The 710,462-nt window shown below is 62.9% G+C and carries 750 protein-coding genes, 4 tRNA genes, 1 other RNA gene and 1 pseudogene (2 of these 756 only partly in view); 416 read left to right on the top strand and 340 right to left on the bottom strand.

The features are described from left to right. Positions 1-418 carry the 5' portion of a protein-methionine-sulfoxide reductase heme-binding subunit MsrQ gene (gene msrQ, locus ACRARG_RS13195; protein WP_432690482.1) on the bottom strand. The gene continues 188 nt to the left of window position 1, outside the view, so the window shows 418 of its 606 coding nt (coding positions 1-418); the start codon lies at positions 416-418; its stop codon lies off the left edge, out of view. Here msrQ and ACRARG_RS13190 point away from each other — a divergent pair. Next, the gene (locus ACRARG_RS13190) at positions 417-872 is read left to right on the top strand and encodes a DUF2306 domain-containing protein (protein ID WP_432690481.1); all 456 of its coding nucleotides are present in this window, start codon (positions 417-419) and stop codon (positions 870-872) included. The two genes, msrQ and ACRARG_RS13190, sit on opposite strands and share 2 nt — an antisense overlap. On the opposite strand, the gene msrP is transcribed toward ACRARG_RS13190, so the two are convergent. Together msrP and ACRARG_RS13180 are read right to left on the bottom strand one after the other, a co-directional pair. Beyond that, entirely contained in the window at positions 866-1,786 is a 921-nt protein-coding gene (msrP, locus tag ACRARG_RS13185; RefSeq protein WP_432690480.1) for a protein-methionine-sulfoxide reductase catalytic subunit MsrP, read from the bottom strand. The two genes, ACRARG_RS13190 and msrP, sit on opposite strands and share 7 nt — an antisense overlap. Before the next feature lie 122 nt (positions 1,787-1,908). After that, a complete protein-coding gene (locus ACRARG_RS13180; RefSeq protein ID WP_432690479.1) occupies positions 1,909-3,414 on the bottom strand; it encodes an FMN-binding glutamate synthase family protein in 1,506 nt (501 codons plus the stop codon). 407 nt (positions 3,415-3,821) lie between these two features. Between ACRARG_RS13180 and ACRARG_RS13175 the strand changes: the two genes are divergently transcribed. Next, positions 3,822-4,313 (top strand): fasciclin domain-containing protein, encoded by a 492-nt coding sequence (locus ACRARG_RS13175; protein WP_432690478.1) that lies wholly within the window; start codon positions 3,822-3,824, stop codon positions 4,311-4,313. A 62-nt stretch (positions 4,314-4,375) separates the two neighbouring features. On the opposite strand, the gene ACRARG_RS13170 is transcribed toward ACRARG_RS13175, so the two are convergent. Next, complete coding sequence (locus ACRARG_RS13170) at positions 4,376-4,780, bottom strand: hypothetical protein (RefSeq protein WP_432690477.1); 405 nt, start codon at positions 4,778-4,780, stop codon at positions 4,376-4,378. 123 nt (positions 4,781-4,903) lie between these two features. After that, a complete protein-coding gene (gene clpB, locus ACRARG_RS13165; protein WP_432690476.1) occupies positions 4,904-7,522 on the bottom strand; it encodes an ATP-dependent chaperone ClpB in 2,619 nt (872 codons plus the stop codon). 199 nt (positions 7,523-7,721) lie between these two features. Here clpB and ACRARG_RS13160 point away from each other — a divergent pair, with 199 nt between their 5' ends. The 21 genes from ACRARG_RS13160 to ACRARG_RS13060 all read left to right on the top strand — a co-directional run bounded on the left by ACRARG_RS13160 (position 7,722) and on the right by ACRARG_RS13060 (position 22,604). Further along, entirely contained in the window at positions 7,722-8,030 is a 309-nt protein-coding gene (locus tag ACRARG_RS13160; RefSeq protein WP_432690475.1) for a hypothetical protein, read from the top strand. 82 nt (positions 8,031-8,112) lie between these two features. Then, positions 8,113-8,874, top strand: coding sequence for an orotidine-5'-phosphate decarboxylase (pyrF, locus tag ACRARG_RS13155; protein WP_432690474.1), 762 nt, complete (start codon positions 8,113-8,115; stop codon positions 8,872-8,874). A 406-nt stretch (positions 8,875-9,280) separates the two neighbouring features. Next, entirely contained in the window at positions 9,281-10,804 is a 1,524-nt protein-coding gene (gene ffh / locus ACRARG_RS13150) for a signal recognition particle protein (protein WP_432690473.1), read from the top strand. Positions 10,805-10,827: 23 nt separating this feature from the next. Further along, a complete protein-coding gene (locus ACRARG_RS13145; protein WP_432690472.1) occupies positions 10,828-11,355 on the top strand; it encodes a GNAT family N-acetyltransferase in 528 nt (175 codons plus the stop codon). Then, positions 11,355-11,894, top strand: a complete 540-nt coding sequence (locus tag ACRARG_RS13140; protein ID WP_432690471.1) for a GNAT family N-acetyltransferase — start codon at positions 11,355-11,357, stop codon at positions 11,892-11,894. The genes ACRARG_RS13145 and ACRARG_RS13140 overlap by 1 nt, the downstream gene beginning before the upstream one ends. Further along, entirely contained in the window at positions 11,891-12,391 is a 501-nt protein-coding gene (locus ACRARG_RS13135; RefSeq protein ID WP_432690470.1) for a GNAT family N-acetyltransferase, read from the top strand. Before ACRARG_RS13140 ends, ACRARG_RS13135 begins: the two co-directional genes overlap by 4 nt. After that, a complete protein-coding gene (locus tag ACRARG_RS13130) occupies positions 12,388-12,939 on the top strand; it encodes a GNAT family N-acetyltransferase (protein ID WP_432690469.1) in 552 nt (183 codons plus the stop codon). The genes ACRARG_RS13135 and ACRARG_RS13130 overlap by 4 nt, the downstream gene beginning before the upstream one ends. Then, positions 12,939-13,457 (top strand): GNAT family N-acetyltransferase, encoded by a 519-nt coding sequence (locus tag ACRARG_RS13125; protein ID WP_432690468.1) that lies wholly within the window; start codon positions 12,939-12,941, stop codon positions 13,455-13,457. The genes ACRARG_RS13130 and ACRARG_RS13125 overlap by 1 nt, the downstream gene beginning before the upstream one ends. A 3-nt stretch (positions 13,458-13,460) precedes the next feature. Then, positions 13,461-14,066 (top strand): GNAT family N-acetyltransferase, encoded by a 606-nt coding sequence (locus ACRARG_RS13120; RefSeq protein WP_432690467.1) that lies wholly within the window; start codon positions 13,461-13,463, stop codon positions 14,064-14,066. Beyond that, positions 14,059-14,355 (top strand): chorismate mutase, encoded by a 297-nt coding sequence (locus ACRARG_RS13115; protein WP_432690466.1) that lies wholly within the window; start codon positions 14,059-14,061, stop codon positions 14,353-14,355. The genes ACRARG_RS13120 and ACRARG_RS13115 overlap by 8 nt, the downstream gene beginning before the upstream one ends. Before the next feature lie 79 nt (positions 14,356-14,434). Next, on the top strand, positions 14,435-14,824 hold the full coding sequence (gene rpsP / locus ACRARG_RS13110) for a 30S ribosomal protein S16 (protein ID WP_432690465.1): 390 nt from the start codon (positions 14,435-14,437) through the stop codon (positions 14,822-14,824). A 50-nt stretch (positions 14,825-14,874) separates the two neighbouring features. Next, on the top strand, positions 14,875-15,009 hold the full coding sequence (locus ACRARG_RS13105; protein ID WP_432690464.1) for a hypothetical protein: 135 nt from the start codon (positions 14,875-14,877) through the stop codon (positions 15,007-15,009). 39 nt (positions 15,010-15,048) lie between these two features. Next, positions 15,049-15,552, top strand: coding sequence for a ribosome maturation factor RimM (gene rimM / locus ACRARG_RS13100; RefSeq protein ID WP_432690463.1), 504 nt, complete (start codon positions 15,049-15,051; stop codon positions 15,550-15,552). Between the two features lies 1 nt (position 15,553). Beyond that, complete coding sequence (locus tag ACRARG_RS13095; RefSeq protein ID WP_432690462.1) at positions 15,554-16,357, top strand: hypothetical protein; 804 nt, start codon at positions 15,554-15,556, stop codon at positions 16,355-16,357. Then, the gene (trmD, locus tag ACRARG_RS13090) at positions 16,354-17,187 is read left to right on the top strand and encodes a tRNA (guanosine(37)-N1)-methyltransferase TrmD (protein ID WP_432690461.1); all 834 of its coding nucleotides are present in this window, start codon (positions 16,354-16,356) and stop codon (positions 17,185-17,187) included. The genes ACRARG_RS13095 and trmD overlap by 4 nt, the downstream gene beginning before the upstream one ends. A gap of 95 nt (positions 17,188-17,282) precedes the next feature. Next, positions 17,283-17,918: a nitrile hydratase subunit alpha gene (nthA, locus tag ACRARG_RS13085; protein WP_432690460.1), complete on the top strand. Its 636-nt coding sequence runs from the start codon at positions 17,283-17,285 to the stop codon at positions 17,916-17,918. Continuing rightward, the gene (nthB, locus tag ACRARG_RS13080) at positions 17,915-18,580 is read left to right on the top strand and encodes a nitrile hydratase subunit beta (RefSeq protein ID WP_432690459.1); all 666 of its coding nucleotides are present in this window, start codon (positions 17,915-17,917) and stop codon (positions 18,578-18,580) included. The genes nthA and nthB overlap by 4 nt, the downstream gene beginning before the upstream one ends. Further along, positions 18,567-18,959, top strand: a complete 393-nt coding sequence (locus tag ACRARG_RS13075) for a nitrile hydratase accessory protein (RefSeq protein ID WP_432690458.1) — start codon at positions 18,567-18,569, stop codon at positions 18,957-18,959. The genes nthB and ACRARG_RS13075 overlap by 14 nt, the downstream gene beginning before the upstream one ends. Before the next feature lie 147 nt (positions 18,960-19,106). Then, positions 19,107-21,548 carry a heavy metal translocating P-type ATPase gene (locus ACRARG_RS13070; RefSeq protein WP_432690457.1) on the top strand — a complete coding sequence of 814 codons (2,442 nt, stop codon included), beginning with the start codon at positions 19,107-19,109 and terminating at the stop codon, positions 21,546-21,548. A 71-nt stretch (positions 21,549-21,619) separates the two neighbouring features. Continuing rightward, the gene (cueR, locus tag ACRARG_RS13065; RefSeq protein ID WP_432690456.1) at positions 21,620-22,012 is read left to right on the top strand and encodes a Cu(I)-responsive transcriptional regulator; all 393 of its coding nucleotides are present in this window, start codon (positions 21,620-21,622) and stop codon (positions 22,010-22,012) included. Positions 22,013-22,103: 91 nt separating this feature from the next. Continuing rightward, positions 22,104-22,604, top strand: a complete 501-nt coding sequence (locus ACRARG_RS13060; protein ID WP_432690455.1) for a cytochrome b — start codon at positions 22,104-22,106, stop codon at positions 22,602-22,604. Positions 22,605-22,735: 131 nt separating this feature from the next. Here ACRARG_RS13060 and ACRARG_RS13055 read toward each other — a convergent pair whose 3' ends face one another. The 3 genes from ACRARG_RS13055 to ACRARG_RS13045 form a co-directional block, all read right to left on the bottom strand. Then, complete coding sequence (locus tag ACRARG_RS13055; RefSeq protein WP_432690454.1) at positions 22,736-24,604, bottom strand: polysaccharide biosynthesis protein; 1,869 nt, start codon at positions 24,602-24,604, stop codon at positions 22,736-22,738. A gap of 152 nt (positions 24,605-24,756) precedes the next feature. Next, positions 24,757-25,395, bottom strand: coding sequence for a sugar transferase (locus ACRARG_RS13050; protein ID WP_432690453.1), 639 nt, complete (start codon positions 25,393-25,395; stop codon positions 24,757-24,759). Next, positions 25,392-26,234 (bottom strand): NAD-dependent epimerase/dehydratase family protein, encoded by an 843-nt coding sequence (locus ACRARG_RS13045; protein WP_432690452.1) that lies wholly within the window; start codon positions 26,232-26,234, stop codon positions 25,392-25,394. Before ACRARG_RS13045 ends, ACRARG_RS13050 begins: the two co-directional genes overlap by 4 nt. Before the next feature lie 124 nt (positions 26,235-26,358). Here ACRARG_RS13045 and ACRARG_RS13040 point away from each other — a divergent pair, with 124 nt between their 5' ends. From ACRARG_RS13040 to ACRARG_RS13015, 6 genes are all read left to right on the top strand, one after another. Then, positions 26,359-27,381 (top strand): amidohydrolase family protein, encoded by a 1,023-nt coding sequence (locus ACRARG_RS13040; protein ID WP_432690451.1) that lies wholly within the window; start codon positions 26,359-26,361, stop codon positions 27,379-27,381. Between the two features lie 110 nt (positions 27,382-27,491). Continuing rightward, positions 27,492-28,352: a flagellar motor protein MotB gene (locus tag ACRARG_RS13035; protein ID WP_432690450.1), complete on the top strand. Its 861-nt coding sequence runs from the start codon at positions 27,492-27,494 to the stop codon at positions 28,350-28,352. Positions 28,353-28,477: 125 nt separating this feature from the next. Further along, positions 28,478-29,779: a flagellar hook protein FlgE gene (locus tag ACRARG_RS13030; RefSeq protein ID WP_432690449.1), complete on the top strand. Its 1,302-nt coding sequence runs from the start codon at positions 28,478-28,480 to the stop codon at positions 29,777-29,779. A 47-nt stretch (positions 29,780-29,826) separates the two neighbouring features. Next, positions 29,827-31,278 (top strand): flagellar hook-associated protein FlgK, encoded by a 1,452-nt coding sequence (flgK, locus tag ACRARG_RS13025; RefSeq protein WP_432690448.1) that lies wholly within the window; start codon positions 29,827-29,829, stop codon positions 31,276-31,278. A gap of 2 nt (positions 31,279-31,280) precedes the next feature. After that, on the top strand, positions 31,281-32,288 hold the full coding sequence (locus ACRARG_RS13020; RefSeq protein ID WP_432690447.1) for a flagellin: 1,008 nt from the start codon (positions 31,281-31,283) through the stop codon (positions 32,286-32,288). Next, entirely contained in the window at positions 32,285-33,382 is a 1,098-nt protein-coding gene (locus ACRARG_RS13015) for a flagellar basal body P-ring protein FlgI (protein WP_432690446.1), read from the top strand. The genes ACRARG_RS13020 and ACRARG_RS13015 overlap by 4 nt, the downstream gene beginning before the upstream one ends. 111 nt (positions 33,383-33,493) lie before the next feature. Here the strand turns inward: ACRARG_RS13015 and ACRARG_RS13010 are convergent, their stop codons facing one another. From ACRARG_RS13010 to dgcN, 4 genes are all read right to left on the bottom strand, one after another. After that, positions 33,494-34,717: a urate hydroxylase PuuD gene (locus ACRARG_RS13010; protein WP_432690445.1), complete on the bottom strand. Its 1,224-nt coding sequence runs from the start codon at positions 34,715-34,717 to the stop codon at positions 33,494-33,496. Positions 34,718-34,856: 139 nt separating this feature from the next. Next, a complete protein-coding gene (locus tag ACRARG_RS13005; RefSeq protein ID WP_432690444.1) occupies positions 34,857-35,717 on the bottom strand; it encodes a D-amino-acid transaminase in 861 nt (286 codons plus the stop codon). A 31-nt stretch (positions 35,718-35,748) separates the two neighbouring features. Continuing rightward, positions 35,749-36,714, bottom strand: a complete 966-nt coding sequence (dgcA, locus tag ACRARG_RS13000; protein WP_432690443.1) for an N-acetyl-D-Glu racemase DgcA — start codon at positions 36,712-36,714, stop codon at positions 35,749-35,751. 69 nt (positions 36,715-36,783) lie between these two features. Further along, on the bottom strand, positions 36,784-37,788 hold the full coding sequence (gene dgcN / locus ACRARG_RS12995; RefSeq protein ID WP_432690442.1) for an N-acetyltransferase DgcN: 1,005 nt from the start codon (positions 37,786-37,788) through the stop codon (positions 36,784-36,786). 266 nt (positions 37,789-38,054) lie between these two features. On the opposite strand from dgcN, the gene ACRARG_RS12990 reads away from it, so the two are divergent. Together ACRARG_RS12990 and ACRARG_RS12985 are read left to right on the top strand one after the other, a co-directional pair. Then, on the top strand, positions 38,055-39,014 hold the full coding sequence (locus tag ACRARG_RS12990; protein WP_432690441.1) for an L-malyl-CoA/beta-methylmalyl-CoA lyase: 960 nt from the start codon (positions 38,055-38,057) through the stop codon (positions 39,012-39,014). Positions 39,015-39,166: 152 nt separating this feature from the next. Next, positions 39,167-39,691 (top strand): hypothetical protein, encoded by a 525-nt coding sequence (locus tag ACRARG_RS12985; RefSeq protein WP_432690440.1) that lies wholly within the window; start codon positions 39,167-39,169, stop codon positions 39,689-39,691. Between the two features lies 1 nt (position 39,692). Here ACRARG_RS12985 and ACRARG_RS12980 read toward each other — a convergent pair whose 3' ends face one another. Then, positions 39,693-40,136, bottom strand: coding sequence for an Lrp/AsnC family transcriptional regulator (locus ACRARG_RS12980; RefSeq protein ID WP_432690439.1), 444 nt, complete (start codon positions 40,134-40,136; stop codon positions 39,693-39,695). Positions 40,137-40,237: 101 nt separating this feature from the next. On the opposite strand from ACRARG_RS12980, the gene ACRARG_RS12975 reads away from it, so the two are divergent. Beyond that, positions 40,238-40,834, top strand: coding sequence for a LysE family translocator (locus tag ACRARG_RS12975; protein ID WP_432690437.1), 597 nt, complete (start codon positions 40,238-40,240; stop codon positions 40,832-40,834). A 3-nt stretch (positions 40,835-40,837) separates the two neighbouring features. Then, positions 40,838-41,428: a hypothetical protein gene (locus ACRARG_RS12970; protein ID WP_432690436.1), complete on the top strand. Its 591-nt coding sequence runs from the start codon at positions 40,838-40,840 to the stop codon at positions 41,426-41,428. 22 nt (positions 41,429-41,450) lie between these two features. Here the strand turns inward: ACRARG_RS12970 and ACRARG_RS12965 are convergent, their stop codons facing one another. Further along, a complete protein-coding gene (locus tag ACRARG_RS12965) occupies positions 41,451-42,284 on the bottom strand; it encodes an AraC family transcriptional regulator (protein ID WP_432690435.1) in 834 nt (277 codons plus the stop codon). Between the two features lie 111 nt (positions 42,285-42,395). Here ACRARG_RS12965 and ACRARG_RS12960 point away from each other — a divergent pair, with 111 nt between their 5' ends. From ACRARG_RS12960 to ACRARG_RS12950, 3 genes are all read left to right on the top strand, one after another. Beyond that, on the top strand, positions 42,396-43,394 hold the full coding sequence (locus ACRARG_RS12960; protein ID WP_432690434.1) for an acetyl-CoA carboxylase carboxyltransferase subunit alpha: 999 nt from the start codon (positions 42,396-42,398) through the stop codon (positions 43,392-43,394). 62 nt (positions 43,395-43,456) lie between these two features. Next, on the top strand, positions 43,457-44,119 hold the full coding sequence (locus ACRARG_RS12955; protein ID WP_432690433.1) for a potassium channel family protein: 663 nt from the start codon (positions 43,457-43,459) through the stop codon (positions 44,117-44,119). Positions 44,120-44,123: 4 nt separating this feature from the next. Next, positions 44,124-45,464, top strand: a complete 1,341-nt coding sequence (locus ACRARG_RS12950; protein WP_432690432.1) for a TrkH family potassium uptake protein — start codon at positions 44,124-44,126, stop codon at positions 45,462-45,464. Here ACRARG_RS12950 and ACRARG_RS12945 read toward each other — a convergent pair. Genes ACRARG_RS12945 through ACRARG_RS12935 form a run of 3 tightly spaced genes read right to left on the bottom strand, consistent with a single transcriptional unit; the run spans position 45,461 to position 47,471 of the window. Continuing rightward, positions 45,461-46,084, bottom strand: coding sequence for a glutathione S-transferase family protein (locus tag ACRARG_RS12945; RefSeq protein ID WP_432690431.1), 624 nt, complete (start codon positions 46,082-46,084; stop codon positions 45,461-45,463). The two genes, ACRARG_RS12950 and ACRARG_RS12945, sit on opposite strands and share 4 nt — an antisense overlap. After that, complete coding sequence (locus ACRARG_RS12940; RefSeq protein ID WP_432690430.1) at positions 46,081-46,728, bottom strand: GntR family transcriptional regulator; 648 nt, start codon at positions 46,726-46,728, stop codon at positions 46,081-46,083. Before ACRARG_RS12940 ends, ACRARG_RS12945 begins: the two co-directional genes overlap by 4 nt. A gap of 47 nt (positions 46,729-46,775) precedes the next feature. Beyond that, a complete protein-coding gene (locus tag ACRARG_RS12935) occupies positions 46,776-47,471 on the bottom strand; it encodes a M48 family metallopeptidase (protein WP_432690429.1) in 696 nt (231 codons plus the stop codon). A 127-nt stretch (positions 47,472-47,598) separates the two neighbouring features. On the opposite strand from ACRARG_RS12935, the gene ACRARG_RS12930 reads away from it, so the two are divergent. Further along, on the top strand, positions 47,599-47,925 hold the full coding sequence (locus ACRARG_RS12930; protein WP_432690428.1) for a TIGR02300 family protein: 327 nt from the start codon (positions 47,599-47,601) through the stop codon (positions 47,923-47,925). 93 nt (positions 47,926-48,018) lie between these two features. Next, positions 48,019-48,094 (top strand) — tRNA-Ala (locus ACRARG_RS12925). A 29-nt stretch (positions 48,095-48,123) separates the two neighbouring features. Here the strand turns inward: ACRARG_RS12925 and ACRARG_RS12920 are convergent. From ACRARG_RS12920 to ACRARG_RS12900, 5 genes are all read right to left on the bottom strand, one after another. Then, positions 48,124-48,432 (bottom strand): hypothetical protein, encoded by a 309-nt coding sequence (locus ACRARG_RS12920; RefSeq protein ID WP_432690427.1) that lies wholly within the window; start codon positions 48,430-48,432, stop codon positions 48,124-48,126. 129 nt (positions 48,433-48,561) lie between these two features. After that, positions 48,562-49,170: a hypothetical protein gene (locus ACRARG_RS12915; RefSeq protein ID WP_432690426.1), complete on the bottom strand. Its 609-nt coding sequence runs from the start codon at positions 49,168-49,170 to the stop codon at positions 48,562-48,564. Positions 49,171-49,564: 394 nt separating this feature from the next. Continuing rightward, complete coding sequence (locus tag ACRARG_RS12910) at positions 49,565-50,419, bottom strand: alpha/beta fold hydrolase (RefSeq protein ID WP_432690425.1); 855 nt, start codon at positions 50,417-50,419, stop codon at positions 49,565-49,567. 185 nt (positions 50,420-50,604) lie between these two features. Then, positions 50,605-50,997: a Rid family detoxifying hydrolase gene (locus ACRARG_RS12905; RefSeq protein ID WP_432690424.1), complete on the bottom strand. Its 393-nt coding sequence runs from the start codon at positions 50,995-50,997 to the stop codon at positions 50,605-50,607. Positions 50,998-51,021: 24 nt separating this feature from the next. After that, the gene (locus tag ACRARG_RS12900) at positions 51,022-51,678 is read right to left on the bottom strand and encodes a TetR/AcrR family transcriptional regulator (protein ID WP_432690423.1); all 657 of its coding nucleotides are present in this window, start codon (positions 51,676-51,678) and stop codon (positions 51,022-51,024) included. A 185-nt stretch (positions 51,679-51,863) separates the two neighbouring features. On the opposite strand from ACRARG_RS12900, the gene ACRARG_RS12895 reads away from it, so the two are divergent. From ACRARG_RS12895 to ACRARG_RS12870, 6 genes are read left to right on the top strand one after another with little or no spacing between them, the layout of a single operon-like run. Beyond that, complete coding sequence (locus ACRARG_RS12895; RefSeq protein ID WP_432690422.1) at positions 51,864-53,171, top strand: aromatic ring-hydroxylating oxygenase subunit alpha; 1,308 nt, start codon at positions 51,864-51,866, stop codon at positions 53,169-53,171. Position 53,172: 1 nt separating this feature from the next. After that, positions 53,173-53,652, top strand: coding sequence for an aromatic-ring-hydroxylating dioxygenase subunit beta (locus ACRARG_RS12890; RefSeq protein ID WP_432690421.1), 480 nt, complete (start codon positions 53,173-53,175; stop codon positions 53,650-53,652). Positions 53,653-53,664: 12 nt separating this feature from the next. Next, a complete protein-coding gene (locus tag ACRARG_RS12885; protein WP_432690420.1) occupies positions 53,665-53,982 on the top strand; it encodes a 2Fe-2S iron-sulfur cluster-binding protein in 318 nt (105 codons plus the stop codon). A gap of 31 nt (positions 53,983-54,013) precedes the next feature. Then, on the top strand, positions 54,014-55,051 hold the full coding sequence (locus ACRARG_RS12880; protein WP_432690419.1) for a TRAP transporter substrate-binding protein: 1,038 nt from the start codon (positions 54,014-54,016) through the stop codon (positions 55,049-55,051). Continuing rightward, complete coding sequence (locus ACRARG_RS12875; RefSeq protein WP_432690418.1) at positions 55,041-55,619, top strand: TRAP transporter small permease; 579 nt, start codon at positions 55,041-55,043, stop codon at positions 55,617-55,619. Before ACRARG_RS12880 ends, ACRARG_RS12875 begins: the two co-directional genes overlap by 11 nt. After that, positions 55,616-56,929 (top strand): TRAP transporter large permease, encoded by a 1,314-nt coding sequence (locus ACRARG_RS12870; RefSeq protein ID WP_432690417.1) that lies wholly within the window; start codon positions 55,616-55,618, stop codon positions 56,927-56,929. Before ACRARG_RS12875 ends, ACRARG_RS12870 begins: the two co-directional genes overlap by 4 nt. Positions 56,930-57,037: 108 nt before the next feature. Here ACRARG_RS12870 and ACRARG_RS12865 read toward each other — a convergent pair whose 3' ends face one another. The 8 genes from ACRARG_RS12865 to ACRARG_RS12830 form a co-directional block, all read right to left on the bottom strand. After that, entirely contained in the window at positions 57,038-57,403 is a 366-nt protein-coding gene (locus tag ACRARG_RS12865) for a hypothetical protein (protein WP_432690416.1), read from the bottom strand. A 2-nt stretch (positions 57,404-57,405) separates the two neighbouring features. Next, a complete protein-coding gene (locus ACRARG_RS12860; RefSeq protein WP_432690415.1) occupies positions 57,406-58,491 on the bottom strand; it encodes an EscU/YscU/HrcU family type III secretion system export apparatus switch protein in 1,086 nt (361 codons plus the stop codon). Further along, a complete protein-coding gene (locus ACRARG_RS12855; protein WP_432690414.1) occupies positions 58,488-59,252 on the bottom strand; it encodes a flagellar biosynthetic protein FliR in 765 nt (254 codons plus the stop codon). The genes ACRARG_RS12860 and ACRARG_RS12855 overlap by 4 nt, the downstream gene beginning before the upstream one ends. Continuing rightward, positions 59,249-61,273 (bottom strand): flagellar biosynthesis protein FlhA, encoded by a 2,025-nt coding sequence (locus ACRARG_RS12850; RefSeq protein ID WP_432690413.1) that lies wholly within the window; start codon positions 61,271-61,273, stop codon positions 59,249-59,251. Before ACRARG_RS12850 ends, ACRARG_RS12855 begins: the two co-directional genes overlap by 4 nt. A gap of 90 nt (positions 61,274-61,363) precedes the next feature. Beyond that, positions 61,364-63,505 carry a hypothetical protein gene (locus ACRARG_RS12845; RefSeq protein WP_432690412.1) on the bottom strand — a complete coding sequence of 714 codons (2,142 nt, stop codon included), beginning with the start codon at positions 63,503-63,505 and terminating at the stop codon, positions 61,364-61,366. Positions 63,506-63,545: 40 nt separating this feature from the next. Beyond that, on the bottom strand, positions 63,546-64,409 hold the full coding sequence (motA, locus tag ACRARG_RS12840; protein ID WP_432690411.1) for a flagellar motor stator protein MotA: 864 nt from the start codon (positions 64,407-64,409) through the stop codon (positions 63,546-63,548). Beyond that, the gene (locus ACRARG_RS12835; protein WP_432690410.1) at positions 64,402-65,052 is read right to left on the bottom strand and encodes a MotE family protein; all 651 of its coding nucleotides are present in this window, start codon (positions 65,050-65,052) and stop codon (positions 64,402-64,404) included. The genes motA and ACRARG_RS12835 overlap by 8 nt, the downstream gene beginning before the upstream one ends. A 384-nt stretch (positions 65,053-65,436) precedes the next feature. After that, entirely contained in the window at positions 65,437-65,937 is a 501-nt protein-coding gene (locus ACRARG_RS12830) for a flagellar basal body-associated FliL family protein (RefSeq protein ID WP_432690409.1), read from the bottom strand. Between the two features lie 151 nt (positions 65,938-66,088). Here ACRARG_RS12830 and fliF point away from each other — a divergent pair, with 151 nt between their 5' ends. The 5 genes from fliF (at position 66,089) to ACRARG_RS12805 (ending at position 70,709) form a co-directional block, all read left to right on the top strand. Then, positions 66,089-67,687 (top strand): flagellar basal-body MS-ring/collar protein FliF, encoded by a 1,599-nt coding sequence (fliF, locus tag ACRARG_RS12825; RefSeq protein WP_432690408.1) that lies wholly within the window; start codon positions 66,089-66,091, stop codon positions 67,685-67,687. Further along, positions 67,687-68,283 (top strand): FliH/SctL family protein, encoded by a 597-nt coding sequence (locus tag ACRARG_RS12820; protein ID WP_432690407.1) that lies wholly within the window; start codon positions 67,687-67,689, stop codon positions 68,281-68,283. Before fliF ends, ACRARG_RS12820 begins: the two co-directional genes overlap by 1 nt. Next, a complete protein-coding gene (locus ACRARG_RS12815) occupies positions 68,276-68,548 on the top strand; it encodes a FliM/FliN family flagellar motor switch protein (protein ID WP_432690406.1) in 273 nt (90 codons plus the stop codon). The genes ACRARG_RS12820 and ACRARG_RS12815 overlap by 8 nt, the downstream gene beginning before the upstream one ends. Next, positions 68,523-69,287, top strand: a complete 765-nt coding sequence (fliP, locus tag ACRARG_RS12810) for a flagellar type III secretion system pore protein FliP (protein WP_432690405.1) — start codon at positions 68,523-68,525, stop codon at positions 69,285-69,287. Before ACRARG_RS12815 ends, fliP begins: the two co-directional genes overlap by 26 nt. Before the next feature lie 315 nt (positions 69,288-69,602). Further along, positions 69,603-70,709, top strand: a complete 1,107-nt coding sequence (locus tag ACRARG_RS12805; protein ID WP_432690404.1) for a THUMP domain-containing class I SAM-dependent RNA methyltransferase — start codon at positions 69,603-69,605, stop codon at positions 70,707-70,709. Here ACRARG_RS12805 and ACRARG_RS12800 read toward each other — a convergent pair. Then, positions 70,688-72,250 carry a gamma-glutamyltransferase gene (locus ACRARG_RS12800; protein ID WP_432690403.1) on the bottom strand — a complete coding sequence of 521 codons (1,563 nt, stop codon included), beginning with the start codon at positions 72,248-72,250 and terminating at the stop codon, positions 70,688-70,690. The two genes, ACRARG_RS12805 and ACRARG_RS12800, sit on opposite strands and share 22 nt — an antisense overlap. Next, a complete protein-coding gene (locus tag ACRARG_RS12795; RefSeq protein WP_432690402.1) occupies positions 72,250-73,677 on the bottom strand; it encodes an FAD-binding oxidoreductase in 1,428 nt (475 codons plus the stop codon). Before ACRARG_RS12795 ends, ACRARG_RS12800 begins: the two co-directional genes overlap by 1 nt. Positions 73,678-73,816: 139 nt before the next feature. Between ACRARG_RS12795 and ACRARG_RS12790 the strand changes: the two genes are divergently transcribed. After that, a tRNA-Met gene (locus ACRARG_RS12790) sits at positions 73,817-73,893 on the top strand. Here the strand turns inward: ACRARG_RS12790 and ACRARG_RS12785 are convergent. The 13 genes from ACRARG_RS12785 to ACRARG_RS12725 form a co-directional block, all read right to left on the bottom strand. Continuing rightward, positions 73,850-75,457 carry a recombinase family protein gene (locus tag ACRARG_RS12785; RefSeq protein ID WP_432691366.1) on the bottom strand — a complete coding sequence of 536 codons (1,608 nt, stop codon included), beginning with the start codon at positions 75,455-75,457 and terminating at the stop codon, positions 73,850-73,852. The genes ACRARG_RS12790 and ACRARG_RS12785 overlap by 44 nt on opposite strands. Before the next feature lie 124 nt (positions 75,458-75,581). Beyond that, complete coding sequence (locus ACRARG_RS12780; RefSeq protein ID WP_432690401.1) at positions 75,582-75,716, bottom strand: hypothetical protein; 135 nt, start codon at positions 75,714-75,716, stop codon at positions 75,582-75,584. A 64-nt stretch (positions 75,717-75,780) separates the two neighbouring features. Then, positions 75,781-76,062: a hypothetical protein gene (locus tag ACRARG_RS12775; RefSeq protein ID WP_432690400.1), complete on the bottom strand. Its 282-nt coding sequence runs from the start codon at positions 76,060-76,062 to the stop codon at positions 75,781-75,783. Between the two features lie 217 nt (positions 76,063-76,279). Further along, the gene (locus ACRARG_RS12770) at positions 76,280-76,597 is read right to left on the bottom strand and encodes a hypothetical protein (protein WP_432690399.1); all 318 of its coding nucleotides are present in this window, start codon (positions 76,595-76,597) and stop codon (positions 76,280-76,282) included. Between the two features lie 112 nt (positions 76,598-76,709). Continuing rightward, entirely contained in the window at positions 76,710-77,561 is an 852-nt protein-coding gene (locus ACRARG_RS12765) for a ParB N-terminal domain-containing protein (protein WP_432690398.1), read from the bottom strand. Beyond that, entirely contained in the window at positions 77,561-77,719 is a 159-nt protein-coding gene (locus ACRARG_RS12760; RefSeq protein ID WP_432690397.1) for a hypothetical protein, read from the bottom strand. Before ACRARG_RS12760 ends, ACRARG_RS12765 begins: the two co-directional genes overlap by 1 nt. Then, positions 77,712-77,945 (bottom strand): hypothetical protein, encoded by a 234-nt coding sequence (locus tag ACRARG_RS12755; protein WP_432690396.1) that lies wholly within the window; start codon positions 77,943-77,945, stop codon positions 77,712-77,714. The genes ACRARG_RS12760 and ACRARG_RS12755 overlap by 8 nt, the downstream gene beginning before the upstream one ends. Beyond that, complete coding sequence (locus ACRARG_RS12750) at positions 77,945-78,289, bottom strand: DUF2312 domain-containing protein (RefSeq protein ID WP_432690395.1); 345 nt, start codon at positions 78,287-78,289, stop codon at positions 77,945-77,947. The genes ACRARG_RS12755 and ACRARG_RS12750 overlap by 1 nt, the downstream gene beginning before the upstream one ends. A 36-nt stretch (positions 78,290-78,325) precedes the next feature. Further along, entirely contained in the window at positions 78,326-78,562 is a 237-nt protein-coding gene (locus ACRARG_RS12745; protein ID WP_432690394.1) for a hypothetical protein, read from the bottom strand. Next, on the bottom strand, positions 78,555-78,788 hold the full coding sequence (locus ACRARG_RS12740; RefSeq protein ID WP_432690393.1) for a hypothetical protein: 234 nt from the start codon (positions 78,786-78,788) through the stop codon (positions 78,555-78,557). Before ACRARG_RS12740 ends, ACRARG_RS12745 begins: the two co-directional genes overlap by 8 nt. Continuing rightward, complete coding sequence (locus tag ACRARG_RS12735) at positions 78,778-79,044, bottom strand: hypothetical protein (protein ID WP_432690392.1); 267 nt, start codon at positions 79,042-79,044, stop codon at positions 78,778-78,780. Before ACRARG_RS12735 ends, ACRARG_RS12740 begins: the two co-directional genes overlap by 11 nt. Then, positions 79,044-79,238, bottom strand: coding sequence for a hypothetical protein (locus ACRARG_RS12730; RefSeq protein WP_432690391.1), 195 nt, complete (start codon positions 79,236-79,238; stop codon positions 79,044-79,046). Before ACRARG_RS12730 ends, ACRARG_RS12735 begins: the two co-directional genes overlap by 1 nt. Then, on the bottom strand, positions 79,235-79,516 hold the full coding sequence (locus ACRARG_RS12725) for a hypothetical protein (protein ID WP_432690390.1): 282 nt from the start codon (positions 79,514-79,516) through the stop codon (positions 79,235-79,237). The genes ACRARG_RS12730 and ACRARG_RS12725 overlap by 4 nt, the downstream gene beginning before the upstream one ends. A gap of 284 nt (positions 79,517-79,800) precedes the next feature. Between ACRARG_RS12725 and ACRARG_RS12720 the strand changes: the two genes are divergently transcribed. Further along, positions 79,801-79,974, top strand: a complete 174-nt coding sequence (locus ACRARG_RS12720; RefSeq protein ID WP_432690389.1) for a hypothetical protein — start codon at positions 79,801-79,803, stop codon at positions 79,972-79,974. Here ACRARG_RS12720 and ACRARG_RS12715 read toward each other — a convergent pair. The 3 genes from ACRARG_RS12715 to ACRARG_RS12705 form a co-directional block, all read right to left on the bottom strand. Then, positions 79,951-80,889, bottom strand: coding sequence for a hypothetical protein (locus ACRARG_RS12715; protein ID WP_432690388.1), 939 nt, complete (start codon positions 80,887-80,889; stop codon positions 79,951-79,953). The two genes, ACRARG_RS12720 and ACRARG_RS12715, sit on opposite strands and share 24 nt — an antisense overlap. 337 nt (positions 80,890-81,226) lie before the next feature. Beyond that, the gene (locus ACRARG_RS12710) at positions 81,227-81,433 is read right to left on the bottom strand and encodes a hypothetical protein (protein ID WP_432690387.1); all 207 of its coding nucleotides are present in this window, start codon (positions 81,431-81,433) and stop codon (positions 81,227-81,229) included. A 145-nt stretch (positions 81,434-81,578) separates the two neighbouring features. Beyond that, positions 81,579-82,295, bottom strand: coding sequence for a S24 family peptidase (locus ACRARG_RS12705; protein ID WP_432690386.1), 717 nt, complete (start codon positions 82,293-82,295; stop codon positions 81,579-81,581). Positions 82,296-82,380: 85 nt separating this feature from the next. Here ACRARG_RS12705 and ACRARG_RS12700 point away from each other — a divergent pair, with 85 nt between their 5' ends. Continuing rightward, the gene (locus tag ACRARG_RS12700) at positions 82,381-82,608 is read left to right on the top strand and encodes a carph-isopro domain-containing protein (protein ID WP_432690385.1); all 228 of its coding nucleotides are present in this window, start codon (positions 82,381-82,383) and stop codon (positions 82,606-82,608) included. 82 nt (positions 82,609-82,690) lie between these two features. Beyond that, positions 82,691-83,152: a hypothetical protein gene (locus tag ACRARG_RS12695; RefSeq protein ID WP_432690384.1), complete on the top strand. Its 462-nt coding sequence runs from the start codon at positions 82,691-82,693 to the stop codon at positions 83,150-83,152. A 98-nt stretch (positions 83,153-83,250) separates the two neighbouring features. Here ACRARG_RS12695 and ACRARG_RS12690 read toward each other — a convergent pair whose 3' ends face one another. After that, a complete protein-coding gene (locus tag ACRARG_RS12690; RefSeq protein WP_432690383.1) occupies positions 83,251-83,502 on the bottom strand; it encodes a hypothetical protein in 252 nt (83 codons plus the stop codon). Positions 83,503-84,044: 542 nt separating this feature from the next. Here ACRARG_RS12690 and ACRARG_RS12685 point away from each other — a divergent pair. The 34 genes from ACRARG_RS12685 (at position 84,045) to ACRARG_RS12520 (ending at position 110,298) form a co-directional block, all read left to right on the top strand. Further along, positions 84,045-84,416: a hypothetical protein gene (locus ACRARG_RS12685; RefSeq protein ID WP_432690382.1), complete on the top strand. Its 372-nt coding sequence runs from the start codon at positions 84,045-84,047 to the stop codon at positions 84,414-84,416. Further along, a complete protein-coding gene (locus tag ACRARG_RS12680; RefSeq protein WP_432690380.1) occupies positions 84,406-84,651 on the top strand; it encodes a hypothetical protein in 246 nt (81 codons plus the stop codon). Before ACRARG_RS12685 ends, ACRARG_RS12680 begins: the two co-directional genes overlap by 11 nt. Continuing rightward, positions 84,648-85,298 (top strand): hypothetical protein, encoded by a 651-nt coding sequence (locus ACRARG_RS12675; protein ID WP_432690379.1) that lies wholly within the window; start codon positions 84,648-84,650, stop codon positions 85,296-85,298. The genes ACRARG_RS12680 and ACRARG_RS12675 overlap by 4 nt, the downstream gene beginning before the upstream one ends. Positions 85,299-85,485: 187 nt before the next feature. Continuing rightward, positions 85,486-86,079, top strand: a complete 594-nt coding sequence (locus ACRARG_RS12670; RefSeq protein ID WP_432690378.1) for a hypothetical protein — start codon at positions 85,486-85,488, stop codon at positions 86,077-86,079. Continuing rightward, positions 86,076-86,921, top strand: coding sequence for a hypothetical protein (locus tag ACRARG_RS12665; protein WP_432690377.1), 846 nt, complete (start codon positions 86,076-86,078; stop codon positions 86,919-86,921). Before ACRARG_RS12670 ends, ACRARG_RS12665 begins: the two co-directional genes overlap by 4 nt. Positions 86,922-87,246: 325 nt before the next feature. Then, positions 87,247-87,426 (top strand): hypothetical protein, encoded by a 180-nt coding sequence (locus ACRARG_RS12660; RefSeq protein ID WP_432690376.1) that lies wholly within the window; start codon positions 87,247-87,249, stop codon positions 87,424-87,426. Position 87,427: 1 nt separating this feature from the next. Continuing rightward, positions 87,428-87,784, top strand: coding sequence for an HNH endonuclease (locus ACRARG_RS12655; protein WP_432690375.1), 357 nt, complete (start codon positions 87,428-87,430; stop codon positions 87,782-87,784). A 73-nt stretch (positions 87,785-87,857) separates the two neighbouring features. Further along, positions 87,858-88,382, top strand: coding sequence for a resolvase (locus tag ACRARG_RS12650; protein WP_432690374.1), 525 nt, complete (start codon positions 87,858-87,860; stop codon positions 88,380-88,382). Then, positions 88,382-90,112, top strand: a complete 1,731-nt coding sequence (locus ACRARG_RS12645) for a terminase large subunit (protein WP_432690373.1) — start codon at positions 88,382-88,384, stop codon at positions 90,110-90,112. The genes ACRARG_RS12650 and ACRARG_RS12645 overlap by 1 nt, the downstream gene beginning before the upstream one ends. Positions 90,113-90,180: 68 nt before the next feature. Continuing rightward, on the top strand, positions 90,181-91,323 hold the full coding sequence (locus ACRARG_RS12640) for a phage portal protein (RefSeq protein ID WP_432690372.1): 1,143 nt from the start codon (positions 90,181-90,183) through the stop codon (positions 91,321-91,323). Next, complete coding sequence (locus tag ACRARG_RS12635; protein WP_432690371.1) at positions 91,320-92,003, top strand: HK97 family phage prohead protease; 684 nt, start codon at positions 91,320-91,322, stop codon at positions 92,001-92,003. The genes ACRARG_RS12640 and ACRARG_RS12635 overlap by 4 nt, the downstream gene beginning before the upstream one ends. A 30-nt stretch (positions 92,004-92,033) precedes the next feature. Beyond that, positions 92,034-93,248 carry a phage major capsid protein gene (locus tag ACRARG_RS12630; RefSeq protein WP_432690370.1) on the top strand — a complete coding sequence of 405 codons (1,215 nt, stop codon included), beginning with the start codon at positions 92,034-92,036 and terminating at the stop codon, positions 93,246-93,248. A 71-nt stretch (positions 93,249-93,319) separates the two neighbouring features. Continuing rightward, the gene (locus ACRARG_RS12625; RefSeq protein ID WP_432690369.1) at positions 93,320-93,502 is read left to right on the top strand and encodes a hypothetical protein; all 183 of its coding nucleotides are present in this window, start codon (positions 93,320-93,322) and stop codon (positions 93,500-93,502) included. A 2-nt stretch (positions 93,503-93,504) separates the two neighbouring features. Further along, positions 93,505-94,017 (top strand): head-tail connector protein, encoded by a 513-nt coding sequence (locus ACRARG_RS12620; protein ID WP_432690368.1) that lies wholly within the window; start codon positions 93,505-93,507, stop codon positions 94,015-94,017. After that, on the top strand, positions 94,014-94,352 hold the full coding sequence (locus ACRARG_RS12615; protein ID WP_432690367.1) for a head-tail adaptor protein: 339 nt from the start codon (positions 94,014-94,016) through the stop codon (positions 94,350-94,352). Before ACRARG_RS12620 ends, ACRARG_RS12615 begins: the two co-directional genes overlap by 4 nt. Continuing rightward, positions 94,345-94,887, top strand: coding sequence for an HK97-gp10 family putative phage morphogenesis protein (locus ACRARG_RS12610; protein ID WP_432690366.1), 543 nt, complete (start codon positions 94,345-94,347; stop codon positions 94,885-94,887). Before ACRARG_RS12615 ends, ACRARG_RS12610 begins: the two co-directional genes overlap by 8 nt. A 3-nt stretch (positions 94,888-94,890) precedes the next feature. Then, positions 94,891-95,283 carry a DUF3168 domain-containing protein gene (locus ACRARG_RS12605; RefSeq protein WP_432690365.1) on the top strand — a complete coding sequence of 131 codons (393 nt, stop codon included), beginning with the start codon at positions 94,891-94,893 and terminating at the stop codon, positions 95,281-95,283. After that, positions 95,276-95,740 carry a phage tail protein gene (locus ACRARG_RS12600; RefSeq protein ID WP_432690364.1) on the top strand — a complete coding sequence of 155 codons (465 nt, stop codon included), beginning with the start codon at positions 95,276-95,278 and terminating at the stop codon, positions 95,738-95,740. The genes ACRARG_RS12605 and ACRARG_RS12600 overlap by 8 nt, the downstream gene beginning before the upstream one ends. Beyond that, positions 95,737-96,066 (top strand): hypothetical protein, encoded by a 330-nt coding sequence (locus ACRARG_RS12595; protein ID WP_432690363.1) that lies wholly within the window; start codon positions 95,737-95,739, stop codon positions 96,064-96,066. The genes ACRARG_RS12600 and ACRARG_RS12595 overlap by 4 nt, the downstream gene beginning before the upstream one ends. Positions 96,067-96,104: 38 nt before the next feature. After that, complete coding sequence (locus tag ACRARG_RS12590; RefSeq protein ID WP_432690362.1) at positions 96,105-96,359, top strand: hypothetical protein; 255 nt, start codon at positions 96,105-96,107, stop codon at positions 96,357-96,359. A 125-nt stretch (positions 96,360-96,484) separates the two neighbouring features. Next, positions 96,485-98,623, top strand: a complete 2,139-nt coding sequence (locus ACRARG_RS12585; RefSeq protein ID WP_432690361.1) for a phage tail tape measure protein — start codon at positions 96,485-96,487, stop codon at positions 98,621-98,623. Beyond that, positions 98,623-99,303 (top strand): hypothetical protein, encoded by a 681-nt coding sequence (locus ACRARG_RS12580; RefSeq protein ID WP_432690360.1) that lies wholly within the window; start codon positions 98,623-98,625, stop codon positions 99,301-99,303. The genes ACRARG_RS12585 and ACRARG_RS12580 overlap by 1 nt, the downstream gene beginning before the upstream one ends. Beyond that, entirely contained in the window at positions 99,300-99,887 is a 588-nt protein-coding gene (locus tag ACRARG_RS12575; protein ID WP_432690359.1) for a hypothetical protein, read from the top strand. The genes ACRARG_RS12580 and ACRARG_RS12575 overlap by 4 nt, the downstream gene beginning before the upstream one ends. Further along, a complete protein-coding gene (locus ACRARG_RS12570; RefSeq protein WP_432690358.1) occupies positions 99,884-100,294 on the top strand; it encodes a DUF6950 family protein in 411 nt (136 codons plus the stop codon). Before ACRARG_RS12575 ends, ACRARG_RS12570 begins: the two co-directional genes overlap by 4 nt. Next, the gene (locus ACRARG_RS12565; RefSeq protein WP_432690357.1) at positions 100,284-102,434 is read left to right on the top strand and encodes a phage tail protein; all 2,151 of its coding nucleotides are present in this window, start codon (positions 100,284-100,286) and stop codon (positions 102,432-102,434) included. The genes ACRARG_RS12570 and ACRARG_RS12565 overlap by 11 nt, the downstream gene beginning before the upstream one ends. Before the next feature lie 14 nt (positions 102,435-102,448). Beyond that, entirely contained in the window at positions 102,449-104,344 is a 1,896-nt protein-coding gene (locus ACRARG_RS12560; RefSeq protein ID WP_432690356.1) for a hypothetical protein, read from the top strand. 12 nt (positions 104,345-104,356) lie between these two features. Further along, positions 104,357-105,124: a LamG-like jellyroll fold domain-containing protein gene (locus ACRARG_RS12555; protein ID WP_432690355.1), complete on the top strand. Its 768-nt coding sequence runs from the start codon at positions 104,357-104,359 to the stop codon at positions 105,122-105,124. After that, entirely contained in the window at positions 105,124-105,582 is a 459-nt protein-coding gene (locus ACRARG_RS12550) for a hypothetical protein (RefSeq protein ID WP_432690354.1), read from the top strand. Before ACRARG_RS12555 ends, ACRARG_RS12550 begins: the two co-directional genes overlap by 1 nt. Further along, positions 105,560-105,880 carry a hypothetical protein gene (locus tag ACRARG_RS12545; RefSeq protein WP_432690353.1) on the top strand — a complete coding sequence of 107 codons (321 nt, stop codon included), beginning with the start codon at positions 105,560-105,562 and terminating at the stop codon, positions 105,878-105,880. The genes ACRARG_RS12550 and ACRARG_RS12545 overlap by 23 nt, the downstream gene beginning before the upstream one ends. A 50-nt stretch (positions 105,881-105,930) precedes the next feature. Continuing rightward, positions 105,931-106,914, top strand: a complete 984-nt coding sequence (locus tag ACRARG_RS12540; RefSeq protein WP_432690352.1) for an N-acetylmuramidase domain-containing protein — start codon at positions 105,931-105,933, stop codon at positions 106,912-106,914. 2 nt (positions 106,915-106,916) lie between these two features. Next, positions 106,917-107,279: a hypothetical protein gene (locus ACRARG_RS12535; protein WP_432690351.1), complete on the top strand. Its 363-nt coding sequence runs from the start codon at positions 106,917-106,919 to the stop codon at positions 107,277-107,279. Between the two features lie 88 nt (positions 107,280-107,367). Continuing rightward, positions 107,368-107,655 (top strand): hypothetical protein, encoded by a 288-nt coding sequence (locus ACRARG_RS12530; RefSeq protein ID WP_432690350.1) that lies wholly within the window; start codon positions 107,368-107,370, stop codon positions 107,653-107,655. Further along, positions 107,648-110,008, top strand: a complete 2,361-nt coding sequence (locus ACRARG_RS12525; RefSeq protein ID WP_432690349.1) for a hypothetical protein — start codon at positions 107,648-107,650, stop codon at positions 110,006-110,008. Before ACRARG_RS12530 ends, ACRARG_RS12525 begins: the two co-directional genes overlap by 8 nt. After that, positions 110,005-110,298, top strand: a complete 294-nt coding sequence (locus ACRARG_RS12520; RefSeq protein ID WP_432690348.1) for a winged helix-turn-helix domain-containing protein — start codon at positions 110,005-110,007, stop codon at positions 110,296-110,298. The genes ACRARG_RS12525 and ACRARG_RS12520 overlap by 4 nt, the downstream gene beginning before the upstream one ends. 15 nt (positions 110,299-110,313) lie before the next feature. Here the strand turns inward: ACRARG_RS12520 and ACRARG_RS12515 are convergent, their stop codons facing one another. The 4 genes from ACRARG_RS12515 to ACRARG_RS12500 are packed head-to-tail and all read right to left on the bottom strand — an operon-like array spanning position 110,314 to position 111,723. After that, entirely contained in the window at positions 110,314-110,598 is a 285-nt protein-coding gene (locus tag ACRARG_RS12515; protein ID WP_432690347.1) for a hypothetical protein, read from the bottom strand. Positions 110,599-110,623: 25 nt separating this feature from the next. Continuing rightward, complete coding sequence (locus ACRARG_RS12510; protein ID WP_432690346.1) at positions 110,624-110,980, bottom strand: hypothetical protein; 357 nt, start codon at positions 110,978-110,980, stop codon at positions 110,624-110,626. A gap of 14 nt (positions 110,981-110,994) precedes the next feature. Continuing rightward, on the bottom strand, positions 110,995-111,324 hold the full coding sequence (locus ACRARG_RS12505; protein WP_432690345.1) for a hypothetical protein: 330 nt from the start codon (positions 111,322-111,324) through the stop codon (positions 110,995-110,997). An 18-nt stretch (positions 111,325-111,342) separates the two neighbouring features. Next, complete coding sequence (locus ACRARG_RS12500) at positions 111,343-111,723, bottom strand: ASCH domain-containing protein (protein ID WP_432690344.1); 381 nt, start codon at positions 111,721-111,723, stop codon at positions 111,343-111,345. A gap of 105 nt (positions 111,724-111,828) precedes the next feature. Between ACRARG_RS12500 and ACRARG_RS12495 the strand changes: the two genes are divergently transcribed. The 7 genes from ACRARG_RS12495 (at position 111,829) to ACRARG_RS12465 (ending at position 113,944) form a co-directional block, all read left to right on the top strand. Then, entirely contained in the window at positions 111,829-112,308 is a 480-nt protein-coding gene (locus ACRARG_RS12495) for a hypothetical protein (RefSeq protein WP_432690343.1), read from the top strand. Positions 112,309-112,322: 14 nt separating this feature from the next. Next, positions 112,323-112,508: a hypothetical protein gene (locus tag ACRARG_RS12490; RefSeq protein WP_432690342.1), complete on the top strand. Its 186-nt coding sequence runs from the start codon at positions 112,323-112,325 to the stop codon at positions 112,506-112,508. 277 nt (positions 112,509-112,785) lie between these two features. Beyond that, positions 112,786-112,962 carry a hypothetical protein gene (locus tag ACRARG_RS12485; RefSeq protein WP_432690341.1) on the top strand — a complete coding sequence of 59 codons (177 nt, stop codon included), beginning with the start codon at positions 112,786-112,788 and terminating at the stop codon, positions 112,960-112,962. 14 nt (positions 112,963-112,976) lie between these two features. Continuing rightward, positions 112,977-113,156: a hypothetical protein gene (locus ACRARG_RS12480; protein ID WP_432690340.1), complete on the top strand. Its 180-nt coding sequence runs from the start codon at positions 112,977-112,979 to the stop codon at positions 113,154-113,156. An 11-nt stretch (positions 113,157-113,167) separates the two neighbouring features. Next, positions 113,168-113,365 (top strand): hypothetical protein, encoded by a 198-nt coding sequence (locus ACRARG_RS12475; protein WP_432690339.1) that lies wholly within the window; start codon positions 113,168-113,170, stop codon positions 113,363-113,365. A gap of 10 nt (positions 113,366-113,375) precedes the next feature. Then, complete coding sequence (locus ACRARG_RS12470) at positions 113,376-113,591, top strand: hypothetical protein (protein ID WP_432690338.1); 216 nt, start codon at positions 113,376-113,378, stop codon at positions 113,589-113,591. A 158-nt stretch (positions 113,592-113,749) separates the two neighbouring features. After that, positions 113,750-113,944, top strand: coding sequence for a hypothetical protein (locus tag ACRARG_RS12465; protein WP_432690337.1), 195 nt, complete (start codon positions 113,750-113,752; stop codon positions 113,942-113,944). A 14-nt stretch (positions 113,945-113,958) separates the two neighbouring features. On the opposite strand, the gene ACRARG_RS12460 is transcribed toward ACRARG_RS12465, so the two are convergent. The 4 genes from ACRARG_RS12460 to rocF all read right to left on the bottom strand — a co-directional run bounded on the left by ACRARG_RS12460 (position 113,959) and on the right by rocF (position 116,743). Further along, positions 113,959-114,168 (bottom strand): helix-turn-helix domain-containing protein, encoded by a 210-nt coding sequence (locus tag ACRARG_RS12460; protein WP_432690336.1) that lies wholly within the window; start codon positions 114,166-114,168, stop codon positions 113,959-113,961. Then, positions 114,165-114,332 (bottom strand): hypothetical protein, encoded by a 168-nt coding sequence (locus ACRARG_RS12455; RefSeq protein WP_432690335.1) that lies wholly within the window; start codon positions 114,330-114,332, stop codon positions 114,165-114,167. Before ACRARG_RS12455 ends, ACRARG_RS12460 begins: the two co-directional genes overlap by 4 nt. A 432-nt stretch (positions 114,333-114,764) precedes the next feature. Beyond that, complete coding sequence (ocd, locus tag ACRARG_RS12450) at positions 114,765-115,817, bottom strand: ornithine cyclodeaminase (protein WP_432690334.1); 1,053 nt, start codon at positions 115,815-115,817, stop codon at positions 114,765-114,767. Continuing rightward, entirely contained in the window at positions 115,814-116,743 is a 930-nt protein-coding gene (gene rocF, locus ACRARG_RS12445; RefSeq protein WP_432690333.1) for an arginase, read from the bottom strand. The genes ocd and rocF overlap by 4 nt, the downstream gene beginning before the upstream one ends. A 118-nt stretch (positions 116,744-116,861) precedes the next feature. Between rocF and ACRARG_RS12440 the strand changes: the two genes are divergently transcribed. Continuing rightward, positions 116,862-117,290 (top strand): Lrp/AsnC family transcriptional regulator, encoded by a 429-nt coding sequence (locus ACRARG_RS12440; RefSeq protein WP_432690332.1) that lies wholly within the window; start codon positions 116,862-116,864, stop codon positions 117,288-117,290. 136 nt (positions 117,291-117,426) lie between these two features. Here the strand turns inward: ACRARG_RS12440 and iolB are convergent, their stop codons facing one another. From iolB to ACRARG_RS12380, 12 genes are all read right to left on the bottom strand, one after another. Next, the gene (gene iolB, locus ACRARG_RS12435; protein ID WP_432690331.1) at positions 117,427-118,233 is read right to left on the bottom strand and encodes a 5-deoxy-glucuronate isomerase; all 807 of its coding nucleotides are present in this window, start codon (positions 118,231-118,233) and stop codon (positions 117,427-117,429) included. Positions 118,234-118,247: 14 nt separating this feature from the next. Then, on the bottom strand, positions 118,248-120,140 hold the full coding sequence (iolD, locus tag ACRARG_RS12430; protein ID WP_432690330.1) for a 3D-(3,5/4)-trihydroxycyclohexane-1,2-dione acylhydrolase (decyclizing): 1,893 nt from the start codon (positions 120,138-120,140) through the stop codon (positions 118,248-118,250). A 48-nt stretch (positions 120,141-120,188) separates the two neighbouring features. Then, entirely contained in the window at positions 120,189-122,102 is a 1,914-nt protein-coding gene (locus tag ACRARG_RS12425; protein ID WP_432690329.1) for a bifunctional 5-dehydro-2-deoxygluconokinase/5-dehydro-2-deoxyphosphogluconate aldolase, read from the bottom strand. Between the two features lie 10 nt (positions 122,103-122,112). Beyond that, positions 122,113-122,259 carry a hypothetical protein gene (locus ACRARG_RS12420; protein WP_432690328.1) on the bottom strand — a complete coding sequence of 49 codons (147 nt, stop codon included), beginning with the start codon at positions 122,257-122,259 and terminating at the stop codon, positions 122,113-122,115. 1 nt (position 122,260) lies between these two features. Continuing rightward, the gene (locus ACRARG_RS12415; RefSeq protein ID WP_432690327.1) at positions 122,261-122,542 is read right to left on the bottom strand and encodes a putative quinol monooxygenase; all 282 of its coding nucleotides are present in this window, start codon (positions 122,540-122,542) and stop codon (positions 122,261-122,263) included. 11 nt (positions 122,543-122,553) lie between these two features. Then, on the bottom strand, positions 122,554-123,495 hold the full coding sequence (locus ACRARG_RS12410; RefSeq protein ID WP_432690326.1) for a sugar phosphate isomerase/epimerase family protein: 942 nt from the start codon (positions 123,493-123,495) through the stop codon (positions 122,554-122,556). A gap of 15 nt (positions 123,496-123,510) precedes the next feature. Further along, entirely contained in the window at positions 123,511-124,536 is a 1,026-nt protein-coding gene (locus ACRARG_RS12405) for a Gfo/Idh/MocA family oxidoreductase (RefSeq protein WP_432690325.1), read from the bottom strand. Positions 124,537-124,546: 10 nt separating this feature from the next. Next, positions 124,547-125,446, bottom strand: coding sequence for a sugar phosphate isomerase/epimerase family protein (locus tag ACRARG_RS12400; protein WP_432690324.1), 900 nt, complete (start codon positions 125,444-125,446; stop codon positions 124,547-124,549). A 73-nt stretch (positions 125,447-125,519) separates the two neighbouring features. Further along, positions 125,520-126,350 (bottom strand): ATP-binding cassette domain-containing protein, encoded by an 831-nt coding sequence (locus ACRARG_RS12395; protein ID WP_432690323.1) that lies wholly within the window; start codon positions 126,348-126,350, stop codon positions 125,520-125,522. A gap of 4 nt (positions 126,351-126,354) precedes the next feature. Continuing rightward, positions 126,355-127,350 carry an ABC transporter permease gene (locus tag ACRARG_RS12390; RefSeq protein ID WP_432690322.1) on the bottom strand — a complete coding sequence of 332 codons (996 nt, stop codon included), beginning with the start codon at positions 127,348-127,350 and terminating at the stop codon, positions 126,355-126,357. Between the two features lie 10 nt (positions 127,351-127,360). Beyond that, positions 127,361-128,392 (bottom strand): ABC transporter permease, encoded by a 1,032-nt coding sequence (locus tag ACRARG_RS12385; RefSeq protein WP_432690321.1) that lies wholly within the window; start codon positions 128,390-128,392, stop codon positions 127,361-127,363. 105 nt (positions 128,393-128,497) lie between these two features. Beyond that, positions 128,498-129,472 (bottom strand): sugar ABC transporter substrate-binding protein, encoded by a 975-nt coding sequence (locus tag ACRARG_RS12380; protein ID WP_432690320.1) that lies wholly within the window; start codon positions 129,470-129,472, stop codon positions 128,498-128,500. A gap of 165 nt (positions 129,473-129,637) precedes the next feature. Between ACRARG_RS12380 and ACRARG_RS12375 the strand changes: the two genes are divergently transcribed. Next, the gene (locus tag ACRARG_RS12375; protein WP_432690319.1) at positions 129,638-130,675 is read left to right on the top strand and encodes a LacI family DNA-binding transcriptional regulator; all 1,038 of its coding nucleotides are present in this window, start codon (positions 129,638-129,640) and stop codon (positions 130,673-130,675) included. Between the two features lie 110 nt (positions 130,676-130,785). Here the strand turns inward: ACRARG_RS12375 and ACRARG_RS12370 are convergent, their stop codons facing one another. Genes ACRARG_RS12370 through ACRARG_RS12310 form a run of 13 tightly spaced genes read right to left on the bottom strand, consistent with a single transcriptional unit; the run spans position 130,786 to position 142,128 of the window. Next, a complete protein-coding gene (locus ACRARG_RS12370; protein WP_432690318.1) occupies positions 130,786-131,292 on the bottom strand; it encodes a DUF3299 domain-containing protein in 507 nt (168 codons plus the stop codon). Then, entirely contained in the window at positions 131,283-131,792 is a 510-nt protein-coding gene (locus ACRARG_RS12365; protein ID WP_432690317.1) for a DUF3299 domain-containing protein, read from the bottom strand. The genes ACRARG_RS12370 and ACRARG_RS12365 overlap by 10 nt, the downstream gene beginning before the upstream one ends. Continuing rightward, complete coding sequence (locus tag ACRARG_RS12360; protein WP_432690316.1) at positions 131,789-133,039, bottom strand: ABC transporter permease; 1,251 nt, start codon at positions 133,037-133,039, stop codon at positions 131,789-131,791. The genes ACRARG_RS12365 and ACRARG_RS12360 overlap by 4 nt, the downstream gene beginning before the upstream one ends. Further along, positions 133,036-133,728 (bottom strand): ABC transporter ATP-binding protein, encoded by a 693-nt coding sequence (locus ACRARG_RS12355; RefSeq protein WP_432690315.1) that lies wholly within the window; start codon positions 133,726-133,728, stop codon positions 133,036-133,038. The genes ACRARG_RS12360 and ACRARG_RS12355 overlap by 4 nt, the downstream gene beginning before the upstream one ends. After that, positions 133,725-134,372 carry a zinc uptake protein ZrgA gene (gene zrgA / locus ACRARG_RS12350; RefSeq protein ID WP_432690314.1) on the bottom strand — a complete coding sequence of 216 codons (648 nt, stop codon included), beginning with the start codon at positions 134,370-134,372 and terminating at the stop codon, positions 133,725-133,727. Before zrgA ends, ACRARG_RS12355 begins: the two co-directional genes overlap by 4 nt. Positions 134,373-134,413: 41 nt before the next feature. Further along, positions 134,414-135,856, bottom strand: coding sequence for an ABC transporter ATP-binding protein (locus ACRARG_RS12345; RefSeq protein WP_432690313.1), 1,443 nt, complete (start codon positions 135,854-135,856; stop codon positions 134,414-134,416). Continuing rightward, positions 135,853-136,665, bottom strand: a complete 813-nt coding sequence (locus tag ACRARG_RS12340; protein WP_432690312.1) for an ABC transporter permease — start codon at positions 136,663-136,665, stop codon at positions 135,853-135,855. Before ACRARG_RS12340 ends, ACRARG_RS12345 begins: the two co-directional genes overlap by 4 nt. Then, positions 136,662-137,591, bottom strand: coding sequence for an ABC transporter permease (locus ACRARG_RS12335; RefSeq protein ID WP_432690311.1), 930 nt, complete (start codon positions 137,589-137,591; stop codon positions 136,662-136,664). Before ACRARG_RS12335 ends, ACRARG_RS12340 begins: the two co-directional genes overlap by 4 nt. Then, positions 137,588-139,087, bottom strand: a complete 1,500-nt coding sequence (locus tag ACRARG_RS12330; protein ID WP_432690310.1) for an ABC transporter substrate-binding protein — start codon at positions 139,085-139,087, stop codon at positions 137,588-137,590. The genes ACRARG_RS12335 and ACRARG_RS12330 overlap by 4 nt, the downstream gene beginning before the upstream one ends. Next, the gene (locus tag ACRARG_RS12325) at positions 139,084-139,374 is read right to left on the bottom strand and encodes a DUF6525 family protein (protein ID WP_432690309.1); all 291 of its coding nucleotides are present in this window, start codon (positions 139,372-139,374) and stop codon (positions 139,084-139,086) included. Before ACRARG_RS12325 ends, ACRARG_RS12330 begins: the two co-directional genes overlap by 4 nt. Further along, positions 139,371-140,003 (bottom strand): DUF1826 domain-containing protein, encoded by a 633-nt coding sequence (locus tag ACRARG_RS12320; RefSeq protein WP_432690308.1) that lies wholly within the window; start codon positions 140,001-140,003, stop codon positions 139,371-139,373. Before ACRARG_RS12320 ends, ACRARG_RS12325 begins: the two co-directional genes overlap by 4 nt. Next, positions 140,000-141,214, bottom strand: coding sequence for a GTP-binding protein (locus ACRARG_RS12315; protein WP_432690307.1), 1,215 nt, complete (start codon positions 141,212-141,214; stop codon positions 140,000-140,002). Before ACRARG_RS12315 ends, ACRARG_RS12320 begins: the two co-directional genes overlap by 4 nt. Continuing rightward, positions 141,211-142,128, bottom strand: a complete 918-nt coding sequence (locus ACRARG_RS12310) for an NAD(P)/FAD-dependent oxidoreductase (RefSeq protein ID WP_432690306.1) — start codon at positions 142,126-142,128, stop codon at positions 141,211-141,213. Before ACRARG_RS12310 ends, ACRARG_RS12315 begins: the two co-directional genes overlap by 4 nt. A 147-nt stretch (positions 142,129-142,275) precedes the next feature. Between ACRARG_RS12310 and ACRARG_RS12305 the strand changes: the two genes are divergently transcribed. From ACRARG_RS12305 to ACRARG_RS12290, 4 genes are all read left to right on the top strand, one after another. Further along, positions 142,276-143,013, top strand: a complete 738-nt coding sequence (locus ACRARG_RS12305) for a HupE/UreJ family protein (RefSeq protein WP_432690305.1) — start codon at positions 142,276-142,278, stop codon at positions 143,011-143,013. Positions 143,014-143,072: 59 nt separating this feature from the next. Continuing rightward, on the top strand, positions 143,073-143,642 hold the full coding sequence (locus ACRARG_RS12300) for a hypothetical protein (protein ID WP_432690304.1): 570 nt from the start codon (positions 143,073-143,075) through the stop codon (positions 143,640-143,642). Between the two features lie 318 nt (positions 143,643-143,960). Next, a complete protein-coding gene (locus tag ACRARG_RS12295) occupies positions 143,961-147,632 on the top strand; it encodes a calcium-binding protein (protein ID WP_432690303.1) in 3,672 nt (1,223 codons plus the stop codon). A 91-nt stretch (positions 147,633-147,723) separates the two neighbouring features. Further along, complete coding sequence (locus tag ACRARG_RS12290) at positions 147,724-148,707, top strand: AraC family transcriptional regulator (RefSeq protein ID WP_432690302.1); 984 nt, start codon at positions 147,724-147,726, stop codon at positions 148,705-148,707. A 201-nt stretch (positions 148,708-148,908) separates the two neighbouring features. Here the strand turns inward: ACRARG_RS12290 and acmB are convergent, their stop codons facing one another. Then, positions 148,909-150,108 (bottom strand): methyl acetate hydrolase AcmB, encoded by a 1,200-nt coding sequence (gene acmB / locus ACRARG_RS12285; RefSeq protein WP_432690301.1) that lies wholly within the window; start codon positions 150,106-150,108, stop codon positions 148,909-148,911. Positions 150,109-150,203: 95 nt separating this feature from the next. Beyond that, positions 150,204-151,226: an AraC family transcriptional regulator gene (locus ACRARG_RS12280; protein WP_432690300.1), complete on the bottom strand. Its 1,023-nt coding sequence runs from the start codon at positions 151,224-151,226 to the stop codon at positions 150,204-150,206. 254 nt (positions 151,227-151,480) lie between these two features. On the opposite strand from ACRARG_RS12280, the gene ACRARG_RS12275 reads away from it, so the two are divergent. From ACRARG_RS12275 to ACRARG_RS12245, 7 genes are all read left to right on the top strand, one after another. Continuing rightward, positions 151,481-151,933, top strand: coding sequence for a MarR family winged helix-turn-helix transcriptional regulator (locus ACRARG_RS12275; RefSeq protein WP_432690299.1), 453 nt, complete (start codon positions 151,481-151,483; stop codon positions 151,931-151,933). Positions 151,934-152,127: 194 nt separating this feature from the next. Further along, positions 152,128-152,748, top strand: a complete 621-nt coding sequence (locus tag ACRARG_RS12270) for a glutathione S-transferase family protein (RefSeq protein ID WP_432690298.1) — start codon at positions 152,128-152,130, stop codon at positions 152,746-152,748. Between the two features lie 7 nt (positions 152,749-152,755). Further along, entirely contained in the window at positions 152,756-154,000 is a 1,245-nt protein-coding gene (locus ACRARG_RS12265) for a PhzF family phenazine biosynthesis isomerase (protein WP_432690297.1), read from the top strand. Between the two features lie 389 nt (positions 154,001-154,389). Continuing rightward, positions 154,390-155,166: a CPBP family intramembrane glutamic endopeptidase gene (locus ACRARG_RS12260; RefSeq protein ID WP_432690296.1), complete on the top strand. Its 777-nt coding sequence runs from the start codon at positions 154,390-154,392 to the stop codon at positions 155,164-155,166. Positions 155,167-155,201: 35 nt separating this feature from the next. Then, complete coding sequence (locus ACRARG_RS12255; protein ID WP_432690295.1) at positions 155,202-155,810, top strand: lysozyme inhibitor LprI family protein; 609 nt, start codon at positions 155,202-155,204, stop codon at positions 155,808-155,810. Between the two features lie 46 nt (positions 155,811-155,856). Then, positions 155,857-156,705 carry an SH3 domain-containing protein gene (locus tag ACRARG_RS12250; protein ID WP_432690294.1) on the top strand — a complete coding sequence of 283 codons (849 nt, stop codon included), beginning with the start codon at positions 155,857-155,859 and terminating at the stop codon, positions 156,703-156,705. 131 nt (positions 156,706-156,836) lie between these two features. After that, on the top strand, positions 156,837-158,765 hold the full coding sequence (locus ACRARG_RS12245; protein WP_432690293.1) for an alpha/beta hydrolase: 1,929 nt from the start codon (positions 156,837-156,839) through the stop codon (positions 158,763-158,765). 42 nt (positions 158,766-158,807) lie between these two features. Here the strand turns inward: ACRARG_RS12245 and ACRARG_RS12240 are convergent, their stop codons facing one another. Next, entirely contained in the window at positions 158,808-159,614 is an 807-nt protein-coding gene (locus tag ACRARG_RS12240; RefSeq protein WP_432690292.1) for a CPBP family intramembrane glutamic endopeptidase, read from the bottom strand. 194 nt (positions 159,615-159,808) lie between these two features. Between ACRARG_RS12240 and ACRARG_RS12235 the strand changes: the two genes are divergently transcribed. Continuing rightward, complete coding sequence (locus tag ACRARG_RS12235; RefSeq protein ID WP_432690291.1) at positions 159,809-161,782, top strand: alpha/beta fold hydrolase; 1,974 nt, start codon at positions 159,809-159,811, stop codon at positions 161,780-161,782. A gap of 21 nt (positions 161,783-161,803) precedes the next feature. Further along, positions 161,804-163,789: an alpha/beta hydrolase gene (locus tag ACRARG_RS12230; RefSeq protein WP_432690290.1), complete on the top strand. Its 1,986-nt coding sequence runs from the start codon at positions 161,804-161,806 to the stop codon at positions 163,787-163,789. A 50-nt stretch (positions 163,790-163,839) separates the two neighbouring features. On the opposite strand, the gene ACRARG_RS12225 is transcribed toward ACRARG_RS12230, so the two are convergent. After that, positions 163,840-164,799 (bottom strand): TnsB C-terminal domain-containing protein, encoded by a 960-nt coding sequence (locus ACRARG_RS12225; protein ID WP_432690288.1) that lies wholly within the window; start codon positions 164,797-164,799, stop codon positions 163,840-163,842. Between the two features lie 459 nt (positions 164,800-165,258). Further along, positions 165,259-165,516 carry a hypothetical protein gene (locus ACRARG_RS12220; RefSeq protein WP_432690286.1) on the bottom strand — a complete coding sequence of 86 codons (258 nt, stop codon included), beginning with the start codon at positions 165,514-165,516 and terminating at the stop codon, positions 165,259-165,261. Between the two features lie 367 nt (positions 165,517-165,883). Between ACRARG_RS12220 and ACRARG_RS12215 the strand changes: the two genes are divergently transcribed. Beyond that, complete coding sequence (locus ACRARG_RS12215) at positions 165,884-166,168, top strand: hypothetical protein (RefSeq protein WP_432690285.1); 285 nt, start codon at positions 165,884-165,886, stop codon at positions 166,166-166,168. 165 nt (positions 166,169-166,333) lie between these two features. Here ACRARG_RS12215 and ACRARG_RS12210 read toward each other — a convergent pair whose 3' ends face one another. From ACRARG_RS12210 to ACRARG_RS12190, 5 genes are all read right to left on the bottom strand, one after another. Further along, positions 166,334-166,543: a hypothetical protein gene (locus ACRARG_RS12210; RefSeq protein ID WP_432690284.1), complete on the bottom strand. Its 210-nt coding sequence runs from the start codon at positions 166,541-166,543 to the stop codon at positions 166,334-166,336. Positions 166,544-166,762: 219 nt separating this feature from the next. Beyond that, positions 166,763-168,028 (bottom strand): organoarsenical effux MFS transporter ArsJ, encoded by a 1,266-nt coding sequence (gene arsJ / locus ACRARG_RS12205; RefSeq protein ID WP_432690283.1) that lies wholly within the window; start codon positions 168,026-168,028, stop codon positions 166,763-166,765. Then, complete coding sequence (locus ACRARG_RS12200) at positions 168,025-169,023, bottom strand: ArsJ-associated glyceraldehyde-3-phosphate dehydrogenase (protein ID WP_432690282.1); 999 nt, start codon at positions 169,021-169,023, stop codon at positions 168,025-168,027. Before ACRARG_RS12200 ends, arsJ begins: the two co-directional genes overlap by 4 nt. Beyond that, positions 169,020-169,853 (bottom strand): arsenate reductase/protein-tyrosine-phosphatase family protein, encoded by an 834-nt coding sequence (locus tag ACRARG_RS12195; protein WP_432690281.1) that lies wholly within the window; start codon positions 169,851-169,853, stop codon positions 169,020-169,022. The genes ACRARG_RS12200 and ACRARG_RS12195 overlap by 4 nt, the downstream gene beginning before the upstream one ends. Positions 169,854-170,397: 544 nt before the next feature. Continuing rightward, positions 170,398-170,997 carry a TetR/AcrR family transcriptional regulator gene (locus tag ACRARG_RS12190; protein ID WP_432690280.1) on the bottom strand — a complete coding sequence of 200 codons (600 nt, stop codon included), beginning with the start codon at positions 170,995-170,997 and terminating at the stop codon, positions 170,398-170,400. Positions 170,998-171,138: 141 nt separating this feature from the next. Here ACRARG_RS12190 and ACRARG_RS12185 point away from each other — a divergent pair, with 141 nt between their 5' ends. Continuing rightward, on the top strand, positions 171,139-171,702 hold the full coding sequence (locus ACRARG_RS12185; protein WP_432690279.1) for a carboxymuconolactone decarboxylase family protein: 564 nt from the start codon (positions 171,139-171,141) through the stop codon (positions 171,700-171,702). A 68-nt stretch (positions 171,703-171,770) separates the two neighbouring features. Beyond that, entirely contained in the window at positions 171,771-172,931 is a 1,161-nt protein-coding gene (locus tag ACRARG_RS12180) for an MFS transporter (RefSeq protein ID WP_432690278.1), read from the top strand. Positions 172,932-173,097: 166 nt separating this feature from the next. Here ACRARG_RS12180 and ACRARG_RS12175 read toward each other — a convergent pair whose 3' ends face one another. Further along, positions 173,098-173,595: a lactoylglutathione lyase family protein gene (locus tag ACRARG_RS12175; protein WP_432690277.1), complete on the bottom strand. Its 498-nt coding sequence runs from the start codon at positions 173,593-173,595 to the stop codon at positions 173,098-173,100. A gap of 103 nt (positions 173,596-173,698) precedes the next feature. On the opposite strand from ACRARG_RS12175, the gene ACRARG_RS12170 reads away from it, so the two are divergent. Then, complete coding sequence (locus tag ACRARG_RS12170; RefSeq protein ID WP_432690276.1) at positions 173,699-174,589, top strand: LysR family transcriptional regulator; 891 nt, start codon at positions 173,699-173,701, stop codon at positions 174,587-174,589. A gap of 217 nt (positions 174,590-174,806) precedes the next feature. On the opposite strand, the pseudogene ACRARG_RS12165 reads toward ACRARG_RS12170, so the two are convergent. From ACRARG_RS12165 to arsB, 5 genes and pseudogenes are all read right to left on the bottom strand, one after another. Continuing rightward, positions 174,807-175,223: pseudogene (locus ACRARG_RS12165) on the bottom strand (cation:proton antiporter); the annotation flags it as partial. Positions 175,224-175,270: 47 nt separating this feature from the next. Continuing rightward, a complete protein-coding gene (locus ACRARG_RS12160; RefSeq protein WP_432690275.1) occupies positions 175,271-176,548 on the bottom strand; it encodes an MFS transporter in 1,278 nt (425 codons plus the stop codon). Then, a complete protein-coding gene (arsH, locus tag ACRARG_RS12155; RefSeq protein ID WP_432690274.1) occupies positions 176,548-177,261 on the bottom strand; it encodes an arsenical resistance protein ArsH in 714 nt (237 codons plus the stop codon). The genes ACRARG_RS12160 and arsH overlap by 1 nt, the downstream gene beginning before the upstream one ends. Continuing rightward, a complete protein-coding gene (locus ACRARG_RS12150) occupies positions 177,258-177,674 on the bottom strand; it encodes an arsenate reductase family protein (protein WP_432690273.1) in 417 nt (138 codons plus the stop codon). Before ACRARG_RS12150 ends, arsH begins: the two co-directional genes overlap by 4 nt. Positions 177,675-177,677: 3 nt before the next feature. Next, entirely contained in the window at positions 177,678-178,724 is a 1,047-nt protein-coding gene (gene arsB / locus ACRARG_RS12145) for an ACR3 family arsenite efflux transporter (RefSeq protein WP_432690272.1), read from the bottom strand. A 114-nt stretch (positions 178,725-178,838) separates the two neighbouring features. Between arsB and ACRARG_RS12140 the strand changes: the two genes are divergently transcribed. Then, on the top strand, positions 178,839-179,159 hold the full coding sequence (locus ACRARG_RS12140; protein ID WP_432690271.1) for an ArsR/SmtB family transcription factor: 321 nt from the start codon (positions 178,839-178,841) through the stop codon (positions 179,157-179,159). 240 nt (positions 179,160-179,399) lie between these two features. On the opposite strand, the gene ACRARG_RS12135 is transcribed toward ACRARG_RS12140, so the two are convergent. Continuing rightward, positions 179,400-180,434, bottom strand: coding sequence for a zinc-dependent alcohol dehydrogenase family protein (locus ACRARG_RS12135; RefSeq protein ID WP_432690270.1), 1,035 nt, complete (start codon positions 180,432-180,434; stop codon positions 179,400-179,402). A gap of 140 nt (positions 180,435-180,574) precedes the next feature. Between ACRARG_RS12135 and ACRARG_RS12130 the strand changes: the two genes are divergently transcribed. Then, entirely contained in the window at positions 180,575-181,045 is a 471-nt protein-coding gene (locus ACRARG_RS12130; RefSeq protein WP_432690269.1) for an Lrp/AsnC family transcriptional regulator, read from the top strand. A gap of 225 nt (positions 181,046-181,270) precedes the next feature. Here the strand turns inward: ACRARG_RS12130 and ACRARG_RS12125 are convergent, their stop codons facing one another. After that, on the bottom strand, positions 181,271-181,972 hold the full coding sequence (locus tag ACRARG_RS12125; RefSeq protein WP_432690268.1) for a glutathione S-transferase family protein: 702 nt from the start codon (positions 181,970-181,972) through the stop codon (positions 181,271-181,273). Then, on the bottom strand, positions 181,959-182,567 hold the full coding sequence (locus tag ACRARG_RS12120; RefSeq protein WP_432690267.1) for an NAD(P)H-dependent oxidoreductase: 609 nt from the start codon (positions 182,565-182,567) through the stop codon (positions 181,959-181,961). Before ACRARG_RS12120 ends, ACRARG_RS12125 begins: the two co-directional genes overlap by 14 nt. Positions 182,568-182,697: 130 nt before the next feature. On the opposite strand from ACRARG_RS12120, the gene ACRARG_RS12115 reads away from it, so the two are divergent. The 12 genes from ACRARG_RS12115 (at position 182,698) to ACRARG_RS12060 (ending at position 193,315) form a co-directional block, all read left to right on the top strand. Continuing rightward, the gene (locus ACRARG_RS12115; protein ID WP_222268575.1) at positions 182,698-183,075 is read left to right on the top strand and encodes a winged helix-turn-helix transcriptional regulator; all 378 of its coding nucleotides are present in this window, start codon (positions 182,698-182,700) and stop codon (positions 183,073-183,075) included. Between the two features lie 513 nt (positions 183,076-183,588). Next, positions 183,589-183,879: a hypothetical protein gene (locus ACRARG_RS12110; RefSeq protein ID WP_432690266.1), complete on the top strand. Its 291-nt coding sequence runs from the start codon at positions 183,589-183,591 to the stop codon at positions 183,877-183,879. Between the two features lie 8 nt (positions 183,880-183,887). Next, complete coding sequence (locus tag ACRARG_RS12105) at positions 183,888-185,663, top strand: type I secretion system permease/ATPase (RefSeq protein WP_432690265.1); 1,776 nt, start codon at positions 183,888-183,890, stop codon at positions 185,661-185,663. Further along, positions 185,663-186,967, top strand: a complete 1,305-nt coding sequence (locus ACRARG_RS12100; RefSeq protein ID WP_432690264.1) for an HlyD family type I secretion periplasmic adaptor subunit — start codon at positions 185,663-185,665, stop codon at positions 186,965-186,967. The genes ACRARG_RS12105 and ACRARG_RS12100 overlap by 1 nt, the downstream gene beginning before the upstream one ends. A 12-nt stretch (positions 186,968-186,979) precedes the next feature. Then, positions 186,980-188,302 carry a hypothetical protein gene (locus ACRARG_RS12095; RefSeq protein ID WP_432690263.1) on the top strand — a complete coding sequence of 441 codons (1,323 nt, stop codon included), beginning with the start codon at positions 186,980-186,982 and terminating at the stop codon, positions 188,300-188,302. 214 nt (positions 188,303-188,516) lie between these two features. Beyond that, entirely contained in the window at positions 188,517-189,341 is an 825-nt protein-coding gene (locus tag ACRARG_RS12090; RefSeq protein ID WP_432690262.1) for a DUF6692 family protein, read from the top strand. Between the two features lie 10 nt (positions 189,342-189,351). Then, entirely contained in the window at positions 189,352-190,113 is a 762-nt protein-coding gene (locus tag ACRARG_RS12085) for a MauE/DoxX family redox-associated membrane protein (protein ID WP_432690261.1), read from the top strand. Positions 190,114-190,191: 78 nt separating this feature from the next. Continuing rightward, a complete protein-coding gene (locus ACRARG_RS12080; RefSeq protein ID WP_432690260.1) occupies positions 190,192-190,524 on the top strand; it encodes a hypothetical protein in 333 nt (110 codons plus the stop codon). 85 nt (positions 190,525-190,609) lie between these two features. After that, entirely contained in the window at positions 190,610-191,038 is a 429-nt protein-coding gene (locus ACRARG_RS12075) for a c-type cytochrome (RefSeq protein WP_432690259.1), read from the top strand. Position 191,039: 1 nt separating this feature from the next. Further along, positions 191,040-192,431: a multicopper oxidase family protein gene (locus ACRARG_RS12070; RefSeq protein WP_432690258.1), complete on the top strand. Its 1,392-nt coding sequence runs from the start codon at positions 191,040-191,042 to the stop codon at positions 192,429-192,431. Between the two features lie 24 nt (positions 192,432-192,455). Further along, positions 192,456-192,890, top strand: a complete 435-nt coding sequence (locus tag ACRARG_RS12065; RefSeq protein WP_432690257.1) for a c-type cytochrome — start codon at positions 192,456-192,458, stop codon at positions 192,888-192,890. Further along, a complete protein-coding gene (locus tag ACRARG_RS12060) occupies positions 192,887-193,315 on the top strand; it encodes a c-type cytochrome (RefSeq protein WP_432690256.1) in 429 nt (142 codons plus the stop codon). Before ACRARG_RS12065 ends, ACRARG_RS12060 begins: the two co-directional genes overlap by 4 nt. Before the next feature lie 21 nt (positions 193,316-193,336). Here ACRARG_RS12060 and ACRARG_RS12055 read toward each other — a convergent pair whose 3' ends face one another. From ACRARG_RS12055 to ACRARG_RS12035, 5 genes are all read right to left on the bottom strand, one after another. Next, positions 193,337-193,639 (bottom strand): SHOCT domain-containing protein, encoded by a 303-nt coding sequence (locus tag ACRARG_RS12055; protein ID WP_432690255.1) that lies wholly within the window; start codon positions 193,637-193,639, stop codon positions 193,337-193,339. A gap of 148 nt (positions 193,640-193,787) precedes the next feature. Next, complete coding sequence (locus ACRARG_RS12050) at positions 193,788-194,108, bottom strand: copper-binding protein (RefSeq protein WP_432690254.1); 321 nt, start codon at positions 194,106-194,108, stop codon at positions 193,788-193,790. A 60-nt stretch (positions 194,109-194,168) separates the two neighbouring features. Further along, complete coding sequence (locus ACRARG_RS12045; protein ID WP_432690253.1) at positions 194,169-195,521, bottom strand: multicopper oxidase family protein; 1,353 nt, start codon at positions 195,519-195,521, stop codon at positions 194,169-194,171. Next, positions 195,518-196,930, bottom strand: a complete 1,413-nt coding sequence (locus ACRARG_RS12040) for a TolC family protein (RefSeq protein ID WP_432690252.1) — start codon at positions 196,928-196,930, stop codon at positions 195,518-195,520. The genes ACRARG_RS12045 and ACRARG_RS12040 overlap by 4 nt, the downstream gene beginning before the upstream one ends. Before the next feature lie 275 nt (positions 196,931-197,205). After that, a complete protein-coding gene (locus tag ACRARG_RS12035) occupies positions 197,206-197,625 on the bottom strand; it encodes a hypothetical protein (RefSeq protein WP_432690251.1) in 420 nt (139 codons plus the stop codon). 330 nt (positions 197,626-197,955) lie between these two features. Between ACRARG_RS12035 and ACRARG_RS12030 the strand changes: the two genes are divergently transcribed. Beyond that, positions 197,956-201,651, top strand: a complete 3,696-nt coding sequence (locus ACRARG_RS12030) for an anti-phage protein Upx-like protein (RefSeq protein WP_432690250.1) — start codon at positions 197,956-197,958, stop codon at positions 201,649-201,651. A 252-nt stretch (positions 201,652-201,903) separates the two neighbouring features. On the opposite strand, the gene gyrB is transcribed toward ACRARG_RS12030, so the two are convergent. Continuing rightward, positions 201,904-204,321 (bottom strand): DNA topoisomerase (ATP-hydrolyzing) subunit B, encoded by a 2,418-nt coding sequence (gene gyrB / locus ACRARG_RS12025; RefSeq protein WP_432690249.1) that lies wholly within the window; start codon positions 204,319-204,321, stop codon positions 201,904-201,906. A 162-nt stretch (positions 204,322-204,483) separates the two neighbouring features. On the opposite strand from gyrB, the gene ACRARG_RS12020 reads away from it, so the two are divergent. Further along, the gene (locus ACRARG_RS12020; RefSeq protein WP_432690248.1) at positions 204,484-205,098 is read left to right on the top strand and encodes a glutathione S-transferase family protein; all 615 of its coding nucleotides are present in this window, start codon (positions 204,484-204,486) and stop codon (positions 205,096-205,098) included. Here the strand turns inward: ACRARG_RS12020 and ACRARG_RS12015 are convergent. From ACRARG_RS12015 to ACRARG_RS11985, 7 genes are all read right to left on the bottom strand, one after another. After that, positions 205,090-205,710 carry a LysE family translocator gene (locus ACRARG_RS12015; RefSeq protein WP_432690247.1) on the bottom strand — a complete coding sequence of 207 codons (621 nt, stop codon included), beginning with the start codon at positions 205,708-205,710 and terminating at the stop codon, positions 205,090-205,092. The genes ACRARG_RS12020 and ACRARG_RS12015 overlap by 9 nt on opposite strands. Beyond that, on the bottom strand, positions 205,707-206,138 hold the full coding sequence (locus ACRARG_RS12010) for a VOC family protein (protein WP_432691365.1): 432 nt from the start codon (positions 206,136-206,138) through the stop codon (positions 205,707-205,709). The genes ACRARG_RS12015 and ACRARG_RS12010 overlap by 4 nt, the downstream gene beginning before the upstream one ends. An 11-nt stretch (positions 206,139-206,149) precedes the next feature. Further along, complete coding sequence (gene recF / locus ACRARG_RS12005) at positions 206,150-207,253, bottom strand: DNA replication/repair protein RecF (protein WP_432690246.1); 1,104 nt, start codon at positions 207,251-207,253, stop codon at positions 206,150-206,152. Between the two features lie 67 nt (positions 207,254-207,320). Continuing rightward, positions 207,321-208,436 (bottom strand): DNA polymerase III subunit beta, encoded by a 1,116-nt coding sequence (gene dnaN, locus ACRARG_RS12000; protein ID WP_432690245.1) that lies wholly within the window; start codon positions 208,434-208,436, stop codon positions 207,321-207,323. A gap of 205 nt (positions 208,437-208,641) precedes the next feature. Next, positions 208,642-210,054 carry a chromosomal replication initiator protein DnaA gene (gene dnaA, locus ACRARG_RS11995; RefSeq protein ID WP_432690244.1) on the bottom strand — a complete coding sequence of 471 codons (1,413 nt, stop codon included), beginning with the start codon at positions 210,052-210,054 and terminating at the stop codon, positions 208,642-208,644. A 513-nt stretch (positions 210,055-210,567) separates the two neighbouring features. Continuing rightward, positions 210,568-210,831: a 30S ribosomal protein S20 gene (gene rpsT / locus ACRARG_RS11990; RefSeq protein WP_432690243.1), complete on the bottom strand. Its 264-nt coding sequence runs from the start codon at positions 210,829-210,831 to the stop codon at positions 210,568-210,570. 138 nt (positions 210,832-210,969) lie between these two features. Next, positions 210,970-211,572, bottom strand: coding sequence for a helix-turn-helix domain-containing protein (locus ACRARG_RS11985; RefSeq protein ID WP_432690242.1), 603 nt, complete (start codon positions 211,570-211,572; stop codon positions 210,970-210,972). A gap of 111 nt (positions 211,573-211,683) precedes the next feature. On the opposite strand from ACRARG_RS11985, the gene ACRARG_RS11980 reads away from it, so the two are divergent. The 4 genes from ACRARG_RS11980 to ACRARG_RS11965 all read left to right on the top strand — a co-directional run bounded on the left by ACRARG_RS11980 (position 211,684) and on the right by ACRARG_RS11965 (position 215,836). Further along, positions 211,684-212,862 (top strand): NAD(P)/FAD-dependent oxidoreductase, encoded by a 1,179-nt coding sequence (locus ACRARG_RS11980; RefSeq protein WP_432690241.1) that lies wholly within the window; start codon positions 211,684-211,686, stop codon positions 212,860-212,862. Further along, a complete protein-coding gene (locus ACRARG_RS11975) occupies positions 212,859-213,797 on the top strand; it encodes a tripartite tricarboxylate transporter substrate binding protein (protein WP_432690240.1) in 939 nt (312 codons plus the stop codon). The genes ACRARG_RS11980 and ACRARG_RS11975 overlap by 4 nt, the downstream gene beginning before the upstream one ends. Before the next feature lie 89 nt (positions 213,798-213,886). Next, the gene (locus ACRARG_RS11970; protein ID WP_432690239.1) at positions 213,887-214,336 is read left to right on the top strand and encodes a tripartite tricarboxylate transporter TctB family protein; all 450 of its coding nucleotides are present in this window, start codon (positions 213,887-213,889) and stop codon (positions 214,334-214,336) included. Positions 214,337-214,351: 15 nt separating this feature from the next. Then, positions 214,352-215,836: a tripartite tricarboxylate transporter permease gene (locus ACRARG_RS11965; RefSeq protein ID WP_432690238.1), complete on the top strand. Its 1,485-nt coding sequence runs from the start codon at positions 214,352-214,354 to the stop codon at positions 215,834-215,836. On the opposite strand, the gene ACRARG_RS11960 is transcribed toward ACRARG_RS11965, so the two are convergent. From ACRARG_RS11960 to ACRARG_RS11945, 4 genes are all read right to left on the bottom strand, one after another. Then, positions 215,833-216,618, bottom strand: coding sequence for an SDR family oxidoreductase (locus tag ACRARG_RS11960; protein ID WP_432690237.1), 786 nt, complete (start codon positions 216,616-216,618; stop codon positions 215,833-215,835). The genes ACRARG_RS11965 and ACRARG_RS11960 overlap by 4 nt on opposite strands. A gap of 34 nt (positions 216,619-216,652) precedes the next feature. Further along, positions 216,653-217,429, bottom strand: coding sequence for an enoyl-CoA hydratase (locus ACRARG_RS11955; protein ID WP_432690236.1), 777 nt, complete (start codon positions 217,427-217,429; stop codon positions 216,653-216,655). Between the two features lie 66 nt (positions 217,430-217,495). Further along, complete coding sequence (mutM, locus tag ACRARG_RS11950) at positions 217,496-218,347, bottom strand: bifunctional DNA-formamidopyrimidine glycosylase/DNA-(apurinic or apyrimidinic site) lyase (protein ID WP_432690235.1); 852 nt, start codon at positions 218,345-218,347, stop codon at positions 217,496-217,498. 6 nt (positions 218,348-218,353) lie between these two features. Beyond that, positions 218,354-218,914, bottom strand: coding sequence for a hypothetical protein (locus ACRARG_RS11945; protein WP_432690234.1), 561 nt, complete (start codon positions 218,912-218,914; stop codon positions 218,354-218,356). 126 nt (positions 218,915-219,040) lie between these two features. On the opposite strand from ACRARG_RS11945, the gene ubiE reads away from it, so the two are divergent. The 4 genes from ubiE (at position 219,041) to ACRARG_RS11925 (ending at position 224,215) form a co-directional block, all read left to right on the top strand. Beyond that, complete coding sequence (gene ubiE / locus ACRARG_RS11940; protein WP_432690233.1) at positions 219,041-219,787, top strand: bifunctional demethylmenaquinone methyltransferase/2-methoxy-6-polyprenyl-1,4-benzoquinol methylase UbiE; 747 nt, start codon at positions 219,041-219,043, stop codon at positions 219,785-219,787. Between the two features lies 1 nt (position 219,788). Further along, a complete protein-coding gene (gene ubiB, locus ACRARG_RS11935) occupies positions 219,789-221,333 on the top strand; it encodes a 2-polyprenylphenol 6-hydroxylase (RefSeq protein ID WP_432690232.1) in 1,545 nt (514 codons plus the stop codon). 129 nt (positions 221,334-221,462) lie between these two features. Continuing rightward, positions 221,463-223,571, top strand: coding sequence for a YjbH domain-containing protein (locus ACRARG_RS11930; RefSeq protein WP_432690231.1), 2,109 nt, complete (start codon positions 221,463-221,465; stop codon positions 223,569-223,571). Next, positions 223,568-224,215, top strand: coding sequence for a YjbF family lipoprotein (locus tag ACRARG_RS11925; RefSeq protein ID WP_432690230.1), 648 nt, complete (start codon positions 223,568-223,570; stop codon positions 224,213-224,215). The genes ACRARG_RS11930 and ACRARG_RS11925 overlap by 4 nt, the downstream gene beginning before the upstream one ends. A gap of 85 nt (positions 224,216-224,300) precedes the next feature. Here the strand turns inward: ACRARG_RS11925 and ACRARG_RS11920 are convergent, their stop codons facing one another. From ACRARG_RS11920 to ACRARG_RS11905, 4 genes are all read right to left on the bottom strand, one after another. Further along, on the bottom strand, positions 224,301-224,525 hold the full coding sequence (locus ACRARG_RS11920; RefSeq protein WP_432690229.1) for a hypothetical protein: 225 nt from the start codon (positions 224,523-224,525) through the stop codon (positions 224,301-224,303). A gap of 204 nt (positions 224,526-224,729) precedes the next feature. Continuing rightward, positions 224,730-225,557, bottom strand: a complete 828-nt coding sequence (locus ACRARG_RS11915) for a phosphotransferase (RefSeq protein WP_432690228.1) — start codon at positions 225,555-225,557, stop codon at positions 224,730-224,732. A 116-nt stretch (positions 225,558-225,673) separates the two neighbouring features. Further along, on the bottom strand, positions 225,674-226,339 hold the full coding sequence (locus ACRARG_RS11910; RefSeq protein WP_432690227.1) for a flagellar hook capping FlgD N-terminal domain-containing protein: 666 nt from the start codon (positions 226,337-226,339) through the stop codon (positions 225,674-225,676). A 16-nt stretch (positions 226,340-226,355) separates the two neighbouring features. Further along, positions 226,356-228,401 carry a flagellar hook-length control protein FliK gene (locus ACRARG_RS11905; protein ID WP_432690226.1) on the bottom strand — a complete coding sequence of 682 codons (2,046 nt, stop codon included), beginning with the start codon at positions 228,399-228,401 and terminating at the stop codon, positions 226,356-226,358. A 995-nt stretch (positions 228,402-229,396) separates the two neighbouring features. Between ACRARG_RS11905 and ACRARG_RS11900 the strand changes: the two genes are divergently transcribed. The 6 genes from ACRARG_RS11900 (at position 229,397) to ACRARG_RS11875 (ending at position 233,513) form a co-directional block, all read left to right on the top strand. Then, complete coding sequence (locus ACRARG_RS11900) at positions 229,397-229,672, top strand: rod-binding protein (protein WP_432690225.1); 276 nt, start codon at positions 229,397-229,399, stop codon at positions 229,670-229,672. A 49-nt stretch (positions 229,673-229,721) separates the two neighbouring features. Then, complete coding sequence (locus ACRARG_RS11895) at positions 229,722-230,054, top strand: flagellar biosynthesis protein FlgN (RefSeq protein ID WP_432690224.1); 333 nt, start codon at positions 229,722-229,724, stop codon at positions 230,052-230,054. Positions 230,055-230,261: 207 nt separating this feature from the next. Continuing rightward, positions 230,262-231,812, top strand: a complete 1,551-nt coding sequence (locus ACRARG_RS11890; RefSeq protein ID WP_432690223.1) for a flagellin N-terminal helical domain-containing protein — start codon at positions 230,262-230,264, stop codon at positions 231,810-231,812. 74 nt (positions 231,813-231,886) lie between these two features. Continuing rightward, positions 231,887-232,291 carry a flagellar biosynthesis regulator FlaF gene (gene flaF / locus ACRARG_RS11885; protein ID WP_432690222.1) on the top strand — a complete coding sequence of 135 codons (405 nt, stop codon included), beginning with the start codon at positions 231,887-231,889 and terminating at the stop codon, positions 232,289-232,291. Next, positions 232,291-232,695: a flagellar biosynthesis repressor FlbT gene (flbT, locus tag ACRARG_RS11880; RefSeq protein WP_432690221.1), complete on the top strand. Its 405-nt coding sequence runs from the start codon at positions 232,291-232,293 to the stop codon at positions 232,693-232,695. Before flaF ends, flbT begins: the two co-directional genes overlap by 1 nt. Further along, entirely contained in the window at positions 232,692-233,513 is an 822-nt protein-coding gene (locus ACRARG_RS11875) for a DUF1217 domain-containing protein (RefSeq protein ID WP_432690220.1), read from the top strand. The genes flbT and ACRARG_RS11875 overlap by 4 nt, the downstream gene beginning before the upstream one ends. Positions 233,514-233,521: 8 nt before the next feature. Here ACRARG_RS11875 and ACRARG_RS11870 read toward each other — a convergent pair whose 3' ends face one another. Continuing rightward, a complete protein-coding gene (locus tag ACRARG_RS11870; RefSeq protein ID WP_432690219.1) occupies positions 233,522-234,904 on the bottom strand; it encodes a FliI/YscN family ATPase in 1,383 nt (460 codons plus the stop codon). Between ACRARG_RS11870 and ACRARG_RS11865 the strand changes: the two genes are divergently transcribed. From ACRARG_RS11865 to ACRARG_RS11825, 9 genes are read left to right on the top strand one after another with little or no spacing between them, the layout of a single operon-like run. After that, positions 234,903-235,379: a FlgB family protein gene (locus tag ACRARG_RS11865; RefSeq protein ID WP_432690218.1), complete on the top strand. Its 477-nt coding sequence runs from the start codon at positions 234,903-234,905 to the stop codon at positions 235,377-235,379. The genes ACRARG_RS11870 and ACRARG_RS11865 overlap by 2 nt on opposite strands. A gap of 7 nt (positions 235,380-235,386) precedes the next feature. Next, the gene (flgC, locus tag ACRARG_RS11860) at positions 235,387-235,779 is read left to right on the top strand and encodes a flagellar basal body rod protein FlgC (RefSeq protein ID WP_432690217.1); all 393 of its coding nucleotides are present in this window, start codon (positions 235,387-235,389) and stop codon (positions 235,777-235,779) included. A gap of 11 nt (positions 235,780-235,790) precedes the next feature. Then, positions 235,791-236,078, top strand: a complete 288-nt coding sequence (fliE, locus tag ACRARG_RS11855) for a flagellar hook-basal body complex protein FliE (protein ID WP_432690216.1) — start codon at positions 235,791-235,793, stop codon at positions 236,076-236,078. 3 nt (positions 236,079-236,081) lie between these two features. Beyond that, a complete protein-coding gene (locus tag ACRARG_RS11850; RefSeq protein ID WP_432690215.1) occupies positions 236,082-236,348 on the top strand; it encodes a flagellar biosynthetic protein FliQ in 267 nt (88 codons plus the stop codon). A gap of 1 nt (position 236,349) precedes the next feature. Further along, on the top strand, positions 236,350-237,060 hold the full coding sequence (locus ACRARG_RS11845) for a flagellar hook-basal body complex protein (RefSeq protein WP_432690214.1): 711 nt from the start codon (positions 236,350-236,352) through the stop codon (positions 237,058-237,060). A gap of 9 nt (positions 237,061-237,069) precedes the next feature. Further along, complete coding sequence (gene flgG / locus ACRARG_RS11840; protein ID WP_432690213.1) at positions 237,070-237,855, top strand: flagellar basal-body rod protein FlgG; 786 nt, start codon at positions 237,070-237,072, stop codon at positions 237,853-237,855. Positions 237,856-237,858: 3 nt separating this feature from the next. After that, the gene (gene flgA, locus ACRARG_RS11835) at positions 237,859-238,278 is read left to right on the top strand and encodes a flagellar basal body P-ring formation chaperone FlgA (RefSeq protein ID WP_432690212.1); all 420 of its coding nucleotides are present in this window, start codon (positions 237,859-237,861) and stop codon (positions 238,276-238,278) included. A 22-nt stretch (positions 238,279-238,300) separates the two neighbouring features. After that, positions 238,301-239,020 carry a flagellar basal body L-ring protein FlgH gene (flgH, locus tag ACRARG_RS11830; protein ID WP_432690211.1) on the top strand — a complete coding sequence of 240 codons (720 nt, stop codon included), beginning with the start codon at positions 238,301-238,303 and terminating at the stop codon, positions 239,018-239,020. A 14-nt stretch (positions 239,021-239,034) separates the two neighbouring features. After that, entirely contained in the window at positions 239,035-239,535 is a 501-nt protein-coding gene (locus ACRARG_RS11825; RefSeq protein WP_432690210.1) for a flagellar basal body-associated protein FliL, read from the top strand. A gap of 146 nt (positions 239,536-239,681) precedes the next feature. On the opposite strand, the gene glnT is transcribed toward ACRARG_RS11825, so the two are convergent. The 5 genes from glnT to ACRARG_RS11800 all read right to left on the bottom strand — a co-directional run bounded on the left by glnT (position 239,682) and on the right by ACRARG_RS11800 (position 244,741). After that, entirely contained in the window at positions 239,682-240,986 is a 1,305-nt protein-coding gene (glnT, locus tag ACRARG_RS11820; RefSeq protein WP_432690209.1) for a type III glutamate--ammonia ligase, read from the bottom strand. Positions 240,987-241,064: 78 nt separating this feature from the next. Then, a complete protein-coding gene (locus ACRARG_RS11815) occupies positions 241,065-242,387 on the bottom strand; it encodes an FMN-binding glutamate synthase family protein (RefSeq protein WP_432690208.1) in 1,323 nt (440 codons plus the stop codon). Then, on the bottom strand, positions 242,387-243,070 hold the full coding sequence (locus ACRARG_RS11810) for a GltB/FmdC/FwdC-like GXGXG domain-containing protein (protein ID WP_432690207.1): 684 nt from the start codon (positions 243,068-243,070) through the stop codon (positions 242,387-242,389). The genes ACRARG_RS11815 and ACRARG_RS11810 overlap by 1 nt, the downstream gene beginning before the upstream one ends. Before the next feature lie 2 nt (positions 243,071-243,072). Next, complete coding sequence (locus tag ACRARG_RS11805) at positions 243,073-243,960, bottom strand: class II glutamine amidotransferase (protein ID WP_432690206.1); 888 nt, start codon at positions 243,958-243,960, stop codon at positions 243,073-243,075. Between the two features lie 145 nt (positions 243,961-244,105). Continuing rightward, positions 244,106-244,741 (bottom strand): helix-turn-helix domain-containing protein, encoded by a 636-nt coding sequence (locus tag ACRARG_RS11800; RefSeq protein ID WP_432690205.1) that lies wholly within the window; start codon positions 244,739-244,741, stop codon positions 244,106-244,108. A 275-nt stretch (positions 244,742-245,016) separates the two neighbouring features. Between ACRARG_RS11800 and ACRARG_RS11795 the strand changes: the two genes are divergently transcribed. Continuing rightward, on the top strand, positions 245,017-245,886 hold the full coding sequence (locus ACRARG_RS11795) for a helix-turn-helix domain-containing protein (protein ID WP_432690204.1): 870 nt from the start codon (positions 245,017-245,019) through the stop codon (positions 245,884-245,886). A 60-nt stretch (positions 245,887-245,946) separates the two neighbouring features. On the opposite strand, the gene ACRARG_RS11790 is transcribed toward ACRARG_RS11795, so the two are convergent. Then, complete coding sequence (locus ACRARG_RS11790; protein WP_432690203.1) at positions 245,947-248,070, bottom strand: TonB-dependent siderophore receptor; 2,124 nt, start codon at positions 248,068-248,070, stop codon at positions 245,947-245,949. 339 nt (positions 248,071-248,409) lie between these two features. Here ACRARG_RS11790 and ACRARG_RS11785 point away from each other — a divergent pair, with 339 nt between their 5' ends. The 6 genes from ACRARG_RS11785 to ACRARG_RS11760 are packed head-to-tail and all read left to right on the top strand — an operon-like array spanning position 248,410 to position 255,109. Beyond that, positions 248,410-249,393 (top strand): iron-siderophore ABC transporter substrate-binding protein, encoded by a 984-nt coding sequence (locus tag ACRARG_RS11785; protein WP_432690202.1) that lies wholly within the window; start codon positions 248,410-248,412, stop codon positions 249,391-249,393. After that, complete coding sequence (locus tag ACRARG_RS11780; RefSeq protein ID WP_432690201.1) at positions 249,390-250,430, top strand: FecCD family ABC transporter permease; 1,041 nt, start codon at positions 249,390-249,392, stop codon at positions 250,428-250,430. Before ACRARG_RS11785 ends, ACRARG_RS11780 begins: the two co-directional genes overlap by 4 nt. Positions 250,431-250,444: 14 nt before the next feature. Continuing rightward, on the top strand, positions 250,445-251,473 hold the full coding sequence (locus ACRARG_RS11775; protein ID WP_432690200.1) for a FecCD family ABC transporter permease: 1,029 nt from the start codon (positions 250,445-250,447) through the stop codon (positions 251,471-251,473). Further along, on the top strand, positions 251,470-252,291 hold the full coding sequence (locus ACRARG_RS11770) for an ABC transporter ATP-binding protein (RefSeq protein ID WP_432690199.1): 822 nt from the start codon (positions 251,470-251,472) through the stop codon (positions 252,289-252,291). The genes ACRARG_RS11775 and ACRARG_RS11770 overlap by 4 nt, the downstream gene beginning before the upstream one ends. After that, positions 252,288-253,391, top strand: a complete 1,104-nt coding sequence (locus tag ACRARG_RS11765; RefSeq protein WP_432690198.1) for a siderophore-interacting protein — start codon at positions 252,288-252,290, stop codon at positions 253,389-253,391. The genes ACRARG_RS11770 and ACRARG_RS11765 overlap by 4 nt, the downstream gene beginning before the upstream one ends. Before the next feature lie 14 nt (positions 253,392-253,405). Then, positions 253,406-255,109 (top strand): ABC transporter ATP-binding protein, encoded by a 1,704-nt coding sequence (locus ACRARG_RS11760; protein ID WP_432690197.1) that lies wholly within the window; start codon positions 253,406-253,408, stop codon positions 255,107-255,109. A 14-nt stretch (positions 255,110-255,123) separates the two neighbouring features. Here ACRARG_RS11760 and cysG read toward each other — a convergent pair whose 3' ends face one another. Further along, entirely contained in the window at positions 255,124-256,497 is a 1,374-nt protein-coding gene (gene cysG, locus ACRARG_RS11755; RefSeq protein ID WP_432690196.1) for a siroheme synthase CysG, read from the bottom strand. A gap of 250 nt (positions 256,498-256,747) precedes the next feature. On the opposite strand from cysG, the gene ACRARG_RS11750 reads away from it, so the two are divergent. Beyond that, positions 256,748-256,823 (top strand) — tRNA-Thr (locus tag ACRARG_RS11750). 329 nt (positions 256,824-257,152) lie between these two features. Here ACRARG_RS11750 and ACRARG_RS11745 read toward each other — a convergent pair. From ACRARG_RS11745 to ACRARG_RS11735, 3 genes are read right to left on the bottom strand one after another with little or no spacing between them, the layout of a single operon-like run. Then, on the bottom strand, positions 257,153-258,715 hold the full coding sequence (locus ACRARG_RS11745; protein ID WP_432690195.1) for a heme biosynthesis protein HemY: 1,563 nt from the start codon (positions 258,713-258,715) through the stop codon (positions 257,153-257,155). A gap of 9 nt (positions 258,716-258,724) precedes the next feature. Continuing rightward, entirely contained in the window at positions 258,725-260,044 is a 1,320-nt protein-coding gene (locus ACRARG_RS11740) for a COG4223 family protein (protein ID WP_432690194.1), read from the bottom strand. A gap of 47 nt (positions 260,045-260,091) precedes the next feature. Continuing rightward, positions 260,092-260,820, bottom strand: a complete 729-nt coding sequence (locus ACRARG_RS11735) for a uroporphyrinogen-III synthase (RefSeq protein ID WP_432690193.1) — start codon at positions 260,818-260,820, stop codon at positions 260,092-260,094. 88 nt (positions 260,821-260,908) lie between these two features. Here ACRARG_RS11735 and tsaD point away from each other — a divergent pair, with 88 nt between their 5' ends. The 5 genes from tsaD (at position 260,909) to ACRARG_RS11710 (ending at position 264,113) form a co-directional block, all read left to right on the top strand. Beyond that, positions 260,909-262,003 carry a tRNA (adenosine(37)-N6)-threonylcarbamoyltransferase complex transferase subunit TsaD gene (tsaD, locus tag ACRARG_RS11730; RefSeq protein ID WP_432690192.1) on the top strand — a complete coding sequence of 365 codons (1,095 nt, stop codon included), beginning with the start codon at positions 260,909-260,911 and terminating at the stop codon, positions 262,001-262,003. Continuing rightward, positions 262,000-262,959: an NAD(P)H-dependent glycerol-3-phosphate dehydrogenase gene (locus ACRARG_RS11725; RefSeq protein WP_432690191.1), complete on the top strand. Its 960-nt coding sequence runs from the start codon at positions 262,000-262,002 to the stop codon at positions 262,957-262,959. The genes tsaD and ACRARG_RS11725 overlap by 4 nt, the downstream gene beginning before the upstream one ends. 3 nt (positions 262,960-262,962) lie before the next feature. Next, positions 262,963-263,235, top strand: a complete 273-nt coding sequence (locus ACRARG_RS11720; protein WP_432690190.1) for a YciI family protein — start codon at positions 262,963-262,965, stop codon at positions 263,233-263,235. Further along, complete coding sequence (locus ACRARG_RS11715) at positions 263,235-263,648, top strand: EVE domain-containing protein (RefSeq protein ID WP_432690189.1); 414 nt, start codon at positions 263,235-263,237, stop codon at positions 263,646-263,648. The genes ACRARG_RS11720 and ACRARG_RS11715 overlap by 1 nt, the downstream gene beginning before the upstream one ends. A 69-nt stretch (positions 263,649-263,717) precedes the next feature. Beyond that, positions 263,718-264,113 (top strand): DUF1761 domain-containing protein, encoded by a 396-nt coding sequence (locus ACRARG_RS11710; RefSeq protein WP_432690188.1) that lies wholly within the window; start codon positions 263,718-263,720, stop codon positions 264,111-264,113. Positions 264,114-264,272: 159 nt separating this feature from the next. Here the strand turns inward: ACRARG_RS11710 and ACRARG_RS11705 are convergent, their stop codons facing one another. Beyond that, entirely contained in the window at positions 264,273-264,614 is a 342-nt protein-coding gene (locus tag ACRARG_RS11705) for a DUF2853 family protein (RefSeq protein WP_432690187.1), read from the bottom strand. Between the two features lie 211 nt (positions 264,615-264,825). Between ACRARG_RS11705 and ACRARG_RS11700 the strand changes: the two genes are divergently transcribed. Continuing rightward, positions 264,826-265,944 (top strand): DUF2793 domain-containing protein, encoded by a 1,119-nt coding sequence (locus ACRARG_RS11700; RefSeq protein ID WP_432690186.1) that lies wholly within the window; start codon positions 264,826-264,828, stop codon positions 265,942-265,944. Positions 265,945-265,962: 18 nt separating this feature from the next. On the opposite strand, the gene ahcY is transcribed toward ACRARG_RS11700, so the two are convergent. Next, positions 265,963-267,351: an adenosylhomocysteinase gene (gene ahcY / locus ACRARG_RS11695; RefSeq protein WP_432690185.1), complete on the bottom strand. Its 1,389-nt coding sequence runs from the start codon at positions 267,349-267,351 to the stop codon at positions 265,963-265,965. Between the two features lie 175 nt (positions 267,352-267,526). On the opposite strand from ahcY, the gene ACRARG_RS11690 reads away from it, so the two are divergent. From ACRARG_RS11690 to ACRARG_RS11680, 3 genes are all read left to right on the top strand, one after another. Continuing rightward, positions 267,527-268,123, top strand: coding sequence for a hypothetical protein (locus ACRARG_RS11690; RefSeq protein WP_432690184.1), 597 nt, complete (start codon positions 267,527-267,529; stop codon positions 268,121-268,123). Beyond that, positions 268,120-268,602, top strand: coding sequence for a GNAT family N-acetyltransferase (locus tag ACRARG_RS11685; protein ID WP_432690183.1), 483 nt, complete (start codon positions 268,120-268,122; stop codon positions 268,600-268,602). The genes ACRARG_RS11690 and ACRARG_RS11685 overlap by 4 nt, the downstream gene beginning before the upstream one ends. A gap of 262 nt (positions 268,603-268,864) precedes the next feature. Next, positions 268,865-269,752: a LysR family transcriptional regulator gene (locus ACRARG_RS11680; protein WP_432690182.1), complete on the top strand. Its 888-nt coding sequence runs from the start codon at positions 268,865-268,867 to the stop codon at positions 269,750-269,752. Here ACRARG_RS11680 and ACRARG_RS11675 read toward each other — a convergent pair. Both ACRARG_RS11675 and ACRARG_RS11670 read right to left on the bottom strand, forming a co-directional pair. Next, positions 269,749-270,297, bottom strand: coding sequence for an ActR/PrrA/RegA family redox response regulator transcription factor (locus ACRARG_RS11675; protein ID WP_432690181.1), 549 nt, complete (start codon positions 270,295-270,297; stop codon positions 269,749-269,751). The genes ACRARG_RS11680 and ACRARG_RS11675 overlap by 4 nt on opposite strands. A 96-nt stretch (positions 270,298-270,393) precedes the next feature. Next, positions 270,394-271,023 (bottom strand): SCO family protein, encoded by a 630-nt coding sequence (locus ACRARG_RS11670; protein WP_432690180.1) that lies wholly within the window; start codon positions 271,021-271,023, stop codon positions 270,394-270,396. Between the two features lie 101 nt (positions 271,024-271,124). Between ACRARG_RS11670 and regB the strand changes: the two genes are divergently transcribed. From regB to trxA, 8 genes are all read left to right on the top strand, one after another. Continuing rightward, entirely contained in the window at positions 271,125-272,519 is a 1,395-nt protein-coding gene (gene regB, locus ACRARG_RS11665) for a sensor histidine kinase RegB (protein WP_432690179.1), read from the top strand. Between the two features lie 90 nt (positions 272,520-272,609). Then, complete coding sequence (locus ACRARG_RS11660; RefSeq protein ID WP_432690178.1) at positions 272,610-274,136, top strand: PAS-domain containing protein; 1,527 nt, start codon at positions 272,610-272,612, stop codon at positions 274,134-274,136. 40 nt (positions 274,137-274,176) lie between these two features. Further along, positions 274,177-274,650, top strand: a complete 474-nt coding sequence (gene tsaE / locus ACRARG_RS11655) for a tRNA (adenosine(37)-N6)-threonylcarbamoyltransferase complex ATPase subunit type 1 TsaE (RefSeq protein ID WP_432690177.1) — start codon at positions 274,177-274,179, stop codon at positions 274,648-274,650. Further along, entirely contained in the window at positions 274,643-275,638 is a 996-nt protein-coding gene (locus ACRARG_RS11650) for an aminoglycoside phosphotransferase family protein (RefSeq protein ID WP_432690176.1), read from the top strand. Before tsaE ends, ACRARG_RS11650 begins: the two co-directional genes overlap by 8 nt. Positions 275,639-275,652: 14 nt before the next feature. Further along, positions 275,653-276,312 carry a nucleotidyltransferase family protein gene (locus tag ACRARG_RS11645; protein ID WP_432690175.1) on the top strand — a complete coding sequence of 220 codons (660 nt, stop codon included), beginning with the start codon at positions 275,653-275,655 and terminating at the stop codon, positions 276,310-276,312. Then, positions 276,305-279,232: a double-strand break repair protein AddB gene (gene addB / locus ACRARG_RS11640; protein ID WP_432690174.1), complete on the top strand. Its 2,928-nt coding sequence runs from the start codon at positions 276,305-276,307 to the stop codon at positions 279,230-279,232. The genes ACRARG_RS11645 and addB overlap by 8 nt, the downstream gene beginning before the upstream one ends. After that, on the top strand, positions 279,190-282,582 hold the full coding sequence (gene addA, locus ACRARG_RS11635) for a double-strand break repair helicase AddA (protein ID WP_432690173.1): 3,393 nt from the start codon (positions 279,190-279,192) through the stop codon (positions 282,580-282,582). The genes addB and addA overlap by 43 nt, the downstream gene beginning before the upstream one ends. Before the next feature lie 63 nt (positions 282,583-282,645). Beyond that, a complete protein-coding gene (gene trxA, locus ACRARG_RS11630) occupies positions 282,646-282,966 on the top strand; it encodes a thioredoxin (RefSeq protein WP_432690172.1) in 321 nt (106 codons plus the stop codon). 51 nt (positions 282,967-283,017) lie between these two features. Here the strand turns inward: trxA and ACRARG_RS11625 are convergent, their stop codons facing one another. After that, complete coding sequence (locus tag ACRARG_RS11625) at positions 283,018-283,911, bottom strand: hypothetical protein (RefSeq protein ID WP_432690171.1); 894 nt, start codon at positions 283,909-283,911, stop codon at positions 283,018-283,020. Between the two features lie 98 nt (positions 283,912-284,009). Here ACRARG_RS11625 and hslV point away from each other — a divergent pair, with 98 nt between their 5' ends. From hslV to ACRARG_RS11610, 3 genes are read left to right on the top strand one after another with little or no spacing between them, the layout of a single operon-like run. Beyond that, on the top strand, positions 284,010-284,567 hold the full coding sequence (gene hslV / locus ACRARG_RS11620; protein ID WP_432690170.1) for an ATP-dependent protease subunit HslV: 558 nt from the start codon (positions 284,010-284,012) through the stop codon (positions 284,565-284,567). A gap of 9 nt (positions 284,568-284,576) precedes the next feature. Further along, on the top strand, positions 284,577-285,884 hold the full coding sequence (gene hslU / locus ACRARG_RS11615; RefSeq protein WP_432690169.1) for an ATP-dependent protease ATPase subunit HslU: 1,308 nt from the start codon (positions 284,577-284,579) through the stop codon (positions 285,882-285,884). A 57-nt stretch (positions 285,885-285,941) separates the two neighbouring features. Next, the gene (locus tag ACRARG_RS11610; protein ID WP_432690168.1) at positions 285,942-287,033 is read left to right on the top strand and encodes an alpha/beta hydrolase; all 1,092 of its coding nucleotides are present in this window, start codon (positions 285,942-285,944) and stop codon (positions 287,031-287,033) included. Here the strand turns inward: ACRARG_RS11610 and ACRARG_RS11605 are convergent, their stop codons facing one another. From ACRARG_RS11605 to ACRARG_RS11595, 3 genes are read right to left on the bottom strand one after another with little or no spacing between them, the layout of a single operon-like run. Continuing rightward, a complete protein-coding gene (locus tag ACRARG_RS11605; protein ID WP_432690167.1) occupies positions 287,034-287,618 on the bottom strand; it encodes a Smr/MutS family protein in 585 nt (194 codons plus the stop codon). Then, positions 287,615-288,646 carry a murein transglycosylase A gene (gene mltA, locus ACRARG_RS11600; protein ID WP_432690166.1) on the bottom strand — a complete coding sequence of 344 codons (1,032 nt, stop codon included), beginning with the start codon at positions 288,644-288,646 and terminating at the stop codon, positions 287,615-287,617. The genes ACRARG_RS11605 and mltA overlap by 4 nt, the downstream gene beginning before the upstream one ends. Then, entirely contained in the window at positions 288,643-289,299 is a 657-nt protein-coding gene (locus tag ACRARG_RS11595) for a Tim44/TimA family putative adaptor protein (RefSeq protein WP_432690165.1), read from the bottom strand. Before ACRARG_RS11595 ends, mltA begins: the two co-directional genes overlap by 4 nt. 107 nt (positions 289,300-289,406) lie before the next feature. Between ACRARG_RS11595 and ACRARG_RS11590 the strand changes: the two genes are divergently transcribed. Beyond that, positions 289,407-289,907 (top strand): FxsA family protein, encoded by a 501-nt coding sequence (locus ACRARG_RS11590; protein ID WP_432690164.1) that lies wholly within the window; start codon positions 289,407-289,409, stop codon positions 289,905-289,907. 82 nt (positions 289,908-289,989) lie between these two features. Next, on the top strand, positions 289,990-290,481 hold the full coding sequence (gene secB, locus ACRARG_RS11585) for a protein-export chaperone SecB (protein WP_432690163.1): 492 nt from the start codon (positions 289,990-289,992) through the stop codon (positions 290,479-290,481). On the opposite strand, the gene dnaQ is transcribed toward secB, so the two are convergent. From dnaQ to ACRARG_RS11565, 4 genes are read right to left on the bottom strand one after another with little or no spacing between them, the layout of a single operon-like run. Then, the gene (gene dnaQ / locus ACRARG_RS11580; protein ID WP_432690162.1) at positions 290,472-291,164 is read right to left on the bottom strand and encodes a DNA polymerase III subunit epsilon; all 693 of its coding nucleotides are present in this window, start codon (positions 291,162-291,164) and stop codon (positions 290,472-290,474) included. The two genes, secB and dnaQ, sit on opposite strands and share 10 nt — an antisense overlap. After that, entirely contained in the window at positions 291,157-291,750 is a 594-nt protein-coding gene (gene coaE / locus ACRARG_RS11575; protein WP_432690161.1) for a dephospho-CoA kinase, read from the bottom strand. The genes dnaQ and coaE overlap by 8 nt, the downstream gene beginning before the upstream one ends. Continuing rightward, the gene (locus ACRARG_RS11570; RefSeq protein ID WP_432690160.1) at positions 291,747-292,580 is read right to left on the bottom strand and encodes a shikimate dehydrogenase; all 834 of its coding nucleotides are present in this window, start codon (positions 292,578-292,580) and stop codon (positions 291,747-291,749) included. Before ACRARG_RS11570 ends, coaE begins: the two co-directional genes overlap by 4 nt. Beyond that, positions 292,577-293,173, bottom strand: coding sequence for a Maf family protein (locus tag ACRARG_RS11565; RefSeq protein ID WP_432690159.1), 597 nt, complete (start codon positions 293,171-293,173; stop codon positions 292,577-292,579). Before ACRARG_RS11565 ends, ACRARG_RS11570 begins: the two co-directional genes overlap by 4 nt. Positions 293,174-293,596: 423 nt before the next feature. Here ACRARG_RS11565 and ACRARG_RS11560 point away from each other — a divergent pair, with 423 nt between their 5' ends. From ACRARG_RS11560 to ACRARG_RS11530, 7 genes are all read left to right on the top strand, one after another. Then, entirely contained in the window at positions 293,597-294,055 is a 459-nt protein-coding gene (locus tag ACRARG_RS11560; RefSeq protein WP_432690158.1) for a CopD family protein, read from the top strand. A gap of 120 nt (positions 294,056-294,175) precedes the next feature. Then, entirely contained in the window at positions 294,176-295,447 is a 1,272-nt protein-coding gene (gene rho / locus ACRARG_RS11555) for a transcription termination factor Rho (protein WP_432690157.1), read from the top strand. A gap of 37 nt (positions 295,448-295,484) precedes the next feature. Beyond that, a complete protein-coding gene (mnmE, locus tag ACRARG_RS11550) occupies positions 295,485-296,768 on the top strand; it encodes a tRNA uridine-5-carboxymethylaminomethyl(34) synthesis GTPase MnmE (RefSeq protein WP_432690156.1) in 1,284 nt (427 codons plus the stop codon). Positions 296,769-296,779: 11 nt separating this feature from the next. Beyond that, the gene (gene mnmG, locus ACRARG_RS11545; protein ID WP_432690155.1) at positions 296,780-298,645 is read left to right on the top strand and encodes a tRNA uridine-5-carboxymethylaminomethyl(34) synthesis enzyme MnmG; all 1,866 of its coding nucleotides are present in this window, start codon (positions 296,780-296,782) and stop codon (positions 298,643-298,645) included. Next, a complete protein-coding gene (gene rsmG / locus ACRARG_RS11540; RefSeq protein WP_432690154.1) occupies positions 298,642-299,259 on the top strand; it encodes a 16S rRNA (guanine(527)-N(7))-methyltransferase RsmG in 618 nt (205 codons plus the stop codon). Before mnmG ends, rsmG begins: the two co-directional genes overlap by 4 nt. Then, entirely contained in the window at positions 299,252-300,061 is an 810-nt protein-coding gene (locus tag ACRARG_RS11535) for a ParA family protein (RefSeq protein ID WP_432690153.1), read from the top strand. The genes rsmG and ACRARG_RS11535 overlap by 8 nt, the downstream gene beginning before the upstream one ends. 4 nt (positions 300,062-300,065) lie before the next feature. Continuing rightward, the gene (locus ACRARG_RS11530) at positions 300,066-300,959 is read left to right on the top strand and encodes a ParB/RepB/Spo0J family partition protein (protein ID WP_432690152.1); all 894 of its coding nucleotides are present in this window, start codon (positions 300,066-300,068) and stop codon (positions 300,957-300,959) included. On the opposite strand, the gene ACRARG_RS11525 is transcribed toward ACRARG_RS11530, so the two are convergent. Genes ACRARG_RS11525 through rph form a run of 4 tightly spaced genes read right to left on the bottom strand, consistent with a single transcriptional unit; the run spans position 300,943 to position 303,791 of the window. Further along, positions 300,943-301,302, bottom strand: a complete 360-nt coding sequence (locus tag ACRARG_RS11525; RefSeq protein WP_432690151.1) for a YbaN family protein — start codon at positions 301,300-301,302, stop codon at positions 300,943-300,945. The genes ACRARG_RS11530 and ACRARG_RS11525 overlap by 17 nt on opposite strands. 3 nt (positions 301,303-301,305) lie before the next feature. Beyond that, positions 301,306-302,460, bottom strand: coding sequence for a radical SAM family heme chaperone HemW (hemW, locus tag ACRARG_RS11520; RefSeq protein ID WP_432690150.1), 1,155 nt, complete (start codon positions 302,458-302,460; stop codon positions 301,306-301,308). Next, positions 302,453-303,073, bottom strand: a complete 621-nt coding sequence (gene rdgB / locus ACRARG_RS11515; protein WP_432690149.1) for an RdgB/HAM1 family non-canonical purine NTP pyrophosphatase — start codon at positions 303,071-303,073, stop codon at positions 302,453-302,455. Before rdgB ends, hemW begins: the two co-directional genes overlap by 8 nt. A gap of 4 nt (positions 303,074-303,077) precedes the next feature. After that, positions 303,078-303,791 carry a ribonuclease PH gene (gene rph / locus ACRARG_RS11510; RefSeq protein WP_432690148.1) on the bottom strand — a complete coding sequence of 238 codons (714 nt, stop codon included), beginning with the start codon at positions 303,789-303,791 and terminating at the stop codon, positions 303,078-303,080. 104 nt (positions 303,792-303,895) lie between these two features. Between rph and hrcA the strand changes: the two genes are divergently transcribed. Next, complete coding sequence (gene hrcA, locus ACRARG_RS11505) at positions 303,896-304,960, top strand: heat-inducible transcriptional repressor HrcA (RefSeq protein ID WP_432690147.1); 1,065 nt, start codon at positions 303,896-303,898, stop codon at positions 304,958-304,960. A 9-nt stretch (positions 304,961-304,969) separates the two neighbouring features. After that, entirely contained in the window at positions 304,970-305,530 is a 561-nt protein-coding gene (locus ACRARG_RS11500; protein WP_432690146.1) for a nucleotide exchange factor GrpE, read from the top strand. Positions 305,531-305,621: 91 nt separating this feature from the next. Here the strand turns inward: ACRARG_RS11500 and mutS are convergent, their stop codons facing one another. After that, a complete protein-coding gene (gene mutS / locus ACRARG_RS11495; RefSeq protein WP_432691364.1) occupies positions 305,622-308,237 on the bottom strand; it encodes a DNA mismatch repair protein MutS in 2,616 nt (871 codons plus the stop codon). Between the two features lie 146 nt (positions 308,238-308,383). Between mutS and ACRARG_RS11490 the strand changes: the two genes are divergently transcribed. The 5 genes from ACRARG_RS11490 (at position 308,384) to ACRARG_RS11470 (ending at position 313,812) form a co-directional block, all read left to right on the top strand. After that, the gene (locus ACRARG_RS11490; RefSeq protein ID WP_432690145.1) at positions 308,384-310,645 is read left to right on the top strand and encodes an NADP-dependent malic enzyme; all 2,262 of its coding nucleotides are present in this window, start codon (positions 308,384-308,386) and stop codon (positions 310,643-310,645) included. A gap of 1 nt (position 310,646) precedes the next feature. Next, positions 310,647-311,519, top strand: coding sequence for a ribokinase (locus tag ACRARG_RS11485; RefSeq protein ID WP_432690144.1), 873 nt, complete (start codon positions 310,647-310,649; stop codon positions 311,517-311,519). 97 nt (positions 311,520-311,616) lie between these two features. Next, positions 311,617-312,033 carry a DUF7282 domain-containing protein gene (locus ACRARG_RS11480; RefSeq protein WP_432690143.1) on the top strand — a complete coding sequence of 139 codons (417 nt, stop codon included), beginning with the start codon at positions 311,617-311,619 and terminating at the stop codon, positions 312,031-312,033. A 172-nt stretch (positions 312,034-312,205) separates the two neighbouring features. Beyond that, the gene (locus ACRARG_RS11475; RefSeq protein ID WP_432690142.1) at positions 312,206-313,102 is read left to right on the top strand and encodes a D-amino acid aminotransferase; all 897 of its coding nucleotides are present in this window, start codon (positions 312,206-312,208) and stop codon (positions 313,100-313,102) included. Continuing rightward, positions 313,099-313,812 carry a sulfotransferase-like domain-containing protein gene (locus ACRARG_RS11470; RefSeq protein ID WP_432690141.1) on the top strand — a complete coding sequence of 238 codons (714 nt, stop codon included), beginning with the start codon at positions 313,099-313,101 and terminating at the stop codon, positions 313,810-313,812. Before ACRARG_RS11475 ends, ACRARG_RS11470 begins: the two co-directional genes overlap by 4 nt. Positions 313,813-313,942: 130 nt before the next feature. Here ACRARG_RS11470 and ACRARG_RS11465 read toward each other — a convergent pair whose 3' ends face one another. Together ACRARG_RS11465 and ACRARG_RS11460 are read right to left on the bottom strand one after the other, a co-directional pair. Continuing rightward, positions 313,943-314,410, bottom strand: a complete 468-nt coding sequence (locus ACRARG_RS11465) for a GNAT family N-acetyltransferase (protein WP_432690140.1) — start codon at positions 314,408-314,410, stop codon at positions 313,943-313,945. Then, the gene (locus ACRARG_RS11460) at positions 314,407-315,636 is read right to left on the bottom strand and encodes an argininosuccinate synthase (RefSeq protein ID WP_432690139.1); all 1,230 of its coding nucleotides are present in this window, start codon (positions 315,634-315,636) and stop codon (positions 314,407-314,409) included. The genes ACRARG_RS11465 and ACRARG_RS11460 overlap by 4 nt, the downstream gene beginning before the upstream one ends. Before the next feature lie 105 nt (positions 315,637-315,741). On the opposite strand from ACRARG_RS11460, the gene ilvA reads away from it, so the two are divergent. Further along, a complete protein-coding gene (gene ilvA, locus ACRARG_RS11455; protein ID WP_432690138.1) occupies positions 315,742-316,977 on the top strand; it encodes a threonine ammonia-lyase IlvA in 1,236 nt (411 codons plus the stop codon). Here ilvA and ACRARG_RS11450 read toward each other — a convergent pair whose 3' ends face one another. Beyond that, positions 316,978-317,301, bottom strand: a complete 324-nt coding sequence (locus ACRARG_RS11450) for an Hpt domain-containing protein (RefSeq protein WP_432690137.1) — start codon at positions 317,299-317,301, stop codon at positions 316,978-316,980. A 136-nt stretch (positions 317,302-317,437) separates the two neighbouring features. Between ACRARG_RS11450 and ACRARG_RS11445 the strand changes: the two genes are divergently transcribed. Next, positions 317,438-318,712 (top strand): PP2C family protein-serine/threonine phosphatase, encoded by a 1,275-nt coding sequence (locus tag ACRARG_RS11445; protein ID WP_432690136.1) that lies wholly within the window; start codon positions 317,438-317,440, stop codon positions 318,710-318,712. Here ACRARG_RS11445 and ACRARG_RS11440 read toward each other — a convergent pair. Further along, positions 318,705-319,145 carry an NUDIX domain-containing protein gene (locus tag ACRARG_RS11440; protein WP_432690135.1) on the bottom strand — a complete coding sequence of 147 codons (441 nt, stop codon included), beginning with the start codon at positions 319,143-319,145 and terminating at the stop codon, positions 318,705-318,707. The genes ACRARG_RS11445 and ACRARG_RS11440 overlap by 8 nt on opposite strands. Positions 319,146-319,248: 103 nt before the next feature. Between ACRARG_RS11440 and hslO the strand changes: the two genes are divergently transcribed. The 6 genes from hslO (at position 319,249) to ACRARG_RS11410 (ending at position 325,755) form a co-directional block, all read left to right on the top strand. Beyond that, on the top strand, positions 319,249-320,241 hold the full coding sequence (gene hslO, locus ACRARG_RS11435; protein ID WP_432690134.1) for an Hsp33 family molecular chaperone HslO: 993 nt from the start codon (positions 319,249-319,251) through the stop codon (positions 320,239-320,241). Then, positions 320,216-320,833, top strand: coding sequence for a CoA pyrophosphatase (locus ACRARG_RS11430; RefSeq protein ID WP_432690133.1), 618 nt, complete (start codon positions 320,216-320,218; stop codon positions 320,831-320,833). The genes hslO and ACRARG_RS11430 overlap by 26 nt, the downstream gene beginning before the upstream one ends. Further along, the gene (locus ACRARG_RS11425; RefSeq protein ID WP_432690132.1) at positions 320,833-321,999 is read left to right on the top strand and encodes a CCA tRNA nucleotidyltransferase; all 1,167 of its coding nucleotides are present in this window, start codon (positions 320,833-320,835) and stop codon (positions 321,997-321,999) included. The genes ACRARG_RS11430 and ACRARG_RS11425 overlap by 1 nt, the downstream gene beginning before the upstream one ends. A gap of 80 nt (positions 322,000-322,079) precedes the next feature. Continuing rightward, a complete protein-coding gene (locus ACRARG_RS11420; protein WP_432690131.1) occupies positions 322,080-323,921 on the top strand; it encodes an ABC transporter ATP-binding protein in 1,842 nt (613 codons plus the stop codon). A gap of 39 nt (positions 323,922-323,960) precedes the next feature. Next, positions 323,961-325,178: a class I SAM-dependent RNA methyltransferase gene (locus ACRARG_RS11415; RefSeq protein ID WP_432690130.1), complete on the top strand. Its 1,218-nt coding sequence runs from the start codon at positions 323,961-323,963 to the stop codon at positions 325,176-325,178. 82 nt (positions 325,179-325,260) lie between these two features. Beyond that, the gene (locus ACRARG_RS11410) at positions 325,261-325,755 is read left to right on the top strand and encodes a L,D-transpeptidase family protein (RefSeq protein WP_432690129.1); all 495 of its coding nucleotides are present in this window, start codon (positions 325,261-325,263) and stop codon (positions 325,753-325,755) included. A 69-nt stretch (positions 325,756-325,824) separates the two neighbouring features. Here the strand turns inward: ACRARG_RS11410 and dalA are convergent, their stop codons facing one another. Beyond that, complete coding sequence (dalA, locus tag ACRARG_RS11405; protein ID WP_432690128.1) at positions 325,825-326,367, bottom strand: divisome-associated lipoprotein DalA; 543 nt, start codon at positions 326,365-326,367, stop codon at positions 325,825-325,827. Positions 326,368-326,534: 167 nt separating this feature from the next. On the opposite strand from dalA, the gene ACRARG_RS11400 reads away from it, so the two are divergent. Both ACRARG_RS11400 and ACRARG_RS11395 read left to right on the top strand, forming a co-directional pair. Then, on the top strand, positions 326,535-327,140 hold the full coding sequence (locus tag ACRARG_RS11400) for a L,D-transpeptidase (protein WP_432690127.1): 606 nt from the start codon (positions 326,535-326,537) through the stop codon (positions 327,138-327,140). Between the two features lie 140 nt (positions 327,141-327,280). Beyond that, entirely contained in the window at positions 327,281-327,460 is a 180-nt protein-coding gene (locus ACRARG_RS11395; RefSeq protein WP_432690126.1) for a hypothetical protein, read from the top strand. Between the two features lie 84 nt (positions 327,461-327,544). Here the strand turns inward: ACRARG_RS11395 and hemH are convergent, their stop codons facing one another. Together hemH and ACRARG_RS11385 are read right to left on the bottom strand one after the other, a co-directional pair. Further along, on the bottom strand, positions 327,545-328,582 hold the full coding sequence (gene hemH / locus ACRARG_RS11390; protein WP_432690125.1) for a ferrochelatase: 1,038 nt from the start codon (positions 328,580-328,582) through the stop codon (positions 327,545-327,547). 51 nt (positions 328,583-328,633) lie between these two features. After that, entirely contained in the window at positions 328,634-329,464 is an 831-nt protein-coding gene (locus ACRARG_RS11385; RefSeq protein WP_432690124.1) for a methyltransferase domain-containing protein, read from the bottom strand. On the opposite strand from ACRARG_RS11385, the gene ACRARG_RS11380 reads away from it, so the two are divergent. The 4 genes from ACRARG_RS11380 to ACRARG_RS11365 are packed head-to-tail and all read left to right on the top strand — an operon-like array spanning position 329,455 to position 331,763. After that, complete coding sequence (locus ACRARG_RS11380) at positions 329,455-330,207, top strand: double zinc ribbon domain-containing protein (RefSeq protein ID WP_432690123.1); 753 nt, start codon at positions 329,455-329,457, stop codon at positions 330,205-330,207. The genes ACRARG_RS11385 and ACRARG_RS11380 overlap by 10 nt on opposite strands. A 30-nt stretch (positions 330,208-330,237) precedes the next feature. Next, entirely contained in the window at positions 330,238-330,495 is a 258-nt protein-coding gene (grxC, locus tag ACRARG_RS11375; protein ID WP_432690122.1) for a glutaredoxin 3, read from the top strand. Between the two features lie 3 nt (positions 330,496-330,498). After that, positions 330,499-331,332 (top strand): carbon-nitrogen hydrolase family protein, encoded by an 834-nt coding sequence (locus tag ACRARG_RS11370; RefSeq protein ID WP_432690121.1) that lies wholly within the window; start codon positions 330,499-330,501, stop codon positions 331,330-331,332. After that, positions 331,329-331,763: a MarR family winged helix-turn-helix transcriptional regulator gene (locus ACRARG_RS11365; protein ID WP_432690120.1), complete on the top strand. Its 435-nt coding sequence runs from the start codon at positions 331,329-331,331 to the stop codon at positions 331,761-331,763. The genes ACRARG_RS11370 and ACRARG_RS11365 overlap by 4 nt, the downstream gene beginning before the upstream one ends. 221 nt (positions 331,764-331,984) lie before the next feature. Here ACRARG_RS11365 and ubiG read toward each other — a convergent pair whose 3' ends face one another. Continuing rightward, positions 331,985-332,728: a bifunctional 2-polyprenyl-6-hydroxyphenol methylase/3-demethylubiquinol 3-O-methyltransferase UbiG gene (gene ubiG, locus ACRARG_RS11360; RefSeq protein ID WP_432691363.1), complete on the bottom strand. Its 744-nt coding sequence runs from the start codon at positions 332,726-332,728 to the stop codon at positions 331,985-331,987. Positions 332,729-332,777: 49 nt separating this feature from the next. On the opposite strand from ubiG, the gene pip reads away from it, so the two are divergent. Next, complete coding sequence (gene pip, locus ACRARG_RS11355) at positions 332,778-333,764, top strand: prolyl aminopeptidase (protein ID WP_432690119.1); 987 nt, start codon at positions 332,778-332,780, stop codon at positions 333,762-333,764. Positions 333,765-333,766: 2 nt separating this feature from the next. On the opposite strand, the gene ACRARG_RS11350 is transcribed toward pip, so the two are convergent. From ACRARG_RS11350 to ACRARG_RS11340, 3 genes are all read right to left on the bottom strand, one after another. Beyond that, positions 333,767-334,480: a hypothetical protein gene (locus ACRARG_RS11350; RefSeq protein ID WP_432690118.1), complete on the bottom strand. Its 714-nt coding sequence runs from the start codon at positions 334,478-334,480 to the stop codon at positions 333,767-333,769. Continuing rightward, positions 334,480-335,466 carry a 4-hydroxythreonine-4-phosphate dehydrogenase PdxA gene (pdxA, locus tag ACRARG_RS11345; protein ID WP_432690117.1) on the bottom strand — a complete coding sequence of 329 codons (987 nt, stop codon included), beginning with the start codon at positions 335,464-335,466 and terminating at the stop codon, positions 334,480-334,482. The genes ACRARG_RS11350 and pdxA overlap by 1 nt, the downstream gene beginning before the upstream one ends. A gap of 374 nt (positions 335,467-335,840) precedes the next feature. Further along, a tRNA-Leu gene (locus ACRARG_RS11340) sits at positions 335,841-335,926 on the bottom strand. Between the two features lie 148 nt (positions 335,927-336,074). Here ACRARG_RS11340 and ACRARG_RS11335 point away from each other — a divergent pair. Then, a complete protein-coding gene (locus ACRARG_RS11335; protein WP_432690116.1) occupies positions 336,075-337,058 on the top strand; it encodes a complex I NDUFA9 subunit family protein in 984 nt (327 codons plus the stop codon). Positions 337,059-337,076: 18 nt separating this feature from the next. On the opposite strand, the gene ACRARG_RS11330 is transcribed toward ACRARG_RS11335, so the two are convergent. Beyond that, complete coding sequence (locus tag ACRARG_RS11330; RefSeq protein ID WP_432690115.1) at positions 337,077-337,880, bottom strand: undecaprenyl-diphosphate phosphatase; 804 nt, start codon at positions 337,878-337,880, stop codon at positions 337,077-337,079. Positions 337,881-338,099: 219 nt separating this feature from the next. Between ACRARG_RS11330 and ACRARG_RS11325 the strand changes: the two genes are divergently transcribed. From ACRARG_RS11325 to msrA, 10 genes are all read left to right on the top strand, one after another. Continuing rightward, positions 338,100-339,536, top strand: coding sequence for an NAD(P)-dependent oxidoreductase (locus ACRARG_RS11325; RefSeq protein ID WP_432690114.1), 1,437 nt, complete (start codon positions 338,100-338,102; stop codon positions 339,534-339,536). 110 nt (positions 339,537-339,646) lie between these two features. Further along, positions 339,647-340,081: a GFA family protein gene (locus ACRARG_RS11320; protein ID WP_432690113.1), complete on the top strand. Its 435-nt coding sequence runs from the start codon at positions 339,647-339,649 to the stop codon at positions 340,079-340,081. Continuing rightward, entirely contained in the window at positions 340,078-340,527 is a 450-nt protein-coding gene (locus ACRARG_RS11315; protein ID WP_432690112.1) for a GFA family protein, read from the top strand. The genes ACRARG_RS11320 and ACRARG_RS11315 overlap by 4 nt, the downstream gene beginning before the upstream one ends. Before the next feature lies 1 nt (position 340,528). Beyond that, positions 340,529-340,963, top strand: coding sequence for a GFA family protein (locus ACRARG_RS11310; RefSeq protein ID WP_432690111.1), 435 nt, complete (start codon positions 340,529-340,531; stop codon positions 340,961-340,963). After that, a complete protein-coding gene (gltB, locus tag ACRARG_RS11305) occupies positions 340,960-345,498 on the top strand; it encodes a glutamate synthase large subunit (RefSeq protein WP_432690110.1) in 4,539 nt (1,512 codons plus the stop codon). Before ACRARG_RS11310 ends, gltB begins: the two co-directional genes overlap by 4 nt. Positions 345,499-345,791: 293 nt before the next feature. Beyond that, a complete protein-coding gene (gene mtgA, locus ACRARG_RS11300; RefSeq protein ID WP_432690109.1) occupies positions 345,792-346,532 on the top strand; it encodes a monofunctional biosynthetic peptidoglycan transglycosylase in 741 nt (246 codons plus the stop codon). Positions 346,533-346,585: 53 nt separating this feature from the next. Beyond that, on the top strand, positions 346,586-347,251 hold the full coding sequence (fzlA, locus tag ACRARG_RS11295; protein WP_432690108.1) for an FtsZ-binding protein FzlA: 666 nt from the start codon (positions 346,586-346,588) through the stop codon (positions 347,249-347,251). 71 nt (positions 347,252-347,322) lie between these two features. Further along, positions 347,323-348,369, top strand: a complete 1,047-nt coding sequence (queG, locus tag ACRARG_RS11290; RefSeq protein WP_432690107.1) for a tRNA epoxyqueuosine(34) reductase QueG — start codon at positions 347,323-347,325, stop codon at positions 348,367-348,369. Between the two features lie 63 nt (positions 348,370-348,432). Continuing rightward, positions 348,433-348,879: a peptide-methionine (R)-S-oxide reductase MsrB gene (gene msrB, locus ACRARG_RS11285; RefSeq protein WP_432690106.1), complete on the top strand. Its 447-nt coding sequence runs from the start codon at positions 348,433-348,435 to the stop codon at positions 348,877-348,879. Between the two features lies 1 nt (position 348,880). Continuing rightward, positions 348,881-349,387, top strand: coding sequence for a peptide-methionine (S)-S-oxide reductase MsrA (gene msrA, locus ACRARG_RS11280; protein ID WP_432690105.1), 507 nt, complete (start codon positions 348,881-348,883; stop codon positions 349,385-349,387). Positions 349,388-349,414: 27 nt separating this feature from the next. Here msrA and ACRARG_RS11275 read toward each other — a convergent pair whose 3' ends face one another. Beyond that, positions 349,415-350,968, bottom strand: a complete 1,554-nt coding sequence (locus ACRARG_RS11275; protein ID WP_432690104.1) for a methyl-accepting chemotaxis protein — start codon at positions 350,966-350,968, stop codon at positions 349,415-349,417. Between the two features lie 76 nt (positions 350,969-351,044). Further along, complete coding sequence (locus tag ACRARG_RS11270) at positions 351,045-351,335, bottom strand: hypothetical protein (protein WP_432690103.1); 291 nt, start codon at positions 351,333-351,335, stop codon at positions 351,045-351,047. Positions 351,336-351,483: 148 nt separating this feature from the next. Here ACRARG_RS11270 and ACRARG_RS11265 point away from each other — a divergent pair, with 148 nt between their 5' ends. Then, positions 351,484-352,272: an exodeoxyribonuclease III gene (locus tag ACRARG_RS11265; protein WP_432690102.1), complete on the top strand. Its 789-nt coding sequence runs from the start codon at positions 351,484-351,486 to the stop codon at positions 352,270-352,272. Positions 352,273-352,317: 45 nt separating this feature from the next. Here the strand turns inward: ACRARG_RS11265 and ACRARG_RS11260 are convergent, their stop codons facing one another. Beyond that, positions 352,318-352,746, bottom strand: a complete 429-nt coding sequence (locus ACRARG_RS11260) for a PaaI family thioesterase (RefSeq protein ID WP_432690101.1) — start codon at positions 352,744-352,746, stop codon at positions 352,318-352,320. 198 nt (positions 352,747-352,944) lie between these two features. Between ACRARG_RS11260 and rimP the strand changes: the two genes are divergently transcribed. The 4 genes from rimP to infB are packed head-to-tail and all read left to right on the top strand — an operon-like array spanning position 352,945 to position 358,286. Continuing rightward, positions 352,945-353,517, top strand: a complete 573-nt coding sequence (gene rimP / locus ACRARG_RS11255; protein WP_432690100.1) for a ribosome maturation factor RimP — start codon at positions 352,945-352,947, stop codon at positions 353,515-353,517. A 2-nt stretch (positions 353,518-353,519) separates the two neighbouring features. After that, positions 353,520-355,130 carry a transcription termination factor NusA gene (gene nusA, locus ACRARG_RS11250; RefSeq protein ID WP_432690099.1) on the top strand — a complete coding sequence of 537 codons (1,611 nt, stop codon included), beginning with the start codon at positions 353,520-353,522 and terminating at the stop codon, positions 355,128-355,130. Positions 355,131-355,156: 26 nt separating this feature from the next. Further along, positions 355,157-355,747: an RNA-binding protein gene (locus ACRARG_RS11245; protein WP_432690098.1), complete on the top strand. Its 591-nt coding sequence runs from the start codon at positions 355,157-355,159 to the stop codon at positions 355,745-355,747. Between the two features lie 52 nt (positions 355,748-355,799). Further along, positions 355,800-358,286, top strand: coding sequence for a translation initiation factor IF-2 (gene infB, locus ACRARG_RS11240; RefSeq protein WP_432690097.1), 2,487 nt, complete (start codon positions 355,800-355,802; stop codon positions 358,284-358,286). Positions 358,287-358,418: 132 nt separating this feature from the next. On the opposite strand, the gene ACRARG_RS11235 is transcribed toward infB, so the two are convergent. The 4 genes from ACRARG_RS11235 to ACRARG_RS11220 all read right to left on the bottom strand — a co-directional run bounded on the left by ACRARG_RS11235 (position 358,419) and on the right by ACRARG_RS11220 (position 361,330). Next, positions 358,419-358,658: a hypothetical protein gene (locus ACRARG_RS11235; protein WP_432691394.1), complete on the bottom strand. Its 240-nt coding sequence runs from the start codon at positions 358,656-358,658 to the stop codon at positions 358,419-358,421. A gap of 102 nt (positions 358,659-358,760) precedes the next feature. Then, positions 358,761-359,162, bottom strand: coding sequence for a (deoxy)nucleoside triphosphate pyrophosphohydrolase (locus ACRARG_RS11230; protein WP_432690096.1), 402 nt, complete (start codon positions 359,160-359,162; stop codon positions 358,761-358,763). Between the two features lie 45 nt (positions 359,163-359,207). After that, positions 359,208-360,437 carry a bifunctional glutamate N-acetyltransferase/amino-acid acetyltransferase ArgJ gene (argJ, locus tag ACRARG_RS11225; protein WP_432690095.1) on the bottom strand — a complete coding sequence of 410 codons (1,230 nt, stop codon included), beginning with the start codon at positions 360,435-360,437 and terminating at the stop codon, positions 359,208-359,210. A gap of 5 nt (positions 360,438-360,442) precedes the next feature. Further along, positions 360,443-361,330, bottom strand: a complete 888-nt coding sequence (locus tag ACRARG_RS11220) for a foldase protein PrsA (protein ID WP_432690094.1) — start codon at positions 361,328-361,330, stop codon at positions 360,443-360,445. 175 nt (positions 361,331-361,505) lie between these two features. Between ACRARG_RS11220 and secA the strand changes: the two genes are divergently transcribed. The 3 genes from secA to ACRARG_RS11205 all read left to right on the top strand — a co-directional run bounded on the left by secA (position 361,506) and on the right by ACRARG_RS11205 (position 367,075). Then, positions 361,506-364,265: a preprotein translocase subunit SecA gene (secA, locus tag ACRARG_RS11215; RefSeq protein WP_432690093.1), complete on the top strand. Its 2,760-nt coding sequence runs from the start codon at positions 361,506-361,508 to the stop codon at positions 364,263-364,265. Positions 364,266-364,359: 94 nt separating this feature from the next. After that, positions 364,360-365,493 carry a translocase gene (locus ACRARG_RS11210; protein WP_432690092.1) on the top strand — a complete coding sequence of 378 codons (1,134 nt, stop codon included), beginning with the start codon at positions 364,360-364,362 and terminating at the stop codon, positions 365,491-365,493. 22 nt (positions 365,494-365,515) lie between these two features. Further along, positions 365,516-367,075 carry a phosphate ABC transporter substrate-binding/OmpA family protein gene (locus ACRARG_RS11205; RefSeq protein WP_432690091.1) on the top strand — a complete coding sequence of 520 codons (1,560 nt, stop codon included), beginning with the start codon at positions 365,516-365,518 and terminating at the stop codon, positions 367,073-367,075. Here the strand turns inward: ACRARG_RS11205 and ACRARG_RS11200 are convergent. After that, positions 367,072-367,830, bottom strand: a complete 759-nt coding sequence (locus ACRARG_RS11200) for an IclR family transcriptional regulator (protein WP_432690090.1) — start codon at positions 367,828-367,830, stop codon at positions 367,072-367,074. The genes ACRARG_RS11205 and ACRARG_RS11200 overlap by 4 nt on opposite strands. An 88-nt stretch (positions 367,831-367,918) precedes the next feature. On the opposite strand from ACRARG_RS11200, the gene ACRARG_RS11195 reads away from it, so the two are divergent. The 5 genes from ACRARG_RS11195 to amaB all read left to right on the top strand — a co-directional run bounded on the left by ACRARG_RS11195 (position 367,919) and on the right by amaB (position 373,151). Further along, positions 367,919-370,072: a malate synthase G gene (locus ACRARG_RS11195; protein WP_432690089.1), complete on the top strand. Its 2,154-nt coding sequence runs from the start codon at positions 367,919-367,921 to the stop codon at positions 370,070-370,072. After that, complete coding sequence (locus ACRARG_RS11190; RefSeq protein WP_432690088.1) at positions 370,069-370,488, top strand: GlcG/HbpS family heme-binding protein; 420 nt, start codon at positions 370,069-370,071, stop codon at positions 370,486-370,488. Before ACRARG_RS11195 ends, ACRARG_RS11190 begins: the two co-directional genes overlap by 4 nt. Further along, positions 370,485-371,105: a VOC family protein gene (locus ACRARG_RS11185; protein WP_432690087.1), complete on the top strand. Its 621-nt coding sequence runs from the start codon at positions 370,485-370,487 to the stop codon at positions 371,103-371,105. The genes ACRARG_RS11190 and ACRARG_RS11185 overlap by 4 nt, the downstream gene beginning before the upstream one ends. A gap of 63 nt (positions 371,106-371,168) precedes the next feature. Beyond that, the gene (locus ACRARG_RS11180) at positions 371,169-371,555 is read left to right on the top strand and encodes a PaaI family thioesterase (protein ID WP_432690086.1); all 387 of its coding nucleotides are present in this window, start codon (positions 371,169-371,171) and stop codon (positions 371,553-371,555) included. A gap of 75 nt (positions 371,556-371,630) precedes the next feature. Further along, positions 371,631-373,151: an L-piperidine-6-carboxylate dehydrogenase gene (gene amaB / locus ACRARG_RS11175; protein ID WP_432690085.1), complete on the top strand. Its 1,521-nt coding sequence runs from the start codon at positions 371,631-371,633 to the stop codon at positions 373,149-373,151. A gap of 274 nt (positions 373,152-373,425) precedes the next feature. Here amaB and ACRARG_RS11170 read toward each other — a convergent pair whose 3' ends face one another. Then, a complete protein-coding gene (locus tag ACRARG_RS11170; protein ID WP_432690084.1) occupies positions 373,426-374,760 on the bottom strand; it encodes a DEAD/DEAH box helicase in 1,335 nt (444 codons plus the stop codon). 358 nt (positions 374,761-375,118) lie between these two features. Here ACRARG_RS11170 and ACRARG_RS11165 point away from each other — a divergent pair, with 358 nt between their 5' ends. After that, positions 375,119-376,030: a DMT family transporter gene (locus ACRARG_RS11165; RefSeq protein WP_432690083.1), complete on the top strand. Its 912-nt coding sequence runs from the start codon at positions 375,119-375,121 to the stop codon at positions 376,028-376,030. Positions 376,031-376,128: 98 nt separating this feature from the next. Here ACRARG_RS11165 and ACRARG_RS11160 read toward each other — a convergent pair whose 3' ends face one another. The 6 genes from ACRARG_RS11160 to ACRARG_RS11135 form a co-directional block, all read right to left on the bottom strand. Continuing rightward, on the bottom strand, positions 376,129-376,593 hold the full coding sequence (locus tag ACRARG_RS11160; protein ID WP_432690082.1) for an Hsp20 family protein: 465 nt from the start codon (positions 376,591-376,593) through the stop codon (positions 376,129-376,131). Between the two features lie 184 nt (positions 376,594-376,777). Next, entirely contained in the window at positions 376,778-377,650 is an 873-nt protein-coding gene (locus ACRARG_RS11155; protein ID WP_432690081.1) for a trypsin-like serine peptidase, read from the bottom strand. A gap of 75 nt (positions 377,651-377,725) precedes the next feature. Continuing rightward, positions 377,726-379,015: a glycolate oxidase subunit GlcF gene (gene glcF, locus ACRARG_RS11150; protein ID WP_432690080.1), complete on the bottom strand. Its 1,290-nt coding sequence runs from the start codon at positions 379,013-379,015 to the stop codon at positions 377,726-377,728. Further along, a complete protein-coding gene (locus ACRARG_RS11145; protein ID WP_432690079.1) occupies positions 379,015-379,371 on the bottom strand; it encodes a hypothetical protein in 357 nt (118 codons plus the stop codon). Before ACRARG_RS11145 ends, glcF begins: the two co-directional genes overlap by 1 nt. Continuing rightward, complete coding sequence (locus ACRARG_RS11140; RefSeq protein WP_432690078.1) at positions 379,371-380,519, bottom strand: FAD-binding protein; 1,149 nt, start codon at positions 380,517-380,519, stop codon at positions 379,371-379,373. The genes ACRARG_RS11145 and ACRARG_RS11140 overlap by 1 nt, the downstream gene beginning before the upstream one ends. Continuing rightward, on the bottom strand, positions 380,519-381,946 hold the full coding sequence (locus ACRARG_RS11135; RefSeq protein WP_432690077.1) for an FAD-linked oxidase C-terminal domain-containing protein: 1,428 nt from the start codon (positions 381,944-381,946) through the stop codon (positions 380,519-380,521). Before ACRARG_RS11135 ends, ACRARG_RS11140 begins: the two co-directional genes overlap by 1 nt. Before the next feature lie 87 nt (positions 381,947-382,033). On the opposite strand from ACRARG_RS11135, the gene ACRARG_RS11130 reads away from it, so the two are divergent. Both ACRARG_RS11130 and ACRARG_RS11125 read left to right on the top strand, forming a co-directional pair. After that, positions 382,034-382,744, top strand: coding sequence for a DUF599 domain-containing protein (locus ACRARG_RS11130; RefSeq protein WP_432690076.1), 711 nt, complete (start codon positions 382,034-382,036; stop codon positions 382,742-382,744). Between the two features lie 47 nt (positions 382,745-382,791). Then, positions 382,792-383,148 (top strand): hypothetical protein, encoded by a 357-nt coding sequence (locus ACRARG_RS11125; protein WP_432690075.1) that lies wholly within the window; start codon positions 382,792-382,794, stop codon positions 383,146-383,148. Positions 383,149-383,252: 104 nt separating this feature from the next. Here the strand turns inward: ACRARG_RS11125 and dapA are convergent, their stop codons facing one another. After that, on the bottom strand, positions 383,253-384,128 hold the full coding sequence (dapA, locus tag ACRARG_RS11120; protein ID WP_432690074.1) for a 4-hydroxy-tetrahydrodipicolinate synthase: 876 nt from the start codon (positions 384,126-384,128) through the stop codon (positions 383,253-383,255). Between the two features lie 150 nt (positions 384,129-384,278). Between dapA and ACRARG_RS11115 the strand changes: the two genes are divergently transcribed. Continuing rightward, positions 384,279-386,315 (top strand): lytic transglycosylase domain-containing protein, encoded by a 2,037-nt coding sequence (locus ACRARG_RS11115; RefSeq protein ID WP_432690073.1) that lies wholly within the window; start codon positions 384,279-384,281, stop codon positions 386,313-386,315. Here the strand turns inward: ACRARG_RS11115 and ACRARG_RS11110 are convergent. Together ACRARG_RS11110 and mnmC2 are read right to left on the bottom strand one after the other, a co-directional pair. After that, positions 386,280-387,146, bottom strand: coding sequence for a DMT family transporter (locus ACRARG_RS11110; protein WP_432690072.1), 867 nt, complete (start codon positions 387,144-387,146; stop codon positions 386,280-386,282). The two genes, ACRARG_RS11115 and ACRARG_RS11110, sit on opposite strands and share 36 nt — an antisense overlap. Next, positions 387,139-387,843 (bottom strand): tRNA (5-methylaminomethyl-2-thiouridine)(34)-methyltransferase MnmC2, encoded by a 705-nt coding sequence (gene mnmC2, locus ACRARG_RS11105; protein WP_432690071.1) that lies wholly within the window; start codon positions 387,841-387,843, stop codon positions 387,139-387,141. The genes ACRARG_RS11110 and mnmC2 overlap by 8 nt, the downstream gene beginning before the upstream one ends. Before the next feature lie 96 nt (positions 387,844-387,939). Here mnmC2 and ACRARG_RS11100 point away from each other — a divergent pair, with 96 nt between their 5' ends. Both ACRARG_RS11100 and ACRARG_RS11095 read left to right on the top strand, forming a co-directional pair. Continuing rightward, positions 387,940-388,977, top strand: a complete 1,038-nt coding sequence (locus tag ACRARG_RS11100) for an NAD(P)/FAD-dependent oxidoreductase (protein ID WP_432690070.1) — start codon at positions 387,940-387,942, stop codon at positions 388,975-388,977. Continuing rightward, complete coding sequence (locus ACRARG_RS11095; protein ID WP_432690069.1) at positions 388,974-389,462, top strand: DUF5946 family protein; 489 nt, start codon at positions 388,974-388,976, stop codon at positions 389,460-389,462. Before ACRARG_RS11100 ends, ACRARG_RS11095 begins: the two co-directional genes overlap by 4 nt. A 118-nt stretch (positions 389,463-389,580) precedes the next feature. On the opposite strand, the gene ACRARG_RS11090 is transcribed toward ACRARG_RS11095, so the two are convergent. Next, positions 389,581-390,234: a peroxiredoxin gene (locus tag ACRARG_RS11090; protein ID WP_432690068.1), complete on the bottom strand. Its 654-nt coding sequence runs from the start codon at positions 390,232-390,234 to the stop codon at positions 389,581-389,583. Positions 390,235-390,399: 165 nt separating this feature from the next. Here ACRARG_RS11090 and ACRARG_RS11085 point away from each other — a divergent pair, with 165 nt between their 5' ends. Next, positions 390,400-391,845: an aldehyde dehydrogenase family protein gene (locus ACRARG_RS11085; RefSeq protein WP_432690067.1), complete on the top strand. Its 1,446-nt coding sequence runs from the start codon at positions 390,400-390,402 to the stop codon at positions 391,843-391,845. Between the two features lie 223 nt (positions 391,846-392,068). Here the strand turns inward: ACRARG_RS11085 and ACRARG_RS11080 are convergent, their stop codons facing one another. Next, entirely contained in the window at positions 392,069-392,713 is a 645-nt protein-coding gene (locus ACRARG_RS11080; protein WP_432690066.1) for a pseudouridine synthase, read from the bottom strand. A 74-nt stretch (positions 392,714-392,787) separates the two neighbouring features. Then, positions 392,788-393,237, bottom strand: a complete 450-nt coding sequence (gene msrC, locus ACRARG_RS11075; protein ID WP_432690065.1) for a free L-methionine (R)-S-oxide reductase MsrC — start codon at positions 393,235-393,237, stop codon at positions 392,788-392,790. A 150-nt stretch (positions 393,238-393,387) separates the two neighbouring features. Between msrC and ACRARG_RS11070 the strand changes: the two genes are divergently transcribed. Next, positions 393,388-393,738, top strand: coding sequence for an STAS domain-containing protein (locus ACRARG_RS11070; RefSeq protein ID WP_432690064.1), 351 nt, complete (start codon positions 393,388-393,390; stop codon positions 393,736-393,738). Further along, positions 393,728-394,207, top strand: coding sequence for an ATP-binding protein (locus ACRARG_RS11065; protein WP_432690063.1), 480 nt, complete (start codon positions 393,728-393,730; stop codon positions 394,205-394,207). The genes ACRARG_RS11070 and ACRARG_RS11065 overlap by 11 nt, the downstream gene beginning before the upstream one ends. Positions 394,208-394,836: 629 nt before the next feature. On the opposite strand, the gene hspQ is transcribed toward ACRARG_RS11065, so the two are convergent. Further along, a complete protein-coding gene (hspQ, locus tag ACRARG_RS11060; protein WP_432690062.1) occupies positions 394,837-395,169 on the bottom strand; it encodes a heat shock protein HspQ in 333 nt (110 codons plus the stop codon). 84 nt (positions 395,170-395,253) lie between these two features. On the opposite strand from hspQ, the gene ACRARG_RS11055 reads away from it, so the two are divergent. Both ACRARG_RS11055 and ACRARG_RS11050 read left to right on the top strand, forming a co-directional pair. Beyond that, positions 395,254-396,135 (top strand): AEC family transporter, encoded by an 882-nt coding sequence (locus tag ACRARG_RS11055; protein ID WP_432690061.1) that lies wholly within the window; start codon positions 395,254-395,256, stop codon positions 396,133-396,135. A gap of 90 nt (positions 396,136-396,225) precedes the next feature. Beyond that, complete coding sequence (locus ACRARG_RS11050) at positions 396,226-396,810, top strand: transglycosylase SLT domain-containing protein (protein WP_432690060.1); 585 nt, start codon at positions 396,226-396,228, stop codon at positions 396,808-396,810. A gap of 6 nt (positions 396,811-396,816) precedes the next feature. Here the strand turns inward: ACRARG_RS11050 and ACRARG_RS11045 are convergent, their stop codons facing one another. The 5 genes from ACRARG_RS11045 to ACRARG_RS11025 form a co-directional block, all read right to left on the bottom strand. Further along, a complete protein-coding gene (locus ACRARG_RS11045) occupies positions 396,817-397,416 on the bottom strand; it encodes a LolA family protein (RefSeq protein ID WP_432690059.1) in 600 nt (199 codons plus the stop codon). 102 nt (positions 397,417-397,518) lie between these two features. Continuing rightward, entirely contained in the window at positions 397,519-398,649 is a 1,131-nt protein-coding gene (locus ACRARG_RS11040; protein WP_432690058.1) for an Acg family FMN-binding oxidoreductase, read from the bottom strand. A gap of 127 nt (positions 398,650-398,776) precedes the next feature. Next, positions 398,777-401,959, bottom strand: a complete 3,183-nt coding sequence (locus ACRARG_RS11035) for a DNA translocase FtsK (RefSeq protein WP_432690057.1) — start codon at positions 401,957-401,959, stop codon at positions 398,777-398,779. 16 nt (positions 401,960-401,975) lie between these two features. Continuing rightward, positions 401,976-403,148 (bottom strand): aminotransferase class I/II-fold pyridoxal phosphate-dependent enzyme, encoded by a 1,173-nt coding sequence (locus tag ACRARG_RS11030; protein WP_432690056.1) that lies wholly within the window; start codon positions 403,146-403,148, stop codon positions 401,976-401,978. 111 nt (positions 403,149-403,259) lie between these two features. Further along, positions 403,260-404,588, bottom strand: coding sequence for an amidase (locus ACRARG_RS11025; RefSeq protein WP_432690055.1), 1,329 nt, complete (start codon positions 404,586-404,588; stop codon positions 403,260-403,262). 46 nt (positions 404,589-404,634) lie between these two features. Here ACRARG_RS11025 and ACRARG_RS11020 point away from each other — a divergent pair, with 46 nt between their 5' ends. After that, positions 404,635-405,885, top strand: a complete 1,251-nt coding sequence (locus tag ACRARG_RS11020; RefSeq protein ID WP_432691362.1) for a UbiH/UbiF/VisC/COQ6 family ubiquinone biosynthesis hydroxylase — start codon at positions 404,635-404,637, stop codon at positions 405,883-405,885. Between the two features lie 76 nt (positions 405,886-405,961). Here ACRARG_RS11020 and ACRARG_RS11015 read toward each other — a convergent pair whose 3' ends face one another. Further along, positions 405,962-406,399, bottom strand: a complete 438-nt coding sequence (locus ACRARG_RS11015) for a cupin domain-containing protein (protein ID WP_432690054.1) — start codon at positions 406,397-406,399, stop codon at positions 405,962-405,964. 371 nt (positions 406,400-406,770) lie between these two features. Between ACRARG_RS11015 and ACRARG_RS11010 the strand changes: the two genes are divergently transcribed. Continuing rightward, positions 406,771-407,661 carry a cation diffusion facilitator family transporter gene (locus tag ACRARG_RS11010; RefSeq protein WP_432690053.1) on the top strand — a complete coding sequence of 297 codons (891 nt, stop codon included), beginning with the start codon at positions 406,771-406,773 and terminating at the stop codon, positions 407,659-407,661. A 73-nt stretch (positions 407,662-407,734) separates the two neighbouring features. Here the strand turns inward: ACRARG_RS11010 and ACRARG_RS11005 are convergent, their stop codons facing one another. Together ACRARG_RS11005 and ACRARG_RS11000 are read right to left on the bottom strand one after the other, a co-directional pair. Beyond that, entirely contained in the window at positions 407,735-409,369 is a 1,635-nt protein-coding gene (locus ACRARG_RS11005) for an AMP-binding protein (protein WP_432690052.1), read from the bottom strand. 133 nt (positions 409,370-409,502) lie between these two features. Next, complete coding sequence (locus ACRARG_RS11000; RefSeq protein WP_432691361.1) at positions 409,503-409,922, bottom strand: MarR family winged helix-turn-helix transcriptional regulator; 420 nt, start codon at positions 409,920-409,922, stop codon at positions 409,503-409,505. A 261-nt stretch (positions 409,923-410,183) separates the two neighbouring features. Between ACRARG_RS11000 and ACRARG_RS10995 the strand changes: the two genes are divergently transcribed. The 11 genes from ACRARG_RS10995 to kynU all read left to right on the top strand — a co-directional run bounded on the left by ACRARG_RS10995 (position 410,184) and on the right by kynU (position 419,858). Continuing rightward, complete coding sequence (locus tag ACRARG_RS10995) at positions 410,184-411,014, top strand: hormone-sensitive lipase (RefSeq protein WP_432690051.1); 831 nt, start codon at positions 410,184-410,186, stop codon at positions 411,012-411,014. Between the two features lie 124 nt (positions 411,015-411,138). Then, complete coding sequence (locus tag ACRARG_RS10990) at positions 411,139-412,326, top strand: ABC transporter substrate-binding protein (RefSeq protein WP_432690050.1); 1,188 nt, start codon at positions 411,139-411,141, stop codon at positions 412,324-412,326. A 30-nt stretch (positions 412,327-412,356) separates the two neighbouring features. After that, complete coding sequence (locus ACRARG_RS10985) at positions 412,357-413,274, top strand: branched-chain amino acid ABC transporter permease (protein WP_432690049.1); 918 nt, start codon at positions 412,357-412,359, stop codon at positions 413,272-413,274. Beyond that, complete coding sequence (locus tag ACRARG_RS10980) at positions 413,271-414,260, top strand: branched-chain amino acid ABC transporter permease (protein ID WP_432690048.1); 990 nt, start codon at positions 413,271-413,273, stop codon at positions 414,258-414,260. Before ACRARG_RS10985 ends, ACRARG_RS10980 begins: the two co-directional genes overlap by 4 nt. After that, positions 414,257-415,006, top strand: a complete 750-nt coding sequence (locus ACRARG_RS10975) for an ABC transporter ATP-binding protein (protein ID WP_432690047.1) — start codon at positions 414,257-414,259, stop codon at positions 415,004-415,006. The genes ACRARG_RS10980 and ACRARG_RS10975 overlap by 4 nt, the downstream gene beginning before the upstream one ends. Then, complete coding sequence (locus ACRARG_RS10970; RefSeq protein ID WP_432690046.1) at positions 415,006-415,692, top strand: ABC transporter ATP-binding protein; 687 nt, start codon at positions 415,006-415,008, stop codon at positions 415,690-415,692. The genes ACRARG_RS10975 and ACRARG_RS10970 overlap by 1 nt, the downstream gene beginning before the upstream one ends. A 15-nt stretch (positions 415,693-415,707) precedes the next feature. Beyond that, positions 415,708-416,154, top strand: a complete 447-nt coding sequence (locus tag ACRARG_RS10965) for a cupin domain-containing protein (protein ID WP_432690045.1) — start codon at positions 415,708-415,710, stop codon at positions 416,152-416,154. A gap of 3 nt (positions 416,155-416,157) precedes the next feature. Further along, complete coding sequence (locus ACRARG_RS10960; protein WP_432690044.1) at positions 416,158-417,405, top strand: flavin-dependent oxidoreductase; 1,248 nt, start codon at positions 416,158-416,160, stop codon at positions 417,403-417,405. Positions 417,406-417,561: 156 nt separating this feature from the next. Continuing rightward, positions 417,562-417,798 carry an Lrp/AsnC ligand binding domain-containing protein gene (locus ACRARG_RS10955; RefSeq protein WP_432690043.1) on the top strand — a complete coding sequence of 79 codons (237 nt, stop codon included), beginning with the start codon at positions 417,562-417,564 and terminating at the stop codon, positions 417,796-417,798. 42 nt (positions 417,799-417,840) lie between these two features. After that, positions 417,841-418,674 (top strand): tryptophan 2,3-dioxygenase, encoded by an 834-nt coding sequence (locus ACRARG_RS10950; protein WP_432690042.1) that lies wholly within the window; start codon positions 417,841-417,843, stop codon positions 418,672-418,674. Then, positions 418,671-419,858 carry a kynureninase gene (gene kynU / locus ACRARG_RS10945; RefSeq protein ID WP_432690041.1) on the top strand — a complete coding sequence of 396 codons (1,188 nt, stop codon included), beginning with the start codon at positions 418,671-418,673 and terminating at the stop codon, positions 419,856-419,858. Before ACRARG_RS10950 ends, kynU begins: the two co-directional genes overlap by 4 nt. Positions 419,859-419,862: 4 nt before the next feature. Here the strand turns inward: kynU and ACRARG_RS10940 are convergent, their stop codons facing one another. Genes ACRARG_RS10940 through ACRARG_RS10930 form a run of 3 tightly spaced genes read right to left on the bottom strand, consistent with a single transcriptional unit; the run spans position 419,863 to position 421,663 of the window. Next, complete coding sequence (locus ACRARG_RS10940; protein WP_432690040.1) at positions 419,863-420,042, bottom strand: Trm112 family protein; 180 nt, start codon at positions 420,040-420,042, stop codon at positions 419,863-419,865. Then, the gene (locus ACRARG_RS10935) at positions 420,039-420,695 is read right to left on the bottom strand and encodes an LON peptidase substrate-binding domain-containing protein (protein WP_432690039.1); all 657 of its coding nucleotides are present in this window, start codon (positions 420,693-420,695) and stop codon (positions 420,039-420,041) included. The genes ACRARG_RS10940 and ACRARG_RS10935 overlap by 4 nt, the downstream gene beginning before the upstream one ends. Before the next feature lie 26 nt (positions 420,696-420,721). Beyond that, positions 420,722-421,663 (bottom strand): tetratricopeptide repeat protein, encoded by a 942-nt coding sequence (locus tag ACRARG_RS10930; protein ID WP_432691360.1) that lies wholly within the window; start codon positions 421,661-421,663, stop codon positions 420,722-420,724. 211 nt (positions 421,664-421,874) lie between these two features. On the opposite strand from ACRARG_RS10930, the gene ACRARG_RS10925 reads away from it, so the two are divergent. From ACRARG_RS10925 to ACRARG_RS10885, 9 genes are all read left to right on the top strand, one after another. Next, a complete protein-coding gene (locus tag ACRARG_RS10925; protein ID WP_432691359.1) occupies positions 421,875-423,017 on the top strand; it encodes a lytic murein transglycosylase in 1,143 nt (380 codons plus the stop codon). A gap of 70 nt (positions 423,018-423,087) precedes the next feature. Next, positions 423,088-423,564, top strand: a complete 477-nt coding sequence (gene msrB, locus ACRARG_RS10920; RefSeq protein WP_432690038.1) for a peptide-methionine (R)-S-oxide reductase MsrB — start codon at positions 423,088-423,090, stop codon at positions 423,562-423,564. A 108-nt stretch (positions 423,565-423,672) separates the two neighbouring features. Next, entirely contained in the window at positions 423,673-424,287 is a 615-nt protein-coding gene (locus ACRARG_RS10915; protein WP_432690037.1) for a ribonuclease D, read from the top strand. Continuing rightward, positions 424,284-425,243, top strand: a complete 960-nt coding sequence (locus ACRARG_RS10910; RefSeq protein ID WP_432690036.1) for a KpsF/GutQ family sugar-phosphate isomerase — start codon at positions 424,284-424,286, stop codon at positions 425,241-425,243. The genes ACRARG_RS10915 and ACRARG_RS10910 overlap by 4 nt, the downstream gene beginning before the upstream one ends. A 1-nt stretch (position 425,244) precedes the next feature. Next, the gene (locus tag ACRARG_RS10905; protein WP_432690035.1) at positions 425,245-425,853 is read left to right on the top strand and encodes a hypothetical protein; all 609 of its coding nucleotides are present in this window, start codon (positions 425,245-425,247) and stop codon (positions 425,851-425,853) included. 10 nt (positions 425,854-425,863) lie between these two features. Further along, a complete protein-coding gene (gene lptA / locus ACRARG_RS10900) occupies positions 425,864-426,343 on the top strand; it encodes a lipopolysaccharide transport periplasmic protein LptA (protein WP_432690034.1) in 480 nt (159 codons plus the stop codon). Between the two features lie 3 nt (positions 426,344-426,346). Beyond that, a complete protein-coding gene (gene lptB, locus ACRARG_RS10895; protein ID WP_432690033.1) occupies positions 426,347-427,117 on the top strand; it encodes an LPS export ABC transporter ATP-binding protein in 771 nt (256 codons plus the stop codon). Between the two features lie 247 nt (positions 427,118-427,364). Beyond that, the gene (hpf, locus tag ACRARG_RS10890) at positions 427,365-427,934 is read left to right on the top strand and encodes a ribosome hibernation-promoting factor, HPF/YfiA family (RefSeq protein WP_432690032.1); all 570 of its coding nucleotides are present in this window, start codon (positions 427,365-427,367) and stop codon (positions 427,932-427,934) included. Between the two features lie 42 nt (positions 427,935-427,976). Next, positions 427,977-428,441 carry a PTS sugar transporter subunit IIA gene (locus ACRARG_RS10885; protein WP_432690031.1) on the top strand — a complete coding sequence of 155 codons (465 nt, stop codon included), beginning with the start codon at positions 427,977-427,979 and terminating at the stop codon, positions 428,439-428,441. A gap of 13 nt (positions 428,442-428,454) precedes the next feature. Here the strand turns inward: ACRARG_RS10885 and ACRARG_RS10880 are convergent, their stop codons facing one another. From ACRARG_RS10880 to cysQ, 9 genes are all read right to left on the bottom strand, one after another. Next, the gene (locus ACRARG_RS10880) at positions 428,455-429,879 is read right to left on the bottom strand and encodes a nodulation protein NodH (protein WP_432690030.1); all 1,425 of its coding nucleotides are present in this window, start codon (positions 429,877-429,879) and stop codon (positions 428,455-428,457) included. Beyond that, the gene (locus tag ACRARG_RS10875; protein WP_432691358.1) at positions 429,879-431,564 is read right to left on the bottom strand and encodes a DUF5927 domain-containing protein; all 1,686 of its coding nucleotides are present in this window, start codon (positions 431,562-431,564) and stop codon (positions 429,879-429,881) included. The genes ACRARG_RS10880 and ACRARG_RS10875 overlap by 1 nt, the downstream gene beginning before the upstream one ends. A gap of 17 nt (positions 431,565-431,581) precedes the next feature. After that, a complete protein-coding gene (locus tag ACRARG_RS10870) occupies positions 431,582-432,592 on the bottom strand; it encodes a glycosyltransferase family 2 protein (RefSeq protein WP_432690029.1) in 1,011 nt (336 codons plus the stop codon). Between the two features lie 44 nt (positions 432,593-432,636). Beyond that, positions 432,637-433,914, bottom strand: coding sequence for a glycosyltransferase family 4 protein (locus ACRARG_RS10865; protein ID WP_432690028.1), 1,278 nt, complete (start codon positions 433,912-433,914; stop codon positions 432,637-432,639). Further along, positions 433,874-434,857 carry a UDP-glucose 4-epimerase GalE gene (gene galE / locus ACRARG_RS10860; RefSeq protein WP_432690027.1) on the bottom strand — a complete coding sequence of 328 codons (984 nt, stop codon included), beginning with the start codon at positions 434,855-434,857 and terminating at the stop codon, positions 433,874-433,876. The genes ACRARG_RS10865 and galE overlap by 41 nt, the downstream gene beginning before the upstream one ends. Positions 434,858-434,872: 15 nt before the next feature. Continuing rightward, positions 434,873-435,766 carry a UTP--glucose-1-phosphate uridylyltransferase GalU gene (gene galU / locus ACRARG_RS10855; RefSeq protein ID WP_432690026.1) on the bottom strand — a complete coding sequence of 298 codons (894 nt, stop codon included), beginning with the start codon at positions 435,764-435,766 and terminating at the stop codon, positions 434,873-434,875. Between the two features lie 139 nt (positions 435,767-435,905). After that, positions 435,906-437,147, bottom strand: coding sequence for a glycosyltransferase family 2 protein (locus ACRARG_RS10850; RefSeq protein WP_432690025.1), 1,242 nt, complete (start codon positions 437,145-437,147; stop codon positions 435,906-435,908). Beyond that, positions 437,144-437,944 carry a 3-deoxy-manno-octulosonate cytidylyltransferase gene (locus ACRARG_RS10845; protein WP_432690024.1) on the bottom strand — a complete coding sequence of 267 codons (801 nt, stop codon included), beginning with the start codon at positions 437,942-437,944 and terminating at the stop codon, positions 437,144-437,146. Before ACRARG_RS10845 ends, ACRARG_RS10850 begins: the two co-directional genes overlap by 4 nt. Continuing rightward, positions 437,944-438,741, bottom strand: coding sequence for a 3'(2'),5'-bisphosphate nucleotidase CysQ (gene cysQ / locus ACRARG_RS10840; RefSeq protein WP_432690023.1), 798 nt, complete (start codon positions 438,739-438,741; stop codon positions 437,944-437,946). The genes ACRARG_RS10845 and cysQ overlap by 1 nt, the downstream gene beginning before the upstream one ends. A 135-nt stretch (positions 438,742-438,876) precedes the next feature. Here cysQ and ACRARG_RS10835 point away from each other — a divergent pair, with 135 nt between their 5' ends. Continuing rightward, on the top strand, positions 438,877-439,698 hold the full coding sequence (locus tag ACRARG_RS10835) for an ABC transporter permease (protein ID WP_432690022.1): 822 nt from the start codon (positions 438,877-438,879) through the stop codon (positions 439,696-439,698). A gap of 65 nt (positions 439,699-439,763) precedes the next feature. Continuing rightward, positions 439,764-440,321 carry a peptide-binding protein gene (locus ACRARG_RS10830; protein WP_432690021.1) on the top strand — a complete coding sequence of 186 codons (558 nt, stop codon included), beginning with the start codon at positions 439,764-439,766 and terminating at the stop codon, positions 440,319-440,321. A gap of 3 nt (positions 440,322-440,324) precedes the next feature. Here ACRARG_RS10830 and ACRARG_RS10825 read toward each other — a convergent pair whose 3' ends face one another. Both ACRARG_RS10825 and ACRARG_RS10820 read right to left on the bottom strand, forming a co-directional pair. After that, positions 440,325-440,942 carry an alpha-ketoglutarate-dependent dioxygenase AlkB family protein gene (locus ACRARG_RS10825; RefSeq protein WP_432690020.1) on the bottom strand — a complete coding sequence of 206 codons (618 nt, stop codon included), beginning with the start codon at positions 440,940-440,942 and terminating at the stop codon, positions 440,325-440,327. Between the two features lie 31 nt (positions 440,943-440,973). After that, positions 440,974-441,555: a TetR/AcrR family transcriptional regulator gene (locus tag ACRARG_RS10820; RefSeq protein ID WP_432690019.1), complete on the bottom strand. Its 582-nt coding sequence runs from the start codon at positions 441,553-441,555 to the stop codon at positions 440,974-440,976. Between the two features lie 103 nt (positions 441,556-441,658). Here ACRARG_RS10820 and ACRARG_RS10815 point away from each other — a divergent pair, with 103 nt between their 5' ends. The 4 genes from ACRARG_RS10815 to radC all read left to right on the top strand — a co-directional run bounded on the left by ACRARG_RS10815 (position 441,659) and on the right by radC (position 446,899). Next, positions 441,659-442,651, top strand: coding sequence for an SDR family NAD(P)-dependent oxidoreductase (locus ACRARG_RS10815; RefSeq protein WP_432690018.1), 993 nt, complete (start codon positions 441,659-441,661; stop codon positions 442,649-442,651). A 218-nt stretch (positions 442,652-442,869) separates the two neighbouring features. Further along, positions 442,870-444,780 (top strand): molecular chaperone DnaK, encoded by a 1,911-nt coding sequence (gene dnaK / locus ACRARG_RS10810; RefSeq protein WP_432690017.1) that lies wholly within the window; start codon positions 442,870-442,872, stop codon positions 444,778-444,780. A 75-nt stretch (positions 444,781-444,855) separates the two neighbouring features. Then, a complete protein-coding gene (gene dnaJ, locus ACRARG_RS10805) occupies positions 444,856-446,007 on the top strand; it encodes a molecular chaperone DnaJ (RefSeq protein WP_432690016.1) in 1,152 nt (383 codons plus the stop codon). A 130-nt stretch (positions 446,008-446,137) separates the two neighbouring features. Next, complete coding sequence (gene radC, locus ACRARG_RS10800; protein WP_432690015.1) at positions 446,138-446,899, top strand: RadC family protein; 762 nt, start codon at positions 446,138-446,140, stop codon at positions 446,897-446,899. A gap of 75 nt (positions 446,900-446,974) precedes the next feature. Here radC and ACRARG_RS10795 read toward each other — a convergent pair whose 3' ends face one another. After that, the gene (locus ACRARG_RS10795) at positions 446,975-448,465 is read right to left on the bottom strand and encodes a malonate--CoA ligase (RefSeq protein ID WP_432690014.1); all 1,491 of its coding nucleotides are present in this window, start codon (positions 448,463-448,465) and stop codon (positions 446,975-446,977) included. Positions 448,466-448,589: 124 nt separating this feature from the next. Between ACRARG_RS10795 and ACRARG_RS10790 the strand changes: the two genes are divergently transcribed. The 3 genes from ACRARG_RS10790 to ACRARG_RS10780 all read left to right on the top strand — a co-directional run bounded on the left by ACRARG_RS10790 (position 448,590) and on the right by ACRARG_RS10780 (position 453,929). Then, positions 448,590-449,507, top strand: a complete 918-nt coding sequence (locus ACRARG_RS10790; RefSeq protein WP_432690013.1) for a DMT family transporter — start codon at positions 448,590-448,592, stop codon at positions 449,505-449,507. A 132-nt stretch (positions 449,508-449,639) separates the two neighbouring features. Further along, on the top strand, positions 449,640-450,824 hold the full coding sequence (locus tag ACRARG_RS10785; protein WP_432690012.1) for an efflux RND transporter periplasmic adaptor subunit: 1,185 nt from the start codon (positions 449,640-449,642) through the stop codon (positions 450,822-450,824). 3 nt (positions 450,825-450,827) lie between these two features. Continuing rightward, positions 450,828-453,929 carry an efflux RND transporter permease subunit gene (locus ACRARG_RS10780; RefSeq protein ID WP_432690011.1) on the top strand — a complete coding sequence of 1,034 codons (3,102 nt, stop codon included), beginning with the start codon at positions 450,828-450,830 and terminating at the stop codon, positions 453,927-453,929. Position 453,930: 1 nt separating this feature from the next. Here the strand turns inward: ACRARG_RS10780 and ACRARG_RS10775 are convergent, their stop codons facing one another. From ACRARG_RS10775 to ACRARG_RS10755, 5 genes are all read right to left on the bottom strand, one after another. Then, a complete protein-coding gene (locus tag ACRARG_RS10775; protein WP_432690010.1) occupies positions 453,931-455,262 on the bottom strand; it encodes an NAD(P)/FAD-dependent oxidoreductase in 1,332 nt (443 codons plus the stop codon). Beyond that, the gene (locus tag ACRARG_RS10770; RefSeq protein ID WP_432690009.1) at positions 455,259-456,074 is read right to left on the bottom strand and encodes an ABC transporter permease; all 816 of its coding nucleotides are present in this window, start codon (positions 456,072-456,074) and stop codon (positions 455,259-455,261) included. The genes ACRARG_RS10775 and ACRARG_RS10770 overlap by 4 nt, the downstream gene beginning before the upstream one ends. A 151-nt stretch (positions 456,075-456,225) precedes the next feature. Further along, a complete protein-coding gene (locus ACRARG_RS10765) occupies positions 456,226-457,116 on the bottom strand; it encodes an ABC transporter permease subunit (protein WP_432690008.1) in 891 nt (296 codons plus the stop codon). 298 nt (positions 457,117-457,414) lie between these two features. Beyond that, positions 457,415-458,536, bottom strand: coding sequence for an ABC transporter ATP-binding protein (locus ACRARG_RS10760; protein ID WP_432690007.1), 1,122 nt, complete (start codon positions 458,534-458,536; stop codon positions 457,415-457,417). Between the two features lie 56 nt (positions 458,537-458,592). Further along, a complete protein-coding gene (locus ACRARG_RS10755; protein WP_432690006.1) occupies positions 458,593-459,684 on the bottom strand; it encodes a polyamine ABC transporter substrate-binding protein in 1,092 nt (363 codons plus the stop codon). A 134-nt stretch (positions 459,685-459,818) separates the two neighbouring features. Here ACRARG_RS10755 and ACRARG_RS10750 point away from each other — a divergent pair, with 134 nt between their 5' ends. Both ACRARG_RS10750 and ACRARG_RS10745 read left to right on the top strand, forming a co-directional pair. Beyond that, the gene (locus ACRARG_RS10750) at positions 459,819-461,213 is read left to right on the top strand and encodes an aspartate aminotransferase family protein (protein WP_432690005.1); all 1,395 of its coding nucleotides are present in this window, start codon (positions 459,819-459,821) and stop codon (positions 461,211-461,213) included. A gap of 154 nt (positions 461,214-461,367) precedes the next feature. Then, positions 461,368-462,192: a sulfite exporter TauE/SafE family protein gene (locus ACRARG_RS10745; protein ID WP_432690004.1), complete on the top strand. Its 825-nt coding sequence runs from the start codon at positions 461,368-461,370 to the stop codon at positions 462,190-462,192. A gap of 7 nt (positions 462,193-462,199) precedes the next feature. On the opposite strand, the gene argE is transcribed toward ACRARG_RS10745, so the two are convergent. Further along, on the bottom strand, positions 462,200-463,357 hold the full coding sequence (gene argE / locus ACRARG_RS10740) for an acetylornithine deacetylase (RefSeq protein ID WP_432690003.1): 1,158 nt from the start codon (positions 463,355-463,357) through the stop codon (positions 462,200-462,202). Then, a complete protein-coding gene (locus ACRARG_RS10735) occupies positions 463,354-464,538 on the bottom strand; it encodes a M24 family metallopeptidase (RefSeq protein ID WP_432690002.1) in 1,185 nt (394 codons plus the stop codon). Before ACRARG_RS10735 ends, argE begins: the two co-directional genes overlap by 4 nt. 332 nt (positions 464,539-464,870) lie before the next feature. Here ACRARG_RS10735 and ACRARG_RS10730 point away from each other — a divergent pair, with 332 nt between their 5' ends. From ACRARG_RS10730 to ACRARG_RS10700, 7 genes are all read left to right on the top strand, one after another. Further along, positions 464,871-465,968 (top strand): ABC transporter ATP-binding protein, encoded by a 1,098-nt coding sequence (locus ACRARG_RS10730; protein WP_432690001.1) that lies wholly within the window; start codon positions 464,871-464,873, stop codon positions 465,966-465,968. 107 nt (positions 465,969-466,075) lie between these two features. Continuing rightward, positions 466,076-467,191, top strand: a complete 1,116-nt coding sequence (locus tag ACRARG_RS10725) for an extracellular solute-binding protein (RefSeq protein WP_432690000.1) — start codon at positions 466,076-466,078, stop codon at positions 467,189-467,191. Positions 467,192-467,339: 148 nt separating this feature from the next. After that, positions 467,340-467,627: a DUF1330 domain-containing protein gene (locus tag ACRARG_RS10720; protein WP_432689999.1), complete on the top strand. Its 288-nt coding sequence runs from the start codon at positions 467,340-467,342 to the stop codon at positions 467,625-467,627. 1 nt (position 467,628) lies between these two features. Further along, on the top strand, positions 467,629-469,224 hold the full coding sequence (locus tag ACRARG_RS10715) for an ABC transporter permease (protein WP_432689998.1): 1,596 nt from the start codon (positions 467,629-467,631) through the stop codon (positions 469,222-469,224). A 5-nt stretch (positions 469,225-469,229) separates the two neighbouring features. Then, the gene (locus ACRARG_RS10710) at positions 469,230-470,447 is read left to right on the top strand and encodes an ABC transporter permease (protein WP_432689997.1); all 1,218 of its coding nucleotides are present in this window, start codon (positions 469,230-469,232) and stop codon (positions 470,445-470,447) included. 101 nt (positions 470,448-470,548) lie between these two features. Beyond that, positions 470,549-471,349: a pyrroline-5-carboxylate reductase family protein gene (locus ACRARG_RS10705; RefSeq protein WP_432689996.1), complete on the top strand. Its 801-nt coding sequence runs from the start codon at positions 470,549-470,551 to the stop codon at positions 471,347-471,349. Positions 471,350-471,410: 61 nt separating this feature from the next. Then, positions 471,411-471,773 (top strand): hypothetical protein, encoded by a 363-nt coding sequence (locus ACRARG_RS10700; RefSeq protein ID WP_432689995.1) that lies wholly within the window; start codon positions 471,411-471,413, stop codon positions 471,771-471,773. Between the two features lie 41 nt (positions 471,774-471,814). Here the strand turns inward: ACRARG_RS10700 and ACRARG_RS10695 are convergent, their stop codons facing one another. Beyond that, positions 471,815-472,684 (bottom strand): branched-chain amino acid aminotransferase, encoded by an 870-nt coding sequence (locus tag ACRARG_RS10695; protein ID WP_432689994.1) that lies wholly within the window; start codon positions 472,682-472,684, stop codon positions 471,815-471,817. Positions 472,685-472,835: 151 nt separating this feature from the next. Between ACRARG_RS10695 and ACRARG_RS10690 the strand changes: the two genes are divergently transcribed. From ACRARG_RS10690 to dxs, 6 genes are read left to right on the top strand one after another with little or no spacing between them, the layout of a single operon-like run. After that, the gene (locus ACRARG_RS10690; RefSeq protein ID WP_432689993.1) at positions 472,836-473,333 is read left to right on the top strand and encodes a MarR family winged helix-turn-helix transcriptional regulator; all 498 of its coding nucleotides are present in this window, start codon (positions 472,836-472,838) and stop codon (positions 473,331-473,333) included. Further along, positions 473,330-474,046 carry a response regulator gene (locus ACRARG_RS10685; protein WP_432689992.1) on the top strand — a complete coding sequence of 239 codons (717 nt, stop codon included), beginning with the start codon at positions 473,330-473,332 and terminating at the stop codon, positions 474,044-474,046. The genes ACRARG_RS10690 and ACRARG_RS10685 overlap by 4 nt, the downstream gene beginning before the upstream one ends. A 15-nt stretch (positions 474,047-474,061) precedes the next feature. Beyond that, positions 474,062-474,991 carry a histone deacetylase family protein gene (locus tag ACRARG_RS10680; RefSeq protein ID WP_432689991.1) on the top strand — a complete coding sequence of 310 codons (930 nt, stop codon included), beginning with the start codon at positions 474,062-474,064 and terminating at the stop codon, positions 474,989-474,991. 55 nt (positions 474,992-475,046) lie between these two features. Then, positions 475,047-475,292, top strand: coding sequence for an exodeoxyribonuclease VII small subunit (locus ACRARG_RS10675; RefSeq protein WP_432689990.1), 246 nt, complete (start codon positions 475,047-475,049; stop codon positions 475,290-475,292). Next, a complete protein-coding gene (locus ACRARG_RS10670; RefSeq protein WP_432689989.1) occupies positions 475,292-476,152 on the top strand; it encodes a polyprenyl synthetase family protein in 861 nt (286 codons plus the stop codon). Before ACRARG_RS10675 ends, ACRARG_RS10670 begins: the two co-directional genes overlap by 1 nt. 30 nt (positions 476,153-476,182) lie before the next feature. Next, positions 476,183-478,111 (top strand): 1-deoxy-D-xylulose-5-phosphate synthase, encoded by a 1,929-nt coding sequence (gene dxs / locus ACRARG_RS10665; RefSeq protein ID WP_432689988.1) that lies wholly within the window; start codon positions 476,183-476,185, stop codon positions 478,109-478,111. 3 nt (positions 478,112-478,114) lie between these two features. Here dxs and ACRARG_RS10660 read toward each other — a convergent pair whose 3' ends face one another. The 9 genes from ACRARG_RS10660 to ACRARG_RS10620 form a co-directional block, all read right to left on the bottom strand. Further along, positions 478,115-478,747, bottom strand: a complete 633-nt coding sequence (locus ACRARG_RS10660) for an exopolysaccharide biosynthesis protein (protein WP_432689987.1) — start codon at positions 478,745-478,747, stop codon at positions 478,115-478,117. A 31-nt stretch (positions 478,748-478,778) separates the two neighbouring features. Further along, a complete protein-coding gene (locus ACRARG_RS10655; RefSeq protein ID WP_432689986.1) occupies positions 478,779-479,642 on the bottom strand; it encodes an SDR family oxidoreductase in 864 nt (287 codons plus the stop codon). After that, positions 479,639-480,646, bottom strand: a complete 1,008-nt coding sequence (gene lpxK, locus ACRARG_RS10650; protein WP_432689985.1) for a tetraacyldisaccharide 4'-kinase — start codon at positions 480,644-480,646, stop codon at positions 479,639-479,641. Before lpxK ends, ACRARG_RS10655 begins: the two co-directional genes overlap by 4 nt. Continuing rightward, positions 480,633-481,841, bottom strand: coding sequence for a 3-deoxy-D-manno-octulosonic acid transferase (locus tag ACRARG_RS10645; RefSeq protein WP_432689984.1), 1,209 nt, complete (start codon positions 481,839-481,841; stop codon positions 480,633-480,635). Before ACRARG_RS10645 ends, lpxK begins: the two co-directional genes overlap by 14 nt. 30 nt (positions 481,842-481,871) lie before the next feature. After that, positions 481,872-482,117, bottom strand: a complete 246-nt coding sequence (locus ACRARG_RS10640) for a DUF4170 domain-containing protein (protein ID WP_432689983.1) — start codon at positions 482,115-482,117, stop codon at positions 481,872-481,874. A gap of 84 nt (positions 482,118-482,201) precedes the next feature. Next, positions 482,202-482,999: an inositol monophosphatase family protein gene (locus ACRARG_RS10635; RefSeq protein ID WP_432689982.1), complete on the bottom strand. Its 798-nt coding sequence runs from the start codon at positions 482,997-482,999 to the stop codon at positions 482,202-482,204. Then, a complete protein-coding gene (locus tag ACRARG_RS10630) occupies positions 482,986-484,332 on the bottom strand; it encodes a TldD/PmbA family protein (protein ID WP_432689981.1) in 1,347 nt (448 codons plus the stop codon). The genes ACRARG_RS10635 and ACRARG_RS10630 overlap by 14 nt, the downstream gene beginning before the upstream one ends. A gap of 87 nt (positions 484,333-484,419) precedes the next feature. Continuing rightward, complete coding sequence (locus ACRARG_RS10625; RefSeq protein ID WP_432689980.1) at positions 484,420-485,031, bottom strand: enoyl-CoA hydratase/isomerase family protein; 612 nt, start codon at positions 485,029-485,031, stop codon at positions 484,420-484,422. Continuing rightward, positions 485,028-485,783: an SDR family oxidoreductase gene (locus ACRARG_RS10620; RefSeq protein WP_432689979.1), complete on the bottom strand. Its 756-nt coding sequence runs from the start codon at positions 485,781-485,783 to the stop codon at positions 485,028-485,030. The genes ACRARG_RS10625 and ACRARG_RS10620 overlap by 4 nt, the downstream gene beginning before the upstream one ends. A 133-nt stretch (positions 485,784-485,916) precedes the next feature. Between ACRARG_RS10620 and ACRARG_RS10615 the strand changes: the two genes are divergently transcribed. Continuing rightward, entirely contained in the window at positions 485,917-487,455 is a 1,539-nt protein-coding gene (locus tag ACRARG_RS10615) for a hypothetical protein (protein WP_432689978.1), read from the top strand. A 2-nt stretch (positions 487,456-487,457) separates the two neighbouring features. Here ACRARG_RS10615 and ACRARG_RS10610 read toward each other — a convergent pair whose 3' ends face one another. Further along, positions 487,458-487,745: an HNH endonuclease family protein gene (locus ACRARG_RS10610; RefSeq protein WP_432691357.1), complete on the bottom strand. Its 288-nt coding sequence runs from the start codon at positions 487,743-487,745 to the stop codon at positions 487,458-487,460. A 121-nt stretch (positions 487,746-487,866) separates the two neighbouring features. On the opposite strand from ACRARG_RS10610, the gene ACRARG_RS10605 reads away from it, so the two are divergent. Then, positions 487,867-489,045: a TIGR03862 family flavoprotein gene (locus tag ACRARG_RS10605; protein WP_432691356.1), complete on the top strand. Its 1,179-nt coding sequence runs from the start codon at positions 487,867-487,869 to the stop codon at positions 489,043-489,045. Here the strand turns inward: ACRARG_RS10605 and ACRARG_RS10600 are convergent. The 5 genes from ACRARG_RS10600 to leuS are packed head-to-tail and all read right to left on the bottom strand — an operon-like array spanning position 489,012 to position 494,516. Beyond that, positions 489,012-489,605, bottom strand: coding sequence for a glutathione S-transferase family protein (locus ACRARG_RS10600; protein WP_432689977.1), 594 nt, complete (start codon positions 489,603-489,605; stop codon positions 489,012-489,014). The two genes, ACRARG_RS10605 and ACRARG_RS10600, sit on opposite strands and share 34 nt — an antisense overlap. A 13-nt stretch (positions 489,606-489,618) precedes the next feature. Next, a complete protein-coding gene (locus ACRARG_RS10595; protein WP_432689976.1) occupies positions 489,619-490,443 on the bottom strand; it encodes an alpha/beta hydrolase in 825 nt (274 codons plus the stop codon). Then, positions 490,440-491,465, bottom strand: coding sequence for a DNA polymerase III subunit delta (holA, locus tag ACRARG_RS10590; RefSeq protein WP_432689975.1), 1,026 nt, complete (start codon positions 491,463-491,465; stop codon positions 490,440-490,442). The genes ACRARG_RS10595 and holA overlap by 4 nt, the downstream gene beginning before the upstream one ends. Beyond that, the gene (gene lptE / locus ACRARG_RS10585) at positions 491,462-491,977 is read right to left on the bottom strand and encodes an LPS assembly lipoprotein LptE (protein ID WP_432689974.1); all 516 of its coding nucleotides are present in this window, start codon (positions 491,975-491,977) and stop codon (positions 491,462-491,464) included. Before lptE ends, holA begins: the two co-directional genes overlap by 4 nt. Beyond that, a complete protein-coding gene (gene leuS, locus ACRARG_RS10580) occupies positions 491,964-494,516 on the bottom strand; it encodes a leucine--tRNA ligase (protein ID WP_432689973.1) in 2,553 nt (850 codons plus the stop codon). Before leuS ends, lptE begins: the two co-directional genes overlap by 14 nt. A 140-nt stretch (positions 494,517-494,656) precedes the next feature. On the opposite strand from leuS, the gene ACRARG_RS10575 reads away from it, so the two are divergent. Next, complete coding sequence (locus ACRARG_RS10575) at positions 494,657-495,901, top strand: glycosyltransferase (protein WP_432689972.1); 1,245 nt, start codon at positions 494,657-494,659, stop codon at positions 495,899-495,901. Between the two features lie 45 nt (positions 495,902-495,946). Here ACRARG_RS10575 and ACRARG_RS10570 read toward each other — a convergent pair whose 3' ends face one another. Next, on the bottom strand, positions 495,947-496,441 hold the full coding sequence (locus ACRARG_RS10570; RefSeq protein WP_432689971.1) for a DUF3576 domain-containing protein: 495 nt from the start codon (positions 496,439-496,441) through the stop codon (positions 495,947-495,949). A 289-nt stretch (positions 496,442-496,730) separates the two neighbouring features. Here ACRARG_RS10570 and ACRARG_RS10565 point away from each other — a divergent pair, with 289 nt between their 5' ends. Beyond that, positions 496,731-497,651: a porin gene (locus ACRARG_RS10565; protein ID WP_432689970.1), complete on the top strand. Its 921-nt coding sequence runs from the start codon at positions 496,731-496,733 to the stop codon at positions 497,649-497,651. 93 nt (positions 497,652-497,744) lie between these two features. Further along, positions 497,745-498,395 (top strand): YggS family pyridoxal phosphate-dependent enzyme, encoded by a 651-nt coding sequence (locus tag ACRARG_RS10560; protein ID WP_432689969.1) that lies wholly within the window; start codon positions 497,745-497,747, stop codon positions 498,393-498,395. A gap of 6 nt (positions 498,396-498,401) precedes the next feature. Here the strand turns inward: ACRARG_RS10560 and ACRARG_RS10555 are convergent, their stop codons facing one another. Together ACRARG_RS10555 and ribA are read right to left on the bottom strand one after the other, a co-directional pair. Next, entirely contained in the window at positions 498,402-498,881 is a 480-nt protein-coding gene (locus ACRARG_RS10555; RefSeq protein ID WP_432689968.1) for a L,D-transpeptidase family protein, read from the bottom strand. Then, the gene (gene ribA / locus ACRARG_RS10550) at positions 498,881-499,957 is read right to left on the bottom strand and encodes a GTP cyclohydrolase II (RefSeq protein WP_432689967.1); all 1,077 of its coding nucleotides are present in this window, start codon (positions 499,955-499,957) and stop codon (positions 498,881-498,883) included. The genes ACRARG_RS10555 and ribA overlap by 1 nt, the downstream gene beginning before the upstream one ends. Positions 499,958-500,132: 175 nt before the next feature. Between ribA and ACRARG_RS10545 the strand changes: the two genes are divergently transcribed. Next, positions 500,133-500,819, top strand: coding sequence for a response regulator transcription factor (locus ACRARG_RS10545; RefSeq protein ID WP_432689966.1), 687 nt, complete (start codon positions 500,133-500,135; stop codon positions 500,817-500,819). Positions 500,820-501,060: 241 nt separating this feature from the next. Beyond that, complete coding sequence (rnhA, locus tag ACRARG_RS10540; RefSeq protein ID WP_432689965.1) at positions 501,061-501,510, top strand: ribonuclease HI; 450 nt, start codon at positions 501,061-501,063, stop codon at positions 501,508-501,510. Positions 501,511-501,557: 47 nt separating this feature from the next. Here rnhA and ACRARG_RS10535 read toward each other — a convergent pair whose 3' ends face one another. The 6 genes from ACRARG_RS10535 to def (ACRARG_RS10510) all read right to left on the bottom strand — a co-directional run bounded on the left by ACRARG_RS10535 (position 501,558) and on the right by def (ACRARG_RS10510) (position 504,548). Beyond that, positions 501,558-501,794, bottom strand: coding sequence for a GlsB/YeaQ/YmgE family stress response membrane protein (locus tag ACRARG_RS10535; protein ID WP_432689964.1), 237 nt, complete (start codon positions 501,792-501,794; stop codon positions 501,558-501,560). 7 nt (positions 501,795-501,801) lie between these two features. After that, positions 501,802-502,041, bottom strand: coding sequence for a hypothetical protein (locus ACRARG_RS10530; protein ID WP_432689963.1), 240 nt, complete (start codon positions 502,039-502,041; stop codon positions 501,802-501,804). Positions 502,042-502,044: 3 nt separating this feature from the next. Next, positions 502,045-502,956, bottom strand: coding sequence for a methionyl-tRNA formyltransferase (fmt, locus tag ACRARG_RS10525; protein WP_432689962.1), 912 nt, complete (start codon positions 502,954-502,956; stop codon positions 502,045-502,047). An 80-nt stretch (positions 502,957-503,036) separates the two neighbouring features. Next, a complete protein-coding gene (gene def / locus ACRARG_RS10520; protein WP_432689961.1) occupies positions 503,037-503,534 on the bottom strand; it encodes a peptide deformylase in 498 nt (165 codons plus the stop codon). Then, a complete protein-coding gene (def, locus tag ACRARG_RS10515; RefSeq protein ID WP_432689960.1) occupies positions 503,531-504,028 on the bottom strand; it encodes a peptide deformylase in 498 nt (165 codons plus the stop codon). Before def (ACRARG_RS10515) ends, def (ACRARG_RS10520) begins: the two co-directional genes overlap by 4 nt. 1 nt (position 504,029) lies before the next feature. Further along, entirely contained in the window at positions 504,030-504,548 is a 519-nt protein-coding gene (gene def / locus ACRARG_RS10510; protein WP_432689959.1) for a peptide deformylase, read from the bottom strand. Between the two features lie 143 nt (positions 504,549-504,691). Here def (ACRARG_RS10510) and ACRARG_RS10505 point away from each other — a divergent pair, with 143 nt between their 5' ends. Further along, positions 504,692-505,870, top strand: coding sequence for a MalY/PatB family protein (locus ACRARG_RS10505; protein ID WP_432689958.1), 1,179 nt, complete (start codon positions 504,692-504,694; stop codon positions 505,868-505,870). Here ACRARG_RS10505 and ACRARG_RS10500 read toward each other — a convergent pair whose 3' ends face one another. The 3 genes from ACRARG_RS10500 to ACRARG_RS10490 form a co-directional block, all read right to left on the bottom strand. Continuing rightward, a complete protein-coding gene (locus ACRARG_RS10500) occupies positions 505,871-506,734 on the bottom strand; it encodes an EamA family transporter (protein ID WP_432689957.1) in 864 nt (287 codons plus the stop codon). Positions 506,735-506,836: 102 nt separating this feature from the next. Continuing rightward, a complete protein-coding gene (gene ispH, locus ACRARG_RS10495) occupies positions 506,837-507,787 on the bottom strand; it encodes a 4-hydroxy-3-methylbut-2-enyl diphosphate reductase (protein ID WP_432689956.1) in 951 nt (316 codons plus the stop codon). Positions 507,788-507,886: 99 nt separating this feature from the next. Further along, positions 507,887-508,462 (bottom strand): LabA-like NYN domain-containing protein, encoded by a 576-nt coding sequence (locus tag ACRARG_RS10490; RefSeq protein ID WP_432689955.1) that lies wholly within the window; start codon positions 508,460-508,462, stop codon positions 507,887-507,889. A 96-nt stretch (positions 508,463-508,558) separates the two neighbouring features. Between ACRARG_RS10490 and folK the strand changes: the two genes are divergently transcribed. Genes folK through ACRARG_RS10465 form a run of 5 tightly spaced genes read left to right on the top strand, consistent with a single transcriptional unit; the run spans position 508,559 to position 513,182 of the window. Then, positions 508,559-509,167: a 2-amino-4-hydroxy-6-hydroxymethyldihydropteridine diphosphokinase gene (gene folK / locus ACRARG_RS10485; RefSeq protein WP_432689954.1), complete on the top strand. Its 609-nt coding sequence runs from the start codon at positions 508,559-508,561 to the stop codon at positions 509,165-509,167. A 52-nt stretch (positions 509,168-509,219) separates the two neighbouring features. Next, positions 509,220-509,579 carry a DNA-directed RNA polymerase subunit omega gene (gene rpoZ / locus ACRARG_RS10480; protein WP_432689953.1) on the top strand — a complete coding sequence of 120 codons (360 nt, stop codon included), beginning with the start codon at positions 509,220-509,222 and terminating at the stop codon, positions 509,577-509,579. A gap of 33 nt (positions 509,580-509,612) precedes the next feature. Then, the gene (locus tag ACRARG_RS10475) at positions 509,613-511,754 is read left to right on the top strand and encodes a RelA/SpoT family protein (protein WP_432691355.1); all 2,142 of its coding nucleotides are present in this window, start codon (positions 509,613-509,615) and stop codon (positions 511,752-511,754) included. Beyond that, positions 511,723-512,442: a DUF2062 domain-containing protein gene (locus ACRARG_RS10470; RefSeq protein WP_432689952.1), complete on the top strand. Its 720-nt coding sequence runs from the start codon at positions 511,723-511,725 to the stop codon at positions 512,440-512,442. The genes ACRARG_RS10475 and ACRARG_RS10470 overlap by 32 nt, the downstream gene beginning before the upstream one ends. Then, positions 512,439-513,182, top strand: coding sequence for a pyridoxine 5'-phosphate synthase (locus ACRARG_RS10465; RefSeq protein WP_432689951.1), 744 nt, complete (start codon positions 512,439-512,441; stop codon positions 513,180-513,182). The genes ACRARG_RS10470 and ACRARG_RS10465 overlap by 4 nt, the downstream gene beginning before the upstream one ends. Here ACRARG_RS10465 and ACRARG_RS10460 read toward each other — a convergent pair whose 3' ends face one another. Beyond that, positions 513,183-514,094: a LysR substrate-binding domain-containing protein gene (locus ACRARG_RS10460; RefSeq protein ID WP_432689950.1), complete on the bottom strand. Its 912-nt coding sequence runs from the start codon at positions 514,092-514,094 to the stop codon at positions 513,183-513,185. It abuts the gene before it with no gap. 92 nt (positions 514,095-514,186) lie between these two features. Between ACRARG_RS10460 and ACRARG_RS10455 the strand changes: the two genes are divergently transcribed. The 9 genes from ACRARG_RS10455 (at position 514,187) to ACRARG_RS10415 (ending at position 519,835) form a co-directional block, all read left to right on the top strand. Beyond that, positions 514,187-514,378, top strand: a complete 192-nt coding sequence (locus tag ACRARG_RS10455) for a hypothetical protein (RefSeq protein WP_432689949.1) — start codon at positions 514,187-514,189, stop codon at positions 514,376-514,378. A 59-nt stretch (positions 514,379-514,437) separates the two neighbouring features. After that, the gene (gene acpS / locus ACRARG_RS10450) at positions 514,438-514,842 is read left to right on the top strand and encodes a holo-ACP synthase (protein WP_432689948.1); all 405 of its coding nucleotides are present in this window, start codon (positions 514,438-514,440) and stop codon (positions 514,840-514,842) included. 119 nt (positions 514,843-514,961) lie between these two features. Next, positions 514,962-515,423, top strand: coding sequence for a RidA family protein (locus tag ACRARG_RS10445; protein ID WP_432689947.1), 462 nt, complete (start codon positions 514,962-514,964; stop codon positions 515,421-515,423). A 21-nt stretch (positions 515,424-515,444) separates the two neighbouring features. Further along, positions 515,445-516,140 (top strand): GntR family transcriptional regulator, encoded by a 696-nt coding sequence (locus ACRARG_RS10440; RefSeq protein ID WP_432689946.1) that lies wholly within the window; start codon positions 515,445-515,447, stop codon positions 516,138-516,140. Between the two features lie 57 nt (positions 516,141-516,197). After that, on the top strand, positions 516,198-517,040 hold the full coding sequence (gene lepB, locus ACRARG_RS10435) for a signal peptidase I (protein WP_432689945.1): 843 nt from the start codon (positions 516,198-516,200) through the stop codon (positions 517,038-517,040). A 3-nt stretch (positions 517,041-517,043) separates the two neighbouring features. After that, on the top strand, positions 517,044-517,724 hold the full coding sequence (rnc, locus tag ACRARG_RS10430) for a ribonuclease III (protein WP_432689944.1): 681 nt from the start codon (positions 517,044-517,046) through the stop codon (positions 517,722-517,724). Between the two features lies 1 nt (position 517,725). Then, positions 517,726-518,526: an endonuclease/exonuclease/phosphatase family protein gene (locus ACRARG_RS10425; RefSeq protein WP_432689943.1), complete on the top strand. Its 801-nt coding sequence runs from the start codon at positions 517,726-517,728 to the stop codon at positions 518,524-518,526. A gap of 74 nt (positions 518,527-518,600) precedes the next feature. Further along, a complete protein-coding gene (era, locus tag ACRARG_RS10420) occupies positions 518,601-519,506 on the top strand; it encodes a GTPase Era (protein ID WP_432689942.1) in 906 nt (301 codons plus the stop codon). After that, a complete protein-coding gene (locus tag ACRARG_RS10415) occupies positions 519,503-519,835 on the top strand; it encodes a DUF1491 family protein (RefSeq protein ID WP_432691354.1) in 333 nt (110 codons plus the stop codon). The genes era and ACRARG_RS10415 overlap by 4 nt, the downstream gene beginning before the upstream one ends. Here ACRARG_RS10415 and ACRARG_RS10410 read toward each other — a convergent pair. Further along, complete coding sequence (locus tag ACRARG_RS10410) at positions 519,832-520,461, bottom strand: Pr6Pr family membrane protein (RefSeq protein WP_432689941.1); 630 nt, start codon at positions 520,459-520,461, stop codon at positions 519,832-519,834. The genes ACRARG_RS10415 and ACRARG_RS10410 overlap by 4 nt on opposite strands. 43 nt (positions 520,462-520,504) lie before the next feature. On the opposite strand from ACRARG_RS10410, the gene recO reads away from it, so the two are divergent. Beyond that, positions 520,505-521,233 (top strand): DNA repair protein RecO, encoded by a 729-nt coding sequence (gene recO, locus ACRARG_RS10405; protein WP_432691353.1) that lies wholly within the window; start codon positions 520,505-520,507, stop codon positions 521,231-521,233. Here recO and ACRARG_RS10400 read toward each other — a convergent pair. Continuing rightward, the gene (locus tag ACRARG_RS10400; protein ID WP_432689940.1) at positions 521,230-521,757 is read right to left on the bottom strand and encodes a TetR/AcrR family transcriptional regulator; all 528 of its coding nucleotides are present in this window, start codon (positions 521,755-521,757) and stop codon (positions 521,230-521,232) included. The two genes, recO and ACRARG_RS10400, sit on opposite strands and share 4 nt — an antisense overlap. A gap of 195 nt (positions 521,758-521,952) precedes the next feature. Beyond that, positions 521,953-522,642 carry a fumarylacetoacetate hydrolase family protein gene (locus tag ACRARG_RS10395; protein WP_432689939.1) on the bottom strand — a complete coding sequence of 230 codons (690 nt, stop codon included), beginning with the start codon at positions 522,640-522,642 and terminating at the stop codon, positions 521,953-521,955. A gap of 115 nt (positions 522,643-522,757) precedes the next feature. Between ACRARG_RS10395 and ade the strand changes: the two genes are divergently transcribed. From ade to ACRARG_RS10370, 5 genes are all read left to right on the top strand, one after another. Beyond that, positions 522,758-524,458, top strand: coding sequence for an adenine deaminase (gene ade / locus ACRARG_RS10390; protein WP_432689938.1), 1,701 nt, complete (start codon positions 522,758-522,760; stop codon positions 524,456-524,458). Between the two features lie 150 nt (positions 524,459-524,608). After that, complete coding sequence (locus tag ACRARG_RS10385) at positions 524,609-526,708, top strand: 3-hydroxyacyl-CoA dehydrogenase NAD-binding domain-containing protein (protein ID WP_432689937.1); 2,100 nt, start codon at positions 524,609-524,611, stop codon at positions 526,706-526,708. Between the two features lie 13 nt (positions 526,709-526,721). After that, entirely contained in the window at positions 526,722-527,909 is a 1,188-nt protein-coding gene (locus ACRARG_RS10380) for an acyl-CoA dehydrogenase family protein (RefSeq protein ID WP_432689936.1), read from the top strand. A gap of 3 nt (positions 527,910-527,912) precedes the next feature. After that, a complete protein-coding gene (locus tag ACRARG_RS10375; protein WP_432689935.1) occupies positions 527,913-528,965 on the top strand; it encodes an acyl-CoA dehydrogenase family protein in 1,053 nt (350 codons plus the stop codon). A gap of 66 nt (positions 528,966-529,031) precedes the next feature. Continuing rightward, the gene (locus ACRARG_RS10370; protein WP_432689934.1) at positions 529,032-529,829 is read left to right on the top strand and encodes an acyl-CoA thioesterase; all 798 of its coding nucleotides are present in this window, start codon (positions 529,032-529,034) and stop codon (positions 529,827-529,829) included. Between the two features lie 227 nt (positions 529,830-530,056). Here the strand turns inward: ACRARG_RS10370 and ACRARG_RS10365 are convergent, their stop codons facing one another. Next, complete coding sequence (locus tag ACRARG_RS10365; RefSeq protein ID WP_432691352.1) at positions 530,057-531,070, bottom strand: NADP-dependent oxidoreductase; 1,014 nt, start codon at positions 531,068-531,070, stop codon at positions 530,057-530,059. A gap of 161 nt (positions 531,071-531,231) precedes the next feature. Here ACRARG_RS10365 and smpB point away from each other — a divergent pair, with 161 nt between their 5' ends. The 3 genes from smpB to ACRARG_RS10350 all read left to right on the top strand — a co-directional run bounded on the left by smpB (position 531,232) and on the right by ACRARG_RS10350 (position 533,838). After that, positions 531,232-531,708 carry an SsrA-binding protein SmpB gene (smpB, locus tag ACRARG_RS10360; protein WP_432689933.1) on the top strand — a complete coding sequence of 159 codons (477 nt, stop codon included), beginning with the start codon at positions 531,232-531,234 and terminating at the stop codon, positions 531,706-531,708. Positions 531,709-531,799: 91 nt separating this feature from the next. Beyond that, positions 531,800-532,651 (top strand): 3-mercaptopyruvate sulfurtransferase, encoded by an 852-nt coding sequence (gene sseA, locus ACRARG_RS10355; RefSeq protein ID WP_432689932.1) that lies wholly within the window; start codon positions 531,800-531,802, stop codon positions 532,649-532,651. 2 nt (positions 532,652-532,653) lie between these two features. Then, the gene (locus ACRARG_RS10350; RefSeq protein WP_432689931.1) at positions 532,654-533,838 is read left to right on the top strand and encodes an amino acid aminotransferase; all 1,185 of its coding nucleotides are present in this window, start codon (positions 532,654-532,656) and stop codon (positions 533,836-533,838) included. Between the two features lie 51 nt (positions 533,839-533,889). On the opposite strand, the gene ACRARG_RS10345 is transcribed toward ACRARG_RS10350, so the two are convergent. From ACRARG_RS10345 to ACRARG_RS10325, 5 genes are all read right to left on the bottom strand, one after another. Beyond that, on the bottom strand, positions 533,890-534,315 hold the full coding sequence (locus ACRARG_RS10345; protein WP_432689930.1) for a hypothetical protein: 426 nt from the start codon (positions 534,313-534,315) through the stop codon (positions 533,890-533,892). A gap of 171 nt (positions 534,316-534,486) precedes the next feature. Continuing rightward, positions 534,487-536,544: a hypothetical protein gene (locus tag ACRARG_RS10340; protein WP_432689929.1), complete on the bottom strand. Its 2,058-nt coding sequence runs from the start codon at positions 536,542-536,544 to the stop codon at positions 534,487-534,489. Between the two features lie 23 nt (positions 536,545-536,567). Then, positions 536,568-539,348 carry a DUF4159 domain-containing protein gene (locus tag ACRARG_RS10335; protein ID WP_432689928.1) on the bottom strand — a complete coding sequence of 927 codons (2,781 nt, stop codon included), beginning with the start codon at positions 539,346-539,348 and terminating at the stop codon, positions 536,568-536,570. Further along, positions 539,345-540,220 (bottom strand): DUF58 domain-containing protein, encoded by an 876-nt coding sequence (locus tag ACRARG_RS10330; RefSeq protein WP_432689927.1) that lies wholly within the window; start codon positions 540,218-540,220, stop codon positions 539,345-539,347. Before ACRARG_RS10330 ends, ACRARG_RS10335 begins: the two co-directional genes overlap by 4 nt. Beyond that, the gene (locus ACRARG_RS10325) at positions 540,217-541,233 is read right to left on the bottom strand and encodes an AAA family ATPase (protein ID WP_432689926.1); all 1,017 of its coding nucleotides are present in this window, start codon (positions 541,231-541,233) and stop codon (positions 540,217-540,219) included. Before ACRARG_RS10325 ends, ACRARG_RS10330 begins: the two co-directional genes overlap by 4 nt. A gap of 67 nt (positions 541,234-541,300) precedes the next feature. Here ACRARG_RS10325 and ACRARG_RS10320 point away from each other — a divergent pair, with 67 nt between their 5' ends. The 5 genes from ACRARG_RS10320 to ACRARG_RS10300 all read left to right on the top strand — a co-directional run bounded on the left by ACRARG_RS10320 (position 541,301) and on the right by ACRARG_RS10300 (position 544,309). Then, on the top strand, positions 541,301-541,897 hold the full coding sequence (locus ACRARG_RS10320; protein WP_432689925.1) for a DUF1285 domain-containing protein: 597 nt from the start codon (positions 541,301-541,303) through the stop codon (positions 541,895-541,897). A 59-nt stretch (positions 541,898-541,956) separates the two neighbouring features. Then, the gene (locus ACRARG_RS10315) at positions 541,957-542,724 is read left to right on the top strand and encodes a hydroxypyruvate isomerase family protein (protein ID WP_432689924.1); all 768 of its coding nucleotides are present in this window, start codon (positions 541,957-541,959) and stop codon (positions 542,722-542,724) included. 65 nt (positions 542,725-542,789) lie between these two features. Continuing rightward, positions 542,790-543,143, top strand: coding sequence for a VOC family protein (locus ACRARG_RS10310; RefSeq protein WP_432689923.1), 354 nt, complete (start codon positions 542,790-542,792; stop codon positions 543,141-543,143). Between the two features lie 90 nt (positions 543,144-543,233). Then, entirely contained in the window at positions 543,234-543,605 is a 372-nt protein-coding gene (locus tag ACRARG_RS10305) for a VOC family protein (RefSeq protein WP_432689922.1), read from the top strand. Further along, positions 543,605-544,309: a helix-turn-helix transcriptional regulator gene (locus ACRARG_RS10300; protein ID WP_432689921.1), complete on the top strand. Its 705-nt coding sequence runs from the start codon at positions 543,605-543,607 to the stop codon at positions 544,307-544,309. The genes ACRARG_RS10305 and ACRARG_RS10300 overlap by 1 nt, the downstream gene beginning before the upstream one ends. A 6-nt stretch (positions 544,310-544,315) precedes the next feature. Here the strand turns inward: ACRARG_RS10300 and ACRARG_RS10295 are convergent, their stop codons facing one another. The 6 genes from ACRARG_RS10295 to ACRARG_RS10270 form a co-directional block, all read right to left on the bottom strand. Beyond that, positions 544,316-545,227 carry a cation diffusion facilitator family transporter gene (locus ACRARG_RS10295; protein WP_432689920.1) on the bottom strand — a complete coding sequence of 304 codons (912 nt, stop codon included), beginning with the start codon at positions 545,225-545,227 and terminating at the stop codon, positions 544,316-544,318. A 60-nt stretch (positions 545,228-545,287) separates the two neighbouring features. Beyond that, positions 545,288-546,004 carry a gamma-glutamyl-gamma-aminobutyrate hydrolase family protein gene (locus ACRARG_RS10290; protein ID WP_432689919.1) on the bottom strand — a complete coding sequence of 239 codons (717 nt, stop codon included), beginning with the start codon at positions 546,002-546,004 and terminating at the stop codon, positions 545,288-545,290. Next, positions 546,001-546,972, bottom strand: a complete 972-nt coding sequence (locus ACRARG_RS10285) for an amidoligase family protein (protein ID WP_432689918.1) — start codon at positions 546,970-546,972, stop codon at positions 546,001-546,003. The genes ACRARG_RS10290 and ACRARG_RS10285 overlap by 4 nt, the downstream gene beginning before the upstream one ends. 61 nt (positions 546,973-547,033) lie before the next feature. Then, entirely contained in the window at positions 547,034-548,230 is a 1,197-nt protein-coding gene (gene rlmN / locus ACRARG_RS10280) for a dual-specificity RNA methyltransferase RlmN (protein ID WP_432689917.1), read from the bottom strand. Between the two features lie 226 nt (positions 548,231-548,456). Beyond that, complete coding sequence (locus ACRARG_RS10275) at positions 548,457-548,846, bottom strand: DUF1304 family protein (RefSeq protein ID WP_432689916.1); 390 nt, start codon at positions 548,844-548,846, stop codon at positions 548,457-548,459. Positions 548,847-548,924: 78 nt separating this feature from the next. Beyond that, a complete protein-coding gene (locus ACRARG_RS10270; RefSeq protein WP_432689915.1) occupies positions 548,925-549,458 on the bottom strand; it encodes an invasion associated locus B family protein in 534 nt (177 codons plus the stop codon). Positions 549,459-549,622: 164 nt separating this feature from the next. Here ACRARG_RS10270 and ACRARG_RS10265 point away from each other — a divergent pair, with 164 nt between their 5' ends. Next, positions 549,623-550,606: an asparaginase gene (locus tag ACRARG_RS10265; RefSeq protein ID WP_432689914.1), complete on the top strand. Its 984-nt coding sequence runs from the start codon at positions 549,623-549,625 to the stop codon at positions 550,604-550,606. A 17-nt stretch (positions 550,607-550,623) separates the two neighbouring features. Here ACRARG_RS10265 and ACRARG_RS10260 read toward each other — a convergent pair whose 3' ends face one another. From ACRARG_RS10260 to ACRARG_RS10230, 7 genes are all read right to left on the bottom strand, one after another. Continuing rightward, on the bottom strand, positions 550,624-551,940 hold the full coding sequence (locus ACRARG_RS10260; RefSeq protein WP_432691351.1) for a M16 family metallopeptidase: 1,317 nt from the start codon (positions 551,938-551,940) through the stop codon (positions 550,624-550,626). Further along, on the bottom strand, positions 551,940-553,343 hold the full coding sequence (locus ACRARG_RS10255; protein ID WP_432689913.1) for a M16 family metallopeptidase: 1,404 nt from the start codon (positions 553,341-553,343) through the stop codon (positions 551,940-551,942). Before ACRARG_RS10255 ends, ACRARG_RS10260 begins: the two co-directional genes overlap by 1 nt. A 225-nt stretch (positions 553,344-553,568) precedes the next feature. Beyond that, the gene (locus tag ACRARG_RS10250; protein ID WP_432689912.1) at positions 553,569-554,102 is read right to left on the bottom strand and encodes a DUF3035 domain-containing protein; all 534 of its coding nucleotides are present in this window, start codon (positions 554,100-554,102) and stop codon (positions 553,569-553,571) included. A gap of 52 nt (positions 554,103-554,154) precedes the next feature. Next, positions 554,155-554,622, bottom strand: a complete 468-nt coding sequence (gene lspA, locus ACRARG_RS10245; protein ID WP_432689911.1) for a signal peptidase II — start codon at positions 554,620-554,622, stop codon at positions 554,155-554,157. Between the two features lie 12 nt (positions 554,623-554,634). Further along, positions 554,635-556,224 carry a bifunctional phosphoribosylaminoimidazolecarboxamide formyltransferase/IMP cyclohydrolase gene (purH, locus tag ACRARG_RS10240; protein WP_432689910.1) on the bottom strand — a complete coding sequence of 530 codons (1,590 nt, stop codon included), beginning with the start codon at positions 556,222-556,224 and terminating at the stop codon, positions 554,635-554,637. Positions 556,225-556,247: 23 nt separating this feature from the next. Beyond that, positions 556,248-557,987, bottom strand: a complete 1,740-nt coding sequence (locus ACRARG_RS10235) for a heparinase II/III family protein (protein ID WP_432689909.1) — start codon at positions 557,985-557,987, stop codon at positions 556,248-556,250. Positions 557,988-558,076: 89 nt separating this feature from the next. Next, complete coding sequence (locus ACRARG_RS10230; protein WP_432689908.1) at positions 558,077-559,441, bottom strand: RsmB/NOP family class I SAM-dependent RNA methyltransferase; 1,365 nt, start codon at positions 559,439-559,441, stop codon at positions 558,077-558,079. A 64-nt stretch (positions 559,442-559,505) separates the two neighbouring features. Here ACRARG_RS10230 and ACRARG_RS10225 point away from each other — a divergent pair, with 64 nt between their 5' ends. Next, a complete protein-coding gene (locus ACRARG_RS10225) occupies positions 559,506-559,685 on the top strand; it encodes a DUF1674 domain-containing protein (RefSeq protein WP_432689907.1) in 180 nt (59 codons plus the stop codon). A gap of 15 nt (positions 559,686-559,700) precedes the next feature. Here the strand turns inward: ACRARG_RS10225 and dapB are convergent, their stop codons facing one another. Continuing rightward, positions 559,701-560,516: a 4-hydroxy-tetrahydrodipicolinate reductase gene (gene dapB, locus ACRARG_RS10220; protein WP_432689906.1), complete on the bottom strand. Its 816-nt coding sequence runs from the start codon at positions 560,514-560,516 to the stop codon at positions 559,701-559,703. Between the two features lie 93 nt (positions 560,517-560,609). Between dapB and rbfA the strand changes: the two genes are divergently transcribed. The 6 genes from rbfA to rpsO all read left to right on the top strand — a co-directional run bounded on the left by rbfA (position 560,610) and on the right by rpsO (position 564,805). Then, positions 560,610-561,005: a 30S ribosome-binding factor RbfA gene (gene rbfA / locus ACRARG_RS10215; protein ID WP_432689905.1), complete on the top strand. Its 396-nt coding sequence runs from the start codon at positions 560,610-560,612 to the stop codon at positions 561,003-561,005. Positions 561,006-561,011: 6 nt separating this feature from the next. Beyond that, positions 561,012-561,770 carry a phosphodiester glycosidase family protein gene (locus ACRARG_RS10210; protein ID WP_432689904.1) on the top strand — a complete coding sequence of 253 codons (759 nt, stop codon included), beginning with the start codon at positions 561,012-561,014 and terminating at the stop codon, positions 561,768-561,770. 49 nt (positions 561,771-561,819) lie between these two features. Next, positions 561,820-562,725 carry a tRNA pseudouridine(55) synthase TruB gene (gene truB / locus ACRARG_RS10205; protein ID WP_432689903.1) on the top strand — a complete coding sequence of 302 codons (906 nt, stop codon included), beginning with the start codon at positions 561,820-561,822 and terminating at the stop codon, positions 562,723-562,725. Further along, a complete protein-coding gene (locus tag ACRARG_RS10200) occupies positions 562,722-563,258 on the top strand; it encodes a DUF1643 domain-containing protein (RefSeq protein WP_432689902.1) in 537 nt (178 codons plus the stop codon). Before truB ends, ACRARG_RS10200 begins: the two co-directional genes overlap by 4 nt. Positions 563,259-563,367: 109 nt before the next feature. Then, complete coding sequence (locus ACRARG_RS10195) at positions 563,368-564,372, top strand: calcium-binding protein (RefSeq protein WP_432689901.1); 1,005 nt, start codon at positions 563,368-563,370, stop codon at positions 564,370-564,372. Between the two features lie 163 nt (positions 564,373-564,535). Then, entirely contained in the window at positions 564,536-564,805 is a 270-nt protein-coding gene (gene rpsO, locus ACRARG_RS10190) for a 30S ribosomal protein S15 (RefSeq protein WP_432689900.1), read from the top strand. A 75-nt stretch (positions 564,806-564,880) separates the two neighbouring features. Here rpsO and ACRARG_RS10185 read toward each other — a convergent pair whose 3' ends face one another. Next, positions 564,881-565,552, bottom strand: a complete 672-nt coding sequence (locus tag ACRARG_RS10185; protein WP_432689899.1) for a glutathione S-transferase family protein — start codon at positions 565,550-565,552, stop codon at positions 564,881-564,883. Between the two features lie 96 nt (positions 565,553-565,648). Between ACRARG_RS10185 and ACRARG_RS10180 the strand changes: the two genes are divergently transcribed. Both ACRARG_RS10180 and pnp read left to right on the top strand, forming a co-directional pair. After that, a complete protein-coding gene (locus tag ACRARG_RS10180) occupies positions 565,649-566,098 on the top strand; it encodes a MarR family winged helix-turn-helix transcriptional regulator (protein ID WP_432689898.1) in 450 nt (149 codons plus the stop codon). A gap of 177 nt (positions 566,099-566,275) precedes the next feature. Next, the gene (gene pnp / locus ACRARG_RS10175; RefSeq protein ID WP_432689897.1) at positions 566,276-568,414 is read left to right on the top strand and encodes a polyribonucleotide nucleotidyltransferase; all 2,139 of its coding nucleotides are present in this window, start codon (positions 566,276-566,278) and stop codon (positions 568,412-568,414) included. 145 nt (positions 568,415-568,559) lie between these two features. Here the strand turns inward: pnp and ACRARG_RS10170 are convergent, their stop codons facing one another. Genes ACRARG_RS10170 through ACRARG_RS10130 form a run of 9 tightly spaced genes read right to left on the bottom strand, consistent with a single transcriptional unit; the run spans position 568,560 to position 576,556 of the window. Further along, the gene (locus ACRARG_RS10170) at positions 568,560-568,988 is read right to left on the bottom strand and encodes a PaaI family thioesterase (protein ID WP_432689896.1); all 429 of its coding nucleotides are present in this window, start codon (positions 568,986-568,988) and stop codon (positions 568,560-568,562) included. A gap of 6 nt (positions 568,989-568,994) precedes the next feature. Continuing rightward, positions 568,995-570,029 (bottom strand): phosphotransferase, encoded by a 1,035-nt coding sequence (locus ACRARG_RS10165; RefSeq protein WP_432689895.1) that lies wholly within the window; start codon positions 570,027-570,029, stop codon positions 568,995-568,997. A 9-nt stretch (positions 570,030-570,038) separates the two neighbouring features. Next, positions 570,039-570,704, bottom strand: coding sequence for a histidine phosphatase family protein (locus tag ACRARG_RS10160; RefSeq protein ID WP_432689894.1), 666 nt, complete (start codon positions 570,702-570,704; stop codon positions 570,039-570,041). A gap of 55 nt (positions 570,705-570,759) precedes the next feature. After that, on the bottom strand, positions 570,760-571,962 hold the full coding sequence (locus ACRARG_RS10155) for an acetyl-CoA C-acyltransferase (protein WP_432689893.1): 1,203 nt from the start codon (positions 571,960-571,962) through the stop codon (positions 570,760-570,762). A gap of 24 nt (positions 571,963-571,986) precedes the next feature. Continuing rightward, positions 571,987-572,913 (bottom strand): SDR family NAD(P)-dependent oxidoreductase, encoded by a 927-nt coding sequence (locus tag ACRARG_RS10150; RefSeq protein ID WP_432689892.1) that lies wholly within the window; start codon positions 572,911-572,913, stop codon positions 571,987-571,989. Next, a complete protein-coding gene (locus ACRARG_RS10145; protein WP_432689891.1) occupies positions 572,910-573,377 on the bottom strand; it encodes a MaoC family dehydratase in 468 nt (155 codons plus the stop codon). The genes ACRARG_RS10150 and ACRARG_RS10145 overlap by 4 nt, the downstream gene beginning before the upstream one ends. Positions 573,378-573,380: 3 nt before the next feature. After that, entirely contained in the window at positions 573,381-574,214 is an 834-nt protein-coding gene (locus tag ACRARG_RS10140; RefSeq protein ID WP_432689890.1) for an SDR family oxidoreductase, read from the bottom strand. Continuing rightward, entirely contained in the window at positions 574,214-575,338 is a 1,125-nt protein-coding gene (locus tag ACRARG_RS10135; protein WP_432689889.1) for an acyl-CoA dehydrogenase family protein, read from the bottom strand. The genes ACRARG_RS10140 and ACRARG_RS10135 overlap by 1 nt, the downstream gene beginning before the upstream one ends. 12 nt (positions 575,339-575,350) lie before the next feature. Further along, complete coding sequence (locus ACRARG_RS10130) at positions 575,351-576,556, bottom strand: acyl-CoA dehydrogenase family protein (RefSeq protein WP_432689888.1); 1,206 nt, start codon at positions 576,554-576,556, stop codon at positions 575,351-575,353. A gap of 141 nt (positions 576,557-576,697) precedes the next feature. Here ACRARG_RS10130 and ACRARG_RS10125 point away from each other — a divergent pair, with 141 nt between their 5' ends. The 5 genes from ACRARG_RS10125 to ACRARG_RS10105 all read left to right on the top strand — a co-directional run bounded on the left by ACRARG_RS10125 (position 576,698) and on the right by ACRARG_RS10105 (position 581,689). Next, positions 576,698-577,945 (top strand): branched-chain amino acid ABC transporter substrate-binding protein, encoded by a 1,248-nt coding sequence (locus ACRARG_RS10125; RefSeq protein ID WP_432689887.1) that lies wholly within the window; start codon positions 576,698-576,700, stop codon positions 577,943-577,945. Between the two features lie 78 nt (positions 577,946-578,023). Continuing rightward, on the top strand, positions 578,024-578,956 hold the full coding sequence (locus ACRARG_RS10120; protein ID WP_432689886.1) for a branched-chain amino acid ABC transporter permease: 933 nt from the start codon (positions 578,024-578,026) through the stop codon (positions 578,954-578,956). After that, complete coding sequence (locus ACRARG_RS10115; RefSeq protein WP_432689885.1) at positions 578,953-580,221, top strand: branched-chain amino acid ABC transporter permease; 1,269 nt, start codon at positions 578,953-578,955, stop codon at positions 580,219-580,221. The genes ACRARG_RS10120 and ACRARG_RS10115 overlap by 4 nt, the downstream gene beginning before the upstream one ends. Continuing rightward, positions 580,218-580,985: an ABC transporter ATP-binding protein gene (locus ACRARG_RS10110; RefSeq protein ID WP_432689884.1), complete on the top strand. Its 768-nt coding sequence runs from the start codon at positions 580,218-580,220 to the stop codon at positions 580,983-580,985. The genes ACRARG_RS10115 and ACRARG_RS10110 overlap by 4 nt, the downstream gene beginning before the upstream one ends. Next, positions 580,982-581,689, top strand: coding sequence for an ABC transporter ATP-binding protein (locus ACRARG_RS10105; protein WP_432689883.1), 708 nt, complete (start codon positions 580,982-580,984; stop codon positions 581,687-581,689). Before ACRARG_RS10110 ends, ACRARG_RS10105 begins: the two co-directional genes overlap by 4 nt. A gap of 47 nt (positions 581,690-581,736) precedes the next feature. Here ACRARG_RS10105 and ACRARG_RS10100 read toward each other — a convergent pair whose 3' ends face one another. The 3 genes from ACRARG_RS10100 to ACRARG_RS10090 form a co-directional block, all read right to left on the bottom strand. Continuing rightward, entirely contained in the window at positions 581,737-582,591 is an 855-nt protein-coding gene (locus tag ACRARG_RS10100; protein ID WP_432689882.1) for a DMT family transporter, read from the bottom strand. Positions 582,592-582,657: 66 nt separating this feature from the next. Next, positions 582,658-583,827, bottom strand: a complete 1,170-nt coding sequence (locus ACRARG_RS10095; protein ID WP_432689881.1) for an MFS transporter — start codon at positions 583,825-583,827, stop codon at positions 582,658-582,660. A gap of 4 nt (positions 583,828-583,831) precedes the next feature. Continuing rightward, entirely contained in the window at positions 583,832-584,326 is a 495-nt protein-coding gene (locus tag ACRARG_RS10090) for a PaaI family thioesterase (RefSeq protein ID WP_432689880.1), read from the bottom strand. 77 nt (positions 584,327-584,403) lie between these two features. Between ACRARG_RS10090 and ACRARG_RS10085 the strand changes: the two genes are divergently transcribed. Then, positions 584,404-584,883 carry a MarR family winged helix-turn-helix transcriptional regulator gene (locus ACRARG_RS10085; RefSeq protein ID WP_432689879.1) on the top strand — a complete coding sequence of 160 codons (480 nt, stop codon included), beginning with the start codon at positions 584,404-584,406 and terminating at the stop codon, positions 584,881-584,883. A gap of 62 nt (positions 584,884-584,945) precedes the next feature. Here the strand turns inward: ACRARG_RS10085 and ACRARG_RS10080 are convergent, their stop codons facing one another. Further along, a complete protein-coding gene (locus tag ACRARG_RS10080) occupies positions 584,946-586,589 on the bottom strand; it encodes a long-chain fatty acid--CoA ligase (protein ID WP_432689878.1) in 1,644 nt (547 codons plus the stop codon). A gap of 240 nt (positions 586,590-586,829) precedes the next feature. Between ACRARG_RS10080 and ACRARG_RS10075 the strand changes: the two genes are divergently transcribed. Continuing rightward, positions 586,830-587,795, top strand: coding sequence for an NADPH:quinone oxidoreductase family protein (locus tag ACRARG_RS10075; protein ID WP_432689877.1), 966 nt, complete (start codon positions 586,830-586,832; stop codon positions 587,793-587,795). Between the two features lie 90 nt (positions 587,796-587,885). Here the strand turns inward: ACRARG_RS10075 and ACRARG_RS10070 are convergent, their stop codons facing one another. The 4 genes from ACRARG_RS10070 to ACRARG_RS10055 form a co-directional block, all read right to left on the bottom strand. Further along, a complete protein-coding gene (locus ACRARG_RS10070; protein ID WP_432689876.1) occupies positions 587,886-588,704 on the bottom strand; it encodes an IclR family transcriptional regulator in 819 nt (272 codons plus the stop codon). Between the two features lie 88 nt (positions 588,705-588,792). Continuing rightward, positions 588,793-590,472, bottom strand: a complete 1,680-nt coding sequence (locus ACRARG_RS10065) for a long-chain-fatty-acid--CoA ligase (protein ID WP_432689875.1) — start codon at positions 590,470-590,472, stop codon at positions 588,793-588,795. Continuing rightward, positions 590,472-591,254 carry an SDR family NAD(P)-dependent oxidoreductase gene (locus ACRARG_RS10060; RefSeq protein ID WP_432689874.1) on the bottom strand — a complete coding sequence of 261 codons (783 nt, stop codon included), beginning with the start codon at positions 591,252-591,254 and terminating at the stop codon, positions 590,472-590,474. The genes ACRARG_RS10065 and ACRARG_RS10060 overlap by 1 nt, the downstream gene beginning before the upstream one ends. 84 nt (positions 591,255-591,338) lie before the next feature. Next, positions 591,339-592,883, bottom strand: a complete 1,545-nt coding sequence (locus tag ACRARG_RS10055) for a class I adenylate-forming enzyme family protein (protein ID WP_432689873.1) — start codon at positions 592,881-592,883, stop codon at positions 591,339-591,341. Between the two features lie 150 nt (positions 592,884-593,033). Here ACRARG_RS10055 and ACRARG_RS10050 point away from each other — a divergent pair, with 150 nt between their 5' ends. The 4 genes from ACRARG_RS10050 to rpe all read left to right on the top strand — a co-directional run bounded on the left by ACRARG_RS10050 (position 593,034) and on the right by rpe (position 596,980). Further along, on the top strand, positions 593,034-594,254 hold the full coding sequence (locus ACRARG_RS10050) for an acyl-CoA dehydrogenase family protein (RefSeq protein WP_432689872.1): 1,221 nt from the start codon (positions 593,034-593,036) through the stop codon (positions 594,252-594,254). 3 nt (positions 594,255-594,257) lie between these two features. Further along, on the top strand, positions 594,258-595,022 hold the full coding sequence (locus ACRARG_RS10045; protein ID WP_432689871.1) for an SDR family NAD(P)-dependent oxidoreductase: 765 nt from the start codon (positions 594,258-594,260) through the stop codon (positions 595,020-595,022). A 204-nt stretch (positions 595,023-595,226) separates the two neighbouring features. Then, entirely contained in the window at positions 595,227-596,168 is a 942-nt protein-coding gene (locus tag ACRARG_RS10040) for a class 1 fructose-bisphosphatase (RefSeq protein ID WP_432689870.1), read from the top strand. Between the two features lie 122 nt (positions 596,169-596,290). After that, complete coding sequence (rpe, locus tag ACRARG_RS10035; protein ID WP_432689869.1) at positions 596,291-596,980, top strand: ribulose-phosphate 3-epimerase; 690 nt, start codon at positions 596,291-596,293, stop codon at positions 596,978-596,980. A gap of 3 nt (positions 596,981-596,983) precedes the next feature. Here rpe and ACRARG_RS10030 read toward each other — a convergent pair whose 3' ends face one another. Continuing rightward, on the bottom strand, positions 596,984-598,072 hold the full coding sequence (locus tag ACRARG_RS10030; protein WP_432689868.1) for a sensor histidine kinase: 1,089 nt from the start codon (positions 598,070-598,072) through the stop codon (positions 596,984-596,986). A 131-nt stretch (positions 598,073-598,203) separates the two neighbouring features. Further along, positions 598,204-598,698, bottom strand: coding sequence for a helix-turn-helix transcriptional regulator (locus tag ACRARG_RS10025; RefSeq protein WP_432691350.1), 495 nt, complete (start codon positions 598,696-598,698; stop codon positions 598,204-598,206). On the opposite strand from ACRARG_RS10025, the gene ACRARG_RS10020 reads away from it, so the two are divergent. From ACRARG_RS10020 to ACRARG_RS10010, 3 genes are read left to right on the top strand one after another with little or no spacing between them, the layout of a single operon-like run. Continuing rightward, positions 598,639-598,776 (top strand): hypothetical protein, encoded by a 138-nt coding sequence (locus ACRARG_RS10020; protein WP_432689867.1) that lies wholly within the window; start codon positions 598,639-598,641, stop codon positions 598,774-598,776. The two genes, ACRARG_RS10025 and ACRARG_RS10020, sit on opposite strands and share 60 nt — an antisense overlap. 46 nt (positions 598,777-598,822) lie before the next feature. Beyond that, positions 598,823-600,121, top strand: coding sequence for an acetylornithine deacetylase/succinyl-diaminopimelate desuccinylase family protein (locus ACRARG_RS10015; RefSeq protein ID WP_432689866.1), 1,299 nt, complete (start codon positions 598,823-598,825; stop codon positions 600,119-600,121). Positions 600,122-600,161: 40 nt separating this feature from the next. Next, positions 600,162-601,643: an ABC transporter substrate-binding protein gene (locus tag ACRARG_RS10010; protein WP_432689865.1), complete on the top strand. Its 1,482-nt coding sequence runs from the start codon at positions 600,162-600,164 to the stop codon at positions 601,641-601,643. Between the two features lie 62 nt (positions 601,644-601,705). On the opposite strand, the gene ACRARG_RS10005 is transcribed toward ACRARG_RS10010, so the two are convergent. Beyond that, entirely contained in the window at positions 601,706-602,218 is a 513-nt protein-coding gene (locus ACRARG_RS10005) for a nuclear transport factor 2 family protein (RefSeq protein WP_432689864.1), read from the bottom strand. 48 nt (positions 602,219-602,266) lie between these two features. Between ACRARG_RS10005 and ACRARG_RS10000 the strand changes: the two genes are divergently transcribed. From ACRARG_RS10000 to ACRARG_RS09970, 7 genes are all read left to right on the top strand, one after another. Next, on the top strand, positions 602,267-603,214 hold the full coding sequence (locus tag ACRARG_RS10000; protein WP_432689863.1) for an ABC transporter permease: 948 nt from the start codon (positions 602,267-602,269) through the stop codon (positions 603,212-603,214). 80 nt (positions 603,215-603,294) lie between these two features. Then, entirely contained in the window at positions 603,295-604,092 is a 798-nt protein-coding gene (locus ACRARG_RS09995; RefSeq protein ID WP_432691349.1) for an ABC transporter permease, read from the top strand. Further along, positions 604,089-605,675: an ABC transporter ATP-binding protein gene (locus ACRARG_RS09990; RefSeq protein ID WP_432689862.1), complete on the top strand. Its 1,587-nt coding sequence runs from the start codon at positions 604,089-604,091 to the stop codon at positions 605,673-605,675. The genes ACRARG_RS09995 and ACRARG_RS09990 overlap by 4 nt, the downstream gene beginning before the upstream one ends. A gap of 121 nt (positions 605,676-605,796) precedes the next feature. Beyond that, a complete protein-coding gene (locus ACRARG_RS09985) occupies positions 605,797-606,537 on the top strand; it encodes an SDR family oxidoreductase (RefSeq protein ID WP_432689861.1) in 741 nt (246 codons plus the stop codon). Positions 606,538-606,544: 7 nt separating this feature from the next. Next, positions 606,545-607,717 (top strand): MFS transporter, encoded by a 1,173-nt coding sequence (locus ACRARG_RS09980; RefSeq protein ID WP_432689860.1) that lies wholly within the window; start codon positions 606,545-606,547, stop codon positions 607,715-607,717. Between the two features lie 93 nt (positions 607,718-607,810). Next, a complete protein-coding gene (locus ACRARG_RS09975) occupies positions 607,811-608,833 on the top strand; it encodes an aspartate-semialdehyde dehydrogenase (RefSeq protein ID WP_432689859.1) in 1,023 nt (340 codons plus the stop codon). 483 nt (positions 608,834-609,316) lie between these two features. Then, positions 609,317-610,951, top strand: coding sequence for a DUF4139 domain-containing protein (locus tag ACRARG_RS09970; protein WP_432689858.1), 1,635 nt, complete (start codon positions 609,317-609,319; stop codon positions 610,949-610,951). 6 nt (positions 610,952-610,957) lie between these two features. Here the strand turns inward: ACRARG_RS09970 and ACRARG_RS09965 are convergent, their stop codons facing one another. Continuing rightward, positions 610,958-611,608, bottom strand: coding sequence for a carbonic anhydrase (locus ACRARG_RS09965; RefSeq protein ID WP_432689857.1), 651 nt, complete (start codon positions 611,606-611,608; stop codon positions 610,958-610,960). Positions 611,609-611,806: 198 nt separating this feature from the next. On the opposite strand from ACRARG_RS09965, the gene ACRARG_RS09960 reads away from it, so the two are divergent. The 3 genes from ACRARG_RS09960 to ACRARG_RS09950 all read left to right on the top strand — a co-directional run bounded on the left by ACRARG_RS09960 (position 611,807) and on the right by ACRARG_RS09950 (position 614,494). Next, a complete protein-coding gene (locus ACRARG_RS09960; protein WP_432689856.1) occupies positions 611,807-612,172 on the top strand; it encodes a hypothetical protein in 366 nt (121 codons plus the stop codon). A 76-nt stretch (positions 612,173-612,248) separates the two neighbouring features. Further along, positions 612,249-613,634: a leucyl aminopeptidase family protein gene (locus ACRARG_RS09955; protein WP_432689855.1), complete on the top strand. Its 1,386-nt coding sequence runs from the start codon at positions 612,249-612,251 to the stop codon at positions 613,632-613,634. Continuing rightward, positions 613,631-614,494: a C40 family peptidase gene (locus ACRARG_RS09950; RefSeq protein WP_432689854.1), complete on the top strand. Its 864-nt coding sequence runs from the start codon at positions 613,631-613,633 to the stop codon at positions 614,492-614,494. Before ACRARG_RS09955 ends, ACRARG_RS09950 begins: the two co-directional genes overlap by 4 nt. A 9-nt stretch (positions 614,495-614,503) precedes the next feature. Here the strand turns inward: ACRARG_RS09950 and ACRARG_RS09945 are convergent, their stop codons facing one another. Further along, positions 614,504-614,845 (bottom strand): DUF2794 domain-containing protein, encoded by a 342-nt coding sequence (locus ACRARG_RS09945; RefSeq protein ID WP_432689853.1) that lies wholly within the window; start codon positions 614,843-614,845, stop codon positions 614,504-614,506. A gap of 153 nt (positions 614,846-614,998) precedes the next feature. Between ACRARG_RS09945 and pcaF the strand changes: the two genes are divergently transcribed. Next, complete coding sequence (gene pcaF, locus ACRARG_RS09940; RefSeq protein ID WP_432689852.1) at positions 614,999-616,192, top strand: 3-oxoadipyl-CoA thiolase; 1,194 nt, start codon at positions 614,999-615,001, stop codon at positions 616,190-616,192. Between the two features lie 68 nt (positions 616,193-616,260). Here the strand turns inward: pcaF and ACRARG_RS09935 are convergent, their stop codons facing one another. Together ACRARG_RS09935 and map are read right to left on the bottom strand one after the other, a co-directional pair. Further along, positions 616,261-617,010 carry an SDR family oxidoreductase gene (locus ACRARG_RS09935; RefSeq protein WP_432689851.1) on the bottom strand — a complete coding sequence of 250 codons (750 nt, stop codon included), beginning with the start codon at positions 617,008-617,010 and terminating at the stop codon, positions 616,261-616,263. Positions 617,011-617,322: 312 nt separating this feature from the next. Further along, positions 617,323-618,153, bottom strand: coding sequence for a type I methionyl aminopeptidase (map, locus tag ACRARG_RS09930; protein WP_432689850.1), 831 nt, complete (start codon positions 618,151-618,153; stop codon positions 617,323-617,325). 265 nt (positions 618,154-618,418) lie between these two features. Here map and ACRARG_RS09925 point away from each other — a divergent pair, with 265 nt between their 5' ends. Genes ACRARG_RS09925 through ACRARG_RS09910 form a run of 4 tightly spaced genes read left to right on the top strand, consistent with a single transcriptional unit; the run spans position 618,419 to position 621,353 of the window. Beyond that, a complete protein-coding gene (locus ACRARG_RS09925; protein WP_432689849.1) occupies positions 618,419-619,144 on the top strand; it encodes a competence/damage-inducible protein A in 726 nt (241 codons plus the stop codon). After that, on the top strand, positions 619,137-619,859 hold the full coding sequence (locus ACRARG_RS09920; protein WP_432689848.1) for a GNAT family N-acetyltransferase: 723 nt from the start codon (positions 619,137-619,139) through the stop codon (positions 619,857-619,859). The genes ACRARG_RS09925 and ACRARG_RS09920 overlap by 8 nt, the downstream gene beginning before the upstream one ends. A gap of 1 nt (position 619,860) precedes the next feature. Further along, positions 619,861-620,430 carry a peroxidase-related enzyme gene (locus ACRARG_RS09915; RefSeq protein WP_432689847.1) on the top strand — a complete coding sequence of 190 codons (570 nt, stop codon included), beginning with the start codon at positions 619,861-619,863 and terminating at the stop codon, positions 620,428-620,430. A 2-nt stretch (positions 620,431-620,432) separates the two neighbouring features. After that, a complete protein-coding gene (locus tag ACRARG_RS09910) occupies positions 620,433-621,353 on the top strand; it encodes an OmpA family protein (RefSeq protein ID WP_432689846.1) in 921 nt (306 codons plus the stop codon). 146 nt (positions 621,354-621,499) lie between these two features. Here the strand turns inward: ACRARG_RS09910 and ACRARG_RS09905 are convergent, their stop codons facing one another. From ACRARG_RS09905 to ilvD, 5 genes are all read right to left on the bottom strand, one after another. Further along, positions 621,500-622,405, bottom strand: coding sequence for a LysR family transcriptional regulator (locus ACRARG_RS09905; RefSeq protein WP_432689845.1), 906 nt, complete (start codon positions 622,403-622,405; stop codon positions 621,500-621,502). A 169-nt stretch (positions 622,406-622,574) separates the two neighbouring features. After that, on the bottom strand, positions 622,575-622,943 hold the full coding sequence (locus ACRARG_RS09900) for a hypothetical protein (RefSeq protein WP_432689844.1): 369 nt from the start codon (positions 622,941-622,943) through the stop codon (positions 622,575-622,577). Positions 622,944-622,957: 14 nt separating this feature from the next. Further along, positions 622,958-623,737: a DUF6478 family protein gene (locus tag ACRARG_RS09895; RefSeq protein ID WP_432689843.1), complete on the bottom strand. Its 780-nt coding sequence runs from the start codon at positions 623,735-623,737 to the stop codon at positions 622,958-622,960. A gap of 83 nt (positions 623,738-623,820) precedes the next feature. After that, positions 623,821-624,543, bottom strand: a complete 723-nt coding sequence (locus ACRARG_RS09890) for a hypothetical protein (RefSeq protein ID WP_432689842.1) — start codon at positions 624,541-624,543, stop codon at positions 623,821-623,823. Further along, positions 624,530-626,287, bottom strand: coding sequence for a dihydroxy-acid dehydratase (gene ilvD / locus ACRARG_RS09885; RefSeq protein WP_432689841.1), 1,758 nt, complete (start codon positions 626,285-626,287; stop codon positions 624,530-624,532). The genes ACRARG_RS09890 and ilvD overlap by 14 nt, the downstream gene beginning before the upstream one ends. Before the next feature lie 100 nt (positions 626,288-626,387). On the opposite strand from ilvD, the gene ACRARG_RS09880 reads away from it, so the two are divergent. The 4 genes from ACRARG_RS09880 (at position 626,388) to ACRARG_RS09865 (ending at position 630,425) form a co-directional block, all read left to right on the top strand. Beyond that, on the top strand, positions 626,388-627,248 hold the full coding sequence (locus ACRARG_RS09880; protein ID WP_432689840.1) for a CPBP family intramembrane glutamic endopeptidase: 861 nt from the start codon (positions 626,388-626,390) through the stop codon (positions 627,246-627,248). Between the two features lie 3 nt (positions 627,249-627,251). Further along, positions 627,252-628,154: a CPBP family intramembrane glutamic endopeptidase gene (locus ACRARG_RS09875; RefSeq protein ID WP_432689839.1), complete on the top strand. Its 903-nt coding sequence runs from the start codon at positions 627,252-627,254 to the stop codon at positions 628,152-628,154. A 61-nt stretch (positions 628,155-628,215) separates the two neighbouring features. Then, positions 628,216-629,154: an acetyl-CoA carboxylase, carboxyltransferase subunit beta gene (gene accD, locus ACRARG_RS09870; RefSeq protein ID WP_432689838.1), complete on the top strand. Its 939-nt coding sequence runs from the start codon at positions 628,216-628,218 to the stop codon at positions 629,152-629,154. Further along, entirely contained in the window at positions 629,151-630,425 is a 1,275-nt protein-coding gene (locus ACRARG_RS09865) for a bifunctional folylpolyglutamate synthase/dihydrofolate synthase (RefSeq protein WP_432689837.1), read from the top strand. Before accD ends, ACRARG_RS09865 begins: the two co-directional genes overlap by 4 nt. A 258-nt stretch (positions 630,426-630,683) precedes the next feature. Here ACRARG_RS09865 and zapE read toward each other — a convergent pair whose 3' ends face one another. Beyond that, on the bottom strand, positions 630,684-631,754 hold the full coding sequence (gene zapE / locus ACRARG_RS09860; RefSeq protein ID WP_432689836.1) for a cell division protein ZapE: 1,071 nt from the start codon (positions 631,752-631,754) through the stop codon (positions 630,684-630,686). Between the two features lie 129 nt (positions 631,755-631,883). Between zapE and ACRARG_RS09855 the strand changes: the two genes are divergently transcribed. After that, positions 631,884-633,131 (top strand): MFS transporter, encoded by a 1,248-nt coding sequence (locus tag ACRARG_RS09855; protein WP_432689835.1) that lies wholly within the window; start codon positions 631,884-631,886, stop codon positions 633,129-633,131. On the opposite strand, the gene ACRARG_RS09850 is transcribed toward ACRARG_RS09855, so the two are convergent. From ACRARG_RS09850 to mbfA, 7 genes are all read right to left on the bottom strand, one after another. After that, entirely contained in the window at positions 633,132-634,058 is a 927-nt protein-coding gene (locus tag ACRARG_RS09850) for an alpha/beta fold hydrolase (RefSeq protein WP_432689834.1), read from the bottom strand. It abuts the gene before it with no gap. Further along, entirely contained in the window at positions 634,055-634,969 is a 915-nt protein-coding gene (locus ACRARG_RS09845) for an ornithine cyclodeaminase family protein (RefSeq protein WP_432689833.1), read from the bottom strand. Before ACRARG_RS09845 ends, ACRARG_RS09850 begins: the two co-directional genes overlap by 4 nt. Continuing rightward, entirely contained in the window at positions 634,966-635,583 is a 618-nt protein-coding gene (locus ACRARG_RS09840) for an HAD family hydrolase (protein WP_432689832.1), read from the bottom strand. The genes ACRARG_RS09845 and ACRARG_RS09840 overlap by 4 nt, the downstream gene beginning before the upstream one ends. Then, complete coding sequence (locus ACRARG_RS09835) at positions 635,584-636,036, bottom strand: YaiI/YqxD family protein (RefSeq protein WP_432689831.1); 453 nt, start codon at positions 636,034-636,036, stop codon at positions 635,584-635,586. Continuing rightward, positions 636,033-636,863, bottom strand: a complete 831-nt coding sequence (gene fghA / locus ACRARG_RS09830; RefSeq protein WP_432689830.1) for an S-formylglutathione hydrolase — start codon at positions 636,861-636,863, stop codon at positions 636,033-636,035. The genes ACRARG_RS09835 and fghA overlap by 4 nt, the downstream gene beginning before the upstream one ends. After that, positions 636,860-637,564, bottom strand: a complete 705-nt coding sequence (locus ACRARG_RS09825) for a nitroreductase family protein (RefSeq protein ID WP_432689829.1) — start codon at positions 637,562-637,564, stop codon at positions 636,860-636,862. Before ACRARG_RS09825 ends, fghA begins: the two co-directional genes overlap by 4 nt. 128 nt (positions 637,565-637,692) lie before the next feature. Then, a complete protein-coding gene (gene mbfA / locus ACRARG_RS09820; protein ID WP_432689828.1) occupies positions 637,693-638,667 on the bottom strand; it encodes an iron exporter MbfA in 975 nt (324 codons plus the stop codon). Positions 638,668-638,783: 116 nt separating this feature from the next. On the opposite strand from mbfA, the gene ACRARG_RS09815 reads away from it, so the two are divergent. Further along, positions 638,784-639,401: a TetR/AcrR family transcriptional regulator gene (locus tag ACRARG_RS09815; RefSeq protein ID WP_432689827.1), complete on the top strand. Its 618-nt coding sequence runs from the start codon at positions 638,784-638,786 to the stop codon at positions 639,399-639,401. A gap of 20 nt (positions 639,402-639,421) precedes the next feature. Here the strand turns inward: ACRARG_RS09815 and ACRARG_RS09810 are convergent, their stop codons facing one another. Further along, a complete protein-coding gene (locus tag ACRARG_RS09810) occupies positions 639,422-640,132 on the bottom strand; it encodes an NYN domain-containing protein (RefSeq protein WP_432689826.1) in 711 nt (236 codons plus the stop codon). A 60-nt stretch (positions 640,133-640,192) separates the two neighbouring features. Then, positions 640,193-641,104, bottom strand: coding sequence for a LysR family transcriptional regulator (locus ACRARG_RS09805; RefSeq protein ID WP_432689825.1), 912 nt, complete (start codon positions 641,102-641,104; stop codon positions 640,193-640,195). 53 nt (positions 641,105-641,157) lie between these two features. Here ACRARG_RS09805 and ACRARG_RS09800 point away from each other — a divergent pair, with 53 nt between their 5' ends. Next, on the top strand, positions 641,158-641,817 hold the full coding sequence (locus tag ACRARG_RS09800) for a class I SAM-dependent methyltransferase (RefSeq protein ID WP_432689824.1): 660 nt from the start codon (positions 641,158-641,160) through the stop codon (positions 641,815-641,817). A 44-nt stretch (positions 641,818-641,861) separates the two neighbouring features. Here the strand turns inward: ACRARG_RS09800 and ACRARG_RS09795 are convergent, their stop codons facing one another. Continuing rightward, the gene (locus ACRARG_RS09795) at positions 641,862-642,437 is read right to left on the bottom strand and encodes an MHYT domain-containing protein (protein WP_432689823.1); all 576 of its coding nucleotides are present in this window, start codon (positions 642,435-642,437) and stop codon (positions 641,862-641,864) included. A 360-nt stretch (positions 642,438-642,797) separates the two neighbouring features. Next, a complete protein-coding gene (locus ACRARG_RS09790; protein WP_432689822.1) occupies positions 642,798-643,928 on the bottom strand; it encodes an S-(hydroxymethyl)glutathione dehydrogenase/class III alcohol dehydrogenase in 1,131 nt (376 codons plus the stop codon). 127 nt (positions 643,929-644,055) lie between these two features. Here ACRARG_RS09790 and ACRARG_RS09785 point away from each other — a divergent pair, with 127 nt between their 5' ends. The 3 genes from ACRARG_RS09785 (at position 644,056) to ACRARG_RS09775 (ending at position 646,382) form a co-directional block, all read left to right on the top strand. Further along, positions 644,056-644,337 carry an I78 family peptidase inhibitor gene (locus ACRARG_RS09785; RefSeq protein WP_432689821.1) on the top strand — a complete coding sequence of 94 codons (282 nt, stop codon included), beginning with the start codon at positions 644,056-644,058 and terminating at the stop codon, positions 644,335-644,337. Continuing rightward, complete coding sequence (locus tag ACRARG_RS09780) at positions 644,334-644,612, top strand: I78 family peptidase inhibitor (RefSeq protein ID WP_432689820.1); 279 nt, start codon at positions 644,334-644,336, stop codon at positions 644,610-644,612. Before ACRARG_RS09785 ends, ACRARG_RS09780 begins: the two co-directional genes overlap by 4 nt. A 108-nt stretch (positions 644,613-644,720) precedes the next feature. Beyond that, positions 644,721-646,382, top strand: coding sequence for a Y-family DNA polymerase (locus ACRARG_RS09775; RefSeq protein WP_432689819.1), 1,662 nt, complete (start codon positions 644,721-644,723; stop codon positions 646,380-646,382). An 82-nt stretch (positions 646,383-646,464) separates the two neighbouring features. Here ACRARG_RS09775 and rsmD read toward each other — a convergent pair whose 3' ends face one another. Both rsmD and ACRARG_RS09765 read right to left on the bottom strand, forming a co-directional pair. Beyond that, a complete protein-coding gene (rsmD, locus tag ACRARG_RS09770) occupies positions 646,465-647,019 on the bottom strand; it encodes a 16S rRNA (guanine(966)-N(2))-methyltransferase RsmD (protein WP_432689818.1) in 555 nt (184 codons plus the stop codon). Next, a complete protein-coding gene (locus tag ACRARG_RS09765) occupies positions 647,019-648,221 on the bottom strand; it encodes an NAD(P)/FAD-dependent oxidoreductase (protein ID WP_432689817.1) in 1,203 nt (400 codons plus the stop codon). Before ACRARG_RS09765 ends, rsmD begins: the two co-directional genes overlap by 1 nt. Before the next feature lie 98 nt (positions 648,222-648,319). On the opposite strand from ACRARG_RS09765, the gene ACRARG_RS09760 reads away from it, so the two are divergent. Beyond that, positions 648,320-648,808, top strand: coding sequence for a peroxiredoxin (locus ACRARG_RS09760; RefSeq protein WP_432689816.1), 489 nt, complete (start codon positions 648,320-648,322; stop codon positions 648,806-648,808). 21 nt (positions 648,809-648,829) lie between these two features. Here ACRARG_RS09760 and ACRARG_RS09755 read toward each other — a convergent pair whose 3' ends face one another. Further along, positions 648,830-649,405, bottom strand: coding sequence for a phosphatase domain-containing protein (locus ACRARG_RS09755; protein WP_432689815.1), 576 nt, complete (start codon positions 649,403-649,405; stop codon positions 648,830-648,832). Between the two features lie 92 nt (positions 649,406-649,497). On the opposite strand from ACRARG_RS09755, the gene ACRARG_RS09750 reads away from it, so the two are divergent. Beyond that, entirely contained in the window at positions 649,498-650,109 is a 612-nt protein-coding gene (locus ACRARG_RS09750) for a GntR family transcriptional regulator (RefSeq protein WP_432689814.1), read from the top strand. Positions 650,110-650,122: 13 nt separating this feature from the next. Here the strand turns inward: ACRARG_RS09750 and ACRARG_RS09745 are convergent, their stop codons facing one another. The 6 genes from ACRARG_RS09745 to ACRARG_RS09720 form a co-directional block, all read right to left on the bottom strand. After that, positions 650,123-650,416 carry a 4a-hydroxytetrahydrobiopterin dehydratase gene (locus ACRARG_RS09745; RefSeq protein ID WP_432689813.1) on the bottom strand — a complete coding sequence of 98 codons (294 nt, stop codon included), beginning with the start codon at positions 650,414-650,416 and terminating at the stop codon, positions 650,123-650,125. Beyond that, the gene (locus ACRARG_RS09740; RefSeq protein ID WP_432689812.1) at positions 650,413-651,615 is read right to left on the bottom strand and encodes a GNAT family N-acetyltransferase; all 1,203 of its coding nucleotides are present in this window, start codon (positions 651,613-651,615) and stop codon (positions 650,413-650,415) included. Before ACRARG_RS09740 ends, ACRARG_RS09745 begins: the two co-directional genes overlap by 4 nt. Positions 651,616-651,646: 31 nt before the next feature. Further along, the gene (locus ACRARG_RS09735) at positions 651,647-652,408 is read right to left on the bottom strand and encodes a glycerophosphodiester phosphodiesterase family protein (protein ID WP_432689811.1); all 762 of its coding nucleotides are present in this window, start codon (positions 652,406-652,408) and stop codon (positions 651,647-651,649) included. A gap of 11 nt (positions 652,409-652,419) precedes the next feature. Next, positions 652,420-652,884, bottom strand: a complete 465-nt coding sequence (locus tag ACRARG_RS09730; RefSeq protein WP_432689810.1) for a RidA family protein — start codon at positions 652,882-652,884, stop codon at positions 652,420-652,422. Between the two features lie 63 nt (positions 652,885-652,947). Next, on the bottom strand, positions 652,948-654,276 hold the full coding sequence (locus tag ACRARG_RS09725; protein WP_432689809.1) for an HlyD family type I secretion periplasmic adaptor subunit: 1,329 nt from the start codon (positions 654,274-654,276) through the stop codon (positions 652,948-652,950). After that, on the bottom strand, positions 654,273-656,000 hold the full coding sequence (locus ACRARG_RS09720; RefSeq protein ID WP_432689808.1) for a type I secretion system permease/ATPase: 1,728 nt from the start codon (positions 655,998-656,000) through the stop codon (positions 654,273-654,275). Before ACRARG_RS09720 ends, ACRARG_RS09725 begins: the two co-directional genes overlap by 4 nt. A gap of 203 nt (positions 656,001-656,203) precedes the next feature. On the opposite strand from ACRARG_RS09720, the gene ACRARG_RS09715 reads away from it, so the two are divergent. Next, positions 656,204-657,013 carry an MlaA family lipoprotein gene (locus ACRARG_RS09715; protein WP_432689807.1) on the top strand — a complete coding sequence of 270 codons (810 nt, stop codon included), beginning with the start codon at positions 656,204-656,206 and terminating at the stop codon, positions 657,011-657,013. Next, a complete protein-coding gene (locus tag ACRARG_RS09710) occupies positions 656,991-657,605 on the top strand; it encodes an MlaC/ttg2D family ABC transporter substrate-binding protein (protein WP_432689806.1) in 615 nt (204 codons plus the stop codon). Before ACRARG_RS09715 ends, ACRARG_RS09710 begins: the two co-directional genes overlap by 23 nt. A gap of 64 nt (positions 657,606-657,669) precedes the next feature. On the opposite strand, the gene ACRARG_RS09705 is transcribed toward ACRARG_RS09710, so the two are convergent. Next, complete coding sequence (locus ACRARG_RS09705; protein WP_432689805.1) at positions 657,670-659,856, bottom strand: transglycosylase domain-containing protein; 2,187 nt, start codon at positions 659,854-659,856, stop codon at positions 657,670-657,672. Positions 659,857-660,114: 258 nt separating this feature from the next. Between ACRARG_RS09705 and ACRARG_RS09700 the strand changes: the two genes are divergently transcribed. Beyond that, positions 660,115-660,453, top strand: a complete 339-nt coding sequence (locus tag ACRARG_RS09700) for a P-II family nitrogen regulator (protein ID WP_432689804.1) — start codon at positions 660,115-660,117, stop codon at positions 660,451-660,453. Between the two features lie 29 nt (positions 660,454-660,482). After that, positions 660,483-661,814 (top strand): ammonium transporter AmtB, encoded by a 1,332-nt coding sequence (gene amtB, locus ACRARG_RS09695; protein ID WP_432689803.1) that lies wholly within the window; start codon positions 660,483-660,485, stop codon positions 661,812-661,814. Between the two features lie 181 nt (positions 661,815-661,995). Here amtB and ACRARG_RS09690 read toward each other — a convergent pair whose 3' ends face one another. Further along, the gene (locus tag ACRARG_RS09690) at positions 661,996-662,322 is read right to left on the bottom strand and encodes a DUF1244 domain-containing protein (protein ID WP_432689802.1); all 327 of its coding nucleotides are present in this window, start codon (positions 662,320-662,322) and stop codon (positions 661,996-661,998) included. Between the two features lie 189 nt (positions 662,323-662,511). On the opposite strand from ACRARG_RS09690, the gene pyk reads away from it, so the two are divergent. From pyk to rplT, 4 genes are all read left to right on the top strand, one after another. Continuing rightward, a complete protein-coding gene (gene pyk, locus ACRARG_RS09685; protein WP_432689801.1) occupies positions 662,512-663,957 on the top strand; it encodes a pyruvate kinase in 1,446 nt (481 codons plus the stop codon). Between the two features lie 21 nt (positions 663,958-663,978). Next, positions 663,979-664,203 carry a hypothetical protein gene (locus ACRARG_RS09680; RefSeq protein ID WP_432689800.1) on the top strand — a complete coding sequence of 75 codons (225 nt, stop codon included), beginning with the start codon at positions 663,979-663,981 and terminating at the stop codon, positions 664,201-664,203. Between the two features lie 135 nt (positions 664,204-664,338). Further along, the gene (gene rpmI / locus ACRARG_RS09675) at positions 664,339-664,539 is read left to right on the top strand and encodes a 50S ribosomal protein L35 (RefSeq protein WP_432689799.1); all 201 of its coding nucleotides are present in this window, start codon (positions 664,339-664,341) and stop codon (positions 664,537-664,539) included. 15 nt (positions 664,540-664,554) lie between these two features. Next, the gene (gene rplT, locus ACRARG_RS09670) at positions 664,555-664,917 is read left to right on the top strand and encodes a 50S ribosomal protein L20 (protein WP_432689798.1); all 363 of its coding nucleotides are present in this window, start codon (positions 664,555-664,557) and stop codon (positions 664,915-664,917) included. A gap of 79 nt (positions 664,918-664,996) precedes the next feature. On the opposite strand, the gene ACRARG_RS09665 is transcribed toward rplT, so the two are convergent. Next, a complete protein-coding gene (locus ACRARG_RS09665) occupies positions 664,997-665,401 on the bottom strand; it encodes a hypothetical protein (RefSeq protein WP_432689797.1) in 405 nt (134 codons plus the stop codon). A 147-nt stretch (positions 665,402-665,548) separates the two neighbouring features. Continuing rightward, positions 665,549-665,833, bottom strand: coding sequence for a hypothetical protein (locus tag ACRARG_RS09660; protein WP_432689796.1), 285 nt, complete (start codon positions 665,831-665,833; stop codon positions 665,549-665,551). 222 nt (positions 665,834-666,055) lie between these two features. On the opposite strand from ACRARG_RS09660, the gene pheS reads away from it, so the two are divergent. The 5 genes from pheS (at position 666,056) to ffs (ending at position 670,712) form a co-directional block, all read left to right on the top strand. Next, complete coding sequence (pheS, locus tag ACRARG_RS09655) at positions 666,056-667,120, top strand: phenylalanine--tRNA ligase subunit alpha (RefSeq protein WP_432689795.1); 1,065 nt, start codon at positions 666,056-666,058, stop codon at positions 667,118-667,120. Positions 667,121-667,238: 118 nt separating this feature from the next. Beyond that, positions 667,239-667,631: an ASCH domain-containing protein gene (locus ACRARG_RS09650; RefSeq protein WP_432689794.1), complete on the top strand. Its 393-nt coding sequence runs from the start codon at positions 667,239-667,241 to the stop codon at positions 667,629-667,631. Then, positions 667,628-667,918 carry a YrhK family protein gene (locus ACRARG_RS09645; RefSeq protein ID WP_432689793.1) on the top strand — a complete coding sequence of 97 codons (291 nt, stop codon included), beginning with the start codon at positions 667,628-667,630 and terminating at the stop codon, positions 667,916-667,918. Before ACRARG_RS09650 ends, ACRARG_RS09645 begins: the two co-directional genes overlap by 4 nt. 1 nt (position 667,919) lies before the next feature. Beyond that, the gene (pheT, locus tag ACRARG_RS09640; RefSeq protein ID WP_432689792.1) at positions 667,920-670,319 is read left to right on the top strand and encodes a phenylalanine--tRNA ligase subunit beta; all 2,400 of its coding nucleotides are present in this window, start codon (positions 667,920-667,922) and stop codon (positions 670,317-670,319) included. 296 nt (positions 670,320-670,615) lie between these two features. Then, positions 670,616-670,712, top strand: an RNA gene (ffs, locus tag ACRARG_RS09635) — signal recognition particle sRNA small type. 27 nt (positions 670,713-670,739) lie between these two features. Here ffs and ACRARG_RS09630 read toward each other — a convergent pair. Together ACRARG_RS09630 and ypfJ are read right to left on the bottom strand one after the other, a co-directional pair. Beyond that, positions 670,740-671,030 (bottom strand): hypothetical protein, encoded by a 291-nt coding sequence (locus ACRARG_RS09630; RefSeq protein WP_432689791.1) that lies wholly within the window; start codon positions 671,028-671,030, stop codon positions 670,740-670,742. Then, a complete protein-coding gene (ypfJ, locus tag ACRARG_RS09625) occupies positions 671,027-671,869 on the bottom strand; it encodes a KPN_02809 family neutral zinc metallopeptidase (protein WP_432691348.1) in 843 nt (280 codons plus the stop codon). The genes ACRARG_RS09630 and ypfJ overlap by 4 nt, the downstream gene beginning before the upstream one ends. A 147-nt stretch (positions 671,870-672,016) precedes the next feature. Here ypfJ and ACRARG_RS09620 point away from each other — a divergent pair, with 147 nt between their 5' ends. The 3 genes from ACRARG_RS09620 to recR all read left to right on the top strand — a co-directional run bounded on the left by ACRARG_RS09620 (position 672,017) and on the right by recR (position 674,812). Further along, positions 672,017-673,771 (top strand): DNA polymerase III subunit gamma/tau, encoded by a 1,755-nt coding sequence (locus tag ACRARG_RS09620; RefSeq protein ID WP_432689790.1) that lies wholly within the window; start codon positions 672,017-672,019, stop codon positions 673,769-673,771. An 80-nt stretch (positions 673,772-673,851) separates the two neighbouring features. Then, positions 673,852-674,196 (top strand): YbaB/EbfC family nucleoid-associated protein, encoded by a 345-nt coding sequence (locus tag ACRARG_RS09615; RefSeq protein ID WP_432689789.1) that lies wholly within the window; start codon positions 673,852-673,854, stop codon positions 674,194-674,196. 22 nt (positions 674,197-674,218) lie between these two features. Further along, positions 674,219-674,812 (top strand): recombination mediator RecR, encoded by a 594-nt coding sequence (recR, locus tag ACRARG_RS09610; protein ID WP_432689788.1) that lies wholly within the window; start codon positions 674,219-674,221, stop codon positions 674,810-674,812. Positions 674,813-674,905: 93 nt separating this feature from the next. On the opposite strand, the gene ACRARG_RS09605 is transcribed toward recR, so the two are convergent. From ACRARG_RS09605 to ACRARG_RS09585, 5 genes are all read right to left on the bottom strand, one after another. Further along, positions 674,906-676,189: a TRAP transporter large permease gene (locus ACRARG_RS09605; RefSeq protein WP_432689787.1), complete on the bottom strand. Its 1,284-nt coding sequence runs from the start codon at positions 676,187-676,189 to the stop codon at positions 674,906-674,908. Continuing rightward, on the bottom strand, positions 676,182-676,709 hold the full coding sequence (locus ACRARG_RS09600; RefSeq protein WP_432689786.1) for a TRAP transporter small permease: 528 nt from the start codon (positions 676,707-676,709) through the stop codon (positions 676,182-676,184). Before ACRARG_RS09600 ends, ACRARG_RS09605 begins: the two co-directional genes overlap by 8 nt. Before the next feature lie 52 nt (positions 676,710-676,761). Further along, the gene (locus tag ACRARG_RS09595; RefSeq protein ID WP_432689785.1) at positions 676,762-677,742 is read right to left on the bottom strand and encodes a TRAP transporter substrate-binding protein; all 981 of its coding nucleotides are present in this window, start codon (positions 677,740-677,742) and stop codon (positions 676,762-676,764) included. Between the two features lie 97 nt (positions 677,743-677,839). Continuing rightward, on the bottom strand, positions 677,840-678,718 hold the full coding sequence (locus ACRARG_RS09590) for an NAD(P)-dependent oxidoreductase (RefSeq protein WP_432689784.1): 879 nt from the start codon (positions 678,716-678,718) through the stop codon (positions 677,840-677,842). Positions 678,719-678,760: 42 nt separating this feature from the next. Next, positions 678,761-680,248: an aldehyde dehydrogenase family protein gene (locus ACRARG_RS09585; protein ID WP_432689783.1), complete on the bottom strand. Its 1,488-nt coding sequence runs from the start codon at positions 680,246-680,248 to the stop codon at positions 678,761-678,763. A gap of 329 nt (positions 680,249-680,577) precedes the next feature. Between ACRARG_RS09585 and ACRARG_RS09580 the strand changes: the two genes are divergently transcribed. The 6 genes from ACRARG_RS09580 (at position 680,578) to ACRARG_RS09555 (ending at position 687,104) form a co-directional block, all read left to right on the top strand. Then, on the top strand, positions 680,578-681,492 hold the full coding sequence (locus ACRARG_RS09580) for a LysR family transcriptional regulator (RefSeq protein WP_432689782.1): 915 nt from the start codon (positions 680,578-680,580) through the stop codon (positions 681,490-681,492). A 223-nt stretch (positions 681,493-681,715) separates the two neighbouring features. Beyond that, positions 681,716-682,873, top strand: coding sequence for an ABC transporter substrate-binding protein (locus ACRARG_RS09575; protein ID WP_432689781.1), 1,158 nt, complete (start codon positions 681,716-681,718; stop codon positions 682,871-682,873). 56 nt (positions 682,874-682,929) lie between these two features. Beyond that, positions 682,930-683,916: an ABC transporter ATP-binding protein gene (locus ACRARG_RS09570; RefSeq protein WP_432691347.1), complete on the top strand. Its 987-nt coding sequence runs from the start codon at positions 682,930-682,932 to the stop codon at positions 683,914-683,916. Beyond that, complete coding sequence (locus ACRARG_RS09565) at positions 683,913-684,845, top strand: ABC transporter permease (protein WP_432689780.1); 933 nt, start codon at positions 683,913-683,915, stop codon at positions 684,843-684,845. Before ACRARG_RS09570 ends, ACRARG_RS09565 begins: the two co-directional genes overlap by 4 nt. Beyond that, positions 684,835-685,656, top strand: coding sequence for an ABC transporter permease (locus tag ACRARG_RS09560; protein WP_432689779.1), 822 nt, complete (start codon positions 684,835-684,837; stop codon positions 685,654-685,656). Before ACRARG_RS09565 ends, ACRARG_RS09560 begins: the two co-directional genes overlap by 11 nt. A 23-nt stretch (positions 685,657-685,679) precedes the next feature. After that, positions 685,680-687,104 carry a gamma-aminobutyraldehyde dehydrogenase gene (locus ACRARG_RS09555; protein ID WP_432689778.1) on the top strand — a complete coding sequence of 475 codons (1,425 nt, stop codon included), beginning with the start codon at positions 685,680-685,682 and terminating at the stop codon, positions 687,102-687,104. 133 nt (positions 687,105-687,237) lie between these two features. Here the strand turns inward: ACRARG_RS09555 and ACRARG_RS09550 are convergent, their stop codons facing one another. Continuing rightward, entirely contained in the window at positions 687,238-688,392 is a 1,155-nt protein-coding gene (locus ACRARG_RS09550; protein WP_432689777.1) for an NAD(P)/FAD-dependent oxidoreductase, read from the bottom strand. 209 nt (positions 688,393-688,601) lie between these two features. Between ACRARG_RS09550 and ACRARG_RS09545 the strand changes: the two genes are divergently transcribed. The 4 genes from ACRARG_RS09545 to ACRARG_RS09530 all read left to right on the top strand — a co-directional run bounded on the left by ACRARG_RS09545 (position 688,602) and on the right by ACRARG_RS09530 (position 691,188). Then, positions 688,602-689,579, top strand: a complete 978-nt coding sequence (locus ACRARG_RS09545; protein ID WP_432689776.1) for an NADPH:quinone oxidoreductase family protein — start codon at positions 688,602-688,604, stop codon at positions 689,577-689,579. A gap of 81 nt (positions 689,580-689,660) precedes the next feature. Next, complete coding sequence (locus ACRARG_RS09540; RefSeq protein WP_432689775.1) at positions 689,661-689,843, top strand: hypothetical protein; 183 nt, start codon at positions 689,661-689,663, stop codon at positions 689,841-689,843. A 71-nt stretch (positions 689,844-689,914) separates the two neighbouring features. Further along, complete coding sequence (locus ACRARG_RS09535; RefSeq protein ID WP_432689774.1) at positions 689,915-690,238, top strand: hypothetical protein; 324 nt, start codon at positions 689,915-689,917, stop codon at positions 690,236-690,238. A 263-nt stretch (positions 690,239-690,501) separates the two neighbouring features. Next, complete coding sequence (locus ACRARG_RS09530) at positions 690,502-691,188, top strand: hypothetical protein (protein WP_432689773.1); 687 nt, start codon at positions 690,502-690,504, stop codon at positions 691,186-691,188. A gap of 130 nt (positions 691,189-691,318) precedes the next feature. On the opposite strand, the gene ACRARG_RS09525 is transcribed toward ACRARG_RS09530, so the two are convergent. Further along, positions 691,319-692,065, bottom strand: coding sequence for a DUF1013 domain-containing protein (locus ACRARG_RS09525; protein ID WP_432689772.1), 747 nt, complete (start codon positions 692,063-692,065; stop codon positions 691,319-691,321). 186 nt (positions 692,066-692,251) lie between these two features. Between ACRARG_RS09525 and ACRARG_RS09520 the strand changes: the two genes are divergently transcribed. Then, positions 692,252-692,887, top strand: a complete 636-nt coding sequence (locus ACRARG_RS09520) for a ribonuclease T2 family protein (RefSeq protein WP_432689771.1) — start codon at positions 692,252-692,254, stop codon at positions 692,885-692,887. 115 nt (positions 692,888-693,002) lie between these two features. Here the strand turns inward: ACRARG_RS09520 and ACRARG_RS09515 are convergent, their stop codons facing one another. Next, positions 693,003-693,980, bottom strand: coding sequence for an NAD(P)H-quinone oxidoreductase (locus ACRARG_RS09515; protein ID WP_432689770.1), 978 nt, complete (start codon positions 693,978-693,980; stop codon positions 693,003-693,005). 62 nt (positions 693,981-694,042) lie between these two features. Further along, positions 694,043-694,702, bottom strand: a complete 660-nt coding sequence (locus tag ACRARG_RS09510) for a COQ9 family protein (protein WP_432689769.1) — start codon at positions 694,700-694,702, stop codon at positions 694,043-694,045. Positions 694,703-694,810: 108 nt separating this feature from the next. Between ACRARG_RS09510 and rpsU the strand changes: the two genes are divergently transcribed. Next, a complete protein-coding gene (gene rpsU / locus ACRARG_RS09505) occupies positions 694,811-695,017 on the top strand; it encodes a 30S ribosomal protein S21 (protein ID WP_066602373.1) in 207 nt (68 codons plus the stop codon). A gap of 88 nt (positions 695,018-695,105) precedes the next feature. Here the strand turns inward: rpsU and rpiB are convergent, their stop codons facing one another. The 4 genes from rpiB to mscL all read right to left on the bottom strand — a co-directional run bounded on the left by rpiB (position 695,106) and on the right by mscL (position 698,290). Then, positions 695,106-695,555, bottom strand: coding sequence for a ribose 5-phosphate isomerase B (gene rpiB / locus ACRARG_RS09500; RefSeq protein WP_432689768.1), 450 nt, complete (start codon positions 695,553-695,555; stop codon positions 695,106-695,108). A gap of 93 nt (positions 695,556-695,648) precedes the next feature. Next, the gene (locus ACRARG_RS09495) at positions 695,649-697,238 is read right to left on the bottom strand and encodes a GMC family oxidoreductase (RefSeq protein WP_432689767.1); all 1,590 of its coding nucleotides are present in this window, start codon (positions 697,236-697,238) and stop codon (positions 695,649-695,651) included. 79 nt (positions 697,239-697,317) lie between these two features. Next, complete coding sequence (locus ACRARG_RS09490) at positions 697,318-697,776, bottom strand: Lrp/AsnC family transcriptional regulator (RefSeq protein WP_432689766.1); 459 nt, start codon at positions 697,774-697,776, stop codon at positions 697,318-697,320. 79 nt (positions 697,777-697,855) lie between these two features. Beyond that, entirely contained in the window at positions 697,856-698,290 is a 435-nt protein-coding gene (gene mscL, locus ACRARG_RS09485) for a large conductance mechanosensitive channel protein MscL (protein WP_432689765.1), read from the bottom strand. 132 nt (positions 698,291-698,422) lie between these two features. Between mscL and ACRARG_RS09480 the strand changes: the two genes are divergently transcribed. Then, on the top strand, positions 698,423-699,118 hold the full coding sequence (locus ACRARG_RS09480) for a glutathione S-transferase family protein (RefSeq protein ID WP_432689764.1): 696 nt from the start codon (positions 698,423-698,425) through the stop codon (positions 699,116-699,118). A 25-nt stretch (positions 699,119-699,143) separates the two neighbouring features. Here ACRARG_RS09480 and ACRARG_RS09475 read toward each other — a convergent pair whose 3' ends face one another. Both ACRARG_RS09475 and ACRARG_RS09470 read right to left on the bottom strand, forming a co-directional pair. After that, on the bottom strand, positions 699,144-699,590 hold the full coding sequence (locus ACRARG_RS09475; RefSeq protein WP_432689763.1) for a YtoQ family protein: 447 nt from the start codon (positions 699,588-699,590) through the stop codon (positions 699,144-699,146). A gap of 87 nt (positions 699,591-699,677) precedes the next feature. After that, positions 699,678-701,657 (bottom strand): bifunctional 2',3'-cyclic-nucleotide 2'-phosphodiesterase/3'-nucleotidase, encoded by a 1,980-nt coding sequence (locus ACRARG_RS09470; protein ID WP_432689762.1) that lies wholly within the window; start codon positions 701,655-701,657, stop codon positions 699,678-699,680. 204 nt (positions 701,658-701,861) lie between these two features. On the opposite strand from ACRARG_RS09470, the gene nudC reads away from it, so the two are divergent. Together nudC and ACRARG_RS09460 are read left to right on the top strand one after the other, a co-directional pair. Beyond that, positions 701,862-702,827 carry an NAD(+) diphosphatase gene (nudC, locus tag ACRARG_RS09465; protein WP_432689761.1) on the top strand — a complete coding sequence of 322 codons (966 nt, stop codon included), beginning with the start codon at positions 701,862-701,864 and terminating at the stop codon, positions 702,825-702,827. An 87-nt stretch (positions 702,828-702,914) separates the two neighbouring features. Beyond that, positions 702,915-703,379 (top strand): SRPBCC family protein, encoded by a 465-nt coding sequence (locus tag ACRARG_RS09460; protein ID WP_432689760.1) that lies wholly within the window; start codon positions 702,915-702,917, stop codon positions 703,377-703,379. A gap of 30 nt (positions 703,380-703,409) precedes the next feature. Here ACRARG_RS09460 and ACRARG_RS09455 read toward each other — a convergent pair whose 3' ends face one another. Beyond that, on the bottom strand, positions 703,410-704,246 hold the full coding sequence (locus ACRARG_RS09455) for a prephenate dehydratase (RefSeq protein ID WP_432689759.1): 837 nt from the start codon (positions 704,244-704,246) through the stop codon (positions 703,410-703,412). Positions 704,247-704,369: 123 nt separating this feature from the next. Here ACRARG_RS09455 and ACRARG_RS09450 point away from each other — a divergent pair, with 123 nt between their 5' ends. Further along, positions 704,370-704,888: a c-type cytochrome gene (locus ACRARG_RS09450; protein WP_432689758.1), complete on the top strand. Its 519-nt coding sequence runs from the start codon at positions 704,370-704,372 to the stop codon at positions 704,886-704,888. A gap of 60 nt (positions 704,889-704,948) precedes the next feature. On the opposite strand, the gene ACRARG_RS09445 is transcribed toward ACRARG_RS09450, so the two are convergent. Further along, the gene (locus tag ACRARG_RS09445) at positions 704,949-705,383 is read right to left on the bottom strand and encodes a MarR family transcriptional regulator (protein ID WP_432689757.1); all 435 of its coding nucleotides are present in this window, start codon (positions 705,381-705,383) and stop codon (positions 704,949-704,951) included. An 83-nt stretch (positions 705,384-705,466) separates the two neighbouring features. Here ACRARG_RS09445 and ACRARG_RS09440 point away from each other — a divergent pair, with 83 nt between their 5' ends. The 5 genes from ACRARG_RS09440 to ACRARG_RS09420 form a co-directional block, all read left to right on the top strand. Then, positions 705,467-705,877, top strand: coding sequence for an ester cyclase (locus tag ACRARG_RS09440; protein WP_432689756.1), 411 nt, complete (start codon positions 705,467-705,469; stop codon positions 705,875-705,877). Between the two features lie 135 nt (positions 705,878-706,012). After that, positions 706,013-707,965 carry an extracellular solute-binding protein gene (locus ACRARG_RS09435; protein ID WP_432689755.1) on the top strand — a complete coding sequence of 651 codons (1,953 nt, stop codon included), beginning with the start codon at positions 706,013-706,015 and terminating at the stop codon, positions 707,963-707,965. Between the two features lie 9 nt (positions 707,966-707,974). Further along, positions 707,975-709,066, top strand: a complete 1,092-nt coding sequence (locus ACRARG_RS09430) for a microcin C ABC transporter permease YejB (RefSeq protein ID WP_432689754.1) — start codon at positions 707,975-707,977, stop codon at positions 709,064-709,066. Position 709,067: 1 nt separating this feature from the next. Continuing rightward, positions 709,068-710,327: an ABC transporter permease gene (locus tag ACRARG_RS09425; protein ID WP_432689753.1), complete on the top strand. Its 1,260-nt coding sequence runs from the start codon at positions 709,068-709,070 to the stop codon at positions 710,325-710,327. Beyond that, positions 710,324-710,462, top strand: partial view of an ABC transporter ATP-binding protein gene (locus ACRARG_RS09420; RefSeq protein ID WP_432689752.1) — the beginning only. The gene runs 1,457 nt beyond the window's last position; the window shows 139 of its 1,596 coding nt (coding positions 1-139); it begins with the start codon at positions 710,324-710,326; its stop codon lies beyond the right edge, outside the window. Before ACRARG_RS09425 ends, ACRARG_RS09420 begins: the two co-directional genes overlap by 4 nt.

Below are 710,462 nucleotides of genomic sequence, written 5' to 3'. Positions count from 1 at the left end.
GGATCGACCAGTTGTTGGAGGTCACGGCGAGCGGGATCAGCAGCACGAAGGCCGCAAAGCCCACGGTGATATACGGACGCTTGGCAATGTCGGCGAGAATCTGGGACACGATCTGAACATCGAGCACCAGCCAGATCAGAAAATGCGCCAGCACATAGAAGAAGGCGAGCAGGCCAATCGCGCGGCGGAACTTCAAAAGACGGATGCCGGCATAGCGCTGCAGCGGGGTGATGCAGAGCCCGGCGATCAGCAGCCAGAGCGCCCATTCCCCCATCTGATGTTCCATGGCCTTGACCGGATCGACGCCAAGTCCGCCGGTCAAGCCAGTATAGAAGAGCCAGACCGGGGGAATGGCCCCCACTACATAAAACGGCCATGCGGGTACCTGCCGCAGGGCGGAATTCACCGAATCTGTCATGCTGGACCAAAGACCTTTCGATCCTGCCCGTTTTGCTTCGGTTGATGCCATGTCACTTGCTCCGCTTCTTGCTGAAGGCCCGGTGGCCGTCATTCACACTATACTGGCCGTGATGGCCTTCCTGCTTGGCCTTGTTCAGATGGCGCTGCGCAAAGGCACGCGGCGGCACAGGATGGCCGGCTATGTCTGGCTGGGCCTGATGGCGGTCGTGGCCCTGACGTCTTTCTGGATACATACGATCCGGACCTTCGGGCCGTTTTCGGCGATCCACCTGTTGTCGACACTGACGTTGATCGTGATCGTTTACGGGATTTGGACCGCCCGCACGCACAGGGTGCAGGCGCACCGGCGATCCATGATCTTTCTCTTTGTGGGCGCTCTGGTCATTGCGGGCGGGTTCACCTTCCTGCCCGACCGCGCGATCCACGACATGTTCTTCGGCGCCTCTCAGTAGTTCTTCTTGAGGTCCATGCCGGCATACAGGCTCGCGACCTCTTCGCCATAGCCGTTGAACATGTCCGTCTTGCGCCGCGACCCGAACAGCCCGGACCCGATCACCCGTTCCGAGGCCTGCGACCAGCGTGGATGGCTGACTTCGGGGTTCACGTTGGAATAGAATCCATACTCCTGCACCGCCGCGTCGGACCAGGAGGTGAAGGGTTCGTCTTCCTGCAGGGTGATGCGCACGATCGATTTGATCCCCTTGAAGCCGTATTTCCACGGCACGACCAGCCGGATCGGCGCGCCGTTCTGATTGGGGATGTCCTTGCCGTAGATGCCGGTGGCGAGGATGGTCAGCGGATGCATCGCCTCGTCCAGGCGCAGGCCCTCGCGATAGGGCCAGCGCAGCACGGGGTAGCGCAGGCCCGGCATCTCCTCCGGGCGTTCCAGCGTCTGGAAGGCCACATATTTCGCGCCGGACTGGACACCCGCGCGGTCGAGCAGCGATTTCAGCTCGAATCCGTTCCAGGGGATGACCATGGACCAGGCCTCGACACAGCGCATGCGGTAGATACGTTCCTCCACCTGCGCCTTCGACAGGATGTCCTCCAGCGTGTAGTCGCCGGGGTTGTCGACCATGCCGTCGATCTTGATCGTCCAGGGGCTGGTGGTCAGGGTGCCGGCATTCGCGGCCGGATCGGTCTTACCCGTGCCGAACTCATAATAGTTGTTGTAGTTCGTGATATCCTCAAACGAGTTGGGCTCCAGGCCCTCGGGCGCCGCCAATGCGGGGCCTGCGATCGAGCCGAGCCCAAGCCCCGCGGCGCCGGCCATGATCTGGCGACGGTTGAGGTAGAGGGATTCATCCGTCACGTCGCGGTCCTTGAACCGGCGTTTAAAGTCTGGGCTCCTGAACAGTCGGGCCATGGTCGTACCTCCGCTTTCCCTGCGTGTTACCTAATCTACGAGGTAAAGCAGGGTGCGGTTTCAACAAAATGACCTGTTCTCAACTCACCGTGCTGTGATTGAAATAATTTAACCGGCGGCGATCAGACCCGCGCCTTATTCACATCACCCGCATCATGGCTGGGGCGCATCCGCGACAGCAGCACCGACTCGCCATTGGCCTGCACGACCCGCACATGATGGCGGCGCATCCGGCGCGGTTCGTTCACGCCGACAGAATGGGCGATCGTCTCCACCTCGTGGATCATCTGCAGGGCAAAGTTCGCGACCTTCTCGAACTTCTGCTCCGGCACCAGGCCGCGCTGGAGATGCGGCTGGTGGGTGGTGATGCCCGTGGGGCAGGTGTTCTTGTTGCATTTGAGCGCCTGGATGCAGCCCAGCGAGAACATGAACCCCCGCGCGGAGGTCACGAAATCCGCGCCCGCGCAGATGGCCCAGGCCACGTCCGACGGGTTCACCAGCTTGCCCGAGGCGATGATGCGGATGCGGTCATGCAGACCAAAGCGGTCGCGCATGTCGGTCATCCTGAGGAGAGCTTCCCGCAGGGGCATGCCGACGAGGTCGATCAGCGGCATGGGCGCGGCGCCGGTGCCGCCCTCCCCACCGTCGATGGTGATGAAGTCGGGCGCATGGATGGCGCCGCGTTCAAGGATCAGCTGGAAGAGGCTTTCATAGGTGTCGGAGGAGCCGATCACCGTCTTGAACCCCACCGGCTTGCCCGTCACCCGGCGGATATGGGCAATCTGGTCCAGCAGATCGCTGAACGAGCGGATCTCCGGATGGCGGTTGGGGGAGATGCTGGCCTCTCCCTTGCGGATACCGCGGATCGCCGCGATCTCGGCGGAGACTTTCTCCGCCGGCAGGATGCCACCCTTGCCGGGCTTGGCACCCTGGGCAATCTTCAGCTCGAACATCTTGACCTCAGGGATGGCCGCGACCTCCCGCAGTTTTTCGTCCGACAGATTGCCGTCCTCGTCCCGCACCCCGTATTTCGCCGTGCCGATCTGGAAGACGATGTCGCAGCCGCCCGACAGGTGATAGGGCGACAACCCCCCTTCCCCGGTGTTCATCCAGACGCCGGCCTTCTTGGCGCCCCGGCTCAGCGCCTCCACCGCCGGGCGGGAGAGCGCGCCGTAAGACATGCCAGAGATGTTGAAGATCGAGGGCGCGTTGAAGGGCTGCTTGGCATAGGGCCCGATCACCAGCGGCTTGGTGATGGCGAACTGGTCGTCCAGCGGCGGGAAAGCGGAGTTCACGAAGATCGGTGTGCCCGGGATCGACAGATTGCGGGTAGAGCCGAAGGCCACGGTGTTACTCTTGCCGCTGGCGGAATGGTAAATCCAGTCGCGCTGCGCCCGGTTGAAGGGCATCTCCTCCCGGTCCATGGCAAAGAAATACTGGCGGAAGAATTCGCCCAACGTGGAGAAGAGATAGCGGAAGCGGCCGATCACCGGGTAATTGCGGCGCACCGCGTCGCCGGTCTGGAAGCGGTCGAGGACGAACAGGACCAGCACAGCGATCAGGGCCAGGCCAATGGCCAGCACAAAGATCAATGCGAGGTATTCGAGGATTGTACCGATAATGCCCATGTCCAACTCCTGACCGCTGCGGGGCGGCCGAAGGGATGCTGCCGCATGGCCGCCCGCCCGGCCACCTTGGCGCGGGAGTGTGAAGGCGACAAGACATCGCGTTCGGGTTTCTTTCGATAATCAGTTGGTTGGCGGGCAGTGCCTGCCGCCTCCCCACTGCAGATGCGTGACATAGTATAGCTCGCGCGCGCGCGCGAGGCGCAAGTTGGCGCGACCGGAGAAATTATCCGCTCTGGCGTCACATGATTGTCAGTGGAAACCTGAGCGGCGGGCAGCTTAGGCCGATCCGGCCCCGGTCAACCTGCCTCCACGTCAACGTGATGATCATCCGCGCGGTCCGCCCCGCCGTAGCCCTTGCGATGCCACAGGAAATTCACCGGCATTTTTTGAAACCGAAAGGACAGACCATGTTTCGCAGAACGCTTTTGACCCTCACCGCAGCCGCCGCCCTGATGTCCGGCCCCGTGCTGGCGGAAAGCCATATGGCCAAGAAGGATATCGTGGAAACCGCGACCGAGGCCGGCGATTTCGCCACCCTGCTGGCCGCTGCCGAGGCCGCAGGCCTTGTCGACACGCTGAAGGGCGATGGCCCCTATACCGTTTTCGCCCCCACGGATGAGGCCTTTGCTGCCCTGCCCGAGGGCACCGTCGACAGCCTGCTGATGCCCGAGAACAAGGACCAACTGACGGAAATCCTGACCTACCACGTTGTGCCGGGCAAGGTGATGTCCACCGATCTGAGCGATGGCATGATGGCCGCAACGGTCGAGGGTGAGGATATCACGGTATCGCTGGGTGACAGCGTGATGGTGAACGAAGCCACCGTCGTAATGCCGGATGTGGAGGCCTCCAACGGCGTCATCCACGTCATCGACGGCGTTCTGATGCCGAAGAGCTGATCTTCGCGGTCAGAGTTGCGAGGGCCCGCCGGAGCAATCCGGCGGGCCCTTTGCGTGACGCTTCAGAGCGTGGCGCAGTTGGTGTATTTCAGCGGGCCGGGCATCGCGTCGTCGCCATAGTCGCGGCGGATGAGGGTATCGCCGCCGCTCTGCACGTCGAGCACCATCTGGCGCGTCCAGCTCATGCCCTCCCCGGTGAAGCTGAAATCACCCTCGATCCGGGTCGACTCTGCCTTGGTCAGGGCGGTCAGTGTGCCGCGGGATTCGTAGAAGGTGAGCGTGGTGCCACCCACGACCATCAGCCCCTTGGCCACATCGGCCATGGCGGGGTTGCAGTCATTGGCTGACAGACCCCAGCGGCCCTGAATGGCCTCTGGTATCCCGGCGGATGTTGTCGGCGGAGGCTGGGTCTCCGGCATGCAGGCAGCCAGCAGGGCAACGCCGGTCAGCGGAAGAAGCGGTTTCATATCGGTCTCCTTTACGGGGCCCGGGTTAACGCGGGCGGCAGGCGGGACGTTCCCTGCGGCGGCGGTCCAAGAAAAAACCCGCCGGGTGGGGCCCGGCGGGTTTCGTTGTTCATATGGGGCAGGTCAGTGGACCGTGGCCTCATCGGGCTTGTTGCGCCCCGAGGTGCCCAGCCGGTCGCCGATCAGCAGGCCATCCGCCCCGGCGGAGACCGGAACCGTATCGCCATCCTTGATGTCCCCGGACAGCAGCGCCTCTGCCAGCGGATCCTGCAAAGCGCGCTGGATCACCCGCTTCAGCGGACGGGCGCCAAAGACCGGGTCATAGCCCTCGTCCGCCAGCCATGTCTTGGCGCCGTCGTCGAGCTGCAGGTTGATCTTGCGCCCGGCCAGACGTTTGACCAACTGGCCGATCTGGATTTCGACGATGCCGCCCATATCGGCCCGGCCCAGACGGTCAAAGACGATGATCTCGTCCAGACGGTTCAGGAATTCCGGCCGGAAGTGGGCCTTGACCGCATCCATCACGTCGCGCTTGGCCTCGCCCGCATCCGCGCCGTCCGGCAGCCGGCTCAGCGCCTGGGCGCCAAGGTTCGACGTCAGGATGATCAGCGTCTGCTTGAAGTCCACGGTGCGGCCCTGACCATCGGTCAGCACGCCGTCATCCAGCACCTGCAGCAGCACGTTGAACACGTCCGGATGGGCCTTTTCGACCTCGTCAAACAGCACGACCTGATAGGGACGCCGCCGCACGGCCTCCGTCAGCACGCCGCCCTCGTCATAGCCGACATAGCCCGGAGGGGCACCGATCAGCCGGGCCACGGAGTGTTTCTCCATGAATTCCGACATGTCGATCCGCACCATGGCGCTGTCATCGTCGAAGAGGAACTCCGCCACGGCCTTGGTCAGCTCCGTCTTGCCGACGCCGGTCGGCCCGAGGAACAGGAAGGAGCCCAGCGGCCGGTTCTCATCGTTCAGACCCGCGCGGGCCCGGCGGACGGCATTGGCCACGGCATGCACGGCGGCATTCTGGCCGATGACACGCTTGTGCAGCCCGTCTTCCATGCGCAAGAGCTTCTCGCGCTCCCCCTCCAGCATTTTGGAGGTCGGGATACCGGTCCAGCGTTCGACAACCTGGGCGATCTGCTCCGGCCGCACGGCCTCTTCGACCATGACGCCCTCGGCTTCCTGCTGTTCGGCCTCGCCCAGCTGTTTCTCCAGCTGCGGGATGACGCCGTAGGAGAGCTCTCCGGCCTTTGCCAAATCCCCCTGACGCTTGGCGATTTCCAGATCGGCGCGGGCGCGGTCGAGCTGTTCCTTCAGCGCACGTGCCTCGCCCAGCTTGTCGCGTTCAGCCTGCCATTTGGCGGTCATCTCGGCCGAGCGTTCCTGCAGGTCGGCCAGTTCCTTTTCGCGGGTGGCGAGACGGTCCTGGGAGGCCTGGTCATCCTCGCGTTTGAGCGCTTCGACCTCGATCTGCATCTGCAGGATCTGGCGGTCGAGCTGGTCAAGCTCCTCAGGTTTCGAATCCACCTCCATCCGCAGACGGGAGGCGGCCTCGTCCACAAGGTCGATGGCCTTGTCGGGCAGGAAGCGGTCGGTGATGTAGCGGTGCGAGAGCGTCGCGGCAGCCACCAGCGCAGAGTCGCTGATCCGCACGCCGTGGTGCAGCTCGTACTTCTCCTTGATGCCGCGCAGGATGGAGATCGTGTCCTCCACCGTCGGCTCATCCACCTGAACCGGCTGGAACCGCCGTGCCAGCGCCGCGTCCTTTTCGACGTATTTGCGATATTCGTCGAGCGTGGTGGCGCCGATGCAGTGCAGCTCCCCGCGGGCAAGCGCCGGTTTGATCAGGTTGGCCGCATCCATCGCGCCGTCGGTTTTGCCGGCACCCACGAGCGTATGCATCTCGTCGATGAAGAGAATGATCTCGCCCGCGGCGGTCTCGATCTCCTTCAGGATGGCTTTCAGGCGCTCTTCGAACTCACCGCGATATTTCGCACCGGCGATCAGCGCGCCCATGTCGAGCGCGAGCAGCTTCTTGTTCTTAAGGCTTTCGGGCACGTCGCCGTTGACGATGCGCAGGGCCATGCCCTCCGCAATCGCCGTTTTACCGACGCCGGGTTCCCCGATCAGGACCGGGTTGTTCTTGGTGCGGCGCGACAGGACCTGCATGGAGCGGCGAATTTCGTCGTCACGCCCGATGATGGGGTCGATCTTGCCTTCCTCGGCGGCCTTGGTCAGGTCGCGGGCATATTTCTCCAGCGCCTCGAAGGTGTCTTCGGCATTGGCACTGTCTGCGGTCCGGCCCTTGCGCACGTCGTTGATCGCCTCGTTCAGTTTCTGGGCCGACACGCCGCCGGCCTCCAGCGCATCCTTGGCCGGGGATTTGACCAGCGCAAGCGCGGTCAGGACCCGTTCGACGGGCACAAAGCTGTCCTTGGCCTTTTCGGCGACCTTTTCGGCCTCCGCGATGACGCGGACGGTGGCATTGTCCATGTAGACCTGCCCCGCATCGCCGGTGACGGCGGGGATCTTTTTCAGCGCGGCCTCGACCGCCTGAACGACGGATTTGGCATTGCCGCCGGCCTTGGCGATCAGGTTGCTGGCCAGACCTTCGGGGTCATCCAGCAGGGCTTTCAGGATATGTTCGGGGGTGAGCCGCTGATGATTTTCGCGGATCGCGATCGTCTGGGCCGCCTGGATGAATCCCCGCGCCCGTTCCGTGAACTTGCTCAAGTCCATGGCTGTTCTCCTTTTCAAAAGCGTTCCTCTTGGACCACCCTCGAGAGGCATGGTGCCGTGGAACCTCACGACCAAGATGGGGAGCGATCTGAGCGGGTTCAAGCCGATGTGAGCGGGATTTCGGGAACTTCAGCACCAGATCGGGTGTTTTTCCCTCGAGGCTCCCCCATATGGGGAAATGAAGCAGAAGGAGGGTCCGATGACCACGATCACGCCCGAAATCCGAACTGTCACCTATAATCCCGCCAGCCGGGCCTTCGAGGCCCGCGTGACCATTACCGACGCCGGCGAGGTCTATACCTACCCCTGCGCCCTGCGCGCATCGCTTGATCTTGAGATGGGGTCGGTCAAGAAATCGCTGGCCGAGATGGCGATGCGCCGTCATTCCCGCGACCATCGCGGGCTGCGGTCGCACCGGCCCGAGAATGTGCTGGCCGCCCATGTGCCGACAGAAGTCATGGCCGCGACAGAGGCGCTCTGGCAGCGGTTGCTGGGCCGCGCGGCCTGAATTCCGGCGACTACCCGGCATAGCAGGGTTGACGCGGGGGACGTCCGGCGCAACAAGCGGGAAATCCTGCCGGAGGTTGCCGATGACTGCCCTTGCCGCTGAGCGTTCCCCCGAAACCCCGCCCGACCCGAGAGACCGGCTGATCGTTGCGCTCGATGTGCCGAATGCCGTTGCAGGGCTCGAACTGGCCGCGACCCTGGGCGATGCGGTCAGCTTCTACAAGATCGGTCTGGGCATGCTGACCGGCGGCGGTCTGGCGCTGGCCAATGAGCTGAAGCAGGAGCATGGCAAGCGCATCTTCCTCGACATGAAGCTTTTTGACATCGGCGCGACGGTAGAGGCGGCGGTGCGCGGGCTGGTGCAGTTCGATCTGGATTTTTTGACCGTCCATGGAGACCCGCATGTGGTGCGGGCGGCGCGTGAAGGCGCCTCCGGGTCGCAGACGAAGATTCTTGCGGTGACAATCCTGACCTCGCTGGACCGGGGCGACCTAGATGCGAGCCTGATCGTGCCGGGCACCCCGCGCGATCTGGTGGTGGAGCGGGCGGCGCGGGCGCTGGAAGCCGGGGCGGACGGCGTGATCTGTTCGCCGCAGGAGGCCGCGGCGATCCGGGCGCTGCCGGAGGCGGAGGGGCGGCTGATCGTGACGCCGGGGGTGCGGCCCCTGGGTGCGGATAAGGGGGATCAGAAGCGTATTGCGACGCCTGCTGTCGCGATCAAGGACGGGGCGGATCACGTCGTGGTCGGGCGGCCGGTCTGGAAGGCCGAGGACCCGCGTGCGGCGGCCGTGGCGATCCAGACCGAGATCCGGAACGCCTGGAGATCGAACGGCAGTTTCGCCTGATGATTTTGCCTGAGTGTCGACCGCCTTGCGGCGGCCGACCGGGTCGGGGGGCGCTGCCCCCCTCTTGAGCCTGCGGCTCAATTCACCCCCCGGAGTATTTCCGGAAAGATGAAACTGGTAGGATTTGTTCTGTTGGCAACGGTCCCCTGCGTCACAGCTGTGTAATCCTGTTCGCCCGGATTCCTTGACAGCAAGGGTTATGGGGCCTAAACGGCCCGTCAATACCCGGAGTCTATCGTGATTCCGGTCCCATGGCCTTTGCCGGGATCGCCATCAGTCAGCGCGACGCGCCCACTGGTGCCGTTGGTCTTTGCTCCGGTTTCAATGCCGGTCACGGGTTGTTCGCATCGCCGTCCCCGCCCACATCGGGGACATTGTCATTCAGAGGCCTAAGGAGGGCCGGGGCATGTTCGAAAATCTATCCGACCGCCTCTCCGGCGTCTTCGACCGGCTGACGAAGCAGGGCGCGCTCTCCGACGAGGATGTGAAAACCGCGCTGCGCGAGGTGCGGGTGGCCTTGCTGGAGGCGGATGTTTCGCTGCCGGTGGCGCGGGATTTCGTGAAGGCGGTGCAGGACAAGGCAACCGGGCAGGCCGTCACCAAATCGGTGACGCCGGGCCAGCAGGTCGTGAAGATCGTGCATGACGAGCTGGTGCATGTGCTGGCCGGCGACCCGGAGGCCGATCCGGGCAAGCTGCGCATCGACAATCCGCCGGCGCCCATTCTGATGGTCGGCCTGCAGGGGTCGGGCAAGACCACGACCACCGCGAAGCTGGCCAAGCGGCTGAAGGAGCGGGAGGGCAAGCGGGTGCTGATGGCCTCGCTCGACGTGAACCGCCCGGCGGCGATGGAACAGCTGGAGATCCTCGGGCGGCAGATCGGCGTGGATACCCTGCCGATCGTGAAGGGTGAGGATCCGGTTGCGATTGCCAAGCGCGCCAAGACCCAGGCGGCGATGGGTGGCTATGACGTTTATATGCTGGATACTGCCGGCCGGCTGCATATCGACCAGGAGCTGATCGCCCAGGCCGCCGCTGTGCGCGACGTGGCGCAACCCCGCGAAACGCTTCTGGTGGTTGACGGGCTGACTGGCCAGGACGCCGTGAACGTCGCGACGGAGTTCGACGACAAGATTGGCGTGACGGGCGTGGTGCTGACCCGGATGGATGGCGACGGGCGCGGCGGTGCGGCGCTTTCCATGCGCGCAGTGACCGGCAAGCCGATCCGCTTTGTCGGCCTGGGCGAGAAAATGGAGGCGCTGGAGACCTTCGAGCCGGACCGGATCGCGGGCCGTATCCTCGGGATGGGGGATATCGTCAGCCTCGTCGAGAAGGCGCAGGCGACGATTGAGGCCGAACAGGCCGAAAAGATGATGAAGCGGTTCCAGAAGGGCCGGTTCAACATGAACGATCTGAAGATGCAGCTGGAGCAGATGCTCAAGATGGGCGGCATGGAAGGCGTCATGGGGATGATGCCCGGCATGGGCAAGATGGCGAGCCAGGTCAAAGAGGCCGGGTTCGACGACTCCATTCTCAAGCGGCAGATCGCGCTGATCCAGTCGATGACCAAGATGGAGCGGGCCAATCCGCAGATCCTGCAGGCCAGCCGCAAGAAGCGGATCGCGGCGGGGTCCGGCATGGATGTGGCCGATCTGAACAAGCTGCTGAAGATGCACCGCCAGATGGCGGATATGATGAAGAAGATGGGCAAGGGCGGCATGCTGAAACAGGCCATGAAAGGCATGTTCGGAAAGGGCGGCGGCATGCCGGAGGGGATGGACCCTGCGGCGATGGACCCCAAAGCACTGGAAAAGGCCGCAAAGCAGATGGGCCAGATGCCGGGCGGCATGGGTGGCATGGGCAAAGGCCTGCCCGGTCTTGGTGGCGCGGCGCTGCCGCCGGGTCTCAGCGGGTTTGGCAAAAAGAAATGATTGCGGCGGCGCCCCTCTTTCCGGTGATCGAAACCGAGCGGCTGAGATTGATCTGTCCTGCCGGGCCGGATTTCGATGCCGCGGGGGCATTTCTGCTGCCGAGCTCGCCCAAGTTTCTGGATAATGATCCGGATGACGAGGCGATCTGGTGGTCCGTTGCCACGATCATCGGCCACTGGCATCTGCGCGGATATGGCATGTTCGCGGTCACATCGCGCGAGTCAGAAGAACTCTACGGGCTCGTCGGGCCATGGTTTCCGCGCGGCTGGCCCGAGCCGGAACTGTCGTGGAACCTGACCGAAGACGCTGTGGGCCGGGGCATCGCACAGGAGGCTGCCCGCGCCGTCCTGGACTGGCTATTTGTCGAACGGCACTGGCCAACGGTGATTTCGCTGGTCGACCCCGACAATGAGCCCTCTGTCCGGCTTGTTGAACGGCTGGGCGCGCGTCGGGAGGGCATGTTCTGTCATCCGCGGGCCGGCGATTTCCGCATCTGGCGTCATATGCCGCGCACCCATGCAGGGCGTAAGCTGATGGAAGGTTTCGCATGATGCCGATCCCTGTCCTCACCACAGAACGGCTGACCCTGCGCGGCCCTCAACTCTCCGATCTGGACACGATCACGGAGTTTTACGCATCCGATCGGTCCCGGTTTGTCGGCGGCCCGATGGATCGCGAGAAGGTCTGGCGTCACCTGGCCTGTGAGATCGGGCACTGGACGCTCTGCGGATACGGCCGTTGGACTGTCACTGTCACCGGCGACGACCGGGCGATCGGCATGGTCGGTCTCTGGAACCCGGAAGGCTGGCCGGAGCCTGAAATCGGCTGGGATCTCTACGCTGGAAACGAGGGCAAGGGCTATGCGACGGAGGCGGCCGCGGCCGCGCGCGCCTATGCCTATGATGTGCTTGGCTGGAACACCGTGATCAGTCTGGTGGCGCCGGAGAATTCCGCCTCTGCCCGTGTGGCGCAACGTCTCGGGGCGGTCCGCGATGCGGATTTCAATCATGTCCGCTTCGGTCTGGTTCATGTCTATCGCCACCTCGGCCCGGATGCGCTGGAGAATGGCGGTATGGGGGCCTACGCATGATCGCCCCGACCCTCAGCGATGGCACCGTGACCCTGCGGGCGCACCGGATGGCTGACATGGATGCCTTCTGGGACTTCTTCCAGTCGCCGCGCGCGCGTTATGTCGATGGGCCCGGGAATCGCTCGCATCTGTGGTATGGGTTCGCCTCCGAGGTCGGAAGCTGGGCGCTTTGCGGTCAGGGCGGGTGGGCCGTCGAGACGCCCGACGGGCGGCTCGCGGGGCAGGTCGCCGTGACCCAGCCGCCGCATTTCGCGGAACGGGAGCTGGGCTGGATCCTCTTCGACGGGTTCGAAGGTCAGGGGCTCGCCTTCCGTGCCGCGACGATGGCACGGGACTGGGCCGTGGCGGATCGCCCGGATGCGCCGCTCGTGAGCTATATCCACCGCGACAATGCCCGTTCCATCGCGCTGGCGGAACGTCTGGGCGCGCATCGCGATGATACGGCAGAGGCCCATGATGCCGACGATCTCGTTTACCGTCACCGGAGCGCCGCATGACCCTGCCCCGCCTCACCCCGGTTCATGAGATCCCCGTCCCCGTGATCGAGACGGAGCGGCTGATCCTGCGCGGCCCCAAAGGCTCGGACTTTGAGAATTTCGCCGCTTTCCGGAAGGATCCGGAGCGGACGAAATTCATCGGTGGGCCGGATGCCTCGGATTTCCATGTCTGGCAGGCCTTTACGCGCGGCATCGGCCATTGGATGTGGCACGGTTACGGGTTCTGGACGCTGGAAGATCGCGCCACGGGACAGAACATCGGCGGCGTCGGCATCGTGCATCATCTTGGATGGTCCGAGCCGGAGATCGGCTGGAACGTCTATCTCGGCTCCGAAGGCAAGGGTTATGTCGCCGAGGCCGCCCGCGCCATCCGGCCATTTGCCTACAAGACCTGGGGGATCGGTCCGCTGATCTCTCATATTCACCCCGAGAACATGCGGTCGCGTGCCGTGGCGGAACGCCTTGGTGCAACCGTGGAACAGGAAATCCAACTGCTGGGCGAACCCTGCCTGATCTACCGGCACCCCGACCCGGCGGGAGCAGAGTGATGAGTACCGATATCAAAATCCCCGAATTCGACACCAAACGCATCCACCTGCGCGGCGGCGTCCTGACAGATATCGATCCGCTGGATGCGTTCTTTTCCAGCGACGATTCCCGCTATGTCGGTGGGCCTAATCCGCGCGCGCATACCTGGCAGGCGCTCTGCGCCGGGATCGGGCACTGGGCGCTGCGGGGCTTTGGCCTGTGGATGCTGACGGACAAGGCGGATGGCACCGTCATGGGCGTGGCCGGTCTGCAGCAGCCCGACGGCTATCCTGAGCCGGAGCTGATCTGGGTTATTTTCAATGAATTTTCCGGCCAGGGGCTGGCCAAGGAGGCCGTGAACGGCATCCGTGGCTTTATCGCTCGGGAATACGGGATCACCCGGCCCATCAGCCTGCTCTATCCGGAATACAAGACTGTCGTGAAGATGGCGGAATCCATCGGTGCGCAGCGGATCGAGGATATCGAGATTCCGGACGGGCTCGTCCCCGCCTGGCGCCATGCGGAGCCCGGTGTCTGAGCCATGGCCGCGCCCGTCATCCCCGTCATCGAAACTGAACGTCTGGTCCTGCGTGGGCCGGAGGCGGCGGATTATCCGAATTTCAAGCATACTTTCAGCTCCTACCGGTCGCGGTTCATCGGCGGGCCGCTCAATGCCTATGAGACATGGATGCTTTACGCGGCAGAGATCGGGCACTGGCAGATCCGCGGCTATGGCATGTGGATGATCCACGACCGCAAGAGCGATGCGACGCTCGGCATGGCCGGCGGCTGGAAACCCGCGCAATGGCCGGAGGCAGAGATCGCCTGGATCATCTGGCCGGACACCGCCGGACGGGGTTATGCGCTGGAGGCAACCGATGCCGCGCGGCGCTATTTCTACACCGAACTCGGGTGGGAGGGTGCCGTCAGCTACGTCGATCCCAAGAATCTCGATTCGATCCGCCTGGCCGAACGGCTTGGCGCCAAGAAGGACCCGGAGGCGCCGACGGTGGACGGCAATGACGTCTGCTATCGCCACCCCTCCCCCGCGCAGCTGAAGAACAGCCAGATCGCCGATGGCATCGCGCTGGAAATCCGCTCCTACCAGGACCCGCTGTTCAAGCCGAAAGGATACGCCCTTGACTGACGACGTGACGCGCGCCGCCGAGGTCCTGAAAGGACATCGCGAAAGCATCGACCGGCTCGATGCGATCCTCGTCTACACGCTGGGCGAGCGGTTCAAACATACCCAGGCCGTGGGCAAGCTGAAGGCGGAGCATGACCTGCCCCCTTCCGACCCCAGCCGGGAGGCCGTGCAGATTGCACGGCTCGAAGAGCTTGCGACCGAAGCGGATCTCGATCCCGACTTCGCCAAGAAATTCCTGAATTTCATCATTCAGGAGGTGATCCGGCATCACCGGCAACACCAATCCTAGGACGGGGCCGCGCCCTGTCCTGCCTAGACCAAATGGTGGCACGGCCACCAAACCAACGCCATTCAAAGGAGAAACTCAAATGGCCATGAAAATTCGTCTCGCCCGTGGTGGTTCCAAGAAGCGCCCGTTCTATCGCATCGTTGCGGCCGACAGCCGTATGCCCCGCGATGGCCGCTTCATCGAGAAACTGGGCACCTATAACCCCCTTCTGCCCAAAGATTCCGAAGATCGCGTGAAGATGGACCTCGACCGGATCAAATACTGGATGGACCAGGGCGCCCAGCCGACCGACCGTATCGCCCGCTTCCTCGAAGCCGCCGGCGTCGTCGAGAAGAAAGAGCGTTCGAACCCCAAGAAGGGCACCCCGGGCAAGGCCGCACAGGACCGCGCGGAAGCCAAGGCCGCCAAGGCTGCTGAAGCTGCCGAAGCCGCTGCGGCCCCCGCTGAAGAAGCGGCTGCCGAAGAATAATCGGTGCCTGCCCTGCCCGGGTGACCGGGCGGGGCGTCCCGTCTCCTGCCATGCTTTTCCGACCCTTCCGCCTCGCGCTTATGCTTGCCATCGCCTTCGGCGCAGGCATGCTTTACGAACGGGAACGGGCGGCCGAAAGCTGTCTGGAGACGGCCGGAATATTGCAGGATATCGTCTGCCGGTGATCCGGCGGATCGCCCTGCCGCTGCGCAAAGAGGTGCCGCATGTCTGACAAGGTCTGTGTCGGGGCCATCGCCGGGGCCTTCGGCGTCCGGGGCGAGGTGCGCCTGAAAAGCTTCTGCGCGGAGGCGGAGGCGATCGTCGATTATGCCCCTCTGACCACCGAAGACGGCAGCCGCAGCTTTACCGTCACCCTCACCCGATCCATCAAGAACGGCCTCGCCGCGCGTCTGGGCGGGGTGGAGACCAAGGAAGATGCCGATGCGCTCAAGGGCGTGCAGCTTTATGCGCCGCGCGACCGGCTGCCGGGTCTGGAAGATGACGAATATTACCATGCCGATCTGATCGGCCTGACGGTGTTTGACACCGGCGGGACGGAGATCGGGACTGTGCGCTCGATTCAGGACAATGGCGCCGGTGATCTGCTGGAGATTATGGGGCCGGGCCTGAAAACCACGATTCTGCTGCCCTTCACCAAGGTTTTTGTACCGACGGTCGATCTGACCCTTGGCCGGATCGTCGCGGATCCGCCGGAGGGGCTTTTCTGATATGGCCGCGCGGCTGCTTGTGCATGCCGGGTTCCACAAGACCGGCACGACGTCGATCCAGAAGACGCTGGGCCATAATCGCGCTGCGCTTGCGCCCTTTGCCAAGGTCATTTTGCGAGAAGACATGGAGGCGCTCTGCGAGGCCGCCCGCGCGTTTTCCATTCGACCGGGCGCGATGGAACGCAGCATGCTGATCTATGAGGCCGCGCAGGTGTTTGAGGCGCTGGACCCCGAGGACGGGCGCACCGTGCTCATGTCTTCGGAGGATCTGTCAGGTCACATGCCGGGCCGGCATGGGCTGACCTCCTATCGGGCGGCCGAAAAGATCATGCCGGTGCTGCGGGAGGTGGCGCTGGAATGTCTGCCGGGTGCGGGGATCGGATTCTGGTTCACGACGCGGTCCCGACGTCCCTGGCTGGCCAGTTGCTATGCGCAGAATGTGCGCGCGTCCCGCATGGTTCAGTCGCTGGAGGAGTTCACGGCGATGATCGGACAGGGCGCCGATCTGAAAAACCAGGTCCGGCGGATCGCCCGTGTGGTCGCCCCCTCTGTCGTCGGGTTCAACACGCTGGAATCGATCGCAGATGTCGCCTTCGGCCCGGCGGAAACGCTGCTTGGCCGGGCCGGTGTCACCATCGCCGCCCGTCAGCGTATGAAAGCCGTCCCGTGGGAAAACCGGTCGCTCCCGCCTGAGATCCTGGCGGAGATGCTGGCGATCAACCGATCTGACCTTGACGACAGAGCCGTCAGGGACGCCAAAAAGACCGTGATAGACCGGTATGACCGGCAGAAAGCAGGCGCATGACCGACAAAGCTCTTCCTCCCGGCAAATCGCATGGTCGCAAATCCATCCGGCCCACTCTGGTACCGCGTGACCTTATGGCGGAGGCGTCGGCAACTGATGTCTGGACGGCGCGGATCATCACGCTCGTTCCGCAGGCGTTTCCGGGGATTCTGGGCGAAAGCCTGACCGGTCGGGCGCTGAAGGACGGGCTCTGGCAGCTGGAGACGATCGACCTGCGCCTGTTTGGCGACGGCCGGCACCGGAATGTCGATGACACGCCGGCGGGTGGAGGGGCCGGCATGGTGCTGCGTCCGGACGTCATGGGCCGCGCAATCGACCGGGCGATGGACGGAACCGAGGGCGGGACAGCGACGGGGAAGCAGGGGGACTGGCCGCTGATCTACCTGTCGCCGCGCGGGAAACGGTTCGATCAGGCGATGGCGCACCGGCTGCGTGCGGCGCGCGGGGTCACGATGATCTGCGGCCGGTTCGAGGGGCTCGACGAGCGGGTGATCGAGCATTACGGGATCGAGGAGGTGAGCCTGGGCGATTTTATCCTGACGGGCGGAGAGCTGGCGGCGCAGATGATGATCGATGCGACCGTCAGATTGCTGCCCGGGGTTCTGGGAAATTCCGAATCGACGGTCAACGAAAGCTTTTCCGACGGGCTGCTGGAACATCCGCAATATACCCGCCCCGCGGAATGGAAGGGCCGTAGCATTCCCGACGTGCTGATGTCGGGACATCATGGAGAGATCGAGAAATGGCGGCGGCAGCAGTCAGAAGAGCTGACCCGTGCGCGCCGGCCCGATCTGTGGTCCCGTCGCGGAACCGGGCCAGAACAGGACTGAAACAACCCGCCAGCTCATGACATTCTGGACATCCGCCAGAGGCCGCTTCTAGTCTGGAAGAGACCTCAGGTTCGCCTGTAGCTACGGAGGCATCCATGCCGCACGATCATGACCACGGCGATGAGGACCACGGCGGAAGCCATCTCGACGAGATGACCGCGCGGGTCATGGCGCTGGAGACGCTTCTGACCCGCAAGGGGCTCATCGAGCGTGACGCGCTGGAGGCGATCATCGACACCTATGAGACCAAGGTCGGGCCCCGTAACGGCGCCCGGGTTGTCGCGCGGGCCTGGACCGACGATGCCTTTGCCAGCTGGCTGTCAGAGGATGCAACCGCAGCCATTGCCTCACTCGGGTATACGGGGCGGCAGGGCGAACATATGCGGGCGGTGTTCAACACACCGTCTCAGCATAACGTCGTCGTCTGCACGCTGTGTTCTTGCTACCCGTGGAGCGTTCTGGGGCTTCCGCCGGCCTGGTACAAATCGCATGCCTACAGGTCCCGTGTGGTGATCGAGCCCCGGCAGGTTCTGTCGGAATTCGGTCTGCATCTGCCCGAGACGACCGCCGTGCGGGTCTGGGATTCGACGTCGGAGCTTCGGTTTCTGGTCGTGCCGGAGCGTCCGGCGGGGACTGAGGACCTCAGCGAGGACGATCTGGCGGCGCTGGTCAGCCGGGATTCGATGATCGGCACGGCTCTGGCCCGGTTTCCCGAGGGTGCAGGGGCGTGAACGGTCCGCATGATATGGGTGGCCTTGACGGGTTCGGCCCTGTTCAGCCGGACGGAGAAACCGGCCTGTTTCATGCCGGCTGGGAACGCCGGATGATGGCGATGATGGTGGCTGCCGGCGCCATGGGCCATTGGAGCATTGATGAAATGCGGTCCGCCCGGGAAGATCGCAGCCCGGCGGAATATTACTCCGTTGGCTATTATCACCTGTGGTTGCTTGGGCTCGAACGGATGCTTGTCGAAAAGGGCCTGCTGGATCCGACGGAAATTACGGGCGGTCCGATTGTAGAGGGGACCGTTGCGCCGCGGCGCGTGCTCCGGGCGGAAGATGTGTCGGGCGTGCTGGCCCGCGGCGCCCCGGCGGAACGCTCTTCGGCAGAGGCCGCCCCGCCCAAATTCGGGCCCGGCGACGCCGTCCGGATGCGCAACCTTCAGCCGCGCGGACATTGCCGGCTTCCGGCCTATGCGCGCGGCAAACCCGGGCGGGTCGAGGCCGTGCAGGGATATCACCTCTATGCCGACGCATCTGCCCAGGGGGAGGGGGATGTCGCGCACTGGCTCTATACAATTTCCTTTGACGCGGTCGACCTGTGGGGCGCGCGGGGCGTGAAAGGCGACAGCGTGACGATAGATGCATGGGAGCCCTATATTGACCCGGCCTGAGACGCCCGATCAGCCAGCCGCCGTAACGGCGGAGGCGGCGCCCGCACCGCTGGCTCAGCGGTTTGAGGCCCCATGGCAGGCGCAGGCCTTTGCCATGACCGTCCTGCTGCACGAAAAAGGTCTGTTCGACTGGAGCGACTGGGCCGACGCCCTGTCTGCACGCCTTGCCGAGAGCCCTCCCGAGGCGCCGATCCATGATGCGCGGCATACGGAGTATTATTACCGCTGCTGGATGCGCGCGCTTGAGGATCTGATCGCGCGGTCCGGCGGGCCGGATGCCGATGCCGTTGATCGGGCAGCGCAGATCTGGCAGCGGGCGGCCGAAGCGACCCCGCACGGCCAGCCGATCCTGTTCGAAACCGGCCTCGTGGATCACTGACGCTCCGGGTGGCCGACCCGGCGGGGTCGGGCGCGTTCGGAGTTGACGTCAGGTCGGTCGATAGGCGACAGCTGACCCCTTGACCCTCCAGTGGCTGGAACCCTTAGATACCCTGTTCGGATACAATTTCCAGGAGCGGACGGTCCCATGCCCGAACATAATCCCAGCCATACCATCCATCGCGATCCGGTCTGCGGCATGACCGTCGACCCGGCGGCGGGCAAGCCCAGTTCGGACTTTCAGGGACACACCTACCACTTCTGCTGTGACGGCTGCCGCAAGAAATTCGAAGCCGATCCCGACGCTTACCTGACGGCAGTGGACCCGGTCTGCGGCATGAGTGTTGCGCGCGCGACCGCGGCGCATGTCCTCAAACACGAGGGAGACCGGTTCTATTTCTGCTCCGCCGGTTGCATGACCAAGTTCGAGGCCGATCCCGCGACTTATCTCGGCGACCGACCGGAACCGGAGCCGATGCCCGAAGGCACCATGTACACCTGCCCGATGGACCCCGAGATTGTGCAGGATCATCCCGGCGACTGCCCGATCTGTGGCATGGCGCTGGAACCCATGACGCCCAGCCTGAACAGCGGCCCGCATCCGGAATATGTCGATTTCAAACGACGGCTGAAGATTACCGCGCCGCTGGCGGCGGGGGTGTTCGTGCTCGAAATGGGATCGCATATTGGCATACCCTTTGCAGACTGGCTGGGTCACACTGCCTTTGTCGGGATCCAGTTCGTGCTGGCGAGCCTCGTGGTCTGGTTCACGCGGATGTTTTTCCGGCGCAGCTGGGCCTCGATCCTCAACCGCAGCCCCAATATGTGGACCCTGATCGGTCTGGGCACGGGGGCGGCGTATCTCTTTTCGATCGTGTCGATGCTGGCGCCGGGACTGCTGCCTGCTCAGATGGCGGACGGCATGGGCATGACCCCGGTCTATTTCGAGGCAACGGCCGTGATCCTTGTGCTGGTGCTGATCGGGCAGGTGATGGAGCTGGCCGCGCGCGAACGCACCGGCGATGCGATCCGGGCGCTGATGGACCTGGCCCCCAAGACGGCGCGCCGGGTGTCGGACGGGACCGAAGAAGATGTGCCGCTGGAGGAGCTGAAAGCCGGCGATATCCTCCGGGTCCGGCCGGGCGAAAGCGTGCCGGTGGACGGGGTGGTGACCGAAGGCCGGTCCTCTGTCGACGAAAGCATGATCACGGGCGAGCCCGTGCCGGTCGAAAAGACCGAAGGCGCGCCCGTGACCGGCGGGACGCTGAACAAATCCGGGACGTTCCTGATGACGGCGGAAAATGTCGGTGACGACACCACGCTCAACCGGATCGTGCAGATGGTCGCCTCGGCGCAGCGGTCGCGGGCGCCGATCCAGGCCGTGGCCGATCGCGTCGCCGGCTATTTCGTGCCGGCCGTGGTCGCCTGCGCTGTGCTGGCCTTCCTGGCCTGGTGGATCTTTGGCCCCTCGCCCGCGCTGTCCTATGCCTTTGTCGCCGCCGTTTCGGTTCTGATCATCGCCTGCCCCTGTGCGCTTGGCCTGGCAACGCCGATGTCGATCATGGTCGCCTCGGGGCGCGGGGCGAATGCCGGCGTGCTGATCCGCGATGCCGAGGCGCTGGAACGGTTCGCCAAGGTCGATGTCCTGATCGTCGACAAGACCGGCACGCTGACCGAAGGCCAGCCGACCCTGACCGATGTGGAACCGCTGGGCATGGAGGAGGTCGACTTGCTGACCCTTGTCGCGGCGCTTGAACGCGGCTCCGAGCATCCGCTGGCCGAGGCGATCGTGAAAGGTGCCGAAGACCGCGGCGCCTCCCGCAGGGACAGCCAGGATTTCGACGCTGTCACCGGCAAGGGCGTCACCGGCACGGTCGAGGGTCGCCGGGTGGCGCTTGGCAATGCGGCCCTGATGGCGGACCTTGACGTCGACTGCGGTGCGCTTGCCGACCGCGCCGCGGCGCTTCAGTCCGAGGGCAAAACCGCCATGTATGTTGCGGTCGACGGAGCGGCGGCCGGTCTGATCGCCGTGGCCGACCGGATCAAGGACACCACGCCCGAAGCGATCCGCGCGCTGCACAATCTTGGCCTGCGGATCGTCATGGCCACGGGCGACGCCCGGGCCACGGCGCAGGCTGTCGCGACACAGCTGGGTATAGACGAGGTCCATGCCGAGGTCAGCCCCGAAGACAAGGCCGCACTGGTCAAGACGCTCAGATCCGAAGGGCTTGCGGTTGCCATGGCCGGGGACGGCATCAACGATGCGCCCGCCCTGGCCGAGGCCGAGGTGGGCATCGCCATGGGCACCGGTGCGGATGTGGCTGTGGAAAGCGCAGGCATCACGCTGGTGAAAGGCGATCTGACCGGCATCGTCCGGGCCCGGCGGCTGGCCGAGGCGACGATGCGCAATATTCGTCAGAACCTCTTCTTTGCCTTCATCTACAATACCGCCGGAGTGCCGATTGCCGCGGGGATACTTTACCCGGTGCTCGGCGTGCTGCTGTCGCCGATCTTTGCGGCGGCTGCGATGAGCCTGTCCTCCGTGTCGGTGATCGGCAACGCGCTGAGACTTCGTGCCACAAAGCTTTGACAGCTTCGGGTGCGCTATTATCTCAGGGGTGCGGTGACATAGGCACGCCGCAACAGATGAAGAGGCCAGGAATGAACATAGGACATGCCGCGAGAGAGACCGGATTGTCGGCCAAGACCATCCGGTATTACGAGGATATCGGGCTGGTCGATCCGGCCCGATCGGGCAATGGCTACCGGGATTTCAATGCAGATCAGGTGCACCGTCTGCACCTTCTGGCGCAGGCCCGGCAGCTTGGCTTCGGGTTGGAAGAATGCCGGCAGCTGCTGACCCTCAATGCCGATCCGGGCCGGGCCAGCCGGGACGTGCGGGCGTTGGCCCTTGCCAATCTGGACACCGTCCGGGCAAAGATTCGCGACCTTCAGGATCTGGAGACGCATCTGACATCCCTGATTGATCGCTGTCACGGAGATGACGATCCGGCCTGCGCCATCCTTGACGAGCTGAACGCCGCACATGGCTGACCGGATTTAACGGCTATACCGGGCACAGTTGCGACGGAAACCGAGGCAGCGAACGTTTAAAGGGCATCATCCCTTTCAGAAAGCACGTGCCATGTCCCCATCTCTGTCTCTGTCTCCGTCCGAAACCGGATATTCCACCCTTCAGAAACGGCTTCACTGGGCCGTCGTCGGCCTGCTGTTTTGCCAATACTTCGTCTTTGACGGCATGGGCCGGCCTTTTCACGGGCTCATGGACAGCGGTGTCGCGACTTACGACGTGACCTCAGTGCTGCATATCGGCATTGGCATTCTGATCCTCGGGGCGGTCATGGTGCGGCTGGCCCTGCGCCTGCGTCTGGGCACGCCCGGCCCCGTCGCCGGCGAACCCGAAATCTTCCAGACAGCGGCCAGATACGCTCATATAGCCATGTATGCCCTGCTGCTCCTCTTGCCTGTGACAGGTCTGGTCGCGTGGTTCCTGCAGGTGGGCGCGGCGGCAGAGTTACATGAAATCCTTAAAACGCTGCTGATGATCCTTGTCATCATGCATGTCGCGGCCGTGGCCCTGCATCAGCTGGTCTGGAAAACGGGCGTGCTGCACAGGATGATCTGACACGCTGCCTGTGACGGAGCACTCGGGCGGGCCGGATGGCAATTGCAGTCGTCCGGGCCCTGCACCCGGCCCCGGCCCGGGTCAGTGCGACCATAAGGGCCCAAGAACGCTGACCGCTCAGGGTCGGGCGATCAGGTGAGGATTTCGATCGAACGCTGTTCCTGCTTTTCGACCCAGGCCGAGAGAACCGAACTGGCAAATTCGCCGTCGCGGCTGTCTATCGCCGCGCGGATCTCGGCTATGGCCTTGGCCAGCTCGATCTCCGACAGGTGAGTCTCCTGCGCGCGCATGATCTTGGGATGCGGCGTCGTCAGCATGTCGGACCCGATCAGCAGCTCTTCATGCAACTTCTCGCCGGGCCGCAGACCTGTAAAGACGATCTCGATATCACCATGGGGATGCATGTCGTCCTTCAGGGTATATCCGGCCCCCTCGATCATCTGCTGGGCCACATCGCGGATGCTTTGCGGCGTTCCCATGTCCAGAACAAAGACATCGCCCCCGCGCGCAAAGGATCCGGCCAGCAGAACCAGCCGCGATGCTTCGGAAATTGTCATGAAATAGCGCGTGACGTCAGGATGGGTGACGGTGATCGGCCCGCCCCGGGCGATCTGTTCCTCAAACAGGGGGATGACGGAGCCGGAGCTCCCCATGACATTGCCAAAGCGCACCATGGAATATCGGGTGGATTTGGCCCGTGTCGCTAGATCCTGGACCACCAGCTCGGCCAGCCGCTTGGTCGCGCCCATCACAGAGGAGGGCCGCACCGCCTTGTCGGTCGAGATCAGGATAAATCGGGACACGCCCGCCCGGCCTGCCTCTTCTGCCACGATCTTGGTTCCGATGACATTGTTGCGGATGCCTTCAATGACGTTCGACTGGACCAGGGGCAGGTGTTTATAGGCGGCGGCATGCAGGACGATCTGCACCTGATGTTCGGCGAAAATCTCCCGCAGGAGGGTGGCCTCGTTTATGGAGCCAAGACGGGGAACAACCTTGAGGTCCGGCGCGATCACGGCCATTTCCCGCGCGATGTCGTAAAGCGCCAGTTCGCTGTGATCGAGCAGCACCAGAACAGCCGGATCACAGAGTGCAAGCTGACGGCAAAGTTCGGATCCGATCGACCCGCCGGCGCCGGTCACCAGAATGGTGCGGCCCTTGTAGCTGTCGGTGACACCCGGCAGTTCCTGTTCCAGACGATTGCGGCCCAGCAGGTTCGCCATATCGACCGGAGGCCGGTCAAGCGCCTGTTCGCCTTTCGCAATGATCTCGGAGAAGGACGGCAGGGAATGCACTTCGCATCCCAGCGATTTGAGGCGGTTTGCAATGCGGGCGCGGACATTTGGCGCGGCCGAGGGCATGGCAAGCACAACCCGGTCGATGCCAAGGCTCTGAACCAGATGTTCGATCTGGACAGAGGAATGCACCCGCAGGCCCGAAATTGTCTGGCTTTGCAGGCGGGGGCTGTCGTCGACAAAGGCCATGGGAAGCACCTTGTCATCCGTGGCCAGGGCATTGGCGAACTGACGCCCGGTCTGGCCGGCACCGTAGATCAGGATCCGCATCCTGCCGGAGCCGGTGCTCCAGGCATAGCGGACGACCTCCAGCAGGATCAGACGGGCGCCGATCATCAGCACGAGGGCAAGCGCCCCGAGCACCGAGATATCGGCCAGGGTCATGACCCGGCCAACCAGCAGGTTCACCGCGCCGCAGGACACGGCAAGCGCGCCGGCGACAAGGATGGTATCGGTCATCCCCTGCGCTTCGTAGATTTTCAGTTTTGTCCGGTGCAGGCCCAGATAGCGGATGCAGATTGCCGAAACCGCCAGTCCGATGCCGATGAAGGGGAGTTTCCGCGCCAGATCCGGCCAGACCCCACCGGCGCCATTCATCAATGTTGTGGACAGGGCAAAGGCTAGCAACACCATGCTCAGGTCAAGGCACATCAGAATGATGGCTTTTTGACCGGGCAGCAGGCGCGTGATGAACTTGTAAATCAAGTCTGGAGCCCCTCTACCCAGCGACTATGCTGCACCCGCAAAGACATTGCTCCTGTCATGGGGGCTGGGCCGGATTTCGTCAAGCCAAACACTGATTTTCCTTCGACCCTACGCAACCGACTGGTCAATAGTCCCTGCTTGGAGCGGCCAAGTCAATTTTGTCGGGTAACACTTTGTTTCATCCTTGTTGGCATTCGCCGTATCACGGTCGAAAACATCAGCCAGATATCAAAGCAGATCGTTCGCTTGCGCTGATAGATCAGGTCGAGCCGCGCTTTTGCTGGGATACAGCGACGGGTGTAGACGGCTTCGGTCTGTTCAGCATCGCGACAGGCGTTCAGCAGCTGCTCCTCGTGGCGATGATATACCAGAGAGGCCAGCCCCGTCACGCCCGGGCGGGACCGGAGCACCTCTGCATAGAGCTCCGGGAACAGCTCGACATAGCGGCGCAGCGGCGGACGGGGCCCGACAAAGCTGATGTCGCCCCGCAACACGTTCCAGATCTGTGGCAGCTCATCCAGACGGTTGCGACGCAGAAAAGCGCCGGTCCGTGTGATGCGATGCGCCTTGTCGCCGCCTGAAACGCCGGCATCCTTCGGGTCGGCGGTCATGGTCCGGAATTTGATCAGGCTGATGGGCTGCGTGGCCGTCTTCATGCGTTCGGACCGGTAAAAGACCGGGCGCCCGTCCCGCAGCAGCACAAGACAGCTGACCCAGATGAACACGGGCCAGAGGGTGGCCACGAACAGCGCCACGCAGATCAGGTCCATGAGCCGTTTGAGAACCGTCATTGCGCCGGGGCGCCCCACCGGCGCCAGTTCTCTGCCAGCGCGCCCGGATCCGAACTGTCGACCAGTTCACCGCACAGCCGCGCGATCCGGCCTGCATCCATCGCGAGGCAGGGAATTGCGGTATCCGGGGCGGGCCGCCAGTCCAGCCGCCTGTCCGCGGCGCGGACAATGGCCTCCATCGCGACGGGGCGCGGGCCGCTCAGGTTGACCAGCGGCGGATAGTAGCGATCCGGGCATGTTGCCAGGTTCACAAGGCTCCGTGCCAGATCACTCGGCGCCAGATAGCTCCGGCGGGGGCCGGTTCCGTCCGGGAACTGATCCAGCGGGACCGGGCCGCCCCGGTCCAGGGTCGCAAACAGGCTGTCCGCACCGGCCACGTTTGCCAGCCGCATGATACAGGGGGCCGGCCCGTCCGGATTGGCTTCGGACCAGTCCTTGATGACGGCCTCCATCGTGATCTTGGCCCGGCCGTAGTCGCTGCTCGGGCCGGTTTCGTCCAGCTCCGACAGGGCGGTCTCCGAAGGGGGATAAACGGCAGAGCTGGAACAGTGCAGCACTCTCCGGGCGCCCAGGTTTGCGGCCAGCTCCATGGCGGATATGGCAAGGCGCGCATTGTCACCCAGATCGCCCTGCCCCGGCGTCACACCCCAGAGCGCGATCACGACATCTGCCGACGGCACGTCCGCCGGGTCCTGTCCGGGGCGCCATTCGATCATGCCCGGGGCGCCGGTTCTTGCGACCCAGGTGACGGAGGCCGCATTCGGCGGCGGGACATGCCAGATGGCGCGCAACATGCGCCCCAGTTTTCCGGAACTGCCCACTACCAGGATCCGTGTCATCCCCAACCCTCAGACCGTCGGTCCGGTCTAACATGCCGAACGCGCGGGAAAAAGGTTGCATGAACGCGGGCACTTTTCTCTCCGGCATTCCTTCGGGTATGTTTTGCGTGAGGGAGGACACATCATGACCGAGACATACGAAGCGACCGGCCATATCATGACCAATCTGTCATGGCTTGGAAAACTGACAGAAGACGTTCTGGAACCGGATTTGCCGATCATCGACCCGCATCATCACCTGTGGGACCGGCTGGGCCCCTATTATGCGGAGGAGCTGCTGGCGGATTTGACCTCGGGCCACAATGTCCGCGCCTCTGTCTTTATCCAATGCCGGTACGGGTATCGTCCGGACGGGCCGGAGGCGCTGCGCCCCGTCGGAGAGACCGAATTCGTGGTCGGCATCGCGGAGGACTGCGCGGCGCGGCGGCCGGACCTGAACGCATGTGCCGGGATCGTCGCGCATGCCAATCTCCTGCTCGGGGACGATGTGGTGCCGGTGCTGGAGGCGCATCGGGAGGCCGCGGCCGGGCGGTTGCGCGGCATCCGGCATATCACTGCGTCGGGCGGCGATGCCTTCTCCGGTGCGGTGCCGAATTCTCCGCTCGGGATCATGTATGACGACAGGTTCCGACAGGGGTTCGCGCATCTGGCAGAGGCCGGGCTGACATATGATGCCTGGCTCTATCATCCGCAGATCCCGGATTTCACCGACCTGGCCCGCGCCTATCCCGGGACGCTCATGATCCTCGACCATGTGGGCGGGCCACTGGGGATCGGGCCCTATCGCGGGCGGGGCGATGCCGTGTTTGCGGAATGGAAAGCCGCGATGACGGATCTGGCCGGCTGTGACAATGTCCGGATCAAGCTGGGCGGGCTGGGTATGGATGTGAACGGCTTTGATATGCACCTTCAGCCGCTGCCACCCGGATCGGGCGAACTGGCGCGGCTCTGGCGACCCTATATCGAAACCGCGATCGAGCTTTTCGGGGTGGAGCGCTGCATGTTCGAGAGCAATTTCCCGGTCGACAAGGGATGCTGTTCCTATCCCGTGGTCTGGAACGCGTTCAAACGTCTTGCCTCCGGTGCCTCCGCGACGGAAAAAGCGCGGCTGTTTCATGACACGGCCCGCGAGGTCTATCGACTTTGAACGGTTTGCCCAAAGTCTGCCGCGAAGATGCCCCGTGCAACGCGCGGCGCGTTTACCGATAGGCAATACATGTAGCCTAATCCTTTCCACGGGTAAAAGGAGATGGGTAGATGAGCACTCAGCAGGGCAATGCTGCACCGATCATTATTAAGCGCAAAAAGGTAGTGGCCGGCGGCGGGCATCATGGTGGCGCCTGGAAAGTTGCCTATGCGGATTTTGTGACCGCCATGATGGCCTTTTTCCTGTTGATGTGGCTGCTGAATGCGACCACGGAAAAGCAGCGGAAGGGGATTGCCGACTTCTTTAATCCCACGATTCCCATCAATCGAATTTCCGGAGGCGGTGATGGCGCCCTGGGTGGCGACAGCATTTTCACGCAGGAAACGATGGCCCGGAACGGCACCGGCGCCACCGCGCGCAATCAGGAGACAACCGGCGGATTTGGCGGGCCGGGACTGCAGGGGGCATCAGAAGAGACCGAAGGTGAGGCGGTTGCCGAGATGAAGCAGGAGGTGGATGCCATGCTGGCCGGGGCGACGGGTGAAAGCGATGTCCATCCCGAGGCATTCAAACACATCATCACGAAGGTTACCGACGAAGGCGTTGTACTGGAGCTTTTCGATCAGCCGGGCGCGCCACTTTTCGAGGACGGCAGTGCAGAGCCAACTCCGATGGCCGAAGCGCTCTCCCGGATTTTGCCCCGCGTCATGCGCATCGTGAGCAACGCGGTTGCGGTGGAAGGGCATGTTGCGGCGCGACCCATCGTCATGAGCCGGAATCCGGTGTGGGAGCTGTCGACGGAACGGGCTGATGTCTTTCGCAAGCTGATGATGAAAAACGGTCTTGCGCCGGAACGCGCCGCCCGGATTACCGGCCATGCCGATCGCGAACCCGTAACCCGGGACCCGATGGAGGCACGCAATAACCGACTGGAGGTGATCCTCCTGCGTGATCCCAAGAAAATCCGCTGATTGCGACGGCCCGGGCGTCCCGCACGGGCCAAAACTTCGGCGGATTTTACCTGTTAGCGGCATGTTAATCGGGGGCTCGTAAGACCCTTGGTCAAGAAATGTCTATGCAACAGAAAGGCGTATTCATGACCATTTCCTCTTCGATGAATGCCGGCGTCGCCGGACTTCAGGTCAATGCCGCAAAACTTGGAACGATCGCGGATAATATCTCCAACTCCTCAACCTACGGCTACAAGCGGGTGGAGGCCGACTTTCATTCCTTGGTCATCGGGGAAAATTCGGGCTCCTATACCGCCGGCGGCGTTCGGGCCACCACCAAACGCCTGATCAACGAACGTGGTCCGCTTGTCACAACGAACAATGCCACGGACCTCGCCGTGCGCGGTCGCGGCATGATCCCGGTTGCCGCGGCTTATGAGGTTGAAAATTCGGGTTCCTTCGATGAACTCATGCTGACGACCACCGGGTCTTTCAGTCCGGATGAAAACGGCTATCTGAGAACGGATTCAGGACTGGTCCTGCTGGGATGGCCGGCGGATGACAGTGGGACGATTCCACTTGTTCCCCGCGACACGCAGGATGGCCTGGTGCCGGTGCAGATCAACCCGAACCTTTTCCAGGGTAAACCGACGACCTCTATCAGCCTGGGCGTCAACCTGCCTGCCACCGAGACAGAAGCGACCGGCACGGGGGAGAGCCAGCAGCTCTCTGTCGAATATTTCGACAATCTCGGCAAATCGGAGAGCATTACCATAGAATTCACGCCGACCATTCCTGCAACTGGCGCTTCGAACGAATGGACGATGACGATTACCGACAGCGCACAGGATGATGCGCTGATCGGAGAATATACAGTGACCTTTACCGATGCGAGGGTCGGTGGCGGTACGCTGGCCAGCGTCACCGAAACCACGGGCGGCGCCTATGATGCGACAACCGGCACGATTATCGTCGATGTGCTCGGCGGCCCGATGGAAATTGACCTAGGGGTCCTCGGGGGAAGCGGCGGGCTAAGCCAGCTGTCGGATGTCTTTGCCCCGCTGTCGATCAGCAAAGATGGCTCTGCGGTCGGCAATATGACCTCTATCGAGGTTGACGCAAATGGATTTGTTCACGCGTTCTTCGACACCGGCGTCAAGCGAACAATGTATCAGATTCCGCTTGCCGATATGCCCAATACCAACGGGTTGCTTGCCATGGACTATCAAACCTACAAGCCATCGCCAGATAGCGGTGCATTCTTTCTTTGGGATGCCGGCGACGGCCCCACCGGTGACATCGTGGCCTTCGCCCGGGAAGAATCCGCGACCGATGTCGCTGGTGAGCTGACCGATATGATCCGAACACAACGCGCCTATTCCACCAATGCGAAAGTGTTTCAGACCGTCGATGAGATGCTCCAGGAAACCACAAATATCAAACGTTAAGGCTCGCCAATCGATCCATTTGATATTTTTAAAGAATAGGATGTGCGATGAGCCTGTCCGGCGCCCTCTCCAATGCTCTCTCGGGATTGACGGCATCATCACGTGCCGCATCAGTCATCTCATCAAACGTCGCAAATGCGCTGACAGATGGCTACGGACCACGAGACATAAATCTCAGTACCAGATTGACCGGGTCACATGGCGGTGTTCAGGTGGACAGCGTCTCCCGGCGCGCCGACCCGCGGATCATTCACGATTTGCGGTTGGCCAGTGCGGACCGGGAATCATCGGATGTTATCGCGACGTTCCACCAGCGCCTGGAAACACTTCTGGGCACGCCGGAAGACGAATTTTCTTTACCCGCACAGATCGCAAAGTTCGAAAATAGCCTTATCGCGGCGTCCAGCCGTCCTGACCTGCCCGAGCGGTTGGAGACAGCGGTTTCGGCCGCAAAGAGCCTGGCTCAGACCTTCACTGTGGCGTCAGACTCAGTACAGGCATACCGGGAACAGGCAGATACCGACATTGCCAACGCCGTTGACCGTATTAACCTGCTCACCAAACAGGTCGAAGACATCAACGTTTCACTTCTCACGGCCAGGAACACCGGCGGCGATGTCAACGGCCTCCTGGACCACCGGCAAAAAATTATCGACGAAATTGCCGAATATCTGCCGGTGCGCGAAGTCCCACGCCAATCGGGTGCCGTTGCCCTTATGTTGCCCGGCGGCGCGTTCTTAATCGACGGCAAGGCTCGGGAACTGGGGTTTGCGGCTTCGCCTGTCATTACACCCTATCAGAGCATCGAGGAGGGCACTCTTTCGGGTCTGACCCTGGATGACCAGCCTCTTGATCCTGCGTCGCAGCAGGATATGGGTGAAGGGCGGCTGTCTGCATTATTCAAAATCCGGGATTCTCTGGCACCGGAAATTCAGACACGGCTGGACACGGCCGCGCGCGACCTGATCGAACGGTTCCAGCAAAGCGGTCTCGATACGACCCGGGGCGCTGGCAGTGCCGGGTTGTTTACAGACAACAACCTCGCATTTGTATCAACAGATGAACGCGGGATCGCATCACGTATCGCCGTTTCCGCATCTGTGCTGCCTGAAGAAGGTGGCGCTGTCTGGCGGCTTCGCGACGGACTTGGAGCATCCGCTCCGGGTGTCTCCGGCGATGCCACACTGCTCAACGATCTGCGGGCGGCCTTACAGGAAACCCGCGTACCTTCGTCGACCAGCTTGGGCGTTTCCATGACGACAGCCAGTGGATTGGCTTCGAACCTGTTGTCGCTGACCGGTTCGGAACGTCAGCGGGCGGACGAAATCCTGGCATTCGATGTCACGCGGCAATCCGAACTGCATGAACGCCTCCTCGAAAACGGTGTCGACACAGATCAGGAAATGCAGCGGCTCCTTCTCGTTGAACAATCCTACGCTGCGAATGCCCGGATGATCCAGACGGCCAGCGAGCTGTTAGACATTCTTATCAGGATTTAACTATGAGCCTCACTTCGATCGGCGACCTGGCCCAATCATACCTTCTGCGTCGCCACAATACGGATCTGAAATCCCAACTTACGACGCTCGCCGAAGAGCTTGCGAGCGGTAGGGCAGCGGATACCGGAAAACACCTGTCCGGCAGCTATTCCTACCTGGCCGATGTAGAACGGAAGCTTTCGCTGCTTGATGGGTACACCTCCACCAGCAACGAGGCCCGGATTCTCTCTTCTTCGATGCAAGACACGCTTGAAGGGTTTCAGAATGTCGCGCTGGAGCTTGGCAATTCGCTCCTTTCAAGCAGTCAGGCAAAAATGGCGAATGTGACAGTATCCGCGTCCCGCCGTGCGGCCGAAGACTTTGCCAGCCTCATTTCCAAGATAAATGTCTCTGTCGGCGGACGGCATATTTTCTCTGGAATTCAGACAGATGCACCTGCCCTTGCAGAACCGGATGTTATTCTTGACGCGTTGAAATCTGAGATCGCTTCCGAAACCACCCTGGACGGTATCAGTACAAAACTGAACGACTGGTTTGCTGTAAGCGGCGCCTATGACACGATTGCCTACCAAGGCGATGCCACCCCGCTGGCGAATATTTCGCTGAGAGAAGGTGAAGACGTCAGTCTGACGATCAAAGGCGACGATCCGGCTATTCGCGATGTGCTCAAGTACGTGGCCATGGGGGCGTTGGCGTCGGACCCGGATTTAGGCTTTGCGACGGATCTGCAAAATGAACTTATTGAGTTCGCGGGAAAAAATCTCAGTTTCCAGCATGATGGCGTCACACAGATTCGGGCCGAACTTGGCTACGACCAAGAGAAGATCGACGAAAGCTCGACTCGCCTCTCTGCTGAACGCACAGCGCTGGAACTGGCAAAGTCAGAGCTGCTTTCCGTCGATCCGTTCGAGACAGTGTCGCGCCTTGAAGCCGTCCAGACCCAGCTTGAAAGCCTTTATGGCGTGACGGCGCGTCTGTCGCGCCTGTCCCTGTCGAATTATCTGACATGATTGTCCGGGTCCTTTTCTTTCTGTGCCTTCTGGTCCCGCCGGCTTTCGGCAACTCAGTCCGGATCAAAGACCTTGTTGAGTTTGACGGGGTCAGGGGGAACGATCTCGTTGGATATGGCCTGGTCGTCGGGCTGAACGGGACTGGTGACGGGTTGCGGAATGCCCCCTTTACCGAAGAGATCATGACAAACATTCTTGAGCGGCTTGGCGTCAATGTGACCGGTGAGCAATTCCGTCCGAAGAATGTGGCCGCCGTTTTTGTGACAGCCGAGCTGCCGGCATTTTCGAGATCGGGAAGCCAGATAGACGTGACGGTTTCCGCAATAGGTGACGCCAACAGTCTGCTTGGCGGGACATTGATCATGACACCCCTGAATGCTGCGGACGGACAGATTTACGCTGTCGCTCAGGGGACAATCATCGCAGGCGGTGTCACGGCGCAGGGGGATGCGGCGACGGTTACCCAGGGGGTTCCAACAGCTGGCGTCATCCCGGCTGGCGCCCGCGTCGAAAGAGAGATCGACTTCGAGCTCGGCACATTACAAACCATAAGGCTGGCCCTCAGGACCCCTGATTTTACAACCGCTGGCCGGATCGAGAAAACGATCAACAAATCCTTCGGGCGCAAAGTCGCCAATATGCTGGATGCGGGAACGGTCAAATTGAATATCAAAGCAACCCGGGAAGATTCTCCGGCCCATGCCATTGAGCGGATCGAGAACCTTTCCATTTCACCGGAAAGGAAGGCGCGCGTGGTCGTGGACCAGCGCTCTGGCACAATTGTCATGGGCGAAGACGTGCGGATAAGCCGTGTGGCGGTCTCACAGGGAAATCTCACGTTACGGATCGAAGAAGCGCCGATTGTCGTTCAACCCAATCCTTTTGCGGAGGGCGAAACGATTGTGGTTCCTCGAAGCGTGGCCGGTATCGAAGAGGAGCCCGGAACCGGTCTGGCAGAAGTGCCTGAAGGCGCCTCGCTTTCCGAAGTTATCGCGGGTTTGAATGCGCTTGGTGTCTCTCCACGCGACATGATCGATATTCTGAAAAGCATCAAGGCAGCCGGCGCTCTGCACGCAGAGTTTGTCGTCCGCTGATCTGGGGGCGCAGGTCAGGCATGGCCATCGCCCCGCGCCTGAGCGGATTGTGAGCCCCGCAATACGAGTTTGGTCTGACGCAATCCGCCGGGTTCAGTTCTGAAACATTGTTCAGTCGCTCGTTGCCGCCGTGTACCAGGCAATAATCCGGTCACGTTCCTGCGGTTCCATGAAGCTCAGATTAGATGGTGGCATGGCGTGACCGAGGCCCGCCTGTAGATAAATCGCGCGCGCCTGCCGGGCAATCTGTGCCTCCGTCTCAAGCCGGACCCCCTTGGGTGGCCAGTAGAGCCCTTCCCATGCCGGCTCCGCCGCGTGGCACATGGAGCACCGGCCCAGAACGATGGAGTGAACGTCCTCGAACCCTTCAGCCTGGGCAAAACGCAGCGCTGCGCCGGAGGCTTCTTCCGGCTCTTCGGCCCGGAACATCGGCGCGGTGGAAAGCCACATGACCAGAATGAAGAGCAGCACAGTGGCCAGCCAGGTCCAGGTGGGATTGCCTTTGCGCGCATGGATCGAATTGAAATAGTGGCGGATCGTGACGCCCATCAGAAAGACGAGGGCGGCAATCAACCAGTTCAACTCGCTCGCGAAAGCGAGGGGATAATGGTTCGACAGCATCATGAAGATGACCGGCAACGTCAGGTAGTTGTTGTGGGTCGACCGCTGCTTGGCAATTTTCCCATATTTGGCGTCCGGGGTCCGGCCCGCCTTGAGGTCGGCCACCACGATCCGCTGGTTCGGCATGATGATGAAGAAAACATTGGCCGACATGATCGTGGCCGTGAAGGCGCCAAGATGCAGCATGGCCGCGCGGCCCGAGAAGACATGCGTGTAGAAATAGGCCACGCCCACCAGGATCACGTAGAGGGCGATCATCAGCCGGGTGTTGTCATCGCCGAATTTCGATTTGCAGATCGTGTCATAGGCCAGCCAGCCGATGGCCAGCGAGGCCAGAGAGATCAGGATCGCGACGGGGCCGGAAATATCGGCCACGGCCGGGTCCACAAGGTAAAATTCAGAGCCCAGGTAATAGACCAGCGTCAGCAGGGCAAAACCGGAAAGCCAGGTCGCATAGCTCTCCCATTTGAACCAGACGAGGTGGTCGGGCATGTTGGCCGGTGCCACGAGGTATTTCTGAATATGGTAGAACCCGCCGCCGTGGACCTGCCATTCCTCGCCATCCGCGCCGCTCTCGAGGTTGCGATCACGATGCAGCCCGAGGTCCAGAGCAATGAAGTAAAAGGACGAACCGATCCAGGCGATGGCGGTAATCACATGCAACCAGCGCACGGCAAATTCGAGCCAAGCCCCCATGGCCGCAAAATCATACATCCCCGGAACTCCTGTCTTTTTTGCCAGTATATCCGGGGCAGGCCTGCCGTCCATCGGCATGACGCCCGGATGACGCGCAGGCGGGGGCCAAAGCACAAGGAGTGGTCAGCCCCGGGTGGGGCTGCCCGTCTTTATGGCGTCAGATTGCCAGTTTTCGGCTTTCGTCGATGTAGATTTCGCGCAGACGCAGCGCCAGCTTACCCGGCGCGCCCGTCCCGATCATGGCGCCATCGATCTGAACCACCGGTTGGACAAAGGTCGTGGCCGAGGTGATGAAGGCCTCGTCCGCCTCCTGCGCCTCGTCGATGGTAAAGCCGCGCTCTTCGACCTCCATCTGGGCCTCGCGCGCCAGGCGCAGAACGGCGGCGCGGGTGATGCCATGCAGGATGTCGTTGGACAATTCCCGGGTTATGATCTTGTTGCCCTTGACGATGTAGGCGTTGTTGGAGGTGCCTTCGGTCACCAAACCGTCCTCGACCATCCAGGCATCGTCGACGCCGGCCTTCTTGGCCATCATCTTGCCCATTGAGGGGTAGAGCAGCTGCACCGTCTTGATATCGCGCCGCGACCAGCGCTGGTCCGGAATGGAGATCACCTTGATCCCGGTCGTCGCCGCATGGGAGTTCACGAGGTTCTTCACCTGGGTAAAGAGCACGATGGACGATGGCGTCTCATCCGGGTCAGGGAAGGCAAAATCGCGATCGGCGGGGGCACCGCGGGTGATCTGCAGGTAGACGCCGCCTTCTTCGACATTGTTCAGCCGCACCAGCTCGCGGTGGATGTCCAGCAGCTCGTCCATGGTGACGGGGCTTGCCATATCGAGCTCGTCCAGCGAGCGCTGCAGTCGTTTGGCATGGCCGTCGAAATCGACCAGCTTGCCGTCCAGAACGGAGGTCACCTCATAGACGCCGTCGGCCATCAGGAAACCGCGGTCAAAGACAGAGACCTTCGCCTCGTTCTCGGGCAGGTAGTCGCCATTTACATAGACGGTGCGGGTCATGTCACTCTCCAGTATATCGCAGCATTGATGCTCAGCCCCAGAGGGCCGCGTCGGGCGGATGCACGCCCCGTTCATCGAAGGTCAGGGCATGGTCGCGGTCTTGAGCCAGCAGCAGCGGGCCGTCAAGGTCCGTCACCATCGCGCCCTGGGCGACCAGCACAGCCGGCGCCATGGCCAGAGAGGAACCAACCATGCAGCCCACCATGATCTTGTAGCCCGCCTCCCGCGCGGCATCGCGCAGCGCCAGCGCCTCCGTCAGCCCGCCGGTCTTGTCGAGCTTGATGTTCACCACGTCGTATTTGCCGGTCAGATGCGGAAGGCTCTCCCGGTCATGGCAGCTTTCGTCGGCACAGACGGGCACGGGACGCTCCATACCGATCAGCGCCGCGTCCTGGCCCGCCGGCAGGGGCTGTTCGACCAGCGCCACGCCCAGACGCACCAGATGCGGCGCCAGCTCGGCATAGACCTCCGCAGACCAGCCCTCATTGGCATCAACAATGATCTTCGCCGCGGGCGCGCCACGCCGCACGGCCTCAAGGCGCGCCATGTCATCCGGCGTGCCAAGCTTGATTTTCAGCAGCGGCCGGTGCGCATGTTTGCGCGCCGCCGTCTCCATCACCTCAGGCTCGGCCAGCGACAGGGTATAGGCCGTAATCTCCGGCCCCGGTGCGACCAGACCGGCCAGGTCCCAGGCCCGTTTGCCGGCGCGCTTGGCCTCCAGATCCCACATCGCGCAGTCGACGGCATTGCGCGCGGCCCCGGCGGGAAGCGCCTCCTGCAGGGCGATCCGATCGGTGACCCCCGAAAGCGCCTCGATCTCCGCCGTCACGCTCTCCAGCGTTTCGCCGTAGCGGGCATAGGGCACGCATTCGCCCCAGCCGGTCAGCCCGCCGTCGCTCACCCGGACGGTCAGCACCTTGGCCTCCGTCCGCGACCCGCGGCTGATCGTAAAGACCTCTGCCAGCGGAAATGTCTCTGCGGTTACAGAAATCTGCACGACCCGCTCCTTCATCTTTCCGGAAATTCTCCCGCCGGAGGTGTCCTGACCCCTCCGGCAGAAACAAGGTCAGCCCAGAGCGACCAGCGCATCTACCAGCTTGTCGGCACCGTAGCGATAGGGGTCGACGGCGGGCAGGCCCATGCGGTCCTCCACCTCGGCCAGATAGGCCTTGGCCTCGTCTTCGGACATGTGCTGGGTGTTCACCGACACGCCCACGACCTGGCAGTCAGGGTTACCGACACGGGCCAGTTGCAACGCCGTATCGCGCACCGCCTCCAGCGAGGGCAGCTTGTAGCCCGGCAGGCCGCGCATATGGGGCCGCGTCGGCTCGTGGCAGATCACCAGCGCATCGGGCTGGCCGCCATGGACCAGCGCCAGTGTCACGCCGGAATAGGAGACGTGGAAGAGAGAGCCCTGCCCCTCGATCATGTCCCAGTGGTCCGCGTCATTGTCGGGCGTCAGATATTCGATCGAACCGGCCATGAAATCCGCGATCACGGCATCGAGCGGCACGCCCTCGCCAGTGATCAGGATGCCGGTCTGGCCGGTGGCACGGAACGAGGATTTCAGCCCGCGCTCCTTCATCTCGCGATCCATGCAGAGCGCGGTGTACATCTTGCCGACAGAACAGTCGGTGCCGACAGCCAGGCAGCGCTTGCCGGTCCGCTTCTCGCCATTGGCGATGGGGTATTTGACCGACGGGATACGGACGTCATGCAACGTGCGGCCGGTGGCCTCGGCGACGGCTTTCAGATCTGGCTCGTCGCGCAGCAGATTGTGCAGGCCGGATGCCAGGTCAAAGCCCTCTTCCAGCGCTTCAATCAGGACCTTCTTCCAGGCCTGGGAGATCACGCCACCGCGGTTTGCAACCCCGATGACGAGGGTCTTGGCGCCGGCCGCCTTGGCCTCTGCCAGCGTCATGTCGGGGAGCTTCATGTCGGCCTTGCACCCTTCCATGCGGAACTGGCCCACGGCATTGTCGGGGCGCCAGTCACGGATGCCCTGCGCCACTTTGGCGGCGAGCATGTCGGGGGCGTCACCAAGAAACAGAAGGTATGGGGTCTCGATCATCAGGCAGCTCCTTTGCTTGGCGCGGAGTCTGCGCGATTCTGCATGGAATGACTTTGCAATTTTGCGCCTGCAAACGGATTTTGGGGGAGAATGTTCGACATATGTCGGAATATGCAACGATTTCTTGCGCCTGATAGGCAAGCCGTCGGCGAATCTTCTGCATCCAGCCATTTTCGCCGCACTGCAATATGTGCCTTGCCCGGCTTGATGCAATTTAATAACTCTGAAGCCGACCGTCACGCAATTTCATTACTCAAGGAGGTCCGATGTCCTTCCGTATTCAGCCCACCCCGCCTGCACGCCCCAACCGGTGCCAGCTGTTCGGCCCCGGCTCCAACACCAAACTGCCTCCAAAAATGGCAGCCTCCGAGGCCGATGTCATCAATCTCGACCTCGAAGATGCCGTGGCACCCGATGACAAACCGCAGGCGCGGAAGCTGGTGATCGAGGCCATCGGCGATATCGACTGGGGCAAGAAGACGCTTTCGGTGCGGATTAACGGTCTGGATACGCCTTACTGGTATCGTGACGTGGTGGATATCGTGGAACAGGCCGGGGAACGGCTGGACATGATCATGATCCCCAAGGTCGGCTGTGCAGAGGATATCTATGCAGTGGATGCGCTGATCACGGCCATCGAACGCGCCAAAGGCCGGCAGAAGAAGATCGCGCTGGAGGTTATTATCGAATCGGCCGCCGGCATCGCCCATGTGGAGGAGATCGCAGCCGCCTCCCCCCGTCTGCAGGCGATGAGCCTGGGTGCCGCGGATTTTGCGGCCTCCATGGGCATGCAGACCACCGGGATCGGTGGCACGCAGGAAGATTACTACATGCTGCGTGAGGGTCAGAAATACTGGTCCGATCCGTGGCACTGGGCACAGACCGCGATTGTGGCCGCCTGCCGGACTCATGGCCTGCTGCCGGTCGACGGGCCGTTTGGCGATTTCTCGGATGATGAGGGGTACCGGGCGCAGGCGCTGCGGTCGGCCACGCTGGGCATGGTCGGCAAATGGGCGATCCACCCCAAGCAGATCGCGCTGGCTAACGAGGTCTTCACTCCGCCAGAGCATAAGGTGACAGAGGCAAAGGAGATCCTCGCCGCCATGGAAGAGGCGCAGCGCACCGGTGCGGGTGCAGTGGTCTACAAGGGTCGTCTGGTCGATATTGCGTCGATCAAACAGGCCGAGGTGATCGTCAAACAGGCGGAGCTGATTTCCGGCGCGTAACTGGCGCCACGGGACAGTTTTCCCCCACATCCTGACATCCTGGCGGCCACCCGGTGGTCCGGCCGCCGGGCGCAGGATCACGGCGATATGACCGGCGGACGGACCGCCGGGCTTGGCATTGCGGGCACTTGGACTAAAACAGGGACAGCCCCGTGTCAGGACCGATCGAGACCACCATGATTTTCAGAAATGCCGCCCTCCCCCTGTTCCTGCTTGCCGCGCTGCCGGCGCAGGCCGAGGTGATCGAGACCGATCTGATCAAGGTGTTCGAGGGCAAATGGGTCCAGTCCAAAGATCCGTCACAGAACGGCATCCTGATGTATCTGACGGAACAACGCTCCGCCGTGGGGGAATATTTCTCGATCCGGTGTGACGGTTCGGACCGGTCCGTGCGGATAGCCTTTCCGCGCAGACGTCCGACAGATGCGATCGGCATGACGCTGGACGGAACTCAGTACCGGGTGCCCGCCAAATTTGTCGGGAAGACGCCTGACCCGCAATTCGTTAAGGGCAATCTGTTCGGCTATGCCCTGAACTTTCCCGATGCAGAAACGCAGGCACGGTTTCTGGACCGGGTCGGCAGCGGCACCATGCTGACCGTGGAGGGTCAGACGCTGCCCATTGACCTGGCGGGCGCGGGTGACGCCGTCGCCGAACAGGCGGATTACTGCGAGTAAGTCAGGCGCGTTCATCCTTGGGAGAGGCCATCACCACATAAGATGTGATGGAGCTGACCTGAGGCACCGTACCCAGAACCTCTGTGTGGAAGGCCTTGTAGGAGGTCAGATCGGCCGCTTCGATCCGCAGGATATATTCCCAGGCGCCGGTGATATTATGACATTCCCGAACCTCCGGCGCGCGGGCCATGGCGCGCTCAAACGCCTCCTGCGCGTCTTTTGTGTGCAGGTTCAGCCCGACCATCACATAGGCGGTGAAGCCGACCCCCGCCTTCAGCGGGTCGAGCACGGCCCGATAACCCGCGATGACACCAGAGCGTTCCAGATGCTGGACCCGGCGCAGGCAGGCAGAGGGCGACAGCCCGACCTTCTCCGACAGGTCGAGATTCGAAATGCGGCCGTTCCGGGAGAGTTCACGCAATATCGCGCGGTCAATGCCATCCATATCCGAATTTTATTGCTGAAATACTAAAATGACAACGCATATTGCAATCTCGTGGCACATATTACGAGGCAGAATTGCGCTGAACTGAATGAGTAACGATTATGACCACAGACCTTCTGCTTGCTCTCGCCGCTTTCTGCATCGTCTCCACGCTGACGCCGGGGCCCAATAACCTGATGGTCATGGCCTCGGGCGCGAATTTTGGCTATCGCCGCACCCTGCCGCATATGCTGGGCATCGCAATTGGCTTTGGCCTGATGGCGGCGCTTGTGGGTATCGGGCTGATGGGCATCTTCGAGGCCGTGCCGGTGTTGCATGACGTGCTGACCGTTCTGAGCGTGGCCTATCTGCTTTATCTCGCATGGAAAATCGCAAATGCCGCGCCGCCGGATGCCAAGGCCGCGCAAAATAGCCGCCCGATGACATTCCTTCAGGCGGCGATGTTCCAGTGGGTCAACCCCAAGGCCTGGACCATGGCCCTGACGGCGATCACGGTCTATGCGTCGGACCGCAGCCTGGTTGCGGTTCTCATGGTGGCCGGAATGTTCATGCTGGTCTGTCTGCCCTGCGTCTCGGTCTGGACGGTGCTGGGGCAGCAGCTGCGGCGACTGCTGACCAATCCGGCGCGGCTGCGGCTATTCAACTGGGGCATGGCCGGGTTGCTGGTCGCCTCCCTCGTTCCGGTGTTCTATCACTAGGGCATGACGCTGACCCTGCTGCATACGGCCGAGCTGCATCGGTCCACCTTCGACACCCTGCGCGACCGGATCGCGCCGGGTGTTTCGCTTTTGCATGTGGTGCGCCCGGACTGGCTGGCAGAAGCCCGCGCCAATGGGCCGGAGGCGGTGCGCGCCCCGGTGGCAGAGGCGATCCGCAAGGCCGGCGGGCGCGTGCTGTGCAGCTGCACCACGCTGGGGGCGCTGGCCGAAGACTATGGGGCATTGCGGATCGACCGGCCGATGATGCGGGCGGCGGCGACGATCGGGGGCGAGGCGGTGCTGGTCTACACGCTGGCGAGCACGGCAGAGGCCAGCCTTTCCCTGCTGGAGAATGAGGGCGGCACGGCGCGGATGCTGGACCTGACCGCTCTCTGGCCGCTTTTCGAAGCCGGAGAGACCGCCGCATTCCACGCGGCAATTGCGCAGGCGCTGCGGGCCGATCTGGCGCAGAACGGCGGATCGGTCGTTGTTCTGGCACAGGCCAGCATGGCGGGCGCCACCGATCTGCTGGGCGATCTGGGCCTGCCGGTGCTGAGTTCGCCCGAAACCGCATTGCGCGCCGCGCTGGCATAGGGCCGGAACGGCGCGCCGGGCGTCATGCCAGCGGCAGGTGGATTTCCGTCAGCAGATCCGCCGGATCGGTGTACATCGGCGTGTTGAGGTAAAGCTCATAGGCGGGCTGGGTGCCCGGTTCGCGCCCCGACGTCGCTAGCCAACTGCCGAAAAGGTAGTCATAGGCGGCGGGCAGGTTGGCATAGGGGCCGCGATAGGTCAGCACCGCCGCCTCTCCGCCCGTCATCTCGCGCAGCTCCAGGCCCTCGGGAACGGGTCGGCCCGCCTTCAGTTCGAACCCGGCAAAGCTCTGCAACTCGGCCTCCGGTACTTCAGAGATGTCGTCGTAATAGACGCCAATCATCGGGCCGAGGTCATCGTAAAGGGACCGCGCGGCGACGATCACGTCAACGCGCGAAAATGCCTCCGATATGCGGAAATAGGCGCCGGTATGGGCGAGGCCCACAAGGCGGCGGTCGGGGTTCGTTTTGATTTCAACGGGATACATGGTCACAGGTCCTTTCCTGGGCCGGACAAAGGGATGCGGCGTCCCCCGCGCGCGGAAGGCGCGCGGGGTCATGCCGTATTGCGCGCGAAAGGCGCGGTCGAAACTGTCCCGGTCGGCATAGCCCACGCTCTGCCGGATCTCCTCGATCTCCTGCGATCCGCGGGAGATCTCGTTGGCGGCGAGGTGCAGGCGAATGCGGCGGACGGCCTGGGCGCAGGTTTCCCCCGCCATGGCGTGGAAGACGCGGTGCCAGTGAAACCGGCTCATCGCCGCGACATCCGCCAGCGCGTCGAGCGAGAGGTCGCCCGCCGGGTTGGCGTGGATGTGGTCGTAGACCCGCAGCAATCTGTCTTCGTAGCTCTGTGTCATATGCTCCTCCGGAACTGTCCCGGATATGCCATTACAGGGTCCGGCAAATCTTGCTGAGTTGCAAAGACCCGTCACCATGGGCATATAGCGCCCGAACCCGGAGGGAATGCCATGGCCGAGACGACCACCGAAAGCCGCGCACAGGACGCCCATAACTACCTCGATTTCGAGAAGCCTTTGGCAGAGATCGAAGGCAAGGCGCGGGAACTGCGCGCGATGGCCCGCCAGAACGAAGGCATGGACGTCGAGGACGAGGCCAGCGCGCTGGACACCAAGGCGGCCGCCATGCTGACCGATCTTTATAAATCGCTGACGCCCTGGCGGAAATGCCAGGTGGCGCGGCACCCCGACCGGCCGCATTGCCGCGACTATATTGAAGAGCTGTTCACCGAATACACGCCGCTGGCGGGCGACCGGAACTTTGCCGATGACCATGCGGTGATGGGCGGGCTCGCCCGGTTCGCGGATCAACCGGTGATCGTGATCGGCCATGAAAAGGGCAATGACACGAAAAGCCGGATCGAACGGAATTTCGGCATGGCCCGGCCCGAAGGCTACCGCAAGGCGATCCGCCTGATGGAGATGGCCGACAAGTTCAAACTGCCGGTTATCACGCTGGTCGACACGCCCGGTGCCTATCCCGGCAAGGGCGCGGAAGAGCGTGGCCAGTCCGAGGCGATTGCCCGTTCGACAGAGAAATGCCTGCAGATTGGCGTGCCGCTGGTGTCTGTCGTCATCGGTGAGGGCGGTTCGGGCGGCGCGGTAGCCTTTGCCACGGCCAACAAGGTCGCGATGCTGGAACATTCGGTCTATTCGGTGATCTCGCCGGAGGGCTGCGCCTCCATCCTGTGGAAGGATGCGGAGAAGATGCGGGAGGCCGCAGAAGCGCTGCGTCTGACCGCGCAAGATCTGCAGAAGCTGGGCGTGATCGACACGATCATCAACGAGCCGCTGGGCGGGGCGCATCGCGACGGGGCCGCCACGATTGCGGCCGTCGGCAAGGCGATCCAGAAGATGCTGGGCGAGATGAAGGGCCAGTCGGCGAGCAAGCTGGTGCAGGACCGGCGGCGCAAATTCCTCGACATGGGGTCGAAGGGTCTGGCTGCGTGACGGCTTGACCTTCGCAGTTGCAGCACCATCATCGCAGGCTTGTGACGACGGAGTGCATCTGAATGAAGCACAACAGGCGCAATTTCGCGGTGATCGGGCTGGGCAATTTCGGCGGCACGGTCGCGCTTGAGCTGACCCGCTACGGCAAATATGTGATCGGGATCGACCGCGACGAAAAGATCGTGGCCAATTTCGCCGAGGAAATCTCGCAGGCGCTGATCCTCGACAGCCGGGACGAATCGGCGCTGCGGGAGGCGGGTGTCGGCGAATGCGATGCCGCGCTGATCTCCATGGGGGAGGATCTGGAAAGCTCCGTCCTGACTGCCATCAATCTCAAGATGATCGGGGTGGAAGTCGTCTGGGCCAAGGCCGTCAGCCGGGCGCATCACCGGATCCTGTCGAAACTGGGCGTGGACCGCGTGTTTCACCCCGAGGAGGAGATGGGCCGCCATGTCGCGCAGGTGTTTAACAATCCGCTGGTGCGGGACTACGTGAGCCTCGGCAACGGGAGCCATGTCTTCTATTTCCAGGCGCCTGCGGAGATGGAGGGGCGGGAGCTCGCCGATATCCACATGCTCGACAAGCATGAGCTGCGGTGTCTGGGCGTGATGCGGGGGACGGAGTTTATCTGCGATGGTCGCAGCAGCTGCACGCTGGCAGAAGCGGACCGGCTGATCCTGCTGGGCACACGCAAGAATTTCGGCAGTTTCGCCGATACGCTCTAGCCCGATGATCGCCCGTCTCCTGCGCGCCCTGCCGCGCCTGACCAAGATGCCGGCGCCGGAAATGCTGGCGCTGTCCTATGCCGGGTTCATCTTTCTGGGCACGCTGCTGCTGAAACTGCCCGTATCGACGCGCGACTCGCTCAGCTGGATGGAGGCGTTCTTTACCTCCACCTCCGCCGTTACCGTGACCGGGCTGGCCGTTGTGGATACGGCGGGTGAATTTACCATCTTCGGTCAATTCGTGATCCTCCTGCTGATCCAGTTCGGCGGGCTGGGGCTGATGACCTTTGCCATGCTGCTGCTGACCGCGCTTGGCGTGTCGGTCGGGCTGCCGCAGCAGGTGGTATTGCGGGAGGAGCTGGGCCAGTCTTCCCTGCATGACCTGATGCAGCTGGCGGCGCTGGTGCTGCGGGTCGCGATGGTGGTGGAAGGCGGCGGTGCCCTGCTGCTCTGCATCCCGTTCATCCGGGATTACGGGTTCTGGCAAGGGGCCTGGGCCGCGATCTTTCATTCGGTGTCGGCCTTCAACAACGCGGGATTCGCGCTATGGCCCGACAGCCTGACGCGTTACGTGGCCGATCCGCTTGTGATCCTACCTATCTCGGCCTCCTTCATCATCGGCGGAATCGGGTTCATCGTGATCGGGGACATCTGGCAGCGGCGGCGCTGGCGGACGCTCTCGCTGCATTCCAAGCTGATGCTGGTGGGCACTTTGGGCCTGATTCTTTGGGGTTGGTTTACCTTTGCGGTGCTAGAATGGACCAATCCGGCGACGCTGGGCCCGCTCGGCCTCGGGGGCAAGTTGCTGGGCGCCTTCTTTCAGGGGGTCAGCCCCAGGACGGCCGGGTTCAACTCCGTCGATCTGGCGCATGTGCACGATTCCACCTCTCTGGTCGTGATCCTGCTGATGCTGGTCGGGGGCGGGTCGACCTCTACGGCGGGCGGCATCAAGGTGACGAGCTTTTTCGTGCTGATCCTGACCGTCATCGCGTTTTTCAAGCGGCGGACCTCGCTGCATATCTTCAACCGCTCGATCGGGTTCGAGTCGGTGTTCCGGGTGATGGCCCTGACGGCGCTGTCGATGCTGATCGTGCTGACGGCACTGTTCGTCGTGTCGATCTCCCATGACGGGGCGATGTTCAACCTGGTGTTCGAGGTCGCCTCGGCCTTCGGGACCGTGGGGCTGACGCGTGGGTCAACGGCGGAGCTTGATACCGTGGGGCGGCTCGTCATCATCTTCGTGATGTTCATCGGCCGGGTCGGACCGCTGACGCTGGGTTTCCTGCTGGCGACGCGGGTGGTGCCAAGGGTGCGCTATTCCGAGGGGCAGGTGTTTCTGGGCTAACCTGTCGGCAGTCCCGGAGCGGTGGCTGTGAAGCTGGGGCGCTGCTGGAGCTCCGCAAAGCGGGTGGCAAGCGCGGGATGCTCGGCCAGCATCGCGGCCGCCTCTGGCAGGGCCGTGAAGTAGTCTACCATCGGCGCCAGATGCAGGTCTGCGCGGGTCAGCGGACCGGAGAGCACTGTGCCGGAGGCAGCAAGAGTTTCGAGTTCGGCGAGCAGGGGACGGGATGCGGCGAGACCCGCGCTCACCTCTTGCGTCTCGACCGGTTCTCCGACGGCGAGCGGATAGGCGCCCTTGGCGAAGACCTGTCGGACCATCGGCCAGTAGCCATAGCTGTTGATCATGTCGATGACCTGCTGCACCCGCGCCTCTTTCACCGGATCGTCGGGCTGCCATGTGGGGCCGGGAAAGGCACGGTCGATGTAGAGGGTGATCGCGGACGTTTCGTAAAGCCGCATGCCGTCATGATCGAACACCGGCACGCGGCCGAAAGGATGCGGGTTCGGCTCGGAGGGCTCGAAAGGGTTCACCTCCGTCCAGTCGTACTCCAGCCCGCGCTCTGCCAAGGCCATCCGGACGATCCGGACATAAACGCTCAACCGGAAGCCCCAGAGGTGGATCATGTCGTCAGCAACCTCAGGCCCTGTGTCACGTCCGACCGGACCGCCAGACGCAGGCCGGGCTCATCCCCTGCCTTCAGCGCAGCGATGATAAGCCTATGGAAATGCGGCGATTCCTTGCGGAGAAGCCGGCCGTAGAGTTTGCGCATCGTCGGGCCGAGCTGCAGCCATACCGTTTCGGCCATGGCCAGCATGGCAGGGGCCTGCGCCCGCAGGTAGAGCGTGCGATGGAATTCGAGGTTGGTGCGGATATAGCCCACGGCATCATGCCGTTCGACCATTTCCGAAATCGTCGAATTGATCGCCTGCAGCCGGTCAATCAGCGCCATATGGGCGCGCGGCAGGGCGCGGGAGGCCAATTCAACTTCCAACAGCGCGCGCAGGGCGGCCAGCTCCTCGATCCGCTCATTGCTGATCTCGGGGGTGGAGACGCGGCCGGAGGCGGACAGGGTCAGCGCGCCTTCTGCTACCAGACGGCGGACGGATTCGCGGGCGGGTGTCATGGAGACGCCGAAGTCTCGCCCGATGCCACGCAGGGTCAGCGCCTCTCCGGGTGGGATCTGGCCGTGCATGATACGGGTGCGCAGACCGCGATAGACGCGTTCATGGGCGGCGGGGCTTGGATCAGGGCGGGATTGCATCAACATGGGCCGCTTGTGATCACAAAACTCCCTGCCGTCAAGATGGGGTGTCGTCACACCGCTTCAAACCGGTAGCCATGCAGGTTTGCGCCCTCGCTGCGCAGCCAGCCGCGCTGTTGCCGGTAGGGGCCGTGGATCCGTTCAACCTGCGCCCAGAAGGCCGGCGAATGGTTCATTTCGGCCAGATGGGCGACCTCGTGAGCGGCGACATAGCGCAGCACTTCCGGCGGAGCGAGGATCAGCCGCCATGAATAAGACAGCGCCCCCTGCGCCGAACAGGACCCCCAGCGGGAGCGCGTATCACGCAGGGTCAGTCGGGAATAGGGGCGGCCGAGAGCAGCGGCATAATGATCTGACGCCCCGGCGAGCCGGTCGCGCGCCATGGCCTTCAGGTGGCCCAGCAGGCGGGCGGTGATCCGGTCCGGATCGCCGGGCACCAGAATTTGGTCGCCGTCGATCCGAACGGAGCGGCCTGTCCCGGGTGCCACAGTCAACATCTGCCCTTCCACGGGCAGAACGGAACCGGGGCCGATGACTTCCATCCCGGCGTGCTTTGCCAGATGCCCGCGCAGCCAGTCTGCTTTTTCCCGCGCGAAGGCCAGGCCAGAGCGTTCCGACACGCCCATGGGCAGGGTGAGCGTCACTTTCCCGTCCAGCGCGGAGACACGCAGAGATATCCGACGCGCCCGGCCCGACCGTTTCAGATTGATTTCCACCGGGGGGTTGCCCGGCAGGATATGCTGACCCATATGAACCCCGCCCGTTACGGTCCGGTTTATTCCGTCTTTATTCCGGCCCGAAAGCCTTTGACACCCGTTTCCGCATATGGCAGGGGACGCGGATCGTCGACAAGAGATGTCACCTGAGAGGAATCCCATGCCCAAGGAAGAATGGGGCACGAAACGTGTCTGCCCTACGACCGGCAAGCGGTTTTACGACCTAAACCAGAGCCCGATCGTCAGCCCCTATACCGGCGAGATCGTGGAATTCGACGAATCCAAGAATCGTATGATCGCGGCCGATGCCGAAGATGCCTCTGCCAAGAAGCGGAAGGTCGAGGATGACGAGGATGTCATCCTGGATGATGACGAAGATGATGTGGATGTGGATCTGGACGATGATCTGCTGGAAGAGGACGAGGATGACGACAACGTCTCCCTCGACGATCTGGCCGACGTTGCCGGGGACGACGACGAGTCCTGATTTGGGGGGATCCGGAGGGCGGGATTTTTCGCTTGATCCGCTCCGGGCCTTCCCATACATAGCGCCGCACGGGTGATTTGAGCCCGTGCAAATGGGGCCTTAGCTCAGCTGGGAGAGCGCTTGCATGGCATGCAAGAGGTCAGGGGTTCGATCCCCCTAGGCTCCACCATCCCTCACTTGGGGGATGAAAAACCGCCATCAGCCCGAACAGAACAGTTTGCATCGGATGGGCGCCTTCGGTTCCCGCTCCTGCGCTGTGGATTCGCAAAGGCCGGCTGAATGATGCGCCGTTGACGGCATCTTGGGTTTTTCAACGATAACAGCATCTTGCCAAGGTTTCTGAGGCCGCTCCGATAAAATGACCGGGCAAGCTTGAACCGGGGCGGGTAGCTCCGCCTGTTCAGACAGCCCTATCGTCTGATGGTGCAACTCTACGATGCGGTTCTCACCCGCTTTGACCAGGCGCGAATTGCAGGCATCCATGATCCGGTCGCGCGGCGTATCCATCTGTTCCACGGGTCCGTCGCTCGTCACTGTGACGAAGTCGGGTTCGGAGCGGTGGAACAAGAAGGTCGCGGCTGTCTTCGGGCCGTCATTGGCCGATGCACCAGATAAGATATCTCACCTCATCATCGCTTAGCCTTCCGGCACTTGAGCCGGGGGAAGGGAACAGCCCGGCCAAACCCCGCAGGCCCTGCCCCAGTTCTGCGCCGCGTCGCGCAGACGTCTGTTCTTGGAAAAAGCGCTGCGCAGACCGAAGCCTTTCCCGCTGATCCTGTCGCGGCGCAAAACAACTGTTCTGCCCGTTGTATCCACATACCGGGTTGTCAGCGTCATGGCGCCCCGATCCAGCGGGATGATGAGGGCGGCGCTGGACAGGACATTCACGACCGGATCAACAAGCCGCACATTTTCAATCGTCACGTCCAGCCGCAATGGCAAAGCACCCGTCGTGCCTCCCGTATCCCGGGCTGCCTGTCGCAAGCCCGCCTGAAGCGCCGCGCGAATTGAATTCAGCGCGGCTGTCTCTGTCGCCTTAACCTCCGACTGCGTATCAAGGCGCACGTCACCAAGGGTCAGACCGGTTACGGCGGCCCGGTCAAACGATTTGTCGTGAAACAGTTGCGCCTGCCGATCTCGGTAAACTTCGGTCAGGCCCCGAGCCGGAGAAAGCTGCGCCTCAGGCAACGTCGCGCAGGCACCCAGTATCGTGCAGGCCATCAGGGCCGGGAACAGAAATCGCATGGATCAGGCCTCCTGATCGTTTGGTGGGAAAGTGGGGTCGGCAGAGGGCGAAAACGCCGGCCTGCCTGCTACGGCGGCAGGCAACGCTTCCATCTGACCGACATATCTACGGGCCAAGGTCTTATCGACCGGTGCCTCGGCTGCGCGCGACCTGAAAATCACCTCGGCAAAGCCCTGCCGGATCAGAGCTATATCAACCGCGGCCATGTTCGGTTCTGCTACGCCCTGACGGCCGTGTCTTTGCACTCTACCCTGCCGCATAACACCTCCTGCGCAAAGTTTGCGACTCATGTCACTCATGGGTGACATGAGTCCATTTTCAGGCGGGCGTGTCAAGCGATGCTTCGTCGAACAGCCGCGCCCGGATGGCCCGGGCGCCGCGACCGATCTCTGGCTATTTCCGCGCGACAATATTCAGGATGGACGCCAATCCCTGTGGATCAGCGAAGAATGGCGAATGACTGGTATTCATCGAGAACACGTTCGTCGGCGTTCCCATCGCCTCGTCCATCAGCCGGACCATTTCGCGCTGCGCCGCAATGGTCACGGCCTGATCCCCGGTGCATTCGATGTAATGTCTGGGCACACGGCCAAACCGGCCCGGCGTCGCGGGTGACGGGCTTGTGACAATCTGGGCCGGTTCATCGGGATGCAGATGGCCGATGGCCTGATCGAAAGAGGCATCAGCGACGTCAGCATAGAAAGTCGCCTTGATGCCGGCCCGATAAGCCGGGTCTTCGCTTCTGACGTCCATCCGCAATGCCCCAACATCCGCCGGATCAGCCATGAAGAGCGTGGGCACCAGAGCCTCAGCCATCAACGGATGGCCGATCATCTGCCCCGCCACCATTCCGGGGGGCAGCAGGAAAGCCGCGAGATAGACGGCATGAGAGATCTCGTCCGGGATCGCCTCGGCCAATGGTGTCAGTGTTAACCCGCCCTTCGAATGGCCCACAACAACAGCCTTGCCGCCGGTCTTTTCATTCATCTCCCGCACGGCAGCAATGGCGGCTTCGGTCCGCTGCACCTGCGACACGCCGGCATTGGGCGAGGGTTCGGTTGCGAAGGCGGCCGGATCGAGGGGGCGGTTCAGGAATGACTCCGGCAGCGCGGCTGAGCGGCCTGCACCGGGCAGTTCAATGGCCGTCACGGGGATGCCCCCCGCCTCTAGCAGCGGCACGACTTCGTCCCAGCAATGGTGATCGTGCCAGGCTCCGTGGATCAGGACCACGCCGTTAGTTTCGCTCATATTCCAGTTCCTTCCCGTTGGATGCCCCAATTGCGGGGCGTTGATTTTCATCTGCGCCCGGCTCTCCGGTACCTTCGAAGGCGCGCCGGAGTGCGGGGTTCAGTGACTGATGCAAGACGGTCAGCACAGTGCGGGGTCGGCGGGGAGGTTGCCGTTTCTGGCCGGGCAGAGGCGCAGCGCCGGAATCAAGAGCCGGAGAGCGCCACCGCCTCCATCTCGACAAGAGCGCCCAGCGGCAGCCCCCCTGGCTGATAGGTCGTGCGGGCCGGCGGCGCCTTGGGGAAATAGTCCTGATAGGCCGCGTTCATTGCCTCGAAATCCGCCAGATCGGCCAGATAGACCGTCATCTTCACCACGGCCTCCAGCCCGGTTCCGGCCTCTTCCAGCACCAGCTGCATCGTATCGAGGACCCGCCGCGTCTGCGCCTGAACATCGCCTTCGATCAGCGCGCCGGTCATCGGATCGGTCGGGATCAGACCCGCCGTAAACACCAGCCCCGCCCCTCGAACCGCATGGGAATAGGGGCCCACCGGCGCAGGTGCGCCCGGGCTGAGGATGGCCTCTCTGTCGATTGGCAAGGCGGTCTCCGATCTGGGAAAATGTCAGGTTCGATGCGGGTCGAGGGCGCGCAGGAATAGTTCGATCGCGGCCTGGGCATGGGTACGGAACTGGGTTTCTGATACTGTTTCTTCCGGCAGAAGGAAGGCACGCAGCTTTATCGGTTCCAGCACCAGAGCCTCGAACTGCTCCGCGGCGATCTGAGTATCGCCGAGCCCGGCCAGCAGACCCCGGTCCAGCAGCGATTGCAGGATTTCCGCCAGCTGCCAGCGCGATGCCTGCGGGCCGGATTTGTAAAAGATCGCTCCCAGTTCGGGGAAGCGCTTCGCCTCCGCGATGACCAGGCGGTAGAGCTCGATGAAATCGGGGTTTAGAACGGTCCGGCGATAGGCCAGCACCAGTGACTCAAGCACCTCCCGCGCCGACATATCCCGCGGCACGGCCACATCCGGCAGGGAGATCCGGTCGCAGACCGAGGTGATGATCGCCTCAAACAGCCGTTCCTTGCTGCCGAAATGGGAATAGAGCGTGGGTTTGGAAAATCCGCTGGCCTTGACGATCTCGCGCATGGAGGCGGCTTCGTAACCCTGCTCCAGAAACACCTTCTGCGCCCGGGCGAGAATTTCTGCCCGTACATCGGCGGTTCCGGGTTTGCGGGCCCTGTCTGCGGTGGCTGTGTTTTCAGGGTCTAGGTCTGTCATAGGGTCGTCTTTCGGTCAGCTTGTGCCGGAGCACGCGGGCGGCAGCCGCCAGGTATGCTGTCAGAATATACTTGACTGACCGGTAAAGCAAGCACTATCGAATCCTCATGACACGCGTAACCGACACCCCCGCCCCGTCGCCTCCCCCAGGTGCCCCCGCGCTCTCGTCCGAGGCATTACACGCCATGGTGCAGCCCGACCGCGTGCATCGCCGCGTCTATACAGACCCGGAGGTTTTCGATCTTGAGATGAAACGGATCTGGGGCCGCGCCTGGATCTTCATCGGGCATGAGTCGATGGTACCGGAGCCGGGCGATTTCATTACCACCACGCTGGGCCGCGACCCCGTGATCATGGTGCGCGACCGCCGCAGCCGGGAAATCCGGGTGCTGCTGAACCGCTGCGGCCATCGGGGCGTCAAGCTGGAGGTGCGCAGCCATGGCAATGCCCGCGGCTTCCGTTGCCTCTATCACGGCTGGTCCTACCGGACGAACGGCCAGCTTGCGGGCGTGCCCCATGCGGTGGGTTATGACGGCACCAGCTTTGATATCAAGAAGCCCTGTTATCAGCTGACCCATATCCCCCGAACCGACAGCTACCGCGGTTTCGTTTTCGCCAGCCTCGCCGCGGAGGGGCCGGGGCTGGAAGAATTTCTGGGCGATACAAAACACACGATCGACAATATGGCCGACCGCTCGCCCGAGGGGCGGGTCGAGGTGGTGGGCAAGGTCTCAAACCGCTTTGTCCAGCCTGCCAACTGGAAGAACTTCATCGAGAACCTGAACGACGCGATGCATCCGATGGTGGCCCATTCCGCCACGGGCCAGGCGACGCAAACCTTTGTCTCCACCTGCTGCAAGGAGGGCGATCCGCGCCCGCCCGAGGCCGAGGTGATCCAGCCCTTCGGCGGCTCTTACCAGTTTTTCGACGATATGGGGCAGACCGCCCTGCCCCACGGGCATAATTACATGGGCGGCCATACCAGCATCTTCAGCCATTACGACTGGCCCGAGAGCTATATCGCGGACATGACCCGCGCCTATGGCGCGGCGCGCACGAAGGAGATCCTGCAGTTCAACCGCCACAATACCACTGTCTATCCGTCGCTGGCGGTGCGCGATGCGGTGCAGTCCATCCGGGTGGTGCGTCCCGTCGCCCATAACGAGACGATCATCGAGACCTGGGTTTTCCGGCTGGCGGGTGTGCCGGACGACATGCTGGCCAAGACCCTGCTCTATTCCCGGCTGATCAATGCGCCGGGGTCGATGGTCGGGCCGGACGATCTCGATTGTTACCTGCGGATGCAGCAGGGTCTGGGGTCCGAGCGCAACGACTGGGTCGATTTCAAGCGCTTCTCCACCGCCGACCGGGTGACAGAGGGGGGAAAGGAATCCCTCGGCACTTCGGATCTGGCCTTCCGCAACCAGTATCAGGCCTGGCTGGCCTATATGACCGATGCGGAAACCCCCTCAGCAGAAGGGACGGACGCCTGACATGACCGCCCAGCTTTTTGAGGAAGAGGCGCTTAACCGCTTCATCCGCCAGGAAATCCGCTATCTCAACAAGAACCTCTTCGATCCCTGGATCGACCTCTTTACCGAAGACGGGATCTATCTGATGCCGCTCGACGAGGATCAGGCCGATCCGGCGATCTACGACATGATCATGTTCGACAATGTCTCGCTGATGAAGATCCGTCGGGAGAATTTCGGCCATCCCGACTCGCCCTCCATGGCTTATCCAATGCGGTCGATGCGGATGGTTTCGGATAGCGCAATCACAGCGGCTGATGCCGAGAGCTGCCAGACCGAAACCCCCTTCGTCGCCAGCATCTACTACCAGAAAATGACCTGGTACGCCGGCACCTACATCCATCATTTCCGCGCCGAAGGCGAGGCGCTGAAACTGACGCGCAAGCAGGTGAACCTGCTGGATATGGGGGCCCCGCAGGGCGCCATCATGACCTATCTCTGACCGGAAGAACCGATGCCCGATCTTTATGTCACCACCGCTGACGGTGCGGAACTTACCCTTTCGCCGCAGCCCGGCACCTCCCTGATGGAGGCGCTTGTCGCCCATGATGTTCCGGGGATCGAGGCGATCTGCGGCGGCACCATGGCCTGCGCCACCTGCCACATCATCCTCGACGCGGCGTCCTATGCACGGGTCGGCCCCGCGCCCGAGGCCGAGCTGGCGATGCTGGAGCTCACCGATAGTTTCGCGCCAACCTCGCGCCTCTCCTGCCAGATCACGCTGAGCGAGGATCTCGACGGGCTGCGCTTTGAGGTCGCGGCGGAGGATTGAAACCAGAAACAGGGAAACGGGGAGACATATCATGAGAAGACGCGATTTTCTGAGGACGGGCCTTGCCGCGCCGGCGATTTTCACCCTGTCCCGCCAGGCGGCCATTGCAAAGGGCACCACCCTGAGGCTGCATCACTTCCAGCCGCCAATGGCCGTGGTGACGCGCACCGTGCTGTCGCCATGGATCGAGACTGTTGCGGCGGCCACCGATGGCGATCTGACGATCCAGAAATTCGATGCCATGGCACTTGGCGGCCGCCCGCCCGAACTGATGGGGCAGGCGCAGGATGGGGTCGTCGATATCGCCATGACACTGCTCGGCTATACGCCCGGCCGTTTTCCCCGCAGCGAAGTGTTCGAACTGCCGTTCCTGATGACGGGGGTCGAGGCCACATGCCGCGCCTTCCACCAGATGGCAGAGCAGGATCTGGCCGCCAGTGAATTTGCCAATGTAAAGGTTCTGGCCGCCTTTGTGCATGGTCCCGGCGCGATCCACAGCAACCGTCCTGTGACGCGGCTGGAGGATATGGCGGGCCTCAAGCTGCGCGCGCCGACCCGTCTGGTCAACGAACTTGTAGGAGAGCTGGGCGCGACCCCGGTCGGTATGCCCCTGCCCGCCGTCCCCGAAGCGCTGTCCAAAGGCGTGGCGGACGGCACGGTTCTGTCCTGGGAAACGACTACCGCGATCCGGCTCTCGGAACTCGTCAGCCATCATACGGAATTCAGCGGCGCGGCGGCGCTCTATACCGCGGCGATTGTCATCGTAATGAACAAGGCGAAATTCGAGGCCCTGCCCGAGGCGCTCCGGCAGGCGCTCGATGCACAGTCCGGCGCGGCCCTTTCGGCGCTGGCCGGACGCGAACTGGCCGCCGCCGATGCCCCTGCCCGGCAGATCGCGCTGGATCTGGGCAACCGGATCACGACGCTCGACAGCGCCGAGGTCGCCCGCTGGCAGGCGGCGGCACAGCCCGTCACCTCTGGCTGGATCGACGAGATGGCCACCCGCGACATTGACGGGCAGGCATTGATCGACCGCGCCCGGACACTGATCGCCGAACATGCAACGTGACGCAATCAAGCCGGGCCCGGCCAAGCGCCATGCGGCGACCTTTGCCTCTGCCGCGCCTGCTCGCGGTCTCTACCGGCTGGCCGAGAGCGGCGCGAGGCGGCTGGCCATCGGCCTGGCCCTCACCGGAACCGTCATGCTGGTCCTGCTGACCCTGCTGACTGCGGCCAGCGTGTCCGGCCGTGCCCTGACCGGCCTCGGGTTTGATCAGATCGCGGGCGATTTCGAACTGGTCGAACTGGGCACCGGCTTTGCCGTCTTCTGCTTTCTGCCCTGGGCGCAGATCAGCGGCGCCCATGCCCGTGTCGATCTGTTTCGTCACCGGTTCAGCCAAACGGCCAACCGGTCGCTGGACCTTGCCGCAGAGATCGGCGCCGCGGCTTTCGCTGTCCTGATCCTCTGGCGGCTCTGGCTCGGGATGCTCGACAAGCGCAGCTATGGAGAGACCACGCTGATCCTGCAACTCCCGCTCTGGCAGGGGTATCTGGCGGCTCTCGCGGGTGCCGTGGCCATTGTTCTGGTCAGCCTCTTCTGCGTCTGGCGCAGCCTCCGCGCCCTGACCGCAGCATGAGCGATACCGCCCTCGCGATCGGCTCGTTCCCGGTGCTGCTGGCGCTGATCTTTCTGCGGCTGCCGATCGGTCTGGCCATGTTTCTGGTCGGGTTCGGAGGGGCCTGGGCAGTCACCGGCAGCCCGCTGATGCTGCTGGCCCAGTTCAAGACACTGACCTTCGGGACCTTTTCCAACTATTCCCTCTCCGTCATTCCGCTGTTCCTGCTGATGGGCCAGTTCGCAACGATCAGCGGCATGTCCGCGGCCCTCTTCTCGGCCGCGGCGGCCTGGCTGGGGCATCGGCGCGGCGGTGTTGTCATGGCGGCGATCGGTGCCTGCGCCGGGTTCGGGGCGATCTGCGGCTCCTCCCTCGCCACCGCCTCGACCATGGGTCAGGTCGCCCTGCCCCATCTCAGGCGGCAGGGCTATTCCGGTGCGCTTTCGACCGGCGCGCTGGCTGCCGGCGGCACATTGGGGATCCTGATCCCACCATCGGTAGTGCTGGTTCTCTATGCGATCCTCGCGGAACAGAATATTGCCAAGCTCTTTCTGGCAGCGGTGATCCCCGGCCTTCTGGCAACATTGGGATATATGGTCACCGTTGCGATCCTGATGCGGACGGGCCGGGAAACCGGCGCTGTCCTGCCCAGACAGACCCTGTCGCAGAGATTGCGCGCCCTGCGTCCCGTTCTACCTGTTGCGGTCATCTTCGCCCTGGTGGTCGGCGGCATCTATCTTGGCCTTTTCACCCCAACCGAAGGCGCAGCCATCGGTGCCGCGGGAACCGGCCTTGCCGCCCTGGCGCGCGGTGGCCTGGGCCGAGCCGACCTCAGACAGGCTGCCCTGAATACGGCAGGAGCCACTGGCATGATCTTTGTCATCATCCTGGGAGCCGGCGTTTTCAATACGTTTCTCGCCCTGACCCTGCTGCCGCAGAATACGGCCGCCTGGATCGCTGCCCAGGGTTTCGGTCCCTGGACGGTGCTATGCGCGATCCTCCTTCTTTACCTCGTGTTCGGCTGCGTGATGGACAGCATTTCGATGATCCTGCTGACCGTCCCGATCTTCTATCCGGTGATCATGTCGCTGGATTTCGGACTGCCCGAGGACGCGCTTGGCATATGGTTCGGCGTGCTGGTCCTGATCGTGGTCGAAGTGGGCCTGATCACGCCACCGGTGGGCATGAACCTGTATGTTATCAATGCAATGGCGGGAGATATCCCGATCCGGCAGACCTTTCGCGGCGCCCTTCATTTCGTGATTGCCGATCTGCTGCGCGTGGTCCTTCTGGTCTGCTTCCCGGCCCTGACGCTGGGCTTGATGTACTGATCCGCCGATTACACACCCAACCGCCTGGCTCGATACACGACCCAATATCTCAAATGCCGGGAGAAACGCCCGTCGCAAGGCCCACTTGGCAAGGGCATCGGACACCAGCTAACGAATGGCGCGACGCAGACGCTCCCGCTCTTCGGAAACGAGGCCCTGGCTCGCCTGATCCCGCGCGAAAGAATTGCGGACCTGATCCAGAAGGCCCTCTTTTTGCGCCAAGATCCGGAACAATGCCATCTCCGTGTCCTTTTTTCTAGCCAACAGCCAACGTCGCCATAATCGCCGTGCTTCCGCATCAGACGCAAAATTTTCTGAACCGGAAGCCGTTTTCAGGCTTTGTAGCAACTGTCCGTCAAGGTCCCGAAGGCGAGACCGTAGCTGACGCTCATCTTCCGCGAGAGCCCGAAGTTTAGACAAGTCACGCTCCAGCACAGCCGCGGTAATGAGCTGGATTTCGGTCAGTCGGTTCAAAGTCATGCCCAACCCGATCTGGCGCGCCGCCTCATGTCATCCGCGAAACGGATAGCCACCGCAACCGCGCCATAAAGCTCTGGGTCTATTTCCGCGCCAATCTCAACGGCCGCATACAGGCTTCGCGCCGTCGGCGGATCCTGATGTATGGGCACCGAGTGCTCCTCTGCAACACGGCGAATTGCCAAGGCGACCTCGTCTTTACCCTTGGCGACGCAAACGGGTGCTGCCCCTGCTTGCCGCGTCCACTTCAGTGCCACAGAAAAATGAGTTGGGTTCGTGACAACAACATCGGCGGAGCGGACATCTGACATCATCTGATTATTCGCAACAGCCAGCGCCCGCGCACGACGTTCCCCTTTCAGATGAGGATCACCTTCCGCTTCCTTTTGTTCATCGCGCAGCTCCTTGTCCGACATCCGGTTCTTCCGAAGATGGTGACTGCGCTGCCAAAGGTAATCCAAAACGCCTATGGCCAAAGATATAACCACAACGATCATGAGCATTTCCACAATGCTCCGCAGCAACATGACAGCCGCAGTGACCGCTTGTGCCTGAACGAGACCTACAAATTCAGCCAGGTTCATCCATATGTACACGAAAAGTAAAACGGAGAATATCAATAGCTTGGTGAAGCTTTTTCCAAATTCAACAAATCCCGCGACACCGAATTTATTTTTTGCGTTAGATAGCACCGAAATTCGCAACACCTTCGGAGACACCTTCGATGGCGTTACAATAAATGCACGTTGGAGTATGATAGAAATGAGGACAAATCCGGCCGGCAGGGCAAAGAATGGAATCAAAGGCATTAAAACTGCGGCAAACATTCCCGACATGCCGATCGAAGTACGGAGCTGCGGCACAGAATTATTTCCAGTCACAGCCCACGTCAGAGGATGCATCAACACCGTGCCAAAATTCTGAATACTACCTGCACCAAACGCCACGCAAGCAACAGTAAAACCAAGGAATGCCATTGCCACGGAAATGTCCTGAGATCGCGCCACTTCTCCCTTTTTACGTGCATCGTTAAGTTTTTTAGCAGTGGGTTCGTGCGGCTTGTCCTGGTTCGCTTCGTCACTCATGGTGCAAGGCCGAAAGGCGCGTACAAAGATTGCTCCATGTATACCCACCACGTTTTAAGAACGGAGGACGACGAAACCAATAACAAAGCCTGCGCCCCAAACACGATTACTGGAGCACCAACGAATGCTACCATCAACTGAGGCATTGCACGATTAATAACACCAAGGGTCAAATTGTAAATTGCTGCCAAAATCAGGAATGGAGCCGACAGAACGAAACCGAGTGAAAAACACGTACTGACACCGCCAATAAACCAGGCCACCAGATCGGATCTTCCCGGCAGATGCCCGACGGGCATTACCGAATAAGATGCCATCATGTATTCGATTGCCTTAATGTGAAATCCGTAACTGGCCGCAAACGCCAGTGCGGCAACCACCCATACCATACCCAAAGCCGGCATGGGTTCGGGCATAGAAGCACCGCCCACCTGAAAAAGGGACGTGGATTGAGCTGCAATCGAACCTGCAATCTGCAAAGCCATTAGAAATAAACGCACTCCCATACCGAGACATATACCGATAAACGTCTCAATCAATACAATCGACCACAACGTGTCCGATCCTAAAACTACAGTCCCAACCGAAGGATACAAGATTGCCGATACAGAAATCAGGACGCCGATCTTAACCCAAGCCGGTATTCTAAACTCCGGCACGCCGGGAAGCAGAAAAAGGACAGGGCCAAATCGAAGACCCGCAATAAACATATCGAATATTTCGCCGCCACCTTCCAACATTGAGAGGAGAAGAGCGGTCACGCTCCGACAATCCCGACCAACGCCGGCCGCGCGTCCAATCCGATTTCTTCGTATGCAAGCACGGGATTCGAAATCGATTTAGAACTCATAACGCCGCGAACAAATCGTCTACGTTTGCTAGAAGTCACAATCGCAGGAAAGCATCCATTTCTCTCAGCTTCGTTTACTTCTGCACCAATACGTTCGGCCAACCGATTGAACGTATCGGGAGGCAAGGCAACATCGACGCCTCCCCGTATACTATCAATCTGATAACCCGAAAAAATATCTTCCCATTCAGGAGAAAGTTGAAGCAATGGAACAGTCCCATCCTCCCGACGAAGCTCACCAACAAGTTGAAAACCAAGTCGTTGCCGCACATATTCGCAGATTACTTCGACCTGCAAAGATAGGCTGCGGGCCTCGGATATCGCTTCCAATATTAGCGGAAGGTTTCGGATCGACACTTGCTCATCGAGTAAAAGGCGCAAAACCTGATGCAAACAATCCTTCGGAACGCGGTCAGGAATCATTTCATCCAATAGGCGCCTATTCGCTTCAGCGCGTATAGGGTCGCTTAAGTTCACCATTTCGTCCAGTAGACGCCGAAGAGATTTCGCACTAAGTAGCCGAGAAAGATTTTGCTTGATCAATTCTAGAAGATGGGTTGCCAAAATTTCATTCGGAGAAACTAAAGTCACACCTGACAGAGCCGCCGCATCCTTATCCTCTTCATGTATCCACCGCGCAGCGGCACCATAAACCGGCTCCGCCACATCTTCGCCAGCAGGTACATCGTCATCTTTGCCGGAAAGAAGCACCATCACGTGGTCATGGAGCAAAACGTCACGTGCCAATACTACACCCAACATCTTTACCACATAATTACCTGACGGTAATGAGGGATCATCTGTCAGGCGAATATCTGGCAAGACCAAACCGAATTTTGTTGCAACATAAGAACGGATATTTGAAATTCGCGCATCTAAGCCCGTTCCGGGGTCCAACACCATATCAACCAGGTCCGGCGAGAATTCCAAGTGTATATCATCCAAATCCAGAACGTCCCCTAACGGCCGCACTACTTGAACTTCCTCAATCGTTTCGACCGATGACGCATTCTTTTGTATAACCTTCAATCTCAGGCAATAGAAGGCAACAATTGCTAAAACCAAACTAGCGGCCAAGAATGGCGCAACTGGCAATCCTGGGACAACGCTCATCAATGCCATGACAAAAGCAACAGTGAATAATGCCTCCGGATAATTCCTAACTTGCGCAGATATGGCGGCATCGGCGGCACCGGTATTCCCTCCGCGCGCAAGCAATAAAGCTGACGCAATCGAAATGATAACCGCGGGAACCTGCGTCACCAAACCGTCACCGACTGTCAAAATGGTGTACGTTTCGAAAGCTCTGGAAACAGGCATACCGTGAACAAAAACACCCATAAACAAGCCAACGAGAAAATTGAGACTCGTAATTAACAAACCAGCGATTGCGTCACCTTTGACAAATTTGGAAACCCCATCAAGGGACCCAAAAAACGTCGTTTCCTTTTGCTCGAGCTCCCGTCGACTTTTTGCTTCAGCGTGATCAATGGCTCCCGCGGACATGTCACTGTCGATCGCCAATTGTTTTCCAGGCATCCCGTCGAGTGCAAAACGAGCTCCTACTTCCGCCATGCGGCTCGCGCCCTTAGTTATCACCATAAAGTTCACAATTAGAAGAACAAGAAATATAACTAACCCAAGAAATACGTTTCCACCCATTACAAAATTTGCAAAACCATCGATGACATGACCGGCCGCCAAAGTTCCGGTATGACCGTCTTGAATGATGAGCTTCGTAGATGAAACATTCAGCGACAACCGAAGCATAACCGCCGCCAACAGCACTGTCGGAAAAGTTGAAAAATCTAAAGGCCTATTGACAAATAATGTTATTGTAAGCAAGAGGGTAGCCACGCCGAAACTAAAAGCCAAACCTAAGTCCAAGACCACAGGTGGCACGGGCAGTACCATCATTAAAACGACGGCCATGAGGCCCAAACTCAAAATCGAAGTCTGATGCAGAAACTTCACAACTTGCCCTAATACCCAATTCGCGACAATGTTTCAAAATTGAAATATTCAATCCACAACATCAGGAACCAATTTCGCAATTGCATCTTTTACTGCCACTATCTTCTGCAGCTCCTCATTTCCTTCAACAATCGGCTGACTTTTGCCTGCGTCATCTTCATCTCCGTCCCGTAATACCGCCAGCAAGGCCAACAAGTCGGGGTCAGCCAGCTTTTCAATGTTCAAGTCCGAAGCCATTTGGCGAAAAAATGCTAAAAAATCTTCTTTATTGATAACCTTTTCAAATTCTATTTTTGCAGCATCCACCATATCCAAACCTAAATATGAAATGACACGAACTTTCGTAGCGCTACCCGTATCCACACCCTCAAGCGCTAACAGAACATCTGAGTACTTCCGATCGCGAAGCAATTCTACTGAATGAGAAATACGCTCCGAATTGCTAGAGTAGTTTAACCCCGTTTTTGATCTAAAATCATTTGCGAGATCTTCGAATCCAAGACCGCTCAAGCGATCAAAGATGGCCATCTGATTTTCCTCGGTCAATTGAATTGCGTCATAATCACTCATAGCGTTAAACGCCATCAGGAAGCTGACACCCGAAGATAACAACATGTAATTTCCGACGAGATTCGTTATTGGCGAAAAATCAACGTCAATTCTCTTACGAGCAATTTCAAGACGTCGCCAGGCTTTATCCACATCCCCAACTCCAGCCGCGGACAGCACCCCTGCGGTGGTCAATCCATCCATATCAGAAAGATCACCGCCTTGATATATAAAGCTCTCCACCGAATTTCCGAGCTCTGGAGATATGGCTTCCGTACGGTCTGCTCTCAGCCTAATAAGCTGCGTTAAAGATTGAATCGACTTAGAAGATTGACCTAGGTACACGCTTTCAAATCGCTCCATCGCATTATCAACCCGCCCTTCAGCAAGTTCAATCTGGCCTTTCGAAAACTCCAACTCTGCGTTAACTTCATCGTCTTCGAACATTCGATAAACAATTTCGGCTGATTCAGTTGCGCCCGCGCCCAATAAATAGCTAATGAATCTTGCTGAAATTGTTCTCCTCAAATCATTGGGCAGCGAGCGGAAATGACCTAGCAATTCTCTCTCTTTTTCAATATCAATGGCACCCTGATCTAGTTTGCCCAATGCACGCCACAAGCTCGCGCCGTTTCTACAATTTCTTTGCTCGTCCAATGCCACACTATCTGAAATAACATCCCCGTTGACTATTTCGGCTATTGCCAGCAATAATCGACCTTCGCGAGAAGAATCCTGACTGTGAAGTATTATGTGTTTTGCTTCAGATCCGAGTCCAAAATACAAGTAACGCCTCGCGTATTTCAGCGCGCTTACGCTGTTTTTCGTTTCTGTCACTTCCAGAATGTTGAATTCGAAATTTCTCAATCCATCCTGGAAGCTTTGTCGTCTACTCCAGTGACTGACATCAAAAAATATCTTCCCGGCACACTTGTTCTCTGAATGCGTCTTTCCCAACTTATTAAGGTCATCTGCAGATCTTTGTATTTCAATTGGCACATTTTGCATCGTAGGCGGGTATTTCCGTGACAAATTGTCTTTTGCACTTGGATTCTCTCCGCGAGGCATTATATCTAGAAGCCCTAGATCTATGCCATTGGTTAGTTTTCGAATCAGATTATTTAGAGACTGGATGCCTAGCCGAGGTTCGAGCCCTCCATGCAGCGGATCAGTTTTCAATTTTTTGGCCTCAACAATATAATGTCGGTCCCGAGAAATCGTATCTATTGCTTCACTATTCGATCTATCTTCCAGGCCAGTTGCGGTCGGAAAATTGATCAATTTTCGCGCGACTTGCCCCTCATTTTTCGTCGAGGAATATTTATCACCAATGTCAACCACGAACACACCTGGCTCTTGAAGGCTGAACACAGGAAGACAATCACAAATATATTCGATCTTCAGAGATCTTCCTGCCTTGAAATGCTCTATTTTGTGCAGTCTATCTCTACTGATACGTTGAAATATGCTCGAAGTGTCGAAGCTATTTACATTAGGAAATTTTACCCGAACAGCTCCCTCTTCAATTGAAATTTTGTAATCATCCGCGACGGCAAGCCGAAAGGCGATTCTAGTGAATCCATCGTGGTCACCTGTCCAAATTTTCGGCTCTTGGCACACCGCTGCGCTAATGAGAATCATGAAGAATTTGAGGCTAAAGAAAATTTTGCGCGCAAATCCCTTATGCATTCTTCAAGCTTTTCAACGCTGTTTCTAAATCTGAATAGCTGGGTCGGCATAGACCAGGCGTATTTTGACGACCGACCTCAATGCAAACATTGGTCGCATGACTATGCAAGTTGGCTATTAGAACCTCACGGATGACATTGTAGAACTTGCTATCTTGTTCGACCACATTTTGTACTTTGGTAGCAAAAGGCCCTACGAGCCCATATGCTAGGAATACTCCCAAAAATGTGCCAACCAATGCTCCTCCTATCATTTTCCCCAATACCTCCGGGGGTTGATCAATAGACGCCATGGTTTTTATTACACCTAGGACGGCCGCTACAATGCCAAGAGCTGGGAGGCCGTCGGCAACCGACTGAAGCGCATGGCTCGAGTGAAGAGAGTGGTGCAATGATTGCTCCATTCGCTTGTCCATGATCTCTTCGACCTGGTGCGGATCGTCATAATTCAATGACGCGGAACGCATTGTATCGCAAATTAATCCAATGGCCTCTTTGTCGGTCAAAATCTTGGAATACTTGGTGAATATTTGGGATGATTCAGGGTTCTCGATATGCTCTTCGACTGCGACAGGATTTTGCCGGGATAACCTTATGATTTCATACAGTAGGCACAAAAGGTCTTTAAAATCTTCGCTTTTCCATTTTGGCCCCTTGAACACCTTGGACAAATCACCCAATGCATGTTTGGCTTCGCTTCCCTCGTTGGCAACTAGAAATGCACCTATTGCCGCTCCTCCAATCATCATTATCTCAAATGGCATTGCTTTTAAGATAATGCCCATTTTTCCGCCCGCTAAGACATACCCACCGAAAACCATTGCGAAAATGACAAGTATTCCAACGATGCTAATCATTTCGAGGGCCTACCCGATCTTCAGTCGCGTACTCGTTTCCGATATCACTCGCATCTTGTTTGCCTGCTCTTGCATTCCTGCCGGATACAATTGTGCTTATCGCTATCGCGATTCCGGGGGGCAATAGGTCCATAATTTCTGCCATTTTGGCCGCTTCCATGCGCCCTACAAATCCCGCAGCGAGCCTTAAATCCATCTTTTCAAAAATTGCCGCTGCTTTATCCGGCTGCATTGACCCGTATACTTTTGTCATTTTGTTCAAGTCTGTCTCTGAAGCTGAACTCGATATAGCAATGGTTTTGCGTAATCTTTCTTCTGTGGCCAGTAGTGCGTCCTGGCCTTTTTTTAAAATTTCTTGCGCCAGTTTCAGCTTTGTTTCTCTGGCGTGGACTTCGCTCTCTAATTGATTTAGTTCCGCTTGCTTTTTGGTTAACGCTTCATAGAGGGTTTCAAGTTCTTGAGGTACAATGCATTCAGCCTCACCATCTGCCGCACTTGGCTGATCACTTTGATCCTGTAGTTCCACGTTTCTCCTAATGTCATCTTCCGCAATAGCAAACATCTCGGAGCCCGTGAGTCTAATTATTGCTGAAGCGCAAAGCATCGGAATTGCGATCTTTATGATGTGTTTTGTCACCTTCAAGTCCACTCACCTTCCCGTGGAATATTCGATGCCCTTTGTCTGTGTCGAAAGGTCGTCTCATGTGATATAGGCTCGTGGTCCGCGCCCTGAAGTTCCCGATCAATATCGTGTATCGATGCAAGTATGAGTTCCATTCTTTTTGTCGTTAACTCTGCCCTATTCACGAGTGTTTCTAAATCGACCTTGCTGCTGTCCGCGACTTCCCTGGTCGATTTTAGCGTTTTTTCCAGGTCATCGACTTGCGCTGACATAAGTGCGATCGCCGGCCCGATGCCGGTCTTAAGTTCTGTTAACGACCGCATTCTCCTCATCAATATTGTGCAAAATATGGCAGTTGCCAGTGCGCCTAGCGCAAGTAGAATATCCGCCACTGTTTCCATGGCCCTACACCAATACAAATTCTGTAATTAAAATGTTAAGTATTTTGTCCGGACCTGCTACTAACGCTAATCGGTGCTTCAAGTGGCCTCTCAGTTCTATTAGTACCGTTGGTCGCTCAATTTGGTCGACTCCGACCGACCTTAGGAATACGTTTAACACGTCCGTGAATTGTGGTATTAGGCTTTCGATTTCTTTTTCGGTGCCGGCCTTTACCTCTATTTGCGCGCCAAATTTGAGTTGACTTCTACGAGGTCCGGCTCCAATCGATACGATTAATTGCGGCAGGGCTACATATGATGTCCTGATCTCGCCGACTGTGGTTGGCTGGTTGGTCCCATCCGCTTGTATGTCGACTTCCGGATCTTCCTTTCCGCCTAATATTAGATTGAAATTCGTAGCGTAAAATGCCGAATTTCCTGTGATCGTTGCGGCGATGAAAGCGATCAACATGCTTTTGCCGCCTGCTGATTTGGCTGCCGATCTCTCCTGGTCCTCGCTCGACATCTTCGGTACCGTTTTTTGCTCCGTTTATTCGATTTGGTGTGGTTTTACCGCAATCAGCCTAACCAAATGTTAAGCCTGTCCAGTTATTTCCTTTCTTGTCGCCTCGTTTGGTTGATGCGTTTCAACGATGCCTGTTACTTCGGAGATATATTTGCAAAAGGTCATTGATTCCGTGCGTGATCTTGGTCTTGGCCGGAACCTGTTCGTGGGAGCAGCCGGATTTCTCGTCATGCTCATGTCGATCATTGGTATCGGCCAGATGGCGTTTCAACCGGAACAATCGTTGCTGTATTCCGGGCTTGGGGACGATGTTGCAGGCGAGGTGATCGGAAGCTTGGAACAACTCGGTGTCGCTTATGATGTCAGCGGTGGAAAGATCTACGTTAATGCTGCTGATCGGGATGAGCTGCGGATGACCCTTGCTGGTCAGGGTATCCCGCGCAGCAATACGACAGGGTACGAACTACTTGATTCGCTGAACGGTTTTGGCACCACGTCACAGATGTTCGACGTCGCGTATTGGCGGGCTAAAGAAGGCGAGCTTGCCCGTACAATTTCCTCTATAAAACAGATCCATTCTGCACGAGTGCACATCGCCAGGACTGGTGGCTCCGTGATGTCTCGAAAAGCTGAGCCTAAGGCTTCAGTTTATATTTCGGAAACTTCCTCCCTGAATCGCTCACAAGTTCAAGCCATCAGTTTCCTTGTGGCTTCGGCAGTTTCAGGACTATCTCCTTCCGATGTCGCGGTTGTTGCTTCTAACGGTGAGCTTGTAAGTGGTTTTACAAAACCGGGCTATTTGAATATCGAAACCGACCGCGCTGATAAAATGCGCGATCAAATCACGCGCTTGCTTGAAGCGAGAGTAGGTCTGGGTAACGCTGTGGTTGAGGTGAGTGTCGATACAAATTCGGATACGGAAACCATCGTTGAAAAGAGTTTTGATCCAGACGGTCGCGTCGCGATTTCCACCGATACAGAGGAGGCGTCCGGGAACTCTTCGGACGGAGGAGAGGGCGTTGGTGTTTCTTCCAACCTGCCGAACGGCGACACCGGCACCAACGGCCGCTCGTCGAATCAAACGAATCGCACCCGTGAAAGGGTCAACTATGAGGTCGCTGAAACCGCGCGAGAATTGATCAGGGGACCAGGAGATATTCGGAGGATTTCCGTCGCCGTGTTGGTGAATGGGGAAGAATCACTTGAAAACGATGAACTTGTAATCAAACCCCGTGCGGAGGAAGAGCTGGCAACGCTGCGTGAATTGGTGGCGTCCGCTGTCGGCTTCAATGCTGAACGTGGCGATGAGCTCACTGTAAAGTCGTTGGTTTTCAGTGAGTTTGAGCCGAGAGGCACAATTTCTGATCAGTCTTGGTTTGAATTGTCCTCGTTTGAGCTATTTCACTTGATGAAGATAATTGCGCTTGGCGCTATCGTTCTTCTGGTTGGAATTTTCGTAGTCCGACCTGCGGTGACTCCAAAAATTCAGGAGATCAGCCAACTTTCCCCGCCGTCTCCCGCTGAAACCGACGTGTCGGAGCAGCCATCGGCACAGGATACATCTGACGACGATTTCTCGCTGCCCGGGCTCACTGTTGTTTCCGATTTCGATATTGATGGTGTGCCTGGGTTTGAGGATGGCTCCAACATAGATCCGTTGGATCGGCTTCAAAATCTGATGGTCGAACGAAGTGACGAGACGACAGAAATCCTTAGAGAATGGCTCGAAAGCAGGGAAGGGACGGCTTGATGTCAATTCTCGATATGTTGGAAGATTTTGCCGCTCCTCCTATTTCTGGGGACGGCTCTCACGTTGGTTCGATGGACCTTGAAGAGCTAAAAGCGGAAAATTTTGAGGCTGGATACAAGGCGGGCTGGGCCGATTCTGTCAGCAATATCACTGAAGATAGAAATGTAATTTCCGCCGAACTTTCCAGAAACCTTAACGATCTCAATTTTACCTACCGCGAAGCATACAATGCGATTTTGACGTCCGTCTCGGCGGTTCTGCAGGAATTTTCTGTTCAAATTTTGCCGGAAATCCTGAACAGAAGTATCGGCTATCACGTTCTTGATGAATTATTAAAACTTGCTCAAAAGCACTCAGAACAGTGCGTATTAATTTGTGTGTCTCCTGCTGATTCCTTTGTCGTTCGGCAATTGATCGATGATTTCTCATCAATGAGAGTAGAAGTCGATGAAGATGACACTTTGTCTGAAGGCCAGGTGACGATTTCGTTACGGCAGGAGGAGAGACAGATAGATTTGTCGGGCATCTTGCAGGGCTTCCAAGACGCACTTGCCGCCATTGACGATAGTTGTATGAAAGCATCAGTAAATGGATAATGAATTGGCTTCTTCAAGCCCTTTTTCCTCCGTGCCGATTGAAATAACGATTTCTGTTGGAAAGGCCCGACCTCTTATTCGGGACCTCCTCTCATTGGAAAATGATGCCATACTCCCGCTTGACCGTAAAATTGAAGATCCAGTTGAATTGTATATTGGCGACAGATTAATTGCCCGTGGAGAGCTACATGAATTGCAGGAAGGCAGCGGCGGTCAACTTGCCGTCCGCTTGACGGAAGTTGTCGAACTCAAAGAAGGGTTCTGAATTGCGTTTTGTTCGGACTGCAAGTTTTTCGGCATGTCTTCTTTTTTTCTGGTCAGCTGAACTGCACGCGCAAAGCCTTGCTATTGACCTTGGTGATGGCGCCGGAGCGCTGTCCGAGACTAGCCTTCGTCTTATATTGGGCATAACTGTACTGAGTGTCGCACCCGGCATTCTGATCACCATCACCTGTTTTCCGTTCATCGTGACTGTTCTATCGATTCTACGCCAGGCAATAGGACTTCAGCAGGCACCGCCTAATATGCTGATCGTTTCATTAGCTCTGTTTCTAACCTATTTCGTGATGGAACCTGTCTTCCTGGATGCCTGGGCGGAGGGGGTTGATCCGTATCTGTCGTCAGAACTCGAATTCGATGATGCGGTCATCCGTTCCCTCGCTCCATTCCGTACGTTTTTTCTAACGCGCATGGAAGGTGACACTTTTGTCGCGCTTGCGGACCTCCGCCCGGAAACGCAAGGTGCGACGCTGGATGAAAATGCGCCTTTGTCCCTCCTGATTCCGGGGTTCATGCTGTCTGAGTTATCTCGCGCGTTTCAGGTCGGTTTTCTTATATTTCTCCCTTTTCTTATTATAGATTTAGTTGTGGCGGCGGTGCTTATGTCCATGGGGATGATGATGGTTCCTCCCGCGATTGTATCGCTGCCTTTCAAATTGGCTTTTTTCGTTATCTCTGACGGCTGGGCACTGGTTTCGGGGAGTCTTGTGCAAAGTTATTTTTGATTTTTTCGATGTTTTAGACGTTCCCGGATATGGCAGCAGTTCCAATTGGTCGAAGTTGTCCGAGAAACACTGGTCAATCGCGGCTTCCAGCTTTGCACCGTTCTTACACTAAGCACGTTCGTCCCGACGCGAATGGTGACGCTCTATGGATCGGCGTCTGGAAAACCGGCGTGGCGTTTGATGGACGCTGTACGTGCCGAAGCTGCTTTCGTTTAGACGAGGTTCGGACTAGGTCTGCTCGCGGACTCATACTATGGCCAATCGAGTAAGGCTTTCGATGTGGCCTGTTGTTTGGTCCGGGAAAGGACGACGGGTTTGACCGAGCCACTCACACTATTTCTGGTTTGCGCGCCGGGATTTGAAACAGTGCTTTGCGAAGAAGCCTTATATGCCGGATTCGCCGATGCGAGCGCCGTTCCGGGCGGCGTGGAGGTACGGGGCACCTGGACAGACGTCTGGCGGGCAAATCTGCAGTTGCGCGGAGCGACACGGGTTCTTGCGCGAATTGGTGGCTTTCCGGCCGTCCATCTGGCCCAGCTGGATAAGCGGTCACGCAAATTTCCATGGGGCGATGTACTAAGACCGGACGTGCCTGTGTGGGTGGAGGCCACCTGCAAACGCTCCAAGATCTATCATGATCGGGCCGCAGCGCAGCGCGTTGCCACCGCGATCAACGAAGAGTTTGGCATCCCGATCAGCAAGGATGCCTCTATACGGGTTCTCGTTCGGATTGATGAGAACATCGTTACCTTTTCGCTCGATACGACGGGTGAGTCGCTCCACAAGAGGGGTCACAAGGCTGCCGTGGGAAAGGCCCCGATGCGGGAAACCCTTGCATCGCTGTTTTTGCGGCGCTGCGGCTACACCGGGACGGAGCCTGTTCTTGATCCTATGTGCGGATCCGGCACATTCGTCATCGAAGCTGCGGAAATCGCCTTGGGGCTCGCCCCCGGCCGCAGCCGCAAATTTGCTTTTGAACAGTTCGCAAGTTTTGATGCCGCCGCCTGGGACGACATGAAACGCGCGTCTGCCGGCGCTGGTACGGATTTGCGCTTTGTCGGGTCCGATCGGGACGCTGGTGCCGTGAAGAACTCCCTCGCGAATGCTGAACGTGCCGGTGTGGACGGGGTCACAGAATTCTTGCAACGGCCGGTCAGCGACATAGAGCCGCCAGAAGGATCGCCGGGCCTCGTCATGATCAACCCGCCCTATGGTGCGCGGATCGGCAATCGCAAAATGCTTTTCGCGCTTTATGGATCGATGGGCGACGTGCTGATGCGGCGTTTTCGGGGATGGCGCGTCGGGATTGTCACCGATGACGGCGGGCTTGCCAAAGCCACCGGCCTGCCGTTTCTGAAAACCGAACCGCCCATCGATCACGGGGGTCTGAAGGTCAAACTTTACCGGACGGACGCGCTCTGACTTTCGAGGGCAGTATCCGCCCAGGGCGACATGACTTCGGTGCAGCCGGAATTCACCCCGTTGCGCCGCATCACGCCTGACGGACAGGCCCAGGCAAAGGGGTAGGCTTCGAACGGCCTCGTCTGGACCGAATGGTCCATAGACAGGCGTTCCAGCGTCTCTTCGGACAATGCGGCATTGGCGACCAGAGTATCGCCCGACAGATCGAGGCGCGGGGCGTGAAACGCCTCTTCTATCGTCATGCCGTGGTCGGTCAGATAAGTGGCAAGCTGCGCGACGGCCCCCATGATCTTGCGCCCGCCGGATGCCCCAAGGGCAAAACCTCCTTCGGGCGTAATGGCGATCGCGGGGCAGATATTCATCAGGCAGGGCTTTCCTGCCGCGAGAGAATTCGGCTTACCGGGCTCCGGATCGAACCACATGATCCCGTTGTTCATCGGAATGCCGGTCGATTGCGACAGGGTGCGTGCGCCGAAGATCGACAGCAGCGTCTGGGTCACCGCGACCATATTGCCTTGCCTGTCGACGACAGAGAAATGCGAGGTACAGGACGGGCTGTCATGGGTTTCGCCATCATGGCCCATCGTCGCGATACGGTGGTCATAGGCCGCCTTGAGCGCTGCGGCGATCTGCGGCGTGTCCGGGCGGCCCTGTGGCAACCCATTCATGTAGTGGGCAAAGGTCGGCCCGGCGGTGAGACCGGGCAGCAGATGGTATTGGACGGCCCCCCGCCCTATTGTCAGAGGTTCAAAGAACCTGGCCTTGTAACCAGCCATGTCCTCCAGTGAGAGGCAGCCGCCTTTGCCCCGGATATCGTCCACGACAGACCGGGCCAGCGCGCCCTCGTAAAAATCCCGGGCGCCGGCCTGGGCCAGCCGGCGTAGGCTGTCCGCCATGCCGGACATGTTGAGGCGCTGTTGCCCCGTCGCCGTCCAGGCCGCCATACGGGGCCAAGTCCCGTCTTCAAGGAATATCGCCGCCAGATCCGGGTCCCGGGCGATCAGCCGGGCGGAGGAGGCGGTCAGAAGCGCAGAAAACCAGTCGATCAAGGGCCCTTCGGTCGCCATGTCGATGGCGGGTTGCAGCAGGTCACCCCAGCCCATCGTGGCGAACCGGTCATGCGCTGCGCCCATGCCAGCGACCATGCCCGGAATGGCGACAGCGGTTGCGCCAACCACGTTCCGGTCGTCCTTTACGGCGGGCCATGGAAAGAGGTCAGATACCCGCCCCTGCCCCGTCAGCGGATAATCCGCCGGGTCGAGCGCCGCCGGAGACTCCATCCCGAAGTTCAGCGCATAGGCGCGCTGTTCCTTGGAGCGCCAGATCACCATGGCACCGCCACCGCCGGGCCCGCTCATCCAGGGTTCCACCACTCCAAGCGCAAAGGCCGTTGCGATGGCCGCGTCGATCGCGTCACCGCCCGCCGCCAGAACATCAGCCCCGGTCCGCGAGGCCCGGGCATGCTGAGAGGAGACAACGCCGCCCGCGGTTTCGACAACCGATTTGCGGATGACCTGCGTGTTCGCGAAATTTGTCTGCATCAGACCCTCTTTTCCGGTGGCAGCAGCTTGCCCGGGTTCATAATGCCCAGCGGGTCGAGCGCCTGTTTGATTGCCCGCATCGCGGCCAGCGCACCGGGATCCTTGCGTCGCGACATCGAGGAGAGCTTGACGGTGCCTATCCCGTGTTCTGCGCTGAACGACCCGCGCATGTCAGACACGATATCCTCGACGCGCTCCATGATCCTGTCCTTGCGTGCGGCATCTCCGGAGGTCGGGAAGACGGTGTAATGGATATTCCCGTCGCCCAGATGCGCCACGACCGATGTCGTCGCGCCCGGATCGACGTCCTGCACGGTCTTGTCCGCGCGGGTCAGGAAAGCCTCCACCTGGTCGACGGGCACAGCCACGTCGTTGGTCACGCGATGCGGCCAGAGCCCGGCAATTTCCGAAGCCGCTTCGCGCCGGGCCCACATCTCCTGCCTCTGCGCTTCGTTGCGGGCGACAACCGCGTCGTCGATGCGCCCCTCTTCCAGATATCTGCCCAGCAGGTCCTCCAGATAGGTGACGATGGGAATTTCTCCGGTTTCCTCCGGTGCGCAGTCGCGTGGAGCGAGAGCCCCGATTTCCAACAGGATGTTCACGGGATAGCGGTCGTCAAAGGGCAGACGGTGCGGCGTCCCCTGCCGGTCGCCCAATGTCAGGTAGTCGCCGACATATTTGTCGGGCATATATTCAAAAGCATCGAGCATCCCGCCCGTTGCCTTCTGAACCTCGTTCAGGAGCGGAAGCGCATCGGACAGGCGCTGCATCCCGATCATGGCAGTGGCATAGGCCCCGGGTTTTGGTTTCAACTTGAGCACCGCGGCGGTGATAATACCGAGCGTCCCTTCGGAGCCGATCAGCAGGTGGCGCAGATCATAGCCGGAGTTATTCTTGTGCAGCCCGCTCATCAGGTCGACAATCTCGCCATTGGGCAGGACGGCCTCGATCCCCAGAACCAGATCGCGGGCATTGCCGTAGCGCAGCACATTGGACCCGCCGGCATTTGTCCCCAGAAAACCACCGACACGGGCAGAACCGCGGGCGCCGAACATCAGCGGAAAGATCAGGTCATGGCGGTCGGCGGCCGTATGGATATCCGCGAGGATGACGCCCGCTTCGACCACGGCGACTTGGGCCTCGGGCCGGATCTCGCGGATGGCAGCCATCCGTTCCAGACTGACGACCAGAGCGTTGTCCCCTATGCCGCCGCCGGTCAGGCCGGTGCGCCCGCCCAGCGGGATGACGGGCAGGCGCAGCGCGGCGGCCAGCCGGACAATCTGCGCCACTTCGTCAACCGACCCGGGCCGGACCACGGCGACGGCCGACCCGCTAAGCATCCCGGAAATATCACTGATCCATGGGTCGGTTTCCGCTCCGGTCAGTACGTTCGTTTTTCCGACAATCGCGGCAAGTTGCTCCAACATCACGGGTCCTCCGTCCGGCGGCAGCCGGGCGCGGCGATCATGCGTCTGCACCGGGCGCGAGGCAAGGGCGGGCCCTTCATACTGCCGATATATTTCCCGCTTGACCCGCGCGATCCTCTAGCCTAAACGGCCCCGGTCTGGCGGAGTAGCTCAGTTGGTTAGAGCAGCGGAATCATAATCCGCGTGTCGGGGGTTCAAGTCCCTCCTCCGCTACCACAGGCTCCCCCCATCCGGGGACAAAATCCCCAAGAATTGCTGAGAGCTTGCCCTCGACCACCACCTCAACAGTGCCCGGTTCTGCCGGTGTAATGGTGACCGTCGAGATCAGCTCGCGTAGAATCGAGATGGCCTCTTCGTCCATGTCCGCACGCAGAGCGGAGCCGAGTCGGTCGATGGCTTCGATGTAGCGATCGCTGGCCTTCGGATGGAGAGTGAGCGTCGGCGCTTCCACGTCCAGCTGCGCAAGTGCGGCCTCGGCCTCCTTCGCCGCGACGTTCATACGACGCAGCTGCTCGACAGCCTCCGGGCCATCCGTGACGCCCTGGACATACAGCTCATGTGCCCGGTTCAGGGCCGCACGGGCTTTCACGGCCGTCCGTTCCAGCTGCGCGCGGTCCTTCACGGCCGCCGACCGCACCCGGGCCCGCTCCTCGTGATAGGCCCGAAGATATTCGCGCACATAGACCGGATCGGCCAATTCCGCGCGGAGCCGTTCGAAGATCGCGGCTTCAACGCGATCAAGGCGAACCTGCCGGCTGTTGTCGCAGTCGCCGCTTTCTTTCCGCCGGCTGCACTTGATCCAGACTGAATCGCCGCGCGTCTTCAGGATCGACATTCCCGCACCGCAGCACCCGCACCGCAGCAGGCCTGAGAATGGCCGCTTGGGCTTGTGACCGGCCCTACCCCCGGCCGCAGCGCGGGCATTGCCAGACTTGCGGTTCTGCACGATGGCCCAGAGCGCGGGTGGTACGATCCGCAGGTGTTCGGCTGCTACCTGCCGGCGCTGGTCGTCGTCGGTCACGCGGGACACGCGTCGCCCGGTTTCAGGGTCGCGCACCATCGTCACCCGGTTCCAGACGATCCGGCCGTCATAGAGCGGGTTCAGAAGCATGCCGTGACCCCGCTTGGCATTGCCGTTGATCGTGGATGCGTTCCAGCGGGCGCCTCGGGGCGCGGGAACGCTGTCCTCATTCAGGGCCGCCGCGATCGCGCGGGGAGACTGGCCGGCGGCGTAGGTCTCAAAAATCCGCCGAACAACCTCGGCCTCGTGTGGGACGATCTCCAGCTCTCCGGGCGCCCCCTGTATCGGCTGGTACCCATAGGCCTTGCCGCCGGCATTGCGACCGTCGCTGATCACACCGGCGAGGCCGCGCCGCACCTTCTTCTTGTGCTCGCCCATCCAGATTTGACCTAACAGACCATGCACACCGATCTGGATCGCATCCGCCTCACCGCCGCCGCAGGCTTCCAGCCGTACACCGGAGAACTCCAGCCGCTTGTGGATGCCCGCGAGGTCTTCCTGGTCGCGGCTTAGCCGATCGAGTGCCTCGACGACCACCACGTCAAACATGCCCGCCCGTGCCTCGGCCAGCAGGTCCTGGATGCCGTCCCGGCCGATCAGGCTGGCCGATGTCTTGGCGCGATCGGAGAAGGTTGTGACGACCGTCAGGCCCGCTGCGGCGGCATGTTCACGGCAAAGCGCAATCTGATCGTCGATAGATCGGTCGCGCTGGAGGTCTGTCGAGTATCGCGCGTAGATCGCGGCCCTGCGTCGCTGCATGTCGAATCCCCTGTGTCTGCCGCATTATCCGCCCTCGCCTGCGCCCGTGCCAAGGCCCGGACGAACCGGAGCATGTCCGGGTCCGGTTCTCGTGTCGTGTGGCGATTATGGCGGGGCTGGTGGGTCACTTTGCGGTCGGTTTCGCAACGTTGATGTCGTCTGCTTCGGTTGCAGAAACTTTCCAGGTCACGCCGTGCTTGTCATAAGCCGCATAGCCGGTGTCGGTCTTGTAGACGCCGATGGGGGTTCGGTTCTGCATCGGGTTTCTCTCCGTTGATGTCCATCGCTGCCGCCCGGGTCTCGCCGGGCGGCAGAAAGAGACCTCAGGCGGCAGTCAGTGCGTCGCCATTCCACCAACGCTCGACCTTTTGACCGTCGCCGGAGACGTAGCGAACGAAATACTGCGGGTCGCTGTTCGTGTATTCCACGCGTCCGACAACCTCACCGGATTCCTTTGGAGAGACCTGGACTTTGTCGCCAAGCTGAAACTGGAAGTCTTTCATTCTATCTGTTCCTTTTGCGCCGCTGGTTTTGGCCCTTACGTAGCGGCGGCCGGCGCTACGCAGGGCAAGGGTGCCGCGCCGGGTTGCGGCGCGGTGCTTCATGCCAATTCCCTCAGTAGGTAGAATCCCAACACCCTCACTGCGCCCTCAACCTGAACCGGTATGGATCCACCCAGAAAAAAGCCGCAAATTGGGCACGTGCACTGCACGCCGTTCTCGATTTCATCTGTGGCGCATCTCTGGACCAAAAGAAGGGGTTGTTCGGGACAGGCTGGGCAGTTCAATTCGTCTCTGTTGATTTGGCTTGTTGGGTCGTTCATCAGTTCGCCCTCCCGGCCGCTTCCATCGCGGCCAGCGTGCGCTGGTGGAAGCGCTCAATCTCCTCGGCAATCTGCCCGTAAATCAGGTAGTCGTCGTCGGTGATGTCGCTGCCCTCGTCGACGGCCGTCATCTGCAGCACATGCAGTTCCTGCGCCCCTGCGAAAAAGGCGATGCGCAAGGCCGCGCGTTGATCCTCTGGGCAGCCGGGATAGACTGCGTCGCAGAACACCTTGAAGGCGGTGTCCACCAGCTTGCCGCGGCGGGCCAGCTTTCTGATCTGGGGCCGTGCGAGGGAACGGAACTCTTCAGGGGTCATGCCGCCTTCTCCTCAATCGTGTAATCCTTAAGCCCGAGTGTCCGGGCTGCACGATCGCCCGCTGCCTCGCTCTGCAAAGGCCAAAAACGGCCGGTTTTCAGACAGGTCAGGATCATGCGACCTTCTCCCGCAGCCCCTTATTCACGTGCTTCAGTAAAAGCTCAGCGCCTCTGGGAGCGGTCTGCCCGCCGGTCAGCTTGACCAGCTGGGCCGCTTCCGCTTTGAGGGTCTCGAAATCCGTGTCAGCAAGGATCGGATCGAGCCGTTCAAGGTCGCGTTCGGCATCGATCATCTTGTGCACGACGATCGCCGTCGCCTCGATCGCGAAAGCGGTGAGCAGGTTTGAGACGTCGGGCTGAGCCTCGATCAATGTCTCCAGAGTCGTGAAGACCACGCCGCGCCCAAACCGCTTCTGCATCTTCTCCAGCGTGGCGACCGCCCGGGTTTCCCGCGGGCGCAAGCTCATGCCTGCCGGAACGTCTGTCGAGATGGTCAGCTCATCGAGCGTTTCCGCCACCTGGACGGCATCGGCATCGCCAGCCGCGACGCGGGCCCGGAACTTGTCGATCGACGCGACGGTGGTGCGCACCGTGTTGATGCCGACGAAGTCCATGGCTTGGCGCGCGACTTCGGTCTGCCGGACCACAACTGCCGGCACCGCCTCAACGCCCAGCAAGGCGGCCGCGATAGCGCGATGCTGGCCGTCCACGATGGCCAGTCGGTCACCGGCGGTTTCCGACACGATGAGCGCGCCGAAACGAGCCCATGAGAAGCCCTTCACGATTTTAACGATCCGGGATCGACCGTTGTCCGACACGCGGCGCTGATAGTCCCGGTCGATGGCCAATTGGGAGACCGGAACCATCAGGAGGTCGACGGTGCCGCTGGCCGGTGCAGTCAGCCCCGACCATTGGGAACGGTCGACGACACCGTCGAAGAGGGAAAGATCCAGAGGTTCCAGCATCACCACAAGCTCCCATAGGCAAGGCCCGCCCCGGCGGCGATGAGCGCCACGAGGCTAAAGCCGATCCACCATCCGGGCGGAAACGCGGGATCGCGACCCTCCGTCGAGAACTCGTAATCCTCGACGGGGATGCGGCGGGGGTCGTCTTTGTCAGACATGGAAAAATCTCCCGTCGGGTGAGTAGCATTGGTGCAGCTGATCAAGCGTCAGGTGCTCGTGGCCTTTGTTGATCTCGACCGGCGCCCGGCGGATTTCCGGGCCGTATCCGTCTGCCGTGACGATCCGGAGTTTCCCGGCCACTTTGCGGACCGCAGGTGCGGCGTCGTGGTAGCGGGCGGGCCACCAACGATCATGCTTCCTGTGCTCGACGAAAAAGCAGGGCATCAGCACATCCCGAGAGCCTCTTTGTAGAGGTCGATAACCGCATCCTCCTCGGCGACATCATCGGCATTGCGCTTGCGGATCGCGATGATGCGGCGAAGGCCCACGGTCGAGTAGCCCCGCGCCTTGGCTTCTGCCATGACGGCCTTCTGTTGATCGGCAATCTCTGACTTCTCTTCAGCAAGCTTTTCGAAGCGCTCGATGAACTGCCGCAGCTCACCGGCGGTGACACGGTAGACGTTGTCCCGCACGTCCCGATCGGCATCCGTTTCCTTGAACGCCGGGGTGGGATTGGAGGCCTGCGCATCGGCAAAGGCTTGCGCGGCGGGGCTCAGGTCCTGGGGCATTTTCGTATCCTTTTTCGGCATAGGTCAGGCTCGTTGTCAGGAATGGCCCGGCCAGCCCAGCTTGCGCAGGGTGGCGAGGCCGATGGTTTCGGAGGGCACGCGCAGCTCGATCAGCGGACCGTGGTATTCCGCGCCGCCGTCACCGGCGTCGAAACCGCAGACCCACAACAGGTCGAAGCGCACCGGCTGATTGTTGATCAGCAGCGTGCCCGTCGCGCCGTCGAATTCGGGGGATGCCCCGCACTGGGCGCAAACTTCGGGGGCGTCAGACATCGAGACCTCCTTTGAACAATGAGCTCTGCGTCAGGCGGTCGCCGGGCGTGACAATGTCCACATGCGCCAGCACGCTGAAATTCATCCCCGTCTCGCGCGCCAGTTTCGCGGCATCGTCCCAGGCGGCTTCGAATGTCGAATAACGCGCCCGGGGCTCGGTCTTTGAATGGCGACCGGTCGGCGTGCGACAGATCATCCAGAAGAGATCGCGAGTGTCAGGTTTCATCTGTCTTGGCCTCCGCCGCGACAACCGGTGCCGTCCAGGCATCCACGTCGATGGTGATGCGCAGCCGCCCGCCCGGGTCGCTTCCGACAGACGGCGCGAAGCCGATCTGTTCCAGCCCGCGCTTGAACTGGTTCACCCGGTCCGCCAGCCGGCGCCGGGCCTCGCCCCGCAGCATCAGCAGCCGGGCGTCATCCAGCACATCGTCGATGACCTGCGTCGCGATGGTATCGAGTATGAGGCGTTGCAGGTCAGGCATCACCAGCCCCCGATCAGGCTGCCGGGGGCGATGAAGCTGGCAAGGCGGATCATGTCGATCGCGATCAGGAGGCCGCAGACCGCCAGCAGAGCCAGCGCGCCGCCCACGACTGCGCCGATGGCCATTTCAGCGCCATGCCGGACCCGGCGCCAGAGGGCGGCGCGCTGACGACGACGTTCGAGGATCGTGATCATGCGGCATCGCCCCCGGTCGGGGTGAGACCCCGGGCCCGGATCGCGGCGCGGGTGGTGCCGAGGGCGCGGCCAAGCGCGATGTCGATGACCTCTGCAGGGGTGTAGACGGCGCCTGCCGGAACGGCGGGGCGGTCCAGCCGGTCCAGCCGGTTGCGGGTCACCGGATGGCCCTGCTGGTCCTTCAGACGCAGCCAGGCATCGCAGAGATACCAGGGGAGATGCGCATAGGTGCCGGGGTTGGTGACCGCGGCAATGGCGTCGGGGTGGTAGTGCGGCATGGTGGGTCTCCCATCTGGCCCGCGATCTTCACTGGCGGACGGTAGTCGGACGTCTGGATAGGCAGAATGTGCGCATAATGCGAACATTCGTCAAGCGCAAAATGCGTACGTTTGGGTGGTTTTTGCGCACAAAGTAGAATCACTGTGCTATAGCGAGTTCGTCAGGCTCGGCGTCCGGGCATGAAAAAGCCCGGCGCGAGGCCGGGCGGAGGGGGTATCTGTAAAGTGAAATATTGTCTTCTTATTTTCCTCGCAGGGTGTTGCCGCGGAGGGTAAAAGGCATCATGCGGTCCTACTTCAAACGTTTGCTTAAGGTTTTTCTGGAGCTCATCGCTTTCGCGGTCGGCGTAGCCATCGTGCTGACGATCATCCAGTCTCTCGGGCCAGAGGTTGGTGTGCCAGTCTTCGTTGCCGTTTTGGCGGTCGTCGTGGTTTTAATCCCGTTCTTCCGGAATTAAGCTCGGCTGATTTTCTGGGGGGCGCCAAGAATGAACCCTTTTCACTGAGTAAGCGATGTTCTCCCAGACTCCGTCGACGTACCTCTGAGTTACTTCAACGTTCGCGTCCAGTGTTACACCTTCTGCGAGGGGGACGTTGAGCTCTTGCTTCAAGACTTTCCGTCTAAATTCCGCATCCTCAACTTTCGCGCTAATGTGCTGTTGTCCGGAGACAAATCCCCAGCTGCTTTTGCTGTCCAATTTTAAGACCGGCCTCAGGAGCGTCAGAGGCATTCTGCTTAACACTTTCCTTTCTTTGGCTTGCTCGTCTTCCTTGGAGATGGGCGGGGCGACAGACGAGAACATTGATCGCGGTATTATCAGGTCTGGTGGGCCAGGTGGATCAGAGGGGAGGGCGCTGAAACCTTTGATAGCGTCATCGTCTTCAAGTGTCTGATAAAAGCTACGCTTGGCTCGCTTTAAGTCGTCCTCTTCCTGTAATCTTTTGACTTCAGCCCCGATCGCGCGGACGTCTTCATCGGAGAGTGTGCGAGGGTCGTAACCTATCTGCTCAAGGACCCTTCGCCAGAAGTCTTCTGTGACAATGCCAGTCAGCGGTTGCACCAGCAGGGATACAACAATCACGCTGGCGAGGAATTCTAGATGCGATTTCTTGATGGAACCGATTGCCTTCGTGACGATCCGCAGGCTCCCTGATTCACTGCGGTCGAAGACAATTTCGACATTGCTTAGGGCGTCCGAGCGTGCCAACACTCCTCCTGCGAAGCGGTCGAACTCCATGAAGGCGGATCCGAGCGCCGTCAGGGAGGGGCGGCGGCCAGGAGCGGTTTGGAAGTAAAGCGTCAGGAATGCATCATCATCGAGGTCTTCGGATTTCTCAGAGACGTCAACCAGTCCAGGCAATAGTTTTGACATTTGATAACCGTTTCTGAGTAAGTCCTGTACTTGTCGCGTTCGCGCACATCACCTTGTTCAGAGCCTATTCTCCATCAACATCTTGCGTCACTTCCGGCAGCGGGTATTTCCGAACGCATCCGTCCGACATCTGGACCCGTCAGAGCACCTGGTCGTTCCAAAACCATTAGTGCGACATCTAGCACTTTGGGCTGACACCGATGTCGCGCCCACCCAGAAGACCCCGCCGACAACGCGCACATCGTAGCTCTCGAAGTATTCCTCGTCCGAGAACTGCATCGTGCTGGGATTATCTGATTGAACCAGAGCAAATTCCCCACGTCCTCGATTTTGCTATTTAATCCAATATGGCGGTTCCAATAGTTCCATCTTCAAGGGCGAACTGTACATCAAATGCGCCAAAGCGACCCTTGGGTCTGGTGGCCGATCCTTTACCGCTACGGCCGTCGGAGCAGATGACGGTCAATGGCAGCGACTGGGCGAAGTTGTCGTATCGCCACTTCGTTTCGCAGTTGGTCTGTTGTCCGAGAACATTGAGTGTCATGAATTTCGGCCCACGGGTGTTACTGTTAATGATGCCTTTAGCGGGCGCCCCTCCTAGAGTGGCAGGAATTTCGACAGGCTCTAGCCCAGTGCATGCCGCGAGCAACATTACGGCCGCAAAACTAAGTTTCATTGTGGTGCACTCCCTATGGCTGTTTGGCGCCTACCCAGACTACCCTACCGATCACAGCCACGTCGTCGCTCTCAAAATACTCTTCGTCGGGGAATTGTATCTTGTTAGCGTTGTCGGACCGTATCACGATGCTTTGCCGGCGGGGCCCCCAACTGACGCGCTTAACTTTAAGCGCCTCGCCGATCCGTATTACAAACATGCCGTCGAAATCGATGTCGGTCTTTGTCATATCGACCATCACGATGTCGCCGTGGTTCAGCGTCGGTTGCATGCTGGCGCCGACAACCCCGATGATTGCCAGCTTCCCCGTGGGCGTGCTGGTGATGGAACGGAGGTAGCCGGGTGGAAAAGCGAGCTGGTCGACCACGGCCTCGTAGGCCGATGGGACCATGCCGATGCCGCCCTGCGCCTCGATATCGTAGATGGACACGAGCGCATCACCAATAGGCGCCATTTCCTCCTTGTTTGCTAAGCGATATGGCTGTCCGCTCTCTTTTTCGTCGATGATAACAAGATTGTAGACGTCCTCTCGCGGCACGCCCCGTGATGCTACGACTTCGGCAATTTGGCCGGCAACTTGAGGCGGCAGCGACTTGCTTTTGATGCGCTGTTCATAATGGCTGTATCCGGAGGGGCTCATGTTCAGCAAATCAGCCATGCTGCGGACCGTCAGGCCAGCCCTTTCACGGATACTTTTAACCGCCGCTCGTAACTCTTCCGCGTCCTTCATGTTCGCAAAGTGAGCACAGCTGCCTGAGAGTGTCTGTACGCTTTTTGCGGTTGATTTCTGTGCGCTTTGTGCGCATGATGCGGACATGAGCTATGTTGACCGCATCATCAAGGCGTTCGGTGGCGTTCGGCCTATGGCCGGCAAAATCGGCAAGCCTCCGTCGACCGTCCAGAGTTGGAAGGATCGGCGTAGCATTCCTGACGAGCATAAGGAGCTAGTCTGGGAGAAAGCAAAAATCCACAAAATCCAGTTGTCGCCGACTGATTTTGTACCGTTCTCGGCCGGAACATCGCCGCCTGAAGCGGCGGCATGACCGCGTTCGCCGCCTACTCGGTCCCCATTTGAAACTCTCTCTACCATACTCCGCATGCTGCACGGCAGAGGACAACAAAACCATGAAAAAGATGCCCATAGTTCAGCAGGATGCTGCGGCGCGGCGCATGATGGATGCGCTCCAGCTGCGGGTCGGTCGTGGCCGGCGCCACACCTTCGCGGGTCTGGAGGAGGCGACCGGCATCCCCGAGCGGACCCTGCGGAGCTATGTCGACGGCACCGCCCCTCCGTTGCACGCGTTCCTCTCGCTCTGCTCCGTCCTTGGCCCGGCTTTCACCAGCGATGTGCTGGCAGAATGCGGGCAGTCGGCCAAGGTCGCCGGGTCTGAGGAGCCGGAGCACATGCGCATTCTGGCGATGCTGGGCGGGATGGTGTCGCTGGTGTCAGAGGCGCTGGAGGACGGTCACGTCGATCATCGGGAGGCGGCCATGCTGCGGCCCGTCGCGGCGCAGCTTCTGGAGATGCTGGAGCCGCTGGCCCGCGATCCGAAGGACATTCCCATGGTCCTGCGGAGGCAGACATGATGGGCATCCGATCGAATGGGATGCGCGCGGGCGCGTCGATGGGCGGTAACGGCGGTCCTCCGCGGCAGTCGCGTCCGCGCTGCCCCGCCGTTACCTCGTCAGATCAGCAATGTGCCGCTCTGGCGGAGGGCTTCGACGGCCTCGGCTTCGGCCTCCGGGTGAAGATCACCACGGAAGACTTCGCCGATGCGGCGCGCGTTGGTGCCCAGCATGTGAACGATTTCGGTGAAGGTGACACCTTGAAGCCTCAGAATATGGGCGGTAACCGCGTCCATATAGCTGAGCGTCTTCCGTCGAATCCCGAGATCGTTCAGAATTACACCCGTGAGTGGGTGTTTCGTTGTCGCCATAGGAATGTCCTTTCCTTGGTGATGGCTCGGAGGAGGTTTGGACTCCAAAGAGCTGTGAGCCGCGATTTTGTTGTATGCGTCGCGGGTTCGCATTCCGGGTCGATGTTGGTGCATCGGCCCGGATATCCCAAAATACCCCGTCCAAGTTGGTCGGCACAAGTTTTCGACATATCGATAATGTCAGACCACCACATCTTGGGGTGGCCAATTCTTGACTATCCATGTGCTGTTCATGGGGCGGCGCTTTTCACCTCTCCGAAGATTCCCGTTTCATCGGCCAAATTGGCAAACACGACGCCGAATCGCGTCACGGATTCGGGCGCTCGTGCCGCGTCAAACTCTCGCCTGCGATCCCAGATCGATCCCTGCCGCACTGAAGGTGCATACATGATCGGATGCACGAAACACTCACGGAATGCGGGCCTGGTCCGCACTGCCGGGCCGGAGGAGGGAAGACCTTCCGGCCCCACCTGGGCGCGGGCGGCGGGACACCGTCCGCGCTATTTTTCCGAGTTTCCAGAGGCTCTGGCGGAGGTCGCGTCGTGAACCGCATCATGCCCGAAGCCCTGCGCCCCTACCGGCACATTCTGACCTATCAGGAACTGCAGGCCGCGCGTCAGATGATCAGCCATATGGGTTATTCTCTGGCCCGCGCGCTGAATGCGGTCGGGCGGCTGGATGTCCTGTCCGAAGAGATAGCCGGGTCACCGGCAGAGCCGCGTGTCATGGCAGGTGACGGCGTGGCCAATGGAGTGCGCGGCGTCTCCTCCTCCCTCGCTGCGCACTCCGGCGATATCCCGACCCCGGCGGGGACGCCCGGGGACCTCCCTGTTGAACTTGGGGCGCAGGCACCGCTTGCGCCCCCTTTTTGGCTGGCCAAACTGCGGCGGGCACAGGTGACGCATGCCGGTTAACTATGCCCGTATCGTGCGGGAGGAGCACCTTCCGCTGGCGCATTATCAGGTCCGCATCGGGCAGGCCGAGAACGGGTTGCCGTTCTGGTCCGTCTGGCCGGAGGGACCAATCGGGGATCACGCCCCGCTGATGCTGCTGAATGGCTTTCTCGATGATCCGGAGATGCTGGCGATGCAGCTGGAGGCCGTGGCCGCGAAGGTGCGGGTGTTCGGGCGCGAGGTGGCTGAAGAATGAACGTCGCCAAACTTGAACTGGTCGGCGAAAACGACCTGCCGGAATACCCCGTGCCGTCCAGCGTCCGGTTGGACACGCATGACTTCATCGCCTGGGAATTCAAGCGCTACATGAACAGCGACATGCGCTGGAACGCCAGCCATGACGTCAAGGGCATCTGGTTCGAACTTATCCAGTATGCGCACGAACAGACCCCGGTCGGGACATTGCCGGTCAATATCGACCGATTGTCGCGGGTGATCCAGCCGCAGGTCGATCCCGTCACGTTCAAATCTCTGGTCGAGAGGCCGTTCGGTGTTCTGCACGGCTGGCGCAAATGTCTGTGCGACGACGGTCAGGTCCGTTTGATGCACGACACCGTCACCCGGATTGTGATCGAGGCGCTGAGCCGGAAGGAGATCAACGCCGCCCGCACGGATGCCTCTTCGACAGAAAAGAGGATCAACCGGTTGGCGGAGACGCTGGCGGGCCTCGCGCCCTCTATCGCGATCGAACCGGCGCAGGTTCGGTTTGTCGATGCGCACATCCGCGAGTCGATGGAGCGGGCCGGGAACAAGCGCCGGACACAGGAACAGCTTCACGCCGCGATCATGGCCTGCGTCGACAAGGTCCGCGCCGGGTATTTCAGGAAACCTCAGAACGAATAGCGAGTGTCCGTTTTGTGTCCTCGGACACATAGGGACATAGCCCGGACATAAACCGGACATTGTCCCAGACATTTGCGCCTTATGTGTCCGCCTGCACAGGACAAGACACGACAAGAAAAGACAGAAAGGCGCTCGCCGGACGGATGCGCCTGTGGATGGTTCAGAAGGGCAGAGAAAGGGGAAGGCGATGACGGACGGTGAAAAGCACGAAGCGAACCGCCAGCGGGTGAGACGGTTCCTGATCGGACCGCTGCAGGCGCTCGGGTTCCGGTTCAAGAAAGGCACCCCGATCGAGGAGGAGCGCAAGCGATTGGCCCAGATCGCCGATGATGTCGGATATCTGACGGATCAGAACCTCGACCGCCTGTATCTTGCGTTGCGGGACAAGGGCGAAGGGTCGGCGCGCTGTTTCTGGCCGGCGCGCGCCACGATCATTGCCTTCGCCCAGGCCGCCCAGCCGCGCCCGATTGAGGATATGCCCGGGTTGGCAAGCTGGTTCGCCAGCGAGGCCGGGCGCCGCGCGGAGGAGGATGGTCGCCTTGTGGCTGAATACCGCTTCTGGACCGTCAAACATCGCCCGCCTCTGAATGACCGAGAGCGCGACCTGATTGCGAAAAGGGCGCGGCAGTGGGCCTCCGAAGTCGATGTGGCGCGCGACCGTCTTCGTCGCGACGTGCCGCTGCGCCCGGGTGAAGAGGGCATGCTCCACGCTTATGAGATCGACGAAGCCGCCGCCCGCGAACTGGTGCGGGGCTCTGCTGGGCGGGAGGATGCGGCATGATCCATAGTGATCCGGAAACGATCTACGTGAACCGGTTGGGGTCAGCCCGGATAGGCTCGATCTGCGATGCAGACCTGCGCCTTGCCGAGGAGACCGCGCGCCTGGCAGCGATCCGGGATGCGGCGATGATACCCGACGAATGCGGGCCTAGGATCATCGCGGCGCCCGCGCGTGGCGCATACCGAACCTTTGTCCCGCGCCGCAGCGAAATGACTGCTGCCGGTCCGCGAAGCCGTCACGATGGCTATATGGGCCTGCGCGCACTGCGTCAGGCCGATGCTTTCGATGTGATGACGGAGCAGGCCCAGCGGCGACACGCGGCGGAAGCCAAGCGCCGGGAGAAGCGCGGCGAGAAGGCGGTGGCCTTTGTCCCGCCCTACTCCATCGGTCAGGTGGAGATCGGTCGCGAATATGCGGCCCTGGTGGAAAGATGCGCCGGGTCTGGAGTCAAATGCGCCTCCCTCGAAACGCTGCGGGCCCAGAGCGCTGGTGGTGGCGATCGCGAGGCGGCGATCTTTCGGGACTTCCAGCGCCTGAGGTATTTCGAACGGCGAATCGGCGATGGTCTGGCCAAGGCCGTCCGCAGGATACGGCCCGGCAAGACGCGGACCAAAGCCGAGGCCGAGGCTAAAGCCCAGCTGATCGAACGGCAGCGGCGCGCGATCCGGGATCAGGTGCTGGTCGACAGCGTGTGCGTTGGTGGCATGACGCTCACGCAGGTGCTGGAGGCGCATGGATGGGGTGATAACAAGAATGTCAGGGCCGCGCTGCGAGCTGCACTCTGCGCCGCTCTGGACCGCATGCGGGGCTTTGATCTGGCTCGACCTCAAAATGTGGATTGACACTTAGGCCGACCGGATCCTACAGATATGTCATCATCACAGATTGCGCCCGGAGCGGAGACCCCGCTGCCGGGCGTTTCTATGTCCGGGTGGAGCTGCTCGGTCAGCTCAAGTGGATCATACCCACCGCGAAACCATCCAGATCAGCGGTCGCAAGCAGACATCCTCCCAGGTGGCGGCGGTTGATGCGCGTCCGGGGCCGCTGGGCAGCGGTGGTCCCGGGCCTTCACGGGTCCTTCCGGGGCCGCAACCGTATACGGTGCGGCGAAGCCCATGGGTTTCGCGTCGCTAAACGAAACGAAAAGCCTAAACGAGAAGGTGCAGCATGAACCTCGACGCCAAGTGGTATGGGATCGGTCGAGGCGGCTGGATGATCCTGAGCTCTCGGGTCTCGGTTAAGCTGAGGCCTTGCGAGTGGTTTGTTGGCGTTTCCATCGATCGGGTTGATGTGATCATCCACATTGGTCCGTTGATCGTCATCTATCGCATCGTGCCTTTGACGTGACATGGGTCGTCTGAAAGGTCGCGGCCTGCCCAATCGTCTTGGCAAGCCGACATCCCGGCTGCGCGCTGCGGCCGATACTTCTGGCCACGTGCGCCGCCCGGCGCAGGGCAACTGGTACAAGACTGCGCGATGGTCACGGTTGCGAACAGCGATCCTTAAACGGGACGGCTGGACCTGTCAGCAGACCGGCGTCTTGCTGGTCGGCAAGTATCCCGCGCCGAACAGCCCGGTGATCGACCACCGCAAACCGCACCGCTGGGACCCAGACTTGTTCTGGGATGAGGCGAACCTGCAGGCGGTCTCGAAGGAATGGCACGACGGGCAGAAACAGAGCCTGGAGAAGCGCGGCCTCGCCTGATCAGGGGGGGTGGTGAAAGTTCAGAAGGTTGTTGGTCATAGACCGGCGCTCCCTACATTCGGAGATTTTATTCTTGGCGGACGCGGAAAATCCGGACGACATCATCGGCCACACCCTCTTCGGTGAGCCGGTCTATCGCGTCCGGCGGAAGCGTGGCCGCCCGCCCTTTGAGTGGACCGAGGAAAACTCTCATAAAGTCAGCATGTTGCTGGCGATGGGTTGGGGTAATGAGCGGATCGCGGGATGCATCGTGGATCCTCGTACCGGGAAGACCATCAGCACGCCGACGCTGAAGAGGTATTTTAGATCCGAGCTGGCGATCCGGGATCAGGCCCGTGACCAGTTGTTTACCCGGCAAATGATGGCGCTGGCAGAACTTGGGTTTGGCGGAAACGTCGGTGCTCTTCGAGAGCTGCAGCGGATGGTCGAGAAGAACGACCTTGCGCTCATTACGGGGAAGATCAACGCAGCACAGGAACGCCGCAGGCCAGAAGAGAAGCTGGGCAAGAAAGAGCAAGCGCGGCGGGATGCAGGCAAGGTGGCGGCGGGCGGCGGTGATGCCTGGGGCGATGACCTGAAGCCGGGCGGGTTTCACTAATGTTGGACGTGCTGGACCTCGACGGCTTCGGGACCGATCCTGCCTGGAACACCGCCGTTCCGGATTGGCAGGAGAGGATTCTTGAGGGGCGGCCGCTCATCCCCGACCTGCCGCTCTTCGATGCGGTGGCAGAGAAAGCACTTCGGATATTCAAGCGGCTGAAGGTCCCCGATCTTCAGGGGACGCCGACCTTCGGTGAAATCTGCGAAGATTGGGTCTTCGACTTTGTCCGGGTGATCTTCGGCAGCTATGATCCGGAACTCAAGCGCCGGATGATCCGGGAATTCTTCCTCCTGGTCCCGAAAAAGAACGGGAAATCGGCAATCTCAGCGGGGATCATCGTGACGGCCGCGATCATGAACGAGCGGCCTCAGGCAGAGCTCTACCTGATCGCGCCCACGCAGAAAATCGCCGGCATCGCGTTCAAGACGGCGGCGGGTATCGTCCGCCTCGACAGCGAGCTGGCGCGGCTGTTCAAGGTACAGACACACCAGAAGACGATCACGCACCTGGTCACCGAGGCCGTGATCATGATTTTGTCCGCAGACGGCGACGTCGTGACCGGCTCGAAGGGCTGTTACATCCTTGTGGATGAGACCCATGTCCTCGGCTCTAAACACAAGGCGCCCGAGATTTTCATCGAGCTGCGCGGCGGGCTGAAGTCCAGGCCGGAAGGGTTCTTCCTGCAGATCACGACGCAGTCGAAGGAGCGACCGACCGGCCAGTTCGAAAAGGAGCTGGAAACGGCCCGCGCTGTTCGGGACGGTGAGCTGGTTCTGCCGATGCTGGCCGTCATGTACGAACTGCCGCGGGAGATGGTCGAAGCGGAGGAATGGCGCGATCCGGCCACGTGGGACCTGGTAAATCCGAACCTCGGGCGCTCGGTCTTTCTAGAGGACTTGGTCAACGATCTGAAAAAGGCAGAGCGCGAGGGGCCTGAGGCTCTGGCGCTTTTCGCATCCCAGCATCTGAACGTCGAAATCGGCGTCGGCATGCATTCTGGCCGCTGGGTTGGCGTCGATTATTGGAAGGTCTCGGCCCGGTCGGACCTCACCATCGATGACATTATCGCTCAGAGCGAGGTCTGCGTGGTCGGCGTCGATGGTGGCGGGCTCGACGATCTTCTCGGCTTCGGCGTGCTCGGCCGGCATCGCGAGACGAAAGTCTGGATGCATTGGGGCAAGGCCTGGGCTGATCTTGATGTGCTGAAGCTGCGCAAGAACATCGCGCCAGAACTGGAAGCGCTGGAGGAGGCTGGTGATCTGACGCTGGTAGAGAATCTGGAGCTGGAAGCGATCCCGGAGATCGTCGACATCTGCCTCCAGCTGCAGGCCGCCGGGTTGTTGCCCGAGGAGGACGGGATCGGAATGGACCCGGAGGGCGTCGCGAAGATCGTCGACGCGCTGATCGAAGCTGGTTTCTCGATCGAAGATATCCGGGCTGTCAGCCAGGGCTACAAGCTGAACGCCGCCATCAAGTCGGCGCCGGTAAAACTGAAAAATGGAAGCATGGTCCATTGCGGCCAGCGGATCATGGACTGGTGCGTCGGCAATGCCCGCACCGAGGCAAGGGGTAACGCGGTGATCGTGACCAAGGCTCAGAGCGGTTCGGCGAAGATCGACCCGTTGATGGCGATGTTCAACTGCGTCCAGCTGATGAGCTGGAACCCTGTTGCGAAAACCGCGTCGAACATCGGCGATTACCTGAATTCGTTCAAACGGGCCTCGTGATGGGATTAAGAGACAGGATAAAATCGCTCATTGTCGCGCGGTTTGGCCTTCAAAGCATCCCAAGCCGCGTGACCGGCGGAAGCAGCGACGCCGGAGAAATCGTGTCCGGCGCTTCGGTCCTGGGAATCTCAACGGTCTGGGCTTGCACGAACCTGCTGGCCGGGACGATAGGATCACTGCCGCTGATGGTCTACAAACGCCGCGGCGATGCTCGTGTCGAGGCTCGGGAACATGGACTCTACAGACTGCTGCACGACAGCCCGAATTACGACCAGACGGCGCTTGATTTCTGGGAGTTCATGGCGGCGTCGCTGGAGCTCTGGGGGAATGCCTATGCCCGCATTTCGCGGGAGAACGGTCGCGTTGTCGGGCTGACACCGATCTCGCCTGATATCGTCATGGTTCGCCGAAAAGCCAATGGCGATCTGGAATACACCTGGTCGGACAACGGGCGGGCGTATGTCGAAACCGATCGTACGGTTCTGCATGTCCGCGGTTTCGGCGGTTCGCCCCTGGGCGGAATGTCGACGCTGCAATTTGCCCGGAACGCATTTGGTCTGGCCCAGGCCGTCGATCGATCGGCTTCCGCCATGTTCAAGAATGGGCTTCGGCCTTCAGGTGCTCTGAAGTTTCAAGAGTTCCTGACGGAAGAGCAACGCGCCACGGCCAAGGCTGAAATGACAGATGCCTATGCGGGTGCCATGAATGCTGGACGGCCTTTTATCCTTGAGGGTGGAGCGGAATGGGTGCCGTTCACGATCAACCCAGACGATGCGCAGATGCTAGAGAGCCGCCGGTTTTCAGTCGAGGAGGTTTGCCGGTTCTTCGGGGTCCCTCCGCATATGGTCGGACATACCGAGAAGTCTTCGAGTTGGGGCACTGGCCTGGAGCAGCAAACCTTGGCGTTCCAGAAATTTACCCTGCGGCGGCGCCTGAAGCGGATCGAACAGGCTTTGGTGAAACAACTTCTGACGCCTGCGGAGCGCGGTGCCGGCATGACCATCGAGTTCAATCTCGAAGGATTGCTCCGAGGCGATAGCGCCGGACGCGCAGCTTACTACACAGCGATGACGACAATTGGTGCAATGACCATCAATGATGTGTGCCGTCTTGAGAATTTGCCGCTGAAACCGGGCGGCGACGTACCTCGGATGCAGATGCAATACGTTCCAATCACCGAGACACCGGCCAAACTGGAGGGCGACCAATGATCGCGATGCACAAGGACGCGGCAGCGGTGCTGTCGATTAAAGAAATGGACGACGTCACCGGCGAATTCGAGGGTTATGGGTCTACGTTTGGCGGCGAGCCGGACAGCGATGGCGATGTCATCGTGGCCGGCGCCTATGCTGAAAGCCTTGCAGAACATAAGTCCAAGGGCACGATGCCCAAAATGTTCTGGCAGCACGACAGAGACAAGCCGATCGGAAAGTGGCTGGATGCGAAAGAGGATGATACCGGGCTGCTGATGCGAGGGAAGCTGAACCTCGACGTAGAGCGCGGTCGCGAGGCCTACGAGCATCTTAAACACGGGGATATCGACGGCCTCTCGATCGGTTATCGGATTCGCAAATACGAAGTCGATACCGAGACCGGAACTTGGTTCCTCAAGGCCTTGGATCTCTACGAAGTTTCCGTCGTTTCGATCGGCGCCAACGAAAACGCGACCATCACCTCCGTCAAGGCAGCGAAGGAAGCGCATGAGATCATGGAAAAGCTCCGGGCCGGGGACCGGCTGACGGAGCGCGAATTCGAGACACTGCTCAAGGGGTCCTTGGGCTTTTCGAATTCACAGGCGGAGCGTGCCGCACGCGTCCACCTGAAGGGGTCGGGGGAACCGGCCGATGCGGCACACGAGACCCGCAGCTTCCTGGAAGCGCTGCGCGGGTAATCCCCCATCATGTAATCATAGGAGGGCGCTATGCCCCTGAACGAAACGAAATCGGTGAAAGAGCTCGCCGACGAAATCAAGGCGGAATACGCCAAGGCAAACGATGCAGTCAAAGAACTTGCTGAGAAGGCGATTGCCGAAGCCGCAAAGGGCGTCAAAACGTCAGATGCGGTCAAAGAGACTGCCGATGAACTGCTGACAAAAATGAATGGTCTGGCCGATCAGGTCACGACCATGGAGCAGAAGCTTGCACGGGCGGCGGATTTCGAGCGCGACGCGGCTCAGGCCAAGTCACTCGGCCAGCAGTTTATCGAGGCGGAGAACGTCAAAGCGCTGATCGATAGCGAAGAGAAGCGTGGTAAGGCACAGATGCTGCTCAAGGCAACGATCACTTCGGCCACGACCGACACGGCCGGCGCAGCCGGTGCGGTGGTCAACGAAACGCGCCTTCCGGGCGTCGTTGCGCCTAATGATCGTCGTATGACCATTCGTGATCTCCTGACGCCGGGTCAGATGGACGGCTCGACGCTGGAATATGTCCGTGAAACCGGGTTCAACAACAATGCCGCCCCGGTGGCCGAAGGCGCGGCCAAACCGCAGTCGGACATCAAGCTGGCGCTGGTGTCGACGACCGCCAAAGTAATCGCGCATACCGCCAAGGCGTCCCGTCAGATCCTCGACGATGCGGCCCAGCTCCGCACCTATATCGACGGCCGTCTCCGCTACGGCCTGGCGTTCCAGGAAGAGCAGCAGCTGCTGAATGGCGATGGCACCGGCCAGAACCTGCTGGGTATCGTTCCGCAGGCCACGGCCTATTCGGCGGAGTTCACCCCGGGGTCGGCAACCGCGATCGACACGATGCGGCTCGCGATGCTGCAGGCGGCTCTGGCGGAATACCCCGCAACTGGCCACGTGATGCACCCCACGGACTGGGCCCGGATCGAGCTCACCAAGGACAGCGAGGGCCGCTATATCATCGGCAATCCGTCCGGTACCGCACAGCCGATGCTCTGGGGCCTGCCGGTCGTCGCGACGCAGGCGATGTCGGTCGACAAATTCCTCACCGGTGCGTTCAAGCTGGGTGCGCAGGTGTTTGATCGCTGGCAGGCACGCGTCGAGATCGCCACCGAAAACGAGGACGATTTCGTGAAGAACCTCGTGACCATGCTCTGCGAGGAGCGGCTGGCGCTGGCGGTCTACCGTCCGGAGGCCTTCATCTACGGCGACCTTGGCTTCGTCGCCTAATATCCCGCTGTCGGTTTACGAAGGAGGGCGACCAAGCGGTCGCCCTCTCTGTGAGCCGAAAGGAGAGTGTCATGGCAAAGTTTGATGTGAAACGGGATCACCTGGGAGACCGGCCCTATAAGGTCGGCGACACGCGTGATGCCACGAAAGCGGAGGTCGCGCACTTGGTCGCCAAAGGTGTCCTGTCGCCGGTCAAGGCTGCGCCGAAACCCAAGAATAAAGCCGCCCCTGCCACCACGGATAAGAAGGCCTGAACGTGACGCTCGTGCCGATCCTTGTCACCGGGCCTGCTGGTATGCCGGTCACGCTCGATGAGGCAAAACTGCACGCACGAATTGATCATGATGCCGAGGATAATCTCGTCTCGGGTCTGATCTCGGCGGCAGTGGGCTATCTCGACGGATACCGAGGTATCCTCGGTCGGGCGATCATGCCGCAGACATGGAAGGTCTATGTTCCGGAAGCGGGTTGCATCGTGCTGCCCATGCCAGATTGCGGTGACACGGTCGATGTATCCTATGACGACAACTCCGCCACCACCGTTTCGACGTTGATCGCCGCGCGAGGGTGGCAGGTCGAGCTTGCCCAGCCTGGCTGGGTCGAGTTTTCCTGCGCCATGCCTGCAGAACAGCTACCGGCCTGTGAGTTCGCCATCTCCGCCCTGGTGGCTCACTGGTATCGAAATCGCGAGGCGGTTGGGGATACCAGCGCGCCCCTTCCGATGGCAGCAAATGCGATGATTTCCGCACTTCGGTGGAGGTTGCTGTGAAGGCGGGTGACCTCGACCGCCGGTTGCAATTCCGCCGCGCGACGCCGCTTGATGACGGATTCACGAAGAGTGAGAACTGGGAAGACCATGGCGCACCCGTCTGGGCGTCGCGCCGAGATGTCAGCGATGGGGAGAAGGCAAAGGCAGGGGCCGTTTCAGCTGAGCTCTCGACTCGGTTCCGCGTCAGGTCCTCGGCGTTCACAAGAGGGATCACGCCAAAGGATCGTTTCCTGAGCGACGGCCTTCAATGGGAAATAGTCGGTCTGAAAGAGATCGGCCGGCTGGACGGGATCGAGATCACCGCAGTGGCGAAGCTGGACCGCGACAATGCGTAAGACGGTTAGAATCGACGGGCTGAAAGAACTTGATCGCGTCCTTAAGAATGATCTGCCGAAGGCGACCGCGCGGCGTGTCATGCAAAAGGCGTTGATCGAAGCGGCAGAGCCGATGGCGGCCAAGGCCCGCGCGTTGGCACCGGATGATCCAAATACGATCGACCTAGACTATGACTTGCGGGAAAGCATTGGCGTCGGGACCAAGGCGGAAGGTGCTGACGCTGGCAAGGCGGCATTTGCCAAGACCATGCGCGCAGGCGGCAGTCGATCGGATGCCGCTTCGGCGCTTGTCGCAGCGCGCCGGGCTGACAAGGCAACCCGCTCAGCGGTGGTCGCATATGTAGGCCCGAGCAAGATTGCCTTCCACGGGACGTTTCAGGAATTCGGGACCCGTCACCACGCACCGCAGCCGTTCATGCGCCCGGCATTCGCCATGGAGGCGAAGCCGACGATCGAGCGCCTGAAGGTGACGCTGTCCGATCAAATCAACCAGGCAGTGGCTCGCGCGGCGGCCCGCGCCGCCCGAGGAAAGTGAACGATGGAAGAAGAGCTCCGTGAGCTCCTGCGTGGAGAGACCGGAATCTCTGGTCTCGTTGGGGAGCGTGTCGACTGGGGCGTTACTCCGCAAGGCACCGCGTATCCGAACATTGTGCTGAACACTGTCGGGGGTGCCGAGGGCATGACCATGCAGGGGCCCGATGGTCTGTTCATGGGGATGGTCCAGGTGGATTGCTACGGTGAAACCTACGCAAGCGCCAAGACCGTATCCCGCGCCGTGATCGCCGTTCTGAACGGATATCGCGCCGACGGGTTCAAAGGTGTGTTCCTGGCGAGCACACGCGACAGCCGCGACGGCGGCACCAATGAGGCGGAGCGCCCGTTCCGCGTGAGCCTCGATTTCAACATCAACTGGAGACAGACCAATGGTTGAGGCCGTAAGCCAGGCAGACATTGCCTATCAGTACGAAATGTGGATCGGGCGCGGCGAGACGCCGGTCTGGACCCAGATCCTCGGTCTCGAGGACCTGCCGTTCCCGGATCAGGTGCCCGAGGATATCGACGTGACGCACATGCAGTCGCCCGGTCGGACCCGCGAAACGATGCCCGGCCTTCTTCCGGTGGCCGATTCTTCGCTCGACAAGCAGTATTGGCCGACTGATGACGGTGACGTTCTGCTGGAAGAGCTGTCCGGCCTGACGGCCGCTGGCACGAGCGAGGTTGTCCTCATCGAGTTCAACACCGGCGGCGCCACCCCGGCGGCGCGGCGAACCTATCAGGGCTATGTGAACAGCTTCAACCCGACTGGCACGGTCGGCGACAAGCGCATGGTGTCGGTTGCGCTGAAGATCATGGCGCGTCAGGCCACCAACGATCGGGTCATCTCATGAGCAAATTCTATGGCACCACGTCGCGCAAGATCGACGGCAAGGACCTGCGTTTCGTCCTGGACTTCAACGCAATCTGTCACTTCGAGCAGACCGCGAAGGTCAACTTCTTCGACAGCGCCGAGGCGTGGGAGGCCGGGAAGTCGCCCTCCGGCTTCGAGCTTCGGGCTATCGTCCACGCTGCGCTTCAGCAGAACCATCCCGAACTGACGGCCGAGGATGCCGGTCGCATCCTCTCTCAGGATATGAGCATCTTCTCGGACCTGCAGTCGACGGCCACCGAAGGCATGGATCCTGCCGCGGGAAACGCGGCGGCGGCGGACGCGTAACCGTCGCTTATCTCCTCGAACTATGGGTGGCGGCTGGGATGCCGCCGTCCGACTTCTGGACGCTCACGCCGGGACTTTACGCGGTTCATCTGCGCGGCGTCGCCCAAGCCCAGGACCGGCGCGCTCAGGAGGCGCGCCTGTCGTCCTACCTGACCGCCATGCTTCTCCGCGTGGACCGGTTGCCCGACTTGCAGGAGTTCGTCACTGGCGAGAAGGACCGCGCGGTGGAAATCCGTCGCTGGTCCGAGGCCTGGGACAAGGTCGACGCGGCGCTGAATAGGAACCACTCATGAAGAGCATCATCGGCAATCTCAGGGTCAACCTGGGGCTGGACAGTGCCGCGTTCGACAAGGGGCTCGGCCGGGCCGGTTCGTCGATGGCCCAGACCGCGGCCCGGATCGGAAAGCTCGCAGCTGGCATGGCGGCGTCGGCCGGCACGGCCTTCACGGCCTTGGCGATCGGCGCCGCGAACAGCGCGGATGAGATCACCCGCTTTTCTCGCCTGTCGAGCACTAATGCGCAGCAGTTCCAGGAATGGGCGGCCGGAGCGGCGACGGTCGGGATCGAGCAGGGCAAACTGGCCGATATCCTAAAGGACGTGAACGACCGTGTCGGCGACTTCCTTTCGACCGGCGGCGGGCCGATGGCAGACTTCTTTGAGGAGATCGCGCCCAAAGTCGGAGTGACCGCTGACCAGTTTCGCGGCCTCTCCGGCCCAGACGCCTTACAGCTCTACGTTGACACGCTGCAGAAGGCAGGTGTGAACCAGCAACAGTTCACCTTCTACATGGAAGCGATGGCATCGGAAGCGACCGTCCTGTTGCCGCTGCTGAAAGATGGCGGTAAGGGCATGGCGGAGTACGCAGCCCGGGCCCAGAAGGTCGGCGCGATAATGAGCGGCGAGACGTTGCAGGGGCTGAACGCAGCGAAAGACGCGATGCGCGAGATGAGCCTGGCCGCGACCGGTATGCGGAATTCTCTGGGCGCGATTGCCGCACCAGCGATCGTTGCCCTTGGCGCTGCGGTGACGGCCGTAGCCACCGTGATCAACGAGAATGCGGGCATGATCTCTGACGTCCTGAACACGATGATCGGCACCGCTGTCGTCGCGGCGACGGTTTTCGCCGGTCGATATGCTGTGTCTGTCGGCGTCACCGCCGTGCAGGCCATGGCGAAGGCAGTTGCACAATCGGTTGCTCTGGAGATGGCGCTTGGAGCGCAATCTCGCGTATCGGCTTTGGCGAGCGCCGGGATCAAAGGTCTGGCTGGGGCCTTTGCTGTGCTTCGCCGCGCAATCATTTCCACCGGTTTCGGGGCGCTGATCGTGGGCGCCGGATGGCTTCTCGGCAAATTCGTGGAGCTGGTACGCGCAACAGGCGGATTTGGGAACGCGCTGGCCCTCCTTAGGGATGTCGCCGTTGGGGTCTGGGACGGGATCAAGACGTCAGCTAAGTCAATTCCGGCCGCCCTCGCATCCATTTGGAAGTTAGTTCGATCGTCTTTCTTCAGCCTGATGAGCGGACTTGCCGAGGCCTGGTCGCGTTTCCTCGGTGGGCTGGGGGCCGATCTCGAGGCTTCGGTAGTGCCAGGCGTCGCAGCAATCGGCAGGTCTGTCAGCGCTGTGAGCGGCTTGGCCGCAGCCGAGATGGCCGAATACGATGCCAAGGCTCAGGCAGCAGCGTCGGCATCAGCGCGGCTCAGGAAAGAGGCGGGTGCCTTGGCGTCTTCAGGGTTCGGTAAGGCCAAGGAAGCACTTAAGGCGCTGAACCTCGAGGTTATCGAGGTTGAAAAGAACACCGAAGAAGCTGAGACATCCGTAACCGACTTCGGTACATCGGCCGGTGGCAAGGGTGGCGCAGCCGAGAAGCTGACCAAATTGCAGGAGGTCATGAAGCGTCTGAAGGAAGAGGCCGCAGAACTTGCTGCGACCCTGAACATGTCCGACCTCGACGCTGATATCTGGCGCAATCAGCGCGAAGCAGGTGTCTCCGTCGACAGCGGTGCTGGTCGGGCCATCGCGGAGCAGACACGGATCAACGACGGGCTGAAACGTCTGAAACAATCGACGGAAGATTGGCGAAAGAGCATTACGGGAGCTTTCAAAGATTTTGTGACCGGCGCTGCGTCGTTCAAAGACATGCTGGGGCAGATACTCGGAAAGCTTGCTGACATCGTGCTCGACAACGCGTTCCAGTCGATTTTCAAGGGATCATCCGGCTGGCTTGGTGGAATTCTGTCAGGGCTCGGGATCGGAGCTAATGCGACAGGAACCGACTATTGGCGCGGCGGCCTGACATCCATCAACGAGCGCGGAGGCGAAATTGTCGACCTGCCTCGCGGCACACGGATCATTCCCCATGGGCTCAGCAAGCGGATGATGGAGGGTGCGGGGCAAAACGTCCATGTGACCGTGGGCGTCTCTGCCGATAATAACGGCAACCTCATGCCGTTTGTCGCGGGCGTTTCGACACGCGTCATGTCCGCAGGGTCGAAAGCCCAGCAGCGGCAGCTTGGCGGCAATCTGTCCGCCTATCAGGAGCGGGGCACGACAGGCTGATGGAACGCCCGATCATCACAGTGCCGCGTGATCTTCTGCGGCAAACAGAATTCAATTGGCAGATCGACTGGCGGGGTCAGGAAAGCGGGGTTTCAATCGGGGGCAATCCGCTGGGGGTCGTGAATGCTTTTCCGCGATGGATCGGCGAACCTCAGATGACTTTGCACAATGACCTGGTGCGGCGATGGCGGGCGATCATCGGTCAGGCGCAGGGCCGTCTTGGCGTGTTTCGACTGCCGCTCATTGATCCGATCGGATTCGACTGGCAGGCCGCTGCGGGCGCCCTGTCACCAAACGGCGCCCAGATTGGGAATGGTGAGTACCTGACGACGGGCAACGGCATCGCCTATGTACCGATGGCGCTTGCGGTTGGCGCTGTAGCTGCTGGTGCCACCGAATTTCGCATTGATGTCTCCCCCTGCGGGATCGCGCCAGTAGATGGCCAGATTATGAGCGCCGAAGACTGGCCGTTTCAGGTGACCTGGACGCAGCCGGTATCCGGCACGCTTTACGACATCGGTGTCGTCCGCCTTGCGACGGCAATCGAGGATGGCGGCGTGATCAACATGCAGGGCCATGGCCGCTTTGAAATGCGTGATGAATCTCAGGGCATGGCGTCTTACGGACCGGATCGCCACAGCACACCAAGCCTTGCCGTTCAAGAGGTTCTGCGCCGATGACCCTGACGATTGAGCAATGGAATCCGCGCGACAGGCTGGTCGGTTTTCTGGACCTGGTGAACATAAATACGACCGATGGCGACTTCGGGTTCATCGCGGGAACGGATGGGGTGTTTACGGACATCAATGGTAAAACCTGGTACGGCTCCACGCTCATCAGCGTGCCACGCCTGCAAAGCGCGATCGACGGGGTGGCGCCTTCCGGGTCCATCGAAATGTCGTTCATTCAAGACCCATCGGACGTTGATGTTGTCGGCCAGATTCGCGAACTCGGGCTGGCCTACATCAAGGATCGCCCGATTTCTTTCTATCTGCAGCCGATCCGCAGCATGTCCGAATTCCACGCGCCGACCCTGCCGCCGGAACTGCACATGACGCGGACCATGCGGACGCTGACCTTTGCCGGGGCCGGGGCTGCGGAGCGCAGCATCACAGTCGGGTTTGAGCCTTGGACAGAGGATCGGCGCAGCGCCAAGCGCATCGCCTACAATACGGACGGCCATGCCAAGCTGATCGGCTCTGCCAATCCGTCCCTGTCTTTCATGCCGACTGAAAATTTCGAAGAAGAAAAGCTCTTCGGATGACGCCACTTTATGCTGAATTGAACCGCTGGATGAGCCTTCCGTTCATCTGGGGGGAGACCGATTGCATCATGGTCCTGTGCGACTGGATCAATGCCGTGCGGGGCGTGGACCCGGCAGCTGCGGATCGGTTCACATATACGGACGCGGGAACGTGCCAGCGCGCCACGCGTTTCTTCTCCGATCCAGTTGGCACTTTGGACAGCCGCTTTCAACGGGCGGGCATCATGCGCGGAAATGAGCTGCGCCCCGGCGACGTGGCATTGATCAAATTGCCTGATCATCCGCGCCCGGTGGGCGGTATCTGGACGGGTAAATTTTGGGGCTGCAAGGGGCCGGACGGCACGGTTACGCGGCACCCGTCCATGGCTGAGGTTTTGGCATTCTGGAGTGTCGGCTATGAGGCGTAGCCTGCTGATCGGTGCATTGCTGGCAACCACCGCCATGACCGCACCAACACAGGCAAAGGCTTGGCCGGTGCTGGGGTTTGTGCAGGGTTTCGCGGCGGGCGTATACGGTTCGTCTGTTCTGGGTGGCACTCTTGGCGGGGCTTTCACCGCCGGCCTGACAGCATCTGCTTATGTCACGTCGGGGTTCTTCGGGACCATCGGCGGGCGATTTCTGCTGTCGATCGGGCTGTCGTATCTGTCATCGGCGCTCATGCAGCCGACACAGGAGCCGTCGGCCACGCTGACGAATTTCGCCCAGCCGGTCACATATGCCGTGACCGCCTACGGGCGGGGGCGCCATGGCGGGCCGCTGGGCTTCACCGGGTTCAAAAACAGCACGGATGTCGTGACCGGCACGACGGGCGCGAAGCGGCACTATTCGCCCTTGCTGGCGGCACATCCCTGCCACCAGATCGTCACGCATTACCTGGACGAACGGGAGGTCGAGATAGACGGCGATGGCGTCGTGACGACGCCGCCCATGGATGGATATTACCGCATTCGTCCATTTCTCGGCCAGCCCGGACAGACCGCTGATCCGGAGCTTGTCAGCAGCTTCGCGGAAGTGACGAGCGCCTTTGATTTTGCAGGTCTGACCGGCGCCCATATCTGGGCCAAGCGTCCGTCTCAGAGCAAATTCAGTGAAATCTATCCGACCGGGCGCCAGGGTGCCTATACGCCGGTATTCGATGGCAAAGACACGATCTACGATCCGCGCACCGATAGCACAGGGTTTACGCGGAACGCGGGGCTTATTCTTGCCGACTGGATTGTCGGCATGGGGCAAGGCGTCGATTGGGATGAGGTGGCCGGCGAAGCCGACGCATCGGATGTGACCGTGTCGAATGGCGACGGCGGCACGCAGCCGAAATGGCGGATCGACGGCAAGATCAGCGATGATCAGGAATTCGAAGACCAGCGGGCGCAGATCGCAGCCGCCTGCGATGCGTGGATGTATGAGCGGGCTGACGGCAAGGTCGGGTTCAGGGTCGGTCGGTATGAGGAGCCGACGATTACGCTGACGGCTGACGATTTTCTCAGCGTGGAATTCACAGAGGGCGGATGGGGACGCAATGCGCCGACGGAGGTTGCCTGCAAATACGTCGAACCGGCCAATGCCTGGCGGGAGGCACCGTCCGGCCCCTTTGTGATCGACGCGACATCCCGGCAGGTGCGCGAAGAGCCGAACCTTTACCTGGTATCGAGCCACAATCAGGCGTGGCGCCTGAACGTCAGGATCGCGAAGGTCAAACGTCCGAAATACCAGTTTCGGGGCACACTCGGGATGATGGGCTATTTCTTGAGAGGTCATCGGTTCGTGCGGGTGCAGGCACTTGGGATCGATGAAGTCTTTGAGGTCGGCGAGCTTTGGCGGAATGAAGGTGGCGCAAGCTTCGATATCGTCGCCAATTCGGTGACCGCAGAAGATTTTGAGCCGGACGGGGCAGCTGATGAACCTGCTCGACCCGTTTTTGAGAAGGTCGCAAATGACGACACGATTCCCGCGCCGACCGGCCTTTCCGGATCGGCGCTTCATGGAGAGGCGATCCTCTGGTCATTTGATGATCAGGACGAAAGCCTGACCCAGCAAATTCACATCCGCGTCAGCGGGGAGTCCGATTGGCAGATTGTCACCGTTCCGACAGGCCAATCGTATCAGGCGACAACGGGGCTTGTGGACGGCAATCTTTATGAAGCGCAGGTTCGCAACCGCACATCCGCGCTGCGGTCATCCGACTGGAAGCCCGACGTTCCGATCGTCGTGCGGGCTGTGGCCAATTCAACCCCGCCCGTCGCGCATACGGCATTCGCGGCCACCTTGAACGGCGCGGATGTGGATCTGACCTTCACGGCTCCGAATGATCCGAATTACTACGCCACGCGCATTTATCGCGCGCTGGACAGTACAGATTTTGCAGACGCGTCCCTGATCCATACCGAATTCGGCATCCCGTCCAATGCGGACGGCTACACCGACCCGGCCCCTGCATCCGGCGATCAGAGTTACTGGATCGTACCGATCAACCAATCCGGCAAGCCGGATGACACGGGCACCTTGCCCGCAACCGGGCTCGGCCCGGAAACCGTCACCGTTCCATAAATCGAGGCTAACCAATGGTCGCTTTACCCGTCCGCACGGTGGTGCAGGGCAATCCTGTTTCGTCCACGCATCAGATTGACCCGGTTCTGCTGACGCAGCTGCTGGAAGAAATGCAGTCACAGGCGGCGCTGACTGGCGCGATGTTCTTTGAGGACACCCGCGCGCAGCTCTATGCCACCGCCCCGGCAGACGGCGATACCGGGTTTGTGCTGGAGGATGGAACCGCCAGCTACAATGGCGTTTACAGGTACAACGGCAGCGCCTGGTCCAAGACCGCAGAGCTTCCCGCCGGATGGCTGGTCGAGGTCACAAAGGAAAGCCTCGGCCTCGGAAACGTCAACAACACGTCGGATGCGGGCAAGCCGGTCAGCACCGCCCAGCAGGCCGCGCTGAACCTGAAAGCGGACGCGGCTGCGCTGACCGCTGAAACTGACGCCCGCATCGCCGCTGATGCACTCAAGGCCGATGCGGACAAGGTGCCGGGACTCATTGACACCGACGCGTACGGATCGGTCTGGGTTGACGCCAATGGCTATGCGACCCGCGTCGATTTTCTGGACGGCACTACCCGCTCCGCCGGATCATGGTCCGAGACGGATGCTTATGACCATGTGATCGTGGATGCGGCTGGCTATGCCATATCGGGCATGTCGACGGACGGTGCTGAGATCGGCGCTACCGCCGACAGCGACCTCGACCGGGCGCGTCTGACTGGCGGCACGGCGTTCCTGATCCTCTACGGGCAATCGGTGCTCCGAGGGTTTTCGACCACACCGATCAGTACGACGCCAGTTCCAAATCTGAAAATGTTTGAATGCGGCACGGTTCCATCGTCTACCGCCTGGGCCGATCCGGAAACCTACATGGATGAGCTGGTCGATCACGTCACCATCGGAACCGCCGAAGAGGCGAGCCGGGGCGTAGCTGAGAGCTTTTTGTCGGCATTTGCAGACGAGGCCGGGTTTGTGTTCAGCGCGGCATATGATCAGGTCGTGTCGATCAACTGCTGTGAAAGCGGGCGACGGGCCGACGAGCTGGGGCAGAACGGCGCATACTGGTATCGCATCACCACTGCTATCGACGCGATCGCGGCCTATGCCGACGCGCAGGGGATCACGGTGGGCGTCCTGCCGATGGCGTACACCCAGGGCGAGGCCGACAATACCGAAAATCCTGAAATCTGGCTGCGGCGGATTGAGGACGATATCCGCCGACCCGCCGAGGCATATGCGCAAGCCGCTCTGGGCTATCCCGTGACGCTGGTCATGGTGATGACACAGGTGGCGTCGCATCAGTACTACGGAAACAGCTATCCGACACTCGCCGAGGCCGTGCTGGAACGGTGCATTTCTGACCCGAACTACGTATTCGGCGGCACGATGTATCAGTACGAATACGGCGATGGCGGCGGTGTCGGGTCGCATTTGGCCACTGCGCAAGAGGTCAAATGGTGCGGCGCGATGATCGGGCGCGCAGTGGCGCGTGTGTCGCTGGGAATGGACGGCGAGTATATTCGTCCGATCCGGGCGTGGGTGCAGGGCGCCCGGACAATCCAGATTGAATATGACGTGCCGGTCGAGCCGCTGGTGATCGACACCACGAATGTCGCGGCTCTGGCGGCGCGCGGGTATCAGGTCTATCGGCGCGACAGCAATCTGGCGCTGACCATCGCATCGGTTGCGGTGGTGGCGCGGCGGTTCGTGCAGATCACCATGACTGCCGATCTTCCTGCCGCTGACATACAGGTCCGGTATGCATGGCAGGGCGGGGCCACTGGCGTAAACGCTGGGCGCACCACAGGATCACGCGGCAACATGCGCGACAGTGATGCCGCGACATTCGGGATATCGGGTGACGATTACGCGCTCTGGCATTGGGCGCCCATCCATCATTTTGACATCGACGCCTGAGGAGGCAGCACCATGGCAATACAGACAATCATTCCCGGCGCTGACTTCAGCGAAAGCGGTATCGGATATTACGGCGAAAGCTGGCCACCGATTGGTGCTCTAAAGTGGGCGGGCATGTTTGGGCATGCGTACCCGGAAGACCCAAGCTATGATTATTCGCTGCGGGGAAAGCGCGCCACCATGCACGGGCTGGTAACGCCGCTGACGGGCAGCTATGCGGAGCCGGATCAGGTTGCGTGGTGGACATTGCCCTACACCGACGAGGAAGTGCTGGAGTCCGGTGTGAGCGGATCACTGACCATTGCGGCGGTGGTTAAATGGCTGGATAACGGCGAGGATGGCGTGCCCGCGTCGTCGTACAACACATCGACCACGCCCGGCCTGAAGATGGAGGTCGATAAGGCCGCTGGCACCATGCAAATGCACACCTACGCCGGGGGCGTGTCTGCTGATACAGTGTCGCGGGCGCCCGGACTGTCTGCTGGCGGATGGGAGTTCATGGCTTCGGTCTGGTCTCCCTCGGGCATGGCGCTCTATCGCAAGGGAGCAGCGGACAGCGCCATGTTGGTATCGACTGGATCTTACGTCAACGGGTCTGCGCCGGGCACACAGAACCCGCGTGCTTTCCGGGTTGGTCGCGACTGGAATGGCAACGTCGCAGGTGGTTGTGCCGTGGCCGGGCTGGCGGTTTACGACATCGCCGCAAATGCCGCCCAAATCGACAAAATCTATTCCGGCATCAAGTCGTGGATGACGGCACACGGCGGACCGGTGATCTAATGCCTTGGCGAATCCGCTACAAAGACCGGGCGCTCGAATGGCATGTCGCCTTCGCGACCCTGGCCTTCGGCATCGGTGTCGCCTCGCCTGAGTTCATCCTATCCAAGTCTCTCGACTGGATGCATCGCGTGATGGGTGAGGTGGCCTGGGGCTATGTTTTTGCTGCGATCGGAGCGGTGCACCTTCTGGCGCTGGCGATCAATGGGGCCCGGTGGTGGACGCCGCTTGCCCGGACCGTCATGGCCGCATTGAACCTCGCTGCCTATTCGTTCCTCACCATCGGGTTCTGGGTCGATGCGCCGACGTCTACCGGTGTACTGACCTACGGGTTTTTCATGGTGCCATGCCTCGGAACCACCCTATTCCGCGCCGCCCGAGACGCCTTCTGGCAGAACCAGCAGCCCAATATCAATGAGTACCTGCCGATGGTGGAAAATGGCCTTTCAGATCAGCCCTGAGAACTTCACGCCCGAACAAATTGCAGCAACCTGCGCCGGTATCGCTGGCATCATCGGCGTGATCCTGACCGCGGCGAAGCGCAGCGCGAAGAAGGTCGAAGAACCAAAGGACAAGGCCGATCTTCTCATGCAGCAGCAGGCCAGTTTTGATCGGCGGTTAGCGGCGCTTGAGGTCGGGCAGAAGCAGCTGGCTCAGGACCATGTCAGGCTTCTGGAAGAGGAAGAAGAGACGCGGGCGGAGGTACGCAAGGCATCCGACCGTCTTGTCCGGATCGAGGATCGGACTGTCCGCCGCTGATCCAGAAAGAGATGCATTTCCACCGCCCGGCCATCGCGCCGGGCTTTTTCATGGAGAAAGACATGACCTATCCTTGGAGAGGCGCCGCCCGGCCTATGCCGGCAGGCGCCTTTGATCGCGCTGCGCGCGAGCTTGGCTGCGAGAAAGCGACCATCCAGGCAATATGGATGACGGAGAGCGCGGGACGTGGTTTTCGCTCGGATGGGACGCTGGAGCGTCGGTTCGAGCCGCACAAGATGCCCGGTTCAGCAATGACCTGGAGGGAAAGCCTGAAGATCAACGCAGCCGACCGCGAGGAAATGCTGCGGGACAGTTTTGCGGAGCACCCAGAGGCCACGTTGCGGGCCACCAGCTGGGGCGGCCCCCAGATCATGGGCTTCAACGCCGCAGATGCAGGTTATTCTTCGGCGCTCGACATGGTGAGAGACATGGCCGCATCGGAGGAAACACACCTCGAAGCCTTCGTCTCTCTGGTGACGTCGTGGGGGCTCGACAGTGCGATCCGGGCGCATGATTGGCAACGGATCGAAACCCGCTACAACGGCGGCGGTCAGGGCGGCGCCTATGCCCGGAAGATGGAAGCACATTACCGCAACCTCACCGGTCGCGCTTCACCTGTGGTCCTTCGTCTGGGAAGCGCCGGCGGTGACGTTCGCCGACTTCAAGGTCTGGTCGGCGTCCAAGTCGACGGGGAGTTCGGGCGGGAGACGGATTCTGCGGTGCGCGAGTTTCAGGCCGCTGCAGGTCTTCCGGTGGATGGTGTCGTCGGGCGCCGCACCTGGGAAGCGCTCGGCGCGGCCGGGGTCAAACCGAAAGCACAGGAAACGCCCAAGGAGGCGGCGACGGACAAGCTTGGCAAGGTGATCGGTGCGGCGGGCGGGGTCGGCGGTGTGGTGGCTGCAGCGGGTCAGATAAAAGAGTTGTTGCCGCCGCTGGCATACGATGGACTGGCATATGGTGCGGTGGCCATGCTGCTGGTGGCCGCGGTGATCTTGCTCTTTCGAACCCTCATGCCCCGGAAGGGCGACGCGTGATCATGCTGGCCTGGCTGTCGCGACTTCTGACAGGGAGTATCCTTGATCGCGTCCTGCGAACCGTAGATGAGAGCATCGCAGCATCCACCGATCGGGAACGCATCAAGGCGGATATCGTGCGGGAGCACTACCGGGCCCGCGCCGACTGGATGAAGGCCGGAGGTTTCTGGCTTACCTTGATCTTCGCCCTGCCCCTCGGCATGTGGTTCGCCGCCGTGATCGTCTACTCGATCCTCTGGTGCGCCGGATGCGCCTATCCTCAGTCCTGGACCATTGCCGCCTTGCCGCCGCCGCTGGATGAGTGGTCGGGCCTCATCATCATTTCGATTTTCGGTGTGGTCGGGGTCTCCCGGCTGACCAAGTGACCCATCCAGAAATAAACCGGCCGCTTGCCGCGTTCTGACAGCAACCCTGCCCCGCCTCGCGCGGGGTTTTTCATTTCAGGAGGCCTGAATGCCCAGAAACACAAACGTCTCCGTCCCGACGGACGAATGGACGCAACTGACCGCCAACGACGTTACGGAGATCAGCTTCCAGAACGCCGGGGGGTACGCGATGCTCGTGAACGCGACTGTCGGAGCGACCCAGCCCAACGATGAAGTCACGGGCTATGTATATGCTCCTGGCTCTGGTGAGGTGCGAATAAGCTTGGCGGATTCGTTTCTGGGCGTGTCCGGCGCCAACCGCGTCTGGGCCCGGGGTATCAGCGGCACGACATCGGCGATGGTGTCCCATGCGTAAGGGTCTTTCTGGTCTGGGGCGTCCCAGCGGCGGCAGCATCCGCCTGCAATCTTTGGTCAACGGTTCGATCGGGTCGGTCTTCAATTCGTCCGATACGATCACGGCCGACGTTGATGCATTGCCATATGCGCCGGCGGATGCAGTGGTCATCACCTCTGACAATGGAGGTAGTGGCGACGATAGCCTGATCGCTGCATCCGGCGACGATGTCATCACCCTTGCTTTGGGAGACCTGTCGGCGCAGGTGCGGCGCTATGTCGTGCCCCTCACCCTCACCGGCACGCCGACTGACGCCACTGAAAGCGTCGCCTATTCTTGGACACCTACGGCTGCGGGCGGTCAACCGCCCTACACCTATGCGCTCATCTCCGGCGCGGCATGGATGTCGGTCGACGAGGACACTGGCGAAGTGACAGGCACGCCGGATGATGCGGGCACTGATCCGATCTCAATCCGCGTGACAGATGCAGGTGGCCGGACGGCGACGCTGGCCGATGATGTGGTGGTTCAGGAAGCCTCGGCGGGCGGGGAAAGCATCGCCATGCTCTGGCGTTGGGGCCAGTCGAATGAAGGCACGCTTGGCAACAATCCGGGCCAGACGGATGCCCAGTATCGCGGCGCCTTTCCCACCATCCGGCAGGCCGACAATGACGGCAACACGCTTGGCCCGACTGAGACCTATTCGCTAGTGCCCTATGCCATCATGGACGACGGCGATGCTGACGTGGTGATCGGTGACGACACAATCAGCGCGCCGCAGGGCGAATACACCATCATCGGTGACGGGGTTCCCGTGGGTCCGTCATTTGGCGTCGCGGTCGATATTCGGGACAATGGCCTTTGGGCCACCGCCGAAGAGACCTGGTTCTGGAAGGCGTCGAGCGCCGGTAAGCCGATCCGCTACTTCATGCCGCCGGGAGAAATCGCGGCCTATCATTCGGGTGAAAGCGACACCATCCGGGGCTGGCAATACAAATGCTACGCTAACCGGCAGCTCCGGGCCGAACTGGCCGCAGAAACGCGCCCGGTCTATATCCAGTGCACCGGGCAATGGCAGGGTGAGGCGGACACCAATCCCGCGCGTGCGGCGGAGGATACGGGCAGCGACTACATCGTCAACTACGCTTCTGAGCACGAAAAGGTGTATCAGTCGGATGTTGATGTGCTTGGCGTCGAGCCGCCCTATTTCGTGGTGCAGCTTGCCCCGGTCTGGAACGACACCCTCTCGGCCCGCGACCCTTATACGGACGCGCTGAACGCCGCTCGCAAAGGCATGTGCCGCTACACCGTGGACCTGTCAGGTAACATCACTGACAACGGGTCCGGCAATGCCAAGAGATATTTCATCGAGCATGATCTGGGTGGAAAGATCGCGGCGCAAAGCCCGGACCCGCATATCACGTCTGATGAACAGCGGCAGATCGGTCGGGCCATGGCGCTGGCCCTGCGGACGATCCACGGCGGCGATGGGTTTACCACGACCTACCCGCTGACCGAGGTCAAACCGCAGCTTGTCGGGGTATCGGGGAGCCTGAACGGCACGACGTTGACCGTCACCGGCTATTATTCGGACCCGGGCGTCATCACACTTTCGGCCTATGATGCGTCGGATGACAGCCCGATCGGATCGCAGACCGTAACGATCACAGACACGTTTGCTGGGACCACTCTGTTCAGTGTCAGCCTTGCGCTGCCCGGCGACACTGAGGTCGATTGGTCTGTTTCACTTGAGCTTGCCACGGGTGAGGTATCCGTCGCCAAGACCGACACGGTGACAACGCCCGCTTTGGTGCGGTCTTTCGACACGACATTCAATCCCAGCGACTTCACCTACTCCACGACAAATACGGCCAATGACACGGCCACGCGCCTCAATACCTCCGGGTCGCGCTACCCGCGCGGGACACCCGCGTCCAATGGTGGAAAGCGGTATTTCGAGGTCGAATTGATCAATGCCGCATCGTTTATTGGCATCGGCGTGCCGACGACTGCGCAAGCGGGCGGCTCCAACGGGGTCGAGCGCTCTGGTATCCTCGGCACGAACATCCAGTATACCGGCGGGTCCGTCTCTGTCGGTTCCAATATCATCGACAATGCCACCGCTCAGATCGCGTGGGACGGTGATGCGGGGCTGCTATGGGTCAAGGCCAGCTACATGACGGACTGGAACGTCAACGCCTCAGCGGACCCGGCAACAGGCGTGGGTGGGCTGGATATTTCCGGCATGGACCTGACGCAGATCGTGCCGCTCCTTGGAACTGTCGGCGGTTCTGACGGCAATGGCGCGACCCTTCTGCTTGACCCGGCAGAGTGGGCGAATACGCCGCCGTCAGGGTTCTCTGCAATCGGATGACCGACAACGAAAAAATAGCTCGGATCCAGCGTGAGCTGGGCCTGACGCACGGCCAGTGCCAGACTTTTCTGCTGCTGGCGGAGCGGCCCGGATGGATCGTCACCTACGACCGTTTTGCGGACCGCCTTTGGCCCGAACCAGATGAGCTGCCGGAAGACTTTCACGATGCGGTGTGGTGCCGGATCAGCCGCCTGCGCCGCCGTCTTCCAGAAGGTCTGGCTATCGTTCGGCACTATGGGATCGGATATTCTCTGACGGTGCCAAAAGGCTGGGTGAGGCCTTGGGAGTAGGGGCGGCCTCCGGGATCAGTTGGATTCGGGTTGTCGGTTGGATTTTTGGCGTCGGATAAGGCGATCAATCTCGACATCCGTGATGGCGTCTATCGCAGCGCAAATCCGGTAGCGGTCTATCCTGAGCCGTTTCTTTGCTGCTGCCAGCTCCTCGTCGGACCGCTCTGCCACGTTCGAAGTGTGGTCCAGATCAACGGCGGGCGGCAGCCCTGGGCAATCGTCGATAGGCCCAGGACCGCTACGGCCACAGTTGAGGCAAATGCTGCTGACGAAGCTGGTTCCATACCATTCGTGTTTCATGGCGCCGCCTCCGGCGTTTTTAGGATTACTCGGGAAGCGGGGAGAACGAAGGCTTTCCAGCCCGCTTCGCCCGCGTCTTTTCGATGTTGGCCCAGCACCGTTCCAGACCGATATCGGCGGCGTCTTGAATGTCGATGCCGTGGGCTGTGCCGAATATCGCGAGGGTGTTCATCACGTCTCCGATCTCCACGCTCAAATCCCCCTCTGGGCGTCCAAAGACATAGTCCACCAGCTGGTGGGCCTCGGACGCGGTGCATCCGCCTGCCTGGGCCAACTCAAGGGCTTCTTCCAAGAAGCGGTGCGCGCGCTCCGACTTGTCTGCGGCGATCTCCTCACCGAAGCAGGCGACTGCCCATGCGTGAGCTTGTTTCTGAAAGGTCATGGTGCCTCCGGAGTCTACTGGACTGGTTTCGGCTGGCCGGGCGCGGGACGATCTGGCCAGACCTCGTGGAATGTCTCGGGGTCGGCGGCGTAGATCATTTCTCGATCCTCGTGGTCCATGTCGCAGACGTTGAGCAGGCAGTCCTCTTCGCCGCTGATGTCGCGGTCCCAGAGGATTTCACCAGCCTTCTGGCAGGCTAGGTGGGTCTTCCATGTCCAAGCGTCACCACCATCGACGCACCGCGCCCGCCGATATCTCGCCCCCGGCTCGATCCTCCGAAGGCAACTATCGCACAGGTGCGACTTTCGGGCGGTCAGTTCTTCTGAGCCTATGATAGTGACCATTGGGGGCCTCCGGCGGTTTTAGGACTGGCGATCTGCCAGCGGCACAAGCCAACTGATCAGGACGCCGTTGAAGGGCAGGCCGTGGGTCTGCTCGAAGAATGCGCGCATATCGGCCCACGTCGCAAAGCCGTCACGCTTTGCCCATGCCTCAAGGTCGGTGTGCAGTTCCTGCGGCCCGAAGGTCCATATCTTGTCCTCTTCGATCAGGATCGGGCACGCGTCATGGCACACAGCGTCCCTCAGCTTCCGACATGCTTTGGTGCGCATCCCGGTGTAGAGCTGGAGCTTGTCTCCGCGCTTTGCGTGCCGGCCGTCTTTGCGCCGCGCCCGGATGGTCTGGCGCTTGCTGCCGGTCTCGACCGCGTGCGCAAACTGCTTCTGGAAATTGTAGGCAACCATGGGGCCTCCGAAGCCTCTTTCATATCAAATACAGAAAGCATAATCCGTTGACGCAAGCAACCGCTTTCTGTACGCAGACAGAAAGTAAACAGAAAGCGGCAGGGCATGATCGATGGTAAGGAAGCGGACACCTTCAACGGGAAATGGGCGCTCGTCACGGTCAATGAGCGCCTGCCGTCACGCGGTGAGCAGATCGCCCGCGCCCGCGCCTGGGGCGTCACGGAGTCGATGTTGGGCCGGTACGATATCAGCGCTTTGGTCCTGGACGATGTGACGGGCAAGCGTACCACGAACTGGCCCGGGCTGCTGAAAAACCGCGCGTCGTTTCTCGACACCATGGGGAAGTTTCTGCCCGCCGGTGATCAAGTTTTCTTCGCCACGCCGCTCTGCATCGGGTTTTCGCCCGCGCACGCGCAGCAGACCATAATGCGACTGTGGTCCTGTGGTATGCTGGCCTATGTCCACACAGTGCGGGGTAATGGATCGGCGCTCTATGCCGAGGGCGACGACATCACCGACCTGCTGGAAATGGTGGCGCAGGAACAGAACGCCGCCAACGTCCGCAAGTCGAGGAACAAGGTCTAAACAGGAGCAAGGCCATGTCTGTTGTGCTTGAGACCGGCGGTGTCGTGAAAGTCGACGGGGTGCCTATTCCGGGCCGGTGGCACCATGTGCAGCTTGGGGCGGCATATTTTGAAGATCCCGGCGTCCTGTCGACCGACACTATGTCGAAGGATGCTCTGCGGATGAAACTGGCCGAGATGTATTCGGCGGAATCCAGATAGGAGTGTGTGCATGTCGAGGTGGTTCATTGCGATCCTAGTTCTGGTGGCCAGCTCCGCGGCCGCGGCAGATAGTAACCGCGTTTTCACCCTCTATCGCAATTCCATCACCGACCCGACGATGAGGATACACGTCGCGACTTTTGATGCAGACGAAGCCGCTGAATACAATCATGAGAATTGCTGGCTCGCTGCCAGCTTTTTTTCAGGACAGCAAGGTGTGATGGTTCGCTTCTGGTGCGAGCCTGGGCGCTTTGCTCGGTCTAGATAGGAGCGAGGCTTGGAGAAATTCACGGATAGAGAGGCTGCGCGTCGCCTTCTCGACCGCCATGCACGAGAGGTTGCCGCGCACTTCGATGCAGAAAATCTGCACTCGGCAGAAGACCTGATGCGGATGCCGGTCAAGCGGTATCTTGAGTTGATCGTGAAGCATGACACCGACGAGCCGGTTGTCTGACGAAGGAGCGGAGCATGGCCGACATCGAGGAGAAAGCGGTGCGCCTTTACCTGCAGGAGGCAGTGAATCGCGGCGGCGGCTGGGAAATGGCTATGCGGATGATGGCCGGACGAATCCTGGTCCTTGAGGATCGCCTGCTGCGCGCTGGCGTCGATTTTCCCGATGCGCCAGGCATCGAAACCGTATCCAGCTAAGGAGTGAAGGCATGGATGATCTGGCAATTCGATTGCAGAAGGCCGCGGCAGATCACTGCGCGCATCTCGATCTTCCGCACGACCTTGGGCTTCGCCTTGTGTCGGTCGTGTTCCAGAGCGACGGCCGCGAAGAAGAGCGGTGGTGCGAGGATATGGAGAAATCCTGCCCGCACTGCGGCGGTTCCGGCCACAGGGACGATATCCAGTAAAGGAGGAACGATGTCTCATTCTGACACCGGTACTGTGCTTCATGCCGATGAGGCGGCTGTGGTGCTCGATCGTGCTGGGCACTATCAGCTCTACATCCCGGATCAACCGGACAGTCGGGAAGTTTCTGATCGGCTACTGGCTTTAACGGCCGTCTTCATCCGTCTCGATCAGGATCCAGAGTTTTTTCAGGAACAGATTGAGTGGATGGAAAGCCATAAAGGCTGACCTCAATAGGAGCCGTGGATGATCCAACTTTTACGCGAGTGCTTTCGATGGCGGACCGTGCGCAACACGGGGGTTTGGCGGTATCAGGAGAACGCTGCCAGTGGCAGGCGCCGGGTGCTATGGACTGGCATGGGTGGGCATCAGCCAATCGACGGCGCATGGCTGGAGCATCGCGTTTGATCGTCGCCACCTACACCTCGGGCCTCTACCGCTGCGAAGTCTTTGACGGCGCCGTTGCGGGTATCCTGGTCGGCCGTATTTTCCTAAGGTTGGATCAGGTCGGAACGGTGACAGGTGCGACATCGGAGGAAGTGCGGCGCAAATTCGTAACGGAAGTCGAGGCGCTTGGTTGAGATCGAGTCGGAGGCTACTGTGCAGGCCATTCCGGCGGTCGAAACCCATCTAGAAGCCATCGCATCACCTGAGCGGCCACAGGATTGACGGATCGCGCTGTGCTGCGGCTTTCGTCCATCTCCCATTTACGGATGGTCTGCGGCGCGGTGTCGATGATCCGCCCCAGCTCCGACTGGGTGAGGCCCAGCTTTTGCCGGGCCTCCTTGAATTCCTCGGGGCTCATGTGAAGAACAGTTTGACCAGCGCGGCGGTGGCGCCCATCAGGCCAGCGGCAGCAAGGGCCGGGGCAAGGAACGTGTTCACGTTGATCTGCTTGGTCTCGGCGAGAAGTTTCGCGATTTCGGCGCGCATCTTATCGTCGGCGAGGTTCTGTTCTGCTGTGGTCATATCGCTGTCTCCTGTCATGGCGGGCTTCGTTGCCCTGCGATGATTTGAATTTAGCGCCATTGGCGCTATTCGTCAAGGGCGACCTGACATTTTCTGCGGAACGGATCGGAAACGCTTTGTACGGGATTTGTACGGACGGGACCTGAAAGTTCCGGTTTGTTCCTGCAATTTTCTGCAAGCCTGGAACATGCGCCGAGAAGGGATCGCGCCTAAACTGCTTGATTTAAATGACTTTTATGGTGACCCCGGCAGGATTCGAACCTGCAACCTGCCCCTTAGGAGGGGGCTGCTCTGATTCAGGCCTGCAGTGCGAGGGTCGCCAATGGAATTGGGGGTAGCTGCGCGAAACGGTCCTCCGCTACCAGACTTTCCCGAAAATCGGTGGCCAGCGTTCCGGGGCCCAGGTGGTGTCCCGCTATGACCGCCGCCATGTCACTTCGCGCGTTCCAACATGCCGAACAGGTCCCGCGGATCATCCGGGTCGGCCAGCATATCGAGCGGTTCGTAGAAATCCGTGCCCTTGATCTGCTCGTGCACGAACCGCAGAGCGGAGAAGTCCTCGATCGCGAAGCCAACCGAGTCGAACAGCGTGATCTGGTCTGCGTGGCGACGCCCCGGAACATCTCCGCGCATCACCTGCCATAGCTCGGTGACCGGATGGTCGGGATCGAGCTGCTGAATCTCGCCCTCGATACGGGTCTGTGGCGGGTATTCGACAAAAATCTCGGCGCGTTTCAGGATGTCGGAATGCAGTTCCGTCTTGCCCGGGCAGTCGCCACCGATAGCGTTAATGTGCACCCCGGCTCCGACCATATTGTCGTTCAGGATTGTCGCATATTGTTTGTCGGCCGTGCAGGTCGTGATGATCTGCGCGCCCTCGACCGCGGATTGTGCCGAACGACATTCGACGATCTCGAACCCCCGCGCCCGAAGGTTGCGTGCGGCTTTCGCCGTCGCATCGGGGTCGATGTCATACAGCCGCAGCCGGTTGATGCCGCACAGCGCCCGAAAGGCCAGCGCCTGGAATTCGCATTGCGCGCCGTTGCCGATCATCGCCATCAAATCCGCGTCTTTCGGGGCCAGATACTGTGCGACCAGCGCTGAGGTCGCCGCCGTGCGCAGTGCCGTGAGCACCGTCATTTCGGTCAGCAACACTGGGTAGCCATTGCCAACCGATGACAGCACACCAAAAGCGGTGACGGTCTGAAAGCCTTCGCGCATATTCTTCGGGTGGCCGTTCACATACTTGAAACCGTAATTCTCCGTATCGGCCGTTGGCATCAGCTCGATCACGCCGTCCTGCGAATGACTGGCCACGCGCGGGGTCTTGTCGAACTCCTGCCACCGTCGGAAATCCGCTTCGATGGTGCGGGCAAGATCCGCGAGGAAGGGCTCGACGCCGATCGAATTGACCAGCCGCATCATATTTTCGACCGAAACGAAGGGCACGAAGGCCAGCGCAGAAGGCAGAGGGTGCAGTGTCATGAGAAACTCCAGGTTTGACGGTCGAGCACACGGCGGCCGAACAGGCTTGCCGCCAAGTCGCAGATCAACGACGCCGTGCGCCCGCGTTCGTCGAGGAACGGGTTGAGTTCGACGAGATCCAGAGAGGATACCACGTTGGAATCGAACAGATATTCCATGATCAGATGCGCCTCTCGGAAGGTCGCGCCGCCCGGAACGGTTGTGCCCACAGCGGGTGCGATCCCGGGGTCGAGGAAATCGACATCAAAGCTTACATGCAGCAATCCGTTGGCCGCCTGGACGCGTTCGATAAACGCCCGCAACGGGGCGACGACGCCTGTTTCGTCGATGGCGCGCATATCGTGGACTTCGATCCCGTGGTCCAGGATGCGGCGATGTTCTGCTGTATCGACAGAGCGGATGCCCATCATGCAGACGCGCGTCGGGTCGATCTTATGGGCAAGCGGCGGATAAGCCTCAAAATTTCCGAGGCCGCAGGCATAGGCGACCGGCGTCCCGTGCAGGTTTCCGCTTTCGGTCGTGTCCAGCGAATGCAGGTCCGGGTGGGCATCCAGCCAGAGCACAAAAAGCGGGCGACCCAGTCGCGCCGCATGAGCGGCCACGCCCGCCATGGTGCCGGCCGAGATCGAATGATCGCCGCCCAGGAACACCGGCAGATCGCTGTTTGTGGCGGCGGCCTCGGCCCGTGCAGCGATCAATTCGATCCATGCCCGGGTTTCGGCCAGATGATGGACCGCCGGGTTGGCATGCGGCAGCGCGTCCTGCTCCGGGATCGACAGGTCGCCCTGGTCTTCGACCGCCCAGCCAAGCGCCTGCAGATTTGTGATCAGACCCGCCGTGCGCAGGCTGGCCGGGCCCATGAGGCAGCCCGGCTGATGGGTCCCGCTCTGGATGGGTGCACCGAGGATAATACTGCGTTTCGACATGACATGCTCCTGTTATGGACGGAGGATCTCATACGGGGCTGCAACTTTCGCTTGGAAATTTGGTCAAAATGGCCTTCAATATTTGCAATATGATAAGCCCTATGGACATAATGCACAGATGAGCGATCTCAGCGCCACTGACCGCCGGATCATTGCCGCCCTGCGGCAGAATGCGCGGATGAGCCTGACCGAACTGGCCCATGCCGCTGAGGTCTCGCGGACCACGGCCAAGGCGCGTCTGGACCGTTTGCTGGCAGAGGGCCGGATCCGGCGGTTCACGATTGAGACGGATGTGGATGTTGAGGGGGAGGTCCGCGCGATCACGCTTGTCGAACTGCAGGGCAAGATGTCGCGCCAGGTCATCCGGACTCTGACGGCGCTGCCGGAGGTGAGCACGGTTTATGCCACAAATGGCGCCTGGGACCTTGTGGTGGAGATCCGCACCGGCTCTCTCGTGGATTTCGACCGCGCCCTGCGCGCGATCCGCGAGATCCCGGGCGTGATCAACAGCCAGAGCTCTCTTCTGATCGCACATGTTGCGGCCTGACCGGGGGGCAATCGCGCCTCAGCCGCATCGCAGGCGCTAGACCGGATGGTCCATCTTCGGATCAAAGCTCATGCCAGCTGTGCCGGGCTTTCTTCCGCTCTCCGGCTCTTGACCAGTGCCATCGCCAAGGAAAACGTCATGCATCCCGGTCCATGATCCATTGCACTGCGGGGTCGGCGATGAAGCGCCATTTGCGCAGGGGTCCGGCCATGACGTTCAGATAATACATTTCGAACCCATAGGGCGCGCCACAGGGGTGGTGGCCCCGCGGAACACAGACGACATCGCCATTGCTGACGGCCATGGTTTCGTCCAGCGTCCCGTCCTCGGTATAAACCCTTTGAATTCCAAAGCCGTTGCCGGGGTTCAGGCGATGGTAATAGGTCTCTTCCAGATAGGTGATGTTGGGATAATCATCCTCATCGTGACGATGGCTGGGATAGCTCGACCAGTTGCCATCGGGGGTAAACACCTCCGTCACCAGCAGGCTGTCGCAGTAGTCCTCGTTCTCCATCGCGATATTGTTGATGTAGCGCGTGTTGTTGCCCTTGCCCCGCTGCGTCAGCGTGATGCCGTCCGGGCCGATCCGGCGCGCCTCATGCCCGCCCATACCGGGCGCGGTACAGACGGCGATGGTGCAATCGGTCGTGGCGGTCGCAACCCATGACTGCCCGTTCGGCACATACAGGCAATGCGGTGGCGTCTTTTCAAAGACATCCATCCGCTCGCCCAGCTCACCCCAGTCCTGGCCGGCGGCCTCAAACCGCGCCTTACCCTCGACCATGACAAGGATCACCTCGCGGTCGCCCGTTGCCTCGGCCGCGCTTTCACCGGCCCGCAGACGGTAGAGAGAGAACCCGACATAGCGCCAGCCCGCCGATTGCGGCGTGATCTCATGCACCTTGCCATGTGTGCCGAAGGGCTTTTTCAGAAGGTCTGCCATGGCCTGTCCTTTCCTCAGTTGACCAGACGCGCCCGGGCGATCTGATCGAGATATCTGGCGTAATAGTCGCGCTGCTTCTGCCGGTCCGACACTTCCGGAACGGCGACATCCCAGAAGAACCCATGCTCCCCTGCCGATGTCTCAAGCCCGGTACCGGGGAAATCATTGGCGATCGTGTCGATCACGATGACGGTCGGAATATTGCGGCCCCGCGCGGCCGCGATTTCCGCCTCCAAAGCATCAATGCCTGCGGCCTTCACGGCATGCGCCCCCATGGCGGCCGCATGGGCGACATAGTCGATCTCCGGCTGCACCTCGACAGTGCAGTCGACATACATGTTGTTGAAGGGCTCCCCGCCACAGCCCAACGTCTGCAACCGGTTGATACAGCCATAGCCCCGGTTGTCGGTCAGCACGACGGTGAAGGGGATGCGCCGCATGACGGCGGTCGCCAGCTCCGAATTGGCCATCATGTAGCTGCCGTCGCCAACGAAACAGATCACCTCCCGCTCCGGGCAGGCCAGCTTCAGCCCCATGGCGCCCGCAACCTCGTAGCCCATGCAGGAATAGCCATATTCCATGTGATACCCGCCCTGGCTCGGCTGCCAGAGCAGCTTGAGCGCGCCGGGCATCGTGCCCGCGGCACACATGGCTACAGCAGAGTCTCCCGTGGCGCGCTGCACGGCGCCGATCACCTGGCCATCGGTCGGCAGCGCTGCCTGATCCTCGGGCCGGGCGCAGAAGGCATCGACCGCGCGCAGCCAGTCCTCGCGTGCTGCCGGGTCGAAGGCAGTGGCGCGGTAGTCGCCCAGTTCCGCGCTCAGCGCCTGAAGCGTGACCTTGGCATCACCGACGAGGCTCTCTGCCCCGTGTTTTGCGGCGTCATAGCCATGGATATTGATCGAGACGAGCCGTGCCCGCGCCCCGAACATGGTCCGCGACCCGGTGGTGAAATCCTGCAGCCGCGTGCCAACGCCGATCACCAGATCCGCCGCCTCTGAGACGGCATTTGCTGCGGCAGACCCGTCCACGCCAGAGGCGCCGAAATTCATCGGATGCGCCTGCGGCAGGGCCGATTTGCCCGCCTGCGTTTCCGCCACCGGAATACCATGGCGCTCCGCAAATTCCGCCAGAACGTCTTCCGCCCCGGAATAGATCACCCCGCCCCCGGCAATGATCACCGGGTTCTTTGCGGCGCGGATCAGCCCTGCCACCCGCTCCAGCTCTCCTGCATCGGGCGCCGGGCGGCGGATGAACCAGATACGCGGCTCAAAGAACTCCTCAGGGTAGTCATAGGCTTCCGCCTGAACATCCTGACAGAAGGCCAGCACGGCGGGCCCGCAATTGGCCGGGTCCGTCATCACCCTGAGCGCGCGCGGCAGGGCCGAAAGGATATGCTCGGGCCGTGAAATCCGGTCGTAATAGCGCGACACGGGCCGGAAACAGTCATTGGCCGAGACGGTGCCGTCGTCAAAATCCTCGACCTGCTGCAGCACCGGATCGGGCCTGCGGCTGGCAAAGACATCCCCTGCCACCACCAGCAGCGGCAGCCGGTTCACATGCGCCAGCGCCGCCGCCGTCACCACATTGGTCGACCCCGGCCCGATAGACGAGGTCACCGCCATCGCCCGCTGCCGTTTCTGCCCCTTGGCAAAGGCAATCGCCGCATGCGCCATGGTCTGCTCGTTCTGGCCGCGCCAGGTCGGGAAGACATCGCGATAGCGATGCAGCGCCTCACCGATCCCGGCCACATTGCCATGGCCAAAGATCGCCCACATGCCGTCGATATAGCGCTCGCCATCCTCGGTCATCTGCACCGAGAGCCACTTGATCATCGCCTGCGCGGCGGTCAGCCGGATCGTGCCCATCTGCTCGTCCTCTTCACCGAAAGGCGCCCTGCCCTTCATCTTTCCAAAAATACTCCGGGGTGCGGGGCAGCGCCCCGCGCGCGGCCGTCAGGCCGCGTTCAGCCGCGCATCCCGACGCGCGCCGTCCCAAACCTTGCAGAGCCGCGCGAACCGCCTGGCCATCTGCGCCACCGCCTCGTCATCCGACACATCCCCCTTCATCCAGGCCCGCGCCGCATCGCCAAAGATCGTCCGCCCGACGGCAAAGCCCTTGACCAGCGGCTGTTTCGCGGCAAGCGCAAAGCTGTCGGCCAGCTCCGTCTCTGGCGCGTCCAGCCCCAGCACCACGATGCCCCGCGTATTGGGATCGTTCTCCTCGATCGCCTGCACGGCATTGGTCCAGGCGGCCTCCGTCCGGAAGGGCTCCAGCTTCCACCAGTCGGGGTAGACCCCTGCCGCGTAAAATTGCCGGATCAGCGTCGCCGTGGTCATGTCATCGACCGGGGCGACCTTCGACGGGATCACTTCCAGCAGGAATTCCAGACCGTTGCGCCGCGCCGCCGTGAACAGCCCCAGCACCCGCTTTTCCTGCAGCGACCGCGTCGCCGCATCGTCGTCGGGGTGGCAGAAGACCAGCAGCTTGACCACATTCTCCCGTGCCCATTCGCGGAACTGACCCATATCCGGGCCCAGCTCTGGCTCGAACTGAATAGGCCGCGACCCCGGCAGCTCCGTCGGCCGCCCGATCCAGAGGCCGGTGCCAGAGGCCGCGTGCAAAGCCGCCCGCCCGATCCTATTGTCGGTCAGAATGCCATAGCCGCCCTGCCCCGCCTGCACCTGCAACGCCGCCTTCAGGCAGAGCTCCTTGAAGGCACTGCCCTTTTCCAGCGTATAACCGGGCATCTCTTCCAGCTGCATCCGGTGGTCGAAGGCAAAGGTGCGCAGGCTCGACCAGTCGCCCTTGCGATTGGTCGCCCAATGCACCTGCTCCAGTTCCGCATCGTTGCGCAGATCGGGGCGTTTGACGCCACGGTCGAGGAAAAACTGCAGCTCCGCCCAGGAGGGATAGGCGGGCGTGCAGCCATGCCGGCTGACCGCAAAGGCGCCGCAGGCATTGGCGTATTTCAGCGCGGTCGGCCAGTCCTCACCATCGAGCCAGCCCTTGAGCAGCCCGGACATGAACCCGTCGCCAGCTCCCAGCACATTGAATACTTCAATGGGGAAGCCTTGCCCGGTCTGGCCGTCATCCAGGCTGTCGGGAATGGCACCTTCAAAGGCCACGGCGCCCAGTGCGCCGCGTTTGCAGACCAGCGTCGCCTCCGACACCTCCCGCACCCGGCGCAATGCCGCGACGGTATCGGTCGAACCGCCCGCAATGTGGAATTCCTCTTCGGTCCCCACGATCAGGTCAAAAAAGTGCAGCGTCGACAACAGCTTCTCCGTCACCTTGTCAGACGCCACGAACCGGCTTTCGCCGTCCCCATGCCCGGCAACCCCCCAAAGGTTCGGGCGATAATCAATGTCGAGCGCGGTCTGGATCCCCGCCTCCTGCGCGATGGTCAGTGCCTTGAGCACCGCGGCTTCGGTGCGCGGATGCGACAGATGCGTGCCGGTCGCCACAACCGACCGCGCGGACCGGACAAAGCCCGGATCGATGTCATCTTCGCACAGCGCCATATCCGCACAGTTTTCGCGGTAGAAGATCAGCGGAAACTGTTCCTCGTCCCGGATACCCAGGATCACCAGCGCCGTCAGACGCTCCGGATCGGTCACGACGCCGGTGGTATCGACCCCTTCGCGTTCCAGCTCCTCGCGGATGAAGCGGCCCATATGTTCATCCCCCACGCGGGAGATCAGAGCAGATTTCAGCCCCAGCCGGGCCGTCCCCGCCGCGATATTCGTCGGCGAACCGCCGATGTACTTGGAGAAGGAGCCCATATCCTCCAGCCGGCCACCGATCTGGTCGCCGTAGAGGTCCACACCGGCGCGGCCGATGGTGATGACGTCGAGTTGCCTGGCCATGAAGCTCTCCTCAGATTCCGAAGCTGCGCAGTACCTTGCGCAGGAGCACCGGGGCCGGTGCTGGGTGTTCGCAGGGGCGCGGGGCGCGCGCCTCGGGGGCGATGGGAAGGATGTTGCCTTCCCGGCTGACCATGATGATGGAAACCGATGCAGACATCTCAGGCCTCGCGGATCGTCTCAAAGACCAGCCGTTTGTGGAACTGCTCGTGAAAGGCGATGAAATCCTTGGTATGCGGCTGCTCCATATGGAATTCATGCGCGGCCTTGTCGGCCCAGCCCTCGACAAAGACCAGCCGGTCGGTATCGTCGGTGCAGGTGTAGAAATCGTAAAAGACACAGCCCTCTTCGGCCCGTGTCGCGGCCTGAACCGCCGGTGCGCGCGCCAGGATCTGATCCCGTGTGCCCGGCTTGAGGTCGATCGTGATGATGAACTTGTACACCTGCCCGCCCCTTACCGGATGATCGTCGCCTGAAGCGCGTCGATGGAGGACTGAATTCCAGCCTCGGTGGACATGGTGAAATCCTCCATCTCCAGCGAAACCCAACCGTCATAGCCCATCATGCCGACGACGGAGAAGAACTCCTTCCACCACTGCAGGTCATGACCGGCGCCGACGGCGACGTAGTTCCAGCTGCGGTTGGCGACATCCGTTACTTCCTTCAGCTCCAGCAGGCCGTTCACATCCGCCAGCCCGCGTTCGATGCGGGTATCCTTGCCGTGCACGTGGTGGATCGCGGGGCCAAGCGCGCGGGCGACCGCAATCGGGCAGGCCCCTTTCCAGAACAGGTGCGACGGGTCGAGGTTCATACCGACCATCTCGCCCACCTCATTGCGCAGGCGGAACAGCGTCTCCGGGTTCCAGACCAGCATGGCGGAGAAGTTCTCAAGCGCGATCTTTTCCACGCCAACCTTGGTCGCATGCTCGACCAGCCCGTGCCAGAACGGAAACGCCCGGTCTTCCCACTGGTAGCGGTCGCGCTCCGGCATCTCATTGGGCCAGCTTTTCGTATAGACCAGCCAGTTCGGGACCGTATCGCCCGGCGCCGCTTCGGGCAGGCCGGACATGGTGACGATCTTCCTGACGCCGATCTCGCCGGCAAGGGTGAAGGTATCCTCCATCTCCTTGCGATGCCGCGCGCCCATCTCACCGGGGTCGAGCGGATTGGCCGAACAGTTGAGCGCGGCGATCTGAAGGCCGCGCGCCTCGATCTCCTTCAGCTTCGACTTCAGCAGGGCCTTGTCGGCCAGCAACGTCTCGGCCCGGAAATGGGGGCCGGGCGACCAGCCACCGCCGGTCATCTCGATGCCCTCAACCCCCAGCGCGACACATTTGTCGAGCATGTCGGTGAAGGACAGATCCCCCATCACGTCGGTGCAGATGGACAGTTTCATTGCGCGCGCTCCGGGTTATTCCGCCGCAATCGCGGTCGGCTGGCTGTAAAGCTCGGGTTTCTTGATCATGTGCACGGGCTCGTGTCGCCCGCTGTCGACGGCGCGCAGGGCGGCATCGGCCACCAGCGTCGCGGCATAGCCATCCCAGGCCGAAGGCCCGGTCGCGGTGCCCTGCCCGGCCGCCACGATCCATTCGCGGAACTCCTGGTCATAGGCTTCGATGAACCGCTCGCGCCAGTCCTCGGGGATTGCCTGACGGATGCCGAACTGGTCGGTGATCACCGTCGCCGGGCGGTTCGGCAGGGCCGCGATCCCGGTCTCGCAAGAGACCTCGCCGCGAATGTCATAGCCATAGGCGATGTTCACGCTGATCTCGACATCCACGATGGCGCCTTCGGCCATGTGCAGCAGGACCATCGTCGGGTCCCGCAGATCGGTGCCCCGGGTCGACCGGCGCGGCAGCCGCACCTCAACGCCCGTGACCTCGTCCGACAGCAGCCAGCGGGAGATATCCGCATCATGCACCAGCGTGTCATTCAACGGCATGTCCGAGGTATAAAGCCCGACCGGAACGGAGGCATTGCGATGGGTGGATTTGTACATCAAGGGCGTGCCCAGCGTGCCCCCGTCGATCACCTTCTTCAGGCGGCGATAATCGGCATCGAAGCGGCGCATGAAGCCGACCTGCACCAGACGACGGCCGAACTTGGTCTCCGCCTCGATCACCTTCAGAGCGGCCTCTTCAGAGGTCACCATGGGCTTCTCGCAGAAGACCGGCTTGCCGGCGGCGATGCAGTCCAGCAGCTGCTCCTCGTGGGCGGGGCCCCAGGAACAGATGACCACGGCCTCCACCCGGTTGGACACGATCAGCGCCTTGGGGGTGTCGAACACCTCCGCACCTTCCGGCGCGGCCGCTTTGGCCCGCTCCAGATCAATATCGGTGACGCCCGTCACCTCAACGCCGGACAAGACCTTGGTGAGGCGACGGATATGATCCTGACCGATCATCCCCGTGCCGATAACGCCAACTTTCAAAGCCATATCAACGCCCTCACGCGAAGTATTTGTCGATGTAGCGCTGCATTTCTGCGCGCATGAACGTACCGGACTGGTCCGCCTTCTCTTCCCAGGCAAAGACGCAGGCGGTCATGATCCCGTCGAACCCGATCTCGGCCAGGGTGCGGTAGAAATCGTCCCACGGCACCTCGCCCTGACCGATGTTCAGGTGCTGGTGCACACGGGCCTGCGTGCCCGGCGGGTTGATGATGTAGCGCAGGCCCGACGACGCCTTGTGGTTGAACGTGTCCGCGATATGGACATGGGCCAGAACGTCAGCGCATTCGCGCAGCATCGCCACCACATCATCGCCGAAATAGAAGGTATGCGGGCAGCAGTAGAGGAACTTCACGTTCTTCGAATTGACCGTGCGGATCAGGTCGACCGACGGCTGGAGCGTTTCGACCCAATCCTCCGGATGCGGCTCGATATGCAGGTTGATGCCTTCGCGTTCGAAGATCGGAACCAGTTCTTCCATCGAGCGCCACCAGGCATCCTCGCAGGCCTCGATCATCGACCCGGTGTGGCAGCAGTAGCAGCTGCCCTTGTCCGGATGCGGCCCGCGCCCGAATTCCGAATTCATCGTGTCGACTTCCATCTCGACCGCGATCTCGATGGCGCGTTTCCAGTGGCGTACGGCCGCCTGACGCTCGTCCTCATCATTGGAGGCCCAGCGGTACATCGGCAGCAGGGTGGCGATGCCCACATCGGCATCCTTCAGCGCCTTCTTGAAGCTCTTCACCCGGTCGGGGAAGACGCGCGGCGCCTTGAACCATTCAAGGAAATCGCCGCGCGGCGACAGCTCGATCCAGTCGTAGCCAAGCTCCTTGACCTTGGACGGCAGCGCTTCGAGCGACAGGTGACGGTGCATAAACGGGTCGAGAGCGATCTTCATGGCGCTTACCTCAATGATGTCAAAGGTGCGCGCGCCAGCCGAGGGAGGACGCCGGCGCGCGCTGGAGGAACTGTTATTCTGCGGGCTGGGCCTGCGGGTAATGGCCGTCGTGGCTTTCCGCATAGGCGTCGATGCTGGCTTCCAGATCGGCCATGCTTTCGCCGCCTGCCATGAGGTCCGCAATCTCTTCGCGGGTGCGTTCGCCCTTGCGGAAATCGGCGGCAATGGCGCCCCGGATCAGAACCGCGAAGTGGTCGCCCACGGCCATGGCATGCATGACCTGGTGGGTGATGAAGATCACCGCCAGACCACGCCGCTTGGCCTCGTTCACGATGCGCAGAACGTGGGCCGCCTGTTTCACGCCAAGCGCCGCGGTCGGCTCGTCGAGGATCAGCACGCGGGCGCCGAAGTGGACCGCACGGGCGATGGCCAGCGACTGACGCTCCCCTCCGGACAGGCCGCCGACCAGACGGTCGCCATCGTCGATCCGGGTGATGCCGAAGTTCTGCACCGCCTCGACCGCGATCTTGTTCGCCGTCTTGCGGTCATAGACCTTGAACGGGCCCCAGCCCTTGGTCGGTTCCACCCCGACAAAGAAGGACCGGCCGATGGACATCAGCGGAAAGGTCCCGCCGAACTGGTGCACGGTCGCGATGCCGGCATCCTGCGCATCCTTGGGGCGGTCGAAATGCACGGGCTCACCGTCCATCAGCATCTCGCCCCGCGTGGGCTTGTGCACGCCCGCCAGCGTCCGGATCAGCGTCGACTTGCCGGCGCCATTGTCGCCCAGCAGGCACAGGACCTCTCCGGCGCGGACCTTGAGCGAGATTTCATGCAGCACGTCGATCGGGCCAAAGCTCTTGTCGACATTGCGAAGTTCGAGAACAGGTGCGTGATCAGACATCGGTTCAGCCCTTTTTCTTCGTTGCGGCGCTCATGGCCATGTTGCGGAAGGCGTTGTTCATCACGACAGCCGCCAGAAGCATCACGCCGATGATGAGCGACGACCAGTTGCGGTCGATATCGGTGAAGTAGATCCCCTGGTTCACCACCGCGAAGGTCAGCGTGCCGATGAAGATCCCCAGGACGGAGCCGAAGCCGCCGGTCAGCAGGACACCGCCCACCACGACCGACACAACGGCGTTGAAGATGTAGTTCATGCCACCGGAAACCTGGGCGGAGTTGAACAGGATCGCCCCGCACATCCCCACGAAGCTGGCCGAGGTGGCCGACAGGACGAACATGCCGATCAGCAGGCGGTCCGTCGGGATCCCGGCGTTCCGCGCGCTCTCCTTGTCGCCACCGAGAGCGAAGACCCAGTTGCCGAAGCGGGAGCGGTGCATGAAGAACCAGTAGACCGCGACAAAGGCCAGCCACCACACGATGATGATCTGGTAAGACCCGGCGAAGAAATGCCCGAAAAGACCTTTCGCCCAGTCCGGCGCCGTCAGCGGCACCGATGCATTGCCGGTCAGCAGGACCGAAGCCGACAGAACCACCCCCTGCATCGCCACCAGCGTGCCCAGCGTGATGATCAGCGACGGCACGGAGGTCCGCGTGGCCAGCAGCCCGTTGATCAGACCGACGATCACGCCAAGGCCCAGCGAGACGACGATCCCGACGATGATCGGCAGTTCATAATAGCCCGACACGATGGCGATCGACATCGACCCCGCCGGGATCATCGCGCCAATGGAGATATCAAGCTCTCCAGCGATCATCAGCATGCCCAGGGGGATCGCGACGATGCCGAGGTTGGCGGCGAAGTTCACCCAGCTCGCGGCGCCCGCGAATTTGCCGAGGTCTGCACTGCCGAAGATCACGAAGAAGGCGGCGACGGCGATGAGGCTGACGATTGCGCCCGCTTCGGGCCGACGTACGAGTTGTCCGAATGTGCTGTTCATCTGATCCTCCTCAGCTCTTCATGGCCATCTTGCGGAAGGTGTCGTTCATCAGCACCGCGAGCAGCAGCAGCGCGCCGATGATGACGGACCCGTAATTGGGGTCGAACCCGGTGAAATAGATGCCCTGATTGACCATCGCGAAGGTGATCGTGCCCAGGACGATGCCCACGACAGAGCCGAAGCCGCCGGTCAGCAGCACGCCGCCAATGACCACGCACATGATGGAGTTGAAGATAAAGGCCTGCCCGCCCGCGACCTGCGCCGACTGGTAAACCATGGCCTGGCTGACGCCCACGAAGGCCGCCGCGAACCCCGACATCATGAAAAGCCCGATGGTCAGCTTCTCTGTCGGGATCCCGGCGTTGCGGGCCGACTCGCGATCCCCGCCAAGCGCGTAGACCCAGTTCCCGACGGGCGAGATATGCAGCATGTAGCCGATCACCGCGACGAAACCGGCCCACCAGAAGATCGTGACCTGGAACATGCCGCCCACAAAGGACCCAAGCGCGCCTTTCCAGAACGGGGCCGGCGACAGGTTGGTGGAGGTGGAGCCGGTCAGCAGGACCGACAGGCCCAGCGTCAGCCCCATCACCGCAAACATCATGCCGATGGTGACAATCAACGACGGCACCGCAGTTCTGAGCACCAGCCAGCCGTTCACAAATCCGACCAGCAGCCCGAACCCGAGCGCCAGCGCGATGCCCAGCGGCTCTGGCAGATCGTAATGCCCGGAGGCAATGGCGAGGGTCAGCGAAGAGGCCGGGATGACCGCCCCGATAGAGAGGTCAAGCTCTCCGGCGATCATCAGCAGGCCGATGGGCAGCGCGACGATGCCGATCTCTGCCGCCACGTTCAGCCAGCTTGCAAAGCCTGCGGGCGAGACGAAAATCGCGCCGGAGACGGCGAAGAAAAAGGTGAAGACGGCGAGAAGGCCCAGCAGGGACCCTGCCTCGGGGCGCCGCATCAGCTGACCGAGAGCGGAGCCGGAGCCCCTCTGGCCCTGCCCTGCGCCGGTTGCCGAAGTATCCGTGACGGTATTCATGGAACGTCCCTGTTGCCCTGTCGTGAGTGGTGGCGCCCGGGTGCCTGCAGCCCGGACAGGGGTCCGGCGGACAGGCCGCCGGACCAGTCTGGCACCTGAGAGAGGTTAGCGGGTGCCTTCAGCGACGCCGGCCATTGTGGCTTCTACGTTCTCGCTGCTGATGATGCCCGGACCGGTGAGGATCTCACGGGTCGGGACAGTCAGGCCGTAATTGACGTATCCGTTCAGGATCGACACGGCCAGAAAGCCTTGGTGATAGCCCTGCTGGTCGATGGCGCAGGCCATCTTGCCGTCCTTGATGTTCTGAAGGATCGTCTCGTCAAAATTGATGCCGCAGATCGCAACCTGGCCCATCTTGCCGGACTGCTGCACACCCGACACGGCCGAGTTACTGTCGACATTGCCAACGGTGAAGACGGCGTTGATCTGCGGGTTCTGCAGCAGATGCGCCCGTACCGCCTGCGCCACGGCCGTGGCCGAGCCGAAGGAGGTCGCCGGCAGCGGCAGGACGGAGCCTTCGCCCCCCGCCGCGGCGATGCCGTCGGTGAAGCCCTTGCAGAAGTTCTCCACATTGGCCGCGCCCGGCAGGGTGTTGATGCAGACACCGTTGGTATTGCCCTGCTCCGCCAGGTATTTGCCCCCGGCTTCGCCAGCCTTGTAATCGTCGGAGCCCACGTAGTTCATCGCGTCCAGCTTGTCGGCCGCAGCCAAACCACCGGCATTGTAGATGACCAGCGGGATACCGGCCTCACGCACGGCCATAAAGGCGGGGTCCATGGCCTCAGGCACCCAGTCGGGCCCGACGATGGCATCGGCGCCCTGGTCGATCGCCTGACGGATCAGTTCCGCCGCATCGACGCCGAGGTTGTCGTAGTTCTGGGGCCCGAGCCAGGTGACAGACCCGCCCTGCGCTTCTGCCACGATGCCGGCGTCTTCGGCGCCGCGCTTTACGATGGACCAGAACGGATCGTCGGGTTTGCCGCCGATGACGAAGATGTCGGCGGCAAAGGCCGTGCCGGCTGCAAAGGTGAATGCGGCGCTCGCGAGCAGGGCCCGACCGAGGTGAGACTTAACGTTCATAGAGATACCCTCCCAATTCCTGAAACTCTGGCCAACCGCTCCTCCGGCGACCGAGTTGAAGAGGTTTTACAGGAGGTTTATTCAAAAATGAATTGGATATGACATGTATTGACACAATCATATCATTTTGTTTCATATCATTTTGACACGATCAGAGGCAAGCGCATGACAAAACGGGCAACAATCGCAGATCTGGCGGAACAGTCCGGCGTCAGCGTTTCGACCGTGAACCGCATCCTTGCAGGCGCAACCAACGTCCGCGCCGCCACGATCGAACGCGTGCAGGAGACGGCGGAACGGATCGGCTTTTATGGCGCCGGTACGATTCTCGCCCGGCGTGAAGGTGCCCTGCCGCAATATCGCTTCGGCTTCCTCCTGCAGCAGTCCACGCGCGAGATCTATCGCATCTTCGCCGACAGGATCCGCGACGCCGCGGCAGAGCGGCGGGACGAGAAGATTACCTGCCTGATCGATTTCGTTGACCTGCTGGAGCCCGCGAATATCGCCATGCGTCTGCGCGCCCTTGGCGAGGCCTGCGATGCCGTGGCAATCATCGCCGCCGACCACCCCCTCATCAATCAGGCCATCCGGGAGCTGCACTCCAAGGGAAAGCCGGTCGTCACTTATATTACGGACCAGTCCGCCCCGGAACGCGCCGCCTATGTCGGGACCGACAACTGGAAGCTGGGCCGGACAGCAGCCTGGTTCATTTCACAGATGCGGCCCGCGCCCGGACGTGTGGCCGTGTTCATCGGGAATCACCGCTATCAGTGTCAGGACGTCGCCGATGCCAGCCTGAGGTCGTACATCCGCGAACATGCACCGCATCTAGTTGTCGAAGACAGCCGTCCGACGAGGGAGGAAGCCAGCGAAGCCTACAGGATGGTAAAAGATATGCTCGCCACTCATGACGATCTTGCCGGGATCCTGATTGTCGGCGGCGGTATTTCCGGGATCCTCCGTGCTCTGCGCGAAGTCCCGGCAGAGCGGCGAAAAGACATCAAGGTCATCTGTCGCGATATCGGCCCGGAAACCCGCAAGGGTCTGTCCGAAGGCATCGTGACCGCCGCCCTGTGTCATCCTCTGGAGCCAACCTCGTCCGCCTTGATCGAAACGATGGTCGAAGTCGCGACCAGCAGTTCGCTGGACAAGACAATTCAGAAGGCCATCCCGTTCGAGATTGTGACGCCTGAAAACATCTGACGTTCTGCTGACCGTCTGCTCCGGCACGATACCGGCTGCTCCAAACCCGCAAGGACCGCTTTTCCCGTGAGCACCCAGTCCGCCACCTACTGTCGCCGCAAAGGCATCGCTCAGGACGGGTACGGTACAATCGCATCGGCAGACAGCGCGTAGCCGATCTCGGCCAGCTGGGTCGAGGTCGATGCCGTCCCGAACATTCCCGTCACCGTCACAGGTTCAAACATGCCGGCGCTTTTGTATGGTTTGGCGGTGGTGACAAAAACCAGCTGATTGGCCGGCGGCGGGGGAACATGGACGCAGGCCCCCACATATGGAACCAGGATGAACGCCGTGACGCCGGTGCCTGCGTGGTCAATCGGTACGATGAAGCCCGACATGCGGACGGTCGCTCCGTTCCAATCCGTGCGGATACCGGTGGAGATCGGTTGACGCGCGGCTAGGTCCGCTTCGTCATGCGGGATGAGACCCTGCAAGTTGGCCGGCAGGCTATGATCGTCCACTGGCAGCAGATCGCGCCAGTCAAGATCGACCACCGTTTCCGCAAAACTTCGGCCCGCGCAGCCCGCGGCAGCGAGGCCCAGCAGGACAGCGCGGCGAGATGGGGCAGCTATTGCCACTTATAGACCTCGATTTTTTCGGCCGCGATCCGATAGCCGACCTCGGCGATCTGCGTCGACATTGCCTTGGCGGACAACCGACCCGAAACCCAGACCGGATCCCACATGGACTCGCTCGGCCAGGGCGTGTCCGTGGTGACAAAGACCAGCTGGTTCGGCGGCGGCGGCGGCGTGTGGATACAAGCCCCAACATAGGGCACCAGCATGAAGCTGGTCACCCCTCCGGAGCCGGTGTCGAACGGGATGATATACCCCGGCAGTTTCACCGGTTTGCCGTCGAGCGTCGTGTTCACCATACTCGCGTTCTTGTCGAACTGTGGCACCCAGGTATCGTTGATCGCGTCGATCTGACCGGGGCCGATGATCTCGCCATATGGCACGCCCTCCGGGATCAGATCTTCCCAAGCGATTTCGCGAAATGGACTGGCCAGCGCACGCCGCGGAAGCAGGGCCGCTGCGGCGACAACCATAAAGTCGCGTCGGGTTGGGTTGCGTGTCATATCCTCACCATCATGCCATCGGCGAGCGACAGGCGATAGGCCCTTAACGCCGGCAATAGGCTGGCAACCGCCGCTGCCACGATCACACCTGCGAGAACGGACAGTTCCCTGGCCGACGGCGGATCGATCGACAGCCAGAGGCCGAAGGCGCTGTCGACCACGGGCTGCGCGACGAACAAACCAGCGTAAAGCAGCGCCAGCCCGAGAACCGCCCCGATGGCCGCCATAAGCGCGGCTTCCAGAACCAGCAGACCGAGGATCGTTGCAGGTCGCGCGCCCATGGCCCGCCAGATCGCCATTTCCCGCCGCCGTTCGTTGAGGGAGGAGAAGATCATCGCCATCATGCCCAACAGCGCCGTGACCACGACCATGGCGGAGACCCCGATCAGGGCGGTTTCAGCGACCCCGACGATCTGCCATAGCTCCTGAAGGGCGACGCCGGGCAGGATCGCCAGCAGCGGCTCCTCCGGATATTCGTTGATGGCCCGCTGCAGACCGAAGATCTGGAGCCGGGACTTCACTCCGACCAACGCCGCGGTCACGGCCGAGGGGGTCAGGTCCATCTGCCGGATGCGCTCAACGGGCGTCGTCTGGCCCGGGATCTGCGCGCCGGATTGCCAGTCGACATGAATCGCCTCGATCGCCTCAAGGCTGACGATCACGGTGCGGTCCACCGGGGTGCCGGTGCGGTCGATGATCCCGGCAACGCGGAAGGGCTGATCGTCATGTTCGGTGAAACTGGCCAGCCCATGGGACACGACAATCGGGTCGCCGACCTGATAGCCGAGGGTTGCAGCGACCTCTGCGCCAATTACGGCATCATAGAGATCTTCGAGCCCGCGCCCCTGACCAACGACAAGCGACCGGCCACCGCGATACCTGTAATGTTCGAAAAAGGCCCGCGTCGTGCCCATCACGCGAAACTGCCGGTGGCTGTCGCCAAGCGAGATCGGGACAATCCAGTCGACCTCCGGTCGCGCGGCGATGTCCTGATAGCTCTCCCATGTCACGTTGTTCGTGGCATTGCCGATCCGGAAGACGGAATAAAGCAGCAACGGGACCGATCCGGACCGCGCGCCAACGATCAGATCAGTGCCCGAAATCGTATCGGCAAAGCTGGCCCGCGCCCCGGTGCGGACCTTTTCGACGCCAAGGAACAGGGCGACCGACAGGGCGATGGCCAGGATCGTCATCCCGACGGTCAGCGCCCGCGCCATCAGCGAGCCAAAGGCAAGACGCAGGATCATGCGGCCCGCCTTTCCGTCTGAACAATCTCGGTCAGGCGTACCACCCGGTCGAACCGCGCGCCGAGGCGTTCATCATGGCTGACCATCAGCAAGGATGACCCCGTCGCGGCGATCCGGTCAAACAGCAGGGCGAGGAAGGTGTCTTGTGTCGCGGCATCCAGGGCCGAGGTCGGCTCGTCCGCGACGATCAGCGGCGGTTGCCCGATCAGGGCGCGGGCCACGGCGACCCGCTGCTGCTGACCGACCGAGAGCCGCCCGGCGATTGTGCCGGTGATCCCGTCAGGCAGGCCGAGAGCGCTGCACAGGGATGCGGCCTCGTCCGGCTTGGCGCGCTTGCGTCGGTCCGGGGCAAAGCGCAGCGGCAGCAGAATATTGTCCGACACGCTGGCATAGGGCAGCAGGTTGAACTGCTGGAAGATCACCCCTATCCGTTCGGCCCGGAACCGGTCGCGCGCTCCGGCCCGCAGGGTCGATAGGTCGGTCCCCCCGACCTCTACCCGTCCCCCATCGGCCGTGACAATGCCGCAGATCAGCGACAGCAGGGTCGACTTGCCCGACCCGCTTTCGCCCAGAAGCAGGACGCTCTCGCCCTGTTGCATTTGGAAATCCGGCACCGACATTCCGAACGACGTCCGCCCCGGCCAGCGGAAGCGGACATCGTTCAGAACCAAGGCCGCCTGCGTCGTCATTCCAGCGTCAGCTCGGGCGCGGCGCGTGTGATTTCGGCCTGACCGGCCCCGGTTTCGGTAACATATTGTGCCTCGATCTCCTGCGCGTTTTCAAACTGGTCAAAGAACGGGAAGGCGATCGTGGTCAGGGCGTCCTCGTCTTCGCAGGCGAAGGCATAGCTCACGTGGAATTCGCTGTGCTGGGCGTCGTCGGCGTGCCCCTCATGATCGTGGTCGTCTTCGGCATGGTCTTCGTCATGATCGTGGTCGTGATCATGGCCTTCCCCGGCATGCTCCTCGTGATCATGATCCCCGTCCATATGCGCATCCGCATCATCATGGTCATGATCGCCGCCATGCAGATGGGCGAGCACTTCCGCCAGCCGGCAGCCGGCCGCGGCAGGCAGGGTCACGACATTCTCAGGGATCAGCAATGCGCGGATTGCGGTCTCAACCGCGTCCTTGTCCGCCTCGGACGTCGCTTCGTATTCAAAGCCGACGATGTCCATACCGGGTGAGAGGATGTTGATCTCGACCTTGCCATGTTCGACAGCGATTTCGGCCTTTGATACGCCATGCACATGGGCCTCCATCTCGCGGGTTTCCTGTGCCAGCGCAGGCGCGGCAAGCGAGGTGGCGGCAAGAGCCAGAAGGATCGGTTTCATGTTGGGTCCTTTCGATGGTGATTGATGGAAAATTTGCGCGATCATTGCAACGCCCCGACGACCTGCGGCGTGGTCACATCCCTGTTGGTCGTTTTGGGGCCAATTGGCAGAACCTGCTCTGCCGTCCGTGCGACCAGCGCCGGGTCATGGCTGACCAGCATGATCGCGCAGCCTTCGGTCGTTGCGGTTTCACAGAGCAGGTCGATCACCTGTTTTTGCGTGATCGGATCGAGGCGCGAGGTTGGCTCATCCGCGAAGATGAACTTGGGACGAACGAGCAGCAGGCGCAGCAGGGCCAGCCGCTGAAGTTCTCCGCCGGACACGGCATCGGGCCTGCGGGTTAACAGCACCGGAGCGAGCCCGAGGCGCGGCATCAGCGCGTCGATCCGGGCCTGTGACTGACCATGGCGGCGGGCGACGTCTGCAAGCGTTCGCCCAAGGGTCCGGTGACGCGGAAAGGCTGCGACCGGGTCCTGATAGAGTTTCTGGAAGGCGGTGGCGGCCAGCCCCTCGGCCCGCTCCACCTGGCCGGCGGCGGGGCGGAGCAGCCCAAGCGCCACATCGCCAAGCGTGGACTTGCCACAGCCGGACGGGCCGGTAACGCCAAGCATGCGCCCTTCGGTCAGCTCGAAGGAGAGGTCTGAGAAGAGCTCCGCCCCGCCACGGTCTGCGGCCAGTCCGGTCACAGTCAGCACGGGTGCGCCCGCCGCCGCTGGTTTCCGTCTGTCCCAGTTTTCCGGGTCCGCAGCGATCAGGTCGCGGGTATAGGGCTGCGCCGGCGCCGCCATTACGTTCCCGGTTGGACCGGACTCGACCACACGGCCGTCGCGCAGGACGATCATCCGCCCGCCGATCCGCCGCGCCAGCGCAAGATCGTGGGTGATGACCAGCAGACCACCGCCCCGCGCAAGTTCAGCCAGCAGCAGATCCGCAACCTCGTCCCGTCGCGCGGCGTCCAGCCCTTTGGTCGGTTCATCCGCGATGACAATCCGCGCGCCCCCGGCCCGCGCGGCGGCGATGGCCACGCGCTGCGCCATGCCGCCCGACAACTCGTGCGGGTAGCGGGGACCGGCACCGGTCAGGCCAAGACGATCAAGGTCGCCCGCCGCCTGTGCCCGCGCCTCCGCTGTCCCCAGACCTCGCACCAGCCGATGTGCCTCTGCCACTTGGCCGCAGGCCCGCATCAGCGGATCGAGCGACAGCCAAGGCTCCTGCGGCAGCACGGCGATCTGACGACCCCAGAGCGGGCGGAACCCCTCAGGCCGCGCGGCATCGAGAAGGTGATCTCCCAGGGCCACCCGGCCGCGCGCGGTCAGGTCCCGCGGCAGGGTGCCCATGATCGCCTGAGCCAGAAGCGATTTGCCCGACCCGGTTTCGCCCAGGATCACCAGCGGCTCTCCGGCCTCAAGGCGCAGCGAGACCGGATGCAGGATCGGCGTGCCGCCCTGCGACACAGTGATGTCTTCGGCTTTCAGAAGGGTCATGTCTCGCGGCTCCCGGCTAACAGGGTAAGGCCCAGAAGCAGGGCGAAGGTGGCGATGACGGGCGAGAGCAGCGCCAGCGGTGCCTCGCGCCAGTAAGGCAGCAGTTCCACCATCATCAGCCCCAGTTCCGGTGTCGGGGCCCGCATGCCGACATGCACGAAGCCAAGCGCGGCGATGGCCATGATCGCCGTCGCGGTGCCGAAGGCGGCGGCGGTCAGCATCATGGGCGCGATTTCCGGCCAGATGTGGGTGCGGAAGACATAAGTCGGACCGAAGCCCAGAAGGCGCGTGGCCTGCACGGCGGGAGAGGCCAGAACCGCGCGCGTGGCGGCGCGGGTCAGGCGGAAGAATTCGACCCAGAGCACCAGCGACAGCCCGGCCCAGAAGCCAAGCGCCGTGCCCGGCACGATGGCCAGCACGATCAGCACCAGCAGCAACCCCGGCAGCGCCAGCAGTGCATCGGCCAGGGTCGTCAGGATGCGGTCGGTCCAGCCTCCACGCGCCGCCGCCAGCGTGCCAAGGGCCAGCCCCGCAAGCCCGGCGGTCAGAACGGCCGCGATGGCAATGGCGGGCGACAGGCGTAGAGCATGGGCCAGCCGGTGAAAGATCGACCGGCCGAGGTGGTCATAGCCAAGGGGTGCCCCCGGCTCCGGCCCCGACAGCGCCTTGATCAGCGACTGGGCGAAGGGATCGCCGGGCACGGTCAGCGGGCCGATCAGCGCAAAGACCAGCACGGCAGCCACCAGCGCGGCCCCGGTCCAGCGGACAGCAAATCCAGCGGGCCGTGGGATCATCACAGCGTCGGTCATGCCGCCCTCCTTGGATCGATACGCCCCGTCACAAGGTCGATGACGGCGTTGATCAGCACAAAGCTCAGCCCGAGGCACAGCGCCGTGCCCTGCACCATCGGCACGTCGCGGGAAAAGATCGCATGCACCAGCGCATGGCCGATGCCGGGCCAGCCAAAGACCGCCTCCACCACCACAACGCCTTCGACAAGCGTCACGAATTGCAGGCCGAGATAGGTCAGCAGCGGGACCGAGACATTGCGCAGCCCGTGGCGGAGCAGGGTCTGGCGCGGGGTCAGCCCCTTCCACTGGGCAAAGCTGTAGAATGGCATTGCCCCGATCCGCGCCATGGCATCCCGTGCAATCCGTGCATTGACCGCAGCCAGCCCGAGGGCCAGCGCCAGCGCGGGCAGGATAAAGTGTCGCGCCTCACCATGCCCGGCGGCGGGCAGCAGGCGGAATTGCACCGACAGGATCAGGATGAGGATCAGCGCCATCAGGAACTGCGGAACCGCTTTCAGCCCGGTCGACACGACCAGAAGCACCCGGTCGAACACGCCACCGGGCCGGAGCCCCGCAAGGATGCCCAGAGGCGGCCCGAGGATCAGCGACACCAGCACCGCGGCCCCGGCCAGTGCCATCGACGCGCCCAGCTGATGCCAGATCTCGGCGATCACAGGCCGGCCGGTGACCAGCGAGGTGCCGAAGTCCAGTCGCAGCAGATCGCCCAGCCAGCCGACAAAGGCGGGCAGCGCAGGACCGCTCAACCCCAGTTCGTCGCGCACCGCAGCGGCGGCGGCACTATCGACATTGTCGTACCCATACCGCCCGGCGGCGATGCGATAGGCGGCATCGCCCGGCAGGCTGCGCATCATGGCGAAGGTGGCGGCCCCGATCAGGACCGCCACCATAAGAGCCTGTATGCCCCGCGTGACCAGCGTCTTCATTGCGCCAGCTTCAGGTCCTGAAGGCCAAAGGTCCGTTCCCACGGGTCGATCACCGTGCCCTCGACTCCCTTGGCCACGGCCAGCGTCTGGCGATACCAGGCAATCGGAATGATCGGCAGCTCGGTCTGCAGGATCTCGGCGATCCGGGCGCGCTCTGTATCTCCGCCGTCGCCCCGTGCAACGCTGCGCGCCATTTCGACGATCTCATCGTTCTGCCAGCCCATGGCGCCCCAGTCGCCGGTCGGGGCGTAATCCGACAGGACCGTGCCGACGGGGTTCGGGATCAGGCCGAAGTTGCGTGCGATCAGGCCAAGGTCCAGCGAGCCGTCCGCATGGCGGGAGGTAATTTCCGACGAATTTGTCGTGTCGATTGTCAGCTCTACCCCGATCTCGCGGAACTGCTGTTCCAGCACGGCGGCAACCAGCGGCAGCTCCGGCCGGTCGGGATAGGTCGTCAGGGTCAGGGCAAAGCGCGCGCCGTCACGGGTCAGGACACCGTCACTGCCTTCGGTCCAGCCCAGATCAGCCAGAAGGGATTTGGCTGCCTCAGGGTCATAGGCCAGCGGTGCGAGGCTGTCGTCATGCCAGCCCCCGACCGACGGCGGGAAGAGCTGCGTCGCGCCTTCGGGATAGCGCAGAACGGCCTTGGCGATGCCCTCGCGATCGATGGCCAGCGACAGCGCCTTGCGGGCCTCCGGTGCGGACAGGGCGGGATGGCTGGCGTTCACCTTGATCATCAGGGTGCGCGGAATGGCGACGGAATGGACCGTGGCCGCATCCGACATGTCCAGTCGCGCGACCGAAGCCGGGTCGAGGCCAAAGACAAAATCCGCCTCGCCGGATTCGGCCATGAGTGCGCGCGTCTCCACCCGGCTGACGGCGGCATAGCTGACATTTGGCACATGCGGGGCGGTGCCCCAATAGTCGGCAAACGCCTCGGCCTTCAGGCTCAGCGGCGGGGCCATATCGGTTACTTTGTAGGGGCCGGTGCCGATGATCTCGACCCCCGCGCCATCCGCACCGTACGCGGCGGGCGCGAGGATCTGCGCGCTGTAATGGGCGAGGTAAGCCGGGAGCGCGGCAAATGGGTCCGACAGGGTGATGACGAGCATGCCATCACCGGCCTCGATCCCGGTCACAGGCGTTTTGGCAAGCGGGCCGGGCTTGCCCATGGCAATGGTCAGGGCATTTGCCACCGCGTCAGCCGTCATCTCGTTCCCGTCGTGAAACTTGACGCCGTCGCGCAGGGTAACGGACCAGGTCAGACCGTCCTCAGAGGCCATCCACTCCGTGGCGAGGCCGGGCGTCAGCGCGCCCTCGGGGTCAGCATTGACCAGCGTCTCGGCCACACCCATGCGGGTAAAGATGTAGCCGGAGGTCGAGGGCTCTGCCGACTGGATTTCGAACTGCGCGACCACGTCGAGCGTGTCATCGGCCAGAACGGGCGGCGCGACCGCGATCAGGGCTGCGGCAAGAATTGCCAGGGGGTGTTTCATGGTCTGTGATCCTGTTGATCGTTCAAAGGGGCGCGGCTCATGGCGGGTGGCGAGAGCCGGTCGCGGGAAAGGGTCAGCTGTTCGGCCCGATCGAGCCGGTCGAGGATGTTGTCGGGGCTTTCACCTTTCGCCCGGGCTTTGGCCCAGATCCGGTGACAAGAGACGGGCGACCAGGGCAGCACGGCCTGTGCCATCCAGGCGCGCAGCGGGCGCGGCAGGGCATCATAGGCCTGCATCGGATCCGGCCTGCGGCGGCGGCGCAGCGAGGAGGAGATGTTGCGTTTCACGCCTCCTCCTCCGGGTCGTGGACGGGATCGAGCGCCAGCATCAGGCGGGTTTCGCCCGTGCCTTCGATCGGTGGTGACCGGTGCAGCAGGCCCGGATCGGGTCGCGCCGGCCAGATCGTACCGCGCATGACAAAGGGCGCGCCGGTGGGGACAGTGTGGATGACCTCAGGCTCCCCCCTGTCTGAAAACCCGTATTGCGTGCCGGTGCCCCGGTAGGTGCAGACCAGACGCGCGGTCACCCGGTCGATGTGGAAGCGGCGGCAGGCATTGCCTGTCACCACATCCAGCCGTAGCCGCAGCCAGGGCGCGCCCGTGACCCCTGCAAAGATGTCCGCAAGCGCGGCGATATCGTCGATCAGCCGGTCCCGTTCCGGCCCTTGGGGCGTGCCTGCACTGTCACAGGCTTGCGTCACAAAGGACCGCGCCGCGTCGGGCCGCAGAATCGCCCGCACCCGCGGCAGGTCAGCCGGGTCCAGCGCGTCGATCCAGTGCTGGAAGGAGGCCAGAGGCCGGCGCTGCCAGATCAGGGCCGCGACACCACGGCCCCGGATCAGCGAGACATCGGATGGCGCACCGACGGTCAGCACGCCGGCCTGCGCCTCGGCAGAGATCGCGCGGAGCGCCGTCACGCCGCCGTTCTCCGCCAGGCCGGGAAGGGATCGGGCAGGTCCGGCAGTGCCTCGGGTCCGGGCGCGATGTGTTCGGGCACCAGCGCCCCGTCCAGCCGCGCTTTCAGCGCCGGCCAGTCGATACCCGCGCCGATAAAGACGATCTCCTGCCGCCGGTCGCCCCAGGGTTCCTGCCAGTGCTGCGCCAGATAGGCGCGGGCGCCGTCGTGATCGGGGTGCCGGTCGCGGGGGATCGTTGCCCACCATTGGCCCAGAGGCGTCACCGATGACAGGGCACCGGCCAGCGAGAACTCCGCCACCCATTCGGGGCGTGTCGCGATCCAGAAATGTCCCTTGGCACGGATGACCCCGGGAAGATCGCCGTTCAGGACGGCCATGACCTTGGACGGGTCGAAGGGCTGGCGGGCGCGGTAGACGTAGGAGGTCACGCCATATTCCTCGGTCTCGGGCACATGGTCGGCAAAGCCATAGAGCTCCTTGGCCCACATCGGATGTTCATGCGCCTTTTCGAAATCGAAAAGTCCGGTGTTCAGGATCGTCCCGGCTGAGACCTCCGACCGGTCCGTTTCGATGATCCGGGCGTCGGCATTCAGGCTGCGGATGATCTTGCGCGCGGCATCCACCTTGTCGGGTCCGGCATCCGTGACCTTGTTCAGGATCACCACGTCGGCAAATTCGATCTGATCGGTCAGCAGATGGACCAGCGTGCGCTCGTCCTCATCGCCCAGGGTCTCTCCCCGGTCGCTCAGGAAATCGTGGCTGGCATAGTCGTTCAGCAGGTTCACCGCGTCGACCACCGTCACCATCGTGTCGAGCCGCGCGACATCCGACAGGCTCTGCCCGGCTTCGTCGCGGAAATCGAATGTGGCTGCAACGGGCAGCGGTTCCGAAATCCCCGTGGATTCGATCAGCAGGTAGTCGAACCGCCCTTCCCCGGCCAGCTTGCGCACCTCCTGCAGCAGGTCGTCGCGCAGCGTGCAGCAGATACAGCCGTTGGACATCTCGACCAGGGTCTCGTCGGTGCGCGACAGTTCGGTGTCGGCCCGGACCAGGTCGGCGTCGATGTTCACCTCGGACATGTCATTGACGATGACGGCAACGCGGCGCCCGTCGCGGTTGTTCAGGACGCGGTTCAGCAGGGTTGTCTTGCCCGCGCCAAGGAAACCAGACAGGACGGTCACGGGAAGGCGGGGGTCAGCGGCGGTCGTCATGCGGCCTCCTTTTCAAGTGCTGGAATGAAATCGGGAAAGAGCAGCGACTGGTGGCAGCCCGCACCGGCGCGGGCTCCGTCGCCAACAGCGAAGTTGACGTTCCACATCGGCGTGGCCAGATCACCCGCGGCAAAGACACCGGGGATGTCGGTCTGCTGCATCGGGCCGGTGCGGACAAACGCGCCCATGGGACCGTCGGACAAGCCGACGCCAAGACGGTCGGCCGGGGATGCAGTCAGGTTGATCCCCGGAGCGGTGAAGATGGCTGCGAAATCGGCCTCTGGCCCGTCCGCAAAGCAAACCTTTATACTGTCGCCGGGCATGAGCTTGAGAGGCATCCGCGATTCGACCCTGATGCCTGATGCCGCCAACGCCCGTTGATCAAGGCCGTCGACGCCATTTACCAACATAGTGATATCCTCGCTCCAGTCGGCACGGAGCATGTGCGCCTGATGCGCCGCCATCGGGCCCGTCGCGAGAACTGCGAGAGGCCGGCCCTTCACCTCGTACCCATGACAATAGGGGCAATGCAGTACGGTGCGTCCCCAGGCCTCGGCGAGGCCCGGCAGATCAGGGAGGATATCCTGAACGCCATGCGCCAGAACAATCCGGCGCGTCCGGACGGACCCTGTGGCCTTTGCCGTCACCAGGAAAGCATCGATTTCGCCCGATATCTTGTCCACAAGGTCGTTTGTGAAACGCACGGTCGGATAGCCGGTCAGGTCATCGCGAAACCGCGCCAGAATCTCAGCCGGCGATACGCCGTCCCATCCCGGTACGCCGTGGGCGGCAGGAGACATCCGGTTGCGCGGACGACCATCGTCAAAGATCAGCACAGATCGGCTCGCCCGGGCAAGCTGCAGTGCGGCGCTCAGACCTGCGAAGCTTCCTCCGATGATGACAGCATCAAACATGGCGCAATTTCTCCCTGTCCGGTCGCGTGGACGCCGGGGTGGTTCATTTTGGGGATCGGGTGAAAGACGAGGTTTTGGACGACCACGACGCACAGCTCGATCAATGCAACGTATGTTATAACGTATCAATACTGTTATCTTGTAACATTGACCGAGTTCAAGTCCGTTCTTTTACGGAAATCGTTCGGGCCGGAGCTTTTCTGGAGGAGCACGGGTCGGCTTGCCGCGCAGCTTGCGGCGACGCCGCATGCCGTTATAGTTTCACAAATCTTTCTGGAGGCTTCCGTGTCGAAACACGCAAAACTGGCGCGCAACCTGTGCCTTACACTCTCTCTCGCAATGGTCGCGACGCAGGCTTCCGCTCATACAGGAGAGGGGATTAACACTGGCTTCGCCTCCGGCTTCTGGCATCCGATTCTGGGGTGGGACCATGTCGTCGCCATGGTCGCGGTTGGTATGTGGGGGGCGTTTCTCGGGGCACCCGCGATCTGGATCCTGCCCGTCGTGTTCCCGCTGGTCATGGCTTTCGGTGGCGCGCTTGGCGTTCTTGGCGTCCCGCTGCCCATGATCGAAACTGGAATCGCGCTGTCCGGGGTCGTCCTAGGCCTGCTTGTCGCCTTCGCCGTTCGTGCGCCGATATGGGTCGCCGCCGTTATTGTCGGGATATTTGCGATTTTCCACGGCCATGCGCATGGCACCGAGCTGCCCGAGGCGTTCAGTGCCTACGGCTATGCGGTCGGATTTGTTATTGGAACAGGCCTGTTGCACCTTGCCGGTATTGCTATTGGCTTCCTCACCGCGACACCGACCGGCACGATGGCGGTTCGTGCCGCCGGTGGCCTTGTCGCTTTGGTCGGCGCGGCGTTTCTGGTTGGTGTCGCCTGACGGTAATGGCCGCCGCCCGACCAATCGCGACAGCGGCGGTGACAGCCGCCCTGACATTCTTGTCGACCGCCGCAAACGCCCATAGTTTCGGTGCCGGGACAGACACGTTTCAGGCATTCATAGACGGGTCGAACGCGGTGCTCTTCTCACCGGTCTCGCTTCTGCCATGCTTGTCCCTTGGCCTGCTTCTGTCGCTCTGGACTGCCGAAGGCATGGTCAAGGTCTGGCCGATCCTGATTGCTGGTCATCTCGCCGGGTTCGTCCTGGCCCCGAAGGTCGGCGCTTGGGTGATCCCGACGTTGGTCCTTGCTGGCGCAGTCACTGCGACATTTGCTGCTCTGCTCCCGCGGCATACCCGGATGGAGACGATGGTCCTTGCAGCGGGGCTCGCTCTGTTGACGATGCTTGTCAGCCTTGAAGGTCACGGCTGGCTGGAACTTGCCGCACCGATCTACATTGGCATCTTCTGCGCGGCCAGTTTTGGCGTGGCAGCTGGTGCCGGGCTGGCACGCCTGGCCCTTGAGAGGCTTCCTTTGGCCTGGGTTCGGATCGGCCTCCGGGTCGTTGCCTCCTGGCTGGCCGCGATCCAAATGCTCATGGCCGCGTTTCTATTGGCATCAGTCGGGTAGATGAGCCGGTTTACGGCGGATCGCATTCTGTCATGAGATCCTGATGATCTTTCAGCCAGGAAGTCCAGTTGCTGCAGATCCCGATCCTGATCGAAGACGCACCCCGCGCCCCACGCAGGTGCCCCGAACGGAAATGACAAGTACCGCCTGACGCCAAGCGTCGCAGGCCCTGAGCGCCGTAGATCGGCATGTGATTGGTCTGCAGTGATCGTTTCCAGATTACCTCCGGATTGTTTCGCCGCTATTTGCGAAAAATGCAGATAACATGGCAAACAGGTTAGATTCCTAACTTCCGCGCGTTGAGGCTGGGGGGCCGTGATGCTTCTGCTGTTATTGGTGTTCCCGGCCTTGCTGGGTTTGATCGCCGTCAGCCTGTTCGACGACTCGCCATCGGACGTCTCCGACGATCCCGATCAGACCGGTGTCTCCGGCGACGATGTTCTGGTTGATCCGGACAATTATGGCGCGACCCCCGGCGACGATGTGATCAGCGGCACCAGCGGCGCGGACGAAATCAGTGGCCTCTCCGGTGACGATACCATTGCAGGCCTCGCCGGGGCCGATGGCATTGACGGCAATGCAGGGCGCGATGCGATCTCATCGGGGTCGGGCGACGACATTCTGATCGGAGGTCCGGATGCTGACCGACTGTTCGGCGGTGACGGCAATGACACAATGGATGGCGGGTCGGGGGACGACCTCTTCGATGATCTCTCCGGTTCCGACAGTTTTATTGGCGGCGCTGGCGACGATGTGATCCTGGCCATCGATTCTGCTGTTGGTGCCCCCGATGCGATTGACGGCGGATCAGGCGATGACCGGTTCTGGGGCGACGACGGCGACACGATGATCGGCGGTGATGGGGTCGACCGCTACATGGTCGCGATGGGTCGCGAGGGTGCAGAGCCGGTTGTGATCAAGGACCTCGACTTCTCCCGCCCCGAACTTGGCGGAAAGCCTGATCAGGTATTTTTCACCGATGCCGAAGGCGCGATCTACCCCCGCAGCGCCTTCTTCGACGGCACGCTTAATGTCGGGATTGGCGATATGCCGGACGGCTCGGGCGCCGTCGTGGTCTTCGGCAGCCAGCAGGTGGCCATCATCGAAGGCTACACGGCCGACGAGCTGTTCTATCAAACTATCTGGATCGGGAATTTCCAGCTGCACGAACCGAACCTGATCCAGCCCGGCGAAGCGCTGGACGGCACGGCAGAAGATGATCACCTGACCGGCGGCAGCGGCGACGACACGCTGACCGGAAACGGCGGCGAAGACTGGCTGAACGGCCAGGACGACGACGATCTTATCGACGGGCGCGATCCGGAGGGCACGAGCGGATCGGATACGCTGTTGGGCGGCGAAGGCTGGGACACGATCATCGCTGATGACGGGGATTTCGTGGCAGGCTTCGAAGGTCGCGACAGCTATGAGATCGTGTCTGACGGGGAAGGCACCGCACCGGTCGCCATATTCGGTTATGAAGTGCTCTCCGAAGACGGAACGCCGGAACCTGTGACGCTGATCGACGAAGCCGGCGCGGCGCTGACCGCCGCGGAAGTAACCGCCGGGCTGAGTTTAGAGCCAAACGCAGATGGCGACGGAACTTTCCTGCTCTACGAGGGACAGCAGGTCGCCTATTTCCTTGGCGTGACAGCAGACGAATTGGCCGATACCTCGGCGTGGCTGACGAACATGGCCGATGCGGCCGCGGCGCCTGCTCCTGCGCCGCCCGGCGAAGGCGCGTCCGGCGAGGCAGAGCCGGCCAATGCTATCGGCCTGCGCAACACCGGCGTCCTGACATCCGGCGTCGACATTTCGGCGTCGCTGGTGTCTGCAACCGGGACGGGGGCCGTTGCCACGACCGAGCATTTTGGCGGCAACGCGGTCTATACGGTTAACACCGACACCGGCCAGCCGACAGCCAACTACACTACAGCCACCGACGCGCTCGGGATCGAGCATGTGCGCTTCCCCGCGGGACAGGGCGATCCGCAGGCGGGATTGGAGGACGGCGAGGACTGGCTGGATGTAACCTTGATGGTGCCCGACGGCGCGGGGGGGACCGATCTCCGCCCGGAGCTGACAGACATGTTGGACTGGGCGAAGGAGAACGATGTCCAGGTCACACTTGTCGTGCCCACCCGGCTGATGAGCGTCGATGAATACGAAGACTTCGTAAATGACCGCATCACGCCATTTGCGGAGAAGGTGATGCGCGACTACGGCAGCGTCATCGAGGCCTTTGAGATTGGCAATGAATACTGGGGCACGATGAATGAAACGACCTACGGCCAGAAAGCGGATCTGGCGGCAGTTGGTCTGCGCGAAGGGATGCTGAACGCCGGTCTCGGGGACCTGCGGCAGGCGGACATTATCATTCAGATGGCGACCCCGACCGGCGAGTCAGACTATACGGCCGCGCGGGATTCCCGGGGCTTCAATGTTCGTCTGGAGGCTGCCAATCAGGACATAATTGACGAACTGAGCTTTCAGGCGCGCGTGGCGATCGATGGCCTTGTGGAGCACTATTATTACAACAATACAGAGCTGGTCTTTACCGACGCCGACAGCGAACAGAATTACATCGACCGGGATTATGCGGTCTGGGATGCGAATTTCGGCAAGGAGCTCGACCTTCATATCACTGAATGGAACGTCCGGACGACGGATTACGACGAGGTTGGCATCCGCGCGGTCTCGACCATTCAGGAGCAGTTTGAAAACATGCTCGAAGACGGGGTGGACAGTGCGCATGTCTGGCCGGTGCAGCACAATACTGACAGCGACCTGGTCGGCAGTCCAAGGGAAATCGCTGTTCTGGACGAAGAGGGCCGCGTAACAAACTCTGTCCGGGGCGCCGTCTTTGATCTGATGAGCGAAAGCCTGCCCGGCATGGAACTGATCGCAACCGAATTCGCAGGCGATGACGGCAGTTTCGAAATCAACGCCTACCAGTCGGGCGACAAGACCGTTGTCTACATATCCTCCCGGTCCTTCGACGTTCTGAACCTCGACGTTGACCTGACCGGGCTGGTGGGAGAGGACGCGACCGGCACCGGCATCCAGATCGGCATCGACCAGTCGTCTGAAAGCTCAGACGGATTCCACTGGCGGCAGGATCGCGGCCATACGCCGTCAAGTTCGGTCCGGATTGACGGGCGTGCCTACTATTACGACGAACATGATGTGCGCGCGACGTTCACGGATCATGACTTCGACGGCCCGGAGGTCGACCTGCGCCTGAAACCCTTTGAAGTCATTGAGATCACGTTTAATTCTGCCGCAACGCCCGCTGTCGGAGAGGACGTCGTCTCCGATCCCGTCCGGCCGGACAGACCGGGGGAGGTCATAAACGGCACCGGGCGCGCTGACGATTTGACCGGTACGCCGCGTGACGACACGATCAACGGTTTCGGACGAAACGACACTCTGATGGGCGGAGATGGCGACGACCTGATCAACGGTCATGGCGGGGATGACAGTCTCATCGGGGGCCGCGGGGATGACGAATTGCGTGGTTCGCCGGGCAATGACACTTTGCGCGGCTGGGGTGGCGCCGACACGCTGCGCGGCTATAACGATGACGATGTCCTCTCAGGGCATCAGGGCGACGATGTGCTGGTCGGAAACACGGGCAACGATGTCCTGTTTGGCAATGTGGGCAATGACTCGCTGAACGGCGGCATCGGGCATGACACGCTGGTCGGCGGAGAAGGCGCAGACACCGTCACCGGCTGGGCCTGGGGCGACACCTTCCGATACGAACAGGATCATGTCGCGCCGGGCGACACGATCACCGATTTCTCTCCGGGGCAGGACGTCATCCAGCTGGCGCTACCCGGAGTTTCCCGCCTGGCAGACCTGACTTTCACGCAGCGCGTCGGCGGGCTCGAGGTTGGAATTGGCCGTCATGGCGCTCTCTTCCTTCAGGGCGATCTGACCGTGGCGCAAGTTGCGCAGAACCGGAATTTCGAATTTGTCGCGCCATGATGGCGGATACCTAGAACGTCCTTAAACGTGCAGACAGAAAACAGGTCTGTCTCTATGATCTCCCCAAGGTCTGTCGCCTGAGCACGCCAAGATGTTGAATTACCAATCAAGACACTGGGAGGAAAACGCGCGAAGCCGCGCCGATTTCGGCTCTTTCCTGTTCAGCGCACCCGATCATTTCAACATGTCGAAAGGCCGCGACAGGAAATTGACCGTCAATTCGGCGGAATTCCCCAAGATCGGAACAAGCTTGCTCAGCGTCACGTCAACCGGTCATGAGATTGACCTCGCCGACAACAAGTATCTGACTGTCATGATCCCGACTCATGGGCAGACCCGCGTCCGCCTTGACCGGCGGACAACCGTGATCGAGGAAGGGGCCGCACTGGCCCTTGGCCCTTCAGAACGTTGGACGCAGGTTGAAGGAGGTCGGCACGAGGATTATCGCGCCAATCTCGCGAAGATTTCTCTCGATTCCGCGCCGCTCCGCCATGTCCTGCCGGTTATGAAGGACACTCCGGTACTACCCACCTCTCCTTTGGCCGTCGCCGGGTTCAAGGCATTGATACACTACCTGTTCAGCGATCTCGCGACGTCAATGCCGACCCTGATCCACCGCCCGGCATCGGACCTGTTTGCGGCGCTGGTTCTTGAACACATTCGTATGATTTTCATGATGGTTGAAGATCAGGCCGCGTGCGAACGGCCGCAGCAAGCTCTCGTAAGACGGGCCGAGGATTTTATGGTGGCCCATCTTGAAGACCCCCTCACCGTTCCGATTATCGCTGAGGCGCTCGGCGTGTCCGTGCGGCAGCTACAGAATGCATTCCGGCAATCCGTAGGACAGTCTCCCTGGGAACGACTGACAGCACATCGTCTGGACAAGGCGCGGCGAAACCTTCTCTCCGGCGCCGGACAAACGGTCACCGCCATTGCCTTCGACTGCGGCTTTTCTCATTTGGGCCGGTTTGCACAGACTTATCGCTCGACATTCGGAGAAACGCCCTCTGCCACATTGCGACGGGGACGAGCAGAGCGCTGTCCGGCATCCGCGCTCCCGGGACAACCGGGCTGAATGTAGGGCGGAAAAATGATTCGGGACCATCCATGCCGACGCCTCGGGCGATGGCAAAGGGCCCCGTCAATGCGGAGGTGCCGCAACGTGCTCCGATCGCGGCTGGTTCGGAAAGTTCCTCAGGGCCGGCCACAAGTGGCCCGCCGGCGAAGCGGCGGCCTTACAACCGCCCCTGAGGTCAAAACCCTGCTTCAGACGGCGTCACTGACCCGCGAGTGCTGCGTAGACTGCGCTCTCGAAGTCCATGTACCCCGGGAAAGAGATGCCATCGGCGAACGGCAGAATCTGCGTCGCCCAGTAGCCGCCGATCCCGTTCTTGCGGTCGATCCAGTAATAGCTGTTCGCCAGCCCGGCCCAGCCAATGGACCCGGCCGGCCGACCGGTCGGCGCCTCTTCATTGTTCACCATGAAGGTGTAGGACCAGTCTTTGGCCATGCCCGGGAAGAACTCTGCATCGTTCGACAGCGACGGGATGACACCGGGCAGCATGGTGACCTTTTGCGGCGGGACAAGCGCGCCCTGCACGGCCCATTCCACGGTTTCGGGTTTCAGCACCCGTCCGTTCGGGCCGGCGCCGTCATTCAGCCACATGCGGATGAACTTCATGTATTCCGGCACAGTCGCATAAAGCCCGTGGCCGCCCATATGGACCTCGGGGTCATCGGGCAGGGCAAAGTCGTCCATCGGGACCAGCCCGCCATCCTCGCCCCGGGCGTGGATGGTCGCGGTCCGCTCCTTCATGGCGGGGGTCCGGGTGAAGGCGATCTCCTTCATACCGAGCTGGTCGAAGATCCGCTCCTGCATGACCTCGCCCAGTCGTTTGCCGCGGATACCTTCGACGACCTGTCCGACCCAGTCGATATTGGTGCCGTATTCCCACTTCGTACCCGGATCGAACAGCAGCGGCGTCTCGATACAGGCGCGGCTTCCGGTCACGACCGAGGGCTGGCCCTGCTCTTCGGCGAGGCGCTTGTAGGTCTCGTTGAAGAAGTCATAGCCGAAACCGGCGGTGTGCAGCATCAGCTGGCGGGTCGTCACATCGCTTTTCGGCGCGCGCAGACGGGGGGTGCCGTCCGCATCGAACCCGTCGATCACCTGAAGCTTGCCAATCGCCGGGGCGTAATCCTTCGCGGGGGCGTCGAGATCCAGCAGCCCCTCTTCGACGCATTGCAGAGCCGTCGTGCCCGCGATGGCCTTGGTGGTCGAGAAGATGGCAAAGACCGTGTCCTCCGTCATCGGATCGCCGTCCAGACGCCTCTCGCCCGCCGCGCCGGAATAGATGTCGCCAGTGCGGTCCGTCGCCATTGCGACGACACCGGGCACACGCGATGGACCAGTAACCAGCCCGTTCAGAACGGCGTCACACCGGGCTTTCAGATCGTTTGTGTTGAAGTCCTTCATTGGTTCCTCCCTTGAAGAATGCAGGGAAGACTGCGGGACACTGACCGGGCGTGCTGTCCGCAACCGGCATTATTTGTCCGATTTCGGAAGCCGAGTCAGTGAGGCCGGGCGCGCCCCGCCTTTCGGGCACGTGTCTGCGAGGGCGTTTCTCCGAACCTGTCGCGATACCGGCCGGCCAGGGCGCCGAAGTTCGAAAATCCCCAGTCGGTTGCGATTGTGGTGACGGTCACATCGCCGGGCAGCTTTTCGAGGTCGCTGCGAAACCCCTCCAACCGCCGCGCTGAGAGAAAGGCCCGGGGGGAAATGCCCCGGAACTTCTGGAAACCGCCAGACAAGGTCCGCGCAGAAACGCCGACCCTTTGGGCCACATCGCCGATGGAGGGCGCCTCGCGCGCTTCGGCTTCCATGATCTCCTCTGCCGCGCGCACATAGCCCGGGGCGGCGCAGCGCGCGCCTGTTTCAAGGTTCAGCCCGGCGGCGGCCGACCACTGCCGCAGCAGTTCGACGCAGAGTATTTCTTCGATATGACGCGCAAGGGCCGCATCGGAGGAGATGCCGCCCTCCTGCGTCAGGGCGCGCGTGGCATAGTCGAGCAGTGCGGGCCAGGCCGACCTGTGTCCGCCAATCTTAACGCGGCTGGCCCATAGCCGGTCATCCGGAACAAACCCGAACCACCGCTCTGCGATATCCGCGATCGCCTGATGCGGGATCGTCAGATTCAGCTGCATATGGTCCGGATCGCCTTCGAGCCAGTATTCGGCACGGGAACAGTCGACAACGAAGCTTTCTCCGGCACCGGTAGCGACAGAGCCTCCGTCCGTCTGATGATCCAATGCCCCGCGCAGAGTGTTCAGAACGAGGATGTTTCCGGCATCCGGATCGAACCTGTCAAGGTGAATGCCCGTCCCATAGGCGAACCGGGTCATCGTCACACACCCGGCCTTTGCGGAAATCATAGTGGCATCGGGACGGGACATGCGATCGAGCGGCCGCACACGATAACGCATATAGACCGACCGGCAGAAGTCTTCGACTTCATCCCAGTCCGCCGAATGGGTCTTGCTCTGATGCCGTATCGGCTCTCCCAGAGCATTCAGAACAAGCGCATGTTCCAGCACAACCCCGCTCCTCCTCGTGGTCCGAAACATAGTGTAGCACGTTTTGCTCGGCGCAGGAGTGGGGCATAGCTTTTATCGAAGAGGGCCAGATACCCCAAACACAGCCTCACCCTCACGGTCGCGATACAATCGGAAACACGTCTTGCGTTCACCCCCAATTTATTCATACTGCATGCATGAATAAATCTCTTCTCGCAAATCACCTTGGGGCTCTGGCTGTCCGTTTGACCGACGCGTTGTCGGATACAACGCAGATGTCTGACACGTCCCGCGCGCTCGTCGAAACGCTTTATTTCTGGGGGCCGATGCCCGCGACGGACCTCGCGGCCATCGCAAAGCTTTCTCAACCCTCGGTTCAGCGCGCGCTCGACAAGTTGCGGGAACAACAGCTTGTAACATGGGAAACGCGGGGCCGAACGCGTCCGGTTTCCCTGACCTCCGAAGGTCAGGCATGTGCCGCCGATCTTGTCGCCATACGGGATCGCGTTTTGCAACAGGCCACGGCCTGCCTGAATGCTGAAGAACAGGCCGCTCTGGCACCCTTGCTGGACAAGATGTTGACGGCCCTGACGCACTCGGCAGAAACGGCGCGCCACATGTGCCGGTTTTGCGATCATGATGTGTGCGACGGCCCGGCCTGCCCTGTCGGGGAAACGGCACGCGCCCTGACCAAAGACAGGGGAGGGCATCACCGTGACACTGCCTGACGGCATCACATGTCCGAGCATCCATTCCCCGGACCGCGCAGCGCCTTGCACGCGCATCAGCGGGCATGCGGAGAACGGACCGGATCATCGATCGGTGAAGACGCGGGCCGTCCCGAGGAGGATCAAGCCGAAATGTCCGAGGTGATCCCACGCCGTGTGCCCATGCCGGCCCGACCCTACGCGGGGCGCAGGGCATGAGGTTGCTTGGCCATCCATCTACGATCAATTCCCGCAAGGTCCTTTGGACCTGCGTCGAGCTCGGTCTCACGCCGGTCTGCGAAGACTGGGGCGGCGACAGCGCCTCGCCTCTGGACCCGGTCTTTCTGGCGATCAACCCGAAGGGCCTTGTGCCGGTCTGGATGGAGGGCGATCTGATCTTGACCGAATCCAACACGATCTGCCGCTACCTTGCGGCGCGCGAGGGCCGTGCGGACCTGCTTCCCGCTGACCCTGCCGAACGCGCACGGGTAGAGGGCTGGATGGACTGGCAGGCGACGGAGCTCAACGGGGCCTGGCGCCATGTCTTTATGGGGCGGGTCCGCAATCACCGGGCTTTTGCCGACGCCCGGGCGCAGGAGGCTAGCGCCGCGGAGTGGAACCGGCTTATGGCCCTGCTTGACGCCCACCTTGCGACGACCGGCGCCTTTGTGACCGGCGCACAGTTTACTCTCGCCGATATCGTGCTCGCCCTCTCGACCAACAGATGGGAGATGACACCGATGCAGCGCCCCGACCTGCCCGCAGTTGCGGCCTGGATGGATCGCATGGCGGATCGTCCCGGTTTCCGGCTGCATTGCCGCAACGCCATTCCATGAGGACCTGATGATCGTTCATCGTATCTCTGCATTTACTCACGAGAGCAGGGGTGGCAATCCTGCTGGGGTCGCTTTGCTGGAGGGCCCTGCGGACGCGGCCGAAATGCTGCGTGTGGCGGCAGAAGTCGGCTATTCAGAGACGGCGTTCCTGTACCCGGACGGCCCGGCATGGCGCATCCGCTATTTCGCGCCGGAGACGGAAATCCCGTTCTGCGGCCACGCCACCATCGCTACGGGCGCACATCTGGGCGAAACCTTCGGCGCCGGCACCTACGTGCTGACCCTGGCCAGTGGAGAGACCGTAGAGGTCGAGGCGACCGAGACAGATCGCGGATGGTCCGCGGCTTTCCGGTCACCACCCACATGGTCAAAGCCGATGCCGCCTGCGCTGCTGGAAGACCTGCTGGTCCTCTTCGGCTTGGGAAAAGACGAGCTTGATCCCCGGCTTCCGCCGGCTTTGATCCATGCCGGGGCGACCCACCCGCTTATTGCCCTGCAAAGGCGCGAAAGGCTGTCGCAGCTTGGATATGCATTCGATCAGGGGCGCGCGATCCAGCAACGCGAAGGTTTTGCCACGATCCACGCTGTGCATTGCGAGAATGACAGGTTGTTCCACGCGCGAGGCCCCTTCGCGGTTGGCGGTGTCTACGAGGACCCGGCCACGGGCGCAGCAGCCGCAGCGCTTGGCGGATACCTGCGGGACATCGATTGGCCCTGCGACGGAGCGTTCACAACGATCCAGGGCGCGGATATGGGGCAACCGTCCCGGATCGTCGCCAGTTTCGACGCGGATCGTGGGTCGGCCGTTCGTATCTCGGGCAGTGCAACACCGCTGGCAGCTCCGCTGGACACCGGGTCGCGGAACGACGGCTGGCTGCCTGTGTTCTTCTATGGCCTGCACATGGACACCGCTGCCCTTACGGCGCGTGGCCTGCATTGCGTCGCCTCGGGCCCGGCGTTTGTTGGCGATTACACTGTCGAGCTGCGCGAGAAAGCACGGCTTTTGAAAAAGCCCGGCGCGCAGGCTCCGGGCATCCTGGCGTTCATGACATCCGGCGATCTGGACAAACTCTACTCAGATCGGCCGGCCTATGTGAAAAGGAAGGTCATGGTGACCCTTGCCGGACGATCCGAACCGGTTGACTGCGTGACGATGGCTCTTCCTGAGACTGCACCGGACCCTGCCGGATCTGACGACTATGCCAAGCAATACCATGCACTTGTCCGAAGACTTGGTCTGCCCGAAAGCTAATTCGAAAGGCCCGGGCACCTTCCGCGAAGGGGCCAACGGTGCCACCTCTTCGCGATAGGCCGGCAGCCGTGGATCGTCGGCGCGTGCGGCGGTCGCTTTGATACCAAGTGCAACGCATCCGCAGATCGCCGCGCAGACGATCCGGCCGGATCAGTGGGTCACACCGCGGCTATCGGCTGTTTGTGGTCGACGCTGGGCGTATTGCCCCGAACGGAGCGCGGTCGCGGCGCCAATCGGCCTGTCACACTCAGCTGGCAAACAATCGCAATCCGGACAAAAGAGGCGCAGAACGGATTGCTCTGTCCGAAAGCTCCGGCTTAGCGTCAAGACATCGTCATGGATCTCTGGAAAACGTCGAGTCGGTACAGGCGTGCAGGAGGGATGGTTTGATGGATCAGCCAGCGCCAGACATCGCTGCCGCCAGCGAAGAAATGTTTCGGTTCGAGCAAGCGGACAGCGACCTGCCGTTTTATCGTGGCGCACCTGTCGCCATCGGCGCGACCGGTTGGTGGATCGTGCTTGCCTCTGTCGCGATTGCCTTTGCCGCATTGATCATCACGCAACCGGTGTTTCCCACGGGTATCGGCACGTTCATTCCGGCTCTGCTTTTCGTGACGATCCCGCTTTTCACTCTTGCCTCAGTCGCCGGCACGTCGGCCCCGGGCGCCTTGTTCCGGCGCCTCTGGCGGAAAGACATTGCGATAATCCTCGGCTTCTTTGTCCTGAACGGGGTCGTAACGGTACTTGTCGGATTGTTGGTGACACTGCTGTTCGAAACGGCGTCCAACCCAGCAGGTGACAGGGTGACCGGCGCTATTGGGCTGGATCAAATATACTTCTTCGGATGGACGGCCATCCAACTCCTCGGGGAAGAGATTTTCACCATCCTGCCCTTTCTCGCATTCCTGGCGTTTCTCGACCGCAGGATGAAACGGAAACCGGCTGTGGTCATCGCCGCGCTCGGGACTGCCGTGATCTTCGCGCTTGTCCATCTGCCGACCTATCAGTGGCACGTTCCGCAGGCCGTGATCGGACTGGTCCCGATCCGGCTGGTCCTGCTAATGCCCTATCTGATCACGCGCAATATCTGGACCTCCACCGCGACGCATATCCTGAACGACTGGACGATCTTCGGCCTCGCAATGATCGGAGGCTCGTCCGAATGACCCAACCCTTTTCGCACCCCCTGAAAGGTCCTGAGATGAAACGCATCAACGTGATCGCCCTGATTGCCTGTCAGATGATACCGGTGACGGCCTATGCCCAGGCCGGCCCTGCCTTCGATTGTGCCAAGGCCGGGAGCTCGGCCGAAAAGCTTGTCTGCGACGACCCCGCGCTTGCCGCACTTGATCGTCGGCTGGCCGAGAGGTTTGGCGAGGCGCTGACCGTTGCCAAGGGGCTCGATGCCGGCGCCAAGGAGGCCGAGGACCTGCTGCGCGCTACACAGAGAGGCTGGATCAAGGGGCGCGACGAATGCTGGAAAGAGCCGGACCTGCGCAGCTGCGTCCATACCGAATATTTGCGGCGTGAGGCGGAACTGGTGGCGGGGTCCATGCTTGAGGAGCCCTCCGAGGTCCGCGAATGGAAGTGCGGCGACGGGATGCGCCGCCTCACAATCTATACCTTCGACACCGAGCTTCCGGCCATACGGGTGGAGGAAGGCGACAGCATCTACACCGGCGCATTGCTGTCCGCCGATACGCCCGGCGCCTTCTACGTCAGCCAATGGGGCGACGTGTCCCTGGGCGACGGAACCGCACAGGTCTCCGACGTCTACGGCAAGACCTCGGACTGCCGCCCCGCAGGCTGACGCGGGACGCGGCGTGGACTGCAAACACGCAACAGGAGGAGACGACATGACAGGATTTCGCAAAAGCTTCAGGACAGGCATGGCCGCGGTCGGTCTGGCCCTTGCTGCCTGGATAACGGTGCCGGGTCAGGTGCAGGCACAGATGGGACCGGACTACTGGCAGGTTCATGGCGTGGCCTCCAATGACACGCTCAACCTCCGGTCCGGCCCCGGCACATCCAACCGTGTGGTTGCGCGGGCGCCGAACGGGGCCGTCTTCCGCAACCTCGGGTGCCGTGGCGAAGGCAATGCCCGCTGGTGCCACATCGAAACGCCGAACGGCCAGATCACCGGCTGGGCGTCGGGACGCTATCTGCGCGAGAGCGGCGCGCCGACCGGGGGCACCATCGGCGGCAGACCCGATGTGCCAGAACTTCATGCCCGCGCCTCCGGCGAGATAGAAGTGCGGTTCGCCAGCGGCTGCACCGCGCTTTACAATCCGGTCGGGCGAGAGATCGCCGTGGGCAGTTCCTGTTCACGCGCGCAGCGATCCTCGGCGCATGATGCCGTGGCAAGCTACCTGCGGGAAAATCACCCGACGGCGAGCCACGAGCCCTCTGCCGCATCGGCCAAAGTCAGCATTCGCGGATCGGGCACGATCTACGGGGGCGCGTCGCTGACGGGTCAGATCTTCGGGCACAAGGAAGGCGCCTATGCGCTCACGGTTTCGGGCGACGGGCTGTTGTGCACCGGGTTGTTCCGCCACGCGCCGGGCACAGTCGGCAGTGAAAGCACCACGGTGCATTGCACCAACGGGGGGCATGGAGCGGCCGTCCTCGTCCGGAACCGCAGTGGCAACGGCAATACCCTGACGATGACCCTGACCAACGGAACGGGCGGCTATGTGCTATTCTGAACGTGACGGGTGTCACGACCTCGTCCCGGCTCCTCCGGGGTGACACCTGAACGTCCCGCCCGGCGCCGCGCGATTTGGGGCGCCGGGCAACCGATCCTCACCCTCCGTTCCCTGTATCCGAAAGGCTCCAGATGTCCCCTGATCAGATCATGCTGACCCTCATCGCGCTGATGACCTCGGCCACGGAACCCGCCTTTGATCCGCTGAAAAAGGGCGGGCACGACCCCCGCTATCCCGTGACTGTCGAGGCATGTCCGCGCCCGATCGGCGCGCTGGAGATCGAGGGAAAGACGGTCCTCTGTGGCCGGGTCTCCGTTCCCGAACTTCACGGTTCGGATACAGGCGAGACAATCCCGCTGGCCTTTGCCGTGCTCAAGTCCCGGTCAGCCGCACCGGCCCCGGATCCGGTGATCTATCTGCATGGCGGCCCCGGCGGGTATACCGTTCAGGACATTCCCTTCAATGCCAAGATCTTTGACTTCCTGCGCGACCGGCGGGACATCGTGCTGTTCGACCAGCGGGGGTCGGGGATCTCTGACCAGACAATCGCCTGCTATAACGAGCTGGCGGCGGACTTCCTGCAATTTGCCAAGGTTGACGACGAAAAGCTCTTCGACGCCGAAGGGCCTTTGGCGCGGTGCCTGACAGAGACGGTCGATGCGGGCACGGATCTGGAGCCCTACAACACAACGCAGAGCGCCAAGGACGTGCGTGCCATCATGCATGCGCTCGGTTATCCGGAGTATAACGCCTTTGGCATTTCCTATGGCACCAAGCTGGGGCAGGAGCTGTTGCGCAGCGCGCCGGAAGGGTTGCGGGCGCTCGTCATCGACAGCATCAGCCGTGTCGACAACCCGGCCTATGACACCAACGGTGTTCCCCCGGATCAGGCGCTCGGCTGGATGGTCGATTACTGCATGGCGGACAAGGCCTGCGCCGCCGCCTATCCCGATCTGGAAGAGACGGTCCACGCGTCGGGCAAACGTCTGACCGAGGACCCGAAAGTGATGCTTTCTGGCGAGGAGCTGGGCCCGGGTTTCATTTCCGACCTCATGGACCTCAGCAACAGCCGGGCCATGCCGTTCACCGCCTATCTGCCGCAGGTCTTCACCGAACTCGCGGACGGCAAGACTGCGACGCTGGAGAAACTGATAAAGGGCGGCTTCAACCCACCCCAGTCCTCTGATGCGATCCTAGCGGCCTATGGCAAGGATCTGGACGCTCTGGACAGGACCCTCGCCGAGGTCGCCCTGAAACAGGCCGAGGCCATGCGCACCGACGAGGCGAACGTGGCCAAACTGCTGACGACGTTGTCGCGCGATCTCTCTGCCTCGGGTCCGGCCAGAACCGAAGCGCTGCTGGACCAGGCCCTGTCGGATGTGGCGACCACCATGGAGGCCGACGCGCTGCTCGCCTTCCTGCACGACTATGTGCTCTTCATCGGGCAGTCGCCGGACCGTGACCGGATTGCAGCCTTCCTCGACGCGCATATCCCCGAGACCGAGAAGCCCCGGATCATGGGCCTGCTTGCCGCGATGACCGAAGAGGATATCGCAGCCTTCTACCAGCGGGCGCGGGTGGATTCCGCCAACCTGACCGCGCAGTCGCGGGTGATGTTCACCCTTGGCATCATCGCCTGTCAGGAAGATTATCCGTTCAATTCTCGGGACGGCTACGACGCTGTGGCCGCTACCTATCGCTTTCCCGAACTCGATGCAGGCGTGCGCGACGGGACCATGATCCTCTATGATTTCTGCGATCTGTTCGAGAAACACCCGCGCGACGGCTTCCACGAGCCCGTGGTCAGCGACATTCCGGTGCTGGCCATGGCGGGAACCAAGGACACCAAGACCAATCCGGACGCGGCCGAAAAGGTCGTGCGCACCCTGTCCAACGGTCAGGCGGTATTGTTCCCCGAGGCGGGTCACGCCGTGATCCAGTTTTCCAAATGCGCGCAGGATGTCGCCCTTGGGTTCATCGAGGACCCGGATGCCCCGGTCAACGTGGCCTGTGTCGAGAGCCTGAAGCCGAAATTCTACGTTCCGCCGAAGCCCGACTGAGCCGTGTGCGTGTGTTTCGACATCGTTTCCGGCCCGGCCCGGTTAGCCGGGCATCCGGTCACCGGGGGGCTCTTCGCGATGAATGTTCCGCAGCAGCCAGAGGGCATAGAGGAGGTTCGGCATGATCATCACGACCGGAATGATCAGCGACGACATCCCCCCGGTTTCAGGCGTTTCGACCGGTTCGATCCCTGTGCTCTGAGCCTTGGCGCCGAACGATACGAGGAACGTCACGGCATCCCAGAGCGCATGGTAGATGATCGCCACCCAAAGCGACCCGGTCCGCAGGAAGATGGCCATCAGAAGGAGCCCCGAGCACGCCGCCATCGTCGCCTGCAAGGCGGCGCCCGCGAACTCACCCGTGATGAAACCATTGAGCACATGGACCGACCCGAAAGCGACGGAGACCAGAAGGATCGCGGGCCAAATGTGCATGGTCTGTCGCAGCGCGCGGTACAGCACACCGCGGAACATCGTCTCTTCGGAGAAGCCGACGAAGAACGTGTTGATCAGGACCAGAAGAATGACGCCGGTGGCGGGCAGTCCGAACAGCAGTGCCACACCAAGCTGAAGCAGCACCATCAGCATTGGCAGCCAAAGCAGTCTAAGCGTTCCCGGTTCCGGCGCACGCAACCCGATATCCCGCCACCTGCGCCACCCGATCACGCCGATCAGCATCGCGCCCGCCAGAACGATCTGCCAGGCGATGCCTTCGGTCACGATCTCGTCGAGGGTCCGTTCCCCCGGCAGCAGGATCTTAGCCCCGAAGAAGGTGATCGCCACCCAGGTGACGAGCGTGAAAAGCGCGATTGTCAGCCGTGTGCCGGACTGTGCTGTCTGGGTCGCCATTCGCCAAATCCTTTCTCGGAACAGACCATAGCGGTTTTCGTCGGGCCATCACCATTCCGGAAGCGCGACGCCCCTTGGCGTCAGAACCTGCTATCGTCTTACATGAAATGGCGATTCTCCCGAACGCCTATCAGTCTTTTTCGCCCATTCTGCCAATTGGCCGGGCAAAATGCCCTGAGCAGAAAGGCCCGGATATGACCCCAGATCAGATATTTGCGGCAGTCGCAGCGCTCCTGCTTCAGGAAGGCAATCCGGATTTCGACCGGCTCCGGTCCGGGGGATATGACGACCGTTATCCGGTGACGGTCAGCGCCTGCGAATATCCGCCCGGGCCGCTGGAGGTCGAGGGGAAGACCGTCATCTGTGGGTCTGTTGACGTGCCTGAGAATTACGAAGCCCCGGAAGGCCGCCGCATTGGCCTGCAATTCATCATCTTCGATGCGCAGACGCTGTCTCCGGCGGCTGACCCATTGGTCTATCTCCATGGCGGGCCGGCGGGCGGAACGCTCCAGATATCCGAGGCGGTCGCGAACCGGATGTTCCCGAAACACCGGCTGACGCGGGACATCATCACCTTCGATCAACGCGCGTCGAAACTGTCCTACGGATCGGTGGAATGCACCGGAAGCATCGCGGACAACGCGCTCGACCTTGCCAAATCGGAAAAGGCCAACCCCGAGGATACGACGGTCGTTTACAGCCTCCTCGCCGATTGCGTGGAAGAGATCCGCGCGACCGGCGCCGACCTGCCAGCCTACAACACCGAAAACAATGCGCGCGATGTTCGGGCCCTGATGTCCGCGCTCGGCTACCCCGAATACAATATCTACGGCATTTCCTACGGCACCCGGCTGTCGCTGGAAGTCATGCGGACCATCCCGGAGGGGGTCCGGTCTGTGACTATCGACGGCGTGGCTGGACCGGACAAGCCGATCTTCGACGAATTCCTCACGCCCTATGTCGACGTGGCCGACAAGCTGGTCGAACAGTGTGCGGCAGACCCCGCCTGCGCCGGGGCTTACCCGGACCTTCACGCCACGATCAACGCCGCCTTCGACAGGGTCGGCAATGACCCCATCCCAGCCGGACGGGGGGCGGGGCCTGTCGGCGCTCTGGAGCTTTACACGCTTGCCTTTGGCGAGCGGAACAAGTGGCGCACACCGCATGACATCACGCGGTTCCTGCCCCGCATCTTCAGCGAGCTTGCTGAGGGGCGGAGCAAAACCTTCGATGCGGTCACAGCCCATCTGGACGATAACCCGAGCCTCGCAACCGCCCTCGTCCAGTCCTCTGATTTGACGGAAGACGACCGTGCCCTGGCCATCGCGACGTTGAAGATGGCCGCGGCGATGGAGGACCTCAGCGACGGGGCCCGCGACACGCTGCTGCAATTGCAGGGCGATCTTTTGGCCCCGCTCTCCACGCTGAGCATCGCGGAAGCCTTTGACCGGCGGATGAGCGAGGCGGTGATCCACCTGCCGGATCCCGCCGCGTCCGCGCCCGCATTGCTTCGGGACTATGCCCTGATGCGGGCCGGACCGGTGTCGCGCGACGCCTTGGCCAAACTTGTGTCCGACAATTTCAGCGGCGCGGATGAGGCCGACCTTCTGAGCCTTGTCGCAGCCATGTCGGACGCGGACATCTCCCGCACATGGGACATCGCGGCGGAGTCCCTTCGGCCCTATCGGGCGATGGTGGCCGAGACACTGGGCATGGCCATCTATCAATGTCAGGAGGCCGTCCCCTTCAACTCCATGGAGGGTTTCGACCGGCTATCGGCCCCTTATGCAGAGCGCTATCCAGTCTTTGGCATCCCAGCGTTTCGCGAGCTCATCCAAGGCGCGCTGTCCCCCTGCGCCCTCTTCGATCCGCATCCACGCGAAGGGTTTCATGACCGCGTGCGGTCTGACATCCCAACGCTGGTACTGAACGGGACGCTCGATGTGCAGACCTCCATGCACTGGGGCGCCGATGCTGCCGAGGGGCTGACGAATTCCCGCAACTACATCGTCCCGGAGGCCGGACACGGCACCGTCGCCTACCAGCCCTGTGCGCGGGATATCGCGGCGGCCTTTGTCAACGATCCGACCGCTGAACTGGACGTCAGCTGCATCGCCGACATCCTGCCGCCCTTCGTCCTGCCCGATGATCCGTTGCCCGGTGAATAGACCCCGCCAGAGAGAACACAGATGACCCCTGCCGAACTGATTGCCACGCTCTCCGCCCTGATCGCGCACGAGCCTGACACCAGCGCCTTCTCCGGGCTGATGACGGGCGGCCATGACCCGGTCGCAAAGGTAGAAATCCAGACCTGTCCCCGCCCGCTCGATCCGGCGGAAATCGAGGGCGAGACGCTGATTTGCGGTGTCGTTACCGTGCCCGAGGATCACGAAACGCCCGACGGCCCCAACACGGTCGATCTTGAGTTTGTCCTGCTGAAGGCCGAGAGCCTTTATCCCAATCCCGACCCGTTGCTCTACCTCCATGGCGGGCCCGGCGGCGGCAACCTGCCGGGCGGGGCGCTCTGGCTGTCGGAGAATTTCGCCCCATTCCGCGACACGCGCGATGTGATCGCCTTCGATCAGCGGGGGGCCGGTATTTCCTCCGACAGTGTCGAATGCGCGGGGGTTCTGACAGACAGCCTCGATCTGGTGCTGAAGGACGGCGCCGGGATCGTGGAAGTGGACGGCGAGGGTGGCTACCGACCGACGCAACTTCTTCTCGACTGCGTGGCCGAGCTTGAGGCGTCGGGCCGGGATCTTTCGAAATACAACACCCGCCAGAATGCGCTCGACGCGCAGATGGTGATGCGGGCGCTCGGCTACGACGAATGGAATATCTTCGGCGCCTCCTACGGCACCAAGCTGACGCTGGAAATCATGCGCACCGCGCCCGAGGGCCTGCGTGCCGCCGTGCTGGACGGGGTCGCGCCGCCGATTGTGCATCTCTATGACACGCTGGCACTGCCTCGCTCGGAAAGCCTTGAGCGGCTGGTCAGCTATTGCGCGGCGGAGGAGGCCTGCAACGCCGCCTATCCGGATCTGGGGCAGGTCATCCTCGATGTCCACGCCCGCGCCGGACGCGGTGAGGTCCTCTGGCAGGATAAGCCCTTCCCGCAGGATCAGGTCGAGGTCCTGGTCGACCAGCTCAGCGCACCGGGGCTGCACGCCCCCCTGACCCCCTATCTGCCCGCGATCTTCTACGAACTATACAGGGGCAAAGAGACCCCGACCGTCGACCTCGTCTACGGCGAATGGGACATGTGGCCCCCGTCGACGGCAGAGCGTGACATGAGGGCCGCGGCAGAGGCCGCACTGGACGATGCGGGGATCGCACTGGTTGACGAGGCTCTGACCAGCGCCCGGATCGCCGGGGATGCAGAGGGGATCATGCAAGATGCCGTCACGCAACTGCGCGAGACCATCCGCCGGGACCGTGACCTTGGCCCACTGGCGGCCCTGCTCGATGCAGAGATGACCGATGCCCTTCCGGAGATGGCCAAGGCCGGCGCCGATCTGCGGGCCCTGCTGCGCGACTACGCGGCGCTCAGGCAGGGAACGCCGGATGCGGGGCGGCTGGCCACGTTTGTCACGGATCATTTCGACGGCTCGCGACAGGCCCGTCTGCTGGCGATCGTCGGCGCAATGACCGAGGCCGAGATCACAGCCTTTTTCGAGGGCGTCTACCTTTCCGTGGAACCGCATAGCTACAAGGCGTTCCAGAAAGGCTTCGACAACGCCCTCTACTACTGTCAGGAAGACATGCCCTATAACACGCCCGAACAATACGCGGCGACCACGGCTGCGCTGCCCTATTCCTTCCACAGCGACTGGGATGATCTGGCCGCCCGGATGTTTGCCCAATGCAGGGCCTTCAAACAGAGCCCCCGCGACGGGTTCCACGAGGTCGTGGTCAGCGACATCCCCACGCTCTCGATTGGATCGGCCTGGGATCAGAACACCGCCGGAAGCTGGGCCGCGCTTGCAACCGAAGGGCTGAGCAATGCGCAGTCGGTCATGATCCAGGAGGCTGGCCATATCGCCCTGCGCTTCCAGCCCTGCGTCGCAGACATGGCGCATGCCTTTTTTGACAACCCCGGCCGGAAACTCGGCGACGCCTGCGAACGCGAAGCGGCCGTGCCGCCGTTTCACATCGCCGACTGGGCGCGGCCGTGATGGTGGCCGGCCGACAGATTAGATCCGGGCGACCCAAAGGTCTGAGGCCGTCACCTGGGCGTCAGATCAGGTCGGGCCGGCACAAAACCCGTGAGCGTTTTCACGGTCGTCAGGCTCGTGGGGTTGTCTAGCGAGATCGTCATCCCGAGAATGACACCAGAGGCTGCGTCGATGGCCATGGTTACCCAAGGCCGCGCGAGCGTGCCGTCGTCGTCAATGATGACGAAAATGTCAGCCAATGTGCTGTCGACTTCGACCCGGTCGAGCGGATGCTGGATGGACTGAAACCGACCGGCTTGCAGCAGCTTTTTGCGCGCCAGTTCGGAGCCAAGGCGCATCTTAACGACATCCGCATGCGGCAATGAGTCGACCTTCGTCTCAACGACTTTGCGCCCGTGGTCGCGAGGCTCGATGCCATTCTCGCGGCACACTTCCAGATAGCGATATCCTGCTGAACGGGTCAGTTGGGTGATCGTCATCCGGTGGGACGTCAGAAATGTTTCGTCGAGCATGTTGAGCACGAAATCTTCGAAGATCGCGCTGTGGCGCGTCGTTCGATTGCCTGAGGCATCGCGTGAATCCCGCAGGCTTCCGGACGCCTTTCGAAGATAGTTGGTCCGCCACGTCTGTAGCGTCCGAACGGACGGAAACTGTTCCGTGAAAGCGTCGAAACGAGGATCACCCATGAGCTCTTTCCGGCACAGCAAACGCGCGAATTTCCAAGGGTGTCCGTCTTGGCGTAACAGTGCCATTTTCTTGACTACCGCCTTGCGGAACTCGTGGTCGATCTTGTGATCGGCCTGGATGAATGTCGTCCCAAATTCCGCATCGAGGCCGGGTGACACTCGCCCATGCGCTTTCGCCATTCGGAACTCTTCGAACGGCATTTCGATCTGGCGGCCATCCGGATGCTCAATCACCATGCATGGCAGTTCCGGGTGCTGGCGAATGACACGGCACACGTCGTCACCGATGAGAACATGCCGTCCGTCGAATTTTATATCCTTCATAGGTCAATGATCTCGAGGCACGACTTGTCGTGGGCCGGCTCAATACGGTCTTGGGGCCGAGGACGCTCGAGCGCATGTCGAATTTGACAAGGCCATGCGCGATCCCGACCATGAGATCGGCTTGGGCAATGTCGGCCTTGGACATGACGTCGGCGACCTTGATTGGCCATTGCACAGCAGATCTCAACGAGCGCACTTGCGGATCTGTCGGCAGACGATCGACGTAAGGCTTCACCATGCGAATAGTGCGGACCAGTGGCGTGCTGAATGTTTGCTCGGTTACAAGTAGGATCCTATGCCCATCTCGCCAAAGACTTGCAGATCGTCGACATACTCGGGACGACGCTCAAGCCACTTGGTATGCTTGGCTTCGATGTAAACTTCTGCCCCGGACACCAACCTGAACAAGACATCCGGCGTATAGAGCCTGGGCTTGTATCCCCCATTCTTGGCTTTCTGCTACGCTTCAGCACGGGTGCCAAAACGGCGCGCAGTGTTCAGATCGAAAGTGCAGGGTTTAGCTTTCACGATAGCGACCCGGGGATCGATCGCGCCGGCCATGACGACGTTCGACTCGTTCATGCTCTCGGTCTGCTGAACTCCCGCCATCTTCGCACCTGCGATCTGGTTGACCTTTTTCTGATCACTTCGCTTGTGGACTTTTCGCGCAGGGAGGTCGGTCTTGCCGTCGTCGCACATTGTATCTGCCTCATACATTCTCGCTTTGCGCGAGTTCACATTCGTTCTGGGCAAGATTGGTGTCAGGAATGGGGCAAAATCGAAGAAAATCTAACCCAGCGAGAATTTTTCACAATACGCTGAATTTTATAAATAAATTTTGGAGACTCGAGCCGCGCACCTGAATTACAACCACACGTTTCCTGAAGTTTGCCAGTAAATGTGTGGTTGATTGAGTTAGGCTGAATTAACTACTGTCGAATTGCGCCACATTCTCTCGGAAACCGCCGCTCAAAGAGATTCTGTCTGCGCTCTCAACGGGTAGCAGGCGCTCGAAATACGACATGGCGCCTGACGGCCGGTGCATGTTAAAAAATTTGCTATGACGCCATCCTCTGCACCATCCGTGACCGAACGCATTGCTGCGCATTGGCGGCGCGCACGCGAGGAGGACATCAGTCCCCTGGACGACGTATGGCAGCGTGAGCTCCGCGCCCTTCACAGTGAACGCATGTCAGAACTGCGCAATCGGGCAGATGAAGAATGGCACGACGCGGATACAATTCCGATTGAGGAAGCCGACCGCAGGATGGCGGCCGCCCTCGCCGAGGATCGCGCTCTGCGACAGCAAGATCGTGAACGCCAGATGTCGCAAATTCTGGCAAAACGACCACCGAAGAACAGATCCTGACATCACCCTCCCACAGCTCGCCGGGTGCCATTGTCCGTTCCCGGGGACGTAGTGGCACGAGACAGTGGCAAGGTAAGCTGAAGGGCGCCAATATAATTGGCCGCAGCAAAGGGATAGGCGGCATACATAGTGGCACGCCGGGACCGCTGAAACCAAGCGACTTAGTCAGTCGTCGGCGGGCTTTTTTGCCAAGCGCTGCATCCGGTCGGAAGGGCACTTGTAGGTTACCTTGGCCCGTATGAGCATGCCGTTTTCATGAGAGAGTTCTGCGGGAGTGACGCTGCCGTCTGCAAGGCGCGCCTCGACCCTGGCGCGCGCGGCGGCTTTTTCAACCGCGCGCCTACGAAATGAAAATTGTTTGGGCGTGTCACACATAGGTTGATCTTACCACATTGAGGCACAACCCTGTAGCCGTTGCATGTCCAAGTCGAGGATATAGCCGAGGCGTGTCGGTCCTGGCGTCAGATGGACTGCACCTCTGCTTCAGCCAGCAGCCGTTTTCTGCCTATAGCGGCCAGGGTGCGCCTTGACCAATCAGGACACCACCAATCATCGCGAGCCCAACCCAGACGGTCAGGTAGCGCTCGAAAATACTCATGCAGTCACCTCGTTCGTCTGATCGGTCAGGCGCGCCGAGGTCAGGGCAGCGAGGACAACCATGACCGCCGCTGTGCCCATGACGAGGGTCAACCCGCCGATCTGGTAAGTCAGGCCGGATAGGAGTGTGCCCATCAGACGACCGCCCGCATTGGCCATGTAGTAAAAGCCCACGTCCATCGTGACCCGCTCGGATTTCGAGAAGGCGAGGATCAGGTAGGAGTGGAGCGAAGAATTTACGGCAAACAGCGCGCCGAAGGCCAGCAGGCCCACCACGAGCGTTACCGTCAGCCAGGACTGCGGCGCAGGCGAAAGCGCCACGGCCACCGTCAGTGCGGCCGGCACGGTGAAGAGCGCGAAGGCCCAGCTGCGGGCGGCGCGGATCAGCTCGCCCTCCGGTCGGTTCGCTGCACGCAGGATCTTCGGCGCGCTGGCCTGCACCATACCGTAGAGGATGATCCAGACCGCCATGAACGTCCCGATCAGGAAGAACGCGGCACGGTTGCCCGCCTCCGTCCCGTCCGAGAGCACCGCATAGAAATAGATCGGGATGCCCACGACGAACCAGACGTCACGCGCCCCGAATAGGAAGACCCGCGCCGCCGACAGCCAGTTGACGTTGGCCGATTTCGAGAAGACTTCGGAGAACTTGGCGCCCTTCTTCCCCTTCGGAAGGCCCGACGGCATGAAAAGCACCACCGCCAGAAGGATCACCCCCAGCACGATCGCCATCGCCAGCACGGCCCAGTCAAAGCCCAGGCCCGCCAGCAGCGCTGCGCCAAGCAAGAAGCCGACGCCTTTCACAGCGTTTTTCGATCCGGTCAGCACGGCGACCCAACGGAAGAGCCCTCCGCCTGTGGACGGAGCCAGCAGCTTGACCGCCGATTTCGACGACATCTTTGCAAGGTCCTTTGCCACCCCGGAGAGGCCCTGCACGCACATCACGAAGGCCACCGAGACTGCGATGCTCCAGCCTGGATCAAGCTGCGCCAGAGCCAGGAGGGCCACTACCTGTAGTCCGAGCCCAGCGTAGAGCGTGCAGGTCAGGCCGAACCGGAGCGCGATCCAGCCAGCGGCGAGGTTGGTGATCATCCCCGCCACTTCGTAAAGGACGAAGAGGTAGGCCAGCTGCACCGGGCTGAAACCGAGTGTGTGGAAGTGGAGAAGCACCAGCATCCGCAGTGCCCCGTCCGTCAGCATGAAGGCCCAATAGGCCGCCGTCACGGCGATGTAGGCCGACAGGCCTTCGGGCCGGCCAGTCACAATGAAGCCCCGACCATCAACGCCACTTCCACCAAACGGCAAGCATATCCCCATTCGTTGTCATACCAGGCGTAGACCTTCAGCTGAGTGCCATTGACCACCATGGTCGACGGCGCGTCGATGATCGAGGACCGCGGGTCGTTGGTGTAATCGGTCGAGACAAGGGGACGCGTCTCGTAGCCGAGGACGCCTTTCAGCGGGCCATTGGCCGCAGCCTCGAAGGCGGCGTTGACCTCTTCCACGGTAGTTGTGCGGTCCAGCTCGAACACGCAGTCGGTTAGGGACGCGTTCAACAGCGGCACCCGCACGGCATGCCCATTCAGGCGGCCTTTGAGTTCGGGATAGATCAGCGTGATCGCGGTCGCGGACCCGGTGGTCGTCGGGATCAGCGAGTTCAGGGCTGACCGCGCGCGACGCAGGTCCTTGGCCGGGCGGTCGACGATCGTCTGCGTGTTGGTCACGTCGTGGATTGTCGTCATGGACCCATGCTTGATCCCGAAGGTTTCGTGCACGACCTTCACTACTGGCGCGAGGCAGTTCGTGGTGCAAGAGGCGGCGGTGACGATGCGGTGCTGCGCGGGGTCGTAGGTGTCGTGGTTCACACCCATCACGATATTGGCCGTCGGGCCGTCCTTGACGGGGGCCGAGACGACGACCTTCTTCACGCCGGCCTCGAAATACGGAGCCAGCTTGGCTTTGGTCTTGAAGACGCCGGTGCAGTCGATCACCACGTCGACCCCCTCCAGCGGCAGATCGGTCAGCGATTTGGTTCCGATAAAGGGGATCCGCGTGCCGTCGATGGTGACGCTGTCGGCGTCATGGGAAAACTCTGCCGGCCAACGCCCGTGGACGGTGTCGAACTCCAGCAGGTGCGCGTGCATCTCGGGATCGCCAACCGCATCGTTGATCCATGCGATCTTTGCGCCGCTTTCCAGCAGGGGACGGAGGGCGAGCTTGCCCATGCGGCCAAGGCCGTTCAGTGCGTAGGTGGTCATGCGAGTGCCTCGGGTTTGGTGCGGCCAATGTCATCGACGGCCTGCTGAATAGCTGCACGGCTCAGTGAGTCCGGATGGAGTGCCGTGAACAGGTCGATCCGGTGCTTCAGGGCGCCGTAGGCATGCTGGAAAGCCAGCGCCTTCTGCGCGTCCGTGCCCTCGGCCTTGACCGGATCGGGCATGCCCCAGTGGCCGGTCACGGGCTGACCTTCCCACGCGGGGCACTCTTCGTTCGCAGCCTGATCACAGACCGTGAAAACGAAGTCAAAATGCGGCGCGTTCGACCCGGAGAACTCCGTTACATCCTTGGACCGCAACACTGAAATATCGTGGCCTTTATCTTTCAGGACCTGAACCGCGAACGGATTCAGCTGTGTGCCGGGACGCGTGCCGGCAGAGAACGCGTTGAACCGATCACCTGCGGATTTTCGCAGGATCGACTCCGCAAAGATGGATCGTGCAGAGTTCCCGACGCAGATGAAGAGAACGTTGTATTTGCGGTCAGTCATGGGAGGAGTTCCTGTGCTGAGGGGCAGGCAGACGTCTGGGCGCCCGCGACAGCATTCGCTGAATAGGTATCCGAACAGCCGTTGCACCGCGGTTATATTGATGGAGTAGAGAAGAGATGTGCCCGATCGCTGCTGTTCCACGAGATGCTCCCGCGTCAGTGCGGACAGGTAGGTGGACATCGTGCTGGGCTTGATGCCGAGCGTCGTCGCCAATTCACCCGCTGGCACGCGGTCCGGATAGCGACGCATGAGCAACCGGAACACGGCCAGCCGCTGCGGGTGACCCAGAGTGGAGAGCTGATCGGGAACTTCTTTTTCCATATTTCATGCAATAATGAAATAGCTACTTGGGCCCAAGTGAAGATTTTGTAACGGCGGAGATAGCATCGCCGCACCAGGAGAAACCTAAACCCAGAACCGGCAATTCGACGCTTTTCCAGCAAGCGCCATTTCCTCGGATATGACCGTCCGGCGGCAGAAACGAGAGGGCTCTCGAGGCAAGGTCAGGCAATTCGCAGACCCGTTGCAAGTCGCACTGGCCTCGCAGAAGGCGATTTGATCGCAATGGCTTCCCCCCTGCCAGACTGTCCAAGAAACGTCCGAGATGGTCACGCTTCGAAGACTGCGAAGTCGTCGGGGCTCCGATCAACGAAGTCTGGGAGGCGCTCATGGCGCACACCCGTTTCGGATCGAATACTGGTGCTTTTGCGAAGAGTGGATGCAAAGCCGGGCAGAGTGGCGTCAAAGAACACTTTGTCGCCTACTTCCCAAGAACGGTTGCTTGCCAGCTCGCGCAAGAAGTCAACTCAGGAGGTAAGTTCCGAAGCGAACAGACGCACTCTTCCGACGCCATATCAGGAGGAGATCAATTGGCAGGTGCCAAGACGCTTCCGATCTCGGTTACAAGGTCGCTGCACAGCAATCGCATCCGTTCTGGATCGGTTTCCCGCTGTGCCTGCACTTTCAACCCGAAGATGTAGGTCTGAATCCGCCGCGCCAGCCTCTCCGGTTCAACACTTGGGTCAATTTCACCAACATCTCGCGCTCTGCGCAGGGCATCGGTGATGATACTTTCGATCCGATCCAGGTGCCCAATGATGAAACTACGCATGTCCGTGTCTTGTGGAAGCTCGAGCAGGGACTTGACCAACATACAGGCCGTGGACGGTCGGTCAGAGGGCGAAAGCTCAGCAAGGTTGATCAAGTGTTGGCGCATTGCTTCCACCGGGGTGGGACTACTTGCAATCAGGGTGCGCAGGTCTGCCGTCATCCTATTCGAGTAGCGGTCTATTGTCTGGCGAAACAAGGCTTCTTTGCTATGGAAAGCCGCATAGATGGACCCCGGACGCATTGCGAGAGCGGCCTCGAGATCTTTCATCGAAGTCGCATGATACCCCTTCGTCCAGAAGAGCTGCATCGCTGCTTCGAGCGCTTGATCACGGTCGTATGTCGCGGTTCTCGCCATGGGCCGAGCTTAAAGGGAACGCAACGGCAAGGGTAGCCCGTTCACGAAATTGTTGAGTGATTACTCAAGAACATTGTTGAGCGATCGCTCAATTTCATGCAGGTTCCGCCCGATGACCTTCGCAATGGAAAGGATTGAAGGATGACCAAGTTCGAGCGTCTGGACGAGACGACGGCACCCGCGGCCTCGCTGCCTCTGATCGAGAAGTCGAAAGCCGCCTTCGGGCGCCTGCCCGGTCTTCATGCTGTGATGGCCGGTGCGCCTGCGCTCCTCGATGGCTATCAAGTGCTGCACCGTCTTTTCGCGGAAGAGACCTCTTTCGATGCGGACGAAAAGACGGTGGTCTGGCAAACGATCAACGTCGCGCACGAATGCCACTATTGCGTGCCCGCCCACACTGGCATCGCAAAGGCGATGCAGGTGGATGATGCCATCAGCAACGCGTTGCGCGACGAGACCCCGTTGCCATCCGATAAGCTTGAGGCGCTGCGGAGCTTCACTCTGGCCATGCTGAACAGCCGCGGCCGTCCGACGGATGAAGAGCTGGAGGCCTTTCTGGCCGCCGGCTACGAGCAACGTCATGTGCTCGAGATCATTCTCGGCCTCGCGCAAAAGGTGATGAGCAACTACACAAACCACATTGCCGACACGCCGGTCGACCCGGTAATGCAGAAATTCGCCTGGACCCCGAAGGCTCAGCGCTAACCGTATGCCGGCGGTCTCCGCGCCGCCGGCACCTTTACGCGGAAGGCTCCGCAATGGGCGCCACATCAATGACACGCAGTCTTGCCTTACTATTGTTGGCCGAATTCTGCGCAATGTCTCTGTGGTTCGTGTCCTCTGCGGTCCTGCCGACCCTGGTGCGTGACGGAGATCTCGGGCCCTTGCAGACAGGTCTGCTTTCAATGGCCGTGCAGGTGGGCTTCGTTTGCGGCGCGCTGGCGCTTTCTATCCATGGAACGGCAGACCGGTTCGACCCTCGGCGGGTGTTTTCCATCAGCGCGCTTGTCGCGTCTGCCGCCAACCTGATGCTCACGGTGACCGAGCCGGGTAGCGTGGCCCAGGTCCTGTCGCGCTTTGGCACCGGCCTATGTCTGGCGGGCGTCTATCCCGTCGGGATGAAAATCGCGATCGGATGGACGGTGCAAAGGCGCGGCATGGTTATCGGAGCGTTGATCTCGGCCTTGGCTTTCGGCTCGGCCGCACCGCATGGGCTGGCGCTTTTCGGGGACGCAGATCTGCATCTGACGGTCGGTCTTGCCAGCGCGATGGGGGCTCTCGGCGGCGTCCTGATCCTCGGCGCCGGCTTGGGTCCGCACCATACCCGGTCGCCTGCCTTTCACCCCAAGGCTCTGTTTCTGATGTGGCGGCTGCGCGCTGTGCGATTGGCAACACTGGGATATCTTGCGCACATGTGGGAGCTTTACGCCTTCTGGGCATGGATCGGCAGTGCGCTGATCGTTTCATTTCAGGAGCGGGGACTGGCAGATCCCGAGCCCGCGGCCCGGTTGATCACCTTTTTGGCAATCGCGGCGGGGGCCGCGCTGTGTATCCCCGTCGGCGCTCTTGCGGATCGTGTTGGCAAGACCAAGGTGGCGGGCGGTGTCCTGGCGCTCAGCGGCACCTTGGCGCTTGCTTCGTCGCTGAGCTTCGCCGGGCCGATCTGGCTGACAACCGTTTTGGTGATTGCTTGGGGGATGGCGGTGCTACCCGACAGCGCATTGTTCTCGGCACTTGTTGCCGACGCAGCGCCTTCGCAACACACAGGCAGCCTGATCACCTTGCAAACCGCACTTGGCTTTCTGTTGACGGCCTTCACAATTCAGGTAGCGCCAATGCTTGCAGGGGCCCATGGTTGGCCGCTGACCCTTGCGCTATTCGGCTTAGGCCCTCTTCTGGGGGTGGAGGTGATGCGCCGATTGGCTCGGGGATAGTCCCCGAACCAAGGGGCTTCCATAACCATACTCCAGCGGCAACTGGACACCGGACATCACCGGCCATTGCCTTACTGGCTTGGGGCCTGCCGAAGTTCGACTGGCCTTGCTGCACCCGGTTTCGGCTCGTTCCAACCCCATGCCTGCAAGGGACCGGCACGACGGATCATTTGTAGGCCCCGGCCGAATAGGTCAGATCGTAACTGTGGCTGTAGAGCTCAAACACGATGCCGAACGGGTCCTCTACATAGACCATCCGGTAGGGCTTGATGCCGGGGAAATACTCACGCACTGGCATCCGTTGCCGCCCCCCGGCTTTCACGATGCGTTGGGCCAGACCTTCAACGTCCGGGTCCTGCACCGCGAAGTGGAAAGTGCCATGGCGCTTGTGCTCGAGCTTGTCCTCGGGCGCGTAATTGCCGGGAAACTCAAAGAGCTCGATTCCGATGCCGTCGGCGGTCGACAGGTGCGCGATCCTGAGCGAGCCCCACCCCGGGCCGAACACATCCGTGCACATGACGCCGATGGCGCTGTCGTCCTCCACGGCCTCGGAGGCCTCCATCACGACGTAGAAGCCGAGCACTTCGGAATAAAATTTCACGGCAGCGTCGAGGTCCGGAACGGACACGCCGATGTGGGAAAAGGTGCGTGGTGTCGGGGTCATCTCGTATCTCCATTCTCGGTGAGGTCACGCCGATATGGACGACCGAACCCGTTCTGTGAAATTATGAATAGAGATAAAAATCCAAACATAGTGTTATCATCCGATGCTGAACGCCACCTGGCTCGACACCTTCACCACTCTTTGCAAAACCGGGCATTTCACCCAGACCGCAGAGCGTCTGAACATGACCCAACCGGGCGTAAGCCAGCATCTCAGAAAACTCGAGCAGCAGGTCGGACAGGGACTGATCAGTCGGCAGGGCAAGAGCTTTACGCTCACCCCGGCGGGGGAAGCCGTCTTTGAGCTCGGTCTGTCGCGCCGCGCCGAGGAGAAGCGCCTGCGCGACGCCATCGAGGCAGACGACCGGAACGCCGGGCCGGTTCACATCGCGTGCTCGGGCAGCTTTGCGATGCTGCTCTACCCGAATTTGTTTCCGTGGATGCATGCCGCGCCCGACCTGAGCATCCATCTCAAGGCGATGCCACAGGCAGAGATCCTGACAGGGCTGCTGGAAGGATGCTTCGACCTCGGCGTGCTGGGGGCGGACCCGGACCACGCGCGGCTGGAGGCCACACACATCGGACGCGAGGAGCTGTGCCTCGTCCTGCCGGCTGACGCAGGCGATATGCCCGTGTCATTCTCTGATCTCGAAGCTCGTGGCCTCATCGCACATCCCGACGGATACAGCTATGCCGACGACTTGTTGCGGCTGAATTTCCCGGACGACTATCCTGGTGCCGACCGGCTGAGCGTGCGGGGTTCGGTCAACCAGATTGGTCAGATCCCAGCCCCTGTCGCCAAGGGGGTGGGCTACACGCTCCTCCCGCGAAGTGGCGTTGAAGCGTTCACCGACAAGGCCAGCCTGTCCGTCGTTCAGCTTCCGAAACGCCGTTGGCACGAATTATGGCTCGTCAAACGCCGCGGTCGCCAGCTGTCGGCGCGGGTGCGTTTCGCGCGGGATGTGATCATAGAAGCGGCTGGTCAACTTCGGTGAGCACACTGTCACCCGGTTGACTTCAAAGGCCAACGCGAAAGGCGGGCACCCCGCGTCCGGCGGTGTAGACCCCGCAGAATATTCGCTTCGTTAATCAGCATGGGGTTCCAGCGGAGTCGCGGAAAACTTTTTCAACTCAGCCCCACCTGACCGGCTCTCGGCGCAGAGCTGGTATCGAAGTGATGCCAAGCAGCAGAGCGCTTCGGGCTGGGCAGAGTCACGGCAGCATATCTGCCGGATCGATTCCGCGCTTGTCGGAACTGGCACGAACGGCCGCGCGAAGGGTCTCGCTCCGCTTCAGCAGACGTCTGAAGCGGTCCTCTTCAAGAACAAGCAGCGTTGTCGGTGCAATGAAAAAAACACTTTTGGCAGGGGTCGCCTTGCGAAGAAGCATCTCGCCACCAGCGGCGTAGCGTGTTGCAAGCGCCCGCCCCAGGCTCTTCATGTCACCATCATCGAGATCGGCGAAGAGCGGGAACTGTCGGACGAAAGCTTCCCGCTGGACCGCGACGTCCAGACGAGGACGTTCCTCGGCCGTCACCCGGCGCGTCGCCAGATTCTGCATGAGCGCCGTATGGACCTCGCTGCCGATCAGGCCGTCTTCACGCATGGCCACATACTCTCGCTCCTCTATAGCCGACCTTCAGACCGGTTCCGCCGAAATTCTTGTGGCGCGTTTGCTCAAATGTCTCGTTGTCGCCCCCGTAGGATCAGCAGCGCCAGCGCGGCGAGCGCAAGTGCCGACAATCCAAGCGCCACGACCAAAGCGAGGTCGTAGCCGGAGAGGCGCCAAAGCAAGGCGGCCGCCTGAGGGGCGATGGCTCCGGCGATCAGGAACGGCACCGCCATGGACCCTGCGATCATGCCAAAACTGCGACGGCCGAGAACCTCTGCCATCACAACCGGCTTCAGGATGCTGATGACGCCAAAGCTTGCCCCGAAAAGTAGCGCAAAGGCAAAGCCAGCTTGCGGCATGGCAGGCACTATGAACAACAAAACGGCGATTGCGCATGTCACACCGACAAAAGACATCGCTGCCACCGTCACGCCTGTCACCCGGTGCCCCGCAGCCATCATCGCAAGACGGCCTGCGACCTGCATCGGTCCAAATAGCGAGGCCGCCAGCACCGCCTGTCCAAGGGTGAGCCCGCGATCGGTCAGGATCGGCATGACATGGGTTATGATCATCCCATAGGCGAGGCCGATCAGCGAAAATGCCAGCAGGATCAGCCAGAATTCCGGCCGGGCACGTGCGGCAACAAAGGCGGCGCGGTCACCTGCTTTGCGCTCAGTCGACTGCTCGTCCTCAGGGCAGCATTCCAGCATCGTGGCCCCGGCGAACATGGCCGGCACCCCGACCAAGGCCACCGCCCCGGCAAAGCACAGCACCGCTCCGCGCCAGCCCAGGGCCTCTGCCAAGAAGGCCCCCGCCGGATAGGCAAGGGTCGAGGCAAAGCCCGCCACAAGGGTGATCCGCGTGATGCCTCTGCGCGCACGATCATGGGCGGTGCGGGTCACGAAAGCAAAGCAGGGTTCATAAAGGCACAGCCCCTCGGCCACGCCAAGACCCAGCCACGCGAGGAAAAAGACCGGGTAGCTTTGTGACCCGGCCAACAGCAGCAGCGACAGTGTGCCGACAGCCAGCCCGCCAGTCAGCAACCAGCGGCCCCGGCCCGCGTCGATCATGCGACCGGCAAAGGGCGACACCACTGCCGCCGTCAGCGTGGCACACATGAGCGCGAACGCCAGCCAGCTCTTCCCGTAAGGCAAGGCCTGCTCCCAAGCCAGAAGCAGCGCCGCAAAGATATAGAAGAACGCGCCGTATCCGACGGTCTGAGCCATGCCCAGCAGCCAGAACGCCAACCTTTCCGCCCGTTCAGGTTGGGCCTGGGAAAAACGATGCGGGTCCAACCCCAATACCGCCAGAGCCCGGTCGATCCCTGCCGCCAATCCGGTCATCACACGGCCTTGGCCTGATTGACCCGGGCCGAGAGCGTTGCGTGGTCCTCAACCCGTTCGGAATAGCGATCCACCAGATGGTCGCGGATGTCGCGGGTCATCAGGGTGAATTTCACCAGTTCCTCCATTACGTCGACAATGCGGTTGTAATAAGGGGAAGGCTTCATGCGACCGTGGTCATCGAACTCATCCCAGGCCTTGGCGATTGAGGACTGGTTGGGAATGGTCAAAAGCCGCATCCAGCGGCCGAGGATGCGCAGTTGGTTGACCGTGTTGAACGACTGCGAGCCGCCGCACACCTGCATGACCGCCAGCGTCTTGCCTTGCGTCGGCCGCACACCGCCAAGCGACAGCGGGATCCAGTCGATCTGGCTTTTCATTATGCCCGTCATCGCGCCATGTCGTTCGGGCGACGACCAGACCATGCCTTCGCACCACGTCACCAGGTCACGCAGTTCGGCCACCTTGGGGTGATCGGCGGGGGCGCCGTCGGGCATGGGCAGGTCGCGAGGATCGAAGATCTTCACGTCGGCGCCGAACCGGGTGAGGATACGCGCCGCTTCCTCAGCCGCGAAGCGTGAGAAGCTGCGGTCGCGGAGGGAGCCATAAAGGATCAGGATGCGTGGGGCGTGGGTGCTGCGCTTCATGTTTAAGAGTGCGTCCGCGTCGATCGGCACGAAAGCGGCATCGGTGATCTGGGGTGTATCGCTCATGGGCGGGCACCGGTTTCGTCAATCACCAACTGGCCATCTTCCTTGTATAGCGGGCCGGGTGGCAGTCGGTCGAGCAGGTCGAAAACGGCCTCAGAGGGGCGGCACAAGCGCACGCCTTTGGGCGTGCAGACGATGGGCCGGTTCACCAGAATCGGATGTTCCAGCATCTCGTTCAGGATCCTCTCGTCAGAAACGTCGTCTGCCAGAAGCCCCATATTTTGCGCCGGGGATTTCGTTTCGCGCAACGCCCTGCGTGGGGTCAGATCGGCGGCGGCAAACAGCGACAGAAGCTGCGGACGGGTCCAGCCTTCGGCCAGGTAGTCGATGACGACCGGTTCCACCCCGGCGGCGCGAATAAAGGCCAGTACATTGCGCGAGGTGCCGCAGTCGGGATTGTGATGAATGACGATCATGGCTTAGGCTCCATCTGCAACTTCCGGAAACCGCGCCCGGGTGCGATTAGCGAAAGCGACCAGCGACAACATCACCGGCACTTCGACCAGCACCCCCACCACCGTGGCCAGTGCCGCACCGGAATTCAGGCCGAAAAGGCTGATCGCTACGGCCACCGCCAGCTCGAAGAAGTTCGAGGTGCCGATCATGGCGCAGGGTGCGGCGATCCGGTGCGGCACCTTCAGCAGGTAGGCCGCGCCGTAGGCCAGGGCGAAAATCCCGTAACTCTGAATCAGGATCGGCACCGCGATCAGCGCGATGATGCCCGGGCGCGACAGGATTGTGTCGCCTTGCAAGCCGAAGAGGATGGCGACCGTGGCGATCAGCCCGATCATCGACAACGGCTTGATCCGCGCGGTAAAGGCACCGATGGCGGCCTCGGATCCCAACGCGCGACGGGTGATCAGGCCCGCAACGAGCGGCAGAACCACGTAAAGCACCGTCGCGAGGACCAGCGTGCCCCACGGCACCACGATCTCGGTCACGCCAAGCAGCAGCGCAACGATGGGCGCGAAGGCCACCACCATGATCAGGTCGTTCACCGACACCTGCACCAGTGTGTAAGTCGCATCGCCCCGGGTCAGCTGGCTCCAGACAAACACCATCGCGGTGCAGGGCGCGGCCCCCAGCAGGATCAACCCGGCGATATACTGAGCCGCATCCTCGGGCGCGATCCAGGGCGCGAAGATATATTCAAAGAACAGCACCGCCAAAAAGGCCATGGTGAAAGGCTTGATCAGCCAGTTTACGACAAGCGTCACCAGCAACCCCTTCGGCTGCCGTGCCACCCCGGCAACTGCGCCGAAATCGACGCTGACCATCATCGGGTAGACCATCGCCCAGATCAGCACGGCTACGACAAGATTGATCGACGCCACCTCGGCCGCGGCAATGGCATCGACCAACTCCGGCGTCACGGTGCCGATGGCGATACCGGCCACCATGGCGATGGCCACCCAAAGGGTCAGAAGGCGTTCAAAGCGGCCCATCGGGGCGGCAGTGTCGGACATGGTCTAACTCCAGTCTGTCATCAATCTGTCATTTCGCGTATTTACGAAGTGAGTGATGGGTAGGTCAGCACAGGCTGGCTTGTCAATACGCTTCATTTCGCGTAATGACGAAATATGGACCAGCCTTCCGCCATTGACGCTTTCAGCGCCCTCGCCCATGACACTCGGCTCGAGATCTTTCGGCTGCTGGTGCAGCGCGGGCCCGAAGGAACACCGGCGATGGAAGTGGGGCGGCTGCTGAACATCAAGCCATCAACCCTGTCGGGGCACCTGGCCACGCTGAAACGCGCCGGTTTGGTCAGCACCGAACGCCACCACCGCGAGATCCAGTATGCCCCGCGGCTTGATGCGGTGAACGGGCTTGTGCGCTTTCTGCTGAAGGATTGCTGCGGCGGCAATGAAAGTGCCTGCGCGGGCATCGGCCTGCTGCGCTAAAGTCGATGCCGAGGGTGCGCGGCACACCGACCTGCCCCCTGAAACGTCTGCGGTTTGAGGTTATCATGTTCTCCATTCGAGGAGAAAAATGATGCGGAAAAACCGTGTCAGTGAAGCGCAGATCATTGGCAACCTAAAGGAGCACCAACCCGTGCCAGAGCCATGTTCTGGGCGATCCACTCGCAGACGATGGTCACGGCTGATGGATGTAAGTTCTCCACGGCCAAAACGGTTCAAGGCTCAGAAGCTCGTGATCACGGTCGCGCCAACGGACTGGAACTTATCCATGTTCATCAGCGCTTCCGGCGCGGCGTCGATGCCGATCTTGTCGCCGACCAGCCGGGCCGGGTTAAGCTTGCCGCTCTCGACCATATCGAGCATCGCGCCATAGCGGTGCGCCTGCATCCCGTGGGAGCCAAGCAACTCGATTTCCTGCCCCACGATCTTCGGCATCGGCACCGCAGGGGCGGCGTGGTCGCCCAGCATGAGGCCGACCTGAATATGTTTGCCCCGAGGGCGGAGGCACAGGATCGAATTGGTCATTGTGGCGGGGTGCCCAAGCGCATCAAGCGAGACATGCGCGCCACCCTTGGTGATTTCCTTGATCGCTTCGACCACGTCACCCTTGCCATCAATGGCCGCAACTGCGCCAAGTTCCTTGGCCAGCGCCAGTTTCGCCGGGTCGAGGTCGACGCCGATCACGTTTGCCCCCGCCGCACTGGCAATCATCACCGCAGACAGACCGACGCCGCCGCAGCCATGCACGGCAACCCACTGTCCCGCGCTCACCTTGCCCTGGTCGATCACGGCCCGGAACGACGTGGCAAACCGACACCCCAGACTTGCGGCCGTGGCAAAATCCATGGTCTCGGGCAAGGCGACCACGTTCAGGTCGGCCTGATGGATCGGCACGTATTCCGCGAAGCTGCCCCAATGGGTGAAACCGGGTTGTTCCTGGTGCAGGCACACCTGCTGATGACCTGCATGACATTCGCTGCACGACCCGCAGCCACAGATAAACGGCACGGTGACCCGATCGCCGACCTTCCAGTTCTTCACATCCTTGCCGACGGCCTCGACCACACCGGCCAGTTCATGGCCGGGGATGTGCGGCAGGTCGATGTCGCTGTCGTGCCCCATCCAGCCGTGCCAATCGCTGCGGCAGACGCCGGTGGCTTCGACCTTGAGCACCACACCATGCGGCTCGGGTGTTGGGTCCGCGACAGTCACGACTTTCGGGACTTCTTGGAATTTCTCGAACAGGACAGCTTTCATGGCAGGATCTTTCGATTGTGAGGTCTGTTTGAGACCAAGCTACCGACCGGAGAGGAAATTACCTTGCTATTCTGCCCCTTCAGGCGATTATTTGGGGCAGAACCCCCTACGCTTGAAAAGATGATGAGAGGACTCTTCCCATGTCAGGCATCGACACAGTCAACGCTCAGATTCTCGAACTGCTTCAAAGCGACGGGCGAATGACCAACGCCAAACTGGCCGAGCACTTGAACATGAGCGAAACACCGTGCTGGCGGCGGCTCAAGAAACTGGAAGAAATGGGCATCATCGAGGGCTACCAAGCTCAGCTCAATCGGCGAAAGCTGGGGCTCGGGGTCATGGCCTTCGTTCAATTGAGCTGCTCGGAACACGATCAGACGGCCACAGCCGAATTCCAACGTATTATCGAGGTGACCCCCAACATCCTCGCCTGCCACAACACCACCGGCGCGGACGATTTCCTGTTGATCGTGGTCGCCCGCGATCTGGACGACTACAGCGCCTTTGTCGACAGCACATTACGACGCTTGCCTGGCGTGACCAGTATTCGGTCCAACCTGTCGCTGAAAGAGATGAAGGCATCGAGCAAACTGCCTGTGCGTGAGGTGTGACGCCGAGCAACTCCCCGCGGCCGAAGCTGTCGCTTGCCCAAGGACGCAGCGAATGGTTGCTGTCCGGCGTAACGACCAAGTTCGCTCCCGGCCCTTTCCCGACATTCAAATACAGCCTGGATGCCGCATCGCAGCACCTTCAAGCGGACATTGATCCGAGCCGATACTATTTCAGAACATGTAACGCGCTGGCCGGACCAACCCCGGAGACAGCGCGTCAGGTGTTTAGCGGAACCTGGCTGCGTTCTCCGCGGCCGCTGCATCCGTGTCGCCCTGACCGAAAGCAGACGGTCGCGGCTCTGGCAGTTGCAGGGCCTCCTGAACCCGCGGCATGGCGTCGATGCGGTCGAACCACGCTTGAAGGTTCAGCAATCCGTCGACGCTCACAGTCGCCCAGAAGTAGCTGCGCGCCCAAGGGTAAGTCGCAATATCCGCAATGGACATCGCATCTCCTACCAGCCACTTGCGCCCTGCGAGCCGCGTATCCAGCACCTCCAACAGGCGGCGGCTTTCGGTCACGTAGCGATGAATGGCGTAGGGCACCTCATCGCCATTCGGCTTGGCGATCCGCTGGAAGAACATCGCCTGGCCCATCATCGGGCCGATCCCACCCATCTGGAACATCAGCCATTGCAGCGTTTCCGAGCGCTCCTTGGGGTTGTGGCTGAGGAACCGGTCGTATTTCTCGGCGAGATACCACAGGATCGCGCCGCTCTCGAATACTGCGAAATCATCCGCGCCGCGATCCACGATGGTCGGAATACGCCCGTTTGGATTCAGGAGCATGTAATCGGGCGCTTTCTGCTCCTTCTTCCCGAAATCGATCGGCACCAGCTCGTAGTCGATCTGTGCCTCGTGCAGGAAGATCAAGGGCTTCCAGCCGTTCATGGTGTTCGCGGTGTAGAGGACGATATCAGGCCGCGTCATTGGCAACCTCCCCGAAGGTCATGGCAAGATGGGCGTCGAACCGGGCGAGGTCGGAGGCCACGTCGGGGTTCTTCATCACGTCGAAGGCCCCGAAGGTCGGCAGCGGCGTCATGCCAAAGAACCTGGCGTTCAGATGGACCGGGCGGAGGAGATCATCCAGAGACATGCCCTCGAAGAACGGCTCAGCCGGGTCGCCGAAGGCTTCAGCCGGGGCGTTCAGGGTGGCCGAGATCATGTAACGCGTGCCTGCCAGCTTGCCGCCCATGCCGTAATTCGCTTTCGGTGCGGCGGCGCTTCGGCCGTCGCCATTGCTGAGCTGCCCGCCCATACCTACTGTGTAGACCTCATCCATGTATTTCTTGAATGACCACGGCACGCCCATCCAGTTTACCGGGAATTGCAGAAGGACCACATCCGCCCAGAGATGGGTCTCAACCTCGTCCTGAACTTTGTAACCGGTCGCGACCGTGCTCAGGCGGACCTCGTGCCCCTGTGCCTCAAATGTAGTCTTGGCGCGCTCCGCCAGCGTTTCGTTGAGTTTACCGGGGGCAAATTCGTAAGGCTGCGCGCCGTTCAGGATGTGGATCTTGCTCATATCGTCTCTTCCGTTGCTGTGCCCGCTTGACTTCGGCGGGGTCCGGGATGAGATGACCTTGGCGGGAAGCAAAAGCAACCAGTATACTTTTAGTAACCTAAACCTAAATGGATCAGCGGAGTGCAAAACGATGGATGCAAAGATCGAAGTAGACGGTGCAGGTCGACGGAGCGCGGCCAATGCCTGCACCGAGCCCTGCGCTATCGAGCGCGGGATGCGGATCATCGGAGGGAAATGGACCGGCTCCATCCTCTGGCACGTCAAGGATGGGCCGGTGCGGTTCAACGACCTCGCCCGGATGATCGGCGGCGCATCGAAGAAGATGATCACGGAACGCTTACGGCAACTCGAAGACCAAGGGCTGGTCAGGCGTGAGGTATGTGAAACCGCCCCGATCACCGTGGTTTACGAAATAACTGATTTCGGGCGCACAGCCTTGGGTTTCCTGGATGAACTGCGCAAGTGGAGTGAGGGCCTGCCGAAGGCTTTGACTGCTGAAAAGAGATAGCCTGTCGAGAACGCGACCGGCTCACAGCTGACGTTCCGCAGGGCAGGAACCAGGACCTCACATCCGTCAAAGCAGCCATTCCGATATTTCAGTCTTGCAAGCCAATCGAAGTGATGCACCCGCCTCTACCGAGCCGTCGAGGGTAATCTCCAAGAATAGACCCGCTCGGCCCGGCAGGCACTCGCGCCCTATCCTCTTTCGGGAGAATTCCCGAGCAATGTTCCGCTCGTGCTGCCATCGAGCCGTCGCCTGATGAGCAGGGGCGAAAAATCTTGACCATGTCGAATGCAGGATTTGCAGGGTGTCAGGCTCTCCTACGGGTCAACCGTCAGAAAGTTTCAGCGCCATTCCGCCTCCTGCTCAAAATTATCGTGACCGGCAAATGCTGGAACTTGTTGGCTTTTTCGCCTCTTCTCCTTGCAACGTCGATCATGATGACCGGCGCTGCCCCGGCTCGGACCGAGATCGGCCGACCGGGGCGAAACCAGAAACTCGATATGAAAGGACACCGCAATGTCCATCCTCAGCGAACTTCTTGGCGACTCTTCCTCCACCTCCTTCGAGAGCTCCTCGGACAGCTCGATGACCGAAATCGGCGCGAACCCGGGCGCAAGCTTCGGGGCGACCGACATATTGTCGTTTTCCTCGATGGATGACGGCGGCGACGAGGCCACCTCGTTCACTGGCATCGGCGGCATCGGCTTCGGCGTCGGCGCTCCGGTGATGATCGGCACGAGCTCCATGAGTGAGTCCGCCAGCGCGTCGGACAGCGACAGCGACGGCCTCCTCGGCGGTCTGTTCTAAGCTGCCGGATGGCGGGGGCCTTCGGGTCCCCGCCGTTTCTTTTCCTCCAAGGTATTTTCGATAACCCGCCCGATGCCGAGCTTCGGCCCGAGAGCCGCAACGAGATCAAGGACGCGCTGCGCCATGAGCGCGTGGGCTTCGCCTTTGCGGGTCTGTTCAGCGGGGCGATCAACCTGCTTTATCTCAGTTCGCCGCTCTACCTCATGCAGATCTACAACCGCGTGCTGGTCAGCGAGAGCGTCACCACCCTACTCCTGCTTACCCTGATCCTGCTGGTCGCGCTCGCGACTATGGGGTTCCTCGACGCCATGCGGGCGCAGGTGCTGGTCCGCTGCGGCCTGCGGCCGGACGCGGCGCTGTCGACGCGGGTGTTCAGCGCGCTGATCCAACGGTCGGCGCAGCAGGGCTTCTCCAAAGGCGCAAGGCAGCTTCAGCGGCTTGACCAGTTCCGGACCTTCATCACCGGGCCGGGGGTGCATTTCGCCTTCGACCTGCCGTGGATCCCGGTCTACCTGATCCTCCTTTTCCTAATAGCACCGCTGCTTGGCGTCATCGCCACCTTCGGCGCTTTGGCCTTGCTGGGGCTGGCGCTTCTGAACGAGCGACTGACCCGGCCATCGCTCTCGGCAAGCGAGCACGCTGCCAACCGCGCCTTCGGCTTTTCCGAAAACATCTTGCGCCATTCCGACGTGGTCGTCGCCATGGGGATGCGCCCCGCCATCGAGACGCACTGGCGTGGCGATCGCGACCGGATGCTGGTCACACAGGCCATCGCCTCGGATCGGAACGCGGTCGTTTCGGCCACCATCCGCTTTGCCCGGCTGCTGTTGCAGGCCATGATGCTGGGGACGGGCGCCTGGCTGGTGATTGACGGGCAGATCATGCCCGCGACGATCTTTGCCTCGTCCATCATTCTTGGCCGCGCTCTGGTGCCGGTAGAACAGGGCGTCGGCACCTGGCGCCAGTTCAGCGAGGCACGCAGCGGCTATCGCGAGGTAAGCGCGCTGCTTGACGAGGTCCCGGCCGAGACCGACCGCACCATCGTCCCGGCTGCCGCCAACACCCTGACGGCCGAGGCGGTCAGCTTTACCTTGCCGGGCCAGACCAAGCCCATCCTGCGCGAGGTGACCTTCGAGATCACGCCCGGAGAGGCCATCGGCATCGTCGGCCCCTCTGGTTCCGGCAAGAGCACACTGGCCCGGCTGTTGATCGGGGCGATCGACCCCGGTGACGGTCGGTTGCGCTATGGTGGAATGGATTACGGCAAATGGGACCGGACCGAACTGGGCCGTCAGATCGGCTACCTGCCGCAGGACGTGGGCCTGTTCGCCGGAACCGTCCGCGCCAACATCGCGCGCTTTGGTGACGCAGAGGTCGATGACGTGATTGCCGCCGCAAAAGCCGCCGGGATACACGACTTGATCATGGACCTGCCCAAGCATTACGACACGGTTCTCGGCCCCGGCGGCGTTGGCCTCTCGGGCGGGCAACGCCAGCGGCTGGGCCTTGCGCGGGCGCTTCTGGGCCATCCGCAACTGCTGGTGCTGGACGAGCCGAATGCCAATCTCGACGACCGTGGCGAGGCGGGGCTGCGCGATGCTCTGGCTGCGCTCAAGGCCAGGGGCACGACCATCCTGCTGATCACGCACCGGATGAACGTGCTGGAAGTCGCGGACCGGCTATTCTTTGTCCGCGACGGGCGTCTTGAGGCTCAGGGCAAGCCGGATGCCGTGCTTGAGCATATCAAGCAGACTGTTGTGCCGCAGATGCAGGGGGCCGCATGATGACCGACGCCACCACGGCCCGCATCGCCTATTCCGAGCCGCGCGGCCCGATCCGGATCGGGGTCGCTGTCCTTGCCCTGTTCGTAGCCGGGCTGGTCGGGTGGAGCGTTTTCGTGCCGCTGTCCGATGCCGCCGTCGCACGCGGCAGCCTCGCCGTGGAGGGCCGCTCGCAGGCCGTGCAGCATCCCTTTGGCGGCGTGATCGCCGATCTTGCCGTCGAAGATGGAGATACGGTCGAGAGGGGCGACGTTCTGATGACCTTGTCGGACACGCAGGCCCGCGCACAGCGGGACGTGTTGCTGACGAAACGCGAGGCACTGAGGGCACAGATGGCCCGACTGGTCGCTGAACGGGACGGGCTGGACGCGCCGGACTACCCGGAAGCCGCGGCCGCGGCCTCCACTGCTGCAACCGAGGCCCGCGCCACCCAGACTGCCCTCCTGGCCTCGCGCCGGGAACAGCAGCGATCGGCCGTCACGGTGATCGAGCGGCGCATCGACCAGTTGCGCCAGCAGATCGCAGGGGCAGAAGCGGAAGTCGAAGGCCTGACCTCTCAGGTCGAATTGACAGAGGACCAGCTGGCCGATGCGACGACTCTGCTCGACAAGGGGCTGGCGCGGCGGCCGCAGGTGCTGGACCTTGAACGGCAGGTCTCGACGTTGAAGGCGAGCCTCGCCGCAAAGCGATCCGAGGCGGCCGCTGCCGCGCAGTCCGTGGCTGAAGCCCGTGCAGAGATCGCGCGGCTCGACCGGGATCGGCAGGCTGCGATCTCGCAGGAGATCGAGACCGCGCAGGCCGAACTGGCCGCCGTCGCCCCACAGATCGATGCCGCTGCGGACCAGCTCGCAAGAATGCAGGTCCGTGCGCCCGCGACGGGCCGCGTCGTCGGGCTGTCGGTATTCACAGAAGGCGGCGTGATCGAACCCGGAGCGACGCTGATGCAGATTGTGCCATCCCACACCCCCTTCGTAGTGCAGGGCCAGTTGGCACTCACCGACCTGCATGACATCCGCGAGGGCCAGCCCGCCCGGCTGGAATTGCTGGCCTTCCCGCGCAGCGACCGGCCCGAGCTGCACGGCACGGTCGACACGATCTCGGCCGACGCCTTCACCGACGAGCGGACGGGCCGCAGTTACTATGCCGTGACCATCCGCCCGGACCCGGAGGAGGTCACCACGCTCGGTGTCGATCTTCAGTCGGGAATGCCGGTGGAGATCATCATTGACACCCGCGCCCGCACGCTGATCGCCTACCTGACCTCGCCACTGCTCGACCAGATAGACACGGCGTTCCGGGAAGATTGAAAGGAGCCGACGATGACCCAGATACCGCGCAAAGCCCGAAGCGAGGCCCGCCAGGATCGCCCCGCCGCGTCCGGTTCAGAGGCCATGGTGGCGGGTGCCGCGACCGGCGCGATGCTGCTTGGGGTGCTTGATCCGGGTCGGCTGGTAGCAGCGGAGGATGCAAAGGGCCAGGGAAGTCGGGTTCAGGAGACCGACTTTGCCGCGTCCGAGGGGGCATCTGATCAGCGCAGCAGTGTTCACGATGGTGAGGTTCCTCCGAGAGAGGACGCCCATTCCGGGCAAACCGATACTTCAGATACCTCAGATGCGCCGCAGGCGCCTGATGCACCGAAGAGTGTTCAGGACGAGGCTGTCCGGCAAAACGGCAACATGGGCGAACAACAGGCCGCCAGCGATCCGTCGGTGCCGGTCGATCCCGATGAAATCAGCATCGGACAGACGGCCGTCGCCGGGTCAACCGGTGATCCCTCGACTGCGCCGCGTTCAGTGCAGGAAGCTTCGTCACAACCTACGAGTGACTTCAGCGCGATGGCCTCCGAAATATCGCAATCGGTCACGGCAGCGACCCAGACGGCCCTGTCTACCGCCATGCTTGACTTGGGCACGGCCGTTTCTCAATCGACATCCGGCCTTTTCGACGAGATTTCTTCGCTCTCCGAACTCGGAGATGACATCGTCGGGACACTTTCGGACCCCTTGGAAGAGCCCATCCCGTCCGACGTCGCAAACCTATACAACCCTGTTTCCGACCTGACGGCTGTCACCGAGGCCACCGAGACCCTCAGTGAAATAACAGGCAGCATCCAAACTGACCTCAGCGAGGCGATAGGAGGCCTCACAACCACGATTGAGGTCAGTTCATCCCTGATTTTGTCACAGGACATCGCGTCGATGACAGATATCGGAGATGCGACCGAGGCCATCACCACCGCGCTCGGCGTTCCGGACAATAACCTCGGCACTGCATCCGAGGCGCTGGCTTCGATCACTTCGGATGTAGACGCCGCGCTTGGTCAGGATTCATCTGGCGCAACCGACGGGTTTGCATCCGCGCTGTCGAACGATCCAGTGGCGACCCCCGCAGTTCCTGAGACGATCCTTGGGGCGGTCGCTTCCGCCGGAGAAGCCAGCCTACTGAGCAAAATCTTTTATGATGACGGGCAGTCTGAGGCAGGCGCATTAGCAAAAGCGGCGGCTTTTCCAGACATTGCAGACATGACTCCGGAGGGCACCAGTCTACTTGAGAGCGTCCCGTTTGTTGGCACATCATACGCAGACCATGCTGGAGCGGAGTATGACGGCTCGGGTCCGCAACTTGGCGGAGTATTTGGATGAGGTAATCCTTTTGCGGCAAAGCTGAGGTCATGGCCGGGTCGGCTCCCGGCCCTAAGCCGACTTTCGAGATGATCGCGAGGAATGACCGCTTTCAGCCAGATTGCGGATACCTGCGCAGAACAACTTCCGCACTCCTACGGGCTTCGTGACTTTTTTCGGGAACATCCAGCCACTGGAGGGTTGTTAATCTCCTGACACCCACAGGAGAACCCCGATGGCCTACACCCGTTTTTTCCTCATGATCGCGACCTCGACCCTGCTGATGCTCGGTCTGATGTATCTGAACACCTACCTCGTCGGCCATGTGTTCTGGTCGGAAACGCGGGCCTACATGGCACTGGTCATGGGGGCCGTCATGGCCTTCGTGATGCTGGCCTTCATGCTCGGCATGTATAAGAACCGCACCGCCAATATCGCGATCTTTGCCGGGTCAGTCGTGGTTTTCGCTGGGGCGCTCTGGCTGGTCCGCAGCCAGGTCACTGTGCAGGACCGGTCCTACATGAGCGCGATGATCCCGCACCATTCCATCGCGATCATGACCTCCTCCCGCGCTAATCTGACCGATCCCCGGGTGCGCGAACTGGCGGACAGCATCGTCTACGCGCAGGACAAGGAGGTCGCGGAGATGCGCTACCTGATCGCCGACATCGCCGCTAATGGTGAGGCGCAGCCGGGACCTGCCGCCGCGGCGCCGGAGCTTACGGACGCTGCCGAGGCGCTGTCGTCCGAGGTCGTCAAGACCGTCGACCCTGAGTTCCTGACCGAAGCTGATATCGCAAAGGTCTTCCCCGACGGTGTCGCCTGCCGCTTCACCTATACAGAGACCAGTCCGCCGGTGCTGGTGACGGGCGACGAGGGCGCGTTGATCCGGATCAGCGGCGACCTTGTCCGGCTTGAGGCCGACGGCGACGGCTTTGAGGCCGACCCGCTGACTGCAAAGGTCAACCAGACGGAAAACGGCGACCTGAAAGACCTGATCGTTACAGCCGGGCCCGACTACACCGCAGGGTTCCGCGGCCAGTTCACCTGCGCGAACTGAGGAGATCGACATGTCCAAGGACACCAAAAAGACGGCCGCCCTCTACCGCATGGTCATGCCAGAGCACACTTGCCCCTATGGCCTGAAGTCGAAGCACCTGCTCGAAACACACGGTTACGAGGTGGAGGACCACCATCTCAAGACCCGCGAAGAGACGGACGCTTTCATGCGGCAGCACGATGTGAAGACAACCCCGCAGACCTTCGTCGATGGCGAGCGGATCGGCGGCCACGACGAGCTGCGCATCTTTCTCGGGATCGACCCGCCGAAGGAGGAGCAGAGCGACACAAGCTACCGGCCCGTGATCGCGATCTTTTCGGTCTGCGCGCTGTTGGCGCTCGGTCTGGCCTGGCATAAGTATGGCACCGTTCTGACATGGCAGAGCTTTGTCTGGTTCATCTCGCTGTCGATGTCGGTTCTGGCGATCCAGAAGTTGCAGGATGTCGAACAGTTCTCGACCATGTTCCTCAACTACGACTTTCTGGCGAAAAGATGGGTGCCTTACGGCAAGGTCTATCCCTATGGCGAGGCGCTGGCCGGCGTCCTGATGACGGCTGGGGTCCTGCCTTGGATCTCGGCCCCTGTGGCGCTCTTCATCGGGACGATCGGCGCGGTGAGCGTGTTCAAGGCGGTCTACATCGACAAGCGCGAACTGAAGTGCGCCTGCGTCGGCGGGGACTCGAATGTGCCGCTCGGGTTCATCTCGCTGACCGAGAACCTGATGATGATGCTCATGGGCATCTGGATGGGCGTGCGGGCATTTGCCGGATGAACGGAAGTGTGATGGCCCGCCGCAGTTGACCTTGCAACGCGCATCGCGTCATAGTCCGGTCATTCATCCGGGGGTCCTGTGCGGCATATCCTTGTTATCATCGCGCTGATAATCACGGCCTGGGCGTCTCTGCCCGGAGCGGCACAGGCGCATGAAATGCCGCATGCCGAGATGGGTGCCGTGACCATGGATAGCGACTGCGCGAACTGCCCGGACATGGACGACACTGTAGGGCACACCTCGGGCATCGACTGTCATCACGCGGCGGGCTGTGGTCCGGCAGTTCATGCACTGCCGGTCGCTCTGTCGTTTACGATTGATCCGGTGGTGACCCGCACCATCCGCCCGAACGACACGATCGACGCGCGATCCATTACCCTCTCCCGCGACCTGCCACCTCCACGATCCTGACGGTTTTGAAGCCGCGACTGTGACACTGCTCGCAGTTCATTGAGTTGTCTGGTCTGCCTGGCCGGACCCTTCGGGATCATCACCCATGAACAAGATCTTTCCCGCCGCCCTGGCCATCGTTGCCATTGGAGGCGGAGCCTACTTCCTCACCCGGCCCACTGCCCCTGAGCCAAGCGTGCCGCCAGCCGAAGGCGAACCGCTCGTCTCGATCAAGGTGCCCGACACGCTGTCCGCCGATGCCATGATGGGGCAGCGGGCCTTCGACGCGACCTGCGCCGCCTGCCACGGGGCCAACGCAACCGGCAAGATGGGTTTCGGCCCGCCGCTGGTCCACAAGATTTACGAGCCGAACCATCACGCCGACATGGCTTTCGTGATGGCGGTGCAGAACGGAGTTCCGGCCCATCACTGGCCCTTCGGCGACATGCCCGCCCAGTCTGGGCTGACCAAGGCCGATGTTGGCAATATCGTTGCCTATGTCCGCGAACTTCAGCGCGCCAACGGGATCGAGTGACATGACCCTTCGCATGACACGACGCGCCTTCTGCGGCGCGATGGCGGGAACGGCCGGCTTGGCCACTCTGCCGGTGCGTGCAGCCGGTCCGCAGACGCTGACCGCCCGCGTCACCACCGCACAAATTGCCCCACCGAAATACGCCCCGACCGAAGTCTGGAGCTACGACGGCACCATGCCCGGCCCAATCTTGCGCGTGCCGCAGGGTGGACGCGTGACCCGCCGCTTGGTGAACGAGTTGCCGGTTCCGACCTCGATCCACTGGCACGGCATCCGTATTGACAACGCGATGGACGGCGTGGCCGGGCTGACGCAGGAGGCAGTTCCGCCTGACGGAACATTCGACTACGACTTCGCCGTGCCGGACGCCGGAACCTACTGGTATCACGCGCACACCAACTCGTTCGAGCAGGTGGCGCGCGGGCTTTCAGGCGCATTGATAGTCGAGGAACCCGACGCGCCGGAGGTCGACCGGGACGAGGTGCTGGTCCTCGATGACTGGCTGCTCAACCCCGAGGACGCGCAGTTCATGGAGCCGTTCCGCCATCCGATGAGCCTCAGCCATGGCGGTCGTCTCGGCAACCTGCTGGGCACCAACGGGACCCATGACTACGCCCGCGATGTAAAGGCCAACGAGCGCCTGCGTCTTCGCCTGATCAACGCGTCCAATGCGCGGGTCTTCGTGCTTCGACTGGCGGGCCTCGTCGGCTGGGCCGTCGCGCTGGACGGCATGCCGCTGCCCACGCCGGAGCCGGTGGCCGCCGAGCTGATCCTCGCCCCCGCTCAGCGCATCGACCTGATCGTAGATGTGACGGCGGAGGAGGGGGACACAGCGGCTCTGGTCAGGTTCGACGACGACGACCAATGGCGGTCACAGGCGCGGTTCCCGGTTAAAGGCACGGCATCCGCCACTCGGCGCGACACGCCCGCCGCCCTGCCACCGAACCCGCGTATGGAGGTGCCGGGGATCGACAGCGCCCAGCGGTTCGAAATGGCCATGGAGGGCGGAGCCATGGGGCGCATGTCCGGCGCCATGATGAACGGCCGCTCTATGGGGTTTCGCGAGATGGCGGGGCAAGGCCTGTTCTGGGCGCTGGCGGGTCAGGTCGGCATGACCGACACGCCATTCGCCAGCCTCGACCGGGGTGAGACGGTGCGCGTCAAGCTGACCAATGACACCGCCTTTGCGCACGCAATGCATCTGCACGGACAACACTTCCGGCAGGTGGCCGAGGACGGAACCCTCGGCCCGATGCGCGACACGATCCTCAGCTATCCGGACGAACCGCTGGAGATCGCCTTTGTTGCCGACAACCCCGGTAAATGGCTGTTCCACTGCCACATGCTCGGCCATGCGGCCTCGGGCATGACCACTTGGATCAATGTAAGCTAATCCCCTCAACAGGAAGGAAATATCATGAAAAAATACATCACGATCGCCCTGATCGCTACCGGCACCGCGGCCTTCGCCCACAGCGGCGTGAAGGATGCGGATGTCATGAACCGCATGATGGGCATGTCGGAACTGGCCAAGCAGATGAAGGTCATCGGCAGCATGGCCAAGGGTGAGACCGCATTCGACGCGGAAGCCATCGACGCGGCTTTGGCCAAGATCTCGGAGGAGGCGGGCTATATCCCGTCGCTCTTCGAAAAGAAGGCGCTTGATCCGAAGTCCGAGGCCCTTCCGGTCATCTGGGACGACTTCGACAGATTCACGGCACATGCAACGGAACTTGCAGATGTCTCGGGCGGGTTGGTCGGAACCATCCAGACCTCGGCGGACCTTGGAACGGCGATGCAGCAGATCGGGAAGACCTGTGGTGCCTGCCACGGGGACTTCCGCGTAAAATGAGGCTGGCCACGGTTCTGTTTACCTGCGTTGCCACGGTGGCGCAGGCCGATCACAGCCTATCGGATCGCGACATCGAAGCCGGTGCCGCTCTCTATGCTGAGAGCTGCGCCTCCTGTCATGGCACCAAGCTGGAAGGCCAGCCCGATTGGCGCACGCCCGGAGAGGACGGCATCCTGCCCGCGCCTCCGCACGATGTGACCGGCCATACATGGCACCACGATACGCCGCTCCTCCTCGAATACACGCTCAAGGGGGGGCGGGCCGCGCTGGAAGCCCGGGGCGTCACCGGGTTCAAAAGCGGGATGCCGGCCTTTGAGGGCACCCTAACTGAAGACGAGGTGCTGGATATCCTTGCCTTCATCCGGTCCACCTGGCCCGAGCGGGCGCAGGAGGTGCAGAGCCAGCGGACGCACGCCGCCAACTGACAGCCTGACTGTAGGCGCCGGTCAGCTGGCGAGCAGCTCCTTCCGGGCGGCGTAGTCATCGGCGTCGATCTCGCCACGGGCGAACCTCATGTCGAGTTCTGCCAGCGCGCCGCGGGACTTGCCGCCCGGGGCGTGATCATCCATGCGGCGGACGAACCAGATGACCGCGGCCACGATCAGGCCAAGGACGATCAGCCAGAGGACCGGTCCGAACATCATGCCGGGACCGTAGCCATAGCCCCAGTTCATCATGTGATCATAGCCCTCCGGGTCTGCAAAAGCTGGTTGCGCGAGCAGCGCGAGGGGAATCGCGAGACGTTTCATGGTATCCTCCTGGGGTGAGATATCGCGCCTTCATCGTCTGGCAGATTGAAGCGATTTTCCTTGATCCATCGCAACCACACGAGGTCGTGACACAGGAAGGGGCGCCCCGGTGTCCCGGAACGCCCCACCACGAAACTAACCGGATGGATTACTCGGTCTCGATCTCAGTGACCGTCAGCTTGCCCTTTACACGGTCGGCGACGAACTCGATCTCCTGGCCCTCGCTTAGGCCTTCCATCATCGCCGGGTCGGCGACTTCGAAGGTCATCGTCATGCCCTCCATGCCGAGGTTGGCCAGAGGGCCGTGGTCGATGGTCAGGCGGTTCCACTGGGTGTCGATCTTGGTGATCTTGCCCATGCTCATCTCCATGGTGCCATGGGCGGCATCATGCGATCCGGCGTGGTCGCCCGACGCGATGGCCGCTGTCGCGGTAAAGAGTGTCACGGCAAGCGCGATCAGAGTTTTCATTTCTTTTGTCCTTTCAAGACGAGAGGGGATGCGCCCGGACAGGCCGGCCGCCGGGGGAAATCAGCCGCGACGCACATGGTCGGGGGGAGAGATGATGGTGTCGGGGCTGGTGTTGCGCGCCTCCTCCGGAAGCTCGCCGGTCCATTCCCAGGCTTCGGTGCCGGGCGGATTCTCATACCAGCCGGGGTCCGAATAATCGCCGGGCGCAATACCGTCACGCACCTTCACGACGCTAAACATGCCGCCCATCTCCAGCGGGCCATAGGGGCCCCAGCCGGTCATCATCGGCACGGTGTTCTCTGGAATCTCCATCGACATCTCGGCCATGTCCGCCATACCGGCGGTGCCCATGGGCATGTAGCCGCGCGTTTCGCGCCGGATCATGCCGGTGAGCTTGCGTTTGTCGGCCCCGATGAAGGTCGGAAGGTCGTGGCCCATGGCGTTCATCGTGTGATGGCTTTTGTGGCAATGGATCGCCCAGTCGCCTTCGTGGATGGCGTCGAATTCGTAGGCGCGCATGGCGCCCACGGGGATGTCGATGCTGACCTCGGGCCATCGGGCGCTTTCGGGCACCCAGCCGCCGTCGGTGCAGGTGACCTCGAAATCGTAGCCGTGCATGTGGATCGGGTGGTTCGTCATCGTCAGGTTGCCGCAACGCACGCGGACCCGGTCGCCCTTGCTCACCACCAACGGGTCGATGTCCGGAAAAATCCGGCTGTTCCAGGTCCACATGTTGAAGTCGGTCATCTCGGCCACCCGCGGGATGTAGGTGCCCGGATCGATGTCGTAGGCGGCCAGCAGGAAGGCAAAGTCCCGGTCCACCGGCATGAAGGCCGGATCGCGCGGATGCACGATGAAGAGGCCCATCATCCCCATGGCCATCTGCACCATCTCGTCCGCATGGGGGTGATACATAAAGGTGCCGGACTTGGTCAGGTCGAACTCGTAGACGAAGGTCTTGCCGGGCGGGATCGCGGGGTGCGACAGGCCGCCGACACCGTCCATGCCCGAGGGCAGGATCAGCCCGTGCCAATGCACGCTCGTATGCTCGGGCAGGCGGTTGGTGACATAGATGCGCACGCGCTCGCCTTCGACCGCCTCGATGGTGGGGCCGGTGGACTGGCCGTTGTAGCCCCAGAGGCGCGCCATCATGCCGTTGGCCATGATCCGTTCGACCGGCTCGGCGACAAGGTGGAACTCCTTCACATTGCCATTCATGCGCCAGGGCAGCGACCAGCCGTTCAGCGTGACGACCGGGTTGTAGTCCGGGCCGTTGGACGGGCGCGGCGGGACCTGCGTGTTCGGGCTGTCATAGCTCGCCGCTTCGGGAAGGTCCCGGAACCGGGTCTGCGCCTGTGCGGCCGAGGCCATGGCAAGGCCGGCCCCTGCGGTCAGAAGTTGTCTGCGGTTCATTCTGCACCTCCTGTCGACCCGCCCCATATGGCGGCGGTCATGGCTGCCTCGGCGTGCCAGTAATCGGCCTTCGCCTCGGCATAGCTGAGTTCGGCTTCGAGGCCCTCGCGGGCGTCGGTGATCAGTTCGAAAGTCGAGGTGAGCATGCCGTTGTAGGACTTCAGCGCCTCCTCATCTATCGTGCGGCGCAGCGGCAGGACCTCATCACGCCAGTGCCGGGCAATGTTGTATTTGCCGGTGACGGCGGCATGGGCCGACCGGGCCTCGGACCTTGCATTCACCGCCGCCTGCGCCAACTCGTTCGCCGCGCGCATGTAGGCCAGTTCGCCCCGGCGGCTGGTCAGCTTGCCAGTGTCGTAGAGCGGGATCTCGAAGCTTGCTTCCAGAACGCGCGCGGTCTCGGTTTCCCGTCCCGTGGGCGTGTCGGAGCGCTCGACCTCTGCGCCTGCGGTGATCTCGATATCCGAGAGCATCCGCGTCCGGCCTTCCAGCCGGTATTCCTGGGCGATGGCCTCCAGCTCCAACCGTCCAATGGCGAGGTCGGTGCGGTGTTTCAGCGCCAGCTTCTCGACATCCGACCTGCCGGGCCTGCGACCGGGGAGGCCCGGCAGCCGATCCGGCACATAGAAGTCGATATCCGCACCCCAGAGCCCCATGAGCCGGGTCAGCTTCTCCTTCGCCAGCTGCGCCTCCAGCCGGGCATCGGCCCGTTCGGCGGCAAGTTCCGCGGTAAACACATGCTCCCGCGCCTGATCGGCCCGGTTCATGGCCCCGGTGCGCCCCAGTTCGGCGGCGAGCTCCGATGCCGCATCCGCCGTTCCCTGCGCCCGCCCGATCAGCGCCGCGGCCTCGAAGGCTGAAACCGCGTCGATCCATGCCTGACGCGTCTCTGTCGCCAGCTCGATCGTCGCGCCGAGGGCGGCGAACTGTGCCTGCTGGAACTTCGTCTGCGCAATCGCCCGGCGTGGTTTCACGGTCGCCGCGTCGAGGATCGCGCCCGTCACCACAGCTTCCAGCGACCGGGCCAGCCCGACCTCACCGATGCCCGAGATGGTTACGCCGAACGAGGGCACCGGACCCATGGCAACCTCCCAGAGGTCCGCCGCCGAGAGCCCCAGATCGGCATAGGCCGCCTGAAGACTCCGGTTGTTCATCAGCGCCACCTGCACGGCGGTGTCGGGTCCGATGGTCTTGCGATGAACCAGAGCTCGGGCCCGCGCCTCGTTCGCGGCCACCTCAGCAGCCGACTGCGCCCAGACGCCCGACGCGCCGGTGGCCTGTTTTGTCCCGCTGGACACCAGCGAAAACCCCGCACCTGGGGCCGAGGCCTGGCCAACCAGCCCCGCATCCGCACAAGCCGCGAGGGCCAGCGGCAGCATGGCGACACCCATCCTGAAGGTCCTTCTCATGACGACCCTCCGGGCGCCTGCGCGTCGTTCAACTGGCGCCAATCACCCGGCGCCTCGATCGCGCGTGAGGAATGTGCGACGGCGGGCCCGGCTGGGGCGGCGCGAGCGGTCATTGGGTCGGCGGCCCGGGTGAGGGGCGCGGCGAGAGGGGGCTCGAACGGCTGTGAACAGCCCGCGAGCGCAAGCGGCACGGCGGCCGCCAAGAGGATCTTCATGATTGGTCTCCGGAAGGGATCAGCAGAGCAGGCGCCGGTTGGCGCCCTACGACAGCTCGATCACGCTTTCGGAGGTCGTCGCAGCCCGTTCGGGTGCGTCAGTTCGGTCAGGTCGGACGATGACAGGTCATGCGGCGCGCCTGACGCAGGCTGGCCGCTGCCGAACGTCACTGGCATCACCGTCAACTCCGCCACGCAGGCATGATCGCAGCAGATCGGTGCTGAATCCGTCGAAGCTACGTCCGAAGTCTCGACCACCTGAAGCATATCGTGGTCCATCCCATGGTGGGAATGAGCCATCGCGGCGGTCGCAGGCTGGTGTGCCGCCTGTTCCATGGTCAGGCTGGCCTGTTGCTCGCACAGCATGGAGCCGGACATGGCCATGACGGCGACCGGGGCGGCCACCATCATCAACCCGGTCAGCGCCAGGAAGAGTGCGAGCAGGTATTTCATCATCTTGAGCGCATCATCTTGCAGCACGGGCGTCGTGGCAAGTCACAAGACCTTCAGCTTGGCACGTTCTGGCACTATGGCCCCAAACACCACTTTGAACACCTGTTCGACTGATCGGAAAAGCAGCCATTCTTGCTCAAAGCAGCGAACGTCCGCTCTGCGCCCCCCGTGAACGTCGGCGCAGTTACGTGGCTGTGGTTTCTGCTACTGCGGCGAAGTGCCATTATATAATGTCTGAGGTGGGCCCCCAGCCGCCGTATCTCTGGAGCGCCGCGCGGCCGCAATGACGAATCCGACGCCATCGAATACTCCGTGACAACTCCGGAAGGTTCACCGTATGTTCCTGACATGTCCGGAATGCCCTTCAATATCCTCGCCGCCCAACAGGCTATGCAAGCTTCCAGCGCGAACAAGGTCGCCAGATTCGCCCAGGGGTTCAACGGATTTGACCCTCGGGTCGCGGCTGGCGCTCTCGGGGGGATGCTTCTGCTTCCAGATTTTCAGGCGTCGACATACCGCCTCGAAATGCTGGCGCATGTGGTTGTCTCTACGTGCAAAGGTGCCAAGGCTCCTCGCCAACGCGACTTGGCACATTGGTTAACGGATGCCGGTAAGATCGTTGGTCATCACGAAGATCCAGCCGAGGACGTCTTCGCAGGACGCGTAAGCTTTGAGGGCGTGAACTACCGCGTCCTGGAGGGTTTGAGCGAGGGCGGATGCTTCCATCTTCAACTCATTCTGAAGATCGTGGAGGATATGCCGGAGTCCTTCGCTGACCTGAAGGATGCATGCCGAGCGTGCCTTATCCTCTCGGAAACGCTCTGCGAGCGTGCGGGGATTGCTCCGTTCGAATTGGGTGCCGAGCACCCAGCGCGGGGACGTATCACTCAGGCAATGACGCCCCCAATTCGAACATTGTCCAAATGGGTCACGTTCTCCGCAAAGGACCTCGACGATCTCGATGTTCCGATCGTCGTGCTGAACCGTTTCCTGCTGCCTCCTGCGAAATGGGACGTGCTTCCGGAATATGCTGGCGACAGCACATTCTTCCGCAGGCCGTTTCTTCAATTTGGTGAGGAGCTCGTGGTCGGCCTTCCAACAGCAATCGGCCCTGCAATCCGCACGGCTGTGATCGATGCCTGTCGCCTGCTTGGACCTGGGGCCGAAACGACTCTACGTATGCAACATCTCAGCTCTGTCGGGAATCTATTGCTCGACACGCCGATGGTTCGAGAAATCGGAATGAAACCCGCGCCGCTGAACCTCGGCCCGGTCGTTCCAAGTGAGCCAGTCGAGATTGAACCTGGATACTGGGTGCAAGTCGTTCTTGCGAACGACGACCTGGCAGGCTTCGAAATAGATGGCCTCATGGGTTCAGCGCGGAATAGCCATGAGGCAGCTATCGGGCTGAATGCGGCGGTCCAGGCAGCCAGAGAACGGTGCGAAGCAACCCCAGGCTTCAGGGCGGGACTCACTCTCGCGATCATGTGTGGGTTTGGGCGGGGCCAAATGGTCGGGCTAAGCGATCAAGGCGACCGGTGGTTCGTCGAAGGGGCGAGTGCCTATGACGTGGAGGTCCTCGGCTGGCGATCGGATTTCTCGCTGTCAGACCTTTTCCGCCTTGCGATCACCGAGCGCAATTTGGCCTCGAAGGGATTTCAGGTGAGCCACGTTAATGGACTTCTTGCACAAGTCGGCGACGCCCTGGGCAACCGTGGACACCTGATTCATCATGAAGCACTTCCGGATGGTATGCCAGGTGGGATGATCATGGCCCCCACAAATGGCCAGCTTCGACCACGGATCGAGCATCATCAGCGCTTTGACCGGCGCTTGGTGACGACACCAGACGGCGTCCCTCTGGAAGTGATGAAGGATGGAAGCGGAGCGCGATCCCCTGGAGGGGTCTCACATATCTACGCTTCAATTGATGACTTGAACCATGGGCGCCTTAGGGCAGTCTGGGCGAAAGGCAGCAGGAAATGGTGGATAGAATCTCGGCCGCGTTCCGATGATGTGACGGGGCCGAGCTTTGGAGCCTTCGAGGCACTCCGGACTTGGATGGAGCGGATTGGACCGGTGGTCACGGAGGCCCTGCCCGAACTCCCCGACGTGCTTCTTTGGGATCTTCGGATCGATCCCCAGCCGCCGACCCCAGCCGAAGAACTCATACCTGCCGGAGTTGACGAGGTCCGAGCCTCCATTGACGTCAAGTGCAATCGCGCTTCGGCGATCGTCACGACGACAGTCTTGCCGAATTTCTGGCGCGGGTTGTCGAACCCGGACAATGTGGCCGAGGCCACGCTTGTCGAGGCATTCGTGCGTGGTGCGTTACGCTTGCTCGGCCAGGACGAGACACGGGCCGTAGCGCTGACAGAAAAAATCATTCCATCGCCACTTGCCCGCCAGCTTCACGCGTTCGCGCCGCAGGACTTCCGCGACCACATGAGAGATGCCTATCAAGGGCGTGTCGTTCAAGTCAGCGCCATTCAGGACGGCGCGATCCGCATTGGGCTCGGGTGGAGTGGTGTCGATCGACCGGGAGGGACGGTCCGAGGAATTGCGGAGTGCACCGAGGCACTGAACGCGATCACGGCAGCAGCTGAGAAGGCACTCTGCGATGATCTTGCTCTGTTCGACAGGCGAAGTCTGTTAGAGGCTGCGGTCCGGAACCACGAGGCCTCGGCGATTGACGCTCGTCGATGGAAGAGAACTGCGCCCGCCATCATTGCCTTGTCTGATGACAAATTGGCTGTTCGCGAGGAGATCGCCGAGAACCTGTTCAGGCAGAATGGTGTCTCGTTGGCGTGCCGCCTCCTGATGGAGATTGGCCTCCATCACTGTCCTGAAACGAACGGCTTCGAGGTTGCCGACATCGACCTGTCCCGGCTCATGGCGCGCGCCCTGATGATCGTGCATCTCGGCGGCTACTCGGACGCCATAAGATACGGAGCAATGAAGCCGGAAATACGGATATCTCCTGCCGGAGAAGTGCAGATTGACGTTACCTTCTTCGAGTCTGTGATGGACCCTGTCGGAAGGGATTTCTCCGACCAGCAGGTCAATCGCGAGCAGTCTGCATACGTCGAGTATCTTCGGACACCCGAATTGCCTGAGGGGCCAGATCAGGACGGTCGGAGCACGGATTTCGAGAAGGCTTGGGAGGACGAACTGGGTGCAAGCCTCCTGTCCTATCGTTGCACCATCGACGCATTGGAGGATCTCTGCATCAAGCAGGGACTGGCTTGGCTGTCACTTCCTCGCAAGAACCTGATCGACCAACTCAAGAAGGAAATCCCGGACGCCGATACCGTAATCGAGCAGCTCGAGAGCGTCCCACGCGACGAATGGAAGAACCTTCCCCCGGGGTTCGACGATTCAGACCGACAGCCTTGGCGCTTCCGGCGCCGACTTTCAATTGCGCGCCGGCCCTTGGTCAGGCTGGGCAGCGGAGAGGATGCAGATATTCTCGTGGCTCCAGGATTGGTCCGAGAAGGCCTCACGGCAACCGTCGGGAACATGTATGACGGCAGTTATGATGCACCGCGGCTGTCTTCGCCCGGGATGCGTCGTTGGGCAGGCAAGATGGCGAACGAACGGGGTCATGCGTTCCAAGAGCAGGTGGCCACCGAATTGAGTCGGTTGGGGTGGTCCGTTGGCACAGAGGTCAAATTCGGCGAGATTCTTGGCCGTGACCCTGAGGATGACCCGGGGGACATCGACGTGCTTGGGTGGCGTAGCGATGGCCGAGTTCTCTTGCTTGAGTGCAAGCAACTACAGCTTGCGAAGACGCCCAGCGAAGTGGCGAAGCAGCTTGCCAACTTTCGAGGCACGACGAACGATCGCGGAAAGCCGGATCGCCTCGCGAAGCATCTCAACCGGTGGACACTTGCGAGGACGAACTCCGCTGCGTTTTCCGCGTTCCTCGGGATCACCGATCCGAGCATCGAAGCCGGGCTGGTTTTCTCCAACACAGTTCCAATGCAGTTCGCCATCGACCGGATGAGCGAAAAGCTCTGGGTAGGGACGACTGCCGATCTTGTCGCTTTGTAGCCAGGGCTTCGATGACCCAGCAAGCGCAGCGGATTCGGTCGTTGGTAGGAACCGGGGGAAAGATCGCTTCCGACCCACATGAGCAGGAGGAAAGTTGACTACCTCATGATCTGGCAAAACGCAGAAACACGAGAAATTTCCAGTGTTTTTTCGCTCCGCTCAGGATCCCGTTTTTTCCGACCGCGCAAGATTATGGGCAATTCGCGCAAACTTATGGGGACCGCGCACGATTATGCGCGATCCTACAACCCGTCAGATATCCAGATTTTCCACGTTCAGCGCATTGGCTTGAATAAATTCACGGCGCGGTTCGACCACGTCACCCATGAGCTTGGTAAAGAGATCATCCGCTTCTGCCATGTCATCGACCTGAACCTGCAGCAGAGTGCGGGCGTCCGGGTCCAGCGTGGTTTCCCACAGCTGGTCCGGGTTCATCTCGCCCAGGCCCTTGTAGCGCTGCAGCTGAAGTCCGCGTTCGCCCTCTTCGAGGATCGCCGCCAGCAGGCCAAGCGGGCCCTGGATCATTTGCGTGCGGTCGCGGCGCACCAGATGTGCCGGATCGCCGTAGACATTCTGCAGATTGCCGGTCATCTGACCCAGACGCCGCGCCTCGCCAGAGCGCAGGACCGCCCCGTCCAGCGTCCGCAGTTCCTCGACCCCGCGCAATACGCGCGACAGGCGGATGCCGTGATCCTGGGTGATCCGACCCTGCCAGCCGCGTTCGTATTCCGCCGCGATCTGATCCAGACGCTGTGCAACCTGATCGGCCACGCCCTGCAGGTCAGCATCGGCCTTGCCGCTTTCGAAAGCGCCGGCAATAGCCGCCTGTTCCAGGATATGGCGGGGGTACTGCGTCGGAAAGACGTCAAGGATGCGTTTCACCTGACGGGCGCCTTCGACGACGCGGACGAGATCCATGCCCGAAATCTCTTCGCCAGTGGTCAGGCGCAGCACGGCGCCCTCGGTGCCCTGGTTGATGAGATAGTCTTCCAGCGCGGCCTGATCTTTCAGGTAAACCTCTGACTTACCTCGGGAAACCTTGTAGAGCGGCGGCTGGGCGATATAGAGGTACCCGCCCTCGATCAGCTCCGGCATCTGACGGTAGAAGAAGGTCAGCAACAGGGTGCGGATATGGGCGCCGTCGACGTCGGCGTCGGTCATGATGACGATCTTGTGGTAGCGCAGCTTCTTGATGTCGAACTCGTCCCGGCCAATGCCAGTGCCAAGCGCCATCACAAGGTTGCCGATCTCTTGGCTCGACAGCATGCGGTCAAAGCGCGCGCGTTCCACATTAAGGATCTTGCCGCGCAGGGGCAGGACCGCCTGGGTGCCGCGGTCCCGGCCGGTCTGGGCGGAGCCACCGGCAGAGTCACCCTCGACGAGGAAGACTTCGGTCTTGGACGGGTCCTTTTCAGAGCAGTCCTTGAGTTTCCCGGCGAGATAGTTGACGTCCAGCGCCGTCTTGCGCCGGGTCAGTTCGCGCGCCTTGCGGGCGGCTTCGCGGGCCAGCGCCGCCTCGATGATCTTGCCGACGATCATCTTGGCCTCGTTCGGGTTTTCTTCGAACCATTCGGAGAGCTTTTCGTTCATCAGGTTCTCGACCGCCGGGCGCACCTCCGACGAGACCAGCTTGTCCTTGGTCTGGGAGGAGAACTTGGGGTCCGGCACCTTCACAGACAGAACACAGGTCAGACCTTCGCGGGCATCGTCACCGGTGAAGGAGATTTTCTCCTTCTTGGCGATGCCCGACTCGGCTGCGTATTTGGTCAGGGTCCGGGTCAGCGCGCCGCGGAAGCCTGCCATATGGGTGCCGCCGTCCCGCTGGGGGATGTTGTTGGTGAAGGGCAGGACGTTCTCATGGTAGCTGTCGTTCCACCACATCGCGACCTCGACGCCGATGCCGTCTTTCTCGCCCTCGACATAGATCGGCTCGGGCATCATCGGTTGCTTGGACCGGTCGAGGTATTTGACGAATTCCTTGACGCCGCCGTCGTAGTATAGCTCCGTCTTCAGCGGCTCGGCGGGGCGTTCGTCTTCCAGCACGATGCGCACACCGGAGTTCAGGAAAGCCAGTTCGCGCAGGCGCTTCTCCAGCGTCGCATAGTCGTAATCGAGGTTTGAGAAGGTCTGGGTGGAGGAGAGGAAGCGCACCTCTGTGCCCTTCTCGCCCACGGCGTCGCCGACGACCTTCAGCGGCGCCACGGTCACGGAATTCTCAAAGCGGACGTAATGCTCCTTGTCGTCACGCCAGATGCGCAGCTCCAGCCAGTCCGACAGGGCGTTCACCACCGAAATCCCGACGCCGTGCAGACCACCTGAGACCTTGTAGGAATTCTGGTCGAATTTCCCGCCGGCGTGCAGCTGGGTCATGATGACCTCCGCAGCAGAGACGCCTTCCTCCGGGTGCATGCTGACCGGGATCCCGCGCCCGTTGTCACGAACGGAAACCGAATTATCGGCGTGAATTTTGACCTTCACAAAGTCGGCATGACCCGCCAGCGCCTCGTCGATACCGTTGTCCACGGCCTCGTAGATCATGTGGTGCAGACCAGAGCCGTCGTCGGTGTCGCCGATATACATGCCCGGGCGTTTGCGAACAGCATCCAAGCCCTTGAGAACCTTAATGGAATCCGCGTCATACGACGGCGCTGCGGCTTGTGGTTCGGCCATGCGAAATTCATCCCCTGTAACTTGACGATTTTATAACGGGATGCTGGGGCATTGTCACGCTCAACACACAAGATTTGGTGGCTGTCCGTTGCCGATTTCGGGAATTGGCCTTAGGGTCCGGTCACAGCCGGATATCCATGCCTATAGCACCAGGACCCAAAGATGATCACCCTGTACTGGAACCCCCAGAGCCGCGCCGAGCGCATGTTCTGGATTCTCGAAGAAATCGGTCAGCCCTACCAGCTAGAGAGGATGGATTTCCGCGCTGATCCGCCGGCTTTTACCGAAGATTTTCAGCGCGCTAGCCCGCTTCGCAAGGTCCCTGCCCTGCGCGATGGCGAGGTGTTTTTGTCCGATAGCGCCGCAATCGCGCTCTATCTGGCCGACCGGTACAGCATGGGCGATCTGGCGCCGGCACCGGATGCGCCGGATCGGGGGCCATACCTTTACTGGATGTTCTTTACCCCGTCTGCGCTGGAACCGGCCATGACCGAACGCTTCGCCGATATTCCCAGCATGTCCGAAGCTTACCCCTGGGGCACGTTCGAACGCATGGTCGGCGCCTTTGAAAGCCAGCTGAAAGGGCGGGAGTGGATGGCCAGCGATCGCTTCACGATGGCAGATGCGATGATGGCCAGTTCGATCGCCTATCTGGCGCGTTTCGGGCTTTATCGGCCCGTTCCGCATGTGGCGGATTATCTGGAGCGATGCGCACAGCGCCCCGCCTTTGCATCTGGCCAGGACCGGCTGGATGCGGAGAACGCCGCTCTAAAGTAGAGCAATCAGAATACCGACCAGTATCATCAGGCATCCGGCCGTGATGTTGACCCGCCGGATCGCGCGACCGGAGGACAGCACCAGGCGCACGCGGTCGACCATCAGGGCAAAGATAAGATTGCCGATAAAAGGCACGACCATTGATACGGCCATGATCGCGGCGATATCGGCCCATCCGATAGCCGTGAGGTCAAAAAATCCCGGCAGGACGCCCATGTAAAACAGGATGGCCTTCGGGTTGCCAAGGATCACGACCAGTCCCGCCAGAAATCCGGCCCACATGCCGGGCCGTGTCAGGCGGCTGTCCGATGCGATGGTCTTGCCGGCATTGCGGATCAGCAGAAATCCCATGATCAGGAACATGGCGGCGCCGACGTAGCGCAGAATGGTCATGAAGGCCTCGACCTGGCTGACAATCCAGCTGACGCCGAGAATCGCAAGAAGAGGCCAGAGCGCGTCTCCGATCACCACACCCAGGGCCAGCGGCCATGCGGATCGGAAACCGCCCGAAAGGGCGCGGGCCGTCAGCGCCAGCCAGACCGGTCCGGGCGTCAGGAACAGGATGAAAAGGGCCCCGGCGTAAAAGCCGAGCTCGGTCAGGGTCAGGGTCATTCGGGATCCGGTATTGTCAGGCTGCCATCATCGTTCACGGTCCAGAACGGGTTATGCGCCAGTTCCCAGACATGCCCGTCGGGATCGGCGTAATATCCGGAATATCCACCCCAGAATACCGGCTCAGGCCGTTTGAGCTCTGTGCCGCCCGCAGCCAGCGCCCGGCTGAAGGCCGCATCCACTGCCGCGCGATCGGGAAAATTCTGGGCAAGCGTCATGGCGCCGGTCCCGAGTGTTTCCCCCCTGCGCCCCTGATCCTCGGCCAGGGCGTCAATGCCGAACAGGCCAAGAGCCATGCCCTGCATCCGGTAAAAGACGACCCCGTCGGGCCCGGGCAGAGGCTGCCATCCATTGGCAGCGTAAAAAGCTTTCGACCGGTCCAGGTCCGCCACCCCAAGGGTGATCAGGCTCACGCGCTGCGCCGTCATCGTCATACTCTTCACTCCATTCTGATCTGGCTCTCGCCAGCTTCCTCCGTCACATGCACATGCTGCGCCCGGTCGCCCAGCTCCGCAAAAAGCTCCGCGCCCGTGCCCGTCATCCAGGCCTGGGCGCCAAGCGCACAGACCTCATGATACAGCGCGGCACGCCGCCCGGCGTCCAGATGCGCCGCCACCTCATCCAGCAACACTATGGGCGGTGCACCAAAATCCGCAGCCAGCGCCCGCGCATTGGCCAGGATCAGCGAGATCAGCAGCGCCTTCTGCTCTCCGGTAGAGGCATCCCGCGCCGCAATCCCCTTGGCCGCCCAATGCGCCTCCATATCCACGCGATGCGGGCCGATCAGCGTCCGCCCGGCCGCAAGGTCACGCCGCCGCCCCTCCGCCAGCGCCTCTTTCAGCGCGTCCACACCGTCCGGCAGATCACCCTCCGAATGGCTCAGCGACAGATCGGGCGCCGGAAAGGCCGTCTGCGCATCCCGCGTCGCCGCGCTGATCATCTCAAGCGCCATTCGCCGGTTGGCAATGATCTGCGCCCCAGCCTCCGCCATCTGCCCCTCCAGCGCCACGTACCAATGGGCATCCCGTACCATGTCCTTCAGCAGCCGGTTCCGTTCCCGCATGGCCTTTTCATAGGCAACCGACACCTCCGCATGACCGGGCAGGAAACTCAGAACCATGCGGTCAAGAAACCGCCGCCGCCCCTCCGCCCCTTCGATCCAGAGCCGGTCCATCGACGGCACAAGCCACAGGATCCGCGCCACGCGTCCCAATGCTGCCTGCGCGGCCGCTTTCTCATCGATCCGCACGGCGCGCGACTGTCCGGGCTCCGCCCCCGTCTCCAGCTCATGCACCTGATGCAGGGAGGTCAGCACGCCCTTCAGCTTCCAGCCCAGAGCCTCCGGCCGCCGGATCAGGTCCTCCGCGCCCGCACGGCGCAGACCGCGCCCCGGCGAAAACAGCGACACCGCCTCCAGCAGCGATGTCTTGCCGGCCCCGTTCGGCCCGTGAATCGCCACGGGCCGCCCGTCCACGGCAAGCTCCGCCCGCCGGTAGGACCGGAAATGCGACAGGGTCAGCCGGGTCAGACAGAGCCGTCCCACGCGCCCCCCATCTTCATCTTTCCAGAAATACTCTCGCCGAAGGCTACGCCGCGCCAGCGGCGTCCCATCACACGCGCATCGGCATCACGACGTAGACCGCCGAGGTATCCGATCCTTCCCGCATCAGCGTCGGGTCGCCTGCCGAATTGAACAGGAAGACCGCATTCTCACGATCCACCTGGCTGGCGATCTCCAGCAGGTATTTCGCGTTGAACCCGATCTCCAGCCGCTCGTCGCCATAGGCCACGGCCAGCTCTTCTTCCGCCGCACCGCTGTCGGGCGCATTGACCGACAGGACCAGCCGGTCCTCGTCCAGCGCCAGCTTCACCGCGCGCGAGCGTTCGGAAGACACCGTGGCGACCCGGTCCACCGCGCGGGCGAAATCGGAGGCATCGACTTCCATCGTTTTCGTGTTCCCGGTCGGGATCACGCGGGTATAGTCGGGGAAGGTGCCGTCGATGACCTTTGAGGTCAGCGTGATGTCGGGCGTCGCAAAGCGCACCTTGGTCTCACTGACCGACACAGCCACCTTCAGCTCGTCGTCATCCAGCAGCTTGCGCAGCTCGCCCACGGTTTTGCGCGGTACGATCACCCCGGGCATATCCTCTGCACCCTCGGGCAACTCCGCATCGATCCGGGCCAGGCGGTGGCCATCCGTGGCCACACAGCGCAGCACCCGGCCGTTCTCGGATTCGGCCACATGCATGTAGACGCCGTTCAGATAGTACCGCGTCTCTTCGGTCGAAATGGCAAATTTCGACTTGTCGAAAAGTCTGCGCAGGACCGGCGCCGGGGCCGAGAAATTCGACGCATATTCAGACGACGCCATGACCGGGAAATCTTCCTTGGGCAGCGTCGCCAGATCGAAATGCGACCGGCCGGCGGTCACGACCAGGCGACCGGCCCCGCCGTCTTCGAGTGTGACCATGGCACCGTCAGGCAGTTTGCGAACGATCTCGTGCAGGGTGACAGCGCTGACCGTCGTGGCCCCGGCGCGTTCGACCATGGCTGGCGCCTTGTCCACCACCTCGATATCCAGGTCGGTCGCACGAAACTGGACATCGTTGCCCTCTGCTTCGATCAGGACGTTGGCCAGGATCGGGATCGTATTGCGCCGTTCGACGACGGACTGGGCCTGCGACACGGCTTTCAGCAGTGCTGCGCGTTCGATGCTGAGCTTCATGACCCTACTCCTGTGCGATCCTGTTCAAGGCCGGGACCGGGAAACTACCTGTTTTCACCGGCCTGACAAGGGGTATGTCCGGTTTTCCGATTGTTTGAGCGGGGCGTCAAGACGCTGCACCGGCGTCAGGCTCCGGGCGCTTCAAAAAAGATACCCCGCCGGGCGCGGGGTATTGGTGTTCTCTGATTGTCCCTGCGCCGCGGCGCTACGCCTCCAGGGCCCGCCGCAAAAGCTCGACATCCTCGGCGATCTGGGCGTCCTGAAGCTTCAACTCTTCGATCCGCTTTACCCCATGGATCACCGTCGTATGATCCCGACCGCCGAAGCGTCGCCCGATCTCGGGCAGCGAGCGGGAGGTCAGTACCTTGGCAAGATACATCGCGACCTGGCGCGGACGCGCATAGGTCCGGACGCGTTTGGGACCAATAATATCCGACAGGCGGATGTTGTAATGCTCTGCCACCTTGCGCTGGATTTCCTCAACCGTGATCTTGCGATCGGAGGCCCGGAGGATGTCAGCCAGGCATTCCTGGGTCAGATCAAGCGTAATCTCGCGCCCCACCAGGGACGAAAAGGCGAAAAGCCGGGTCAGCGCACCTTCCAGAACCCTCACATTGGTCGAAATGCGGTGCGCGAGGAATTCCAGAACGCCGTCCGCCATCTTAAGATCGGGATATTGCGCGCGATGCGCTTCGACCTTGCTCTGCAGGATGCCGAGGCGGAGCTCGTAGTCGGTCGGATGGAGATCGACGATCAGACCGCATTGCAGACGGGACCGGATCCGCTCCTCCATCATCGTCATCTCGCCGGGCGCCCGGTCGCCGGAGATGATGATCTGTTTGTTCTGATCCACCAGTGCGTTGAACGTGTGGAAGAATTCTTCCTGAGTCGATTCCTTGCCGGCGATGAACTGGACATCGTCGACCATCAGAACGTCGACAGTCCGGAACAGGGATTTGAAATCCATGGTCCGGCGTTCCCGGATGGCCTGAACAAACCGGTACATGAACTGCTCTGCTGACAGGTAGACAACCGTCAGCTCCGGCTTGTTCTGTGCCAGCTCATTGGCGATCGCATGCATCAGGTGGGTCTTGCCGAGCCCAACGCCGCCGTACAGAAACAACGGGTTGAAGGTGACTGGCCCGCCTTCGGCAACACGGCGCGCGGCGGCATGGGCCAGCTCGTTCGGCTTGCCGACAACGAACCGATCAAAGGTAAACCGCGGATCAAGCGGCGCGGGCTGCAGCATCGCATCAAGAGCACTGGGTTTTGCAGTCGACGCCGGCGCAGGCGCGGGCGCCGCATTGGTCGCTGGTGCCGCCGGCTCGGTAACCGCCGGTGCGGCTACGGTCGCAGGCGCGTCGCCGGTATTCGCTGCTCTGTCCGCCGTGAATTCCAGCCGGCGAACCACGTGATTGACGGCGGAAACCTCGTTCAGAATAAGCTCGCCGAAATTGCGGGCAACATAGGTCCCTGCCCAGGCATTCGGCGCAATGATGACGGCGATGTCATCTTCGGTGCGGTCAAACTGCAGCGGTTCGATCCAGCTTTTGTAGTTATGCTCGCCCACGTTCCGCAGAATGTTCTGCTTCAGTGTGCCCCATTGGTCTTTGGTCATAATTTATCGTTAGCCCCCAGCTCGTATTCTTGTCCAAAGCGTATGACGACCGGGACCTTACCCCCGACCGGCAACCCAGATCGCTTGGACAGACTTACCCGTTACCGGACCCGTGGGTACGGTTGAGCCGCAGCAGCACGACAGGCTGAAGCATACACTTCGAGTGAGCGCATGTGTGCAGAACCGCTCGCCTCATAGTTGTTTGCTTCGTCTTTTCTTTTGGACAGCGTCCGGTTCCCTTAACGTCAACAGAGCCAATCAAAAAAGGCTCTCCCCGCGACGTTGATCCGGGCCGGATCGACTGTGCCCCCCAAGACGATGTGAATCGCAAGATTGAAACTAGCAACTCTCACGCGAAGTGCGCAACGCCAAGAAGCGCTTGACTCAGGACTTGCTGAAACCGAATCCGATTCCGGTGGCGGAACGGCCACAGGCCCTATTGAAAAATCGGCAAAAAAGAAAAGGGCGCCGATTTCGCGGCGCCCTTCCTGAATTTCTGCCGGGTTCCGACGGTCAGGCGATTGCCTTCACGCGGGCGGACAGACGCGACATCTTACGAGCCGCAGTATTTTTGTGCATCACACCTTTGGTGACGCCGCGCATCAGCTCGGGCTGAGCTGCCTGCAGGGCGGCGGTGGCCGCAGATTTGTCACCCGTCGCAATCGCCTCTTCCACCTTGCGAAGGAAGGTGCGGATGCGCGAGCGGCGCCCTTTGTTCACCGCAGTGCGGGTGACCATCTGGCGGGCGCGCTTCTTCGATTGAGGCGAATTTGCCATAACTCTAATGTCCCATTGCTCGGGTTCACGTATTCTGAAGCCGCGCTAATAGGCCCGAGTCGTCATCAAGTCAACCGGGTTGGCGCCGGAATCGTCCGTTCGAGGGAAATGAACCGCGGTTCCTGGCGTCCGTCGCTGTCAGTTCTGGGAACAGACCACGAGGATCCGGGCATTCTGATCGCCCTGCGACGCATAGAGATGCCCCCGACCGCTGTCGAAATACATCATCTCGCCCTGATTCAGGATCACGTCCTCGCGGCCTTCGAGCTGCACAATCACCTGTCCTTCCAGGACCATCAGAAATTCTTCGCCGGGATGGGTCACCATTCTTTCGAAGGCCATCTTCTGAAGCGGTTTCAATGTCCCCATCATCGGGATCATCTTCTTTCCACGGACGTCGGGAAACAGCATCTCATAGGTGTAATTCTCGGTCTCGAGAAAGCCGAATTCACCGGCCCTTGCGATTGCGCAGGTTCCCGGCTCAAACGCGCCGCCCCGTTCGGAAAACAGTTCGGAAAGATCGACACCCAGCCCCCGCGCCAGGCCCGAAAATCTGTCGTATGTGGGCGCCATCAGCCCGCGTTCGATCTTGGAAATGGTCGAAATTGCCAGGCCGCTGCGGTCCGCCACTGTCTGGATTGTCAGGCCTCTCGCCTCCCTGAGGTCTTTCAATCTCTGACCCAGAGCGGTCCGGCTGGGAACTGTCTCTTGTGTGACGCTTGTGTTCGGTCCTGACGTCATTTCTGCATCTTCCGTCGCTGAAGAATTTTCCGATTGGAAAATTTTGGCTTTCGACCCGTCTGCGTTTCTGATACATTTATATATATGACAGTTGCTGCTTAAGGAAAGCCTGTGCACAGGTCGGACGATTTCCAGATCGCAATAATTGGCGGCGGCATTGCCGGTTTTTCCGCAGCGGCCGAACTTTCCGAATTTGAGCGGGTGATCGTGCTCGAACGCGAGTCGCAGCCGGCCTATCATTCGACGGGCCGTTCGGCGGCAATCCTTGCGCAGACCTACGGAAATGACGTTGTGCGCGCCTTGACGCGCGCCTCTGACGATTTCCTGAATTCGCCGCCTGACGGATTTGCCGAGCGACCGCTGCTGACCTGTCGCGGCCTTGTCAGGATCGCGCGGGCGGACCAGGCGGACGCGCTGAGAGAGATGTTCGAAACTCTGGAAAATACGGGGTATCTGCGCTGGATTGACGGCGATGAGATCGAGAGGCGGGTGCCGCTCATCCGGCCGGGCTATGCTGCGGCCGGTTTCCTGAACTCGGACGCCCGGGATATCGATGTCCACGCGATGATGCAGGGGTATGCCCGGCGAATCCGCGCCAATGGCGGCGAAATCCTGACCAAAACGGATGTCACGGCCATGCAGTTTTATGCGGGCGAATGGCGGATCGAAGCCGGCGCGCAGGTCATCCACGCCCGGCAGGTCGTCAATGCGGCCGGATCCTGGGCGGATGATCTGGCCAGGCTTGCCGGGATCACTCCAATCGGCCTGACGCCTTTGAGGCGGAGCGCGGTCACCTTCGACCCGCCTCCCGATGTCGATATTACCAATATGCCGATGGTCGTGGACGCCGATGAAGCGTTCTACCTGAAGCCCGAGGCCGGAAAACTTCTGGCCTCTCCCGCCAATGAAACGCCCTCGCTTCCGACCGATTCTCAACCTGACGAGATGGAAGTCGCCCATGCGGTCGACCGGGTGACCACCGCGTTCCAGCTGGATGTTCGGCGCATCGTCGCCAAATGGGCCGGTCTGCGAACGTTCCTGCCGGATCGCACGCCGATATGCGGGTATGATGCTGACGCGCCTGGGTTTTTCTGGCTGGCGGGGCAAGGTGGGTTCGGAATCCAGACAGCGCCGGCACTGGCCCGACTTACCGCGCATCTGATGGCCGATGCGCCGATGCATCCGCTGCTTCAGTCGAGCGGCCTCGATATTTCAGCCCTGTCTCCGCAGCGTTTTTTGACGCGGGATGCCGGGCAATCCGACAAAATACCAACAAGGAGAGACTCATGAAAGTTAAGACTTTATTTGCCGCAGCGGCCGCGACGATCCTGTATGCCGGTGTTGCTGTCGCGGACTGGGCGCCGTCCGGACCGATCAAGCTCTGGATCGGGTTTGGTGCCGGCGGAGAGACGGATACGCTGGGACGCCTGATCGCCAAGGAAATGGGCGAGAGCACCGGCTGGGATTTTGTGGTCGAAAACAAGCCGGGTGGCGGCGGTATCGCGATGTTTACCCAGCTCGCAACGGTGCCGGCGGATGGACAGACGCTCGGCATGGGTGTGACGATGCCGGTTCTGGTCAATCTGACGATCCGGCCGGACGAGATTCCCTTTACGCTCGACAGTTTTGACTACCTGCATACTGTCGCGCTTGCGGAACTTGCAATTATCGCCAAAGCGGATGCGCCTTTTGACGATCTGGAAGGGCTGATCGCCTATTCCAAGGACTCGGGCGGTGCCCTCATGGCGTATGACGCCAAGCCTCAGGAATTGATGATGAATTTCGTCAACGGCCAGTCTGATGCCGGGGTCAAGATGGTGTCGGCAAAATCCGCGGCAGAAAGCCTCCAGCAGCTGCTGGGCGGGCATGTGGTCGCGGCGTTCAGCGCCGGTGCACATATCCCCTACCTCGACAGCGGGGACGTCAAGATGATCGCTGCGGCCAATGCCAGCCGCGCCAGCTATGACGCTGACACGCCCACCGTGCAGGAGCAGGGTTTCGATATCTTCGTCGATCCCTGGTTCTACATCGCCGCGCCCGCCGGCCTGCCGGAAGAGGCCAAAGAGGCGCTGAGTTCGGCCATTGGCGCCGCGCTGTCGTCCGAGACGACCAAAGAGGCGATCATGAATTCCATGCATACAGAGCCGTCAATGGCGGGTCCGGATGAAACCAGGGCCATGATGGATGCGGGCCTGGCCAACGTCGGAACGCTTTTTGGCAAGTGAGCTGAATGGGGCGGGACGGGAGGCCGCGGCATGGCCGCCGCGACCAACCGTTCCGGGCCGCCCCGCCCTGCGCGATCGGGAATGACCTGATGTCCAATGGTTCTGACAGGAGCGCCGGACATCCGGCCAATCGGATCGCCGGGCTTGCGGTTGCCGCTTTGGGGGGCGCCCTGTTGCTCTGGATTATTCCGGCGAATACTGACTCGACCGGTTCGGGCTGGCTGCGCCCCGATACGATCCCGACCATCTGCGCCTGGGCCTTTGTCCTTCTGGGACTGGTGCAGTGCGCGCGGCCACGCGGTGATCTGCAGCCGGTCGGAGACGATATCGTCATCGTCGTCGCTGCTGCCACCGCTTCTGTCATCGCGCTATGGGCGATGGGGCGGGTCGGCTTTCTTCCGGTGGCTCCTGTCTTTGCCGGTGTTCTGGTTGCCCTGTTTCGGGAAAGGCGGCCCGCCTGCATCGCAGGCGCGGTTCTGGGCGCGCCTGCTGTCACTTATCTTGTCGTCCGGGTCCTGCTGGACCGGCCGCTTCCCTGAGCTCACGTTGCCCCGATGCCAGACTTTTCCATCATCCTGAACGGGTTTGCAGATGCCTTCACGCTGGTGAACCTGGTGTTCGTCGCCCTGGGCGTGGCGGCAGGACAGATGGTCGGGGCCATTCCGGGCATTGGCCCGATCATGGCGATGGCGATCGCTATCCCCTTTACCTACGCGCTCGACCCGCTCGTCGCGATCTCTTTCCTCGTCGGAATCAATAAGGGCGGGCTCTTTGGCGGCGCGATCCCGGCTGTGCTGATCAATACGCCCGGCACGCCGGATGCCGCGGCTACGGCGCTGGACGGCTACCCGCTGGCACGCTCCGGCAAGCCTGTGAAAGCGACGAGGATGGCGCTTTATGCCTCGGTCACCGGGGATACGGCATCCGATCTGGTTCTGATCACCCTCGCCGCGCCGCTGGCCGGGCTGGCGCTGAAGATGGGACCGGTCGAAATCCTTGCGCTGATGGTCTTTGCCTTTTCCATCATCTCGGGCCTGATCGGGGACAGCCTCGTGAAAGGGTTGATCGCGGCTTTTGCGGGTCTGCTGCTTTCGACCGTGGGTCTGGACCCAGAACAGGGGACACCCCGGTTCTATTTCGGTTTTTTTGAACTTTATGACGGGGCCTCGCTGGTCGCCGTCACCGTCGGCATGCTGGCCGTCGCCGAGATTTTCCGACGCATCGCCGCCGCCCGCCGAACCGGACCGCAACCAACCATCACATTGGATGGCGATCCCAAAGATCAGCGCGTCAGCCTGGCCGAATACTGGTCCTGCCGGGCGGCCATGGCGCGGGGGGCCTTTGTCGGCACTGTTCTTGGAGCGATCCCGGGCATCGGGTCTACCGCAGCGGCCTATATGTCCTATGCCGCCGCGAAACGCGGACCAAAGGGGGACGGGCCGGAGTTCGGGCAGGGCAACCTGCGCGGCATCGCCGCCACGGAAAGCGCCAATTCCGCCGTGATGGGGGCCAATCTGATCCCGCTGCTTGGCATCGGCATTCCCGGGTCGATCGGGGCTGCGCTGCTGATATCGGCCTTCAAGATCCACGGCATCCAGCCGGGGCCTTTGCTGTTTCAGACGCAGGGACGGCTGATATATGGGTTGTTCGGCGCGATGCTGATGGCCAACCTGATGAACCTGATCATCGGGCAGGTGTCGCTCAGGCTCTGGACCCGGGTGATCCGGGCGCCGGAATCGGTGATCTTCCCCTCCGCGCTGATCTTCTGTTTCGTGGGTGTCTATCTGTCGACCGGCGGGCTGTTCGGTGTCGGGCTGATGCTGCTGTCGGCGGTGGTCGGCTATGGGATGACGGCGCTCGGCTACCCGGTGATCGTCTTCATCATCGCCTTTTTCCTGGGCGAAGGGTTTGAACGGTCGCTTGGCCAGTCCTTGGTCATCCTGGACGGCAACCCGCTGGCGCTGGCCCAGCACCCGATCGCGCTGGTCCTGCTGGGTGTCGCTGTCGTGACAACGATCTGGCTGGGTCGGAAAGCCTAGGCTTTGAAGCTGCGCTGGAACTTGGCCATGCCACCGATCCAGCGGCCATAGTTGCTGGCCTTGGCCTCCATATAGCCCTGGACCTGCGGATGCGGCAGGATCAGGAACTGCTCGGCCCTGATGCCCGCGATGGCGGCGTCGGCCACCTCCTCAGGCGTCAGCACCCCATCCCCGGCCTGCGGCCCTTCCGCACCGATCCCCGAGAGCATCGGCGTCGCCACCCCCTGCGGACAGAGGATGGAGACACGAATCCCCTGATCCCGGTGCGAAATCGCCAGATTTTCGGCAAAGCCCACTGCGGCATGTTTGGTCGTCGAATAGGTCGCGCTGCCGATCTGGCTGAGCAGACCCGCCGCGCTGACCGTATGCAGGAAATAGCCCGATCCGCGGGTGATCATGCGCGGCACCAGCACGCGGGCGGCATGGATATGGGCCATGACGTTGACCTCCCACGCGGCCTGCCAGGCTTCGTCGGGCGCGCCCGCCGCATTAACGATCTGAGGGTCGAAGCCATTGGCGATGCCGGCGTTGGAGCACATGAGGTCGACCGGACCATACGCCGCCTCGATCCGGTCGATCATCGCGGTGATCTGGGCGCCGTCACGGACATCGACGCGCAGGCCGGTGCCGCCGATCTCCTCCGCGACGGCCCGGGCCTTGTCCTCGCTCAGGTCGCAGACACAGACATGTTTCGCGCCCTCGCGATGCAGGGCCCGCGCCAGTGCGGCGCCAATGCCCTGGGCGCCACCTGTGACAATGGCGACCTTTCCCTCCATATCCATCCGATCTCCTCCCCTGTCGGACGGGCGGTTCCGGTTATTTGTCCCGGAACTGTGGTGCCCGTTTCTCAAGGAAGGCGTTCATGCCTTCCTTCTGGTCATCCGTGGCAAAGAGCCCGTTGAAAAGCCGCCGTTCAAACAGAAGCCCCTCGTTCAGCGGCGTTTCATAGGCGCGGTTGACCGATTCCTTGACCGCCACGGCAGAGACCATGGATTTCTCCGCAATCTTGGCAGCGGCGCCCATGACCTCTTCCATCAGCTTCTTGACGGGCACGACGCGCGACACGAGGCCCGCGCGCTCCGCCTCCTCGGCATCCATGAAGCGGCCGGTCAGGTTCATGTCCATCGCCTTGGACTTGCCGACAAAGCGGGTCAGGCGCTGCGTGCCGCCGATACCGGCGATGACGCCCAGGTTGATCTCCGGCTGGCCGAACTTGGCATTGTCGCCTGCAATGATGAAATCGCACATCATCGCCAGTTCGCAACCGCCGCCAAGCGCATAGCCTGCAACAGCTGCGATGATCGGCTTGCGGACCCGGAGGATCGCGCCGGTCTCTGCGGTGAAGAGGTCACCCATGAAGACATCGGTGAAGCTGAGTTCGGACATCATCTTGATGTCGGCACCGGCGGCAAAGAACTTTTCCGTGCCGGTGATGACGATGCAGCGGACCTGGTTGTTGTCCTGTGCGGCGCCAAGCGCATCGGCCAGTTCAGAGAAAACCTGCGTGTTAAGGGCATTCATCGCGTCGGGCCGGTTCAGCTTGATCAGCGCGATGTGGTCTTCGATCTCGACGATAATCGTCTCGTAGGCCATGAAATGGGGTATCCCGGTTGTGAGTGTTAGGGGCGATTCCGTAGCACTTTGCCCCCCGGGATCAAGTTATCTTTGACATTGCGGACAGTAGAATGTGGACCGGCCAGACTGCACGATGCGCCGAATCGTGGTGCCGCAGCCCTCTGTCCGGCAGGTCTCTCCCTCCCGGCCATAGACGCGGAAGGAATGCTGGAAATAGCCCAGCTCGCCATCCGCGCGGCGGTAATCCTTGAGCGATGAGCCCCCCGCTGTGATCGCCTCTGCCAGCACGTCGCGGACGATCGGGACCAGCGCGCCGATGCGGTCGCCCGCGATCCGGTCGCAGCGCCGGGTCGGGTTGATGCGAGCCCGGTAGAGCGCCTCGCAGACGTAGATATTGCCAAGCCCCGCAACCACATGCTGGTCGAGCAGGGCGGATTTGATTGGCGTCCGGCGGGGTTTCAGCGCGGCGATCAGGTAGGGTTCGGCAAAGGCATTGCCCAGCGGCTCCGGGCCCAGCGACGCCAGCAGCGGATGCGCCTCTCCGGCGGAGGTCGGGAAGAGGTCCATCGCGCCGAACCGGCGGGGGTCGTTGAAGGTGATCCGGGCGCCATTTTCCATGTCAAAGACAACGTGATCATGTTTTTCGGGCATCGGATGGTCGTGGTGAAAAACGCCCAGCGGATCGCCGGAAACGGTCATGCGGCCTGACATGCCAAGGTGGATCAGCAGGGTCTCACCGCTATCCAGATCGGCGAGGATATATTTCGACCGCCTGCGCAGCCGGTCCACCCGTGCGCCGGTCAGCCGTTCCGCCATCCGTTCGGGGAAGGGCCAGCGCAGGTCGGGGCGGTTGACCGTGGCGCGGGCGATGACGGCCCCCTCCATCGACGGCGCGAGGCCGGTGCGGACGGTTTCAACCTCGGGCAGTTCGGGCATGGGCGATCACCGGGTGGCGAGCGCCTCGTCCAGAGCGCGGCGCATCAGGGAATGACCGTGCACGTATTTCAGAACCAATGCGGTTTTGCCACCCTCGAAGCGCAGCCGGTAGGCCGGGATCCCGTCATCGTGAAGCTGGACCAGACGGTCGAGCCGGTATTCCTGCGTCCGGAACCCGAGCGTCATGACGGAAATCGTGCGCCCCTCGATCCGGACGGTGAACTGCCAGAGATAGGCCGCAACATAGGCCAGTGCCGGGACCAGCATCAGGCCCCAGGTCCAGGTGCCCGGCTGTTCGACGGCAACCTGCGCGGCACGCAGCAGGATCACGCCGCAAATCGCGATGGTCAGGAGCCGGACCGCCAGCGGCACGCGATGTTCGGTCGCGGGCGTGCCGGGGGCAAACAGCGCCGGATCCAGCCGGTCGATCTGCTGGCGATGCACCAGACCGCGATCTTCCAGGTCTTTGGTAAACCGCGAAATTCTTTTGGAAACATTGGTATAGCGGATCGCCAAAACGGCGATCTGCACTGCGAGCGCAAGCCCGAGTATCAGCCTGAGGTCCATCTGCTCTGCCTCTATCTGTGCCTTTGCGGCATCATTGACGTTTGTGTCTTGGCATTAACTATGGCACTGGAAATGGGCACAAAAATGGCAGGCTTTTGGCCGCCCCTGAAGCCGCGGACGGACCCGATGACCGACGACAGAACCACGCATTTCGGCTTTGAGACCGTGCCCGAGGGCGAGAAAGCCGGCCGGGTGCAGGGCGTCTTCTCCTCTGTTGCGTCGCGCTATGACGTGATGAACGATGTGATGAGCCTTGGCATTCACCGGCTCTGGAAGGATGCGATGATGGACTGGCTGGCGCCGCGTGCGGGCCAGCATCTGCTGGATGTCGCGGGCGGCACCGGCGATATCTCTTTCCGGTTTCTGAACCGCGCCGGATCGGGCCATGCGACTGTGCTGGACCTGACTGAACCGATGCTTGTGGAGGGTCGCAAGCGGGCGGAGGCCGGGAAGATGTCGGACAGCCTCGACTGGGTGGTGGGCGATGCGATGGCCCTGCCCTTTCCGGACAGCACCTTCGATGTCTACACGATCAGCTTCGGCATCCGGAACGTGACCCGCCCCGAACAGGCACTGGCAGAGGCCTTCCGCGTGCTGAAACCCGGCGGCCGCCTGATGGTGCTGGAGTTTTCGCAGATCCCCACGCCGGCACTACAGTGGGCCTATGACCGCTACAGTTTCAATATGATCCCGGCGATGGGTCAGATGATCGCGAATGACCGTGACAGCTACCAGTACCTTGTCGAGTCGATCCGGAAGTTCCCCGATCAGGACACCTTTCTGCAGATGGTCCGCGATGCGGGCTTTGGTCAGGCCAAATATCGCAACCTGACGCTGGGCATTGCCGCCCTGCATTCCGGCTGGAAAATCTGACATGCGTGGCCCGCATAATATCTGGCGACTGATCCGCACCGGCGCGACGCTGGAGCGGACGGGTGCGATGAATGTGGTTCTGGATGCCTATGATGCGCCGCCGCTGCTTCGGATGGCCGCGCGGGTGCTTGGCTGGCCCTTCCAGTGGCTGGGGGCCAAGGGCGACCCGGCGATGCCACCTGCAACACGGGCGCTCACCGCTCTGGGCCCTGCCTATATCAAGTTCGGTCAGGTCCTTTCGACCCGGCCCGATCTGGTGGGCGAAGAGCTGGCCGTGCAGCTGCGCGTCCTTCAGGACCAGTTGCCCGCATTCGACACCGAAACCGCCAAACGTATGGTCGAGGCGGAACTGGAACGTCCGGTGGATGAGATATACAGCGCGTTTTCGGCGCCTGTGGCGGCTGCATCCATCGCGCAGGTTCACCGCGCCCGGCTGACCGATACCGGAGAGGAGGTCGCGGTCAAAGTGCTCCGCCCCGGCATCGAGCGGGCCTTTCGTCGCGATATCGACGCCTTCTATTTTGCCGCCTCGATGATCGAGCTCCTGTCGCCGGCCTCCCGCAGGCTGAAGCCCACTGACGTGATCAAGCATTTCGATGGCGTGGTACGCGGGGAGCTCGACCTGAGGCTGGAGGCGGCCTCTGCTTCTACCTTCGCGGCCAATACCGAGGGCGACGCGGGGTTCCGCCTGCCCAAGGTGCTTTGGCATCAGAGTGGCCGCCGGGTTATGACCATGACCTGGGCAGAGGGCGTATCGCTGGGCGATAACGTTGCGATTGATGCGATGGGCCTCAACCGGCACGAACTTGGTGCCCGTGTGCTGACGCTTTTCCTAAATCACGCTTTGCGCGACGGGTATTTTCACGCCGACATGCATCAGGGCAACCTCAAGGTCGCCGCGGACGGGACCATTCTTGCCTATGATTTCGGGATCATGGGTCATATCGACGAATATACCCGCCGCGTCTACGCCGAGATCCTCTATGGTTTTATCAAGCGCGATTACGACCGCGTCGCCAAGGTGCACTTTGAGGCCGGCTACGTGCCCGCAGACCGCGATGTGGACGAGTTCGCCCGGGCGCTGAGGGCCGTGGGCGAACCCATCTTCGGCATGGATGCCACCAAGATTTCCATGGGCCGGCTGCTGTCTTACCTGTTCGATGTCACCGAACGATTTGGCATGGAGACGCGGACGGAACTTATCCTGCTGCAGCGCACCATGGTTGTGGTGGAAGGGGTGGCGCGGTCACTTTCGCCGCAGCTGAACATATGGGAAGTCGCCCGCCCCGTGGTGGAGGATTACATCCGAAGAAGCCTCGGCCCGCGTGCGCTGGCCCGCGATCTGGGCAAAACGGCCGAGGTCCTGACCCGTTTCGGCCCGCGTCTGCCGGTGCTGGTGGAACGCGCGCTGGCCGAACAGGTGTCTGGGCGAACCGGCGTCCGAACCGGGCGCGATGTGCCGGGATGGCTGTATCTGCTTGTCGGCGCCACGCTGGGGATCGCCATTTCCGCACTTGTTCTAGCGCTCAGGATCGCCTCAGGCTAGCCAAGCCTGCGGCCTGGGTGAGACACCGGGCCATAATCTGCAGGCTGATGGCGGCAGCCTTTGACATGCCCGGCCAGTTACCTAATGTGAGGCCAAAGCCCGCCCAAAACGGGAGCGACGGAGACCTACTTGAAACGCCGCATACTGACATCGCTGGCCGCCCTCGGCATCGCCATGGCGCCAGCCGCGAATTCCGACACGCTCGTCACGCGCAAGACCAATGCCTATGGCCGCCCCGGCGGTCTGATCGACATGCCCACGGCGGAGATGGCGCCGGATGCACAATTGTCGACAACCATTTCCAGTTTTGCTGGTCAGACGCGGGGCACCCTGTCGTTTCAGATCACGCCGCGCCTGTCCGGTGCCTTCCGGTATTCGGAGCTGCGCAATATCTATGTGCCGGGCTTTGACGTCTATTACGACCGGTCCTTCGACTTGTCCTACCTTCTGGTGAAAGAGGGGCAGTACTGGCCTGCGGTCAAGATCGGGCTTCAGGATCTGGTCGGTACCGGCATTTATGGCGGCGAATTCATTGCCGCGACCAAGGGCTTTGCCGGCGGACGGCTCAGGGTGACGGGCGGCCTGGGCTGGGGGCGGCTCGGATCGCGGAACCCTATCGGATCAACCGGAGACCGGCCGACCGGCTTTCTGGGGCGTGGCGGGATCCCGAGCTACGACAAATGGTTTCGTGGTGACGTTGCAGCCTTCGGCGGTCTCAGTTTCGACGTGACACCCGACTTTGCGGTCATGGCCGAATATTCGTCAGACATTTATGCGCGGGAAACCACCGGACGCGGCCGCGCCTTCACACCGGAATCGCCCTGGAATATCGGCGCAACCTATCATGTTGCCCAGGGTTTCGACATCTCGGCCTACTATATGTACGGGTCCGAATTCGGACTGTCGCTGAAGTTTGCCACCAATCCCAAGACCGTCGGCAATCCGGGGACGGATAACGCGCCGCTTCCTGTCGCGGTGCGGAACCGCGCCGATATTGCCGACCTTGGCTGGTCCGTGGACGACAGCCGCCGCCGCTCCGCCGGCAAGTCGCTGACCGATCTTCTTGAACTGGAAAAACTCAAGGTACAGGCGCTGCGGATCGACAGCCAAAGCGCGCAGGTCGTTTTGCTGAACGACACTTACGACATCGAATCCATGGCTGTCGGGCGCACGGCACGGGCGATGACCCGGGTCCTGCCCGCCTCGGTCGAGACTTTCGTGATTACCCAGACCTACAAGGGTATTCCAATCGGGTCCGTCACGCTGAAACGCCGTGATATCGAGGCTCTGGAACATGCGCCGGCCTCCGCTATCCTGGATCGTGCCGTTTTCAGCGGCGGGATGGAGCAGGCAGGCGTTCTCAGCCCGGTCGAAGGCAGTTTCCCCCGCCTGAAGTGGAGCTTTGGCCCCTATGCCGGGCTGGGTTTCTTTGATCCCGGCTCCCCATTGCGGGCCGATGTCGGGCTCAGGCTGAAGGCGAGCTATAATTTTGCGCCGGGCTGGGTCGCGGAAGGTGCCGTTTCTGCCAGGGTGGCGGGAAATCTGGACGGTCTGGGGCGCGGCGGTGCCGGCGCCACGACAGGCGACGTGCCGGTCGTCAGAACGGATGGCGCCCGCTACCGTGAGGGCCACGACCCCGGTATCGATTATCTCACGCTGACCAAATACGGCCGCCATGGTGAAGACCTCTACAGTCGCCTGACGGTCGGGTATCTTGAGACCTCCTATGCCGGCATCTCCGGTGAGGTGCTGTGGAAACCGGCGACCAGCCGGCTGGCGCTCGGGATCGAGGCGAACTACGTCGCCAAGCGGGACTATGACCGGCTCTTCGGATTGCAGGATTACGACACCTTCACCGGCCATGCCTCTGCCTATTATGATATCGGGCACGGTTTTACCGGGCAGCTGGACGTCGGTCGCTACCTTGCGGGCGATTATGGTGCGACCCTGTCCATCGACCGCGAATTTGCCAATGGCTGGATCGTCGGTGCCTTTGCCTCCAAGACCAACATCTCCTCCGAAGCCTTCGGCGAGGGGTCCTTTGACAAGGGCTTCCGGATCAGCATCCCGCTGTCCTGGGCGCTTGGAACGGCAAATCGCAATACAGCGGATCTCGACGTGTCGTCGCTCACGCGTGACGGGGCTGCCAAAGTCGAAGTCCGCGGCCGGCTATATGACGAGATCCGCGATGCTCATCAGCCAGAAATGGCCAAAAGCTGGGGAAAATTCTGGCGATGAAACGAACCCTTGGTGCCGGACGCAGCTGCATCTGCCTCGGCCTGATATCGATGCTTTCGGCCTGCGGTAACGGCGCCAAAGACCTGCCGATCGTGATGATGGGCCAGCTGCTGGCGGATAAGGCCGAAGGGCTGGCGGCCGAGCCTGCCGCGATCATTCCGCCGGAAGAGGTCGCCCGGCGCGCCCTGGCGGCCACAGACCGGCCGGTCTTGATGGTGAAATTCGAAGACGATCCACAAGCGCGCGTCCTGTTCGAGATTCAGTCGAATGGCAACTATGTCGTCTGGGGCGCGCCGGACCGCAGGACGCTGACCACCTATCGCGGTGTTCTGGCAGAAACCCGTGGTCTGAAGCAGGATATGATGGCGTCGGATGTCGCTGCACTGGCAACGACGCTGACAAGCGGGGCATCCGGGCCCGTGTCGCACAAGCAAACTTATCTGACGCCGGAATATGTCACCCAGACCGTCACGGCCAGCTGCACCGTCACAGCGGGACCGGGCGGCGCCCTGTCCGAGTCCTGTCGCGATGGCGAGACGTCTTTTGAGAATAGCTACAGCCTGGGATCGCGTGGCGAGATCCGATCTGCCCGGCAGTGGGTGTCCCCGCTGGTCGGCTACATCACCATAACGCGGCTGCGCTGATCCCGCTTACGGCAGCCAAATGATCGGTCAAAAGAAAAACGGCGGCGCAATAAGCACCGCCGTTTTTCATGAAATTTACAGACGATCAGGTGTCCGGAGTGGACGTGGTGCTGTCGTCGGATGCTGCAACGCCAAGAACCACGGCAAAGCCAACGATACCGGCAGTTGCTGCGGTCGCGCCGGTCATGCCGAACATGCCGTTTTGCTGCTGGGTCGAAACGTAGGGGTTGGCAACCGAGTTGTCGGCGGCGGCCGGCAGAGCGGCGGCTGCTGCAACGGCGGCGGCAGCGAAGATTGCAGTCGTTTTCATAAGTAACTCCGTAGATTTAGGGCAGTTAGCCCGACATTCCGATTAAGTTATCGCACAGATTTTCCGCTGCCCAAAGGCCTATTGTTAAACATGTCGACTAATGCGCCATTTTTGCCCAATCCGCGGCAATTGCCTGCAGTTCTCTCTATTTTATAGCGGATTTCCGCTGCCAACTGCGCCGCCAAGCAAAATATCAAACTCTTGTCAAAGTCCGATGGACGACTCAAAGGCACGCATCTCGGCCTGCATGCCAGCCGGGCTGTGGCCGTGATCCTGTGACAGGGACCACCAGGCATAGACGGCATGGCGCAGATGATAGAACGGCCTGAGCTGGATGAACCGGCCGATGAGATCTGGCTGGGCATACCTTGAGAGGAAACATCTTATCTCGCCATCAGTCGGGACTTGGCCGCGCCCTCGAAGCTGCATGGCGGGCGACAGGAACAGCGCGATGTCCTCGCAGGGATCGCCTGCGGCCGGACATTGCCAGTCAATCAGCCGAAGCCCGTGCCGGGTCGACAGAATGTTCGTCACAACCGGATCGCCATGTATGAGCCTGGGATCATCCGTTGCGGGCACAGGCGGCAGCGCAAGAGCGAGGTCGGTAAGGTGGCGGACAGGATCAGGGATCGGCAGGCCCACGGCCTCGGCAATGGCAGCCGTCTGCGCGAGGATCCTTTGCGACCCGCCTGAGGACAGGCTAAGGCCTTGGGGGGCGGATATATCATGCAGGGTTCGCAAAAGGTCCGCCGCTGCCGAGGTCCCGGTATGCCAGTGCTGGCCCGGCAGGTAGTGATAGACCACAATCGCCCCCGCATCCGATTGCGTCATCGCAATCGGGTCAGGGGCAACCCCGTGGCCTTTGAGCATGTTGAGAACCCGGAATTCCGCCTCCGCGTTATTGTCAAACATCGGGTTTGCTGGCCGAGAATATAGTTTCACGACAAACGGGCCCGACTCGGTCTCGCAAAGCCAAAGTCGGTTGGTCAGGCCGCCCGGCAAAGCTGACCAGGTTGTGGGTCGGATTGCCATGTCCGCAACCGCTTCAACCAGCAGATGCGGAACGCCTGAACATGACTTACTGAATTTGGAAATTTTGACGGAGCCCATACAATTTGAATACGAAGCTGTCGCCGATATCTCAAGCTTCAGGCGGAGCCCGGCTGGCGAAGCCCCAAAACCATATCGGCCATGACACCGTCTCCACTTTCCAGGATCAGGATCGTTCCTTCGACGCTCCGTCGCGCTTCCGCAATTTCGGCGTAGGATGCCACGGGCTCGACCGACAGAACCTCGCCGTTGCTACTTGTTTCCAGCTCAAATTCGTAGGTGCCATCAGGGGCGATTTCATCGGTAAGTGTCCGACCGTCCCATTCGATGCTGTCAGCTGTCAGCGGTACATCCTCGCGCAAGACAACCTCACCGTTTGAATCGCGTACGATCAGCACGGCGCTGTCTGCAGCCGTTGGAATGCCCGGCCTCAGGGTGACGGGCGTTCCGTCAAAATCCACCGGCGTGTAAACGAGAGCCTCCATCCCGACCCACCCGGCAAGGTCAGACATGCCTGACAGCTGGATCTGGTTGATCAGTGCCTCAAGATGGTTGTTGGTCAGGACTTGCTGTTCGACGGAACTGAACGTCGCCAGTTGCACGGCGTAATCCGCTGAATCTACAGGATTGAGGGGGTCCTGGTTCTGAAGCTGCGTCGACAGCATCGTCAGAAAGGTTTCGAAATCCGAACTGAGAACTGCTTGGTTCTGTATTGCGCCGGAGGTGGCTGCGGTCCGGGCACTACTTACCTGTGCGACGTCCATCTAAATGTCCTTTCAATCAAAGTCTGATGTCAATTCTGTCGATATCTCCCGCTTCGCGGCCAGGCTGGGACCGCTGGCCGGACGGCTGATCGGACGCAAAGGGCACGCTTTCCGGCTCACCCGCGTCTCGATTCGACGCAGCTTCTTGGTCTTGTCCCGGATTTTTGGAATACCTGTTGTCTTCAAAGGAAAAATCGACACTCTCGAATCCCATCCCGAGATACTGACGCTCCAAGTGACCAATGTGGCGGCGCAGCATGTCCATCGTTTCGGACCGTTCCGCCGCGACGACGATATTCAACGTGGCATCGCCTGTTGTCATACTGAAGCGCACACGACCGAGCTCCTCTGGATTAAGCGAAATTTCGACCGGGAGCTTTCCCGGCGGAGGAAGTTGTTGCGACACCTGTTCGAGAACACGGTGAGACAAAGCCTGGTTCTGCGCGGTCAACTGGGCCCGGACCGTCCCGGGATCGCGCGTCGCCGCAGGTTCAGAAAAATGGGGAATTATTTCGGAATCCGACCCGGGCGCATTTGCTTTGACTTGGTCCGATATTTTTGCAGCCGGAACATCGGAAACCTGAGCCTGTGCGTCGTTCTGAGGCAGAGCCGGTCCCGCTGAAACTGTCGCCACCGGTTTTCGGGTCATGGATACGGATGCCTGCGTTTCGACAGGTTCGTCACGGGAAATGAATTTTTCGGGTGTCTTGGTTTCGGGCGCCGGAGTAGGTGACGATGCTTTCATTCCGGCGACAACGGGATGTGCCCCACGCGCGGCGATCTGCACATCATTTCGCTGCTCGATTGCGGTTGTAGGCGCGGTGACAGGCAGATCTCGCGGGCGCGGTTCTATGTCGTAGCCATTGGTCGACTTGTGCCCAGCGATTTGGCCTGGCTTTTCTGCATTGGTCCGATGCGACAGATTGGAGGGCGCACCTGGCTCATTCGGCGGCCGCTTGTCACCTACGTACTTTGTCGTTGCCAGGCTCTCCGGTGTACCTGACCCCGAGGCGGCCGCGTCGCCAAAAACGCGCTCGACAGTTGCTTTACTTACCATAGTTGGTGCGTCGGCCTGATCGGTCACGCGTTCGGGCACGCGCGCCCTTACCGAGATATCAAACGCAATTTCGACCACGGTTTTGTAATGGGTGGGTACCTTTTTTGGGGTGTCGATCACTGCGCCGGCCGGCACCGGATCCTGTCCACGGGGATTTGACGGCTCAGCCTGCGGAAGCGGATCGGGTTGGATCGGGCGTGCTGTTCCCGCGGGTTGTGCAATTGCATTTCCATGGGGAAGCGGTTCCGACGGTACCGTCGGAGCGTCACTCGCCAGTTTTGGGCCAGCATTCGCGACCGACGTCGGCACTTCCGCGGCGCTGGCGGATTGCAACAGATCCCGTCGCGGCGGTTGGGTTACACTGGCCGGGCGCAGCTCTTCATGGTGACTTTCTTTCTTTTCGATATGTTCTGACGCATCTGAATTTCGTTGGGAAAATTCGGGCACCGGAATTTCTGTCTGCGTACCCTTCAAGACAGCGGCGCCAGGCTGAACGGTTTTGCGTTCCTCAATCGGCGCCGAAGCCTCGATAGGTCTGGAGAGACGTTGCGTCCGGTCCTGAAGGTGCGGCTCCCTTACTTTCGGCGGCGGCGCTTCGTCGGGGCGGTCGGTCACGAGATCCGACACCTGTCGAGGTCTGGCGGTTTTTGCACTCTCCCTTTCTTTCAACGGCCTCTTGTCGAAACCCTTGTCGACGTCCGGGAAAGGCATTTTTTGCTTTGACACGCCCTCTTCGCCTGGCCGACCCATTTTCGAGCCGACCGAATCTTGTTGTCCCGATACCTCTGATTGCCGCGGGACGGGAAGAGCCGACATCTCAGAAGCCCGTTCAAGTCGGGCGCTTTCGGGCGCTGCCGACGAGGGCGCAGCAGAAATCGTGTCAGGTAGTGTTTTCATATTCCTGGCTGACTTCAGCGATACGGACTGGGTTTCTGAATTTGACCCGGGAGTTTCTGCGTCAGTTTTCCTTGCTGTTTCGATTTCCTTCTTACCATCGGTAGCCATTCCGACATCCTGCCCGGCATGACTATTGGACGGGAACGGGACCGGCATAAGCGATCTACCGTCTGGTACGCCGACGGGCCGTTTCTCACTGAGCGTGGAGGCCTTTGGTCCCGGAACCGCCGTTGGCAAAACCGGGTCCCGCTCCGGGAGGACACTTTGTCGCAAAGGTGCAGCGTTCGGCGGCTGGCGGGTCGCCGTTGGCACGAGCATGTGCATGTCGGACTGTCGGGCCCCCCGATCCCGATGGCCCTTAGTTCCGTCGGCGGCGCCATTTTCGAAGGGTTCGAAAGCGCCAATCTGTCTTAGCGTTGGCGAGGAAGACACAAACCGCACGTCGCGTTCTACAGTATCACGAGCGGGAGCAGCGATATCGCCTTCGCTGGGCTGATAGGTCTGTGGGTTCGGGACAACAAAGGGTTCAGGGACCACTACCGGCCCGGCTGGTTGAGGTGCGGCTTTCCGGCTCTGCTCCGGCAATAAAGGCAAGGCTACACGCGACCGGTGGTCCGGGCCCCCCGTCGTCCGCGGGTGCACGTCAAACTGCGGATCGTCGGGGTCCGGTTGCACTTCCCTTTTCAGGTTCGATTTTTTGTCTGGATCTGGCTCGGCGACCCGCCCTGTGGCCAGAGATGACGCGCTACTGACCTCCCCCTCTTGCCCGCCTTCTCTGTCGAAATCGGCACCGGACGGGTCTTCAGCGACAACAGGTGAGTCTATGGTCCCTCTATCTTCAACAAGGCTGCCCTGATCCAAAAATATCGAATAGAAACTTCTGGTTCCCGGAACTCGGCTTTCTTGAGCGAGCGAAGTATCGTTCCTTCGCAACGCGAAGTCCGTAGGATTAATTAATTTTGACGGCTCTGGCAGCATCGCGTTTCCTGGGAATTCTTCCGAGGCTGACCTTATCTTGGGGATAGTTACTTATCCTTTACCGCTCGGGCGCGAATATACCTCGAAATCTTTTGATTTTTTCAGCATCCGAATCGGAGGTCTGTATGGATCCGTCACTCCCGCCTATTTCTTTAAATGCCATCAAAGGAAGGCACCCTGCGCCTTCGGACATGCGACAGGCTGCAATTGACCTTGAAGCCTCATTCCTGTCCGAAATGTTGAAACATGCCGGTCTTGGTCGGTCACGCGGTGCTTTCGGCGGTGGCCCCGGCGAAGATCAGTTTGCAGCGATGCTGTGTGACTATCAGGCTCAGGCCATGGCAGAGGCTGGCGGAATCGGCCTCGCAGAACAATTTTACCGTTCAATTTCCAATACTTAATCTATCTATTGAAGAGATTTTTATGACACTTTCGAATGAACGAAATATTATGAAAGAGCTCGACGCGCTGTTGGATCGGGAACGGCTGGCGCTGCTTGAGGGGGATTTTTCCGGGATATCCGATCTTGTGTCCGACAAGGAGCACCTGCTTGAAGAGCTGGGACGTCTCCAGCGGCCGGACCGTAAAATCCTTAATATTCTTCAAGAAAAAGCGAAGAGAAATCACCTGCTGCTGGAAAACGCCATGCAGGGAATACGGTCTGTAGCGGATCGTTTTGAGGCCATGCGCAACATCCGCGAAGCGCTTGAAACATATGACGGTTCTGGGCGGAAGACCTTGCTGCCGGCTCCTGCCGAAAGTCGCGTCGAAAAGCGTGCCTGAACAAATGAAAACGAATGCGTGAGATTTGGCGCCGAGAATTAGGAAAGCATTAGCATCTTTGCTGCAGTTTGGCCTCGCATCCTGCTTGGATGGCGCAGTCCGGTCGGTTCCGGACTTGTAGACGTCAGAACGACAGACTGAACCGCCTCCTTTTGGGGGGCGCGATATGCAACGGGCGCAAAGCGCCCAACAACTCAGGAATTATGCATGTCCAGCATTCTGACGAACAACAGCGCGATGGTTGCGCTGCAGACGCTCAAATCGGTCAACAAATCCATGACCGAAACACAAAGCCAAATCTCAACCGGCAAAAGGGTTGCAAACGCCAAAGACAATTCTGCTGTCTGGGCTATCTCAAAGGTCATGGAGTCGGACGTCAAAGGCTTCAAAGCGATCAGTGAAAGCCTTTCCCTCGGTGAGTCGACCGTGGCTGTTGCGGCCAATGCCTCTGAAACAGTGACCGAACTCCTTCAGGACATGAAGGGCAAGATTATTTCGGCGAATGAAAGCAACGTCGACCGAAACAAGCTTCAAACTGACATCGATGCTCTTACCGACCAGATCAAATCAGTCGTTGGCGCAGCTCAGTTCAACGGTTTGAACCTTCTGTCCGGCTCCGAAGATGTGAACGTTCTTTCCTCACTGGACCGGGCTGGTGACGGGGCGGTGTCCTCCTCCGATATCAGCGTCACGCGTCAGGATATGACCTATGATGCAGGTGTCATGGGCACGGGGTCTACCCTGGCCGGTAACCTTGCCGCGACGCTCGGGTCTAACAGCCTCGCCGGAGTCGCAGGTACGGAATTTTCCAGTGCGGGCAACACGATGACCATTCAGTTGGCCGCTGTAACCTCGACCTCCTCCAGCACCTACAATCTTCAGGTCGCTGGTGAAACGGTGACCTACACGTCTGTCGCCAGTGGCGCGACAGCAGACACAGTTGCCGCCGGGATTACCGCTGCCCTGAACGCGGCGGGGATTGAAGATATCGCTGCCGAAGTTCTCACCGACACGATCACGATCACCTCGACGTCCAAATTCGACGATGTTGAGGTTAATCTGACGACGTCGGATACGACGGCAACTGCCGCCGTCAACGGTGGTGCCGCATCCGCAGCCGGGGCGGGGTTCACTGGCGAAAGCATTGCCGCCAGGGCATCTGAGGTCGCATTCTCGGCGACGGCTGGCGTTTCCGAAGGCGATGGGTATCGCGTCACGATCGACGGCGCCAACTACGATTACATCGCGGGCAAAAACGAAACTTTTGAAGATGTTGCCAAGGGCCTTAAGACCGTAATCGACGGTGCCGCCGTCGAAGGTATTTCCACCAATGTGACTTATGATGAGACAACTGATCAGTATACTTTGCAACTTGACAACGACGGCGCAGATGTCGGCCTCACCGTCGATGGCAATGCTGATGGTGTGGCCACGGGCGGCCTGGCAGGTCTCGACAAACTCGACGTGACAACCGACGAAGGCGCAGTTGCCGCCCTCCAGAATATCGAAACCTATATTGATAGCTCTATCGATGCTGCTGCTTCGTTTGGTTCGGTGCAGGGTCGGATCGAAACACAGGCTGAGTTCATCGGCAAATTGACTGATAGTCTCAAGTCCGGGATCGGGTCTCTTGTTGATGCCAATATGGAAGAAGTATCGGCCCGCCTACAGGCACTTCAGGTCCAACAACAGTTGGCCGTTCAGGCGATGTCCATCGCGAACCAGGCTCCGCAATCGCTTCTGTCGCTCTTCCGTTAATAGTGTTTTGAGTCGGGCCGCATAACGCGGCCCGTCATCAAAAGCACGGATTCACCCATTTGGAAGGACAGAATGTGACTGCTCAGACATTGGCGCAACGCGCCTATCGCCAGACCGCTGCACCGACGAGAACCGCCCGCAGTACGGAGTACGAAGTTATGGCGCGCGTGACGCACCGCTTGATTTCGGCGGCCAAACAGGGTCGTAGAGGTTTTCCGGATTTATGCCATGCCCTTCACGACAACCGAAAACTGTGGACACTGCTGGCCGCAGACGTGATGGACAAAAAAAATAAGCTACCCAGTGACTTGCGGACGCAGATTGTTAGTCTTGCGGACTTCACCAGAGTTCACAGCGGCAAGGTTTTGCGAAAGCAGGCGAATGTAGCTCCGCTCGTTGAAATCAACACTGCGATCATGCGGGGTTTGACGAGCGAAAAGACGATCCAGTCGCTGCCAAGTGCAGTAAGGGAGGAGTAATGGGTGGGCTCATTCTGAAACTCGGACCCAAAGAACGTGTATTGATCAATGGAGCAGTGATTGAGAATGGCGATCGCAGATCGCGCCTCGCCATAATGACGCCGAATGTGAATATTCTTCGGCTTCGAGATGCCATCCATCCGAATGATGCAAATACCCCCGTGCGCCGCGTCTGTTATTTGGCACAATTGGTCTTGACAGGTGATTCCGAAGCGAAAGATGCAGAATTCCAACTCCTTCGAAGAATAGAGGAGTTGAGCCAGATATTGACGGATCAGGATAGCCGTCGTTTGCTTGCTGATGCGTCACATGCAGTATTACAAGAGCAGCATTATCAGTGCCTTAAATCTTTGAAAATGCTGCTCCCACGCGAGGAGCGCCTTCTTGCGGCTCGCGCGTCATGAGTTTTTTGCCCGTCAGCGTCGGTACCGGGATTCAGGCCTGGGTTGTTTTGAACAAGACAATGGAGGATCAAAGCAAGACATTCAATAAATCACCACAAATTCAACGTGATACTGAATATTTTGAAGAACGTATTAATGGAATCCAGACGGCCGAGGAACTGGTGTCTGACCGTCGGCTGCTACGGGTTGCCCTTGGCGCATTCGGGCTACAAGATGACATTAACAACCGGGCTTTTATTCAGAAAATTCTCGAAGGAGGATCGATTGAAGATGATGCCCTTGCGAACCGCCTGACAGATGACCGTTATAGAGCTTTGTCAGCCGCCTTTGGATTTGGTGATTTTGACATACCCAGAACCAAAATTTCTGACTTTGGGCCCAAAATAACTGAGAAATTTCGTCGGCAACAATTCGAAGTCGCGGTCGGGAATTCAGACCAGAACTTGAGGCTGGCGCTAAACGCTGAGCGTGGCTTGGCAGACATGGCGGAAAGCAATGTAAGTGAGAATGTACGGTGGCTTCGTATTATGGGAAATCCACCACTTAGAGAAGTCATGGAAGTTGCGCTCGGCCTTCCATCGAGTTTTTCTCAACTTGACATAGAACAACAACTCGATGTTTTTCGGGAACGAGCGGAACGGGAAATGGGAAGTCGCGATGTTTTACAATTTAGTGATTCCGATGTCCGTGAAAAACTAATCCAAAAATTTCTGATACGAGCTCAACTTGAAGAATTTCAGGTCGCATCTGGCGGGCAGATCTCAATATCATTGTTGCAATCTGCGGCCGACTTTGCCTATTCTTTGAAGAATACGTAAAATATTTTCTATTTTTTGACTACCGTGGACACTGAACGCCGCTCTTCGGGGTCCTCCGCACCCGTTTTGGCGCCAGCTCTCCTCAAAATCAGGTTCAGACGTTGAAACGAATTGGAAATTGTTTGGTTGGACGTATCAGATATAAAGACCTCTAGGTCGCCCGAAACTGAAACGGCTGCATCCAGATCGCTGTCGGTGCCGGGCGTGTAAAGACCCGCACGGATCATCATTTCATTCCGGGAATATAGACCCAGAAGACGGCGCGCTTCGGAGATAGATTTATTTTCGGGTATGCTTGCGGCAGACGGCAGGCTTCGCGACACGGATCTGAGGACATCAATTGCCGGATATCGACCACGTTCGGCAATACTCCGGTCCATCACGACGTGTCCGTCCAGAACGCCGCGCAGGATATCTGCGACCGGCTCATCCATATCCGACCCAGCGACAAGAACAGAAAACACGGCGGAAATGGCTCCAGCTCCCTCTGGTCCGGGCCCGGCTCTTTCGCACAGTTGCATGATCAGATGCGACGTGGAGGCGGGATATCCTCTGAGCGACGGAAGTTCCCCACCGGCGACGGCGACTTCGCGGTGGGCGTCAGCGAACCTGGTTATGCTATCTGCAAGAAATAGAACGTCCCGCCCGGTGTCGCGAAAATATTCGGCGATGCTCATGGCGGACCAGGCGCATCGCCTCCTCATCAGCGGAGATTGATCGGAAGTTGCAGCCACTACGATCGACCGCCTCATACCCTCCGGGCCTAACGTGTCTGACACAAAATCTCTTAGTTCGCGACCACGTTCACCAATCAAGGCTATGACAACGACGTCGGCTTCGATATTGCGCGCGAACTGCGACAAGAGGCTGGATTTCCCGACGCCAGAGCCGGCAAAAAGCCCGATACGCTGCCCTTCTACAAACGGAAGGATTGTGTTGAAGACGGCAACACCGGTTTCCAGCCGCCGACCAAGCCTGTTGCGGCGTCCTGGCGCAGGCGGTTGATTTCGGAGCGGAATTTCTTTCTGTCCACGCATCAATGGCCTGCCGTCAAGCGGAGCGCCATAGGGATCAACGACGCGTCCGATCCAGCCTTCATCGGGCGCAATCTGGGCCGGCCCAAGCAGCGTCACCCTGTCCCCAAGCGCAAGGCCTTCGGTGTGTTCGTCCGGCAGCACTGTCACGCCTTCCGCATCGATTTTGATGACTTCGCCTCCCAAAGGCGGCTTAGACCCGCGCGTTATCCGCAGCTGATCACCCATCCGCGCATGATGACCCAGACCCGATACGCGCAGGAGTGCGCCTTCGATACTGTGAATCCTCCCGATCTGGCGCACTGAGGAGAGCGCCGCGATTTCAGCTCGTAACCCTTCAAACCCATTCTCGCGCATGATCCGACTCCCTGACAGCTCAGGAACGGTTTCTAAAGGAATCGCGGTTAAACCTTGGTTGAAACAACATGAGGGAGAAGCCCCATTGTTCCAGGATTTGCAAATTTTTCAAACGGCCGGCCGGTTGGCGCAGCACTCCGCCGCACGACAGGCAATTATCGCAGAGAATATCGCAAATGCCGATACTCCAGGATACAAAGCTCGCGATATTTCACCCTTTTCTGACGATGACGCAAATTATTCGGCCGATCATTCAATGCGTCAAACCCGATCCGGGCATCTCGATTCCATAGGTTCACTCCGATTATTTACCGATAAGCTCTACGAAAGCGCGGATGTTAATCCTAATGGAAACTCCGTTTCTCTCGAAGAGCAAATGGTCATGGCGATTGATGTAAAACGTCGACACGACCGCGCTTTGGCTATCTACCGCAGCGGGTTGAACATTTTGCACAGTTCTTTGGGTCGTCGGTAGAAATTCAATGTCTGATTTTACAAACTCTCTGGCACTGTCGGCGAACGGGCTGAAAGCCCAGGCGCAAAGGTTGCGCCTCGTGTCCGAAAATATCGCGAATGCCGACACTCCGGGATACCGGCGGAAAGTTGTCACGTTTGAAAACGTGGCTGCCGCTGGCGGCGTAGGGGCAAAGGTGCAGGCAGGTCCTGTCATTTTGGACCAGTCTCCCCTGGATCGGATTTTCGATCCAAGCAGCCCTATCGCCGACGAAGACGGTCACTATGACGGCTCAAATGTCGATCTCGTGATCGAAGTGGCTGACGCTCGCGAAGCGCAGCGCAGTTATGAAGCAAACCTGAAGATGTTCGATCAGGCGCAGCAAATGTCTGCTTCCCTGCTCGATCTGCTCCGTCGTTAAGGAGATCCAGAATGGATTTGAATGCCCAAAACGTAATCCGGAAGTACCAATCCTCCCGCAATGCGACCGACCCTATTCCCGGAAGCGGTGCGGGAGGTGCGGCCGGACAAGCAATATCAGATTTCGCCGAGACGCTGCGAGCGACTGAAGAGCAGTCCAAAGCATCCATGACTGGCAATGTAGACCCGCATGCGCTGGTCCTTGCATTATCGCAAACTGAGCTTGCAGTTGAAACCGCTGTGACTATTCGAAACAAGGTGGTCGAGGCATATCAGGAAATCCTTCGAATGCCGGTTTGATCCGTGAACAAATTACTATTCTTCGATATTCTCCAGCAAGGGCTCTGGGTGGCCACAATCACTTCGGCCCCTATCCTTGCCGTCGCTTTAGTAGTTGGATTGGCTATTGGTCTATTCCAGGCGCTGACGTCAATTCAAGAAATGACACTGACATTTGTGCCGAAAATCCTTGCTATTGTTGTCGTGTTCTGGTCGACGATGAACTTTATGGCCGAAACTCTGGTGTCATATTTCCAAGGCACACTTGTTCCCTACATAATAGGTTCTTGAAATGGATAATGCGGGTTATGTTGTACTGACGCGACAGTCTGGCCTCATGAATGAAATGAGGATAGTCGCAAACAATATTTCAAACAGTTCGACTTCAGGCTTTCGTCAAGAAGGTGCAATATTTTCCGAATATGTCAAAAAATCAGACAATGCTCCGTTTCTATCGATGGCGCTCGCGAATGTTGGCCATACCTCTTTTCTGCAAGGGAGCCTTACCAAGACAGAAAATCCGCTCGACTTTGCGATAGACGGAGACGGCTTTTTTCAAGTCGAAACGCCTGACGGGCCCCGGCTGACGCGGGCGGGTGGGTTCTCCCTTTCGGCGGAAGGAGACCTGGTCACACATGACGGAAACAGAGTCCTTGATTCCGGGGGCGCACCGATTGCTGTTCCGGTCGGTTACGCGAGCCTACATGTGGCGGGCGATGGCACGATGTCGGCAGACGGACAGCCGTTTGCGCAAATCGGTGTGGTCAACCCTGTCGACAATGACGTCGTCCGGCAAGGCGGTGTCCTCCTTGAGGCAACCAACGGAACAGAACCGGTTGAGATACCAAGGGTCCTGCAGGGTTTCTCTGAAAACTCCAACGTGGACACGATCGGTCAGATCGCTCGGATGATCGAAGTTCAGAGGGCCTATGAAATGGGTCAGAGCTTTCTGGAAAATGAACATCAGCGTATCCGAAATATGCTGTCCACTATTGTGAAATGAGGCGTCAAAATGAGGGCACTAAAAATAGCGGCAACAGGAATGGCTGCGCAGCAGATGCGGGTAGAAACGATTTCGAACAACCTGTCTAATATGTCCACAACCGGCTACAATCCCAGGCGCGCTGAGTTTGCCGACCTTCATTATCAACAGGTTGCGCGGGCCGGGACAATAAATGCGGCCAATGGTGCCGTCCTTCCGACCGGAATTCAACTTGGGCTTGGCGTGCGCCCTGCTGCTGTCTCTATTCAATTGAGTCAAGGCGCCCTTTCTCAATCCGGTGGTGATCTGGATATCGCGATTGAGGGGCGGGGCTACCTAGAGATTGTGTTGCCTTCCGGAGACCCGGCATACACCCGTGACGGCGCTTTAAAACGCAATGGAGAAGGGTTGATCGTGAACTCAGATGGTTTTCCTGTTGCGCCAGAAATTGTCATACCGGCGGATGCCAGGTCGATTTCTATCAATCCCGACGGCGAGGTTTTTGCTTATTTCGAGAACGACGCAGCAGGTCAAATTCTTGGTCAATTCAACCTGGTAGGATTTACCAACCCGAAAGGGCTGGAAGCGATTGGATCAAATCTTTTCCGAGAAACTGAAGCTTCGGGCCCCTCCAATATTGGTACGCCCGGCCTCAATGGATTGGGAACGGTGCGCCAAGGTTATCTGGAAGACAGTTCTGTAGATGCGGTGCGCGAAATCACGGAGCTGATCGAAGCGCAGCGTGGCTATGAATTGAATGCAAAAGTCATTTCTGCTGCGGATCAAATGCTCGGAGCCACCACTCAGATCAGGTAAGCCATGGTTCGCGTCATTTTGATCTTGTGCATTCTTTTATCTGGCCCCGTCCGTGCGGAAATAATCGTTGCCGCCAGGACAATTCGGCCAAATACACCGCTGGCGGCCTCTGATCTGACCGCAGTCGAAGGGCATGCTCCTGGCGCATTTACAGCATTGTCGGAAATTGTGGGAAATGAATCTCGGACGGTTCTCTATGCCGGCCATCCGATCCTGCCCGCAGATGTCGGCCCCCTCGCCGTTATCGACAGAAATGAGCTCGTTCGCCTGGCCTATACCTCCAATGGGATAACGATTGTGACTGAGGGCCGGGCACTCAGCCGGGCGGGGATCGACGAGTTTGTCCGGGTCATGAACCTTTCATCCAGGACGACGGTCAGTGGGCGTGTTCTGCCTGACGGATCAGTTGCCGTAGGCCCTTAAGTCGCACTGCGAGGAGGCAAAAATGAAATGGATGATTCCTGTTTTTCTGTTCCTGCTCGGGTGCACGACCTCTGATCGGCTGGGTGAACCGCCTGGCTTCACACCCGTTGCGGACAATCAGGAGCGACTGGCGATGTTATCTCCGACAGAAGAGTTTCAGACATCGGGCGTCGATGCCATCCCGGGGGCATCTTTGTGGAATTTTAACCGGCAGTCCCTTTTGGGCGACAGACGTGCCATGCGCAGGGGCGATATTTTAACGGTCCTTGTCGAAATCGACGACAAAGCCGAAATCAGCAATACCTCTGCAAGATCTCGCAGCGCCGATCAGAGCCTTTCTCTTCCACAATTTTTTGGAATTCCGCAGCGGATAGACGCCCGTCTGCCTGATGGGGCAAGTCTGGATAATGCTGTGTCGATCGGATCCTCCAGCGACGCCAACGGCGCCGGCTCAGTCCGGAGGAATGAAAAACTTACCCTGCGTGTCGCGGCAACAATCACCAATATTCTCCCGAATGGCGTTCTGGAAATTCAGGGTTCGCAGGAGGTACGGGTGAACTACGAGTTGAGGGAGCTGATTGTATCCGGGTTTGTCAGACCCGAAGATATTTCCCGGCAGAACAGCATCACCTACGACAAAATCGCCTCCGCCCGCGTGTCCTATGGCGGTCGTGGTCAGATCACCGACATGCAACAGCCGAGACTGGGGCAGCAGGTCGTCGATGCCATTCTGCCTTTCTGAAGGTTCCCTATCTTATGAAAAAAATTCTTCCTTTTCTTATGATACCGATTGCTATCGCCCTTGGCGGCGGACTTGGAATATTTTTTCGGCCGGAACCGCCGGTTGAGACTGCCTCCGCTCCCTGTGGCGATATGAACGGCGCGGCCGCGTCCGATAGAGCGCCAGCGGAAGCTCCAGAGCCGGATCTGGAGGACAGGGAATACGTAAAACTTAATAATCAGTTTGTCGTCCCTGTGGTGAAAGGTGACGATATCGCCTCTCTCGTCGTTCTTTCACTTAGCCTTGAGGTTAAAAAGGATACTCAGGACACGGCCCTGATACACGAACCAAAGCTTCGGGATGTGTTCCTGCAGGAGCTGTTCGACTTTGCGCATGAGGGTGGGTTCGATGGCGCCTATACGCGTTCGACGTCCCTGGATGTGTTACGCGACTCTCTGATGAGAGTCGGGTCGAGAGTACTTGGCGATGATCTTCTGGATGTCCTGATCACGGATATTGCACGGCAGGATTATTGAGGTCTTTCAAGGCATTCCAGATGCCGCGCCGAGCCACCAAAATCAGGATCCGCGACGCAGGTCTTGGGCGGAGACCTTTGCCAAGCCAACCAACCGAAGGGTGCAAAAAGACAGATTCCAGCCGCCCGGACCGGAAGACCGAACGCTCAGATATCGAGCGTGTTATCTTTTTCCCATTGCGAAAAATGGGACACGTAGCTGGTCCATTCCTGATGTTTCATCCGGATATAGGCGGCGGAAAATTCATCTCCCAGCGCCTGTTTCAGATCGGTGTCCGCATCAAAGGTGCGCAGCGCATCAAGCAGGTTCAACGGCAATTTGGGCGCGTCTTTGACCGTATGGCCTTCGGCATACATATCAATGTCGTACCGCGGCCCGGGATCGGCCTTGGCCCGGATGCCCGAAAGGCCCGCTGCAATAATGGCGGCCTGCAGAAGATATGGGTTCGCGGCGCCGTCCGGCAGCCTCAGCTCGAACCGCCCGGGTCCGGGGACACGCACCATGTGCGTGCGGTTGTTCCCGGTCCAGGTCACGGTGTTCGGCGCCCAGGTCGCCCCGGACAGGGTGCGGGGCGCATTGATGCGCTTGTAGCTGTTCACGGTCGGATTGGTGATCGCCGCAAGCGCACTGGCATGTGTCATGATCCCGCCCAGAAAGGTACGGCCCCGGTCGGACAGGCCCAGTTCCCGGCTCTCATCCGCAAAGACATTTGTCTTGCCCTTCATATCCCAGACCGAGACATGGGCATGGCAGCCATTGCCGGTCAGCCCTTCGATGGGTTTGGGCATGAAGGTGGCGCGCAGACCGTGTTTTTCAGCGACGGATTTGACCATGAATTTGAAAAACGAATGGCGGTCGGCGGTGACGAGGGCATCTGCAAACTCCCAGTTCATTTCGAACTGCCCGTTGGCGTCTTCGTGGTCGTTCTGATACGGCCCCCACCCAAGATCCATCATGTAGTCGCAGATTTCGGCGATGACGTCATAACGACGCATGACGGCCTGCTGATCGTAGCAGGGTTTGTCAGCCGTATCCGCGGGGTCCGAAATCCGGGATCCGTCCGGCGTCAGAAGAAAGAACTCCGCCTCGATACCGGTTTTGACGCGCAGCCCTTCTGCGGTTGCCTCGGCCACCTGGCGGCGCAGCACATTGCGCGGCGCCTGCTGGACGTCCTCGCCCTCCATGACGCAGTCGGCCGCGACCCAGGCGACCTCCGGTTTCCAGGGCAGCTGGATCACCGTCTCCGGGTCCGGCATGGCCAGCATATCGGGGTGGGCCGGCGTCATATCCAGATATGTGGCAAAACCGGCAAAACCTGCGCCGTCCTCGACCATATCCGCGATCGCCGCAGCCGGCACCAGTTTGGCCCGCTGACCGCCAAAAAGGTCGGTGAAGGAGATCATGAAATATTTGACGCCATTCTTTTTTGCGAAAGCCGTGAGGTCGGTCATATGTCAGTCCCTGTTCTTTGGTTTTGCTCGGCCTGAATGCGGCCTTTCCAGTTCGGCGCTGTCAGACAAACGCCCGTATTAGAACCCACCCTTGCCGGGCCACCAGTCCGTGCCAGCCAGCGGCACCTGGGTCATTGCGGCGGCCTCCATCGTCAAGGCGCAAAGATCCTCCGGTTCCAGATTGTGCACGTGACTTTTGCCGCAGGCACGGGCAATCGTCTGGCATTCCAGTGTCATCACGTTGAGATAGTTGCGCAGGCGACGCCCGCCCTCGACCGGATCGAGGCGGCTCATCAGCTCCGGATCCTGCGTTGTGATGCCGGCGGGGTCGCGCCCTTCGTGCCAGTCGTCATAGGCACCGGCGGTGGTTCCCAGTTTCTGGTACTCGGCTTCCCACCTGGGGTCGTTGTCACCCAGCGCGATCAGCGCGGCCGTGCCGATGGCGACCGCATCGGCGCCAAGCGCCAGCGCCTTGGCGACGTCTGCGCCATTTCGGATCCCGCCGGACACGACCAGCTGGACCTCTCGATGCAGGCCAAGGTCCTGCAAGGCGCGGACGGCGGGGCGGATACAGGCAAGGGTTGGCTGTCCGACATGTTCGATGAACACGTCCTGCGTCGCGGCCGTACCACCCTGCATCCCGTCCAGCACCACCACATCGGCGCCGGCCTTTACGGCCAGGGCGGTGTCGTAATAGGGCCGCGCGCCACCGACCTTGATGTAGATTGGCTTTTCCCAGCCCGTGATCTCGCGCAGTTCGAGGATCTTGATCTCCAGATCGTCCGGGCCGGTCCAGTCGGGATGACGGCAGGCGGATCGCTGGTCGATGCCCACGGGCAGGTCCCGCATTCCGGCCACACGCTCGGTGATTTTCTGACCCAGAAGCATCCCGCCGCCGCCCGGCTTGGCGCCCTGACCGACGACAACCTCAATCGCGTCGGCACGGCGCAGGTCGTCGGGGTTCATGCCATAGCGCGACGGCAGGTATTGATAGACAAGCTTTTCGGAATGACCACGCTCTTCTTCCGTCATGCCCCCATCGCCGGTTGTGGTCGAGGTCCCGGCCATCGTGGCGCCCCGCCCCAGCGCTTCTTTGGCATTGCCGGACAGCGCGCCAAACGACATGCCGGCGATCGTGATCGGTATCTTCAGTTCGATCGGTTTCTTGGCGAACCGCGTGCCGAGGGTGACCGAGGTATCGCATTTTTCACGATAACCCTCCAGCGGGTAGCGCGACATGGAGGCGCCCAGAAACAGCAGGTCATCGAAATGCGGCAGTCGCCGTTTCGACCCGCCGCCGCGGATATCGTAGATGCCGGTATCTGCGGCGCGCCGGATTTCTGACGTCACTTCGCGAGAGAAGGTCCAGCTTTGACGGGGCTCTGTTCTCGACGTGCTCATCAGTAGGCATCCGCATGATCAATGTTGAAATTATACAGGGTCCGGGCCGACCCATAGCGCCGGAATTCCTCGGGCTTTGCCTCCGCCCCCGCGCGGTCCAGCAGATCGCGCAGCGTTTCGAGGTGTTCCGGCCGCATCTCTTTTTCGATGCAGTCCGCGCCAAGAGATTTCACCGTTCCGCGGACAAACAGCCGCGCCTCGTACAGGGAATCGCCCAGTGCGTCGCCCGCATCCCCCAGAACAACCAGATTGCCCTTCTGCGCCATAAACGCCGACATGTGCCCGATACTGCCATGAACAACGATGTCGATGCCTTTCATGGAAATCCCGCAGCGGGACGAGGCATTGCCCTTGATGACAAGCAGCCCGCCGTGTCCTGTGGCGCCGGCATACTGGCTGGCGTCTCCGTCGATGATCACGGTGCCGGACATCATGTTTTCGGCAACACCGGGCCCGGCGGATCCTTCGATATGCACTGTGGCTTGTTTGTTCATCCCGGCACTATAATATCCCGTCGATCCTTTGACAGTGACCTCGATCGGGGCGTCCAGACCCACGGCGACCGCATGGGCGCCGCGCGGATTTTCGATCACCCAGCTGGTCTGGTTGGTTTCGGCGGTCTGCGCCTGAAGCGTGGTGTTGACCTCCCGGAGGGGGATCGTCGCCATATCCATCGTCTGCATGTTCAGCGTTCCCAGAAATAGACGGTCGCGGGCTCCGGTTCCCAGATACGCGCGGTGTCGATGCCGGGCAGGCCGGCAAAGGCGCGGTATTCGGATCCAAATGCGACGTAGTCATCGGTTTCGGCCAGGACGGCTGGTTTGCAGGCAATCGGGTCGCGGACAACGCCAAAGCCGTTTCTTGTGCCGGTGACGAAGGTAAAAAAACCGTCCAGATCGCGCAGGGTCCCTTCCAGCGCTTCGCCCAGGCTGTCGCCCTTGGCAATGCGCGACGAGATATAGGTCGCACCCACTTCGGTGTCGTTTTCCGTCCGGGTCAAAAAGCCTTCTCGTGCCAGTTTGCGGCGCATCTGATTGTGGTTGGACAAAGACCCGTTATGCACAAGGCACTGGTCCTCGGCCGTGGAAAACGGATGCGCGCCAAGCGTTGTCACAGCGCTTTCGGTGGCCATACGGGTGTGACCAATCCCATGCGATCCTGCCATGCCGCGAATGCCGAACCTGTCGGCTACGTCGCGCGGCAGGCCGACCTCCTTAAAGATCTCCATTCGCGTGCCACTCCCCATCAGTCGAAGACCCCGGCGGTCAATCGCGGCACGCAGCGCGGGTTCGGCGGCGCGGGGCGCTGTAATCACGGCATGGGTGTCGACCACCTGGATCGTCACCGACGCAGCGACGTCAGAGGATAAAGCCGCATCCAGCCCGTCGAAATCCACATCCGGCGTGTCGGACTGCACTGTCATTTTGATGCCGTCCACCGGATCGCCGTAAATCGCTATACCCGCGCTGTCGGGTCCCCGGTCGGTCATCGTGATCAGCATATCCGCAAGCATATCGCCGAGCTTTGGCGAAAGTTCTTGATTTTTCAGGAATAACCCGACGACGCCGCACATGGCATGGCTCCAGTTATGTTTGGTTCTACCTTGTCGAAACTTACTCTATCAGGAAAAAATTTTTCCTTGAAGGAATGTGTCTTGTGCTTGGTCGAATTTTCCATGGCTGGCCAGCCCTGCGATGATTTTCGCGGCAGCCGGGCCGCTACTGGGCGTAGCAGATGATCGACAAATATCGGATGGGTCGCGTTATGTGGCGTTCCGGACCATGCGGCGCATCGGCATCGAACAGAAGAGAATCTCCCGGCTCGAGGGTATAAAGCCGGTCGCCGTGACGATATTCCAGTTCGCCCTCCAGCATGTAGATCAGCTCCATTCCATCGTGCTGAAACACCGGGAACGTGTCGGATTCGTCGGTCAGCGTCAGCAGATAGGGCTCCATCACCACGCCGCTGTCGGTCGACCCGATGTGACCCAGAAGATTATATTGATGGCCGGCGCGGGTGCCCTGCCGGGTGATCTCTGCCCCCTGGCCGGCCTTGACATGCATGGCCCCGCGCGGCTGATCGAAACCGGCAAAGAGATGTACAACCGGAACCCTCAACGCGTCTGCAAGTGCCTGAAGCGTCGACAATGACGGAGAGATCAACCCGTTCTCGATCTTGGACAATGTCCCAACGGCGAGCCCGGCCTGCGCGGCGAGATCTGTGCCAGTCAGGCGCTGACGTTTCCGTAGGTCCCGGATCTGGCGTCCGATGGCCAGTTCCAGGTTCTTTTCCCGCGTTTCGCGCACCGCATGCGGGTCCTGTGCCAGCGGTCGTTGGGTCAATTTGTCTGCCATGGCCTTCTTTCTTTTGCGGTGCGCGCGCCTGTGCGTCATCACAACACAGCCTTGATCGGTTACCCGGCCGGCGCCGCAACCGCCCGCGCGTCCGGCGCAGTGTCGCCTGTCGATTTCGCCATGGCAACGGGGGCTTGCGGGGCAACTGCTGACGTAGGGCCCGGCTTGTCTGACGTGGCCAATCGCGTAAACTCGGTCCCCAGCCAGTCTGACTCGCGACATTATGCGCGGCCGACAGCCATGTTCCAAACATTCAGATTCGGGGGCCCGGAAACATGGGCTACAATCATGATTTTACTGGCAAAACGGCAAAGATACGCAGTGTCGCGCCGGTGGTCTGGCGCCAGTTTGAAAATACCCTCGTCGCCTATTGGGAGGCCGCCGCAGACCGCGGCGCAAAGGGCCAGTATGTCTCGGCCAATCCGCGGCTGAGCATCTTTTTCGACGATATGAGCTCTATTCTTGTCACGGCGGGGCAGGAAACCCGCAGCCTCGCCCGCGCGATTTTTGTCCCGGCTGGGATGCCTCTCAGGACCTGTTTTTCCAAACCCCTGACGTTTGCACATGTCGATATTCACATGAACCATGGCTGGGCCGTCCAGTTTCTGTCGGATGTCCTGCCCCGACAGAGCGCGATCGAGGTGCTCGCGACCCCGGCAGAGCGCTTCGATATTTCCGACATTGAACCGCTGGCGCGACTTTTGGTGCGAGAGATCCGGGACCCCTCGCGCCACGGTCTCTTTGCTGAAAACCTGGCCAACAGCCTGATTGCCGGTGTTCTGGATCTGCCCGACGCCATCCCGGAGGATGGCAATGCCAGGCTGACGGCGGCCCAGATGCGCAAGGTCACGCTCAGGGTCGAAGCCGCCGGCGGGCTGCGGATGAGCACGGCGCAGATGGCCGAGGCGGTAAACCTGTCGGCCAGCTGGTTTTCACTGGTGTTCAAGAACACGACAGGAATGACACCGCATCAATGGCAGCTGGACAGACGGATCGGTCAGGCCCGGGATCTGCTGTCGACGACGCAGCTCAGCGTCGCCGATATCTCTGACCGGCTTGGATTTTCTGATCAGGCCCATCTGACGCGGGCGTTCCGGCAGGTTGTCGGCGAAACGCCCGCCAGCTGGCGCCGGCGTCACGGGTAATATGACGCCCGACTGGTGCCCTTCGGCCCGTCTGGTTTTCAGGGCCGAAGGGCTGATCCGTTACCAGCTGTGGCGCAGCGCCGCTGTGATGGTCCGTCCGTTGTTGTAATAGTCGGCCGTCCCCCGACCGACGACATATTGCCTGTCGAAGACATTGCTGACGTTGACGGTTAGCGCGGTGGTATCGGTGAAGGCGTAAGAGACCGAGGCATCGACAAAGGTCTGGCCCGGGCTTTTGCCATTGTCGTTGTAAACATTGTAATAATACGGGCCGACATATCGCACGCCAAGGCCAAGGGACATATCGGCAAGGGGTCCGGTTTCCGGCAGATCATAGGTCAGCCAGAGAGAGGCGATATGATTGGGCACGGTCGAAAACTCGTTGCCATCGACCGTGGTGCCCCGAACGCTGCCGCGAATATATTTCGACTTCTGGTAACTGTATCCGCCAGACAGCGTCAGACCCTCTGCAAGTTCTGCCCGGGCCTCCAGTTCAAAACCGCGGACGCGGGATTCGCCGATGGTCTGGCGTTCGATTGCACCGCTGGGCAGGACAACAGGCACCACCACGTTCTTCTTGGTCAGGTCGTAGACAGAGGCCGTGAACAGGGCATTGATATTCTCGGGCTGATATTTGACGCCGATTTCATATTGCTCCCCGCGTTCCGGCTCCGTGCCGATGGAGGGCGGTGCGACGGACTGCACATAGCTGGCATAGGCCGAGACCTCGCTGGTGATCTTGTAGGTCAGCGCACCCCGGAACGAGGTTTCCGAGAAATCCGCATCGGTGCTGGTCGCCGTCAGCTGGTCGGTGTTGGTGATGTCGATCCAGTCATGCCGCACCCCTGCCGTCGCGATCAGCCGATCCGCAAAAGACAGGTTTTGCTGCAGGAACACCGATTTGGTCGTGAAACTATTGGTCTGCACACTGTAAGGCGAATATCCGGTCGGGGCGCCGGTATAGACCGGGCTGGTTATGTCGATCGGCGTATGAACACCGTAGATCGACGCGCCGGTTGTCGTCGCATCCCGGAACTCGATCCCGGCCAGCGTGCTGCTGTCGACCGCGCCAAAGCCGGTATCATATTGCAGGATGACATTGCCGATCAGCTCTTCGGCGGTGCTGTCGGTGCCGAAATAATAACGGTCGACCATTGTCCCCACCCGGGCCGCATTATCCGACAGGTAGACATAGGCAAAATCGTCGGTCAGGTCGCTGTAGCGCAGATTGGCGCTGAGCCTGAGCCCGTTGGAAAAGTCATGGCGCAATCCGGCCGAAACGGTCCATCTTTCGACATCATGCTCATTAAACCCGGGCTCGCCAAAAAACAGGCTGCGGTCATACAGACGATCCAGAGGGTAGCCGCCGCTGTTGGGCGTGCCATCGCGTTTCAGATAGTCGACGGTAAAGGTCAGTTCTGTCTGGTCGGTGGGCCTCCAGGCGAGGGAGGCCAGGAAAAACTGTTCGTCGTCTCTGGAACTGTCGTATTCCAGCCCGGCGTCCTGCACCTTGCCGACCACGCGATAGGCAAGCGTTTGCTCTTCGTTCAGGACATCGCCGAAATCAAAACCCAGCTCTTTGTGGTTGTGCGACCCGTAGCTTCCATAGACCTCTCCGGACCGGGTGAATGTCGGCGTCTTTGTCACGAAGTTCACCGTACCACCCGGATCGGAGGTGCCGAAAAGCGTGGAATTGCCGCCCTTCATGATCTCCAGACGTTCGTAGCCATAGGGTTCTTCGCGAACGCCGCGCATCGAGCCAAGCGTCAGCCCGTCCCGGTAGGTCGAGGCCTGGAAACCGCGCACCAGGTAATAGTCGTTGCGATCATCCGTTCCGTAGTAGTCGGTGACGACACCAGGGGTGTATTCCAGGACATCCTCGACCTTGTCCGCGTTGCGCAGCGTGATCTCTTTCTGCGTTATCACGGAAACGGAGGCCGGCGTGTCCAGAACGCTGGTTGCAACCTTGCCGCCGGTCCAGAGCTCTTTCGCCACGGTCGAGGTTGCATCGTCATCGGCGGCAAAGCTCAGATCCACGGTGATCGGCGACAGCCGGTAGGCCGATGCGTCCTGTGCTGCGACGCTCAGAGGGCAGGCAACGATCGAGGTGCAGCCAAGCAGGACAGAGAGTGTGCGGCCCGTGGTCAGGCGGGACGGCCGCTGCGTTTTGGAGGGTGATCCCATGTACATCAATTCCAGTATCTGAGGTGAGTGTGGTGCTGGCGGGCCGACGATCTGGCGGCTGGCTGGCGCTGTCCGGTCCGGGGCTTGCGCCCGGTCGCCATGTGCAATGTCAAGTAAAACGTCTGGCTCTTGCCCGGATCGGCTTGTTCTGCGTCACGGGCACCTAACCCACGAAGCCGACGATGTGTATTGTAGAATTTGACTGTTTTTGTCGGATTCTCTGGTAAATCCGCCTAAAATAGTCAGATTACCGATTTCCAGGCCCGGGACTCGCTTGACCCACCTGGGTCAAGATGAAAGGCCGGGCAGAAGAGCCCGGTCCGGAGGTCCTGTTCCATTATGTTCAAAGCATTGAGATGCCTTCTTATCTGCCTGGGCGCGAGCCTGACGGTCGCGGCGTCGGCCATGGCTTCAGACTTCCCGGTGACTGTCACCCATGCCTTTGGGACAACGACGATTCCGGCCCGGCCCGTCCGGGTTGCAACGGTGGCCTGGGCCAATCACGAAGTGCCGCTCGCGCTGGGTGTGGTGCCGGTCGGCTTCGCGCGGGCCAATTTCGGGGACGACGACGGCGATGGTCTGCTGCCCTGGGTGTCGGACAGGCTCAGAGAGCTTGGCGCAGATGTTCCCACCCTGTTCGACGAAGGCGACGGGCTGGATTTCGAGGCTGTGGCGGCGGTTCGGCCCGACATCATCCTTGCGGCCTATTCCGGCCTGTCACAGGCGGATTACGATACGCTCAGCAAGATCGCTCCGGTCATTGCCTATCGCGACGGCCCCTGGTCCACCGGATGGCGCGACATGATCCGCCTGAATGCCGCCGGGCTTGGTATGGCAGAAGAGGGGCAGGCGCTCATTGCGGATCTGGAGAGCCAGATCGCCACTGTTGCCGCGCATCATCCGGCGATCGCCGGCAAACATGCCATGTTCGTCACGCATCTCGATATACGGGACCTGAGCGTGATCCGCTTCTATTCCGGCAACGACCCAAGGGTACAGTTTCTGGAGGACCTCGGACTGACCTCGCCGCAGGCCGTGCTGGAGGCGACGATGCCGGGCCGTTATTCCGGTGAGATCAGCGCAGAGTCCATCGACGCATTTGCCGATGTCGACATTATCGTGACCTATGGCGGAGACGCTCTGCTTACCCGGATCCGTGAAAACCTGCTGACGTCGCGGATGAAAACGGTTCAGCAGCAAGCGGTCGTTTTGCTGGGCAATGACGCGGTCGGCACGGCCGCCAATCCGACGCCGCTGTCCATTCCCTGGGTGCTGGAAGACTATGTCGCACGCCTTGACGATGCAGCGCGCAGGGCCGAATGACCGTGACCCCCGCCAAACCGACCGCGCTGGTCGGGCTGCAGCAATCCAGACGCGGCCGCCTTTTCTGGCTGGCAGGCGTGCTGGGCGCGCTGCTCTGCGCCTGTCTGGTGTCGGTCAGCCTCGGGACACGCTCTGTTGTCTGGGCTGATATCCTCGCAGGGCTGGGTGGCCGGACCGACACGATGGCGCAGGCGGTTGTTGCGGTCCGGGTGCCGCGCACCTGTCTTGCGGTGCTGGCAGGCGGCGCGCTTGGCCTGGCCGGCGCTGTGATGCAGGGCGTGACGCGCAATCCGCTGGCCGATCCCGGCATTCTGGGCGTGAATGCGGGCGCGGCGCTGGCGGTCATCGTCGGCATGGCGTGGTTCGGTATGCAGACGCTGGCGGCCTATATCTGGGTGGCGATCCTCGGGGCCGGGATCGCTGCGATCTTTGTCTATGCGATCGGGTCGCTCGGACGGGGCGGGGCGACACCGCTGAAACTGGCGCTGGCGGGGGCCGCAACAACCATTGCCGCGGCGTCCTTCACCACGGCGATTATCCTGCCCCGCAACGATATCGCCGGGGCGGCGCGGTCCTGGCAGGTTGGCGGGGTCGGCGGGGCGAGCTTTGATGTGATCCTGCCGTGTCTGCCCTTTATCTTCGCCGGGCTGATCCTGAGCCTGCTGTCCGCCCGCAGCCTGAACCTCCTCGCGCTGGGCGAAGAAACTGCCGCCGGGCTGGGCGCGCAGGTGGCCATGGCGCGCGCGGCGGCTGCACTTGGCGCGGTGCTGCTATGCGGGGCGACGACGGCGATCTGCGGGCCCATCGCCTTCCTTGGCCTGGTTGTTCCCCATGTCTGCCGGCTGATGGTCGGCGTTGACCACAGATGGCTGATGCCGTTTTCCGCCCTGATCGGAGGGCTTCTGCTGACGCTTGCCGATGTCATCGGACGGCTTGTCGCCCGGCCGTCTGAAATGGAGGTGGGGATCGTCACAGCGTTTCTGGGCGCGCCGGTTTTTATCTGGATCGTGCGGCAGCGCCGGGTGCGTGAGCTGTGACCGGGCGGGGCAATATGGCCACGGCCGCGCGACTCGCCGGGCTGCGGGTCAGGCATCGCACGGCGCGGGTGCGCAGCGCCTTGCTTCTGATCTGCCTGATGATCCTTGGCATAGTCCTGACGCTGATGTCCGGGCCGTCCATGACCAGCCCGGCCGATCTGCTGCGGGTCCTGGCCGGAGAGGACCTGCCCGGCATCAGTTTCGCCGTGCTGGAGCTGCGCCTGCCGCGCGCCATGCTCTCTGTTCTGGCGGGCATGAGCTTTGGGCTGGGCGGCGCGGTATTTCAGACGCTCCTGCGCAATCCTCTTGCCAGCCCGGATATCATCGGGATCAGCGCCGGTGCCAGCGCCGCAGCCGTCTTTGCCATCGTGATCCTTGGCTGGAGCGGCGCATCCGTGTCGGTGCTGGCCGTTCTGTGCGGCCTTCTGGTCGCGCTGGCGATCTACCTTCTGGCCTGGCGCGACGGCGTGTCCGGCGCGCGGCTGATCCTGATCGGAATCGGCATTTCGGCCATGCTGGACAGCCTCATTGCCTATGTGATTCTACAGGCCCCGGCCTGGACCCTGCAGGATGCGCTGCGCTGGCTGACCGGCAGTGTCAACGGTGCGACATTGGGCGGTTCGCTTCCTGTGGCGGTTTCGTTGGCCGGATTTGGCGGTCTGATCTTTGTGCGGCAGCGCGCGTTGGAGGCTCTGCGGCTGGGTGACGAAACGGCGACCGCGCTCGGCGTGCCGCTGGCGCGGGACAAGGCGCTGATGGTGCTGGCCGGCGTCGGGCTGATCGCCGTGGCGACTGCGGTGTCGGGGCCTATCGCCTTTGTCGCCTTTCTGTCCGGCCCGATTGCCCGGCGGATCGCGGGGCCGGGCAGATCGCCGCTGATCCCTGCTGCCCTTGTCGGGGCAATACTGGTGCTTACCGGGGATTACGCCGGGCAACATCTCTTCGCCGGGCGATACCCTGCCGGCGTTGTCACCGGCGCTCTCGGGGCGCCTGTCCTGCTTCTGCTGATTACCCGGTCGAACCGAAACGGAACCGAGACATGACCCTGCTGACGGCCCAGACACTCAGTGCCGGCTATGGCGCACGTATGATCCTTGAAGATCTCGATCTGGCGTTTCCGTCGGGCGAGATTACCGCGATCGTCGGCGCCAATGCTTGCGGCAAGTCCACGTTACTGCGATGTCTGGCCAGGCTGATCCGGCCCCTGTCCGGGCAGGTCGTGCTGGATGGCCAGCCGGTGCGGCAGATGCCGACGCGGGCCCTGGCCCGTAAGCTTGGCCTTCTGCCTCAGTCACCAATCGCGCCGGACGGGATCTCTGTCGCAGAGCTGGTCAGCCATGGGCGGCATCCCCACCATGGGGTGCTGTCGCGGTGGACGCCGGATGACGACCGCGCCGTGGCGGAGGCGCTGGATATGACGCGCACGGCCGATCTTGCCGGGCGGGACGTCGATCAGCTTTCCGGCGGGCAGAAGCAGCGGGTCTGGATCGCGATGGCACTGGCGCAGAACACGGATGTGCTGCTGCTGGACGAACCGACGACCTTTCTGGATATCGCGCATCAGATCGACGTGCTGGAGCTGCTGGTCGATCTCAACCGCAGCAGGGGCACCACGATCGTCATGGTTCTGCATGATCTCAACCTTGCCGCACGCTATGCCGATCATCTGGTGGCGATGCGTCAGGGGCAGATCTATGCGACCGGATCGCCGGACAGCGTGCTGACGGAAACCATGGTCACGCAGGTGTTTGGTCTTGCCTCTCTGGTGATGACCGATCCGGTGTCGAACCGCCCGATGATGATCCCGCTTGGCCGCCAGCCCGGCGGCCCGGATCGCCCGTCCAAGGCGGTTTCGGAATGAGCCGGGCCATCGCCACCGCCGTCTTCACAGGCCCGCTTCCCGGGGATCTGATCCCACATATCGCGGTGCAGTCCCGCGCGGCGGAGCTGTGCACGGCGGAGACCGGCACGACGCTGGTCATCGACAGCCCGCTGGCCAGGGTAGTGCTGGAACGCGGCACAGCAGCGATGACCGCACGTATAGAGGCGGAGGATCGCGTCGCCCTGCAGACCATCCGGGATTACCTGTGTCACATCCTCGACCAGGCCGCGCCCGGTCTGGGCGCCAGAGGTCAGTGGCAGGGCGATTTTGCCCGCAACGCCGTGCCCCTGAATTTCTGTACGGCATCGGTGCACCGCATCTGGCGCATTGCGCCCAACTTTCTGCGGGTGGAAATGAACTGCGCCGATACGGAGCGTCTAAGTACGTCGCGCGGCATGCATTTCTCTCTGCTCCTGCCGCCAGCCGGACGCCAGCCGGTCTGGCCCAGACTGGACGGTCAGGGGCGGACCGTCATGCCCGGGGGGCCCGACCAGCTGCACCGGGCCGTCTACACCTTTGTCGCGCTGGATCCCCGGCGCGGGCGTTTCACCTTCGACGTGTTCGAACACGACGGGGGGCGGACCACCAACTGGGCCCGCGCCGCGCAGCCCGGCGACACGGTTGGCATCAGCGGACCCGGCAGCGGAGAGGCGCCCCCCGGAAAGGATTTGCTGATTGCCGGGGATGAAACGGCCCTGCCCGCCATCCGCCGGATTCTGGAAATGTCGCCGTCAGACCGGCGCGGGCGCGCCTTGATTGAGGTCGGATCGCAGGATGATATCTGTGATCTGTCGCATCCGGTGGGAATGACCGTCACGTGGTATCTGCGCAGCCGGAACCAGTCGCTCTGGGACGGGCTGTCGACGGCGCCCATGCCCGGCATGCCCGGCGGTTTTGTCTGGATCGCCGCCGAAAAGGACCTTGTGCGAAAGGCCAAGGCACGGTTTAGAGACGATCTCGGTCTGGAGGCCAAAGATGGATACCTTGCCTATTACTGGACGGCGCCACCCGCGCATGCGGTATCGCTGGCCACAGGTCCGTCAGAGCACCGCAAGGCTCACAGCGCGCAACGATCCTAAGCTCCGGGGGCAAGATGCTACGTCAGTTCTTTGACTATTACCGGCCCTGGCGCGGGTTGTTCTGGCTCGATTTCGGATGCGCCGTCCTTTCGGGGTTGCTGGAACTGGCGTTTCCGCTGGCCGTGCAGGCCTTTATCGACCGGCTGCTGCCATCGGGCGATCTGCCGATGACGATCCTGGCGGCGATTGGCCTGCTGCTGATCTACCTGATCAATGCCGGCCTTATGGCGGTGGTGATCTACTGGGGGCACATGCTGGGCATCAATATCGAGACAGAGATGCGGCGGCGCGCCTTCGAACACCTTCAGCGCCTGTCCTTCAGCTATTTCGACCGGGTCCGGACGGGTAAGCTGATCGCCCGTGTCACCCGCGACCTGGAAGAGATCGGCGAGGTGGCGCATCACGGTCCCGAAGATCTGTTCATCGCGGTGATGACATTTGTCGGCGCTTTCCTTCTGATGCTGGCGATCGATCTTGAGCTGGCCCTGGTCACCGCGACAATCGTGCCAGCCTGCATTGTGATCGTGACGGTCTATGGCGGGCGGATGACGCGGACCTGGCGCGACATCTATTCCCGCGTTGCCGCGTTCAATGTCCGGCTTGAAGAGAATGTCGGCGGGATACGGGTGGTGCAGGCCTTTGCCAATGAGGATCACGAAAAGCGCCTGTTCGAAAAGGACAACACCGCCTATCGCAACACCAAACTGGCGGCTTACCGGGTCATGGCGGCATCGTCATCGCTCAACTACATGGGCATGCGGCTGATCCAGGTCATCGTCATGGTCACGGGGGCGATCTTTGTTCTGAACGGATCGCTCAGCACCGGCGGTTTTGTCGCCTTTCTTCTGCTGGTCGGCGTCTTCTTCCGGCCGCTGGACAAGATTGCGGCGGTGCTGGAGGTCTATCCCCGCGGCATCGCCGGATTTCGCAGGTATCTGGAGCTGATGCAGACAGTGCCGGATGTGGCGGACCGGCCCGATGCGGAACCGGCACCGCGCCTGCGAGGCGAGGTGCGCTTCGAGGGCGTGCGGTTTGACTATGGGGACGACCGCCCGGTGATCCGCGATATCACCCTGTCCATCGCGGCGGGCGAAACCGTCGCCTTTGTCGGGCCGTCCGGCGCTGGAAAGACCACCCTGCTGTCATTGCTGCCGCGGTTCTACGACCCCTCCGCCGGACGGATCACCGTCGACGGCCTCGATATTCAGAGCCTGAGCCTGCAATCGCTGCGCAAGCAGATCGGCCTTGTCAGCCAGGATGTCTTTCTTTTTGGCGGCACGCTGCGGGAAAACATCGCCTATGGCCGGCTCGATGCCTCGGAGGAGGAGATCCGCTCCGCGGCGGAGCATGCGCAGCTGACCGGCATGATCGACCGCCTGCCCGAGGGGCTGGATACTGTCGTCGGCGAACGGGGTGTGACGCTGTCGGGCGGTCAGAAGCAGCGGGTTGCCATTGCGCGGGCCTTTCTGAAAAACCCGCCGATCCTGATCCTGGACGAAGCGACCTCCGCGCTGGATTCGGAAACCGAACGCCAGATCCAGCTGGCGCTCACCGAACTGTCCCGCCACAGAACCACGCTTGTCATTGCACATCGGCTTGGCACGATCCGGGATGCCGACCGGATCGCCGTGATGGACGAGGGCCGGATCGTGGAGATCGGCACCGATGCCGAGCTCAGGTCCAAAGCGGGCCGGTATGCGCGGCTGAGCGCGGCCTGAATCCGGCTGCCGGATCAGCCGGTCTGTGCCACGGGCCGGGCCAGCGATTTCGGGTAGCGCAGCATCAAAAGCGCCGGGTTCCTGATGTCATGCGTCCGGACCGCATCGGCCAGATGGCCCAGCGTGGTCGATACATGCCGTTCACTATCGGTGCTGACAGAGGCGACAATATCCACCGGGCAACTGACCGGCATCCCGGCCGCGACCATATCGGCCTGCACCTGCGCCGCGTTGTTAACCGCCATGTAGACGGCAACCGACATGCCCGGGCGCGCCAGCATGCTCCGGTCCGGCGCATGATCGCCGGGGCGGCAGGTGCCGGTGGTCAGAACAAAACTGTCCGTCTCGCCCCGTTCGGTCAGCGGGCGGCCCAGCGATGCGGCGGCGGCAGAGGCCGCGGTGATGCCGGGGACGATTTCAATGTTGATGCCATGCGCCCGGGCGGCGGCAAGTTCTTCGCTGGCCCGGCCGAAAACCGACGGGTCACCCGACTTCAGCCGTACGACCCGCCTGCCCTTCTGCGCCTCTGCAACGATCAGCCGGTCGATCCGGTCCTGTGGCCATACGCTGGCGCCAACCTCTTTGCCGACATAGATGCGATCAGCATCGCGGCGGGCCAGTTCCAGAACATCGGGATCGACAAGACGGTCGTAGAAGATCACGTCGGCTTCCTGCATCCGCTGGACCGCGCGCAGCGTCAGCAGGTCCCGGGCGCCCGGTCCGGCCCCGACCAGCGCGATGCTGCCCTTGGCGTCCGGTATGGCGCGCTGCTCGATCGCGGTCTTGAGAAGCTGCGCCGCCTGACGTTCGCGTCCCGCAAGATGCGCGCGCCAGGCCTCTCCGCTGAAGGACCATTCCCAGAACCGGCGGCGGGCGGCGGGCGGAAAGGCCTCTGCCACGGCATCGCGCAGCCGACCGGCAAGGGCGGCAAAGCTCCCCAAACGCGGCGCCAGCATCGTCTCGATCTCGGTCTTGATGGCGCGGCCCAGAACGGGGGCGGTGCCTTCGGTGCCAATGGCCACGACCACAGGATCGCGGTCCACGATCGACGGCGTAAAAGCGTCGCACATATCCGGGCGGTCGATGACATTCACAACAGCGCCCGCAGCGCGTGCGGCTGTCGCCATTCTAAGGTCGTCGTCATCCGATCCGGTCGCGATAAAGACAAGCGCTGTGTTCAGAAATGTATCGTCCTGCAACGCTGTATGATGATCGGCGCGTCCGGAATCGATGAGCGCCGAAAGCTCTGCATCCTGCACCGGACCGACAATGGTCAGCCGGGCTTCCGTTTTCAGGACCAATCGCGCCTTCCGCGCGATTTCCTCGCCACCGCCGCACAGAACAACGCGGCGCCCGTCCATACGCAGGAACATCGGAAAGTTTTTCATGGCACCACTCCATCAAGTGCGACGTCAAATGCAAAAAGGCCACCGACAGCCACGTGACCTGTGTCACGCATTGTCGAGCAGCCCTGCTCTCTAGCCCATGTGCGGGAAGCGACGACGCCGTTGCCGTCAGTGGGATTGATAATCCGAATTTGGCTGAAAATCAATTCATACCTGGCTGGTGGGCCACCGTTTGCCACGACCCTTTTCTTTCTTGCCCCAAGGACCGGAGTCGGCTAAACGACACGCCGATGCCCCAATAGCTCAGTTGGTAGAGCACCTGTTTCGTAAATAGGTGGTCGGCGGTTCGAGTCCGTCTTGGGGCACCACAGCACTTTCCGAAGAAAAGTGGCCTTCATCTGACAAGCAGATCAAAGCGACAGCGGTTTTGAAAAAACCGCGAGAGCTGTACCGGTTCGAGTTTTGTCCGGTACGGTGCACCAACTTACTTTCGCGCAGCGAAAGTAAGGCTCCGGTTTCCAGGCAGATCAAAGCGGCAGCGGTTTTGGAAAAACCGCGAGAGCTGTACCGATCAGAGGTTTGTGTGCCAGGGGCAACACAGCACTTTCCGAATATCGGATCCGGGCGACACCGGAGCGCCGCCCCGCAAGGTAGCAAAGCCTTCAGGCCAATGCGGGCCGGCCGGACCTACACCCGATCAGCTCGGGGTAGGTTTTGAGGGCTCAGGCGCGTCTTTGTCCGAATCCTCGGCGGGCACGATGACCGCATCCTCGGGTTCCTCTGCCTCCGGCGCGGCCTCCGCGGTGCTGGCCGTTGGCGGCACGTCCTTAAGGTCGGGCTTCGGCTCGGGCTCCGCCACCGAAGGTGCGGGGGCCGGCGGTTCGATCTGGCCCACGATCAGGGGCAACATCTCGGTGCCGACGCCCGGCTGGAATTCACCGGCCGGCGCAGATTTCCAGGCCAGAGTATCGAAGGCCCCGCAATTGACGCAGACCGGTGTCCAGCTGGCATGAATTTGGTGACAGTTTTCGCAGGTCCAGCGCGGCCCGCGCGGAGCCGCGACTGCCCGGGCCAGCCAGCCCTTCACAATCGCATCGGGGGCCCCTTCGCCACGTTCGACAGCCGCCATGATCGTCAGCACCCGCGCATCGGGGTCCTCGGTCACAAGATCGCCAAGGGCGCGGCGGGCTGCGGGGAAATCCTCTGCGGCGATTTCCAGCTCGGCGAGCAACAGGCGGGATTCCCGGTGCGACGGGTTAACCTTGGTCAGCGCCTGGAAGCGTTTCAGACGTTCTTTGGGCGTTTCCTCGGGTTCGATTTCGGCAAATGCGGCTGCGAGGTCCGGGTGCGGCGCGGCCTCCCAGGCTTTTTTCAGGACGCGGGTCGCGTAGCGTTTCTTGCCCTGCGCCATGTATCCCTGCGCCGCCATGACCGCGGCGGGGATCAGATCGGGCGACAGTTTATTGGCTTCGATCGCGGCCTCCCGGCTTTCGATCGACGCATCTTCGGAAAACACACCCTTCGCTTCGGACAGGGCCAGCACCGCATCGCGGCGACGGTGGACATCGCGGGGCAGCGATCCATGGCGCAGCTTGGCCTTGAGCGTCGCACGGGCGCCGCGCCAATCTTCTTTCTGCGCCTGAAGCCGCAGCAGCGTATCCTGGACCTCTTCGTGACCGGGCTTGAGCGCAAAGGCCTTTTCGGCCAGGGCGAGGGCGGTTTCGGTATCGCCGGCGGCCAGTTTCTGACGCATCACGCCCCGGATCCCCACAAAACGCGTTTTTTCGTTTGTAATGAGCTTTTTATACGCCTGCTCCGCGCGGGCCTTATCGCCGATTTCCTCGGCGGCCTGCGCGGTCAGCAGGGTCGTCAGCTCTGGGCTGACATCATAGCGTTCCGCTTTGGCCGCCTTGGAGATCGCCTTGCGCCCCTCACCCGCGGCCAGCGCCAGCAACCCCTCGCGCAGCGCGTCGTAGCCTTTGCGTTCCCGGCTGCGGTCGAAATAGCGCGACAGCGCAGTTTCGTCGCCGTTGATGAACCGCAGCAGCGCGATGATGAACCCGAACAGAAGCAGAAACAGCCAGACGGCCAGGATCAGAAGGCAGACAGCGATCACCGCCTTGATCGGGGTCAGGTTGACCTCGATCCCACCCATGGCGATGCGCACGCCGCCGTCCATTTCCAGCAGATAACTGGCACCCAGCGTTGCCGCTGCTACCAATGCGACAAAGACAACAATCTTGACGAGAGACCAGAGCATCGGCGTTCCTCAGTTCGAATTCAGTTCGGCCATAAGACCGTTTGCGGCGTCGACCGTCTCCAGCCTCGTGCGGGCCGCCGCGATCCAGCTGGAAAACTCCGACCGGGCCGCTTCGGGTAGCGTATCCACCTCGGACAGAGAGGTCGCGATATCGCCGCCGGACAGGGCCGCCTCGGCACGGGACAGGATCGCGTCAGGGTCGCTGCCCTCTCTGGGTTCCAGAGACCGGACGCCCAGTTGCGTCCGGAAGAAATCGCCAACCGAGGAATTGCCGGTGCCCCGGCTGACCGCCAGCGCCTGACGGGCCGCCCCGGGGAACATGTCCCGAAGGGCGGCCAGAGTTGGTACGCCGTCCACATTCTCGGCAAGTGCCGGCGGGATTTGGGATCCGGCATTACGCAGATCGGCCAGCGGTTCTGCAAAGCTTTCACCGTTTTCCAGCGCGGCAGAAATCTGAACAAGCGCGGCGCGCGCCTCCGTTTTGGCGGTCTCGGCGGCGGCGGCGGCCTTGATCTGGCCGGCCTCTTCCACCATCGCCTCAATATCGGACCGCTGGGCCTGCATGGCCTGGCGCAGCGTCTCGATCTCTGCGCGGTAGTTTTCAGCCAGTGCGCCGCCGTCACCGGCGCCCGTGTCCGCGGGCAGGGCGGCAACCGTCGCATCCAGATCCGAAATCCGGGTTTCAAGTGCGGCCATTCGGGTGGTCAGGTCGTCCAGCGTGGCCGTGTTATCCGCGAGGGATTGTTCCAGCGGCGCCAGATCCGGGCCGGCGTCGGTCTCAATCCGGCCTGCCAGATCGTCGATCAGGCTTTGATGGCGGTCCAGTCGGCTGATGACGGCCATGTCAGGGCCGCTGACGGTGACCATGCCCGAGAGGAAAGCCGCGACAAACCCGACCACGGCCGCCAGCACGCCACCCAGGATCAGCATGACCGGCGATCCGCCGGCGGGCTTTTCGTCGTAAATCGCTTCGGACGGATAGGTCCATTCGGTTTCTTTGGCCGGGGTGCCCATGCGATCCTCGGCATCCGTATGCGGGTTCTCCACCGGCTCCTCATCCTCCGCTTCGGCGAAGGTGTCGGTCTGTTCCGCGCTCTCCGGTTCGTCGGTAACCGTGTCTTCGGCAGTGACCGTGTCGGGGTCTTCGGTCAGATCGGGCGCTGGTTCGGTCGTGGCCTCGATGGTGTCGTCACCCTCGGCGACCGGCTCGTCCGTTTCGACGTCGTCGCGCCGGTCCGGCGCGGACGGGTCTTCGACCGGCGGCGTATCGCTGGTTTCCGTTACGTCCGCATTTTCCGGAACGTCGGAGGAATCGTCTTTATCCGCCACCAATTTGTCCTTTCGAATCCCTGCTTTGCACATGCAGCAGCTCTAGCTTAGTGTGCCGCCCCCCGGCTCTCAACCCATCGTGCAACCTCTGCGACGCCACGCAGCATGCCCGCCCTGTCCGGTGTCGAACTTATGACCGACCTTTGAGCGTGAAGCGGGGCCGTGGCCGCCTCGACCGTCGCGCTCATGCACACCAGATAGAGCGGCGCAGCGCCAGGGGCAGGCAGCCCCCAAGCTTTTGCAAACAATTCTGCACTGCGCGACGAATAAAGCGGCACAATGACGGGTGCCGCGCCCTGCGTCACGCTCCGCGCCTCCGCGCTGAATGCCTGCGCCTGCATCCGGTAGAGCACCTGTTCTTCGGCGTCCATGCCGTGGCGGGACAGCGTCTGCGCAACGGCGCCCTGCGCGATTTCGCCCCGGATATGCAGCAGACGGCCGGTTGGCGGATCGGCCAGGATTGCCTGGACAAGCCTGTCCGCCGTGCCGCCCCGCGCTTCTGCCTCCAGCCCGGACGCCCGGGCAAAAGCCGCGGTCGTTGCGCCAACACAGATGGCAGACCGGCGCGGACCGTTCAGCTGCGTCCAGGCCCGCACACCATTGGCGGAGGTGAATATCAGCCTGTCATCGGCGGATGTCGCAGGCAGCGGGCCCAGAACCTCAAGCCCCAGAAGAGGGCTGACGATGACCGGCACATCCAGCTGTGCCTCAAGGATCGCTGCCGTTTCGCCGGCATCGGGCTGCGGTCGGGTGATCAGGATCACGGGCTTTGGCATGCTGGCCGGTCCGCCTGGCGATTGTTTCGGCTCTGCGCCGGTGTTACCTGCTGTGCCACGACAGCACAATCGCGGGCCCGCGCCGACCATGCCAACCGAGACACGCCTGATCCTTGGGATCGAAAGCTCCTGCGACGATACCGGCGCGGCGCTTGTGCGTGGCAGGCCGGGCCGGGCCGAGGTGCTGTCCTCCGTGGTGGCCGGTCAGGCGCAGCTTCATGCGGATTACGGCGGAGTCGTGCCTGAAATCGCGGCCCGTGCCCATGCAGAATCCGTGGACGGGGTTGTGTCGCGGGCGCTGCGCGAGGCTGGCGTGACGCTGCGCGATCTCGACGCGATCGCCGTCACGGCTGGGCCGGGTCTGATTGGCGGGGTGATGGCCGGGGTCATGTGCGCCAAGGGTCTGTCTGCCGGAACAGGCCGGCCCCTGATCGGCGTGAACCATCTGGCCGGTCATGCGCTGACGCCCAGGCTGACCGACGGGCTGAGCTTTCCTTATCTGATGCTTCTGGTGTCCGGCGGGCATTGCCAGTTCCTGCTGGTGGATGGTCCCGACGCGTTCCGACGCCTGGGCGGCACGATCGACGACGCCCCGGGAGAGGCCTTTGACAAGACCGCGCGCCTTCTGTCGCTGCCCCAGCCCGGCGGTCCCGCGGTCGAGGCAGAGGCGCGCAAGGGCGATCCCCGCCGGTTCCGGTTCCCGCGCCCGCTGCTGGACCGCGAAGGCTGCGACATGTCCTGGTCCGGTCTCAAGACCGCCGTGCTGCGCGCCCGGGACGAGGTCATGGACGGGACCCGGCTGAAGGCGGTGGATCGGGCCGATCTCTGCGCCGGATTTCAGGCCGCGGTGGTCGACGTTCTGGTGGAAAAGACCCGGCGCGCCATCAGGATCTATCGCGCGCTCTCACCGCGCGATCCTGTCCTGGCCGTGGCCGGGGGTGTCGCCGCCAATGGCGCCATCCGTGCCGGGTTAGAGACTGTTGCGGCTGAAAACGGGTTGCGGTTCGTCGCCCCTCCGCTGGCGCTATGTACCGATAACGGGGCGATGATCGCCTATGTCGGGCTGGAACGCTTTGCCGCCGGGCAGGTTGACGACATGACACTTGCGGCGCGACCCCGCTGGCCCCTCGATATGGCGCGTGCCGGGATGCTGGGGCATGGGAAAAAGGGGCCAAAGGCATGACAACAGTCGTCGGGGCAGGCGCCTTTGGAACCGCACTTGCAATATCCATCGCGCGCGCCGGAACGCCGGTCACGATCTGGGCCCGCAGCCCTGCGCTGGTCGCCGCCATGCAATCGGCGAGAGAGAACACCGCCCGCCTGCCCGGCCTGCCCTTTCCCGACAATCTGACCGTGACCAATGCTGCGGAGGATCTGCCTCCCGGTCCGGTGCTGCTGGCCGTCCCGATGCAGAAATTGCGCGACGCCCTCACCTCTGACCTTCCTGAGTTTGGCGATCGTCCTCTGGTCGCCTGCTGCAAAGGCATCGAGATTGCCTCGGGTCAGGGGCCGTCGCAGGTGATCACCGCAACGCGCCCCGGACCGCCGGTCGCCGTGCTGACCGGCCCGTCTTTTGCCCTGGATATCGCGCGTGGATTGCCCACGGCGCTGACGCTGGCCTGCCGGGATGACGATATCGGCCGGGATCTGCAGACCCGCCTGACCACCCCGGATTTGCGGCTTTACCGGACCACCGATGTGGCTGGCGCGGAAATCGGCGGGGCGTTGAAAAACGTCATCGCCATTGCCTGCGGGGCCGCCATCGGCGCCGGCCTCGGCGACAGTGCCCGCGCGGCGCTCATGACGCGCGGCTATGCCGAAATGCAGCGGCTGGCACTGGCGCGTGGCGCGCGGGCCGAAACCCTGGCCGGTCTGTCCGGGTTTGGCGATCTGGCCCTGACCTGCACCTCAGAGCTGTCGCGCAATTTCCGGTACGGGCTCGCGATCGGCAAAAGCGCCGATTTTGATCCCGATATCACCGTGGAAGGGGCCGGAACCGCCCGCGCGGTTCATAACCTGGCCCGGCAGCTCGACATCGACATGCCAATCACGGAAGTGGTGGTAGGTCTGATCGACGGCAGGCTACATGTACCACAAGCGATGGATCTTCTGCTGTCGCGCCCGCTGAAAGAGGAATAGCTCATGTTTTTTGCCCTGATCGCCCATGACAAACCCGGCGCGCTTGAGGTCCGCAAGGCCAACCGCGACGCCCATCTCGCCTATATTGCCGACACTGGCGTGGTCGCCCAGGCGGGTCCGCTGCTTGATGCCGATGGCGCCATGTGCGGCTCTCTGGTGATCCTGTCGGTCGAGACAGCAGAGCAGGCCCAGACCTGGGCGGATGGAGACCCCTATGCCAAGGCCGGCCTGTTCGACACGGTCACTCTGATGCCCTGGAACAGGGTGATCGGCTGATGCGCTTCTGGCTTTTCAAATCCGAGCCCGACACCTGGTCCTGGGAGGATCAGATGGCGCGCGGCGATCAGGGCGAGGAATGGAACGGCGTGCGCAACTATCAGGCCCGCAATTTCATGCGAGAGATGCAGCTGGGCGACCGCGGCTTTTTCTATCACTCGCAGAAAACCCGCGAGATCGTCGGCATTGTCGAGGTCTGCGCCCCCTCGCATCCCGACAGCACCACAGACGATCCCCGATGGGACTGTGTCGATATCCGCGCGATCGGGCCGGTCAAGACGCCCGTCACGCTCGATCAGATCAAAGCGACGCCAGAGCTGGCGCAGATGGTTCTCGTCCGGAACTCCCGCCTGTCCGTCCAGCCGGTCACGGCAGAGGAATGGGCCCTCATCTGCAAGATGGCGGGCCTCTGACCAGAAAATCGTGGCGCCGGACCCGGCGAAGGCTCTATTCTGCGCCAAACGGGACCAAGGGAGGGTCAGATGGGTATCGTCGCAGTTCTGGTCGCGGCTCTTGCGGGTTTCGGGATGGGGGCGGTCTGGTACATGAGCCTGTCCAAACCCTGGATCCGGGCCGCGGGCATTCCGGTGGATGACGCCGGCAAACCACAAGGCAGCGGCTCCCCCCTGCCCTTCGTCATTTCAGGCGTGGCGATGATCCTGGTGGCCGGCATGATGCGGCATATCTTCTCCATGTCCGGTATCGACAGCCCCATCGCGGGACTTGTGGCGGGTCTCGGCGTCGGCCTCTTCTTCATCACACCCTGGGTCGCGATGAACTATGCCTATGCCAACCGTCCTCGGGCGCTCACCCTGCTCGACGGCGGATATTCCACCCTGGGCCCCGGCGTGATCGGCCTGGTGCTCGGCCTTTTCTAAGGCCCCCGCCCCCGCTTCATCTTTCCAGAAATACTCCGGGGGGAGGCGCGCAGCGCCGCGGGGGGCAGCGCCCCCTCTGCCGCGCCCCGCAGGGGCGCAACCTGAGGCCGGACAGCAAAAGGGCCCCGCAGGGCCCTTCTCAAACCGATCTGTCTACAATCAGCCGTAGATGGCTTCCTTGCCGAAATGCTTGACCAGCATGTAATAGACTACCGCGCGGTATTTGTTGCGGTTGGACTTGCCATAGGTCTCGATCACGCTGTCCAGTGCCTGCATCAGCTCGGGACCATCCGCGAGCCCAAGCTTCTTGATCATGAAATTCTTCTTGATAGTCTCCAGCTCGCTCTCCTGGCTAGAGGCGACGGTAGAGGCGTCATCATTATAGATGGACGGGCCGCAGCCGATCGTCACCTTTGTCAGAAGATCCATATCCGGCGTCATGCCGCATTTGTCCTTCAGATCTTCCGCGTATTTCGCGATCAGTTCGTCTCTCTTGCCCATGAGCTCCCTCACTCTTCCTGTCCCGTGGCGCCGGAGGGTCCGGCATCCCATCGCTAAAACCCTACCGCCGCCCAACTTTCTGCGTAAAGGAAAAATTGTCGCGCAGCGGTTTGCCCGTTGCGTCACCAGATGGGTCAGCGTGCGCTGCCGGAAGGATTGGTTAATGATTGTTTAGCACAAAGGCCGCGACCCGCATTGCGAAGGAATTCCCATGTCCGACCTGTCTGCCCGCCTCGGCCTGCCGCTCATTCAGCCGTCACAGGCCCAGAAACATGTCACCCATAATGAGGCATTGCTGCTGATCGATCTGTTGCTGCAAACCGGAGTGCAGGCTTTCGATCAGACGGATCCGCCCGCGACTCCGGCCACGGGCGCGGTCTACGGGCTCGGGCTTGCCCCCAACGGGGCCTGGGCCGGACAGGGTGGCGCGCTGGCCATGTGGCTGGGCGAAGGCTGGCTTTTTGCGCAACCGCAACCGGGCTGGCGCGCCTGGGACATGCAGAACAGCCGGCTCATGGTGTTCTCCGCCACGGAATGGAGCGCATTTGCCCCCGATCTGTCCGGTCTGACCGGGATCGGTGTGAACGCGACCTGGGACAGTTCGAACCGGTTTGCACTCGCCTCGGATGCGTCTCTGTTCAACCATGACGGGGCCGGGCATCAGCTCAAGATCAACAAGGCGGCGGTCGGCGATACGGCCTCTCTCCTGTTTCAGTCGGGCTTTACCGGGCATGCAGAAATGGGACTGGCCGGGGACAGGGCATTTTCCCTGAAGGTCAGCGACGATGGGTCGACATGGGTGGAGGCGCTGCGCGCGGATGCCGGCGCCGGAACGGTCACCCTCAACCTGCCTCTGACCGGCCCGGCCGTACAACAAAGCGCCGATGATGCGACCCCCGGCCGCCTGATGCGCAGCGATTATGGTTACGGGCCCGGCACGGTCCTGGGCACCGTGTCGGAAAGCGGCGGCACGCCGACCGGCGCCTTGATCGAAACCGGACAGGGCGCCAATGGTCGCTACGCCCGCTGGGCCGACGGGACACAAATCTGCTGGCTGGACACGATTGATGTCAGCGGCACCACAAGCTCGGTTCTGACCGGAAGCTGGAGCTTTCCGGCGACCTTTGCAGCCGCTCCCGTGGTCAGCATGACGCTGAATACCAGCAGCGCGGACTGGTCCGGTGTGGCACAGGGCGATCTGTCCTGCTGGGGGGCGGAAAACGCGGTGACCACGGGCGTGACCCTGGCGGCACATCTGGCAACCGGGGCAACGCCTGTGACCGCGACCATCGCCGGCAATGCGGCGATGGCTATGGGCCGGTGGTTCTGACCCGGCCTGACGGTCAGGTCAGTAGCGGTAATGTTCCGGCTTGTACGGACCTTCGGGCGTCACGCCGATATAGGAGGCCTGATCCTTGTTCAGCGTCGACAGCTTCACGCCGATCCGGTCCAGATGCAGCCGCGCGACCTTTTCATCCAGATGCTTGGGCAGGATGTAGACCTTGTTGTCGTACTCATCCCCCTTGGTCCAGAGCTCGATCTGAGCCAGCACCTGGTTGGTGAAGGAGGCGGACATCACGAAGGAGGGGTGGCCGGTCGCATTGCCGAGGTTCAGCAGACGACCTTCGGACAGCAGGATGATGCGATGCCCGTTGGGCATCTCGATCATATCCACCTGTTCCTTGATGTTCGTCCATTTGTGGTTCCGCAGGGAGGCCACCTGAATCTCATTGTCGAAATGGCCGATGTTGCCGACAATCGCCATATCCTTCATCTCGCGCATATGCTCGATCCGGATGACATCCTTGTTGCCGGTGGTGGTGACAAAGATATCGGCGGTGGAGATCACATCCTCCAGCGTCGTCACCTGATAGCCATCCATGGCGGCCTGCAGGGCGCAGATCGGGTCGATCTCCGTCACGATGACACGGGCACCGGCGCCGGAGAGAGAGGCGGCAGAGCCTTTGCCCACATCGCCGTAGCCGCAGACAACCGCGACCTTGCCGGCCATCATCGTGTCGGTGGCGCGGCGGATACCGTCGACGAGGCTCTCTTTACAGCCGTACTTATTGTCGAATTTCGACTTGGTGACGGAATCGTTCACGTTGATCGCCGGGAAGGGCAGCAGCCCGTCGCGCACCAGCTGATACAGGCGGTTCACGCCGGTGGTCGTCTCCTCCGACACGCCCTTGATCTGGTCGCGCACCTTGGTGAACCAGCCCGGAGACGCTTCCATCCGCTTGGCGATCTGCTTCTTGATCACCTCTTCTTCCTCGGAAGAGGGCACGGGGATAATATCTTCGCCTGCCTCGGCGCGGGCGCCCAGCAGGACGTAGAGCGTCGCATCGCCACCGTCGTCGAGGATCATGTTCGGGCCGTCGTCGAACATGAAGGATTTGTCGAGGTAGTCCCAGTGTTCCTCCAGCGTCTGGCCCTTGATCGCAAAGACCGGCACGCCCGCCTCGGCAATCGCCGCCGCCGCATGGTCCTGGGTGGAGAAGATGTTGCAGGACGCCCAGCGCACGTCTGCGCCCAGCGCGACCAGCGTTTCGATCAGGACGCCCGTCTGGATCGTCATGTGGAGGGAGCCGACGATGCGCGCGCCCTTCAGCGGTTTCGCATCCCCGAATTCGGCGCGGCAGGCCATCAGGCCCGGCATCTCGGTTTCGGCGATATCCAGTTCCTTGCGGCCGTAGCCGGCGAGGGAAATGTCTTTGACGATGTAGTCCTTGGCCATCTGGTGTCCTGTCCTTTTCTGTCACCCCGGGGATACCAGTCGCTCCGGTAAGCAGCAACCGGTTACCCGGAACGGACCCTGCCAGCCACTGGTTTCAGTCTGGTAACGGTCAGGCATGGGGCGGTGACATGGCGCGGGAACCGTCTTATTGCTGGCCGGACAGACGGAGACGGCAATGGCGAAACAACCCCGCGCATGGCAGCGCATGCTCTCGGGCCGCAGGCTGGACCTGCTCGACCCGACACCGATGGATATCGAGATCGAGGATATCGCGCATGGCCTGGCCTTTGTGGCCCGCTGGAACGGGCAGACGCAGGGCGACTATGCCTATTCCGTGGCCGAGCATTCGCTGCTGGTTGAGACGCTTTTTGCAAGGTTAGAGCCGAAATCCACCCCGGCGGAACGGCTGACTGCGCTGCTGCACGATGCGCCGGAATATGTGATCGGGGATATGATCTCTCCGGTGAAGGCTGCCGTGGGGCCGGGCTATGGCGCGCTGGATGACCGGCTCACAGCGGCGATCCATCTGCGGTTCGGCCTGCCCTCGGTTACGCCTGTGGCGCTGAAGAAGAAGATCAAGAAAGCGGACAAAGTGTCGGCCTGGATGGAGGCGGTGCAGATCGCCGGTTTTTCAATCGGAGAGGCCGACAAGTTTTTTGGCCGGCCCAATGCCGCGCTGATCGAGGGGCTGGAGATTCAGCTGCGCCCGCCGGTTGACGTCCGCAATGAGTTCACCGACCGGCATGACGCGCTGCTGGGAGACATGAAATGATCCATATCCGCCGCGCCGGAGAGATGGACCTTGGCGGTATGGCCGATCTTTTGAACGAGATCATCGCCATCGGCGGAACAACCGCGCTGACGGGCGTGATGACCCGCGATGCGATGCGCGACTGGATGATGACGTCGCCCCGGTCGGTCTGGCATGTGGCAGAGGACGACACCGGCCTGTTGATGGGGTTCCAGCAGGTTGAGCCGCATGCGGAGCTGGGCGAGACGGTGGCGGAGATCGCCTCTTTCGTGCGGCCGGGCAGCACAGGGCTGGGGATCGGGTCGCGGTTGTTCGAGGCGACCGCCGCGGCGGCGCGTGCAACGGGATATGCTTGGATCAACGCCAATATCCGGGCCGATAATTCCGGCGGGCTGGCGTATTACCAGTCTCGCGGGTTCGAGGATTACGGCCGGATCGCGGGCTATGTCATGGGCGACGGTCAGGTCGTGGACAAGGTGCTCAAACGGTACGATCTGTAAGGCCGCGCGCCGACGTCGGGCGACGCTGGACCAACAGAAGCTGACGCAGACGCTGAAGCCGCGCCTGGCGTTTGATCCGGCGCCGTTCTGTCAGATACAGCACGTGCGACAATGGCGGCTGCGCAGTGTGACACATAATCTCAACTGGAAGAAAAAGCATTTTCGGTTCTCGCGTGTCGTCCGTTTTCTGGGTTGTAAATAATGTCGTTCTGAAGAAAATCGAAGTCATCTATTCTGGCTTACCTTTTAGCTCAGCTATCTTATGACCGATATCGACTGGAAACGTATGCCCTCTCTTTCCGCGCTGCGCGCCTTTGAGGCGACGGCGCGGATGGACGGGTTTTCGCGGGCCGCGCGCGCCCTGAATGTGACCCCTGCCGCCGTGGCGCAGCAGGTGCGTGGGCTGGAGGCGGATCTGGGCGTGAAACTGGTCCAGAAGGCCGGGCGCGGTCTGGCGCTGACGGAGGAAGGGCGACGGTTGACGCAAGCGCTGAGCCAAGGGTTCGGCGTGATTTCGGAGGGTGTGATCCGCACGCGGGCGCGGCAGGCGGACCGGCCGGTGCGGGTGTCCACAACCGCGGGCTTCGGGCAATGGGTGCTGATGCCGGTCTTGCAGGATTTCTGGGCCCGACATCCCGACATCCGGGTTTCGCTGGATGTGGGGCCGTCGCGGGCCGATGTGGCCAGCGGGGCCTTTGATCTGGCGATCCGGGCAGGGCGGCCCAAAGAGCGATGGCCGGGGACCCGGACAGAGCCCCTGATCAACAGCCGGTATGTGATGATCGCCGGGCCGGAGATCGCGGCGCAGGCGGAGTCGGGCACGCCACTGTCCGACCTGCCCTGGGTGCTGGACCCGCCCAACAGCGATGACGAGGCCTGGCTTTTCGGGCTTGATCTGTCGCGCGACGGGCTGCGGGTAACAGAGGTGGCCTCTGCCGCGCTGGCGATCGGGTCAGTCCTGAAGGGCTATGGGATTACCTTCTCGGTCGAGCGGATCGTCCGAGATTTCCTGACGGCCGGGCAGCTGAAACGCCTGCCGGCCGAGGGGCTGCCCGAAGTCAGCTATCATCTGGTCTATGGAGAGGGGCCGGTGCGTGCGCCGGTTGCCACCTTCATGGACTGGCTGAGGGCCAATATGCAGGAGGATTAGCGGGGCGAACGCTTGGCCAGGATGCGCTGAAGGGTACGGCGGTGCATGTTCAGGCGCCGCGCGGTTTCCGAGACGTTCCGGTCGCAGAGCTCGTAGACCCGCTGGATATGTTCCCAGCGCACGCGGTCCGCGCTCATCGGGTTTTCCGGCGGCGGCGGAAGCTCGTCGCCACGGGCCAGCAGCGCATTGGTGATGTCGGTCGCGTCCGCCGGTTTGGCGAGGTAATCCGTGGCACCGATCTTGACCGCGGCCACCGCCGTCGCAATCGCACCATATCCGGTCAGGACCACAATCCGGCAATCGGGGCGTTTTTCCCGCAGGATCTCCACCACGTCGAGCCCGTTCCCATCGCCCAGCCGCAGGTCGCAGACCGCATAGGCAGGGGGCCGCGCGGTGGCGATAGAACGCCCGGCGGCGACGCTTTCCGCGGTTTCGACGGCAAATCCACGTTTCTCCATGGCCTTGGCCAGCCGTTTGAGAAACGCATCGTCATCGTCGAGCAGAAGCAAGGAACGGTCCGGACCGAGATCCAGTTCATCTGCCATAGGGTGCGGCCTCCGTTAGCTGCGCGGCTCTGCGCTTCTAGACCGGGTCGTCCGGCCCGTCAAATATTCAGATTACGCGATTTCATCCGGATCGGATCACTGTACCTGCAGGAAACAGGCGACACGATCGGCCATCTCTTCCGGTGTGGTATCGCGGCGGAAATAGTCGGCAAATCCGGTTTCCGGCAGGGAAAGATAGGTAAAGGTCGAATGGTCGACCAGATAGTAGTCCTCGTCCCCGTCCTCTGGCGGCTGGGCCTTGTAATAGGTCCGATAGGCCCGGCTGGCGGCTGCGATCTGTTCGTCCGATCCGGTCAGCCCCACCATGTCGGGATGCATGTAATCGGTGAATTCGGCCAGCCGTTCGGGCGTGTCCCGTTTGGGGTCGATCGTGATGAAGACCGGCTTCACGCTCATGCCACGCTCCTCCAGCAGGGTGACGGCCTGTGCGTTGCGCTGGGCATCAAGCGGACAGACATCCGGGCAGAAGGTGTAGCCGAAATAGATCAGCGCCGGTTCGTCGATGACCTGTGTGTCCGTGACAGTCGCGCCGGTCTCGTCGACAAGGGTAAAGGGCCCGCCAATGGCATCCGTGCCGCCGGCAATGGCAGAGCTGCGGCACTGGGCAAAGCGGTCGTCGCCGCCCCGGCCAAGCGTAAAGAGCCACAGGCCCGCCAGCAGGCAGAGCAGCACGGCCCCGGCGAGAATGGCATAGATACGGGTCATGTCAGGATCCTTTCCGGCGGCGGGCCCGCATTGCACGGCACCTGCGGGACACATAACAATGCCGGCAGGGGTTTCCAATTGCGACAGAGTGCCTGAACCAGATGGCTGATACCGATTTCGACGTGCTGAAGGGACAGGAGCGGGGCAACTGGATCCGGCTCCGCACGATCATCCTGCTGCGCTGGGGGGCGATCGGCGGACAGCTGGCCGCGCTGCTGGTTGCGCGGGAGGTCTACGGGCTGTCGTTGGAATACGGGCTGTGTTTCATGGTCGTCGGCATCTCTGTGATCGGGAACCTGGTGTCGAGCTTTGTCTTTCCCGAAAGCAAGCGGCTTTCAGAGGCCGAGAACCTTCTGATGGTGCTGTTCGATCTGCTGCAGCTGGGGTTCCTGCTGTATCTGACCGGCGGGTTGCATAATCCGTTTTCCATTCTGGTGGTTGGTCCGGTGACCGTATCGGCCATGGCGCTGACCGGCCGGTCGACGCTGTTCATCGGCTCTGTCGCGATTGCGATTGTGACCGTGCTGGCCGCCTTTCATCTGCCGCTGCGGACGTCACAGGGGTTCCTTCTGCAGATCGCGGATGTCTTTGTGTTCGGCCAGTGGCTGGCCATTGTCATCGCGGTGATCTTTCTGGGCATCTATTCGCGCTGGATCGCGACAGAGCTGCATTCGATGTCGGACGCGCTACAGGCGACGCAGATGGCGCTGGCGCGGGAACAGAAGCTGACCGATCTGGGTGGGGTGGTGGCCGCGGCAGCGCATGAGCTGGGCACACCGCTTGCCACGATCAAGCTGACCTCATCCGAACTGGTCGAAGAGCTGGATGACCGCCCCGATCTTGCCGAAGACGCCCGTCTGATCCGGGAACAGGCTGACCGGTGCCGGGACATCCTGCGGTCGATGGGCCGCGCCGGCAAGGATGACCTGCATATGCGGCAGGCCCCTCTGACGACCGTCATCGAAGAGGCGGCAGAGCCGCATCGGGACCGCGGCAAAGCCATTCATTTCGAATCCGGACCGGAAGACGGGGCCGAGGCGCTGCCGCCCGCGATCCTGCGCCAGCCCGAGGTCATTCACGGCCTGCGCAACCTGGTCCAGAATGCGGTGGATTTTGCGTCATCCCATGTCTGGGTCGAAACGCGGTGGTCCCCGGACCGCATAACGGTCAGGATCATGGACGACGGGCAGGGTTATGCGCCGCAGGTCATCGGGCGGATCGGAGATCCCTTCATGAGGCGGCGGCGCGGTTGGCCGGACCACGCGCACCGCCCGGCCTATGAAGGGATGGGGCTGGGGTTGTTCATCGCCAAAACCCTGCTGGAGCGGACAGGTGCCGAGCTGAGCTTTGCCAATGGTCGGGATCTGCACGGGCTGCTGGGTGAACGGTCGGAACGCACCGGCGCAATTGTGGAAGTCGCCTGGCCACGCAGCCGTGTGGAGGCGCGTCATTCCGGCCTGATCCCCATAGGTGAAAACCGGCCGATTGGCAAATGACGCGCTTCGGCGTCTAGCCTGACTTTCGCGCTTAAAATCTTAACGATTGGTTTACTATTCGCCTCTACGCTCCGATCGGGGAGATGGCAGATGAGTTCTTTTGTTACGATCGTAGAGGTCGGGTTGGCCGCCGGCGCGGCGATACTAACTGCCGGAATTGCATGGCTGCTTTACCGCAGGGACCGGGGCCCGGTGCAGTCCGAAAACGTCGCCAGGATCGATCTGATCCGGAGCAGCCAGTGCGGGCAGCGTTTCAACATCGACGCCCGGCTGGAACGATTTGGCTGGGACGGTTCGGTCCGCGAACTGTTCAACATGGTCGCATTCCGGTTTTCCGGCCTGACCCTGGCGGATTTGTCGGATACATCGCGACGCGTCAGGATGTTTCCCGCAATACGGGATGACGACGGGGCACAGCTGGAACTCTGCGGAACGGACCGGTCGCTCCGCGTGACTCTGACCGATGCGAACACCGATGACATCGTCGCCAGGCACTGGGACCTTTTGCGCGACTATCAGTCTCGTATTGCACGGGAATCTCTACATTTATTTCCCTGCCCCGTCTGGCTGGAGGACAAGACCGGCCAGGTTGCCTGGACAAATGCGGCCTATGATGCGCTTGCCAAGATCGGACCGGAAGGCCACGACACGTCCCGCCCGCTGCTGCGGATCGCGGACGAGACGCTGAACAGGCCGGAAAAAGATCAGGGTCGTTGCCGTTTCGTGCCGCGAAAGCCACTGAAGGACCAGTGGTTTGACATAACCCAGATACAGATCGACGATCTGACTTTGATGCATGCGACCAATGTCACCAATGTCGTCAAGGCAGAGGCCGCGCAGCGCTCTTTCGTGCAGACCCTGACAAAAACCTTTGCTCAGCTTTCGACCGGGCTGGCCATCTTTGACCGGAACCGGCAGCTTGCGCTGTTCAATCCTGCGCTTTTGGATCTGACCGGCCTGGGGCCGGAATTCCTGTCGTCACGACCACCGATCCTGACCTTTTTCGACCAGTTGCGTGAGTATATGATCCTGCCGGAGCCGCGCGACTATCAGGGATGGCGCGACAGATTTCTGAAGCTGATCGCAGAGGCGGAAGACGGGTCATATCAGGAAACCTGGTCACTGCCCGATGGATGCACCTACCGCGTGACGGGACGGCCGCACCCCAATGGCGCAGTCGCCTTTCTGTTCGAAGATATCAGCGCGGAGGTGACGCTGACCCGCCGGTTCCGCGAACAGATCGACATCACCCAATCCGTGATGGAAGCACTGGACGAGGCAATCGCGGTCTTTTCCTCGGACGGAACGCTCAGCTACTGCAATCCCGCGTATCTGCGGCTGTGGCACCATAATCTGCCTCCGGCGGAGCTGAACTCCGGAGTCAACGAAACGACGTTGCACTGGCAGAAACACTGCGAGCCGTCGCCGATTTGGGGCGATTTCCGGGATTTTGTCGCCGGTATGGAAGGGCGCACGGACTGGAGCGGGACGGCACGGCTGTTGAGCGGGGCAGAGCTTGGCTGTCAGTTCCGACCGCTGCAGGGCGGTGCCACGATGGCCGTTTTCCGGGACGTGCAAACCGACCTGCGCGGCGAGCCGGCCTTATCCCTTTTTTAGTTCTGCTTGCAGGCACCCTGCCACCGGGTAATGTCTGCGCATGGGTACCTATGAGCGCCAGTTTGAAACCAATTCGCCGGAGCAGACCGCGGGGTTGGCGCAGCGTATTGGCGCAATGCTGCAGCCGGGCGACACGCTTATGCTCGACGGGCCGGTGGGGGCCGGCAAGACCCATTTTGCGCGGTCTCTCATTCAGTCGGTTCTTGACGAGCCGGAGGATATTCCCTCTCCCACCTATACGCTTGTGCAGATTTACGAGACCCGGATCGGAGAGATCTGGCATTGCGATCTCTACCGGCTGACCTCTGCGGAGGAGGTGGTGGAGCTGGGGCTGGACGCTGCGTTTGACACGGCCGTCTGTCTGATAGAATGGCCGGACCGGCTGGGCGATCAGGCGCCTGCGGATGCAGTGCAGCTGGGTTTTACGGTTACTGACGACAGGTCGCGGCGGATCCATGTGACCGGGCCCGAGATGGTGTGTGGACGTCTATTCGGAAAGGTCGACTGTGAGTAAAGACAGATGGGAGATGGTCCAGCAGTTTGTCGAGGACGCGGGCTGGAAAGATGCCCACATCTTGCCCCTGGCCGGGGATGCGTCCAACCGGCGGTATTTCCGGATGGCCGGCCCCCCCGGACTTGCCGTGATCATGGATGCACCGCCGGAAACCGGCGAGGACGTCCGCCCCTTTGTCCGGATCGCGGAATATCTGAGCGGCATCGGTCTGTCCGCGCCGCGCATCTATGCGTCGGATGAAGCCAAGGGTTTTCTGATCCTCGAACATCTGGGCGATGATCTTTACGCGCGCAAACTCGCCGTCGATCTGTCGCCTGAGCAATTGCTCTACGATGTGGCCACGGATGCGCTGATGCATCTGCATGCCTCCGCCCCGCCCGAGGGGCTGGAGAGCTATGACGCCACACGGATGGCGCAGCTCAGCGCACTGGCCTATGACTGGTACCTTGCGGAAAGCAGCGGCGCCGATCCGGATGCGCGCGGCGCCTTTGTCGATGTTTTCGAGCCTGTTCTGGCGGAAAACCTGCAGTGCTCCGTCGTGATCCTGCGCGACTATCACGCTGAGAACCTGCTGTGGCTGCCCGATCGGACGGGCGCGGCGCGGGCCGGTCTGCTGGATTTTCAGGACGCGATGATGGGTGATCCGGCCTATGACCTCGTCTCCATGCTGATGGATGCGCGGCGGGATGTCTCGGCCGAGGTCGAGGCGGCGGAGATTGACCGTTTCGTGGTGAAACAGGGTCTGGATCGGGAGCAGTTGCTGCGTCGCTATCACCTTTGCGGGGCGCAGCGGAATCTGCGGATCATCGGTGTCTTTGCCCGGCTGTCACGGCGGGACGGCAAGAAGCATTACGTCGACCTGATCCCTCGGGTCTGGGGCCATCTGATGCGTAACCTGTCGCATCCGGCGCTTGCTCCGGTGGCAGAGCAGGTGCTGCGCGACCTGCCGGAGCCCGCGCCGGAGGTGCTGGAGCGGTTGCGCCGATGATGCCGCAGGCTCTGATGATGTTCGCTGCCGGGTTTGGCACGAGGATGGGCGCGCTGACGGCGGACCGGCCGAAACCTCTGGTAGAGGTCGCGGGCCGGCCGCTGATCGACCATGCGCTGGATCTGGCAGAGGCTGTCGTGCCCGGGCCCATCGTCGTGAATCTGCACTACCGGGCGGAGATGCTGGAGGCGCATCTTGCCGGTCACCGGGTGGTGACAGTCCGGGAGGAGCCGGAGATTCTGGAGACCGGCGGCGGGTTGCGCCATGCCCTGCCGCTGCTTGGGCCGGGGCCGGTCTGGACGATGAACAGCGATGCGATCTGGGCGGGGCCCAATCCGGTGGAATTTGTGCGCAACCACTGGGACGGGTCGGCCGATGCACTGCTGCTGGGTGTGCCGCCGGAGCGGGCGGTGGGTCATGCGGGAAAAGGTGATTTTCAGGTGAAACAGGGTCTGGTTTCGCGTGGGCCGGGGCTGATCTATTCCGGCGTCCAGATCCTGCGGACAGAGGGGCTGGCGGAGATCGGGGAAACAGCGTTTTCGCTTAACATTCTGTGGGACCGGATGCTGGCGGCGGGACGGTTGCGGATCGTCGAATACCCCGGCTACTGGTGCGACGTGGGTCGGCCCGAGGGGATCACGCTGGCCGAAGAGATGCTGGCGCGCCATGTTTGAGCCGTCGGACAGACCCCGCGTTTTTGGGCTGCCGCCCGGCGTCGATTTCCCGCAATTGCTGGTCGACGGGATCCTGGCGCGGATGGCCGGCCAGCCGCCGGAGGCTCTGGGCCGGGTGCAGCTGATCGTGAACACGCGGCGGATGCAGCGGCGGGTCCGGGCGATTTTCGATGCCGGGCCGGCGCTGCTGATGCCGCGCATCCATCTGCTGGCTGAATTTGGGGAAACCTTTGCGCCGGGGCGCATCCCCGCGTCGGTTTCGGCCCTGCGGCGGCGGCTGTCGCTGATCCAGCTGGTGCAGGCGCTGCTGGACCGGGAGCCGGGGCTGGCACCGCGCGCCGCGCTCTACGATCTGGCCGACAGTCTGGCCGGGATTTTTGACGAAATGCGCGGGGAGGGTGTGTCGCCGGAGGGGTTGAACGGGCTCGATGTCTCCAGCCATTCGGACCACTGGGCGCGGGCGCTGAAATTCCTGTCCATCGTGCAGCAGGTCGATGCGCAGGACGAGGGGCCTGACCCTTCGGCCCGGCTGCGGATGGTGGCGGAGTTTCTGCAGGAGGCCTGGCGCGAGGCGCCGCTGCAGGATCCGGTGATCGTTGCGGGCTCCACCGGGTCGCGCGGGGCAACGAACCTGCTGATGCAGGCGGTGGCGCGGCTGCCACAGGGGGCGCTTATTCTGCCCGGGTTCGATTTCGACCTGCCGGAGACGGTCTGGGAAGATCATCTGGAGGATACGCTGACGGCGGAGGATCATCCGCAATACCGGTTCCGGTCCCTGACGCGCGACCTGGGTCTGCGGAAATCCGATGTCACGGCCTGGCAGGTGTCGGCGGAAAATCAGTCTCGAAACCGCCTTGTTTCGCTTGCCTTGCGTCCTGCGCCGGTGACCGATCAATGGCTGTCCGAAGGGCCGTTGCTGGATGATCTGGACCGTGCGATGGCGGATGTGACCCTGCTTGAGGCGCCCTCCCCTCGCGAAGAGGCACAGGCGATTGCGCTGCGGCTGCGGCTGGCGGCGGAGACGGGGCAGAAGGCGGCGTTGATTACCCCCGACAGCACGCTGGCGCGGCAGGTGAAATCGGCGCTCGACCGCTGGGCGATCATCCCCGATGACTCGCTGGGAGAGCCGTTGCACCTGACCGCGCCGGGGCGGTTCCTGCGGCAGATTATGTCTCTATTCCACCGGAAAATGGGGGCGGAGGTGCTGCTGGCGCTGCTCAAGCATCCGCTGTGTCATGCCGGGGGGGACCGGAACCAGCACCTGATGCTGACGCGGTCGCTGGAGCTGAAGCTGCGGCGCCATGGCCCACCCTTCCCCGATGCGCAGGTGATCCGAGATTTCGCCGCGACCCAGCGGCAGGAGATCGCGGGCGACTGGGCGGAGTGGATCGTGGACCACATCCTGACCCTGCCGATGCCGGAGCCTGTTCTGCTGGCCGAGGGGCTGGAGCGGCTGTTGACCCATGCCGACCGGCTTTGTGCCGGGTGCCGGGCGGAGGCAGGTCCGCTTTATGAAGAGGCCGCCGGGCAGGAGCTGGCGCGGGCCATCGAAGAGCTGACCGGCGCCGCCGATGCCGGCGGGATCATGGCCGCGCCCGATCTGGACAACCTGCTGACCGCCGTTTTGCGCGGGCGGGAGGCGCGGGACAGTGCCGCGCCGCATCCCGACATCTTGATCTGGGGCACGCTGGAGGCACGGGTGCAGGGTGCCGATCTGGTCATCCTCGCCGGGCTGAACGAAGGCGTCTGGCCAGAGGCGCCGACGCCCGATCCCTGGCTGAACCGGCAGATGCGGTCGGATCTGGGTCTGTTGCTGCCGGAACGCAAGATCGGCCTGTCGGCGCATGATTTCCAGCAGGCGGTCGGCGCGCGGGAGGTCTGGCTGAGCCGGGCCATGCGCGGATCGGAGGCGGAAACCGTCGCCTCCCGCTGGCTGAACCGGCTGACCAACCTGCTGAACGGGCTGGGCGATGCCGGGCGCAGCGAGCTGGCGGCGGCGCGGGCGCGGGGCGCGTATTGGCTGGGGCTCGTGCAGGCGCTGGAGGCGGTGGAGCCCGTCACCCCGGCCCCGCGCCCGGCCCCGGTTCCGCCGGTAGAGGCGCGGCCAAGGAAACTGTCGGTCACCCGGATCAAGACCCTGATCCGCGACCCCTATGCGATCTATGCGCGGGAGGTGCTGCGGCTGAAACCGCTCGACCCGCTGATGAAGGCGCCGGATGCGCTGATGCGGGGGATCGCGGTGCATGAGGTGATGGAGAGTTTCGTCCGGGAAGTGACGGCGGACCGGACCCGGCTGAGCGTGGACCGGCTGATGGCGCTGACGCAGGCGGTGCTGGAGGATAACGTGCCCTGGGCGGAGGCGCGGCTGCTCTGGCTGGCGCGGATGGCGCGGGCCGCCGATGCGGTGGTCGAGGGCGAGGTGGCGCGTCAACTGGCCGGGCAACCCGCCAAGTACGAGGTGGAGGGCGGGACCTCCCTCACCGGGATCGACTTCCGGCTGACGGCGCAGGCCGACCGGATCGATATCGACGCGCGTGGCAACGCGCTGATCTATGATTACAAGACCGGCACGATGTCCTCAGCCAAGCAGCAGAAGGCGTTTGATCTGCAACTGCTGCTGGAGGCCGCGATGGTGGAGCGCGGGGCGTTCGAGGGGATTGATCCCCGGCATACGGTGCGCGCCGCCTTCATCGGGCTGGGCGGCAATACGAAAGAGGTCGACGCGCCGCTGGAGGAGATGCCGACGGAAGAGGTCTGGGCGCGGTTTTCGACCCTGATCCAGCAGTATTTCGACCCCGATCAGGCCTATGTTGCCCGGCGGGCGCTGTTCCGGGTGGAGGATATCAGCGACTACGATCACCTCGCCCGGCATGGCGAATGGGACATTACGCAGGCGGCGCGCCGGGTGGTGCTGCGATGATGCGGGACGATGCCACGCAACGGCAGGTGGATGCGGCGCGGCCGGATCTGTCGACCTGGCTGGGGGCCAATGCAGGGTCCGGCAAGACGCGAGTGCTGACGGACCGGGTGGCGCGGCTGCTGCTGGACGGTGTGTCGCCGCAGCATATCCTCTGCCTGACCTATACCAAGGCCGCCGCGACGGAGATGCAGAACCGGCTGTTCCGGCGGCTGGGCGAATGGGCGATGCTGCCGGATGGCGATCTGCGTCAGGCTCTGGTCGATCTGGGGGTCGAGACGGTGGTCGATGGCGAGAGGCTGCGCCATGCCCGCACGCTGTTCGCCCGCGCGATCGAGACGCCGGGCGGGCTGAAGATCCAGACGATCCATTCCTTCTGTGCGTCGCTACTCAGACGGTTTCCGCTGGAGGCCGGGGTCAGCCCGCAGTTCCGGGAGATGGAAGATCGCGACGCCGCGCATCTGCGGGCGGAGGTGATGGACGGGCTGGCCAACGGGCCGGAGCGCGGGGTGCTGTCGCGCATCGCCATGATCTATTCCGGCCAGACGATGGAGGGGCTGACGCAGACCGTCGTCTCTCATGCCGATCTGCTGGGGCGCGGGGCAAGCCGGGCGGATCTGGCTGCCGATCTGGATCTGCCGGAGGGGTATGACCGGGAGCGGCTGCTGGCGGATGTCTTTCTGGGCGGAGAGATGGAGCTGCTGGCGCGGCTGCGCGCCGTGGCGGCGGAGGGGTCGGCCAATGACGTGAAGCTGGCGGCGGCGCTGGCGGGTGTGGACGGGCCGACGCTGAAGACGCTGGAGATTCTTGAGGGCTGCCTGCTGACGGGTGCCGGGGCGAAGGAGCCGTTTTCGGCCAAGGTAGGCTCTGTCCCGACGAAGAAGAGCCAAGGGGCGATTGCCGATCAGCTGCCACAGATCGACGCGCTCGCCCTGCGGGTTGAGGCCGCACGGGACCGTCGCTGTGCGCTGATGGCGCTGGACCGGACCGCGGCGCTATACGATTTCGCGGCGCTTTTCCTGCCGGCCTATGAGCGGGCGAAGATGCTGCGGGGCGCGCTGGATTTCGACGATCTGATCCGCCGGGCGCGAGACCTACTGACGGATCGGGAGGTGTCAAACTGGGTGCTCTACCGGCTGGACGGGGGGATCGACCATATCCTTGTCGACGAGGCGCAGGATACGAGCCCCGCGCAATGGCAGGTGATCCAGGCGCTGGCGCGGGAATTCACCGCAGGCGAAGGCGCGCGGGACGACAGGGCGCGGACGATCTTTGTCGTGGGTGACAAGAAACAGTCGATCTATTCTTTCCAGGGGGCGGACCCTTCGGGGTTTGACCGGATGCGAGAGGAGTTCGGCGAAGCGCTGACTGCCCTCGGCACGCCCCTGCAAAAGCTGTCGCTGGCGCATTCCTTCCGGTCCTCCCCGGCGATCCTGTCGCTGGTCGATCAGGTCTTTGAAGGCCGTGACCAGAGCGGTTTTTCGCCGGAAGAGAGACACATTGCCTTTCATTCCGTCCTGCCCGGCCGGGTCGATCTCTGGCCGCATATCGACAAGGCGGAGCAGGAGGTGCCGGAGAACTGGGAGGACCCGGTCGACCTGCCCGGCGCGCAGGATCATGACGTGGTACTGGCGGAACGGATCGCGCGGTCCCTGCGGGAGATGGTCGAGTCCAAGGCGCCCCTGCCAATGGGTGGCGGCAAGGCGCGCCCCGTTCAGCCGGGCGATATCCTGATCCTCGTGCGCCGACGGCGGCGGCTCTTTCACGAGATCATCCGGGCCTGCAAGGCGGAGGGGCTGCCGATTGCCGGGGCGGACCGGCTGCGGATCGGCGGAGAGCTGGCGGTGAAGGATCTGACCGCCGTTCTGTCCTTCCTCGCCACGCCCGAAGACGATCTGAGCCTCGCCGCCGCACTGAAATCGCCGCTGTTCGGCTGGGATGAGCAGATGCTGTTCGATCTGGCGCATCGGCGGGAGACGCGGCACCTCTGGCCCGCGCTGGAGATGCATCCGGATCATCGCGAGACCCGCGCGGTGCTGATGGACCTGCGCAACCGGTCGGATTTCGTGCGGCCCTATGACCTGCTCGAACGGCTGCTGACCCGACATGACGGGCGGCGGCGGCTGATGGCCCGGCTGGGGGCGGAGGCGCAGGACGGGATCGACGCGCTGCTGGATCAGGCGCTGGCCTATGAGATGAGCGAGGTGCCTTCGCTGACCGGGTTCCTCGTCTGGCTGCAGGGCGACGACCCGGAGGTGAAGCGGCAGATGGAAAGCGCCGGGTCGCGGATCCGGGTCATGACGGTGCATGGCTCCAAGGGGCTGGAGGCGCCGGTGGTGGTGATGCCGGAAACACAGGCGCGGCGGAACGAGCTGCGCGGGGAGGTTCTGGCCGGATCGCGGGCCTGGTGGAAGCTGGGCAAGGACGAGATGCCAGGCGTTTTGAAGCAGGTCAGAGACGAAAACCTTGCCAAGCAGGAGGAGGAGGCGGACCGGCTGCTCTATGTCGCGATGACGCGGGCGGAGAAGTGGCTGATCGTTGCGGCGGCTGGCGATCTGGGGAAGTCGGGCGACACCTGGTACGACCGGATCCGCGACGGGATGCAGGCTCTGGGGGCGGCGCCATTGGTGCGGCCGGAGGGGCATGGGCTGCGTCTGGAAACCGGGGACTGGGCGGGGCTGACGAGTGTGCCGGTGCCGCCGGTCGACACGGTGGTGCCGGAGCTGCCGGACTGGGCCCGCCAGCGCGCGCCCGGATTCGCGGAGCCGGTGAAGACGATCAGCCCGTCGCAGCTGGGCGGGGCTAAGGCGCTGCCCGGGGAGGAGGGGCTGGACGAGGCGGCGGCGAAACGGCGGGGCCGTCAGGTGCACCGGCTGCTGGAACATCTGGCGGGCGTGGGCGACGACCTGTTCGATCTGCGCGCTGGAGAGCTGCTGGCAGGCGGGTCAGACGGGGCGGAGGGCGCAGAACTGGCGCTGCTGACGGATGAGGCGCGGCGGATCCTGCGGGCCGGGCATCTGGCCGCGCTCTTCGGGCCGGAGGCGCTGGCGGAGGTTTCCGTTACCGCCGATCTGCCCGGGCAGGGGCGGATGCATGGCACGATTGACCGGCTGATCGTCACGCCGGAGCGCGTGCTGGCGGTGGATTTCAAGACCAATGCCGTGGTGCCGGAGCAGGTCGCGCAGGTGCCGGGCGGGATCCTGGCGCAGATGGGGGCCTATGCCGTGGCGCTGGGGCAGATTTACCCCGACCGCAGCGTGGAAACGGCTATTCTATGGACGCGGGATGCAAGTCTTATGCCCCTGCCCCATGATATTGTCATGGCGGCCTTGCAAAACACTACCACTGCTTGACCCGGTCGGGACCCGTGCCTAGGTTGAGTGCCGACGCCAGACACCCATACCCAGGAGAACCCCATGACCACCGTTGCCGTCACCGACGATACCTTTGATTCCGAAGTCAAAAACTCCGATGTCCCCGTTGTCGTGGACTTCTGGGCAGAGTGGTGTGGCCCCTGTAAGCAGATCGGCCCGGCCCTGGAAGAACTGGCGGAAGAGTTTGGCGACAAAGTGAAAATTGCCAAAGTGGACGTCGATTCGAATCCGAATTCGCCGATGCAGCTGGGCGTGCGCGGCATTCCGGCGCTGTTCATCTTCAAAAACGGCGAAGTGGTGTCGAACCGTGCGGGCGCCGCGCCGAAAGCGTCGCTGAAATCCTGGATCGAAGAGTCGATCTGACGGCGGATCACCGCGATCAACCTTCAGGGCGCCTTCGGGCGCCCTTTTGTGTCAGATATCCCAGCCGCAACGGCGGAGAGCTGCGGCAATTGCCGTCAGCGCCTCCGGCCGGCCGGCATTGATCGACATCTGCTGCCAGAACCACCAGACATATTTGGCAAATGGCGGATGATGCGATGCGATCCGGTCGAAGGCGGCTGTGTCGTCTGGCGTCGCCTGCAGGGCGATATGATGAAAGTCGATCTTGGCAAAGAGAATGCAGGGTTTCGCAAAGAAATAGCCGGAAAAGGCCGCGGCGGAATTCATCGAGACGACGTAATCGCAGGTCTGAAGAAGTTGCTCCATATTGCCGGTGATCACGGAAAGGCGTGGGGTCTGGCGCGCCAGCTCCTCCAGATACTGCACGTCGTCCGGCGCGTAGACCTCGTTCGGATGCAGGGTCGCCACAACGTTACGGCCCGGGTCTGCCGACAGGACAGTGCGAAGCATGTCGAGCGGCGTGCAGGACTGGAAAGACCGGTGTTCGCTGAGACGTCCCTGCAGCGGAACATAAACGAACCCGTCGCGGCGCGTATTGTACGGACCCTCACCGAAGAGGCGCTTTTGCCAGAAGGCATAGAAGCGCGTGGCCTCCATATCAGGCACTGTTTCGGCTGAAAACGTTGCTTTTGTCGTGTGCCAGTACCACCGTTCGGCGGTCGTTTCGATCTGCCAGAAGGGGTAGTGATAGACCCGGCGGAAGGTGACACCGCCAATCGGGGGCGGCCGCATATGGGTGATGGCAAGGCTCTGGGGGTGGGTGCCGACCTCCTCTTCGGGGCGGTAGATCACGTCATGCCCGGCACTGGCCAGTGTCTCCGAGAGCTTGCTGATGAAATTGTGTTCGCCGGCGCGGGCGCTCTTGAGGAGGGGCGGTTCAAGATAGATGGAAACGGGTCGCGACATGGTTCGCTTCTACGTCCGGCACGGGGTCCCGGCAAGGTGGCGGGGTTGTCGGCAGGGCCGGGCAGACGCATATAGACCGTCAACCAAAGGAGCGATGCATGGCAGAGAGCGATTTTCCCGGCTGGCACGGCACCACGATCATCGGTGTGCGCAAGGGCGGACAGGTTGTGGTGGCAGGTGATGGCCAGGTCTCCCTGGGCCAGACGGTCATCAAGGGCACGGCCCGCAAGGTGCGGCGGCTGTCGCCCGGCGGCTATGACGTGGTCTGTGGATTTGCCGGATCGACGGCGGATGCCTTTACCCTGCTGGAACGGCTTGAGGCCAAGCTGGAGGCGACGCCCGGCCAGTTGCAGCGCGCCAGCGTGGAGCTGGCGAAGGACTGGCGGACCGACAAGTACCTGCAAAAGCTGGAGGCGATGCTGATCGTGACCGACGGCACCGATCTGCTGATCATCACCGGCGCGGGTGACGTGCTGGAACCGGAGCATGGCATTGCCGCAATCGGGTCGGGCGGGAATTACGCCCTGGCCGCGGCGCGCGCCATGATGGACAGCGACAAGTCGGCGGAGGAGGTCGCGCGGCAGGCCATGGGCATCGCCGCCGACATCTGCGTCTACACCAACGGAAATCTGACCGTCGAAACCATTGGCGGCTGAGGAACACATATGACCGACCTGACCCCCCGCGAAATCGTTTCGGAACTGGACCGGTTCATCATCGGCCAGAAGGATGCCAAGCGCGCCGTGGCTGTGGCGCTGCGGTCGCGCTGGCGGCGGCGGCAGCTGGATGCCGATCTGCGCGACGAGGTGTTTCCGAAGAACATCCTGATGATCGGGCCGACCGGCGTCGGCAAGACAGAGATCTCGCGCCGTCTGGCCAAGCTGGCCCGCGCACCCTTCATCAAGGTGGAGGCGACGAAATTCACCGAGGTCGGCTATGTCGGGCGGGATGTGGAGCAGATCATCCGCGATCTGATGGACAGCGCCATTGCCATGGTACGGGAGCATATGCGCGAGGATGTGCGCGCCGCTGCACTGAAGCTGGCGGAAGACCGGGTGATCGAGGCGGTTGCCGGCAAGGATGCACGCGATGGCACGCGGGAGATGTTCCGCAAGAAGCTGCGCAACGGGGAACTGGATGATACGGAGATCGAGCTGGATGTTGCCGATACCTCCAACCCTCTGGGGATGATGGATATTCCGGGACAACCCGGCAGCCAGATGGGGATGATGAACCTTGGCGATATCTTCGGAAAGGCTTTTGGCGGGCGGACCGTGCGCAAACGGATGACGGTGGCGGAGAGCTATGAGCTGCTGCTGTCGGAAGAGGCGGACAAGCTGCTGGACGACGAGACCGTGAACAAGGCCGCGCTGGAGGCGGTGGAGGAGAACGGGATCGTCTTCCTCGACGAGATCGACAAGGTCTGTGCGCGGTCCGATGCGCGGGGCGGCGATGTCTCCCGCGAGGGGGTGCAGCGCGATCTGCTGCCGCTGATCGAAGGCACGACGGTGTCGACGAAATACGGGCCGGTGAAGACCGATCATATCCTCTTCATCGCCTCGGGCGCGTTCCACGTGGCGAAACCCTCCGATCTGCTGCCCGAACTTCAGGGGCGTCTGCCGATCCGGGTGGAACTGCGGTCGCTGACGGAGGCGGATTTTGTCGCTATCCTGACGGAGACGGACAATGCGCTGACCCGGCAGTACACCGCGCTGATGAAGACCGAAGGGGTGGAGGTCAGCTTTACCGAGGACGGGATCGCGGCGCTGGCCAAGCTGGCCGCAGAGGTGAATCAGTCGGTGGAAAATATCGGCGCGCGGCGGCTTTATACGATCATGGAGCGGGTGTTCGAAGAACTGTCCTTCCATGCGCCGGATCGTGCCGGAGAGGTCGTGTCGGTGGACCGGGCGTTTGTCGACGAGAATGTCGGCAAGCTGGCAGCCTCTGCCGATCTGAGCCGTTACGTGCTCTGACTGGTAACGCAGGCGGGAATCGGGGATGGTCGCGACAACCTGTTACGATCCGGTCCGATGCCCCGCCTGTTTCTGTTCCTTCTGATCATTTTCACTGCCGGATGCGGCAATCCGGCGGTTGTTCATTACCGGCCGGAGGTCGCCGGCATCGGCTCCGAACGGGATATTCTTGTCGTGACGGACCGGGCGCGGTCCGCCGACGGGTTCCTGGACGGGCATAGATCGGAAAAGCTGCGTTATCTGAATGTTTCCGTCTCTGTTCCGCCTGAAAGAGAGCCGGGATCGCTGAATTTCGGACCGCGTGCGGCCAACCCCAAGACCGATTTCATGCTGACTGCGGAAACCGCACTGGGTGAGCGCGCCCAGTTCCGGCAGGCGCTACGTCAGCGGCTGTCCGCCCTGCCCCGGTCACAGCGGGAGGTGGTGATCTTTGTTCACGGCTACAACACCAGCTTTGGGTGGAGCGTCGTGCGGCTGGCGCAGCTGAGCGAGGATTTTCAGCTGCCCGGCGTGTCCATCGCCTATTCCTGGCCCAGCGCTGCGCATCCGCTGGGATATACGCATGACAGGGATTCCGCGCTGTTTTCCCGCGACGGGCTGGAGAGCCTGCTGCGCGATGTGTTTGCCAGCAATGCAGAGAATGTGCTGCTGGTCGGACATTCCATGGGCGGGCTTCTGGTGATGGAGACGGTCCGGCAGATGGACCTTGTCGATCCCGGGCTGCTGCAACGGGAACTGGACGGGCTGGTGCTGATCTCGCCTGATATCGACATCAACCTGTTCCGGGCGCAGGCGCGGCGGATCACAGCGCTGCCCCAGCCTTTCGCGATCCTTGTGTCGCAGCGGGACCCGGCTTTGCGACTGTCCTCGCGGGTGAACGGTCGGTCCGAACGTCTGGGAATCGTGTCTAACCTTGAGGAACTCGGCGATATTCCGGTGACGGTTGTGGATATGACCGCCTTTTCCGGTACCGCCCGGGACAATCATTTTGCGATCGGGACATCCTCTGCGCTGATCTCTTTGTTGTCCAAAGGGGCGGCGCTGAACCGGAGCTTTGCGCAGGGACAGTCCGATCCGCTTGCGGGGACGGTGATCACTGTGCGTAAAGCGACGCGGATGATCCTGTCGCCGGGGCTTGTGACCTACTGATCACAACCGGCGCAGATAGACGTAATAGGCGCCGCCGCCGCCGTGCCGGTTGTGCGCCGGGGTCACCTGAAGCACCAGCTGCGCCAGCGGCGGAACAGTCAGCCAGTGGGGCACCTGATGGCGCAGCACGCCCTGACGAACAGGAATGGGGCCGCCTTCGTCCCGGTCCTTGCCTTTGCCGGTAATCACAAGGACCAGCCGCCGCCCCTCGCGCGCCGACCGGAGGATAAATCCGGTCAGTTCGGGATGGGCCCGGTCCATGGTCATACCGTGCAAATCCAGACGTGCCTCGGGTTTCAGCTTGCCGCGCGTCATGCGGGTATGGGTCTTGCGATCCATGTGGACCGGCGCATTGTGCAGCTGGTCGGCGACGGATGACATAAATGCATGTCCAGGCCCGTCCCCCCTGCCCGTCTGGCCGATACGAAACTGCGGCAACGGTTTTGCCGGTTTCGGTTTCGGCTCCGGTTTGACGGGGCGTTTGCGGTCGGCTGGCGGTGGCGGTTTCGCGAGGCTCAGCCGCTCCGCCGAGCCTGCCACCTTTTTCCAGAGCTCGATTTCCTCCGGTTTCAGCCGGCGGGTCACAGATTTTCCTCCGGCAACATGGCATAGGCGCGCTGGATGGGCATCAGCACCACCATGCGGCCGGGGTCGCGCATACGGCCGGCTTCGCGCCCGGCGCTGTCTCCTGTTCCGACAAAGACATCCGCCCGTTGCGCGCCTTTGATGGCAGAGCCGGTATCCTGTGCAATCATCAGCCGGTTCATCGGGGTCGCGCCGGCCTTTTCAATCCAGACGGGCGAGCCGAGCGGCGTGACGGCGGGATCAACCGCGATGCTCCGCCCGGCGGTGATAGACCGGTTCATCGCCCCGAGCGGGCCAAGTTCTGCCGGAACAGAGCCTATTTCACGAAAGAAAACGAAGGACGGGTTGTGACGCAGCAGCTCTGCCCCATCGACAGGATTTCGCCGCACCCAGTTCTTGATCACCTGGGCGGAAACCTGATGCGGTTGATAGGTGCCGCGGCGGACCAGCTCCTGCCCGATGGATCGGTATTCGTGGCCGTTCTTGCCGCCGTAGCCCACCCGCACGACAGAGCCATCCTGCATCCTGATGCGGCCTGAGCCCTGAATTTGCAGAAAAAACAGTTCCACCGGGTCGTCGACCCAGGCGATTTCGAGCCCACGGTTCTGGAGGATACCCGACTGCTCGATCTCCCTCCGGGACAGCCAGGTGCCGCTGGCTTCGGGCGGCATGCGGTACACCGGGTATCTGAAGCGGGCGGTCGGAAAGGCAGAGCCTGAGAGTTCAGGTTCGAAATACCCTGTGAAAAGAGCCGGGCTGCCGTCTTCGATCAAGACCGGGGTGAAAAACAGTTCAAAAAACGTCCGGGCGTTTTTCTGTGTTCGGGCAAGCGCACAGATCGATCCCCAATCCGGAGAGTCGAGATCGCCGCAGGTGTTGAGGAAGGTCTGCAGCGCCGCGCCGTGATCGTCGGACTCCCATCCGTCGAGATCCGAGAAATCGAGGATTTTGAACGTCAGATCCGCAGCAAGCCCTGCACCCGGCAGAGTCAACGCGGCTAGCAATGTGGCCAGCCGCGCCAGTCTCATTCGCCTGTCGCGACCAGTTGCCAGTTCGGATCGTCGCTGCCCATGATCCGGGCAAAGGTCCAAACGTCCCGCTGGGTCTTGATCGCGTTCGGATCACCTTCGGCCAGGTTGCCGTCACGATCGTAAACCGCGTTCTTAAGCTGACCGACGAAGCGAACAGTCAGCTCTGCCTCAGAGCTTTCGTCAATTTCGGCATCGACCAGCTGCAGCTCTTTGACACCAACAAATTCAGCGTCGATTTTCAGGCCCTTCGCCTCTCTCTCATTCACGACCAGAGCGAAACTTTCGTAAACCTCTGCGCTGAGGAACGGCTTGATCTCTTCCAGATCGCCCCGCTCAAAGCTCATGAGGATCATCTCATAAGCCCCGCGGGCGCCGGAGAGGAACTCACCAACCGAGAAGGACGGTTCCAGCCGTTTCATCTGGGCGAGGGCATTCGCCGCCGGGCTGTCCGCCGGGACGTGGTCGATGATATCGGGATCCGGACCGCCTTCAATCACCTCAAAATCAGTCTGGCGACGTTGCGCGGGTTCCGGAGTTTTGACCTGTGGTTTCTCATACCCGTCCCGCGTGCCAAGCACGGATCGCAATCTGAGGATGAGGAAAACGGCGATTCCTGCGAGTACAAGAAGCTGAAGCAATGGCGAATTCATTTCGGTCCTTCGGCCCTGAGCCATGGAAGACGATACAGTTGCTTCCTATGTAGGTGACGGGTGCGGACAAGTCTACCGCACCGCCCAATTGAGAAAGGAGAGCTGTCATGTGGCTGCTTCTGGCTTTCGTGGCCATCCCGATGATCGAAATTGCGCTTTTCATTCAGGTGGGGGGCGTCATGGGGCTGGGCTGGACGCTGGCTGTTGTGCTGGGAACGGCGCTGCTGGGCACCTGGCTGGTGCGGACGCAGGGCGCAATGGCGATGAACAATATCCGGCGGAGTTTTTCCGAATTGTCTGATCCGGCAGAACCACTGGCCGAGGCTGCCATGATTTTGGTGGCCGGCGTGCTGCTTGTGACGCCCGGGTTCTTTACCGATGCGGTTGGCTTTGCGCTTCTCACGCCGCCGCTGCGCCGCGCCGCATTCAGATGGCTGAAGCGGAATGTGAATGTTCAGAGCGTGTCCTTTGGCGCCTCCTCCGGCCCAACCCGTCCGCGTGGCCCCGGGACGGAACGCGGGACAGAGGATGTGATCGACGGGACCTATCATGAGGTCGATCCGCCCAAACGTCCGACGCATCACCCCTCTGGCTGGACCCGGCACTGAGACGGCAGGACCGCAGCGCCATTGAGGCGCGCGGTCAATCCTGCTAGATGCCAGTGCGATTGACGATCCTTTGGAGAGAATTATGGCCGAAACCGAAAATGGTGCCGCAGCCCAGCAGGCGCCGGAAGTGAAGCTGAACATCCTGTCGCAATTCGTCCGCGACATGTCTTTCGAAAATATCCTTGCGCGCAAGCCTGCTGCGGCGAATGTCCAGCCTGACGTGAAGGTGCAGGTCGCGCTGGATGCGAAAAAGCGGGACACGGAACATCAGTACGACGTGACGATGAAGCTGACGGTCAAATCGGTTGCCAAGGGCACCGATGACGCGCTGTTCCTGCTGGAGCTGGAATATTCCGGCATCTTCAACATCGAAGGCGTTGCCGAAGACCAGCTGCATCCCTTCCTTCTGATCGAATGCCCGCGGCTTCTGTTCCCGTTTGTCCGCCGGATCGTGTCCGATGTGACCCGTGACGGTGGCTTCCCGCCGCTCAACCTCGAAAACATCGATTTCGTGGCTCTGTACCGGCAAGAGCTGCAGCGGCGCATGCAGACGCAGAACGCGCCTCAGGCCTGATACTTTCTCCAGACCGCGTCGTCGCCCAGTTTTGCCACAAATTCGGCATGGGCGGCGGCCTCTTCTTCCGTAACGCGCGGGGGAAGCGCCGTCTGACGCGGTTGGGGGCGCCATGCGTCACCCGCGTCGGATGCGGAGCTGTCGTTCTCGGTGGCGAGGGTAAAATCCGGTTGCCGGCCGCCCACCAGTTCCAGATAGACCTCGGCCAGAATTTCACTGTCGAGCAGCGCGCCGTGCAGCGTACGCGATGAATTGTCGATCCCGAACCGCCGGCAGAGCGCATCCAGCGACGCCGGGGAGCCCGGAAACCGCTGTCGTGCGATCAGCAGCGTGTCGATGGCCTGATCCATGGGAAGCTGACGCAGGTTCAACCAGCCCAGTTCTGCGTTCAGGAATTTCATGTCAAAGCTGGCGTTATGGATCACAAGCTTTGCATCGCCGACGAAATCGAGAAAACCCTGTGCGATCTGGGCGAATTTCGGTTTGTCGCGCAGGAAGTCGTCGCCAAGGCCATGCACCTCGAAGGCTTCCTGAGGCATCGACCGTTCCGGGTTGATATAGACGTGATAGGTCTTTCCGGTGGGAACGTGGTTGTGCAGCTCGACCGCACCGATCTCTACGATGCGGTCGCCCTGGAAGGGGTCGAAGCCGGTTGTTTCCGTATCGAGGACAATCTCACGCATTTTCGATCTTCTCCCTGATTTCGGCAACAATCGCCCGCACCTGGGCGCGGGCATGGTCGAGAGTATCGGTGATGATCACCCGATCTGCCAGAGCGCGTTTCTGGTCATCGGGCATCTGTTTGGCTTTGATCATTTCGAATTGCTCTTCCGTCATCGTGCCGCGTGCCAGGACCCGTTCGCGCTGCAATTCGGGCGGAACAGAGACGCAAACGGTCAGATCGACCATCTTGTGACCGCTTCCTTCAAAAAGGAGCGGGATGTCGAGGACGATGATGGCCGCCTCCGTCTGGTCGATGAACGCCTGACGGTCCTGGGCGACCAGCGGGTGAACGATCGTCTCGATCTGGCGCAGGGCACCGGGATCCTGCGCAATCGCGGTTTTCAGCGCGTCGCGGGAGACGGCATCGTCGATCACGGCGGCGGGGAAGGCGGTGCGAAAGGGCTCCACCGCCGCGCCACCCTTGGAATAAAGCCGGTGCACGGCCGCGTCCGCATCCCAGACAGCGCAACCTTCCTCAGCAAACATCTTGGCCGTGGTGGATTTGCCCATGCCGATGGAGCCGGTGAGGCCGATGAGATAGGTCATGAAAGAATGGTCCTGCGCAGGGCCTCGGTGACTTCGGGTCTTTGGCCGAACCAGCGTTCGAAACCGGGCACGGCCTGGTGCAGCAGCATGCCCAGGCCATCGACAGTTTTGCACCCGCGAGCGCTGGCTTCCCTCAATAGGCGGGTTTCGAGCGGGGTGTAGACAATATCGGTGACCAACTGACCGGAGTGAAGGCCATCGAGGTCGAGCGTCAGTTCGGTTTTGCCAGCCATGCCGAGGGAGGTCGTGTTGATCACGGTATGGGCGGCGTGTAGATGTGTCGCTATTCCAGCCCAATCGACGGGAATAACACGGGCGCCGAAGTGATCCGCCAGCGCCTCTGCCTTGTCGCGGCTGCGGTTGGCGAGCCAGATTTCCGGGGCGCCGGCCTCCAGCATGGCGTGAATCACGGCGCGGGCCGCACCGCCTGCGCCAAGGATGAGCGCGGGACCAGCGGCAGCGGACCATTCGGGGGCGGATTGGAGGAGGTTTTCGATAAAGCCGTAGCCGTCGGTATTGTCAGCATGGATACGGCCATCCCGGAATGTCACCGTGTTCGCGGCGCCGATCTGGCGGGCGCGGTCTGTGACGTCATCCGCAATCCCGATCAGGGCAGTCTTGTGTGGGATCGTGACGTTGGCGCCGACAAAACCAAGTTTAGGGAGCGACCTCAGAACCTCTTCGAAATCACCCGGATCAACATGCAGCGGGACGTAGTGGCCGGGCAGGCGGTAGGTGTCGAGCCAGTGACGGAACAGCAGCGGCGATTTGGAATGCGCAACCGGAGCGCCGATCACGCCAGCCAGGGGAATGCGGGGGAGTTCTGTCACGTTGCGATCACTCCGCGCGTTTCGAGATAGGCAAGAAGTGGCAGCAGCGGCAGGCCAAGGATGGAGAAGTGATCCCCGTCGACACGGGAGAAAAGGCGCGGCCCTTCCTTTTCGATCATGTAGCCGCCGACGCTGTGGCTGACCTCGGGCCAGTTCCGGTCAAGATATGTCTCTATATAGGCTGAACTCAGCGTTTTCATCGTCAGCCGCGCCTCACCGACAAAGCGCCAGATGGGCCGGGTTTCATGAAAGATCACGGCAGCGGAGAAGAGCTTGTGGGTCTTACCGGACATGGCGGAAAGCTGCGCGGCCAGCTCTTCGCGCGTTTCGGGCTTGGACAGAAGCTGACCGTCGAGGTCGAGCACCTGATCGCAGCCCAAAACGAAATGCTCCGGCTCCTTCATCCCGACACGCTGCGCCTTGGCCTCTGCCAGGGCATCGGCAATATCGCGGGGGCGGTGACCTTCGGCGAGTAGCGATTGCTTGATCGCCGCCTCATCTACCGGGGCCGTCCGCACCCGGAAGGGCACGGCAGAACCGGTCAGAAGTTCAGCCCGGATGGCGGAACCAGAGGCAAGGATCAGGTCAGGCATGTGGACAAAGCCGGGGAAAATCTCTGGTGAACATTCAGGATGGTTACTGAAGAATTAACAGGTCTGAGGCAAGGGGGCCGAAGTTATCCCGGTTCTCCCGAGTCCTTCAGGTCGTCATACCCCTGCGAGTAAGGATAACTGTCCTATCTGGAATTCTTGCATGATCCCAGAAGTGACCCAAGTTTTCATCCCAAGCCTGTCAACTTGCGATGTAACGGTCCAACTATCTGCGATTATTGTGAAATCTGACATGTATGCAGTACAGCCCTCAGCCCCTGCACAGGTTCATCCACAGATCAGATCGTTTGTGGGGAAGTGTGTTGAGACCCGGATAATCCACAGAAATCCGCAAGCCTACAAATAACTACAATCTTTTCTTCTTATTTATTTCTTATTAGGGAAGCCTGTCAGAACGAGGCGCCCATGTTCGATCTCTTCTCAGATACGCTGAGTGGTCTGTATCCCTGGACCAAATCACTGCACATCATGGCGGTGATTTCCTGGATGGCGGGTCTGTTTTACCTTCCCAGGCTTTTCGTACATCACGTCGAACAGGCTGATAACGCGCAGACCGAAGAAATGTTCCGGATGATGGAGCGAAAACTTTTCAAGCTGATCATGAACCCCGCGAGCATTGCGACCTGGGTCTTTGGTATCCTGCTTGTGTTAACGCCCGGTATCGTCGACTGGAGCGCCGTCTGGCCCTGGACGAAGACCCTGGGCGTGATTGCCATGACCTGGTTCCATCACTGGCTGGGATGGCGCCTGAAGGACCTGGCGGCGGGTACGAACAAGGTCACTGGGCGCCAGTACCGGATGATGAACGAGCTACCGACGTTGCTGATGATCCTCATTGTGCTGTCGGTTGTGGTGAAATTCTGAAGCCGGATTGACTTGGCGGGCTGTGGTCCCTAGATACCCGGCCCAAGCCACCCGTCCGGGTGTGACGATTCCCGAAGAAATATAGACCGCGTGCCCGAGGGCCGGTCGTCGGAGTATTCCATGAGCAATGAACGTCTCAACCTGTCCGACCTGAAGGCGAAGAGCCCGAAGGATCTGCTTGCGATGGCAGAGGAGCTGGAGATCGAGAACGCCTCGACCATGCGGAAGGGCGAGATGATGTTCCAGATCCTGCGCGAACGCGCGGATGAAGACTGGGAGATCGGCGGCGACGGCGTGCTGGAAGTGCTGCAGGACGGCTTTGGCTTCCTGCGCTCGCCGGAGGCCAACTACCTGCCGGGTCCGGATGACATCTATGTTTCGCCCGACATGATCCGCCAGTATTCGCTGCGGACCGGCGATACGGTCGAGGGGCTGATGGTGCAGCCCGACGAGAACGAGCGCTATTTCGCGCTGACCACGGTGAGCTCCATCAACTTCGAGGACCCGGAGAAGGCGCGCCACAAGGTGTCCTTTGACAACCTCACGCCGCTCTATCCGGACCAGCGTCTGAAGATGGAGATCGAGGACCCGACGATCAAGGATCGTTCCGCCCGGATCATCGATCTGGTGGCGCCGATCGGGAAGGGGCAGCGGTCGCTGATCACGGCGCCGCCGCGGACCGGTAAGACGGTGCTGCTGCAGAACATCGCCAAGTCGATCGAGACCAACCATCCCGAGTGCTACCTGATCGTTCTTCTGATTGACGAACGTCCGGAAGAAGTGACGGATATGCAGCGGACGGTGAAGGGGGAGGTGATTTCCTCCACCTTTGACGAGCCGGCGACGCGCCACGTGGCCGTGTCCGAGATGGTGATCGAGAAGGCCAAGCGCCTTGTGGAACATAAACGAGATGTTGTGATCCTTCTCGACTCGATCACAAGACTTGGTCGTGCCTTCAACACTGTGGTGCCGAGCTCTGGTAAAGTGCTTACGGGTGGTGTTGATGCGAATGCTCTGCAGCGACCGAAGCGGTTCTTCGGGGCGGCGCGGAACATCGAAGAGGGTGGATCGCTGACCATTATCGCTACCGCGCTGATCGATACCGGATCGCGGATGGACGAGGTCATCTTCGAAGAATTTAAAGGTACGGGTAACTCCGAGATCGTGCTGGATCGGAAAGTGGCGGACAAGCGCGTCTATCCGGCGATGGATATCCTGAAGTCCGGCACCCGGAAGGAAGACCTTCTGACCGACAAGATCGACCTGCAGAAGACCTTTGTGCTGCGGCGTATTCTGAACCCGATGGGGACGACGGATGCGATCGAATTCCTGATCTCGAAGCTGAAGCAGACGAAGACAAATTCCGAGTTTTTCGAATCTATGAACGGCTGACCTCCGGGTTGGCTGTGGGGCCTCGGGAGGGGCGCTGATGGATACGATCTTTGCGCAGGCCACGGCGCCCGGGAAAGCGGGCGTCGCTATTGTGCGTTTGTCGGGCCCTTTGGCCTGGCAGGCGGTGGCGCAGCTGTGCGGTTCGGTCCCGGAACCTCGGCAGGCTGGGTTGCGGGTGCTGCGGTGGGATGGGGTGGTGCTGGACGAAGCGCTCGTTCTGACCTTTGCGGAGAAGGCGAGTTTCACCGGGGAGAAGGTGGCGGAGTTTCAGACGCATGGGTCGACGGCGGTTGTCGCCTCTCTGCTGCGGGCGCTGTCCGAGATGGAGGGGCTGCGCGCGGCGGAGGCCGGGGAGTTTACCCGACGGGCGCTGGAGAATGGGCAGCTCGACCTGGCGCAGGTCGAAGGCTTGGCCGATCTGATCGAGGCGGAGACGGAGGTGCAGCGGCGTCAGGCGCAGCGCGTCCTGTCCGGCGATCTGGGGAGGCGGGCGGAAGACTGGCGGCGCGATCTGATCCGGGCGGCGGCCCTGATCGAGGCGACGATCGATTTTGCGGATGAAGACGTGCCGGTGGATGTGTCGCCCGAGGTGACGGAACTGCTGGAACGTGTTCGCGACAGCCTGTCTCATGAGGTTATGGGTGTGGGCTTCGCGGAGCGTATTCGTGACGGCTTCGAGGTTGCGATTATCGGGGCGCCAAATGTCGGCAAGTCGACTTTGCTGAATGCTCTGGTGGGGCGCGATGCGGCGATTACCTCGGATGTGGCCGGAACCACGCGCGACGTTATCGAGGTTCGGATGGATCTGGGTGGCTTGGCCGTGACGGTGCTGGATACGGCGGGACTACGGGAGACATCGGACGTTGTCGAAGCGATCGGTGTGCAACGCGCTCGGGACCGGGCGACAGCCGCGGATATGCGCGTGTTTCTGATTGCCCCGGGGGATGTGCCTGAGATGGCGCCTCTGAAAGGCGATATCGTTTTGCAGGCCAAGGCGGATATTCTTGGGGACGTGCCTGGCAGTATTTCCGGGAAGACCGGTTTTGGGGTGGATCAGCTTTTACGAGATATCCAGACGCGTCTATCGGATTTGGCCGGACAGTCCGGGCTGGCTACGCGAGAACGCCACCGCATTGCCATGCAGCGCGCGGGGGAGGGGTTGGAGGCGGCGCTTCGACTTGTATCCCTGGGATCGGAGCATGCAGAGCTGGCGGCCGAGGAGCTTCGGACGGCTGTTCGCGCGCTCGATTCTCTGGTAGGACGCGTGGATGTAGAAATGTTGCTGGATGATATTTTCTCAAGCTTTTGCATTGGGAAGTAGGAGTGTTTCACGTGAAACAATTCGATTTCGATGTAGTCGTGGTGGGCGGTGGCCATGCAGGATGTGACGCTGCTGCGGCGGCTGCGAGGATGGGCGCTCGGACAGTACTTTTAACGTTGCGGCGCGACGGCATTGGCGTGATGTCCTGCAACCCCGCGATTGGCGGTTTGGGGAAGGGTCACCTTGTGCGAGAGGTTGACGCCCTGGATGGCGTGATGGGCCGCATTGCGGATAAGGCCGGTATCCAGTTCCGGCTTTTGAACCGACGTAAGGGGCCAGCGGTGCAGGGGCCGCGCGCACAGGCAGATCGGAAAATTTATCGAACCGAAATGCTGGCCGAGATGGCCGGGACGGAGAACCTGACGATTGTGGAAGGCGAAGCGGTCGACCTGCGTATGCAGGGCGACCGCGTCGCGGGTGTGGTGCTTGAAGATGGAACCGTGATCGCCGCGCGTTCCGTTGTTTTGACCACCGGGACGTTCCTGCGCGGGGTCATTCACATCGGGGATCAATCCCGGCCCGGTGGCCGCATCGGGGATCGTCCCTCCGTCAAACTGGTTGAACGAATGGATAGTTTCGATCTTCCGCTTGGGCGGCTGAAGACTGGCACGCCGCCGCGGCTGGATGGCCGGACAATCAACTGGGAAATACTTGAGGCGCAGCCCGGCGATAGTGAGCCGGTGCTGTTTTCCTTCATGTCCCGGGGTGTCAGCGCGAAACAGATATCCTGCGGGATCACACATACGAACCAGAAAACGCATGATATCATCCAGTCCAACCTGCAGAAATCCGCCATGTATGGAGGACATATTGAGGGGATTGGCCCGAGATACTGTCCCTCTATAGAGGATAAGGTTGTCCGGTTTGCGGATAAGACCTCGCATCAGATTTTTCTGGAGCCTGAGGGGCTGGATGATCATACGATTTATCCGAATGGGATTTCGACATCTCTGCCGGAATCTGTTCAGCACGACTACGTCCGCACAATCCGCGGGCTGGAGGAGGCAAAAATTCTCCAGCCCGGTTATGCGATTGAATATGATTACGTAGACCCCCGGGCGCTTGATCTTCGACTGTCAGTCAAATCTGTTCCCGGGCTGTTTCTCGCGGGCCAGATTAACGGCACAACCGGATATGAGGAAGCAGCGGCGCAGGGACTTGTTGCAGGTGCAAATGCGGCCAGCGAGGCCTTGGGCCGTGAGCCGGCGATATTCAGTCGTCGTAGTTCGTACATTGGAGTGATGATCGACGATCTGACGACGCGGGGGGTCACGGAGCCCTATCGAATGTTCACGTCCCGCGCTGAATTTCGCCTCTCGCTACGTGCCGACAATGCGGATCAAAGGCTAACGCCGTTTGGATTGGCTGTCGGTCTGGTCAAAGCGGAGCGAGGAAAAGCGTTTCAGCACAAAATGGAAAAGATCGAGCGCGGTCGGGAGGTTCTCGAAGCCAAGACCTTTACCCCGAAGGAGCTGGTCGGAAAAATTCACCTCAGCCAGGACGGGGCGCGCCGGAATGGGTATGAGCTTCTGGCCATTCCCGGTGTCGACTTTGAGGTGATTGAGTCTCTGGATCCGACCTTTGCCAATTTTGATGCTGATGTACGCGCTCAATTAGAGCGGGATGCGACCTATGCCAGCTATATCGTTCGGCAGGAACGTGATGCCGAGGTGGTAAAGCGTGATGAGGCGCATGTCATTCCTCCGAATTTCGATTATGCGTCCATGGATGGCCTGTCCAATGAGCTGAGAAAAAAGCTGTCGGTGCTCCGCCCGTCAAATATAGCACAGGCGTCTACTGTGGAGGGGATGACTCCCGCCGCGCTGACTTTGCTTCTGGCGCGTGTGCGTCGGGTCATGAAGGACAAGTCGGCATGATCCTGAGTGCTGACGAATTTTCGGATGTTTCACGTGAAACATTGGAAAGGCTCACGCTATATCAGGACCTGCTTTTAAAGTGGAATACGAAGATCAACCTGGTGGCAAAGTCTACCTTGGCGAATGCGGTCCAGCGCCACTTTCAGGATTCCGCTCAGATTTTTGACCTGTGCCCAGACCGCGCGGTGTCCTGGGTTGATCTGGGAAGCGGCGGCGGCTTTCCCGGGCTGGTCGTTGCGATCCTTGCGGCGGAGCAAAGGCCGGATGTCATGGTAAGCCTTGTTGAGTCCGACCAGAGGAAAAGCGCCTTCCTGCGTAGTGTGATACGCGAAACCGGCGTGTCGGCAACGGTGATAACCAGCAGGATCGAGGAGCTGGAGCCTCAGGCGGCCGACGTTATCTCGGCCCGTGCGCTGGCTGATCTGGATACGTTGCTTGGTTATGTCGCGCTGCATGGGGCGCCGGCCGTAACGGGGGTCTTTCTGAAGGGAAGGCAATGGTCGAGCGAGGTCGCCAAAGCAAAAGAACGCTGGCGCTTCCAGGTCGATATACGTCAGAGTAAAACAGAACAAGAGGCAGTGGTTTTGGCTTTCAGGAATATAGAGCATGTCTGATCTCATCAGGGTACATGAGCCCAAGATCGTCGCTGTGGCGAACCAGAAGGGCGGCGTAGGTAAGACAACGACGACAATCAATCTTGCCGCTGCGTTGTCCGAGCTTGGGTGGAAGATCCTCATTATCGATCTGGATCCGCAGGGCAATGCGTCCACCGGATTGGGGATCGATATTGAGGCGCGGGAAAACACGACCTATGAGCTGATCCTGGATGACGCGATGCTGCAGGACGTGATCCTTCCGACGGAGTTCGAAAACATCTCGATTGTGCCGTCGACGGTCGACCTGAGCTCTGCCGATATCGAGCTGATCGCAAATGAAAAGCGCAGCTTTCTGCTTCACGACGCGCTGAGGCAGCCTGCGATGGAACAATATGCGTTCGACTTTGTCCTGATCGATTGCCCTCCGTCGCTTAACCTTTTGACGGTCAACGCCATGGTCGCCGCGCATTCCGTTCTGGTCCCGTTGCAAACCGAGTTTTTCGCCCTGGAAGGTCTGTCGCAGCTGATGCTGACAATTCGCGAGGTGCGTCAGTCCGCGAATTCCAAGCTGCGGATCGAGGGAGTTGTGCTGACCATGTTCGACGCGCGGAACAACCTGTCGCAACAGGTTGAGGCAGATGCGCGAGAGAATCTTGGCGATATCGTGTTTCGAACCCGCATTCCCCGGAATGTCCGGGTCAGCGAAGCACCGTCCTATGCGATGCCTGTGCTGGAATTCGACAGCCAGTCAAAAGGCGCGCTGGCATATCGGGAGCTGGCAAAAGAGTTTCTGATGAACAACGAAATGACGAAAGGGTAGGGGCATGTCAAAAGGTCCAAAAGGCAGGGGATTGGGGCGCGGGCTTTCTGCGCTTATGGCGGATGTTGATGATAGCGGGCGAAACGATGGGTTTGAGGCCGGCGGGGCCCCTCGACGCGCCGACACTCTGGTGCCGATCGAGCAGATTTTCCCCAATCCAGATCAGCCGCGGCGGAGCTTTACTCAGGATCAGCTTGAAGAGCTGGCGCGCTCCATTAAGGAAAAGGGCATTATTCAGCCGCTGATTGTCCGCGAACGCAATGAAGGGTACGAGATCGTTGCCGGCGAACGGCGGTGGCGGGCAGCGCAGATTGCTCAGCTGCATGAAATTCCTGTTCTTGTGCGCGAATTTGATGACACCGAAGTGCTGGAAGTCGCGATCATTGAGAATATTCAGCGCGCGGATCTAAATGCGATCGAAGAGGCCGCGGGCTACCGTCAGCTGATGGACCGGTTTGGTCATACGCAGGAAAAGTTGGCTGAAGCCTTGGGAAAGAGCCGGAGCCACATCGCGAACCTGCTTCGATTGCTGAACCTGCCCGAAGATGTCCAGGATATGCTGAAGGATGGCCGGCTTTCTGCCGGTCATGCGCGTACATTGGTTACAGCGGAGAATGCGTCTGATCTGGCGGCGCGGATTGTGCGGGATGGGCTTTCGGTTCGTGAAACTGAAAAGCTGCTGAAGAAGCCGGATGCGGAGCCAAAGGCGAAGTCGCCTAGCCCGAATTCGGACAAAGACGCGGATACCAAGGCATTGGAGGGTGATCTCTCTGCGAGTCTTCGGATGAAAGTTTCCGTTAATCATATAGCGGGAACGGAAGGCGGTACGTTGACGATCCGGTACGAAACGCTTGAGGATCTGGATGATCTCTGCCGTCTGCTCAGCGCGGGGCGGTAGGTCGGGTCCAGATAAAGATCATCACGCAGGACAGCGTGATGATCTGAACGGCGATGAGCTTTATCGCCAGGCCAAGAATAACTGTGATAAGCAGAACGGCCACGCATCCCAGCGTGGCCATTTTCTTTCCGCGCGTCGAAATTGCGCCGTGCGTGCGCCAGTCCTGAATGGGGGGTCCAAAGGTCGGATGGGCGAGCATCCAGTCGTGCATGCGTTCAGACGACCGGGCAAAGCAGAAGGCGGCAAGGATCATGAAGGGTACGGTCGGGACGAGTGGCAGGACAATACCAGCCAATCCGCAGATCAGGCTCAGCCCGCCCAAGATCAGCCAGAGAAGTCGCATCCGTCACTCCAACAATGCGCCGATAACCGAGTTGAGCACCATCCGGCCGTCCCGCGTTGCGCGCAGGCGTGTGCCGGAGAGCTCTGTCATACCTATCTCATTTAGGTTGGAAATGGATGAAGGGGAGAGGGGGCGGCCGGAAAGCGCTTCGTATCTGGTGAGGTCGATGCCTTCCGCCAGGCGCATTCCCATGAGGAGGAATTCGGTGATCTCTTCGTCCTGCGAAAGGGATTCACGTGACGCGTCGCCATTGCCGGCGAGGGCGGCGGAAAGCCAGGCATTGGGCATACGGATCGCTTCGGTTGCGGTTCGCCGATGGTTCAGCGTGATCCGGCCATGAGCGCCGGGACCAATACCGATATAGTCTCCGTACCGCCAATAGAGACTATTGTGACGGGACTCTGCGCCCGGTTTGGCGTGGTTTGAGACCTCGTAGGTCAGGTAACCGGCTTTCTCTGTGACCTCCTGCGTGATGTCGTACATCTCTGCGGCGTCGTCGTCATTGGGAAGGCCGCGCAGCTTGCCGATATTGTAGCGGTCACCAAAGGCTGTGCCCTGTTCGATGGTCAGCTGGTAGAGGGAGATGTGGTCGATCGCGTAGCTCAGGGCGCGGGTCAGTTCCTGTCGCCAGTCCTGGGGGGTCTGATCCTGGCGCGCATAAATCATATCGAAACTGACCCGGTCGAACGTATCCCGGGCGATATCGAAGGCGCGCAGGGCTTCGTCGACCGTGTGAATACGGCCAAGGCGCTGCAGATCACGGTCATTGAGTGCTTGAAGACCCATGGAGACGCGGGTGACGCCTGCGCTCCGATAGTCTCTAAACCGGCTGGATTCGATAGATCCGGGGTTGGCTTCAAGCGTGATTTCAGGGTCGTTGGCGCGGGGCCAGAGCGTGTTGATCCGGTCTATGATGTCCGCGACGACCTCCGGCTCCATCAGGCTGGGGGTGCCACCGCCGAAAAAGACAGACGACACGACCCGGCCGGGGGTTTCAGCTGCGTTGCGGTCCAGTTCGGAGAGATAGGCGGCGAGCCACTGTTTCTGGTCGATCTGCCGGGAAACATGCGAGTTGAAGTCGCAATAGGGGCATTTGGCCTGGCAGAAGGGCCAGTGGATATAGACCCCGAATCCGCCGTTTTCCCAGTCGTCAGGCAAAACAGCCCTGCACGAGTTTGCGGAAAGCGTCGGCGCGATGGGTGAGGGGCGCTTTTTCTTCCGGGGTCATCTCGCCGAAGGTCTGGCTGTGGCCGTCCGGCAGGAACACCGGGTCGAAGCCAAAGCCATTCTCGCCGCGCATCGGCCAGACCACCTGACCGTCGACGCGCCCGGCAAAGACCTCATCATGGCCGTCGGGCCAGGCGAGGACGAGCGTGCAGTGAAAGGCGGCGGTGCGGGGGGTGGGTGCGGCCTTCTCCTCCAGCAGGGTCCACACCTTGGTCATGGCCATAGGGAAGTCGCGGCCATTGGGCGTTTCGGCCCAGTCGGCAGTGTAGACGCCCGGCGCGCCGTCAAGCGCATCCACCGTGATACCGCTATCATCTGACAGGGCAGGCAGGCCGGTGGCCTTGGCGGCGTAATGCGCCTTGATCCGGGCATTGCCGACAAAGGTGCTTTCCGTCTCTTCCGGCTCGTCCAGCCCGTGATCGGCGGCATTGGTCACCGTGATCCCGAAGGGGCGGAGCAGCTCCGCGATTTCGCGCAGCTTGCCCTTGTTGTGGCTGGCGATGACCAGCTCCGTGCCGTCGAACTTGCGGACAGGATCAGGCACAGGATCAGGCACAGGCGGCCTTCTGGATTTCGACCAGCTCCTTCACGCCCTTGTCGGCGAGGTCCATCAGCTGGTTCATCTGGTCGCGGGAGAAGGTGGAGCCTTCAGCGGACATCTGAACCTCGATCAGTTTGCCGGAGCCGGTCATGATGAAATTGCCGTCGACGCCGGCCTCGGAGTCCTCGGGATAGTCGAGGTCGAGAACGGGCTGGCCGGCGTAGATGCCGCAGGAGACGGCAGCGACCGGATCCACCAGCGGATCAGTCACTATTACGCCTGCTTTCATCAATTTGTTCACCGCAAGACGCAGCGCAACCCAGCCCCCGGTGATGGAGGCGCAGCGGGTGCCGCCATCGGCCTGGATCACGTCACAGTCGATGCTGATCTGGCGTTCGCCCATGGCAACCCGGTCGACGCCCGCCCGGAGGGAGCGACCGATCAGGCGCTGGATTTCCACGGTCCGGCCGCCCTGCTTGCCCGAAGCCGCCTCGCGCCGCATGCGGGAGGAGGTGGAGCGCGGCAGCATGCCATATTCCGCCGTCACCCAGCCGAGGCCAGAGCCCTTGATGAAGGGCGGCACGCGCTCTTCGATCGTGGCGGTGCAGATGACATGGGTGTCGCCTACCTTGATCAGGCAGGAACCCTCTGCATGTTTCGTGATCCCGGTTTCGATTGAAACCGCGCGCATTTCGCTTAAATTTCGTCCTGATGGTCGCATGTGGCCCTCTTTTCGTTGCCGTGGGGATAGTCCCGTGTCGGTGCGGAAGGCAAGAGGCGTCTAGATTGGGTCCGGCGTGCCTTCCGACCGGGCCGATGTTGAGAATGAACGAGACGACAAAGATCCTCAATGAGTTGAACGACCGGTCGCGGGAAGTGTTCCGGCGGGTGGTCGAAGGCTATCTGTCAACCGGGGAGCCGGTGGGCTCGCGGACGCTGACGCGGACGATGAGCGAGAAGGTGTCGGCCGCAACGATTCGCAATGTGATGCAGGACTTGGAATACTTCGGGCTGCTGGGGTCGCCGCATGTGTCGGCCGGGCGGGTGCCGACGCAGCAGGGGCTGCGGATGTTTGTCGACGGCTTGCTCGAGGTGGGCGATCTGGGGTCGGCCGACCGGGCGATGCTGGATGCGACCGTAGGCGACAGTAGTTCGGATGTGTCGGGCCTGCTGGACCGGATCGGGTCGGCATTGTCGGGGGCGACGCAGGGCGCCTCACTGGTGCTGGCGCCGAAACACGAGGCGCCGATCAAGCATATCGAATTTGTCGGGCTGGGGCATGACCGGGCGCTGGTGGTGCTGGTCTTTGCCGATGGCCATGTGGAGAACCGGATTTTCACCCCGCCCGCCGGGCAGACGCCATCGTCGATGCGGGAGGCGGCGAATTTCCTCAACGCGCTGGCGGAGGGGCGGACGCTGAGCGAACTGACCCGCGTGATGAAGGCCGAGGTTGCGACGCGGCGGCAGGAGATCGACAGCCTGGCCCGCGATCTGATCGATTCGGGCTGGGCTGAATGGAACAATGAGGGGTCGCGCTACGAGCGGCTGATCGTCCGGGGACGGGCCAATCTGCTGGGCGAAGACGCGGCGGAAGAGGATTTGGAACGCATACGGTCGCTCTTTGACGATCTGGAGCGGAAGCGGGATATTGCCGAATTTCTGGAACTGACCGAAGAGGGTGAAGGGGTCCGCATTTTTATTGGCTCTGAAAACAAACTTTTTTCACTTTCGGGTTCCTCTCTGGTGGTCTCTCCATATATGAACGCGGATCGAAAGATCATCGGTGCCGTGGGGGTCATCGGACCCACGCGGCTCAACTACGGGCGCATCGTGCCGATCGTGGATTACACGGCGCAGCTTGTGGGGCGGATGATCTCGGACCGGAGTTAGAGGTGGAACATGGCGAACCCTGAGAACGACGATTTCCTCGATGATGTGGAAGCGGCCGAAGCCGAAGCCTATGCCGAGGAGATGGACGAGCTGGACGACGAGGCGGTCGAGATCGACGCGTTGCGGGCGGAGCGGGATTCTCTGAAAGACAAATGGATGCGCGCGATGGCGGATGCCGAGAATGCGCGCAAACGGGCCGACAAGCAGCGGCGCGAGGCGGAGCTTTATGGTGGCGCGAAACTGGCGCGCGACCTGCTGCCGGTCTACGATAATATGAAGCGCGCGTTGGAAGCGGCGGGCGAGCGGACCGAAGAGACCGCGGCGCTGCTGGAAGGTGTGGAGCTGACCATGCGGGAGCTGGTGAACACGCTCAAGAAGCACGGAATCGAGCCTGTCACGCCGGAAGTGGGCGATAAATTCGACCCGAACCTGCATGAGGCGATGTTCGAGGCGCCGGTGCCGGGGACCAAGGCTGGCGAGATCATTCAGGTTTCGGCCGAAGGGTTCATGCTGGGCGAGCGGCTGCTGCGACCGGCGCAGGTTGGCGTGTCGTCGATGCCGGCCAACTGACGGCGATGGGTGCAAGCACCCATCCTACGGGTGTTGCGCCAATTTGCCTTCGGCGAGAGTATTTCGGGAAAGATGAAGAGGGGGCGTGGCGCTATTGGCGCTGCGCCTCTTTCAATTTGTAGAGGGTTTCGAGCGCTTCGCGCGGGGAGAGGTCGTCGGGGTTGATCGTTTCCAGCAGGTCGAGGGCTGGGGATTTTTCCGGTTTGGGGGGCGGCGCGGGCGCGGCGGCAGCGGCGAAGAGGGGCAGGTCGTCGATCACGGCCTTGGGTTTGTGCGCGCCTTCGCGGTCGCCTTTTTCGAGGGCGTTGAGGACTTCGCGGGCGCGGGCGACCACGGCGTCGGGCAGGCCGGCGAGGCGGGCGACCTGCACGCCATAGCTGCGGTCGGCAGCGCCACGGATGACCTCATGCAGGAAGATCACGTCGCCATCGTGTTCGCGCACGGCGACGGTGGCGTTTTCGACGCCTTTGAGCTTTCCGGCAAGGGCCGTCATCTCGTGGTAATGGGTGGCGAAGAGGGCGCGGCTCCGGTTGACCTCATGCAGATGTTCGAGCGTGGCCCAGGCGATGGAGAGGCCGTCATAGGTGGCAGTGCCGCGGCCGATCTCGTCCAGGATAACAAGGGCGCGGTCGTCGGCCTGGTTCAGGATCGCAGCGGTTTCGACCATTTCGACCATGAAGGTGGAGCGGCCCCGGGCGAGGTCGTCGGAGGCGCCGACGCGGGAGAAGAGCTGGGAGACGAGGCCGATCTCGGCGGCATCGGCGGGGACATGGCTGCCGATCTGGGCAAGCAGGACGATCAGCGCGGTCTGGCGCAGGAAGGTCGATTTACCGGCCATGTTCGGGCCGGTCAGCAGCCAGATCGAGGAAGGCTCGCCCGAGAGGTCGGTGTCATTGGCGATGAAGGGGGCGCCGTCACGTCTGAGCGACTGTTCGACAACCGGGTGGCGGCCATTGGTGATGTTGAGGCAGCGGCTGTCGTCGACTTTCGGGCGGCACCAGTTTTCGGCGGTCGAGAGATCGGCGAGCGCGGTGGCGAGGTCGAGCTCCGACAGGGCGCGGGCGGTGTCGGTCAGGTCGGTGACATGGTCGAGAATGGCAGCTTTCAGGCTGTCATAGAGCCGCTTTTCGATGTCGAGCGCGCGGCCACCGGCATTGAGGATGCGCGTCTCCATCTCGCTAAGGTCGGGGGTGGTGAAGCGGAGCTGGTTGGCCGTGGTCTGGCGGTGTTTGAACCGGTCGGAGTGGGGTTCCGACAGCATCTTGTCGGCATGGGTTGCCGTGACTTCGATGAAATAGCCCAGCACGTTGTTATGCTTGATCTTCAGCGCGGAGATCCCGGTTTCCTCGGCATATTGGGTCTGCATTGACGCGATGACACCTCGGCCTTCGTCGCGCAGCTTGCGGGCCTCGTCGAGGTCGCTGTCATAGCCGGGGGCGATGAAACCGCCATCACGGGCGAGGAGCGGCGGTTCGGCGACGAGGGCCTGCTCGAGCAGGGCGAGCAGATCGTCATGGCCGGTCAGGTGGGTGGCGCTTTCGGCGAGGAGTGCGGGCAGGTCGGTCTGCGCGAGGGTTTGGGCGATCTCCTCTGCCTGGGTCAAGCCGTTGCGGATGGCGGCGAGGTCGCGGGGACCGGCGCGGTCGATAGCGAGGCGCGACAGGGCACGGTCGAGGTCCGGCACGCGGCGCAGGGCATCGCGCAGATCGCGGGACATCAGTCTCTGTTCCACCGCGAAATCAACGGCGGCGAGGCGGTCGTGGATCGTGGCGAGGTCGCGGGAGGGGCTGGAGAGGCGGCGTTCCAGCGCACGCGCGCCGCCGGGGGTGACGGTGCGGTCGATGGCCTGGAGCAGGGATCCGGCACGGCCGCCGGAGAGGGCATGGGTCAGTTCCAGATTGCGCCGGGTGGCGGCGTCGATCTGCATGGTCCGCTCGGCCGCCTCCCGCCGGGGTTTGCGCAGGAGCGGCAGTTTGCCCTTCTGGGTGATGTCGAGGTAGTCGACAATGGCGCCCATGACGGAGATCTCCGCCCGGGTGAAGGTGCCGAAGGCGTCCAGCGAGGAGACCTTGAAGAGACGGCAGAGCCGGTCCGCTGCACCGGTGCTGTCGAAGGAGCCGCGCGACAAAGGCGTCAGCGCCGTGCCGAAATCAGAGACTGTTTCGGCGTAATCACGATGCTGATCTTCGGCCATCAGGATTTCGGACGGGGAGAGCCGGGCGAGTTCGGGGCCCAGACGCACCGGCGGCAGGGGTTCCACGTGAAACGCACCGGTGGAGATATCGACCCACGCCAGCGCGCCTTCGTCCCGGACCACGGTAAAGGCGGCGAGGAAATTGTGACGGCGGGCGTCGAGCAGAGATTCCTCGGTAAGAGTGCCGGGCGTGACCAGACGAACGACATCACGTTTGACCACCGATTTATAGCCGCGCTTTTTCGCCTCTTCCGGGCTTTCCATCTGTTCGCCAACGGCGACGCGAAAGCCCTTGCGGATCAGGGTCAGCAGGTAACCTTCGGCGGCATGGACCGGGACGCCGCACATGGCGATATCCTCGCCCAGATGCTTGCCGCGCTTGGTCAGAGCGATATCCAGCGCCTCTGAGGCGGCGACGGCATCGTCGAAGAATAGCTCGTAGAAATCGCCCATCCGGTAGAAGAGCAGGGCGTCCGGATAGCCCGCCTTGATCTCCAGATACTGCGCCATCATGGGCGTGACGGTTTCGGTGCTCAACTCTGCCCCCCGGGTTGATTGGCCCGGACCTTACCGAGCCATGGACTCGGGCGAAAGGCGAAATGGTTGAGCGATGCGCGGCGCTTGTGTAAGACGCCTGAGCCGTCAGGAGGAGAGGCCCCATGTCGAAGTCGAAATCGCGGATCACGCCGGAGGATGCGCTCGCGTTCCATCTGGAGCCGACCCCGGGCAAGTGGGAGGTCACGGCGACCGTGCCGATGACCACACAGCGTGACCTGTCGCTGGCCTATTCCCCCGGTGTGGCCGTGCCCTGTGAGGCGATCCATGAGAACCCGGAAACCGCCTATGACTATACGAACAAGGGCAATCTTGTCGCTGTGATCTCCAACGGGACGGCGGTTCTGGGGCTGGGCAACCTCGGGGCGCTGGCGTCCAAGCCGGTGATGGAGGGCAAGTCCGTGCTCTTCAAACGCTTCGCCGATGTGAATTCGATCGATCTGGAACTGGATACCGAGGATTCGGAGGCCTTCATCAACGCGGTGAAGCTGATGGGCCCGTCCTTTGGTGGCATCAACCTTGAGGATATCAAGGCGCCGGAATGTTTCATCATCGAACAGCGGCTGAAGGAAGAGATGGATATCCCGGTCTTCCATGACGACCAGCACGGCACGGCGGTGATCTGCGCCGCGGGGCTGCTGAACGCGCTGAAGCTGTCGGGTAAGAAGATCGAGGAGTGTAAAATCGTGCTGAACGGCGCCGGCGCGGCCGGGATCGCCTGTATCGAGCTGCTGAAGCGCATGGGTGCGCGGCACGAAAATTGCGTTGTCTGCGATACCAAGGGGGTCATCTACCAGGGTCGGACCGAGGGGATGAACCAGTGGAAGTCGGCCCATGCGATCGCGACTGAGCTGCGGACGCTGGAAGAGGCGATGGAGGGGGCGGATGTCTTCCTCGGCGTGTCGGTCAAGGGGGCGGTGACGCCCGCGATGGTAGCTGCGATGGCCAAGGACCCGGTGATCTTTGCCATGGCGAACCCGGATCCGGAGATCACGCCGGAAGAGGCGCATGAGGTGCGCGAGGATGCAATTGTTGCCACCGGGCGATCAGACTATCCCAATCAGGTCAACAATGTGCTGGGCTTCCCCTATCTTTTCCGCGGGGCGCTCGACATCCATGCGCGTGCGATCAATGACGAAATGAAGATCGCCTGTGCGGAGGCATTGGCCGAACTGGCCCGCGAGGATGTGCCGGATGAGGTGGCCATGGCCTATGGCCGGGCGCTGAGTTTCGGGCGGGATTACATCATTCCGACACCCTTTGATCCGAGACTGATCCACCGGATTCCGCCTGCTGTGGCGCGTGCGGGCATGGAGACGGGTGCGGCGCGGCGTCCGATCATCGACATGGAGGCCTATGAGCTGAGCCTCAAGGCGCGGATGGATCCGACGGCGAATATCCTGCGGTCGATCAACACCCGGGCGCGGAATGCACAGGCGCGGATGATCTTTGCCGAGGGCGACGATGTGCGCGTGCTGCGCGCGGCGGTGCAGTATCAACGCGCCGGGCTGGGCGAGGCGATTGTCGTTGGCCGGGATGCCGATGTCGCCGCCAAGCTGGAAGCGGCGGGCCTGGGGGATGCCGTGGGCGAGCTGACCGTGACCAATGCCGCCAAGACGGAGCATCTGGAAGAGTACAAGACCTTCCTCTACGAACGGCTGCAGCGCAAAGGCTATGACCAGCACGATGTGCACCGTCTGGCCGCGCGGGACCGGCATGTGTTTTCGGCTCTGATGCTGGCGCATGGGCATGGCGATGGGCTGGTCACCGGGGCGACGCGCAAGTCGGCGCATGTGCTGGAGCTGATCAACCATGTCTTTGACGCCGATGCCGCGCATGGCGCGGCGGGCGTGACGGCGGTGATCCACAAGGGGCGGATCGTGCTGATCTCTGACACGCTGGTGCATGAATGGCCGGACGAAGAGGACCTCGCCGATATCGCCGAACGCTGTGCGGAGGTAGCCCGCGATCTGGGGCTGGAGCCGCGCGTGGCCTTCGTCAGCTTCTCTACCTTCGGCTATCCGGTGTCGGAACGGGCAGAGAAGATGCATATCGCACCTAAAGTTCTGGCCGCTCGCGGTGTGGATTTCGAATATGAGGGTGAAATGACGGTGGATGTGGCTCTGAACAGCCGCGCACGGTCGCATTTCCCCTTCGCCAAGCTCACCGATAATGCCAACATCCTCGTGGTGCCGGCACGCCATTCCGCTAGTATTAGTGTCAAACTGATGCAGGAAATGGCGGGGGCGACGGTCATCGGGCCGATCCTGTCGGGCGTCGACAAGCCGATCCAGATCTGTTCGACCGGGTCGACCGTGAACGACATCATGAACATGGCACTGCTGGCCGCGTCGAAGGTGAACTGAGGTGACCATCTGGAACCTTGGATCCGTCAATGCGGACCGGGTCTATCGGTTGCCCCATCTTCCGCAGCCAGGCGAAACCCTCAGCTCGACGGAGTATTCGGAGGGGCTGGGCGGTAAGGGCGCCAATATGTCTGTCGCAATTGCGCGGGCCGGTGGCCGGGTGGAACATATCGGCGCGGTTGGATCTGACGGTGTCTGGATGCGGGAACGGCTGGCATCTGCCGGGGTCGGGGTGGATCACCTTTCGGTGGCGCAGCAGCCGTCCGGCCATGCAATTATCGCTGTGGACGCGCAGGGCGAGAACCAGATCATTGTCTATTCCGGCGCAAACAGGGTAATTTCCGTCGCCCACGCCCTGACGGCGCTGGATGGCGCGGAGCCCGGAGATATTGCGATCTGTCAGAATGAAACCAACGGGCAGGAGGCCTTTCTGTCTGCCGCCAGGTCGCGGGACCTGACGGTTGCCTATGCCGCCGCACCCTTTGAGCTGGCCGCGGTGCAAGCCGTCATCAACGATCTCGACCTGCTGATCCTGAATGCGGTAGAGGCCGCGCAGCTTGAGGCGGCGCTGCAGACACCGATCGATCGCCTCCCGGTGGGCCATATCGTGATCACACTGGGCGAGAAAGGCTGTCGGTGGATCGACACAGTCAAAGGCGAAATCCAGGAGTTTCCCGCGCCGAAAGTTGAACCTGTCGATACGACCGGCGCCGGGGATACCTTTACCGGGTATCTGCTGGCCGCGCTCGATGCCGGGGATAGCATGGAAGATGCCATCGCGCTTGCGCTGAAAGCCGGCGCGCTGATGGTCACGCGGCCGGGCACGGCGGAGGTCATTCCAGCCCGGGTCGAGGTCGACTCGGTTTTTCCGTAAATTTTTTCCCAAAGCTGAAACTCCCTATCCCCGTCAAACGTGACTCGGGGTGAACGGCACAAGATGAGCCGTCAGAAATCAGTTTGGGAGAATATTCATGAAGCGCTTTATCGTTACCCTTGCGGCCCTTGCCACGTCCGCCGGGACTGCGTTTGCAGCAAGCCATGCCATGGCGCCCGCAGTTGAGGGTATGGATCAGGATGTTTCGGGTGGAACCGTGACTGCATCGAAAATCGACGCGCCGGAGAACGGCTGGATGGTGGTGCACCGCACCGATGCGGAGATGAAGCCGGGCCCGGTTGTCGGTTACGCCCCGATCAAGATGGGTGAGAACATGGATGTCGCCGCGATCCTGACGGAGGAGGTCGCATCGGGCGATATGCTGATGCTGATGGTCCATTCGGAGGCCGGCGGCATGAAAACAGGCGTTTTCGAATACACGCTGGGTGCCAAGGAAGACGGGCCGATCAAGCCCGATGGCAAGCTGGTGATGTCCGTCATCACTGCGGAGTGAGCAGTGGCCGCAGGGCCCCTTTCCTGCGGTTTCCGATCCGGGGGCATGTCCCCTGTCCAGACTGAAGGCCTCCGGATGGGGGGAAAGGCCGGAGACCTTGGGCTCCGGCCTTTTCCTGTCGGCTTGGCAAGGTGCTTTGGCCGGCCTAACGTCGGGGCCGAAAGGGGCCCCCATGACCGAACAGACCACCCATGACGCGCAGGACGACCCGCGCAATGCTTCGCTGAAATTCTACCTCAATGGCCGGATCGTTGGCGCGGAAGAGGCCGTCGTGTCGATCTATGACAGCGGCTTCATGATGGGCGACGGGGTCTGGGAGGGGCTGCGGCTGTATGACGGGCGCTGGGCCTTTCTGGACGAGCATCTCGACCGGCTTTTCGAGGCGGCCAAGGCGATTGACCTCGATATTGGCATGGATAGAGGCGAATTAGTCTCTGCTTTGGAAGAACTGCGGGTCGCGAACGGGATGGAAACGGATGCCCATGCCCGGCTGATGGTGACACGCGGCCGGAAGGTCAGGCCATTCCAGCACCCGTCGCTGTCGCGTTTTGGCCCAACCGTGGCGATCATCATGGAGTATTCGGTGCCCAAGCAGGGCCGCCCGCTGCGTCTGGCGACCGTGCCACATCTGCGTGGCCTGCCGATGACGCAGGATCCGAAGCTGAATTCCCATTCCAAGCTGAACTGCATCCTGGCCTGTATCGCGGCGGAAAAGGCCGGGGCGGATGAGGCGCTGATGCTGGATGTGCATGGCTTTGTGAACACGACCAACGCCTGCAATTTTTTCATCGTCCGGAAGGGGGAAGTTTGGACCTCTACCGGGGATTATTGCATGAACGGGATCACGCGCCGGAAGGTGATCGAGCTGTGCCGGGAGGCCGAAATCCCCGTGTTCGAGAAGAATTTCTCTCTGGTGGAGTGCTATTCGGCGGAAGAGGCCTTTGTCACCGGTACCTTTGGCGCACAGGCGGCGGTGGGGGAGATTGACGGGCGGGTGATTGGGGGCGGAGACATGGGGCCGGTCACACAGCGGATCCGGGGTCTCTACAAGGAGCTGGTTGCACTATGAAAATTGCCTGCTGGTCCGGCCCGCGGAATATCTCCACCGCGCTGATGTATTCGTTTTCGAACCGGGCCGATTGCGGCGCGGTGGATGAGCCGTTTTATGCGGCTTATCTGGCGGCGACGGGAAAGAATCACCCGATGCGGGCGGAGATTATGGCTTCTCAGCCAGAGGATCCGGAGGAGGTGATTTCGACCCTGTTACAGCCGGATTCGACCCCACATATGTATCACAAGCATATGGCCCAGCACATGCTGCCGGGTATCCGGCGGGATTGGTGGGGGGATATGGCGCATATCCTGCTGATCCGTCATCCGGCGCGGGTCGTGGCGTCGTTTACAAAGGGTTGGGCAGAGGCCGGGTTGGAAGATATCGGTGCGGTGCAACTGGCCGGGATTTACGATGATCTGCTGGCGCAGGGCATCACGCCTGTTGTCATCGAAGGGTCTGACGTGCGGGCCGATCCGGAAAGGATGCTGCGGGCCATCTGCGGGCGGATTGGTCTCGACTGGGATCCGGCGATGCTGGGCTGGGAGGCGGGGCCAAAAGCGGTGGACGGGCTCTGGGCCCCGGTCTGGTACGGGGCGGTGCATCAGTCGACCGGGTTCGCCGGACCGGAAGGGGAGATGCCGGTGCTGGAGGGGGACGCGGCCGAGATGGCGGCGGCGGCGATGCCGTTTTACGAGCGGCTGGCGGCGGTGAAGCTGGTGGTCTGATCCAGCGGAGCGTGCTGTCGCACGCAAGACATTCCAGTCAGGGGGCGCTGCCCCCGACCGACATATGCAGAGCATATGCCGGTCACCCCCGGGATATTTTCGGACCAGAGAAGGTGTTTTTTGATCCGGATCAGAGGGTGAGGGCGCGTTCCAGATCCTCGCCGTCGTAGCGGGTGCGGCCGGTGGGCAGGAAGCCCAGCCGTTCGTAGAAGGCGGCGGCGGGATTTTCATGCATATGGCTGAGGACGAAGCGCTTCGCCCCCCGGGCGCGGGCCCAGTCGATCAGCCACGTCAGCGCGGCGGTGCCATGGCCTTGACCGGCGAATTGCTCGCCAATCATCAGGCGCCAGAGGAAGACGGCGTCGGGATCATCGGCGGGGTCGCGGTAGGTGGCTTCGCGCCAGTCGAGCATGAGGGCGAGGCCTACGCGGGTCTCGCCATGCCAGATCACAAAGGGATAGGCGCCGGGTTCATAGGCGGCCTGAGCGAGGCTTTTGGCATTGTCAGAGACGAAATGCGCCTTGTCTGCGGCCACCTTCAGGTCGATCAGCGGGAGGACATCCTCCCGCTGGGCGAGTTTCAGCGTGACCTGGGTCACTTGTCCGCGACGCGGCGTGCGCGGGTTGCCAGCAGTTTCAGGCGGAGCGCATTGAGACGGATGAAACCGGCCGCGTCCTTCTGGTCATAGGCGCCAGCGTCCTCTTCGAAGGTCACATGCGCCTCCGAATAAAGGGAGTGATCGGACCAGCGGGCGACGGTGCGGACGGAACCCTTGTAGAGCTTCAGCCGGACGGTGCCGGTGACATGCTCCTGTGATTTGTCGATCAGGGCCTGCAGCATTTCGCGTTCGGGCGAGAACCAGAAGCCATTATAGATGAGCTCCGCATAGCGGGGCATGATCGAATCCTTGAGGTGACCTGCGCCGGAATCGAGCGTGATCTGTTCGATGCCGCGATGTGCCTCGAGCAGCACGGTGCCGCCGGGGGTCTCGTAGACGCCACGGGACTTCATGCCGACAAAGCGATTCTCGACGAGGTCGAGGATACCGACACCATGCTTACCGCCCAGTTCGTTCAGCTTGGTCAGGATGGTTGCGGGGCTCATCGCCTCGCCGTTGATCGCCACGGCGTCACCCTTTTCGAAGGTGATTTCCACCATTTCGGGCGTATCGGGCGCATCCTCGGGGCGCGTAATCCGCTGCAGGACGTAATCGGGCGCCTCTTCGGCGGGGTTCTCCAGCACCTTGCCTTCGGAGGAGGTGTGCAGGAGGTTCGCATCGACCGAAAACGGCGCCTCGCCGCGCTTGTCCTTGGCGATCGGGATCTGGTTTTCTTCGGCGAAGGCCAGCAGCTTGGTCCGTGAAGACAGGTCCCATTCGCGCCAGGGGGCGATGACCTTGATATCGGGGTTCAGCGCATAGGCGCTGAGTTCGAACCGCACCTGATCGTTGCCCTTGCCGGTGGCGCCATGGGCCACGGCATCGGCGCCGGTTTCGGCGGCAATTTCCACCAGCCGCTTGGAGATCAGCGGGCGGGCGATGGAGGTGCCCAGCAGGTAGAGCCCCTCGTAGAGCGCATTGGCGCGGAACATCGGGAAGACGAAGTCGCGGACGAATTCCTCTCGGACGTCCTCGATATAGATGTTCTCGGGCTTGATGCCGAGCAGTTCCGCCTTCTTGCGTGCGGGGTCGAGTTCCTCGCCCTGGCCGAGATCGGCGGTGAAGGTGACGACCTCGCAGCCATATTCGGTCTGCAGCCACTTGAGGATGATCGAGGTGTCGAGGCCCCCGGAATAGGCCAGGACGACTTTCTTCGGCGCGCTCATATACATGTCCTTCGTCGTAGTCCGCACGGGCGATAGCGCTTTTTCCCGTGGCACACAAGGTCGCGGCCCCTTGCCGGGCGCTGCGGGAGGGGGCAAGGAAGAGAGATGAGCGATATCGAAGATTTCAGGGACCGCGCCCGGGCGGCCATGGTTGCAATGCGGTCGGTCTTTCCGGCCACACCGCTTTTGCGCAACGATCATCTGTCGGCGAAGTTTGGCGCCGATATCTGGCTGAAGCGGGAGGACCTCTCGCCGGTGCGGAGCTACAAGCTGCGCGGGGCGTTCAATGCGATGCGGCGGGCGGACCGGGCGGAGCTGTTTGTCTGCGCCTCTGCCGGCAATCACGCGCAGGGCATGGCCTATATGTGCCGGCATTTTGGCAAGCGGGGTGTGATCTTCATGCCGGTGACGACGCCGCAGCAGAAGATCGACAAGACGCGGATCTTTGGTGGAGAATTTGTCGAGATCCGGCTGGTCGGGGACTATTTCGACGACACGCTGGCAGAGGCCAAAGCCTTCTGTGCGGAGGCGGGCGGGCATTTTCTGGCGCCGTTCGACGATGAGGACGTGATCCTTGGGCAGGCGTCTATCGGGGCGGAGATCGAGGCGGACATGCCGGGCGGGGCCGAGGTGATCGTCCTGCCGGTGGGCGGCGGCGGGCTCTCTGCCGGGATACGCAGCTATTTTGGGCCTGAACAGAGCCTGAAATTTGTCGAACCTTCGGGTGGGATGTCATTGGCGGCGGCGGTGGAGGCCGGGGGTCCGGTGACGCTCAACAAGGTGGACAGTTTTGTCGACGGGGCGGCGGTGGCGCGGATCGGGGAACGGCCCTGGGCGCGGCTTTCGGGTATTTCGCGGACGGATGTGCTGGACGCGCCCGAAGATCGCATCTGCACGACCATGCTGGAGATGCTGAATATTGAGGGGATCGTGCTGGAGCCCGCCGGCGCGCTGGCAGTAGACGCGCTGGGCCAGATCAGGGACGAAATTGCCGGAAAACGGGTGATCTGCATCACGTCGGGCGGCAATTTTGACTTTGAGCGTCTGCCGGAGGTCAAGGAACGGGCGCAGCGCTATTCCGGGGTGAAGAAATATTTCATCCTGCGGCTGCCGCAGCGGCCCGGTGCGTTGAAGGAATTCCTGAATATGCTGGGGCCGAATGACGATATCGCGCGGTTCGAATATCTGAAGAAATCAGCGCGCAACTTCGGGTCGGTCCTGATCGGGATCGAGGCGAAGGAGGCGGCGGATTTCGACGCGCTCTTCCAGCGGCTGGAGGCCGGCGGGTTCACCTATCGCGATATTACACAAGACACTATTCTTGCGGAATTCCTGATCTGATTACGCGGCAAGCCGCTGCCTGTATTCGGCCAGGAACAGGTCCCGGCTCGACTGGTATATTCGGTCAAGCGCGGTGATATCCACCTTGTCCGGCGCGCCGGTTGCTGCCAGACGCTCCGCCGTTGCGCAGGCGAGGGCAAGCTGCTCGAACCCCAGATTGAGCGCGCAGCCCTTTACGAAATGGACCGCCGCTTCGATATCGTCGGAAACCGGCAGACAGCGGAGCGCGGTTTCAACCTCGCTCAGAAATAATTCCAGCACCTCTCCGAATGCGTCCTGCCCGACATCTTCGGCAAGTTCCTGTACCTTGTCCCAGTTGATCACGTCTGCTCCTTCATGGGTTGGCCGGTCAGATTCTGCGGAAAAGAGGTGAATTTTAGGTTTAACCCCCGATTATGTGTGATGCCGTAGGTCAGCCGGACATGGTCCGGTGTGGTCCCGGTCCGGCAACGGAAGATGAATGCAGAATCCAGTGGGGCAGAAAGAACCTGGTCCGGTGTCGCGGGCAGCACGTCGGGTCCTTGTTGTCGATGACAGCCGGATGCAGCGGCTGATCGTCAGCATGGCGTTGCGCGGGTGGGGGTTCCAGGTCGAAGAGGCGGACTCCGGCGAGGCGGCCCTGGAGTTCTGCCGCAGTTCCATCCCGGATATCGTCATTTCGGACTGGATGATGCCGGGCCTGTCAGGGCCGGAATTCTGCCGCGCGTTCCGGTCGCTGACCAAAGAGACGTACGGATATTTTGTGCTGCTGACCTCCAAGTCAGACAAGATCGATGTGGCCGAGGGGCTCGACAGCGGCGCGGATGATTTTCTGACCAAACCCGTCAATACGGCGGAGCTGCGCGCGCGCCTGACGGCGGGCGAGCGCATCCTGGACATGCAGGAAGAGCTGCGGCGGCAGAAATCCCTGATCGAAGAAACGCTTGGAGAGTTGCAGCAGCTCTACGATTCGCTCGACAGCGACCTGCTGGAAGCCAAGAAGTTGCAGCAATCGCTTGTGCGGGAGCGGGAGATATCGTTCGAAACCGCGGATCTGTCGCAGATCCTGCGGTCCGCCGGCCGTGTTGGCGGCGATCTTGTCGGATTCTACCCGATCGGGCCGGATCGGCTGGCGATCTATTCCATAGATGTGTCCGGTCACGGCGTATCTTCGGCCCTTGCCACGGCCCGGCTGGCCGGGTTTCTGTCTTCAGCCGTGCCGCATCAGAACATCGGGTTGATCGGCTATGGTGGCGAGCTTCAGAAATCTGTTCCGCCGCCGGATATCGCGCGCACCCTGAACGACATCGCCCTGGCAGAGATGGATACGGGGCAATATTTCACCATGGCGCTGGCCGAGATCGACCTGACAACCGGCGCCGTCTGTCTGGTGCAGGCCGGGCACCCCTATCCCGTGATCCAGCGGGCCAACGGCCGGGTCGAATTTCTGGGTGACGGCGGGTTTCCCGTCGGGCTGATCGATGGCGCCGAATTCGAGCCTGTTCAGGCCCAACTTGAACCGGGAGACAGGCTGATCCTTCTGTCGGACGGCGTGACGGAATGTGCTGATGCATCCGGCGACATGCTGGGTGACGAGGGTCTTGCAGAGATGCTGACAGAGCTTTGCCAGACGCGGGGGGCCGGGTTTCTTGAGGCTCTGGTCTGGATGCTGGCGCAGCGCCGGAACGATATGGCATTTGAAGACGATGTCTCTGTCATCGTGCTGGACTATTCGGGCACCCGCGCGGCTAGGTAATCCGGATCAGCTGGCGCAGCGTGTCGGCGCTGCCGGGGTCGGGCAGGATGTCGGGGGCGAGCGCGATGGGCGCCCAGATGGCAGTATGGCCCGGCTCAGTCGGGTCGCCGATCTGGCGGACCGGCTGCGCAACATAGATGGTGCAGAGCTTTTCCGCCCAGATTTCATAATCCGGCATCCAGGTGAACCGGCGATAGACACGGACCCGACGCGGGTTCGCGATTGACCATCCGGTTTCCTCGAACACTTCCCGGTGCAGGGCATGCATGGGCTGTTCGCCCGGATCGATGCCGCCGCCGGGCAGCTGAAACTCCGGGGTCGGGCTGGCCTGATGGGTCAGCAGGATGTCTCCGCCGCGGGGCAGGATGACGTAGGCGCCGGGCCGGAACGTGTATCTGCGGCCGGCTTCGGGGGCTTCTCCGTATCGTCTCATCCGGGCTCCTGGTATGCGGTGGCTGGCACAGCCTTGTAACGGGCGGCGCTTGCCCATAGGTGGTGGCCAAGATATGCCAAGGGCAGGCGCGGAAGGAAACCCCATGAACATTGGCTCTAAACTGGCGTGGGACGATACGGTTCTGCCGTTCCAGCTTGATATGTCGGATGTACGCGGCCGTGTCGCGCGGCTGGACGGTGTGCTGCAGGGTATTCTCGCGCAGCATGATTACCCCGCCCCGGTGGAGGCGCTGGTGGCCGAGATGTCGCTGCTGACGGCGCTGATCGGGCAGACGATCAAGCTGCGGTGGAAGCTGTCGCTTCAGGTGCAGACCAATGGTCCTGTGCGTATGATCGCGACGGATTATTATGGACCTTCCAAAGAGGGTGAGCCGGCCCAGATCCGGGCCTATGCCAGTTTCGACCGGGACCGCATCACCGATGCCGCGCCGTTCGATCAGCTGGGCGACGGGTATTTTGCCGTCATGCTGGATCAGGGGCAGGGCACGCAGCCCTACAAGGGGATTGCGCCGCTGGCGGGCGGATCACTCAGGACCAGTGCCGAAGGCTATTTCGCCCAGTCGGAACAGCTGCCGACCCGGTTTGCGCTGTCTTATGGCAAATCGCGCGAAGCGGGCGGAGCGGAGCACTGGCGCGGTGGCGGTGTGATGCTGCAGGTCATGCCCAAAGCCTCGCCGCATGCCGCATCGAGCGGCGGGTCCGGCGAAGGCGGTCTGCTGGTCGCCTCCGATCTGGTGCAGGGCGATGAGGAAGAGAACTGGAACCGCGTCAATTTCCACCTCGACACGGTCGAGGATCTGGAGCTGATCGGCCCCTCTGTCGCGCCGACCGACCTGCTGGTCCGGTTGTTTCACGAGGAACAGCCGCGGGTCTTTGATGCGCAGCCGGTGCGCTTTGGCTGTACCTGTTCCGAAGATCGCGTGCGCCAGAGCCTGTCGATCTATTCGGCCAAGGACATCGCCAAGATGACCACCGACGCAGGGATCGTTACCGCCGATTGCCAGTTCTGCGGTGCGCATTACGAGCTCGACCCGAAAACGGTGGGGTTTGATGCGGAGGATCCGGGTGAAGGCTGAGGCCGCATCCTTTGATCTGATCCGGGAGGCCCTCGCCCGGCCGGGGGAGGGCTCTTCCGATTTTGACCTGAATCCTTCGTTTCGGGCTGGAACAGAGACGAAATTGCGCCCCGCAGGAGTGCTGATCCCGCTGATCGAAAAAGGGGGGGAGCTGCATGTGATCCTGACGCAGCGGGCCTCTCATCTTAAGCATCATCCAGGTCAGATCGCCTTTCCCGGCGGCAAACAGGACGAGGGTGATGTGGATGCAACGGCCGCCGCCCTGCGGGAGGCGCAGGAAGAGATCGGCCTGCCGCCCGGGCTGGTGGAGGTGCTGGGCCATCTGCCACCACATGAGACGGTCAGCATCTTTTCGGTGACGCCTGTCGTGGGGCGGATTACCGGGGATTTCACGCGCCGGGCCGAGCCCGGAGAGGTGGCAGAGATTTTTGACGTGCCGCTGCGGCACGTGTTGGATCCGGCCAATTACGCCGTTCAGGGGCGGCGCTGGCGGGGCCAGACCAGACACTATTTCACCGTTCCCTGGGGTCCCTATTATATCTGGGGTGCCACGGCGCGCATGCTGCGTGTGCTTGCGGACAGGCTGGGGTGATGCGGATCGCCGGCGCCTGGCTGTCACATCCGGGGACGCAGGACGTGTGTCGGATGCTGACGGCCGCCGGGTTCCGGGCGCTGTTTGTCGGCGGATGTGTGCGGGATGCGCTGATCGGGCGACCCGTCGGGGATATCGATATTGCCACGGATGCACGGCCGGAGGATGTCGTGCGGCTGGCCGGGGCCGCCGGGCTGCGGGCTGTGCCGACCGGGATCGACCATGGTACGGTCACCGTGATTGCCGAAGGTCGTCCGCATGAGATCACGACGTTTCGCCGCGATATAGAGACAGATGGACGCCACGCAACCGTCGCCTTTTCCACCGATGTCGCGGAGGATGCCGCGCGGCGCGATTTCACGATGAACGCGCTTTATGCGACGCCGGACGGAGAGATTGTCGATCCGTTGGGCGGTTTGGCGGATCTGGAGGCCCGGCGCCTGAGGTTTGTCGGCGCGGCAGAGGCCCGGATCGAGGAGGATTACCTGCGGATCCTGCGCTTCTTTCGGTTTCACGCCTGGTATGGCGACCCGGCCGAGGGGCCAGACCCTGACGCGCTCGCCGCAATCGCTGTGGCGACGGAGGGGCTCGACGGATTGTCCCGTGAACGTGTCGGGCAAGAGATTCGGAAGCTCCTGTCGGCCCCTGATCCGTCTCAGGCGGTTGCCCTGATGCGCCAGACGGGGGTTCTGTCGCAGATTTTGCCGGGGGCCGAGGATCGCGCTCTGGCGCCTCTGATCCACCTGGAGCAGGCGCCCGAAATCATGTGCCCGCCAGATCCGATGCGACGGCTTGCGGTGCTGGGGCCAGAGGCGCCGGGGCCTGCCCTCAGGCTCTCCAAAGACGATCTGCGCGGCTATGATCTGATGCGCGACGGCATGGCGAGCAGCATGTCAGCGGCAGAGCTGGGCTATAGATTTGGCCGGGATAGAGCCGAAAGTATCCTTCTCCTGCGATGGGCGATCTTTGAGATGTTGCCGCAGCCCGAGGATATCATGCAGGCTGGTCTGGGCGCCCGGGCCAAATTCCCGGTCACGGCGCGGGACCTGATGCCGGGGTATTCGGGCCCGGCGCTTGGCGCGCGTCTGGCTGAACTTGAACACCGTTGGATCGCATCGGGTTTTGCACTGACGCGAGAGCAATTGTGCGCCGATGGGGATGGTTGACCGGTCTGCCTTCGCGCTAAGTTCTGACCGACACGACCCCGACCCGATCCTTCCCGGTCTTTTTCCCGTCTGGTTTGCCTATGCCTTTTGACACCCGTCGCATCATTGACCCGTTTCAGCGCGCCGACGGTCCGCCGCCCGTCACGCTGATACCCTATATCGGCTGGCTCTTGCGCGGCGGCTGGCCGATCATCTCTGTCTCGGCCGTGCTTTCGGCGCTGGCCGGCATGGTCGAGGTCGGCTCTGCCTGGGTGCTGGGCGCGGTGATCGACACGGCCACGGCCGCTGGCCCGCAGCAGGTGTTTCAGGGGGAAAGCCTGACCATCGTTGTGCTGGCCTTTGCGTTCTTCCTGCTGGCCCGGCCGCTGCTCATGGGTGTGTCCTCGGCGGTGAACACGCTGTTTATCATGCCCAATGTGTTTACCCTGACGCTCAGCCGCCTGCATCGCTGGACGCTTGGTCAGAGCGTGACCTATTTCGACAATGATTTTGCCGGACGCATTGCGCAGAAGCAGATGCAGAGCGCCTCCGCCATGACCGAGGTGTCCATGGAGACGATCAATTCCGTCGTCTTCGCGCTGGCCTCCATCATGGCTGCGGGTGCGCTGATCTTTACGATCGATCCCTGGCTGGTTCTGGTGTTTCTGGTCTGGCTCAGTGCCTATATCGTGCTGATCCGCTATTTTCTGCCACGTATCCGGGTGCGGTCAAAGGCGCGGGCCGCGGCGCGGGCCACCGTATCCGGGCAGGTAGTCGACACGATCACGAACATCAAAACGGTCAAGCTCTTTGCCCATGCCGATCATGAGGATCGTGTCGCGCTGTCCGCGATTGGCGTGTTCCGGCAGAAGGCGCTGGATTTCGCAAAGGTTGCGGTGACGTTCCGGGTGATCCTCTTCACCCTTGCGGGGCTTCTGCCGGTCCTGCTTGTGGGCGGGGCGCTGTGGCTCTGGTCGGCCGGGCTGACCTCGGTCGGGTCGATCGTGGCTGCGGGGACGGTGTCGATCCGTCTGGCCCAGATGACCGGCTGGGTCAGTTTCACCATTATGGGGATTTCCGCCAATATCGGTGAGCTTGAGGACGGTATGCGCACCCTGGCCTATCCCGTCCGGCTGGACGATGCAGAAGGTGCCGGGGATCTGTCGGTCCCGGAAGGACGCGTCACGCTGGACCATCTGACCTTTGCCTATGGGCGGGAACTGGGCGGCGTTCAGGACATCAGCCTGGAGATCAGGCCGGGCGAAAAACTGGGCATCGTGGGGGCATCGGGGGCCGGGAAGTCGACCTTGGTGTCGCTCCTTATGCGGCTCTATGCACCGGAACAGGGTCGAATCTTGATCGATGGCCAGGATATAGCCGATGTCACCCAGGACAGTCTGAGGCGCCAGATCGGCATGGTCACGCAGGAAACGGCGATGTTCAATCGCTCCGCGATGGACAATATCCGCTATGGCCGACCAGATGCCGGAGAGGAGGAGGTCTTTGCCGCTGCGACAAAGGCCGAGGCGCATGAGTTCATCCAGACTCTGGCGGATCACATGGGCAATGAGGGCTATCAGGCGCGGCTGGGCGAGCGGGGCGTGAAACTGTCCGGCGGGCAGCGACAGAGGATCGCTCTGGCGCGGGCCATTCTCAAGGATGCGCCGATCCTCATCCTGGATGAGGCGACATCGGCACTGGATTCCGAGGTCGAGGCATCGATCCAGACGGCGCTGGAGCGGGTGATGGAGGGCAAAACCGTGCTGGCCGTCGCGCACAGGCTTTCGACGATTGCGCATATGGACAGGATTGCCGTTCTGGACGCCGGGCGGATTGTGGAGCTTGGCACCCATGACGAGCTGCTGGCGAAACAGGGTCTTTATGCGCGGTACTGGAGCCGGCAGTCCGGTGGGTTCATCGGGTCGCAGGATGCCGCCGAATAGGGCTTGGCGTGGCCGGGCGCGGCGCGGTATCGGATCGATATGAACGCATATCTGATACAACGTCTGGGGCATCAGGGCGACGGCGTCGCTGCTGGCCCGATCTTTGCGCCTATGACCCTTCCTGGCGAAGAGGTGACGGGGCTTCCTGATGGTGACCGGCTGAATGATGTTCGGGTGGTCACCCCCTCGCCTGAACGGGTCGCGGCCCCCTGTCGTCATTTTAAGTCCTGCGGCGGCTGTGCGCTTCAGCATGCCAGCAACTCCTTTGTAGAAGGCTGGAAGGCCGATGTTGTCCGGCAGGCGCTGCTGACCCGCGGCATCGCGATGGATCTTGCGGGGGTTGTGACCTCTCCGGCGCGGTCACGCCGTCGGGCGACGCTGTCGGCACGGCGGACCAAGAAGGGGGCGCTGGCCGGGTTCCACGGTCGCGCGTCGGAGACAATCATCGCCATTCCGGACTGTCAGCTGCTGCATCCTGATCTGCTTCCTGCGGTTGCGATTGCCGAGGATCTGGCCGTTACCGGCGGGTCGCGCAAAGGCGAGCTGAGCGTGCTGGCCACGCTGTCGGAGTCCGGTCTCGACATTGCGGTTCAAGGCGGAAAGGCTCTGGACCGCACGTTAGAGACTATTCTCGCGCAGAAGGCGGATGTGATGAACCTGGCCCGGCTTGCCTGGAGCGGGGAGGTGATCGCGACCCGCAAGCCGCCCTTTCAAAGCTTCGGCGACGCGTTGGTCGTGCCTCCGCCCGGCGCCTTTCTGCAGGCCACCAAAGCCGGAGAGCTGGCGCTGCTGGCGGCCGTGCGGCAGATCGTTGGCGATAAGAACCGGATCGCGGATCTGTTTGCCGGTGCGGGGACCTTCGCCCTGCCTCTCGCGGATCAGGCCGAGGTCTTGGCGGTGGAAGGCGATGCCGGCATGATCGCCGCGCTGGATCGCGGCTGGAGGGAGGCGCGCGGACTCCGCCGGGTGCGCGCGGTGACACGCGATCTGTTCCGCAATCCTCTGATGGCTGATGAGCTGGCGGGCTTCGGCGCCGTGGTCATCGACCCGCCGCGCGCCGGGGCAGAGACGCAGATGGCAGAGCTGGCCCGGGCGCAGGTTCCGGTCATCGCCCATGTCTCCTGCAATCCGGTTACATTTGCGCGGGATGCGTCAACGCTGCTTGCGGCGGGGTACCGGATGGGTCCGGTGACCGTGGTCGATCAGTTCCGATGGTCCGCCCATGTCGAACTTGTGGCCGGCTTCACACGCACGTGAAGGTAAAGCCTTTGTGACCACTAGAAAATAATCCAAAATTCAGGCATGACAGGCAAAAAAGCTTAGGTGACAGGCGGCAGTGATGCGGTTTCTTTCTTTTCTCCTGGTTCTCGTTCTGGGACTCGGTCTATCGGCATGTTCAAATTCGCGGGTCTATAACGGCCCCGAGGTGACGCGGATCCTTGTCTATAAGGAAGAGCGTAAGATGTATCTTCTGCACAAGACCAAGGTGCTGAAGAAATATGACATCGGGCTTGGCTTTGCGCCCGTTGGGCACAAGCAGTACGAAGGCGACGGCCGGACGCCGGAAGGCACCTATCGCGTCGATCGCCGCAATCCCGACAGCAAATTCTACCTGTCGGTCGGCATTTCCTATCCCAATGTAAACGATCGTGCCTTTGCCAGTTCCCAGGGCAAAAGCCCCGGTGGCGATATCTTCATCCATGGCGAGCCCAATGTGAAACAGAAGCAGCTTTCACGGGACTGGACTGCGGGCTGCATTGCGGTGCGCAACAAGGATATCGAAGAGATTTACGCCATGGTCAACGATGGCACTTTGATCACGATCTACCCCTGATTTCTGGCCTTATTCTCTGACATAGGCCGAGATGAAACAGGCCCCGACCGGGGCCTGTAACTGTCTGGATCAGCTGCTGGGCAGGCCGGTTTCGGCGCCGCCCATGATCAGGGTCCACCAGATTTTGCCGCCGCTCTCCTGGTACCAGGCAAAGCCCATGCCCACGGCGCGCCTGTCGAGGATCACCCGGCGGGTGTCGTCCTGATCCATCCATGCGGACAGCGTTTCAATCTCTGTCTCATAGGTTTCCGAGATGTTTTCGCCCAGCATCAGGCCGGTAAAGCCGACGCGGCGCACCCGGTCGATAGGGGACGATCCGTCAGACCCGAAATGCCAGGGCCGGTTCTGGCGCGACATATCCTGTGCGTGGGTGGCCGCGGCCGCCGTGAGGCGGCTGTCCAGCTCTACAGGCGCAGCCCCCGAGGCGGCGCGCAGCGCATTCACCGCATCCAGCATTTCATAAGGGATCTTGTTGCTGGCATTGCCACCGATCCGATACAGCTTGGGCAGAGGTTTGCCATCGGACCCCAGTCGCTGCGGCTGGTCGCCGGGTACAGGCGTACATGCCTGAAGCGCCACAAGCGCCGTTGCAATGATCAGGGGAAATCGCATAGCTGTCTGTCCTGCCGTGTCGGTTTGAAAATCATCTGTATCGAATGCAAGAGGGCAGTTCAAACCCCCCGGGGGCGCGTCTTGTCGCTGGTGACGATCCTTTGAATTGAACTCTCCTGCTGGCGCAATACAATAGAGCATCGAGAGATGTGATCCACAGGTGCACCATGAGAAAATTCGCCCCGTCCCGGCGGGCCTTCCTGGCGGGATCCGCCGCCGCGCTCGCAAGCCCCGCCCTTGCCCAGTCTGAATATGCCACGCCGTTCGAGAATTCGACGGAGGTTGAGCGCGATCCCACGGAATCCGTTCGCCGGAATATCTCCAGCTTCCGGTCGCTGGACTGGCAGCCCTATTTTTCCAATACCAAGAACGGGGCTATTCTTGTCGATATCGACAGCCGCGCCCTGCATTACTGGTCTGAAGATCAGTCGATTTACCGGCTTTATCCGTCGTCGGTTCCCCTGACAGAAGAGCTGACACGGCGCGGTCGCACGACGGTCATCCAGAAAGTCGTTGCGCCGACATGGCGGCCGACTCCGTCGATGCGGGAACGCAATCCGGAATGGCCGGCCGTGGTCGAAGGCGGTGCACCGGACAACCCGCTGGGCCCGCTGGCACTGTACCTGGGCTGGACCTATTACCGTATTCACGGCACCCACGATACGCGGAAGATCGGGCGCAGATCGTCGAACGGATGTATCGGCCTGTACAACGAGCATATCACCCAGCTGTTCGAGCTTGCCAAAGTGGGCACACAGGTGTTGCTAATTTGACGACACCGGGGCCAACCCGCGTGCGGTAACCTTAACAACCAATTGCAATCACCAAAGATTGCTGGTTAGAGAGGGGTACGAGGTAAGTCTTGGGTGCCGGAGAGGTATGTTCTTCTTCCGGCGTATATCTGGAGGATACTATGAAGAAACTCGTTCTCGCAGCCGCCCTGGCCGCAGCCGCTTCGTCCGCAACCGCCGGCTCCCTGGCCGAGCCGATCGTCGAAGCTCCCGTCATCGTCGAAGAGACCACCTCTTCGTCCGCTGGCATCATCATCCCCCTGCTGCTTCTGGCAGTGGTTGCTGTTGCTGCTTCCCAGTAAGCTGCAGCTACGGATTACGGAAAAGGCGGTGCTTCGGCACCGCCTTTTTTGTTTTCGGCGTCGGGCCGGCGGCGCCTTGCCGGGTCAGTCCAGCCAGCCTGCGAGGTTTGCCTCGATCCGCCCGGCCAGCGCCGCGATATGGGCGTCGTCATCGTTCAGGCAGGGGATATAGGTGAAGCTTTCGCCGCCTGCATGCTCAAAACTTTCGCGGATCTCTTCGTTGATCTCTTCCAGCGTTTCGATGCAGTCGGCCGAAAAGGCGGGGGCGATCACGGCGATCTTCTTGTTCCCGGCTTCCGCCTGACGCGCGACTTCCTCGACCGTATAGGGCTGGAGCCATTCTTCCGGTCCGAATTTTGACTGGAAGGTGGTCATGATCCGGTCATCCGCCCAGCCCAACCGTTCCTTCAGCAGGCGCGTCGTTTTCTGGCACTGGCAATGATAGGGGTCGCCTTCCGTCAGGTAGCGGAAGGGCAGGCCGTGGTAGGAACAGATCAGGATATCCGGCTGGTCTGCCGCCGCCGCGTAGCCCCGTTCAACCGATTGCGCGAGCGCGTCGATATAGTCGGGATGGTCGAAATAGGGCGGCAGCGTGCGTGTGGCGGGCTGCCATTTCTCTTCCATCAGCGCGCGGAAGAATTCGTCATTGGCGGTGGCTGTCGTGGCCCCCGCATATTGCGGGTAGAGCGGGCAGAAGAGGATCTTCGTGCAGCCCGCCGCAACCATCGCCGCCACCTTCGATTTGGTCGAGGGATTGCCGTAGCGCATGCAGTAATCGACCATGATCTGATCGCCGTAGCGCCCGTGCAGGGTCTGGGCCAGCTTGGCATGCTGCTGCTTGGTGATCGTCATGAGGGGGGATTCATCCGCCTCCTTGTTCCAGATGGTCTTGTAGGCGGCACCGGATTTGAAGGGCCGGATCGTCAGCACGATGCCCTGCAGGATCGGCTGCCATTTCCATTTGGGGTAATCGATGACGCGCTGGTCGGACAGAAACTCGCTCAGATAGCGCCGCATGGACCAGTAATCCGTCGCATCCGGCGTGCCCAGATTGGCAAGCAGGATGCCCACCTTCTGCTGCGGAAGTTTCGGGTGATCAGCGGGCATATGGGCGTGCGTCATGGTCGGTCCTTAGGCGGGTCTGACCCGGACCTAGCGACTAAATCGCGCCGGTCAATCCTTCAGCGGCACTTCGCGCGCATTCAGCGCATCTGCAAGACGGCTGGTGGCGGACCCGGGGCGCAGCGGTTTCGGCTGGCTTGCGTCCGGGGCCCAGCCGGTCAGGGTGATCAGCTCAAAGGTGGCGGGGATGCGGCCGTCATCGGTGCCGAAGCTCTCCATGTAGATTTCCATGGCCCGCATCAGTACCGCGCGGCGGGTCGGTCGGCGCAGGCGGGCGTCAAGCGCATTGCCCTCCCCCATATACCGCAGCTCCCGCATCAGGTGCAGTGGCGTGGCATAGCTGGCGGTGAAGGGCGCACCATCGGCCACCGGCAAGGCCAGTTCGGCACGTTGCAGCAGCGCGCCGAGGTCGCGCAGCTCTGCCATGGGGGCGACACGGGGCGACAGGCCACCGGTGACCTGCGCCTCTGCCTCTGCCATGGCGGCGCGCAACTCGTGCAGGGTACGGCCGGCGGGCATGACGGCCAGGAACAGCCCGTCGGGTTTCAGCGCATGGCGGCACTGGATGATCTGGCCGATCGGATCATCGGCCCAGTGCAGCGACATGGCATGGATGACAAGGTCATGCGCACCGGGTTCCAGCGCCAGAACCTCCGTATCCGCGACGATCTTTGGCGCGGGCAGGCCGGGCAGGGCGGACCATTTCTGCGGTTGGCCGGTGACGACAGCGGGCGTGGTAAAGGACCTGTTAACCATATCCAGGCGATCCTGAATGTCGTCCATGGCCATATCATGCAGGAACAGGGCCTCTTCTCGGCTCCTGCGGCGGTTGCGGGTCAGGGCCGTACGGTCGGTCAGACGGGGAGGGGTCGATGCGCTCATGGCGCCTAGATATGCGCGCGGCGGCGCTCTGGCAAACCACGATCCGCGTGATCTATCCGCCGACCTGCCTTTGCTGCGATGCACGGGTGCAGGAGGATGGCGCGCTCTGCGGGGCCTGCTGGCGGGACACGCCGTTCATTTCCGGCCCGGTCTGCGATGGATGCGGGGCGCCGCTGATGGGTGAGGTGGTGGGGGGCGATCTTTGCGACGATTGCCTGACCCTGCACCGGCCCTGGGCACAGGGGCGCGCGGCGCTGGTCTATGATGGCAATGGACGCCGGCTGGTGCTGGCGCTGAAACACGGCGATCAGATGCATCTGGCGCGTCCCGCCGGGCGCTGGATGGCGCGCGCCGCACGTGCGATGGAGCTCGACAATGCCGTGGTCGCAGCCGTGCCGCTGCACTGGCGGCGCATGGTCAAGCGTCGGTACAACCAGTCCGTTCTTCTCGCCCGGCAGGTGGCGCGGGATGCTGGGCTGGAGCTCTGTCCCGACCTGCTGATCCGGCGGATCGCGACGCCGAGTTTGGGCGGGTTAGGCTCTGATGCGCGGTACCGGCTGATGGCCCGGACGCTGGCGGTCCGCTCGTCACGCCTGCCATTGATCCGCGACCGTCCGATCCTGCTCATCGACGATGTCATGACCTCGGGCGCGACGCTTTCCGTGGCGACGGAGGCGCTGATCGCGGCCGGGTCCGGCCCTGTCCGGGTGCTGACACTGGCGCGGGCGGTGAAAGAGGCATAGGTTAATGCGGACCTCATTCGGAGACCCGTCATGAAACCTGTCGAAATCTATACCTCACCGATCTGCGGCTTCTGCCATGCCGCCAAGCGTCTGCTGGACCAGAAGGGTGTGACCTATACCGAGATCGACGTGCTCCGCGATGCCCCCCGCAAGGAAGAGATGATCGCCCGTGCCAACGGCGGCCGCACCGTGCCGCAGATTTTCATCGGGGAAACCCATGTCGGTGGCTGCGACGACCTCTATGCGCTGGAGCGTGAGGGCAAGCTGGACCCGCTGCTGGCGGCCTGAGGGATGAAGGCGGCGCTGCTCCAGATCACCTCCTCCGACGATCCGGAGGCGAACCTCGCCATGGTGCGGGACTTGGTGCGCGACGCCGCCGCGCAGGGTGCGGGCTTTGTCCTGACGCCGGAGGTGACGAACTGCGTCTCCACCGACCGCAAGCATCAGCAGCAGGTTCTGTCGTTGCAGGACGACGATAAGTTCCTGACGGCCATGAAGGCGGAGGCGAAAGAGCTCGGCATCTGGCTGTTGCTCGGCTCCCTCGCCGTGAAGACCGGGGATGCGGACGGGCGCTTCGCCAACCGCTCCTTCCTGATTGGGCCGGACGGGGCGATTGCCGGCTGGTACGATAAAATCCACATGTTCGACGTGCAGGTGTCAGAAACGGAGAGCTATCGCGAAAGCGCCGGTTACCGTCCCGGGGATCGGGCCGTCGTCGTGGATGCCGGGTTCGCCAAAATCGGCATGACCGTGTGTTATGACCTGCGCTTCCCCCGGCTCTACCGCGTGCTGGCCCATGCCGGGGCGCAGATCCTGACGATTCCGTCGGCCTTTTCGCCCGTGACCGGCGCCGCACATTGGGAGGCGCTGCTGCGCGCCCGCGCGATCGAGAGCGGCTGTTTCGTTCTGGCCCCCGCGCAGGTGGGCGAGCATGTGATGCAGTCGCCCAAGCCGCGGGCCACCTATGGCCATTCGCTGGTCGTGGCGCCATGGGGCGAGGTGCTGCTGGATGCCGGGACAGAGACGGGGGTGTTCCTCGTCGATCTGGACCTGGCTGAGGTCGATAAGGCACGCGGCCGCGTGGCCTCGCTCACCCATGACCGGGAGTTCACGCTGGTCTCATGAGTGATGCGACCAGTGCCCTTGCCATTGCGCTTTTCAGCGAGATTCTGACAGCCGATCAGCTGGTGCGGAACCGGCTGTCCAAGGTCATGCCCAAGGGGATGGAGATCTCGCATTTCTCCGTGCTGAACCATCTGGCCCATGTCGGTCAGGAACGCACACCCGCGCAGCTGGCGCAGACCTTTCACGTCACGCGCGGGGCGATGACCAATACGCTGTCGCGGTTGGAATGGTCGGGCTATGTGCATATCCGCCCCGATTGGGAGGATGCGCGGCGCAAGCTCGTGGTGATCTCTCCGGCCGGGCGGCTGGCGCGGGATGCGACGCTGCAGGCGGTGTCGCCGATGGTGGAAGAGGTGATCGGCGATATGGGCGCAGACCGGATCCGCGCGGTGCTCCCGATCCTCAGGGAATTGCGCGGCAAGCTGGAATAGGGTCTGTTTCAGCCGGTTTCGAGAGGACGCCTGCGCGGAATCAAGGCCGCAGGCCGCCGCGCATCGACGGGCCGCCCCCCGGCACGTCGATTTGGCCGGTGCAGGCGATACATCCTGATTTGACGGCAAACTGACAGCCATAAAGCGCAAGCACCACCGGTCAGGATCGACGCACCGCGGCCCGCCGATGCACGGCTCCGTTCCCGGTTCGAAAACAGACCCTATTCCGCCCGAACAGATGCCGTCACATAGTTCACGGACAGATCCCTGTCGGAGATGCGCCATTGCCAGGAGACGGGGTTGAAGACGAACCCCTTGCGATCCACCGGGTCCAGCCCCGCCTCCCGGATCAGAGCATAAAGCTCGTCCGGGGTGATGAATTTCGACCAGTCATGTGTGCCGCGCGGCAGCCAGCGCATGACGACCTCCGCCCCGACAATCGCCACGGCAAAGCTCTTGGGATTGCGGTTGATCGTGGAACAGATGTGCAGCCCGCCGGGTTTCAGCAGATCATGACAGGCTTTCAGATAGCCTGCGGGATCGGCCACATGTTCGACGACCTCCATGTTCAGCACGATATCGAACCGCTCGCCCGCGGCGGCCATGGCCTCTGCCGTGGTGTGGCGATAGTCGATCTCCAGCCCCGATTGTTCGGCATGGACGCGCGCCACCGGGATGTTCCGCTCCGCCGCGTCGGCGCCGATCACCGTGGCCCCCAGCCGCGCCATCGGTTCACACAGCAAGCCGCCGCCACAGCCGATATCCAGCAGACGCAGACCCTGAAACGGGCGGTCCGTGCCAAGGTCGCGGTCAAACTCCGCCGCGATCTGACGGGTGATGTAGTCCAGCCGGACCGGGTTCATCATATGCAGCGGCTTGAACTTGCCATGCGGATTCCACCAGTCGGCGGCCATGGCCTCGAACTTGGCGACTTCCGCGGGGTCGATCGTGTCGGTCGATTGCATTTCCTGATCCTTGGGGCCATGCTGACTGCCATCGTATATAGGGCAGATCATGGATAAGTCCTCGGGCCAAAAGAGCGCAGCGTCGTATCTCTTTCCGCCGATCGACCCGTTCGATCAGCGGATGATCGATGTGGGCGATGGCCATACCGTCTATATGGAACAGTCGGGAAACCCGGACGGCCGACCCGTCGTCGTTCTGCATGGCGGGCCGGGGGGCGGCTGTTCGCCCGCGATGCGGCGCTATTTCGATCCGAAGATCTACCGGGTGATCCTGTTTGACCAGCGCGGATGCGGCCGGTCGCGCCCGCATGCCAGTGTAGAGAATAATACAACCTGGCATCTGGTGGCCGATATCGACCATATCCGCGATCTGCTGGGCATCGACAGCTGGGTCGTGTTCGGGGGCAGCTGGGGTGCCACGCTGGCATTGCTGTATGCGCAGACCCATCCCGACCGGGTCAGCCATCTTGTGCTGCGCGGCGTCTTTCTGATGACGCGCAAGGAACTGGACTGGTTCTATCAGGGCGGTGCCGGTCAGTTCTGGCCCGAAGCCTGGGCCCGGTTCAGCGATATGATCCCACAGGACGAGCGGGGCGATATGATCGCGGCCTATGCCCGGCGGCTGTTTTCCGGCAACCGGATGGAGGAGACGACATTCGCCCGGGCCTGGTCCGGCTGGGAGAATTCGCTGGCCTCGATGCGGTCCGGCGGGATGAGCGGCGATGCCCCCGGCGATTATGCCCGGGCCTTTGCCCGGCTGGAGAACCACTATTTTTCCAATTTCGGCTGGCTGGAGGAGGACGGGCATATCCTGAACCGGATGGACCGGATTGCGCATATTCCCGGTGTGATCGTTCAGGGCCGCTACGATATGATCTGTCCGCCGGCGACCGCATATCAGCTGGCCTCTGTCTGGCCGAACAGTGAATTGCAGATTGTCGGCGATGCCGGGCATGCATTGTCGGAACCGGGAATATCAGCTGAGCTGGTCCGGGCCACCAACCGGATCGCCAGTGGCGCCTTGGGTGAGCGGTAGCTTTACGCCGGGCGATCCGCGGCGCCTCGGCGCGCGGGCTGGCCAGTGATCCGTTTCGTGGCAGCCTGAATCGCATTGATTTGGGCGGCAAGGTCCGGCGCCGCCGCTTCGAATGTTCCGTCCAGCGCGGCTGTACCAATGGTGAACCCGGCCGCGCCGGCCGCATGAGCCTGAGCAATCCGCGCTTCGCTCTCGATAGAGCCGGCGACAATCACCGGCTTGGCGGCGGCTTTCACGACCTGCTCTATCAGGGCGGGAACGTCGCCATCGAATCGCCAGGCCAAGAGGTCGAGCCCGGCCACGCCCGGTTGACCGGCAAGCCGCCTGGCCGAGTCGATGATATCGGAGGCGGGGCCCTGCAACACAGAGGGATGACCGCTGACCCGGCCGGGAAAGGGGTAGTACCGTATGTTCGTGCCTGAAATTACCGGCAGAACAAGCTCCGTTCTGGTGCCGCCCAGCAAGACGTCGACGCCGATATCGACGGCCGCCCGGGCCGAGGCCAGCTCGCTCTCCTCATCAAGCGACACAACCTCAAGGTAGGACACCGCGCCACCTTGTCGGATCGCTTTGTTCAGCGCGGTCAGATCGGCGACCGGCAGGCCGATATCCTTGAACCCGATGTGACGCAGGCCGAGGTCCAGCGCGGTCTTCAGATGGTCCATCGCCTCCGGCACCGTCCTGTCGTTCCGCGTCAGCATGAAGATGAACTCCATCAGCCGGGCACCGTCTGGCGGTGTCGGGCCAGGGTCGCGGCCATGGACAGCGCCGTCATCATGGAGGCGGGGTCGGCACTGCCCCTGCCGGCGATGTCGAAGGCCGTGCCGTGATCCGGAGAGGTGCGCACGAAGGGAAGGCCCAGCGTGATGTTCACGCCCTTTTCCAGCCCCATATATTTGACCGGGATCAGCCCCTGATCGTGATATTGCGCGACGACAACGTCGAAGCGGCCAGCGCGGGCCTGCATAAAGACCGTGTCGCCCGGCCAGGGGCCAGTTGCGTCAATCCCCTCCTGGCGGGCGGCCTCGATCGCGGGGCGGATGATCTCTATTTCCTCGCGGCCGAACAGACCGTCCTCTCCGGCATGGGGGTTCAGCCCGGCGACGGCAACGCGCGGGTGCCTGATCCCGAAGGCGCGGCAGCCGTCATGGGCCAGCCGGATCGCCGTCATCTGCGCGGCATGATCGGCCTGCGCAATCGCATCGCGCAAGCTGACGTGAATGGTGACCAGAACGGTGCGGATCTCGTCATTGGCCAGCATCATTGCGACCCGGGTAGCGCCCCCCAGATCGGCCAGCATTTCGGTATGTCCGGGATAGGGGACCCCGGCGGCGGCCAGCGCGGCCTTGTGTATCGGCGCGGTCACAATACCGGCGACGGCGCCTGTGCGCGCCAGTTGGATCGCCCTGGCAATCGCGTCATAGGCCGCACGGCCTGATGCGGCGGAAACCTTGCCCATTTCCGGAGGCGGCTTTGCCTCCTCCGTGGCCAGCAGCCTGATCTCGCCGGGCGCGCGAGGTGTCTGCGGGGTCGCCAGTCTGATGACAACGTCCGGCGCCACCAGATCCAGCGCGCGTCTCAATACCTGCGGCTGACCAATGGCGATGGCATCCGGTGCATCCGGGGCGAGAATGCAGCGCGCGGCAATCTCCGGCCCGATCCCGGCCGGATCACCCAAAGTGACGGCTAAAGGGGCGGTCATGGTCAGGTCTTCCTTCCCGGGCCGGGTCCGTCCACAGACGGTATGTCGTGGCCCTGTCTTCATTTATGCCACCGAATTCAGCCTACTGGCACCCCTTTCGCGCCGCGGCGCAGAAAACGGAGATCCGGTCAGCGTGCCGGTCTGCGGTCGTCAGGCCACCTGGGTCAACCCAGCCAGGCGGAGCGAGGCGCGCATCGCGGCCCTAAGGAGTGAGGACACCCGCGACCATCCTGGCGACATGACATTTCGCGGATTTGGTGTGGTGTAAAGTGCCGGAGAAAATTCAAACCGGGACATCTCTCGCGGTTTTTCCAAAACCGCTGCCGCTCTGGTCTGTTTGTCAGATGAAGGCCACTTTTCTTCGAAAAGTGTAGTGGTGCCCAGAAGAGGACTCGAACCTCCACGGCCTTGCGGCCACTGGCACCTGAAGCCAGCGCGTCTACCATTCCGCCATCTGGGCACGGGTGGTGAGGCCGCGATTTACCGGGCGACCGGCGGGGAGTCAACGGCGATTTGCGGGTTTTTCACCGCAAAAGTCGTATCGCCTTGCCCGACAGGCGGCTCCCCGCTAGGAAAAGGAAAAGGCCATATCCAAGAGGGGTTGCCCCATGTCCAAGCTTGTCACCATCTTCGGCGGATCGGGTTTTCTGGGGAAATATATCGCGCGCCGCATGGCCCAGCAGGGCTGGCGGGTGCGGGTTGCCACGCGGCACCCCAATGATTCCATGTTCGTGCGCACCTACGGCGTTGTCGGTCAGGTGGAGCCGGTGTTCTGCAATATCCGCGACGATGCCTCCGTCCGGGCGGTCACGCATGGGGCGGATGCGGTGGTGAACTGCGTCGGCATCCTGTCGGAGAAGGGCAGGAACGGGTTTGATTCTGTTCAGGCCGAAGGCGCTGGCCGTGTCGCCCGGATCGCCGCCGAACAGGGTGTGGCGCAGATGGTGCAGATCTCTGCCATCGGTGCGGATACAGAGAGCGACAGCGATTACGCCCGCACCAAGGCGCTGGGCGAGGCCGCCGTGCTGGAGCATATGCCGGGCGCGATGATCCTGCGCCCCTCGATCCTCTTCGGGCCGGAGGATGAGTTTTTCAACCGCTTCGCCAATATGACCAAGCTCGGCCCGGTGCTGCCGATGGTCGGCGGCAATACGAAATTCCAGCCGGTCTTTGTCGATGACGTCGCCGCCGCGGCAGAGGTCTACCTGCTGGGCAAGGCTCAGGGCGGTGTCTACGAGCTTGGCGGGCCGGAAGTCCGGACCTTCCGTGAGCTGATGCAGGAGATGCTGGGTGTGATCCAGCGTCGCCGCGGGCTGATCAACCTGCCTGTCTGGGTCGCGAACCTCATGGCCTTTGGTCTGAGCGCGGCGCAGGTGGTGTCGCTGGGGCTGTTCCACAATGACACGCTGACGCAGGACCAGATCGTCAATCTGCAGAAGGACAATGTCGTGTCGGGCGATGCAAAGGGGTTTGATGCCCTCGGGATCGTGCCGATGACGATGGAGGCGGTCCTGCCGTCCTACCTCTGGCGGTTCCGGCCGTCGGGTCAGTATGCGGCGATCAAGGATTCTGCGAAGAACCTGAAGATCTGACGGATCGGTGGGGCCGGGTTACGGCCAGGCCCACCAGATCAGCCCGATGCCCAGAATGACGCGGTAGATCACATAGGGCGTGAAGCTGACGGTCTTCAGCAGCCGCATCATCAGCACCAGTGCCAGCAGGGCAGAGCCAAAGGCCATGGCCGTCGCGATGCCCAGATCGCCAAAGGCGGTCAGGTCGCCATCCGCGATGACCTCTGCCCCCAGCAACGTCGCGCTGGACAGGATCACCGGCACGGACATCAGCATGGAAATCCGCGCCGCATCGGTCCGCTTGTAGCCAAGGAACCGCGCCCCGGTGATGGTAATGCCCGAGCGCGAGGTGCCCGGGATCAGCGCCACCGCCTGCCAGAGGCCGAGGATCCAGGCCTCCCGCAGGGTCCAGTCCTGCGCCTCCTTCTCCTCTGCGCCCTTCTGGTCGGCCCACCAGAGCACGATGCCGAAGATCAGCATGGTCCAGCCGATCACGAAGGCCGACCGCATCATATCCTCGATCCCGGTGACCTTCAGCACCAGCCCGATGACGATGGCGGGGATGGTGGCGATGATCAGCAGGAAGGCCAGACGGGCGCCGGGCGTGTCCAGCTTGCCGCGTGCAAGGCGCGGAAGGCCCAGAACCGCCTCTGAAATGTCCTTCCAGAAGTAGAGAATCACCGCACCCAGCGTTCCAAGGTGCACGGCGACGTCTACGACCTGACCCTGATCCTGCATTGAGGTAAGCTCGGGAAGCAGAATCAGATGTCCGGAGGAGGAGATCGGGAGGAACTCCGTAATCCCCTGAATGACGGCCAGCAGGATCAGCTGAAACAGCGGCATGACGCCCCCCTTTTGGTTTCTTATCTGGTTTATGCCCTTGATCGGAAAATGAAAGCGAGAAAGAAGGTAACAAATCGGACCTTTATTTTCGGTTTTGATCAAGATTGCGACCAGACGCATCCGAATATCTGTGAATAAAGGTCAGCACTAATGACTTTTCTTTTCCACAGGCATGTTTTATGAGACTGCAAACCCAGAATTGCCGAGAGGATTCCAGGCATGGCCAAGCAACCTATGCTGAAATTCGTCCAGACCCCGCGCGACATGCCGGAAAAGCGCGACGCCGATGCGCGCAACAAGGATTTTGACGAGATCTATGCAGAGTTTGCCGCGGCCAAGGCGGAAGAGCAGGCCTCGCGCTGTTCCCAGTGTGGCGTGCCCTACTGCCAGTCGCATTGCCCGCTGCACAACAATATCCCCGACTGGCTGCGCCTGACCGCGACGCACCGGCTGGAAGAGGCCTATGCGATCTCTCAGGCGACCAACTCCTTTCCGGAGATCTGCGGCCGCATCTGCCCGCAGGACCGCCTGTGCGAAGGCAACTGCGTGATCGAACAGTCCGGCCATGGCACCGTGACCATCGGCGCGGTCGAGAAATACATCACCGACACCGCCTGGGAAAAAGGCTGGGTGAAGCCGGTGACACCGGAAGTGGAGCGCACGGAGTCGGTTGGCGTGATCGGCGCGGGCCCCGGGGGCCTGGCTGCCGCCGACATGCTGCGCCGCGCCGGGCTGCAGGTCACGGTCTACGACCGCTACGACCGTGGCGGCGGGCTGCTGACCTACGGCATCCCCGGCTTCAAGCTGGAAAAGGACGTGGTCATGCGCCGCATGAAGCAGCTGGAAGACAGCGGCGTGAGTTTCGTGATGAACTGCGCGGTGGGAGAGGACATGTCCTTTGCCGATATCCGCGCCAAGCATGACAAGGTCATCATCGCCACCGGCGTTTATAAAACGCGCGAGCTGACCCAGCCCGGGGCAGAGGCCAAGGGCATCGTTCGCGCGATTGACTACCTGACCGCCTCCAACAAGGCGTCGAATTTCGGCGACACGGTTCCCGAATTCGAGTCGGGTGAGCTGAACGCGAACGGCAAGAAGGTTGTCGTCGTCGGCGGTGGCGATACCGCGATGGACTGCGTGCGCACCGCGATCCGGCAGGGCGCGACCTCTGTCAAATGTCTCTACCGTCGTGACCGGGCGAATATGCCCGGCTCCCAGCGGGAGGTGCAGAATGCAGAAGAGGAAGGCGTCGAATTCGTCTGGCTCTCTAACCCGCTCGATTTCACCGGCGATGCAGTGTCTTCCCTGACGATCCAGAAGATGCGCCTTGGTGCGCCGGATGCCTCCGGTCGCCAGTCGCCGGAGCTGATCGAAGGCTCGGATTACGCCGAAGATGCCGATCTGGTCATCAAGGCGCTCGGGTTTGAGCCGGAGGATCTGCCGACCCTCTGGGATCAGCCGGAACTGGCCGTGACCCGCTGGGGCACCATCCGGGCAGAATTCGGCACCGGCAAGACCAGCCTCGATGGCGTCTATGCGGTGGGGGACATCGTGCGCGGTGCCTCTCTCGTGGTCTGGGCGATCCGGGACGGGCGCGACTGTGCCGCCGCGATTCTGGACGAGCTGACCGCCGCCGCTGCGGTTGCCGCGGAATAACAAAGGTTTGGCCGGGACACCGCGCGGTGCCCGGCGCCTGACGCAACACCCTGCCGGCCTGTGGTAAGGTCGCATTAAAGATTGATTAACGCTTCTGGCGGAACCCCGAGATGGCACTGACGAAAAAGACAGGGCAATGCATGTGCGGCGCGGTGAGCTTCACCGTCGCCAATCCGCCCTTTTCTTTTGGCGCCTGCCATTGCGAGATGTGCCGCCGCTGGTCGGGCTCTGCCTTCCTCGGGATCTCCGTTCTTCAGTCCTCCGTCACCTTCGACGGAGAGGCGCATATCCGCACCATCCAGTCCTCCACCTGGGCCGAACGGGCCTGGTGCCAGCGCTGCGGGTCCTCGCTCTATTACCGGCTGGTCGACGGCGATACGTTGCAGCTGTCTTTGGGCCTGCTGGACGATCCGAACGGCATGACCTTTTCGGACGAGCTGTTCATCGACTGCAAACCCGACAGCTATGCCTTCGAAGGCAAGGGCCGGTCCCTCGTGACCCGGCAGGAGATCATGGATCGCTATTTCTCCGGGGGGGACGCATGAGCTTCCCGGAAAAATCCGGCGGCTGCCTCTGCGGCCGGGTCCGCTTCACCGCACGCAATGTGCCGGAGGAGGCGAGTCTGTGCCATTGCGAGCTCTGCCGCCGCTGGACGGGCTCCGCGCTGGTTGGCGTGGCGCTGCCGATCGACAATGTGACCTGGTCGACAAAGCAGCCGATCGCCACCGGCGGGATCAAGGACTGGGCCGAACGTGCCTGGTGCGATCATTGCGGTTCGCATCTGTGGTTCCGCGTGACCGAGCCCGGCCCCTGGTCGGAGGAGATAGAGCTGCCGCTGGGCCTCTTCGACGATCCCTCCGGCTTCACCATCGCCGCCGAAATCTACATCGACCACAAACCCGACAGCTACGCCTACAGGGGCGCGGAGGACCGCAAGGTCCTGACCCGCGCCGATTGCGTCGCCGCCTTCCCGACGCTGGCGGAGGCCTGAGATGGTGACCGGACATTGCCTCTGCGGTGCGGTGACAGTGCGGCTCGACGGCGCGTTGCCCGGCATTTCGGCCTGCCATTGCGATTATTGCACCCGTTGGGGCGGCGGTCTGCAGATGGGGTTCGACGTTCCGGCCGCGCAGGTGACGGTGACCGGCCCGGTGAAATCGCACCGGTCCTCCCCGCTGGCGGAACGGGCCTGGTGCGATACCTGCGGCTCGTCGCTCTGGCTCAGGGATTACACTTCGGGCGCGGCGGGCAGCTATGAGATCTGTCCCGGGCTTTTTGAAAATGCCGCCGGGCTGGCGCTGGACCGGGTGGTCTATGCCGACCGGCACCCGACTGGATTTTGGCTGGAGGGGTCCGACGTGACCCGGATCAGCAAAGAGGACTACGAAGCGGTCAATCCGCATCTGCACAAGGAGACCACACCATGACCAAGTACGATACTGCATGGGCCCAGGCCGAAGAGGCCAAGCGCAAGTGGATGGCCGAGAACGGCATGTATTCCGAGGAGGAAGAGCATTCCTCCTGCGGTGTCGGCCTCGTCGTCTCCATCGACGGCAAGAAAAGCCGCCGGGTGGTCGAGGCGGGCATCAAGGCGCTCAAGGCGATCTGGCACCGTGGTGCTGTCGATGCGGATGGCAAGACCGGCGATGGCGCCGGCATCCATGTGCAGATCCCAGCGCCCTTCTTCTACGACCAGATCAAACGCACGGGCCATGAGCCCCGTCATGGAGAGCTGATGGCCGTGGGTCAGGTCTTCCTGCCGCGCACGGATTTTGGCGCCCAGGAAACCTGCCGGACCATCGTCGAGGCCGAAGTGCTGCGGATGGGCTATTATATCTACGGCTGGCGCCATGTGCCGGTGGATATCGAATGCCTCGGTGAAAAGGCCAACGCCACCCGGCCGGAGATCGAGCAGATCCTGATCTCCAACTCCAAGGGTGTGGATGAGGAGACGTTCGAACGTGAGCTCTACGTGATCCGCCGCCGGATCGAAAAGGCCGCGCTGGCCGAACAGATCAACGGGCTCTACATCGCGTCGCTAAGCTGCCGGTCGATCATCTACAAGGGCATGATGCTGGCCGAGCAGGTCGCGGTCTTCTACCCCGACCTTCAGGACGAACGGTTCGAATCTGCCTTCGCCGTCTATCACCAGCGCTATTCGACCAACACCTTCCCGCAGTGGTGGCTGGCGCAGCCCTTCCGCATGCTGGCCCATAACGGCGAGATCAACACGATCAAGGGCAACGTCAACTGGATGAAGAGCCACGAGATCCGGATGGCCTCCTCCACCTTTGGCGACCTCGCGGATGAGATCAAACCGATCATTCCGGGCGGGTCGTCGGATTCCGCCGCGCTCGATGCCGTGTTCGAGGTGCTGGTGCGGTCCGGCCGCTCCGCCCCGATGGCCAAGACGCTGCTGGTGCCTGAAGCCTGGTCCAAACAGGCGCTGGAAATGCCCCAGGCCTGGCGCGACATGTATTCCTACTGCAACGGCGTGATGGAGCCCTGGGACGGCCCCGCCGCGCTGGCCATGACCGATGGCCGCTGGGTCTGCGGCGGTCTTGACCGCAACGGCCTGCGCCCGATGCGCTATGTCGTGACCGGCGACGGCCTGCTGATCGCGGGCTCGGAGGCCGGCATGGTTCCGACGCAGGAGGGCACGGTGCGCGAGAAGGGCGCGCTTGGCCCGGGCCAGATGATTGCCGTCGATATGAAAGAGGGCAAGCTCTACCACGACGTCGACATCAAGGACCGGCTCGCGGCCTCCCAGCCGTTCGGCGAATGGGTCGGCAAGATCACCGACCTTGAAGAAACACTGAACGGGATAGAGGAAAAGCCGCTCTACGAAGGCGCGGAGCTGCGCAAGCGTCAGATCGCTGCCGGTTTCACCATCGAAGAGCTGGAGCAGATCCTTGCCCCCATGGCCGAGGATGCGAAGGAACCGCTGGCGTCGATGGGCGATGACACGCCCTCTGCGGTGCTGTCCAACAAGTACCGGCCGCTGTCGCATTTCTTCCGGCAGAACTTCTCTCAGGTGACGAACCCGCCGATTGACTCGCTGCGCGAATTCCGCGTCATGTCGCTCAAGACCCGGTTCGGAAACCTGAAGAACGTGCTCGATGAAAGCTCTGCCCAGACCGAGATCTTCGTGCTGGAAAGCCCCTTTGTCGCCAACACCCAGTTCGAGGAGCTGACGAGCCATTTCAACGCGGCCCTGTCGGAGATTGACTGTACCTTCGACCCGAAGGACGGCCCCGATGCGCTGCGCAAGGGTCTGAACCGCGTCCGGGCAGAGGCCGAAGAGGCCGTGCGCTCCGGCGGGGGTCACGTCATCCTGACCGACCAGCATCAGAGCCCGGACCGCGTGCCGATGCCGATGATCCTGGCGACCTCTGCCGTGCATTCCTGGCTGACGGCCAAGGGCCTGCGCACGTTCTGTTCGCTGGGCGTGCGGTCGGCGGAATGTCTGGACCCGCATTACTTCGCGGTGCTGATCGGCTGTGGCGCGACCATCGTGAACCCCTATCTGGCCGAGGATTCGCTGGCCGACCGTATCAAGCGCGGTCTGCTGGAGGGCAGCCTGACGGAAAACATGGCGCGCTACCGCGAGGCCATCGATCAGGGTCTGCTCAAGATCATGTCGAAGATGGGGATCTCTGTCGTGTCCTCCTATCGTGGCGGGCTGAACTTCGAAGCCGTGGGCCTGTCCCGTGCGATGTGTGCCGAATATTTCCCCGGCATGACCTCCCGCATCTCCGGGATCGGGGTCTCCGGCATCCAGCACAAGATCGAGACGGTGCATGCAAAAGGCTGGAAATCCGGCCTCGACGTGCTGCCCATCGGCGGTTTCTACAAGGCGCGGAAATCTGGTGAGACGCATGCCTGGGAAGCGCAGACGATGCATATGCTGCAGACCGCCTGCAACCGCGCGTCGTTTGAAATCTGGAAGCAGTATTCCGCCCGGATGCAGGCGAACCCGCCGATCCATTTGCGTGATCTGCTGGCGATCAAACCGATCGGTCCAGCCATCCCGCTGGAACAGGTGGAGTCGATCACCTCCATCCGCAAACGCTTTGTGACGCCGGGCATGTCGCTGGGGGCGCTGTCGCCCGAGGCGCATAAACTGCTGAACGTGGCGATGAACCGGATCGGGGCGAAGTCCGACTCGGGCGAGGGCGGTGAAGATCCGGCGCATTTCGTGCCGGAGCCGAATGGCGACAACCCGTCGGCCAAGATCAAGCAGGTGGCGTCGGGCCGGTTCGGCGTGACCGCCGAATACCTCAACCAGTGTGAAGAACTGGAGATCAAGGTGGCGCAGGGTGCCAAGCCCGGCGAGGGCGGCCAGCTACCCGGCATGAAGGTCACCGACCTGATCGCCCGGCTGCGGCATTCGACCAAGGGGGTCACGCTGATCTCCCCACCGCCGCACCATGATATCTACTCGATCGAGGATCTGGCGCAGCTGATCTACGACCTGAAGCAGATCAACCCGACCGTGAAGGTGACCGTCAAACTGGTGGCCTCTTCTGGCGTCGGCACGATTGCGGCGGGCGTGGCCAAGGCCAAGGCGGATATCATCCTGATCTCCGGCCATAACGGCGGCACTGGGGCCTCTCCGGGCACCTCGATCAAGTTCGCCGGTCTGCCGTGGGAAATGGGCCTGACGGAGGCGCATCAGGTGCTGGCCATGAACAACCTCCGCTCGCGGGTCACGCTGCGGACCGACGGGGGTCTGCGGACCGGGCGGGATATCGTCATGGCCGCGATGATGGGCGCAGAGGAGTACGGCATCGGCACCGCCGCGCTGATCGCGATGGGCTGTATCATGGTGCGTCAGTGCCAGTCCAACACCTGCCCGGTGGGGGTCTGTACGCAGGATGACTCGCTGCGGGCGAAGTTCACCGGCACGGCGGACAAGGTGGTGAACCTGATCACCTTCTACGCGCAGGAAGTGCGGGAGATCCTCGCGTCGATCGGCGCGCGGTCGCTGGATGAGGTGATCGGCCGGGCCGACCTGCTGAGCCAGGTTTCGCGCGGGGCCGACCATCTGGACGATCTGGACCTCAACCCGCTGCTGATCACGGTCGATGGGTCGAAGAACATCGTCTACAACCGCGACAAGCCGCGCAACGTGGTGCCCGATACGCTTGACGTGGAGATCGTGCGCGATGCCGCCCGCTTCCTGAAAGATGGGGAGAAGATGCAGCTGTCCTATGCGGTGGAGAACACCCATCGGTCGGTCGGCACGCGGACCTCCTCGCATATCGTGCAGAACTTCGGGATGCGGAACGCGCTGCAACCGGATCACCTGACGGTGAAGCTGTCGGGCTCGGCTGGTCAGTCGCTGGGTGCCTTTGCCGCGCCCGGTCTGAAGATCGAGGTTCAGGGCGAGGCCAACGACTATGTCGGCAAGGGTCTGTCGGGGGGCACCGTCGTGGTGCGCCCGCCGATGTCCAGCCCGCTGGTCGCGTCGGACAACACGATCATCGGCAACACGGTGCTTTACGGTGCAACCGACGGCTTCCTCTTTGCCGCCGGACGGGCCGGGGAACGCTTTGCTGTCCGGAACTCCGGCGCGAAGGTTGTGATCGAGGGCTGTGGCTCCAACGGCTGTGAATACATGACCGGTGGCGTTGCGGTGATCCTGGGGTCGATCGGGCCGAACTTCGGCGCGGGGATGACCGGGGGGATGGCGTATCTCTACGATCCGGAGGGCACCGTCCAGGAGATGATCAACATGGAGACGCTTGTGACCTGCCCGGTCACGGTGCCCTACTGGAATGACCAGCTTCATGGGCTCATCACCCGCCATGCGGCGGAGACGGGGAGCCGGAAGGCGCTGGATATCCTGCAGAACTGGGACCTTGAGAAGGACAAGTTCCTGCAGGCCTGTCCGAAGGAAATGCTGGTGCATATCCCGCATCCGCTGACGGTTGAGGAAAAGGCGATGCCGGCGGAGTGATCTGGCTGGTGTCGTGACGGAAAGCCCCGCTCTGGCGGGGCTTTTTCGTTTGGCGTGGGAGCAGCGGAGGGCGGGGCCCGACCGCGGGCTGGCGCCCCATCGACCGTGGTCGCCATTTTATCCTGTCGTGGCAGCCTGATGGCCTGAACCGGCGAAGGCGGTGACGCAGCGCCCGCCCGGGGGGCGGTCGGGCGCTGCCCGGCGGCACTGCGTGCCTTGATTCCGGGCCGGGTGCCTTGATTGTCTGTGGATTTGCGATTCCCTAAACCCGGCGGCTCAAGTAGGTTCGGACCATGGCAAAGCAGGCGACAAAGCGGTCCAAATCCGCGGGCCGGGGCAGACAGAAGACAGACCGCAGGTTCAGACCCGTCCGGTGGCTCCGGAAATGGGTCCTTCGGCTTGGGCTGGTTGTGGTCGGTCTGATCGTGGGTCTGGTCCTGCTCTATTCCGTGCTGAACCCGCGGACGGGGATTTACATGACCGGCGAACGGCTGCGGCTGGGGGAGATCGACCATAGCTGGATCGATCTGGAGGAGATCGCGCCGGTGATGGCGCGCTCCGTCGTGGCGGCGGAAGATGCAAATTTCTGTGAACACTGGGGGTTCGACATCGGCGCGATCCGGGCCGCCTGGGATGCCGGGGGCAATCGCGGGGCGTCGACCCTGACGCAGCAGGTGGTGAAGAATGTCTTCCTCTGGCACGGGCGGAGCTGGCTGCGAAAGGCGCTGGAAGCACTGATGACGCCGCTGGTCGAAACCCTGTGGTCGAAGCGCCGGATTGTGGAGGTTTACCTTAATATGGCCGAGTTTGATGAGGGTGTGTTTGGCATCGATGCCGCGGCGCACCACTATTTTGGCAAAACACCCTCGGAGCTGAATCCGACAGAGGCTGCACGGCTGGCAGCGGTGCTGCCCTCGCCCAAAGTCCGGTCGGCCAGCCAGCCGGGGCCGATTGTCCGGAAACGGTCAGCTGCAATCCTCGACGGGGCCGCGACAATCCGCAACGATGGGCGGGCTGCCTGTTTCGAGGATTGAATTCCTTGGGTTTCACAGGCAATGAACAAGGACCGATTTCCACGTAAAAGATCATGGCCACACTTTACCACGTTCCTCTGTCCCCGTTCTGCCGCAAGGTGCGCCTGTCGCTGGCCGAGAAGCGCATCGAATGCCAGCTGGTCGAGGAACGCTATTGGGAACGCAGCCCGGAATTCCTGCGGCGCAACCCTGCGGCCAAGGTTCCTGTTCTGAAGATGGACGGGCGGATCCTGTCGGAAAGCGCGGCGATCTGTGAATATATCGAAGAAAAACATCCCGAACCGTCCCTGATGCCCGCGAACCCCGAAGAGCGGTTCGAGGTGCGACGGCTGGTCAGCTGGTTCGACGACAAGTTCCAGCATGAGGTTACGGCAAATCTGCTCTATGAACGGGTGAACAAGAAGCTGATGAAATCGGGCTATCCGGAGAGCAAGAACGTCAAGGCCGGCGCCCAGAAGATCAAGTTTCACCTCGATTACATGAGCTGGCTGCTGGATCACCGTCGCTGGCTGGCCGGGAACAGCCTGAGCCTGGCGGATTTTGCGGCGGCGGCGCATCTGAGCTGTCTGGATTATATCTCGGATGTGGACTGGGACCGGTCGGTGAATGTGCGGGACTGGTATTCGAAGATCAAGTCGCGGCCGGCCTTCCGGTCGATCCTGGCGGATGTGGTTCCGGGGTTTCCGCCGCCGTTGCATTACGCCGATCTGGATTTCTGACGTTGACCGGGGCGGGGGGCTTTGCCCCCCACGGCCTGCGGCTTCCCCCCAGGATATTTTTGGCAAGAAAAATGGACGAGGTGAAGGACAGGCTGGTCGCGCGGGCCCTGGAAGAGGGGTTCGTGGCCTGTCGTATCTGTCGGCCCTGGGATGTGCCGGAGGTGGCGGGGCGGCTTTCGGCGTTTCTGGAGGCCGGGTATCACGGGCAAATGGGCTGGCTGGAGGAGCGGGCGCACTGGCGCGGAGATCCATCCGTTTTATGGCCGGAGGCGCGGTCGGTGATCATGTTGGCGGAGAGTTATACGCCTGACCACGACCCGCTGGCGGTTCTGGACATGGCTGAGCGGGGGGCGGTTTCCGTTTATGCTCAGGGCCGGGACTATCATGATATTGTCAAAAAGCGGCTGAAACGGCTGGCGCGCTGGCTGATTGCGGAGGCCGGCGGCGAGGTGAAGGTGTTTGTCGATACCGCGCCGGTGCCGGAGAAGGCGCTGGCGCAGGCGGCGGGGCTTGGCTGGCAGGGCAAGCATACCAATCTGGTTGGGCGCGAGCTGGGAAACTGGGTCTTTCTTGGGTGTATCTTCACGACGCTTGAGCTTTCGGCGGATCGGGCCGAAGTGGATCATTGCGGTTCGTGCCGGAAGTGTCTGGACATCTGCCCGACCGATGCGTTTGTCGCGCCCTATCAGATGGATGCGCGGCGATGCATCTCTTACCTGACGATCGAATATAGCGGAGCTGTGCCGGTGGACCTGCGGGCGCGTATGGGAAACCGGATTTACGGGTGCGATGATTGTCTGGCGGTCTGTCCGTGGAACAAGTTCGCGCAGGCGGCGCGGGAGCTGCGGTACCGGTCGGGGGAGGATGTCCAGGCGCCGGAACTGGCCGAGCTGGCCGGACTGGACGATGCGGCATTCCGGGCGCGGTTCAGCGGATCGCCGATCAAGCGGATTGGCCGCAACCGGTTTGTCCGCAATGTGTTATACGCCATCGGCAACAGCGGGAGGGGGTCGCTGGCGCCGGTGGCGGCGGCTCTGGTCGATGACAGGGATGCGGCGGTGGCGGATGCGGCGCGCTGGGCGGTGCATCACCTGTCCGGCACCGGGTCGCCGGAATAGGGCACTGCGGTTGCAAAGATGCGTCCGGGGTCCATATTGAAAGCAGAGATCCGGAGGTTTCCTATGCCGACATATTCAAAAGATGCCGAGGCGATTTCGCGCCTGACGCCTGAGCAATACTGGGTGACGCAGGAGAGCGGGACAGAACGGCCCGGGACCGGCGCATTGCTTGATGAAAAACGGGCCGGGATATTTGTCGATATCGTGTCGGGCGAACCGCTGTTTGCCTCCTCCGACAAATATGAGAGCGGGTGTGGCTGGCCGAGTTTCACCAAGCCGATTGAGCCTGCGCATGTTGCGGAACTGCGCGATACGTCACATGGCATGTTGCGGACCGAAGTCCGGTCCACCCATGGGGACAGTCATCTGGGGCATGTGTTTCCGGATGGGCCGGTCGACCGGGGCGGTTTGAGATATTGCATCAATTCGGCGTCGCTTCGGTTTGTGCCGCTGGAAGAGATGGAGGCCGAGGGCTACGGCGCATATATCGATCAGGTTGAGGAGGTCTGAGATGGCTATGGAAGTTGCAGTGCTTGCGGGCGGATGTTTCTGGGGAATGCAGGATTTGATCCGGAAGATGCCGGGCGTCAGCAAAACCCGCGTGGGATATTCCGGAGGCGATGTGCCGAATGCGACCTATCGGAACCACGGCACACATGCCGAGGCGATTGAGGTCGTCTTTGATCCGTCGATCCTGTCCTACCGGCAATTGCTTGAGTTCTTCTTTCAGATCCACGATCCGACGACGCTGAACCGGCAGGGAAATGACATTGGGTTGTCCTACAGATCGGCCATTTATTATGCCGATGAGGCGCAGAAGGCCGTCGCAGAAGAGACGATTGCCGATGCGAATGCCTCTGGGATCTGGCCCGGACCCATTGTGACGGAGCTGGAGCCTGTGGGAGATTTCTGGGAAGCGGAGCCGGAGCATCAGGATTATCTGGAACGCATTCCAAATGGCTATACCTGTCATTTCCCGCGGCCCGGGTGGGTTCTGCCGCGCCGGAAAACGGCCTGACGGCGCCGGTTGTCTATGACGGGTTTGTCAGAACTCTGACCAGCCGTCCCCGGTTGGGGGCGGGCCATTGACCACACGTTTCTGAGGTTGGTCGGTCTGGGGGCGGGGAGGCGGCGCGGACCCGATCATGAAGCCAGATACCGACGCGTTCAGCGTCTGCGCCTCCTGCGACAGGGCGACGCTGGCGGCAGAGGTTTCTTCGAACATGGCGGCGTTCTGCTGCGTCACCTGATCGAGGTCCTGCATCGTCGATTCAATGCCGGTTATGGATCCTGCCTGCTGCTCTGCCGAGGTTGTGATTTCTGAAACATGGCTGGCCATGTTCGATACGGTATCGGAAATGCGCCCGAGCGCCGTGCCCGTTTCCTTGACGAGATCGACGCCCAGTCCGACCTGATCCCGGCTGGTCTGGATAAGATCCTTGATCTCTTTCGCGGATTTTGAGGAGCGGGCCGCAAGTGCGCGGACTTCGGTTGCGACAACGGAAAAGCCGCGGCCGTTTTCGCCGGCGCGTGCGGCCTCCACCCCCGCGTTCAGGGCGAGCAGATTGGTCTGGAACGCAATTTCGTCGATCACTTCTGTAATGCTGGAGATGGCAGCGGAGGACGCCTCTATCGAAGACATGGCTTGCGTGGCCCGATGTACCACATCGGCGGATTTGAGGGCCTCGGCGCGGGCCTCGTCGACAACGGCGCTGGCACGGCGGGCGTTTTCGGCCGAGGAGCGCACGGCGGAGGAGATTTCGTGAATGCCCGACACGACCTCTGCCAGAGACGCGGCCTGTTTTTCCGTCCGGTGGGCGAGATCGCTTGCGGCGGCGGAGATGGCACCGGAATCATGTGTCACCAGATCGGCGTTGGTCATGACGATTTCGACGGTACGGCGCAATTCCTCCACCGCGGCGTTGAAATTGGCGCGGAGCTGTTCATTTTCGGCGCCGAACTCCTCCTCGATCCGGGTAGTGAGATCGCGTGCTGCCAATCGTTCCATCGCGGCGCTGAGGCGCTGAACCACCCGCTGCTGTTGTTCCGTCATCAGCCGCTGCCTTTCAAGATCGCGTGCCTCCGCGGCGCGGGCGGCAAGATGCGCCTCTGTCATCTGGCGGTCCATCGCGACGCGCTGACCGATGGCGAGGTATAGCACCGCCGCCTCAAGCACGACGATGATGCCGTGCAGCGCGGTGCGTTCGAGGTTCTGCAGCAGATCGGAGGAGGGATAGATTAGGCCGGGCAGGAGCAGAGAGAGGAAGGCGTGATGCAGGGCGATGACTGTTGCTGAGACAAGAATGACCCGCGCGTCGGACAATGCCATGGTGATGGCCAGCAGGGCAAAAAATGCCATGTGGCTGTCTATCTGCCAGGGGTGCCCGGAGAGGGCGGCGGTAAAGGCCATGGCCTGACCAATCAGGCCCAGTGCCGCCAGTATCCGGCCGGATCCGCCGCCGGATACCGAGCCGATATGACCAATCGCCGCGATGAGGGCGCCGAATGCGGCGACGGCCCATGGCGAATTTCCGGCGAGCCAGGCTGCAATCGGGGATATCGGCACCAGGACCCAGGTCGCGGCCACAATCCGGCGCATTGCCGTGACCTGAGATTTTGTGAAGTCGTCGTTTTGCGTCAAAAGATCCTCCCCCTTTCAGACGGCCTTTCCCCAGTCAGACGGTCCAGCCGCAAAGAGCGGCCAGCCGGCTGCCACTGAACACGGCCCAGGCGCCGGCCGTTTTCAACCGGTCGGCGAGGTCTGCATCCGGTCCGGTGGCGAAGGTGCCGAAAGGCGCGGTTTCTGCCCCGACCGGATAGGCGCCTGCCGCCGCGATCAGCTGTTCCGCATCTTTCCACGGCGGCACGATCACAAGCAGCAGCCCATCTGTCGCCGCCGGCATCGTGGCAAGGCCGAGCATGGGCCCGGTCAGAAGCGTGAGAAACGCGAATAGGTATAGGGTCATACTCAGGCGGTCCATATCCGGGCCTTCTTCGCGCGGAAGGATTACGGTGCCCTTAATTCTCATGCAGATGCGTCGGATTTTCGGGATTACGCTCTGACCGCAACATGGTAGGTGCGGGTCATGTGAACTGTGACACCGGGAGACCGTCATGCCCTTTACCCTTGCCACCTGGAACATCAACTCTGTCCGGCTGCGGGAGCCGCTGGTGGCGCGGGTGCTGGAAGAAGAGGGGCCGGATGTGCTGTGTCTTCAGGAATGCAAGTCGCCGGTCGACAAGATCCCGTTGGAGCGGTTCCGAGAGCTGGGCTACACCCATATGATCGCGCGCGGTCAGAAGGGCTATAACGGCGTTGCGATCCTGTCGAAGCTGCCGATCGAGGATATGGGCGACCGCGATTTCGCATCGCTGGGTCATGCGCGGCATGTCGCTGGGCGGCTGGAAAATGGCGTCACGATCCATAATTTCTACGTGCCTGCGGGTGGCGACAAGCCGGACCGGGAGATCAACGTCAAGTTCGGGCAGAAGCTGGATTACCTGACGGAGATGCGGGATTTCTTCCATGAGGAGAAGCCGGAGAAGGCGATCCTGGTGGGCGATCTGAACATCGCCCCGCGTGAGGATGACGTCTGGAACCACAAGCAGCTGCTGAAGATCGTCTCGCATACGCCGATTGAGGTGGAGCATCTGGGCGCGGCGCAGGAGGCGGGCGCCTGGGTCGATGTCACGCGGCAGGATATTCCGGAGGGGCTGCTCTATTCCTGGTGGTCCTACCGGTCGCCCGACTGGGATGCGGCGGACAAGGGGCGGCGGCTGGATCACGTCTGGGCGACGCCGGATATCTCCAATGCGGCGCATGGGTCGCGGGTGTTGCGGCATGTGCGGGGCTATGAGCAGCCGTCGGATCATGCGCCGGTTCTGGCGACGTTTGATCTGTGATCAGGGCTGTTGCGATCTGAGGTCGGCGCTGCCTCTGGATCGACGTCAGACCGGCTTTTTCTTCAGTTTCTTCCAGACCCCTGTGGCCCGGCCGATCAGGGTTTCACCCGCATAGACCCGGCCTTCCATGAAGACGAGAGAGCCGGTTTCGCGGGTGATTTCCGGATGCAGCTCGATGAAGTCGCCGATCCGGGCGGCGCCGAGGAAATCGTAGGAGAAGCTGACCGTCGCGACCGGGTTGTTGCCATGGCTCTGGCGCGCGATCCGGCCCATGCCTCGGTCGGCCAGGGTCATCAGCATACCGCCCTGCACGACCCCGTTGAGGTTGCGGTGCTGGTCGGCGGCGCGGAAACCGAGATGCTGCGGGGCATCGGCCATATCGCGGGTAAACATCGGGCCGACATGGGCAATGAAGCCGCCGTCTTCGACCGGAGTCCAGCTGGCGTCGGGGGCGGGGAGGGGATGGGCGTCCATGGGTGGCTCCGGTCTGGTCTGGCAGCTTGTGGCTTAGCATGCGGCTAAGGCGAAGGGGAGGCGCGGAAAGCGCTTGCGATTCGCTCCGCACGGGCCTATATGCCCTGCAACAGCGGCGTGTCGAAGCTCTGGCCGAGACGCTCCACCGGATGCATCGACGGGCCGCGCGCCCGTTTTTTTGTGCCCGGAGTTCCCCTCATGGACCTCATCGCGAAAACCGCCATCGACCGCCGCCTTGCGGAGATCGTCAGCCCCGTCATTGCCGACATGGGGTTCGAGCTTGTGCGTCTACGGATGCTGGGCGGTCAGACCAAGACGCTGCAGATCATGGCCGAACGCCCCGACGGGGGCATCGAGGTCGATGAATGCGCGCAGATTTCCAATGCCGTGTCGGCGACGCTGGATGTCGAGGACCCGGTGCAGGATCCCTACACGCTGGAAGTGTCCTCGCCGGGGATCGACCGGCCGCTGACGCGCCTCAAGGATTTCGACACCTATGAGGGCTATGAAGCCAAGCTTGAAACGACGGAGCTGATCGACGGCCGCAAGCGCTTTAAGGGCGTTCTGGCGGGGGTCGAGGGTGACGAGGTGCTGATCAATATCGAGGAAGGCACCGTAGGGCTGCATTTCGACTGGCTGGCGGATGCCAAGCTGGTCCTGACCGATGAGCTTATCAAAGAGATGCTGCGGGCGCGGAAGGCGTCCGGGCAGATCGACGAAAGCCAGTTTGATGAAATCGAGACCGAAGACGAAGGTTCCCAGGAGGACTGACCATGGCGATTACCTCTGCCAACCAGCTTGAACTGCTTCAGACCGCCGAGGCGGTTGCCCGCGAGAAGATGATCGACCCCGGTCTGGTGGTCGAGGCGATGGAAGAATCGCTCGCCCGGGCCGCGAAGTCCCGTTACGGGGCGGAGATGGACATCCGTGTTTCCATCGACCGCAAGACCGGCCGCGCGACCTTTACCCGCGTCCGCACCGTGGTCGAGGATGAAGAGCTGGAGAATTACCAGGCCGAGATGACCGTGGAGCAGGCCAAGCAATATATGGCCGATCCGCAGGTGGGCGACACCTATGTCGAAGAGGTTCCGCCGGTCGACATGGGCCGGATCGCGGCGCAATCCGCCAAGCAGGTGATCCTGCAGAAGGTCCGCGAAGCCGAGCGGGATCGCCAGTACGAAGAGTTCAAGGACCGCGCCGGCACGATCATCAACGGTGTCGTCAAGCGCGAGGAATACGGCAACGTCATCGTCGATGTGGGCCAGGGCGAAGGCATCCTGCGCCGCAACGAGAAGATCGGCCGCGAGAGCTATCGCCCGAACGACCGCATCCGCTGCTACGTCAAGGATGTGCGCCGCGAACAGCGCGGGCCGCAGATCTTCCTGTCCCGGACCGATCCGCAGTTCATGGCCGAGCTCTTCAAGATGGAAGTGCCGGAGATCTACGAAGGCATTATCGAGATCAAGGCCGTGGCCCGGGACCCCGGATCGCGCGCGAAGATCGCCGTTGTGTCCTATGACAATTCGATCGATCCGGTGGGCGCCTGCGTCGGTATGCGTGGTTCCCGTGTGCAGGCCGTTGTGAACGAGCTGCAGGGCGAAAAGATCGACATCATCCCGTGGAACGAGGATGTGCCGACCTTCCTGGTGAACGCGCTGCAGCCGGCCGAAGTGTCCAAGGTCGTCTTTGACGAGGATGCGGAGCGGATCGAGGTCGTGGTGCCGGAAGAGCAGCTGTCGCTGGCCATCGGCCGTCGCGGTCAGAACGTGCGTCTGGCCTCGCAGCTGACCGCGCTCGACATCGACATCATGACGGAGGAGGAGGAATCCGCCCGCCGTCAGAAGGAGTTCGAGGAACGTACCAAGCTGTTCATGGACAACCTCGATCTGGACGAATTCTTTGCCCAGCTGCTGGTTTCCGAAGGGTTCACCAACCTGGAAGAGGTCGCTTATGTCGAGGTCGACGAGCTGCTGGTGATCGACGGCGTCGACGAAGACACCGCGACCGAGCTGCAGGCCCGCGCCCGCGACGTGCTGGAGGCCCAGGCCAAGGCCGCGCTTGAGAAGGCGCGGGAGCTGGGTGCCGAAGACAGCCTTATTGAATTCGAAGGTCTGACACCCCAGATGGTACAGGCACTGGCCGAAGACGGCGTGAAGACGCTGGAAGATTTCGCCACCTGCGCCGACTGGGAACTGGCCGGCGGCTGGACCACCGACAATGGCGAGCGCGTCAAGGACGACGGCATTCTCGAACCTTTCGAGATCTCTCTGGAAGAGGCGCAGCATATGGTCATGACCGCGCGGGTCCTGCTGGGCTGGGTCGATCCGGCCGAGCTGGAGACCGAAGAAGCCTCGGAAGAGGTTGAGGTTCAGGCGGACGCCTGAGCCGGACCGGAACGGGAGCGCCCGAGATGACAAGAGGCGGCCAGGACAAGGACCGCTCCGGGGAGCCGGAGCGGAAATGTATTGCGACCGGAGAGGTTCAGCCCAAATCCGGGCTGATCCGCTTTGTCGTGGGTCCGGAGGGCCAGCTGGTCCCCGATGTGATGGAAAAGCTGCCGGGGCGTGGCATCTGGGTGAGCTCCACCCGGGACGCGCTGGAGACGGCGGTGAAGAAGAAGCTCTTCGCGCGGGCGGCGCGGACCCAGGTCACCGTGCCTGAGGATCTGGCTGCGCTGATCGAGGGGATGCTGGTGCAGCGGGTCACAAGCCTGCTGGCGCTGGCGCGCAAGTCCGGCGATGCGGTGGCGGGCTATGAGAAAGTTAAGGATTGGCTGTCCAAGGATGAGGCGGAGACGCTGATTCAGGCCAGCGACGGGTCGGAGCGCGGCAAGAGCAAACTCTCGACCCCTTACATGGGCAGTTTTATCGGCTGGCTCACCGCAAACGAGCTGGGCTTGGCCTTTGGTCGGGAAACTGTCATACACGCCGCCTTAGGAACTGGCGGTCTGAGCAAAAGAGTTGTAGAGGAAGCCGCAAGACTGAAAGGTCTGCGCGTCTGACGACAGCGGAAAGACGGCGGGAGGGTCCCGCCTGGAAGGATACATGGATCACATGAGTGAGAACGACGGCAAGAAAACTCTCGGTGTACGTGGAGGTTCCCGTCCGGGGAACGTGAAGCAGAGCTTCAGCCACGGGCGCACGAAGAATGTCGTGGTCGAAACCAAACGCAAGCGCGTTGTGGTGCCGAAGCCCGGTGCCGGCAAGCCGGGTGGCGGGACGCCTCTGGGTGATCCGTCGAAACGCCCCGCCGGGATCACCGATGCGGAGATGGAACGCCGCCTGAAGGCCGTTCAGGCCGCCAATGCCCGTGCGGCAGAGGAAGAGGCCGCCCGCGAAGCCGAAGAGAAGGCCCGCGAGGAAGAGCGTGAGCGTCGCCGCGAGGAGGCCGAAGCCAAGGCCCGCGAAGAGAAAGAGCGCGAAGAGGCGCTGAAGGCCAAGGCCGAAGCCGAAGAGCGCGAGAAGCGGGAGGCCGAAGAGGCCGCCAAGCGTGCCGCTGCAGCCGCTGCCCAGCCCGCGCCCGATGAGGATAGCGGCCCGCGCCGCACCGCGCCTGCGGCCCGTGCCGCACAGGAACGCCCCGCCCGGACTGCTGAACGCGAAGACCGTGCCGGCAAGGGCAAGGGTCGCGACGATGGCAACCGCCGCTCTGGCAAGCTGACGCTGAACCAGGCGCTGTCCGGTGGGGAAGGTGGCCGTCAGAAATCCATGGCCGCGATGAAGCGCAAGCAGGAGCGGGCGCGTCAGAAAGCGATGGGTGGCCCCGTCTCCCGTGAGAAGGTCGTGCGCGACGTGCAGCTGCCGGAAGCGATCATGGTCGGCGAGCTGGCCAACCGGATGGCGGAACGTGTTGGCGATGTCGTCAAGGCGCTGATGCAGAACGGCATGATGGTCACGCAGAACCAGACGATCGACGCGGATACCGCGGAGCTGATCATCGAAGAGTTCGGCCATAACGTGGTCCGCGTGTCGGATTCGGACGTCGAGGACGTGATCAAGGAAGTCGAGGACAAGGCCGAGGATCTGAAACCCCGCGCCCCCGTCATTACGATCATGGGCCATGTCGACCACGGCAAGACCTCGCTTCTGGACGCGATTCGGAATGCCAAGGTTGTCGCGGGTGAGGCCGGTGGCATCACCCAGCATATCGGCGCCTATCAGGTGACGACGGATGGCGGGCAGCTTCTGACCTTTCTCGATACGCCCGGCCACGCGGCCTTTACCTCCATGCGGGCCCGTGGCGCGCAGGTGACGGATATCGTGGTTCTGGTGGTTGCGGCGGATGATGCCGTGATGCCCCAGACGGTGGAGGCGATCAGCCATGCGAAAGCGGCCGGTGTGCCGATGATCGTGGCGATCAACAAGGTCGACAAGCCGGAAGCCGACCCGCAGAAGGTGCGTACCGCCCTGCTGCAACACGAGGTGATCGTGGAGCAGATGTCCGGTGATGTGCAGGATGTCGAGGTCTCGGCCCATACGGGTCAGGGTCTGGACGAGCTGCTGGAAGCCATCGCGCTGCAGGCCGAAATTCTGGAACTGAAGGCCAACCCCGACCGCGCCGCCATGGGTGCCGTGATCGAGGCGCAGCTGGACGTGGGCCGTGGCCCCGTCGCGACCGTTCTGGTCCAGAACGGCACCCTGCGTCAGGGCGACATCTTTGTTGTGGGCGAGCAGTACGGTAAGGTCCGTGCGCTGGTGAACGACAAGGGCGAGCGCGTCAAAGAGGCCGGTCCGTCCGTGCCCGTCGAGGTGCTGGGCCTGAACGGTACGCCCGAGGCTGGTGACGTGCTGAACGTGACCTCGACGGAGGCGCAGGCGCGCGAGATTGCGGAATACCGCGAGAAGGCCGCCAAGGACAAACGCGCCGCTCTGGGTGCTGCGACGACGCTGGAACAGCTGATGCAGCGCGCCAAGGACGACGAGAATGTCACGGAGATGCCGATCCTCGTGAAAGCGGACGTGCAGGGCTCGGCCGAAGCCATCGTTCAGGCGATGGAGAAGATCGGCAATGACGAGGTCCGCGTGCGGGTGCTGCATTCCGGCGTGGGCGCGATCACCGAATCGGATATCGGTCTGGCGGAAGCCTCCGGTGCGCCTGTGTTCGGCTTCAACGTGCGGGCCAACGCGCCGGCGCGGAACTCGGCCAACCAGAAGGGTGTGGAGATCCGGTATTATTCGGTGATCTACGATCTGGTGGATGATGTGAAAGCCGCGGCCTCCGGCCTGCTGTCTGCTGAAATCCGCGAGACCTTCATCGGCTATGCCCAGATCAAGGAGGTCTTCAAGGTCTCCAATGTCGGCAAGGTTGCGGGTTGTCTGGTCACCGAAGGTGTGGCGCGCCGCTCTGCCGGTGTGCGCCTGCTGCGCGACGATGTCGTGATCCATGAGGGCACGCTGAAGACGCTGAAGCGGTTCAAGGACGAAGTGGCCGAGGTCATTTCCGGTCAGGAATGCGGTATGGCCTTTGAGAATTACGACGATATCCGCCCCGGCGATGTCATCGAGATCTTTGAACGGGAAGAGGTCGAGCGGACGCTCTGATCTATCCCGGCGTATGTCACAAAACCCCCGCCCGGTGCGGGGGTTTTTGTTTTCCGGCAGGCAATAAAAAACGGGCGCTGATCAGGCGCCCGTTTTTAAATCTGTTCGCCGGGTCCGGATCGGACCCCGGGCTTATGCGGCGGCGGCAGAAGAAACCGGCACGCCACTGAAGACCTGATTTCCAACACGGACCTCGACACGCCCATCATTCAGGGTGCGTACGAAGGTGCCCTGCACGGAAACACAGGAACCGACTGTGATCGTTCTGAGCATTTGACCTCTCCCCATTAAATTCATTCGACTGTTACAAATTACCGGATCGTGGGTTTCCAAACTAGAAATAGTTTCCAGAAATGCGAAAAAATCTGTCATATTTTGGATATTATGTGTCGAGAGCATGAGTATTTCACAATTTCTGTTGCGCTGCAGCGAGAATTGTTGCAGCGCGGCGTGAAAAAATTAGGCAGAAATCGCCTAGAGCCAATCCCTTAGTATAGGTATGAGCGGAATATCTGCTGGCGGCATGGGATAGTCGCGCAGTTGATTCGGTTTCGCCCAGGCCAGGGTCTGGCCCTCTCTGGCCTGAGGGATGCCCTCCCACTTGCGGCAGGCAAACAGCGGCATCAGCAGGTGGAAGTCGTCATAGGCATGGCTGGCGAAGGTCAGCGGCGCAAGGCAGGAGGCCCAGGTGTCGATCCCCAGCTCTTCCTGCAGTTCGCGGATCAGCGCGGCTTCGGGGCTTTCGCCGGGTTCCACCTTGCCGCCGGGGAATTCCCAGAGGCCTGCCATGGATTTGCCTTCGGGCCTCTGCGCCAGCAGAACACGCCCGTCGGCATCGATCAGCGCGACGGCGGAGACAAGGACGATACGGGTCATGAGCGGGTCCCGGCCGTTTGGGTAGGATGGGTGATTTCACCCATCCTACGAGCGGTAGTCGGCGTTGATCGAGATGTAGCCGTGGGTCAGGTCGCAGGTCCAGACGGTGGCGGTGCCGCCGCCAAGGCCGAGGTCGACCTTGATGTCGATGGCCTCGCCCTTCATATGCGCGGCGCCCTGCTCCTCCTTGTAGTCGGGAGAACGCCAGCCCTTGTCGGCCACCAGCACATCGCCGAACCAGATCGACAGCAGGTCGCGGTCGGCGGCGGCGCCGCTTTTGCCGATGGCCATGACGACGCGGCCCCAGTTGGGATCTTCGCCTGCGATGGCGGTCTTGATCAGCGGCGAATTGGCGATGGACATGCCGTGGGTCTTGGCATCGGCATCAGAGGCGGCGCCAGTGATGTGGATCGTGACGAATTTCGTCGCGCCTTCGCCATCCTTCACCACCTGATGTGCGAGGTCGAGCATCACGCTCTGCAGGGCATCGATGAAGGCAGTGTCATTTTCCGTGACGCGGATGCCGGAGGCGCCGGTGGCGGCGCAGAGCAGCGTGTCGGAGGTGGAGGTGTCACTATCGACGGTGATGCAGTTGAAGGTCAGGTCGGCCGCGGCAGAGACCATGGACTGCAGCACGGGCCGGTCCACGGCGGCATCGGTAAAGAGATAGACCAGCATCGTCGCCATATCGGGCGCGATCATGCCGGAGCCCTTGGCAAAGCCGGCGATCTTCACGGTCTGGCCGCCGATCTTAACCTCAGTCGCGGCACCCTTGGGGTAGGTGTCGGTGGTCATGATGGCCTTGGCGGCCTCTGCGATGCCATCGGGGCTGAGGTTCGCCGCCAGCTCGTCGAGCTTGGCGGTGATGCGGTCATGCGGGAGCGGCTCCCCGATCACCCCGGTGGAGGAGGTGAAGATGCGCGCGGCGTCGATGCCAAGCGCGGCAGAGGCGGCCGCCGTCACCGCCTCTGTCGAGGCGATGCCGTTCTTGCCGGTGAAGGCATTGGAATTGCCGGAGTTCACCACGATGGCCGCCGGGCCGGTGCTGTCGAGGCCGATCTTGGCCTGGCAATCCAGCACCGGGGCGGAGCGGGTGGCAGAGCGGGTGAAGACCCCCGCCATGGTCGTGCCGGGCGCGAGCCGCGCCAGCATGACATCGGTCCGCCCCTTGTATTTCACCCCTGCCTGGGCTGTTGCGAATTCGACGCCGCCAATGACCGGAAGGTCAGGAAAAGCGGCGGGGGCGAGGGGAGAAAGCGGGGGGGTGCCACCCATATGGATTACTCCAGCAGGTTGATATTGTTCACCAGCGTGCGGTCGATCTTGTCGGCGCCGCTTCTGTCTACATTCGCGTTTTCGACCACCTCGTCAATGTATGCTTTGACGATTTTCTGCTCCACCTCGGCGTGGATTTCGTCGCGGACTTCATCAAGGGCCGGCGCGTCCTTGAGGCGCGTTTCGTCGAGCTTGATCACATGCCAGCCGAACTGCGTTTCGACGGGTTCCGAAATCGAGCCCGGGGACATGGCCACGACGGCCTCCTCAAAGGGCGCGACCATCATGCCGGGGCCGAACCAGCCCAGTTCACCGCCATTCGGGCCCGAGGGGCCGGTGGATTTTTCCTGCGCCAGTTTGGCGAAATCCGCGCCGCCCTTGAGCTCTTCCACGATGGCTTTCGCCTCTTCCTCTGTTTTGACGAGGATATGGGCGGCCTTGTATTCGGTACTTGGGGCCGATGCGCCGTATTTTTCCTGATAGGCCGTATTGATCTGATCTTCGGTCACATCGTTCAGCATGACGCGCCCGACCTCCTCTGCCGCGAGGAGCGACCGTTTCTGATTGTCGATCGCGATATCGACGCGTGCCGGGGTTTCACCTTCCCAGGCCTGCATCAGCGCGGTCTGCTGAATGAGCTGCTGGAGGATCCCGTCGAACAGAAGTTCCGGTTCGACCTGATTGTACTGCTGGGGCAGGCCCGTGCGTACGAGGATCATGTGCCCCAGGGTGATGTCGGTGCCGTTGACCGTCGCCACAACCGTATTGAGATCGGCAGTGCCGGTATCCGCGGCAGAGGCGTCGTTCGTATCGGTCGACTGCTGGGCCAGGGCGGGCGTGGCCAGCGCGGTGGTCAGGATGAGGGCCAGAGCATGGCTGAGACGTAGGGTCATGGTCGAACCTTTGATTGACTGCGTCAGGGCGCAGCGTTGACAGGGTTGGGGCGGTTCCTTACATCGGCATGTGCCTTTGCGATCCCGCCGGCTTGACCCTGCTTCTAAGGGGCTCATCTGGGGGGTACAAGCAAACTGCCAACACATCGGCGTCAACAAGCGATCGGATCAAACTATGCTGGGAATGGGAACACTTGCCAAAAAGGTGTTCGGCACGCCGAACGACCGGAAAGTCAAGGCAACCCGGCCGCTTGTCCAGAAGATCAATGCGCTTGAGCCTGAATTCGAAAAGCTGTCGGACGAGGGGCTGAAAGAGAAGACGGCAGAGTTCCAGAAACGTATCGCCGACGGCGAGAGCCTGGATCATCTGCTGCCCGAAGCCTTTGCCAATTGCCGTGAGGCCGCGAAGCGTGCGCTGGGGCTCCGGGCCTTTGACGTTCAGCTGATGGGCGGGATTTTCCTGCATCAGGGCAATATCTCTGAAATGAAGACGGGTGAAGGCAAGACGCTGGTCGCAACCTTCCCGGCCTATCTGAATGCTTTGGGCGGAAAAGGTGTACATGTCGTTACCGTGAACGACTATCTGGCCCGGCGCGACGCCGACTGGATGTCGAATGTCTTTGCCGCGCTTGGGCTGACGACCGGGGTCGTCTACCCGCAGCAGCCGGCGGATGAGAAGATGGCCGCCTATCGGTGCGACATTACCTATGCCACGAATAACGAGCTGGGTTTTGACTATCTGCGCGACAATATGAAGGGCGACATCAATGAGATGTTCCAGCGCGGGCATAATTTCGCGATCGTCGACGAGGTGGACAGCATCCTGATCGACGAGGCGCGGACACCGCTGATCATCTCGGGCCCGGCGCAGGACCGGTCGGATCTCTACCTGAGTATCGACAAGCTGATCCCGGTGCTGAATGACGGTGATTTCACCATCGACGAAAAGCAGCGGCAGGTGACCTTTACGGACGACGGCAACGAAAAGCTGGAAGCGCTGCTGCATGAGAACGGCATCCTGCCGGAGGATCAGACGCTCTACGACCCTGAGTCGACCACGATCGTGCATCATGTGAACCAGGGTCTCAGGGCGCATAAGCTGTTCAACAAGGACAAGGATTACATCGTCCGCAATGGCGAGGTGGTGCTGATCGACGAATTCACCGGCCGGATGATGGCCGGGCGGCGCCTGTCCGAGGGTCTGCATCAGGCCATCGAAGCGAAGGAGGGCGTGCAGATCCAGCCGGAGAACGTGACGCTGGCGCAGGTGACCTTCCAGAACTACTTCCGGCTTTACGACAAGCTGTCGGGCATGACCGGCACGGCCGCCACCGAGGCGGAGGAATTCATGGAGATTTACGGTCTGGGTGTGGTCGAAGTGCCGACCAACCGGCCGATTGCGCGGGTGGACGATGACGATGCCGTTTATCGCACCACGCAGGAAAAATACGCCGCCATCGTCGAAAAGATCAAAGAGGCGCATGAGAAGGGTCAGCCGACGCTGGTCGGTACGACCTCTATCGAGAAGTCGGAGATCCTGTCGCAGCTGCTGACGGCCGCGGGCCTCAAGCACAATGTTCTGAACGCGCGCCAGCATGAGCAGGAGGCGCAGATCGTCGCCGATGCCGGCAAGCTGGGCGCGATCACCATCGCCACCAACATGGCGGGCCGCGGGACGGACATCAAACTGGGCGGCAATGTCGAGTTCAAGATCATGGAGGCCATCGCGGCCGATCCCGAGGGCGATCCGGAAGCGATCCGCGCCCGGATCGAGGCAGAGCATGACAAGGCCGAGGAAGAGGTGAAAGCCGCCGGCGGTCTGTTTGTTCTGGCCACCGAACGGCATGAGAGCCGCCGGATCGACAACCAGCTGCGCGGTCGTTCGGGCCGTCAGGGGGATCCGGGCCGGTCGTCCTTCTTCCTGTCGCTGGAAGACGACCTGATGCGGATCTTCGGGTCGGAACGTCTGGATAAGGTGCTGTCCTCGCTGGGCATGAAGGATGGCGAGGCGATCATCCACCCCTGGGTGAACAAGTCGCTGGAACGGGCCCAGGCCAAGGTCGAGGGCCGCAACTTCGACATGCGGAAGAACGTGCTGAAGTTCGACGATGTGATGAACGACCAGCGGAAGCTCGTCTTCAGCCAGCGTATGGAGATCATGGAAAGCGCCGATCTGTCCGAGATTGTCGAGGACATGCGGCATCAGGTGATCGACGATATTGTGACGCAGTACATCCCGCCCAAGACCTATGCCGACCAGTGGGACGGCGAGGGTCTGACAGAGGCGGTGCGTGACCGGCTGAACATCGAGGCGCCGATCCGGGACTGGATCGCCGAGGAAGGCGTGGATGACGAGGTCATTGCCGAGCGGCTGGAGGAGGCCTCGGACAAGTATATGGCCAAGAAGGCCTATGAATTCGGGGCGGAGAATATGCGCTCGATCGAAAAGCAGGTGCTGCTGCAGTCGATCGATGCGAAATGGCGTGAGCACCTGCTGACGCTGGAACATCTGCGCTCGGTCGTTGGCTTCCGCGGGTATGCGCAGCGCGACCCGCTGAACGAATACAAGACAGAGGCGTTTGCCCTGTTCCAGTCGATGCTGGACGGTCTGCGCGAGGATGTGACCCGTACTCTGGGTCGTGTGCGTCCGCTGACGGAAGCCGAGCAGCAACAGCAGCTGGCGATGATGCAGGCCCAGATGGAGGCGCAGCGGAAAGCGGCGGAAGCGGCCGCCGAGGCGCGCAAGCCGAAACCGGTGGAGCCGATTTCGCCGCTGAATTCGGAACAGGAAAAGGCGCTTGCCCCCATGATGGAAGGCGCCGACGAGGATTTCGACGATTCCGATCCGGCGAACTGGGGCGATGTGGGGCGGAATTCACCCTGCCCCTGCGGCTCTGGCAAGAAGTACAAACATTGCCATGGGGCGCTGGAGTAACCGGTGCCTCTGGCGGCGCTAAACTTCCATACCGCCGCCACAAACATGCCCATTTTTGAGTTCATTCCTGCCTTGAGAATGAACGGAGAGGGTCATGGTCAAGCGCAGCACGCTCGCGATCGGAGGCGGAACGCTGGTGATCGCAGTTGCGATCGGTGCCTTTGTACAGACGGAAAAGCCGCAGGCGCCAGTCGCCGTCGCACTGGCCGAGGCGCGTCAGTCGTCGGATATGGCCGATCATACCGCCAGCGGTGAGCGCGCCGCTGATCCGCTTGCATCGGACATGTCGGTTCAGCTGGACGATATCACGCTCACCTCTGCGGCCGCCGGCGCGCAGGACGTCCTGCCGGATATGGATGCAGAGGTCCCGGAAATTGCCGATCCGGCAGAGGTCGCGTTCGCGGATGATGCGGACCAGCCCGCCGTGGTCCCCGTGCTCGCCACGGCTGAGGATACTCTGGACGGGGACCGACTGGATGACGGTCCGGCGGGTCAGGTCACAGCTGCGCAGGACCGCACCGCCATCGATCAACCCGAGGCGACAGAGAGCTGCCTTGTGAACCTGAGCGGAGAAGTTACCGCCGCCGCCATGGTGTCGCTGGAGCTTGATGCGCCGTGTCAGCCCGATGCGCGGGCGACTTTCAGCCATGAAGGCATGACCTTTACCGTCATGACCGATGCAGCAGGACATGCCGGCGTGATCGTGCCGGCGCTGACCGAGTCGGCGCTTTTTGTTGCGCGGATGCAGGACGGCAATGCCGCCGCGGTGGAGGTCGAAGTCAATTCGCTGGCCTTTTACGACCGCTCGGTCGTTCAGTGGCACGGCAAGGCAGGCATGACGCTGCATGCGCTGGAATTCGGGGCAGATTACGGCGAAGAGGGTCATGTCTGGCCGGGCGCGCCGCGCGACATGTCGGTCGCGGCCACTGGCAAGGGCGGCTTTGTCGTCCGCCTGGGCGATGAAGAGGTCGACGGTGCCCTGATGGCCGATGTCTATACCTTTCCCACCATGACGGCGGAGAGAGGCGGCAGCGTGGAGCTGAACCTGGAACTGGCGGTCACGGATCTGAATTGCGGCCGGAAGGTCACGGCCGATATCCTGCATGTGGCCGATGCCCTGTCGCTTGCACCCTCGGCAATCGAGGTGACGATGCCGGATTGCGATGCCGTGGGTGACTTTCTGCTGTTGAAAAACATTGTCGATGACCTGAAGATCGCCTCCAACTGAGAGGCGGTCCAAGAGGTCGGGAATGTCGGCATGCCGTGCGGCGATCTGCGCCGCACTTTTTGTGTTATGTTCATGGGCGGCGGGTCTGGCGCAGGATGTCACGCTGACGTCGCGCGATGGCAGCGTCGAGATTGCCGGAAACCTGCTGAGTTTCGACGGTGAATTTTACCGCGTGGATACGGAGTTCGGCGAGCTGACCGTCGATGGGTCGGGCGTTGTCTGTTCCGGCCCGGCCTGCCCCAATCTGGAGGCCTTTGTCGCAGAGCTGCGGATTTCCGGCGCGGCGACAACCGGGCAGGTCCTGCTGCCTGCTCTGGTCGAAGGCTTTGCCCTGCGGCACGGATATACCGTCACGCGGGAGGAGGCAGAGCCGGGGCTGGTGACCTATGTGCTGGCCGATAAGGACAGCGGCGCGGTGTCGGGCCGCTTTACCATCCGGTCCAGCAATACCGATGAAGGCTTTGCCGATCTGCTGGCCAATCAGGCCGATCTTGTCATGGCCCTGCGGGAGATCCGGCCCGACGAGCTGCGCCGCGCGATCGAGGCAGGGCTGGGCAATCTGCGGGCCCGGGGGCGCAACCGGGTTCTGGCGCTGGATGCGCTGGTGCCGATTGTGGCGCCGGGCCTGCCGGTTCAGGCGCTGACCATGCCGCAGCTGGCCGCGATCTATTCGGGTCGGGTCGACAACTGGCAGGATCTGGGTGGCCCGGATGCCCCCATCGTGCCGCATCTGCGCGACGCGCGGTCGGGGCTGGGTCAATTGGTGGAGGATCGTCTGCTGGTGCCGGAGCGGGCGGCGCTGGCCGAGACAGCAGTCCGGCATGGCAGCGATGCGGCGCTGGTCCGTGCCGTTCTGGCAGACCCGTTTGCCATCGGGCTGACCACGTCCTCTGAGGTGGGCGCGGCCGTGCCGCTGGCGCTGAGCGGGGCCTGCGGTTTCACCATCCGGTCCGCCCGGGTCAATGCCAAGACCGAGGATTATCCGCTGACCGCGCCGGTGTTTCTGTATATGCCGATGCGCCGGGTGCCGCAGCTGGCGCGCGAGTTTCTGGCTTATACCCGCCAGCCCGCCGCGCAGCTGGTGATCCGCCGGGCCGGATTTGTCGACCAGATGCCGGAAGAAATTCCCATCGACATGCAGGGACAGCGCTTTGCCAATGCGATTGCGCAGGCCGGGCAGGAGATCGGTCTGGCTGAACTGCAGCGGATGGTGACGGTGCTGGCGCCGATGAAACGTCTGACGACATCGTTCCGGTTCGAGGCGGGCTCGGCCTTGCTGGATGCGCAATCGCGGTCGAACGTGGAACAATTCGCCACGGCGCTGGAAAGTGGCGTTTATGACGGGCGCGAGATTCTGTTTGTCGGTTTTTCCGACGGGCGGGGCGATGCCACGGCGAACCGGAATATCGCCGCTAAGCGGGCGGAGGCGGTGCGAAAATCGGTGATCGCGGCGGCACGGCTGGCCGATCTGGACCGGATTGACATGGAGGTCGATGCCTTTGGCGAGGCGATGCCGATGGCCTGCGACGAAAGCCCCTGGGGGCGGCAGGTGAACCGGCGGGTGGAGGTCTGGATCCGCTAGGCCTCCATGCTGACGCCCGAGAGGGTATCGGCGATCTGCATGACCTTTTCGGCAGAGGCCGCGACTTTGGCCGGGGTCATCCGCGCGGCGAGGCCGGAGACGGAGACGGCGCCAACAGGCTCGCCCCCCGGGCCACGGATCACGGCGGCGACGCAGCGCAGGCCGATCACGAATTCCTCGTCATCTATCGCATAACCCCGGGCGCGGATCGCGCTGATATCGGCCTGGACGGCGCTGCGGCTGGTCAGGCTGTGTGCGGTGGCGGGCGTCAGCCCGTCGCGGTCGATCAGCGCCGCGATCTGGCTGTCGTCCCAAGTGGCGACGATGGCCTTGCCCATGCCCGAACAGAGGATCGGGACGCGGCCGCCGGGGGGCGAGATGGCGCGCATGATCTCCCGGCTTTCGGCCTGGGAAACGGTGACGACATGGGCGCCTTCGAGGATGCCGAGATTGGCGGTCTCCCGCGTGGCATCGCGCAGGCGGCGCAGATGCGGCAGGGCGGGGGCCAGAAGGGTGCGCGCCGTGCTCCAGGCAGCGCCAACGGTATGGGCGCGGCGGCCCACATGCCAGCGGGCCGTGGTTGCATCGGTCTGGACAAAGCCGCGCTGTTCCAGCGTCGTCAGCAGGCGGTGGGTGGTCGAGACGGCCAGCCCCGCCGCGCGGGCAAGGTCCGACAGCCGCCGCCCTTCGGGATCGGCGGCGACAAGCTCAAGCAGGGTGAGCGCCCGGTCGAGGGATTGCACGGAGGCGGCCATGTTTCCACGATACGGAAAACTCTCAGATGCGTCATCCTTTTTGATGCGGGCTGCGCTAGCTTGGGCGTAACAAAGGAGTCGCCCCATCATGACCAACTATGTCGACCGCGCCGGCCTGCAGGTGGCCGAGGTTCTTGCCCAGCTCGTCGAAGAGCAGGTGCTGCCCGGTACGGATGTTCCGGCAGAGGCCTTCTGGGCCGGATATGCCAATATGCTGCGCGATCTGGTGCCGGAGAACCTGCGCCTGCTGGAGGTGCGCGACACGCTGCAGGCCAAGATCGACGCCTGGGTCGAGGGGCGCAAGGGGCAGGACTGGGATGCCGCCGCCTATCGCGCCTTCCTGGAGGAGATCGGCTATCTGGTTCCCGAGGGGCCGGATTTCACCATCGGGACGGAGAATGTTGATCCGGAGATCGCCTCCATCGCCGGGCCGCAACTGGTGGTGCCGGTGATGAATGCGCGGTTTGCGCTGAACGCGGCGAATGCGCGGTGGGGGTCCTTGTACGACGCGCTCTATGGCACCGACGCCCTGCCGGGCGCGCCGGAGGGCAAGGGCTATGACCCGAAGCGCGGCGCGCAGGCGGTGGCCTGGGCGGCGGAGTTTCTAGACGGGGCGGTGCCTTTGGAGGGGGCTTCCCATGCTGGCGTGACAGCCTATCGGCGGGAGGGTGAGACGCTGGCGGCAGAGGTGGACGGATCGGTCCATTCCTTCGCCGATCCGTCCTGTTTTGTGGGGTATTCGGAGGCGGGGGAGACGGCCTCCTACATGCTGGTGCACAATGGGCTGCATATCGAGCTGGTGATCGACCCGTCGCATCCGGTTGGGGCGGCCTCGGCCTCCGGTCTGCGCGACGTGGTGCTGGAATCGGCGATGACGGCGATTCAGGATTGTGAAGACAGCGTTGCCGCCGTGGATGCCGCCGACAAGACGGAGGTCTATGCCAACTGGCTGGGCCTGATGAAAGGTGACCTGACGGAGAGTTTCGAGAAGGGCGGCAAGACGGTGACCCGTGCGCTGAACCCCGACTACCTGTTCACCGCGCCCGACGGGTCGCCACTGGTGCTGCCGGGCCGCGCGCTGCTGCTGGTGCGGAATGTGGGCCATCTGATGACCACGGATGCGGTGCTGTTCGAAGGGGAGGAGACGCCGGAGGGGATGCTGGATGCGCTGGTGACCGTTGCCTGTGCCATGCATGACCTGAAAAAAACCGCGGGGCCACGCAATTCCCGCGCCGGATCGGTCTATGTGGTGAAACCCAAGATGCACGGGCCGGAAGAAGTGGCCTTTGCCAACCGTATGTATGCGGAGGTGGAGGCGATCCTTGGCCTGCCGCTCAATACCGTGAAGCTGGGGGTGATGGATGAGGAACGCCGAACCTCTGCCAACCTGCGGGAATGCATGCGGGCGGTGAAGGACCGGCTGGTGTTTATCAACACCGGGTTCCTGGACCGGACGGGGGATGAGATCCACACCTCCATGCAGCTGGGGCCGTTCATTCCCAAGGGGGAGATGGCGGGCTCTGTCTGGCTGAAGGCCTATGAGGATGGCAACGTAGATGCCGGGCTCGCTTTGGGCCTGCGGGGCAAAGGGCAGATCGGCAAGGGCATGTGGGCCAAGCCCGACATGATGGCCGAAATGCTGAAGGTGAAGCAGGGGCATCCGATGGCGGGGGCGAATACGGCCTGGGTGCCGTCCCCTACCGCCGCGACCCTGCATGCAACGCATTATCATCAGGTGAGCGTTTCGGACCGGCAGGATGAGCTGGCGTCCCGCCCTCGTGCCTCGCTCGACGATCTGCTGGTGCCGCCGGTGCTGGCCGGACGGAACCTGACCGAAGAGGAAGTGCAGCGCGATCTGGACAACAACTGCCAGGGGATCCTCGGCTATGTCGTGCGCTGGGTCGATCAGGGGGTCGGCTGTTCCAAGGTGCCCGATATCCATGACGTGGGGCTGATGGAGGACCGGGCGACTTTGCGCATCTCCTCCCAATACCTTGCCAACTGGCTGGTGCACGGGCTGGTGACAGAGGCGGAGGTCGAGGCGGCACTGCTGCGCATGGCGGCCAAGGTCGACGCGCAGAATGCAGGTGATGCGGGTTATAAGTCGCTGGTCGAGAACCCCGAGGCCCCGGCCTTTCAGGCGGCGCGCGATCTGATCTTTACCGGGGTGTCGCAACCCTCGGGCTATACGGAGCCGGTGCTGCATGCGGCACGGCGCAAGGCAAAGGAGTATTGGGCATGATCACGGTTCAGCGGCTGGATCTGAAGGACGCACGGGTGATGCTGGAGGCCGCCAAGGCCAAGGCCACGGAAATCGGCGTGCCCATGTGCATCGCAATCACCGACGATGCGGGCAATCTGATCGCGTTTGAGCGGATGGAGGGGGGCAAGGTGACCTCTACCACCATCGCGATCGACAAGAGCTACACCGCCTCTGGCGCCAAGAAGGCGACGCATGAATATGGCGAGGCGAGCCAGCCGGGCAAGCCGGCCTATGGGATCGCCTCTGCCATTGGCGGGCGGCTGATGGTGGTGGGCGGTGGTCTGCCGGTCATGGTGGATGGCGCCTGTGTCGGCGGGATCGGCGTATCCTCGGGCACGCCCGCGCAGGATATGGAGGTGGCGCAGGCCGGGCTCGACGCCGTGCTGGCGTCGTGAGCCTGCTGGAGCTTGATCATATCGTCGTCGTGGCGAACCCGCTGGACCGGGGCGTGGCGCATGTGAAAGAGATGACCGGGCTCGACATGCCGTTTGGCGGGGAACATCCGCTGATGGGCACGCATAATCACCTGATGCGGCTGGGGGAGGCCGAGTTTCTGGAGGTGATCGCGGTCAATCCCGAGGCGCCCGATCCGGGACGTATCCGGTGGTTCGGGCTGGACCGGACATTCCTGACGCCCTGGCTGGCCCACTGGGTGGTGCGCTGCCGGGACATGGAGGCGATCCGGCCCTATCTGACGCCGGAGCAGGGTCAGCCCATTCCGGTGACGCGGGGCGATCTGTCCTGGCTGCTGACCGTCCCCGATGATGGTGGCATGGGGATGGAGGGTGTTCTGCCCTCGGTCATCCAGTGGAACGCCGATCCGCTGCCGCCGACCCGGATGCAGGGCGCGGGGGCGGAGCTGCGCAAGCTCACGCTGTCCCATCCCCGGATCGCAGAGGCGCGCGACTGGCTTGCGCCGCTTTTCGACGATCCGCGTGTGGTGTTTGAGGAGGGGCTCAAGGGGCTGACGGCGGAGATTGCGATTGGCGACCGGGTGGTGACGCTCAAATAGTCGGATACTTAACTAGACAGTGACGCCAAGGCGCTACATCCTCCGGCGCAGGGAGGACATGTGATGAAAGATCCGAAGGAATTCGCCGGTCATCTGAGGTTTCAGACCCGCCTGATCTCAAGCGAGGAGGCGCGGGGCACCATGCCGGTGCAGGAGGGGATCTTGAACCCCTTTGGCACGGTGCATGCGGGCGCGCTGATCTGGTTTGCCGATGTGACGGCGACGACGCTGGCGTTGCAGGGGGCGCAGGCCTCTGGCGGGATGTCGGGCTTTCCGCTGGCGATCAACGTCACCGCGCAGGTGCTGTCGAATACCGACAAGGGGGTGCTCACCGCGCATGCGAGGTTCGTCAAGAAGGGCCGGACGCTGATCGTTGTGCGTACAGAAGTCACATCCGACGAGGGCCGGGTGCTGCTTGACCTGACGACCAGCCATATCGGGTCGAAATAAGCGCCGGCCGGGGGTGCAGGCGGGCGCGGGGCGTGGCAGTCTGTGGGCGACTCATTTCCGTGAAAGGCCCGACCCATGCTGACCAAACCGCTTGCCGCCGTGACCGCTGATACGATGGAGGCCTGCGGCGTCTCTGCTGCGCTGGATGTGTCCGGCGGGATGGAGGTTGTGTCCCCCGTGACCGGGGAGGTCGTGGCGACCCTGGCCGAACATTCGGTGGCAGAGACGGAAGCGGCGATCGACCTTGCTGCCACCGCCTTCCGCACATGGCGCATGGTGCCCGCGCCGCGGCGGGGCGAGCTCGTGCGGCTTTTTGCCGAGGAGCTGCGCAAGTCCAAGGAGGATCTCGGGCGCATGGTCTCTATCGAGGCGGGCAAATCGCCGTCCGAAGGTCTGGGCGAGGTGCAGGAGATGATCGACATCTGCGATTTTGCCGTCGGCCTGTCGCGGCAGCTTTACGGTCTGACCATCGCGACGGAGCGGCCCGGTCACCGGATGATGGAAACCTGGCATCCGCTGGGCGTGGTGGGCATCATCACCGCCTTCAACTTCCCCTGTGCGCCCTGGTGCTGGAATTCCGCGCTGGCGCTGGTCTGCGGCGATCCGGTTGTGTGGAAACCGTCGGAGAAGACGCCGCTGACGGCGCTCGCCTGCCAGGCGGTGCTGGAGCGGGCGATTGCACGGTTCGGCGATGACGCGCCGGAGGGGCTGAGCCAGGTTCTGGTCGGCGGGCCCGCCGTGGGGGAGGCGCTGGTCGAGAGCGAAAAGGTCGCGCTGATCTCTGCCACCGGGTCCACGCGCATGGGGCGGATCGTCGGGCCGAAAGTGGCGGCGCGGTTCGGCAAATGCATTCTGGAGCTGGGCGGGAACAATGCCGGGATCGTCTGCCCATCCGCCGATATGGACATGGCGCTGCGGGCGATTGCCTTTGGCGCCATGGGCACGGCGGGGCAGCGCTGCACGACGATGCGGCGGCTTTTTGTGCATGCCTCCGTCTATGACCAGATCGTGCCGGCGCTGATCAAGGCTTACGGGTCGGTCAGTGTGGGCAACCCGCTGGAGACGCAGGCGCTGGTTGGTCCGCTGATCGACAAGGCGGCGTTTGACGGGATGGGTCAGGCGCTGGAGGAAGCGGCGGCGCTTGGCGGTGTCGTGCATGGCGGCGGGCGGGAGCCGGTCGGGCCGGAGACCTCCTATTACGTGAAGCCCGCGCTGGTGGAGATGCCGGTGCATGACGGCCCGGTGCTGCGGGAGACCTTCGCGCCGATCCTCTACGTCATGAAATACGATGATTTCGACACGGTGATCGAGGATCACAATGCGGTTGGCGGCGGGCTCTCCTCCTCCATCTTCACGACCGATCTGCGGGAGATGGAGGTGTTCCTGTCGGCGCGCGGCTCCGACTGCGGGATTGCCAATGTGAACATCGGGACGTCGGGGGCGGAGATCGGTGGCGCCTTTGGCGGGGAAAAGGAGACCGGCGGCGGGCGCGAGAGCGGATCGGACGCCTGGCGGGCCTATATGCGGCGGGCGACGAACACGATCAACTATTCCAGTGAGCTGCCGCTGGCGCAGGGTGTGGTGTTCGATATCTGAGGAGGTTTGCGGCCCGACAGGAGCCGTGCGGGCGCCCCGGGTAGAACGGTCCCCCGCACGGAATCAAGGCGAAGCCGCCGTGCGAGCGCCGACCCGCCCCCCGGGGCGGCGCTTGGCTGACGCCGCTGCGGCCTCTGGGGGCATAGCTATCACGATGAGATAAAGCGACCGATCAGAGGTTGGACGCCACCCCGCGGGTCGGCGCTCGCAAGGCTGGTGGGGTAACAAGCGGAAACGGCGCCCTGACAGGCGCTGCTTTTTCTCAGGTTCAGCCTTACGCTGCCGCGCGACGGCGGCGGGGTCGGCGGGGTTTGCCGTTGGCCGATTTGGGTTTGTCGCCCTGCGATGCGGATTGTGCCTTGGGTTTGTCCTGACGCTGGCCTTGACCTTGACCCTGGCCACCACCGCCGCCGCGTCCACCCCGGCCACGACCCCGGCCGCCGCCTTTCTTGGCAGGGGCCTGCTGGCCCGGACGCATGGCGGGGCGGGTGCCGCTGGCGGTCTCGATCTCGATCCCGATGGTCTTTTCGATCTGGCGCAGCAGGTCGAGCTCTTCGCTGTCGCAGAAGGCAATCGCGGTGCCCTCACGCCCGGCGCGGGCGGTCCGGCCGATGCGGTGGACGTAGTTGTCCGGCACTTCGGGCAGGTCGTAGTTCACCACATAGGCCACGCCGGGAATGTCGATGCCGCGCGCGGCCACATCGGTCGCCACGAGGATCGAGATCTCGCCGGATTTGAAATTGGCGATGGCGCGGTCGCGCTGGCCCTGGCTTTTGTTGCCGTGGATCGAGGCGGCGTTGAAGCCGTCCTTGACGAGGCCCTTCATCAGCCGCTCCGCCCCGTGCTTGGTACGGGCGAAGACCAGCGTCAGCGCATCGGGATCGGCCGACAGGATCTCCCGCAGCTTGGCGGGCTTGTCATTCTTGGACAGGAAGTGGATCGACTGTTCGATCTTGTCGGCGGTCTTGCCCGGAGGGGAGACCTGCACGCGGATCGGATCGTTCAGATAGGCGCGGCTCAGCTCCTCCATCTGTTTCGGCATGGTGGCCGAGAACAGCATGGTCTGGCGCGGCGTGCCCAGATGCGGCGCGATGCGGCGCAGGGCATGGATAAAGCCCATGTCGAGCATCTGGTCGGCCTCGTCCAGAACGAGGTTCTTCACGGTCGAGAGGTCCACCGCCTTGCGGTCCATCAGGTCGATCAGGCGGCCGGGCGTGGCGACGAGGATGTCGGTCCCGCGCGAGAGCGTGTTGATCTGACGGTTGATCGACTGGCCGCCGACGACAACGGTCACCCGGATGCGGGCGTTTTCGGTCAGCTGGCGGATGTTGTCCACGATCTGGTTGGCCAGTTCACGGGTCGGCGCGAGGATCAGCGCCTTGGCGGTCTTGGGCAGCGGTTTGCCGGGGTTTTCCAGCAGCCGGTTCACGATGGGCAGGGAAAACGCCAGCGTCTTGCCGGTGCCGGTCTGGGCCAGGCCCAGCACGTCGCGGCCTTCCAGCGCGGGCGGGATGGCCTGCGCCTGAATCGGGGTGGGTTCGGAGAATCCGGCGCCTTTCAGCGCGTCATGAAGGCTCGGCGTCAGGCCGAGCGTGTCGAAATCGAACAAAGAGTATCCTTTCGGGCCGGCGCGGGATGCGGCGGCGTGACTTTCCATCCGCGCGGTAAGGCGCGGGTCGCGGGTTGCCGGGGCGCGGGCGCAGACGGGCTCTTCCCGGCGGCGCGGCCACGGTCGAACGATCCTGCGTGAAAGGGAAAGTTGCATTCGGTGTCGCCGATGCGGGCCCGGGGGCGCGCGGCTTGCTCACGCGGCAGCGCAGCGACAGGGGTGAGATGGGGCTTTCCGCGGGATAAGTCAAGAAGTTGCAGGCAGTGCGATGCGCCTTGTTGCCTGTGCGATTGTGTCAGGAGGCTGTTTGCGGCGCTGTGCTGCGGCGTTTACCCTGCCGATCTGTAAGGAGTGTTTCATGCCGACCGATGCCAGTCCCACGTTGAGAGCCGACCGTATGAGCCTTGCGGTCACGGCCATCGTCGTGACGGTGGCGGCCCTGTCGCTGGGGGATGCGCTGGTCAAGCTGACCAGCAATGCCTTCGGTCTGTGGCAGATCTTCCTCTGCCGGTCGGCGATCGTTTTGCCGGTGCTGGTGGGCTATCTGGCGACACGGCCCGGCGGGCTGAGCCTGCGGCGGGACGGGCTGGGATGGATCGCGCTGCGTTGCCTGATGCTGGTGGCGATGTGGGTGCTTTACTACCTGTCACTACCGCATCTGACGCTGTCGGTCGCGGCGGCGGGGTATTACACGCTGCCGATCTTCATCACGCTCTTCTCAGCGCTCTTTCTGGGGGAGCGCATCAGCGGTCGGGGCTGGCTGGCCGTTGTTGCGGGGTTTGCGGGCGTGCTGCTGGTGCTGCGGCCGGAGGCGGGGCAGATCAACCCGTTTGCTTTGCTGCCGCTGGGGTCTGCCATGCTCTATGCCGGGGCGATGATCGTCACTCGCAGCAAGTGCCGGGAGGTGGAGCCGGTGGTTCTGGCCGCGTCCCTGAATGTCGGCTTTGTTCTGACGGGCGCAATCGGACTGCTTGCCGTGTCCGCATTCGCGGCTTCGGACGGGACATTCCTGACCATGGGCTGGATCTGGCCGGAGGGGACGGGCTGGATCACGCTTCTGGTCATGGCCCTGTCGATCCTGATCGGCAATGTCGGGAATGCGATTGCCTATCAGAACGGGCGCCCCTCGGTCATCGGGTCGTTCGACTTTGCCTATGTGGGCTTTGCCGTGCTCTGGGGGATGCTGTTTTTCGGCGATATTCCGGATGCGCTGACGACGCTGGGGATCGGGACGATCGTGGCGGCCGGGGTACTGGCGCTGCGGTCCTGACGCGGGTCATTCTGGGCCACCCAAAGGAAAGGGGCGCGACCTGCGCCGCGCCCCAGTGAAATCGAGGGTAAGTCTAAGGTTCACTCCGCCTCTGGAGTTCAGGCGGTTTCCTGCGCCTCGAGGGCCTTGCCCTGGACCGTCTGACCTTTGGAGATCTCGATCCGGCGGGGTTTCAGCGCCTCGGGTACTTCGCGCACAAGATCAATGTGGAGCATGCCATCCGCATGAGAAGCACCCGTCACCTTCACGTGATCGGCGAGAGCGAAACGCCGCTCAAACGCTCGGGTGGCGATGCCGCGATGCAGGTAGGCACGCTTGTCTTCTTCAGCCTTCTTGGCAGAGACGATCAGGGCGTGGTCCTTAAGTTCGATCGAGAGTTCCTCATCGGTGAAGCCGGCGACGGCGATCGTGATGCGGTAGCTGTCCTGATCGATCTTTTCGATATTGTAGGGCGGGTAGGTCGGCTGGGCGACATCGTTGGACAGAACGCGGTCCATCATGTCTGCAAGCTGGTCGAAGCCGACGGTTGCACGGTAGAGCGGTGCGAGATCAAAATTACGCATGGTCATCCTCTTTGAGCGATAACAGTATGTTAGTGCCTTCCCGATGGGGACAGGCGGTTCGTCATCGGGCCCTCGTGAGGCATCCCGATAGCAGTTAGGTGGGAAAGGCTGTGCGGGGTTTCAAGGGGTCGGGGTCGCGCCATGTGCCGGCGCGCCGGGGCCGAGTTTTATGTCCCTCGAAGGTCTACTGTCCCGGGCGCACCGATTTGGCGCCGCTGGGGAAGCGGGAGCCGGACGTGACCCTGGTCATTTTCGGAGGCTCGGACACAAGGGTCGTCGCGGTTTCATTGCCCAGCACCGGGGGCAGTTCGCGCCCGCGGCCCTGCGCCAGTTCCGCCCGCATGAAGTTCAGCTGTCCCAGATCGGTGCCGAGGGACACGTTCCGCCCGCTGACCTCTGCCTTGGCGGAGACGACGGAGACGATGCGCGGCGTGCCGTCCGGCCCGAACCCGAAAACCGGCGCGCCGGAGGAGCCGAAATCGACCTGGCAGGACATGACCAGCGCGCCCTCCTGTTTTGCCAGCACATTGCAGGTTTCCTGCAGGGCGGGCGCTTCGGACCGGTTATGAGCGTAGGAGACGATGGCGATATGGGCGCCTGTCCGCGGGCTGAGATCGGTGTCGAAGGGGATGACGGTGGTGTTGCGGATCGGCTGGTAAAGCTGAAGCAGAGCGAAATCGCTGCGCACCCGATTTGGGGTGATTTTCGACGTGGTGTCGTAGTCGGGCGGCACGACCGCGTTGCGGATCTTGCGATAGGCGGAGGCGCGGCCATTGCGCCAGCCGGCGAGGAATTCCATCCGGTCGAGGTCAAAGGTTTTGCCGGTGCGCAGGTCAAACAGGCAATGCGCGGCGGTCAGCACGAGGTCCTCGGCAATCAGTGCGCCGGTGCAGAAGCCCTTGCCGTCGATATCCAGCCGCCCGACCGCTTCCCAGCCGCGTCCGTCGTCGCCGGTGTCCAGCCGTCTGAGGGCCGTGTCCTGGGCAGCAAGCGGTGCGGTGAGCGCAAGAAGAAGGGCGAGGGTCGTTCTGACCACTCGGAAAGACGATCGAAACATGGGTTACCTGGCGATGGCGACGTTACGTCAAACCTACCTTCGGCCTGGGGCGAAAATGCGGCGCGATGCGGCGGATCAGAGGTCTTTTAGCGCCGAAGGTTTGGGCCCGCCTGTGACCCAATCGAGCAGTTCGACCGTGTGCACAACCGGGACGTGTGTGCCCTGACCGATCTGCATCATACATCCGATATTTCCGGCGGCGATGACCTGCGGATTGATCGCCTCCAGCGTGCGCGTTTTGCGGTCGCGCAGTTTCGCGGAAATTTCCGGCTGAAGCAGATTGTAGGTGCCGGCGGAGCCACAGCAGAGATGCGGGTCGGCGGGGGTGGCGATCTCGAACCCGGCCTTGGTCAGCAGATCCTTGGGCGTATCCTTGATCTTCTGCCCGTGCTGGAGGGAGCAGGCGGCGTGATAGCCGACGCGCAGCGGCTGCGGGTCGGTCACGGGGATATCGAGATCGGCCAGAACCTCTGTCACGTCTTTCGCGATGGCGGAAACGCGGGCGGCATCTGCGGCCAAAGGCCCGGTGCGGAACATATGGCCGTAATCCTTGACCGTGGTGCCACAGCCGGAGGTATTGATGACGATGGCGTCGAGGCCCGCGCCGTCCATCTCGGCCACCCAGGCGCGGATATTGGCGGCGGCGGAGCGGTGCGCCGGGTCTTCCTGCCCCATGTGATGGGTCAGCGCGCCGCAGCATCCCTGACCTTCGGGGATAACCACCTCACAGCCCAGCCGGGTCAGCAGGCGGATCGTGGCATCGTTGATATCGGTGTTCAGCGCCTTCTGGGCGCAGCCGGTCATCAGGGCGACGCGTTTGACCGGTTTCTGCGCGGGCAGGAAGGTCTGCGGATCGTCGTTGCGGGATGGCGTGGGCAGGCGCGCCGGGGCCATGCCGATCATGGCACGCAGCCGGGCGTCTGGGATCAGGCGGCGGAGCGGCCGGGCGATGCGGGCGGCCAGCAGGGCCAGACGAAAGCGGGTCGGATGCGGGATGATCCGGGCCAGGGTCCAGCGCAGCAGCCGGTCGTCCCAGCGGCGTTTGTAGGTCTTCTCGATATAGGCGCGGGCATGGTCGACGAGGTGCATGTAATGCACGCCCGAGGGGCAGGTCGTCATGCAGGCGAGGCAGGACAGGCAACGGTCGATATGTTTGACGGTCTTGTGGTCCGGAACACGCTCGTTCTCAAGCATGTCCTTGATCAGGTAGATGCGGCCACGCGGGCTGTCGAGCTCATCCCCCAGAACCTGATAGGTGGGGCAGGTGGCGGTGCAGAAGCCGCAGTGTACGCAGGCGCGCAGGATCTGGTTGGCGCGGGCGGTGCCCGGATCCTTCAGCTGATCCTCGGTGAATTCGGTGCGCATCAGATGAGGGTCCTTGCCGCGATATAGCCAAGCGCCGGGGCCAGCGTCATGACCGCGCCGCCGATTGTCGGGGCTGGGTAGGAGGCCGGGATGCGGCGCAGGATGGCCTGCGACAGGAAGGCCAGCAGCGCGACCCAGCCAAGCCAGAGCAGGGCAATGGCCAGCAGGACCCGCGTCGGGTTCACACCAGCGTCCAGTGGCAGCAGGCGCAGCATGGCAAAGCCCGCAATGCCCAGCACGACGACCGCCGGGCCCAGCAGCGGGAAGAAGCCGGAATCCGGGTCACGCCGTACCAGCGCGAGGTAGATGATCAGCCCCAGAACGGTGCCGATGACAAGGAACAGGAGAGGGAGCATCAGGCGGTTTCCATGAGGCCGGGGTTAAAGAGCCCGCGCGGGTCGAACCTGTCGCGCAGCCCTTTTGCGAGCGTTTCAAGGGCTGCGGGCTGTGGCGGGAAGGCGGGGACGCGGGCGCGGATGGCGTCCGGTGCGCGGATCAGGGTGGCATGGCCGGTGGCCTCTGCCGTGCGGGCGCGGATTTCGGCGGCCCCTGCATCGGCATCGGGGCCGGTCAGCAGCCAGATCAGCCCGCCGCTCCAGTCCGCGATGGCGGCTTGGGCCAGGCCCTTGGCCTTGAGCGCCTCGATCAGGGCGGCGGCCCGGGTCGGGCGGGTGGAGATTTTCCAGACCGCGCCCCCGGTCCCGGCGAAGGGGGTCACATCGCGGACCTGCTGCCAGAGGGTCGCACTGTCGGGGCCCTCGATAATCTCGGCATCCTCACCCAGCCGGGCTTTCAGCTGTGCCGCGCGATAGGTGACAGAACCGCCGAGGCCCTCGATCCGGATCCGCGCCTCTGCCGTGCCGTGATTGGCCGACGGGGAAAGCCAGCAGGCGCCGGAGACGTCGAAAGGCGTGGACATGGCCTGCGTCAGCGCGGCGATGGAGGTGGCCATGTCGCGGCCGCGCAGGATCAGGGTCGCCTCGGCCTCCGGAATGGCCTGCAGCTTGAGGGAGACCTCCGTCAGCACGCCCAGTGTGCCATGGCTGCCCGCCATCAGTTTGACGAGGTCATAGCCGGTGACATTCTTCATCACCCGGCCACCGTTCTTCACGATCCGCCCGGCGCCATCGACAAAGCGGACGCCCAGCATGTGGTCGCGGGCAGCGCCCACCTGCAGGCGGCGGGGGCCAGAGATATTGGCGGCGGCGACACCGCCCAGCGTCGGGTCGCCGGTCGTGCCCATGAGGGCGCGGTGGTCCATCGGTTCAAAGGCGAGGCGCTGCTTCTTTTCGGCCAGCGCAGCCTCGATCTCGGCCATCGGTGTGCCCGCCCCGGCGACCAGCGTCAGCGCGCCGGGTTCGTAAAGAGAGATTCCGGAGAGGCCGCCGGTTTCCAGCAGCTCCCCCTGACCGGGCAGGCCGCGCGTTCCGCCGCCCTGCACCCGCAGGGGGCCGTTGGCACCGCGGATGATCTCCGCCAGTTCCGCCTCGCTGCCCGGACGCATCAGCGGCGCCCTTCGCTGGCGGCCAACGGAAAGACCTTGGCCGGGTTCAGCAGCCATTTCGGGTCGAAGACATCCTTTACGGCCATCTGCGCCTCCAGATCGTCGGGGGCGTATTGGTGGCTCATCAGGTCACGCTTTTCGACGCCGACACCATGTTCGCCGGTCAGGCAGCCGCCAACCTCGACGCAGAGCTTCAGGATCTCCGCTCCCATCGCCTCGCAGGTCTCCAGATCGCCCTCCTTGTTGGCGTTGAAGAGGATCAGCGGATGCAGGTTGCCGTCGCCCGCGTGGAAGACATTGGCGACCTTGAGGCCGAACTGTTCCGACAGCTCCTCCATCCGGTGCAGCACGCGGGGCAGTTCGCTGACCGGAATGGTGCCGTCGAGGCAGATGTAATCGTTGATCTGGCCCATGGCGCCAAAGGCGGATTTGCGGCCCAGCCAGATGCGGGCGCTTTCATCGGCGGATTTGCTTTCGCGCAGCTCCACCGGATTGTGGCGGCGGGCGATGGCGGTAATCAGGGCAAGCTGTTCGTCGATTTCCGCCGGCGATCCCTCCACCTCCACGATCAGGAGCGCATTGCAGTCCGGGTAGCCCGCGCCCGCAAAGGCCTCCGTCGCCTCGATACAGGGGCGGTCCATGAATTCGATCGCCACGGGCAGAACGCCCGCCTCGATAATGTCAGACACGCAGGCGCCCGCCACCTCGTTGCTGTCGAACCCGATCAGGACGGGGCGCGCGCCCTCAGGCTTGTGGAGGATGCGCAGGGTCGCCTCCGTCACCACACCAAGCTGCCCTTCGGAGCCGCAGATGAGACCCAGCAGGTCGAGCCCGCCGGCATCCAGATGCGCGCCGCCCAGTTCGATCACCTCCCCGTCCATCAGGACAACGGTGGCGCCCAGCAGGTTGTTGGTGGTGACGCCGTATTTCAGGCAATGCGCGCCGCCGGAATTCATCGCGATATTGCCCGCGATGGCACAGGCCAGCTGCGACGAGGGGTCGGGGGCGTAGAAAAAGCCGTCCTGTTCCACCGCGCCGGTGACCGACAGGTTGGTCATCCCCGTCTCAACCCGGATGAAGCGGTCGGCATAATCGACCTCCAGCACCCGGTTCATCCGCGCCACACCGAGGATCACGCAATCGGCCGTGGGCAGGGCGCCCCCGGCGAGCGAGGTGCCGGAGCCGCGCGGCACCACCGGCACGTCATACTGATGGCAGAGCTTCAGCACCGCCGAGACCTCGGCAGTAGAGGCGGGCAGGACGGCGATCATCGGCGGGCAGCGATAGGCGGTCAGCGCGTCGCATTCATAGGCGCGCGTCTCCATCGGGTCAGAGATCACGGCATCGGCAGGCAGCACCGCCTTCAGCGCCGCGACAAGCGCGTCCTTCCGGGACAGGATCCGCGGGTCTGGAACGGGCATCTGCATGGCACACCTCGACGCTGGGAAGTGGGGCGTTTCTAGTCGCTCCGCATGTGGATTGGCAAGGCGCGCGGGTTCGGGCTAACTGGCGCCATGACTTGGTCCGAACGCATCTCGCTTTTCTCCCCGCTCGATCTGATTGCGGTGGCGCTGTTGTATCTCACCTGGGTTATGATCGGATATCTGGTCGAGAATCCGCCGCGGCGATACCCGTCGGTGTCAAATCTGATGGCAGATTACCGGCGCGAATGGATGCGCCAGATGGTGACCCGCAGCCCGCGGATCTTCGACAGCCAGATCCTCGCGACCCTGCGGCAGGGGACGTCTTTCTTTGCCTCCGCCTCCATGATCGTGATCGGCGCCGGGCTTGCCGCCATCGGCAATGCCGAACAGCTGGTCGGGCGGGTGAACCAGATCACGCTGGAAAGCGATCCGGTCTTTGTGCTGGAGATCAAGCTGCTGGTGGCGCTGAGCTTTGTCGTGAACGCCTTTCTGAAATTCGTCTGGTCGCACCGGCTGTTCGGCTATTGCGCGATCCTGATGGCGGCGGTGCCCAATCACGCCTCCGACCCGGCGGCGGATCCGCGCGCGGCCAAGGCGGCGACGATCAATGTCACCGCGGCGCGCGCCTATAACCGGGGGCTCCGGTCGGTCTATTTTGCCATCGGGGCGATTGCCTGGCTGCTGGGCGACTGGGCGCTTCTGCCTGCGGTGCTGGTCACGTCCATCGTGCTGCTCAGGCGCGAATTCGCTTCACAATCGCGCGCGGCGCTGATGGACCCCTCAGATCGCACGATGAGTTGAACGCCGCCCGCTTCCCTGTCCTGCCCGCGCCTGTATAGACCATTCCCATGATCCGATCCGCTCTCCTTGCCCTGATGCTCGCCTCGCCCGTTCTGGCGGATGCGCCGAAAATCGTCGATGCCACAGCCAAGAAATCCGGCATGGGCTGGCGGATCAGTGTCACGATCCTGCATCCCGGCGAAAGCTGGGATCACTATGCCGATGGCTGGTCGGTGGTGGATATGGCCGGGAATGAGCTGGGATACCGGACGCTTGTGCATCCACATCCGAATGAACAGCCTTTTACCCGGTCGCTCTCCTCCGTCATGATCCCAGACGGCACGCGCAAGGTCCGGATCCGCGCCCATTGCAGCCGTGATGGCTGGGCGGAGGACGAATTCAAACTCTACCTTGAACGCAAATGACCGCCCGGGCCGGCGTCGCTCCGCCGCCCCCCTTCTCTGGTCTTTAAAATATCCTGGGGGTGTGGCGCGCAGCGCCGAGGGGGCAAAGCCCCCTCAGCCCGGCCTCAGTTCAAAAGCCCGGCATGACGCATGCCGGCGCGGACCTTGTCCTTGGTCTCGTCGGTCAGGGTCATCAGCGGCAGGCGGACCTCGTCCGAACACAGGCCCAGTTCGGACATGGCGAATTTCGCGCCACAGAGGCCCGGCTCGGTAAAGATCGCCTCGGTCAGCGGGGCGAGCCGGTCCTGATAGGTCAGCGCGGTGGCATAATCCCCGGCCAGGCAGGCCGCCTGCATTTCCGCGCAGAGCTTCGGCGCCACATTGGCCACAACAGAGATACAGCCGCGCCCGCCCATGGCATTGAAGCCGACGGCCGTGCCATCCTCGCCCGAGAGCTGGACGAAATCGGGACCGCAGGCCATCCGCTGTGCCGAGACACGGTCGAGCTTCGCGGTGGCGTCCTTCACCCCGATGATGCGCGGCAGGTTGGCCAGCTCGCCCATGGTTTCGGGCAGCATGTCGATGACCGACCGCGGCGGGATGTTGTAGATGATGATCGGGATGTTCACCGCATCATGCATCGCGGTGAAATGCGCGATCAGGCCCCGCTGGGTGGGCTTGTTGTAATAGGGCGTGACGACGAGGGCGGCATCGGCGCCGACATCCTCGGCATGTTTGATCAGGCGCACGCCCTCGGCGGTGTTATTGGCGCCGGCTCCAGCGATCACGGGGATGCGGCCGGCGGCAAAATTCACCACCTCTTCGACAACCATCTCATGTTCGCGCAGGGACAGGGTCGGCGATTCGCCCGTGGTGCCGACGGGAACAAGGGCGGTCGAGCCCTGCTCCACGTGCCAGTCCACGAGTTTCTTCAGCGTCTCAAGATCCAACTCGCCGTTCTTGAACGGCGTGACGAGGGCGGGAATGGATCCCTGAAACATGGCACGCTCCTTTCGCATGGCGGGTGGCTTGAAGGCCGTCCCGGGGGTGAAGACCCGGCCACTTCCCCGTGATCACAAGTTGCGGGGGGTTGAGTGGCGACCGGGCCGGTCTACAATTCGTCCGGTGTCTATCTCGGTTCGGCAGGAGAAATGCAAGAGTTACCGCGCCGCCTGGATCCCGCCCGAACCGTGCCGATGCGGCTGGTTCCGGGCCTGATCCTCGGCCTTTTCCTTGGTATGACGGGCAGCATGGGTGCTGTTGCCGCCGAACCCCGGGATCTACGGGAGGTTGCGCCGCGTCCTCTGCGCTCGGCCATCGCCGCGATGCGCGATGCCGACTGGGACAAGGCCCATGCCATCGCGCTGCGCGACGGTCCGGCGGCGGCAGATTATGTCGAATGGACTCGGCTGCGCGCCGGTTTGGGCACGGCGCAGGACGTTCTGGATTTCCTTGGGGACCACGCGCATTGGCCCGGGCTCGACTACCTCCGCAAGCAGAGCGAGCCTGATTTCGAACTGGCCTCCGATGCGCAGGTGCTGGCCTTTTTCGATGGCTATCTGCCGCAGACGGGCGAGGGCGCTCTGCGCTACGCCGCCGCGCTGGAGGCCGCCGGGCAGCAGGGGGAGGCAGAAGCGACCGTGGTGCTGGCCTGGCGCACGCTCGATCTGGACGAGGCGACGCATGACAGGTTCCGCGCGAAATATGTGGAGCTGCTGGCACCGCATCACGCCGCGCGGCTGTCGCTGTCGATCTGGGAGGGACGGTCGGGCGATACGACCCGGATGCTGGGGCTGGTCGGTGCGGATCAGGCGGCGCTGGCCAAGGCGCGGCTCGCCCTGCGGGCCGGGGCGGGCAATGTGAACGCGCTGATCGACGCGGTCCCGACTGCCCTGCGCAACGATCCGGGGCTGGCCTATGACCGGTTCACCTGGCGGATCAAGAAGCGCCTGCACGACGATGCCAAGCAACTTATGCTGGAACAGAGCCTGATTCCGGGCGGTCTGGGCTTCCCCGCGGACTGGTCCAATCGCCGCCGTTCCTATGCGCGGGAGGAGATGCGGGCGGGCAATGCGGAAGTGGCTTATCAGCTGGCCTCGACCCACCAGCTGACAGAGGGGTCGGATTATTCGGACCTCGAATGGCTCTCCGGCTATCTGGCGCTGCGGTATCTGGACAAGCCGGAGCTGGCGCTGACGCATTTCGACAATCTCAAGAACGAGGTGGTCACGCCGATTTCGCTTGGCCGCGCCGGGTATTGGCGCGGGCGGGCCTATGAGGCCATGGGCAAGACTGAAGAGGCGCAGGCGGCCTATCGCGAGGGTGGCGCGCATCAGACCAGTTTCTACGGGCTGCTGGCGGCGGAAAAGGCCGCGATAGAGACGGATCCGGCGCTGTCCGGCCAGGTCTCCGGCAACGACTGGCGGGAGACGATGCTGCGCAACAGTGACCTGCGGGAGCTGGTGGTACTGCTGCGGTCTGCCGGGCTCGACTACGACGCGGAACGGTTCCTCAAGCATATGGCGGAGACGGCCAGTACGGAGGAGATCGAGAGCCTTGGCCGCATGGTGGAGGAGCTGGGCGATCCGCATCTGGAGGTCATGCTGGGCAAGGCCGCCGTCTATCATGACGTGGTCATCCCCCGGCATTACTACGCCCTGCATCCGATGACAGAGATGAAGCTGCCGGTGTCGATGGAGATGGCACTGGCCATTGCCCGGCGGGAGAGCGAATTCGATCCGTCGGTCACCAGCCAGGTCGGCGCGCGCGGGCTGATGCAGCTGATGCCGCGCACCGCGCAGGAGATGGCGCGCAAGCTGGGCGCCGCCGGGTCGGTCTCGGATCAGCTGGGATACTGGGCCTATAATGCCAAGTTAGGCTCTGCCTACCTCGCCCAGTTGGCAGAGGAATTCGGCGGCAATGTCATGCTGATGTCGGTCGGCTATAACGCCGGGCCGTCGCGGGCGCGCAGCTGGTCGGAGCTGTTCGGCGATCCTCGCGCCGAAGGGGTCGATCCGGTGGACTGGGTCGAACACCTGCCGTTTCGGGAAACGCGGAATTACGTCCAGCGTGTTGCCGAAAGTCTGCCGGTCTACCGGGCGCGGCTGGGTTTGAACCCGCTTCCGGTGCCGTTCAGTGTCGAACTGAAGGGGTCAACGGTTGCGTCTTTCCCGCCAGAGGGTGAATAGACCCGCCGCGATGACGATCAGAGCGCCGATGGCGACATTGGTGCGGATGGTCTCTCCGAACAGCGAAACGCCAAGGATAGAGACGAAAACCAGCTGGAAATAGGCGAAGGGCTGGACCGCGCTGGCCTCTGCCACCTCGTAGCTGCGGATCAGCAGGTAGTGGCCAAGCGCGCCGGTGAGGCAGAGGGCAAACATCCAGACATAGTCGACGGGCGTCATCGGCACCCAGTACCAGATGCCGTATAGCGTCATCATCACGGCGCCGGAAACGCCGGTCCAGAAGAAGGACGTGGCGGCCGTGTCCTTGCGGGCGACATAGCGGGTGAGAAGCCCGTAGAGCGCAAACATGGTCGCGGCGAGGAAGGGGATCAGAGCCTCGATCCTGAAGACGCCAAAGCCCGGCTCCAGCACGATCAGCACGCCGATAAAGCCGACGCCGATGGCCGACCAGCGGCGCCAGCCCACGGATTCGCCAAGGATCGGGCCTGATAGGGCCGCGACGAGCAGGGGGTAGCAGACAAAGACGGCATGGGATTCGACCAGCCCCAGCGTGTCGAAGGCGATGACCATGACGCAGATCTCGGCCGCAAGCAGCAGGCCCCGGAAGATCTGGATCAGCGGCTGTTCAGTTCGGGCGGCGTTGCGCAGGCCCCCGGCCTGACGGGCGGCCAGCGCCATAACGAAGAGGCCGAAGAACCAGTAGCGCATCATCACGATCAGCGGCACCGGGTAGGAGGCCGCGAGGTGGCGGGAAATGCCGTCCTGTAGGGAGAAGACGAAGGTCGTCAGGATCATCAGCAGGATGCCGAGGCGGGTGTTCTGTTCAGCCATTCTGGGTCTCGGGTTGGTGCGGCTTGCGGGCCTGTGTCATGTGGCGTTTGCGGCCGAAGCCGGGAAGGCGGGTCACGTCAAAGCCCGCGTCCTCCAGCGCGCGGCGGACATGGCCGGCGGCGGTATAGGTCGCGGCGGTTCCGCCGGGTCTGGTATGGGCATGGACCTGTGCCATCAGGTCGGCACCCCAGAGCTCCGGGTTCTTGGCGGGCGAGAAGCCGTCGAGGAACCAGGCATCGGCCTGCCCCTGCCAGCCGGGCAGGGTGTCGCGCGCATCGCCGGTAATGATGGTCAGGTCGAGGTCGGGCAGGGTGATACGTTCCGGGCCCCAGTGTGGCGCCAGCTCTTCGGCCAGCTCTGCCACCTCGGGGAAGGCGTGCTGGGCGCGGATCATATCCTCCGGCATCATCGGATAGGCCTCGAACGTGGTGAAATAGAGCCTTTGGCCGGGCCGGTAACGCCGCCAGAGGCGCAGGGCTGCGAGGAGGTTCAGCCCGGTGCCAAAGCCCAGCTCCGCGATATGGAACGTGTCGTGGAAGCGGTCCGGCAGGTCATTGCCGGAGAGGAAGACATAGGCGGTCTCGGCCAGCCCGTTGTCGAGGCTGAAATAGGGGTCGTCGAACCGTCGCGAAACGGGCGTGCGCCCGTCGCGCCAGTCAAGCTGGGGCGCCTCTGGGCCGGTGGTCTGGCCGGACATGTCGGGATCCTTTAGAAACCGCCGCAATGCGGCTCAGGGTAGAAACCGCCGCAACGCGGCAGGGGGACCATGCCGCGCGGGACGGGGGAAGACAAGATGAGCCATGTTGATGTGACGGTGCGCGGCGCGGGGATTTTCGGCCTCGCCTGCGCCTGGGCCTGTCTGCGTCGGGGCGCGCGGGTGCGGGTGGTCGATCCCTTTGGCGTGGCGGCGGGGTCGTCTGGCGGCGTGGTCGGCGCGCTGGCGCCGCATGTGCCGGAGAACTGGAATGCGAAGAAGGCCTTCCAGCTGGACAGCCTTCTGATGGCCGGTGCCTATTGGGCTGAAATAGAGACTGTTTCAGGGTTTTCCGCCGGTTATGCGCGACTGGGCCGGGTGCAGCCGCTGGCCGATGACCGGGCGGTGGAGATGGCGCGGGCGCGGGAGGTCTCGGCGGCTGAACTCTGGGGGGACCATGCCGAGTGGCGCGTGGTGTCGGACGGCGGGCGCTTTGCGCCGGTCAGCCCGACGGGGCTTTTCGTGATGGATACGTTGACCGCCCGGATACATCCGCGCAAAGCCTGTCTTGCACTGGCAGAGGCGATCCGGCGGCAGGGCGGAGAGATCGTGACGGAGGCCTCGGATCAGGGCGCGGTGGTGCATGCAACAGGCGTCGCGGGGCTGGAGGTGTTGTCGGAGGTGTCCGGGCGCGCCATCGGCACGGGGGTGAAGGGGCAGGCGGCGGTGCTGGGCTTTGACGCCGGCGAAGTGCCGCAGGTCTTTGCCGGGGGGGTGCATGTGGTGCCGCATGCCGACGGGACCGTGGCGATCGGGTCGACCTCTGAGCGGGATTATGCGGATGCGACGGGCACGGATGAGGCTCTAAACCAGGTGATTTCGGCAGCGCGGGCAGCGGTCCCGGCCTTGGCTGATGCACCCGTGCTGGCACGCTGGGCCGGGGTACGGCCCCGGGCACGGTCAAGGGCGCCGCTGCTGGGCGCATGGCCGGGGCGCGAGGGGCATTTCATCGCAAATGGCGGCTTCAAGATCGGGTTCGGCATGGCGCCGAAGGTGGGGGAGGTCATGGCCGATCTGATCCTCGATCAGACAGACACTATTCCGGCGGATTTCGCGGTTGAGGCGGTCTGGCCATGAGCGTCACGCGGTGTCCGGGTTGTGGTGCGTCTCTGCCGGGCAGGGACGGTCCGGTGCACGAATATATGATATCGTCGCCCGCCTGCTGGGCGCTTTTTGGAGAGGTGCTGGCAGCTGAATATGCCGATCCTGCCCTGCGCGATACGCATCGGCTGTCTGTCGATACCTATGCAGTGCAACATCCCGGAGCCCCCAGCGATCGCCGGGCGGTTCAGTCTGTCGGACTGCATCTTGCGCGGCTGTACCGCAGACTGGGATCAGACATGACGCCGGAAGAGACGAACGCCGTCATGACGGGTTTTGTCGGACGAAAGGAGAGTCTGATCCAACTGAATCCGCCGACGGCCTTCACGATGACTGTCGCTGACATTGCGCCCTTGATCGGTGGCCCGGGTCATTCGGCGGCGGTCCGGGCTTGGGCCGAACGGACGTGGGACGATTGGGCGCAACATCATGACTATATCCGCGATTGGGCGGATGGCTGAGGATTGGGACCGCTCCCTCCCTCACCGTGTCGTAACAGATACTCGTGCAACCTGCGTCGATACAAAACGCGCGCCCACAGGGACGCGCGTTTCGCCTGTTCAGAGACGGATTTCCGGCTCAGTTCGGCGATTTGGCAAAGCGCAGATAGGGCAGTTTCTTGTCCAGCGCGCCGTATTTCGCCTCTGCCGCCGCGTCGTCCAGCGAGAGGGCCACGATCACGTCCTGGCCGACCTCCCAGTTGGCGGGCACGGCAAGCGGCTGTTCGTAGGTGCGCTGCAGCCCGTCGAGGGCGCGCAGCACCTCGGCAAAGTTGCGGCCGACGGACATCGGGTAGGTCATCATCAGCTGCACCTTCTTGTTGGGCGCGATGATGAAGACCGAGCGCACGGTGGCGGAATGCGCGGGGGTGCGGCCATCGGGCAGGTAGGCATCGGCGGGCAGCATGTCGAGCGCCTTGGCCACCGTCAGGTCATTATCCGCGATGATCGGAAAGCCCGCGGGGGTGCCGGCGACCGCTTCGATGTCGCCCTTCCATTTCTTGTGCTCTTCCACACCGTCGACGGAGATGCCCATCACCTTGGTGCCCCGTTTTTCCCATTCCGCCGTCAACTGCGCCACGGCGCCGAATTCGGTGGTGCAGACCGGAGTGAAATCCTTGGGATGCGAGAACAGGATCGCCCAGCTGTCGCCGATCCAGTCATGCAGGGACAGCGTGCCCTGGTCGGTTTCGACGGTGAGATCGGGAATTGTGTCGTTGATGCGCAGTGCCATGGTGCTCTCCTTGGTAAAACCACTTTGCGACTTATCTAAATACCGCACATCCGATTTGCACCCCCTCACCTTGCAAGGGACAGGGCGGGGTGACAGAGTGGCGCGGATTCCGCGGGACCGCCGTTTGCATGTCGGAAAATGGCCCGCGTTGCACGGGAGACTACCATGATTGAGAAACGCCAGTTTTACATCAACGGGGAATGGGTCGACCCGGCCATTCCGAACGATCACAATGTCATTGATCCGTCGACGGAGGAGCCCTGCGCGGTGATCTCGCTCGGATCGGAGGCCGATGTCGACAAGGCCGTGGCGGCAGCCAAGGCGGCGTTCCCCGCCTGGATGAAGACCTCTCCCGAAGCGCGTATCGCGCTGTGCGAAAAGATTCTCGAGGTCTACAAGACAAAGCAGGACGAGATGGGTGCCGCGATCTCGATGGAGATGGGCGCGCCGATCGACATGTCGAAGTCGCAGCAATGGGGCGCGGGCTTTGGCCATACCAAGGATTTCATCAAGGCCGCGAAAGAGTTCGCCTTTGTGCGTCCGCTTGGCGATCACGCACCCAACACCCGCATCGTCTACGAGGCGTTCGGCGTCTGCGCTATGATCACGCCGTGGAACTGGCCAATGAACCAGGTCACGCTCAAGGTCATCGCGGCCCTTATCGCCGGCTGCACCATGGTGCTGAAACCGTCCGAGGAAAGCCCGCTGAACGCGCTGCTCTTCGCCGAGATACTGGACGAGGCCGGGGTGCCCAAGGGTGTCTTCAACCTGGTGAACGGCGATGGCGTCGGTGTCGGGACGGCGCTCACCGGACATGAGGATGTCGACATGGTCAGCTTCACCGGCTCGACCCGCGCCGGCATCGCGATTTCGCAGAATGCGGCGAAGACGCTGAAGAAGGTGCATCTGGAGCTTGGCGGCAAAGGTGCCAATGTGATTTTCGCCGATGCAGACGACAAGGCGGTCAAGCGTGGCGTGATGCACATGATGAACAACTCCGGCCAGTCGTGCAATGCGCCCTCGCGCATGCTGGTCCAGCGCGCCCGCTACGATGCGGCGGTCGAGGAAGCGGCGGCGGTCGCCAATTCGATCACCGTTGGCTCGGCGCATGAATCGGGCCGTCATATCGGGCCGGTGGTGAACGAGACGCAGTTCAACAAGATCCAGGACCTGATCCAGAAGGGGATCGACGAAGGCGCCCGCCTCGTTGCCGGTGGTACGGGTCGTCCGGACGGGCTGAACCGCGGCTTTTTTGTCAGACCCACGGTGTTTGCCGATGCCAACAACCAGATGACCATCGCGCGCGAGGAAATCTTCGGTCCGGTTCTGACCATCATGCCCTTCGACACGGAAGAGGAGGCGATCGAGATCGCCAATGACACGCCCTATGGTCTGACGAATTATGTCCAGACCCAGGATGGCGATACGGCCAACCGGATGGCTTTGTCCCTGCGGTCCGGCATGGTCGAGATGAACGGCCAGCCGCGCGGCGCCGGCGCGCCCTTCGGCGGCATGAAAATGTCGGGCCGTGGCCGGGAAGGTGGCGTCTGGGGGCTGGAAGACTTCATGGAAATCAAAGCCGTCTCCGGCTGGGATGCCAAAATGGCGTGATCCTCGGATCTGAATGAAAGAGGGGCGCGGCCGCGAAACCGCGCCCCTTTTCTCTGGTCTTCAAATATCCTGGGGGTGAGGCGCGCAGCGCCGAGGGGGCAATGCCCCCTCCCCCTTCGTTAATTGCACTTTCCTGGCGAAAGGGATCGACGTCTCAACAGGCCGCTCCGTTTCGCATAGGAGGCATTGCTATCAACTTTTAGACTGGGCCCCCTGTCCTTTGTCAAAAGGGAACCGGCGCCCTGAAGCTCATGCCCATGCCTCCGTCCGGATGTAACAGGCGCAGCTCTTCGGAATGCAGCATCAGGCGGGGATGCGCGCGTGCGGGCCCTGTCGCATAGAAGGGATCGCCAAGGATCGGGTGGCCAAGCGCCAGCATATGCACGCGCAATTGATGCGACCGGCCCGTTTTCGGCATCAGGCGCACACGGGTCTCGCCGTCTCCATATCGCTGGACGCGCCAGTCGGTTTGGGCCGGACGGCCATTTTCATGGTCGACCATCTGGCGGGGCCGGTTGGGCCAGTCGACGGTCAGTGGCAGATCGACCGTGCCGGAGCGTGGCTCAAGACGCCCGGACACCCGCGCAACGTAAGTTTTCTTTGTGCGGCGATGTTCGAACTGCAGGCCCAGGTGACGCTGGGCATGGGGGGTCAGGGCAAAGACCATGATCCCGGATGTATCGCGGTCGAGACGATGCACCAGCAATGCCGTGGGAAAGACCGACTGGATCCGGGACAACAGACAATCGGCAAGGTGTTCGCCCTTGCCCGGGACGGACAGCAGGCCCGAGGGCTTGTCGACCAGCAGGATCTCGTGATCTTCGTGGATCACCGATAGGGGCGTGTCGGGCGGGGCATAGTCTGTCATCGGAACGCTTTAGCGCGACGGCCTGCATCAGGCCAGAGGCCAGATGCCAGGGCGCCCGGGATGCAGGCGGGCGTTCAGGCAAATGTCGCGGCGAGGATCGCTTGGAGCGCCGCTGCATCCGTCTCGTCAAAGGCATCCGGCTGGTCGCTGTCTATGTCGAGCACGGCGATAATGTCGCCCGCGCCATTGCGGACAGGGATCACCAGTTCGGACCGGGTGGAGGATGCGCAGGCAATATGGCCCGGGAAAGCGTCGACATCGGGGACGATCTGGGTTTCGCCCGTACGCGCCGCCGCACCGCAGACGCCGCGGTCGAACGGGATTTTCAGGCAACCATGTCCACCCTGATACGGTCCGATCTTCAACAGGCCCGGTTCCGTCACACGGTAAAACCCGGTCCAGTCGAACCGGTCGTCGGAATGATGGATTTCGCAGGCGAGCGTGGCCATCAAGGCCACCTCGTCAGTTTCGTTTTCGGTGAGGGCCGCAATCGTCGCGGCGAGACTGCGGTAGTCGACTGTCATGGTCTGTGGCCCTGTCCGGGTTCGGATTGTTAATCTTATCCTCAGTTTTTTACCCCGCCACCTGCAGACATCACAAGATGGTAATCCTTTGCCCGTATAGTTGTCGGGTATCCGAAGGAAATGCGTATATCATTGAGATGAGGCCAAAAAATGAAGTTGGCGGTTGAAGAAATCGGAAACGTTCAGGCGTCGATGATGGTCGTCCGGATTGACGCGTCGCGGATCGATGCCGCAGCAGCCATCCAGTTCAAGGATGCAATGCGCGATATTGCGGAGGATGGCACGGGTCTGGTCCTGCTCGACCTGTCCGAAGTTGAATTCATCGATTCGAGCGGACTTGGCGCGATCGTTGCCGTCATGAAATTTCTGGCACCACTGCGACGTCTCGAACTGGCCGGGCTCCAGCCCAATGTGGCACGGGTGTTCCGGTTGACCCGGATGGATTCCGTATTCGCCATCCATCCTGAGGTCGAGACCGCGATGGCCAGCCATGCCGGTTGAAAGACATCATATTCAGCAATCGGCGTTCCGCCTGCCGCAACCTGCGGCCGCGGTTTCAGGCTCGATCGCACTGGATGCGCGTGCCCTTGCCGTACGACATGCGCTTGCTGAATTCATCGACCGCCTGCGCGACGCGACGCTTGAACAGGAACAGTTAGGTACAATTGAACTTGTCCTTGCCGAAGTGCTGAACAACGTGGTTGAGCATGCTTATACCGATACTGGCGGTCATATCGGGTTGCACTGGTCGCTTGGGGAGACGGGCCTTTTGATCCGGGTCGAAGATTCCGGCCGGGCCATGCCGGGCGACATTCTGAAAATGACACGCAGGTCAGCGCAGGACCTTCGGGCACCAGTTATATCAGAGGGTGGATACGGTTGGTTTCTGATCGACCGACTGGCCCGAAACATTGTCTATCGCCGTGAAGGCGACCGCAATATCCTGACGTTTCGCATCTGCCTCGGGTAGGGTGCGCCTGCCTCCGGACGGGGTCCGGCTGGCGGCGATCCCGGGAGCGGCATCCGGGGGGCGGCGAAATGTGGCAGTGTCGCGTCCGATGCCCGCCAGATAACCCCGAAAATGCCCTTATCACGTCCAAGGCCCGCCCCAGTCCAACAGGATAAGGGACGGGTAGCTGCATGGCTTCACTCGGCGTCGCGCACATCAGCCCCCACCCAGAGCGCGACGCCGAGACTTACCTTCCCGCAAATATTGATCTGTGCATCCCTGAACAGGGGAGATGAATTTTGCGGGATTTTCATTTTCCCGGACGGTTGCCTGGTTGGTAGACAACGGGGCGTGGGCGACGTGTCACCCGCTGGCCGCTCAGACCGCACCGCGACCGCTGCGGGACGGGGGCAGTGCCGGGGATGCCGCGATTGGGGTGCGGCGGTGCCGGGCCTTTGTGACCCGGAGATGACCGGGCCGGGCGGCGTTCCTTATGCTTTGGTGTCGCCTGTCGGGACCGAAAACATCTTTGGCGTCAACGGATCGGGCCACACGGCTCTAGGCGCAGATCCGCGGCTTTTGCGGGATTGCAGGTCGCGTGCGGCGGACCCGTGTGAGGACGGGTGCACCATCGGCGATCGAACCGGCGGTCAGTTCAGCTGAAAATGAAGGGGGTAGGTGCCTTCGGTCACTTCGAACGGACCAAAGAGTTCCGGGATATCGGGATGATCGACAGGCTGCCCCGAATAATCCGCGATCAGGTTCTGTTCCGACACGTAAGCGACGTAGTAGCTTTGATCGTTTTCGGCCAGCAGGTGGTAGAAGGGCTGCTCGCGGGATGGCCGCGCGTCTTCGGGGATTGCGGCATACCATTCTTCGGTGTTGTTGAATTCGGGATCGACGTCAAAAACGACCCCGCGGAAGGGGTGCTTCTTGTGGCGGACAATCTGCCCCAGATGGTATTTGGCGCGTGTGCGTAACATCGGCTTGCGGCCCCCTTAGCTCACTACTACCCTTAAAAACCGCTTAATGTCCAATTTTGAAACAAGAAATTAAGGAAACACTCTGTGAACCTCGCTCTGACAGTGCTCGAAATTGTGGCACCGGTTTTCCTTTTGGCGGCGATTGGCTTTGCCTGGGTGAAGGCGGGGTTCGACTATTCGGTGGAATTTGTCACGCGGCTGGCGATGACATTGTCGATTCCCTGTCTGGTGTTCGTGGCGCTGATGACGGCGGAGATCGACCCGGCCTCTCTGACGGGTCTGTCCCTGGCGACGGTTGTGGCCTATGCGATTCTTGTGGCTGCGGTGGCTCTGGGCCTTTACCTGACCGGGTTCGATCAGCGGACCTATCTTGGCCCGATCGCATTTGGAAATACCGGAAACATTGGCTTGCCGCTTGCGCTGTTTGCCTTTGGCGACACGGGGCTCAGCTATGCCGTCGTGATCTTCGCGATCATGGCGATCTGGTCGTTTACCTTTGGGATCTGGGTGGTGTCCGGCGGCGGATCTGCGACGAAGGCGCTGAAGGAGCCGCTGGTCTGGGGCACGATATTGGGTGGCGTGTTTCTATGGCAGGGCTGGGAGACGCCCCGATTTCTGACAAATACGCTGGAGCTGATCGGGCAGATGGCGATCCCCGTGATGCTGATCACACTGGGCGTTGCGGTGGCGCGTCTGACGCCGGGGCGCATGGCGTCGGCGGTGGTGATGTCGGCGGTGAAACTGGTGATCTGCACCGCCGTCGGATGGGGTGTCGGGCGATTCTTTGGCCTGGATGACACGGCCTTTGCCGTTCTGGTTTTGCAGATGATGACGCCCGTTGCCGTCACCTCCTACCTGCTGGCGGCAAAATACGGGGCGGATGCGCAGGCGGTTGCCGGGCTTGTCGTTGTGTCGACCCTTCTGTCCGTGTTGGCGATGCCACTGGCGCTGGCGGTTCTTTTGTAATCCCACCAATTTGTCATTTCCTGCCCCGGCGCCGATTTGCTAAAAAGGGGCAAAGTGCGTCAGACACAGTAATACAGAGGCAAGTGGCAGATGAAAAAAGCGGTATTTGCCGTGCTGATCCTGATGATGGTCGGGTCCTGCAGCAGCGGCTACAAGGGGTCTCCCCGTAATCTCGACAATGCCTGTCTGCTTTTGCAGGAACGCAAGCAATATGCAAAAGCGTTCCGCCGGGCGGAGCGGCGGCATCATGTCCCGACACATGTTCTGATGGCGATGATCCATCAGGAGAGCAAGTTCAACGGTGATGCGCGAACGCCGCACCGCTATGCGCTTGGCATTATTCCGATGGGGCGGCAGAGCTCGGCCTACGGGTACAGTCAGGCATTGGACGGAACCTGGGATGAATACAAGACCGAGACGGGCAACCGGCGCGCCAAGCGCAACGATATGAATGACGCCACGGATTTCATGGGCTGGTATATGAACAAGACCAAGCAGCGGCTGGGCATTCCGCTGTCCGATACATATAACCAGTACCTCGCCTATCATGACGGCCATACGGGATATGCCCGCGGCACCTACCGCAAGAAGGCCTGGCTGATGAATGTCGCCACGAAGGTGTCGCAGCGGTCGGTTCTGTATCAGGGGCAGCTTGCCCGATGCCGGTACCGCTGAGGCGGATCAGCGGTCGCCGCCCTGGGGTTTGTTGAAGTCGAACAGATCGCGGCCCAGCCGGATGCCGGTTTGCATATCGCCCAGAACGATGGTGGTGGCCGAGCCCGAGTCGTCATGCACCACCCATTGGCGCAGTTCCACCGGACTGCCGGTAAAGATCAGGTCGATGGAGCCATATTCGGGATGCGCGGGGTCCTGCGCTGACACGATGGTCTTTGCACCGTCTTCCCGATGACCCGTGACCATGCGGGCCCGGGTCAGGTCCACTTTTTCGTCCAGAATGATACTGAGCGGTGTCCGGCTGAGCGGATAGGTTTCCGCCGCCGGGTCGCCTTTGACGTCAAAGATGCCAACCGCACCGTTATTTGCCAGAACAAAGCTTTCGTTCGGGGGGTCGTATTCAAACCGCATCCTGCCGGGACGGTTGAGGTACAGTGTGCCAGTGGACACGCTGCCATCGCCGGCAATCTGCGTGAACTTCGCCTGAGCGGTCTTTATCCCGTTCAAGTAGGAGGAGATGTCGGTCAGGGCCAGCTTGTCGGCCCAGGCCGGTGCGGCAAGGGTCAGAGTCATGGCCAGGGCGGCGAGGGGGCGAAGCATGTTCATAGCGTCAGAGATAAGCCTTTGTCCGTCAGCGATCCAGTGACGAACGCTCACGTCTACATCACTGTTCCAGGTGGTTCTGAAATATTCCCGGTCGGGAAGAATTCAGCTCAGGACTTCGGAAACCGGACGGCGAGGCGAATAGGGCAGACGCGGTGCCTGACCCAGTCGGATGATCAGGTCCGGGCGTAGGCCCGGCTCACCAGCGAGATCGGCCAAGTCTGCGCGATAATTGGCAACCTCTACGGGTTGATTCACAAATGCCGTGGCCAGCCCGACCCGCGTCGCGTGAAGCAACATTCGTTCCGCTGCCATGCCGGTTCGGACCCAGTTGCGGGGATCGGACCGATCGGAGAGGAAAATCGCGACGGCCGGTGTCGATTGCATCTGTAATGCATATTTCCGCCGTTCAGATTTCTTCGAGAAGAAAGCATCAAACAGGAGAGGCGCGACGAAGCCGGGCAGGCTGGGATTCCCTCCCGCAATCGTCAGGAGCCCGTCACCGGAAGCCATTGCCTGTTCCGGGTTAAATCGAATCCAGTCCTTCAGTTCCGCTTTGAAGGCCGCATTCTCCATCTGACTGTCATTTGCCGTCAGGATCAGCTCTGTCAGCTGGGCGATCCGGCCGGGTTCGGACAGGATCACCAGGCGGACGCCCGGTTCACTCGCTGCACGTTCCAGCTGAGCCAGGATCTTTGGTTCGATGGCCCTGGCGTCGAATTCAGCTCGGGTGCTCTGACGTTGCAGGATAGCTTCTGTCATGGGTCCCGATACCGGGTTTGCCGCTGTCCATTGATACAGGGCCGAACCGTCCGTTGCGATCTCGGTTCGTCCCGGTCTGCCTATGGCGTGACCAGCGATTTCCAGATTGGTCAGCGCGGCTCCCAGAGAGATGAACAAGTGGTGGTCATCTGGGTCGACGACCGGCGTGCGGCGCGACATATCGGGTGAAATTGCTATACCCTGTGTCGTTTCCGAAAATTTCCAGGCCTGGGTGTTGTGACCATTGGGTGCCAGCGTTGCCAGGCGGACCATTTCAGCGACGCCTCCGTCCGGGTTGAGCGGCGCCCGAAGCCCGGCCGCGTATTTATTATATCCATTGTTGGTGGCGGCAGTTGCGCCTGTGCCGGGTACCAGCGTTGCCAAGGTGCCCATCGCACCTGCGGATAAAAAGCGTCGGCGGTTCATCGCGTTTTCCTCAGTGTCTGACAGTTGAGGATGAATCATGTCACCCATGAGTGACATCATTGTCCAGCAGGATGCGCGCGTCAAGCGGACAGTGTCGCAGACGAGAAAACCCGCCCCATGTTTCCAAGGGGCGGGTCAGAACCGTTTAGGTGCAGTCTGTTCGACCGAACTCAGATCACGCCTGTTCCGGCACCAGAATTTCGCGTTTGCCGACATGGTTGGCGGGGGTAACGAGGCCGTTATCCTCCATCTGCTCCACCAAGCGCGCGGCCTTGTTATAGCCGATGCCCAGTTTACGCTGGATGTAGGAGGTGGAGCATTTGCGGTCCTTGATGACCACGGCCACCGCCTGATCGTAGAGCGCATCCTCGCCATCGGTATTGCCGCCGGTATTGAGGCCGAGAACGGCATCGATATCGTCGGCCTTTTCCTCATCCGGGCCATCGACCACGCCGCCGACATAGTCGGGCGGGCCAAATGTCTTGAGGTGGTTCACGATCTCCTCGACTTCTTCGTCAGAGACGAAGGGGCCATGGGCGCGGATGATCTTGGACCCGCCCGCCATGTAGAGCATGTCACCCATGCCGAGCAGTTGTTCGGCGCCCATTTCGCCGAGGATGGTGCGGCTGTCGATCTTGGACGTCACCTGGAAGGAAATCCGGGTGGGGAAGTTCGCCTTGATCGTACCGGTGATCACGTCGACGGAGGGGCGCTGCGTCGCCATGATCAGGTGGATGCCGGAGGCCCGGGCCATCTGGGCCAGACGCTGGATGCAGGCTTCGATCTCCTTGCCCGCGACCATCATCAGGTCGGCCATCTCGTCGACGATGACGACGATATAGGGCATCTTCTTGGGCGCGAATTCCTCGGTCTCAAAGACCGGATCGCCGGTGTCGTCGTCAAAACCCGTCTGCACGGTGCGGGAGAACATCTCGCCCTTGGATACGGCATCGGCAACGCGGCCGTTGTAGCCGTCGATATTGCGGACGCCCATCTTGGACATCTTGCGATAGCGCTCTTCCATCTCGCCCACGACCCATTTCAGGGCGACAACCGCCTTTTTGGGGTCGGTGACGACGGGGGAGAGCAGATGCGGGATGCCGTCATAGACGCTGAGTTCCAGCATCTTGGGGTCGATCATCACGAGGCGCAGGTCATCGGGGCTGAGCTTATACAGCAGCGACAGGATCATCGTGTTGATCGCCACCGACTTACCGGAGCCGGTGGTACCCGCGATCAGCAGGTGGGGCATCTTGGCGAGGTTGGCGACAACCGGGTCGCCGCCGATGTCCTTGCCGAGCGCCAGCGGCAGTTTCTGGTTGCCGTCGCCATAGTCGCGGGTCGACAGGATTTCGCGGAACGACACCATCTCCCGCTTGTCATTGGGCAGTTCGATGCCGATGACCGACCGGCCCGGCACCGTGGAGACACGGGCGGAAAGGGCGGACATGGAGCGTGCGATATCGTCGGCCAGACCGATCACGCGGGAGGCCTTGAGGCCCGGCGCGGGTTCCAGCTCGTACATGGTGACGACGGGGCCGGGGCGGACCGAAACGATCTCTCCCTTCACGCCGTAATCGTCCAGCACGTTTTCCAGCATACGGGCGTTTTCCTCCAGCGCCTCGTCGCTCAGGACATGGCGTTCGACGTTGGACGGGTCGGCCAGCAGGGCCAGCGGCGGCAGTTCGTAATCGGCATGCCGGTCCTCGAACTGGAGGCTCGGCTGAGCTTCCAGACGCGCGCGGGTCGAGGTTGTCACCGGCTTGCGGATATTGTGCTGAACGCGCGGGCCGCGCGGTTCTGCGACAGGCAGGCGCTGTTCGGGTTGCGGCGCCTCATAGGGGAGGTCGTCGTAGCCGTCGTCATAGGCCTCTTCCGCGTAGGTGTCCTCCGGATAGGCTGCGTCTTCGGCCACCGGCATTTCGTCGTAGTCGTAGTTGCCGTAACCGGCGTCCTCTTCCGACTGGTACCGATCGTCGACGTCCTCTTCCGGGTAGCTGTCTTCGGGCACTTCAACAAAACGGGCTTCGCCGAGGGTCGATTTGGGGGCTGTGTGCCGCTCCAGCACCGGGGCGGCTGCGCGGGGGGGCACAGATGCCGGGGCGATGCGATGATCGGGCTGGCTGTGGCGCGGCGCAGGCTGGGACGGGGCGGCGACCTGAGCCGGGGTCGCGACCTGTGCTGCCGTCAGCGGCGGTTCGGCCGGCAGGGTGCGGGCCGGGGCGGAGACGGGCGGTTCGGCACGGTGCTGCGGGTTAAACACCAGTGGCCGGGGGCCGCGTCCACGGCCACGGGTCAGCGGTTTGTCCTCGGGCGCGGGCTGCGTCGGGACGGGTTCATTGCGGGTACGGCTGCGGACGATTTCCGCGATGCGGGCCTTGATGCGGTCGTCTTCGGGGTGAAGATTGTGGGCGTCGTAGACCGGCTCTTCCTCCGGTTCGACGGGCAGTTCCGTCGCCGGCTCCTGCGCGACGTAGGTTTCGTGCTCGGCCCGGCGGACGAGGCCAGGGATGCGGCTGGCAAGTGTCCGGCGGGCAGAAATCGTGGGTTCCGGCGCGGACCAGTCGTCCTCTTCGACAAAGGCGTCTTCTTCGTCTTCCGGGTGTTCCGCGTCCCAGCGAGCCTGTTCTTCGGCCGCGATGCGACGGGTTTCGCGACGGGTGCGGTTGCGATCCTGCAGTGTGGCGGCGGTTTTGAGCGCACCAACCGCGCCGCGCCCCAGAATATTGGCGATGCCGGCATAGATCATGATCAGGCCGATCAGGCAGGCGCGGGCAATGCGTCGGATCTCTACCCCATCGAAGCCGGTGACAAAGAGGCCAAGCGCCAGCATTGGCAGGCCGATGCCCAACGAAATCATCTTGAGCCCCAGGCTGGGCCCGAAGGGTACAACGCCCAGCACGGTGCCCAGAACGGTATCGCCAAAGAGCCCGCCCATGCCAAAGCGATGGGTCCAGTCCTGATCGGGGACGAGGGTGGAGGCAAAGACCGCCAGCATGGCAATCCAGATCGGCGCAAAGATCAGGCGGCCGATAGCCCGGTCTTCACCCCAGTGCAGCGCAAAGCGGGCGCCCCAGACCAGCAGAATGACCGAAAGACCCCAGCTGCCGGACCCGATGACCATGAACAGCGGCGCTGCGACGGCGGCACCCAGACGGCCCAGCCAGTTCTGCACCGGCGCGTCATGGACCGAGAGCCAGGACGGATCATCCGGCGAATAGGACAGGAACATCAAGGATGTCAGAAGGCCAAGCACGATCAGTGCCAGCCCTGCCAGTTCCTTGCCGCGCCGTTCTATCGTGGCCTGCATATCGCTATCGAACAATGGGTCTCCACCGCGCCGTGTCTGAAAAGCCATTCTGCTTCGTCCTCACTTAGTACAGATGGTTGCGCAGGGTGATCAGCGCCTGCGCCATCTCTTCTTTTGGGGCCACCATGGCGACCCTTATGTATGGTTTGCCCGGGTTGTCGTTCTCGACCTCCCGGCTCAGATAGGCTCCGGGCAGGACCCGGATGCCGGTTTTGGTCCAGAGATCCAGCGCTGCCTGTTCGCTGTCCTGAACCGGGAGCCAGAGGAAAAATCCTCCCTCCGGCCCCTGGTAGCCGGGGACGCCGTCAAAGATGCGGTCGGCCTCGGCGAATTTCTCCTGATAGAGGTGGCGGTTCGCGATCACGTGGTCTTCGTCGGACCATGCGCGTTCGGAGACGCGTTGAAGGGGCAGCGGCACGGCGGCGCCGGAATAGGCGCGCAGCTGCCGCAGACGCTTGATGCTTTCGGGCCCGGCGGCCAGGAAGCCGGAGCGCAGGCCCGGCAGGTTCGACCGTTTGGAAAGCGACTGGAAGACCACGATGCGTTCCGGGTCCGCGCCCATCTCCTCGGCCACCTCAAGGATGCCGGTGGGCGTGTCGCCGCGATAGATCTCGGAATAGCATTCGTCGCTGAAGATGCGGAAATCGTGCTTTTCGGCCAGTGCGATGAGGTCACGCCAATAGGCACGGTCGGCGATGGCGCCCTGCGGGTTGGCGGGCGAACAGATATAGGCGGCGGTGGCGCGGTTGAGCGTCTCCTGCGGCAGCGCGCCATAGTCAGGCAGGAAGCCGTTCTGGCGGATGGCGGGGACAAACACCGGCTTCGCCCCGACGGACAGCGCGCCGATCATGTAGACCTGATAGAAGGGGTTCGGCATCAGCACGGTGGGCGTCTTGCCGGCCTTCAGCTCCGGCAGGAGCGCCATGGCGGCGTTATAGAGCCCCTCCTTGCTGCCATTCAGCATCATGAGGCGTTCGGGGCCGAGGGTGACATTGTACCGCCGTGCGACCCAGCCCGAAATCGCGTCGAGCAGTTCGGGCGTGCCGTCGCTGGGGGGATAGTTGTTCAGCTCTCCGACAGAGGCGGCGAGGACCTCGGGAACCCAGTCGGGAAAGGGGTGTTTCGGCTCTCCGATGGTCATATTGACCACTGCTCCGCCGGGCGCATGCGTATCCAATAGCGCACGAAGGCGCGGGAACGCGTAAGCCGGAAGGTTCGAAAACCGCTCGGGGAACATCCAGAATTGCCTCAAAGATCGGGGTCGTTTGCCGCCCCGTTTGGACAGAACTTAGCGCGCGCGAGGGCTTTCGTCCAGCATTGCGACGCGTCTGCGCGTCGCTTGTGGCATTTAGGACAGCGCTTGTTCCGCCGCTGCCCCGATCCTGAGCAATGCTTCCTCGCCAAAGGGTTTTCCCATCAGCATCAGGCCACTGGCGGGCACGCCTGTCGGCAGCGTCAGGGCGGAAAGGCCCATCATATTGCCGACACGGGTGTTGCGCAGGGCCAGCAGGTTTTCGGCCACGTAATAGTCGTGGTCCGACAACATGCGTTCGGCATCGGGCGGCAGGATCGGCGCGGTGGGGGCGGCGACGGCGTCAAAGCCTGCCGTGCGTTCGGTCCAGAGCTTGCGGGCGGCGTCGACCTTGGCCCAGGCGGCGACATAATCGGGGGCGGAGAAATTCGCGCCGCCCCGGAAGCGGGCGAGGATTTCGGAATACATCTTGTCCGGCGCGGTCTCGATCACGTCGCGCCAGAGGCCATAGGCCTCCCCCGCGAATAGGATGGCGGAGGTGTTGAGCGCCTCGACGATCTCCGGGATCTCGAAGGGGACGATCTCTGCCCCGGCGGCTTTCAGTTTCTCCAGCGCGGCGTCATAGGCGGCACGGGGCTGGTCACGGATATCGTCCAGCACCACGGTCTGAAGCGCGGCGATGCGGGTGCCCTTCAGGCTGGCGCCGGTCAGATCGGGGGCCGTTGCGGCCTCCATCACGGCGGTCAGCAGGGCGGCATCTTCGACCGACCGGCAGAGCGGGCCGATCGTGTCGAACTTGAGGCAGAGCGGCACGACCCCGTCGAGCGGCAGGCGCCCGACGGTCGTTTTCAGCCCGACGAGGTCCTGCCAGGCCGAGGGGATGCGGACCGACCCGCCGGTATCGCTGCCGATGCCCGCGGCGGCGAGGCCAAAGGCGACGGAGGCCGCCGCGCCGGAGGAGGACCCGCCCGGCACCCAGGCCGGGTCATGGCGGTTGGGCGGCGTGGCCGTCACCGGGTTGATGCCGATGCCGGAGAAGGCGAGCTCCGACATATGGGTTTTGCCCAGGCAGACGAGGCCCGCGGCGGTGGCCTTCTGCAGGACCAGCGCGTCGGCTTCCGGGGTGCGGCCCTCCAGCAGGGCGGAGCCGGATTCGGTGGCCACGCCCGCCGTGTCGAAAAGGTCCTTCCAGGAGATCGGCACACCGTCGAGCGGACCCTTACGGGTGCCCGCCTTGGCGCGGATGGAGGCCGCTTTCGCCTCTGCCCGGGCGCGGTCATGGGTGACGCGGGCATAGATGCGGTCGCGGTGTTCATGGGCGTTGATGGCGGTGAGGTAGGTTTCGGTCAGGTCGACCGGATCAATCTCACCCGTGCCGATCTTGCGGCCAAGCTCCGCCGCCGTCATCCACCGCCAGTCTTCCATGATCATCTCCGTGCTGTTCGGCGCGACGGTAGCGGCACGGCGGCGCATGGACAATCCCGTCCGGAACGCCATAGTTCGCGGCATGGAACAGAAGAGCGATATCCTGATCGTCGGTGGCGGGCTGAACGGGCCCGCGACGGCACTGGCGCTGGCCCGGGCGGGGCTGAGCGTGACCGTCATTGACGCGATGCCGGACGGCGTGCAGGCGGAGGAGGGGTTCGACGGGCGCGCCTATGCGCTGGCGCTGGCCTCGGTGCGTCTGCTGCGGCGGATCGGGGTCTGGGACAGGGTCGCCGATGACAGCCAGCCGATGCTGGAGATCAAGGTGACGGATGGCCGGGCAGGGGAACGCCCCTCCCCTTTCCTGATGCATTTCGATCATGCGGAGATCGAGGAAGGCCCGATGGGGCATATGATCGAGGATCGGTTCCTGCGCCGTGCCCTGAACGACGCGATGGCAGAAGCCGATGGCGTGACGGTCCTGCGCGGGCGCAAGGTGGTGGACCAGATGGTCCAGCCAGATGCTGCTGTGGTGACGCTGGACGATGGCCGGCAGGTCCCCGGCGCATTACTGATCGGCTGTGACGGGCGGCAATCCGGAACGGCCCAGCGGGCAGGTATCCGACGGGTCGGCTGGGGGTATGACCAGACCGCTCTGGTCTGTGCGATCCGGCATGAGCAGCCGCATCATGGCGTGGCGCATCAGTTCTTTCTGCCGCAGGGACCGCTGGCGATCCTGCCTTTGCCGGGGCGGCGGTCCTCTATCGTCTGGAGCGAGACTTCGGCGCGCGCTGCCGCAATCAACGCACTGCCTGAGGCTGAATATCTGGACGTTCTGCGCCCGCGATTTGGCCGGTTTCTGGGCGATATCTCGCTGGCGGGACAGCGTTTCGCCTATCCTCTGGGGCTGAGCCTCGCCCAGTTCTTCGTTGCGGACCGGCTGGCGCTGGTCGGCGATGCGGCGCATGGGATGCATCCGATCGCGGGGCAGGGGCTGAACGCCGGGCTGCGTGATATCGGTGCGCTGGCGCAGGTGCTGGGCGAGGCGCGCGTGCGGGGGGAGGATATCGGCGCGATTAATGTGCTGGAGCGGTATCAGGAGTGGCGACGGTTCGATACGGCCACTCTGGCCATGGCGACGGATGTGTCCAACCGGCTGTTTTCCAACGACAACCCGCTGGTGCGGGTCGCGCGGGACCTCGGGATGGGGGCGATCAACGCCCTGCCCGGATTGCGCCGCCGCTTCATCCGGGAGGCCGCCGGACTGACCGGGGATCTGCCGGAGCTGATGCGCTAGCGTTTAGCCTTCGAGGGTCAGCGGCTCGGGACCCAAGCCGCTGATCGATGTCTTTTGCACGCCTTCCCCTTCCAGCTTATTCCGCCGGGGGCGGCAGGAAGTCGACCTCATGTTCGGCAGAGATGCGGACGAGCTCTTCCGGGTCTGTGACGCCGTCAAGCTTGCCGAACAGGTCAAAAATCTTGCGGGAGGGGGCGACGCCGAAGACGCAGGTCGCCTCTGCCCCGGAACGATTGAAGATGCCATGCGCCACGCCCATCGGCATTTTCACCGTGTCGCCGGGGCCTGCTGTCTGCACATCGGCGCCGAATTCGACCTCCAAGTTGCCGGTCAGCATGACGATCCATTCATCCTGGGTCGGGTGGATATGCGGCGGTACAAAGGTGCCGTCGGGGATGACCGCATGCCAGATCATGGCGTTTTCGCTATGGAGTTTGGGGGTATAGGTATGGCCGACGACATTCCACTGTTGGCCGTCTACAGAGCCATCCGCTGCGGTGACACCTGGTTCCATTATGCTGGTCTCCTGTTGGATTATTCCTGACGGATCTTTTGCCCGCCGCAGTCAGTCTGCCAGAAATCAGTTTGGGGTCTTACCAAAAATTCAGCCCGTGCCGGTGCCAAGGTATTTTAAGTTTAAATATCTTTCTGGTTGCGTAGAGTTTTGGCACAGGATTGCGAGGCATGACGGAATAGCCTCAACGCGGGGGGCCACGGCTCACTCAGGACTTCTGGCGTTACGCGGAGGCACAGATGTTCGTCGGGACACCGCGCCGAATTCGGGCCGGGTCAGAAGTAGACGCGGGCCAGCGCCGGAAAGACCGCCTTTGACTTGAGTGGCGAAGCTGCGCGGGGTAGGGCCGGGAAGCCTGCCGGAGACTCGCCTTGTCCAAGACCCTGAAACTCGCCACCGGAAGCCTTCTGATTGGCTGTCTCGTCCTGGGGCTGAAGGCGCTGGCCTGGTGGCTGACCGGATCGGTCGCGCTTTTGTCGGACGCGCTGGAAAGCACGGTCAACCTTGCAACAGCCTTTGCGGCGCTGGTGGCGATCCGGGTGGCGGCGCGCCCTGCGGACAGCGATCACCCCTATGGGCATCACAAGGCGGAATATTTCAGTGCCGTACTGGAGGGGGTAATGATTATCCTCGCCGCGCTGTTCATCCTGCGGGAGGCCTATGCCGGGCTGTCGGAGGTCCGGGAACTGGAGACCCCGTTTGTCGGTCTGGCGATCAACGCGGTGGCCACCTGTCTGAACGGCATCTGGGCCTTTGTGCTGGTCCGACAGGGGCGGGCGCTGAAATCGCCGGCACTGGTGGCGGATGGCAAGCATCTGTGGACGGATGTCGTGACGTCGGGCGGGGTGGCGCTGGGGCTGGTGCTGGCCGTTGTGACGGGGTGGTGGGTGCTGGACCCGGCGCTGGCCGGGCTGGTGGCTGTGAATATCCTGTGGTCGGGCTGGAAGGTCGTGAGGGAGTCGCTGTCGGGGCTCATGGATGAAGCGGTGCCGGAAGCGCAGCTGACCCGGATCAAAGAGATCATCGCCGTTGAGGCCGTGGGCGCGGTGGAGGCGCATGACCTGCGCACCCGGGTTGCGGGAAGCGCGACCTTTGTCGATTTTCATCTGGTCGTGCCAGCGGACATGTCGGTGTTCGACGCGCATGAAATCTGCGACCGGCTGGAAGCGGCGATCGAGGATATCCTGCCGGACAGTCACGTGGCCATCCATGTGGAGCCGGAGCACAAGTCCAAGCATTCCGGGATTGTCGTGCTGGACTGAGCGCGGCGCCGGTGGCGGGGTCAGGACGCCTCCGGCGGGAGTATTTTTGCCAAGATGAAGGGGGGCGTCAGGCTTATTGCTTGAGGCGGAAGCGCTGGATCTTGCCGGATTCGGTCTTGGGCAGGGCATCGGTAAAGACGACGGAGCGGGGGTATTTATAGGGGGCGATGGTCGCCTTCACATGTTCCTGCAGGGCCTTCACGAGTTTTTCGCCGGGTTCATGGCCGGGGGCTGTGACCACATGCGCCTCTACGATGGTGCCGCGCTCCTCGTCGGGTTTACCGATGACCGCGCATTCGGCGACGGCGGGGTGGGAGAGCAGGGCGGCCTCCACCTCGGGCCCGGCGATATTGTAGCCGGAGGAGACGATCATGTCGTCGTTGCGGGCGGCGAAGTGGAGGTAGCCGTCTTCGTCCATCATGAAGGCGTCGCCGGTGATGTTCCAGCCGTCGAGCACATATTTGGTCTGACGGTCGTCGGCCATGTAGCGGCAGCCGATGGGGCCGCGCACGGCGAGGCGGCCGGTGGTGCCGCGCGGGACCTCGTTGCCATCGTCGTCGATCACCTTGGCCTCGTAGCCCGTGACGGGTTTGCCGGTGCAGGCCGGGCGGTGGTCGTCGAATCGGTTGGTGACAAAGATATGCAGCATTTCCGTCGCGCCGATGCCGTCGAGCATGGGTTTGCCGGTTTTGGCGATCCATTCCTCGTAGACGGGGGCGGGCAGGGTTTCGCCGGCGGAGACGGCGGCGCGCAGGGTGGAGAGATCGGCGCCCTCGTCCATGGCGCGCAGCATGGCGCGGTAGGCGGTGGGGGCGGTAAAGCTGACGGTGGCCTTATATTTCTGGATGATCTCGATCATGTTCGGGGGGGAGGCGTTTTCCAGCAGGGTGGCGGCGGCGCCGAAGCGGAGCGGGAAGACAGCGAGGCCGCCGAGGCCGAAGGTGAAGGCGAGCGGCGGGGAGCCGACGAAGACATCCTCCGGCTGGACGTTCAGGACCTCTTTCGCGTAGCCGTCGGCGATGATCAGGATGTCGCGGTGGAAATGCATCGTGGCCTTGGGCGAGCCGGTGGTGCCGGAGGTGAAGCCCAGCAGGGCCACGTCATCGCGGCCGGTTTTCACCGCCTCGAACATCACCGATTTCTCCAGAGCGAGGCGGTCGAGTTCGGCGTCGTGGTTGGAGGTGCCGTCAAAGCCCACCACCTTTTCGAGATATTCGGAGGTTTTGGCGCAGGTCGCCATCTCGTCCATCAGGCGGGTGTCGCAGAAGGCGAACTGGATTTTCGCCTTGTCGACGATGGCGGTCAGCTCGCCGGCCCGCAGCAGCGGCATGGTGTTGACCACAACCGCGCCGGCCTTGGTGGCGGCCAGCCAGACGGCGACCATGGCGGGGTTATTGGCGGAGCGGATCAGGACGCGGTTGCCGGGTTTGACGCCCAGATCCTCCACCATCGCGTGGGCGAGGCGGTTGGTCCAATCCGACAGTTCCTTGTAGGTGCGGCGGCGGCCATTGCCGATGAGGGCGGTGTGATCGCCGAAGCCCTTGGCGACCATGGCATCGGTGAGTTCGACCCCGACATTGAGGTATTCGGGATAGTCGAACCCATCCAGCAGCAGGTCGGGCCAGAGGTCCGCCGGGGGCAGGTTGTCCCGGGTGTAGGTGTCGGTATGGGCCGTGGGGCCGAGGGTGAGGGTCTTTTGTGCCGTCATTTTGTTTGTTCTCCCCGATAGCGGAATTTAGGGCTGGTGACGCGGCGGCGGCCGTTCGATGCCCGCCTTTTGGGCGCGCGCCGCGGGTCGCCGGTTTTAGATTGCATCTGAAAGGGTGTCATGCCGGTCGCGGTCATCGGGATTTTTCCCGGTATTCCTTTGCGACGACGTCGAATTGTTCGGCAAAGGCCAGTGCTTCGGCCGGTGTGAAGTCCGCGAGCAGTTCGTCAATCCAGGTTTCGTGCGCCGGCGCCTGGGCGGCAAAAGCTGTCCGGCCATTGCCGGTCAGCCTGACACGCATCGACCGCCGGTCGCGCTGATCCTGAACGCGGATCACCAGACCTTCCTGAACAAGCCGGTCGACAATGCCGGTCACGTTCCCGTTGGAGACGCGCAGCATGTCGGACAGGGTGCTCATGTTCAGGCCATCCTCGTAGCGGGCAAGCGCAGCCATGACATCAAAACGGGGCAGGGTCGTCGCAAATTCTTTCCGCAGCCTTTCGCGAAGCTGGGATTCGACTCGGCGGGTGCTTTTCAGCATTCTGAGCCACATGCGCAGCCGTGCCTTGGATCCCGCGTCAATAAGATCACGGTCGGATCTGTCGTCGTAGGAGCTGGGATTCGCCACGGATATGTCCGATCATTTCGGGGCCAATGACGAAAGGCTAGGCAGCGCAAAAAATTATTTCAAGCAAAAAAGGTTTGAGCTTGAAATATATTGCGACCTCGGTAACCTTGGCTCAAATGGTCGGCGGAATTGGGCTTAGAAACCAGTCCGGACGGCAAAAACAAAAGGGTCAACAGGGAGACCGACATGTATCCGCATGTGGTGACCGACTGGGACGACGCCTATGAGAACGGGCGTAACATTCCGGGCGGATCCAACTATCCGGCCGCGTGGGTAGAGCCATCCACGGGTTTTCGTGAGGCCACACCCTCGCGGCTGGACATTGCTTATGGGGAGGGTGCGCGGCACCGCTATGACCTGTTCCTGCCGGAGGGCACGCCAAAGGGGCTGTTTGTCTTTATCCATGGCGGCTACTGGGTCGCTTTGGACAAGTCGTTCTGGTCGCATCTGGCGGCGGGACCGGTGGCGCGGGGCTGGGCGGTGGCGATGCCGTCCTATGACCTCTGCCCCGATGTTTCCATCGCGCGGATCACGGAGCTGGTGGGCGCGGCGGTGACTCATGCCGCCGGAGAGATTGCCGGGCCGATCGTGCTGAGCGGGCATTCGGCGGGCGGTCATCTGGTCACCGCTTTGATGTGCGAGGATACGCCGCTGCCTGCGGATGTGGCAGGGCGGCTGGCACATGTGCTGTCGATTTCCGGCCTGCATGACCTGCGGCCGATGCTGAAGACCACGCGTAATGAGCTGCTGAAGCTGGACATGGCCAGTGCGGAGGCCGGGAGCCCGGCATTGAAGCGCCCGCTGCCGGGCGTGCAGCTGACGACATGGGTCGGTGGCGGGGAGCGGCAGGAGTTCCTGCGGCAGTCCGCGCTTTTGTCCAACATCTGGCACGGGCTGGGCTGCGTCACGCAGGACGTGGTCGACCCGGACCGGCACCATTTCAACGTGATCGACGGGCTGATGGACCCAGAAGGGCCCATGCTGCGCACCGTGCTGGAGGCCGTGGAAAAAGGCTGACCCAGAAAAAGACTTGCATATGCAAGGCGCTAGGCCGCTCAATACGCGGGCAGGGCGCCGGGCGGACAGGCCAAGTGCCCAATCAGACGGCTAAAGCCGCATACCTCAACCAGGGAGTTCAAAAATGAACCACAAGACCAAACTGCTTGCCTCCACCATGCTTGCGCTCGGGCTGACCGGCCCGGTTCTGGCGCAGGATGTTCCCGCCGGTGCCAGCGACGATGTGCTGAAGATCGGCCTCGTTTACACGCTGTCGGGCCCGCCCGCAGCCCTGGGCGTTCAGGCCCGTGACGGCTTCCTACTCGCGGCCGAGAAGATGGGCGAGATCGGCGGTATGAAGACCGAGATCGTCATCGTCGACGACGAGGGCAAGCCCGACCTTGCCGCCGAAAAAGCACGCGAACTGGTCCAGCGCGACGAGGTCGATTTCGTTGTCGGCCCGATCTTCTCCAACATCCTGATGGCGATCGTGCAGCCGGTGACCTCCACCGGGACGATCCTGATCTCCACCAATGCCGGCACGTCGACGCTGGCGGGCGAAAGCTGCAACCCGAACTTCTACACGACATCTTATCAGAACGACCAGATGCACGAGGTCATGGGCGCCTATGCGGAGAAGATGGGCTATCCCAATGTCTTCCTGATGACGCCGAACTATCAGGCGGGCAAGGATGCGCAGGCCGGGTTCAAGCATTCCTATACCGGCGGCACCGCGGGTGAGGTGTTTACCGAACTGGGGCAGCTCGATTTCTCGTCGGAGCTGGCGCAGATCGCGGCCTTCCAGCCGGATGCGGTCTTTACCTTCATGCCGGGCGGCATGGGGGTGAACCTCGTCAAGCAGTATAGCCAGGCCGGGCTGACCACCATTCCGTTCCTGTCGACCTTCACCGTCGATGAGACCACGCTGCCGGCGACGCAGGATGCGGGCGTGGGCCTGATGGCGGGATCCAACTGGGCGCCGGATCTGGACAATGCGGCGAACAAGGAATTCGTGGACGGCTATGTGGCCAAATACGGATCCCTGCCCGGCACCTATGCGATGCAGGCCTATGACGCGGCCCAGCTGATCAACAGCGCCGTTGCCAAGGTGGGCGGAGACCTGACCGACCGCGAGGCCCTGCATGCGGCGATTCACGAAGCGGACTTTGACAGCCCGCGCGGTGACTTCTCCTTTGGCCACAACAACTTCCCGATCCAGGACTTCTACCTGACCGAAGCGGTGAAACGCGATGACGGCATGTACGGCACCTCGATCCGCGAGAAGATCTTCGACGATTACGTCGATAACTACGCGTCCCAGTGCAAGATGTGATCTGAGACCAAAGCCCGGAGGATCACGGCCATGATGAACCTGTTTGTTCTGCAACTTTTGAACGGCGTGCAGCTTGGCGTGCTGCTGTTCCTGATCGCTGCGGGGCTGACACTCGTGTTCGGGATCATGGACGTGATCAACCTGGCGCATGGCGTCCTCTATATGGTGGGCGCCTATCTGATCGCCACTTTCGCGGCGGCGACCGGCAGCTTCTGGTGGGGCCTCCTGCTGACGCTGCCGGCCGCCGTTGTCGTGGGGCTGGTGGTCGAGTTTGTCGTGATGCGACGATTATATGCCCGGTCCCACCTCGATCAGGTGCTGGCGACCTTCGGGCTGGTGATGATCGCGAATGAGGCGGTCAAGATGATCTGGGGCACCTCGCCCCTGTCGGTCCCCATGCCGGAGATCCTGTCTGGATCGGTGCCGCTGATGGGGCCGCTGAAATACCCGGTCTACCGGATCGCGATCATTCTCGCAGGTCTTGCGGTGGGGGCCGGACTGTTCATCATGGTGAATTACACGCGGGTTGGCATGCTGCTGCGGGCGGGGGCGACAAACCGGGTGACGGTCTCGGCGCTTGGCGTGGATATCAACCGGCTGTTCGCCATCGTCTTTACGCTGGGCGCGGTGCTGGCATGTCTGGCCGGAGCGCTCGTCGCGCCGATCCTGTCGGTGGATACCGGCATGGGCGAGTCGGTGCTGATCCTGACATTCGTCGTCGTGGTGATCGGCGGGATCGGGTCGATCAAGGGGGCGTTTCTGGGCGCCCTGCTGGTTGCCGTTGTCGATACCCTGGGCGGGGTCTTTGGCCCGATCGTGCTGCGGTCGGTGCTGGATCCGGCGGCGGCGGGCCAGATGGGCCGCGTTCTGGCGCCGATGCTGATCTATATCCTGATGGCGCTGATCCTCTTTGCCAAGCCTGCCGGGCTTTTCGGGAGGGCGTCATGACCGATCTGACCGCAACCGCGATGGCAGAGCGTCGCCCGCTGGCCGGGCGGGTGAAAGCGGCGCTGGTGCTTTTTGTGCTTTTCGCGCTGCTGCCGCCGCTGGCCTCTGCCCTGAACGACCCGTTCTACGTGCTGATCGGCACGCGGATGCTGGCCTATGCGATTGCCGCGATGGCGCTGGACCTGATCCTGGGCTACGGCGCGATGGTCAGCTTTGGCCATGCCGCCTATCTGGGGTTTGGCACCTATGCGGTGGCAATCCTGTCGCGTTATGGCGTGAATGACCTGATCCTGCAGATCTTCTTTGCGATGGGGCTCTCGGCCGTTTTCGCGCTGGTGACCGGGGCGATTTCGCTCCGGACACGGGGCGTCTATTTCATCATGATCACGCTGGCCTTCGGGCAGATGGCGTTCTTCTTCTTCATTTCGCTGTCGGCCTATGGCGGCGATGACGGCGTCGGGCTGGCCGAGAGGTCGACCCTGCTGGGCATGGACCTGCTGCGGTCGGATTACGGGCTGTACTACGTGTCGCTGGCGCTGCTGGTCGGGCTCTTCTGGGTCTGTCACCGGATCGTCGGGTCGCGGTTCGGGCGGGTTCTGACCGGCATCCGCGAAAACCCGGTGCGGATGGAGGCGATCGGCTTTTCGCCCTTCCGCTACCAGCTGACGGCCTTTGTGATTTCCGGCTGCCTGACCTCCATCGCCGGGGTGGTGCTGGCCAATCAGGCGCAGTTCGTCTCCCCCGCCTTCATGTCCTGGCACAAGTCCGGCGAGCTGATCGTGATGGTCGTTCTGGGTGGCGTCGGTACGCTGGCCGGGCCCATTGCCGGGGCCGCCGCGGCGCTGCTGCTGGAGGAATGGCTGGGCGCGCTGTCGGAAAACTGGAAGCTCTTCTTCGGCATCTTCCTCGTTCTTATGGTCCTCTTCTCTCCGCGCGGCATCACCGGCGTGCTGGAGAAGCTGGGCCTTGCCCGGAGGCCGGAATGACGTCCCTGACCGTTCGCAACCTGACCAAGTCCTTCGGCGCGCTGAAGGTGACTGACGATGTTTCGCTCGAAGTCGCGGCGGGAGAGATCCATGCGATCATCGGGCCGAATGGCGCGGGCAAGACGACGCTGATCTCGCAATTGTCCGGCCAGCTTGGGTCGGACGGGGGCAGCGTGGCGATTGGTGACCGGGAGGTGACCCGGCTGACCATGGCGGAAAGGGTGAAGCTGGGGCTGGCGCGGTCCTTCCAGATCACCTCTGTCCTGCCGGGGTTCACGGCGCTGGAGAATGTCGCGCTGGCCGTGCAGGCGCGCGACGGGTCGAGTTTCCGCTTCTTCGGGGCCGCCGCCGGTGAGGCACAGCTGAACGAGGCCGCCATGGTGGCGCTGCGCGAGGCGGGGCTGGATCACCGGGCGGGCGCGATGGCGCGGTCGCTGAGCCATGGCGAACACCGGCGGCTGGAGCTGGCGATCGCACTGGCCACGCAGCCCAAGGTGCTGCTGCTGGACGAACCGCTGGCGGGGGTCGGCGGCGAGGATGCCGAGGGCTTCGTGCAGAACCTCAAGAAGCTGAAGGGCCGGTTCACCATGGTCCTGATCGAACATGACATGGAGGCGGTTTTTGCCCTGGCCGACCGCGTTTCGGTACTGGTCTACGGCCGTCTGATCGCAACCGGCACGCCGGAGGCGATCCGGTCGGACCCGGAGGTGCGCGCCGCCTACCTTGGCGAAGAGGAGGAGGCCTGATGCTGGATGTGAACGGGCTTGAGGCCGGCTATGGCGAGAGCCAGATCCTCTTCGGGATCGATTTCCGCGTGAAGGAGGGGGAGGTCGTCACCCTTCTGGGCCGGAATGGCATGGGCAAGACCACGACGATCAAGTCGATCTTCGGCATCGTCAAGCCGCGAGCGGGCAGCGTCAAGATCGGTGGCAAGAACCTGACCGGGGCAGAGCCGCATCGCGTGGCGCTGGCCGGTCTGGGCTATGTCCCCGAGGGGCGGCAGATTTTCCCGACGCTGAACGTGGAGGAAAACCTGCGGTCGACCGCGCGGCCCGGCAAGTGGACGCTGGAGCGGATCTATGACCTCTTCCCCCGGCTGAAGGAACGTCGCCGCAACATGGGCAACCAGCTGTCGGGCGGGGAACAGCAGATGCTGGCCATCGGCCGGGCGCTGATGACCAATCCGCAGCTTGTGGTGCTGGACGAGGCGACAGAGGGGCTCGCCCCCCTGATCCGTGCCGATATCTGGGCCTGCCTGAAACGTCTGAAGGACGAGGGCGAGGCCATTCTGGTGATCGACAAGAATGTCGATGCGCTGACCAAATTCGCCGACCGCCACGTGGTGATCGAGAAAGGCCGCGTCGTCTGGACCGGCACAACCGAACAGATCCTTGCGACCCCCGAGGTCAAGGATCGCTTCCTGCACGTTTAAGATACGGAGTTTCCCATGATACCCGGCGTCACCAAATCCAATTCCGGCATCGAGGAGATCAGCTGGAACATCCTTGGACAGACCTATGTGCCCAAGCTGAAGTCCGAAAATTCGATGGCCTGGCATGCGACCCTGCCCAAGGGCACCTTTGTTCCGCCGCATATCCATCCGACGCAGGATGAGTTCATTTACGTGCTGGAAGGCCGGTTCGATCTGCTGCTGAACGGGGTGGAAACCTATGCGGAGCCGGGCGATACGATCCGCCTGCCGATGGGAATTCCGCATGGCATCTTCAACAAGAGCGACACGACGATCAAATGCCTGTTCTGGGTCGCGCCGACTCGCAAGCTCTATGACCTGTTCTGGGCGCTGCACAATCTGGGGCCGACGCCGAACCCGGCGGATGTGGTCGCGATCTCGGCCAAGCACGAGGTCGATTTCCTGCCGCCCGAGGAGGAGTGATCCATGACTGTCCTGATTGCAGGCGCGGGAATCGGCGGGCTGACCACAGCGCTGATGCTGCATGCGCGGGGGATCCCGGTGCGAATCTACGAGGCTGCGCGCGAGGTGCGGGAGGTCGGCGTGGGCATCAACGTGCTGCCCCATGCGATCAAGGAGCTGTCGGAGCTTGGCCTGCTTGAGGCGCTGGATGCCGTGGGCGTGCGGACGCGGAAGCTTTCCTACCTCACCAAATCCGGGCAGGAGGTCTGGACGGAACTGCGGGGGATGCATGCGGGTCATGACGTGCCGCAGTTCTCCATCCACCGGGGACGGTTGCAGAAGGTGATCTATGACGCCGTGGTCGAAAGGCTGGGGCCGGATGCGATCCGGACCGGGCGGCGTCTGGCCGGGTTCATCCAGGATGAGGCCGGGGTGACTGCGCATTTCACCGACAGTGTCGAAGGCGGTCCGGCCATGTCCGACCGGGGCGAGGTGCTGATCTGCGCCGACGGCATCCATTCCGCCGGGCGGCGGCATTTCTATCCCGATGAGGGCGCGCCCTCCTGGCAGGGGGTTGTGATGTGGCGCGGCGCCACCAACTGGCCGGTCTGGGAGGACGGGGAGAGCATGGCGATCGGCGGGGGGCTGGGCGGCAAGTTCGTCCTCTATCCCATTGCGCCCGCTGTGAAGGGCAGGCAGCTGATGAACTGGGTCGTGAATGTGCGGATCAAGGATCCGGCGATCTCCACCCCGCCGCCGGACAACTGGTCGCGGCAGGCACCTTTGTCCGAGGTGCTGCCGCATGCGCTGCGCTTTCATGTGCCGGGGATGGATATCGGGGCGCTCGTCAAGGCGACTCCGGCGATCTACGAATATCCGATGGCAGATCGCGATCCGCTGCCGCGCTGGACCTTCGGGCGGGTGACGCTGCTGGGCGATGCGGCGCATCCGATGTATCCGGTGGGGTCCAACGGGGCCTCGCAGGCGATCCTCGATGCGCGCTGTCTGGCGGACTGGATGGCAAAGGCCGAACATCCGCGCGCGGCGCTCTGGCAGTATGAAAAGGACCGGCTGCCCAAAACGGCGGAGGTGGTGCGGACCAACCGCGTCGGCGGGCCGGAACGGGTCATCGATGAGGTGGAAAAACTCGCCCCCGCCGGGTTCAAGAAGATCGAGCAGGTGCTGAGCTTTGACGACCGCAAGGCCATTGTCGGCGGCTATGCCAATATGGCGGGCTTTTCCCGCGTGAAAACAGTGCGCCGCGCGTCGTGACTGCATCCGCATTGTCTGTTTGTGAGGCGTCGTGTGCGCAGCCTCTCGCGCGAGGTCTGCTTGCGGTTGCAGTGCCGATGGTGGATGACAAGACTATGGAAACCAAGGCGGCAGCGGTCCGGCAAGGCTGACTGCACCGGCCCGGAGGGAAATGCCATGCAATGTGTTTTTGTACAGGTTCAGTGCAAGCCGGGACAGGCGTACAAGGTGGCGGATGCCATTGCGCTGAAAGAGGTTCATTCGGAACTCTATTCGACCAGCGGCCAGTACGATCTGCTCATGAAAATCTATATCCCGAAGGACAAGGATATCGGCCATTACCTGAGCGATATGATCTTCGGAATTGAGGGGATCGAGCGGACGCTCACCACCATGACGTTTGCCGCCTTCTGAGCTGAGCCAGAAGCGCGGCCCCACCATCAGGAGGCGCGGCGCATGAGCGACGCATACGACCCCGAGGGCGACGGCGCCAAGATGTCCTTTGCCCGGGATATGAGCTATGGCGATTACCTTGCGCTGGACGCGATCCTGGGGGCGCAGAAGCCGCGGTCCGACACGCATGACGAGATGCTTTTCATCGTGCAGCACCAGACGTCGGAGCTCTGGATGCGGCTGGCGATCTATGAGCTGACGGCGGCGCGGGTGCGGATCGGCGCGGGCGATCTGGAGCCTGCGTTCAAAATGCTGACGCGGGTGGCGCGGATTTTCGAACAGCTCAACAGCGCCTGGGACGTGCTGCGGACCATGACGCCCAGCGAATATGGCGCCTTTCGCGACACGCTGGGGCAATCCTCGGGGTTCCAGTCGCATCAGTACCGGCAGATCGAATACCTTCTGGGCAATCGTAACACCGCGATGATGCGCCCGCATGCGCACCGGCCGGAGTTGCATGCCGTGCTGGCGGCGGAGCTGGAGCAGAAGTCGCTTTACCACGTATCGCTGGACCGGCTGGCTGATGGGCTGGGCGTGACATTCGACCCGTCGGTCTACCGGCTGGATGCGCCGCATCAGGCGGATGCGGCGGTGACGGTGGCATGGACGGCGATCTATCGCGATCCGGCCCGCTACTGGTCGCTCTATGAGCTGGCGGAGAAGCTGGTGGACCTTGAGGACTACTTCCGGCGCTGGCGGTTCAACCATGTGACCACCGTCGAACGGATCATCGGCTTCAAGCGTGGCACCGGCGGGACGTCTGGCGTCACCTACCTGCGGCGGATGTTGGAGGTGGAGCTTTTCCCCGAACTCTGGAACCTGAGAGGCACGCTATGACCCTGCCCGTGAAAGAGCGTTTCGTCCTGCCCGAGGGGATGATCTACCTCGACGGCAATTCGCTGGGGCCGCTGCCCAGGGCCGTCGTGCCGCATCTGGCGGAGGTTGTCGGCGAACAATGGGGCCAGCATCTGATCAAGGGCTGGAATGTGGACGACTGGATGGGTCAGCCTCTGCGCGTCGGCAATCTGGTGGCCCGGCTGATCGGCGCGGCGGAGGGGACGGTGGTGATGGGCGATACGCTGTCGCTCAAGGTCTATCAGGCGCTGTCGGCGGCGCTGGAGATGCGGCCGGAGCGGAAGGTGATCCTGTCGGACAATGGGAACTTCCCCTCGGACCTTTATATTGCGCAGGGGCTGATCCGGCATCTGGGGCAGGGGCACGAGCTGCGGGTGGTGGAGCCGGAGGCGGTTGAGGCGGCGATCACCGAGGAGGTCGCGGCGGTGATGATCACGCAGGTCGATTACCGGACCGGCCGGATGCATGACATGGCGGCGATCACGCGGCAGGCACAGGCGGCGGGCGCGGTGATGATCTGGGATCTGGCGCATTCGGCAGGGGCGGTGCCGGTGGACCTGGCCGGGTCGGGCTGCGAATTTGCTGTGGGCTGTACGTATAAATATCTGAATGGCGGGCCGGGCGCGCCGGCCTTCATCTACACCCGGCCGGACCTGATCGGGACAATCGAACCGGCGCTGTCAGGTTGGATGGGCCATGATGCGCCCTTCGCCTTTGAGCTGGGCTACCGGCCTGCGACGGATATCGAACGGATGCGCGTGGGCACGCCGCCGGTGTTGCAGATGTCGGCGCTGGAAGTGGCGATGTCCGTCTGGGACGGGATTACCATGGAGGAGGTGCGGGAGGCGTCCGTCGCGCTCTGCGAGCTTTTCATCGCGGAGGTGGAGGCGAGATGCCCGGCGTTGAAACTCGTCTCCCCCCGCGATGCCGCTGTCAGGGGCAGTCAGGTGTCCTTTGCCTATGAGCATGGCTATGCGGCGATGCAGGCGCTGATCGCGCGCGGGGTGATCGGGGATTTCCGGGCGCCCGACGTTATGCGCTTTGGCTTCACGCCACTTTACATCGATGGCGATGACGTGCGGCGGGCCGTGGCAATTCTGGCAGAGGTGATTGACCAGCGGCTCTGGGACCGGCCGGAATATCTGGCGCGCAGCCGCGTGACCTGAGCGGTCAGAGCGCGCGCGCCTCGTCGACCAGCATGATCGGGATGCCGTTGCGGATCGGGAAGGCGAGGCCGGCGGCCTTGCTGATCAGCTCCTGCTTTTCCGCGTCGTAGGAGAGCGTGGTCTGGGTCTGGGGGCAGATCAGCGCCTCCAGCATGCGGCGGTCAAAAAGCGGTGTGTCGGTCATTGCAGCAATCCATGGTCGTCGCCCCCGCGTAGAGCATATTCGATGAGCGTGACAAGGGTTTCGCGCCGGGTGGAGAGGGAGGGCGCCTCCAGCAGGGCCTGTTTCTCCTCCGGATCGAAGGAGAGGAGCATGGAGAGCGAGTTGATCAGCATCTCGTCATCCGCCTCTTTCAGCGTCTCCCAGTCGGTATCGAGCGATTTGGCCTGAAAGTAGCGGGAAAGCAGGTCGAGGAAGCTTTCGCGTTTGAACCCGGTGTCCTTTTCGGAGCGGGCGAGGTCACGGTCGAAGCCTTCCCAGCTGGGTTTGACGCGGCGATAGGGGCAGAAACCGCCGACCTCCTCCGTCACGCGGAAGCGGGAGATGCCGGCGAGGGTGATCATGTAGCGCCCGTCCTCCGTCTCCGAGAACTGGGTGACGCGGCCTGCGCAGCCGATGCTGTGCAGAGGTGGCGGCGCGTCTTCCTGCGCGGCCCGCGGATTGGGGTCGGGCTGGACCATGCCAATCAGCCGGTGCGGCGTTTTCAGAACATCGTCAAGCATCGCGAGGTAGCGCGGCTCAAACAGATGAAGGGGCAGTCTGGCGCGGGGCAGCAGCAGCGCGCCGGGCAGCGGAAAGACGGGGATGACACCCGGAAGATCGGCGGCTCGCATCATGCGCATGACTTAGCGCGCCGCCGGGGTCAGGCAAATATCATCGACGAGAGTTTTCTGCGGCCCGTGAGCGCGATTGGATCCTTGGCATCCAGCGCTTCGAAAATGGTGATGAGCTGGGCCTTGGCGGCCCCGTCATTCCATTCCCGATCCCGCCGGAAAAGCTCCAGCAGCTGGTCCACCGCGCCCTGCACGTCGCGATGCGCATGCAGCGCCTGAGCGAGGTCGAAGCGGGACTGGTGATCGTCGGGATTGGCGGTGACCTTGGCGGTCAGCTCCTCCACCGGGCCGGCATTGGCGGCCTGACGGGCCAGTGCGATCTGTGCATGGCAGGCTTCCAGTTCCGGCGATGTGCTGATCTCGGCGGGGGCGCCGTTCAGCGTGGCCTCCGCCTGGTCGAGCTGGTCCATGGCGATGTAGCTGCGCACGAGGCCGGCATAGGCGCCGGCATGGGCCGGATCCTCCTGCAGGATGGCGGCGAAGGTTTCGGCGGCGTCAGCAGCGGCGCCTTCGGTCAGCATTTCCTCGGCCGCGGCGACGGCGTCATCCAGCCCACCCGACGCATCGCCGCCCGCAGCATCGATGGCACGCTTGATAAAGGCGTCGATTTCAGAGCCGGGGACCGCGCCCTGGAACATGTCGATGGGCTGACCTTTCACAAAGGCGACGACAGTCGGGATCGACTGCAGGGGCAGGCCCTGCTGGGCCAGCGCCTGGGCCAGCCGCTGGTTCTGGTCGACGTCGATCTTGGCCATCTTCACGGCGCCCTTGGCCTTGACCACGGCGGCCTCCAGCATCGGGCCCAGCGTCTTGCACGGGCCGCACCAGGTGGCCCAGAAATCGACGATAACCGGCACTTCCATGGAGGCTTCGATAACATCCTGCATGAAGTTCTGTTCGGTTACGTCCTTGATCAGATCTCCGGTCGCGGCGGCGGCGGCTTCGGTCTGTGTTCCACCCAGTTCGATCATGGTCATCCCTCGGTTCGGGCGCGGCGGCCCTTGCGGTCTATCTGCGGCATGGTGCCGGTTCCGCCTCTATATGGACTTCTTCGGCCCGTAATCCAAGGTTCAGACGACGTCGTTTCGCCAAAGGGGGCTGCCCGGCGGGATGCCGGTTGCACGGCGGATTGCATCGCATAGTGTGAGCGCAAGGCAAAGAGGAGGGCAGCCCATGCAACAGATCAGAGTTTCAAGACGTATATTCACCGCCTCGCTTGGCGCGCTGACGCTGGCGGGATGCGGCGGGTCGGGTGCCATGCAGGTGGCGGCGCCTGCGGGCGGGCTGCCGGCGGACCTGCGTCCGGTGCCCAATGCTGGATATGACGCCTGGGTGGCATCGTTTCAGGGCCGGGCGGCGGCGCAGGGGATTTCGCGGGGCACGCTCGCCTCGGCCTTTCGCGGGGCGGGGTTCCTGCCCGGTGTCGTGACCCGCGACCGCAACCAGCCGGAAAGTTCGCGCACGCTGGAGGATTACCTGTCGATTGCCGCCTCGGACGAGCGGGTGTCCAAGGGGCGGGCGGCCTTTGCCCGGCAGCAGGGGCTGCTGCGGGCGTTGGAGGCACGCTATGGCGTGGATGCGGAGATCATCGCGGCGGTCTGGGGGTTGGAGAGCTATTTTGGCGAACGGCGCGGCGATGTGCCGGTGATTTCGGCCACCTCGACGCTGGCCTTTGACGGGCGACGCGGGGCGTTTTTCGAGAGCCAGTTGATCGCGGCTTTGAAGATTCTCCAGAACGGGGACATCACACCGGGCCGCATGACCGGCAGCTGGGCAGGCGCAATGGGGCATACTCAGTTCATCCCGACCTCCTACCTGCTGTTTGCCGTGGATTACACAGGCGACGGGCGTCGCGATATCTGGTCGGAGGACCCGTCGGATGCGCTGGCCTCTACCGCCGCCTACCTGTCGAAAAGCGGCTGGCAGCGCGGGGTCCGCTGGGGCGGAGAGGTCGGTCAGGGTGCGCCCGCCGGGACGGTGATCCAGCCGCAGGCGGGGGGGCCGCAGTTTTCCGTGACCGGCAATTTCCGGGCGATCAAGCGGTACAACAATTCCGATCTCTACGCGATTGGTGTCGGGCATCTGGCGGACCGTATCGCCGGGGGCGGGCCGATCCGCGGCTCTTTCCCGCCGGACAAGAACGGGTTGACCAAAGACGACCGGGTTGCCCTGCAGCGGCGGCTGACGGCGCGCGGGTTTGACACCGGCGGGGCGGATGGGGTCATCGGCGCGAAGTCGGAGGCGGCGATCCGCGCCTATCAGGCCAGCATCGGGCAGCCTGTGACCGGCGTGCCGTCGCAGGCGCTGCTTCGGTCGCTGGGATAGAGCGAAACTCCGGCGCGTGGTGGTGCGTATCTTGAGGAGAGCGACCCAAATGGTCGCGAAGGAGGATCTCATGAACCGCCGTCATCTCATGCTTGGAGGTACCGCGCTGATGTTCACCGGATGGATGCGACGGGCGGGCGCTGCCGGGGGGGCGTTCCCCGTCACCCGGACAGAGGCCGAGTGGAAAGCCATGCTTAGCCGCGACGAATATAGGGTGCTGCGCAAACAGGGCACAGAAGCCGCAGGCTCCAGCCCGCTCGACAGGGAGAAGCGCAGCGGGACCTTTGCCTGCAAGGGCTGCGGGCAACCGGTCTATTCCTCGGCCACGAAGTTCGACAGCGGTACCGGCTGGCCCAGCTTCTATGCCGCGATCGCAGGCGCGGTGGGGACGCAACCCGACCGCAGCCTGTTCATGGTGCGGACCGAAGTGCATTGCAGCCGCTGCGGTAGCCATCTGGGACATGTGTTCGACGACGGACCGAAACCCACCGGCAAACGTCACTGCATCAACGGGATCGCGCTGACCTTCACGCCGGGAACGGTCTGATCCGGCCCTGAATGACTGCCGGTTGCCCGTCGACTCGGCGGCTGGGATCTTTACGCTTGCCGCAATTGCGCCTAGGTAGGCGGGGATTTCAGATGCACGAGGCCAGCCGTGGCAAACCACTTGTACCGTAACGATCTGCCCGACGGGCTCGACCTGGGCCCGGTTGTGGCCATCGATTGTGAAACCATGGGGCTGAACCCGCATCGCGACCGGCTCTGCGTGATCCAGATGTCGGGCGGCGACGGCGATGCGCATATCGTGCAGGTCGAGAAGGGGCAGACGGAGGCGCCGAACCTCTGTGCCATGCTGACCGACCCTGACGTGCTGAAGCTTTTCCATTTCGGGCGGTTCGATATCGCCGCAATGTACAATGCCTTTGGTGCGCTGGCCGCGCCGGTCTACTGCACCAAGATCGCGAGCAAGCTGGTGCGGACCTATACCGACCGGCACGGGCTGAAGAACCTGACGCAGGAGCTGATCGGTGTGGACCTGTCCAAGGTCCAGCAGAGCTCTGACTGGGGTGCGGATGAGCTGACCGAGGCGCAGCTGGATTATGCCGCGTCGGATGTCCTTTACCTGCACCGTCTGCGGGAGGTTCTGGATATGCGGCTGGCGCGCGAGGGCCGCACCGATATCGCGCAGGCCTGTTTCGATTTCCTGCCGATGCGGGCGCGGCTGGATCTGGCCGGCTGGCCCGAAACCGACATTTTCGCGCATACATGAGCAGCACGCTGGATACCGCCCGCCGGGTGATCGGGATTGAGGCGCGGGCGCTGGATGCGCTGGCGGCCTCCGTCGACGGGGCGTTTGAGAAGGCGGTGGAGGTGATGCTGTCGGCCAAGGGCCGGATCATCGTCTGCGGCATGGGCAAATCCGGTCATATCGCGCGCAAGATCGCGGCGACGCTGGCCTCTACCGGGACGCCCGCGCAGTTCGTGCATCCGGCAGAGGCGAGCCATGGCGACCTGGGCATGATGACCAAGGATGACGTGGTGCTGATCCTGTCCAACAGCGGCGAGACGCCGGAGCTGGCCGATGTGATCGGCTACACCCGGCGCTGGCATATCCCGATGATCGGTGTCGCGTCGCGGCCCGGGTCGACGCTGATCCAACAGGCCGATATCGGGCTGATCCTGCCTGCCGCCGACGAAGCCTGTGGCACGGGTGTCGTGCCCACGACATCGACGACTATGACCCTTGCTCTGGGCGATGCGCTGGCCGTGGCGCTGATGGAGCACCGGCAGTTCACGGCGGAACATTTCCGCGAATTCCATCCCGGCGGCAAGCTGGGCGCGGTGCTGAGCCGGGTGCGCGACCTGATGCATGTGGGTGAGGCGCTGCCGCTGGTGACGGCGGAGACGCCGATGTCGGAGGTGCTGCTGGAGATCAGCCGCAAGGGGTTCGGCGTGGTCGGGGTGACGGATGATGCGGGCCGTCTGGCCGGGATCATCACCGACGGTGACCTTCGGCGCCACATGCAGGGGCTGCTGGATCACGTCGCCGGAGAGGTGATGACCGCCAGCCCGCGCACCATCGGTCCGGAGGCGCTGGCCGAAGAGGCCGTGGGCGTGATGAACGACCGCAAGATCACCTGTCTGTTCGTGATCCCGCCGGAGGGCGACGGAAAGGCGCAGGGGCTGCTGCATATCCACGACTGCCTGCGGGTCGGGCTGGGCTGACATGGCCTTTGCGAATGACGGGTATTCCCGTCTGATCCAGTGGCTGAAAATCCTCCTGCCGATCGCGGCGCTGGCGCTTTTGTCCACGGTCTTCCTGCTGTCGCGAACCAATGATGCGACGGAAACGCTGCCCTATGCCGATATAGAAACCGGACCGAACGGGCTGGTCGAACGTATCCTTGAGCCGTCTTTCGCCGGGTCGACCGAGGATGGCGATCTGATCTCGTTCCGGGCCGATGTGGCGCGTCCGACCGGAGAGGGGATCGGGAACCTGGAAGCAGAGAACGTTGTGGCGGACATAGAATTGCGCGCGGGAAACTCCATCAGTTTCACGGCCGATCTGGCGATGGTGGACCAGCCGTCGGCCGAGGCCCGGCTGAGGGGGGATGTCCGGATCACTAGCTCCGTCGGCTACCAGGTCGAAACCGAAGAATTGAGGACCGGCCTGGATTCCATACGCGCCAGTACAGAGGGTGAAATTCGCGGGACCGGTCCTGTCGGGACGTTCCGGGCCGGTCAGATGTTATTGACGGCCGGCGATGACGGGGGCGACGTGCAAATGGTGTTCACGAATGGCGTTAAGCTGGTATATACGCCGCAATCCGACTGAGGACGTTTCAATGTCTGCTTTTCGTGCCGCGTTTTTTGCGCTTTTTCTTGGGGTTGCGGGGCCGCTTCTGGCCCAAGGGCAGGCTTTTGGCGCCGGCTCGATCGATCCGGATGACCCTGTTGAGGTCGAAAGCGACAGTCTGAACGTCAACCAGTCCGACGGGACGGCGGAATTCATCGGCAATGTTGTAATCATCCAGGGTGAGATGCGGCTGGCCGCGCCCCGGGTGCTGGTGGTCTATGACGACGCCGGGGAACGGATCACCTCGATGGAGGCGACCGGTGGCGTGACGCTTGTCTCCGGTCCCGACGCGGCAGAGGCGCAGACCGCGAGCTACAGTATCGACAGCGGCAAGGTGGTCATGACCGGCGATGTGCTGGTGACACAGGGGCAGTCGACGCTTGCCTCGCAGACCCTCACGGTTGATCTGGGGGCGGGGACGGCCCAGATGGATGGGCGTGTGCGCACAATCCTGAATCCGAAAGACTGATCCTTGGCAAAACCTGAGCTCACAGTGCATGACGGTACAGCCGAGGCGACCAACGGTCTGCGGATCACCAATTTGCGCAAGTCCTACAAAAAGCGCGTGGTCATCCGTGACGTCACGATGAGCGTCAGCCAGGGCGAGGTTGCCGCGCTGCTTGGTCCCAACGGGTCGGGCAAGACGACGACATTCTACGCCATTGCCGGGCTTGTTGTGCCGGAAGGCGGCACGGTGACGATCGACGGGCGGGATGTGACCGCGCTTCCCATGTACCGCCGCGCCAGGATGGGCATCGGGTATCTGCCGCAGGAAATGTCGATCTTTCGGGGGATGTCGGTCGAGGACAATATCGCGGCCATTCTGGACATCACCCATGCAGAGCGTCGCAAACGGCAGGAACGGCTGGAGGAGCTGTTGTCGGAGTTTTCGATCGAACACCTCCGTCGGGCGCCGGCGCTGGCGCTGTCGGGCGGGGAGCGGCGGCGGGTGGAGATTGCGCGCTGTCTGGCGGCCGATCCGAAATACCTTCTTCTGGACGAACCCTTTGCCGGGGTCGATCCGATCTCTGTCGCCGATATCCGGCATCTTGTTGCCGATCTGAAGAAGCGGGGAATCGGGGTGCTGATCACCGATCACAATGTCCGCGAAACGCTGGAGATCGTGGACCGGGCCTATATCCTGCATGACGGCAAGGTGCTGATGTCCGGCACCCCTTCGGAGGTTGTGGAAAACGAGAATGTGCGCCGCGTTTACCTCGGCGACTCTTTTCGCATTTCCTGACGGGCTCGCGGAATCTCGCAAGTCCTTGAGAACCAAACCAACCGGTTTCCATTGACAGGTCGGCCTGCTCTCCCTTCATATGAGAGTATGACAGGTCTGCAATATCTTATGATCCGCACGGCCAGCATCTTGCGAAAGTTGCGCGAGATCAAGGGGATGCGCCTGTCTTTCCACTACATCTGCGACTGATTGTGCCGGGCGATCCACGCCCGGATCAGGTCCGATGTGCCAAGAAAGGAAAAACAAAATGCGGTATCAGATCAGCGGCAAGCAAATCGACGTAGGCGACGCCTTGCAGGCCCATGTGCGCACGGAACTCGGCTCCGTCATGGAGAAGTATTCGCAGCGGCCCACGGATGCGACCGTCATTTTTTCCAAGTCGGCGCATGAGTTCGTCTGTGAGGCCGTGGTGCACCTCAGCTCCGGGCTCAATGCGGCAGCCAAGGCGCATGCCACTGAAATTTATGGTGCTTTTGATGCCGCCTGCGAGAAGATGGACAAGCAGCTGCGCCGTTACAAGCGGCGGCTGAAAGACCATCACAGCAAGCGCGCGGAACCAGTTGAAATATTGGGAGCGTCCTCGTATATCCTCGCCGCTGAGCAGGAAGACGACGAGCAGGAAACCGACACGCTGCAGCCGATCATCGTTGCCGAGATGGAGACGCAAATCCCGTCCCTGTCCGTTGGCGAAGCCGTGATGCAGATGGAACTGGCCGGTGCCCCGATTCTCGTCTTCCGGAATGAGGGTAAGGACGGGTTGAACGTGGTGTACCGGCGCGAAGACGGGAACATCGGCTGGATCGATCCGCGGAACTGAATGCGAAGGGCCACCGCCGCGGCGGGGCTCGGTTAGGACACGATGAATCTGTCGGACATTCTCAAGCCCGAGGCGGTCAAGGTGATCGCCTCGGCGTCTTCGAAGAAGCGTTTGCTACATGACGTTGCCGAGCTGGCCCATGGCGCCTACGGGCTGCCCGTGGACGGTGTGATCGAAGCTCTGATGGAGCGTGAGGCTCTGGGTCCGACCGGCGTCGGCAACGGGGTCGCGCTGCCGCATGCCCGGCTGGTCGAGGCGGATCGGATGAGCGCGGCCTTCATTCTGCTGGAAAAGCCGGTGAATTTCGACGCGGTGGATCGCCAGCCCGTCGACCTGATCATGGCGCTTTTCGCGCCGGAATCAGCCGGGGTCGAACATCTCAAGGCGTTGGCCCTGGTGTCCCGCACATTGCGCAACGCCGATCTTTGCACAAAGCTCAGGGCAAATTCGGATCCGGCCTCGCTGCATGCGCTGCTGACCCAGGATCAGGACAGCCAGGCCGCCTGACCCGTCGTCGCGGTCAGGGTGCCCAGCTTTCAAACCCGAACATCATGTAATCACGTGAATAGACGTCGGAGACGCGGTCTTCGATCGTTTTGTCGTAGATGGCGCTCAGCGGGTAGGGCGTGTCCTGCGGCGCCGTTGCGGGCGCGGGGACTGACGCGTGGCCAAGGCGGGCGGCCAGCTGAGGCAGGAGCACTGGAAGCTCGTCTTCGCGAATTATCATATCGGGCAGGGCAAAGCTTGCCATGCCTTCGAGCGTCGCGCTCTGTGTGGCCCAGGCATTGTCGACGCGGATGCTGGTCTGGCCGGCGAGGTTCGCCTGAAGAAAATCGAGGAAGGCCAGGAATGCCTCCCGATGCTGGTCGAGCGAATAGTCACCGCCCCCCTGCCGGCCGGGGATGGGCAGTTTGTATTTCTGACGCAGCGCCATGCGGATCTCGCCAAAGCTGCCGGGGCCGCTGTCGACGATGCGGCGGCAGAACACCGCATGAGCGCGGGCCACGGGGTGGCGGATGACGGCAAAGGTGCGGTGTCCGGTATTCTGCCGTTTCCATTTGCGCAGCGACTTCTGGGTGAACTTGCCGATCAGATCGGTGGTCGACACGCCGTCCAGCGCCGCCAGCCAGTCCTCGACCAGTGTATCGAGCTCGCCCCGGACGGGCATATAGAGAAGCGGTGTCTTTGCCGCGGCCTGATAGGCCGGGACATTGGCCCCGCGCCGGGGTTCGAAGTTCGGCGTGCGATTGAGATTGAACCGGTCGAGCCGCGACAGCGCCTGTTCCATCCCGTCGAAATCCGCAACCTTTTCGGAGATCGGGGCCGGGTTCTGGCGCTTGAGCTTATCGTCCAGCTTGTCCAGCTGATCCGTCTGCCCCAGCCAGCGGGCGAGGCCGTTCATCACGGCGACATCCTGCAGGTCCTCGTAGGCCACGTAAAAAGCCGTCTGGCCAGAGGTTTGCAGGGTGTTCAGCAGCAGGATCTGAAATTCCTGAAGCTTCTGCATGTGGCGATTGAATTCGTCAGCGTCGAATTCGGCCGTGCCGTCTTTCCGGCGGCGGACATCGGTCAGTTTCCACTGGCCGGTTTCCTGGGCGATCTTCCAGCTGACATAGCTTTCGACCGGATTGCGGGTGAGGATGATCTTTGCACAGCGCGGATCGGTGAGGGCGATATCCAGCACGCGCTGGTCGTGGTCGTGAAAGAAACGGAAGCCGGTCAGCCCGTCATTGGCCTTGACCGCATCGATCAGGCGGGCCGGGTTGTCCTCCCGCTGGGCGAGGGTCACGCCGAGGCAGTCGTCGCGTTTGGGGTATCCGGGGAAATGCGGGTTGAACGCCTCTCCGACGCAGGACAGGCCGGGGAAGGCATTCAGATTCGCCTCCAGGAAATTCGACCCTGTGCGCATTTCTGCGAAGACGATGAAATAGTCGAAGTCGGGCATTATTTCTTTACCAGATAGGGTTTGCGCTGGCGGTTTCGACCGGCGGGCATCGTGGGCTGATCGACCGGAAAATCGCCCATCAGATAGGGGTGCATGCCCTGGTTTTTGAGGTTCTGGAGAAACTGGCCAAAGCCGGTGAGGTCAACCATCTTGGGCGCTTCGGACAGGCGGCGGGGGCCCCGTTGCCCCATGTCATTGGTGATGCCCTGAAGGATTTCCATCGGCGTTTCGACAAATTCCGCCATGGTCCAGATCGTGGCCTTGGCCTTCGCCTTGGGTTTGCGCAGCAGGTCGAGGAAATCGCTTTCGATCCGCTGGAGCTTGGCCGCCTCTGCCCGGATTTCGGCAAAGTTGCGGTTGGAGGTGAACAGCGGCACGGCCCAGGCCCCGGTCACGATGGCGATCCGGGCATTGGAATCGAGCGCGAGGGTGTCCGCAATCTCCTGCGCATCCATCGGCCCGAACTGGAAACATTGCTGATCGCCGCGGGAATTCCACATGAGGTTGGTCAGGAAGCTGCGGGGGCGATAGTCGCGGATCAGGGCGGCATCGCTCATGGCGCCGCTTGTGACATGCAGGTCGCCCGCGAAATGCGCACGGTCGGGTGCAAAAAGATGGCCGTGCACCTTGGCATCGGTCATGCGGTTCAGCCAGGGCTCGAAATCCTCGAAAAGCTCTGCAAAGCCCTGAAAGACAGTGTAGCGCGCGCCGGTCAGCCCGTTTTCCCAGTTCCTGTTGGGAAAGCGGCTGTGCATATAGAGCCCGGGGCGGCCGCGCACCCGACGCTCCACCGCCTTGGAGAAGATGCGGTCGATCTTGCCCGGGTTCGGCTCCGTCCGCTTCATGGCATGGGCCTCGTCGGTCAGGAAGGCCTCATAGAGGCGGTCGGCGCGGGGCCAGATCTTGCGGGCGACAAAGCAGTCCGACCGGCGCAGCAGCTGCAGGTGATCGTCGTAGAAGATATGCGGCTTGCCCTGGAAATCGAATTTCGACAGAGTCAGCGACCGGCTTTGGACATCGCGGGCATAAAGCCGCGTCAGGGTCTGGAAATAGCTTTCGTCCGGGATCCAGACGCGGCGGAAGAAGCGGTCGTAGATCGGCCTGTCCGGGTCCTGAAGGATTGCCGACAGGGTCTGCCGCGTCAGGCACCACCATTGCGACCCCATATGTGGGACAATGTCATTGGGCATGCGCCGCTTGCGCTTCAGCCGCCGTTGCAGGCGCACGTAGCCGTCAAAAAGCCGGCGCTGCTTCTTCCAGGCGAAGGGGAAGCGCAGAGTGAAGCGTTCGCTGTCCAGCCCGCCGACGGTCCAGGGCACATCGGAGGTCGTGGCGCTTTCGATGAAGTCGGTCTGGGGGCGGGCGGCGAGGTAGTCGATCAGTTCCTGCACCGGGCGCAGCGGCAGGCAGGAGCCGGAGGCGAGATAGACGTGCCGGACCTCGGGGAAATCGGCCAGCATCTGCTCTGCGGCCGACTGCGTGGCAGCCACGATGCCCCATGTGCCCCATTCGCAGCGGTGTCTGCGGGAGAAGCGGATTGTACCGACATCGGCGAGCGATTTGCGGAATTTCTCGAACTGCTTGCGAGGGACGTTGGTGTCGGCATGGATCACAACCGGACAGCCGGAGGCCGCCCAGTGGCGCGCCACCTGTTCCGCCCGGTGCAGGGCGGTATGGACCAGCATGATCACACCGACGCCGCTCACGCCCAGTTTCCTTTCGACATCAGGCCCAGAATTTCAAGCTGGCGCCAGTTGATGTATTTTTCCGACCATTTGCACCAGAGCTCCGGGTCGTCTTTCAGCATCTCCGCATAGGCGCGGTATTCGACGGAGGCAGAGTAATGCTGGCGGCGGTCCAGCTCCTCTTCTGCCTTATGCGGGAAGGTGTCGAGGAATTTGGTATGCAGCAGCAGGCCGGAGGCCTTTTCCCCGCCCCATTCGTCGTAGGTCAGGTTCAGCCCGCGCGGCAGCAGCATGTGGGTGGAGCTGACATAGGCATATTTCCGGTCCCATTTGACCAGCGGGATTTTGTTGAGTGCCGGTGCCAACTCCGGCTGGTTCGGGAAGAAGACGCGCATCCGTGGCCCGCCCTGGATCCAGAGGTTGCCGTAGCGGGCGTTGCGCTGGATCATGTAGTTGCCGCTGTCGAACCAGGAGGCGATCTCAAGCGGGTTCTGCCCTTCTGCATAGGGTTGCCCGGTGATCGGCCCCTTGGGATACATATCCAGGATCATCGTCGAGAAAGACTTGATCGAGGAGGCATCGAGCCAGTCGGTCAGCGCCTGAATGGGCCGGGTGTCGCAGAAGGGGTAGACGAAGAATTCATCCGGATCGACGGTCAGCGTCCAGTGGCCATGGCCGTATTTCAGCAGCAGCCAGTTCATCCAGTCCATGCCGAACCGGGCGCGCTTGTAGCCGCGCAGCGTGTGCCAGACCGAACAATCCTCCTGCTGTTTGAGGTATTCGCGCGTGCCATCGGTGCTGTCGTTGTCGACAAAGAGGAAGTGGTTCACGCCAAGCGCGCGGTAGTACTCCAGAAAGTAGGGCAGGCGGATGCGTTCGTTGCGCAGGGTGCAGAAGAGCAGCACGTCACGGGCGTGGATCTGGCGGGTCCGATTGACAATGGAATTCAGGTCACGCCGCTTGCGCACGGCACGGATCAGCCATCGACGGCGTTGAAGCCGCAGGCGATATGAGGCTGCAATTCCCAAGTGCCCCGCCCTCTTGGCCAGTTGTTGGGTGTCGGGTCCGTGTATCAGGTTGTCTTTAAGACGACCTTGAAATGCGTATCCCAATCTGGCGGAGTGAATACCGCCTGTCCCGTGTAACCGGCCTGTCTATCCTCTTTCAGGCTCTTTATGGCCTTTTTCCAAGAATAACTCTCATCCTCAGTTACGTAAACTGGATAATCCTTCAGAACCTCGCGAATTGCGGGCAGATCTGCACTAAGGACAGGGGTTTGCAAGGCGGCGGCTTCGACTGCGGGCAGGCCAAATCCTTCGGCTTTGCTGGGAAAGAGCAGGGCCTGAGACCGGGTCATCAGCGTCGCGATTGTCCGGTCGTTCAGGTCAGGCCATTCAAAAATATCCCGTCCGACGAGCACAGAGCTGTCCAGCCGGCGAAAAACAGACTCGTTCAGCCAGCCACGGGCGCCGGCAATGCCAAGCACGGGGCGGGGGCCGTCTTCCTCCTCGTCCCATTCCTCCCAGATATCCAGGATCAGCTTGTGGTTCTTGCGCGGCTCGATGGTGCCGACCATGAGAAACAGCGGCCGATCCTTCGGCAGCTCGACCGGCAGCGACGCGGGGTCAGGCATGGCGGTTTCAACGCCCAGCCAGGCGACCTGGATGTTGGGCAGCCGTGGCGCCGGTGTCATATCCTCGATCAGCCGGTCGATATGGCGCTGCACGTCATCCGCCGTCTTCTGACTGTTGCACAGGATCAGATCCGCGCGGGTTGCGACCAGTTCAAACATGGTGCGGAACCGCTCGACCGAGTCGGCGCGCTGCGTTTCGGGTTCGTCCAGCGGGATCGTATCATGGATCATCACCGTGATCCGGCTTCGCGGACGGGCCGCAATCGGCGCGATGGTCCGTTCGGTCAGATTGGAATGGCCAACGTTGAGGTAGACAAACCCCTCAGGCAGAAGATCGAGCAGAGGGTCGAGCTTGTTGCCGTAGCGGTGTGCCAGGGCCAGTCGCCACAGGTCGCTCTGAACCTGTTTCTGTCCCGGTGTCGCACGGGCAAACAGCCGGAAAAACAGGCTGGCCTCGCCCCAGGGCGTGCGGCCGCGCAAACGATGGTAGAAGGAGGTCAGCCCGTCCCGGTCCAGCAGCACATACCCAAATGCGACCCGTGCCAGGCCGTACACGGGGTCGTCGCGGTCCAGAAGTTCGCGAAGGTAGGCCAGCTCTACCCGGTCGATGCCGGTGGGCTGACGTCCGGGGCGGCTGGCCAGACGGGTTACGTCGAACAGCCGGGCCGGCGGGGCGCTATTTTTCGTAGTGTCCAGACTGGTGCCATCTCCATGCATCCGCGATCATCTGCTTCATCGTCGAGCGATCGGGCTTCCATCCAAGTTCCTTCATAGCACGGGACGAGCCTGAAACCAGCTTGGTACAGTCACCGGGGCGCCGCGGTCCTTCGGTATAGGGCACGGCCTTGTTGGTGACGTTGGACGATTGGTCGATGACTTCACGCACCGAAAAGCCGGATCCGGTGCCCAGGTTGAAGACCCGGCTCTGTTTCCCGTCGAGCAGCCATTTCAGGCCCAGCACATGGGCATCGACCAGGTCGCAGACATGGACATAGTCGCGGATGCAGGTGCCGTCGGGCGTGTCGTAATCCGTGCCGAAAATGGTCAGGGCGTCGCGCTTGCCATCAATGGCGTCCAGCATGATCGGGATCAGATGCGTCTCGGGGCGGTGGAATTCCCCGACTTCGCCCTCCGGATCGCCGCCCGCCACGTTGAAATAGCGGAAGATCACGTTGCGCAGCCCGTAGGCATTGCCGAAATCGTGCAGGATATCCTCGATCGCGCGTTTGGAGGCGCCATAGGCGTTGATCGGGTACTGCGCGCTGTCCTCGTCCAGCACGACGTTATCCTGTTCGCCATAGGTCGCGCAGGTGGAGCTGAAGACGAAGTTCATCACGCCAGCGTCGCAGGCGGCCTGAATAAGGTTCAGCGACCCTTCGACATTGTTCTTCCAGTAGAGCCCGGGGTCTTTCATGCTTTCGCCGACCTGGCTGAGAGCCGCGAAATGCATGATCGCGATGGGCTCATGCTCCGACAGGGCGCGGTCGATATCGGCCCGGTTCAGCAGATCGCCCTTGAAGAAAGGGCCGAATTTCACGGCATCTTCCCAGCCCGTCACAAGGTTGTCGAAGGTGACGGGTTCGTAGCCGGCAGCGCGCAGCGCCTTGCAAGCGTGCGAGCCGATATAGCCGGCGCCGCCGGTGACAAGTACCTTATCCATCAGGTTCCGTCCTGCTTATTCTGCGGCTTTTTCGACGTTGACGACTTCGCGCAGGAAGCCCATCAGATCATCCCGCAATTCCGGGCGGGAAAGTGCAAAGGACACCGTTGCCTGAAGGTAGCCGGATTTGGAGCCACAGTCGAAGCGCTGACCGCGGAAGCGGTAGCCAAAGACGTCGCGGCCCTCTTCGATTTCCTGGGCAATCGCATCGGTCAGCTGGATTTCTCCGCCGGCGCCGGTCTGCTTTTTGTTCAGGTTCTTCATGATCTGCGGGGTCAGCAGATAGCGGCCGATGACGGCCAGGTTGGACGGCTGTTCGCCCGGGGCCGGCTTTTCGACCATGCCGTTGACGGAAACCACGGAGCCCATGTCTTCTTTGACGTCGAGGATGCCGTAGGCGCTGGCGCGCTCGGCCGGCACTTCCATCGCGGCAACCATGTTGCCGGGGTTTTCCTCAAAGGCTTCGACCATCTGCTGCAGGCAGGGCTTTTCGGCGGCGATGATGTCGTCGGGCAGGATCACGGCAAAGGGTTCATTGCCGACCAGACGGCGGGCGCACCACACGGCATGGCCCAGCCCCAGCGGCTTGTGCTGACGGATGTAGGCGATCTGGCCGCTGTCCATATTGGTGTTCTTGACCTCTTCCAGGAGGTCGGTCTTGCCCTTGCGCTTCAGCTCGCTTTCCAGCTGCGGCGCGTGGTCGAAGTAATCCTCCAGCGCGGCCTTGCCGCGCGAGGTGACAAAGATGAATTCCTTGATGCCGGCGGCGCGGGCCTCGTCAATGGCGTACTGGATGAGCGGCCGGTCAACGAGAGACATGATTTCTTTGGGAATGGATTTCGTCGCTGGCAGGAAACGGGTCCCCATGCCGGCAACGGGAAAAATGGCTTTGGAAATTTTGTTTTTCATCTGTCGATCTCGATACGTTGAGGTCCGAATGGGTTATTCGCAGGACACTATGTCAGAATTTTGTAAACCATGAACCCGTTCCAGCCAAATTTATGGCGAAATCGCCGGGAGGCGAGAAAAACTGGCAGATACGTGCCGGTCATTGGTTCAGGCCGCGCAACAATGCGACACGCCCGATTTCACGGCGGAGCCGTCTGCGGAACCCGGTGAGGCGTATCAGGGGGTCTGTCCGGTCCGACCGGCCCAGCGTGCCGCCGCGCTGTTCCCAGTATCCGCCACGAAATTTTACATCGTGAAAGAGGGTCGTGGGTGACATCAGGAAGAGAGAGACGGTCTGGCCCGCTTTGGCCGCTGCTGCGGCCTGGTCGCGCAGCCTCTCGGCATGCCATGGCCGTCCGGCCAGGGTCGTCGACGGCCCTGTCGCCTCGGAGCGGAATGGCAAATAGGGATCCCGGCTGTGCGGCAGAGAGGGCAGAGGCCCAAGCGGCCGGGACCGCCCTGCGGCAATTCCCTGCGCCAGCCTGTTGCGCAACATGGTGACCTCGCGCGGCTCCAGCCGGCCGGCAACCATATGCGTCAGCAGGCTGCGGTCCTGATCTTCGGTAAAGGTCTCCAGCGCCGCGGCGTGATCCTCCGTCGGGCAGTGGCGGCGTAAGAATACGGCAAGGCTTGCCCCGATCTCGAAAAGATCGCGGGGCGCGCGGTTGGCCAGGCGGCGGCTGGATGGCGCAAAGGCGTGATGAACCTGTGCCAGCGGGGCAATCGCTGTCCGCAGGCCCGCCCGGGCCAGCCGCATGTTCAGATCGGCTTCGTCCAGATAGAACCTGTATGCCGAGTCGAACCCGCCGAGACGTTCCAGATCGGCCCGGCGGAAGGCCATGTTCGTGCCTTCGGTCTTGATCGCACGATGCGGCGGGGGAGACAGGATGACGGCGGAGGTGTCGCCCAGATCCAGCGGCCAGGAGCGTCCGGCGCGGTCGATACTATGCGCCTTCCATTGAAACGAGATCCCGTTGCGCCCGCGGACAAACCCGCCCACAGCGCTGACATCGTCTTCGGCAAACGGCGCGGTGAGATATCGCAGCCAGGTGGGTTCCGGGACCGCGTCGTCGTCGATAAAGGCGACGATCTCGCCTGCGGCGACGGCGATGCCCAGGTTCCTGGCCTCGGAAATGTTCGGATCGGCAAAGGCGACGGTCTTGATCCGGTCCGTCAACCCGAGACGGCGCACCGCATCGAGCGCCGCGGCATCGCCAACCACAATGATTTCATACGTGTCGTGAAACAGGCGGGACAGGCCGCGCAGTGTCAGGGACAGGCTGTCGGGGCGGTCGCGGCTGACGACGACAACGCTGATCGTCGGGCCTGCGGCGTCTGTCATGCCATGTCCATGTCGCGCATCATCTGTTCGATGCGGGGGACGTCGGCTGGGTTGTTCAGTTCCCAGAACTGGCGACCCCGGGCCTCGACCTCGACGCAGAGGATCGGCTGGCCGTTCTCCAGGAAGCGGAGCTGTTCCAGCCCTTCGAGCTGTTCCAGGCTACCCTCGGTCCATGACCCATAGGCCGCCAGCGCATCGGGCCGGTAGGCATAGACACCGACATGGTGAAAGACCGGCGTCTCGTCCGTGTCCTCATAGGTCTTTCCGGTGTAGGGGATGACTTCCTTGGAGAAGTAGATCGCCCGGTTGCCGGTGCCGAATACCGCTGTCGTCCCGCCGACGCGGCCTGCGCGACGGTCGGCCAGGAAACCGTTCAGGGCGGCCCCGTCGCAGCGCAGCACGGGCGTGGCCATGCCGGCCCAGTCTGCGGCCGACAGACCGGACACCAGATCTTCGACGAACCAGTGCGGCGTCAGCGGTGCGTCCCCCTGCAGGTTCACGATCATATCGTAGGTGCCGCCAAGGTTGGCCAGCGCCTCTGCGCAGCGTTCCGTGCCGTTGCGACAGGTTTCGCTGGTCATGACCACTTCTGCGCCAAAAGCTTCGGCGGCGTCGCGGATACGGGCGTCATCGGTCGCGACGACCACGCGGTCGGCCCCCTGCACCTGGCAGGCGGCCTCCCAGGATCGCTGGATCAGGCTCTTGCTCTCGCCCGAGGCGCCGGTCAGCGCGACCAGCGGCTTGCCGGGATAGCGCGACGAGGCATATCGCGCCGGGATCACAATCAGGGTCGACATCAGGGTTTTTTCAGGTCCACGCCCGGGGATGTGGCGATGAAGAACGGGTTGGCATAGCCGTCCTTGCCGTAGGTCAGCGGCTCATGGGTGTCGAAATTCAGCACCTTGCCCCCGGCGCCGGTCAATACGGCGTGGCCGGCGGCCGTGTCCCATTCCATGGTGCGCCCCAGACGGGGGTAGAGGTCGGCCTCGCCCGTCGCGACAAGACAGAATTTTAGCGAGGACCCCGCGCTTTTCATGTCGGAGGTCGCATATTTGCCAATATATTCATCGGTGGCCTGGTCCCTGTGCGACTTGGACGCGACGACCAGAAGGGCTGTGTTATCCGGCTCTGAAACCCGGATCGGCTGGATGGTCCCGGGCTTGTCCTTGTCGAACGGGCCCATCTCCTCGACGGAGGAGCCGTCGGCCAGCGTGTAGAACATCCGGTTCTTGGCAGGGGCATAGACCACGCCGCGGATCGGCGTTCCGGCCTCAACCCAGGCGATATTGACGGTAAAGTCGCCGCGGCGCTGGACAAATTCCTTTGTGCCATCGAGCGGGTCTACAATAAGGAAATCACTGGCTTTTTCGCTATGAGACGCCGATTGCTCCTCGGTGATGAGGGTGGCGTCGGGAAAGGCTTCGCGCAGCCCGGCAGAGATCAGAGCATCGGCCGCCTCGTCCGCTTCGGTAACAGGGCTGTCGTCTGATTTGGATTTTACCTCGAAGTCGTCGGAATTGTAGATCTCCATGATCTTGTCACCTGCCGCCAGGGCAAGCTGCCGCATAACCGTTTCAAGTTTTTCAAAATCCAAAAGCCCAATCTCCTTGTTGTGACGACGGGGAACGTCGTCTGAATTGCCATATGTCTTCGCGCCCGTTATGATAAACGCAAGAGGGATCGGCAAGAATTCCCTTCAGGTATCGGGCAATCTTCACAAGGCGCGCTCATGTTTCAGCAGAGGGTCCCACGGACACGCCTGACGTCGGCGATTTCGATACTCGAACTGATCTATCACGCTTCGGTGCATTCGATCCGGAAAACACACCGGAACGCGGTGATGTCGATCGCGATGAACATGTTGCAGGCAGCCATCTTTGTCCTGTCCTTCTACGTCATGTTCGAAATTCTCGGGCTGAGAGGCAACACGATCCGCGGCGATTTCCTGCTGTATATCATGTCCGGCATCTTCCTCTACATGACGCATGTCAAGACACTGGGCGCCGTCGCCGGGGCCGAGGGATCTACCGCGGCGATGATGAACCACGCGCCGATGAACACGGCGGTCACGATCGGGGCGGCGGCGCTGTCGTCTCTCTATATCCAGACCCTGTCACTGTTCCTGATCCTGTTCATTTATGACGTGGTGTTCCATCCGGTTGAGATCGAGCATCCCATCCTCGCTTACGGCATGTTGCTGATCTCCTGGTTCACGGGGGTGGCGATCGGCGTGGTTCTGCTGGCGATCAAGCCCTGGGCGCCGACGTTCGTGTCGATCTTCACGCAGATTTATCAGCGTGCGAATATGATCGCTTCGGGCAAGATGTTCGTCGCCAATTCCCTGCCCGCCTACATGGTCGCCATGTTCGACTGGAACCCGTTGTTTCATACGATCGACCAGTGCCGGGGCTTTGTCTTTCTCAACTACTCGCCGCGGAATTCCAGCATCGAATACCCCATGTACGTCGGCATCGCCCTGATCATGATCGGGCTGATGGGAGAGTTTTATACGCGCCGCCATGCGTCGCTGAGCTGGGGGGCGAAACGGTGAGGCTATTCACGGTCTTGGTCATGCTGGTTTTGACGGCAGGGGGTCTGTCTGCGCAGCAGGGGCCCATGCCGGCGCTGTACGACGTGTCCGGGGTCGACGCGGCGGATACATTGAATGTTCGGTCCGCAGCAAATGCGGAGGCTGAAATTATTGCGACCCTGCCGTACGACGCCAAGGACATCGAGGTTGTCGCGGTGAACGATACCGGGACCTGGGGCCGCGTCAATGTGGGCGAGAAATCGGGCTGGACCTCCCTGGCGTTTCTGTCGCGACAGGCCGGGCAGGAAGGCGGGACCTTTCCGAATATCGGGTCCTGTTTCGGGGCGGAGCCGTTCTGGTCCTTCGCCCGCGATGCGGAGGGCGAGGACAGCTGGGCCTTGAGCCGCCCGGATGAGGCTGGGCTGCTGTTTGTCGAGCAATGGCGTGGCGCGGCTGCCGGACGGTCGGACCGGTTCGGGGTGGCAGTGAAGGCGCCAAAGGTCCGGGCGCAGGGCATCATAACCTACGGCGCTTGCAGCGACAGCATGTCGGACCTTGTCTACGGGCTGGGGTTCGATCTGTTCCTGACCGACGACTCCGGTGCGACGCAGCTGGTCACAGGCTGCTGTTCACTCAGTCAGTAAGGGCTAGTCGACGACCCGGCAGGTCAGGTTGATCCGGCCGCCTTTTGGCAAAAGGGTCGAGGAGCCGGGCCGAATCCGGTCTATCCCGTGATGCAACAGGCGGGCCGGGCCGCCCATCACCAGAACGTCGCCGGACTCCAGCCAGATCGACTCGGTCTTGCCGCCGCGATCCTCGTTGCCGATCCGGAAAAGACCCGCATCGCCGAGGGAGATCGACAGGACCGGCCAGGTGAAATCGGCCTCATCCCGATCCTGGTGCATGCCCATTTTTGCAGTGTCGCGGTAAAGGTTGATCAGGCAGCAGTCCGGTGTGCGGTCGAGGCCGGTCGCGCCGTGCCAGATGTTCAGCACCTCCTCGGGGATCGGGGGCCAAGGCTGGCCGCACGGGTGTTTTTCCTCGTACCGATAGCCGCGGGCATCCGAATACCAGCCGTATTTCCCGGCGCTCGTCATCTTCACCGACATCTGTTTGCCGAAGCGCGTGGTGGGAGAGAAGAAGGGCGCGGATGTGATGACCCTGCGCAGCGCCTCAAGCATCCGGACCTGCTCCTCGCGGGACAGCGCCTTCTGGTAGATCCTGCAGCCGCGCAGGGTCAGCGTCGGTCTTTCGGGGAAAGCCATGGGGCGCCTCTTGGCTGGGGTGGTCTGCCGGTCAGTCCCGGAAGGGAAAATCGGGCAGGATGTCGTCGATGCCTAGATGCCGCATCCCGTCCTTGTCGAAAACCCCCTGCAGCGAGAGCTGGGCAAAGCCATGCACAAGGCACCAGTTCATCATCTGGGCGCGCAGATCGGCATCGGGCTCACCGTCCTTGTCCCAGACCATGCCGGTGGAGATATCGCGGAGCACGGCCGCACAGGCCGACATCGGCGCGGCCAGCGCCGGGTCCGCGAAATCGACGCGGCGCCGCGACCACATCAGTTCGAACAGCGCGGGATGGGCGCGGGCGAAGTCGACATAGCCGCGGGCGGCGGCCAGGCGGCGGTCGCTCTTCGGTGCATCCGGGGCGGTCTGCATGGCGATCAGAAGCTGTTTTTGCCCTTCTGCCGCGATGGCGGTCAGCAGGCCGGTGACATTGCCAAAATGGTTCTTTGGCGCGGTGTGGCTGACACCCACGCGATCGGCGCAGGCCCGGAGCGACAGGCCGTCGAGCCCGCGTTCCTCCAGGATCTCAAGCCCGGCCGCGATCAGCGCGGGTTTCAGATTGCCGTGGTGATAGGTCTTTGCGTCATCCATGGGCCGGGTATGGCCTGAAATATTTCCGCTGTAAATATTTTCCTTGACGGATCGCCGCAGCGCCAATATTTCCACCGTAAACATATGGCGAGAGGAGGCCCGAATGGCCAAGCGCACCGCACCTGACGTTCTGTATTACGACAACCTGGCCGCCGGCCTTCCGGATCAGTCCGGCAAGGTGGTGGCGATCACCGGCTGCACCTCCGGCATGGGTCTGGTTCTGGCAAAGACGGCGGCGCAAAAGGGGGCGCGGGTCATCATGCTGAACCGCCCCTCGGATCGGGCCGACCGGGCGCTGGCGGAGATTCGGGCCATCGGTGCGGCGGAGCTTGTGCCCTGCGACCTGACCGATTTCGCCTCTGTCCGTGCGGCCGGTGCGGCGCTCAGGGCGCTGCTGGACGGGATCGGGCTGGATGTTCTGGTCAATAATGCCGGGCTGATGGGGCTGCCCGACCGGGCGACCAAGGACGGCTATGACATTCAGATGCAGGCCAATCACCTTGGTCATTTCCTGCTGGTCCATGAGGTCTGGCCGCTGCTCGACCTTGCGGCGGAACGGCATGGCGAGGCGCGGGTGGTCAACCATTCCTCCGGGGCGCGGAACAGTCCAAAACGGGCGCTGATCCCGGCCTATCTGGAAGCGAAGGGCGGTCACCTGGGCGGGGACCGCTGGCCGGGCATGGGCAAATGGGTGCGGTATCAGCAGTCCAAGCTGGCGAACCTGCTGTTTACCTATGCGCTGCAGGATCAGGCGGCGGCGCGGGCTGGCAACCGGGTCAAGGTGCTCTGCGCCCATCCGGGGCCCTGCGACAGCGGGTTGCAGGCCAAGACGTCGGCGGCGGGCGGCACGACGATCCTCGACCGCTACATCCTGAACCGGACGCTGAAAGAGGCGCAGAGCCAGCAGGACGGCACCTGCGGTCTGGCCCGTGCCGCGTTTGAACCCGAGGTGAAGGGCGGCGATTTCTTTGGCCCGGACGCCGTCGAGCGGATCGGCCCGGCGCTGCTGCTTCCGGCGGAACGGGACGCGGCGGGAGAGGCGCTTATCTGGCGCGCCAGCCTCGCCGCGACCGGCGTTAACGCCTTTTTTCACTGAGCCGGGAGAATCCCGCCCGGCGGGCGCCTATTGCTGCAACACTGCGTCAAATTTGCCCATTTCAGCGGCAGTGGCGCCTTGCAGCCCCTTCTACCCCTCCTTATATACCCTCCGAAGCGCGGCGGACCGGTTTCCGGGCGCCGTCTCTCGGGCGGTGGCGGATGCCGTAACGGGTCCGTCTCCGGAACTTTCGCCTTAAGTAGAAGGGATTGAAAAACATGTCCAAAGTGATCGGTATCGACCTTGGCACCACCAACTCCTGCGTGGCTATCATGGATGGTTCGCAGCCGAAGGTGATCGAAAACTCCGAAGGTGCGCGCACGACCCCGTCGATCGTCGCCTTCACCGACGAGGAGCGACTTGTCGGCCAGTCTGCCAAGCGGCAGGCCGTAACCAACTCCACCAACACGATCTTTGGCGTCAAACGTCTGATTGGCCGTCGGTCTGACGATGCCGATCTGGCCAAGGACAAGAAGAACCTGCCGTTCAACGTGATTGATGGCGGCAATGGCGACGCCTGGGTGGAATCCAAGGGTGAGAAATACTCCCCCTCCCAAATCTCCGCCTTCATCCTCGGCAAGATGAAGGAAACCGCTGAGAGCTATCTTGGCGAAGAGGTCACGCAGGCGGTCATCACCGTTCCGGCCTATTTCAACGACGCCCAGCGTCAGGCCACCAAGGATGCCGGCAAGATCGCCGGTCTCGAAGTGCTGCGGATCATCAACGAGCCGACCGCTGCCGCGCTGGCCTATGGCCTGGACAAGAAGGACAGCCAGACGATCGCGGTCTATGACCTTGGCGGCGGTACCTTCGACGTCACGATCCTGGAAATCGACGATGGCCTGTTTGAAGTGAAATCCACCAACGGGGACACGTTCCTCGGCGGTGAAGACTTCGACATGCGCATCGTCAACTACCTGGCCGACGAGTTCAAAAAAGAGCACAACGTCGACCTGACCCAGGACAAGATGGCGCTGCAGCGTCTGAAGGAAGCAGCCGAGAAAGCTAAGATCGAGCTGTCCTCCTCGTCGCAGACGGAAATCAATCAGCCGTTCATCTCCATGGGCTCCAACGGCCAGCCGCTGCACATGGTCATGAAGCTGACCCGTGCCAAGCTGGAATCGCTGGTGGGCGACCTGATCAAATCCTCCATGAAGCCCTGCCAGGCCGCGCTGAAAGATGCCGGGCTGTCCACGTCGGACATCGACGAGGTCGTTCTGGTCGGCGGTATGACCCGTATGCCGAAAGTCATCGAAGAGGTGACCAAGTTCTTCGGGAAAGAGCCGCATAAGGGTGTGAACCCGGACGAAGTGGTTGCACTGGGTGCCGCCATTCAGGCCGGTGTTCTTCAGGGTGACGTGAAGGACGTTGTTCTGCTGGACGTGACCCCGCTGTCGCTGGGGATCGAAACGCTGGGTGGTGTCTTCACCCGCCTGATCGACCGCAACACGACGATCCCGACCAAGAAGTCTCAGGTCTTCTCCACCGCCGAAGATAACCAGAACGCCGTGACGATCCGCGTGTTCCAGGGTGAACGCGAGATGGCTGCCGACAATAAGATGCTCGGCCAGTTCAATCTCGAGGACATCCCGCCGGCACCGCGCGGCATGCCGCAGATCGAAGTGACCTTCGACATCGATGCCAACGGCATCGTCTCCGTCGGTGCCAAGGACAAGGGCACCAACAAGGAGCAGAAGATCACGATCCAGGCTTCCGGTGGTCTCTCGGACGAGGACATCGAAAAGATGGTCAAGGACGCGGAGGAGAACGCAGAGGCCGACAAAGGCCGCCGCGAGCTCGTCGAAGCCAAGAACCAGGCCGAAAGCCTCGTGCATTCCACCGAGAAATCGCTGGAAGAGCATGGCGACAAGGTCGACCCCTCGACCGTGGAAGCGATCGAGCTGGCCATTGCCGCGCTCAAGGACGAGCTGGAAACCGACAATGCCGACAAGATCAAGGCTGGCATCCAGAACGTGACCGAAGCGGCCATGAAGCTGGGCGAGGCGATCTACAAGGCACAGCAGGACAGCGGCGATGATGAGCCGATGGCCGCTGACGGGAACCCGTCGGACGACGATGATATCGTCGATGCCGACTTCGAGGACCTGGATGACAACAAGCGTGCCTAAGCCGCGCTGATAGGAACCTCTGGGGCCGGTCCGATCAGGGCCGGCCCGCATCGTTCCTGAGGGGAGACCACCCGCATGGCAAAACGTGACTTTTACGATGTACTGGGCATCCAGAAGGGCGCCAGTGCTGACGAGATCAAGAAGGCCTATCGCACCAAGGCCAAGGAACTGCATCCGGACCGGAACAAGGACAATCCGAAGGCCGAGGATCAGTTCAAGGAAGCCAATGAGGCCTATGACGTCCTCAAGGACCCGGAGCGCAAGGCGGCCTATGACCGCTTTGGCCATGCTGCCTTTGAAGGTGGCATGGGCGGCGGCGCACGTCCCGGCGGTCCGGGTCAGCAGGGCGATTTCGCCTCTGCCTTCTCGGATGTATTCGACGATCTGTTCGGTGATTTCATGGGGCAGCGCGGCGGCGGCCGTGGTGGGCGTCAGCGTGCGACGCGCGGGTCGGACCTGCGCTATAATCTGCGTGTGACGCTGGAAGAGGCGTTTGGTGGCCTGCAAAAGACCATTCAGGTCCCGACCTCCGTCGCCTGTACCGTCTGTGACGGGACCGGCGCCGAAGGCGGGTCGGAACCGTCCACCTGTCCGACCTGTTCGGGCATGGGCAAGGTTCGGGCGCAGCAGGGCTTTTTTACGGTGGAACGGACCTGTCCGACCTGTTCGGGCGCGGGCCAGATCATCAAAAATCCCTGTAAGACCTGCGCCGGCCAGGGACGCGTGGAGCGTGACAAATCGCTGTCGGTGAATATCCCCGCGGGTGTTGAAACGGGCACACGTATCCGGCTGGGCGGCGAAGGCGAAGCAGGGATGCGTGGCGGGCCTGCCGGTGATCTTTACATCTTTATCGATGTTGCGCCGCATGAGCTGTTCGAACGCGACGGGCCCAACCTCTTCTGTCGGGTGCCAGTGTCGATGACCGCGGCCGCTTTGGGCGGCGACATCGAAGTGCCGACGATCGACGGTGGACGGTCCCGGGTCAAAATCCCCGAAGGATCGCAATCCGGCCGGCAGATGCGTCTGCGTGGCAAGGGCATGCCGGCGCTGCGTGGCGGGCCCTCCGGCGACATGATGATCGAGCTTGCGGTGGAAACGCCGGTCAATCTGACCTCGCGGCAGAAGGAAATTCTGAAGGAATTTGAAGCGTTGTCCGAGGAGAATAACCCGGAGAACAAGAAATTCTTCAAATCTGTCAAGGGTTTCTGGGATTCCATGAAGGGCTGACAGGCCTGATCATGGTTTTCGGCCATAGGGCCCGGCACGCCGTTGCCGGGCCTTATTTTTGCGCCAGATGTCGTCGCGCGGGGCGTTGCCGTTAACACTGATTTAACCGTTTCGGCACCACAGTCGGCTCATGTCCCAGCCGCCCGACATCGACGACGCATTGCTGCCCCTGTTCGACCCTGAAGAAGCGGCGGAGGTGCCGCTGCCGAAGGGGCGTTTGCCCTCCTATATCTCCGGCCATCGGGCCCGCCTGCGCGACCGGCTTCTGCAGGGCGGGGCAGAGGCGATGCCGGATTACGAACTGCTGGAAATGGTTTTGTTCCGGGCCAATGCCCGACGTGACATGAAACCCCTGGCGCGGACCTTACTGGACCGGTTCGGCAATTTCAGCGCGGTGCTGACCGCATCGCCGGACAGGCTGATGCAGGTGCCGGATGTCGGCGCGGCCGTGGTCAGTGACCTGAAGTTGATCGAGGCTGCGGCGCAGCGTCTTGCCCGGTCCAAATTCATGAACAGGCCGGTGATTTCGTCCTGGGATGCGCTGGTCGACTATTGCCACATGGCGATGGCCCATCGGGAGACGGAGCAGTTCCGCATCCTCTTTCTGGACCGCAAAAACATACTGATTGCCGATGAGGAACAGGCCAAAGGTACGGTGGATCACGTTCCGGTCTATCCCCGGGAGGTGGTGAAACGCGCGCTGGAGGTGAATGCCTCTGCCCTCATCCTTGTGCATAACCATCCGTCCGGCGATCCGACGCCGTCGGACAGCGATATCGACATGACCCGTCAGATCGCTGCCGCAGCCGAGGTCATGGGAATCACGATCCACGATCATCTGATCATCGGCAAATCGCGGGAATTCAGTTTCCGGTCCAACGGCTTGCTCTGACAGCCTTTGCGGCTGCGGGGGGCGGGGGCGCAGGGGATGCCACGCAAGGGTCAGCGCTCCCGAAAGGCCATCTGGTCAGGCAAAAAGCCCTGCATATTCATCGCGAAGGGCTTTTTTCTGGACCTTGCCCATGGTGTTGCGGGGCAGTTCGGGGACGATGTAGACCGCCTTGGGCTGCTTGAACCTGGCCAGTTTTTCGGTCAGCGCGGCGGTCAGGGCCTCGGGCGTGGTCTCGCCCACGACGACGGCGACGACAGCTTCGCCAAAATCGGGATGGGGCACGCCGATCACAGCGCTTTCGGTGACGCCGGGAAGGTCATCGATGATTGCCTCGATCTCTTTCGGGTAGACGTTGAAGCCGCCGGAAATGATCAGATCTTTGCCGCGGCCAACAATCGTCACATAGCCCTCCGCATCGCGGGTGGCCAGGTCGCCGGTGATGAACCAGCCGTCCTCTTTCAGCTCTTCCGCGGTCTTTTCGGGCATCTGCCAGTAGCCCTGGAAGACGTTGGGCCCGCGCACCTCGATCACGCCGATCTCACCGTCGGTCAGCTCTTTGCCATCGCCCATGATGCGCAGCTCCACCCCGGGCAGGGGGAAGCCCACGGTGCCCATGCGGCGTTCGCCCTCATAGGGGTTGGAGGTGGACATGTTGGTTTCGGTCATGCCGTAGCGTTCCAGCACCCGGTGGCCGGTGCGGGCGAGCCATTTTTCATGCGTGTCCACCAGCATCGGTGCAGAACCGGAGGTGAAAAGCCGCATGTTCGCCGCCAGTTCCGGTGTGACGCGCGGGTCGGAGAGCAGCCGGGTGTAGAAGGTCGGAACGCCCATCAGCGCGGTGGCCCCGGGCATGGCGGCGATGATCGCCTCCGGGTCGAATTTGGGCAGGAAGACGGTGGAGGAGCCCGCGATCAGCGCCGTGTTGGTGGCGACGAAAAGACCGTGGGTATGGAAGATCGGCAGGGCATGGATCAGCACGTCATCGCGGGTGAAGCGCCAGTATTCGCGCAGCACCTCTGCGTTCGAGGCGAGGTTGCCATGGCTCAGCATCGCGCCTTTGGACCGGCCCGTCGTGCCGGAGGTGTAGAGGATCGCGGCGAGGTCCCACTCCGCCCGTTCGATGGCCTCGAACCCGGGGGTCTCGGGCAGGGCGTCGGTCAGCGTGCCCGTGCCATCGCCGGCGAGCGTCAGGACATGGCCCTGGCCGATCGCCGTGATGCCGGCCAGGCGCCCAGGATCGCAGACGACGATGCGGGGCGTGGCATCGGTCAGGAAATAGCCAAGTTCGGCATCGGTATAGGCGGTATTGAGCGGCAGGAAGATGCCCCCCGCCAATACGGTGCCAAGGTAGAGTTGGATCGCCTCTACGCTTTTGTCGACCTGGACGGCGACGCGGTCACCGGGTTCAAGGCCAAGCGCGGTCAGCGCCTTTGCCATACGTTCCGCGCCATCAAAGAGCGCGCCGTAGCTGACGGTGCTCAGACCGGGACGTTGCGCAAAAGGGTGATCCGGGGTCAGGACGGCATGGCGCGCCAGTTGAGCGCAGAGATGATTGGCTTCGTACATCAGGTCCTCCCGGGCAGTCGCTGGGGCATAAAGAGTGGGGCAGGCGGAAAATGCAAGTGCGGCTTGGCGATTGACCTGACCCCGGGGCAGGATATGGCTGGGTCTTCAAGCCGGGACGAAACTGATGCAGCCACTGCGTGGAATTATGTTCAAACTGGTGGCGGTGCTGTGCTTCATCGTCATGAGCTCGCTGGTCAAGGCGGCAGATGTGCCACCGGGACAGTCTGTCTTTTTCCGTTCGGTCTTTGCCCTGCCGGTGATCCTGGGCTGGCTGGCGATGCGGGGCGATTTGCGCACCGGACTGAAGGTACAGAACCCGATGTCGCATTTCTGGCGCGGCTTTGTCGGGACCTGCGCCATGGGGTCTATGTTTGCCGGTCTCACCTTTCTGCCGCTGCCAGAGGTGACGGCGCTTGGCTATGCCATGCCGCTGCTTGTTGTCGTCTTCGCCGCGATGTTCCTGAACGAGAAGGTGGGGATTTTCCGGATCGGGGCCGTCGCGCTTGGTTTGGTCGGGGTGTTGATCATCCTTGCGCCGCGCGTGACCTCGCTGGGGGGCGACACGATCAAGACGATGGAGGCGGTCGGTGCCATCATTGTCCTGCTGGGGGCGGTCTGCGGCGCGCTGGCGCAGATCTATATCCGCAAGATGGTGGCCAGCGAACAGGTCTCGGCCATTGTCTTCTGGTTCACCTGCACCTCTGCCGTGATGTCGCTGCTGACCTTGCCGTTTGGCTGGGTCATGCCGGATGCGGGCGCCTTTGTGATGCTGGTGGTGCTTGGCGTGGTTGGCGGGATCGGCCAGATCTGCCTGACCACGGCCTACCGTTACGCCGATGCGAGCCTGGTGGCGCCGTTCGACTATACCTCTATGCTGTTTGCCATCCTGATCGGCTATGTGTTCTTCTCCGAAGTGCCGACGATCCAGATGCTGCTTGGTGCGACGCTGATCATCGCGGCGGGGATTATCATTATCCTGCGTGAACGTCATCTGGGCCTGATGCGCGGCAAGGCGCGGCAGGTGAAAACGCCGCACGGCTAAGCGTCCGGGCTTTGGCGCGCCGCGAAAAATCGACCCGGATCGCCGTACGAACAAAATTGTGAGACGGAAATTTCTGTCCGTAACGTACAAGCTGTATGGCGCATCCGGCGCAGATCCGAACGGAACACCAAAATGAACAGATTTCTGAACGCGGCATTTGCCCTTCTTATTTTCGCAATTTGCCCGACAGGTGCCGTTGTGGCACAGCAGGCCACGGGGTCGGCAGGTCCCAAGGCGGTTGGCGTGCTGGCCCTCGGGTCCGAAGACGTGCCCTTTGCCGTGACCGTTCCGGGGCGGGCCGTTGCCTTTGAACAGGTGGATATCCGCCCGCGGGTCGCAGGGGTCATTGCCGAAATTCTGTATCAGCCCGGCCGACCGCTGGAGGTTGGCGATCCGTTGTTCCGGATTGACGGCGATACCTATGAGGCCGATCTGAAATCGGCGAATGCCGCGGTCGACGGGGCAGAGGCGGCCTATGATGCCGCGCGCAATGTCTTTGACAGGTACGAAAAGCTTCGCGGTACGACGATTACCGCCGAAACGCTGGAATCGGCGCGGGTTTCCGTGGCCCAGGCCGAGGCGGATCTGAGCGCGGCAGAGGCGTCGCGGGACATGGCGCGGCTCAATCTGGATCGCACGCTGATCACCAGCCCGATTCAGGGTCTGGCGGATTTTTCCACTGTCTCGGTCGGGGCGATCGTGACGGCCAACCAGACCGATGCCCTGACCACGGTGACCCGGATCGATCCGATCTATGTCGATATCGAACAATCCGCCCGCCGCATCCAGGAAACCCGCGACATGATCGCCGAAGGTACGGTGAAACAGGGAGAGTCGGTCGGGCTTTCGCTTCAGCTTGAGACCGGGCGGACCTACGAGAGAGAGGGCGAGTTCGTGTCGCCCGGCACAACCGTGTCCACAACGACCGGCACGACGTCCCTGCGGCTGAAGTTCTCAAACCCCGAGCGGCGGATTCTGCCCGGTCAGTTCCTGCGGGTCGAGGTCACCATCGGGTCGGTCAATGCGGTGCTGGTGCCGCAGCGCGCGACCTCCCGCACGGCCGACGGTGTGCTGACGGCTTTTGTGGCCGAAGGCGGCAAGGCGGTGAAACGGACGCTGACAGAGCAGGGCAACTATCAGAATGCCTGGATCGTGCGGGACGGTGTCTCGCCCGGAGATCTGCTGATTGTGGACGGGCTGACCAATCTGCGGGCAGGGGCCGATGTGACGCCGGTGCCGGTCACCATTTCCGAGGATGGTGTGGTGCGGGAGGTCGATGCCTCCGACACGGTGGACGACCAGAAGAAAGACGGCTGAGGCATGGGACAGTTCTTTATCGGACGCCCGGTTTTTGCCTGGGTGCTGTCCATCATGACCATGCTCGCCGGTGGCTGGGCACTGATCTCCATGCCGGTGTCGCAATATCCCGATATTGCGCCGACGACGATCCGGGTCTCGGCCACCTATACCGGGGCGACGGCGACGGCCGTGCAGAACTCCGTCACGCGGGTGATCGAGGAGGGGATGACCGGGATCGAGGGGCTGCTTTATATGGAAAGCTCCTCGTCCAAGGGCAGTGCACGTCTGACGCTGACCTTCGACGGGTCGGTCGATCCGATCGATGCGCAGAACGAGGTGCAGTCCAAGGTCAGCCGGGTCGAGGGGCAGCTGCCCTCCTCGGTCCAGCAACGGGGGGTGACCGTGTCGCGGTCGAACTCCTCTTTCCTGATGATCGGGGCGCTGGTGGACCCCTCGGGCAGCTATACGACGCTGCAGCTGGGCGATATCATGGACTCTCTGGTCGAGGGGCAGGTGGAGCGGACCGAGGGCGTCGGCGGGATCAATACCTTCGGGACCAGCTACGCGATGCGTATCTGGCTCGACCCGCTGTCGCTGGCGCGGTACCAATTGACGCCTTCGGATGTCGTCTCGGCGGTGGAGCGTCAGAACACGACGGTGTCGGTCGGGTCGCTTGGGGATCAGCCGACGATAACGGGTCAGCAGTTTACGGCGACCATCACGGCGCAGAGCCAGCTGACCTCTACCGAGGAATTCGAGCAGATTCTCTTAAAGACCGATGCGGACGGCGCGACCGTCCGGCTGGGCGATGTTGCCCGGGTTGAAATCGGGCAGGAGAGCTACGGGCGCGAGACGTTTTTCAGCGGCCAGCCCGCCGCCGGGTTCGGCGTGAACCTCGAAACCGGGGCCAATGCGGTGGATACGTCCAGACTGGTGCAGGAAACCCTGGAGCGGATCGAGCCGGCCTTGCCGGACGGGCTGGAATTCCGCATTCCCTACGACACCTCCCCCTTTGTCGAGCTGTCGATCGAGCAGGTGGAGCATACTCTGGTCGAAGCGGTGATCCTCGTTCTGATCGTGCTGATCGTTTTCCTGCAATCCTGGCGCGCGACGCTGATCCCGCTGATCACTGTGCCGGTGGTCCTGCTGGGCACGCTGGCGATGCTTTACGTGGCGGATTATTCGATCAACACGCTGACCATGTTTGCCATGGTGCTGGCGATCGGCCTGCTGGTGGATGACGCCATTGTGGTGGTCGAAAACGTCGAGCGACTGATGCATGACGAGGGTCTGCCCGCGCGGGAGGCGACGGCGAAAAGCATGGGGCAGATCACCTCTGCCCTCGTCGGCATCAACGTGGTTCTGGCGGCGGTTTTCCTGCCGATGGCGTTCTTTCCGGGCTCAACCGGCGTGATTTACCGGCAGTTTTCGCTGACCATGGTCACCGCCATGGCGCTGTCGCTGCTGATCGCGCTGATCCTGTCGCCGCCGATGTCGGCGCGGTTGTTGAAGCAATCATCCGGGCCCACGCGGTTTGCTCCGGCGCGCTGGTTCAACGCTGCGCTGGACGGGTTTACCGGCTTTTACGCTGCGGTGGTCGGACGGTCGGTGAAATGGCCCGCGATTATGGTGGTGGTTCTGGCGATGATCGGGTTTGGCGCCTACACGACGCTTGGCCGGATCACATCGTCATTCATCCCCACCGAAGATCAGGGCACGCTGATGACGATCATCACGCTGGATGACGGGGCGACATCCCAGCAGACGCGCGAGGTCATGGAACAGGTGAACCGCTACCTGCTGGAGGACGAATCCGAAGCGGTTGCGGCAACCTTCGGCAACCTCGGTTTCTCTTTCGGGGGCAGCGGGCAGAACCGGGCGATCCTCTTCGTCAAGCTGCAGGATTTCGAGGCGCGGGCGGGCAATCCGGAGCTTGCCGCCTCTGCCATTGCTGCGCGGGCCAATCGCAAGTTCTCCTCCATCCGGGCGGGACGGGTGTTTGTGATGCAGCCGCCGGCGATCCGGGGGCTGGGAAATACCGGCGGCTTCTCCTTCTACCTTGTCGATCAGGGGGCGCGCGGGGTGGAGGCGTTGCAGGAGGCCGCGAAACAGCTGGAAGAGCGCGCGGCGCAGGTGCCGGAGCTGACCAATGTCCGCGTCGATGGCACCGATACCCAGAGCGCGCTGCGCATGGATATCGACCAGCAGAAGATGGAGAGCCTGGGCCTGTCGCTGTCAGAGGTGAACGCCATGCTCTCCGTTGTCTTTGCGGGCAGCGAAGTGAACGATTTTGTGCTGGGCGACAGCCTGCGTCCGGTGATCGTGCAGGCGGCGGCAGAGTACCGGATGCAGCCCGACGATATCTTTGACTGGTTTGCGCGCAACAGTGCCGGAGAGATGGTGCCGTTTTCGTCCTTCATCACCACCCGGTGGGAGCCGGTGGCGCCAACGCTGCAGCGGTATGAGGCGACGGCGGCGATTGAGGTTTCGGGATCGGCTGCGGCGAATGTTAGCACCGGCACGGCGATGAATCTGATGCAGGATCTGGTGGCGGAGCTGGACGGCGGCTACGGGCTGGCCTGGACGGGGCTGTCCTATCAGGAACAGCAATCCGGGTCGCAGGCGCCGTTCCTTTATGCCATCTCGGTGCTGGTGGTCTTCCTCGCCCTCGCGGCGCTTTACGAAAGCTGGACAATTCCCTTTGCGGTGATGCTGTCGGTGCCGGTGGGCGTTCTGGGGGCGCTGGTGGCGGCCTGGTGGTTCGGGCAGGCGAATGACGTCTATTTCAAGGTGGGCATGCTGACGACCATCGGTCTCGCGGCGCGGAACGCCATCCTGATCGTGGAATTTGCCGAAAGCCTGCGGGCAGAGGGGAAATCCATCGCGGAGGCGGCGGTCATGGCGGCACGGCTGCGTCTCCGTCCGATCCTGATGACGGCGCTCGCCTTCATTCTGGGGGTGCTGCCTCTGGCGACGGCCTCGGGTGCCGGGGCGGGGGCGCAGAATGCCATCGGGATCGGGGTGATCGGCGGGATGATCTTCTCGACCTTCCTCGGGATCTTCATGGTGCCGGGGCTTTACGTGCTGATCATGCGGATCTTCCGCCGGCGCGGCACGGCGTGACCTAGGCGGCGCGGTCGGTCAGCTGGGCCCAGCCATATTCGGCAGCGAGCCATGCCCGGCGCAGCGGTCCCAGCGGGAAGCGTTTCGGCAGTGCGCTGAAGGCGGCGGGCAGGGGCGCGCGCGGGCTGCGGTCGGCGGCGAGGTCGGCAAGGATCATGCCAAGGTAGCTGCCCATGGCGACCCCGTTGCCATGATAGCCAAAGGCGGCAAAGGCGCCGGGCATGCCGGGGATCGGGCCGCAATAGGGGGTCAGGTTCGCCGTCAGGCAGACCATGCCGGACCAGGTCGAGGGCGTCTCGATCCCGCGCCAGGCCGGGAAGGCGCGGTCGAAATCGCGGCGGACATGCAGGGCGACGCGGGCGTCATTGGCGGCAGAGGTGATCAGCCCGCCGCGCTGGCCGAAGACCATGCAATTGTCGGGCGTCAGGTGGAAGTAATGCAGCAGGCGGCGGTCTTCGTACGCCATCTGCCTTGTGGTCCAGCCCTGCGCCTGCAGTTCTTCGTCGGTCATTGGCCGGGTGGCGATGACAGAGCTTTGTGCGGGCAGGGTGCGGGCGCGGACCCAGCTGGGGATATCCTCTGACGTGTAGCCATTGGTGGCGAGGATCAGGCGGTCTGCCTCTACGGTCGCATTGGGCGTGGTCAGGGTGAAGGTGCCGCCGCTCTGTTCGATCCGTGTAACGGGGCTTTCGGCATGGACGGTGACACCGGCGCCCTGCGCGGCACGCAGCAGGCCCGAGGCGTATTTGCGGGGATGCAGGGAAAAGCCCAGCGGCACCGACAGGGCGCCATGCCAGTGCCCGGCCATGCCATTGGCGGCCATTTCGTCGCCTGCGATGACCCTGGGTGTCGTGTCGTAATCCTTCGCGAATTCCTCTGCCAGCGCGGGCAGGGACGCGGCCATGGCGGGGGAATGGGCAACGATTGCCTCCCCGTGGTCCTGCCGGTCGGCGTCTATGCCAAGGCGGTCGAGCAGGGTGGAGACATGGTCGATCGCGGCTTTCTCAGCTCGTCTCACATCCTTCGGATCGCCGTATCGGGCCAGCTGCCGGTCGGTGGCGCGCGACCCGCCAAGGCAGCAGAAGCCGCCGTTGCGGCCAGAGGCGCCGAAGCCCGGGAAGGCGGCGTCCAATAGCGTGACGACCTCCCCGTCCTCCGCCAGATGCAGCGCTGCGTTGAGGCCGGTGTAGCCGCCGCCGATCACCGCGACACGGGTGCGGATCCGGCCCTCCGCCGGCGGGGCCGTCAGGATCGCGTCCGGGACGGCGCGGGCCCAGTGGCAGGCGTCGATGGGCCCGCGGGAATAGGCAAAGGCCCCGTAGATGCGCTTCATGTCCGGTCTGCGGCCCGTTCTTCCTTCGCCCGCTGCACGGCGGCGCGTTTGGAGATGAGGGAGGCCGCGATCACGCCCACCGTCACGATTCCGATCATGATGGTCGAGAGCGCGTTGATCTCCGGCGAGACGCCGAGGCGGACGGCGGAGAAGATCTTCATCGGCAGGGTGGTCGAGGACGGACCCGCGGTGAACGATGCGATCACCAGATCGTCCAGCGACAGGGTAAAGGCCAAGAGCCAGCCGGAGATAACGGCGGGCGCGATGATCGGCAGGGTGACAAGGCGGAACGTTTCCCACGGGGTGGCGCCGAGGTCGAGCGCGGCCTCCTCCAGCGAGGCATCGAAGGCCACGAGGCGGGAGGTGACGACGACATTGACATAACACATGGCAAAGGTCGTATGCGCCAGAACTATGGTCAGCACGCCCCGGTCGAGGTTGATGCCGATGAAAAGCAGAAGCAGCGACAGGCCAAGGATCACGTCGGGCATCACCAGCGGCGCATAGACCATGCCGGAAAAGAGCGTCCGGCCCGGGAAGCGGTGGATGCGGACCAGCACATAGGCCGCGCAGGTACCAAGGATGGTGGCGAGGGTGGAGGTCATCACTGCCACCTTCAGCGTGACCACTGCGGCGTCGAGGAAGGCCTCGTTCCGCATCAGCTCGCCATACCATTTGGGGGAAAACCCGGCCCAGACCGTCACGAGCTTTGACTCGTTGAAGGAATAGATCACGAGGATGATCATCGGCAGGTAGAGAAAGGCAAAGCCCAGCGTCAGGGAGACGACATTGAAGCGGGAGAGCTTGGTCATGCGGCGTCTCCGGTCGCGGCCCAGCGAGGGTGGGTGCAGGGGGCCAGCGGGTAATCGGGATGGGTGAGATCACCCATGCTACGGGTTACCATACTCCGGCTCGACGCTGGTGTAGGATGGGTGATTTCACCCATCCGGAAATCGCCCCGGTTCATCCTTCGGCCTCCCGCTGTTTCTGTTCGTTGCGCTGGAAGAGCACGATGGGGATGATCAGGATCAGCAGCAGGATCACCGCCACGGCGGAGGCCACGGGCCAGTCGCGGTTGGAGAAGAACTCCTCGTACAGCACCTTGCCGATCATCAGCGTCTGCGATCCGCCCAGCAGCGAGGGGATGACGAACTCCCCGATGGCCGGGATGAAAACGAGGAAACAGCCCGCGATCACGCCCTGTTTCGACAGTGGCACGGTGACCAGCCAGAAGGCGGAGGTGCGCGAACAGCCCAGATCCTCCGCCGCTTCCAGAAGGGAGCCGTCGAGCTTTTCGAGGGCCGCATAGATCGGCAGGATCATGAAGGGCAGGTAGGTATAAACGATGCCGATATAGACGGCGATGTCGGTGTTGAGGATGATCAGCGGCTGGTCGATCACGCCGAGCCAGAGCAGGAAGGTGTTTAGCAGGCCGCTCTGGCTGAGGATCCCCATCCAGGCATAGACCCGGATCAGGAAGCTGGTCCAGAAGGGCAGGATCACCAGCATCATCAGCGTCGCGCGCCATTCCTCCGGCGCCCGGGCCATGCCGTAGGCGACCGGGAATCCGACGAGCAGGGTCAGGAAAGTGGAGATCACCGCGATCTTAAGCGAGGAGAGATAGGCCTTCCAGTAGAGGCTGTCGGAGGCGAGGAAAGTGAAATTCTCGAAGTCCAGTTCCTGGAAGAACTCTTTTATCCCGGTCCAGCCTGCGGAGAGGTCGAGCTGCGGGAAATAGGGCGGGCGGGCCAGCGCCACGTCCGAGAGCGAGATCTTCACCACGATCAGGAAGGGGATCAGGAAGAGCAGCAGCAGCCAGACATAGGGAATGGCGATCAAGATCAGACGGCGCATGAGGGGACCTCCTGATCTGACAGGCGAGTGGGGAGCAGCTTCGATGCAAGATGTGCAAGAATAGAGAAAGCAGCTTCGATTTTGACATTGGCACGGGCGACCAGCCCGGGCCGCGCCCGACCCTCCCCCCGGGAGGGCGCATTGGTGATGTCATTCTCCAAAAAAACGTCGTCCAATGCTTTTGAGATAAATCGCAGACCACAAGCGTCGCGGTGCGCCCTCCCAGGGTCGGGCGCGGCCCTCCGTTCTGACGAACCACGCGAAGGGCGGCGGACAAAGATAGCGTTTGCTCGCGCGCTCATTGATCCAGCACCACGGCGGCGCTGTCGGACCAGCTGATCCAGACCTTGTCTTCCCAGGTGAAGGGACGGCGGGAGATGCGGCGGGTGTTGGCCTGCTGGGCCTTGATCACATGGCCGGTCGGCAGCTTGACGTGATAGGTGGAGATATTGCCGAGATAGGCGATATCCAGGATCTCGCCCTCCAGCACATTGGCGCCCTGCGGCCGTTCGGCCGAGATCGCGACCTTTTCCGGCCGGATCGCCAGGTGGCAGGTCTGGCCCATGCCGAAATTCTTGTCGGTGGTGGCAAAAAGCGCGGGCTGACCTTCGGCCCAGTCGATCTGGAGCTTGTCGCCGGTCTGGTGCGCCTTGCCTTCGATGATGTTCACATCGCCGATGAAGTCGGCGACATAGACGGAATTGGGCGCCTCGTAGATACGGTCGGGCGTGGCGACCTGCATCAGCTTGCCCTCGTCCATCACCGCCACGCGGGAGGCGACGGTCATCGCCTCTTCCTGGTCATGGGTGACGATGACGAAGGTGGTGCCGGTCTTTTCCTGAATATCCATCAGTTCGAACTGCGTCTCTTCGCGCAGTTTGCGGTCCAGCGCGCCAAGCGGTTCGTCGAGCAGCAGAAGTTTCGGTGCCTTGGCGAGCGACCGGGCAAGCGCCACGCGCTGACGCTGACCGCCGGAGATCTGGTGCGGTTTGCGGCGGGCGAATTTCTCCAGCCGCACGAGTTTCAGCATTTCGGAGACGCGGGTCTCGATCGTGCCTTTGTCCTTGCCCTCGCGCTTCAGCCCGAAGGCGATGTTTTCCCAGACAGAAAGATGCGGGAAAAGTGCGTAGCTCTGGAACATCATGTTGACTGCGCGCTGGTTGGGCGGCACGGGCGCGATGTCCTGACCGGCCAGTTCGATGACGCCGGAGCTCGGCGTCTCAAACCCCGCCAGCATCCGCATCAGCGTGGTCTTGCCACAGCCCGAGGGGCCCAGCAGGGCAAAAAATTCGCGGGTGTAGATGTCGAGGTCTATGCCGTCGATGGCCGTAAAATCACCGAATTGCTTGGTGACGTTCTTGAACCGGATCAGAGGTTTCTCGTCCGGATCGTCCCAGGGGGCAAAGATTTTTTGGGGCATGGGGCCTCGGGAAATGAATTGGCCCGCACCGGGGATGGTGCGGGCCGGTCTTTGGATCAGGTGCCGGACTTGATCTTGGTCCAGGTCCGGGTCAGGGCCCGTTGTTCCTTCGCGTCGAAGGGGGTCACCGTGTAGAGGTTCTCCAGCGTGGCCTCATCGGGGTAGATGGCGGTATCGCCGATCACGTCCTCGTTAAGGAATTCCTGCGACGCCTTGTTGCCGTTGGCGTAGTACACATAGTTCGACGCGGCGGCCATGTTCTGGGCGTCCATGATGAAGTTCAGGAACTTGTGTGCGCCTTCGGGGTTCGGGGCATCGACAGGGATTGCCATCTGGTCGAACCACATCAGCGCGCCTTCGGACGGAATATTGTAGGCGATCTCGATCCCGTTGTCCGCCTCGGCTGCCCGGTCCCGCGCGATCAGCACGTCGCCGGACCAGCCCAGAACGGCGCAGATATCGCCATTGGGCAGCGCGTTGACATATTCGGAAGAGTGGAACTTCTGAACGTAGGGACGGATTGCAGCGATGACTTCTTCCGCTTTTGCCAGCGCCTCTTCGCTGTGATCATCCGGACCACCTTCCCAGCCGGCATAGGTCAGCGCGGCGGGAATGATTTCGGTCGGGGCGTCAAGCAGATGAATGCCGCAAGCCGAGAGTTTTTCGGCGTTGGCGGGATCAAAGAGCAGCGCGAGTGAGTTGATCGGAGCATCTTCGCCAAGGATTTCGGTCACCTTGCCGACGTTCACGCCGATGCCGGTCGATCCCCACATGTAGTTGATCGAATACTCCCCGCCCGGATCGTAGACATCGGTCCGTTCCTGGATCACGTCCCACATGTTTTCCAGGTTGGTCAGCTTGGATTTGTCCAGCGGCTGGAAGGATCCGGCCATGATCTGGCGCTGCAGGAAGGTGCCGGTGGGCACGACGACATCGTAGCCGGAGCCGCCAGCGAGCATCTTGGTCTCCAGCAGTTCGTTGCTGTCGAACACATCGTAGATCAGGTCGATGCCCGTCTCTTCCTCGAACTTCGTCAGAAGTTCTTCGTCGATGTAATCCGACCAGTTATAGACGTGCACCTCCTCGGCCATGGCGGCGGATGCGCCAAGGGCCAGGACGGCGGTAAGCGTTGTGAGTGACTTGGTCATTATGGTCTCCCGTTGGACGTCTGTAGGTAGCGTCCTCGGGGAGTGATCCAAGCAACAAATTGCATGCGTTGCAATATGGTCATTTGGCTTTCACGGGCGTAGCGTCGCGCCAGATCCGACTTTGGGAGAATTTCATGCAGCCGATCACCAACCACATGCCCACGGCCGAGCTTCAGGCGCTGGATGCCGCGCATCACATGCATCCGTTTTCGACCCAGACAGATATCGCCTCCAAGGGCGCGCGGATCATCACCGGGGCGGATGGCGTCTGGCTGCGCGACAGCGAGGGGGAGCGGATCCTCGATGCGATGGCGGGGCTCTGGTGCGTCAATGTCGGCTACGGGCGGGACGAGCTGGCCGAAGCCGCGGCGCGGCAGATGCGGGAGCTGCCCTATTACAACACCTTCTTCATGACCTCGCATGTGCCGGTTATCGCCTTGTCCGCAAAGCTGGCAGAGCTGGCGCCGGGTGATCTGAACCACGTCTTCTTTGCCGGATCGGGGTCAGAGGCAAACGATACCAATCTGCGGATGGTGCGCACCTATTGGGCGGAGAAGGGCAAGCCGTCGAAGCAGATCGTGATCTCCCGCTGGAATGCCTATCACGGGTCATCGGTCGGGTCCGGCTCGCTGGGGGGTATGAAAGGGATACACGGGCAGGGCGGCATGCCGATCCCGGGCATCGAACATATCGACCAGCCGCATTGGTGGGCGGAGGGTGGCGACATGTCCCCCGAGGAGTTCGGGCTGGAGCGCGCGCGCCAGCTGGAGGCCAAGATCGACGAGCTGGGCGAAGATAACGTTGCGGCATTTATCGCCGAGCCGGTGCAGGGCGCGGGCGGGGTGATCGTGGCGCCGGAGACCTACTGGCCGGAGGTCATGCGCATCTGCCGGGAGCGGAACATCCTTTTCATCGCGGATGAGGTGATCTGCGGGTTCGGCCGGACGGGTCAGTGGTTCGGGTCGCAGACCCTGGATCTGAAGCCGGACATCATGACGATCGCCAAGGGGCTGTCTTCGGGCTATCAGCCGATCGGCGGGTCGATCGTGTCGGACGAGGTTGCGGCGGTGATCGGGGCCTGCGAGTTCAACCACGGCTATACCTATTCTGGCCACCCGGTGGCCTGCGCCGTCGCATTGGAGAACCTGCGGATCCTCGAAGAGGAAAAGATCGTCGACCGCGTGCGGGAGGAAACGGCGCCCTACCTCAAGGAGAAGTTCGAGAGCCTGACCGACCATCCGATGGTGGGTGAGGCCAAGATCGTGGGCATGATGGGCTCCATCGCGCTGACGCCGGACAAATCCGCGCGCGCGCCCTTTGCGGCGGATGCCGGGACGGTCGGCTACATGGTGCGGGAGCGGTGTTTCAAGAACAACCTGATCATGCGGCATGTCTATGACCGGATGATCATCTCTCCGCCGCTGGTGATCTCCAAATCCGAGATCGACACGCTGATCGCGCGCGCCTGGCAGTCGCTGGACGAAGGCATGGCGGCCGTGAAGGATGCGGGGCTGTGGCAGGCTGGGTGATATTGCTCCGCCGTGGCGTCCGTGGATGGTCATCGCTGCCCGGCCTTGCCGCCGGGCGGGACATATGACCGGCGTCAATCCAATGTGATGACTTGGCTGGGCTGGCGTTGGGCTGATACCCGCGTCAGGGACAGATAGAATACCGGAGAGAACATTGCCCGATACCACCCTGCTGATCGAACTGCTTGTTTTCGTCGCCATCATCGGTGCCTTTGCCGGGGTGCTGGCGGGGTTGTTGGGGGTCGGTGGCGGCATTGTCCTCGTGCCGGCCTTCTTCTTTACCTTCCAGATGATGGGCTATGACGGGCCGCAGCTGATGCAGGTCTGTCTTGCGACCTCGCTGTCGACGATCATCGTGACCTCTGTCCGATCCGTGCTGAGCCATAACCGCAAGGGGGCGGTCGACTGGGACATTCTGAAAGGCTGGGCGCCGGGGATCGTCATCGGATCGGCCATCGGGGTGGTGGCTGCCGCCTCGCTCCGGTCGCTGGCGCTGCAGGTCATCTTTGGCGTGCTGGCGCTGGTCATCGGGCTTTATATGGCCTTCGGCAAAAGCGACTGGCGGCTGGCGGAGGAGATGCCGCAGGGGCCCAAGAAATACCTCTATTCCCCGGCGGTCGGCTTCCTGTCGGTGCTGATGGGGATTGGCGGCGGCAGTTTCGGTGTGCCGATGATGAGCCTGCATAACGTGCCGATCCACCGGGCCGTCGCGACCGCCGCCGGGTTCGGCGTGCTGATCGCCGTGCCGTCTGCCATCGGGTTCCTGCTGCTGGATATCGGGGAGGCCTCGCGCCCGCCCTTCAGCGTGGGCGCGGTGAATATCCCGGCGTTTTTCGTCGTGATCGCGATGACCCTGCTGACCGCGCCGCTGGGGGTCAGGCTGGCCCATGCGCTGGATCCGAAGCCGCTGAAGCGGGTGTTCGGGGGGTTCCTGATCCTTGTTGCGCTGAATATGCTGCGGAAGGCGTATCTCGGATAAGGCGGGGTCAGGCCGCGACCTGATCCGCCAGCCCGTGCAGCATGGTCAGGCACTGGTCCAACTGGTCCAGTGCGATGAATTCGTCGGGTTTGTGCGCCTGCGCGATGGAGCCGGGGCCGCAGATCACCGCCGACATGCCCAGCTGCTGGAAAAGCCCGGCCTCTGTCCCGAAGGACACCAGATCGGTGCCATTTGCGCCGGTCAGCCGGGCGACGAGGTCACGGGCGGCATTGTCGTCCATCGGCTCCAGCCCGGCGACCTCTCCGATGATATCGGTCACGATATCGGCCTGCGGATGGGTGCGGCGCATCTCCGGCAGGAGGGTGTTGGCCACGTAATCCTCGATATCGGTGCGGACGAAGGTCCGGTCGCTCTCCTGCACCGGACGCATTTCCCAGTCGACCTCGGCCCGGCCGGGGATGACGTTGTGGACGTGACCGCCGTGCAGACGGCCGAGGTTGATCGTGGTCCAGGGCGGCTCGAACGCCGATCCGGGCGGGGCGCGGTGTTTCAGGCTCTCGCGCAGCTCCAGCAGGCGGGACATGTAGCGTACGGCATATTCGACCGCGTTGACGCCCAGTTCGGGGCGGGATCCGTGCCCCTCCAGCCCGGTGAATCGGGTGGTATATTCGCAGCAGCCCTTATGCCCCTCGATGATGCGCATCATCGTCGGTTCGCCGATGATGGCGAGGGTCGGGCGCGCCTCCCGATCTGCCAGCAGGGTCTGGAGGTTGCGGGCGCCGAGGCAGCCGGTTTCCTCGTCATAGGTGAAAGCCATATGGACGGGGCGACGCAGATCGCCGGTCAGGCGGGGGGCGATGGCGACACAGGCAGCGATGAAGCCCTTCATGTCGCAGGTGCCGCGGCCGAATAGATTGCCGTCGCGTTCGATCATCTCGAACGGGTCGGAGTTCCAGGCCTGATCCTCTACCGGCACTACGTCGGAATGGCCCGACAGCAGGATGCCGCCCGGCGCGTCGGGGCCGAACCGGGCCAGCAGGTTGGCTTTGGTGCCGCTGTCTTCCCACTGGATTTCCACCGCCGCGCCCAGATCGCCGAGGCGGTTGGCGAGATGGCCGATCATCTCCACATTGCCGTCGGCAGAGATGGTGGGAAAGGCGATGAGGTCCTTCAGAATGTCCTTTGTCGTGCTGAGGTCGGTCATTTCTTGACGAACATCTCGCGCGGGCGGTCACAGAAGCATTCGGCGGGGCCGTCTTCGGTGATGCGGATCGACTCGGTGATTTCCAGCCCCCAGTTGGCCATCCAGAGGCCGGGCATGAAGTGGAAGGTCATATTGGGCTCAAGGATCGTCTCGTCTTCGGACCGCAGAGAAATGGTGCGTTCGCCCCAGTCCGGCGGGTAGCTGAGCCCGATCGGATAGCCGCAACGGGCGCCACGGGTGATCCCCGCGGCCTCCAGCGGTGCGGCGAGGGCATTGGCGACGTCGCAGGCGCGGTTGCCGGCGCGGGCGATCTCCAGCCCGGCCTCCAGCCCTTCGACCAGCGCGGCCTCGGCATGTTTGAAGAGGTCGGGCGGTTCGCCGAGGAAGACGGTGCGGCAGAAAGGAATGTGGTAGCGGCGGTAGCAGCCTGCGATCTCGAAAAAGGTCGCCTCCCCTTCGGCAAAGGGGCGGCCGTCCCATGTCAGGTGCGGGGCAGCGGCGTCAGACCCGGAAGGCAGCAGCGGCACGATGGCGGCGTAATCGCCCCAGGCATCGTCCACGCCCAGAACGGCGTCGCGCATGATCTCGGCCACGACATGGTTTTTTGGCACGCCGGGCTCGACCCGCTCCAGCCAGCCATCGACGATCTTTTCGGAGATCCGGGCGGCCTTGCGCATGAACCCCAGCTCCTCGTCGGATTTCACGGTGCGGCACCAGTTCACCACCGCCGTGCCGTCAAGGAAGGTCGCGTCGGGCAGTTCATGGGTCAGGACCGCATGGGCCTTGGCGGAGTAATAGTAATTCTCCATCTCCACCCCGATCCGGGCGGTCGCCACGCCCATGGCGCGCAGCTGGGCGGCCAGTTCCTCCATCGGGTGGCGTTCCGTCGACTGGACGAAATGGTCGGCGTAGCCATAGGCGCGGCTGTCCTCCATCCAGACCGTGCGGATGGCGCCGTTGCGGTCCTGGCTGCGGCCCCACCACCAGGGATCGCGGTCGAGAAAAACGACAACCCCCTGATGCACATAGAAAGACCAGCCGTCATAGCCGGTCAGCCAGGACATGTTCGACGGGTCGGTCACGCAGAGCACCTCGATCCCCTTGGCCTCCATCGCGGCGCGCGTCTTGGCCAGGCGGCGCTGATATTCCTCGGGCGAAAAGGGGATGTTCTTGGAGATCATTCAAGGACCTGTGGGCTGGGTGATTTGCATTCCGGACCCAGGATGTGTTTTACCGTGGTCCTGAAACAAGCGAACCACGTCCCGCGCCCGATAGCAAATCCGGGTGCGACACGACTCAGCCCGGAGGCGCCATTTGCATCCGGCGTGCCTGTCATATGGTCTGGAAAGAATGTGACTTTTGGCAAGTGCGGACTAATTGGTCAGTCAATCGCCGTTTTTGGTCGCGAATTGAGCAAAAATGGCCGCCTTCCGGTTGCAAGGCCAGCGTTGCGGAGTCTTTATTGGGGGCAGAACAGCGGCAAAAGCCGCGACAAGACAACGGGGAGCCTCTTTTGGCTGATGTGACAAACGATGCGTTCGTCGAGTTCGAGCGCGTGCAGAAAAGCTATGACGGTGAGACACTTGTCGTCAAAGACCTGAACCTGTCCCTGCCGAAGGGTGAATTTCTGACCATGCTGGGACCCTCGGGGTCCGGGAAGACCACCTGCCTGATGATGCTCGCGGGGTTCGAGACCGCAACACATGGCGAGATCAAGCTGGATGGCAGGCCCATCAACAACATCCCGCCGCATAAACGCGGGATCGGCATGGTGTTCCAGAACTATGCCCTGTTCCCGCATATGACCGTGGCCGAAAACCTTGCCTTTCCGCTGGAAGTGCGGCGGATGGGCAAGTCGGACCGCGAGGCGAAGGTGAAACGCGCGCTCGACATGGTGCAGATGGGGGCCTTTGGTGGCCGTCGCCCTGCGCAGTTGTCGGGCGGTCAGCAGCAGCGGATCGCGCTGGCCCGCGCGCTCGTGTTCGAGCCGGAGCTGGTGCTGATGGACGAACCGCTGGGCGCGCTCGACAAGCAGCTGCGTGAGCATATGCAGTTCGAGATCACGAGCCTTGCCCATAACCTAGGCATCACGACGGTTTACGTGACCCATGACCAGACCGAGGCGCTGACCATGTCGGACCGCGTGGCCGTGTTCGACGATGGCCGCATCCAGCAGTTGGCGCCGCCGGATGAGCTTTATGAAAGCCCGCAGAACAGTTTCGTGGCGCAGTTCATCGGCGAGAACAACACAATGGAAGGCACGGTCAAATCGATCGAGGGCGGTCTGTGCACGGTCCAACTGGACGGTGGCGAGATGATCGACGCCAAGGCGGTGAACGTGTCCAAACCCGGTGACCGGACCAAGGTATCGATCCGGCCGGAACGTGTGGAATACAACAAGGACCGTCTGGCCGAGGGCGCGCATACGCTCAAGGCCACGGTGCGCGAGTTCATCTATATGGGCGACATCTTCCGCACGCGGCTACAGGTCGCGGGCAAGGACGATTTCGTCATCAAGACGCGGAACGCGCCCGACCAGGTGCGGCTGAAGCCCGGGCAGGAGATCGAGATCGGCTGGCTGCCGACCGACTGCCACGCGCTGGACGCGTAAATCGAGTTTCGGCGTGTCACAACGCCGATCACAGTAGCCTGCCCGTCCGACCCGTGGCGCAAGGCTAACCAAACCCGAAAACGGGGTAATCAGGGAGACCAGTACCTATGAAACTGACCAAAACCCTTCTGGCTACGACGGCTCTGACCGTTGCAGCTGGCGCGGCTTTTGCTGAAAGCCACATGGCAAGCGACATGACGCTTGTGTCCTGGGGCGGCGCCTATCAGGCCTCGCAGCAGAAAGCCTATGTCGAGCCCTATCAGGAGATGAATAGCGGCGTGAATATCGTTTGGGATGAATCCTCGTCCGAAGCGGTGGCCAAGTTGCGTGCTCAGAACGAAGCCGACAACATCACCTGGGATCTTGTCGATGTGGAGGCCGCTGACGCGATTCGCCTGTGCGATGAAGGTCTGGCGATGGAAATCGACGCGGACGAGGCTCTTGCCGCGGCACCCGATGGGACATCGGCTTCGGATGACTTTGGCGACATGCTTGTCAGCGATTGCTTCATCCCGCAGATCGTCTTTTCCACGACCTTCGGGTATCGCACCGATATGGTTCCCGAAGGCACCGAGCCGCCGACCGGCGCCTGCGATGTCTTCGATCTGGAGAAATATCCGGGCAAGCGCGCGCTGAACAAACAGCCGATCGCCAACATGGAATGGGCGCTGCTGTGTGACGGCGTGGCCTATGAAGACGTCTATGACGTTCTGGAAACCGAAGAAGGTCAGGCACAGGCATTTGCCAAGCTCGACACGATCAAGGACCAGACCATCTGGTGGTCCGCATCGGCCGAGCCGCCGCAGCTGCTGGCTGATGGCGAGATCTTCATGGGGTCCGCCTATAACGGTCGTCTGTTCTCTGCCATCGTTGAGCAGAACCAGCCGATCGGAATGGCCTGGGACTGGCAGATGTTCGATCTGGACGGCTGGGTTATCCCGACCGGTCTGAGCGACGAGCGTCTGGCACGTGTCATGGACTTTGTGAGTTTTGCAACGGACACGCAGCGTCTGGCCGATCAGGCGAAATATATTTCCTACGGCCCGGCGCGTGCGTCCTCCGCACCGCTGGTCAGCACGCATGCTGAGCTGGGGATTGAAATGGCGCCGCATATGCCCACCGATCCCAACAATGCGGAAAACACCTTTGTGAATAACTACAATTGGTGGGCGGACTATCGCGACGATCTGGACGCAAAATTCCAGGCGTGGCTTGGTCAGTAATCTGGCCGAGATGGATGGGTGGGAACCACCCATCCTACGCATATGACACAGGGGTGGACGGGGTCCGTCCACCCTTCTCCGGGCAGCCGGGGCAAACGTAGGATGGGTGGTTCCCACCCATCACTACATAACAATCGGGGACGACCACATGCCGAAAGGCTACATCATCGGCCATATCACGGTAAAAGACCCTGAGGCCTACAAAGAGTATGTGGAGCGGGACACGCCCATCCTCGAAGGCTATGGCGGGCGGTTTGTCGTTCGCGGCGGAGCGTCGGAGGCGCCCGAAGGTCCTGTCAAAGATCGGCACGTGGTCATCGAGTTCCCCAGTTTCGAGGACGCCAAAAGCGCCTATCATTCCCCCGAATATCAAGAGGTGGTGCAGATCCGTCTCGCCACCGCCGAAAGTGACATAATCCTCGTGGAGGGTGTCTGAAATGACCGATCAAATCGCCGGATCCGGGCAAACTCCTGACGCGGCCAGACGGTCCGATGCTGCCCATACCGGACCTATGCTGTCCGCGGATGGTACGCCACTGAAGAAATCGCTGGGACGGGCGCTGCGGCGGCAAAAACTTCGGGCGCTGATGCTGATCGCGCCGCTGCTGATTTTCGTGATGGTGACCTTTGTGATCCCGATCGGCGACATGCTGTTGCGCTCGGTCAAAAACGATATCGTAGCCGATACCCTTTCGGAGACGGTGCTCGCGCTGGCCGACTGGAATGAAGAGGGGAGCGAGCTGCCGGGCGATGATGTCTGGATCGCCTTCTACACAGACATGTGGTTCGCCAGCGAGAAAAAGGAACACACCCGTCTCGGCACCCGGCTGAATTACGAGCTGACAGGAATGTCGTCGCTATTCCGCAAGACCGGGCGAAGTGTCGACCGGTTCGATACGGACATCTATACCGATCAGTTTGTCGCGCTCGATCCAGTCTGGGAGGCCCCCAAGACCTGGGCTGCAGTGGTCAGCGGCGATGCTGGTGACGCGCTCCCTCTGACGCAGCGATCCTGGGCGCGATATGTCGATCTTATCGAGGAAGAGGGCGACGACCTGAACAAGGAGGGTGTCCCGGACCTAATGTTCGCCGTGCTCTGGCACGAGCTGGCCAACGGGGCTGATGTTTCGGGTGGGGATGCCCTTCTGAAAGCCGCGGCCTCAGCGGCGCCCGGTTTTGAATCCGTGGAGCTACAGGCACAGTTTGCGGATGCCGACGAGGACTGGGAAAACCTCGATGTATGGAAGACGATTCAGCTTTATTCGCCGCGCGTGACTTCGGGCTATTTTGTCAATTCAGTCGACCGCCAGCTGACGCCGGATGGCATCGAGCTCCGGCCGGAAAACCAGCAGATTTACGGCACGCTTTTCAAACGTACCCTGTTCATGTCGCTGGTCATAACCGGGTCCTGTATCCTGCTGGCCTATCCGGTCGCCTGGCTGCTGTCTAACCTGCCGATGCGGCAGGCGAACCTGCTAATGATCCTTGTGCTGTTGCCTTTCTGGACGTCGCTGCTTGTACGGACCTCAGCCTGGAAGGTCATGCTGCAGCAGCAGGGCGTGGTCAATGACGTGCTGGTCTGGCTGGGGCTCGTGTCCGACAGCGGCCGCCTTGTCATGATCAACAACCAGTTCGGCACGATCGTGGCGATGACGCATATCCTGCTGCCCTTCATGATCCTGCCGATGTATTCGGTGATGCAGACGATCCCGCCCAGCTACCTGCGGGCGGCCAAGTCGCTGGGGGCGACCAATTGGACCGCCTTCTGGCGGGTCTATTTCCCGCAATCGGTTCCGGGCATCGGGGCGGGGTCGATCCTCGTCTTCATCCTGGCCATCGGTTACTACATCACGCCGGAGATCGTGGGCGGCAACACCGGCACGTTCATCTCCAACCGGATTGCCTATCACATCTCGTCCTCGCTCAACTGGGGGCTGGCGGCGGCGCTGGGAACAATCCTGCTGGCGGTCGTGCTGATCCTCTACTGGGCCTATGACAAGATCGTGGGCATCGACAACGTGAAGCTGGGGTGACCGAGATGAGCGATATGACCGTTGAAAAGGGCGCGCCCGAGCTTATGAAATTCACCGTGCCGATGGTGGCCGGGCTGGGCCTGATCCTCGGGTTCCTGACCGGGAATGTCGTCGGGCAGCCGCTGATCGGGCTGGTGCTGGGGGTGATTTTTGGCGCCGCGCTCGGCTGGGCGCTGAACACCATGGTGCCGAACCGGATCGTGGGCCGCTGGGGCGTGATTGCCGCATTTGCCATCGCCGGGCTGCTGTTCGGCGGGCTGGGCGGCGCTGTCGGCGGGGCGATCATCGGGGCGATCCTGGGGTGGTTTGCCTATTGGATCGGGCGTGGCACCTATCGCGACTCCGTGCCGATCTATTATACGCCGGGTCAGACGCTGTGGTGGAACTTCTTCCTGTTCCTCTGCGGTGCGATCTTCATTTTCCTGATTACACCGGTTCTGGTGGTGCTGCCGCTGTCGTTTAACGCAGAGGATTTCTTTACCTTCACGCCGGAGATGCTGCGGCTCGACCCTGAAGGCTATTCCCTCAAGCACTATCGCGACTTTTTCAATACGTCGGACTGGCAGCTGGCGCTGAAGAATTCGCTGATCATCGCGCCAATCGCGACGATCATCTCCGTCTCACTGGGCACGCTGGCAGCCATCGGCCTGTCGCAGTCCCATGTGCCGTTCAAGCGGCCGATCATGGCGATCCTGATCTCGCCGATGATTGTGCCGCTGATCATTTCGGCCACGGGGATGTTCTTCTTCTACTCCACGCTGGGGAACTTTCTGGAAGATACGATCGGCATGTCGAAGTCGATCGTCGGCTATATCAAGGTGATCCTCGCCCATGCCGTGCTGGGTATCCCCTTTGTCATCATCACGGTGACGGCGACGCTGGTGGGTTTTGACCGGTCGCTGACGCGGGCGGCGGCGAATATGGGGGCGGATCCGGTGACGACCTTCTTCCGGGTGCAGATGCCGCTCATTCTGCCCGGGGTGATTTCCGGGGGGCTATTTGCCTTCATCACCTCGTTTGACGAGGTGGTGGTGGTGCTATTTGTCGGCTCGGCCGCACAGAAGACCTTGCCGTGGCAGATGTTCATCGGGCTCAGGGAGCAGATTTCGCCAACGATCCTGGCGGTGGCGACGATCCTCGTTTGTATTTCCATTGCATTGCTGATGACGCTGGAGATCCTGCGGCGGCGGTCGGAGCGGCTCAGAGGCATGTCGCCGGGCTGACGCCCGCCGACCCGGGTGGGGGCGCTGCCCCCTGCCGACACATGCAGGCATGTGTCGGCCACCCCCGGAGTATTTCGGGAAAGATGAAGCAGGGGGGCGGTATGAAGCTGGGGATTGTCGGGGGCAGTGGTCAGCTGGGGCGGGCCATTGCCTTTGCGCATCTGAGGAATGGTGGCGTGGCCGCGGGCGATCTGTGGATTGCCAACAGGGACGGGCGGCGCGACGGGTTCGAGGATTTTCCGGATGTCACGGTGACCAGCTCTGCTCAGGCGCTGGCCGAGACCTGCGACGTCGTGTTGCTGTCGGTGCCGCCGGCGCAATTCGGAGCGCTTGAGCTGCGGGCGGAGGGGAAGCTGGTCATCTCCGTCATGGCGGGCGTGACGATCGCCGCAATATCGGAGAAGACGGGGACAGGCCGCATTGCACGCGGCATGTCGAGCCCCGTGGCCGAGCTGGGGCTGGCGCATTCGTCATTTTGCGCCACCACAGCTGTGACGGAGGCGGACCGGGCGATGATCCGGGCGGTCTTTGCCCCCTGCGGTATGGTCGACGAGGTAACGGAGGAGCCATTGATGGATGTCTTCTGCGCGCTGACCGGGCCGGTGCCCGGGTTTGTCGCTTATTACGCCGCCTGCATGGTGGAGGCGGCGGTGGCGCAGGGCATGCCGGAGGATGTGGCGGACCGGGCGGTCCGGCAGCTGTTCCAGGCCTCAGGGGCCGCGCTGAAGGAATGGCCGGAGACGCCCGCCGCGCAGGTGCAGGCCATGGTGGATTACGCGGGGACCACGGCGGCGGGATTGCTGGCGATGATGGAGAGACCGGTGGCGGAGGGGATTGCGGCCGGGCTGGAGGCGGCGAAGGAAAAGGCCCGGGTCATGGGGAGTCATACGGATTTAAGTTGACGGTTGCGGACATGAGTGCACTCTGAACCTGCAGATACGATTGCCACAGAGGTTTCAGGACATGTCGATTCTCAGAAAAGCTATTTTAACTTCAGTCGTGCTGGGGGCTGTTGCCGGCGCCGCTCAGGCCGAGAACAAAATCAAGTATCAGAAGAAAGTCAGCCTGAAGGTGGGGCAGGCGATGGTGGTACATGGGATGCGCGGCGAATGCGGCGCCATGCCAACAAAGGCGCAGATCAAGAAAATGGAACAGCGTTATGGCAAGCTGGGTGTCGGGCGCATTGTCGCCGGTAAACCCGGTACACGCAATTCAAAGAGCTGCGGTGGCAAGACCCCGGCCATCGAAGCCATTTTCGTCGCCGAGACGCCCGGTCAGGTCATGGTCGATATCTTCGGCGACCCGATCGCCATTACTGTTAAATAATCAGGGGTGTTAGGCGGCCCCCGGGAGGGCCGCCTTTCCGATCAGGCGCGCACGAGCTTCTCGTAGCTTTCCGCCGTGTCACGGCAGAGGGCGCCGACCTCGAAGTTGTAGTCGCCGATCTGGCCCACCGGGGTCACCTCGGCCGCGGTGCCTGTCAGCCAGCATTGTTCGAAGCCTTCCAGCTCTTCCGGCATGATGTGACGTTCGTGGACCTTGATCTGCTTGTCCTCCAGCATGCCGATGACCGTCTGACGGGTCAGGCCGTTGAGGAAGCAGTCGGCCTTGGGCGTGTGCACCTCGCCGTCCTTAACGAAGAAGATATTGGCGCCGGTCGCCTCGGCCACGTAACCGCGGTAATCCATGAAGAGCGCGTCGGAGCAGCCCTTGGCTTCGGCCGCGTGCTTGGACATGGTGCAGATCATGTAGAGGCCGGCGGCCTTGGCATGCACGGGGATCGTCTCGGGCGAGGGGCGCTTCCACTTGGCGATGTCGAGCTTGGCGCCCTTGAATTTGGCGTCACCATAGTAATTGCCCCATTCCCAGCCGGCGATGGCCAGACGGACCGGGTTACGCTTGGCGGAGACACCCATGTCCTCGCCCGAGCCGCGCCATGCGACGGCGCGGACATAGGCGTCCTTCCAGCCATTGGCGGCCAGCATGTCATACTTGGCCTTCTCGATTTCCTCGACGGTATAGGGGATCTCGAAATCGAGCCACTGGGCGGAGCGGCGCAGGCGCTCAGAATGCTGCACGCCTTTGAAAATCTTGCCGTTGTAGCAGCGCTCGCCTTCGAAGACGGAGGAGGCGTAATGCAGGCCGTGGGTCAGCAGGTGTACATTGGCATCACGCCATTCCACCAGTTTGCCGTCCATCCAGATCTTGCCGTCGCGATCGTCGTATGCGCCTTCCATCTCTTCACCTTTTCCATTTATTGCGCTTTATTGGTCCGCACTGGACATAAAGTTGCGCCGAAAACAGCGACTCGCTAACAGTTGGATATTGGAATGTCAACAAGACTGACATAACATGACAAAAAACACGGCAGTTTGTGAACGACGACAGATGAGTGACGCCCATAGCGGAGAGAGCCTGCTGTTCCTGACGGATGAACAGTTGAGGCAGGGGATTGAGGGAATGTTCTTTGCGTACCGGGGATTTACCTCGGCGCCGGACCAGATCCTCGAAGGCAGTGACTATGGCCGGGCGCATCACCGGGCCCTGCATTTTATCGGCCGGTCGCCGGGGATGAATGTGAACCGGCTGCTGGCGATCCTTGGCGTGACCAAGCAGTCGCTGAACCGGGTTCTACGGACATTGATCGAGGATGAGATGGTGGAGAGTCGCGTGGGCCATGCCGACAAGCGCGAGCGCCATCTGCATCTGACAGAGAAGGGCGCGGCGCTGGAGACCCGGCTGTCGGAGGCGCAGCGGGCACAGATGCGGGCGGCCTATCGCAAGGCCGGGCCGGAGGCTGTGGCCGGGTTCCGGCAGGTGCTGGAGGCGATGATGGATCCGGAGATGCGGCGGCTCTATGCCGGGCTGAGAGAGGGGGGCGCATGAGCGATCCCTCGCCGCATCTGCTGATCGTCGATGACGACGAACGTATCCGGGAGCTGCTGTCGCGCTATCTGAAGAAGAGCGGGTTCCTGATTTCAACCGCGCGGGACGGGGCGCATGCCCGGCGGTTGCTGGCAGGGCTGGAGTTCGACCTGATCGTTATGGATGTGATGATGCCGGGAGAGGACGGGGTCAGCCTGACGCGGTCCCTGCGCGATGATCTGGCGACGCCGATCCTGTTGCTGACCGCGCGGGATGAGACGAGCGACCGGATCGCGGGGCTGGAGGCCGGAGCGGATGACTATCTGGCCAAGCCGTTCGAGCCGAAGGAGCTGCTGCTGCGGATCAATGCCATTCTGCGGCGGATGCCGGAGCCTGCCGTGACCAAGGTCGCGCCCAAGGTGCTGACCATGGGCGAGGTGCGGTATGACATCGACCGGGGCGAGATGTGGCAGGGCGAGGATCTGGTGCGTCTGACCGGGACGGAAGTGCAGCTGATGCGGATCTTCTCCGCCCATCCGGGGGAGCCGATGAGCCGTATCCGGCTGGTGGAGGAGCTGGGGCGCGGCGGCGGGACCGGTCGCGACGGGCAGTCGCAGGAGCGGGCGGTGGATGTGCAGATCACCCGGCTGCGGCGCAAGATCGAATCCGATCCGAAACAGCCGCGATACCTGCAGACGGTGCGCGGAGAGGGCTATATGCTGGTGCATGACTGAGCCGGAGGAGGCCCCATGACCACAGCGCTGATCACCCATCCCGACTTTCATGACCATGTGAACCCGGAGGGGCACCCCGAACAGGTGGCCCGGCTGAAAGAGGTGCTGAAGGCGCTGGCGGGCTGGGACCTGCTGGAGGTCGAGGCGCCGGTGGCGGAGGAGGCTTCGCTGCTTCTGGCCCATCCGCGCGCGCATCTGGATGCGGTGCGGGCGGCGTCGCCCAAGTCGGGGATCGTGCCGCTGGATGCCGATACCTATATGTCGCCGGGGTCTTTGACGGCGGCCTATCGTGCGGCAGGTGGGGCGGTAAAGGCCGTCGACATGGTACTGGGGGGCGAGGTGCAGAATGCCTTTGTCGCCTGTCGTCCGCCGGGGCACCATGCGGAGACAGCACGGCCGATGGGCTTTTGTCTGTTCGGCAATGTGGTGGTGGCCGCGAAACATGCGCTGGAGACCCATGGGCTCAGCAAGGTCGCGATTGTTGATTTCGACGTGCATCACGGCAATGGGACAGAGGATCTGGTGCGGTCCGATCCGCGGATCCGGTTCATCTCCACCCATCAGATGCCGCTTTATCCCGGGACGGGCCTGCCGCAGGACCATGGCCCGCATGGCACGATTACCAATATTGCCCTGTCGGCGGGGACGGATGGCGGGCTCTACCGCAAGATCGTGACCAGTCGCATCCTGCCGATCCTGCGGGACTTCGCGCCGGAGCTGCTGATCCTCTCTGCCGGGTTCGATGCGCATAAGGACGATCCGCTGGCCGCGATCGAGCTTTCGACGGAAGATTTCGGCTGGATCACTGAACAGCTGGCGGGCCTCGCGGCGGAGGTCTGTCAGGGCCGGATCGTGTCCTGTCTGGAGGGCGGGTACAACCTGTCCGCGCTGACGGAGTCGGTGACCATTCACGTCGATGCGTTGATCACGGCCGGGGCGCGTTGATCCTTCCGGCGCGCGCGCCTATGGTGCGCCGCGACAGCATCCGAGGAGTGCCGGCATGAGTGACGAAAAACCCGTCGACCAGATGAGCTTTGAAGAGGCCATGCGGGAGCTTGAGGCGGTCGTGGGCAAGCTGGAGCGGGGCGATGTGCCGCTGGAGCAGTCCATCGCGCTGTACGAACGCGGCGCGGCGCTGAAGAAGCGCTGCGAGGACCGGCTGCGCGCGGCAGAGGAAAAGGTCGAGGCGATCACCGCCGATGCCGATGGCACTGCCACCGGAACGAAACCTGCCGACGGGTTCTGATGTTCACGCTGAAGATCGCGCAGGTTGCCGCGGCAGTGACCGCGCGGCTCGACGCTGCCCTGGCAGAGATGCCGGGGGAGGTCGGGGCGGCAATGCGGCATGCGTCCTCGGGGGGGAAGCGGCTCAGGGCCTTTCTGGTGCATGAGAGCGCGGCGCTCTATGGCGTGGCGCCCGGCCCCGCGCTGGATGCGGCGGCGGCGATCGAGGCGATGCATGCCTATTCGCTGGTGCATGACGACCTGCCCGCTATGGATGACGATGACCTGCGGCGCGGCCAGCCGACTGTGCATGTGAAGTGGGACGAGGCGACGGCGATTCTGACCGGCGATGCGTTGCAGAGCCTTGCGTTTGACCTGCTGGCGCATGCCGATCTGCCTGCGGGTCGCGTCGTGACGCTGGTTCAGGGCATGTCCCGTGCCGCCGGCGGGCAGGGGATGGTTCTGGGGCAGGCCATGGATATCGCGGCGGAGACGGCGGCAGCGCCGCTGACGTTGCCGGAGATCACCGATTTGCAGGCCAAGAAGACCGGTGCGCTGATCGAATGGTCGGGCTGCGCCGGGCCGATCATGGCCGGGGCCGATCCTGCGGCGATGGCTGGCTATTCCCGGGCGCTCGGGCTCGCGTTCCAGATCGCGGATGACATTCTGGATGTCGAGGGCGATGAGGCGCAGACCGGCAAGCGGCTGCGCAAGGATGGCGAGGCCGGGAAGGCGACGTTTGTCTCCCTGCTGGGGCTGGAGGGCGCCAAGGCGGAGGCAGATCGGCTCGTGACCACCGCCTGCGACGCGCTAACTGGTTTTGGAGCAGAGGCGGATGCCTTGCGGGATGCCGCCCGCTTCGTTATCTCGCGGGACAGCTGAGCTAGGCCCGAAACGCCCGGGGAGGGCGATATGAGCGACAGACCCGTCACACCGCTGCTCGACAAGGTTCGCGATCCGAGCGACCTGAAGCAGTTCACCGACCCCCAGCTTCGGCAGGTGGCGCAGGAATTGCGGGCCGAGACGATCTCGGCCGTGTCGGAAACCGGCGGGCATCTGGGCGCGGGTCTGGGCGTGGTCGAGCTGACCGTGGCGCTGCATGCGGTCTGGGATGCGCCAAAGGACCGGATCATCTGGGACGTCTCGCATCAGAGCTACCCGCACAAGATCCTGACCGGGCGGCGCGACCGCATCCGCACCCTGCGGCAGAAGGACGGGCTGTCGGGTTTCACCAAGCGGTCGGAGAGCCCCTATGACCCGTTTGGCGCGGCGCATAGTTCGACGTCTATCTCCGCCGCTTTGGGCTTTGCCGTGGCGCGGGATCTGGGTGGCGCGCCGGAACATGGGCTGGGCGATGCGATTGCCGTGATCGGGGACGGGGCGATGAGCGCGGGCATGGCCTATGAGGCGATGAACAATGCCGGGCATCTGAAAAAGCGCCTGATCGTCATCCTGAACGATAATGAGATGTCGATTGCACCGCCGGTGGGGGCGATGTCGTCCTATCTCTCGCGGCTTTATGCCGGCGATCCGTTCCAGGAATTCAAGGCGGCGGCCAAGGGCGCCGTGTCGCTGCTGCCGCCACCGTTCCGCGAAGGGGCGAAGCGGGCCAAGGAAATCCTCAAGGGGATGGCCGTGGGCGGGACGCTTTTCGAGGAGCTGGGGTTTTCCTACATCGGGCCGCTGGACGGGCATGACATGACGCAGCTCCTGCCGGTGCTGCGGACCGTCAAGGCGCGGGCGACCGGGCCGGTGCTGATCCATGTGGTGACGAAAAAAGGCAAGGGTTATGCCCCTGCGGAGGCCGCCAGTGACAAGGGCCATGCGACGGGCAAATTCGATGTGGTTTCAGGCAAGCAGAAGAAATCACCTTCGAATGCGCCTTCCTATACGTCGGTCTTTGGCAAGGAGCTGGTGCGGCTGGCCGAGCTTGATCCGCGTATCTGTGCCGTGACCGCCGCCATGCCGGACGGGACCGGGCTGAACCTGATGGCGGAGCGCTTTCCGTCGCGGACCTTTGACGTCGGCATCGCCGAACAGCATGGGGTGACCTTTGCTGCGGGCCTCGCGGCGGCGGGGATGCGGCCGTTCTGCGCGCTCTATTCGACCTTCCTCCAGCGCGGCTATGATCAGGTTGTGCATGACGTGGCGATCCAGCGCCTGCCGGTGCGTTTTGCCATCGACCGGGCCGGGCTGGTCGGGGCCGATGGGGCCACCCATGCGGGCAGCTACGACATCGCCTTCATGGCGAACCTGCCGGGCATGGTCGTGATGGCCGCCGCCGATGAGGCGGAGCTGAAGCATATGGTGGCGACCGCTGCCGCCTATGACGCGGGTCCCATCGCCTTTCGGTATCCGCGCGGCGAGGGGGTGGGCTGCGAGATGCCTGAGGCGGGTGAGGTGCTGGAGATTGGTCGCGGCCGGATGATCCAGAAGGGCGCGCGCGTGGCGATCCTGTCCTTTGGCACGCGGTTGCAGGAGGTCATGGCGGCCTGCGATGCGCTGGCGGCAAAGAGGATCACCCCGACGGTCGCCGATGCGCGGTTTGCCAAGCCGCTGGACCGGGACCTGATCCTGACGCTAGCCGCCGAACATGAGGCGATGATTACCATCGAAGAGGGGGCCATCGGCGGATTTGGCAGTCATGTCGCGCAGCTTCTGGCAGAGGCGGAGGTGTTCGATGCCGGGTTCCGCTTCCGCTCCATGGTGCTGCCGGACACGTTTATCGACCAGTCGACGCCTGAGGACATGTATGCGACCGCGCAGCTGAGCGCGCCGGATATCGAGGCGAAGGTGCTGGAGGTTCTGGGCGTGGCGCAGGTCGGGCGCCGTCCGGCCTGAGCCTCAGGCGCCGGTCCCTGCGGAGATCAGCCACCATACCAGTGAGGCGCTGAGCCCGGTCTGGATGTAGCCCAGCAGCGTAAAGAGCCCGTCGCGGGCCAGCAGCCCTATGGCGAAGAAGGATATTGCCCCCGCAAAGACCGAGGTGACCATCGGCAGCACTTCCAGAAACGGGATGACAATGGTGATAGCCATGATCGTCAGCAGGGTCACGATATTCGCGGGACGGGAAGTGAAAAGGGTCAGCCGCCTGTGCGTCCGGGCATCGACCCAGGCGCAGGGCTTTCGCAGCCAGCTGACGGCCTTGTCGACCTTACTTTCCTTCACCTGACGCCGTTTGAGGAAATCGGGCAGCCAGACATGGCTGCGGCCGGCCAGTTTCTGCACCGTGACGAGGAAGATGAAGATCGCCCCGATGGTTGGCAGGCCGAAGATACCGGAAAGCGGTGAGACGAGGATCAGAGCGGGGACGAGGATAACCGGGGCGAAGCTCCGCATCCCGATCTCTTCAAGGATGGACCTGATCGAAACGACGCCATCATCGGCCGAGGCCTGGATGGCATCCAGGATATCGGTCAGTCGGCGCAGTTCCGGGCCTTCGGACCGGGGCTCTGTATCCATGGTTGCCATCGTCATGCGAGGTCAACGCCGCAAAGAGGTCTGCGGTTCAACCGGTTGCGTCAGATTCTTCGGCCAGCAGCGCGGCGAGCCCCTCGCGATAGGTGGGGTAGATGAGCTGAACGTCCAGATCCCGCTTGATCCGGTCGTTCTTCACCCGCTTGCTTTCGGCATAAAAGCTCCGGGCCATGGGGGTCATTTCGGCGGTTTCGAAGTCTTCCTCCGGCGGCAGCGGCAGGCGGAGGAGTTCTGCGGCATGGGCGATGACCTCCTGCGGGGGGGCCGGGTCGTCGTCGCAGAGGTTGTAGATCGCGCCGGGATCAGGCCGGGCGATGGAGGCGGCGAGCACCTGCGCGATATCCTCCACATGGATGCGGGAGAAGACCTGACCGGGTTTGATGATCCGCCGGGCCGTGCCGTTGCGCACCTTGGAGAAGGGGCCGCGCCCGGGGCCGTAAATCCCGGCGAGGCGGAAGATATGCAGGGGCAGACCGGGGATCGCCTGCCATTCCGCCTCTGCCGCGACGCGCCATTTGCCGCGCCGGGTGAACGGGGTCAGGGGCGTCTCCTCGTCCACCCAGCCGCCCTGATGGTCGCCATAGACGCCGGTGGTGGAAAGGTAGCCGACCCATTCCAGACGCGGGGCGGCCTCTGCGATTTCGTCGCGGAGGTGGCGCAGCATTGGGTCGCCCTCGGCATCCGGCCCGGCGGAGACGAGGATATGCGTGGCCTCCGACAGGGGGGCGGAGAGGTCACCTGGAAAGACATGCGGGTGAATACCCGTGCTTTGCAGACCTTCAGCCTTGTCAGGGTCGCGGGTTGTTCCGTGGATCACCCATCCGTTGGGCAGAAGCTTGCGGGTGAGGGCGCGGGCCGAATAGCCATGGCCAAGAGACAGGAGCGTGTGTGTCATTCAGGGGGTTTCGTCGGTGTTATCAGCCTGTCCAGCGCGGCTGTCAGGCTGCTGGGGTTTTCTATACGCAACCGTACGGGAAGGGTCAGCACGTTCGGACGGAACTCGGCAGGAAGGCGCACAGCGTCTTTTTCCGTGGTGACGAGCTGCGCTCCGAAGCGCTGCGCATCCCGCCGGAGCCGCGCAAGAAGCGCCGGGGTGAAGGGCTGATGGTCTGACAACGCCTCGGCATGCACGATGGTCGCGCCCAGGTGCCGGAGCGTGGCGAAGAACTTCTCGGGATGGCCGATGCCGGCGAAGGCAAGGAACGGGGTCGAGGTCCAGTCCATCCCGGTCTCCAACGGCTCAAGTGCGCCGCGAAGATGGGGCAGGGGCAGAACGGGATTGTGCTGCGCAAAGCTGGTCTGGGCCGGTTCAGGCCCGATGGACAAAAGCAGATCAGCGCGTTTCAGGCCGGATTCCGGCGGTTCGCGCAGCGGCCCGGCGGGAATGCACCGGCGGTTGCCGAAGCCGCGTGCGGCATCGACAACGACGATGCTCAGATCCGGGGTCAGGTCCGGGGATTGGAAACCATCGTCCATCAGTATGATCTGCGCCCCGGCGGCAATGGCTGCGCGGGCGCCGGCGGTGCGGTCGCGAGCAACCCAGACCGGGCCGAAGGCTGCCAGAAGAAGCGGCTCGTCACCAACATCCGCTGCCGTATGTTTATTGGGGTCGATCCGGACCGGCCCGGCGAGGGCGCCACCGTGACCGCGTGACAGGACATGCGCCTGCATCCCACGCTGTGAGAGCATCTCGATCAGGGCGATGACGGTTGGCGTCTTGCCGGTTCCGCCAGCGTTGATATTCCCGATGCAGACCACCGGGACCGGCAGCGGCGCATGCTGGCGCCGGGCCAGACGCCGGGCTGTTCCAAGCGCATACAGCCGGCCCAGGGGCGACAGAAGCCGGGCCAGAATGCCGGGATGTTCCGGCGATCGGAACCAGAATTCAGGCGTTTGCACGGGGTGGCACCCTGTCGAGAATATCCTCGACTGTTTCGACGACCTGATCGGTGACATGCGCGCCTTCGGTCGCAACGTCCCAGGCGGCCTGCGCCATGACGGCGGCCTGATCCACGGCGGTCAGCCGGATCACGGTGGCGCTGAGGGCCGCGGCGTCCCTGACAAGGCGGGCCGCGCCGGCCCGGGCAAACTTTTCGTATTTGGTCGCATGATTTTCAACATGCGGGCCGTATAGGATGGCCGATCCGAGAGAGGCTGCCTCGTAAGGGTCGGTCCCGCCGTGTCCGGGGGCCAGCGAGGAGCCCATGAATGCCACAGGCGCCAGGCGATACCAGAGCCCCATGTCGCAACGGTTTTCAGCCAGCAGAACCTGCGTCAGCTCGTCGGGCTGCTGGCCCTGCGACCACCGCACATGTCGCAGCCCGGTCCGGGTCAGGATCCTGTCCATTTCGGGCGCGTCGGCGGGATCTGCCGGGACGAGGATCAGGAAAATCCGGTGGGAGGCACGAATGGCCTGCCGATGCGCTTCGACGATCTGGTCCAGCTCGTCGAGCCGAATTCTGGTGGCAAGCCAGACCGGCCGCGTCGCCAGAATCTCTGACAGTTCGGCGCGTGTTTCTTCGTCGCAGGGCAGGGCCGTTCCGCCCTGTTGCAGGGGGCCGGTCACCTCGATGTGGTCCGGATTGGCGCCCAGCCGCGCCAGTTTGCGCGCCGCATTGCCTGAATTGGCGAAGATTTTCTCGGGGGAGGCCAGCAGTCCGCGGTCATTACGGGAACGCCATCTCAGGCGTGTCTCCGGCAGCGCATCTTCCTTCATATCCACCAGAACCAGCGGGATGCCGCTGCGAATGGCCTGCCCGAGCAGCACGGGACGCAGATGACCTGTGTGCCAGATGCAAAGGTTCGGCCGCCAGTGAGCCAGGAAGGCCTTGGATGCGGATGTGCTGTCTTCGGGTAGCTGCACCGGCGAAACCCGTGTCGTCAGATCCGACAGAGGTTGGAGCGGCCCGGGCGTGGTCAGCACCATCGAGACCTCGGGCCGGTTGATGCCGATGCGGCTGGCGAGCTGCAGCAGCGCGGGGATCTGGTCGGGGTCGGGGGTATGCCCCCAGACAACCGGCCCGTCGGGCCGGGGCGGCCAGTTTCGTGCTCCCTCGCCGGTGGCCTGGCTGGACCAGCGGGTCAGCGCCTGCATGATCTGTGCGGGCCTCTAGGGTCAGTCATATCAGGAGCCGAGTTCTTCGGTGGAGGAGGCCGCCGCCTCTTCGTCACGGAGGCGGTGCAGGTGGGCGATGAAATAGCGCATATGGGCATTGTCCACGGTCTTCTGCGCTTCGGCCTTCCAGGCGTCGAAGGCAGAGGCATAGTCGGGGAAGATGCCGACGATATGGATATCGTCCACATCCTTGAACACGTTCTTCGTCGGATCGACGAGTTCACCGCCGAAAACGAGGTGCAATCTCTGTGCCATATGGTCCGCTCCGTTCCGGTGAGTTTGGATGCAGGCAACCTGCGGTGTCCGGGCTAGCAGGTCAAGGTTTCGCAGGGGTTTCCGTCACCGCAACGCGTCGAGAATGCGGCCATGCAGGGCGGGGCCTGCGGCAATGACGCCATCGACCAGCGGTTCGGGATTGTTGAAGCGCAGCGCGGCACCGGTGCGGGTGGAGGTGATGGCGCCGGCTTCGCGCAGGATCAGCTCTCCGGCGGCGATGTCCCATTCCCAGCTGTCGCGAAAGGTCAGCATGGCGTCGTAACGCCCTTCGGCCACCAGCGACAGGCGGTAGGCCAGCGAGGGGCGATAATGGCGCGACACATTGGGCACGCCGCGCGGCCAGTGGCGGGCGTCGTAATTGGGTTTGGCGGCGAGGACCCGGGCACCGTCGAGATCCTCGCGCCCCGAGACGCGCAGCGGGCGGTCGTTCAGATGCGCGCCGCGGCCCAGAGCTGCGGCATAGAGCTTGCCCTTGACCGGCAGGTAGACGGCGGCGGCGACGATCTCCCCTTCTTCGGCGATGGCCAGCGAATGGGCCCAGGTTTCCGAGCCTTCGATGAAGCTGCGGGTGCCGTCGATCGGGTCGATGATAAAGCAGCGCTTCTTGCCCAGGCGGTTGTCTGTGTCCGGCGTTTCCTCTGACAGCCAGCCGTAATCGGGCCGGGCGTTCAGCAGCCGGTCGCGCAGCATGGCATCGACGGCCAGGTCGGCCTCTGTCACCGGGCCCTGATCGTCGGGTTTGTCCCAGCGTTCGGCACGCGGGCCGGAGAAGGTCAGCGCCAGCTTTCCGGCGTCCTTCGCGGCGTCGGTCAGCAGGGCGAAATCGGCGGCCAGGTCGATGTCGGGGTCATTGTCCGGCAATCGACATATCCTCGATCAGGATGGAGGGGACGATGGTGCTGAGGTGTTTGCGGGCGTCGTTGGCCGGGATGATCCGCATCAGCATGTCGATCAGGTTGCCCGCGATCGTCCCCTCCGCCACGGGGTGGGAGAGCTTGCCGTTTTCCACCCAGTAGCCGGAGGCGCCGCGGGAATAGTCGCCCGTATTGCCATTGATGGTGGAGCCTATCAGCGAGGTCACGAGGAACCCGGTCCCCATCTGCGCCAGCAGGTCGTCGCGGCTGGCCGTGCCTTCGGTCAGTTCGATATTCCAGTTGGCGGGCGAGGGCGGCGAGGCGGTGCCGCGCGCGGCATTGGCGGTGGAGGCCATGCCGAGCTTGCGGGCGGAGGCGAGGTCGAGCGTCCAGCCGGTCAGAATGCCGTTCTCGACAATGGCGCGGCGTCTGGTCGGCAGGCCTTCGGTGTCGAAGGGGCGGGAGCCGGAGGTGCGTCTGCGCAGCGGGTCCTCGATCACCGACAGCGCCTCCGGCAGGACTTGCTTGCCCAGATGGTTGCGCAGGAAGGAGCTGCCACGCGCGATGGCGGCACCGTTGATCGCGCCCAGCAGATGGCCGATCAGGCTGCTGCTGATGCGTTCGTCGAACAGCACGTTGTAGCGGCCGGTGGGCGGCTGGACCGCGCCCAGCCGGGCGACGGCGCGTTCCCCGGCCCGGGTGCCGATCTCTGCCGGGCTGCGCAGGTCGGACTGGTGCAGGCGCATGTCGCCGTCGCTGTCGCGCTCCATCTTGGTGCCGGTCCCGGCAATGGCGGTGCAATAGGTCTGGCGGGAGGTGCGGGCGAAACGACCCTGAAAGCCGTTGGTGGCGGCGATGACGGTGGAGGAAAAGCCGTAGGTCGCCCCGGCGGACTGTACCTGAGTCACGCCGCCGACGGCCATGGCGGCCTCTTCCGCCGCGATGGCGTCTTTCATCAGTGCCTCTGGGCTGGGCGCCTCGGTCGCGTCCCACATGTCAAGCGCGCTGCCGTCGCGCAGGTCGCTCAGCTGGTCGGGGTCGGCGAGGCCGATATAGGGGTCCTCCGGCGCCTCCCGGGCCATTGCGACGGCGCGGGCGGCCATCTGTTCCATCGCCGTATCGCGCAGGTCTGAAGATGACACGCAGGCCTGCCGCTGGCCCAGCAGCACGCGTAGCCCGATCTCCGCCCCTTCGGAGCGTTCGGCCTCTTCCAGCTTGCCGCCGCGCACGGTGATGGAGGTAGAGCTGCCGTCGCGCGCCACGGCATCGGCCTGATCCGCCCCGGCCTTCCGCGCGAAATTGAGCAGGCGAGCGGTCAGGTCGGCGAAGTCTTGCGTCATGTCTTTCCCTTTCGGCGGCCTATCCGAGGTAGCCGCGAAAGGGCGGGGTGACAAGGTGCGGCGGGGGGTGGTGCGGTCCCGAAGCGGTCAGGACCGGCACATGGCCTTGATGCCTGCCGCGATCTCGGGCTTTGCGGCAAGGGTATCGGCGCAGATCTCGCGCGCGTGGTCCAGCAGGGTGTCGGGATCGACGATGCGGTCGATCAGGCCAAAGCTCAGCGCTTCTTCGGCGGTGATCTTCTGGCCGCCCATCAGGATCAGCTTGGTCCGGGCCGGGCCGATCAGCGCGGCCATGCGGCCTGGGTCCGAGGGTTGCGGCAGGAAGCCCAGCTTCATTACCGGATAGAAGAACTTGGCGGAGGCGACCGAAAGCCGGATGTCGCAGGCAAGGACCATGCCCATGGAGCCACCCGCCAGCGTGCCGTTCAGCGCGGCGATGCTGAGCCCCGGAAGGGAGGCCACGGCCGAAGACAACCGTTCCCAGACCGGGGAGGTGGCGAGGCCCGCGCGGGCCTCCTCCAGATCCGCGCCGGCGGAGAAGACCTTGCCCCTGGCGGTCAGGATGACGGCGCGGGCATCGGTGGCGGATTCGAAGATCTCCGCCAGTTCGGTCAGATGAGCGCCGGTCAGGGAATTGGCCTTGTCCTGCCGGTCGATCGTGACGGTCCAGAGGGTGCCGTCCTTCTCGACCCCGATCATGCGATGAGGCCGACGCGGCGGCGGATCGCCTCATCGCGGAGAGAGATCTCCTGCCCCAGCCAGTCGTCAGCATCGGCGGTGCACATCCAGGCGAGGGTTTTCGCGGGCCATTCGGGGGGAATGTGATCCTCCCAGTTCAGCTGGCTGACGGGGTTGATTCCGCTGGCCTTGATATCGCGCTGCATCTGCGTGGCGACCGTTCCGGGGGACAATCCCATGATGCGGATGCCATTGTTGCCATTTTCGAGATGGGCGGCGCGGGTCAGCATGGCCGCCCCGGCCTTGGAGGTGCAATAGGCGCTCCAACCCTCCAGCGGGTTATGCGCGGCGCCTGACGAAACAGTGATGATCGTGCCGCCACCAGCGGCCGTCATGACCGGCAGGGCAGCCCGCATGCCATTGAAGACGCCCTTGATATTGACGTCGATCACCTGACCCCATTCGTCCGGATCGGCCTCTGCCAAGGGCGTGATCGGCTTGAGCACGCCAGCATTGCCGATCAATATGTCCAGACGCCCGAACGCTTGTATCGTGGCGTTCACGGCGGCCTCGAGCTCCCAAAAACGGGAGATGTCGCAGGGGACGGCAACCGCCGAGGGACCAATTTCTCCGGCAAGTTCGGCGATGAGCTCTCGGTCGCGTGCAAGCAGCGCAACCTGTGCGCCCGCCTCGGCAAAGGTCCGTGCTGCAGCGGCGCCGATTCCGCGGCTGGCGCCTGTGATCATGGCCACTTTGCCGGTCAAGTCGAACATTTCGCACCTCTTTCCTGAGCAGTCCCGACATAGGTAGTCCGCGTTCCTGCGCCACGTAAAGCGCTCAATCGCTTGACGAAGGGGGCAATCCTTTGTTCTTCCTGATTAACGAATTTGAAGTGGAACTGTGCCGATGTCTTTTCGCACCAGCGTATTCTCCGGGGTTCTGGCCCTGTGTGCCGCACCCGCCTTTGCGGATGTGAAGGCCGCGGATGTCTGGGACCAATGGTCTGCGCTGGCCACGGCGTTTGGCTATGAGCTCAGCGCCCTGCCGGTGCGCGAAGGGCTGGCGCTGACGGTGCCCGACGCGACGCTGACCCGGCAGATGCCAAATGACCCCGAGACCGGCGCGCCGGGTGGCAGCATCACCATGACCCTCGGCCGGATGCGACTGGTCGAGCGCGGCGACGGGACGGTCGAGGTCGAATTCCCCGGCAGTCTTCCTGTGTCGGTCACAATGGACGGCCCTCAGCGGGAAAAGGCGACGGCATCTGGCGCGGTTACGGCCCAAGGCTACGGGATGATCGTATCGGGTACCCCGGCCGATACCGTCTATGACCTCAAGGCCGACGAAATTGGCCTGAACTTCGACAAGATCGAAACATTCGGGGCTGATCCGGTGACGGCCGCTGTCAATGTTACGCTGGACGGGACTGCAGGCACGACAACCATCCGGATGGGAGATATCGCGACCGTTGCACGGGATCTGACAGTGGCGGCTGCGCGGTACTCTGTGGATATCCCGCCGCCGGCAGGCAAATCCGTCCGGACCCGGCTGGAGGGCATGTCGGAGGGGCTGAAAATGTCCTTTGCGGCCGAACTGCCGACGACGGTTGCCGCGGATGATGTCCCGGCCTACCTCGCCGGGGGTTACAGCCTGAGCGGGACGCTGGATTTGGGAAGCGGGACCAGCCAGCTGGTCGTGGAAGATGCCGATGAGACGCTGCAGGTCGCTCTGGCCAGGCAGAGCGGCGGCGTGGATGTCTCCGTTTCGCAAGATGGCATCGTTTATGATGGGCGGGCCGAAGGGCTGAATATCTCGGCCTCGGGTGGCAAGCTTCCGCTTCCGGTGAGTACGACGATGAGTTCGGTCGCGCTCGGGCTGACCGCGCCCGCCGCGGCGGGGCCGGATCAGGATTTCGGGCTGCGGCTCAACCTCGCCGAACTGGTCCTGCCGGAGCTGCTGTGGGCGATGCTGGATCCCGAAGGTGCGCTGGACCACGAGCCTGTTTCGGCGGAACTGGACCTGAGCGGCAAAGCCGAGATGTTCGTCAGCCTGATGGACCCGCAGGCGCAGCAGTCGCTGGACCCCACCGGAAAGGCGCCGGGCGCGATCGGGTCGCTTACCCTGAACAAGCTGGCGCTTCAGGCGGCTGGTGCACATATCGGGGCGGATGCCGATGTGGCGGTCGATCATTCGGCGCGCAGCGTGTTCGACCCCAAGCTTCCGGCCTTTGGGGCGACGGCGAACCTCAGGCTGACGGGTGTGACCGATCTGGTGGAGCGGCTGGCACGGATGGGGCTGATCCCCGGCGGTCCGGCGCTGGTGGGTGTCGCGATGATACGCCAGCTTGGCAAGGTTGAAACCGGCCCCGACGATCTGTCGGCCGAGATCATTGTATCACCCTCAGGGGCTGTCACCGTGAACGGCACGCCGCTGCCCCTGAAATAAGGTTATCTGCGCCGTCTTCGCCCGGGTGTCGGGGAATGAAATTCGGGCGGGCGGCGGGCGACCCATGCGATGAACCGGGCCAGCGCGGGGTGGTTTTTCAGCGCCGCCGGTGTCGCGTAATCGCGGGCGATTTCGGTCTCTGTCAGATGGGCATGGATCTGATCGTGACAGATCTGATGCAGCCGCACGACAGGCCCGTGTTTGCCCCCCTTCAGTTTCGGAACCAGATGGTGCAGCGAGGAGCGGGCCGTCGCGGGGATAGGGCGATCGCACAACGGGCAGACGGGCACTTGTTGCCCGTCGTCGGGGCGGGCTTCGGACTGGGCCTCTGTCGAAAAGGCGGCAGAAGTCCGCACGGGGGGCTTGTCATTTGCCGGCATGCGCCGCAGTTAAGCGGCGACGGAGGCAAAGATCAAACGGGCATTGATCATAGGTGCAGGTCCGGCCGGTCTCATGGCCGCTGAAGTGCTGGCCGAGGCCGGTCTGAGCGTGACGCTGGCCGACAAACGGCCAACGCCGGCGCGCAAGTTCCTGATGGCCGGAAAATCCGGTCTGAACCTGACCAAAGCGGAAGATTTATCAGCGTTTCGCGCCGCATTCGGACCAGATGCAGAGGCGCTGAGCCCCATGCTCGACGCGTTTGGACCGGCAGAGGTGCAGGCCTGGGCCGAAGGTCTGGGTCAGCCCCTGTTCACCGGGTCGACGGGCCGGGTTTTTCCCAAGGTCATGAAGGCGTCGCCGTTGTTGCGGGCGTGGATGGCGCGGCTGTCCGGGATGGGTGCAGAGGTGCGGACGCGGTATTGCTGGACCGGCTGGAACGGGCCAGACGCGATCTTTGATACGCCCGACGGACCAGTGCAGCTATCGGCGGATGTCATGGTCCTTGCCATGGGTGGGGCAAGCTGGCCGCGGCTTGGGTCTGACGGGATCTGGTCGAATGAATTTCCGGGACAGGTGGCGCCGTTCAAGCCCGCCAATGCCGGTATCACTGTCGCGTGGTCCGACAAAATGGCCGAACAATTCGGTGCGCCGCTCAAGTCGATTGCCCTGCAGGTGCCTGGGCAGCAGACCCGGTCCGAAGCGGTCATTTCGGCGCGGGGGCTGGAGGGGGCGGGCATCTATGCGCTGTCCCGCTGGCTGCGCGAGGGGGCCGCGCTGACCATCGACCTGATGCCCGATCTGAGCGAGGCCGCCCTGCGCGAAAAACTCTCCAAACGGCGGCGCGGTGACAGCCTGTCGTCGCATCTGCGGCGCAGGCTGGGACTGGATCCGGCCAAACGCGCCTTGCTGATGGAATTCGGGCGGCCCCTGCCAGATGACCTGGCGCCTCTGCTCAAGGCGCTGCCGGTGCGGCATGAGGGGGCTATGCCGATGGAACAGGCGATCTCCACCGCCGGGGGACTGCGGTTTGACGCTTTGGACGACAGGCTGATGCTGCGTGACCGCCCCGGCACCTTTGCCGCCGGGGAGATGTTGGACTGGGAGGCGCCGACGGGCGGTTACCTCCTGACGGCCTGTCTGGCCACGGGCCGCTGGGCGGGCCTTGCCGCCGCGGATTATGCCTTTTCCGATTCGACGGTGCGCAGGTAGGCGTCCCGCGCACGCATCCGCTGGCCATAGTCGAGCAGCAGATCACTCTCGATCGGGAATTTCGCGCCGAAGCCCCAGTTGAGCGTATGGGTCAGGAGGATGTCGGTGATCGTCATCTCTTCGCCCATCACGAAGGGGCCCTTGAAGCGCTGTTCCAGCGCCGTGATCGCGCGGGCCCATTCCCATTTCGCCGTATCCTTGACGCCCGCGACGCGCTTGTCTTCTGGCAGGAGGAAGCTGTGGCGGGTGGCGGTCCAGATCACCGCCTCCAGATCGTCGAGGATCTGGAAGGTGACGGCATCCTGCTTGGCGCGGGCGAGGGTTCCGGCGGGGGCGGTCAGGGCCCCATGCTTATCGGCGAGGTAGGTCAGGATCGCGGCGCTGTCGGAAATGCCTTCGCCATCCACGACCAGCACCGGCAGCTTGCCCAGCGGGGAATATTTCAGGACCTCGGGCGTGTGCTGCTTGGCCTTGATACGTTCGTAAGGCTGGCCGATCTCCTCCAGCATCCAGACAACACGAAACGTGCGGTTCTGAGCCGCGCCTATGACGGTGTACATGGGTTCTCCTCCCCTATTTGTTGGTAATGCGTGCCCCCTGCCGGGGCTGCGGCCGACGATGCGGCTCCTCCCGCAGCCCGGCGAGGAAATCGGTGGCGATGGCGCGGCTGAGGGCGGCCTGATCGGAGGGGCCGGTGCCGCTGACCTGCCCGTGGTTGGCATTGTCGATCACGGCAAGCGTGGCATTGCCGGCGGGCATATTGTCGAACCCGGGCAGGCGGGTGTCCCATGTGCCGGTGATGGCCTGATCGGTGGTGCCGGTCATCATGAGTGTCGGTTTGGTCAGATGCGCCCAGGCCCCGGCGGGGAAGTTCGGGCCCGGCCCGTGGAAGCTGAGCGCGATATAGGCGTCGAAACGGTCGGCGCCCTCGACGCCCAGATTGTTGGGCGCCCCGGCCTCCGCAATGACCGACTGCGCGCCCATGGAATGTCCGCCATAGACCTGTAGGGGCGCGGCGTCGAACTGCGGGCCGATGGCCTTGAGCAGCGCATCCAGATCGGCACGGCGGGCGCGGTTCAGCAGGGGGTCGGTGACCGTCTGGATCAGCATGGCGCGGCGGTTCTCGGCCTCAAGCACGCGGCGCATGGCGGGGCGGCCGGATTCGGCGTGGCGCAGGGCCCAGGTGTCCCAGCCGAGCGCATTGGCGGCCGTTGCAAGCCCGGTCAGCCCCTTTTCAGAGCCGCCCAGCCCGTGGGACAGGATCAGGATTGGCGCGCCGGGCGGGGCGGGCCAGTGCAGGACCGGCACCTCTGCCCCGTCGGCGCGGGGGATGATCAGCGCCTCCTGTGCCTTCAGCGGCAAGGCCAGAAGGATCAGGAGAGCGGCGAGCCATTTCATCGGCGGGCCATCATCGCAAGGCGGATCAGGGCCCGTTCGACCTGCGCCATGGTCGGGGCAGTCTGCCCGGCAGAGCGCAGTGACAGGTCCGTCTCCGTCACCAGTGTCAGCGCCTGTTGCAGCCGTTCCGCGCCCCAGCTCTGCGCCTGACGCAGCACCTTGTCGCGGCGGGGGCCAAAGATCGGCGGGCGGACCCGGCCAATGCCTTCGCCCGCGCCGCCGGGATGGGCGGCCACGGCATAGAGCGTGCGGAAATGGCGCATCATCCCGATACAGAGCGAAACGGGTTGCACGCCCTGTGCCTTGAGCCGCAGCATAAGCGGGCCGATATCGCCGGTCTTGGCGTCGGCGACGATATCGAGCATCTCGTCGATATCGGCCTCTGTCGTGGCGGGGGCGCAGGCAGCGACATCTTCGGGCGTCACGGCGGAAGGATCGCCATGTTTGTATAGCGCGAGCTTTTCCAGCGTCTGACGGAAATCGCCCGGGTCGATGGCGAGGGCCAGGGTCGAGAGGTCACGCAGCGCCTCCTGCCCGAGGTTCGTCAGACCAGCGCGGGCCAGCTCCGCTTCGATCTCCGCGCGGGTGGGCGGGTTGTCGTAGATCGCGGCGGCATAGGCGTTCTTGTGATCCTCGAAGAACTTGCGCAGCTTCGATGTGGGTTTCAGCTGGCCCGCCGTAATGACAACCTGCGCATCGCCGTCGCGCCAGTCTTCCAGCGCGGGCAGGATCGCCTTGATATGCGTCTCATTGGTGTCTTCGACTAAAACGACGCGGGGTCCCGGGAAGAACCCCACGGCCTTGATCGCATCCGACAGCAGCGCGGGATCTTTGCGCACATCACCGGCGGAGAGCCGCGTAAGGCGCATCTCCTCTTCCCCCTGCGGGCCGACAAGGGCCGCGACAACCTCCTGCCGTTTCAGCGCGATGCGCATGGCATCGGCGCCGTAGATCAGCAGGCCGGTGCGGTCCTTGTCGGGCCGGGCGAAGTAGCCGGCGGCATCGCGGGGAGAGAGCTTCATGCCGGCAGGGTCGCCGCCACGGCGATGAGCCGCGTCACGATATCGTCCGACAGGATCGTGGCCAGCCGTTCCTCCGCATCCCAGCGGGCGGCGCGGGTGGCGACGGTGGTGCCGGTGGCGGAATAGCCGGTGAAGCTTTCCACTTGCCCCTTGGCGAGTTCATTGCCTGTCAGGTCGGTCAGCCTGTAGCTGGCCTTGCCGATCAGGTTGAAGCGCCGGGTGATGTTGTCGGAGGTGATGGCGATCCGCTCCTCCTCCAGTTCCAGCGTGTAGCTCAGCTGGTAGGCGGGGGCGGAGGTGCGACCCAGCCGTTCCTCCAGCTGCCGCGTCATCAGGTAGGTTTCGCGGGTCGTCGGGGCAGAGACGGCGACGCGGCCGGTCAGTTTCGATGCGCCGCCGCCGGGGCCATAGGCAGGCGTGAATCCGCAGGCGGAGACACCGGCCGCCATGGGGGCGGTGGCCAGAAGTCGCAGCAGGCTGCGCCGGTCGAATGACCTGTCACATGACGACATTCACGATCCGTCCGGGGACAACGATGACCTTCTTGGGCTGGGCCCCATCCAGCGTCCTGGCGACATTCTCATGGGCGAGGGCGAGTTTTTCAACCTCGGCCTTGTCCATATCCTTGGGCACCTCGATTTCGCCGCGCCGCTTGCCGTTCACCTGAATCGGCAGGGTCACCGTATCCTCGACCATCATGGCCGGATCGGCCTTGGGCCAGGCGGCCTGGGCGATCAGCCCCTCTCCGCCGAGGGTGGCCCAGATTTCTTCGGCCAGATGCGGGGTCATGGGCGACATGAGTTGTGCGAGGGTCATCAGCGCCTCGCGTTTGGCAGCCGCACCGGCCTTGGATTTCGCGATGGTGTTGGTGAAGCCGTAGAGCTTGGCGATGGAGGCGTTGAAGCCGAAGCTTTCGACGCCGCCGGTCACATCGTGGATTGCTTTGTGCATTTCGCGCAGGAGGGCGGTGTCCTCTGCCGGGTTCGCGGGGGCATCGCCCAGTTCGGCGGCCAGACGGTAGACCCGGGCAAGGTGTTTCGACGCGGCCTCTGCCCCGGCGGCGGTCCATTCCACGTCCCGCTCCGGCGGGCTGTCGGAGAGCACGAACCAGCGGGCGGTATCGGCGCCGTACTGGCCGATGATGGCAACCGGGTCGACCACGTTGTTCTTGGATTTCGACATCTTGGCGGAGGGGATGATCTCCACCTCCGTGCCGTCCTTGAGGAAGCCTTTGCCGTCCTTCAGCTCCACATCTTCGGGGTAGTGATAGACGGGACGGCCCTCCGCCGATTTGGTCTGGAAGATGGCGTGTGTGACCATGCCCTGTGTGAAGAGCGCATCGAAGGGTTCCTTCGATTTCTCGGGCAGGTGGCCGCAGATATGCATCGCCCGGGCGAAGAAGCGGGAATAGAGCAGGTGCAGGATCGCGTGTTCGATGCCGCCGATATACTGGTCGACGTTCATCCAGTACTCCGCATCCTCCGCCACGGTGGGCGTGGTGGCGCGGGGCGCGGTGAAGCGGGCGAAATACCAGGACGAATCGACGAAAGTGTCCATCGTGTCCGTCTCGCGCTTGGCCGGCTGGCCGCAGGCGGGGCAGGCGCAGTCGCGCCAGGTCGGATGCCGGTCAAGCGGGTTGCCGGGGATGTCGAAGCTGACATCGTCGGGCAGTTCGATCGGCAGGTTCTCCTTCTTCTCCGGCACCACGCCGCAGTCAGGGCAATGGACCACCGGGATCGGGCAGCCCCAGTAACGCTGACGGGAGAGGCCCCAGTCGCGCAGGCGGAACTTGGTCACGCCATGGCCGACGCCGTTCTGTTCGCAGAAATCGACAGTGGCGTTGATCGCCTCTTCGCCGGTCTGGACCTCTTCGCCCGCGACAAGCCGGGTGTAGCGGACCTTTTCCGTCTTGGTTGGCACGAAGGGGGCCTTCTGGATGTCGATTTCGCCCTCGACCGGCACGAAGGTCTCGACAATCGGCAGGCCGTATTTGGCCGCGAATTCGTGGTCGCGCTCATCATGGCCGGGGCAGCCGAAGATCGCGCCGGTGCCGTAGTCCATCAGGATGAAATTGGCGATGTAGACGGGCAGTTCCCATGCGGTGTCAAAGGGATGCCGGACCTTGAGACCGGTGTCGTAACCGAGCTTCTCGGCCTTTTCGATGGCCTCTTCCGTGGTGCCGCCCTGACGGGCGCGGGCGCAGAATTCGGCGACCTTGGGATCGGATTTCTCCAGCTCCTTGGCCAGCGGATGGTCGGGAGAGATCCCGACGAAGGAGGCGCCCATCAGCGTGTCGGGGCGTGTGGTATAGACCTCGATCCGGTCGAACCCGGCGGGGGCGTCAACCGTCGAAAAGGCGAACTGCAGCCCGCGCGACCGGCCGATCCAGTTGGCCTGCATGGTCTTGACCTTGGCGGGCCAGTTGTCGAGCGTATCCAGCGCCTCCAGCAGCTCTTCGGAGAAGTCGGAAATCTTGAAGAACCACTGCGTCAGTTCCCGCCGTTCGACCAGCGCGCCGGAGCGCCAGCCGCGGCCGTCCTCGACCTGTTCGTTGGCCAGCACGGTCATGTCGACCGGATCCCAGTTCACCACCGCGTTCTTGCGATAGACGAGGCCTTTTTCGAGGAAATCGAGGAAGAGCGCCTGCTGCTGGCCGTAATATTCCGGGTCGCAGGTGGCAAACTTGCGCGTCCAGTCGAGCGAGAAGCCCAGCGGCTTCATCTGGTCGACCATCGCGTCGATATTGGAATAGGTCCAGTCCTTGGGGTGGCCGCCATTGGCCATGGCCGCGTTCTCGGCTGGCATGCCGAAGGCGTCAAACCCCATGGGATGCAGGACGTTGTGGCCGGTCGCGATCTTGTAGCGCGCGATCACGTCGCCCATGGTGTAGTTCCGGACATGGCCGATGTGGATACGGCCCGAGGGGTAGGGGAACATCTCAAGCACATAATATTTCGGCTTGGAGGGGTCGCGCCTGGCGGAGAAAACGCCGGCCTCGTCCCAGGCCTCCTGCCATTTCGGTTCGATTTTGGCGGCTTCGTAGCGCGACATGCTTGCCCTCTGATGTCTGGGTTGTTGCGGATGGGGTGATATGCGGGCAGAGGGCGAGGGTCCAGTGCTTTGCGCCGCAACGGCCATTGCCCAGCACGATCCGACGTGTAGACTGCCCCGAAAACGGTAGGGCGCGTGCAGTGAATATCCTGTTCATCCATCAGAATTTTCCGGGGCAATTCAAGCATCTTTCAGTTGCTCTGGGTCAGGCCGGGCACAAGGTCACGGCGTTGACGCTGCGGGTCAAAGCGCGGACGAACTGGAATGGTGTCGATGTGATCCCCTATGCGATCCGTGGCCGCAACGATCAGCGTACCCATCCCTGGGTGACGGATTTCGATACCAAGGTCACGCGGGGGGAATCATGCTACCGGGCGGCGCGATCCCTGCGGGACCAGGGGTATCAGCCGGACGTTATTATTGCCCATCCCGGCTGGGGGGAGGCCATGTTTCTGAGAGATGTCTGGCCGCAGGCGCGCATGGGTCTGTTCTGCGAGCTTTTCCATCTTACCGGGTATCCGCACAGCGGGTTCGATCCGGAGTTCCCGACCAAGGATCCGGAATCCGATGCGCTGCGGATCCGGATGAAGAACCTGAATAACTTTGTGCATTTCGACGTGGCGCAGGCTGGGATAAGCCCGACATACTTTCAGGCGGATACCTTTCCGAAGCCGTTCCGGGACCGGATCACGGTCATTCATGACGGCATCGACACCGCGGCGCTGGTGCCCAAGTCGGATGTGCAGTTCGAACTTGATGATGGCAGCATTCTGACCCGACAGGATGAGGTGATCACCTTTGTGAACCGCAATCTGGAGCCCTATCGCGGCTATCACGTGTTTATGCGTGCTCTGCCCCGGCTGCTGAAAGAACGGCCCAATGCCCGGGTGCTTATCGTCGGTGGCGATCAGGTCAGCTATGGTGCCGCCGCGCCAAAGGGGCAGACCTGGAAGCAGATTTACATCGATGAGGTCCGGGGCCGGATCCCGACGCCGGACTGGCAGCGGGTGCATTTTCTGGGGCGCATTCCCTACGACCGGTTTATCCGGCTGCTCCAGGTCGCGCGGGTCCATCTGTACCTGACCTACCCGTTTGTTCTGTCGTGGTCGCTGTTTGAGGCCATGTCCTGTGAGGGGGCCATCGTTGCCTCAGCCACGGCGCCGGTGCTTGAGGCGCTGGAACATGGCACAACCGCACGCCTTGTCGACTTCTTTGACGGGGATGCGCTGGTGGATCAGACCGTCAGCCTTCTTGAGGATGACGCGGCGCGGGCAGAGCTTGGTGCGGCAGCCCGGCGCAAAATCGTGGAGACCTATGATCTCCGGCGTTATTGCCTGCCGGCCCAGATGGACTGGGTCCGGCAACTCGCGGATATGCAGGTCTGAGCTGTGGCCTCACCGGGTCATGCAGCGCGAGGCGGCGGGAGAGCCTCAGAACCGGCGATCAGCCGAGCGCAGCTGACGCGCCCGGGTCAGGATCGCATCTTCGATGGCGCGCTGCGTGCCGTCGGCAACGGCCCGGCCGCCGGAAGACTGCACCGACACGTTGAGAGAGCGGGCATCCAGAGCGGGATCCTTGATCAGAACCGTGGCACGGTAAGCCCGGCCGCCGCCCGGAGGCGTGCCATACCCGGTGACGATCACGCCGGTGAACGGGTCGACCGATTGCACGGGCAGGAAATCAAGCACCTCCAACGAGGCATTCCAGAGGTAACGGTTCACGGCAACCTTGTCGCCGGAGTCGCGCTGGCGGAAGGCTTCCCAGATTGTCGTGCCACGCTCGGCGGCCTCGCGACCGGTCAGGCGTTCATTCGACGCGGGGGAGACATCCAGAAGGTCACTGCGCCGGCCCAGGCGGCCGCAAGACGCCACGGCCAGAATGGTCGCGAGCAGAATCGCGGACTTTGTGACAGTGGACAGGCGCATCTTGAATTCCTTCATTGGCAGGTTGCGACAGTGGTAAATAATTGCCCTGACAGGGGCAAGAAAGAAACCTGATCTGGCATGGTCTGCTGCGCATACGCCTTTCGTATAAGGACAGGCCGTCATCTGCGGCAAGCCTGTGGCAGCACTGTGACATTGCTGCACCATTTGGGGGCGTTGTCCGGTGTCGCCAGCGGCCGGGCTTGCATAAGAGGGGGTAAAAGAGCGAAAGAACTGCCATCCCCAGACGGTAACTCGGGCTGGGCGAATGTTAGAAATCGAGGGAAAACTCATGAAAAAGATTCTCTTCGCGACGACGGCCCTGGTTGCCACGGCAGGCGTTGCCGCTGCTGAAGTGACCTTCAGCGGCTATGGCCGTTTCGGTCTCGCGTATCAGGAAAACCGTGTCCACAACGGCTTCTCCGAAGAAACCTACATCACCAGCCGTCTCCGTCTGCAGATCGACGCGACAGCTGAGTCCGACAACGGTGTCTCCTTCGGCGCACGTGCTCGCATCCAGCAGAACGGCACCGATGGCGCAACTGCCACCACCATGGCAAGCCCCGCCGGCACCGGCATCAACGCAGTTCGCTTCTGGGCATCCGCTGGTGGTCTGGAACTGGGTGTTGGTAACATCTACGGTGCACTCGAATCCATGCCCGGTCAGTACGACATCGACCTGGGTCTGACCGGTGGCTCCTACGCCTACACTGTGTACGACGGCAACGGTGACTTTTACTCCTCCGGCGGCAACGGCGCAGCAAACCGTAACGGTATCGAACTGCTGTACTCCGCTGGCCCGTTCAGCGCGCACATCTCCTACTCGAACGCTGTTGGCCCGATGGGTGAGCGTCTGGCTGCCTACCTGGCCTACGAATACAGCGGCTTCACCTTCGCTGTTGCTGGTCAGGACTCCGACAACGCCGGTGACACCGAATGGTCCGCAACCATCGGTGGCGATCTCGGCCCCGTTGCAGCCACCCTGGCCTATGCCGACAACGGCACCAATGGCGAGCGTTGGGCTCTGATGGGCACCTACACCGTCATGGACGGCCTGAACCTGCAAGCCTACTATGCTGACGACAGCATCCAGGGCGACGCATACGGTGTTGACTTCAACTACTCCCTGGGCGGCGGCGTGTCCCTGCGCGGCGGTATCGAAGAAGTCTTCGGCACCACTCAGGGCGACCTTGGTGTTCGCTTCGACTTCTAATTCTCTCACCTGAGGGAATTAACGTGAGCCGGCCTTCGGGCCGGCTCATTTCGTTTCTGGACCTCTGTCGCGGTTCGTGGGATCACTTCGCCCATGTCACTGACCGATATCCAGACACGCATTGCCAAGGCCGCCCGGGATGCCGGGCGGGAGCCTGAGGGCATTACCCTGATCGCCGTTTCCAAGATGCAGCCGGAGGACCGGGTGCGTGCCGTGCTCGAAGAAGGCCAGAGGGTCTTTGGCGAGAATCGGGTGCAGGAGGCGGCAGGGAAATGGCCCGCCTTCCGCGAGGAGTTCGGGCCGGTTGAGTTGCATATCATCGGCCCGTTGCAGACCAACAAGGCACGGCAGGCGATGGAGCTGGCGCAGGCGATCCATTCCGTTGACCGGCCCAAGCTTGCCACGACGCTGGCCCGGCTGGCGGATGAGATCGGGTCCTGTCCCGATCTGTTCATTCAGGTGAATACCGGGGAAGAGCCGCAAAAGGCCGGGGTCCTGCCCGGTGATACCGATGGTTTTGTCAAAGAGGTGCGTGACCTCGGCCTACCGCTCAAGGGGCTGATGTGCATCCCGCCGGTGGAAGAGACGCCCTCGCTGCACTTTTCATTGCTGGCCAAGATCGCCGCCCGCAATGGGCTGGAAGGGCTGTCGATGGGCATGTCCGGCGATTTTGAAGAGGCCGTCAGCTTTGGCGCGACCCATGTCCGGGTCGGGTCCGCCATCTTCGGGTCGCGCGACAGTTAAGCCAGATCAGCCGATTTGCAGGACCGTCCCGGGGACCGCCTGTTCCGCGATCCAGCGGATATCCGGGCGGGCAAAGGCCAGGCACCCTTCCGTCGGATAGCCGGGCCGCCGCCATTGATGCAGGAAGATCGCCGACCCGGCGCCCGGCACCGCCTCCGGCCAATTCCAGTCGGTCAGCAGGATGATGTCATAGAGCGGATCGGCCCGGCGCAGCTTTTCGTGGCTGGGGCCATAGGGCGCATGGACCAGCTGATTATAGGCCGGGTCCCGGGCATCGTCGGACCAGAGCATGCCCGGCAGGATCGGCAGGGCCCAGGGGGCGGGGCGGGTCACACGGTCCGGCCGGAAGAGACAACCAACGATCCTATGTCGGCCGATGGGGGTGGCGCCGTCCCCCTCCCGCTTGGTGGCGGACAGCCCGCCGCGCCCGATGGTGCAGGGCAGGGTTCGCCCGGCAAAAGCCAGGCCCCGGGCGGTCAGGCGCATCACAGCAGATGCCCCGATTTCTTCGCCTTGGTGGCGAGGTAATGGGCATTATGCGGGTTCTCGCCCACCTTCAGCGGCACACGTTCCGTCACGGCAATGCCTGCGCGTTCCATCATGGCGATCTTGGCGGGGTTGTTCGTCAGCAGCCGGGCGGAGGAGAAGCCCATTTCCTTCAGCAGGGCCGCGCCCAGCCGGAAATCGCGCTCGTCATCCTCAAATCCCAGCCGGTGATTGGCCTCGACCGTGTCAAATCCCTGATCCTGCAGAGAATAGGCGCGCATCTTGTTGGCGAGGCCAATCCCGCGCCCCTCCTGATTGAGGTACAGCAGCACGCCCGCACCTTCCGCCCCCATCTGTGCCAGCGCGCCGCGCAGCTGGGGTCCGCAGTCGCATTTCAGCGAGCCCAGCAGGTCGCCGGTGAAACAGGCGGAATGCAGCCGGGCGAGCACGGGCTTGTCGCGCGGCGGACGGCCGATTTCGATGGCATAATGTTCTTCCCCGCCGTCTTCGGGGCGGAAGACATGGACACGGGAATTCTCGGCCGCCGAAAGCGGCACGCGGGCGGAGATGACATCCGCCAGCGGGCTGGCGGAATCGAGCGCCAGCCGCACCGGCATGGCCTCCAGCACGGTCAGCCCCTCCGGCGGTGTCGCCACGGACAAGACCAGTGCGGCGGGCAGAAGCCGGGCGGATTTCAGGATGCGCAGCGCCAGTCGGTCCAGATCGGCGGGTCCATCGCGCCGGGCTGTCAGCGGGCCCTTCATCGGGGAACGCAGGTCATCCGCCGGGTCGGCCACGGCATTCAGCCAGCCAAGGTCAGCATCCCCGGGCAGTACGATCCGGGCCAGGTCGCCGTCATAGGGCCGGGCTTTCAGCGTCTCTGCCCGGCGTGCCGTGATGGTCAGGTGAGGCCGCGCGTCCAGCAGGGCCAATGCCGCAAGACGCTCCGCCGACAAAGTTTCCACGGCCAGAAACAGCGCCAGCCGGTCGCCTTCGGCCAGCACGACAGGCAGGCCCATGCGAAGGTCGGCACGGGCACGCGCCAGCAGGTCAGCGGCGGACGGGGTCAGGGACATGGGCAGGCTCCTGCAATCTCCGTCCCTACATAAGCACTCTGTTCCAAAGTTGAAATATTTCCGATCAGGGGGACACGAGCGCGTGAGTCCCCTGTCGCAAATCTTGTCGGGTCCGTGAACCGCAACAATGTGAGCGTCAACACCGGCAGACCGCCGGACAAAGGAGGGCCGGACAATGGCACAGATGAAACGCATACTGCTGGTCGATGACGATGACGACCTGCGCGAGGCGCTGAGCGAGCAGCTCGTCATGACCGAGGATTTCGATGTCCTGGAGGCAAACAATGGCGGCTGCGCCATGCAGAAGGTCAAGGAATCGCTCTTTGATCTGGTGATCCTCGACGTGGGTCTGCCCGATACCGACGGGCGGGAGCTCTGCCGGCTGATGCGGAAACAGGGTGTAAAAGCGCCGATTCTCATGCTGACCGGGCATGACAGCGACGCGGATACGATCCTGGGCCTCGACGCGGGCGCAAATGACTACGTGGCGAAACCGTTCAAATTCCCGGTGCTGCTGGCCCGGATCCGCGCCCAGCTGCGGCAGCACGAGCAGAGCGAGGACGCCGTGTTCCAGCTGGGACCTTACACGTTCCGGCCCAGCATGAAGATGCTGATCACCGAGGATGAGAAGAAGATCCGCCTGACGGAGAAAGAGACCAACATCCTGAAATTCCTCTATCGTTCGACGGATGGCGTGGTTGCGCGCGACGTGCTGCTGCATGAGGTCTGGGGCTATAATGCTGGCGTCACGACCCATACGCTGGAAACCCACATCTACCGTCTGCGCCAGAAGATCGAGCCCGATCCGTCCAATGCCCGCCTGCTGGTCACCGAAAGCGGCGGCTACCGGCTGGTGGCATAAAAGCCACAACCTGAGGGTGAATTAGGGTAAGGAAAACCGGAATAAGTCGGGGTTGCGCAAAAATGCTATGATGCAGCATGGCCCTTAGGGAACCATCCCGCGCATATCCGGGTTCGATATGCACCTCCCTGTTGGACTTGCCCGGGCCTTCGCGCCCGGGTCTCTTTTTTCCGATGGCCTGCGGGGCTATGCGCGCCCGTACCCCCTTGACCGCGACGTCCCGCCATGGTCACTCCGCCCCATGCCAGATTACTACGCTTTCACCGACGGAGCCTGCTCCGGCAATCCCGGCCCCGGCGGCTGGGGCGTCCTGCTACAGGCCAAAGACGGGGAAACCCTTCTGAAGGAACGGGACCTCAAGGGAGGGGAGGCGGAGACCACCAATAATCGGATGGAGCTTCTGGCGGCGATCAACGCTTTGGAAGCCCTGGGCCGCGCCACCCCGATCACGGTGATCACCGACAGCGCCTATGTGAAGAACGGCGTGACCAGCTGGATCCACGGCTGGAAGCGTAACGGCTGGAAGACGGCAGATCGCAAGCCGGTGAAGAATGCCGATCTCTGGCAGAGGCTCGATCAGGCCGCCGCGCGGCATCAGGTGACCTGGAAATGGGTCAAGGGCCATGCCGGTCATCCGGAAAACGAACGCGCGGACGAGCTGGCCCGCGAAGGCATGAAACCCTTCAAATAGGGCCCTCAATCCGCGGCGCGCCGCACTAAGCCGCGAAAGGTGCCGGATTACCGGGGCCCGTACCGCTGCCACAGCCAGATCAGCAGCAGCGCACCAAGCACGGCCCCGATCAGCCCGGCAAACAGCCCCATGACCGACAGCAGCGCCCGCAGCACCAGCCCGCCGATCAGCGCGCCCGCCATGCCGATGCCGATGGTCACCGGGATGGAGGCCTCGATCCGCATCATCCGCGTTGCCAGGAATCCTGCCGCCGCGCCTACGATCAACAACCAGATTGCCGCCATTTTCCCCTCACTTCCGCCGGTAATGGGTCGGTACGATCACCAGAGCACCAATAGATGACAGGATCGCATCAATGCCCGGCGAAAACAGTCGGACCCCGAACATGATCCGCACAAAGTAAAACAGGAAGGCGCCGCCGATACAGATGATGATCGACGGCAGATAGCCGTTGCGGGTAAAACCCGACCGTTCGGAGACATATCCGACGATTCCCGCAATCACCACCGTGCCGATCAGCGTCGGGAACATGTGCTATCCTTCCAGTCTTGTGCCCGCGGGCAGGGGCCTGCCACGCAGATAGTCCTCCCGATCCTGCGCGCCCTTGCCCGCCCTCTGCAAGCGCAGAACCTCCACTGCGCCGGTGCCACAGGCAATCCGCAGCTGGTTGTCCAGTGTTTCACCGGGCGTCCCATCCCCCTCGGCCAGCCGCGACCGCAGCAGCTTCACCCGCTCGCCCCCGATTTCGCACCAGGCGCCCGGAAAGGGCGAGAGGCCCCGGATCTGCCGGTCCACCTCACCGGCAGGCCGGGTCCAGTCCACGCGCGCCTCCGCCTTGTCGATCTTGTGGGCATAGGTGACGCCCGCCTCGGGCTGCGGCTCTGCCGCCAGATCATCCAGCCGCGCCAGCGCCTCCACAATCAATTTAGCCCCAAGTGCTGACAGCCGGCCATGCAGCTCCGCCGTCACTTCCTCCACGCCGATCTCCAGACGGTCGCTCAACAGCACCGGCCCGGTATCCAGCCCGGCCTCCATCTGCATGATGCAGACCCCGGTCTCGGCATCTCCGGCCAAGATCGCCCGGTGGATCGGCGCCGCTCCGCGCCAGCGCGGCAACAGGCTGGCATGGATGTTCAGGCATCCCCGATCAGGCGCATCCAGCACCGCCTGCGGCAGGATCAGACCATAGGCCACCACAACCGCCACATCGGCCTCCAGCGCGGCAAACTCCGCCTGTGCCTCCGCCCCCTTCAGCGAGACCGGATGCCGGACCGCCAGACCCAGCTCCTCCGCCCGCTGATGCACCGGGGTCGGACGGTCCTTCTTGCCGCGTCCGGCCGGCCGGGGCGGCTGGCAGTAGACACAGGCAATCTCATGGCCCGCTGCGACCAGCGCCTCCAGCACCGGCACGGAAAACTCCGGCGTCCCCATGAACACGATCCGCATCTGGCGCTCCCTTCCCCTTCATCTTGGCAAAAATACTCCGGGGAGCGCGAGGGGCAGCGCCCCTCGCCCCCGCCGCTGGCTCAGCCGGCGGCTTTCCGGGCTTTCCGCAGCAGCATGTCCCGTTTCATCCGGCTCAGCCGGTCGAAATACATCCGCCCGGCAAGATGGTCGATCTGGTGCTGGACCGATGTCGCCCAGAGCCCGACAAAATCCCGCTCCTCGACAACACCGTCCGCATTCAGGAAGCGTACCGTCACTGCCCGGGGCCGGGTGATCGTCGCGGAGACACCCGGCAGGCAGGGCGAGGCCTCCTCGTGGTCGCGCGGCTCCACGCTGGCGTGCAGCACCTCGGGGTTGGCCATGAGCACGGCCTGACCCCGCTCGGAGGAGGCATCAACCACCGCCAGCCGTTGCATCACGCCGATCTGGACGGCGGCGAGGCCGACGCCGGGCATGGCCTCCATCGTATCGACCATGTCCTGCCAGATCGCCTGTTCGACCGGGGTAATTTCCGTGACATCCGCCGCCACGCTCTTCAGGCGCGGGTCGGGCCAGCGCAGGATCGGACGGGGGCTCATCCGAGCGCCCCGTAGTCCACCACAAGCTGCGCCCGCGTGGCCGTGTCGATCCGGTCGAAGATGACGCGCCCGTCGAGGTGGTCATATTCATGCTGGGCGCAGACGGCATGAAACCCCGTCAGCTCCGCCTCGTGCTGGGTCCATCCGGTATCGAACCAGCGCAGGACGATCCGGCCCGGCCGCGACACCCGTGCCGCGACACCGGGGATGGAGAGGCAGGCCTCCTCATGTGCCGCGACCTCCTCCGATTGCGACAGGATTTCCGGATTTACGCAGACCATCGGGGTTGGCGTGCCCTCCTTCCAGGTCACATCCATCACGAAGATACGTTTCATGACGCCCACCTGCGGCCCTGCCAGGCCGCGCCCGGGGGCGGCATACATCGTCTCCAGCATATCGGCGGCGAGCGCTTGCAGGTCCTCGCCCGGCGCAACCGGCGCGCAGATCTCGCTCAGCCGCGGGTCCGGCCATTTCAGGATCGGCAGCACCGCCATGTCAGGCCCGCGCCCGGTCGCGCTTGAGTTTCTGCATCTTGCGCGTGATCATCTGCCGCTTGATGGGCGAGAGGTAGTCGATAAAGAGTTTGCCATCGAGATGGTCGATCTCGTGCTGGACGCAGGTGGCCCAGAGCTTGTCAAAGGTCTCTTCCCGGGCATTGCCGTCGCGGTCCATCCAGCGGACCGTAACCTCGGCGGGGCGCTCCACCTCGGCATATTGTTCGGGGATCGACAGGCAGCCTTCCTCGTACACGCTGCGTTCATCCGATGCGGCTATGACTTCGGGGTTGAACATGATCAGCGGTCGCGGGGTCGATCCATCGTCCTTTTCGCAATCCATCACGATCAGGCGGGTCATCAGCCCGATCTGCGGCCCGGCCAGCCCGATACCGGGGGCGTCGTACATCGTCTCCAGCATGTCATCGGCGGTCGTGCGCAGCTCGTCCGTCAGCTCGGTGACGGCGGGCACGGCCTTTTTCAGCCGGGGATCGGGATGGATCAGGATCGGGCGTTTCATGGCGCTTCATGTAAGCGAAGGCGCGGGGGCGCGCAATCTCCGGGCCGCAGCTATCGCATAGATGCACAGGTGCCTTGTCACTATGTGACCTTGAAGCCGCCGGGCAGAGGGATAACGTCTCACAAAATGCTCAGGACGACCAAATGACCCTCCCCAATTTCGACGAGCGCATCGAACGGCGCGGCACCCATTCGGCAAAATGGGACAAGATGGAAGATTTCTGTGGCGTTTCCGCCGAGGACGGGCTGCCCATGTGGGTGGCCGATATGGATTTCCGGCCGCCGGCAGGGGTGCGTCAGGCGGTGGTCGATTATGCCGGACATGGCGTCTTTGGCTATTTCGGCAAGGATGACGACTATCTGAACGCGATCTGCTGGTGGATGCAGAACCGTCATGGATGGGAGGTCGATCCGGGCCATATCTTTTCGACCCATGGTCTGGTGAACGGCACCGGCCTCTGCGTGGAGGCCTATACCCAGCCCGGCGATGGCGTGGTCATGTTCACCCCGATCTACCATGCGTTTTTCCGGGTCATCCATGCGGCAGGCCGCAAGGTGGTGGAATGCCCGCTGGCGCTGGACGACGGGCGCTACGGTTTCGATTTCGATGCCTATGACCGGCAGATGACGGGCAATGAAAAGCTGCTGGTCTTCTGTTCGCCGCATAATCCCGGCGGTCGCGTCTGGACCCGGGAAGAGCTGGAGGGCGTGCTGGAGTTTGCCCGCCGTCACGACCTGATCATTGTCTCGGACGAGATCCATCATGACCTCGTTCTGCCCGGCAACCGCCACATCCCCTTTGCCACCATGCCCGGCGCGGCGGAACGGCTGGTTATGATGTCGGCCTCCACCAAGACGTTCAATCTGGCGGGGATGCATACCGGCAATGTCATCATCTCCGACCCCGATCTGCGTTCTGCGTTCGAGGCGAAGATGGGTGCGCTCGGGATTTCGCCCAATGCGTTTGGCAAGCATATGGTGACGGCGGCCTATACGCCGGAAGGGGCGGAATGGGTCGATGCGCTGATGGCCTATATCGATGGCAACCGGAAGGTGTTCGATGCCGGGCTGGCAAAGATCCCCGGGGTGAAGCCGATGCGGCTGGAGGGCACCTACCTCTCTTGGGTGGATTTTGCGGATACCGGCATGACGGAGACGGAAGTGGCCCGGCGCATCATGAAGGATGCAAAGATCGCGGTGAACCAGGGCGGGACGTTTGGTGCCGGGGGCGCGACCTTCGAACGGTTCAACCTCGCCACGCCGCGGGCGCTGGTCGAAGAGGCGGTGGAACGGATGCAGGCGGCCTTTTCGGACCTGCAATGATCATCCCAGCAAAACGGCAATGACGCCCGCGACTGACAGGAGCGATCCGGTCAGCCCGCGTGCGCCCATGCTCCGGTCGCCATGGATCAGCCGGTTCAGCCCGATGGTGATCAGCGGATAGATTGCCACAACCGGAGAGACCTGAACCACATCCCCCATGCCAAGCGCGGCGTAGAGCATCAGCAGCGCCGTGCCGTTGCAGACCCCGATGGCCATAAACCACCGAATGCCCGCGCCTGCCCGGGCTGGCATTTTCTGGCGCAGGCTGAGGCGGACCAGCCAGATCACGCCAGAGGACATCAGGTAACCGATCAGCGCCGCCGCAAAGGCGGAAGGCCAGTATTCGTAGCCGAGCTTTACTACGGGCTGCACGGCGCCTCTGAAGAAGGCGCCTGCCAGCGGGATTGCCAGCACGGCGAGCCGGGCCGCCGGATTGCTGCGCGCGCGGTCCAGCGCCAGCAGAACAAGCCCGGCGCAGACCGCGAATATCCCGGCCCATTGCTGCGGGCTGGGCACTTCGCCCAAGAGCAGGATCGCCAGAGATATCGCAAAAATCGGGGAGAGATTGCCGAGCCCGCCCGTCAGGTTGGGTCCGAGAGCGCGGTTCGACAAGAAGTTCATCAGGGAGACGACGGCCGGGTAGACGACACCTGCCGCCGCAAAAATGGCCGCGCCCCGGGCATCGAAAGTGGTCCAGTCAACTGTGAATGGGGACAGGCAGGCGAAAAGCAGGAGCGAGGTTGGTACTGAATATGAGGCCCCGAGGATCGGCGGCAATGTCCGCAATCCATAGGTCGTCAGCACGAGGCCCATCGCCATAAAGACGGCCGCCCCGATCGACAGGAGGAATATCCAAATGTCCAAAATGCCGCGCCCCGTTCACCTGTCCGCGCAGATTAGCCGTCTGCCCGGGCGGTGCGAGGGCAAAAGCGGTATTGCGGCGACTGGCAGACGTTCGGGCCGGCGTCAGGCGGGGACGCGCAGCACGCGGGGCACTTTGAATTCGACGTTTTCCTGCGCCGTCTCGACCTGTTCGACGGTGACATCGAAGCGGGTGCGCAGCGCGTCGATCACCTCGTTCACCAGCACCTCGGGGGCGGAGGCGCCGGCGGTGATGCCGATGGCGCGGATACCCTCCAACGACCGCCAGTCGATGTCGTCGGCACGCTGCACCAGCTGGGCATAGCCGCAGCCATTGCGCGCCGCGACCTCGACCAGGCGGCGGGAATTAGAGGAATTCGGCGCGCCCACAACCAGCATGGCGTCGATCTTGCCCGCCATGGCCTTCACGGCCTCCTGCCGGTTGGTGGTGGCGTAACAGATGTCTTCCTTGTGTGGCCCGACGATCTGGGGAAAGCGGGCCTGCAGGGCGGCGACGATATCGCGGGTGTCGTCGATCGACAGGGTGGTCTGGGTCACAAAGGCCAGCTGCGCGGGGTCGCGCACGGTCAGGGTCGCAACATCCGCCTCCGTCTCAACCAGAAGGACCTCGCCCTCGGGAAGTTGGCCCATGGTGCCGATGGTCTCCGGGTGGCCGGCATGGCCGATCATAACGATCTGAAGACCGTTCTCGTGATGCCGCTCCGCCTCGATATGCACCTTGGAGACAAGGGGGCAGGTGGCATCGACATAGATCATCTCGCGCCGCGCGGCCTCTGCCGGGACAGCTTTGGGCACGCCATGGGCGGAGAAGATCACTGGGCGGTCATCGGGGCAGTCGTCCAGCTCCTCGACAAAGACGGCGCCCTGGGCCTTCAGCCCGTCCACGACGTATTTGTTGTGCACGATCTCGTGGCGCACATAGACAGGGGCGCCCCATTTCTGGATCGCCATTTCCACGATCTTGATCGCGCGGTCCACACCGGCACAGAACCCGCGGGGGGCGGCCAGATACAGGGTCAGCGGTGGTTTCGACATGCCGTCACCTCTCCTTTGCGGGAGTGCTACGCGCGCAGCGGCCGCCCGTCCAGCCCCCCGAGAGGGACAGGACGCGGTCCGGACCGGTGCCGATCTGCCTCAGGCGCTTGTTTCGGCCCGATTTCTCGTTTCGACCTGATCATTGTCGCGCGGCGGTCGACCGATCACATCGCGGAGATCTTCCAGTTCGATGAAATTGTCGGCCTGACGACGCAGTTCGTCGGCAATCATGGGAGGCTGGCTGCGGATCGTGGACACGATGGAGACCCTGACGCCCTGACGCTGCAGACTTTCCACAAGCGGCCGGAAATCGCCGTCGCCTGAGAAGATGACGATATGGTCCACGCGGGGCGCAAGTTCCATGGCATCGACCGTAAGCTCGATGTCCATATTCCCTTTGACCTTCCGGCGGCCTTGGCTATCAGTGTATTCCTTGGCGGGCTTGGTCACCATGGAGAAGCCGTTATAGTGCAGCCAGTCGACCAGAGGCCGGATCGGGGAATATTCGTCGTTTTCCAGAAGCGCTGTGTAGTAAAACGCGCGCAGCAACTTTCCGCGGCGCATGAATTCCTGGCGAAGAAGCTTATAATCAATATCAAAACCAAGAGACTTGGCTGCCGCATAAAGATTGGAGCCATCGATGAACAGCGCCAGCCGTTCGTCTTTGTAAAACATAGTCTACCTTTCCGAGGTGCGCGCCCTTAGGTGAGTGTGAAAAATTCGGGTCGCAGCTCATGTAAAGTAAATGCAATCTTACCGTGCAGCAAGTAGATGAAGCAGTCCATTCGTACAGTGGCGAACTTGAGAAAATTAACGTATTTTGTAGCCCTTGGGAGCAATTTGAGCGCCAAAGGATTGTCTGCAGGCGAAATTCTGCACGCAGCAGTTGCAAGGTTGCGGGATTTTGCCGATGTCGTTTCGGTGTCTCGGCAGTTCAGGTCGCCGGCCTTTCCGCCGGGTTCGGGCCCGGATTTTATGAATGCTGCGGCCTGTCTGAGGAGCGATCTCCCGCCTCGGGATTTTCTCAATGAACTGCACGGGATCGAGGCCGCGTTTGGCCGTCAGCGCAAGAAACGGTGGGCGCCGCGGCCGCTCGATCTGGATGTGATCGCCTGCGGCCAGACCGTCCTGCCGGATGTAGAGACGTGGCGTCACTGGAAAGACTTGCCCCTGGCGGCGCAGAGGCAGGAGGCGCCGACAACAATGATTCTCCCGCATCCGCGTATGCAGGAGAGGAATTTCGTGCTAGTGCCGCTCATGGACATAGCCTCGGAGTGGCGCCATCCGGTTCTGGGCCGCACAATTTCGGAATTTCACGCGGATTTGTCGGAAGAGGATCGTCGAAGCATGGTTTCTGTGACGGATCCGGGTTGTCAATAGGGTGTGTCGCGCGTAAGTAACCACCTTACCCCCGACCTATCCGGAGTGCCCCATGGCCCGTGTGACCGTTGAAGACTGCGTTGACAAAGTTCCCAATCGTTTCGAGCTGGTGATGCTCGCCGCCCATCGTGCGCGCGAAATCTCTGCCGGTGCCGGAATCACCGTGGACCGCGACAATGACAAGAATCCGGTCGTGAGCCTGCGTGAAATCGCGGAAGAGACCCAGTCCGCCGACGAGCTGCGCGAGCGTCTGATCGAGTCGCATCAGTCCCAGATCGAGGTCGACGAGCCCGAGGATGACAGCATGGCGCTGCTCATGGGTGGTGGGGAGCCGGCCGACAAGCCTGCCGATGACGACATGAGCGAAGAGAAACTTCTCCGTGCGCTGATGGAGGCGCAGGGCCAGGGCTAAGCCCCGGAGAGGCGGTGTGGCGTGTCAAAAGAGATCAAGCCGGCCGACGATCTGATCACCCTTGTCCGCGCCTATAACCCCCGGACCAATGAAAAGCTGATCCGCGCGGCCTATGATTTTGGCCGCGAGATGCATGATGGCCAGTTCCGCAAGTCGGGAGAGCCTTATTTCACGCATCCGGTGGAGGTCGCCTCTATCCTCGCCAAGCAGAATCTCGACGATGCGACCATCGTCACGGCGCTGCTGCATGACACCATCGAAGATACCAAAGCCTCCTACGCCATGGTGCAGGAGAAGTTCGGTATCGAGGTGGCGGAGCTGGTCAATGGCGTGACCAAGCTGACCAATATCCAGCTGAGTTCGACCGAATCCAAACAGGCGGAGAATTTCCGCAAGCTCTTCATGGCGATGTCGCGGGACCTGCGAGTGCTGCTGGTCAAGCTCGCCGACCGTCTGCACAACATGCGCACGATAAAGTCGATGCGCGCCGAGAAGCAGACCCAGAAGGCGCGGGAGACGATGGATATCTTCGCGCCGCTCGCCGGTCGCATGGGTATGCAGTGGATGCGGGAAGAGCTGGAGGATCTGGCGTTCAAGGTGCTCAATCCCGATGGGCGGCAGTCCATCATGCGGCGCTATCTGAACCTGCAGCAGGAATCCGGCGACGTGATCGAACGGATCACCCGCGACATCCGGCTGGAACTTGAGAAGGCCAGCATCGAGGGCCAAGTGATCGGCCGGGCCAAGCGGCCCTATTCGATCTGGCGCAAGATGCAGGAGAAGGACCAGGGATTTTCGCGGCTGTCGGATATCTACGGGTTCCGGATCATCTGTGGGTCCGATGACGATTGTTACCGCATCCTCGGGCTGATCCACCGTCGTTGGCGGTCTGTTCCGACGCGGTTCAAGGATTACATCTCGCAGCCGAAGTCGAACGGCTATCGCTCGATTCACACCACCGTGTCGGGGCGGGACGGCAAGCGGGTCGAGATTCAGATCCGGACACGGCAGATGCACGAGGTGGCCGAGACCGGCGTTGCCGCGCACTGGTCCTATCGCGATGGCGCGCCGGCAGAAAACCCCTTTGCCGTCGATCCGGCGCGCTGGCTGGCCTCGCTCACCGAACAGTTCCAGAGTGAGGATGACAGCGAGGATTTCCTCGAAGCCGTCAAGCTGGAGATGTATTCGGACAAGGTCTTCTGCTTCACGCCCAAGGGGGATGTGGTGAAGCTGCCCAAGGGGGCGACGCCGATCGACTTTGCCTATGCGATCCACACCCGGATCGGGTCGGCCTGTGTGGGGGCCAAGATCGACGGGATGCGCGTGCCGCTCTGGACCCGGATCAAGAACGGCCAGTCGGTGGAGATCATCACGGCCGAAGGGCAGGAACCGCAGGCGACCTGGCTGGATATCGCGACGACCGGCAAGGCCAAAACGGCGATCCGCCGGGCCCTGCGCGAGGTTGACCGGGAAAGATTTGTCAAGCTGGGCCGGGAACTTGCGCGGTCCGCCTTTGAACATGTCGGCAAGAAGGCCACCGACAAGGCGCTTGAGACGGCGGCGGAAAAGCTGCGGCTCGGCGACCGGGAGGAGCTGCTGGCGCGGCTCGGTTCGGCGGAGCTGAGCGCGGTGCAGGTGGTGCAGGTGCTTTATCCGCAGCTGGTGCCCGACGACCGCGAGGGCATCGGACGGGACCGGCAGGTGATCGGCCTCGATGAGGGCCAGAGCTTTGAGCGCGCGACCTGTTGCCAGCCTCTTCCGGGAGAACGGATCGTCGGGATCACCTGGAAAGGCCGGGGTGTTCTTGTGCATGCGATCGACTGCCCGGTGCTGTCGGATTACGAGGATCAGCCGGCGCGCTGGCTCGACCTGCATTGGCACAGCGGCAAGCATGCGGCGGTCAATACGGTGACGCTGGCGCTGACGATTGGCAATGATGCCGGGGTGCTGGGGCGAATTTGCACATTGATCGGAGAGCAGAAGGCCAATATCTCGGACCTTAAGTTCCTGGACCGGAAGCCGGATTTCTGCCGAATCCTGGTCGATCTTGAATTGCGCGACGCAGAGCATCTGCACATGGTGACCTCGGCCCTGGAGGCGGAGTCGGATGTGGCTGCCCTGTCGCGTCAACGCAATCCGTCGGATGCCCGGCCGCCCGCGCCGGTGCCGGCATAGCTGGGAGAGGCCGTTGGTCTTTAAACGTCGGGATAGGCGTCCTCTCTGGCAGATCGCTTTTGAGTTTTTCTGGCCGCGCGGCGGCTGGGCCCGGGCGTTCCACTATGTCAAACACCGGATGCGGCGGTTGCCAGACAGCCCCGAGAAAATCGCACGCGGCATCTTCGCCGGGGTGGTGACGGTGTTTACCCCGTTCTACGGCCTGCACTTTGTGACCGCCGCGATGATCGCGTTCATCGTCCGGGGAAATGTGCTGGCCGCGATTTTGTCGACATTCATCGGCAATCCGCTGACCTATGTTCCCATCGCGCTGATCTCTGTCCAGATGGGGCTTTTCCTGACCGGGCGGCATCCCAGTGAAGCCGGGACGGGGGAGAATTTCGGACAGATTTTCTATTACGCCGCGATCAATCTGAAGAACAACGTGGTCGCGCTGTTTACCGATGTTGACGCGAACTGGGGGCCGCTCCGGATTTTTTACCACGACCTGTTCTATCCCTACATGGTCGGGGGGATCATTCCGGGGGTGGCCTTCGGTCTGCTGGCCTATTATCTCTCGGTCCCGTTGATCCGGGCCTATCAGGCCCGGCGGCGCGGGGCGCTAAAGAAGAAACTCGCAGCGATCCGGGCGAAATCGGAGGCGGCCAAACGGACTGCCGACGCCAAGGCGCAGGAGCGGAAGACATGAGCGGCAAACTCAGGCTGGGTGTGAATATCGACCATGTGGCGACGGTGCGGAATGCCCGTGGCTCTGCCTATCCCGACCCGCTGCGTGCCGCCAAGATCGCCGAAGAGGCCGGGGCCGATGGCATCACCGCCCATCTGCGCGAGGATCGCCGCCATATCTCCGACGCCGATATCGAAGGGCTGATGGAGGTGCTGACCCTGCCGCTGAACTTCGAGATGGCCGCGACAGAGGAAATGCAGAAGATCGCGCTGCGTCACCGCCCGCATGCCGTCTGCATTGTGCCCGAAAAGCGCGAAGAGCGGACGACCGAAGGCGGGCTGGAGGTCGCGCGCGAAGAGAACAAGCTGGCGCATTTCATCGCCCCCCTGCGGGAGGCTGGCTGCCGGGTGTCGATCTTCATCGCCGCCGACCGCCGCCAGATCGAAGCTGCGAACCGGATCGGTGCGCAGGTGATCGAACTGCATACCGGCGCCTATTGCGACTATCATGCCGAGGGCCGGTTCGAGGAACGCGACGCGGAACTGGCGCGGCTGACGGAGATGGCCGCCTTTGGTCATTCGCTGGGGCTTGAGGTCCATGCCGGTCACGGGCTGACCTATGAGACGGTAAGCCCGGTTGCCGCTCTGTCCGAGGTGATGGAGCTGAACATCGGCCATTTTCTGATCGGGGAGGCGATCTTCCGCGGGCTCGACCCGGCGATCCGCGAAATGCGTCGCCTGATGGACGAGGCGCGCGGCTGATCAGGCCCGGGGCACCTCTGCGGTGCCCAGACCCTCTGCCTCTATCGCCGCTTTCAGCCAGCTGCGGAACCGGCGCTGCGGCGTGGTCAGCGACCGGTCGCGGGCGGTGATCAGCCAGTAACGCGATCCGGTCTTGCGCCAGACCGGGAAGGGGGCCGCGATCTGGCCGCGCTTCAACGCATCGGCCACGAGCGTTTCGAACCCCAGGAAGACCCCCGCGCCGGTCATCGCCGCGTCGAGGCAGAGCGAGGCCTCGTTGAAGAGCGGACCATCGGGCAGGCGTTTTTCGTCGATCCCTTCGGGCCCTAGCCAGGCGGACCAATTGTACATGGCGGCAGGTTCGCGGATGATCGGGACGCTCAGCAGGTCCCTGGGGTGCGTCAGGCGGGCGGCGATCTCCGCGCTGCAGATGGGCAGGATGCGCTGGTCGAAAAGCGGCTCTGCCTCCACGCCCGGATAGGGGCCGGGGCCGATGCGAATGGCGCAGTCGATGCTGCCGTCATTGGGGTCGATCAGCTTCATGTCGCTGTCGATGCGGACCCGGATATCGGGATGGGCGCGGGTGAAATCGGGCAGGCGCCAGATCAGCCAGCGGGCGGCAAAGATCGGCGCGACAGAGACGGTCAGCGCCGTCTGCCGGTCCCGTCGCATCAGGTCGGCGGCGGCGGACAGCCGGTCGAAGCCGGTGTTGAGCAGGCGGAAGATATCCTCCGTCCCCGGGCGCGGCTGCATGCCGCCGGGGCGCCGGTCAAAGAGCTTGCGCCCGACCGCCTCCTCGCAGCGGGCGATCTGCTGGCTGACGGCCCCGGGAGAGACGCCAAGTTCATCCGCCACCGCGTGCAGGGTGCCAAGACGTTGCATCGCCTCGATGGCGCGCAGGCCGTTCAGGGGGGTGGCATTGAGCGATTTCATTTTAGAGAATCTGAAATGGATTACAGATCATGTACAGTTTTTTAGTGCTCTTGGTGGTCTCATATTATCAGATATTGAAAAAGGAGAAAGCCATGAAAAACTGGTTCAAAGCGTTCATCTGGTCCCCCGGGCCCGAGACACCGGGCGATCCCTTCGCCCATCCCGATATCGCGCGCATGTCCGCGCGGGAGCTGGCGGATCTGCCGCTGGTCGCCCCGCCGGCACCGTCGTCGCGTAAACAGAAGATATCAGCGCTGCGGGCCACGCGTACCGCAACCTGCTGAGACGGCCTGACAAGACCCGCAAAAGCCGATAGAGCGGGGGGACTTGATAAGGGCGTCCCATGATCCTCGGCATCGGAACAGATCTCGCGAATATCGACCGTATCCAGGGCACGCTGGACCGGTTCGGCGACCGGTTCCGCAATCGTGTCTTCACCGATATCGAACAGGCCAAGGCCGAACGCCGCGCCGATACCGCCGGGACCTATGCCAAACGCTGGGCCGCGAAGGAGGCCTGTTCCAAGGCGCTTGGCACCGGGCTGCGCATGGGCATCTCCTGGAAGGACATGGCCGTGACCAACCTGCGGACCGGCCAGCCCGTGATGCATGTCACCGGCTGGGCGGCGGAGCGGCTGGCGCAGATGACGCCCCCGGGCCATGAGGCCATCATCCATGTGACCTTGACCGACGATCATCCCTGGGCGCAGGCCTTTGTGGTGATTGAGGCCCGGCCGATTCAGGCCTGACGAACCGCCCGAAAATCCGACAAATGCTGCGTCCTGTGCATCGATGCGCTGCTTTTTCTTTGCCTTGCTGTCGAATCGTACGATTGTCGTACAATTATGATATGGAGCATGATATGTTGATGAAAATGACGAAAATACTGGTCGCAGCCCTGATGATTTCGGCGCCGGTCCAGGGGGTGCATGCTGAGATGATGAAGACCGAACTCAACCCGCCGGGGGCAGATATTCCCGGGATTTCTCAGGCCGTGATCGTGACGGGTGGACGCCTGATGTACCTGTCGGGGCACGTGCCCTTTGCCGCCGATGGGTCCATGGCAGAGACATTCGAGGGGCAGCTGGATCAGGTGCTCGCCAATATGAAGGGCACGCTGGAGGCAGCGGGGGCCGATTTTTCGTCCCTCGTGCGGGTGACCTTCTTTGTGAAGGATTACGATGTTGCCCAGCTCGACGCATTGCGGGAAATTCGGGACAGGTGGTTCGATACCGAACATCCGCCTGCCTCCGCCCTGATCGGGGTGCAGGCGCTTTTTGTACCGCAGGCGCTGGTAGAAGTTGACGCGGTGGCCGTTCTGCCGGATTGATCCGGCAATTCCGGAGGCCGCGTGTCCAAGACAGATCCCAAGTTCAGAATAGAGCCGGTGGCGGCCCCGGTGCGGGAGCAGGTGGCGGCCTCCATCCGGCGTGCGCTGATGGTGCGCTATTTCCAGCCCGGGCAGCGCCTGCCGGAACGGGAACTTTGCGAGCTGACTGGGGCCAGCCGCACCGCTGTCCGCGAGGCGCTGCGCGATCTTGAGGCCGAGGGGCTGATAGAGACCGTTCCCCACCGCGGCCCTTCTGTCGTGACGCTCGATGCTGTCCGGGCGGCGGGGATCTACGATCTTCGTCTGCCGCTGGAAGGGCTCCTGGCGCGGCGTGCCGCGGAACGGGCCAGTGCAGAGACCGATCACGCAGTTGTGGTCAGCCGCGACAGGCTCGCCGTGGCATTCGAGGCGGCCGATCCGCTGGCGGTCGTGGCGGCCAAAACCGCGTTTTATGACGCGCTTATGCTGGCTGCGGATAATCCCGATCTGGCTGCGGTGCTGAGGCGGTATATACGGCTGCTGAGCCTTTTCTGGCCGACGATGGTGGTTGAGAGCGGGGAAGGGACGGCCTCGCTTGCTGAAATTGATGCGGTGATCGCTGCCATCGCGGCGCGGGATCCGGACGCGGCCGATGCCGCGATGCGGCTGCATATCTCGTCGGCGGCGGCCCAGACCCTGCGGTGGTTGGGGCAGGTCGACGCGGGCGGCCCCGCTTGACACCCCTTCCGGGGCGGCTCATGTAGCGTCAGAGCTGCGGACGAGGGAAATACAGGCATGGCAGAAGAGAAACAGGGTGTCTTTGCGGCCATCTGGGATACCGTCAAGACAATCTTCTGGGCATTGATCATTGCCGGGGTCTTCCGGACGCTGTTCTTCCAGCCCTTCTGGATACCGTCGTCCTCTATGAAGGATACGCTGCTGATCGGCGACTTCCTGTTCGTCAACAAGATGGCCTATGGCTATTCTTACGCCTCCTGTCCGAATATCAAACTGGCGCGGTTCGGCATTGATATCGATGCGCAGGATATCTGCGGGTTCCTCGATGGGGAAAACACGCGGGTTCTGGGCGGCGAGCCGGAGCGGGGCGATGTGGTGGTTTTCCGTCATCCGGTCACGCATCAGGACTACATCAAGCGGCTGATCGGCCTGCCGGGTGACAAGGTCCAGGTGATCGATGGCGTGGTCCAGATCAATGGCGAGGCCGTGAAGATCGAGGACGCAGGAAATTTTGTCGAGGCGATGGAGCCTCAGGGGCCCGAGGGGCGCTATCCCCGATGTTCCAACGGTCCCGTGGGCGAGGGTGGCGACTGCGTCAAACAGCGTCTGATCGAAACCCTGCCCAACGGTGTCAGCCATTCCATGCTGAATATCGCCGACGGGCTGGATCTGGACACGACCAACGTGTTCACCGTGCCCGAGGGGCAGTATTTCTTCATGGGCGACAACCGTGACAATTCCACCGACAGTCGCGTCTCGCAAAGCTCCTTCGGGGTGGGGTTTGTGCCCTATGAGAACCTGATCGGGCGGGCGGATCGGATCATGTTCTCCTCTGCCGGGCGGTCGATGCTCTTTTTCTGGACCTGGCGGAGTGACCGCTATCTGAAAGGGATCGAATAACGCGTGAAGCTGTCGGGTGACCTGAAAGCGTTCCAGGACCGGATCGGGCATGACTTTGCCCGGCCGGAGCTGCTGGTGCAGGCGGTGACGCATTCCTCGGTCTCCTCGCCGACGCGGGACGACAACCAGCGGCTGGAGTTTCTGGGCGACCGGGTGCTTGGTCTGGTGATGGCGGAGGCGCTCCTGGAACGGGACCAGGCGGCCAGCGAGGGTCTGCTGGCGCCGCGCTATAATGCGCTGGTCCGTAAGGAGGCCTGCGCCGATGTGGCGGAGGCGATCGATCTGGGCGCGGTGCTGCGACTGGGCCGGTCGGAACAGATGTCGGGCGGGCGCCGCAAGATGGCGCTGCTGGGCGATGCGATGGAAGCGGTGATCGCCGCCGTCTATCAGGATGCCGGATTCGAGGCCGCGAAGTCGATGGTTCTGCGGCTCTGGGGTGGGCGGATCGATGCGGTGGATGCCGATGCCCGCGACGCCAAGACCGCCCTGCAGGAATGGGCGCAGGCGCGGGGCCTGCAACCGCCGAAATACGTGGAGACGGGCCGGGATGGCCCCGACCATGCCCCGAATTTCCGGATCGAGGCGCGGCTGTCCACGGGCGAAGCGGCGGAAGCCAAGGCTGGGTCGAAACGTGCTGCGGAACAGGCGGCGGCCCGCGCCCTGCTGGACCGGCTGGAGGGCTGACATGCGTATCGTCAGCCTGAATGCCTGGGGCGGGCGGCTGTATGAAGATATGCTGGCCTGGCTGCGCGAGGTTCAGCCGGATGTGCTGTGTCTGCAGGAGGTGATCCATGTCGAGGGTAGCCCTTCGGACTGGCTGAAATACCGCGATGACGGGGCGGACCTGCTGCAGCGGGCCAACCTGCTGAATGAGGTGGCGCAGGCGCTGCCGGGGCATCAGGTGATCTTTTGCCCGGCGGCGCGGGGCGATCTGTGGCACGGGGATCGCGCGGTGTCGTCGCTCTGGGGGCTTGCCACCTATGTCAGGCGTGACCTGACGGTGGTCGGGCAGGCGCAGGGCTTTGTGCACGGGAATTTCTCGCCGGACGGGTTCGGCCCGCATCCCCGGTCACGGACGGCCCATGCGGTGCGATTCCATGATCCCGAAGAGGGGATGTTCACCGTCGCCCATATGCATGGTCTGCGCGACCCTATGGGCAAGATGGATACGCCCGCCCGGGCCGAACAGGCGCGCAAGTTGCTGTCGATGGTGCAGGGCGTGACCCATGCCGGCGACAAGGTGGTGGTCTGCGGCGATTTCAATGTGGCGCCCCGGGCTACGACCTTTCGCCTGCTGGCGCCTGTCGCCCCCTATGAGCTGGTGACGACCCGGGGGTTCGAGGGCACCCGGACCTCGCATTACACCAAGGACGAGAAATTTGCCGATTACATGCTGGTGAACGGTCCGCTGCGCGATGCGGCGTTCGACGTGGTGCGCGATCCGGAGATTTCGGACCATTGCCCCCTGATGCTGAATACGGCATGAGGCGGCTTGGCGCTTTGCCGCGCCTGCCGTAAACTCGTTCCAAGCCCCTGTTTTCTGACCCCGAAAGCCTGCCCATGACCACCCGCGCCGGATTCGTCGCCCTGATCGGAGAGCCCAATGCGGGCAAATCCACCCTGACCAACCGCATGGTGGGGGCCAAGGTCTCTATCGTTACGCATAAGGTGCAGACGACACGGGCCCGGATCCGTGGCGTGGCGCTGGAGGGCGAGAGCCAGATCGTTTTTGTCGATACGCCGGGCCTCTTTACCCCGCGCCGCAGGCTGGATCGGGCAATGGTGGCGGCGGCCTGGGGCGGGGCCTCGGATGCCGATATCATCGTCCTGCTGGTGGAGGCGCATCGCGGCATCACCGATGGGGTGGAGCGTATCCTCGCCGGGCTGTCAGAGATGCCGAAGGGCCGCCGTGTGGTGCTGGCGATCAACAAGATCGACCGGGTGGAGGCGCCCGATCTGCTGGCGCTGACCGAAAAGCTGAATGCCGCGGCGGAGTTCGAGAAGACCTTCATGATCTCTGCCGAGCGTGGGCATGGCGTGCAGGACCTCAAGGAATGGCTGGCGGGCGAGATGCCGGAGGGGCCCTGGCTCTATCCCGAGGATCAGATCGCCGATCTGCCGATGCGCATGATCGCGGCGGAGATGACGCGGGAGAAGCTGACGCTCCGCCTGCATCAGGAGCTGCCCTACCAGATGACGGTGGAGACGGAGCACTGGAACGAGCGGGAGGATGGCTCCGCCCGGATCGACCAGATCATCTATGTCATGCGGGATGGCCATAAGGGCATCGTGCTGGGCAAAAAGGGCGAGACGATCAAGGCGATCGGCAAGCTGGCGCGGGAGGAGCTGGAAGAGTTTCTGGGCCGTAAGGTCCACCTCTTCCTTCAGGTGAAGGTCCGCGAGAACTGGCTGGAAGAGGCGGAGCGCTATTCCGAGATGGGGCTGGATTTCAAGGACGGCAACTGATGCGCCTGACGGCGCGCATCTGGATCGACGCCTATCTGACACGGCTGCGGCTGCAGGATATCCCGGCCTTTGTCGTGGCGCATGGCGACGATACGGCGGGGGCGGTGCTGGTGAAGCTTTCGACGTTGGACGGGCAGGCGCAGGCCTTTCAGCGGACCTTTGACCTGTTGAGCGGCGAGCGGCGCTGGATGCCCTTGGCCGAGGGGGCGGAGGCGGAGGTGGACGCCGTGATCAGGCGTCAGCGGGAGTTTGACAGCGATCTCTGGGTGGTGGAGGTGGAGGACCGGCAGGGCCGGCATCTGCTGGATGAGCCGGGGCTTTCGGATTAGCGATTGCGGATCAGCCGGCCAATGCCGATCAGGATCAGCCCGCCTGCGAAGAAGGCCGCGCCGAGGATGGCGATCCATGTCGCGACGCCGGGCCAGCCTGTCTTGACCGGGTCGAGGAAGAAATACGGGTAGTTGCCGTTGAACTGGCCCCGGACCAGCGCATAGGCGCAATAGAGCAGCGGCCAACTGAGCCACAGGACGGCCGCGCCGACTGTAAGGCCGCGTCTCGGGGCAAAGGCCAGCCACCAGAGCAGCATGGCCGCCGGCACCGCCGTGTGCAGCCCCGCATTGCCCCACCAGCCCCAGCCGACATTGGGCCCGTCCGTCGCGGCCAGCAGCAGGTGGTAGACGACGCCCGTTATGGCGATCCAGAGCGTGACACCGCCCAGCCAGCGCGGTTTGGGTGTCTTCCGGTCAACGGCGATCCGCAGGCAGAGCGCTGCAACGATGCCGTTGGTCAGGATGGTAAAGAAGCGCAGCAGCCGCCAGATCACCGCTGCGATCGTCATATCGGGGTTGTTCAGCGCCACATCCACGGCCTGCGCAACCAGCGCGGCGCTGGCGAGGACCGCGATCAGGGCGGCGCAGATGCGGGCGTGGGCCGAAGTCTCCATATCCGCATCCATGCGCCAACTTGCGGCACCGATCAAGTCGGCGGATAAGACGGGGATGGAGTGGCGAGACACCGGCATATTACTGGCCGTCCGGCGGCATGGGGAGAGCGCGGCGATTGCCGAGGTCTTCACCCCCTCGCATGGGCGCCATGTGGGTGTCGTGCGCGGCGGCGGCGGGCGCAAGATGGCGCCGACGCTGCAGCCCGGTGCGCAATTGGACGTGTCGTGGAAGGCCCGGCTGCAGGAGCATATGGGCCATTTCGTGGTCGAACCGCAGCGGTCCCGCTGGGCGCAGGTCATGGATGACCGGCTGGCGCTGGCCGGGCTGAACGCCGTCACGTCGCTGCTGTGTTTCGCCCTGCCGGAACGCGAGCCGCACGGGCGGCTCTATCGGACGACGGAGGCGCTGCTTGATCTGCTGGGGCAGGGCGATCTCTGGCCACTGGCCTATCTGCACTGGGAAATGGCGCTGCTGGAGGATCTGGGCTTTGGTCTGGACCTCACCTCCTGCGCCGTGACCGGGGCGACGGAGGGGCTGGCCTATATCTCTCCCCGGACGGGTCGCGCGGTGACGCAGGCAGGGGCGGGAGATTATGCCGACCGCCTGCTGCCCTTGCCGCCGGTGCTGCTGCGGCAGGGGGAGGGGACGGATGCGGAGGTGGCGGAGGGGTTCCGTGTCACCGGGCATTTCCTGACCGAACATCTGGCGCCGGATCTGGGGTCAAAGCCGCTGCCCGAAGCGCGGCTGCGGTTCGTGGAGCTATTCCGGAAACGGATGGGTTAGCGCAGGGCCAGCACCAGATCGACCAGAGTGGTCAACGCATCCTGATCGGCGGCATCTTCGGACAGCGTCGCCATGCCGACCTTGGCGGCATAGAGAGAGCGGGCGATGTCGGGATTGGTCACGCCCAGCTGGCGCAGCACCTGTTGCAGGTATTCGATCCGCCGCAGGTCGAGGTTGCGCAGGGTCTGGGCCGCATCCGGGTCGTTGATGGCCCAGCTGCGCATCGCGGTTTCGGTGGCTTCGTCACCGCCGAACCCGTCCCGCATGAGTTTGTGCAGGAGAGAGACGGCCTCCGCCTTTTCATCGGGCGCGGCGGGGGTGCCAGAGGCCAGATCGCGCCAGAAATCCAGCAGCGCCCGCCGGTAGCGCGGCACATCGTCGAAATGCCAGTAGAAAGACCCCTTGGTGGTTTCAAGCGCGCGCGCCAAAGGCTCCGCCTTCAGCGCTTCGGGGCCCGAAGCGGCGAGGGCCTCAAGACCGGCGCGCAGCCAGTCGTCGGCAGAAAGGCGTTGCTTGCGACTCATGTGGATATATTAACGTGCATGGCCGGGATTGCACGGATTTTTCTGCGATGCGGCATGTCCGCCCGCCTCGTTTCAACAGCAGTTTCGACGTGTATTTTAAGCTAAGCGTATAAAAATGCTAATCAAATATATCTTTAAGTGGATATACGCCGTACCCCTGCGTCACCTCGCCGCTGTTAACCTTTTCAGCACCATTCACTCGGGTGTGGTCAGGGTCAGGTCGACAGGGGTGAGGCCCTCGATCTCTCCGTGCAGGGTGTCGCCTGCCGTGACCGGGCCGACGCCGGCTGGCGTTCCCGTATAGATCAGGTCGCCCGCGCCAAGGTGATAATAGCCGGACAGATGCGCGATGACGGCGGGAACGTCATGGATGAGCAGGTCAAGCGTGGCGTCCTGCTTCACATCTCCGTTCACCGCGAGGGTGATGCGCTGGTTCTTGATCGCATAGTCGGTGGCCTTGGTCAGCGGGGCGATCACCGCGGCATTCTCGAAATCCTTGCCGAGGTCCCAGGGGCGGCGCTGATCCTTGCCATCTTGCTGCCGGTCCCGGCGCGTCATGTCGAGGCCACAGGCATAGGCATAGACGGCCGCCTTCGCCTCTTCTTCCGTCGCGCGGAAGGCGGGGGCGCCGAGGGCGACGACCAGCTCCATCTCGTAGTGGAAGTTCGATGTGCCGGGCGCATAGGGGACGCTGGTCCCGGTCAGACAGAGCGCAGCAGGGGCCTTGGTGAAGTAGAAGGGTGCCTCCCGGTCGACCTCCACCCCCATCTCCTTGGCGTGATCTTCGTAATTGCGGCCGACGCAGAAGATGCGACGGACGGCATAGCCTTCGGTTTCACCGAGGACGGGGATTTCGGGCGTGGCGGGGATGGGGAAGAGGCTCATGACAGGTCCTTGTCTTGCTGCCCGCATATTGATCCGAACGCTGCGGAGGGCAAGGGCAGGGCTGGACAAACCCGTCCCTCTGGGCTTGCCTTGGTGAAAATGCAGGAGGTGCCCCATGGCCGAAGAGCTTTCCCGTCTGATCGCGCAGGGGCGCGGCGATGCGCCGGCGGATCTGGTGCTGCGGGGGGGCACGGTCTGGGACATGGTCACAGGCGACCGGATCGCGGGCGATGTAGCGATCTGCGGCGGCACGATTGTCGGCATCGGTGCAGAGTATGAAGGGGCGGAGGTTGTCGATGTCTCCGGCCTGACGCTGGTGCCCGGGTTTATCGACACGCATCTGCATATCGAAAGCTCCCTCGTCACGCCCTATGAGTTTGACCGCTGCGTCGGCCCGCGCGGGGTGACGACGGCGATCTGCGATCCGCATGAAATCGCCAATGTGATCGGTGTGCCGGGGATAGACTATTTCCTGTCTGCCGCGTCCGAGACGGTGATGGATATCCGCGTGAACCTCAGCTCCTGCGTGCCGTCGTCGCATATGGAAACGGCGGGGGCGCGTATTCTGGCGGACGATCTGGTACCGCTGATGGATCATCCGCAGGTGATCGGGCTGGCGGAGTTCATGAACTATCCCGGCGTGATCTTTCAGGACCCGGAGTGCATGGCCAAGTTGGAGGCGTTTCGCGGGCGGCATATCGACGGGCATTGCCCGCAGCTGACGGGCCGGGATCTGAACGCCTATGTCAGCGCTGGCATCCGGACAGAGCATGAGGCGACGACGGAGGCGGAGGCGCGGGAGAAGCTGCAGAAGGGGATGCGGGTGCTGATCCGCGAGGGATCGGTGTCGAAGGATCTGCATGCCTTGCAGGGGCTGCTCAGCGAGGTGACCTCGGCCTACATGTGCCTGTGTACGGACGACCGTAACCCGCTGGATATCGCGGAACACGGGCATCTCGACTACATGATCCGGGAGCTGATCCGGCTGGGGCGGCCCCCGCTGGCCGTCTATCGCGCCGCGTCGCTGTCGGCGGCGGAGGCCTTTGGCCTGAAGGATCGTGGCCAGATCGCGCCGGGCAAGCGGGCGGATATCGTCTGCCTGCGGGATGTGGAGGACTGCCGGGCAGAGATGGTGTTCGCCGGTGGTGTCCGGATGGGAGCAGAAGCCTTTGCCGCGCGCCGGGTGGTGCCGCCGGTCGGGCAGGGGTCGGTCAAGGCGCCGAAGATGGAGGCCGGGCATTTCCGGACCGGTGGCAACCGGGAGCGGACCGATGTCATCGGCATCGTGCCCGGCAAGATCATCACCCAACATCTGGTGGAGGAGATCGCCATTGCCGATGGCGACAAGCGCCCGGACCTGACCCGCGATCTGGTCAAGATCGCGGTGGTGGAACGGCACGGGATCAACGGAAATGTCGCTACGGGGTTCGTGAAGGGGTTCGGGCTGACGGGGGGCGCGATTGCCTCCACCGTCTGTCACGACCATCACAATATCGCGGTGGTTGGCGCGGATTGTGCCGATATGGCCTTTGCCGCGAACCGGCTGAGCGCGCTGCAGGGCGGGTTTGTCGTCGTGAAGGGCGGGGAGGTGCTGGCAGAGCTGGCGCTGCCCGTCGCCGGGCTGATGAGCGAGGCACCTTTCGAGGAGGTGCACGACCGGCTGGTCGATCTGCGGGCTGCCGCCAAGAGCCTTGGCGTGACGCTGGGCGAGCCTTTCCTGCAGCTGGCCTTCCTGGCCCTGCCGGTGATCCCGGCGCTCAAGATCACCGACCGGGGCATGGTCGACGTGGTGAAGTTCGAAATCATTCCGGGCTGAATTTCTGCATTGCAAAATTCAGTTCCACAATGTTGACGACTCCACGCGCGCCGCATAACTTGCCGGTCAAGAGAGGGAGGAGACGCGCTGGCCATAGGCCGCTGCGCGCCTACCTTCCATGGGAAATTGTGAGACAGTAAGGGACCAGCCATGGCCGAATCCAAATCCACCAGCGACTCCGTCAGCTACGGCTACGAAGGCGATGTCGCGCTGATCTGCATCGACAACCCGCCGGTGAACGCGACCGGTGTGGCCGTCCGTCAGGGCCTGCTGGACGCCGTGCGGGAGATCAACGAGGACAAGATCGCCAAGGCCATCGCGCTCTATTGTGCCGGAAGAACTTATGTCGCGGGCGCCGATATCCGCGAATTTGGCAAGCCGCCGATGATGCCCTCGCTGCCGGATGTGCTGAACGAATTCGAAGCGTCTGAAATCCCCACCGTGTCGGTCCTGCATGGCACCGCGCTGGGCGGCGGGTTCGAGCTGGCGCTGGCCTCGCATGCCCGCGTGGCGATGAAAGGGTCCAAATACGGGTTGCCCGAGGTGCTACTGGGGATCATCCCCGGCGCGGGCGGCACGCAGCGCCTGCCGCGCGTGGCGTCGATCGCTTATGCGCTGGATGTGGCGATCTCAGGCCGGCATGCGAAGGTCGAAGAGGGGTTCGAGAAGGGCGCCATCGACAAGCTGGTGGAGCCGGGCGATGCGCGGGAGATTGCGCTCGCCATGGGCAAGGAAGTGATCGCAGGCACCCTGCCGACGCGCCGCACCTCCGAGATCGAGACCGCGCCGGATGACGCCGCCATCGAACAGACGCTGGCGATGGTGCAGAAGAAGAACCCGCATCTGATCAACCTCGCGGAATGCGTGAAGGCCATCGCGGCCTCTGTCCAGCCGCTGGACGAGGGTCTGAAGGTGGAGCGGGAGTGCTTTATCCGCTGCATGGAGAGCCCGCAGCGTTCCGGCCTGATCCATGCCTTCTTTGGCGAACGGGCCGTGTCGAACATCCCCGAAGCCAAGGGCGACACCCGTCCGCTGGACAAGATCGGTGTTATCGGCGGCGGCACCATGGGGTCGGGCATCACCACCTCCTGCCTGCTGGCCGGTATCCCGGTGCGGCTGATCGAAGTGCAGCAGGAGGGGCTGGATCGTGGCGTGGCGACGATCACCAAGAACCTCGACGGCGCGGTGTCGCGCGGCAAGATGAGCGCGGAAAAGCGGGATGCAGCGCTGGCCATGCTGGAGCCTTCGCTCTCCATGGAAGACCTCGCCGATGTGGATCTGGTGATCGAGGCCGTCTTTGAGAAGATGGAGATCAAGAAGGAGATCTTCGGCAAGCTGACCAGCATCTGCAAGCCGGGCGCGATCCTGGCCTCCAACACCTCCTACCTCGATGTGAACGCGATTGCAGAGATGACGGACCGGCCGCAGGACGTGCTGGGGCTGCACTTCTTCTCTCCCGCGCATGTGATGCGCCTGCTGGAGATCGTGCAGGGCGCCAAGACCGCGCCGGACGTTCTGGCCACCGGCTTTGCGCTGGCCAAGAAGCTGGGCAAGGTCGGCGTGCTGGCGCAGGTCTGTGACGGCTTCATCGGCAACCGCATCCTTGGGCATTACGGCAAGACAAATGCCTATCTGGTGCTTGACGGCGCCTCCCCGCAGCAGGTGGATGACGCGCTGGAAGGCTTCGGCTTTGCCATGGGGCCGAACAAGGTGGGCGACCTTGCGGGCCTCGACATCGGCTGGTTCACCCGTCAGCGGAAGAAGGAAGAGGGGCTGGACCCCAAGGAACGCTATGCCGGCGATGTCGCGGACAAGATCTGCGAAAACGGCTGGTTCGGCCGCAAGACCGGCAAGGGCTACTACATGTACGAGACCGGCGCGCCGGTCCCGAACCCCGAGGTGGAGACCATCATCAACGAGGTCCGCGCCGAAAAGGGGATCACGCCCAAGACCTTCACCGATCAGGAGATCGTTGACCGCTACATGACCGCGATGATCGCGGAAGCTGTCCGCGTGGTTGAGGATGGCACCGCCAAGCGGCCCGTCGATGTCGATATGGTTTTCCTCTTCGGCTACGGCTTCCCGCGGTTCCGCGGCGGCCCGCTGCATTACGCCGATACGATCGGGGCAGAGGCGCTGGTCAAGCGGATGGAGACCTACGGCCAGGAAGACGCCTATTACTGGCAGGTGCCTGACCTGCTGCGCAAGATGGCCGCCGAGGGCAAGACCTTCGCCGATATGAACAAGTAAGAGGAGGACCAAGATGGACCTGAACTTCACCCCCGAAGAAGAGGCCTTCCGTCAGGAGGTCCGCGACTTCTTTGCCGAGAACCTGCCGGACGACATCCGCGATGCTGTCAAGAACGGCGGCGAGCTGACCAAGGAGGTCATGGAGCGCTACCACGCGATCCTGAACAAGCAGGGCTGGCTGGGCACGATCTGGCCCAAGGAATTCGGCGGTCCGGGCTGGGGCCCGGTGGAACGGCATATCTTCGACGAGGAAGCCGCCTTTGCCTATGCGCCGCGCATCGTGCCTTTCGGCCTGTCGATGCTGGGGCCGGTGCTGCAGAAGTTCGGCTCCAAAGAGCAGCAGGATTACTACCTGCCGCGCATCCTGAATGGCGATGACTGGTGGTGCCAGGGCTATTCTGAGCCGGGTGCCGGGTCTGACCTTGCCTCGCTCAAGACCCGTGCCGTCAAGGATGGCGACGAATGGGTGATCAACGGCCAGAAGACCTGGACCACGCTCGGCCAGCATGCCGACTGGATCTTCTGCCTCTGCCGGACCGATCCGGATGTAAAACAGCAGGAAGGCATTTCCTTCATCCTTGTCGACATGTCGACGCCGGGTGTCGAAGTGCGCCCGATCAAGCTGATCGAGGGCGGGCATGAGGTGAACGAGGTCTTCTTCACCGATGTGCGGGTCCCCTACAAGAACCTCGTGGGCGAGGAAAACAAGGGCTGGACCATCGCCAAATACCTGCTGACGCATGAGCGTACCGGCATCGCCGGGGTGGGCTTTTCCATGCTGGAACTGGAAGAGGTCAAGGAACTGGCCAAGAAGGTCATGCGCAACGGGAAACCGCTGGCCGAAGATCCCCTTTTCGCCGCCCGCGTCGCCCAGGCAGAGATCGATCTGGAAGCGATGAAGATCACCAACCTCCGGATGCTTTTTACCGCGCAGAAGAACGGCGCGCCGGGGCCGGAAACCTCGATCCTCAAGATCAAGGGCACGGTCATCAATCAGGAGCTGAAGGACCTCGGCCGCCGGGCGCTCGGGCCCAATGCAGCACCCTTCCCGGGATCGCTCTCGGGGTCGAACCTCGATGTGGCGCCTGACGGCCATGCCAATAATGCGGCGCGCTATTTCAACAACCGCAAGACCTCGATTTTCGGCGGATCGAACGAGATCCAGCGGAACATCCTGACCAAGACCATGCTGGGGCTCTGATCCATGAACTTTGACCTGACTGAAGACCGCCAGATGCTGCAGGACACGCTGCGTCGTTACCTGGCAGATAAATATGGCATCGAGCACCGCAACAAGGTCGCCTATGCAGAGCCCTTCCACGACCCCGCCAAATGGGGCGAGCTGACCGAACTCGGCGCGCTTTTTGCTCTGGCGCCGGAAGAGGCCGGCGGCATGGGCGGCGCCGGCTTCGACATCGCCGTGGTGTTCGAGGAGCTGGGCCGCACGCTCTGCCCCGAGCCCGTTCTGGGCGCGCTCATGGCGTCGCGGCTGCTGACTGCCGCCGGGGCGGACCAGGAAGAGCTGCTGGCCGGGTCCAAGACCTATGCCGTGGGGCTGGGCGAGCTTGATGCGCCCTATGACCTCACCTCCATGACGACCACCGTTTCGGGCGGCAAGATCACCGGCCGCAAGTCCATCGTCTATGGCGGGCAGGATGCGGATGCCTTCCTGATCGCGGCCAAGGAGGGCGACAGCCTGTCGGTCTACGAGGTCGCGGCATCCGATGCCTCCGTCACCGGCTATGCGCTTATGGACGGGGCAGGCGCGGCGGAGGTCGTGCTGGAAAACGCACCCGCGACGCTGATCCTCTCCGATGCGGGTGCGGCCATCGATGACGCGATCAACGCGGGCATCCTGGCGCTCTGCTCCGAAGCCGTGGGCGCGATGGATGTGCTGCATGCGATGACGGTCGATTACCTCGGCCAGCGCAAGCAGTTCGGCCGTCCCATCGGCACCTTCCAGGTGCTGCAGCACCGCGCCGTCGACATGCTGACAGAGATCGAACAATCCCGCTCCATCGTCATCAAGGCGGCGGCGGAGCTCGGCGGGCCGGATGCGGGCAAATACTGCTCTATGGCCAAGAACCTGATCGGCCGCGCCGGGCGTCTGGTGGCCGAAGAGGCGATCCAGATGCATGGCGGCATCGCGATGACCTGGGAATATCCCGGCTCGCATTACGCCAAGCGGATCATTATGATCGACGCGCAGCTGGGCGATACCGATTATCACCTGGCCCGCGTTGCGCAGGCCGCCTGATCTAAGGCTGATATCATCGGGCCGGGGTCTTCCCCGGCCCTTTTATCTCTTTATGACCGAGTGCCCATGACCGACGACCCGCTCCCCTCGCTAGCCTCCATCCTCGGCAGCCTAACCGGCAGTGATGGCCGCGTCTCCGGTCATATCCCGGCGGACTGGATGCAGGGGCGTACAGCTTTCGGCGGGATCACAGCCGCGCTGGCGCTTGCCGCCGTGCGTCGCAGCCTGCCGGATCTGCCCGTCCTGCGCTCGATGCAGGTCAGCTTCCTGCGCCCGATCACCGAAGAGGTGACCTTCGATGTGACCCTTATCCGTGCCGGTCGCACCGCCAGCTTCGTGCAGGTCGACTGCATCAGCGGCGATGCCCTCGGTGCCCGCTGCACCTTCGTCTTCGGTGGCCCGCGCGAGAGCGCCTATACCCATGACTACGGCCCCGCGCCGGAGCTCCCCGGCCCGGAGGACAGCCCGGAGCTCATCCGCCGCTCCAACGGCCCCAGCTTTTTCCGCAATTTCGAGGCCCGGCTGGCCGATGGCGCCCAGCTGGGCACCGGCTCCGACCGGCCGGAGATGGTGGTCTGGACCCGGCTGGCGGATCGGGAGGGGCTCGACCCGGAACTGGCCTTCATCTGCAATGCCGACAACCTGCCGCCAGCTGTAATGACCACCTTCACCGAAGGCGCCCCGATCAGCACGGTCACCTGGGGCGTCGATATCGCCCGCATGCCGGACAATTGCGACTGGCAGCTCACCCGCACCACCTCGCGCCATTCCGCCGATGGCTATTCCGTGCAGGAAATGCAGATCCGCGACCGTGCGGGCCGGCTCCTGGCCAATGCCCAGCAGCTGGTCGCGCTCTTCGCCTGATCTTTTTCTTGCCCAAAATATCCCGGGGGTGGCCGACATATGCTCCGCATATGTCGGTAGGGGGCAGCGCCCCCTTCCTTCGCCGTTATTTGCACTATCCGAGAAGAATGGGAGCAATGGTGCACCTAGCCGCCCCGTGGCGCATAGGGGGCACTGCTATTAACGGTTGGACTGGGCCCCCTTACCCCAGCATCGAATGCGCGCCCGGCAGGGCGCGCGCCGCCGGATCAGGCCACCTTCACCACCAGCTTGCCCAGGTTCTTGCCCTTGAGCAGCCCCATGAAGGCCTGAGGCGCGTTCTCCAGCCCCTCGGCCACGTCCTCGACATAGGCGATCTCGCCGGAGGCGACGAGCGGGGTCACTTCGCGCAGGAACTCTCCGAACCGCGCCACATGGTCGGTCTGCAAGAGCCCCTGGATTGTCAGACGCTTGACCAGCGAATAGCGCCAGAGCTTCTGCAGCGGCATCGATCCTGTCTCGTCCGACTCGCCGGAATACCAGGCGATCATGCCGCAGATGATGACCCGCGCATGCAGGTTCAGCAGTGGGATCACCCCGCCCAGCGTCGGACCGCCGACGTTTTCGAAATAGATGTCGATGCCGTCGGGACATTCGGTCGCCAGCGCCTCGCGCATGGCCTTCGCGTCCTTGCCGCGGTGGTCGATGCAGGCGTCAAAGCCGAAGGTCTTGACGGCCATCTCGCATTTCTCCGCCCCGCCGGCGACGCCGATCACGCGCAGCCCGGCGCGTTTGGCAAGCTGCCCCACCATCGACCCCACGGGGCCGGTGGCGGCACCGACAACCAGCGTCTCCCCGGCCTTCATCTTGGAATAGGCGGTCATGCCCGCCCAGGCGGTAAAGCCCGGCATGCCCAGCACGCCCAGCGAGGTCTGGATCGGCGCAGCCTCCGGGTCGACCTTGCGCATCATGCTGGCCTTGGCCACGCCATGCGTCGCCCAGCCGAACATGCCCATGGCCATGTCGCCCGGTTTGAATTTCGGATCGTTGGAGGCGATGACCTCTCCCACCGCGCCCGCTTCCATCGTGCCGCCGACGGGGACGGGGGCGGCATAGCTCGGCCCGTCGTCCATCCGTCCGCGCATATAGGGGTCAAGTGACATGTATTTCACCGCGACCAGCACCTCGCCCTCGCCGGGCGCGGGCGCTTCGGCCTCTTCCAGCCGGAAATTGGCGTCGGTGGGAAAGCCTGTTGGGCGTTCGGCCAGCGCGATGCGTTTCATTTGTGTCATGTGATATCCTCCCTGTGGTTGCGTGGAATATATATCCGCAGGTCAGAACATCCAGCGCCGTCTTGTGGCGCGGGATTCAAACCCGGTCTTGAATCCCGTCCCCGCGGGTTCACATAGACAGGAGTTTCCGAAGCGACTAAAAGCGCCCGATCATGGCACAGGCTAAGACAGATCCGAATTACAAGGTGATCGCCGAGAATCGGCGGGCACGGTTCGACTATGCGATCGAGGAGGATCTCGAATGCGGGATCATGCTCGAAGGGTCGGAGGTGAAGTCGCTGCGGGCCGGCGGGTCCAATATCGCGGAGAGCTATGCCACCGTTGATGACGGGGAGCTCTGGCTGGTGAACAGCTATATCGCGCCCTATGAGCAGGCCAAGACCTTTGCCCATGAGGAGCGACGTCGCCGCAAGCTGCTGGTGTCGCGCAAGGAGCTGGCGCGGCTCTGGCAGGCGACGGCCCGCAAGGGGATGACGCTGGTGCCGCTGGTGCTGTACTTCAACCATCGCGGCATGGCGAAGATCAAGATCGGCATCGCCAAGGGCAAGAAGACCGTCGACAAGCGGGAAACCTCGGCCAAGCGGGACTGGAACCGCCAGAAGCAGCGCCTGCTGAAGCAGAACGGCTGAGCGTCCGGGCCGCCGCTTTCCTCTGCGATGGACTTGCGAGGCTGGCCCCTTGACTGTAGGCATCTTGTCCAGACCAAGAGGAATTTAGCCGATGCAGGACGATCCGAAGACCCTGGTTTCCACCGACTGGCTGGCTGCGCATCTGGAGGATCCGGATCTGCGTATCCTCGATGCAAGCTGGTATCTGCCCGGCACGGATCGCGATCCGAAGGCGGAATATGTCTCGACCCATATTCCCGGGGCCCGGTTCTTTGATATCGACGAGATCTCCGACCTGCGTTCGGACCTGCCGCATATGGTGCCGCCGGTTGAAAAGTTCATGTCGCGGTTGCGGGCCATGGGCGTGGGCGACGGGCATCAGGTGGTGGTCTATGATGCGGCCGGCATTCTGTCGGCGCCGCGTGTCTGGTGGCTGTTCCGGCTGATGGGGCAGGAGGATGTCGCGGTGCTGGACGGCGGTCTGCCGAAGTGGCTGGCGGAGGGCCGGCCGATCGAGGACATGCCGCCTGTTGTCCGGGATCGCCATATGACGGTCCGGCGCCAGAACCATCTGGTCAAGGATGTCACTCAGGTTTCCGCCGCGTCGAAACTGGCGGATACGACGATCCTCGATGCGCGATCGGCCGCCCGTTTTCAGGGCGAGGCAGATGAGCCGCGCCGGGGACTGCGCAAGGGGCATATCCCGGGCTCGCTGAACCTGCCCTATCCGGAACTGCTGACCGAAGAGGGGACGATGAAGGCGCCGGAGGCACTGAAAGCGGCGTTCGAAGCGGCGGGCGTCGATCTCGCCAAGCCAGTGATCACAACCTGCGGATCGGGCATTTCGGCGGCGATCCTCTCCCTCGCGCTGGAACGGGTCGGACACCGTAATCATTCCCTCTATGACGGGTCATGGGCGGAATGGGGCGCCTTCCCGACCCTTCCCGTGGCGACAGGAGCCTGATCTTGTTCCAGAACCTCAGGCCTCAGCCGCAGGATCCGATCCTCATGCTGATGGATGCGTTCCGGTCCGATCCGAGACCGGACAAAATCGACCTCGGGGTCGGGGTCTATCGGAATGAAGAGGGCATCACCCCGGTCATGAGAGCCGTGAAGGCGGCCGAGCGGCGGTTGCTGACGGAACAGTCTACCAAGGGGTATACCGGCCTGAACGGTGACCCGGCCTTTCTGGAGGCCATGACGGGGCTTGTGCTGGATAATGTGGTGTCATCTGACCGGGTTGCGGCATCGGCGACGGTCGGGGGCACAGGCGCAGTCCGGAACGGGCTGGACCTGATGCGCCGTATCCAGCCGGACGCGCGGCTTCATATCCCGTCGCCCAGCTGGCCCAATCACGCCGCGATCGGCGCGGAGATCCGGATGCCGGTATCCCAATACCGCTATTTCGATCCTGTGGCCGGGGGGCTGGATTTCGATGGCATGCTGGCCGACCTGTCGGCCATACCGCGGGGCGATATCGTGTTGTTGCACGGGTGCTGTCACAACCCCAGCGGCGCCGATCCCAGCCCGGCCCAGTGGACCCAGATCATTGACCTGCTGCACGACACCGGCGTCATGGTACTGGTTGATCTGGCCTATATGGGGCTGGGCGACGGGATTGCGGAGGATGCGGCGGCGACACGTCAGCTGGCTGCTGCCCTGCCCGAGCTGATCATTGCCGTCAGCTGTTCCAAGAACTTCGGGCTGTATCGCGACCGGGCGGGCGCGGTGATCGTGGTGACGGAAGGAAAGACGCAGCGCGATCTGGTGTCGGGCACCCTCGCGACGCTCAACCGGCTGGCCTATTCCTTTCCCGCGGATCACGGCGCGAAGGTGGTGGAAAGCATCCTGAATGATCCGGAGATGCGTCAGGACTGGCTGGAAGAACTGACGCAGATGCGGGTTCGGATCAACAGCCTGCGCAGGGATCTGTCGTTGACTCTGCGTGACGTCACGGGCTCTGACCGGTTTGCGTTTTTCAATGCCCAAAAGGGCATGTTCTCGCTTCTGCCGGCGACGCCGGGGCAGGTGCAGCAGCTGCGGGAAGACTATGCGGTCTATATGGTCGGCGATGGCCGGATGAATATCGCAGGGCTGACGGACCGGCAAATCCCGGCGCTTGCGCATGCGATCAAGGCGGTCTGCGGCTAGGTCAGATCGTCAGGCGCGGCTGTTTGCGACGCTCTGCCCGATGGCCCGCGATCAACCGGGCGGGGCCCTGTCGGGAACCGGATAGATCTGGCAGGGGTCCAGCCGGATATGCCGGGCATGCACCCTGGAAAATCCGCCTGCCACAACCGCTATGCCAGTGGCCGTGGGGACGGGGCCGGTGATGACGCATGTGACCTGAACCTCGGCGGCAGGGCAGATTGTGTAGAGCCTTCGGTTGCCTTCTGTCCCGGTCGTCATGACCCGGCCTTCTACCGTCATCGTCACCCGATCGTTGCTGATGGGGGACTGATGCACCCAGTAGTCCAGCGAGTCGCAGCTTGCCGGTGTGCCCATCTGGTCGCCACGTCGGAAGGGGCTGGGGTCGTTTCCCGTTGTTTCTGCCAGAACCGGACCAGCCAGGATCAGGCCGATCCATCCCGCAGAGAATGGGAGACAGGTCAGAAGACGAAGGTTCATATTCGATAATCGCAAGTCGATCTATTAGACCCGAGCCGTTCTCACATAGCGGCGGAGAGGTCCATCGGGTTCGATGCCGGCCGGGCAGGCTCGGTGGATCATCGCCGTTCCGGCGCCAGGTTCGGCAACATCTTTCCTACCCGACCTGCCGATCGGGCCCATCGAGCGGGGTCAGCGCCGGCCTTCCCTGAGCCAGCCGGCCAGAATAAGGGCCGGAGCGAGCAGCAGGACCAGCCAGGCGGGAAGCAGCGGCACCTGGGTCACATCCTGCGTCTCATAGGCATTGCGCGGGGTCAGGCCGATCCAGCCACGGCCGGCCGCCGGCCGGTTGGGACGGACGTCCCGCAGGGAGGGCAGCCCGTCCGACATGGACAGGACCCCGCCACGGGTGCTGTCGACGGCCGGTTCCAGCAGGGTTCCGTCCGCGATGGTCAATTCGAATTCGCGCGGCGCCGCCGGGCCCAGCCCGATCACGGTTTCCAGATCGCCCTCTTGCAGCCGGTAAAGCCCGATGTCCGGCCCGGTGAATTCGCCGGTCCAGAGACCGGGGCTGGCCTCGGTCAGATCCAGCGTCTCTGTTTCGCCATCGGGGCGGGTGACGGTAACGCTGCCGATCCCGTCCTGAAGCGTGCGTCGCATGATCCGCATGGTCTGGCCGGTCGCTTCGGCGGTCAGCGCCTCTTCGTCCAGTTCCGGCTCTTTCATCATCCAGTGTGCAAGCCGGCGCAGCAGTTCCAGCTGCGGTCCGCCGCCTTCGTAGCCCCGCCCCCAGAGCCAGGCGTGGTCGGAGGCTAGAAGGGAGACGCGGCCCTCTCCGATACGGTCGAGAATAAGCAGCGGTCGGCCATCTATGCCGGACATGACCACTTCCCCGCTCCTGTCGGCGATGTCGACATCGATCTGGCGGGTCCAACGGCCCCAGTCGCCGTCCCAGCTGTCCTCCAGCCCGGCCGTCACGGGGTGACGGTGACCCAGATCGGTGATCTGCGGGCGATAGAGCTGTTCCAGCACACGGGCCGAGGTCGGCACCGCCGGCATGATGGACCCGAGCGGCGACCGGTAAAGACTGTCGGCAGAGGCGAAATCCGGCCCCGCGGCAACAAGCACGGCGCCGCCCCGCTCGACATATTGGCGTACATTGTCGAGGTAGAGAGAGGGGAGGATCCCGCGCCGCTTGTAGCGGTCGAAGATGATCAGGTCGAAATCATCGACCTTGTCCATGAACAGTTCCCGGGTCGGGAATGCGATCAGCGACAGTTCGGATACGGGTACGCCATCCTGTTTGGCCGGGGGCCGCAGGATGGTGAAATGCACCAGATCGACAGAGCTGTCCGATTTCAGCAGATTTCGCCAGGTCCGGCCGCCGGCATGCGGCTCGCCCGAGACAAGCAGCACGCGGAGACGGTCGCGCACCCCATTCATCTGGACAATCGCGGCATTGTTGCGCGCGGTCAGCTCACCCTCGGCTTCCGGCGTGGAAAAGCGGATCACATTGCGACCGCCATGCGGAAGCGTCAGGGGCAGATCAAGATCGCGGCCGGTGGCAACCATGACGCGCTGCGGCTCTGCCCCGTCGATCGAAATATCAAGCGGGACCTGCCCGCCTGTGTCGGGCGCCGCGCCCATGTCTTCCAGCCTGATCGTCAGGGTGACTTCTTCGTCCAGAATGGCGAAGGCGGGCGCGTTCTGAACAATGAGACGGCGGTCCCAGTCGTCCGGCTCGCCGGTCAGAAGCAGATGCAGCGGCGCCGGCAGGTCCGGCAGCTTGTCGAGGTCGTGCAGGCGCCCGTCCGACAGCAGGATCATCCCGGATATCCGGGCACTGGGTTCCTCGGCCAGGGCATCGGCCAGGGCCGTCATCAGCTCTGTCCCGGCGTCGCCCTCGCCATCGTTCACCGTGATGCGTCGCAATTCGGTATTGGGCCTTGCGGCGATCCGGGCAGCCAGCGCTTCGGCGGCCTGTTCGGTCTGAAGCGCGCGGTCGCCCAGACGCTGCGACGCGGACCGGTCCTCTACCATCAGGACGATATCCGACAGCGGGGCCCGGTCTTCCTGTCGCCATGACGGGCCCGCAAGCGCGGCTGCAATGACCAGGGTTGCGACGGCGCGGAAGGCCCAGCCTGCAAGTCGCCTCCAGATGGCGAGCCCGACGGCGATCAGAGCGATAGCCAGCAGGACCGCGATCACCGGCCAGGGCAGAAGGGGAGAGAAGATAACGGTGCCGGTCATGGATTATGTCTTGCCTTCGGTCGTCACTGCCCGAGCCTGTCTAGCAGGGCAGGCACATGGACCTGATCGGATTTATAGTTGCCTGTCAGCACATGCATGATGAGGTTCACACCAAAACGGTAGGCGATCTCTCTCTGACGTTCGCCGGCATAGCCGCGGCCCACGGGCACCATCGGTTGACCGCGTTCATCGACGGCCCAGGCGGCGGCCCAGTCGTTGCCGCCTATGACAACGGGGGTCACGCCATCGTTCAGGTTTCGGAAGGGCATGCCCTCGATCAGCTCGGCATCGGGCGGTGAGGCTTCGACCCAGACATCGCGGCCGGCATGGCGGCCCGGAAAATCCCGCAGCAGGTAGAAGGTGCGGGTCAGGACATGGTCCTCCGGGACCGGTTCCAGCGGCGGAATGTCGAGCGGTGCGGCCAGGGCCTGCAGTTTGCGACCATTGGGGCCGGAAGTCCCGAACCCCGCCACGTCCGAGTCGCGCGTGTCGAACAGGATCATGCCGCCGGTGCGCAGATAGTCATTCAGGCGCTGGTACGCCTCGGGCGAGGGGGTCGGCTGATCCGGAGTTATGGGCCAGTAGAGGAACGGGAAAAACGCGATCTCGTCGGTTTCCAGATTCACCGCCATCGGCTCTGCCGGTTCGACAGAGGTGCGGAAGGTCAGGATCTGACCAAGACCGCGCAGCCCGGCCTCGGCCAAGTCGTCGACCCGGGCATTTCCCGTCACGACATGGGCAAGAACGACCTCGGACGTGGCTGCGATCGCCCGTTGGGCATCGCCGCTGTCCTGGGCTCGCGCCTGTCCGACAGGCAGCGCCGACAGGGCCGCGCACAGGGCCAGGACGGTGGTCGTGGCACGGGCCCGCGCCGGGCCGGTCAACCGTCCGGACAGCGCCAGCGTCGCCACGATGTCGATCGCCAGCACCAGAAGGGCCAGCGCCAGAAGCCAGCCGCCCAGCGGTGTTTCCTCCGCGCGGGTCAGACCTTCGATCCGCAGACGGGCAGGCCAGGATGCGGGGGCCAGGGTGTCTTCGGCCTGAATGACATTGCGGGCCAGCGTCCGATCCGTGCCTTCGTAGAGCCCGGGCTGGAGGTTCGGGCCCAGCGGTGCCCCGATCAGGTCTTCGCCAGCGACGCCGGGCAGGGTCCCGGCCGGTTCCAGCCGGCCGCTCGCCGTCAGCAACTGCGCCGGTCGCCAGGTGGTGCCGGCAAGCTCTGCCGCTTCGGGGCGGGCAATGGCGGAGGACACCGACAGCCGTTCCAGCATCTGCACAAAAAGCCCGGAGAGAGGCAATGTCGACCATTCGGCATTGGCCGTGACATGGAACAGAACCACCTGCCCCTGTCCGATCTGCTTGCGGGTGACGAGAGGTGTCCCGTCGGTCAGCCGTGCGATGACACGTTCGGCCAGGGACGGGTCGGGCTGGGCCACGACCTGCGAGGACACGGTGACATCCTCCGCTACGGTGAGGCCGGCAAAGGGGCTGGTCGTGTCGAAGGGGGCGAGTGTCTTGAGCTCTCCCCAGCTCATCGTGCCGCCGACGTTTCGGCCACCGGCGCGCAGCCGGACGGGCATCAGCGGGTCCTCGGTATCGCGGCTGATGTCAGAGGCGGCCAGCCGCGGCCCGGCAAAGCGGAGCAGCATGCCGCCCTCTTCCAGCCAGTCGAGGATCTGGTCCGTCTCGCCCGACGACAGGGTCGCGGCATCGGCCAGCACGATGACGTCCGGCTTGGCCGGCAGGATGTCGGACAGCGGGCCTTCCAGCAGATCAACAGAAGGTTCGAGCGCCCGGCGCAGATAGTGCAGGGGGGAGAGAAGGTCGAGCGTCTCTCCGTCCTGGCGAGCGCCGATCAGGGCGACTTCGCGGCGGCGCAGACTGTCGTCGGACAAAGTTGTGGCGCCCGCCGTATAGGTGCCGGCGATGGCGAGGTGGCTGACACGGGCGCGAAGCTCGGCGGGCAGGGAAAGGGCTGCCTGCGCCTCTGTCGCCTGATCCTGGAAGGACAGGGGCAGGCTGGCCAGGGTGCGCATGGTGCCGGAGGGGTCGCGCCCCATCGCCTGCACCGTGATCTCTGCCGGGCCGAGCGCGAGCGGGCGCAATGCGGTGACCTGAAGCGCGCCATCCTCTACCGTGACAGGGCGCAGCGCGTAGGTGGTTTGCGCGGTTTCGTAGATCGTTACGGTGCCGTGGTCCTCCAGCGCGGTCAGCAGCGGGGTGCGGCCCAGATAGTCCAGCCCGTCGGAGAGCCAGTAGGTGTCAAAATCGCCTTCCGGCAGCGATTCCGCTGCGGCAACCATCATCTGCACCGTCGGGGCCCAGGCCCGCGGGGCGAGGCCAGGCAAACGGCTGCGCAGCGTGTCGGCGGGGCGGAAGGTGACCTGTTCCGGCGTGGTCAGGCGCAGGATCGCGGCGGTGCGCCCGGCGCGGCCCGCTTCGGCCAGCACGCCGTCGAGCATATCGGCGCTTTCGTCCCAGTCGCGGGCCGCGGCCCAGGAGCCGTCGAGCACGATCAGCAGCGGGCCGGATCCCGTCTCCGCCTCTTCCTGCGGGTTCAGGATGGGGCCGGCGAGGCCGATGATGACGGCGGCGACGGCCAGCATCCGCAGGAGCAGCAGCCACCAGGGCGTCCGGTCAGAGACGCTTTCGTCATCCGTCAGACCCAGCAGCAGGGCCACGCCGGGGAAGCGGCGGCGGATCGGGGCAGGCGGCACGGCGCGCAGCAGAATCCAGAGGATCGGCAGCGCCGCGAGGGCCAGCAGCAGCCAGGGGGCCGCGAATCCGATGGGGCCGAGCGTCATGAGGTCCCCCTGTCGAGCGCCTGATAGACCTGCAGAAGGGCGGTCTGGGCCGAGGCATCCGTGTGATGCAGCAGATATTGCCAGCCAGTTGCCTGACAAAGAGTTAACAGGCGGTCCTTCCGTTCGGCGAGCCGCTGCAGGTAGCGGTCGCGCAGGTCGCTGGCCTTCAGCGTCTCATGGCTGAGCGTGCCGCCAACGGACTGGAAAATGGTGCGGCCCTTGAAGGGAAAGGCCTCCTCGCTGGGGTCGAGAACCTGTAGCAGAATACCGCGCATGCCGCGGTCGGCGGCCTTGGTCAGGCCCAGCTCGACCTCTTTCAGATCGCCGAGGAAATCCGACACGAACAGCGCACGGGCGTTGGGGATCATGGCGCGGTGTTCGGGCACACCGTAATCGCCCGCATCGGGGACGGAGAAGAATTCGGCCAGACGCAGGATCTGATTGCGGGCCCGGCGCGGCGGCAGCAGCGTGCCGGTCAACCCGACGCGTTCGCCGCCCCGGATCAGCAGAACGGCGGTGGCCAGCGCCAGAAGGCGGGCGCGTTCGGATTTCTCCGGCAGTTTGTCGTCGGAGGTGAAGCGCATCGACGCGGCCTGATCGACCCATAGCATAACCGACTGGGCGATCTGCCATTCCCGTTCCCGTACAAACCGGTCGTCGGAGCGGGCAGAGCGGCGCCAGTCGATCCAGCGGCGCGGGTCGCCCGGCTGAACCGGGCGGTATTGCCAGAAATCATCCCCGAGCCCGGCGCGGCGGCGGCCATGATCGCCCAGCAGAACCGTGCCCGCCAGATGTTCCGCCCGCGCCAGAAGGGGCGGGAAGCTGGCGGCTTCGGATTCGGCGCGTTGCCTCAGGGATTGGGGCGTGGTCAAGCTGCGGCCTCTGCGCCGGTGACGGTGGCGGCGGTCTGGTCGATCAGCGCCGACAGGCTGTCGCCACGGGCGCGGGCGGCGAAGTTCAGGCCCATGCGGTGCGACAGGACCGGGCGCGACATGGCGATCACGTCTTCGGTCGAGGGCGCGAGGCGGCCGTTCAGCATGGCACGGGCGCGGACGGTCAGCATCAGCGCCTGCGCGGCACGGGGGCCGGGGCCCCAGCTGACGGTTTCGCGGACCCGGGCGCTGGCGGTCGGATCATCGGGGCGGCAGGCGCGGACCAGATCGAGGATCTGTTCGGTCACGCTGTCGCCCACGGGCATGCGGCGGAGGAGCTGCTGCGCCTCCAGCAGTTCCTCGGCCGAGAAGACCTGATGGGACTCATCCTCCTCGGCGCCGGTGGTGGCGAGAAGAATCGCCTTCTCCGTCTCCCGGTCCGGGTATTCGACGTCGATCTGGACGAGGAAGCGGTCAAGCTGCGCCTCGGGCAGGGGATAGGTGCCTTCCTGTTCGATCGGGTTCTGGGTGGCCAGAACGTGGAAGGGACGGCCCAGCGGGCGGTCTTCACCGGCCACGGTCACACGGCGTTCCTGCATGGCCTGCAGCAGAGCCGACTGGGTACGGGGCGAGGCGCGGTTGATCTCATCCGCCATCAGAAGCTGGCAGAAGATCGGCCCCTGCAGGAAGCGGAAGGCGCGGGAGCCATCGGCGGCGGTTTCCAGCACTTCGGAGCCGAGGATATCGGCGGGCATCAGGTCCGGGGTGAACTGGACGCGCTTGCCATCGAGGCCCATGACGGTCGACAGCGCCTCCACCAGACGGGTCTTGCCGAGGCCGGGAAGACCGATCAGCAACCCGTGGCCGCCGCAGAGCAGGGAGGCGAGCGTCAGTTCGACCACCCGTTCCTGACCGATGAAGCGACGCTCGATGGATTTGCGGGCCTCCGACAGTTTCTCCTCGACGGCTTCGATCTTGGCGACGAGGTCTTCGTCGGTGGCAGTGGCGCTCATGGCAAAGTCTCCGGCAGGCCCTATAGTTGTGTTGAGTGTATCGCGACCCTGACGAATGGCAAAAGCAATGACTGCACAAAATACCGTGAAACCGGATGCGGAGGGGATTGCTGCCTCTGCAAGGGCAGCCTCCAAGGGGCGGGGTCTGCCGCCTGTTCACAAGTGGAACCCGCCGGATATGGGCGAGATCGACATGCGGATCGCGCGGGACGGGACGTGGTTTCATGAAGGCACGCCGATCAACCGGCCCGAACTTGTGCGCCTTTTTTCGACAATCCTGCGCAAGGACGGGGATCGGTACGTGCTGGTCACGCCGGTGGAGAAGGTGGGAATCACGGTTGAGGATGCGCCTTTTGTCGCGGTGGACTTTGAAATGGAAGGCGCGGGCGAGGGTCAGCTGCTGCGATTCCTCACCAATGTCAGCGATGCGACAGAGGCCGGCCCGGATAAGCCCATCCGCGTGGAACGGGATGATGAGACCGGGGAGCCCGCGCCCTATGTCATGGTGCGCGACGGGCTGGAGGCGCTGATCGACCGCAAGAGCTTTTACCGGCTGGTGGAGATCGGCGTGCATCATGAGGTCGGGGACGAGCGCTGGTTCGGGCTCTGGTCCGGCGGGGCATTTTTTCCGCTGATCCCGTCGGATGACCTGCCGTCGGCCTAGCCCGGCGTTGACAGTCGCGGGTGGTGCGGTCTTTCCTGCGCGCGACTGGGGAGTGTCGCGTGAAGCTCTGCGCCAATATCTCGTTTCTGTGGAAGGACCTGACGCCTGGCAACCGCATCCTCGCGGCGGCTGCGGCGGGGTTTGATGGCGTCGAGATCCTGTTTCCCTATGATCTGCCCGTACCGGAGATCAGGGATGCTCTGGACCAGACCAAGCTGAAACTGGCCCTGATCAACTGCCCGCCGCCGAATTATACCGGCGGGGCGCGCGGGTTTGCTGCGGTGCCGGGGGGCGAGGAGCGGTTCCGCCATGATTTCCGCCGTGCGTTGCGCTATGCCCGCAGCCTGAAGGCAGAGCATCTGCATATCATGGCAGGCGTCGCGGAGGGGCCGGAGGCGGAGGCCTGTTTCGTGGAGAACCTGAGCTGGGCGGCGGGCGAGGCCGGTGGGTTCAGCCTGACGATAGAGCCGATCAATCCGGTGGATATGCCGGGCTATTTCCTGGGGAGTTTCGATCTGGCGGCGCGGGTGCTGGATGCCGTGGCGGCGCCCAATCTTGCGCTTCAGTTCGACGCCTATCACGCGCATCGCATCACCGGGGATGTGGCCGGGACCTGGGCACGTCACGGGCATCGTGCCCGCCATATCCAGGTGGCGGATCATCCGGGACGGCATCATCCGGGCAGCGGCGAGATTGATTTCACCGGGTTTTTCGATGCTTTGCGCGCGGCGGGCTATGATGGCTGGATCAGCGGCGAATATGTGCCGGATGGATCGCCGGAAACCGGTCTGGACTGGCTGGCGCAGGCCCGCGGGGGCGGTTCCTGACAGGAGGCTGTCAGGAGGGCTGTGCGAAGAGGCGGGCATCTGAACTACCACGAAAGGACAGCCAGATGACTATGACAACCGTATGGGTCGAAATCCCGGTCCGTGATCTCGACCAAGCGACGGAGTTTTACAACACCGTCTTTGGATGGGACATGGTGCCCATGATGATGGGGCCGGAGCGGGTCGCGGCTTTTGGGCGTGACGGTGTGGGCGGCAACCTGACCACCTCCGGCACGCCGGGGCAGGGGCAGGGCAATGTCATCTACCTCGAAGTGCCGGACAGTCTGGAGGTGGCGGCGGAACGAGCCATGGCCGCCGGGGCCACAGGGCAGGAGGGGCCGGTGAGCCTGCCGAAAGGGGCCTATATCACGCTGCTGGATCCGGACGGGAACCGGATCGGGCTGTTCAAAACGGCCTGAAATCTGCCGACGACCGAACCCTCCTGACAGAAGGCTGTCAGGAGGGGTATGACAGAGAGGTGTCACTGCAACCCAACCGGAGTGACTGACATGAGTGACCGCGCAACAACTGTCTGGACCGAAATCCCCGTGACCGACCTCGACCGGAGCATGGAATTTTACGGCAAGGTCTTTGACTGGACCATGACCAGGGACGAGACGGGTCCGAACCCGACTGTCGGCTTCAACGCGCCGACCGCCGGCATCCACGGCCATCTTTATCCCGGGCGGCCCGCCGTGTCGGGCACCGGGCCGACGATCCATCTGGCCGTGCCGGATTCACTGTCGGCAACCACCGACCGGTTGAAACTGGCGGGCGGCAAGGTCGTCATGGGGCCGATCGAGATCCCGGTCGGGACCTTCACCTATTGCGAGGATCTTGACGGCAATTCCATCGGGCTTTTCGAGGCGAAGGCCGCCTGATGCGCAGAGCCGACCGCCTGTTCCAGATCGTCCAGTATCTGCGGGGCGGCCGGCTTGTCACCGCCGCCCAGCTTGCGGAGAAGCTGGAGGTGTCTGAACGCACGATCTATCGCGATATCGCCGATCTTGTCGGCTCCGGCGTGCCTGTGGAGGGCGAGGCCGGGGTCGGTTACGTGATGCGGGCGGGCTATGACCTGCCGCCGCTGATGTTCACCCAAGATGAGATCGTGGCACTGGTGGCAGGTGCACGCCTGCTAAGGGCCTGGGGCGGGATCGCCATGGCCGCGGCGGCGGAAGAGGCGCTGGTCAAGATCAATGCCGTGCTGCCGGATGATGCGCGGTCGCGCGCCGACAAGGTGCAGATCCATGCGCTGTCCGTGGCGCCGCCGTCGGATGAGGTGCGCGAGAGGCTCGACCGGATCGAGGCCGCGATCGAGGCGCGGGTCCTGCTGGAGACGCGCTATACCAAGGAGGACGGGGCGGAGAGCACGCGGTGCCTGCGTCCGCTGGGCCTTTTCTTCTGGGGGCGGGTATGGACCCTGGTCGCCTGGTGCGAGCTGCGGCAGGATTTCCGCAATTTCCGCGTCGACCGGTTTACGGATATGTCGGAAGGGGAGCGGTTCCGGGAGGAGCGGTCGAAATCCCTGCTGGCCTTTTACGAGATGCAGCGGCGCTGCGGCATTCCCCAGCCACGGACGATCTGACCCATTTCAGTGCCCGATGGCGGGGGCGTTCTGACAGGCCTGTGCCTCCGGCTCGATCTCGATCACCGAATGGTGGATGTGGAAGCGTTCGGCGAGCAGGGTCTTGACGCTCTGCCGGACCTTATCGCCGGTGCCGTCTTTCTGAACGATGTGCGCCTCAAGCGAGGTTTCGTGTTCCTGCATGTGCCACAGATGCATGTGGTGCACGTCCAGCACGCCGGGGATGCCTCGCAGGTCCTTGATGACCTCTTCGGCGGAGGGGGAGGCAGGGCTGCCCAGCATCAGGATCCGGATGACCGGCATGATCTCTGACCCGGCATGCCAGAGGATATAGGCAGCGATGCCCAGCGTCACGATCGGGTCGATCAGCCGCCAGTCGTAAAGCAGGATCAGCGTGCCCGCGACGATCACGGCGACGGAGCCAAGCGCATCGGCCACGTTGTGCAGGAATGCGGCGCGGATGTTCACGCTGTCCTTCGCCATCCGCATGGTCAGCAGCGCGGTGATGGTGTCGATCACCAGCGCGATTGCTGCGACGATCACCACGGTCCATCCCTCCACCGGCTGGGGAGAGATCAGCCGGGAGACGCCTTCGACAGCCAGCCAGACGGAGACGGTGACCAGCGTGGTGTAGTTGATGAGCGCGGCCACGACCTCTGCCCGGCCATAGCCGAAGGTCATCGCGGCATCGGCGGGACGGCGGGCGATCTTGCGGGCTGCAAGCGCCAGCACGAGGGAAATCGCATCGCTGAGGTTGTGCACCGCATCGGCAATCAGCGCGAGGGAGCCGGAGAAGAGCCCGGCGATAATCTGCGCCACCGTCAGCAGGATATTCACCCCGACGGCCATGATCAGGCGGCTGTCGCCACCCTCGGCCGGGATATGATGGTGGTGATGGTGGCCGTGATCGTGGGGCATGGGCTCAGGTGACATGGTTGCGGCGCAGGGTGCAAGGGTCGGGCCAGCGACCTGCCAGTGTCACGCCGCCGCAGCCTGCCCTGCCGCTGCCAGCTGACTGTTGTTGTCACGCGCGGCGTGGGCGGCGGCCACAAGGGCCGCGAAGATCGCGCGCTGACGACGGGCGTAGAACAGATGCTCCGGGTGCCACTGGACCCCCAGGGCGAAGGGTTCCTGCGTGCTCTCGATCGCCTGAACCATATGGCCGGAGTCGCGTGCGGCGACGCGGAGGCCGTCGCCCAACCGGTTGACCGCTTGTGAATGCAGGGCGTTCACCCGCATTTCCTCTGGCCCGGCGATATCCATCAGGCGGGTGCCGGGCTGCACCTGAACCGATTTGCGGGGCAGGATAGTGCGGTAATGGCGGCTGTCCGAATGGGTGGCATAGGCGTCCTGATCAAGGGCGCCGCCAAGGGCCACGTTGATCATCTGTGCACCCCGGCAGATACCGAGCACGGGTTTGTTCTGCGCGCGGGCCTCGGTCACAAGGCGCCGTTCCAGCGCATCGCGGGCCGGGTCGAGCCGGGCGGAGGCCATGAGGTGTCCTCCGTAAAGCTCGGGCGAGATATCGTCGCCGCCGCCGATGATGATGCCATCCACGCTGCCGATATCGGCCGGGCGACCTGCGCCCCAGCGGACAGCCCGGCCACCGGCCAGCCAGACGTTCAGGGCGACCAGCGGAAAGATGCGCCAGCCCGACCTCTGCGAGGTTGTGACGCCGATCACGGGTTTGCTCATGCAGCGGCCTCGTCTTTCAGAAGACCGGCCTCCGCCAGGATGTCTCCGCAGCGTTCCGCCCAGGGTCTGCGGCGGAGGGTAACCCGGTGGTGGGCGTCGTCCCATTCCTTCATCAGCCGGGCCAGCAGGCCCTCGTCTTCGGCCACCTGTTCGACCATGCGCCAGCGACCCCATTCCTGCCGGATCGACCACTCGGGATTGTCGATCTGGCAATCGGGCAGGCGGAAGTGGAAGGCGGGGCGACCTTTGACGGCGCTTTCGCCGCCGGTGGCCCTGTCGACCGCATCGGCATCGAGCCAGGCAAAGATCGGCAGCATGTCGAGGCCGTAATTCCGCGATGGCGCCTTGTCGAGGTAGATGTCCATCGCCCTTTCGGGGGTTACGAAGCCCTCGTCGCAGAAGGCCTGCAACAGTTTGGTCGGGTAGGGGTCCGTGAAGGGCAGCAGGCGACGGCTGGGGTCGATGGGGCGATTGTCGCGCATCCAGTCCTCGATCAGCGCGTAGGCGTAGAGAGGATGGGCGATATGCTTGGCCTCTGTCCCGGCGAGCGCGGGATTGAGGTGCAGGCCAAACCCGTAGGCGAGGCCCGCACGGGTCCCTTCGGCGCCGGCCTCACGCAGGGCCACGCGGAGGCGGTCGATATCGGCCAGACCTTCGAAGGTCAGCGGTTCGGAGACGATCTCAACCGGGATCACCTCCTTGCCGAGGTCGAGTCCGATGTCGCGCAGGCGGGAGGGTTCGGCATGGCGCAGCGCGGTATCGAGGTAGATTTCCAGAATGCCTATGCTGGACCCACGCACCTCCCATTCGCGGTCGGCGGTCTGCACGGCATGGCCGTCCAGCGCCTCGGCGGCGATGCGGGCGGTTTCGTCTATGTCGAGCCCTGAAAATTCGAGCTCTACACCTGTCTTGCGGCGTCTGCCCTCGTGATCGGTCTCACGGGGGAGCGGGGGAAATGCGGGTTCCATCGGGCCTCCTTGCGGGGGATCAACGCGACCCCCGCAGGCAGGTTCCCGCTTAAGCGCTGTCTCAGCCGAGCCCGGCTTCGGCTGCGATTTCCTTGCGCGACTTGCGGGCCCGTTCGGTGGCCGATTTCAGCTGTCCGCAGGCGGCCATGATATCCTCGCCACGCGGGGTGCGGATGGGGGAGGCATAGCCCGCCTTGTGCACGATATCGGCAAAGCTTTCGATCCGCGCCCAGTCGGACCGGTCATAGGGTGCGCCGGGCCATGGGTTGAACGGGATCAGGTTGATCTTGGCCGGGATGCCCGAGATCAGCTTGACCAGGCGGCGGGCGTCGGCGTCGCTGTCGTTCACATCCTTCAGCATCACGTATTCAAAGGTGATCCGTTCCGAATTCGACAGGCGAGGATATTCGCGCAGCGCGTTCAGCAGCGTCTCGATATTCCAGCGCTTGTTGATCGGGACCAGCTTGTCGCGGACCTCATCCGTGGTGGCGTGGAAAGAGACGGCCATGAGACAGCCGATCTCCTCGGCGCATTTCGCGATCTCGGGCACGACGCCGGAGGTCGAGAGGGTGATGCGGCGGCGGGAGAGGGAGATACCCTCGTTATCCATGGCGATATTCATCGCGTCCCGGACATTGTCGAAATTGTAGAGCGGCTCGCCCATGCCCATCAGCACGATATTGGACAGCAGGCGCGTCTCGTCCTTGGGCGCGCCGGGTTCGGGCCATTCGTCCAGATCGTCGCGGGCCACCATGATCTGGCCGACGATTTCCCCGGCGGTGAGGTTGCGGACCAGTTTCTGCGTGCCGGTATGGCAGAAGGAACAGGTCAGGGTGCAGCCCACCTGGGAGGAGATGCAGAGCGTGCCGCGATCGGTTTCCGGGATATAGACGGTCTCGACCTCATGCCCGCCGGCGATGCGCATCAGGTATTTGCGGGTGCCGTCGGCAGAGACCTGTTTCGTCACGACCTCCGGCAGCTCGATGATGAAATGCTCGGCCAGTTTGGCGCGGAAATCCTTTGCGAGGTTGGTCATCAGGGCAAAGTCGCGCACACCCCAGTGGTAGATCCACTGCCAGACCTGATTGACCCGCATCTTCACCTGTTTTTCGGGCGTGCCCATGTCGATCAGGGCGTCGCGCAGGGCATCCCGGGTCAGGCCAATGATGTTCGGCTTTCCCTCCGGCAATTTGCGGGGAAGGGTCATCACATCCTGCGTGATCGGCGCGGCGGCCGGGGTCTGGGGCGCATCGGTCATGGGCTGGCTCCTGGGGCGAAGGTGCTGCCTATAGCGGATTCGGGGCGTTTTGGAAACTCCCATGGGCCGGTGCTCACGCCCACATGAACAGCCTGCGGATTGGAGCACCCGCCCGGCGGCACGCCGGGCAGCGCCCGACCGCCCCCATGGGCGGGCGCTTCGCGTCCGCCAGCGGTCCGGCTCTGCCCTTATCGCAGACGTCAGGCCGATCCGAAGGAACGGGTGCTCAGCTCAGCATCAGCACGATGCCGAGGATCCCCGGCAGGGCCTGCAACGCGGCGCCCGCATAGGCCGTACTGGTTGCGGCCAGGGTCACGCCCGCAGCCGCCGCAAAGGCGAAGATGAACATGGCGAGGACCAGCCCGCCTTCCGCGCCGCCCAGAAACACCGCGACCAGCCCGCCCAGGGCGATCATCAGGTTGTAGACGCCCTGATTGATCATGAGCTTCTTCATCGCCGTCGCCTCTGTCAGCGGATCGAGCGGCGAGCCGGGGTTCACCTTGGCAATGAGGCCCCGGTGCAGCGCGGGCTGCATCCAGAGAAAGGCCTCGCCCACGAAGGCCAGAACATGGAACAGGATGACGATCCAGAGCAGGATCAGAACCGCAGCAGACATGAAAACTCCCCCCGAACTTGCAACAGTCACGGGAGGAGCATGTCCATTTCGCAGAACCCTGTCGAGGGCCCTGTCACATCACTTGCAGCGGCTCTCCGCCTCCGTCACCGCGGCGGTAAAGCCGGAGAGGGAGAAGGTGTCCTTGGTCTGGGTGCCGCGTGACGAGCGGCCCGTGACAACGGCAGAGGCTCCCGCCTTCATCGCCGCGACGATGCTTGCATCCTGCGTCTTGTTCTCCGGCCAGGCCCATTCGCCCTGGGTGATCAGGTCGAAGTTCTTGCCATCCACGTTCAGCGTCACGGTGGAGCCCGGCGCAAAAGGGTAGCCGCCGGTGAAGGTGACCTGCGCATCCACGCCCGCGGTCGGGCGGAAGAAGGTCATCAGCAACATCTGTGACCGGGTCACGGTCACAACCTGACCGTTCTTGGTATTCACCGTTTCCTTGGGCGCGGCGACGGCCCAGCATTCTTTGGGATCGGCCTCTTCGTAGACTGCCCAGTCCTGCTGTTCGCTAACGATATTCTCACTGACCTGCTGCGCGGATGCGGCACCTACGCTGACGGCTCCGATCACGGAAGCCGCGGTCAGGCACAGCATTTTACCGAAATTCATGTTGTCCAGCCTCCAAGCTGTCCTTGCCTCTGTCTTTGCCCAGTCTGTGCCGCTACCGGTCCCGGCATCATGCCGCTGAGCTTGTCCTCGACTTTGCTACAATAGACCTATAGTCGCCACTGACGAAAGAGCGATCGGCTGAATTTTGCATAAGGATTCCGTGAATGTCGACATCCGTTGAACTGGCGCAGCTCTGGCGCGGGGGGATCCTCGAAAGCCGGCACATGGGCCACGCGGTCATCTGCAACGGCGCGGGCGAGATCGTGGAGAGCTGGGGCGACCCCGATCTGATCATGTTCCCGCGGTCGTCGTGCAAGATGATCCAGGCTCTGCCGCTGGTTGAGGGCGGGGCAGAGCTGACGGAAAAGCAGCTGGCGCTGGTCTCTGCTTCCCATAATGGGGCGCATATTCATACAGATGCGGTAACCGACTGGCTGTCGTCGATGGGTCTGGACGAGGGCGATCTGCGCTGCGGTCCGCAGGAGCCTGCCGATCTGGAGGCGCGGGACGGGCTGATCCGCGCCGGGGAAAATCCCTGCCAGCTGCATAACAACTGCTCCGGCAAGCATGCCGGATTCCTGATGCTGAACCAGCGGCTGGGTGGCGGGGCCGAATATGTGGAGGTCGACCACCCCGTTCAAAAAGCCGTGAAGGGGGCCATGGAGGACGTCTGCGGCGAGGATGCGGCGGGCTATGGCGTCGACGGATGTTCGGCGCCGAACTTTGCGGTGACACTGGCGGGGCTGGCGCGGGGCATGGGCTACTTCGCCTCCGCTCACAAGCGGAGCGATGCGCGGTCGCAGGCGGCGGCGCGGATCGTCACGAGCATGGGCAAATTCCCGGAGATGGTCGCGGGCGAGGGTCGGGCCTGCACGGCGCTGATGCGCGCCATGGGTGGCCGGGTGGTCGTGAAGACCGGGGCGGAGGCGGTGTTCACCGCGATCCTGCCGGAGCAGGGCCTGGGCATTGCTCTGAAAGTTTCCGACGGCACGACGCGCGGGGCCGAACTGGCCATCGTTGCGCTGCTGATCAAGATGGGCGTGCTGGACGCCGAAAGCCCGGTCGCGCGGACCTACTGGAACGCAATCCAGTACAGCCGTCGCGGCATCGAGGCCGGGATCCTGACGCCGGGCGCGGCCTTCGCCTGAACCCGGCGCCCTGGCCGTCAGTTGGTGCTGGTCAGCCCCTCCGGCTGGCCAACCACGACAAAGCGCAGATCATCCGGCTTGAGATAGCGGCGTGCAACGTCGTTCACCTGTTCCAGCGTCACGGCGTTCACCTGGTCATTGCGGGTGTCGGCATAGTCGATGGGCATATCGGTGATCTGCATGCCGGTGATGATATTGGCAATCGGGCCGTTGCCGTCAAACCGCAGGGGATAGGCGCCGGTCAGGTATTTCTTGGCCGCGTCCAGCTCTTCCTGCGTGACGCCGTTTGCGGCGATATCGGCCCATTCATCCTTGATGACTTCGATCGCCTCGCCCACGCGGTTATTGGCGGATTGCACCTGACCCATCCAGAGATCCGCATGGTCGCGGTCGACGAGGAAACTATAGACGCCATAGGTCAGGCCGCGCTTCACCCGGACCTCCTTCATCAGCCTGCTTTCGAAAGAGCCGCCGCCAAGGATCGTGTTCAGGATGTAGGCAGGGAAAAAGTCGTCGCCATGGCGTTCGACCCCGGCATGCCCGAACAGCGCCACGGATTGCGGTGTGTCAAAGGGTACGACAGTCACGCCGCCGGTCAGCCCCAGATCGACATCGCCGGGCAGGGGGGCGCCGGTTTCGGGCAGATCGCCCAGCAGCTTGTCGAGCAGGGCCGCCAGTTCATCCGGTGTGATGTCACCGACGGCACCGATGTAGATGCGGTCGCGGGCCATCGTATCCGCCTTGGCGTTCAGGATATCCTCGCGGGTCAGGGCGGTGACGCTGTCGACGGTGCCGTTCATATCGCTGGCATAGGGGTGCTCGCCAAAGGCCTGCGTGTTGAACTCCTTGCCGGCGATGTCGTTGGGGTCCTTCTCGTCCGAGCGGATGATCGACACGATCTGTGCCTTCACGCGGTCCAGCGCGTCCTGGTCGAACCGCGGTTCGATCAGGGACTGTCGCAGCAGCTCCGTCGCCTCGTCGCGGTTCTCGCTGAGGAACTTCGCAGACACACTCAGCGTGTCCGCGCTGACGTCATAGCCGAAAGAGGCAGCCAGGCTTTCCTTTGCGCGGGAGAAGCCGAGCGCATCCATCTCGCCCGCGCCTTCCTCCAGCGTGGCGGTCATCAGGTTGATGGCGCCGCGCTTGCCGGGCCGGTCGAGGGAGGCGCCGCCCTTGAACCAGATCTCAAGCGCGGTGAAGGGGATCGAATGCTCCTCCACCAGCCAGGCCGTCAGACCGCCGGGGGTCTTGACCTCCTGGATATCGACCTCCGCCCGGGCGGCAGTCGTAAAGGTGGCTGCAAGGATAAGGAGGGCAGAAAAGAAACGGGTGATCACTGGCTGACCTCCTCGGCTGCGGGGGCAGGAATTTCGGGGGTCGCATCGGCTTCGGGGCCGCTGGAGGGCGCCTCAAGATAGCCGGTGACGGACCGGCGCGGGTCAAAGACGGACTTGGCGGCGGCGATGATCTCCTCCCCCGTGACGGCCTGCAGTATATCGGGCCATTGCTGCACATCCTCGATGGTCAGACCCTGCGTCAGGGCGCTGCCGTAGCGACGGGCGATGCGTTCCACATCGTCCTGCGCATAGACCTGAGAGGCGCGCAGCTGCATCTTGATCCGGTCGAGCTGTTCGGGATCGACACCCTCCTCGATGAACCGGGCGACGGTGTCGTCGAGCGCTTTTTCCGCCTCCTCCAGCGTCACACCGGCGGCGGGCACAATGACGAGGCCAAAGGTCGTGTCATCCAGCGAGGTCCCGTCGTAATAGGCAGAGGTATAGACCGCGGTCTGGGTGTCGAAGCTGAGCTTTTCGTTCAGATAGCTGGTCTGTCCGCCACCCAGAACCTCGGCCAGCAGGGTCAGGGCTGCGGCCTGTTCCTGATCGCCGGGATCGCGTTCGGGGGCCAGATAGCTGCGGCTGACATAGGGCTGGGCCACGCGCGGATCGGCATAGGCCATGCGGCGGGCGGCGGTCTGCGGCGGCTCCTGCGGGCGGGCGCGTTCGGGAAGATCGGGGTTGGCGGGGATGGGGCCGTAATATTGTTCGGCCAGCGCCTTTACCCCGTCCGGGGTCACATCACCTGCCACAACCAGAACAGCGTTATTCGGGGCGTAATAGGTGGTGTAGTAGTCCATCGCATCGTCGAGGCTCAGATGCTCCATCTCGTGGCGCCAGCCGATCACCGGCACGCCATAGCGGTGGTTGAGGTATTGCGCGGCGCTGGTCTGTTCGCGGAAGAGCGCCTGAGGGGAGTTTTCGGTCCGCTGGTTGCGTTCTTCGATGATGACCTCGCGCTCGGTCCTGATGTCGTCCTCGGTCAGGCGCAGGTTGCGCATCCGGTCACTTTCCATCGACATCATCAGGCCAAGCCGGTCTGCGGCCACGCGCTGATAATAGGCGGTGTGGTCATAGCTGGTGAAGGCATTATCCGTGCCGCCGTTTTCGGCGACCGTGCGGGACAGCTCTCCGCTTTCGAGGGAGTCTGTGCCTTTGAAGAGCAGATGTTCAAGGAAATGCGCCACACCAGAGACGCCGGGCGTCTCATCCGCCGATCCGGCCTTGTACCAGACCATCTGGACAACCACCGGGGCGCGGTGATCTTCGACGACGACCACCTGCATGCCATTGTCGAGGGCGAAGGTACTGACCCGGTCTTCCTGGGCCTGCGCGGCAACTGCCGTTGTCGTGAGAAATACCGCCACGGAAAGAAGTTTTGCCGTCGGGAGGAAGGTCATGCGCGATCCTTTATCTTGGCCCGACATCAGCGGATCCGGACAGGACATGGCCTGCCGGGATGCCGGCGCGTTTCCAGACAATAGACCGGCGCGCCTTTGGCGCAACAGCGAAGCGATCCGGCTGACAAGAGTTTGACCGGAACGTGAGCGTCTTTGGTTCAGGGGGCACGCTCAAAGCCCGACCCAGCCCGGGTCCGCAACCTAAGCCTGCAACTGGCGCACCTGTCAGTATTCCGGCGGTGCGGTCGGGGTCGGTGCGCCCGCGCGACGCCAGAGCCGCTTGGTCGCCTGCGAATCCAGCGTCTCTTTCTTGTAGGCCGGATAGTATTTGTCGGCGGCAAACACCTGCAGCCTCCGGAACCGGTACTGACGCTTGCGGAAGTCCGCATCCTCTTCGGCCAGAACGGTGCGGATATTGGGATCCACGCCGCGGCGGCCGGCTGCGGTGACCAGTGCGCCGTCTCCGGCGCCGACACCGCGCGACAGTTCTGCCGCCGGATTGCCGCCAAGCGCTGCGACCGCGTCGGCTTCGGGGGTCAGATCGGTCCGGTTCGATTGGCCGGGCGTCGGCGGCGGAAGCTCGGTCAGCGACAGCGGCATTTCCAGGGGGCGGTTCGGCACGATGGTAAATTCATCGGGCCCGTTGGAGCTTTGCCGGATATTATGGAGCGGATATTCGCCATCCTGTCCGCCGCATGCGGACAGGGCCATCAGCGCTGCCATCAGCGCCGGCAAAACCATGCGGTTCGGTGCGGTCATGATCACTCCCGTATTCCTTGGCCCAGAGGATTAACCGATTGCGGGGCTTTCGTCACGCGGCTTTCTCTGCCGGCAGCAGGATCAGCGCGGCGGCACCTAGGAAGATCGCGATATCCGCAACGTTAAAGGCGTAGGGATTGCTGATGCCGCAGCAGGTCACATTGAGAAAGTCGGCTACGGCGCCGTAGATCAGGCGGTCGATCACATTGCCGATAGCGCCGCCGACAAGCAGGCCGGCCGCAATCAATCCGATCCGGCGCGGTTTTTCTTTCCAGACCCAGAACAGAACGCCGATGGATATGATGCAGGCCAGGGCGATCAGCGCGTAGCGGGTCAGATCCGAATGATGCGCGATCAGGCCAAAATTCATGCCTGTGTTCCACGCCATGCGGAAGGTCACAAAGGGCGGCAGGACTTCGATCGTGCCCTTTTCGATCAGCCCCATCACATGGACAACCAGAACCTTGGTCAGCTGGTCGACAACGATGGTCCAGAACCCGGCCAGAAAGACAGTGCGCATCAGGTCGGGGCCTCAGTGCCGGAAATGGCGCATGCCGGTCAGCACCATGGCGAGGCCGGCCTCGTCCGCGGCCTTGATGACCTCATCGTCGCGCATCGACCCGCCGGGCTGGATAACAGCAGTCGCCCCTGCCTCCGCCGCCGCCAGCAAACCGTCGGCAAAGGGGAAGAAGGCGTCGGAGGCCACGACGGAGCCCTTGGCAGGCGTCTCGTCCAGACCGATCTCGCCCGCCATCCGCTTGGCCTTCAGCGCGGCGATGGTGGAGCTGTCGACCCGGCTCATCTGGCCTGCGCCAATGCCCACGGTGGCGCCGTCCTTGGCATAGACGATGGCGTTGGATTTCACGTGCTTGGCCACCTTCCAGGCAAAGAGCATATCGGCCATCTCCTTTTCCGACGGCTTGCGCGCGGTAACGACCTTCAGGTCGTCCATGTCGATATGGCCATTGTCCTTGTCCTGCACCAGCAGCCCGCCGGAGACCTGGCGCACCGTCAGATTGGCGATCAGCGGATCGGCGAGGCCGCCGGTCGTCAGCAAGCGGAGGTTCTTCTTGGCGGCGAAGATTTCGCGGGCCTTCGCGTCGGCCTCAGGCGCGATGACGACTTCGGTGAAGATTTTCACGATCTCTTCGGCCGTGTCGCCGTCCAGCGGCTGATTCAGCGCGATGATGCCGCCAAAGGCAGAGGTGCGGTCGCAGTCGAAGGCGCGCAGATAGGCGTCGCGCAGGGTCTCGCCCCGGGCCACGCCGCAGGGGTTGGCATGTTTGATGATCGCGCAGGCCGGGCCGTTGGCGGGCAGGAATTCCGACACGAGCTCGAACGCCGCGTCGGTGTCGTTGATATTGTTGTAGGACAGTTCCTTGCCCTGATGCTGTTTCGCGGTCGACACACCGGGGCGGGGCGAGCCGTCGGTGTAGAAGGCCGCCGTCTGATGCGGGTTCTCGCCATAGCGCAGCGTCTGGGCGAGCGTCCCGGCGAACACGCGGCGGCGCGGGGTCGGCTCTTCGATTGCGGCGGCCATCCAGGTCGACACGGCCGCGTCATAGGCGCCGGTGCGGGCATATGCGATCTGGGCCATCTTCTGGCGGAAGGCAAGGGTGGTCTGACCGCCGTTGGCCTTCAGCTCCTCCAGCAGGGCGCTGTAATCCTCGGTATCCACGACTGTGGTGACAAAGGCATGGTTCTTGGCGGAGGCGCGGATCATGGCGGGGCCGCCGATATCGATATTCTCGATACAGGTGTCGTAATCGGCACCTTTCGCGACGGTCTCCTCAAACGGGTAGAGGTTGACGATCAGCAGGTCGATGGGGGCGATTTCGTGTTCTTCCATCGCGGCCAGATGGGTGTCCTTGTCGCGCAGCGCCAGCAACCCGCCGTGGACCTTGGGGTGCAGGGTCTTGACGCGGCCGTCCATCATCTCGGGAAAGCCGGTGACATCGGCCACGTCGGTCACCGTCAGGCCCGCATCGCGCAGCATGCCGGCGCTGCCGCCGGTCGACAGCAGCTCCACGCCCATCCCGGACAGCGCCTTGGCGAGATCGAGAAGCCCGGTCTTGTCAGAGACGGAGATCAGCGCGCGGCGCAGGGGGGCAAGGTCGGTCATCTGGGTCATGGTCCTTTATGGTCTCAGGTCGCGCCGGCCATCCCGTCGCGGTTCAGGTCGCGAATGGAGATCGGCGTATTCTGGGCCTTGGCGATCGACCAGCGGATGCGGCTGGCGGAGTCATGGGCCTGCGAAGACAGAACGATCTGGGTGGTCGCACGCGGTTTGAGGCGGTTTTTCTCCAGATAGACGGAAGGTTCAAGTCGCAATTCTGCCGTACCGTCATGGCGGAACACCCAGAGCTCTCCGCTTTTCAGGGCAAGGGATACAACCGTGCCGCCCATATCAAGCTGTGCCTCGACCTCCGGGTGGAGGTGAAACCGGACCTGATAGCTGATGCCGGACATGCCGGATTCGGTCAGGGCGCGGTGGAATTTCTTTTTGGCATCGTCTTCGATGGCGATCAGCAGATCCTCACCGGCGACAGCGCGGCCGTCGAAGGTCAGCTCCAGCGTCCGGGCATGTGTCAGGCCGTAATTGCGCAGGTATCCGTCATGACCGCCCTGAAATCTCAGCCCGTCGGTCGCCTGGGTGATCCGGACGGGGACGCGATTGGGGCCGTCGACAAAAATGTCTTCGGTTCCGGTGCCGTCCTGACCAAGCCGCGCGCTGGACATGCCCTTGATGCTCAGCGTCGAATGGCTGGGCGTGGCGCGCCCGGCGCGCTGCCAGTCGGTTCCGAAATAGCGGCCGGACCCGCAGTTGACGATGACGGGCCGCCGCCCTGACGTCAGTTCGAACGCAAGGGTGGAGGCATGGGCGAACCGCGATGCCGGGCCACGTGGCGGCGGTGCCGCGTCGATGATGACAGAGGATCGCCCGGCAGACAGCCGCGCGAAGCCCATCGACAGGCCCTGTGACTGGCGGTGGCGGATGCCTGATGTCGCCAGGGCATGGTCCAACCGCCCTTCCTGACCGCGTCCGCCGCCGTGAAACCGGGCCAGGTTGCCATCGGCATGGCGCAGGCTGCGCAGGGCCGGCGCGATGCGGTCAATGGCTGACAGATGCTGATCGCCGGCCGGGACCGTGCCGTGACCCATGGCGGCCTCCGCATCGGTCAGCAGGACAAAAAGTTCCAGCAGGTCTTCGGGTGACCGCGTCGGTATGCCGCCCTGATCATCGATCCGGTCGCGGCATTCGCGTTCCAGCGCGGCACGGGCGGCGGGGACGTGCCGCTCCATCCCTTCCAGCGACAGGCCCGCATAGATCAGCCCGCAAAGCGCTTCGAAGCGCGGCAGGCCGGCGGGGACGGATTTCCAGCGTTTCGACAGGAAATGCGTCTGGTGGGCCAGCGAGCGGTACACCAGCTGATGGGTGTCGCGATCGGTGCCGCGCAGGTAGAAGAGTGCGTGATTGATCCAGCGCGTCAGGCGGCGGGCCGTCAGCTGGGCGGTCCAGCCGGGACCGGCGCCGCGCCCGTAAAGCCGGATCCAGTCCAGCACCCAGTTCTGAGCCCGCAGCCGTGTCTTGGCGTCACCGACGGCGGCCAGATCATCCAGCCAGGAAAACCCGTGCCGTTCCGCCTCAAAGGCGGCGTCGGTCGCGGGCAGCGACCAGATATCGTCACCCCCGCCTTCGATCAGGTGCCCCGCGAGCAGGAAATTCCCGGCAAGCATCTGCCGCCCCCGCGCAAAGCTGCCAATTGTCCGGGGCTCCGGCGGAAAGGCAAATCCGGTCGGCAGCCTGCGGCGCGCCGTCAGACGCGCCGTCAGACGGTCCCTCAGGCCGGGGCCGTCCGCTGTCCTGGGGATAAACTCGGTCATTCTGCCTGCTGTCGCTCTTGGGCGTTCCGGGGCACCTTACCGGGATGGCGCCCGAAGGTCATCGCGATTCGTAGAAAAGCTGTGCCGGGTCAGGCTGTACGGCGCAAAACGGCGCAGTAGAATCCGTCCATGCCCCCCAGGTCGGGCCAGTAGTCGGGACGCAGGCGCAGGCCGCCTTCCTCTGTGACCCAGGACGGGTCGATTCCCGCCAGATCAAGCGCATCGCGGTCGGTCGCAAGGCCGGGGTGCCGCAGAAGTGCTTCTTCGACCTGTACCTCGCCCTCGTCCGGCAGAAGCGAACAGGTGCAGAAACACAGCCGTCCGCCGGGCTTCAGCAGGGTCAGCGCGTGATCAAGGATCGAGGCCTGCAGATCGAACAGGGCCGCGAAATCGCTGCCGTCCTTGGCTTGCGGCAGATCGGGATGGCGGCGGATCGTTCCGGTGGCCGAACAGGGCGCGTCGATCAGGATGGCGTCCCAGCCGGATTCGGTGAATTCGAGCGCATCGCCGGTGATGAGCCGGGCGGTCAGGCCGGTCCGGGCCAGGTTTTCCTCGACCCGGCGCAGGCGCGACACGCTGATGTCGAGCGCGGTCACACGGGCGCCCGCTGTCGCCAGTTGCAGCGTTTTGCCACCCGGTGCCGCGCAGAGGTCCAGCACCTTCTCGCCCGGTTTTACGTTGAGAAGGCGGGCAGGGATGGCGGCGGCGGCGTCCTGCACCCACCATTCGCCCTGTTCATAGCCGGGCAGAGCAGAAACCTGCACCGGGCCGGCGACCCGCACCGATCCGCTGGGCAGATGCGTGGCGCCCAGCGTCCCGGCAAGTGTTGCCGCGGATGCGGGGTCGCGCGGGGTCAGGTCAAGCGGCGCGCCTTTGGCATGCGCGGTCTCGCACCCGGCGATGGCCGATTCGCCCCAGGCCTGAACCAGAGCCGGGCGCAGCCAGTCGGGCAGACGGTCGGGCGGCAGGGCGTCGGGTGGCACGGGCGCTGCCGCGATCTTGCGCAGCACCGCATTCGCCATGCCCTTGGCCCGGTTGTGACGGGCCATGGCGGCAATCTGGTTCACGGCGGAGTTCACGACGCCATGCGCGGCCTCACCGGAGCAGAGCTCATAGCTGGCCATGCGCATGACGTTCAGGACGGGCAGGGGCGGCAGATGGGCCACATGTTGCGCGATCATCGCATCCAGTGCGCCCATGTGGCGCAGCGTTTCCGTGGCCAGGCGTTGCGCCCGCGCCCGGGCCGGCGCGTCTAGCCGTGCGAGCGGACCCTTGGGGCCCATCATCTCTGGCAGCAGCTTGTGGTCTTCCAGCACGCCGTTCAGCAGGATCAGGGCGGCGCGGCGCGGGTCCGGTGGCGGCTTTGGCCGGTCGTCGCGTTTCGGCGCGGGTTTGCCGCCGGGCCGGCGCGGCCCCTTGTGAAAGGATTTTCGATCTTGGGGCGGGCGCGTCATGGGGCTTCCTTGCCGGGCATCAGGCGCGCGGTATAACATGGGCCGCAGAAGAAGGAAGCCAGCCATGTCCGAAGACGCCCGTACCGATCTGCCCGCCGCCGCGCAGCGCGCCCTTGCCGAGGCAGAGGAAAGGCGCCGCAAGGCCGCGACGCAGGAGCTGCCACCGGAACTGGGCGGGCGCGACGGGCCGGAACCGGTGCGCTATGGCGACTGGGAAAAGAAGGGCATCGCGGTCGATTTCTGATCTGCGCGGCTGGCGTCAGTCCGACAGGCCCAGCACATCCATCATATCATATTCGCCGGGCGCCCGCCCCTGCGCCCAGAGCGCGGCCTTGAGCGCGCCGCGGGCAAAGACCGCGCGGTCTTCGGCGACGTGACGCAGCACGATCCGTTCCGACTCGGAGGCGAAGATCACATCATGTTCGCCCACGATGCCGCCGCCCCGGATCGCGACAAAGCCGATATCGCCGCGCTTGCGGGCGCCGGTGATGCCGTCGCGGCCCCGGTCCGAGACCTTGTCGAGATCGACGCCGCGCCCGTCGGCGGCGGCCTGCCCCAGCATCAGCGCCGTGCCGGAGGGGGCGTCGACCTTGCGGTGGTGATGCGCCTCCACGATCTCGATGTCGAAATCCTCGTCTAAGGCGGCGGCGACCTTGCGGGTCAGCATGGTCAGCAGGTTCACGCCCAGCGACATATTGCCGGCGCGGACGATGACGGTGTCCTTGGCCGATCCGGCGATGGCGGCCAGATCCTCCGGCGCGAAACCGGTGGTGCCGATGATATGGGCGGTGCCGGTCGCGGCGGCCGCCTTCGCAAAGCCCACGGTGGCCGAGGGGGCTGTGAAATCAAGCACCGCGTCGGCCTCTTTCATCGCCGCCACAGGCTCTTCGGTTACGATCACCCCCATCTCTGCCCCGCCAAGGCAGGTGCCGAGATCGCGCCCGACCCAGTCATGCCCGGGCCGTTCGATGGCGCCGGTCACGGTCGCGCGGTCGCTCTGGCCCACGGTTTCGATCAGCATGCGGCCCATGCGGCCGGAGGCGCCGGTCACGGCAATGCGGGTCAGATCGGTCATTTGGGCTCCTTCGGGAGGTCGAGAACGTGCCGGCACTGCATATCCGCAAGGCTGCGACTTGGCAAAGGGCGCAGATCGGCTTATCTGCGAGGCATGAGCCGCAATATCCATCATGACGGGGCCGGACCCTCGCAGCGCCAGCTTCGCGTCGGTGAGACGATCCGCCGTGCGCTGTCGGAAATCCTGCAGCGGGGCGATATCCACGACCCCGAGCTGAACCGCCTGTCGATCACGGTGGGAGAGGTCCGCACCTCGCCCGATCTTAAGATCGCCACGGCCTATGTCGTGCCGCTGGCCGGCAAGGGGCAGGATGTCGTCGTCGAGCTGCTGGCGCGCAACAAGCATGAGCTGCGGCGGATGATCGGCAAGAAGCTGGGGCTGAAATACACGCCCGATCTGCGCTTCCGTCTGGACGAGACGTTTGACCGGATGGACGAGACCCGGCGCCTGTTCGGGCAGGATGACGTGCGCCGCGACGTCGAGAACTGACCGCTCATGCGCCGTCGGTTGCTCGCCTTGATCGGTCTAGGACTGGCCACCGCGTCCGGGGCGTCGGCCGTCGAGTGCCGGGACGAGACGTTTGCGGACAAGACCTATTCCGTCTGTCGGGTTGATGCGACGCAGGAAGAGCTGCGGCTGTTTCTCAACGATCCCGGTGGAACCCCCTACGGTACGTTCGAGGCGGTGGATGCGCGGCTTGCCGGCGAAGGGCTGCGGCTGGCCTTCGGGATGAACGCGGGCATGTATCATGATGACCGCTCTCCGGTCGGGCTCTACCGGGAAGGCGGGGCAGAGGCGCAGGGGCTGATCACCAGCGCCGGGCCGGGAAATTTCGGCCTGCTGCCCAATGGCGTATTCTGTTTCGGGCCGGGCTATGCCGAGGTGATCGAGACGCTGGCCTTTGAAAAGCGCGGCACGGCCTGCCCCAATGCGACACAGTCGGGGCCTATGCTGGTGATCGACGGGGCGCTGCATCCGAGGTTCCTTGAGGACAGCACGTCGCGCTATGTCCGCAATGGCGTTGGCACCTCTTCTGACGGGAAGACCGCCTATTTCGTCATGTCCGGCGCATTTGTGACCTTCCATGAATTCGGCAGGTTCTTCCGGGACGGGCTGAAGGTGCCTCAGGCCCTGTATTTCGACGGCAATATCTCTCGGCTCTACGCGCCGTCGCTGGGACGCAACGATTTCGGGCGCCGTATGGGGCCGATCGTCGGTGTCGTGGAGCCGGCACCGGAAGGGACCGGCGGTTGACGGGCAGGGCCTGACCGGGTACCCGCGCGGCGATCTCAGGGAAAAGAAGATGGCACGTACACGCAAGGGGCGCGATATTTCCGGCTGGCTGGTGGTGGACAAACCCGCCGGCCCGACGTCGAGCGCGGTGGTCAACAAGATCAAATGGGCGTTCAACGCGAAAAAGGCGGGGCATGCGGGAACGCTGGACCCCGAGGCAACCGGCGTTCTGGCCATTGCCCTGGGCGAGGCGACAAAAACCGTGCCCTATGTGACCGATGCGCTGAAGGCCTATGTCTTTCGGGTGCGGCTGGGGCAGGCGACCAATACCGACGATGCCGAGGGTGAGGTGGTGGCGCAGAGCGACCAGCGTCCGACCGATGACGATATCAGGTCTGCTCTGTCCGGGTTTGTAGGGGAAATCCAGCAGGTTCCGCCCCAGTTCTCGGCCGTGAAGATCGACGGTGAGCGGGCCTACAAGCGCGCCCGCGACGGCGAGGATATGCAATTGGCGGCGCGGCCGCTCTGGGTCGAGAGCCTGATCCTGCATGACCGCCCCGATGCCGATCATGTCGATCTAGAACTGGTCTGTGGCAAGGGCGGCTATGTGCGGTCGATTGCGCGTGACCTTGGGCGGACGCTTGGCTGTTACGGCCATGTAAAGCACCTGCGGCGCATCTGGTCCGGTCCCTTTGAGGCCTCCGAGGGCGCGACACTGGATCAGATCGAGGCGCTGGCCCGCAGCGCCGAGATCGACGATCTGCTGATCCCGGTCGAGGTCGCGCTGGACTGTCTGCCGGAAGTGACGGCGACCGAAGAAGGCGCCGCTAAGCTGCGCAACGGGAACCCGGGAATGGTGATCGCCTCTGACATCGACTACGGCGAGGAATGCTGGGCCTCGTTCCGGGGGCGGGCCGTTGCCGTCGGGGTCTATCGTTCGGGCGAATTGCATCCGAGCCGGGTCTTCAACCTGTGACGCAGGAACGGCGCCACCTTCAGGACGGGACTGAGTCCCGGGCGGTTTATTCGGACTGTGACACCTACCGCTACGACCTTGCGCGGGTCTGGGCGCCGGAAGGGCCGCGGCTGTGCTATGTCATGCTGAACCCGTCGACCGCCAGCGAGACCCGGAATGACCCGACCGTGGCCAGGTGTGAACGGCGCGCCCGTGCCTTGGGATATGGCGGGTTCCGGGTGGTCAATATCTTTGCCTTTCGCGCGACGGATCCGAAAGTGCTGATGCAGGCCGCGGATCCCGTTGGCCCGGACGGCGATGCCTATCTTCTGCGGGCCGCGGACTGGGCCGATCGGGTGATTGCCGCATGGGGTGTGCATGGTGCACATCGGGGACGGGGCGCCGAGGTGGCGGCGCTTTTGCGGCAGAGTGGCAAGCCCCTCTTCCATCTTGGCCTGAGCCGGGACGGCCACCCGCGACATCCGCTCTACATCGGCTATGGCGTTCGGCCGGTGGCCTGGGCGTCGGATGGCGCTCTGACCGGGGCGGATTGATCCGCTTTTCGATAATTTCTTTTTAAATCAGTGGTTAACCATGTTGGTCGACAGTGTTTGACGCATGGGGTGTGGGAACGTATCACGAACGAAAGATGCGGGGGTCCACATGTTGTTTCTGGCAAGCCTCATGGGTGTGGTTCTCGTCGGTGCGTCGGCATTCGTTGGCCTGACGCTGCCGTCGGACGATGAGGATGAGGCGCCGGAACCAACCGGGACCGGATCCGGCTCTACGGGCAATCTCCTTGATCTTGTAACCGGGGATGCCGGTGTGATCGACTCCGGTGCATCGGGGGATGATCTGCTTACCGGGACAGATGGGCCGGATCAGATCGGCGGGCGTGCCGGTGCGGATACCCTTTCCGGTGGTGCGGGCGACGACTGGATTCACGGCGGATCGGGTGCAGACCTGCTGTCCGGTGCGGCCGGAGAGGACAGGATCGACGCCGACAGCGGCGATGATGCCGTTTACGGCGGATCGGGTGACGATTCCCTCTTTGGACATATGGGGCAGGATCTGCTGTCCGGTGGTCTGGGTCAGGATGTGATGCATGGCGGGGCCGGGGCCGATTATCTGCAAGGTGGCTCCGGCGACGACGCGCTGCATGGGGGTCTGGACGATGACCGGCTGGAGGGCGGATCGGGCGAAGATACGCTGTTCGGGTCCTCCGGGGACGATTGGGTCAGCGGGTTCCAGGCACGGTTCGCAACGTCGGATGTCGCCCCTGCGTCAGGCGACGATGCGGTACAACCTGACGGGCGCGATTATCTGAACGGCGGGGCCGGATCAGACACCCTGTTTGGTGATTCCTCCGATGTTCTGACACTGGGTGACGGTGCAGACACGGTTGTGCTGGGGAGCTGGATCGGGTCAGGCGACAGCGCCGCGGATGTCACCGATTTCATTCAGGGCGAGGATCAGTTGATCCTGGTCTATGATGATGCAGAAACCGGCACGCCAGAGGTTACAATCAGCCGCGAAACGGATGCCGTGCGTATCGCGCTGAATGATGTTGTGGTGGCGACCCTGCCCGCCGGGACACCGATTGCCATGTCGGATATCGCGGTCATGCCGGAACAGGCGGCGGCCGGCAGTTTTGGCCCGCCCGTCTGACCTGGCGTCCGGCCTTGCGACGCTTGTTCAAAGGGCTTTTCTTTGCCTCTGCTTTGCCCTATACGCCCGGGATCGTCCCGGCTGCGCCGTCGGCGACTATTTCTGGACCTTGCTGGACGACATCCCGGCTTGCGCCCGCCACCCTTTGACCAAGGAGAGACCGATGTCGATTACTGTTGAAGAAAAACAGCGCCTGATGAAGGAATACGCAACCAAAGACGGCGACACCGGTTCGCCCGAAGTCCAGGTTGCCATCCTGACGTCGCGCATCTCGACTCTGACCGAGCACTTCAAAGAACACACCAAAGACAACCATGGCCGTCGCGGCCTTCTGAAGATGGTTGCGCAGCGTCGGAAGCTGCTGGACTATCTCAAAGGCAAAGATGAGCCCCGGTACCAGGACCTGATCAAGCGTCTGGGCATCCGTCGCTAAGGTTGCCATTGGGGTGAACCCCAAGGTTACGGTTTTAGACGCCCGCTCCGGTCTGGAGCGGGCGTTTTGTTTGGTTCAGGGTCCTGCGATTCCGGCCTGAATGCGTGACAGGTAAGAGCCGCGCCGGGCGATAAAATCCTCCAGAAATCTTGGATAGTCCGGCGATACGGCCATCCGGACAGAGGGCCTTTTGGCGAGTGCCGCCCGCCATGCCGCAACTCGGGGCAGGCCCATCAGAATTGGTGTGTCAGTCATCAAGTCGAAGGTGTCGAAATACCGGAAGACAGGCCCATACGCGGCATCCACCAGGCAGAAGCCTTCGCCCGAAAAATACGGGCCTTCACCCACAACCTCTTCCAGACGCTGGAATTTTTTCTGAATGACGGCGCTCTTGTTTTCGAATGCAGCACGGTCGGCGGCATTATACAGTCCGGCGATATCGTTCAATAGCGATGAGCCGAATTCGATCCACGAGCGATGCTGGGCGCGCATCAGCGGATCGCGGGGATGCAATGGGGTCGGTTGCGTTTCTTCCAGATATTCCAAGATGACGGCGGATTCGAAGACGGGCTGCGCGTCGACGACCAACACCGGCGTTTTGCCCAGCGGAGAGAGTTTCAGAAACCAATCCGGTTTCGCGGAGAGATCAATATAGGTGCGTTCGAACGCCACGTTCTTTTCAGTAAGGGAAATGACCGCGCGCTGGACGTAAGGGCACAAGACATGGCTCATGAGATGAAGGGGCATTGGGGGTGTCCTTGTAGATGCAATTGCATCTTTATAGGCAGTGTCGCGGCGTTTGGATATCTTGATGCATCTGCATCTACCTGATAGCCGCTGTGCATGATTACACAGACTACATCTCCTTCTTCGACGACGATTGCACTGTGGAAAGCCCTTTTGGTGACGGGCCAGTCGCTGACCGGCCGGATCGGAACAGAGTTGAAAAACGCCGGACTTCCGCCACTTGCCTGGTATGACGTCCTCTGGGAGGTCGAGAAATGTGGAGATGCTGGTATCCGGCCTATGGATCTGCGTGGGCGTCTGCTTTTGCCGCAGTATGGCCTGTCACGCTTGCTGGACCGTCTCTACCGGGAAGGTCTGGTTGAAAAGCTTCCCGTATCCGAAGATGGTCGCGGCCATGTCGTTCGCCTGACCGAGGCGGGGCATGAAATGCGGTCGCGAATGTGGCAGGTCTACGGGGACGCGCTCTCGCAGATGATCGAATTGCAGGTGGAAGAGGGCGATATGGTCCATTTGACCGAGATTCTGCGTCAGCTCGCCGAGCGGTGAGATCACAGCCTTTCTTCTTTGCAATCGTGGCCTGTTTCCTGTACAGCCCGCGCATCTGAGACGTAACGCTCCGGCCCCCGGCGTTGTGCAGAAGGATTGGGGGGCGGCGGCAATGGGGCCGCCACTTAAACGGGAGACGCGGCAGGGGCCGCGAGGGCTCCCCACAGGATACGATATATGTTCAATGTGACGAAAAAGACGATGGAGTGGGGCGATGAAACCCTCACTCTGGAAACGGGCAAGGTTGCCCGTCAGGCAGATGGTACCGTGATCGCGACGCTGGGGGAAACCAGCGTGATGGCGAACGTGACCTTTGCCAAGGAACCGAAGCCGGGTCAGGATTTCTTCCCGCTGACGGTTCACTATCAGGAGAAATACTATGCTGCCGGTAAAGTCCCCGGCGGCTTCTTCAAGCGCGAAGCGCGTCCGACGGAGAAGGAAACGCTGACCGCGCGCCTGATCGACCGTCCGATCCGCCCGCTGTTCGTGCCGGGCTTCAAGAACGAAGTTCTGGTGATGTGCACCGTGCTGTCGCACGATCTGGTCAATGACCCTGATGTGGTGGCGATGATCGCCGCCTCCGCCGCGCTGACCATCTCCGGCGCGCCCTTCATGGGTCCGATCGCCGGTGCCCGCGTCGGCTTTGTCGATGGCGAATACGTGCTGAACCCGAGCGTGGACGACATGCAGGGCCTGCGCAACAACCCCGAGCAGCGGCTCGACCTGGTTGTGGCCGGCACCAAGGACGCCGTCATGATGGTGGAATCGGAAGCCTATGAGCTGACCGAGGACGAGATGCTGGGCGCCGTGACCTTCGCGCATGAGCAGATCCAGCCAGTGATCGACCTGATCATTTCGCTGGCCGAAGCCGCCGCGAAAGAGCCGTTCGACTTCACACCGCCGGATTACTCCGCGCTGTATGATGTGGTTAAGGCTGCTGGCGAAGAGAAGATGAAGGCCGCCTATGCGATCACCGACAAGCAGGAGCGGGTTGCTGCTGTTGCTGCCGCGAAAGACGCGATCAAGTCTGGTCTGACCGAAGAGCAGCTGGAAGATGCGAACCTCGGTTCTGCGCTGAAAAAGCTGGAATCGTCTGTCCTGCGCGGCACCGTCGTGAAGGAAGGCAAGCGGATTGACGGCCGTGCGCTGGATCAGGTCCGCGCGATCGAGGTTGAAACCGGCCTGCTGCCGCGTACTCATGGCTCCGCGCTCTTCACCCGTGGTGAGACGCAGGGTCTGGTCGTGACGACGCTCGGCACTGGCGACGATGAGCAGATCATCGACGCGCTGCACGGCAACTTCCGCTCCAACTTCCTGCTGCACTACAACTTCCCGCCGTATTCGGTTGGCGAAGTTGGCCGCGTTGGTTCGCCGGGTCGTCGTGAGATCGGCCACGGCAAACTGGCATGGCGCGCGCTTCAGGCCGTTCTGCCCGCCGCGACCGACTTCCCCTACACGATCCGCGTCGTGTCGGAGATCACCGAATCGAACGGTTCCTCCTCCATGGCCTCCGTCTGTGGCGGGTCGCTGTCCATGATGGACGCGGGCGTTCCGCTGAAGGCAGCCGTGGCCGGTGTGGCCATGGGTCTGGTGCTAGAAGACGACGGCTCCTACGCCGTTCTGACCGACATCCTGGGCGACGAGGATCACCTCGGCGACATGGACTTCAAAGTGGCCGGGACCGAAGAGGGGATCACCTCTCTGCAGATGGACATCAAGGTTGCCGGCATCACGCCGGAAATCATGGCAAAGGCTCTCGCTCAGGCGAAAGAAGGCCGTCTGCACATTCTGGGAGAGATGAACAAGGCGCAGTCCGGCGTTGGCGAATTCTCCGCCCATGCGCCGCGCATCGAGACGATGCAGATCCCGACCGACAAGATCCGTGAAGTGATCGGGTCCGGCGGCAAGGTCATCCGCGAGATTGTCGAGGTTTCGGGCGCCAAGGTCGACATCAACGACGAGGGCATCATCAAGATTGCCTCCGCCAATGGTGAGGCCATCCAGAAGGCCTATGACATGATCCATTCGATCGTGGCAGAGCCGGAAGAGGGCCAGGTCTACAAGGGCAAGGTCGTGAAGATCGTCGATTTCGGCGCCTTCGTGAACTTCTTCGGCAAGCGCGACGGTCTGGTGCACGTGTCTCAGATCGAGAACCGCCGCCTGAACCATCCCTCGGATGTGCTGAAGGAAGGTCAGGAAGTCTACGTCAAGCTTCTGGGCTTTGACGACCGCGGCAAGGTCCGGCTGGCCATGAAGATGGTCAACCAGGAGACCGGCGAAGAGATGACCAAGGAAGAGGCCGAAGCGGAGGAGTGATCCCCGCCACAGGCTGAAATGCGAAGGCCCCGGCAGTGATGCCGGGGCCTTTTTCTTTGACGGTGATACGAAGGGGCGTCAGCTTGAGATAACGAAATGCTATCTCAAACGAAGAGGATGATGGTTCGGTGCGGGATGGTGATCTCTATTTCCCCCGGCGTCGGAACACGCCTGTGGCGCGGGCGGCGACGTTGCCCTCTTCGTCGCGGATCGTGGCCTCGGCAAAGAAGGTCTTGGCGCCGCCGCCGGTTACGCGGCCCTCGGCGATCATGGTCTCGCCCTTCAGGGGCCCTACGTAATTGACCGAGAGGTTCAGCGTCATCGCCAGTTCCTTGACCTCCGGATCGCCGGTGTAGCAACCGCAGAAGCCCATGACCGTATCGGCCATGACGGCATGGACGCCGCCATGCGGGATGCCGTAGCGGTTCATCAGGAAGGGTGCCATCGGCAGGTCAAACCGGGCGTAGTCCTTGCGCCATTCGGTGATCGCGAAACCCAGGTGCTGCTGCAGCGGGTAGGGTGCCTCGACAAGAGCGGGGTCGATCGGGGCGGGGTCAATGTTCTGGTCGGTCATGATCCCTCAGACGGATTTGGCGGCGTCGAGCCCGGACTGGGCAAATCCGGCGACAGAGGCGCCCATCTGCTTGGCCCGCTCCGGGTTGGAGGCATTGCCGTCCAGCGCGCGTTTGTAGACGCCCTGAATGATGCCCGCCATGCGGAAGAAGGTGAAGGCGAGGTAGAAGCCGAAGCGGTCGATGCCGGGAATTCCGGCGCGACGGCAGTAGCTCTCGATGAATTCCTCATCTGTCATCAGCCCCTCGGCCTTGCGGTCGATGCCGGCGAGCCCGCGGTTGTTCACGCCCGTGGGGCGAGACCACTGCATGATGACGGCGGCGACGTCGGCATAGGGATGGCCGGTGGTCGACAGTTCCCAGTCCAGCACGGCGGCGACACGGGGCGCGTCCTTTTCAAACAGCATATTGTCGATCCTGTAGTCGCCATGCGCCAGCGTACGCAGGCCGTCATCAGCGGGGATGTTGGCCGCGAGCCAGTCGATGAGCTCGTCCATGGCCGGGATCGTGTCCGTTTCCGACGCGCGGTATTGCTTGGTCCAGCGTCCGATCTGGCGTTCATAGTAATTGCCGGTGGGGCCGTAATCCGACAGGCCCGTTGCCTCAAGATCGACGCCGTGGATGGCGGCCAGAACGCGGGACATTTCGTCGTGGACGGCCCAGCGGTCTTCCTTTGGCAGTTCAGGCAGGGAGGGGATGTTGAAATGCCGGCCCTCGACCTCGTCCATGACGTAGAACATGGACCCGATCACATCGTCATCCTCGCAAAGGACATGGACCTTGGTGACGGGCACGTCCGTCTCCCACAGCGCCTTCTGCACACGGAATTCGCGGTCCACGGCATGGGCCGATTTCAGCAGGACGCCGGGCGGCTTGCGGCGCAGCACGTAGTTATGTTTGGGCGTCATCAGACGGAAGGTCGGGTTGGACTGGCCGACGTTGAACTTCTCTTCGCGGATCGGGCCTTCGAATCCCGGCAGGTTCTCGGTCAGCCATTTTTCGACGGCGGGCACGTCCAGTTTGGTCGGGTCCTGTTTGGTCATGGCGTCCTCTTATGCGTAGGTCAGCAGGCGGTCGCTGTTGGCGGCCGTGATATGCGGGGTTTCGTTGAACGCGTGGAAATAGATCGAGCGCGGCGTGTAGATGAACCGCGTGACGGCGGTGTTCTTCATCTGCAGCTGCATCTTGGTCTGGTGCACGCCGGGGGTTTCCAGCAGGGCGGAGACGGCCTGCGCGATGGCACCGCCGGAGGAGACGGCAAAGACCGTCTCGACCCCCTCGCGCATCAGCGCGGTCACGGCTGCGTCGACGCGGCCAGTGAACTCGGCCCACATCTCCGGCGGGTTCGGGATTTCGTCCCGCTGCCATTCGGCGACGGTGGTGCGCAGGGTGCGGAAGTGGCTTTTGTGATCGGTCATCATGCCCTCGGGTTCCCCACCGGCGGCATATTTCGCCTTCAGCAGGTTGCCGAAGTCATATTCGTTGAGACCGGGAAGTTCCTCCGGCTGCATCTCAAGGCCCATGCCCCTGAGGATACCGGCGAGGGTTTCCTTCTGGCGGCGCAGCGTGCCGTGGGCGACGAGGTCCGGTGTGATGCCTTCTGCGGCAAACCACTGGCCAAGCACTTCGGACTGCTCATGCCCGATGGCGGAGAGCTTGTCGTAATCGTCGGCCCCGAAAGAGGCCTGGCCGTGGCGGATGAGATAGAGGGTTGGCATTCGGGTCCGTATGTTTTGGCCCCCGCCCATCTTGAAGGGCAGGGGCCGGTTGGTATCAGAGCACTTCGAAGAGGCCGGCCGCGCCCATGCCGCCGCCCACACACATGGTGCAGACAACGTATTTGGCGCCGCGGCGCTTGCCCTCGATCAGCGCATGGCCGACCATGCGGGCGCCCGACATGCCATAGGGATGGCCGACGGAGATCGCGCCGCCGTTGACGTTCAGGATCTCATGCGGGATGCCCAGAACCTTGGCGGATTGCAGCACCTGGCAGGCGAAGGCTTCGTTCAGCTCCCACAGGTCGATGTCGTCCATCTTGAGGCCATGGGCCTCCAGCAGTTTCGGCACGGCGTAGATCGGGCCGATACCCATCTCTTCCGGTCCGAGGCCCGCGGCCATCACGCCGACGTAGCGGCCCAGCGGCTCAAGCCCGCGTTGTTCGGCCACCTTGGCTTCCATGACGACGGAGGCGGAAGCGCCGTCCGACAGCTGCGACGCGTTGCCTGCGGTGATGTGCATGCCCTGCTTGACCTGCTGGCCGTCCTTGAAGACCGGCTGAAGGCCTTGCAGGTTCTCCAGCGTGGTCGAGGGGCGGTTGCCTTCGTCCTTGTCGAGCGTGACCTCCTTGTAGGAGACCTCTTTCGTCTCCTTGTCCACGACCGCCATGGTCGAGGTCAGCGGCACGATCTCGTCATCGAACTTGCCGGCCTGCTGGGCGGCTGCAGTGCGCTGCTGGGAGCGCAGGGCGTATTCGTCCTGCTCCTCGCGGGTGACGCCGTAACGGTCGGCGACGATTTCCGCGGTTTCCAGCATGGTCATGTAGAGCTCCGGCTTGTGCTCCACGATCCAGGGGTCGCGGGCGCGGTCGGTGCGCATGTTCTGGTTCTGCACGAGGGAGATGGATTCCACGCCGCCGCCGATGCAGACATCCATGCCGTCATGGATGACCTGCTTGGCCGCCGTGGCGATGGCCATCATTCCGCTCGCACACTGGCGGTCCATCGACATGCCGCCGATGGTCACGGGCAGGCCCGCGCGGATCACGGCCTGACGGCCGATATTGCCGCCGGTGGAGCCCTGCTCAATCGCGCAGCCGATCACGCAATCGGTGATTTCGGAGCCGTCGAGGCCGGCGCGGCCGACCGCGTTCTTTACGGCATGGCCGATCAGTTCCTGGGCCTGGGTGTTGTTGAACGCACCGCGAAAGGCCTTGCCGATCGGGGTCCGGGCGGTTGAGACGATGACTGCATCACGCATTTGGGTGTCCTCCCTTTGAATGTCTCACGATTTGGGTAGCTCGATGCCGCGCTTCTCGGCGGCCATCTGGGCGTATTTGCGGGTCTGGTCGAAGGCGCCCGGCATGATCTTCTGATTGGCTTCGGAGCGGATGTCGGCCATCCGGGCCATGATCGTATCGGGGTCGAGCTCGTCATCAGCAAAGGCCACGCCCTCGGTTTCGTAGATGCGGCATTCGGCAAAGCAGCCGCCGCCGGCACCGAGGATCATCCGGTTCGGACTGTCCTCATGCGCGAGGGTCAGCAGGCCGGGGGTGATCGTCTCCGGCCCCAGCAGGTCGAGCACCTGCGGCGGAAGCAGACCTTCGGTCATGCGGGTCGCGGCGGTGGGGGCCAGGATGTTCAGCTTGATGTTGTACTTGTGGCCTTCCTGAACCAGCACGTTCATCAGGCCGACGACGCCCGCCTTGGCGGAGCCATAGTTGGACTGCCCGAAGTTGCCGTAGATGCCGGAGGCGGAGGTCGTGTAGACGATCCGGCCATATTCGTTTTCGCGGAAATGGTCCCAGAGCGCCTTGGTCGGCACGACGGAGCCCATCAGGTGCACCTCCACCACCTTGCGGAAGTCGTCGAGCTCCATCTTGGCGAAGGTCTTGTCGCGCAGGATGCCCGCGTTGCAGACGAGGATATCCACCTTGCCCCATTTCGCGATGGCCTGATCGACCATGTCCTTGACCTGATCGGGTTCGGTGACATTGGCACCATGGGCCATGGCTTCGCCGCCCATGGCCTCGATCTCCTTCACGACCGACAGGGCCTGTTCGGAGGACTGGCCGGTGCCATCCGTGGCGACGCCCAGATCATTGACGACGACCTTGCAGCCTCGCGCGGCGAGGCCAAGGGCATGGGACCGGCCAAGGCCGACCCCGGCCCCGGTGACGATGGCAACACGGTTGTCAAAACGGATAGTCATGCGGCCTCTCCGAAGTAGCGGCGGCCCAGCCATTCGGCGACCAGCGCGGGTTTTTCCCGGCCTTCGACCTCCACCGTCACGGCGGTGGTGGTCTGAACCTCGCCGGGGCGGATTTCCTCGAATTTCGACAGGACAAAGCGGCCCCGGATGCGGCAGTTCACCGGTACGGGCGACACGAAGCGGCATTTGTTCATGCCATAGTTCACGCCCATCACGACGCCTTCCATCACCGGCATCTGGTAGACCATGGCCGAGAGCAGCGACATCGTCAGGAAGCCATGGGCGATGGTGGTGCCAAAGGGCGTGTCCTTGGCCTTTTCCGGGTCGACATGGATATATTGCCAGTCCTCGGTGCAGTCGGCGAACTGGTTGATCCGCTCCTGCGTGATCTCGAACCAGTCGGAAACGCCCAACTCCTGGCCGACCATGGCCTCAAACTCTTCGCGTGGGATGGTCTTGCCCATCAGTTAATCCTCCATTGCTGATGCGGACCGGGCGGCGACGGCGGCATTCAGACCGCCCGCCACCGGGATCGTGTGTCCGGAGACATAGGCCCCCGCGCGGGAGCAGAGATAAAGCACAACGCCCGCGATATCCTCGGGCGTGCCGACACGGCCGAGCGGGATGTTCTTCCCGGCCTGTTCCCGCTGTTCTTCCGTACCGATGGCGAAGGCCATCATCTTCGACAGGAAGGGGCCGGGCGCGAAGGCGTTGACGGTGATATGCTGCGGGGCCAGTTCGGACGACATGATCGTCGTCATATGGTGCACGGCGCCCTTGGAGACGCCGTAGCTGTAGGCGGTGCCACCGCGTGGCATGATGCCGACGATGGAGCCGGTGTTGACCACCCGCGCCGGATCCTCCGCCGTGCCCGCCTTGCGGAGTAGCGGCAGCAGCTTCTGCGTCAGGTAGAACATGCCGGTGACATTGACGTCCATGACACGCGACCAGGCCTCATAGGGAAATTCCTCCATCGAGGGCGCGCCCCAGGTCTTGCCCGCGTTGTTGAGCAGGATCGGCAGGCGGTCGGTGCGGCTTTTGACCTCTTTCACCAGCGCCAGAACGCCCTCTTCGGTGCCGACATCCCCGGCGAAGCCCACGGCGCGGCCTTTCAGACCCATACCGTTCAGCTGATCCGCCGCGCCTTCGCAGGCATGGGCCTTGCGCGAGGCGATCATCACGTCGCAGCCCGCGCCCATCAACGCCTCTGCCGCCATCAGGCCGATGCCGGAGGCGCCGCCGGTGACGAGCGCCGTCTTGCCGCTCAGGTCAAAGAGCTTTGTGGCCAGCAGGTCCGACATCAGAACCCGCGCGCCCTGGCGACGCGGTTGGCGTGGTAGCCATAGTCGCCCAGCCATTCCGCGCCGACGCGGGCGCGCTTCATGAAGAAGCCCATGTCGAATTCATCGGTCATGCCGATGCCGCCATGCATCTGCACGCCCTCGCTGACCGCGAGCTTGGCAGTCTGGGTGGCGCGGGCCTTGGCGATGGAGACGGCGATGTCCGCATCCTCCGGCGTCTCGTCCATGACCCGGCCCGCGTTGGCGATGGCGGAGGCGGTGATCTCAATCTCGGCAAAGAGATGCGCGGCGCGGTGCTGCAGGGCCTGGAAGGACCCGATGGTGCGGCCGAACTGCTTGCGTTCCTTCAGGTAGCCGGTGGTCATGCCGAAGGCGCCAGCAGAGACGCCCAGCAGTTCCGCGGAGAGCGCTGCCTGACCGGCGTTCAGTGCGGTGGCGATCGCGGCCCAGCCGCCGTCGACCTCGCCCACCACATCGTCGCCCGTCGCCGCGACATTGTCGAAGTCTAGCTGGGCGTGGTCGCGTTCATCGACCGTATGCTTGCCCGTCCGGGTCAGACCGGCGCGGCTGGCGTCGATGTCGAAAAGGGTCAGGCCTTCGGTCTCGCCGACAGAACCGCCGGTGCGGGCCAGCACCAGCACGCGGGTTGCGGCGCCGCCATCGGCCACGAAGACCTTGCGGCCCGACAGGGTGAAGGCATTGCCGGATTTCTCCGCCGCCAAGGCGGTGCGGGCGGGGCCGTGTTTCGGCCTCTCGTCCACGGCCAGCGCATAGATTGCCTCGCCGGAGGCGATGGCGGCCAGCCGGTCGTTGGCGGCACCCTTCAGGGCGGTCGCGGCCATGACGGCGGTGGAGATGAAGGGGGAGGCGGCCAGCACCTCGCCCATCTCCTCGCTCAGGATACCAGCGGCGCGGTGCCCCATGTCGGAGCCGCCAGCCTCTTCTGGCAGCAGAACGCCGGTCCAGCCCATCTGGGCCATTTCTTTCCAGAGGCCGGGGTCGTAGGTGCGGTCCGCATCGCGATTGGCGCGGAAGGCGGTAACCGGAGAGCTTTCGGTGAGGAACCCGCGCGCGGCATCGCGCAGCATGACTTCATCCTCGGTCGGGATAAGCGAAGCAACCATATCTGTATTCCTTTACGCCGAGGGCAGTTCGAGGACGCGTTTGGACAGGATGTCGAGCATGACCTCGCTCGTCCCGCCCTCGATCGAATTGGCCTTGGTGCGCAGCCATTCGGGGGCCAGCGTGCCGTGATCGCCCTTCCATTCCAGCCCTTCGGAGCCGGTGATGGACATCAAGAGTTCATAGCGGCGCTTGTTCAGCTCCGTCCCGGAATATTTCAGCAAGGCAGAGGCATGGCCGACGCCGCCCTGTTTCGCCATGTCCTTGTAGCGCTCCATGGTCATGCCCATGGCCAACGTGTCGATCTCCAGCTCCATCGTTTCGGCGCGGATCACGTTGTCTTCCATGATCGTCTCGTCCAGCGAGCCGATGAAGGCGCCGAGAGAGCGGCCGCCGAGGATACCGCCTGCCGCACCCGAGCCGCCGCCGCCGATCATCTCGCGCTCATGCGTCAGCAGGTGTTTGGCCACGTCCCAGCCGCGATTCAGCTCACCGACGATACGGGAATTGCCCTCTTCGTCGGTCTTGGGCACGACGACATCGTCAAAGAAGGTCTCGCAGAAGACAGAGGTGCCGGAGATCAGCTTGATCGGCTTGGTGGTGACGCCCGGCGTTTCCATGTCGATCAGCATGAAAGAGATGCCCTTGTGCTTGGGCGCGTCCTTGTCGGTGCGGACGAGGGCAAAGATCCAGTCGGCGTGGTTGGCGTAGGAGGTCCAGATCTTCGACCCATTGACCACCCAGTGGTCGCCCTTGTCCTCTGCCCGCGTCTGCACGGAGGCGAGGTCGGACCCGGCTCCGGGTTCGGAATAGCCCTGGCACCAGCGGATGCGGCCATTGGTGATGTCGGGGAGGTATTTCAGCTTCTGTTCATGGGTGCCGAAGGCGAGGAGGGCGGGGCCTAGCATCCAGAGACCGAAGGATTCGAGCGGTGAGGGCGCCTTTGCCGCTGCCATTTCAGCGCGAAACACCTTTTCCTGCTCGCGCGACAGGCCCGCACCGCCGTATTCAGTGGGCCAGCGGGGGGCAGTCAGGCCAACCTCCGCCGCGTTCTCCATCCAGATTCGCTGCTCCGGGCATGTAAATTCGAACCGCTTTCCACCCCAGCAGGTGCTGCGGTCTTCGGATGGCATAACCTTCAGTTTTTGCGGACATTTTTCGGCTATGAAGGCCGCGACCTCAGACCGAAACTGGTCGAGGTCATCCGGAAATGACAACATGAACGCTCCTCCCAAACGCGTAATGTTTTGCAGTGCAGAATAGAATTTCACACTTTGCTTGACAAGGCGGGAAGGAAACCTTTTGATCGGCCTTGAAATACCCCGGATTCACATTCGGAATTTCGTAACGGGAGGAAATCTATGTCTATCAGAACCGCCGCTCTTGCGGCTGCAGTCTCTGTTGTTGCTGTCTCTGCCGCAACCGCAGAAGTGAAATTTGCCTTCATCGACCCGCTGTCGGGCCCCATGGGTCCCTCGGGCGAGGCCGGCTTTACAAGCTTTGAACTGGCCGCCGAACATATCAACGCCAATGGTGGCGTGAACGGCGAAGAGATCGTGGTCACCGGCTACGACAACAAGGTGAACCCGAAAGAATCGCTGGTTCAGCTTCAGAAAGCCATCGACGATGGCGCGCGCTACATTCTGCAGGGCAACGGCTCTTCGGTGGCAGCGGCTCTGATCGAGGCGGTCAACAAGCACAACCAGCGGAACCCGGGCGAAGAGGTTGTCTTCTTCAACTACGCGGCTGTGACGCCGGCGTTCACCAACGAAGCCTGCTCCTTCTACCACTTCCGCTTTGATGCGCATGCCGACATGAAAATGGCGGCTATCACCGACTACATCAAAGCTCAGGACGACATCAAAAAGGTCTACCTGATCGGCCAGGACTACGTGTTTGGCGAAGCTGTGGCGGCGGCCGCCGTGTCGCAGCTGGGTGAAAAGCGCCCCGATATCGAGATCGTAGGCAATGAGCTGCACCCGCTGGCCAAGGTGAAGGACTTCACCCCCTACATTCAGAAGATCATCTCTTCGGGTGCGGATGCGGTCATCACCGGCAACTGGGGCGCCGACATGCAGCTGCTGATGAAAGCGGCCGCTGAATCCGGGTCCGAGATCCCTTACTTCACCTTCTACGGCGGGTCCCTCGGGGCTGTGTCCGCACTGGGTGAAGGCGCGATGGATCGTCTGTATCAGGTGACCGAAGCGATCACGAACCTTGAAGCGGACGATGCTCAGATCGAACTGATCAAGGAGTATAAAGAGCGCTTCCCGGAGTATGACTATTACTACCACCGGGCGTTCAACACGCTGAACATGTTTGCCAAGGCCGCAACCGAGGCCGGCAGCAACGATCCGATCCCGGTCGCCTTCGCGATGGAAGGCATGGAGCTGGAAGAGCCCTATGGCACCGCGACCATGCGGGCCGAGGATCACCAGGTGCAGCAGAACCTTTACATCTCCACCGTCGCCAAGGTTGACGGCGCGGATGTGATGTTCGGCGTCGACAATATCGACCTGGGCTGGAAGCTGCTGGAGGGGGGCAAGATCGACGCATCTGCCGCCGAGCAGCCGACGACCTGTGAAATGGAGCGGCCCGAGAAGGGCTAATTGCCTGGCCTAACAGCCGAGTGACAGGGGCGCCGTGCAGATGCGTGCGGCGCCCCGCTTACCTATAACGAGGTCGACATGGAAACGATCGTTTTCGCGCTGCTGAACGGCGTGATCTACGGGCTTCTGCTCTTCATGCTCTCGTCCGGCCTGACGCTCATCTTCTCGATGATGGGCGTTCTGAACTTCGCACATGCGAGCTTCTACATGCTGGGCGCTTATTTTGCCTTCACCATCATGGGAGCGACGAGTTTCTGGCTCGCGCTGTTTGTGGCGCCGGTTCTTGTCGGCATCATCGGGGCGCTGGTTGAAAAATACGGGCTGAGAAAAGTCCATGCCAACGGGCATGTGGCAGAGCTGCTCTTCACCTTTGGCCTCGCCTATCTGATCGAGGAGATCGTCAAGATCGTCTACGGCAAGGTGGCCGTGGATTACAAAATCCCCGATCTTCTGAATTTCCATGCTTTTACGATCTACGGCGCCTCCTTCCCGGCTTACCGCATGTTCATGCTGGTCATTGCTATCGGGATGCTGGTCGGCCTGTGGTTCCTGCTGAAAAAGACCCGCGCGGGGCTGATCATCCAGGCCGCGCTGACCCATCCGCATATGGTGGGGCATCTGGGGCATAACGTGCCGCTGATCTTCATGACCGTCTTTGGCATCGGTTGCGCTATGGCGGGCCTTGCGGGCGTGATCGCGGGCAATATCTTCGTCACCGACCCGGCCATGGCCGTGCAGATGGGCCCGATCGTCTTTGTGGTGGTCGTCGTCGGCGGGATCGGATCGCTGGAGGGGGCTTTCCTTGCCTCCCTGCTGATCGGTCTGCTGCAGAACCTCGCGGTCGGCATCAATGCCTCTTTCGCGGATATCTTCGGCTGGCTGGGGCTCAATCAGGGCTCCGAAGTGGGCAGCATCACGATTTCCTCGCTGGGGCCGGTCATGCCGTTCCTGCTGCTGGTGCTGATGCTGATCTTTAGGCCTCGCGGCCTGATGGGGGAGCAGGAACTATGAGCGACGCAACCCAGACTTACGACAACATGGTGCCCTCTGCGGGTGCCAAGTTCCGGCAGCGTGTCCTGCCGATCCTGATCTTCGCCGCCATCGTGCTGGCGATCCCGATGACCGATCCGTCACGCACCGTCTATACGCTGGTGCACCAGATGGCGATCAACATCGTCTTCGCACTGGCTTACAACATGCTGCTGGGCAAGGGGGGCATGCTCTCGTTCGGGCATGCGGTCTATTTCGGGCTTGGCGGCTATCTCTGCATGCATGCCATGAACTGGATCGAGGAGGGGACAGGCATCTGGGCCAATTACCCGGTGTTCTTCCTGCCGCTCTTGGGCTTTGCCGGTGGCGCGCTGGCCGGGGCGATCATCGGCTGGCCGTCCTGCCGCCGCGCGGGCACGACCTTTGCCATGATCTCGCTTGGTGTGGCAGAGCTCGTCTTCTCCGGCGCCTTCATGTTCGACAGCCTCTTTGGCGGCGAACAGGGGATTTCCGGCGACCGGATGAACGGGCCGGAGCTTTTCGGTCTCAGCATGGGTCCGAACAGCGATGTCTACTGGTTCATGGCCTTCTGGACGATCCTGTCCATCGTGCTGATGTATGCCTTTACCCGCACGCCGCTGGGCCGCCTGTCAGAGGCGACGCGCGACAACCCGCAGCGGGTCCAGTTCATCGGCTATAACCCGCATCGGGTGCGGTATCTGGTGTTCCTGATCTCCGGCGGTTTCGCGGGTCTGGCCGGTGGCATGACCGCCGTGAACTACGAGATCTTCACGCCGGAATCGCTGTCGCTGATCCCGTCGGGTTTTGTGCTGATCATGGCCTATGTGGGTGGCATCACCTATTTCGTCGGCCCGATCATGGGGGCGATCCTGCTGACCTACATGCAGTCGATGATGTCGGACTTCACGGAGGCCTGGCTGCTCTACCTCGGGCTGCTGTTCATCATGATCGTGATGTATGCGCCGCGTGGTCTGGCCGGGATCGTCTTTGGCTTCTGGGACGGCATCCGGGGCAAGGACTCGGGCGAGTTCATCAAGCTCTGGCTGCTGCAGCTTCTGGGGTATTTCGTCACGCTGATCGGGTTGATCGTGCTGATCGAGATCGCCGTGCGCTGGTCCAGCGGCTATGGCGAGGCGTTTGAGCCTTTCGGCCTGCATTTCACCTATGACAGTGTCCTGAGCTGGATCGTGATCCTTGTGACGCTGGTCGGTGGCGGTGCGCTTCTGCACACTGTCCGCCGCATGAAAGAGGAGACCGGCGAATGACCGTGCCTGCGCTTTCCATCAAGAACCTGTGCAAGAGCTTCGGCCCGGCCAAGATCATCAATGACGTGACGCTGGACGTGGCCAAAGGCGAGCGTCACGCGATCATCGGGCCGAACGGTGCGGGGAAATCCACGCTCTTCAACCTGATCTCGGGGCTTTATGTCCCGACCTCGGGGACGGTGTCGCTGAACGGCACGCTGATCTCCGGGGTGGAGCCTTTCAAGATCAACCGGATGGGCCTGTCGCGGTCTTTCCAGGTGTCCAACATCTTCGCCAATATGACGGTGCGAGAAAACGTGCGCTGCGGCGTGCTGCATGCCGAAGGGCAGGGCTATTCCTTCTGGAAGAGCGTTGCCGCCTCCAAATCCGTGCAGGAAAAGACATGGGAGATCATGGAGCAATGCGCGCTGGCCGATAAGGCCAACACGCCCGCCGCGCTTCTGCCCTATGCCGACCAGCGGGCGCTGGAAATCGCGATCACCATCGCGGGCGGGGCCAATGTCATCCTTCTGGACGAACCGACCGCAGGCATGAGCCATTCGGAAACCGACCGCGCGGTGGAGCTGATCCGGAACGCGACCGAGGGCAAGACGCTGCTGATCGTGGAGCATGACATGGGCGTGATCTTTGACCTCGCCGACCGCATCTCCGTGCTGGTGTATGGGGAGATCATCGCCTCCGCGCCGCCAACGGAAATCCGTGGCGACCCGAAGGTGCGCGAGGCCTATCTGGGCGATGAAGCCCTGCCGGAGGAAACGGTATGACCCAGCCAATGCTTCAGGTGAAAGACCTGCATGCCTTCTACGGCAAGTCCCACGTCCTGCGTGGCGTGAACATGGAGATCATGCCGGGCGAGGTGATCGCGCTTCTGGGCCGCAATGGGGTGGGGCGTTCCACCACCGCCAAGGCCATCATGGGGGAGGTCGCGCCCAAGGGTGAGATCATGTTCAAGGGCCAGCCGATTTCGGGCCTTGAAAGCCACAAGATCGCGCGTATGGGGCTGGGCTATGTGCCGGAGTCGCGGGATATCTTTCCGACGATGACGGTGCGCCAGAACCTCGTGCTCGGCATCAAGGACATGAAGAATCCGGGGAAGTACAACGTCGAGGACATGCTCGACATGTTCCCCAACCTGCGGCGCCGGGCCGACAATGCCGCCGGTGTGCTCTCGGGTGGGGAAAAGCAGATGCTGACCATGTGCCGGACCCTGATGGGCGATCCGGAGCTGATCATCATCGACGAGCCGACCGAAGGGCTGGCGCCCAAGATCGTGCAGCAGATCGGCGACACAATCGCGGAGATCGCCAAGACCGGCGTGGCAATTCTGCTGGTCGAACAGAAGCTGTCCATTGCGCTGCGCATCGCCAACCGGGTCTATGTCATGGGCCATGGGGAGATCGTCTATTCCGGCACGCCGGACGAATTCGCCACCCGCGACGACGTGAAAAAGGAATGGCTGGAGGTCTGATCCTCTCTGTCCACTGACCGATTAAGGGGGCCCGATGGCCCCCTTTTTTATCGGCCGCGGGTGGCGAACCACAGCCCCAGCCCGCCGGAGCCGACGATGACCGCAAGGCCGAGGAAGGCCAGAGCATCGGGCCAGTCGCCGAAGGCCAGATATCCGACGATGATGGCCGCCACGATCTGCGAATAGATCAGCGGCGCCACGATATTGCCCGGCAGGACACGGCTGGCGATCACGACGAGGTAATTGCCCATGGCAGATCCGATGGCAGAAAGCGGAAAGGCCCAGGCGAACCCCGGCGGCAGTGTCTCGGGCCAGGCCATCAGGCCGGGAGGGGTCAGCACCAGCCCGCCGATGACCAGCTGTGACAGCAGTAGCAACCGGGGCCGCCACTGACCCGCGACGGCCCGTGTCGCGACAAGGTAAGCGCCGTGGCAACTGCCTGCGCCGACGGCAAAGACCATTCCCGGCGTCATTCCGAACCCGGGTTTGACGACGAGGATCACGCCGCAGAAGCCAAGCAGCAGAAGCGCTGAGCGGGCCAGTGATATGCGTTCCCGCAGAGCCAGTGCCGATCCGAAATAGGCGATGACCGGGCTGACGAAGAAGCCGCCGAAGACATTGGCGATAGGTTCCGTGCGCAGGGCCGTCAGGATCAGGCAGATGCCGGCCACGATCAGCCCGGCCCGCAGGATCAGCGCGGGCCGGGTGAAGGCCCGCAGATCCGCGCGGCGCAGCGCGCAGAAGGGGGCCAGCAGGGCGGCGGCCAGTGCGAACCGGCCCCAGGCGACGAAAAAGGGACTCATCCCCTGGCTCGTCATCGTCTTGCCGGCCGTATCGCCCAGCACGATACACACCATCCCGGCCACCACTATGGCGGCATATCGCAGCGTCGCGCTGTACATGGGGGCTCCTCTCCCTGACGTCCCGTTGTGACGCAGGGCGGGGGCGGGGTCCAGCCCGCCCGGCCGTCAGGACGGGGCAGGCGCCAGCGTCTGGGTCCGGGTCCTCAGCGCCCAGGCCAGCAGCAGACCGACAACGGCCACGGCCATGCCCGCCGTGCTGACATAATCGAGGCCGCGCGCCCCCAGCATCAGCCCGCCGAGGATCACGCCGGTGCCCTGACCGAGGTAGACCATCGACCCGTTCAGCGCGAAGGCCAGGGTCGCGGCAGGACCTGCCGCCTGTGCCAGCCGGGTCTGCACGATGGGGGCTGTCCCGAAGAGGGAGGTTGAGCCGAAGGCCATGGCGATGACGGCAACCGCGAGGCCGAGACCGCCATAAGCTCCGCCGATCAGCCCGGCCGCGAAGATGCCCTGCGCGACAAAGATCGTGGCGAAGAGCCAGATGAGCGGCCGCCGCGCGCCTCCCTCCACCATACGTGTCCCGATGGTCAGCCCGAGGATCGAACCGAGGCCCGAGATCATCTGCACCGCGCCGACGCCCGGCCCGGAAAACCCCGTCAGTTTCGTGACCACCGGCCCGACATATCCGATGGCGGAAAAGATCGCGGCGAAGGCCAGCATCGTCACCAGCAGGTAGCCGGTGGTGGGCCAGCGAAGGACGGCGGCGAAGGCACCTTTGGCCATGGGGGGCGGTGCGGGGACTTTCGGAACAAAGACCAATACCATCAGGCAGGCAAAGGCGCAGAGCGCGGCGGCGAGAAGGAAGCTCGCCCGCCAGCCGTAGGCTTCCCCGACGATAGAGCCGACGGGAACGCCGGACAGAAAGGCCAGAGAGACCCCGCCATAGATGACGGCCAGCGCCCGGGCGCGGCGTTCGGGGCCAACCAGCGCCACCGCGATGGTGGAAGCCATCGGAAGAGCCAGGGCGCCAAAGGCTCCGGCGAGGATGCGGAGGGTCAGCAGCCCGCCAAAGCTGGGCATCTGGGCCGACAGGGCATTCATCACCGCCATATAGGCCATGGTGGCCACGAGGATGCCCTTGCGGCCCAGCCTGCCGGTCAGGATGGCAAGGATCGGCCCGCTGATCGCACAGGTCACGGCAAAGGCCGATTGCAGCTGTCCGGCATGGCCGACAGAGACGCCGAGATCTTCGGCCATCGGTCCAAGCACCCCGGCAAAGACGAAGACACCGGTGGTAAAGGCCAGCGGTGCCAGCATGAGAGCGAAGAGTTTCATCTTCTCATCCGCCCATCGGCTGAATGAAGCAGGAGGAGGTGCCGGTGGCGAGGATCTTGCCGTTCATATCCTCCACCACGCCCTCGGCCGTCGCGATGCGGCGGCCGCGTGTCTGCACCCGTCCGATGCATCTGACCTGTCCGGTATCGGCGCGGATCGCCCGGATAAATTTGACGTCGGTATCGAGGGAGACGAACATCTCTCCCTTCGCGAGTGTCGTGTGCACGGCACAGCCAAGCGCGCTGTCGAGCAGGGTCATCGCCCAGCCGCCATGCACGATCCCCAGCGGGTTCAGGACCCCGGCCGAAGGTTCGCCTCGGAATTCGACCTCCCCCTCCGCGATGCGGGTGATCCACTGGGTCATGGTGCGGGCCATGCTCGGGGCCGGGAGGGTGCCGTCGAGGATGGCCTGCATCTGTTCCAGCCCGGTCAGGCCAATCACCTGCGACGGATCGGCAGTGCCGGTGACATATTCAGGGATTGGCGCGCGGTCGAACATGGGATAACCCTTTAATGGATGCGTATGCACATAATTCCCATGCATATGCATGGAGTCAAGTGAGGTCTGCCGGAAACATGCCCAAGAGCGATATCGAAACTGTCCCGCCCGCCCTTGCGGAATTGCTGACCGGCAGCTGCTATTGCCTTGCCGTCCGGCGGGCGTCGCGGCGGATGATCCGCCTTTACGACGCCGCGCTGGCCGAACACGGGCTGACGATTTCGCAGCTGGCCCTGCTGGCCTGGGTGCTCTATCTGCGCAAGCCCACGGTTCAGAAGGTCGCCGGGCTGATGGAGATGGACCAGTCCGCCCTGTCGCGCGGCATGGTCCCGCTGGAACGGGAGGGGCTGGTGACGGCGGCGCCCGATCCGGATGACAAACGGAAGAAGGTGCTGAGCCTGACCGGGGAAGGCCAGCGCCGGCTGGTGGCCGGGGCCGAAGCCTGGCAGCGGGCACAGCGGCAGGTGGAGGAGGAAGAGGCCCGCGACGGCATGGATATGGCCAGCCTCATGGCCCGCGTCAACGCATTGGTCGCGACTGAGAAAAAGGCAGGTTGAGCGCCTGAGACATGAAAAGGGCGCCGCAACGGGCGCCCTTCAAGGTTCGATCTGGCCTGAGGTCAGGCGGTTTCCCGCAGCTCCGGGTGTTTGTAATCCGCCAGCTGTTTGCGCAGGTTCAGCTTGGAGAACTTGCCAGTGGCCGTCAGAGGGATCGCATCGACCCAGACGATGTCATCGGGCAGCTGCCATTTGGCGAATTCGCTCGACAGGTGGTCGCGCATCTCGTCCAGCGAGGGTTTGGTGGCCCCTTCGGCGATGACGGCAACAAGGATCGGACGTTCGTCCCATTTCGGGTGTTTCACCCCAATGGCCGCGGCCTGGGCGATGGCGGGATGCGCCATGGCGAGGTTCTCAAGGTCGATGGAGGAAATCCATTCGCCGCCCGATTTGATCAGATCCTTGGCGCGGTCCTGGATCGACAGGAACCCGTCCTTGTCGATGGAGGCAACGTCGCCAGTGCCGAACCAGCCCTCGGCATCCAGTGCCTTAGCGGTGGCTTCCTCGTTCTTGAAATAGCCGGAAACGACGGTGTTGCCGCGCACGAAGAGCTCTCCCACGGCCTTGCCGTCATGCGGCAGACGCTTGCCGTCCTCGTCGACGAGCTTCAGCTCGACGCCAAAGCAGCGGCGGCCCTGAAGCGACTTGTAGTCGATCCGGGTCTCGAAGGGCTCATTTTCCATCCATTTCGGCATGATGCCATGGGTGCCGACGGGCGACATCTCTGTCATGCCCCAGGCATGGCCGACGCCCACATCCATCTTCTCAAAGGCTTCGATCATGGAGCGCGGCGCGGCGGACCCGCCGATGACAACATCGGCAAACCCTTCGGGCTTGCGGCCCTGTTTCTTGATCTCGGCCAGCAGGCCCTGCCAGACGGTCGGCACGCCCCAGGCGGAATAGACCTTTTCGCTGTCCATCAGCTTGAAGAGGCTCGGCCCGTCCAGACCCGGCCCCGGCATGATCATGTTCAGACCGGATATGATCGAGGAATAGGGCAGACCCCAGGCATTGACGTGGAACATCGGAACCACGGGCAGAACAGAGGCGCCTTCGTTAAACGTGGTGGACTGCATGACGGAGATCATCAGGCCGTGCAGTACGGTGGAGCGGTGCGAATAGAGCGCGCCCTTGGGATTGCCGGTGGTGCCGGAGGTGTAGCAGAGCCCGCAGGCGGTATTTTCGTCGAACACCGGCCAGTCGATATCGGTGGGCTGGCCTTCCAGCAGCTCTTCGTAGCAGAGCGCCTCAAACGGTGTGTCGGGCATATGGGCCCGGTCGGTCATCACGACATAGGTGATGTCTTTGGGAAGGTGGTCCTTCACCGCCGCGATGACCGGCACAAATGTCGTATCGACAAACAGCAGTTTGTCCTCGGCATGGTTCACGATGTAGATCAGCTGCTCGGCCGAGAGGCGGGGGTTGATCGTGTGGCAGATCGCCCCGATGCCGGAGATCGCGTAGTAGAGCTCCATATGGCGGTAGCCGTTCCAGGCCAGCGTCGCGACCCGGTCGCCCAGTTCGACGCCATGGGCCTTCAGCGCATGGGCCAGCTGAACGGTGCGGTCGCGCATCTGGGGAAAGGTTTCGCGGTGGACGTCTCCCTCCGTCCGGACCGAGACGATCTCGGCCCGCGGATAGGCGCCGACACCGAATTCAAGTATCTCCGACACCAGCAGCGGCTGGTGCATCATCATGCCTTTCATTGGCTTTCCTCCCTTAAAGCTTAAGAAATATGTAGTGCCTGCCCCGGGCGAGTGGAAGGATATTCCGCAGTAACCCCCCGTAAGTTTACCGCATGTCGGAATATCATCGTCCGCATGTCGGAATTAACGGCAAAAACTTGCGAAATGTTACGGATTACAATGGTGTAGGCCTGTTAAATCGTTACGTTTATCTGGACCGTCCGGCCCTGTTACGGGCCGGATTCGCTGAGGGAGGTTCATATGAAAGCGATTGTCTGTGAAGAATTTGGTCCGGTTACTGACCTGAAGTATGTGGATGTTCCGGATCTGACGCCGGGCAAAGGCCAGGTTCTGATCCGGACGGAGGCTTCGGGCGTGAACTATCCTGACGGGCTGATGGTCCAGGGCAATTACCAGGTGAAACCGGATCGGCCCTTTACGCCCGGCGGCGAGGTCGCGGGCGAGGTCGTTTCAGTGGGCGAAGGTGTCACCCGGTTCAAACCCGGCGACCGCGTGGTCTGTTCCTGCTCCGGCGGGTATGCGGAGATGGCCGTGGGCGAGGAAGGCCGCTGTTTCGCCATGCCGGAGGGGATGGATGCGGCCGATGCCTGCGCCATGCTTGTGGCCTGGGGGACCTCGCATCATGCGCTGAAGCAGCGGGCGAACCTGCAGCCGGGTGAAAGCCTTGTGATCTTTGGTGCGGCGGGGGCGACCGGCACGGCCGCAATCCAGATCGGCAAGGTCATGGGGGCCAAGGTGATCGCGGTCTGTTCGACCGAGGAAAAGCGCAAGATCGCGCTGGAGCAGGGGGCGGATCACGCCATCGGCTATGACAACCTCAAGGAAGAGGTGAAGGGCCTGACCGGCGGCAAGGGCGCGGATGTCGTCTATGACAGCGTCGGCGGGGAGGCTTTTGATGCCGCGTCGCGGTTCATGGCACCGGAGGGGCGGCTGCTGATCATCGGCTTTGCCTCCAAGACGATCCCGACACTGCAGGTCAACCTGACGCTGGTGAAGGAATATTCGGTGGTTGGTGTCTTCTGGGGTAACTGGACCCGGCGCGATCCGGCGGCCTATCTGGCGAATATGGAGGAACTGTTCGGCTGGTATTCGGAGGGCAAGATCACCCCGCTGATCGAAGGGCGCTATCCGCTGAAAGATGCCGGCGATGTGCTGGAGCGGGTGCTGAACCGTGGTGCCGTCGGGAAGATCGCTTTGGTGCCGTGACCGTCTCTGCCTGATGTTCGGATTGATGTCCCTGTCGGATGCCTCCGGCGGGGATATTTTTTGCAAGAAAAAGAAGGGGGGCGCGCCGTGTCAGTAGCCGACGCGGCTGACCATGCGGACGAGGTCGACCAGCTTGGGGCCGAGTTCGTTTTCCAGCCGGTCCTTGGGCAGGGAGAAGCCGTAGCCACCAAGGTTGAAGGCGAGCATCGGGGTGTCGGGCTGCTGGCTGCGATAGGGGACAGAGACGGCATGCACGTCGCGTTGCCAGGCGCCGATGGAGCAGTAGAAGCCCTTGGTCCGGATCTGGTCGCAGGCGTCGTGGATTCCGTCGAGGATCTGGTTCAGCCTGTCAGGCGGGGTGCGTTCGTGGATGCGCTCGATGATCTCCTTGCGCTCGGCCTCCGAGGTGCCGGCGATATAGGCCCGGCCCATGGCGGAGCGGGCAAGCGAGATGCGGGAGCCCACGTTGAGCTGGAGCGAGATCACGCCCGGAGAGCGGGCGGCGGCGATATAGGTGATCGCCATATCGTCACGGCCGCCGAGCGCGACAAGCACGCCGTCGCCGGCCTCTTCGGCCAGCTTCTGCATATAGACCTGCGCGGTTTCGCGGACCTGCATGCCGGCGAGGCAGGCGTAGCCCAGCGAGAGCACGGGCACGCCCATACGGTAGCGTCCGGTGCCTTCGTCATAGACGAGGTAGCCGGCCTTGAGCAGGGTGAAGGTGAGGCGTGAGACGGTGGAATTGGGCAGGCCCGTCCGTTCGGCCAGTTCGGAATTGCCCAGGCCCGCCTTGTCCTGCGGATGGAAGGCCCGGAGGATTTCCAGCCCGCGGTGAAGGGCCGTCACAAACTGGCGATCATTGTCGCGCTCCGTGCCGTCGGCCACGGGATCGGTATTTCTTTTACGCACTGGATCAACTCCCTCACCGCCGGCGATAGTTTAAATTCCACATTGCGGAATTACAATCAAGTCTGATCGCGCCGAAACGGGCTCCTCGTTATGTTCCTGTTCTGCTCTTCTGCTCCCCGGCTTTCTCGGCTTCTGCCAGCTCCCGCCAGAGCACCTTGCCGGAGCCGCTTTTGGGCAGTTCCGACACGATGGCGATCTGGCGCGGGCATTTGTAGGCGGCCATTTTCTGATGACACCAGCCGATGATCTCCTCTTCATCGGGGGTGGTGCCGGCAGCGGGAACGACGAAGGCTTTCACGGATTCGCCCCGGCGCGCATCGGGCACGCCGATCACGCAGGCTTCCGCGATGCCGGGATGGTAGAGCATGAGCGCCTCCACCTCGGCGGGCCAGACCTTGAAGCCGGAGGCGTTGATCATCCGCTTCACCCGGTCCGTCATGAAGTAATAGCCATCCTCGTCGTAATGGCCGATATCGCCGGTGCGGAAGAACCGCTTGCCGTCGATCTCGGTAAAGGCGGCTTCGGTGGCCTCGGGGTTCTGCCAGTAGCCGGCAAAGACCTGCGGGCCGTTCATCACGATCTCGCCGTTCTCATTGGGGCCCAGCTCGGCATCGGTTTCGAGGTCCAGGATGCGGGCATCCACATCGAAAAGCGGAATGCCGAGGCACTGCATCTTGGGCGCCTGGGTCGGGTTGATATGGGTCGCGGCGATGGTTTCCGACAGGCCGTAGCCCTCGATGAAATCGAGGCCGAGGCGGTCCTTCAGCTTGGCCGCGATGGCTTCGGGCATGGCCGCGCCGCCGCCGCCCATGGATTGCAGCGTGCTCAGGTCATAGCTGGCGAAATCCGGGGAATTCAGGATGTCGATCACCATGGTGGTGATGGACCGGAACTTGGTCACCTTGTGCCGTTCGATCAGCCGGGCGGCGGTGTCGCGGTCCCAGCGGGTCATCAGCACGATGGTCGATCCGGCGAGGATCGGCGCGTTCATCGAATTCTGCATGCCGGTGACATGGAAGAAGGGCAGAACGGCCAGCTGGGTCTCGTCCTCCGTGAAGGGCCCCCAGTGGTAATAGGCGTGGATCGTGGCCTGAACCGAGCGGTGGTAATGCGTGCAGCCCTTGGGATTGCCGGTGGTGCCGGAGGAATAGGGGATGACGCAGAGATCATCGGGGCCGGCGCGCGGGTCAGCCGGGGTCAGCGCCTCGGCCAGTGCGTCGGACCAGCGGGTGATGCCGGTGCCGGTCAGCGTGGCATCGGTCAGATCGGCCAGGGCGGCGGGCAGGCGGATGTCACTCTCGGGGTTCGCCATATCGGCATAGGCCGCGCCCACCACATGGTCGAGGTCGCCGGAAGCGATGAGCGGGCGGATATAGTCGACCAGTTCCGATCCCGAGAGCGCGATGCGGGCGCCGGTGTCGCGGGCGAGGTGTTCCAGCTCTGCCTGCCGGTTCATCGGGTTGACGGGGATCACGGCGGCATCGGCGCGCAGGATCGCGTAATAGCCAATGATCCACTGGGGGGAATTCTGCATGTAGAGCAGCACCCGGTCGCCGCGTTTCACGCCGCGCGATTGAAGCCAGCCCGCGATCCGTTCCACCGCGCCCAGCAGCTGGCCATAGGTCAGCATGCTGCCGTAGTAGTGGATCGCCTCGTTTTCCGGCGCGCGCCGGGCGGTGTCGATCAGGTTCTGGGCCACCGATTGCGCGGGCACATCGATGTGGTGGGGCAGGCCGGGAGGCCAGAATTTGAAATGCAGATCGGTCATCAGACTTTCATGCCGGGCAGGTTGAGGGAGGCCGTGTTGCCGCCATCCACGGGCAGCGCCTGACCAGTGATATAGGAGGCATCGTCGGAGGCGAGGAAACAGATCGCGGCGGCGATCTCCTCCGGACGGCCATAGCGGCGGAGCTCGCAGCGCGAACCGAGCTTGTGTTCCTTGTCGTTCTCGCGGGCGTAGTCGAAGACGCGCTTGGTCATGCCCGTCTCGATCAGGCCGGGGCAGACGGCGTTGACGCGCACGTTGTAGCCGCCCAGATCGCAGGCCGCCGTCTGCGTCAGGCTGATGACCCCGGCCTTGGAGGCGGAATAGGCATTGCCGCCCGCGCCGGAGCGGATACCGGCAACGGAGGCGGTGTTCACGATGGCGCCGGACTTCTGTTCGACCATCACGCGGGCGGCGTATTTCATCACCCGGGCCACGCCGGTCAGGTTGACGCCCAGCACCACGGCCCAGTCGTCGAAATCATTGTCCATGATCGGCTGGTACCCGCGGGAGACGCCGGCGTTATTGGCGACCGCATCCAGACGTCCCCAATTGTCGGTGACGGAGCGCACCAGCGCCTCCACCTGCGCCTCGTCAGAGACGTCGCAGGTCTTTACCATGTGATCGCCACCCGCCATGCCGGTGTCGAGCGTTTCCTTCAGCCCGGCCTCGTTCACATCGACCAGGCAGACCTTGGCGCCCTCTGACGCCATCCGACGGGCCGTGGCGCGACCGATGCCGCTGCCAGCCCCAGTCACGATGGCGACTTTCCCCTCAAATCTCACGGCATGTCCTCCCATTGCCTCAAACGATGGCACATTTGATCATGCCATTCAACGAATTTGGAATTCACTTCCGCAATGCGGATTTTACGCGGTCTGACCTTCCCAATAGGGCTCCCGCAGCTCCCGCTTCAGGATCTTGCCGATCTCGGACCGGGGCAGGTCGTCGCGGAATTCCACCTTGGACACGCGCTGAGTCTTGCCCAGCTGGGCATTGGCCCAGTCCCGGATCTCCTCGGAGTCAGCCTCGGGCCGGGCAGGGACGACAAGGCCCAGCGGCGTCTCGCCCCAGTCACGCGAGGGGATGGCGATCACGGCCACATCGGCCACATCGGGATGCTTGCGCAGCACGGCCTCCAGATCGGCGGCGTAGATGTTGAACCCGCCAGAGATGATCATGTCCTTCTTGCGGTCGAGCAGATGAAGGAAACCGTCGTCATCGAAGCGGCCCATATCGCCGGTGCGGACAAAATGCAGGCCGTCCGGGCTGACCCATGTCGCCTCCTTCGTCTTTTCGGGGGCATTGTGATAGCCGGGCATCATGGCGCCCGACCGGCCCACGACCTCCCCGTAGGAGCCGTAGGGCAGTTCATTGCCGTCTTCGTCGATCACCCGCATGTCGGCGCCGGGCTGTGGCTGGCCGACCGTGTCCCATTTGTCGGGATGGGCGGCGCAGTCCAGCACGGTGGCCGGGCCACCTTCGGTCATGCCGTAGAATTCCATGACATTGCCGGGCCAGCGCTTCATCACCTTCTCGATCACCAGTCCGGGCAGCGGGGCAGAGGTCGACATTTTGCACTGATAGCTCGACAGGTCGAATTCGTCGAAACGCGGCTCGTCCATCAGGCGCATGTATTGCACGGGCACCAGCATGGCATGGGTCGCGCGGTGCTTTTCCGACAGTTCAAGGAACCTGACGGTGTTGAACCGCTCCATCGACACGACAGTTGCGCCTTTCACCAGCGCCGCGATCACCGCGACTAGCGTCGTGTTGGAATAGAGCGGCGTCGACATCATCATCACGCCGGTTTCGTCCATTCCGTAGGAACTGGAGCGGGAGAACTGCCGCGACCGGAAGAGGTGGTCGTGGATGATCCCCTTGGGCGTGCCAGTGGTGCCGGAGGAATAGATCATGTCGAAGAGGTCGGAGAACTCGACATCGACCGGCTCGATCGGGTCGGCATCGCCGATCCAGTCGCGCAGCTTGGTCAGATCGACGATATCGGAGGCGCCGAGCTTGTCCGCTGTGTCCCGGAACTTGGGCGAGGCAAAGAGCAGCGTGGCGCCGCAGTCCGACCGCATCTTCACCAGCGCGGCCTCCGTCGCGGAGAAGGGCAGCGGCACCATGCAGGCCCCGGCATAGAGCACGCCGGCATAGAGCACGAGGTTCATCGCGGTATTTTCGGAGAGTGAGGCGACCATGCTGCCCGGCCCGATTCCCAGCGATTTCAACCGTCCCGCGACCCGCATGACGAGGCCGCCGAACTCCGCCCAGCTCAGCGTTTCCACCTCGTCCACGACGCAGGTCTTTTCCGCGTAAGTCACGAAATTCTCGCGGATTTTCGGGGCGAACTTCAGAAGCTCCTCATCTTCGATGGGCTTGGGTATAACCCGGTCTACTCCCTGAGACATGACGCGTTCCTCCTCCAGTCCTGCAGTCGGAGGCTACTCTACTCCCCGCCCCGGCAGGGTCAATATTCCGCGCATCGGAAAGTTGTTCCGCATGTTGACTCGGGTCGGAAAGCCGTGTCCATTGACCGCAAATGCGGAGGAGGAGCTGCAATGTACGACCATTTCCCGATCTCTGATCGTGCCCGGAAGATGCGCGAGCAATTGCTGCGTTTCATGGATGACCATGTCTACCCGGCCGAGAAACCTTATGAGGCGGAAGTCGCCTCCGGCGATCGCTGGGCGCATGTGGCGATCATGGATGAGCTGAAGGCCAAGGGCAAGGAATCCGGTCTCTGGAACATGTTCCTGACCCATGATGCGGGCGATTACAAAGGTGCCGGGCTGACCCAGCTGGAATATGGCACCCTGTGCGAGATCATGGGCCGTTCTTCCATCGGCTCGGAGCCCTTCAACTGCTCCGCCCCCGATACCGGCAATATGGAGACGATCTTCATGTACGGGACGGAGGAGCATAAGGCCCAGTGGCTGAAGCCCCTGCTCGACGGCGATATCCGCTCCTGCTTCGCGATGACGGAGCCTGGCGTCGCCTCCTCCGACGCCACGAATATCGAGACGCTGATCCGCCGGGAGGGGGATGAGTATGTGATCAACGGCACCAAATGGTGGTCCTCCGGCGCCATGGACCCGCGCTGCAAGATCGCGATCCTGATGGGCAAGACCGACCCTTCGGCCGAGACGCACAAGCAGCAGTCGATGATCCTCGTGCCCTTCGACACCAAGGGCGTGACGGTCAAGCGGCACCTCTCGGTCATCGGCTATGACCATGCGCCGCATGGCCATGCGGAGGTCGAATACAAGGACGTCCGCGTGCCGGTGTCGAACATCCTGCTGGGCGAGGGCCGCGGGTTCGAGATCGCGCAGGGCCGGCTCGGACCGGGCCGCATCCACCACGCCATGCGCTCCGTCGGACAGGCGGAACGGGCGCTGGAAATGATGTGCGAACGGGCGATGTCGCGGTCGGCCTTCGGCAAGCGCATCGCCGATATGGGCGTGACCAAGCACTGGATCGCCGAAAGCCGCTGCGAGATCGAACAGGCCAGGCTGCTCGTCCTGCACGCCGCCTATATGATGGACACTGTCGGCAACAAGGTCGCCCGGAAAGAGATCGCGATGATCAAGGTCGTCGCCGCCAATATGGTCCAGCGCGTGGTCGACCGCGCCATGCAGATCCACGGCGCGCAGGGCGTGTCGCAGGACACGACGCTCGCCGCCGCCTTCGCCAATGCCCGCACCATGCGGCTGGTCGACGGCCCGGACGAGGTGCATCGCGAAACCATCGCCAAGCTCGAACTCAAGCCCTACCGGAACTGAGCCATGTCCGATCTCCTGCAACTGAAGGGTAAGGTCGTCCTGATCACCGGCTCCTCCCGCGGCATCGGCCGCGCCATGGCGGAGATGTTCGCGGAGGCCGGTGCAAAGGTTGTCGTCTCCTCCCGCAAGGCAGAGGCCTGCGAGCCGGTGGCCGAAGCCATCCGCGCCAAGGGGGGCGAGGCGCTGGTGGTGCCCGCCCATATCGGCTCCACCGAGGATCTGCAGAACCTCGTCGACCAGACCATCGCCAAATGGGGCCGCGTCGACGTGCTGGTGCCCAATGCCGCGATCAACCCGGTCTATGGCCCGATGCAGGAACTGGCGGATGAGGTTTTCGACAAGATGCTCGTCACCAATGTCCGATCCATGGTCTCGCTGGCCAAGATGGTCCTGCCCGGCATGGCCGCCAATGGCGGCGGCGCGGTGGTCATCATCTCCTCTGTCGCGGCGATCAAGGGTTCCACCACGCTTGGTGCCTATGGCGTGACCAAGGCGGCAGATGCCGGCGTCGCCCGCGCCCTCGCGCTCGAATGGGGCCCCAGCAACATCCGCGTCAACGCCATCGGACCGGGCCTCATCAAGACCGATTTCGCCAAAGCCCTCTGGGAGGACCCGGACCGGATCGAACAGATCAACAGCCGCAACCCGATGCGCCGCATGGGCACCCCGGAAGAGATCGCCGGCACCGCCCTCTGGCTTGCCTCGCCCCTCTCGGGCTATGTCAACGGCCAGCTCATCATTGCCGACGGCGGCCAGACCCTGGCGTAACCCCCAGGCTTTTTCTTGCCTAAAATATCCCGGGAGGGTGAGGCGCGGAGCGCCGAGGGAGGGCAGCGCCCTCCCTTCCCCCGGCGACGGCAAAGCCGGCGCAAATCCTTTTCGTCACGCCCAAATCGCCCGAAGCCGCACCAAAACCCTTCTGTCCGGCGCGCCGATATGGAATACCTCCGTCAACAGCAGACGGAGACCTCCATGCCCGCCATTGATCCCAAACTCATTCCCGCCGACCTCCAGCCCGTGATCGAAGCCATGTGCGCCACAGGTGCGCAGCTCTCCCGGGTGATCGCCAAGGGCCCGCTGGCCGGCAAGCTCGGCGCGGGTGTGGGCGAGAACAGCGATGGCGACCAGCAGAAGGCGCTGGATGTCATGGCCGACGAGATGTTCGAGGCCGCGCTCAAGGGCACGGGCGTGCGCCACTATGCCTCCGAGGAACAGGAGGTCGTGCTCGATATCGATGCGGGCGGCGCCTATGCGCTGGCGACCGATCCGCTGGACGGGTCGTCGAATATCGATGTGAACGTGACGATCGGCACGATCTTTTCGATCTTCCCGGCGGCGGAAACGCCCGAGGCCAGCTTCCTGCGCCCCGCATCCGAACAGATCTGCGCGGGCTATATCGCCTATGGGCCGCAGACCCTGCTGGCGATCACCTTTGGCGCGGGCACGCAGCTTTACGTGCTGGATCAGGACGAGGGCAGCTTTGTTCTGGCGGAGGAGAAGATGGACCTGCCCAAGGCGGCCAAGGAATTCTCCATCAACTCTTCCAATCGTCGCCACTGGACCGCGCCGGTGCTGGCCTATGTGGAAGAGAACGAGGCCGGCAAGGATGGCGCCAAGGGCAAGGATATGAACTTCCGCTGGGTCGGGTCGCTGGTGGCGGAGACGCACCGGATCCTGACGCGGGGCGGGACTTTCCTTTACCCTTCGGACGGGCGGCCGAAATATGAAAACGGGCGGCTGCGGATGGTCTATGAGGTCGCGCCGATGGCGTTCCTCGTGGAACAGGCCGGGGGCAAGGCCACGGATGGCGTGGCGCCGATCATGTCCCTGACGGCGGTGGAGCTGCATGAGCGGCGGCCCTTCGTGTTCGGCTCTGCCGAGGAAGTCGACCGGATCGCCGTCTTGCACGGCTGAGATGGCCCCGTGCCGGGGCCATGCCTCCGGCGGGGATATTTTCGGCAAGAAAAAGAGCGGGGCGCGCTTTCCCTCGGGGGCGGGCGCGCTTATGTGAGGGCCGAATTTAGGGGGGCTTTGCCATGACATTTGACCGGAACCTGAAGATCGCGCCGTCGATCCTGTCTGCCGATTTCGCCAATTTCGGAGCGGAGATCGAGGCGGTGGAGGCGCAGGGCGCCGACTGGATCCATGTCGACGTGATGGACGGGCATTTCGTGCCGAACCTGACCTTCGGCCCGCCTTTGGTCAAAGCCATCCGCAAGCACATCAAGACGGTCATGGATGTGCATCTGATGATTGCGCCGGTCGATCCCTATATTGAGGCATTTGCCGATGCCGGATCGGATGTGCTGACCGCGCATGTGGAGGCGGGGCCGCATATCCACCGGACGCTGCAGGCGATCCGGGGGGCGGGGATGAAGGCCGGGGTGGCACTGAATCCCGGGACCCCGGCCTCTTCGGTCGAATATCTGATGGATATGGTCGATCTGATCTGCGTGATGACGGTGAACCCCGGCTTCGGGGGGCAAAAATTCATCCACAGCCAGATCGACAAGGTGCGGGAGCTGCGTTCGATGATCGGCGACCGTCCGGTGCATATCGAGATCGATGGCGGCATCACGCCGGAGACGGCGCCGCTGATGCGGTCCGCCGGGGCGGATGTGCTGGTGGCGGGATCTGCGGTCTTCAAGGGCGGGTCGGTGGCGGATCCGGCGCCTTACGGCACCAATATCCGGGCGATCCGGACCTCCTGCGACACGCTGGTCTGACGGTCAGTCCGTCAGGCTCATCCGGATCACCGTTTTTGTGCCCTCGGGGCCGGAGGTGGTTTCGGCGGACCCGCCAAGTTGCTGGGCGGAGGCTTCGATGATCCGGAGGCCGAGGCCCGAGGGGCGGGCCGGGTCTGGTGACATGCCGCGGCCGGTATCGGCGCAGACCAGCTGGGCATGATGTTCGCCGTCGCGGGCGATGGTGAAGCGGACGATGCCACTGTCGCCCTCGGCAAAGGCATGTTTATAGGCATTGGCGGCAAATTCGTTGAGGATCACCCCCACGGCGGCGGCGCGGGCGGAGGGGATCTGCATTGGGCTGACCTCTGTCTCGATCCGGATGCCGTTCGGCGCGGATTGCTGCAGAAGCTGGCCGACCCGCCGGGTGAAATCATCGAGCGCGACAAAGCCGTCGCGGTCGGAATGATAGAGCTGGTGGTGCAGCAGGGCGACCGTATCAATGCGGCGGCGGGTGAGGTCCAATGCCTCCCGCGTTTCTTCGGATTGGGCATACCGGCTCTGGACCCGGGCGAGGGCCGCGACGGATTGCAAGGAATTCTTGACCCGGTGGTCGACCTCGCGCCGCAGGAGTTCCGCCTCTGCCAGGGCGCGGCGCAGGTCGAGCTGGGCCACGATCTGATCGGCCAGGACCTGCAGGGTCTCGCGCTGCAGATCGGTCAGCTGGCGCGGTTTGTGGTCAATGACGCAGAGCGTGCCAAGCGCCCGGCCCGCCGCATTGCGCATCAGCGCGCCGGCATAGAAGCGCAGGTTGTCCGGCCCGGTGACTAGCGGATTGTCGGCGGTGCGGGGATCGGTGCGGGTGTCGCCGATCTCAAGAAACCCGTCTGAGGCGATGGCATGGGCGCAGATCGACTGTTCAATGGGCGTGCCTTCTGCCTCCATCCCGACGCGCGCCTTGAACCACTGGCGGTCCTCCGCCACGAGGGAGATCAGCGCGACGGGGGTCTCGCAGATGCGGGCGGCCAGGCGCACGACATCGTCAAAAGCCTTTTCCGGCTCCGTATCCATGATGTTCAGATCATGAAGGTCCTGCAGGCGTTTCAGCTGATCGGACGGCGGGGGAGCTTTCATCGTCGGGTCTCCAGGTGAGCCGTGGAAATATGCACGGATGAGGCGGGACAACAAGATGCGGGAGGTTAGACCAGTAGAACCCCTGCCGGAATTCACCCTTTGGATAGGATGCCGCGACGTAAAATATGGGCCTAGAAGGCGGGGCCCGACAGCCGGCGCAGCAGATCGGCGGCATTGCGCGCGCCGTAACGGCGCAGCAGGCGGAACCGGACGTCCTCCACCGTGCGCGGGGAGAGGCCGAGGCCGCGCGCGATTTCCTTGCTGGTCATACCGCGTGAGAGGCCATCGACGACGGAACGTTCACGCGGGGTCAGCTGGCGTTCGGTGGTCTCGGCCTGCAAAGGCGCGAATGTCATGACCAGCCGGGCCAGGGGCCGTTCGGGGGTCAGGGTGCGGGCGCGGAACCGGGTGAGGAAGAGCGTGCCATCGGCATGGCGCAGCAGGCGTTCATCCGTATAGGGCTGCCCGGCGCGCAGCGGGCTGAGGCCGATGTCGCGGGTCGCCGCAAAGGCGCGGTCGCTGTCGTAAAAAATCCGGAAACTTTGTCCCGGCAGGCGTGCTGCGTCATGGCCGGTCATCCGGGCGAAATTGGCATTCGCGGCACGGATGATCCGGTCTTCGGTCAGGACGATGCCGACAGGGGCTTCGTCAAAGGCAAGTGCGGCGAGGTCCAGTGTAACGATCCGGTGAAACTACGGTATTGAGACCGTAGCCCGCGCCGCGCATCCTGTCATCACTGACGGAGCATGTATGACTGACCTGACCCAAGCCATAATGGATGAAGTCGAACGGCGGCGGGACGATGTGATCGCCCTGACGCAGGACCTCATCCGAATTCCCACGCTCAACCCTCCGGGGGAGAATTACCGGGAGATCTGCGACTACCTCGACCGGCGTCTGCTGAAATCGGGCTTTTATACGGAGCTGGTGCGGGCCAAGGGCGCGCCGGGCGACAGCGACAGATACCCGCGCTGGAACATCGTGGCACGGCGCGACGGGGCGCGGCCGGGGGAATGTGTGCATTTCAACTCCCATATCGACGTGGTCGATGTCGGGCGCGGCTGGACCACCGACCCGTTCGGCGGGGAGCTGAAGGATGGCAAGGTCTACGGGCGGGGTGCCTGCGATATGAAGGGGGGGCTCGCGGCCTCCATCGTCGCGGCGGAGGCTTTTCTGGCCGTGGTGCCCGACTGGCAGGGCGCCATCGAGATCTCCGGCACGGCGGATGAGGAATCGGGCGGGTTCGGCGGCGTCGCCTATCTGGCGGAGCAGGGCTATTTCAAACGCGTCGATCACGTCATCATCCCGGAGCCGCTGAACGTCGACCGCATCTGCCTTGGCCATCGCGGCGTCTGGTGGGCAGAGATCGAGACGCATGGCGAGATCGCCCATGGCTCCATGCCCTTCCTCGGCGATTGCGCGGTGCGCCACATGGGGGCGGTGCTGCATGAGATGGAGCAATCGCTTTTCCCGGCGCTGGCGGCAAAACGCACCGATATGCCGGTGGTGCCCGAAGGGGCGCGGCAGTCGACGCTCAACATCAATTCCCTGCATGGCGGTCAGGAGGAAATCCCCAGTGATTCCAGCGGTCTGCCCAGCCCCGTGGTCCCCGACAGCGCCCGCATGGTCATCGATCGGCGATTCCTGATCGAAGAGGACATAGAAGACGTCAAGGACGAAATTCGCACCGTACTGGAGCGGGTCCGGACGCAACGCCCCGATTTCTCCTATACAATGACAGAGATGCACCGGGTCCTGCCAACGATGACGGACCGCGATGCACCAGTTGTGACAACAGTGACGGATGCGATTCGAAAAACCCTGGGGAAAGAGCCGGCCTATGTGGTCTCTCCCGGCACCTATGACCAGAAACATATAGACCGGATCGGCATGCTGAAGAATTGTGTCGCCTACGGTCCGGGCATTCTGGACCTCGCCCACAAACCCGATGAATATGTCGGAGTGGATGATATGGTGGCCTCGGCTCGGGTAATGGCATTGTCTTTGTTGAAGTTACTGGGTCCACCGCAAACCTCCGACGGCATCTGAAGGGGCGCCGGAACGGGGGATGAATGACAGGGAGTCACGCATGACCTTCAAGTTTTCGACCGCGATGATGGCTTCGGCCTTCGCGCTGACCGCCTCCATGGCCTGGGCTGCCAAGACCGATATCGTCATCGGCATGCAGCTGGAGCCGCCGCATCTCGACCCGACTTCGGCCGCGGCGGGGGCCATCGACTCGGTGCTTTATTCCAACGTGTTTGAGGGGCTGACCCGCTTCGGGCCGGATGGCTCCGTCGGCGCGGGCCTCGCCACCTCCTGGGATATTTCCGAGGATGGCAAGACCTATACCTTCCACCTTGCCGAAGGCGTGAAGTTCCACGATGGCACCACCTTCGACGCCGAGGATGTGAAATTCTCGCTCGACCGAGCGCGGGCCGAGGACAGCGCCAATGCGCAGAAGGCGCTCTTTGCCGGGATCGAGGCGGTCACTGTGATCGACCCCGCCACGGTGGAGGTCGTGCTGACTGCGCCCAACGGCAATTTCCTGTTCAACATGGCCTGGGGTGACGCGGTCATCGTCGCGCCGGAGAGCATCGACAATATCAAGACCACGCCCATCGGCACCGGCGCCTTCATGTTCGACAGCTGGGTGCAGGGCGACAATATCCAGCTGACCAAGAACCCGGAATACTGGGGCACGCCCGCCATTCTGGACAATGTCACGTTCAAATTCATCTCCGACCCGACCGCCGCCTTCGCCGCGATGATGTCGGAGGATCTGGATGTCTTTCCCGCCTTCCCGGCGCCGGAGAACCTGCCGCAGTTCGATGCCGATCCGCGATTCAAGGTGCTGGTCGGCTCGACCGAGGGGGAGACGATCCTCGCCATCAACAACAAGCTGCCGCCCTTCGACAATGTGAAGGTGCGTGAGGCGGTCGCCCATGCCATCAACCGGCAGGAGATCATCGACGGCGCGATGTTCGGCTACGGCACGCCCATCGGCACCCATTTCGCGCCGCACCACCCGGATTACGTCGATCTGGTCGACCAGTCGAACTACGACCCGGAGAAATCCGCGCTGCTGCTGGAAGAGGCCGGGGTCACCCTGCCGCTGAAGGTCAAGATGACCCTGCCGCCACCGTCCTATGCCCGTCGCGGCGGAGAGATTGTCGCGGCCCAGCTGCGCGCCGTCGGGATCGAGCCGGAGATCGAGAATGTCGAATGGGCCCAGTGGCTTGAAGCGACGTTCAAGGGCAAGGATTATGGGCTGACTATCATCAGCCATACCGAACCGCTCGACATCAACATCTATGCCCGGCCGGAATATTACTTCCAGTATGACAATCCGGAATTCCAGGCGCTGATGGATCAGATCAACCTTGAGATCGATCCGGAGAAACGGTCGGAGATGTTCAAGACGGCCCAGCACATGATCGCGGATGATTACGTCAACGCCTACCTGTTCCAGCTGCCCCTGCTGACCGTGGCCAAGACCGGTCTGGAAGGCATCTGGCAGAACGCGCCGACGCAGGCGACGGATGTCACCTCCGTCAGCTGGTCGGAATGAAACGTACCCCGCCGGACTACCGCGCTTTTGGCGCCATGCGGTCCGGCGGGGATATCCTCGTGTCAGCCGGTGATCGGGGGGGCATGCGCCTCTGCCACGCCACCGGCGGCCAGACGGTCGAGCGTTTTTTGCAGCACGGCCGTATCGGTCACGATGGTGAGCCGCGTGATCTTTCCCCAGGCGATTTCGACGATATGACAGCCCGCATTCGTGGTGACGACGCCATCGGTGCCGGAGTTCCGCTCCGTCCAGTCGATCACGGCCAGCGTGGCCCAAGGCCAGCCCTTTACCGCGATGCGGGTGATTTCGAACCCGATATCTGGCAGCAGGCGGTAGAGGCGGTCGTACCAGTCGCGGGTCTTCGCCATACTGGTGCGGGTGCCGCCAAGCGCATGATCTCCAAGGAAGATATGTTCGAACCGGGGCGCAAAGCCCGCAAGGATCGTCGCGCTGTCGGCAGTCGAGGCCGCATGGAAGAGCGCGCGTATGCGGGCGCGGACAAAGGCGTGGTACATGGCGTCGATCCTCTTGCGATCCGTCCGGGCGAGGGTCCCATGGCGGACAGAGTCGCTCAAGTGAATCTTGTTAACATGGCCCTGCTGCCAGGGTCCTGCTGAATATCCATGCTGCGCTATACGATCACACGTCTGGTTTCGCTTGCGGTCAGCCTCGCCGTGGCCTCTGTCGTCATCTTTCTGGTGATCGAGATCCTGCCGGGCGATCCGGCGTCCTTCATGCTGGGCGTGAATGCGCAGGAGGATACGGTCGCGGCGCTACGGGACCAGCTGGGGCTGAACGGGTCGATGTGGTCGCGCTACATTGCCTGGGTCGGCGGGATGCTGACCGGCGATTTCGGGACCTCCTATACCTACCGGACGCCAGTGACGGATATGATCGGGCAGCGGCTCTGGGTCTCCCTGCCGCTGGCGCTTTATTCGCTGGCTCTGTCGACGCTCATCGCCTTTCCGGCGGGTATCTGGGCGGCGTCGCGGCGGGGCTCTGCGGCGGATGTTGGGGTGATGGGGGTGACGCAGCTGGGTGTCGCGATCCCGAATTTCTGGTTCGCCATGCTGATGGTCGCGATCTTTGCGATCAAGCTGCGCTGGTTCCCCTCCGGCGGATTTCCCGGCTGGGACAAGGGCGTCTGGGGCGCCGTGGTGGCGCTGACCCTGCCGGCGATTGCGCTGGCCCTGCCGCAGGCGTCGATCCTGGCGCGGGTCATGCGCTCGGCCCTGCTCGACACGTTGTCGGAGGATTTCGTGCGTACGGCCCGGGCCAAGGGGCTGACAAAGCGGCAGGCGCTCTGGCGGCATGCGCTGCGCAATGCGCTGATCCCGGTGCTGACGATCATCGGCATGCAGTTTTCCTTCCTGCTGGCGGGCGGGATCATCATCGAAAACGTCTTCTACCTGCCCGGCCTCGGGCGGCTGATCTTTCAGGCGATTTCGGCGCGGGACCTGATCGTGGTGGAATCGGTCGTCATGCTGCTGGTCTTTGCCGTCGTGCTGGTCAATTTCGCGGTGGAGATCGCCTATGCGGCGGTCGATCCCCGGCTGAGGGGGCGGCGATGACAGACCTGCAAACCCAAACCCTGCCGCACGAAGGCGCGCCGGTGCGGACATGGCATCTGGCGCTGCGCTCTCGCAACCTGATGATCGGGCTTTGCCTGACGCTGGTCTTCGTGATCGCCGCGCTCGTGTCCTTTGTCTGGACGCCGTTTGACGTGGCGACCATGGATATCGCGAACAAGATCAAGCCGCCCTCCTGGGCGAACCCTTTGGGGACCGATCACTACGGGCGCGATATCCTGTCGATGATCATGGTCGGCGCGCGGACCTCCATCGCCGTGGCGGTGGTGGCCGTGGCCATCGGCATGGGGGTGGGCGTGCCGCTGGGCCTCTGGGCGGCCGCGCGCAAAGGGTCCTGGGCGGATGAGATCATCATGCGGGGCAACGATCTGGTCTTTGCCTTTCCGTCGCTCATCATCGCGATCCTGATCACGGCGATTTTCGGCCCCTCCGCCATCAATGCGATCATCGCCATCGGGATTTTCAACATCCCGGTCTTTGCGCGGGTGTCGCGGTCTGGGGCGCTGTCGCTCTGGCAGCGGGATTTCATTCTGGCGGCGCGGGTCGCGGGCAAGGGGGCGGCGCGGATTTCGGTCGAGCATATCCTGCCCAATGTCACCAACCTGCTGATCGTGCAGGGGACGATCCAGTTTTCGCTGGGCATTCTGGCGGAGGCGGGGCTGTCCTACGTGGGCCTTGGCGCGCAGCCGCCGGTGCCGTCCTGGGGCCGGATGCTGGCGGAAAGCCAGACGATGATCTCCTTCGCGCCGCATATGGCGGTGTTTCCGGGCATGGCGATCCTGCTGACCGTGCTGGGGCTGAACCTGATGGGCGACGGGCTGCGCGACCTGTTTGACCCGAAGCTGAGGGCGCGGTCATGAGCCTGCTGGAGATCGAGGGGCTGACGCTCGACATCGGGCGGCATGCGATCCTGCGGGATGTCTCGCTCTCCGTCGCGGCGGGGCAGATCGTGGGGGTGATCGGCGAGTCGGGGTCCGGCAAGTCGATGACGGCCTTCACAGTGATGCAGCTGCTGCCGGAGCGGGCGGTGGCGCGGGGCCGGGTGGTGCTGTCGGGGCATGATATGCTGGCCCTGCCGGAGGCGGCGCTTTGCAAGCTGCGGGGCAATGAGGTGGGCATGGTGTTTCAGGAGCCGATGACGGCGCTGAACCCGATCATGACCATCGGCGATCAGGTGGCGGAGACGATCCTGATCCACGACCCTGTATCGAAGGCGGAGGCGATGGCGCGGGCGCGGGATGCGCTGAACCGGGTCGAGCTGCCGGAGGACCGGTTTCCGCTGAGCCGCTATCCGCATGAGCTGTCGGGCGGGCAGCGGCAGCGGGTGGTGATCGCCATGGCGATCGCGCTGCGGCCGAAACTGCTGATCGCGGATGAGCCGACAACGGCGCTGGACGTGACGACGCAGGCGCAGATCCTCGACCTGCTGAAGCGGCTGGTGCGGGAGGATGGCATGGGGATGCTGATGATCTCCCACGACCTGGCCGTGGTGGCGGATATGGCGGACGAGATCGTCATCATGCAGAACGGCGTGGTGGTCGAACGCGGCGCCTGTCCGGCGATTTTCGGCGCGCTGCAGCATCCCTATTCGATCTCTCTGCTGGAGGCGTCGACCCATACGCCAGACCGATCGGTCCAGCCGGAGGAGGCGCCGCTTTTGCGGGTCCGCGACGTGGTCCGGACCTATACCCTGCCGCGCAAGACGCTGTTCGGGGCGCCCGGTGAGGTACAGGCGGTCAGGGGCGTGTCCTTTGACCTGAAACGGGGGGAGAGCCTTGGCCTCGTCGGTGAGTCGGGCTGCGGGAAGTCCACCCTGACCCGCGCGATCCTCGGGCTGGAAGAGGTGCAGGGCGGGGAGATCCTGCTGGACGGCGCGCCGGTGTTCACGGGCCAGAGTGCCAACCGCGATGTGCGCCGCCGGATGCAGGTGGTGTTTCAGGACCCCTATGGTTCGTTCAACCCGCGCCACCGGGTCGACCGGCTGATCTGCGAGCCTTTCCATCTGCTCGACACCCCGCCGAGGGGCAAGGAGCGGGAGGAGGCGATTGCGGAGGCGCTGCTGTCGGTCGGGCTGACGCCCGAGGACCGGTTCAAATATATCCATGAGTTTTCGGGCGGGCAGCGGCAGCGGATCGCGATTGCCCGCGCGCTGATCATCAAGCCGGACCTGATCCTGCTGGACGAGGCGGTCTCCGCGCTCGATGTGCAGGTGCGGGCGCAGATCCTCGATCTGCTGGCTGATCTGGGCGCGCGGTTCGGGCTGAGCTACCTGTTCATCAGCCATGACCTGTCGGTGGTGAAGGTCATCACCGACCGCTGTCTTGTCATGAAATCGGGGGAGATTGTTGAGCAGGGACCGACCGCTCAGGTCTTTGCCCATCCGCAGCACCCCTATACGCAGCAGCTGATCGCCGCCGCGCCGGAGCTGCCGGAAACCGTCTGACGGCGGGGGCGATGCGGGATGGGTGCCCCGCACCCATCTTGCGCCTTTCCACACAGCCGCCTGTGCCTTGCCAATCCGCGCGGTTGCGGCGAACGTGGCGCCGAGGATCAGGGAGGATCGCATGAGATTAGAGGGGAAGACCGCCATCGTCACAGGCGGCGCGCAGGGATTCGGGGAGGGCATCGCACGTCGCTTTGCCGAAGAGGGCGCGCGGGTCATGGTGGCCGATATCCAGGGCGATGCGGCCATGGAGGTGGCCGGTCAGATCGGCGGCCTGGGCTGTCAGGTCGATGTGTCCAAGGGCGAGAGTGTTGCCGCTATGGTGGCGCAGGCCACCGAAGCCTGGGGGCAGGTTGATATCATGGTCAACAATGCCGGCGTCGCGCATCTGCCTCAGCCGCTGGAAGAGGTGACGGAGGATGAATTCGACCGGGTCCTGAACGTGAATGCGCGGTCCATCTACCTCACGGCCAGGGCGCTGGTACCGCAGATGAAGGCGCGCAAATCCGGGTGTTTCGTGCAGGTCTCCTCGACCGCGGGCGTGTCGCCCCGGCCGCTGCTCAACTGGTACAATGCCTCCAAGGGCTGGGTGAACACGGCGACCCAGACCATGGCGGTGGAGCTGGCACCCTTCGGCATCCGGGTCAATGCGGTGAACCCGGTCGCGGGGGAGACGCCGCTGCTGCCCACTTTCATGGGTGAGGATACGCCGGAGATGCGGTCGAAATTCCTGTCGACCATTCCGATCGGCCGGCTGTCGACGCCGCAGGACATTGCCAATGCGGCGCTCTATCTGGCCTCCGACGAGGCTGCGATGGTGACCGGCGTCTGCATGCTGGTCGATGGCGGTCGGTGCATCTGACTCCGTCATGCCGATTTACTTCATCTTCCTGACGGCAGGCTACATCCTGTCGCAATTCTTCCGGTCGTTCCTGCCGGTGCTGACCTCTGCGCTGGAGCGGGATATCGGGGCGGATGCGGCGGATCTGTCGACGGCGGCGGGGATGTGGTTCCTCGTCTTCGCCTCGGTCCAGATCCCAGTGGGGGCGGCGCTGGACAAGATCGGGCCGAAGCGGACCGGGTCCTATCTGTTTGCAATCGGCGGCGGCGGGGGCGCGCTGATCTTTGCGATGGCGCAGGCGCCCTGGCATATCTCTGTCGCGATGGGGCTGATCGGGATCGGCTGTTCGCCGGTTCTGATGTCGGCCTATTACATCCTGGCGCGGGATTACCCGGCGTCGCGGTTTGCCTTCTTCGCGGCGCTGATCCTTGCTGTCGGCCAGTCCGGCCTGCTGGTGGGATCGCTGCCCATGGCGCTGCTGGTCGAGGTGGCGGGCTGGCGTGTGTCCATGCTGGGCATGGCGGTGACGGCACTTCTGGTGGCCTTCGGCATCCACCGCACGGTCAAGGACCCGCCGCCTGTCGAGGGCGCTCCGGTGGCCAGTATCTGGGAGGTCCTGGGCATCCGCGCGGTCTGGCCGGTCTATGTGCTGATGCTGGTGTCCTATGCGCCGGCGGGCGGGCTGCGCGGCCTCTGGGCCGGGCCCTATTTTGCCGAGACCTTCGGCGCGGATGCCCGGGTCATCGGGCTGGTCACGCTGATCATGAGCCTTGCGATGATCGGGGGGGCGCTCTTCTTCGGCCCGGCGGATCGGATCCTGGGCACGCGGAAATGGATCAATTTCACCGCCGTCTCCGTCTCGGCCATGTTCCTGGCGGTGATGGCTTTGTCGCCGCCGTCCTCCTTCTGGGTGGCGACCGCGATATTCGCCTGCATCGGGTTCTCGCTGAATGTCTACGCGATGATCATGGCACATGGGCGGGCCTTCTTTCCGGCGCATATGGTGGGCCGGGGCGTGTCCATCATCAATTTCTGTGCCATGGGGGGGGTCGGGCTGTCGCAATTCGCAACGGGGCAGATCTACCGCGCGGCGGAGGCCACGCCTGGCACGGATCCCTTCACCGCCATCTTCACCTTCTATGTCTGTGCCCAGATCCTCGGGCTGGTGGTCTATCTGCTGGTGCAGGACCGTACCGACTGATCGGGTTTGAGAATAAGGGTGATCACGCTAATTCCCTTTCAACTGAAGACGGGACGGGGTATACGCCGCCGACCCGAGTGAAAGGAGTTTTCAATGGGCTACAAAGTCGTCGTCGCCGGTGCCACGGGTAACGTGGGTCGGGAAATGCTGAACATCCTCGCCGAACGGGAGTTTCCCGTCGATGAGATCGCCGTTCTTGCTTCGCGGAAATCGCTGGGCACAGAGGTCAGCTTTGGGGACAAGACTCTGAAGACCCAGGATCTGGATACCTTCGATTTCACCGGCTGGGATATTGCGCTGTTCGCCGTGGGCTCCGGCCCGACGAAGGAATATGCGCCCAAGGCCGCGAAGGCGGGCTGCGTGGTTATCGATAACTCCTCGCTCTACCGCTACGACCCGGATGTGCCGCTGGTCGTGCCGGAGGTGAACCCGGAGGCGGTCGATGGCTATGCCAAGAAGAACATCATCGCCAACCCCAATTGTTCGACCGCGCAGATGGTCGTGGCGCTGAAACCGCTGCATGACAGGGCGAAGATCAAGCGGGTTGTGGTCTCGACCTACCAGTCCGTGTCGGGTGCCGGGAAAGAGGGGATCGACGAGCTCTGGGATCAGACCAAGTCGATCTACAACCCGACGTCGGACTATGAGCCGAAGAAATTCACCAAGCAGATCGCCTTTAACGTGATCCCGCATATTGACGTCTTCATGGAAGACGGCTCCACGAAAGAAGAGTGGAAGATGGTGGCGGAGACGAAGAAGATCATCGATCCGTCGATCAAGGTGACCGCGACCTGTGTGCGCGTGCCGGTCTTTGTCGGCCATTCCGAGGCGGTGAATATCGAGACGGAAGATTTCCTCGACGAGGACGAGGCCCGCGACATCCTGCGCGAGGCGCCGGGCTGCATGGTGATCGACAAGCGCGAGGACGGCGGCTACGTCACCCCGATCGAGAGTGTCGGGGATTATGCGACCTTCATTTCGCGCATCCGTCAGGATGGGACGATCGAGAACGGTCTGAACATGTGGGTCGTGTCGGACAACCTGCGCAAGGGCGCGGCGCTGAACGCGGTGCAGATCGCGGAAACGCTGGGCAAGCGGGTGCTGAAGAAGGGGTGAGGCCCGGTCCGGCGCGGTTGCGCCGGTGAAAGGTCCGGTGGACCTTTCAAGCCGCGAACGGGCGAAGCCCCGGGGTTAAGCCCGGTTCGCGTAGCCCAGGGATGGGCCTCAACAGGCTCACAGTCCCGATCATCTTACAGATTCCCAAAGGGCGGTCGTCGAGCCGCCCTTTTACGTTTCCGGAGGTCTTCCCGGCCGGAATCAAGGTCCCGCAGGGACCGCCGGCCAGCGGCCGACCGCCCCCCGGGCGGCCGCTTCGACACCGGATGCGCGGGGCTGACCCTCTCGCCATGTGTCACGATAAATCGACCGGCCACAATCGTCGGTGCGGCCCCCCGCGGTCGGCCGCTGGCCTCTGCCCCGGCCTCACCCCAACGTGATCGGCGGAAAAGGGGTGCGGGGGCGTGAAACCTGAGATGACCTCTTGGCGGTTGCGTGGCAATCCGGGAGAGTCCCACCAATGAACGACGCCGGGAGGTCCATATGCGTTTTTCCATTTTTTCCCTGACCCTGCTTGCTGTTCCCTCGGCTCTCTGGGCGGATGATATCGCTGTGAAAAGCCAGGTGACGGCAGCCACCGTTTTTCCGGACGGGGCGACGCTGACGCGGATGGCCGATGTCTCGGTTCCTGCGGGCACGCATCAGATCGTACTGACGGATATGCCGGTCATCGACCCGGCGAGCCTGCGGCTCTCCCTGCCCGGTGTCACCATGGGCGCGATCCGCTACCGGCGGGATTTCGTGCCGCCCCGGACGGCGGACCAGACGGCGGCCGTTGAGGCGGCCGAGGATATCGTGGAGGCCCGGGAGCGTGATCTTGAGGCGGCGCAGGATGCCGTCGCCGGCATCCGGATCGAAGCGGAAGCGGCCAAGGCCCGTATTGCCTTTCTTGAGGGGCTGGGGTCCAGTGAGGGGATCGCGGCGGCAGGTCTTGATACGATCCGTGATCTGGCAAGGCTGATCTCCGACGAAGGGCTGGAGGCGCGGCGCGCGGTTCTGGCGGCAGAGGCGCGGGCGCGGGATGCGCAGCGCGATGTGACAGAGGCGCAGACGGCGCTGAGCGATGCAAAGCAGGCGCTCAAGGCGCTGGATACGGAGGACGAAGCACGGGCTTATCTGACCGTCGATGTTCAGACCGATGCGCCTGTTGAGGGCGAAATGAGCCTGACCTATGCCGTGGGCGCGGCGGGATGGGCGCCGACCTATGATCTTTACCTGACAACCGGTGATGCAGCGTCGCTGACCATGGACCGGGGCGCCTATGTCTATCAGCAGACCGGGGAGAACTGGAGCGATATCGCTCTGACGCTGTCGACCGTGCGGCCCGCCGCCGGGGGCGTGCCGGGCGAGGTCTGGCCCTGGCTGCGCCGCATTTACGATAAGGTGCCACAGCCGATCCCGATGGCACGGGGCACGGCAAAGCTGGCGCTCGATTCGATGGTGGAGGCTGCCCCCGCACCTGTTGTGGCAGAGGAAGTGGCGGCCTCTGCCCTGACCAACGGGATTTCGATGACCTACAGCTATCCCGACAAGGTCAGCATCGCCAATGGGGCGGATGAGGTGCGCATCGCGCTGGGGTCGCTGGAGTTCAGCCCGGAGATCTATGCCCGGGCCGTGCCGCTGTCGGACAGCACCGCCTTTCTGACGGCCGCGATCACCAATGAGACGGGGGAGATTATCCTGCCTGCCGAGACGGCGCAGTTCTACCTTGACGGGACCTATGTGGGGCAGCGCTGGATGGACATCCTGCCTGACGGAGAGGAGGCGGAGCTGTCCTTCGGCGCCATCGACGGGCTGCGGCTGGAGCGGGTCGTGAAGGACCGGCAGGAAGGCGATCGCGGCGTGATCACCAAGTCCAACGAGGAGACCGAAGAGGTCGCGATCACCCTGCGCAACCTGACGCCCCGCGACTGGGAGGTGCGGCTCTTGGACCGGGTGCCGGTGTCGGAACAGGAGGATCTGAAGATCGCCTGGGAGGCCAGCCCCATGCCCGAGGCGCAGGATGTCGATGACAAACGCGGCGTGCTGGAATGGCGGTTCGACATGGCGCCCGGTGCAGAGCAGGAGGTCGCCCTCTCGCACCGCATCACCTGGCCGACGGATAAGGTTCTGCGCTGAGGCGGGTCAGATCGGCTCGAACGTGTTCTTGGCGGGGTTGTACTGTTCGACCCCGCCTTCGCCGATATCGTTCCAGAGCCCGTGCAGGGTCAGATCGCCGGTTTTGACCTTTTCCTCCACAAAGGGGAAGGTCATGAGGTTGGTGAGGGACACCAGGACGGCCTCCTTTTCCAGCGCGTTTACCCGCTCCTGCTCATCCTCGATATCCTTGACCCGGTCATAGCCGGGACGGAGGATATCCATCCAGCGGCCGACAAAGCTGGATTTCTCTTCCAGCTCGGGCGCATTGCCGGAACACATGTCATGACAGCCGCGCACGCCGCCGCAGCTGGAATGGCCGACAATCACGATATGGGCGACCTTGAGCGCGGTGACGGCATATTCGACCGCGGCTGAGGTGCCGTGCTGATTGCCGTCGGGCTCATAGGGCGGAACGAGGTTGGCGATATTGCGGTGAATAAAGAATTCGCCCTGATCGGCGCCAAAGATGGCGGTGACGTGCACGCGCGAGTCGCAGCAGGAGATGATCATGGCGCGGGGGCGCTGCCCCTCGTCGGCCAGGCGTTTGTACCAGGATTTGTTCTCGGCAAATGTCGTCGCGCGCCAGCCGTGGAATCGCTGGACCAGATATGTCGGAAGAGGTTTCGCGTGATGCATGATGGCTCCTTTCCTGATCCGCTGCCGCGGGGATGTGACGTTCAGGTATATAGCGGCTTTCTGCAGAGTGAACCGGATTTGAGATGAATTTCCCGGAGAAAGCGGAATTGCGGCAAGGATTTGGGAAGGGGCCGGGGCGTATTTCCGTCGCGGGTGGCGGGTCTTTCGCAAGAGGGTGACAAAGTGATTCCTGTATTTTTGTACGCCTCGGACGAACCTGTCCGGGTCGATCAGCAGTGCCTGACGGCGCTTGTCGATGAGCTTGGCGCGGATGAGGCAGGCGATGTCCTGTTTCGTGCCATGGAAGAGCTGGCTGTGCGGCTGTCCGTCGCCGACAGCCTGTACACAGAGGGCCAGGCGGATGGGCTGAAGCGGGCGGTCGGGTCGCTGTGCCGTATTGCAGGGCAGATCGGTCTTCATGAGGTCTGCCGCGTCGGGGCGGATGTGACCGGATGTCTCGATGCCGGCGATCCGGTTGCAGTGGCGGCGACCTTTGCGCGGTTGCAACGTGTCTGCGACCGGTCCCTGACTGCTATCTGGGACATGCAGACCCGCGGAACCTGACCGGGTCTGGGGCCGCGCACCCTTGCGGCTGGACAGGTTAAGACTAGGCTCCGGGGAAAGTGACCAGGAGACACAGATGCCGCTGACCTTTTCGACCGCCGGGGACAAAGCCCTGCCGCTTCACGTCATAGAGCCGGACGGGCTGGAGGGCTGGCTGGCCGCAGCCACGGCGACAGAGGCGACCTGGGTCCGGGCCTCGGGATTTTCCGGTGCCATGGGCGAGACGCTGTTGGTGTCGGATGGCAATGGCGCGCCAAAGATGGCGCTGGCCGGATATGGGTCGGCGGCGTCACGGCGGCGGGGGCGGTTTGCGCTGGCCGCGGCCGCGGTGGCCCTGCCCGACGGGGATTACCGGCTTGATCAGGTTCCATCGGGCTTTGCGGCAGAAGAGGAGGCTCTGGGCTGGTTGCTGGCCGGATATGTGTTCGACCGCTACCGGGTGCAGAAACATCCCACAGCGCGGCTGGTGGCCCCGCAGGGCACAGATGCGCCCCGGCTGGAGGCGATCGCGGCGGGCGAGGCGTTGACGCGGGACCTGATCAATACGCCTGCGTCCGACATGGGGCCGGAGGAGCTGGAGGCCGCCGCACGCGAGCTGGCCCGCGCGCAGGGCGCAACCATAGAGGTGATTTCCGGCGAGACATTGCTGGACCGCAACTTTCCGATGATCCATGCGGTTGGCCGCGCCTCCCCCCGGGCGCCGCGGCTTATCGACATGCGCTGGGGCAGCGCCGGGCCAAAGCTGACGCTGGTTGGCAAGGGGGTCTGTTTCGATACCGGGGGGCTGGATATCAAACCCTCGGCTTCGATGGGGCTGATGAAGAAGGATATGGGCGGGGCGGCCACCGTGCTGGGGCTGGCGCAGATGATCATGACTTTGGGCCTGCCGGTGCAGCTGCGGGTGCTGGTGCCAGCGGTTGAGAACGCTGTGGCGGGCAATGCGTTCCGCCCGCAGGACATCCTGACCGCCCGCAATGGCCTGACGGTAGAGATCAACAATACCGATGCCGAGGGGCGGCTGGTGCTGGCCGATGCGCTGGTCTACGGGGCGGAGGAGGCGCCGGACCTGATGCTGTCCATGGCGACCCTGACGGGTGCGGCGCGGGTGGCTGTGGGGCCGGACCTTGCGCCGTTTTACACCGATGACGAGGCGGTGGCCGCGGCGATTGCCCGGGGGGCTGCCGATGTGGCCGATCCGGTCTGGCGAATGCCGTTCCACGAGCCTTACGAGGCCATGATCGAGCCGGGGATTGCCGATCTGGACAATGCGCCGAAGGGCGGATTTGCCGGGTCGATCACCGCCGCGCTTTTCCTGCGCCGGTTTGCCGGGGCGGGGGTGCGCTATACCCATTTCGATATTTACGGCTGGCAGCCTGCTGCCGCTCCGGCGCGCCCCAAGGGCGGTGTCGGGCAGGGTGCGCGGGCGGTTCTGGCTGCATTGCCGGAGGTGCTGGGGCTGTGAGCCAGGTGCCGCAGGACCGGCGGGCGCTGAAGGCCAATGGCCGGGTCGCCGATATCTCGCTCGACGGGATGGTGGAGGCGGAGCGCTTTGTCGTGCCGGAGCTGCTGCGTGTTGTCCTGCCGGTGGCGCCTCTGCTGGACCGCCCCGGCGGTCGGCGGGAACGGGAGCTGGCCTTTGGGCAGGGGTTTTTCGTTCTGGAACAGGTGGATGGCTTTGCCTTCGGCTATGCGGAGCGGGACGGGTTCGTGGGATATGTGGCGGAGGCCGCGCTGGCGGTGATGCCGGCCCCCACGCACCGGGTCATCGCCCCGACCTACGGTTTTCCGGAACCCGGGCTGAAATGCCCGGAGCCGCCGGTGATCCTGCCGGTGGGCGCGCTGGTCAGTGGTGAGGTGACGCGGTTCGATCATTGCGACTGGCTGGAGGTGGCCTATGGCGCCGGGGTGCTGCATGTCCCCATGCCGCAGCTTGCCCCGGTGGGCGAGGTCGCGACCGATCTGGTGGCGGAGGCCGCGCGATATCTCAATGTGCCCTATCTCTGGGGCGGCAATTCCGGCTTCGGGATCGACTGTTCGGGGCTGGTGCAGGCGGCTTGTCTGGCTTGCGGCCTAGACTGTCCGGGGGACAGCGATCAGCAGGCTGCGGGGCTGGGGCAGGCGCTGCCCGAGGACGCCGCCCTGCAACGCGGCGATCTGGTCTTCTGGAAGGGTCATGTCGGCTGGGTCACGGGCGACGGTCGGCTGCTGCATGCCAATGCCCATCACATGGCCGTCGCCTATGAACCGCTGGAGGAGGCCATCACCCGAATCGCCGCCTCTGGTCTGCCGGTTACGGGGCGGCGTCGGGTGCTGGTGCTCTGAGCGCTGTGGCTATTCGACAACCCGGATCAGCTTGCGCTCCAGCACCCGCAGAACCGTCTTCAGGTCATGGCCGCGCTTGAGGATCTGCCCGTTCATGCCGACGACGGAATACATGCCCTGTTTCCCCTGCATCTTCGGCCGTTTCTCGATCCGGTAGAGCGGCTGTTCGGCGGTGCGCCGGAAGACGGAGAAAATGGCGACATCTGTCAGGGTCGAAAGCCCGTAATCCCGCCACTCCCCGGCCGCGACCATGCGTCCGTACAGCGACAGGATGACCGAGAGCTCGGTCCTGTGAAAGGCGACACGCTCGCCCTGCGAACCGGTGAAGGGGGTGGGGGAGTGGATGGTCATGCGGACAGCCTCCGCCTGTTCCGGCGCGAAATCAAGAAACTTTAGGGCCGGGGCGCATAACAGGTTCGCCTGGCGGAACAAATTTCCATCCTGCTTGACCCCCGCCGCATCCCGGCGCAACGTGCCGCGGACATGTAATTTCAGGAGATCGAAATGGCCGAGGCTTTTCTGTGCGACGGGCTGAGAACACCGATTGGACGTTACGGCGGGGCCCTGTCTGCCGTGCGTCCCGACGACATGCTGGCGCATGTGATGAAGGAACTCATGGCGCGCAACACAGGCGTCAAAGTGGACGAGGTCATGATGGGCTGCGCCAATCAGGGCGGCGAGGACAACCGCAATGTGGCGCGGATGTCGGCGCTGCTGGCGGGTCTGGGCGAGGACGTGCCGGGGATGACGATCAACCGTCTCTGCGGCTCTGGCCTCGATGCCGTGGGGACGGCCGCGCGCGCCGTAAAGACCGGCGAGGCGGAGGTAGTGATCGCGGGCGGCGTCGAGTCGATGAGCCGCGCGCCGCTGGTCATGCCCAAGGCCGACAGCGCCTTTTCCCGCAAGGCGGAGATCTACGACACGACCATCGGCTGGCGCTTTGTGAACAAGGCGATGCACAAGCATTTTGGCACGGATTCCATGCCGGAGACGGCAGAAAACGTGGCCGAACAGTTCCAGATCGGCCGCGAGGCGCAGGATGAATTCGCCCTGCGCTCGCAGCAGCGGGCGCTGGCCGCCATCGCTTCCGGCCGTCTGGCGGAGGAGATCACGGCGGTGACGATCCCGCAGCGCAAGGGTGACGCGATCATCGTCGATACCGACGAGCATCCCCGCGACACCACGCTGGAGAAGCTGGCGAAACTGCCGACGCCCTTCCGCGAGGGTGGGTCGGTGACGGCGGGCAATGCCTCCGGCGTCAATGATGGGGCCTGTGCGGTGATCATCGCCTCCGCCGCGGCGGTGGAGAAATACGGGCTGACGCCGCGCGCCCGCATCACCGCCATGGCGACGGCCGGCGTGCCGCCGCGCATCATGGGGATCGGGCCCGCACCGGCGACGGAAAAGCTGCTGGCGATGACCGGCTATTCCATCGGCGACGTGGATCTGATCGAGCTGAACGAGGCCTTCGCGGCGCAGGGTCTGGCCGTGACGCGTCAGCTGGGCCTGCCCGACGATGCCGATCATGTGAACCCCAATGGCGGCGCGATTGCCCTGGGCCATCCGCTGGGCATGTCCGGCGCCCGTCTGGCGCTGACGGCTGGTCTTTCGATGGGCCATATGGGCGCCAAGCGCGCGATCTGCACCATGTGCATCGGCGTGGGGCAGGGGATCGCCCTGATGCTGGAAGCGGCGTGATCGCTTTCAATCTGAATGCCGGGCGCCGCCTCTTCTGAGCGGCGCCCGATTTCATTTCCGCAAATGCCTCAGGTCTTGTTGACCGAATTGCCACCGTCCGCGAGGATTGCCGCGCCGGTGACAAAGCTCGCCTCGTCGGAGAGCAGGAAGGCCGCGACCCGGGCGATCTCCTCTGCCCCGGCCAGCCGTTTCAGCGCATGCAGCTGCGCGGCCCAGTCGTGGAAGGACGGATCGTCGCCTGCCATCGCCGTCTTGGTCCCGCCGGGCAGGATCGCATTGACCCGCACGCCCGCCTGCCCGAGTTCGACCGCCAGCACCTTAACGAGCCCTGTGACACCCGCCTTGGCCGCCGCATAGGCGCCCATGCCGGGCAGGCCCAGCTCCGGACCCACAAAGCTGGAGGTGAAAAGCAGTGCGCCCTTAGACCGGGTCAGCGCCGGCACCTGCGCCTTGGCGGCGATGAAGGCGGCGGTGAGGTTGGTGGCGATGACGCTGTCCCAGCTCTCCCGGCTTGTCTCGGTCACGGGGGTTCCATCGCCGGTGCTGCCGGCATTGTTGAACGCGCCATGCAGCGCGCCGAATTCGCTTTCGGCCCGGGCGACCAGCGCCTCCATATGGGCGGTATCGGCTACGTCCCCCGCCTGGGCGATGATCTTGGCCCCGGTGGCGGCGATCTCCTGCGCGACGGTGTCCAGCCGATCCGCGCCGCGCGCGGTCAGGACAAGGTTTGCGCCCTGCGCGGCGAGCAGCCGCGCGGTCGCCGCGCCAATGCCGGAGGAGGCTCCGGTGACCAGTACTGTCTTCTTTTCGAAACGCATGGTTTCTCTCCTGTTCTGTCAACAGGGGCGAAAAACCACGTCACGGTGCGGTGGGGCGACCCGGATCCTGCGCTCTAGTAAAGCGGGGCGGTCAAGGCGCAGGATCCGGACTGCTGCCAGCTTCATCTTTCCCAAAATACTCCGGGGGTGAATTGGCCACCGGCCAAGAGGGGGCAGCGCCCCCTTCCCCTTCGGGTATGTGTGCTTCACTTGAGGTAGAGGGCCGAGCTTGCAACCGGCCGCCCCTGCTCGCGTTGGGGGCACCGCAACCAGCGGTCAGACTGGGCCTCCAGCCTGCGTGGTCAGGCAAGCTCAGCTGTAGGTGGGGTGGAACAGGCCGCCGGGGGAGAGGGTGAAGATCTCCACCCCGTCCGAGGTCACGCCGACCGAGTGTTCGAACTGGGCCGAGAGCGACTTGTCGCGGGTCACGGCGGTCCAGTCGTCGGCCAGCACCTTGGTTTCGGGCCGGCCCAGGTTCACCATCGGCTCAATGGTGAAGAACATGCCCTCTTCCAGCGTGGGACCAGAGCCGGGACGGCCATAGTGCAGCACGTTCGGCGGGGCGTGGAACACCCGGCCCAGCCCGTGCCCGCAGAAGTCGCGCACTACGGACATGCGATTGGCTTCGACATAGGTCTGGATCGCATGGCCGATATCGCCAAAGGTGGCGCCGGGACGCACGGTTTCGATGCCTTTGAACAGGGCATCGTGGGTGACCTGGATCAGGCGTTCGGATCGACGCGACAATTTGCCGGCCACATACATGCGGCTGGTGTCGCCATACCACCCGTCAAGGATCACGGTGACGTCGATATTCAGGATGTCGCCATCCTTGAGCTTTTTGTCGCCGGGAATGCCATGGCACACGACGTGGTTGATCGAGATGCAGGAGGCGTGCTGATAGCCCTTGTAGCCGATCGTGGCGGAGGTGACACCGGGCACCGCATCGATTTTTTCCTCGATGATGCGATCGATTTCGGCAGTCGTCTGTCCGGGGAAAATATGCTCCGCGATCTCATCGAGAATCCGTGCGGCAACCGCGCCGGCACGGCGCATGCCTTCGAAATCGGATTCCTGATAAATGCGAATCCCCTCGCGCGTTATCTGCGCCTTGTCGTCCACCTGAACCCCTTTCCGGAACATAGACTGTAAATAGGCCAATCCGTTCAGAGTTTCAACGCTGTCGGCGCGCCGTCGCGGCAATGTCACCGGTATATTTTTCAGAACGTGCAGAATTTAGCAAATCCGCTTTGGCCGCGATCCGGCGTGGGTACGCATGACGCTCGGTCATCGGCCGTTATCCGGTCCGGGCCGAAAGCCGGCCTGTCATGGTGCGGGACGAGAGGGGTTTGAAAGCTTCGGGCCCGAGCCTATACCCTAGGGAGCAGGACAGGAGACCGGAGCCCAAATGTCTAATCCACGCGCCGCCATGCTTGTCATCGGTGATGAAATCCTTTCCGGGCGGACCCGTGACGCCAATATGTACCACCTCGCCGGGGCGCTGACCAAAATCGGCGTCGACCTGGCGGAGGTGCGGGTGGTGGCCGATGACGCGCCCGCGATCGTGGCTGCGGTCCGGGCGCTGTCGGATAATTTTGATGTGGTGTTCACCTCGGGCGGGATCGGCCCCACACACGACGATATCACCGCGGACTGCATCGCAGAGGCCTTTGGCCGGTCCATTGACGTGCGCCCCGATGCGCGCAAGCTGCTGGAGGATCACTGGCGCCCGCGCGGCGTGGAGATCACGGAGGCCCGGCTGCGGATGGCGCGGATCCCCGAAGGTGCGGTTCTGATCGACAATCCGGTCTCTGTGGCGCCCGGCTTCACCGTGGAGAATGTGCATGTCATGGCCGGCGTGCCCTCCGTATTCGAGGCGATGGTGGCCTCGGTTCTGCCGAGCCTGACCGGGGGCACCACGTTGCTGAGCGAAAGCCTGCGGATCATCCGGCCCGAAGGCGATATCGCCGGGCCGCTGCGCGATCTGGCACAGGAATATGCCGATCTGTCTTTCGGGTCTTACCCCTTCAGCCAGAACGGTATCTACGGCGCCAATGTCGTCGTCAGAGGCAGCGAGGCGCCGCGTGTTTCAGAGGCGATGACGCGTCTGGCGGCACTGTTCCCCGATGCCTGATCCGGAGCGCTACTTCGCGGCGGCGGAGGCAACCTGGGCCCCGGCGGAAAAGATCGAGCTGGGCGCTGTTACCCTGCGGCGCAGCCCCGGCGGCGGCAAGCGGGTTACTGCGGCCACGGCCCGCGATGGCGTCACCACACAGGATATTCTTGAGGCAGAAGCGCGGATGCGCGGGTTCGGCCAGCAGCCCCTTTTTCAGCTGCGTGGCGACCAGATGGCGCTGGATCAGATGCTGGAGGCCGGCGGCTATGCGGTGGCCGACCCTACGCGCATTCTGGCCTGTCCGATAGACCGGGTCGCGGATTTGCAGCATGACCGGGAACAGTCCTGCCTTGCCGTCTGGGAACCTTTGGCGATCCAGCTGGAATTCTGGGCCAATGGCGGGGTGGGTCCCGACCGGATTGCGGTCATGGAGCGCTCTGCCGAGCCAAAGACAGCGCTGATCGGGCGGTTCGTAAATTCTCCGGGCGGGACGGCCTTTGTCGCTGTCTCCGGCGGGATCGGGATGCTGCATGCGCTGGAGATCATCTCGGCGTCGCGCCGCCATGGGATGGGGCGCGCCATGACAATTCAGGCCGCGCAATGGGCCCGGGCACAGGGGGCGGATACCTTCGCGCTGCTGTGCGTAGAGAGCAATGTGGCCGCCAATGCGCTGTATTCCGGGCTGGGGATGGACCCGGTGGGCCGTTATCACTATCGCATCAAGGAGGGATGAGATGACCCGAGATTTGCCAACCGCGCTGGACCTGCCGATGGTGGACCCGCTGCCGGCGCCGACACAGAAATATTTCGACATCTGCATGGACAAGCTGGGCATGGTGCCGAATGTGCTCAGGTCCTATGCCTTCGACATCGACAAGCTGAATGCCTTTACCGCACTTTATAACGATCTGATGCTGGCCGACAGCGGTCTGACCAAGCTGGAGCGGGAGATGATCGCGGTCGTCGTGTCGTCGATCAACGGGTGTTTCTACTGCCTGACCGCGCATGGCGCGGCTGTGCGGGAACTGTCTGGCGATCCCATTCTGGGAGAGATGATGGTGATGAATTACCGCGTCGCCGATCTGGAGCCGCGACAGCGGGCGATGCTGGATTTCGCCGCGATGATCACGACCGACAGTCGCAAGATCGGCGAGGCGGACCGTCAGGCGCTGCGCGATCACGGATTTTCGGATCGCGATATCTGGGACATTGCCAATGTCGCGGCGTTTTTCAATATGACCAACCGGGTGGCGAGTGCGACGGACATGCGGCCCAATGACGATTATCACGCGCAGGCCCGCTGAGCGTGAAAGCCGGTCTCGCTCTTCTGATCCTGTTGAGTGCGGCGCCCTGTCGGGCGCTGGAACCGGCGGGTCTGGCGGATCGCGCAGAGCTTACCTTTGACGACAGCAGTCCGGCGGTGTCGCTGACGCTGCCTACGGGCGTGGCCGCCGCAGGGGCCGTGCCGCTGGAAACCGTGGAAGGCGGCCTGCGGCGGCGCGTCTGGCGTCTGCCCGGGACGGCGCCACTGCTGGAACTGATCCGGCCCCTGCGGGAGCAATTCGCCGCCGCCGGGTATGAGATCACCGTCGACTGCGACGCGGTAGCCTGCGGCGGGTTCGACTTCCGGTACAGTCTGCCGGTGCTCCCGGCGCCCGACATGTCCGTGGATCTGTTTCAATTCAGGGTGCTGATCGGGCAGCGTGCCGGTCCGGGCCCGCGGGAGATCGTCTATGCTCTGGCCAGCCGGGGGCGGGCGGGCGGTTACCTTCAGCTGTATGAAATGCGGGTGCAGGACGCGCCGGACCTGCCGTCGCAAACCGAGATCACGACCAGCTGGGAACCTGAGGCCAGCCCGGAGATGTCCGGGCTTCTGGAGCGTGGTCATGTCGTGCTGCACGGGCTGGAGTTCGAGACCGGCGCGGACACTTTGGCCGACAGGGGATATCCCTCGCTTGAAGCGGTGGCGACGTTCCTGAAGGCCGCGCCCGGTCGGGTGGTGGCGCTGGTCGGGCATACGGATGCCGTCGGATCGCTGGAGGGCAACACCAGCCTGTCGCGACGGCGAGCCGAAGCGGTGCGCCGCCGCCTGATAGAGCGCTACGGCGTGCCGGCACAGCAGATGATCGCACAGGGCGCGGGGTTTCTTGCGCCTGTTGCGAGCAATCTGACCGAAACGGGCCGGGCCGCCAATCGTCGGGTCGAGGCGGTTCTGCTGGAGGAATAGCCGGAGCGGCGGGCTTTTTGGCCCCGGGGACGCCGTGGCACCCGGCCCCGTTTAAGTGGGGCGCGTCCCTGACAAAAGAAAACCCGGCGCAAGCGCCGGGCAGTTAGCCTGAGGTCAGGCTTGGGGGAAGGAAATTCAGAATTAAATCACCACTTTTCCGGGCCTTTTTCGGCAAAGGAGCGGACGAGGAAGTCGATGAAGGCGCGCACCTTGGGCTGGGTGAACCGGCCCGGCGGATAGACCGCGTAGATGCCCTGCGTTTCGACCGGCAGGTCGGGGATGGCATCCATGACGAGGCCCTGTTCCATCGCATCGGCGTAAAGGAAGGAGGGCAGGTAAGCGATACCAAGGCCGGAGATCGCGGCATTGAGCAGCGACTGCCCGTCATTCACCGACAGCCAGCCTGCGGTGCGGACCTGACGTTTTTCACCCGAGGGGGCGGTCAGTTTCCAGACGTTGCCCGAAGACTGCGAGGAATAGTGCAGCAGCTTGTGATCGTTCAGATCGTCGATCTTGGCGGGCCGGCCGAATTTGGCGAAATATTCCGGGCTGGCGATCATGCGTTTCGACGTGTCGGTCAGCTTGCGGGCGCGGAGCGTGCTGTCTTCCAGCTCTCCGATCCGGATGGCCATGTCGAAGCCTTCGGAAATCAGCTCTACGTAGCGGTTGTTCAGCACCATGTTGACGGTGATGTCGGGGAATTCCGCCAGGAATTCACCCAGAACCGGGCTGAGATGATTCACGCCGAAATCCGTCGCCACCGAGATGCGCAAAAGGCCCGAAGGAGCGGATTGCATAGAGGTGACAAGAGCGTCTGCCTCGCCTGCATCATTCAGGACGCGGCGGGCGCGGTCGTAATAAGCCAGGCCGATCTCGGTCGGGGAGACACGGCGGGTGGTGCGGTTCAGAAGCCTTGCGCCCAGCCGCGCCTCCAGCGAGGAGACGTGTTTGGAGACGGCGGATTTTGAAATCCCCATCTTCTTGGCTGCGTCGGTGAAACCACCCTGGTCCACGACCGTCGCAAATGCTTCCATTTCTGTCAGACGGTCCATTGCTCTAACCTTTCTGCCTCAAGATATTTGTTCTCTCTGGCGATAGGTTATCGGTGCCAAATCAGGCACAAAGGCGGCGTGGCGTCGTCAATTGCGGGGTAATGTCGGGATCGTTCCTAGGCGGGAAACAGGGAAACAGCCCGTTTCGCGCCACATTTGGCGCGTGGCATCAGGTTTCGACGCAATGTCGCCGGAAAGCGCGTTTGAGCATATCAAGCTCGGCCCGCAGCAGATCTATCTCCGCCTGCTGGGTGGCATTGGCCATGTCACCCGCGATGATCGCGACGCTGTCGAGCAGGTCGCCGGTATTCGCTTCGTGAATGGTGAGGGTCTGTATCCCTTCGGAGATCAGGTCCTGCGGAATCGGGAAGGTCAGGCTCCAATCGCCATTGCCGAGAGGCTGGATCCGCACGGCTTCGATTTTTTCGTCGCGCAGGCGGACCTCGACGCCCGGGGTCACGCCGGAAGGCACGTCGGTCACGAGCCCTTCCCATGTGCCATTGGCGATGCGGGTCTTCTGTACACTCAGGACGCTCATGTCCCCTCCCCCCCTCAGAATGCGGCCCGCGGGCAGCGGGCGAATGTGAGGTCGCGCAGGATGACCTGATTCATCTGCGGCCCTTCGAAAATGAGATCGATCCAGGCGCGTTCGACGCGTTTTTCATTCAGCTGGGTGTAGGCAAGGTCGAATTCGACAAAGGGATCGCCGCTGTCGCGGGGCAGTTCGCGCACGATCTGTTCGGTATTCGGGCCGTGCACGATGTTCAGGCGCACAAAGATATCGATCGGCTGTTCAACTTCGGTATGGAGCGCGACCCGCATCAGATGGGTCTTGCGCAGACCGGACACCGCCGTTTCGGGCATGTTGATCACCAGCGACAGGAAACTTCCGTCAAAGGCAAAGACGTCCATCATCAGGCCGAAGGGCGCGAGGTCGGATTCGCGCAGATTGCGGATCTGGCGCAGCGACAGCTCTGACCGGGCGCAGTCGTGATAGAGTTTCACCTGGTCGCCAAGGCTGGATTCATTGGCAACAGCTGCCATACCGACCCGCAGAAGCGGCACGCGCCACAGATCGGGGCGCCAGGACCAGTCCGTGCCAAGCGGGGTGGGGAACAGTTTGGATCCGACCAGAGGCAGCCCAAGGCGTTCGTCTGTATGACGCAGGGCCTCGTCCAGATGGGGTTTGAGCTGGCGGGCGCGGGTGCGGATCAGTTTCAGTTCGGTTGGGTGAGCCGCGGCCGCTGTCGAGCGTGCGGCAAATATGCGCCAGCGCCGAAGCTCGCGCCGGTTTGTGATCCGCTCGATAAGGTCGGGGAGGGATTTTAACATCCGGATCCTGAATTCTGCCTGCCGGGGCCGGTCTGTCCGGCTTTGCCATTGTTATGGCACGGTTCGTATTACGATTATAATAGCTAATGATCCGTCGGTCCGGATTTGGGCCCGCGCGTGGCCAAGGTTTCGGCGCTGCGCGGCTGAAGGCGGGCCAGGGTTTCGGCATCGGCCGTACCCCCCGGGCTGGATGCGCGGCTGTTGCGCGCCATGCTCAGAAGCAGACCACGCCCCTCCCGTCCGGTCGCCGCGCCTCCCGGAGAGGAATAGGCGGCCAGGCCGACGATATATCCGTTCAGGGAAAAGGCGCCGCGCCAGTGGCGGGGATCGGCGCCCTTGACCAGAGCATCGCCGCCGGAGCCCAGCTGTACCAGGCTGACCTGCTGCGAGGTGGTTGTAGTAAGGACCGGCGCCGGCGCAAAGGACGCGGCGATGTCGCGCGGGCCCGGCACCGTGGCATCGCCTGACCTGCGCACAACCGTCGCAGTCAGAATGGACAGGGAGGTTACGCCGGTGATCTCTCCGGATTCGATGAGATCGCATTGCGCGAAAAGCGCGAACATGCGCGGGCCTGACCGGCGCAGCGATCTGTGATCCACGCAATAGCCCTCGGGACCATAAAGGATGACATCGCCGCCGGCCATCTGGGCAGAGCGCGCGGCGCCCGGCCCGGAGGCGCTGCCGGCAGTGATCTCGGTACAGGCGGAAAGGCCGAACAGGATCGCCGCTGCCGCGCACAGGGCAGGGGCCGGACGCCGTCGCCAGCGTCCGGCCCCTCTGTCACGGCTTGGTTCAGAGATCGGCATATATGTGTTTTTCGGCTTTGCCGCCGGGATGGGTGACAGCACCCAGATGGGTCTTGCCGACCAGCTGCGCATATTTCCACAGCGCGCCGGAGGCATAGATCGTGTCGCGGGGGCCTTTCCATGCCTCGCGGCGTTTCGCCATCACATCGTCCGAGACATCCACGTCGATGGTCCCTTTGACGGCGTCGATGGTGATCATGTCGCCGTTTTCCAGCAGGGCGATGGGGCCGCCATGGGCCGCTTCCGGTCCGACATGGCCGACGCAGAAACCGCGGGTCGCGCCGGAGAAGCGGCCGTCGGTGATCAGCGCGACCTTCTTGCCCATGCCCTGCCCCGAGAGGGCCGCGGTGGTCGCCAGCATCTCGCGCATGCCGGGGCCACCTGCGGGGCCCTCGTTGCGGATGACGATGACCTCGCCTTCCTTGTATTCGCGGTTCTGGACGGCGGCAAAGGCGTCTTCCTCGCATTCAAAGACGCGGGCGGGGCCGGTAAAGACCTGCTCTTCGGATTTCATGCCGGCCACCTTCACGATGGCGCCTTCGGGGGCGAGATTGCCCTTGAGGCCGACCACGCCGCCGGTCTTGGTGATCGGCGTTTCGATCGGGTAGATCACGCGGCCGTCGGCCTTGCGGGTGACGGTGTCGAGCTCTTCGCCGATGGTCTTGCCGGAGGCGGTGATGCAGTCCTCGTGGATCAGCCCGGCCTTGCGCAGTTCGTTCATGACGACGGGGATGCCGCCGACATCGAACAGGTCCTTGGCGACGTGGTCACCGCCCGGTTTCAGGTTCACGAAATAGGGGGTATCGCGGAAAATCTCGCAGACATCGTCGAGGTTGAAGTCGATCCCGGCCTCATGCGCGATGGCGGGCAGGTGCAGGCCGGCATTGGTCGACCCGCCGGTGCAGGCCACGACGCGGGCGGCGTTTTCCAGTGACTGGCGGGTGACAACGTCGCGGGCGCGGATGTTCTTCTCTATCAGCTGCATGACCGCGCGGCCCGAGGCCTCGCCATACTGGTCCCGCGATTCATAGGGGGCGGGCATGCCGGAGGAGTTGAGCAGCGCCAGCCCGATCGCTTCGGAGACGCAGGCCATGGTGTTGGCGGTGAACTGGCCGCCGCAGGCGCCGGAGGAGGGGCAGGCGACGCGTTCGAGGATATCGAGCGCGGCATCGGACAGTTCGTGGTTCTGGTGGCGGCCGACCGCTTCGAACATGTCCTGCACGGTCAGGTCGCGGGTGCGGAAATCTTCGGGGATCTCGTCGATCTGGGGGGCTTTGCCCGGCAGGATGGACCCGCCGTAGATAAAGACGGAAGGTACGTTCAGGCGCACCATGGCCATCATCATGCCCGGCAACGACTTGTCACAGCCCGCGAGGCCCACGATCGCGTCGTAGCAATGGCCGCGCATGGTCAGTTCGACCGTATCGGCAATCGCTTCGCGCGACGCGAGGGAGGAGCGCATGCCCTCGTGGCCCATGGCAATGCCGTCGGTCACGGTGATGGTGGTGAATTCGCGGGGCGTGCCCTCGGCCGCCTTGACGCCCAGTTTCACGGCCTGGGCCTGACGGTTGAGAGCGATGTTACAGGGGGCGGCCTCGTTCCAGCAGGTGGCGACGCCGATCAGGGGGCGGTGAATCTCTTCCTCCGACAGCCCCATGGCATAGAGGTAGGAGCGGTGCGGTGCGCGTTCCGGTCCTTCGGTCACGTGACGGCTGGGCAGCCGGGATTTGTCGAACGTCGTCATCTTGTGCCTCCCGCAAAGTTGGTGGGACAGGGGATAAATGAGGGCCGGGGGGCAGACAAGACCGATTGCGGCCCGGATTGCAGGCGGATAGCTTGCATCAATGAGCTATGAGCGGCATCAGATCCTGCGTGACCATGCGGTTCCGAGCAAGGCGCTGTGGCGGCTCCTGTGTGGTCTGGCGATCATCGCGGCCGGGTCCATTGCGCTGAATTTTGTCTGGGCGATGGGTCTGCATGCGTTGATCGGAGCGGGGATCGGGCCGCAGACCGGCGCGCGGCTGAACGTGCTGCTGGCGCTGTCGTCCTTCCTGATGATCCTGATCAGCCTTGTTGCCGCTCTGGCCATAGTGCATCGGCGTGGTTTGGGGTCGCTGATTGGCCCGTCGTCCGATGTGCTACGTGATGGCGCGCGGGTGATGGGGGTCATGATCCTGGCGCTGGCCGTCGCGCTGGTGTGGCCGTCGCCGGAGGGGCTGGTTCCGCAGCTGAATATGTCTGTCGGGACGTGGCTGCGCTGGCTGCCGCTGGCGCTGGTGCTGCTGGTGATTCAAATCGCGACAGAAGAGCTTTTGTTTCGCGGCTATCTGCAGTCACAGCTGGCGGCGCGGTTCCGGTCGCCTCTGATCTGGCTGGTTGTGCCGGCGGTGGTGTTTGCCCTGCTGCATTACAACCCTGCTCAGCCCGGCAATCGGTGGGCGGTTGTCGGTGTGACGGCTGTCTTTGCGCTGGTGGCGGGGGACCTGACGGCGCGGACCGGCAATCTCGGGGCGGCGATGGCTATTCATTTCGCGAATAACTTCGGCTCGATCCTGCTGGTTGGGGCGGCCGGGCCCATGGCGGGGCTGGCGCTCTATTCCGTTCAAGTCGATGCGGCAGATCCAGTAATGCTGCCACGTTATGCGCTGGAGGCGGGGCTGATCATCGTGATCTGGCTGGCGGCCCGGCTGGTTCTGCGGCGCTGAGCGATGCGCTGGCCCGCCGCATATGCGCCCTTTGCCCGATTGATCGCACCGGCCGGTGCATCCCCCAGCGTGTTCCCGGCGCTGGCGGTCTTTATCGTGATCGAATTGCTCTACGGGGTTTCGCTCGACTGGCGGGATGCGCTTGTCGGTTGGATCTGGCCGTCGCGTCTGCCTGATCTGCTGGCCCGCGTCACCATATGGTCGATTCTGGTCGATCTGTTTTCATTTGCTCTGCTGGGCGGGCTGGTTCTGGCCGTGGTGCGCCGGGGCTACAACCGGAGCGTCGTGACCCTGACCGGGCCGTTCAAACCGATGTTGCGCGAAATACCGCGGGCCGCTCTGGCCGCGCTGGCGCTATTTGCAACGGTTGAAATGATCATGCCGTGGTGGAGCCCGGAGCAGACCGAGATGCAGCCGCTGGACCGCTGGCTGCTGATCCTGCCGGTGTCGCTGGCGGCGCTGCTGGTGCAGGTCGGGGCGGAGGAGCTGCTTTACCGGGGCTATCTGCAGCAGCAGATTGCGTCCCGCTTTCCGCATCCGCTGATCTGGATGATCCTGCCGAATATTGCCTTTGCTGCCGCGCATTGGTTTAACGAAACCGACGCCATCTGGGCGCTGGCCTATGTGATCTGGGCCTTTGCCTTTGGCGTGCTGGCCAGCGATCTGACGGCCCGCAGCGGGCATCTTGGTCCGGCTGTCGGGTTCCACCTGGCCAATAACATTTATGCCTTCCTGTTTATTGGCGAAGCGGGCATGCCCGACGGCGCGCTCGCCCTGTTTCAGACCGCGCCATTCCCCCACAGTTCTGAGGTCACGGCCGATGCCGCCTTCTGGGTCGGGCTGTCTGTCGACATTCTGGTGCTGGTTCTTGCATGGCTGGCCGTGCGGCTTGCCATAAGGCGTTGATTGCAATTCACCGCCCAAGCCCCTATCTGGGGGGCCAATTGCCACCACTCCGGGACAGACGATGAACTGGATCACCAACTACGTGCGGCCTCGGATCAACTCGATCTTCTCGCGGCGCGAAGTGCCCGAGAACCTCTGGTCCAAATGCTCCGAATGCGGGACCATGCTGTTCCACCGCGAGCTGGCGGATAATCTGAACGTCTGCACCTCCTGCGGGCATCACATGGCGATCACGCCACGTGACCGGTTCAAATCGCTGTTCGACGGTGGTGTCTTTGTCGAGGTCAAGGTGCCGGCCCCGCTGGCCGATCCGCTGCATTTCCGCGACCAGAAACGTTATCCTGACCGGATGAAGGCCGCGCAGCGCGACACCGGAGAGGCCGAGGCGATGCTGGTGGCCGAGGGCGAGATCGGCGCGACCGGCATCGTGGCCGCCGCGCAGGATTTCTCCTTCATGGGCGGGTCCATGGGGATGTTCGTGGGCAATGCCATTGTGGCCGCCGCTGAACGCGCCGTGAAGCTGAAGCGCCCGCTGATCCTGTTTTCCGCCGCCGGGGGCGCGCGGATGCAGGAAGGCATCCTGTCGCTGATGCAGATGCCCCGCACCACCGTGGCCATCCAGATGCTGCGGGAGGCCGGGCTGCCCTATATCGTCGTGCTGACGCATCCGACGACCGGCGGTGTGACCGCGTCCTATGCCATGCTGGGCGATGTGCAGATTGCCGAACCCAATGCGCTGATCTGTTTTGCCGGGCCGCGCGTGATCGAACAGACGATCCGCGAGAAGCTGCCCGAAGGATTCCAGCGGGCCGAATACCTGCTGGATCACGGCATGCTGGACCGCGTGACCAAACGGACCGAGATGCGTGAAGAATTGATTACCATTACCCGGATGCTGCTGGGCCAGCCTCCGGCCGTCAAAGGTAGCCTGCCCAAACCCGAAGCGCCGGTCCTGCCTGCGCCGGAGCCCGAGGCAGCACCGGCGGACGCCAAGAAGTGAGCCCGGCCGGATCGGACGTCGTCCTGCAGCGGATGATGTCGCTTCACCCCAAGGTGATCGACCTTGTGCTGGACCGCTGCTGGCGGTTGCTGGCGGCTTTGGACAATCCGCAGGAAAAATTGCCGCCCGTCGTGCATATTGCCGGGACCAACGGCAAGGGGTCCACCCTCGCCATGATCCGGGCGGGGCTGGAGGGGGCGGGGCTTGTCACCCATGCCTATACCTCCCCGCATCTGGCGCGATTTCACGAACGGATCCGCCTGGCCGGAGAGCTGATCTCGGAACAGGCGCTGACGGCGGTGCTGGATGAATGTCTGGCGGCCAATGGGCCGGAACCGATCACCTATTTCGAGATCACGACCTGTGCCGCGCTGCTGGCATTCTCGCGCATCCCGGCGGATTATACGCTGCTGGAGGTTGGCCTTGGGGGTCGGCTGGATGCGACCAATGTGATCGAGCAGCCTGCGCTGACGGTCATCACGCCGGTGTCGATGGATCACGAGAGTTTCCTTGGCGAGACGCTGGTCAAGATCGCGGGCGAAAAGGCCGGGATTCTCAAGCGCGGCGTGCCCTGTGTAGTCGGACGGCAATCCGACGCGGCGCTGGAGGTGATCGAGGACCGGGCGGCAAAGCTGGGCGCCCCCGTTCTGGCCTATGGTCAGCACTGGCATGTCTGGCAGGAGGCCGGGCGGCTGGTCTATCAGGACGAGAGCGGGTTGCTTGACCTGCCGCTGCCTGCGCTTCTTGGCTCGCATCAGGTGGAAAACGCGGGGATGGCGCTGGCGGCCCTGCGGGCGCTTGGGCAAGGCGAGGAGGCCGCCGAGGCGGCGATGCGCAATGTCGTCTGGCCCGCGCGGATGCAACGACTGCGGAAAGGGCCTTTGGTGGAGATCGCGGGGGAGGCGGAGCTCTGGCTCGACGGCGGGCATAACCCGGCAGCGGGAGAGGCGCTGGCGGCATTGCTGCGGACCATGTCGAAGCGGCCGACGCATCTGATCTGCGGCATGCTCAACACCAAGGATATCGCGGGCTACCTGCGGCCGCTGGCCGGTGAGGTGGCCGGACTGCACGCCGTGGCGATCCCCGGAGAGAGCAACACCCTGCCCGCTGCACGCACGGCAGAGGTTGCCCGGCGCGTCGGTATGATCGCGCGGGAGGCGGAGAGCGTGGCCGCGGCGCTGCGGGATATCCTCGTGGATGATCCTACGGCGCGGGTGCTGATCTGCGGGTCGCTTTATCTAGCTGGTGAAATTTTACGCGAAAACGGGTGACAATCTGCCGGCCGCCACCTTTTTTCCGAAACGTTTCCATAAATCTTGTCCGATTCGTGCAATTCGCGAATCAGCCCGGTTGACCGATTCGCATCGATTCGCCTATGGTCGGGATCAGTTACTACGCAGGCAATCTACCGCCGACCGTCGCCCTCCAGTCTTCATCATAGCGCCGGTTCGATCGTCTAAATGCGGTATTCGGGACTTTCCTCGGGCACAGAATGAGGGGGCCGACCTTAACGGCCCCCCGACCCGCGTTCAGCCCTCTGCCTGACCCCAGCCAGCATCCTGCATCTCTCTCAACCGGCTCGCCGTGCGTTCGAATTCGAACACGCCTTCGCCTTCGACATAAAGCGATTCGGGTTCGTCGGCGGCAGAGCAGATGAAGCGCACCTTCGCCTCGTAAAGCGCGTCGACCAGCGTGACGAAGCGCTTGGCCTCGTTGAAGTTGGACCGGCCGAGGCGGGGGATATTTTCGAGGATCAGCACCTTCACCGCATCGGCAATGGCCAAGAAATCGCCGGGCCCCAGCATCTGGCCGCAGATATCGTGGAAACCGGCCCGCGCCACGCCGTTGCGATAGGCGGGCAGGGTCAGTTTGCGGCCCTTGACGGTCAGGGTCAGCGGTTCCGCCGCGCCGCCGGTCAGGTCCTGCCAGATCTCCTCGATCGCCTCGCGCGCCTCTGCATTGGCGGGGGTGAAATAGACCTGCCCGCCGGAGAGGCGGTTCTGGCGATAGTCGCGGTCGCTGGCCAGTTCATGTACCACCATCCGCTCCTTGATGAGCGCAATGAAGGGCAGGAAAAGCTGGCGATTCAGCCCGTTCTTGTAGAGGTCATCGGGGATGCGGTTGGAGGTGGTGACGATGACGACACCCTTCGCCATCAGCGATTCGAAGAGCCGCCCAACGATCATCGCATCGGCGATATCGGTGATCTGCATCTCGTCGAAGGCCAGCACGCGCAGGCCCTTGGCGACCTCTTCGACCACGGGTTTAAGACTGTCCTCGATCCCTTTTTTGCGGGCCTCGTGCAGCCCGGTTTGGATTTCCTGCATGAAGGCGTGGAAATGCACCCGTCGCACCGGCACGTCGAGGCTTTCGACAAAGAGGTCCATCAGCATGGATTTCCCGCGCCCGACGCCGCCCCAGATATAGAGGCTCTTGGGCGGTTCCGGTGCCTTGCGGAAGAAGCCCTTCTTTTCCGACATGGCCGCGATGCCACTGAGAATCCGGTCGAATTCCGGCAGGACATCTTCCTGTGCCGGGTCGGGTTTCAGATCCCCGGCGGCGATCCGGGCCTTGTAGAGGTCACGCATGCTCTGGCTCATAAAGCCTGTTACCCTGCCCTCCCGGGCTGGGAAAGAGCAGCAATGCAAATGCGTAACATCACAGAGCTTTAATTGACCGCTGCACGGCGGCGGGCAATAGTCCCGGCGTCACCAGTAGGATCCATGCAGATGCACACATCTCCGAAACTCTTTACCCCCGTTCTGATTGTCGGATGTGTCATCATCCTCGCCAGCTTTGCGGTCCGCGCGTCGTTTGGCGTCTTCCAGATTCCGATTGCAGAGGAATTTGGCTGGCTACGCTCGGATTTCAGCCTGGCGATTGCCATCCAGAACCTTGCCTGGGGGATCGGGCAGCCGATCTTTGGCGCGGTGGCGGAAAAGATCGGTGACCGGAAGGCCATCATCATCGGGGCCATCATGTATGCGGCGGGGCTCGTGGCGTCGTCCTTTGCCGTCACGCCCGGCGCGCATCAACTGCTGGAGATCGTGGTTGGCTTTGGTGTCGCGGGCACAGGGTTCGGCGTGATCCTTGCCGTGGTGGGCCGGGCTGCGTCGGATGACAACCGGTCGATGTCGCTGGCCATTGCAACGGCGGCGGGCAGTGCCGGTCAGGTCGTCGGCGCGCCTTTTGCCGAATATCTGCTGGGGATGATGCCCTGGCAGAGCGTCTTCCTTGTTTTCGCCGGGATGATCCTCGCGGTGCTTCTGCTGCTGCCCTTCATGCGTTCGCCCGTGCCGATGGCCTCCAAGGCGGAGCTGGAGGAGAGCATGGGCCAGATCCTGGGCCGTGCCCTGCGCGATCCGTCCTTTTCGCTGATCTTCATCGGGTTCTTTTCCTGCGGCTATCAGCTGGCCTTCATCACTGCGCATTTCCCGGCCTTTGTGACAGAGGTCTGCGGGCCGATCGCGCCGGGCGGTATCCTGCACGGGCTGGGGATCACGACGACCTCGGCGCTCGGGGCCGTGTCGATCTCCTTCATCGGGCTGTTCAATATCTGCGGGACGCTGCTGGCCGGGTGGCTGGGCAAGCGCTACACCAAGAAATACCTGCTGTCGGGTATCTATGTGTTGCGGACCATCGTGGCGGCGGGGTTCATCCTGCTGCCGATGACGCCGGCCTCTGTCCTGGTCTTCTCTGCGCTGATGGGCGGGCTGTGGCTGGCTACCGTGCCGCTGACCTCGGGTCTGGTCGCCCATATCTGGGGGCTGCGCTATATGGGGACGCTCTACGGGATCGTCTTTTTCAGCCACCAGCTGGGCGGGTTCCTGGGTGTCTGGCTGGGTGGCCGGATGTACGATATCTACGGCAACTACACCCTCGTGTGGTGGGTTGGCGTGGGCGTCGGCGCGCTGAGCGCCATCGTGCATCTGCCGATCCGGGAGAACCGGACGCCGACGGCGGCCGTTCCGGCCTGATCACTCCATTCCGTCGCGGAAGGCGGCGACCACCTGTTTCGGGTGGGTCAGGGGCAGCCAGTGGGTTGCCCCTTCGATCTGGGTCTGCCGGGCGACCCGGTTCCACATGGTCAGTTTGCCCATGCCCGAGAGCGGGATCGCCTCGTCCTTTTCGGCCCAGATTGCCAGCACGGGCACGTCAACGCGGCTGATCTTGCGGTGATCTGCCTCCCGCTCGTCCCGCAAAGCGTGGCGGAGGGAGGAGAGAACGGCGGGGATGAACCCCTTCCAGTCGAGCTGCGCGGCCTGACCGGCCGCGGCGCGGTCAAGCTGGGGATTATCCTGCCCCAGTTTGGCGGCGGCGGCGCGGTGCCATTTCGGCAGCAGGGCATGGGCCATCCAGTCGCCAATCACCGGCAGGTCGCGCATGCGCTGCCAGTTGCCGGTCGGAAAACCGCCAAAGCCTGCGGGGGCCACCAGCACCAGCTGGCGCAGCATATGGGGGTTCTTGGCGGCAAAGCCTGCGGTGATCGCGCCGCCCATGGAATAGCCGAACAGCGTGATGTCGTCGGCAATCTGCTGATCTTCCAACAGATCCTCCAGTTGGCGGATGAAAAAGGCAATGTCCTGTCTGCCGCCGGGCCGGTCGGAAAAGCCGCGTCCGTAGAGGTCATAGGTCAGGACGCGATAGCCCATCTCGGCCAGCTCTTCGGCGATCTGGCTCCAGACAAAACCGGGGGTGGTCAGGCCATGGACGCAGACGGCCACGGGGCCACGCACGCCGCCGAACCACTGGTAATGGGTGACGCCCTGCGAGAGTTCGGCGAAATGGCCGGGGGCATCGACGCGGGCGGTGTCGTCCATCTCCGGGCGGCGCTGTTCCTGCATGAAGGGGATCAGGTAGATCAGCCCGGCAGCCACGAGGATCAGAAGCAGGAGCCAGATCATTTGGTCGCCGTCCAGGCAGAGAGGATATGCGACGCCGTCATCAGGTCGAGATGCGCGCCGCCACCGTTCTTGAAGAGGGTGATATCCTCCGGCGCGCGGGCGAAATCGTCGAGCGTGTAGAAATCGGCATGGATATCGGCGGGCGTGATGACGCCCTGCTGGATCGGGATCTCGATTTCGCCGATATGGCCGATGGTCGTCTCCCGGCTGTCGACGAAGATCTTCGCGCGTTGAAGGGCGGTGTCGTCGGCCTCCCGCATATCTGGCCGGTAGGCGCCGATCAGGTCGAGGTGCTGACCCGGGCGCAGCCAGTCGCCCATGATCACCGGCTCTGTTCCGGAGGTGGCGGAGGTGATGATATCCGCCGCCTCGACCGCGGCCCTCAGGTCCGGCACGGCCTCGGTATTCGGGTAGCTGGCAGCCAGCGCTTCGGCCTTGGCGATGGTCCGGTTCCACATGCGGAACCGGGCATCGGGGAAGAGCGCGCCATAGGCTTCGCGGAGGGAGGCGGCGACGGTGCCTGCGCCGACAATCAGGATGGTCTCACTGTCGGGGCGGGCAAGGCGGCGCGCGCCCAGCAGGCTGTCGGCGGCGGTCTTCCACTTGGTGACCAGATGGAAGTCGATGATCGCTTCCAGCTGCCCGTCCTTGTCCGACAGCAGGTTCATCGCGCCGTTCACCGTTCCCAGACCTTTGGCCGGATTGCCGGGGAAGATCGTCGCGGCCTTGATCGCCACGCCCAGCCCGTCGATCCACGCGGACCGAGTAAGCAGCGTGTCCTTGGCGCGATAGAGGAAGGTATCCGCGACCTCCGCCTTGGGCAGCTTGTGCCCGGCGGCCAGCGCATCGGTCAGGCCGATCCAGTCGAGCACCGCCTCGCCTTCTTCGAAACTGATGGTGGGCGTGCTCATGCCGGGGCCTTTGTCAGCAGGCCCTCGGCCTGGAGGCGCGCGACCCAGGCCTCCGGCCCGTCAAAGTGATGCGTCTGCCAGCCGCGCGATTGCGCCATGGCGATATTGTCGGCCCGGTCATCCGCGAAGAGCAGCTTTTCAGGTGCCACGCCGCTGTCTTCCTCCAGACGGCGGTAGATCTCCGGGTCGGGTTTGGTGACGCCCATATGGCCGGAGATATAGGGCCGGTCGAATTCATGCAGGAAGTCATAGACCGTCTGAGCATGGGCGAAGGAGCCGATGCCGAAATTCGACAGGGCAAAGACCGGCACGCCTGCGGCCCGCAGATCGCGCAGGGCCTGAACCGAGAGGTCGATCGCGGGGGCGCACATTTCGATCCAGCGGTCATGCCACAGACGGATCTCATCGCGCCATTCGGGATGTTCGTCGGCCTTGGCATAGATTGTCTGCTGGAAATCGTCGCCCAGATCGACGCGGTCGTTCATGCCGTGCAGGTCGACCTCGGCAAAGAGCGCGCGGCGGCGGTCCTCCCCGATCTCCGCATCGTAGAACCGTTCGGGGTGCCATTCGATCAGCACATTGCCGATGTCAAAGACGACAGCTTCGATTGCCATTTAATTTCCTTTTGCGGCCCGGATGTTGCGCTCTAATGCGTCAAGGAAACGGGAGCGGTCGGCCTTTGTAAAGCCCTTGCCCGACCCTTGCGCAAAGGGATTGGCAGCGCGGATATCGGCCATCAGGTCGCGGGTGGCCAGCTGCGCCCCGATATTGGCCTTTGTCAGCGGGTCGCCATTGGGGCGCAGCACCTTCGCGCCCGCCTCCACGCATTTCGCGGCAAGCGGGATATCATTGGTGATAACGACATCCGCCGGGCCGGCGCGCTCGGCGATCCACTTGTCGGCCTCATCCGGCCCGTCGGGGACGATCACCAGCTCTACCAAGGGGTTGCGGGACGGGCGCAGCCCGCCGTTGCAGACCATGAGGACCGGCAGCTTGTGCCGGGTCGCCACCGTCTCCACCTCTGCCTTAACCGGGCAGGCGTCTGCATCCACATAGACCTTTGTCACGCGTAGAGCGCCTCCGCATGGAAGGCGACGTGATCCTCCATGAAGGTGGAGATGAAGAAATAGCTGTGATCATAGCCCGGCTGCATCCGGAACTGGATCTGCTGGCGGCGTTTCGCGGCGGCTTCCGCCAGCGTCTCCGGGCGCAGCAGGTCGAGGAAATTATCCGCCGTTCCGGTGTCGACCAGCATCGGGCCGTCGAAGCCCTTTTCGGCCATCAGGAGAGAGGCGTCATGCGCCTGCCATGTGGCCTCATCCGTGCCGAGATAGGCCGCGAACTGCTTGCGGCCCCAGTCGCTGCCGGTCGGATTGCAGATCGGCGAAAAGGCGGAGGCAGAGCGGTAGCGGCCCGGCAGGGACATGGCCAGCGTCAGCGCGCCATGCCCGCCCATGGAATGGCCGGTGATCGACTGGCGATCCTCGTCGACGGCAAAGTTGCCGGTCAGCAGGGCGGGGAGTTCCTCCGCGATATAGTCCCACATGCGGAAATGCGGTGCCCAGGGGTCCTGCGTTGCGTTGACGTAGAACCCGGCGCCCTTGCCCAGATCATAGGCCTCGTCATCCGCCACGCCCTCCCCGCGCGGAGAGGTGTCGGGAAAGCAGATGGCAATCCCCTGTTCGGCGGCCCATTGCTGCGCGCCCGCCTTGGTCATCGCATTCTCATGCGTGCAGGTCAGGCCCGAGAGATACCAGAGCAGGGGAACGGGGCCATCCTGCGCCTCTTCCGGCAGGAAAAGGCCAAAGGTCATATCGCAGGAGGTGGCCGTGGAGGCATGGGTATAGACACCCTGCACGCCACCAAAGCAGCGGTTTTCGGAAAGGGTCTTCATTCTGGGTCCTTCGGGTTGACGGTCAGGATCTCGGAGAGCGGTTTCTTGACCATCGCGGCGGCCGGCACGGTGGCCTCCGGCGCGGCATGGCCCACGGCGAGGATCATGATGGGTTTTTCATGATCGGGGCGGCCACAGATCTCGGTCAGGAATTTCATCGGGTTGGGGGTATGCGTCAGGCAGTAGAGGCCGGCATGATGCAGCGCGGCAATCAGGAAACCGGTCGCGATGCCGGTGCTTTCCGGCACGTAGTAATTCTTGAACCGGGTGCCGTCGGGCCGCAGGCCGTAGCGCTGCGCGAAGATGACGATCAGCCAGGGGGCGATTTCGAGATGGGGCTTGGAGATGCCGGTGCCGATGGGCTCCAGTGCCGAAAGCCATTCGTCGCCCGCGCCACCGGCATAGAACTTCTCCTCTTCCTCTTCGGCGGCGGCCCGGATGCGGGCCTTGGTCTCAGGATCGGAGATGGCCACGAAATGCCAGGGCTGGTGGTTGGCGCCGGAGGGGGCGAGGCCCGCCGTCGCCACGATCTGCTCGATCACGGCGCGGTCAACGGGCTGGTCGGTGAAATCGCGCACCGTATGGCGGCGCCGCATCTTGTCGTGGAAAGCCGACGCCCCGGCGGCGCTCTGCTCCGCTGTCACGTCCTGCCGGTCGGGCAGGGGCAGAGGCTGGTAGCGTGCAGGCTTTGCGTCGGACATGCGGTTTCTCCCTCTGGCGGGGTTGTCACCGAGAGCGCCCGGCGGGTCAAGACCTGCGCCCGCCCGCCTGATCTTTGCGTTCCAAATATGCTGGGGGCGGCGCCTTCGCGACGCGGGGTATGGCCCCGTCAGCCCGACCCGATCAGCACACCGGCCCCAAAGACCAGCGCCCCGCCCAGCACGACCTGAAAGGCCGCGCGCAGGAAAGGGGTCTCCATGTATTTCTTCTGGATCCAGGCGATGGCCCAGAGCTCGACAAACACGACCACGAAGGCGGTGATCGTTGCCGTCCAGAAATGCGGGATCAGGTAGGGAAGGGCATGACCGAGCCCGCCAAGCGCGGTCATGACCCCGGCCGCAATACCGCGTTTGACCGGAGAGCCGCGGCCCGAGAGCTGCCCGTCATCCGAGGCCGCTTCGGTAAAGCCCATGGATATGCCCGCGCCCACAGATGCGGCGAGGCCCACAAGAAAGGTCGTCCAGGTGTTCTGCGTGGCAAAGGCGGTCGCAAAGATCGGGGCTAGCGTGGACACCGAGCCGTCCATCAGACCGGCCAGCCCCGGCTGTACCCAGGTCAGGATGAACTGGCGGTGCGCGGTTGCTTCTTCGACGGTCCGGCTGTCCGGGTCGAGATGGTCCTGCTCCAGCTGTGTGGCGCTGTCCTGATGTCCGGCCTCTGCCGCGGCCAGATCGCCCAGCAATTTGCGCGTGGCGGCGTCCTGCGTGCGTTTGGCGGCGGCAAGGTAGAATTGTTCGGCCTGGGCCTCCATCGCGGCGGCCTCGGCCCGTATCCGCTCCAGCCCGAGGTTTTCGATCAGCCAGACCGGCCGGCGGGCGTAATACCCGGCGACATGTTCGCGTCTGATCAGGGGGATGACCGTGCCGAACCGGGCGATGTGGGCATCGATCAATCGCTGGCGGTGGAGGTCTTCTTCCTCTGCCATGCCGATGAAAACGGCCGCTGTTCCGGGAAAATCCTTCTGCAGGCGATCGGCATACATCCGGTAGATCCGCGCGTCGTCTTCTTCGGAGGAAATGGCCAGCGCCAGAATCTCCTGCTCGGTCAGATCGTTGAAGTGTTTGCGTGAACTAAAGAAAGACATGTCAGAGCCCATATTTTAGAACCATTCTAATCAATCGATCGTGATGTGCAATCGGGCTGTGCTTGCTTCAAATGAACTGCTCGGTTTACACTCGGACATCCATGGGAGAGCACCGGATGAATGTCACCCGCCCGGTGATGCGCACAGGACGAAAATTCGAACAGGTTCTGGAAGGGGCGCGGCAAGTTTTCCTCGCCGAAGGGTTCGAAGGGGCGAATGTCGACGACATCGCCAAGGCTGCGGGCGTATCCAAGGCCACGCTCTACAGCTATTTTCCGGACAAGCGCCTTTTGTTCGTCGAGGTGGCGCGCCGCGAATGCGAGGGGCAGGCAAGGGCTGCGATGGGGCTGGTCCGGCCCGATCTGCCGCCCCGGGAACTTCTGCTATTCGGGGCACGCCAGATCGTCGAATTCTTCAACTCGCCCATGTCTCTTTCGATTTTTCGCCTCTGCGTGGCCGAAAGTGAGCGCTTTCCCGAGATGGCGCGGGAATTTTACCGCAACGGGCCGATGATGGCGCGGGATATGCTGACCGAATATCTGACCTGCGCGACGCAGGCGGGAACGTTGCGCGTCGACAAGCCAGAACTGGCCGCAGAACAATTTGCGGAGCTCTGCAAAGCCGGCATTTTCACGCAGCGGCTGTTCGGCGTTGTCGAAGAGCTGTCGCCGGAATGGTGTGAAGAGGTCGCACAGTCCGCCGTCGACATGTTCATGGCGCGTTACGGGGTCTGACAGCCCGCGCCGATGGCGGGTCAGTCCAGGCGCCGCACCATCAGCTGGTTCCCCGGCCCCCGGCGGGTTTCAAGCACCTTAAGGTCGGCGATCAGATCCGACAGTTTGCGCTTGCCGTAGGACCGGGTGTCGAAATCGGGATGTTCGGCTGTCAGGTACTGGCCGATCTGTCCCATTGCGATCCATTCGTCATCGGTATCGATCTTTTCCATGGCCCGCAGGATCAACGGTTGAGCTTCGACTGGCCTCTTTTTCCCGGCCGACTTTGCGATCCCGGGTTCGGGCGCGGGATCCTCGATGATATTTTCGATCAGAATGAACCTGTTGCAGACGTTTCTCAGGCTCTCAGGCGCCTTGGCCTCACCGATGCCGATCACGTCGAGGCCCTGTTCCCGCACCCTGTTGGCCAAAGCGGTGAAATCGCTGTCGGAGGAGACCAGCACAAAGCCGTCGAACCGCCCGGTGTGCAGAATGTCCATCGCGTCGATCACCAGCCCGATGTCAGAGGCGTTCTTGCCCTTGGTATTGGCCGTTTCCTGATGCGCGACCAGACCGAGGACGCGCACCTGTTCGGTCCAGGGGCGAAGCCGCTCGGCCCCCCAGTCGCCATAGACGCGGCGCAGGGCCGGTTCGCCGAATGTGGTGATTTCCTTCAGGATGGGCTGTGCATAGCGTGCAGGGATATTGTCTGCATCGATCAGAACGGCATAGAGCGGGCGATCGTCGGGCATAGCGGCCTCCTTGCGGGCTGACATAGGGCGGTTGGGCCCGGATGGCCAGTGGCGAATGGGTCAGACACTGCGCGTGCGGGCGATATGGGCGGTCATCTCTTTGGCGAGATGGTCGAAGACCAGCCGGATCCGGCGCGAGCTTTGCAGTTCGCGGTGCGTGACCAGCCAGATCGGATAGGTAAATGCGCGTTCCCCGGGAAGCAGCAGGTCGACATCGGCTGTCATGAGCCCGATATCGTCGCTCATCAATCCGATGCCGAGCCCCTGCCGGACGAGTTCCCACATGACCAGCCCGCTGTCGGTCCGATAGCGAAAGTTCTGCGGCGGCACGGTCAGGCCGGACCGGGCCATCGTGGCCGACATGCCTTCTGCATCCAGAAAGCCGATGAAATCATGGCGCGCGAGGTCTGCTCTTGTTTCGGGGCGCCCGCGGCGTGCAATATAGGAGGCGGCGGCATAGAACCGTCCCATCCCTTCGCCCAGCAGGCGAGCGGTCAGATTGGGATCGTCCGGCCGTACGTGGCGGATTGCGATATCCGCTTCGCGCCGGGCAAGGTCGCGCAGGTCATTGGCCGAGATGATTTCAATGTCGATATCCGGTGCGATACGCGCAAGATCAGCCACGATGCGTGGCAGAAGCCGGGCGGAGCAGACGTCAGAGGCCGTTACGGATACTGTCCCGCGCAGCGTCTGGCTCTGCCCTGTCGCTGCAAGGGCGACCCGCTCGGCGGCGACACCCATGTCGCGCAGGTGGATCAGAAGCTCGCGTCCCGGATCCGTCAGGATCAGGCCGCGTCCGGCGCGGTCGAACAGGGCAACGCCAAGCGTGTCTTCCAGCGCGGTGACCTGTCGGCCAACTGTCGGCTGGGTCTGGTTCAGGGCACGTGCCGCGGCCGAGAGCGATCCGTGCTCTGCCGTTGCCAGAAACGCACGGGCCTGGTTCCAGTCAAAGGATGCGGCGGGCCAATTCATGCGTTTTTGTATATGTTCTCTGCGGATTCTGGCAATTCCTATAATGCAGGCGCATGGATAGAGAGGGTGCAGAGGATATGCGGGAGAATAACATGCAAGCGGAAACCTTCTGGGACGGCATAGCGGATTCCTATGCGAAACGGCCCATTCAAAACCTGGATCAACATGACCGGACCGTGGAGCGGTCGGTCGCTTACCTGACGCCGGAGGCGCAGGTTCTGGAAGTTGGCTGTGGCACCGGCACCATTGCGATGCGGCTGGCGGGGCACTGTGCCGGGGTGCTGGCGACGGATCTGAGCTCTGGCCTTCTGGATATTGCGCGGCAGCGTCAGGCCGACCGTGGGGTGGCGAATGTCACCTTTGCACATCATGGCATTGATGCTTTGCCAGAGCAGCAGTTCGATATGGTCGCGGCCTATAACCTGCTGCACCTCATCGAGGATTTCGAGGGGGGGGTGGCCGCGCTCGCCAGCCGCGTAAAGCCCGGCGGGGTTCTTGTGACCAAGACCGGCGCGATGTCAGAGACATGGGCGGGCCGTCTGCTTTGGCCGATGATCAAAGTGATGCAGCTGTTGGGCAAAGCGCCCTATATCGGGTTTCATACCGTCCGCGACATCGACGCGGTCATGGAGCGGAACGGTCTGCAGATCGTCGAGGCCGAAACGATGGGCTCCGGCGTGGTGACACGGTTCCTGGTGGCGCGGAAGCTGTGATGCTGCGACGGGCAGGGCCTGCGGTCAGGCTCTGCCCACGGGCATTATGCGGAGAGGCGCAGCAGGGCCAGAGACCGCCGGTAGTTGAACGTCGCCACGACCGCAAAGGCCAGCACGCCAAGCGAGACGACTGCGACAAGGATCGACAGGAACGACCCGCCAATGCCGCTGGCTTCTGACGGGAAGGGCGTGATGATGACGCTGCCCATGGCGATGAAATGCAGGCCGCAGACGCCGGCCACGAACCCCGCAACGCGTTTGAAATTGTCGCCGGCAGTGCTGCTTTCCTGAACAAGGGAAAAGACAAAGCCGCCAATTCCCGCCAGAATTCCCAGGATCAGGATCACCGGGTTGTAGGTGGTCAGGCAGTTTTCAAGCGCGGACATGCCCGCCAGATGCATGGCTGTCACACCCAGGCCGGCCGTGACGCCAAGGGCAATACGCTGAACCCGGGATGTCAGGAAAAGGGCCGCGGCAATGGGCAGGCCGACACCGACGATGCCGACCAATATTGAAATGGCCGTTGTGCGGAATTCGTAGGTCAGCGCGGCATCGGGCCGATATCCGATCATTGCGACGAAATGGGTGGTCCAGACGCCGACACCCGCAACGATTGCCACCCAGAAACCGCCGTATCGGCGCTGACTGGCGGAAGCTATTTCTGCGTTTCTTGTCAACAAGATAAGCGTCCCAGCCGTCAGGAGGCAAACAGCCGCCGCGGCAAGGATGAAATTAGCTTGGGTGTCGAGAATGCCTTGTAGCATTATTGCGAACATGAGGGGCTGCTCCGGTTTTTCTTTCTTTTTTACCTGGGTGACCCTGCGTAAGTATATAGTCTTAAGGAAAAAAACCGGGTGTGCAGCTTTTTGGCACGACCTGTCCCGTTCGGATATGAGCTGGGCAAAGGCTTGGTCATGCCGTCTGTCCCCGGCAGGCTGTCGCAAGCCGGGAACACTGGGTCAGGGGCGGTACCGATCCGATCAGTAAAGCACGACAGAGCGGATCGACTCGCCCGCATGCATCAGATCGAACCCCTTGTTGATATCGTCGAGCCCCATGGTGTGGGTGATCATCGGGTCGATCTCGATCTTGCCGTCCATGTACCAGTCGACGATCTTGGGCACATCTGTCCGGCCGCGCGCACCGCCAAAGGCCGTGCCTTTCCAGACCCGCCCGGTGACCAGCTGGAAGGGGCGGGTGGAGATCTCTGCCCCTGCCGCCGCAACGCCGATGATGATCGACTCGCCCCAGCCGCGATGCGCGCATTCCAGCGCCTGGCGCATCACCGTGGTGTTGCCGGTGCAGTCGAAGGTGTAATCCGCGCCGCCGATCAGATCGCCCCGCCGCTTCGTCAGATTGACGATATAGGGGACGATATCCTCGTCGAGCTCTGCGGGATTGACGAAATGGGTCATGCCGAAACGCTCGGCCATCTCCTTTTTGGCCGGGTTCAGGTCGACGCCGATGATCATATCGGCGCCGGCCAGCCGCAGGCCCTGAATGACGTTCAGCCCGATGCCGCCCAGGCCGAAGACCACGGCGGTCGCGCCGATCTCCACCTTGGCCGTGTTGATCACTGCGCCGATGCCGGTAGTGACGCCGCAACCGATGTAGCAGATCTTGTCAAAGGGCGCGTCCTCGCGGACCTTGGCCAGCGCGATCTCCGGCAGGACGGTGTGGTTGGAGAAGGTCGAACATCCCATGTAATGCAGGATCGGATCGCCATCGAGCGTGGTGAACCGCGAGGTGCCGTCGGGCATCACGCCCTGGCCCTGCGTGGCGCGGATGGAGGTGCAGAGGTTGGTCTTCTGCGAGGTGCAGGAATAGCATTCGCGGCATTCCGGCGTGTAAAGCGGGATGACGTGGTCGCCCGGTTTGACGGAGGTTACGCCTTCGCCAACCTCCAGAACGATGCCCGCGCCCTCATGGCCAAGGATCGCGGGGAAGAGGCCTTCCGGGTCCGCTCCCGACAGTGTGAATTCGTCGGTGTGGCAGATGCCGGTGGCCTTGACCTCTACCAGAACTTCTCCCGGCTTCGGGCCGTCGAGGTTTACCTCCATGATTTCCAGAGGTTTTCCGGCCTGAGTTGCGACTGCAGCCTTGGTACGCATGGTGATCTCCGTCTTTGATCGTGCTTTTTGGCACATTGGCCGGGATCGCGCGCGGTTTCAACGCGGGAACCGTCCGGCGGACAGATCAGTTTTGCATCTATGAGCTCATTCACAGGGGATCTGTCTGATGAAATCTCTTCTTTGCCTTGCTGTCTGTCTGCTGCCCGGCGTCGCCTCGGCGCAGGTTCTCAGCCCGTCCTACTATTACCAAAGCTATCAATGTCACCCGAAGGCCTATCGCAGCCTGATGGGTCAGGATATCAATGCGGTCTATTCACTGGGCCTGACGCCAGGTCCTATGGTGCGCGTTTTCGGACCGGGCGCGATCCTGTCCGATGAGTTTAACCCCTACCGGCTGAACGTCGTGTCCGACGATGGCCGGGTCGTCACGAGGATTTACTGCGGATGAAGTTTGGCCCGGTCCTGCTGAGTGTCGTTGCGCTCTGTGCCTGCAAGGAAACCTCTGTCGACGTGCCAGCCGCGCCCGAGGACAGCTGCGGCGCCGCGTCCTATCAGGCTCTGGTGGGGCAAGGGCGCGCGGCGGTGGCAGAGGCCGGGCTGGTGGCCGGGCCGGATGTCCGAATTCTTGGCCCTGAGTCGGTTGTGACGATGGATTTCCGGGGCGACCGGCTCAATATCCTTCTGGATGATTCAGGTCTGGTCGAACGGGTTTCCTGCGGCTGACGGCCCCTGGTCCTGCAAGATGATTGAGCCGGCCGCTGTTTCATCGCGGGCGCTGGACTCGGGACTGGAATCCTGAGATGTTCTGCAGAACAAAGCAAGAACATTTAGATGCCCCGCCAAGCCCGCCGCTATCTTTCCCTCTGGTTCCCGCGCCTGTGTGCGGAACGGATGCTGCGCCAGATGAAAGGCGACCCGGCGCTGCCTTTTGCCGTCGTCGCCACGCAGGGCCCGGCGCAGGTGCTGCATTCTCTCTCTGCGGGGGCAGAGGGGGCCGGTCTGCGCCCCGGTCAGCCGCTACGCGATGCCCTGGCCATGTGTCCCGACCTGACCACGCGGCTGCGCAATGCCCAGCTTGATGCGCGCTTCCTTGGCCGGCTGCGCCGCTGGGCCGGGAAATATTCGCCCTGGGTCGGGGAGGCCGGGGAAGCCGGGCTGACCCTCGACATCACCGGCTGCGCGCATCTCTTCAGCGGGGAGGAGGGGCTGCTTGCGGCAATAGATGCCGATTGCGCGGATTTCGGGCTGAGCATCCGGGCAGGCGTCGCCGATACGGTCGGCGCGGCCTGGGCGCTGGCACATTTCGCCGGACGTTGGACGGTGCATCACCGTAGCGGCGACGCCGTGGATCAGGAGGCAAGGGCGACCCGCTCCCGCGCGGTCAAACGGCGGCACTGGGAACGTGGCGGGGCGGCGCCCGCCACGCCCATGGCCGGGATCCTGGCCCAGCGGATCGCCGCGCCCGGCCAGTGCCGCAGCGCGCTGGCGCCTCTGCCGCTGGCCGCCCTGCGGCTGGAGGAGGAGACGCTCGCCCAGCTCGCCCGCCTCGGGTTGCGCCGGGTGTCAGACCTGATCGACCAGCCGCGCGCGCCACTCGCGCGCCGCTTCGGTCCGCAGCTCACGCTCCGCATCGACCAGGCTCTGGGTCAGGTGCCGGAGCCGGTCTCCCCCGTGGCCGAAGCACGCCCCTTCGCCGTGCGCCTGACCCTGCCCGACCCGATCGGGCTGGAGGCGGATATGCTCGCCGGGCTCGACCGGCTGCTGCCCCGCCTCTGCGAGACGGTCGGCAAGGCGGGCCGCGGCATCCGCCTGATCCGGCTGGAGGCGCACCGGACGGATCACACCATGCAATCCATCACCGCGGGCCTCGCCCAGCCCACGGCCGATGCCGCCCGTATCCGTCCCCTGCTGGCGATGAAACTGCCGGAGATCGACGCGGGCCATGGCATTGACATGCTGCGGCTGGAGGCGCTGCACAGCGACCCGGTCTCCGCCCGCCAGCCCGCCGGCCATCTCGTCGCCGGAGAGGTCGTGGCCAACCGCCTTGCCGCCGCCACGGCGCATCACGATCTCGTCGCCCGGATCGGCGCCCGCGTGGGGATGGAGGCGGTGACGCGCTGGCATCCCGCCTCCTCTCATATCCCGGAAAAAACCGCCCAGACCCTGGCTGCCGCCTGGTCGGAACCGGCCGATCACTGGCCTGCCCCTGCCGCCCCGCGCCCGCTCCTCCTCTGGCGGCCGGAGGTGGTGACGGCCCCCGAAACCCCGCATCCCCCCTCGGCCTTCCGCTGGCGCAGCCGCGATTTCACACTGGCAGAGGCCGTGGGGCCGGAACGCATCGCGCCGGAATGGTGGTTCGACGATCCCGACTGGCGCTCCGGCACCCGCGATTACTGGCGCGTCACCGAAACCGGCGGCTCCCGGCTCTGGCTCTTCTTCGCCCATGGCGCGGCGCTGTCGCCCGGCTGGTTCTGCCAGGGCCAGTTCGCCTGAGCCTCCGGGCCAGCAGACCGCCCGCCCCCTTCATCTTGGCAAAAATACTCCCGCCGGAGGCTTCCGCCCCCTCAACCAGCACCTAGCCCCTCAGCAGGGTCACCACAGTGTCCCCATAGGACCGATGTTCCAACAGCTCGAACCCCTCCGGCGGTACCTGCGGGCCCTTTTCCTCCCAGATCACCAGCGCGCCCGGCGCCAGCCAGCCCTGCGCCCGGGCGCCTGTCAGTGCGGGACCGCCCAAAAATTTGCCATAGGGCGGGTCGAGGAAGACGAGCTCCGCCGCCCACTCCGCCACCGGCAGGCGCAGGGCGGAGGTCTTCAGTACCCGGCAGCGCGCCGTCACGCCCAGCTCGCGGATATTCTCGGCCAGTAGCCGCTGCGATACACGGCCATCGTCAACAAAGGTGCAGAAGGAGGCCCCGCGCGACAGCGCCTCCAGCCCGAGCGCGCCGGTCCCGGCACAGAGGTCCAGCACCCGTCCCCCTTCCAGCGGGTCGCCAAAACGCCCGCCGGTCAGCAGGTTGAACAGGCTCTCGCGCACCCGGTCTGCGGTGGGGCGCAGATGCGCGCCCGCATCGCCCTTGCCAACCGCCGCCAGCCTGCGGCCACGGAATTCCCCGCCGACGATGCGCATCAGCGCATCAGGCTCTTCAGCTCGGTCGCGGGATCGGCCAGCGCCTCGGGTGCGGGGGATTTGCCCATGGAGAGCAGGCGCTTGCCGACCATGAAGCCGCGCGGATCGTTCATCGCATCCACCGCGATCAGCTGGTCATCCCGGTAGTACCAGTGCGACTGGGCGCCCTCAGCCTCCCGCACGACGACGCGGGTGAAGCCGTGGTTCAGACCGGCGATCTGGAGTTTGACGTCATACTGGTCGGACCAGAACCAGGGCTCCGGCACATAGGTCTTGCCCGCGCCCATGAGATTGGCGGCGACGCATTCGGCCATATCGATAGCATTCGGCACGCTTTCCAGCCGCAGCCGGCCGGCACCATGCGGGAAGCTGGCACAGTCGCCCGCGGCCCAGACCCCCGCGACAGATGTGCGGCCATGGTGGTCTACGGCGATGCCGTTCACACAGTCCAGCCCAGCCGCCTCTGCCAGACGTGTGTCGGGCAGGATGCCGGTGCCTGCGATCACGAAATCGGCCTCGATCACGCTGCCATCGGTCAGTTCGGCGCCGGTGACGCGGGTTTCTCCGGTCAGGCGGGCGAGGCCAATGCCTTCGCGGATATCGACGCCATGGCGCGCATGCAGGGTGCGGAAGTAATCCGAGGTCTCCGGCGCGGCGACCCGTTGCAGGATACGCTCGGCCATTTCGATCAGGGTGACCTGCAGCCCCTGTTTGGCGGCCACTGCGGCCGCCTCCAGCCCGATATAGCCGCCGCCGACGATCAGGACGCGACGGCCTTCGCGAAATTCCGGCTCCATCGCATCGACATCGGCGAGGGTTCGGACGTAGTAGAGCCCCTCCAGCGCGCCGCCGATGGCGTCGGGCAGACGGCGGGGCAGGGAGCCGGTGCAGAGCGCCAGCTCGTCATAGCCCAGCAGTTTATTTCCGAGGGTCACCGTCTTCGCCGCAGGATCAATCGCCGTGACCGCCACGCCCGTCCGCAGGTCGATATCGCGTTCGGCATAAAAGACCTCAGGTCGCAGGAACAGCCGGTCGCGCGGCATCTCGCCCAGCAGATAGGCCTTGGAAAGGGGCGGGCGCTGATAGGGCGGGGCGGGTTCGTCGCCGATCAGGGTGATACTGCCGTCAAACCCGTCGGCGCGCAGTTTCGCGACCAGAGAGGACCCGGCCTGACCGGCGCCGATCACCACGATATTGGACATTTGGTTTCTTCCTTCCGAACTGGTCTTTTACACTGGCAGTCGCCGATGGGCAGGCTATCCTTCCCCCGACCGAAACTGGATACCGAGAGGGACATCCGATGGCAATTTCCAATGGCGATACGCTTCCCGACGCAACCCTGGTGGAACTTACGGGCGAAGGCCCCAAGCAGGTTTCGCTGTCCGAGCGTCTGGCGGGTCGCAACGTCGTGATCTTTGCGCTGCCCGGCGCCTTCACCGGCACCTGCACCACCGCACATGTCCCGAGCTTCATCCGCACGGCGGATCAGTTCAAGGCCAAGGGCGTGGACGAGATCATCTGCCTGTCGGTCAACGACCCCTTTGTTCTGGGCGCCTGGAGCGAACAGACAGGCGCGGGCAAGGCGGGCATCGCCATGCTGGGCGATCCGTCGGCGGAATTCACCAAGGCCGTGGGCATGGATTTTTCCGCCCCGCCGGTGGGTCTGGTGGACCGGTCCAAGCGCTATGCGATGTATGTGCAGGACGGCACGGTGACCGTCATTCAGGCCGAGGCAAACCCGGGCCAATGCGACCTGTCCGGCGGTGAGGCGCTGCTGGACGCGATCTGAGACCGGTCCTGCCGGTTCAGGTCAGTGGCGGCCGGAGGTGAGCCAATTGACCTGAACCTCGCTTTCTATGGCCTCGCTGAAACAGCTCCGGACCTGGTCGATCGCCTGGTCCGGAGCCATCCCGAGACCGATCAGAAGATAGGCCGCCATCGTCCCGGACCGGCCAGCGCCATATTGGCAGCTGAAGGCGATTGTTCCGCCCTTGCCGGGCGTATCCACCCGGCCTTTTTCCAATTTTTGCCATGAGGTTATCAGAGCGCTGTCCGGCGCCTGGTAGTCCGGGATCGGCAGGAACGCGAGCTCCAGCCCAAGCGATTCCGCCTGTTCGCGCAGCATAGGAAACGCGCCCTCCGGGAGCTCTTTTTCCTCGGTCAGAACAACCATCAAGGTGGCCTTCTGCCGACGCAGTGCGCTCAGGGTTTGGGTCATGCTTTCCGGGTCGAGATAGGCCGATCCATCGATGCCGGTTTGCAGGCCCGGGAACCCGCTCATCAGGCAGGCGCCGCCGCCGGGACAATCGATGCGAGCACGTACAGAGGTCTCGCACAAAGGCGCAGTTGCATCGTGCCCGCGAGCTAAGTCGCCATGTGTGCTCATGTTTTGCCTTTGACCATCCGTTAACGCGCCGCCATAGTGCCGCCCGGGGAATTACCTAGACCAGTGTGTCCGGATGTTGAAGTGGGGTAAGAATGCCGCATAAAAAAGAGGGGTCCGCAATCGCTGCGGTGTTGCGAAACCGCATCTGCATGATGCAGTCGCTGACGGAAGACATCGTGCTGCATGAGGGCGCTCTTGCTTCTGAGTTCGGCGTGTCGCGGACACCGATCCGTCAGGTCCTGCAAAAGCTGGCTTACGAGCGGTTGGTGGAAACCCGGTCCGGAGTTGGCACAATTGTCGCTCCTCTTGACAGGGCGAGCCACGACCAGGACCTGAAAGTTCTGAGATCTTTGTATGGGGCGGCGGCCAGATGCTGTGATGATCATGCATTGCCGGCGACCGTTCAGTCAGAGCTGAACGTTCTTGTCCAGACCTGCCACGAAAGTGTTCCGGGGGCACCGAGTTACCTCAAGATACGGTCCACGTTTCTGGACATCACCAGCTCTGTCGCCCCGGATCCGATCCTGGCCGATGCAATTCAGGCCGCTCACTGGCGGCATATCCGGTGGCGTATGGCCGATGCAGCCTGGAACCAACCGGACACGTTTCCCTTTCTGATCTCGACAATCGAAGCCTGTCACGAGGCCAGCAAAAGTGGCCGGTCCGCAGACCTTCTTGCGGTTTTGGCGGGCAACGAAATCTGAGGGTCCGCCGGGTTCAGGCGAGCTGATCCATCTTGCGTGCCAGTTTTGCATCCAGCGCGGACAGGCCGCCGACATCATGGGTTGTCAGCGACACCGATACCCGGTTGTAACTGTTGGACCAGTCCGGGTGATGGTTCCATTTTTCGGCAAAGATCGCGGCCCGGGTCATGAAGCCAAACGCTGTGGGGAAGTCGTCGAAGACATAGGTCTTGGACATGGTCTTGCCCTCGGGGTCGATTTCCCATCCCGCTGTCTCAAGCGGGGGCAGCAGGGTCGATCTGGCGGTGTCCGACAGTTTTTCTGTCACTCCTGTTCCTCCTGTTGTCCGCGTCGGAAGGGACCGTATGCGGTGAGAACCTCGATTTCTTCCTCGACGGCGTCAGCCTCTGCCTCAAGATATTGCCGGATCGCGCGGGCGAAACCCTCGTCGGCGATCCAGTGCAGGGAATGGGTATGGCTGGGCAGATATCCGCGTGCGAGCTTGTGTTCGCCCTGCGCCCCGGCTTCGGCCCGTGTCAGGCCCATCGTGATTACGGCTTCGATGGCCTGATAATAGCATAGTTCGAAATGCAGGCAGGGATGATGTTCCGTGCAGCCCCAGTATCTGCCGAACAGAACCTGACGACCAATGAAATTCAGCGCGCCCGCAACCGGGCGCCCGTCGCGGATTGCCAGCGCCAGGAGAACGTCGTCGCGCATCTCTTGCTGAACGATGTCGAAAAAGGCGCGCGTCAGATAGGGGGTGCCCCATTTGCGGCTGCCGGTGTCCTGATAGAACCGCCAGAAATAATCCCAGTGCTCGGGCTGCAGATCGTCGCCCGTCAGGCAGCGGATCTCTCCGCCAAACGCCTGCGCCTCGGCCCGTTCCTTGCGGATGTTTTTGCGTTTGCGCGAAGACAGGGTGGCGAGAAAGTCGTCGAATGTCGCGTAGCCGCCGTTTTCCCAGTGGAACTGCTGGCTTTTCCTGCGCATGAGGCCCATGGCCTCGCCCGCATGGGCTTCGGCTTCGGTGCAAAAGGTCGCGTGCAGGCTCGACACACCCTGATCGGAGGCCAGCTGTACTGCGCCTTGCACCAGCGCGGACATGCCGTCGATCTCGTGCCCGGGGCGGGTGAGGAACCGGCGGCCGGTGGCCGGGGTGAAGGGGACGGCGATCTGCAGCTTGGGATAGTAGCGGCCGCCGGCATTTTCATAGGCATGCGCCCAGTTGAAATCAAAGATGTATTCGCCCTGGCTATGGCCTTTGGCATACATCGGCGCCACGGCGATGATCCGGTTGTCCCGGTGTACCGTCAGGTAGCGCGGCATCCACCCGGTTCCGCGTCCGACCGAACCGCTGTCTTCCAGGGCTTTCAGGAAACGGTAGGTTGTGAACGGGTCGTCGGGGCGCCCTGTCTCGGCTTCCGGACAGGCGCAGGCATCCCAGTCCACAGCGGCGATCTGCGACAGGCTTTCCTGCACCCGGACCTCGAAGGTCCCGGTGTCTGTATCCTCGGTTCCGTCCATGAGGCTTTATCTGCGTGCCCCGATGCCGGGTTCAAGTGTCGAGATGGGGAAGATAGGTTTCGAAAGTCACGGCATCGGCACTTTTGCGGGCCTCTGCCTCTTGTGCGGCCGACCGGATCGTCCAGCAGAACACCGGAAGCCCCTGTTCCCTGAGCGCGACCACCCGGGGGCGGTCAAGATCGGTCCATTCATGGCTGATGAAATGGGCCTGGGCCGCATCAATGTCGGGGATGTCGCGCAACCGGTCGCGGGTGCCGGCCGGCAGGAGCGGCCAGTCCGCCGGGTCATATGAACAGGTGGTGATCCCGCGCGGAACATTCGGCGCCAGACCGGCCATGATCCGGGTGGAATTCGGATTGAAGGACATGACGGCGGCCGGGCCGCGATAGCCCGCCAGCGCCTTGGCCGTCGCTTCCTCCAGCCGGCCGATGGCGGCGCCGAGCGCGCCGTCCTGATCTTTGATCTCTATGAGGAGCGGCACCTGGCCTGCGACGAGCGCCAGCACCTCTTCAAACCGGGGGATGCCGGTTTCCCCACCCAGCAGGGGGATGGCGCCGAGTTCGGCCGCGCTGCGCTGGCGCAGCGGCCCGGTCTGGGCGGTCAGCCGGCCAAGATCATAGTCGTGAAACACCATCGCCTGACCGTCCGAGGACAGTTGCAGGTCAATCTCGATGCCATATCCGCCCGCAATCGCGGCGCGCACCGCCTCGACCGAATTCTCGGGGCGGCCCGCGTCGCGATCATGCAGGGCACGATGTGCGATTGGGGCGGTCAGGAAGGAAGACGGCAGCATCGGGGCGCGGCTCAGGCGATTTCGAAGATGCCTTCGATCTCCACGGCGACACCAAACGGCAGGGCGCCCGCTGACACGGCGGAACGGGAATGCCGGCCGGCGTCGCCCAGCACTTCGACCAGAAGATCGGAGCAGCCGTTGACGACCTTTGGCTGATCGCCAAACTCTTTCGTGGAATTCACGAAACCGGTCAGTTTCACGACCCGCTTCAGCCTGGACAGGTCACCGCCGCAGGCTGCCTTGACCTGAGCCAGCAACGACAGGCCGCAGAGCCGGGCCGCCGCTGCGCCATCTTCGACCGACATCGTGTCGCCCAGAACACCGGTGATAAAACCATCCGCGGTCATCGAAACCTGGCCGGAGACGAAAACGAGGTTTCCGGTCACGACATAGGGCACGTAATTGGCCTGAGGTGCAGGGCTGTCGGGCAGGGCAAGGCCCAGTTCCGCAAGGCGGGTCTCGATGGCATTTGACATGGTGGTCTCCTGTGCAGTCGGCGCGACGCTAAACACGACGCTGCCGATTGCAAGGGGGTGCGCTCAGGTTTCGCGGAACGCCTTGTCGAAATAGCTGAGGAACGGATGCAGGAAATAGGCCATGGGCGTCCGTTCATGGGTCCGGATAAAGGCCTCTACCGGCATGCCCGGAATCAGTTCCGATCCTTCGGGGAGGCGTTCGCGCTGACCTTCGTCGAGCAGAATTTCCGTCCGATAGAAAGAGACGCCGGTGGCCTCATCCGTGAACGCATCTGCCGAAATCTGGGCGACATGCGCCTGCAGTTCCGGAGAGCTGCGCTGATCGAAGGCGGAGAATTTCACCATGACGGGCTGGTTCAGGCGCAGCTGGTCGATATCGGTGATCGGGACCCGCGCGGCAATGACCAGCGGCCTGTCCTGAGGCACAATATAGAGCACCGGATCGGCCGCCCGGATGACAGAGCGTTCCGCAAACACGGTCAGGCCATAGACCACACCGGAAACGGGGGCCGTAATGTCGAGGCGATTCAGCTGTTCGATCAGGGCACGCCGGTTTTCCGCCATTTCCAGTTCCTGGTAGAGGATATCCCGGAGCTGGGTGATCGCTTCTTCGCGGCGTGTCGTACGCAGCGTCAGAATCTCGATATCAATCTCGGTGATGCGGCCCTCTGCCTCGGCGCGTTGCGCAATCAGCGCGCCCATCTGACCGCTCAGATCGGCTTCGTTGCGGCGCAGCGCCAGCACGCGCGATGCCTGTGCCAGACCGCGCGAGAGCAGATCCTCTTGGCTGGCCAGTTCCTCTTTGATGAAGCCGATCTGCTGACGCATGGATTCGATCTGTGCGTCGATCCCTTCGACCTGATTATCGATCTGGCCTCTCTGCTTGCCCAGCTGTTCGATATTCTGTGCCACCGTGGCACGGCGGGCTTCGGCAAGACGCTGCTGGCCGTCCATAAGCTCTGCCGCGGTCGCATTGGTCTGAGAGACCTCGACCAGCAGGGGGTCGAATTCGAGCGTGGTCCGGTCGTCGCGTTCCGCTTCGAGCCGGCCGCGGCGCGCCATAAGCTCAAAAAGCTGGTTTTCGACGATGGAAAGCTGGCTGCGCAGCTGTGTGTCGTCGAGTTTGATCATCAGCGCGCCGGCTTCGACCCGGTCGCCTTCGTCCACGAGGATCTGGGAGACGACCCCGCCGTCGGGGTGCTGGACCACCTGGCGGTTCTGGTCGACTTCCAGCCGGCCGGGTGCAATGACCGCGCCGGTGATCTGGGTGGCGACGGACCAGACGCCAAAACAGCCCACCAGCAGCACGAGGGTGATCGCGCCCGCGATCAGCGGGCCGCGTGGCGACCAGGGATCGGCAGGGGCCGCTTTTTTGGGTTTGCGCGGGCTCATCTCAGACCCCCGGCGCCGCCGGCGATGACCTGCCGGTGGTTCTGCACAACATTTTTAAGAACATCATCCCGCGGTCCAAAGGCGACGCGCGTGCCGGCTTCGAGCATAAGCAACAGGTCACATTCCTGAATGGCGTTCGGGCGGTGCGCGATGACGATGGCGGATTTCCCCTGCGCTTTCATGTTCCGGATCACCTGGTTGATGGCCATGCTGCCTTCATTGTCGAGATTGGAGTTCGGCTCGTCCAGCACCAGAAGAACCGGATCACCGTAAAGTGCACGCGCCAGCCCCAGCCGCTGAATCTGGCCGCCGGAGAGTCGTCCGCCGATGGCAGAGACGCGGGTGTTGTACCCGTCGGGCAGTTTGAGGATCATGTCGTGGGCATCGGCTTTGCGCGCGGCCGCCACAACCGCGGCATCGTCCGGCGGATCCGCCAGACGGGCGATGTTTTCCGCAATTGTCCCGTCAAAAAGTTGAACGCGCTGAGGCAGATACCCGATGTAGCGGCCCAGCGTCGACGGGTCGTACTGGTCCAGTGCGGCGCCGTCGAGCCTGATCTTGCCGCCTGCGGTGGACCAGACCCCGGTGATCGCCCGCGCCAGTGTCGATTTGCCTGCGCCGGATTTCCCGATGACGCCAAGCGCGTGGCCCGGTTCCAGCTCGAACGAGAGTGCGCGGAGTGCCGGAACGGATTCGCCGGGCGGGACAACGCTGGCCTGGATGACGCTGAGTTTGGCGCGGGGGACGGGCAGGGCCGTGCGCGCCCGCTGCGGCGGGGTCTCGCCAAGCAGGACGATCAGGTTCTGCCAGCCTTTGGAGGCGCGCTGAACCATCGGCCATTGGCCAATCAGGATCTCGATCGGCTGAAGCGCGCGGCCCAGCAGGATAGAGCCGGCGATCATTGCGCCCGCGCTCATCAGGTTGTCGAGAACAAGGAAGGCGCCCAGCCCCAGCATGGCGGATTGCAGAAACAGCCGGAATGTCCGCGTCGTGGTGGAGAACATGCCCGTCAGGTCGGTAGAGGTCACCTGGTTTGTGATCGCCGTGTCGCGCAGTTTCTTCCACCGCCGGAAAGCGGCTTCGCGCATGCCCATCGAGGCGACCATTTCGCTTTCATTGCGGATGCCGTCGGCCAGCTTTTCGGCGGTGATCTGGCTCTGCATGGTTTCGTTCAGGGGGGCCTGCGTGGTCATCTGGTTGACGAAGGTGATCACCAGCAGAATGATCCCGCCACACAGCGCCATCAGGCCAAGCAGCGGATGGAACAGGGTGATCGCCAGAAGGAAAAGCGGCGTCCAGGGGATATCGTAAAAGGCGAAGAGCGCGGGCGACGACATGAAGCGCTGGATCGATTCCAGGTCACGGATGCCGGTGGCTGCGATCTGGTCCTGGCGGGTCGAGGACCGCCGTACGACCGCATCAAATACGCGGGCATCGAGATTGGCCTGAAAGCGCGCTGCCGCTCGGCTCATGACTCTGGCGCGGATCGCGTCCAGCAACCCCATGATCAGAAACAGGAAGGCGGCGATAACGGAAATCGCGACAAGTGTTTCGATCGACCGGGACCCGAGGACACGGTCGTAAACCTGCAGCATGTAGAGCGGGCCCGTCATCAGCAGCAGATTCCCGAAGAAGCTGAACAGCCCAACCGCCCAGAACAGCCCGCGCAGTTTGCGGCGCTCTTCCCTCAGCTCTTGTTTTCCCCGGATGTGTTCGCGGCTCATTGCCATGTGGTTGCCCGCCGATTTTAAAAGAAGGTACGGAGTTCGTTATTCGTACGGAATTCTGCGCCGACCGGCAAATCTTGGCCGTTTGGCACATAAGGGATTGTATCTATTCGGGCACAGTGCACCTTGAAGGTAAGCGGTGCAAATGAAATAGCTCTCATTGGGGAGTATATGGGCAGTGCCAGTTAAGGAAAAGTGATTTGAAACAGAGTTCTCTTGCACGTCTGTTGCTGCGGGGTTTGCTGATCGGTGCAACTGGTCTGGCCCTGGCCGCCTGCACCCCGGCGCCGCGGGAAAGCGGGATCACCGATCCATGGGAATCGTCGAACAGGGCGACTCACCGGTTCAACAAGGGGCTCGACTCGGCGCTGATCCGTCCGGTTGGCAAAACCTATGTCGCCGTGCTGCCGCCGCCGGTCGTCACCGGGGTCAGCAATTTTGCCTCGAACCTCGCCACGCCGTCGCTGATCGTGAACAGCGCGCTGCAGGGGGATGCGCAATCGGCGGCGATCAGCACGGTACGTTTCGTTCTGAATACGACGCTTGGTGTTGGCGGTCTGCTCGATGTGGCGACGGTCTACGGACTGCAGGAACGCGATACGGATTTCGGACAGACGCTGCACAGCTGGGGCGTTCCGGAAGGCAATTACCTGGAACTCCCGGTGCTTGGTCCGTCGACGGAACGTGACACAGTTGGACGGATCGTCGATCTGTTCACCAACCCCCTCGGCTATGTTCTGGAAACGCCAGAGCGGTATGCCGGTCCGGTTGCGACCGCAGGCAAACGTCTTGGTGAACGGGGCCGCTATTCTCAAACGATCGACAGCGTCCTATATGACAGTGCCGACAGCTATGCGCAGGCTAGATCCACATATCTACAGACCCGGCGGTACCGGCTGGGCGGGTCGGAGAGCAGCGCCGACCCCTATGAGCTGACTGATCCCTATGGCGCCCCCGCAGGAGGAGCCGCCGCGACAGGAGACCCCTATGATGATCCCTACCTCCAATAAACTTGCCCGGCGTTCGTTTCTTGCCGGTCTGGGCGGCAGCGCCGCTATGCTGGCCGCCGGTCCGGTCTGGGCGTTGACGGATGCGCAGGCGAAAGGGCTGGTCGATCAGCTGGTTGCCGAGATCAACCGGGTGATCGCTGCTGGCGGGTCTCTGCCCAGCATGATCGCGAGTTTCGAAAAGATTTTCGCCCGTTATGCCGATGTTGCGATCATCGCGCAGTCCACGCTTGGACCAGATGCGCGGCGCGCCAGCCCGGCGCAGATGCGGGCCTTTACCGACGCTTTCCGGGGCTATATCGCCCGTAAATACGGCAAAAGGTTCCAGGAATTCGTCGGTGGTCGGATCGAGGTGAACAACGCTTCGCAGGTCAAGACATGGCACGAGGTGGTCGGAACCGCTTATCTGCGCGGGCAATCGCCGTTTGAGGTGAAATTCCTGGTATCGGACCGGTCGGGCAAGGATCTGTTTTTCGATATGGTGATCGAAGGCATTTCCATGCGGCTGTCGGAAAAGACCGAAATCGGCGCCATGCTGGACCGCAATGGCGGAAATATCGACGGGCTGATCGCGACATTGCGGTCGGCGGGCTAAGGCCACGACGCCAGGAGAGTTCTGAAAGGCAGCCCGATTGGGGCTGCCTTTCAGTCTCTAGTGCTCAGTTTCTGATGCCGAAAATATTGCGCAGAAGCCGTTCAATGGGATCATTGCGGCGTGGTGCCGGTGCCGGGGCCCTGCCGCCGGTGTTGTTGCCTGTGCCTGCGACCGCGGGGGCACTGGCAGGCGCGTCCGGGCGGGCCATCGGCAGCGGATGTACCGGCAGGCCTTCGTGAACACGGACCATGACCTCGTGCCAGATTTCGGCAGGAAGTCCGGCCCCGGTCACACCGGTCAGCGGTGTGTTGTCGTCATACCCCATCCAGACACCGGCCACATAATCCGCGCTGAAGCCGACGAACCAGGCGTCGCGGGCGGCGGAGGTCGTGCCGGTCTTGCCGGCCACCTCACGGTCGGGCAGACCGGCCCGCGCACCGGTCCCGGAGGTCACAACCTTGCGCAATATGGTGATCAGCTCGCGGGCAGCGGATTCGCGGATGACCCTCTCCCCTATCCCGCCGGTTGTGTTCATCAGCGGGTCGCTGTCGCCCTGCAGCCGCAGCTCAAGAAGCCCGTAGGGTGTGACCGACGACCCCCCGTTCAGAATGCCGGCATAGGCGCCTGTCATCTCGATCAGCGTGGCTTCGGATGCGCCCAGAGCCAGGGCCGGACCGGCGGCCAGGTCTGACTGGATGCCGAAATCCTCGGCCACCTTGCGCACCAGGTCGAGCCCGACCATCTCCGCCACCTTTACCGCGGGAATGTTCAGCGACTGCATCAGCGACTGTTCCAGGGTCACGGTTCCGCGGAACCGGTGATCGTAATTGTCCGGCGACCAGGGGCCCGAGCCGGGGATATCGATTGTATAGGGCGCGTCTTCGACGGTGTCGTACCAGTGATAGCCAAGATCCAGCGCGGCCGCGTAGACAAAGGGCTTAAAGGCCGAGCCGGTTTGACGCAGCGCCTGCGTGGCGCGGTTGAAGGCGCCTGAGACCTTGGTTTTTCGCCCTCCCACCATGGCGCGGACCGCGCCGTCCGCGCTCATCACGATGACGGCGGCCTGCGCTTTGGAACCCTCGCGGACCTTGTTGTCGAAAACGGCCTTCAGGCCGGCTTCGGCGGCGCGCTGTATCCGCTGGTCGAGGGTCGTCTTTATGATGACGTCCTCTGTTGTCTTGCGGGTCAGGAATTCGGGGCCGGATGACATGACCCAGTCCGCGAAATATCCGCCGGATTTCGCTTCTGCCGCCTCGGACAGCTGGGCAGGATTTGCCAGGGCCTGGCGCGCCTCTTCCGCGGTCAGATACCCCTGATCTTCCATCAGGTTGACGATCACCGCGGCCCGGTTCTGCGACCGGTCGAGGTCGTTTGTCGGGGCATAGCGTGTCGGCGCAACCAGAAGCCCGGCCAGCATGGCGGCTTCCGCCGGTGTGACATCGGAGGCGGATTTGCCGAAATAGCGCTGGCTGGCCGCCTCGAACCCGCGTGCGCCCGCGCCAAGAAAGGCGCGGTTCATGTAGATCGTGAGGATTTCGTCCTTGCTGAAATGCGCTTCCAGCCCCATGGCATAGATCGCCTCGCGGATCTTGCGCCAGAGGGTGGTTTCACGGCAATCCGCCTCGTAAGCGGCTTCGTTTTCCCATTGGTCCGGATCGTAGGGATCGCCCAGGCAGAGCAGTTTTGCGGTTTGCTGGGTAATCGTCGACCCGCCATGTCCCGACAGCGGTCCGCGCCCTTCGCGCAGGTTGATGCGGATCGCGGAGGCCACGCCGCGCGGGGAAATGCCGAAATGCTGGTAGAACCGCTTATCTTCTGTCGCGACAATGGCGTGACGTAGGTGCGGGGAGACTGTCTCGGCGGTGACGACACCGCCAAACTGGTCGCCCCGCCAGGCAAAGACCCGGGCCTCGTTGTCCATCAGGGTCACCGAGCCACGGGCGCGCCCGTCCAGCAGATCATCGATATCCGGCAGAGAAACGGCAACCAGCGCAACGGCCCCAGCCAGTATGACCATGGATATCGCGGTCAGCCGCCAGGTCAGTCCGACAACCAGGCGGACCACCCAGGTTATCAGCCGGGTGATCCATCCCAGGGGGCCGCGGCGGCGGGTGCGGGCCGTTGTCCGGCCGCGCTTGCGCTGCGCGGGTTTGGCCGCCCGGCCCTTGCCGCCGGAGGCCGGTTTGCCAGCTTTTTTGGAATAACGGCGATCCGCCACAAGTGGCGGTTTGCGCCTGTTTGAATCACTCATGTCGGTCTGCCCGGTACCCGTGTTTTGCGGGACAATATAATCGGTTCTCACCGTGTTGTTGAGGCAGAAGAGCCATTTGCGTCGTTTCAATTTCGATCAAAATTCATGCAGAAATGTATTTTTGCACAAATTTTGGGATCCTCTTGTCGAAAATCCCGGCGAACCGGGGGGCGGTTCTTTCGGAAACGAGGGGGGAGAGCCTTAGTTGGGCCTGCCAAAAGCGGGGTTCGCGCCTCGTAAAAGGGAAGGGAAAACTCAGTGAAACTCATCATTGCGACAATCAAGCCGTTCAAGCTGGAGGAGGTCCGCGAGGCGCTGACCGAGATCGGCGTGCGCGGCATGATGGTGACGGAAATCAAGGGCTTCGGCTCTCAGTCCGGGCATACCGAAATCTACCGCGGCGCAGAATACGCTGTGAACTTTGTCCCGAAGATCAAACTGGAGATCGCCGTTTCTGCGGAAATGGCCGATCAGGTGGTCGAAACCATCACCAATAGCGCCAAGACCGGGAAAATCGGCGACGGCAAGATCTTCGTTCTGGACATCCAGCAGGCTGTGCGGGTGCGCACGGGCGAAACCAACGCGGACGCGCTGTAAGGCTGCGGACAGAGGGGAAAGGAAATACAATGAAAACTCTAATGAAACTGGGCCTTGCGGCCGCGATGATCGCGGCACCGAGCCTGGGTCTGGCCCAGGACGCGGAAGTCCCAGCGGCCGTGCCGACCGATGTCGTGTTTATCCTGAACTCGGTTCTCTTCCTTGTGGGCGGCTTCCTCGTCTTCTTCATGGCCTGCGGTTTTGCCATGCTGGAAGCGGGCCTCGTTCGTTCCAAGAACGTGACGATGCAGCTGACCAAGAACGTCGTGCTGTTCGGCCTGGCGTCGATCTTCTACTACCTGATCGGCTACAACCTGATGTACCCGCTGGGCACCTGGTCCATCGACGGCGTCCTGTCCGGCGTCTGGGGTCCTGGCGTTCTGGAAGCCGTTGGCGTGACGGCTGATGCGGCTGACGATTATGGCTATGCAGCAACCGGCTCTGACTTCTTCTTCCAGCTGATGTTCTGTGCCGCAACGGCATCGATCGTTTCCGGTACGCTCGCCGAGCGTATCAAGCTGTGGCCCTTCCTGATCTTCACCGTGATCCTGACCTCCATCATCTACCCGCTGTCGGCGTCGTGGAAATGGGGCGGCGGCTTCCTGGATGGCGCCGGTTTCCTGGACTTCGCTGGCTCCACGGTCGTGCACTCCTGTGGTGGCTGGGCCGCTCTGGCCGGTGCGCTGGTGCTGGGTCCGCGGATCGGCAAGTACAAGGACGGCAAAACCGTTCCGATGCCGGGTTCAAACCTGACCCTCGCCACGCTCGGGACGTTCATCCTGTGGCTCGGCTGGTTCGGCTTCAACGGTGGTTCGCAGCTGGCCATGGGCTCTGTCGGTGACGTGGCTGACGTGTCGCGGATCTTCTCCAACACCAACACGGCGGCAGCCGGTGGTGCGGTTGCGGCGATGATCCTGACGCAGGTGATGTACGGCAAGCCCGACCTGACGATGATCCTGAACGGCGCGCTGGCGGGCCTCGTGTCCATCACGGCCGAGCCGCTGACCCCGACCCTGGGTTCCGCGACCCTGATCGGCATGATCGGCGGTATCATCGTTGTCCTGTCGGTTCCGATGCTGGACAAGCTGAAGATCGATGACGTTGTCGGCGCGATCCCGGTTCACCTGATCTGCGGTATCTGGGGCACCATCGCGGTTGTCTTCACCAATGGTGACGCAACGCTGGGCGCACAGCTTTACGGGATTGTCGTGGTCGGCATCTTCACCTTCGTGGTGTCGCTGGTGATCTGGTTCATCCTGAAGGTTGTCATGGGCATCCGGGTTCCCGAAGAAGACGAGATCACCGGTCTCGACATGGCGGAACTGGGCATGGAAGCCTATCCCGAATTCTCCAAGGGCTGATACCTCCTCCCATCACCCTGAGAGACATGAGACCCGGGCGTTCGCGCCCGGGTCTTTTTGTTGGGCGTGATCCAGATGAGCGCCTGCGGCGCACGCCATGATTGCGATGTCCTGCGGACATCGGGGGCGCTCCGCGCGGGAGTATTTTTGGAAAGATGAAGGGGGAGGCCGCGCGGGGCGGTCAGGTTTTTTTCGTGACGTTTTCGGCGAAAGACGTCTCGAAGGCCTTCTGTTGCGTTTCGGTGGCGGCGGTCTGGTTCGCCTCCCGCCAGGTCTCGTAGGGCATGCCGTAAAAGGCTTCCCGCGCCTGATCCTTGGTCAGGTCTATGCCGCGGGCCTTGGCGGCCTCCTGCATCCAGCGGGCGAGGCAGTTGCGGCAGAACCCGGCGAGGTTCATCAGGTCGATGTTCTGCACATCCGGGCGCTCTTCCATCAGGTGGTTGCGCAGGGTCCGGAAGGCGGCGGCCTCGATCTCGATCTGGGTCTGGTGGTCGACGGGTCTGGGCATGCTGGCCTCCGAATTGGGATGTTGCGGAAGGCTGGCCGATCGTCCCGGGCGGGTCAATGCACCTTTGTGAGACCGCTAATCCGGCGAATGGGGCGGAGGGCGTCATGGAAATGTCGTCTGTAGTGGCAAATCTGGGACAGGGCCGCTAGTCATGAAGGGGTCCGCAGATCGAGGCAGCAGGGAAATCACATGAAACGGCAACGCAGTACCAAGATCGTCGCAACGCTTGGGCCAAGCTCTTCGGATTACGAGATGATCCGGAAGCTGCATGAGGCGGGGGCCGATGTGTTCCGGCTGAACATGAGCCATGGCAGCCATGACGAGATCCGCGAGCGTCACCGGATCATCCGCGAGGTGGAGCGCGATCTGGAGAGCACCATCGGCATCCTGGCCGACCTGCAGGGGCCGAAGCTGCGCGTGGGTGTCTTTGCCAACGGGTCGGAGGAGCTGGTCGAGGGCGCGGGGTTCCGGCTGGATCTGGAGGATAAAGAGGGCGATGTGAGCCGCGTGACCCTGCCGCATCCGGAGATTTTCGAGGTGCTGGAGGTGGGTGCGCATCTGCTGGTCAATGACGGCAAGATCCGGCTGAAGGTCACCGGCTGCGGCAAGGATTTTGCCGATTGCGAGGTGATGGCGGGCGGCACGATCTCCAATCGCAAGGGGGTGAACGTGCCGGATGTGGTGCTGCCGCTGGCGGCGCTGTCGGAGAAGGACCGGGGCGATCTGGAATTTGTCTGCAAGCTGGGCGTGGACTGGCTGGCGCTGAGCTTTGTTCAGCGACCCGAGGACGTGGCGGAGGCACGGGCGCTGGCCGGCGGGCGGGCGTCGATCCTGTCGAAGATCGAGAAGCCGGCGGCGGTGAAGGCCTTTGACGAGATCCTGAAGGCGTCGGACGGCATCATGGTGGCGCGGGGCGATCTGGGGGTGGAGCTGCCGGTGCAGGCCGTGCCGCCGATCCAGAAGCAGCTGGTGCGGAAATGCCGGGCGGCGGCCAAGCCGGTGATCGTGGCGACCCAGATGCTGGAATCGATGATCGAGAGCCCGATGCCGACGCGGGCCGAGGTGTCGGACGTGGCGGCGGCGATCTACGAGGGCACGGATGCGGTGATGCTGTCGGCGGAATCGGCGGCGGGGCAATATCCGGTGGAGGCCGTGACCACGATGGACAAGGTCGCCCAGCAGGTCGAACAGGACCCGACCTATCGCGAGATCATCGAGGCCTCGCGCAAGGTGATCCGGGGGACGGTGGCCGATGGGATTGTGGTCGCTGCGCGGGAGATCGCGGAGACGACCGACATCAAGGCAATCTGCTGTTTCACCCACGGTGGCAAGACGGCGCTGTTGACGGCGCGGGAACGGCCGCGGGTGCCGATCATCGCTTTGACCCCGCTCAAGGGGACGGCGCGGAAGCTGGCGCTGAGCTGGGGATGTAACTGCTACATGACCGGGGAGCTGAACCGGTTCAAACAGGCGGTCGTCAATGCCGCGCGGGTGGCGCGCAGCCAGGGCTTTGCGACGGCGGAGGATCAGGTCGTGGTCACCGCAGGCGTGCCCTTCAACATGCCAGGGACGACGAACATCCTGCGCGTCGCGCCCTGCGAGGAACGTTTGATCTTTGCGGCTGATCCCGAATAGGCTTCCGGGCGGAGGCCCCCAATGGATTTCGACCTGATCCTGACCGCCGGCATCGTGGTGCTGATGCTGTCCATACCCTCGGCGATTGCGGCCTTTGCCGACCGGCGGGGGCCATGGATCGCGCTCATCGTCATCATCATCGGTGCCGGCATCGTGGGCTTTGCCTGGATGAACCATCCCGAGGGGTATGAGGTCGCCGATATTCCGCATGCGATCATCCGGGTGCTGGCCCGGGTGATCCCCTGATCCTCTGGTCCCGGGGCGGTAGAAAATCCCTTGCGTTGCTGGGAAAGGCGTCCTATACGGCGCGCTCATCCGCGCGGCCGGTCGAAGTGGCATACCGAGTCGTGCATTCTACCGTTAAGATCCAAGGAGACGGAAATGCCCAAGATGAAGACGAAATCGAGCTGCAAAAAGCGGTTCAAGATTTCTGCCAGCGGCAAGGTCATCACCGGTCAGGCTGGCAAGCGCCATGGCATGATCAAACGCCATAAGAAATTCATTCGCGACGCACGCGGCACCACCGTGATGTCCGAGCCCGACGCACGCATCATCAAGTCGATGATGCCCTACGATCGCTGATAGGAGGGTCCGCACATGTCTCGCGTTAAAAGCGGTACCGTGACGCACGCCCGTCACAAGAAAGTTCTCAAGGCAGCGAAAGGCTATTACGGCCGCCGCTCCACGACCTTCAAGGTGGCCACGCAGGCCGTCGACAAGGCCAACCAGTACGCCACCCGTGACCGGAAGGCGCGCAAGCGGAACTTCCGCGCTCTGTGGATCCAGCGGATCAACGCTGCCGTCCGTGCTCATGACGATGCGCTGTCCTATTCGCGCTTCATCAACGGTCTGGACAAGGCCGGGATCGAGGTTGACCGTAAGGTTCTGGCCGATCTGGCCGTGCACGAGCCCGATGCGTTCGGCGCGATCGTCGACAAGGCGAAGGCCGCGCTGGCCTGATCCGCTGCTTGCAGGAATAGAGAGAGCCGCCCCGGTGAGGGCGGCTTTTTTCATGGGCCCGGGTCTTTGACCGAGGGGGCTACTGAATTTTCAGCTGGTATTCGAGGCTGCCGTCGTCGCGGAAAAACTGCAGCGTCTTCGCGTCGATCTGAACGGCGCGCCAGCAGCCATTGCCGCGGCCCCAGTCTTCGCACCATTTGTTGCCCTTGATCCACCAGGTCCCTTTGTTGGGTTTGCCGTCATAGGTGCCGCCGAAGGTGCCTTTGTTGCTGCCGCCGCTATAGACGAGGACCAGGGTTTTTCCACTGGTGCGGTGCTTCGTCACCAGTGTCTTGCCGGGGATGGTTGCGGCCAGCTGCTTTGCCGTCATGACGTCGGCGGCCGTGGCGGGGATGCCGGCCAGGGTCAGAAGCGCCAAACCTGCTAAAAGCCGGGTTAGAACTCGGGGCGCACCGCCCGAAATTTTGTCGTGCAATACAGGCATCTCCAACTCCTACCTAAAACTCGCTTGACGTAAGGTAACATAGGGTGTGGCGAATTGGGATGCAGCGAGTGATGGCCAACGGAAAAACAGCCGCACATGCCGAGTTTTCCGGCGGTGCGGCTGTCGGGATGTTGCGTTGGCGGACCCTCAGCCGCCGATATTCGTCAGGTAGCGCTGGCACCCCTTGTGGACATTCGGTTGGCCGATGTGATGCGGGTTCTGGATCAGGATCCACATCGGCGCATAGCCCGGCGCCTGGGTGCGGGAATAGGAACAGCCATTGGTCAAAGTGATCCACTGAGTGCCGACCTTGCTGGCCACGACCGGGGCCGCCGGGGCGGAGGCGGGCTTGCGGAAGCCCGAGGCCTGGGAGGAGGCGGCACCGGCAAGGCCCAGGGCGGCGGCGAGGACGGCGATCTTGTGAAACTGCATGGTCTTATCCTTTCGATCGGGTTGAGGCGCTTGGCCGTGATGAAATGGTCCTGACCGCGTGCCACGGCCGCCGCAGGGCTGAAATGCGGCGGTGGGCGGGCGGTTCGGGCAGGTTTTATGCGTATCTTCGGGGGTCAGGCGCGGGCTTCGGGGACGCGCCGCCTTGCCCTTTGCCCATGGCTTGGGTAGCAGATGGGCCGACTAGGACCGGAGGGACCCCGGATGGACGATCTGAAAGCCAAATATCTCGACCTGATCGGCGCGGCCTCTGACGAGGCGGCGCTTGAGGACCTGCGGGTTCAGGCCGTCGGCAAAAAAGGCGAGATCAGCCTGAAGATGCGCGAGCTGGGCCGCATGACGCCCGAGGAACGGCAGGTGGCCGGGCCTGCGCTCAATGCGCTGAAGGATGAGATCAACTCGGCACTGGCCGCGAAGAAGGCCGCTTTGGGCGATGCGGCGCTTGATGAGCGTCTGCGGGCCGAATGGCTGGACGTCACCCTGCCTGCGCGGGGCCGGCGTCAGGGGACGGTGCATCCGGTCTCCCAGGTCTGGGAGGAATGCACCGCGATCTTCGCCGATATGGGCTTTGCCGTGGCCGAGGGGCCGCAGATCGAGGATGACTGGTACAATTTCGACGCGCTGAACATCCCCTCGCACCATCCGGCGCGGGCAGAGATGGACACGTTCTACATGCACCGGGCAGAGGGGGACAATCGCCCGCCGCATGTGCTGCGCACCCATACCTCGCCGGTGCAGATCCGGTCGATGCAGGCGCAGGGCGCGCCCATTCGCATCATCGCGCCGGGCCGGGTCTACCGGGCCGATTACGACCAGACCCATACGCCGATGTTCCATCAGGTGGAGGGGCTGGCGATCGACCGGGAGATCTCCATGGCCAATCTGAAATGGGTGCTGGAGGAATTCTTCTCCGCCTATTTCGGCACTTCGGTGAAGACCCGCTTCCGCGCCTCGCATTTCCCCTTCACGGAGCCCTCGGCCGAGGTCGATATCCAGTGTTCCTGGGAAGGCGGCACGGTGAAGGTGGGCGAGGGCGACGACTGGCTGGAGGTTCTGGGCTCCGGCATGGTACATCCCAAGGTGCTGTCTGCGGCCGGGGTCGATCCCTCGGAATGGCAGGGCTTTGCCTTCGGGATGGGGATCGACCGGATCGCCATGCTGAAATACGGCATCCCCGACCTGCGGGCGTTTTTCGATTCAGACCTGCGGTGGCTGCGGCATTACGGGTTCTCGGCGCTGCAGGTGCCGACCATTCGCGGCGGAGTGTGATCTGTGCCGGCTCCGTCTCTTGCCCAATGCCTGGAAGGTGGGTTGACAACCCACCCTACGCGGGGCGGCCGTAGGGTGGGTCGTCGACCCACCTTGGGCGGAGAGAGGGAGTATTGAGATGACCCCCGTCACCTTCAAATTTGGCGACACGGAGGCGTTCTGCAATGAACTCCTCGCACTCGTCCGTTCCGGCAAGAAGACCGCCACCTGCGCGGCGATGAGCGATTTCGGGCCGGGCAAGGAGCCGCTGCCGGAGGTGGGGCGACAGGACATTGCGCTCAACTGGGACGGATCCCCGGCGCTGCAGATGGAGACGCTGGAGGTGCATGTTCTGCCCATCGGCGAGGTGACCGATGAGATGGTCGCGCCTATGGCGGAATTCGAGGATGCCGCCGATTACCGGGCGCAGTATCAGGCCTATTTCGAGCGTCAGGGCAGCTGGACGCCTGACATGATGGTCATGGTCGAACGCTTCAAGGTCATCCGCGATTTCGCCGAGGATCCCGCATGAAACAGACCCGCCTCTTCCGCCATGAGAACCGCGAGCGCAGCCATGAGACCCGCCGGGTCTATGCCGCCTTCGAGCTGGCCCATACGGCCGTCGATTTTGGCGCCGCGCTCTGTTTCATCATCGGCTCCGTCTTTTTCTTCTACGAGAGCCTGATGCGGCCGGGGACCTGGCTGTTCCTGCTGGGCTCCATCCTTTTTGCGGTCAAGCCGACGCTGCGGCTGATCCGCGAGATTAAACTGATATCCATGGGCGATGCAGAAGACGTCGCCCGGCGTCTGGAGAGCTGACATGAAATTCACCCTGTCCTGGCTGAAAGAGCACCTCGATACCGAGGCAAGCGTCGAAGAGATCGCGGAGACCCTGACCGACCTCGGTCTGGAGGTCGAAGGCGTGGAGAATCCGGCGGACAAGCTGAAGGGCTTTACCATCGCCAAGATCAATTCCGCCGAGCAGCATCCGGATGCGGACAAGCTGCGCGTCTGTATGGTGCAGACCGACGAGGGCGAGAAGCAGATCGTCTGCGGTGCACCCAATGCCCGCGAAGGGATCACGGTCGTGCTGGCGAAGCCGGGGATGTATATTCCGGGTCTGGATATCACCATCTCCGTCGGCAAGATCCGGGGTGTTGAGAGCCACGGGATGATGGCCTCGGAGCGGGAGCTGGAGCTGTCGGACGAGCATGACGGCATCATCGAGCTGCCCTCGGGCCAGGTGGGCGAGGAATTCGCGCATTGGCTGGCGGTGAACCGGCCGGCGGTGGTCGATCCGGTGATCGAGATTGCGATCACGCCGAACCGTCCGGATGCCCTTGGGGTCCGTGGCGTGGCGCGGGATCTGGCGGCGCGGGGGCTTGGGGTGCTGAAACCCCTGCCGGATGTTTCGCTGGAGGTGACAGGCGGGGCCTGCCCGGTTTCCGTCGAGATTGACGAGAGTGCCAAGGACGGCTGCCATGTCTTTGCGGGGCGTCTGATCAAGGGCGTGAAGAACGGCCCGTCGCCCGCCTGGCTGCAGCAGAAGCTGCGGGCAATCGGGCTGCGGCCGATCTCTGCGCTGGTCGATGTGACGAACCTGTTCACCCATGATCTGAACCGGCCTCTGCATGTGTTCGATGCGGGCAAAGTGAGCGGCGGGCTTAAGGTGCACCGGGCCGTGGGCGGCGAGGCGTTCACCGGGCTCGATGAGAAGGACTACGTGATCCCCGAGGGGGCGCTGGTGATCTCCGACGCCAATGGGGTGGAGAGCGTGGGCGGCATCATGGGCGGCCTGTCGACCGGGTGTCAGACGGACACGGTGGATGTCTTCGTGGAGGCGGCCTTCTGGGATTTCGTCTCCATCGCGCATGCGGGCCGGGCGCTGAAGATCAATTCGGATGCGCGCTATCGCAATGAACGCGGGATCGATCCGGGGTTCAATATGGAAGGCCTCGACCGGGCCTGTGCCCTGATCGTGGAGCTCTGCGGCGGTGAGGTCTCGGAGACCGTGGTTGCGGGCGAGGTGCCGGATGTCAGCCGGGCCTATAAGCTGGATACGGCCCGCTGCTCTTCGCTGGTGGGGATGGAGATCGCGGCGGACGAACAGCGGGCGACACTGGAGCGGCTGGGCTTTGTCATGGAAGGCGACATGGCGCATGTGCCCTCCTGGCGGCCGGATGTGCTGGGGGAGGCGGATCTCGTCGAAGAGGTGGCGCGGATTGCCTCCCTGACCAAGCTGCAGGCAGTGCCGATGGCGCGTGTCCAGCCCGGCGTGCCGAAGCCGATCCTGACACCCATGCAGAAGCGCGAGCAGGTAGCGCGGCGGACGGCGGCGGCTCTCGGTTATAATGAATGCGTGACCTATTCCTTCATCGACCGCGCCTCGGCGGAGCTATTTGGCGGCGGGACGGAGGCTACGATGGTGGCCAATCCGATCAGCCAGGAGATGAGCCATATGCGGCCGTCGCTGCTGCCGGGGCTCTTGCAGGCGGCGGCGCGCAATCAGGCGCGGGGTATGGGCGATATGGCACTGTTCGAGATCGGCGCGACCTGGCATGGCGGCGAGCCGGAGGATCAGGGCTGGGCCGTGGCCGGTATCCTCGTGGGCCGGACCGGTCCGAAGGATGTGCATGGTGCCGCCCGGGCGGTCGATCTGTTTGACGCCAAGGCGGATGCGGAGGCGGTTCTGGCCGCCGTCGGCGCGCCGGCCAAGGTGCAGATTCTGCGGACGGGCGAGGGTTGGTGGCATCCGGGGCGGCACGGCGTGATCTGTCTGGGGCCGAAGAAGGTGCTGGGCGTCTTTGGCGAGCTGCATCCCAAGGTGCTGCGGGAGATGGATGTAAAGGGGCCTGTCGTGGGCTTTACCATCTGGCCGGGCGAGGTGCCGCTGCCGCGGGCGGCGGGGGCCTCCAAGGGGGCGCTGGTGCTGAACGATCTGCAGTCGGTGGAGCGTGACTTCGCCTTTGTCGTGGATGCGGAGGTCGAGGCTTTGACACTGGTCAATGCGGCAGCGGGCGCGGACAAGGCGATGATCGAGGATGTACGCGTCTTTGACGAATTCATCGGGGGTGCATTGGGCGAGGGCAAGAAATCCATCGCCGTGACGGTGCGCATCCAGCCGCAAGGCCAGACGTTGAAAGAGGCCGAGATCGAGGCGATTGCCGGGAAGATCGTGGAGAAGGTCAGCAAGGCCACGGGCGGCGTGCTGCGCGGCTGAGGTGATTTGATCCAACGGAGCGCCTTCGGCGCATTCGGTTTATTGCGCACCCTTTGGGCGCATCGGGTTTATTGCGCACCCTTTGGGCGCATCGGGTTTATTGCGCACCCTTTGGGCGCATCGGGTTTATTGCGCACCCTTTGGGTGCGCGGGCGGGAGGGCGCTGCCCTCCCGCACCCTCCCGGGATATTTCAGGCAAGAAAAAGGACAGGCGGGTGTCATTTGTCTGCGTGACGGGCGTGTAGCCTGACGTGGGGGGCTTGTCTTGTGAGGGCTGATTTCCTATATCGCCGGGTGAGAGGTTGGCGCGGGCGAGCGCCTCGCCAACCCGGTCAGGTCCGGAAGGAAGCAGCCGTAACGAGCCCCGCTTGGGTCGTTGTCCAGCCTCTCACCCATTCCCTTACATGTTTCTTGAGTGGATCAGCCGCCGCGCGGCCAGACGATCAATGTCAGAATGGCCAGTGCCATGAGCAGGGCGAGGGCGACGGGCAGGATGGCGATCCACCGTGGGGCACCGGGTGGCCGCAGCAGGAGCAGGACGGGCGCGAGGCAGCCGGCTGCGATCTGCAGGATCAGGAATGTGCCGAGCCGGTTCATGCCGCGCAGGAAGCCGTCCCCGGCCGGGGCGAGGAGGGCGGGCCAGAGGAAGGAGCCGAGCCAGAGCGCTGTCCAGAACAGAAGGAGGGCGCGATAGGCGCGGCTGCGGGTCACGGGTTGCGGGCGCTGAAGGTGTCGCAGGCGGTCATCTCGCCCGCGTCATAGCCCGTGGCGAACCAGCGGGAGCGCTGTTCTGACGTCCCATGGGTAAAGGTATGCGGCTGGGGGACCCGGCCTGCGTTGCGCTGCAGCGTGTCGTCGCCGATCTGGCGGGCGGCGTTGATGGCTTCTTCGACATCGCCCGGCTCCAGTAGGCCGTCGACATGGGCGGCCCAGACGCCGGCGAGGCAATCGGCCTGAAGTTCGAGGCGGACAGTGATCGCATTGGCCTCTGTCTGGGAGGCGGACTGGCGGATCTGGTTGACCTTGCCCAAGATGCCCAGTTCGTTCTGGACGTGGTGGGCGACCTCATGGGCGATCACATAGGCGGCGGCGAAGTCGCCCCTGGCGCCGAGGCGCTGTTCCATCATCGCGAAGAACTGGGTGTCGAGATAGGCCTTCTGATCGACGGGGCAGTAGAAGGGGCCGGTCGCACCAGAGGCGCCGCCGCAGGGGCTGGCGGTCCGGCCGGAGAAGAGCACGAGGGTGGGCGGTGTGTAGCGCTCGCCGACCTGATCGGGGAAGACCTGGGTCCAGACATCTTCGGTTGTGGCGAGGACGGAGGCGGAGAAATCGCCCGCCTGCTGTTCTGCAGGGGTCAGGTCGCGCGGGGCGGAGGAGGTGGTCGTGCCCCCACCGTTCAGGATGGGCGTCACGTCAATGCCGGTGAAATAGCCGATGGCGAGAACCAGCAGCACGCCGCCGATGCCAAGGCCGCCGACGGCACCGCCGCGCCCGCCGGACCGGCGGCGATCTTCGACATTGCTGCTGCGGCGGACACCCTTGAGACGCATCACGGACCCTTTCACGATCATCCTCACGTCAATCGTTACCGGAGGGATTGGTTCCGGGGAAGCTCTTGCGTGGTCGTCGGTGGACGGCGGGCCGGTGGCGGTCTAGGCTCTGGCTCCAGGAGAATCTCAAGGCCGCCAGAGACCCCCATGAGCGATACCAAACCCGCCTATCAGGTGCTGGCCCGGAAATACCGGCCGGAGACTTTTGCCGATCTTGTCGGGCAGGAGGCGATGGTGCGCACCCTGCGCAATGCCTTTGCCGCCGACCGGATCGCGCAGGCCTTCATCATGACCGGCATCCGGGGCACGGGGAAGACCACGACGGCGCGGATTATCGCCAAGGGGATGAACTGCATCGGGCCGGATGGAAACGGCGGGCCGACGACCGATCCCTGCGGGGTCTGCGAGCACTGCAAGGCGATCATGGAAGGCCGCCATGTCGATGTGATGGAGATGGATGCGGCGTCCAATACCTCGGTCAATGATATCCGGGAGATCATCGACTCGGTGCACTACCGGGCGGCTTCGGCGCGGTACAAGATCTACATTATCGACGAGGTGCACATGCTCTCGACCAGCGCGTTCAACGCGCTGCTCAAGACGCTGGAGGAACCGCCGGCACATGTGAAATTCATCTTCGCCACGACGGAGATCCGGAAGGTGCCGGTGACGGTGCTGTCCCGCTGCCAGCGCTTCGACCTGCGGCGGATCGAGCCGGAGGTGATGATCGGCTTGCTGCGCAAGATCGCCGGGGCGGAAGGCGCGGAGATTGCCGAGGATGCGCTGGCGCTGATCACCCGGGCGGCGGAGGGCTCGGCCCGGGATGCGACCTCTCTGCTCGATCAGGCGATTTCGCATGGCGCGGGGGAGACGACGGCGGATCAGGTGCGGGCCATGCTGGGGCTGGCCGATCGCGGCCGGGTCATGGACCTCTTCGAGATGGTGATGCGGGGCGATGCGGCGGCGGCGCTGACGGAGCTTTCGGCGCAATATGCCGATGGGGCCGATCCGATGGCGGTGCTGCGCGATCTGGCGGAGATCACGCATTGGATTTCGGTCGTGAAGATCACGCCGGATGCGGCGGAGGATCCGACAATCCCGCCGGATGAACGGGCGCGGGGACTCGATCTGGCGGGACGTCTGCCGATGCGGGCGATGACGCGGATGTGGCAGATGCTGCTGAAGGCGCTGGAGGAGGTCGCGGCGGCGCCGAATTCCATGATGGCGGCGGAGATGGCGGTGATACGCCTGACCCATGTGGCCGATCTGCCCTCGCCGGAAGAATTGGTGCGCAAGCTGAAGGATCAGACCCCGCCGCCGATGCCGCCCTCCGGCGGCGGTGCGCCAGCCGGGCACGGGCCGGCGGGGAGCGCAACGGATGCCATGGGCGGCGGGCGGATGCATGCGCCGTCGGGTCCGGCCCGCGGGCCAGTGGCTCAGGTGGCGACGGAGCTGGAAGAGGCGCTGGCGCGCTATCCGACCTTTGAACATGTGGTGGAGCTGGTCCGCTCCAACCGGGACGTGAAGCTGCTGGTGGAGATCGAGACCTGCGTGCGGCTGGCGGGCTATCAGCCGGGCCGGATCGAGTTCGTGCCCACGGACAATGCCCCGCGCGATCTGGCGCAGCGGCTGGGTGCGCGGCTTCAGGGCTGGACCGGCAACCGCTGGGCCGTGATCGTGGTCAACGAGGGCGGGGCAGAGACGATTGCCGAAAAGCGCGATGCCAAGGTGCTGGCGCTGAAGGAGGCGGCCTCTGAACATCCGATGGTGCAGGCGGTGATGCTGGCCTTTCCGAAGGCCACGATCACCCATGTGCGCACAGCGGAAGAGATCGCGGCAGAGGCCGCGACCGAGGCGCTGGCCGAGGTTGAGGACGAGTGGGATCCCTTCGAGGAGGACTGACAGGGTTGTCCTCAGGGCCCCGGGGCTCGATATCAGACAGGAACATGCGCCCGCGGGGCGCTTCAGACAGGAGACAGACAATGTTCAAGGGCCTTGGCCAGATGGGCGACATGGCAAAGATGATGAAGTCCGCGCAGGAACTTCAGGGGAAGGTCACCGCACTGCAGGAAGAGCTGAACGTGATGACCGTCGAAGGCGTGTCCGGCGCGGGGCTGGTGAAGGCCGTGGCCACCGCCAAGGGCGAGCTGAAGGCGCTGGATATCGATCCGTCGATCTTCAATCCTGATGAGAAGGAAGTGGTGGAGGATCTGATCCTCGCCGCGATCAAGGATGCGCAGCAGAAGGCGCAGGAAAAGAGCCAGTCGGAAATGGCAAAGATCACCGAGGGCCTTGGCCTGCCCGCCGATTTCAAACTGCCGTTCTGACGCGGCACCGGGGCCTTCGCCGATGAGCGCCAGCCGCGATATCGATGCGCTGATCGACATGATGGCGCGGCTGCCGGGGCTGGGGCCACGCTCTGCCCGGCGGGCGGTGCTGCACATGATCCGCAAGAAAGAGCTGTTGCTGACGCCTCTGGCGGACTTGATGCATCATGTGGCGGTCAACGTGCGGGAATGCGAGCGCTGCGGCAATATCGGGTCGGATCGGCTCTGCGACATCTGTACAAGCGAGAAGCGGTCGACCGGGGAGATCTGCGTTGTCGAGGACGTGGCCGACCTCTGGGCGATGGAGCGGACGGCGGTTTTCCGGGGGCGCTATCATGTGCTGGGCGGGACGCTGTCGGCGCTGGATGCGGTGGGGCCGGAAGAGCTGCGGATCCCCAAGTTGATGGCGCGGGTGGCAGAGGAAGGGATCCGCGAGGTGATCCTTGCGCTGAATGCCACGGTCGACGGCCAGACCACAGCGCATTACATCGCCGATCAGCTGGAAGGGCAGGTGCGGCTGACCTCTCTGGCGCAGGGCGTGCCGATCGGCGGGGAGCTGGATTATCTGGATGACGGCACGATTTCCGCCGCGCTGCGGGCGCGCAAGGACATCTGAGGTTTGTTCCCGTCTGGTTGAACCGTGTCATGACCCCGTCCACACCGGGAGGTGACGCGCCGGACGGGCGAGTTCCGTCGATATTGCCGCAGATCAGAAGCCGCTGATCGCCGGGAGCCAGGTCGACAGGACCGGGATGAGCGTGATCATCGCAAGCGCCGCGGCAAGCGCAAGAAAGAACGGTGGCATTTCTCGGATCAGGGCCGAAGGTTTGAGCCCCACGGTCGAAGAGACGACAAAGATCAGGCTTCCGACAGGTGGTGTGGTCAGCCCCAGCGTCAGATTGACGATGACGATGATCGCAAAGTGGTTCGGGTCGATCCCGAGGGCCAGGCTGATCGGCGCGAGGATCGGCACCAGGATCATGACGCCCGGCAGGGGATCCATGAACAGGCCAAAGGCGATCAGCAGCAGGTTGACCATCAGCAAAAAGACAATCGGCGACAGATCCCACGAAATGATAGTCTGGGCGAGAAGCTGCGGAATGCTCTCGATGATCAGGATCCACGCAAAGGCCCGGGCCGCGCCAAGTATCAGCAGCACGGCGCCGGAGGTCAGTGCGGCGCGCAGAATGATGGCGGGCAGGTCTTTCAGGCGCAGGGTCCGGTAGACGAACATGCCCACCAGAAGTGCGTAGAAGACCGCAATGACCGACGCTTCGGTCGGGGTGAAGACGCCAAAGCGGATGCCGCCCACAATCAGCAGGATAAGGACCAGCGCCGGCAGCGCATAGACGAAGATTTGCGCGATCTCGCGCAGGGCGGGCATCGGCGCGCCAGAGGCATAATTGCGCTGTTTGCTCATCCTTGCATTGGCGACAAGCACCATGAGCGTGATCAGGATCCCCGGCAGAATGCCTGCCATGAAAAGCGACCCGACAGAGACGTTCTTGTCCTGCATGGCGTAGATGATCATGGTGATCGACGGCGGGATGATCGGGCCAACCACGGCGCTGGCGATGGTCAGCGCGCCGGCATAGGGTTTGTCATAGCCCCCCTTCTCCATCATCCGGATCATCATGGACCCGGGGCCTGCGGCATCGGCCAGCGCGCTGCCCGAGATGCCGGCGAACATGGCTGAACTGATCACATTGGCATGGCCCAGCCCGCCACGCACATGCCCCACAAGGGATTGCGCCAGGCGCAGAATGGCCAGGGTGACCGCGCCTCCGGTCATGATTTCCGAGGCGAGGATGAAAAAGGGCACGGCCAGCAGCGGGAAGCTGTCGAGACCGGCGAACATCTCTTTCACAACGACGAGATGCGGGTAGGTCGATCCGAAGCTGAGGGCCAGGAAGACAGAGATCGCCATGGCAAAGGCGACCGGCAGTCCGAGCGCGAGCAGCACAAAGAGGGCAGGGAACAGGATCTCAGCCATTGGCGCCACGGGCCACCGCGTCACTGTCCACGTCTGACCCGTCCAGAGCCTTGTAGGCGCCCGCCTGGACAAAACCATAAGCGATCAACAGCAGATGCAGGATGAGCAGGGCGAAGCCGACGGGCATTGCGGCATAGACATAAAGGAACGGCAGCCTCAGCGCCGGTGTGACCTGATACTGCATGCGCTGCGCATATTGCCAGCCAACCTGAACCATGAAGGCAAAGAAGATCAGCAGGATCAGGACAAGCGCCGCACGCAGCAGTTTCTGCGCCCGTCCCGGCAAGGCGTCCTGCAGGTTCGTGATCGCCACATGGCCGCCTGCGCGCAGAACCAGACCTGCGCCGGTGAAGGTCAGCCAGATCATCAGGTAACGGGCGGCTTCATCCGCCCAGGGCAGCGAATGCGATGTGAGGTAGCGCAGGGAAATATTGTACCCCACGATCAGCGCCATGGCAGAGAGCATCACGACCAGCGCCCAGCCATTCAGAACCACAAAATAGTGTTCCAATCGTTTCAAAAGGCGCTCCTTGAAAGGCCGCCGGCGCCGTTCGGGCGCCGGCGGTTCGGCTTCATTCGAAATTGACGATCGATTCAACCAGATCCTTGCCGTAGGTCCCGTAATAGTCTTCGTAGGCAGAGGCGATTGAGGACTGGAATGCGGCCTTTTCCTCGGTCGAGAGGGCGTTCACTTCCATGCCGCGCTCTTTCAGGGTTTCGACGCCGGTGGTTTCCACATTGTCGACATAGCCCCGCATTGCGGCCGCGGCCGCGGTCGCGGCTTTGTCAAAGGCGGCTTTCTGGTCGTCGGTCAGACCATCCCAGAACGGTTTGGAAACCAGCAGCATTGCGGGCGAATAGACGTGTCCGGACAGGGTCAGGTATTTCTGAACCTCGTTCAGCTTGACCGAGACGATCACCGACAAGGGGTTTTCCTGCCCGTCGATCACGCCCTGCTGCAGCGAAGAGATCACTTCGGGCCAGGCCATCGGCGTGGGGGCGGCGCCCATGGCGTTGAACGCGGCAAGGTGCACCGGGTTTTCCATCGTGCGGATTTTCAGACCCGCGACATCTGCCGGGGTATGGATCGCATTCCGGTTGTTGGTGATATGGCGGAAGCCCTGTTCGCCCCAGGCCAGGCCATGCAGTCCGACATTGTCGAATTTTGCGAGAATACCCTGGCCAATCGGACCGTCCAGAACGGCACGGGCATGGTCAAATCCGTTGAACAGGAAAGGAATGTCGAAGACGCCGGTTTCGGGGACGAAGTTCGCCAGCGTACCGGAAGAGACGATCGTCGCCTCGATCGTGCCGATCTGCAGCCCCTCGATCACTTCGCGTTCGCCGCCCAGCCCGGACGACGGGAAATGGGTGACTGTGAACGCATCGCCCGTCTCTGCTTTGAGCACTTCCTCAAAGGTTTTGGCGGCGACCCCATAGTGGCTGTCTTCGGCCAGAGCATAACCGAGCTTGATCTCGGTCTGCGCCATGGCCGGGGCCGAAAATGCAAAAAATGCGCCGGCACAGGCCAGCGTCCGGAAAGTATAGGTCATGAGGTTCCTCCCTAGAACGTCTGAAATGGCTACAGCGGCAGGGTACGGCCTTCCACCCTCCGGGCTTTTTCGTTTGCGCATGGGCGGTATTGCAAAATCATGGGGCCTTGCGCCGGAACAGCTGCACCAGCTCGGGCATGTATGACTGTCCGGCCCCGGCCGATACCTGAGCCGAAAGCGCGGCGGAAATTCCATCCGCAACCGTTGTCTGCCCGCCGGCCTGGGTTGTCATTTCGCGGTAATAGTCGATGTCCTTCTGGCCGTTGGCGACAAAGAAAGGCAGGCTGTCGCGATCACCGTCCGTGATAAAGGGTGCCAGACGTTGCAGCGCGGCGCTGGAGCCGCCACCGTTTGCCAGCACCTCGACAAAGACCGCCGGATCGACACCGGCATCGGCAGCCTGGGCGGCGGCTTCGGCCAGCAGGGTCATGAAGCCGACCGAAACGTAGTTGTGCAGCAGCTTCAGCCGATGCCCGTGCCCGAGCGGACCGACGTGATCCACCTTTTCGGTAAAAGCGGCGAGGACCGGCCGCACCCGCTCCAGCGCGTCCGCCGCGCCGCCGGCCAGCAGGTTCAGCGTGCCCTCATGGGCATGTTGGGCGGTGCGCGTCATCGGGGCGTCGATGTAGTCTCCGCCAGCCTCCTGGACGATCTGACCCATCCGCAGGGTGGAGGCGGGCAGGGCGGTCGAACAGTCGACGACCACAGTGCCCGGGCGCAGCGCGGCGGCGATCCCCAGATCGCCGGTCACGATGGCCTCGACCTGGGGCGAGCCGGTGACACAGAGGATGATCACATCCGCCTTGGCCGCGATCTCTGCCGAGGTGGCCACAGCCAGACCGCCGAGGGCGATGATCTCATCGGATGGCTGATTGCCCGGATGGTCCAGAAAGCTCAGCCCGAACCCGCCGCGTTTCAGGACGTTGCGGGCGATGCCATGGCCCATGAGGCCAAGGCCGATCAATCCGACATGCATGTGATGATTTCCCTGTATTTATTGGTCCGTTCCGCCGCGGCGTCAGTCCGTATTGATCCAGATCGCCTTGGTGTCGAGGTATTCTTCCATGTGTTCGGCCCCGCCTTCGCGGCCATAGCCCGACATCTTGACCCCGCCGAAGGGCACCGCAGGGTCGATGGCGTGATACATGTTGACCCAGACGGACCCGGCCTTGATCCGGTGGGCCAGTTTGTGGGCCGTGCCAAGGTGGGTGGTGAAGATGCCGGCCGCCAGCCCATAGGGCGTGGCATTGGCCCGCGCGACCACCTCGTCGAGCGTGTCGAACGGCAGGGCGGAGATCACGGGGCCAAAGATTTCCTCGCGCGCGATGGCCATGTCGTCAGTGACGCCGCCAAAGACCGTCGGATGGAAGAAATGGCCGTCGTTGAAGTCGGGGCCCTCGGCGCGCCCGCCGCCGGTCAGCACTGTCGCGCCTTCGTCCGGGCCTTTGGTCATATAGCCTGCGATACGTTCGGCCTGCCGGGCTGAAATGATCGGGCCGATGTCGGTATCCTCGCGGATGCCATGACCGATGCGCAGGCTGGCGGCGTAGTCGGCGACGCGCCGGACGAATTCGTCATGGATCTCCCGCGCCACGAAAAGACGGGATCCGGCGATGCAGATCTGGCCGGAATTGGCAAAGACCGACATGGCGGCGACCGGCACGGCCTTTTCGATATCGGCGTCGCGGCAGACGATGACCGGGGATTTGCCGCCAAGCTCCAGCGACACCCGTTTGAGGTTGCCGGTTGCCGCGCGTGCGATGGCCTGCCCGGTTGCGGTCGAGCCGGTGAAGACGATCTTGTCGACGCCGGGATGCTGGGCCAGCGCCGCCCCGGCCTCTGCACCGAGCCCGGTGACAATGTTCAGCACGCCGTCCGGCAGCCCAGCCTCCTGCATGAGGCGCGCGATCATCAGAACGGTGAGCGAGGCCTCCTCGGAGGGTTTCAGGACGACGGTGCAGCCGGTCGCGATGGCGGGAGCGATTTTCCAGATCGACCCGGCAATCGGCGCGTTCCAGGGGATGATCGCACCGACGACCCCCACGGGTTCGCGCACCGTCTGGGAATAGATCTCGCCGGGGAAGGAATTGGGGATGGTCGCGCCATGGATCGCCACGGCCTGACCTGCGTAGAAGCGCAGCATGCCCAGAACGCGGCGGCTGTTGGCCAGGGTGCGCTGGATGGGCATGCCCATGTCGAGCGTGTCCGACAGGCAGAGGCTTTCCCATTCCGCCTCGAATTTCTCGGCGATCTTCAGCAGCAGGTTCTGGCGTTCGAACGGGGTCCATTTTGACCAGGGGCCCTCAAAGGCATGTCGGGCAGCTGCGACGGCGGCGTCGATATCGGCCGCAGACCCGCGCGGGACGGTGGCCAGAAGGCTGCCATCTGCGGGGTTCCGCGCCTCTATCACCTCGCCGGAGCGGGCGGCGCACCAGTGTCCGCCAATGAGCATCTGGCGAAAATCGCCGTTGTAGAGAGCTTCCGCTTTTGCATTCCAGGTCTTCATCTGCAGTCACTCCGGCTGATCTTTGGGTGCGCCATGCCGGTGCGTCTGGCCAGAGCCCGGTCATCCGGTCGCAGCGGATCGTTACAACAGGCGTCTCGTCAAGGCCAGTCTCAAGCCGCGCCCGTCGGGTGCGGTGGAAGTTATGCCGTGTCCGGGTATGGCGCCGGTCCCGTGCCTGCGGGGTCCGGGACGAACGGCACAAGAGCGTGCGCTGCGTCGCGGTGCAGAGTAGGGTGACGGGACTGGCCGGGCATGGGGCCCGCCGGGTGAAGGACTGGTGGCGGGTTTGTCGATCGGTCCCATCCAGAAATGCCGAGGGAGACCTGCTCGTGTCCTTTACCCTGAAACAGTTGCATTACTTTGTCGCCGTGGCTGAGAAGGGGTCGGTCATTGGCGCGGCGCGCAGCTTGTCGATCTCACAATCTTCGGTGACCGAGGGGCTCAAGGCGCTGGAAGCCGATCTTGGGGTGACATTGTTCGAACGCCATGCCCGCGGGCTGGCCATCACCTACAGTGGCCACCAGTTCCTGCGCCATGCGACCAAGATCCTGTCGGATGTCTCGGGCGCGCGGCGGGCTTTTGATCAACCGCCGGGCACGACCCGGGGGCAGCTGAATATTGGCGTGACCTCGCTGATGTCGGGATATGTCATGTCGGATCTGCTGTCGCGCTACCGGCGGATGAACCCGGCGGTGGAGGTTTCGGCGCTGGAAGAGCCGGGGGATCATCTGGAGCATCTTCTGGTCGGCGGAGAGCTGGATGTGGCTGTTATGGTCACCTCGAACCTGCGCGACCGGATGGCGCTGCAGAGCGAGATTCTGGATATCTCGCCCTTCCGCCTCTGGCTGCCGCTGGAGCACAAGCTGACGTCGCGCGACAGTATCGGGCTGGATGAGGTCGCGCAGGAGCCGCTGATCATGCTGAATGTCGACGAGATGGAGGAGGAGGCGGTCAAGCTGCTGTCGGCATTCGGACGGCGTCCGCATATCGCGTTCCGGACCCGCTCGGTCGAGGCGGTGCGCAGCCTGGTGGCCACGGGGGCCGGTGTCGCGCTTTTGCCTGACCTTGTGTATCGGCCGTGGTCGCTGGATGGCGACCGGATCGAAAGCCGCGACGTATCGGGAAGCCTGCCAATTGTGCAGGTCGGAATGGTCTGGCGTCGGGGGCTGCCGCTCTCCGCCGCGGCGCATGACTTCATTTCCCTTGCACGTATGGGGCAGAACGACCGTCACCTACGCATTTAGGCAGGAGCTATCGGTTTTTCCGAACGTTAATTTCTGAATTATGGATTTGCGAAGGGTCCGGGCCGTTTCCATAGTTTCCAACTAGTGGGGGGTCGAAGCCTTTCGCCTGTTCCGGCCAGCACGAGCCGCGACATATCACCATTTTCGCACCGGGTTGCCGAGGATCCCGGGCCGCGTTCCTGCGCGGCCGCCGGATCCCTGCGCCCGTCAGAGGGAGACCGCAATGACACGCAATTTCATCCATGCAGTGGTAACCGCGATCACCGCCGGGTCGGTCGCAACGGGCGCGGTGGCGCAGATGACCGAGGTCGGAGAGGGCGAAGGCGCCCTGTCGATCGTGGCCTGGGCCGGTTACATCGAACGCGGCGAGACGGATGCCGCCTTTGACTGGGTCACCAAGTTCGAGGAATCGACGGGTTGCATGGTCTCGATCCAGACCGCCAATACCTCGGACGAGATGGTGGCACTGATGAACGAGGGCGGGTTCGACCTCGTGACGGCATCGGGCGACGCCTCGCTCCGCATGATCGCGGGCAAGCGGGTTCAGCCGATCAATGTCGATCTCGTGCCATCCTGGAGCACGGTGGACGACCGGCTGAAGGAAGCGCCCTGGCATTATGTCGACGGCACCCATTACGGGGTTCCCTACATGTGGGGCCCGAACGTGCTGATGTACAATACGGAGGCCTTTGCCGAGCCGCCGACCTCCTGGTCTGTGGTGTTCGAGGAAACGACCCTGTCGGACGGCCAGTCCAATGCGGGCCGGGTGCAGGCCTATGACGGGCCGATCCATATTGCAGATGCGGCGAATTACCTGATGTTCCATCAGCCTGATCTTGGCATTAAGGACCCCTACGAGCTGAACGCGGATCAATATGCCGCCGCGCTAGACCTGCTGCGCCAGCAGCGCACGCTGGTCAGCCGGTACTGGCATGACGCCTTCATCCAGATCGACGATTTCAAGAACGAGGGCGTCGTCGCCTCCGGCTCCTGGCCGTTCCAGGTGAACCTGCTGGCCGCCGACAATGTACCGGTCGCCTCTGTCATCCCCGAAGAGGGCGCGACGGGCTGGGCCGACACGACCATGCTGCATGCCGACAGCGAACACCCGAACTGCGCCTACAAGTGGTTCGAACATCAGCTGAGCTCCAACCTGCAATCCGACCTCTCGGTCTGGTTCGGCGCGGTGCCGTCGGTTCCTGCGGCCTGTTCGGACGGGCGCGGCATGCAGACCCAGGAAGGCTGTGATGCCAACGGTCTGGCGCAGTTCGAAGAGATCAAGTTCTGGAAGACCCCCGTCGCGGCCTGTGAAAGCCAGGGCGAATGCGTGCCCTATTATCGCTGGGTCTCCGACTATATCGGCGTGATCGGCGGTCGCTGATCCCCTGCAACCCCGCGCTGCCCCATGGTGGCGCGGGACCGGATACGGGAATGTCCATGTCTGCGGTAAGTTTCGACCAGGTCTCGCGCCATTTCGGCACGGTGCGGGCGGTGGATGGCGTCACCCTTGAGATCGGGGAGGGCGAGTTCTTTGCCATGCTGGGCCCCTCCGGGTCCGGCAAGACGACCTGCCTGCGGCTGATCGCGGGGTTCGAACGTCCGACTGCGGGCGATATCCGTCTGTTTGGCGACAGCGTGCAGGATCTGCCGCCCTATCGCAGACAGGTGAACACGGTCTTTCAGGATTACGCGCTGTTTCCGCATCTGAACGTCCGCGACAACGTGGGCTACGGGCTGATGATCGCGGGCCGTCCGAAGCCCGAACGCCACCGGGAGGTCGAGGCGGCGCTGGAGATGGTGCGCCTCGGCGGGTATGGCACGCGCAAGCCGTCCGAACTGTCGGGCGGGCAGCGCCAGCGGGTCGCGCTGGCCCGGGCGCTGGTCAACCGGCCACGGGTGCTGCTGCTGGACGAACCGCTAGGCGCGCTGGACCTCAAGCTGCGCGAACAGATGCAGGACGAGCTCAAGGGTCTGCAACGCCAGCTGGGCATCACCTTTGTCTTCGTCACCCATGATCAGGGTGAGGCCCTGTCGATGGCCGACCGCATTGCCGTCTTCAGCGAGGGCCGGATCCAGCAGGTGGGCGCGCCGGAGGATGTCTATTTCCGCCCCGATGTGCCTTTCGTGGCCGATTTCGTCGGCTCTTCTAACGTCCTGCCTGCCGAACTGGTTGAGACCCTGACCGGGCAGCGCGTCCCCGCCGCGATCCGGCCCGAACATCTACACCTTGCGTCCGAAGGGGCATTGAGCGCGCAGGTCACCGGGCTCAGTTTCCTCGGCCTGACCACGCGGGTGACCCTGCAGGCGGGGGAGACCCGGCTGACGGCCCTTATCGCGCAGGACGCGCCAAGACCGGCGCAGGGCGAGACGGTCGGTCTGAGCTGGGCGCCGGAGAACCTGCACCTGATGCGGGGCGGGGCATGAGCGCCGCGACGCTCCCCTCAGGCCCGATGGCGCGGCTGTCGGATGCGCTCTGGCGGCATCCGCGCCTGCTGCTGGCGATCCTGCTGGGGCCGCCGGTACTGTGGCTTGGGGTGATCTACCTCGGCTCGCTCGCCGCGCTGCTGTTGCAGAGCTTTTTCTCCATCGACCATTTCACGGGGATGGTGGTGCGCGAGTTTACCCTGCGCACCTATGCGGAGCTCTTCACGCCGGCGAATTTCGATATCATCCTGCGCACGGTGACCATGGCCGCCTGCGTCACGCTGGCCTCTGCCGTGATCGGCTTTCCCATTGCCTATTACGCCGCCCGCTATGCGCGGGGACGCTGGCGGGCGGTGTTTTACCTGGGCATCATGATGCCGCTCTGGTCGAGCTATCTGGTCAAGGTCTATGCCTGGAAGCTTATCCTCGCCAAGGAAGGCATCCTCACCTGGTTTCTTGGCAAGATGCATCTGCAATGGCTGCTCGATGCCTATCTGGCGCTGCCGGTGGTGGGGGGGAATTCGCTGTCGGTCAGCACCACCGGCACCTTCCTCGTCTTTGTCTATGTCTGGATGCCCTTCATGATCCTGCCCATGCAGGCGGCGCTGGAGCGGGTTCCGGTGTCGATGCTGGAGGCGTCGGGCGACATGGGGGCGCGACCGGGTCAGACCTTTCGCCATGTCCTCTTTCCGCTGGCGCTGCCGGGGGTGGTGGCCGGGTCGATCTTTACCTTCTCGCTGACCCTGGGCGACTACATCATCCCCCAGATCATCGGCACCTCGCGCCTGTTCATCGGGCAGGCGGTCTATCAGCATCAGGGCGTTGCGGGAAACATTCCGCTGGCGGCTGCCTTTGCCGTGGTGCCGATCCTGATTATGGGGCTCTACCTCTGGGGTGCGAAACGGATGGGGGCGTTCGATGCGCTCTGAGGTGGTGGCAAGAGACGGGGCTCCCCTCGGGCTGAAAATCGCGGCGGCGGCGGGGCTTGCCTTCCTGCACCTGCCGATCCTGCTGATCTTCGTCTACGCCTTCACGACGGAGGAAAAATCCTACCAGTGGCCGCCGCCGGGGCTGACGCTGAAATGGTTCGCCGTGACCTGGAACCGGCCCGACGTCTGGGCGGCACTTCAGCTGAGCCTCAAGGTTGCGTCCATCGCGACGCTGGTCGCCATGGTGCTGGGCACGCTCTGCGCCGCCGCCGTCAGCCGGTCGCGGTTCTTCGGGCGTGAAACGGTGTCTTTGCTGGTCATCCTGCCGATCGCCCTGCCGGGGGTCGTGACGGGTATCGCGCTCAGGTCGGCCTTTTCGCTGGCGGATATCCCGTTCAGTACCTGGACCATCGTGCTGGGTCACGCGACCTTCTGTGTGGTGATCGTCTACAACAACGCCGTCGCCCGGTTCCGCCGGACCTCCGGCAGCCTGATCGAGGCGTCGATGGACCTGGGCGCGACCTATTTCCAGACGCTGCGCTTTGTCATCCTGCCCAATATCGCGACCGCGCTGGTGGTGGGTGGAATGCTCGCCTTTGCGCTGAGCTTTGACGAGGTGATCGTGACAACCTTTACCAGCGGGCAGCAGCAGACGCTGCCGATCTGGATGCTGGAAGAACTCGTGCGGCCGCGCCAGCGGCCCGTGACAAACGTGGTGGCCATGGTCGTGGTCCTGGTCACCCTGCTGCCCATTCTGGGTGCCTATTACCTGACCCGGGGGACCGATACGGTCGCCGGGCAGGGCAAATGACAGGATTGAAACGGAGGACAACCATGCAGACCAAGATGCTGATCGGCGGTTCCAGAGAGGCCGGGACCGAAACCGCGGAACAGGTGCTCAACCCCCGCACGGGCGAGCTGATCGTCGCCATGCCGGAGGCCGATCTGGGGCAGGTGGATCGTGCGGTGGCCGCCGCGCGCAAGGCCTTTGCCAGCTGGTCGCGGACGACGCCCGGCGAACGGTCCGGCCTGCTGCTGGCCATCGCCGATGCGGTGGAGGCACGCACCGCCGATTTCGCCGCGCTGGAGGCGCTGAACTGCGGCAAGCCGCTGGGCGCTGTCACCAATGACGAGATCCCGGCGATTGCCGATTGCTACCGCTATTTCGCCGGGGCGGTGCGCAATATGCACGGGCCGGTGTCGGGCGAATATATGGCGGGCCATACCTCGATGATCCGGCGCGATCCGATTGGCGTGGTGGCGTCGATTGCACCGTGGAACTATCCGCTGATGATGATGGCGTGGAAACTGGCACCGGCACTTGCGGGTGGCAATACGGTGGTCCTGAAACCCTCCGAACAGACGCCGCTCACTGCGCTTCTGATGGCCGATGTCCTGTCCGAAATCCTGCCCGAAGGGGTGGTCAACGTGATCGTCGGTCAGGGCGCCAGCGTCGGCAATGCGCTGATCAACCATCCTGATGTCGATATGGTGTCGATCACCGGTGATGTGGCGACGGGCAAGAAGGTGCTGCAGGCGGCGTCGAAATCGGTCAAACGGACGCATCTGGAGCTGGGTGGCAAGGCACCGGTCATCGTCTATGACGACGCCGATCTGGAGGCCGTGGTCGAGGGGCTCAAGGCCTTTGGCTACTACAACGCCGGTCAGGACTGCACGGCGGCCTGCCGTATCTATGCCGGATCCGGGATATACGAGAAGCTGGTGGCCGACCTCTCGGGCGCCGTCTCCTCCATCGTGTTCGACAATCCCGACGACAGCCTGAACGAGATCCCGCCGCTGATCTCGGCCCGCCAGCGCGACCGGGTGGCGAGCTTTGTGCAGCGCGCCTCCGACCTCAAGCATATCGAGATCACGACGGGGGGCTCCGCGCCGGATGGCTCTGGCTTCTACTACCGGCCCACGGTGGTTGCGGGCGCGAAACAGGAGGACGAGATCGTGCAGCGGGAGGTTTTCGGCCCCGTGGTTTCTGTCACCCGGTTCGACGACCCCGATACGGTGATCGACTGGGCGAACCAGTCGCAATACGGGCTGGCCTCCTCGATCTGGACCCGGGACATCGGGCGGGCGCTGGAGGCCTCGGCCCGGTTGCAATATGGCTGTACCTGGGTGAATACGCATTTCATGCTGGTCAACGAGATGCCGCATGGGGGCCTGAAACAGTCCGGCTATGGCAAGGACATGTCCATGTATGCGCTGGAAGATTACTCCGTCGTCAGACATGTCATGATCGCGCATTGACGGGCGGCGCCCGGCTGCCGGTCCTGGCAGGCCGGTGCGGTGATCCCGTTTCGCACTGAATGATGGAATGAGAGCCCGTCAGCCCCGGGCTCTCTGATATATCCAGGCTCTCGTGCCTCTGGTCGACTGCCGGTCAGGCCGTTGTGGAGGCTTGCGCTGCGACGGCCGCCCAGTCTGGCAGGGGCTGGTCCGTCAACAGCAGCGCGCCCAGACGGCCAAGTTCGTCACTGTTTTTCGCGGCCCGCCCGCAGCCGCCAATCGCCGTGTGAATACGCGGCGACAGCGACACGAGATGCGGAAGTTCGTTCGGCGTGTAGGTCGTGACGCAGGACAAGGTGGCGGTCTGCGCGATATCGAGGCCGGGCATATGGCGCAGAAGCACCGGACGCACCTGATCGACGGCCGCAGGATTGCCGTCAGAGCGGAACCAGTCGGTCAGATCTGCGCGGGTTTCCAGAACGGTGTTATCCGGGTCGGCCCCCATTTTCAGATAGGTCTGCCCGTCGGGATAGCGGATCGGGGGCAGCAGATAGGGATTGTCCTCGTCCACGGGCATCCAGATCATCGAAGGCATCCCGGCAAGGCGTCGTATCTCGGCCTCTTCAATGCGAAACAGGACGACGGTCCGGGCATAGACTGTCATTGGCAGCGTCTCCCCAAGCAGGAGCTTGGAGAAACCGCCGGTGGCAAGCAGGACGCGGTCAAAGCTATGCGTGCCGCTTTCGGTTGTCAGGGTCACGCCATGGCTGTCTTCGCGCAGGGCTGTCACCTCCTCCGGGATCAGTTTGGCGCCGGCCCGTATGGCCGCGGTCAGCTGCGCCCGGGCCAGCAGCCGCGGGGAGACATGTCCGGCATTGAGCGGCTCGTAGAGGGCAAGCGAGCCTTCGGGGAAGGCGAAATAGGGGAAGCGATCGCGCAGGGTGTCGCCCGAGTAGGGCTCGCAGGGAATGGCGTCCCGGGTTTGCACGGAAAGCATGCTCTCAACCTTCGGAGAGCCGGCAGGCCCGGCCATCAGGCAGCCGACACCGGAATAGAACCGGATGCCCGATTGCGCCTCGATCTCCGCGTATCGTGCGATGGAGTTGCGGGAGGCGCGGCTCCAGAACGGATGCGGGTCGAGGCTTCGGGTGATGCGCCCCTCATCGTAATGCGATGCGAAAACACCGGTATGGGTGCTGCGGTCGGCAGGCTCTCCCGGGCCGATCAGAGTGATGTCATGTCCCTGAAGCGCAAGGTGTCGCGCCGCGGCTGCGCCGATCAGGCCGGCGCCAATGACGGCAAGTTTCATCGTTCAGGTCCTGTCGTGGCTGTTTGGGCGGGCGTGTGCCGCAGATCGGCGGCAGCGCCACTGTGCCGTCCGGGCGGTGGAGTTCAAGGCATTTCGCCTTGTCCCGCACGGCGCCGCGACCTGCGGGCGCATCGGGGGGTGGACCTCTAGCGCCTTGCGGGCGAGACTTGGAGCATTCCGGAGAGTTACCAGAAAAGGAGCGACGCGGCATGAAAGCTGTGATGTGCACTGCATTCGACGGACCAGAGGCGCTGAGGATCGGAACGTTGCCCGATCCGGAGCCGGCGTCCGACGAGGTGCTTGTCGAGGTTCAGGCCGCGTCGGTCAGTTTCATGGATTTGCTGATGATCTCGGGCGGGTATCAGTTGCGGCCGGACCTTCCTTATGTGCCCGGCACGGATGCGGCCGGGGTGGCCCGGGCCGTGGGCGCGGATGTCGCGCATATCCGGCCCGGCGACCGGGTGATCGGCACCGGCTGGCACGGCGCCTATGCGGAACGGATGGTCGTCAAGGGCTGGCGCTGCAACCGGTTACCGGAGGGGGTGGACATGGTCGATGGCTCTACCGTCGCGCATACCTATGCCACGGCGCATTACGCGCTGAAACTTCGCGCCGGTCTGCAAGCCGGGGAATGGCTTCTGGTGACCGGCGCCGCTGGCGGTGTCGGGCTCGCCGCCGTGGACATGGGCCGGATGATGGGCGCCAGGGTCATCGCCTGTGTCAGCCGTGCGGAAAAGGCCGGGATTGTGCGGGACTACGGCGCGGCCGAGGTCATCGTACTGGAGGAGGACAATCTGCGCGACCGGGTGAAGGAGATTACCGGCGGGCGGGGCGTCGATGTCTGTTTCGAGATGCTGGGCGGGGAGACCTTCCTGACGCTGGCGCGGGTGATGGCCTGGAACGGGCGGCTTATGCCCATCGGTTTTGCCGGGGGAGAGATCCCGAAGCTGCCGATGAACCTGCCGCTGCTGAAGAATTACTCCGTCGTGGGCGTGTTCATCGGGGCATGGAATGACCATGACCCGGGGCCTGCGAACCGGGCTGTGGACGATGTTCTGGCAGAGATCGCAGCGGGCCGGCTGACACCCAAGGTGGACCGGGTGCTGCCGCTGGAAGACGCGCGGCGCGCGATGGAGCTGGTGCAGGATCGCGCGGTGCAGGGACGGGTGGTGCTGGAGGTCGTTTGAGGGGCCGGGCACGGTACTGCAAATCGCGGCCGCTTCCCGGCCCGACGGGCAGCAGGGCGAATGCCCTGCCAAATTTCTCAGATGAGAAGACGTGTCGACGGGATCGCAGGGCGGGCTGAGGTTCTGTCCGATAGTACGGAGCCGCTTTTTGCCGCCGCCCGCCCAACAAGGGAGGAGAAAGCGGGAGAGCCGACCGGCGCGGTTATGTCCGCTCCATGGGTCGAGACGTTGCTCTGCGGTGGTACGGATGCAGCCACGGAATAGGCGCAGGCAGCGTGATTTCCGATGACTCCAATGCGAGTCTGTGCTTCGATGCGCCCGATGGAGGACACGGTATGAGACGAGTTGCGATTTTGGCGCTGATTGGGCTGGCAGGGTGTGAAGCGCCCGTAACGCCCGCTGCACCCACGCCGGAGCTTCTGAAGCTGAAAGAGGCGTGTCAGGCTGGAAACACCGATGCCTGCGCGGCAGTCGTGCAAGCCGATCAAGCGGCACAGGCGCGAACAAACGCCGCGTGGTACGGGACTGGCTATAACTACACGCCCATTCAGCAGCAGCCCTACGTCATGCCAGCCGCCACGCCAATCAGTCGAAGCCCGACCACGACCAATTGCACACCCAATCCGTTCGGCGGTGGGATGACCTGTCGAAGCTACTGATTTGATTTTCTTCGCTTGCTGCACTAGCGAACGCGTCAGCGGGCTCTCAGGGTCTTGATCGAGACGACCTTCGAGCGAAATTAGGAAGCCCTCTGGTCTGAGAGGCCGGACTGGCGCGTGGCAGGCCCGATGTCAGGGCGGATCCAGCCTTGGCTGTCCCTAGGCGGATCGAACGTGTCGCAGGGGCCCTGCTTGGTTGACAATCTGACCCGCTCTGGTTGATTTGCCTTTCATGTTATGAGTTTAAGGAAGGGTATTTGCGGATGTCGCCGAAGGTTCGGGCAGGGCGTGTGTGGGACGTTCTTTATTGGATCGCTGTCACCCTCGTCGTCGTTTATCTGGCGATTGCTTATGCGAATATTGAGATCAGCCGGGCCTATCATCCGATGGCGGTGATGGGCGCGGTCGGGGGCCGATGGTTCCTGATCTTCCCGGTTTTGGCCCTCATTGCGGTGCTGCGAACGTCCTATATGGTGCGGAAACATCCTGCCCGACGTGTCCGGGCGCGGATTGCCGGCTGCGCCGCAGTTGGGCTGACCGTTCTCTGCCAGATCGGTACGAACAGTCTGAATACCGGCTATCGGCACAGCGTCTGGATTGAAGATTCCCGTTACGAGATCCCATGGGAATACGCGCCGGGCGGCACGACCTCCCCGGATGCTGATGGCTGGTTCGTGGTTGAGGTGGCCCCGGACGGGCTGACGCCCAAGCATCGGTCGGGCAGGGCCGAGACCATTTCCCTGACCAAGGCCGCGACCCATTTTGAAGCGCCGTCCGGCGGTCTGCAGGATGGATGCGATGTCAGTGAGTTTGATACGACGGCATGTCTGCTGGTGCGCGACCCCTTCATCTACAAGATCACAGGACGGACCGGGGCACTGCCGGACAATCCGGAGCAGCTGTTTGTTGGCGTCGTAGAGCTGCTGGACGGTTTCGCGGTGCCGGACTGAGCCCCCCATTCATTCAGCGGCACGGATGGCATTAAAAAAAGAACTCCCCGAAGCGGGCTTCGGAGAGGTTTCTATGTGCTGTCTGAGCGCGATGGGTCTGTGCGGCCATGGCCGCGCGAGCGCCCCCGGATCAGGGCTGTTCGTCTTCGTCCTCGTCGGAATTCGGCAGGTTGAAGAAGCTGTCGGCATCGACCAGGTTGTCTTCTTTCTCGTCCTCATCGTCATCGGCGAGGGAGAAGGTTTCCAGCCCTTCGATGGCAGTGGGGATGCGCGGCTCTGCCTCCATCCCAAGCGACTGCTCGGTCGAGAGCAGTTTGCGGCGGTCGTCATCGGACATGGCCTGGCCTTCTTCGGCCTTCTTGGCGGCGGCCTTCTGGACGGCGGCGTCAAGCTCGGTCTGTTTGCACAGGCCAAGCGCCACCGGGTCGATCGGCTGCATGGAGGCGATGTTCCAGTGGGTGCGTTCGCGGATCGACTGGATGGTCGGCTTGGTGGTGCCGACGAGCTTGGAGATCTGGCCGTCCGACAGTTCGGGGTGGAATTTCACCAGCCAGAGGATGGAGTTCGGGCGGTCCTGACGTTTGGACAGCGGGGTGTAGCGCGGGCCGCGGCGCTTTTCCTCGCCAACGGCGGCGGGGTTGTATTTGAGCTTGAGCTTGTGGAGCGGCGAGGCCTCGGCCTTGTCGATCTCGTCCTGCGTGAGCTGGTTGTTGGCGATCGGATCAAAGCCCTTCACACCGGCGGCGACGTCGCCATCCGCGATGCCCTGAACCTCGAGCTCATGCATGCCGGTGAAATCGGCGATCTGCTTGAAGGTGATGGTGGTGTTGTCCACCAGCCAGACGGCGGTGGCCTTTGCCATGATCGGTTTGCTCATCTCGGTCACTCCTTCCAGTGCGTGGGCCGAATCGTGTGGGCCCGTCGCGGGCCCCGGATAATTGATGTCCGAATACAGGAAATCCGGTGCCTGCCGGGACAGGCTGCACCACTTGGTGCCGGTTTCCGTTGTCGGGGAACTTGGCGGCTATATAGTCAAGCCGGACATGGAAAGAAAGAGTGAATGATGCTGCGCGTTTTGACCTGTCTGATCCTGCTGATGCCTGTCCTGGCGCGGGCCGAGGGGGAGCGGCCGGGTGATTTCGACTATTTCGTGCTGTCGCTGAGCTGGTCTCCGACATGGTGCGCTCTGGAGGGCGACCGGCGCGGGTCGCCGCAATGTGATGAGGATAAGGATTTCGGCTGGGTTCTGCACGGGCTCTGGCCGCAGCGGGAGCGGGGCTATCCGTCCTATTGCCCCTCGGCGAAACGGCCGCCGTCGCGGACCATGACCGCACAGATGGCCGATATCATGGGCGCACCGGGTGCGGCCTGGCATCAGTGGAAGAAGCATGGGACCTGCGTAGGCGTGGAGGCGGATCAGTATTACGGGCTGATGCGGCTGGCCTATGGCAAGGTGGTGCGCCCGAAGGCGCTGCGCGATCTTGGGCGGGACGTGACACTGCCCGCCTCGCTGGTGGAGGAGGCGTTTCTGGAGGTGAACCCGGGGATGGCGCGGGAGGAGATCACGATCACCTGCCGGGAGGGGCGCATTCAGGAGGCGCGGATTTGTCTGGACATGGAGCTGAAGCCGCGGCGCTGCGGGGCGGATGTGATCCGGGACTGCCGGATGACGGATGCCCTGCTGGAAAAGGTGCGGTAGCTTTGGCTGGCCTGGGCCGGGGGCGCTGCCCCCAAGCCCGCAAATGCGGGGCATTTGCGGGCCCCCCGGGGTATTTCCGGCAAGAAAAAGCGCGGGTTTGGTCCTGGGGCGGGGGTCAGACCTTGAGGACGATCTTGCCGATATGATCGCCGCCTTCCATGCGGGCATGGGCGGAGGCGGCATCGTCGAGGGCAAATTCGCTGTCCATGACGGGGGCGAGGCGGCCCGCGGCGAGGAGCGGCCAGACATGGGTTTTGAGCTCTGCCGCAATGGCGGCCTTGGCGGCGTCCGATTGCGGGCGCAGGGTGGAGCCGGTAATCGTCAGGCGTTTCATCATGACCTGGGCGAAGTTGAGCTCGGCCTTGGGGCCGCCGAGGAAGGCGATGAAGACATAGCGCCCTTCCATCGCCATGGCGGAGACATTGCGCGGGATATAGTCGCCGCCGACCATGTCGAGGATCAGATCGGCGCCGCCTTCGGTCTTGAGGACCTTGGTAAAATCCTCCTCCCGGTAGTTGATGGCGCGTTCGGCACCGAGGTCGAGGCAGGTCTGGCATTTGTCGGCCGTCCCGGCGGTGGCGAAGGTGCGGGCGCCGAAGAGTTTTGCCAGCTGGATTGCCGTCGTGCCGATGCCGGACGAGCCGCCGTGGATCAGGAAGCGTTCGCCCGCCTTGAGCCCGCCGCGCATGAAGACGTTGGACCAGACGGTGAAATATGTCTCTGGCAGGCAGGCGGCCTGTTTGAGACTCATGCCTTCGGGGACGGGCAGGCAGTGGGCGGCGGGCGTTGCCACATATTCGGCATAGCCGCCGCCGGGCAGCAGGGCGCAGACCTGATCGCCGGGTTTGGGCCAGGCGACGCCTTCGGCGACGGCGACAACCTCGCCCGAGGCCTCAAGGCCGGGCAGGTCGCTGGCATCGGGGGGTGGGGCGTAATTGCCTGCGCGCTGCAGCGCATCGGGACGGTTCACGCCGGCATAGGCCACCTTGATCACGACCTGTCCGGCCAGCGGTTCGGGGCGGGGTCGCGTCGTGGGTTTCAGAACCTCCGGGCCGCCGGGCTTGGTGATCTCGATCGCGCGCATCTCGGGCATGGGGTCCTCCTTTGGGTCGGGGGGACTATTCCCCCGGCCCGCCGGATTGTCCATGGGGCCGGTCAGGCGCCCGGCAGATCGTCGCGGTGGCGGGGCGGGCGGATCGACGACAGCAGATGCCCGGGCAGCTCGAACAGTTTGCCAAAGGGGCCGGTGGTGACGCGGGACTTGACCTTTTCGACCTGCATGACATCGGCGATGCGGCGGTCGAGGAAGTCCCAGGTCGCGTCATTGCCCGGGCTGTCATCACCCAGCCAGAAGAGCAGGGTGGAGCCGATGACGCCCGAGAGCAGGGCGCGCTTGGTGTACCAGTTGTAATCGTCAGAGGTGTCGCCGAGGGTCGTCCAGATCGCATCGGCGGTCTGCCAGAGCATCTTCATGCCTTCGGGCGCGTTCAGCGGCAGGATATTCTGGGTGGTCGCGCGGCGCAGCGCCTCCTTGTCGGAGATCGCCTCGATCCGCAGGCGGACGGCATGGGCGACCTTTTCGGAATAGCGCAGGCCGGAAAGGTCAGCCTCGGCCATGGCGGTCTGCATGGCGGCATCGCCCCGGTCGTGCCAGGCGCGGGCGAGATCGCGGGCGCCACGGGGGAACATGCCGCGGGCGAGGTCCTCCTGCACACCGGCATCCTGAATGGCGGCCTGAAAGGCGGTTTCGGACCAGCCGTCAAAGGGAACGTGCATAAGGATGGCGTCGATCATGCGGTCGCGGGTATCGGTCATCTGGGCCTCCGTCTGGGTCGGGCATGCTTTACAGATAGGGCAAATGCCGGTATACGGCCACCTCCTGCAAATTCTTGCAACTCAAACTTAGGAAGGTGGTGACACCACATGCAGGTTTCTGTTCGCGACAACAATGTCGATCAGGCGCTCCGCGCTCTGAAGAAAAAGCTCCAGCGCGAAGGCGTTTTTCGGGAAATGAAGCTCAAGCAGCATTTCGAAAAACCTTCTGTCAAGAAAGCGCGCGAGAAAGCCGAAGCGATTCGCCGTGCCCGTAAACTGGCCCGGAAGAAAGCACAGCGCGAAGGCATGCTCTGAGGTTTTTCTGAACGGTAAGTTCAAAGCGACCCCCGTGGCCCAGCCCCGGGGGTTTGTTTTTGACCATATGCTGGGATGTGCGGCGGGGTCAGTCTTCCAGCGCCTTGATCAGATCGACGCGGGTGGCGTGGCGGCCGCCTTCGAATTCCGCATCGAGGAAGGCATCGACCAGTTCGATGGCGCGGGCCTCATCGACGACGCGGGCGCCGATAGACAGCATATTGGCATCGTTATGTTCGCGGATCATCCGGGCGGAGAAAGTATCGGAACAGACGCCGCAGCGGATGCCCTTCACCTTGTTGGCCGCCATCATGATGCCCTGACCGGTGCCGCAGAGGATGATACCGAAGCGGCAATCGCCGGAGGCGACGCGGCGGGCGGCGGCGGCGCCATGATCGGGGTAATGGGTGCTTTCGGGCGTGGTCGGACCGATATCCTCGACCTCCCACCCTTTGGCGGCGATATGGGCGGCAAGCGCCTGGCGCAGGTCAATCGCGGCGTGGTCGCTGGAGAGGACGATGCGGGTGGTCTGGGTCATGAGATCGGGTCCGGCTGTGGGGTTGCCCCGCCATAGACGGATCGTGGCCCGAGGGACAGGGGGCGTGTCATCCGGGGGCGGAGGCGTTGCAGATCAGGCGCGGGCCTCCTCCAGGATCATCTGGGATGCCTTTTCGGCGATCATGATCGTGGGGGAGTTGGTATTGCCGCTGACGATCCTCGGCATGACAGAGGCATCGACCACCCGCAGCCCGCCGATCCCGCGCATCTTGAGCGTGGCATGCAGAGGGGCCGCGTCATCCGTGCCCATGCGGACGGTGCCGACGGGGTGGAAGATGGTGGTGCCGATCTGGCCTGCGGCCTCTGCCAGCGCCTCGTCAGTATCGGCGGCAGCGCCGGGTTTGACCTCCTCCGGGCTGTAGCGGGCCATGGGCTGTTGCGCCATGACATGGCGGGCCTGACGGATCGCGTCGATGGCCGTGCGGCGGTCGCCCTCGGTCGAAAGGTAGTTGGGCTGGATGACCGGCGCCTGCATCGGATCGGCCGAAGAGATATGCACCGTGCCCCGGCTTTCGGGTCGCAAGTTGCAGACCGAGGCGGTGATCGCGGGGTAGGCATGCAGCGGCTGACCAAAGGCATCCAGCGACAGCGGCTGGACGTGGTATTCCAGATCGGGCGTCTCGATCCCCTCGCGGGACCGGGTGAAAGCGCCCAGCTGCGAGGGGGCCATGGACATCGGGCCCCGGCGGCGGAAGGTGTAATCCATCCCGATCATCATCTTGCCGATGAAGGAATTGGCGAGCGTGTTCAGTGTCTTCGCCCCGGTCAGCCGCCAGGAGCAGCGCAGTTGCAGGTGGTCCTGCAGGTTGCCGCCGATATCGGGCTGGTCCGCGATCACCTCGATCCCGTGGTCCCGCAGCAGATCGGCCGGGCCGATCCCCGACAGCTGGAGGATCTGGGGGGAGTTCACCGCTCCGGCAGAGAGGATCACCTCCCGCCCCGCCTTGACCTGATGCAGCTGGCCATTGCGGCTGTATTCGACGCCGACGACGCGCTTGCCTTCGGTCAGCAGGCGGGTGGTATGGGCATGCGTTTCGATCCGCAGGTTGGGCCCGGTGACGGTGCGCAGGAAGGCCTTGGCGGTGTTCATCCGCCAGCCCGCCCGCTGGTTCACCCGGAAATAGCCCGCGCCTTCGTTGGTTCCGGTGTTGAAATCGGTGACATGGGGGATGCCCGCGGCCTCTGCCGCCTTGATCCAGTCGTCAAGAAGGTCCCAGTGCAGGCGCTGCTCCTCCACCCGCCATTCGCCGCCGGTGGCGTGGAATTCGCTTTCGCCGCCGGAGAAATCCTCCGACTTCAGGAACATCGGCAGGACGTCTTCCCAGGCCCAGCCCTGCAGGCCCATCTGGCGCCAGCCGTCGTAATCCGCGGCCTGGCCCCGCAGGTAAAGCATGCCGTTGATCGAGGAACAGCCGCCCAGGATCTTGCCGCGCGGATAGAGGATCGAGCGGCCGCCCAACCCCTTTTCCGGCGCGGTCTTGTACATCCAGTCGGTGCGCGGATTGCCGATGCAGTAGAGATATCCCATCGGGATATGGACCCAGTGGTAATTGTCGCGCCCGCCTGCCTCCAGCAGCAGGGTGCGGTGCCCGGCCTCGGCCAGACGTTTTGCGACGACGCAGCCGGCACTGCCGGCGCCCACGATGATGTAATCCCAATTCATTCTCGTCCTCCCCCTATATACCGATAGCGCGCTGCAGGGGCGGAGACCAGAGCCCAGTGGTCGCAGGCCGGACGGGCATTCAGACGGGCAGGGCAGTGGTCTTGAAGACAGTGCGCAGGGCAAAGCTCGACTGCATCTGCTGCACGCCCGGCAGGCGGGCCAGATGCTGACGGTGGATGCGGGCAAAATCCTCTGTCCCGTCGGCCACGACTTTCAGAATGTAGTCTGCCGTGCCGGCCATCAGGTGACATTCCAGAACTTCGGGCACCTTGGCGACCGCAGTTTCAAATGCCTCCAGTATCTCGTCGACCTGACCCGAGAGCTTTATTTCCACAAATACCGTGGAGGCAAGGCCGATGGACTTGGGCTCCAGCAGCGCGACATAATCCCGTACCACGCCGCCACGTTCCAGTCGCTGCACGCGCCGATGGCAGGCCGAGGGCGACAAGCCGACATTCTCGGACAGGTCCGCGTTGGAGATCCGGCCGGATTTCTGAAGTACCCTCAGAATGGCGCGGTCAATCGTATCGAGCTGCATAGGGGTCTCCGGCGTCATGTCGCCGGAGACTATTCGAAGATCAGGGCGATTGGCGAGAGGCTCTCCCGCCAAATCTGCCTCAGGCGCTTGATTTCAGCGAATCCCGGATTTCCAGCAGGACGTCCAGCTCCGTGGGGCCTGCAGGGGCCTCTTCGGCCGGCTGTTCCGGTGTCCGTTCCATGGATTCCTTGGCGCGGTTGACGCCTTTGACCAGCAGGAACACGACAAAGGCGATGATGAGGAAGTTGATGACCGCCATTGCAAAGGCGCCATAGGCAAACACGGCCGCCCCTGCTTCTCGTGCGGCTTCAAGGCTTGCGTAATCGCCGTCTCCCGACAGGACGACGAAGTTGTTCGTGAAATCGACGCCGCCCGTGAACAGGCCGATGATCGGGTTTATCAGATCGTCCACCATCGATTTCACAATGGCGGTGAAGGCGGCCCCGACGATGATCCCAACGGCCATGTCCATGACATTGCCCTTGGCTATGAAGGCCTTGAATTCGTTAATCATAAAGAACTCCAGTCTTTGTCCGGGGCCCTGCGCCCCCATGCACAACACCTAACACCGAAACGCACAGAACTGTCACTGTTAAGTTGTCAATGCGATGCTTAATCTTTGATTGTGTCTCAAGGAGTTACCTTCATGTTCCCAGATGATTTCCCGATCGCCAAGCGCTGGCCGGCCAAGGATCCCTCGGTCATCCAGCTTTATTCCTACCCGACGCCCAACGGGGTGAAGGCCTCCATCATGCTGGAAGAAACGGGGCTGCCCTATGAGCCGCATCTTGTCACCCTTGCGGATGCAGATGTGAAAAGCCCGGAATTCCTGTCGCTCAATCCCAACAACAAAATCCCCGCAATCATCGACCCGAAAGGGCCCGATGGCGCGCCAATCGGAATCTTCGAAAGCGGGGCGATTCTTGTGTATCTGGCCGAGAAATCGGGCAAGTTCTACGGCGAGGATGCCCGCAAAAGAAACGAGATCCTGCAATGGGTCATGTTTCAGATGGGCGGCGTGGGTCCGATGTTCGGTCAGCTCGGGTTCTTCTACAAATTCGCCGGCGCACAGATCGAAGACCCGCGTCCGCGGGAGCGCTACATCGGTGAGGTGAAACGCCTGCTGGGTGTCCTCGAAGGCCAGATGGAGGGGAAGGACTGGCTTACAGGCGACTATTCCATCGCGGATATCGCGCTTGTCCCCTGGATCAAATCGCTGGATTTCTATGGCGCGAAAGAGGTTGTCGGCTGGGATGACCACAAAGCACTGATTGCCTGGGTCGAGCGTTTCAATGCCCGCCCTGCCGTGGCCAAAGGCTCGAAAATCCCCAACCCCAGCTGAGGCCAAGTCCGGAGCCTCTTCCGGGTCAAGGCAGCGTCCCGTTCAACACATAGCGCAGGATCTGCGCTACCTGATCTGGCCGCTCCGCTACGGCGAGGGCGGCCGCATCGACCTCCTTCAGCGCATGCTGGTGATCGGGCCCGTGCAGCACGATCAGGCTCTTGCCAAGCGCCGCCGCATAGCCCGCGTCGAAGGCCGCGTTCCACTGCTTGTATTGATCTCCGAAACGCACCACCACGACATCTGCCTGCGCAATGGCGCGCCGGGTGCGGATGGCGTTCAGCTTGGCACCCTTGTGGTCATGCCAGAATTTGCGATCCTCCGCGCCCAGGATCGCCACGCCGCAGTCGTCGCTTGCGGAATGATCTGTGACCGGCGCGGTGAAGGTCACGTCCAGACCTTCGCAGGCGGCGGCGATCTCCTCCCGCCAGCTGGTGTGAATTTCGCCCGACAGATAGACCTGCATGTGCACCTCCTGCTAAATATGGAGGGGCCAGCGCGGCCCCCCCCTTCATCTTTCCAGAAATACTCCCGCCGGAGGCAGGCCCGACCTGACCGCTCAGAGCGTGATCCGGTAGAGGGCGAACCCGTTCTCGCCTTCGCCCGCGGGCTCGATCGTCACGCCCGGCACGCTGCCTGCGTATTTCTCGCCGCCCGGCCCGGTTTCGAACAGAACCGTGGTGCCGTCCATGGGCGCGAAGGTCCAGTTGCCATCGGCCTTGGGGCTGATCGTGCCCTTTTCGACGATGTAACGGACGATGATATCGCGGTTGGTGTCCGGCCCCTCAAAGATCACCGTGTCACCCATGGCGCCGGGAAAGGATCCGCCGCCGGAGGCGCGGTAATTGTTGGTGGCGACGACAAATTCCATATCGTCGGCGACCGGCTGGCCTTCGAAGGTCAGGTCGACGATACGCGAGGTGCCCGGCGCGACCTCCGCCCCGTCCTTGTCGAAGCGCGAGGGTTGCGACAGGTCGATCTTGTAGCTGACCCCGTCCATCACGTCGAAATTATACGACGGGAAGCTGTCGCTCAGCAGCTTCTGATCGGTTGAGCCAGGCTCGATCTGGTTGAACATACCGGCGGAGCGGTCGAGCCAGCCGCGCAGCTCTGCGCCAGTGATTTTCACCGCGCGGATCGTGTTCGGATAGAGGTAGAGATCCGCCACGTTCTTGATGGCCACATCGCCCACGGGCACGTCGGTGTAATACTCCGCGCCGCCCCGGCCACCGGCCTTGAAGGGCGCCCCGGCCGAAAGGATCGGCAGGGCTTCCCATTCGGTGCCCTTCATCATCTCCGCGATGTACCATTTCTGGGCATTGGTCACGACCTGGACCGAGGGGTCATCAGCGACCAGCGCGAAATAGGAATGCAGCGGCGTGTCGGTCTTGCCGACGGCGGTGCGGACATATTCCAGTGTCGCGTCATGCTCTTTCTGCGCGGCGGCAAGCACCTCTGGCTGATCCTCCACCAGCGCGGTGATCGACCGGTCCTCGTTGCGCTTGGAGATGGGCCGCGTGGCCGTCTCAAATGTCACGACGCGCCATTCGTTGCCTTCCCGTTCCAGCATCAGGTCGATCACGCCCAGATCGGAGCCCCAGAAGCCGCCCATGACGGCGGGCTTGCCATGGATCGTGCCCTTTTCGTGATCGACGGCGGCAAAGCCCTCAAACTTTGCGGAGGGGAAGACGAGGTGGGAATGGCCGGTCAGCAGGGCATCGACGCCCTCGACCTCTGCCAGCGGGACGGAGGCGTTTTCCATCCCGTCCTCGTGGTTGGCAGACCCGATCCCGGAATGGCTGAGCGCGATGATAATATCGGCGCCGGCTTCCTTCATCTGCGGCACCCAGGCTTTTGCGGCCTCGACGATGTCGCGGGCCTGCACGTTGCCCTCAAGGTGCTTGCGGTCCCAGTTCATGACCTGCGGCGGGACAAAGCCGATAAGGCCGATCTTGATCGGGTGGTCGGTGCCCGCCCCATCGGTCACCGTCTTGTCGACGATGATATAGGGCTTCAACAGGGTCTCGTCTTTGGTCGGATCGCTGCCCAGCGTTTTGGAGATATTGGCGCAGACCACGGGGAAATTTGCCCCGGCCAGCGCCTTGGTCAGGAAATCGAGCCCGTAGTTGAATTCGTGATTGCCGAGGGTGGAGGCCTCGTAGCCCAGCGTGTTCATCGCGGCGATGATCGGGTGCATGTCGCCCTCTTTCATGCCACGCTCATAGGCGATGTAATCGCCCATCGGGTTGCCCTGCAGGAAGTCGCCATTGTCGATCAACAGGGAATTCGTCGCCTCTGCCCGGATATCGGCGATATGGGCGGCGGTGCGGGCGAGGCCCACGGTGTCGTCGGGTTTGTCACCGTAATAGTTGTAGGGGAAGACATGGACGTGCAGGTCCGTGGTTTCCATGATCCGCAGATGCGCCTGCGACCCGGCCGCATTGGCAGAGAAGGGGTGCAGGGTGATCATGGTTGCGCCCGCCGCCGTGCTGGCAAGAAAGGCGCGGCGCGAGAGATGGGGGGGGGTAGGTGCGGGCATCTGACTCTCCTCTGTCCGGTTGCGGCTGGATCGCATGTCTGCATGACACTCCTGCGACAGGGCCATGCAAACTTGTTTGTGTCCTAGTGTTACATGGAATTATCGAAGCTGCGCGAAAAACCGGCCGTTCGGCAGGCTTTGGCAGGATTGCGCTTCTGTCCCCGCCGGGGCAGGGTTCGCGCGAAAATGCAGGAGGGTACGGGCATGCGGCATGGCGAAGAGGTGACCTTTGGCGGGTCTGGTCTGGACCGCGCGGCAGAGCTGCGCGGTCAGACAGAGGTTCTGGCGGCGGCAGCGCGTGATCCCGGGTCCTGTTGCATCCTGCTCTGGCGTGGCTTTCCGCTGGTGACGGGCGGGGTCGCGCTGGCCCGGTTGCCGATGGCGCATCCGGTGCTGCAGGGGCGCGACCGCGCGCCGGTGCTGCTGGGGCGGGAGGAGGCGGGCCTCGTCTTTGCGCAGGACATCTCCGAATGGTCGCCGCCGGGGGCGCCCGCCGATATGGGGCCGGGCCGGCAGGTGCAGCAGCCGCTGCCCGCGCATCCGGAGGTCGAGACGATCCATGCCTTTGCCGATCTGCGTGCCGTCATGGCCGGGCTCAGCCCGCGCGATGCGGAACTGCTGGCCACGGCCAAGGCGATCTACAACTGGCATTCCACCCACGGGTTCTGCGCCAAATGCGGGCGGCCAAGCGAGGTGACGATGGCGGGCTGGCAGCGCGACTGTCCCGCCTGCGGGGCCAAGCATTTTCCTCGCACCGATCCGGTCGTGATCATGCTGATCACCCATGGCAATGACACGCTGCTGGGCCGGTCGCCGGGCTGGCCTGAGGGGATGTGGTCCCTGCTGGCCGGTTTTGTCGAACCGGGCGAGACGATAGAGGCCGCCGTACGCCGCGAGGTCTGGGAAGAGGCGCATGTGAAGGTGGGGCAGGTCGATTATCTCAACTGCCAGCCCTGGCCCTTTCCAAACTCGCTGATGTTCGGCTGCCGGGGCGAAGCGCTGTCGCGTGACATCACCGTCGACCCGGTAGAGCTGGAAGATGCCCGCTGGGTCAGCCGGGAGGAGATGGTGGATGTGTTCGCCGGGACACATCCGGACATCAGGCCGCCCCGGAATGGAGCGATTGCCGAATTCATCATGCGAAACTGGGTTGCCGATAGGCTAGATTGACGTGACAATTGCCAAGGTCGTCAACCGTGCAGAAGCCGGGGCTGCCGGGCCCGATCGGGTCAAGAACCAGAAAGCAGAGGCAGGATCATGAAGTTCAGCACCCGTGAAGATGTCAGCGCGCCACTCGAAAGCGTTTTCGCGCAGCTGACCGATTTCGATCACTATGAGAAAATGGCCATGCGGCGCGGCGCTCAGGTCAAGCGTGAGCGGCAGGCCGGTGGTTTGACCGGCACAGTCTGGGACGTGTCGTTTGCGTTTCGCGGGAAACAGCGGGACCTGCGGCTGGAACTCGTCGATATCAGAGAGAACGAGCTTATGGTGTTTGTCGGCAATACCGCCGGGCTGACCTGTACAGTCGAGATCGAACTGGTTGCGATGTCGCCCAAGAAAACCCGGGTGCGGCTGTCGGCCGATCTGAAGCCGCAGACCCTTTCGGCGCGGCTGATGGTTCAGTCGATGAAACTGGCTAAGGGGAACCTGGACAAGAGGTTCTCTGCACGGGTGTCGGATATGGCGGCGGAAATGGGCCGACGCCACGCGGCCACGGCCTGAAGCGCGCCGACCAAAGCCGGACAACCGGTGTCAGTGCCTGCGCTCGTCGGCAGGATAGACGCCCAGGATTTCAACCATCTGAGTGAAGTAGCGCAGCTCATCCAGGGCCAGGCGCACATTGGCGTCGTCCGGATGCCCCTCGATATCGGCGTAGAACTGGGTAGCGGTGAAGGATCCGCCCACCATATAGCTTTCCAGTTTGGTCATATTAATGCCGTTGGTGGCAAATCCGCCCATCGCCTTGTACAGAGCTGCCGGAATATTGCGCACCTCAAAGACAAAGGTCGTCAACATGCCGTGATCGCCGCGGCGCCGGTGATCGGGCTCCCGCGACATGACGAGGAAGCGGGTGGTGTTGTGCCCGTGGTCCTCGATATCGCTGGCGAGGATGTCGAGCCCGTATGTCTCGGCTGCAAGCGCGCTGGCCAGAACGCCGTGGCGGGCAGAGCCGGACTGTCGCAGCTCTGCCGCGGCACCGGCGCTGTCGGCGGCGGTTTCGGCCCTGATATTGTGCTGTTTTAGGAAGCTGCGCGCCTGCGGCAGCAGAACCAGATGGGCGCGGACCTTTTCGATATCTTTCAACTTGGTGCCGGGCAGGGCCATCAGGCTGATGCGGACCCGGACAAAGGCCTCGTCGATGATGTGCAGCCCGCTTTTGGGCAACAGGGAATGGATGTCGGCCACGCGCCCGTAGGTGGTGTTTTCGACCGGCAGCATGGCCAGTTCAGCCGTGCCGTCCAGAACGGCGTCGATACATTCTTCAAAGGTGCGACAGGGCAGCGGGTCGTAGTCAGGCCGCGCGGTGCGGCAGGCTTCGTGGGAATAGGCGCCAAGTTCGCCCTGAAATGCGATCAACGGTTTCGTCATCTGAAATCCTTCCGGCCCGGTGACCCCCGGGCGATTGGTCGCGGTAAGTACACCTTGCGTCAGGGGAGGGGAAGCATATAGATACGCGCCGAACACTGACGAAACATCAGGGACGCGCGACATATGTTCGACACCATGACACTGACCAAGGTCGGCGGGGCTTTCTGCGGGACGCTGCTGGTATTTCTGCTCGGAAACTGGGCTGCCGAACTGCTTTATGACACGGAGGCCGGCGGCCATGGTGACGAACACGTGCAGGCCTATGTGATTGACACGGGCGCCGAGGAAGACGCGGGTGCCGCCGAGGAAGGTCCGTCCTTCGAGGAGGTCTTCGCCTCTGCCGATGCCGAAGCAGGTGCCAAGGTTTTTGGCAAGTGCAAGGCCTGCCACAAGATCGACGGCTCCAACGCAACCGGCCCGCATCTGGATGGCGTTGTCGGCCGTGCGGTCGATGCGGTTGACGGGTTTGCCTATTCCGGCGCGCTGGAGGAACATTTCGACAGCTGGACGCCAGAGCATCTGAGCACCTTCCTGGAAAACCCCCGCGGTTCCGCGCCTGGTACGAAGATGTCCTTTGCCGGTCTGAAAAAAGTTCAGGACCGGGCCGATCTCATTGCTTATCTCCAGACGTTGAGCAACTGATCCTGCTCTGATCCGAATTGACGGGGCCGGTGTCGTGGGACGCCGGCCCTTTTGCTTTGTTCAGTTGGTCTTGTCGTCAAGCCGGTCGAGCAGGGTGATGAGGCGCGCCAGTTCGGCGCGTTCTGCCGCCGTCAGATCTTCGGAGAGGCGGGTCGTGATCCAGTTGCGTTTCCGGTCGCGCAGCCCTTCGAGATGCGCGCGCCCCATGGCGGTAAGCTGGTAGAGGCGTCCACGTGCATCGGCGGGGTCGGGGGTGGCGCTGACGATGCCGTCCTGTTCGAGTTCGCGCAGGACCAGACGCATGCTCTGATGTTTGACGTGACGGGCACGGGCGAGGGTCGCGATGCTCTGCGGGCCCGCCGTGTCCAGCAGGTGCAGGGTTTCGGCCCGCGCGCCCGATGGCGCATCGGCCCCGGCGCGGGTGCGGCGGACAAAGCCGCTGATGGCGAGGCGCAGGGCCTCTGCCTGATGCGCGATATCCGGATCATCTGTCATGGGGTCGCTATCGCATAGTTGCGGCGGGGCCGGAATGGGGGTAGGACATTTATACAGTTAAACTGTATAAATGGAGACGGGATATGACCCCTCAGGATGTCGTTCTGCGCTTTAACCATGATGTGATCGCCGGGCGGGACCGCGCTGCGTTCGACGAGATCATGGCGCCGGATTTCGTGAACCGCACTGCGGCGCCGGGCATGTCGCCGGGCGCGGACGGGATATGGGCGACATTTTCACAGGTGCTCTGGCCCGCATTCCCGGACCTGACGGTGGAAATCCACGACCAGATCCGGGAGGGAGATAAGGTTGTCACGCGCAAGTCGTTTCACGGCACGCTTTCCGCGCCCCTGATGGGGCGGGCGCCGACCGGGCGTGCAACCCAGATCGACGTGATCGACATCGTGCGCGTGGCAAACGGGCAATATGCAGAACACTGGGGCCAAAACAGCCTTCCGGCGCTGCTGATGGCGCTGGACCGTGACGCTGCCTGACCTGCGGCGGGCAAGTCTGAGATTGGGAGTTCCCTCACGCGCCGGTCACGCATTCTCAACTTGAATGTGGTCGCGGCGCTCATTTAGCTTACCTCGACAGGCAGAGCCCGATTTTCCGGACCCGAGGAGACCTAAATGCCCCAGAGCCGCAGCCGTAGCCAAACCCTGACCCGCGCGGACCTGCGCAAAGGGGGCGCGATCCTGGCTCTCGGTCTGCTGACCGCCGGTATTGCCGGACAGATGGCCCGGTCGGAAAGCCACCAGGTGGAAGAGACGACCAATGAAGCAGGGGAAACCGTCCTCAAAGCGCATGGCTACAACTTCTACGGGGAGCTGGAGTACCCGGAGGATTACACGCATTTCAATTACGTGAACCCGGATGCGCCGAAGGGCGGGGAATTTGCGATTGACGCCTCCGGCACCTTCGACAGCATGAACCCCTATTCCCGCAAGGGCCGCGCTGGGGCGCTGTCGTCGATGATGTATGAACAGCTTCTGGATGGCGGGGCGCCGGCGGATGAATATGCGGCCTCTTACTGCCTGCTCTGCGAAAGCCTGGAATATGATCCGGGCGTGAACTGGGTGATCTTCCATCTGCGGCCGGAGGCGAAGTTTTCGGACGGGACGCCGCTCACGGCAGAGGACGTGGTGTTTTCCCACAACCTGTTTCTGGAACAGGGGCTGCCCTCCTATGCGCAGGCGGTCAAGCAGCGCGTGACGGGCGCTGAGGTGATCGACGCACATACGGTGAAATTCACCTTCGCGCCGGATATCTCCCGCCGTTCGCTGATTTCCCAGGTTGGCGCGGTCGATGTCTTCTCCAAGAAGTGGTTCGAGGAGACGGGCGCGCGGCTTGATGAGCCGCGGATGGAGACCTCTCCCGGTTCCGGGCCCTATATGATCGACAGTTACGATGTGAACCGCCGCATCACGTACAAACGTAACCCCGACTACTGGGGCAAGGACCTGCCGGTGAACGTCGGTCGGCATAATTACGATACGATCCGGGTGGAATATTTCGCCGATGAGACCGCCGCCTTTGAGGCATTCAAGGCCGGGGTCTATACCTTCCGGGCGGAGACGAACTCCAAGCAATGGGCGACGGGATACGAATTTCCCGCCGTGCAGAACGGCTGGGTGACGAAGGAAGAGATCCCCGACGGCAACCCGCCGACAAACGTTGGGTTTGTCTTCAACCTCGGCAAGGAAAAGCTGCAGGACAAGCGGGTGCGGGAGGCGCTGGCGCTGGGCTATAACTTCGAGTGGTCGAACGAGAGCCTTCAGTACGGGCTGTTCAGCCAGCGTCAGTCTTTCTTTCAGGACACGGTGCAACAGGCGCAGGATGTGCCCTCTGGGGCGGAGCTGGAGCTGCTGAAATCGCTGGGCGATCTGGTGCCGGAGGAGATGCTGACGGAGCCGGTGCGGATGCCGCATACCTCCTCTGCCACCCGCGTCGTGGACCGTAAGAACCTGCGGACCGCCATGGGGCTGCTGGACGAGGCGGGCTGGGCCGTTGGCTCTGACGGGATGCGCCGCAACGAGGCGGGCGAGACGCTGGATATCGTCATCCCGATCAACTCCTCAGGCTCCCCCACGATGGAGAGCCTGGTGGGCACCTATGTGCAGAACCTCCAGCAGATGGGCGTCAACGCGAAGGTCGAGAAGGTCGATCCCAGCCAGTACACGCTGCGGTCGCGCGAGCGTGACTATGACATGATCTTTGACGGCTACCGCACCTTCCTTGGTGCGGGCACCGGCCTCATGCAGCTTTATGGGTCCGAACAGGCGGCGATTTCCGTCTTCAACCCGGCGGGCATTGCCAGCCCGCTGATCGACAAGCTGATCGATACGGCGCTTTTTGCGGAAACGAAGGAAGAGGAAACGCTGGCGCTGACCGCACTCGACCGGGCGCTGCGCTATGAATTCTTCATCGTTCCGGCCTATTACAAGGCGGATAACTGGCTGGCCTATTACGACATGTATCGCCATCCCGAGAATATGCCGGCTTTCGCCACGGGCGAGATGGACTTCTGGTGGGTCGACGAGGCCCGCGCGGAAGAGTTGAAAGCCGCCGGTGCTCTGAGGTAATCCGCCGTCATGGGCGCCTATATTCTCCGACGCATCCTTCTGGTGCTTCCGACGCTGTTCGGAATCCTCGTGATCAACTTCGCGCTGGTGCAGTTCGTGCCGGGCGGGCCGATCGAACAGATCATCGCCCAGCAGCAGGGGCAGGGGGACGTCTTCGGCTCCTTCTCCGGCGGGCAGACCGACATGGGGCTGGAAAGCTCTGCCGGGAATTCGTCAGAGACTTATGCGGGCGCCCGTGGGCTGCCGCCGGAATTCATCGCCCAGCTTGAGAAGGAATTCGGCTTTGACAAGCCGCCGCTGCAGCGCTTCCTCAACATGATCGGCAATTACCTGACCTTCGATTTCGGAGAGAGCTATTTCCGCAAGGCCGATGTGATCGACCTTGTCGTGGACCGTCTGCCGGTGTCGATCTCTCTCGGGCTGTGGTCGACCCTGCTGGCCTATCTGATCTCCATCCCGCTGGGCATCCGCAAGGCGGTGAAGGAGGGGACGAGTTTCGACAGCTGGACCTCTGCCGCGATCATTGCGGGCTATGCGATCCCCGGCTTCCTCTTTGCGATCCTGCTTCTGGTTCTGTTTGCCGGCGGGTCCTACTGGCGGATCTTCCCGCTGCGCGGTCTGACTTCCGACAATTTCGCGACGATGAGTTGGTGGCAGCAGATCCTCGACTACCTCTGGCACATCACCCTGCCGGTGATCGCCTCCACCATCTCCAGCTTCGCGACGCTGACGCTGCTGACGAAAAGCAGTTTCCTTGACGAGATCAAGAAGCATTACGTGATGACCGCGCGGGCAAAGGGGCTTTCGGAGCGGCGGGTGCTTTATGGCCATGTCTTCCGCAATGCGATGCTGATCGTGATCGCGGGCTTTCCGGCGGTGTTCATCGGGGTCTTCTTCGGCGGATCGATCATTATCGAGACGCTGTTTTCCCTCGAAGGGCTGGGCAGGCTTGGTTACGAGGCCGCGGTGGCGCGGGATTATCCGATCATCTTCGGCTCGCTCTTCGTCTTTGGCCTGATCGGGCTCTTCGTCGGGATCCTCTCGGACCTCATGTATGTCTTTGTCGACCCCCGGATCGATTTCGAACGGAGGGAGGGCTGAGATGGTGCAATCCGAGACAGACCCGCTGCCCGGCCGCGAGCCGGGCCAGACCGCCCCGGCACCCGTCCCCCCTTCGGATCAGGGCCGGTTCGCCCTGTCACCGCTGAACCGCCGCCGCTTGCGCAACTTCCGCCGCAATGGCCGCGCCTTCTGGTCGCTGATGATCTTCATCGTCCTGTTCGGCATCTCGCTTTTTGCGGAGTTCCTGGCGAACGACAAACCCTTCCTCGTTCAGTACCGGGGCGACTTTTACTTCCCGGTTTTCAAGTTCTACCCGGAGACGACCTTCGGCGGCGATTTCCAGACGGAGGCGATCTATCGCGATCCGGAGGTCAAATGCCTGATCGAGACGGGCGGGCTGGATCTGTGTTTCGACGACCCTGAGGGCTATATCGCGGATGCGCAGGACGGGGAGATAGAGGGCGAGCAGATCGAGAAGGGCTGGGCGCTCTGGCCGATCATCCCCTATTCCTTCGACACGCCCGTCGAACGCCCCGGCGCGGCGCCCCTGCCGCCCAATGTGATCGGCAGCTATACCGATGCGGATGGCGAAAGCCGCTGGGGCCTGCTGCCCGCCGATCAGCGCGGTGCGAACCTGCTGGGCACGGATGACACCAAGCGCGACGTGCTGGCCCGCGCGATCTACGGCTTCCGCCTGTCGATCGTCTTTGCCCTCCTCGTCTCGACCATGGGGTCGCTCATCGGGATTTTCGCGGGGGCTGTACAGGGTTTCTTCGGGGGGCTGACCGACCTCATCTTCCAACGCGTGATCGAGATCTGGCAGGGCGTGCCACAGCTCTACGTCATCATCATCCTGTTCGCGATCCTCGGGCGCGGCTTCTGGCTTCTGGTCTTCCTCATGGTGGCCTTCGGCTGGATGGCCCTTGTCGGCGTTGTCCGGGCAGAATTCCTGCGGGCCCGGAACCTGGAATATGTCCGCGCGGCGCGGGCCCTGGGCGTGTCCAACATGACCATCATGTTCCGCCACATGCTGCCCAATGCCATGGTGGCCACGCTGACCATGCTGCCCTTCATCGTGACGGGGGCAATCGGGTCGCTCGCCGCGCTCGACTTCCTCGGCTACGGCCTGCCGTCCTCCTCGCCCTCGCTGGGCGAGATGACCCTGCAGGCCAAGCAGAACCTGCAGGCGCCCTGGCTCGGCTTCACGGCCTTCTTCGTCTTTGCCGTGATGCTGTCGCTGCTGGTCTTCATCTTTGAAGGCGTGCGCGATGCCTTCGACCCCAGAAAGACCTTCCAATGAGTGACACACCGATGCTCGACGTGAAGGACCTGCGGGTTTCCTTCCGGCAGGATGGCCAGCTGATCCCGGCGGTCAAGGGCGTGTCCTTTCAGGTCGGCCGGGGAGAGACCGTGGCGCTGGTGGGCGAGTCGGGCT

Origin of the sequence: Pseudooceanicola profundi (assembly GCF_050897955.1) — a bacterium.
Taxonomy (GTDB): Bacteria; Pseudomonadota; Alphaproteobacteria; order Rhodobacterales; family Rhodobacteraceae; genus Pseudooceanicola.
The sequence above is the reverse complement of the archived record's forward strand: the minus strand, read 5'-3'. Positions and strand labels throughout refer to the sequence as shown.

Coding starts and splice junctions, on each gene's coding strand:
- ACRARG_RS13190 (WP_432690481.1), top strand. CDS start 417: ATGCTGGACCAAAGACCTTTCGATCCTGCCCGTTTTGCTTCGGTTGAT.
- msrP (WP_432690480.1), bottom strand. CDS start 1,786: ATGGCCCGACTGTTCAGGAGCCCAGACTTTAAACGCCGGTTCAAGGAC.
- ACRARG_RS13180 (WP_432690479.1), bottom strand. CDS start 3,414: ATGGGCATTATCGGTACAATCCTCGAATACCTCGCATTGATCTTTGTG.
- ACRARG_RS13175 (WP_432690478.1), top strand. CDS start 3,822: ATGTTTCGCAGAACGCTTTTGACCCTCACCGCAGCCGCCGCCCTGATG.
- ACRARG_RS13170 (WP_432690477.1), bottom strand. CDS start 4,780: ATGAAACCGCTTCTTCCGCTGACCGGCGTTGCCCTGCTGGCTGCCTGC.
- clpB (WP_432690476.1), bottom strand. CDS start 7,522: ATGGACTTGAGCAAGTTCACGGAACGGGCGCGGGGATTCATCCAGGCG.
- ACRARG_RS13160 (WP_432690475.1), top strand. CDS start 7,722: ATGACCACGATCACGCCCGAAATCCGAACTGTCACCTATAATCCCGCC.
- pyrF (WP_432690474.1), top strand. CDS start 8,113: ATGACTGCCCTTGCCGCTGAGCGTTCCCCCGAAACCCCGCCCGACCCG.
- ffh (WP_432690473.1), top strand. CDS start 9,281: ATGTTCGAAAATCTATCCGACCGCCTCTCCGGCGTCTTCGACCGGCTG.
- ACRARG_RS13140 (WP_432690471.1), top strand. CDS start 11,355: ATGCCGATCCCTGTCCTCACCACAGAACGGCTGACCCTGCGCGGCCCT.
- ACRARG_RS13135 (WP_432690470.1), top strand. CDS start 11,891: ATGATCGCCCCGACCCTCAGCGATGGCACCGTGACCCTGCGGGCGCAC.
- ACRARG_RS13130 (WP_432690469.1), top strand. CDS start 12,388: ATGACCCTGCCCCGCCTCACCCCGGTTCATGAGATCCCCGTCCCCGTG.
- ACRARG_RS13125 (WP_432690468.1), top strand. CDS start 12,939: ATGAGTACCGATATCAAAATCCCCGAATTCGACACCAAACGCATCCAC.
- ACRARG_RS13120 (WP_432690467.1), top strand. CDS start 13,461: ATGGCCGCGCCCGTCATCCCCGTCATCGAAACTGAACGTCTGGTCCTG.
- rpsP (WP_432690465.1), top strand. CDS start 14,435: ATGGCCATGAAAATTCGTCTCGCCCGTGGTGGTTCCAAGAAGCGCCCG.
- ACRARG_RS13105 (WP_432690464.1), top strand. CDS start 14,875: ATGCTTTTCCGACCCTTCCGCCTCGCGCTTATGCTTGCCATCGCCTTC.
- rimM (WP_432690463.1), top strand. CDS start 15,049: ATGTCTGACAAGGTCTGTGTCGGGGCCATCGCCGGGGCCTTCGGCGTC.
- ACRARG_RS13095 (WP_432690462.1), top strand. CDS start 15,554: ATGGCCGCGCGGCTGCTTGTGCATGCCGGGTTCCACAAGACCGGCACG.
- trmD (WP_432690461.1), top strand. CDS start 16,354: ATGACCGACAAAGCTCTTCCTCCCGGCAAATCGCATGGTCGCAAATCC.
- nthA (WP_432690460.1), top strand. CDS start 17,283: ATGCCGCACGATCATGACCACGGCGATGAGGACCACGGCGGAAGCCAT.
- ACRARG_RS13070 (WP_432690457.1), top strand. CDS start 19,107: ATGCCCGAACATAATCCCAGCCATACCATCCATCGCGATCCGGTCTGC.
- cueR (WP_432690456.1), top strand. CDS start 21,620: ATGAACATAGGACATGCCGCGAGAGAGACCGGATTGTCGGCCAAGACC.
- ACRARG_RS13060 (WP_432690455.1), top strand. CDS start 22,104: ATGTCCCCATCTCTGTCTCTGTCTCCGTCCGAAACCGGATATTCCACC.
- ACRARG_RS13050 (WP_432690453.1), bottom strand. CDS start 25,395: ATGACGGTTCTCAAACGGCTCATGGACCTGATCTGCGTGGCGCTGTTC.
- ACRARG_RS13045 (WP_432690452.1), bottom strand. CDS start 26,234: ATGACACGGATCCTGGTAGTGGGCAGTTCCGGAAAACTGGGGCGCATG.
- ACRARG_RS13040 (WP_432690451.1), top strand. CDS start 26,359: ATGACCGAGACATACGAAGCGACCGGCCATATCATGACCAATCTGTCA.
- ACRARG_RS13035 (WP_432690450.1), top strand. CDS start 27,492: ATGAGCACTCAGCAGGGCAATGCTGCACCGATCATTATTAAGCGCAAA.
- ACRARG_RS13030 (WP_432690449.1), top strand. CDS start 28,478: ATGACCATTTCCTCTTCGATGAATGCCGGCGTCGCCGGACTTCAGGTC.
- flgK (WP_432690448.1), top strand. CDS start 29,827: ATGAGCCTGTCCGGCGCCCTCTCCAATGCTCTCTCGGGATTGACGGCA.
- ACRARG_RS13020 (WP_432690447.1), top strand. CDS start 31,281: ATGAGCCTCACTTCGATCGGCGACCTGGCCCAATCATACCTTCTGCGT.
- ACRARG_RS13015 (WP_432690446.1), top strand. CDS start 32,285: ATGATTGTCCGGGTCCTTTTCTTTCTGTGCCTTCTGGTCCCGCCGGCT.
- ACRARG_RS13010 (WP_432690445.1), bottom strand. CDS start 34,717: ATGTATGATTTTGCGGCCATGGGGGCTTGGCTCGAATTTGCCGTGCGC.
- ACRARG_RS13005 (WP_432690444.1), bottom strand. CDS start 35,717: ATGACCCGCACCGTCTATGTAAATGGCGACTACCTGCCCGAGAACGAG.
- dgcN (WP_432690442.1), bottom strand. CDS start 37,788: ATGATCGAGACCCCATACCTTCTGTTTCTTGGTGACGCCCCCGACATG.
- ACRARG_RS12990 (WP_432690441.1), top strand. CDS start 38,055: ATGTCCTTCCGTATTCAGCCCACCCCGCCTGCACGCCCCAACCGGTGC.
- ACRARG_RS12980 (WP_432690439.1), bottom strand. CDS start 40,136: ATGGATGGCATTGACCGCGCGATATTGCGTGAACTCTCCCGGAACGGC.
- ACRARG_RS12975 (WP_432690437.1), top strand. CDS start 40,238: ATGACCACAGACCTTCTGCTTGCTCTCGCCGCTTTCTGCATCGTCTCC.
- ACRARG_RS12970 (WP_432690436.1), top strand. CDS start 40,838: ATGACGCTGACCCTGCTGCATACGGCCGAGCTGCATCGGTCCACCTTC.
- ACRARG_RS12965 (WP_432690435.1), bottom strand. CDS start 42,284: ATGACACAGAGCTACGAAGACAGATTGCTGCGGGTCTACGACCACATC.
- ACRARG_RS12960 (WP_432690434.1), top strand. CDS start 42,396: ATGGCCGAGACGACCACCGAAAGCCGCGCACAGGACGCCCATAACTAC.
- ACRARG_RS12955 (WP_432690433.1), top strand. CDS start 43,457: ATGAAGCACAACAGGCGCAATTTCGCGGTGATCGGGCTGGGCAATTTC.
- ACRARG_RS12950 (WP_432690432.1), top strand. CDS start 44,124: ATGATCGCCCGTCTCCTGCGCGCCCTGCCGCGCCTGACCAAGATGCCG.
- ACRARG_RS12945 (WP_432690431.1), bottom strand. CDS start 46,084: ATGATCCACCTCTGGGGCTTCCGGTTGAGCGTTTATGTCCGGATCGTC.
- ACRARG_RS12940 (WP_432690430.1), bottom strand. CDS start 46,728: ATGTTGATGCAATCCCGCCCTGATCCAAGCCCCGCCGCCCATGAACGC.
- ACRARG_RS12935 (WP_432690429.1), bottom strand. CDS start 47,471: ATGGGTCAGCATATCCTGCCGGGCAACCCCCCGGTGGAAATCAATCTG.
- ACRARG_RS12930 (WP_432690428.1), top strand. CDS start 47,599: ATGCCCAAGGAAGAATGGGGCACGAAACGTGTCTGCCCTACGACCGGC.
- ACRARG_RS12920 (WP_432690427.1), bottom strand. CDS start 48,432: ATGGATACGCCGCGCGACCGGATCATGGATGCCTGCAATTCGCGCCTG.
- ACRARG_RS12915 (WP_432690426.1), bottom strand. CDS start 49,170: ATGCGATTTCTGTTCCCGGCCCTGATGGCCTGCACGATACTGGGTGCC.
- ACRARG_RS12910 (WP_432690425.1), bottom strand. CDS start 50,419: ATGAGCGAAACTAACGGCGTGGTCCTGATCCACGGAGCCTGGCACGAT.
- ACRARG_RS12900 (WP_432690423.1), bottom strand. CDS start 51,678: ATGACAGACCTAGACCCTGAAAACACAGCCACCGCAGACAGGGCCCGC.
- ACRARG_RS12895 (WP_432690422.1), top strand. CDS start 51,864: ATGGTGCAGCCCGACCGCGTGCATCGCCGCGTCTATACAGACCCGGAG.
- ACRARG_RS12890 (WP_432690421.1), top strand. CDS start 53,173: ATGACCGCCCAGCTTTTTGAGGAAGAGGCGCTTAACCGCTTCATCCGC.
- ACRARG_RS12885 (WP_432690420.1), top strand. CDS start 53,665: ATGCCCGATCTTTATGTCACCACCGCTGACGGTGCGGAACTTACCCTT.
- ACRARG_RS12880 (WP_432690419.1), top strand. CDS start 54,014: ATGAGAAGACGCGATTTTCTGAGGACGGGCCTTGCCGCGCCGGCGATT.
- ACRARG_RS12875 (WP_432690418.1), top strand. CDS start 55,041: ATGCAACGTGACGCAATCAAGCCGGGCCCGGCCAAGCGCCATGCGGCG.
- ACRARG_RS12870 (WP_432690417.1), top strand. CDS start 55,616: ATGAGCGATACCGCCCTCGCGATCGGCTCGTTCCCGGTGCTGCTGGCG.
- ACRARG_RS12860 (WP_432690415.1), bottom strand. CDS start 58,491: ATGAGTGACGAAGCGAACCAGGACAAGCCGCACGAACCCACTGCTAAA.
- ACRARG_RS12850 (WP_432690413.1), bottom strand. CDS start 61,273: ATGGCCGTCGTTTTAATGATGGTACTGCCCGTGCCACCTGTGGTCTTG.
- ACRARG_RS12845 (WP_432690412.1), bottom strand. CDS start 63,505: ATGATTCTCATTAGCGCAGCGGTGTGCCAAGAGCCGAAAATTTGGACA.
- motA (WP_432690411.1), bottom strand. CDS start 64,409: ATGATTAGCATCGTTGGAATACTTGTCATTTTCGCAATGGTTTTCGGT.
- ACRARG_RS12830 (WP_432690409.1), bottom strand. CDS start 65,937: ATGTCGAGCGAGGACCAGGAGAGATCGGCAGCCAAATCAGCAGGCGGC.
- ACRARG_RS12820 (WP_432690407.1), top strand. CDS start 67,687: ATGTCAATTCTCGATATGTTGGAAGATTTTGCCGCTCCTCCTATTTCT.
- ACRARG_RS12815 (WP_432690406.1), top strand. CDS start 68,276: ATGGATAATGAATTGGCTTCTTCAAGCCCTTTTTCCTCCGTGCCGATT.
- ACRARG_RS12800 (WP_432690403.1), bottom strand. CDS start 72,250: ATGCAGACAAATTTCGCGAACACGCAGGTCATCCGCAAATCGGTTGTC.
- ACRARG_RS12795 (WP_432690402.1), bottom strand. CDS start 73,677: ATGTTGGAGCAACTTGCCGCGATTGTCGGAAAAACGAACGTACTGACC.
- ACRARG_RS12785 (WP_432691366.1), bottom strand. CDS start 75,457: ATGCAGCGACGCAGGGCCGCGATCTACGCGCGATACTCGACAGACCTC.
- ACRARG_RS12780 (WP_432690401.1), bottom strand. CDS start 75,716: ATGCAGAACCGAACCCCCATCGGCGTCTACAAGACCGACACCGGCTAT.
- ACRARG_RS12775 (WP_432690400.1), bottom strand. CDS start 76,062: ATGAAGCACCGCGCCGCAACCCGGCGCGGCACCCTTGCCCTGCGTAGC.
- ACRARG_RS12770 (WP_432690399.1), bottom strand. CDS start 76,597: ATGACCCCTGAAGAGTTCCGTTCCCTCGCACGGCCCCAGATCAGAAAG.
- ACRARG_RS12765 (WP_432690398.1), bottom strand. CDS start 77,561: ATGCTGGAACCTCTGGATCTTTCCCTCTTCGACGGTGTCGTCGACCGT.
- ACRARG_RS12760 (WP_432690397.1), bottom strand. CDS start 77,719: ATGTCTGACAAAGACGACCCCCGCCGCATCCCCGTCGAGGATTACGAG.
- ACRARG_RS12755 (WP_432690396.1), bottom strand. CDS start 77,945: ATGCCCTGCTTTTTCGTCGAGCACAGGAAGCATGATCGTTGGTGGCCC.
- ACRARG_RS12750 (WP_432690395.1), bottom strand. CDS start 78,289: ATGCCCCAGGACCTGAGCCCCGCCGCGCAAGCCTTTGCCGATGCGCAG.
- ACRARG_RS12745 (WP_432690394.1), bottom strand. CDS start 78,562: ATGTCTGACGCCCCCGAAGTTTGCGCCCAGTGCGGGGCATCCCCCGAA.
- ACRARG_RS12740 (WP_432690393.1), bottom strand. CDS start 78,788: ATGAAACCTGACACTCGCGATCTCTTCTGGATGATCTGTCGCACGCCG.
- ACRARG_RS12735 (WP_432690392.1), bottom strand. CDS start 79,044: ATGCCTGACCTGCAACGCCTCATACTCGATACCATCGCGACGCAGGTC.
- ACRARG_RS12730 (WP_432690391.1), bottom strand. CDS start 79,238: ATGATCACGATCCTCGAACGTCGTCGTCAGCGCGCCGCCCTCTGGCGC.
- ACRARG_RS12725 (WP_432690390.1), bottom strand. CDS start 79,516: ATGCCGCACTACCACCCCGACGCCATTGCCGCGGTCACCAACCCCGGC.
- ACRARG_RS12720 (WP_432690389.1), top strand. CDS start 79,801: ATGCGGTCCTACTTCAAACGTTTGCTTAAGGTTTTTCTGGAGCTCATC.
- ACRARG_RS12715 (WP_432690388.1), bottom strand. CDS start 80,889: ATGTCAAAACTATTGCCTGGACTGGTTGACGTCTCTGAGAAATCCGAA.
- ACRARG_RS12710 (WP_432690387.1), bottom strand. CDS start 81,433: ATGACACTCAATGTTCTCGGACAACAGACCAACTGCGAAACGAAGTGG.
- ACRARG_RS12705 (WP_432690386.1), bottom strand. CDS start 82,295: ATGAAGGACGCGGAAGAGTTACGAGCGGCGGTTAAAAGTATCCGTGAA.
- ACRARG_RS12700 (WP_432690385.1), top strand. CDS start 82,381: ATGAGCTATGTTGACCGCATCATCAAGGCGTTCGGTGGCGTTCGGCCT.
- ACRARG_RS12695 (WP_432690384.1), top strand. CDS start 82,691: ATGAAAAAGATGCCCATAGTTCAGCAGGATGCTGCGGCGCGGCGCATG.
- ACRARG_RS12690 (WP_432690383.1), bottom strand. CDS start 83,502: ATGGCGACAACGAAACACCCACTCACGGGTGTAATTCTGAACGATCTC.
- ACRARG_RS12680 (WP_432690380.1), top strand. CDS start 84,406: ATGCCGGTTAACTATGCCCGTATCGTGCGGGAGGAGCACCTTCCGCTG.
- ACRARG_RS12675 (WP_432690379.1), top strand. CDS start 84,648: ATGAACGTCGCCAAACTTGAACTGGTCGGCGAAAACGACCTGCCGGAA.
- ACRARG_RS12670 (WP_432690378.1), top strand. CDS start 85,486: ATGACGGACGGTGAAAAGCACGAAGCGAACCGCCAGCGGGTGAGACGG.
- ACRARG_RS12665 (WP_432690377.1), top strand. CDS start 86,076: ATGATCCATAGTGATCCGGAAACGATCTACGTGAACCGGTTGGGGTCA.
- ACRARG_RS12660 (WP_432690376.1), top strand. CDS start 87,247: ATGAACCTCGACGCCAAGTGGTATGGGATCGGTCGAGGCGGCTGGATG.
- ACRARG_RS12655 (WP_432690375.1), top strand. CDS start 87,428: ATGGGTCGTCTGAAAGGTCGCGGCCTGCCCAATCGTCTTGGCAAGCCG.
- ACRARG_RS12645 (WP_432690373.1), top strand. CDS start 88,382: ATGTTGGACGTGCTGGACCTCGACGGCTTCGGGACCGATCCTGCCTGG.
- ACRARG_RS12635 (WP_432690371.1), top strand. CDS start 91,320: ATGATCGCGATGCACAAGGACGCGGCAGCGGTGCTGTCGATTAAAGAA.
- ACRARG_RS12630 (WP_432690370.1), top strand. CDS start 92,034: ATGCCCCTGAACGAAACGAAATCGGTGAAAGAGCTCGCCGACGAAATC.
- ACRARG_RS12625 (WP_432690369.1), top strand. CDS start 93,320: ATGGCAAAGTTTGATGTGAAACGGGATCACCTGGGAGACCGGCCCTAT.
- ACRARG_RS12610 (WP_432690366.1), top strand. CDS start 94,345: ATGCGTAAGACGGTTAGAATCGACGGGCTGAAAGAACTTGATCGCGTC.
- ACRARG_RS12605 (WP_432690365.1), top strand. CDS start 94,891: ATGGAAGAAGAGCTCCGTGAGCTCCTGCGTGGAGAGACCGGAATCTCT.
- ACRARG_RS12600 (WP_432690364.1), top strand. CDS start 95,276: ATGGTTGAGGCCGTAAGCCAGGCAGACATTGCCTATCAGTACGAAATG.
- ACRARG_RS12595 (WP_432690363.1), top strand. CDS start 95,737: ATGAGCAAATTCTATGGCACCACGTCGCGCAAGATCGACGGCAAGGAC.
- ACRARG_RS12590 (WP_432690362.1), top strand. CDS start 96,105: ATGCCGCCGTCCGACTTCTGGACGCTCACGCCGGGACTTTACGCGGTT.
- ACRARG_RS12585 (WP_432690361.1), top strand. CDS start 96,485: ATGGCGGCGTCGGCCGGCACGGCCTTCACGGCCTTGGCGATCGGCGCC.
- ACRARG_RS12580 (WP_432690360.1), top strand. CDS start 98,623: ATGGAACGCCCGATCATCACAGTGCCGCGTGATCTTCTGCGGCAAACA.
- ACRARG_RS12575 (WP_432690359.1), top strand. CDS start 99,300: ATGACCCTGACGATTGAGCAATGGAATCCGCGCGACAGGCTGGTCGGT.
- ACRARG_RS12570 (WP_432690358.1), top strand. CDS start 99,884: ATGACGCCACTTTATGCTGAATTGAACCGCTGGATGAGCCTTCCGTTC.
- ACRARG_RS12565 (WP_432690357.1), top strand. CDS start 100,284: ATGAGGCGTAGCCTGCTGATCGGTGCATTGCTGGCAACCACCGCCATG.
- ACRARG_RS12560 (WP_432690356.1), top strand. CDS start 102,449: ATGGTCGCTTTACCCGTCCGCACGGTGGTGCAGGGCAATCCTGTTTCG.
- ACRARG_RS12555 (WP_432690355.1), top strand. CDS start 104,357: ATGGCAATACAGACAATCATTCCCGGCGCTGACTTCAGCGAAAGCGGT.
- ACRARG_RS12550 (WP_432690354.1), top strand. CDS start 105,124: ATGCCTTGGCGAATCCGCTACAAAGACCGGGCGCTCGAATGGCATGTC.
- ACRARG_RS12545 (WP_432690353.1), top strand. CDS start 105,560: ATGGCCTTTCAGATCAGCCCTGAGAACTTCACGCCCGAACAAATTGCA.
- ACRARG_RS12540 (WP_432690352.1), top strand. CDS start 105,931: ATGGAGAAAGACATGACCTATCCTTGGAGAGGCGCCGCCCGGCCTATG.
- ACRARG_RS12535 (WP_432690351.1), top strand. CDS start 106,917: ATGCTGGCCTGGCTGTCGCGACTTCTGACAGGGAGTATCCTTGATCGC.
- ACRARG_RS12530 (WP_432690350.1), top strand. CDS start 107,368: ATGCCCAGAAACACAAACGTCTCCGTCCCGACGGACGAATGGACGCAA.
- ACRARG_RS12525 (WP_432690349.1), top strand. CDS start 107,648: ATGCGTAAGGGTCTTTCTGGTCTGGGGCGTCCCAGCGGCGGCAGCATC.
- ACRARG_RS12520 (WP_432690348.1), top strand. CDS start 110,005: ATGACCGACAACGAAAAAATAGCTCGGATCCAGCGTGAGCTGGGCCTG.
- ACRARG_RS12515 (WP_432690347.1), bottom strand. CDS start 110,598: ATGAAACACGAATGGTATGGAACCAGCTTCGTCAGCAGCATTTGCCTC.
- ACRARG_RS12510 (WP_432690346.1), bottom strand. CDS start 110,980: ATGACCTTTCAGAAACAAGCTCACGCATGGGCAGTCGCCTGCTTCGGT.
- ACRARG_RS12505 (WP_432690345.1), bottom strand. CDS start 111,324: ATGGTCACTATCATAGGCTCAGAAGAACTGACCGCCCGAAAGTCGCAC.
- ACRARG_RS12500 (WP_432690344.1), bottom strand. CDS start 111,723: ATGGTTGCCTACAATTTCCAGAAGCAGTTTGCGCACGCGGTCGAGACC.
- ACRARG_RS12495 (WP_432690343.1), top strand. CDS start 111,829: ATGATCGATGGTAAGGAAGCGGACACCTTCAACGGGAAATGGGCGCTC.
- ACRARG_RS12490 (WP_432690342.1), top strand. CDS start 112,323: ATGTCTGTTGTGCTTGAGACCGGCGGTGTCGTGAAAGTCGACGGGGTG.
- ACRARG_RS12480 (WP_432690340.1), top strand. CDS start 112,977: ATGGCCGACATCGAGGAGAAAGCGGTGCGCCTTTACCTGCAGGAGGCA.
- ACRARG_RS12475 (WP_432690339.1), top strand. CDS start 113,168: ATGGATGATCTGGCAATTCGATTGCAGAAGGCCGCGGCAGATCACTGC.
- ACRARG_RS12470 (WP_432690338.1), top strand. CDS start 113,376: ATGTCTCATTCTGACACCGGTACTGTGCTTCATGCCGATGAGGCGGCT.
- ACRARG_RS12465 (WP_432690337.1), top strand. CDS start 113,750: ATGGCTGGAGCATCGCGTTTGATCGTCGCCACCTACACCTCGGGCCTC.
- ACRARG_RS12460 (WP_432690336.1), bottom strand. CDS start 114,168: ATGAGCCCCGAGGAATTCAAGGAGGCCCGGCAAAAGCTGGGCCTCACC.
- ACRARG_RS12455 (WP_432690335.1), bottom strand. CDS start 114,332: ATGACCACAGCAGAACAGAACCTCGCCGACGATAAGATGCGCGCCGAA.
- ocd (WP_432690334.1), bottom strand. CDS start 115,817: ATGACACTGCACCCTCTGCCTTCTGCGCTGGCCTTCGTGCCCTTCGTT.
- rocF (WP_432690333.1), bottom strand. CDS start 116,743: ATGTCGAAACGCAGTATTATCCTCGGTGCACCCATCCAGAGCGGGACC.
- ACRARG_RS12440 (WP_432690332.1), top strand. CDS start 116,862: ATGAGCGATCTCAGCGCCACTGACCGCCGGATCATTGCCGCCCTGCGG.
- iolB (WP_432690331.1), bottom strand. CDS start 118,233: ATGGCAGACCTTCTGAAAAAGCCCTTCGGCACACATGGCAAGGTGCAT.
- iolD (WP_432690330.1), bottom strand. CDS start 120,140: ATGAAGGGCAGGGCGCCTTTCGGTGAAGAGGACGAGCAGATGGGCACG.
- ACRARG_RS12425 (WP_432690329.1), bottom strand. CDS start 122,102: ATGGCCAGGCAACTCGACGTCATCACCATCGGCCGCGCCGGTGTGGAC.
- ACRARG_RS12420 (WP_432690328.1), bottom strand. CDS start 122,259: ATGTCTGCATCGGTTTCCATCATCATGGTCAGCCGGGAAGGCAACATC.
- ACRARG_RS12410 (WP_432690326.1), bottom strand. CDS start 123,495: ATGAAACTGTCCATCTGCACCGACGTGATGGGGGATCTGTCCTTCACC.
- ACRARG_RS12405 (WP_432690325.1), bottom strand. CDS start 124,536: ATGGCTTTGAAAGTTGGCGTTATCGGCACGGGGATGATCGGTCAGGAT.
- ACRARG_RS12400 (WP_432690324.1), bottom strand. CDS start 125,446: ATGAAGATCGCTCTCGACCCGTTTATGCACCGTCACCTGTCGCTCGAA.
- ACRARG_RS12395 (WP_432690323.1), bottom strand. CDS start 126,350: ATGTCTGATCACGCACCTGTTCTCGAACTTCGCAATGTCGACAAGAGC.
- ACRARG_RS12390 (WP_432690322.1), bottom strand. CDS start 127,350: ATGAACAGCACATTCGGACAACTCGTACGTCGGCCCGAAGCGGGCGCA.
- ACRARG_RS12385 (WP_432690321.1), bottom strand. CDS start 128,392: ATGAATACCGTCACGGATACTTCGGCAACCGGCGCAGGGCAGGGCCAG.
- ACRARG_RS12380 (WP_432690320.1), bottom strand. CDS start 129,472: ATGAACGTTAAGTCTCACCTCGGTCGGGCCCTGCTCGCGAGCGCCGCA.
- ACRARG_RS12375 (WP_432690319.1), top strand. CDS start 129,638: ATGACAAAACGGGCAACAATCGCAGATCTGGCGGAACAGTCCGGCGTC.
- ACRARG_RS12365 (WP_432690317.1), bottom strand. CDS start 131,792: ATGACACGCAACCCAACCCGACGCGACTTTATGGTTGTCGCCGCAGCG.
- ACRARG_RS12360 (WP_432690316.1), bottom strand. CDS start 133,039: ATGATCCTGCGTCTTGCCTTTGGCTCGCTGATGGCGCGGGCGCTGACC.
- ACRARG_RS12355 (WP_432690315.1), bottom strand. CDS start 133,728: ATGACGACGCAGGCGGCCTTGGTTCTGAACGATGTCCGCTTCCGCTGG.
- zrgA (WP_432690314.1), bottom strand. CDS start 134,372: ATGAAACCGATCCTTCTGGCTCTTGCCGCCACCTCGCTTGCCGCGCCT.
- ACRARG_RS12345 (WP_432690313.1), bottom strand. CDS start 135,856: ATGACCCTTCTGAAAGCCGAAGACATCACTGTGTCGCAGGGCGGCACG.
- ACRARG_RS12340 (WP_432690312.1), bottom strand. CDS start 136,665: ATGACCGACGCTGTGATGATCCCACGGCCCGCTGGATTTGCTGTCCGC.
- ACRARG_RS12335 (WP_432690311.1), bottom strand. CDS start 137,591: ATGAAGACGCTGGTCACGCGGGGCATACAGGCTCTTATGGTGGCGGTC.
- ACRARG_RS12330 (WP_432690310.1), bottom strand. CDS start 139,087: ATGAAACACCCCCTGGCAATTCTTGCCGCAGCCCTGATCGCGGTCGCG.
- ACRARG_RS12315 (WP_432690307.1), bottom strand. CDS start 141,214: ATGACGACCGCCGCTGACCCCCGCCTTCCCGTGACCGTCCTGTCTGGT.
- ACRARG_RS12310 (WP_432690306.1), bottom strand. CDS start 142,128: ATGTTTGATGCTGTCATCATCGGAGGAAGCTTCGCAGGTCTGAGCGCC.
- ACRARG_RS12295 (WP_432690303.1), top strand. CDS start 143,961: ATGCTTCTGCTGTTATTGGTGTTCCCGGCCTTGCTGGGTTTGATCGCC.
- ACRARG_RS12290 (WP_432690302.1), top strand. CDS start 147,724: ATGTTGAATTACCAATCAAGACACTGGGAGGAAAACGCGCGAAGCCGC.
- acmB (WP_432690301.1), bottom strand. CDS start 150,108: ATGAAGGACTTCAACACAAACGATCTGAAAGCCCGGTGTGACGCCGTT.
- ACRARG_RS12275 (WP_432690299.1), top strand. CDS start 151,481: ATGTCTGACACGTCCCGCGCGCTCGTCGAAACGCTTTATTTCTGGGGG.
- ACRARG_RS12270 (WP_432690298.1), top strand. CDS start 152,128: ATGAGGTTGCTTGGCCATCCATCTACGATCAATTCCCGCAAGGTCCTT.
- ACRARG_RS12265 (WP_432690297.1), top strand. CDS start 152,756: ATGATCGTTCATCGTATCTCTGCATTTACTCACGAGAGCAGGGGTGGC.
- ACRARG_RS12260 (WP_432690296.1), top strand. CDS start 154,390: ATGGATCAGCCAGCGCCAGACATCGCTGCCGCCAGCGAAGAAATGTTT.
- ACRARG_RS12255 (WP_432690295.1), top strand. CDS start 155,202: ATGAAACGCATCAACGTGATCGCCCTGATTGCCTGTCAGATGATACCG.
- ACRARG_RS12250 (WP_432690294.1), top strand. CDS start 155,857: ATGACAGGATTTCGCAAAAGCTTCAGGACAGGCATGGCCGCGGTCGGT.
- ACRARG_RS12245 (WP_432690293.1), top strand. CDS start 156,837: ATGTCCCCTGATCAGATCATGCTGACCCTCATCGCGCTGATGACCTCG.
- ACRARG_RS12240 (WP_432690292.1), bottom strand. CDS start 159,614: ATGGCGACCCAGACAGCACAGTCCGGCACACGGCTGACAATCGCGCTT.
- ACRARG_RS12235 (WP_432690291.1), top strand. CDS start 159,809: ATGACCCCAGATCAGATATTTGCGGCAGTCGCAGCGCTCCTGCTTCAG.
- ACRARG_RS12230 (WP_432690290.1), top strand. CDS start 161,804: ATGACCCCTGCCGAACTGATTGCCACGCTCTCCGCCCTGATCGCGCAC.
- ACRARG_RS12225 (WP_432690288.1), bottom strand. CDS start 164,799: ATGAAGGATATAAAATTCGACGGACGGCATGTTCTCATCGGTGACGAC.
- ACRARG_RS12220 (WP_432690286.1), bottom strand. CDS start 165,516: ATGTATGAGGCAGATACAATGTGCGACGACGGCAAGACCGACCTCCCT.
- ACRARG_RS12210 (WP_432690284.1), bottom strand. CDS start 166,543: ATGTGTGACACGCCCAAACAATTTTCATTTCGTAGGCGCGCGGTTGAA.
- ACRARG_RS12200 (WP_432690282.1), bottom strand. CDS start 169,023: ATGACCACCTACGCACTGAACGGCCTTGGCCGCATGGGCAAGCTCGCC.
- ACRARG_RS12195 (WP_432690281.1), bottom strand. CDS start 169,853: ATGGAAAAAGAAGTTCCCGATCAGCTCTCCACTCTGGGTCACCCGCAG.
- ACRARG_RS12190 (WP_432690280.1), bottom strand. CDS start 170,997: ATGGCGAGAACCGCGACATACGACCGTGATCAAGCGCTCGAAGCAGCG.
- ACRARG_RS12185 (WP_432690279.1), top strand. CDS start 171,139: ATGACCAAGTTCGAGCGTCTGGACGAGACGACGGCACCCGCGGCCTCG.
- ACRARG_RS12180 (WP_432690278.1), top strand. CDS start 171,771: ATGACACGCAGTCTTGCCTTACTATTGTTGGCCGAATTCTGCGCAATG.
- ACRARG_RS12175 (WP_432690277.1), bottom strand. CDS start 173,595: ATGACCCCGACACCACGCACCTTTTCCCACATCGGCGTGTCCGTTCCG.
- ACRARG_RS12170 (WP_432690276.1), top strand. CDS start 173,699: ATGCTGAACGCCACCTGGCTCGACACCTTCACCACTCTTTGCAAAACC.
- ACRARG_RS12160 (WP_432690275.1), bottom strand. CDS start 176,548: ATGACCGGATTGGCGGCAGGGATCGACCGGGCTCTGGCGGTATTGGGG.
- arsH (WP_432690274.1), bottom strand. CDS start 177,261: ATGAGCGATACACCCCAGATCACCGATGCCGCTTTCGTGCCGATCGAC.
- ACRARG_RS12150 (WP_432690273.1), bottom strand. CDS start 177,674: ATGATCGTCATTCATCACAATCCCGACTGCGGCACCTCGCGCAATGTA.
- arsB (WP_432690272.1), bottom strand. CDS start 178,724: ATGTCCGACACTGCCGCCCCGATGGGCCGCTTTGAACGCCTTCTGACC.
- ACRARG_RS12140 (WP_432690271.1), top strand. CDS start 178,839: ATGGACCAGCCTTCCGCCATTGACGCTTTCAGCGCCCTCGCCCATGAC.
- ACRARG_RS12135 (WP_432690270.1), bottom strand. CDS start 180,434: ATGAAAGCTGTCCTGTTCGAGAAATTCCAAGAAGTCCCGAAAGTCGTG.
- ACRARG_RS12130 (WP_432690269.1), top strand. CDS start 180,575: ATGTCAGGCATCGACACAGTCAACGCTCAGATTCTCGAACTGCTTCAA.
- ACRARG_RS12125 (WP_432690268.1), bottom strand. CDS start 181,972: ATGACGCGGCCTGATATCGTCCTCTACACCGCGAACACCATGAACGGC.
- ACRARG_RS12120 (WP_432690267.1), bottom strand. CDS start 182,567: ATGAGCAAGATCCACATCCTGAACGGCGCGCAGCCTTACGAATTTGCC.
- ACRARG_RS12115 (WP_222268575.1), top strand. CDS start 182,698: ATGGATGCAAAGATCGAAGTAGACGGTGCAGGTCGACGGAGCGCGGCC.
- ACRARG_RS12110 (WP_432690266.1), top strand. CDS start 183,589: ATGTCCATCCTCAGCGAACTTCTTGGCGACTCTTCCTCCACCTCCTTC.
- ACRARG_RS12105 (WP_432690265.1), top strand. CDS start 183,888: ATGGCGGGGGCCTTCGGGTCCCCGCCGTTTCTTTTCCTCCAAGGTATT.
- ACRARG_RS12100 (WP_432690264.1), top strand. CDS start 185,663: ATGACCGACGCCACCACGGCCCGCATCGCCTATTCCGAGCCGCGCGGC.
- ACRARG_RS12095 (WP_432690263.1), top strand. CDS start 186,980: ATGACCCAGATACCGCGCAAAGCCCGAAGCGAGGCCCGCCAGGATCGC.
- ACRARG_RS12090 (WP_432690262.1), top strand. CDS start 188,517: ATGGCCTACACCCGTTTTTTCCTCATGATCGCGACCTCGACCCTGCTG.
- ACRARG_RS12085 (WP_432690261.1), top strand. CDS start 189,352: ATGTCCAAGGACACCAAAAAGACGGCCGCCCTCTACCGCATGGTCATG.
- ACRARG_RS12075 (WP_432690259.1), top strand. CDS start 190,610: ATGAACAAGATCTTTCCCGCCGCCCTGGCCATCGTTGCCATTGGAGGC.
- ACRARG_RS12070 (WP_432690258.1), top strand. CDS start 191,040: ATGACCCTTCGCATGACACGACGCGCCTTCTGCGGCGCGATGGCGGGA.
- ACRARG_RS12065 (WP_432690257.1), top strand. CDS start 192,456: ATGAAAAAATACATCACGATCGCCCTGATCGCTACCGGCACCGCGGCC.
- ACRARG_RS12060 (WP_432690256.1), top strand. CDS start 192,887: ATGAGGCTGGCCACGGTTCTGTTTACCTGCGTTGCCACGGTGGCGCAG.
- ACRARG_RS12055 (WP_432690255.1), bottom strand. CDS start 193,639: ATGAAACGTCTCGCGATTCCCCTCGCGCTGCTCGCGCAACCAGCTTTT.
- ACRARG_RS12050 (WP_432690254.1), bottom strand. CDS start 194,108: ATGAAAACTCTGATCGCGCTTGCCGTGACACTCTTTACCGCGACAGCG.
- ACRARG_RS12045 (WP_432690253.1), bottom strand. CDS start 195,521: ATGAACCGCAGACAACTTCTGACCGCAGGGGCCGGCCTTGCCATGGCC.
- ACRARG_RS12040 (WP_432690252.1), bottom strand. CDS start 196,930: ATGAGAAGGACCTTCAGGATGGGTGTCGCCATGCTGCCGCTGGCCCTC.
- ACRARG_RS12030 (WP_432690250.1), top strand. CDS start 197,956: ATGCCCTTCAATATCCTCGCCGCCCAACAGGCTATGCAAGCTTCCAGC.
- gyrB (WP_432690249.1), bottom strand. CDS start 204,321: ATGGCCGAACCACAAGCCGCAGCGCCGTCGTATGACGCGGATTCCATT.
- ACRARG_RS12020 (WP_432690248.1), top strand. CDS start 204,484: ATGATCACCCTGTACTGGAACCCCCAGAGCCGCGCCGAGCGCATGTTC.
- ACRARG_RS12015 (WP_432690247.1), bottom strand. CDS start 205,710: ATGACCCTGACCCTGACCGAGCTCGGCTTTTACGCCGGGGCCCTTTTC.
- ACRARG_RS12010 (WP_432691365.1), bottom strand. CDS start 206,138: ATGACGGCGCAGCGCGTGAGCCTGATCACCCTTGGGGTGGCGGACCTG.
- dnaN (WP_432690245.1), bottom strand. CDS start 208,436: ATGAAGCTCAGCATCGAACGCGCAGCACTGCTGAAAGCCGTGTCGCAG.
- dnaA (WP_432690244.1), bottom strand. CDS start 210,054: ATGACCAAAGACCAATGGGGCACACTGAAGCAGAACATTCTGCGGAAC.
- rpsT (WP_432690243.1), bottom strand. CDS start 210,831: ATGGCAAATTCGCCTCAATCGAAGAAGCGCGCCCGCCAGATGGTCACC.
- ACRARG_RS11985 (WP_432690242.1), bottom strand. CDS start 211,572: ATGACGTCAGGACCGAACACAAGCGTCACACAAGAGACAGTTCCCAGC.
- ACRARG_RS11975 (WP_432690240.1), top strand. CDS start 212,859: ATGAAAGTTAAGACTTTATTTGCCGCAGCGGCCGCGACGATCCTGTAT.
- ACRARG_RS11970 (WP_432690239.1), top strand. CDS start 213,887: ATGTCCAATGGTTCTGACAGGAGCGCCGGACATCCGGCCAATCGGATC.
- ACRARG_RS11965 (WP_432690238.1), top strand. CDS start 214,352: ATGCCAGACTTTTCCATCATCCTGAACGGGTTTGCAGATGCCTTCACG.
- ACRARG_RS11960 (WP_432690237.1), bottom strand. CDS start 216,618: ATGGATATGGAGGGAAAGGTCGCCATTGTCACAGGTGGCGCCCAGGGC.
- ACRARG_RS11955 (WP_432690236.1), bottom strand. CDS start 217,429: ATGGCCTACGAGACGATTATCGTCGAGATCGAAGACCACATCGCGCTG.
- mutM (WP_432690235.1), bottom strand. CDS start 218,347: ATGCCCGAACTGCCCGAGGTTGAAACCGTCCGCACCGGCCTCGCGCCG.
- ACRARG_RS11945 (WP_432690234.1), bottom strand. CDS start 218,914: ATGGACCTCAGGCTGATACTCGGGCTTGCGCTCGCAGTGCAGATCGCC.
- ubiE (WP_432690233.1), top strand. CDS start 219,041: ATGACCGACGACAGAACCACGCATTTCGGCTTTGAGACCGTGCCCGAG.
- ubiB (WP_432690232.1), top strand. CDS start 219,789: ATGCGTGGCCCGCATAATATCTGGCGACTGATCCGCACCGGCGCGACG.
- ACRARG_RS11925 (WP_432690230.1), top strand. CDS start 223,568: ATGAAACGAACCCTTGGTGCCGGACGCAGCTGCATCTGCCTCGGCCTG.
- ACRARG_RS11920 (WP_432690229.1), bottom strand. CDS start 224,525: ATGAAAACGACTGCAATCTTCGCTGCCGCCGCCGTTGCAGCAGCCGCC.
- ACRARG_RS11915 (WP_432690228.1), bottom strand. CDS start 225,557: ATGGCAATCCGACCCACAACCTGGTCAGCTTTGCCGGGCGGCCTGACC.
- ACRARG_RS11910 (WP_432690227.1), bottom strand. CDS start 226,339: ATGGACGTCGCACAGGTAAGTAGTGCCCGGACCGCAGCCACCTCCGGC.
- ACRARG_RS11905 (WP_432690226.1), bottom strand. CDS start 228,401: ATGGCTACCGATGGTAAGAAGGAAATCGAAACAGCAAGGAAAACTGAC.
- ACRARG_RS11900 (WP_432690225.1), top strand. CDS start 229,397: ATGGATCCGTCACTCCCGCCTATTTCTTTAAATGCCATCAAAGGAAGG.
- ACRARG_RS11895 (WP_432690224.1), top strand. CDS start 229,722: ATGAAAGAGCTCGACGCGCTGTTGGATCGGGAACGGCTGGCGCTGCTT.
- ACRARG_RS11890 (WP_432690223.1), top strand. CDS start 230,262: ATGTCCAGCATTCTGACGAACAACAGCGCGATGGTTGCGCTGCAGACG.
- flbT (WP_432690221.1), top strand. CDS start 232,291: ATGGGTGGGCTCATTCTGAAACTCGGACCCAAAGAACGTGTATTGATC.
- ACRARG_RS11875 (WP_432690220.1), top strand. CDS start 232,692: ATGAGTTTTTTGCCCGTCAGCGTCGGTACCGGGATTCAGGCCTGGGTT.
- ACRARG_RS11865 (WP_432690218.1), top strand. CDS start 234,903: ATGATCCGACTCCCTGACAGCTCAGGAACGGTTTCTAAAGGAATCGCG.
- ACRARG_RS11870 (WP_432690219.1), bottom strand. CDS start 234,904: ATGCGCGAGAATGGGTTTGAAGGGTTACGAGCTGAAATCGCGGCGCTC.
- flgC (WP_432690217.1), top strand. CDS start 235,387: ATGTCTGATTTTACAAACTCTCTGGCACTGTCGGCGAACGGGCTGAAA.
- fliE (WP_432690216.1), top strand. CDS start 235,791: ATGGATTTGAATGCCCAAAACGTAATCCGGAAGTACCAATCCTCCCGC.
- ACRARG_RS11845 (WP_432690214.1), top strand. CDS start 236,350: ATGGATAATGCGGGTTATGTTGTACTGACGCGACAGTCTGGCCTCATG.
- flgG (WP_432690213.1), top strand. CDS start 237,070: ATGAGGGCACTAAAAATAGCGGCAACAGGAATGGCTGCGCAGCAGATG.
- flgA (WP_432690212.1), top strand. CDS start 237,859: ATGGTTCGCGTCATTTTGATCTTGTGCATTCTTTTATCTGGCCCCGTC.
- flgH (WP_432690211.1), top strand. CDS start 238,301: ATGAAATGGATGATTCCTGTTTTTCTGTTCCTGCTCGGGTGCACGACC.
- ACRARG_RS11825 (WP_432690210.1), top strand. CDS start 239,035: ATGAAAAAAATTCTTCCTTTTCTTATGATACCGATTGCTATCGCCCTT.
- glnT (WP_432690209.1), bottom strand. CDS start 240,986: ATGACCGACCTCACGGCTTTCGCAAAAAAGAATGGCGTCAAATATTTC.
- ACRARG_RS11815 (WP_432690208.1), bottom strand. CDS start 242,387: ATGAGCACGTCGAGAACAGAGCCCCGTCAAAGCTGGACCTTCTCTCGC.
- ACRARG_RS11810 (WP_432690207.1), bottom strand. CDS start 243,070: ATGCAGACGATGGATATGGCGACGATCCCCCTCCGGGAGGTCAACACC.
- ACRARG_RS11805 (WP_432690206.1), bottom strand. CDS start 243,960: ATGTGCGGCGTCGTCGGGTTATTCCTGAAAAATCAAGAACTTTCGCCA.
- ACRARG_RS11800 (WP_432690205.1), bottom strand. CDS start 244,741: ATGGCAGACAAATTGACCCAACGACCGCTGGCACAGGACCCGCATGCG.
- ACRARG_RS11795 (WP_432690204.1), top strand. CDS start 245,017: ATGGGCTACAATCATGATTTTACTGGCAAAACGGCAAAGATACGCAGT.
- ACRARG_RS11790 (WP_432690203.1), bottom strand. CDS start 248,070: ATGGGATCACCCTCCAAAACGCAGCGGCCGTCCCGCCTGACCACGGGC.
- ACRARG_RS11785 (WP_432690202.1), top strand. CDS start 248,410: ATGTTCAAAGCATTGAGATGCCTTCTTATCTGCCTGGGCGCGAGCCTG.
- ACRARG_RS11780 (WP_432690201.1), top strand. CDS start 249,390: ATGACCGTGACCCCCGCCAAACCGACCGCGCTGGTCGGGCTGCAGCAA.
- ACRARG_RS11775 (WP_432690200.1), top strand. CDS start 250,445: ATGGCCACGGCCGCGCGACTCGCCGGGCTGCGGGTCAGGCATCGCACG.
- ACRARG_RS11770 (WP_432690199.1), top strand. CDS start 251,470: ATGACCCTGCTGACGGCCCAGACACTCAGTGCCGGCTATGGCGCACGT.
- ACRARG_RS11765 (WP_432690198.1), top strand. CDS start 252,288: ATGAGCCGGGCCATCGCCACCGCCGTCTTCACAGGCCCGCTTCCCGGG.
- ACRARG_RS11760 (WP_432690197.1), top strand. CDS start 253,406: ATGCTACGTCAGTTCTTTGACTATTACCGGCCCTGGCGCGGGTTGTTC.
- cysG (WP_432690196.1), bottom strand. CDS start 256,497: ATGAAAAACTTTCCGATGTTCCTGCGTATGGACGGGCGCCGCGTTGTT.
- ACRARG_RS11745 (WP_432690195.1), bottom strand. CDS start 258,715: ATGCTCTGGTCTCTCGTCAAGATTGTTGTCTTTGTCGCATTGGTAGCA.
- ACRARG_RS11735 (WP_432690193.1), bottom strand. CDS start 260,820: ATGCCAAAGCCCGTGATCCTGATCACCCGACCGCAGCCCGATGCCGGC.
- tsaD (WP_432690192.1), top strand. CDS start 260,909: ATGCCAACCGAGACACGCCTGATCCTTGGGATCGAAAGCTCCTGCGAC.
- ACRARG_RS11725 (WP_432690191.1), top strand. CDS start 262,000: ATGACAACAGTCGTCGGGGCAGGCGCCTTTGGAACCGCACTTGCAATA.
- ACRARG_RS11720 (WP_432690190.1), top strand. CDS start 262,963: ATGTTTTTTGCCCTGATCGCCCATGACAAACCCGGCGCGCTTGAGGTC.
- ACRARG_RS11715 (WP_432690189.1), top strand. CDS start 263,235: ATGCGCTTCTGGCTTTTCAAATCCGAGCCCGACACCTGGTCCTGGGAG.
- ACRARG_RS11710 (WP_432690188.1), top strand. CDS start 263,718: ATGGGTATCGTCGCAGTTCTGGTCGCGGCTCTTGCGGGTTTCGGGATG.
- ACRARG_RS11705 (WP_432690187.1), bottom strand. CDS start 264,614: ATGGGCAAGAGAGACGAACTGATCGCGAAATACGCGGAAGATCTGAAG.
- ACRARG_RS11700 (WP_432690186.1), top strand. CDS start 264,826: ATGTCCGACCTGTCTGCCCGCCTCGGCCTGCCGCTCATTCAGCCGTCA.
- ahcY (WP_432690185.1), bottom strand. CDS start 267,351: ATGGCCAAGGACTACATCGTCAAAGACATTTCCCTCGCCGGCTACGGC.
- ACRARG_RS11690 (WP_432690184.1), top strand. CDS start 267,527: ATGGCGAAACAACCCCGCGCATGGCAGCGCATGCTCTCGGGCCGCAGG.
- ACRARG_RS11685 (WP_432690183.1), top strand. CDS start 268,120: ATGATCCATATCCGCCGCGCCGGAGAGATGGACCTTGGCGGTATGGCC.
- ACRARG_RS11680 (WP_432690182.1), top strand. CDS start 268,865: ATGACCGATATCGACTGGAAACGTATGCCCTCTCTTTCCGCGCTGCGC.
- ACRARG_RS11675 (WP_432690181.1), bottom strand. CDS start 270,297: ATGGCAGATGAACTGGATCTCGGTCCGGACCGTTCCTTGCTTCTGCTC.
- ACRARG_RS11670 (WP_432690180.1), bottom strand. CDS start 271,023: ATGACCCGTATCTATGCCATTCTCGCCGGGGCCGTGCTGCTCTGCCTG.
- regB (WP_432690179.1), top strand. CDS start 271,125: ATGGCTGATACCGATTTCGACGTGCTGAAGGGACAGGAGCGGGGCAAC.
- ACRARG_RS11660 (WP_432690178.1), top strand. CDS start 272,610: ATGAGTTCTTTTGTTACGATCGTAGAGGTCGGGTTGGCCGCCGGCGCG.
- tsaE (WP_432690177.1), top strand. CDS start 274,177: ATGGGTACCTATGAGCGCCAGTTTGAAACCAATTCGCCGGAGCAGACC.
- ACRARG_RS11645 (WP_432690175.1), top strand. CDS start 275,653: ATGATGTTCGCTGCCGGGTTTGGCACGAGGATGGGCGCGCTGACGGCG.
- addB (WP_432690174.1), top strand. CDS start 276,305: ATGTTTGAGCCGTCGGACAGACCCCGCGTTTTTGGGCTGCCGCCCGGC.
- addA (WP_432690173.1), top strand. CDS start 279,190: ATGGGACATTACGCAGGCGGCGCGCCGGGTGGTGCTGCGATGATGCGG.
- trxA (WP_432690172.1), top strand. CDS start 282,646: ATGACCACCGTTGCCGTCACCGACGATACCTTTGATTCCGAAGTCAAA.
- ACRARG_RS11625 (WP_432690171.1), bottom strand. CDS start 283,911: ATGTCGCGACCCGTTTCCATCTATCTTGAACCGCCCCTCCTCAAGAGC.
- hslV (WP_432690170.1), top strand. CDS start 284,010: ATGGCAGAGAGCGATTTTCCCGGCTGGCACGGCACCACGATCATCGGT.
- hslU (WP_432690169.1), top strand. CDS start 284,577: ATGACCGACCTGACCCCCCGCGAAATCGTTTCGGAACTGGACCGGTTC.
- ACRARG_RS11610 (WP_432690168.1), top strand. CDS start 285,942: ATGCCCCGCCTGTTTCTGTTCCTTCTGATCATTTTCACTGCCGGATGC.
- mltA (WP_432690166.1), bottom strand. CDS start 288,646: ATGAGACTGGCGCGGCTGGCCACATTGCTAGCCGCGTTGACTCTGCCG.
- ACRARG_RS11595 (WP_432690165.1), bottom strand. CDS start 289,299: ATGAATTCGCCATTGCTTCAGCTTCTTGTACTCGCAGGAATCGCCGTT.
- ACRARG_RS11590 (WP_432690164.1), top strand. CDS start 289,407: ATGTGGCTGCTTCTGGCTTTCGTGGCCATCCCGATGATCGAAATTGCG.
- secB (WP_432690163.1), top strand. CDS start 289,990: ATGGCCGAAACCGAAAATGGTGCCGCAGCCCAGCAGGCGCCGGAAGTG.
- dnaQ (WP_432690162.1), bottom strand. CDS start 291,164: ATGCGTGAGATTGTCCTCGATACGGAAACAACCGGCTTCGACCCCTTC.
- coaE (WP_432690161.1), bottom strand. CDS start 291,750: ATGACCTATCTCATCGGCCTCACCGGCTCCATCGGCATGGGCAAATCC.
- ACRARG_RS11565 (WP_432690159.1), bottom strand. CDS start 293,173: ATGCCTGACCTGATCCTTGCCTCTGGTTCCGCCATCCGGGCTGAACTT.
- ACRARG_RS11560 (WP_432690158.1), top strand. CDS start 293,597: ATGTTCGATCTCTTCTCAGATACGCTGAGTGGTCTGTATCCCTGGACC.
- rho (WP_432690157.1), top strand. CDS start 294,176: ATGAGCAATGAACGTCTCAACCTGTCCGACCTGAAGGCGAAGAGCCCG.
- mnmE (WP_432690156.1), top strand. CDS start 295,485: ATGGATACGATCTTTGCGCAGGCCACGGCGCCCGGGAAAGCGGGCGTC.
- rsmG (WP_432690154.1), top strand. CDS start 298,642: ATGATCCTGAGTGCTGACGAATTTTCGGATGTTTCACGTGAAACATTG.
- ACRARG_RS11535 (WP_432690153.1), top strand. CDS start 299,252: ATGTCTGATCTCATCAGGGTACATGAGCCCAAGATCGTCGCTGTGGCG.
- ACRARG_RS11530 (WP_432690152.1), top strand. CDS start 300,066: ATGTCAAAAGGTCCAAAAGGCAGGGGATTGGGGCGCGGGCTTTCTGCG.
- ACRARG_RS11525 (WP_432690151.1), bottom strand. CDS start 301,302: ATGCGACTTCTCTGGCTGATCTTGGGCGGGCTGAGCCTGATCTGCGGA.
- rph (WP_432690148.1), bottom strand. CDS start 303,791: ATGCGACCATCAGGACGAAATTTAAGCGAAATGCGCGCGGTTTCAATC.
- hrcA (WP_432690147.1), top strand. CDS start 303,896: ATGAACGAGACGACAAAGATCCTCAATGAGTTGAACGACCGGTCGCGG.
- ACRARG_RS11500 (WP_432690146.1), top strand. CDS start 304,970: ATGGCGAACCCTGAGAACGACGATTTCCTCGATGATGTGGAAGCGGCC.
- mutS (WP_432691364.1), bottom strand. CDS start 308,237: ATGATGGCGCAGTATCTGGAGATCAAGGCGGGCTATCCGGACGCCCTG.
- ACRARG_RS11490 (WP_432690145.1), top strand. CDS start 308,384: ATGTCGAAGTCGAAATCGCGGATCACGCCGGAGGATGCGCTCGCGTTC.
- ACRARG_RS11480 (WP_432690143.1), top strand. CDS start 311,617: ATGAAGCGCTTTATCGTTACCCTTGCGGCCCTTGCCACGTCCGCCGGG.
- ACRARG_RS11475 (WP_432690142.1), top strand. CDS start 312,206: ATGACCGAACAGACCACCCATGACGCGCAGGACGACCCGCGCAATGCT.
- ACRARG_RS11470 (WP_432690141.1), top strand. CDS start 313,099: ATGAAAATTGCCTGCTGGTCCGGCCCGCGGAATATCTCCACCGCGCTG.
- ACRARG_RS11460 (WP_432690139.1), bottom strand. CDS start 315,636: ATGAGCGCGCCGAAGAAAGTCGTCCTGGCCTATTCCGGGGGCCTCGAC.
- ilvA (WP_432690138.1), top strand. CDS start 315,742: ATGAGCGATATCGAAGATTTCAGGGACCGCGCCCGGGCGGCCATGGTT.
- ACRARG_RS11445 (WP_432690136.1), top strand. CDS start 317,438: ATGCAGAATCCAGTGGGGCAGAAAGAACCTGGTCCGGTGTCGCGGGCA.
- ACRARG_RS11440 (WP_432690135.1), bottom strand. CDS start 319,145: ATGAGACGATACGGAGAAGCCCCCGAAGCCGGCCGCAGATACACGTTC.
- hslO (WP_432690134.1), top strand. CDS start 319,249: ATGAACATTGGCTCTAAACTGGCGTGGGACGATACGGTTCTGCCGTTC.
- ACRARG_RS11430 (WP_432690133.1), top strand. CDS start 320,216: ATGCGGAGGATCCGGGTGAAGGCTGAGGCCGCATCCTTTGATCTGATC.
- ACRARG_RS11425 (WP_432690132.1), top strand. CDS start 320,833: ATGCGGATCGCCGGCGCCTGGCTGTCACATCCGGGGACGCAGGACGTG.
- ACRARG_RS11420 (WP_432690131.1), top strand. CDS start 322,080: ATGCCTTTTGACACCCGTCGCATCATTGACCCGTTTCAGCGCGCCGAC.
- ACRARG_RS11415 (WP_432690130.1), top strand. CDS start 323,961: ATGAACGCATATCTGATACAACGTCTGGGGCATCAGGGCGACGGCGTC.
- ACRARG_RS11410 (WP_432690129.1), top strand. CDS start 325,261: ATGCGGTTTCTTTCTTTTCTCCTGGTTCTCGTTCTGGGACTCGGTCTA.
- dalA (WP_432690128.1), bottom strand. CDS start 326,367: ATGCGATTTCCCCTGATCATTGCAACGGCGCTTGTGGCGCTTCAGGCA.
- ACRARG_RS11400 (WP_432690127.1), top strand. CDS start 326,535: ATGAGAAAATTCGCCCCGTCCCGGCGGGCCTTCCTGGCGGGATCCGCC.
- ACRARG_RS11395 (WP_432690126.1), top strand. CDS start 327,281: ATGAAGAAACTCGTTCTCGCAGCCGCCCTGGCCGCAGCCGCTTCGTCC.
- hemH (WP_432690125.1), bottom strand. CDS start 328,582: ATGACGCACGCCCATATGCCCGCTGATCACCCGAAACTTCCGCAGCAG.
- ACRARG_RS11380 (WP_432690123.1), top strand. CDS start 329,455: ATGCGCTCATGGCGCCTAGATATGCGCGCGGCGGCGCTCTGGCAAACC.
- ACRARG_RS11385 (WP_432690124.1), bottom strand. CDS start 329,464: ATGAGCGCATCGACCCCTCCCCGTCTGACCGACCGTACGGCCCTGACC.
- grxC (WP_432690122.1), top strand. CDS start 330,238: ATGAAACCTGTCGAAATCTATACCTCACCGATCTGCGGCTTCTGCCAT.
- ACRARG_RS11370 (WP_432690121.1), top strand. CDS start 330,499: ATGAAGGCGGCGCTGCTCCAGATCACCTCCTCCGACGATCCGGAGGCG.
- ACRARG_RS11365 (WP_432690120.1), top strand. CDS start 331,329: ATGAGTGATGCGACCAGTGCCCTTGCCATTGCGCTTTTCAGCGAGATT.
- ubiG (WP_432691363.1), bottom strand. CDS start 332,728: ATGCAATCGACCGACACGATCGACCCCGCGGAAGTCGCCAAGTTCGAG.
- pip (WP_432690119.1), top strand. CDS start 332,778: ATGGATAAGTCCTCGGGCCAAAAGAGCGCAGCGTCGTATCTCTTTCCG.
- ACRARG_RS11350 (WP_432690118.1), bottom strand. CDS start 334,480: ATGGAGTTCATCTTCATGCTGACGCGGAACGACAGGACGGTGCCGGAG.
- pdxA (WP_432690117.1), bottom strand. CDS start 335,466: ATGACCGCCCCTTTAGCCGTCACTTTGGGTGATCCGGCCGGGATCGGG.
- ACRARG_RS11335 (WP_432690116.1), top strand. CDS start 336,075: ATGTCCAAGCTTGTCACCATCTTCGGCGGATCGGGTTTTCTGGGGAAA.
- ACRARG_RS11330 (WP_432690115.1), bottom strand. CDS start 337,880: ATGCCGCTGTTTCAGCTGATCCTGCTGGCCGTCATTCAGGGGATTACG.
- ACRARG_RS11325 (WP_432690114.1), top strand. CDS start 338,100: ATGGCCAAGCAACCTATGCTGAAATTCGTCCAGACCCCGCGCGACATG.
- ACRARG_RS11320 (WP_432690113.1), top strand. CDS start 339,647: ATGGCACTGACGAAAAAGACAGGGCAATGCATGTGCGGCGCGGTGAGC.
- ACRARG_RS11315 (WP_432690112.1), top strand. CDS start 340,078: ATGAGCTTCCCGGAAAAATCCGGCGGCTGCCTCTGCGGCCGGGTCCGC.
- ACRARG_RS11310 (WP_432690111.1), top strand. CDS start 340,529: ATGGTGACCGGACATTGCCTCTGCGGTGCGGTGACAGTGCGGCTCGAC.
- gltB (WP_432690110.1), top strand. CDS start 340,960: ATGACCAAGTACGATACTGCATGGGCCCAGGCCGAAGAGGCCAAGCGC.
- mtgA (WP_432690109.1), top strand. CDS start 345,792: ATGGCAAAGCAGGCGACAAAGCGGTCCAAATCCGCGGGCCGGGGCAGA.
- fzlA (WP_432690108.1), top strand. CDS start 346,586: ATGGCCACACTTTACCACGTTCCTCTGTCCCCGTTCTGCCGCAAGGTG.
- queG (WP_432690107.1), top strand. CDS start 347,323: ATGGACGAGGTGAAGGACAGGCTGGTCGCGCGGGCCCTGGAAGAGGGG.
- msrB (WP_432690106.1), top strand. CDS start 348,433: ATGCCGACATATTCAAAAGATGCCGAGGCGATTTCGCGCCTGACGCCT.
- msrA (WP_432690105.1), top strand. CDS start 348,881: ATGGCTATGGAAGTTGCAGTGCTTGCGGGCGGATGTTTCTGGGGAATG.
- ACRARG_RS11275 (WP_432690104.1), bottom strand. CDS start 350,968: ATGCGCCGGATTGTGGCCGCGACCTGGGTCCTGGTGCCGATATCCCCG.
- ACRARG_RS11270 (WP_432690103.1), bottom strand. CDS start 351,335: ATGACCCTATACCTATTCGCGTTTCTCACGCTTCTGACCGGGCCCATG.
- ACRARG_RS11265 (WP_432690102.1), top strand. CDS start 351,484: ATGCCCTTTACCCTTGCCACCTGGAACATCAACTCTGTCCGGCTGCGG.
- ACRARG_RS11260 (WP_432690101.1), bottom strand. CDS start 352,746: ATGGACGCCCATCCCCTCCCCGCCCCCGACGCCAGCTGGACTCCGGTC.
- rimP (WP_432690100.1), top strand. CDS start 352,945: ATGGACCTCATCGCGAAAACCGCCATCGACCGCCGCCTTGCGGAGATC.
- nusA (WP_432690099.1), top strand. CDS start 353,520: ATGGCGATTACCTCTGCCAACCAGCTTGAACTGCTTCAGACCGCCGAG.
- ACRARG_RS11245 (WP_432690098.1), top strand. CDS start 355,157: ATGACAAGAGGCGGCCAGGACAAGGACCGCTCCGGGGAGCCGGAGCGG.
- infB (WP_432690097.1), top strand. CDS start 355,800: ATGAGTGAGAACGACGGCAAGAAAACTCTCGGTGTACGTGGAGGTTCC.
- ACRARG_RS11235 (WP_432691394.1), bottom strand. CDS start 358,658: ATGACAGATTTTTTCGCATTTCTGGAAACTATTTCTAGTTTGGAAACC.
- ACRARG_RS11230 (WP_432690096.1), bottom strand. CDS start 359,162: ATGACCCGTATCGTCCTTGTCTCCGCCGTCGCGCTGATCGATGCCGAC.
- argJ (WP_432690095.1), bottom strand. CDS start 360,437: ATGGGTGGCACCCCCCCGCTTTCTCCCCTCGCCCCCGCCGCTTTTCCT.
- ACRARG_RS11220 (WP_432690094.1), bottom strand. CDS start 361,330: ATGACCCTACGTCTCAGCCATGCTCTGGCCCTCATCCTGACCACCGCG.
- secA (WP_432690093.1), top strand. CDS start 361,506: ATGCTGGGAATGGGAACACTTGCCAAAAAGGTGTTCGGCACGCCGAAC.
- ACRARG_RS11210 (WP_432690092.1), top strand. CDS start 364,360: ATGGTCAAGCGCAGCACGCTCGCGATCGGAGGCGGAACGCTGGTGATC.
- ACRARG_RS11205 (WP_432690091.1), top strand. CDS start 365,516: ATGTCGGCATGCCGTGCGGCGATCTGCGCCGCACTTTTTGTGTTATGT.
- ACRARG_RS11200 (WP_432690090.1), bottom strand. CDS start 367,830: ATGGCCGCCTCCGTGCAATCCCTCGACCGGGCGCTCACCCTGCTTGAG.
- ACRARG_RS11195 (WP_432690089.1), top strand. CDS start 367,919: ATGACCAACTATGTCGACCGCGCCGGCCTGCAGGTGGCCGAGGTTCTT.
- ACRARG_RS11190 (WP_432690088.1), top strand. CDS start 370,069: ATGATCACGGTTCAGCGGCTGGATCTGAAGGACGCACGGGTGATGCTG.
- ACRARG_RS11180 (WP_432690086.1), top strand. CDS start 371,169: ATGAAAGATCCGAAGGAATTCGCCGGTCATCTGAGGTTTCAGACCCGC.
- amaB (WP_432690085.1), top strand. CDS start 371,631: ATGCTGACCAAACCGCTTGCCGCCGTGACCGCTGATACGATGGAGGCC.
- ACRARG_RS11165 (WP_432690083.1), top strand. CDS start 375,119: ATGCCGACCGATGCCAGTCCCACGTTGAGAGCCGACCGTATGAGCCTT.
- ACRARG_RS11160 (WP_432690082.1), bottom strand. CDS start 376,593: ATGCGTAATTTTGATCTCGCACCGCTCTACCGTGCAACCGTCGGCTTC.
- ACRARG_RS11155 (WP_432690081.1), bottom strand. CDS start 377,650: ATGTTTCGATCGTCTTTCCGAGTGGTCAGAACGACCCTCGCCCTTCTT.
- glcF (WP_432690080.1), bottom strand. CDS start 379,015: ATGCGCACCGAATTCACCGAGGATCAGCTGAAGGATCCGGGCACCGCC.
- ACRARG_RS11145 (WP_432690079.1), bottom strand. CDS start 379,371: ATGCTCCCTCTCCTGTTCCTTGTCATCGGCACCGTTCTGGGGCTGATC.
- ACRARG_RS11140 (WP_432690078.1), bottom strand. CDS start 380,519: ATGCGTCCGGGCAGCGAGGCGGAACTGGCGGAGATCATCCGCGGTGCC.
- ACRARG_RS11135 (WP_432690077.1), bottom strand. CDS start 381,946: ATGCAGATGCCCGTTCCAGACCCGCGGATCCTGTCCCGGAAGGACGCG.
- ACRARG_RS11130 (WP_432690076.1), top strand. CDS start 382,034: ATGACTTGGTCCGAACGCATCTCGCTTTTCTCCCCGCTCGATCTGATT.
- ACRARG_RS11125 (WP_432690075.1), top strand. CDS start 382,792: ATGATCCGATCCGCTCTCCTTGCCCTGATGCTCGCCTCGCCCGTTCTG.
- dapA (WP_432690074.1), bottom strand. CDS start 384,128: ATGTTTCAGGGATCCATTCCCGCCCTCGTCACGCCGTTCAAGAACGGC.
- ACRARG_RS11115 (WP_432690073.1), top strand. CDS start 384,279: ATGCAAGAGTTACCGCGCCGCCTGGATCCCGCCCGAACCGTGCCGATG.
- ACRARG_RS11110 (WP_432690072.1), bottom strand. CDS start 387,146: ATGGCTGAACAGAACACCCGCCTCGGCATCCTGCTGATGATCCTGACG.
- mnmC2 (WP_432690071.1), bottom strand. CDS start 387,843: ATGTCCGGCCAGACCACCGGCCCAGAGGCGCCCCAGCTTGACTGGCGC.
- ACRARG_RS11100 (WP_432690070.1), top strand. CDS start 387,940: ATGAGCCATGTTGATGTGACGGTGCGCGGCGCGGGGATTTTCGGCCTC.
- ACRARG_RS11095 (WP_432690069.1), top strand. CDS start 388,974: ATGAGCGTCACGCGGTGTCCGGGTTGTGGTGCGTCTCTGCCGGGCAGG.
- ACRARG_RS11090 (WP_432690068.1), bottom strand. CDS start 390,234: ATGGCACTGCGCATCAACGACACAATTCCCGATCTCACCGTCGAAACC.
- ACRARG_RS11085 (WP_432690067.1), top strand. CDS start 390,400: ATGATTGAGAAACGCCAGTTTTACATCAACGGGGAATGGGTCGACCCG.
- ACRARG_RS11080 (WP_432690066.1), bottom strand. CDS start 392,713: ATGACAGACTATGCCCCGCCCGACACGCCCCTATCGGTGATCCACGAA.
- msrC (WP_432690065.1), bottom strand. CDS start 393,237: ATGACAGTCGACTACCGCAGTCTCGCCGCGACGATTGCGGCCCTCACC.
- ACRARG_RS11070 (WP_432690064.1), top strand. CDS start 393,388: ATGAAGTTGGCGGTTGAAGAAATCGGAAACGTTCAGGCGTCGATGATG.
- ACRARG_RS11065 (WP_432690063.1), top strand. CDS start 393,728: ATGCCGGTTGAAAGACATCATATTCAGCAATCGGCGTTCCGCCTGCCG.
- hspQ (WP_432690062.1), bottom strand. CDS start 395,169: ATGTTACGCACACGCGCCAAATACCATCTGGGGCAGATTGTCCGCCAC.
- ACRARG_RS11050 (WP_432690060.1), top strand. CDS start 396,226: ATGAAAAAAGCGGTATTTGCCGTGCTGATCCTGATGATGGTCGGGTCC.
- ACRARG_RS11045 (WP_432690059.1), bottom strand. CDS start 397,416: ATGAACATGCTTCGCCCCCTCGCCGCCCTGGCCATGACTCTGACCCTT.
- ACRARG_RS11040 (WP_432690058.1), bottom strand. CDS start 398,649: ATGGGTGACATGATTCATCCTCAACTGTCAGACACTGAGGAAAACGCG.
- ACRARG_RS11035 (WP_432690057.1), bottom strand. CDS start 401,959: ATGGCTTTTCAGACACGGCGCGGTGGAGACCCATTGTTCGATAGCGAT.
- ACRARG_RS11030 (WP_432690056.1), bottom strand. CDS start 403,148: ATGTTCCCCGAGCGGTTTTCGAACCTTCCGGCTTACGCGTTCCCGCGC.
- ACRARG_RS11025 (WP_432690055.1), bottom strand. CDS start 404,588: ATGGAAGACTGGCGGTGGATGACGGCGGCGGAGCTTGGCCGCAAGATC.
- ACRARG_RS11020 (WP_432691362.1), top strand. CDS start 404,635: ATGGACAATCCCGTCCGGAACGCCATAGTTCGCGGCATGGAACAGAAG.
- ACRARG_RS11015 (WP_432690054.1), bottom strand. CDS start 406,399: ATGGAACCAGGTGTCACCGCAGCGGATGGCTCTGTAGACGGCCAACAG.
- ACRARG_RS11005 (WP_432690052.1), bottom strand. CDS start 409,369: ATGACGGCACAAAAGACCCTCACCCTCGGCCCCACGGCCCATACCGAC.
- ACRARG_RS11000 (WP_432691361.1), bottom strand. CDS start 409,922: ATGTGGCTCAGAATGCTGAAAAGCACCCGCCGAGTCGAATCCCAGCTT.
- ACRARG_RS10995 (WP_432690051.1), top strand. CDS start 410,184: ATGTATCCGCATGTGGTGACCGACTGGGACGACGCCTATGAGAACGGG.
- ACRARG_RS10990 (WP_432690050.1), top strand. CDS start 411,139: ATGAACCACAAGACCAAACTGCTTGCCTCCACCATGCTTGCGCTCGGG.
- ACRARG_RS10985 (WP_432690049.1), top strand. CDS start 412,357: ATGATGAACCTGTTTGTTCTGCAACTTTTGAACGGCGTGCAGCTTGGC.
- ACRARG_RS10980 (WP_432690048.1), top strand. CDS start 413,271: ATGACCGATCTGACCGCAACCGCGATGGCAGAGCGTCGCCCGCTGGCC.
- ACRARG_RS10975 (WP_432690047.1), top strand. CDS start 414,257: ATGACGTCCCTGACCGTTCGCAACCTGACCAAGTCCTTCGGCGCGCTG.
- ACRARG_RS10970 (WP_432690046.1), top strand. CDS start 415,006: ATGCTGGATGTGAACGGGCTTGAGGCCGGCTATGGCGAGAGCCAGATC.
- ACRARG_RS10965 (WP_432690045.1), top strand. CDS start 415,708: ATGATACCCGGCGTCACCAAATCCAATTCCGGCATCGAGGAGATCAGC.
- ACRARG_RS10960 (WP_432690044.1), top strand. CDS start 416,158: ATGACTGTCCTGATTGCAGGCGCGGGAATCGGCGGGCTGACCACAGCG.
- ACRARG_RS10955 (WP_432690043.1), top strand. CDS start 417,562: ATGCAATGTGTTTTTGTACAGGTTCAGTGCAAGCCGGGACAGGCGTAC.
- ACRARG_RS10950 (WP_432690042.1), top strand. CDS start 417,841: ATGAGCGACGCATACGACCCCGAGGGCGACGGCGCCAAGATGTCCTTT.
- kynU (WP_432690041.1), top strand. CDS start 418,671: ATGACCCTGCCCGTGAAAGAGCGTTTCGTCCTGCCCGAGGGGATGATC.
- ACRARG_RS10940 (WP_432690040.1), bottom strand. CDS start 420,042: ATGACCGACACACCGCTTTTTGACCGCCGCATGCTGGAGGCGCTGATC.
- ACRARG_RS10935 (WP_432690039.1), bottom strand. CDS start 420,695: ATGATGCGAGCCGCCGATCTTCCGGGTGTCATCCCCGTCTTTCCGCTG.
- ACRARG_RS10930 (WP_432691360.1), bottom strand. CDS start 421,663: ATGATCGAACTGGGTGGAACACAGACCGAAGCCGCCGCCGCCGCGACC.
- msrB (WP_432690038.1), top strand. CDS start 423,088: ATGAACCGCCGTCATCTCATGCTTGGAGGTACCGCGCTGATGTTCACC.
- ACRARG_RS10910 (WP_432690036.1), top strand. CDS start 424,284: ATGAGCAGCACGCTGGATACCGCCCGCCGGGTGATCGGGATTGAGGCG.
- ACRARG_RS10905 (WP_432690035.1), top strand. CDS start 425,245: ATGGCCTTTGCGAATGACGGGTATTCCCGTCTGATCCAGTGGCTGAAA.
- lptA (WP_432690034.1), top strand. CDS start 425,864: ATGTCTGCTTTTCGTGCCGCGTTTTTTGCGCTTTTTCTTGGGGTTGCG.
- hpf (WP_432690032.1), top strand. CDS start 427,365: ATGCGGTATCAGATCAGCGGCAAGCAAATCGACGTAGGCGACGCCTTG.
- ACRARG_RS10885 (WP_432690031.1), top strand. CDS start 427,977: ATGAATCTGTCGGACATTCTCAAGCCCGAGGCGGTCAAGGTGATCGCC.
- ACRARG_RS10880 (WP_432690030.1), bottom strand. CDS start 429,879: ATGCCCGACTTCGACTATTTCATCGTCTTCGCAGAAATGCGCACAGGG.
- ACRARG_RS10875 (WP_432691358.1), bottom strand. CDS start 431,564: ATGCTGGTCCATACCGCCCTGCACCGGGCGGAACAGGTGGCGCGCCAC.
- ACRARG_RS10865 (WP_432690028.1), bottom strand. CDS start 433,914: ATGCATGGAGATGGCACCAGTCTGGACACTACGAAAAATAGCGCCCCG.
- galE (WP_432690027.1), bottom strand. CDS start 434,857: ATGGATAAGGTACTTGTCACCGGCGGCGCCGGCTATATCGGCTCGCAC.
- galU (WP_432690026.1), bottom strand. CDS start 435,766: ATGAAAAACAAAATTTCCAAAGCCATTTTTCCCGTTGCCGGCATGGGG.
- ACRARG_RS10850 (WP_432690025.1), bottom strand. CDS start 437,147: ATGACAGACGCCGCAGGCCCGACGATCAGCGTTGTCGTCGTCAGCCGC.
- ACRARG_RS10845 (WP_432690024.1), bottom strand. CDS start 437,944: ATGTCGACCCTGATTGTGATCCCGGCGCGATATGCCTCGTCGCGCTAT.
- ACRARG_RS10835 (WP_432690022.1), top strand. CDS start 438,877: ATGTTTCAGCAGAGGGTCCCACGGACACGCCTGACGTCGGCGATTTCG.
- ACRARG_RS10830 (WP_432690021.1), top strand. CDS start 439,764: ATGCCGGCGCTGTACGACGTGTCCGGGGTCGACGCGGCGGATACATTG.
- ACRARG_RS10825 (WP_432690020.1), bottom strand. CDS start 440,942: ATGGCTTTCCCCGAAAGACCGACGCTGACCCTGCGCGGCTGCAGGATC.
- ACRARG_RS10820 (WP_432690019.1), bottom strand. CDS start 441,555: ATGGATGACGCAAAGACCTATCACCACGGCAATCTGAAACCCGCGCTG.
- ACRARG_RS10815 (WP_432690018.1), top strand. CDS start 441,659: ATGGCCAAGCGCACCGCACCTGACGTTCTGTATTACGACAACCTGGCC.
- dnaK (WP_432690017.1), top strand. CDS start 442,870: ATGTCCAAAGTGATCGGTATCGACCTTGGCACCACCAACTCCTGCGTG.
- dnaJ (WP_432690016.1), top strand. CDS start 444,856: ATGGCAAAACGTGACTTTTACGATGTACTGGGCATCCAGAAGGGCGCC.
- radC (WP_432690015.1), top strand. CDS start 446,138: ATGTCCCAGCCGCCCGACATCGACGACGCATTGCTGCCCCTGTTCGAC.
- ACRARG_RS10795 (WP_432690014.1), bottom strand. CDS start 448,465: ATGTACGAAGCCAATCATCTCTGCGCTCAACTGGCGCGCCATGCCGTC.
- ACRARG_RS10790 (WP_432690013.1), top strand. CDS start 448,590: ATGCAGCCACTGCGTGGAATTATGTTCAAACTGGTGGCGGTGCTGTGC.
- ACRARG_RS10785 (WP_432690012.1), top strand. CDS start 449,640: ATGAACAGATTTCTGAACGCGGCATTTGCCCTTCTTATTTTCGCAATT.
- ACRARG_RS10780 (WP_432690011.1), top strand. CDS start 450,828: ATGGGACAGTTCTTTATCGGACGCCCGGTTTTTGCCTGGGTGCTGTCC.
- ACRARG_RS10775 (WP_432690010.1), bottom strand. CDS start 455,262: ATGAAGCGCATCTACGGGGCCTTTGCCTATTCCCGCGGGCCCATCGAC.
- ACRARG_RS10770 (WP_432690009.1), bottom strand. CDS start 456,074: ATGACCAAGCTCTCCCGCTTCAATGTCGTCTCCCTGACGCTGGGCTTT.
- ACRARG_RS10765 (WP_432690008.1), bottom strand. CDS start 457,116: ATGCGCCGTCTGATCTTGATCGCCATTCCCTATGTCTGGCTGCTGCTG.
- ACRARG_RS10760 (WP_432690007.1), bottom strand. CDS start 458,536: ATGCCCCAAAAAATCTTTGCCCCCTGGGACGATCCGGACGAGAAACCT.
- ACRARG_RS10755 (WP_432690006.1), bottom strand. CDS start 459,684: ATGACCAAGTCACTCACAACGCTTACCGCCGTCCTGGCCCTTGGCGCA.
- ACRARG_RS10750 (WP_432690005.1), top strand. CDS start 459,819: ATGCAGCCGATCACCAACCACATGCCCACGGCCGAGCTTCAGGCGCTG.
- argE (WP_432690003.1), bottom strand. CDS start 463,357: ATGACCGACCTCAGCACGACAAAGGACATTCTGAAGGACCTCATCGCC.
- ACRARG_RS10735 (WP_432690002.1), bottom strand. CDS start 464,538: ATGATCTCCAAGAACATCCCCTTTTCGCCCGAGGAATATCAGCGCCGC.
- ACRARG_RS10725 (WP_432690000.1), top strand. CDS start 466,076: ATGAAACTGACCAAAACCCTTCTGGCTACGACGGCTCTGACCGTTGCA.
- ACRARG_RS10720 (WP_432689999.1), top strand. CDS start 467,340: ATGCCGAAAGGCTACATCATCGGCCATATCACGGTAAAAGACCCTGAG.
- ACRARG_RS10715 (WP_432689998.1), top strand. CDS start 467,629: ATGACCGATCAAATCGCCGGATCCGGGCAAACTCCTGACGCGGCCAGA.
- ACRARG_RS10710 (WP_432689997.1), top strand. CDS start 469,230: ATGAGCGATATGACCGTTGAAAAGGGCGCGCCCGAGCTTATGAAATTC.
- ACRARG_RS10705 (WP_432689996.1), top strand. CDS start 470,549: ATGAAGCTGGGGATTGTCGGGGGCAGTGGTCAGCTGGGGCGGGCCATT.
- ACRARG_RS10700 (WP_432689995.1), top strand. CDS start 471,411: ATGTCGATTCTCAGAAAAGCTATTTTAACTTCAGTCGTGCTGGGGGCT.
- ACRARG_RS10695 (WP_432689994.1), bottom strand. CDS start 472,684: ATGGAAGGCGCATACGACGATCGCGACGGCAAGATCTGGATGGACGGC.
- ACRARG_RS10690 (WP_432689993.1), top strand. CDS start 472,836: ATGAGTGACGCCCATAGCGGAGAGAGCCTGCTGTTCCTGACGGATGAA.
- ACRARG_RS10685 (WP_432689992.1), top strand. CDS start 473,330: ATGAGCGATCCCTCGCCGCATCTGCTGATCGTCGATGACGACGAACGT.
- ACRARG_RS10680 (WP_432689991.1), top strand. CDS start 474,062: ATGACCACAGCGCTGATCACCCATCCCGACTTTCATGACCATGTGAAC.
- ACRARG_RS10675 (WP_432689990.1), top strand. CDS start 475,047: ATGAGTGACGAAAAACCCGTCGACCAGATGAGCTTTGAAGAGGCCATG.
- ACRARG_RS10670 (WP_432689989.1), top strand. CDS start 475,292: ATGTTCACGCTGAAGATCGCGCAGGTTGCCGCGGCAGTGACCGCGCGG.
- dxs (WP_432689988.1), top strand. CDS start 476,183: ATGAGCGACAGACCCGTCACACCGCTGCTCGACAAGGTTCGCGATCCG.
- ACRARG_RS10660 (WP_432689987.1), bottom strand. CDS start 478,747: ATGACGATGGCAACCATGGATACAGAGCCCCGGTCCGAAGGCCCGGAA.
- ACRARG_RS10655 (WP_432689986.1), bottom strand. CDS start 479,642: ATGACACACACGCTCCTGTCTCTTGGCCATGGCTATTCGGCCCGCGCC.
- ACRARG_RS10645 (WP_432689984.1), bottom strand. CDS start 481,841: ATGCAGGCGCTGACCCGCTGGTCCAGCCAGGCCACCGGCGAGGGAGCA.
- ACRARG_RS10640 (WP_432689983.1), bottom strand. CDS start 482,117: ATGGCACAGAGATTGCACCTCGTTTTCGGCGGTGAACTCGTCGATCCG.
- ACRARG_RS10630 (WP_432689981.1), bottom strand. CDS start 484,332: ATGACGCAAGACTTCGCCGACCTGACCGCTCGCCTGCTCAATTTCGCG.
- ACRARG_RS10625 (WP_432689980.1), bottom strand. CDS start 485,031: ATGATCGGGGTCGAGAAGGACGGCACCCTCTGGACCGTCACGATCGAC.
- ACRARG_RS10620 (WP_432689979.1), bottom strand. CDS start 485,783: ATGTTCGACTTGACCGGCAAAGTGGCCATGATCACAGGCGCCAGCCGC.
- ACRARG_RS10615 (WP_432689978.1), top strand. CDS start 485,917: ATGTCTTTTCGCACCAGCGTATTCTCCGGGGTTCTGGCCCTGTGTGCC.
- ACRARG_RS10600 (WP_432689977.1), bottom strand. CDS start 489,605: ATGTACACCGTCATAGGCGCGGCTCAGAACCGCACGTTTCGTGTTGTC.
- ACRARG_RS10595 (WP_432689976.1), bottom strand. CDS start 490,443: ATGAAATGGCTCGCCGCTCTCCTGATCCTTCTGGCCTTGCCGCTGAAG.
- holA (WP_432689975.1), bottom strand. CDS start 491,465: ATGAAGCTCTCTCCCCGCGATGCCGCCGGCTACTTCGCCCGGCCCGAC.
- lptE (WP_432689974.1), bottom strand. CDS start 491,977: ATGTCGTCATGTGACAGGTCATTCGACCGGCGCAGCCTGCTGCGACTT.
- leuS (WP_432689973.1), bottom strand. CDS start 494,516: ATGTCGCGCTACGAAGCCGCCAAAATCGAACCGAAATGGCAGGAGGCC.
- ACRARG_RS10570 (WP_432689971.1), bottom strand. CDS start 496,441: ATGCGCCTGTCCACTGTCACAAAGTCCGCGATTCTGCTCGCGACCATT.
- ACRARG_RS10565 (WP_432689970.1), top strand. CDS start 496,731: ATGAAAAAGATTCTCTTCGCGACGACGGCCCTGGTTGCCACGGCAGGC.
- ACRARG_RS10560 (WP_432689969.1), top strand. CDS start 497,745: ATGTCACTGACCGATATCCAGACACGCATTGCCAAGGCCGCCCGGGAT.
- ACRARG_RS10555 (WP_432689968.1), bottom strand. CDS start 498,881: ATGCGCCTGACCGCCCGGGGCCTGGCTTTTGCCGGGCGAACCCTGCCC.
- ribA (WP_432689967.1), bottom strand. CDS start 499,957: ATGTCCCTGACCCCGTCCGCCGCTGACCTGCTGGCGCGTGCCCGTGCC.
- ACRARG_RS10545 (WP_432689966.1), top strand. CDS start 500,133: ATGGCACAGATGAAACGCATACTGCTGGTCGATGACGATGACGACCTG.
- rnhA (WP_432689965.1), top strand. CDS start 501,061: ATGCCAGATTACTACGCTTTCACCGACGGAGCCTGCTCCGGCAATCCC.
- ACRARG_RS10535 (WP_432689964.1), bottom strand. CDS start 501,794: ATGGCGGCAATCTGGTTGTTGATCGTAGGCGCGGCGGCAGGATTCCTG.
- ACRARG_RS10530 (WP_432689963.1), bottom strand. CDS start 502,041: ATGTTCCCGACGCTGATCGGCACGGTGGTGATTGCGGGAATCGTCGGA.
- fmt (WP_432689962.1), bottom strand. CDS start 502,956: ATGCGGATCGTGTTCATGGGGACGCCGGAGTTTTCCGTGCCGGTGCTG.
- def (WP_432689961.1), bottom strand. CDS start 503,534: ATGAGCCCCCGTCCGATCCTGCGCTGGCCCGACCCGCGCCTGAAGAGC.
- def (WP_432689960.1), bottom strand. CDS start 504,028: ATGGCGGTGCTGCCGATCCTGAAATGGCCGGACCCGCGGCTGAGCGAG.
- def (WP_432689959.1), bottom strand. CDS start 504,548: ATGAAACGCCCGATCCTGATCCATCCCGATCCCCGGCTGAAAAAGGCC.
- ACRARG_RS10505 (WP_432689958.1), top strand. CDS start 504,692: ATGACCCTCCCCAATTTCGACGAGCGCATCGAACGGCGCGGCACCCAT.
- ispH (WP_432689956.1), bottom strand. CDS start 507,787: ATGTCGAAACCACCGCTGACCCTGTATCTGGCCGCCCCCCGCGGGTTC.
- ACRARG_RS10490 (WP_432689955.1), bottom strand. CDS start 508,462: ATGTTTTACAAAGACGAACGGCTGGCGCTGTTCATCGATGGCTCCAAT.
- folK (WP_432689954.1), top strand. CDS start 508,559: ATGAAGCAGTCCATTCGTACAGTGGCGAACTTGAGAAAATTAACGTAT.
- rpoZ (WP_432689953.1), top strand. CDS start 509,220: ATGGCCCGTGTGACCGTTGAAGACTGCGTTGACAAAGTTCCCAATCGT.
- ACRARG_RS10470 (WP_432689952.1), top strand. CDS start 511,723: ATGCCCGGCCGCCCGCGCCGGTGCCGGCATAGCTGGGAGAGGCCGTTG.
- ACRARG_RS10465 (WP_432689951.1), top strand. CDS start 512,439: ATGAGCGGCAAACTCAGGCTGGGTGTGAATATCGACCATGTGGCGACG.
- ACRARG_RS10460 (WP_432689950.1), bottom strand. CDS start 514,094: ATGAAATCGCTCAATGCCACCCCCCTGAACGGCCTGCGCGCCATCGAG.
- ACRARG_RS10455 (WP_432689949.1), top strand. CDS start 514,187: ATGAAAAACTGGTTCAAAGCGTTCATCTGGTCCCCCGGGCCCGAGACA.
- acpS (WP_432689948.1), top strand. CDS start 514,438: ATGATCCTCGGCATCGGAACAGATCTCGCGAATATCGACCGTATCCAG.
- ACRARG_RS10445 (WP_432689947.1), top strand. CDS start 514,962: ATGAAAATGACGAAAATACTGGTCGCAGCCCTGATGATTTCGGCGCCG.
- lepB (WP_432689945.1), top strand. CDS start 516,198: ATGGCAGAAGAGAAACAGGGTGTCTTTGCGGCCATCTGGGATACCGTC.
- ACRARG_RS10425 (WP_432689943.1), top strand. CDS start 517,726: ATGCGTATCGTCAGCCTGAATGCCTGGGGCGGGCGGCTGTATGAAGAT.
- era (WP_432689942.1), top strand. CDS start 518,601: ATGACCACCCGCGCCGGATTCGTCGCCCTGATCGGAGAGCCCAATGCG.
- ACRARG_RS10410 (WP_432689941.1), bottom strand. CDS start 520,461: ATGGATGCGGATATGGAGACTTCGGCCCACGCCCGCATCTGCGCCGCC.
- recO (WP_432691353.1), top strand. CDS start 520,505: ATGGAGTGGCGAGACACCGGCATATTACTGGCCGTCCGGCGGCATGGG.
- ACRARG_RS10400 (WP_432689940.1), bottom strand. CDS start 521,757: ATGAGTCGCAAGCAACGCCTTTCTGCCGACGACTGGCTGCGCGCCGGT.
- ACRARG_RS10395 (WP_432689939.1), bottom strand. CDS start 522,642: ATGAGCCTCTTCCCCATCCCCGCCACGCCCGAAATCCCCGTCCTCGGT.
- ade (WP_432689938.1), top strand. CDS start 522,758: ATGGCCGAAGAGCTTTCCCGTCTGATCGCGCAGGGGCGCGGCGATGCG.
- ACRARG_RS10385 (WP_432689937.1), top strand. CDS start 524,609: ATGGCCGAATCCAAATCCACCAGCGACTCCGTCAGCTACGGCTACGAA.
- ACRARG_RS10380 (WP_432689936.1), top strand. CDS start 526,722: ATGGACCTGAACTTCACCCCCGAAGAAGAGGCCTTCCGTCAGGAGGTC.
- ACRARG_RS10375 (WP_432689935.1), top strand. CDS start 527,913: ATGAACTTTGACCTGACTGAAGACCGCCAGATGCTGCAGGACACGCTG.
- ACRARG_RS10370 (WP_432689934.1), top strand. CDS start 529,032: ATGACCGACGACCCGCTCCCCTCGCTAGCCTCCATCCTCGGCAGCCTA.
- ACRARG_RS10365 (WP_432691352.1), bottom strand. CDS start 531,070: ATGAAACGCATCGCGCTGGCCGAACGCCCAACAGGCTTTCCCACCGAC.
- smpB (WP_432689933.1), top strand. CDS start 531,232: ATGGCACAGGCTAAGACAGATCCGAATTACAAGGTGATCGCCGAGAAT.
- sseA (WP_432689932.1), top strand. CDS start 531,800: ATGCAGGACGATCCGAAGACCCTGGTTTCCACCGACTGGCTGGCTGCG.
- ACRARG_RS10345 (WP_432689930.1), bottom strand. CDS start 534,315: ATGAACCTTCGTCTTCTGACCTGTCTCCCATTCTCTGCGGGATGGATC.
- ACRARG_RS10340 (WP_432689929.1), bottom strand. CDS start 536,544: ATGACCGGCACCGTTATCTTCTCTCCCCTTCTGCCCTGGCCGGTGATC.
- ACRARG_RS10335 (WP_432689928.1), bottom strand. CDS start 539,348: ATGACGCTCGGCCCCATCGGATTCGCGGCCCCCTGGCTGCTGCTGGCC.
- ACRARG_RS10325 (WP_432689926.1), bottom strand. CDS start 541,233: ATGAGCGCCACTGCCACCGACGAAGACCTCGTCGCCAAGATCGAAGCC.
- ACRARG_RS10320 (WP_432689925.1), top strand. CDS start 541,301: ATGACTGCACAAAATACCGTGAAACCGGATGCGGAGGGGATTGCTGCC.
- ACRARG_RS10310 (WP_432689923.1), top strand. CDS start 542,790: ATGACTATGACAACCGTATGGGTCGAAATCCCGGTCCGTGATCTCGAC.
- ACRARG_RS10305 (WP_432689922.1), top strand. CDS start 543,234: ATGAGTGACCGCGCAACAACTGTCTGGACCGAAATCCCCGTGACCGAC.
- ACRARG_RS10300 (WP_432689921.1), top strand. CDS start 543,605: ATGCGCAGAGCCGACCGCCTGTTCCAGATCGTCCAGTATCTGCGGGGC.
- ACRARG_RS10295 (WP_432689920.1), bottom strand. CDS start 545,227: ATGCCCCACGATCACGGCCACCATCACCACCATCATATCCCGGCCGAG.
- ACRARG_RS10290 (WP_432689919.1), bottom strand. CDS start 546,004: ATGAGCAAACCCGTGATCGGCGTCACAACCTCGCAGAGGTCGGGCTGG.
- ACRARG_RS10285 (WP_432689918.1), bottom strand. CDS start 546,972: ATGGAACCCGCATTTCCCCCGCTCCCCCGTGAGACCGATCACGAGGGC.
- rlmN (WP_432689917.1), bottom strand. CDS start 548,230: ATGACCGATGCGCCCCAGACCCCGGCCGCCGCGCCGATCACGCAGGAT.
- ACRARG_RS10275 (WP_432689916.1), bottom strand. CDS start 548,846: ATGTCTGCTGCGGTTCTGATCCTGCTCTGGATCGTCATCCTGTTCCAT.
- ACRARG_RS10270 (WP_432689915.1), bottom strand. CDS start 549,458: ATGAATTTCGGTAAAATGCTGTGCCTGACCGCGGCTTCCGTGATCGGA.
- ACRARG_RS10265 (WP_432689914.1), top strand. CDS start 549,623: ATGTCGACATCCGTTGAACTGGCGCAGCTCTGGCGCGGGGGGATCCTC.
- ACRARG_RS10255 (WP_432689913.1), bottom strand. CDS start 553,343: ATGACCTTCCTCCCGACGGCAAAACTTCTTTCCGTGGCGGTATTTCTC.
- ACRARG_RS10250 (WP_432689912.1), bottom strand. CDS start 554,102: ATGACCGCACCGAACCGCATGGTTTTGCCGGCGCTGATGGCAGCGCTG.
- lspA (WP_432689911.1), bottom strand. CDS start 554,622: ATGCGCACTGTCTTTCTGGCCGGGTTCTGGACCATCGTTGTCGACCAG.
- purH (WP_432689910.1), bottom strand. CDS start 556,224: ATGACCGACCTTGCCCCCCTGCGCCGCGCGCTGATCTCCGTCTCTGAC.
- ACRARG_RS10235 (WP_432689909.1), bottom strand. CDS start 557,987: ATGACCGAGTTTATCCCCAGGACAGCGGACGGCCCCGGCCTGAGGGAC.
- ACRARG_RS10230 (WP_432689908.1), bottom strand. CDS start 559,441: ATGACGCGCCCGCCCCAAGATCGAAAATCCTTTCACAAGGGGCCGCGC.
- ACRARG_RS10225 (WP_432689907.1), top strand. CDS start 559,506: ATGTCCGAAGACGCCCGTACCGATCTGCCCGCCGCCGCGCAGCGCGCC.
- dapB (WP_432689906.1), bottom strand. CDS start 560,516: ATGACCGATCTGACCCGCATTGCCGTGACCGGCGCCTCCGGCCGCATG.
- rbfA (WP_432689905.1), top strand. CDS start 560,610: ATGAGCCGCAATATCCATCATGACGGGGCCGGACCCTCGCAGCGCCAG.
- ACRARG_RS10210 (WP_432689904.1), top strand. CDS start 561,012: ATGCGCCGTCGGTTGCTCGCCTTGATCGGTCTAGGACTGGCCACCGCG.
- truB (WP_432689903.1), top strand. CDS start 561,820: ATGGCACGTACACGCAAGGGGCGCGATATTTCCGGCTGGCTGGTGGTG.
- ACRARG_RS10195 (WP_432689901.1), top strand. CDS start 563,368: ATGTTGTTTCTGGCAAGCCTCATGGGTGTGGTTCTCGTCGGTGCGTCG.
- rpsO (WP_432689900.1), top strand. CDS start 564,536: ATGTCGATTACTGTTGAAGAAAAACAGCGCCTGATGAAGGAATACGCA.
- ACRARG_RS10185 (WP_432689899.1), bottom strand. CDS start 565,552: ATGCCCCTTCATCTCATGAGCCATGTCTTGTGCCCTTACGTCCAGCGC.
- ACRARG_RS10180 (WP_432689898.1), top strand. CDS start 565,649: ATGATTACACAGACTACATCTCCTTCTTCGACGACGATTGCACTGTGG.
- pnp (WP_432689897.1), top strand. CDS start 566,276: ATGTTCAATGTGACGAAAAAGACGATGGAGTGGGGCGATGAAACCCTC.
- ACRARG_RS10170 (WP_432689896.1), bottom strand. CDS start 568,988: ATGACCGACCAGAACATTGACCCCGCCCCGATCGACCCCGCTCTTGTC.
- ACRARG_RS10165 (WP_432689895.1), bottom strand. CDS start 570,029: ATGACCAAACAGGACCCGACCAAACTGGACGTGCCCGCCGTCGAAAAA.
- ACRARG_RS10160 (WP_432689894.1), bottom strand. CDS start 570,704: ATGCCAACCCTCTATCTCATCCGCCACGGCCAGGCCTCTTTCGGGGCC.
- ACRARG_RS10155 (WP_432689893.1), bottom strand. CDS start 571,962: ATGCGTGATGCAGTCATCGTCTCAACCGCCCGGACCCCGATCGGCAAG.
- ACRARG_RS10150 (WP_432689892.1), bottom strand. CDS start 572,913: ATGACTATCCGTTTTGACAACCGTGTTGCCATCGTCACCGGGGCCGGG.
- ACRARG_RS10145 (WP_432689891.1), bottom strand. CDS start 573,377: ATGGGCAAGACCATCCCACGCGAAGAGTTTGAGGCCATGGTCGGCCAG.
- ACRARG_RS10140 (WP_432689890.1), bottom strand. CDS start 574,214: ATGTCGGACCTGCTGGCCACAAAGCTCTTTGACCTGAGCGGCAAGACG.
- ACRARG_RS10135 (WP_432689889.1), bottom strand. CDS start 575,338: ATGGTTGCTTCGCTTATCCCGACCGAGGATGAAGTCATGCTGCGCGAT.
- ACRARG_RS10130 (WP_432689888.1), bottom strand. CDS start 576,556: ATGTTGTCATTTCCGGATGACCTCGACCAGTTTCGGTCTGAGGTCGCG.
- ACRARG_RS10125 (WP_432689887.1), top strand. CDS start 576,698: ATGTCTATCAGAACCGCCGCTCTTGCGGCTGCAGTCTCTGTTGTTGCT.
- ACRARG_RS10120 (WP_432689886.1), top strand. CDS start 578,024: ATGGAAACGATCGTTTTCGCGCTGCTGAACGGCGTGATCTACGGGCTT.
- ACRARG_RS10115 (WP_432689885.1), top strand. CDS start 578,953: ATGAGCGACGCAACCCAGACTTACGACAACATGGTGCCCTCTGCGGGT.
- ACRARG_RS10110 (WP_432689884.1), top strand. CDS start 580,218: ATGACCGTGCCTGCGCTTTCCATCAAGAACCTGTGCAAGAGCTTCGGC.
- ACRARG_RS10105 (WP_432689883.1), top strand. CDS start 580,982: ATGACCCAGCCAATGCTTCAGGTGAAAGACCTGCATGCCTTCTACGGC.
- ACRARG_RS10100 (WP_432689882.1), bottom strand. CDS start 582,591: ATGTACAGCGCGACGCTGCGATATGCCGCCATAGTGGTGGCCGGGATG.
- ACRARG_RS10095 (WP_432689881.1), bottom strand. CDS start 583,827: ATGAAACTCTTCGCTCTCATGCTGGCACCGCTGGCCTTTACCACCGGT.
- ACRARG_RS10090 (WP_432689880.1), bottom strand. CDS start 584,326: ATGTTCGACCGCGCGCCAATCCCTGAATATGTCACCGGCACTGCCGAT.
- ACRARG_RS10085 (WP_432689879.1), top strand. CDS start 584,404: ATGCCCAAGAGCGATATCGAAACTGTCCCGCCCGCCCTTGCGGAATTG.
- ACRARG_RS10080 (WP_432689878.1), bottom strand. CDS start 586,589: ATGAAAGGCATGATGATGCACCAGCCGCTGCTGGTGTCGGAGATACTT.
- ACRARG_RS10075 (WP_432689877.1), top strand. CDS start 586,830: ATGAAAGCGATTGTCTGTGAAGAATTTGGTCCGGTTACTGACCTGAAG.
- ACRARG_RS10065 (WP_432689875.1), bottom strand. CDS start 590,472: ATGACCGATCTGCATTTCAAATTCTGGCCTCCCGGCCTGCCCCACCAC.
- ACRARG_RS10055 (WP_432689873.1), bottom strand. CDS start 592,883: ATGTCTCAGGGAGTAGACCGGGTTATACCCAAGCCCATCGAAGATGAG.
- ACRARG_RS10050 (WP_432689872.1), top strand. CDS start 593,034: ATGTACGACCATTTCCCGATCTCTGATCGTGCCCGGAAGATGCGCGAG.
- ACRARG_RS10045 (WP_432689871.1), top strand. CDS start 594,258: ATGTCCGATCTCCTGCAACTGAAGGGTAAGGTCGTCCTGATCACCGGC.
- ACRARG_RS10040 (WP_432689870.1), top strand. CDS start 595,227: ATGCCCGCCATTGATCCCAAACTCATTCCCGCCGACCTCCAGCCCGTG.
- rpe (WP_432689869.1), top strand. CDS start 596,291: ATGACATTTGACCGGAACCTGAAGATCGCGCCGTCGATCCTGTCTGCC.
- ACRARG_RS10030 (WP_432689868.1), bottom strand. CDS start 598,072: ATGAAAGCTCCCCCGCCGTCCGATCAGCTGAAACGCCTGCAGGACCTT.
- ACRARG_RS10020 (WP_432689867.1), top strand. CDS start 598,639: ATGGCCGGTCATCCGGGCGAAATTGGCATTCGCGGCACGGATGATCCG.
- ACRARG_RS10015 (WP_432689866.1), top strand. CDS start 598,823: ATGACTGACCTGACCCAAGCCATAATGGATGAAGTCGAACGGCGGCGG.
- ACRARG_RS10010 (WP_432689865.1), top strand. CDS start 600,162: ATGACCTTCAAGTTTTCGACCGCGATGATGGCTTCGGCCTTCGCGCTG.
- ACRARG_RS10000 (WP_432689863.1), top strand. CDS start 602,267: ATGCTGCGCTATACGATCACACGTCTGGTTTCGCTTGCGGTCAGCCTC.
- ACRARG_RS09995 (WP_432691349.1), top strand. CDS start 603,295: ATGATCGGGCTTTGCCTGACGCTGGTCTTCGTGATCGCCGCGCTCGTG.
- ACRARG_RS09990 (WP_432689862.1), top strand. CDS start 604,089: ATGAGCCTGCTGGAGATCGAGGGGCTGACGCTCGACATCGGGCGGCAT.
- ACRARG_RS09985 (WP_432689861.1), top strand. CDS start 605,797: ATGAGATTAGAGGGGAAGACCGCCATCGTCACAGGCGGCGCGCAGGGA.
- ACRARG_RS09980 (WP_432689860.1), top strand. CDS start 606,545: ATGCCGATTTACTTCATCTTCCTGACGGCAGGCTACATCCTGTCGCAA.
- ACRARG_RS09975 (WP_432689859.1), top strand. CDS start 607,811: ATGGGCTACAAAGTCGTCGTCGCCGGTGCCACGGGTAACGTGGGTCGG.
- ACRARG_RS09970 (WP_432689858.1), top strand. CDS start 609,317: ATGCGTTTTTCCATTTTTTCCCTGACCCTGCTTGCTGTTCCCTCGGCT.
- ACRARG_RS09965 (WP_432689857.1), bottom strand. CDS start 611,608: ATGCATCACGCGAAACCTCTTCCGACATATCTGGTCCAGCGATTCCAC.
- ACRARG_RS09955 (WP_432689855.1), top strand. CDS start 612,249: ATGCCGCTGACCTTTTCGACCGCCGGGGACAAAGCCCTGCCGCTTCAC.
- ACRARG_RS09945 (WP_432689853.1), bottom strand. CDS start 614,845: ATGACCATCCACTCCCCCACCCCCTTCACCGGTTCGCAGGGCGAGCGT.
- pcaF (WP_432689852.1), top strand. CDS start 614,999: ATGGCCGAGGCTTTTCTGTGCGACGGGCTGAGAACACCGATTGGACGT.
- ACRARG_RS09935 (WP_432689851.1), bottom strand. CDS start 617,010: ATGCGTTTCGAAAAGAAGACAGTACTGGTCACCGGAGCCTCCTCCGGC.
- map (WP_432689850.1), bottom strand. CDS start 618,153: ATGTTCCGGAAAGGGGTTCAGGTGGACGACAAGGCGCAGATAACGCGC.
- ACRARG_RS09925 (WP_432689849.1), top strand. CDS start 618,419: ATGTCTAATCCACGCGCCGCCATGCTTGTCATCGGTGATGAAATCCTT.
- ACRARG_RS09920 (WP_432689848.1), top strand. CDS start 619,137: ATGCCTGATCCGGAGCGCTACTTCGCGGCGGCGGAGGCAACCTGGGCC.
- ACRARG_RS09915 (WP_432689847.1), top strand. CDS start 619,861: ATGACCCGAGATTTGCCAACCGCGCTGGACCTGCCGATGGTGGACCCG.
- ACRARG_RS09905 (WP_432689845.1), bottom strand. CDS start 622,405: ATGGACCGTCTGACAGAAATGGAAGCATTTGCGACGGTCGTGGACCAG.
- ACRARG_RS09900 (WP_432689844.1), bottom strand. CDS start 622,943: ATGAGCGTCCTGAGTGTACAGAAGACCCGCATCGCCAATGGCACATGG.
- ACRARG_RS09895 (WP_432689843.1), bottom strand. CDS start 623,737: ATGTTAAAATCCCTCCCCGACCTTATCGAGCGGATCACAAACCGGCGC.
- ACRARG_RS09890 (WP_432689842.1), bottom strand. CDS start 624,543: ATGCCGATCTCTGAACCAAGCCGTGACAGAGGGGCCGGACGCTGGCGA.
- ilvD (WP_432689841.1), bottom strand. CDS start 626,287: ATGACGACGTTCGACAAATCCCGGCTGCCCAGCCGTCACGTGACCGAA.
- ACRARG_RS09880 (WP_432689840.1), top strand. CDS start 626,388: ATGAGCTATGAGCGGCATCAGATCCTGCGTGACCATGCGGTTCCGAGC.
- ACRARG_RS09875 (WP_432689839.1), top strand. CDS start 627,252: ATGCGCTGGCCCGCCGCATATGCGCCCTTTGCCCGATTGATCGCACCG.
- accD (WP_432689838.1), top strand. CDS start 628,216: ATGAACTGGATCACCAACTACGTGCGGCCTCGGATCAACTCGATCTTC.
- zapE (WP_432689836.1), bottom strand. CDS start 631,754: ATGAGCCAGAGCATGCGTGACCTCTACAAGGCCCGGATCGCCGCCGGG.
- ACRARG_RS09855 (WP_432689835.1), top strand. CDS start 631,884: ATGCACACATCTCCGAAACTCTTTACCCCCGTTCTGATTGTCGGATGT.
- ACRARG_RS09850 (WP_432689834.1), bottom strand. CDS start 634,058: ATGATCTGGCTCCTGCTTCTGATCCTCGTGGCTGCCGGGCTGATCTAC.
- ACRARG_RS09845 (WP_432689833.1), bottom strand. CDS start 634,969: ATGAGCACGCCCACCATCAGTTTCGAAGAAGGCGAGGCGGTGCTCGAC.
- ACRARG_RS09840 (WP_432689832.1), bottom strand. CDS start 635,583: ATGGCAATCGAAGCTGTCGTCTTTGACATCGGCAATGTGCTGATCGAA.
- fghA (WP_432689830.1), bottom strand. CDS start 636,863: ATGAAGACCCTTTCCGAAAACCGCTGCTTTGGTGGCGTGCAGGGTGTC.
- ACRARG_RS09825 (WP_432689829.1), bottom strand. CDS start 637,564: ATGTCCGACGCAAAGCCTGCACGCTACCAGCCTCTGCCCCTGCCCGAC.
- mbfA (WP_432689828.1), bottom strand. CDS start 638,667: ATGTCTTTCTTTAGTTCACGCAAACACTTCAACGATCTGACCGAGCAG.
- ACRARG_RS09815 (WP_432689827.1), top strand. CDS start 638,784: ATGAATGTCACCCGCCCGGTGATGCGCACAGGACGAAAATTCGAACAG.
- ACRARG_RS09810 (WP_432689826.1), bottom strand. CDS start 640,132: ATGCCCGACGATCGCCCGCTCTATGCCGTTCTGATCGATGCAGACAAT.
- ACRARG_RS09805 (WP_432689825.1), bottom strand. CDS start 641,104: ATGAATTGGCCCGCCGCATCCTTTGACTGGAACCAGGCCCGTGCGTTT.
- ACRARG_RS09800 (WP_432689824.1), top strand. CDS start 641,158: ATGGATAGAGAGGGTGCAGAGGATATGCGGGAGAATAACATGCAAGCG.
- ACRARG_RS09790 (WP_432689822.1), bottom strand. CDS start 643,928: ATGCGTACCAAGGCTGCAGTCGCAACTCAGGCCGGAAAACCTCTGGAA.
- ACRARG_RS09785 (WP_432689821.1), top strand. CDS start 644,056: ATGAAATCTCTTCTTTGCCTTGCTGTCTGTCTGCTGCCCGGCGTCGCC.
- ACRARG_RS09780 (WP_432689820.1), top strand. CDS start 644,334: ATGAAGTTTGGCCCGGTCCTGCTGAGTGTCGTTGCGCTCTGTGCCTGC.
- ACRARG_RS09775 (WP_432689819.1), top strand. CDS start 644,721: ATGCCCCGCCAAGCCCGCCGCTATCTTTCCCTCTGGTTCCCGCGCCTG.
- rsmD (WP_432689818.1), bottom strand. CDS start 647,019: ATGCGCATCGTCGGCGGGGAATTCCGTGGCCGCAGGCTGGCGGCGGTT.
- ACRARG_RS09765 (WP_432689817.1), bottom strand. CDS start 648,221: ATGTCCAATATCGTGGTGATCGGCGCCGGTCAGGCCGGGTCCTCTCTG.
- ACRARG_RS09760 (WP_432689816.1), top strand. CDS start 648,320: ATGGCAATTTCCAATGGCGATACGCTTCCCGACGCAACCCTGGTGGAA.
- ACRARG_RS09755 (WP_432689815.1), bottom strand. CDS start 649,405: ATGAGCACACATGGCGACTTAGCTCGCGGGCACGATGCAACTGCGCCT.
- ACRARG_RS09750 (WP_432689814.1), top strand. CDS start 649,498: ATGCCGCATAAAAAAGAGGGGTCCGCAATCGCTGCGGTGTTGCGAAAC.
- ACRARG_RS09740 (WP_432689812.1), bottom strand. CDS start 651,615: ATGGACGGAACCGAGGATACAGACACCGGGACCTTCGAGGTCCGGGTG.
- ACRARG_RS09735 (WP_432689811.1), bottom strand. CDS start 652,408: ATGCTGCCGTCTTCCTTCCTGACCGCCCCAATCGCACATCGTGCCCTG.
- ACRARG_RS09730 (WP_432689810.1), bottom strand. CDS start 652,884: ATGTCAAATGCCATCGAGACCCGCCTTGCGGAACTGGGCCTTGCCCTG.
- ACRARG_RS09725 (WP_432689809.1), bottom strand. CDS start 654,276: ATGAGCCCGCGCAAACCCAAAAAAGCGGCCCCTGCCGATCCCTGGTCG.
- ACRARG_RS09720 (WP_432689808.1), bottom strand. CDS start 656,000: ATGAGCCGCGAACACATCCGGGGAAAACAAGAGCTGAGGGAAGAGCGC.
- ACRARG_RS09710 (WP_432689806.1), top strand. CDS start 656,991: ATGATGATCCCTACCTCCAATAAACTTGCCCGGCGTTCGTTTCTTGCC.
- ACRARG_RS09705 (WP_432689805.1), bottom strand. CDS start 659,856: ATGAGTGATTCAAACAGGCGCAAACCGCCACTTGTGGCGGATCGCCGT.
- amtB (WP_432689803.1), top strand. CDS start 660,483: ATGAAAACTCTAATGAAACTGGGCCTTGCGGCCGCGATGATCGCGGCA.
- ACRARG_RS09690 (WP_432689802.1), bottom strand. CDS start 662,322: ATGCCCAGACCCGTCGACCACCAGACCCAGATCGAGATCGAGGCCGCC.
- pyk (WP_432689801.1), top strand. CDS start 662,512: ATGAAACGGCAACGCAGTACCAAGATCGTCGCAACGCTTGGGCCAAGC.
- ACRARG_RS09680 (WP_432689800.1), top strand. CDS start 663,979: ATGGATTTCGACCTGATCCTGACCGCCGGCATCGTGGTGCTGATGCTG.
- rpmI (WP_432689799.1), top strand. CDS start 664,339: ATGCCCAAGATGAAGACGAAATCGAGCTGCAAAAAGCGGTTCAAGATT.
- rplT (WP_432689798.1), top strand. CDS start 664,555: ATGTCTCGCGTTAAAAGCGGTACCGTGACGCACGCCCGTCACAAGAAA.
- ACRARG_RS09665 (WP_432689797.1), bottom strand. CDS start 665,401: ATGCCTGTATTGCACGACAAAATTTCGGGCGGTGCGCCCCGAGTTCTA.
- ACRARG_RS09660 (WP_432689796.1), bottom strand. CDS start 665,833: ATGCAGTTTCACAAGATCGCCGTCCTCGCCGCCGCCCTGGGCCTTGCC.
- pheS (WP_432689795.1), top strand. CDS start 666,056: ATGGACGATCTGAAAGCCAAATATCTCGACCTGATCGGCGCGGCCTCT.
- ACRARG_RS09650 (WP_432689794.1), top strand. CDS start 667,239: ATGACCCCCGTCACCTTCAAATTTGGCGACACGGAGGCGTTCTGCAAT.
- ACRARG_RS09645 (WP_432689793.1), top strand. CDS start 667,628: ATGAAACAGACCCGCCTCTTCCGCCATGAGAACCGCGAGCGCAGCCAT.
- pheT (WP_432689792.1), top strand. CDS start 667,920: ATGAAATTCACCCTGTCCTGGCTGAAAGAGCACCTCGATACCGAGGCA.
- ypfJ (WP_432691348.1), bottom strand. CDS start 671,869: ATGCGTCTCAAGGGTGTCCGCCGCAGCAGCAATGTCGAAGATCGCCGC.
- ACRARG_RS09620 (WP_432689790.1), top strand. CDS start 672,017: ATGAGCGATACCAAACCCGCCTATCAGGTGCTGGCCCGGAAATACCGG.
- ACRARG_RS09615 (WP_432689789.1), top strand. CDS start 673,852: ATGTTCAAGGGCCTTGGCCAGATGGGCGACATGGCAAAGATGATGAAG.
- recR (WP_432689788.1), top strand. CDS start 674,219: ATGAGCGCCAGCCGCGATATCGATGCGCTGATCGACATGATGGCGCGG.
- ACRARG_RS09605 (WP_432689787.1), bottom strand. CDS start 676,189: ATGGCTGAGATCCTGTTCCCTGCCCTCTTTGTGCTGCTCGCGCTCGGA.
- ACRARG_RS09595 (WP_432689785.1), bottom strand. CDS start 677,742: ATGACCTATACTTTCCGGACGCTGGCCTGTGCCGGCGCATTTTTTGCA.
- ACRARG_RS09590 (WP_432689784.1), bottom strand. CDS start 678,718: ATGCATGTCGGATTGATCGGCCTTGGCCTCATGGGCCATGGCATCGCC.
- ACRARG_RS09585 (WP_432689783.1), bottom strand. CDS start 680,248: ATGAAGACCTGGAATGCAAAAGCGGAAGCTCTCTACAACGGCGATTTT.
- ACRARG_RS09575 (WP_432689781.1), top strand. CDS start 681,716: ATGACACGCAATTTCATCCATGCAGTGGTAACCGCGATCACCGCCGGG.
- ACRARG_RS09570 (WP_432691347.1), top strand. CDS start 682,930: ATGTCTGCGGTAAGTTTCGACCAGGTCTCGCGCCATTTCGGCACGGTG.
- ACRARG_RS09565 (WP_432689780.1), top strand. CDS start 683,913: ATGAGCGCCGCGACGCTCCCCTCAGGCCCGATGGCGCGGCTGTCGGAT.
- ACRARG_RS09560 (WP_432689779.1), top strand. CDS start 684,835: ATGCGCTCTGAGGTGGTGGCAAGAGACGGGGCTCCCCTCGGGCTGAAA.
- ACRARG_RS09555 (WP_432689778.1), top strand. CDS start 685,680: ATGCAGACCAAGATGCTGATCGGCGGTTCCAGAGAGGCCGGGACCGAA.
- ACRARG_RS09550 (WP_432689777.1), bottom strand. CDS start 688,392: ATGAAACTTGCCGTCATTGGCGCCGGCCTGATCGGCGCAGCCGCGGCG.
- ACRARG_RS09545 (WP_432689776.1), top strand. CDS start 688,602: ATGAAAGCTGTGATGTGCACTGCATTCGACGGACCAGAGGCGCTGAGG.
- ACRARG_RS09540 (WP_432689775.1), top strand. CDS start 689,661: ATGAGAAGACGTGTCGACGGGATCGCAGGGCGGGCTGAGGTTCTGTCC.
- ACRARG_RS09535 (WP_432689774.1), top strand. CDS start 689,915: ATGAGACGAGTTGCGATTTTGGCGCTGATTGGGCTGGCAGGGTGTGAA.
- ACRARG_RS09530 (WP_432689773.1), top strand. CDS start 690,502: ATGTCGCCGAAGGTTCGGGCAGGGCGTGTGTGGGACGTTCTTTATTGG.
- ACRARG_RS09525 (WP_432689772.1), bottom strand. CDS start 692,065: ATGAGCAAACCGATCATGGCAAAGGCCACCGCCGTCTGGCTGGTGGAC.
- ACRARG_RS09520 (WP_432689771.1), top strand. CDS start 692,252: ATGCTGCGCGTTTTGACCTGTCTGATCCTGCTGATGCCTGTCCTGGCG.
- ACRARG_RS09515 (WP_432689770.1), bottom strand. CDS start 693,980: ATGCCCGAGATGCGCGCGATCGAGATCACCAAGCCCGGCGGCCCGGAG.
- ACRARG_RS09510 (WP_432689769.1), bottom strand. CDS start 694,702: ATGACCGATACCCGCGACCGCATGATCGACGCCATCCTTATGCACGTT.
- rpsU (WP_066602373.1), top strand. CDS start 694,811: ATGCAGGTTTCTGTTCGCGACAACAATGTCGATCAGGCGCTCCGCGCT.
- rpiB (WP_432689768.1), bottom strand. CDS start 695,555: ATGACCCAGACCACCCGCATCGTCCTCTCCAGCGACCACGCCGCGATT.
- ACRARG_RS09495 (WP_432689767.1), bottom strand. CDS start 697,238: ATGAATTGGGATTACATCATCGTGGGCGCCGGCAGTGCCGGCTGCGTC.
- ACRARG_RS09490 (WP_432689766.1), bottom strand. CDS start 697,776: ATGCAGCTCGATACGATTGACCGCGCCATTCTGAGGGTACTTCAGAAA.
- mscL (WP_432689765.1), bottom strand. CDS start 698,290: ATGATTAACGAATTCAAGGCCTTCATAGCCAAGGGCAATGTCATGGAC.
- ACRARG_RS09480 (WP_432689764.1), top strand. CDS start 698,423: ATGTTCCCAGATGATTTCCCGATCGCCAAGCGCTGGCCGGCCAAGGAT.
- ACRARG_RS09470 (WP_432689762.1), bottom strand. CDS start 701,657: ATGCCCGCACCTACCCCCCCCCATCTCTCGCGCCGCGCCTTTCTTGCC.
- nudC (WP_432689761.1), top strand. CDS start 701,862: ATGCGGCATGGCGAAGAGGTGACCTTTGGCGGGTCTGGTCTGGACCGC.
- ACRARG_RS09460 (WP_432689760.1), top strand. CDS start 702,915: ATGAAGTTCAGCACCCGTGAAGATGTCAGCGCGCCACTCGAAAGCGTT.
- ACRARG_RS09455 (WP_432689759.1), bottom strand. CDS start 704,246: ATGACGAAACCGTTGATCGCATTTCAGGGCGAACTTGGCGCCTATTCC.
- ACRARG_RS09450 (WP_432689758.1), top strand. CDS start 704,370: ATGTTCGACACCATGACACTGACCAAGGTCGGCGGGGCTTTCTGCGGG.
- ACRARG_RS09445 (WP_432689757.1), bottom strand. CDS start 705,383: ATGACAGATGATCCGGATATCGCGCATCAGGCAGAGGCCCTGCGCCTC.
- ACRARG_RS09440 (WP_432689756.1), top strand. CDS start 705,467: ATGACCCCTCAGGATGTCGTTCTGCGCTTTAACCATGATGTGATCGCC.
- ACRARG_RS09435 (WP_432689755.1), top strand. CDS start 706,013: ATGCCCCAGAGCCGCAGCCGTAGCCAAACCCTGACCCGCGCGGACCTG.
- ACRARG_RS09430 (WP_432689754.1), top strand. CDS start 707,975: ATGGGCGCCTATATTCTCCGACGCATCCTTCTGGTGCTTCCGACGCTG.
- ACRARG_RS09425 (WP_432689753.1), top strand. CDS start 709,068: ATGGTGCAATCCGAGACAGACCCGCTGCCCGGCCGCGAGCCGGGCCAG.